Origin of the sequence: Paenibacillus sp. FSL W7-1279, from assembly GCF_037969845.1 — a bacterium.
Lineage (GTDB): Bacteria > Bacillota > Bacilli > Paenibacillales > Paenibacillaceae > Paenibacillus_AQ.
The window spans coordinates 5,706,739-6,387,500 of the sequence record NZ_CP150215.1; the positions used below are offsets into that span (position 1 = coordinate 5,706,739).

General features: G+C 50.0%; 639 protein-coding genes, 25 tRNA genes, 1 rRNA gene, 9 pseudogenes, 5 riboswitches and 3 other annotated features (2 of these 682 only partly in view). Of the genes and pseudogenes, 180 read left to right on the top strand and 494 right to left on the bottom strand.

Annotated elements, in window-relative coordinates; translation table 11 throughout:
- The 4 genes in view from MKY82_RS25695 to MKY82_RS25710 are tightly spaced (each overlapping or abutting the next) and all read left to right on the top strand, a layout consistent with a single transcriptional unit that may run on beyond the window.
- A protein-coding gene (locus MKY82_RS25695) for an iron-siderophore ABC transporter substrate-binding protein (RefSeq protein WP_339294671.1) crosses the window boundary here: on the top strand, nt 1-233 show its 3' portion. It extends 862 nt beyond the left edge of the window; the window shows 233 of its 1,095 coding nt (coding positions 863-1,095); its start codon lies off the left edge, out of view; the stop codon is at nt 231-233.
- Nucleotides 230-1,270: an iron ABC transporter permease gene (locus MKY82_RS25700; RefSeq protein ID WP_194544106.1), complete on the top strand. Its 1,041-nt coding sequence runs from the start codon at nt 230-232 to the stop codon at nt 1,268-1,270. Before MKY82_RS25695 ends, MKY82_RS25700 begins: the two co-directional genes overlap by 4 nt.
- Nucleotides 1,267-2,298 (top strand): iron chelate uptake ABC transporter family permease subunit, encoded by a 1,032-nt coding sequence (locus tag MKY82_RS25705; RefSeq protein ID WP_194544107.1) that lies wholly within the window; start codon nt 1,267-1,269, stop codon nt 2,296-2,298. The genes MKY82_RS25700 and MKY82_RS25705 overlap by 4 nt, the downstream gene beginning before the upstream one ends.
- Complete coding sequence (locus tag MKY82_RS25710; protein ID WP_194544108.1) at nt 2,298-3,098, top strand: ABC transporter ATP-binding protein; 801 nt, start codon at nt 2,298-2,300, stop codon at nt 3,096-3,098. The genes MKY82_RS25705 and MKY82_RS25710 overlap by 1 nt, the downstream gene beginning before the upstream one ends.
- Before the next feature lie 10 nt (nt 3,099-3,108).
- Here MKY82_RS25710 and MKY82_RS25715 read toward each other — a convergent pair whose 3' ends face one another.
- The 21 genes and pseudogenes from MKY82_RS25715 to MKY82_RS25815 form a co-directional block, all read right to left on the bottom strand.
- A complete protein-coding gene (locus tag MKY82_RS25715) occupies nt 3,109-3,402 on the bottom strand; it encodes a YfzA family protein (RefSeq protein ID WP_339294672.1) in 294 nt (97 codons plus the stop codon).
- 56 nt (nt 3,403-3,458) lie between these two features.
- Complete coding sequence (locus tag MKY82_RS25720; RefSeq protein WP_194544110.1) at nt 3,459-4,085, bottom strand: ABC-2 transporter permease; 627 nt, start codon at nt 4,083-4,085, stop codon at nt 3,459-3,461.
- Nucleotides 4,078-4,944 (bottom strand): ABC transporter ATP-binding protein, encoded by an 867-nt coding sequence (locus MKY82_RS25725; RefSeq protein ID WP_339294673.1) that lies wholly within the window; start codon nt 4,942-4,944, stop codon nt 4,078-4,080. The genes MKY82_RS25720 and MKY82_RS25725 overlap by 8 nt, the downstream gene beginning before the upstream one ends.
- On the bottom strand, nt 4,941-5,324 hold the full coding sequence (locus tag MKY82_RS25730) for a GntR family transcriptional regulator (RefSeq protein WP_071223391.1): 384 nt from the start codon (nt 5,322-5,324) through the stop codon (nt 4,941-4,943). The genes MKY82_RS25725 and MKY82_RS25730 overlap by 4 nt, the downstream gene beginning before the upstream one ends.
- A 303-nt stretch (nt 5,325-5,627) precedes the next feature.
- Nucleotides 5,628-7,916: a dockerin type I domain-containing protein gene (locus tag MKY82_RS25735; RefSeq protein ID WP_339294674.1), complete on the bottom strand. Its 2,289-nt coding sequence runs from the start codon at nt 7,914-7,916 to the stop codon at nt 5,628-5,630.
- Between the two features lie 62 nt (nt 7,917-7,978).
- The gene (locus tag MKY82_RS25740) at nt 7,979-10,768 is read right to left on the bottom strand and encodes a hypothetical protein (RefSeq protein WP_339294675.1); all 2,790 of its coding nucleotides are present in this window, start codon (nt 10,766-10,768) and stop codon (nt 7,979-7,981) included.
- Nucleotides 10,769-11,090: 322 nt separating this feature from the next.
- Nucleotides 11,091-14,198, bottom strand: coding sequence for a glycoside hydrolase family 2 TIM barrel-domain containing protein (locus tag MKY82_RS25745; RefSeq protein WP_339294676.1), 3,108 nt, complete (start codon nt 14,196-14,198; stop codon nt 11,091-11,093).
- A gap of 23 nt (nt 14,199-14,221) precedes the next feature.
- On the bottom strand, nt 14,222-15,043 hold the full coding sequence (locus MKY82_RS25750) for a carbohydrate ABC transporter permease (protein ID WP_339294677.1): 822 nt from the start codon (nt 15,041-15,043) through the stop codon (nt 14,222-14,224).
- Nucleotides 15,040-15,855, bottom strand: coding sequence for a sugar ABC transporter permease (locus tag MKY82_RS25755; protein ID WP_233355134.1), 816 nt, complete (start codon nt 15,853-15,855; stop codon nt 15,040-15,042). The genes MKY82_RS25750 and MKY82_RS25755 overlap by 4 nt, the downstream gene beginning before the upstream one ends.
- 238 nt (nt 15,856-16,093) lie before the next feature.
- Nucleotides 16,094-17,407 carry an extracellular solute-binding protein gene (locus MKY82_RS25760; protein ID WP_339294678.1) on the bottom strand — a complete coding sequence of 438 codons (1,314 nt, stop codon included), beginning with the start codon at nt 17,405-17,407 and terminating at the stop codon, nt 16,094-16,096.
- A 185-nt stretch (nt 17,408-17,592) separates the two neighbouring features.
- On the bottom strand, nt 17,593-19,383 hold the full coding sequence (locus tag MKY82_RS25765) for a sensor histidine kinase (RefSeq protein ID WP_339294679.1): 1,791 nt from the start codon (nt 19,381-19,383) through the stop codon (nt 17,593-17,595).
- Nucleotides 19,380-20,951: a response regulator gene (locus MKY82_RS25770; protein ID WP_339294680.1), complete on the bottom strand. Its 1,572-nt coding sequence runs from the start codon at nt 20,949-20,951 to the stop codon at nt 19,380-19,382. Before MKY82_RS25770 ends, MKY82_RS25765 begins: the two co-directional genes overlap by 4 nt.
- A 236-nt stretch (nt 20,952-21,187) precedes the next feature.
- Nucleotides 21,188-21,703, bottom strand: a complete 516-nt coding sequence (locus MKY82_RS25775) for a C40 family peptidase (RefSeq protein ID WP_220684177.1) — start codon at nt 21,701-21,703, stop codon at nt 21,188-21,190.
- Nucleotides 21,704-21,748: 45 nt separating this feature from the next.
- The gene (locus tag MKY82_RS25780) at nt 21,749-22,081 is read right to left on the bottom strand and encodes a glycosyltransferase (RefSeq protein ID WP_339294681.1); all 333 of its coding nucleotides are present in this window, start codon (nt 22,079-22,081) and stop codon (nt 21,749-21,751) included.
- 248 nt (nt 22,082-22,329) lie between these two features.
- A pseudogene (locus tag MKY82_RS25785) lies at nt 22,330-22,492 on the bottom strand (ATP-binding protein); the annotation flags it as partial.
- Nucleotides 22,493-22,517: 25 nt separating this feature from the next.
- The gene (locus tag MKY82_RS25790; protein WP_220684170.1) at nt 22,518-23,726 is read right to left on the bottom strand and encodes a PQQ-binding-like beta-propeller repeat protein; all 1,209 of its coding nucleotides are present in this window, start codon (nt 23,724-23,726) and stop codon (nt 22,518-22,520) included.
- 357 nt (nt 23,727-24,083) lie between these two features.
- Nucleotides 24,084-24,284, bottom strand: a complete 201-nt coding sequence (locus MKY82_RS25795) for a helix-turn-helix transcriptional regulator (protein ID WP_194544128.1) — start codon at nt 24,282-24,284, stop codon at nt 24,084-24,086.
- A gap of 10 nt (nt 24,285-24,294) precedes the next feature.
- A complete protein-coding gene (locus MKY82_RS25800; RefSeq protein WP_194544129.1) occupies nt 24,295-24,675 on the bottom strand; it encodes a DUF3796 domain-containing protein in 381 nt (126 codons plus the stop codon).
- A complete protein-coding gene (locus tag MKY82_RS25805) occupies nt 24,668-25,891 on the bottom strand; it encodes a hypothetical protein (protein WP_339294682.1) in 1,224 nt (407 codons plus the stop codon). The genes MKY82_RS25800 and MKY82_RS25805 overlap by 8 nt, the downstream gene beginning before the upstream one ends.
- Nucleotides 25,888-26,637 carry an ATP-binding cassette domain-containing protein gene (locus tag MKY82_RS25810; RefSeq protein WP_339296720.1) on the bottom strand — a complete coding sequence of 250 codons (750 nt, stop codon included), beginning with the start codon at nt 26,635-26,637 and terminating at the stop codon, nt 25,888-25,890. Before MKY82_RS25810 ends, MKY82_RS25805 begins: the two co-directional genes overlap by 4 nt.
- On the bottom strand, nt 26,600-26,758 hold the full coding sequence (locus tag MKY82_RS25815) for a hypothetical protein (protein WP_194544132.1): 159 nt from the start codon (nt 26,756-26,758) through the stop codon (nt 26,600-26,602). Before MKY82_RS25815 ends, MKY82_RS25810 begins: the two co-directional genes overlap by 38 nt.
- Nucleotides 26,759-26,921: 163 nt before the next feature.
- On the opposite strand from MKY82_RS25815, the gene MKY82_RS25820 reads away from it, so the two are divergent.
- The 4 genes from MKY82_RS25820 (at nt 26,922) to MKY82_RS25835 (ending at nt 30,209) form a co-directional block, all read left to right on the top strand.
- Nucleotides 26,922-27,353 (top strand): N-acetyltransferase, encoded by a 432-nt coding sequence (locus MKY82_RS25820; protein WP_220684167.1) that lies wholly within the window; start codon nt 26,922-26,924, stop codon nt 27,351-27,353.
- A 141-nt stretch (nt 27,354-27,494) separates the two neighbouring features.
- Complete coding sequence (locus MKY82_RS25825; RefSeq protein ID WP_220684166.1) at nt 27,495-28,073, top strand: sigma-70 family RNA polymerase sigma factor; 579 nt, start codon at nt 27,495-27,497, stop codon at nt 28,071-28,073.
- Nucleotides 28,063-29,205: a DUF4179 domain-containing protein gene (locus MKY82_RS25830; RefSeq protein WP_220684165.1), complete on the top strand. Its 1,143-nt coding sequence runs from the start codon at nt 28,063-28,065 to the stop codon at nt 29,203-29,205. Before MKY82_RS25825 ends, MKY82_RS25830 begins: the two co-directional genes overlap by 11 nt.
- Nucleotides 29,206-29,228: 23 nt before the next feature.
- A complete protein-coding gene (locus MKY82_RS25835; RefSeq protein ID WP_339219194.1) occupies nt 29,229-30,209 on the top strand; it encodes a hypothetical protein in 981 nt (326 codons plus the stop codon).
- Between the two features lie 105 nt (nt 30,210-30,314).
- Here MKY82_RS25835 and MKY82_RS25840 read toward each other — a convergent pair whose 3' ends face one another.
- Nucleotides 30,315-31,715: a HAMP domain-containing sensor histidine kinase gene (locus tag MKY82_RS25840; RefSeq protein WP_339294683.1), complete on the bottom strand. Its 1,401-nt coding sequence runs from the start codon at nt 31,713-31,715 to the stop codon at nt 30,315-30,317.
- Complete coding sequence (locus MKY82_RS25845) at nt 31,712-32,452, bottom strand: response regulator transcription factor (RefSeq protein ID WP_220684162.1); 741 nt, start codon at nt 32,450-32,452, stop codon at nt 31,712-31,714. Before MKY82_RS25845 ends, MKY82_RS25840 begins: the two co-directional genes overlap by 4 nt.
- 172 nt (nt 32,453-32,624) lie before the next feature.
- On the opposite strand from MKY82_RS25845, the gene MKY82_RS25850 reads away from it, so the two are divergent.
- The gene (locus MKY82_RS25850; RefSeq protein ID WP_194544139.1) at nt 32,625-34,109 is read left to right on the top strand and encodes an acetylhydrolase; all 1,485 of its coding nucleotides are present in this window, start codon (nt 32,625-32,627) and stop codon (nt 34,107-34,109) included.
- Between the two features lie 244 nt (nt 34,110-34,353).
- Here the strand turns inward: MKY82_RS25850 and MKY82_RS25855 are convergent, their stop codons facing one another.
- The 9 genes from MKY82_RS25855 to MKY82_RS25895 all read right to left on the bottom strand — a co-directional run bounded on the left by MKY82_RS25855 (nt 34,354) and on the right by MKY82_RS25895 (nt 44,611).
- Nucleotides 34,354-35,211: a hypothetical protein gene (locus MKY82_RS25855; protein WP_220684160.1), complete on the bottom strand. Its 858-nt coding sequence runs from the start codon at nt 35,209-35,211 to the stop codon at nt 34,354-34,356.
- A 172-nt stretch (nt 35,212-35,383) separates the two neighbouring features.
- A complete protein-coding gene (locus MKY82_RS25860) occupies nt 35,384-36,160 on the bottom strand; it encodes a MerR family transcriptional regulator (protein ID WP_220684159.1) in 777 nt (258 codons plus the stop codon).
- Nucleotides 36,161-36,420: 260 nt separating this feature from the next.
- On the bottom strand, nt 36,421-36,903 hold the full coding sequence (locus MKY82_RS25865; RefSeq protein WP_113057461.1) for a hypothetical protein: 483 nt from the start codon (nt 36,901-36,903) through the stop codon (nt 36,421-36,423).
- Complete coding sequence (locus MKY82_RS25870) at nt 36,900-37,697, bottom strand: DUF3100 domain-containing protein (protein WP_220684158.1); 798 nt, start codon at nt 37,695-37,697, stop codon at nt 36,900-36,902. Before MKY82_RS25870 ends, MKY82_RS25865 begins: the two co-directional genes overlap by 4 nt.
- Nucleotides 37,698-37,721: 24 nt before the next feature.
- Entirely contained in the window at nt 37,722-38,984 is a 1,263-nt protein-coding gene (locus MKY82_RS25875; RefSeq protein WP_339294684.1) for a M20/M25/M40 family metallo-hydrolase, read from the bottom strand.
- Nucleotides 38,985-39,405: 421 nt separating this feature from the next.
- Nucleotides 39,406-41,676, bottom strand: a complete 2,271-nt coding sequence (locus tag MKY82_RS25880) for a glycoside hydrolase family 95 protein (RefSeq protein ID WP_339294685.1) — start codon at nt 41,674-41,676, stop codon at nt 39,406-39,408.
- A gap of 29 nt (nt 41,677-41,705) precedes the next feature.
- Nucleotides 41,706-42,725 (bottom strand): zinc-binding alcohol dehydrogenase family protein, encoded by a 1,020-nt coding sequence (locus MKY82_RS25885; RefSeq protein ID WP_339294686.1) that lies wholly within the window; start codon nt 42,723-42,725, stop codon nt 41,706-41,708.
- Nucleotides 42,725-43,690 (bottom strand): aldo/keto reductase, encoded by a 966-nt coding sequence (locus tag MKY82_RS25890; protein WP_339294687.1) that lies wholly within the window; start codon nt 43,688-43,690, stop codon nt 42,725-42,727. Before MKY82_RS25890 ends, MKY82_RS25885 begins: the two co-directional genes overlap by 1 nt.
- A gap of 90 nt (nt 43,691-43,780) precedes the next feature.
- Nucleotides 43,781-44,611 (bottom strand): amidohydrolase family protein, encoded by an 831-nt coding sequence (locus MKY82_RS25895; RefSeq protein ID WP_339294688.1) that lies wholly within the window; start codon nt 44,609-44,611, stop codon nt 43,781-43,783.
- Between the two features lie 153 nt (nt 44,612-44,764).
- On the opposite strand from MKY82_RS25895, the gene MKY82_RS25900 reads away from it, so the two are divergent.
- Nucleotides 44,765-45,625: an AraC family transcriptional regulator gene (locus MKY82_RS25900; RefSeq protein WP_220684154.1), complete on the top strand. Its 861-nt coding sequence runs from the start codon at nt 44,765-44,767 to the stop codon at nt 45,623-45,625.
- Nucleotides 45,626-45,634: 9 nt separating this feature from the next.
- Here the strand turns inward: MKY82_RS25900 and MKY82_RS25905 are convergent, their stop codons facing one another.
- The 6 genes from MKY82_RS25905 to MKY82_RS25930 form a co-directional block, all read right to left on the bottom strand.
- On the bottom strand, nt 45,635-46,063 hold the full coding sequence (locus MKY82_RS25905) for a protein-tyrosine phosphatase family protein (protein WP_220684153.1): 429 nt from the start codon (nt 46,061-46,063) through the stop codon (nt 45,635-45,637).
- A gap of 59 nt (nt 46,064-46,122) precedes the next feature.
- Nucleotides 46,123-48,384, bottom strand: a complete 2,262-nt coding sequence (locus MKY82_RS25910; protein ID WP_220684152.1) for a M20/M25/M40 family metallo-hydrolase — start codon at nt 48,382-48,384, stop codon at nt 46,123-46,125.
- Between the two features lie 236 nt (nt 48,385-48,620).
- On the bottom strand, nt 48,621-49,847 hold the full coding sequence (locus tag MKY82_RS25915; protein WP_339294689.1) for a copper amine oxidase N-terminal domain-containing protein: 1,227 nt from the start codon (nt 49,845-49,847) through the stop codon (nt 48,621-48,623).
- 277 nt (nt 49,848-50,124) lie between these two features.
- On the bottom strand, nt 50,125-51,003 hold the full coding sequence (locus MKY82_RS25920) for an SDR family NAD(P)-dependent oxidoreductase (RefSeq protein WP_339294690.1): 879 nt from the start codon (nt 51,001-51,003) through the stop codon (nt 50,125-50,127).
- Between the two features lie 45 nt (nt 51,004-51,048).
- On the bottom strand, nt 51,049-51,999 hold the full coding sequence (locus MKY82_RS25925; protein ID WP_194544154.1) for an NADP-dependent oxidoreductase: 951 nt from the start codon (nt 51,997-51,999) through the stop codon (nt 51,049-51,051).
- A 174-nt stretch (nt 52,000-52,173) separates the two neighbouring features.
- A complete protein-coding gene (locus MKY82_RS25930; RefSeq protein WP_194544155.1) occupies nt 52,174-52,932 on the bottom strand; it encodes an SDR family oxidoreductase in 759 nt (252 codons plus the stop codon).
- Between the two features lie 182 nt (nt 52,933-53,114).
- Between MKY82_RS25930 and MKY82_RS25935 the strand changes: the two genes are divergently transcribed.
- The gene (locus MKY82_RS25935; protein ID WP_194544156.1) at nt 53,115-53,753 is read left to right on the top strand and encodes a TetR/AcrR family transcriptional regulator; all 639 of its coding nucleotides are present in this window, start codon (nt 53,115-53,117) and stop codon (nt 53,751-53,753) included.
- Nucleotides 53,754-53,994: 241 nt separating this feature from the next.
- Here the strand turns inward: MKY82_RS25935 and ilvB (MKY82_RS25940) are convergent, their stop codons facing one another.
- Together ilvB (MKY82_RS25940) and MKY82_RS25945 are read right to left on the bottom strand one after the other, a co-directional pair.
- Nucleotides 53,995-55,725: a biosynthetic-type acetolactate synthase large subunit gene (gene ilvB, locus MKY82_RS25940; RefSeq protein WP_339294691.1), complete on the bottom strand. Its 1,731-nt coding sequence runs from the start codon at nt 55,723-55,725 to the stop codon at nt 53,995-53,997.
- A gap of 867 nt (nt 55,726-56,592) precedes the next feature.
- Nucleotides 56,593-57,204: a TetR/AcrR family transcriptional regulator gene (locus MKY82_RS25945; RefSeq protein ID WP_194544157.1), complete on the bottom strand. Its 612-nt coding sequence runs from the start codon at nt 57,202-57,204 to the stop codon at nt 56,593-56,595.
- A 149-nt stretch (nt 57,205-57,353) separates the two neighbouring features.
- On the opposite strand from MKY82_RS25945, the gene MKY82_RS25950 reads away from it, so the two are divergent.
- Nucleotides 57,354-58,646 (top strand): FAD-dependent oxidoreductase, encoded by a 1,293-nt coding sequence (locus MKY82_RS25950; RefSeq protein ID WP_339294692.1) that lies wholly within the window; start codon nt 57,354-57,356, stop codon nt 58,644-58,646.
- A 321-nt stretch (nt 58,647-58,967) separates the two neighbouring features.
- Here MKY82_RS25950 and MKY82_RS25955 read toward each other — a convergent pair whose 3' ends face one another.
- Nucleotides 58,968-59,570: a TetR/AcrR family transcriptional regulator gene (locus tag MKY82_RS25955; protein ID WP_194544159.1), complete on the bottom strand. Its 603-nt coding sequence runs from the start codon at nt 59,568-59,570 to the stop codon at nt 58,968-58,970.
- Nucleotides 59,571-59,710: 140 nt separating this feature from the next.
- On the opposite strand from MKY82_RS25955, the gene MKY82_RS25960 reads away from it, so the two are divergent.
- The gene (locus tag MKY82_RS25960) at nt 59,711-61,054 is read left to right on the top strand and encodes an MFS transporter (RefSeq protein WP_194544160.1); all 1,344 of its coding nucleotides are present in this window, start codon (nt 59,711-59,713) and stop codon (nt 61,052-61,054) included.
- A 365-nt stretch (nt 61,055-61,419) separates the two neighbouring features.
- Here the strand turns inward: MKY82_RS25960 and MKY82_RS25965 are convergent, their stop codons facing one another.
- Nucleotides 61,420-62,220 (bottom strand): SDR family oxidoreductase, encoded by an 801-nt coding sequence (locus MKY82_RS25965; protein WP_339294693.1) that lies wholly within the window; start codon nt 62,218-62,220, stop codon nt 61,420-61,422.
- Between the two features lie 244 nt (nt 62,221-62,464).
- On the opposite strand from MKY82_RS25965, the gene MKY82_RS25970 reads away from it, so the two are divergent.
- Nucleotides 62,465-63,313 (top strand): helix-turn-helix transcriptional regulator, encoded by an 849-nt coding sequence (locus MKY82_RS25970; RefSeq protein ID WP_339294694.1) that lies wholly within the window; start codon nt 62,465-62,467, stop codon nt 63,311-63,313.
- Between the two features lie 204 nt (nt 63,314-63,517).
- Nucleotides 63,518-64,280: pseudogene (locus MKY82_RS25975) on the top strand (SDR family NAD(P)-dependent oxidoreductase).
- Nucleotides 64,281-64,493: 213 nt separating this feature from the next.
- Here the strand turns inward: MKY82_RS25975 and MKY82_RS25980 are convergent.
- Nucleotides 64,494-65,372, bottom strand: a complete 879-nt coding sequence (locus tag MKY82_RS25980; protein WP_339294695.1) for a helix-turn-helix transcriptional regulator — start codon at nt 65,370-65,372, stop codon at nt 64,494-64,496.
- Nucleotides 65,373-65,565: 193 nt separating this feature from the next.
- Here MKY82_RS25980 and MKY82_RS25985 point away from each other — a divergent pair, with 193 nt between their 5' ends.
- The 4 genes and pseudogenes from MKY82_RS25985 (at nt 65,566) to MKY82_RS26000 (ending at nt 67,941) form a co-directional block, all read left to right on the top strand.
- Nucleotides 65,566-66,135, top strand: coding sequence for an NAD(P)H-dependent oxidoreductase (locus tag MKY82_RS25985; RefSeq protein WP_339224583.1), 570 nt, complete (start codon nt 65,566-65,568; stop codon nt 66,133-66,135).
- Between the two features lie 27 nt (nt 66,136-66,162).
- The gene (locus MKY82_RS25990) at nt 66,163-66,465 is read left to right on the top strand and encodes a Dabb family protein (RefSeq protein ID WP_220684141.1); all 303 of its coding nucleotides are present in this window, start codon (nt 66,163-66,165) and stop codon (nt 66,463-66,465) included.
- Nucleotides 66,466-66,506: 41 nt separating this feature from the next.
- Nucleotides 66,507-66,629 (top strand): annotated as a pseudogene (locus tag MKY82_RS25995) (SDR family NAD(P)-dependent oxidoreductase); the annotation flags it as partial.
- A 157-nt stretch (nt 66,630-66,786) separates the two neighbouring features.
- Nucleotides 66,787-67,941: an epoxide hydrolase family protein gene (locus MKY82_RS26000; RefSeq protein ID WP_339294696.1), complete on the top strand. Its 1,155-nt coding sequence runs from the start codon at nt 66,787-66,789 to the stop codon at nt 67,939-67,941.
- Between the two features lie 214 nt (nt 67,942-68,155).
- Here MKY82_RS26000 and MKY82_RS26005 read toward each other — a convergent pair whose 3' ends face one another.
- Both MKY82_RS26005 and MKY82_RS26010 read right to left on the bottom strand, forming a co-directional pair.
- Nucleotides 68,156-69,079 carry an alpha/beta hydrolase gene (locus MKY82_RS26005; RefSeq protein WP_339294697.1) on the bottom strand — a complete coding sequence of 308 codons (924 nt, stop codon included), beginning with the start codon at nt 69,077-69,079 and terminating at the stop codon, nt 68,156-68,158.
- Nucleotides 69,080-69,177: 98 nt separating this feature from the next.
- On the bottom strand, nt 69,178-69,654 hold the full coding sequence (locus MKY82_RS26010) for a MarR family transcriptional regulator (protein ID WP_339294698.1): 477 nt from the start codon (nt 69,652-69,654) through the stop codon (nt 69,178-69,180).
- 233 nt (nt 69,655-69,887) lie between these two features.
- Here MKY82_RS26010 and MKY82_RS26015 point away from each other — a divergent pair, with 233 nt between their 5' ends.
- Both MKY82_RS26015 and MKY82_RS26020 read left to right on the top strand, forming a co-directional pair.
- Complete coding sequence (locus MKY82_RS26015; RefSeq protein WP_194544169.1) at nt 69,888-70,289, top strand: RidA family protein; 402 nt, start codon at nt 69,888-69,890, stop codon at nt 70,287-70,289.
- A gap of 24 nt (nt 70,290-70,313) precedes the next feature.
- The gene (locus MKY82_RS26020) at nt 70,314-71,810 is read left to right on the top strand and encodes a monooxygenase (protein WP_339294699.1); all 1,497 of its coding nucleotides are present in this window, start codon (nt 70,314-70,316) and stop codon (nt 71,808-71,810) included.
- Nucleotides 71,811-72,133: 323 nt separating this feature from the next.
- Here MKY82_RS26020 and MKY82_RS26025 read toward each other — a convergent pair whose 3' ends face one another.
- From MKY82_RS26025 to MKY82_RS26040, 4 genes are all read right to left on the bottom strand, one after another.
- The gene (locus MKY82_RS26025; protein WP_339294700.1) at nt 72,134-73,318 is read right to left on the bottom strand and encodes an MFS transporter; all 1,185 of its coding nucleotides are present in this window, start codon (nt 73,316-73,318) and stop codon (nt 72,134-72,136) included.
- Nucleotides 73,319-73,446: 128 nt separating this feature from the next.
- Nucleotides 73,447-74,514 (bottom strand): Atu2307/SP_0267 family LLM class monooxygenase, encoded by a 1,068-nt coding sequence (locus MKY82_RS26030; protein WP_339294701.1) that lies wholly within the window; start codon nt 74,512-74,514, stop codon nt 73,447-73,449.
- A gap of 152 nt (nt 74,515-74,666) precedes the next feature.
- The gene (locus tag MKY82_RS26035) at nt 74,667-74,948 is read right to left on the bottom strand and encodes a metalloregulator ArsR/SmtB family transcription factor (protein ID WP_339294702.1); all 282 of its coding nucleotides are present in this window, start codon (nt 74,946-74,948) and stop codon (nt 74,667-74,669) included.
- Nucleotides 74,949-75,066: 118 nt separating this feature from the next.
- Entirely contained in the window at nt 75,067-75,672 is a 606-nt protein-coding gene (locus MKY82_RS26040; protein ID WP_339294703.1) for a TetR/AcrR family transcriptional regulator, read from the bottom strand.
- A 195-nt stretch (nt 75,673-75,867) separates the two neighbouring features.
- On the opposite strand from MKY82_RS26040, the gene MKY82_RS26045 reads away from it, so the two are divergent.
- Together MKY82_RS26045 and MKY82_RS26050 are read left to right on the top strand one after the other, a co-directional pair.
- Nucleotides 75,868-76,647, top strand: coding sequence for a nuclear transport factor 2 family protein (locus MKY82_RS26045; RefSeq protein ID WP_339294704.1), 780 nt, complete (start codon nt 75,868-75,870; stop codon nt 76,645-76,647).
- A gap of 258 nt (nt 76,648-76,905) precedes the next feature.
- On the top strand, nt 76,906-78,087 hold the full coding sequence (locus tag MKY82_RS26050; RefSeq protein WP_339294705.1) for an ABC transporter permease: 1,182 nt from the start codon (nt 76,906-76,908) through the stop codon (nt 78,085-78,087).
- A 148-nt stretch (nt 78,088-78,235) separates the two neighbouring features.
- On the opposite strand, the gene MKY82_RS26055 is transcribed toward MKY82_RS26050, so the two are convergent.
- Both MKY82_RS26055 and nrdR read right to left on the bottom strand, forming a co-directional pair.
- Nucleotides 78,236-78,308 (bottom strand) — tRNA-Ala (locus tag MKY82_RS26055).
- Between the two features lie 176 nt (nt 78,309-78,484).
- Nucleotides 78,485-78,958, bottom strand: a complete 474-nt coding sequence (nrdR, locus tag MKY82_RS26060) for a transcriptional regulator NrdR (RefSeq protein ID WP_071218088.1) — start codon at nt 78,956-78,958, stop codon at nt 78,485-78,487.
- A 149-nt stretch (nt 78,959-79,107) separates the two neighbouring features.
- Here nrdR and MKY82_RS26065 point away from each other — a divergent pair, with 149 nt between their 5' ends.
- Nucleotides 79,108-79,335 (top strand): alpha/beta-type small acid-soluble spore protein, encoded by a 228-nt coding sequence (locus MKY82_RS26065; protein ID WP_053492022.1) that lies wholly within the window; start codon nt 79,108-79,110, stop codon nt 79,333-79,335.
- Nucleotides 79,336-79,403: 68 nt separating this feature from the next.
- Here MKY82_RS26065 and MKY82_RS26070 read toward each other — a convergent pair whose 3' ends face one another.
- From MKY82_RS26070 to MKY82_RS26140, 15 genes are all read right to left on the bottom strand, one after another.
- Nucleotides 79,404-79,970: a lytic transglycosylase domain-containing protein gene (locus MKY82_RS26070; protein ID WP_071218087.1), complete on the bottom strand. Its 567-nt coding sequence runs from the start codon at nt 79,968-79,970 to the stop codon at nt 79,404-79,406.
- Nucleotides 79,967-80,566, bottom strand: coding sequence for a dephospho-CoA kinase (gene coaE, locus MKY82_RS26075; protein ID WP_339219296.1), 600 nt, complete (start codon nt 80,564-80,566; stop codon nt 79,967-79,969). Before coaE ends, MKY82_RS26070 begins: the two co-directional genes overlap by 4 nt.
- Nucleotides 80,567-80,575: 9 nt before the next feature.
- Entirely contained in the window at nt 80,576-81,316 is a 741-nt protein-coding gene (gene ytaF, locus MKY82_RS26080; RefSeq protein WP_220684130.1) for a sporulation membrane protein YtaF, read from the bottom strand.
- A gap of 122 nt (nt 81,317-81,438) precedes the next feature.
- Nucleotides 81,439-82,272, bottom strand: a complete 834-nt coding sequence (mutM, locus tag MKY82_RS26085) for a DNA-formamidopyrimidine glycosylase (protein ID WP_071218084.1) — start codon at nt 82,270-82,272, stop codon at nt 81,439-81,441.
- 146 nt (nt 82,273-82,418) lie between these two features.
- Nucleotides 82,419-85,079, bottom strand: a complete 2,661-nt coding sequence (gene polA / locus MKY82_RS26090) for a DNA polymerase I (protein WP_339219300.1) — start codon at nt 85,077-85,079, stop codon at nt 82,419-82,421.
- A gap of 268 nt (nt 85,080-85,347) precedes the next feature.
- Nucleotides 85,348-86,007, bottom strand: a complete 660-nt coding sequence (phoU, locus tag MKY82_RS26095) for a phosphate signaling complex protein PhoU (RefSeq protein WP_194544185.1) — start codon at nt 86,005-86,007, stop codon at nt 85,348-85,350.
- Between the two features lie 53 nt (nt 86,008-86,060).
- On the bottom strand, nt 86,061-86,816 hold the full coding sequence (gene pstB, locus MKY82_RS26100) for a phosphate ABC transporter ATP-binding protein PstB (RefSeq protein WP_009594645.1): 756 nt from the start codon (nt 86,814-86,816) through the stop codon (nt 86,061-86,063).
- Nucleotides 86,817-86,865: 49 nt separating this feature from the next.
- Nucleotides 86,866-87,741: a phosphate ABC transporter permease PstA gene (gene pstA / locus MKY82_RS26105; RefSeq protein ID WP_071218081.1), complete on the bottom strand. Its 876-nt coding sequence runs from the start codon at nt 87,739-87,741 to the stop codon at nt 86,866-86,868.
- The gene (gene pstC / locus MKY82_RS26110; protein WP_071218080.1) at nt 87,742-88,674 is read right to left on the bottom strand and encodes a phosphate ABC transporter permease subunit PstC; all 933 of its coding nucleotides are present in this window, start codon (nt 88,672-88,674) and stop codon (nt 87,742-87,744) included.
- A 59-nt stretch (nt 88,675-88,733) separates the two neighbouring features.
- A complete protein-coding gene (locus MKY82_RS26115) occupies nt 88,734-89,738 on the bottom strand; it encodes a PstS family phosphate ABC transporter substrate-binding protein (RefSeq protein ID WP_071218079.1) in 1,005 nt (334 codons plus the stop codon).
- A 128-nt stretch (nt 89,739-89,866) separates the two neighbouring features.
- Entirely contained in the window at nt 89,867-91,057 is a 1,191-nt protein-coding gene (locus MKY82_RS26120) for a methyl-accepting chemotaxis protein (RefSeq protein WP_339294706.1), read from the bottom strand.
- 175 nt (nt 91,058-91,232) lie between these two features.
- Complete coding sequence (locus MKY82_RS26125; protein WP_071218077.1) at nt 91,233-91,964, bottom strand: response regulator transcription factor; 732 nt, start codon at nt 91,962-91,964, stop codon at nt 91,233-91,235.
- A gap of 70 nt (nt 91,965-92,034) precedes the next feature.
- Nucleotides 92,035-93,849 carry an ATP-binding protein gene (locus tag MKY82_RS26130; RefSeq protein WP_339219308.1) on the bottom strand — a complete coding sequence of 605 codons (1,815 nt, stop codon included), beginning with the start codon at nt 93,847-93,849 and terminating at the stop codon, nt 92,035-92,037.
- 25 nt (nt 93,850-93,874) lie between these two features.
- Nucleotides 93,875-94,846, bottom strand: a complete 972-nt coding sequence (locus MKY82_RS26135) for a bile acid:sodium symporter (RefSeq protein WP_194544189.1) — start codon at nt 94,844-94,846, stop codon at nt 93,875-93,877.
- A 163-nt stretch (nt 94,847-95,009) separates the two neighbouring features.
- Nucleotides 95,010-96,563, bottom strand: coding sequence for a fumarate hydratase (locus MKY82_RS26140; protein ID WP_339219310.1), 1,554 nt, complete (start codon nt 96,561-96,563; stop codon nt 95,010-95,012).
- 222 nt (nt 96,564-96,785) lie between these two features.
- Here MKY82_RS26140 and MKY82_RS26145 point away from each other — a divergent pair, with 222 nt between their 5' ends.
- Entirely contained in the window at nt 96,786-97,154 is a 369-nt protein-coding gene (locus MKY82_RS26145; protein WP_339224585.1) for a hypothetical protein, read from the top strand.
- A gap of 108 nt (nt 97,155-97,262) precedes the next feature.
- On the opposite strand, the gene MKY82_RS26150 is transcribed toward MKY82_RS26145, so the two are convergent.
- The 5 genes from MKY82_RS26150 to citZ all read right to left on the bottom strand — a co-directional run bounded on the left by MKY82_RS26150 (nt 97,263) and on the right by citZ (nt 102,502).
- The gene (locus MKY82_RS26150) at nt 97,263-98,129 is read right to left on the bottom strand and encodes an SDR family oxidoreductase (protein WP_113057491.1); all 867 of its coding nucleotides are present in this window, start codon (nt 98,127-98,129) and stop codon (nt 97,263-97,265) included.
- 289 nt (nt 98,130-98,418) lie between these two features.
- Complete coding sequence (locus MKY82_RS26155) at nt 98,419-98,844, bottom strand: hypothetical protein (RefSeq protein WP_339219312.1); 426 nt, start codon at nt 98,842-98,844, stop codon at nt 98,419-98,421.
- Between the two features lie 152 nt (nt 98,845-98,996).
- Entirely contained in the window at nt 98,997-99,938 is a 942-nt protein-coding gene (gene mdh, locus MKY82_RS26160; RefSeq protein WP_113057492.1) for a malate dehydrogenase, read from the bottom strand.
- 14 nt (nt 99,939-99,952) lie between these two features.
- Entirely contained in the window at nt 99,953-101,245 is a 1,293-nt protein-coding gene (icd, locus tag MKY82_RS26165; RefSeq protein WP_071218070.1) for an NADP-dependent isocitrate dehydrogenase, read from the bottom strand.
- A 144-nt stretch (nt 101,246-101,389) separates the two neighbouring features.
- Entirely contained in the window at nt 101,390-102,502 is a 1,113-nt protein-coding gene (citZ, locus tag MKY82_RS26170; protein WP_194544193.1) for a citrate synthase, read from the bottom strand.
- A 376-nt stretch (nt 102,503-102,878) separates the two neighbouring features.
- Between citZ and ytvI (MKY82_RS26175) the strand changes: the two genes are divergently transcribed.
- Complete coding sequence (gene ytvI, locus MKY82_RS26175) at nt 102,879-103,997, top strand: sporulation integral membrane protein YtvI (protein ID WP_071218068.1); 1,119 nt, start codon at nt 102,879-102,881, stop codon at nt 103,995-103,997.
- 107 nt (nt 103,998-104,104) lie between these two features.
- Here the strand turns inward: ytvI (MKY82_RS26175) and MKY82_RS26180 are convergent, their stop codons facing one another.
- The 8 genes from MKY82_RS26180 to MKY82_RS26215 form a co-directional block, all read right to left on the bottom strand.
- Nucleotides 104,105-104,497, bottom strand: coding sequence for an FxsA family protein (locus MKY82_RS26180; protein ID WP_194544195.1), 393 nt, complete (start codon nt 104,495-104,497; stop codon nt 104,105-104,107).
- A gap of 4 nt (nt 104,498-104,501) precedes the next feature.
- Complete coding sequence (locus MKY82_RS26185) at nt 104,502-105,011, bottom strand: thioesterase family protein (RefSeq protein ID WP_339294707.1); 510 nt, start codon at nt 105,009-105,011, stop codon at nt 104,502-104,504.
- A 102-nt stretch (nt 105,012-105,113) separates the two neighbouring features.
- Nucleotides 105,114-106,541 (bottom strand): pyruvate kinase, encoded by a 1,428-nt coding sequence (pyk, locus tag MKY82_RS26190; RefSeq protein ID WP_071218065.1) that lies wholly within the window; start codon nt 106,539-106,541, stop codon nt 105,114-105,116.
- 120 nt (nt 106,542-106,661) lie between these two features.
- A complete protein-coding gene (locus tag MKY82_RS26195) occupies nt 106,662-107,645 on the bottom strand; it encodes an acetyl-CoA carboxylase carboxyltransferase subunit alpha (protein ID WP_194544197.1) in 984 nt (327 codons plus the stop codon).
- Nucleotides 107,645-108,538: an acetyl-CoA carboxylase, carboxyltransferase subunit beta gene (accD, locus tag MKY82_RS26200; RefSeq protein ID WP_071218063.1), complete on the bottom strand. Its 894-nt coding sequence runs from the start codon at nt 108,536-108,538 to the stop codon at nt 107,645-107,647. The genes MKY82_RS26195 and accD overlap by 1 nt, the downstream gene beginning before the upstream one ends.
- A 92-nt stretch (nt 108,539-108,630) precedes the next feature.
- The gene (locus tag MKY82_RS26205; protein WP_006212044.1) at nt 108,631-108,819 is read right to left on the bottom strand and encodes a hypothetical protein; all 189 of its coding nucleotides are present in this window, start codon (nt 108,817-108,819) and stop codon (nt 108,631-108,633) included.
- A 156-nt stretch (nt 108,820-108,975) separates the two neighbouring features.
- Nucleotides 108,976-109,470: a phosphatidylglycerophosphatase A gene (locus tag MKY82_RS26210; RefSeq protein ID WP_194544198.1), complete on the bottom strand. Its 495-nt coding sequence runs from the start codon at nt 109,468-109,470 to the stop codon at nt 108,976-108,978.
- A gap of 146 nt (nt 109,471-109,616) precedes the next feature.
- A complete protein-coding gene (locus MKY82_RS26215; RefSeq protein ID WP_339294708.1) occupies nt 109,617-113,345 on the bottom strand; it encodes a DNA polymerase III subunit alpha in 3,729 nt (1,242 codons plus the stop codon).
- A gap of 178 nt (nt 113,346-113,523) precedes the next feature.
- Between MKY82_RS26215 and MKY82_RS26220 the strand changes: the two genes are divergently transcribed.
- From MKY82_RS26220 to MKY82_RS26230, 3 genes are all read left to right on the top strand, one after another.
- A complete protein-coding gene (locus MKY82_RS26220) occupies nt 113,524-113,850 on the top strand; it encodes a YtrH family sporulation protein (RefSeq protein ID WP_119846808.1) in 327 nt (108 codons plus the stop codon).
- Nucleotides 113,851-113,853: 3 nt separating this feature from the next.
- Complete coding sequence (locus tag MKY82_RS26225) at nt 113,854-114,357, top strand: hypothetical protein (protein WP_339294709.1); 504 nt, start codon at nt 113,854-113,856, stop codon at nt 114,355-114,357.
- 137 nt (nt 114,358-114,494) lie between these two features.
- Nucleotides 114,495-114,806, top strand: coding sequence for a YtpI family protein (locus MKY82_RS26230; protein WP_194544200.1), 312 nt, complete (start codon nt 114,495-114,497; stop codon nt 114,804-114,806).
- An 82-nt stretch (nt 114,807-114,888) separates the two neighbouring features.
- On the opposite strand, the gene MKY82_RS26235 is transcribed toward MKY82_RS26230, so the two are convergent.
- The 4 genes from MKY82_RS26235 to MKY82_RS26250 form a co-directional block, all read right to left on the bottom strand.
- Nucleotides 114,889-116,223: a DRTGG domain-containing protein gene (locus MKY82_RS26235; RefSeq protein ID WP_071218057.1), complete on the bottom strand. Its 1,335-nt coding sequence runs from the start codon at nt 116,221-116,223 to the stop codon at nt 114,889-114,891.
- A gap of 178 nt (nt 116,224-116,401) precedes the next feature.
- The gene (locus MKY82_RS26240) at nt 116,402-116,689 is read right to left on the bottom strand and encodes a hypothetical protein (RefSeq protein WP_076324342.1); all 288 of its coding nucleotides are present in this window, start codon (nt 116,687-116,689) and stop codon (nt 116,402-116,404) included.
- Nucleotides 116,690-116,827: 138 nt separating this feature from the next.
- Complete coding sequence (locus MKY82_RS26245; RefSeq protein ID WP_071218055.1) at nt 116,828-117,175, bottom strand: YlbF family regulator; 348 nt, start codon at nt 117,173-117,175, stop codon at nt 116,828-116,830.
- Between the two features lie 80 nt (nt 117,176-117,255).
- Nucleotides 117,256-118,422, bottom strand: coding sequence for a DUF445 family protein (locus MKY82_RS26250; RefSeq protein ID WP_339219329.1), 1,167 nt, complete (start codon nt 118,420-118,422; stop codon nt 117,256-117,258).
- A gap of 137 nt (nt 118,423-118,559) precedes the next feature.
- Between MKY82_RS26250 and MKY82_RS26255 the strand changes: the two genes are divergently transcribed.
- Genes MKY82_RS26255 through MKY82_RS26280 form a run of 6 tightly spaced genes read left to right on the top strand, consistent with a single transcriptional unit; the run spans nt 118,560 to nt 125,268 of the window.
- Nucleotides 118,560-119,954 (top strand): YheC/YheD family protein, encoded by a 1,395-nt coding sequence (locus MKY82_RS26255; RefSeq protein WP_339294710.1) that lies wholly within the window; start codon nt 118,560-118,562, stop codon nt 119,952-119,954.
- Nucleotides 119,955-119,968: 14 nt separating this feature from the next.
- Entirely contained in the window at nt 119,969-121,105 is a 1,137-nt protein-coding gene (locus tag MKY82_RS26260) for a YheC/YheD family protein (RefSeq protein ID WP_339294711.1), read from the top strand.
- Nucleotides 121,102-122,475, top strand: a complete 1,374-nt coding sequence (locus MKY82_RS26265) for a YheC/YheD family protein (protein WP_071218051.1) — start codon at nt 121,102-121,104, stop codon at nt 122,473-122,475. The genes MKY82_RS26260 and MKY82_RS26265 overlap by 4 nt, the downstream gene beginning before the upstream one ends.
- Nucleotides 122,472-123,578, top strand: a complete 1,107-nt coding sequence (locus MKY82_RS26270) for a YheC/YheD family protein (protein ID WP_194544205.1) — start codon at nt 122,472-122,474, stop codon at nt 123,576-123,578. The genes MKY82_RS26265 and MKY82_RS26270 overlap by 4 nt, the downstream gene beginning before the upstream one ends.
- 53 nt (nt 123,579-123,631) lie before the next feature.
- Entirely contained in the window at nt 123,632-124,171 is a 540-nt protein-coding gene (locus MKY82_RS26275) for a GNAT family N-acetyltransferase (protein WP_339294712.1), read from the top strand.
- Complete coding sequence (locus MKY82_RS26280; protein ID WP_194544207.1) at nt 124,153-125,268, top strand: YheC/YheD family protein; 1,116 nt, start codon at nt 124,153-124,155, stop codon at nt 125,266-125,268. The genes MKY82_RS26275 and MKY82_RS26280 overlap by 19 nt, the downstream gene beginning before the upstream one ends.
- 107 nt (nt 125,269-125,375) lie before the next feature.
- Here the strand turns inward: MKY82_RS26280 and MKY82_RS26285 are convergent, their stop codons facing one another.
- Nucleotides 125,376-126,062, bottom strand: a complete 687-nt coding sequence (locus MKY82_RS26285; RefSeq protein WP_071218047.1) for an HAD family hydrolase — start codon at nt 126,060-126,062, stop codon at nt 125,376-125,378.
- Nucleotides 126,063-126,250: 188 nt separating this feature from the next.
- Here MKY82_RS26285 and MKY82_RS26290 point away from each other — a divergent pair, with 188 nt between their 5' ends.
- Entirely contained in the window at nt 126,251-126,529 is a 279-nt protein-coding gene (locus MKY82_RS26290) for a hypothetical protein (RefSeq protein WP_339294713.1), read from the top strand.
- A gap of 15 nt (nt 126,530-126,544) precedes the next feature.
- Here MKY82_RS26290 and MKY82_RS26295 read toward each other — a convergent pair whose 3' ends face one another.
- Both MKY82_RS26295 and MKY82_RS26300 read right to left on the bottom strand, forming a co-directional pair.
- The gene (locus tag MKY82_RS26295; protein ID WP_339294714.1) at nt 126,545-126,739 is read right to left on the bottom strand and encodes a DUF5957 family protein; all 195 of its coding nucleotides are present in this window, start codon (nt 126,737-126,739) and stop codon (nt 126,545-126,547) included.
- Between the two features lie 7 nt (nt 126,740-126,746).
- Nucleotides 126,747-127,139: a DUF6220 domain-containing protein gene (locus MKY82_RS26300; RefSeq protein ID WP_194544210.1), complete on the bottom strand. Its 393-nt coding sequence runs from the start codon at nt 127,137-127,139 to the stop codon at nt 126,747-126,749.
- Nucleotides 127,140-127,321: 182 nt separating this feature from the next.
- Between MKY82_RS26300 and MKY82_RS26305 the strand changes: the two genes are divergently transcribed.
- Both MKY82_RS26305 and MKY82_RS26310 read left to right on the top strand, forming a co-directional pair.
- Nucleotides 127,322-128,008, top strand: coding sequence for a response regulator transcription factor (locus tag MKY82_RS26305; RefSeq protein ID WP_194544211.1), 687 nt, complete (start codon nt 127,322-127,324; stop codon nt 128,006-128,008).
- Nucleotides 128,005-129,399: an ATP-binding protein gene (locus tag MKY82_RS26310; RefSeq protein WP_339294715.1), complete on the top strand. Its 1,395-nt coding sequence runs from the start codon at nt 128,005-128,007 to the stop codon at nt 129,397-129,399. Before MKY82_RS26305 ends, MKY82_RS26310 begins: the two co-directional genes overlap by 4 nt.
- A gap of 79 nt (nt 129,400-129,478) precedes the next feature.
- Here the strand turns inward: MKY82_RS26310 and MKY82_RS26315 are convergent, their stop codons facing one another.
- From MKY82_RS26315 to MKY82_RS26360, 10 genes are all read right to left on the bottom strand, one after another.
- Nucleotides 129,479-130,048: a manganese catalase family protein gene (locus MKY82_RS26315; RefSeq protein ID WP_071218042.1), complete on the bottom strand. Its 570-nt coding sequence runs from the start codon at nt 130,046-130,048 to the stop codon at nt 129,479-129,481.
- A 96-nt stretch (nt 130,049-130,144) separates the two neighbouring features.
- Nucleotides 130,145-130,420 (bottom strand): spore coat protein CotJB, encoded by a 276-nt coding sequence (locus MKY82_RS26320; protein ID WP_071218041.1) that lies wholly within the window; start codon nt 130,418-130,420, stop codon nt 130,145-130,147.
- A 6-nt stretch (nt 130,421-130,426) separates the two neighbouring features.
- Nucleotides 130,427-130,648, bottom strand: a complete 222-nt coding sequence (locus tag MKY82_RS26325; protein ID WP_074961779.1) for a spore coat associated protein CotJA — start codon at nt 130,646-130,648, stop codon at nt 130,427-130,429.
- Nucleotides 130,649-130,798: 150 nt separating this feature from the next.
- Nucleotides 130,799-131,830 (bottom strand): sporulation integral membrane protein YtvI, encoded by a 1,032-nt coding sequence (ytvI, locus tag MKY82_RS26330; RefSeq protein ID WP_071218040.1) that lies wholly within the window; start codon nt 131,828-131,830, stop codon nt 130,799-130,801.
- A 34-nt stretch (nt 131,831-131,864) separates the two neighbouring features.
- Entirely contained in the window at nt 131,865-133,190 is a 1,326-nt protein-coding gene (locus MKY82_RS26335) for a hemolysin family protein (RefSeq protein WP_194544213.1), read from the bottom strand.
- Nucleotides 133,191-133,215: 25 nt separating this feature from the next.
- Entirely contained in the window at nt 133,216-134,355 is a 1,140-nt protein-coding gene (yfkAB, locus tag MKY82_RS26340) for a radical SAM/CxCxxxxC motif protein YfkAB (RefSeq protein WP_220684116.1), read from the bottom strand.
- A 139-nt stretch (nt 134,356-134,494) separates the two neighbouring features.
- Nucleotides 134,495-136,756, bottom strand: a complete 2,262-nt coding sequence (locus MKY82_RS26345; protein ID WP_220684115.1) for an MMPL family transporter — start codon at nt 136,754-136,756, stop codon at nt 134,495-134,497.
- A 29-nt stretch (nt 136,757-136,785) separates the two neighbouring features.
- Nucleotides 136,786-137,871 carry an HD-GYP domain-containing protein gene (locus tag MKY82_RS26350; protein ID WP_194544215.1) on the bottom strand — a complete coding sequence of 362 codons (1,086 nt, stop codon included), beginning with the start codon at nt 137,869-137,871 and terminating at the stop codon, nt 136,786-136,788.
- Nucleotides 137,872-137,979: 108 nt separating this feature from the next.
- The gene (locus tag MKY82_RS26355) at nt 137,980-138,804 is read right to left on the bottom strand and encodes an undecaprenyl-diphosphate phosphatase (RefSeq protein ID WP_071218035.1); all 825 of its coding nucleotides are present in this window, start codon (nt 138,802-138,804) and stop codon (nt 137,980-137,982) included.
- Between the two features lie 69 nt (nt 138,805-138,873).
- Nucleotides 138,874-140,307 (bottom strand): bifunctional UDP-sugar hydrolase/5'-nucleotidase, encoded by a 1,434-nt coding sequence (locus tag MKY82_RS26360; RefSeq protein WP_339294716.1) that lies wholly within the window; start codon nt 140,305-140,307, stop codon nt 138,874-138,876.
- Nucleotides 140,308-140,420: 113 nt separating this feature from the next.
- Between MKY82_RS26360 and moaD the strand changes: the two genes are divergently transcribed.
- The gene (gene moaD / locus MKY82_RS26365; protein ID WP_339294717.1) at nt 140,421-141,158 is read left to right on the top strand and encodes a molybdopterin converting factor subunit 1; all 738 of its coding nucleotides are present in this window, start codon (nt 140,421-140,423) and stop codon (nt 141,156-141,158) included.
- 87 nt (nt 141,159-141,245) lie between these two features.
- Nucleotides 141,246-142,292 carry an HD-GYP domain-containing protein gene (locus MKY82_RS26370; protein WP_194544218.1) on the top strand — a complete coding sequence of 349 codons (1,047 nt, stop codon included), beginning with the start codon at nt 141,246-141,248 and terminating at the stop codon, nt 142,290-142,292.
- 254 nt (nt 142,293-142,546) lie between these two features.
- On the opposite strand, the gene sufB is transcribed toward MKY82_RS26370, so the two are convergent.
- The 5 genes from sufB to sufC are packed head-to-tail and all read right to left on the bottom strand — an operon-like array spanning nt 142,547 to nt 147,713.
- On the bottom strand, nt 142,547-143,944 hold the full coding sequence (sufB, locus tag MKY82_RS26375; protein WP_071218031.1) for a Fe-S cluster assembly protein SufB: 1,398 nt from the start codon (nt 143,942-143,944) through the stop codon (nt 142,547-142,549).
- A gap of 33 nt (nt 143,945-143,977) precedes the next feature.
- Complete coding sequence (gene sufU / locus MKY82_RS26380; RefSeq protein WP_339294718.1) at nt 143,978-144,397, bottom strand: Fe-S cluster assembly sulfur transfer protein SufU; 420 nt, start codon at nt 144,395-144,397, stop codon at nt 143,978-143,980.
- On the bottom strand, nt 144,387-145,607 hold the full coding sequence (locus MKY82_RS26385; RefSeq protein WP_071218029.1) for a cysteine desulfurase: 1,221 nt from the start codon (nt 145,605-145,607) through the stop codon (nt 144,387-144,389). Before MKY82_RS26385 ends, sufU begins: the two co-directional genes overlap by 11 nt.
- Nucleotides 145,604-146,908: a Fe-S cluster assembly protein SufD gene (gene sufD / locus MKY82_RS26390; protein WP_194544220.1), complete on the bottom strand. Its 1,305-nt coding sequence runs from the start codon at nt 146,906-146,908 to the stop codon at nt 145,604-145,606. The genes MKY82_RS26385 and sufD overlap by 4 nt, the downstream gene beginning before the upstream one ends.
- Nucleotides 146,909-146,930: 22 nt before the next feature.
- Nucleotides 146,931-147,713, bottom strand: coding sequence for a Fe-S cluster assembly ATPase SufC (sufC, locus tag MKY82_RS26395; protein WP_339219348.1), 783 nt, complete (start codon nt 147,711-147,713; stop codon nt 146,931-146,933).
- Between the two features lie 221 nt (nt 147,714-147,934).
- Between sufC and MKY82_RS26400 the strand changes: the two genes are divergently transcribed.
- Nucleotides 147,935-148,096, top strand: a complete 162-nt coding sequence (locus MKY82_RS26400) for a hypothetical protein (RefSeq protein WP_194544221.1) — start codon at nt 147,935-147,937, stop codon at nt 148,094-148,096.
- A 62-nt stretch (nt 148,097-148,158) separates the two neighbouring features.
- On the opposite strand, the gene MKY82_RS26405 is transcribed toward MKY82_RS26400, so the two are convergent.
- Nucleotides 148,159-148,635 carry a Dps family protein gene (locus MKY82_RS26405; RefSeq protein ID WP_071218026.1) on the bottom strand — a complete coding sequence of 159 codons (477 nt, stop codon included), beginning with the start codon at nt 148,633-148,635 and terminating at the stop codon, nt 148,159-148,161.
- Nucleotides 148,636-148,943: 308 nt separating this feature from the next.
- Between MKY82_RS26405 and mtnK the strand changes: the two genes are divergently transcribed.
- Nucleotides 148,944-150,167, top strand: a complete 1,224-nt coding sequence (gene mtnK / locus MKY82_RS26410) for an S-methyl-5-thioribose kinase (RefSeq protein ID WP_339294719.1) — start codon at nt 148,944-148,946, stop codon at nt 150,165-150,167.
- On the top strand, nt 150,164-151,243 hold the full coding sequence (mtnA, locus tag MKY82_RS26415; RefSeq protein WP_194544223.1) for an S-methyl-5-thioribose-1-phosphate isomerase: 1,080 nt from the start codon (nt 150,164-150,166) through the stop codon (nt 151,241-151,243). Before mtnK ends, mtnA begins: the two co-directional genes overlap by 4 nt.
- Before the next feature lie 174 nt (nt 151,244-151,417).
- On the opposite strand, the gene MKY82_RS26420 is transcribed toward mtnA, so the two are convergent.
- Entirely contained in the window at nt 151,418-151,720 is a 303-nt protein-coding gene (locus MKY82_RS26420; RefSeq protein WP_113057527.1) for a DUF1805 domain-containing protein, read from the bottom strand.
- A gap of 221 nt (nt 151,721-151,941) precedes the next feature.
- Between MKY82_RS26420 and MKY82_RS26425 the strand changes: the two genes are divergently transcribed.
- Nucleotides 151,942-152,493 (top strand): hypothetical protein, encoded by a 552-nt coding sequence (locus MKY82_RS26425; RefSeq protein ID WP_194544224.1) that lies wholly within the window; start codon nt 151,942-151,944, stop codon nt 152,491-152,493.
- 79 nt (nt 152,494-152,572) lie between these two features.
- Here the strand turns inward: MKY82_RS26425 and MKY82_RS26430 are convergent, their stop codons facing one another.
- A complete protein-coding gene (locus tag MKY82_RS26430) occupies nt 152,573-152,953 on the bottom strand; it encodes a DUF423 domain-containing protein (RefSeq protein WP_071218021.1) in 381 nt (126 codons plus the stop codon).
- A gap of 211 nt (nt 152,954-153,164) precedes the next feature.
- On the opposite strand from MKY82_RS26430, the gene MKY82_RS26435 reads away from it, so the two are divergent.
- The 5 genes from MKY82_RS26435 to MKY82_RS26455 all read left to right on the top strand — a co-directional run bounded on the left by MKY82_RS26435 (nt 153,165) and on the right by MKY82_RS26455 (nt 158,597).
- Nucleotides 153,165-153,587: a hypothetical protein gene (locus MKY82_RS26435; RefSeq protein WP_233355059.1), complete on the top strand. Its 423-nt coding sequence runs from the start codon at nt 153,165-153,167 to the stop codon at nt 153,585-153,587.
- 167 nt (nt 153,588-153,754) lie between these two features.
- A complete protein-coding gene (gene yhbH, locus MKY82_RS26440) occupies nt 153,755-154,915 on the top strand; it encodes a sporulation protein YhbH (protein WP_113057531.1) in 1,161 nt (386 codons plus the stop codon).
- A gap of 338 nt (nt 154,916-155,253) precedes the next feature.
- Nucleotides 155,254-155,391 carry a hypothetical protein gene (locus MKY82_RS26445; protein ID WP_201259340.1) on the top strand — a complete coding sequence of 46 codons (138 nt, stop codon included), beginning with the start codon at nt 155,254-155,256 and terminating at the stop codon, nt 155,389-155,391.
- On the top strand, nt 155,375-157,588 hold the full coding sequence (locus MKY82_RS26450; RefSeq protein ID WP_339294720.1) for an acyltransferase family protein: 2,214 nt from the start codon (nt 155,375-155,377) through the stop codon (nt 157,586-157,588). Before MKY82_RS26445 ends, MKY82_RS26450 begins: the two co-directional genes overlap by 17 nt.
- A 169-nt stretch (nt 157,589-157,757) precedes the next feature.
- Complete coding sequence (locus tag MKY82_RS26455) at nt 157,758-158,597, top strand: sulfurtransferase (protein WP_339294721.1); 840 nt, start codon at nt 157,758-157,760, stop codon at nt 158,595-158,597.
- Nucleotides 158,598-158,683: 86 nt separating this feature from the next.
- On the opposite strand, the gene MKY82_RS26460 is transcribed toward MKY82_RS26455, so the two are convergent.
- Nucleotides 158,684-159,067: a winged helix-turn-helix transcriptional regulator gene (locus MKY82_RS26460; protein WP_194544229.1), complete on the bottom strand. Its 384-nt coding sequence runs from the start codon at nt 159,065-159,067 to the stop codon at nt 158,684-158,686.
- 141 nt (nt 159,068-159,208) lie between these two features.
- Between MKY82_RS26460 and MKY82_RS26465 the strand changes: the two genes are divergently transcribed.
- Together MKY82_RS26465 and tnpA (MKY82_RS26470) are read left to right on the top strand one after the other, a co-directional pair.
- Nucleotides 159,209-159,562, top strand: a complete 354-nt coding sequence (locus MKY82_RS26465) for a DoxX family protein (RefSeq protein ID WP_194544230.1) — start codon at nt 159,209-159,211, stop codon at nt 159,560-159,562.
- A 261-nt stretch (nt 159,563-159,823) separates the two neighbouring features.
- Nucleotides 159,824-160,312 carry an IS200/IS605 family transposase gene (gene tnpA, locus MKY82_RS26470; protein ID WP_071223663.1) on the top strand — a complete coding sequence of 163 codons (489 nt, stop codon included), beginning with the start codon at nt 159,824-159,826 and terminating at the stop codon, nt 160,310-160,312.
- A gap of 486 nt (nt 160,313-160,798) precedes the next feature.
- On the opposite strand, the gene MKY82_RS26475 is transcribed toward tnpA (MKY82_RS26470), so the two are convergent.
- A complete protein-coding gene (locus MKY82_RS26475; RefSeq protein WP_339294722.1) occupies nt 160,799-162,790 on the bottom strand; it encodes a serine hydrolase in 1,992 nt (663 codons plus the stop codon).
- A gap of 310 nt (nt 162,791-163,100) precedes the next feature.
- Nucleotides 163,101-164,282: a multidrug effflux MFS transporter gene (locus MKY82_RS26480; RefSeq protein WP_339294723.1), complete on the bottom strand. Its 1,182-nt coding sequence runs from the start codon at nt 164,280-164,282 to the stop codon at nt 163,101-163,103.
- Nucleotides 164,283-164,624: 342 nt separating this feature from the next.
- On the opposite strand from MKY82_RS26480, the gene MKY82_RS26485 reads away from it, so the two are divergent.
- Nucleotides 164,625-164,963 carry a VOC family protein gene (locus MKY82_RS26485; protein WP_071217945.1) on the top strand — a complete coding sequence of 113 codons (339 nt, stop codon included), beginning with the start codon at nt 164,625-164,627 and terminating at the stop codon, nt 164,961-164,963.
- Nucleotides 164,964-165,132: 169 nt separating this feature from the next.
- On the opposite strand, the gene MKY82_RS26490 is transcribed toward MKY82_RS26485, so the two are convergent.
- Nucleotides 165,133-165,669, bottom strand: a complete 537-nt coding sequence (locus MKY82_RS26490; RefSeq protein ID WP_339294724.1) for an SMI1/KNR4 family protein — start codon at nt 165,667-165,669, stop codon at nt 165,133-165,135.
- Nucleotides 165,670-165,804: 135 nt separating this feature from the next.
- Nucleotides 165,805-166,569: an SDR family oxidoreductase gene (locus tag MKY82_RS26495; RefSeq protein ID WP_339294725.1), complete on the bottom strand. Its 765-nt coding sequence runs from the start codon at nt 166,567-166,569 to the stop codon at nt 165,805-165,807.
- Nucleotides 166,570-166,890: 321 nt separating this feature from the next.
- Here MKY82_RS26495 and MKY82_RS26500 point away from each other — a divergent pair, with 321 nt between their 5' ends.
- Together MKY82_RS26500 and gdhA are read left to right on the top strand one after the other, a co-directional pair.
- Nucleotides 166,891-167,727, top strand: coding sequence for a YitT family protein (locus MKY82_RS26500; RefSeq protein WP_071217942.1), 837 nt, complete (start codon nt 166,891-166,893; stop codon nt 167,725-167,727).
- Between the two features lie 512 nt (nt 167,728-168,239).
- Nucleotides 168,240-169,619: an NADP-specific glutamate dehydrogenase gene (gene gdhA / locus MKY82_RS26505; RefSeq protein ID WP_071217941.1), complete on the top strand. Its 1,380-nt coding sequence runs from the start codon at nt 168,240-168,242 to the stop codon at nt 169,617-169,619.
- 50 nt (nt 169,620-169,669) lie between these two features.
- On the opposite strand, the gene MKY82_RS26510 is transcribed toward gdhA, so the two are convergent.
- Together MKY82_RS26510 and MKY82_RS26515 are read right to left on the bottom strand one after the other, a co-directional pair.
- Nucleotides 169,670-170,653, bottom strand: coding sequence for a diaminopimelate dehydrogenase (locus MKY82_RS26510; protein WP_339294726.1), 984 nt, complete (start codon nt 170,651-170,653; stop codon nt 169,670-169,672).
- Nucleotides 170,654-170,803: 150 nt separating this feature from the next.
- A complete protein-coding gene (locus MKY82_RS26515) occupies nt 170,804-171,865 on the bottom strand; it encodes a suppressor of fused domain protein (RefSeq protein ID WP_339294727.1) in 1,062 nt (353 codons plus the stop codon).
- A 173-nt stretch (nt 171,866-172,038) separates the two neighbouring features.
- Between MKY82_RS26515 and MKY82_RS26520 the strand changes: the two genes are divergently transcribed.
- On the top strand, nt 172,039-172,770 hold the full coding sequence (locus MKY82_RS26520; RefSeq protein WP_339294728.1) for a hypothetical protein: 732 nt from the start codon (nt 172,039-172,041) through the stop codon (nt 172,768-172,770).
- A gap of 278 nt (nt 172,771-173,048) precedes the next feature.
- On the opposite strand, the gene MKY82_RS26525 is transcribed toward MKY82_RS26520, so the two are convergent.
- A complete protein-coding gene (locus MKY82_RS26525) occupies nt 173,049-173,810 on the bottom strand; it encodes an SDR family oxidoreductase (RefSeq protein WP_339294729.1) in 762 nt (253 codons plus the stop codon).
- 228 nt (nt 173,811-174,038) lie between these two features.
- Between MKY82_RS26525 and MKY82_RS26530 the strand changes: the two genes are divergently transcribed.
- Nucleotides 174,039-175,151: a DUF3626 domain-containing protein gene (locus tag MKY82_RS26530; RefSeq protein WP_339294730.1), complete on the top strand. Its 1,113-nt coding sequence runs from the start codon at nt 174,039-174,041 to the stop codon at nt 175,149-175,151.
- A 138-nt stretch (nt 175,152-175,289) separates the two neighbouring features.
- Nucleotides 175,290-176,159 (top strand): AraC family transcriptional regulator, encoded by an 870-nt coding sequence (locus MKY82_RS26535; protein WP_339294731.1) that lies wholly within the window; start codon nt 175,290-175,292, stop codon nt 176,157-176,159.
- Nucleotides 176,160-176,278: 119 nt separating this feature from the next.
- Here MKY82_RS26535 and MKY82_RS26540 read toward each other — a convergent pair whose 3' ends face one another.
- Nucleotides 176,279-176,770 (bottom strand): effector binding domain-containing protein, encoded by a 492-nt coding sequence (locus tag MKY82_RS26540; protein WP_339294732.1) that lies wholly within the window; start codon nt 176,768-176,770, stop codon nt 176,279-176,281.
- 94 nt (nt 176,771-176,864) lie between these two features.
- Here MKY82_RS26540 and MKY82_RS26545 point away from each other — a divergent pair, with 94 nt between their 5' ends.
- Nucleotides 176,865-177,557: a GyrI-like domain-containing protein gene (locus MKY82_RS26545; RefSeq protein ID WP_194544242.1), complete on the top strand. Its 693-nt coding sequence runs from the start codon at nt 176,865-176,867 to the stop codon at nt 177,555-177,557.
- 74 nt (nt 177,558-177,631) lie between these two features.
- Here MKY82_RS26545 and fabV read toward each other — a convergent pair whose 3' ends face one another.
- Together fabV and MKY82_RS26555 are read right to left on the bottom strand one after the other, a co-directional pair.
- Nucleotides 177,632-178,822, bottom strand: a complete 1,191-nt coding sequence (fabV, locus tag MKY82_RS26550) for an enoyl-ACP reductase FabV (RefSeq protein WP_220684101.1) — start codon at nt 178,820-178,822, stop codon at nt 177,632-177,634.
- Between the two features lie 227 nt (nt 178,823-179,049).
- Complete coding sequence (locus tag MKY82_RS26555) at nt 179,050-179,799, bottom strand: SDR family oxidoreductase (RefSeq protein ID WP_339294733.1); 750 nt, start codon at nt 179,797-179,799, stop codon at nt 179,050-179,052.
- Nucleotides 179,800-179,943: 144 nt separating this feature from the next.
- On the opposite strand from MKY82_RS26555, the gene MKY82_RS26560 reads away from it, so the two are divergent.
- Nucleotides 179,944-180,843, top strand: a complete 900-nt coding sequence (locus MKY82_RS26560; protein WP_071217930.1) for a LysR family transcriptional regulator — start codon at nt 179,944-179,946, stop codon at nt 180,841-180,843.
- A 97-nt stretch (nt 180,844-180,940) separates the two neighbouring features.
- On the opposite strand, the gene MKY82_RS26565 is transcribed toward MKY82_RS26560, so the two are convergent.
- On the bottom strand, nt 180,941-181,705 hold the full coding sequence (locus MKY82_RS26565) for an exodeoxyribonuclease III (protein WP_194544245.1): 765 nt from the start codon (nt 181,703-181,705) through the stop codon (nt 180,941-180,943).
- Between the two features lie 251 nt (nt 181,706-181,956).
- Here MKY82_RS26565 and MKY82_RS26570 point away from each other — a divergent pair, with 251 nt between their 5' ends.
- Complete coding sequence (locus MKY82_RS26570) at nt 181,957-182,100, top strand: hypothetical protein (protein WP_009595787.1); 144 nt, start codon at nt 181,957-181,959, stop codon at nt 182,098-182,100.
- 150 nt (nt 182,101-182,250) lie between these two features.
- Here the strand turns inward: MKY82_RS26570 and MKY82_RS26575 are convergent, their stop codons facing one another.
- The 3 genes from MKY82_RS26575 to MKY82_RS26585 form a co-directional block, all read right to left on the bottom strand.
- Complete coding sequence (locus tag MKY82_RS26575; RefSeq protein WP_071217928.1) at nt 182,251-182,625, bottom strand: VOC family protein; 375 nt, start codon at nt 182,623-182,625, stop codon at nt 182,251-182,253.
- Nucleotides 182,626-182,819: 194 nt separating this feature from the next.
- Entirely contained in the window at nt 182,820-183,512 is a 693-nt protein-coding gene (locus tag MKY82_RS26580) for an RNA polymerase sigma factor (protein WP_339294734.1), read from the bottom strand.
- Between the two features lie 56 nt (nt 183,513-183,568).
- A complete protein-coding gene (locus MKY82_RS26585; protein WP_194544248.1) occupies nt 183,569-184,585 on the bottom strand; it encodes an iron-hydroxamate ABC transporter substrate-binding protein in 1,017 nt (338 codons plus the stop codon).
- Nucleotides 184,586-184,734: 149 nt separating this feature from the next.
- Between MKY82_RS26585 and MKY82_RS26590 the strand changes: the two genes are divergently transcribed.
- Together MKY82_RS26590 and MKY82_RS26595 are read left to right on the top strand one after the other, a co-directional pair.
- The gene (locus tag MKY82_RS26590; RefSeq protein WP_339294735.1) at nt 184,735-185,775 is read left to right on the top strand and encodes an iron ABC transporter permease; all 1,041 of its coding nucleotides are present in this window, start codon (nt 184,735-184,737) and stop codon (nt 185,773-185,775) included.
- A 2-nt stretch (nt 185,776-185,777) separates the two neighbouring features.
- On the top strand, nt 185,778-186,782 hold the full coding sequence (locus tag MKY82_RS26595) for an iron ABC transporter permease (RefSeq protein WP_339294736.1): 1,005 nt from the start codon (nt 185,778-185,780) through the stop codon (nt 186,780-186,782).
- 105 nt (nt 186,783-186,887) lie between these two features.
- Here MKY82_RS26595 and MKY82_RS26600 read toward each other — a convergent pair whose 3' ends face one another.
- On the bottom strand, nt 186,888-187,937 hold the full coding sequence (locus tag MKY82_RS26600; RefSeq protein ID WP_339294737.1) for a 2,3-butanediol dehydrogenase: 1,050 nt from the start codon (nt 187,935-187,937) through the stop codon (nt 186,888-186,890).
- Nucleotides 187,938-188,263: 326 nt separating this feature from the next.
- On the opposite strand from MKY82_RS26600, the gene MKY82_RS26605 reads away from it, so the two are divergent.
- Nucleotides 188,264-189,292 (top strand): LacI family DNA-binding transcriptional regulator, encoded by a 1,029-nt coding sequence (locus tag MKY82_RS26605; RefSeq protein ID WP_216530540.1) that lies wholly within the window; start codon nt 188,264-188,266, stop codon nt 189,290-189,292.
- Between the two features lie 77 nt (nt 189,293-189,369).
- Here MKY82_RS26605 and MKY82_RS26610 read toward each other — a convergent pair whose 3' ends face one another.
- From MKY82_RS26610 to MKY82_RS26695, 18 genes are all read right to left on the bottom strand, one after another.
- Nucleotides 189,370-189,888 (bottom strand): DinB family protein, encoded by a 519-nt coding sequence (locus MKY82_RS26610; protein ID WP_339294738.1) that lies wholly within the window; start codon nt 189,886-189,888, stop codon nt 189,370-189,372.
- A gap of 236 nt (nt 189,889-190,124) precedes the next feature.
- Nucleotides 190,125-191,441 carry a 6-phospho-beta-glucosidase gene (locus MKY82_RS26615; RefSeq protein ID WP_339294739.1) on the bottom strand — a complete coding sequence of 439 codons (1,317 nt, stop codon included), beginning with the start codon at nt 191,439-191,441 and terminating at the stop codon, nt 190,125-190,127.
- Nucleotides 191,426-192,418: a BadF/BadG/BcrA/BcrD ATPase family protein gene (locus tag MKY82_RS26620; RefSeq protein WP_194544252.1), complete on the bottom strand. Its 993-nt coding sequence runs from the start codon at nt 192,416-192,418 to the stop codon at nt 191,426-191,428. The genes MKY82_RS26615 and MKY82_RS26620 overlap by 16 nt, the downstream gene beginning before the upstream one ends.
- A gap of 104 nt (nt 192,419-192,522) precedes the next feature.
- Entirely contained in the window at nt 192,523-194,190 is a 1,668-nt protein-coding gene (locus MKY82_RS26625) for an extracellular solute-binding protein (RefSeq protein ID WP_194544253.1), read from the bottom strand.
- Nucleotides 194,191-194,263: 73 nt separating this feature from the next.
- A complete protein-coding gene (locus MKY82_RS26630) occupies nt 194,264-195,157 on the bottom strand; it encodes a carbohydrate ABC transporter permease (RefSeq protein ID WP_194544254.1) in 894 nt (297 codons plus the stop codon).
- Between the two features lie 22 nt (nt 195,158-195,179).
- Nucleotides 195,180-196,133, bottom strand: coding sequence for an ABC transporter permease subunit (locus MKY82_RS26635; protein WP_145036885.1), 954 nt, complete (start codon nt 196,131-196,133; stop codon nt 195,180-195,182).
- 134 nt (nt 196,134-196,267) lie between these two features.
- Entirely contained in the window at nt 196,268-197,146 is an 879-nt protein-coding gene (locus tag MKY82_RS26640; RefSeq protein ID WP_339294740.1) for an AraC family transcriptional regulator, read from the bottom strand.
- Between the two features lie 223 nt (nt 197,147-197,369).
- Nucleotides 197,370-198,140 carry a glycoside hydrolase family 16 protein gene (locus MKY82_RS26645; RefSeq protein WP_194544256.1) on the bottom strand — a complete coding sequence of 257 codons (771 nt, stop codon included), beginning with the start codon at nt 198,138-198,140 and terminating at the stop codon, nt 197,370-197,372.
- A gap of 285 nt (nt 198,141-198,425) precedes the next feature.
- A complete protein-coding gene (locus tag MKY82_RS26650; protein WP_339296721.1) occupies nt 198,426-199,274 on the bottom strand; it encodes an AraC family transcriptional regulator in 849 nt (282 codons plus the stop codon).
- Between the two features lie 211 nt (nt 199,275-199,485).
- Complete coding sequence (locus MKY82_RS26655) at nt 199,486-200,328, bottom strand: sulfurtransferase (protein WP_339294741.1); 843 nt, start codon at nt 200,326-200,328, stop codon at nt 199,486-199,488.
- A gap of 36 nt (nt 200,329-200,364) precedes the next feature.
- Complete coding sequence (locus MKY82_RS26660; protein WP_339294742.1) at nt 200,365-201,138, bottom strand: ABC transporter ATP-binding protein; 774 nt, start codon at nt 201,136-201,138, stop codon at nt 200,365-200,367.
- Between the two features lie 21 nt (nt 201,139-201,159).
- Entirely contained in the window at nt 201,160-202,173 is a 1,014-nt protein-coding gene (locus tag MKY82_RS26665; RefSeq protein ID WP_339294743.1) for an ABC transporter substrate-binding protein, read from the bottom strand.
- Nucleotides 202,174-202,213: 40 nt separating this feature from the next.
- Entirely contained in the window at nt 202,214-202,990 is a 777-nt protein-coding gene (locus MKY82_RS26670) for an ABC transporter permease (protein ID WP_339294744.1), read from the bottom strand.
- A gap of 5 nt (nt 202,991-202,995) precedes the next feature.
- A complete protein-coding gene (locus MKY82_RS26675) occupies nt 202,996-204,336 on the bottom strand; it encodes an LLM class flavin-dependent oxidoreductase (RefSeq protein WP_339294745.1) in 1,341 nt (446 codons plus the stop codon).
- A gap of 425 nt (nt 204,337-204,761) precedes the next feature.
- Nucleotides 204,762-206,084 (bottom strand): LLM class flavin-dependent oxidoreductase, encoded by a 1,323-nt coding sequence (locus tag MKY82_RS26680; RefSeq protein ID WP_339294746.1) that lies wholly within the window; start codon nt 206,082-206,084, stop codon nt 204,762-204,764.
- A 43-nt stretch (nt 206,085-206,127) separates the two neighbouring features.
- On the bottom strand, nt 206,128-206,700 hold the full coding sequence (locus MKY82_RS26685) for a DUF4825 domain-containing protein (protein ID WP_220684084.1): 573 nt from the start codon (nt 206,698-206,700) through the stop codon (nt 206,128-206,130).
- Complete coding sequence (locus tag MKY82_RS26690; protein ID WP_339294747.1) at nt 206,697-207,377, bottom strand: permease prefix domain 1-containing protein; 681 nt, start codon at nt 207,375-207,377, stop codon at nt 206,697-206,699. The genes MKY82_RS26685 and MKY82_RS26690 overlap by 4 nt, the downstream gene beginning before the upstream one ends.
- A complete protein-coding gene (locus MKY82_RS26695; RefSeq protein ID WP_194544265.1) occupies nt 207,361-207,729 on the bottom strand; it encodes a PadR family transcriptional regulator in 369 nt (122 codons plus the stop codon). The genes MKY82_RS26690 and MKY82_RS26695 overlap by 17 nt, the downstream gene beginning before the upstream one ends.
- Before the next feature lie 227 nt (nt 207,730-207,956).
- Between MKY82_RS26695 and MKY82_RS26700 the strand changes: the two genes are divergently transcribed.
- From MKY82_RS26700 to MKY82_RS26720, 5 genes are all read left to right on the top strand, one after another.
- The gene (locus MKY82_RS26700) at nt 207,957-208,484 is read left to right on the top strand and encodes a DUF2062 domain-containing protein (RefSeq protein ID WP_194544266.1); all 528 of its coding nucleotides are present in this window, start codon (nt 207,957-207,959) and stop codon (nt 208,482-208,484) included.
- A 216-nt stretch (nt 208,485-208,700) separates the two neighbouring features.
- Nucleotides 208,701-210,167: a spore germination protein gene (locus tag MKY82_RS26705; RefSeq protein ID WP_194544267.1), complete on the top strand. Its 1,467-nt coding sequence runs from the start codon at nt 208,701-208,703 to the stop codon at nt 210,165-210,167.
- A complete protein-coding gene (locus MKY82_RS26710) occupies nt 210,164-211,330 on the top strand; it encodes a Ger(x)C family spore germination protein (protein WP_339294748.1) in 1,167 nt (388 codons plus the stop codon). Before MKY82_RS26705 ends, MKY82_RS26710 begins: the two co-directional genes overlap by 4 nt.
- 15 nt (nt 211,331-211,345) lie before the next feature.
- Nucleotides 211,346-211,537 carry a hypothetical protein gene (locus MKY82_RS26715; RefSeq protein WP_194544269.1) on the top strand — a complete coding sequence of 64 codons (192 nt, stop codon included), beginning with the start codon at nt 211,346-211,348 and terminating at the stop codon, nt 211,535-211,537.
- Between the two features lie 28 nt (nt 211,538-211,565).
- The gene (locus tag MKY82_RS26720) at nt 211,566-212,657 is read left to right on the top strand and encodes a GerAB/ArcD/ProY family transporter (protein WP_194544270.1); all 1,092 of its coding nucleotides are present in this window, start codon (nt 211,566-211,568) and stop codon (nt 212,655-212,657) included.
- A gap of 586 nt (nt 212,658-213,243) precedes the next feature.
- Here the strand turns inward: MKY82_RS26720 and MKY82_RS26725 are convergent.
- Entirely contained in the window at nt 213,244-214,104 is an 861-nt protein-coding gene (locus tag MKY82_RS26725) for a DUF421 domain-containing protein (protein ID WP_194544271.1), read from the bottom strand.
- Between the two features lie 161 nt (nt 214,105-214,265).
- On the opposite strand from MKY82_RS26725, the gene MKY82_RS26730 reads away from it, so the two are divergent.
- From MKY82_RS26730 to MKY82_RS26740, 3 genes are all read left to right on the top strand, one after another.
- Nucleotides 214,266-214,472 (top strand): DUF1657 domain-containing protein, encoded by a 207-nt coding sequence (locus tag MKY82_RS26730; protein ID WP_053491912.1) that lies wholly within the window; start codon nt 214,266-214,268, stop codon nt 214,470-214,472.
- A 159-nt stretch (nt 214,473-214,631) separates the two neighbouring features.
- Nucleotides 214,632-215,594, top strand: coding sequence for a sugar kinase (locus MKY82_RS26735; RefSeq protein ID WP_339294749.1), 963 nt, complete (start codon nt 214,632-214,634; stop codon nt 215,592-215,594).
- Nucleotides 215,595-215,655: 61 nt separating this feature from the next.
- Complete coding sequence (locus MKY82_RS26740) at nt 215,656-216,324, top strand: bifunctional 2-keto-4-hydroxyglutarate aldolase/2-keto-3-deoxy-6-phosphogluconate aldolase (protein WP_194544273.1); 669 nt, start codon at nt 215,656-215,658, stop codon at nt 216,322-216,324.
- A 96-nt stretch (nt 216,325-216,420) separates the two neighbouring features.
- Here MKY82_RS26740 and MKY82_RS26745 read toward each other — a convergent pair whose 3' ends face one another.
- From MKY82_RS26745 to MKY82_RS26765, 5 genes are all read right to left on the bottom strand, one after another.
- Entirely contained in the window at nt 216,421-217,026 is a 606-nt protein-coding gene (locus MKY82_RS26745; protein ID WP_194544274.1) for a YitT family protein, read from the bottom strand.
- Nucleotides 217,027-217,148: 122 nt separating this feature from the next.
- Complete coding sequence (locus MKY82_RS26750; protein WP_194544275.1) at nt 217,149-218,000, bottom strand: MBL fold metallo-hydrolase; 852 nt, start codon at nt 217,998-218,000, stop codon at nt 217,149-217,151.
- Nucleotides 218,001-218,146: 146 nt separating this feature from the next.
- Nucleotides 218,147-220,114 carry a fructose-specific PTS transporter subunit EIIC gene (locus MKY82_RS26755; RefSeq protein WP_339294750.1) on the bottom strand — a complete coding sequence of 656 codons (1,968 nt, stop codon included), beginning with the start codon at nt 220,112-220,114 and terminating at the stop codon, nt 218,147-218,149.
- 86 nt (nt 220,115-220,200) lie between these two features.
- On the bottom strand, nt 220,201-221,112 hold the full coding sequence (gene pfkB, locus MKY82_RS26760; RefSeq protein ID WP_220684080.1) for a 1-phosphofructokinase: 912 nt from the start codon (nt 221,110-221,112) through the stop codon (nt 220,201-220,203).
- Entirely contained in the window at nt 221,112-221,861 is a 750-nt protein-coding gene (locus MKY82_RS26765; protein ID WP_071217888.1) for a DeoR/GlpR family DNA-binding transcription regulator, read from the bottom strand. The genes pfkB and MKY82_RS26765 overlap by 1 nt, the downstream gene beginning before the upstream one ends.
- Nucleotides 221,862-222,131: 270 nt before the next feature.
- On the opposite strand from MKY82_RS26765, the gene MKY82_RS26770 reads away from it, so the two are divergent.
- A complete protein-coding gene (locus MKY82_RS26770; protein WP_339294751.1) occupies nt 222,132-223,046 on the top strand; it encodes a J domain-containing protein in 915 nt (304 codons plus the stop codon).
- Between the two features lie 84 nt (nt 223,047-223,130).
- On the opposite strand, the gene MKY82_RS26775 is transcribed toward MKY82_RS26770, so the two are convergent.
- Nucleotides 223,131-224,021 carry a hypothetical protein gene (locus MKY82_RS26775; protein WP_194544279.1) on the bottom strand — a complete coding sequence of 297 codons (891 nt, stop codon included), beginning with the start codon at nt 224,019-224,021 and terminating at the stop codon, nt 223,131-223,133.
- A 172-nt stretch (nt 224,022-224,193) separates the two neighbouring features.
- Here MKY82_RS26775 and MKY82_RS26780 point away from each other — a divergent pair, with 172 nt between their 5' ends.
- Together MKY82_RS26780 and MKY82_RS26785 are read left to right on the top strand one after the other, a co-directional pair.
- Nucleotides 224,194-225,051 carry a DegV family protein gene (locus tag MKY82_RS26780; protein ID WP_216530574.1) on the top strand — a complete coding sequence of 286 codons (858 nt, stop codon included), beginning with the start codon at nt 224,194-224,196 and terminating at the stop codon, nt 225,049-225,051.
- A gap of 242 nt (nt 225,052-225,293) precedes the next feature.
- The gene (locus MKY82_RS26785; protein ID WP_009595848.1) at nt 225,294-225,797 is read left to right on the top strand and encodes a hypothetical protein; all 504 of its coding nucleotides are present in this window, start codon (nt 225,294-225,296) and stop codon (nt 225,795-225,797) included.
- Nucleotides 225,798-225,895: 98 nt separating this feature from the next.
- Here the strand turns inward: MKY82_RS26785 and glpX are convergent, their stop codons facing one another.
- The 4 genes from glpX to MKY82_RS26805 all read right to left on the bottom strand — a co-directional run bounded on the left by glpX (nt 225,896) and on the right by MKY82_RS26805 (nt 228,766).
- Entirely contained in the window at nt 225,896-226,873 is a 978-nt protein-coding gene (glpX, locus tag MKY82_RS26790) for a class II fructose-bisphosphatase (RefSeq protein WP_071217884.1), read from the bottom strand.
- A gap of 41 nt (nt 226,874-226,914) precedes the next feature.
- On the bottom strand, nt 226,915-227,721 hold the full coding sequence (locus MKY82_RS26795) for a pyruvate, water dikinase regulatory protein (protein ID WP_071217883.1): 807 nt from the start codon (nt 227,719-227,721) through the stop codon (nt 226,915-226,917).
- Between the two features lie 13 nt (nt 227,722-227,734).
- Nucleotides 227,735-228,397, bottom strand: coding sequence for a helix-turn-helix transcriptional regulator (locus MKY82_RS26800; RefSeq protein WP_194544283.1), 663 nt, complete (start codon nt 228,395-228,397; stop codon nt 227,735-227,737).
- 195 nt (nt 228,398-228,592) lie between these two features.
- A complete protein-coding gene (locus tag MKY82_RS26805) occupies nt 228,593-228,766 on the bottom strand; it encodes a GapA-binding peptide SR1P (protein ID WP_074961774.1) in 174 nt (57 codons plus the stop codon).
- Between the two features lie 328 nt (nt 228,767-229,094).
- Here MKY82_RS26805 and MKY82_RS26810 point away from each other — a divergent pair, with 328 nt between their 5' ends.
- Complete coding sequence (locus tag MKY82_RS26810; RefSeq protein ID WP_194544285.1) at nt 229,095-230,069, top strand: cation diffusion facilitator family transporter; 975 nt, start codon at nt 229,095-229,097, stop codon at nt 230,067-230,069.
- A 64-nt stretch (nt 230,070-230,133) separates the two neighbouring features.
- On the opposite strand, the gene MKY82_RS26815 is transcribed toward MKY82_RS26810, so the two are convergent.
- Entirely contained in the window at nt 230,134-231,930 is a 1,797-nt protein-coding gene (locus MKY82_RS26815) for a S9 family peptidase (RefSeq protein WP_194544286.1), read from the bottom strand.
- A gap of 272 nt (nt 231,931-232,202) precedes the next feature.
- Here MKY82_RS26815 and MKY82_RS26820 point away from each other — a divergent pair, with 272 nt between their 5' ends.
- Nucleotides 232,203-233,594: a SpoVR family protein gene (locus tag MKY82_RS26820; protein ID WP_194544287.1), complete on the top strand. Its 1,392-nt coding sequence runs from the start codon at nt 232,203-232,205 to the stop codon at nt 233,592-233,594.
- A 127-nt stretch (nt 233,595-233,721) separates the two neighbouring features.
- Here the strand turns inward: MKY82_RS26820 and MKY82_RS26825 are convergent, their stop codons facing one another.
- Both MKY82_RS26825 and MKY82_RS26830 read right to left on the bottom strand, forming a co-directional pair.
- Nucleotides 233,722-234,783 carry a globin-coupled sensor protein gene (locus MKY82_RS26825; RefSeq protein ID WP_339294752.1) on the bottom strand — a complete coding sequence of 354 codons (1,062 nt, stop codon included), beginning with the start codon at nt 234,781-234,783 and terminating at the stop codon, nt 233,722-233,724.
- 213 nt (nt 234,784-234,996) lie between these two features.
- Nucleotides 234,997-236,892 (bottom strand): PrkA family serine protein kinase, encoded by a 1,896-nt coding sequence (locus MKY82_RS26830; RefSeq protein ID WP_194544289.1) that lies wholly within the window; start codon nt 236,890-236,892, stop codon nt 234,997-234,999.
- A 265-nt stretch (nt 236,893-237,157) separates the two neighbouring features.
- On the opposite strand from MKY82_RS26830, the gene MKY82_RS26835 reads away from it, so the two are divergent.
- Complete coding sequence (locus MKY82_RS26835; RefSeq protein WP_194544290.1) at nt 237,158-237,931, top strand: DUF2161 family putative PD-(D/E)XK-type phosphodiesterase; 774 nt, start codon at nt 237,158-237,160, stop codon at nt 237,929-237,931.
- Nucleotides 237,932-238,068: 137 nt separating this feature from the next.
- Here MKY82_RS26835 and MKY82_RS26840 read toward each other — a convergent pair whose 3' ends face one another.
- Both MKY82_RS26840 and MKY82_RS26845 read right to left on the bottom strand, forming a co-directional pair.
- Nucleotides 238,069-239,283 (bottom strand): PLP-dependent aminotransferase family protein, encoded by a 1,215-nt coding sequence (locus MKY82_RS26840; protein WP_339294753.1) that lies wholly within the window; start codon nt 239,281-239,283, stop codon nt 238,069-238,071.
- Nucleotides 239,284-239,392: 109 nt separating this feature from the next.
- Nucleotides 239,393-240,049: a response regulator gene (locus tag MKY82_RS26845; protein ID WP_339294754.1), complete on the bottom strand. Its 657-nt coding sequence runs from the start codon at nt 240,047-240,049 to the stop codon at nt 239,393-239,395.
- 381 nt (nt 240,050-240,430) lie between these two features.
- On the opposite strand from MKY82_RS26845, the gene MKY82_RS26850 reads away from it, so the two are divergent.
- Nucleotides 240,431-240,838, top strand: a complete 408-nt coding sequence (locus MKY82_RS26850) for a hypothetical protein (RefSeq protein WP_220687333.1) — start codon at nt 240,431-240,433, stop codon at nt 240,836-240,838.
- Nucleotides 240,835-241,920 carry a phosphodiester glycosidase family protein gene (locus MKY82_RS26855; protein ID WP_194544293.1) on the top strand — a complete coding sequence of 362 codons (1,086 nt, stop codon included), beginning with the start codon at nt 240,835-240,837 and terminating at the stop codon, nt 241,918-241,920. Before MKY82_RS26850 ends, MKY82_RS26855 begins: the two co-directional genes overlap by 4 nt.
- A gap of 281 nt (nt 241,921-242,201) precedes the next feature.
- Here MKY82_RS26855 and MKY82_RS26860 read toward each other — a convergent pair whose 3' ends face one another.
- The 8 genes from MKY82_RS26860 to MKY82_RS26895 form a co-directional block, all read right to left on the bottom strand.
- The gene (locus MKY82_RS26860; RefSeq protein WP_009595823.1) at nt 242,202-242,456 is read right to left on the bottom strand and encodes an AbrB/MazE/SpoVT family DNA-binding domain-containing protein; all 255 of its coding nucleotides are present in this window, start codon (nt 242,454-242,456) and stop codon (nt 242,202-242,204) included.
- Between the two features lie 195 nt (nt 242,457-242,651).
- Complete coding sequence (gene trmL, locus MKY82_RS26865; RefSeq protein WP_194544294.1) at nt 242,652-243,116, bottom strand: tRNA (uridine(34)/cytosine(34)/5-carboxymethylaminomethyluridine(34)-2'-O)-methyltransferase TrmL; 465 nt, start codon at nt 243,114-243,116, stop codon at nt 242,652-242,654.
- Between the two features lie 128 nt (nt 243,117-243,244).
- Nucleotides 243,245-244,333, bottom strand: coding sequence for a 3-phosphoserine/phosphohydroxythreonine transaminase (serC, locus tag MKY82_RS26870; protein WP_260068135.1), 1,089 nt, complete (start codon nt 244,331-244,333; stop codon nt 243,245-243,247).
- Nucleotides 244,334-244,434: 101 nt separating this feature from the next.
- The gene (locus MKY82_RS26875; RefSeq protein ID WP_339294755.1) at nt 244,435-245,337 is read right to left on the bottom strand and encodes a hypothetical protein; all 903 of its coding nucleotides are present in this window, start codon (nt 245,335-245,337) and stop codon (nt 244,435-244,437) included.
- Between the two features lie 60 nt (nt 245,338-245,397).
- Nucleotides 245,398-248,124 (bottom strand): cellobiose phosphorylase, encoded by a 2,727-nt coding sequence (locus MKY82_RS26880; RefSeq protein WP_339294756.1) that lies wholly within the window; start codon nt 248,122-248,124, stop codon nt 245,398-245,400.
- Nucleotides 248,125-248,149: 25 nt separating this feature from the next.
- Nucleotides 248,150-248,986 (bottom strand): carbohydrate ABC transporter permease, encoded by an 837-nt coding sequence (locus tag MKY82_RS26885; RefSeq protein WP_071217870.1) that lies wholly within the window; start codon nt 248,984-248,986, stop codon nt 248,150-248,152.
- Nucleotides 248,986-249,879 carry a sugar ABC transporter permease gene (locus tag MKY82_RS26890; protein ID WP_071217869.1) on the bottom strand — a complete coding sequence of 298 codons (894 nt, stop codon included), beginning with the start codon at nt 249,877-249,879 and terminating at the stop codon, nt 248,986-248,988. Before MKY82_RS26890 ends, MKY82_RS26885 begins: the two co-directional genes overlap by 1 nt.
- Before the next feature lie 107 nt (nt 249,880-249,986).
- Nucleotides 249,987-251,327: an extracellular solute-binding protein gene (locus MKY82_RS26895; protein WP_071217868.1), complete on the bottom strand. Its 1,341-nt coding sequence runs from the start codon at nt 251,325-251,327 to the stop codon at nt 249,987-249,989.
- Between the two features lie 576 nt (nt 251,328-251,903).
- On the opposite strand from MKY82_RS26895, the gene MKY82_RS26900 reads away from it, so the two are divergent.
- Nucleotides 251,904-252,941, top strand: coding sequence for a LacI family DNA-binding transcriptional regulator (locus MKY82_RS26900; protein WP_194544298.1), 1,038 nt, complete (start codon nt 251,904-251,906; stop codon nt 252,939-252,941).
- A gap of 183 nt (nt 252,942-253,124) precedes the next feature.
- On the opposite strand, the gene glnA is transcribed toward MKY82_RS26900, so the two are convergent.
- From glnA to metA, 22 genes are all read right to left on the bottom strand, one after another.
- The gene (gene glnA / locus MKY82_RS26905) at nt 253,125-254,549 is read right to left on the bottom strand and encodes a type I glutamate--ammonia ligase (protein ID WP_339294757.1); all 1,425 of its coding nucleotides are present in this window, start codon (nt 254,547-254,549) and stop codon (nt 253,125-253,127) included.
- 294 nt (nt 254,550-254,843) lie between these two features.
- Nucleotides 254,844-255,899, bottom strand: coding sequence for a 3-deoxy-7-phosphoheptulonate synthase (gene aroF / locus MKY82_RS26910; RefSeq protein ID WP_260068141.1), 1,056 nt, complete (start codon nt 255,897-255,899; stop codon nt 254,844-254,846).
- Nucleotides 255,900-256,070: 171 nt separating this feature from the next.
- A complete protein-coding gene (locus tag MKY82_RS26915; protein WP_339296722.1) occupies nt 256,071-257,804 on the bottom strand; it encodes a sensor histidine kinase in 1,734 nt (577 codons plus the stop codon).
- 91 nt (nt 257,805-257,895) lie between these two features.
- Entirely contained in the window at nt 257,896-259,422 is a 1,527-nt protein-coding gene (locus MKY82_RS26920) for a helix-turn-helix domain-containing protein (RefSeq protein ID WP_339294758.1), read from the bottom strand.
- A gap of 119 nt (nt 259,423-259,541) precedes the next feature.
- Complete coding sequence (locus tag MKY82_RS26925) at nt 259,542-261,209, bottom strand: extracellular solute-binding protein (protein ID WP_220684067.1); 1,668 nt, start codon at nt 261,207-261,209, stop codon at nt 259,542-259,544.
- A gap of 85 nt (nt 261,210-261,294) precedes the next feature.
- Nucleotides 261,295-262,191 (bottom strand): carbohydrate ABC transporter permease, encoded by an 897-nt coding sequence (locus tag MKY82_RS26930; RefSeq protein ID WP_339294759.1) that lies wholly within the window; start codon nt 262,189-262,191, stop codon nt 261,295-261,297.
- Between the two features lie 31 nt (nt 262,192-262,222).
- The gene (locus tag MKY82_RS26935) at nt 262,223-263,179 is read right to left on the bottom strand and encodes an ABC transporter permease subunit (protein WP_339294760.1); all 957 of its coding nucleotides are present in this window, start codon (nt 263,177-263,179) and stop codon (nt 262,223-262,225) included.
- Nucleotides 263,180-263,664: 485 nt separating this feature from the next.
- Nucleotides 263,665-264,615: a 4-hydroxy-3-methylbut-2-enyl diphosphate reductase gene (locus tag MKY82_RS26940; RefSeq protein WP_071218136.1), complete on the bottom strand. Its 951-nt coding sequence runs from the start codon at nt 264,613-264,615 to the stop codon at nt 263,665-263,667.
- Between the two features lie 52 nt (nt 264,616-264,667).
- Nucleotides 264,668-266,122 (bottom strand): HAMP domain-containing sensor histidine kinase, encoded by a 1,455-nt coding sequence (locus MKY82_RS26945; protein ID WP_339294761.1) that lies wholly within the window; start codon nt 266,120-266,122, stop codon nt 264,668-264,670.
- A 1-nt stretch (nt 266,123) separates the two neighbouring features.
- Nucleotides 266,124-266,810 (bottom strand): response regulator transcription factor, encoded by a 687-nt coding sequence (locus MKY82_RS26950; RefSeq protein ID WP_113057613.1) that lies wholly within the window; start codon nt 266,808-266,810, stop codon nt 266,124-266,126.
- A gap of 129 nt (nt 266,811-266,939) precedes the next feature.
- Nucleotides 266,940-268,574 carry a trypsin-like peptidase domain-containing protein gene (locus MKY82_RS26955; RefSeq protein ID WP_339294762.1) on the bottom strand — a complete coding sequence of 545 codons (1,635 nt, stop codon included), beginning with the start codon at nt 268,572-268,574 and terminating at the stop codon, nt 266,940-266,942.
- A gap of 159 nt (nt 268,575-268,733) precedes the next feature.
- Entirely contained in the window at nt 268,734-269,387 is a 654-nt protein-coding gene (locus MKY82_RS26960; RefSeq protein WP_071217857.1) for a response regulator transcription factor, read from the bottom strand.
- An 18-nt stretch (nt 269,388-269,405) separates the two neighbouring features.
- On the bottom strand, nt 269,406-270,488 hold the full coding sequence (locus tag MKY82_RS26965; RefSeq protein ID WP_194544307.1) for a sensor histidine kinase: 1,083 nt from the start codon (nt 270,486-270,488) through the stop codon (nt 269,406-269,408).
- A gap of 5 nt (nt 270,489-270,493) precedes the next feature.
- The gene (gene liaF, locus MKY82_RS26970) at nt 270,494-271,606 is read right to left on the bottom strand and encodes a cell wall-active antibiotics response protein LiaF (RefSeq protein WP_339294763.1); all 1,113 of its coding nucleotides are present in this window, start codon (nt 271,604-271,606) and stop codon (nt 270,494-270,496) included.
- 198 nt (nt 271,607-271,804) lie between these two features.
- A complete protein-coding gene (locus MKY82_RS26975; RefSeq protein ID WP_194544309.1) occupies nt 271,805-272,005 on the bottom strand; it encodes a hypothetical protein in 201 nt (66 codons plus the stop codon).
- A 131-nt stretch (nt 272,006-272,136) separates the two neighbouring features.
- Nucleotides 272,137-272,883, bottom strand: a complete 747-nt coding sequence (locus tag MKY82_RS26980; protein ID WP_339294764.1) for a 3D domain-containing protein — start codon at nt 272,881-272,883, stop codon at nt 272,137-272,139.
- A gap of 477 nt (nt 272,884-273,360) precedes the next feature.
- Nucleotides 273,361-275,298, bottom strand: coding sequence for a threonine--tRNA ligase (thrS, locus tag MKY82_RS26985; protein WP_194544311.1), 1,938 nt, complete (start codon nt 275,296-275,298; stop codon nt 273,361-273,363).
- 462 nt (nt 275,299-275,760) lie between these two features.
- Nucleotides 275,761-276,666, bottom strand: coding sequence for a putative sporulation protein YtxC (locus tag MKY82_RS26990; protein WP_113057619.1), 906 nt, complete (start codon nt 276,664-276,666; stop codon nt 275,761-275,763).
- A 211-nt stretch (nt 276,667-276,877) separates the two neighbouring features.
- Nucleotides 276,878-278,011, bottom strand: coding sequence for a cyclic dehypoxanthinyl futalosine synthase (mqnC, locus tag MKY82_RS26995; protein WP_015737124.1), 1,134 nt, complete (start codon nt 278,009-278,011; stop codon nt 276,878-276,880).
- Between the two features lie 135 nt (nt 278,012-278,146).
- Nucleotides 278,147-279,367, bottom strand: a complete 1,221-nt coding sequence (locus MKY82_RS27000; RefSeq protein ID WP_339219472.1) for an aminotransferase class I/II-fold pyridoxal phosphate-dependent enzyme — start codon at nt 279,365-279,367, stop codon at nt 278,147-278,149.
- Nucleotides 279,364-280,548 carry a PLP-dependent transferase gene (locus tag MKY82_RS27005; protein WP_339294765.1) on the bottom strand — a complete coding sequence of 395 codons (1,185 nt, stop codon included), beginning with the start codon at nt 280,546-280,548 and terminating at the stop codon, nt 279,364-279,366. The genes MKY82_RS27000 and MKY82_RS27005 overlap by 4 nt, the downstream gene beginning before the upstream one ends.
- 24 nt (nt 280,549-280,572) lie before the next feature.
- Nucleotides 280,573-281,490, bottom strand: coding sequence for a homoserine O-succinyltransferase (gene metA / locus MKY82_RS27010; protein WP_071222710.1), 918 nt, complete (start codon nt 281,488-281,490; stop codon nt 280,573-280,575).
- A gap of 134 nt (nt 281,491-281,624) precedes the next feature.
- Nucleotides 281,625-281,754: riboswitch (SAM riboswitch) on the bottom strand.
- 440 nt (nt 281,755-282,194) lie between these two features.
- Here metA and corA point away from each other — a divergent pair.
- On the top strand, nt 282,195-283,130 hold the full coding sequence (gene corA / locus MKY82_RS27015; protein ID WP_113057622.1) for a magnesium/cobalt transporter CorA: 936 nt from the start codon (nt 282,195-282,197) through the stop codon (nt 283,128-283,130).
- Between the two features lie 68 nt (nt 283,131-283,198).
- On the opposite strand, the gene MKY82_RS27020 is transcribed toward corA, so the two are convergent.
- The 13 genes from MKY82_RS27020 to MKY82_RS27080 all read right to left on the bottom strand — a co-directional run bounded on the left by MKY82_RS27020 (nt 283,199) and on the right by MKY82_RS27080 (nt 293,648).
- Entirely contained in the window at nt 283,199-284,224 is a 1,026-nt protein-coding gene (locus tag MKY82_RS27020) for an HRDC domain-containing protein (RefSeq protein WP_339219479.1), read from the bottom strand.
- Between the two features lie 183 nt (nt 284,225-284,407).
- Nucleotides 284,408-285,304, bottom strand: coding sequence for an ROK family protein (locus MKY82_RS27025; RefSeq protein ID WP_216530599.1), 897 nt, complete (start codon nt 285,302-285,304; stop codon nt 284,408-284,410).
- 94 nt (nt 285,305-285,398) lie between these two features.
- Nucleotides 285,399-286,082, bottom strand: coding sequence for a molybdate ABC transporter permease subunit (gene modB, locus MKY82_RS27030; protein WP_233355066.1), 684 nt, complete (start codon nt 286,080-286,082; stop codon nt 285,399-285,401).
- A complete protein-coding gene (gene modA / locus MKY82_RS27035; RefSeq protein ID WP_339219484.1) occupies nt 286,079-286,921 on the bottom strand; it encodes a molybdate ABC transporter substrate-binding protein in 843 nt (280 codons plus the stop codon). Before modA ends, modB begins: the two co-directional genes overlap by 4 nt.
- A gap of 2 nt (nt 286,922-286,923) precedes the next feature.
- The gene (locus tag MKY82_RS27040) at nt 286,924-287,820 is read right to left on the bottom strand and encodes a 5'-3' exonuclease H3TH domain-containing protein (RefSeq protein ID WP_339219486.1); all 897 of its coding nucleotides are present in this window, start codon (nt 287,818-287,820) and stop codon (nt 286,924-286,926) included.
- Between the two features lie 543 nt (nt 287,821-288,363).
- The gene (locus MKY82_RS27045) at nt 288,364-288,726 is read right to left on the bottom strand and encodes an arsenate reductase family protein (RefSeq protein ID WP_071222700.1); all 363 of its coding nucleotides are present in this window, start codon (nt 288,724-288,726) and stop codon (nt 288,364-288,366) included.
- A 37-nt stretch (nt 288,727-288,763) separates the two neighbouring features.
- Entirely contained in the window at nt 288,764-289,777 is a 1,014-nt protein-coding gene (locus tag MKY82_RS27050) for an RluA family pseudouridine synthase (protein ID WP_339219489.1), read from the bottom strand.
- Between the two features lie 3 nt (nt 289,778-289,780).
- The gene (locus MKY82_RS27055; protein ID WP_220684057.1) at nt 289,781-290,341 is read right to left on the bottom strand and encodes a cob(I)yrinic acid a,c-diamide adenosyltransferase; all 561 of its coding nucleotides are present in this window, start codon (nt 290,339-290,341) and stop codon (nt 289,781-289,783) included.
- 347 nt (nt 290,342-290,688) lie between these two features.
- Nucleotides 290,689-290,952, bottom strand: coding sequence for an aspartyl-phosphate phosphatase Spo0E family protein (locus MKY82_RS27060; RefSeq protein WP_009590300.1), 264 nt, complete (start codon nt 290,950-290,952; stop codon nt 290,689-290,691).
- Nucleotides 290,953-291,070: 118 nt separating this feature from the next.
- Nucleotides 291,071-292,276, bottom strand: a complete 1,206-nt coding sequence (locus tag MKY82_RS27065; protein WP_071222694.1) for an aminotransferase class I/II-fold pyridoxal phosphate-dependent enzyme — start codon at nt 292,274-292,276, stop codon at nt 291,071-291,073.
- A gap of 14 nt (nt 292,277-292,290) precedes the next feature.
- Nucleotides 292,291-292,791, bottom strand: coding sequence for an Lrp/AsnC family transcriptional regulator (locus tag MKY82_RS27070; protein ID WP_071222693.1), 501 nt, complete (start codon nt 292,789-292,791; stop codon nt 292,291-292,293).
- A 176-nt stretch (nt 292,792-292,967) separates the two neighbouring features.
- On the bottom strand, nt 292,968-293,363 hold the full coding sequence (locus MKY82_RS27075) for a spore coat protein (RefSeq protein WP_339219495.1): 396 nt from the start codon (nt 293,361-293,363) through the stop codon (nt 292,968-292,970).
- A gap of 48 nt (nt 293,364-293,411) precedes the next feature.
- Complete coding sequence (locus MKY82_RS27080) at nt 293,412-293,648, bottom strand: hypothetical protein (RefSeq protein ID WP_071222691.1); 237 nt, start codon at nt 293,646-293,648, stop codon at nt 293,412-293,414.
- Between the two features lie 131 nt (nt 293,649-293,779).
- Here MKY82_RS27080 and MKY82_RS27085 point away from each other — a divergent pair, with 131 nt between their 5' ends.
- Nucleotides 293,780-295,015 (top strand): FAD-binding oxidoreductase, encoded by a 1,236-nt coding sequence (locus MKY82_RS27085; protein WP_339219497.1) that lies wholly within the window; start codon nt 293,780-293,782, stop codon nt 295,013-295,015.
- A gap of 142 nt (nt 295,016-295,157) precedes the next feature.
- Here MKY82_RS27085 and MKY82_RS27090 read toward each other — a convergent pair whose 3' ends face one another.
- From MKY82_RS27090 to MKY82_RS27105, 4 genes are all read right to left on the bottom strand, one after another.
- Complete coding sequence (locus tag MKY82_RS27090; protein ID WP_339219499.1) at nt 295,158-296,360, bottom strand: MFS transporter; 1,203 nt, start codon at nt 296,358-296,360, stop codon at nt 295,158-295,160.
- Nucleotides 296,361-296,504: 144 nt separating this feature from the next.
- Complete coding sequence (locus MKY82_RS27095; protein ID WP_220684055.1) at nt 296,505-297,062, bottom strand: hypothetical protein; 558 nt, start codon at nt 297,060-297,062, stop codon at nt 296,505-296,507.
- A 160-nt stretch (nt 297,063-297,222) separates the two neighbouring features.
- On the bottom strand, nt 297,223-297,642 hold the full coding sequence (locus MKY82_RS27100; protein ID WP_194544320.1) for a DUF350 domain-containing protein: 420 nt from the start codon (nt 297,640-297,642) through the stop codon (nt 297,223-297,225).
- Between the two features lie 116 nt (nt 297,643-297,758).
- Complete coding sequence (locus tag MKY82_RS27105; protein ID WP_339219501.1) at nt 297,759-300,128, bottom strand: endonuclease MutS2; 2,370 nt, start codon at nt 300,126-300,128, stop codon at nt 297,759-297,761.
- A gap of 156 nt (nt 300,129-300,284) precedes the next feature.
- Between MKY82_RS27105 and MKY82_RS27110 the strand changes: the two genes are divergently transcribed.
- On the top strand, nt 300,285-300,641 hold the full coding sequence (locus MKY82_RS27110; protein ID WP_071222686.1) for a phage holin family protein: 357 nt from the start codon (nt 300,285-300,287) through the stop codon (nt 300,639-300,641).
- A 302-nt stretch (nt 300,642-300,943) separates the two neighbouring features.
- Nucleotides 300,944-301,330 (top strand): cytochrome C oxidase subunit II, encoded by a 387-nt coding sequence (locus MKY82_RS27115; RefSeq protein WP_216530609.1) that lies wholly within the window; start codon nt 300,944-300,946, stop codon nt 301,328-301,330.
- Between the two features lie 90 nt (nt 301,331-301,420).
- Here the strand turns inward: MKY82_RS27115 and MKY82_RS27120 are convergent, their stop codons facing one another.
- The 12 genes from MKY82_RS27120 to leuB all read right to left on the bottom strand — a co-directional run bounded on the left by MKY82_RS27120 (nt 301,421) and on the right by leuB (nt 317,140).
- Nucleotides 301,421-303,418, bottom strand: coding sequence for a hypothetical protein (locus tag MKY82_RS27120; protein WP_339294766.1), 1,998 nt, complete (start codon nt 303,416-303,418; stop codon nt 301,421-301,423).
- Between the two features lie 259 nt (nt 303,419-303,677).
- Complete coding sequence (gene pheT / locus MKY82_RS27125) at nt 303,678-306,128, bottom strand: phenylalanine--tRNA ligase subunit beta (RefSeq protein ID WP_339294767.1); 2,451 nt, start codon at nt 306,126-306,128, stop codon at nt 303,678-303,680.
- Nucleotides 306,129-306,157: 29 nt separating this feature from the next.
- On the bottom strand, nt 306,158-307,192 hold the full coding sequence (gene pheS, locus MKY82_RS27130; RefSeq protein WP_071222682.1) for a phenylalanine--tRNA ligase subunit alpha: 1,035 nt from the start codon (nt 307,190-307,192) through the stop codon (nt 306,158-306,160).
- A 467-nt stretch (nt 307,193-307,659) separates the two neighbouring features.
- Nucleotides 307,660-309,528 (bottom strand): ABC-F type ribosomal protection protein, encoded by a 1,869-nt coding sequence (abc-f, locus tag MKY82_RS27135; protein ID WP_339294768.1) that lies wholly within the window; start codon nt 309,526-309,528, stop codon nt 307,660-307,662.
- A gap of 571 nt (nt 309,529-310,099) precedes the next feature.
- A tRNA-Gly gene (locus MKY82_RS27140) sits at nt 310,100-310,170 on the bottom strand.
- A gap of 77 nt (nt 310,171-310,247) precedes the next feature.
- Nucleotides 310,248-310,321, bottom strand: a tRNA-Pro gene (locus MKY82_RS27145).
- 179 nt (nt 310,322-310,500) lie between these two features.
- The gene (locus tag MKY82_RS27150) at nt 310,501-311,463 is read right to left on the bottom strand and encodes an aldolase catalytic domain-containing protein (RefSeq protein ID WP_071222679.1); all 963 of its coding nucleotides are present in this window, start codon (nt 311,461-311,463) and stop codon (nt 310,501-310,503) included.
- A gap of 141 nt (nt 311,464-311,604) precedes the next feature.
- A complete protein-coding gene (locus MKY82_RS27155; RefSeq protein ID WP_339294769.1) occupies nt 311,605-313,119 on the bottom strand; it encodes a leucyl aminopeptidase in 1,515 nt (504 codons plus the stop codon).
- Nucleotides 313,120-313,202: 83 nt separating this feature from the next.
- Nucleotides 313,203-314,327 (bottom strand): ATP-binding protein, encoded by a 1,125-nt coding sequence (locus tag MKY82_RS27160; RefSeq protein WP_194544328.1) that lies wholly within the window; start codon nt 314,325-314,327, stop codon nt 313,203-313,205.
- A gap of 324 nt (nt 314,328-314,651) precedes the next feature.
- Nucleotides 314,652-315,059 carry a hypothetical protein gene (locus tag MKY82_RS27165; RefSeq protein WP_015737147.1) on the bottom strand — a complete coding sequence of 136 codons (408 nt, stop codon included), beginning with the start codon at nt 315,057-315,059 and terminating at the stop codon, nt 314,652-314,654.
- A 290-nt stretch (nt 315,060-315,349) separates the two neighbouring features.
- Nucleotides 315,350-315,889 (bottom strand): peroxiredoxin, encoded by a 540-nt coding sequence (locus MKY82_RS27170; protein ID WP_009593058.1) that lies wholly within the window; start codon nt 315,887-315,889, stop codon nt 315,350-315,352.
- A gap of 174 nt (nt 315,890-316,063) precedes the next feature.
- Nucleotides 316,064-317,140: a 3-isopropylmalate dehydrogenase gene (gene leuB / locus MKY82_RS27175; protein WP_076324535.1), complete on the bottom strand. Its 1,077-nt coding sequence runs from the start codon at nt 317,138-317,140 to the stop codon at nt 316,064-316,066.
- Between the two features lie 355 nt (nt 317,141-317,495).
- On the opposite strand from leuB, the gene MKY82_RS27180 reads away from it, so the two are divergent.
- Together MKY82_RS27180 and MKY82_RS27185 are read left to right on the top strand one after the other, a co-directional pair.
- Nucleotides 317,496-317,687, top strand: coding sequence for a hypothetical protein (locus tag MKY82_RS27180; RefSeq protein ID WP_339294770.1), 192 nt, complete (start codon nt 317,496-317,498; stop codon nt 317,685-317,687).
- A 298-nt stretch (nt 317,688-317,985) separates the two neighbouring features.
- Entirely contained in the window at nt 317,986-318,966 is a 981-nt protein-coding gene (locus tag MKY82_RS27185) for an aldo/keto reductase (protein ID WP_339294771.1), read from the top strand.
- Nucleotides 318,967-319,216: 250 nt separating this feature from the next.
- Here the strand turns inward: MKY82_RS27185 and MKY82_RS27190 are convergent, their stop codons facing one another.
- The 4 genes from MKY82_RS27190 to ilvB (MKY82_RS27205) form a co-directional block, all read right to left on the bottom strand.
- A complete protein-coding gene (locus MKY82_RS27190; RefSeq protein WP_194544334.1) occupies nt 319,217-320,755 on the bottom strand; it encodes a 2-isopropylmalate synthase in 1,539 nt (512 codons plus the stop codon).
- A gap of 166 nt (nt 320,756-320,921) precedes the next feature.
- On the bottom strand, nt 320,922-321,914 hold the full coding sequence (gene ilvC / locus MKY82_RS27195; RefSeq protein WP_009589347.1) for a ketol-acid reductoisomerase: 993 nt from the start codon (nt 321,912-321,914) through the stop codon (nt 320,922-320,924).
- A gap of 167 nt (nt 321,915-322,081) precedes the next feature.
- Nucleotides 322,082-322,567, bottom strand: a complete 486-nt coding sequence (gene ilvN, locus MKY82_RS27200; protein ID WP_071222673.1) for an acetolactate synthase small subunit — start codon at nt 322,565-322,567, stop codon at nt 322,082-322,084.
- A 1-nt stretch (nt 322,568) separates the two neighbouring features.
- Nucleotides 322,569-324,311 carry a biosynthetic-type acetolactate synthase large subunit gene (gene ilvB / locus MKY82_RS27205; RefSeq protein WP_339294772.1) on the bottom strand — a complete coding sequence of 581 codons (1,743 nt, stop codon included), beginning with the start codon at nt 324,309-324,311 and terminating at the stop codon, nt 322,569-322,571.
- Nucleotides 324,312-324,909: 598 nt separating this feature from the next.
- On the opposite strand from ilvB (MKY82_RS27205), the gene MKY82_RS27210 reads away from it, so the two are divergent.
- A complete protein-coding gene (locus MKY82_RS27210) occupies nt 324,910-325,359 on the top strand; it encodes a GNAT family N-acetyltransferase (RefSeq protein WP_339294773.1) in 450 nt (149 codons plus the stop codon).
- On the opposite strand, the gene MKY82_RS27215 is transcribed toward MKY82_RS27210, so the two are convergent.
- The 7 genes from MKY82_RS27215 to MKY82_RS27245 form a co-directional block, all read right to left on the bottom strand.
- Complete coding sequence (locus MKY82_RS27215; protein ID WP_194544337.1) at nt 325,360-325,701, bottom strand: hypothetical protein; 342 nt, start codon at nt 325,699-325,701, stop codon at nt 325,360-325,362.
- Between the two features lie 284 nt (nt 325,702-325,985).
- A complete protein-coding gene (tnpA, locus tag MKY82_RS27220; RefSeq protein WP_071223663.1) occupies nt 325,986-326,474 on the bottom strand; it encodes an IS200/IS605 family transposase in 489 nt (162 codons plus the stop codon).
- Nucleotides 326,475-326,651: 177 nt separating this feature from the next.
- Nucleotides 326,652-327,011: a 50S ribosomal protein L20 gene (gene rplT / locus MKY82_RS27225; protein WP_071222669.1), complete on the bottom strand. Its 360-nt coding sequence runs from the start codon at nt 327,009-327,011 to the stop codon at nt 326,652-326,654.
- Between the two features lie 30 nt (nt 327,012-327,041).
- Entirely contained in the window at nt 327,042-327,242 is a 201-nt protein-coding gene (gene rpmI, locus MKY82_RS27230) for a 50S ribosomal protein L35 (RefSeq protein WP_007127239.1), read from the bottom strand.
- 26 nt (nt 327,243-327,268) lie between these two features.
- Entirely contained in the window at nt 327,269-327,763 is a 495-nt protein-coding gene (gene infC, locus MKY82_RS27235) for a translation initiation factor IF-3 (protein WP_071222668.1), read from the bottom strand.
- A gap of 53 nt (nt 327,764-327,816) precedes the next feature.
- Nucleotides 327,817-327,963: a sequence feature (ribosomal protein L20 leader region), on the bottom strand.
- 80 nt (nt 327,964-328,043) lie between these two features.
- Nucleotides 328,044-329,282 carry a glycosyltransferase family 2 protein gene (locus tag MKY82_RS27240; RefSeq protein WP_071222667.1) on the bottom strand — a complete coding sequence of 413 codons (1,239 nt, stop codon included), beginning with the start codon at nt 329,280-329,282 and terminating at the stop codon, nt 328,044-328,046.
- A gap of 285 nt (nt 329,283-329,567) precedes the next feature.
- On the bottom strand, nt 329,568-329,717 hold the full coding sequence (locus tag MKY82_RS27245) for a hypothetical protein (RefSeq protein WP_194544338.1): 150 nt from the start codon (nt 329,715-329,717) through the stop codon (nt 329,568-329,570).
- Between the two features lie 230 nt (nt 329,718-329,947).
- Here MKY82_RS27245 and MKY82_RS27250 point away from each other — a divergent pair, with 230 nt between their 5' ends.
- Entirely contained in the window at nt 329,948-331,075 is a 1,128-nt protein-coding gene (locus MKY82_RS27250) for a glycosyltransferase (protein ID WP_220684048.1), read from the top strand.
- A 117-nt stretch (nt 331,076-331,192) separates the two neighbouring features.
- Here the strand turns inward: MKY82_RS27250 and trmB are convergent, their stop codons facing one another.
- On the bottom strand, nt 331,193-331,906 hold the full coding sequence (trmB, locus tag MKY82_RS27255) for a tRNA (guanosine(46)-N7)-methyltransferase TrmB (RefSeq protein WP_194544340.1): 714 nt from the start codon (nt 331,904-331,906) through the stop codon (nt 331,193-331,195).
- 188 nt (nt 331,907-332,094) lie between these two features.
- Nucleotides 332,095-332,277, bottom strand: coding sequence for a hypothetical protein (locus MKY82_RS27260; RefSeq protein WP_194544341.1), 183 nt, complete (start codon nt 332,275-332,277; stop codon nt 332,095-332,097).
- Nucleotides 332,278-332,583: 306 nt separating this feature from the next.
- On the opposite strand from MKY82_RS27260, the gene MKY82_RS27265 reads away from it, so the two are divergent.
- The 4 genes from MKY82_RS27265 to MKY82_RS27280 all read left to right on the top strand — a co-directional run bounded on the left by MKY82_RS27265 (nt 332,584) and on the right by MKY82_RS27280 (nt 336,199).
- Nucleotides 332,584-333,537, top strand: a complete 954-nt coding sequence (locus MKY82_RS27265; protein ID WP_113060005.1) for a TIGR01212 family radical SAM protein — start codon at nt 332,584-332,586, stop codon at nt 333,535-333,537.
- A complete protein-coding gene (locus MKY82_RS27270) occupies nt 333,537-334,127 on the top strand; it encodes a class I SAM-dependent methyltransferase (protein WP_071222662.1) in 591 nt (196 codons plus the stop codon). Before MKY82_RS27265 ends, MKY82_RS27270 begins: the two co-directional genes overlap by 1 nt.
- 74 nt (nt 334,128-334,201) lie before the next feature.
- Complete coding sequence (locus MKY82_RS27275) at nt 334,202-335,170, top strand: type I phosphomannose isomerase catalytic subunit (RefSeq protein ID WP_194544342.1); 969 nt, start codon at nt 334,202-334,204, stop codon at nt 335,168-335,170.
- A gap of 57 nt (nt 335,171-335,227) precedes the next feature.
- A complete protein-coding gene (locus tag MKY82_RS27280) occupies nt 335,228-336,199 on the top strand; it encodes a lysophospholipase (RefSeq protein WP_339294774.1) in 972 nt (323 codons plus the stop codon).
- A gap of 202 nt (nt 336,200-336,401) precedes the next feature.
- Here the strand turns inward: MKY82_RS27280 and MKY82_RS27285 are convergent, their stop codons facing one another.
- From MKY82_RS27285 to recQ, 3 genes are all read right to left on the bottom strand, one after another.
- Complete coding sequence (locus MKY82_RS27285; RefSeq protein ID WP_194544344.1) at nt 336,402-336,578, bottom strand: hypothetical protein; 177 nt, start codon at nt 336,576-336,578, stop codon at nt 336,402-336,404.
- Between the two features lie 205 nt (nt 336,579-336,783).
- Nucleotides 336,784-338,559: a B12-binding domain-containing radical SAM protein gene (locus tag MKY82_RS27290; RefSeq protein ID WP_339294775.1), complete on the bottom strand. Its 1,776-nt coding sequence runs from the start codon at nt 338,557-338,559 to the stop codon at nt 336,784-336,786.
- Between the two features lie 104 nt (nt 338,560-338,663).
- Nucleotides 338,664-340,547, bottom strand: a complete 1,884-nt coding sequence (gene recQ / locus MKY82_RS27295) for a DNA helicase RecQ (protein ID WP_339294776.1) — start codon at nt 340,545-340,547, stop codon at nt 338,664-338,666.
- A gap of 187 nt (nt 340,548-340,734) precedes the next feature.
- Between recQ and MKY82_RS27300 the strand changes: the two genes are divergently transcribed.
- The 4 genes from MKY82_RS27300 to speD all read left to right on the top strand — a co-directional run bounded on the left by MKY82_RS27300 (nt 340,735) and on the right by speD (nt 343,598).
- The gene (locus tag MKY82_RS27300) at nt 340,735-341,508 is read left to right on the top strand and encodes an AraC family transcriptional regulator (RefSeq protein WP_339294777.1); all 774 of its coding nucleotides are present in this window, start codon (nt 340,735-340,737) and stop codon (nt 341,506-341,508) included.
- A gap of 102 nt (nt 341,509-341,610) precedes the next feature.
- Complete coding sequence (locus tag MKY82_RS27305) at nt 341,611-342,072, top strand: SRPBCC domain-containing protein (RefSeq protein WP_339219530.1); 462 nt, start codon at nt 341,611-341,613, stop codon at nt 342,070-342,072.
- 32 nt (nt 342,073-342,104) lie between these two features.
- On the top strand, nt 342,105-342,467 hold the full coding sequence (locus tag MKY82_RS27310) for a VOC family protein (protein WP_216530627.1): 363 nt from the start codon (nt 342,105-342,107) through the stop codon (nt 342,465-342,467).
- 315 nt (nt 342,468-342,782) lie between these two features.
- Nucleotides 342,783-343,598 (top strand): adenosylmethionine decarboxylase, encoded by an 816-nt coding sequence (gene speD / locus MKY82_RS27315; protein ID WP_194544349.1) that lies wholly within the window; start codon nt 342,783-342,785, stop codon nt 343,596-343,598.
- Nucleotides 343,599-343,674: 76 nt separating this feature from the next.
- Here speD and MKY82_RS27320 read toward each other — a convergent pair whose 3' ends face one another.
- The 4 genes from MKY82_RS27320 to MKY82_RS27335 form a co-directional block, all read right to left on the bottom strand.
- Nucleotides 343,675-345,501: a hybrid sensor histidine kinase/response regulator transcription factor gene (locus MKY82_RS27320; RefSeq protein WP_339296723.1), complete on the bottom strand. Its 1,827-nt coding sequence runs from the start codon at nt 345,499-345,501 to the stop codon at nt 343,675-343,677.
- A gap of 64 nt (nt 345,502-345,565) precedes the next feature.
- Nucleotides 345,566-346,147, bottom strand: a complete 582-nt coding sequence (locus tag MKY82_RS27325; RefSeq protein ID WP_339294778.1) for a sensor domain-containing protein — start codon at nt 346,145-346,147, stop codon at nt 345,566-345,568.
- 402 nt (nt 346,148-346,549) lie between these two features.
- Entirely contained in the window at nt 346,550-347,356 is an 807-nt protein-coding gene (locus MKY82_RS27330) for an MBL fold metallo-hydrolase (protein ID WP_339294779.1), read from the bottom strand.
- Between the two features lie 24 nt (nt 347,357-347,380).
- Entirely contained in the window at nt 347,381-347,986 is a 606-nt protein-coding gene (locus MKY82_RS27335) for a winged helix-turn-helix domain-containing protein (RefSeq protein ID WP_339219540.1), read from the bottom strand.
- Between the two features lie 299 nt (nt 347,987-348,285).
- Here MKY82_RS27335 and MKY82_RS27340 point away from each other — a divergent pair, with 299 nt between their 5' ends.
- Nucleotides 348,286-348,801, top strand: a complete 516-nt coding sequence (locus tag MKY82_RS27340; RefSeq protein WP_194544354.1) for a hypothetical protein — start codon at nt 348,286-348,288, stop codon at nt 348,799-348,801.
- A gap of 75 nt (nt 348,802-348,876) precedes the next feature.
- Here MKY82_RS27340 and MKY82_RS27345 read toward each other — a convergent pair whose 3' ends face one another.
- Both MKY82_RS27345 and MKY82_RS27350 read right to left on the bottom strand, forming a co-directional pair.
- A complete protein-coding gene (locus tag MKY82_RS27345) occupies nt 348,877-349,731 on the bottom strand; it encodes a VOC family protein (protein WP_194544355.1) in 855 nt (284 codons plus the stop codon).
- A gap of 220 nt (nt 349,732-349,951) precedes the next feature.
- On the bottom strand, nt 349,952-350,395 hold the full coding sequence (locus tag MKY82_RS27350) for an Rrf2 family transcriptional regulator (protein ID WP_071222650.1): 444 nt from the start codon (nt 350,393-350,395) through the stop codon (nt 349,952-349,954).
- 436 nt (nt 350,396-350,831) lie between these two features.
- Here MKY82_RS27350 and MKY82_RS27355 point away from each other — a divergent pair, with 436 nt between their 5' ends.
- Nucleotides 350,832-351,716: an LCP family protein gene (locus MKY82_RS27355; protein ID WP_339294780.1), complete on the top strand. Its 885-nt coding sequence runs from the start codon at nt 350,832-350,834 to the stop codon at nt 351,714-351,716.
- A gap of 134 nt (nt 351,717-351,850) precedes the next feature.
- Here the strand turns inward: MKY82_RS27355 and MKY82_RS27360 are convergent, their stop codons facing one another.
- From MKY82_RS27360 to MKY82_RS27390, 7 genes and pseudogenes are all read right to left on the bottom strand, one after another.
- Nucleotides 351,851-352,015, bottom strand: coding sequence for a hypothetical protein (locus MKY82_RS27360; protein WP_164817510.1), 165 nt, complete (start codon nt 352,013-352,015; stop codon nt 351,851-351,853).
- Nucleotides 352,016-352,131: 116 nt separating this feature from the next.
- The gene (locus MKY82_RS27365; protein WP_339294781.1) at nt 352,132-353,052 is read right to left on the bottom strand and encodes an AEC family transporter; all 921 of its coding nucleotides are present in this window, start codon (nt 353,050-353,052) and stop codon (nt 352,132-352,134) included.
- Nucleotides 353,053-353,163: 111 nt separating this feature from the next.
- A pseudogene (locus MKY82_RS27370) lies at nt 353,164-353,259 on the bottom strand (RimJ/RimL family protein N-acetyltransferase); the annotation flags it as partial.
- 909 nt (nt 353,260-354,168) lie between these two features.
- Nucleotides 354,169-354,348 carry a hypothetical protein gene (locus tag MKY82_RS27375; protein WP_339294782.1) on the bottom strand — a complete coding sequence of 60 codons (180 nt, stop codon included), beginning with the start codon at nt 354,346-354,348 and terminating at the stop codon, nt 354,169-354,171.
- A gap of 125 nt (nt 354,349-354,473) precedes the next feature.
- Complete coding sequence (locus MKY82_RS27380) at nt 354,474-357,659, bottom strand: ATP-binding protein (protein ID WP_339294783.1); 3,186 nt, start codon at nt 357,657-357,659, stop codon at nt 354,474-354,476.
- A gap of 112 nt (nt 357,660-357,771) precedes the next feature.
- Nucleotides 357,772-358,263 carry a hypothetical protein gene (locus tag MKY82_RS27385; RefSeq protein WP_194544361.1) on the bottom strand — a complete coding sequence of 164 codons (492 nt, stop codon included), beginning with the start codon at nt 358,261-358,263 and terminating at the stop codon, nt 357,772-357,774.
- Between the two features lie 171 nt (nt 358,264-358,434).
- Complete coding sequence (locus MKY82_RS27390) at nt 358,435-359,592, bottom strand: response regulator (protein ID WP_194544362.1); 1,158 nt, start codon at nt 359,590-359,592, stop codon at nt 358,435-358,437.
- 186 nt (nt 359,593-359,778) lie between these two features.
- On the opposite strand from MKY82_RS27390, the gene MKY82_RS27395 reads away from it, so the two are divergent.
- Complete coding sequence (locus MKY82_RS27395; protein WP_194544363.1) at nt 359,779-360,123, top strand: hypothetical protein; 345 nt, start codon at nt 359,779-359,781, stop codon at nt 360,121-360,123.
- 59 nt (nt 360,124-360,182) lie between these two features.
- On the opposite strand, the gene MKY82_RS27400 is transcribed toward MKY82_RS27395, so the two are convergent.
- The 3 genes from MKY82_RS27400 to MKY82_RS27410 form a co-directional block, all read right to left on the bottom strand.
- Nucleotides 360,183-360,659 carry a GNAT family N-acetyltransferase gene (locus tag MKY82_RS27400; RefSeq protein WP_339294784.1) on the bottom strand — a complete coding sequence of 159 codons (477 nt, stop codon included), beginning with the start codon at nt 360,657-360,659 and terminating at the stop codon, nt 360,183-360,185.
- Between the two features lie 126 nt (nt 360,660-360,785).
- Complete coding sequence (locus MKY82_RS27405; protein WP_071222644.1) at nt 360,786-361,286, bottom strand: GNAT family N-acetyltransferase; 501 nt, start codon at nt 361,284-361,286, stop codon at nt 360,786-360,788.
- A gap of 93 nt (nt 361,287-361,379) precedes the next feature.
- The gene (locus MKY82_RS27410) at nt 361,380-361,919 is read right to left on the bottom strand and encodes a DUF2569 domain-containing protein (RefSeq protein WP_339219555.1); all 540 of its coding nucleotides are present in this window, start codon (nt 361,917-361,919) and stop codon (nt 361,380-361,382) included.
- Nucleotides 361,920-362,083: 164 nt separating this feature from the next.
- Here MKY82_RS27410 and MKY82_RS27415 point away from each other — a divergent pair.
- A pseudogene (locus tag MKY82_RS27415) lies at nt 362,084-362,767 on the top strand (Xaa-Pro peptidase family protein); the annotation flags it as partial.
- 1 nt (nt 362,768) lies between these two features.
- Here the strand turns inward: MKY82_RS27415 and MKY82_RS27420 are convergent.
- From MKY82_RS27420 to MKY82_RS27470, 11 genes and pseudogenes are all read right to left on the bottom strand, one after another.
- Nucleotides 362,769-363,830, bottom strand: a pseudogene (locus tag MKY82_RS27420) (cation:dicarboxylase symporter family transporter); the annotation flags it as partial.
- A gap of 212 nt (nt 363,831-364,042) precedes the next feature.
- Nucleotides 364,043-364,864, bottom strand: coding sequence for an adenosylcobinamide-GDP ribazoletransferase (cobS, locus tag MKY82_RS27425; protein ID WP_194544367.1), 822 nt, complete (start codon nt 364,862-364,864; stop codon nt 364,043-364,045).
- Nucleotides 364,861-365,439 (bottom strand): bifunctional adenosylcobinamide kinase/adenosylcobinamide-phosphate guanylyltransferase, encoded by a 579-nt coding sequence (gene cobU / locus MKY82_RS27430; protein ID WP_339294785.1) that lies wholly within the window; start codon nt 365,437-365,439, stop codon nt 364,861-364,863. Before cobU ends, cobS begins: the two co-directional genes overlap by 4 nt.
- On the bottom strand, nt 365,436-366,506 hold the full coding sequence (gene cobT, locus MKY82_RS27435) for a nicotinate-nucleotide--dimethylbenzimidazole phosphoribosyltransferase (RefSeq protein WP_233355070.1): 1,071 nt from the start codon (nt 366,504-366,506) through the stop codon (nt 365,436-365,438). Before cobT ends, cobU begins: the two co-directional genes overlap by 4 nt.
- A 67-nt stretch (nt 366,507-366,573) precedes the next feature.
- Nucleotides 366,574-367,359 carry an ABC transporter ATP-binding protein gene (locus tag MKY82_RS27440; RefSeq protein WP_339294786.1) on the bottom strand — a complete coding sequence of 262 codons (786 nt, stop codon included), beginning with the start codon at nt 367,357-367,359 and terminating at the stop codon, nt 366,574-366,576.
- The gene (locus tag MKY82_RS27445) at nt 367,356-368,402 is read right to left on the bottom strand and encodes an iron ABC transporter permease (RefSeq protein ID WP_071222637.1); all 1,047 of its coding nucleotides are present in this window, start codon (nt 368,400-368,402) and stop codon (nt 367,356-367,358) included. The genes MKY82_RS27440 and MKY82_RS27445 overlap by 4 nt, the downstream gene beginning before the upstream one ends.
- A complete protein-coding gene (locus MKY82_RS27450; protein WP_194544371.1) occupies nt 368,399-369,403 on the bottom strand; it encodes an ABC transporter substrate-binding protein in 1,005 nt (334 codons plus the stop codon). The genes MKY82_RS27445 and MKY82_RS27450 overlap by 4 nt, the downstream gene beginning before the upstream one ends.
- A gap of 255 nt (nt 369,404-369,658) precedes the next feature.
- A riboswitch (cobalamin riboswitch) is annotated at nt 369,659-369,863 on the bottom strand.
- 152 nt (nt 369,864-370,015) lie between these two features.
- A complete protein-coding gene (locus MKY82_RS27455) occupies nt 370,016-370,774 on the bottom strand; it encodes a histidine phosphatase family protein (protein ID WP_339294787.1) in 759 nt (252 codons plus the stop codon).
- Nucleotides 370,765-371,742 carry an adenosylcobinamide-phosphate synthase CbiB gene (cbiB, locus tag MKY82_RS27460; RefSeq protein ID WP_339294788.1) on the bottom strand — a complete coding sequence of 326 codons (978 nt, stop codon included), beginning with the start codon at nt 371,740-371,742 and terminating at the stop codon, nt 370,765-370,767. Before cbiB ends, MKY82_RS27455 begins: the two co-directional genes overlap by 10 nt.
- Nucleotides 371,739-372,473, bottom strand: a complete 735-nt coding sequence (locus MKY82_RS27465; protein ID WP_339294789.1) for an adenosylcobinamide amidohydrolase — start codon at nt 372,471-372,473, stop codon at nt 371,739-371,741. Before MKY82_RS27465 ends, cbiB begins: the two co-directional genes overlap by 4 nt.
- Nucleotides 372,474-372,555: 82 nt before the next feature.
- Entirely contained in the window at nt 372,556-373,680 is a 1,125-nt protein-coding gene (locus tag MKY82_RS27470; protein WP_339294790.1) for a threonine-phosphate decarboxylase, read from the bottom strand.
- Nucleotides 373,681-373,854: 174 nt separating this feature from the next.
- Between MKY82_RS27470 and MKY82_RS27475 the strand changes: the two genes are divergently transcribed.
- Complete coding sequence (locus tag MKY82_RS27475; protein ID WP_194544376.1) at nt 373,855-374,856, top strand: lipoate--protein ligase; 1,002 nt, start codon at nt 373,855-373,857, stop codon at nt 374,854-374,856.
- Between the two features lie 88 nt (nt 374,857-374,944).
- Here MKY82_RS27475 and MKY82_RS27480 read toward each other — a convergent pair whose 3' ends face one another.
- A complete protein-coding gene (locus MKY82_RS27480) occupies nt 374,945-375,658 on the bottom strand; it encodes a metal-dependent hydrolase (protein ID WP_071222630.1) in 714 nt (237 codons plus the stop codon).
- A gap of 286 nt (nt 375,659-375,944) precedes the next feature.
- Between MKY82_RS27480 and MKY82_RS27485 the strand changes: the two genes are divergently transcribed.
- Nucleotides 375,945-376,847, top strand: coding sequence for a DMT family transporter (locus MKY82_RS27485; RefSeq protein WP_339294791.1), 903 nt, complete (start codon nt 375,945-375,947; stop codon nt 376,845-376,847).
- A gap of 38 nt (nt 376,848-376,885) precedes the next feature.
- On the top strand, nt 376,886-377,692 hold the full coding sequence (locus MKY82_RS27490) for a Cof-type HAD-IIB family hydrolase (RefSeq protein ID WP_339294792.1): 807 nt from the start codon (nt 376,886-376,888) through the stop codon (nt 377,690-377,692).
- A gap of 136 nt (nt 377,693-377,828) precedes the next feature.
- On the opposite strand, the gene MKY82_RS27495 is transcribed toward MKY82_RS27490, so the two are convergent.
- Complete coding sequence (locus MKY82_RS27495) at nt 377,829-378,590, bottom strand: TioE family transcriptional regulator (protein WP_071222627.1); 762 nt, start codon at nt 378,588-378,590, stop codon at nt 377,829-377,831.
- Nucleotides 378,591-378,810: 220 nt separating this feature from the next.
- Between MKY82_RS27495 and MKY82_RS27500 the strand changes: the two genes are divergently transcribed.
- Nucleotides 378,811-379,221, top strand: coding sequence for a GNAT family N-acetyltransferase (locus MKY82_RS27500; protein WP_339294793.1), 411 nt, complete (start codon nt 378,811-378,813; stop codon nt 379,219-379,221).
- 290 nt (nt 379,222-379,511) lie between these two features.
- On the opposite strand, the gene MKY82_RS27505 is transcribed toward MKY82_RS27500, so the two are convergent.
- The 5 genes from MKY82_RS27505 to MKY82_RS27525 all read right to left on the bottom strand — a co-directional run bounded on the left by MKY82_RS27505 (nt 379,512) and on the right by MKY82_RS27525 (nt 383,412).
- A complete protein-coding gene (locus MKY82_RS27505) occupies nt 379,512-379,646 on the bottom strand; it encodes a hypothetical protein (RefSeq protein ID WP_339294794.1) in 135 nt (44 codons plus the stop codon).
- A 181-nt stretch (nt 379,647-379,827) separates the two neighbouring features.
- A complete protein-coding gene (locus MKY82_RS27510; protein WP_339294795.1) occupies nt 379,828-380,607 on the bottom strand; it encodes an MBL fold metallo-hydrolase in 780 nt (259 codons plus the stop codon).
- Between the two features lie 144 nt (nt 380,608-380,751).
- Nucleotides 380,752-380,988 (bottom strand): hypothetical protein, encoded by a 237-nt coding sequence (locus tag MKY82_RS27515; RefSeq protein ID WP_071222624.1) that lies wholly within the window; start codon nt 380,986-380,988, stop codon nt 380,752-380,754.
- A complete protein-coding gene (locus MKY82_RS27520) occupies nt 380,985-382,013 on the bottom strand; it encodes a TIR domain-containing protein (protein WP_339296724.1) in 1,029 nt (342 codons plus the stop codon). Before MKY82_RS27520 ends, MKY82_RS27515 begins: the two co-directional genes overlap by 4 nt.
- Nucleotides 382,014-382,125: 112 nt before the next feature.
- Nucleotides 382,126-383,412 (bottom strand): serpin family protein, encoded by a 1,287-nt coding sequence (locus MKY82_RS27525; RefSeq protein WP_339294796.1) that lies wholly within the window; start codon nt 383,410-383,412, stop codon nt 382,126-382,128.
- Nucleotides 383,413-383,601: 189 nt separating this feature from the next.
- Between MKY82_RS27525 and MKY82_RS27530 the strand changes: the two genes are divergently transcribed.
- Entirely contained in the window at nt 383,602-384,168 is a 567-nt protein-coding gene (locus MKY82_RS27530) for a GNAT family protein (protein WP_339294797.1), read from the top strand.
- Between the two features lie 223 nt (nt 384,169-384,391).
- Here the strand turns inward: MKY82_RS27530 and MKY82_RS27535 are convergent, their stop codons facing one another.
- Genes MKY82_RS27535 through cysT form a run of 4 tightly spaced genes read right to left on the bottom strand, consistent with a single transcriptional unit; the run spans nt 384,392 to nt 388,161 of the window.
- Nucleotides 384,392-385,450, bottom strand: coding sequence for a sulfate ABC transporter substrate-binding protein (locus tag MKY82_RS27535; RefSeq protein WP_339294798.1), 1,059 nt, complete (start codon nt 385,448-385,450; stop codon nt 384,392-384,394).
- 35 nt (nt 385,451-385,485) lie between these two features.
- Nucleotides 385,486-386,550, bottom strand: coding sequence for a sulfate ABC transporter ATP-binding protein (gene cysA / locus MKY82_RS27540; RefSeq protein ID WP_339294799.1), 1,065 nt, complete (start codon nt 386,548-386,550; stop codon nt 385,486-385,488).
- 1 nt (nt 386,551) lies between these two features.
- Nucleotides 386,552-387,349, bottom strand: coding sequence for a sulfate ABC transporter permease subunit (locus tag MKY82_RS27545; protein ID WP_071222618.1), 798 nt, complete (start codon nt 387,347-387,349; stop codon nt 386,552-386,554).
- Nucleotides 387,346-388,161: a sulfate ABC transporter permease subunit CysT gene (gene cysT, locus MKY82_RS27550; RefSeq protein ID WP_113061514.1), complete on the bottom strand. Its 816-nt coding sequence runs from the start codon at nt 388,159-388,161 to the stop codon at nt 387,346-387,348. The genes MKY82_RS27545 and cysT overlap by 4 nt, the downstream gene beginning before the upstream one ends.
- Before the next feature lie 188 nt (nt 388,162-388,349).
- Between cysT and MKY82_RS27555 the strand changes: the two genes are divergently transcribed.
- Entirely contained in the window at nt 388,350-388,751 is a 402-nt protein-coding gene (locus MKY82_RS27555) for a secondary thiamine-phosphate synthase enzyme YjbQ (protein ID WP_339294800.1), read from the top strand.
- Between the two features lie 180 nt (nt 388,752-388,931).
- On the opposite strand, the gene MKY82_RS27560 is transcribed toward MKY82_RS27555, so the two are convergent.
- The 3 genes from MKY82_RS27560 to MKY82_RS27570 form a co-directional block, all read right to left on the bottom strand.
- Nucleotides 388,932-389,525 (bottom strand): TetR/AcrR family transcriptional regulator, encoded by a 594-nt coding sequence (locus MKY82_RS27560; RefSeq protein ID WP_113061516.1) that lies wholly within the window; start codon nt 389,523-389,525, stop codon nt 388,932-388,934.
- A gap of 6 nt (nt 389,526-389,531) precedes the next feature.
- Nucleotides 389,532-390,164: a YigZ family protein gene (locus MKY82_RS27565; protein WP_339294801.1), complete on the bottom strand. Its 633-nt coding sequence runs from the start codon at nt 390,162-390,164 to the stop codon at nt 389,532-389,534.
- 106 nt (nt 390,165-390,270) lie between these two features.
- A complete protein-coding gene (locus MKY82_RS27570) occupies nt 390,271-391,626 on the bottom strand; it encodes a glucose-6-phosphate isomerase (RefSeq protein ID WP_194544386.1) in 1,356 nt (451 codons plus the stop codon).
- Between the two features lie 198 nt (nt 391,627-391,824).
- Between MKY82_RS27570 and MKY82_RS27575 the strand changes: the two genes are divergently transcribed.
- Together MKY82_RS27575 and MKY82_RS27580 are read left to right on the top strand one after the other, a co-directional pair.
- Nucleotides 391,825-392,721 (top strand): NAD(P)-dependent oxidoreductase, encoded by an 897-nt coding sequence (locus tag MKY82_RS27575; protein WP_194544387.1) that lies wholly within the window; start codon nt 391,825-391,827, stop codon nt 392,719-392,721.
- Between the two features lie 169 nt (nt 392,722-392,890).
- Nucleotides 392,891-393,817 (top strand): copper amine oxidase N-terminal domain-containing protein, encoded by a 927-nt coding sequence (locus tag MKY82_RS27580; RefSeq protein ID WP_339294802.1) that lies wholly within the window; start codon nt 392,891-392,893, stop codon nt 393,815-393,817.
- Between the two features lie 131 nt (nt 393,818-393,948).
- Here the strand turns inward: MKY82_RS27580 and MKY82_RS27585 are convergent, their stop codons facing one another.
- From MKY82_RS27585 to MKY82_RS27640, 12 genes are all read right to left on the bottom strand, one after another.
- Nucleotides 393,949-394,266: a pyrimidine/purine nucleoside phosphorylase gene (locus tag MKY82_RS27585; RefSeq protein WP_194544389.1), complete on the bottom strand. Its 318-nt coding sequence runs from the start codon at nt 394,264-394,266 to the stop codon at nt 393,949-393,951.
- A 101-nt stretch (nt 394,267-394,367) separates the two neighbouring features.
- Nucleotides 394,368-396,389 (bottom strand): transketolase, encoded by a 2,022-nt coding sequence (gene tkt / locus MKY82_RS27590; protein ID WP_339294803.1) that lies wholly within the window; start codon nt 396,387-396,389, stop codon nt 394,368-394,370.
- Nucleotides 396,390-396,723: 334 nt separating this feature from the next.
- Nucleotides 396,724-399,783, bottom strand: coding sequence for a VWA domain-containing protein (locus MKY82_RS27595; RefSeq protein ID WP_339294804.1), 3,060 nt, complete (start codon nt 399,781-399,783; stop codon nt 396,724-396,726).
- Nucleotides 399,767-401,773: a VWA domain-containing protein gene (locus MKY82_RS27600; RefSeq protein WP_339294805.1), complete on the bottom strand. Its 2,007-nt coding sequence runs from the start codon at nt 401,771-401,773 to the stop codon at nt 399,767-399,769. Before MKY82_RS27600 ends, MKY82_RS27595 begins: the two co-directional genes overlap by 17 nt.
- Before the next feature lie 257 nt (nt 401,774-402,030).
- Nucleotides 402,031-402,978, bottom strand: a complete 948-nt coding sequence (locus MKY82_RS27605; protein WP_071222607.1) for a DUF58 domain-containing protein — start codon at nt 402,976-402,978, stop codon at nt 402,031-402,033.
- Nucleotides 402,975-403,964, bottom strand: a complete 990-nt coding sequence (locus tag MKY82_RS27610) for a MoxR family ATPase (RefSeq protein WP_071222606.1) — start codon at nt 403,962-403,964, stop codon at nt 402,975-402,977. Before MKY82_RS27610 ends, MKY82_RS27605 begins: the two co-directional genes overlap by 4 nt.
- A 71-nt stretch (nt 403,965-404,035) precedes the next feature.
- Nucleotides 404,036-405,736: a phage tail tape measure protein gene (locus MKY82_RS27615; protein WP_339294806.1), complete on the bottom strand. Its 1,701-nt coding sequence runs from the start codon at nt 405,734-405,736 to the stop codon at nt 404,036-404,038.
- 35 nt (nt 405,737-405,771) lie between these two features.
- Nucleotides 405,772-406,719, bottom strand: a complete 948-nt coding sequence (locus tag MKY82_RS27620; RefSeq protein ID WP_339294807.1) for an ABC transporter permease — start codon at nt 406,717-406,719, stop codon at nt 405,772-405,774.
- Nucleotides 406,716-407,645 carry an ABC transporter ATP-binding protein gene (locus tag MKY82_RS27625; protein WP_339294808.1) on the bottom strand — a complete coding sequence of 310 codons (930 nt, stop codon included), beginning with the start codon at nt 407,643-407,645 and terminating at the stop codon, nt 406,716-406,718. Before MKY82_RS27625 ends, MKY82_RS27620 begins: the two co-directional genes overlap by 4 nt.
- On the bottom strand, nt 407,642-410,041 hold the full coding sequence (locus MKY82_RS27630; protein ID WP_339294809.1) for a hypothetical protein: 2,400 nt from the start codon (nt 410,039-410,041) through the stop codon (nt 407,642-407,644). The genes MKY82_RS27625 and MKY82_RS27630 overlap by 4 nt, the downstream gene beginning before the upstream one ends.
- Before the next feature lie 411 nt (nt 410,042-410,452).
- Nucleotides 410,453-411,352 (bottom strand): formyltetrahydrofolate deformylase, encoded by a 900-nt coding sequence (purU, locus tag MKY82_RS27635; RefSeq protein WP_216530669.1) that lies wholly within the window; start codon nt 411,350-411,352, stop codon nt 410,453-410,455.
- 129 nt (nt 411,353-411,481) lie between these two features.
- Complete coding sequence (locus tag MKY82_RS27640; RefSeq protein ID WP_339294810.1) at nt 411,482-412,603, bottom strand: deoxyribonuclease IV; 1,122 nt, start codon at nt 412,601-412,603, stop codon at nt 411,482-411,484.
- A 125-nt stretch (nt 412,604-412,728) separates the two neighbouring features.
- Here MKY82_RS27640 and MKY82_RS27645 point away from each other — a divergent pair, with 125 nt between their 5' ends.
- Nucleotides 412,729-413,202, top strand: a complete 474-nt coding sequence (locus MKY82_RS27645; protein ID WP_009594427.1) for a DUF2621 domain-containing protein — start codon at nt 412,729-412,731, stop codon at nt 413,200-413,202.
- Nucleotides 413,203-413,405: 203 nt separating this feature from the next.
- On the opposite strand, the gene MKY82_RS27650 is transcribed toward MKY82_RS27645, so the two are convergent.
- From MKY82_RS27650 to MKY82_RS27695, 10 genes are all read right to left on the bottom strand, one after another.
- A complete protein-coding gene (locus MKY82_RS27650; RefSeq protein ID WP_339219601.1) occupies nt 413,406-414,416 on the bottom strand; it encodes a glycoside hydrolase family 130 protein in 1,011 nt (336 codons plus the stop codon).
- A gap of 86 nt (nt 414,417-414,502) precedes the next feature.
- The gene (locus MKY82_RS27655) at nt 414,503-415,447 is read right to left on the bottom strand and encodes a DUF1861 family protein (protein WP_339294811.1); all 945 of its coding nucleotides are present in this window, start codon (nt 415,445-415,447) and stop codon (nt 414,503-414,505) included.
- Nucleotides 415,448-415,489: 42 nt separating this feature from the next.
- The gene (locus MKY82_RS27660; RefSeq protein WP_220684006.1) at nt 415,490-417,025 is read right to left on the bottom strand and encodes an extracellular solute-binding protein; all 1,536 of its coding nucleotides are present in this window, start codon (nt 417,023-417,025) and stop codon (nt 415,490-415,492) included.
- A 61-nt stretch (nt 417,026-417,086) separates the two neighbouring features.
- A complete protein-coding gene (locus tag MKY82_RS27665) occupies nt 417,087-417,959 on the bottom strand; it encodes a carbohydrate ABC transporter permease (protein ID WP_339294812.1) in 873 nt (290 codons plus the stop codon).
- A 51-nt stretch (nt 417,960-418,010) separates the two neighbouring features.
- Nucleotides 418,011-418,946: an ABC transporter permease subunit gene (locus MKY82_RS27670; RefSeq protein WP_339294813.1), complete on the bottom strand. Its 936-nt coding sequence runs from the start codon at nt 418,944-418,946 to the stop codon at nt 418,011-418,013.
- Between the two features lie 425 nt (nt 418,947-419,371).
- Nucleotides 419,372-424,162: a polysaccharide lyase family 8 super-sandwich domain-containing protein gene (locus MKY82_RS27675; RefSeq protein WP_339294814.1), complete on the bottom strand. Its 4,791-nt coding sequence runs from the start codon at nt 424,160-424,162 to the stop codon at nt 419,372-419,374.
- A gap of 225 nt (nt 424,163-424,387) precedes the next feature.
- Nucleotides 424,388-425,443, bottom strand: coding sequence for a glycoside hydrolase family 130 protein (locus MKY82_RS27680; RefSeq protein ID WP_339294815.1), 1,056 nt, complete (start codon nt 425,441-425,443; stop codon nt 424,388-424,390).
- A 35-nt stretch (nt 425,444-425,478) separates the two neighbouring features.
- On the bottom strand, nt 425,479-427,011 hold the full coding sequence (locus MKY82_RS27685; protein WP_339294816.1) for an extracellular solute-binding protein: 1,533 nt from the start codon (nt 427,009-427,011) through the stop codon (nt 425,479-425,481).
- Nucleotides 427,012-427,094: 83 nt separating this feature from the next.
- Nucleotides 427,095-427,979 (bottom strand): carbohydrate ABC transporter permease, encoded by an 885-nt coding sequence (locus MKY82_RS27690; protein ID WP_036624100.1) that lies wholly within the window; start codon nt 427,977-427,979, stop codon nt 427,095-427,097.
- A 9-nt stretch (nt 427,980-427,988) separates the two neighbouring features.
- Nucleotides 427,989-428,927 carry an ABC transporter permease subunit gene (locus MKY82_RS27695; protein WP_339294817.1) on the bottom strand — a complete coding sequence of 313 codons (939 nt, stop codon included), beginning with the start codon at nt 428,925-428,927 and terminating at the stop codon, nt 427,989-427,991.
- Between the two features lie 307 nt (nt 428,928-429,234).
- Here MKY82_RS27695 and MKY82_RS27700 point away from each other — a divergent pair, with 307 nt between their 5' ends.
- From MKY82_RS27700 to MKY82_RS27710, 3 genes are all read left to right on the top strand, one after another.
- Nucleotides 429,235-431,502: an AraC family transcriptional regulator gene (locus MKY82_RS27700; RefSeq protein ID WP_165789688.1), complete on the top strand. Its 2,268-nt coding sequence runs from the start codon at nt 429,235-429,237 to the stop codon at nt 431,500-431,502.
- Between the two features lie 122 nt (nt 431,503-431,624).
- Complete coding sequence (locus tag MKY82_RS27705) at nt 431,625-433,949, top strand: helix-turn-helix domain-containing protein (protein WP_339294818.1); 2,325 nt, start codon at nt 431,625-431,627, stop codon at nt 433,947-433,949.
- Nucleotides 433,930-434,079 (top strand): hypothetical protein, encoded by a 150-nt coding sequence (locus tag MKY82_RS27710; protein WP_339294819.1) that lies wholly within the window; start codon nt 433,930-433,932, stop codon nt 434,077-434,079. The genes MKY82_RS27705 and MKY82_RS27710 overlap by 20 nt, the downstream gene beginning before the upstream one ends.
- A gap of 126 nt (nt 434,080-434,205) precedes the next feature.
- On the opposite strand, the gene MKY82_RS27715 is transcribed toward MKY82_RS27710, so the two are convergent.
- Complete coding sequence (locus MKY82_RS27715; protein WP_076324645.1) at nt 434,206-434,391, bottom strand: hypothetical protein; 186 nt, start codon at nt 434,389-434,391, stop codon at nt 434,206-434,208.
- A 400-nt stretch (nt 434,392-434,791) separates the two neighbouring features.
- On the bottom strand, nt 434,792-437,134 hold the full coding sequence (locus MKY82_RS27720; protein ID WP_339294820.1) for a hypothetical protein: 2,343 nt from the start codon (nt 437,132-437,134) through the stop codon (nt 434,792-434,794).
- Nucleotides 437,135-437,362: 228 nt separating this feature from the next.
- On the opposite strand from MKY82_RS27720, the pseudogene MKY82_RS27725 reads away from it, so the two are divergent.
- Nucleotides 437,363-437,567, top strand: a pseudogene (locus tag MKY82_RS27725) (hypothetical protein); the annotation flags it as partial.
- A 215-nt stretch (nt 437,568-437,782) separates the two neighbouring features.
- On the opposite strand, the gene MKY82_RS27730 reads toward MKY82_RS27725, so the two are convergent.
- The 10 genes from MKY82_RS27730 to MKY82_RS27775 all read right to left on the bottom strand — a co-directional run bounded on the left by MKY82_RS27730 (nt 437,783) and on the right by MKY82_RS27775 (nt 448,617).
- A complete protein-coding gene (locus MKY82_RS27730; protein ID WP_339294821.1) occupies nt 437,783-439,645 on the bottom strand; it encodes a DUF6382 domain-containing protein in 1,863 nt (620 codons plus the stop codon).
- An 11-nt stretch (nt 439,646-439,656) separates the two neighbouring features.
- Nucleotides 439,657-440,169 (bottom strand): A24 family peptidase, encoded by a 513-nt coding sequence (locus MKY82_RS27735; protein ID WP_194544399.1) that lies wholly within the window; start codon nt 440,167-440,169, stop codon nt 439,657-439,659.
- A 185-nt stretch (nt 440,170-440,354) separates the two neighbouring features.
- On the bottom strand, nt 440,355-441,341 hold the full coding sequence (locus MKY82_RS27740; protein ID WP_339294822.1) for a TadE family protein: 987 nt from the start codon (nt 441,339-441,341) through the stop codon (nt 440,355-440,357).
- A gap of 16 nt (nt 441,342-441,357) precedes the next feature.
- Nucleotides 441,358-443,589, bottom strand: a complete 2,232-nt coding sequence (locus tag MKY82_RS27745) for a hypothetical protein (protein WP_339294823.1) — start codon at nt 443,587-443,589, stop codon at nt 441,358-441,360.
- A 2-nt stretch (nt 443,590-443,591) separates the two neighbouring features.
- Entirely contained in the window at nt 443,592-444,266 is a 675-nt protein-coding gene (locus MKY82_RS27750; protein WP_339294824.1) for a TadE family protein, read from the bottom strand.
- Entirely contained in the window at nt 444,259-444,450 is a 192-nt protein-coding gene (locus tag MKY82_RS27755; RefSeq protein ID WP_194544401.1) for a Flp1 family type IVb pilin, read from the bottom strand. Before MKY82_RS27755 ends, MKY82_RS27750 begins: the two co-directional genes overlap by 8 nt.
- A 20-nt stretch (nt 444,451-444,470) precedes the next feature.
- Nucleotides 444,471-445,343: a type II secretion system F family protein gene (locus tag MKY82_RS27760; protein WP_194544402.1), complete on the bottom strand. Its 873-nt coding sequence runs from the start codon at nt 445,341-445,343 to the stop codon at nt 444,471-444,473.
- A 15-nt stretch (nt 445,344-445,358) separates the two neighbouring features.
- Complete coding sequence (locus tag MKY82_RS27765) at nt 445,359-446,156, bottom strand: type II secretion system F family protein (RefSeq protein WP_194544940.1); 798 nt, start codon at nt 446,154-446,156, stop codon at nt 445,359-445,361.
- A gap of 56 nt (nt 446,157-446,212) precedes the next feature.
- Complete coding sequence (locus MKY82_RS27770) at nt 446,213-447,463, bottom strand: ATPase, T2SS/T4P/T4SS family (RefSeq protein ID WP_220687319.1); 1,251 nt, start codon at nt 447,461-447,463, stop codon at nt 446,213-446,215.
- The gene (locus MKY82_RS27775) at nt 447,463-448,617 is read right to left on the bottom strand and encodes a hypothetical protein (protein WP_194544403.1); all 1,155 of its coding nucleotides are present in this window, start codon (nt 448,615-448,617) and stop codon (nt 447,463-447,465) included. Before MKY82_RS27775 ends, MKY82_RS27770 begins: the two co-directional genes overlap by 1 nt.
- Nucleotides 448,618-448,927: 310 nt before the next feature.
- Between MKY82_RS27775 and MKY82_RS27780 the strand changes: the two genes are divergently transcribed.
- From MKY82_RS27780 to MKY82_RS27790, 3 genes are all read left to right on the top strand, one after another.
- Nucleotides 448,928-449,797, top strand: coding sequence for a thermonuclease family protein (locus tag MKY82_RS27780; RefSeq protein WP_339219631.1), 870 nt, complete (start codon nt 448,928-448,930; stop codon nt 449,795-449,797).
- Nucleotides 449,798-449,874: 77 nt separating this feature from the next.
- On the top strand, nt 449,875-451,287 hold the full coding sequence (locus MKY82_RS27785) for a PepSY domain-containing protein (RefSeq protein ID WP_339294825.1): 1,413 nt from the start codon (nt 449,875-449,877) through the stop codon (nt 451,285-451,287).
- A gap of 40 nt (nt 451,288-451,327) precedes the next feature.
- Nucleotides 451,328-451,804 (top strand): FixH family protein, encoded by a 477-nt coding sequence (locus tag MKY82_RS27790; RefSeq protein WP_220683990.1) that lies wholly within the window; start codon nt 451,328-451,330, stop codon nt 451,802-451,804.
- 11 nt (nt 451,805-451,815) lie between these two features.
- On the opposite strand, the gene MKY82_RS27795 is transcribed toward MKY82_RS27790, so the two are convergent.
- The 6 genes from MKY82_RS27795 to MKY82_RS27820 all read right to left on the bottom strand — a co-directional run bounded on the left by MKY82_RS27795 (nt 451,816) and on the right by MKY82_RS27820 (nt 454,222).
- A complete protein-coding gene (locus MKY82_RS27795) occupies nt 451,816-452,241 on the bottom strand; it encodes a thiol-disulfide oxidoreductase DCC family protein (protein ID WP_220683989.1) in 426 nt (141 codons plus the stop codon).
- Nucleotides 452,242-452,326: 85 nt separating this feature from the next.
- On the bottom strand, nt 452,327-452,602 hold the full coding sequence (locus MKY82_RS27800) for a hypothetical protein (RefSeq protein ID WP_076324660.1): 276 nt from the start codon (nt 452,600-452,602) through the stop codon (nt 452,327-452,329).
- A gap of 89 nt (nt 452,603-452,691) precedes the next feature.
- The gene (locus tag MKY82_RS27805; protein WP_071222731.1) at nt 452,692-452,934 is read right to left on the bottom strand and encodes a zinc ribbon domain-containing protein; all 243 of its coding nucleotides are present in this window, start codon (nt 452,932-452,934) and stop codon (nt 452,692-452,694) included.
- A 135-nt stretch (nt 452,935-453,069) separates the two neighbouring features.
- The gene (locus MKY82_RS27810) at nt 453,070-453,489 is read right to left on the bottom strand and encodes an organic hydroperoxide resistance protein (protein ID WP_339294826.1); all 420 of its coding nucleotides are present in this window, start codon (nt 453,487-453,489) and stop codon (nt 453,070-453,072) included.
- Nucleotides 453,490-453,673: 184 nt separating this feature from the next.
- Nucleotides 453,674-453,756, bottom strand: a tRNA-Leu gene (locus tag MKY82_RS27815).
- Between the two features lie 103 nt (nt 453,757-453,859).
- Complete coding sequence (locus MKY82_RS27820) at nt 453,860-454,222, bottom strand: helix-turn-helix transcriptional regulator (RefSeq protein WP_339294827.1); 363 nt, start codon at nt 454,220-454,222, stop codon at nt 453,860-453,862.
- 177 nt (nt 454,223-454,399) lie between these two features.
- On the opposite strand from MKY82_RS27820, the gene MKY82_RS27825 reads away from it, so the two are divergent.
- Nucleotides 454,400-455,044, top strand: coding sequence for a PAS domain-containing protein (locus tag MKY82_RS27825; protein ID WP_339294828.1), 645 nt, complete (start codon nt 454,400-454,402; stop codon nt 455,042-455,044).
- Nucleotides 455,045-455,183: 139 nt separating this feature from the next.
- On the opposite strand, the gene MKY82_RS27830 is transcribed toward MKY82_RS27825, so the two are convergent.
- The 13 genes and pseudogenes from MKY82_RS27830 to MKY82_RS27890 form a co-directional block, all read right to left on the bottom strand.
- A complete protein-coding gene (locus tag MKY82_RS27830) occupies nt 455,184-456,761 on the bottom strand; it encodes an alpha/beta hydrolase-fold protein (protein WP_339294829.1) in 1,578 nt (525 codons plus the stop codon).
- A gap of 22 nt (nt 456,762-456,783) precedes the next feature.
- Nucleotides 456,784-457,776, bottom strand: coding sequence for an iron ABC transporter permease (locus tag MKY82_RS27835; RefSeq protein WP_339296725.1), 993 nt, complete (start codon nt 457,774-457,776; stop codon nt 456,784-456,786).
- 19 nt (nt 457,777-457,795) lie between these two features.
- On the bottom strand, nt 457,796-458,803 hold the full coding sequence (locus MKY82_RS27840; protein ID WP_339219641.1) for an iron ABC transporter permease: 1,008 nt from the start codon (nt 458,801-458,803) through the stop codon (nt 457,796-457,798).
- Between the two features lie 40 nt (nt 458,804-458,843).
- Nucleotides 458,844-459,866 (bottom strand): ABC transporter substrate-binding protein, encoded by a 1,023-nt coding sequence (locus MKY82_RS27845; RefSeq protein WP_339294830.1) that lies wholly within the window; start codon nt 459,864-459,866, stop codon nt 458,844-458,846.
- Between the two features lie 113 nt (nt 459,867-459,979).
- Entirely contained in the window at nt 459,980-461,647 is a 1,668-nt protein-coding gene (locus tag MKY82_RS27850) for an AraC family transcriptional regulator (RefSeq protein ID WP_339294831.1), read from the bottom strand.
- Between the two features lie 259 nt (nt 461,648-461,906).
- A complete protein-coding gene (locus MKY82_RS27855; protein ID WP_071222578.1) occupies nt 461,907-462,371 on the bottom strand; it encodes a general stress protein in 465 nt (154 codons plus the stop codon).
- A 311-nt stretch (nt 462,372-462,682) separates the two neighbouring features.
- Nucleotides 462,683-462,765 (bottom strand) — tRNA-Leu (locus MKY82_RS27860).
- A 40-nt stretch (nt 462,766-462,805) separates the two neighbouring features.
- Nucleotides 462,806-462,881: transfer RNA gene (locus tag MKY82_RS27865), tRNA-Lys, on the bottom strand.
- A 268-nt stretch (nt 462,882-463,149) separates the two neighbouring features.
- A tRNA-Glu gene (locus MKY82_RS27870) sits at nt 463,150-463,224 on the bottom strand.
- Nucleotides 463,225-463,340: 116 nt separating this feature from the next.
- A pseudogene (locus MKY82_RS27875) lies at nt 463,341-464,037 on the bottom strand (peptidase E).
- Between the two features lie 336 nt (nt 464,038-464,373).
- Nucleotides 464,374-464,462, bottom strand: a tRNA-Ser gene (locus MKY82_RS27880).
- A 3-nt stretch (nt 464,463-464,465) separates the two neighbouring features.
- A tRNA-Asn gene (locus tag MKY82_RS27885) sits at nt 464,466-464,541 on the bottom strand.
- A 26-nt stretch (nt 464,542-464,567) separates the two neighbouring features.
- Nucleotides 464,568-465,074, bottom strand: a complete 507-nt coding sequence (locus MKY82_RS27890; protein ID WP_233355076.1) for a SprT family protein — start codon at nt 465,072-465,074, stop codon at nt 464,568-464,570.
- 98 nt (nt 465,075-465,172) lie between these two features.
- On the opposite strand from MKY82_RS27890, the gene MKY82_RS27895 reads away from it, so the two are divergent.
- Nucleotides 465,173-465,523, top strand: a complete 351-nt coding sequence (locus MKY82_RS27895; protein WP_071222576.1) for a hydrolase/acyltransferase — start codon at nt 465,173-465,175, stop codon at nt 465,521-465,523.
- 79 nt (nt 465,524-465,602) lie between these two features.
- The gene (cmpA, locus tag MKY82_RS27900) at nt 465,603-465,734 is read left to right on the top strand and encodes a cortex morphogenetic protein CmpA (protein WP_015737250.1); all 132 of its coding nucleotides are present in this window, start codon (nt 465,603-465,605) and stop codon (nt 465,732-465,734) included.
- A 97-nt stretch (nt 465,735-465,831) separates the two neighbouring features.
- Here cmpA and MKY82_RS27905 read toward each other — a convergent pair whose 3' ends face one another.
- Nucleotides 465,832-466,302: a DinB family protein gene (locus tag MKY82_RS27905; protein ID WP_339294832.1), complete on the bottom strand. Its 471-nt coding sequence runs from the start codon at nt 466,300-466,302 to the stop codon at nt 465,832-465,834.
- Between the two features lie 146 nt (nt 466,303-466,448).
- Here MKY82_RS27905 and MKY82_RS27910 point away from each other — a divergent pair, with 146 nt between their 5' ends.
- Both MKY82_RS27910 and MKY82_RS27915 read left to right on the top strand, forming a co-directional pair.
- A complete protein-coding gene (locus tag MKY82_RS27910; protein ID WP_339294833.1) occupies nt 466,449-467,012 on the top strand; it encodes a CGNR zinc finger domain-containing protein in 564 nt (187 codons plus the stop codon).
- Nucleotides 467,013-467,078: 66 nt separating this feature from the next.
- Nucleotides 467,079-467,519, top strand: coding sequence for a GNAT family N-acetyltransferase (locus tag MKY82_RS27915; RefSeq protein WP_339294834.1), 441 nt, complete (start codon nt 467,079-467,081; stop codon nt 467,517-467,519).
- Between the two features lie 162 nt (nt 467,520-467,681).
- Here MKY82_RS27915 and MKY82_RS27920 read toward each other — a convergent pair whose 3' ends face one another.
- The 10 genes from MKY82_RS27920 to MKY82_RS27965 form a co-directional block, all read right to left on the bottom strand.
- Nucleotides 467,682-469,898: a Tex family protein gene (locus MKY82_RS27920; RefSeq protein ID WP_269468915.1), complete on the bottom strand. Its 2,217-nt coding sequence runs from the start codon at nt 469,896-469,898 to the stop codon at nt 467,682-467,684.
- A 442-nt stretch (nt 469,899-470,340) separates the two neighbouring features.
- On the bottom strand, nt 470,341-470,691 hold the full coding sequence (locus MKY82_RS27925; RefSeq protein ID WP_006212388.1) for a type II toxin-antitoxin system PemK/MazF family toxin: 351 nt from the start codon (nt 470,689-470,691) through the stop codon (nt 470,341-470,343).
- A 3-nt stretch (nt 470,692-470,694) separates the two neighbouring features.
- Complete coding sequence (locus tag MKY82_RS27930; protein WP_028406492.1) at nt 470,695-470,976, bottom strand: ribbon-helix-helix protein, CopG family; 282 nt, start codon at nt 470,974-470,976, stop codon at nt 470,695-470,697.
- A 225-nt stretch (nt 470,977-471,201) separates the two neighbouring features.
- The gene (gene alr / locus MKY82_RS27935; RefSeq protein ID WP_071222571.1) at nt 471,202-472,389 is read right to left on the bottom strand and encodes an alanine racemase; all 1,188 of its coding nucleotides are present in this window, start codon (nt 472,387-472,389) and stop codon (nt 471,202-471,204) included.
- Nucleotides 472,390-472,659: 270 nt separating this feature from the next.
- A complete protein-coding gene (locus MKY82_RS27940; protein WP_194544419.1) occupies nt 472,660-473,772 on the bottom strand; it encodes an outer membrane lipoprotein-sorting protein in 1,113 nt (370 codons plus the stop codon).
- Between the two features lie 261 nt (nt 473,773-474,033).
- The gene (locus MKY82_RS27945) at nt 474,034-475,362 is read right to left on the bottom strand and encodes an MFS transporter (protein WP_339294835.1); all 1,329 of its coding nucleotides are present in this window, start codon (nt 475,360-475,362) and stop codon (nt 474,034-474,036) included.
- 64 nt (nt 475,363-475,426) lie between these two features.
- On the bottom strand, nt 475,427-475,924 hold the full coding sequence (locus MKY82_RS27950; RefSeq protein WP_113058975.1) for a winged helix-turn-helix domain-containing protein: 498 nt from the start codon (nt 475,922-475,924) through the stop codon (nt 475,427-475,429).
- Between the two features lie 165 nt (nt 475,925-476,089).
- Nucleotides 476,090-476,650: a GNAT family N-acetyltransferase gene (locus MKY82_RS27955; RefSeq protein ID WP_339294836.1), complete on the bottom strand. Its 561-nt coding sequence runs from the start codon at nt 476,648-476,650 to the stop codon at nt 476,090-476,092.
- Nucleotides 476,651-476,692: 42 nt separating this feature from the next.
- Nucleotides 476,693-478,021 carry an alpha/beta hydrolase-fold protein gene (locus MKY82_RS27960; RefSeq protein ID WP_339294837.1) on the bottom strand — a complete coding sequence of 443 codons (1,329 nt, stop codon included), beginning with the start codon at nt 478,019-478,021 and terminating at the stop codon, nt 476,693-476,695.
- A 170-nt stretch (nt 478,022-478,191) separates the two neighbouring features.
- On the bottom strand, nt 478,192-478,761 hold the full coding sequence (locus MKY82_RS27965) for a GbsR/MarR family transcriptional regulator (protein WP_113058972.1): 570 nt from the start codon (nt 478,759-478,761) through the stop codon (nt 478,192-478,194).
- Between the two features lie 372 nt (nt 478,762-479,133).
- Between MKY82_RS27965 and MKY82_RS27970 the strand changes: the two genes are divergently transcribed.
- The 3 genes from MKY82_RS27970 to MKY82_RS27980 are packed head-to-tail and all read left to right on the top strand — an operon-like array spanning nt 479,134 to nt 482,084.
- Nucleotides 479,134-480,336: a glycine betaine/L-proline ABC transporter ATP-binding protein gene (locus MKY82_RS27970; protein WP_194544423.1), complete on the top strand. Its 1,203-nt coding sequence runs from the start codon at nt 479,134-479,136 to the stop codon at nt 480,334-480,336.
- Entirely contained in the window at nt 480,329-481,162 is an 834-nt protein-coding gene (locus MKY82_RS27975) for a proline/glycine betaine ABC transporter permease (protein WP_113058970.1), read from the top strand. Before MKY82_RS27970 ends, MKY82_RS27975 begins: the two co-directional genes overlap by 8 nt.
- 1 nt (nt 481,163) lies before the next feature.
- Nucleotides 481,164-482,084 carry a glycine betaine ABC transporter substrate-binding protein gene (locus tag MKY82_RS27980; RefSeq protein WP_220683977.1) on the top strand — a complete coding sequence of 307 codons (921 nt, stop codon included), beginning with the start codon at nt 481,164-481,166 and terminating at the stop codon, nt 482,082-482,084.
- Nucleotides 482,085-482,993: 909 nt separating this feature from the next.
- On the opposite strand, the gene MKY82_RS27985 is transcribed toward MKY82_RS27980, so the two are convergent.
- The 3 genes from MKY82_RS27985 to MKY82_RS27995 all read right to left on the bottom strand — a co-directional run bounded on the left by MKY82_RS27985 (nt 482,994) and on the right by MKY82_RS27995 (nt 485,798).
- A complete protein-coding gene (locus MKY82_RS27985; protein WP_127593381.1) occupies nt 482,994-483,725 on the bottom strand; it encodes a DUF6081 family protein in 732 nt (243 codons plus the stop codon).
- A gap of 17 nt (nt 483,726-483,742) precedes the next feature.
- Nucleotides 483,743-484,669 carry a prenyltransferase gene (locus MKY82_RS27990; protein ID WP_339294838.1) on the bottom strand — a complete coding sequence of 309 codons (927 nt, stop codon included), beginning with the start codon at nt 484,667-484,669 and terminating at the stop codon, nt 483,743-483,745.
- 151 nt (nt 484,670-484,820) lie between these two features.
- On the bottom strand, nt 484,821-485,798 hold the full coding sequence (locus MKY82_RS27995) for a LacI family DNA-binding transcriptional regulator (protein ID WP_113061457.1): 978 nt from the start codon (nt 485,796-485,798) through the stop codon (nt 484,821-484,823).
- A 494-nt stretch (nt 485,799-486,292) separates the two neighbouring features.
- Between MKY82_RS27995 and MKY82_RS28000 the strand changes: the two genes are divergently transcribed.
- Nucleotides 486,293-486,466 carry a hypothetical protein gene (locus MKY82_RS28000; RefSeq protein WP_181469942.1) on the top strand — a complete coding sequence of 58 codons (174 nt, stop codon included), beginning with the start codon at nt 486,293-486,295 and terminating at the stop codon, nt 486,464-486,466.
- Between the two features lie 168 nt (nt 486,467-486,634).
- On the opposite strand, the gene MKY82_RS28005 is transcribed toward MKY82_RS28000, so the two are convergent.
- The 5 genes from MKY82_RS28005 to MKY82_RS28025 form a co-directional block, all read right to left on the bottom strand.
- The gene (locus MKY82_RS28005) at nt 486,635-487,465 is read right to left on the bottom strand and encodes a phosphoenolpyruvate hydrolase family protein (RefSeq protein ID WP_220683974.1); all 831 of its coding nucleotides are present in this window, start codon (nt 487,463-487,465) and stop codon (nt 486,635-486,637) included.
- 52 nt (nt 487,466-487,517) lie between these two features.
- A complete protein-coding gene (locus MKY82_RS28010) occupies nt 487,518-488,729 on the bottom strand; it encodes a Tm-1-like ATP-binding domain-containing protein (RefSeq protein WP_339294839.1) in 1,212 nt (403 codons plus the stop codon).
- Between the two features lie 128 nt (nt 488,730-488,857).
- The gene (locus MKY82_RS28015) at nt 488,858-490,063 is read right to left on the bottom strand and encodes a phosphoenolpyruvate hydrolase family protein (RefSeq protein WP_220683972.1); all 1,206 of its coding nucleotides are present in this window, start codon (nt 490,061-490,063) and stop codon (nt 488,858-488,860) included.
- A gap of 69 nt (nt 490,064-490,132) precedes the next feature.
- Nucleotides 490,133-490,768 carry a pyridoxamine 5'-phosphate oxidase family protein gene (locus MKY82_RS28020; RefSeq protein ID WP_194544945.1) on the bottom strand — a complete coding sequence of 212 codons (636 nt, stop codon included), beginning with the start codon at nt 490,766-490,768 and terminating at the stop codon, nt 490,133-490,135.
- 136 nt (nt 490,769-490,904) lie between these two features.
- Nucleotides 490,905-491,717, bottom strand: a complete 813-nt coding sequence (locus tag MKY82_RS28025) for an undecaprenyl-diphosphate phosphatase (RefSeq protein WP_220683971.1) — start codon at nt 491,715-491,717, stop codon at nt 490,905-490,907.
- 488 nt (nt 491,718-492,205) lie between these two features.
- Between MKY82_RS28025 and MKY82_RS28030 the strand changes: the two genes are divergently transcribed.
- Nucleotides 492,206-493,366, top strand: coding sequence for a hypothetical protein (locus tag MKY82_RS28030; protein WP_339294840.1), 1,161 nt, complete (start codon nt 492,206-492,208; stop codon nt 493,364-493,366).
- A gap of 74 nt (nt 493,367-493,440) precedes the next feature.
- Here MKY82_RS28030 and MKY82_RS28035 read toward each other — a convergent pair whose 3' ends face one another.
- The gene (locus MKY82_RS28035; RefSeq protein ID WP_194544434.1) at nt 493,441-493,605 is read right to left on the bottom strand and encodes a sporulation protein Cse60; all 165 of its coding nucleotides are present in this window, start codon (nt 493,603-493,605) and stop codon (nt 493,441-493,443) included.
- 217 nt (nt 493,606-493,822) lie between these two features.
- Between MKY82_RS28035 and MKY82_RS28040 the strand changes: the two genes are divergently transcribed.
- Nucleotides 493,823-494,506 carry a hypothetical protein gene (locus tag MKY82_RS28040; protein ID WP_220683969.1) on the top strand — a complete coding sequence of 228 codons (684 nt, stop codon included), beginning with the start codon at nt 493,823-493,825 and terminating at the stop codon, nt 494,504-494,506.
- Nucleotides 494,507-494,669: 163 nt separating this feature from the next.
- Here MKY82_RS28040 and MKY82_RS28045 read toward each other — a convergent pair whose 3' ends face one another.
- Together MKY82_RS28045 and MKY82_RS28050 are read right to left on the bottom strand one after the other, a co-directional pair.
- The gene (locus tag MKY82_RS28045; protein ID WP_339294841.1) at nt 494,670-495,608 is read right to left on the bottom strand and encodes a hypothetical protein; all 939 of its coding nucleotides are present in this window, start codon (nt 495,606-495,608) and stop codon (nt 494,670-494,672) included.
- A gap of 40 nt (nt 495,609-495,648) precedes the next feature.
- Entirely contained in the window at nt 495,649-495,789 is a 141-nt protein-coding gene (locus MKY82_RS28050) for a hypothetical protein (protein WP_220683967.1), read from the bottom strand.
- A gap of 242 nt (nt 495,790-496,031) precedes the next feature.
- On the opposite strand from MKY82_RS28050, the gene MKY82_RS28055 reads away from it, so the two are divergent.
- Nucleotides 496,032-496,481, top strand: coding sequence for a DUF6199 family natural product biosynthesis protein (locus MKY82_RS28055; RefSeq protein WP_220683966.1), 450 nt, complete (start codon nt 496,032-496,034; stop codon nt 496,479-496,481).
- A 4-nt stretch (nt 496,482-496,485) separates the two neighbouring features.
- Here MKY82_RS28055 and MKY82_RS28060 read toward each other — a convergent pair whose 3' ends face one another.
- Nucleotides 496,486-496,623, bottom strand: coding sequence for a hypothetical protein (locus MKY82_RS28060; RefSeq protein WP_194544439.1), 138 nt, complete (start codon nt 496,621-496,623; stop codon nt 496,486-496,488).
- Nucleotides 496,624-496,849: 226 nt separating this feature from the next.
- Here MKY82_RS28060 and MKY82_RS28065 point away from each other — a divergent pair, with 226 nt between their 5' ends.
- The gene (locus MKY82_RS28065) at nt 496,850-497,575 is read left to right on the top strand and encodes a stalk domain-containing protein (RefSeq protein WP_194544440.1); all 726 of its coding nucleotides are present in this window, start codon (nt 496,850-496,852) and stop codon (nt 497,573-497,575) included.
- 443 nt (nt 497,576-498,018) lie between these two features.
- Here MKY82_RS28065 and MKY82_RS28070 read toward each other — a convergent pair whose 3' ends face one another.
- A complete protein-coding gene (locus tag MKY82_RS28070; protein WP_339219684.1) occupies nt 498,019-498,561 on the bottom strand; it encodes a MerR family transcriptional regulator in 543 nt (180 codons plus the stop codon).
- Between the two features lie 248 nt (nt 498,562-498,809).
- On the opposite strand from MKY82_RS28070, the gene MKY82_RS28075 reads away from it, so the two are divergent.
- Nucleotides 498,810-499,937: an NADH-dependent flavin oxidoreductase gene (locus MKY82_RS28075; RefSeq protein ID WP_339294842.1), complete on the top strand. Its 1,128-nt coding sequence runs from the start codon at nt 498,810-498,812 to the stop codon at nt 499,935-499,937.
- A gap of 129 nt (nt 499,938-500,066) precedes the next feature.
- Here MKY82_RS28075 and groL read toward each other — a convergent pair whose 3' ends face one another.
- From groL to MKY82_RS28100, 5 genes are all read right to left on the bottom strand, one after another.
- Nucleotides 500,067-501,695 (bottom strand): chaperonin GroEL, encoded by a 1,629-nt coding sequence (gene groL / locus MKY82_RS28080; protein WP_194544443.1) that lies wholly within the window; start codon nt 501,693-501,695, stop codon nt 500,067-500,069.
- A 62-nt stretch (nt 501,696-501,757) separates the two neighbouring features.
- On the bottom strand, nt 501,758-502,039 hold the full coding sequence (groES, locus tag MKY82_RS28085; protein WP_006212454.1) for a co-chaperone GroES: 282 nt from the start codon (nt 502,037-502,039) through the stop codon (nt 501,758-501,760).
- A gap of 374 nt (nt 502,040-502,413) precedes the next feature.
- Nucleotides 502,414-505,029, bottom strand: coding sequence for a metallophosphoesterase (locus MKY82_RS28090; RefSeq protein ID WP_339294843.1), 2,616 nt, complete (start codon nt 505,027-505,029; stop codon nt 502,414-502,416).
- 4 nt (nt 505,030-505,033) lie between these two features.
- Nucleotides 505,034-506,299, bottom strand: coding sequence for a methyltransferase domain-containing protein (locus MKY82_RS28095; protein ID WP_194544445.1), 1,266 nt, complete (start codon nt 506,297-506,299; stop codon nt 505,034-505,036).
- 18 nt (nt 506,300-506,317) lie between these two features.
- Nucleotides 506,318-507,136, bottom strand: coding sequence for a nucleotidyltransferase domain-containing protein (locus MKY82_RS28100; protein WP_194544446.1), 819 nt, complete (start codon nt 507,134-507,136; stop codon nt 506,318-506,320).
- Between the two features lie 203 nt (nt 507,137-507,339).
- Between MKY82_RS28100 and MKY82_RS28105 the strand changes: the two genes are divergently transcribed.
- Together MKY82_RS28105 and MKY82_RS28110 are read left to right on the top strand one after the other, a co-directional pair.
- Nucleotides 507,340-508,671, top strand: coding sequence for a WYL domain-containing protein (locus MKY82_RS28105; protein ID WP_339294844.1), 1,332 nt, complete (start codon nt 507,340-507,342; stop codon nt 508,669-508,671).
- Nucleotides 508,640-509,479 (top strand): WYL domain-containing protein, encoded by an 840-nt coding sequence (locus MKY82_RS28110; protein ID WP_339294845.1) that lies wholly within the window; start codon nt 508,640-508,642, stop codon nt 509,477-509,479. The genes MKY82_RS28105 and MKY82_RS28110 overlap by 32 nt, the downstream gene beginning before the upstream one ends.
- A 141-nt stretch (nt 509,480-509,620) precedes the next feature.
- Here MKY82_RS28110 and tatC read toward each other — a convergent pair whose 3' ends face one another.
- The 5 genes from tatC to MKY82_RS28135 all read right to left on the bottom strand — a co-directional run bounded on the left by tatC (nt 509,621) and on the right by MKY82_RS28135 (nt 512,601).
- Nucleotides 509,621-510,400, bottom strand: coding sequence for a twin-arginine translocase subunit TatC (tatC, locus tag MKY82_RS28115; RefSeq protein ID WP_194544449.1), 780 nt, complete (start codon nt 510,398-510,400; stop codon nt 509,621-509,623).
- Between the two features lie 78 nt (nt 510,401-510,478).
- Entirely contained in the window at nt 510,479-510,715 is a 237-nt protein-coding gene (locus MKY82_RS28120) for a twin-arginine translocase TatA/TatE family subunit (RefSeq protein ID WP_071222526.1), read from the bottom strand.
- A 217-nt stretch (nt 510,716-510,932) separates the two neighbouring features.
- Nucleotides 510,933-511,424 (bottom strand): MogA/MoaB family molybdenum cofactor biosynthesis protein, encoded by a 492-nt coding sequence (locus MKY82_RS28125; protein WP_071222524.1) that lies wholly within the window; start codon nt 511,422-511,424, stop codon nt 510,933-510,935.
- Between the two features lie 49 nt (nt 511,425-511,473).
- Nucleotides 511,474-511,950, bottom strand: coding sequence for a cyclic pyranopterin monophosphate synthase MoaC (moaC, locus tag MKY82_RS28130; RefSeq protein ID WP_339294846.1), 477 nt, complete (start codon nt 511,948-511,950; stop codon nt 511,474-511,476).
- A gap of 3 nt (nt 511,951-511,953) precedes the next feature.
- The gene (locus MKY82_RS28135; protein ID WP_339294847.1) at nt 511,954-512,601 is read right to left on the bottom strand and encodes a 5-formyltetrahydrofolate cyclo-ligase; all 648 of its coding nucleotides are present in this window, start codon (nt 512,599-512,601) and stop codon (nt 511,954-511,956) included.
- Nucleotides 512,602-513,282: 681 nt separating this feature from the next.
- On the opposite strand from MKY82_RS28135, the gene MKY82_RS28140 reads away from it, so the two are divergent.
- Nucleotides 513,283-515,235, top strand: a complete 1,953-nt coding sequence (locus tag MKY82_RS28140; RefSeq protein ID WP_194544947.1) for an ABC-F family ATP-binding cassette domain-containing protein — start codon at nt 513,283-513,285, stop codon at nt 515,233-515,235.
- 481 nt (nt 515,236-515,716) lie between these two features.
- Here the strand turns inward: MKY82_RS28140 and MKY82_RS28145 are convergent, their stop codons facing one another.
- From MKY82_RS28145 to tsaE, 5 genes are all read right to left on the bottom strand, one after another.
- Complete coding sequence (locus MKY82_RS28145) at nt 515,717-517,240, bottom strand: 2-isopropylmalate synthase (RefSeq protein ID WP_339294848.1); 1,524 nt, start codon at nt 517,238-517,240, stop codon at nt 515,717-515,719.
- Between the two features lie 153 nt (nt 517,241-517,393).
- Nucleotides 517,394-517,735 (bottom strand) — a binding site (T-box leader).
- A 519-nt stretch (nt 517,736-518,254) separates the two neighbouring features.
- A complete protein-coding gene (gene tsaD, locus MKY82_RS28150) occupies nt 518,255-519,304 on the bottom strand; it encodes a tRNA (adenosine(37)-N6)-threonylcarbamoyltransferase complex transferase subunit TsaD (protein ID WP_339294849.1) in 1,050 nt (349 codons plus the stop codon).
- Nucleotides 519,301-519,825: a ribosomal protein S18-alanine N-acetyltransferase gene (rimI, locus tag MKY82_RS28155; RefSeq protein WP_194544452.1), complete on the bottom strand. Its 525-nt coding sequence runs from the start codon at nt 519,823-519,825 to the stop codon at nt 519,301-519,303. The genes tsaD and rimI overlap by 4 nt, the downstream gene beginning before the upstream one ends.
- Before the next feature lie 19 nt (nt 519,826-519,844).
- Complete coding sequence (tsaB, locus tag MKY82_RS28160) at nt 519,845-520,636, bottom strand: tRNA (adenosine(37)-N6)-threonylcarbamoyltransferase complex dimerization subunit type 1 TsaB (protein WP_339294850.1); 792 nt, start codon at nt 520,634-520,636, stop codon at nt 519,845-519,847.
- Nucleotides 520,623-521,093, bottom strand: a complete 471-nt coding sequence (gene tsaE, locus MKY82_RS28165; protein ID WP_194544948.1) for a tRNA (adenosine(37)-N6)-threonylcarbamoyltransferase complex ATPase subunit type 1 TsaE — start codon at nt 521,091-521,093, stop codon at nt 520,623-520,625. The genes tsaB and tsaE overlap by 14 nt, the downstream gene beginning before the upstream one ends.
- Before the next feature lie 252 nt (nt 521,094-521,345).
- Here tsaE and MKY82_RS28170 point away from each other — a divergent pair, with 252 nt between their 5' ends.
- Nucleotides 521,346-522,527 carry an epoxide hydrolase family protein gene (locus MKY82_RS28170; protein WP_339294851.1) on the top strand — a complete coding sequence of 394 codons (1,182 nt, stop codon included), beginning with the start codon at nt 521,346-521,348 and terminating at the stop codon, nt 522,525-522,527.
- A 120-nt stretch (nt 522,528-522,647) separates the two neighbouring features.
- Here the strand turns inward: MKY82_RS28170 and MKY82_RS28175 are convergent, their stop codons facing one another.
- On the bottom strand, nt 522,648-522,830 hold the full coding sequence (locus tag MKY82_RS28175; RefSeq protein WP_071222503.1) for an H-type small acid-soluble spore protein: 183 nt from the start codon (nt 522,828-522,830) through the stop codon (nt 522,648-522,650).
- Between the two features lie 4 nt (nt 522,831-522,834).
- The gene (locus MKY82_RS28180) at nt 522,835-523,122 is read right to left on the bottom strand and encodes a hypothetical protein (RefSeq protein ID WP_194544455.1); all 288 of its coding nucleotides are present in this window, start codon (nt 523,120-523,122) and stop codon (nt 522,835-522,837) included.
- Between the two features lie 209 nt (nt 523,123-523,331).
- Between MKY82_RS28180 and MKY82_RS28185 the strand changes: the two genes are divergently transcribed.
- From MKY82_RS28185 to ligD, 3 genes are read left to right on the top strand one after another with little or no spacing between them, the layout of a single operon-like run.
- The gene (locus tag MKY82_RS28185) at nt 523,332-524,261 is read left to right on the top strand and encodes a Ku protein (RefSeq protein ID WP_194544456.1); all 930 of its coding nucleotides are present in this window, start codon (nt 523,332-523,334) and stop codon (nt 524,259-524,261) included.
- Between the two features lie 14 nt (nt 524,262-524,275).
- Entirely contained in the window at nt 524,276-525,172 is an 897-nt protein-coding gene (locus MKY82_RS28190; protein ID WP_339294852.1) for a DNA ligase, read from the top strand.
- A 5-nt stretch (nt 525,173-525,177) separates the two neighbouring features.
- The gene (gene ligD, locus MKY82_RS28195) at nt 525,178-526,095 is read left to right on the top strand and encodes a non-homologous end-joining DNA ligase (protein ID WP_194544458.1); all 918 of its coding nucleotides are present in this window, start codon (nt 525,178-525,180) and stop codon (nt 526,093-526,095) included.
- Here ligD and MKY82_RS28200 read toward each other — a convergent pair.
- On the bottom strand, nt 526,078-527,172 hold the full coding sequence (locus MKY82_RS28200; protein WP_194544459.1) for a radical SAM protein: 1,095 nt from the start codon (nt 527,170-527,172) through the stop codon (nt 526,078-526,080). The two genes, ligD and MKY82_RS28200, sit on opposite strands and share 18 nt — an antisense overlap.
- A gap of 226 nt (nt 527,173-527,398) precedes the next feature.
- On the opposite strand from MKY82_RS28200, the gene MKY82_RS28205 reads away from it, so the two are divergent.
- On the top strand, nt 527,399-527,974 hold the full coding sequence (locus MKY82_RS28205; RefSeq protein WP_194544460.1) for a TetR/AcrR family transcriptional regulator: 576 nt from the start codon (nt 527,399-527,401) through the stop codon (nt 527,972-527,974).
- Between the two features lie 49 nt (nt 527,975-528,023).
- Nucleotides 528,024-529,097, top strand: coding sequence for a serine hydrolase domain-containing protein (locus MKY82_RS28210; protein ID WP_339294853.1), 1,074 nt, complete (start codon nt 528,024-528,026; stop codon nt 529,095-529,097).
- Nucleotides 529,098-529,158: 61 nt separating this feature from the next.
- Here MKY82_RS28210 and MKY82_RS28215 read toward each other — a convergent pair whose 3' ends face one another.
- Complete coding sequence (locus tag MKY82_RS28215) at nt 529,159-530,076, bottom strand: YitT family protein (protein WP_113061072.1); 918 nt, start codon at nt 530,074-530,076, stop codon at nt 529,159-529,161.
- A gap of 167 nt (nt 530,077-530,243) precedes the next feature.
- Nucleotides 530,244-531,674, bottom strand: a complete 1,431-nt coding sequence (gene cls, locus MKY82_RS28220) for a cardiolipin synthase (RefSeq protein WP_339294854.1) — start codon at nt 531,672-531,674, stop codon at nt 530,244-530,246.
- A gap of 237 nt (nt 531,675-531,911) precedes the next feature.
- On the opposite strand from cls, the gene MKY82_RS28225 reads away from it, so the two are divergent.
- Together MKY82_RS28225 and MKY82_RS28230 are read left to right on the top strand one after the other, a co-directional pair.
- A complete protein-coding gene (locus MKY82_RS28225) occupies nt 531,912-532,883 on the top strand; it encodes a M23 family metallopeptidase (protein ID WP_339219715.1) in 972 nt (323 codons plus the stop codon).
- Nucleotides 532,884-532,915: 32 nt separating this feature from the next.
- Nucleotides 532,916-533,341, top strand: a complete 426-nt coding sequence (locus MKY82_RS28230) for a polymer-forming cytoskeletal protein (protein WP_220683949.1) — start codon at nt 532,916-532,918, stop codon at nt 533,339-533,341.
- 133 nt (nt 533,342-533,474) lie between these two features.
- Here MKY82_RS28230 and MKY82_RS28235 read toward each other — a convergent pair whose 3' ends face one another.
- Nucleotides 533,475-534,248 (bottom strand): ABC transporter permease, encoded by a 774-nt coding sequence (locus MKY82_RS28235; RefSeq protein ID WP_339294855.1) that lies wholly within the window; start codon nt 534,246-534,248, stop codon nt 533,475-533,477.
- Nucleotides 534,241-535,158, bottom strand: coding sequence for an ABC transporter ATP-binding protein (locus MKY82_RS28240; protein ID WP_194544465.1), 918 nt, complete (start codon nt 535,156-535,158; stop codon nt 534,241-534,243). The genes MKY82_RS28235 and MKY82_RS28240 overlap by 8 nt, the downstream gene beginning before the upstream one ends.
- Before the next feature lie 583 nt (nt 535,159-535,741).
- On the opposite strand from MKY82_RS28240, the pseudogene MKY82_RS28245 reads away from it, so the two are divergent.
- Nucleotides 535,742-535,933 (top strand): annotated as a pseudogene (locus MKY82_RS28245) (helix-turn-helix transcriptional regulator); the annotation flags it as partial.
- A 111-nt stretch (nt 535,934-536,044) separates the two neighbouring features.
- Here MKY82_RS28245 and MKY82_RS28250 read toward each other — a convergent pair.
- Together MKY82_RS28250 and MKY82_RS28255 are read right to left on the bottom strand one after the other, a co-directional pair.
- Nucleotides 536,045-536,971, bottom strand: coding sequence for an LCP family protein (locus MKY82_RS28250; protein WP_194544466.1), 927 nt, complete (start codon nt 536,969-536,971; stop codon nt 536,045-536,047).
- A gap of 407 nt (nt 536,972-537,378) precedes the next feature.
- Nucleotides 537,379-537,741: a hypothetical protein gene (locus tag MKY82_RS28255; protein WP_194544467.1), complete on the bottom strand. Its 363-nt coding sequence runs from the start codon at nt 537,739-537,741 to the stop codon at nt 537,379-537,381.
- Nucleotides 537,742-538,000: 259 nt separating this feature from the next.
- Here MKY82_RS28255 and MKY82_RS28260 point away from each other — a divergent pair, with 259 nt between their 5' ends.
- Nucleotides 538,001-538,369: a helix-turn-helix transcriptional regulator gene (locus MKY82_RS28260; protein ID WP_076324736.1), complete on the top strand. Its 369-nt coding sequence runs from the start codon at nt 538,001-538,003 to the stop codon at nt 538,367-538,369.
- 89 nt (nt 538,370-538,458) lie between these two features.
- Here MKY82_RS28260 and MKY82_RS28265 read toward each other — a convergent pair whose 3' ends face one another.
- From MKY82_RS28265 to MKY82_RS28280, 4 genes are all read right to left on the bottom strand, one after another.
- Nucleotides 538,459-538,605, bottom strand: coding sequence for a hypothetical protein (locus MKY82_RS28265; RefSeq protein WP_179090689.1), 147 nt, complete (start codon nt 538,603-538,605; stop codon nt 538,459-538,461).
- 322 nt (nt 538,606-538,927) lie between these two features.
- A complete protein-coding gene (gltB, locus tag MKY82_RS28270; protein WP_220683948.1) occupies nt 538,928-543,523 on the bottom strand; it encodes a glutamate synthase large subunit in 4,596 nt (1,531 codons plus the stop codon).
- 851 nt (nt 543,524-544,374) lie between these two features.
- Nucleotides 544,375-546,642, bottom strand: a complete 2,268-nt coding sequence (locus MKY82_RS28275; protein ID WP_339294856.1) for a YhgE/Pip domain-containing protein — start codon at nt 546,640-546,642, stop codon at nt 544,375-544,377.
- Nucleotides 546,643-546,842: 200 nt separating this feature from the next.
- A complete protein-coding gene (locus MKY82_RS28280) occupies nt 546,843-547,424 on the bottom strand; it encodes a TetR/AcrR family transcriptional regulator (protein WP_071222484.1) in 582 nt (193 codons plus the stop codon).
- Nucleotides 547,425-547,755: 331 nt separating this feature from the next.
- Here MKY82_RS28280 and MKY82_RS28285 point away from each other — a divergent pair, with 331 nt between their 5' ends.
- The gene (locus tag MKY82_RS28285) at nt 547,756-548,931 is read left to right on the top strand and encodes a glycosyltransferase (RefSeq protein WP_194544470.1); all 1,176 of its coding nucleotides are present in this window, start codon (nt 547,756-547,758) and stop codon (nt 548,929-548,931) included.
- Between the two features lie 98 nt (nt 548,932-549,029).
- Here MKY82_RS28285 and MKY82_RS28290 read toward each other — a convergent pair whose 3' ends face one another.
- From MKY82_RS28290 to thpR, 3 genes are all read right to left on the bottom strand, one after another.
- A complete protein-coding gene (locus tag MKY82_RS28290; RefSeq protein ID WP_194544471.1) occupies nt 549,030-549,713 on the bottom strand; it encodes a metal-dependent hydrolase in 684 nt (227 codons plus the stop codon).
- Nucleotides 549,714-549,755: 42 nt separating this feature from the next.
- Nucleotides 549,756-550,652 carry a cell wall hydrolase gene (locus MKY82_RS28295; RefSeq protein WP_220683946.1) on the bottom strand — a complete coding sequence of 299 codons (897 nt, stop codon included), beginning with the start codon at nt 550,650-550,652 and terminating at the stop codon, nt 549,756-549,758.
- Between the two features lie 97 nt (nt 550,653-550,749).
- Nucleotides 550,750-551,331 (bottom strand): RNA 2',3'-cyclic phosphodiesterase, encoded by a 582-nt coding sequence (thpR, locus tag MKY82_RS28300; RefSeq protein WP_339294857.1) that lies wholly within the window; start codon nt 551,329-551,331, stop codon nt 550,750-550,752.
- A gap of 302 nt (nt 551,332-551,633) precedes the next feature.
- Between thpR and MKY82_RS28305 the strand changes: the two genes are divergently transcribed.
- Both MKY82_RS28305 and MKY82_RS28310 read left to right on the top strand, forming a co-directional pair.
- Complete coding sequence (locus MKY82_RS28305) at nt 551,634-552,587, top strand: D-2-hydroxyacid dehydrogenase (RefSeq protein WP_339294858.1); 954 nt, start codon at nt 551,634-551,636, stop codon at nt 552,585-552,587.
- Between the two features lie 176 nt (nt 552,588-552,763).
- Nucleotides 552,764-553,075, top strand: a complete 312-nt coding sequence (locus MKY82_RS28310) for an MGMT family protein (protein WP_194544475.1) — start codon at nt 552,764-552,766, stop codon at nt 553,073-553,075.
- A 13-nt stretch (nt 553,076-553,088) separates the two neighbouring features.
- On the opposite strand, the gene MKY82_RS28315 is transcribed toward MKY82_RS28310, so the two are convergent.
- From MKY82_RS28315 to MKY82_RS28410, 20 genes are all read right to left on the bottom strand, one after another.
- On the bottom strand, nt 553,089-554,066 hold the full coding sequence (locus tag MKY82_RS28315; RefSeq protein WP_339296726.1) for an RNA methyltransferase: 978 nt from the start codon (nt 554,064-554,066) through the stop codon (nt 553,089-553,091).
- Nucleotides 554,067-554,088: 22 nt separating this feature from the next.
- Nucleotides 554,089-555,216 carry an MsnO8 family LLM class oxidoreductase gene (locus MKY82_RS28320; protein WP_339294859.1) on the bottom strand — a complete coding sequence of 376 codons (1,128 nt, stop codon included), beginning with the start codon at nt 555,214-555,216 and terminating at the stop codon, nt 554,089-554,091.
- Nucleotides 555,217-555,326: 110 nt separating this feature from the next.
- Nucleotides 555,327-556,742, bottom strand: a complete 1,416-nt coding sequence (dgt, locus tag MKY82_RS28325; RefSeq protein WP_071222477.1) for a dGTP triphosphohydrolase — start codon at nt 556,740-556,742, stop codon at nt 555,327-555,329.
- A 708-nt stretch (nt 556,743-557,450) separates the two neighbouring features.
- On the bottom strand, nt 557,451-558,233 hold the full coding sequence (locus MKY82_RS28330) for a glycoside hydrolase family 73 protein (RefSeq protein ID WP_220683941.1): 783 nt from the start codon (nt 558,231-558,233) through the stop codon (nt 557,451-557,453).
- The gene (locus tag MKY82_RS28335; RefSeq protein WP_220683940.1) at nt 558,220-558,672 is read right to left on the bottom strand and encodes a phage holin family protein; all 453 of its coding nucleotides are present in this window, start codon (nt 558,670-558,672) and stop codon (nt 558,220-558,222) included. The genes MKY82_RS28330 and MKY82_RS28335 overlap by 14 nt, the downstream gene beginning before the upstream one ends.
- A gap of 526 nt (nt 558,673-559,198) precedes the next feature.
- Nucleotides 559,199-560,680 (bottom strand): hypothetical protein, encoded by a 1,482-nt coding sequence (locus MKY82_RS28340; RefSeq protein WP_339294860.1) that lies wholly within the window; start codon nt 560,678-560,680, stop codon nt 559,199-559,201.
- A gap of 1 nt (nt 560,681) precedes the next feature.
- A complete protein-coding gene (locus MKY82_RS28345) occupies nt 560,682-561,248 on the bottom strand; it encodes a YmfQ family protein (protein ID WP_339294861.1) in 567 nt (188 codons plus the stop codon).
- Nucleotides 561,241-562,395, bottom strand: coding sequence for a baseplate J/gp47 family protein (locus tag MKY82_RS28350; protein ID WP_339294862.1), 1,155 nt, complete (start codon nt 562,393-562,395; stop codon nt 561,241-561,243). Before MKY82_RS28350 ends, MKY82_RS28345 begins: the two co-directional genes overlap by 8 nt.
- Nucleotides 562,395-562,853, bottom strand: a complete 459-nt coding sequence (locus MKY82_RS28355; protein WP_339294863.1) for a DUF2634 domain-containing protein — start codon at nt 562,851-562,853, stop codon at nt 562,395-562,397. Before MKY82_RS28355 ends, MKY82_RS28350 begins: the two co-directional genes overlap by 1 nt.
- Nucleotides 562,846-563,235: a hypothetical protein gene (locus MKY82_RS28360; protein ID WP_339294864.1), complete on the bottom strand. Its 390-nt coding sequence runs from the start codon at nt 563,233-563,235 to the stop codon at nt 562,846-562,848. Before MKY82_RS28360 ends, MKY82_RS28355 begins: the two co-directional genes overlap by 8 nt.
- Nucleotides 563,228-564,205, bottom strand: coding sequence for a phage portal protein (locus MKY82_RS28365; RefSeq protein WP_339294865.1), 978 nt, complete (start codon nt 564,203-564,205; stop codon nt 563,228-563,230). Before MKY82_RS28365 ends, MKY82_RS28360 begins: the two co-directional genes overlap by 8 nt.
- Nucleotides 564,202-564,846: a LysM peptidoglycan-binding domain-containing protein gene (locus tag MKY82_RS28370; RefSeq protein WP_339219774.1), complete on the bottom strand. Its 645-nt coding sequence runs from the start codon at nt 564,844-564,846 to the stop codon at nt 564,202-564,204. Before MKY82_RS28370 ends, MKY82_RS28365 begins: the two co-directional genes overlap by 4 nt.
- A 66-nt stretch (nt 564,847-564,912) precedes the next feature.
- Entirely contained in the window at nt 564,913-566,694 is a 1,782-nt protein-coding gene (locus MKY82_RS28375; protein ID WP_339294866.1) for a hypothetical protein, read from the bottom strand.
- Nucleotides 566,695-566,711: 17 nt separating this feature from the next.
- Entirely contained in the window at nt 566,712-566,846 is a 135-nt protein-coding gene (locus MKY82_RS28380; protein ID WP_015737373.1) for a hypothetical protein, read from the bottom strand.
- Between the two features lie 23 nt (nt 566,847-566,869).
- Nucleotides 566,870-567,304 (bottom strand): hypothetical protein, encoded by a 435-nt coding sequence (locus tag MKY82_RS28385; RefSeq protein ID WP_071222452.1) that lies wholly within the window; start codon nt 567,302-567,304, stop codon nt 566,870-566,872.
- Between the two features lie 139 nt (nt 567,305-567,443).
- Complete coding sequence (locus MKY82_RS28390; protein ID WP_071222451.1) at nt 567,444-567,851, bottom strand: phage tail tube protein; 408 nt, start codon at nt 567,849-567,851, stop codon at nt 567,444-567,446.
- Nucleotides 567,852-567,946: 95 nt separating this feature from the next.
- Complete coding sequence (locus MKY82_RS28395; RefSeq protein ID WP_339294867.1) at nt 567,947-569,413, bottom strand: phage tail sheath family protein; 1,467 nt, start codon at nt 569,411-569,413, stop codon at nt 567,947-567,949.
- Nucleotides 569,414-569,415: 2 nt separating this feature from the next.
- The gene (locus MKY82_RS28400; RefSeq protein WP_194544503.1) at nt 569,416-569,625 is read right to left on the bottom strand and encodes a hypothetical protein; all 210 of its coding nucleotides are present in this window, start codon (nt 569,623-569,625) and stop codon (nt 569,416-569,418) included.
- 10 nt (nt 569,626-569,635) lie between these two features.
- Nucleotides 569,636-570,475: a hypothetical protein gene (locus tag MKY82_RS28405; RefSeq protein WP_194544504.1), complete on the bottom strand. Its 840-nt coding sequence runs from the start codon at nt 570,473-570,475 to the stop codon at nt 569,636-569,638.
- A gap of 464 nt (nt 570,476-570,939) precedes the next feature.
- Nucleotides 570,940-571,416: an ArpU family phage packaging/lysis transcriptional regulator gene (locus MKY82_RS28410; RefSeq protein WP_194544505.1), complete on the bottom strand. Its 477-nt coding sequence runs from the start codon at nt 571,414-571,416 to the stop codon at nt 570,940-570,942.
- 297 nt (nt 571,417-571,713) lie between these two features.
- Here MKY82_RS28410 and MKY82_RS28415 point away from each other — a divergent pair, with 297 nt between their 5' ends.
- Together MKY82_RS28415 and MKY82_RS28420 are read left to right on the top strand one after the other, a co-directional pair.
- A complete protein-coding gene (locus tag MKY82_RS28415) occupies nt 571,714-572,133 on the top strand; it encodes a helix-turn-helix transcriptional regulator (RefSeq protein ID WP_339294868.1) in 420 nt (139 codons plus the stop codon).
- A 71-nt stretch (nt 572,134-572,204) separates the two neighbouring features.
- A complete protein-coding gene (locus tag MKY82_RS28420; protein ID WP_220683930.1) occupies nt 572,205-572,630 on the top strand; it encodes an ImmA/IrrE family metallo-endopeptidase in 426 nt (141 codons plus the stop codon).
- Nucleotides 572,631-572,822: 192 nt separating this feature from the next.
- On the opposite strand, the gene MKY82_RS28425 is transcribed toward MKY82_RS28420, so the two are convergent.
- The 8 genes from MKY82_RS28425 to MKY82_RS28460 form a co-directional block, all read right to left on the bottom strand.
- Complete coding sequence (locus tag MKY82_RS28425; RefSeq protein ID WP_339294869.1) at nt 572,823-573,554, bottom strand: hypothetical protein; 732 nt, start codon at nt 573,552-573,554, stop codon at nt 572,823-572,825.
- Between the two features lie 509 nt (nt 573,555-574,063).
- Nucleotides 574,064-574,843: an AraC family transcriptional regulator gene (locus tag MKY82_RS28430; protein ID WP_194544508.1), complete on the bottom strand. Its 780-nt coding sequence runs from the start codon at nt 574,841-574,843 to the stop codon at nt 574,064-574,066.
- Nucleotides 574,844-574,849: 6 nt separating this feature from the next.
- On the bottom strand, nt 574,850-575,446 hold the full coding sequence (locus tag MKY82_RS28435; protein WP_194544509.1) for a LysE family transporter: 597 nt from the start codon (nt 575,444-575,446) through the stop codon (nt 574,850-574,852).
- 137 nt (nt 575,447-575,583) lie between these two features.
- Complete coding sequence (locus tag MKY82_RS28440; RefSeq protein WP_339294870.1) at nt 575,584-575,943, bottom strand: multidrug efflux SMR transporter; 360 nt, start codon at nt 575,941-575,943, stop codon at nt 575,584-575,586.
- A 4-nt stretch (nt 575,944-575,947) separates the two neighbouring features.
- Entirely contained in the window at nt 575,948-576,517 is a 570-nt protein-coding gene (locus MKY82_RS28445; RefSeq protein WP_339294871.1) for a TetR/AcrR family transcriptional regulator, read from the bottom strand.
- A gap of 192 nt (nt 576,518-576,709) precedes the next feature.
- The gene (locus tag MKY82_RS28450) at nt 576,710-577,516 is read right to left on the bottom strand and encodes an energy-coupling factor transporter transmembrane component T (protein ID WP_194544512.1); all 807 of its coding nucleotides are present in this window, start codon (nt 577,514-577,516) and stop codon (nt 576,710-576,712) included.
- Nucleotides 577,513-579,189 (bottom strand): ABC transporter ATP-binding protein, encoded by a 1,677-nt coding sequence (locus MKY82_RS28455; RefSeq protein ID WP_339294872.1) that lies wholly within the window; start codon nt 579,187-579,189, stop codon nt 577,513-577,515. The genes MKY82_RS28450 and MKY82_RS28455 overlap by 4 nt, the downstream gene beginning before the upstream one ends.
- The gene (locus MKY82_RS28460) at nt 579,182-579,811 is read right to left on the bottom strand and encodes an ECF transporter S component (RefSeq protein WP_100539197.1); all 630 of its coding nucleotides are present in this window, start codon (nt 579,809-579,811) and stop codon (nt 579,182-579,184) included. Before MKY82_RS28460 ends, MKY82_RS28455 begins: the two co-directional genes overlap by 8 nt.
- A 90-nt stretch (nt 579,812-579,901) precedes the next feature.
- Nucleotides 579,902-580,014, bottom strand: a riboswitch (TPP riboswitch).
- A gap of 164 nt (nt 580,015-580,178) precedes the next feature.
- On the opposite strand from MKY82_RS28460, the gene asd reads away from it, so the two are divergent.
- Nucleotides 580,179-580,982, top strand: coding sequence for an archaetidylserine decarboxylase (gene asd / locus MKY82_RS28465; protein WP_339294873.1), 804 nt, complete (start codon nt 580,179-580,181; stop codon nt 580,980-580,982).
- Nucleotides 580,983-581,057: 75 nt separating this feature from the next.
- Here asd and MKY82_RS28470 read toward each other — a convergent pair whose 3' ends face one another.
- From MKY82_RS28470 to MKY82_RS28480, 3 genes are all read right to left on the bottom strand, one after another.
- On the bottom strand, nt 581,058-581,912 hold the full coding sequence (locus MKY82_RS28470) for an SDR family oxidoreductase (RefSeq protein WP_339294874.1): 855 nt from the start codon (nt 581,910-581,912) through the stop codon (nt 581,058-581,060).
- 687 nt (nt 581,913-582,599) lie between these two features.
- The gene (locus tag MKY82_RS28475) at nt 582,600-583,385 is read right to left on the bottom strand and encodes an AraC family transcriptional regulator (RefSeq protein ID WP_113060056.1); all 786 of its coding nucleotides are present in this window, start codon (nt 583,383-583,385) and stop codon (nt 582,600-582,602) included.
- 59 nt (nt 583,386-583,444) lie between these two features.
- Entirely contained in the window at nt 583,445-584,911 is a 1,467-nt protein-coding gene (locus MKY82_RS28480; protein ID WP_339294875.1) for a PLP-dependent aminotransferase family protein, read from the bottom strand.
- Nucleotides 584,912-585,036: 125 nt separating this feature from the next.
- Between MKY82_RS28480 and MKY82_RS28485 the strand changes: the two genes are divergently transcribed.
- From MKY82_RS28485 to MKY82_RS28495, 3 genes are all read left to right on the top strand, one after another.
- On the top strand, nt 585,037-585,651 hold the full coding sequence (locus MKY82_RS28485) for a pyridoxamine 5'-phosphate oxidase family protein (protein WP_339294876.1): 615 nt from the start codon (nt 585,037-585,039) through the stop codon (nt 585,649-585,651).
- Nucleotides 585,652-585,776: 125 nt separating this feature from the next.
- The gene (locus MKY82_RS28490) at nt 585,777-587,075 is read left to right on the top strand and encodes an aminotransferase class I/II-fold pyridoxal phosphate-dependent enzyme (RefSeq protein WP_339294877.1); all 1,299 of its coding nucleotides are present in this window, start codon (nt 585,777-585,779) and stop codon (nt 587,073-587,075) included.
- A gap of 172 nt (nt 587,076-587,247) precedes the next feature.
- Nucleotides 587,248-587,364, top strand: coding sequence for a sporulation protein YjcZ (locus MKY82_RS28495; RefSeq protein WP_083397722.1), 117 nt, complete (start codon nt 587,248-587,250; stop codon nt 587,362-587,364).
- Nucleotides 587,365-587,494: 130 nt separating this feature from the next.
- On the opposite strand, the gene MKY82_RS28500 is transcribed toward MKY82_RS28495, so the two are convergent.
- The 4 genes from MKY82_RS28500 to MKY82_RS28515 all read right to left on the bottom strand — a co-directional run bounded on the left by MKY82_RS28500 (nt 587,495) and on the right by MKY82_RS28515 (nt 592,070).
- Nucleotides 587,495-588,715: an ABC transporter permease gene (locus MKY82_RS28500; protein ID WP_339294878.1), complete on the bottom strand. Its 1,221-nt coding sequence runs from the start codon at nt 588,713-588,715 to the stop codon at nt 587,495-587,497.
- The gene (locus tag MKY82_RS28505; protein ID WP_071222429.1) at nt 588,712-589,464 is read right to left on the bottom strand and encodes an ABC transporter ATP-binding protein; all 753 of its coding nucleotides are present in this window, start codon (nt 589,462-589,464) and stop codon (nt 588,712-588,714) included. The genes MKY82_RS28500 and MKY82_RS28505 overlap by 4 nt, the downstream gene beginning before the upstream one ends.
- Before the next feature lie 119 nt (nt 589,465-589,583).
- A complete protein-coding gene (locus MKY82_RS28510; protein WP_339294879.1) occupies nt 589,584-590,930 on the bottom strand; it encodes a DEAD/DEAH box helicase in 1,347 nt (448 codons plus the stop codon).
- 255 nt (nt 590,931-591,185) lie between these two features.
- Nucleotides 591,186-592,070: a LysR family transcriptional regulator gene (locus MKY82_RS28515; RefSeq protein ID WP_194544519.1), complete on the bottom strand. Its 885-nt coding sequence runs from the start codon at nt 592,068-592,070 to the stop codon at nt 591,186-591,188.
- 209 nt (nt 592,071-592,279) lie between these two features.
- Here MKY82_RS28515 and MKY82_RS28520 point away from each other — a divergent pair, with 209 nt between their 5' ends.
- Entirely contained in the window at nt 592,280-593,560 is a 1,281-nt protein-coding gene (locus MKY82_RS28520; protein WP_071222426.1) for an adenylosuccinate synthase, read from the top strand.
- Here the strand turns inward: MKY82_RS28520 and MKY82_RS28525 are convergent.
- Nucleotides 593,547-594,299, bottom strand: coding sequence for an alpha/beta hydrolase (locus MKY82_RS28525; protein WP_194544521.1), 753 nt, complete (start codon nt 594,297-594,299; stop codon nt 593,547-593,549). The genes MKY82_RS28520 and MKY82_RS28525 overlap by 14 nt on opposite strands.
- Before the next feature lie 147 nt (nt 594,300-594,446).
- Between MKY82_RS28525 and MKY82_RS28530 the strand changes: the two genes are divergently transcribed.
- Nucleotides 594,447-595,388, top strand: coding sequence for a YafY family protein (locus tag MKY82_RS28530; protein WP_339294880.1), 942 nt, complete (start codon nt 594,447-594,449; stop codon nt 595,386-595,388).
- A gap of 44 nt (nt 595,389-595,432) precedes the next feature.
- Complete coding sequence (locus MKY82_RS28535; RefSeq protein ID WP_220683920.1) at nt 595,433-596,266, top strand: nucleotidyltransferase domain-containing protein; 834 nt, start codon at nt 595,433-595,435, stop codon at nt 596,264-596,266.
- A gap of 11 nt (nt 596,267-596,277) precedes the next feature.
- Here the strand turns inward: MKY82_RS28535 and MKY82_RS28540 are convergent, their stop codons facing one another.
- Both MKY82_RS28540 and MKY82_RS28545 read right to left on the bottom strand, forming a co-directional pair.
- Nucleotides 596,278-597,051: an SDR family oxidoreductase gene (locus MKY82_RS28540; RefSeq protein ID WP_220683919.1), complete on the bottom strand. Its 774-nt coding sequence runs from the start codon at nt 597,049-597,051 to the stop codon at nt 596,278-596,280.
- Between the two features lie 94 nt (nt 597,052-597,145).
- Entirely contained in the window at nt 597,146-597,604 is a 459-nt protein-coding gene (locus MKY82_RS28545; protein WP_071222422.1) for a chemotaxis protein CheX, read from the bottom strand.
- 418 nt (nt 597,605-598,022) lie between these two features.
- Here MKY82_RS28545 and MKY82_RS28550 point away from each other — a divergent pair, with 418 nt between their 5' ends.
- Both MKY82_RS28550 and MKY82_RS28555 read left to right on the top strand, forming a co-directional pair.
- Nucleotides 598,023-598,925 (top strand): LysR family transcriptional regulator, encoded by a 903-nt coding sequence (locus MKY82_RS28550; RefSeq protein ID WP_339294881.1) that lies wholly within the window; start codon nt 598,023-598,025, stop codon nt 598,923-598,925.
- 53 nt (nt 598,926-598,978) lie between these two features.
- On the top strand, nt 598,979-599,788 hold the full coding sequence (locus MKY82_RS28555; RefSeq protein WP_194544525.1) for a histidinol-phosphatase: 810 nt from the start codon (nt 598,979-598,981) through the stop codon (nt 599,786-599,788).
- A 233-nt stretch (nt 599,789-600,021) separates the two neighbouring features.
- Here the strand turns inward: MKY82_RS28555 and MKY82_RS28560 are convergent, their stop codons facing one another.
- Nucleotides 600,022-600,930 carry a metallophosphoesterase gene (locus tag MKY82_RS28560; protein WP_220683918.1) on the bottom strand — a complete coding sequence of 303 codons (909 nt, stop codon included), beginning with the start codon at nt 600,928-600,930 and terminating at the stop codon, nt 600,022-600,024.
- A gap of 96 nt (nt 600,931-601,026) precedes the next feature.
- On the opposite strand from MKY82_RS28560, the gene MKY82_RS28565 reads away from it, so the two are divergent.
- Nucleotides 601,027-602,406 carry an aldehyde dehydrogenase gene (locus MKY82_RS28565; protein ID WP_194544527.1) on the top strand — a complete coding sequence of 460 codons (1,380 nt, stop codon included), beginning with the start codon at nt 601,027-601,029 and terminating at the stop codon, nt 602,404-602,406.
- Nucleotides 602,407-602,476: 70 nt separating this feature from the next.
- On the opposite strand, the gene MKY82_RS28570 is transcribed toward MKY82_RS28565, so the two are convergent.
- The 5 genes from MKY82_RS28570 to MKY82_RS28590 form a co-directional block, all read right to left on the bottom strand.
- Nucleotides 602,477-603,163 (bottom strand): potassium channel family protein, encoded by a 687-nt coding sequence (locus MKY82_RS28570; protein WP_194544528.1) that lies wholly within the window; start codon nt 603,161-603,163, stop codon nt 602,477-602,479.
- 219 nt (nt 603,164-603,382) lie between these two features.
- A complete protein-coding gene (locus tag MKY82_RS28575; RefSeq protein WP_339219814.1) occupies nt 603,383-604,183 on the bottom strand; it encodes an AAC(3) family N-acetyltransferase in 801 nt (266 codons plus the stop codon).
- Between the two features lie 115 nt (nt 604,184-604,298).
- Complete coding sequence (gene sdhB, locus MKY82_RS28580; protein WP_339294882.1) at nt 604,299-605,063, bottom strand: succinate dehydrogenase iron-sulfur subunit; 765 nt, start codon at nt 605,061-605,063, stop codon at nt 604,299-604,301.
- A 19-nt stretch (nt 605,064-605,082) separates the two neighbouring features.
- Complete coding sequence (gene sdhA, locus MKY82_RS28585; protein WP_071222414.1) at nt 605,083-606,825, bottom strand: succinate dehydrogenase flavoprotein subunit; 1,743 nt, start codon at nt 606,823-606,825, stop codon at nt 605,083-605,085.
- 16 nt (nt 606,826-606,841) lie between these two features.
- Complete coding sequence (locus MKY82_RS28590) at nt 606,842-607,510, bottom strand: succinate dehydrogenase cytochrome b558 subunit (RefSeq protein ID WP_071222413.1); 669 nt, start codon at nt 607,508-607,510, stop codon at nt 606,842-606,844.
- A 353-nt stretch (nt 607,511-607,863) separates the two neighbouring features.
- Here MKY82_RS28590 and MKY82_RS28595 point away from each other — a divergent pair, with 353 nt between their 5' ends.
- Complete coding sequence (locus MKY82_RS28595; RefSeq protein ID WP_194544531.1) at nt 607,864-608,781, top strand: LysR family transcriptional regulator; 918 nt, start codon at nt 607,864-607,866, stop codon at nt 608,779-608,781.
- A gap of 35 nt (nt 608,782-608,816) precedes the next feature.
- On the opposite strand, the gene MKY82_RS28600 is transcribed toward MKY82_RS28595, so the two are convergent.
- Both MKY82_RS28600 and MKY82_RS28605 read right to left on the bottom strand, forming a co-directional pair.
- Entirely contained in the window at nt 608,817-609,491 is a 675-nt protein-coding gene (locus MKY82_RS28600; protein ID WP_009592874.1) for a TrkA family potassium uptake protein, read from the bottom strand.
- Nucleotides 609,492-609,507: 16 nt separating this feature from the next.
- Entirely contained in the window at nt 609,508-610,848 is a 1,341-nt protein-coding gene (locus MKY82_RS28605) for a TrkH family potassium uptake protein (RefSeq protein ID WP_071222411.1), read from the bottom strand.
- 65 nt (nt 610,849-610,913) lie between these two features.
- Nucleotides 610,914-611,058: riboswitch (cyclic di-AMP (ydaO/yuaA leader) on the bottom strand.
- Between the two features lie 291 nt (nt 611,059-611,349).
- Between MKY82_RS28605 and MKY82_RS28610 the strand changes: the two genes are divergently transcribed.
- Nucleotides 611,350-613,038 (top strand): type II CAAX endopeptidase family protein, encoded by a 1,689-nt coding sequence (locus MKY82_RS28610; protein ID WP_339294883.1) that lies wholly within the window; start codon nt 611,350-611,352, stop codon nt 613,036-613,038.
- On the opposite strand, the gene uvrC is transcribed toward MKY82_RS28610, so the two are convergent.
- Both uvrC and trxA read right to left on the bottom strand, forming a co-directional pair.
- Nucleotides 613,010-615,013 (bottom strand): excinuclease ABC subunit UvrC, encoded by a 2,004-nt coding sequence (gene uvrC / locus MKY82_RS28615; protein ID WP_339294884.1) that lies wholly within the window; start codon nt 615,011-615,013, stop codon nt 613,010-613,012. The genes MKY82_RS28610 and uvrC overlap by 29 nt on opposite strands.
- A 135-nt stretch (nt 615,014-615,148) precedes the next feature.
- Nucleotides 615,149-615,466 (bottom strand): thioredoxin, encoded by a 318-nt coding sequence (trxA, locus tag MKY82_RS28620; RefSeq protein WP_009592891.1) that lies wholly within the window; start codon nt 615,464-615,466, stop codon nt 615,149-615,151.
- Between the two features lie 253 nt (nt 615,467-615,719).
- On the opposite strand from trxA, the gene MKY82_RS28625 reads away from it, so the two are divergent.
- A complete protein-coding gene (locus tag MKY82_RS28625; RefSeq protein WP_006212594.1) occupies nt 615,720-615,875 on the top strand; it encodes a hypothetical protein in 156 nt (51 codons plus the stop codon).
- 120 nt (nt 615,876-615,995) lie between these two features.
- Here MKY82_RS28625 and dnaI read toward each other — a convergent pair whose 3' ends face one another.
- From dnaI to MKY82_RS28640, 3 genes are all read right to left on the bottom strand, one after another.
- The gene (gene dnaI, locus MKY82_RS28630) at nt 615,996-616,949 is read right to left on the bottom strand and encodes a primosomal protein DnaI (protein WP_339294885.1); all 954 of its coding nucleotides are present in this window, start codon (nt 616,947-616,949) and stop codon (nt 615,996-615,998) included.
- A 32-nt stretch (nt 616,950-616,981) separates the two neighbouring features.
- On the bottom strand, nt 616,982-618,487 hold the full coding sequence (locus MKY82_RS28635) for a helicase DnaB (protein ID WP_339294886.1): 1,506 nt from the start codon (nt 618,485-618,487) through the stop codon (nt 616,982-616,984).
- Nucleotides 618,488-618,685: 198 nt separating this feature from the next.
- Nucleotides 618,686-618,985 carry a YuiB family protein gene (locus MKY82_RS28640; RefSeq protein WP_339296727.1) on the bottom strand — a complete coding sequence of 100 codons (300 nt, stop codon included), beginning with the start codon at nt 618,983-618,985 and terminating at the stop codon, nt 618,686-618,688.
- Nucleotides 618,986-619,235: 250 nt separating this feature from the next.
- On the opposite strand from MKY82_RS28640, the gene hemQ reads away from it, so the two are divergent.
- Nucleotides 619,236-619,985, top strand: a complete 750-nt coding sequence (gene hemQ, locus MKY82_RS28645; RefSeq protein ID WP_071222406.1) for a hydrogen peroxide-dependent heme synthase — start codon at nt 619,236-619,238, stop codon at nt 619,983-619,985.
- 147 nt (nt 619,986-620,132) lie between these two features.
- On the opposite strand, the gene MKY82_RS28650 is transcribed toward hemQ, so the two are convergent.
- Complete coding sequence (locus MKY82_RS28650; RefSeq protein ID WP_071222405.1) at nt 620,133-620,396, bottom strand: hypothetical protein; 264 nt, start codon at nt 620,394-620,396, stop codon at nt 620,133-620,135.
- Entirely contained in the window at nt 620,396-621,589 is a 1,194-nt protein-coding gene (locus MKY82_RS28655; RefSeq protein ID WP_076324836.1) for an NAD(P)/FAD-dependent oxidoreductase, read from the bottom strand. The genes MKY82_RS28650 and MKY82_RS28655 overlap by 1 nt, the downstream gene beginning before the upstream one ends.
- A gap of 479 nt (nt 621,590-622,068) precedes the next feature.
- Between MKY82_RS28655 and MKY82_RS28660 the strand changes: the two genes are divergently transcribed.
- Nucleotides 622,069-623,070, top strand: coding sequence for an NAD(P)/FAD-dependent oxidoreductase (locus MKY82_RS28660; protein WP_071222403.1), 1,002 nt, complete (start codon nt 622,069-622,071; stop codon nt 623,068-623,070).
- Nucleotides 623,071-623,269: 199 nt separating this feature from the next.
- On the opposite strand, the gene sda is transcribed toward MKY82_RS28660, so the two are convergent.
- Together sda and MKY82_RS28670 are read right to left on the bottom strand one after the other, a co-directional pair.
- Entirely contained in the window at nt 623,270-623,413 is a 144-nt protein-coding gene (gene sda, locus MKY82_RS28665) for a sporulation histidine kinase inhibitor Sda (protein ID WP_006212600.1), read from the bottom strand.
- Between the two features lie 299 nt (nt 623,414-623,712).
- The gene (locus MKY82_RS28670; protein WP_194544537.1) at nt 623,713-624,375 is read right to left on the bottom strand and encodes a YheC/YheD family protein; all 663 of its coding nucleotides are present in this window, start codon (nt 624,373-624,375) and stop codon (nt 623,713-623,715) included.
- A 221-nt stretch (nt 624,376-624,596) separates the two neighbouring features.
- On the opposite strand from MKY82_RS28670, the gene MKY82_RS28675 reads away from it, so the two are divergent.
- Nucleotides 624,597-624,806 (top strand): hypothetical protein, encoded by a 210-nt coding sequence (locus tag MKY82_RS28675; RefSeq protein WP_071222401.1) that lies wholly within the window; start codon nt 624,597-624,599, stop codon nt 624,804-624,806.
- Nucleotides 624,807-624,981: 175 nt separating this feature from the next.
- Here the strand turns inward: MKY82_RS28675 and MKY82_RS28680 are convergent, their stop codons facing one another.
- Complete coding sequence (locus MKY82_RS28680; protein WP_071222399.1) at nt 624,982-625,341, bottom strand: iron-sulfur cluster assembly accessory protein; 360 nt, start codon at nt 625,339-625,341, stop codon at nt 624,982-624,984.
- A gap of 392 nt (nt 625,342-625,733) precedes the next feature.
- Here MKY82_RS28680 and mqnE point away from each other — a divergent pair, with 392 nt between their 5' ends.
- Entirely contained in the window at nt 625,734-626,840 is a 1,107-nt protein-coding gene (gene mqnE / locus MKY82_RS28685; protein ID WP_113060088.1) for an aminofutalosine synthase MqnE, read from the top strand.
- A 156-nt stretch (nt 626,841-626,996) separates the two neighbouring features.
- The gene (locus MKY82_RS28690; RefSeq protein ID WP_339219825.1) at nt 626,997-628,055 is read left to right on the top strand and encodes an FAD-dependent oxidoreductase; all 1,059 of its coding nucleotides are present in this window, start codon (nt 626,997-626,999) and stop codon (nt 628,053-628,055) included.
- 57 nt (nt 628,056-628,112) lie between these two features.
- Here MKY82_RS28690 and MKY82_RS28695 read toward each other — a convergent pair whose 3' ends face one another.
- Nucleotides 628,113-628,361 carry a YuzB family protein gene (locus tag MKY82_RS28695; protein ID WP_194544540.1) on the bottom strand — a complete coding sequence of 83 codons (249 nt, stop codon included), beginning with the start codon at nt 628,359-628,361 and terminating at the stop codon, nt 628,113-628,115.
- A gap of 82 nt (nt 628,362-628,443) precedes the next feature.
- Between MKY82_RS28695 and MKY82_RS28700 the strand changes: the two genes are divergently transcribed.
- Nucleotides 628,444-628,689 carry a NifU family protein gene (locus MKY82_RS28700; RefSeq protein WP_006212609.1) on the top strand — a complete coding sequence of 82 codons (246 nt, stop codon included), beginning with the start codon at nt 628,444-628,446 and terminating at the stop codon, nt 628,687-628,689.
- Between the two features lie 197 nt (nt 628,690-628,886).
- Here MKY82_RS28700 and MKY82_RS28705 read toward each other — a convergent pair whose 3' ends face one another.
- From MKY82_RS28705 to MKY82_RS28740, 8 genes are all read right to left on the bottom strand, one after another.
- A complete protein-coding gene (locus tag MKY82_RS28705) occupies nt 628,887-629,660 on the bottom strand; it encodes an SDR family oxidoreductase (RefSeq protein ID WP_071222395.1) in 774 nt (257 codons plus the stop codon).
- A gap of 202 nt (nt 629,661-629,862) precedes the next feature.
- Nucleotides 629,863-630,705 carry a MetQ/NlpA family ABC transporter substrate-binding protein gene (locus tag MKY82_RS28710; protein ID WP_194544541.1) on the bottom strand — a complete coding sequence of 281 codons (843 nt, stop codon included), beginning with the start codon at nt 630,703-630,705 and terminating at the stop codon, nt 629,863-629,865.
- 69 nt (nt 630,706-630,774) lie between these two features.
- Nucleotides 630,775-631,443, bottom strand: a complete 669-nt coding sequence (locus tag MKY82_RS28715; protein WP_194544542.1) for a methionine ABC transporter permease — start codon at nt 631,441-631,443, stop codon at nt 630,775-630,777.
- Nucleotides 631,443-632,459 carry a methionine ABC transporter ATP-binding protein gene (locus MKY82_RS28720; protein WP_194544543.1) on the bottom strand — a complete coding sequence of 339 codons (1,017 nt, stop codon included), beginning with the start codon at nt 632,457-632,459 and terminating at the stop codon, nt 631,443-631,445. Before MKY82_RS28720 ends, MKY82_RS28715 begins: the two co-directional genes overlap by 1 nt.
- Before the next feature lie 107 nt (nt 632,460-632,566).
- Nucleotides 632,567-632,713: riboswitch (SAM riboswitch) on the bottom strand.
- A 121-nt stretch (nt 632,714-632,834) separates the two neighbouring features.
- Nucleotides 632,835-633,554, bottom strand: a complete 720-nt coding sequence (locus tag MKY82_RS28725) for a Cthe_2314 family HEPN domain-containing protein (protein ID WP_071222391.1) — start codon at nt 633,552-633,554, stop codon at nt 632,835-632,837.
- Nucleotides 633,555-633,600: 46 nt separating this feature from the next.
- Nucleotides 633,601-633,795 carry a hypothetical protein gene (locus tag MKY82_RS28730; protein ID WP_194545161.1) on the bottom strand — a complete coding sequence of 65 codons (195 nt, stop codon included), beginning with the start codon at nt 633,793-633,795 and terminating at the stop codon, nt 633,601-633,603.
- 98 nt (nt 633,796-633,893) lie between these two features.
- Nucleotides 633,894-634,868, bottom strand: coding sequence for a heme A synthase (locus tag MKY82_RS28735; RefSeq protein ID WP_194544544.1), 975 nt, complete (start codon nt 634,866-634,868; stop codon nt 633,894-633,896).
- Nucleotides 634,869-635,112: 244 nt separating this feature from the next.
- Entirely contained in the window at nt 635,113-635,457 is a 345-nt protein-coding gene (locus tag MKY82_RS28740; protein ID WP_071222388.1) for a thioredoxin family protein, read from the bottom strand.
- 138 nt (nt 635,458-635,595) lie between these two features.
- Here MKY82_RS28740 and MKY82_RS28745 point away from each other — a divergent pair, with 138 nt between their 5' ends.
- Entirely contained in the window at nt 635,596-636,987 is a 1,392-nt protein-coding gene (locus tag MKY82_RS28745; protein WP_220683910.1) for a DUF2515 family protein, read from the top strand.
- An 83-nt stretch (nt 636,988-637,070) separates the two neighbouring features.
- On the opposite strand, the gene MKY82_RS28750 is transcribed toward MKY82_RS28745, so the two are convergent.
- Genes MKY82_RS28750 through MKY82_RS28760 form a run of 3 tightly spaced genes read right to left on the bottom strand, consistent with a single transcriptional unit; the run spans nt 637,071 to nt 639,986 of the window.
- Entirely contained in the window at nt 637,071-638,696 is a 1,626-nt protein-coding gene (locus tag MKY82_RS28750) for a polysaccharide biosynthesis protein (RefSeq protein ID WP_220683909.1), read from the bottom strand.
- A 56-nt stretch (nt 638,697-638,752) separates the two neighbouring features.
- Nucleotides 638,753-639,232 (bottom strand): DUF456 family protein, encoded by a 480-nt coding sequence (locus MKY82_RS28755; RefSeq protein ID WP_071222385.1) that lies wholly within the window; start codon nt 639,230-639,232, stop codon nt 638,753-638,755.
- 7 nt (nt 639,233-639,239) lie between these two features.
- Nucleotides 639,240-639,986, bottom strand: coding sequence for a Cof-type HAD-IIB family hydrolase (locus MKY82_RS28760; protein ID WP_220683908.1), 747 nt, complete (start codon nt 639,984-639,986; stop codon nt 639,240-639,242).
- Between the two features lie 259 nt (nt 639,987-640,245).
- On the opposite strand from MKY82_RS28760, the gene MKY82_RS28765 reads away from it, so the two are divergent.
- Nucleotides 640,246-640,707 (top strand): SRPBCC family protein, encoded by a 462-nt coding sequence (locus MKY82_RS28765; RefSeq protein ID WP_220683907.1) that lies wholly within the window; start codon nt 640,246-640,248, stop codon nt 640,705-640,707.
- 63 nt (nt 640,708-640,770) lie between these two features.
- Here the strand turns inward: MKY82_RS28765 and MKY82_RS28770 are convergent, their stop codons facing one another.
- The 3 genes from MKY82_RS28770 to MKY82_RS28780 all read right to left on the bottom strand — a co-directional run bounded on the left by MKY82_RS28770 (nt 640,771) and on the right by MKY82_RS28780 (nt 644,673).
- Nucleotides 640,771-642,822, bottom strand: coding sequence for a penicillin-binding protein 2 (locus MKY82_RS28770; protein WP_220683906.1), 2,052 nt, complete (start codon nt 642,820-642,822; stop codon nt 640,771-640,773).
- Nucleotides 642,823-642,964: 142 nt separating this feature from the next.
- Nucleotides 642,965-644,113 (bottom strand): transglutaminase domain-containing protein, encoded by a 1,149-nt coding sequence (locus MKY82_RS28775; RefSeq protein WP_220683905.1) that lies wholly within the window; start codon nt 644,111-644,113, stop codon nt 642,965-642,967.
- A 113-nt stretch (nt 644,114-644,226) separates the two neighbouring features.
- On the bottom strand, nt 644,227-644,673 hold the full coding sequence (locus tag MKY82_RS28780) for a hypothetical protein (protein ID WP_220683904.1): 447 nt from the start codon (nt 644,671-644,673) through the stop codon (nt 644,227-644,229).
- A gap of 180 nt (nt 644,674-644,853) precedes the next feature.
- On the opposite strand from MKY82_RS28780, the gene MKY82_RS28785 reads away from it, so the two are divergent.
- Together MKY82_RS28785 and MKY82_RS28790 are read left to right on the top strand one after the other, a co-directional pair.
- Entirely contained in the window at nt 644,854-646,026 is a 1,173-nt protein-coding gene (locus tag MKY82_RS28785) for an MFS transporter (RefSeq protein ID WP_220683903.1), read from the top strand.
- Between the two features lie 433 nt (nt 646,027-646,459).
- A complete protein-coding gene (locus tag MKY82_RS28790) occupies nt 646,460-646,807 on the top strand; it encodes a toprim domain-containing protein (RefSeq protein WP_071222378.1) in 348 nt (115 codons plus the stop codon).
- A gap of 75 nt (nt 646,808-646,882) precedes the next feature.
- On the opposite strand, the gene MKY82_RS28795 is transcribed toward MKY82_RS28790, so the two are convergent.
- The 3 genes from MKY82_RS28795 to MKY82_RS28805 all read right to left on the bottom strand — a co-directional run bounded on the left by MKY82_RS28795 (nt 646,883) and on the right by MKY82_RS28805 (nt 649,022).
- Nucleotides 646,883-647,500, bottom strand: coding sequence for an SCO family protein (locus MKY82_RS28795; RefSeq protein WP_220683902.1), 618 nt, complete (start codon nt 647,498-647,500; stop codon nt 646,883-646,885).
- 79 nt (nt 647,501-647,579) lie between these two features.
- Nucleotides 647,580-648,518, bottom strand: a complete 939-nt coding sequence (cyoE, locus tag MKY82_RS28800; protein WP_071222376.1) for a heme o synthase — start codon at nt 648,516-648,518, stop codon at nt 647,580-647,582.
- A gap of 285 nt (nt 648,519-648,803) precedes the next feature.
- A complete protein-coding gene (locus MKY82_RS28805; protein ID WP_015737431.1) occupies nt 648,804-649,022 on the bottom strand; it encodes an alpha/beta-type small acid-soluble spore protein in 219 nt (72 codons plus the stop codon).
- A gap of 121 nt (nt 649,023-649,143) precedes the next feature.
- On the opposite strand from MKY82_RS28805, the gene MKY82_RS28810 reads away from it, so the two are divergent.
- On the top strand, nt 649,144-649,311 hold the full coding sequence (locus MKY82_RS28810) for a hypothetical protein (protein ID WP_009592873.1): 168 nt from the start codon (nt 649,144-649,146) through the stop codon (nt 649,309-649,311).
- Between the two features lie 13 nt (nt 649,312-649,324).
- Here the strand turns inward: MKY82_RS28810 and trpS are convergent, their stop codons facing one another.
- A complete protein-coding gene (gene trpS, locus MKY82_RS28815; RefSeq protein ID WP_071222375.1) occupies nt 649,325-650,311 on the bottom strand; it encodes a tryptophan--tRNA ligase in 987 nt (328 codons plus the stop codon).
- Between the two features lie 90 nt (nt 650,312-650,401).
- Nucleotides 650,402-650,645 (bottom strand) — a binding site (T-box leader).
- A gap of 176 nt (nt 650,646-650,821) precedes the next feature.
- Between trpS and MKY82_RS28820 the strand changes: the two genes are divergently transcribed.
- Both MKY82_RS28820 and MKY82_RS28825 read left to right on the top strand, forming a co-directional pair.
- Nucleotides 650,822-651,814 carry an aldose 1-epimerase gene (locus MKY82_RS28820; protein WP_220683901.1) on the top strand — a complete coding sequence of 331 codons (993 nt, stop codon included), beginning with the start codon at nt 650,822-650,824 and terminating at the stop codon, nt 651,812-651,814.
- A gap of 207 nt (nt 651,815-652,021) precedes the next feature.
- Complete coding sequence (locus MKY82_RS28825) at nt 652,022-652,243, top strand: alpha/beta-type small acid-soluble spore protein (protein ID WP_007131961.1); 222 nt, start codon at nt 652,022-652,024, stop codon at nt 652,241-652,243.
- 93 nt (nt 652,244-652,336) lie between these two features.
- On the opposite strand, the gene MKY82_RS28830 is transcribed toward MKY82_RS28825, so the two are convergent.
- Together MKY82_RS28830 and MKY82_RS28835 are read right to left on the bottom strand one after the other, a co-directional pair.
- Nucleotides 652,337-652,741 carry an O-methyltransferase gene (locus MKY82_RS28830; protein WP_194544554.1) on the bottom strand — a complete coding sequence of 135 codons (405 nt, stop codon included), beginning with the start codon at nt 652,739-652,741 and terminating at the stop codon, nt 652,337-652,339.
- 287 nt (nt 652,742-653,028) lie between these two features.
- Nucleotides 653,029-654,822, bottom strand: a complete 1,794-nt coding sequence (locus MKY82_RS28835; RefSeq protein WP_339294887.1) for a M3 family oligoendopeptidase — start codon at nt 654,820-654,822, stop codon at nt 653,029-653,031.
- Nucleotides 654,823-654,966: 144 nt separating this feature from the next.
- Here MKY82_RS28835 and MKY82_RS28840 point away from each other — a divergent pair, with 144 nt between their 5' ends.
- Nucleotides 654,967-655,152 (top strand): YycC family protein, encoded by a 186-nt coding sequence (locus MKY82_RS28840; RefSeq protein ID WP_071222371.1) that lies wholly within the window; start codon nt 654,967-654,969, stop codon nt 655,150-655,152.
- Complete coding sequence (locus MKY82_RS28845) at nt 655,149-655,379, top strand: hypothetical protein (protein WP_071222370.1); 231 nt, start codon at nt 655,149-655,151, stop codon at nt 655,377-655,379. The genes MKY82_RS28840 and MKY82_RS28845 overlap by 4 nt, the downstream gene beginning before the upstream one ends.
- 78 nt (nt 655,380-655,457) lie before the next feature.
- On the opposite strand, the gene MKY82_RS28850 is transcribed toward MKY82_RS28845, so the two are convergent.
- Nucleotides 655,458-656,153, bottom strand: a complete 696-nt coding sequence (locus MKY82_RS28850; RefSeq protein ID WP_339294888.1) for a DUF2225 domain-containing protein — start codon at nt 656,151-656,153, stop codon at nt 655,458-655,460.
- Nucleotides 656,154-656,210: 57 nt separating this feature from the next.
- Nucleotides 656,211-656,588 (bottom strand): globin, encoded by a 378-nt coding sequence (locus MKY82_RS28855; RefSeq protein ID WP_071222368.1) that lies wholly within the window; start codon nt 656,586-656,588, stop codon nt 656,211-656,213.
- A 408-nt stretch (nt 656,589-656,996) separates the two neighbouring features.
- Here MKY82_RS28855 and ylbJ point away from each other — a divergent pair, with 408 nt between their 5' ends.
- Together ylbJ and MKY82_RS28865 are read left to right on the top strand one after the other, a co-directional pair.
- Complete coding sequence (ylbJ, locus tag MKY82_RS28860; protein WP_339294889.1) at nt 656,997-658,226, top strand: sporulation integral membrane protein YlbJ; 1,230 nt, start codon at nt 656,997-656,999, stop codon at nt 658,224-658,226.
- 64 nt (nt 658,227-658,290) lie between these two features.
- A complete protein-coding gene (locus tag MKY82_RS28865; RefSeq protein WP_009591431.1) occupies nt 658,291-659,094 on the top strand; it encodes an NAD kinase in 804 nt (267 codons plus the stop codon).
- 141 nt (nt 659,095-659,235) lie between these two features.
- Here MKY82_RS28865 and MKY82_RS28870 read toward each other — a convergent pair whose 3' ends face one another.
- From MKY82_RS28870 to lipA, 4 genes are all read right to left on the bottom strand, one after another.
- Complete coding sequence (locus MKY82_RS28870) at nt 659,236-660,312, bottom strand: IS3 family transposase (RefSeq protein WP_339296728.1); 1,077 nt, start codon at nt 660,310-660,312, stop codon at nt 659,236-659,238.
- Entirely contained in the window at nt 660,282-660,719 is a 438-nt protein-coding gene (locus MKY82_RS28875; RefSeq protein ID WP_339294890.1) for a helix-turn-helix domain-containing protein, read from the bottom strand. The genes MKY82_RS28870 and MKY82_RS28875 overlap by 31 nt, the downstream gene beginning before the upstream one ends.
- A gap of 94 nt (nt 660,720-660,813) precedes the next feature.
- Entirely contained in the window at nt 660,814-661,353 is a 540-nt protein-coding gene (locus MKY82_RS28880) for a YutD-like domain-containing protein (RefSeq protein WP_339294891.1), read from the bottom strand.
- Nucleotides 661,354-661,380: 27 nt separating this feature from the next.
- Complete coding sequence (gene lipA, locus MKY82_RS28885; protein ID WP_339294892.1) at nt 661,381-662,274, bottom strand: lipoyl synthase; 894 nt, start codon at nt 662,272-662,274, stop codon at nt 661,381-661,383.
- A 222-nt stretch (nt 662,275-662,496) separates the two neighbouring features.
- On the opposite strand from lipA, the gene MKY82_RS28890 reads away from it, so the two are divergent.
- Entirely contained in the window at nt 662,497-663,579 is a 1,083-nt protein-coding gene (locus MKY82_RS28890) for a M23 family metallopeptidase (protein ID WP_339294893.1), read from the top strand.
- 104 nt (nt 663,580-663,683) lie between these two features.
- On the opposite strand, the gene yunB is transcribed toward MKY82_RS28890, so the two are convergent.
- From yunB to MKY82_RS28920, 6 genes are all read right to left on the bottom strand, one after another.
- A complete protein-coding gene (gene yunB / locus MKY82_RS28895) occupies nt 663,684-664,658 on the bottom strand; it encodes a sporulation protein YunB (RefSeq protein ID WP_339294894.1) in 975 nt (324 codons plus the stop codon).
- Nucleotides 664,659-664,818: 160 nt separating this feature from the next.
- Entirely contained in the window at nt 664,819-665,163 is a 345-nt protein-coding gene (locus tag MKY82_RS28900) for a metalloregulator ArsR/SmtB family transcription factor (protein WP_216530832.1), read from the bottom strand.
- Nucleotides 665,164-665,166: 3 nt separating this feature from the next.
- A complete protein-coding gene (locus MKY82_RS28905) occupies nt 665,167-665,592 on the bottom strand; it encodes an SRPBCC domain-containing protein (RefSeq protein ID WP_194544562.1) in 426 nt (141 codons plus the stop codon).
- Between the two features lie 191 nt (nt 665,593-665,783).
- A complete protein-coding gene (locus MKY82_RS28910; protein WP_194544563.1) occupies nt 665,784-666,209 on the bottom strand; it encodes a DUF1801 domain-containing protein in 426 nt (141 codons plus the stop codon).
- A gap of 230 nt (nt 666,210-666,439) precedes the next feature.
- Nucleotides 666,440-667,237, bottom strand: coding sequence for an RNA methyltransferase (locus MKY82_RS28915; protein ID WP_194544564.1), 798 nt, complete (start codon nt 667,235-667,237; stop codon nt 666,440-666,442).
- Between the two features lie 74 nt (nt 667,238-667,311).
- Nucleotides 667,312-667,974, bottom strand: coding sequence for a TrkA family potassium uptake protein (locus MKY82_RS28920; RefSeq protein WP_194544565.1), 663 nt, complete (start codon nt 667,972-667,974; stop codon nt 667,312-667,314).
- A gap of 140 nt (nt 667,975-668,114) precedes the next feature.
- On the opposite strand from MKY82_RS28920, the gene sspI reads away from it, so the two are divergent.
- Entirely contained in the window at nt 668,115-668,351 is a 237-nt protein-coding gene (sspI, locus tag MKY82_RS28925) for a small acid-soluble spore protein SspI (protein WP_071222357.1), read from the top strand.
- A gap of 86 nt (nt 668,352-668,437) precedes the next feature.
- Here the strand turns inward: sspI and MKY82_RS28930 are convergent, their stop codons facing one another.
- The 27 genes from MKY82_RS28930 to MKY82_RS29060 all read right to left on the bottom strand — a co-directional run.
- A complete protein-coding gene (locus MKY82_RS28930; protein WP_071222356.1) occupies nt 668,438-670,018 on the bottom strand; it encodes a peptide chain release factor 3 in 1,581 nt (526 codons plus the stop codon).
- Nucleotides 670,019-670,139: 121 nt separating this feature from the next.
- Nucleotides 670,140-671,687, bottom strand: coding sequence for a glucose-6-phosphate dehydrogenase (gene zwf / locus MKY82_RS28935; protein WP_339294895.1), 1,548 nt, complete (start codon nt 671,685-671,687; stop codon nt 670,140-670,142).
- A 137-nt stretch (nt 671,688-671,824) separates the two neighbouring features.
- A complete protein-coding gene (locus MKY82_RS28940) occupies nt 671,825-672,667 on the bottom strand; it encodes a YwmB family TATA-box binding protein (protein WP_339294896.1) in 843 nt (280 codons plus the stop codon).
- Nucleotides 672,668-672,900: 233 nt separating this feature from the next.
- Nucleotides 672,901-673,545: a response regulator transcription factor gene (locus MKY82_RS28945; RefSeq protein ID WP_006212655.1), complete on the bottom strand. Its 645-nt coding sequence runs from the start codon at nt 673,543-673,545 to the stop codon at nt 672,901-672,903.
- Nucleotides 673,529-674,602 carry a sensor histidine kinase gene (locus tag MKY82_RS28950; protein ID WP_071222353.1) on the bottom strand — a complete coding sequence of 358 codons (1,074 nt, stop codon included), beginning with the start codon at nt 674,600-674,602 and terminating at the stop codon, nt 673,529-673,531. Before MKY82_RS28950 ends, MKY82_RS28945 begins: the two co-directional genes overlap by 17 nt.
- Before the next feature lie 41 nt (nt 674,603-674,643).
- Entirely contained in the window at nt 674,644-675,288 is a 645-nt protein-coding gene (liaF, locus tag MKY82_RS28955; protein WP_194544568.1) for a cell wall-active antibiotics response protein LiaF, read from the bottom strand.
- Between the two features lie 169 nt (nt 675,289-675,457).
- Complete coding sequence (locus MKY82_RS28960; RefSeq protein WP_071222351.1) at nt 675,458-676,144, bottom strand: PspA/IM30 family protein; 687 nt, start codon at nt 676,142-676,144, stop codon at nt 675,458-675,460.
- 1 nt (nt 676,145) lies between these two features.
- Nucleotides 676,146-676,625 (bottom strand): PspC domain-containing protein, encoded by a 480-nt coding sequence (locus tag MKY82_RS28965; RefSeq protein ID WP_071222350.1) that lies wholly within the window; start codon nt 676,623-676,625, stop codon nt 676,146-676,148.
- Nucleotides 676,626-676,627: 2 nt separating this feature from the next.
- Nucleotides 676,628-677,305 (bottom strand): PspA/IM30 family protein, encoded by a 678-nt coding sequence (locus MKY82_RS28970; RefSeq protein ID WP_071222349.1) that lies wholly within the window; start codon nt 677,303-677,305, stop codon nt 676,628-676,630.
- Between the two features lie 68 nt (nt 677,306-677,373).
- On the bottom strand, nt 677,374-677,673 hold the full coding sequence (locus MKY82_RS28975; protein ID WP_071222348.1) for a hypothetical protein: 300 nt from the start codon (nt 677,671-677,673) through the stop codon (nt 677,374-677,376).
- A gap of 428 nt (nt 677,674-678,101) precedes the next feature.
- Nucleotides 678,102-678,181 (bottom strand) — tRNA-Leu (locus MKY82_RS28980).
- Between the two features lie 8 nt (nt 678,182-678,189).
- Nucleotides 678,190-678,266: transfer RNA gene (locus tag MKY82_RS28985), tRNA-Arg, on the bottom strand.
- A gap of 12 nt (nt 678,267-678,278) precedes the next feature.
- Nucleotides 678,279-678,352 (bottom strand) — tRNA-Cys (locus tag MKY82_RS28990).
- An 11-nt stretch (nt 678,353-678,363) separates the two neighbouring features.
- Nucleotides 678,364-678,438, bottom strand: a tRNA-Gly gene (locus tag MKY82_RS28995).
- Nucleotides 678,439-678,453: 15 nt separating this feature from the next.
- Nucleotides 678,454-678,528 (bottom strand) — tRNA-Gln (locus MKY82_RS29000).
- 16 nt (nt 678,529-678,544) lie between these two features.
- Nucleotides 678,545-678,620: transfer RNA gene (locus MKY82_RS29005), tRNA-His, on the bottom strand.
- A gap of 24 nt (nt 678,621-678,644) precedes the next feature.
- A tRNA-Trp gene (locus tag MKY82_RS29010) sits at nt 678,645-678,718 on the bottom strand.
- A 6-nt stretch (nt 678,719-678,724) separates the two neighbouring features.
- A tRNA-Tyr gene (locus tag MKY82_RS29015) sits at nt 678,725-678,809 on the bottom strand.
- Between the two features lie 4 nt (nt 678,810-678,813).
- Nucleotides 678,814-678,889 (bottom strand) — tRNA-Thr (locus MKY82_RS29020).
- 22 nt (nt 678,890-678,911) lie between these two features.
- Nucleotides 678,912-678,987, bottom strand: a tRNA-Phe gene (locus MKY82_RS29025).
- Nucleotides 678,988-679,055: 68 nt separating this feature from the next.
- A tRNA-Asp gene (locus MKY82_RS29030) sits at nt 679,056-679,132 on the bottom strand.
- A 30-nt stretch (nt 679,133-679,162) separates the two neighbouring features.
- A tRNA-Met gene (locus tag MKY82_RS29035) sits at nt 679,163-679,239 on the bottom strand.
- A gap of 87 nt (nt 679,240-679,326) precedes the next feature.
- Nucleotides 679,327-679,402: transfer RNA gene (locus MKY82_RS29040), tRNA-Val, on the bottom strand.
- Nucleotides 679,403-679,577: 175 nt separating this feature from the next.
- Nucleotides 679,578-679,652: transfer RNA gene (locus MKY82_RS29045), tRNA-Glu, on the bottom strand.
- 16 nt (nt 679,653-679,668) lie between these two features.
- A tRNA-Ser gene (locus MKY82_RS29050) sits at nt 679,669-679,760 on the bottom strand.
- Nucleotides 679,761-679,765: 5 nt separating this feature from the next.
- Nucleotides 679,766-679,841 (bottom strand) — tRNA-Asn (locus MKY82_RS29055).
- A gap of 155 nt (nt 679,842-679,996) precedes the next feature.
- Nucleotides 679,997-680,762, bottom strand: a 23S ribosomal RNA gene (locus tag MKY82_RS29060) (it continues 2,161 nt past the right edge of the window).

Below are 680,762 nucleotides of genomic sequence, written 5' to 3' on the forward strand. Positions count from 1 at the left end.
ATGTCCTTAACGATGCGGATATTTTGGTCGGGTATGGCGATGAGACTTTATATGAATCTGTGAAAGCAGACTCCCTGCTTGGCAAGATTCCGGCTATTCAAAGAGGCTCCGTCGTATTTATTGGCAACGGCACGCCGCTGGCGGCAGCCGGAAATCCGAACCCTCTTGCCATCTCATATACCATCGATGAGTACCTGGATTTACTTGGAGGAGCTATTAGCAAAATTAAATGAATAGTTCATCCATTTCAGAAAACAAAACCCTAAACTCCCGCATTCCGAGGAATTTCAGCACGGTTCTGGTGATATGTTTGGTTTTGCTCGGTATTAGCGTGCTCGCATCTTTCACCTTAGGCTCCCGGCCCATCCGATTTCATGAATTGATGGACGGATTATTTCACCCGGACATCGATTCCTACGGAGCAAACGTGGTTCGAAAAAGGATTCCTCGAACGATTTTCAGTTTGTTTTGCGGTGCAGCACTTGGCGTTTCCGGGGCGCTTATGCAAGCCGTCACCCGCAACCCGATTGCAGACCCGAGCATTCTGGGCGTCAACACCGGCGCAGCATTGTTTGTGGTTTGCGGAATTGCGTTCTTGAATATTAGCACCGCTAATCAATATATCTGGCTAGCCTTAGCCGGAGCGACCATTACCGCAGTGTTTGTATTCGGAATCGGTTCCATGGGGCGTGGCGGTGCTACGCCCCTTAAGCTTGTTTTGGCTGGAGCCGCCACAAGTGCTGCCCTCTCTTCGTTGGTTAGCGCCATCATGATTCCACGCTCCTACGTCATGGATCAATTCAGATTCTGGCAAGTGGGCAGCGTGGGTTCAGCGAACTGGAGCGATATGGCTACGTTCGCACCGTTTCTGGTGGTCGGCATGCTGTTAGGCATTATTTCGGCTTCGGCATTGAATGCGTTGGCGCTTGGAGACGAGGTCGCGACCGGACTGGGCGTTCGTACAGGAGTACTACGGCTTGTCGCGGCTTTTGCCGGGGTTCTTTTATGCGGAGCAACTACGGCGCTGGCAGGGCCCATCGGTTTTATCGGACTTTTGTCAACGCATGTCATCCGTCTTCTTCTTGGCTCCGACTTGCGTTATATTATACCGATGTCTGCCATTTCGGGAGCTGTCATATTAACGATATCCGATGTCATCGGCAGGCTGGTCGGCAGCCCCGGAGAACTTGAAGTCGGCGTCGTCACAGCCTTTATCGGGGCACCGATCCTGATCATATTAGCTATGAAAGCGAAAGTGCGTTCATTATGAAAAATAAAACTGTTGCGTTTATTATGGCAGGCAGGCGTCAAAGACGCCGTCGATGGATCCTTGTTACCACCTTCCTTGCGTTGCTTGCCTGCGCGCTCTGCTGCGCCATGCTTTTACTTGGCAGTACCATTTATCCCATTCAGGATGTCGTCCGGGCGCTTTCGGGTGAGAATATCAAAGGGGTATCTTTTGCTTTGAATACGATACGCTTGCCGAGAATGCTGGCCGGTCTTTTTGCGGGATTTGCTTTTGGCCTGGCCGGCAACACCTTCCAGACCATGCTGCGCAATCCTCTTGCGAACCCAAATGTCATCGGAATTACGTCCGGTTCGAGCGCAGCGGCTGTTTTTTGCATTATCATTCTTCATACAAGCAATGCTGTTGTTTCCATCGCTTCGGTGGTCGCAGGTCTGGCTACAGTAACCATCATTTATCTGTTGTCTCGGGCAAAGCCATTTTCCGTCGGGCGATTAATTTTGGTCGGTATCGGCATGCAGGCCATGCTGAACGCAGTTATCTCCTATCTTCTCTTGGTCGGCGCGGAGCAAGACATTCCGACAGCATTCAGATGGCTAAGCGGCAGCCTTAATGGCTCCCAAATGCATGAGCTTCCGGCTCTGGTGATATCGGTTCTGATTGGTACGCCTATCATTGTCATGCTGGGAAAACATCTAAGTGTACTGGAACTGGGAGAACAATCCGCCGCTTCTCTCGGCGTGAATACGGACCTGACCCGAATGGTGCTTATCTTAAGCTCCGTCTGCATGATCGCGATCGCTACCGCTACGACAGGCCCCATCGCTTTTGTCGCTTTTCTCTCAGGACCGATCGCCAAGCGATTGGTTGGCGTCGGGTTTTCGAACGCCATCCCGGCGGGGCTTGTTGGCGTAAATCTGGTTATGGCTGCCGACCTGGTCGGACAGTTTGCTTTTGAGGTCCGATTTCCTGTGGGCATCATAACCGGAATCCTCGGAGCGCCTTATTTGATTTTCTTGCTGATCCGAATGAATCGAAAGGGAAATTTATAATGAAACCTACGCATATTTTTAAAGCTGAGCATACGGTAGCGGGATACGATAATAAAACCATCATTCACGACATTAGTCTTGTCATTCCGAGTCATAAGATCAGCGTTATTATTGGAGCCAACGGATGTGGAAAATCTACGCTTCTGAAAACAATGGCAAGGCTGATCAAGCCTACATCTGGTCAAGTTACGCTGGACGGAAAGCCTATCGGCCATATACCGCCGAAAGAGCTGGCTCGTGTATTGGGTCTGCTGCCGCAGTCTCCCATTGTTCCTGAGGGGATCTCCGTCGCGGACTTGGTGGGACGCGGAAGGTTTCCGCACCAGTCATGGTTTAGCGGATGGAGCAAAAAGGATGAGGAAGCCGTTTCCGAAGCGATGGAAATTATGAATATCACGGAGCTGGCCAATCATAACATAGACGAACTGTCAGGCGGTCAAAGACAGCGCGTCTGGATCGCTATGGCACTGGCACAGCAAACCGACATTTTATTGCTCGATGAACCTACAACCTTTCTAGATATTACTTATCAGATCGAAATTCTTGACTTGCTCACAGACTTAAACCGAAAATATGGAACGACGATTGTCATGGTTCTCCACGATATCAACCTGTCCGCTCGTTATGCGGATCATATCTTTGCGCTTCATAACGGATTGCTTGTGGCTGAGGGGGCGCCCTCGCAAGTCATTACGAGCACCATGATCAAAGACATATTCGGGCTTGATTGCTCGGTAATCGAGGACCCCGTGTCAGGCTCACCCCATGTGATACCCAAAGGACGATATCATGTTCTATGATGTAGTGGATTCATTTTCTAGAAACACGGTCTTTTACTGCACCTATTAAAGCTGCCGGGAGTAATGTAACGGCAAAAATGGCAGTGAATAAGTTATGTTCTTGGGTTTTATAAGGTGTGAACCATTCCGTAAATAACTTTGATTCAGAAAAATCGGCAAATAATGACCCTTCTTTCACTTTGAATGGGGTCCACAAGGCATTATCAAACGCGATAAACAGTATTTGTAATACAATAAGTCCCCCTAAGAAATACATCCAGCTTTTTATCCGGGAAGAAGCAGCTTTATGTTGTGTATCTTTCAATGGATGCGCTCTCCTTTTTTATCATTTATTACTTCATCATGCATCCGCGGGGACTCTTATAAGTCTTTCCTCTTAAATAGGCTTATCGTTAAGAAATAGGAAGCAATGAATACAACGACGATACCGATTAGAATCAGAAGTAATGTTTGATCGTTAATGAGGCCTTTCTCGCTCACCATATTCATCAGCACCGCTGCAGGTTGTGCCAGGACAATTAAGGAGATCATGAATACGGCATTGATAATTCCGGCTCCTTTTTTGCTAAGTGCGTAAAAAAGAGGCATATAGATAGAGATGAGAACAAGCAGCATTCCTACGGAAACCAATAAGGACATCACTGTATAGTCTGGCTTGTCAAGCTGGGGGAACGAAAGATCAATGATCCGGTGAATCCCGTAAGAAGCAATGACTCCAAACAGTGTATACACGATGGCTGTTATGTATTTGGCCAGCACAATATGTTTGCGGCTAATCGGCAGCGTGACCAGAAATTTATGGTTATGGTTTTTGATATCGATCATCGTAGCTAGAATAATGGAGCCGAAAGCCGTATAGATTCCTACAAAATAGATAGACATTTCACTTTTTGGTATAAAAGCGATGCTGAATACAGCGAGATAGAGAAGAATCGTCCACAGTGAGCTTTTTAAAGCGATGAAATCTTTACGAAGCAAATTAAGCATGAACTCTTCCTCCCTTGGCAGTGAAATACATGATGTCTTCTAAGGTTGGTTTTTCTAAAATAGCATTATGGCTAAACAGCTGCGCGGCCTTGCGTCGATTATCTACCAAGCCCTCAAAACCAAGCGTCGTCTCACGAATCCCGATAAATTCCTTTCGAATATCGGAATCAATCAGTTGCATATCGCCCTTCACGATCGCGTATCTCTCAAGCACATCATCTTTCGCTTCATTGAATACAAGTTTTCCGTCATTGACGAAAGTAATGTAGTCGGCAATACGGTCCAAATCCGTCGTAATATGCGTCGAGAAGATAATCGTGTTTTTTTCGTCCTGCATCATATCTGCAAGCAGATCGAGCATTTCCCTCCTGAACACAGGATCAAGTCCCGAAGTCGGCTCATCCATGACCAGGAGCTCAGCCTCATGGGATAAGGCAACGGCAAGGGCGAGTTTAATCTTCATTCCCTTAGATAAATCTTCAACCTTCTTCTTAGGGGACAATTCGAATTGTTCGAGGTAGCGGTTAAATTTCTTTTCATTCCAATGGCTGTAAAAAGGTGCGATCATTCTCTTCGTATCACGAATCGTAAGATGCTCATAATAGAAGCAATCATCCGAGACGATGCCGATGCGCTGTTTAATGTCGACTTCATGTTGAGGCATATCCAGACCGAGTATTTTTACACTGCCGGAATCGGGACGTACCATGCCGAGCATCATCTTGATTAAGGTGCTTTTACCAACACCATTCGGACCAATGAGTCCGGTAATGTAGCCTTGTTTCACATCCAGAGATACATGATCGACTTTGAAAAGAGGGTATGTTTTCGTTAAATTTCGAAATTCGATTGCATTCATGGTGTTTGTTCCTCCTCGAACAGTAAAGTCAGATGATCGATTACATCTTGTTGACTCATGTTTAATTCCTTGCTTTCTCGAATGATATGGATCATTTTCTCTTCTAATCGCTTCATGCGCTGCTCCCTGATAAAATCTTTATTTGCCCCTGATACGAAGCAACCCTTGCCTACGACCGAGTCGATTAGCTTTTCGTTCTCCAATTCTTCATAGGCACGCTTAGTCGTAATAACACTAACCTGCAAATCCTTAGCAAGCTGCCTTATAGAAGGGAGACTGTCGCCTGCGCGCAATTCTCCACTCAGGATACTCTGTCTAATCTGGTTCATAATCTGTATGTAAATCGGATCGTTCGATGCGTTGGATAATATGATTTTTATGCCGTTCACCTCACTGCTGTTAATTAAGTGCATACCGTATATATATAATATATACACTATACCCTCTTGTGTCAATTCATCCATCTGGGCAGTGATTCTCGTCCTCTACGATTGTTAACATAAAAAGGCCGCGGGTTACGCTACTTCGTATGGGGATATATGCTTATATCTCCGACAGGGCCATTATGGGAATATGACTAAAGCAGCCGCCCCTTGTGCCAGGAGCGGCTGCTTTAAGTTTAAACTGTATTAACACTAGGGATGACATTGGGGATCGTAGTATTACGAAAAAATTTTGATCGGTTACTTTTGTTTTCGGTCCTCATTCATTTTTGCTGTAACTCTTCTAACATCTTCTGCATTTATTTTTCCATCCTGGTTCACGTCCAGCTTCTGCAAATCGCCTACCGGTTCTTTTCCTATATGCCTTGCTACCAGCCTGATATCATGATGATCTACGGTTCCGTTTCCATCCACGTCTTCGGGGATCGTTACTTTCGTTCCAATATGGATTCGGGACAAGTAGGTGCGGTCCGTGCCGTCCGAATAATACAGATATCCGTCATCGCCTATCGTAAAGCTATAAGCACTTGTTACCTCTCGATACTCCAGGGTAACCGGATCAATCGCAATGAGCTTGGAGCCGAAGAGCGCGTACAGTATACCGTCGGCATCCCATTTCAGCGGAACGGAAGACCATGCACCGTAATTGAACGATCCCGTGTGAACCTGCTTGCTCTTCACAATTTCCTTATGATCCGGGTCCATCGCGAAAATGGTACCGTTAACGGCTCCCCAAATCAGCCCATCATGGGGTCCTACTGTCAGTCGGCCGATAAATTCAGGTTTATCTATGCCTTCGATCTGTGGTGACCATTCCGCTAATTTCTCTCCAGTCAAGGCATTCATGGTAAACATTTTGGCTTCCTCTGCCGTCGGGTTGCTTCCGAGGCCGTTGTTAATATTCGTTGAACCGAAGATTATACCGTCTTTATAAGCAAGACCTACCACACTTTGATCTTGAACAACGTTTCGTATGACCTTCACGCCTGTCTTGTTCTCGGCATATGCGCTTGGATCAATGATCGTTACGGCTCCTCCATTAACCCCATATGCGGATACACTCCCGAAATAGATACGTCCGCCGCCGGATGTCGCTTCGATTAAACGATCCTGATGGGCCTCAGGGTCCACCTGCAGGAATTGGGAGGGATTGCCGTTACCCGGCGCTCTGGTTTGGTCATATTTATGAACATAGGCTTTGGGATACACTCCCATATACATGGCATTGTCATGATACACCATGCTGTCGGCCTGACCCAGGGAAATCGAAGTCACCTGATTCTGGTCCGGATCATAGACAGCCCCTGTACCTGCGCCCAATGTGCTCATAAACAACTGGTTATCCGAGCCTTTTTCAATAACGTGAATATTCAGCGGCGTCCCTTCAACGACCGGACGCGTAGCCGTCATCTTGTTCTGCGTAACGTTGAAATAAACGATTCCCCCGCCAAATTGCATGGTAACCAGATTCATGCCGATCAGATCCGGATTCTCATGCAAATCGATTTCGACCCAATCGGCACCTCTAAGCCCGCTGCCATAGGCCATGCCGGTGGAGCCGATCTCACCCGTTGCCACGTTGTAATATTTTAACGTGTTGTCCGCAATGAAGTAGACTTTGCTTTCATAAGAGTCCGTAACATGCAGACCGGTCACATTGGATAACTCAACGTTCAGCCAGCTGGAAGACTCGAGATCATAGACATACATATTTTTGGATTCGGAATATCGGGCGAATATATAGCGGTTGTCAACCAGATTCATATCGTACACAAAGCCGGTTTCCTGTTGATCCATCAACGGCTGCGCTATATTCGTTTTGCTTCCGGTCGCTAAATCCAGTTTGATGATTTGACCGTGCGCCGTACCGGCATAAATATGTCCTCCTGCTTCATCCAGTGCGATGGATCTTACGTATTCTTGCGGCTGGTTTCCTAGCATTCTCCCGTAATCTTCCGTAACGGTCCCCAGACCGAGATCGTATTTAAATACCTTACCGCCGGGATAAGTACCGATATAGGCATTACCTTTGCTATCGGTAACAAGTGACCACGGACCTTCGTCAACGAAGTCGTGTACAAGGTTTATCTCTTTGGTCTCGGTTGAATACAGCCAGAGCGTTCTGTGTGATGTCACATACACATGCTTTCCGTCCGGTGTGACTTCATGGTGCCAGGCATCTCCGCCCCCGCCCTGCAAGATCGATGTATGGATTACCTTATTCGTGGCCATGTCTACGACATTGAACTGGGCAGGAGAGCCTTTTACCGTTGTAAACATAACCTTTCTGCCATCCTGTTCCCCGACGGCCCCGTCATAGATGCTGATTCCCCGAATGGGTTGGGCCAATCGTTCCGGCTGTCCATACACTTTATCCTCCAACCGTATGGGATTCGAGAGACCTGCGGGGTTCGTGAGACCGGCGTCCTGCCATGCTTGTGCATTCATGGGTTTTGCCGGGAGGTTGGTTGTCATACAAGCACAGGAAAGCATAACCATTAAGCCCATCTTCACTTTTATACGCTTCAAATTTCCGCACCTACCTTTTCAATAGAAGATATTTCAACCGTATAACCCTAACTTGATCGATGTTACTGAAGTGCCGATGCATCCCGAATCAAATAGGCTGCTGCTTCAGATGAAATATGCTTCCCCGTTTGGGCGTGGACTTGATTGATAAATGCTGTGATATTCCCTTTTGTGGCCTTCGCAGCAAGGCTGTTCGCAATACCAGGATTATCGATCCATCCCTGTTCAGCGAATCGATACACAAGCTTTTCCAGACTCTCGAAACTAGTGACGATGTGGAAATTCATCTCTTGAACGGATTCATTGCCTGCCAAATCGGCTGCCCGTATCGTAAGCGTGTGCTCGCCCAGAGGGAGTCTGAATAACGGGAGGGCTGATGGATGGTCTACCCGCTCTCCGTCCAGCGTGATGACGGTTCCGTCCGTATCCATACCCGACCATTCGTCCTGAAGTTCGAAATCCAGCTTCAAATCATCTGCAGTGCTGATTTCTTCGGGTATGTCCGATTTCCAGCGGATTACGGGTCCCTCGCGGTCCACATGCAACTGGAGCTTACGCGGTGCCTCCTCGTTGCCAGCTTTGTCAATGGATCGATAAGTAAGCACGTGACGTCCATCCTCCTGCACATGCAATGGCGAACCATCGTAGCTGGTCCAGCTTGCTCCTTCATCCCAGGAGTATAAAGTGGATTCAATCCCGGCTCCTTCATCATAGGCCGACAGCGTAACCGTTACAGGGCTAACGAACCATCCATCCTTTCCATCAGGCTTCTCCGGATTGGTCGCAGGTTCTGTCGTTGGGGCCTGGGTATCCTCTTCTTCCGCATCGGATACGGGAATCATGTACATCCGTGTTTCTTGCGCATAATAGATGTTTCCGTCATCCCCCAAGGTAAAGAGTGCCGATTTGATTCCCAGTTCTTTATGCTCCATCGTGTCGGGATTCAAGATTGTCAACTGACCGTAGAGGTCGGTATAGAGCAGGCCATCGTTCCCCCATCTGAGGTGGATCGGCCTCCACATCCCGTAGTCCGTGACACCCGGATAAATGACCTTGCTTTTAACGACCTCCTGCGTGGCAGGGTCCACCGCAAACAGAATGCCGTCTGCTGCTGCCCAGAGGAGTCCGTCTTGATCGAAGGTCAGCCCGCTGATCATGATCGGGGATTTAACGGCGCCCGGAATATCAGGCGTGAATTCGCTAAGCTTTTCGCCGCTAACGGCATCCCACACAAACATTTTTGCTTCCGACTCGGTTGGATCGATGCCCAGACCACCTCTTATGCTGGTCGAGCCGTAAATCTTGCCGTCCCGATAAGCCAATCCCACGATGCTCTGGTTCCGAACGACATGGCGATGAACATCAAACGTTTCGGAGGCCGGGTCGTACGCAACGAGCGCTCCGCCCAATTCTCCGTAATACGGTATGGTCCCAAAGAAGATTTTGCCTCCGCCCGTAGTCTGGACATAAGGACGATCTTGGTCTTCCTCCATGTAGAATAAGGATTCCGGATTGAGGTCCGGCTTGTTCGGATCCGTTTGAACGGGAAGCGTTGTATCCAGCTTGCGAATCTCCGCTTTGGGATAAATGCCAAAGTATACGTCATTCCCAAGCGAGCCGATGCTTTCGGCTTGACCCATCGGATACGTCGAATGGGTGCGCGTAACGGGATCGAACACGCCTCCCAATGCGGAGGTCATGCCGCTTGTATAGATTTTGCCGCCCGGTCCTTTCTCCAGAGCCTGAATAAGCGTAGGTTGCCCTTCGGCAACCGCAGGCAGCGTCTTATGAATGCCGGACTCGAAGTTGAACAGTGCCGCCTTCCCTCCGAATTGGATCGTCACTAAGGTCTCGCCGGGAAGCTCCGGATCATCCGGAAAACGGACCCAGCCGGTAGAGCGGAAACCAGTTCCATAAGCAATCCCCGTATCCGTGACCTGCCGCGTCGTCATATCAAAAGCTTGAACTTTCCGATTTTGGACGAAATACACTTTTCCTTCGCGTTCGGGCGACACATCAAGGCCGCCGTATCCGCTGTATACCTCATCCAGCCAGACGCCCCTCGCCATATCGTATATAATCAATGCGGTTGTTCCATTGCCGTTTAAGTAAGCGAAAAGGTAATCCCCCCTGGCATCCAGGCCATACACAAACGGGAGACTGCTTACGCCCGGTACGTCCCGAATCGGCAGTTCTGTCTTGTCCCCGGTAACCGGGTCGAACTTGACGATATGGCCTACCGTGCCGATACCTGCATAAACGATACCATCCGCATAGGCAATAGAACGAACATACCCTTGGCCTTCTACCATGGTTCCGTAATTCGTGAACGAATTCGTTTTGGGATCGAATTTAAACACCTTGGCGTTGGGATACGTCCCGCCGTATACATTCCCTTGCTCATCCGTGACTAATCCCCAGATAGAGGTTTCGCCTGGAATCGCGGGTCCCAAATCATCAAGTTCTTTGGTCTGGGGCGAATATCGGTAAACTTTGGATTGACCTGCTATATATAGCGTTCCGTCTGGAGCAATGGTCTTAGCCCAGGAGCTGTCGGCATCCGGAAGCGGGATCGTCCGGAGCAATTTGTTGTCCACGAGGTCAATAACGTTTAACATGGCCGGCTTTCCATTCACCGTGGTATACATGACGTCACGACCATCCTCTTGACCATAAGCGCTTTCAAAAATGGCAATCTGCTGAATAGGAGCTCCCACGGAAACAGGGTCCCCGAATTGTTTGTTGATTGACGATTGAGCTTCTACAGGCACTGGTTGCAGCGAAGACAATCCTAATAGGGTTATCGTAAGTATGATCAACTGGGTTTTGAACGGCACGATATTTAATTTCATCAAATTTCCCCTTTCGAATATGGTTTAGCCTAGCGTTTGGAACAAACGATTGCCCCTCCCCTCAATTAACCTACAGGACGAAACAAGTATGGACTCCATTTCGTACTTGCTCATCATTGTAAAAATACTCAAGGGTTCCGTAAATGTCTCATTTTCAGAGATTTTGATTTTCTCCAAGTAGATTTGATGAATCCTTAAACATCCCTCAGGTACGGAGGATTCAGAGTGGTGGAAAATACAAATGAAGTGGAGAAATCAAAAAAACCGAAATCCTTAAATAAGGATTTCGGCAATATTGTGGCAACGGTTATCGAAACTCGCATTAAGCTCTGCGAATCGTAAATTCAAAGGACATGTCCATCGAAGGATCGATTTGATACTCCTCATGAACCGGAGCCCCCCAGCTGTCGTCACCCCCAACCCCCATTTGCCGCCCGGCAATGGTAACAACGGTATGGTGAACGTTCGGCAGCTCATAATGATGCGTCGCGTTCTCCAGCTCAAATGCGGTATACGGCGATATATTGGCTTCTACCGGTGCTGCCGATGGTGCCTCCATCGTGATGCCATGACCTTGATCGCTGGTTATGGATACCTCCCGCACGCCTGTACGATTGCCCGATTCCTGCGGTACCAAGTATGCTGAAACATTATCCGCCGCACGATTCCGGAAGCGACACAATTTAGCTCCAAATGCACGGTCGATATAATTCTCTTCCGGCCCGTTCGCATACCAATCCAGGTTGTCGTAGTCCGCCGGCACCTTGAAGGTAAGAGCAAAGATCGGCAGCCTCGGCAATCCCGGTGCACCTTGGTACCCCGACTTCACTTGAATGCTGCCATCGGTGAACACCGTATAAGATACGCGCACCCTTACTTCCTCGGACACGCTCAGTTTATACATATAGGTCACGGTCGCGTGATCCGAGTCCTCCGTAAGCTCGCAGCTTAACGTTCTCCGAGTCAGGCTAGCAGCATACCAAAGCGCGGAATCAAACTGCAGTCCAGCCCCTTTATCGTTATCCGTCATCGCTCTCCAGAAGAGCGGCACCGGTGGCGAAGAGATCATCTCCCGTCCCGCATACTTGACGGATATGAGGGTCCCTGCCTGCTTCGAGAACATGACGGAGAAATCACGCCCATGAACGCCGATGTTTACATCCCCTTCAACTACACGAAAATCATTAGCAGCCGTATCATGCGAAACATCTGAACCTGGTTGCAGGCGTTCCCTCACTTGAGTAGTGCTAGACTTATCAACAGCCAACGGGTTCTCCTCTCGGAAAACAAACTGTCCAAAAGCCATTTCATAACCGGCTTTCGCCCACAACGAATCCTTCTTGAGCACGAGTGAAACGTCTAACGCATACTCACCAATCGGAAGCCCTTCCTCAGGCAGTTCCAGCTTTACATATCGCTCTTCACCGGGTCCAACCTGGGTGCATACCGCTCCGCTGTAGATTTTCCTGCCTTCATTATTCAGGCAATATATAACATCATAAGCATCCAACGAAGCGAACAAGTTCTCATTTCTGATCGTGACGCCATAACGATCCGGGGTCAGCTTGACGTTCTGATACAGGAACTTCACTTCCTGCATTTTGGGGGACCATGTCCGATTCGCATAAACGATGCCGTTGCCGGAGAAGTTGTAATCGGTTGAACGATCATCAAAGTCCCCTCCATAAGCCATAAAAGGCTTGCCGTAACGATCATGTTTCACGATGACCTGATCCATGAAGTCCCAGATGAAGCCGCCTTGATACATCGGATATTTCTGCTCCAGCTCCGTGTATTTATGCAATCCGCCGACGGAATTGCCCATGGCATGCATGTACTCGCAGCTAATATAGGGCTTGGAAGGATCGTTTTGCAGATACTGCTCAATATCCGCCGGTTTTGCATACATGCGGCTCTCCATATCGCTCGCATCGTCATATTCCCGGTTATGGAACACTCCTTCGTAATGGACCAGCCGGCTAGGGTCCCTCTCCCGGAACAAGTTCGCAACGTTCCGAATGACTTCTCCGGCGTAAGACTCATTGCCGCAAGACCAGATCAAAATCGATGGGTGATTCTTGTCCCTCTCGATCATGGAAATGGCACGGTCCAACACGATATCCTGCCATTCCAGCCTGCTGCCCGGTATGTTCCAGGACGGCTCAACGGCTCCCATTTTCTGCCATGAACCATGCGTCTCCAGATTCATCTCGTCGATGACGTACACACCGTACTCATCACACAGCTCGTACCACATCGTCTGATTCGGATAATGCGACGTCCGTACGGCGTTGATATTCGCCTGCTTTAATGTCTTGATATCCCACAGCATATCCTCTTTCGTAATGCTGCGTCCGCGGCGGGAATTGAATTCGTGCCGGTTGACGCCTTTGAACACAATTCGCTTGCCGTTTAAATGCATCACCTTATCAATCATCTCGAATTTGCGAAAACCTATCTTTTGCGGCACGACCTCCACAAGGTTTCCGGATGCGTCATAGACGGATACGTACAATGTATATAAATTAGGCTCTTCTGCGCTCCACCGCTTGACCTTACCTGCAGCTAACGCAATCGACGCCGTTTCCCCGGAAGCATGGGTCTCCCCCCGGACCACTGGATTTCCTGCTGCATCCTTGAGCTCTAGGACTACTTTCGAAGCCGGCTTTCCCCTCAGTTGCATGGTAACCTTCAGCGTTCCACGTTCATACGTTTCATCCAAATCGGTTTGAACATGCAGATCCTGCACATGAACGTCAGGTACCGTGTACAGATACACATCGCGAAAAATACCGGAAAAGCGCCAAAAATCCTGATCCTCCAGCCAGCTTCCGGTGCTGCGTTGATAGACCTCGACAGCCAGCTTATTCTCGCCTTCCGTCAAGTACGGCGTAAGGTCAAAATCGCTCGGCGTAAAGCTGTCTTCGCTGTAACCGACAAACTCCCCGTTCAGCCATACATAGAAAGCCGATTCAACACCCTGAAAAGAGATATACAGCGGACGCTGCTGCCAGCCGGCAGGAACGTTGAAAAACTTCACATAGCTGCCCACGGGATTGTGGTCCTTTGAGATCATCGGGGGTCTAAGAAACTCCTGACCGTCCCATGGATACATCGTGTTCACGTACTGCGGCCGCCCATAACCCTGAAGCTGGATATGTCCGGGAACCTCAATATCATCCCATCCTCTGCAGGATTCTTCCGTTTTATAAAAATCCGCTTGGCGTTCTTTGGCATTACGGGCGTAACTAAACTTCCAGCTCCCATTCAGACTGCGGCGCCAAGGCATCTCTCCAAGCTGTTCGGCTTCCAGCATCGATTCGTAATACCGATGATCGGAGTGCGCGGGCATCCTGCCTACCGCAAATACACTGGGATCAGACAACCATGCAAGACTTGGCGCGACTCCTCGTTCAATCTGCTGTTTCATCTGTTTTCCTCCATATTTCAACTTTATTTCACGGAACCTGTCATCCCAGCAACAAATTGCTTCTGCATCATAAAGAACACAAGCGCCGTCGGCAGCGTCGTAATGACGATGGCGGACATGATCAAACCGTAGTCTGGAGCATAGCCTGATCCCAGGTTCGATATCAGCAGCGGCACGGTCATATTCTCCGGCGACTGCAGCACGATCAGCGGCCACAAATAGTTGTTCCAGCTGTTCAAGAAAGTAATAATCGCTGCGGCTGCATAGGTCGATTTCATCGTCGGCATATAGATGCGGAAGAATAGGCCCAGCTCCGACAGACCATCGATGCGACCGGCTTCCATCATATCCTTGGGAAACATTTTGGTGCTTTGACGGAAGAAGAAGATGAGGAACGCCGTCGTGAATGTCGGCAGAATGACAGCCCCTGCCGTATCAATGCCTAGAAAGGGCATAACCCCCGATACTTTGGCAAACATCTGAAATAAAGGCACCATAATCGCCGCGAACGGAATCATCATCGAGGCTAGCAGGATATTAAATACGATATCTTTGCCGCGGCTGCGGTACATCTCAAAGCCATAACCAGCGGCTGAGGCAACCAGCAGTGAAAGCACGGTAGTCACCACCGAGATTTTTGCGGAATTCCAGAGAGCTTGCCACATGTCCACGGAACTGAACAGATTGTTGATATTCTTGATCAGGTGCGAACCCGGCAGCAGCGTCCCTTTCGTTACGTCCACGGACGGATTGGTGGCACTGACAACCATCCAGATAAACGGAAAGATGGAGATCAGGGCAGCGATAATCAGAAACAGGTAAGTAAACACGCGTTTGGTTTTCATGATCTCTTGTCACCTCCAACTTTGTTCTGGATCATCGTCAATATGACCACCATGAGTACGATCGAGTAGGAAACGGTAGCTGCGTATCCAAAGTCAGGCGTGTATTCGAAGGAAAGATTGTAAATATATTGCGATATCGACATGGTTGCGTTTCCGGGGCCGCCTTTGGTGATGTTAACCACCTCGTCAAACAACTGGAGCGTTCCAATGGTCGATGTTATGGACGTAAACAAAATGATCGGCTTCAATAGCGGAATCGTAATTTTGAAAAACTGCGTGAAGGCATTTGCACCATCGATGCGTGCAGCTTCATACACGGATTTATCGATATTTTGAAGTGATGATAGATAGAAGATCATATTATAGCCTGTAAAACGCCAGGTAATCGCGATGATAATCGTAACTTTCGCCCAGAAAGGGTCGGTAATCCATTGAATCGGTTCCTGGATCAGATGAAGATTCACCAGAAATTTATTGACGATGCCGTCGGCTCCGAACATGTACTTAAAGACGACGGAGTACGCTACAAGCGAGGTTACCGTCGGCAGGAAAATAGCCGTTCTGAAAAAACCTTTAAACTTCAGTCTATCGTCATTGAGCAGCACAGCGATAAAGAGCGCCAGCACCAGCATGACCGGAACCTGAATGAGTAAGTAAATAAATGTGTTCTTGACGGCCGTAAGGAAGGTGGTATCGCTGAACAGACGAATATAGTTGTCTATACCGACAAACTGTAGATTGCTGCCCCTGCCTGATTTGAAGGATAGGATTAACGCTTGAACCATCGGATAGAAATAAAAAATACTAATCATGACGACCGGCACAAGGACGAAGAACCAGCCTGTCAAACGTATCCGCCTTTGACTGTTCAGGCCCTTATGAATTTGCGGGCTTAGCCTGGCTTTTTCTGTATTCACACCACTCCACACCCTTCTGTTGATCACATGTCTTATGGATAGAAATAATAAAACCCTCGCTCCCTTCCTTCAGCAGATGTCCACTTTTCAGGAGAAGAAGGAGCAAGGGCATTTGTGTACTGCCTGAGTGTGTTTAACGAATTTGCGTATCGGCCTGCGCCTGCGCATCTTTCAGAACGGTTTCCACGTCTTTACCGCCGAGATACGCCTGCATGGCAACGACCATAATGTCCTCGATGGCGTACGTATTCATGCCGTAGTTAACGTTAGGAATTTGTTCGGTCCAAGCGGCAAAGTCTGATACGACTTTTTGGCCTTGGAAATATTCATCCGCTGCCGCGTAAGCTTCTCCGCTTGCGGCGGCTTTCAGGGTGCCGATGACCCCGACTTTTGTGTTCAACGTCTGATACAGCTCCGCATCGGAAGCAAATGTCTTCGCGAGGAACTCCGCAGCTGCTTCTTTACCCTCTACATTCATGACATACCAGGAGCTGCCGCCAAGGTTGGATGCATGGACGGACCCCTCTGTTGCCGCAAGCTTAGGAAGCGGAGCTACCGCCCATTTACCGGATTGGGAAGCTTCGGCTTTGATCGAAGGTGTAATCCAGTTACCGGTCGGCACGGTAGCCACTTCACCGCTGTTGAATGCTCCGACAAATTGGCTCCAGTCCGAGTTCACCTTCACGATGCCGGAATCCATCATTTCTTTGTACAATTCAAAGGCTTCCTTCAATGGAGCATTGTCTGCAATCGTCGGAGTCTGGCCATCTTCTGCTGTATACCACGCCCCCGCTGATTGGATCATCATGCGGATAAGTCCCAAATCGTTAGGATCGAGCGTAATCATGTTTTTGCCGGTTTTCTCTTTGACGGCTTTGCCAATCTCGATGTACTGCTTCCAGTCGATGTCCTGCAGGTCATCCAGACTGTAGCCTGCTTGCTCGAGATAATCCGTTCGCACGTACATTCCCGTCACGCCGGAATCAAACGGAACGCCGTACTGCTTGCCATCTACGCTGGTCGGGCCAATCTTATAGTCCGCAAAGTCATCCACTTTCACGATGTCCGTCAATTCGTAGAAGGAATCCGGATACGCTTGCAAGAAGCTCTGCGCACGGTAATCCTCAATGAGCACGATGTTAGGCAAGCCTTTCGTGGAACCGGAGTTCAACCCGGTGTTCAGCTTTTGAACGATATCGGCCTGCGCATTCTCTACAACATGAATCGTGACGTCCGGATTCACTTGGGCATAGGCTTCTTTAGCTACATTCATGGCGGCAATGTTAAATGCCGGGTCCCAAGCCCATACCGTAATTTCTTTTGGAGCGGCACTGCCTTCACCGCTAGAGCTGCCGTTACTGCCCGACCCGCCTTCCGTACCGCCGCCCGAAGAGCATGCCGACAAGAGGACAACCCCGGCCAGCAGTAAGCTCATTAATTTTTTCAATGTGTAACCCCCTTTTAAGTCTGAAAATAATAAAAGATGGAAGCGTTTTCTCTGCTACGCATCCATCTTATCATTTTGTATTCGTTTTCATTGGCACTATCTTTGTTAGCATTGGTGCTATTATTGGATCCTGTTTTTCGCCTTCATACCGGCTCTGGTACAATCTTTAGGTTCTTGTAATATCTTTAGCTTTTGGTCAATGGTAGCGTAATGATGATTTTTGTTCCTTCACTGCGTTTGCTTGTAATGTGGATCCCGTATTTCTCGCCGTACATCAACTTAATTCGGTCATCCACATTGCGTATCCCAATGCCGGAGAACAATTGGCGTTTGCTCATCGGTGCAGGCAACGATTCTTCCTCCGCCGGGTTCTGCTCCAGATTCATTCCGTCCCCGTCATCTACAACTTCACATACAAGCTGGTCTTCCTGAACCGCGATCATGATCAGAATTGTTCCCTCTCCCTTGATGTTGAATGCGTGAAAGAATGCATTCTCAATAAAAGGCTGAAGAATGAGTTTGGGCATATGATAATCCAGGCTATCCGGCTCCACAAAGTAATGAACGCGGATTTTCTCACCGTAACGCACGTGATTAATATACACATAATGCTTCAGTGTCTCCAGCTCCTGCCGCACAGGTATGGTGGAATGAATATCGCTGACTGTATTTTGCAGAAGCGATATAAGCGCGTTGATCGTACCCGCGGCTTTTTCCTTGTTGCCCTGCTGCACCAGAAATTTGATCGAAGCCAGCGTATTGTATAAAAAATGTGGATTGATTTGCATTTGGAGCGCGGCCAGCTCCGCATTTCGCTGCTGCTTCTGGGTTTCCATCAATCGATCCACATAATCGTGCAGCTCATCAAGCATATAATTATACGCATTCCCTAATTCCTTAACTTCATAACTGCTATTGGCAACATCTACATGATGATCGAATCCGCTTGTCGGAATATTCGACATCTGTTTGACGAGCACACGGAGCGACTGCGTCATTCGCCGGGTGATCAGAAAAACAATGACAAGTGATATCGCAACGATGGACATGATTGTCAAGGTGACTGCTTTAGCGTTCACCATCTGTCCGGTCACGGCTTTCTTGTCGATCATATTGACCAAATAAAATTCGAATTCCGGCAAGTATTCCGAGAACACAATTCGTTCGTTCCCCATCACATAGGCAGATGGATCGTCCTCTCCCTCGCCCTGATCCGTTACGACTTCTTGAAGCAGCCCCTCATCCGCCATCCCGATCAACTCGGTCCTGTTGCTGGATACAATAACCCCTTCCTCGTTCAACAGCACGACGTCATTGCCTTCGCTTGTAAAATTCGCATAGAAGGGTTTAAAATTCCGGTCGCGAATGACCACGTAAAGCGTGCCATACATTCTCCCGGTCGACTGATCAAAGAGAGCTTTGGAAGCGACGAGCATGGGCTCCTTTGCGTCTGCGCTATGATCCTCGCCGCGATAAAGCTGGTATAAGATTTGCGCAGGGTGTGCCATAGTCGCTTTTGTAATCGGGTGATCCTTCAGTTCCTTGGCCGAGATAGACCAATACCAAGGATCTGTGGAATAACTTCTCCCATTCGCTCCAACGATCATGATGCCAACATCGTAAGCACTAAAGTTAGACTGGACCGACTTCATGCCCTCTGTCATCTGATATGTTTTCATCGCAAGCGCCACGGCCTCCGTCTCTCCGCCCGATAAATAACTGCGGATTGCCGCATTCTGGGCGATCATGGTGGCACCGGTTGCTATGGCGTTATTATAGGACTCCAGGTTTGACTTCATCTGGTTTAACAACTTGCCGTTCGTGATGCTGAATGTCTGCAGAAATAACTTTTCCGACATGCTGATGGTAATGGATAGCGTCAGAAGTGATACGGTAACGATGCTGATGAGGGTCACGAGAAACAGCTTAAGGAATAACCCCTGTTTTCGCAGCTTGTTTATGGCTTGTCCAATCATGATTCCCGTATCTCCCGTGCGTCTTGCCTCCGAAACTGGCTCGGAGAGATGCCTGTCTGCTTCTTGAACACCTTGGTGAAGTAGCTCTGATCCGAGTATCCCACGCTGGCGCTGATTTCGGAAATCGTATGTTCCGTTGTCAGAAGCAGCTCCATGGCTTTTTCCAAGCGGATTTTGTTGAGGTATTCACTGAAACCTTCTCCATTATACGCAGCAAAATAACTCGACAGATACGATGCATTGAAGTGGAACTTCCTGGCCACTCCGGTGAGTGTGATGGGGTCGGCATAATGGTCCTGAATATATTCAAGCAGCCGGTCCATATTGGGATTAACGGATGTATTCGTCTCGCCTATCGCACGTTCCGCTTCGCGGATGAACGCTTCGACAACAGCGATAGCTTCGCTGGCATACCTGGCTTCGTCTATTTTTCGGAAATAATCGTATTTGGCATTCTCCAGGCTTCCGGTCTCAACCTTCATTTTTCCAAGCGTGGTCGCCACGTTAAATATGAAATTCCCCAACGACGATTTGAATTCGAAAATATCGGTGCGATAATCCATCGAGCGCAGGCCGGCGTATTCCAAAAAGCCGGTGAAGGCCTTCCGGTACTGCCTACGTTTCAACAGTTCCATGAGCTCGCCCATGTCATATTCGAGATGCGAATCCGGAAGGCCCGGCAAATGTTCGTATTCAATCAGCGTCCGGTCCTTAAGGAAGAAGCCGTATCGCATGAGTTTCAGATAATTGTCATGGTAGACCTCACCGAGACTTTTAAAATCGGCGAAGCACTGGCTGATAACAAAATGCGTCTCACTCATATCCTGTACCAGTTTGGAGATCAGATGCCGGAGTTCAATAACAAGCTCGTCCCACCGCTCAGGATTCACATTGAGCAGAAAAAGTGCCGTATCGTTAATAAACTTCAACCGTATATACACGAACTCGGACAAAGCAAGCTGCTGAAGCCCTCGTTCCATTTCGTTTCCGAAACTCCATTTGTCACCGGAATCTTTCATGTGCTTCATATCCGCTCCAAAAAACAAATACTGTCCATAAGGGAATATCGAATCCAGCAACACGGGATCCAGCGCAGGCTCATACCCGGTCATAAGTTTCTCGATGGCTTGCAGGATCTGCCCTTCCTCACGACCCGCGCTTGGATCATCCTCCGGCTTCATGGCGACCATTTTGGCCGTAGTTTTATTTAGGATGGATAATAGATAATCAGCTTCCAGCTTTGGCTTCAGGATATAGTCCGCTACACCACTCTGAAAAGTAGACCGGACGTAATCGTATTCACTGAAACTGCTGAGCACGATGACTTCGATGTGAGGATGCTTCTCCTTAACAATCTTGACCAGTTTCTCCCCGCCCATGACAGGCATTACGATATCTGTAAGAATGACGTGAGGATTCACCTCATCCATCAAATTCAGTGCTTCCAGACCGTTAGACGCCTCACCGACGATTTGGTATCCTTCCTGTTCCCAATTGAGCAGGTGCTTAATCCCCTGCCTGACAAGCATTTCGTCATCCACAATCATGATCTTGAATAATGGTTTCATACCTGCCTCCCTTGCAGCCTTGTAACCGTTTACGATTTGCCGGATATGTCTTAGCCAACCTTCATTTCAACGACATGATCTAATTAACTCAAAGATTATGGCATACAAATATCATACACTGCAACGTACGATTAAAAAATATAACGGACTGCATATATACCGTTCCTCTACTAAATACATTTTTAAAAAAAAGGGGTCAAAAAGCCAGACCGGGGGCGGTTCTGGCTTATGCCAAGCTACCTATAAGATTGGGAGCGTGCTAATCCCTCATTATTGTTATCCCCCATGATATACTCATAATAATCCGGTAATCTCTTCGCGAAAAGATAGTAATCTATCCAGCGTCTTTGTTTAGTTTCATTAATAATCTCAGTAAATTCAGAAACTGTAACTCCCTTATACCTGCAAGAATGAAGCATTTTGTTATCCCCCAGAAAGATGGCAATATGAGCTACTCTATTAATCCCTTTCTTCCTGTAACGCTTACGATTAGTAAAAAACAATAAATCGCCACGTTTGAGTTGTTTTTTTTCTATTTTTTCACCTAGCAAACTTTGCTCGCGAGATGTGCGCGGAAGAAGAATGCGAAGTTGACCATACAGAAATTGAATAAATGAACTACAATCAAATTCATTTGTCTGAAAAGGTTTTGCTCCCAAACGATAAGGTGTTGATAGATATTTATAACCTTCCTTTATTATCTTTTCACTGCTATTTTTGATATATAATTTTGGCTTGGTTTTAATTTTCATATATCTCACTCTCCCGAAGTAAAGCTAGGGACAAGGCTTCTTCTTTTAGACATCCGCTGTTATAATGCCTTCACGTTTAAGGACTTGCAAAATCTCCTTGGCTCTAAACTTATACATATGCTTTCTGATTGTAGTCTGTCCCTGGAGTTGAATGGCCTTTCTCTCAGCCGGGTGATTCAAATAATATTTAATCACTCTCTGCATCTCTTCTTTACTCCCTGCAGTAACCAGGTCTTTCCCTGGAGTAAAATAACGCTTTATAGCAGGTGTATCACTAGTTAGCATAAATCCGCCTGAGCCAAGTATCTCATAAGTTCTCTGAGTGAGTTGATTCCTCTTATTTTGAAGACCAATCATGATATCTGTTGAATTGTACACTTTATGTGCTTCCTCAAAGCAGTTTAGTATACTGTATTCTAATATTGATGAGAGGTTTGGGCCGTAAAAGAAAAACTGCAAAAAAACGCCACGAGTGTTATTCCGTGTCCTGACAACATTTGAACTGAATATGAACAGGCAAAAAAAATGCTGCGGCGTCACATACAAGGAAGCTTTGTATGTGAGCCGCAGCATAGAGATACAGCGATAACGTTCAAATGATCCGATCGATGGCCTCATGAATCTGACTAAACTGATGGCGTCATGATGGGCAACATGACAATGAAGGTCGTTCCTTCACCTGGCTCGCTTTCGACTCGGATATCACCTTGATGTAGAGATACGATCATTTAACGATGGCGAGTTCATACCGCTGCCGTCATACTTACGACTGTGAGAACGTTCGGCTTTGGTCCTCAATGGAAATCGACTTGCGTTACTGGGAGGCAGCAGCTTTCTTGACGCCGCTGATCTGCCCACCATGCTGAACGACAATCACGTCTTGTCCGATAAGCGTCGGCAATGGAGTGCCTTTGTATTGAGCGGAGGCCAGCGTACGTCCGCTGTTCGTATCGAGCGTCAACAGCTTGCCGTTGTCCAGTCTTACATAGGCAAGGCCCGCATCCCCGAGGGACCATTCGGCCACTCCCGCTTCGAAAGCATAAGTTTTATCCGGGTCGGCCTTAGAACGACTATCCGTCGGGAATCGGGAAACTACAGCTTTCTTCTGAGTCTCGTCATACTTTTCAATGACATAGAAATATTCCCCATCGGATACGACATCGGATGCACTTTGATCTTCCACGAAATCCACGGGTATATAGGATCGGGTAGCCATAATTTTCCCATTGGTCAGATTCATTTCATCGATGTTCGCTGCATATCCGGCATCGATGCCTTCGGTTACGTCACGCGTATAGAACGACTTATCGTTCGAGAAGAGAATGTCCTGGTGGTCACCGTCGGTCTGTTTCCATTTTACTTTGCCGTTCTGAGCATCGATTCCCTGTAACCCGCTCGTGGTCAATGCTCCGTCGATAATCGTGGTTGCGACAAGGATTTTTCCCGTTTGGAGCAGTTTGTACCCATGGGCGCTGCCCTTCAATTTCCACTTAACCTTCCCGTTTGATGCGTTGTACGCCGTCAGCCCATACGCATCCCCGACATAGATCACACCATCGGCTGCATGCAAACTGAGGTTCACATAGCTTTCTTTCTTTCCTGGCTGGGATTGTGTTTTAACTTTCCATTGCAGCTTGCCGGTTGCAGCATTGAGCTTAATTAATCGGCCTGTCGCATCCGTAAACCATACCGATTGGCCATCCGTTACGGTCTGTGAGACGGCAGCGGCGGGATACGTCCAGCGGGTTTTGCCTGCCAACGCGTCAAAAGCAATATATTTCTTCCCAACGGTATAATATAAGTTGTTCTTAATTAATGTGGTTTGGGGGCTAATCCGGCTTGGATCTCCCAACGTCTTCGTCCATATCGGCTTTAGGTTGTGGGAAGACTTGTCCACAGCAGACGCAGCAGCTGCGACATGCCCCGGCCCTGGCAGCACGGAAGAGATTGGCGATGCGAGAAGAGCTACGGCCATGCCTGTTGTGACGAGTCGAGTAACGGTTTTCTTTTGAATGGTATACATGGATGTTATTCCTCCTATGACTGAATATACATATCAGACGTTAAGATCGAGATAAGGTTGCATGAAAATACTAAAAAACCCATAAAATATATAAATATATTAAAATATCCAAAGATCAGTCATTCAACGAATCTATGAAAAGGCTGCGCCAACTCACAACGGGGTATTGAGTCGGAGAATCCATAACATGTTGAGAGTCCGTGTGAAAACGGAATCATGCTTTCTCTTTCTGACTGGGATCACATGTTATTGTAGTATGACTAATTAGTTTTTTCAAGAACTAAATGGTTTTTGTGCAGATATAAGAAATGACGCATTCGTTGGATAGCTAAGACCCATTAAATGCATCATCGTTGTTTAGTCGAATATAAACAGCTCCTCAATGGGCGCTCCCACCACCCGCGAAATATCGATCGCCAGCTTTAGCGAGGGATTATATTTCCCCGCCTCCAGACGGATGATGGTCTCTCTTCGAACCCCGACCTTGCCCGCCAACTCGTCCTGGGTCATCCCCGCTAACTGCCTGTACTTTTTTAAATTGCATTTGAATGGTTCCATGGGCATCCACCTAACAATATTTATCCAGATAATAAAAAGTTATGGAATACGTCAGAAACGTAGCTGCCCAACCCGCTGCGCTCACGATGATCATGAATTCTCTTGTTCCGAAGGGAAACATGCTGCCGATCCCGATAATAAACAAACATACGGCCGGCACCCACATGGTGATGGACCGCGCCTTCTGAGCATTCATGTAATACCGCTCATCCGGCATCTCCTCCGCCAGCTTCCCATGGAAATAGAAACTGAAAAAGCTGAAAAAACTAAAGTAAAACAAAAATGACGGATCATGGGTCTTGAAATACTGAAGGCCATTAAACCCCAACAAACCAAGCAGCCATCCGTGCTTACCGATTCGTACGTAACGCTTCTTCTGTCCCTTATACATTCCTGATTCCTCTCCTGCGGTTAAAAATCAAAACCATCTCTGTCCCTACCAGCAGAGCGATCATATACACGGCCGGCTTCATGCTTATTACCGTGACCGCCAATAAACACATGATGAGCGGAACGGCATATTTTCGGGGATGATGCCATAAGTCGCTCTCCACCTTCCAACGGAAAACGGGATGTTTCCATTCGAGCCAAACGGTCGAAATGGCGCATTGGGCGGCAAATAACACACTAAGTACATAATACATGATTTCCACCGATCCATGAAACAGTTGCCAGCATGCTAAGTAGATCGTATATATGAATAAGTTTACTGCCAGTATAAACAGCCCATACGGAACCACTATACGTTGAAGCTGGCCGGGCAGCATTTGGATTTTCCGGTAAAGTCCGCGATTACTCGACAGCAGGATGCCGATCGGCGTGTTGAAGGATAGAACCGCGAATCCAAGCGGCAGGTACGAGGCAAGATGCATCTGCTCCAGCATGAACGCCATGAAGCCTGCAAATAAACATAATGCAATCGTATTGTATAAATAGCTTTTATGGGAAAATAGGTAGCGTGCAATATACCGCAGGAACGAAGAGCTTCGAACCGGTACTGCATGGCTATCCTTCATCTTCAAGTTCTTGTAGAATCGGTAAGAATCCGTCCGAAGCAGCACGAACCCTTGGAGGAGGCTGCTGATCAGCAGTCCCGTCAAACGAAAGAAGGGCTCAGGGAGCAGATAGAGTGCCGCTTGGAGGAGCATCAAGAGACCGGCTGTCATCCTTTTACCGCTGTTCAGTAAGGCAAATACCACGAAAGCAGTCAGGCCCGCATTCAAGAAGCTAAGCAGAAATGCCGGTACATGCATAGCCGTAAATGACGAATATGCCATATAGAAAACGAGAATGTACGAAGTCTTGGTAACCAAGGTATATAGTGCTACCGCAAGAAAATAAGCTGCGTTGAACTTGCTTGGCCTGAATGGAAGCATGAACGCCCCCTTCAGCTTCCTCCGGTTATCGTCCGAGGACAGAGTTTTCAGCACAATCCCGAACGTAAATACGGAAATGGCCGTCATGAATACAAGTAAGGATACCTCGTAATGGCGATCCAGGCTGCTCAGCGCCGCAAAGATAGCAGCTAAGGCTATGGCATGCTTCCACAATCGGTCGTAGCTTGACCCCAGGAGCTTTTTGGCGAATCCATGAAATGTCGAGATCACTTGTTTAGTACCCCTCTAATAAACTCGGGATCCATGTCTCCCTGTAAAAAGGTATGACGGATGGATCCGGACTCCAAAATGATGATGCTGTCTGATGTTAGACATAAACTCTCCAGAACGTGAGAAGAAAACAAGATCGTCCCATGGCTCCTGTACTCGTTCATCATTTGATACAGAAATTCCGTGCTTTCGAAATCCAGTCCGTTGACCGGCTCATCCAACAGCAGCAGCTCCGGGCGCAATGCAAATCCCGTGATCAGGTAGGCCTTCCTCCTGCTGCCCATCGATAATTGGCCCAAGTATGCGTTCCGGTAATTCTGAAAATGGAAACCTGCAACGAGCTCGTCCAAGATATCGTGACGGACCTCTTGTCCGTAGGATTGAAACACATGCCTTACATACTCCTCGAACGTGAAATACTCAAACGACTCGTCCTCCGAGAACACGGTATATCGATTACGTTTAAATGCAGGGCTTGTCAGCGAAGTTCCCTCGTTCTTCCACTGCAGCCCCTCCAGCGAATAATGCCGGTGAATGCCGCTCAGGACATGGAGCAGCGTGCTCTTGCCGGCCCCGTTCAATCCCACCAAACCTATGATCTGATTGGGGCCAATCTCCAAATTAAGATTCGAGATGACGGGGACTGTTTCCGCACGGTACCAAGCAGCTAGCCCCTTCATGCTTAATAAATGCCGAGGCTCCACCCCCTCATTGCTTGCCAACTTTCCAACGTTTCCAGCCTGCATAAACAAAAAGAACGCCTCCTGCCAAAAATAATAGAGCCAGCGGGTACGACTGTTGGGTAAGTCTTTGGATGGCAATACCGATCCAGAGCAGTCCCATCGCGAATCGGAGAATGATTTTCATCGCTAATACCCCTTTCGATAGTGATGTATTTGTAACTTTATGTGATAAATATATCACCCTATGATTCAAGCGTCAAATGGGATCACGAATTGACATACGTCAGGTAAACTTTTACAATACGGGACGTATATCCGTTAAAACTTTATAATCTGGAGTGAATACGATGCAAATTCGATTGATGACCGACAAAGATATGGACAGCCTCATTGACATTTGGCTGGCCGCCTCGAAGGAGGCCCACCATTTCATTTCACCCGAATACTGGGAATCCAAGCAAAAGGACATGCGCGACGTCTATTTGCCAATGGCCGATACCTATGTGCTGGAGGAAGCGGGCGCCACGGTAGGCTTTATATCGACCGTTCAGCATGCCTTGGCCGCTTTGTTCGTTCACCCACGCCATCAGGGAAAGGGTTATGGCCGGGCTCTTCTTCAATTCGTGAAGGAACGCAGCCCCAAACTCGAGCTCAAGGTATATAAAGAGAACGGGAACGCTTTTCGTTTTTATTCCCGGAACGGCTTTGCCGTCGTTGAAGAAACCATCGACGAAGATACCGGTCAGGCGGAATTCGTCATGGCCTGGGAAGAACGATAAACGGCATCATGCGCCTTTATATTCAAACAGACAGAAGGTGACCGGAATTTGTCCGGTCACCTTCTGCCTGTTTTTTTTACTGAACCTATTGATGTCTCAGAGCGAATATATAGGTGAGGTCACATTAAAGGAGGAGCAAGCTTGCAAGGTTCAGACTTAACGCCGTGGCTGCAAAGACTAAAGGAGGGGGACAAGGAAGCATTCCGGTATGTTTATGATCTAACCGTCGATAATGTGTACCGAACTGTGGCTCTTCTTGTATCCGGCCGGCAGGATATAGAGGATATCATGAATGAAATCTATTTGAAGCTTTGGCTCTCTCTTCCGAACTATGACCCTAGTCGTCCCTTTCGGAATTGGCTGCACGGAATCACAATCCGGCAGGTTCAGGACTGGAGACGCAAAAAATGGCGAAAATTCCGGCTGTTCGAGCGTCAAAAGTTGCTTGAAATCGAGCCTGAACACCCCCAGACGGACCGGGTCATTATGCTGAACGAGACAAGCCGCGAAATGCTTGATATTCTTAACCATTTATCTTACAAGCTTCGAATTGTTGTCGTTCTCCGCTATTATCACGAATACAGCATAAGCGAGATTTCCGAGCTGCTCGAGATTCCCATGGGGACCGTCAAGTCCAGGCACCACCAAGCCATGAAAGAGCTGCGTAAACACTCGATACTCCTGGATCACGAAGAAGGAGGTGATTGCTTTGTCCATTGAAGAACAGTTAAAAGATCAAATGCACCGTGCCGCCAATCATATGGCGACCCCTCAGGATATTTATGACCGTGTATGGAAGTCAACCGAGAGAAACATTTCAAACCAAGGCCCGTTAACCAGAAGATCCCGCAATCGAGGTTTCATTCGACAAGCCTTGGTCATAAGCACAGTCGCTGGTTTATTAGGTATTAGCATCGTATCCTCGGCCTTTATCTCCCCCGCGATGGCCGAAACCTTAAGCCGAATTCCGCTGATGCACAATGTATTCAAGCTCGCCGGGGATTTGGGATTGCAGACAGCCGAACAACATGGGTTGGCGAAGGAGACTCATTATCATGACACACATGACAATTATACCCTGACGGCGTCACAGGTCATATTTGACGGTTTGCGCGGAGGCATTGCGCTTCAACTGGACGAGACAGGGCACCCCGCCTCTCTGTACGATCCTTACGCCCGCAGGCAGTCCGAAGATTCATCTCCAAAAAGCAAGGGTTCCTTTGGATCGATGAAAGCATTCGTGAATGGAGAAGAAGCAGGCATTACATGGGATATCGGCCCCGGCAGCGATACCGGATCGGCTATCGTGACGATTACCGGGGAATCCTTGGACGGAGTTACCCGTAGACCTCCGTTACCTGCGGCGTTTGATTTGACGCTGGAAATTAGACTCGAGATGATCCCGGAGCCTTTTGTTCTACACATTCCGATGCAAAAAAATACGGATAACCATGCCCTGTATCCCGCTGCGCAAAAAGCGTCGGGGGATATCAGCTGGGAGCTGGAAGAAATGGAGCGTTCCCCCCTTTCCACCCGCTTTGAACTGGTGTTAAAGGATCGTTCTCCGGATGATCGATCCCTGTTTTTTGAGATTGTCGATCAGAACGGCAAAGAGATTAGATTGGTAGACCGATATGGATATGATATGAAGCAAGGTTACCGTCGTTATGACATGCTGTACGAGCCCCTTCCTTCCGATACGCAGTCGTTCACAATCAAGCCGTTTCGGTATGCATACGAAGATGCGATTGAGAATGAAAAAGAGAGAAAAACGGCCAACGGTTCTTGGAAGAAGGAATATATCCCCGCTCTAGAAATGACGATACCTATTGCGGGAGAACAGAATAAATGATTCGAATCATAGGAGGACAAAAAATGAACAAGCATATTAAAATGGTGACGATTCTGACCGCTGCAGGCCTTTTGCTGAACAGCACACCGGCTCTGACCGACCATACTCACGCCGCCCAAACCCATTCCTCGGCGGCTGCGGTTTCATCTTTGAAAAAAATCGATGCCAAATTATTAACAGATGCACAGAAAAGCCTTAAAGAAGTAACCGGTAAAAGCTATTCTTTCAGCAAGGCGGAAAAATGGAGCACAGGAAATGATACAGGCTGGACCCTGACGATTAAGGGAATCAAAAACGGTTACGTCAACATCGTCAATAATAAAGTGGACACCATTCAACTGGAACAAAAATGGGCCGATCTTCAAAACTCATACAAGCAGACGCTCAAATCCGTGCTCAAGGAGCTGAACGTGGAGACGCTTCCCGATTCCGTCAGCCTTTACAAATATGCCGCTTCGGGGAAACTTGAAATGTTTGCGAGCGTAAATAACCATTACATTACACTGTTAGATGGCGAAATCAAGCGGGTTATGTCCACCATGCCGCTCGAATCCGTATCTCAGGACATGCTGGATGCTGCAAATGCCGCTGTTGAAAGCTTCAATGGAATAAGCCTGGGCAAATTGACGAAGGCAGCGTATGTTAAAGGACAGGACAGCAATCACGTGGAACTCCAATTCGAGGGTGACTCTCCTAAAACCCCGGTCTTCATAAACATCGAGGAAGGGGCGCATCGAATCACGAAAATAGAAGTAACGAGCTTACAAGATTCCGTAACCGAATATACCAAGGGGTACAACAAACTTATAAGCTATAGCGAAAACAAACTATTGCAAGCTGCGATTCCTGTGGCCAAGGCTGTCTTAAACCTGGACTTGTCCGACTACAAAATCTCCAAGGATAAAGACCGTCCGGGCGTCGTTCAGTTTACCAAGAAGAATGCACCATCCGTGAATGGAATGTATAATTCGAAAGGGCAGTTCTACCTTTTCGAGACGGAATAGATATTTTCAGAAATAAGCACGAAGCGCCACGCAAGTTTTATTTTGCGTGGCGCTTTCTAGTTGGAAACGATGAATATGCTTGAACATCCCATTCGCTCCTTACACTCATGTCTTGGTCAATCGAATGTGAACAACGGTGCCCTCCGCCTCCGGATCAAGCCAAATTTGCCCGGCATGCTGCTCAACCGAGCTTCGTGCGATGGCTAATCCGAGCCCGCTGCCGCCATCACTTCTCCTGGCCTGATCACCGCGCACGAAAGGTTCGAACACCGTCTCTCTCACAGGGTCCGATATTCCCGGACCGTTATCTCCCACGGTAAGCAGGATGTCTTCATCACGTGCCTCCAGCTCCAGCCATACATGAGCACCCTCCTTATTGTATTTCAGGGCATTCGTCAATAAATTCGTAAGAGCTCTATGCATGAGACCATCGTGATAAGGCAGCATGACCGGCGATTCCGGAATGCGGATGTCCAGCGTAATTCCCTTTTGTTCAAACGAATCGTACAGATCGGCCGCCGCAGTGCGGCACAGCTCAGCTAAATCACCTATCTTCCGCTCGTATGACAGTTCCGTGCTCTCCAGCTTGGTTAGCTCAAACAGGTCATCCACAAGCGAGGCGATAAACCTCGCCTTGGCATGTATGCGGTTCGCATATTTCAGGCGCTGCTCCTCGTTCTGCTCCATACCGAGCCGCAGCACCTCCGCATAACCCTGTATCGTTGTGATCGGCGTTTTCAGATCATGGGAAATGTCCATCATCAGCCGGCGGCGCCCTTCTTCAAGTCTTCGCTTTGCCGTCTCCGCCTGCTCAAGCCTGTCCGCCATCCGGTTGAAATGAAGCTGAAGATCCATTAACTCCTTGTTGGCTCGAAAAAATAGCCGCTTCCCTCCCCTGCCTTCTGCAATCTGTGCGAGCTCGCGGGAAACGTCCGTGAGCGGATTCGTGATCCTTCTTCCCGTAATCCGGCCGTATACCCATAAACTCAATAAAAATGCGGCGGCAAACCACAGAAATCCCTCAATCAGAAGTCTGGTGAAAACTTCGGTTATCTCGGCGTTTGTCTTCACCAAACGGCTTTCCTTCATCACAGCTCCGCCCGGTATCGTAACAAGCAGCCGGTATTCCCGGCCTTCCGGTGAAACGAAAGGGGCTAGGGAGTGATATCCCGACCCGTTCCCTTCATAGAACAGGGCGAGCAGCTCCTCCTCCGTATAGGAGGCTTTTGCCTTTTCCATTCCGCTGCCCCGCGAAAAGACAACGTTCAGGCTCTTGTCCAGCACCTGGATGTAACCGCCAAAAGATTGGACGGTTTCATAGGGGATGCTCTTCCAATCGTCCCGTATCAGCTGGCTCGCTTCAACCATGGGAAGTGTCCGGCTTATATATTCCTCACGGGCATCATACATGTTTTCATATACCAGAAAACCGATAACCCCTAGAATGACGGAAAACAGGACATAATTTATCATCAGGCTGTTATGGACGCTTCTTCGATTCCTCATGGTGCCACGTCTCTCGGATCAAGCTTGTACCCAAGTCCCTTAATGGTGATAAGAAACCTCGGTTCCCGGGGGTCGTCCTCGAGCTTGTCCCTCAGTCTGCTGATCTGCACCATAACGGTGTTGCTGTCCTCCAGATACGGCTCGTTCCACACATTCTCATAAATTTGACGCTTCGTAAAGATCCGTCCCGGCGCTTCCATCAACAACCTGAGCAGCTTGTATTCCAGCGGGCCTAACGTAATCGCCTCGCCTCGCTTGTAAAGGACGCAAGCTTCATGATCCAGCATCAGTGGTCCGCACACGGTCTTTAACGTCTCCGACCGCTGGGCGGGTTCCGCGCCCTTCAGTTCGTAATAACGACGAAGCTGCGCCTTGATTCTCGCTACGATTTCGATCGGACTGAACGGTTTGGAGATAAAATCGTCCGCCCCGAGCCCCAGCCCGGTAACTTTATCTACATCCCCGGTTTTAGCCGACAAAATAATGACAGGAAGCCTGTGATTCTCCCGGATCCGGGCGATCAGCTGATAGCCGTCAAGTTCTGGCATCATAATGTCGACTACCGCCAGGTCGACCGGCTCGCGCTGCAATATATTCCATGCCTCCCGTCCGGTTATAGCTTCCAGCACGCGATAACCCTCGCGCTCCAAGAACAGCCTCAGCAGCTCCGTGATGTCCGACTCGTCGTCCGCAATCAAGATCGTCCGTCCTTTTACTAGTCTCGTATCTTGTTCCATATCGTTCCTCCATATGTATACGGCAAAGCCGCGGCTCTCTTTATAAAAATATACACTGTAATTATCGGTCAGACGGAGCCGTTTTTAATTGTAAGGATTATGTAAGGTTGACTACAGCTAGGCTACAGCTCCGGTTGGTAAGCTTATTTTACGATGAAACAGGAGGGTACTTATGCGTATATATGAAACAGCATTATGGATCATCAATCTGGCACTAATCATAGGTTGCGTCACGTTATTGGGGAAACACAAGCGTTCTGTACATCTCTGCTTCTGGGCAGCCGCACTGTCCGGGGGCCTAAGCCTTATCCATATGATAACCGAAGGCTACCGATGGCAGATGATCCCAGCCTATGCGGGTTGTCTAATCGTAGGAGGACTGGCCCTTTATCATTTACGGCAATCCACTCATTCGAAGGATCATCCCTCGATCCAGCCTGCGAAGCGGTTTGCCGGAATGACAGCAATCAAGCGCTGGATCACCGCACTGCTTCTGCTCGTGCACATCGGCGTTTCGGCTGCATTGCCGTCACTCCTTCCGGTTTTCTCCTTTGCCAAACCTCAAGGACCATATCCTGTCGGAACGACCACGATGGTACTCGAGGACGAGCGCAGAGAAGAGCCGTCCACGGATGATCCTGCGGATCGCAGAAAACTTATGATCCAAATCTGGTACCCTGCGTCACCGGGCACAGGGACCGGGCCATCTCCGTATATAGAGCATCTCCCTGTCGTTCTTGAAGGTTTACGGCAGGCCATCTCCATACCCCCGTTTTTGTTAGGCCAACTGAAATACGTGCAGCCCCATTCCGAGCAAGATGCGGAGTTATCCACGGACCAGGAACGCTATCCCGTGCTGTTGTTCTCCCACGGACTGACCGGTTTCCGTAACCAGAACACGTTTCAGGTTGAAGAACTGGCCAGTCGAGGATACGTTGTCGTCGGCATCGATCACGCCTATGATGCCGCCGCCGTCGTCTTTCCGGACCAGACAGCCATGTTGAAACTTGAGAACCTGTCGGGCTTCGATGCATACGAGAAGAAGAGCCGGCTGTGGGTCGAAGATGCCAAGTTCGTACTGGATCAAATAGAGCTGCTAAACGAATCAGACCATAAAGGGATCTTATCCGATAGACTCGATATGGATAAGGTCGGCATGTTCGGCCATTCCTTTGGCGGCGCCACGGCAGCGCAGATGCTGCTGGCGGATAGCAGAGTGAAAGCTGCCCTCAATATGGACGGAACCCTTTACGGCCAGCCGGTGCCTGAAGGCGGATACGGGAAGCCGTATATGCAGATGAATGCGGAGCTTAGCATAGACCGCCTCGCATTCGAGCGATCCTTGGACCAGGCAATTGAATCTTCCGGCCGTAGTCGGGAAGATTACGAGCAGTTTTGGGCCGAGTCGGCGGAGCGCCGAAAACGGGCTGGGGCAGGAGAAGCATACTCGGTCGAATTCGCCCATGCGAACCATATGAGTTTCACGGATTTTTACCTGTTCTCTCCATTATTACCGCCAACAGGGGCTGCCCCTCGTCAGATGCACCGCTCCATTAACGAGCTCTCATCCGCTTTCTTCGACCGGTATGTCAAAGGCGATTCCAATGTTTCGCTGGAAAAGATCGCTCAAGGCTTGCCCCATGTGACCATGCCGTAGTTTCTATAAAAGTTGTTGGAACATGAGGCTTCATCCTGATCAGGATGAAGCCCTTTCCGCGTTTACTTAAAATGTAACACCCCATCGATAATAACGGAAAACCTCAATCCTGTGTGTAGGATTTGCAATTTCAAGCAAATCTTTCTCTCCGATATCTCCAAAAACCCGCCTGTCCAAAAGGAACAGGCGGGTTTTGAAGAAATAGATTCTATTACTTAGGGGCGAGTGTTGAAGGATTTCGGTATTACAGGTACTGCACGGCGATGAGGAAGAACATACCGTCCGAATTGAAGTTACCTATAATGGTAGGGGCTCCTTTTTTTTCAAAAACAACGCGGTCAGATGGGAAAACATCCTTCGTTGCTTTGTATCCGGTCAGATCAAGGCCTAGCCAAGCCTCAGCCTGCTCTGTTGCTTGTGCCAACAGCTGCTTTTCAGTGAGCGCTTTGATGCTTTTTTCATATTTATCAATAACAGCCTGATCCTTGCCATACAGATCATCTGCCAGGGCTCTAGCGTTTACACTCAGAACATCCAGCGTGTTTTTGTCGATCCCTATCCACGTTCCGAAATCCCCGTCCACGTACATGAACTCATACACTTGTTTGGTCCCTTTTTTAATAAGAGAGACACCGGCCAGTTCTCCTTGCTCCACGCCTTCCAGTCTGTCGAAAACAGCTTCCGCAGCTTGTTGTACGGAAGAGTCTACCGTATCCAGTTCGATTGACTCAGTGGTGTGACTGAGCTTGTCCTTTTTGAGGTGGTAGGTCAGATTGTCCGTGCTGATGCTAGCACTACTAATTTTTCCTTTTGCATCCAAGATAACTTGGCTAAAAGGGGAATTTTTAACGGAATAGGACCATTCCTTCGTGCCAAAGGACTCACCTTTGTTTAGCTTGAAGGCAGTGCCTGTTATTTTCTTTAATGTTTGCTCGGCTTTCTTGACTGCCGCAGCAGGCGCAGTTGTTGCAGCTTTTTCAGTTGCAGTAACCGTTGTTCCGACACTGGCTGCACTTGCCTGTGTTTGATCATATACCATAGTAGTGGCACCAATGATGCCTGCCAGCGCTACGGAGCTGAGTACTTTGTAAACCTTTTTCATAATGGTTCCTCCATATTGGTGTAATTTGTTTTACACCTATATAACAATCAAGAACCTGTCGAATGTGACATGAATTATTTTTTATCCTAAAATGATGCTTTTGGGAACGCTATAGATCCCGATTGCGGGCGGATTATGGCAACAGCGGCCATGAAGCATGCCGGCTTCCATCCTAATGCTGATCTGTATCGAGCATTTCATTTTGCTTCATATAATATTCCATAACCGAGTTTAACCACTCCTCCTCTTCCCTTGTATATGGTGAGGGAAACTGGGATGCCAGTTCTTCGGCTTCGCTTGTTTCCAGTTCGCCGAACACATGCATAGCCTCTTCGCCTACAAATTCCACCGTTGATTTCATAAAATCCTCAATCAGCTTTTGGACTTCCGGATCGCTTGGCGGTCTTCCGGCCAATCGTTTGACATCCTTAGATAACTGAATATACATGATGTCCAGCTCGATTTGTTCTTCTTCCGATTTATTAAACAAATGATCCACGATTTCCTTGGCGGTTTTGGTTTCCAGCCATTCGCGCTGCATGTCTTCCGTCTGCATGTTGTTGATTAAACTCATGAGTACGTTACTGTCAACCGATCCTTCCTTTTCAAGCAGCACAATCGTCCGATCAATGGCTTGCATAGATTGCTCAATGCGCTCTTTTTCTTCTGCCAGCGCTGTTTTCTGTGCCAGCAGCGTCTCGTTCAAATTGACATCAAATTCGCAATGCTCCATCAGCTCCTTAATCTGCTCCAGGCTGCATCCTAAAAATTTCAAGCTGACAATTTTATGAAGGGCCAGCACATCCTCCTGGCTATACTGACGATGTTTGGAAACCGGATGCTTTATCGGCTTAAGCAGCCCGACTTCATCGTAATAATGCAGCGTACGAACCGGAATCCCCGTTTTTTTCGAAAATTCTCCGATCGAATATGTTCTTACTTCATCCATACCTCGTTCAACCTCCCGGGAACCATTTTATTACAATCGAAATTGTTATACCCATCATAAAACCTACAGTAGGTGGAGGTGCAAGGGGGATGTTCAATAACAGATCCAAGGTATAAAAGTTGGAATAAAACCGGCTGATCGTGGTCTCCGCATAATAATGGGAAAAACCTGTAATCTATAAGTTTATTTCAATACGGCAAATAAAAAGAATAAACCGCCTGTCCAAAAAGACAGGCGGGTATAGAAAGAACTAGATTCAATTACTTACCGGACAAATAGAGGCCGAACTCTGATAACAATGCACTTCCCACGTACGTGCCCGTGAACACAAAAACCGCAACAATGGCGACGCGCCATGATGTTTTGCGAAGATCAACCAGCCTGTCAGCAACGGAAATGCCGGCAAACGCCAAGATCGGGGTCGTAATGGACAAGAAGTTGACGTTGGCAATGGCATCCACGAATACATCCGAAATCAGGCAGCAGATAAGCGAAACGATGGATACCCAGCCGAGAACCGGGAAGTCCTGCAAGAATTTCACCGGCGTCTTTTTCATGAGTGACGAGATCAGAACGCCAATGAAGGAAAAAAGCCACAGCACGGCCAATCCGGCTATCGTCCCTAACGTAATATGGCCTTCGCCGTTTTTGATGAACTTCATTTGCTCCGTAAATAAAATAAGACCGACGCTAAGCAGCAGGACGAGGGCGTATTTTGCGTATTTATTCAAACCGGTGCTCATTTCTTCTCACCTCTGACCATTAATTTGTACATAAACCGCTGCAGCGGCACCGCGAGAAATACCATCGTATACGTTCCGAGGAAGCTGGTAAGCAGTTGGCTCGCAGCAGCGTATCCGTTAATGGTCTCCGTCATCTCAGGAGAATGCGCGACTAGCGCGGAAGAAGAGCCTGTCATCATACTGGCGGAGCCGACGCCGGAGGACATGGCCAACGCTTCGATCGAGAAGCCGGCAGCAAGCATGACCGGCGCAAGAATGCTGAAGAACAGCGTGCCGAACAGGGTACCTATAATATAGAGGGACAGCACCCCGCGGCCTTCGTCGGAGTCAAGCGTATATTTCTCGGATATGTAAGCGAGTTCCCCTTCCCTCCCAAGTCCGAGCGTAGCGCCGATGGCTTCCCTTCTCAGACCGAGCAGGATGGCGATGGGAAGTCCGAGCAGAATCGTACCCAGGTTGCCGATTTCCTGAATGATAAACACCCAGCCTACTTTTAATATATCTTCAATTCGGGGCGCAACGTCGGCGCCGTATCTCGCCATAAGCGGCAGCATAATGAAGATCAGATACTTGCTGGAGAAGCCGACGTTCTCCTTACTGTAAACTTTCTTCATAAAACCTTTCCGGAAAATCGACAAGCCAAGCAGCATCGTGATCAAAATGGCGAATACGAGCGGGAGCAGGCTGATTTTTACGGAGCCCACCTGGATCGCCTGAATGCCAATAAATTCGGCAACCGCGATTACAATGAGCACGAATGCAAGCAAATAGAGATACTGTAGTTTTAACTTCATGCCATGATGTCCTCTTTTCTGTTCTTAGTTGGAGCTAACTATCGATGCAAGGAGCTGCTCGTATTCGGCAAATGTACGACGGTACAGCTTCGATCGATCGATACGTCCGCTCATTCGCTCCAGCACCTGGGTTAAAAATCTCGGGAACACTTCATAGATAAACTCGGGATCGATATCTTTGAAATCGTCGCCGTGGATCGTCCCCGTAAAACCGCTGTAGCCGATTTGAATGCAAGGCATCATGAAGGCCAGATCACCGATATCTCCTGCCGCGCTGATGGCGTTATTGTTCCAAATACGCGCGATCTCCTCGTTATCCTGGAACGCCTCCACCACGAATTCGGACAAATACCGGTCCTGAACGAACGGCAAATATCCCATCTGCGTCTTAATCTCGACCTCGCCTTGAAGGGCCAGCGCGCTGCCCTTGGCCGCATCGTCCATCTTGGAGGCCGCTTCCTTCATATAGTCGACCGACTGGGTGCGCAGATCGCTGCCCACCGTAATCCGGTTGGGAATGACGTTTGTCGACATGTCGGAGTCCAGAACGATCGGATTCATGCGAACCTTCTCACTGTCCTTCATTTGCTGCCTGCTGAGCCCTAACGCCACATTGAACAGGGTTGACATGCTGTAGGCATTTTTGGCGGAGAAAGGATCGAAACCCGCATGGGTTGCTTTTCCGGTAAACGTATAATGCTTGTATAGGAATCCAGCCAGGTCGCAGTTGATTTCGATCGTGCGCTCTGCAAACTCACCACCCATGGCGTGCACGCATAACCCGATGTCGATATCGTCGAACATACCGAGTTTCATCGCTTCGGGTTTCCCCCCGTAATAGGAGATCTTACCGCTGGCAAGCAATTCGTCCCTATAGGCGAGATCCAAATACTCCTCAGCCGGAATGAAAATAAACGTTAAACTATAATCAAGGGCTTCGTACGCCTTTGATTCAACATAATGTTTGTACAAAGCCAGTGCGATCGCCACCTGCGTATAATGGCCGCAATTGTGTGCCGCACCCGTCTCCTTATCCGATTGCCAATGCGTTGGAGCGTAAACGGCGTCCAATTCCGCAATAAAAGCGATATTCAGCGGCTTGCCGCTGCCGAGGGTTGTCCGAAGCCCGGTCGTACTGAATGATTGCAGCTCGATATCCGGATTTACCTTCTTCAAAAATTCGGTCACTGTTTGATGGGTCTTAAATTCCTTGTAGCCAAGCTCGGGGTTATTGAATATGGTCCGTCCAACGCCTGCAATTTCTTCGTACTGTTCTTTAAAGCTCATAGCTGCCTCCTTCTTGATGAAAATAATCCTTATGTTATTTTAATTCTCTTCATTATGTCAATAAAAATCACGTTATATTATTTTTCTATAGAGGTAATTATAATTTCATATAACTCGACCTTCCCGCAAAATGATGAAGATGGTCTGGAAATCAAAGCCTATTTTTTGCCATTACGAAAAAATTAAACCTATTTTTCTGTAAAGCGCCAAAAATATCTGGTTTTAGCTTCGGTGTAAGAAAGTAAACATGGTACGTTTCATCACAGCTCAGGAACCAAAAACCCTTGATGATATACCATCAAGGGTTTTCATATTATGGAGCCTTGGAGGATCGAACCGCTGGCCTCAATCTTCAGATAGCGAAGTCTTGGTGACATTTGCTTTCTGCCGCCGTTCCAAGAAGGACTCCCAATCCATATGTTCATTGTTTATGATTTATCATTACATTTCTTTCGAACGTATACGTCTTACCCGCCTCAGCGATAAAGGAGACGGGAGCGAAGCCGGGAGCCTCGATCTCGCATGGCCCAGACACTGTGCATTCTACGACGACTTCTGAAATCTTCGATTCTGCCCACTTGAAGCTGAACGTGAATCCGCCGCGTGCGCGCAGCCCCTTAACCTCGCCTTCGCTCCATACGTCCGGAATCGCTGGCAGCAACCGAATGATGCCGGCATGGCTTTGCAACAGCATTTCCGCGATACCGGCAGTTCCGCCGAAGTTTCCGTCAATCTGGAACGGAGGATGATTGTCAAACAGGTTGGTCATCGTAGAATGTTGCAGCAGTGCCATCACGTTGTCGTATGCGAGCATCCCGTCCTGGAGTCTGGCCCAGAAATTGATGATCCAGGCCCGACTCCAGCCGGTATGCCCCCCACCGGAAGACAGTCTGCGCGTCAATGTGGTCCGTGCGGCTGCGGCTAGATTAGGCGTGCGCTCGGTCGTGAACGCATCACCAGGATACAGGGCGAACAGATGAGAAATATGGCGATGACCCGGCTCCTCCTCTTCGTAGTCCTCCATCCACTCCTGGATTTGTCCGTATTTGCCGATCCTCGGCTGCGGCAGCCGTTTCAGGGCAGTTTCCAGTTCGTCCTTGAAAGTCTCATCCTTCCCAAGCAGCTTCGCGCCCTCGATGCAGGCGCCGAACAGCGCGCCAATAATCTGAAAATCCATGGACGCGCCTGCACATAACACGCCCGCTTCCCCACTGGAAAGAATATATCGATTTTCGGGCGAGACGGATGGGCAAGTAATGAGCCTTCCCTGCTCGTCTTCGACCAGATAATCGAGCAGAAAGAGTGCCGCTTCCTTCATCGTATCGTATGCTCTATCAAGGAAAGTGAGATCTTGCCCGAATCGGTAATGTTCCCATAAATGCAGACAGAGCCAGGCCGCACCCATTGGCCAGAATGAAGCCGGCAAATACGTATCCTGCGGCGCCGTATCCGCCCAGATATCGGTGTTGTGGTGGGCCGTAAAGCCGCTGCACCCGTACATCACTTGTGCGGTTACCCTGCCCGGCTCCCGCATGCGCTCGATGAGATCGAACAGCGGCTCGTGACATTCCGTCAGGTTGCAAAGCTCTGCGGGCCAGTAGTTCATCTGAGTGTTGATATTGATCGTAAATTTACTGTCCCACGGCGGCGTGAAACTGTCGTTCCAGATGCCCTGCAGGTTCGCTGGTAGTGAACCGGGACGGCTGGACGCAATAAGCAGATACCGGCCGTAATGAAAATACAGGGCGACCAGGCCATGATCCGTTTCGCCCCGCTTTACGCGATCCAGCCGCTCGTCGGTAGGCAGCCCGGCCAGCTCGACACTTCCCGGCAGCGACAGATTCGTACGGCCATAAAGTGACTGGTAATCGGCAAGATGCCGCTCCAGCAGCTCTGAGTAAGGTTGATTCAGCAGGCCATTCAGATGCGACCTGCAGTGTGCGGAGGGGTCCGTTTGGCGGAAGGTCGTTGCCGCAGCAAGGAACAATGTTACGGAATCGGCGTTCTCGATTACAAGATGCTCACCGATCGTCTGGGCGGTGCCTCCGTTGCTAACCGCCTTCAAAGCGGCGCAAAAAGTGCTTCCGCCCTCCCCCCCGCTATGTCCGGTCATGACCAGTCCGTCTTCGCCCCATTTCTCGGTCTTCTCCAGGTACCTCCATCGACCGCGATTAAAACGAGCCTTGAACGAAATCGCGCCAATTTTATCGGCTGATAGTCGGATGACCAGCGCTTGATCGGGATAGCTAGACAAAACTTCACGTGTATACCTGATATCTCCGATCCGGTAACGTACCGTGACGGTTCCGCGTTCAAGATCCAGCTCCCTGCTGTACTCCATGCAGGGCTCATCCTGACCCTTAAACATCAGGAGAAGATCGCCTAGCGGAAGGTAGTGGCGCTGCGTTTCCGGAAGTCCGGGAAGGGCTAGCGAGGCCAGCTCCTCCGCTTCCTTCAGACGCCCCTCCAGGATCAGTTTCCGCAGCTCTGTCAAATTGGGTAGCGCGTCCGGATTGTTCCGGTCTCGTGGGCCTCCGTACCATAGGGAGTCCTCGTTGAGCTGTAAACGCTCCGCCGAGACTCCCCCGAAGACCATCGCCCCCAGCCGTCCGTTGCCTACCGGCAGCGCTTCGTTCCATTCCTTCGCGGGCTTTGAATACCACAAGCGGTGTTCCTGTAACCGGTTGTCCATTCCTATCTCTCCTCCTCCTAAAAATGGTTTTAGTTGATCTCTACAATGGCTTTGATCACGCAGGATTCCGGCTTCAGCCAGGCGTCAAACTGCTCTGTCATCCGATCGAGCGTACAACGGTGCGTAATATAGGCGTTTAGATCGACTTTTAAGCTCGTCACCGCGTCAGCCACACGTCTGAAATCTTCCCGTGTAGCGTTACGACTGCTCAGGAGCGTTAGTTCCCGCGAGTGAAAATCAGGATCGTTAAACGTAATATCGCTATTCACGAGTCCGACGTAAACAAGGGAGCCGCCGTGACCGACCAGCCCGAATGCATCCGTCATCGAACGCAGGTTACCTGTCGCGTCGATGACCACGGACGGCAGTTCTCCATCGTTCCATTCGAGAAGGCGATCCTTCGGATTTTCCGTCGCAAGAACGGTATGTACTGATTTGGCCCAGGATTTGGCGAAGGCAAGACGGTCTGCATTCACGTCCATCGCGGCCACCTCGGAACCGGAAGCTGCCGCCATCGCCATGACACCAAGTCCGATTGGCCCGGCTCCAATTACGAGTGCACGCACGCCGGGATGTAGACCCGATCGGCGGAGGGCGTGCGCGCCGATCGCCAGAGGCTCGAGTAGAGCCGCCTGATCCAGTGACAGCCCTTCCATCCGGAATAGATGGGGGACGGGAACAGAAATCCGCTCGCGCATGCCTCCATCCAGATGCACGCCCAGCACGCGCATGCTGCGGCAGCAGTTCGTTTTGCCGCTTAGGCAGGCGCCGCAATTGCCGCAGTGCAGGTACGGAATCATACTGACCTGATCGCCCACTCTTAGCCCTTCCGGATTATCACCAATCTCTTCGATTACTCCGGAGAGCTCATGCCCGAGGATGCGAGGGTAAGTAAAATAAGGCTGGTTTCCCTGGTATGCGTGCAGGTCCGTACCACAGATGCCGATGCGCCGAATCGCGACGATCGCCTCTCCTTCGCCCCTAACTGGCTCGGGTAAATCCTCTCGATAAACCAGCCTTCCGGCATCTTCGCAGACAATCCCCTTCATTACGCCCGCCCCTCTTTCGCTTCCGTCCGTGGACTGTCATTATACTCAGGCAGTCCGCTCGCCCAGGTCCGATTATGGACCGTAGCGAGAATGTCCGACACTTCACCCAGCAGCTCCTGGTCCATCGGTTCTTCGACCCACCTTGCGTTCTTGACGATGTTATCCGGATTGGCCGTGCTCACCAGCGTCGTCGGGATGCGTTCGTTAGCGGTTGAGAACTGCACGGCCAACTGGGCGATATCGTATCCGCGGGAGGCACAGTGTTCGGCCGCCTTCCTGCAGGCAGCTTTGAGCTCGGGATCGGCCGGGTGCCAGTCGGCGGTTTCTCTGGTGCTCAGCAGCCCCATGGAAAGCGGCGAAGCATTGACCAGGCCGATGCTGCGCTCCTCCAGCAGCGGAATCAGATCAAGCAATGAGGTATCGTTGAGAGAATAGTGGCAATAAGACAGGATCGCGTCCACTTCAATCTGCGGAAGCATCTGCTCGAATAGTTTCAGCGGAAGTCCGCTGACGCCTGTAAAACGGATCTTCCCCTGCTCCTTCAGCTTGAGCAGTGCAGGCACGGCTTCCTCTAGAATGATGCCGGACGGCACGAATTCAATATCATGCAAAAAAAGAATATCGAGATAATCCGTGTTCAGCCGCCTCAGGCTTTCTTCAACGCTGTCAAACATTCGTTTCGCAGAAAAATCAAATGTATTCTCACCGTATCGCCCTGCTTTGCTCGATAGCAGGAAACGATCCCGCGGAAGCTCCTTGATCGCCTGGCCGAGGACGGACTCCGCCTTGGTCAATCCATAGTAAGGCGAAACATCAATATAGTTGATGCCTGCGTCAAGGGCAGCATGCACCGTTTTAATGCTCTCGCGGTCTGTCGTTTCCCGGAACACCGATCCTAGCGAAGAGGCGCCGAAGCTGAGGACCGACACCTCGAGTCCCGTGCGACCCAATTTTCGAAACTTCATTTTGGTTTCCCTCCATCCATACATATTGGCGATTCTTTTTCCAGACTTTTTTGACCGATTACCAGCACTGTGAGCTCAGGTTCAGATCGTTCATCGCTTGTAGAACTCTTTCGCATTGACTCCGAACAGCCGCGACTGTTCCTCTTCTCCCCAAGACTTCGGTAGAGCCCGCCGAACAATCTCGATAACCTCGTCGTACCCTGCAGCAAGCAGGCAGACTGGCCAATCGCTGCCAAACATGACTCTGTCTGGGCCGAATGTCTCCAGAATGTGCTGGACATAGGGAGCGAACTCTTCATAATTCCAGCTTTCATGATCGGCTTCCGTCACCATCCCCGAGATTTTGCAGTGGATGCCTGGAAACGCAGCAGCCTGGCTCATCGCCTCTGTCCATGACTCCCATTCATGGCTTCGGATCGACGGCTTTCCGATATGATCAATGACGCCTCTCAGGTTTGGAACCTGCCTCAGCAGCTCCAGTACTGGCGGGAGCTGTCCAGATACGATCAACAGATCGATCGGAACATCATCCCCGGCGTAGCCTTTAAGCGCTTTCACAAATACTGGCTCCAAAATTCGCGCTGCGTCGGGCATGTCCTGGATCATGATACGAAAGCCTGCAAATTTCGGGTGGCGGCTGAATCTCTCGTAATGCAGTCGATGGTTCGGGTCGAACAGATCGAGCCAACCTACGACGCCAAGTATGGAAGGCGTCTGTTCAGCCAGCCTCAGAATAAAGTCTGTTTCCGAGACAGTCGGGGCGGCTTGAACCAGGATCGTACCATCCAGCCCATGGACGCGTAAATGCGGCTCCAGATCGGCTGGCAAAAAATCGCGGTAAAGCTTCGGAATCTCCGGCGTAATCCATCCGTAATCCCCGCGTGCGATAGACCAGTAATGCTGATGGGCATCGATTCTCATGTTAAACAACCACCTCGTTATCTCCATGTCATTGGGATCTAAGCTTGAATACCCTTATTGTATATTCCGTTTTATGATATTGTAATGTCTAGAACAGGCATTTTTATATCCTTTTTTGATATGAACAAGCAGCCGAAAAGGAGGTCTCCATCCATGCAGCCCTACCGTAAATCATTTGCAGGAGATCCGCTGTTTCCGTTTGAAATTGTGTATAAGACAATAAAATACCCGGACAATGAACTCCCCGATCATCTGCATGATCATTATGAACTCGTTTATGTGCATAGCGGCCAAGGGATATTTTTCATCGACAATTGCTGGTACCAAAAAAGCGCCGGCGATCTGTTCGTCATCCCCGGCAACACGATCCATCATTCCCTGCCGGACCTTGAAGACCCGATCGTCTCATCGGCGATATTCTTTGCACCGTCTCTCATTGCCGGGCCTTTGCTCGGCGACGGATACTTCCCGCTTCAATGCTATGAAATCGCCCGCAAAAAAAAGCAGTTCAAGATTGGACTGGCGGGATCACTGCGAATCGCTGCCGAAATGGCAATCAAGCAAATCGCGGACGAGTTCGCGAACCAAGAAACGGGATACCGTGAAGCCGTGCTGCTGGCGATCGGCCAGTTACTTCTGCAAATTAATCGTCATCTCCTGACCGATGGAATAACCCAGCACGAAAGCCCGCGGATTGGCCCCTCCTGGATATTGCGGGCTCTAAAGCGGATTGACGAGCATCCCGAGCGAGAGATTCATCTGACTGACCTTGCAAGGGAAGCCTGCGTGTCGCCTTCTCACTTCTCCAGAGTGTTCCGGCAGTTAACTTCACTGAACGTTATAGGCTACGTCAACACCAAACGAATCATTAAAGCCAAGGAACTTCTCTTGTTTTCCGACGAGAATGTGAATGTGATCGCAGAGAAATGCGGATATGAGACGCCTGCTCATTTTTACAGAGTATTCAAATCGTTAACAGGAGAGACGCCCGGCCAGTACAGAAAACGGAGCTAAAATAACTCCCTATTTGAAACGAGAGACGAAGCGGCGCTGCCAAGGCGTCTCAACAGCACGTGGAGTGTAGTGCTCCCGGACATAGTCGACAGCTTTATGATGGGGTACTCCATCAATCACAGCGAGACAGGCTAGTGCAGTCCCCGTTCGTCCAATCCCTCCCCCACAGGCGATTTCGACCCGTTCCACTTCAGCCCGAGTCCATGCTTCGCGAAGCGCGTCAGCGGCTGCAGCCTTGTTTTTGGGCAGCCAGAAGTCCGGCCAAGGAATCCAGCGGCTTTCCCAGGTAACGGGCGCTGGTTCTCGCCCGAACAGGTAGAGTGCAAAAGTGGGTTGAAGCCCTGGGGGAAGTGGACGTCTTAGTGCTCGGCCGCGGACGAGTCGACCTGAAGGAAGGCGCAGCACACCTTGCGATTCGGGGTTCCATGTATCATTCATAATGTCACTCTCCTTAGGTATCATTTATCTCAAGAATCAGGATAACTTCTTCTTAAGGATCAATAAGTGACCCGTTTGATCACCAAAATACTTTCATCAAACAGTCCACTTGTCATTAGATGGGGTGGACGTTTGGAGCGAATTTCTGGATCAGGATGTTGTTCAGAACCAAAAGTAAACGCTACGGGTTGATTCCCTTTAATCTCTACAATGACATCCAAACCTTGTTTTGGGATTCCTGCTTGTTTGTAATAGAAAGTTTCCATTGATTTAGGTATGGTAAAGGATTCTTCACCAACTTTTATTTTTTGAACGCGACCACCAGGAATAGACAGATACATGTTTTGCACATCTGTTCCACCTGTAAATCGAAAATGAATCATTTTATTCCCTTGTTTTTTCTCTGTCTTTACTAGCTTTATTGGTGGCATTTGATAGTTTCGTACGGGTGCATTTCCTACCCATGCTTTTTTATCATAGTTAAACGGTAAAATAGATTTTATATTGGATATATTCGTTGTAGCTATATATTTCTTCGTCCAATCATCTGGTGGTTGGGTTGTAACCCACTGTGCTTGTTTTTTATCCTGGTCCACGACATAGAATAGGTTACTATCTATAGGTCGATCTGCACTTGGGTTCGCTCTGAAAAAACTAATCGATAATATTACTGCCGCGATTCCTATCAGGGTATAAGGTACCCATCGTCCTAGTTGGAATAGCTGTTTACATTGCATGAACAACAAAGCTAAGAGCCAAACAAAAAGTAACATGAGATAAGGAACAAGACTGACCGGAAAGAAGGTGAAAAGCAACTTGAGCAGTGGGACGAACAGTACTATGGGTAAGAAGGATATAAGGGATAACACCCATGTATTGGTGCTTATTTTATCCATTTTATTCTTCCATACCACCCACCCAAGTATCAGTAGTGATACGAGCAATGGCCAAGCAAACAGATAGCTGGCACCAGGCAGAAATTGTGTTAACAAGATGAGAAATATGACACCAAGAAAGATCGCGGACAAAGTCATTTCCCATTCATTTACGGAGCGTAATTTCCTCCAGATAAGGAAACAGATAGATGCCGTGATTAACAGAAATGCCCACTGATAATAAAGACTGTCATATACTGCACCACTAAATAAAGTCATTTTTTCAGCCCAAAGTGCGTTTACCCCCATCCAAATCAGTACCGTTGCGATGATCGAAGAAATGACAGTTAACAGGATAGCTAGCAAACTGATTCCTAACCCTTTGAAAGTGGCGCACTGTTTCTTTACTGCACAGATCGTAACCATTGCAAATAAAAGTACAATCAGCCCTGTAAGGGGATAGACCCAGTAGTAAGAGTAGGAAATGACTACCCCAAAAAAGTTAAAATAAACGGCATTCTCTTTCTTAATATCATGTAACTCCAATTGACCGAAGTGCCTAGCCATGGCTAAGGCATTTTGCCCTTGGTGCTCTAACGAACGTATATCTAGATGTTTGACATCATCATGTGGTGTATGGTATCCGGTCCATCCATCACCATAAGCAAAATTCAATCCGGGTATTTTATTTTCATTGGAAACCGTTAAATCCGAGTCGTTTGGCATGATTTCAAACAGATTTCCTAGTAAGGATGAAGTAACAGGATTGGGGGCAGCTTTGGCAAATTCTTTTACCATCCAACCGTTTTGATCACTGGTTTGGAACATGATAGACGGACCACTTGTTCCTCTTGCCTCGAAATTAATGATGAGATCCATTTTTTGTTTATGATTTGATTTCGTCCAAAATTCCTTTGCTCCCATTAATCCTTGCTCTTCGCCATCTGTAAACACAAAATAGATATCATTTTTCAAAGGAGGACCTGATTTTAATACACGTATGGTTTCTAATAGAGCAGCTACTCCGCTTCCATCATCACTAGCTCCCGGTCCTTGTTGAACAGAGTCATAGTGTGCAGACATCATCATTGCATGATCACTGCTGGTACCTTCAAGTTTACCAATCACGTTGTACATATCTCCGCCAGTCAACATTTTGGGATATAGAGAAGCATGATTGGAGTGTTCGATTTCTGGTCTCAATCCCATTAATTTTAGTTGTTCAACAAGATAATTTCTTACTTTTTCATTTTCTGCTGATCCGCTTGGATGAGCTGTCTTTGCGATGTGATTTAAATGTTGGACAGCACGATCTGCTGAGAAATTTTTCGAGATGTCCGCCTTCTTATCTGGACTGGGTGGAACAATGGTATACAGGCTGATAAAGGCAAACAAAACTATAAATGATATGACCGTAATGGCTTTAAAATTTTGATTATTAGTCATGATTAATCCCTCCTTATTGTTACATGGTTGTAAGTATCATAATGAAAAAGAAAAAGACAAACCAATGGTTTATCTTACAGTTACCTTACTTTACGGTAAGGTAGGTTATTTAGAAAAAATTACGCACGGTCCTCCCCTTTCCAATAAGGAAGGTTTTAATTCCGAACGAGATCCGAAAAAAAAAAAAAGACAACCCTAATGGGCTGCCTTCATTCAATCGCTATTTGGCTTCAATTCTATTTCATGTCCTGCCAGCTTTTGAAATCGTGAATGGCAAAGCCGGCATAGCTAACGTAGTGCGCCAATTGGTTATGGGCGGACTGAAGCTCCTGTTCCATCACTTTATTACTTATGGAATAGAATGAGACCCTAGGACCCTCTGTGCTTTTGACCGTTTCAACAGCAACAACAATTTTCTTCTTGAGGGTGGAGGCTTCTCTCAGCATGACCTGCGCATTTTCCACAATTCCATTATTGCCTAACGCATGATTCCGATAATTCATGATGACGAGGCAATCGAACTTCTCCAGCATCCATGCACTCATACTGTAATTCTTCCCGGGTACATGAATCGTATTAAGCCAATACGGAACGTCCATCGAAATTTTCAAGCCGCTGCCTTTCGTTTCTTTTTCGATCAGTCTCATATTGTCCATCCAGCTTTCAAGAATCGCTTTGTTGTGCTTTGTCCATTCGCTTAGCGCATAAGGTTCAATATCGAAATGCAGTCCCGTAAAGCTTCCTTCCGGGCCAACAGAGGAATTATAGGTTTTAACCCACGCGATGAAATTCCGAATATCCTCCTGCTTAGACTCATAGACCCATTCGGGTCGCCCCTCAAGTGCTTCCACTTGAATTCCTTCGTTTTTGGCTTTTCGAATAAAGCCCTCATATATCGCTGGATCGATATCTCTATCCACCTGCAGGTAAATGGATGTCACACCCTTCATTTTGGCGAAGCTTATCATTTTCTCTTGATCCTGTTTGATGATGTGACTGTCCCATATCCATGTTCCTTTCGGAACATTGGCCACGGAGGTCATAATGCTCACCTGATTGCGCGCGGGCTGCCACTCCACATTTGCATGCAATACTTCACTAATAAAACGCACCGGAACCATCGTGCGGCCTTTTTTTAGCGCCGCCGCCCCCTCGAAATCAACTCTTTTTCCATTCACCAGTGCATGATTATCGCCAATTACCAAAATAATCGTGTCACGGTTAAGCGAGATCGTAATTTGTTTTGAATTTCCGTCCCATTTCGTAGCAGCTCCGAGCTTGTCGGATACAAAAGCAAGTGGAACCATCGTAAGGTTGGATCCCCGATCGACGTAGGGGTGCTCATCCGGGAATTGTACATCACGCCCATCCACGGATATTCGAACTTCAGAAGCGTAAATAGCGGGGGTAAACGCAGCTAAACTTAGCATGATAGCTAACGCGCATACTAGCAATTTTCTCATGGGTGATTTCCTCGTCTTTTTGATATTGTTCTTTTCCTAACTGTGCACGTGTTGTCACATAATGAGATTATACGGGATGTAATAATTGGTAACAAGAGATCAACAGGGGAAAAAATATGCAGATTTAATTGCTGAGGCGGATCAGTTCGGGACTTGAGCCCTAGAAAGGGCTCATGTTGGGCAAATAAACGAAAAGCTCAACCAGTAAAAACTGACTGAGCTCATAAACAGAATGACTTCGAACGAACTTCAGAAGATGGCCTTGTAAGCAACAATCTTATGGAACCCAGCCATTAACTGGAACATTCCCTCCAAGAAATTCATGGCTATATATATCGGATACTTTTTCCAGCACACGCTGCGCATGTTCTGAAAATTTCAAGTCTGCAATCCGATCTTTGAACAGAAACACGCCGGTCTCATTGCTGTTTTTGCCCAGAGCTCCCTCATATAATAGATTGGCTCCATGAGTTGGCGGAGAGGAAAAAAACTTCATAAACAGTTCAAACCCTGCGGTCAGTCCGGAATCCTTTCCTTTTCTTAGCGTGTTGTTAATGCCCGGGTCAACGCTGCGGATCTTGATGCCTTCCTTTGCAAGCTGCGGTGCGACGGCTTGGGTCCACAACGAAAGAGCCAGCTTTGAAGTCGCATATGGTCCATACATTTTGCGGAAGGTTTTGGGATGCTCCAATTTTTCGATCGTAAACTCCTTCGTAAATCTAAACACCTGCGACGAAGTGTTTATCACCGTTTTTAAGCTGCCGTTATAGAGCAGCTCCTTCAATTCCATCAGAATAATAAAAGGAACGACCGTCAACAATTCATAATGCAATTCGCGGCCTTGTTTCGAATAGCGCAGCTCACTTAAGCCTCCTCCGGCGTTGTTAAACAAAATATCGATCCGCTGTTCCTTGCTTTTTATTTCTTCCAAAGCGTGTCTCAAGCTGCCATAATCGGTGAGATCCTTCACTTTATAGGCTCGGAGCCGTCCGTCCTTGAGATGATTTTGGAGGAATCTATCGTCCGCCGGAAAATCCGACCGGTTCAAAGTAACCACCTGCCAGTTCTCCGACAGCATTTTCCGGGTCAATGCCAACCCGATCCCGTTACTTGCGCCTGTAATCACTGCAATATGTTCTCGTTGGTTCTTACTCAATGCGTATCCTCCTTCATTTAGAATTTCATCGGTTATATGTGCTCATCAGTCAGAGTCGGGCAGGAGGATCAGTTTGCCGTGGGCACCCCCGCTCTGGCTGATTTCGACAGCTGAACGCCATTCGTCGAGTTCGAAAGTCTTCGCGACCGGAATCGTGAACTTGCCGTCCGCTGCGTACCCAGCAAAGTCGCCGACAACGTCATAACGTGCGGTATGCAGTTCTCCATAGCTGGTACGAACGCCAAGTTCAGCGGCTGCGGCGAAATCGCTGACGGTTAGGACATGCTGGGGATGCCCGTTGACGATTTGGACCAGATCTTTCAATGAACCGCTGATTGGCGCGGTATCCAGGGCGAGATCAACCGGCTGCTTTGCCAGTTCGGTCACTCGTTCGACCATTCCATCACCGTACGACGTCACCAACGCTCCCATTGAGCGGAGCTTGTCGGCGTAGGTGGGACCAGCGGTTGCGATCACGCGGGCACCGCGCATGAGGGCAATTTGAACGGCGGCGAACCCTACCGTGGTGCCGGCTCCGTGCACGAGTACGATCTGACCCGATTTCACCCCAAGAGTATCAATGCCTCGGTAAGCGGTTTCGACTGCCATTGGCAACGCTGCAGCTTGAACAAAGTCGAGTCCGGCCGGCATGCGGAACCAGTAGTACATAATAGCTCGGTCGGACGCACCAGCGCTCGATCCATTCATGAAATCTGCGGCACCCAGAACGGAATCGCCGATGGCAGCATCGGTTACGCCCTCTCCGATTGCGTCTACAATACCTGCCACGTCCAACCCGATTCCGCGAGGCAAGGGCAGTTGACCGGCAAAGTGGCCTTGGCACGTCACCCAGTCAACCGGATTTAAGCCGCAAGCGCGTACTCTCACGCGAATTCGTCCCGGCCCTGGCTCTGGGATCGCCACCTCCTCCAAGCACAAGACATCAGCTGGTTCTCCGTATTCGTGGAACCGGATTGTCCGCATGGTATTCTCCATTGTGATGCCCCCTCTATTTTGCTCTGATAAAAATCATGTTCTCTGTAATTTCGAACGGTCTTCCAAGGAAAACAACGAAATCCTAAACTATAAGTTACTAGAAGGCAGGGTGTCATGAGGTGAAGCTATGCCCCCTGCCCTCGCTTTAAGAGTCAGGTGTGCGAACGGAGGAGCTTAGATCTGGGAGCCGCCTCCATCGACAGGGAACTCTGCCCCGGTGGTATAGGTGGCCTCAAATGCTAGGAATGCAACCGCCTTGGCTACCTCAACTGGATCGCCTAAACGCAGCATTGGGATCTGCTGTCTCATCTGTGCCTTTGTCTGCTCGGCAGCTTCTTCCGGCATTGACTTTTCCATGATACCTGTGTCAATGACGCCGGGGCTGACTGCGTTGACGCGAATATTTCGAGGTAATAACTCGCGCGCCAGACCTCGAGTCATGGAGCGCAGCGCCGCCTTACTAGCTGCGTAAGCACTGAGCATTGGGAGACCCACTACGTTCACGATTGAGGTGGTAAGGACTACCCCGCTACCTGAGCCTAGCAACGGAGCGAGTTTCTGCACGGTAAAGTACGGTCCTTTGGCATTGATTGTAAGTATCTCGTCGTATTTTTCTTCGGTCATTGCCTCGAAAGGGACAAACCCCGTGACACCAGCGTTAACGAACAGGGCATCTATTGTTCCAAACTCAGCCTTCACTCGATCGGCTAACGCGGCGATATCGTTCAATGAAGCGGCATCGCTTAAGACCGCGATTGCGTTGTTGCCGAGTTGTTCACGAGCCGCGTCCAGCGTCGCCTGAGTACGTCCAGTAATCAGAACGCGTGCGCCTTCATCCACTAGCAACTTCGCCGTCGCAAGGCCGATTCCGCTGCTGCCTCCCGTGATCACGACCTTTTTGTCAGCGAATTTGCCTTTACTGAATGGTTCCATTTGAATCGTCCTCCCTTTGGTTAATCCGTAATCGGATGATTAGGTACAGGACCGATTATATAGCAATAGATTTAATAAGTAAACTTATTTTATTAATTTTGTTCATTTAATTAATTTAATACATGAAAGGCAGCAAGTTTGTTATAATAAGTTCGAGAGGCATTAAAGGGAGGCACTTATCCGTGAGAAAAGCCGTGAGTGTAGAGACATATGTAGAAAAAATAAAGCCCGTTATAAGAAAAACAAAATTCAGCCAACTGAAAGTCGACGATCTCGCAAAATATATGGATATCAGCAAAGTGACACTATATAAGCATTTTTCCTCCAAAGACGACATCATCGAACAAGTCGTTGATTATTACATTGATTATTCGAAGAAGGCCGACACCGTTGTCAAAGACGATTCCGTCTCTTTTTTGGATCGTTTTCAATTAACATTTTTACAATCTTTGATGTGTGCCGCGTATATCTCTGATTTGTTCTTGCAAGACCTGAAGGAATTTTATCCGCACCATTTTGAGAATCTGTCCGTTGCCCTACAAAATCGGAATAAAAGCTTACAAACTTTTTTTGAATCCGGTATGGAGCAACAGATTTTCAACAGATTGAATGCCGTATTGTTTATGGTTCAAGATGACGCTGTGCTGCGACGCTTTATCGAGCCGTCCTTTTCGATTCAGTATGATATCACCTTGAAACAAGCGATAATGGATTTCTACTACATGAAGCAGTATCAATTGCTCAAACCTGAATATCTGAAAATCATAGACAATTCCAATATTGAAACGAAGATCGTTCATATTTTGCAAGGCATTTCATAAGTGAAGCGTCCATATCCGATTCCGTTGTGGACTACATTACTTCAACAGAAACGGCAGCCGATCGTCTTGCCGGCTGCCGTATGTTTCCGAACTATCATCCCCGTTAACTTAATGAGTTAGCACATATCCTCAACAGAATTTGTACTTCGTACTTTCGGAGCTGGACCAGCCAATCCCCGCCGCGTTCCATGCCTGAGCACCCGTGGGAGCGGGGCCAAGCGTACGACTCTCTTCAACGCAATTATTCGTCGTACCCTAGAATCATTTGGTCCAGCGGCGTGCCGGCAAGCACCATGGGGTATACGTTCTCATTGGTCGGGATGACGAACTCGACGAGCACAGGTCCTGTCGTCTGCAGCGCCTCAAGCCAAACCTTGGAGGCTTCAGCCTTGTTCGTTGCTCTTAATCCCTTGATTCCGTATGCTTCCGCAAGCTTGACGAAGTCCGGACTGCCGGAAAGATCAATCTGGCTGTAGCGTCGTTCGTACATCAATTCCTGCTGCTGCTTAACCATGCCGAGCACCTGGTTGTTCAAGACCACGATCTTAACCGGAATCTGATGAATCGCGCAGATCGCCATCTCCTGCGCGCACATCTGCATGCCCCCGTCGCCGTTGATCGAGACGACGAGACGATCTGGATTTCCGACTTTAGCACCGATCGCAGCCGGGAAGCCAAAGCCCATCGTGCCAAGACCGCCCGACGTGATGAGTGAGCGAGGATGCTTAAAGCGGTAAAACTGCGCGGTCCACATTTGGTGCTGGCCTACATCGGTTGTGATGATCGCATCTCCTTGCGTCGTCTCGCTAATCATCTCGAGCACATATTGCGGTTTAATGACAGTATCCGAATCGGTATACCGAAGCGGATGCTGCACCTTATACTCTTGAAGCTGCTCGATCCAGGTATCTGTCTGAGCTGCTTGCGCTTTCGTGTTCGCATAAACCAGCACGTTTTTAATATCGCCGATGCACGCGAGATCTGTCTTGACGTTCTTGCCGATTTCCGCCGGATCGATATCGATATGGGCGATACGTTTGGCCTGAGGCGCAAACCCGTCCAGCTTCATCGTGACCCGGTCATCGAAACGCGAGCCGATCGAAATAATGAGATCCGCATTCTGCACCGCCATGTTCGCCGCATATACCCCATGATGTCCAAGCATGCCAAGCCACATCTCGTCATCGCTCGGAAACCCGCCGAGGCCGAGCAGGGTCGTCGCGACCGGAATCCGCGTAGTGTTAACGAATTTGATCAGCTCCTGAGAAGAGTTCGAATAGACAACGCCGCCGCCTGCGATAATAACCGGCTTGCGCGCTTCCGCAATCGCCTGAAGCAGCGCATCGATTTCTGCCGGATTCGGCTCCGGGGCTCCATGGTATCCGCGCAACCGAACCGTGTCCGCTGGACGATATGCCATCCGCTGGTTGGTCACGTCCTTTGGAATATCGATCAAGACTGGACCTTTACGGCCCGTATTCGCGATGTAGAACGCTTCATGAATGATGCGAGGAAGGTCGTGTACATCGCGAACCGTGTAGCTGTGCTTCGTAATCGGCATCGTGATGCTAATAATGTCCGCTTCCTGAAAAGCATCCGTGCCCATGACAGTCGTAGATACGTTCCCCGTTATGACCACCAGCGGCACCGAATCCATATAGGCGGTTGCGATGCCGGTCACCAGATTTGTTGCTCCTGGACCGGATGTCGCGATGCATACCCCAACCTTCCCGGTCGACCTGGCATAGCCGTCCGCCGCGTGGATTGCGCCTTGTTCGTGCCGGGTCAAGATATGCTTGAAGTCAGGCTGATGTACCATCGCGTCGTAAATGTAGAGCACATTTCCTCCCGGATAGCCGAATACGCACTCCACGCCCTCCTGCAGCAAGCCGCGTAAGAGTACCTCCGAACCGGTGATATATTCCTCTGATGACGTCGTTGTTTCATTTGTCATTCCTAATTGCTGTTCCATCGGGCAGCCTCCTTCGTTAAAATAAAATCCCCTCTCCTCCTAAGCAAGCTGACAGCAGTCAGCTCATACAGGGACGAAAGGGGATTTTTTCGCGGTACCACCCAAGTTTGCTGCCACCCTCGCGAATGCAGCCTCATGAGGTAAGGCCGATGCCTTACCTGCGGCGCGTTAACGAGCACCATTTCGGTTAAGCCTACTTTCGGGCATGGCATGAGACCAGCCGCTTTCGGTTAACAGCTCCGAGACGACACCATACAAGGGGTTAAGGCAAAGGTTTCAGCGTTTCCTCTGCTCTCTGGGCATAAGCGCCATTGTCGGCTTTCTCTTCATCGCCTGCTGGTATGAAACAAATAACCCCTTCCTTCCCAAGGCTCATAGCAGCTGCTAGAAGCCTTGGGACGAAAGGGGAATCGCGGTACCACCCAAGTTTACTGCAACCTCGCAATTGCAGTCTCATGAGGTAAAGCCGATGCTTTACCTGCAGCATGTTAACGGATGCCAGGCCGGTTGATCCTACTTACGGGCGTGTTATCACGCCTTCTACGTTCAGTCAACAGCTCCGAGACGACACTATACATGCGTTACGACGGAGGTTTCAGCAATCCCTCTGCTCTCTGGACATAAACGCTATTGCATAGCCTTCTCTTCTTCGCTATATTTGGATTTTTCTGATAATAGCACAGACTCGGCTTTTTTTCAAACCGAATGATTTATCTCACCTCAAAGCGAGGCAACAGCAACTAGATCAAGTAATCCTGCCCATAAGCAGAGCGAGGTCGCCGATCGATCCACTGTAACCTCCTCATGTTATATTTATTGAGTTCTTGTACCCGTTAAGTTTAACCTCTTCATGCTCCAGATGAGTATTCAAGGTTTCGAAAAATATAAAATTGCCGGCAACGCCACATGATCAACAATCTCTTCCAATTTCTGATGCGACACCCATCCATTTTCAAGCAAAAACGTATAACGAATTTGCTCAAAAAGAATGAGTTTGGTCGCTTTAGGTGGGAGCTTTGTGATTTCTCCCCGTTGTACGGCCTGTTGAAGAACGTAATCCATAATCTTAATATTGGAAGCCGTTGCTTCGGCCAACATCTGGCTTGTCCGTTCTCGCTCCTGCTGGTTAATCATCTCGGAAAACAGCATTTTAAATAATCTAAACGGTCCTTGGTCGGACTCCAAAATAAAATGCTGACCAACAGATACTAAATGATCACGGAGACTGCCTTCGTCAAAATCCAAATTCTTGAATTTTTCTTCCGATTGTTGCATCCGTTGTTGGACAGCTGCAAACACTAAATCAAACGGAGTATCCCAATAACGATAAACCACGGAACGACTGGTATTCGCCTCACGAGCAATACGCGCAAAATTAATCGCGCTGTACCCTTCCGTCTCCAGCAGACGATACGTTGCTGCATAAATATCATTTTGTAGTTGGTCGCCGCGGCGGCGGCTTTTATTTGATTCCGTCATCACTCTTTCTCTCCTTGTACGTTCATTATACAGCAAACTGTATCTTAAATAAATAAGATCCATGTATGTATCTAATTGACTTTTAAGATACACTACTGTATCCTAATTATAAAATTAGATACAGTGATGTATTTAAAGGAGAGGTAATCATGAAAGTTATTGTTTTAGGAGCATCGCACGGGGGTATTGAAGCGGTTGAAGCGTTACGATTGATGTGTCCGAAAGCGAACGTTCAATGGTATGACAAAGGAGACTTCTCCTCCACTTCGGCCAAGGAGCTTGAATCCATTCAACAACAAGGAGTATCCATCTTCGGCAACACTGAAATAACTAAAGTAGAACCTGGCAAACATCAAGTGGAAATATTCAATCATGCGACAGGGGAGACACGAAAGGAGGATTATGACAAGTTAATTTTAAGTCCAGGTGCAAAGCCATTTATTCTTCCTGTTCTTGGACATCATTTTAAAAACATCGGTACGATGAGCAGTCGACAAGACATATTCAATATGAGAAAACACGCTGCAGATCCAGATATCAAGAACGTTGTTATTGTTGGCGCAGGATACATTGGGACTGGAGCAGCTTCATTATTTGCCGAATCAGGGAAAAAAGTTACGTTAATGGACATCAACAATCGTCCTTTAAGCTCCTATTTAGATCAAGAATTTACGGATGTACTTGAAAAAGAAATGAAAGATCGAGATGTGCAAATGGCACTAGGCAACTCGATCATCGAGTTTGTCGGTGATGAAAATGATAGAGTCATCGAGGTTGTAACTGCAAAAGGCACCTATTCAGCTGACCTGGTCATCTTGTCTGCAGGCAATCGTCCCAACACGGAATGGTTGCGAGGCGCAGTGGAATTATTGCCGGATGGCAGAATTAAAACAGATGAATACATGCGTACAAGTTATCCCGATATTTTTGCCATTGGGGATGCAACAACGGTTTGGTACAATCCCGGGAAAATGCGGATGAATGTTTCATTAGGAACCAACGCGCGTCGTCAAGCACATTATGCAGTAAAAAACTTATTCGAAGCCATTCATCCGCTTCCTGGTGTTCAAGGCTCTTCAGGTGCGCATATTTTCGATTATTATTTCGCTACAGTTGGTTTGAATGATAAAACGGCAAAAAAGCTTGGCATTGAAATAAAATCCGTCTACTTGGAACAAGAAACAGCCCTGTTTTCTCCGGAGTCGACCGTTATGTTCAAACTGGTTTACGATCCAACAACTTTAGAGATTTTAGGGGGACAAATCATGTCTGAAGTTGATTTGACTGCTAATATCAATACGGTCTCCCTTGCGATTCAAACCGGATGCACATTAGAACAATTGGCCTATGCCGACTTCTTCTTTCAGCCAGAATTAAACACACCATGGAATGTAATAAATACAGCAGGATTAAAAGCATTACTACAAGAGAATTTTATGTAACAGACTTTCATTTCACACCAATGAGAATGTAAAAAGAGATGTTCAAATATAAGGAAAATCTCTCAGATTGCAGACAAACTCCTTTGTTCCGAATAGAACTCAGGAGTTTGTCTTGTTTTGAAAGCTATGAAAAGAAAATTCCATTGAACCGCCGGCCTTGGCCACCTGACTTCCAGAGCCAGGTGGCTAACTTTTTGAGGTTCATGCAAGCAAAAACGAGCATGGCATGCGTTGAGAGTAAATTCGTTTGTGACTAATTTGCTTCGTAAAGTATTTTTTTTCGCTGAAGATCATCCAGATTATAAACTGCATCAAACCCCTTTAAATGAATGTTGAGCAAAGGTGTTCCAAAATTTCATCGGGTGAATAGCCACGAACATCCCTTTGATAAAAATATGAATCAATACTTATGGCGATCAGCAGCATATCTGCTTTGAATATACTATTTGGGCTTGGATGATCCGCTGTTGCCATCTCATCGAATAACTCGACTGCGATTTGATGCATTTTGTTATAGAGCGGATTCTGTGATTGATACGGAAGTCGCTTAGCTGACGCAGATCCCTTGCCTCCTGTTAACAGTTGTGCTTTCTTCTCAATGAAAGGCATGTAAATTTTGAGAATTCCTTTTAACCGTTGATCCGGCGGCTCTTGCTGATGCTGCAATAGATACTGCTCAATATCTTCGAAGAACCGAAGGACACTGTCTTTTATTAAATCCAAACACAATTCACCTTTATTGGCATAACGACGATATAGGGTGCCCGGACCTATCTGGGCTTCCGCTGCGATCTGGTTCATACTTACCTGGTCCACGCCGTTCTGCTCAAAAAGTTTATGGGCTGCGACCAATATTCGTTGACGATTCTCGGCGGCATCACGTCGTTCAATTCGCGACTGAATTACCTTGATTTCCTCAGACATGTTAACACCCCTAATACTAAACTTGGTTCATATTGACATGTGGAGACTTCTCCGCTTAATATAAAGAGGAGAGCTCTCCGTTTAATATTAATCTAAATTTAGTGCAAATTCAACAGAACTATGGTCGAAGGAGATTGAGGATGGATTCTATCGCAAAACCTATAAACGAAAAAGCATTACTGGCCCTATTATTAATTGCCTCATCATTGGCCACGATGAATGTCTATATGTTCAATATTGCTGTTCCATTTATTATTAAAGACTTGCATCTGTCCACTTCCGAAAGCAGTCTGGTAACGACGCTGTATGCAGTTGTACTAGCAGCAGGTTCGGGTACGTATGGAAAGCTTACCGACCGTTTCTCTGCACGGTCATTAATACTAATAGGGATAGCCCTTTTCACTCTGGGTTCGCTAATGGGGGTTTTTTCGAGCTCTTTTCCGGCCGTTGTAACCGCAAGAATTATTCAAGCAGCTGGTGCTGCGGCTATTCCCTCCCTAGCGTATGTAGTTCCGCCTAAATATTTCAAACCCGAGAACAGAGGCAAAGCATTAAGCCTTGTGTCTACTACTTTCGCGCTGATGGGCGGAGTAGCCCCGGTCCTCAGTGGATTTATTATTCAACTGTTTGGTTGGCACGGTCTTTTTGTTGTTTCTCTCTTGATCGTATTTATTATCCCATTTGTTGTGAAACACTTCCCTACTAATGTTGCACAAGGGGAGAAATTCGATGTCTTAGGAGCTATATTATTCTCCTTGGCAGTAGGCATTCTGGTACTAGGTATCAGCCTAAATCCTTATCTTTTAATAATTGCTGTCCTGATGCTTATTGCGTTTTCATTCCACATACGCGGGAAGAACGCACCTTTTATCACCATCTCTTTACTCGCTAACAAAAACTACAGAAATTCCTTGCTCTCTGTATTTGCAGGCACATCTGCATATCCGGCCGCTTTATTTTTATTGCCCTTGGTTCTAAAACAGGGCGGTAACTTGCAAGCAAGCCTGATCGGCATCGTCATGTTCCCAGGCGCACTGATTGGTTCGTTGTTCGGCCCTTACATGGGAGCACTTTCTCGCAAGTACAATGGCAGGATCATTATCCTAGCTGGTCATGGTTTTATGATTCTGGGAGCACTGCTTATGGCGGTTTTGCAAGACATGCCCATCGGCATTGGGATCGTCATGTTCATCTTTGCGCTCGGCTATACCACATTAGTATCGTCCGCTGCCAATGTTGTGCCATCGACCTTGAAAAAGACGGAGATTGGTATCGGGATGGGACTCTTCACGCTTTTAAGTATTTTAGGAGGTGCATTTGGTCCTTCTATTTTAAGTCGATTTTTATCCTTCAATACTAACTTTACAATCTCCTTTATCATTGTCATCGTTATGTCAGTTATCGGCATTTTTCTAATACTCGCAACGCGAGCAGATAATTCCCAAGATGATCTGAACAGGCATCCGGCCAATGGCTTAAGGTGAATTTAGGGATATCCCAGTGTAGGTAGGAACGTATCAAAAAGGCCTTCCCGCAGCGCAAGACCCTAATGCACCTGATCGTGAAGAGGATCACGCTGGACGACAGGAAGCACATCGGCAGCGTCGAGCTCGCCTTCAACGAGGAGACCGAATAGCATTTTTTAAGCTTAACCCCTTCCGCTGAACCAATAGCGCAAGGGGCTTTTCCTTTATCCGACACTTTGAGCATTCTGTTACCCTGCACTATGGACAATGTCATACTCTGGCTGATTCGCACCTTACTGTACAGATACATCAAAGTCACACCATGCAAACAATATTACCGCTAAATTCGTTTTACTGTAGATCCTCAAAAGAACCGGATCCCGCTATCCGTGTCTTTTTGGCCTTGACATGCGTTCCATGAACAAGGCTACCCTGCGCCTGCTCAAAAATCGAATCATTTGACCCATAAGGTAATTGTTACGGCCATCGATGATATAGCTGCGTCCTTGATCAATCCCGCGAAATCCGGCCTGTACAACCTTCTCCGGGGTCGAGAGCTTTTGGCCCGCCCCCATTTCCTCACTGCCGACCGCATCGAAAAACCCCGTCTCGGTTGCACCTGGACACAGTGCGAGCACGCGAACGCCTCTCCCGCGCGTTTCTGCCCATAGCGCCTCGGAGAAGGATAATACAAATGCTTTGGTAGCCCCATAAACGGCTGAATAAGCACAAGGCATGAACGCGGCCATCGATGCCACGTTAACGATGACTCCGTCCTTTCGCCTCAGCATATCGGGCAGCAACCGATGCGTAAGATCGACTAACGCAGCCGTGTTCAGCATGATCTCCTCCTGCTCGCGCTCCGGGTCTATTTCTTCGAAACGGCCATAGGTGCCAACGCCTGCGTTGTTGATGAGAATATCCACGGACAAGCCCAGTTCGGAAATTTGTTTGGCCAATTGGCGCGAGGCGTTCGCTTTGGACAAATCGCAAGCGAGTGCATAAGCCTGTACGCCATACTGGCGGTTGATTTCCTTGGCCATTGAATCCAGTTTGTCCTTGGAGCGCGCTGCCAGAACAACATGACAGCCTTGTGCCGCCAGTTCGTTGGCATACGCTTTCCCTATTCCGGATGAAGCACCGGTGACTACTGCTAGCTTGTTACGATAAGTATACTTGATCAAGAAAAAAACCTCCTATTTAGAACCTAACTGACTTATCTTCATCGTACTGTCGATAGGCATGGGTTAACCACATCATGTTTATACTATTAGCGGGATTAATAGCCTCGGTACTCGTTATGGTTCTCTTTTGTAGAAACGGCATTCAACAAAGATTATAATAATCATGTATAGAGTGCTTTTGGTCTATTTGGTTAATAGCGATATGTATCTTCCATATGAGTAAATAGAGGTGACCCACTTGAAAATGAATCGTTCCTCATCCGCATTGGGTGACTTCCTTAAATCGCGCAGAGAACGGTTGCAGCCTTCAGAGGCCGGGATTCAGCCGCTGCCCGGACGAAGACGCACTCCGGGACTTCGAAGAGAAGAAGTCTCTTATCTTGCCAATATAAGCGTGACTTACTATGCCTGGCTGGAGCAAGGCAAAGAGGTTAATCCTTCGCCGGAAGTGCTGCTAAGTATCAGCAAAGCGCTTCAGCTTGACGATGACGAGCAGAAGCATCTATTCGATCTGGCCAATGTAGATGTGGCGAGCGTCGTCACAGTGCCAAATAACGGTGGACCGGATACGGGAGTTCTGCAGAAAATCGTAAATCAACTGCATTATCCTTCTTTTATCACGGACGAAGGTACGGATGTTATCGCTTGGAATCGGGCAGCGGAACTGATCGTAGCCGATTTCGGCAGTCTGCCGGACAACGAACGGAATATGATGGACATTATGTTTTTAAAGCCGGATTACCGCAACAGACTGGTGAATTGGGAAGCCGCTGCCCGTTACTCTGTAGCCGTTCTGCGGACAGGCTTCGATCTTTACAAGAACAACCCGTTATATATGGAACGGTTTGAACGCTTGACGCGGGAAAGCGTAGAGTTCGTACATTTCTGGGAGCTGTATGAAATCAAACAAAAACGCGTAGCCACCGCTTTATTCCGTGTTCCTGACGCACAGGAGATGGAGTTCGAGCTCCATTCCGCGGCTGTAATCGATAATGACCCGGGACTGCACTGGTGTTTCTTTGTTCCGGTGCCCGGTTCAGGCACGGAGGAGAGATTATTGCGTTTACTTGAGCAGGACAGGCAGCTACCGTAGACTGTTACTCCTGTTAATAGAATAGGCGTGCTGTGGCTAGCACCCTCCAGTTGCTTGTATGATTCAGTGGAAGACAACGATTGGGAGGGTATTTAGTATGCAAACATGGTTCATTACAGGAGCGTCAGGAGGCTTGGCTTCACGTATAACTCGCCGGTTGCTTGATAGAGGGGACCGTGTAGCCGCAACGGTACCAAGCCGGGGGTGCTGGATGATCTGCAGGCACAGTATGGCTCTGGGCTATGGCAGGCTAATTTAGATCTGACAAACCCTCAGCAAATTGCTGAAGTCGTGGAACGTGCATTTTCAGAACTGGGCACGATCGATGTGTTTGTCAATAATGCAGCCTATGGCTTGTATGGCGCAGTGGAAGAAGCAAGCGACAAGCATTGAGCATCAGTTTATGACCAATGTGCTTGGCTCCCTGCGTGCAGCGCGTGCAGTCCTGCCCTTTTTCCGCAAGCAGGGCGGCGGTCACATCGTACAGATTTCGAGTATGGCGGGTTATTATTCTATTCCGGGTATGGGACTGTATTGCTCTTCGAAATGGGCGGTCGAAGGAGCCTTTGAAGCGCTAGCTAAGGAAGTGGCTCCGTTCAATATTAAGACCACTATGGTGGAGCCCGGCGGAATCCGAACGAATTTCATTACAAGCAACGCCGTATTCGGCGAGCGGATGGACGAATACCGGGATACGGAGGCGGGCCGATTCGTTAGCCTGATGAAGGGAGAACTGCCTGGTATAGATATGAATATGTTCAATCAAATGGTTGTCGGCGATCCGGATAAAATGGCGCAGCAGATTATCCGTCGTGTCGACCAGGGAGAGGGTCCGATACGTATGGCGTTGGGCAGTGACGCCTATGAGCAAATCCGGGCTGCCCTGCTGGACAGACTGGCCGCTCTGGAAGCACAGAAAGAGCTGGCTTACTCCACTGATTCAGATGATGTGGTAAAACCATTTTAAAGGATAACAAAGAATTCGACATCCACGGCAACTGATATGCTCCTCTGAAGTAGTCGGTTTATTTATTAAACCTGCTTACTTAAAGGGGAGCATTTTTAAAACTTGCGGTTACTTATGATACAGTTCTCCGTTTCACCTATAGAACAAGATTAAAAGACATCCGCTCGGATGTCTTGATTCATGCCGAATAAGACTTCTGATTGCCTTCCTATACTAAACTCTTCGAGAAGATTCAAGCTGCTCTGAATGCTGGCTCTGATAATCGATTAACAGTTGCTGCATCTTATCCACCGTGCCATCTGGATGAGGAACATGAATGGAAACGGTCAAATTAGAATCGTTCAAGTAATGAAATGAAACCAGATCAAAATTCAAGATCCCGAGCTTCGGACAATGCAGCGTCTTAGGAGCATCCATAGCATCGAGAACCTCGTGGGAATCCCAAAATTCTCGAAACTCCCTGCTAGCCTGTGAAAGCGCCTCGAACTGCTCGGACCACCAAGGATCGTCGACGTGACGGGCATACCCGGCATGGAAATTGGCAACGATTCGCCGAGCATGCAGTTCCCATTGGTCTCCCTTTGCATAGCGGAAACGGGGAGAAGTAAACGTCATCCAGACCAAATTCCGCTCCCTATCCGACATCACCGTAAGATTCCCATTTAATGCGCAGTAGGCCTCATTCCAGGCAATGATGTTCATGCGCGCATCCATGACATTCGCAGGGGAAAGGTTCTGGCTATCCAAAAAACGTTGAAGTTCCGGTGTTACCTTAGAGGGTTGCTTCGTACCGGCCAAGGGAAATTGTTTACGGGCAAGATGGTACAGATGCCTGCGTTCAGATTCATCTAACCGAAGCACTTTCGCTATTCGATCAAGCACCTCAGCGGATACGTTGATATGACGCCCTTGTTCCAAATAGGTGTACCAATCCAATCCCACATCTGCCAGCAGAGCTACCTCGCTGCGACGAAGTCCGGGTGTTCGTCTGCGTCCGGAATCCGGCAAACCTGCTTGCTCTGGGGTTATTCGTTCACGGCGTGAACGCAAAAAACGGGACAATTCCTCATAACGGTCCAATCTGTCTTCCATGTCTTCCATACCTCCTACCTATTCATGAACGTAGGATTCCCAATCCTACGATAACTAGATCTCTTCCTAGCCTCTTCGTGTCCATTTAGACTAGTTTATGTCCTCCTTAGGAGGAATAGCAAGAATGGATAGACAGTGATGATCGGTCCCACCTGTTCAACTCCATTCAGACCCTATCATTGAGGTGATGAAAATGAAAGTAGCCGCCATAGTCGGAAGCATTCGCAAAGATTCATACAACCTGAAGCTGGCCCGTTATATTCAAAACCGTTATCAGCATCTTTTTCAGTTGGATGTGCTGAACATTCGGGATCTCCCCTTTTACGATCAGGATATCGAGTCTGTTCCGCCCCAGCCGGTTATCGATTTTAAGGCGAACGTCGCTGCTGCCGACGCGGTGTTATGGATCACTCCGGAATATAATTCGACCATTCCCGGCGTCATGGCGAACGCGATTGACTGGTTATCCCGCGTGGATCGAGTCATGATCGGAAAGCCCTCATGGATCGTCGGATCTTCCATGGGATTGTTGGGATCGGTCAAAGCGCAGGGCCATCTGCGTGACATTCTGTTCGCATCCGGTATTTCCTCGCCTCTGTTGCCTGGAAATGAAGTGTACATTGGTTTTGTTCATGAGAAGTTTAACGAGAAGGGTGAGCTGACCGATGAACCTACCATTCAGTACCTTGATCTTGTAACCGACAATTTCGTGAAATGGATGAAAGAGCTCTCCCAATTGAAGCAGCTCCAAAGTCAAAAATAAACAGAAAGAAAACTAGGAGGGAGTAAGATGTTTGAGCATATCGTGCTATTGAAATTCAAGCCCGATGTTCCTATTGAAGTAAAAGAAAGTGCAATAAAGCGTGCATATGACTTTAAAGGGAATATTCCGGGGATCGTGGAGCTTAGCGCCGGGATTAACGTTACGGAGGAAATAGAGCATATGCAGGGGTTTACGCTGGGAATCAGAGTCACTTTCGAGAATCAACAGGCTTGCCGAGAGTATATTCAGCACCCCCTGCATCAAGGATTATTGCAATCCATCGGCCCGTTTGTTGAAGGAATCGTCGTTATGGATTACCCGTTTGCTTAATGCTCCCCTTTAAAACACATTAGAAAGGAGAGATTGCTGAAATGGATGAGAAGCTTGCCGGCAAAGTTGCCCTGGTCACTGGAGCATCCAGAGGAATCGGCAGAACCATTGCCGAGTATTTAGCGAATCATGGCGCCAAGGCGGTTATCAATTTTGCGAATCGTTCAGCGATGTTACGGAAGCGGATTACGACCAGCTATTTGCGATTGCGGCATGGCATTCACCTGCAAATAGTATAGTTAAAAATTTCATTTATGCCAGTGTACCACACCAGCTTGAGGGATATAATGACGATGTATTAAGAAGAGGAGGGAAGTCATTTTGACTATTGAACGTTTTCAAATTCAGGTCTCTGATGAAATCCTGAACGATCTGCAATACAGAATCCATCATATCCGCTGGCCGGATCAATTGGAAAATGCGAATTGGGAACGGGGCACGGAATTAAATTACTTAAAATCGCTAGTTTCGTATTGGAGGGACCATTATGATTGGCGCGCACAAGAAGCCAAGTTGAACCGCTTCTCCCAGTTTCGCTGCAAGATCGATGGGATCGACGTGCACTTCGTACATGAACGCGGTAAAGGTCCTAACCCTTTGCCCCTGATTCTTACTCACGGATGGCCCGACAGTTACCTGCGTTACCAAAAAATCATCCCGCTGCTTACGGATCCGGCCAGCCATGGCGGAAACCCCGAGGACGCTTTTGACGTAATCGTCCCTTCATTACCTGGCTTTGGATTCTCCAGCCGTCCTAAACATCCCGGGGTCAACAATTTTCATGTCGCCGAAATGTGGGTTAAGCTCATGACCGAAGAATTAGGCTACAGTAAATTCGCTGCCGCCGGTGGGGATATGGGCTCCGGTGTGACCAGATACCTGGCGGCAAACCATCCCGAACGGTTATACGGAATCCATCTGACCGATATCGGGATTATCCGAGATCTCATAGCTTCATCTGATCAGGCCACGCTTTCGGAAGAAGAGCAGCAATACCAGAATAATGCTTCGGCATGGATGGCTCAGGAGGGCGGCTATATGTCCATTCAATCGACGCGCCCCCAAACCCTTGCATATGGACTTTCCGACTCGCCCGTAGGTTTGGCCGGTTGGATGACGGAGAAATTCCGATCATGGAGCGATTGTAACGGCGATCTTGCGCAAAAATTCAGCGAGGATGAACTCCTTACGCATATTATGATATATTGGGTGACGAACACCATAGGATCGACAGCGCATATGTATTATGATAATGCGCATTCTTTGCCGCCAATCGGCTACATCGAGGTTCCGACTGGCCTTGCCCTATTCCCGGCGGATATCCTGTTGCCGCCCAAGGAATGGGCCATGCGCAACCTGAATGTAACCCGCTGGACTTCGATGCCCCGCGGCGGACATTTTACCGCTCTGGAGGAACCAGAGCTTTTTGCCGATGACATTCGCGCATTCTTCAGACCTTTTAGAACGAAAAGCTAGTGAATCAGAACCGTTTCGAAATAATTCTAAATACACTGTCTAGTAGATAATAAGAAAAGTAGACGGACCGTGGTCATCCCCTGACCCTGCATCATGTTGCCGCTCAGTTCCCCTGTCGGGAAACGAGCGGCTTTCTCTTGACCTTGAAGGCACCTTTGACCGGATTAATTGACAATCCTTATCAACCACGGTTTTGTTACAAAAGTTATTTACTTTAATTAAATACCTTTTTAACAAAGTCAATAAGCTTAGACTTTAAGGCATCACCGTGCTCTCCCTTATGGTACATATCTGTTCCGTGATAACCACTCTCATCCACAATTAGCTCTTTATCCGTGGCTCCGGATGCTTGATATAATTTGCGCACTTCTTTTTCAATTGAGCCTCCATAATCGCCAGGTGAAAAAACAAACATGGATGGTGCTTTAATCTTCTCAACGCTCGGAATTGAATCAAGGGGCCCACATTGTGCAGGAGAAGAAAGAATAATCAGCCCCTCAATAGGCAGCGCCTGACGAACGCCTGCAATGATTGCTGTACTACCGCCACATGATGCTCCCGCCAAAAACACTCTTTTTGCACCCAATCGTTTGAGTTCACTTAAGGCAGCATCTGCATCACGATCTATATTCTGATTATCCTCCGGAAAATTCTGTGAGGCGCCATGATTACGATATTCAGGAATAACAACCAGATACCCACTGTCAGCCAGTTCAGTTCCCATGTCAAGAAAAGAGCAAATGTTATAGCCTTGCTCGTGTGCAAGCAGGACTCCTTTATCTCCACTGCCTAGCACAAGTGCAGACAGATACACCCCATCACTGGTTGTTAATGTAGTTGCTTTATTGCGCAGCTCATCCGGAACACAACTATTCACAAGATGCCCGTTAGAAGACTTCACCGAACGATCCGGCCAGGCAGGATCATATTCAACCGGTTTGTTTGGGGGTATGTTCTTCACTTCGGCAACTGGTGTTTCAGGTACAGCATTTTCTACAGGTTTCGTATTTTGAGGTTGATTAGATAGAGATTGATTTTCATTTGAAGATATAGGCATTTTGGTGGTGCATCCTGTAATCGTTAATAATAAAATGAGCAATAAAAATACCATTTTTGTTCCTTTAGAAAATACGTTCATTGATTTTCTACACCTCCAACTATTACTGACACTAATAAGTGCCGCTCAGTTCCCCTGTCGGGAAACGAGCGACTTTCTCTTAACCTTATTGAGGTACGTCAGCGATAGAAGTCAACCATATCTCCAAACAGCCGTTTAATAAATTCGAGCTCGCTTTCGTTATAACTTTCCAAAAATTCGTACATTCTTTGCCTTTCCTTCGCATGAAGCTCATGATGAGCAGCAAATAGCTTTTTGCCGACAAGCGTTAGCCGAAAATACACTTCCTTTTTGTTATCGTTGAGCTGGGCTTTTCGCACCCAACCTGCCTTTAGTAATTTATTTGCGATCTTGGAGGTATTTCCTTTACTTAAATTTATTCTCTCCGCGATGGAAGTGAGATTGATCGGCTCCTGCTCTCCGATGCACGCAATGGTGTGCAGTTCCGTCATATTCAAGCTGAATTCCGATTCAATATGCTTCCGGATATCCTCCAGGTATGTGGCAGTTATTCGGGTTTCATATTGCTCTTTTTGCTCAAGAAACTGAACGAAAAATTCATGAATGGCGGTTTTGTTCTTACTGGCAGTATCCATGATTATGCTGACTCCCTCGACTTATTTGTTTATTATATCATAGATTGTTTCCTGAGAAACAAACGATCATACTCATATTAAGATTGGTGTTGACAGGATAAAGAGTAAATAAGTACAATGATATTGTTTCATATGAAACAAAAATTATATATAATTTTTATCATACCCTTTTTAACAAGCAATAAAAAGATTCTAACGAAACAATAATTAATGAAGGAGGTGCATACCTACCAATGGAACTCGTGAATCCGAAGACATTGACGGATAAGGTTACATCTGTAATTTCTCATGTCGTGGTAACTACTGCCTCCAAACTGGCCTTCATCTCAGGTCAGGTTTCTGTAGATGAAACAGGAGCATTGGTCGGTTCAGGGGACTATTACGCGCAAGCGGTTCAAGTGTTCACCAATCTTAAGTATGCATTGGAAGCCGTGCGAGCGGATCCATTGTACATTGGAAAGATGAATATATTTGTGGTAAACCACAATCCGGAATTGATTTCGATTATTTTTGATGCAGGATTTTATGTGTTTGGCCCTAACTGGCCGAAGACAGCAAGTACCTATATAGGCGTTCAAGCACTAGCCGATCCTGAATGGCTTATCGAAATAGACGCTATCGTGATCTTCCCATAATGTTTAAGAAAAGAGGTTATTTATATGAAATATGAAGTCATCCTTATCGGTGGCGGACCTGTCGGCATGATGTTGGCTGGGGAATTGGCATTAGCCGGTGTAAAGGTCTGCGTCATTGAGCGATTAAAAGAGACAACTCCATATTCACGTGCGCTTACCGTCCATCCACGAACCCTTGAAATATTAGATATGCGTGGAGTGAAATCACAATTAATCAGTCAAGGCCGCTTACTTTCGAGAGGACATTTTGCCGGATTAGAAACCCCCTTGGATTTCTCGGTGTTGGATTCTTCTTCCAATCACACCCTCTTTTTACCGCAGAGTGAGACGGAGAAGGTGCTGGAGGAATGGGCGCTTAGCCTTGGCGCAGAGGTCCGGAGAGAGGTTGAGGCTCTATCTGTGCACCAGAATGAGGATGGGGTTGACGTTAAGATCGCGGGACCTCATGGAGAAACAACGTTAAGATCAGCTTATGTGGTAGGTACGGATGGAGCTAGAAGTTTGGTTCGCAAGCATGCAAACATATCATTTGAAGGTACAGATGCGACCTTCACGGCTATTCTGGGGGATGCCGTTCTATCTGAATTGGCTCCTATGAGTGTCATATCCCGGATTACAGAAAAAGGATTGGTCAGCATCATGCCAATCAATGATCATATCTACCGAGTCTTGATGATCGATATGGAGAGACGTAACATCTCTAAGGATGAGAAGGTTACATTGGAAGAGTTTCGTTCATCGCTCATCCGTACGACCGGAAGCGACTTGGGATTGAACGATGTGATATGGATGTCCCGTTTCGGAAATGCGACGCGGCAAGCGGGACGCTATCGGAATGGTCGATTGTTTTTGGCCGGAGATTCGGCGCACATTCATTTTCCGGCTGGTGGACAGGGAATGAACGTCGGCTTACAAGAAGCGATGAACTTAGGCTGGAAGCTTGCAGGAGCAATCAAAGGCTGGGCTCCGGACTGGCTATTGGACAGTTATCATACCGAACGTTTCCCATGGAATACAGCCTTGCTCCGGAATACCGAGGTCCAAACCCTGCTTCTGGACGTGACTCCTCCCATCACGGAACTGCGAAGCATGTTGGCTGATCTGATTCAAATACCGGAGGCTAATTATCAAATCGCCGCACAAGTTTCCGCCATGGATGTACATTATGCATCCGACGCAGAAGCGCCTTCCCATCCTTTAAATGGGAAACGGTTCAAGGATCTCAGCTTAAAGCTGAAAGACGGGCAATTGATTAACGCCTATCCGCTCCTGCACAAAGGTACTTTTCTTCTGTTGCATTTCCATTCTAATGAACAGAATAGCGGCCAATGGGAAACGTATAGCCATCTTCAAGTTGTACATGCCTCTTTGGCTGAGGCTGACGCGGATTGGAATGACGTCCACACGGCACTTATTCGGCCGGATGGACATATTGCCTGGGCGATTCCTCTATCCGATCCGAATCCCATGCAAACCATAAATGAAGGAATCACTCGCTGGTGCGGAAACATTACGGATTAGTAATTCGTTTGAGGTGTGTGACCGCCTCCCCCTGACCCAGTAAGGTCTGTAGATGATTGAACAAGCACCGTCCTTTATGTCAATGGAATCAAGTTCTTATCCTCAGGTTGGGATAAAACTTGATTCCTTAAATCCCTCTCCCCAATTCTGCAGAACGCATCATCACAGCCTTGATCCAGGCGCTTTACCACTATTTGTGGTACGGTTCAACTTAACGCACCCGGTCCAGAAGCTATAATCAAACAACATGCACAGCAGGCCACCGAAGAAATCGGTGACCTGATCTGATATTATTTGTTCAACTTATATAGAAGCCTGGTTTTTCAAACTTCCGCATTGCCGGTTACGCCCGCAGCTGCAGATCGGCGACGCATGGATAATGAAATAATAGCCGGGATGAGTCCAATGGCAACGAAAGCTCCGCCAAGCAAACCAACGGATGCTAGCGAGATGCTTTCTACAACAATGCCTCCGATTACAGCCCCTACAGCCATGCCCAACTGCACAATAGAATTATTCAAACTCAGGATAATCCCCGAAGCCTGAGGAGCCATGCCGATTAAATAAACTTGTTGAACCGGCCCCGTCGACCAGGCGAAAAAGGACCATAACATAAGCAAAGGCAACACGATCATGGACGAGTGGGAGAACGCCGTCAGTAATAATAATATTCCCGAGTGAAAGAGCAAGCCTCCAATCATCGTACGGGGGATACCCCATTTATCTGCACCGTAACCGCCAACTTGGGACCCTATGAGACTGGCCAGCCCAAACGCAAACAACCCGATGTTTACCATCCCTTCGCTCATCCCCGTAATGTCCAGAAGAAACGGCGTTATATAGGTGTACAGCATCGTATAGCCCAATATCCAGAAAAAACTGATGGAAAGCGCGACCGTGATTCGTGGGCTTTTTAATAAGGCAAGCTGTTCCCGAATAGGTACGGGAGCCTCTCCTTCCGATCTCGGAATCGCCAGCAAAAGGACCAGCATCGCGATTAAGCTCAGGGCTCCGACTCCCGTAAAGATGATTTTCCAATCATGTGAGCCCGCAATGATTCTCCCAAGCGGAACCCCTAAAATAAGTGCGAGATTAAAGCCCACTAGAACCGTGGCGATTGCGCTGCCCTGTTTTCCTGGATGAGATATTTTAGCGGCAACCGTCAGGGCGACGACCATAAATACCCCCGTGCTGATCGCCAAGATAATTCTTGCTCCAAGCAGCATGCCGTAGCCTGTAGTTGTGACCGTGATCAAGTTCCCTACGAAAAATAATCCCAAAGCCGACAGCATAAGCTTTCTTCGATCCATTTTTGCCGTGAGCGCAATTAGGATCGGGGTGCCGACGGCATAAGCAAGCGAGTAGACCGTAATCAACTGCCCGGCCGCCGCTACCGACACTCCAAAATCACTTGCAAGCATATCCAAGATGCCGGCAATCACGAACTCTGAAGTTCCAACTAAAAAGCTGACAATGGCTAAAATATAAATTTTCCATGAATTTCTCATCTATTTCTCCTCTTTTCATTTCAACAGATCTAAATCTATAGAATTCATATTTAAAAAAATTGCTCAATTCGCCGACTTCACTTCTCGGCCCAATCAAGCCTCCTCGTTCCCAGCGTTCGTGGTCTGCTTTAAGCGTTATGGCCAGATGTCTGACGTGCCAGCTCCTTACGGACAATCGGCGCTACTTTGGTCCCGAGAAGCTCAATCGTCTGCAGCAAATCGCAATGCGGCAAGGAACTGAAATCGTTGTACATCATGAAGCGAGTCAAGCCAAGATTCTTATGCAGCAGCACGATTTTTTCTGCGACGTATTCGGGATCACCGACGTATAGAGCGCCATGAAGGTTGCGGGCTGAATCGTACGAGTCACGTGTATAGGTAGACCAGCCTCGTTCCCGTCCAATGTGGTTCATTTGGCCAGCCATGACAGGGTAATACCGCTTAGCAGCCTCTTGTGCCGTATTCGAAATAAAGCCATGCGAATGTGTAGCAATTTGCAGCTTATTCGGATCGTGACCAGCTTTCACGGCGGCTTCTTTATAAAGCTTCACTAAGGGTGCGAATCTTTGCGGCTCCCCTCCCAGGATTGAGAAGGCAATAGGAAGTCCCAGCAAGCCGGCCCGAACAGCTGATTCCGGATTGCCGCCCGTACCGATCCAGACAGGCAAAGGCTCCTGCAGTGCACGAGGATAGACGCCCATGTTGTCAATCGCCGGGCGATGACCACCACGCCAGGTTACCTTTTCGGAAGCGCGAATCTTCAACAGCAGTTCCAGTTTCTCTTCATACAATTCCTCGTAATCTTTCAGGTCATAGCCGAATAGCGGGAACGATTCAATGAACGACCCCCGTCCGGCCATGATCTCCGCTCGCCCGTTCGACAGACCGTCCAACGTTGCAAAGTCCTGATATATCCGCACCGGATCGTCCGAAGATAGCACCGTCACTGCGCTCGAGAGCCGGATCCGCTTCGTTGTAGCTGCAGCTGCGGCCAGAATGACAGCTGGCGAGGAGCTTGTGTATTCGATGCGATGATGCTCGCCGATGGCATAGACGTCAAGGCCGACCTGATCTGCCAATTGGATTTCTTCGATCGCCTGGCGCAGCCTCTGGGCATGCGAGACACCGCCATTTCCGGGATTTGCATGAAGGAAGGTGCTCATTCCAATCTCCATCGTATTCGTTTGACCGCTCATAGTTATTCTCTCCTTCTTAATATGGAATAGGGGGGATTAGTAAAAAACTGTTGAATAATCATTCCAAATCGACTCGTTCGTTAAAATCCGTTTAAGTATAAACCCCAATCAATTCTATAGTTCTAAACTTATAGAATTGATTTTCGAAAAAATTACGCCAACAAAAAGGGCGCAAATTTTTCCGCTATTTCTCGATTGACGTTATAGTGAATAAACGATCCATTCTTGCGAGAATCAATCAAGCCAGAGTCCGTCAATTGCTTTAAATGATGCGATAGCGTCGAGCCTGCAACCGACTCAAGCCTTTCACCGACGGCAGTGAAGCATAAATTGCTCTCTTTCGCGAGCAGTAAAGCGATTTTCAACCGGGTTGGTTCCCCCAAAGCTTTATACACTTTAACCGCTTGCCCGATATCTTCTTGATTTTCTCTCACTGTATCCACCTCCCCGCACATCTTCTGCAGTTCTATAACTATCGAAATCAAGTTTAGCACCATGTCGTTCAAATGTAAAGGGCAGAGCTGAACCCTGCTCCCTCTACCCTCGCTAATTTTATTCCTCGACTGCGATGCCGGCAGCTCTTAAATGCCCGTAGGCAACGATTCTGCTAAACTGAGATGAAACTTCATCTGCAGGAAGGGGTTTATCGTTTTTAATCCACCAAATTACAATCCCCATGAATGACGATCCGAGGTATTCGATCAGTATTTCCTTGGATATCGCTAATGGGGAGTTTCCCTGAGCAGGTTTCCACCCCTCAATTAATTTATCTTTAATGATATTCTCCATTTTCGCTTGAAGCTGATAGATTCTATTCTCATCTATTAACATGGAATGATAAAAGGTCAAATTTTGAGAAATATGCTCCAGTACAGTTTGCATGACTGTCTCGAGTAGAGAAATACTGAAAGGATTCATGCTGATGGGACAAAGAACGACCGCATCCTTTAACTCGCTCAACAATTCATTCATACATGTATCTAGTAAATCAGGCTTGTTTTGGTAGTGGAGGTAAAATGTGTTTCGATTGATCATAGCCCGATCGGCAATATCCTGGATCGTTATGGATTCATATCCCTTTTCCTGAATAAGCTCATAAAACGCCTTTCGAATCGATTGTTTCGTGCGCAGTATTCTTAGGTCGGTTTTCTTGTTCATTGTTTTCGTTCCCCCTACATTTATTTAGGTCGTTAAGCGACAAAGTTTTATGAGTTGTCTGTTATCCATCATAACTAAAAATATTGAATATTGAGCGTTATATTAGCCTCTATTATAATGAGCAAGAGATAAATAAACAACGTAATGTTCATTATTTATCTAATGACTAAAAAGAATTCCAAGGAGGACATTCCAATGACATCCAATCATCAACATGAGCTTGTTCGTAAGGCAGTCGCCGTACTGGAAAGTTTTGAGAGCGGCAATCCCGAAGCGATTACGGCTTACGTTCATCCAGATCAATATATTCAGCATAACCAGGCCTTACTCGATGGTCGTGAAACCATGCTTGGTGCTCTAGATCATTTAAAGGAAATTGGTACAAAGGTAAGCATTAAGCGGGCTTTAGTTGACGGAAATTATGTGGTACTTCATTCTGTATATCATTTTCACGGCCCTAAAATCGTATTTGATATCTTCCGTTTTGAGAATGGACTAATCGTTGAGCACTGGGATAATTTGCAAGAGATGGTGGAGAAGACACCAAGCAATCATACAATGATTGACGGACCGGTTACGATTAAGGATATCGACAAAACGGATGCCAACAAGGCATTTGTCAGAAGCTATGTTGAGAACATCTTGCTCGGGAAGAACCCTGACCTGCTTGCCTTTTACTTTGATGGAGATCACTACATTCAGCATAGTCCGCATATTGCAGATGGCCTTTCAGGTCTTCACACTGCTTTGCAGGCTCTGAAGGAGAAAAATGTTGAGTTTCAATATACTTATGTCCATCAAGTTATCGGTCAAGGCGATTTTGTTCTTACAATGAGTGAAGGTCTGTTTGATGGTCAGCATACCGCTTTCTACGATTTGTTCCGCGTAGAGGATGAAAAGATCGCTGAGCATTGGGACGTAATCGAGGCCATCTTGCCGGCAGAAAAACGAAAAAATTCGAACAGTAGATTTTGAAGTTTGTGTAGCTGAATCGCAAGAAAGACATCGCCGAAATTTAAGTGCGGTGATGTCTTTCGATTTTACGAATGTACTTGAGTGATCATTTTTTTAATGAAATGGATACAGAAGCGTTGCTGCAGCAACGCTATTTTTGTTCATTGCCATGAAGTGACCGTGTGATGCAGCCATATTATATGGTGGTCCTTTCACAATGAACATTGCCGTTGATAATCAACCATATGTTCATTATAAAGAGACGAGGAGTAGTGGATCGTGAAAATGCTGACACAAAAAATGATGTGGCTGGGAATGGTGCTCGTCCTGATCGTATTGACCGTATTCGGGGTAGCGATGATGGGATCGGTGCTTGGATCGAAGCCAAAGGAGGTCCCGGTGGCCCTCGTTATCCTTGACCAGCCAGCGGAGCTGCCGACTGGAGGAACGTTTGCGATAGGGGAAATGATCCGGGAAAAGTTGCTGTCTAGCCCGGCAATGCCGTTCGTCTGGCATGTCGTGGATTCCGAGGAAAAGGCCCGGGAAGGACTGGATAAACGCGAATATTACGGAGCGATGGTGATTCCGGCGGATCTGAGCAGCGGTTTACTCTCGCTAGCAACGCACTCGCCGATTCACCCTAATGTGAGAATCATCTCCAATGAGGGTATGAACACCCAAGCCTCGATGGTCGTAAGACAGGCAATGGGGCAAGCGATGAACATGATCAACGGGGAACTGTTGCAGCAGCTGCTTGGGCAGATCGGACAGCAAACGGAGCAAATTTCGGTTGAGACGGCTAAAGCTTTAATGACACCGGTGAACGTTCAGGAGGAAGTCGTGCATCCACCGGGAGCGAATAATGCGGCGGGGAATGCGCCGGGTTTGTTGACCCAGATTATATGGATCGGCAGCATGGTGACCGGAGTCGTCTTGTTCCTGGCTAGCCAGAAGGCGGTCGCCGCGGGTTCAAGGAGATGGACAGTCAGCGCGCTGCAAGCTATCGGGGGGCTTGCGATCGTCGGCATAGCCTCGTGCTACACCATATGGATGGCTTCGTCGTGGTACGGTATGGAACTGGCGAACGCGGGGGAGACGTGGTTGTTCTTATGGTTGGCTGGATCGGCGTTCTTCTTGTTGCAATCTTCCTTGCTGAATTGGATCGGATTCCGGGCAATACCGCTTCTCGTACTGCTGATGTTCTTCTCCATGCCGCTGCTGAACATGGCTCCGGAGTTCTTGTCGCAGACGACGCGAGATTGGATCTATTCGTGGACGCCACTGCGATTCGCGGCAGGAGGGCTACGGGAAGTAATGTACTTCGGCGGACTGGACGCAGCTTACTCAAACGCCTTGATTTTGTGGGGCGTCGCCGGTGGATTTTTGGTCTTGCTGCTCACTTCCGTATTTAGGGCTAATCGAGCGACAGATGCCGCTCCTACTTCTGTTACAAGCAATTAAAATAAAGTAAGAACAATCAACGATGCGTTGTACTTCCTTTTTTACGCTCAATGTTATAATTAGATTGCGACCATTTCTGGGAAGTATTAAAAAGTTATAAAAAAAAGCAAAAACCCTTGATGATATACCATCAAGGGTTTTCTTATTATGGAGCCTAGGGGGATCGAACCCCTGACCTCATCGCTGCCAGCGATGCGCTCTCCCAGCTGAGCTAAGGCCCCGTAAGCGACTTCTATATCATATAAAAAATCAGCAGGCATGTCAACAGGTTTTTCACATTTTTTGATGACGTGCTGTATCCCTTTTACTTCTCTATATAATGTCACTTATCGATGATGAGGATGGGCTCCTTGAGAGCACCGGAAGAGCACCTGGATCACGCAGAACCCTGGCGCTCTTACAGCTCCTGACCGTCCGTATCCTTGGACAGCAGGCTTTTCAGTTCCTTCATAAACATATTGATATCCTTGAACTGCCGATACACGGACGCAAACCGGACGTACGCTACCTCATCGACCGGATACAGCCGTTCCATCAGAAGCTCCCCGATCTGGCGGCTCTCCACCTCTGCTGCTGCGGTATTGCGCAGTGCCTTCTCGACATCCGATACGATCATATCCAGCTGATCCACGGATACCGGACGCTTCTCGCATGCCCGGATCAAACCGCGGAGTACCTTCTCCCGGCTGAATTCTTCTCGGCTTCCATCCTTCTTCACAACAATCAGCGGCGTTTCCTCCACCATCTCAAAGGTTGTGAATCTCTTGCTGCACTGCTCGCATTCCCTGCGGCGGCGGATGGATTTATTCTCGTTGGCAGGCCTGGAATCCAGCACTTTCGTTCCGGCATAACTGCAATATGGACACTTCATAAAGTCATCTTCACTTCCTTTGTTTTCAGCGTATTTTAGCCTTAACGGCCCTAATGAAAAATTTACCAGCAAAACTTTTTTCTTTTATGTTATGAAAATGCGAAACCCGAGACATAATACTTTTACCAACCCAAGGAGGTGAACTTAACATGGCACAAAGCAACAACAACTCCAACAACCTGGTTGTTCCTCGCGCAAACGCTGCTCTTGAGCAATTGAAGTACGAGGTAGCTCAAGAACTTGGTATCTCCATTCCACAAGACGGATACCAAGGTAACATGACTTCCTACGAGAACGGTTCGATCGGGGGATACATCACAAAGCGTCTTGTAACCCTGGCCGAGCAACAATTGGCTGGTCAATTCTCCGGTCAATAATTGATTCTTCCTTAAAAAAGGAGTGTTGGACGGCTCGATGTAAGAGCCTGTCCAGCGCTCTTTTTTCGTTAAAAGCCGTCCTTATACACATCCGTATATTGATTATAATAATAAATCACGCGCTGTACATAGTGGCGGGTTTCCCCGATGGGAATACTCTTCACATTCTCGTAGGTTCCATCCCACATGCCCTTGTTGATCCAATTCTTGACGTTCCCGGGGCCTGCATTATAGGCGGCGATGGCGGCAATCGGGTTGCCGTCCATTTCCTTGTGCAGGTTCTGAATATACCAGGTGCCCAGCTGGATATTCGCATCCACTTCATTCTTTACGTTCAGCAGGTTTACCGATGGCAGCTTGGCCATTTCCATCGCCCAATTCGCCGTATCCGGCATCAGCTGCATAATGCCCAGGGCGCCTTTCTTGGACTCCTTACCCGGCTTGAAGTTCGTTTCCACACGAATGATGGATGCCACCAGGAACGGATCGACCTCATAGTAAGCGGCATGCTTCCGTATTTCATCTTTATAATGAATCGGATACAGCAAGGTCATCCAGTTCGAGCTCAGATACAGAAGCGCTACAAAAGAGACAAACAGCAGAAGCAGCACTCTTTTTTTACGGAGCCACTTCATAGACTAACCAACCTGCCCCACAGGTTGTCCACCTGCTGCTGTGTTTCGGCCAATGTTCCGCTGTTATCGATGAGGATATCCGCCAGACGCTTCTTCTCCTCGATATCCATCTGACTGTTTAAACGCGCTTCCGCCGCTTCCCTGTTAAGATCATCGCGTACCATCAGACGCTCAAGCTGCAGCTCTCGCGGTACATAAACAACAGCGATCTGGTCAAGATAAGAATAATACTCCTTGGCCTCAAGCAGCAGCGGAATATCCGCCACGACGAGCCGGTCGGGATACTGCCGCTCATACGCTTCCGTCCGTTCCCGGATTTCCTGCCGGATCGCCGGATGCGTGATCTCATTCAATACCGTTCTCTGCTCGGGATGATGGAAGATCACTTCCCCGAGTTTTTTTCGATTCAGCGTACCGTCCTCAAACAGGATCGCTTGTCCAAAATGTTCGGTCACTTTACCCAGCACCGGATGACCCGGGAGCATGACTTCCCGGGCGATGAGATCCGCATCGACGAGAAGTGCTCCCTTCATGGCCAACATGGAGGACACGGTGCTCTTGCCAGTTGCAATTCCTCCGGTTAAACCGATATTCATGACTTCACCTCATAACAGCTTCATTATACCCATGACGATTAACAAAAAAGCAGGCAAATAAGAGATAAAACGCATGCCGCCCTTGGATGCAAAACGTAAACCAACCCTCATGCCCAGCACCAGGAATATCCCGCTAAACAAGGAAACAACAGCCGCGGTACCTAACGGTGAGAAGCCCAGCATGGCGGCGCCAAGCCCTGCGCCGAACGCATCGAGCGATAACGCGATCCCGAGCCACATCGCCTCCCACGGGGAGATGCTGCCGGAGTCGTCCAGATCCGCCTTCGAGGGACTGCGGAGAATTTGAATGACAACCCCGGCCTTCGGAATCTCAAGAGAGAATACCGCCCGCTGAAGATGCACTTGACCTGCCGTGTTAACCTCACGTCTTGATTTCACTTGATGGTCAGATGCCTTCTTTTCCATAAGAGACTTCGAAATATCCTTACTGGAAACCGGCTGCACATCTGACTCGTTTTTTCTGCGAACTTGCTGATATAGAGACCATAAGCCCAGCAGAATCAAAATGGCGGCTCCGATCACAGACGCCACGGATGGGGATAAGAACCGCTGTAACAGCGCGCCCGCCTGCATGGAGGCGCCAAGCACCAAGCCGGAACATAGCGAGATGATCAATACAGACAGCAGCGGTATCCTTGTTTTGCGCAGACCGTATGTAACCCCCGCACCGAATCCGTCCAGGCTTAATGCCATGGCCAGCAGCGCAGACGAGAAAATATGACTGAGCACCCTTTTCCCTCCTCGTAAGCTCCACATCAAGCGGCTCATTCATGAAGAAGAGCAGCTCCATGCGCTCCACATATGTTCCACATTATATGTGTAGGGATAGGAATGGGTGCACGCCTATTGGATTACTTCTTAACCGGCTGACACTTCGGGCAGAAGTGGGTCCCCCGTCCGCCAACCACGATCTTATGAATCGGTCCACCGCATGTATGACACGGCTTGTCCTTCCGTCCGTAAATCTGATGACTATGCTGGAACATCCCCATTTCACCCTGTCCATTGACATAGGATTTAATGGAGGAACCACCCGCTTCTACGGCTTCGGACAGTGTATCCACAATGGCATGATACAATCGCTTGAGCTCGGCATCCTTCAGGCTGTTGGCGTTACGCTCCGGATGAATCTTGGCTCGAAACAATGCCTCATCGACATATATATTGCCGATGCCGACCACATATGCCTGATTCAGCAGCACCGCTTTAATCTTCGTTTTTTTGCTGCCGATGACTTCCTTGAAAGTTCCGAACGTAAACGTATCATCCAGCGGCTCATACCCCAGCTTGGCAAGAGGAGCATGCTGAAACTCTTCCCCCGTTGCAAAGAGATGCATCGTTCCGAATTGGCGTACGTCCTTATAACGCAGCTCCGTCCCGTCCGAGAAATGGAATATAACATGAGTGTGCTTCTCCACCGGCTCCTCGGCAGAGTACAACCCGTAACGCCCTTCCATCCGAAGATGCGAGACGAGCACCAGTCCGTCCAGCAATATCCTTAAAAATTTCCCGCGGCGCTCTACACCTTCCACGGTATGATCCTTCAACATAAACGCAAATGCCTCAATATCATCAGGACGCTGAATAATCCGCGGCAGATGTACGGATACATGATCTATATGCTTACCTTTAATCAATTGGTTAAGTGTTCGTTTCACCGTTTCTACTTCCGGCAATTCCGGCATAATGACTTCACCTCATCTCCCATTATACCGGAAGTTAGGACAGAGCGGGACCATGGTTTTGTGGAAAGGTATGGTGCATAATGCGCCCCTCTTCACGCCATGATCCCTATAAACGATTCTCTATCGGCTAACCATATTGTATAACTTTACTTCGCTTCGTACCAGTTCTCGCCATAGCTGACTTCCGATTTCAGCGGTACCGACAGCTTCAGCGCTTGACTCATCACTTCCGGCACCAATTCCTTCATGATCTCCAGCTCATCCTCCGGCACCTCGAACACCAATTCATCGTGCACCTGAAGCAGCATGCGGCTCTTCAATTGACGATCATGCAGCGCCTTGTCCATATGGACCATGGCCAGCTTGATAATGTCCGCCGCGGTTCCCTGAATCGGCGTATTCATTGCTGTCCGTTCGGCAAAAGACCGCAGGTTGAAGTTGCTGGCGTTAATCTCCGGCAGGTAGCGTCTGCGTTCAAGCAATGTCTTCACATAGCCGTCTTGTTTCGCCTGTTTGACGATCACGTCCATATAACGCCGGACGCCCTGGAACACCTCGAAATACTGGTCAATGAAGGCCGCGGCTTCCTTCCGGGTAATATTCAGGTTCTGGGACAAGCCATAGTCGCTGATTCCATACACGATGCCGAAGTTAACCGCCTTGGCGGATCGGCGCATATTGGAGTCCACCTCATCCACGCCGACTCCGAACACGTCCATTGCGGTCTTCGTGTGGATATCCATATCGTGGACGAAGGCTTCCTTCAGCCGTTCATCATCCGAGATATGCGCAAGCACGCGCAGCTCGATCTGGGAGTAGTCCGCCGCCAAAATGCTCCAGCCCGGCTCGGACGGAACGAAGACCTTGCGCAGCTTGCGGCCCTCCTCCAGACGGATCGGAATGTTCTGCAAATTCGGATATTGGCTGCTCAGACGGCCCGTCGCGGCAATCGTCTGACGATAGTACGTGTGCACTTTGCCCGTTTGTGACGAAATCTCCTTCAGAAGACCTTCCACATAAGTGGATTGCAGCTTGGCCAAGGTACGATACTTCAGAATCAAGCGGACAATATCGTGATAAGGCGCCAGCTTCTCGAGCACCTCGGCATCGGTGGAATAACCGGTTTTGGTCTTCTTGATGACCGGAAGCTCCAGCTTCACAAACAGAATCTCGCCCAGCTGTTTAGGCGAATTAAGATTGAATTCCGTTCCGGCGATCTCATATATCTCATGAACTAGCTTCTCGATCTGTCCTTCAAACTCGCGACCCAGCTCCTTCAAATCCTCCGCATTCACGGCAATTCCCTGCTTCTCCATATCGGCCAGAATGCGGGACAGCGGCATCTCCAGCTCATGGAACAGCGGCAGCATTTCATTGGCAGCCAGCTCCTTCTCCTGAACGGGAACCAGTTCGGATACAGCCAGGCATTTTCTGGCCATGTGCTCGCTGAGCTTCTCCATATCGGGAACCTTGTACTTTGCCCCTTTACCGAAAACATCCTCATCGGCTTGAAGATACGCAAGCCCGTATTTGGAGGCCAGACCGCTAAGACTTTGATTCGATTCGGTTGGGTCCAGCAGGTAGGCAGCCAGATGAACGTCAAATGCCGCGCCGGCAAAAGCAATGCCCTGCCAGTGGAGGGCCAGATCAATGCGGTGCAGATCATATCCGCGTTTAGGGATCCCGCTATCGGCAAGCCAAGCTCGAACAGGCTCGGCCTCTTCCGACTTCAGAACCTCAAACGGAATGAAGTACTGCCGTTCCTCCGTAGCGAGTGCGAGCCCGATCACCTCGGCATGATGGGGATTGTCCCCATGCGTCTCTACATGGAGTATAGTGACGTGGGCCAGGTTATCCGCAACCTCCTTAAGCCCCTTCGTGTCTACAAGGGTCACTTCAATCTTCGCTTCGGGCTTCGACTCAGCCGCATCCCCGCCCACTCCGCTTGTGCTCAGGTTTAACCGTTCAATGAGCGATTTAAACTCCAGCTTCGCCAGTGCGGGCCCTGCCGTCTCTTCATTCAAGCCTGTAAACGCCATGTCATCCAGCGACTGCTCCAGCGGAACTTCGCAAAAGATCGTAGCCAGCTTCTTGCTGAGTATGGCGGAATCCGCATGCTCTTCAATTTTCTCTTTCATCTTGCCTTTCAGCTCGTCGGTGCGTGACACCACGGCTTCAACGGATCCAAATTCATGAAGCAGCTTCAGAGCCGTCTTCTCACCCACTCCTGGAACGCCGGGGATGTTATCGGAAGCATCGCCCATCAGTCCCTTGAGGTCGATAATCTGATCAGGCGTCAGGTCATATCGCTCCTTAATCTGTTCCGGTCCGTAATACTCGATGTCGGTAACGCCCTTGCGGACCATGGCGATCGTGGTATGCTCCGAAGCCAGCTGCAGCATATCCTTATCCCCGGATACAACCATCACCTTCCGACCAGCTTCATCAGCCTGACGGGTAATGGTCCCGATAATGTCATCGGCCTCATAACCGCCGATTTCAAATTGGGAGACGCCAAGGCCTTTCAACAGCTCTTTCAGCAGCGGGAATTGTCCGGAGAGCTCGGGAGGCGTTTTCTGGCGGCCACCCTTGTAATCCTGAAAATCCGCATGCCGAAATGTTTCCTTGCCTGCATCGAATGCGACCATCATATGGGTCGGTTTGTGTTCCTCAATCAAGCGAAGCAGCATCGTCGTAAAGCCGTAAACCGCATTCGTCTGCTGTCCGCTGGCATTGGTCAGCGGCGGCATCGCGAAGAATGCCCGGTAAATGATATTATTTCCATCAATTAAAATCAGCTTGTCCATAGAACACCTCGCACCAATATTACTTCCTTTCCACATGATAACATAGGTTACCGCCAATTCCGAACAATCCGTTCGATTAACGGTGAATTCCTAAGAATACGCAAAATATCCCCACAAAGTGGAGCCTGCGCTTCGATGCTTATTCCAAATACTTTGCGGGGGCCCCCAATATATAAATGCGATTAAAGAATTGCTTCCGCTTCGCTGGAGCTTTCTAAATTCTCGCAAAAAAACGCCAGCTTTCGCCAGCGTTTGACTTATCATTATGCTATTGATTGAGGTCGGGACGATGACCCGTTACGAGGTACACCGTGCTCTCGCCAATGTTGGTTGCATGGTCGGCGATCCGTTCGATGTAACGTCCCACCATGATCAGCAGCATCGCCTGATTGGCCGAATCCGGATCGGAGGTCAGATGCGCATACAGGTCCTGCAAAATCACGCTGTACAAATGATCGATCTGATCATCGTCCTGGGCCATTTTATAGGCAAGATCCGTATTTTCCGTCAGATAGGATTCGATCGATTCCGAAACCATCGCGCGCACCAAATCCGACATCCGCGGAAGATCCACCAGTGGCTTGATCAGCTTCTGGCCTTGCAGACGGATCGTCACTTTAGCGACATCCCGCGCCAAGTCACCCATACGCTCCAAATCGCTTGCAATCCGGAAAGCCACTAAAATCCGGCGCAAATCCTTTGCCACAGGCTGCTGGGTCACGATCAGACGGGAGCCGATGTCCATGATTTGCTCTTCCATGTTGTTTAACTGCACATCGTTCTTGATAACCGCCTGCGCTTTCTCCGCATCCAAGGTCTGAAGGGACTCCACGCTGTTTGCCAGTGCCTCCTCCATATGCTTGCCCATATCCTGCAGCAAACTTCTCAGCTCATCAAGCTGCTGATCAAACTCAATTCTCCGGATCATGTGTGATGCTCCTCCTATCTACTTTTAAGAAAGATCATAGTCGTGATAATGGCTTAACCGAACCGGCCCGAGATATAATCCTCGGTACGTGCATCCGACGGCGTCGAGAACAGCGTATCGGTGTTTGCAGATTCAACCACTTCGCCATTCAGGAAAAATACGGTCTGCCCGGATACGCGTGCTGCCTGATGCATGTTGTGCGTAACCATGACGATGGTGTATTTGCTCTTCAGCTCCTGCACCAGCTCTTCGATTTTCAAAGTCGAGATCGGGTCCAGCGCGGAAGTTGCTTCGTCCATCAGCAGGATATCCGGCTGTACGGCAAGTGCCCGGGCAATGCATAGGCGCTGCTGTTGGCCGCCAGACAAGCTCAGCGCGGACCGCTTGAGATAATCCTTGACTTCATCCCACAGCACGGCTTGTTTCAAGCTCTGTTCCACGATTTGGTCCAGCTCCGCTTTATTGCGGATACCGTGGAGTCGCGGCCCGTACGCGATGTTGTCATAAATCGATTTAGGAAACGGATTCGGCTGCTGGAATACCATCCCTACCTGCTTGCGCAAGGCTTCAACGTGGACTTCCTCGCTGTAGATTTCGGTTCCTCCGATTTGCACGCTGCCTTCAATCCGAGTGGAAGGAATCATGTCATTCATGCGATTCAGCGTGCGCAGCAGCGTAGACTTACCGCAGCCCGACGGTCCGATGAACGCCGTCACCGTTTTCTCCGGAATGTCCAGATCCACGTTTTTAAGCGCATGGTACGTGTCGTAGTAAAGATTTAATTTCTTAATCTGTATGATGGATTCCATATCTTATTCATGTCTCCTTTTTCACGATTAGATCTGCTTTATGCGTCTCTTAGATGTTCTTCGAATACTTGTTCCGGATCCACACGGCTGCAATGTTCATGATGAACAGCATGATGAGCAACAGAATAATACCCGAAGCCGCCAGCTCGTGGAAAGCCTCACTTGGTCTTGATACCCAGTTAAAGATCTGGATCGGCATGACAGTAAACGAATCGAGCAGATTTTCCGGCAAGAAGGCCACGTACGTTAAAGCACCGATCATGATCAGCGGTGCGGTTTCGCCGATCGCACGAGACAAGGCCAGGATAACCCCGGTCATAATTCCAGGAATCGCTGATGGCAGCACGGCGCTGGACACCGTTTGCCATTTCGTTGCGCCCAACGCATAAGAAGCATCGCGCCGGTTCTTAGGCACGGCGCGAAGCGCCTCCTGAGCGGCAACGATAATAATTGGCAGCACCAGCAGCGTCATCGTTAATACCCCGGACAACAGGCTGCGGCCAAGATTCATGCCGCGCACGAAAATCGCCAGTCCCAGGATACCGTATATAATAGAAGGAACCCCTGCAAGCGTACTGATATTCAGCTGGATCAGCCGAACCCAGCGGCTGCGGCCCGCATACTCTTCAAGAAAGATTGCCGCGCCCACGCCTAATACAAAAGACAGCGGGGCCATGAGCAGGAGCAGATAAATCGTGCCGACAATCGGCGATTTCAGGCCTGCTTTATCCGCGATACGTGACGGAAAGTTCGTGAACAGATCGGGTGAGAGTCTGTGAACGCCATCCATCACGATCGTAACAATCAAAGCCATCAAGGCTAGAATACCGATACTGGTACAAGCCAGGAATATCATATGCAGCGTTTGGTCACCCAGACGTCTCCGGTTGATTCCTTTGCTATCCCCCAGATTCAATTGTTTCATCTAGTATTCCTCCCTGAAGCGGCGAGCGACCCACTGCGCCAATATATTAAGCAAGAAGGTGATGACAAACAAGGTCAGACCTACCGCAAAAATCGTGCCGTATTCAATCGTTCCTCGCGGAACGTCTCCCATGCTTACCTGAACAATATAAGAAGTCATCGTCTGAATGCTTTCCAGCGGATTCAGTGTCAGCTGCGGCGTAGCACCTGCAGCCACCGTAACGATCATCGTCTCGCCAATCGCGCGCGAGAATGCCAATACGAAGGACGATACAACCCCCGATAAAGCGGCAGGCAGTACAATTTTCAGGGCAACCTCAAATCGGGTAGCACCCAGCGCGTATGCTCCGTGACGAAGGCTCTTAGGCACCGCACGCATCGCGTCTTCACTTAAAGACGAGATCATCGGCAGGACCATGATGCCGACCACGAGACCCGCACTAAGCGCATTGAATATCCCCATGTCGGGAAAAATCTTTTGAAGGAATGGCGTTACCGTTTCAAGCGCAAAATATCCGTAAACAATCGTTGGTACACCAGCCAACACTTCAAGCACTGGCTTTACAACCCCCCGAACCCGGGCAGGAGCGTATTCATTGAGATAAATAGCGCATGCCAAGCCGATAGGCACTGCGAAAATGATCGCAATGCCTGTAATCAGCAATGTGCCGCCCAGCAGGGGCAGCACGCCGAATTCTTTTGGAGGGAGAATTGGACTCCATGTCGTTCCAGTCAAGAAGGACCATACCGGCACTTCTTTGAAGAAGATCACGGATTCCTGTAGAAGCGTATATACAATACCGATGGTGGTAAAGACCGAAAGCATGGCACACAAGCCGAGCAGGATTGGAACGATTTTGTCTGAGAGGCGTGTTTTGCTTCGACGGAATGTCATGCTTTTAGTGTTTGCCGCCACGGGTGAAGTTTTGTTCATTCTCCTCTTCCCTTTCTATGGGTTGCCCGAAGGATTCCCTTCGGGCATGAAGTCCTTAATTATTTTGCCAACTTGTCTTTTTCTTCTTGATATTGTTCATCTTGAAGCGGTACGAAACCAACTTCGCCAGCAAGACTAGCGGCATTATCAAGGTAGAAGTTCATGAATGCATTCACTTCCGGACGCTCAAGCTCCTTATCGTTTACATAGAGCAGCAGCGGACGGGACAATGGAGCATAACTGTTATCCTTGATCGTTTCCATGCTTGGAGCTACTGTAGCCGTACCATTATCGATCGGAACCAGCTTCAATTTGTCTTGGTTCTCTTCATAGAAGGAGAATCCGAAGTATCCGATGGAGTTCTTGTCGCCAGCAACCCCTTGTACGACTGCATTTGTATCGGCACTGAACGTGATTTGGCTATCGTTTCTGCTTGCTTGAGCTTCACCGTTAATCGCTTCTGTGAAGTAGTCGAATGTTCCGTGGTCTGTACCAGGAGAGTAAATTTTGATTTCCTCTGCCGGCCATCCTTCGCGAACGTCAGCCCATGTTTTTACAGTGCTGTTCGGCTCGTAAATTTTCTTCAGCTCATCTACCGTTAATTTATCTACGAATTCATTGCTCGGGTTAACAACAACGGATAGTCCGTCATAAGCTACCAGAACCTCATGATAGGTAATGCCCTTGGATTTTGCTTCTTCAGCTTCACTGTCTTTAATTGGACGGGATGCATTGGAAATTGGAATCTCTCCATTATTGAAGCGTTTGAAACCGCCACCTGTTCCGCCTGTTCCAATCGGAATGCGGACATCCGGGTTCGCTGCGCCGAACTCTTCAGCGATGGCTTCAGTTAATGGATGCAATGTACTGGAACCGTCAATTTCAATCGTTCCCGACAAAGCTGTTGTTGTGCTTCCTTCATTTTGCTGTGCTGAACCGTTGTCTGTATTTTCTCCTGAAGCACCGCCGGAAGTTGTTCCTCCGCCGCATGCCGCCAAAAGCGTGCTCAGCATTAACACCAGTACGAGAATACCTGCTGGTTTACGACCCCTTCTTTTAAACAAACGAATCCACTCCTTCAAAATGGTTGTTGTCTCTACTTCCTACTTACAATATTGATATTAATCCCGGAATGTAATAGCAGTTTCTGAGAAATGTAAACGCAGTGTAAAATATTTTAATCATAGTAGAGTTATAGTTTCGACCTATCTTCCATGATCGAAGCTTCATCGGTGTTCATTCCGGCAAGCTCATCCTTCACCCGCTTCACACGCTTCACGGTTTCCTCGGCCAGTTGATAAACCTGATTACCGGACTTCTGAACCTCTTGAACGGCATTGTCCATTTCATTAAACATTTGGGCACCTTCCGTTACATACCCCTCGCAGGATTGGATTTCCTTCAGCGACGATACAGCCCCCTTGGCTGTATCTGCTGCCAGCCCCTGGATTTGCTCGAGCAGCTGCGATATATCCCCTGACAGCTTACGCGTTTGTTTTGCTAGCGATTGTACCTCTGCCGCAACCACTTGAAATCCACGCCCATGCTCTCCGGCATGCGCTGCTTCAATCGAGGCATTCATGGCCAGCAGACTGCTTTGGTTCGCAAGCTCGGTAATCATGCCGGTGATGGAAAATATGCGGCTGGCATCGGCTGCGAGCTCGGAGGCCTGGCCTTCACGCTTCGTCATATCCTCTACAAGACCAAGGTACGAGGTTCGGACAAGATCCAGTTTCTCCTTCCCGGTTTGTGACCACTCCCTCATCCGTATACATTCCGAGTTTGTTCTCGCTGCTGCCGTTCGGACCTCGGTTAAAGAGGATTGAATGTTCCGGGTATGCCGGTAGCTTTCCTGCAGGATCAGTTCCCGCTTCTCTTCCGCTTCCGCTTGGAGCATACTGGACAGGCTCATCAGATCCCTGACGGTAAGCACGCCTAGCAGTCGTCCTTCATCCGTGATCAGGACACAATCATAAAATTTGGAATCCGGGCGCTGCAGGGACAATTCCAGCAACGTTCCGACCTTCTCGAATATATCGACACGCGTCGGTTGATGGTCCGCAAACTGGTAGGCGGGCTTGGAATAATACAGGTCCACGGCAAACCTGCCCATCATTCGCTGGTAAAACACATCCCGCATAATCAGTCCTGCTGGTGTATCTGCCTCATCGCAATAAATAACACACGGGATACGATGATCCTTCGCAAACACATTCAGCACATCGAGGCAGGATTCAGATTTTGTTATAACAGGGACCCTTCTTATGTATTGCCGATATAATGCGCCTGCTTCAGGCTCGTTTGCTGCATGTCCATCAAGTACCGGCTCTACCTCCACCTTCATTCTCTCTGTCTGATTCGGTATGGTTTGAAGCAGTGTCATGCGCCTTCACCCCTTCTTCATCTGGTCCTTTAGACGCATCTTACCGGACAAGTATTATGGGAATATACTCGAATGATTAAGGGAGTGTAAACTGCGGAAGGATAATGGCGCGGAAATGAGACATTAGACATGTCAGGATCTGACCAAAGGCCCAAAAAAAAGACTCCTCATCATTTCAAACGGAATGATGGGAGCCTTTTTTCGGATTCACTACAAGTTTATAACCAACCCCGCGAATGGAGTCAATGTGTACAGATTCAGGATCAAGCTCAAGCTTCTTGCGCAGGGAACTCACATGAACGTCCACGGTTCGCTGACCGCCGATATAATCGAAACCCCAGACCACGTTCATCAGATCATCCCTCGTTAACACAACGCCCGGTTTTTTGGCCAGGTAGAGCAGCACCTCAAATTCTTTCGGCCGGAGATTAATGCTCTGACCGCCAAGCCGGACCTCGTATTTCTCAGGATAGATTTCCAATTCTCCAAGCGAAATGACGTTTCCCTGGTGGTCTGTCGTCTTTGCTTCATCGGCGTGACCGGAAACCCGGCGCATGACGGCTGATACACGGGCCAGCAGCTCAGATACGCCAAATGGCTTGGTAATATAGTCATCCGCCCCCATCTTCAGACCTTGAACAACTTCCTCTTCGGCGTTCTTCGCGGTCAGAATAATGATCGGCGTGGTAATTCCGTTACTTCGAAGCTTCTCTAAAATCTGAAAGCCGTTCATGCCAGGCAGCATGACATCCAGCAGGATCAGATCATATTCATGATTCGACGCTTTCTCGTAACCTGCGGTACCGTGTTCCTCTACCTCGACTTGAAAACCTTCCTGCGTCAGATTGTAGGACAACAGCCGCGAAAGTGTCGGCTCATCTTCAATAACAAGCATGCGTTGCGTCAATGTTACCCCCGCCCTTATCTTGATAATTGGACTGCTTATGCAAGTATATCAACAGAATGTTAACGGAGTGTTAACTTCCTGTATCGTGCGTTTCCTGCAGGATCGGAAGCTCAATGATGAAGGAGCTGCCGATTCCCAGCTCGCTCTCCACCTTAATCGTTCCGTGATGAAGATCCACCAGATGCTTCACGATCGACAGTCCAAGCCCCGTTCCGCCTGATCCTCGCGAACGCGCTTTATCCACCCGATAGAAACGTTCAAATATACGGGGAAGATCTTTCTTCGGAATGCCAATCCCGGAATCCTTAACAAGGAACTCCACAATATCCTCGGCGTTCCTGTTACTATGCTTTTCACGAGCCGTTAATTTTACTCGTCCGCCTTCTTGCGTGTAATTGATCGCATTCGAGAGCAGATTCATAAAAATCTGGCGGAGCTTGTCCTCGTCCCCCTCCATAAACAGCTCTTCCGGAATGTCAAGCTCCAGGCTGATCCGCTTCTTCTCCGCCACCGTGCGCATCATTTCGGATATTGTATCAAAGAAGGCCGACAAATGAATCGGCGAGTAATCCATCTGAATCCGCTTGGATTCGATTTTGGACAGCTCCAGAATGTCACCGATCAGCCGGTTTAGCCGTTCGGATTCGTCATAAATAATCTGGAGGAAGGAGCGCGATGTCTTCTCATCGGTCACCCCGCCGCCAAGCAGCGTTTCGGCAAACCCTTTCACCGCAGCGAGCGGAGTCTTCAGCTCGTGAGATACATTGGCCACGAATTCGCTCCGCATGCGTTCAAGTCTGCGGATATCACTTACATCCTGCAGCAGGAACAGCATCCCGCGATAGGACTCCTGCTCTTCCTCCTGCATCATCGCAACCCCATCCAGGCGGATGATCGATTCCACCGGATAATAAATGTTGCGCTCCTCATGGAAGTCCTCCTTGCTCTCAAGGCCTTCCTCCATCAGTTTGGTCAATTCATAATGCTGCTTAAGCTCACGGTACGATTTGCCTGTTATCACTTCAGCATTAATGCCGAGCATTCTCTCGGCAGCACGGTTCACAAGAATGATCTGGCCTGCCCCGCTCACCATGACAATACCGCCTGTCATATTGTTTAGAACGCTTTGCAGCAAATCTTCATTATCCCGTATCGTCCGCAGCTGGGTTTGCAGGCTGTCAGCCATTCCATTAATGGCGTGCGCCAATTGACCGATCTCGTCTTTACGGTGAATCTTTACCCTCGCATCATATTCAAGACGCGATATCCGTCTGGCTACGCGCGTGATTTTCTCAAGCGGCGAGGTCAAGCCCTTGGCGACACGATAACTCACCAAGGCAGCTAGCAGGAACAGCACCAGCAGGCCGATCCCCATCACGGTCCAGCCTTGTTTGACTCCCTGGTCCACTTCCTTGAGACTGACGGACAAGCGGACGAATCCGTCGAAATTCTCTCCGGCCTTGACCGGAAGTGCGACGTACAGCATGTCCTGCCCAAGCGTATCACTCCGACGAATGGTACTCCCGCGCCCCACTTTTACCGCTTGAAGCATCTCTTCACGATAAGCGTGGTTATCCATGGTTAACGGATCACTCTCCGAATCCCCGATAACCTTACCATCCTTCAATATAAAGGTCACTCTCGCATCAGACAGTTCTTCAAGCTGCAAGGATCTTTCGGTATAATACGAAAGAGCATCCGCGCTGTCCGTATCCGGAAACTCCATCATGGTCTGCAGAAGCCGAATCTCCCGGACCATATTGTCCTCCAGCAGCTGAATATGGGACTGCTTGAATACCGTCACCATAGCCAGTCCTGCCGCGAGCATAGATAACCCAATTAAAGTAAGCATAATCAGAGTCAAACGATTGCGATACTGCCTCATGGTCTCTCCTCTTTCTGCCGCGTGATCATTTTGGATAACTTACCGCTCGTGTGCGTCTTCGGTGGAATAACGCATGAATGATGGTTGCCGCCGGCTGCTGGAACATAATGCCCAGCACCACCGGGATGGAAGCCTGGGGTGAGAAATACGTTGTAGCCAACACCATCCCGAGTGATATATTACGCATTCCGGACGCGTATGTAAATGTAATTTGCATTTCCTGTGTCGGTCCGAGCATCGCATAGGAGCCAAAATAGCCAAGCAAATAGCAGATCACAATCAGCGTAACGACAACCGGGATCACTACCAGCATCTCCTCCTTCATGCCTGCTGCATGGGGAGCGATGGCTGCCGCGTTCAGCATCACCACGAGCATAAAAAACAGCTTCGATATGGGCTGGGCTACAGGAGCCGACCAGTCCTTGATCCGTCCTTTGGAACCTTCATACAGCATCACCCCGATCAGAGTGGGCAATACCACCATGGTCAGCAAATCGAGAATCAGCTCAGACGCATTCCATGTAACCAGTGCATCCCCGATAAACATATCCATTAGAGCCGGTACGACTAAGGGACTGAGTATGGTATCCAGCACAACTACCGCCAGGATGAACGGAACGCTGCCGCCGGAGCTTCCGACCCACATCACCGAGGATATCCCCAGGGGAATGATCGCGAACAGCAGCAAGCCAATCGTATAATCCGAGTGCGCACCAAACACGGCCGAGCCCAGTCCATAGGCAAGCACCGGAGCGGCCGCATGGGCTAGAAAGAGCGTTAATATAACAGCAAAGGGGCGCTTCAGAACCCCTTGCAGATGACGGATCCCACAGCCAAGTGCCATCACCAGTGTAATATAACCGAATAGATAAGGAATCCAGTGAACAAAGTCCACCAAAACATCCGAGAGCAGCCAGCCTAGCACCAGCGAGCCTGGAATCAAGAGAAAGGTGTACTTTTCAAACCAAGATGCAAAGGCTAGTCCAAAACTTCTCACCTGTTTCCTCCTATGACTGAATTGACGTATTTAACTTTCATCATAAACCGGAGTGTCCGAAAACCGCAACGAAAATTCGAAATAAGGGCCCCATTCCCGTATTCAACAAAAAAGCATCGACTGGCACATGAGGGCCAATCGATGCTTCTTCAGATGCTCCGGATTAGGAGAACACCGGCTCTTTAAACATGGCCAGCTTCTCTGCCGAATCCTTGCTCACGTCGGCATGCAGGCTGTTTCCGTGCGAATCCATCGTGACGATCGCGGCAAAGCCGTCAACCTCCAAATGCCACATCGCTTCCGGAATGCCAAACTCCATGAAATCCACGCCGTTTACTTTTTTGATGCATCTCGCATAATACTGGGCGGCCCCGCCAATCGCATTCAGATATACGCCGCCATGCTCCTGCAGGGCTTGAAGCGTCTTGGGACCCATGCCGCCCTTTCCGATAACCGCGCGAATGCCGAATTTTTTCAAAATATCGCCCTGGTAAGGTTCTTCTCGAATGCTCGTTGTCGGGCCTGCCGCCTTGACATGCCATCCCTCTTCATCCTGCATCATAACCGGACCGCAGTGATAAATGACGGACCCATTCAGGTCGATAGGGGCCTCGTGATCCATCAGATATTTATGAAGCGCATCCCGTCCGGTATGCATCTCGCCTCGGATCACCACCACATCCCCAACGCGCAGGGAACGAATTTGCTCCTCGCTGATTGGCGTCTGCAGCACCACTTCGCGGCCCTTGGAATCACTTGGACCGGAGTCTTCGCCTTGGGAAACAGCCGTTTCGGAATTGGCGTTCATCTGCACCTGACTGCCTGCTTCATACAGCCATTCCGTGATCTCCCCCGTGTCCGGCTCAACCATTACGCCCTGACGGCGGAACGCCCAGCAATTATAGGCAACCGATACAAAAAAGCTTGCCGGCAGACGGTTCATCGCACCGATTTTGCAGCCGAGCAGCGTGACTTCTCCGCCAAAGCCCATCGTGCCGATCCCGAGTTTATTTGCATTTTCCAATATGTAATCTTCGAGCTTCGCCAAATCTTCATTCGGGTTCACATCTTCGACATGACGGAACAGCTGATGTTTCGCAAGCTCATAACCTGTCGTCCGGTCGCCGCCGATGCCTACGCCGATAAATCCAGCGCTGCAGCCTTGGCCTTGAGCTTGGTACACGGCATGCATGATGCATTTGCGAATCCCGTCCAAATCACGGCCCGCTTTCCCGAGCCCTTCAAGCTCTGCAGGAAGGCTGTACTGAATGTTTTTGTTCTCGCAGCCGCCCCCTTTCAGGATGAGACGGACGTCCACCTTATCCTGCTCCCACTGCTCGAAATGGATGACGGGCGTGCCAGGGCCGAGATTATCCCCGCTGTTAGCGCCAGTCAACGAATCCACCGAGTTTGGACGCAGCTTGCCATCCTTCGTGGCGCGAATCACCGCAGAGTAAATCGCCTTCTTCATCTCGATTTGGTTCGCACCCACAGGTGTATGTACGATGAATGTTGGCATGCCGGTATCCTGGCAGATCGGCGATACTTCCTGCTCGGCCATCTCAATATTTTGAGCGATCGTTGCCAGTGCCAGCCCCGCTCGCGTTGCCGCATCCTCAGACGCTCGGCCGCGGTTGACTGCTCTTCGCACATCCCCGGGCAAATTCGTGGAGGTTTCTACAATCAGTCGATACATACTCTCTTCAAATAATTTCATAACGTTGGTAAACTCCTCTCTTTCATAACCCAGACATGATAGCAAAATAAGAATCATTATAAACTGCCAATATTGTTATCATATCATATCATTTCGCACATGAAAGGGTTTACTTCAAAAAATGAAAGAGTAGAGAAAATGTGTTGATTTTCCCCGTCGCATCAACCATGCCAATCTATGAATCTCGCATATATTGGTTAAGGAAAGGAGGTGATTGCTATGATGAAAGCCTCAATCTCCCAAGTGGTCTTTCCAAGGCTTACCCTGTTTAGAAATGAGTTTTTCAGAGGACGCCGATTTGTGGTTCGCGGAAACGTCGGGATCCGGAATCTCGAGAGAACTTTCGGTGACATTGAAAGCTTGAGATTCTTCTCGACAAGCTCCAACGCCACCCTGGTCCTGTTCTCGGAGACGAATTTTAGGGGCGCCTTCAGGGTATTCCGAGGCAACACTAACCTCGCCGATCTTGATGATATTATTCGCGGTGAAGAACCGGAATCCATTATCAGCTCCAACCGTCGTTTGACGCGCGCTCAGATCAGAGCGATCCGGGATGCAGGCGTGCTGCCTTCCGGTTTTAGAAGCATCTGATTCTGCGCAAGCTGCCCCCATATTGAAACAGCGGACATTCGGGCTGAAGTCCCGGATGTCCGCTGTTTTTTTCGTGAAAGGATGACCCTGTTGTTCCCTCAAAGGGCTTTACCCATTAATTACTTCGCCGCCATTCACGTGAATGACTTGTCCACTCACATAGGAAGAGTCCGTTGAGGCCAGATATACATAGGCTGGGGCCAGCTCTTCCGGTTGACCCGGTCGTTTCATCGGCTGGGTCGCCCCAAACTCGGCCACCTGATCCGGCGGGAATGTTGAAGGAATCAGCGGCGTCCAGATCGGTCCCGGGGCAACGGCATTTACCCGGATCCCTTGACCGACCACATTCATTGATAACGAGCGTGTAAAAGCAACGATGGCCCCCTTCGTCGATGCATAATCCAGCAGCTGCGGGCTTCCCCGGTAAGCCGTGATGGAGGTCGTATTAATAATGGAGCTGCCCTTGGACAGATGCGGCATCGCCGCCTGCGTCAGGTAGAACATACCGAAAATATTCGTACGGAAGGTCCGCTCCAATTGTTCTTTGGTAATATCCTCAATCTTCTTCTGCGGATGCTGTTCGGCTGCGTTGTTAACGAGAATATCGAGTTTACCGAGCTTCTCCACGGTTTCGGTAACCGCATCGCGGCAAAAAGCATCATCACCGACGTCACCGGCGATCAACAGACATTTTCGGCCTTCCTGCTCCACCTGTCGTTTGGTCTCTTCCGCATCCTTATGCTCATTCAGGTACACAATGGATACGTCCGCGCCTTCCTTGGCGTAGTAGACCGCAACCGCACGGCCGATCCCGCTGTCGCCTCCGGTAATCAGCGCTACCTTTCCTTTTAGCTTACCGGCTGCTTTGTATTCGTTACTCTCAAACTCCGGCTTCGGGTGCATCTCCGATTCGGTTCCGGGTCTGTGATCCTGATGCTGGGGCGGCAAGGTTTGTTTCGGTTGATCTTGTGGCATATGAACATTTCTCCTTTCAGGTCAGTATCTCAAACTACCTCTCATAGGATGCGTTCGACGCGGCTTCTTATTCTCATAAAAAGCCCTTCGCTATTGTTTTTACCCAGATTGTACGAGATCAAACGAAAGTAAAGCTCTTTTTGCCCAACAAAAAAGTCCCAAAAACGAGGCCTTGCTCCGAGGTTCGTTCAGATCCTTGGCAAGCCCCCGGTCACTTAACAATTCTAAATGTCAAAAAAAAAAAGCCGCCCGATAAACGGAACGACTTCTCTTTCGTATGTAGCTATTCTTAGATGATATGGTTGAATACCATGAAGAAGATCATAACCAAGAGCAGCAAGGCAAGAAGTGCGCTAAGCGTACCCAGCTTGCTTGTTTCTTCCTTCACTTCACGCTTCTCGCGGATCCCTGCAAGCGCATTCTTCAATGGCTTGCTCATGATGCCTCCAATAGCAAACATCGCTAGCAGCAATAACGTTACAATGATCATCCAAGGAACCGAATACTCGCCTTGGGACATCATGTATCCGCCAGTCAATAACTGAATAACCAAGCCGTACTGAGCAAAACGGTTCGCTACTCGAATCGTATTAACGGCTCCTTCTTGAGCGCCGAGGGACAGCTTCTGAATACCGCCAACAACAAACGGCAGAATCAAGTAAAATCCTAGAGCCGCCGTACCGACCATATGCAGAAAAAATGTCACGTTCCACATAAATAATTCCTCCAAAGTCGTTAGTGTGATTTTTATTACATTAAGTTCATCGTCTCTTATTATACTGGAGAGATCATCCAAAGAAAAGCAATCCCGCCCCGAATCACGGGACGGGATTGCATTATTAGACGATTTTGTGAATCCTGATTCAATTACAGGGTCACGACCGAGGTTACATTACGTACGGATTCCGCAGACTTATCGAGCGCCGCTTTCTCTTCAGCCGTCAGCTCAAGCTCGAAAATTCGCTCAATGCCGTCTCCGCCAAGAATGGCCGGTACGCCCATGAACAGATTGTCATAACCGTACTCACCCTCCAGAAGAGCAATAACCGGAATGATCCGTTTTTTGTCCTTCAGAATCGCTTCCGTCATTTGTACGAGGGAAGCAGCCGGCGCATAGTATGCGCTGCCGTTACCCAGCAGGTTCACGATTTCGCCGCCGCCAACTCGTGTACGCTGCACAATCGCTTCAATGCGCTCAGCCGGAATCAGCGTGTCGATCGGAATGCCACCCACGCTGGAGTAGCGAACGAGCGGAACCATGTCGTCGCCATGACCGCCAAGTACGAATCCGCGGACATCCTCAACGGATACGTTCAGCTCTTGCGCGATGAAGGTGCAATAGCGGGCCGTATCCAGTACGCCGGATTGGCCGATAACGCGGTTCTTGGGAAATCCGAGCGTGTTGTATGCCACATAGGTCATGGCATCCACCGGGTTGCTCAGAATGATGACCGTGGCGTTCGGTGCGTGACTCTTCACATTCTCGCATACGGATTTCACGATCCCTGCATTGGTATTCACGAGGTCATCGCGGCTCATGCCCGGCTTGCGGGCTACACCTGCTGTAATGATTACGATATCGGAATTAGCTGCATCTTCATAGTTGGATGTACCGACTATGTTGCTGTCAAATCCTTGAACGGGACTTGCTTCGAGCATATCCAGCGCTTTACCTTTTGTCGGGTTCTCGAGCTGTGGGATATCCAGCAGCACCACATCACCCAATTCTTTTTGAGCAAGCATCAGGGCGGTAGTCGCACCTGTGAAGCCAGCACCTACTACCGTAATCTTTTTACGAGTAATTGCCACGATGAATCTCCTCCTTACAGGTTTTTAATGATTTCGTCTGCGAACTCGGAGCACTTCACTTCCGTAGCGCCTTCCATCAGGCGGGCGAAGTCATACGTTACGGTTTTGTTGTTGATGGACGTTTCCATGCCTTTGTAGATCAGGTCAGCCGCTTCCTGCCATCCGAGATGCTCAAGCAGCATAACGCCGGAGAGGATAACGGAACCAGGGTTTACTACGTCTTTGTCTGCATATTTCGGAGCCGTACCGTGAGTCGCTTCGAAAATTGCATGTCCTGTTACATAGTTGATGTTAGCGCCCGGAGCGATACCGATACCGCCAACTTGTGCAGCCAGCGCGTCAGACAGGTAGTCCCCGTTCAGGTTCAACGTCGCAATGACATCAAAGTCGGTTGGACGAGTCAGAACTTGCTGCAGCGCGATGTCGGCAATCGCATCTTTAACGATGATTTTGCCAGCTTCTTCAGCCGCTTTTTGAGCCGCATTAGCTGCATCTACGCCGTCTTTCTCCTTGATGATATCGTATTGTGCCCAAGTGAACACTTTATCGCCGAATTCAGCTTCAGCCACTTCGTAACCCCAGTTTTTGAAGGCACCTTCTGTAAATTTCATGATGTTGCCTTTGTGAACCAGTGTCACGGATTTGCGGCCATGCTTGATCGCATACTCAACCGCTGCACGTACAAGACGCTTGGAACCTTCGGAGGATACAGGCTTAATCCCGATACCGGACGTTTCAGGGAAGCGGATTTTGTTGGCGCCCATTTCGTCTTGAAGGAACTTGATCATTTTCTTCACTTCTTCGGAGCCTTCTTTGTACTCAATACCTGCGTAGATGTCTTCCGTGTTCTCACGGAAAATAACCATGTCAACCAGCTCAGGGCGTTTTACCGGAGACGGTACGCCGTTGAAGTAACGAACAGGGCGCAGGCAAGTGTACAGGTCCAGCTCTTGGCGAAGGGCAACGTTCAGGGAACGGATACCGCCGCCGATTGGCGTTGTAAGTGGTCCTTTGATAGCAACGATGTACTCGCGAATCGCTTCAAGCGTATCGTTCGGGAGCCATTCACCGTATGTATTGTATGCCTTCTCACCGGCAAATACTTCATACCAGGCAATTTTCTTGGAACCGTTATATGCTTTTTCTACTGCTGCATCCAGGACGCGCTTGGAAGCTTTCCAGATGTCACGGCCTGTGCCGTCGCCTTCAATAAAAGGAATGACAGGGTTGTTAGGCACCTGCAGGGTTCCGTTATCAATCGTGATTTTCTCGCCTTCAGTTGGTAATGCGAATTTTTCCAATTTCATGAGTATGAGTTCCTCCTTCGAATATGGTTCTTGTCTCTAGCCATTTCCAAAATACTCGCGTGAATAGGCACAGAGAAACCCGCCACCCGCGATTCACTCACGTTTGAGCGGTTCTCTAGCCTATTGTACATGATTGCCAGCCACTTAGCGAAGTTCTATCGGCACATATTTTTGGTCAGTCATCCCTGTATACTCTGCGCGCGGGCGGATGATACGGTTGCCTTCATACTGCTCAAGAATATGCGCGGTCCATCCGGATACACGGCTGATGGCAAAAATCGGCGTAAACAGTTCATGCTCGATGCCGAGCTGCGTATAAACCGATGCGGAATAGAAATCAACGTTCGGCTTCAGCCCTTTTTGGTTGGTAACCGTTTCGTCGATCAGCACCGACATGTCGTACAGCGTGGTGTCGCCTTTCATTTCACCAAGTTCGCGCGACATTTTTTGGAGATGCTTCGCGCGCGGATCGCCGTTTTTGTATACGCGGTGTCCAAAGCCCATTATTTTTTCACGGTTGTCCAGCTTCTCCTGAATGTAAGCCTGGGCCCGATCGATCGAACCGACTTCGTTCAGCATCTTCATGACGGCTTCATTCGCGCCGCCGTGCAGAGGACCTTTAAGCGCGCCAATAGCGGAAGTAACACCGGAATATATGTCGGACAGCGTGGCTACGGTTACACGAGCAGCAAACGTGGATGCGTTAAGCTCGTGATCCGCGTGCAATACCAGTGCCTGGTCCAGAGCCTTGATTGAAGTCTGATCAGGATCTTCGCCTCTGAGCATATACAGGAAATTCTCCGCGATGGAGACGCCGGCTTTCGGAGCCACCGGCTCTTTGCCCTGACGAACACGGGCGATGGCAGCAATGATCGTTGGAAGCTGAGCTTGAAGTTTAACCGCTTTCTTCTCGTTCGATTCACGGCTCATATCGTCGCCTTCGGCGTCATACAGAGCAAGCGCGGATACAGCCGAGCGAAGCGCAGCCATCGTATTGGTATCCTTCGGATACAATTTGATCTGCTGGATAAGCTCATCCGGAATGGCAGCATAGTCGCTCAAATCTTGTTGAAGGGCCTTAAGCTCTTCGGCATTTGGAAGCTTTCCGAACCAGAGCAGATAGGCTACCTCTTCAAAACTTGCATGTTCTGCGAGATCGTCAATATCATATCCACGGTAAGTCAGAACGCCATCGACGATCGAACTAATCGCGGAGGTGGTAGCTACAATGCCTTCCAAACCCTTGGTAGCTGTCATGCAACATCTCTCCTTTATGATCGGGATAAACTGAACTATTTTGACATTCATGAAAACATTTTCATGAAGTCGGATAAAAAAGAAAAACGCGAAAAAAATTGCTATGGTCCTAGTCACAAACCTTCTCATATCATACTGGATTTTGTCTGATATGTGAACATGAGCAGCGACATTCGCTGCATCAAATTGTTTTATCGACACCATAAACATTTTTTTGAAATCACTTACAATTCCATTATACCTGTGATAATTCTCATTGTCGAATCATGAAGACAAGCCTTTTCCAACTCTTTATCCTTATATTGAATCTCCTTGCATACGTATAGGAATGAGCGTTTCTGCTCGTCCCTGAAGTGCTGCAAAGGAGTGTGATGGTTTGGAACGATTGATGCTCAAGCGTTTTGGCCGGGGAGTGTGGGTGCTGTCTTCCATCTTCGTGATCGCCTATTTGATATATGTACTGCTGCCGCTGCTTTACCCCTTCCTCCTGGCCTGGATCATCGCTTATGCCATGAATCCTTGCGTCCGCCTGCTTCAGCGGAGTTTGAAGCTGCCGCGGTGGCTCGCTGTCATGTTGTCCCTGCTGCTGTATTTCGGAGCGGCTCTGCTGATTCTCACGGCGGCTGTCACGAGACTGGTCAAGGAGCTTATTATCCTGTCCCAGTCCTTCAATCTTCATATTGATGCCTGGATGGAATGGCTGACCGCATGGACCCAGAATGATAGCTTCCAGAATATCATCAATGAGATTAGCCGGTTCTATCAGAACAACCCGAATTATCACGATACCATCAATCAGAACATTACCCGCACGACGCAAACGATTGGCACGGCCGTGACCGACCTCGTTACCGGTATTTTTAACGGAATTCTGCAAATTATTTATTACCTGCCCAACTTGGGCACGATTCTCATTGTGGTTTTACTGTCCACGTTCTTTCTCAGCAACAGCTGGGAACGCCATAATCGCGCGCTTATCCGCATCCTGCCCGACGTCATTCGCAAACCCATGATCTATATTTTCACGGATCTAAAAAAAGCGTTGTTCGGATTCGCGAGGGCCCAGCTGATTCTGATCTCCATCACAGCCCTGATCGTCATGATCACGCTTTATGCGCTCGGGGTCGATTCCGCCTTCTCCATCGGTCTTCTGATCGGCTTGGTGGATCTCCTCCCCTACTTGGGCGTCGGCATCGTTCTGATCCCCTGGTCGCTGTATGCCTTTATGTCGGGCGACCTGACGCTTGGCATCGGACTAACCGTCCTGTACAGCATCATCCTGATCGTCAGACAGATTATGGAGCCCAAGGTGCTCGCCAGCAGTGTGGGACTGGACCCGCTCGCCGCCCTGCTGGGCATGTTCGTCGGGCTCAAACTGTTCGGCATTCTGGGACTGATTATAGGTCCAGTGTCGCTTGTCATCCTGGATGCCTTTCACCGGGCCCACGTATTCAAGGACCTAAGGAATTATATTATCGGAGGCAGATTCAGATAGCAGTCGGACGAACTCATGGGAATTGCCGATTCCTGATATTTCCTCGTACTCCATAAATAAATAGACCGGCCCATGATGGGCCGGTCTTATGGGTGATCCTGCTTGTATTATCTGCGAAAGATCGTAATCTTGCCGTTTTTCATATTTTTCTTCATCCATTTCAACAGCAATATCCGATACAGCGGGCGAGTCAGCGGAAATATCAGCGTAAATCCGATTATGTCAGTTACAAAGCCCGGCAGAATAAGTAGCACTCCACCCGCAAATATACATAGGCCATCGGCCATGGAAGCACCCGGAACCATGCCTGAGTTCATTCTCTGCTTGGCATCTTCCATCGCTTTGCGACCTTCGAACCTCATCATGGCCACGCCAACCGCAGAGGTCAGCAGTGTCAATAGCAAGGTATTCATGCCGCCCACGCGATCCGCAACAAACTGAAAGCCGAATATTTCAATAGCAGGCACGAAGATCATCGCTGCCAGCAACCATTTGAACATGAAGCTACTCCTTCCTCCCCCAAAGGGTGTCCCTCAATGCATCATACAGCTTTGGCGCGCATTTATCCAGTCGGGCCGGCTTCCACTCTCTATTCAGCCATACATGGCGGGTCGCGCCGGCCGTTAACAAGGCACCGGGAAGCTCGGATTCGGGAGACAGATCCATCGCCTCCAAATCTGCCTGCTCCTGTTCGCTCAGCAAACGGACCTCATATTCATAGTGTATTCGAAGCGGGGAGAAAGCAGTCATTCTGGTAAAGACCGTTACAAGATCATCATACCGCGCAGGCTGGCGGTACTTGATATCAAGATCAACCACCGGGAGGAGGACACCTTCTTCTTCCATTCCGCGATACGTAAATCCCATTTCACGGATCATTTGGGTACGTCCGATCTCGAACCAGTTTAAATAGTTCGCGTGGTATACGACACCCATTTGATCGCTTTCCTGGTAACGCACCCGAAATGACGTCCAGAACCAGCGGCTTAGTGTCGGTACGGATGGTTTAGGCATCAACATCACCCCTTATCTATGCAAAAAGCAATGGTCGACAGAATCATCGTCCATTGCTTATATGCTGCTATATTCAGAATCCAACGGATTCTTGACGTTGTATTACTTCTCCTGTGGAATTTGATCCACTTTCAGGAGGTTGGTCGAACCGGAACGGCCCAGTGGCACGCCTGCTGTAATCACAACAAGATCGCCTTCTTTCACGAGACCGGACTTCACGCCGCCTTGCAGCGCGTAATCAAACATCTCGTCCGTAGAAGAAGCCTGTTCGCCTTTAACCGGCGTTACGCCCCAAGTCAGTGCCAAACGTCTCAATGTTCTGTCTTGAGTCGTGACGGCGACGATAGGAGCCTCTGGACGGTATTTGGATACCATGCGAGCCGTTTGACCGGATTCCGTGGACGAAATGATAGCTTTGGCATTCAGGTCAAGTGCCGAGATCGCAACGGATTGGCTGATTGCTTCGGTAACGCTGGTATCTTGAGCAATACGCTGCTTCAAGAACATTTCACGGTAATTCAGCGCGGATTCCGCTTTCTCAGCGATACGGGACATAGTCAATACGGATTCTACAGGGTATTTACCTGCAGCCGTTTCGCCGGACAGCATGATCGCATCGGTACCGTCAAAAATCGCATTGGCAACGTCACTTGCTTCCGCACGGGTAGGACGTGGGTTGCGCTGCATGGAATCCAGCATTTGCGTAGCCGTAATAACCGGTTTGCCAGCCAGGTTACATTTTTCGATCATGCGTTTTTGAACCAATGGAACTTCCTCTGCCGGAATCTCTACGCCGAGGTCGCCACGGGCTACCATCAAGCCGTCGGATACTTCGAGGATTTCATCCAGGTTGTCAACGCCCTGCTGGTTCTCGATTTTGGAGATGATTTGGATGTGCTCGCCATTATGCTTCTTCAGCAATTCGCGAATTTCAAGCACGTCACTTGCTTTACGAACGAAGGAAGCGGCAATAAAATCGATGCCCTGTTCGATCCCGAAAATGATATCGTTGGCGTCTTTTTCCGTAATGCCTGGGAGAGAAATCGCGACTCCCGGTACGTTTACACCTTTTTTGCTCTTAATGGTTCCGCCATTGACGATGCGGCATCTGATTTCGGTGCCTTGAATCTCCACCACGGTCAGACCGATCAGACCGTCATCGATCAAGATCGTGGATCCGACTTGAACATCTTGCGGCAACTCTTTATAAGTAATGGACAAACGATTCTTATCACCAAGGATTTCCTCGGTAGTAAGGGTGATATATTCATCTTGTACAAGCTCAATCGGTTCCACTTCAAGTTTGCCTGTACGGATTTCCGGTCCTTTGGTGTCAAGCAGGATCGCTACCGTTTTGTTCAACTCTTCGCAAGCTTGGCGGATGTTCTTGATCCGGTTGCCATGCTCCTCGAAGTCGCCGTGAGAGAAGTTCAGACGAGCCACGTTCATGCCGGCCATAATGAGCTTCTTGGTGTTTTCCAACGATTCACTGGAAGGACCGATGGTACATACAATTTTTGTTTTGCGCATTTGGGTTTCCTCCGTTTATTAAAGGGTTCTCTATATCTCTTTTTCCAACAACTAAATCTACTACAAAAAGTCTAATTTGTATAGGAACTTTGTCATATCGTCACATACTCATCAGAACTTTTACATAATCACGTCTTCCTGTTCCGCTTTCGCAAAATCGAATTCGCCGATCTTGCGGAATTTGCGGTACCGGTCTTCCTTCAGCTCGCAGGCATCCATAACAGATAGTTCTTTCAGCTGGCTGATCAGTGCGCTTTGAATCGCGGCGGCCGTCTCTTCATAGTTTCGGTGCGCACCGCCCTTAGGCTCCGGTATAATTTCCTCAATGACTTCCATCTCGAGCAGGTCCTTAGCAGTGATCTTCATGGCTTCCGCAGCCTGATCCGCTTTAGATGCGTCCTTCCACAGAATGGATGCGGCGCCGTTCGGTGAAATGGCAGAGTAGATAGCATGCTCAAGCATCAGGACACGATTGCCTACAGCCATCGCAAGAGCACCGCCGCTTCCACCTTCGCCGATGACCACACAAACAATAGGCACCCCAAGTGACGACATTTCCCGTAGATTACGAGCAATCGCCTCGGACTGACCTCTTTCTTCTGCTGTATTACCCGGATATGCGCCTTTTGTATCAATGAACGTGATAATAGGACGCTTGAACTTGTTCGCCTGCTGCATAAGCCGCAGGGCTTTACGGAAGCCTTCCGGATGCGGACTTCCGAAGAAACGCGCAATATTGTCTTTCGTATCCTTACCGCGCTGCTGACCGACCACCGTGACGGGAACACCGTCAAGTTTGGCCAAGCCGCCGACAACGGCAAGATCGTCCCCGTAGAGACGATCTCCATGCAGCTCGATAAAATCCGTAAAGATCAGCTGGATCAAATCAAGCGACGTCGGTCGCTGCTGATGACGGGCCAGATGCATTTTCTGGGAAGGCGAAATCGAAGAATAGATTTCTTCCTCCAAGCGACTATATCGTTCTTCCAGGCGGGCGATTTCATCCGTGAAATCGATCCCTTTTTCCTGTCCGAATTGTTTCAATTCATCGATCTTCTTGCGCATTTCGGCAAGTGGCATTTCAAAAGGCAATTCGCCTGACATCAGAATCCCCCTTTCACGGTATGCATCTCCAGCAGCTTACCAAGCATGGAGCGCATATCTTTCCGATGAATAACCATGTCAAGCTGACCATGCGCCAAGTTGAACTCCGCTGTCTGGAAATCATCCGGCAGCTTCTGGCGAATGGTCTGTTCAATAACGATACGGCCCGCAAAACCGAATACGGCTCCCGGCTCGGCAATATTGATATCGCCAAGCGTCGCAAAGCTGGCGGATACACCGCCGGTCGTCGGATCCGTTATCACTGAAATATAGAGCCCGCCGAGCTCGTTAAACCTGGACAAGGCTGCGCTTGTTTTGGCCATCTGCATCAAACTGAGAATGCTCTCCTGCATCCGGGCGCCGCCGGAGGTGGAGAAAATAATGAGCGGTAAACGCTTGTCCGTCGCAAACTCGATCGCTCGGGTAATTTTTTCCCCGACGACGGAGCCCATGCTTCCCGTGAAGAAATCAAAACTCATGACAGCTACTACAACAGGCTGGCCGAGAATCGACCCTTGACCGGTAATAACCGCATCATGAAGACCGGATTTCATCTTCTGCTGCTCGAGCTTGGCCGCATATCCCGGAAACTTGAGCGGATCCACCGAGATCATATCCGCATCAAACTCTTCAAAGCCTGTCTCATCCAGCGTCATGGCAATCCGTTCTACCGCGTTCAGGCGCATATGATGTCCGCATTCCTGACACACTTTCAGATTCTTCTCAAGCTCTTTGCTGTATTGAATGGTGCCGCACTTAGCACACTTATTCATCAGACCTTCTGGAATTTCCCGTTTCGGGCGTTCGCCTTCCTGAGGCTGCCCTGCTGTCCCAAGTCGTTCCGATGGGATCGTTGCGTATTTCCTTTTTTTCTGAAACAAGTCTTTAAACACAACTACACCTCTCCAGCCGTAAATTTGAATGGCCGCCGCAATAGCACATCGCCGATCCGTACGCTAAGCTTCGCTATGTAACCCAGATGAAACTAGGGGTGCAATATCGAATTCAACACTTCCTGTACTTCCTCAAGCTCTCCGGAGGGTACCAAAATCTCAAACTGCTGTTTGGAAAGATTCACAGGACGGCTTTGAACCAAAAAACCTTCTTCCGTTAGCCTGGTCTTGATCATTTCCGCCACCTTTGCAGTTGGCGCAATATAGATTACCGTCCACATGCCTTTCAGATCCCCCTAATCTCGTCCCACAGGCATATCCTGAGCCGATATAATGGATAATGATAACATACTTCAGTTTTTACCTCAACAAAGAGAGCAGGGGGCTGAAAGCCAAATCTATACCCTCAGGCAGCCATTCGACACCGCTCGCGCAAATCAGTCAGAACCCGCGGTATAATGCGCCGCATCAGGATTGTTATGCGCGATGCGCGAGGAAGCGGCAGCGGCGATGCCTGCAACGAGATCATCCAGAAACACATGGATCCCGTCCGACTTTTCATTTAATATCTCGATTACACCCATTTTTTCCTTGTCCAGGTAACCGAAACTGGTCAGTCCTATCATGCCATAAATGCTCGTGACGCCAAGCGCCATGGTCTCATCCACTCCGTAAAGCGGTTCGTCTTGCTCCATAATCGATTGCAGCGGCTCCGGCAGCAGCTTCTTCTCGGCCAACTCATCCAGCGCAATGCCTGTATACAGCGTATACTGCACTTCGCGCTTGCCGAGAACGGCCCGGACGCTTTCTTCACACTGCTCGATGGTTAACTTCGGATGATAACGCTGTTGAAGCTTCAACACAATATCCGCGATGGAGCTTACGCTGACTCCTCTGCGGCTGAGCATGCTCTCTGCCAAGTCCATTGACATCACAAATCCCCCCCGCGTCTTTGGCCGCGCTCTTTCAATCCTTCTCTATCATGAAAGAGCCTTCTTCATGCGAGTACTCGGCCAACATTACCTGTAGTGTCCTAATTGTATGCGGGAGGGATGCGAAACGTTCTTAAATTTTCATGTTACTTCACTTTAACGGTGTCCTTGCCCAGCATGCTTTCCATTTCGGCAAAAAGCTCTGTGGAAGGCTTGATTCGATAGGCTTCGCTAAGCGCAAGCACCTTCTGGCTTCGCTCATAAAACAGCACCGTTTGCACATGCCCCGGATGCTGCTGCAGGAGCTCTTTCAGCTTCACCAGCAGCTCCGATTGCTCCGCATCGGCCGTTATTTTCACAAACACACGCTGCTCAGCCTTATGATTCGATACGACGGTACGAGATTCCTTCTCGGGCGATAGGCTGCCACCCGACGCCTCGTTTCGGATAGAGGTCGAATCCTGTCCACTCCGGGGAGCAAGCCGCTCCGGAGTCGGGACTGCCGATGGATTACCGGCCGAAACCGGCTGGATGCCGGCTGCACCCGATTTACCACTACGGCCGTTATTCTCTCCGCCGGATCTTCCTCTGCCGCCCGCTGCTCCCCGAACCTTGCTCCGGTAAACCAGTTGACTCAAGGTTTGCGGCTCAAGCGGCGCGATTTCTTCGGCCAGCAGCTTAAAGCCTTCGTCCTGCAGCTGAACCTTCGCGCGGATCGCCAGCAGCGCGCCTTTTTCAATCAGATGCGCGCTTCGCTTCCACACTTCAGGAAAGAGAACGACCTCACAGCGCTCAATTTGATCCTCGCACTCCATGAAGGCCATCGCCTTTCCCTGTTTCGTCGTAATGGTCTTCAGTGTAACCACCATACCGGCAACCGTAGCCATCGATTCATCTTCCGCTTCATGGAGATCCATTAACCGATCAGCTCCGGACTCCGCCAGCGTATCTTCGAAGCCGTCCAGCGGATGGCCGGACAAATACATGCCCAGCAGCTCGCGTTCGAATTCGAGCTGCTGGCTTGTGGTATATGGCGGGATGTCCGGATATTCGATGTCCCAATTCGTGGTTTCCACGAAGTCGAAGAGCTGAATCTGGAGATCATCCCGTTCCTTTCTCCACTTCACGGCCGCTTCGACCGTTTCGTCCAGCATGGCAACCAACTGGGAACGGTGTCCCTGCAAGGAATCAAAAGCCCCTGCCTGGATAAGCGACTCGATCACGCGCTTGTTGCATACGCGGAGGTCTACCCGGCGGCAAAAATCGAGCAGGCTTTCAAACGGCTTTTCACGCCTGATCTCGACGATATTCTCCACTGCCTGCGTGCCTACGTTCTTGATCGCGGCTAGCCCGAATCGGATTCCGCCTCCGGCCGGACGTTGGCCTTCATTATCACCGCCCTCGGCAGCAGAACCGCTCATGACCGGGGTAAAATACGTTCCGCTTTCGTTGACGTCCGGCGGCATGACCTCGATGTCGAGGCGCCGTGCCTCCAGCACGTATTCGGCTACCTTCCGGTGGCTGCCCATAACGGCCGTCAGCATGGAAGCCATGAACGGAACCGGATAGTGCGCCTTAAGATAAGCCGTCTGGAAGGCCAGCACGCCGTAAGCGGCGGCATGCGCACGGGGAAATCCGTAGTTCGCGAACCGGACGATCATATCGTACACGCGGTTGGCCTCATCCTCGCTATAACCGAGCTTGAGACTGCCTGAAACGAAATGGCTCCGCTCCCGGTCCAGTACTTCGCGCTTCTTCTTCGACACCGCTCTTCGCAGCAAATCCGCTTCCCCGAGCGAGAAGCCGGCCATCGTCGAAGCGATCTGCATGATCTGCTCCTGATAGACGATAATGCCGTACGTATCGCCTAATATCGGGATCAGGTCCGAATGGGGATACTCCGGCTCAATCCGGCCGTGCTTGGCTTGAATGAACTTCGGAATAAACTCCATGGGACCCGGACGGTACAAGGCATTCACGGATACGATATCCTCAAACACCGAAGGTTTCAGATCCTTCAGCACCCGCCGGATGCCCGCGGATTCAAGCTGAAATACGCCCGTGGTATCGCCGCGTCCCAGCATCTCATACGTCAGATGATCGTCATCCGGCACTTGTTCGAAATCGAGTGTTCTGCCGGTCAATTCTTGAATCCATCTCAGGGTACGCTCTATGATGGATAACGTCCGCAGACCCAAAAAATCCATCTTGAGCAGGCCCACGCTCTCCAGATTCTCCATGGAATACTGCGTCAGCGCCGTCTTCTCGCTCCCTTCCTGCAGCGGAACCGCATCCGTCAGCGGATCGCGGGAAATGACAATGCCTGCTGCATGCGTCGAAGCATGACGGGGCATGCCCTCAACCTTCATCGCCATATCGATCAGCTCGCGCACCTTCGGCTTCGTCTCGTACTGTTCCTTCAGCTGCGGGCTTTGCTCCATCGCTCCCGCGATGCTGATGCCCAGATGGTTAGGGATCAGCTTGGCCGCCTTGTCCACATCCCCGAACGGCACATTCAGCGCACGTCCAACATCTCGGACGGCCGCCCTTGCCGCCATCGTACCGAACGTAATAATCTGGGCGACATGCTCTTTCCCGTATTTATCCACCACATAATCAATGACCTCTTCCCGGCGCTCGTCACTGAAGTCGATATCAATATCCGGCATCGTTATCCGCTCCGGATTCAGGAAGCGTTCAAACAACAATTTATATTTCATCGGGTCCACATTCGTAATCTGAAGGGTGTAGGCCACCAGGCTGCCCGCCGATGAACCCCGGCCCGGTCCAACCGCGATGCCTTGCCGGTGGGCATAGGCGATAAAGTCCCATACGATCAGGAAATAATCGCTGAAGCCCATGTTCTCGATGACGCCGAGCTCATAGTTCAGTCGCTGCTCCAGCTCGCTGCGCTCTGCTTCATCCTGCCACCGCTCCGTATTCCCGTAACGTTCTTGCAGACCGTTCAAACAGAGCTCCCGCAGGTATTCGGCTGCATTCTTCCCTTCCGGTAGCGAGCTGTATTCCGGCAAAATCGACTTGCCGAATTCCAGCTCCAGGTTGCATTGGTCCGCAATCTTAGCCGTATTCAATATAGCTTCAGGCACATGGGGGTATAATCGCTCCATGTCGCTGCCGCTCTTCAAATAGAGCTGATTCGTCTGGATCTGCAGCCTATCCTCATCTTCGACCGTCTTTCCCGTGCCGATGCAGATCAGGACGTCCTGTACCTCGGCATCGCTCTCGGTCAGATAATGCACATCGTTGGTCGCAACCAGCGGAATGCCGGTCTCACGGCTAAGCTGAATCAGCTGGGGATTCACGCGTTTCTGCTCCGGAATTCCGTGATCCTGCAGCTCCAGATAGTAGTCTTCTCCAAAAATCGCCTGATAACGAAGCGCGGCAGCTTTCGCTTCCGCTTCGCGTCCGTGAAGCAGATGCTGGGGAACCTCGCCGCCCAAGCAAGCGCTGAGACATATGATGCCTTCATGATGGGCGGCCAGCGCCTCCATATCGATTCGGGGTCTGTAATGGTACCCCTCCAAATGCCCGATCGAGCACAGCTTCATCAAATTGCGATAGCCGGTCTCATTCTTGGCAAGCAGAATCAAATGATAGATCGGCTGATCCTTGCGGCTTCCCCGCTCCTTGCGGGAGCCTGCCGTGATATAGGCCTCGCAGCCGATAATCGGTTTGATGCCTTGCGCCAGGCAGGCTTTATAGAACGGAATGGCACCATACATCACGCCATGATCCGTCAGGGCCAGCGATTTCATGCCAAGCGCCGCCGCTTCCCGCACCAGGTCACCGATACGTGCCGCTCCATCGAGCAAACTGTATTCACTATGCACGTGCAAATGCACGAAAGAGCTCATCGTAACGCCTTCCTTTCGCCGGTACATGTATATTTGAAATCCATCCAGAAATATCTGAAAAAGTCTTTATACCATTTTATCATAATCCCGCTAGGCCCGCCCATAGAATGAAACTAGGGAGTACGTGGACAGGCGTTTGCCATAACATCCACCGAGAGTAGAAAGGAGACATGAGGGCATGAGCGTTTTTTTATCGAGAGCAATTCTGGACTTTTTTATAGCCTTCGGCATCGTGCTGGGGGGAGCCATGGTGGGAGGCGTGGGCGCCGTGCTGTCCCTGCAGCCCCCCACCCAGACGATGCTTGAGGTTGCGGATCGGATTAAGATATGGGCGCTTGCCGCTGCCATCGGGGGCACCATTGATCCGATGCGGGTCATTGAAAGCAACGTGGCCGTCGGCAATTTATCCCCTGCCATCAAGCAGGTTTTATATCTGGGTTTTGCATTTCTCGGAGCACATATGGGCAGCGAGCTGGTCAAATGGGTGTGCTCCAGCCGGAGCTGATCGATGCGCGTACCTCCAGCCCACCGCTTCCGCCCCTTCTATCAGGTCGCATCCATCTTCGTGCTGGGAATGGTTGTCGGCAGCATCGTCTACAACTCGGTCTATCATGCAGCCTACAATAAACTATGGGAAACGAATCAAGACCAGCAGATCAAAATTGCACAATATGAAGAAGACATCGATTCGTTAAAAAAATACAATAAACAATCCACGGTCATCAAAGAAATCAAGATCCGCAGCGAGCAAAACGACAGGGTTCCGCTGGATCCCGTCATCATCAAAGAGCTCGTCAGGCTTATGAGCGACGATCTGGCAGCCCTTCGCGGCCGCAACGTGTTTGATATCGACGCGGACAGCAAGCTGACGCGCTCACTCCTCAGCGACAAAATCTATACGGTCCGCGAGAAAGATTACAAGGTCCAAATCAAGACCATGCTCGTCATGGAGGGCGTGCTGCAAATCTGGGTTAGCGTTGTTCATGTGGATGCAAAGTCAACCGGATCATGATACAATACATACTATTGTAAATGATCGAATCTAACATGCTATTAGAGGTTGTTCAAAAAGTCATCTTTTGATCACGAAGCAGCACATGAACACCACATTGCGAGCATGTTACCGAATATGAAGGAGCCTTCCATTCCATGATAACCGTCATCCACTATATCCTGTACATTATCCTCGTCCTGTCCGTCGTAGCTGCCGCGCTCTATAGCATTCGCGCCCGGCGTGTAGCGGATCCCGCGGACCGCGGCATCTATATGTCCATGATGAACCTCTGTATGGGCATTATGCTGGTTTCCCTTTCGCTGGTCTGCATGTTTCTGTTCAGCGGCTCCACGCCGGCTGTCATTGTAGAAGCCGTGTTCTTGGTGCTTGGCGCATTTAATATATTTGCCGGCATAAGAAGCCGCACCTATTACAGCAGACTGAAGAATTCGCGGACGGCCAGCTAAGTCAAATTGAACGGAACAGGGGCATCCCGCAAGGTCCATGAAGACCTGCGGGATGCCCCTTTATTCTGTCCGGAGTTTAACGTTAGCCGTGATCGATCGCCTGCATCGTCATGACCGCTTTTGCAATCAGGTTTGTCTGATGCTGGATCTCGATCTCCATCTTGCAGGTACGGCGGCTGATCTCCAGCAATTTTGGCATAATGACGATCGGATCCTCGATCTGCACGGGCCGGATGAAATACGTCGACAGATGGTCCAGCACATGATCCCAGCCGCTAATATCCTTGGCCGCTTTAACCGCAGCTTGGCTCATGACGGTCGTGAGCACCCCTTGCGAAATCGTTCCAAGTTCTGAAGCCATTTGGGGCGTGATAAAACCGTGAAAGAACAAACGCCCTTCCTCATCCCGATCCTCTGCAATCCCATTCCAGATCAGCTGATCAAACGTCTCGCCAAGCTGAGGCTGGTTTCGCGCATCCCGCAGTGCTCCTAACACTTCTTTACGAGTAACCGTTGCAAGCAGCTTGCGGTTCCGATCCACAATCGGAAGAAAATCGATCCCTTCCCACATCATAATCTGCGCCGCAGATGCGAGCGACGTTTTCATGCTTGCCGTTACCGGGTTGCGGGTCATCGCTTTCTCGATCGGCTGAGTTTCGGCGAGCCCTTCCACATCCCGAACCCCGACGATGCCGATGACCCGGTTCCATTCGTCCGTTACCGGGTACCGGATTTGCCCGGTCGCCTGTGAAATCCGTTTGAATTCCTGAACGGTGACGGAGTTTTTCAACTGGTGATTCTTCGGCTTATCATGAGCGATATCCTCCACCAGCATAATTTTCTTCTTGATTAATCGGTCAAAAATGGCGCGGTTAATCATGGAGGCGACGGTAAACGTGTCATGCCTGGACGATATAATGGGCAGATGCAGCTGGTCTGCCAGCTGTTTCACTTCCCGGCTGGTTCCGAAACCGCCCGTAATCAACACGCCCGCCCCCTGCTCGAGTGCCAGGGAATGGGCATCTTCGCGGTTACCGACAATCATGAGGCTTCCGGCATCGATATATCGAATCATCGCCTCCACCTTCATGGCTCCAATCACGTATTTATGCAGGCTTTTATTAAGCCCTTCCGCACCGCCGAGCACATGCCCTTCCACAATTTCAACGACATCGGCAAACGTAAGCTGCTCGGATATGTTACGCGGCTTCCGTTCCACACGAACCGTGCCGATCCGTTCCTTCGTGACCACGATGCCCAGGCTTTCCGCTTCCTTTACCGCCCGATAAGCGGTTCCCTCGCTGACGCCCATCTCTTTGGCCAACCGTCGTACCGAGATTTTGCTTCCAACCTTCAAACTTTCAATATGTTGAACCAATTGCTCGTGTTTGGTAATCGTATCATCTCGAACGTCCAACTGTTACACCCCCAGAACACTATCTGTACCATACTGTATCTATTATATCACGTCCTATGAAGCTCCCATACCCGTCAGACACAAAAAAACCTCCCCTGAAGGTTAACGGATGGGCGATCCAACCGTACCCCTTAAAGGGAGGTTTTTGTTCGTCACAGCTCTCGCTGTGATCCAACGCTTAATTGGCTTCTTGGCTCTTCTGTTCCTCCGGCCATTTCAATTCCCATTGACGCAATTTCTCCTTGCGGATCTCATCGAGCGCTTTCTGTTTCGCTTCATCTACACCGATAAGGTAATAGAGATGCGAACCGATCACAAGCAGGGCAAATCCTGCCCAGACTGCACCGAACAGTGAAACCCATGAGAACCCGCCAGAGAAAGAAATGCTGGGAAGGGCGTATATCAACATGCCGAGTGCAACCAATAAGTAAGCGGTGTGTTTAAACTTGTTCTTCTTTTTTTTCATTGTAAACGCAGCTCCTCTACTCTCTGAAATCTATATTTCTACTCTATGAGGAGCTTGCGCAATTTATGAGACAAGTTTTTAAAAATGTACCGAATTTGTGTTGAAGTTTATTGTCCGCAGCCTTAAAAAAGGGAACGTCTAGGGTTGGGCTGGACCATACAGATGCTGAAGACTATCCGATATAATCTTGTTCACGTCTTCGATGATGACACTCAGACGGCGCTCAGCGTCGAACAAGCGGCGGATGTTCAGGTTCAGGCTCAGCACCTCAAACTGCTTCTCCATCTTCTCCATTTCGTCCTGTGCCGGCATATCGCCGGACATCATGCGCTGTTGAAGTTCCATCTGGCGCTGTCGGAAGTCATCCAGCATGCGTCTGCTCTCCGGATCTGCATCCACGAGTTTCATAGCAGAGGTAATTTCTTCTACCTCCTTGCTTTCCTTCATCGCTTTTGCCAAATCATGTGCCTTGTCATAAATGTTCATTCGTAATTCCTCCAATATATTCGGCTTAAACGCCGTATTTGAATTCGCCTCTTGCCTTAATCCTTACTCCATCAAAATTGTTATCTCCACAGTATGGTCAGCATGGATTGGAACAATCCGATCACTCCGCCCAGCAGCACCCCAAGCCAGGTGATGGCCCTGAATTCGCGGCCGGACACACTCAGGATGATCTCTTCCAGCCGCTCAATCGGGAACTTCTCCACCTGCTCCTGAACGAGCTGCGGTAAGTTTACAGCCTTCATGGCCGCCGGGATGCTTCGCTCAAGGAAGCCCAGTCCCTTATCGAGCAGTCCAGGCAGAGCTGCTTCGATGGCAGGCATTCGCGGTCCAATCAGCTCGCCTACGCGAAGAGACTCGATTTGCTTCATCCACTTGGACCAAGGAAGCTTGTCATCCAATGTGCGGGAGATCCAAGCGAGGCCCGGCTCACCAGCGGCATGTTCGATGAAATTCCCCAGCGGCATCTCACCGTAATACGACAGCTTTCCTGAGATAATATCCGTGATGGTCTTGCGGATCTTCTCACCCTCCAACTGCTGAATCAGCATGGGCGTCAGCTTCTGGACCAGTTTATCCTCATCCACAAAGATCGAAGCCATCGTCCCCAGAAATCCGCCTGCCTTATCGATGAGTGAAGAAGCCACATCCGATAGCATAAGCTGCCCCTTCGCGGACAACAGCGTGCTCCTCAGCTCCTTCAGCACAATATCGGCGGCAGCCCCGCTCCAGCCCTGGATCGTTTCCTCGGACCAACCGGGAACAAGCTCCTTCAGCGGCTTTGCCTCCAATCCGTATCCGTGCCATACTGCTGCGGCACCCCGGGCTGTGAGCTGGCGGGCCGATTGTTCGGCACGGACCTTCAATTGCTCCCACTGTTCGGAACTCCATACCTTATGCGCCAAGTCTCCGAAGCTCAGCTCCGACTGGCTCCATTCCTCCAGCTTCCGATAGAGGCTGTCCTCTATCTTACCCCGAAACACCGGCTTTCGAATAAGCTCCTGCAAGCCCTCGCTTGTCACCAGGTAATCCGAGACCACACGTCCCAACGACTCGGCTATTTCGTCCTTGCGCTTTGGAATGAGCCCTGGCGTGAAGGGTACGCGGCGGCCCAGGATGATTTTTTCTTCACGGGGATGAAACAGCATTTTTATTGCAAAGTGGTTCGTGATGCCGCCAACAAAAGCAGCAACGCACACGTTCACCAAAATAAACAGCCAGTTCTGCATTTTCAGCACTCCTTTTTCCCGAGCAGTACAATCACCAAGGGATATATGTCCTCATATGATGCATTACATGCAATGATCAGATGAAGTCTTTTGTCTGTTCACTTAAGTATCCAGTTGTTGTCGGAAGGAGATCCATCATGCGCAAATCCAAGATCAAATCCAACACCAAATCCAAGATATCGACTCAATTAATCCGCTCAGCCCAGCTTTCGGATAACGATATCAAGCTTGGTGACCGGCTCATCAGACAGCTCCGTATCCCGACAGATTCGAAGGTACAGCTTGCCTTTGGCTCCTTCAAGCAGGAAGTCCGCGTTATCTCAGGAGGAAAATCGAATTCGCTGGCCCTAAGCCCTTCGGTATTCAGCCATTCGGGACTTCTTCCTCGTACCGTCATGAATGTCAAATATTATCCAACGGAAAGAACGCTGAAGCTCGGTCCGCTTATCGGGATCATGGTCAGCCGATATCAACCGGATGAACCTGATAAACCTTTCGGATCAATCTCAGCTTTCTGCCTGGAAATGGTCAACGCGGCCAAAAAACAGGGCGCATATGTATATTTTTTCACACCTGACATGATCGGTTCGAACCCGTCGACACTTGAAGCCATTGCTTATGACGCGGGATGGAAAAAGCTCAGCGTTCCAGCTCCGGACGTCATTAATAACCGGCTGTCTACCCGCAAACTGGAGAATAGTCCTAGCGTACAGCATTTTATGAGAGAAGTAAAATCGCGATTCGGCACCCAAATCTTTAACGAGAAATTTCTCGATAAATCGGATGTCTTCGAGGCACTCGGGCCTGATGTGAAACTGCAGAAATATTTGCCCGATTCCTATTTGCTCAGCGGTTATCCGACGCTCAAAAAAATGTGCGCCACTTATCGGACGGTCTTCCTGAAACCGGTGCGGGGTAGTCTGGGGAAAGGGATCATCCGGATATCCCGCCAAGAGAACGGCAAATATCAAACGATGACCACCTCTCTTGAAGGAAGCAAGAAGAATACCTACTCCTCACTTCCAAAGCTGTTCAGCAGCTTATCTGGGAAAATAAAAAAAACGCGTTATCAAATTCAGCAAGGGCTGGATTTGATCCGCATCAACCGGCGAAACGTTGATTTTCGCGCGCTTGTTCATAAAGACAAAAACGGCAAGTGGGCAGTGACTTCGGTCGTGGCCCGTATTGCCGGCGGAAACCATTTTGTTTCCAATCTTGCCAGAGGCGGTACGCTATCTTCCGTCAAGGACGCACTTGCCATGAGCAGTATTCCGTTAAGCTCCAAACAAACGGCCCCCGCCCGAATGAATCAAGCGGCGCTCGATATTGCTCATGGACTGGAGGCTGCCATTCCCTATCATTTCGGGGAGCTCGGCATTGACTTGGCAATTGATACGGCTGGCCGCATTTGGCTCCTGGAGGTCAACTCCAAGCCGTCCAAAGGTGAAAATGCGCCGCTGAATGCCGACTCCAAAGTAAGACCGTCAGCCGTCCGGCTCGTTCAGTACTGTCAATACTTGACGGGGTTCTAAAAAAGGAGAACATTATGTCGTCAAACAAGATAGGCACCCTGGGTGTCATGGTATGCCGCAAACCGGGCTTCCCTCCCTTCGCAGAGAAGGAATTCCTCCGTGAACTTAGCTCGAAGGCCAAGGGACTCGGCATGCAGGTATTTGTTTTTTGTCCGGATGATGCCTCTCCTGCTTCTGGTGTTGAAAGCTCCATAGACAGGATACAAGGATATCAATTCAATCCTGGAAAAGGCTGGAGTTTCGGCACCTTTCCTCCTCCAGACGTCATCTATGACCGATGTCTGCACCGAAACGGTGAGGAAACGGCTGCCGCCGGTGCGTATCTGAACCGAATGCTGCAGCAGGGCGTAAGACTGTGGGCACGCGGTCTGCCCGGCAAGCAGAAAGTGCATCAACTATTAAAGCGCTCCTCCGCCTTAAGGCCATATCTGCCGGCAACCTTAAGTTATACCGGAGCGGAATCACTGAGCAGGGCCCTGCTGGCTTTTGGCAGCGGACTTTTCATGAAGCCTAGCGGAGGCTCTCAGGGTCGTCATACTTTGTACCTCGCTTTGACAGATCAACAGCGTGTCAGACTGCAAGGAAGGGACCGGAGCAATCGCATGTTCCAGCAGACTATTCCCGCACAAGAGATGAACGAATGGGTGAGTCGATTTACCGGTCGACGCCGGTTTATCATTCAACCCTACCTGGAGCTTCATAACCGCAACGGAGATCCGTTTGATATTCGGTCATTGGTTCAAAAGAATGACCGCGGCAGATGGTCCATCACAGGAATCGCTGCACGGCAAGGCGTAAGCCAAGGACTGACCTCGAACCTTCACGGGGGAGGCACCGCATTTCCGGCCCTTCCCTATCTAACGACCGATTTCGGAGAAGAAAAGGCCATGAAGATCATTCAGACCATCCGAGATCTGTCCGCTCAGCTTCCATCTCTGCTCGAAGAAGGATTCGGCCGACTTGGCGAGCTGGGAATCGATTTTGGCGTGGATACAAAGGGACGGGTCTGGATCCTGGAGGTTAATTCCAAACCGGGCCGCCGCGCATTTACACTAACGGGAGATGGTCACGCAGCCCGGCTGTCCGTCGAACATCCGATTCAATACGCCCGTTATTTATTGCTTCGACAACTTAGGAGGGTAAATACATGAGTTTGAATTTCGGAAATATTCATTTCTCGCAGCAGCCCGAAAAAGTCGTCTTTTTATCCGGTTCGCTTCTAAAGAGCCTGGGGCTATCAAGCAGGAAATCGATTAAGCTACGCATCGGGACCAACACGGTGTCCGCTGCTGTAAAACCGATCGATCGATCGGGGAAACACATCTATTTAAGCAACGGTGTCCGCAACGGTATCCACGTTCCCAGACAGGGCCCTGTCTATATCCATTCCCCCCGTGAAGGAGAAATCGAGCTGGGGCCCGTGGTTGGGGTTCTCTCCGACGGACCGCATAATCCATCCAGCCCCTTTGGAGCCCGAACCTCGTATATTCGTCAGCTTCTTCGTGAGGGCAACAAAAAAATGTTCGTTTATGCCTTTGCCCCCCGGGATATCAACTGGCAGCGCGAAACGGTGCATGCCTATATGCTCGGTTCCGGCGGCGGTTTTGTCCGCAAAACCGTTCCGCTCCCTAATGTCGTCTATAATCGCCTGCCTAGCCGAAAAACCGACTTCTCCCCTTTTACCAATCAACTGAGAGATCGATTTCTGAAGCGCAACATTAAATTTTTCAACTGGGCCTTCTTCAATAAATCCGATGTGTACTCCCAGCTGGACGGCGACGTGCAGGCAGGCAAATATTTGCCGGAAACGCATAACAATCCTAGTCCCGAGCGGATTAAGGATATGATGGAGCGCCATAACTTTGTATATTATAAGCCCTCAGCCGGAAGCTTAGGCCTCGGGATTTACCGGTTAACCTATCTTCCCAAAAAAGGATACTTTGCGCGATATCACGGAAACGGGGGTAACACCCTTCTCAAGTTCCCAAGCTTTAACAGTCTGATGCGTATGCTACAGGCCAAGCATGGCTCCAAGCTGCGTAACTATGTTATCCAGCAAGGAATCCGCCTCATCGAAATCGATGGCTGCCCTATCGACTTCAGATTTCATATGCATAAGAACAGCAAAAACCGGTGGTCCGTGGTTGGTATCGGCGCCAAAAAAGCCGGTCGGGGCAGCGTCACAACGCATATCAAGAACGGGGGCTCCTTGATGACGCCGGAGCAGGCGCTCAGCCGGGCCTTCGGCTCCAAAGCTCGGGATGTGCTGGAGCGTGCCAAGGACGCCGCCATCGCGATGTCGGAGGCCATCGAGAATCATCATCCGCATCTGTTAGGAGAAATCGGGTTCGATATAGGAATAGATGATAACGAGAGGATATGGATGTTTGAAGCGAATTCGAAGCCGGGCCGATCGATATTCAACCACCCTTCTCTTAAAGGGGAAGGAAAAGCATCGGTGGAGCATATATTTGAACACAGTATGTATCTCAGCGGCTTCCACAGGGGGAATGACTCGTGAATAACCGAGTGGAGAGTGATGGAAGACCGGTTGTAGCCATCCTGACCATGCACGACTCGCATACGATGTTCAGAGGCAACCGGCAAAACTTTCAGGAAATCATCAAAACGGGAAAGGATATGGGCTTTATCGTCTATGTGGTCACCGTACGTGATCTGAAGCTTGATACGGGTACTGTCAAAGGCTATATCCTGAACAGCGACCATTCCTGGGAGCAGAGGCTATGCCCTCTGCCCCAGGTTATATATAACCGGATCCCTTACCGAGAGGATGAAGCCCTTCCCTGGGTCCGACGCAAAATCAAGGAATGCCAAAAACATCCCCATATCGATATCTATAACCCACACTTTTTCAATAAGTGGCGTCTCTTTGCTTGGCTGAACAAATCACGGTTAACCAAAAAGTGGGCACCCTTGACAAAGCGATTGAAGGGTTACCCTACTTTATATGAAATGATCAAGCGGAAGCCCTACCTGTATCTTAAACCAGAGGACGGCAAGGCCGGGCAAGGAATCATGAGGGTGCGGTATCAGAAAAACAAATCGCTCCCCTACCGCATACAGATACAGAACAACAAAAACAGCACCACCTACAAAGCAGCCTCCTTAGAGCGGCTTTGGAACCGTGTTTATCAGGAGACTAAAGGAAGCTCATACCTGATCCAGCAAGGAATCGAGCTGGCCCAGGTCCACGGTCGCGCCTTCGACCTCCGCATACTTGTGCAAAAGAACGAGTACGGCTCCTGGGCAGTTACAGGCATTGGAGCTCGAATGGCAGGCGCCAAAAGCATCACCACACATGTTCCTCGCGGAGGAACGATTGAGGATCCGGAGAAGCTGCTGCCGATCGTGTTCGGTCAGGAACGGTCCGACGCCATCCTTAGCGAAGTTAAAAAAGCAGCCGTGCATATGGCACGGCAGATTGAGAAGAGCTCTGGTCAGATCCATGGCGAAATGTCCATGGACCTCGGAATTGATAGCGAAGGCGTTCTCTGGTTCTTCGAAGCCAATTCAAGACCCATGAAATTTGACGAACCCGCGATCCGGAAAAAGTCACTGGAGCGGATTTTTCAATATTCCGAATACCTGATCAATCAAAGGTAGGCCCTGCATCAGCCAGAGCAACGGTTAAGAAAGACATGAAAGGAGGGGATCGTGTGGAAATCTCATGTCTAGCTCTCTCAAGCCCGGAAGAATGGCCGCATGCCAGACAGCAGTGCAGCGAATTCTTCCGGCGGTACAGCAACAAACGCCTAACCCGCGAAGGTTACCAGCGCCTGGCCTTGCTATCCTATGACGAGCTGCTGCAGCCCGGTACCTCGATCATGGCCGCTACGGTTCGAAGCGATGTCGGCCGCATACCTGTGGGGATGTGCTTTGCGGCGGATTATGGGGAAGGTGCCTGCATGGTTGCTGTACACCCTCTATACCGCAACCGGCATATCGGTTCTTCCCTGATCCGCTCACAATTATCCAAATTCGGGCGGCTGCGATGCAAAGTAGCCGCCGATCATTCGGCAAGTTTGCAAATGTGCTTTCATGCAGGGCTACAGGCCATAGCGCTTGAGCAAGGTCCGACGGGCAAACCTACGCTCGTTATGAGCGGAACCCTTCCCCTGCACCCATCCCACAGTTCTTCAGCATCTCGTGCTGACTCTGTTCAAGAAGGTGAACTTCTGTGTCAAAACCCGTCTTAGGTATTATGACGTTATACTTGGATGAACGGAAAACGCTGGAGGAGCGGCATATCTACGAGCATATGATCAGGGAAGGAAAAGCGATGGGCCTTGACGTTTACGTCTTCACCCCCGCTGACGTTAACAGTGCGCAAGGCCTGATCAACGCCATGGAATACGATCCGGATCGCCGGAGATGGGGCCGCAGATGGCGCTCGTTTCCCAATATGATCTTTGATCGCTGCCGCATTCAAAAGAGCCCTCGCTTTCAACAGCTGCTGCGCTTTCGTTCACGCTATCGGCATTTACTGTTTCTGAACAGACCTTTACGCAACAAATGGACGATTCATCAAGTATTATCCACCAAGAAACGCTTCCGTCCCCATCTGCCGGATACTCGGATCGTAACCAGCACAAGCGACATCCACCGGATGCTCAACGTTCATCCTACCGTCTATTTTAAACCGATTAACGGAACGGGCGGACGCGGAATTCTGCGGATTACGAAGGTACCTGGTGTTGCGGGCACGTATGAAATCCGGGGACGCAATTCCAACCGGAGCATCATCAGACCGAAGCGAATGCCTTCAGGCCATTTGGCGCAATATCTGTCGGGCTGGGGCAATAGAGATCGATATCTGGTTCAAGAGGGGATCCAGCTGGAGCTGCCGGATGGAAGAGTGCATGATTACCGGATGCTCGTACAGAAAAATGGATCCGGTCAATGGCAGGTGACCGGCTGCGTGGGACGCGTCGGAGCGCCGAAAAGCGTGACCTCCAACCTGCATGGCGGCGGGCGTGCGACCATGATGGAAGAATTGTTAAGCAAATGGATCGCAGATCCGGCAAAGCGCGCCAGCATCCGCGAGGAAGCCGACTCCCTCGGTGTGGATGTGGCCCAATTTCTTGACGGACAGTATGGAGGCTTGTGCGAGATTGCCCTGGATCTGGCCGTGGATAAAACCGGAAGAGTTCTTCTTCTCGAGGTGAATCCGAAGCCATCAAGGGAAGTCTTCTCTCAAATCGGCGATATGGCTGCATACCGTGAATCGATGGTAAGGCCTTTAGAATATGCACTGTGGGTGTACAGCCAGAAAAAATCCGCGAAAAATGCTTAAGTTAATTCGTAGAAAACCGTAATTAAAGAATCCAAAAAACGCGCAAAGGCTGTTTCCAAGAGGGTTGCTTGCTACCCTTGGAAACAGCCTTTGTGACTCCTATCTATCTATTCGGCTTGATCGTGAAGCCTCAGCAGGTGTGAAAAAGAATGAATAACGACATCTGATCCCTTAAGCTCCTGCTCCCCGCCAAAGCCTGCATAGCGGCAGCCAATGACGGTTTGTCCGTTCTCTTTGCCCGCCTCCACATCCGATGACCGGTCCCCTACCATCCAGGCGTCCCGGATATCGTGTTCATCCAGCAGCAGCCTAACCAAATCCACCTTGGAAGCCGTTCCATGCTCTCCGGCACTGTAGACTCCTTCAAAGAGCGACATGATCCCTCTCGCTTCAGCTATGCCTTTCACATAATGCTCCAGGCCGTTGCTGGCAACAAACAATCGGACGCCCCGACGATGAAGCTCCTCCAGCGTCTCCTTCACCTCAGGATACAATACGGCTGCTTCATTGCTTAAGCCTTCGAGCTCAAGCTGCAGCAGCAGCTCGTCTGCACGTCGATGGGCTGCCGGCGTTCCATTCGGTATGACAATCTTCCAAATGTCTTCGAGCAGCATTCCCAGACATCCAAGCATGAGCTCCTCATCCGGCGTTTCCCCTTCATAGTGCCCCTCTTCACGCAAAATGTCGAACAATTTGTGATAGGCGGGCAGCAGCAGGGTCTCCGTCTGAAACAGCGTTCCATCCATGTCAAATATCATCGCTTCCGGCTTGATCAACGTTGCTGTATTTTCCAATTTGGTCCTTCCCTTCGCTCCATATAATCTGATTCTAGTCTAATCTTTCCTCATCATATAGGAACCATATCACATCTGCAAACCCCAATTCCTCATTACTTTTGATCTTCTGTACATAAAATATGCATAACCGAGGCAGCTTTATCGTTGTTATACATATAACGCGTACTAACGAGAGGAGGATTTACATGCCTGGCACAAGGGAGTCTGAACCTGCACCGCCAATCAGGCAGCTGGAAGTCGAGCTGATCGCAGAGCTGAGCCGCTATGAGCCCCATGAACAAGCTGCGATTCTCAAGCGGATGGTGTACCGCCTCAAGAAGGGGCGATATGTCCGCAGCCCGATCATAATTGTTAAGGATATGGTCCGGACGCCGCTTGTATGGCTGCTGCTGTCCATGGGAGTGATGATTCCCATTCTATTCTATATCCTGTTCGTTTGGGTATCGCTGGCGGTTGAAGGGTAAAGGCGGAACGAAGCGCTATGGTTTATATTCCGGGCGCCGCCAGATCATTAAAGTAGCGGCGTACCATGCCGAGGTAACAAACGGCAGGTACTTGAGACCCTTCAACCCGCTCTCGTCTCCTCCATATATGATGTGCGACATAACGGCAATCGCTGCATTCAGAACGACCCCGCCCGCAAAACCTCCAACCACCGCGGCAAGGCTTCTCATGTTCGTGCTACCCCTTCTGTTCCCGTCGATCGGACGGCAGGACACCACGCGCCGTATCCACCGCAAGCCAGAACAATCCGATGGCGATGACCGGATGCAAGGCCCCGGCGCCAGGCAGGTTGGCGGTGAGGTATTGGCTGAAGACCAATAACAACAGAACCAGCGATTTCCATTTGTACGGGGCGGGCAGTTTGCCTGCAATACCAAATATCAGCATGAGGACCGGCACGATTTCAAAAAAATGGACAAACAGGGTATGGCTTCTCCACATCGATCCATCGTCAAACAGCGCCATGCCGGCAAACAGCGTCTGAATGGCAATACATACAACAAATATCCATGCCAGCCCTAACGATATCCATACGACCAGCGGTGTTTTTCCTACAGCTTGTTGCGTCATGTCGACATCCCTCTCTTAATTCAAATATCTTTACGAAATCATCCTATCACCGAAATGTTGCGATCTTGTGATGATGGCTTGCGGATTCCGTGAAATTTTCCAATTGCGGCTGGAAACCGTATATAATGGGGTGGATTTACGGCTGAACCTAACGAATCAAAATGGAAAGGCAGGATCCTTGCATGGCACATACCTTGCTTCTTGTGGACGATGAACGAAAAGTCATTGAGTTTATGGAGCCGTTCCTCCGGCAGGAGGGATTTCACATCATTACCGCTGCGACAGGCACGGAGGCTTTGGCCAAAGTGAGGGACTTTAAACCGTCGCTGGTCGTATTGGATTGGATGCTGCCGGAATTAAGCGGCATTGAAGTATGCCGGGAGCTCAGAAAATCAAGCCGTGTCGGCATCATTATGGTTACCGCCCGGGTTGAGGAAACCGATAAGCTGATCGGGCTGGAGGTAGGGGCAGACGATTACATGACCAAGCCTTTCTCCCTCCGGGAGCTCGCCGCGCGTATCCGGTCGGTCCTTCGCAGAATAGAAGGCGAAACGGTTACCGAAGAAATGCTGAAGCGCGGCGAGTTGATGATCTCGGAAAACCAATGCCGGGTATGGAAACGCGGCCGGGAGATCCAGCTTACGCCTACCGAATTCAAACTACTCCTGACCCTTGCTTCAAGGCCTGGCGTGGTTTACAGCCGCCTGCAGCTGCTTCAGGCGGCCATGGAGGATGATATCCACAATGATGAACGGACCGCAGACGCCCATATCAGCCGAATCCGCAAAAAAATCGAAGATGACCCGGCTGAGCCCGTTTTTGTCAAAACGGTGTATGGATTCGGTTACCGGTTTGAGCAGCAGTCATGAGCGTGGGCCGCAAAATATTCATCGTCCTCTCATCGTTCATTATCGGTTTCAGCACCGTCTTCGTTCTTCTTACTTATGTCGTCATCCGCGATTCCATGGATGCCATGCTGCAAACCTCGCGCGAAGAAGAGCTGGATCAGCTACAGGAGCGGCTGCTCGGTTACTACGTGAAGAATGGGCATACTTTCCGCGCCGTTCAGGATCAGGCGTGGTTAGTGGACAGTCCCCGTTCAGCCGACCGCCTGGAAAGCATCCTTCTGACATCCGGGGAACAAAAGACCCTCTTGCATGAGGGGGAGGCTGTGGAGAAGCAGATCAAACGCCTCGGTGTAAAGCGGACGTTGCATGTTGAAGGCAAACCGGTCGCGGAGCTGTATTATTATGATACGGATGTGGCAAACCTGACCAAGCTTCGGATCGGCACGCCCACATCGATCATCATTTTGCTGGGAGGAGGCACCGTCCTCTTCGTCCTGCTTTCCCTCGGGGCGGCCTACTGGATATCTCGGAGGCTCACTGCGCCCCTGCGCAAACTCGTCCCGGCTATCGAACGACTCGGTCAAGGCGAGTACGGTGTTCAGGCTCCCTTTACCTCGGAGGATGAATACGGGAGGGTCGCGGTTGCTTTCAACGGCATGTCTTCCAGGCTCGAGCAGTCCGAGATGGTCCGCCGCAATCTGGTGGCTGATGTCGCCCATGAGCTTCGAACACCGCTGACGATCGTAAGAGGCAAGCTGGATCTGCTTCAACAGAGCAGGCAGCCGATCCAACCGGAACTATTGCTTCCCATCCAGGATGAGTTGATTCGCTTAACCCGTCTCGTGGGCGATCTTCATCAACTATCTTTGGCCGAAGCGAAGCAGCTGCCGCTGGTTCGGAAACCCACGGACATGCTGGATCTTCTGGGTCAAATACAGGAGCGCATCGAGCCAGATGCCGATGCCAAGAACTTGACCCTGCGTTTGACGAGCGCTACGGAACACACTTCCGTTCCTGTGGATCCAAGCCGAATCACACAGGTATTTCTGAATCTCTTCATCAACGCGGTTCGGTATACACCCCAAGGCGGGCTTGTCCATACCACGATCCAAGAAGAGCCGGCTTCCGGCATGCTTCGGATTGATATTCGGGATACAGGCCCAGGGATTGAGGAGGAGCATCTTCCCTATCTCTTTGACCGCTTCTACCGTACGGACGGAGCACGTGCGCGGCATCAAGGCGGTATGGGACTGGGTCTGGCGATTGCCAAGGAATTTATCGTATCGCATGGCGGCACGATTCAGGCACAGAGCCTGCAGGGCCAAGGAACTACATTTACGGTCCGGCTGCCCTATCATGATCATGACTCGGAGAGCAGCACGGGGTATACGGACCCCATAAATCCTATCTAACATAAACAGACAGGCCCGGACAGATATCGACCGGCCTGTCATTGTTTATCCATTCGGATGTCGAAACGATACCCTCTCCCTAGAATATTTTTTTCGTTGCCCGATCTTCCTTGATGATCTCGACGGCTTCCCTGAAGCGGATGGAATGGATAATTTCACGTTCCCGCAAAAATTTGAGACTGTCCTGCAAGTCCACATCATCCGTCATGTCGATGAGCCATTGATATGTAGCGCGTGCCTTCTCTTCTGCCGCAATGTCCTCATACAAATCCGCAATCGGATCACCCTTGGCTTGAATATAGGTTGCTGTCCAAGGGACCCCGGCCGCATTCTCATAATACAGCGCATTGTCATGGTTGGCGTAGTGCGCTCCCAACCCGGCAGCCTCCAGCTCTGCCACGCTGGCATCCTTCGTCAATTTATACACCATCGCGGCAATCATTTCGAGGTGTGCAAATTCCTCGGTTCCGATATCGTTGAGCAATCCGATCACTTTATCTGGAATCGTATACCGCTGGTTCAAATAACGCAGTGCAGCAGCCAGTTCGCCGTCAGCGCCTCCATACTGTTCCATCAGAAATCTTGCCATTCTCGGATCACATTTACTGACGCGCACCGGATACTGAAGTTTTTTTTCATATACCCACATGGGCTCTTCCGCCTCCTTGTTCTCGCTTTTCCTCTTCATGAGGGCTGCATGCATGAGGTAAAAAAAAGCCGCAGCCCCCTTGCCATACCGTCATTGTTAAACCTGCCAAGGCCAAGGACCCTCGGCCCATTCAAACGGATACTTGGAATAAGCACGGCCAAAATTTTGCAGCGGCCCATACAGCTCTTGAAATTGCTTCGCTAGCACCGTTCTCTCCTGGGTCAGTTTATTGAACTGCTCGATGCTCTTGAGATCATTCGGATGAGTGTCCAAGAACAGGTTCAGCTCCACCAGGACAAAATCCAATGCCTGAAGCTGCTCCAGCATTTCGTAATACTTCAGATCTCCAACCTGGGGTCTGGCTTCATTCACCGCATATCACTCTCCTTTAAATTTTCGCGAAGTATACGGGCTATACAAGGATGGCCATAACGTTCCGTGCCTTAGCGCCTCAGCAGGGCTAAACTGGGGCAGACCCGGGGGTTGAAACACGACATACTGGTTAACAGGTACCACATACGATCTGTAAAGCTTGGGCGGGCATGGATCAAATGGCGAATGAAATACCGGGTATACGCGCACCTCTGGATTTTCCTTCAAAGGGATTTCCTCCTTATCGTTACGATCCGTCGTTATCAAGGACTCTTCGTATTTAACATATGTCTTCCGCCCAGAAAATGAACTCCAAAATGACAAAAAAACCCTCTCCCCTGGAATATTTCCGGGAAAAGGGTCTTCATGGAGTTGTCCTCAAAATTTGATTTTGATTTGGAACAAGCCCGCTTTACGCATAGCGGAATAGATAATGACGACCAGGGGGCCGATAAAAAATCCGATCACGCCAACCAGTTTAAATCCGATATACATGCTGACCAGGGCAGGCAATGCGCCGATGCCGACAGCATCCCCGATGACCTTCGGCTCCAGCACGCGGCGGATCACCGTAATCAGAATGAACATGAAGATCAAGCCGACTCCTGTAAAAATATCGCCTACCGCGAGCAGGTAGATGGACCATGGTATCAAAACGGAACCTACGCCCAGAATCGGCAGAATGTCGACAATGGTGACAAGCAAAGCGATGGCAAGCGGATAGTTAACGCCTAATACCAGCAAGCCGAGCAGCGTAATCACGTACGTAAACAGGCTGAGGATCAGCTGTGCCCGCAAAAAGCCGAAAATTGATTTTTTCAGGCTGATCAGCACTTCGTTCACCTGCGACTGTGATGTCTCATCAAACAGCGACAACACTTTCTCACGCATCGTATCGAGGCTGAAAGCGAACAAGTACACCGCTACGCAGAATACAATGAACGTGACGAACAGGTTCGGCAGCGTTTTGGCAAAGGACAAAAATGTTGAGGATACTGAATTGACAAGCGACCGTATATAGGAAGAAATATTCGACATGAATTCGGTAAGACTGTCGGCAAGACCCGGCGAAATGCCGTTCAGCATGTCTTGCGCTTGTATAATCGTATGCTGAAGGAATTCGTTAGCCCCTTCAAAATATTGCGGAGCCCGGCTCCAATATTCGACCAGCTGGTTAAACACCTGCAGACCGATCAAATAAGCCAGGAGCAGCATCAAAAGGAGGAATAGCGTGCTTGTTACCGTTGCGGCCGCAATGCGGTTCATGCGAAGTCTTTTCATTAAGAGCCGATTTAACGGCTCCAATGCAATAGCAATCACGATGGCCAGCAAGAACGGAGCTCCAACCGTAAACATTCCGTACAGCAACAGGAGACTGAGACCGATAAAGATCAGCTGCTTAATCGACATAATCCACTTCCTAACAAATAGAGTCTTGCTAGTTCTAAATGAAGCTGCTCTCGAGCTTCTGATGAATCATGACGCGAGTTACACGCAACCGTGTAGACTCTTCTACCTCAAAGATCACCCCGTCAAAGGTGGTTTTCTTCCCGACCACCGGGTTCCCTTCAAGCTCTTTGAACAACCAACCGCCGATGGAATCCACGTTATGCTCTTCAATCATCAAACCGGTCAAATCATTCACTTCTTCAATGAGCATCCGCCCATCCACTGAAAAGTACTCATCATACACTTCAATTTCAGGCCGCTCATCTTCAAATTCATCGTACAGGTCCCCAACAATCTCCTCCAAAATCTTCTCGGCTGTGAGAATGCCTGCCGTCCCCCCATATTCGTCCACCACGAGCGCAAGCTGCTCATGTCTTGCCTGCATCTTCCGCAGCACCTCGCTGATTTCCGTTGATTCCGATACGTCCATAATCGGTCTCATCAAGGAAGCCAGATCACGCTGCTTCTCAGGCTCCGCCAGCAAGAGATCGGTAATGTGGACAAATCCGATGATGCGGTCTTTGTTGTCCGTTGCGACCGGGTAGCGGGAGTGCTTCGTCTCATTGACGATCCGAAGATTCTCTTCCAAGGTATAATTGGTGAAAAGAACGTCCATGTCCGTCCTTGGCAGCATAATTTCTCTGGCTCTCAAGTCAGAAAAATCGAACAGGTTGTCCATTAATTTCATCTCGTTCTCGTCAATGACACCGCTCTTTGCGCTCTCGTTCATCAGAATCCGAATCTCTTCCTCGGAGTGGGCCGCTTCGGCCTCGCTTGCCGGCTCGATGCCAACCATCTTCAGAATCCGATTAGCGGAAGCATTCAGGACCCAGATCACCGGCAGAAAAATGCGGTAAAACCAAAGCAGCGGCGCCGACAGGATCAAAGCCGTGCCCTCCGTCCGCTGAATAGCCAACGATTTCGGTGCAAGCTCCCCTAACACAATATGCAGGAAAGTGATAATACAGAAGCCCACCGCCACCGATATTGTGCCGATCAATCGCTCATCCGTAAATCCAATGCTATGCATAATGGGGGCCACCAGCAATTCTGAAATGGCAGGCTCCCCTATCCAGCCAAGACCCAGGGAAGTTAATGTGATCCCAAGCTGGGTTGCGGATAAATAGGCATCCAGCTTCTGGTTTACTTTCAGGGCAATGCCTGCCAGCCGGTTCCCTTCGCTAACGAGCTGGGTCAATCGGGATTGGCGCATTTTTACCAGTGAAAATTCGGCCGCTACAAACACGCCGTTCAACAAAACGAGCAGGAAAACCAAGAGCAAATTCAAAATCAGTTTCCCGACCTCAAATTCCTCCGCCATGATGACACGCCTTCTTTCTAGGGTTCTAGTTTGTCTTTGCTTGCCTTGACTTGAAATCCACACCCCGGTAGTACATATCGGCCACCAACAGGTTCGGCCCACAGCAGCTCACTGCATCGCAGTGACAGTTAACCGTTTGGTTCAGCGGGTGTCCTGTTGTCCATTCGTTAAAAATATCGTCAAGCTTCTGTTCCTTAATATTACCAAAAGCCGGGATATCAGCAAAATCCGTTACATATACGTCGCCCGAGAATAAATTCACATTCACCCGGTTACGGCCATCCGGATCATTCCGGACCGTTACGTTCGGTTCTTGCCGCAGGCGGCGAATGATCTCCTGGTCATCATCATCGGAGCTGCAGGCATAGAAGGGCAGCGTTCCGAACAGCATCCACATGTCCCGATCCCGGACATCCAGCAAATGGTGGATGGCAGCTTTCGTGTCGTCCAAGGACAATACGGGCAGAGCGGAAGCAAAGTTTGAGGCATACATCGGGTGAACCTCGTGCCGCTTGCAGCCCATATCCTTGATCAGCTTGTGGATGCCGCTGAGTTTCGTATGCGTCCGGTAGTTAATCATCGATTCAGCGGATATGTACATCCCTGCTGCACTCAGTTTCTCCGAATTGACCAGCATTGTATCGTACATTTTGTATGCCGTTTCCTTGGAGACGGGACGCGCACTATTCGCAAACCCGACTTCATAGAAGTCGTCCCCGTTCAAATAATTGAATGAGATATGCATAACGTCCAGATAAGGCAGCATTTTCTCATACCGACTTATATCAAGCGTCAGATTGGAGTTAATCTGGGTCCGGATGCCCCTTTCCTTGGCATACTTCAGCAAGGGAACAATCACGTTATCCACCGTCCTGCCAAGAAATGCCGGTTCACCGCCCGTCAGACTGATCGTCTGCAGATGCTCTACCTCGTCCAATCGCTTCAGCATCGTATCGAGGGGCAGCATCGGCGCTTCCTTCATGACAAGCATATCACCGACAGCGCAATGTTCACAGCGCATATTGCAAAGATGCGTCACTGTCATTTCCACACTGGTCAGCACATGACGACCATGCTCGCGCAGTGAAGTTATCGGATCCCACGGATCATAACTCGGCGAAATGGGCCTTACGGCTGATGGAAATGGCTGTGCTGTATTACTCATGGTTCACTCACCTTATTTCTTTGAATTACCGATTCATTCAGTACAACTTACGCAATATGTACTCTACGGTTTTGATAATGTCCATTATATGATTATAACATACCCGAACAGAAGGCCTCTGCTTGATTCGGCTGGGAAATCATCCACTGTCCCCATGTTGGTCCGCGCTTTCCTTGGAAGTAAGCTTATGGGCCGGAAACATCCATCTTGGACTCCACCAATTCGCTCTGCCCATCATCTTCATAAACGCAGGCACAAGCAGCACCCGAATCACGGTGGCATCCAGCAGAATGGCTGCAGTCAGGCCTAAACCGATCGCTTTCATCACTTCATTATCCGTAAATACAAAGGCACCTACGACGACAGCCAGAATCAGGGCTGCGCTTGTAATCAGCCCGCCCGTACTCTCCAAGCCTTCGGCTGTGCTGAATTCGTTATCTCCCGTCCGTTCGTAATTCTCCATGATTCGCGAGAGCATCATGACTTCATAATCCATCGATATGCCGAACACCACGCAGAATATCAGGATTGGCAAAAGCGCAAAGATGGATCCCGTAGAGGATACACCCAGCCACTGCGCGCCAATCCCCTCTTGAAACACCCATACCACGATACCGAGTCCGGCGCCGAGGCTGAGCATATTCATTATGCTTGCTTTTAAAGGGAGCACGACCGATCGAAACGCCAATAGGAGAATGACGTAGGTAACTACAAATACAAAGACCAGAACGTAGGTGATATTCTGATGGATGGCTTCCATGATGTCCAGTTTATAGGCGGGGCTTCCGGTGACATAGGTCGTCAGCTCGTTCGTATCCATCGTCCGTAACGCTCGGACGAGCTGCATAGTCAATGCATGGGATTCGCCATACTCCGGGATCACGGCGACGGCTGCGAAATTCCCCCTCACAAAACGATGCTGCTCCAGCTGCTGGCGGATATCTTCGCGGGATAAATATTTCGAGGCTTCTTCCACCGAACCTCTGCCGATGCTCAGATAACTCTCTACCTGCTTCACACCCGGCATCATCCTGATTTCATCCGTATATGCCTTCATTAGCTCGATGCTGCGCGAATCCTCATAAGAGGCCGGAAGTTCGACCGCTACAACGATCGAATTCAATTCACGTTCATCATAAGCCTGTGTGAGCAGGTCGTGTCCATATCGGGATTCATAGGAGGGGGGAAGCACTTCGGCTGCGGGGATGGCGATATTCATGTCCCGAACCGGATAAATCGCCACCAATAGTAAACCGATCGCTGCGATAGAGATGGTCACAGGATGCGCCATGACAAATTTGGAGAGCCTTCTCCACAAACCGGAGGTCTGCCGTGCCCGAAGCGTCCGGTAAGCGGCAGGGAATAGAGGGAGCGCATCGATACGCGGGCCCAATATTCCCAATAATGCGGGAAGAAGCGTATTACCGGCCAGCACTGATAACAGCACCACGGTAATGCCGCCTATGCTGAAGGAACGGAAGATCGGCAGATCTATGAAACTCATCGCCACAAAACCGATCAACACGGCTGCCCCGGAGAACATCACCGCTTTGCCGGCGGTTGCGCAAGTGACAGCCAGGGCAGTGCCCACATCTCCGCTCCGTGTCCGCATCTCTTCTTTGAATCGGCTTACGACCAGCAACGCATAATCGATCCCCACGGCCAGGCCCAGCATCGTTACGACATTCGGTAGGAAATTGCTGATCGAGCCGTCGGCCAAAGCGACAAAATACAGGATTCCCATCGTGACCACCACACTGGCAACACCGGCTAACAATGGCAGGATCGCGGCAGTCAATGTTCCGAATACGACCGCCAGAATGAGCAGAGCTGCGGGAATGCCTATCATCTCGGCATGGATGATATCGCTTTTGACGGCTTGGTTCATATCGGCGAAGATGGCGGTATTCCCTGTTATGTAAGTATCCGCTCCCGTGATGCCCGGAACCGAGTCACGAATCTCTTCAAACTGCTTCAAGGCTTCCGTGGAATCCAGATCCAGCAGCACCGTCACGGATACGATATGATCCTGGCCTGCCTTATGAGCTGCCATATTCATATAAATATCCCTGACATAGGGACGGGCTCGCAAAGGCTCAAGCTCCGTCAATATTCGCCTCTGCGCCGTGCCTGCCGTCAAATTCTCATCGTGCTGGCTCACTACGACAATATCCAGCGAAGCTGCCGACAGTCCTAATCCCTCTTCCAGCTTCTCAATCCCGATCTGGGCCGGACTATCCTTCGGCGTAAACCCGTTGTGCTGCAGAATGGACGGCAGCTTGAATGCAAACGGAAGCAGCCCGCAAAACAAAAGAAGCCAGGTTACAACAATGGCTTTACGGTAGCGGTATATCTGTCGCCCCCATGTATGCAGCAATGTTGTATGGCTGTTACGTCTCACGAGTCTACCTCCTTCAGTGTAAGTTTGATCTATGGTGCTCGCCCGATACCAGCGATCATAATGGCCAGTGTTTCAGACAAATCCAATTCATAAGGTGCGGATAGCGGGGTGCCTTCGGCATCCGTTAATACGCGGACAACGGGTCGATGCGGCACATGTGCGTGAATTTTGGATACCACTCCACTCTCACCCGTATGTAATTTCACGGTGATCCCTGGAGGATATATCGCTACCCGATCCCGAAACATGGCCAGGAATGACTGTTCATACAGTGTTCCCGAGCCTGCATACATCACCTCTACCGCTTCATGCGGCAATAAGGCAGGCTTGTACACCCGCTGCGTGGTCATCGCATCGTAAGAATCCGTAATCGCAATCCATTTGGCGTATTCATGAATCTCAGGTCCCTTCAAGGCTCTGGGATAACCGCTGCCATCCAGGCGTTCATGATGCGACAGGGCGCAATGCGCCGATAACAACGGAATGTTCGGTTCGTCTTTCAATATTTTGAACCCGAACTCGGTATGCTTCTGGACCTCGCGAAATTCTTCTTCGCTCAGCCGTCCTGGATGATTCAGCAGCTTCTGGGATATCCTCGTCTTGCCGATATCGTGAAGCAATGCCCCCAAGCCCAGCACCTTCAGATCCTCCCGATTATAGCCGTAAGACACCCCAAGAACCGTTGAATATAGACAGACGTTAAGCGAATGACGATACAGGTTGTAATCGTTGGTATTCATATCCGTCAGGAGTACCATGCCCTCGTCATGATCCGATATTTCATCCATAATAGACTCCATCATCCCGGAGAACGTTTTGCCTAAATGAAGGAAGCTTCCCTTCAGAGCAGCCTGGCTCTCCAGGGTCTTGAAGCTCGTCCGTATCGACTGGATCGCCTGCAGCCGGGTCTCCTCGGTCAACAACTCCGGAACCACGATATCCTCTGTCATCGGCTCCTCGATATAGACATACCCGATTTCCAACGTGCCCAGACGGCGGATCAGTCCTGTCGTCAGCTCCACGCCTTCGGCAAGCAGAATTAAACCGTCACTATTATATATTCTCTTACCAAGAACCATTCCCGGCCTCAACGCGTTGATAGGTATAAGACGCAAAATCCGTCACTTCCTCTGCTATTCTCAAACTTGTGTGGGATATAGCGTCCAGTCTTCAGTGGATCACGATACGAAGAAGCCGGATCTCCTCCTTGTGTCTACTCCTGCTTAATGCATGATAAACAGCCAAAAAACGGCAGCGAGAACAAAACGGTAGATCGCAAAATGAGTAAGCCTTATCTTCTGTATGAGCTTCATGAAGGCCAAGACGACAAAATAAGCAACAACAAACGAAACGATAAATCCGGCAAGAAATACGCCGATCGTATCTAAAGTAAAATATCGGTAAGAATCCAGCAATTCATATCCGGATGCAGCACACATAATGGGAATTGCAATAATGAACGAGAAATCGGCCGATGCCTTATAGCTCACCCCGCTAAGCATTCCTCCGGAGATGGTGGAGCCCGAGCGGGAAAAGCCCGGCCATAAAACGGATATGATCTGGTAGACGCCAATCTGAAGGGCCTGCTTGTATGTCAAATCATCCAAATCATGTGATGTCACTTGAACTTTATGCTTATTGTACCATTCTGCAAAAATCATAAAAATACCGCCGGCAACGAGTGCAAACAGCACCGTCTGCGCATGGAACAGGCTCTTGATAAAATCCCTCGCGAAAAATGCAACCAGCAGGGCCGGAGCAATCCCCAAAAATATATGAATCAGATTCAATCTTTTTCGAGGCTCTTTCTTGGTCAACGGTTCACTTCGGCTCCAGCCGAGCAGGTTCAAAATTCGATTCCAGTAAACGATCGCGATCGCCATAATGGCGCCAAGCTGAATGACAACCTCAAACGTCTTCATGATCGGAGTTTGATCGTCGTAACCGAGCACCTTGGCCGTCAAGATCATATGACCTGTGGAAGACACCGGAATGAATTCGGTTAGTCCTTCCACGATCCCCAGTATAATGGATGTGATAAAATCCATCGTCCTTCCCCTCCCTTACCTTTGTCCTCCTCATATGTATGCTCGGCCAAAGGAAGTTAGTCGGGATTGTCAGGATATCCAGCGTGGAATCATGGACTCTTCAAGCGAACCGGGCCTCGATAGCTCACTTCGCAGCAGGTCTCTAATAAACTCCGGCAGCATATATACCGTATCCTTACCAAGTGACAACGACTCGTATCCGATTTTAAAAGTGAACATATCGAGTGTCCCCACCTTATATTCCCGCTGCGGCTCTAGCGGTTGCCCCTTCATGGAGATATGCGTAATCTTTCGGTAAGGCTCTCCGTTCTTGTCGTAGCGAATTTTCAACCCATCGACTGCCAGGCCGCCTAATATATAACCGCGGAAACCAAAGCCCATTATCTTCTTTCCGCTGAACTCTTGAAGCAAACTCTCCTCAAGCGCCTGATAGATATGTTCTCCGCGCAGCTTCACGATGCAGGGATTAATCGGTGACGGGCACAGGCCATGCAGCATACCGGTGCTGATCTCGCCCTCTGGCAGCGGCCCGAGCAGCTGCCCCGAGTTCACGATGGCAAAATCCGCATCCGTATGCTGCAGCACGGCCTGAGCCAGCAGGTTTGCAAACGGCGACTCCTCCTCATAGTGGATGGGCAGACTACGATCATTAACGGCAACAGCCTCCGTTAATTTCTCCCTTGCCAGCTCATGGTGCCTCATGATCGCCTGCTCTACGATGGGTTCTATTAAGTTTTTATCCACAGGGAGCAAACTTCCCTCTATACAGGTAAAGCGATCTTCAGCATGACTGCGCTGCATGACGAGGCGACCTACATATTGTCCGAACTTGCCTGCACCGCACACGGCTGTCTTTCCGATCATCAGGGGCTCCTCGAGTATATGATGGGTATGACCGCCAAGAATAACATCAATCCCCTCAACATTTTCTGCTAATCTTTTATCAATCGTTAGTCCTAAATGGGATAAAACAATTATGATATCACACTGGCCCTGAAGCGCTCGCACTTGCTCAGCAATAGCCTGCACCGGATCTCCGGCTTCCCAGCCTAACAATTGATAAAAACCTGCAAAAGCAGCCGTTGCGCCGGTGAGCCCGATTCGAATGCCTTCTCGTTCCAGGATCACATGCGGCTTCATCCATCGAGGAGGATTACCACTCTTAGTCTCACTAATGTTGCAGCACACAACGGGACACTGCAGTCCGGCGTATACACTCTCCAGAACATCATATGAAATGGTGAGCCCTTCGTTATTGCCAATCGTAATGGCGTCGTATCCTGTCAAATTAATGACATCTACATTGGCTTGGCCCATGGTGCCTTCGGTTTCCACCGATGCCCGGTCCATATGATCACCGATATCCAGTACGATTGCCCCGTCACCGGCAGCCGCCTTTTCCCGGGAAATAAGTGCCGCCACACTGCTCATCATCTCAAAATGGCTATGTATATCGTTGGTATACAATATCGTCAGCTTCTGTTTGTTGCTTCCTAACCCCATTTGGCGGCCCCCTCCCCAAGTTCGTTATTCGATAATTTCCGGTCTTACAAGCATAACATTTTAGCGAAGAATATGGTATATTGTAGCCCATAAGAATTACGAGGTGATGAAGAATGTCAACAACCATTTCTATATTACTATTTGCAGGATTAGCTGATCGAATCGGCACGGCTTCGCTTACATTCAACGTGCCTGGCTTGCCCCTGACTGCCGGGGAATTAAAGCTGCTGCTTAGTGAGGCTTATCCTGATGCCCAATCTCAGATTTCCACGGCTTTCGTCGCGGTCAATCAAGAGTATGCGCCTTCGGAACAGCTTATTCAGAGCGGCGACGAGGTGGCTCTAATACCGCCTGTGTCCGGTGGTGACGGCACAACCCCGCAGGACTCCGGATCCAGGTCCTCGGCAGATGGGAAATGCACGATATCCTGCGGCCCGCTTTCCGTAGAGACAACCATTGCCAAAGTTCATGATGATAATCATGGAGCAACGCTATCCTTTGTAGGTACAACGCGAGAGATGACCGGCCAGATGCGAACGGTTACGCTGGAGTATGAAGCATACATCCCGATGGCGCTTAAAGAAATGCAGCAAATATGCGCGGACATCTTTCGACAATGGCCCGGTACGCAATGTGCGATTTCCCATCGTATCGGTACGGTCGGAATTGGAGAAACCAGTGTTGTGATCGCTGTCTCCTCCCCGCATCGGAATGCATGTTATGAGGCCAGCCGCTATGCCATCGAACAACTGAAGCGATCCGTTCCAATCTGGAAGAAGGAGATCTGGGACGATGGTTCAGAGTGGAAAGGCCCACAGACCGGACCATGGGACCCAACCGTTAGGCAATAAGTCATGATTACACATTGTAAAACCATAATTTTCTTGCTAAGATAGTTTTGATCTTTTTACTTATATAAGGGCAAGAGGTGCAATGATTTGAGAGTACATGTCACGGACCTGATACCCGGTGATCAAATGCAGCATGATGCTTACAACACAAACGGCGTTCATGTTCTACAAAAAGGGGTTACCCTTCGTTTAGAGGATATATCCAAGCTACTGCAGCACGGTATCGATTACATAGAAATAAAGCCACGCGCACTGTCTGTATCCCTCGACTCTTCGTCTGAAATTTCAGAATCATACAACAAGGTTAAACCCCATTTCAATCTTGCATTTGACGGGTGCTCCACCTTATTTACGGAAGCGTCGCAATCCGGTAAATTCAATGAGTCCGTTGTGGACGATGTTTTCATGCCCTTAGTCGGCTCACTGAACGAGCATACGGATGTTGTCTCCCTGCTATTGCTGTTTAATGGTAAAGACGATTATACCTACAGGCACTCCATTCAAGTTGGAATGTTATCGTACTACATCGCGGATTGGATGGGTTACTCCGACAAGGAAGCTTATGAAATCGGCAAAGCCGGCTATCTCCATGATATCGGCAAAAGCAAGATTCCTAGAGATATATTGGACAAGCCAGGGAAACTGACTCCTCAAGAGTATGAAGAAGTGAAGCTGCACACCATCTATGGTTACGAGATGATCTCTGAATCCATGGATGATAAGGTCACCGCTATGGTTGCGCTCCAGCATCATGAACGGGATGACGCTTCCGGTTATCCACGAGCGCTCCATGCTGACCAAATTCATCCATATTCTCATATTTGCGCTGTAGCCGATGTATATAGCGCGATGACTACGAACCGGGTTTATCAATCCAAGCAGCAGCTGTTAACCGTACTTCGGGAGCTGTATAGTCTTAGTTTCGGGAAACTGAACGGCAAGCCGACGCATGCCTTCATCCAGCAGATGCTGCCGAACTTTATCGGTAAGAAGGTTCTGCTGACGACCGGCGAATCCGGCATGATCGTCATGAACAATCCTTCGGATTACTTCCGTCCGCTCGTGAAGACCGAGGATCGTTTCATCGACCTCTCCAAGGAGTATAATACCGAAATCCAGGAGATACTTCTGTAACTGGCGTTTTTCGTCCAGGTCCCCGAATAGCCAAATAACCGTCGGCGTACAAGCCTGACGGTTTTTTTGGGTGGTTGCGTGACTTTTCTCCCCTCTTACTCTTGATTTCTGGCACAATAAAAGTCGTGACCTGACAAGAGGGCCCACGCAACCCTCAAAGTCACAATGAAATCAACAATTCATAAACCATCCAAACATAAAAAGGGGCAAACCACTCGTTCTGAGTGATTTGCCCCCTTGAAAATAAGAAATATTTAACCGATGGAACCTTCCATCTCAAACTTGATCAATCGATTCATCTCAACCGCATACTCCATCGGAAGTTCTTTGGTGAATGGCTCGATGAAGCCCATAACGATCATTTGCGTAGCTTCAGACTCGCTAAGGCCACGACTCATGAGGTAGAACAATTGTTCCTCAGACACCTTGGATACGGTTGCTTCATGCTCCAGCGTAATGTTGTCATTCTTGATCTCGTTGTAAGGAATCGTATCCGACGTCGATTCATTATCGAGGATGAGTGTATCGCACTGGATGTTGGCTTTCGCGCCTTCTGCATTCCGACCGAAGGAAGCCAGTCCACGGTATGTTACTTTACCGCCATGCTTACTAATGGACTTGGATACGATCGTAGAAGTCGTGTCCGGCGCCAAGTGAATCATTTTGGCTCCTGCATCCTGATGCTGGCCTTTGCCTGCTACAGCGATGGACAATACCATCCCTTTTGCACCGCGACCCTTCAGGATAACGGCAGGATACTTCATTGTGAGCTTGGAACCGATGTTGCCGTCCACCCATTCCATTGTTGCGTTCTCTTCAGCAACGGCACGCTTGGTCACGAGGTTGTAAATGTTTGGTGCCCAGTTCTGAATGGTTGTATAGCGAACGCGCGCATTCTTTTTACAGATGATCTCTACTACCGCACTATGAAGCGAGTTCGTGCTGTAGATCGGAGCCGTACATCCTTCTACGTAGTGCACAAAGCTGTCCTCGTCCGCAATGATCAGCGTACGTTCGAATTGACCCATGTTCTCGGAGTTGATACGGAAATACGCTTGCAGCGGAATTTCACATTTCACGCCTTTTGGAACATAGATGAAACTCCCGCCAGACCACACGGCACTATTCAGCGCAGCGAATTTGTTATCCGTTGGGGGCACGACCGTTGCAAAATATTCTTTCAAGATCTCCGGATGCTCTCTAAGAGCCGTATCGGTATCCATAAAGATAACGCCTTGATCCTCAAGATCCTTTTGCATGTTATGGTAAACAACTTCGGATTCGTACTGTGCGGATACACCCGCCAGGAACTTCTGCTCTGCTTCAGGGATACCCAATTTATCAAAGGTTTCCTTGATCTCGGTAGGTACTTCCTCCCAAGTCTTGCCTTGCTTGTCGGAAGGTCTTACATAGTACTGGATATCGTTGAAGTCCAGCTCGTCGAGATCGCCGCCCCAGCGAGGCATTGGCATTTTCTCGAACTGCTCCAGTGCTTTCAAACGGAATTCCAGCATCCATTCCGGCTCGTTCTTGATTTTGGAAATTTCCATAACGACTTCACGCGTCAAACCTTTGCCGGTTTGAAAAATAGCTTTGTGCTCGTCACGGAAACCATATTTATACTCTTCAATTTCTGGTGCTTTTTTAGCCATTTAACTTACCTCCCTATCGATCTATTCATTCGCTTACTTCGCGTCTATTCCTTTTCGGAGTGCGTTCCACGCAAGTGTTGCGCATTTAATGCGTGCAGGAAACTTGTTGACACCGGATAGGGCTTCAATATCCTCGTACTCTTCAAAATCTACGGCCTCGCCTTTCATAAGGGAGGAGAAGCGGTCCGCCAGACTGATCGCTTCTTCCAGCGTTCTGCCTTTTACGGCGTCTGTCATCATCGAAGCGGAAGACATGCTGATGGAGCAGCCTTCCCCCGTATATTTGGCATCGGCCACTACGCCGTTCTCTACCTTAAGCTGCAAGGAAATGCGATCTCCGCAAGTCGGATTGTTCAAATCGATGGTTACCGCATCTTCTTCAAACTTGCCGCGATTGCGGGGGTTCTTATAATGATCCATGATGACACGTCTGTACAAATCGTCAAGTTGCATCGCCGAAATACTCCTTTGTCTGGATTAAGGCGCTAACTAATCGATCAACGTCCTCTTCTGTATTATACAGATAAAAGCTCGCGCGTGCCGTAGAGGATACTTTTAACCAACGCATAAGCGGTTGACAGCAATGATGTCCTGCACGAATCGCAACCCCCTGTGCATCAAGCACCGTTGCCACGTCATGCGGGTGAACGTCGCCGAGATTAAAGGTAACAAGGCCCACTTTACGTTCACGAGGACCGTAAATGGTAATCCCGTCGATCTCGGAGATGCGGTTCATGGCATAAGCCGCAAGCTGCGTCTCATGCTGTTCGATGGCGTCCATTCCGATTTCCTCCAGGAAATCGATGGCAGCGCCCAAACCGACAGCCCCTGCGATGATAGGGGTGCCCCCCTCGAACTTCCAAGGGAGCTCCTTCCAGTTTGATTCGTACAATCCAACATCATTGATCATTTCTCCGCCGAATTCGATCGGCTCCATTGATTCCAGCAGCGCCTTCTTGCCGTATAATGCGCCGATACCTGTTGGAGCACACATCTTATGGCCGGACAAAGCGTAAAAATCGCAATCCAGGTCCTGGACGTCCACCTTCATATGCGGTGTGCTTTGCGCACCGTCAACCACAATGACAGCGCCGTGGCGGTGCGCGATTTCCGCAATTTGTTTCACGGGATGCACAACGCCCATGACGTTGGATACGTAAGCGATGGCTACAACCTTGGTCCGTTCGGTAACGAGTGCCTCGACATCTTCGACACGGATCGTGCCATCAGGCTGCAGAGGAATATATTTCAGCGTAGCGCCAACGGCGATAGCCGCCTGCTGCCACGGTATGAGATTACTGTGATGCTCCATTTCCGTCAGGACGATTTCATCCCCGGGACCGCAAACGGAGCGCGCGTAGGACGATGCTACCAGATTCAGGGCCGTCGTCGTACCACGGGTGAAAATAATCTGTTCCGAACTCTCGGCATTAATGAAACGGGCAACCTTCTCCCTGGCTCCTTCATAAGCATCGGTAGCACGGCTGCCGAGTGTATGAACCCCGCGGTGCACATTGGAGTTCTCCCACTCGTAGTACCGCTTGATAGCATCTATGACCACCTGCGGCTTTTGTGATGTCGCGGCATTGTCGAGATATACCAGCGGATGTCCGTTGATCTCCTGATGAAGAATGGGAAATTGCTCACGGACAGAGGCGATCATTGTCCCAGCTTCCTTTCAACGAGCCCCTGCAGTTGGTCACGAAGTCCCTCAAGCGGAATTTCGCTGACAACCGGAGCCAAGAAGCCGTAAATAATTAAGGATTCCGCCACGGGACGCGAGATACCACGGGACATCAGGTAGTAAATTTGCTCCTGATTCACTTGTCCTACGGATGCTGCGTGACCGGCTGTTACATCATCCTCGTCAATCAACAGAATCGGGTTCGCGTCGCCGCGGGCTTTCGGGCTAAGCATCAGCACGCGTTCGGTCTGTTGTCCGTCCGCCTTCGTTGCACCCTTCTCGATCTTGGTAATGCCGTTGATGATGGCTTGTGCCTCTTCGCGCATGACTGCACGGGTGATCATCTGGGACGCCGAGCTCTTGCCGAAATGCTTCGCTTGCGTGGTGTAGTTGATCTTCTGGGAGCCGGAGCCGACCGCGATGACTTTCGCATCGGATGTCGAACCGTTGCCCTTCAGAATACTCATGGTATCGCTAGCTGTATCGCCATCGTTCATCTCGCCAACAATCCACTCGATCGAAGCGTCATTGTCCAGCACCGCACGACGGAATGTAACATCGGTTGCTTCGCCAGCCAATTGGTGAACGGAAGCATAACGCACCTTCGCTCCGTTTTTAACGAAGACTTCCACCGCTCCGTTATGGGTGACCGGCGCAGCCAGGGAATCCGAAACGTAGTTGTCTACGTAAGTGATCTGACTGTTCGCTTCGGCTACCACCAGCACATGCGGTGCAAATGTCGCTTCGGCATCGTCGGTCAGCATAACGGCTTGAAGCGGAACATCAACCTCCACATTTTTAGGAACATAGAGGAATACCCCGCCGTTCCATACCGCAGCATGCAGAGCAGCCATCGCATGCTCGTCATTCTTAAGCGCTTGGTGCAGATAAGGCTTAACCAAATCCGCGTGTTCTTTAACCGCTGTTTCCAAATCGGTGAAAATGACGCCTTTGGCAGCCAGTTCCGGAGCCAGACTCACATATACGGTTCCCGAATTGCGCTGGATAACCAGACCGCCTTCTCTTGAACCTTCAACAAGTTTAGCTACCTGTTCAGGCAGTTCGTCAAGGGATGCAAGTTTATTGCTCTCTTTATATTCACCATAGCTTTGGATGTTCCAGCGCTCGATGCGTTGTTTCTCCAGCTTGGGCAGTTCCAACTGGCCAGCCAGTTCCAGGGAAGCCAGACGGCTGTCTGTCAGCCAGGCCGGTTCCTGTTTACTTTCGGACAATGCCTTCAGAGCCTCAGCGTTGACCGGAAGAATGGTTTGTGTAGTCATATCGTTTCCTCCTCCCGTCTATTTACGCGTCTTGACCTACAGTTTCATCAGTAATGCCCAGCTCTTCCTTAATCCAGTCATAACCTTCTGCCTCCAGGCGCTCTGCCAACTCAGGACCACCGGATTTTACGATGCGTCCTTGCATCATCACGTGAACATAATCTGGAGTGATATAGTTAAGCAAACGTTGATAGTGGGTAATAATCAAGAAACCGCGTTCTTCGGATTTCATGGCATTTACACCGTTCGCTACAATTCTCAAAGCATCGATATCCAAACCGGAGTCGATTTCGTCAAGCACGACAAGTTTCGGATCCAGCATCATCATTTGCAGGATTTCGTTACGTTTCTTCTCACCGCCGGAGAAACCTTCGTTCAGATAACGGTGAGCGAACTCAGGATTCATCTCGAGATCTTTCATTTTACCTTCCATTTGGCGAATGAACTTGATCAGGGAAATCTCGTTGCCTTCACCGCGGCGCGCATTGATGGAACTGCGCAGGAAGTCGGAATTCGTAACGCCGGCGATTTCGCTCGGATATTGCATGGCCAGGAACAGACCTGCGCGTGCGCGCTCGTCAACTTCCATCTCCAGCACGTCTTCGCCGTTAAGGAATACCTTACCTTCGGTAACTTCATATTTAGGATGACCCATCAACGCGGAAGCCAAAGTACTTTTGCCTGTACCGTTTGGTCCCATGATGGCATGAACTTCTCCGCCTTTCATCTCAAGGTTGATACCTTTAAGGATCTCCTTGCCTTCGATTGCTGCTTTCAATCCTTCAATGACAAACTTGGTTGACATATTAGATTCCCTCCGTTGAATAGGTAGTGTATTGTTGTCCTATATGATAACAGGATTGGACGCCCTGATTTCATAAAACAAAAAATAATTATTTATTTATAATCATTCTAAACTGATTATCAATGATTCTCAAGCCATTTTATAATAAAATATGACGTATTTCAACCGGACAAGCGTTTTGCAGACAACATTCGGACAACCGTAACAATTAAAAAACAGGCATGACCGATAGACCGGCCAAGCCTGTTTCGTTCACCCTGTTCCCCTCCATATTTGCGGTTGCTCCTAAAGAATCTATTACGGCATCCGGCACCGGCGTTTATCGCGCGTTGACAGACGGTGCTCAGGTCAACATCTTGAACTATAAGGCAACGGCACGATAACCGGCACCCTCAGCTCTTGCAAATACAAGGGAAGAACAGGCAGCATTCTGTTGTATTACGCTTTATCCAAGGAACGAACGCAGCATCCACATGTGCTTCTCAAGATCAGCCTTAAATCCGGTAAACATGTCCGCGGTTGGCGCATCGCCGGCTTCCTCGGCCATTTCGATGCCTTCCGCCAACTCCTCGGATACGGTTGCAAAGTCCTCAATCAAGGCTTGTACCATGCCGCGGGTATCCTCGTTGCCCGAAGCCTCCTGAACAGTCGCAAGTTCCAAATATTCTTTCATCGTAGCAGCCGGTTTTCCTTTAATCGAGAGCAGGCGCTCCGCCACCTCATCCATCTTAAGTGTAACTTCGTCATACAATTCTTCAAATTTAACATGAAGGGAGTAGAATTGCTCTCCGGATACATACCAGTGATAGTTGTGGAGTTTGACATAGAGCACGTTGAAGTTCGCAACCTGTTGATTCAACAATTGCTCCAGACTTGCGTTTTTCGTTTTTCCTGCAGCTTTGCCAGATGTAGTTTTTGCCATGGTTAATCCCTTCCTTTTCTATATGAAATGCACCCTGTACTGCGTCAAAGGAACATTGTGCAGAGCGGTGTATACCCATTGTAACTGGTACCATCTGCTAATGCTATTCCTTCATTAATATATGAGTACATCCTGTGCTTGGGCGTCTATTTGTAGTTTACCCTTTGGACTGCGGAGCGAATCAGGTTCAATAACCTTTCGTCTTGCCAAAAAATTATACAAAATTCGCGAAAAAACGTTATACTAGGTAATACCAAGCAAAAAAGTTGGCTTTGATTTTCTTCTATTCTATTTGGGGGTGACCATCCATGTCTGCATATCATCCGCTGAACGCGGAAGAAGCTATACAATTAGCTAAAAGTATACCGGGCCGGTTCCCGGACCATGCCCAGCTCGAATGCCGCGAAATCGGCGACGGCAATCTTAATCTGGTGTTTCATGTCACCGCCAAAAATACGGCTGATAGTATCATTATCAAGCAAGCTGTTCCTTATGCAAAAGTTGTAGGCGAATCCTGGCCGCTGTCTCTCGACCGGGCCCGAATCGAACGACTGGCGCTGGAGACGGAGTACTCCATTTGTCCCGACCTTGTGCCCGAAGTATACGGTTATTCGGATGAGCTCGCCTACACCGTAATGGAAGACCTGAGCGAGTATACCATCATGCGCAAAGGCCTGATTGAGGGTAATGACTATCCGAAGTTCGCAGAGCATATTGGCCGCTTCCTGGCCAGAACGTTGTTCTACACGTCGGATCTCGGGATGAACCAACAGAAGAAGAAGGAACTTGCCGGCCGCTTTGTCAATCCGGATTTATGCAAAATCACCGAAGACTTAATCTTCGAAGATCCATACCGCGAATCCGCCAATAACAATTATGCGCTGAGCATAGCCGATGAAGCGGAAGCCCTTCGCGCCGACCTGCCGCTTCACTTTGAGGTCGCCCTGCTTAGGGAGAAGTTTCTGACTCACGCACAAGCTCTGCTGCACGGGGATCTGCATACAGGCAGCATCTTCGTGACGCCGGAATCCACCAAGGTGATCGACCCGGAATTCGCTTATTTCGGCCCGATGGGATTCGATATCGGTGCGGTCATCGGCAACCTGCTGCTAAACTATGCGTCACAGCCTGGCTGGAGTCGGGACGAGCATACGCTGGCCGCCCGGGAAGCCAGGCTCCTCGAGATGGCAAGCGATGTCTGGACCCACTTCGAGAACAACTTCCGCGCGCTGTGGAATGATGATCTCTTGGACGAGATGTCCCGCACGCAAGGCTATCAAGACCACTATGTATCACAGATTTTGAAGGATACCGCAGGATTCGCGGGCTGCAAAATGATTCGGCGCATCGTTGGATTGTCCCATGTTGCGGACATCGACACCATAGCCGATGATCAAGCCAGAGAAGCTGCGCAGCGCAAAGCGCTGGCCATCGGTAAAAATCTCGTGCGGCATCATCGCAGCATCAAGTCCTTTGACGACATTTTAACTTTGATTACGCAAGCAACTAAAGGAAATGAGGTATCGATATGAGCGGTATGACTACCGGCAATGCCAGCACCTATGAGCCGCTAAGCTCCGTTTATTGGGGAGGAGACCATCTGGTCCTGCTGGACCAGCGATTGCTCCCGGAAGAGATTGTTTATCTTCAGCTCTTCACACCGGAGGAAGTCTGGGAAGGCATTCACTCCATGAAAGTCCGCGGCGCGCCGGCTATCGGCATCGCGGCAGCATTCGGCGCAGTCCTTGGCGGCATGCAGGTTGAAGCCGACGATAACGAGGGATGGCTGCAACAAGTCGCAAAAACTTGCGCTTATCTCGCAACGTCCAGACCGACAGCCGTCAATCTGTTCTGGGCGCTGGACCGTATCAAGCTTGCGGCTGAGAAGCTGGCAGTTTCGGATCTCGATACAGCCGGACTGAACGCGGCGCTGCTCGCCGAAGCCGAAGCCATTCGTGCCGAGGATGAGGATGTATGCCGCCGCATCGGTGAAAACGCGCTGCCGTTCTTCCAGGACGGCATGGGCGTGCTCACCCACTGCAACGCGGGCGGATTGGCAACGGCCAAATACGGTACCGCCCTGGCGCCGATGTATCTGGCTCATGAGCAGGGCCTGAACATCAAGGTGTTCGCGGATGAAACAAGACCTGTCCTGCAAGGCGCGCGTTTAACTGCTTTTGAACTCCAGCAGGCGGGGATTGACGTTACACTGCTGGCGGATAACATGGCCGCCATGGTTATGTCCAAAGGCTGGATCCAAGCGGTTATCGTCGGTACGGATCGCGTTGCCGCAAACGGCGATGTCGCCAACAAGATAGGAACGTACGGAGTAGCGGTACTTGCTAAAGCTCACGGCATTCCTTTCTACGTGGCTTGCCCGCTGTCCACGATTGATCTGAATACGAAGACAGGCGCCGATATTCCGATTGAGGAACGTCCTGCCGAAGAGATCACGGAAGGTTTCGGCAAGCGCACAGCGCCGCAAGGCGTAAAAGTGTACAACCCTGCCTTCGACATTACGCCGAATGAATATGTGACAGCCATCATTACGGAAAAAGGCGTCGTGCAAGCTCCTTATCATGAGAGCTTAAAAAGCTTGTTCGAATAATCGCTATATCCGCCAAATGTTTATGGCATCATAAAACGGACAACCGGCCCTCCAGCCGAATTGTCCGTTTTTTTACGGTTTGCATTTTAGTGCATCTGAAGTCTAAACCTTGTTATCTCCAAAAAAAGAGCGATCCGCACGGGAATCACTCTTGGAAGAGAAGGCATACATGACTCATAACATGCGCAGGATCGCATCCTTGCCAGCCAAGCCAGGATGAATGCCCCACTTCTCTGCCTCCAGGGTTACCGATTCCAGCGGCGCCTCCAGCAGCTGCTCCAATGTGCGAACCCCTACGGCTCTTCCTGCGATAATCTTGCGGTCCGCAAGCTTTTCGTTAAGAAGGCCCACATCGAGTGCACCGCACATAATATAGCCGCGGGAAGTGTATACGGCCAGCAGCGTTGTTTTCGGAAGCTTTACCTCGACGCCCATAACGGTATGTCCTTCAATATCGATCGGCAGTAAAGTCACCAATATCAACAAACCTCCCCTCACGTCGGCTTAGAATTATGTTTATTCTTTTGGAACCGACATGGTGCGAATGTCTCTCATATTATGCATTCCAGCCTACACACATGGTGCGAATGACTCGTAAGTCAATAGAATAAAGGTGAACTACAACATGACATTAGGACTATTAATATTCGAAAATTATGGTATATTTGATTCAGTAGAAAACAAGTGAAAGCTGGTGAATGATAAAAGCTATGAACACAATTCCTGTCACCGACGATAACGGCTTTTTATTCAACGTTGATATTCTGGTCAAGAGTTCCTCCAACGCACTGGCTTTGCAATATTTGCTGGAAATGCTGAACGACAAGGCTGAAGTCGTCGATTTTCGGGTTAAGTCCGGAATGGAACTTGGAGAAATTATCAACACCTTGGTTCAAGCCAAGAAAGATTCCGTTATTAGCAAAGCCTCCGGGAAGATGGCTTCTGCCGCTTCTCAGATAGAGAAACCTGCGCCACCTGCGGCTTCCTCTCCGGAAAAAAAGATCGCTGCAAGCGTACCTCCTGTCCAAACTCCACTCACCGGAAGTGATCCCTTTGAATGGATAAAAGTATACAGTAAGGACAATCGCCTTGTTCGCCTGACAACCAACCGCCACGGTAAGCAGACAAGTCTTCCCTGCCGAATTCTCAACTATGATGAAAGCAATTTCCTGGTCAACGTCTATCATGTCGATGAGAAACAGGTGTATACCTTCAAACTCAATGAAATTGATGAGTTCAGCGTCAGCTGAGTATTAAGTCCACGGTATTCATCAAAAAAACGGCTTCGCCGCCCCATAAGAAGGGATCGGTGAAGCCGTTTTTTTAATATCAGGCATTTTTTCGGGACAGCGCCGAAGACATCAGCATCAGCCAGCCCACGATAAAGGATACACCGCCGATCGGCGTAATCGCACCGAGCCACTTCAAGCCCGATAAACTTAACACGTAGAGACTTCCGGAAAATATGACGGTTCCCGCAATGAATAAAGTCCCTGCCCAGAACAGCTTCCGGGATTCGCCCAGAACCTTCGCCACAATCCCCGTAATCAGCACCGCAAGTCCGTGAATCATATGATAATGGACTCCGGTCTCATAAATGGCAAGTTCGTCCGGCGTAATCTTATCCTCCAGCATATGGGCGCCGAATGCCCCGATAGCGACAGATAATGCCATCAGGATCGAACCCCATGCGATGAATCTACGGCTCATGCCTTTTCAACCCCTTTTGTCAGCGGACACCCGTGTCCTTATGTAATCAAATTAAGTTTAACGGATTCAAGGAAGCTTTTCCACCGGCATGTGAGACGCTTTGGACTTGATTTCAGGGCCATTTTGTGAAAGATTAATAAGGATGTCTTTTTATTGAAGACCACACGAACCCATTAGAGAATGAATTCTTATGTTAGGAGCGATTATGTACATGGATCAACAATCACCTGCCTCCCCATCCGAGGACCAAGGTTCACCTAAGCGACCCAAAACCACCTTTATTCCACCCGAGGATAGAAAAAACTCCCGCTTCGGCATCGCCTCATTCATCTTGTCGATCGTGACGCTGCTCGGGTATATTCTGCTCGGCGCGCTCGGCACCACGATGATTGAGCCATACATGACGGAGAACGGACCGCTCCTTGAGCCGACTCAGGAAACGCTGGAAGCGATGACCACGCTGGCGGCCGTGTTCATCATCGTGATGATCATCAATATCACCGGCTTGGTGCTTGGCGTTGTAGGCTGCTTATCCAAAACACGCAAGCGTGCTGTCGCCGTGATTGCCACCATCGTGAACGGCGTAGTCATCATCACCATCGGAGCTCTTTTCCTATTCGTGTTAAATGCTTAAGCATGGACACTTCAAGACACTTGCCTGATTCATCTTTAGGTTAAGTGTCTTTTTCATGACAAACCCGGATTGATACTCACATATCGCTCTTTCTCCCGAATATAATGAATTACTACAGCCAAAAAGACGGCAACCGTGTCAAGGCAATACTAGGGAGGTGACTGTCCATGCAAAATGAAGACGCCCTGTCGTTTGTTGTATCCCGTGAAGACTGGTCGCTGCACCGCAAGGGCTATCAGGATCAGGTACGTCATCAGCATAAAATCCGTGAAGTCATCAAACGCAACCTGCCCGACCTTATTACCGAGGAAAACATTATTCTGTCCGACGGAAAGCAGATCATTAAAGTTCCGATCCGCAGCCTTGACGAATACCGTTTCATCTATAACTATCAAAAGCAAAAGCATGTCGGCCAGGGCGACGGTGACAGTCAGGTTGGGGACGTTCTTGGACGCGACCCTTCGTCAGCCCAGCCCGGTAAGGGAGAATCGGCCGGCGATCAGGCAGGCCAGGACATCGTGGAAACCGAGGTCAGCCTGGAAGAACTGGAGAATATGCTGTTTGAGGAACTGGAGCTCCCGCTGCTGCAGCCCAAGGATAAAGAGCAGATCGAGACAGAGTCCATCGTCTTCAACGACATCCGCAAAAAAGGCATCATGTCCAACATCGACAAGAAACGCACCATCTTGGAGAATTTGCGCCGCAATGCAAGAGACGGCAAACCCGGCATCCACGGGATCAGTCCGGACGACTTGCGTTACAAGACCTGGGACGACACCGTCATCCCGGAATCCAATGCGGTCATTATCGCCATGATGGATACGTCCGGCTCCATGGGCTCCTTCGAGAAATACTGCGCGCGCAGCTTTTTCTTCTGGATGACCCGCTTCCTTCGCAAGCAGTACGAGAAGGTCGAAATCGTGTTTATCGCCCACCATACCGAGGCGAAAGAAGTGACCGAAGAAGAGTTCTTCACACGGGGTGAAAGCGGCGGAACCATATGTTCATCCGCTTATCAGAAGGCGCTTGATATCATTCATCACCGTTATCCCCCTTCCAAATACAACATTTATCCCTTCCACTTCTCCGACGGCGATAACCTCACGTCCGACAATGAACGCTGCGTCAAACTCATCGGCGAACTGCTGAAGGTCAGCAATATGTTCGGTTATGGCGAGGTCAATCAATACAATCGCAGCAGCACGCTGATGTCGGCTTATAAGAATATCAAGCTGGACCAATTCATGTATCATGTCATTAAAGACAAAGGGGAAGTGTACGAGGCACTCAAAACCTTTTTTCGTAAACGGCAGGGAGCGGCGATCTGACCGATATTCTATATTAAATAAAAAGGGAAATCATGGATGTCGAATCATCCTAATGTTGGAGGAGGCAGGGACCTCCTCTTTCTTATGGCCTATTGCGATACAGCTAACAATTGGTTACCGAATCATGGATAACGAGGTGTGTAGACTTATCCTTTCAAATGAAAAATCTGTTTTATTATTGACATCATAATGTAGCCGTAGCTTCACTTTTTTGTCACCTTCTGTTTTTCCTGGAATGATAGTATTAGCTATGACATCGTGTTGCAGGATATTACAGGATTCGATAAGCGTCTCCTTAATTCAAGATATCCTCCTATAAAGGAAAGGGAAGGTTTACCATGTTCCAAATGACACATTCACTATTCAGCACCCAGACGTTTGAGAATATGTCCTACATATTATCGCAGCGGCTGTTCCAGGGCGGCGTAAGCGCAGATCCTTCGAAAGGAGTGATCTCCCGTGCCGGCATCAGATAAGCCACATTCACGCTACATGCCCGGTCTTGATGGGCTGAGGGCCCTCGCCTTGATCGGAGTGATGGGATACCACTGGAATTTCGGTTTTGCAGGCGGTGGTTTTCTCGGAGTCAGTTTATTCTTCGTACTGTCCGGCTATCTCATTACGGATATTCTGGCATCGCAATGGCATCATCATCGCCGGATCGATCTGAAAGATTTCTGGATCCGAAGGTTCCGACGTCTCCTGCCGGCTATGCTGCTCATGCTGTTCATCCTGGTGGTGTGGGTTACGCTATTTGACCGATCTCGGCTGGCTACGCTTCGGAGTGAGGTGCTCGGTGCGGTTACATACATAAGCAACTGGCAGTTTATTTTTCAGCAGCAATCTTATTTCGAATCATTTGGCCCGCCGTCTCCACTGGGGCATTTCTGGTCGCTTGCCGTGGAAGAACAGTTCTACTTGCTGTGGCCCCTAATCATGTTAGCCGTACTCAAGCTATTCCCCCGCAGGGGACAGCTGTTCACTTTCATTGCTGCCGGAGCCGCGATTTCAGCTCTCGCCATGGCAGTGATCTATCAACCGGGAGATGATCCTAGCCGGGTCTACTACGGAACGGATACCCGGGCGTTTGGTTTACTCATCGGAGCAGGGCTTGCTATCGTATGGCCCAGCTGGAAGCTGTCAACCCATGTTTCAAGGGCTGCCCGGCGCAGACTCAACCTAACAGGCGCAGTGGCATTGCTCATCATACTGTTCATGATGTGGCGGGTGGACCGGTACGATTCGTTCCTGTATCAAGGGGGAATGTTCCTCTTCTCTCTGGCCGCCGCTGTCCTCGTTGCGGTGTTGGCGCATCCTGCAGCTTCGATCAGCCGCTTGTTAAGCTGGAAGCCCCTGTTGTGGATTGGCGTTCGATCCTATGGCATTTACTTATGGCATTACCCGGTGATGATCCTGACCTCACCTGCATCCGGCACAGGCAATCTGAGTCTGCCTCAGGTTGCACTGCAAATCGCGGCAAGCGTTCTGCTGGCCGCCCTATCCTGGAAGTATGTTGAAGAACCGATACGTCATGGCGGACTGAAGAAGGTATGGTTTAAAGCCCGCTCCATTCGCCGCCGTCCGGCTTCGATTTCATTAAGAGGCTGGGTCGTGTCGCTAAGCTCGCTCATTCTAATCGGTATTTTTTGCTCAGGGATGATGAGCAGCGTATCTTCTGCGAGAACGGTAGGCGATATCGCTGCCATGCTGAACCTTGATGACCCTGCCCCGGAAGAACCGGATCAGAATCAAGGCGGAGGGTCCGGAGCGATGGAGCCACCGCAAGGACAAACGCCGCTTCCTACAGGCACTGACGACGGGAACATCTCCCCTCCGCCTACCGACGCGAAGCAGCCTGGTGTTATTAAGAAGCCGGACCCTGCTAAAGAAACGGATGAAATGCCGCTTCCGAACGAAGCGACACATTCTGGCGATGAAGATACTGGCGGAAACGAAGAGCCGGACCCTCCTGCTGGAAATGACGCTGACAACGAAGACAAGAACACCGACACAGGGAGCGAAGACCCGGATAAGGCTGATTCCGAAAAAACAATCCCGGATCAACCGAATGAAGATAAAGCGGGTAAACCTGGTGAGGAGAAGGCCGATAAGCCGGATCAATCCAAGGACTCGGGAAGCGAAACGACAGGCGGAAAGAGCAATCAAACGCAGCCAACGAATAAGCCTCAAAATCCTCCGGTATCCCAGTCCACCGTCACGGCCATTGGTGATTCGGTCATGCTCGGGGTATCCCCTTATCTCGAGAAATCGCTGCCCGGCATTCACATCGATGCAGAGATAGGCCGCCAAATGCGTCAGGCCGATGACCTGATCCCTGCTATGAAGACCCAGAATCGGATAGATGGCGGCGTTATCATCATCGGGCTGGGGACCAACGGCGCTTTCTCGAAAAAGGATCTGGATTCTCTTCTGCGTCCTCTGGACTCAGCTAAGCAAATTCTGCTTATCAACACGCGGGTTCCGCGTGATTGGGAACAGAACGTGAACGGCATGCTGGCAAAAGCGGCTGCCGAGAACCCAAAAGTTACGCTGGTGGATTGGTATTCAGCCAGTAAGGATCATCCGGAATACTTCCGGTCTGACGGTGTCCATCTGGAGCCGGAAGGCGCCGAGGCTTACACCTCCATGCTGCTTCAAGCTATCAAGAAATAAAGCGTTTATCCTGATTCTTGCCATTATTCATTCTCATATCGTCGACCTGATCTCATCCTTCTATGAGACAGGTCGACTTTTTAGTTATATACGTAATCGGAAGCAGCAATATGATATAATTCGGTTACTTAATCTCATTATTTCTTAATAGAAGGCGGTGTCCTGGTATATGAACAATATCGTGTCAATGAAATGGCTGCTGGCGAGACTCTATGAACCGGATCTGGTCATCGTCGACTGCCGTTTTGCCCTCGGGAAGCCGGAAAGCGGCCGAGCCGCTTACGAGGAATCGCATATTCCGCGTGCCGTTTACCTCGACCTGGAGAAGGACCTCTCCTCCCCTATCACCCAACATGGCGGACGCCATCCTCTACCGGACTTGGATCAGCTTGCAAAGCGTCTCGGCCAGTCCGGCATTCAGAAGAGCAGCCGTGTCGTCATCTACGACGACCAAGGCGGAGCCATGGCCAGCCGTTTATGGTGGCTGCTGAAATACACCGGGCATGAACAGGCCTATGTGTTGGATGAAGGCTTTACGGCTTGGAAGAACGCTTCGTATCCGGTAACGGATGAACAGCCGATCGTCATTCCGGTACCCTATGACATCAACCTTAAGCCCGATAAACTGGTCCTCGTAGATGAGGTGCGCGCGGCTTCGCAGCATGGTAACAAAATTCTCATCGATTCACGCGAACCGCGTAGATATGCCGGAGCCGAGGAACCGTTGGACGCCAAAGCCGGACATATTCCGGGTGCGGTGAACTGCTTCTGGAAGGGCGTCCTGGACGACGCCGGACATTGGAAGGATGCAGGCGCGCTTCGCGAGCATTTTTCCGACATTCCGGAGGATGCCGAGATTATCGTATACTGCGGCTCCGGCGTCACCGCTTGCCCGAACGTCCTTGCCCTGGAGGAAGCCGGTTACGGCAATGTGAAGCTGTACGCGGGCAGTTGGAGCGATTGGGTCAGCTATGAGGAGAATCCGGTAGCTACAGGGGAAGAGGGTTAAGCGTTCGTTTTTATTTGTATACTTAGAAAAAGGAAACGCCCGCGATTTTTGCGGGCTTTTTTAGCGTGCGCTTAATACTGAAACGTTTACCGCAAGGAATCGATTTTCCGAAGGTCGGACGGTTTTGCCTCTGCTTCGTCTTCTTCGCCGTACAGCTTCTGCATATGCTGCACATGCCCAGCCCCCCAGTCGCTCATGGTCTGGAGCACGGGCTTCATGAGCTGTCCGTACTCTGTAATCGAGTATTCGACCTTTGGCGGAATTTGCGCATACACTTCGCGATGCACAATATCGTGATATTCCAGTTCTTTCAACTGCTGGGCCAGCATCTTTTTCGAAATATCCGGAATGGCTTTTTGTAATTCACTGAACCGCATTGTACCGTTGATCAGCAGGCGTAGAAGAATCAATGATTTCCATTTGCCCGTGAGGATTTCCAGCGCGGTTCCGAATTTGCAATACACCGTCATTCTTATTCCTCACTTTCTTGTCATGCCAAGGGTTAACTTTTGGTTACCTGGTTAGGTTTAAGTGCCTACTTCCTGATTGGACTTTCTCACTTTAGTATAGAGGCAGATATCGAAATCGAACAAGTGAGGGGAAAAGAAAAGATGAATGTGACGTTATGGATCGTACAAATCATATTGGCGGCAGGCTTCGTATATTCGGGATGGATGAAAACCGTTCGTATCGAGTCGTCAAAAAAGACATGGTCCTGGGTAAAGGATGTACCGAAAACTCTAGTTGTTCTGATCGGAATCGCAGAACTACTCGGAGCGCCGGGCCTTGTTTTGCCGTGGGCGTTGAACATAGCTCCGGTGCTTACGCCGATCGCCGCGATGGCTTTGGCTGCGGTCGCACTGCTCGGGATGATGTTTCATATTTGGCGAAAAGAGTACCGGGAGATCGGCGTGAATATCTTTTTTGTAGTTCTGGCGTTGATCGTGGCAATTGGAAGACTATAAAGTACCAACGTGAAGCTATATTCCGGAAGATGGAGCGATTGGATCTCGTTTGACGAGAACCCGGTGGCGAGCGGAGAGGAATACAAAGATTGAAATCGCAAAAAGCCCGCTACCATTGCGGGCTTTTCATTATTGTAAAAAGAAAACCATACGCTATGCGTATGGTTCAGGATAGCTTAAGCGTTGTATAAAAAAAATCCTCCGAAGTGTTAAGATAAATTCGGTTCGCCAACCAAATTTAAAACACGAGGAGGAGATCAGATGGCATCTGATGTGAACAGTTTAGCACATACAAAATGGAATTGTAAGTATCACATAGTGTTTGCACCAAAGTACAGAAGACAAGTGATCTATGGGAAATTGAAAAGAGATATAGGAAAAATACTAAGACAATTGTGTGAAAGAAAAGGTGTAGAAATTATAGAAGCAGAGGCATGTAAAGATCATATACACATGCTGGTAAGTATACCGCCGAAAATAAGTGTGTCATCATTTATAGGGTATCTAAAAGGGAAGAGTAGCTTAATGATATTTGATCGCCATGCAAATTTAAAATATAAGTATGGGAATCGAAAATTCTGGTGTAAAGGGTTTTATGTGGACACGGTAGGAAGGAACAAGAAAGTGATTGAAGAGTATATACGAAATCAGTTACAAGAAGACGTGGTTGCAGAGCAAATGACGCTGGAAGAGTATATAGATCCATTCACAGGAGAAGAAACAGGAAGCAAACGAAAGAAGAAGAACTAGAAGACCCCTTAAGGGGTAGCCGAAAAAGTAGTGCGGTTGGCGAACGATTCAATGCCCTTTAGGGCTGGCCAGTAACAAAGGCTTTCAGCCGCAGAGCAAACCACCCGTTCACACGGGTGGTTTTGATTTTGTTGATCGGAGTGCTGCAATTCGGCCTTTGCCGGTATCGATAAACCGGAAGTCTATCTGGCGCAGGCACTCCATTCTTGTTAAGCCATCGAATACTTCTGCCTTGATCCTTGTAGGAATCTCCTTCAGCATTAGAACCTCCAACCGATCCGCGGTCCACAGGTTGTCCATCACCTGCAGGGATTTCATGTAATCCAGTTCGAGCTGCCGAAGATTTTATATGAGAGAAATCGCACAGGCGCTTGACTTTCGGCAGCGACAAATGGAGGAAGACCAAATGATCCAATGCCGCCAGGGCGTCTTTATTCGTCAGGTTTCGGACGGAGGACAGCCTCAGCATGCTTATAGTCGGGTAAATTAGTGACCAATCGGTAAAGTATAGTAATTAAATGCTTGATCCAATAAGGCACTAGCCTCTTGGCGTTTCAAAAGTTCTTTTGAACGGAAATTCACGGAACCATCAGATTTAACCTTGGTATCCGGGTCCATGATCCCTTGAGATATAAGCGCTTTGATGGCTTCAACTGCCCAGGCATCCGTTGTGCCACTCAGTTTAACCTTCGTTCTAGGCTCTACCTGCTTCAGGTTTTGGATCATCACCGCCGCCATTTGTCTAGTGATCGGAGAATTAGGCTGATAATTAGGCAGTCCGGCTTTCATCTGCTTCTTATTGAGTTCAATCATGTAAGGCTGTTTATGCCACCCATGGGCGCGAAGCAGCACTTCTGAGAATTCGCCTTGAGTCATCGTTCCTTTTGGATCAAAGATATGGGAAGACTTCCCGTTCATGACTTTCAAGGCCTTGAGATTGTTAATATATGATTTATACTTACTATTCGCAGGTACATCAGAGAAAGGTGAATCCACGTTAACTTTTTCTGAAAATGCAACTAAGTCTGGTAGACCCGTAGAATACATATATGCAATATGGCCAGCTGCGTTTTTCTTAAACGTCACTTTAGTACCTGATTCATCTTCGAACAATAAAGGGTGGATCATTTTCAGCGTATGCTTGCCTGAAGCTGTTTCCGTAACTAATTTCCCGTTCGAATAAGAAACCATAGTCCTTGAGGCCTCCATACGCGTGTTTTTATATAATCCGACATACGCTTTGGCTTGCTGCTCACTGATTGCCGAATAGGTTGGCTTTGAAACTTCTGTTTTTCTTGGATAATAGTGATTCATAAACGCTTCATACACGTCAATGCTCACATAGGGGTTATCGTCATTGTTGGACATATAGAAGGCTACATTTTTCTCAGGCAGAATAACAATCAGGGATGAATGCCCTGTAACATTTCCTCCTTTTAGAATCACATGTTGACCATTCATCTTCTCATTGAAATAGCCTTCGAACCCGATTGTTGTAAGAGGAATCGTTTTATCAGCAAAAAACTGGTATGTGTGCATTTGCTCTATGCTTTTTTGGCTCACAATTTCTTTGCCACCATACTTTCCTTTGTTCAGATGCATTAAGAGATACTTCGCCATGTCATCTGCTGTTGAAATGATACCACCTTCAGGTTTTTCTGTAGGCATAGTTCCATCCATGGGGATCTTTTCACCCTTCGGTCCATAGTGAGCAGCCATTCTGCCTAATAGTTCGGGCGTAAACCGTACACTCGTTGAGGTCATGCCTAACGGGGTGAAAATGTTTTTCTCCATATACTTCGAATAGGGCATTCCCGAGACGTTCTCTACCGCATACCCCGCTAGCAAAAACCCAAGATTGTCATAAACGTATGCTTCTCCCGGAGGCCTCACTACCGCTGACATATGTGATTTGACAAAATCCTTTATTGGAAAGTTTTTGTTAACATATTCCGGTGAATAATACGAAGAGATATCGGGTGATTCAAATCCGGTTGCATAGGTAAGCAGATCATACATGGTCAGCTTTTTCCCCGTTTTATTCGGAATCTTCACTCCTCCTAAGTACTTTTGAATATCGCCTCGTAAATCGATGTTCCCCTTATCGACCAACTGCATAGCCGCCAAGGCCGTGAATGTCTTGGTAACAGAGCCGATCTGGAAAACGGTGTCTTTATCAACGGGAATCTTCTTTTCTTTGTCGGCATAACCGTAACCTTTGCTTAGTAACACTTTCCCATCGGCCACGACCGCAAAATTAGAACCGACTGTGTTATACTTCTTCATCACGTCCGCAAAAACGCGATCTGCAAATGCTTCTAGCTCCTTGGCATCGCGGGGGCCCTCCAAGCTAGAATTTACAGGTGCATTAGTCGTGGTCATTGTTGCGGCAGCTGCCCGGCTGCTAGTTGGGATAATTGCGGTCGTTGCCATAGCGGATAATAGCAGAACCGCGATGGTGCGAGTCTTTTTATTCATACATGGTCTCTCCTCAAAATGTATTTGCCTCATAACAACTGGCTGAACCGAGTATGGCAAATGGCTTGTCATATCAACAAGTGTCATTTCGTCACCCACAATGCCAAAACACTTCAAAATGTCATATGACAATTAGGCATTAGGATTTATGACCATAAAAGAATGCACTACTGCTGGGCATCTTTTATCGGTAGGCGTACCACCGCCGCTCTATTAATCCAGTGGAACAAGAAGAAGCTGCCCCTCCTGCTAGGAAGGGGACAGCTTCTTTTCAATCCTATATAAAACTTGAACAAGATACCGGACTACCTCAGCGTATATCCAGCAACTTCTTGCTCACGCAAACCATGACAACCGCAAGCCCAAGAAAATACAAGGGCATTGTGATTAACGAGCCATTGTGAAGAAGACTCATGCCGCTGGTAATCAGGCTGACGATAACGTAATAACCCAATCCGAAGATCGCTCCTGCCGTTCCGAGCACATCTCCATATTGGTTCAACGCCAGACTAAGGCAATTCGGAAGCGCCATTCCGATACCGAGCAGAAGAATAAAAATACACGCTACCATCAACACCATATGCATTAGGGTGGCGTTAATTCCGCTAACAGCAAGAACGGTAAGGGAAAGGGCCCCCAGCATCGTAATGATCGTGCCGATCACGATCATGCGCTCAGCCTGGAGCCTGGTCAGCAGTTTCTTCGACAGCATCGCACCCAGGATGGATGACATCGCAACAAAGATTCCGAAGAAACCGAACCCGCCGGGACTCATCTGAAAAAATTCAATAAAAATAAACGGGGCCTCCGCATAGTAACTGAACAATATGCCGTTGGTAGCTCCAACGAGAAAACCGAACCCCCATATTCTGCGGTCAGTGACCAGACGCTTGGCCACGGAGAGGGTGTTAATCTTTGATACAGACTTTACCCTGGTCTCAGGCAGAGAAGTCCAGGAATACGCCAAAATGGCGGCGCTCATCAAAACCAGCGTTAAGAACACTGCTCTGAAACCAAGAGATTGATCTACCCATCCGCCAATGAGCGGCCCAATAGCAGGCGTAAACGCAAGCGCAGCCGAAATCTGGGCAAACACCGCATGTCGCTTGGCTCCATCGATGCTCTCACGTAAGATGGTTTGGGTGACAACCGAGCCGGTGCTGGCACCAAAGGCCTGAATGAATCGGCTCACCAATAACCATTCGGCCGAACCGGACAGATAGCAGCCCAAGCTGCCTATTCCATAAACCAGGATGCCCCACAGCATAGCAGGGCGACGTCCGATGGAATCCGAAAGCCTTCCCCAGCAAAACACGCCGAAGGCAAAGCCCAGAAAGTAAATGCTGAGCGTCAGTTGGATTGCATTATTGCTTGCTCCCAATTGATGGGCAATGTCCGGTAATGATGGTGTATATATCGTTTCACTAATTTGCGGGAAACCCACAAGGATAATTAATAACCATATGGATGGATTTGAGATTTTTCTTTGCACAGCTAACGTCCCCCTCATCATTTCAAAAAAAATCTCTAGTTGGCTGGCAAAGAAATTACGGGATCGGGGGTTTGCATTTGGTTAGTCTAGTAAATGAAAGCATGAAAATTCACCTTTTTTTCTGAATAAGGGGGGGGATATCTATCGATTATTATAGCAGAATCACTGTCAAAATACGTTTCCCTATTCTTGCTTGTACGAAGCCTTATCTGAAACATTCAACTTATGTGACGGGTTTTGTCACCCGTTCCGGGCCTAAACCGGCGTAAGCCCTCCACTTGCATTCATGTGCTACGCTTGAATCAAGAATCGCTTATTCTCCTGAAAGGAAGTGTTTACGCTATGATACTGAACCATCTTAACCTCACCGTCACCGATGTAACCGCAGCAAAGGAATTTTTGCAAACCTATTTTGGACTCAAAATTGGAGGCGAGCGTGGCCAGTCGTTTGCAGCACTGTTTGACGATCAGGGGATGGTGCTGACCTTAATGCGGGGTACCGAGGTTAACTATCCCAAGACGTTTCATATCGGCTTTATACAGGAAAGCGAAGCAAAGGTAAATGAGATCCATCAGCGTCTAAGCGATGACGGCTTTGATGTCACAGCGCCTCAAAGAGCGCACGGATGGACCTTCTACGTTAAAGCTCCGGGCGGTTTTACTGTCGAAGTACTGGCCTAAAGGTTACATGTACGTGAACGACTGCTGAGCGCAAAATAGAAGAGCCCGCACATTACGCGCGGGCCCTTCTCCCTGTTCAAGATATGCTAACCCTGCCAATAAGGATAATCCTTCGTATCCACATTCCCCCAATTGGTTTCTGGGCTCCCTGCTTGCATTCCTATCCTTCTCAATACAGCTCCCATTTCTCCGTGCATAACGCCGACAAAGAATCCGCAACCCGTTCGCACTCCTCATACCCCAAGCTGCCGGAATGAGCGAACAGAATCGGATATTCACCGTTTATCGAATCTTCCCTCATATCGAACATATAATGATTTCCGCTTCCATCCATAGCAAACGACACCGCATTCGGCATATACTCCGGCAGCTCGTAAGCCAGATTCATCTCCCTCAGGTCATCCGTGCTAAAGAACTGAAAAAGACGTTCTCCCTGTTGAAACTCTCCACCGTTGGAGTACTTCAACAAGTCCAAATAGCTAGCGGGAAAACTTCGCTGAGGCAGCTTCCAACCTGCAGGATCGAGCGGCGTATATTGGTCGTAAAAGGGAGACCTTTTGTGAAAAGGATTCACTTGTCTTCCCTTGATGTCCTCCATTTCTGCCGCAGACAGCTCCGCATTCCACTCCTTAACAAAACGGGCCATTTGTTCTTCGGTTGCGCCGGAACGTTTGTCATACTGGTGCTCAAAATCGATATTCCACATCCTTGGCCTTCCTCCATCCTGGTACTTCCTGCCTTGTAACTTCTTCAAACATTATAGAGGAAATACCGAAAAAAGGAATTATGCCGCCGGAATGAGGCTCTTTCCACGTTCATGGATTTGCGGCTAAGACCGAGGTCACAGATGGGAGCCTCCACTGGCATCGATGCATTGACCGGTGATCCAGCGGCTGTCCGGAGATGCCAGAAACGCAGCTATGTCGGCGATATCCCCAGGCTCACCCCATCTTCCGAAGATCGAATAACCGGCTCCGAATTGGAACGAGGCAGGGTCCTGAAGCATGGCAGCATTCATGTCGGTAGCTACGAATCCGGGCTGGATCGCATTGATCGTAATTCCGCGGGAACCCAACTGGCTCGACAGAGAGAGGGTCAGCGAATTAATAGCCCCCTTCGTCATCGTATACGCTGGAATATTGGGCAAGGAAATTCGCGTTACTGCAGAAGATAAATTGATAATGCGCCCCTCGTCCCGAAGACGTGGCAGAGCCTGCTGAATCATGAAGAATGGCGACTTCACGTTCATTCGCATCACATCATCAAAGCTCTCCTCCGTGGTCTCCTCGATGGTTTCCACTAAGCCGATCCCTGCGTTGTTAACCAGAATATCGAAATACGTATTGCCTGTTCGTGCTTTCAATGTCTCATCCAGCGCCGCGTACAGGGCACTTATTCCATCCGAGGAGGCGAGATCTGCCCCTACCAAGAAAGCTTCTCCGCCAGCCCGTGTTATCTCGCTGACGACCTCTTCCGCCGCCTCATGGTTCTTGCCATAGTGAACGGCTACCAACGCTCCTTCCTTCGCCAATCGTATCGCGATGGCACGTCCGATGCCTCGGCTCGAGCCCGTAACCATAGCAACTTTCCCATTCAATGTATTCATGTTCTCATCATCCCCTCTTCTTCTTTTCACTTTTAGTTTTAGCACAGACCCCATTTCGAAATATTGCGCTCCTATTCTCGCCTTCCTCACGATAAACCCCATAAAAAATGCCCCGCCTGAAAGGGGGGGCTACAACGCAGGCATTTCCGTCGTCTCCTGCGCTCAGTGAATTAAAAATCATTTACATTCCATGTAATGATTATTATAATGAGAATATCAAAAGAGCTGCGCAACCTGTGTTTGCATAAAGCGATTAAAGGATGATTTTTTCCTTTAGTCGCTTTTTTTGTGAGCTTGTTGAAAGTCATGGAGGTATATCGTATGAAAAAAAGAGCGTTTGATATGATCATGCTGCTCATCGGGGCATTTATTTTTGCGCTGGCCGTCAATTTATTCGTCATTCCCAACGATTTTGGCGAAGGCGGCGTTACCGGGATATCGATTATTCTGTTTTATGTGCTGAAATGGTCCCCGGCGCTGGTCGGCATAGTGATAAACGGAATTTTGCTGATTGTCGGCTATAAGCTTCTGGATAAAAAAACGACTGTCTATACCATTATCGTGGTTGCCTTTCACTCCCTGTTCCTCCACTTGACGGAGAACTGGCACATCGCTTCGGATGAGCCGGTGATCAATGCCATATTTGCCGGGTTGTTTGCCGGCGTCGGGATTGGACTCATCGTCCGGGTTGGCGGCACAACGGCAGGTACGGTGATATTGGCCCGTTTGGCTAATAAATATTGGGATTGGAATATCAGTTATGCCCTGCTGTTCTTTGACCTGATCGTGGCCGGACTGTCCGTCTTTGTAATCGGGATCGAGAAGGTGATGTTCACCGTGGTCATCCTCTATATTGGCACCAAGGCGATGGAGTTCATTATCGAGGGTTTGAATCCCAAAAAGGCCGTTACCATCATCTCGACTCATCATGACCGCATCGCAATTCGGGTGACGGAGATTATGGACCGCGGGGTGACCGTGCTTCGGGGTTATGGATATTACACCGGGCAGACCAAGGATGTGCTCTACATCGTCATCAGTAAACAGGAAGTTTCCATGCTCAAAAAAATCGTCCGTGCGGAGGATAAAAACGCCTTTGTCACGATTCACGACGTACGCGACGTGTTTGGCGAAGGATTTATCGATATTTCGAAATAAGACCGGACTTATCCTTATATGAATAAGAAGATCGAAACAGCCGTTCGGGCATGTTTCGATCTTTTTTATTATGCCGTCAAGGCACTTATTGCCAAAATAAACATCGCTGCCGAGAACTTTTTCATGGCTTCAATCACTGTAATTACATTCCATTTTTCCCATATGATCAGACGCTAATTATGCCGAAAAAACTGAAGGCAAAGTTCCTTTTATTTGTATTTTTCCATGACAAATTCGGATCATTTTTTGCATTTTCGCTACACGAAACACGGGGTTATGGCTTATTAACTTACACCAAATGACAACTTTATAGAAATATTTAATGAGTTCGCAAAAAACATTTTATTGGTAATACGAGGCAAGATTCTATAAAATTCTTTTTAACTTAAAAATGCTGAGTGCAAACTTTTAATGTTTTAGTACAAATTGTCCGAGACAGGCTTTCTTTTCAGCAAAACCGACGATTTATCACGCAATTCTACTTTAACGATTTGAAGGAGTGCATCGCAAAAGTGACTACGAATATTTCTGTTTCTTCACCCCTTAATGCCGCGAAAGACTATGTGGAATCCATCTATAACCAAGTGGTGGCCCGGGATCCGCACGAGAAAGAATTTCATCAAGCCGTCCGGGAATTTGTCGATTCCCTCGTCCCTGTTTTAGCCCAGCATCCGAAATATCGGGAACACGGTATTCTGGAACGCCTTGTCGAGCCTGAACGAATGATCACCTTCCGTATACCATGGGTGGATGATCAAGGCAAAACCCAAGTAAACCGCGGGTTCCGCGTCCAGTTTAACAGCGCGCTGGGTCCGTACAAAGGCGGCATCCGATTCCATCCTTCGGTTTATGCCGGCATCGTCAAATTCCTTGGCTTTGAACAAATCTTCAAAAATGCGCTCACAGGCCAGCCCATCGGCGGCGGCAAGGGCGGCTCGGATTTCGATCCAAAAGGCAAATCCGATCAGGAAGTCATGCGTTTTACCCAGAGCTTCATGACCGAGCTCTACCGCCATATCGGACCTGATTCCGATGTGCCTGCCGGCGATATCGGTGTCGGCGCTCGCGAGATCGGTTATATGTTCGGCCAATACAAGCGTATCCGCGGAGGACATGAGGCCGGCGTGCTGACAGGCAAAGGCGTCATCTATGGCGGAAGCCTGGCACGTACGGAAGCAACCGGTTACGGCTGCGTCTACTTCGTACAGGAGATGCTGGCTTCGCAGGGCCTTAGCTTCAAAGACAGCCGCGTTGTGGTGTCCGGCTCGGGCAACGTCTCCATCTATGCGATTGAAAAAGCACAGCAGCTCGGTGCGCACGTCATCGCCTGCAGTGATTCCAACGGATACCTGTATGATCCGGACGGAATTAACCTCGAAACCGTCAAGCTGCTGAAGGAACGGGATCGCCTGCGGATCAGCGAATACGTCAAGATTCACCCGCATGCCGAGTATACCGAAGGCTGCACGGGCATCTGGAACATTCCATGCGACATCGCGCTTCCATGCGCCACGCAGAACGAGCTGGATGAAGAAGCAGCGAAGACACTCATCATGAACGGCGTAAAAGCCATCGGTGAAGGAGCCAATATGCCTTCCACGCTGGAAGCGATTGAGCAGTTCATCAGCAGCGGCGTACTGTTCGGACCGGCTAAAGCCGCCAATGCAGGCGGGGTTGCCGTATCCGCGCTGGAGATGAGCCAGAACAGCATGAGAATGTCATGGACCTTTGAAGAGGTGGATGCAAAGCTCCATCAGATCATGAAAAACATCTACAGCAGTGCCGTAGATGCTGCAGAAGAATATGGCGTAGCCGGCAATCTTGTGGCTGGTGCCAACATCGCAGGTTTTATTAAAGTAGCAGATGCCATGATCGCACAAGGTATCGTATAAATAAGAACAAAAAAAAGCCCTGTCGCATATGCGGCAGGGCTTTTTGCAGCTTATAGAAGCTCGCTGCGGAGCTCTTCAGCCGATTTTGGAGATAAGTATCCCAGCGGGATATCAAACACCGTCTTGGCGCCTTGCAATCCCTCTCTGCTCAAACGATGGGCAGCTCTTGCATAAGATACCAGCACACTGGCTGTAAATTCCGGATTGCTGTCAAGCTTCAGGCCAAATTCAACAATTTGTTTATTACCGCTTCCGGTTACGCCGCTGCGAATGACAAATCCGCCATGAGGCATGCCTGCATGCTCAGCTTCAAGCTCTTCTTGCGTAATGAAAGTTACGGTCGTATCGTAATCGGAAAAATAGTTAGGCATCGACACAATCGTTTGACGGATTTGCTCTTGGTCCGCGCCTTCTTCCGCTACGACGAAGCAATCTCTCCGGTGCTTCTCGCGTGTGGCAAGCTCCGGTGTTTCACCAGAACGGATTTGGTTGATAACCTCTTCTACTGGAACCGTGTATTGAACGCCTGCCTTCACCCCGGGAACACGACGGATGGCATCCGAGTGGCCTTGGCTCACGCCTTTGCCCCAGAAGGTATAATCCTTACCTTCCGGCAAAATCGCTTCGGCAAGCAGACGATTCATGGAGAACAAGCCCGGATCCCAGCCTGTCGAAATGACGCTGACATGGCCTCCGCCCATCGCCGCTTTGTTGACTTCCTCGAAAAACTCAGGGATTTTCGCGTGTGTGTCAAAGCTGTCTACCGTATTGAACATGCTGGCAAGCTGTGGTGTTTGCTCAGGCAAATCCGTAGCCGAACCGCCGCACAGAATCATAACGTCAATCTTGCCGATATATTGCTCTGCCGCTGATATATGCTCGAAGCGAGCACCGGAATTGGCCGGCATTTGCTGCGGGTCTCTGCGCGTGAAGATGGCTACCAGCTCCAAATCCGGATTTTGCCCGATGGCTTTCTGTACGCCTTTGCCCAAATTTCCATAACCTACGATCCCTACTTTAATAGATGCTTTCAATGTAATCCTCCCTTTGTCAGAACCATTTCCTGTAGCATGATGTTTATGTACCGCTTTAAAGTATAAGTATATAGACATCACTCAAATTGTAAACTATTTTATATGGACAGGAAATTGTTTCTATCTGTGTTATTCTTATTTTCCACTATGCTATCCGATAACTTGTACAACATTTCCTTCTTGATCCTTGATTTCCGTCTTCAGGACTTCAATCCGAATTCCTTGCAAGCCAGAAAGCTCGAAGGTGCTGACCTGCGGCAGCAATCGGCTTGAAAATTCACCCGCGGTCCGATCGTCCAAAACAAGGGTAACATCTCCATCCTCTGCAGTCCAGCGACTCTCTTCCCCCGGCTCAAATACGACCCGAACATCCGAGCCTACAAGGCTCAGTTTCTTATCTTTCAGAATTCGGCCCTGCAGCAGCTTCCCGATAATTTCGGCCTGCTTGGCGCCTATTTGTAAGGTGGCCGGAGTTTTACTGAACCAGCCCTTCTTCCCCGGTTCAAAATCCAGCTGACTCACGTAAAGAAGTCCGGTATTCGAGCCCTCTTGTTTTCTCCCCCGGTCAACGGCCTCCGAAATCGAAGGCATCTTCAGCAGCGAATCCCGATCCAGGTCCGTTATGTACTGCGGCATATATTCCGCACAAACTTGTAATACGCCAAGCGTATTCCATGTCTGCATCGCCTCGAGCTCTTCACGCGTGATGCCAACCATCTGCAGGAATTCTACCCGACCATTCGGCGTATCCATCCCCGGCAGCTCGGGATCCAAGGTGAAGGCGAGTGCGGTCAATTGCGTATCGGTTCCCAGGCAGATCGGCCCATTGGCATCCAAATAATCCCCCGAGCGAAAAACATTCCCGCTGTTAAACACGTATCTCCCCATGTTCTGAAGCAGATTTAGCGCCCACGCCGGCGGCTCTTCCTCGTCCTCCCGTTTAGCCAGCCTGAACGTCAATTCGAATCCGTAACCGCTCTCCTCCAGATTGTCCGACTCCTTGTCATACAGCTCGCTAAAGCCATAAGTGACCATATGCCAATGGGGAAAAGGGGCATTCGACGTATAAGCGCTGATTCCATTCAGCGGATCGGGTCCTCCAAGAGCATAAGGAATTAGGGCTCCGTAATGTTTCGGCTCCTGCTCCCCGTACAGCTTCAACAGCTGCTCGTCAATTGCGTCCCAGCCTGCGGCGTTTTCTTCATGTGTCATATCCTGTTCCCTCCCGATATCCTGTGCATCCAAAAATATAACCATATCCGAGTAGGCCCAATCATTCAAGTCACCATCCTCTTCCGCTTCATTATATAGGACGTATAGAGGAATGAAGAAGTAACCAGCGAAGTGTATAATAGAACCATCTCAACAAAGGAGCCTACATGTTCATGAAAAAAATAACGGCATTATCCGTAACCTTAACACTTTCAGCTTCGCTTATAGCCACTTCGCTAGCCCCGCTGCCGGGTTCCGTCGATGCGGCCTCCGCCAAGGAATGGATACAGATCTCCGAACGGACATCCTATTACGGTGAAGCAGCCAACGGCCAGCCCAATGGTCGCGGTACGATCAAGTGGGGAAATGGCAAACAATATTCCGGCGAATTCATTAACGGGAAGCGCACCGGAAACGGTAAATACATTAACGAATACCAATTAGACGGTGAGACGCATAAGGTGGTATATATCGGCCGCTGGAACAACGACAAAATGGATGGCGAAGGCATCCTGACGCATAAGGTGACGTTGCCTGACGGGTCCGTTCGATGGAATCAGATCCAGAAGGGGACATTCCAGGCAGGTGTATTCCAAAGCGGATACGATGTCATTCATGCCGTCGCGGATCCCGACTACAGCTTTACCTACAAGAAAGGCAAGGAATCGCTCGAAATCATGGGCTTCAATCAAAACATGAAGCAAGCCTGGGCCGCCGGAACGATGTTCAGCGTTCATTACAAAAACGGCAACATCAACAAAAAATCTTCGATCTTCCCTGCCAATTCGGCGGCTGAACAGCGTCAAAATGACGCCGCGCTTCGCTATTTCAAGAGCATTCAAAGCAAAGTAAATCCTCACCTGCAGCAATTTGAAGCATTGTCCAAGCAGGTTCCGTTAAAATAACCCAGCTCCATACAATCGTCAAAGAACCCGGTAGCTTGCCTAGAGCAAGACCGGGTTTTTCCATTACCTAAGGCTATTAATCACAATATCTCTATGAAGCAGGACCCTCGAGTACATACTAAATCGTATAATGATCCACTTTCTCGACCACGATGGTATCCCCCATTCATTCGGCGATATCTCTACTGTGAACGTCCCTCGTTCAGCATCGTGATGGTCTTATCGATTCGCCGCTGCCGGGTTTCCACCGCTTGCAAGCTTGATAACGATAAACCTACCTACTGTGCCGTCCAGCCGCCATCCACAAGCAGCAAAGTGCCAGTAACGAGATCAGCTGCCGGGGAGGCGAGATAAATCACGGCTCCAGCCACATCGGCTATAGTGCCGATCCGCCCTGCCGGGATCCGTGCCAGGACGCCGTCGCGAAAATCAGGGGAGTCCAAACGCTCGGCTGTTCCCGGCGTATGGATGAACGTAGGGCCGACGGCATTAATGTTCACGCCACGGCTGGACCACTCCAGCGCCAGCACCTTCGTCAGCTGATTCACGCCGCCTTTGGAGGCGCAATAGGCTGCCCCTTCCGTAATCCCAACGACACTCACCTGGGAGCTGACGTTAATGATTTTTCCGAACCCCTGCTCCAGCATGATACGGCCAGCGGCCTGACAGCAGAAAAATACGCCCTTCAAATTCACGTCCATCATCTCATCCCAATAATCCTCCGTGATCTCTTCCGCCAGCATCCCCTCTCCCAGACCCGCGTTATTGACCACGATATCGAGCCGGCCGAAATCCTTGGCTACCTGACCAAATACGCCTCGAATCTGTTCCACATTCCGGACGTCCAGCTCATAGGCCTTGGCCTGACCTCCTGCCTGAGAGATTTCCTTGACCAATGGATGGAGCAGGTCCTTGCTTCGTGCCATGACGGCAACCTTGGCCCCTGCCGCTGCCAGCGCTTGGGCTAGCCCATAACCGATGCCTTTGCTGGCCCCCGTCACGATCGCGATTTTATCCTGTATGCTGAAATTAGGCTGCATATGTAATACCTCCTCCATCTCTTATATACATTTATGTTAGTTTCATTAAAGCATGATGGCTGGTCAGCAGCAATCTTTGCCAGTCCCCCTTCCCAATAAATCCATCCCGTTAAGTACTATAATACGTTCATTTGCAGCAGCAATAGAGGAATCTCAGCCCGTGGGCTAGAAATGATGAGGATAATAGCGATCGTTGTTTAGTATGGAGAGTATGGAGGAAATCCACTTATGAGCGGACGGTTATCTGAAGCGCAGCAACAAGCGATTCTTCATGTCGAATCAACAGCGGCGAGCCAGCGAAGGGTCGCCTTGAAAATGACGGAGCATATCTGGCGGAAGCATGGAAAAGCTTCCGTAACGATCGGCTCGCTGTTATCCCATATCGAAAAATTTGCCCGCGTCACGTTGAATTTCCATCCGGATCGGATACTGCCTACAGGCCGCTCCGTTATCGAATCTCTCCTGAGGGAGGGCGTATATCATAACCAGTTCATCACGAGCGTGACCAACGGAAGCCGTACGGCCTACCCGGGCGGCGACCGCGACCAATGGGAACGGCTCCTGTTTGGCGGAGCCTACCAGCAGCCCGGCGTTCGCCATGACGAGCGGCCGAAGTACGGCGCACTCAATCTCATGAATTTTGCTGACGGGGGGTCTCCCCGCTTCGGTTCTTGTTTTCTGGTGCTGTCCCCGGGCATATTGAAGCGCAGCACCTTTACATTCGGTGACAGTCACGCAGGTCCCGAGTTTGTAGGCACCATACGTCAGTGGGATTCGATTCTCACTGCGCTCTTGCAGCAAGTGGAATCCACCGGCTCGGCCCTGGGTTCTCCGAATGTAAATATTCCAGCTATGCTGGAGCGGCTGATTCATCTTCCTTCATCGCATACCGGTCCCACCGGACCGGTCGGCCGCTCCTTGGATGATTATATGGAAGCGCAGATCCATGGCGTCATTGACTTGTCCAGCGATGTGGAGGCCCTGGTAGCCGATCCTTCCTATAGGAACACCCCAATTGGATCTTTGCTTCATGCTTTATGTGAACGGTATAACCTCACCTTGTCCTGGCATCCCGGCTTCTGCCTGGCTGTACGGGATGTTCCGGATGATTTTCGGGGACCCGCCATGCCGCCGCTCGCCAAGCGGATCGATCAACGGTTTGGAGGCTCGCTGGGCATGCTGGATGCAGCCATTATCGGCAAAGCGGCTGCTCAACTGCACCATGATTCAAGCGAATGGAGCGATTGGGGAACATTTGCTGAAACCTTCCAGCATCTCAAACAGCTGTGGCATGTGCTCGTAAAGTATGGACATTCGTATCCGTATACGCCAAACCGCTAAGCTGTTTTTTTTGCCTAGTACCTGCGTTGGAATGATGATTTGACTTAGGATAGCCGGGCTAGCGGAATCCGTTCAGCAACGGCTAGGCCTATCAAGCGCGGCTTCTTATATATTGATCTTAGAAAGGATGATGACCGGATGGATTGGGTAAAGCGGATGAATGAGGCCATAGGCTATATAGAAGAGCACATAACCGAGGAGATCGATTACGCTGAAGCTGCTCAGATCGCATGCTGCTCCGTTTATCATTTTCAACGCATGTTTCCGTTCATTACGGATGTGTCGCTGTCCGAATACATACGAAGACGCCGGCTGACACTGGCCGCTTACGAGCTGCAAAACAGCGATATCAAAGTAATTGATCTGGCGCTTAAATATGGTTATGATTCCCCGGAGGCGTTCGCGCGTGCGTTCCAGAACATGCATGGCACAACGCCGACGGCTGCACGCCAAACCGGCACCAAACTGAAGGCCTATCCCCGCATCTCCTTTCAATTCTCAATGCGAGGGGCTGCCGAAATGAATTACAGAATCGTAGAAATGAAAGAGTTTTCCGTTGTCGGTTTCAAGGAGCAGGTACGCACGCAGCATGCTTATGAAGACGTTCCCCGCCTCTGGATGGAGGCCCAGGAGAAGGGCATTTTCGAGAAACTATGGAACTATCGTGTGCAGGACCATCCGATCCGCGGAATACTCGGTGTTTGTGCAGACGGTGACTATGGGAAGAATGAGGATTTTGACTACATCATGTCCGTCGTATCCACGGATACGCCTCAGGAACCGATGGTACAGCGACATTTCCCTGCCGCCACTTGGGCCGTATTCGAGCTGGAAGGAGATCCAAGCGGCATTGCAGAGATGTGGAAACGTCTTTATACGGAGTGGATACCATCCCAAACTTATGATCTCGCGCCGCTTCCCGCCATCGAATGCTATCTTCCTCCGGACGAGTATAAGAACGAGTTATGGATTCCCGTGATTAGAAAGGCTAATACAACTCCGCAGTAACGACGTATTTTTCGCTCACCGCTACGAAAATCTAGATCGTGCGGTGAGCACTCCATCATTTTTCCCCGCCTATATGAAACAAGCCCAACCTCCCCAATCCTTCGAGGACTTTTCTGTTCTCATATTTGAACAGGAATCATGATGATAAATTCGGGGTCATCCGCATAGGGATCCTGGCTCATCGGATATTTTTCGAAATGCGTTAAATGATCCGGGTTATATTCCGAGTAACCTTGTTCTTTGATCCAGGCATAGATATTGTTATAGGACTGATCGATACTCTGCTCTTTCCGATGAGCACAAGAGGCATAGGTTAATGCGGGAACGGATATCGTAACCATCCCCTCCGGCACTTCGTCGATCCGTTCCACTTCCACGACCGCGTAGTGAATAAATCCGTCACCACCGGGAACAGCGTGATAAGATAGCCCTAGCAGCGTGTCGGTATGCAAGGCATGGGGGATCTCCGCGATCCGCTCTTGCATCAACCGATGCACTGCACGTATCCCGCCTGCACCCGCCTCGGCAAATGTGCCTTCCCACTTCAATCCTATCCCCTGAAAAGCTTCCTTAGTCGTAACCGCTGCTTCGTTTCGTTGATCGATTGTCATCAGTAAATGCTCCTTTATCCTGTATTTGGTTTCATTATATACTTGAACTATGCCAGAAACTGTCACAGTATAAAAAAATCACAGGAGCGAAAACATGCCCAAAACCGAACGCATCCTTAAGGTCATGCAGCGGGTGTATGAACGGCAAAACTTCACTGTTGGCGAGTTAGCCGAAGAATTCTCGGTTTCGTACCGTACGATGCTCCGCTATCTTCATGAGCTGTCTCGTTTAGGTGTCCCTTTATACGCCAATGAGGGGAAAAACGGCGGCTACTCCATTCTGACATCGCGGCAAAAGCGAGAACGATCCGCACAGACGAATGAATCTATTCAGCGGATCATCAAACCGCAAACGCTGATCGTCGGCCTGGAGATGAAGCTTCCTTTTACGGCCTATTATATGTCCCAAGCCCTCAAGCCAAAGCTCTGGCAGGAACTCCAGGACCGTATGGAGGAAATTCCATATATCCGCAAGAAAACGTCGAATCCCTTGTATATTGCAGCTGTTTTGAATCGGCAGCAGATCTATCACTATGTAGCCGGAATCGAGGTAACGACGATTCGTGATACGCCGGAGCGGATGGTGGGTTTAACCCTGCCGACACAGGAATATGCCATGTACACCCATGAGGGGCATTCCGACAGGGAAGATACCGACCAGTCCTATGCCTATGTTATCCAGCAATTGAAACAACGTGCCCTTACGCCAAACCCGTCGCTCTACAGCTTGGAGCTGAGAACTTCGGTACATGCCTCTAAGGCCCAAATCTACATACCTATAACCTGATTGAATCAGAGGCTTCCCAATTCCGACGCAAAAAAAGCGAGTCCCCCAATCATTTCGGGGCTCGCTTTTTTGCATTAAATGGCTTTCGGATTGTCGACCACTGGATTAACATCCGCATCGTAATCCACGCCATCGGTTTCAAAGCCGAACAGCTGGAAGAACTCGCGGCGGTAACCGGCAAGGTCCGTCAATTCTTCAATATTTTCGCTTGTCACCTTGCTCCACAGTTCGGCTACCTCGGCCTGTACATCCTCGCGAAGCTCCCAATCGTCGATACGGATGCGTCCCTTCTCATCCACCGGCGTTTCTTGCCCTTTATAGAGGCGGTCGGAGAATAGACGATAGATCTGCTCGATGCAGCCTTCGTGAAGCCCCTTCTCCTTCATCACTTTGTACAGCGCCGATACGTACAGCGGAACGACCGGGATCGCTGAGCTGGATTGGGTCACTAACGCTTTGCTGACCGTTACATAAGCTCGCCCGCCTCCAGCAGCAAGCTTCTCGTTCAATTTCAGCGCGGTTGCCTCCAGGTGATCCTTGGCTTGTCCAATGGATCCATCCCGGTAGATGGCTTTGGTAATCTCGGAGCCGATGTAGGAGAACGCAATCGTGGTCACATCAGGAGTCAATACGCCGCCTTCCGCCAGCTCATTCATCCATAATTCCCAATCGTCGCCGCCCATCACCTCTACGGTGTTCTTCACTTCCTCTTCCGTGGCCGGCTCAATCGTTACCTCCGTCACTTCACCCGTATGGAAGTTTACCGTCTTGTTGGTATAGGCCGGTCCGATCGGCTTCAATACGGAGCTGACCGTCTCACCCGTCTCAGGCAGCGTACGGCGCGCCGAAGCTACACTGTACACTACGAGATCAACCTGTCCCAGCTCTTTGCGGATAAGCTCAACCGTCTTGGCTTTGGTCTCTTGCGTGAAAGCATCTCCTGTCACGCTGAACGATTTTAAGCCTGCAGCCTCCGCTGCCTTCTCAAATGCGACCGAGTTATACCAGCCTGCCGAAGCGGTCCGCTTCTCGGTTGCCTGGCTGGGACGATACACACCTACAGTATTTGCCCGGGAGCCGAATGCGGCAGCAATTCTGGCCGACAAGCCGTACCCGGTGGAAGCGCCGATAACCAGCACATTGCGCGGGCCCTCGATGCCAGGCTGTTGTAACACATAATCAATCTGCTCCTGCACCTGGGCTTCGCAGCCTACAGGATGGGATGTTGTGCAAATAAATCCCCGTGTTCTAGGTTTAATGATCATATTTATATACCTCTCTTCCAGTAATCGTCGTCTGACACCATATGTATGGTCTTTTAAATTTTCCTTTTCTATTTTAACTGTTTTTTGTGGAGAGAGGAAATCTTTTGACAGGAAATCCAAGAAAACCTCTCTTTACGAATCATGCTAGCTGCAGCCAGCATCCATTCAAAAGAGAGGTTTGTATTAGCGTATATCGATAATTAGCAATCCATAAAATGGCCGTTACATTATTTAAATGACGCGTAACCTTGGTCAGCCATGACCACGCTGCCTGTAATCGCAGCGGCTTCATCCAGTGACACGAGATACACGGTATCCGCAACAACCTCAGGCTGTGTTAATTCACCGCCCATGACTTTGGCTCTCATGGAATCCAGCATCCCGGAATCCTTATAACCTTGGATAATCGGTGTATCCACTGCTCCAGGAGCAACGGCAACGACGCGAATGCCATATGGTGCCAGTTCAAGCGCAGCGGATTTGCTCATCATGATGACAGCGCCTTTTGTAGCGTGATAAGCAAACGTTCCCGGTGAAGCCAGGAATCCGAATACGGATGCTGTATTGATGATCACGCCTTTAATGCCAAGCTCTTTCATCTTTCTGCCTGCTGCTATAATACCGTAAGCCACCCCGTGCTGATTCACGTTAATGGTGCGATGGTAGAGATCCATATTTTGCTCGAGAACCGGTCCAGCCCCGCCAATACCCGCATTGTTGTGCATGACATCGATGCGGCCGTAAAGCTCAACCGCTTTATCCACAAGCGCCTCGACGCTTTCTTGTTTGGAAACATCGACTTGAACGAAAGTGGCTTCGCCGCCTTCTTTTTTGATCAATTCGACCGTCTCTTGACCAGCTGCCTCATTATAATCGGCAACGACGACACGATCGCCTTTTCTTGCAAATTTAAGGGAGACCTGACGACCGATTCCGCTCGCTCCGCCGGTAATTACCGCTACACGTTGTTCTGACATTATCAATGACCTCCTAGGGTATAATAGCGTTATTGTTTGAACATTGTGTGTCCATGTCCTTGTGTTCATTGTAACGCTGCGTTATATTTAAGTAAATTTAAACCTAATTAATATTACTTAACTATAGATTAAGGATGGGGTCATATGAATCTTGAACAACTGGAATATATCGTGGAGACGGCCAAGACAGGATCGTTAACCAAAGCGGCCCAGAATTGCAACGTTACCCTTTCCGCCGTCAGCCAAGCAGTGTCCAGCCTGGAAGCCGAGTTCGGTTTCTCCTTGTTCACCCGATCGCGGCTTGGTGCCGTACCCACAGCCGAGGGCCAGCGAATCCTCCAGAAAGCCTATGCTATTTTGGAACAATTCCAGGAGCTGAAATCAGAAGCCGAAGGATATTCCAACCTGCTGAGCGGATCTTTGCGGATTGCTACCGTTCCGGTCCCCTTAACGCTGTCCATCGATGCCATTATCCAGTTTAAAAAGGACTTCCCCCAGATCAAACTCGAAATTACGGAAAAAGCGACACTTGATATTATTGAGGATATCAAACAAAATCATGCGGATATCGGTTTGATTTTTGTGGATGATTCCACCATTCATCAACACCGCGGCCTTCACTTCGGCAAGCTGCTGGAGAGCAAATTCGTGGTGGGGGTCAGCCGTCAATCTCCACTTGCCATGCGGCAATCGATCACGCCCGAAGAACTGCGTAAATACCCCTTGGTTCTCTACAAGGATGACAGTCTGTTCAAGCTGATGGATGTATTCGAGGAGCAGTACGGGGAAATGGATCTGCTCTTCTCAACCAACCAGACAAGAGTCATACAGAAGGTCGTCGAAGAAAATGTAGCGGTCACGGTGGGGGTCGATTTGTCCTTCTCGAGCTTCACTCCCGTACCTTCGGGAAACATCGTAACGCTGGAGCTGGAGATGCCCCCCGGCCACACTGCTTCTTCATTCGGATGGGTACAGCCCGGAACCCACCATCTGTCGAAGCCGGCCTCGATCTTTCTGGACAAGCTGAAGCATCAGATTGGGTGAACGGAGCCTTTGCTTTCAATATAAAAGCCAACCGGCGTAGGCAAGGCTGTTATCCAGTCCCCTGCTCTTCGGTTGGCTTTTTTTAAAAATCTGAATTTTAACGTAATGACTCGCTGAGCGTCAAACTCACCGGGCAATGATCGCTTCCCATCACATGGCAGTCGATCTCGGCATCCTTCAGCTTCTCGGTTAAACGGGCAGACGCCAGAAAATAATCGATGCGCCAGCCGATATTCCGCTCCCTTACCTTGGCCATATACGACCACCAGCTGTATACGTCCGTACGGTCCGGGTAGAAGTGGCGGAAGGAATCGATGAAGCCCGCTGCCAGCAGATCGGTCATTTTGCCGCGCTCTTCCAGGGTGAAGCCGGAATTGCCATGATTGGACTTGGCATTTTTCAAATCGATTTCCTGATGTGCCACATTCAAGTCGCCGCATACGATCACGGGTTTACGTTCATCAAGCTGAAGCAAGTAAGCACGGAACCGTTCCTCCCACTCCAGCCGATAATCCAGTCTGCTCAGGTCGCGCTTCGCATTCGGCGTATACACGTTTACGAGATAGAAGTCCTCAAACTCCAGCGTGATCACTCTGCCCTCGGGCTCGCTGTCTTCCTCCAGACCATAGCGAACGGACAATGGGGCGATTTTCGTAAATACCGCCGTTCCTGAGTACCCCTTCTTCTCCGCATAGTTCCAATATTGTTGATATTCCGTCCCTAAATCGAGCTCGATCTGCCCCGCTTGCAGTTTCGTTTCCTGCACGCAAAATATATCGGCATCCACCTGCTGAAAATAATCCATAAATCCCTTCGTTACGCAGGCCCGCAATCCATTGACGTTCCATGACACTAGCTTCATATCGCAACCTCCGTGGTATCCATATCGTTTAAGCGTGTTGAATCTATGAATCTTCTAAATTCTATTATGGTATCATGTCACGGCTGAAACGAACAAGCAGCTACGAGCGCTTTCATCATAACTTCATAAACGGAAGATGAGACCCTGCGTGCATAATCCCGCGCCAAATCAGGAACAACATAAACGTTCGCAAAGTACGATCATTCGTACGTTCGCAATCGATGAGAACCCCACATAAGGAGGAATACAGCATGACAGGCAGAAACAGCAAACCTAAGAACGACGGTCCTTCCAGCAGCCCTGAGCGTCTGGACCAATACGGTGATAAACTTGCTTCCGAGAATGAGGAAGAGTTTACTTCGGCGGCCGAGGAGCACTGTCGGGATCAGGAATAACGGATTTGATACGACTGTTGATGCACATTCGATAATCACCGCAGCAAAAACACCCATCCTTGCCAAGTCAATGAATGGGTGTTTTTCCTAATCGATCGTCTGGGCACACACGATGCCCGTCGGTTATAGCCATTCTGCTTCTCGCTGTCGTTACTCCGTCACTCCGCAGCGGTTGCCGTCTGGATCCGTCAGGGAAAAGCCCTTGAACCCGCCAAAATCCTCAATTTCCGTCACGTCGGCTCCCTTGGCAACCAATCGTTGATGAATTTCACTTACATTCGTGGTATGCAGGTTGAAATATTGCCCCACGCCATAATCATTTCTGGGAAAAACCGGCTGCTTCACTTCATAGGACCGCACGAGGCAGAAGGATACCTTCTCATCGTTCATTCGCATGACCACCGCATTCGGTTCATCCGTATGGATCACTTCAAACCCGAGCATGTCCGTATACCAGGCCGTCGAACGCTTCAGATCACTGACCGGTACAAAGATGCCAACGCCGTACAAAAGGGATTTTTTCAAAAAACTTCCTCCTCTTTGATTTGCTTATAAAGCTACTGACACATAAGTAACGAAATTTCGAGCTAAAACCAAACAGCGTCCAAATATAATGTTTTATTCCGTAAGTTTCCATACATTTCCATCCGGATCTTCCATATAAAATGCAAGGACTCCGCCAACCCGGCTCAATTTGCTTATTCTTATTCGCAGCTTCGTCAATTGGAGATACGAGGTACAAATGGCTTTGGGATCCTTTTCCGAAAAGCCTCCACAAGCCCATCCATATCCAGTCCTGCCGCTGTGCCTGCCCGGGCTTTCTCTTGCGGCTTAGGTTCCATGCCTGTTTGCTGCAAGCGATGCAGCTTCTTCAGCCTGGTTCGCGCACGTCCGAGCGACACCTGAACCGTCCCTTCCGACATGAAGAGAAAATCAGCCGTCTCCCTGGCCGTGAAATCAAAAACGTCCATCAGCAGCAAAATAACCATCGCCCGTGGGGACAACCGGTCCGCTAAGGCCTCCAAGAGCTCCCTGGTGGATAAGCCGTCATCCTCGGCCGCCCTATCTGCTAACTCGTCCTGGGAAACCCTCGTTCCGGGCTTATCCTTCTTCAGTCGGTCCTTCCACGCGTTGCTTGCGATGCGATATAAATAGGCATTGGACAGATGTTTTCCAGGATCGGTTTCAACGGCTCGCATCACCTTTATCATGACGTCCTGCAGCAGATCCTCCGCTTCCCATGGATCTCCTGAGATTCTCATACAGTACCGGTGCAGCTTCACCTGCACATTGGATAAGTCCGGCATATACTTCGGCATCATCATTCCCACCTCGCTAATTAGTTCTGCGAGTGCGCACGTTTTCCTGCTGAATGTTTGCTCCGTCCCTGTTCCATATACGCATCCATACAAAAAACCGCCTCCCCACTAATGTGGGAAGGCGGCTGATTGGCTCGATCTAACAGCGTTTATTTCACCAAACTCTCCAGCACGTTATCGATGATCTGGCCGTTGGCAATCGTACCGGTATACAGCCAGCTTGTTTCTTTTCCATATTCATAGATGTTGCCGTTCTTAACGGCCGGAATATTCGCCCAGAGCGGATCCTGAAGCACATCCGCCCCTTCGCCGTCGCTGTTAATAAAGAACAGATGATCCGCGTCGAGCTCGGCCAATTTCTCCAGGGAAATGGAGGACCAGTTGCCCGTAGCCGATGCCGAAATTTCCTTCACCACGTCCGGTACCGTAAGTCCCAAGTCGCCGTACATAACGGCTCCGCTGGACAATGTCTCGCTTACGACGAACAATTTACCGCCGACAAGCCATATCGCTGCAGCAGATTCACCGCCGATCGATTGCTGGATTTTCTCCTTGGCCTCCTTTGCCTTCTGCTCGTATTGATCGAGTGCCGCTTGCGCTTCCTCCTCCATGCCAAAGATTTCCCCTACTTTCTTCAGCTCTTCGCGCCAATCGTTATTGACCTCATTGCCGATGACGTAGGTTGGAGCAATCTTCTCGTATTGGCTGTACTTGTTGCCTTCTACCATGGAAGCCGAGTCCATAATCAATAAATCCGGCTGGAAGCTCGCTACCGCTTCAAAGGGAAGATCATGCTCAATCGTAGGCACATCCTTCAATGAATCCTGCAGATAATCCTGGACGCTTCCGCCTTTGACCGACCACTGCGCGATTGGGGTAATTCCTAACGCCACCAGGTTATCCTCCAAGTAAGAAGCAATCACCCGTTTCGGCTCGGCTGGAATTTTCACCTCATGACCCATGGCGTCTGTCAGTGTTCGTTCTGTCTTGGCTTCCGCGCTTCCTTCCTCCGGCTTCGCTTCGCTGCCGCCGTTCTGCTCGCTTGGCGTTTGCGCCTCCGTTGGCTCGTTCCCGGCTGCGTCCTTGCTATTTCCACAAGCAGCAAGCAGCGTGAAAGCTGCCAATAGTCCTGCGATTATCCATATTTTTTTCTTAAATCGACTCATTGTACAGGTCCCCTTTATGTATATTTTTTCTGTTAGATCACTAGCAATCTTGGGATGAAGTGATATAATATAACCATGATAATGAAATTCATTCTCAATTACAATACTTTCATTCTTATTTTTTTATCAACACGAAGGTTTAGGTGACTATGCAAGCAAATCAGCCCATTAACAAATCAACCGCAAAATCCATTTATCGTCCCAAGACAGCCGCGGCCGTCATTCTGCTGGGGCTTGGTCTGCTGGCTGCCGCGATGGCATCCTCGATTATCTATGGTGCTTCGAACATTAAGCTGTCCACCATATGGGAGGCGTTTGTCCGTTTCGATGCCCATTCCACATCGCACCAGATTATCCAAAGACTGCGCATGCCGAGGGCCCTGGCAGCTGCACTGATCGGCGGTTCCCTGGCGGTTTCCGGAGCCATCATGCAAGGCATGACAAGAAACGCGCTTGCTTCCCCTTCCATTATGGGAGTCACCGCAGGTGCCACTTTCATGATGTCGATCGGGTTTGCCTTTATGGAGTCGCCATCCAACACCGTGCTCATGCTGCTATCTTTTACCGGTGCAGGCCTTGGGGCCGGACTCGTGCTTCTCATCGGCTCGTTATCCAAACGGGGCCTGACGCCCGTCAAGCTGGCTCTGGCCGGATCTGCCGTAACCGCGCTCCTGAGCTCGATTTCCTCGGCCATTGCCATCCGCTTTAACGTTGCCAAGGATATCAGCTTCTGGTATGCCGGAGGCGTGTCGGGCGTGCAGTGGGTGAACGTGCAGCTTCTGATCCCTGTCGCCATCATCGGGCTGCTCATTGCACTCGCACTCAGCAGATCCATTACCGTCATGAGCCTGGGCGAAGAGGTCGCTACCGGGCTTGGCCAAAAAACAGGAACCGTGAAGTTTCTGGGCACGCTCGTTGTGCTGCTCCTCACGGGCGCAGCGGTAGCTGTGGGCGGAACGATCGGATTCGTGGGGCTTGTCATCCCGCATATCGTTCGCTTCATCGTAGGTCCCGACTATCGGCTGATCATCCCTTGTTCTGCTGTCATGGGAGCACTTCTGCTGGTGTTTGCCGATGTGGGGGCGCGGATGATTAACCCACCGTTCGAGACGCCTGTTGGCGCAATTACGGCCATGATCGGCGTTCCTTTCTTCCTCTATCTTGCACGTCGGGAAGGGAGGGGGCTGTAACGATGAATACAACGCGAAAAATCATGTCCGTGTCGATGATCCTGCTGCTGGCCATATTAGCCGTGTTTCTGGTCAGCCTGAATATGGGAACGATGAAAATCCCACTCGCTGAGGTCATCAAAGCATTCAACGGGACGGCATCTGAGCAAAATTATACCGTTCTGATGCACTTTCGTTTACCCCGCATGGTCATTGCCATCCTGATCGGTGCGGGAATCGCCGTCTCCGGTGCTATTCTGCAGAGTGTTTCGCGGAACGCGCTGGCAGACCCGGGCATCCTAGGCATTAATTCCGGAGCAGGACTGGCCGTCGTGATGTATATCTTTTATTTCCAAGGCAGCTCGTTCAGCTCAGGCATATGGTCTGTCTATATCATGCCTTTTGCCGCCCTATTCGGTGCTTTTCTTGCCGCCTTTCTCATCTATTCGCTGGCCTGGAAGCAAGGCGTAACGCCGATCCGGCTGGTGCTTGTGGGGATTGGCATCAACGCGGCTTTCGGCGCGCTTATTATCGTGTTCCAGCTCATGATGGACCCTAACAATTTCATGCAGGCTACCATCTGGCTGTCCGGAAGCATTTGGGGCGCAAGCTGGGAATATGTCGTTGCGATCCTCCCGTGGATCCTTCTGCTGATTCCCTGGGCGGTGTATAAATCGCAACATTTGAATGTGCTCAACCTGGGGGACCACACGGCAGCGGGACTTGGGGTCACGGTAGAACGCGAGCGAAGAACGCTGCTGTTCATCTCCGTTGCCCTTGCTGGCGCCTGCGTGGCCGTAGGCGGCGGCATCGCGTTTCTTGGACTGGTTGCTCCGCATCTGGCGCGTAAACTGGTAGGGCCCCGTCATCAGCGAATGCTGCCGGTCTCCGCGCTGCTCGGCTCACTGGTGCTGCTTGTGGCCGATATGATCGGCAAGAACCTAATGGCCCCTTCCGAGATTCCTGTAGGATTAGTCGTTTCATGTCTCGGAGCACCCTACTTTATTTATTTGTTGATCAAGGATTAATTGAATGAGTTTAAAAAAGACGGCGATGACCTCCCGAATCCATTCGGAGGTAATCGCCGTTGTTTTGTATAATGTGCTAAAGCTTGTGCAAATGCGTTACTGCGTTTAGTGAGCACTCACCAGGATCTTCACCTGGTTCTTCTCTTTAAGCAGAGCCTCAAAGCCCCGGTCGATAACCTCATCCAGCTTGATCCGCTGGGTGACCAGCTTATCCGCAGGGAAGAATCCTTTTTCCATCAGGCTAATGACAGCCGGGAATACGTCGCGATAACCGATGATTCCGGTAATATTGCGCTCCTTCATCACGATGTCATTCGGCACGATTGGAGCGGAGGTTTCAAAGATGCTCACAATCATAATCTGCCCGCCTATCTTTGTAGAGTTAATCGCTTGATTCAGTACAGGCGGAACACCCGTCACTTCAAATGCGACATCTACCCCGCCGCCGGTCCGGCGATGAAGTTCCTCAACCACATCGTAAGCCTTCGGATCAATCACGATGGCACCCAATTCTTCAGCCTTTTGTTTACGCTCAGCCGACAGCTCCACGGCGTAAATCTCGGACGCCCCTGCTGCCTTCAATGCCTCGATGACAAGCAGACCGATCGGCCCCGCACCGAATACGACCGCCCGATCCCCTGCCTTGAGCTGGCTTTGGCGTACGGCATACAAAGCGACTGCCGAAGGCTCTACCAAAGCCCCTTGCTCATAGGAGACGCTGTCCGGAATTTTATGAACCATATGCTCATCCGCGGCGACATATTCGGAGAATCCGCCGCCACCGCCGGCAAGGCCGAGAAAGCCCATTTCGTCGCACAGATTGTATTTGCCTTGTCTGCAAGCTTCGCATTTTCCGCATGCAAATACAGGCTCAACAACCACGCGGTCACCGGCCTTGAAATTCGTAACGCCTTCGCCAACCTCTACCACCTGGCCGGAAAACTCATGGCCCATAACCACCGGAGCCTGTTCTCCGGTAAGGGTGTGAGGCGTATTCTCAGGTATAAATATAGGCCCGGCTACGTATTCGTGGAGATCGCTGCCACAAATCCCGCACCATTCAACCTTGATTTTCACTTTTCCACTCGTAGCTTGCGGCTCCGCAATGGTCTCCAAACGCAGATCCTTTACTCCATGCCAGCGCAATGCTTGCATTGTCTTCATCTCCTTATGGGTTCGAAAAAATAAAAACAAAACAGGAAACGTTTCCGAAAACAAATATGTCACAGTTTTGACAATCTGTCAAACATGATGGACTATAATGTATGAAAAGTCATGGACAACCGGTGATCAGGGTACATCGACTTTTTTAAGGAGTTGCAGCTTTTTATGCGCCCACTTCAGCCTTGCCTCTTTTCTTTGCCGAGGTGTTCCATGAATTGAAGGTATTCTTAATGTTATAATATAGATATTACTCCATCAGGATTTAGTATCAGATTAATAACAGGAAACGTTTCCGAAATAGAGAGGACTTTTTGAATATGGTGAATCCCAAAAAAGTGACGATTGAAGATGTCGCCAAACAAGCGGGCGTTGGCATTGCCACCGTGTCCCGAGCCATCAACGACAGCAAGGGGATCAGTCCGAAAACGAAAGCACGGATCATGCAGGTGATCGAAGAAATCGGATTTAGTCCGGATACATCGGCTCAAAGCCTGAAGGTTCGGCAGACGAATCAAATCGCCTTGGCCGTGCCTGACATCCGAAATGCAATCATCCCGGAAATCGCCTGGTCGGTGGAACAGACCGCCAAGCAGCACGGATATCGGGTCGTTCAGATCAATACGGCCGGAAATGCCCGTAACGAGCTTGAAATCGTGAGAGATATCAAGAAGCTGCACGTAGACGGCTTGATTATCATGCCGCTGGCTTATCCGAAAACGCTGGGCGACCTGATCAACAAATCCAGCCTCCCCGTCTCGATCATTAATTACGGGAAACAGCTGGGGGATGAGTATAAAGCCGATATCGTCGGCCTGGCACGCCAGGAGGGCAGGCTTGTCATGGAGCATCTGCTGAAAATCGGTCGGACCCGCATTGCCTACGCGGGTGCGCCCAAAGATAAAATCGAAGAGCGGTACTGGGCCTATGAGCAGTCGCTGACGCAAGTCGATCCGTCGCTTGTCTATTTCGGGGAGGATTTCTCGTTTGAAACGGGGGTTCGTGCGGCGGACTATTTCTATGGCCTGAAGCATATGCCGGACGCCATCTATGCGGTAAACGATATGGTTGCGATCGGCATCGTCAACCGTTTTAAAGAGCTGCAGGTTCGGGTTCCCGATGATGTGGCCGTCGTCGGCATTGATAACAATGTATGGACCACCGTCACGACGCCTCAGATCAGCTCGGTGTCCATCATGGGCGATGAAGTAGCCCGGCTGGCTACGGAATTGCTGCTTAAGCGTCTTCGCGAGCAAAAGTCGGGCCAATACGAACGCGTGCAATTCGAACCGAGGCTCATCGTCAGGGAATCCAGCGTATCCGTTATACGAAACGCAACAACCGACTAGGGTCAGCAACCCAGCCCGTAAAGAATAGCCTGGAACGCGGAGTCCCAGGCTCTTTCCCATTTTTTACAAAATTGCGCTTAATGACTTAGGGTATATAAGTAATAGCCGTAGTCGGTGGGCGTTCCCGGATGTCCGATTTGGCGGAGCATGGCGGTAACGTTCCCTCGGTGATACGTCCCGTGATTGACCAAATGCTGAATATAATCCAGGCAGCTGGCTTTAAAGTTTCCGGAAGGATAGACGGTTTCCAAATCCTCATGCAGCTCAATGAAAAGCCTGAAGCGCACCGCCAGATCGTCCATTAACTGGCCCAATTCTTTGATTCGCTTGCCTTCCGTCTCCGCAACCAACCGAGCGATCGAATCCTTCAGACTCTCCAAGTACGCAGGCGACATCTCCGTGACCCCGCCCTCGTTAAAGAATGCCAGCCAGCCGGAATCCATGACATAGACGTGCACCATCGTGTCATAAATGGATGGAAAGACGCTGACAATCTCCTTGCGGTATACCTCTTCCGAAAGTCCCTGCAAATATTCGCGAACCTTCCGGTTAGCCCATACGTGATAATCGTACTGCTTCAATATCCATGTTTTCAAATCGTTGTTCCCCTTTTCATAGCGGGGAAGCACGCAGTTTAAGGGCAATTATGCGTTAATCCCCTTATAAGTTTGCCCGTGAATGATGATTGTTTTCATCTCGAACGCCTCCTGAAAATAATCTGATGCTATTCTAGCATAAAAAACATCTCAAACGCCTCATTTAATCGCACCAGACTCAACGTGTTCGGTTGAAAAGAGGGGATCGCCTTCATGTATTAAACCTCAGTCACCGCTTACCGAACTTCTTGCTCCTGAAAAAATCGCGGCAGATACGAACGGTTCCGCTCCAGCATCTCATCCAGCATCGCTTCCGCGGCACCAACGGAATCGATGAGCGGATGAACGCTAAGCGCGAGCAGCGCTTTCTCTCTGCTTCCCGTTACTGCCGCCTCGATAGCCAAACTTTCGTAGGTTTTCACGGCTTGGATCAGGCCCACCGCCGCAGTCGGTACTCGCTCGACCGGCACCGGAACCGCACCGTTCTTCGTCACGACGCAGTTCACCTCGATACTGGCATCCGCCGGCAGGAAGTCCAGCGTCTCGCCGTTCATGACATTCAGCGTCTGAATCTCACCGCTATCCGTATGAATAGCCTTCATCAGATTGACGGCCGCCTCGGAGTAATAAGCACCGCCGCGCTGCTCAAGCTGCTTCGGCTTTTCCGCGAGCCCCGGCTGCTCGTAAATCTCGAACAGCTCTTCCTCAAGACGCTGGACCGTCTCGGCTCTTGTCTCCCCTCTTACCGCGGCAGCCTGCTGCTCCTCCAGCATCTCGCGATGGAGGTAATAATATTTTAAATAATAGGACGGAATCGCACTCATCGCCCGAATCAGCGTATCATTCCAGGCCAACTGAGGCACGTTGCCGGCAGAATAGCTCCCGCCTGCAGCCAGTAGCTCCTCCAGCTTCGACTTCCCGTCAACCTCAATTCGGCTGATCCAGTGCAGATGATTCAATCCGGCAAACTCGCAGTAGATGCGCTGCGCCGGCACCTCGTAAAGCCCGGACAGCCATTTGTAAGCGGCGATGGGGGAGTTGCACAAACCGATGGAGCGGATGCCGGAGTGCTTCATGATGGCTTCCGTTACCATCCCGGCGGGATTGGTGAAATTCAACAACCAGGCGTCCGGACATAATGCCTCCATGTCCTTGCATATATCCAGAAGAACCGGTATCGTACGCAGAGCCTTCATCATGCCGCCGGCTCCGGTCGTCTCCTGCCCGAGCATTCCGTATTTCAAGGGAATCGTTTCGTCCCAGCCTCTGGCCTCCAGCAGCCCGACTCGCATCTGAGTCGATACATAATGGGCATTCTTCAGACCTTCCTTACGGTCCAAGGTTAGCGTAATACGAATCGGCAATCCGCTTCGCTCAATCATTCGCTGGGCTAGGCCGCCTACAATTTCGAGCTTACGGCGGCCTTCCGGGATATCCACGAGGACGATATCCGTCACCGGAAACGACGCATAATGGCGGATGAAACCTTCAATCAGCTCTGGGGTATACGAGGATCCACCACCGATAACAGCAACCTTCAATCCAGTGCCCATTCCACATTCCTCTCCTTCACGGCAAGCTCTTGCTGCAATTGTTCATACACGGCAGTGCCCGGAACGACGCCGCTATCATCCATTGCGAGCAGGACGGCACCTGCTGCCGGCTCAAGGTCCAGAATGCGCAGCCGGCCATTCGGGGCTGCCGCAAGAACCTGAGACTCGATATACGGAACGACATATTCCCTTTCTCCCCTGGTCAGGACGCTGCCTGCCAGCACGACGTCGAAGGCGTCATTGCCCATGTTAAGCTTATGAATAACCGCGCTGGCGACCTTCCCCAGCTCCATCCCTTGTCTCTCCAATATCTTTCTTGCAGCCTCATCCACGGGTGCAGCTTGAAACAGCAGCTTCGCCAAAGTATGCGGCGCCCTTCTGCCCTCGTCCAAAAATCGGTGAAACATCTCCTCCACGCTGCTGAATCTAAGCGCATCCAGCGTGAGCGGCGTCAAAGAAGTCGGCTTCTCACGGCCTTCCCAGGAACGAACGACCGTCCGAAACACCTCGACGGCAAGGTCAGCGCCTCCACCGAAATCGCCGAACGCATAACCGAATCCTCCGATCTGAACCTCCTCGCCTGCCGCGTTGACGCCGTAACCGTTCGTTCCGCTGCCGCATATTAGGACAACGCCGTCCCTCTGTCTTGTGCCGGCTCGCATGGCAATGACGGTATCACATGCGATATGGTGTTTCTTGAAGCCCATGGCGCCGATCATGGGCCGCAAGATGCGGAAATCCGCCTCGCGGTCGGCTCCTGCGAGCCCGAAAGACGCACAGGTGATATTTTCTCGTTGTAGTCCCGCCTGCCCAAGCGCTTCTTCCACGGCCTGCCTGATGCTGGATTCCGCAAGCGCTGCCCCAAGCTGATGGTTGCCGCAGCCGCCCATTCCCTTTCCTGCGATTCGTCCCGTCTCGTCCGCCACGACGGCCAGCGTTTTGCTTCCTCCGCCATCGACTCCCAAGTAGTAATTCAAGTATGATCTCTCCTATGATGCCCGGCTCATGAAGCCGTCCTGCCCAAGGAATGCCAGCGGATATTCCGCAAGCCCCTGAAAGAACGACGGCTTCGCCGTGACGTTTATTTCGATGCTTCCAGCTTCTGCTTATTCTCCTGCCATTTTGCCGTTTTGTACTTCAACAGCTTGTCATAACCCGCTTTTTGCGCATCCGCCTCTGCCTTATCCAGAAGCGAGAGCACTTCCTGATCTGAGGAGGCCGAGCTGATCGCCTTGGCTCTAACCTGCTCATAAATTTCGAACACGCGCTGTGCAATAATGCCTTCCTCCGAATCGCCTGCCGGATCGAGATTAACGTACTCCGTCGTGTTCATCTGCGTCTTCCAGGTAATCTCCGATTGCCAATACGTTTCGAAGTTCCGCTTCTCCGGCGGGAGCGTGGATTCGAATTTCATCTTGGAATTGTCGACATACACCGTGTTGCCGTTCCACTGGAAGTTGACCGTGGCGTTCATCAGCTCATCGCGTCCCTTCGCATCGCTGGTGAATTTATCGGTGAACAGCGGCATGTCCTCTTCGTCCGTCCCGTCCCAGTACAAACCTTCAGGTCCCCACATGATCGTCCGCTGGCCCTCGGGACCGGTAAACCAATCCAGGAACGCGAAAATAGCTTCCGGATCTTTTGCCGCTTGCGTAATGACGCTGACGTTCCAGCCAAGCTGTTTGTAGTCGCCCGGGAAAATTTTGTTGCGATCCAATCCTTCCTTGTGGACCGGCCATATCATGATGTAACCAGCATCGGGGTCTTGTGCCTTCAGTAGATTGTTGCCCTTGGAACCGAACTCGGTAGGGCTGGATGCCACATATACTGCCACATTGCCGCTCAGAATCTTCTGTTCAACTTGCTCCAGCTTCTGTGTGAAGGCATCCTGCGTAATGAGTTTCTCGCGGTACAATCGGCTCATATATTGAAGCAGCTCGCGATAAACGGGATCCGTGAACAGCGACACGAGTTGATCCCCTTGGGGTACGGCAATCATACTGTTGAACGTATACGGGCGATTCTCGGCAAAAGCCGACACCATGATGTCCACGCCCGCTGCCGATTGGCCTACCTCCAACGGAACGACATTCGGATACTTCGCCTTCACTTGCTTCAGATAGGCGTACAGATCATCCGGCGTTTCCAGTTTTGGCGATCCGAGCTCCTCATAAATCTTTTTATTGACGAGATAGCCGGCATTGCCGTTCGGCTGCGTCGTATACCAGTTCGGGAATTGATACAGCTTGCCGTCCGGCGAGCGAAGCAAATCGAGCGTGGACTCCCCGGCCCATTTTTTCAAATTCGGGTATTTATCCAGATAATCGTCGAACGGCACCAGCATGCCCTCGGCACGAAGCCTCTCAACCTCCGCACCCCGCTCCATCCATATGACATCCGGCAGCTCCCCGGACACAATCATCGTACTAAGCTTGTTCTTGGCAACGCCGCCGGAGCTGACCGGGACCACGTTGACCTTCTTGTTCTCCTGGATCCACTTGGTTGCCGGATCCGCACCCCAATCCGGCATGGTATACCAGTCATAGTGGCCGTAGAACGAAAATTCCAGCGGGTTCTCTCCCAGCGCAAAGATATCCTCTCCGGCTGGCTTCTCCTTGTTTTGCGAGCCTGGGCTCTCCTTCTCCGGGCTTGCTGAGTTACCTCCTGAACCCGAACATCCCGTTAAAGCCATAACGATGACAAGCGTGACTGACCATGCAGATAGAAGCCTTTTTCCCCTTTTTTTCATTCCAAGTGCTCCCTTCATGATTCATCTATGGTCAAAGCTGCCGCTTCAAACCCTTGGCAAGGTTGCTGGTGAATTACTCCTTCAAAGAACCGATTAACACACCCTTCACAAAATACTTCTGAACGAATGGATATACGCACAGGATCGGGACGGTTGCCACCATCATGGTCGCCATGGACAAGGACTTGGTCGTTACGGCCTTCATCGCGCTCATCCGGCCCTGCGCCGCCGCATCCATGTTCTGCATTTGTTCCATCATGATATTGGCATTGAGGATCTGCTGAAGCTTCGTCTGTATCGGCAGCAGATCCGCGTTGGATATGTAAATGCTTGGCGCAAACCAATCATTCCAATGATATACGGCCGTGAACAACGACAGCGTCGCAATGACCGGTCCCGATAGCGGAAGCACGATTCGGAAGAATACGCCCCAGTTCGAGGAACCGTCGATATGGGCCGACTCCTCAAGGCCGGGCGGGATGCCCTTAAAGAACGTCCGGAATATGATCATATTCCACACGCTGATGATACCTGGAATGACCATAACCCAGAACGTGTTCATCAGGCCCAGCTCCCGAATAAGCAAATAATTCGGAATGAGTCCGCCGCTGAAGTACATCGTTACGATGCAAGTGACCATATAAAAATTTCGGCCCATCAACTCGCGCTTGGATATGCCATAAGCGAATATGGCGGTTGCTACAATGGATAGAAGCGTACCGATGACCGTGCGGAGCACCGAGATGACGAACCCGTCAATGAGGCGCTCGTCCTTGAACACGACGCGGTAATTCTCCAGCGTAAATTCGCGTGGCCAGAACGTAATGCCGCCCCTCATCGTGTCAGTCCCCGAGTTGAACGAGATGATGGCCGCGTTCCAGAATGGGTACAGCGCGATAAATGCCAGCAATGCCAAAGAACCGTAGATGAACCCAACGAATACCCGGTCTCCGTTTGACAGCCTCATAAACATCTCTCCCCTTTCTTCCCTACCATAGGCTGTTCCCCGATCGTCGGGCCCAGTAGTTGGCTCCGGCCAATAACAAGACGCTGATGATTGCCTTAAATAGACCTGCCGCCGTAGCGTAGGAGAATCGGCTGTTCTGAATGCCGATCCGGTAGACGTACGTGTCCAGCACGTCGCTGACATCCCGCAATACCGGATTGCCGGCCAGCAGCAAAATGTCCTCAAAACCGGCATTCAGGAAATTGCCGATCGCCAAAATCGAGAACACAACGATAATCGGCATGATGGACGGAATCGTGATGGAGATGATCTGCTTCAGACGGCTCGCACCGTCAATGGAAGCCGCTTCATACAGCTGGGGATTGATGCCCGCAATGGCCGCCAAATACACAATGGAGGAAAAACCGATCTCCTTCCACACATTCGTTACCGTCAGGATGCTCCAGAAATACTTCGGCTCCGATAGAAAATTGATCGGTTCATCGATCAGGCTCAGCTTCTGCAGCAGAATGTTCAGACTGCCGTTGTCCGTGGACAGAATGGAAATCGCAAAGCCCGAGACGATGACCCACGACAAGAAGTGAGGCAGATAGCTGATGGTCTGGACGATTCTTTTGAAGGAATGCCTCCCTACTTCATTCAGCATCAACGCAAGCAGGATCGGTGCAGGAAACCCGATGCACAGCTTCAGCAGGCTGATGACCAGAGTGTTCCGCATAATGGTCCAGAACTCCGGAGCCCCAAAGAACATCTCAAAATGCTTGAAGCCGACCCACGGGCTGTTCAGAAACCCCTTGAACAAACTGTAGTCCTGGAACGCCATGAGCACGCCGTACATGGGAATGTAGCTAAAAACCAGAATGAACATCATGGCCGGAAGCACCATCAGCTGTATATCCCATTGCTTCAGAAAGCGGCGCAAGCGGCCTTTCTTCACATGCGTCTCCGCCCTGCTGTCGATCCCGATTTGCGGCACTGGCATCTCCCCCTTTAATATTTTGTGTTAGGTTTATTGACATATTCTTGAGATGCTTGCCACTTTATTGTATCGCCTGACCAGGCTCATTTCTCTGCTAAAACAAGCAAAAACCAGCACTATTTCACTGGTTTTTAGGAATGTTGCTTTTGTGAAGCCTTCGGCGTCATGCCGATGTGCTTTTTGAACAGCCGATTAAAGTTGGTCAGCGTACGGAAGCCGCATTCCAGGGCGACGTCCATCACTTTCATATGTCCTCCTTCCAGCATCGTGACCGCCTGCTCCAGCCGAATGTGGATCAGGTACAAGAGCGGCGGCATCCCGACCGCACGCTTGAATATTTCGCTGAACCTGGAAGGACTGAGATAGACCAGGGAAGCCAATTCCTCCAGCGTCCAGGGGTGGGCAAAATTTTGCTCCATCACCATGATGACTTGACGCATTTTCTCCAGCTGCCGTTCGCTGATGCTGGGTTCGCTCCCGCCCTCCCCTTCGATCCGGCACTCCCGGTTTACGGTAGCCAGGAACTGAAGCAGAAGCGAGTATACTATCGTAGCGTAAGACCGCTGTTCCCCCACATGCTCCTTCTGCAGCTCAAACAGCAGCGAACGCAGCTTACCCATCGCCGGGTGGTCGCGGGGGATCAGGTTCATGTAATGCTTGCCCATCTCGCGGAACGGGCTGAACAGCTCCGGATCGAACCGGAGGTTATGGATAAACCAAGTCGAATCGAATGAAATGACGGTCATGACAAGATCCTTCGTCTCGTAAGCGCAATGAAGATCATTCGAGTTGATGAGCAGTACATCCCCTTGCTGGAATTCGAATTTTTGCCCATTGATGATGTAGTAACCCGTACCGGATTTAATGTAATTTATCTCCAGCACGTTGTGCCAATGAAGCTTTTGATAGGGGCTGGTCACGCCAATCGTATCGGCGACAAAAACCGGATAATTCTTGGCTAATATTACTTTTTCCTTCGGTATCGCTTCTTCCCGCATGATCGATGGCATGATAAATCCCTCCATAACCGATATTTTTTTGTAAGCGTTGCATCCATACATTTCTTGTGAAAGACTCTATCATCTATGTTCCATAGTTGTAAATAAAAAGCTGCCCGAAATGTCATTTCTGACCTGGGGCAGCTTGTTGGTGCGATGATTCCAGAACAATAAGCGGATGCTGATCAAGGAAACTTCAACATACCTGATCAAAACCTGCTGAATACCCGATAAACTAGTTGGCCGGCGTGAATTTGATCCAGTCATAGTACGCACGGACCGGCGAACCCGGGTAATTGAACTTCCCGGTCCATATCTCGGCCGGTCCCGATCCCGACCATAGGTTAACCATGATATGGCCCGGGCTAGTCGGAAGCGCCCCGCGTGAGCCATTCTCCGTGTGGACCAGTTGGCCGTCTACATACCACTTGATGGATGATGGCGACCATTCGAACGCATAGTTATGGAAATCGAGCGACGCATCAAACCCTAAATTGATGATGGTGCTGTGCTGACCTACCCCATTGGTGAAATAATTTGTTTCCATCTTCGTGGTGTCTTTCCCCAGGATTTCAATATCAATCTCGTCATTGGACGTGCCTGTGGCTTGACCGGAATACGTAAAAAGGCTCGTAACCAAGCCCGTTCCCTTGGCCGCTTTGATCCGCGCTTCAACACGGCCGTAACCGTACTTTAGATGTGTCGCATATTCACCGGAAGCATAGGATTTGCCCGAGCAGCTCGCAGGACATCCCGCATTGTCCAGTCGTAAAGCCATAATTCCGTTTGAGAACTCCTGGTTTGCCGCCTTCCAGCCCACCCCGAAATCCGGGCCATTCCCCCATCCATCGGAAGTATAGAACAGATTAGGGTTCGTGCCATTCAGCGGCTCATTAAATGCAACGTCGGCAGCCGACGCTTGAATCGGTACCAACAATCCGCACAACAAGCTGCCAGCCATAAGTACAGTCGTCATTTTCTTTCTGAACACACTTAGCTTTTTCATGAACAACACCTCTTTCTTGAAATGTAGAGTGAATGCAAGCAAGAACATCCGTGCTTCCGTAATCTCTGATCTCTTTAAGACCTCCCTCCATCAAATGGATGTAATAACCACCGGGAATGGTGGATCCATTCTATCGTACACACAAATATTTTGGAAATCTCAGCCATTTTAAGGATAAAACGACACTATTTAACGGCACTTGCTGCCTTTCCAAGCGAAAAGACTGCAGCAGGTTTTGCTTCTCCCTGTTACAGTCTTGTTATGCATATCCTCTCCTATGTACTACTAAATTGGAACCGGCACATGCTGCTGCCGATACGAGGTAGGCGACACGTGGTGATATTTAGCGAATGCTCTCGAGAACGTGTGGAGGTTGGAGTATCCCAGCGAAAAAGCCGCCTCCGTGACGGATACGTCGGTTTCAGTCAGCAGCACCGCTGCCCGCTCCATCCGCAGCTTCATGAGATAATGGCTTGGACTGATGCCGTACACTCGAATGAATTCACAGTACAGATGCGTCCGGTGTACGCCGGCATGCTCGACCACATCCGTAACGGTGATCCCCTCCATGTAATGGGAATCCATATAATGGACGCTTTGCTCAAGCCAGTTCGATTTACTCCCTTTTTGGACCGCGGCACCCGCCAGCAGCTCAAACAGCCGGTATAACCATTTCTGTCGTGCAAACTCGTTTCCGATGGTATCGTTGTTAACACACCTATTCATTTGATCGAGCACCGTCTGCAGCTCACCCTTCATCACGTTCTGCACATAAGGCTTGCTTGGATGCAGCCCAATCCGGCTCAAAGCCATGTCGGTCAATCCTCCATCCAACACGACCCACTGCATGCGCAGCGTCGGTTCGAGATGGCCGTTCGGCTCCCAGTAGCTGTACCTCGTATGAGGAAACAGGCAAAAGACATCCCCTGCCGACAGCGTAACCTCCTCGTCCCCGTAAGCCAGTGAAACCATTCCGTTCAGAACAAAATGCAGCGCATAATTTTCGGATACTTTGGGGCCTACGAAATAGTGGGGTTTGACCCGGCTCCGGCCCGTACGCAGAATCCAGATTCCACCCCTTGTTTCCATATCCGAAGGTATGGAGTACTTCATATCGGCATATTCGAAGACCATTTCCTTCACACGAAATCCCTCCCGCCTCAAATAAAATGCTTCCAGCCAAATGCCAAATGCAAAATGTGGAGCATAATACTCCTGCCTTCACGGCATAAAAAACAACAAAGAGGCACGGCTTCATTGCCATGCCTCCAGTGATCTGGTCGACAAACCTTCCATATGTTATCTATTTTGATATGCCCCCGCGTCAGACGCAGGCTCTCCCGCTTTACACGTTCCCAATGGCCACCGGATGATCCTTATAGCTGATCCAGTCGCTCCAGCTGCCCGCATACAGCTTCACCTTGCGGTATCCCGCTTCTTGCAAAGCCAGCACATTCGGGCACGCGGACAGCCCGGAGCCGCAATACACAATCACTTCATGATCTGGAGCTATTCCTGCAAAACGCTCAAGCTGCCGCTCTGCACTCTTCAGTGTTCCGTCTTCATCTATACCGTCCTTCCAATAGGCGTGCACCGCCCCCGGAATATGTCCGGCTACCGGATCCAGCGGCGCCGTTTCTCCCGTGAACTGCTTCCAGTCCCTTGAATCGAGCAGGGTCACGCCGGCTGCGCCAAGCTTCGCCCTCACCTCGTTCACATCAGCCAGCCAATCTTTCTGCACGCTTGACTGGAAAGAACGCGGCGTCACTTCGATTTTCCCCGAGATGAGCGGATACCCGGCTGACTTCCAGCCTGCGAAACCTCCATCCAATATATATGCCGATTCATGGCCCAGGTATTTCAAAATCCACCATAACCGCGCCCCTTCCGGGCGGAGGTCATCATCATAGACAACGATAGGCGTACTTGCATCGATTCCGAGATTGCCGAGTCGCCTGGCCAGCTCCTCCGGATGCGGCAGCGGACTCCGCCCGCCATGCTCGCCTGGAGGATCCGTCAGATCCTTTTTCAAATCAATGAATACAGCCCCGGGCACATGTTCACGCTGATAAGCCTCGAGCCCGTATCCCTCATTGCCCGAGCTGAATCGGACATCCGCGATAACCAGCTGATCCGGGTTCGACTCCAGCTGCTCCAGCACCCATTCCTTGCTTACGAGATTTGACAATAGCTCCACGTCCCTTCTGATTTCCAGCAGTTGTTGTTAAATCGTAAATTCCAAATCCTCTTCTGTCTTCACGTCATAGATTGCAGAGTAGATGTCGTTCTGAATCTTTAGGAGACCGACATCCTCCCGCTTGCGCGGACGCTCTTGGGGAACGTTGAAAATGTGGTGAATGCGCCCGGGACGCGGGGAAAGCAGGACGACCCTGTCCGCCAGAAAGACGGCTTCGGATACGTCATGGGTCACAAACACCACCGTCTTCTTCTCCTCCTGCCATATGCGGAGCAGATCCTGCTGGAGCTGAAGCCGAGTCAAATGGTCCACCGCTCCGAACGGCTCGTCCATCAGGAGGATGTTGGGACTGCTTACAAGCGCCCTAGCGATCCCTGCCCGCTGCCGCATGCCTCCCGACAGATGGTGGGGATATTTGGAACCGAATCCCTGCAGACCGACCATGTTCAGATATTTGTCAACGAGCGTTTGCCGCTCCGCTTTTTTCATGCCGGCGAGCTCCAGCCCAAGGCCGACATTCTGCGAGATGGTACGCCACGGATACAGGGATGCATCCTGGAATACGACCCCTGAGCTCCGCGTGGGTCCTTGAACCTTCGCGCCATCCAGCAAAATTTCGCCTTCCGTCGGAAGCTGCAGCCCCGCCAGCAGCTCGAGAAGGGTGCTTTTCCCGCAGCCGCTCGGCCCGAGAATGCACAGGAATTCGCCATCCCGGACCTGCAAGTTTATATGTTGAAGCGAGATCGTAGGAAGATCGCCGTCATAGACCTTCGAGACATTTTCTACCGTAAATCCCGACATAGGAACGCCTCCTGCCACACTTTATTTTTTCGGAATAAACCTCAGGTCCAGAATGTCCTCCACCTTGTAAATCTCATCCTGGAAGCCTAACTCCTTCTGAATCTGCTGGGTATCGTTCAGCGCGTTGATGTCCACGTCCGGGTTGTTCTCCCACAGCACCTCTTCACGTTCCAGCGCCAGATCCAGCACCTCGGGATCAATCTCGATATGGTTCAGATAGTACGCCTTATACTCGTCCGGATGGCTCTTCGCATATTCCTGCGATTTGAAATAAGCCCTCAGCAGCTTCTCGACCAATTCCGGTTTCTCGTTCAATATGCCGTCACGCGCCGCCAGCACCCCGGTGTGGAAGGTCGGCAGGTAATCCCAACCTGTAGCGATGATATGGCCTTTTCCCTGCTTCTCCGCGAGAGAAGCAAACGGCTCATGGATGATGGTGGCGTCTACCTGTCCGGTTTCCAAACTCGCATAAGCCGCCTGATGCGTGCTGTTAGCAATGAAGGTTACATCCTCCGGCTTCAAGCCATGCTCCTTCAGAATGACTCGTGTATACACCTCCAGTCCGCTGCCAAACACGGCGATGCCCACCTTCTTGCCCTTCAGGTCTTCCACCGTCTTGATCTCCGGCGAGGCAATCAGGTAGAACGGGCCTTTGGTCCGGAACATGGAGGAGACGATTTTGACGGGAGCGCCCTTGCCCGCTGCCACAATCGCTGTCGTCGTGGCTACGTCAACCACGTCAATGTCCTTGCTGGTCAGACCGGCTATCGGGTCCTTGGTGGTAATAAACTCGACGTCGAGTCCTTCCTCCTCAAAGAATCCCTTCTCCGCCCCGAAGGACACCGCCAATCCGCTGACGCCGCTAAGCGGCGCGTAACGGATCTTCTCCAGCTTGGTTCCCGCAGCGCTTTCTCCGGCCTCTGTGGGGGTTGCTCCCTTGCCGCTATCCGTGCCGCTTGCGCAGCCGGCCGTTATGGCGATTAACCATAACGTCGCAAGCGCTATGATGTATGGACGTATTTTCCTTCTGTTCATATGAATCTCTCCCCTTGTATGTGACGCTCTTTCTGATGGATTATGATGATTTCCATTTCAAAAACACATTGCGTTCCAACCAATCGATCAATGAAATAATAAGTACGGATACGACGGTAACCAGCGCTACAATGGCAAAGGCCTGCACGGTATTATACAGCGATGTCGCCTTCACGAGTATATTGCCAAGGCCATCCTTCGACGCCAGCATCTCCCCGAACAGAGCCCCAACCAGTCCGGTTGCAGCCGATAAACGAAGACCCGCAAAAATAGTCGGTGCAGCCGATGGCAAAATCACCTTCATGATGGTCTGATTCCGCGTGGCTTCGAACACTTGGGCGACCTTCAGGTGATTATCCGCCGTCTGTTTGATCCCGGTCATCGTATTGACCGTGATCGTAAAGAAACAGAACAGGAACACAATCGATATTTTATGCGTAACCCCGATCCCGAGCCAGAGCGCAAGCAGCGGCACGATCGTAACCTTCGGAATCGCCATCAGCGCCGAAAGATACGGCCGGAAAAACTGCTCCGCCCAAGGGATCAGCACCAGAGCCATGCCGACGGCCAAACCGCCAAGGGCAGCAATGCCGTAGCCCGTAACGAATTCGGCCAGCGTGACGTACAGGTGCTTCCAAATCTCCCCGTCACCGAACAGTTTGAACAGCTCACGGAATACCTGCGATGGCGCAGGCAGATACAGGCTGCTGACGATCTCCGTGCGAACCAGGAGCTCGCAAATCCCCAATATGATCAGCAGCAAAGCCGCCTGCCCCGCCCAGATGCCGCGGTATTTCCTGGCATGCCTCGTTCCCATCAGGCTCACCCCTTCGCAATCAGATCGTATCGGTTCCCCGGGCGGCTTAGTCCCAAGTGCTCCCGGAAGGTGCTGCCTTCATATTCGTTGCGGAATAAGCCACGACGCTGAAGCTCAGGAACCACCAGCTCCAGGAACAGATCCAGTCCACCCGGCATATAAGGCGGGCACACATTGAATCCATCGGCCGCTTCATCCCGGAACCATTCCTCGATGATATCCGCCACCTGCTGTGCACTGCCGACAACTAGCAGATGCCCGCGGACCGTGACGGTAAAGAAATAGAACAGATCCCTGATCGTAATATCCGCGCGCCCGTTGGCCGCTCTGGCCAAGTCGGCCCAGTGTAAGGCCGTTTCCGAAGCCGATACATCCGGCAGAGGATCGTCCAGTGAGAATCCTCTTAGATCGATCCCGATCTTATCCGACAGCGGACCCAGATCGTAATCGGTCACAACCAGTTCATTCAGCTCCGCATATTTGGCCCGTGCTTCTTCCTCCGTCCGGCCCACGATCGGAACCAGCCCCGGCAGGACTTTCAAATCCGAAGCTGCCCTTCCATACTCCGGCAGTCGGCCTTTCACATCCTTGTAAAATTTGACGGCTACTTCCTTTACATTCGTTCCCGTGAAGACCATGTCGGAATACTTGGCCGCCAGCATTTGGCTGCGCAGGGAGGTTCCAGCCGTGATCAACGGAAGCTGCCCCTGTATCGGGCGCAGAATGTTCAGCGGACCCGCAACGGAGAAGTGCTCGCCGACATGATCCAGAGCGTGCACCTTGCTCCCGTCGGCGAACACGCCGCTTGCTTTATCCCGCGGTAGGGAGTCGTCCTCCCAGGTGTCCCACAGCCCGCTGACGATTTCGATGAATTCCTCGGCGTAGTCGTACCGCTTGGCGTTATCCCAATGCTTCTCCCGGCTGAAATTCAGCGCTGCCCGCGGATCGGAGCCCGTCACGACATTCCATGAGGCACGGCCCTGGCTAAGATGATCCAGCGATGCCGTGAAGCGTGCGATGTTGTAAGGCTCGGCATAGGTGGTGTTCACCGTGCCGATCAAACCGATTTTTTCCGTTGCCGCCGCCAGATAGGACAGCATCGTAAACGGCTCCAGCCGCGTCATTTGCGAAGGGAATAAATGCTGCATGTCCGCGCTCGTGGCCAATCGGTCCCCCAGGAAGAAGAAATCGAACTTGGCCTTTTCAAGCTTCCGGGCGACTTCCTTCAGGAACTGGGGATCGTAAGCCCCGTCCGTTTTGCCTTCGGGCAGTCTCCAGCCCGCGGGATGATAGCCTGTCCCGAATAAAAACAATCCTAGATGCAATTGACGACGTTTTGAACTCATCGTTGTGTCACCTTCCTGATCCATATTGGTTACGATTGATCATTATCGTGCCGTATAGGTATTTCGCTATATCTGCTTTACCCACGCCCGAAAGCCATGGTCCCGAGACTCACCTCCGACACTTGAACTCCCGTTCTGCCCAGTGGTCTATACTTCATACATTGGAGCCTCCTCATAAGATTCATATAAGAAAACCTCTATCGAGGCTTTTTCAAAGGATGAGCGAGCCGATTCAAGGGTAGGTTTTCTTGCGATATCAGCAAGACCCTGCCTTGAAGTCTGATATCTAAAAAACAGCCGAAGACACACCTCGGATCACTAGTTGATCCAAGGATGCATCTCCGGCTGTCCGGTAGAATACGCATAAATTCAATTATTTCCGATATGTTAAGTAGGATTATAGCACCGTCTAATTTTGTCGTCAATTATTTTTCATGTTGGGTTTTCGGCCGGTTGAGACCAAGATGGTCACGTAACGTTCTGCCTGTATAGTCCTCGCGAAACAGTCCGCGCTGCTGGAGCAGCGGCACTACGCCCTCCACAAACTGTTCGAGACCACTCGGAAGCAAAGGGGCCATAATGTTGAATCCGTCGCAAGCCCCGCTTCGAAACCAATCCTCGATCCGATCGGCAATCTGCTGCGGGGTTCCGATCATCGTCATATGACCTCTGGCGACCGCGTAATGCCTGCCAAGCTCCAGAATGCTCATGCCCGATTTCGCGGCCATATCCATAATCATGATCGCCCGGCTGCTGTTCCCTTCCCTCGGCAGATCAGGCAGCGGACCGTCTACCGGATATTCGGTCAAGTCGGCATTCAGCAATTGAGACAAATATTTCACCCCTGCTTCCGGCAAGATGAGCTCGCTGAATGCCCGGTGATACGCCAAAGCTTCGGCTTCGCTCTCTCCGAGGAAGATCAGCAATCCCGGGAGAACCTTCACCTCTCCCCCTTCCCGTCCATACTCCTTAAGCAAGTCCTTAAACTCGCGGTAATACCTTATCGCATCTTCTTTACTCTCACAGGCCGTGAACACAACATCGGCTGTTTGGGCGGCCAGCCTCCTTCCCGCTGCCGAGGTTCCCGCTTCAATGATAACGGGCCTGCCTTGCGGAGATCTGGGCATGTTCAACGGACCTTCCACCCTGAAAAATGCTCCTTCATGATGAACCCGATGAATCCGTGTGGTATCCGCAAAAACAGCTCTCTGCCGATCCAACACAAGGGCATCGTCCTCCCAGCTGTCCCAACATTCCATCACAGCCCGCAGAAACTCCTCCGCCCGTTCATACCGCTTTCCATGCTCCATTAATTCCACCGAGCCGAAATTGCGCGCCTCGGCATCCTTCGTGGAAGTCACCACATTCCATGCAGCTCTGCCGCCACTGATATGATCCAGCGTGGACAGACGCCTTGCCAATGCGTAGGGCTCGTTGAATGTGGTAGATGCCGTGCCGGCTAATCCAACATACGCCGTGACGCCGGCCAGACTGCTGAGCATGGTCAGCGCTTCAGGCTGAAGAAAGCTGACATTCGTCCGCAAATCCTCGATCAAAGGAATCGAGTTATTGTCCGCAAGGAATACCATATCGAATTTCCCGCGTTCGGCTGCTTGAGCGCAGCGCTTATAGAAATCGTAATCCACGGCTCCGACCCCCGCCGAACCGGGATGCCGCCAAGCGGCAATATGATGACCGTAATTCATTAGAAAAGCACCCAGACTTAATTGGCGTCGCTCCGCACCCATCTCTATACTCCCCTTCGCTTTATCTCTTCTAAAAGCTTTACCTCTACAGAAACTTACGCTCAACCAGGTTCTCTACGTAATCACCGACAAACTTCCTATCATCAAGACGGGATTGAACCTCCTTCTCCCATGTCCCGGCATCCCGTAATGAAGCAAGTGTGACCTGATTGCCAAACCACGACTCCACCTCATCCCGCCGGATGGTGAAGATTTGGTCTTCAAAGGCGAAAATCAGTTTCTCCAAATTATCAATCATGGCAAAATTAGCAGTGGAGTTATAAACTAGCAGCTGCTTCAGCTTTTCCTCTTGCAGATCGCCGGCCCTGGCCTGGAATCGGATCTCGGCCGTCAATTCCTCCGGATACAGCTGAAATGTACGTTCGATGTCACGCATGGGAAGCGAAGCATTCAAATTGATCAGGTTCCCGGCATTCCCCATATACGGGCTCGCAAAGCTTAACGAATTCCGGATATCATGCGTCAACGGATCATTCTGCTCCGCTTCATATTGAACGGCCTGTTCGTCTGCTTTGGGCTTGATGAATCCCTCCAGTGCAGCCATACCCACTACGCCGATAAGCAGCAGTATAACGATCAGCCAATTTTTTTTGCTCATGGTTCATTCACCTCAAGTTGAAGAGTTAATTTACTAGCTTTTTGGACAAGCAGCGGAATGATGACCGACGTCATCGGGATGGCATATCGCATGACGGTCACGTAGAACGAATAGGGCCCATCGATCCGCAATTCTCGCCCAAACCACAGATCGCTGCCGTATTGAACCAGGAAGGTGTACATGGATACAACTAGGATAAATATCGACCACAGCCACCATGCCCCTTTGCTCCATTTGGCCAATTTGCCTGCGTTGATCACAGCTGTCTGCTTCTCATACCGTTTCAGATGCCGTGACATGGAAAGATACACCGCACCGGATAAGACAACGAGACATAGCAGAAGGGTGTTCACCCCTATACCGCTTGGCAAAAATCGGGCCGGTATGGTCACGATCCACGCCAGCAAGGAATAAATAAGCGCGCTCTGAACCAATTCATAGCGGAAACGGTAGCTGTAAACTTTTTGATTATCGTCAATGAGGGCTTCGATATCTTCAATGTTATCGATGGCCAGACTAATGGCCGATTGATATTCCATCCCATTCTCCATATAATCCGTAACCCGAGCCTCCAAATTGCTGAGAACCTCATTCTTTAGCTCTACCACTTCCTTGGTTTTGCGTTGATTCGCAAATAGACGGTCCACAAAGATCTCTAAGTCATGCCTGTTGGTCATTGTCTGTCAGCTCCTTTCCGTTTCCGATCAAAATATCAATAATCTCGCGCGCAGCCTTCCATTCCTCCTGATTGTGCCGCAAGCGTCCCTGTCCCTCCTGACTGAGGGTGTAATATTTGCGCCTTCCGCCCTGGGTTTCTTCACCCCAATAGGAACGGATGAATCCCTGCTTCTCCAACCTTCTCAGACTGGAATACAGTGTAGGCTCCTTCAGCTCAAATCGATTCCCGCTTCGCAGCGAGATTTCTTTAATGATCTGATAGCCGTAATTATCTCCGTCCGATAACACGCGCAAAATAAAGGTATCAATATTTCCACGTATCAAATCGCTGTTATGTATGGATTCAATCAAATACCCGGACCTCCTTAACGAAACGAATGGGTATAATATAACGCATATTACTATGCATGTCAAAGTAATACTTCACGCATTTATTTCTTCTTTCATCGATTGACGGTTTACATCCGCTACTATATAATTCTTGAAAGTTCTTTCTATTATAAATAGAATCCCTACGATACAAAATGCGGTTCCAATCCCTTCATTATTGTATTTAGTACGTGCAGGAGGAGACGGTTTTGCTTCATAAATACATTCGACGACTGAAATACTATATTCTCCGGACTCTCCGCATGCAAAATAGCGATCATCGAATTGCGCTCGGTTTTGCCGTCGGCTTCTTCCCTTGCTGGTACCCAACCTTCGGCATTGATCTGCTGCTGGCTCCGCTGCTCGCTCGCATGGTTCGGGCTAACATCCCTTCCGCCTTCCTTGCAGCTTCGGCAGGCTCCGTCTTGTGGCCGATCCTGTTCTATTTAAACTATAGAATCGGGGTATTTGTGCATCTGTTCACCACATTTCCCAAAACCTTTGAAATCGAAGATGCTCTCTCGGTACCTGTCCCGGAGACGGATTATAGGATTGAGACGAACCATTTTGGCAGATTAGGCGATATGGGCGTCAATTTTCTTGTCGGTGGTCTCATCAACAGTGTCCTGTCTACATTGATACTCTATATTTTGCTGCGCTTCGTTTTAACGTTCTACCGAAAACCATTGCTCCAACGAATAAAGAAATCCATCAAAAGAGGAAAAACCAAGAAGTAGCGGTTTAAATCGCAATTAACGGTACACCTTATAATCGCCCGTTTCGTAACAGCTTCATGCCGTTATGAATCAGGCGTATTTTTTTTCTGCATATCGAATGATCCCTAGCTCAGTCCCCCTCTCGACAAGTTAACTTCTCTGGTCATTTTGAATAACTTGCCAAGAGTACGGCATTCTATAAAAAAAGACACATATGAGCGTGAGGGGGTATCGGTTTTGAAGGAACAAACTCATCATGAACTGGTTGAGAATATAAAACAAAATCTTGAGAACTGTGAAGATGTCGTCTACCAATCATTTCGGGCCCATGGCAAATCCTGCACCCTGATTTATATCCAATCTATTATTGATACCAGCTCTTTGCATGAGCGTATCATTACCCCGCTCCTCAAAGAGGCCTCTGCCTTACAATTTAATTTAGATGACTTTATTAATGAGCTGGATCGTGGCGATTTACTCTCGATTCCATTCAACCGCTCATCATCAGCTCACGATATTGCGAACCTGATTGTAGAGGGCTATGTCGTTCTGTATATTGATTCATTGGTTAACGTCTATACCTTTGATCTAACGAAGTATGAAAAGAGAGCCGTCTCGGAATCCCAAAATGAGCTTGTGGTAAATGGCCCCCAGGAGGCTTTTATCGAGGACATCTTCACCAACCTGTCCTTGCTGCGTCACAAAATCAAACATCCCGCATTAAAGACGCGCCGTTACCAAATCGGGCGTTATTCGAAGACCCTTATATACATGGTATATATTGACGGACTGGCCGATAAGGATGTGGTGGCTAAGATCGAAAAAAATATCAAGGCCATATCTATCGACGGGGCCTTTGGCATCAGTACCTTATCTGAACAAATGAAAGAAGGCGTGAAATCGCCGTTTCCTCAGTTTCAATACACAGAGCGACCCGACTCTGTTGCAGCTTCACTGCTTGAGGGGAGAGTCGGGATGATGATGGACGGTACACCGTCTGCTCTTATCGTGCCGGTTACGCTCTTGTCTCTGCTGCAATCTTCCGAGGATTATTATCACAGCTTTTTTTCCTCCAGCTGGATCCGTCTTATTCGCTTTATGTTCGCTGTCATTTCGCTGCTGATGCCATCCATGTATGTTGCCATTACCACGTTCCAGCCTTCTATCATTCCGACGGATCTGCTGCTCACGATTACATCAACTCGTGAGAACATCCCTTTCTCGGCATTAACGGAAGCCCTCATTATGGAACTAACCTTTGAAGCGCTCAGGGAAGCCGGAACCCGAATTCCAAAACCGGTCGGTCAGACTATATCGATTATCGGCGCCATTGTCATCGGACAAGCCGCGGTGGAAGCAGGGATCGTGTCTAACCCGATGGTAATCGTGGTATCCATAACAGGGATTGCTTCGTACATCATTCCGCATTTTGAGCTTGGGCTGACATTTCGACTCCTACGCTTCCCCCTGCTTCTCTTGGGAGGAACACTCGGTCTAATCGGTTTGTTTGCAGGAACTTTTGTAGTGCTTGGACATTTGGCTTCGCTTAAATCCTTCGGGACTCCGTATCTGGAACCGGTAGCTCCGCTGGTATTCTCCGAGTGGAGGGATACATTTCTCCGTGCTCCCTCTCCCCTGCTGAATAAACGTCCGACTTCCTATGCTGCTCAGACCTCGAATAATAGGAGGCAGAAACCAAAATGAAATCTTCAACAATCATTCGATTTCTGCTGCCTTTAATCATTCTTACCGGTTGCGCAACCAAGGTGGAGGTTAATGAACAGACGTTCGTCTTCGCTATGTATATTAATAAAGGCAAGCAGCCGGGAAATGTAGAGGTTACCATTAGCGCTCCCCTGCCGAATCGCTTAATGTCCGGGCAGCAGGCCGGCAGCGGGAGCGGCGGCGATCCTTATGCCATGGTCTCCAAGGATTCCGCCACAATTCAGGATGCCTTGCATCTTATTCAAAAAGATCTGTCTCGGCGGCTTGACTTCAGTCATACCCGGGTCCTTGTATTGGGCCGAAGCTACGCTGAAGACGGTATTGAGGATTTAATGGATTGGTTTGAAAGGGAACCCACGATCGATTTCAGATGCTACTTGATGGTTGCACCAGGCGACGCCAAGCAAATCGCCAGATTAACGCCGATCTTTGAGCAAATGCCTTCGGAGGTTCTCATCAAATTCGCCGAACATCATAATATGGTGGCAACTACGGCGAGAGATATTTTATATGCAAGCAAAGCCAACCAAGGGTACGCCCTGACATACTTATCTGCAGGCAAAAAGCCGTTGGTAGCCGATCCAGCTAAAAAGGATGATTGGGCCGGAGTTCAAGGGACGGCGCTATTTCAAGGCCACAAGCTAAGGGCCACCCTGCCACTTAAGGAATCCATGGCCGTCAGCTGGGCTCTTAAGGAGCTAAGAGACGCGCTTTACACCGTGTCTTGGGACGATGGCAAGAACAAAGGTAAGGCCAGCCTGTTACTCATCAACATCAGATCCCAGAAGAAGGTGAAAATGACACCCGACGGCCCCGTTTTCACGGTTATGCTCAAGGGAAGGGCAGACATCATATACAAAAAAGACACACACTTACCGGATTCGGCTGCTATCAACAAAATGATTGAACGTGAATTGAATGACCAGGTCAGCACCCAAATGAACCGTGCTCTGCGTACATCCCAAAGGGCTGGTGCGGATATATTGCAATTAGGCATGGTCCTCGACTGGCACTACCCCGATGCTTGGCATAAACTGCGTTCAAGATGGGAAGATTTTTACAGAAATGAAGCAGAAATTCAAGTTTCGACTCATATTACCATACGAAACCTGGGAGCAAGTTTTAATGCCAAATCAGAATAAGGAGGAGAAAATCGAATGATAGCCATATTTTTTTCGGCGATTGCACTGCTGGAGTGGTACCTTGTCAGACAAAAATCGCGACGGGAAAAATGGATGGTGCTTTCCCTCATTGTACTGGCTGCCATATGGAATATGCTTGCCGCTTTCATCCATTGGTGGCCCACACCCAATCAATGGATCCACTGGGGATTCGGTTGGTTAGGCTGAAATTAGAAAGGAGAGGAGGCGATATAGGATGCGTAAAACTCCCTGGCAGCTGTTCCGGTTTGCGTTTGTTTATCTATCTGCCCAGCCCACTGGGTTTCTGATCACGCCTCTGCTATGGAATTCAGAATATCTAGGATGGATGTCCATTCTTGCCGGAAGTGCTATGAGTCTGATCCTTCTGTGGTTCACGATCAGGCTCGGCATGTGGAGCCCGAATACCTCCTGGGTGGATTTTGGAGAACGCCTGGTCGGGAAATGGGTTCATACCATGATCATCCTTTTGCTCTTGTTTTGGAGCATCAATTACATTGCCTTGGATATCGAAGGTTTTACCTTGTTTTTTAATACGAACTATATGCGGGAATCCCCGCAGTGGATTATCCAGATTATCATTGGATTGGTTGTGATCATCACGGCCAGATGGGGACTGGAAACGATGATTTATATGTCAGACGGATTATTTATACTTTCCGTGCTCTCTATCGTGCTGGTCAATATATTCTTTTTCAAAAACTCGGAATTTGAGATGCTGCCTGCTTTGATTACGCATCATAATTATGGTTCCGCGGCAACAGATGCCGTGTATTGTCTCTCTTTCTTTGCCGAATGGGTCGTATTCCTGTTTATTGCACCCTACATACAAATCGATCGGAGAGCGTTTCGCAATCTGGCCTGTTCAGGGCTCTTGGTCGCCTTGGCGGTTTTGCTTCAATGGTTGGCTGCCCTGCTCAATTTCGGTCCATACTTCGGACGAGAACTTCAATATCCGCTCGTGGAGCTTATGCGTTCTACCGGCGGCTTCCTCGGTAAATCCGATCCCTTAATGATAGGGTTATGGAGCAGCTCCATGTTTATGCACAGTGCGTTTTTGCTCCATGTCAGCGTAAAATGCCTGGGAAAGGTATTGAACCTAAAAAAAATGGACAATCCCCTGATTTCCTTGGTTGGTGGTACTTCGGTCGTTATCGCCTACCAATATTCGCGGAATCCTACGCTGTTTCAGGAGAATTACGACTCTGTGCCTATGATTGCTTTTTTCCTGACCATTGAAGCGATTCCCCTATTGTACTGGTTAGCCATACTTCTGCGCCCGCGAAAGAGAAAACGGCGGACAGCCTAGCAGCGCAGTATCGGAAATGAATGAAGCTTGTTTAGACGTAAGAAAATTAAAAAGAGTATCCTGCATTAGGATACTCTTTTTAATTCAACTGAAAAGTTCTGAGGAAAGTTGCGATGACCTAAAAGCCCGAAAGGTCCTTCATTTAGGATCAAAAGTGCAACAGCCTTACGATATGAGAACTTGGAAAAATAGAAAATTTGAAAATCTCTGTGCATAATGATGAAATTATTACGTAAGCGCTTCCTACAAAAAGGTTCTTTTATTGTAAGCAATTGGCATATTATATAGTACAGTAGACCAGCTGGCAAGGGTGGCAGCAGGAGGTGATAGGCATGGGCGTGAATGAAGCTTTGGCTTTAATGATATCGTTCGCCACTCTGGTCGTCTCGATCCTTGCCTTCCATAATAAGAAATAGACCCGTCCCTTGTACAGATGAATCTATTTCTTACGTCTGGTAGCAAGCAAATATCCACCTTGCAGGTAATGATCTGCTGTGCGGGGAGTCGGCGGCAACCGGCTCCTTTTGTAATACACAAAAATATCCTATTCCGATTTTTACGGAATTATGACTCGGTGGCTCCCGAATTAAGTATTTAGGATTGGCTTTACCTCGGCTATAATCTTCTCGATCTGTTTGGAGCTTTCTTCATACATTTTTTTTGCCTTCTTACTCTTTGTACTGAGGCTGAATAACTCCAGATCCGCCTGACATTTTTTCAAATTCGCATAGAGCAGTTTCCGCTCCTCATTTTGGGGAACCTGAATCTGATCATCATACAAATCGACGGTTAGTTGTCCATAAGTGTCTACCTGTGCGAGAAATACATCCTTGATCTTAGCGCCCTGCTTGTCCAGTTCTTCCACCAGCCATCCATGATTGAAGCCTGCGACGCGCAGCGGTTCATCCATGACTTCACCATCCATGACGACAACCTGTCCGGGCTTTTCCGGCGCTACCTGGACACCAAGATCTTTAGGAGTTAAAGGCAGATTCTCACGCGTCAGCAGAACATTAATTTCCCCGCTGGACTCCATAATGGCAAATTCCACGTCAGCGATCTGAAACACGTCTTTTTTCCGCAGCTGCTGCATTAACTCATCGGAAGACAGTTTTTCTTTCTTTAAATTATCTTCCAATATCTTGCCGTCTTTAATGAGCACGGTCGACTTAAAATCGATAAAGTCCCTGGCCTTCTTGCTCTTGATTGTCAGGAATTCAATAAGTAATGAACAGGCTACCCATACGCCCAGCGCTACTAATCCCAAATACCAGTTCGCATCAAGATCCAGGGAGATGTAGGCGGCCAAGCTGCCGATCGTAATCCCCGTTAAATATTCAAAAAAAGATAGCTGCGTAATTTGCCGCTTGCCCAGCAGTTTCGTCATCAGAAACAACACGACCACAGCACATAAGGTTCTAAGTACAATTTCCAACCACTCGGCCACAATAAAGCCTCCTCATTTCATGTCTTGACTAAATAATCACACTTTAGATTATTGTCAAATATCCCTTTAGAAATCACACCATTATTTTCCAAAATATGCTCCATGCATGTTCTTCTGCAAAATGCGTACATTATTACGCATGAAAGGAGTGATAAAAACCAATGACCGTAGCTTCCGATGTTAAAACATGTCTCTCATCCTTAAAAAGCGCTCAGGCCAGCCTTGAGCAATTTGCACTGTCCACGCAAGATCAAAATGCCAAGGATTTGTTCACGGCTGCAGCTCAACAGACACAGCAAGTCGTGGACCAAGTGGCCCAGCGGGTTCAGCAGCTTGAACAGGAAGAGCCTCAGTATAAAGGTTTCTAAACATAAGTTTTTAGTTTGCTCCATCACATGTAAGCCTAAGCCTACCTCCTATCTTCCCCTGATAGGAGGTACTTTATATTGTGTTATTTATTATTGAGTTATCCTCCCCATCAGGGTAAAGTGTTAATAACGGCGACTGAATTCAAGGGGGTAGATTCGATGAAGAATGAAACGCGTCCTATCGATGTCATCACGTTCGGTGAATCGATGGGATTATTATATCCGGAAGGTACACGGGGCATAGGACAAGGAGGAAGCATGGCACAATCCTTCGGCGGTGCCGAAAGCAATCTCGCCATCGGACTGTCCAGGCTTGGCTGCAGCAGCGGATGGTTCGGTCAACTCGGTAACGATCCGATCGGAACCGGTATTTTGAAAACGCTTCGAGGAGAAGGTGTCGACATTTCCGCCGCCAGACAAACGGATATTGCACCGACCGGCCTTATGCTGCGCCAGAACGTTCGCGGTCAATCCTCCGTCTATTACTACCGCAAAGGCTCCGCCGCCAGCCACATGACGCCGGACCATGTAGACTCCGAATACATAGCCAATGCCCGCATCCTTCATTTTACAGGCATCACCGCAGCTCTAAGCAGCAGCTGCCTGGAGACGATTCGGCATGTCATTTCCGTATGCAAAGCACATGGCGTCCTGATCAGCTTTGACCCTAACCTGAGGCTCAAGCTATGGAATATCGAGGAAGCTCGCCCTGTATTGCTGGAACTTGCGGAAGCCTGTGATTATTTTCTTCCGGGCTATGACGAATGCAAGCTGCTGTTCGAAACTGAGGACGAGCAGGCGATCCTGGACCGACTGCGACAGCTTCCCGGAATGTCCGTTATCAAAAGTTTCAATGGGAGCAATGTCATTGTCCACAAGAGCCACACCTACTCCCTTCCCTTTGAACAGGTGGATCAAGTGGTGGACACCGTGGGAGCAGGCGACGGCTTCTGTGCTGGTTTCCTTGCCGGTATCGCCAAGGGCTGGACACCCGAAGAGGCTCTCTCGCTGGGCGGCTTAACCGGTTCGCTGGTGATCCAAGCGCCCGGTGATTGGGAAGCACTTCCGACCTGGGAAGAGGTACAACAGCGGCGCGGAAATGCTGCTCATATCGAGCGTTAGCTCCTGTTCATTAAACGAGCCATCTTTCTAATCCATTCATAGACGAGAAGGAGTGTGTAACATGAAAAAGCTAAGACTGATCGAACAAATTCATCATGCGGGTGTCGTCGCTGTCCTTCGCGGAGATTCCCCCGAAGAGGTTGTCGAGATTGCCAAACGTGCGATTGAAGGCGGTATCAAGGTTATCGAAGTAACCATGACCGTACCGTTCGCTACCGAAGCCATTACGACGCTGGCCAAAATGTACTCCTCTAAAGACCCGCAAGCGGATAACTATGCCATCATTGGCGCAGGCACGGTTCTCGATGCTGAAACAGCTCGAATCACCATTCTTGCCGGTGCCGAGTTTGTAGTCTCGCCGGGCTTCGACCGCGATACCATTATGCTCAGCAATCGTTACCGCATCCCGGTTATGCCGGGCGCCGTAACCGTTCATGATATCGTTGCCGCTCTTGAGCTTGGCGTCGACGTCATCAAGCTCTTCCCGGGCAATCTGTACTCTCCATCCGTCATTCCATCTCTGAAAGGTCCGCTCCCGCAGGCCAACATCATGCCAACCGGCGGCGTAAATCTGGACAATCTGCATGAATGGATCAAGGCCGGCGCGTTTGCGGTCGGGATCGGATCGGATCTGACCAAGGACGCATTGAAGAGCGGTGACTTCAATCTGATTACAGAAAAGGCACGCGCATATATCAACGCCTTTAAGGAAGCTCAATCGCAAAGATAAAAAATGCTGTACGGTTTTCGTATAGGATTCCTCCGAATATCGCTCTTTTCATAAACAGACAAGCCTATCAAGAGTCGACTTGATAGGCTTGTCTGTTTATTTAATCCGTCTCTTTTTGAACCAACGCTTCTGGGTGAACATTCCTGTCGTAAAGCCGCCCGCTACGATCGTCAGAACAGAATACATGAAGGTGCTTTCCGACAACAGGAAACCTCCGAAACCAATGATCACGGCATCCATCAGCAAAATAATGACGCCTACATTTAACGGCAAATATTTAGCCAGGAAATGCGCCAGCAGATCCGTTCCGCCCGTGCTTGCATTGTGTCTTAGCATAAATCCAAGTCCGGCTCCGATCAAAGCCCCGCCCAGGAGCGCGCTCAGGATGACATTCGGGGCAAAAAATCGCAAAAAATCCGGTTGCAGCGGTGAAAGCAAATCGATAATAAATGAAGATATCAGCATGCCTGACAGACTATTGTAAAAAATTTCGCGATTTAATATCCAGGCTGCGATAAACATGGGAATGCTGCACAAAATGATGACGAATCCGATATGTAGATCAAACACATAGTTAGCTATCAGGGCGATGCCGATAACTCCACCATCCAAAACTTTATGCGGGACAAGAAAAAAATTGGTCCCCATCGCGATCAGAAAACTGCCGATCACGATAATGACATGTTTTCGAAATGACACCATTTCCCCATCTCCATTTATAAGGGCATGTCTCATTTATATGCTTGCCATTTCGAAAAATTGCGGACTTGCTGTCCCGCATTTGAAAAAAATTCCACCGAGCTCGATTCGGATACCTTTTGCTACTAATCTTTTACATAAATCAAACGCTCGGTCCGTGCCATCACCTTGGTCTTCATATAGGGATAGTTCTCATAACAATAATCTACAAAATACCCCGGCTTCTCTCCATTCCAAGGGAAAATATCATAGTGCATGGGAATGGTCAGATCGAATCCCGATGCTGCGGCAAGCTCTGCTGCCTCCCGAAAGCCCATATTTCCAACGATTCCGTCTTTCCGGCGGAAGGCATCTCCCCCGTTGATCGGCACCATCCCGATATCAATCGCATACGCTTGTAACCTTTCAACCAAACCAGGATAAACGACGGTATCTCCCGCATGGTAGATCAACACGCCCTGGATATCCACCAAATATCCGACATATCGGTGCCCGAACTGTTCATGCTCATCCAATGTTTCATGGGCAGCCGGAATCGCCATCAGTCGGAAGCCCTCAAACTGCTGCCATTCATCGCACATCGCCGCGTACAAACGCTCCGGAGCGACACCGGCCTCTCTCATCGCTTCATGGCAGCAAGCCGGTGCGACAAAAATTGTCTCTGGATTCTGTTTGGCTATGACCGCAATCGTTCCCAGATCCATATGATCGTCATGCTCATGGGTGATCAGCACCATGTTCGCATTCGTGATATGCTCCGGGGTCAACGGTGCAGGAAATGCGCGCTTGAATCCCGCTTTGCGTTCCAGATCATCGGACATATAAGGATCGATATAGATGACAACCTCCCCGCCCTTAAGGACAACGCTCTCCTGTCCCAGAAACCATACCGCCGCCATTCCTTCAGCTGTGGACGTCCGGTTGATTTCTTCGATAAGCTCCTCGGGACCTCGACCCTTGCTGTTCTGTTCCATCATCTCTATTCTCTCTCCTTCCATTTTCGATCATGACTAGATTATAACATGCGGTCAACTGCAGAAATGACCAACCGACTATGAAAAAAACGAGTCCGAAGTAAGCAGAAACGCCTACTCCAAACTCGTATTGTCTCATCTGTATGAATCTATTTACGCTCAAGCGGCTTCTTCCACAGACCAAGCAGCAGGCCTGATAGCACCGCGCCAATCAGGACGGCCAGCAAGAACAGAAGCGCATGGTTGGCCAGAGCGGCAACAAAAATTCCCCCGTGAGGAGCAGGGACGTTGATGCTCCACAGCTGCGTCAACCCGCCGGCAACCGCCGAGCCGAGGATGCAAGATGTCAGCACGCGCAGCGGATCGGCAGCGGCGAACGGGATCGCGCCTTCCGTAATGAAGGAAAGTCCCATCACATAGTTGGTCACACCGGACTTTCGTTCCTGCTCCGTAAACTTATGCTTGAAAAACGTCGTCGCCAGCGCAATAGCAAGCGGAGGAACCATACCGCCGGCCATAACCGCAGCCATCATGGCTCCGTTCGTATTGCCGCTGGATGTAAAGACGCCGATCGCAAATGCATATGCCGCTTTATTGAAGGGTCCACCCATGTCAATCGACATCATTCCGCCCAGAATAAGACCAAGAATCACCGCGTTTCCAGTACCCAAATTGTTCAGAATATCAATCAGGCCGAGATTGATCCAGCTGAAGAACGGATCAAACAGGTAGAACATGATCGTTCCGGTTACAAGGAGGCCGACAACCGGGTACAACAGAATCGGCTTTAAGCCATCAAGCGCTTTGGGCAGACCAGCAAAGACTTTGCGCAGCAGAATCACCACATAACCCGCCAAGAAACCTGCCGCTAGCCCGCCAAGAAATCCCGAATTAGAATTCAGGGCCATTAGCCCTCCGACCATACCGGGCATCAACGCCGGACGATCACCTATGCTGAGCGCAATGAATCCCGCCAGAACCGGAATGAGGAAGTGGAAGGCGCCGTCTCCCCCGCCAATCGTCTGCAGCAGCTGGAAGAGGGGATGATTGTCTCCTGCAAGCTGCTCGATCAGGAAGGAGATAGCCAGAAGAATACCGCCTCCCACGACGAATGGCAGCATATGCGAAATACCATTCATCAGGTCCTTATACACTTTCGTGCCTATGCTGCCCTTCTCCGCGTCCTTCGCCTGCGACTCACCTCCGCCTTCGCTCCGGTAGATGGGGGCATCACCGCTCATCGCTTTGCGAATCAGCTCCTCCGATTTGCGGATACCGTCGCTGACCGGTCGCTGGAGCACAGGCTTTCCGTTAAAGCGGGCCATTTCCACGTTTTTGTCGGCGGCAATGATGACGCCTGCCGCCCTGCGGATTTCCTCTTCCGTCAACACGTTCTGCGCACCCTCCGAGCCATTGGTCTCCACCCGGATCTCGACGCCCATTTCCTGAGCTTTCTTCTTCAGGGCATCTTCAGCCATAAACGTATGGGCAATACCGGTCGGACACGCCGTTACGGCAACAACAAAAGCATCCGAGGTTCCGTCAGCAACCTTCTTGGGGTCAGATTCGGAAGTGACATCGGATTCCGGAGCCTTCTCCGATTCCTTTTTTGCCGCTTCCCTTCTCTTGGCCGCTTCCTTCTCCGCCTTGGCAGCTTCTTCCACTGCCTGTTTCGAATCAAATAACGCCGTTACTTCCCCGGGCGTCTTCGTATTCATCAATTGTGCGATAAATTCGGTATCGATCAACAGCCGCGATAGTGCGGCAAGCGTACGGAGATGGGTATTTCCGGCTCCTTCCGGAGCTGCGATCATAAAAAACACATACGCCGCCTCTCCGTCCAGCGCTTCGAAATCCACGCTCTGACTGCTCTTGGCAAACACGACGGTCGGTTCATTAACCGCTTTCGTCTTCGCGTGCGGCATCGCGATGCCGCCTCCGATTCCCGTACTGGATTCGGCTTCACGCTTCAGAATCATCTCTTTGAACAAGACCGGATCGTTGATCCGCCCGCTTGCAGCCAGGCTTGCGATCAGTTCATCAATGGCTGCCTCCTTCGTGACCGCCTTCAGGTCCATGATCATCGTTTCTTGTATCATTAAATCCGTAATTTTCATGCTGGTTCACACTCCCTTGATATCCTCGTGATGACTGCCACGCCATAGCCGGCCGCATCATAACCGCGTAATCGATGTAAAGCGGCTTACCACTCCGTGATCCTAACCTGCGGAAGAAGTCGATCAATCGTTTCCCGCACAGCCAAATCGTCCGAGAACGCCGTCGCGCTACCCGAGGCGACCCCTGTCCGGAATGCCTCGATCGGATCCTTGCCCATCGCTAGCGTACCGACGAATCCGGCAATCATCGAATCACCGGCCCCGACGGAATTACGGACTGTACCTGACGGTACGCTCGCGTGATATACCCGATCGGCCGTGATGAACAGTGCCCCTTCGCCGGCCATGGAGATAAGAACATGCTGCGCTCCTTCCTCTAGCAGCTTTCGGCCGTACTCTACAAGCTTCTCGCTTGAATCGATAACAACGCCGAATAATTCGGCCAGTTCGTGATGATTCGGCTTTACGAGGAGCGGCTTCCAGGCCAATGCCTTCATCAGCGCCTCTCCAGTGGTGTCCATCACGAATTCGGCACCGCACTTCCGGCACGTTTCGATAAGAAGGCCATAAAAATCAGGTCCCAGCGAAGGCGGAACGCTGCCGGACAGCACAACGATGTCCCCTGCTTGAAGCTGTGACAACTTATGAAGCAGTTCTTTCGTTTCTTCCTCGCGGATGATAGGACCCAGGCCGTTAATCTCGGTCTCGTCGCCATGCTTAAGTTTGACGTTGATGCGGGTATCGTCCGCGATATTCACGAAATCGGTGCGGATTCCTTCCTTGCCCAGCATCTCGTCTATATAACGACCGGTGAATCCGCCCAGGAAACCAATGGCCGTATTATCAGCTCCAAGCTGGTTCAACACCCGCGATACATTAATTCCTTTGCCGCCCGGAAATTTCAAGTCCCGTGTCATTCTGTTCAAACCGCCGAGCTCGATATGTTCAACTTCCACGATGAAATCGATGGAAGGATTCAGTGTTACCGTATATATCATCATGATCCCTCAATTATTTTGGTTTTCTGTGAAATAGCCTTCTTCCAGGATTCCGATAAGGACTCCGTAATCAGCGTCGCTTCGTTCAGATCCAGTAATTTGGCAAAGGAAACCTCTCCTATTTTGCTTGAATCCGCAAGGACATAACTGGAGGCGGACAGCTGGTGGGCTCGCCGCTTGATCAAGGCTTCTTCCGGATCGGGCGTGGTGTAGCCCATCTCTACATCCACACCGTTCGTGCCGAGAAAGCAGCGGTCAAAGCGGAAGTTGTCCATATTTTGAAGCGCTATGCTTCCGATGACGGCTTTGGTATGAATTTTCATCATGCCGCCCAGTAGATAACTTTTGATTCGTTTGCTTACCAGCGCTTCGATATGGGATAAACCGTTCGTTACCACCGTAACGTCCTTCGCGTCGATGAACGGTATCATCGCCAGCGTGGTCGTTCCCGCATCGAGGTAGATGCTTTCTCCATCCTCCACCTGTGCTGCCGCTAACCGGGCAACGGTATTTTTCTGTTGAATGTTTTTGAACGTTTTTTCCTCAATTCCAGGTTCCTGTATCTTTGGGCTCGGCAACGCGGCTCCGCCATGAATGCGCTTTAATAATTGACGTTCTTCAAGGTCGATCAAATCACGCCGTACCGTTGATTCCGAAGCTTCAAGGAGTTCAACCAATTCCTGCAGCTTCACGACGCCACGTTCTTGCAAGCGCTCTAATATGATTCGGTATCTTTCTTCCGTCAGCATAATGTGAATTCCCCCTCAAAGCATATAGTAACATAAACATACCAAAAAACAATCTAAAACTTTCAAAATCATTCACAATCATTCAGGGAGACAATGAATCATTTACCATATCCCATGATATCCATTTTCGCGTTTCTTCCTTATTCCTGACAGTTTACCCATTATCAAGACAACTAGTGTCGAAACATCACATAAACGTTTGTAACCTGCCGCCTCTACACTATATACTGGTAAATAGGAAACTCTCACAGTATAGAAGAGGTGACATGAATGGACCAATTGAAAGAAGCCTATGAGCGAATGGGTCTGCCGGAGGATGCAACCAAGGAACAGCTAGACGACCGGTATACGCTGCTCATGCGCCAAACCCGCTCACATCAAAGGCGGGAGCCGGACCGGGCGGAGGAGATCGAAGCCGAGTTTGCCGACATCACCAAAGCCTATAAATTCATCCTTGAAGAAGAGAACCGTAAAGCTTTGGAAGAGATGAATCAGAAACGGTACGGCAAATATAAAAGGTTTGCCGGGACAGCGGAGAAAACCGATCATTTCTTCCGTTATTATAAATTTCATGTGCTCGGCGGTATTGCTCTAGTCGGCGTCCTCATTTATATCGTGATCAGTATTTTCAACCATCAGGCCGAAAAAGAACGGTTGGCCAATCTGCCCCCGGTTGATCTGGAAGTCATGTTCCTCGGATCTTATATGAATCAGGATGGTGGACAGGACCTCAAACCAATCGAGGATGCGATTCTGGCGCAATTCCCCGATTGGAAACGCGTAACCGTTAACATTAACTATGTACCGCCTCTGGATTCCAACAATCCGCAGGATGCAGCCATGCTGCAAAAGGCACTGCTTGTACTGTCCACCGAGCGCCCGGACCTGTACATTATGGATCAGACCGCCTTTGATTGGGTTGGCAATCAAGGGATGGTGCGCCCCCTCGAAGCCGAGGTTGAAGGCGAGCTGAAGGAACTGCTCACGCCGGAGATGCTGGTAAAGGGGAAAAATGAGGAAGACGGTTCGGAGCATGTGTATGCCGTGGATATTATGGGCAGCCCGCTCGGCGAACAACTGCCTGTCCTTAAGAAAGAAATGCTTGCGGGCATTCGTGAAGGCACGGAACGTGACGCAAATGCACTGCGCTTTATTAAGCAATATTTGGAGACCTCCAAGCAATAATGAATGCATCCATCCGATATGAATAACAAAACAGCCTCGCTGCTCAGCCTTATGGCCAAACAGCAGAGGCTGTTTTTGCGAGTATTATTGATTCATAATCGAGCTCAAGGATGTAAAAGCATGCGTAGCAAATCCTTCGGAAGGTTCGCGGTGAGGGTTATTGACGCGGAAGATATAACCCTGTCCGTCAATCTCATCCACAATGTACATCTTGGTCAGGCTCTCACCTTCGCCTATCATATACACGGATGCACCCTCCATGACCTTATGCTTCTCATTGTCGCCAGCTTCACGAACCTTACCGGCATCGGCAAGCTCCTTCTTCGCTTCCAGCCTGAGTTCATCCTCGTTATAATCCGAAGGCAGCTTCGTAATCTCAACATAATAATCTTGATCCACATTCATGGTCAGCTTATTGGTCTTTGCATCAAAGGAAAAGATATCAAAAATATACAGCGCGTAGCCGTCGCCCTCTGCCAGTTTAGCTGTTTTGGTCTCTTTCATGCCCTCCAGCTCAAGCTCAAACTCTTTGGTTGCAGGCAGCTGCGCGGTCTCCGAACCCTTGCCCCCGCCTTCCTCTTCCACCGTCAGCTTGGTGAGAATCAGCTGTTTCAATTCTTCTTCACCCTCAATGGGCTGCTCCCAATACTCATACGAGACGGATTCATCTCCCTGTAGTTTGGATATGACTTGGTCCATACCTTCGTCCAGCCGGAACGCGGTAGGACCGTCTGCTGTTTCAATTTCAATGGAATTGTTATCGATTTGACCTACATAGGTACCGGTACCCTGCTTGATCTCGATCTTCGGCTCTTCGACGGGTTCAGCCGGTTCCTTGACATCATCCACTATGGGATTCGGATTAGCCGGCGGCTGAGAAGTTGGGTTTTCGCCTCCACATGCCGTTATTGCCATCAGCAGCATTGCAGCGGTCGTTAATGCGATCATTTTGCTCAAATGCTTACGCTTAGCCATAAAACCACCTCCATTAGAATTAACGGGAAACTTATGGAATATGTTGCACAATTACAGCCTTTTTTGGAGTATGCTCAGCTCTCGACCCAAAACGACAAGAGCATTCCCTTTTCTCATCAAACAAGGTATTCTAGTAGTACAAGATTCAATTAGTTGATAAAGGGAGATGTTCATGTCTGGTAAAATTAGAATTTTTGCTGACAGTACTTGCGACTTACCACCTTCATGGATAGAAGAATATAATATCGGCATCGTTCCGCTCTACGTCGTATTCGGAGAACAATCCTTGCGCGACGGAGTCGACATCACGCCGGAACAGCTATACGCCAAAGTTGACCAGATCGGCAGCCTGCCCAAAACAGCGGCACCTTCTCCGTCCGACTTTATTTCGGCCTTCACGCCATCCATTGAGCAAGGCGAGGATATCCTGTTCCTAAGCATTTCATCAGAGCTTTCTTCCACCTACCAAAATGCGTTGATCGCCGCAGGTGAGCTGCCCGAGGGCCGGGTTACCGTGTTTGATTCACGCAATCTTTCCTCCGGTATCGGCCTGCTTGTTATGAAGGCTGTTCATGCAGCCAATGAAGGTTCATCCATACCGCAAATTGTGGAGTTATTAAGCCGCACCGTAAATGAAGTGGAGTGCGAATTCGTTGTCGATACGCTGGATTACTTGTATAAAGGCGGACGCTGTTCGGGCATGCAAAACATCATCGGCAGCCTGCTGAAAATCCGTCCGGTTATCAAAGTCGTGGACGGCGGTATGATCCCCGCTTACAAGGTACGCGGCAAAAAAGAGAAAGCACTGGATCAGATGATCCAGAATGCGCTGGCTCAAGTGGATAAGATGGACAATGATCTGATCGTTGTTGTACATACCATGGCCGAGGAGGAAGCCCGCTTCCTGCAAAAGCAACTGCAGGAGAAAACAGGCGCACGGCAGGTTAGCATTTCTACGGCGGGCTGCGTCATATGCAGCCACTGCGGTCCTCAAACCGTTGGACTCATGTATACCAAGAAGCCTTCATAATATCCTTCAATGGGAAAAGACAGTCCTGCTATGAAACCCTTTTGCTGAAGGACTGTTTTTTCTTTATTCAGGCTTGCCTAACAGCCGCTTAGCACCTTATTAAACGGCCTGCCTATTGGCTAAACATGCCATCCTAGACTAAAGTCTAGGTGAAACATTCCCCGCAGGACCGAGGACATCCCCATTCATTGCATGGTATTCTTGGATTAATCAATCTACAAAAGGAAAGGAACGAAGTTTGTATGACGAAACGTACAATCTTGGCACCGCTGCTCATCCTGCTCGGCGCATACTTGCTCTTAAACCAAGGCGGAACAGTTGGCGCCGGTTCCATCTTCGCCACATTCTGGCCTACGCTGTTCGTGATCCCGTTAGGTCTGTTTTTTCACTGGATGTACTTCTCGTTGGTTGGACGACAGGGTATCGGACTGTTGATACCGGGCGGCATTCTGCTCACAGCCGGTATTGTCAGCCAAATCGCTTCCTTGTTTGACTCGTGGGGTTCCATGTGGCCCGGCTTTATCCTGGCCGTTGCGGCAGGGCTGTTCGAGTTCTACTGGTTCGGATCGCGTAACAAGTGGCTGCTCATCCCGATTAACATTCTGACCGTATTGTCGCTGCTGTTCTTCGTGGTATTCTCAATCGGACCGGTACTGAATTATCTGTCCGTCGTGCAGCCTGTCATCGCTGTGCTGCTTGTGCTTGGCGGAGCTTGGCTGATGCTCGGACGGAAGAGACACGGTTAAGCATCCGGCAGCGCCAATCCGTTAACAACGCATAAAGGCACTCCGAAGGTTAGCTAACCATCGGAGTGCCTTTATATTATGGATACCCTGCTTATGCATTAAGAAGATGCAGCGGCAGCTAAAGTCTCACTGCTTTGAAACAGATGATGAACGCTCCGGATATACCGGACGGTTCTAGTGCCGGAATACATCATGACGGAATGCGTTTCGGCCCGCTGACCCGGCATAAACTTCACGCCGCGCAGGAAATCGCCAGCCGTCACGCCCGTAGCCACGAATAATACGCCTTCGCCGCCTACCATATCCTCCATCGTCAGCAGCTGCTCGGGATGCTTCAACCCCATGTCCTGGCATCTGATGAAATCCTCCGGTGTCTCCGGTATGAGCCGTCCCTGGATTTCCCCGCCCAGGCATTTCAAAGCAGCGGCAGCGAGAACGCCTTCCGGAGCTCCTCCTGAGCCCACATAGAGATCGACCTCGCTGTCCGTGCAGGTCTCGATTGCTCCCATGACATCCCCATGGCTCAGCAGCTTGATTCTTACCCCGGACTCTCGCAAAGCCTTGATCATCGCGCTGTGTCGGTCGCGATCGAGAATGGATACCGTCATCTCCGACAGCGGCTTGGATAAGATCTCCGATGCTTTTCGAAGGGTGACCTCAATCGGATCATTCAAACTCAGCTTGCCCGCAAGCTCGGGTCCAACCGCGAGCTTATGCATATAGATATCGGGCGCATGCAGAAGGGTGCCTCGGGGAGCTGCGGCGATTACGGATAACGCGTTGTTCAGCCCGCTGGCCACCGTTTCCGTTCCTTCGAGCGGATCTACCGCCACGTCCATCTTCGGACCTTTGCGGTTCCCTACGCGCTCTCCAATATACAGCATGGGCGCTTCATCCATCTCGCCTTCCCCTATAACAACGACACCATCCATCGCTGCGGAATCAAAATGCTTGCGCATGGCAACCGTCGCGGCTTCATCAGCACTGTTCTTGTCCCCTCTTCCTGTCCACCGGGCGGATTGCAGCGCCGCTTCCTCCGTCACTCTTACAAGCTCCAATGCTAATGAACTCTCCATGAATGAATCCCTCCTTCAGCTTTTTTCCTTACCGATGCACCTTATTTCAGATAATTCATAATCAGTCCTGCGGATTCCTCAATCGCCTTATCGGTAACATCAATGACGGGGCATCCAAGCTCCGCATACAGCGACAGGGCATAATCCAGTTCCTCTTGTATCCGCTCAAGGGCTGCATACTGCACCTGATGCGGCAGTCCCATGACCTTTAAGCGCTCGCTGCGGATTTTGAGAAGATGCTCCGGCTCGATCGTAAGCCCGATGATCGTCCCGTTCGTGACTTCTCTGAGCTGCGACGGCGGCGACATCTCCGGCACGATCGGGAAATTGACCGTTTTGTAGCCTTTATGAGCGAGAAACATCGATAGCGGCGTCTTGGAGATTCGAGATACGCCCAGCAATATGATGTCCGCCTTCAAAATAGCGCTAACGTCCTTGCCATCGTCATATTGGACAGCGAATTCCATCGCGTCGACCCTCCGGAAATAGCTGTCGTCCAGGCGATGCAGCAGCCCCGGCAGCCGTTTGGGATAGTCGTTGAACGTATCGGCAAAGGCCTGCATCATCGGCCCCATAATATCCACCGTACGAATGTTGAGACGCACGGCTTCCTCCCGTATGACCTCGCGAAGCTCCGGCTGCACAAGCGTGTAGGCTACAAAGCCTCCGCGCCGCGCCACCTCTTCCATCAATTCGGTCAATTCATCCTCGTCGCGAACGTTCATATAACGTTTAATCTCTGTATTCGGAAGCTCGAATTGGCGCAGGGTAGCTTGCACAACTGCTTCAGCCGTCTCCCCGATGGAGTCCGAACAGATTGCTATGAAATGAGTTAATGCCTGATTCATCCGATTCCTCCCATTATTCCTCGGCTACCATGTCGAGCAGCATTTTGATAATATTCGTTTTTGTGATCCGACCGACAACCTTCCAGTGTTCCCCCGGATTCCCCGTAGCGGACGGAACGACAACCGGCAGGCTATCGATTTGATGGTTGATGATTTTCCGGGCGGCATCCAGCACCGTATCTTCCGGCTGCACGGTTGTCACGTTAGCCCGGCGGGTCATGATCAGGCTTACCGGCATGGAGGATGCCGTCGGGTTGCCAAGCGTTACCTTAAGCAGATCCTTGCGGGACACAATCCCGGCCAGATGACCATCGGCATCGGTAACGATCAGATTCCCCACGTTCTCCAGAAACAAGGATACAACGGCTTCATGAATCGTCGTGGTCTCACGCACAATAACCGGAACACCGTGCAGATCGCCTACCTTCATTTTGAGAAGGCGGAACTTCTCCTCCCGGTCGCGCGTTCCCCGCTTTCCCAGAAAGTACCCGACCTTTGGCTTGGCATCAATATAATCCAGAACCACCAGTTTGGATAAATCGGTACGAAGGGTGGCTCGGCTGACATTCAGCATCTCCGCAATCTGATCTCCTGTAATGGGTGCATGTTTTTTTACGATATCGACGATATCCTGCTGCCTTGTCGTCAGTTCGATAGTGATCCCTCCTGCGTGCATTTCCTCTACTTGCCGATATAATACGTCATATATAATATATATGCAACATATTTTCGTCTAAAAAATGCATAATTAGGTATCAATCATTTTTTTAATACCCATCAAAAAAGGTTATAAATCCATAAAAAAGCATGCTTTCTGGAAGATTTCTCCCAAAAAAGCATGCTTTGTTTACATTCCGCTAACGATCATCCATTAATTTTGAGGGTCTGTGCCTTTGCATTCCCCTTTTCCGCAATATCCATAAATGATCTTCACTCCGTCGGTTGGAATCGTGTCCACCATTTCATCACATCTGGAGCATATAATCAGGCCCCATTCCTCATTCGCCTTGCCTTTCGCTGCCTCTGGACTTGTTAACGCTTTCATAACATTTCCTCCTTATGTTTTTTCACTTTGCTGCAAGGCAGTTTACGCTTTGTCATCAAGCGGTAACTCGATTCGCCACATCCTCCTAAAGACCACTTACCAACCGTGTTCACTACATACATCCCTTTATTTTCCACTATATTCTTAATGTATTGGGTAAGAAATGAAGATATGAGTAAATAATGATTAATGTAACAAAAAACATGTTAAGTAATATGTATGACATCATGTTTCACGTGAGGATAGGGGATACCCTTAATTTGGCATGATATGATAATATATACTTCGGATTTAAATCGAAATCGACAAAATAGACGGAGGGTTCGGATTGAAGAACACATGGCAGCTTATTAAAAAAGGAAACACCTCATCCGCCATTGCAGCACTGGGCAACACGGGATTGGCCATAATCAAGGGGATAGCGGCGTCCGTTAGCGGGAGCGGTACGATGTTTGCATCCGCCATGCACTCGGTGGCCGATGCCGTAAACCAGGGGTTTGTATTCGTAGGCAGCGTGCTGGCCGAGCGAAAGCCGACCAAGAAGTTCCCCACCGGATTCGGCAGGGTCATTAATCTGGTCTGCATGGTCGCGGTGATCGTGGTCACCATCATGGCCTACGAAACGATACTGAAAGGTTTCAAGCTGTTAAAGCATCCGGAAGAAGCCACGAATTTCTGGCTTAATTTCATTGTGCTGGCCATTGCCGTTATCATTGATGGCTCTATCCTGATGAAAGCTATGAAAGAGATTATGAAGGAAACCCGTGTTCAAGCATCCGGATTTGCCCTGCTGCCCGCCGCTTTCAAAAATGCCGGCCGCGCTGCCCCGCCTACACGGCTTGTGTTCTATGAAGACATCGTGGCTACGCTTGGCGCCCTCTTCGCGTTGATTGCCATTGTGTTCGCGCATTTCTTCAATTTCCTCATCCTGGACGGAATCGCCACGATCCTGATCGGCTGTCTGATGGTGGGCGTAGCCTTTAAGGTCGGATATGACAATATGGTCGGCTTAATCGGCGTCGCCGCACCGAATGAAGTGGAAGAGAAGATCTCCGAGATCATTCTCGGCGATCCGGATGTCCGCGACATCAATCGTCTTCGCATCCTGCAGGAAGGCCGCAACTATCATGTGGAGGCCTACATTGAACTGAAGAAAGGAATGACCCTGGCCGAGGCCGGCCATTCCAAAATGAGAATCAACGCCCTGCTCACCCAGGATCCGAACATTTCGGATGTGACCTTAGGCATCCTGGAGGACGATGGAATCAAGCTCTGGAATCCGAGCGAGACTATAGATAGCTAAAGGGAAGAGGCGCACCTCAGAGTCCGAATGGACCTTGGGTACGCCTCTTTTTTCATACGGTCTCTTACTGATTGCGCTTCAGGAATTCGACCATCCGCGCATAAGCGATTTTTTCGTTGGCCTTCTTCGTAATGCCATGCCCCTCGTCATCGAACACGAGATACTCCACATCACGGCCTTTCGCCCTCAAGGCCTCGACGATTTGGTCAGATTCCTCTTTGACGACACGCGGATCGTTAGCCCCTTGGATGATCAGCATCGGGTTCACCATATCATCCAGGTACGTAATCGGCGAATCCTTGATAAAGCGTTCTTTATCCCGTTCCGGATCGCCTATCCAGCGCTCCATAATCGGCTTCCAGTGCTCGGGTACCGAATTGTAGAAGGTAAACAGGTTGCTGACCCCGACGATATCAATCGCCGCTTTGAAATACTCCGGATTACGTCCTGCCAGCAGCAGAGTCATATAACCGCCGTAGCTTCCGCCCATCACAAAGAGCTTCTCACGGCTCGAAATGCCTTGCTCAAACAGCCAATCCATGCCTGCCAAACAATCCTTTCGCGGTCCCTCGCCCCAATCCTGCTCCACCAATTTCACGAAGGAACTGCCGTAACCCGTGCTTCCCCGGAAGTTCGGACAGAAGATGTGATACCCTTTGGCCAGAATATACTGGAACATGGAACGGAACTGCTTGCGTTCCGAGGCTTGCGGGCCGCCATGCGGCCAAAAAACCGTATAACCGTTCGCCACATGGTCTTTGGCTCGGAACAGGAGCGCTTCGATCTCCATACCGTCAAAAGAAGGATACGTCACAACCTCCGGCGTCACCATGTCCTCGTCGGTTAATCCTGTCAAAACGTTCTTCGTAATCATACTCCATGAGCCGCCTGCGTAACGGTAAATGTTAAGCGGCTTCACGGCGCCGCGGGCGAGCAGGTACAGATTGCCGGACTTTGTCACGTTGAGCTGCTCCACGATATCCGATGGAAGAGGAATGGCGGTTAACGCCCCGCTGTCGAGCGAATAGGCATACAGTCGATCCTCCACCCCTTTTTCCGTGACGATATAGAGAGTCCGTGAATCCTTATGGTAGCGCAAGAGCTGGATGCTCTCCCGGTCGAAACGGCACAGCGGTTCAAACTTCTGCTGAGGAATGTCGTAAGTGGCTACATATGAAAATTCCGATTCGTAATCCGTTGCGAAAATGACCTGGTCATTGCTGGCGAACAGCACATCGCCCGAGATGTGAACCTGATCAGGGGAAGGTGTCAAGCAGAGCGGCTGGCCGCCTTCACGCTTCACGTAACTGACATAGTAGGTGTTGGCATACATTTTCGTATATGCGATGGTTTTCTCGTCGGGGCTCACGGCACACATTTCGGTCGACGTCACCTCGCCTTCATGCAGCAAATGATCCTCCTTGGTGTCCAGATGATATACGCGCGAATTCAGGAAGGACGGATTCCCCTTCGATGTGACGTAATACAATCGCTTGCCATCCTCCGACAAATGCACGAAATAATGTTTGTCATCCGCATCGGCCCCTTCGAACAAAGGCATCGGCTCGCCGCCGTTCCAGCGCAGCGCATGAAACTGATAATTTTCATTCCCGTCACGGTCAAACGCCGTTAAGATATGTCGCCCTTCCGGGTCCAGCTTGATAAAGCTTGCGATCTGGTCATTGTATGTAAGCGGATAAGGGTAGGACGTCTCCCCTTCTAACTCCATGGCCCATAAATTGAACTTTCCGTTTAGACTGCTGCTGAATACAAGCCGTGACTCGTCTGCACTGATTCCAAAGGTACGAATGCCATAAGTTTGAAAAAATTGCTCCACATCGGGTTTAGGAAATTCGATCATTCATTTGCCTCCCTGACCTCATCTTATTATCCATCGGTTAATAAATGGTGAAGTCTGCCAAACCGCTGGATTAATCCCATTATAACGCAAAGCTTTCCGAGGGGCATCGTTACATGGTCTGGCAGCTCGCTACGTCTGTGGAACGAGACGGGACTCTTTTTTCGCAGAAGCCCGTACATATTCCCGGCATCCCCTCGTCAGCCCGCATATCTGCAGCAAGATTCCATATAAATGATAAGAACCATGTTTTTAATAACGAAGGGGGGATTCTCGTGCACCAAGACGAGATCGCGGAACTGGAACGTTCCATTGCGGAGATTACCGAGATCGCTACAGGCTTTGGCCTTGATTTTTACCCTATGCGATATGAAATCTGCCCGGCAGACATCATATATACCTTCGGCGCATACGGCATGCCTACCCGGTTCAGCCACTGGAGCTTCGGAAAAACCTTCAATAAAATGAAGATGCAGTACGACTTCGGCCTTAGCAAAATCTACGAGCTCGTGATCAACTCCAATCCATGTTATGCGTTTCTTCTGGACGGCAACTCCCTGATTCAAAATAAACTCATTGTGGCCCATGTCCTTGCACACTGCGATTTCTTTAAAAACAACGCCCGCTTCTCCGTCTCTAACCGTAATATGGTTGAGAGCATGTCGGCTACTGCCGAGCGTATCTCCCGTTACGAGATTGAGCACGGCACGGAGGCTGTGGAGCAGTTTATCGACGCTGTGCTGGCGATTCAAGAGCATGTGGACCCGCATATCGTAAGGCCGGATAAACTCGATAAGCAGCGATACACCGCACGGCGGATGCAGGAGCAGAAGGAGGAAGCCAAGCGACAGAAACCTCCCGGCCGGTATGACGATTTATGGGATATGGACGAAAACGGCGAAGACAAAGCCGATAAATCACCGGCAGCACCCAAACGCTTCCCGCCCGAGCCGGAGAAAGACATCATGTGGTTCATTCAGGAGCACTCCGACATTCTGGAGGATTGGCAGCGGGACATTATGAGTATGCTGCGGGAGGAAATGCTGTACTTCTGGCCGCAGATGGAAACCAAAATCATGAACGAGGGCTGGGCTTCGTACTGGCATCAGCGCATTCTGCGGGAGATGGACCTGACCAGCGAGGAAACGGTGGAATTCGCCAAGCTCAACGCCTCGGTCGTGCAGCCGTCGCGCCACAGCCTGAACCCCTACTACCTGGGTCTGAAAATCTTCGAGGATATCGAACGCCGCTGGGATCGGGAGAAGATGTTTGATGTGCGCGAATACGACTCCGATATTTCCTTCCTGCGCAATTATTTAACGAAGGAACTCGTGGAGGACCTGGACCTCTATGTCTTCGAGAAAAAAGGGCCGGAATGGAAAATCACCGACAAGGCGTGGGAAAATATCCGCGACCAGCTGGTCGTCTCCCGCGTAAACGGCGGCTCGCCGTTTCTCGTGGTAACCGACGGCGATCATCTTCGCTCCGGTGAGCTGATGATCAAGCATCTGTATGAGGGCATAGAGCTTGACCTGAAATATATGGAGCGTACCATCCCTTATGTTTACCGCCTCTGGGGCAAACCCGTGCATCTGCACAGCATGATCGAGGGCAAACCGATCCTGTTCTCCTACGACGGCAAGAAGCTTCATCGGCGATTTATTTAACAGCGCAGCCCTTGATAGACAATATGGCGCCATAGAGCAGCAGCACCCGCGCTGGGGGATTCCTCCATGTGCGGGGTGCTGCTGTTGTTTAGGGATATCCTTCATCCGTTTGCTTCTTGGATCCCTGTTATACACTTACCTTCTGGGATATGGCTCCCTCTTGGACATCATGCTTCTGAACATCATATTCATGCTGAAGTGATTCCAAATCATCGGCCAGCTTTTCCATCATTTTCACAAAAGCAGCCAATTCCTGCGAGCTTGCCGCCTGATTTCGTGCGTTCAAGGATGTTTTCTCTGATTCCTGCTCCACAAGCCCCAGCTTGCGAATAATGCCGCTGACCTTGTCCTGAATCTCGTCCATCGCCTTCTTGGAATGGGTGGCCAGCTTTCGAACTTCCCCGGCAACCACCTCGAAGCCTCTGCCTAATTCCCCGGCATGAGCAGCCTCAATCGCCGCATTCAGACCGAGCAAGTGGCTCTTATCCGAGATTTCCCTGATCAAACTTCCCATCTGCTCAATATGCAGAATTTCTTCGCCCAGCTCGGAAGTCAGCGTATGCGCTTTATCCTGTGCTTCCGCTGTTTTGATCGCATTGTCTGCCATTAACGCCGCGCTTTGATCCAGCTCCACGATCATGGCCGTCAATTCTTGAACCGCATTTGTAATCGCTTCCAACATTCTTTGTTGATCCGATACCAAATTGTTGATTTTCTCTTTCTCTTTCATTTCGTAAGCTTCCAGAACGAGCTGGGAATCCAGATTAAACATCTTGCTCAGGGCATGCACCACTTGGATCCACTGATCCGGTACGATTTGCTTCAGTAAGTCGGTAGCGATATCCAGATAAACCATGTAGCTTCCAAGGTAATAGTCCGTTTTCAGTCCGATTCTGGAGTGAACTTGTCCGATCTTAATCCGTTCGGCAATATAAGCGTCATCCACTCTTCCTGCCGCAAGGGACATCCAGTATACCCGCTGGGTCTCCTTAAGCCGTTCCACGGTCGAGGTGCGCTCGATAATCTGCATCAGCTGCGGCTGCGTCCCGATCTGTGCGTAAAACCGGTTAACAACCTCTTCAACCACCTTCGCAAACACGTCGCGATGATTGGCCAGCAGCTCCAGCCCTTGTTCATCCAATCCGATATACTCCAACTGTTGGCGTCTTTTCGGGGAAACATCAATCATTTCGATAACTCCACTCCTAAATAGCGTGATCCATATCACAGGTTCAAGTACTTAGGGTCCATTATAGACTATATTTACCATATAAACATAATCCTAAAGTCCTAATTGTGTGTATATTTGCACCACCCAACCGGGCCATTTCATCCCAAAACATGAGAAACCACCCTAACTTCACAAGTGGTTTCTCATGGCATTCCGTTATTCTATTCGATATTACCGATTCAACAGACTGCCCACATAACGCAGCAGCTCGTTCGCGCATACCGGGCAGTACCCATGCTCCTCGATCAGTCTGGAGCTCACCTCGTTGATCCGTTTTAACTGCACGGCATCCGGCGTTTTCGTCGAGGTTGTAATCTTGACGATATCCTTCAGGTCGGTGAACAGCTTCTTCTCAATCGCCTCGCGCAGGCGCTCATGATTGTGATATTCGAACTTTTTGCCCTTTCGGGAATAAGCCGAGATGCGAATCATGATCTCCTCCCGGAAAGCCTTCTTTGCGTTTTCCGAGACGCCGATCTGCTCCTCGATCGAACGCATCAGTCTTTCGTCCGGATCCATCTCCTCATCGGTTAACGGATCGCGGATTTTCGTCCAGTTGCAGAATGCTTCGATGTTATCCAAATAATTCTCGAACAGCGTCTTGGCAGACTCCTCGAAGGAATACACAAAGGCCTTCTGGACTTCCTTCTTCGCCAGATCATCATACTCCTTGCGTGCAGCGGCAATAAAATTCAGATAGCGCTCCCGCTCCTCCTTGGCAATCGAGGCATGCTGATCCAGCCCATCCTTGATCGCCCGCAGCATATCCAGCGCGTTAATGCATTGAAGATCCTGCTTAATCAAAGCACTGGATATCCGGTTAATGACATACCGCGGATCAATCCCGGACATGCCTTCTTCCAGATATTCATTCTGCATCTCCTTCAGGTCCGCTTCTTTATACCCTTCGACTTCCACACCGTCGTACATGCGCATCTTCTTGATCAGATCCATGCCCTGCTTCTTCGTTTCCTTCAGACGCGTCAAGACGGAGAATATCGCGGCAGATCGAAGCGCGTGCGGCGCGATATGGATATGCTTCATATCGCTTTGGCCGATCAGCTTCGAGTAGATTTTCTCCTCGTCGCTGACTCGCAGGTTATACGGAATCGGCATAACAATCATCCGGGATTGCAGCGCCTCGTTTTTCTTATTGGCGATAAATGCTTTGTACTCGGATTCGTTGGTGTGAGCCACGATCAGCTCATCCGCGCTTATCAGCGCGAACCGGCCCGCTTTAAAGTTCCCTTCCTGGGTCAGGGAGAGCAAGTTCCATAGAAATTTTTCGTCGCATTTCAGCATCTCCTGGAATTCCATCAAGCCGCGGTTCGCTTTGTTTAACTCACCGTCAAAGCGATAGGCGCGCGGATCCGATTCGGAGCCGTATTCCGTGATGGTGGAGAAATCGATGCTGCCGGTCAAATCGGCAATGTCCTGCGACTTGGGATCCGACGGACTGAACGTGCCGATGCCGACCCGGTTCTCCTCGGAGATTAATATCCGTTCAACTTCAACCTTTTCGATATCGCCGCCGTACTCGGTTTTAAGCCGAAGCTGGCAGGCCGGGCACAAATTCCCCTCGATCCGGACGCCGAGCTCCTTCTCGATCTCCGGTCTTAGCTCCATCGGAATCAAATGCAGCGGCTCTTCCTGCATCGGGCAGCCGGCGATCGCGTATACCGCTCCGCGGTCGGTACGGGAATGCTTCTCCAGGCCGCGCTTCAGCAGCGTGACCAGCGTGGATTTCCCGCCGCTGACAGGCCCCATAAGCAGCAGTATGCGTTTGCGCACATCCAGCCTGCGGGCCGCGGAATGGAAATATTCTTCAACGAGTTTCTCGACAGCCCGGTCGAGACCGAAGATTTCCTGTTCAAAAAACTTATATTTTTTCTGGCCCCCGCTCTCTTCGAAACCGTAGGATTCGATCATGTCATATACACGGGCATGTGCCGTCATGGCTGGAGAGGGATCCTTCTTAAGTATTTCAATGTATTCCCTGAATGTGCCGCTCCACGCCAAACGGTCGCCTTCTGCCCGATACGATGCTATGCGTTCGAAAATATCCATTTCGCTACCTCCTATGAGTCTGTTTATGGGGATTGGCTTCCATTCCACAGCGTCATTAGAAAACATTCCATTTTCGAAAAAGTGTATTACATACCTATGCGACTTGCTTGGAATAGTTGACCTTATTTTCGAAGTCATGCGCATGCAATTTTATCTAACCACCGGTCCATTCTACACTCGGGTACGCCATGCGAGCCGTCCCCATGCTATACTGAAATTACATTAACTTGACATTAAAGCATCTTTCGAATAAAGGAGAGTCATCATGGCGATAAAGCATGAAGCCGAGCTGTACGCTCCCCTGAAGGCCTTTTTTGAACTAAACGGTTATGAAGTGAAGGGTGAAGTACACAATTGTGACCTTGTCGGCATGAAAGAGGGCGCCGATGAACCGCTGATCGTGGAGCTGAAAAAAACCTTCAATCTGGCCCTTCTGCTCCAGGGCATCGAGCGGTTAAAGCTGACCCCCTACGTTTACCTTGCCGTCGAGAAGAGCCGGGCGAAGAAAGGAGCCGTCAATCAGCGCTGGGCGGAGCTGACGGGGCTCTGCGGACGTTTGGGACTAGGACTCATTACGGTCACCTTCTACAAAACCAAAGCGCCCTTCGTCGAGGTGCTCTGTGAGCCGGAGATCGCCGTGCAGAAGGGACGAACCGCCATCAGGCGCAAGGAACGCCTATTGTATGAATTTCGGGAGCGCAGCGGCGATTACAACACGGGCGGGGTGACGAGAGCCAAGCTGGTTACCGCTTATCGCGAGAAGACGCTGCGCGTTGCTGCTGCCATGAATGCGGCGGAAGTGGAGCAGCGAAGCTCGCGCGAACTGCAGGAGGGGCATGAGCTTCAAGAAGTTACACCCGCGGTGCTGTCCGGTATTTCTCCCGCGGCCGTGCGGGATCGAAGCGGCGTGGGATCGGCGGCTGACATTCTGCAGCGCAATTACTACGGCTGGTTCCGTCGGGTAAGTCGCGGTCGCTACGTGTTGACACCGGCCGGCGTACAAGCTCTGGCAGACTATGCTTCCGTATTGAAATCATAGATTCTGCATGTAGAACTCCGAACAAGTACATATTCGCCCATGAAAAAAAGCCGCTGATTCTATTCCGAACCTGAAATCAGGCTCAATCAGCAGCTTTGCTATGTTATACACGATTCGCATAAAGAAACCTTCCATGTCTAATTCCGGGCTGTAAATTCCATCACGGCTTCGCTGATGAGATTCATGCCGAGCAGCAGCTCATCCCGCCCCGGGTGCGTAAAATTCAGCCGGATACACTCACGGGTACGATCTGCCGCCGAGCACATCGAGCCTGGCAGGAAAGCGGCTCCTTTTAATAGAGCGGCTCTTAGGAGCGCATCCCCATTCAATCCCGGAGGCAGCTGTACCCAGAGAAACATTCCCCCGGGAGGCACCGCATACTTCGAATCCTTCCACGCGCTGCGTTTCAGCAGCTCCACCATCAGCTTGAGCCTCGTTGCGTATTCCCGATTAAGCATGCCGATATGGTCCTCCAGCTTGAAATGCTTCGATTCCAGCAGATGGTGCAGCATCCGCTGGTTCAGCATGCTGGATTGCCAGTCGGCCATCTGCTTCACGGCCGTCATCATCTCAATCAAGCGCCGGTTCCCGGCAGCCCATCCCGTACGCAGCGCCGGCGCTACCGTTTTACTGAACGAGCCCACATACAGAACATGTCCTCCCTGCGGCTCCTCTAGTGAGAAGATGGAAGGAATTCGGGGTTTCGGATTCTTGGCGTCCGCAAAATAAAGATCGCCGTAAGAATCATCCTCCACGATAAGAAGTCCATGCGAGATACACAGCTCCAGCACCTGCTGACGCCGCTCCAAGCTCCACATCACGCCTGTCGGATTGGTAAAATTGGGCGCAGCCATAAGCAGCTTCGGCTTGTGCTGCCGGATCATGGCCTCCAGGTGCTCCGGCAGCATCCCGTCTTGATCTCCCTCCACAGGCACGATGGCGGCACCTTGGAGACGCAGCACCTGGAGCAGTCCCGGTGAGGTGGGGTTCTCCACCAGCACCGGATCGCCCGGGTCCACGTACACCCTGACAAGCAAATCGATGGCCTGCTGCGTCCCCGTGGTCAGCAGAATATGCTGCGGCTGGACGCTCAGGCCTTTACGGCGGGAAAAGTCCTCGCTCAGCCACTCGCGCAGCGGTCCATAGCCTTCGGCCTCACCGTACTGCAAGGCGAGCGGGTCCTCGGAGAGCACCGAGGTCGCCGCTTCTGCCAGTGAATGCAAAGGAAATAACTCTTCGGCCGGCAGCTCTTCTGCCAAGGAAATAAAAGAATCCCGCTTCGCAAGTTCCCTGATATCGCGCAGCGGGGATGACAAAAGGGTCTGTGCACGGGAAGCAAAGGAATACTGCATGGAAGTCCCTCCTCTAACCGTTATCAAAACCTCGGTTTTGTATTCAGGAGCCTCTTAACAACCTCTAAAAGGTATTCCTGATATGAATATATTATACCTTAATCCTGCCTTAGGCATATATTTGCCTGCCTTGACGGGTATACAGCGCATACTTCTCGATCGCCTGTGCACGGGTGGATACCCCGAGTTTCACGTAGATTTTACGAAGGTAATTGTCAATCGAGCGGCGGCTCACCTGAATTTCCATGGCGATTTTGTCGTATGTAATGCCCTGGACAATCCGTTCCATTATAAAAGCCTCCGTCTCGGAGAGCTGGAGTCCGCCTTCGTTCATTGCAGAGGCCGTTAACGGCCAGATGCCTTGCCTTACCCAGTCGAGCGGCAGCGAGGCAACGCCTTCCCGGAGTCCGGTAATCATATGTATGAGCTGAAATGTGGATGCCTGCTTGGACAATAGGCCGCTTGCCCCGCGGCTGATCAAGGATTGCAGCAAAGGAAGGCCATCATTGTCGGTCATAATGACGACATGGGTCTTCGGGGACAGCTGCTTCATCTGCTCCAATATGGCTTCCGAGGTATGTTCCGATAAATGATAATCCAATAGTACCAAGTCAGGAAGCAAATCCCCGACCATGCGAAGCCCTTCTGAATCCGAGGATGTCATTCCCTCAACGAGCAGATCCTGCTGCTCTTCCAAAATCAATTTTGTTCCCAGCATGCTTGTAGGTTGACTGCCGACGATAACTACCCGCCAAACCTGATTCATTTTCTAATAGACCTCCTGTATCAACAAACTTGAATCTCTAGTATCTCTATTAAGTAAGCGCCGTCAATTTCTTACATATCCGGTATTGCGAATCTTCGTTGTTTGCAGATATGGATAGACGCAATTTAGAGCCGTTATACGTATAGAAATTAGGTTAATTAATCCTATAGGCGCAGGGCCTTTGACGGTATGCATGGCGAATGTCTTATATGTATCCTATTTGATAATCAAATCTATACAGATTGTATCCCACTCTATCTTTCTAGGCAATCTATTTTTCATAAAAACAAGTGCTATTGGTTCGTCTTTGCGAAAGTAATTCTGACATGTTAGAATGAAATTTGGAAAAAATGATAGTTTTTGAGGGGTGATGAAATGCCAATGTTGGACCAGGAACACAATACCCCCTATAAATCCCGTGAGGAAGTGCAGCAAAAGGGGCCATCCACCAAATGGTTCTGGGTATTTTGGATTGTTCTCATCGGGCTGGGTACCACCGCAGCCTACCTATATAGCAATCACTTGAAGGAGCAAGTTGTGGTGCAGCTGCAGCAGGATACGCGCCAGGAAATGGCGTCATTCAAAGCAGAGTACGACCAAAGGTTTAACGAGCTGGTTCAGGAAATGGACGAAATGCAGAGCAAGGTTCAGTCGTTTAATGAGCTGCTGACCTTTACCAAGGATCAGGCTAGCGGCAAAACGGACAACAGCAACAAGCTGTACAGTCAACTAAGCCAAGTTGAGAAACAGCTGAAAGAGCTGGAACGCAAGATGGAGCTGCTGAAGTGAGAAAACTGAAGTATATCCGTCCCAAGCAGTTAAACCGTACGTTTATGCTGGCCATTGCACCTTTTATCGGAATGCTGCTGTGTATGTGGTTCATCACGGAACCGCCGCGTCTGTCGCACGACACCGCCGAGTACATACCATCCGGCAGCATATCGGAACAATCAGCCGTGATCAAACAGGATTTGGATCAAGCCGCCGTCTCTGCGGAACAGACGATATCCTCCATTGAAAAAACGGCCAAGCTCTATCGGCAGACGACGGCCACAGTGGGAACCATTCTGCAAACAGCGGAATCGCAAGCCGCGCGCCCGGAGCAAATCTATAATCGACGGATCACAACCAAATTGGGTGTCCCTATTGAAACGGTCAACAGTGACCGGATTCGAATCGAATTGTACAAGATCAATCCGGGCACCTATCACGGCTATGCGATGAAGGTCAAACTGAAGGATCCTTCCGCGATGAAGATGTCGCTTGGCAGCGAAAGCGGCAGACCCGGGTCCGTCGAAACCACCATGCGCGCCGTAAGCCGGCATGGTGCGGTCGCGGGGATTAATGCCGGTGGATACGCTGACGGGAACGGGGGCAGACATCCACTGAGCACGACCTATTATGATGGCAAATACGTCTCGGGGTTTCAACCGAGCTTTAAGGATCTTGCCTTTGTCGGCATGAGCAAATCCGGCAAGCTGATCGGTGGCAAGTTCTACAGCCAGAGCGAGCTTGACCGGCTCGATCCCATGTTCGGTGCTACCTTTGTCCCCGTGCTGCTCCAAAACGGCAGCAAAACGACAATTCCCGAGAAATGGAGAACGACCCCCGGCCGGGCACCGCGTACCGTCATCGGCAACTACAAGGACGATCAGCTGCTCATCCTGGTTACCGAAGGATATGATGAGAAAGGCAAATCGGGAGCCACGCTGCAAGAGCTGCAAAACAAGCTTAAAAAGCTGGGCGTGATCGATGCGTATAATCTGGATGGCGGCGGGTCCGCATCCCTCATCCTAAACGGCCGCGTCGTGAACAAACCATCGGACGGAAGTCTGCGTCCGGTACCTACGCACTTCTTATTTTTCAAATGATAGAATCGGCCCTCATATTCTCGTTTATTTTTTGCCTCAAGGTGGTTATAATAAGGTTAGCTTAGCAGGAGGTGGCAAGAATGTCGTTCTCATTAACATTTTGGATCGTCATGCTCGTATTCGCCCTTTACATGGTTGGCATTTGGACCGCGGCATACAATGATGATAAAACCAAAGGCCTGTAAGGCGTCTCCCTCGTATATCGGGGGAGTTTTATTTTTTTGAGGGACAAAAAAGGCACCGCTCATTAGCGATGCGCAAAAGGTGATTCATTTAAGGTCCTAAGCATGTTTCGGAAGCTGCTGCATTTCGGACATGCATTGTGAACAGATATAGCGTTCTTTAAACTCGCTTACTCCGTCCATAGAACCACAGAAGACGCATTTCGGACGATAGCGCTCCAATATGATATGGTCCCCCTGTACAAGAATTTCTACGGGATCCCCCTCGTTCATTTGATATCTCTTGCGTAGAGACTTAGGCAGAACGATTCTTCCCAGCTGATCCACTTTACGAACAACACCAGCAGGTTTCATAACGATTGTACACCTCTTTCATTTTCAACAAGTGATTTCTGACACCACAGTTCAGAACTGATAACAAGGGCCTAGTATAATAGTTCGATAAAAAGTTGTCGAATCCTGCTGGAAATTAAGAATTTCTTAGTTTTTTTCAATATCAACTAGGTATACTGGATGATATTCCCCAAAAAACTCAAAGTTTTGCATAACTTATTCCATACCCGGGAAATCCAATTGACGCAATGCTTCATATACCATAATCGCTGCAGAGTTGGATAAATTCAAAGAACGCACCTTATCGGTCATCGGCATGCGAATACAATGCTCACGATTCGCGGCTAGCAGCTCCGGCGGCAATCCCTTGGTTTCTTTGCCAAACACCAAAAAATCCCCGTCTTGATAATCAATGTCCATATAACGCTTGGTTGCCTTCGTCGTGGCGTAGAAATAGCGTCCTTCCGGATAGAGTGCCTGCAGCTCCTCAAAGGAATCATGATATTCAATATGTACGGCATACCAGTAATCCAGCCCGGCCCGTTTCAAGGTTTTGTCATCTGTATTAAAGCCGAGCGGACGGACCAGGTGCAGATGTGTGCCCGTTGCGGCGCAAGTTCTGGCGATATTGCCCGTATTGGCTGGAATTTCCGGTTCGACTAGTACGATGTGTAATGCCATGTTGATAAGTCCACCTTTTCTTCTGTTTTATTTTTATTATAACCGATTCCTTCCCGATTTCCCGGGATATCCAGAAATAACCTTCCACCAAACGGCGGAAGGTTATCATGGTGTAATCTTATATGATATTAGCTGTGACTGTTCTTAAACTGCTGCATGAATTCTACGAGCGCCTGAGCGCTCTCGTACGGAACGGCGTTATAGACCGAAGCGCGCAAACCGCCAACGCTGCGATGACCCTTCAGGCCGACAAAGCCTGCTTGCTCCGAAGCCTTCACGAATTCCTTCTCCAGCTCCTCGGAAGCAAGACGGAAGGTAATGTTCATATCGGAACGTACCTCTGCATTCACGCAGCCGCGGTAGAAGCCTTCGCTGTGATCGATGGCATCGTAAATGAGTGCGGCTTTCTTGCGGTTCATCTCTTGAACGCCTTGCAGGCCGCCCTTCTCCTCAATCCACTTCAGCACTTCGTTGATCATATAGATGCCGAATGACGGCGGCGTATTGTACAGCGAGTTATTTTTCAAATACGTATTGTAGCGGAGCATAGTTGGCAGATGTTTAGGAGAATCTGTAATCATATCCTCTCTAACGATCACAACCGCTACGCCGGACGGCCCCAGGTTCTTCTGGGCACCCGCATAAACCATGGCGAATTGGTTCAAATCGAACGGACGGCTGAGAATATCGCTCGACATATCACAAATAAGCGGCACCGAGCCAGTATCCGGGAATTCCTTAAACTGCGTACCTTCAATCGTTTCATTGGACGTAAGATGGAGATAAGCTGCACGATCCGACAGCTGGATGTCCTTAAGGCTAGGCAGAGCCATATACTTGCTCTCCTCGGAAGAGGCCGCCACATGAGTTTCGCCGATCAGCTTGGCTTCTTTAATCGCCTTGTCAGACCAGCTTCCCGTCATTACATAGTTCGCAACCTGATCTTGTCCCAGGAAGTTCATCGGTATCATCGCAAATTGTGTGCTTGCACCGCCCTGGATGAACAACACCTTATAGCCGGATGGATTCCCCAGCAGGGACAGCAGGCGCTCCTGCGCTTCGTTATGAACGGCTTCATACACAGCACCGCGATGCGACATTTCCATGATCGACATGCCGGTATCCCCGTAATTGACGAATTCGGCCTGGGCGCGCTCCAACACTTCAAGCGGCAATGCAGCAGGTCCTGCGTTAAAATTGTATGCTCTCTTGCTCAAAAGACTCTCCACCCTTTCTCTACTATGAATGCTAATTAACGCTAATCATAGCAACAATCCCATAGACCTTCAAGTGTAATTATTCACATTAAATTGTCCGGCTACCAACAGAAGAATTGATACTTTCTGCTCCAGGTTCTCTTTTCTCCGGGAGCCAGGCTCAGTTGAATAAACACTTCCGGCGAGATGACATGGCCCATCCCCCACAGAGCCATATACGCGACCGGAAAATCACTGATCTCCCTTACTCCCGCCCTGCTGGCAGTGTGCGTTAGCTCCCATGAATAGGAATAATCGCTGCCGTTGAAGCCTTGTATTCTTCCGTAAAAAGGCTTGTTCGGTCTGGCGTTCCAGCCTATCTCGCAATCCTGAACGGATAGCAGATCCGATGTATAATCCGATTCGACCTCCGTAAAACGGACAGGGACCGGTAACTTCAGCTTATACTCTGGTCCTACCAGCTCCTCGTTAATCCCTATGAAATTATGAATATACTCCTCCGTATCGATCCTCTGGCTTCCTTCATTGCAGAGCTCATAATCTATCGTCATTGCCGTGTCCTGAATCGAGATTTTCTTAACGAGTTTTGCCGCATACCCCTTGACGTTCTTAGGATGAATCGTATAGGAAATGCTCACATCATCCGAAGTGATATCCACATCGAACGGTTCCACCGGATACGTATACTGAAAGTGATACGGGTCCTCGCTGACCCGTTTAAGAAGCCCTACCCCTAATTTAGGAAACCACCCTCCTACTTCGGCCTCTGCATACCCCATCCCCTCATGCAGTCCAAACTCGTTACACAATCCAGACCCGCCCTGGGCGTTAAAACCCTTCGCAAACTCATGTACACAGAAGGTGTGACCGCTCTTGGTTAATTTGACCTGGGTAATGAAACCGGTTCGGTCAAAACGCGTGCCTTGATAACGGCCGATTTCCGCAATATCAACTTCCAATTGTCCGTTTGCTAATTGATGTCCCAAAACAATCGCTCCATTCATGATGAAGAAGCCCCGGCCGAATTGCCTGCCAGGGCTTCCGAAATATTGTATGCTCGCGCGTTAGGCAAGCTCGACAAGAATCCGCTGACAATCGTCATCGGATAACGCGGACAGCAAGCTGCGATCCAATTCGGCAGACTCCTGCTTCTGACTGCGCAGCTGAACCTTCTCGCCGTTCAGCGTAACCGATTGAATCGCATAGCTTCCGTAATCCAGCCGCTTCGGATTGCTGTATACAATTTGAAGCTTTTTACCCGCAAACCGCGTATGAACAACGGCAGTACCGTCGGCTCCGAACTGCGAAGGCCTGAGCTTCGGCTCCAGGAGCAGATGTCCCCAATTTCCTTTTACTCCAAAAACCTCGGTCAGCATGGTCAGCAAAAGCCAGCTTGCCGACCCGGTAAGATAGGGATACATCCCTCTCCCCTTCTCGTTGATGTACTCGGGAATACCCGGATACATGCGGCTGCGTTCAAAGTCATTGCTTAAATCGTAAATCGATTGCAATACCTCGTATCCCTCTCGGACAAAACCTCTCTTATAGAGAGCGTTAGCGTACATGACGCTCATATGACTGAACATGGCTCCATTCTCTTTATGGCCGAAAGCGAATCCGAAAGCCCTCCCGAGATTTTGCTGAATCTCGCCAAAGTTCGAATTCAGGCGATAGCCAATGTTCGGATCTTTTAAATACCGATCAACTGCCTTCGTTATTTGCCCTACCTGTTCATTGTCCGCTATTCCGCCCATAATAGCAAAGACCTGACCAGTGAGCGTCATCCGGACGCCAAGGGGATGATCACCTTCCACGCGCTCTCCATCGTTATTGTAGTAACCGTTAAACCACGAATATCCTTCTTGGCTCGTCATCCATTCTTTGCCGCGCAAATGCTGGATGATCCAGTCGGCTTTCCGTTTCATATCCTGCACAACATCCGCCACGCTAAACTTTCGTTTGTTTCCGGTCACGGAGACTTTAACTGACTCATAATACTGATCAAGCAGCCCCAGCTTCTCCTGCACATCGTCGTATGAGACGGGAGCCGTTAGCGAATCGAGCAGCACGGCCATTTCCTCTGCTATTTCAATGAACTCCACGCCTTCGCTGTCCCGCCATGCCAGCAGCAGATCGCCAAGCTGCATCAAATTGCTTGCATAGAACGCAGTAAAGGCTACGCTCTCGCCTCGATCCGGGGCAAGGTCAAGACCATCATTCCAATCTGCCCCCTCAAGCTTGATGTTATTGTGCTCCCCTACATTAAAGAACGGAACCAGATTCTGCAGCAGCATATGCTCCAGTATCGTACCTTCGTATACCTCACCGTCCACGGTTAAGAGCTGATTCCCGTGCTCAGGCAGCCATCCGATGTCCTTCTCCTGGCAGCGTTTCACGAATACATCGCGGAAATAGGTCTGCGGCTGATTCAGGAAATCCAAATCCCCGCTCTGATCCATATAAAGCAGCGTGGTCATGAATGGCCATGCACCATGATCCATCCATACGCGCGGTATGTTGTTCCGGTCAGCGATGAACTCACCGGGCTTCGTTCCGATAATCGTTGCATTGCTTCCGTCAATCCGTACACCCGCGTAATTATTAAGCAGCAGGTACCGTACCTCGGACGGTTCCATGATCATCAATGCCAGGCAGTCCTGCCATAGGTCACGCCATCCACGTCCCCCACGGCCATAGTCATGATAAGGAAGGAATGAATTGCCATAAAGACGTCTCAATATCGGCTGCAAGGTTACCCATTTCATCCACAGGTCCTGCTGCTGATCACCGGTCTGGAAGGAAACGGCATTCAGTTTATCATTCCAATAGGCTTCATTCTGCGCAAGCAGCTCATCAAAGCGTCTCTCCGATAAATACGTTTCGGCAAGTGTTCCAATCTCGGCGCGACCTTCCGAAATGACCATCGCCATAACATAAGCCTTCGATTCACCAGGCTCCAGCTGCACCCCCGCAAACCGCAGGCCTCCAATGGCCTCGTAACCCGCCAAGGAGTCTCCTGCTTGCGCGACCGCTTGCTTGCTGGCAATGACCGCCTCAGGCCAATCGAGCGCGCCGCCTTCCCCAATAAATTCTTCAAGCACCGGAAAATAACCGATCGGTTCCGCACCGTCCGCTTCCGCACCCAACACACTGTAGGATACGTGATTGATACGGTGACCCCGCTCGTCAAATGAGAGAGCAGGCTGTACTTCAATCCCTTTACGATGGACAAAGATCCGGTGAAGAAGGGATGTCACGTGGCGATGGTCCCGCAGGTCGTCTGCCGAACGGCCATACAGCGGGATCGCCGCGGTAGGGGTTAGTTTTAGCGTCTGCTCGCCTACGTTGGTCAGCTTCACTTTCATTAATTCGACCTGGTCATCCGTTACCGGAACGAAACTCGTTACTTCCGCTTGCAGTCCGGCCTCTCCATTAATCCGCGTCAGCTTATGCCATAAAAACCCGGCTTCCAACTGGCTTTCTTCTTCCTCGTTCATGAACCGGTTTGCATTCTGCTTGGCTGAATTGCCGGTTACGGACCATGCGCCATGCCCGTCAACATGCACCCAAAAGTTACGCGCGGACTTGGAATTGTGAAGATCCTCCACCGAAACGGGCGGCATGAAAAACGTATTATGACTGCTGGTCATTTCACCGTGAAGATTCGGCGTGACGGCCGACATCATGCCGGCCTCATTCACTAAAGGAAAATATAAATAGTTATGATGTTCGGGATGACTTATCTTAAAGACACCCTGGTCCCCCTCAAACTTCCATCCTGTTGATTTCATATTGCGATTTCTTCCCCTCTATACCTTAGGATTTGACGGCTCCCGCCAGCGCCCCGTCCACCAGATATTTCTGTATGAACGTGTACAGAATGATCAACGGTGCGGCTACGATCGTAATTCCGCATGCAAGCAGCGGCCAGTTATTCCCGTATTGCCCCCTGAATTCCTTCAGGCCGAACGTAATGGGATAATTGGACGGACTCGGGAGATACATGATCGGGCCGACAAAATCATTCCAGATTCCGATCGCGGTCAGAATGACGCCCGTTGCGATAACCGGCTTCATCAGCGGCAGAATGATCTGGAACAGGTAACGGATATAACCGGAACCATCCATGCCTGCCGCCTCATCCAAATCGCGGCTAATCGACTTGATGTAACCGACAAACATCATGAACACAACGCCCGTTCCCGTCGTTTTCAGCAGGATATAACCGAGCTTGGTATCATACCCGAAGAACGATACGCTCTCCTTGAAGGACAGCATGAGTTTATACTGTGCCACCATCGGATTCGGAAGAAACTGGGACAGCAAAAAGAACATATAAATAAAGCCGCTCCACATCACATATCCGCGCGCTACCGGAAACGCCGCAAACAACGACACGATGATGGTCAGCAGCGTCGCCGCTACCGTATATATCAAGCTGTTCGCAAAATAACCGGCGAAATTGCCTTCAGACCATGCTTGCGTGTAATTGCCCCATTCCATGTTCTGAACGATCCCGATCGGGTTGAGCAGATACTCGTTGAAGGATTTGAGCGATACATTGAATACAAGCAGCAGCGGAACGACATACAGAATCAGCAGCAAACCTACAACGGCGTAAGAAAGAATTTGCGTGGTTTTGGAATTCCGCATCAATACTCCACCTCTCTCTTACGCGTCTGTCTGACCGCCACCACAACAAAGAGGAGAATAATCAGGAACTGAACAACGGATAACGCCGAAGGAAGGCCCATTTCCAAACTTCCCCGGAATGTCTCTTTGTACACGTCATACGCCATCGTCCTTGTATTGAAGCGACCGTCCGTTGTCGCCAAAATGATATCAAAGGTCGACATGGCGCCAATGATGGATAACAGCATATTCACCGTAAAGGACGGTGCGATCAGGGGGAAGGTAATATGACGGAAGGACTGCCACTTGTTGGTGCCGTCAATATGCCCCGCCTCGTATAAATCTTTAGGGACCGATTGGAGCCCGGCCAGAAAGATCAGCATGGAATAGCCCATGTACATCCAAATCTGGACGAAGATAATATAGCCGAACGCATGAGTAAAGCTCCCGAAGAACATGTCCTGATAGCCGAAGAGCGCGTCGTAGAGGCGATTGACCGGTCCGTTTAACGGGTCGAACATCATCCCCCAGATCAAAGCGACGACAGCTACGCCCAGAACCACCGGCAGGAAGAATACGGCACGATAGAAGTAATCGCCTTTCAGGCGCTGGTTAATGATGACGGCGATAAACAGAGCGACCCCGTTCTGCACGATCGTAACAACGAACATAAAGATCAGGGTGTTTACGATGGAACGCCACCGCTCTCCTGAGTTCCCCGAGAAAAATAATTCCTTATAATTATCCAGCCCGACAAATTGGTACGTGCTGCCCGGGAGGTTCTTGACATCGGTAAAGGAATAGATGACCGTCAGGATCGATGGTCCAAAATAAAAGACGATGTAAAGCGCCATCGGTATCAGCAGCAGCAATAAGGGTATGAATCGGTTAAATCCTTTTCCAAATGGATACATCTCTCTCACCTCGCAAATCCCATTTCAATAAATGTCGGGGCCTGCTGCACAGACCCCGACTACAGTATGGTTCATTCTATATAGGTCTCTTTATAATAGAAGAAGGTTTATTTTGGAGCGGCAGCTTCCCATTCTTTTTGTTGAATGTCAGCCAGCTCTTTTGCTGTTTTGTATGGGCCGCCCGGTGCCAGGAATTCCGTATGAACGCCTTCTGCAGCCAAATGCTCGCCGATATTTTGACGGTTAATCATCATGATTTCGTACGCCAATTCGAACTCTCCGAGATATGGAGTCAGTTCATTGTCAATAAAGTCGCTCTCCGTCTGAATGTTATCCTGTGTCGGGATGAAGCCGGCAGCTTTCACGAAGGTGGTGTAATTTTCCGGCTCGGAGAAGAACTCAAGCCATTTTAGAGCCCCTTCTTTGTTCGGTCCCTTCTCGGCTGCATACCAGGTTACGTCATACTTGCCGACAAAGGAGGAATTCTTGGCTGCATCTTCCGTAGCCGGAAGCGGGAAGTAACCGAATTTCAGCTCCGGATTCGCTGCTGCGACGGTTGGAGCATCCCAAGAGCCATCAGCCAGCATCGCTGCTTTTCCTGTGGCAAAATAGGAAGGCGCCGTTGCGTAATCAATCCCCATGAATCCGTCAATCATGTAATTGTCTTGAAGCGTCTTCATTTTTTCCAATACTTCGATTGCCTCTTCATCGTTGTAAGCCGTCTCGCCTTTCCAAACGCCTTCAATCCATTTCTGCTGATCTCCGCCACCCAGAATTTTTGCTTGCAGGGCGAAAACAGGTAGTTTCAATGGCCATACGTCTTTACCAGCAACAACAATCGGGGTAATGCCTTTGGCTTTCAGGTCATCGTTCAGCTTGATGAACTCCGACCATGTTTTCGGTACGCTCAATCCATTCTGTTCGAAGATTTCCTTATTGTAGAACAGGCCGGACATCGCAACCTTGCCCGTTGGGATAGCATACACTTTATCGTTATAAGTTCCGGCTTTTTCGATATCGTTAGCGTTATAATTCTTAATGAAGGCTTGGTCGGACAAATCAGCGATCAAGCCTGTATCGATCCACTGCTGCCAATCAGGCACTTTCGCACCCGGTGTCCATTCCTGCGGGGAGAGTCTCATACCCGATAAATCAGCCAAAACGTCGACGTCATTAGCGGTAATTCTCGCTCTTTGGGCCTGCTTGTATTCGTCATCAGGACCCGTAGTGGTATACTCGATCTTATACTCGGGATATTTCTCTTCAAATTTCTTGTTGATCTCTTCAACCGCTTTATTGATGTTATCTTGTTTCCAGTGTAAAATTTTGATGACCTTTTTATCGCCTTTCGCAGGTGTACCCTTATCGGCCGAATCGCTGCTTCCGCAAGCCGCTAGCGAGAAAGTCAGAGCACCCGCCAAAAGTATTGCTGATAATTTCTTAATCATTTCTTTACCCCCTGAAATTAAAGTGCAATTCGTTATGAAACCGGATTCATCATTTTCGCTTTTTCTCGTCCAGTACAATCTTGATGTTACGAAACATTCATTATAAATTTTCGTAATTCAGCGAAATATACCGAAAGCGGTTTCGCAAGGCCTATTATTACTCATAATTTTTTGTTTGTCAAAGCTTTTTTTCTCTTTGTCGCAATATTTCATTATTGAACATATTTCAGCATAATTCCTTTCTATAACAAGCATTCCGGCTATTCTCTTCATTGACTTACCTAGGTAAAGCAGATACACTAATTTACGAAACAGTTTCGGATATGTGCTGTATACGTTGCAACCGGATTGGTTAATACTGATCACAATGGTAGGCTTCATCGATATATTTTCCGTTATCACTCTATCGGATCATATAAAATCGTGTTCTTAAACAACACATTTCGAGTTGAAAACACGTATAGAACGGCTCTTTCTCTCCTTAACCTTACACATACAAATCATTGGCAATCATGATTAACGAAAACTTACGAAAATTATGAAGTGACATCATAAACAGAATAAGGGGCGTTTCGCATGGCGTTAAACATTAAAACAATCGCTAAAATGGCCGGGGTATCCGTATCCACCGTCTCCAAGATTATCAACAACTACAGTGATGTGTCCGAGGAAACCAAAGCACGGGTGTTGGAAATTATGAAAGAGACGGGATACACCCCTTCGAACTCCGCGAAAACATTAGCAACCAAAAAATCCAATTTAATCGGCATCATATTTGCGGGAAAGCTGAATGTCGATTTTACCCATCCTTTTTTTGTTGAAGTTCTCAATTCCTTTAAGAAGCAAATGGGGGTGCTCGGTTACGATCTGCTGTTTTTTTCGAATGAGAAATTCCAAGGGGATGACGCCGACTACCTTGGCCGATGCCGTCATTATCAGGTGGATGGCTGTGTCATTATATCCGGCGAGGAAATAGAGCCCTCCATTAAGGAGCTTGATGAGAGCGACATTCCGTGCATTGGGGTCGATATAGAACTGTTCGGCGAAATGTCGGGGCATATCATGTCCGATAATTATAAAATGTCCTCAAAGGTCGTGGAGCATTTCTATCTTCAAGGCCTCAGAGACTTGGGGTTCATCGGAGGCAGCAAGGAGTCTGAAATCTCCAACATGCGTGAGGCCGGTTATCGTAACGCCATGGAAAGCTTTGGACTTCCGGCCCGTGCGGAATGGTTCTTGAACGGTGAAGATTTTCATGAGGCAAGCGGATATAAAGCCATGACGCGGCTGATTCAAGCGGGTTCTCTCCCCCGCGCGATCTTTGCAGCCTCCGACCAGATTGCGATTGGAGCCATCCAAGCGCTTCAGGAACACGGTCTGAATGTCCCTGACGATGTATCGATCATCGGTTGTGACGACATTGAAGCGTGCAAATATACAACTCCCAAATTAACGACGATTCGGCAAAATAAAGAGAAAATCGGCCGCCTGGCAGCGCTCATGCTCTACGACCTAATCCATAAGCAATCACCCGTGAGCTCCTTTGTCGTTGAGCCTGAGCTCATCGTCCGTGAATCTTGCGGAAGCAATACGCATAACTATGGTTACTTTTGAGAGTAAAGCTTTAGTGACGGGTATGTTTTAGCTAAGAGCAGCGTTAGTAATGAATGCCTTTGAAAATAGCCCTTGATCTCATTTGGCATGGTAATCCGCACCTAAAACCTAAACCTAGCCAGACTTATATGTGTACAAAAAAAAGCCCAGGGCATCATGCCCTGGGCTTTTTAACGTTGTTTATTACAGATCGTAGTACAGGGAGTACTCGTGCGGATGAACGCGGATATTAACCGCTTTGGCTTCGGCACGCTTGAACTCGATGAAGTTCTCGAGGAATTCTTGCGTAAATACGCCGCCTTCTGTCAAGAATTCATAGTCTGCTTGAAGTGCATCCAAAGCTTCATCCAGGGAACCCGGTACGCTGCGGATTTCTTTCTTCTCGGCGTCAGACAATTCATAGATGTTTTTATCGAATGGTCCATATCCGAGTGCGGTTGGATCGATTTTGCGCTTGATACCGTCCAAGCCAGCCATCAGCATAGCGGAGAATGCAAGGTAAGGGTTCGCCGTGGAATCCGGTGTACGGAACTCGATGCGGCAGCCTTTAGGCGTTACGGCCGCAACCGGAATCCTCACTGCGGCAGAACGGTTGCCCTTCGAGAATACGAGGTTAACCGGTGCTTCATAGCCTGGTACCAGACGTTTGAAGGAGTTGGTGCTCGGGTTTGTCAAAGCGATCAATGCAGGCGCGTGGTACAGAATACCGCCGATATAGTGGATCGCTGTTTCGCTCAGGTTCGCATAAGCGCCTTTCTCGTAGAACAATGGAGTATCGCCATCGAAAATGGATTGGTGAACGTGCATGCCGCTTCCGTTATCCCCGAACAATGGCTTCGGCATGAACGTAGCGGTTTTGCCATATTGGCGCGCTGTGTTATGCACGATATATTTATAGATCAACAAATTGTCAGCTGTTTTTTTCAATGTATCGAAACGGAAGTTGATTTCCGCTTGGCCGGCAGTTGCTACTTCATGGTGGTGACGCTCAACGCGAAGTCCTGCTTCATCAAGCAAACGACACATTTCGCTGCGGATATCTTGCTGCGTATCCACAGGCGCTACTGGAACATATCCGCCCTTAACGCCAACTTTGAAGCCAAGGTTGCCGCCTTCTTCCTTACGGTTCGTATTCCAATGCGCTTCCTCGGAGTCTACGAAATAGCCGGAGCTGTTCATGGAGCTTTCATAGCGAACTTCATCAAACAGGAAGAACTCGGATTCCGGTGCAAAGAATGCCGCTGTTCCGATACCGGCCTCTTGAAGGTATTGCTCGGCACGAGCTGCGATACCGCGCGGGTCACGCTCGTAAGCATCCCCTTCCGGAGTATAGATGTTGCTCATAATGTTAAGCGTAGGATGTGCTGTAAACGGATCGATATAGCAAGACTCCGGATCAGGCATCATAACCATATCCGATTCTTCAATGCCGCGGAATCCTGGAATAGAAGATCCATCAAATGCTACCCCGTTCACGAATGTTTCTTCGTCTACTTCTGAAGCCGGCAAGCTAATATGATGAACCCGTCCCGACAAGTCTACAAAACGAAAATCGACCCACTCAATATTGTTCTCTTTAATGGTTTGCAATACTTTCTCTACCGACATGTCTCTTCCTCCCAATTTCCGAACATTAAGACTTAAACAGCTTAACAATGTTCATAATCTTTCGATTTCTTTTCGTCATTATATGCCGGGAGATAACCTGACGTCAATACCTATGTAAGGTATTTTTGAAAACAATGTTAACTTATATGACATGGGAAACCAGTTAATGTAAACTCAGAAAAAAGACACCTGCAAGCTCTTTGCAGGTGTCTTCTCAATTAGATTTAAGGAAATGGTGAACCTTGACCAGGTTCTTAACGCGATCCCTGTGGTTGCAGCGTCACTGCACAAATGCTATACGCGCGCAAATTCAGAAGCAGGCGCTTTGGCAGTCGCAAAGCTTTTGCCTACCAATGGGGCCAGCTGCTCCAAGTCTTTAAGCAGTGCGGCGAATTGATCCGGGAACAGGGATTGAACCCCGTCACCTGTCATGGAATTATCCGGGTCTGTATGCATCTCAATAATAAGGCCGTCTGCTCCGGCCGCCACGGATGCCTTGGACATCGGTTCGACAAGCTCGCGTCGTCCCGTTCCATGACTCGGATCAGAGATGACCGGAAGATGACTCAACCCTTGTAAAACAGGGATGGCAGATAAATCCAGCGTATTGCGGGTGTAAGTTTCGAATGTTCGGATTCCACGTTCACAGAGCATGACATTCGGATTGCCGCCGGCAAGAATGTACTCCGCTGCATTCAGGAATTCATCATAGGTTGCACTGAAACCTCTTTTCAGCAAAACCGGCTTGCCGCAGGTGCCCAGTTTCCGAAGCAGGTCGAAATTTTGCATATTGCGGGTACCCACTTGCAGGATATCGGCGTACTCCGCACAAATATCCACGTATTCGGGCGTCATAACCTCCGTAATCGTCAACAGGCCGTGTTTTTGCCCGGCTTCCGCCATCATGATCAAACCTTCGACACCAACGCCCTGGAAGCTGTATGGACCCGTGCGAGGCTTAAACGCGCCACCTCTGAGCACTTGTCCGCCTGCTGCCTTAACCAGCTGCGCAATCTCGTCAATCTGCTGCGGCGATTCCACGGCGCATGGACCACCCATAACGACCAGATTGCCGCCGCCAATCTTGGTGCCTTTAATATCAATGACGGTATCATCCGGATGGAAATCACGACTCGCAAGCTTGTAGGACTTGGAGATTTTAACTACATTCTCTACGCCCTTCATTTGGCGAAGATGCTCCGCAAGCTTCGGGTTTACGCTACCGATCAGCCCGATCACGGTACGATCCGCTCCCTTGGATACATGAGCCTGGAGTCCTTCCTTCTCAATCTCGCTTACAATATACTGAACTTGTTCCTCTGATATTTGATTGGATGTAATAACGATCATAATAAAACCTTCTTTCTGAATATATTCCATTTTATTGTTGGATAGTCGCTTTCGCGCTTGTTCGCTTTTAAGCTTTTACGCTTTTAACCGATAAAGTAAATATACAAAAAATATCTCCCCTCGTCAAGCCCATTCTTGAAGCCTGAACGATCGGGAGATATAAATCATCTGTTACATCAATGTTTTGCTGCGTCCTTCCGCTACGGTTCGCTTCACGAGGGGGATCACAATTCTTACCGTCGTCCCAATACCGGCACGGCTGAATAATGTAACCCCGTATTCGCTGCCATAGTGAAGTTTGATTCGTTGATCCACATTCCGAATGCCATATCCGGCATTGGTTAGATCCTGTCCGCCTGTATTGTCCAGAACTCTGCCGGGCGGGAACCCGACGCCATTATCGATAATTTTAAATTCCAGAACATCTTCCAGCACTCTGGCGGTAATTCGAACATGTATATAATCCCCGGTCCAGGCATGCTCCAGCACATTCTCGATAAACGGCTGCAAAATCAGTTTCACGGTTTCATACCGGACCACTTCTGGCTCAAAATCATAAGTAACCTGCATGCGTTCGTCGTATTTAATCTTTTGAATATCCACATATGCCTGAGCCTGTTCCAACTCATTCTTCACAGAGATGATATTCCGTCCATCATTAAGAGACAGGCGATAAAACTTCGCTAAGTCCATCACCATGCGCTGCAGCTTATCCAGCATCCCAAACCGCGCCAGACGGCTAATGGAGGATAGGGTGTTGTATAGGAAATGCGGATTAATCTGCGCATGCAGCGATTCCAGTTCCGCTTGTTTTTTCTGAAGGTCGGCCAGATATACCTCATTAATCAGCTTGCCGATATTGCTGCCCATATCATTCAGGGCTGAAGCGATATGTGTAAACTCATCATTTCCCTTGAACTGAGCCCGTTTATGAAATGCACCTTCCTGAAAAGAATCCAGAACAGAGACGATCTTGGATACGCGTAAGCTGAAGTACTTGGATATCACGATGCTGACTATAAAAAATATAGCAATGCAAATGAGGCAAATAAGCAGGGTGAGGTTTCGGATTTTCACCGTATCTTTCTCCACGATTTCTGCAGGAACGACAGCGATAAGATTCCAGCCGAGCACGGGAATCGGCTTACGAATAAGCAAGTCTCCATTATTGCGCAGCTCGTTCTCCTTAAACATGGTTGTCTGTACCCCGCCTGAAGAAAGAATGACTCTGCCTTGCGCATCCGACAAATATAACGCTGTCCCATCACCGATTTTGTTATAATCCATGCTTTCGAACATATCTTCTAGACTGACATTGATTCGCACGAATCCAATCTCCTGCAGCTGTATAGAACTGATGTCGATCAGCCTGCGCAAAAGTGAAATGCGACCGTTGCCCGCATCATTTTCAACCTGCTTCCATTCCAGCGTCGATCCATAGTTTTCCTCTTGGGGATAGAGCTTGTACCAGGTCTTATCCACCAGGCGCTCATACTGATATATATCAAATAAACGCGTGTTGGACTCAAGCGGATCAGAGTAACTATAATTATTATAAATTTCCCTTAACTCTTCATTCCGTAAATAAATCGACAGCCAAATCTTGGAGTTCGCTGTATTAATCGCCGTTTCCAACTTCGGAATCAGGACATTGACCATCGTATCGTAGCTTACCCATGTACTTTCTGAATAACGAAGTCGGTTATTAAAGGATGAATCAAAGTAGAGCATGTCGGAAACGCGGACGATGTCTTCCATTTTATACGAAATATTATCACTCATTTGGTGCAAGGTGCCCTGAATGTTATTATACGTTTGTTCTCTAATCGATTTGATAAATACCTGGTTCGCGATATTTCCTACAAGCAATACCGGTATTATGATGAATACACAGTAAGAAATCATTAATTTGAAGCCAAATGGTATCTTGACCCGGATACGCTCGAATTTCCCCGCCAAACCTAATCACAACCTCATTACAAGCGGTATAGTAGTATTAAGAGTGTTTACGCCTATACTCCAGTGGTGTCATTCCATACATCTCTTTGAATTGACGACTAAAATAGGGCAAATACTGGTAACCTGTTTGAGAAGCCACTTCATATATTTTAAGTTTCGTGCTGACTAATAGATCTCTGGCTCGCTCCATACGAATCTTGATGACATAATCACTAAAATTATAACCGGTTTCTTCCTTAAACAGAACACCTAGATAGTTTGGAGAAAAGGAAAAACGGTTCGCCATATCCCGGAGCGTAATATTCTCGTGAACCCGCTCTCGTATATTATCAATAATCTCCTCAACAAGACGTCCATTCTTGGACGATTTGCGAAATTTCAATTGCTCCGAAATCTCAAAAACTTTCATTCTTAACCACGAGAAAATATCGTCCATCGTTTCAAATTGCAAGAGTACATCGAGGTTTTTCAGTTCGATTCCCAGCATCCGAAACAGGTCTTCATGCATCGTATGCAAATGCGCGTCCAACTTCAATATAATGTATACTCCAAGATTTCGAACCGTAAATTTGGAGCGGATATTGGATGCAAGCAGTTGTATGGCTTCGATTTCATCGTGGATTTTGACGATCTCATAATTCGTCATAGCGGTAAATAAAGAGTCCAGCCTGATATCGAGGCTTTTGGCGTCCTCCCGGTCCTCTGTCGGCACTTCGTTATAAAGTATCCATTTCCCTTTTCCACGAAACATTTTATAGTCAAGGGCACCCTCTGCCATAACGTAGGACGGATGAAGCTCTTCAAGCCGATTCGCAGTCCCTCCCTCACCTACGGTCACGGTAAGAGGATATTCTTGGCCTAGAGCCGTCAGTAATGACTGAATCTCTTCCTTGCCTTTTGTCGTATCCATGAGTACTGCCATCCGCTGATCTGTCACCTTGCATATATGCTTGAATCCGCAACTCTCCAGCTGCTTATGCAAACTCGTGAAGTACTGCTCATTTAATCCCCTCGGTTTCTCGACTTCATAATGATTGCTCCGCCAGGAGCTGACATCATCCACTTCAAGTAATATTACCCGCACGGGCCAGTTCATCTCATGAAGTTGGTATTCCCGCTTAATAATACCCAGCATGGCACCGTCATAAGGCTTCTGGAGAATTTGCAGCAGATACTGATTTTTGAGAATCGGTACCATCAATTGATAAGCCCGTTCTGTTTCCTTGCGGTCATGGAGCCTGTCCAGCTCAATCCGAACTTTGGTCAACTCTTCAATCAGCTCTTGGTCCTCCATGGGCTTCAGCACGTAATTACAAGCGTTTAATGCGATTGCCTGTTTAACATAACTGAAATCCTGGTAACCACTCACAAAAATAACCTGTAATTCATCATGTATCTTCAGCGCTTTTTGCGCTAATTCAATACCAGTCATATTGGGCATGCGTACATCCGTCACTAGAATGTCGATATCCTCTCGTTGCAGGACTTCCCATGCTGCAAATCCATTATTGACCGAATCAACCACGGTCATTCCAAGACTCTCCCATGGAATAAAGCTCCTCATGCCCTCTAGGTCCAATATTTCATCGTCAGCCAGCAGCACTTTATAGATGGGTATCCTCTCCCCTAAATTTCGATAAGGGTATGCTGCAGATGCAGCATACCCTTTTGGTTTACGTTATTCTACTTTTGACCATTCATTTGAGCCAAGTTTTCTTGCCATTTCGTTGTTTTGAATGCAAGAAGTTTATCATAGCCAGCTGCTTGAGCATCCGCTTCTGCTTTGTCCAAGACAGCCAGTACTTCTGCATCGTCCTTCGCAAACAGCGCCTTCGCTCTAGCTTCTGTGTAGATATCTTCTACACGCTGACGGATAATACCTTCTTCGCTTTCTGGGGCCGGATCAAGATTGATGAATTCCGTTGCATTTGCTTGAGTTTTCCAAGTTATTTCATACTGCCAACGAGTTGACCAGTTACGCTCTTCTTCTGGCAATGTGCTTTCGTATTTCGCTTTTGCTGTATCAATAAATACCGTGTTTCCGTTCCACTGGAGGTTTGTTGTTTCCGCTTGCAACTTGCCAAGACCCGCAGCATCCGTAACATATTTCTCAGTAAACTTAGGCGTTATACCATCTTCTTCATATCCATCCCAATATCCGCCTTCCGGTCCCCACATTAACAGTGTTTGACCTTCAGGACCTGTATACCAGTCCAGGAAAGCAAAGATCGCTTCAGGATTTTTTGCAGCTTTCGTAATAACGCTTACGTTCCAACCCAGTTGAGTATAGGTTCCCGGGAAGATTTTATTCTTGTCCAGACCTTCCTTATGAATCGGCCAGATCATGAAATAACCGGCTTCCGGATCTTTGGCAACGAGTTCCGCATGTGCGTTCATTGCATTTTCAGTCGGGCTGGAAGCTGCATATACAGCAACGCGGCCTGTCATTACTTTTTCCTTGATTTGATCAGCGGTTTGAGTCAATGCATCTTGAGAAATCAGTTTATCACGGAACAGCTTCGCTGCATATTGCATCGATTCGCGATATGTTGGATCCGTAAAGATCGAAGTCAATTTATCTCCGTTAGGCACACCACGAATGGTAATCCAACGTGTCATTGCATTCTCTTTGAAAGCAGAGTACAACACATCAATCCCTTGTCCTTCAATACCTGGTTCATAAGGAACTACAGAGTTTCCGTATTTCGCCTTGACAGCTTCCAGGTATTTAGTCAAATCGTCCGTTGTTTCCAGCTTAGGCTCGCCAAGCTCTTTATAAATTTTACTGTTGACTACATAACCAGCATTACCGTTCGGCTGGCTGGTGTACCAGTTAGGGAATTGATACAGCTTGCCGTCAGGGGAACGAAGCATGTTGATTCCCGCCTCACCCAACCATTCCTTCAAGTTCGGATATTTATCCAAGTAGTCATCGTAAGGTACGAGCATGCCGTTTTCTCTCAATTTTTCAACATCCGATCCCCGCTCCAGCCAAATAACATCAGGAAGCTCGTCGGAAGCAATCATCGTGTTGAATTTTTGTTGAGCATTACCTTGGGAGTTAACCGCTTTTACATCAACTTTTTTATTCTCTTTAATCCATTTGGTTGCGGCATCTTCTCCCCATGTTGGCATCGTGTACCAGTCATAGTGACCATAAAAGCTAAAATCAAGCGGTTGCTCACCCAGTACAAACTTGTCTGATGCTGCTTCTGTTGGCGGTGTGGTGGTTCCATTGTCGCTAGGAGTCGGGTTAGCTGTCTTAGTGCCACCGCTGCATGCTGACAGCATTAAAGCCGCTGCTAACAACGCAGTAACCGATGTGGCCAAAGATTTTTTTCTGAGCCTCATTCTCTAAATTCCCCTTTCATAATTCCCCTTGATATTTATGTCTAAAGCTAAGCTTCAAACAACAGGATTGCTTGCCATACATGTGCTACTCTTTCAACGATCCCACCAGTACTCCCTTAACAAAATGCTTCTGTACAAAAGGGTATACCATGATGATCGGAACCGTAGCGACAATCATTGTGGCCATGGACAACGATTTCGTGGTCACACTCTGCATTCGAGATAAGGCGGCCTGAGATGCCGAGTCCAAATTGCTCATCTGTTCAGACATAATGTTGGAATTCAATATTTGGCGCAGTATCGTTTGTATCGGCAGTAATTCTTCTTTATTGATATAAATACTAGGCAAGAACCACTCATTCCAGTGATATACCGCCGTGAATAATGACAAAGTGGCAATAACCGGTCCCGATAATGGCAGGATGATCTTAAAGAAGATTCCCCAGTTACCCGCACCATCAATTTTTGCCGATTCTTCCAAGCCTTTAGGCAAGCCAGCAAAGAAGGTACGGAATATAATCATGTTCCATACACTTACCAAACCGGGAATGATGAACACCCAGAACGAATCCATCAAGCCCAGCTCACGAGTTAGCATGAAGCTTGGGATTAATCCGCCAGTGAAATACATGGTCACGATACACATAATCATGTAATATTTGCGGCCCATCAGTTCGCGTTTGGTCATGCCATAAGCGAAGATGGAGGTCACTAGAATCGAAGTTATGGTTCCCACAATCGTACGGGCTACCGATATTCCGAAGCCATTCAGCAGACGTTTATCCTGAAACACGATTTCGTAGTTCTCCAATGTAAAATCTCTCGGCCAGAATGTAACCCCTCCAAGCGATGTGTCCGCTCCGGAGTTAAATGAAATTACAAGTGCATTCCAGAAAGGATAAAAGGTCACAAAGGCCAAAAATGCTAAACAGACATAGATCATAATCACCATGAGGCGATCACCGAATCCTAAACGTACCAATCTAATCGCTCCCCTCTATACGATGTTCGTTTTACCATAGACTGTTACCTGATCTGCGTGCTACCACGTTGGCAATGGTCAGAAGCATCACGCTGATTACCGCTTTGAACAAGCCTACAGCCGTTGCATAAGAGAACCGGGAGTTTTCAATACCAATTCGGTAAACATAAGTATCAATTACATCTGATACCTCTCTTAAAACAGGGTTCTTAGCCAAGAGTAAAATATCCTCAAATCCTGCATTGAGCAGGCTACCTATTGCCAGAATCATAAAGATGATAACGACAGGCATAATGGATGGTAATGTAATCGTGAAAATCTGTCTGAATTTGCTCGCTCCATCCATATCCGCAGCCTCGTACATATGGGGATCTACACCCGCTACAGCCGCCAAGTAAACGATGGAGGAAAACCCAATTTCCTTCCAGAGCCCTGTGGTCACCAATATCCACCAAAAGTATTCAGGAATGGATAGAAAGTTAATAGGCTCTTTAATCAAGTTCATTTTTTCTAATAGAATGTTTACACTTCCATTATCGGTAGACAGCATGGAAACCACAAACCCTGATACGATAACCCAGGATAAGAAATGGGGCAGATAACTGACGGTCTGCACCAATCGTTTGAAGAACATATGGCGAACTTCATTCAGCATCAGCGCAAGCAGGATCGGAGCTGGAAAGCCGATCAAAAACTTGAGTAAGCTGATAACGATGGTGTTTCGCATCACGTTCATAAACTCTGGAGACTCAAAGAACATCCGGAAATGCTTCATCCCTACCCAAGGGCTGTCTCCCATGCCTTTGAAGATATTAAAATCCTGAAACGACATCAGAATACCGTACATCGGTATATAACTGAAAATAAAAATGAGTGCGAGAGCGGGAAGTACCATTAACTGAATATCCCACTGTTTAAAAAAGCGAATGAATCCGTTGTCTCTCTTCCGTTTTGGAACAGTTTCCTGTTCTACGGATATTTGCGCCATGTCCAACCCCCCGTGTGTTCTATGCCATGAAGTTTTACCTGATGTCTAACATTGTAGAATAAATGATCCCATATAAACATTTGCCTATTCAACGAAAAATGATATTATTCAATCGAAAATTAAAACGCTTACAGCTTACGGGAGGGATGAGAAACCCCAAAAAAGCTCCTTTAACGGGGCAGGTAGTCTCATTCACCCTGGCATCTTAATCCCGGACATAGAAATTCCCCTAGCGTCAATAGTGTCAAGTTCATTTCACATGAACAGTTGTTCCACCATTCACTACAAGGGGAAGTATCCATAAGCTTTATCAACATTTAACCGAGTGATCATGAAAAATGATACTAATCAATTAATAACGGCGGAATACACAATTCCAAACCTATGGCTGTTAACTATAACGATGACGGGATCATATTAAGGACACACCGATATCAACAAAAATACAACGATTGCGATTGATCGCAACCGTTGTATTAAAATTCTTATGACTTGCTCTTCACCCGTACAGGCGGAAGCAATTTATTCATATTCACCGTGCGCTTGATCTCCCAGGTTTCCGGCTGATCATGTTCATACTGTTCCAAATAGGCGATGACTTCCTTGGTAATCGGAGTCGGTGTTGATGCCCCTGATGTCACAGCCACTTTGCCTACGCCTTCAAGCCATTCGCGTTTAAGCTCCGTCACATCGCCAATGCGGTGAGCCGGTACGCCGGCTATCTCTTCGGATACCTGTGCAAGACGGTTTGAGTTATTGCTGCGCGGATCGCCGACCACGATGACCAAATCCGCCTGGCCCGCTTGCTCGGCTACAGCCTCCTGCCGAACTTGTGTTGCAAGGCAGATTTCATTATGAATCTCCGCCCCCGGAAATTTATCGAGCAGACTCTTCATGATATGCTTGATGTCCCATTGACTCATCGTTGTCTGGTTCGTAATGATGATTCGGGACGATTTGACCTGAAGCTGTTCGATCTCTTCTTCCTTCTCGATCAGATGCACGTGATCCGGTGCAATCCCGATCGCGCCTTCCGGTTCGGGATGTCCCTTCTTCCCGATATAAATGATCTCATACCCGTCCGCTGCCTTCTCCCGGATCAAATCATGGGTTTTCGTAACGTCCGGACATGTTGCGTCGAGCGTGGTTAACCCTTTATCTCGCGCAAGCTTGCGTACTTCGGGAGAGACCCCGTGTGCGGTAAATATGACGGTGCCGCTCTCCACCTGGCTCAGGATTTCCATCCGGTTCGGACCGTCCAGGGTAATGATGCCTTCATCCTCAAAGGATTGCGTGACATGACTGTTATGCACAATCATGCCCAATATATAAATAGGCCGAGGAAGATCCAGATTCTGGGCCGCCTGACGTGCCAAGACCATAGCGTCAACGACACCGTAACAGTAACCTCTCGGTGATATTTTCAAGACTTCGATGATCCTCACCTGCTTTCCGTTGTCATACATAAAGTATCCAGTCTATTATAACCTATTCCAGCGGAGGAGCAAAGACGACGGGCAGCCAGACGATAAAGGTGCTGCCTTCCCCTCTTCGGGTAACAACCTCGACAGAGCCCTTGTGCTCATCAATAATCCATTTGGCGATGGATAAGCCAAGACCGGTCCCGCTCGTGATGCCTCTGGACTGATCCGCGCGATAGAAACGCTCGAATATAAACGGAACCTCATCCTTATCCATGCCGATCCCCGTATCCGAAATTCGCAGCCCGACCTGACCCTTGTACAGGACGACATCCAGGCTGACTTCACCCTCCGGCGTATACTTGAACGCATTCTCGATAAAGATGAACAGCATCTGCTGCAAGTAGTCCTTATTTCCTTCTACATAAACTCCGTTCAGGACAGACAGCTCTCCGACATGCCACTCAGCGGTTTTATCAAGGAAATGAGCACGCCGTGCGACCTCTTCAACCAATGGCTGCAGAGGAACCGGATTCAGCTCAAAGGTCTGACCGGTATCGGCTCGCGCCAGAGATAACATATCGTTCACCAGCCGGCTCATCCGCTTCGCTTCATCGGATATATCTCCCACCGCTTCGAACGAGATTTGTTTGATCGTTTCTTCGTCCATATTCGCTCTCTCACCAGGGGCTTCCGTCCACATCTTCTGGAGGAGATCCACATTCCCCCGGATGGTGGTCAGCGGCGTTCGGAGTTCATGGGAAGCATCCGATACGAAACGCCGCTGGGCCGCATAGGCATCTTCAAGCTCTTTATAAAAGCCCTCCGTCCTCTCAAGCATGCCGTTAAACGTGCCAATCAATTGCCCGATCTCGTCCTCTGGCCCATCGTATTCGATTCGTACGCTGAGGTCGGTTCCCTTCTGGATCTGCTCGGCCGCCTCCGTGACCTTGCCGATCGGTTTCATGGATTTCCGGGCGAGGAACAAGCCTAGTGTGGAAGCAATGACAAGCGTAGCTGCGGATCCCATGATGAGGATGGATTGGAGTCGGTCCAGTGTCTCGTCAATGGTTCGCGTGTTTGCTCCCACTTGAATCCAGCCGAACAATTTCCCTGAGTTTGTTTCTACAACCTGGTTTTCAAATACCAAGAATGTATTACCGTTCACAGTAACACGCTTAAACGCATGTTTAGTTGAATTTAAAGCTTTCTCTACAGAAGGAACGTCAAATTCGATACCGCTGAACGCCATATTCTGAGACTGCCATAATTTACCATTATAAAATGTATAGGTCTGCACATAGAGATCTGCCTCCTCTAAGCTGATAGCGGAGGATCTATTAGGCAGAACTTCCACCGCCCCTTGCGTAAAACCAATTTTATCAGCTTGCTGTGCAATCCGCTGTTTTAACTCCTCATACGTATACAAATGGACAAAGCCATACACCGCCGAGCTGAAAATCAGCAGTGTCACGAACAAAATGCCGGTATACCATGCTGTCAGTCTTAACCGAATGGACATGCTAGTTATCTCCTCTTAAAATATAGCCGGCTCCGCGGATCGTCTGGATCAGCCGTTTACCTCCATGTTCCTCGGTCTTTTGCCGGAGCATGGCGATGTAAACCTCCAGCACGTTGGACTCCCCGCTGTAGTCATAGCCCCATATTTTATCCATGATCAAATCGCGGGACAGCACCCGCTTCGGATTTTGCATAAACAGATGCAGCAGCTCAAATTCCTTGGCGGTGAGCTCCAGTCTTTGCCCGCTGCGAATGACTTCCCTTGCATCGGTATCCATCACGAGATCCTCGAAGGTCAGTCGGTGGTTAGAGCTATCATCCCCGGTTTTGCGGCGCAGCAAGGCCCGTACGCGGGCGAGCAGCTCCTCCAGCGCGAAGGGTTTGACTAAGTAATCATCCGCTCCGGTATCCAGTCCCTTGACCCGATTCTCCACCTCATCCTTCGCCGTCAGCATCAGCACCGGTGTCGTGCTTCCGCCTTCCCGGAGTCTGCGCAGCGCTTCAAATCCATCGACCTGAGGCATCATGACATCCAGAACGACAACGTCCGGGTCCTCACTCAAAATCACTTTCAAACCTTCCGCTCCGTTGGATGCGGTCAGGACGTCATAGCCCTCAAACGCAAGTCCCCTGCGCAGCATCGAAATAATCTTCTCATCATCATCTACAATTAATATCCGGGATCGCATAGCGGCATCTCCTCTATCTTCTAGCGTTAAATTTAGTACGACGTTACAATCCCATTATATCGGTCGTCTCAAGGACAAGACAAGCGGAAGGGAACGGTCCCTTCCGCTTGTTGTCACACATATCCAGGGTTACGGTTGTTGCTGTTGTTGCTGCTGTTGGGATAGATCAAACTTATTACGGTCCCCGATTGTCAGTGGCAGATCAATCTTCTTGCCGTTACGAACCACATTCAGCGTAATTTTGTCTCCGACTTTCTTCGATTGTATGAATTCAGTCAAATCCTTCGAGGTCGGATATTTCGTCCCGTCCACGCCCACAATGATGTCATATTGACGCAGGTCCGCTTCATAAGCCGGCGAACGGAATACGACGCCGTCAACATAAGAGCCTTCCGTTACGTCGGTGCCCAGGGACTGGGCAATTTGCGGAGTGACCGTTCCCAAGGTTGCCCCTATAAACGGAACCGGCTCTTTCGGAACTTCCTCGTTGTTTTTCAGGTATTCCACAACTTCCTTGATCGTGCTGGACGGAATCGCAAATCCGATCCCTTGCGCTTCCGCGCTGACGGCTACGTTCATCCCGATAACCTCGCCCTTCAGATTGAGAAGCGGTCCACCGGAGTTACCCGGATTAATCGAAGCATCGGTTTGCAGAAGATGCTCGTAATTCCGTTCAGCTTCGCCATTCGTCCCTTGAATATCGATCTCGCGTTCCTTCGAGCTAAGTACGCCTGCGGTTACCGTATGCTCAAAACCGTGCGGGTTACCGATGGCAACAAGCCATTCACCGACCTTCAGCGAGTTGGAGTCGCCTAGCTGCACCGATGGAAAGTCGGCCCCTTCTATTTTTAGTACGGCCAAATCGAGCTCATAGCTGGAACCGAGCAGTTTCGCTTCATATGGCTTTTTGGTACCCTGAACCGTCACTTGGATCACATCTGCGCCATGGATCACATGCTCATTCGTCAAAATGTATCCCGACTTCTCAAAGATGAAGCCCGAGCCGATGCCTGAAGGCTGAAGCTGGGATTCCTGACCTCCGTTGTTGCTGCTTCCACCGTTTCCGCCATTTCCTCCCTGGCTCGATTGTCCGCCGCCGAAGAAGTACCAGAACGGATCATTCATGTTCGGATTCGTGCTTTGACGATTGCTGCTGTTTACAAGCGTCTCGATCAGCACGACGGCTGGACTCGCCTGATCCACAACAGCCGATACATCTCCTTGACCCGAAGGAATCATGGCCGATGCCGTAGTAGCTCCGCCGTTATCATCAACGCTAGCTGAAGTTTCATGGGCTGGCTCCGATGAATACGCCGCATCCGGCGTAAACAGATTCGTGCGGTCCGCGGCAAACATCAGGCTTGAGATCACGAGGACACCTGCCAAGAAGGACAACAGCACCGTCTTCACGGAATTTTTAGGCTTCTGGCTGTAGTTCCATTCTTTGTTTCTTTTCATCGAATCCATAGACCCGCCGCCCCCTTGGCTTCCGGAGGAATGTGACTGCGAGAAACCGGAGGATGGTATCGGTTTAACCGGCTGCGGAGCGGTAACCTCCACTTCCTGCGATTCCCGGCTTTGATATGGTCGCTCCGTCTGCTGATCATCGCGTTCATTGGGTATGGACTGAAACGGTCCGTAAGAATAGTAATAAGACGAATTCTTCGTGGATGCTTCCTCACGTCTCGGTGCTTCATTGTTATTCGACTCATTGTTCATTCCCTCATCATCCGGATACCCGTAGCGCTTTCTTTGGTCGTCCATAGGTCTACCTCCTATTTAAAATCACTTGCTTCCAAGTGGTTTCATTGATTAACTGTTCTTATTGTGTACTATAAACCTTAATAGTACCTTAAAAACAATTAAAAGGCAGATAAAAAGAAAGCCGGGCGGCGTCAAGGGAATCTGATCCGAATGGAATCGCTATATTTTGACCCATCCCTTCCGGTGGGCATAAATCGCCAATTGCGTGCGGTCTTCCAGCTCACACTTCATCAGCAGATTGCTGACATGGGTTTTAACCGTTTTAATGCTGATATGCAACTCTTCGCCGATCTCTTTGTTGCTCTTGCCCTCGGCAATGAGCAGCAGCACTTCTTTCTCGCGCTCGGTAAGCCCCGAATCATCGCCGTTCACCATATGTCGGCGGATCCCCCGGGTAAGTGCTTCCGACACGTCTTTGGTCATGACCGGCATGCCCCTGAACGCTCCCTGAAGAGCGTAAATGAGTTCGTCAGCCGAAACGGTTTTCAGTACATAACTGACAGCCCCCGCCTCAATGCACTCAACCACAAGCTCATCTTCAAGAAAACTGGTCAGAATCACAATCTTCTGGTCCGGGAACTCGGACATGACCGCACGCGTGGTCTCTGCCCCGTTCATCACCGGCATCATCAGATCCATAAGAATGAGATCAGGCCGGTCTGCCTCATCTCCATTTCTTAACATATCAACAACCTCTTGGCCGTTTGCTGCCTCTCCGATCACTTCAAATCCCGGATCCAGCGACAAATACGTTTTTAATCCCATACGAACCATATCATGATCATCCGCCAGCAATATCCGAATCGTACCCATAATGATGTTGTCCCCTCTCTACTCCACTGGCTCAGCCAGCTCTTCCTGTTCCTTGCTCTCTTCCGCAGCCGGTCCCTGACTACCCTCGGCCTCAAATAGCGGAATGTTTACGCGAACTGTCGTTCCTGCACCCTTTTTGCTTATGATATCGACCTGGCCACCAAGCTTTTCGGCTCGCTCACGCATCGTGGACAGCCCGTATGAGCCCTGCTTGCCTGCCACCTCGTCAAACCCGATCCCGTCGTCGCTGATGCTTAAAATAACGCGTTTCTGATCCTCACGAAGCGACATGCTGACAAGGCTTGCACCGGCATGTTTCACAATGTTGGCTACGGCTTCCTGGATAATCAGGAACAACTGATGCTCAATCGCATCGGACACTCCGCCGTAAAGTTCCACATCCTTCATGCCCTTCAGGCCATTTTGGCGGCAGTAATCCGGAAACCACCGTTCGAGTGCCTCCTCCAGGGTTCTTCCTTCCAATTCAACAGGTCGAAGCTGTGCAATCAGCGCCCGCATCTGCTTCTGTGCCACGTGAGACATCTCAATCAACTGACCGAGCACTTTATCGCCGTGCTCCGGGTTTCTCTTCAGAACCGCCGGAAGCGATGAAGCCGACATATGAATCGCGAACAACTGCTGACTGACCGTATCATGCAAATCCCTTGCCATCCGGCGTCGTTCCTCAAGCACGGCGGCTTCCGCGGCGATCTCTTTCTCAATGACATCCTGCTCACCCAGGCGCTGCAGCAGCTTCATCTTCTTCTCCAGCGCTTCCGTCATTCCGTTAAACTCATCATATACTCTGGCAAAAGAACCGTCTTCCATAGCCGGCAGCCGCACATTCAGATTTCCTTTGGCAACCTGCAGCATGTTCAGATGTAGCAGGTCCAGCGGTCGCTGAATACGCTGCCCCGCGATGTATCCCGCAATCCCCGTAAACAGAAGTACACCGACCGTGTAATATACCCACAGCCGGTTATCTTCAATATGTATGTAGCCGGATTGGTTTGCTGTATACAGGAAAACAGCAACCCCGGCTCCAATCAACAGAAAGTAAAACAGTATCACCCATTTGGTATTTTTCAATATTCCCATCATAACGGTTATCCTACCCTATTCACTTTGACATCACCGATAAATACGCTGACGGTGATGCGTATTTTCTTACCGGCTTCCCTGTAATGCGGGCTTTCCAGTCCGGCATTGCTCATAAAGCCGCTGCGGCTTTCCTCCAGCACCTTCATATCGCCAATGAAGGAGTTGGTCGTGACATGAATGCCGACATCCGAATCATTAGGAACGAATACCTTGACATCCCCGATAAACGCCGAGATGTTGATTTTCGTTTCTCCGTAAGGGATTTGAGCTTTGGTCAGATCCAGCACCGTATCACCGATGAACTGGGAGATATTTGTCGGCTTCAGCTGAAAATAATCTTTTCCCATATGCACGTCCCCGATAAAAGAGGACTTGTTCACCGCATCATGGCTGTGCCAAGATTGATGATGGTGTTGATGTTGGTGCTGTTCATCCTTATAATCCGATCCGTTGCCGTAGCTTTTGCCGTTATCGTCAAAATCCACATGAACTCTGAACTTGCTGCGATCCTGATGCTCCTGGCGCGGGCGCTCCTGCTGCTGTCCCTGCCAGCGGTAACCCTTGCCCTGCTCATGAAAATCCGGTGATCCTGGTTCGCGATCGGGCAGGATATTCTCAGACTTGTCAGCCTTGTCTGGCTTGCCAAATCTCCGTTCGAATTCTTCATCCAGGGAAGAATCCAGCGGACGCGCTTCAGGCGGATCGGGAATGTTGTAATGCTCGCTACGATGCGAGCTAAAGTCATCCGGACTTGGCGGCGATGGCGGCGGCGTATGAGGTTTCGGTTTGAAAATGACCTGCAGTCCAAACCCAATCAAGATAATAGGAATCGCATACTTGATCAGATCGCCAAACGAGAAGTCAATCAAATTCAGGTTTCTTCCAAGAAAATACGACCCGATAATGATCGGCACGACAGAGCCCCATAGTGCCCCTCCGCGGGCATAAATTAAGCTTTGCAGCCCGAACCAGATGATGAACACCGGCCAAAAAGTCGAGAATATATAACCAAGGTCCACATGTATCATATCAAGCTGATTTAGAAGAAACACCACACCAATACCGATGAGCAGCAATCCGTTGCTAAGCTGGCTCCATCCTTTTCTACTCATGGTCATCCCCTTGCCTTCCAGTTCTATTTTTTCTTAACTACAGTGTACAACATATTGCGATGAACAGGTTAGCGGCGGTGGAATGAAGTTGATCTCGGTCTAGAGACGGAGTCCATGGATAAAAATGGAAGTAGAGCCATAATAAAAGACCCCCGCTAAAGCGGAGGTCTTATTTTTGCACGAACGGGCGCTGGCATCTACACCTTAACGGTTTGTTGGATGGTCCCCTGGTGTGTTCAGTTCGCCAAACTCAGCATCAAACTTCTCGTTCGGTTTTTTGTAGTTCTCTTGAACTTTGGAATTCCCTTTTGGGTTGCTGGCTATGCTGGTATCTTCAGCAAACTCAGCGTTAAACTTTTCATTCGGCGTTTTAAAGTTCTCTTGTACCTTGTTCTTTTTAGCCACAGTATTCACCTCCCTGTTCATATGCAATACCATCATCCTCTTCAGGGGTTTGGCCCCCGAAAAGTAGTATGTGATGAACAGGGAGGCATTATTCTTAAATGTTTACTGCCAATCTACGCGCCAAAATCACCCTAAATGGCTTCCTCCAAAACGGATGCCGGCAGGAAACGATAGGTCTCGATCGCGTTATCCAGGGTTCTGAGCATTTCCTCCGTGCATTTGCCGCTTCCGGTTTTAATGACCTGTACCTCGACGTCCTTCTTCCCCCACTCCTTAAACACTTGTTTGGTTGTGGAGAAATAAAGATCGATTTTTTGCCCTTTGATCGCTGATCCGATATCCGCTACGATTCCATAACCATAACCCGGTATATAGAGAATACTGCCAAGCGGAAAAACATCCGGATCCGCGGCAATCGTTGATAGCGTATTTCGATCCCGCTTCACCTTCACCCCGGAATAGGTGATTCCATATTGAGGATGTCCCGGCTTCTTCCCGGTCGATTCATAACCTGCCGTATAGCCCGTAGCGGTGACCTTCACCGTATGCAGCACCTGGTCCTCCCTAGGCGCAAGCACGGGCATGGATTCGCGTTTCTTGCCAGGCACGCTGGCCTTAGGCCCCGTATCCGGAACATCCAAGTATCTATTCATATCGCTAAAACCTGCTACTCGAAGCGCATAGAAGCGAGACATTTCCACGTAATCGGAGCCTTGAAATTCCCCGGACGGATCATACACATTTCTTAAGTCTGTTGAATCATAGGATTCGCTTAGAATCAGATTATGGGCATCTACTGTTGAAGAACCTGCACTGAACAAGACGGCTGATAAAATAAAACCAGCAAAAAACCTCTGCCATTTTTTCCATTGGATCATGTGAGTACCTCCCCCTTACTAGCGAGGGTTCCCACTTCCCAAAAAGAATATACGTGATGGCAGAGGTTTGCATGTCCCTTCGTTACTTAGCTTTATAGAGGTTGTTCAAAAAGTCCGCTTTTGATAAGAAAACCTCTATCGAGGCCACTTCAAGGATGAGCGACCGCGATGCATAGGTAGGTTTTCTTGCGATATCGAAATTAATCAGTTCTGCTGATAACGAATAAATTCTATATCTAACACGAAGCGAATCAGGAAGCAGCTCGTCATCGAATCTTGAATTCAGCCGGGCCTAAGTAGAAGCTTCCGAAGCATGTTTCCTGCGAAAACATTTCAGGTGCTCACGTACCCAAAACAGCAGATGCTTTCGAAGGCGTTTTCTGCGAAAACGTGTAGCTCCGCTCCTCACTCCCTAGCTTCATCCAACCTTCTTGGTGCTGAAAATCGACCTTTTTGAACACGCACTTAAAGCTAAACTTAAACGACATGGGTGTTAATTTCTTCACGAAGCTTGAGGATGATCTCGTCGAGCGGCTGGGCACCGATATCCCCTTCGCCGCGTTTGCGAACGGAAACCGCACCAGCATTTTTCTCGTTCTCGCCAACGATGAACATGTAAGGAATCTTCTCGAGCTGCGCTTCCCGAATCTTGTAGCCCAGCTTCTCGTTGCGAAGATCCGGCTCTACAGAGATACCGGCGAATTGAAGCTTCTCGGCCACTTCCTTGGCATAATCCTCAAAGGCATTGGAGACCGGAATGACTTTCACCTGTACCGGTGACAGCCACAGCGGCAGCGCACCCGCAAAATTCTCAAGCAAGAACGCAGTGAAGCGTTCCATGGTGCCCAGAATACCGCGGTGGATCACGACCGGACGATGCTTCTGGCCATCGTCGCCGACATATTCCAGTTCAAAGCGCTCAGGCAGCAGGAAGTCGAGCTGAACGGTTGACAGCGTCTCTTCCTTGCCTAGAGCCGTACGGATCTGAACGTCGAGCTTCGGACCGTAGAAGGCAGCTTCGCCTTCGGCCTCATAGAACGGCATATCCAGGCTTTCGACAACTTCGCGCAGCATGCGCTGGGACATTTCCCACATTTCATCATTCTGGAAATACTTCTCGGTATCCTGCGGATCCCGGTAAGAAAGACGGAAGCGGTAATCATGGATGCCAAAGTCCTTGTAGACCGTCATGATCAGCTGAATGACACGTGCAAACTCTTCCTTGATCTGATCCGGACGGCAGAAAATATGCGAGTCGTTCAACGTCATCGCGCGCACCCGATGCAAGCCGGTCAGTGCACCGGACATTTCATAGCGGTGCTGCATGCCAAGCTCAGCAATACGAATCGGCAGATCCCGGTAGCTGTGCATATCGCTCTTATAAACCATCATATGGTGAGGACAGTTCATCGGACGAAGAACAAGCTCCTCGTTGTCCATCTCCATTTTCGGGAACATATCTTCCTGATAGTGCTCCCAGTGACCGGAGGTTTTGTACAGCTCCACGTTTCCGAGCACAGGCGTGTACACGTGCTGGTACCCGAGGCGCTCTTCCATGTCCACGATATAACGCTCCAGGGTACGGCGCAATTTCGCGCCGTTTGGCAGCCAGATCGGCAGGCCTTGTCCTACAAGCTGAGAGAACGTAAACATTTGCAATTCCTTGCCCAGCTTACGATGATCACGCTTCTTGGCTTCTTCCAGCAGATGAAGATGCTCATCGAGCTGCGCTTTTTTCACAAACGCCGTACCGTAAACGCGCTGAAGCATTTTGTTCTTGCTGTCGCCGCGCCAGTATGCGCCCGCCACGTTCATGAGCTTGAATACTTTGATCTTGCCGGTTGAAGGGACATGCGGTCCACGACAGAGATCAAAGAACTCGCCTTGCTCATAGATCGTAATAACGCTATCCTCAGGCAGGGCATTGATCAGTTCCAGCTTGTACGGATCCCCGAGCTCGCCGAAGATGCGCAGCGCTTCCGCACGGCTTACTTCCTTGCGGACAATCGGAAGATTCTCGCCGATAATGCGTTCCATTTCCTTCTCGATCTTTTGCAGGTCCTCCGGATTCAAAGGCTCTTCCAGATCCATGTCATAGTAGAAGCCGTCCTCAATGACCGGACCCACGCCCAGCTTTACTTCTTTGGCTCCATACAAACGCTTGGTCGCTTGAGCCAGCAAATGCGCTGTACTATGACGCATCACTTCAAGCCCTTCGGGTGTATCCTGCGTTACGATCTCGATCAAAGCTCCGTCCTGAAGCGGTGTCGAAAGATCCACGACGATCCCGTCCATTTTTCCCGCGACCGCATTCTTTCTAAGTCCGCTGCTGATTGAAGCAGCCACATCCTCAATACTGCTGCCCGCCTCATACTCCCGTACGGAGCCGTCAGGCAATTTAATGCTAATAGCCACCTTGTATTCCTCCCAAGAAAAAGAATTTCACGTTTCTTCCATATATGAAGGACGCGTTAGTCTCCCCGCGAAGACAGGCATGGACCGCTGAGGTGCCCGCCAAGACTTCAACGAAAGATACCGGAACATGCAAAAAACACCCGTCCCGCGAAGGGACGAGTGTTATACCCGTGGTTCCACCCTAATTCGATCTCTTTCATCACCTTATGTACTGGGTACATAAACGATTAAGATCCTTCATCAGCATTGAGTAACGGTCATGAACCGGTGAAGCCTACTCATCCGCATTCTGACGTGCGGGTTCGACGACACAGCTACAAAGGGGTAAATCAATGGTGAACCGGAGGAAATTGCAGCCGAGGTTTCCTCTCTCTGAGCGGTCAAATCCAAAATTGATTCATGTCTTTGTCAGAGCTTTTACGTGAATTTATCAGTAATTATAATCCTGACCGCTTCGATGCGTCAAGTCATCATTCGTCCGCTACCGAGAAGCGCGCTGCATTCGGGACAGCTGCAGCATACTTCGGCGCGGTTATCAAAGATATGGGCCAACGTCACGATGACGGGAAGCTCAGGCTGCCTCGTGTGGATAATCATGCGGGCCGGAGATACCGAAATCAGCGTGCTGACCACCATATCTTCAATCTCCATATCCTGGTCCAGCCTTTCCATAACGAGTCCTTCATCCCGAGGGCGTTCAATCGGACGAAGATTGCCATCCAGCAGCAGGAACTCTTCCTCCCCCTTATGAATGACATGAACCAGCGGCATTTTGGGCTCCTGAAAATAAACAAAATATTTCAGCAGACTGACGAACTCCTCGTACTGCTGATCCAGCATAAATTCATCCACTGCATACTCCGCCATCTCGCGGAGCTCCTGTTCATAAGACTGAAGCCGGAAGGTTATAAACCCATCCAGATTAAGCTCAGGCGCCTCGTTCAGGCATTGATATATGCCTTCCGACAGCTTGCGTCTGCGGCTCTGCCAGAAGTCCCCGGACGGGCCTTCCTCTTTTTGCAGGAGCATCAAAAACCACTGCAGGATCCGCCCCGCTTCTTCCTCATCATCAAACTCGAATTCCGAGAACATTAACCGTGCAGCAATCTCCTGCTCTTTCTCTTCCATAATATAAGCAGTGACTGCTTCGGCAGTGAGCCGGCGCAGCGTGTCGGCCGATGCGGTCCATGAGGACAGCGGAAGCTTGCCGGAGCACGTCCAAATCACGCGGTCATCCGAAGCGCTGAATGTGAATTTCAGCTGCTTGCATTGTTTATGTAGCTCTTTCTGCTTGTCTGACAATATACGGTGAAAAGCCTTTTTCTCGTCTTCCGTCCGTGTACCGACAGAAATGCTGAACAGTTCCATGGAATCACTCCTTTCGAGTTCCCTTTTCAGTATATGGGGACCCGCTCGGGGATATACGGAACTCCTGCTTGGAAAAACAAGCAAGTCCGGAAAATATCTAATCAACGGCCGCATCCTAAATATGTCCATCAACGCACATACTCTCTGATCCAAATTAAAAAGGCGGACCGAGTTGCTCGGCCCGCCTTGCGGATCTTCATGAAGTATAGAATTAGTTCTGCATGACGAAGTCGCGCTCAACGGTGCTGTTATCTTCGAACACGCGCAGAATATCATACCGGGTGTTGCGTTGAGCCGGGATGTTGCCGGTCTCCCGGATCAATTGAATAATCGATTCAATGTTGACCTTATAGACGGCTCCTGCGGAAGAAACCACGTTCTCCTCCATCATCGTGCTTCCAAAGTCATTACAGCCGTAGCTGAGTGACAGCTTGCCGATTTCAGGTCCCATCGTTACCCAGGACGACTGCAGATTCGGAACGTTATCGATCGCCAAGCGACCGATGGCTACCGTCTTCAAGTACGCCTCCGGCGTTTCGCGCTCGCGCTTAAGGTTCGTATTGTCCGGCTGGAACGTAAATGGAATGAAGGCCAGGAAGCCTTTGGAATCATAACCGTTCTGAATGCATTCATCCTGCGCATCACGTACGCGAAGCATATGTAGCGCACGCTCTTCCATCGTTTCGCCCAGACCGATTACCATGGTAGCTGTCGTGTTCATGCCCACTTTATGGGCCGTTTGCATGACATCCATCCACTGGCGCCATGTGCCTTTCAGACGACTGACCTTTTTGCGGATACGATCATCTAAAATCTCGGCGCCGCCGCCAGGCAATGAGTCCAGACCCGCGCTGTGAAGCTCGCGCATCACCTCTTCGAGCGTAAGCCCGGAGATCTCCACCATTTTCATAATTTCCGCCGGGGAGAACGAATGCATCGTGATGTTAGGAAACCGCTTCTTAATGTTGCGAAGCAGGTCGGTATAATAATTGAAAGGCAAATCCGGATTAACGCCGCCCTGCATCAGAATCTCAGTACCGTTCACATCCTCGGTTTCCTGAATCTTCTGGAAGATTGTTTCATCGGGCAGTACATAGCCCTCGGAAGAGCCGGGTCTGCGATAAAAAGCGCAAAAACGGCAGAATACATCACATATGTTTGTGTAATTGATATTCCGGCCGATAACAAATGTCGTGATAGGATCCGGATGCAGACGCTTTGTCATCACATCCGCCGCATGACCAATTTTCTCAATCTCATCACTTTCAAAAAGCGTTACGGTATCTTCCAGGTTCAAACGCTCACCGCGTAAAGCTTTATCCAATATACGGTTTACCGCACTCATTCTTGCAGCCTCCCTACTTAGAGCAAAATAACAAATCACCAGCAAAACTTTTTCTATCTCATCCTACCACAATCCGGCATTAAAAACGACATCCCGTCCGTGACAGGATGCCGAATTCTATGATTTGGCAAATCTTTAGTAACTGGCAGCAAAAGCCCGATCCAGATCAGCAATCAGATCGTCCACATCCTCGAGTCCGACCGAGAAACGAAGCAAGCCATCCGTAATTCCGCGTTCATGCCGAACCTTCTCGCCCATGGCCGCATGCGACATCATTGTCGGATACGACAGGATGCTCTCCACGGCTCCCAGGCTGACCGCTACCAGCGGCAGCTTCACATGGTTCAGCACGTGCTTGGCGCGTTCGCCTGAGCCGACGTCAAAAGAGATGACCGCGCCATAACCGCTCGATTGCTTCTCATGGACTTCACGTCCCGGATGATTCAAGAGGCCAGGGTAGTACACTTGCTCAATGTCGCTTCTCCCTTGCAGCCAGGCCGCCAGCTTGGCCGCGCTTTGCTCGGAGTGGGCCATACGTGTGCTGAGTGTTTTCATTCCGCGCATAAGGAGCCAGGAATCCTGGACCCCAAGGACCGTGCCCAAACCATTTTGCAGTTGCTTCAGTTGGTCTCCCAGCTCCTCGGTTCTGGCTACCGCGAGACCTGCCAGCACATCGCTGTGCCCGCCAAGGAATTTGGTCGCGCTATGGATCACGATATCCACGCCGAATTCAATCGGACGCTGGTAAAACGGCGTCATGAACGTATTATCCAGCAGGGTAAGCAGGCCATGCTCCTTCGCCCAATCCGTCACCGCACCAATGTCGGTAATTTTCAGGGTCGGGTTTGAAGGGGTTTCCATATAGACGGCTTTCGTATTCGCTTTGAGGGCCGCCTTCACCTGATCCAGATCGGTCATGTCCACGAAGGTGCTCTCGATGCCCATACGGCTTAAAATGCTGGTCAGCAAGCGGTAGGTTCCGCCGTACACATCCTCCGTCACGATCATATGATCCCCCGCACTGAGCAGCATGAACGAGCTGGAGATCGCTGCCATACCGGAAGCATAAGCGAAACCGCGTACGCCTCCCTCCAAAAGGGCGATATAATCCTCCAGCGCCTGCCGAGTCGGATTGCCGGAACGGCTGTAATCGTGTTGCGGCGGGTTAAAGATGTCTTCATGGTGAAACGTCGAGGCTTGATAGATCGGAACGCTTGAGGCGCCGGTTGCCCGGTCGATTTCCCCGCCGAAATGCAATAGTTTTGTCTCGAAACGCAGTTCTTCCTCGTGTCCCCGTTTAGCAGCTAACTGCTTGGTTTGCGTTTCCAATCCGGATGGACCTTTATCGATGCTCATTCTCCCGTGCTCCCTTCCACTTCAGCCATGGCCGCGCTCAGTGCAGCATCCAAATCCGCGATCAAGTCATCCGCATGCTCGATGCCGACCGAGAACCGGAGCAAGCGGTCATCCACGCCGATTGCTTCCCGAATCTCAAGCGGGATGTCCGCATGGGTCTGAACAGCAGGGTATGTCATCAGGGACTCAACGCCCCCCAGGCTTTCTGCGAACGCAATCAGCTTAATGTGCCGCAGCACGGGCTCCACATAACGGGCGTCCTTCACCTTGAAGGAGAAGATGCCCGTGTTGCCGCTGGATTGACGATTCTGGATGTCATGTCCCGGATGGTCCGGCAGGGCAGGATAATACACCTCGCCGATCGCCGGGTGAGTTGTCAAAAACGTTGCCACTGCGGTTGCATTCGTCTCGTGCCGATCCATACGCAGCGCAAGCGTCTTCATTCCTCTCATCAGCTGATAGGAATCCGTCGGGCTTAACACAGCGCCGATGGAGTTATGAAGGAAAGCCATCTCCTCCGATAGTTCCTTGCCCTTCGTTACGATGATCCCCGCCAGCACATCGTTATGTCCTCCCAAATACTTGGTGGCGCTATGTATAACGATATCCGCCCCAAGCTCGATGGGTCTTTGGAAATACGGAGTAAGCAGCGTATTATCCACAATGCTGATCAGTTGATGATGCCTTGCCCACGTACAGACGGCTTCGATATCCGTAATCATCATAAGCGGATTGGTCGGCGTTTCGATAAATACAGCCTTCGTGTTGGGCCTTCTTGCCCCTTCCAGCGCATCCGGGTCATTCGTATCCACGTACGTAGCCGTAACGCCGAACTTGGACATAATCCGCTCCAGCAGCCTATACGTCCCACCATACAGATCCAACGATACAATCAGATGGTCCCCTTGACCGAACAAAGCAAAAATCGTCTGAAGGGCAGCCATGCCCGAGCTGCAAGCAAAGCCGGCATCGCCGGATTCCAGCTCGGCGCAGGCGTCCTCCAGTACCGACCGGGTCGGATTTTTCGTACGGGCGTAGTCAAACCCCGTGCTCTGGCCTAATTTGGGATGGCGGTATGCCGTAGCCTGATAAATCGGAAAATTCACGGCTCCGGTTACCGGTTCTTGCACCGAGCCGATCTGTGCCAGCCGGCTCTCTATATTAAAAGGTTTCTTCTCCATCACAAACTCTCCTCCCGTTTACTGCTATATTTGCGGACCAATATCGTATGGCGTTTCCTGATATACATAGTAATTGAGCCAATTAGTAAATAATAAGTTTGCATGCGCCCGCCATATGGACGGAGGCGTCCTTGTTGGATCATTATTCGGGTAATAGTTGCGCGGCAGTTCGATGTCCATGCCCTTGGCAACGTCCCGGTCATACTCCCACTTTAGAGAGTCCGCATCATACTCGGAATGCCCTGTGGCAAAAATCTGCTTTCCATCCCGGCTTGATACCAAATAAATGCCTGCTTCCTCGGACTCGGACAGGATGACCAGATCGTCAATGCCTGTAATGTCTTCGCGCCGAACTTCCGTATGACGGGAATGCGGAACAAAGAACATTTCGTCAAATCCGCGGAGCAGCTTGGTACATGTTTCATTGATCGTATGTGGAAATACGCCGAAGCATTTTTCCTCGAGGCTGTATTTCGGCACGCCGTAATGATAATAAAGTCCGGCTTGCGATGCCCAGCAGATATGGAGCGTGGAGGTCACATGCGTCTTGGTCCATTCAAAAATTTCAGTAAGCTCATCCCAGTAATTCACTTCTTCAAACTCCAACTGCTCGACCGGAGCTCCTGTAATGATCATGCCGTCAAAACGACGGTTCTTCACTTCTTCAAAGGTTTTGTAAAATGATTTCAGATGCTCAGCCGACGTATTCTTCGAAACGTGCGAACTCGGGTGAAGAAGGACAACATCCACCTGGAGCGGGGAGTTACCGATCAATCGCAGCAGTTGGGTCTCCGTCGTTTCCTTGGTAGGCATCAGGTTCAAAATAGCGATCCGCAATGGGCGGATATCCTGATGAAATGCGTGACTCTCATCCATGACAAAAATGTTTTCTCCAGCCAGAACTTCCTTTGCCGGCAAGGCATCCGGAATTTTAATTGGCATCGTGGCTCACTCCTTCGAAATATGAAATGATACATCCATAAAAAAGCTGTGAGAAAGAGCGTTAGACTGTATAAACGCAAGAAGACCTTTCTCAAAGTAGAGAAAGGTCATCATATACGTATCACAATGCGCCTCTCTCATCTGTCAGACTATACAACGGCTTCGAAGAAGCGTCGTATCTCCTGCAAGAATTAGCACCGTGCGATGTTGCCGCCGGTTGCCGGGTTTCATAGGGCTAGTCCCTCCACCTGCTCTTGATAAGATTTCGCTTTATTCAGTTGTCTTAAATTGTTCGTAATTGATACTTACTTTAAATCATTCCCAATTTTTCGTCAAGAACCTTTTCATAAAGTCCGTCACACTTCACCGAAGGTTTCCATACCCTGTACCGTGGCCCCTGGCTGGACCGGATTTCAACTTGAAAGGTCCTACACCCGGCGTTATACTAGACAAGTGCTGTTTAAAACCGAGTATGAAAGAGGTGACATGGAAGATGGACGGTGACCCGAGCCAGAAACTGGATGCACAAGACGCACAACCGCATAGGATTAAGATCAGCTTACCGGCAGAGGGCGGCGTTATTTTTCATGCGCTTTTTATCGTATTCTAACCTTCCTTGATTATGCCCGTATACCGGTGGGCTGATATCCTGTGCCTTTACTGCTTAACCAAGCAGCTTGAATTTGACAAAGGAGTGATATCAGATGAAAATCCGGTTGGTCGATTCGGGCGTATTTACCCCTGTTGATGACATCGAAATGACGCTGACACCTCCGGCCAGCGGCTTCTACTGGCTGGATGCGGATGTGGATGATTTAGCGGAACTGCAGCCCCTCTTCTCCCTGCATGATCTTGCGGTTGAGGATTGCCTCAGTGAAGAGGAGCAGCGTCCCAAAATTGAAATATACGAGAACCACTATTTTATCGTCGTGAACAGCATCCGGTTTGACGACGAAGAGATTTTCCTTCGGGCATTGAATGTTTTCCTGGGCAGACATTTTATTATTACGGTGACCAAGCAAAAGATCCACGAGCTGCGCACCGTTAAACCGCTTCTCTGGGAGGATGAAGTCAGCACGCCTGACCGCTTCCTCTATCTCTTGATCGACCTTGTGACGGACAACTATTTCTCCGTCGGGGACCGCATCGAGGCGCGGATTGAAAAGCTGGAGGAAGACATTCTGATGCATACCAAAAAATCCCACCTCAGCGAGATCATCGGTCTGCGAAGCGAGATTCTTTGGTTGAAAAAGGTGCTTGGACCGCAGAAGGAAGTTATCAATACACTTAACAAAAAAGATCTCCGGCTGATCGATGACCAGCTGCAAAAATATTTCAGCGATATCTATGAAAATGCCGTGAAAATTTCCGAAACATTCGAAACCTACCGGGATCTCATGGGGAACCTTCGAGAGGCTTACCAATCCAGTATCGCCAATCGGGCCAATGAAATCATGCGCGTGTTTACCGCCATTACAACGATCTTCATTCCACTGACGCTGATTACAGGCATCTACGGCATGAACTTTGACAATATGCCTGAGCTTCACTGGGAATATTCTTATTATGTAGTTATAGGCGTCATGATTTCTGCCGGTGCTCTCATGTTTTATCTGTTCCGTAAGAAAGACTGGATATGAAGCTCTCGAAACCATCAGGACGGATCTCCCTGCCGCAAGGGAATCCGTCCTGTTTTCATTACCTGGAATTAGCCTGCGTTCGCTTTACCAGGTTCTTCCCGCCGAAAGCGAATCCTGATCAGGCGCAGCCGCTCATACAGCTTCTCCGTTCCGCCAATCTCTTCTACCTCTCCATTGTGGGCTTGTCCTTCTCCATATACCCGTTGTAATACGGGTTTAAGAAATGTATCGCCCAGCTCTTCAAAAGCCTTCCATACCGTCGCCTGCTCTGTAGCCGTCATCGTGTTCAGCTCAACCTCCAGCAGCTGCTCCGTATCATAACCTTCCTTCTCAAGGCCCTCCAATTCCTCAACCAAATCTCGACGAGATAACGAAGTGCGTTCTTCCAGCTCGGTCAGCGAAGCTCCCTCAGCTATGCCAAGCAGCATCGTACGGCGAATTCGGAAGCGGTCCAGCTCTTGCTTATATCGCTGCTCCTTCTGCTTATAAAGCCAGGACAAGAACACCTCTTCCTGCAGCTGCTTATCAACCCAATCCAGTGGAAAGGTTGTGGTTCGCTCGATTCCTGACGTGATCTCCAGCCACTCCGCCCCATGCTCTGAAGACTTGCTGATTCCGATTCCCGGAAGCTGCAGCAGCTCTTCCTCGTTCTGGGGGATGAAGGCGCTAATCATGCGCAGCACCCGATTGCTGGCAATGAAATAAGGTGCTTTTCTTCCGGAAGCCGCCTTTCTCCTGCGCCAGGCACACAGCTCCGTGTACAGCTCCTCCGAGCCATACAGCTCACTGTAGCACTGCAGCTTCTGCACCCCAAGATTCTTGCCTCCAGTCTCTCCCGGTTCGTGGAATACCCCCTCCACAAGCGGCCGGAACCCCTCTCCAAGCTTCTTCGCTAATTGATGTCGATACACGCATAATAACTCATTCCATGAATTCCCTTCATACCACTCATCATCGGATACTTCACCGTCCGGTTCCATGTTCCGCCAGCCGAGCCGCCATCCTCCCTCTTCCTCACCGATCCATACTTGAGCAGAACGGAGGTGACCTGACTCATCCGCTCCGCTCATCTGATTCATGAATACAATTTGCATCCCTCGAATACCTCCCGTTTAGCATTCAGCACAACGATGGAACAACGCAAAAAAGCACCTCTCCTCCGCCGCAGCGACAAAGAAAGGTGCTTCCCGTTCCATACGTTATACTGTTGAATTCATAATACCATAATCTGTAATAAAGTCAAACTCATTTTGGCTCACTCTATATAACAAATAAAGTTAAGCTTGAACGCTCTTGGCCTCATCTACTGCAAGCTTGGCCAACGCCAATGCACCGCAGAGACCCGCATTATCGCCGAGCATCGGCGGAACGATGAACTGATCAATCCCGTCATGAAGGCTTGGATGCTGTACATATCCGGCCAGCAGCTCCTGAAGCTTCGTGCGGATCAGCGGGAACAGCTGCTCCTGCTTCATAACGCCTCCGCCCATCACGATTCGCTGAGGGGACAGAATGAGGACATAATTCATCAGCGCTTGTGCCAGATAATAAGCCTCCATCTCCCAAGCCGGATGATCCGGCGTCAATTCCACACCGGGAACTCCCCAACGTTTGCCAAGAGACGGTCCGGCTGCAAGCCCCTCCAGACAATCTGCATGATAAGGACAGGTCCCTTCATACCGGTCTTCCGGATGGCGGCGCACATAAATATGCCCCATCTCCGGATGAGACAATCCGTGGATCAATTCACCAGCTACCACGGCGCCTGCTCCTACTCCCGTTCCAATGGTGATATACAGACAGCTATCCAGTCCCTGGGCAGCGCCCCATGTATATTCTCCAAGAGCTGCTCCGTTTACATCGGTATCAAACCCAATCGGAACATTAAAACGCTCTTCCAATGCTTTGACAATATTGTAATTGCTCCAATGCGGCTTTGGTGTCGTTGTAATGCAGCCATAAGTCGGGCTGCCCTTCACCGGATCAATCGGCCCGAAAGAACCGACTCCGATCGACTCTATATCCTTATCAGCAAAAAAGTTAAAGACATTTGCCATGGTTTCTTCAGGGGTTGTTGTCGGGAAGCTCACTCGCTCCACAACCGTTCCATCCTCCATACCCACGCCGCAAACGAACTTGGTTCCTCCTGCTTCAATTGCTCCAAGTAAACTCATGCTTCTTCCATCCTCTCCACGATGTGCTGTGCCTTGTTCTCTATATAGTTGCTAACAAGCTCTATTCGAAGCATATGTAAACATGGTGCTCCCGTCAAGTCTGCCCGCCTCTTTCTCTGCTTCTGCCCGTTCCTGACGCGGCCAGTAACAGCCATGAGAACAAAATAATGACCGCCGTCCACGCCCACGCCAGCCCGCTCTCGCCATTGCTTACCGCAACGTAAATCGCCGTGGGCAGCGTTTGCGTAACGCCCGGTATATTGCCTGCAACCATCCAGGTTGCCCCAAATTCCCCTAAACCTCTGGCAAAGGCCAGTATGAACGCCGAAATTCCCGCCCTGCGAACAAGCGGCAGCGTAATCCAGCGAAGGACCTGCCATTCGCCGGCCCCGGCCGATCGCGCCGAATCCTCAAGCTCCGGGTCCACAGACTCAAAGCCCACCCGCATGCTCTGATACACAAGCGGAAACGAGACCACGATAGCCGCTATGACCGCGGCTCCCCAACTAAAAATGATGGGTCTGGCAAACAGCCATTCGGCAGCTGAACCTATCCAGCTGTTTCTGCCCAGCATGACAAGCAGAAGAAAGCCAACCACCGTAGGCGGAAGCACGAGCGGAAGCATCAGCAGCGTTTCTACCGCCGTCTTGCCGACAAACGAGCGCCGGGACATCCAGCGTGCTGCTGCTGCTCCCAGTATAAATGCAATGATGCTGGACAGCAGTGATGTTTTTATCGACAGCCATACCGGCATCCAGAACATTTCGGTCGTGGTCACGGCGATGCCTCCGCTACCTCAAATCCAGCCTCCGTGAAGATATCCCTGATCTCAGGCTTCCGCATAAATTCGAGAAGAGCCTCAGCCTCCTGCGGATGCTTGGCATTACCGGGAACCGCTGCAGGATATTCGATCGGTTGGTGCTTGTCCGGATCGACCTCAAGCGCAAGCGTTGCCTTGGCGGAACTCTTCAGATCGGTTTTGTACACAAAACCGGCGTCTGCATTCCCCGACTCTACATAAGCCAGAACTTGCGTCACGTCCTTGGCATACACCGCCTTGGATTCGACATCATCCCAAAGGCCTTCATTCTGAAGAGCCTCCTTGGCATATTCTCCGGCCGGTACAGTATCCGGCTGCCCAATGGCCACAACGCGCACCTCGGGTTTTAATAGATCCGGTAAATGCTTCACGTTCTGTTTGCCGACAGGCTCAATCAGCACCAATGCATTTCGAAACATCAACTGAACCGCATCGGATTGCACGATCCCCTTCTCGACCAATCGATCCATCGGCTCGGTTGCTGCGGATATAAACAAATCTACGGGCGCCCCTTGCTCAAGCTGCTGTCCAAGAGAGCCCGAACCGCCGAAATTATAACGCAGCGTAATATTTGGAAATTCCGCTTCAAATCGTCGTCCGGTCTCTTCCAGACTGGATTTGAGGCTTGCTGCTGCCGAAACCATAACTTCCACCTTCTTCTCGGCCCCTGAGGGCTGTTTAGAGGTATCGGTTGAAGGAGTCTGGACGGAGGCACATGCCGATATAAGAAGCAGCAATGTCCCGAGCAGTAGACCGGTCAAAATTGATTTTCTTCCGAAATTAAACCGTCTCCGCATGACTAGGAAACCACCGCCACACCAAAAAGATGACCGAGGCTCTTCATCTCAAGCTCCTCCAGTTTGGTTAATGCACGTTCGTGATCCACGCTTAAGCGGCACAGATCCAATTCGCACTCCATGGGAACCTCGCAATGGATTTCGGCCAAAGCCCGGGACAGGTGCAGCATCTCCAAATCCGCCTCGATCTTGGTGCGGACCCCTTTGGTCAGTGAATCAAGATTCGCAAGAATGCCTTCCACGGATTCATACTCCTGAATCAGCTTGACTGCCGTTTTCTCGCCAATCCCGCGTACGCCCGGATAATTATCGCTCGTATCTCCCATCAGGCCTTTCACATCGATAACCTGTCTTGGAGAAAGTCCTTTTTCGGCATATAACGTTTCCGGGGTATAGTGCATATAATTGCCGTGTCCCTTTTTCATAATGATGACGGAAGTCGAATCATTCACGAGCTGAAGCAGATCATGGTCCCCCGACAGGATCATGACATTCATGCTATCCCCGTACCGTTTGGCCAGCGTGCCGATGCAATCATCGGCCTCATAGCCCACGACGCCCAGGTTCGGAATTCCCAGACATTCCGTCACATCGCGTACCAACGAAAACTGCGGAACCAGATCATCCGGTGCTTCCGGACGATTGCCTTTATACGACGCAAACTGCTCTGTACGAAATGTTTTTGATCCCATATCCCAGCAGCACGCCACATGGGTAGGCTGAAATTTATCGATAGCATCCCACATATAGCGCAGGAAGCCGTAAATCGCGTTGGTCGGTACACCCGCTTTGGTTCGACGGATATAGCCGCTTGACGCGGTTGCATAGTAAGCACGAAATAATAAAGCCATCCCGTCTACAAGCATTAAGGATGGTTGTTGATTGGGTATCACAGTCATGATCGCTCCTAACTTTAACTTCTCTGATATAACCTTAAATATACCTTGTCATTATACCATATCCCTATATAGTCTTGGGCTTGTCATAAGGTATTTCTTTGAATTTCCTATCATTGGCTGTTCATAAGAAAAACGTCTATCGACGTACTTTCTCAGTTGACAGACCGCATTTAGCGGAAGTTTTTCTTGCGAGATAAGGATGCTAAGCCTCGGATGTTTATACTTTCTTTTCTCTTAAGAAAAACGTCTATCGACGTACTTTCTCAGTAGACAGACCGCATTTTGCGGAAGTTTTTCTTGCGAGATAAGGATGCTAAGCCTCGGACGTTTATACTTTCTTATCTCTTAAGAAAAACGTCTATCGACGTACTTTCTCAGTAGACAGACCGCATTTTGCGGAAGTTTTTCTTGCGAGATAAGGATGCTAAGCCTCGGATGTTTATACTTTCTTATCTCTTAAAACAAAAGAGCATCCCGGCGCTCGAAAGACCTTGGGATGCTCTACCTTCTTCAGCAGGAGAATGTGTATACACTGGATCCATTCTACTTCTGCCATGACTCCTGATATTGTTCCGCCTTAAAGCCGACGGTCACTTTACTGCCGTCCGTCACGATCGGACGCTTAATTAATCTGCCGTTGGACGACAACAGTTCGATCTTCTCCTCATCGGAGAGCCCAGGCAGCTTGTCCTTCAGATTCATTTCCTTGTAGACCTCGCCACTCGTATTGAAAAATTTCTTAAGTTCCAGGCCGCTCTTGGCGATAAGGTCGGCTAGTTCTTCCTTTTGTGGCGGTTGTTCAAAAATATTTTGAAGTTCCAGCTCATGTCCTTCGTTTTGCAGCCATTTGACCGCGTTGCGGCATGTCCCGCATTTCGGATATTGATATACTTTCAGTTTGCTCATTCGATACGTTCTCCTTCTAGTGTTGTTTTGAACCTACTTAAGTCGCCTCTTCCGCGAGCATGTTTCTCAGTGCGTTCATATCCTCAGGAAGCGGGGCTGTGAATGTCATCGTGCTCCCCTCAATCGGGTGGATCAGCTTCAGGCTCGCTGCATGCAGCGCCTGCCGGCCCATATAGCGGTCCAGCCTCATGATCGTTTCGGCTTCCAGATCTGCTGGACCGGCAGCCAAGTCCGAAGCCGCCTCCGCTCCGTCTGATCGTAACTCCCGATCGCCGTAAACCGGATGCCTATACATCTGATCTCCAATCAATGGACAACCGATGCTAAGCATATGCACCCGAATTTGATGGGTACGACCCGTTTCCAGCTTTAATTCGACCAAGGATCCGGAAGGGTAAGCTTCGCATACCTTATACCGCGTAAGCGAAGGGTATCCTTCGGGAGTTACGATGCGGCGGTGGGGCTCTAACGGGTCCCGATCAATCGGACCGTCAATATCGCCTGAGGGCAAAGCAGGCTTGCCATGAACAAATGCTACATACCTCTTGTCAACGGTGCCGGCTATCATTTGTTCGGAGACATGCTGGTGAATATATGCATTCTTCGCAATCACCAACACGCCGGAAGTCTCCTGGTCCAGCCTGTGAACCGCTCTGAACCGGTAGTTCCAGCCCTTCTCCTGCCAATAGTGAACGACGCCGTTCGCCAGCGTGTCTGTATAATGCCCGTGCGTCGGATGGACAATGATCCCCGCAGGCTTGTTCAGGACAAGCAAATGTTCATCCTCGTACAGAATATGAAGGTTCATCGGCTGGGGCAGCATATCGTCCGATCGTTCCTGCTCCATCCGGATTTCGATCAGATCTCCGGCATGCACGTTAACGCTAATGTATACACGGGTCCCGTTCAGCATGATGCCCTGCTCAGTCAACTTGAGGCGAGACAGCAGCTTACGGGATACTCCCATCCGTTTTTGCAAAATGGTCTTAAGCAGCATGCCGTCTTCCTGTGGGGACACGACATAACTGATAGGCGGATAATACAAACTCATGAATTACCGAAACACCTTTCCGCTTCGCTCATATTCGACATCCGGAATCCCGGCGTGCACATTGGCTGCCCGTGCAGTCACAAAGAAATAGTCGGACAATCGGTTCAAATACCGGCGGACCTCCGGATTGATTTCCGTGGTTCGCTGCAGCGAAACGGTCAACCGCTCGGCTCGGCGGCATACGGTCCGACATACATGAAGCAGCGAAGACAACGCACTTCCGCCAGGCAAGATGAAACGCTCAAGCGGAGGGTTCTTCTCCTCGAAAGCATCCAGCCATACCTCCAGATTGTCCACAAGCTCGGCGCTTACCTTGAGTTTACCCTCTCGAGGCCTCGCATAGGCCAGATCCGAGCCGCAATCGAACAGTTCATGCTGGATTCGAACGAGCTGAAGGTGCAGCTCCTCAAAGTCGGCTTCCTTGGCCAAAAACACGGCCTGACCGACAAAGCTGTTCAATTCATCAATCGTGCCATACGCTTCTATCCGCGGGTCATCCTTGGGCACACGACCGCCAATAATTGAAGTTTCCCCTGCATCTCCCGTTCTCGTATATACCTTCATCACAATATCCTCCATTTCATCGTCCGATCCTTATTCAATAACACCATATTTCTTAAGATTATAGAATTTATAGTTTCAGCGAAGCTGAGCAATTCTATAATCGCAAGAAAAACTTCCTTTAACCGCGGTCTGTCTTCTGAGAAAGTACGTCGATCGACGTTTTTCTTAATATGCTCAACTATAGCATAATTTCGAATCAGGGTCCCTCTGCGCCGGAATAAGCCCAGGCCCATCATGATTCCGGGACGGTTTTTTACATCAGAGGGAATCATTTAAACGCAAACAAGGCTGATCCGTAAGGCATCTAGCCCCAGGAACAGCCTTGTATTATTCAATCAGATCGTATTTTATAGTTTCTTTTTGGGATGGGCCTTCATATATTCGTTAATCTTCAAGTCCAGCAAACTGCTGATCTCGATGACAATCTCTGATGTGAAGGACTGCTCTTCCAAAAAAATTTGTTCCATCTTTCGGCGAAGCATGTGAATTTCGTCTTCCAAGGTAATTTCCTGAGGAGTGGATTTGGCTGATTTAATTGACCATTTACCGTGATTATTGTCTTCAGCCGTATAGTCACCACGGTAGTTTGACAATTCATAATCACAAAACACTGGTGATCCCTCCTTGGAAAGTAAAATTCTGCCCCCAAAATAAAATTATAACATATATTTTGCCAATGGAAAGTAATTTTTTTGTTAATTCAAGGAAAAAGTTCAACGATTTCCTTGCCTACTTTATTTTTTCCACAAAATTGCCCATTCTCTCCAAGGCCTCATTCAGTTGGGCAATGGATGTAGCATATGAGCAGCGAATGAATCCTTCCCCGCCAAGACCGAATGCGGTGCCCGGTACGGCAGCCACTTTCGCCTCGGTCAGCAAGCGCTGGGCAAATTCATCCGAGCCAAGTCCCGTTCGCTTGATGCTCGGGAACGCGTAGAACGCTCCCTGTGGCTCGTGGCAATCCAAACCGATCTCGCGCAGCCCTTGAACCACGAGCCTGCGCCGCTGGTTATAGGATTCAACCATTCGGTCCTTTTCCCCCATGCCGTTACGCAATGCTTCGAGCGCGGCGACTTGCCCCATTGCGGGTGCACACATAACCGTATACTGGTGGATTTTCAGCATGGCGCCAATCAGATCCGAATGAGCACACACATACCCCATACGCCAACCAGTCATAGCAAAAGCCTTCGAGAAGCCGCTTACCAGAATGGTGCGGTCCATCATGCCTGGCATCGAGGCAAAGCTGACGTGCTTGCCTTCATACGTGAGCTCAGCATAGATTTCATCGGAGATCACAATCAGATCGTGTTTTTCCACTACTTCCGCAATGGGCAGCCAATCCTCATAGGTCATGATCGCTCCTGTTGGATTGCTTGGGTAACACAGGATCAGAATCTTTGATTTGGGGGTGATTTGCGCTTCGAGCGCCTCGGCGGTCAGTTTGAAATGATGCTCTGCCGTCGTTTCAATACCAACGGGCACCCCGCCACCGATTGAAGCAATCGGCGAGTAAGAAATGTAACACGGCTCGGGGATCAGAATTTCATCTCCGGGAACAATCAAGGCACGCAGCGCCAGATCAATCGCTTCACTGCCGCCTACGGTTACGATCATTTCATTGGCAGGATTATAGGTCACGTGGAAACTGTCGTTCAAATATTCCGCGATCGCCTCCCGAAGTTCAGGCATACCGGCATTGGACGTATATCCTGTAAACCCGCGCTCCAATGAATATACGCAGGCTTCTCGTACATGCCACGGCGTTACGAAATCAGGCTCACCGACACCAAGTGTGATAATATCCTTATTTCCACTGACGAGATCAAAAAACTTCCGGATTCCAGAGGGTTGAATGTCCCTGACCCTGGGCGCCAAATAGGAGCTCATCGATTTCCTGTTATTTTCTGCAAGCTGCTGTTCGTTCACAATCATAGCACACGCTTCCTTTACGGCGAGATCAGGAGACGATTGTCTTCTTGACGTTCTTCAAAAATAATCCCGTCTTGTTTATATTTTTTCAAAATAAAATTCGTTTTGGTCGATAATACAGAATCGATAGGTGACAGCTTCTCCGAAACAAAGTTGGCCACCTCACGCAAGTTTCCGCCTTCCACTTCAACCAGCAAGTCGTAGGCGCCAGACATAAGATAGACGGACTTCACCTGCGGGAATAAATAAATCCGTTCCGCAATTCCTTCAAAGCCTCTTCCGCGCTCAGGTGTAATTTGAACCTCGATCAGCGCCGTAACCTTCTCGTCTTCCACCTTGCCCCAGTTGACTACGGTCGCATACTTAACAATGACGTGATCTCGTTCAAGCTCCGCAATGGAGGTCTTTACTTCTTCCTCATCTACACCGAGTAGAGTAGAGAGCAGAGCCGGCGATCTTCTCGCGTCTTCTTTCAGCAGGTCAAGCACCTTCAGTTTCAATTCGCTAAGCTCTTCCATATACGTATCCTCCAGCACTTATTCCGAATATCCGTTCTTATAGCATGATATATCGGAACAGAGATTAATACTTATATTACAATAACTTACACGGGATGTGCAAAAAAAAATACCGATGCATGCCGGCAGCAACGGCTGCGGGGGTCATCGGCTCATAGATTGAGTTCACCATGGGATCATTGGGTTACATTATTAGAAGAAGGCGCTACATTGGTGGCATGCGGCGCCACATTCGGGTGATGCGCGAACGCGCCCATGCTGGAAGTTTTTTGATTAATGGTTTCCCGAGTTTTTTGCAGCGACTGCTGCGCTTGCTTATACTGCTTGTCCACATCGTATTTCAATGCATGCCGAGGGGCGGTATACATGTTCTGCTGCTTCATCATATTAAAAAACTCGCCTTGCAGCCTCAGTGTATCCGCGGTCAGATCCGTAAACATTTGACGCACCTCAGGGCAAGAGGCTTCCGTCGTGGCTGTCGTATACTCTCGAACGGCACGTTTCAGCTCTCCCAGAATAGGGCTAAGCATATCCTCTTCGGGCAGGTATGAGGATCCATTAGGGGTTACCATAAGTCGTTCCTCCTTAACAATTTTGCTTCCTGGTCTATACATCTCCTCTTATTGAGGCTGCGTCGGCGCGATATTGCTGTGAATTTGCAGAGCATTCACCAAGGTGTCCAGATGCTGCTCATGGCGTTTTACGAATCCCAGCAGCGCCTGCTGGATAGCTGGATTCTGACTGGCTGCTGCTGTCGCGGCACAATGCTTGGCCAGCATGGTTTCGTTGGAGATGCAATCCGCAATATAGTCCAGTTCTTTTGAGGTTAGAGGCTGTAATTGCTGATTAGGTGTCATCTTTGTGTTTGTTCCCCTTTCCATTTAGGTTGCACAGGAGCTAGTATGCCACCTATATAAAAATCTATGTCGTGAGATGTCATTAAAAACGAAAGGAACGTCCAAACTAATAACGATGTGACAATGAGGGGGTGAGGGACATTTTACTGACCGGCGGAATAACGCCCTGGAAATATTTAAACACTGAACCTGTAAAAAAATACCCCGGTCTATCAGAACAGCTCAGCTGTGATGTACTCATAGTCGGCGGCGGTATAAGCGGCGCGCTGATGGCCTACGTGCTGACCATGCAAGGCGTGGACACCGTCCTACTGGAGAAAAAACGCATGTGCGAAGGCAGCACATCCGCTAATTCGGGGCTGTTGCAATTTTCTAACGACTGCCCTCTATCTGATCTGATCCAACAATTTGGTGAACAACGGGCTTCCTCCTTCTACATGATGTGCAGACATGCGGTACGCCGGATCACCGAAATCGCAAATCATCTGTCCAGGGATTCCGGCCTGATCACGCGAAGCAGCCTCTACTATGCCAGTACCCCCCAAGATGTCGGCATGATTCGGCACGAGTATGACCTGCTCAAACGGAAGGGCTTCGATGTGGAATACTGGGGCCGCGAGCATGTGAGGGCTAACTTCCCGTTCTCAAAAGAAGCGGCCATCTATGCCCGCGGCGATGCCGAAGTCGATCCCTACCGTTTCGGGCATAATCTTCTCCAGGATGCCTGCGAGCATGGGCTGCGAGTTTACGAAAATAGCGGAGTGAAGGAAACCCGGTATACACACAGCGATGTCACCGTCTTAACCGATCAAGGAAGCGTTCTGGCCAGGAACATCATCTGGGCCACCGGGTATAGCACCCAAGAATGGAAGCCTGATTATCAAGCGGAGCTGCTCAATACCTATGCCATCCTGACGGAGCCGGTATCCGATCTGTCTTCATGGTATGAGCGCGCATTCATATGGGAAACAAATCGCCCTTATCTCTATTTCCGGACAACGCCGGATCAGCGAATCATAGCCGGAGGGCTGGATGAGCCGCTGCCTCCTTCTGGCAAACCAGAGGAGTACGCTGAACCAAGAAGCCGGAGATTGTTAAATGAAATTCATCAGTTGTTCCCCCATATGACGGATTTGAAGATCGCTTGCAGTTGGGCCGGCGTATTTGCCACAACCAAAGACGGCATCCCGCTGATCGGCAGGCACCCGAAATATCCGCACAGCTACTTTATCGAGGTGTATGGCGGAAACGGGACCGTATACAGCATGATTGCTGCGGATCTGCTGGGCGAGACGATAGCAGGACGTGAGCCCGAAGAACTGAAATGGTTCTCCCTGACACGGCCAATGGACCTTAAGATGTCATAAAATAATAGAAGGTATCTCCAAGCAGGCCATGCAGCCCTGGAGATACCTTCTTTGCGTGTACGGATTGCGCTATGACGCAGTCGTTCAGCAAACCGTTTGTTTGACTATCGGATTCTTTTGACCCGAGAGATGTCATTAGGCTTTAGGTGACTTGACCTTTGGAAGGGAACAGCTTTCGTATAAACAGCCACGATCCGATAGGGGACGCCCCCAGGAACAACAGCAGCAATGTCACCGTTAACGTGTCCTGTCTAAATGACAGGACAAGAATGAACACAAGCAGGCCCGTAATTCGGCCTATAGTTAAACTGAGCTCCCGCAGCACGACCAGTTCCACCCGCTTCTCCACGTTTTCCTGATTTACTCCCATAAGATCAAAGCTGGCGGATATAGCCGGCATCATGTACAGCGGAATGAACAGCGACGTCCCGATTCCCAGCACCAGCAGCGTCGTATAGTTAACGGCAAACAGCAGCGGTAAAATGACCAGCAGCATCAATATGGAACCTACCAGCATGCCGGTTTTACGGAATTTGGGCTTGAACCACTTCCCGCAGGCCCAGTAGCTGACCAGCGAAACCGCCGAAGTAATCAATGCAAACTGCCCCAGCTTCGACTCCTGATCCGTTGCCACAAAAACAAGGAGTGTAATAAGGAAGGAAAACACACCTTCCCTGATTCCCTGAACGGCCAAGCCGAATACCGCGTATTTCCATACGCCGCCCTCCTTGAGCCGGCTCAACCCCTCCAGCCAATGATAGCCGCTCTGAACCGGCCGTTTTCGCAGAAAAAAGCTCAGCACCACCGTCACGGCGAAGATGACCATCGATACGGTAAAAATAAACCGGTAGCCTTGATCCCCATGCATCATCGTGATGATCCAGCCCGCCAGCCACGGACCGATAATGCCCGTGATGGAGCCCAGAAGTCCGATCCAGCCATTAAACCAGTCCCGATTCTCCGCGCTCGAAACCTCAAAATAGACCACATTAAAGGCTAACCAGAATAATCCTAATGACACGCCGAACAGCAAGCCGAGCGGCCAAATATAATGGACGGCGTCCCGCCCTGCCCACAGAACGCATAAATAAAACAGGCCAGACACCGCAATTCCCAGGCGAAGCGCATTCATTTTGTTATGCTCCTTCACCCATTTGCCGGCGGCCCAGAACGTCAAGCCCAATGCCACCTGCTGTGCAATCGTGAACCAACCGAGCATCGTATAATCCTGGCGGCTTTTCCATAGGTATACGTTGAGGAACGTACCCGACAATGCACTCGATAAGATAAACAACCCATGAACTGATAACAGAAGTATAGCCTGGGGGTCCTTTGTCAACTTCATATACAGTTCCTCCCTCGCCCTCACACTTGAAGTCCAAGGTATTTTACCCCTCTAATCCCCACTTCATGAACAAAAAAAAGGAAACCGCCGACAGCAGTTTCCTTAAGTTCGCGCGGATCGGCACACAGCGCCTTTCCGTAAACGCTATTCCTTTTTATGGATAAAGCTCTTGATCATCCGAAGCCGGTCATTCTCTGCCAGATTATACTGTACATGGAAGCATCCAGGGCACACATATACGTTTAAATCATATGGCGGCTGCAGGATCGGACCTTGAATCAAGGCTGCGTTAACCGGCTGGAAGCCTTCCCCGCTCACGTGCTGCGTTCCGGCATGAAGCATATACTCCCGGCAATGCAAGCACTCGGGAACTTCCTCTTGCTGGTCCAGAATCCCCTCTACGGTCTCCTCAAATGCAAATAGGTCGTGATCCTCCCCGTACTTATCCACGGTTCGAAGCGAGGACAGCGATTCATGGTCGGACCCCCAAATACGTTGAAGATCACCTGCTTCCTCATCGGAAGCCTCATAATCCTCTTCATATTCCTCCGGATCGTCCTGTGTTTCCTCGTCATCCAATGCGATATTCAATGTGCGGTAGCCTTTCAGCTCGTTCGCACAATGAGGACAAGTATCTTCGGGACCTATCTCTTCATCCCACACAATCTCACTTTGGCACCATGGGCAAACCGTCGGTTCCATCGATCATTCATCCCTTTCTTATTCAAACGGCCATGGATGGCCCTGTTCACTTTATTTTTATTGAGACATCAAGTATACAATACCCGCCACAAAAAAAATCAAGGCGGCCGCAAACAATATCCGCGGTAAATATTTCATCGTCCTTTTCCTCCCGAAGCCCTTAAATGATGCTCGCTCCAATAATGTAAGATAAAGATACGGTGATAAGAAGTACGATCAAGCCCACTGCTCGGTTATCCTTGCCAATCTCTTCATCGACCGAAAACACGGGCGTCAAGAACTCAAGCAACCAATAAGCCAATAAAAGCAGTATAAACCCGAAGAACGACCATTTAATCATGCCATAAATGGACGTATTCGCCGTTATGCTGTACCGCATCACGTTACCGATGCCAAAGATCTTCCCGCCGGTCGCCATGGCCGCCGCGATGTTTCCTTTGCGTATTTCATCCCAGCAATTGTACTTGGTAACCAATTCAAAGCAATACAAGTAAACAATAAGTGCAAGTATCGCAACCGAGAAATAGCCGACGAGCACCCCGAGTGGATGGGCCAGCAAATGATCAATCGCTTCCGTCATTACCTTATTTCCTCCCTGATATAAACGGGATGCGGCACCTTTCGCATCCCGTCGTTCTGAACCTTATGATGATATGTTATACGATTGAAGGAGAAAACGGTTCCTGATTTCTTTCCTTACTTCAGCTCGGCAATGGTAACGCCATTGCCGCCTTCACCGTAATTACCTAAACGATGACTCTTAACATGCTTGTGCTTGCGCAAATAATCCTGAATTCCGGTTCGCAAGATCCCGGTGCCTTTGCCATGAATGATGTAAATCTGACCCAAGTTCCCCAGAAATGCCTCATCAATGAACCGATCCACCTCAATCAGCGCTTCTTCCAGATTCGCGCCTCTTAAATCCAGCTCGTTCCGGATGTTGGTATCGCGAGTCCGTTTCAAGACGGTCGCATGCTGTTTCGGCGCCTGTTTAGCGTTTGCTGTCGGATTCGACAGCAGCTCCAAATCATCCAGCGATACCTTCATCTTCATGATGCCGAGCTGAACAACCGCTTCTTTCGAGCCGGCCATTTCCACGACGTGCCCTTTCTGATTCAGGCTATATACCCGAACCTCGTCACCAGGCTCAATGCTGCGCTGCTGCTGCGCTGAACGCTGGCCAGCCGTCTTCTTGCCTTGCTGCGGTTCGGCATCATCCAAACGCTTTCTGGCAGCAATCAGCTTATGCTCCTTAACGGAAGCCCCTTCTTCTTGGGCTATCTTGCGCAAATCCGCGATGATTTCCTCGGCCTCACTCCGAGCCTTGTCCACGATCTGTCTCGCCTCGGCACGAGCTTTATCAACCAGCTTGTCCTTCTGCTCTTCCAGCTTCTGAAGCTCGTGCTGGTGACGAAGACGCAGGTCCTCCATTTCCTTCCGAACCTGCTCCGCCTTCTCACGCTCAACTTCCGCGGTGTGACGGTTCTCTTCGAGGGATGCAATCATATGCTCCACCCGTTGATCCTCTTCCTTGACTTCGCCACGGGCAAATTCCAGAATGGATCCCGGCAATCCCAAACGTTCTGCAATGGCAAACGCATTACTGCGTCCAGGTACGCCTACCAGAAGCCGGTAGGTCGGGCTTAGGGTATTGATATCGAACTCCATGCTGGCGTTAATCACGCCTTTGCGTTCATATGCATAAGCCTTCAATTCAGAATAGTGCGTCGTCGCAATCATGCGGCAGCCCATGCGGTGGATATGCTCCAGGATGGAAATCGCCAGAGCTGAACCCTCCGCAGGGTCGGTCCCTGCTCCAACCTCATCAAGCAGCACGAGACTCTTTGGCGTCATCTGGCTCAATATTCGGATGATGTTCGTCATATGGCTGGAGAAGGTACTGAGGCTCTGCTCAATGCTTTGCTCATCACCAATGTCCGCGTAGATCGCATCAAACACGCACATCTGGCTGCCTTCTTCGGCTGGAATAAAGAGTCCGGACATCGCCATCAGGTTTAATAACCCGATCGTTTTGAGCGTAACCGTCTTACCGCCGGTATTCGGACCCGTGACGATGATGGATGTATAGGAATTGCCCAATTCCACATCAAGCGGCACAACCTGATCCGCCGGAATCAGCGGATGTCGGCCTTTACGCAGCTTAATATAGCCTCTGTCATTCATTCTTGGCAGTGAAGCCTTCATGACATGGGCCAAACGAGCCTTGGCAAAAATAAAGTCGAGCTGGCCGATCAGATCCAAGTCAATGGACAGCAGCTCAGCCTGTTCGCCGACCTGGGCGGTCAGCTTCTGCAAAATCACTTCGATCTCCCGCTCTTCCCGCATTCGCGTCTCGCGCAGCTTGTTGTTCATGGCTACGATGGATTCCGGCTCAATAAACAGCGTCGCGCCTGACCCGGACTGGTCGTGCACGATACCGCCAAAATGCGAGCGATATTCCGCTTTAACGGGGATGACAAAACGGTCGCCGCGTATTGTAATTAACTGGTCCTGCAGCATCTTCGCCACGGATTGCGATCGAATCATGGACTCCAGTTTCTCGCGAATGCGAACTTCTCCGCCCCTCAGCTCCCGCCGGATCTGGGAAAGCTCGGCGCTTGCGGAGTCAAGGACCTCAGCAGCATCATCAATACACAGCCGAATGGCGTCTTCCAGGGGCTTTTGCTCCGAAATAAGATCACTCAGATTATAGAGGATCTCAATCTTCTCGTCCTCATGAATCGCCGCAATAAACCGCTTGATTCGGCGTGATCCATGAATCGTATTCGACGTAGCCAGCAATTCATGGGGACTGAGCGTCCCTCCGATTCTGGCCCGCTTCAAAGCATCATTGATATCGGTAATCCCGCGGAAAGACGGATTGCCCTTGAGCCTGTCTACGGTGTAGGCCTGATCGGTAGCCGCAAGCAGATCCTTTACAGCCTCCAGGTCGGTTTCAGGCATTAACTTTTCAGCTCTAGCACTTCCCATGGAGGTTTGCGTGTATTTTGTTAATGTATTTAAAATTTTCCGGTATTCTAAAGTTTGCAAAATCTTGTCATTCAAGAAGTTCACAACTCCTCTCAATCAATGCATATATTATATCGAAAGTGATGGGAATTCGCCAAGGAATCCAAAATCCTTCCACACATAACCGACGGTCCTATTGAACAAAATAAATTCTGCGTAACATTCCAGTCTTATTCTAAGGAGGCAGGTACCATGCAATTTCTCGGGCACGTTGTTCGATTTATCGTTGCCGCGCTCGTTCTTATGGTTGTCGGATGGATTGTCCCCCAATTCACCGTCGGCGGATTCGGAAGCGCCCTGTTGCTTGCACTCGTTATCGCCCTGATTGGTTGGGCTATTGAGGGCATCTTCGGCAAAAAAGTCACGCCTTTTGGACGTGGCATCGTGGGCTTCCTAGTGAGCGCACTCGTGATTTACCTTGCCCAATTCATCGTTGGAGGCGTTAGCGTCTCCGTATTGGGCGCCTTGCTTGCTGCACTGGTCATCGGGATCATCGATCTGTTCATTCCGATTTCCACCCCTTTTGAAGCAGGCAAAACCCGCAAATAGAAGAACGCCGCTTCTGTTAGAGGATTCCTCTGGAGCCCTCTTCCTGAACGAACCGATCGGGAGCTGCATTACTCCACATTAACCCTCTGTTGCAATTTGCGCAGGGGGTTTTCATTTTGGGCAAAGCTCCATTCTTTTATTTCCTTCTTCCCCTATATTATAAAGGAAATCCATATCATCGTTTGAAACCGTTCACGTTCACCAATTTTTCATAACACATATGTGCATCCACTCTTTTTCTGAGCTATCATAAAGATTGGAAATTATATTTCACAATTATTTCATAGTCAGGAGAGGTTATAGTGAAAAAAGGCATAGCTTTACTTGTTTCATGTATGCTCCTTTTTGTATTGGCTGCCTGCGGCGGAGACCAGAAAGAGTCCCAAGGAGGTTCCGGGATCTCGGATACTGGCGTAGCACCGGAAGCTGAACTCGTCATTAAGGGCACCAATTTTCAATTCGACCAAGAGGAATATCGACTCAAGAAAGGTGTGCCCGTCAAGATCACTTACGAGAACGAAGACGGCAACCACGGCGTTATGATTCCTGCACTTGGCCTGCAACTGGACCGTAAAAACAACTCCACTGTCGTTACGCCGGATGAAGCGGGAGAATTCGAAGTTTCGTGTTCCATTATGTGTGGAGCGGGTCACAGCAAAATGATCTCCAAACTTATCGTCGAAGAATAGTAGATCTGCTCACGAAAATAAACCTCCGGATCGCCAGAGTATCCTCTGTCTAATCCGGAGGTTTTTTCAGGTTCAATTCTTCGCCATGGCCTAACGCTGATCCTGCTCAATCAACTCGATCCACTCATTATATTCAACTTGGAGCTTCGCATACTCTTCCTTCAGCTTACGGTGTTCTTCTTCAAGCTGCGCAGATTGCTCCGCCTTCAATTCCTGTTCTGCCTGGAGCAGACGATACTGGTGCATAACCAGCTCATACTGTTCACCTAAATCGGAATACTGCTGCGCCGCTTCACTTTTCTCGTCTTCCAGACGCTCACAGGCTTGGCGTGCGGATGCAATTTCCTGCTGCCAGGACTGGAGCTCTTCTTCGAGAGCAAGCTTGGTTCGTTTCCACTCATCGCGCTCGGCGGCCAGCTTCTCGCTGTCCTTGGCAAGCTGCTCCCGTTCCGCCATCCATTGCTGGTATTGCTCCTGCCACTGAACGGCGCGTTCCTCTGAATCTCTCAGCTGCTCGGCGAGTTCACGTGCGCGCTCTTCACTGGCAGCTGCCTTCTTGCGAAGCTCATCCAGCTGATTCGACACCGTATCGTATTCTTCTTCCAGCATGGCGTACAGTTTGCTGGTCTCTTCCTCTCGGGTTCCCGCTTCCTTCGTGAGCTTCTCCAATTCTTCATGGCGTAGCTGCAGTTCCTTCAATTCCTCTTGGGCACTTCGGCGCTCGGACATGCTCCGGTCAGCTTCGTCCTTCATGACCTGGATTTCATCCTGAAGTCCCTTCATTCCTTCTTCCAGGCTCTCGTTCGCTTCCATAAGCTCGACAATTCGCATCTCCAGCTCGCCGGTTTCCTCTTTGCGCTGATCAGCCAACGTACGCCAGGATTGAAGCTCGCTGCTTAGACGCTGCAGCTCTTCCTGCTGCTTGCGGGAGGTCTGATTCGCATCCACCACAAGTTTCTGCAGACGACGGCGCTCTTCCTCCGACTTGGCGGATTCCTGCTTCAGTCCTTCGAGCTCCTTCGTTAGCCCCTCCACCTTCGTACGGAAGGAACGCAATTCCTGCGAAGAGGCTTCGGCTTGCTGCCTGGACGATTGGAGCGCTTCCTTCAGCTTGTCCGATTCCGCTTTTACAATACCCAGTTCCTTCTCCGCGGACGACAAACGTGATTGGAGCTGACCACCGCGCGTTCGCTGCTCGGCAAGCTGCTTCTCCAGATCCTGAACGGTCCTCGTATGCTTTTGTTCCATATCCTGGACGGTTTTCGTATTCTTCTGTTCCAGGTCCTGCACGGTTTTCGCATTCTTCTGTTCCAGATCCTGCACCGTCTTCGTATACTTCTGCTCCAGATCCTGCACGGTCTTCGAGTGCTGCTGCTCCTTCAGGAGCGCCTCTTGTTTATAGGTACTCTCCTGTTTCTTCAATTGCTCAGCCAGCTTCTCTTCGGCCTGCTTCGCAGAAGTCCGTTGACTCTGTTCCAGCTTCTCGATGGCCTGCTTATGAGTGAGCGTCAGCTGTGAAATTTGCCCTTCATAGCGGCGCTTCATATCTTCAATAGACTGCTTATGGCCGCTCTCCAGCTTCTCACGCTGCTCCTTAAGACGCACCTCAAGCTGCTGCTTCTCCTTCAGCAGTTCCGCCACGCGGTCCGATTCCTTCTGGAGCAATTCCTTCGTACGCTCTGACTCCGCGGTTAGATTCTCCTTGGACTTCCTGTATTCCTCAGCCAGCGTTGTCTGCTCCGCCAGCTTGCCCTCCAGCTGCTCCAGCTGCTGACGATGTCTCTCCTGCTGCTCGATTTGAAGTCCTTGCACCTTGGCAAGCTCCGTGCGCAGTTCATTCCGCTCGGCCGTCATCTGCTTGGCCTCATTCTGAAACTCCAGCTTCTGCAAAGCTTCTTCAGCCATATGTACTGCAGCTAGGACGGCAATGCGCGGGGTATCCAATCGAGAGTGCGCCTTGGATATGGTACGCATGCGGTCATCTACATAATTCGCTACCTGTCTGGTATAATCACTGCTACTGCCAACGAGTTTATAGGAAGTTCCGTAGATGTCTACGGTAACGCTTTTACGGTCCGATGTAGTCAAAATTGTGCCCTCCTTCTATTATGTGTAGATTCTATGATGTCTGAAATGGTCTATTCTCTACATTCATTATATATGAGATAACATCTGTAGACGAACCTCAAGAAAACAGACCGAAGTTTGGTATATGATAACACAGTTTTGTGCTTATAATTATGTACCCTGCGGGCGTCCTGATGCAAATCCCAGTTCAATTTAGAGCAAAAAAGCCCGCATCGAATCCCTGATGTAATGGATTCGATGCGGGCGTTCACAATTCCTGCTATTTTCTTAATTCTGCGCCAAAAGTTTGCTGAAGGGCAGCAACCGCTTTTTCCGTGACGCCGGCAACCTCTTCATCGGTCAGGGTCCGTTCCTGATGACGGTACGTCATGGAGATGGCAACACTCTTCTTGCCCTCTCCAAGCTTGCTGCCCATGAAGACGTCAAACACCTGAATCTGCTGCAGAAGCTCACCTGCATTCTCCTTGATCACTTGAATCAGGGAGCCGGCTTCAACCTCCTCATTCACGACGATGGCAAGATCTCGTTCCATGCCCGGAAATCTAGGCAAATCGCGGTAAACGACGCGGGCGTTGGTCAGCTCATACAGCGGCTCAAGCAGAATTTCAGCGGCATAAGCATCTTCCAAATCCAGCTCCTGCTGCGTCTTCGGATGAATTTGTCCGAGCACACCTAGCAGCTTCTTATTCTCGCCTTGACCCGCATACACGGAAGCGGAACGCCCCGGATGGAAGCCAACCGGTCCGTTAGCCTCGTAAGTGATATCTTCCGCGCGAATTCCAAGATAGTCGAGCACCGTCTCGAGCGCACCCTTCAAATCGAAGAAATCCACTTTGGCCGGCTGGACATTCCATTGCTTGCTGCCTTTGCGTCCCGACAGCAGCAAACCAAGAACCGGACGCTCCAGCGGCTGCTTCGTCAACGTCTTCTCATGTGTATGGAACAGGTTCCCTATTTCAAACAGGGCCAGGTCCGGCTGCTTGCGGTTATGGTTGTACACCGCGATATCCAGCAGCTGTGGGAGCAAGCTGGTACGAAGGACGCTGCGGTCCTCGCTCATTGGCATGGCCAGCTTAACCGCTGTCCCGTCTGACGACAGGGAAGTGAACATTTCCGCTTGCTGCGGATGGATAAAGGAATAACCCAGAACCTCCTGGAATCCGCTATGCGTCAGCAAACGGCGAAGCGAGCGGCGGATGGCCTGTGCGATGGTCAATGAACCCGGTGTCGTCGGACCTTCTATGGCCGTTGTCGGGATATTGTCGTATCCATACAGACGGGCCACCTCTTCAATAAGATCTACGTCAAGCACGATATCGCCGCGGCGGGACGGCACTTGCACATCCACCAATCCTTGGCCCGCATCTCCGCAAGGGAAATGCAACCGGGCAAAGATCGTTTTGACCTCAAGCAGGGACAGCTCCGTACCAAGATAACGATTGAGCTTCTCCAGCGATAAAGTAATCACGGTAGGCTCGGTGTCCGCACTGCCTGCTTCGACGATTCCCTGATGGACAGCGCCGCCGGCATATTTCGCCATCAGTGCCGCTGCACGGTTCAGTGCAGGGATAACTGCGGCGGGATCCACTTCCTTCTCGAAGCGGGAGCTTGCCTCTGAACGCAGTCCGAGCTGACGGGATGTTTTGCGTACGGTTCCGCCATCGAACTTCGCCGATTCCAAGAAAATATTCACCGTGCTGTCCGTTACTTCGGATTCCAGGCCGCCCATAACGCCAGCCAAGGCCACTGGCTTGCCGCCAGCTGTAATCACCAGCATATGCGGCTCCAGACGACGCTCCGTGCCGTCCAGCGTCACCATCGTTTCGCCAGCTTCAGCCATACGCACGTGAACCGCGCCATCCTTCAACTGATCAGCATCAAAAGCATGCAGCGGCTGGCCATATTCCAGCATCACATAGTTTGTAATGTCCACGATATTACTGATCGGGCGCACGCCTGCCGCCATCAAGCGGTTCTGCATCCACAGCGGAGAAGGACCGATCTTTACACCGGTAATGTAGCGTGCCGCATAATGGCTGCACTGCTCGTCAGCGCCAATCGTAACCGAGATATGATCGGCCGCTGCATCTTGAACCTCCAGCATTTCCTTTTCCGGATTCGGAAGACTGAGCTCACGCCCCAGTATGGCGCTCACTTCGTAAGCGGCTCCCAGCATGCTGAGACAGTCAGAGCGGTTCGGTGTCAGATCCAGTTCCAAAATTTCATCGTTCAGACCCAGCACATCCACAATCGGTTTGCCGATTTCCGTATCCGTCGGAAGTACCAGAATCCCTTCCTGCAGCTCTTTAGGCAGCAGTTTGTCATTCATGCCCAGTTCCTTCGCCGAGCAGATCATGCCTTGGGAGAGCACGCCGCGCAGCTTGGCCTTCTTGATATCCATACCGCCAGGCAGCTTCGCGCCCACAAGCGCCACCGGCACCTTCTGGCCCGCATCCACATTTTTGGCTCCGCACACGATCTGGAGATCTTCCTCTTGACCCGCATCCACGATACATACATTCAGCTTGTCTGCATCAGGATGTTTCTCCTTGCTCTTAACGTAGCCGACGACCACTTTATTAATGCCTTGATTCCGTTTCTCGATCACATCGATTTCAATACCAGCCGAAGTAATGCGGCTCGCCAAATCCTCTGAGGTTACACCTTCGAGCGAAATATAATCGGACAACCAATCGGTTGAAACTCTCATTGTCTATTCACTTCCCTTTATCGTTAAAATTAGATCCGCGTGAACTGATTCAAGAATGCTGTATCGTTGTTAAAGAAGTGACGGATGTCATCCACGCCGTATTTCAGCATCGCAATCCGCTCAACCCCCATACCGAAAGCAAAACCGCTGTACTTCTCAGGGTCATAACCGCCCATTTCAAGCACCTTCGGATGAACCATGCCGCAGCCTAAAATCTCAAGCCAGCCTGTTTGCTTGCATACGCGACAGCCGCTGCCGCCGCATCTTACACAGGATACGTCCACTTCCGCACTCGGCTCCGTGAACGGGAAGAAGCTTGGACGCAGACGGATCTGCGTGTTATCGCCGAACATCTCCTGCACGAATTGCAGCAGCGTTCCTTTCAGATCACTCATGCGAATGTTCTCGCCGATGACCAGGCCCTCGATTTGGTGGAACTGGAACGAATGCGTCGCGTCATCGTCATCCCGGCGGAATACGCGTCCCGGGCAGATGATTTTGACAGGCGCTTTTCCTTGCATCGACAGCATGGTCCGGGCTTGCACCGGGGATGTCTGAGTACGCATCAGCAGATCTTCCGTCAAATAGAAGGAATCCTGCATGTCACGTGCCGGGTGATTCTTTGGCAGATTCAGCGCTTCGAAGTTGAAGTAGTCCGTTTCCACCTCGGGTCCTTCTGCTACCTGATAACCCATCCCGATAAAGATATCCTCGATATCCTGGATCACCTTGCTCAATGGATGAACAGCGCCTTGGCTGAGCTTGCGGCCCGGGAGGGTTACGTCCACCTTCTCTGCACGCAGGCGCTCTTCGGTTTCCTGCTGCAGGAATGCTTCCTGCTTGCCGGAGATGACTTCCTCAATCGCGCCCCGAACGTCATTGGCCACCTGGCCGATAACAGGACGCTCTTCTGCGCTCAGCGCACCCATTCCGCGCAGGATTTCCGTCAAAGCCCCTTTTTTGCCAAGGTATTTCACCCGCAGATCATTCAGCTGCTGCGGATCGGTAACATCCTGCAATTGCGCCAATGCTTCCTGCTTTAATGCTTCTAATTTTTCCTTCATGGCTATTCGCACACCCCTTTGTAAACTCCATCATCGAACTGAAAACAAAAAAGACTGAAAACAAAAAAGGCCTCTCCTCCCGAAAAGGGACGAAGAGACCGTGGTACCACCCTTGTTAACATGTTTCATACCCTAACCAAGGCGGTAAAAGCCTTAGCCCCGAGTATGCCTCATCATGCTCACTTGACCGACGTAACGAATCGGACCCGTTATCCCCTACTGACCGGCAGCATGCCGTGTTCAAGGAACTGCTCCGGAGCGAACTTCACCAGCCTGATTCTTTGAGGGACACTCTCAATCTACGGTATCCCTTCCCTGTAAAGAGGCACTGACTACTTTTCTCCATCGACGCATTTGTTACATATGCAAATATATAGGGTTTATTATATGCAACCTTTCGGGATATGGCAAGTTTCATTTCCCCATTTTAACCCCATCCGGCTGATTTTAATCGCGATCCTTTGATCTTATTCCGACTGAAGCCTAGCCAGCTCAGCCCGAAGCTCCCTGATCTCGGCAAGCCAGCTCCCCTCGTCCCCGGGTTCAAGATCTTCGGCTGACAAGCCCAGTAATTCCTGAATCCGGTATTCGAGCTCCATCCGCCGGTTGTCCTTCTCCGTATCTCCCTTGATCACGCCGGTCCGCGAGGCCTGCTCATCCTCCTCGTCCATACTTCCCTCGAACCAAACCGGATCTTCCCCGGGCGTCAGCGTAAGCAGTCGGTTCGCGATTTTACGCACAAGATACCGGTCATGGGATACGAGCGCAATCGCACCGGGAAAACTCACGAGCACTTGTTCAATCACCTCGCGGGTATCCACATCCAGGTAGTTGGAGGGTTCATCCAACACAAGCAGATGCGCACCGCTGAAGTATAGCTTGAGAAAAGCCGTTCTGCACTTCTCTCCCATACTCAGCTGCCCCATCTTCTTAAACACATCGTCCCGTCTGAAGAGGAACGAACCCAGCAAAGTACGCGCACGGCTCTCCGTCATTCCCGGAATGACAAGCAGACTGTCCAGCAGCGTGGTTTCGGGTTCCAGCCCCTCAAGCTCCTGCGAGAAATAACCGATCTTGACGGAAGGATTTCGGGTAATCCGGCCTTCATGCGGTTCGATTTCGCCCAGAAGCAGCTTAAGCAGTGTCGTTTTCCCGCTCCCGTTAGGGCCTCTTACGGCCAACCGGTCGCCGCGGTTCAGATAGAAGGTTAGCTTATTAAAAAGCTGCTGATCTCCGTATCCAAAACAGATATCCTTCACTTGGACGAGGGTACGGCCGCCGAAAGCCTCGCCTTCCAGCTCCATGTTCAGCTTGGGACCGTTTCGCGGTTTATCCACCCGCTCTGCTTCCAGCCGTTCCAGCGCTTTTTCCTTGGCATGATATCTTGAGATGTTCTTCTTGGCCTTGGCCTTGTAAAAGCTGGCGGTGATCTTGACGTCATTCACGTCCCCGGCCGCGTTATGTGCTTTATGGAACCATTCCTCATATCTTCGGATCGATTCCTCCAGCGCTTTGCGGGCCAGCTCCTGCTTTCGGTAAAGCGTCTCCTGCTCGCGCAGCTCCCGTTCCTTTTCACGGCGGTAATCCGTATATCCTCCCCGGTAACGCCGGAGTTCCTCCGAGGTCAGCTCACATACAGAGGTTGCTACCCGGTCGATGAACTCTCTGTCATGGGATACAAACAACACGGTACCTTTGTAGGATGATACCAGCCACTGCTCCAGCCAGACCAAGCTCTCACTGTCCAGATGGTTCGTGGGCTCGTCGAGCAGTAAAAATTTCGGTGCCGATACAAGGAGCCCTGACAGCATGACCTTCGTCTTCTGGCCTCCGCTCAGCTCGCGGTAAGACACAGGCCATACCTCCGGCCCGATGCCCAGCATCGTCATCGCTTTCTCCACCTCGGTCTCCCACTGGAAACCGTTCTGGGACTCGTAACGCTCCAGCAGATTGCCATATTGCTCAAGCAATGATTCCATCTCAGCAGCGCTGCCGCCATTCATCCGCTGCTCGACGCTGGCAAGCTGAAGCTTCAGCTGCCACAACGAAGGGTTACTGCGGCTGCGCACCGTATCGATGGCACTCCGATCGATTTCGTCCGGCTCATCCTGCTGCCTGAGCCAGCCCCAGCGATCTCGTGGGAGAATCGTCTCCACAACGCCTGAGGCAGGTTCGAGCTCGCCGGCCAGAATCGAGAGGAGCGTGGTTTTGCCGGTGCCGTTGCGCCCGTACAGCGCAATCCGCTCTCCTTCTGCCACCTCCAGCTGAATGCCTTCAAACAACGGCCTCCCTTGGAGCTCCATACTTATATCTTTCGCTTTTAGAATCATGGTCATATCGCCTCATCCTCTCTCTTTGGGAAAAACTAAAAAACCGCAAGCGATGGCCTGCGGCGGATATCATGAGAGAGGATTTGTTCTGATCTGAGTAACGGGACGAACGCGCGCCACAGCACACTTCCTTCGGCTGTTCATTCCAGGCCAGCCCTGACGGTATGGAGATGTTAGGCTCTATACCCTCGGCTGTCAGCGAAAGCTGCAATCCGTTCCGTTTATGTGATTGTTTTGCATAAGAGCACCACTTTCGACATAACAAAAAGAGGTACCCCAGTCACATTGTTCAGACACACCAAATCTCTCCCTCTACCGCCGTAGAGAAACGCCTGCAAACCACATGCAGTTGTTTTTAGAGAAAAGGGTGTCTTACTTCATTGGACTAGGTTACCTCGCATTCTTGGAATGAAATTATGGCCATTATAACAGATATTCTTAAGAAGTAAAAGGGTTGATTAGCGGAACTTCTACATATTCGAATTCCTGCTATCGCCTGTTTATCCGACCCTACCTACAATTCGAAAAAAAGTAAACAAAAAAACCCTTGTCACCAAGGGTTTTCTGTTCTTACGTAAGCGGGTGATGGGAATCGAACCCACGCTACCAGCTTGGAAGGCTGGAGTTCTACCATTGAACTACACCCGCATATATACCTACAAAAGTGAAGCTATGACTCGGCGCATATCCCGATTACTTCTGTGAGGTCCTAAATCTTAAGCGAATCGGGACGACACGATTTGAACATGCGACCCCCTGGTCCCAAACCAGGTGCTCTACCAAGCTGAGCTACGTCCCGATAATAAAGATGCTGTCTTTTGAAGACAAAAATAAATATACCATGCCGAACACGTAATTTCAACATGTATTTTATGGAAAATGAATCGCAATATAAAAAAAGCAAACAGCATCCTTCCAAGGAGGGAAAGATGCTGATATTACCTTGACCTGAAACGACAGAGCTGCAAAACCCCTTGCCTATTTTTTGTCGAAAGTCACTTCCGGTGTCGTCAATTTATCATAAAAATCCACAATTTTGTCTTTATCGTCCGAAGCACGGAGGGCCATGGCGGAGCGTGGATGTTCATCCAGGGTGCCTGTAATCATGTAAGGCATGATATAACCCCACTCTTCTTTTTCACGAAGTGGAATCATGTAGCGCTCGATAATATCCAGTACCGGACGCAGCTCATACTTGGTGCCTTTCAGATGGGTAACCAAAAGCTCGGTCGGGCAGTTGCCAGCCGCACGTCCCATCCCATATACGGATGCATCCAGAAGCTCAACGCCAAGATCTGCAGCGACCAGCGTGTTGGAGAACGCCAGCTGCATGTTGTTATGGGTATGAACGCCCAGGCGTTTGTTCGGCAGATGCGTCTTGAACTTATTCACAAGGTATTCCATATCCTTATGATCAAGGCTTCCGTAAGAATCGACGATATATACCACATCCACGACGCTCTCCCTGATCAGCTCAAAAGCTTCCAGCAGCTCGTTCTCCATTACGTTGGAGAGAGCCATAATGTTGAGCGTAGTCTCGTAACCACGATCATGGAAGGTCTGTACCAGCGCAAGCGCCTTATCCACGTCTTTAATGTAACAAGCGACACGGATGAGATCCAGCAAGCTTTCCTCGCGCGGCAAAATATCGTCTTCATCCACGCGGCCGATATCTACAAGTGCGGACAGTTTGGTTTTACCTTTATGAGGAATGACTTCTCTGAGGAATTCATCATCCAGAAAACGCCAAGGGCCCGCCTGATCAGCGCCTTTCAGCAGTTTAGGCGAATTTTTATAGCCGATTTCCATATAGTCCACGCCAGCCTCATTTAGGCCCGCATATAAATTTTGTACGAATTCTACACTAAAATCCCAGTTATTTACCAGTCCGCCATCGCGAATGGTACAGTCTACAATCTTTGTCTGACTACTCTTAATCATCTAAGCTAAGCTCCTCTCGGCAATTTTTCTCTTCATCATACTTGAATGCCGGTTGAAAAGTAAAGCAAAAACGTCCGAAGGACGGACGTTTTTCAAAGGGATATGGGACTGCCACTGCCTCTTCATTTCAGAACAAACGCTTCAATTGACGACCTGGGCCTGTTTGAGTATCCAATCGGTGATGGTGCGGACGAGCACGCCGGTTGCCCCTTTGGGATCTACGCCCCGCTCCTTGGATAGGTATGCCGTACCTGCTATGTCAAAATGCACCCAAGGCAGTCCATCAGCAAATGTCCCCACAAAAAGACCGCCCGTTATCGTCCCGCCTTCTCGGCCCGTTTGATTTCGTAAATCCGCCACCTCACTCTTCAATTTATCCCAAAACTCCGGATAGGATGGCAGCGGCCATATCTTTTCGCCAGCCCTCCGGGAGGAGGCAATAAGCTCCTGCAAAAAAGTCTCATCATTGGTTACGGCCCCAGTGGCGATATCCCCAAGAGCCGAAACGACGGACCCTGTCAATGTAGCTACGTCAATCAAACGCGAAGCTCCAAGCTGCTTGGCATAGGTTATTCCGTCCGCAAGCACGATACGGCCCTCGGCATCCGTATTCAATACTTCGATGGTGCGGCCGCTCAGTGTCGTGACGATATCGCCGGGTTTAAAGGCACTACCGCTCATCACATTCTCCGCAGTCGGAATCACCATCACTACATTGACTCTGGGGCGAATCCGTCCTAACGCTTCCATAACGCCCATTACGGTAGCCGCCCCGCCCATATCACTGATCATATCCTCCATTCCGGATGCCCTCTTCAGCGACACGCCACCGGTATCAAACGTAACCCCTTTGCCAACAAGGCCGACAACATCCTCCCACGTCTCCCGTCCCTGATAACGGATCGCGATCATGCGCGGTGGATGGATGCTGCCTTTGCCTACGGCCAGGAGGCCGCCCATACCTATCTCGTCTATGGCGTCCTCGTCCAGTACCTGGGCTTCGAAACCATACCGTTTCGCCAACTGAAGCGCCTTCTGGGCCAGGTCTTCCGGCAGCAGCATATTGCCGGGCAGATTCGTCAGGTCTCGTGCCAGGCAGGTTGCTTCTCCAATCGCTGCGCCTAATGACATTCCCTTCGTCCACCCTGCTTCAAATTCCGCATCCATATCACCTTCTATATAGTAGAGGATTTCTTCTAAATTCGTTGGCTCGGAAGCATCACGCTTATAATGCGGTTTCCGATAGCTTCCGAGGATAAACCCTTCAGTTAAAGCCTGTGCAGCATCTTGCGGCGTCTGTTCGGCGGTAAAGTTAACCATCGTATTTGGAATTTGAATGGCGGCACTGCGTACACCCGATCTCCCGGCTGCTTTTACTGCCTGTGCTGCAAGCAGCCGCAGCTGCTCGGATGTCAGAATTCCTTCGGGACGTCCCAGCCATATTAACAAGCGTGCTCCCCCTTCGATGCTCTCGGGCCATACGAATGACCGATTCGGAGTGCCATCAAATAACCGATTCTCGACCAACTGTTTGAGCAGTGGATCCCAGGACTCGGAAACGCCGCCATCCGCCGCTTGTTTTTTCGTTACGGGAACAATGATCGCATCGGTATGCACTTGCCCGGATGATAAACTGCCCTTTAATGTCCACTTCATGCGTGATCTCCTCCTAAAAAAGAAAAAGCCATTCCATCGGAACAGCTGCTCTCGTATTCATTTCAGGCACGTATCGTACAATCTTAGACTTCCGAAACGTCCAGCTTGGGAAAAGTAATCACAAACTCCGTTCCGGCACCAACCTGACTATCCACGGCAATCGAACCGCCATGGTTTCTGATAATACTGTAACTTACGGATAACCCGAGCCCCGTTCCACTCTCCTTCGTTGTGAAGAACGGGTTGAACAGATGGTTCAGTGTGTTCTGATCCATGCCGCCGCCGTTATCCGATATGCAGATGTTGATATGTTTCCCCGTATCGCGGGCTGAAATATCAATCACGCCGGTGATGTTCTCATCATGATGCTCATTAATCGCATCCAGGGCATTTTTAATAATATTCAGAATCACCTGTTTGATCTGCTTCACATCCACGGATATAAACGCAGGCGGGGTCTTATCGGTATGCAGATTAATCTGGCATCCCTTCATTAAGGCTTCACTTTCAGTTAGCAGAACAACTTCCTTCAATAAAGAGGATACGGACACAATTTTGGTTTCTGGAGCCGAGGGTTTGGAGGAATTTAGAAATTCATATATAATATCATTCGCGCGATCGATCTCCGTAAGTATAATTCTGGCATACTCGTCCTTACCTAAACTTACGAGATGCGGACGAAGCAGTTGGATGAAGCCACGGATGGAGGTGAGCGGGTTGCGTATCTCATGGGCAATGGAGGCCGAGATTTTCCCCAGCATGGCCAGCTTATCGTTCTGATAAGCGGTTTGCTCAATTCGTTTGAAGTCGGAGACATCCTTCACGCTAATCAGAAAATCGCCTTCCATCTGGTCCCCATAAGTCATCGTGATCAGCCACGATCGGCCATATTCATCAACCAATTCATGAAATCTCTTGCGGTGGAATACCGTTTCCCGAAAAATGCGAAGTATTTTTCTCTTCTTAAATCTGGAGAGCTGGGGATGTCTCAATAGTTGGGTCAGCGTACAGCCAGTCAGCGATTTACGGGATACACCTAACAATTTTGCCATCTGTACATTAACAAATGCTAACACACCGTCACTATCAAAGAGGATGATCCCGCTGTCGAGATTCTCCAGTATGTTTTCATACTTGTTCCTAATAAGCTGGCTGGAATGAAAAGAACGAATTGCCTGCAGCTCAGATTCACGGATTTGACTCAACAAGATGGCTCCCCCTTTTCATGAAAAGTTGAACTCACCAAACCGACAAAAAACCTTGCAAACATCAGCTTGTCCGCCTTTGAATCAGAAGCAGCCCGAATCTGCTTCCTTCCATGATAGTCATCGAGACAAAGAAACGTCAATCAGAAATCCTGTCGAAAAATGGGAAATTGCATAAAAATACCATGCATCATGCTTATGTATTTCTGCTTATGTAGTGGATCTAACACCTAATTCCAAACAACTAATATAAACATTACCCCCTTTTGTATGATTTGAAACATTAAAAAAGCCCCGAGTACTCACGAGGCTTTATTAATTCCTGGATTAAGGCTGCTTCTGGAGCCGGAGTCTGCGCTGACTCATCACGGCAAGCCGTCTTTTCAGTTCGCCCTGCCACTTCTCATCCTCCATCCATTTGGCAACCACCAGGAGATCTAACGACATATCAATCTGACTCTGAACCACCGTTAGCGGATCCTCCGACTCCCGGTTGACAACATTCTCAAAAATCGCATCCTCATCTTCCATCACATAATCCTGAAAATCCACCTGGGATGCTCCGTCACCATGGGCATATTCAGCTAATATTTCATACTCATTCTCAACCCGATGATGTACCTCCACGCGATGGCAGACCGGACAAGACAGCAGGGGAACATTATGTACTTGAGTGCGATAATGCTTCAGTGTACCCTTTGTACCCATCATACTAGCCCCACAGCAAAAACTCATATCGTTCACCCTCCTTTTGTGGACTCTCAACCGTTTCAAAATATTGTATTCGCTTTCACTCCCGCTAATTCCTTCACGAAAAGAACCTCGATAAAAATTTTAGGCACGATTCCCTAAACATAAGTCCGTTAGCCTATATATTTAAATTTAAATTATATATCAACGCAAGAGCGGTTCTCTAAACAAGAGTCTTCCCCTATTTCATCCAATAAAATCAGAGGTGAAAAAACCCCCACTACCTGCACATAATGTCAGATAATGAGGGTCGCCTTAACTTTAACGAAATGGAATTACAGGTTGCTGTCGCCTGGTTTCCAGTTCATAGCGCACAATCCGCCGGATTGAAGTGCTTGAAGAACGCGAAGCGTTTCTTCTACACTGCGGCCTACGTCGTTATGGTTTACAACTTGATATTTCAATTCGCCTTCTGGATCGATGATGTACAAGCCGCGCAGAGCAACGCCTTCTTCTTCGATCAGAACACCGTAGTCTCTTGCTACGTTTTTGGTGATGTCGGAAGCCAGCGGGAAGTTCAATGCTCCCAGACCGTTAGCTTCTTTAGCAGTGTTGATCCAAGCTTTGTGGCTGTGGATAGAGTCAACACTTACACCCAGAATTTCAGTATCCAATGCTTTGAATTGATCATAAGCATCGCTGAGAGCCGTGATTTCAGTTGGGCATACAAAAGTGAAATCAAGCGGATAGAAGAAGAATACGAGCCATTTGCCGCGGTAGTCGGACAGGCTTACTTTACCAAAATCTTTACCGTCTCCTGATACAGTTTCCATTGTAAAATCAGGAGCCGCTTTACCAACCAAACGTTCTGCCATGATTGAATTCCTCCTTAACATATGTAAGAAAATACGTGTATTTCCTACATGCTATGTTCCTATGAACATTTAATAGAAATGTTATCATTGAGGCTAATCAAAGTCAAGATTGTAGACGTTACTTTATTATAATTATTATAAATAAGGATTTTCCTTGAACGAATGCTTCCTCTATTAACGGATAGCCGCAGCGATCAAATCGCCCATTTCTGTCGTACTGAGCGCTTTGCTCTTATCCACAGCAATGTCTGCTGTACGATGTCCGGCATCAAGCACCTCGGCAACTGCGCGTTCAATTGCGTCTGCCGCATCCTCGTAGCCGAAGGTGAGGCGGTACATCAGCGCTACGGACAGAATCGTTGCGATCGGGTTTGCCAAGCCTTGACCGGCAATATCAGGTGCCGAACCGTGTACCGGCTCGTACAGGCCGAAAGCACCCTCGCCCATGGATGCGGATGCCAGCATGCCGATGGAACCTGTCAGCATGGCTGCTTCATCGCTCAGGATGTCGCCGAACATGTTCTCGGTTACGATCACGTCAAAGCTGGACGGGCGGCGCAGAAGCTGCATCGCGCAATTGTCTACCAGCACATGCTCCAGCTCCACGTCCGGATATTCAGGAGCGATGCGGTTTACCGTTTCGCGCCACAAGCGGGACGTTTCCAGCACATTCGCTTTATCGACGGAAGCCAGCTTCTTCCGGCGCTTCTGTGCAATCTCGAAGGCTTGATGGACGATTCGCTCTACCTCCGCCGTATTGTATACGCAAGTATCTACCGCTTCTTCGCCACCAGCACCTTCGCGTCTGAATTTCTCGCCGAAGTATATGCCTCCTGTCAGCTCACGAACGACCATCAAGTCAGTGCCTTCCAGAACTTCAGGCTTCAATGTGGACGCATCCTTCAAGCAATCGAAAATGACAGCCGGACGCAGGTTGGAGAACAGGCCAAGCTCTTTACGGATGCCAAGCAATCCGGTTTCCGGGCGAAGCTCCTTCGAATTGTTGTCCCATTTCGGTCCGCCTACCGCACCAAGCAATACAGCATCGGCGCTCTTACATACATTCAACGTTTCTTCTGGCAGCGGCGTCCCTTTCTCGTCAATGGCGATGCCGCCAAACAGTGCATGTTCCGTCGTAAATGAATATCCGAACACCTCTTCGGTACGTTTAATGATCTTCTCCGCTTCAGCCACTACCTCAGGACCGATGCCATCTCCGGCAATTACCGCGATTTTCTTCGTTTCTGCCATTCTTCGTCACTCCTTAATTTATATATACACTGGTCGTATTTAATCATCTAGTTACTGTTGTAACATACTTCCCCCTTGATTGACCAAGATATAGAAACTATGAACTTAATTCGTTTTGCCTATAAGTAGGGGGAAAGTGATCAGGGAGATGGCTGCGCCGAAGAGTTGCGCAGACGCTCAAAGAGTTGTGCAGAAGCTCGAAGAGTTAATATCGCAAGAGCGACTGAATGCGAGTAAGGCTTACTTTGAGAAAGGCTCGAGGTAAAGCTTAATCGTGTGTGCTTTTGTACGTGGGTAACTTATGCGAGAGCGGCTTTAATGAGAGCAGCTTTATGCGAGACTTCGAAGACTTAATGTGAGAGGCTCCGAATACGTATCGTTCCTCCAATCGCTGTTGTCGCCGAATTTCTGGATTGTATGTCTGGGGTTGAAATTCGGCTCCAAAGGCGACCGCTCCGCTTTTCCGAAATCGATTCGTCCTCTTCGCTGCTTCGAAGCTAATGAATTGGCGATTGACAGGTCACTGGAGAAGAGCACATCTCCCTGACCACAAGGGTGGTGGGAGATAGAAGAGTCGCCCTATGTATAATCATGGGGCGGCTCTTGAAAGTAACATCTTGAAGAGATTCTCGGTTACTCCTAGTCCTGCTTGTGCTTCTTGCTTCTTGCTTCCTGCTCTTGCTTTTTAATTTTGGCGAATGAAGTAAACAGATCACTCGCAGGTCGGCTTTCAGTGCAACCATATTAACGTCTCCGAACGCCGTTAGTTACATTTTTCTGCCAATACGCTACAATAGGGGTGAATTTGTCTTATACCCTAAACGACCAAGGAGTGATCATCGATTATGAAGTACACAGCTCTAGGTAAATCCGGTATGAAAGTAAGTCGTCTGTGTTTGGGGACGATGAATTTTGGTCCTGCTACGGATGAAAAGGAAGCCTTCCGCATCATGGATGCTGCGCTTGACGCCGGCGTCAACTTCTTCGATACGGCCAATATCTACGGCTGGGGCGAGAACTCCGGACTGACCGAAACCATCATCGGACGCTGGTTTAACCAAGGCGGGGGCCGCCGCGAAAAAGTCGTTTTGGCTACCAAATTCTATGGCTCCATGAGCGATCCTCTGGATGGTCCCAACAATGAAGCCGGGCTGTCGAGCTATAAACTTCGCCGTCATCTCGAAGCGTCGCTAAAGCGTCTGCAGACAGACCATATCGAGCTGTACCAAATGCATCACGTCGATCCTTCCGTCACCTGGGACGAGCTGTGGGGCGCATTTGAGGTTGCGGTTCATCAAGGAAAAATCGGGTATGTCGGATCCAGCAACTTTGCGGGCTGGCAGATTGCGGTTGCGCAAGCCGCAGCCCAGAGCCGTCATTTCCTCGGCCTCGTTTCCGAGCAGCATAAATACAGCCTGACCTGCCGATTGCCAGAACTCGAAGTGCTTCCCGCTTCGCAGCAGCTTGGGCTCGGCGTCATTCCATGGAGTCCGCTGGACGGTGGACTGCTGGGACGCAATGCGCTAAAGAAAATCGAAGGCTCTCGCAGTGGGGGCAATGCGGAGCGCGTGGAGAAACACCGCTCGCAGCTGGAACAGTTCGCCGCACTCTGCCAGGAACTTGGCGAACCACAGGACAACGTCGCCCTTGCCTGGGTGCTTAAGAACCCGGCGGTTACGGGACCGATTATCGGACCGCGCACGCTGGAGCAATTCGAAAGCTCCCTGCGCTCGCTTGAGATAGAACTCGATGAATCCGTAATGAAGCGTCTGGATGAAATTTTCCCGGGTCCGGGTGGAGCCGCTCCGCAGGCCTATGCTTGGTAAAATAAGGATAACATCCGAACGAAGCGCTGTCTTATCCCGTTGATCAGCTGCGCCAAGGCGGTATCGGCACACTGCCATGAGAGTTAAAGGCTCGGTGCGAGTATCTGATACCAGCATTCACGGCCGGCCAACATCATCATAAAATAAAGAAAAAGAGGAGCCGCTTTCACAGCGGCCCCTCTTTTTCTTTTGAATATCTCCTGCAGGCAAAACGATGCGATTCAGAGCTACCATGTACTCTAAGTATGGATTACAGCGTAGCGCGCTCACGCCGGCTAAACGTTTTGCGTTTCTCGATCAGGACGTTAACCGCATCCACGTAAGCTCTTGCACTCGCTTCCAGAATGTCGGTGCTCAAGCCGCGGCCTTGCGCAGCCACGTCGTTTTGCGACAGCACGACATGCACTTCACCTTGAGCATCCTTGCCGTGCGTTACCGATTTGATGGAATAATCCGCAAGCGTAACCTCTTCGCCGGTCACCTTGTCGATCGCGTTATAGATCGCGTCGACGGAACCGTTGCCCTCGGCCTCTTCCTCAATCGTCTGCTCCGCAGTCGCAATACGAACCCGCGCCGTCGGTGTGGATTCGTTGCCGTAAGCAACAAATATCGTTTCCAGCTTGAACACTTCCGGCGTATCGATCAGTTTCTCTTCCAGCAGAGCCAGCAGATCCTCATCGGATACTTCCTTCTTCTTGTCGGCGAGCACCTTGAATTTGGCGAATGCGTCATTCACCTGTTCTTCGCTTAGCTCATAGCCCAAATCCAGCAGCTTCTCCCGGAAAGCATGACGGCCAGAGTGTTTGCCTAACACCAGCTTGCTTTCTTTGAGCCCGATAGACTCCGGCGTCATAATTTCGTAAGTCGTCTTCTCTTTCAGCATGCCGTCCTGATGAATACCGGATTCATGAGCGAACGCGTTCGCGCCGACAATCGCTTTGTTGCCCGGCACGACCATACCGGTCAGCTTGCTCACAAGGCGGCTCGTGCGGGCGATTTCCGTTAGTGCCAGCCCCGTCTTCGCTCCAAAAAACTCGGAGCGCGTCTCCAGCGCCATCGCAATTTCCTCAATGGCGGTATTCCCTGCACGTTCGCCGATTCCGTTGATCGTTCCTTCGATCTGATCGGCCCCGTTTAAAATGGCGGCAAGGGTATTCGCCGTCGCCATGCCCAGATCGTTATGGCAATGCGCGCTAAGCTGCACCTTCTCGATATCCGGAACATTTTCCTTCAAGTATTTGAATATAGCCCCGTACTCCGAAGGATTCAAATAACCCACGGTATCCGGAATGTTAACGACATTGGCGCCTTCCCGTACAGCCATGCCTACAACCTCGGCCATGAAATCCAGCTCCGTCCGGCCGGCATCCTCTAGGGAAAACTCCACTTTGGAAAAGTATTTCTTGGCATAACGGATCGAGGCCTGCGCCGTTTCCAGCACCTGCTGCTTCTCCATCCGCAGCTTGAACTTGCGGTGAATCGGGGAAGTCGCCAGGAATACGTGTATGCATGGATCCTGTGCTCCCTGAAGCGCTTCGCGAACCGCATCGATGTCACTCTCTCTGGAACGTGACAATCCAATGACCGTGACGTCTTTAACCGCGCGTGCCACTGCGTTCACAGCAGCAAGGTCACCGGGTGACGCCGCTGGAAAGCCTGCTTCCATGCGGTCGATTTTCAACTTCTCGAGTTGAAGGGCAATTTCCACCTTTTCCCGAGTGTTCAAATTCACGCCAGGAGACTGCTCTCCATCTCTCAGCGTTGTATCAAAGATATAAATCTTTCGCATGTCGGCACCTCCTTGAAGTTTATCGCTTGACGTAAACATCCGGCGGCAGGTTGACTTAATCCCCTGCCGCCGGCTGCTTTAATCTAACGGGTCCCATGCAGCAGCGCCATCATCTCATGCTCGACTGCTCCATACCCGGAAGAATTCTTATGATTTCTATATATTCTTATTTTTTGATCCAATGCATCATTTCGCGAAGTTCCGCACCAACCACTTCGATCGGATGCTCGGACTCGTTGCGGCGGGTAGCTGTCAGGAACGCACGGCCCGATTGGTTCTCAAGGATAAAGTCGCGAGCGAATTTACCTTGTTGAATATCGGAGAGGACTTCTTTCATTGCCTTCTTCGTATCTTCGGTTACCACACGAGGGCCTGTTACATAGTCGCCGTACTCCGCTGTGTTACTGATGGAGTCGCGCATGCTTGCAAGACCACCCTCATAGATCATGTCTACGATCAGTTTCAGTTCATGCAGGCACTCGAAGTATGCCATTTCCGGCGCATATCCAGCTTCAGTCAACGTTTCGAAACCAGCTTTAACCAATGCGGATACACCGCCGCACAATACCGCTTGCTCACCGAACAAGTCCGTTTCGGTTTCTTCGCGGAAGGAAGTTTCGATAACGCCTGCACGAGTACAACCGATACCTTTTGCATAAGCAAGACCGATCGCCTTGGCTTGTCCAGTTGCATCTTTCTCGATTGCAATCAATCCAGGTACGCCAAAGCCTTCAACATACGTACGGCGAACCATGTGACCTGGGGATTTAGGAGCGACCAGAAGGACATCGTTGTCTTTAGGAGCTACGATTTGACCAAAATGAACGTTGAAACCGTGGGAGAACATCAGTGCCGCGCCTTTTTTCAGGTTTGGCTCGATATCGTTCTTGTATACCGCTGCTTGCGTTTCGTCCGGCATCAGGATTTGAACTACATCTGCACGGCTAACGGCTTCGGCTACAGGAAGCACTTCGAAACCATCGTTTTTCGCTTTGTCGAACGACTTGCCTTCACGAAGACCAATGACAACCTGAAGTCCGCTGTCGCGCAGGTTTTGCGCTTGAGCATGACCTTGGCTTCCATAACCGATAACCGCGATTGTTTTGTCTTTTAACACGCTGAGTTCTGCATCTTGTTCATAATAAGTAGTAATTGCCATTTGTATAAGTCCTCCTTTGATTTTAAAGACCCTTCATGATGAGCGGGTATCTCAATAGACCGAATCCCATCCCCGATCTGCTGAGACACCCGCTCATGCCATGCAGGTGTCTAACGCTTATATTGCAATAACTTTGTCATCCGGATAAAAAGAAAAACGTAAAATCATTACGCGTTACCGCGAATCATCGCAGTAACCCCGGTACGGGAAAGCTCCTGGATGCCATACGGCTTAAGCAGCTCGATCATGGCATCGATTTTGACGGTATCGCCAACTACCTGAACCATCAGGTTGGCTGTGCCGATATCCACGACGGATGCGCGGAATGTCTCGACAACGCCCATAATTTCCGGTCTGGCCGATGGCTCGGCTTTTACTTTGATCAGGGCGAGCTCTCTGGCTACCATCGGTTTCGAGCTCAGGTTAATGACTTTAATAACATCGATCAGCTTGTAAAGCTGCTTCTCCACCTGCTCCAGCGTCGTTTCATCACCGGTGGTTACGATAACCATCCGGGACAAGCCGGATTCCTCCGACTGCCCCACGGTAATGCTCTCGATGTTAAAGCCCCTGCGTCCGAATAACCCGGATACGCGCTGCAGGACACCCGGCTGGTCGTTCACTAGTACGGCAATGGTATGTTTTGTACTCATCTTACGCATCCCCCATCAGCATTTGATCGATTGTCGACCCTTGCGTCACCATCGGATACACGTTCTCGCCTTTCTCTACAACGAATTCAACGAGGACGGGTCCCGGTGTTTCCATCGCTTCGGCCCAAGCACGCTGTGCTTCTTCTTTCGTGGTGGCACGAAGTCCTTTGACACCGTAGGCTTCAGCCAACTTGACGAAATCAGGGCTGCCTGCCAGATCGATGTGGCTGTAACGGTTATCGTAAATGAGCTCCTGCCATTGACGAACCATTCCTAACACCTGGTTGTTGATGACAACGATTTTTACCGGAATGTTGTTGATGGCACAGATGGCAAGTTCTTGCGAACACATCTGCATGCCGCCATCCCCGTTGATCGAAATGACCAGGCGATCCGGATGCGCCATCTGGGCACCAATCGCGGACGGGAATCCGAAGCCCATCGTTCCGAGACCGCCGGAGGTGATCCAGGAACGCGGCTGGTTGAACTTGTAATACTGAGCGGCCCACATTTGGTGCTGGCCAACGTCAGTCGTTACAATCGCTTCACCCTTTGTCGTATCGTTCAGCATTTCGATAACCCATTGCGGCTTCAGCACAGTATCTGAATCGACGTAACGGAATGGGTATTCGGCTTTCCATGTTCTGATCTGGTCTCTCCACGCATCTGCTTTCGCTGCGTACGGAACGAGCGGATTCAACATTTCAAGCACGGTCTTCACGTCTCCGACAATCGGGATATCGGTTGGCACGTTCTTGCCGATCTCAGCCGGGTCGATATCGATATGAACGATCTTCGCATGTGGCGCGAAACCATCGAGCTTGCCTGTAACCCTGTCATCGAATCTTGCCCCGATATTGATCAGCAGGTCCGACTGCTGAATACCATGGTTCGATGTGTAGGTTCCGTGCATACCCGGCATTCCCGTCCACAGCTCATGGCCGCTTGGGAAGGCACCCAGACCGAGAAGCGTTGTCGTGATCGGAATCCCGGATCTATTCACGAATTCGTACAGCCCTTCATGAGCTCCGGAGTAAATCACGCCGCCGCCAGCAAGGATCATAGGACGCTCGGCTTCCTCAATCGCGCGGGCTAATTTATCCAACTGAAGTTTGTTAGGTACCGTCCGAGGATTGTATCCTCTCAGTTGAATTCGTTCTTCCGGCTGGAACAGCGTCGTTGCGGCGGATACATCCTTCGGAATATCGATCAGTACCGGACCTTTGCGGCCGGTTGAAGCGATATGGAAGGCTTCGTGAATCACCCTTGGCAGATCCTTTACATCCCTTACCAGATAGCTGTGTTTCGTAATCGGCATCGTGATGCCCGTAATGTCCGCTTCCTGGAAAGCGTCCGTACCGATCAGGGTTGTTGCAACGTTACCGGTTATCACAACGAGTGGAACGGAATCCATATAAGCTGTTGCGATACCGGTCACAAGGTTCGTTGCCCCCGGTCCTGAAGTCGCTATGCACACACCGACTTTGCCGCTTGCGCGAGCGTAACCGTCAGCTGCATGAATGGCGCCTTGTTCATGACGGGTCAAGACGTGATTGAAGTCCTCAAAACCATACATGGCATCGTAGATGTACAGGACCGCCCCGCCCGGATATCCAAAGACGCATTCGACACCTTCGAGCAGAAGACTCCGAAGCAAGATTTCCGATCCGGTAATCACTTCAGGCTTCAACCATTTCTCTCGTAATTGTTCTGTAGACCGCACTTCTGGAGTTTGCGCGCTCATCAGTCATCCTCCTCTCAAATATTGGCACTCTTCATTCAAGCAACAAAAAAACCTTCCGTCGCCACACCCGGAGTAACTCCGTGTGAGGGACGAAAGGTTTAGCTTCCGTGGTACCACCCATGTTTGCCCTACACTTCGCAGTGTAAAGCCTCAGCAGGTATGAAGAACACAATGAACACAGCTCTTCAATATCTGCAGTCCGTAACGTGGACTAAGACGATTCCCCCTAATAAACGCTGTTACGACTTAATGCGATAAAGTCATAACGTAGCATCTTTCAGGGAAACAGCTCCGAGGTGAGCTCGTATAAAAGGGGTTTTGGTGGTGGTTTCAGCTGATCCATCCACTCTCTGAGCAAAAGAGCCCTTTAAACTTCGTCCTCATCATTGCCGATTGGATATTTTCGTTAAAATGTTTAGAAACATTATATGATTCATTCATTCCAGAAGTCAACACATTTATTTTACTTCCGATGAAAGGTTTTCATTCACAATTGGAGCAATCCCTTCGCTTCCTTGATGCAAAACACGCTCTTAAACCCTGCTACATATGATAAATGGAGCTATCCTTAATAGCGGTGAAGGGAGGAAACAACACGATGATCCGCTATCGAAAACCGGAGCAGGATGATCCGATGATTCTACAACTCATTGAGTCCCAACTCGTCCCGCTTTCCCATATGACAAAAAAAGAGCTGGACATCATCCGTCAGGATATTCCCTCTCGATTACGACGCGGCGTGACCCTTGTTGCTTCGCCTCAGGATAACGATAAAATCATTGCCTTTATCCATTTTATGATGCACGGCGAACTGCTGTATATCGATATGCTGGCCGTCGCATCCACCGCACAGCGAAGACGGTGGGGCGTCCGATTGATGGAGCATGCCGAACGTTTCGCTGTATCCCGCGGATGCAAACGCGCCAAGGTCATGGTCGATATTGGAAACCAGACCGGCCTTAACTTTTACCGAAAGCTCGGCTACACGGTTACAAGAATCATCGAACCGAGCCGCTGTTATGAGCTAGAGAAGATTTGGTTCCTCTAATTACCAGAAGAAACCTGGCCCAAAGCCTGGCCCGAATGCGCCATACCCCGGTCCGAATCCGCCGTATCCCCCTGGGTAGCCTCCCGGATATCCACCGAATCCGCCACCATAGCCTCCACCGAACGCATAAGGTGCCGTCCCAATGGCAAGAAGGTCAAACAATGCGAGCGGAAGAATCGCCTTGGTTCTCACTTTTTTCCCCTTGGTTGCCGGTTCTACAAAAAGGCGGTTGCCGGAAACGCGTACCAGCTTGCCTGTCACCATCGTCCCGTCCTTCTTATACGCTACGATCTGTTTGCCCACATATGATTTCACTTTTGCCTTGCTGACAGGCTTGTGCATAAGATCCCTCCTCAGGTAATATACATTTCAATCTATTCCGGAAGGAGTTCCCTTGCTTGTTTCATGGCCCTTACGATGGCTAAAGATAGGTGAAAAAGCTCGTCCTGCCCAGCATTCAGCACTTAGGATCCTTATGTATGACGGACAGGAGCGAAAAATCAAAACCACCCGTGTGAACGGGTGGTTTGCTCTGCGGCTGAAAGCCTTTGTTACTGGCCAGCCCTAAAGGGCATTGAATCGTTCGCCAACCGCACTACTTTTTCGGCTACCCCTTAAGGGGTCTTCTAGTTCTTCTTCTTTCGTTTGCTTCCTGTTTCTTCTCCTGTGAATGGATCTATATACTCTTCCAGCGTCATTTGCTCTGCAACCACGTCTTCTTGTAACTGATTTCGTATATACTCTTCAATCACTTTCTTGTTCCTTCCTACCGTGTCCACATAAAACCCTTTACACCAGAATTTTCGATTCCCATACTTATATTTTAAATTTGCATGGCGATCAAATATCATTAAGCTACTCTTCCCTTTTAGATACCCTATAAATGATGACACACTTATTTTCGGCGGTATACTTACCAGCATGTGTATATGATCTTTACATGCCTCTGCTTCTATAATTTCTACACCTTTTCTTTCACACAATTGTCTTAGTATTTTTCCTATATCTCTTTTCAATTTCCCATAGATCACTTGTCTTCTGTACTTTGGTGCAAACACTATGTGATACTTACAATTCCATTTTGTATGTGCTAAACTGTTCACATCAGATGCCATCTGATCTCCTCCTCGTGTTTTAAATTTGGTTGGCGAACCGAATTTATCTTAACACTTCGGAGGATTTTTTTTATACAACGCTTAAGCTATCCTGAACCATACGCATAGCGTATGGTTTTCTTTTTACAAATAAAAAAACCGCCGTAATATTACGGCGGTTTCTTCATACACGTATAATTAAGCGTTCACTTTTTCTTTAGCTACAGTAGCCAAAGAATTAAACGCGTTCAGGTCATTAACAGCCAGATCAGCCAGCATTTTACGGTTAATGTCCACGCCAGCAAGCTTCAGACCATGCATCAATTTGCTGTAAGACAGACCGTTTTGACGAGCAGCCGCGTTGATACGAACGATCCACAATTTACGGAAATTACGTTTCGTTGTACGACGATCCCGGTATGCATAAACGAGGGATTTCATTACCTGCTCGTTCGCTGTTTTAAAAATGCGGTGTTTGGAACCGAAATAACCTTTCGCAAGCTTCAATACTTTTTTATGTCGACGACGAACGACAAATCCGCCTTTAACTCGTGCCATATCAAAAGACCTCCCAATAATTGTTGTTTACTATTTCAAGTTAGCCAGACCTTGCTTCAAACGTTTAACATCTCCAGGCGCCATAACTGGGCTATTGGACAATACGCGCTTCGCACGCTTGGATTTGTGGGAAAGCAAGTGGTTTTTGTAAGCTTTATAACGTTTAACTTTACCAGTACCAGTAATCTTGAAGCGGCCTTTCAGGCTGCTATGTGTTTTCATTTTAGGCATTGTAGTACTTCCTCCTCTAATTTCTCTTAGGCTTTTGGAGCCAAAATCATAATCATGCTGCGGCCTTCCAATTTCGGTTGACGTTCAATGACGCAGAGATCCGCCACTTCCACTTTCACGCGCTCCAAAATCTTCTGACCAATGTTAGCATGGGTGATTTCACGACCACGGAAACGCACGGAGCATTTCACTTTATCGCCGTCTTTCAAAAACTTAACGACATTGCGAAGCTTGGTTTGATAATCATGCTCCTCAATGTTGGCTCGGAACCATACTTCTTTGATATCCACAATTTTCTGGTTCTTACGTGCTTCCTTCTCTTTCTTCTGCTGCTCATAGCGGAATTTACCGTAGTCCATGATGCGGCATACCGGCGGTTTCGCCTGAGGGGCCACGTTCACCAGATCCAGATTGAGATCAATTGCCATTTGCAGTGCTTCACGAATCGGCTTGATCCCGATTTGCTCACCTTCGGCACCAACCAAACGTACTTCCTTGGCCCGAATCTCGTCATTGATCATATGTTCCTTACTGATAGTCCTCCACCTCCAAATTACTTGTTGTTCCTGTTTGCAAAAAAAATAAAGGGATGACGGGTTAATCACCGACATCCCTATTTGATACTCATCTCACAAATGAAGTTAAATCCATTCATTGATTTCGTGATCAAACCAGCCAACACATGTCGGTCAGGTGAGAAGCGGCGCTTCTGCTTGCAATCAGATATTCTGTTTAACAGACTACGATAGTATAACAGGTCATCCTATCTTCTGTCAACACAGATGCAATATAAATATTGGATTAGCCTTGTTTGCTTTGAACTTCTTCAAGGCGTACAACCCGGGTGTGCTCCGTATGACTCCACTGCTTGTTGTTCTGCGTGAAGAACGCATACACCGTGATAGGATACCACGACAGCAGGTAAATCGGGAACAGCACCAGATACATATACACTTTCTTGTATTTCACTTTCTCCAGAATCATCGCGATCATGAACGTGAACACATTCGCCGCGATCGCTGTAAAACTAAGCCAGAGCGGTAAATATCCATACAGGTTCGCGATATTCGGACCATCGAAGAATGAGCTGTCAACCCATATGATGGCCGTCAACAAGAAAGTCAGCAGTACGATGTAAACGTTGACTCCGTACAATGCCAAGTCCAGCTTCACGAGGCTGCGTTCTTTAATGGCACGCCACAGCAGCGGGAAGAAATAACGACGGGCAACCGTAAAGTGACCCTGCATCCAGCGCAGACGTTGTCTGGCGGAAGCCTTAAACGTAAGCGGCTTTTCGTCAAATACCTTCGCGTCATAGTTGAACTTCGGATACACGCCGCGCATAACGCTGCGCATCGTGAACTCCAAGTCCTCAACCAGACTGGTTGCACCCCAGCCGATCTCCTTCAAGAGATTGGTCTCAAAGCACATTCCCGTACCGCCGAGGAAGTTCGCCATGTTCAGATTGCTGCGGGAGAGCTGCCACAAGCGGTTGATATACCAGTAAGATACCCCGTAAGAGGCAGTGATCCAGGAATCCTCAGGATTCTTGGTATCGATATATCCCTGGATAACTCTTGCTCCAGAGCAGAGATCATTGTTCATTTCGTTCAAGAAATTCGGAGCGGCCAGATTATCCGCGTCAAACATGACAACCGCATCATACTGGCGCGGCATTGCCCAGAGCTCTTTCAGCATCCACTCGATGGCATAACCTTTGCCTCGGAGATTCTGATTCGTGCGCACGCATGCGTTCATCCCGTGGGCACGGACGATCTCTGCAGTACGATCTGTACAGTTGTCGCAGATGACAAATACGTCGTACAGATGCTTCGGATAATCAAGCTGTTTCAGGTTCTCCATTAATGCACCGACAACCTGTTCTTCGTTGTGCGCAGCAACTAACACTGCAAATGATTTATTGGGTTCAAACTGTTGTTTCTTTTTTCTTTTGACCAGACCAAACAAAGAGAATACGAACTGGTACACACCCACCGCGGCCAAGAATAGTTGGAGCGCGATAAAGATGGCGTCTGTCATGATTCTCCGTTACCCCCTTTTTATAACCCGAGAATGTTTGTTATTTTTTTCTCTCTAAGTTTTTCGCTTTTTTTGTTGTTGCTATGACCCTGTGACTTGTGTCTGTCCTTCTAGTAGCCTCGGTGCCGCGGGGCAACTTCGCACGTCATACACGATTTTCCACACTTTTGAATCTTTTGTCAAAACCGTGGAATGCTCTAATTTACGGAAAAACTTCGTAAAAGAGCTCAGCTTGCAATGTCGTTTGCCAGCAAGCTTCGTTTCAAACGGCTTTAGTTCTTATTTTCATCCGTTTCCTTGCTTTTTATTTCTCTTGGCTGCCCATTTTTTCTTTTTCGACTTGTCCGCCAATAAATAAACGCAACAGACACCCAAAAAGTTTTCGTTTTTCATTGCTCTTTCTCTAATAAACTTTTTGATGTCCGTTTGAATCATTGTAGCGGCATCTCATACTCAAGTCAAAAGACCACGGACCCTGATTTTCTACAAAATGCGCGCTGCTGACTAACTCCTTAAGTAGCAAGGCGCCAGCGAGAAGTTTGCCGAACAAAGTTTCCGTTTCCGGGACCAAAGTCCCTGAAACATAAGTGGAGAACGGTTGATTTCTTTTCCCAAAGTCGATATGTTAAAGTTAAAGAATAACGCTGCAGAACGGGTGAAAAGTAGTGGCTAAAAAAAGAGTCTTGCTGTTATCTGAAGGGTTCGGTGCAGGCCATACACAGGCCGCTCATGCACTCTCCAGCAGCCTGCGCCAGTTATCGCCTAGCGTACAGACCAAAGTTCTCGAGCTCGGGAGCTTCTTGAACCCTAAAATCGCTCCACTGATCATTTCGGCCTACAGAAAGACGATTACAACTCGCCCGAGATTGGTCGGGTACATGTATCGCCATCAAAAGTCCTTTAATCGCTTTACGGCTTTAGCACTTCACCGAATGTTCTATACAAGCACCAAAAACGTGGTTAGACAGCTCAAACCCGACATCATTGTTTGTACCCATTTTATACCAAGTGCGGTCATCTCGCGTTTGAAACGACTGGGCATCGATGTGCCTCTGTGTACCGTTATTACCGATTATGATGCTCACGATACATGGATCAGTCCAGAGGTCGACCGATATTTCGTGTCCACGCCGGAGGTGAGGCGAAAGCTGCTCAATCGCGGGGTGTCCCAAGCCAAAATTCAGGTTACCGGCATTCCGATCCATCCCGACTTCTGGACGCATCCGAGCAAGAAGGAAATCAGGGAACGATTTCATCTGTCCGATATGCCTACCGTGCTTGTAATGGGCGGAGGCTGGGGCATCATGAATGACGAAGTGGTGCATGAATTTCTGACCCGATGGCGCGACGAAGTCCAGATCATATTTTGCCTCGGCAATAACGACAAGGGACGCGAGGAGATGGAGAACAACCCCCGGTTCCAGCATCCGAACATCCGGATTTTGGGCTTTACGCGCGAGATCGACAAGCTGATGGAGGTGTCGGATTTGCTCGTTACGAAGCCAGGCGGGATGACATGCACCGAAGGCTTGGCCAAAGGAATCCCGATGCTGTTTCATCAGCCTCTTCCGGGACAGGAAGAAGAGAACTGCCAATATTTCACCGCGCAAGGTTTGGGCGAACCTATCCATTCGCTGGATGTTCTTGCCAACTGGATGAACAAACTGCTTCATCAATACGATGTGATTCAACAGCAACGGGCGCAAAATTTGCGAGACATCGAGCGATTCCATCCGATGCAAAGCGCACGCAGCATCATCGACATGCTGGAAAACGAAAAGGTGTACTCCTAAAGAGGGAGCACACCTTTTTTTGCGCCGTTGTCCGCAAACACGTCATCGAATTGATAGATTTCCTACTATTATAATAGATGCAAGCGCTATCATCGAAGAAACTCTACCATATAGACGTTATTTACCGTATTTTTCAAGACGATTCTTATGGTAGGAAGCAAGTGCTTCCTTGCCAACAATGGCCTCGCAGCGATGTATCTGCATACCTTGACCGACGAATTTCGTCTCGTACTCAGTCATCACGTGTTCTTCGTTCAGTCCGTCCCGGTGCAGATCCAGCGAAATATTCGTCATTTGCAAACCATAATCGGCAAATGCATTCAGGGAGAACTCAAAAAGCGTAACCGAATCGGTCTTGAAATGAATTTCCCCGCGCTCGTTCAGGATCTGGGAGTACTTGTCCAAAAAACGCGGATGCGTCAAACGACGGCGGGCATGCTTGGATTTTGGCCACGGATCGCTGAAGTTTAAATATAAACGTTCGATCTCGCCGGGTTCAAAAACCTGCTCGACATTCTCGATATTAAACAGCGCCAGCTTCAAATTCGGCGGGGTATCGACACCGTCCTGAGCCCAGACATTGCGTCCCTTTTCGCTTGCGCGGCGAATCAGCTCGTCGTACATGTCCACCCCGATAAAATTCACATTCTGATGTTTGTAACTCATCTGGCTTATAAATTGACCTTTGCCCATGCCGAATTCGACATGGATCGGGAGGTCATTGCCAAATAATGAAGCCCATTTCCCTCTATATTGACCGGGGTCCAAAACGACCAGGTCTTCCTGCTGCTCCAGATTTTCCCGTATACCTTTTCTTCCGCGTAAACGCATGTCATACCTCCGAAACTTTCCAAGTAAATTTAGAATGATATCCCGATACTGCATTTATTGTGACGAAGTTACTCCCAAAAGTAAAGCCCCATAGAAAAAGGAACCTATACTCTGCTTAACGCAAAGGCTTAGGTTCCTCTTTCTTATATTTGGAATTGGGGTTCCGCGATGGTTAAACTGTGAATAGTCTACCTTTCATTCGACGTAAATTCAAACGTCTTCTCAAAGGCGGCCCGAATCTTGCGACGTGCCGAAGCCTTCACGTCCTGGTTGGAGTTAAACTCCACGCCAGTAAGGGCTAAAGCTTCGTTCGGGGTAAGCTCCACAGCGATTTTGTCTCTACTGTCATTCTTTACTGTCGATGAATTCATTCGTAATCACCTCACGGTATTATTGTATCCATGACGTCACACAAATATGAATCCTATCCGATATATACCCATGCCAAAATTGCTTGAATCATATTTTTATTTTTCTACTTTAAATATACCAATTATATGCAATTCATTCAAGTAACAACATCTTAATTAGGCTTGAAGACCTGTATATAACGCAAAGTTTTATTTTTTGTTACAATGGACATATCTGCTTAAGGATAAGTTAAGTAAAACATGTATACTTTGAGGCACGGCAATCCCTGTCTCTATTCATCTTATGCGGCTATAAAAGGAGCACACATGAGTACATCACTTAGACCCGCCCCAACATTATGGGGCGACAAACGATTTCATACATGGAATTACGAGATGCGCAGCCAATTCCAGGAAAAAGTATTCAAGGTTATGCTGGATGCGGGCTTTACGTGCCCGAACCGCGACGGCACGATTGCCAAGGGCGGGTGCACCTTCTGCAGCGCCCGCGGCTCCGGTGATTTTGCCGGACGACGGCGGGACGATCTTGTTACCCAGTTCAACACCATCCGGGACCGGCAGCACCAGAAGTGGCCGAGCGCCAAATACATCGGTTATTTCCAAGCCTATACCAACACTTATGCTCCGGTAGAGGAGCTTCGGGAGTACTATGAAGTCATTCTGCAGCAGCCGGGCGTTGTCGGTTTATCGATCGCTACACGCCCGGATTGCCTGCCAGACGACGTCGTGGAATACTTGGCCGAGCTGAATGAGCGAACCTATCTCTGGGTGGAAATGGGCCTGCAAACGATCCATGATTCCACCTCCGAGCTGATCAACCGTGCCCATGATACCGAATGTTATCTGGAAGCGGTCGAAAAGCTGCGCAAGCATAACATTCGTGTCTGCACACACATCATTTATGGCCTTCCGCAAGAGGACCACGAGATGATGCTCGCCACCGGCCGAGCGGTCTCCAAGATGGATGTGCAGGGAATCAAGATCCATCTGCTGCACCTCATGCGCAAGACGCCGATGGTGAAGCAATATGAGGCGGGGCTGCTACGGTTCCTGGAACAGGACGAATATATCAGCCTTATCGTAGATAGCCTGGAGTTTTTACCTCCCGAAATGATCGTGCACCGTCTGACCGGAGACGCTCCACGGGATCTCTTGATCGGACCGACGTGGAGTCTCAAGAAGTGGGAAGTGCTTAACGGCATTGACGCCGAGCTCAAGCGCCGCGATACATGGCAGGGTAAATTGTGGGGGGGATCCTGATGGGCTTCCTCTCGGTTTTGAGTTTTGCTCACAAGCTCGTGTCCGAAAGGCTGCGGCCTGGAGACATTGCGCTGGATGCGACGGCGGGAACCGGGGCCGATACGCTGTATCTAGCCAAATGCACAGGTTCAAAGGGCAAGGTGTACGCTTTTGATATTCAGGAACAGGCGCTGCAACTGACTCGTGATCGGCTTGATAAGGAACCGCCTGGCACCCTTGCGGAGGTTACCCTTCACCATCAGAGCCATGCCCTTATGGGAGAATGCGTTCCTGAGTGCGAGCATGGCCGTATGGGTGCGATCATGTTCAATCTCGGTTACCTTCCGGCAGATTCATCAGATAAACGGATCATGACGGAAACCGCCAGCACACTCACGGCTCTGGAAGCTGCCATCGAGCTGCTCCGTCCCGGCGGCATTATCACCATCGTGCTGTACCCGGGCCATAAAGGCGGCGATGCCGAAGCGGACGCCGTGCAGGCCTGGGCGGCTGAATTGCCCCCGCACAAGGTGCAAACGATATTGTATCGTGGTCTTCAGCGTTCCGAAGCGCCATATCTCATTGCACTGGAACGGAAGAAGCCGATATGATATAAGTTCTAGGAGAGGTCCATGCACTTACATCCATAGAATATTCCAAACATGATGAAAGGTAGATGATTACTATGACAAAACCATATCCATTATTGTTCCAACCCGAATTTAAAGAGCGTGTGTGGGGTGGCCGTGCCCTGGAGCAATTCGGCCTGGATATTCCTGAAGGACATATCGGAGAAGGCTGGATGATCGCCGACCACCCGAACGGCACGACCAGCATTGTGAACGGTGAACTTGCCGGTCGCGGCCTGGATCAGGTTCGGGAGCAATTTGGACGGGAGTGGTTTGGCAGCAAGGGATTCTCCGAGGTTAACGGACGGTTCCCCCTGCTGATCAAGCTGCTTGACTGCAATGACAACCTCTCCGTTCAGGTGCATCCGACCGATGACTATGAGGGGCTTCCGAAAGGCGAGCTGGGCAAGACAGAAATGTGGTATGTGCTGGATGCGAAGCCGGACGCCAAAATCATATACGGTCTGAAGGAAGGCGTTAGCCGCGAGACGTTGAAAGAGGCCATGGAAAACGGCACGGTTATGGACCAGCTGCAAGAAGTGTCCGTAAAAGCCGGAGACACGTTCTACATACCTGCCGGTACGGTGCACGCCCTATGTGCTGGCGTTGTAGTGGCGGAAATTCAGCAAAATTCGGATACAACCTACCGGATTTTCGATTATAATCGACCAGGTCTTGACGGTAAGCCGCGCGAGCTTCATATCGAGGACTCCTTGAACGTGACGGCCTACGAAGGATCCGGCGCGACCACAATGAGCACGGAAGGAACCGCGCCTGGAGAATGGCTTGAGCTTGCCAAATCTCCCTATTTTGTTGTCGAGAAAGGCGTTGTTAACGGTGCCTGGTCCTTGTCCACTTCCGCGGAAAGCTTCACGATCGTCGTGGTATGCGATGGTCAAGGAACCCTCAGCTGGGATAACGGCTCCATTGAGTATACGTCCGGACAATGCTTCCTGCTGCCAGCTAACCTGGGTGCATATACGCTGGACGGGCAATCTACGGTTCTTCGTTCATATCTTCCATAAACAGGGTATAAAGTATTGAAATAAACCATTCGTTTTTGTGGAGGTGTTAGGCCTGAAATGCAAACCGACACGTTTACGATGCTGAATACGCAGGGCATGCATGTTTTTGTATATCAATGGCTGCCGGAGCCGGACCATCCCGTTCGTGCCATCGTGCAAATTGCGCATGGCATGTGCGAAACCGGCATACGATACGAGGCGCTTGCTGAGTTGCTTACAGCACACGGTTACGCTGTGTACTGCAACGACCATCGGGGTCATGGACAAACGTCCGGCCTTACACTTCTCGGCGATGCCGGGGAAGACGGTTTCGAAGGAATGATTGAAGACCTGCTGCTTCTTGCTTCCGAGCTTAAGAAGCGCCATGCCGGTGTTCCACATTACTTGATGGGTCACAGCATGGGGTCTTTTTTGACCCAAAAGATCATGTGTTTGAACGGCGAATTATTCGACGGATTCATTCTGTCCGGCACCAATGGTCCACAGGGACTGCTGGCGTTCGGTTTGAATCTGGCAGCGGTACAAATGCGCCTTCAAGGAAACACGCACCGGAGTCTGATGCTGAACGCCATCGTGTTCGGCCCTTACAACAAAGGTTTCGGCCCTATTCGCACTCCATTCGATTGGTTGTCCCGGGATGAAACGGAAGTGGATAAGTATATCAACGACCCCTATTGCGGTCAGGTATGCAGCGCTCGTTTCTTCCGTGATTTCTTCAAGCTGCTGTCCCAGATCCATAAACCTCAATTGATGGAATGCCTTCTAAAGGATAAGCCGGTCTACATTTTCTCGGGCGAGGATGATCCGGTCGGACACCGCGGAAAAGGCGTACGGCGTTTGATCGAAATGTACCGGAAACATGGCATCCAGGATCTTGAATACCGTTTGTATCCCGGCGGCCGCCACGAAATGCTGCATGAAATCAACCGGGATGAAGTTGCGGCACATGTTCTCGACTGGCTAGAACGGCACACCTCGGAATCGCATGGGACAGCAGACGACGCCGCGAGAATCGAAACCCGTATGTAAAAGAATGTTGCAGGACGAATTAAAAAGGGGGTGTCCCAAAAAGGTCGATTAACCTTTTGGGACACCCCCTTCTCTGTTGTGACGCTGTGCATATCCACCCTTAACCTAAAATTCCTTAGTAAATGGAAACCTTTTTAATTCGACAAGCTATCCGCCAAGTAAGTAAACCTACTTAACAGAAAGCCCAGCCCCTTTCAGCCCCTTACTCTTCCTCGTTCGGCGTGCGGTCGATGATCAGCTGCGTGACCTCGGTATACTCGCCATGATTTACTTCATCCTCCGTAGCCTCTTCGCGCAGATCATCATTGGTTTCCATACCCGGCGCAATGGTTGGCTCATCCTGCGGATGCTGTTCCCGCCCCATCTGTTTCCCGTTCATAAACATCCCCTCCTCATCGGTTGATGCGATTAGAATTCCGATCCTCAGGGTGTTTTATTCCGGGACGCCCAGGTTACGGTCCGTTACGGCAACGCAGGGATCATCTTCACGGCTCCAGTCCATGCCAATCCCTATAAGAAAGGTATTTCGCCAAAACGGCAAGCCGCTCACATCAAGTTCCGGTAAGAGTTGTCCTTCGCTAACTCTACTTTGCCTGCTTCGCTAACTCCACAGGCATCGTATAGTACTGCGGCTGTCCTGTTTCGTTCTGCTGGTACAATACCAACAGCATCGTTGCATGGTCCGCGCTGTCCGGAAATCCGGTGCCGCCCTGGATGGCATCGCTGAGGTTAAACGGCAGCACCTCAATCATCGCATGTTTCTGCAGATCGCGCTCCGTGATCCCCAGATCGGCAAAACCGTCGGACAGGGCCGCAGGCTCCTCTACGATTTTGCGGACATTGGCGGTCCATTGCGCTTTATCCTGGGTATGATCCCACCATATTTTCCGCGGCTTATACTTATGGCCCAGGAAATAATCAAACTTCATGAGACCGGAGACAACGTCCATATGCGAGGTCTTCCGATCTTCAAGGAAAGCCGTTAAACGCGTGAACAGATCCTCGAGCTGATGGCCGATTTTTTGCCAGCCCTGTCCTTCCCAGTAGTCTCCAAACTCTTGGAAGAAATCAAACGGCGACGTAAACTCATGCTTCATCAAATAATTCAGGGTGTGGTCCATCCGGTGCGCATTCCAATACTTCTCCAACACATCCTCCAGCCTCTTCAGTCGGACGATATCCGAGAACGGTAGCACGTCGCTACCGAGGATCTCATACGGAGCATGGTCCATGTAGGTGTAATTATACTTGTCCGCATCGATCCGCAGCCCGGTTCCGCGGAGCATCTTCAGGAAGCCTAACTGCAGTTCCTCCGGCCCAAGCGCAAATACATCGTTAAACGTTTTGCGGAACGTATCGTAATCCTCTTCCGGAAGACCTGCAATCAAATCCAAATGCTGATCGATCTTGCGGCTGTCCTTGATCATGGTTACCGTGCGCGACAACTTGGTGAAATTCTGGCGACGCTTTACCAGCTCGTTTGTCGGGTCGTTGGTCGATTGCACCCCGATTTCAAACCGAAAAATGCCGGGAGGCGCATTTTTCGCCAAATAATCCAGCACCTCGGGACGCATGATATCCGCCGTGATCTCAAACTGGAACACGCAGCCGCCATGATTCTCGATAAGAAACTCGAACATTTCAAGCGCGTAATCCCGCTTAATGTTAAAGGTGCGGTCTACGAACTTGATCAATTTTGCTCCGTTCTCGATCAGGTAGAGAATATCCGCTTTAGTCCGTTCAATGTCGTAGTAGCGAACCCCCACCTCAATGCTCGACAGGCAGAACTGGCAGCTGAAGGGACAGCCCCGGCTGGTCTCAAAATAGACAACCCGCTTCCCGAGATGCGGGATATCCTCCGGAAAACGATGCGGGGAAGGCAGCTCTGCCAGAATGCTCTTCGGTCTTCCGGGATTCACAATGACTTCATCCTGCTTGCGGTAAGCCACGCCATAAACGAAATGATACTTCCGGTCCCCTTCAATCGTTTGCAGCAAATGGTGGAAGGTCTCCTCGCCTTCACCCATAACGATAAAGTCGACATTGTGCAGCCGTTTCATCCAATACTCCGTATCGTAGGATACTTCAGGTCCGCCCAATATGATCGTGACCTCCGGCATAATCTTCTTCACGATATCGATCACTTTAATCGTTTCTTCAATATTCCATATATAACAGGAGAATCCGATCACATCCGGCTTGCGCTGGAACAGGTCGGAGACGATATTCATCACAGGGTCCTTAATCGTGTACTCCGTCAGTTCGATATCGAAATCCTTCTCGCTGTATGCCTTCAGGCAGCGAATGGCTAAAGAGGTATGAATGTACTTGGCATTCAAGGTTGATAGTATGACTTTCATGGTAGGGTCCACTTTCTTTCTACATAATGTAAATTTATTAACCGAACGGTTTATTCTGAGTGATGGAACGGGAAAAAGCCATGATTTCCGCCTGTCATGCAAGCCTATTCTTCATAGTCAAACAGATCGTCCCCGTCATTCGACGCACTCTGACCATTCAGGAAGAATTCCAGGAACGGACGGCCATATTTACGGAATTTCACTTCCCCGACCCCTTTGACATTCAGCATCTCATCCTCGCTCTGCGGACAAACCACACTCATCTCACGCAAGGTTGCGTCGTTAAAAATGATGTAGGACGGCACATGCTCTTTGCTTGCCAGCTCACGCCGAATCAAACGCAGCTGCTCGAACACCGTCTCGTTGACGGCTGACGACGAATAATCACGGCGGCTGCCGCTTCGCTGGCTGCCTGCGGCTTTGGAAGGACGCGGAACGCGCTGCATCACTTCGCGCTGGCCTTTTAACACATCGGCGGCCTCGCTCTGCAGTTTCACGACAGGGTATTGGCCTTCCGTCAGCGCCAGGAACCCTTCCGAGATGAGCACATTGATCGTCTCGGATATCTCCTTCTCGGTCCGATTCGACATCACGCCATAGGTCGGAAGGCGGTCAAAGCCGTACTCCAGCACTTTTTTCGCCCGGGAGCCCTTCAGCACCGAGGCGACCGTGGACACGCCAAAGCGTTCGCGCATCCGGTGGATGCATGAGAAAATTTTCTGCGCATCCACCGTGATATCGACAAGTTCCCGGTCATCCGTGCAGGAGCTGCACGTACCGCAGGGCTTATCTTCGTGTTCTTCCCCGAAATAATCCAGCATCGCGCTCCTAAGGCACCTTGTGGTGTAGCAGTAATCGATCATCTGCTGCAGCTTCCGGTAGTCGTTCTGCTTGCGCTCGCCCTCCTGGGGATTCTGTTCAATCAGGAATTTCTGGGTCATGATGTCCTGGGCGCTAAACAGCAATATGCACTGGCTGGGCTCGCCATCCCGACCGGCGCGACCCGCTTCCTGCACGTAGGACTCCATATTTTTCGGCATATTGTAATGAATGACATACCGGACGTTGGATTTATCGATCCCCATGCCAAACGCGTTCGTTGCTACAATAACGCGAATATCGTCATAGAGGAAAGCCTCTTGGCTCTCCGCCCGCTCCGCGTCACTCATGCCGGCATGGTATCGACCCGCTAGAAGCCCCTTAGCTATAAGGCGCTGGCATAAATCATCGACCTCTTTGCGAGTGGCGGCATAGATGATTCCTGGCTGGTGGGTATGCGAGGCCGCATAGTCCAGAACGAACTCCCGCTTGTTCTCACCGCGAAGCACCGACATCTCCAGATTGTCGCGCCCAAGGCCCGTTACGAACACCTGCGGCTGTTCCAGTCGAAGCAGACGCTGCATGTCTTCCATAACTTCTGGCGTGGCCGTGGCCGTAAAGGCCGCCACGATCGGACGGTTCGGGAGCCCTTTAACAAAAGGAGCCACCGAGAGATAGCTGGTCCGGAAATCATGCCCCCACTGGGATACGCAGTGAGCTTCATCGACAGCCACAATCGAAATGTCAAGACCTGCCATCTCCTCCCGGAACCAATCCAGTTCAAGCCGTTCCGGGGCGACATATAACAGCTTCAATTCTCCGCGCTTGGCCGCACGTATGCGATCGTTCACTTCCTTGCCGCTGAGCGTGCTGTTGATATAGGCAGCGGCCACACCCGCTGTCGTAAGGGCATCCACCTGATCCTTCATCAAGGAAATCAAAGGCGATACAACCAACGTGAGACCCGGACACAGGAGCGCCGGGATCTGATAACAGATCGATTTGCCTCCGCCCGTCGGCATGATCCCGAGCGTATCTTGACCCGCCAGCAGACTGGCGACGATTTTTTTCTGGCCCTCCCGAAAATCAGGATAGCCGTAATATTTCTGCAGATAATCCCGCGCTGTATCCATATTCATCGATTCTCTATCATTTGTTTCCACATTCATGGATAAAAACTCCTTAATTCTCCTTGGTTTTCCGTTTCGAAAAGCCCGTATCCTTTAAGTTTAACGGCCTTTCCATGAATGGGCAACCGAATCGTAGAAGGAAATTGCATTCGACGAAGAGAACTTCATAAATGTGGAAAAAGGCATGCTATCATGTAGAGCCCAAAAAGTGAAGTTGGTGATCCTAATGAATGACGCACATACGGAAGCCGTAAATCAAACCATTCAATATATGAAGGAGCATCTGGACGAGCCCATGACGACCGAGCAGCTCGCCGATCTTGCGGGATACAGTCCCTACCATTTCTCCAGAGTATTCAAGCGAGTAACCGGCATATCGCTCAGGCAATACCTGTCCGCGCTCCGGGTTGAATCCGGCAAAATCGAGCTCCTTCAAGGTCCTTCCCTGCTCGTAAAAATCGGAATGCGTATCGGTTTGGCAAGTCCCGGCACCTTCAATACCCGCTTTAAGCAATTTGTCGGCCTGTCTCCAAAAAAGTTCCGCACCACCACCGAGTCCCTGCATCGTTACGTGAATCAATATGAGCACAAGCCATTAACATGGGCAGAGGAAGAAAGACATGCTCTGCCCCGGATTCATTGCCGGATCGAAGCTCCCGAGGCGTTCCGCGGCATGATTTACGTTGGTCTGTTCCCAAGACCCGTGCCTGATCAGAAGCCCGTCTCCGGTACGGCGGTCAACCTCAAGAACCGGACCTGTACTTTAGCCGGCATACCAACCGGAACGTATTATGTGCTGGCAGCGGGCATCCCCTGGAGCCTTAATCCCCGGGATTATTTTCTGCTGAGCAAATCCTTGCGCGGCAAGCGGGAGGAGCCTGTCCATATCGACGAAGAAACCGATCTGGCCGTAAACATCACCTTGCGCGAGCCTCTGCCCTATGACCCGCCGATTGTTGTGAATCTACCTCTGCTCTTATTCGAGAAGGATCGGAAATAACAGCGCAAGGTAGAAGAATTTTTGAATCGCATGTCCCTTTATAATGGAATTGCTGGAAGCGTTAGTACGGAACAATGAGCACTATAGATTGGAGGAATAGACATGACCATTATTCAAGAAACCATAATTCAGGCCGACGTGCAGCTCCTCTGGCGAGCATGGACGGAGTCTGCAAGGATAACCGAGTGGTTTGCGCCGGCTGCTGAAATTGAACCGAGGGCGGGCGGAAAGTTCGAGCTTTATTTTAACCCGGCTAATCGTGAATCGATGTGCACCGCGGGCTGCACCATTTTGCAGTATGATGAACCGCATACCCTCGTGTTTGAGTGGAAAGGACCCGATCCCTTTGCGGAAACGATGAATCAGGGGGAATTAACTGAGGTCAAGGTGTCTTTTAGACCTGAACAGGACGGCGGCACGAGAATTACCTTAGAGCATACGGGCTGGAAGGATACCGAGGCGTCACTGCAAGCCCGGGAATGGCATGTGGATGCATGGAAAGGCATGCTGGCCAGCTTAAAATCCAGCATCGAATCCGGTGAAGGCATTCTATGCTGCCAGTAAGACAACCCATGGATTAGAGGAGAAGAGGAACTATGCCCAATCTTTGTGTTCTATCGATCAATGTAAGTGATATGGATCAAGCGACGCGATTTTATTGTGATATTCTGGGATTCGAAATTTCCAAGGTGTATGATGATCAGATCATCAGTTTGAAACATGAAGGCGTTTCCCTTGTTCTGCAAAAATGCGACCGTCCTACGAAAACCGATTACCCGCATGAAGCTCAGGTTATTATCGGACTTGAGACGGCTGATGTAAGCGCGGCGATTGCGAACTACAAAACGCAGGGTGTAGAGGTCATCTTTGATACACCGCAGCCGTGCCCTCCCGGTCTATACAGCGCAATCCGGGACCCTTTTGGGAATGTAATTGAACTGCTGGAATTTACGGAGTAATCATGCCGTTTGAGAAGGATCATAGTATCGGAAATACGAAGTGAAGTCCATATACACGCTCGAAGGATATGCTGCATGTAGCAGGTGTCCTTCTCGTCTTGAGGTCAGCCGGGGATTACCGGTTGGCCTTTTTGAGTTTTGAGCAGCCAATACTTGTCTCTATCATCCTTGACCTTCTGTTAATGTTAAACCCGATCCGGGTAAGAACATATTAATGTTAATTCCGAAGGTGAAGCATGGGCAGATTAGGAATCGCCGGTTTCGGAAATAATAGATACTCGAACTGATATATTAACGACACAAGGGGAAATTCATATGGATATGACACCAGAACAACGCGTTACCCTGCACGGGTTCAACAACCTAACGAAATCGCTTAGCTTTAACATGTACGATGTCTGTTATACGAAAACCCGGGAAGAACGTGAGGCGTATCTTGAATATATTGATGAGCAGTATAACGCGGATCGGCTAACAAAAATATTGAGCCATGTGGCCGAAATCATCGGAGCGCATGTCCTGAACATTGCCAAGCAGGATTATATCCCGCAAGGCGCCAGCGTAACGGTCCTTGTATCCGAGGGTCCGGTCGTGGAGGTTCCGGAGGAATCCTATGACGAATCGCCGGGGCCGCTGCCGGATAACGTCATCCTGCAGCTCGACAAGAGCCACATTACCGTCCATACGTATCCGGAATTTCATCCCGATGAGGGAATCAGCACCTTCCGGGCCGATATCGACGTGTCAACCTGCGGGGAGATTTCACCGCTGAAAGCCCTAAATTACCTGATCCACTCCTTTGATACGGATATTATGACGATCGACTATAAAATTCGAGGCTTCACGCGGGATATTCACGGGCACAAGCTGTTTATCGACCATGAGATCAGCTCCATTCAGAACTACATTCCGGACGAGGCCAAGGAGCTGTTCGATATGATTGACGTCAACGTATACAAGGAGAACATCTTCCACACCAAGTGTAAGCTGAAGCAGTTTGATCTGGACAACTATCTGTTCGGTTACACGAAGGATAAGCTATCCGAAGCCGAGCAGCAGAAAATCACCGAGCGCATCAAACTGGAGATGGACGAAATTTATTACGGTAAAAACATGGACCGCAGTTACTGATGGTATGCACTCCGATACGCTGCCATCAAACGGCTTTGATGCTGGAAATATGCAAGAGTCAGAAACCAGGCCGGGCTCATAGGAGCCCAGCCTGATTTGCAATTTCTATCGCTTCGTCCCGGTTGCGGACGCCCAGCTTGGCATACAAGGTTGAAGCATAATTCCGTACGGTCCCGTCTGAGAGATACAATCTCATCGCAATCGCCTTGTACCGCATGCCTTGGGAGAGATACTTCAGAATCTCCATCTCCCTTGGTGTCAGATCATACAACTTCAAAGTTGGAGACGACGTCGGATCGGCTTCGATTACGAATGCAGTGCCGCCTTCCTCCTTCATGAAATCGCCCGCTTCCCCATCGAAGAGTTTCGCCGAAATCTCCGGATTCATTAAAGTTCCGCCTCGATACACGATGCGAATGTTCTCGGCAAGTTCACGCGGCTCCATCGACTTCAGCAAATAACCGTCCGCTCCGCCTCGCATCGCTTCGGCTGCTTTGGCCCTCTGCTCAAATGTGGTGAATATAATCACCTTCACTGACGGCCAACGTTGTTTGATCAATCGCGTCGCTGTAATCCCATCCATCACGGGCATCTCCAGATCCATCAGCACCAGATGGGGGTTAAGCTTCTCACACATGTCCAAGGCAAACTCCCCATGTTCCGCACGTCCTACTACCTCAAGGTCCTTTTCCGACTCCAGAATGATGCCGAGACTCTCCCTGATAAAAGGTTCATTATCCACCAATAAAATTCTGATGATTTCATCCGCAGGCTCCATGATTCTAGGCAAGCTGCAGGTCACAACGGTTCCTTCGTCGGGAGTCGAATAAACCGTGACTTGGCCTTGAAGGCGATAGGCCCTTTCCTTCATGGCACTTAAACCGAAACCTTCCTGGATTTGCACGGTTCCACTGCCGTTATCCAGAATTTCAAGCCGGGTTTGCTGCAATTCGAATTGAAGCACGGCATCAATCCTCGTCGCATTGCCATGACGAACACTGTTGGTTAAAGACTCCTGGAGACAACGATAGAAGGTCATTTTCACCTGCCGGGATACCGGGTACTCTTCACCAAGCACTCTAAATCCTGCTTTTACCCCGGTGTTGCGCTCAAAATCCTCCGTTACCTGTCTCAGTGACTGCACCAGGGGAAGCTGTTCTTGCGGTGAGTCCATCTCATGCAAGTACCCTCTGACCTCATCCAGACTTCTCCGTGTCAGTTCGAGCAGATTGGACAGCTTACGCTGAGCTGCTGCATCGGTTTCCGTGGAACGAAGCGTTTCCAAGCCCATAATGACCGCCGTATACGTATGGCCCATCGTATCATGCAGATCCTTGGACACGCGCTCTCGTTCTTCCAGCAGCGTGACCCGCTCGACCTGGGACAAATATTGCTCCAAAATCGTATTATGTGTTCGAATGATTTCATTCTGGCGATAGTTGGCCATCAACAGATGAAAGGCAAATCCTAACGCAAACGCAAAGGCGACATGCTCCATCATCAGCATCAAATCCGTTGATGGGGCGTACAGCTTGATCAGCATTGGAACCAAGATAGCCGCAAGGGGACCTGTCCATCTGTACGTATTTCCATAGCTGTTCGCTGCCATCAGAAATGCCGGAATGATAAACGACAAGTAAGCCTCCGGGAATAAGGAAGTTAAATAGACGGCGATCCCCCCCGATAACAGGAGCTCCGTTACCAAATATGCTTTATGGTTCAGAAGCAGACACAGCCAGGGGATCGAGAAAGCTGCCATCTCCCACATGACGACGAGCCATAACGATACGGAAAACTCATTCCGGAGCTCTACAAACTTTATGATCAGGGAGATGCAGCCCATCATGCGAATAAAGAGCATGGCCCAGTCGTACCACTTCCATTGTTTCACTATATCAAACAAAGCATTCACTCCCTGCAGTTCCTTCACGGTTCCTTCCTAATATGACATGGCCCCCACAGTGTGTCTACCTACAAACCGAAAACATCCACTGCGTGTACCGGCCGCTCCATCTCGCCGCTCCCTTAGCGGCCCATGACCCTGCATAAGCAAACAGAACGCCGACTCCCATCATAAGCAGAGACTTGGGCAAAGTATCGATGCGAATAGGCCCTACGTTGATATCCGCAAAGGAACTGATACATGGGGCCAATATCCATAGAATGGGAACGATAAAGAATATAACGGCACTGAACAAACTCGCGATGCCAACGATAAACTTCAGCATGAGTACCGATACGGCTTTCCAATTTCGGATGTCCACCAGTTCCCCCTTAGCCTGAATCCAGAGGGAGCCGGTTGTTGTTCTCTTCATAACAGGTTCGATCGTTATGTCCGTATAGAACTTCGTCTGGATCCGATCATAATCCATGAAAGTCCATGACGATCGCATAACAAAGGTAAGAACCGGTATCCCGATCAGGGTGAAACTCATGCCGGATCCAAAAACAAGGCCCACAAGATAGTAACAAAAATAAAACACCCCGGTTCCAAAAGTCAGCATCAAAAAACAAAAGTTCAGCAGGTACTCCCTCAGCCATTTCTTCATAGATTAAACTCCTTTCATGTCTTCATGACCTTGATACTCCTGTATCCTACTGCACTCGTTGTCATGTGCAACAGTGTCAAAATGTCATATGACACGCTTTCTCAAAGAAGTGACTGAATGTAGCTGGCTGTTAGTAGAAGCCATTCAAGTGCTTATCGGGAGTGGAGTCGTTGATCCGGACACTCGTAACCAAAAAGGTCGGCTCCGTCCATTTCCGTTCCAAGCAGCTGCTGCTTCGTCAAGAGGCCTGTGCTCTGCTGGACAAGGCCTTTTAACTACTACGCCCTTCCGCTAGCCTCGAAATAAATCAGGAATCGGAAAAGCCCTGCACCCCTCGGTGCAAGGCTTTTCATTTCTTCCCATGGCGCGCTTGCTTGCCGGAGAAGTAACCGGATAACGGTGCTAAAATTGAACCGAAAATCCGTTGAACCGGTGAATGCCCGTTCCAAATCGGACAAGGTCTTTTTCCCGCAGCTCTTGAACCGCCTCTTTGACCACGACCAGCCATGCCGGATCCAGTCCAAGTGTATTGTGAGAACCATAGATGCGCTTTACACCATCGAGATTCGCGATCCGCTCCAGCGAGTTTACGAGATCCTCCGGACTTGTCGTTGGATAAAAAGCATATATCGGCGTCTCATCATACAATAAATCCCCTGTGAACAAGTAACCCCGGTGTACATCAAATACCACGATATGTCCAGGCGAATGGCCCGGCGTGTGGTAAATAACCAGACTCCGCCCGCCCAGCTCGATGACATCTCGATCCCTTAGAATACCGGTCGGTTGCCCCTGGTAAGGGGTATAGGTTGCCGGATCGAAGGAAGCCGGTACCGGCCTCCTGATATCGCGTGAAATGTCCTTACGGATTTGTTCAATGGACAGCTTCTTAATCCCGCTGACGAGCCAGTCCTCCTCAGCCTCATGCACATAAATCTCTCCGTACTGCCCATGACTGCCGATATGATCCGCGTGAACATGCGTGGTTAGCACCACAACAGGTAAATCCGTCAGCTGATCGGTCATCCGCCTCATGTTGTCGATGCCAAGTCCCGTATCAATCAGTGCGGCACGCTCGCTTCCGATCAACAGAAACGAATGTACCTTCTCCCAATGTCCGTATTCACTGATCGCGAACGTGGTCTCATCCAACTGCGATACGGTAAACCATGCATCATCGATAACAACGTTATGTTGATGATTCTCCATATGTAATGACTCCCCCATCAAGGATTATCGAATGGTGATATCCTCCTGATTATCTTGAAATGCGATCAACGACATATAGTAATTTTTCTCTTCCATGGACACAGGCGTATGGCCTGTTTCGGCCGTCTCCATCGTAAAGTGTTTATTCATGAGCTGCTTGAACTCATCCACAAAAGCATGGAAACTCTCCTTTGTTGCATGAAAACGGTAGGTCCCTGCAATGTTTTTTCGATAGTGTTCGCTTGTGCTGTCCAAGGCAAAAGAAGAAGCCGGCGCGCTTTCGATTTTCGTCCGGGTAACATCGAGTGTCTCCATAAATACCTGTCTGGATGTTTCCACCAAATCCAGGCTCGGCAGCAAATGATCCTCCGGAATGAAACGGCTTGCGACGGCGCGATAGTATTTCTGCACGATACCGTTCTTCTCTTCCTTCCGGACCACGTGAATGATGCCGTGCTTCTCCAGCTCCTTCAGATGAAAGTAAATATTGTTCCGCGTAATGTCCAGTACCTCGGCTAGCTGCTGTCCGGTGTAGGCATCTTTCACGAGATTCATCAGGATCTTGGTGCGCAGGGGATCGGCAATTGCTTTGAGCTGTTCATGAGTTTTAATTCTATAAACACCAGTCATTTTAATTTTAACACCTCCATATATTTTATCGGTAAAATATATTTTACTGTCTTTGTGTTTCATCCTATCATGATCTTTACCCGCAGGTCAATCTTGCTGCTCCTCGATTTTTTGGTTATACCAGATAGGAGCCGAGTGCGAGTCAACGATGATACCATTTGGCAATACTGTTATAACACGAAGGAAATCACGCAGGGATCCCGTCTTTTACACTTAGCCTGCTCCCCTTAAGCAGTTGAATTGTGATATATTATCCACAATCGTATGTACGACACTATGACGTTCAAAGGATGTGCCTCATGTTTGACCCGACGATATTCGAAAATTTAAAGGTTGGCATCGAAAACGCGGTCTACGATCTCGATAACCTCGATGAAATCATTCGTGTTACCGATCGGAAGGATCTTCTGGATATGGCCACGTTATCCAGAAGTTTTAGCCTCCGGTTCGAGCTGGCTGCGTCATCCACAACTTCAGCCGAAATTTGCCTGGAGACCGGGCTCCGGGATTTGGCTGCCGAGATCTTGGAAATTCCGGAAGGTCAGCCAGCCTGCGAGCTGAAGCTCCGCTTTTATAAACATATCGCTGATGCTTCCATAGCGTGTCCGGCTATTGCCCAGATCATAAAGGAGATATGGAATCCGGAGCTTCCTCCGCTGCAAACGATACGGTACACCTACAGCGATGATCCGGTACCGCTTCACAACACGATCGAGCTTCGCTTTCCTCGTAGAATCAACGAAGAACAGATGGGAGATATCCCGAATATCCTGGAATTCATGCTTCGTACGCTGGGAGAATTAGACCAGATATAACTTAAAGATAACCGAGATTTCTCATAAAGAAAGCCTGCCCACGATCATCGCGGACAGGCTTTTTAACTTATATTATTAAGCAACAACCAACCGGATCCAGATATCCGAAGGATCTTGAACGGCCCAGACGCCATCGCGCTGCTCCAGCCCCAGTCCCGCCTCACGGATACGGCCGGTTACCGCTTCAAGCTCTTCATGGCTCGGAAGCTCAATCGTATAATCTTCCATCCCCGCAGCGCTCCGTGGTGTGTTCGGTACACCGATTCCTGCCCAAACATTGAGCCCGATATGGTGATGGTACCCTCCCGCAGATATAAACAACGCAGCGCCGCCGTAATGGGCTGTCAGCTCAAACCCCAGAACATCGCAATAAAATACGCGGGCATCATGCAGGTTGGACACGTGGAAATGCACATGCCCGATAACCGTCTCTTCAGGAAGTCCATACCATTCCTTGTCCTTGGAGAGAGCCAGCAGTCCTTCTACATCGACAGGGTCGGTAGTCATCACATATTCCCCATTGGCATCACGCTTCCAGATATCCCTTGGTCGGTCGGCATAAATCTCGATGCCGTTCCCGTCCGGATCATTAATGTACAATGCTTCGCTGACCAAATGATCGCCTTGACCGACTGGAATGTTATGCGCAATCAGATTGGCAAGCGCAAGCCCGAGCGATTCCCGATTCGGAACCAGAATTGCAAAATGGTACAGACCTGCCGTCCGGGTCTGCGGTCTCACCAGATCTTGAATTTCCTCTATAATCAGCAGCGGCTGTTTGCCGTCTGCCGTCAATTCGGCAACACGGCCATGCTGGCGAAGCATTTTCAACCCGACGACTTCTGTATAAAAGCGAACAGATTGTGCCAGATTACTGATCCGCAGAGAGACCGGGCCAAGCTTTGTGGATGGATGTATAATGGCTGTCATATTCTCACTCCTTGAATGTTGTGGTTAGTTCATTCCATATATTCAGGTCAACGTCAGGTTCAACTTGTAATCAAATCAGTTACATCTTGCTTGTAATCATTATAGTTACAGGACATCCTTGTTGTCAAACCCAGTAATTTACAAGTACATCGAAGAGTCGCCAACATTTAACCAAAAGAAAACGCCCATCCTACATAAGGATCGAGCGTGTGATTTTCGCTTATTCACTTGATGTTCCATTCGCAGAGGCATCAATTTTCCGGACAATCTCTTCCAGATTCACCTCATGCAGCGTGTTCTCCATGGCCTTCTGGGCGGCTGAAAAAACGGGGACAATCGCCGTTTGAATATGTTTGCCAACAGGACATTTTGTGTCCGAATTCTCATGAATGCCAAACAAGGAATCCTCCTGCACGACATGAACGGCATGATAAATATCCAGCAGCGTAATCTCGGACGGTTGCTTTGCCAGCTTCGCTCCCGCTACGCCAGGTTTAACCTCCACCAGGCCCGCTTTGCTCAGCATGCCTACGATACGCCGGATAACCACAGGATTCGTGTTCACACTCTCCGCGATATAATCTGAGGTGCTGACGCCAGCCTTATTCATCTCCAGCACGGAGAGAATATGAATGGCCACTGCAAATCGGCTGCTTATGTTCATGTGACCCCTCCTGACGGACCAAATCTTCAGATGACTATCATATCATGTAACCATCATAGTTACATTAACCCTTAAAGTCAACGGTGAAGCCGCTGCCCCTTAATCCAAAATCAGGCACTTGATATACAAATTTCAAAATTTTTATGGGATATAATGTAATTTTATGTTGATTTTCCCGAGTTTTTCACTATAATTATCACAACACGTATTGGTAAAATCAACCTATTCAAACATAATCCAGGCATTCCTGCATGATCCAAAACATTCAAGGAGGAAATCCATGGATCCCAGCCACAATCGAAATGAAACGTATACTATCAGACGTCCTCGAAAACCTAAAAGCCGTATCAAGCTCAAGAAATGGATAGGAATATCCTTATCGATACTAATTCTCTTAGGCGGACTAGGCTATATTTTCAGAAAAGAATTGTCCTGGATGGCGTTTCATGTTTTTTTCGCGAAAGATATCAAACATACACTGGACAAGTCCTACAAACCTGTTGGTCCTTCTGATTCGCCCGAGCCTATTGCGGAGGCAACGAAACCATTCTCGGTTTTGCTTCTGGGCGTTGATCAACGCGAGGACGAGCCTGCCCGTTCCGACACCATCATCTACTCTGTCATCCGACCTGACCTTAATAAAATTTTGCTTGTCTCCATTCCGAGAGATACCTACACCGAAGTCATCGGCAGGGGAGTCACCTCCCGAATCAACTCAGCTTACGCCCACGGCGGCGCGAAAATGGCCATGGATACGGTTGAGCATCTGTTTCAGCACCCTGTCGATTATTATGCAGCAATCAATTTCCACGGATTAACGGATATCGTCAATGCATTGGATGGGATTAAACTCCCCATCGATAAAGTCATCGAGAACAAGAGCGCCCGTCATATCAAATTGCGGATCGAGCCGAACAAGCCGATTTATGATGGAACAGAGGCATTAAATTATGTAAGGTACCGGGAGGATTCGGATTTCAACCGTACCATGCGTCAACGCATATTCCTCAGTTCCTTAATGGATCGGGTATTTGAATTAAAAAATATAACCAAAATCCCGGAGCTGATTCGTATCGGAGGCAGCAATCTCACGATGGACTTAAACTCCGATTTCATTCTCAAGCTGGCCGAAAACCTATTTTTTAATGACTCTCCACCGACATTTGAGAATTACATGCTAAAGGGAAAAGATCTAGTGATCCGCGGCGATTACTTCTATGATCCGGACGATTCGGACATCCGGTATATTCAAGAACTGCTTGCCAACTGGTCTGATGAAAAGACCAAGCTGGAAGATTTGATGATCCCAGGTGCGAAGTGAATCTGATCACACGAGGTTGGATGAATCGCCTGACTAAGGTAAAGCTTGTTATGAAAAAAGCCGATCCATGATAAAAAACCTCTCTTTCGCGTATTACGAAAGGGAGGCTTTTTAACGAATACCATCTGCTCCATCTAGAACATCGGAAATACGTATTTGATAAGGAAATACAGAAATCCAAAGAAGATAATCAGATAAGCCACATACTTAATTAACGTAGATGCTACCCTGCTGGAGTCATTCCGCTCCTCGATATTGCGGGTCTCGATCTCCACGTCTCGGTCACGCTGCCTGCTCATAGTCTCCACCTCCATCCGATTCTTTAGTTGCAGATGTTGGTTATTTCTTGACGCTTACTACTCTTTACACACACGTCTGGAGATTGAACCAAGCTTCAGGTCAGGAGATGGCAAGCTTAGAGAAAGCCGATCATGGCAGGCAGAACGATAAAGGAAGCCAGCGTGGTCCACAGTATGCACCTGGATACCAGCTTGGGTGCGGCATCGTATTGTTCAGCAAGGATTACCGCATTCACGGCTGCTGGCATCGCCGACAAAATCAGGATGACCGCAAACAAGGTTCCCTCAATGGATAAAATCGCGAGCAATCCCCAAGCCACCAATGGGCCCGCCAGCATTCGCATCGCCATGCCCGACCAGAATCCGCGCTTGGAGACGGCAGAAGCTCCGCCATCCCGAACCCCGACCATCTGGGCTCCCAGTATGACAAGAGCGAGCGGCGCATAAGCCGCGGACAGCATGGAAACGCCGGTATTCAACCCTTCCGGAAGCTGAAAATCCGCCAACCGGAAGAGCACGGCGAGTCCCGCCGCGTAAACCGAGGGGAGCGTAAACACCGATTGGATCGCCTTTGCGGCGGAAAAATGAGATCTCGCTGCCAGGTACACCCCTAATGTATTCATAATGATAATCTGCACAATGACATACACAGAAGCTTTATCCAGCCCTGCTTGCCCGAAGGCAAGCAGAACGAGGGGAAGCCCGTAATTCACGCTGTTGGTAAAAATAGTGGTCAAGGCGAGCCCCGATTTCTCTGTCTGGGACAAGCCCAGCATTTTACCGGCTAAGGCACTCAGCACCCAAAGCGCGATCACATTCAACAAGCAAAACGCAACCGTTACCGTGACCTCATTCGAGGTAATCGAAGCCTTCTCCAGCGTTTCGAAGATCAGAGCCGGGCTTAGCACATATAAAGACAGGGCCGAAAGGCCCTTGGTTTCAATGCCCTTGAATCGCTTGAGCAGTGCTCCGCCGATGACGGGCAGCGATATGGGTAGGAATACGCCATAAATCGTAGCTAAGAAAGAAGAGATCATGAGGTCCACCTTTATGCAAAGTAAAAATTCTTGGTCCGCCGCTGTTGTCATTTCAACTAACGTATCCCGTTGGTTGAGCCATAAATCATCGATTATTTGCACTTTGGAAAACTAGCTATCCTCCGACGGATTTATAATCGCCAGAACCTGATGATCCACCCACTTACCGTTGATCTTTGCATTGCTTCGAGAGATGGGCTCTTTGTATAAGGTCGACGACAGCCATCCAAGTTTGCTCCGGACCACGCACCGAGCGCACAGGGAACAGCGCGCTCAGTGCGTGCACACAGGGGACAGCGCTCGGTGCGTGCACACAGGCGCCGCCGCGCTCGGTGCGTGCACACAGGCGCCGCCGCGCTCGGTGCGTGCACACAGGCGCCGCTGCGCTCGGTGCGGGGACGCCGCGAACGGTGTACAGACATAAGACCCGCTCCGTGCGGACCGTGATTCCGCTATTTGCAAACAAAGGTACTAAAATTAAGCTTAAGCGGACACTTGTTCCGCTATTGCCGGCATATCACAGCAAAAAACAGGCAAAAGCCGAGAATAACGGATTCTGTGTCCGCAAAGCCTTAAATTTGGCACTGTTGTTGGCAAATAGCGGACCTCCTGTCCGCATCTCTCCGTGCATATTGCACATCATCCGCGCATATCGCACATCGTCAGTGCATATTGCACATCTTCAGCGCATATTGCACATCATCCGCGCATATCGCACATCATCCGCGCATATTGCACATCATCCGCGCATATTGACATCATCAGCACATATTGCCCATCATTAGCACATATTGCACATCTTCAGCGCATATTGCACATCTTCAGAGCATATCGCACCCATCCGCGCATATCGCACATCATCCACGCATATCACACATCATCCTCGCATATTGACATCATCAGCACATATTGCACATCATTAGCACATATTGCACATCTTCAGCACATATTGCACATCTTCAGCGCATATTGCACATCATCCGTGCATATTGCACATCATCCGTGCATATCGCACATCATCAATGCATATTGCACATCATCCGTGCATATCGCACATCATCAATGCATATTGCACATCAACCGTGCATATCGCACATCATCAATGCATATTGCACATCAGCAGGGCATATTGCACATCATCAGCGCATATTGCCCATCGATTCCGACTTTTATATTATTGAATCGGTATTGCCATTTCCCCTCTTTCGGGAAAATGGCGATATTTATGGGTAACAAAGCGCGGCGGTGATCCGGATTCAAGACCGGGAATTCGGTTACGGTAATTATTTCCATCAACTAACTTCGTCTCCGTATCTTCCCTAAGAATAATGTACATGGATCATTCTCTCTACATCCTAACCCATACCTCAAGCATTCGTCCAAGATTCAAAGACTATAGGTTTAATAGGCTTAGGCTCTCATTATGCCATCTTCCTGATGACAAACGACACGGTGGTTCCTCTGCCCCTTGTGCTGTCAATCATGAGTCCTTGCCCATAGACTTGCTTCAAACGCCGATCCGTGTTCATAAGGCCGACTCCCTTGCCGGTACGCTGCCCGCTTCCCAGCATCAAGCGGAGCTTCTCGGGATCCATCCCGGCACCATCATCCGCAATAATGACTTTGGCGGATTCAGCTTCACTTACGATGCGAATCGTTACGGTCCCTCCCTGGGTTCGAGCCAATACCCCGTGAACGACAGCATTCTCCACAATCGTCTGCATGGTCAAAGGGGGAAGCTTCCACTGCTGAACAGCAACTTCCTCGGAAATATGCCAACGGACACGCAGGCGTTCCCCAAACCGCTCTCCTTCGATATACAGATATGAGCGAACCAAGCCAAGCTCCTGCTCCAGCGGGATAAAACGCTCCAAGTTGCTGATATCATAGCTGGCTCTCAGATAGTGGCTGAATTCTCCAATCAGCGCAACCATCCGGGAAGGGTCAATCTCACTAAGAGATGCAATCGAATTTAAAGTATTGTGCAGAAAATGCGGCTGAATTTGAGCCTGGAGCCAAGCCGCCTCCATATGCAGCCTTTCCTTAATGGAGCGCTTCAGGTCCAGCAGCGCGCGTACCCTTGTTTTTAATTCCAGATGATCCACCGGTTTTATCAAATAATCGTTGGCTCCGGAAATGAAGCCCATATGAATATCTTCAGGGCGATTTCTTGCAGTCAGCAGCAGAATCGGAAGCTCCGATATCATATACCTCTGCCGAATCGTCCTGGACAATTCATATCCTGACATCTGGGGCATCATCACATCAGATATGATCAGATCCCATTCTCCCTGCTCTAACAATTGAAGGGCTTCCTCAGCCCGGGTAACGGTCACGATCTGATACCCTTCGTTTTCAAGCAAATGACGGATAACTTTTAGGTTAACCGGATCGTCATCTACGATGAGCAGCCTGCCATCGGTTTGACGAGAACGCTGCTTAGCCTCGGATTCGGCATCATCCTGTTCGTGCTTATCTGACATGTTAGATAGCCTCTCCTTCTCTTTCTCTGAATTTGAAGCCAAGGAGCCGGCAATAAACTCCTGTTTATCCGTATTCTCCTGCCTCATCATATCGTCCACTTTCAGCGTAAACGTAAAGGAACTTCCCAGCCCCGGAGCAGATGACACGGAGAGTTCCCCGCCATGCAGCTCAACCAGCTGCTTGCAAATGCTAAGTCCAAGCCCCAAGCCGCCTCCCGCTGCGGCAAAGTTGGAGTCTCCCTGCTCGTAGGGGAGGAATATCCGCCTTACTGTCTCTTCGTCCATCCCCATCCCCGTATCAAGAACGTGGACGCAGGCCCTTCCATTAACAACATCGGCAGTCACCATGATTCGGCCTGACTCCGTATATTTGATTGCATTGTGAATCAAATTGAATATAATCTGAACCAACCGGCTTTCATCTGCCCATACCTTGGGAAAGTCATCCTCGATCTCGCATACGAGCTCGATTCGCTTGCCCTCCGCCATCGGACGGAGCATATCCAGCACGCCTTGGGCAGCCGAACCGAGATGGATGCTCTGTACATTCAGCCGGATCCGCCTGTCCTTCAATAACGAAACATCCAGCAAGTCATCCAACAGCAGCGACATCCGCTTACCAATGCCGGTAATCAGCTCCAGGTGATTACGATCCTCTTGCTGAAGAGTACTCCCTTTGCGTTCCAGCAGCGTTTGCGCCATATTAATCATGCCATGCAGCGGATTTCGCAGCTCATGGGACGTATTTGCCAGAAATTCATCCTTTTTCTTGTCTGCCCGCTGCAGCTCCTCTGCCTGTTCCCTCAGCACCACAGTGTTTCGGGCAAACCGGATAAACCAGAAGGAAGCAAATCCGAGAAACGCAACGATCAGGTCTATCGGATAATAAGGCAGTTCCTTAAAATACCGAAACCTTAAAATTCCGCTTACGATAATGTTGCAGGAAACCGCAACCGCCGACAGCAAGATAAATATGGCCGCTTCCGTCCGCTCGCTGACCGCCTTCCTGGCAATCGAAGGCAGGAACAGTACGGAGCTTATTAATACCAATGATAAATAAGTAGAGAGATGCACCATCAGATGAAACGGAAGCAGCAAATAAGCGACGGCATACGAAACCACAAAGATTGTATAGGCCCGGTATAATCCTTCTTTGATTCTCGGCCGGAGTAAATGCTTGGTGCACAGAATCAAACATAAGGATATAGCCACATAAGCAACAACCTTAAGCTTCACTGACCATTCGAAACGGATAGCAGGCTGCCAAACGAGCAGGAGCTTATCGTCGTCAACCAGCGTAGCCAGCAGCGTAAACAGTATAAGGGCCGCAAAATATAAGAGGCCTTTGCTCCGATAGCCGATCAGATACAAAATTAAGACATACATGACATGAAGAAATAGCACTATGCAGACCAGCAGCTGCATGTTCTCCGAGAACGCTTTTCCTTTCATCACCGCTTCTGCAGTCCCGAATTTGATTGGCAGCCTAATCCCGCCTGAATCGGCATATTGGTAATTGCTCACTTCCAGAATGATATCCAGCTCGTCTTCGGCAGCCGGGGGGATGAGTTCGATATGGGGAACGATTCTTGCCACATGGGTCTTTGGCGTATCGGAGGGATGTCCGGATTCGTACAATAACTCGCCATTGACATACAAACGATAGGCTGTACGGATATCGGTGATCCAGAGGCCGTAAGTTACGTTACGTTCCGGTACGAGCAGCTTGAGACGATAAGTGCCGAAGCCCATTTGGTTCCCGTTCTCGTTTACGCCTCCCCATGGCCCGGGAACCTGTATCCAGCGCGGATCGGCGGCAGGCTGCTGCTCCCCTTGAGACCATCTATCCGGGCCCATCCATTGATTCGGATAAAAGGCCCACTCCCCGTTCAGCGCGACCGTATTGCGGTCATCCGACCGCCAATCCCGAAGATCCAGCACTCCTTGCTGAAACGGAACTTCCTCAGGGATCATGATGATTTTAAAATAAGCCAACCGCACGGAGAGTAAAATGACAATAAACAGAAAAGTAATCCCCAGCAGCCTTTTGCCGGAGATCGGTTTCGATTTCGAGTTTGAGTTCGAGTTGGAATAGGTCGACAATAATAACAGTCCTTTTAACATATTGTAAAAAATCAACACCCCTACACAACTGTCCATTATTTTACATCGTTACGGAGCTGTTGTCTGTTCCTTTTCCATAAAGTCCAATAAATAAGCGGGCCGGGTCAGGCCGCTATACAAACGATAATGTCTTGCCTGGACGCTGCAGCGGCTGGTACGGACATAATTCCGCAGCGGATACATACTTCACCGTATAGTAAGAGTAGAATCTTTTTCTACCGGATGCTTCATAGATCCACGAAAAAAAGTCGAAAATCGAATCATCCACCCATTTTCCGTTGTACTCGATCAAGGACCGCAAATAAGGAATTTGGAGTTTCACTCCCCCATCCCACATAAAGATAAATGTGTTAACCTCGGCGTTTTTTTGCAACAAAAAATGAACGGTACGCTCATCCAGCAAGTACTTTTCCTGTCCACACAGAAATACCGGACCCTCATCCGTAGCAACGATGCCAATCCGCTTGCCGTTGAAGTGAGCATAGAAGCCTCTGCAATGCTGGAGGTCCTTCTCCGCATCAAGCTCGAACTCCCGGAACGTTCCAAGCTCCAATCCCATGGCCTTTTGCAGCGAAGATTCCTTAAATTTCCGAATGAATTTCATAACCGAATAATGTACCTCCCGATTGTTATGGTTCACTCCCAGTATAGGAGACCGTCCTCTACAATTTCTGAACAACACCGGAAGGACTATAAAATCAGGCAAGTATATACAAAAAAATCACCGGTCGAACAACCGGTGATTTCATCTCGAATGCGTCTTTAGCTACCTCATCTATTTCATATTGGCGGCTTGGATTCCATTGCTCCATTCGTCGTACCATTTCACAATGTAAGGACTTGGCTCCTCGCCCATCTCATCCTCTAACACCTGACACAGAAGACTGAATTGACGGTGCACCTGGGCCGGATTATCCTGCAAAGCATATATTTTCATCAATGAAATGTAGGCCTTCTCCTCCAAGGGATGCTGCCTCTGGATCGAGAAGTAGCATAATATGGCTTCATCGATGCGTTCCTGATCCACATACCATTCCGCCATGGATAAAGAAACGCTAAGCCACAGCTCCTTCAGCCTTTGACGCTCTCCTTCTGCCCACCAGTAGTCATATTCCTGCAGGTAGTCCCCCGTGTACAACTTCATCATTTCAATATGTCGCTCAATCGATTCAGCCGATACGGAGGTGTTTGACATGAACCAATTCTCCCACTCCTCAATGTCCAGCTGCACGCCTTCCATATTCAGCACATAGCCTTCCGTCGTGTTGGTGATTTGGAATCGGGTATCATAAGGCTCCAATGTTTTTCGGATATGATAAATGGCCGTGTACAGCTGGGGATAGGCTTTATCCATATCAAACTCCGGCCATAACATATCGATCAATGCCGACTTTCGTACAAGCTGTCCTCTATGCTGAAGCAAATAAATGAAGATCTCCTGAGCCCGGGTTGTCCGCCAATGAAGCAGAGCGAATTGCCCCTGCTCATTCGGCTGCTCGATCATAACCTGGCGGAACATTGTCATCCGAATGCTGCGATTGGACTCCATGACCTCTTCCGGCCTGGACGCAATGCGGCTTCGCAAACGCTCCATCGTTTTGGCGACTCGATCAATCTGGACAGGTTTAACAATATAGTCAACGGCATTCAATTCAAAGGCAGTGACTGCATATTCGTGATACCCCGTCACAAATACAATACAGAGATGAGGCTTCTGCTCAAGCAGCTGCTCTGCCAGCTCAATGCCATTTAATTCCGGCAAGCTGATATCCAAAAACACGATATCGACGTCCCTTGCAAGAATTTCTTTTCGTCCTTCAAAGGGATTCGTATATGTACCGATTACATCTATAGACATGGTATCCAGTTTTAACAGCTGACGTTCTAAATACTTCAAAGCCAACGGTTCATCATCTACGAGAATTACCTTCATTCATATTACTCCTTGGATTGGAAAAATACGGTCACATTTAACTATATTGATTCCTTCGCATTGTTGCAACAAGCGAAAGCAATGTTTATAACAATATACTCGTTATTTTTTCTCTTGAAAAACTCATAATTCCAAGTATAATACTTGGTATAAAGTGATTAGAAGTTTGCTAAGGGGGCTTTCAACTTGGATCAATGCGATAAAGAACCGACATCTCTGACCCTCGATGATTATCTGGATCTTCTCAGTTTGGCTATTCGCTTGGAAGATCGGAAGTGGCAAGCAGACATTGTTCGTACACTTCGGCACATGTTGGAACCGCAGGGCAAGAAGCAAGCGAAGTCGGAGGAATGCACGGAACAAGAACTGTGGCAATGCGTGAACCAAATCAATGACCGGATGTTTGCCCTTTACAATGAACTGAAAGCAACGGATGATAAAGATATGCAGCGGAAGCTGCTGGACCAGATGTGGGAACTTAAAATTGCCCGGGTTGAGGTTTTCCGCAAAATACGCTCGATATATCAATAGCAAACAAAGACGATAACTCCTTCTGGAGTATCGTCTTTGTTTGCTATTGTTCCCCTTCGTTATGATAAGTCCAAATAATAATAGGCAAATTCTTCATCCTGCACATACCCTGCCGATTCATACAAATGCCGAGCTGTCACGTTATGAAGCTGCGTGGACAGAGTCAGCCCTATGGCTCCGGTCTGAAGGGCGTGCGCTTGGGCTTGATGCAGCAGATTCCTTCCGATACCAAGCCCGCGATATTCGGAGTCCACGAATAGATCATTCAAGACCCACAACCTGGACATCGAGAGCGATGAGAAGGATGGATATAACTGCAGAAAGCCAGCCGTAACCAGGTTTTCTCCTCTATTGCAATCCGCTAAATACATAACGGAATCGCCCAGGGTCAGCCTCTCCCTGATATATTCCTCGGCCCCGTTCAAATCATCTTCCCGCCTGTAGAATTGCCGATACTGATTAAACAGAGCGGCTGCCTTGCCCAAATCCTTCTGTTCCGCTTGATATATATGAATCTCTGCTTTCAAATCACGCACATCCTTTACATCCGACGTTACCCCAAGTGTACTGGATGACGGTCAGGGTTTGGAATGCATAAAATCACGAACGGTTTGCACGCAACTTCATCTTCAAGTATCCAGGATGGTGTCATGATTTCCGGATTAAACTGCACGGCCTACAATGACCAAATCCCGCTTAATGCCGTCAAGCTCCGCAACCCCGGGGAGAAGCCCCCATTGATCAAAGCCAAACTTCATCAACAGCTTAAGGCTCGGTTCATTATGGCCGAATACAAATCCGACCAGATTACTGACGCGAAGGCGCGGGCACTCCTCAATGGCCTTCTGAATTAATATGCTTCCGGCACCGATGCCGCGATATTTCTCGTTTACGTATATGCTGATCTCAGCTGTGCCGTTATAGGCCGGACGGCCATAAAAGGATTGAAAGCTCATCCATGCAACCATTCCGTCATCGGACCGCATGACCCACAGCGGACGAAAATCGTTGCTGTGCTCTTCGAACCAGCGTATACGACTCTCCACCGTGACCGGCTCCAGATCGGCGGTTACTTTTCTGCCTGAGATCGTCGAATTGTAAATGTCAACAATGGCCGGCAAATCCTCTTTGACGGCATAATCGATACGGTATTGTTGCGTCACGATGTCCTACCTCCGAATAGATGCGTAATCTTTTTGTACGAGATCTATTGTACAAGAGGCAGCGGAAAAACGCTTCTGTTTTTTCAAGCGGCATTAATTCACGAAGGTGTTTCGCACACGCTTGGAGCGAATGAAATACGGGATCCAGATACAGGCGTACAGAATGGACCGGGTAACTTCACGCATGAATGTCCCATCATTCCCCTGAGCCAGGATTTCGATTTGGCTGACTGCGACATAGTCCACTATGCTGGTCAGCAGACTAAATAAAATATAACCGATCATCAATTTGGGAAACGCCTTTTTTTTGCGATAGAGCAAAAATAAAGCAAAGACTAATGCAATAATAAACAACACATTAACTACGGTCTCAAAAAGGATTAGCTGGACAAGCGATTGATTGTAAGCAGCCGATCCTTTATCGGTAATCATACTCCATATCTCCGGCTCGAACACCGGGAAAATATGATTAAACAGCAGGTATGTGATCGTGATCAATGAAAAATACATAGAAATCTGGACTAATACAAGCCATCCGCCAAGCCCTTCCACTTTAAGTTTTATAAGATATTTGGGTGTCTGGCCCTGCGGTGATGAACCAGGATTGTTCTCCTGAACTTGATTCGGATCCATTCGAGTGTAATTCCTCCCGTATAACATGTAATTTATTAACTTCAAAACATTATATAGGAAGATCAAGCTCATAATAAAGGAAAACTTTACTTACGTGTTTGAACGCGATAACCTAACATTAATAGCGTAAAAGCCGTCTTCTGATGATGAAAGGAATGAACAGAATGAATGAACGATTGCAAAGTTTGCTACAATCCATGAATACACAGGGCTGGGATCATGTCCTTGTGACAGACCCCAAGCATGTTTACTATTTGACCGGATTTGCGAGTGATCCTCATGAGCGTTTCCTGGGCCTGCTCCTCTCCTCTGCGAATGATCCGGTGCTGATTGTCCCCGCATTGGATGCCGACGCGGCAGCGGCCGCTTCAACGGTTAAGCATATTGTCACGCACCAGGATACCGATAATCCGTATCTCTTGCTCAAGCAGCAGTTTCAAGGTGCCGTCGGTACGCTGGCGCTAGAGAAGGATCAGCTTACGGTCTCCCGTTATGAGCAGCTGCAGCAGCATGTGAACGCGAACCGGATCGAAGATGTTGGCGCCGTGCTCCGGGAGCTCCGAATCCGAAAATCGGCCGATGAAGTGAAGATCATCAAACATGCAGTAAGACTGGTTGAGGATGTTCTGACACAAGGCCTGGCCCAGATCAAAATCGGCGTCAGTGAGATTGAGGTTGTGGCAGAACTGGAATACCTAATGAAAAAAATGGGTGCCGATGCTCCGTCCTTCGCCACAATGGTATTATCCGGCCCCAATACCGCCTTGCCTCACGGTGTTCCCGGTACGCGCCGGATTGAAGCAGGCGATCTGCTCATGTTCGATATGGGAGTTTATGCGGGTGGTTATGGAGCATGGCAGGATAAATGCCCGCGCAGCCGTTCTGCCCAATCGTGGCGCCAAACGATGCCGAGAGATTTGCGATGCCTTCCGAGACACCCAGCTTTTTGTTCTGGGTCTGCACGTTAAGCGGAATCGTAGCCGCGCTGGAACGCGACGTAAAGGCGAAGGTCAGCGTCGGGAATACCTTTTTCACATATTTAAGCGGGTTGAACCCGAATATCGCCAGCAGTACCAGATGGATAATGAACATGGCGATCAAAGCCACGTACGAAGCAAGGACGAAATCGATCAAATTCATGATGACCGCAAGGTCGGTCGTGGCAATCGTTTTGGCCATAAGCGCCAGAATCCCGTAAGGGGTCAGACGAAGCACCAGCGTCACGATGCGCATGACCACGCCATACACCGCAGAGATCATATTGCGGAACGTTTCCGCCTGCTCCTTGTTTTTTCGGTCTAACCCGAGAACCGCGATCCCGATGAATGCCGAGAAAATAACGACCGCAATCGTCGAAGTTCTTCGCGCCCCCGTCATGTCGGCAAACGGATTGCTCGGAATGAAATCCAGGATCTGCTGCGGGAGCGTACGGCCCTCAACATCCCCGAGCCGTTCTTGCAGCAGTGCACCCTGCTGCTCTTCCGCTGCACCGCCTTGGATATTGACGGCGGACAAATCGAACGCCAGCGCGGTTGTAATCCCGACTGCAGCGGCTACGGCTGTCGTCAGAAGCAGCACCGTAATGATAAGTCCGCTCATTTTGCCCAGATTCTTTCCGCCCTTCAGCTTCATGATAGCCGATATGATCGACACCATGATCAGCGGAATGACCATCATTTGCAGCAGCCTTACGTAGCCGTATCCTATCAAATTAAACCAATCGGTGGATTTCACCACCACATCGGAGGTCGAAGTGTAGATGAGCTGCAGTGCCACTCCGAACAACACACCCAGTCCGAGTCCGGCAAACACGCGTTTGGTAAACGAGATATGCTTTCTCTGCATCCAGTACAAAATACCGACCAGCAGAATCAGAACAAGGACATTGATGATAACCCAAAGCGTTTCCATCCTAATGATTCCTCCCATTCTTTAAATAAGGATATATGTGCTCCATCCTCATGTCATAAGTGCGCTAGTATGTATTCATATCCATTACAGCCCACTCTAAACATATCATTACCCGATTGAGAAAATTCCTGTCAAAATCGTTAGTTTCCCATCGATGCGGATTATGTCGACTATGTTGATCGGATTACCACTGATATCACCCTACTATCATATCATGTAAACTTCAAAAGGAGAACCACAAATATTAACAAAACCGTTTCAATCAGTTCATTGAGAGCTCCATATGTATCCCCCGTCAGTCCTCCAAGTCTTCGGCTCATCCGTTCAGCCGTTAAACTTCCAGCTGCCCAGGCTATGAATGGGATAATAAGGATTCCTCCGACTGCAATCGTCCAAAGATTAGTCTCGCCTGCCGTGAACCATAGGAAACCTACAGTAACTAGCGTTAAGAGAGCAGCCATTACGCCCGCCAGCGATCTCCTTCCGGCCGTCAATCCGTGAAATAGAGCGGCTAGCCCCTCACTTCCCCGTGCCATCGGCCAGCGATACATCGCATGGACCATAAACCAGCGGCTCCAAACCGGAGCGAGCACCAGCAGCCATGCCTCTTGTTTCCATGCCCCGGCTGACAAATCCCATACAGACATGATCAAGGAAGCCTTCAGAAGGAGCAGCAGCATACACGCCATGACGCCCATCGCACCCACACGGCTATCCTTCATGATTTCAAGCATCCGTTCGCGCGACCGATGGCTGAGCAGCGCATCCGCGCTGTCCATCCAGCCATCGAGATGAAGCCCTCCAGTCAGCGCCACCCATACAACCAGCAGGATGACGGCAGCAGGAAGGGAGGGCAGCACATAGCTTAAGCCCAGTCCCAATCCGCCAACGATAAAGCCTATGACCGCCCCTACCAAAGGATAAAAAACGACGCTCCGTTGCTGTACTTCCGGCGTAAAAGGAATTTCTCTCCGCACCGGCAGCCTCGATAGAAATTGAAAAGCGGCCGCAGCCGCTTCGATCATCTTGCTCATATGAGATACTCCTTGCTCTTGATTTCCATCGGAATTCCCGCCGTCACCAAAAATACTTCATCGCATACCTGAGCCAGCCTCTGATTCATGATCCCTGCCCAGTCGCGATATATTCGGCCTAGCGGATATTCCGGAACAATACCCGACCCCACTTCATTGGTTACCAAAATGACCATGCCCGGGTAACTCTGTACCGCTCTTGCCAGTCTGCCGATTTGAAGTCCTAACCGTTCTTCCATTGCAGCACTTCCTTCAGGCTCAGCTTGCAGCAGCACATTCGTAAGCCACAGCGTCAGGCAGTCCACTACCACCGCAGGGGCATCCGAGGCGGACTGGCCGAGCGTTTCCAGCAATTCGGGCAGTGCGACAGGCTCCTCCACCGTCTCCCAACCATAGGCTGAATCCTGCCTGCGGTCTTGATGAATCCGGATCCGTTTCCTCATCTCTTCGTCGTAGGCTTGCGCAGTCGCCACGTACGTTCCCGACTCCGATCGCTTCATGCACAGCTTCTCCGCGAATGAGCTCTTTCCGCTTCTGGCCCCGCCTGTTACCAACACGCTTCCACGATGGCTCATACGGCCCCTCCGCTGATTCCAGCGCTCTCAAACGTCGCCATCTCGTTCACGATCCTGCACGCCGCCTCGACCAGATGAAGGCACAGCACCCCGCCCGTCCCCTCGCCAAGACGCATGTCCATTTGCAGCATCGGCTGGAGTCCGAGCTCTTTCAGCAGAAGAACATGCGCCTGCTCATGCGAAACATGAGAGGCAATCATATAGGAGAGAGCGTCCGGGCAGATGCATTTGGCAACCAGCGCCGCCGCACTGGATATGAAACCATCGATGATAACAGGACAACCGTGAGCAGCTGCACCCAGGATCAGTCCAGCCAACCCGCCGATTTCATATCCTCCAACTTTGGCGAGCACGTCGAGGGGATCATCGGCATGTGGTCTATTAACTTGTATAGCCTGTTCCACCACTCGAATCTTATGCAGCAGCCGTTCATCCGTTACGCCGGTTCCCCTCCCCACGACTTCAGATGGCTGATAGCCGGACAGAACGGAGAAGATCGCCGCACTCGGTGTCGTGTTCCCAATGCCCATCTCTCCGGTCACGAACATTTGCGTTCCTCGCGATACCAATTCGGCAGCTACCTCTGCACCGACTACAATGGACTCCAGTGCCGCTTCCTTTGTCATCGCAGGCCCTTTGGCCATATTGGCGGTTCCTCTGCCAACGTTCCGCGACATCAGCTTCTCATGGTTCAGCTCGATCGCGACCCCGATGTCCACACAATGAACGTCTGCCTCCGCCTGACGGGCCAGCACATTCACAGCCGCCCCTCCATTCAGGAAGTTCATGACCATCTGGGGCGTTACCTCAGCCGGAAAGGCGCTGATTCCTTCTTCACAGACTCCATGATCGCCAGCCATGACAACGACGGATTTTTGGGTGAACGACGGTTTCATATTCCCTGTAATGCCCGCTAATTGGATCGCTAGCGACTCCAGCTTGCCCAGACTGCCCGGAGGCTTCGTCAGCGTATCCAAATAAGCGGCTGTTTCGTTCTGCACCTCGACACTCAGCGGTTTTATGTTAGCAATGTAACGATTTAAACGATTCACGATGGTATCCGTCAATGAAATGACCTCCTCATATCTTGTTCCTAAATCTTGCATCCCCGCCCGGAACATGCGGCTGCATCGGTCAGGACCACGTGCTATTTGCCGTTAACAGCACCTGCGGAGCGCCATTCTCGGGATGGGCCACAATCGAGGGCTCTACCCGGAAGATTCGGCGTATATACGCCGCTGTCAAAACCTCCTTCGGCTTGCCAATCCCCGCGATCTTTCCCTGATCAAGCACCAGCAGCTTATCGCAAAACTGAGCTGCCAGGTTCAGATCATGCAGTACGCTGATCACGGTAATTCCGGAGGAGCTCCGCCACTGCGCCACCATATCCATAAACTGAAGCTGATAGCGGATATCCAAGTAAGTCGTCGGTTCATCCAGCATCAGCAGCGAGGGTTCCTGGACCATCACCTTGCCAAGCGCGACACGCTGACGCTGGCCCCCGCTTAACTCGGTAAGCCGCCGTTCTTCCAGACCGTTCAGATCCAGCTTTCGGATAACGGCCTCAATGAGCGGCCCTGCATCCTTATCTTCACGACCAAGCCAGTTCAGGAAGGGGAATCTCCCCATCTCCAGCACTTCCCGGACCGTAAAATCAGTAGGGTCAAGCCCTTCCTGCTGAAGCACCGCCACGATCCGTGCCAGCGCCTTTCGGGTATAGCGTCCAAGCTCCTTGCCCCGAAGGGTCACGCTTCCTGTCGAGGGACTCTCCACACCGGATAACAGCTGCATAAGGGTGGATTTACCGCTTCCGTTCGGACCGATGATCCCCCACCATTCCCCTTCGGCAATGTGAAGGTCCACACCTTCAAGAATCGGCACCTTGCCATAGGCTTTGCCAAGTCCTTGAGCTGTAATCATGATAAACCCTCCCTGCGCCTTTTTTTGTTCCGGTATAGCAAATACGCAAAGAACGGAGCGCCTATGAATGCCGTAACTACACCCAGCGGTATTTCCGTTGGTGCCAGCACGGACCGTGCCGCCGTATCGCACCAGACCATGAACACCGCGCCGCCAAGAGCAGACAGTGGAACAATGACGCGGTAATCGGAGCCGGTGATCAGCCGGATCATATGCGGTACCACAAGTCCCACGAATCCAATCACGCCGGAGACCGACACGGCTGCTGCGGCGAGCAGGGTAGCAACGATGAGCACGCTGGTCTTCAGCCGATCCACATTCAAGCCCATATGGGCGGCCTGCCGTTCCCCCAGCGACAAAATATTAAGCGCTCGCGACCTGCTCCATAAGTATATAAAACCTGCGATAAAATACGGGAAAAGGATGGCCGTATACGACCATCCACGCATGCTCAGGCTCCCCATCGTCCAGTACAGGATCTGGTTTACCGTATCTTTGGACATGACCGTCAGGAAGGAAACGACGGCACCCAGAAACGACTGCATCACCACGCCGGACAGAATGAGCCCGTGGATCGGCAGCTTTCCTTGATCCCTCGCCAGCAGCAGAACGACCCATAAGGTCCCTGCTCCGGTCAGAAACGCTACAAGCGGGAGCGTGTAACCTCCGGCAAAGGAGTATTCCATCCCGAAAAAAATCAGGGATGCTGCGCCAAGCGCAGCACCCGAGGATACACCGAGCGTAAACGGATCCGCCAGCGGATTGCGCAATACCCCTTGAAAGGCGGCTCCGGCGACGGCCAGGGAGGCTCCTACGAGCATCCCAAGCAATATGCGCGGCAATCTCACCTTCATTAAGATTTGCTCGGATGAAGCTTCCCAGCCCGGAACGATGGAATCGCCGATTCCCGGCAGCCGGTGCAGCAGCATCGCCCCAATCTCTCTCACAGGCAGGTGCACGGAGCCGATTCCGAGACTGACAACCAAGGTTAACAGTAATAGGATGATGCCGGCCGCACCGAATCCTGCAAGTTTTTTACTCATGGATTCATCAGTTCCGGATAAACGGCCTTCGCCACTTCAATCAACCCTTGCGTTACACGGGGACCCGGACGGCTTAACAGATTCGCATCCACGGATATGACCTGATCGTTCTTGATGGCTTCGATCTGATCCCAGCCGCCGCGCTCCTTGATCAGCTGATCCAATGTTTTCTTGGTTGCTTCGTCAACGACATCGTCCGTGTACAGAATGACGTCGGGGTTTGCAGCGATAATATTCTCCTCGCTGATTTCGAACCAGCCTTCCGCTTCGCCGGCTGCGTTAACGCCGCCAGCTAAGGTGATGATCTCATCCATAAACTCGCCCTTGCCGACGGTCCATCCTGGAGAGAATTCCACATACACTTTTTTCTTGTCTTCATCCTTCACGGATTTCACGGCTTCTGTAACGGTAGTCAATTCCTGCTTCATCTGATCCACGACGGCTTTCGCTTCCGCTTGACGGTCCGTAATTTGTCCGATCAACTGGATGTTCTCCATTACGGCATCGATGGTTTTCGGATCATTGACGAACAGGGTCACGCCAAGCTCACGCAATTTCTCGGCATTCTCGGCATTCATCGAAGCGGCGAATACCACATCGGCATCGGCTGCAATAATAGCCTCTTCATTTACTTGGAACCCGCCCAATTTCGGCTTGGATTTGGCCGCTTCCGGATAATCGTCATTATCGGACACGCCCACAATTTCCTCATCCAGGCCCAAAGCGAACAGTTTTTCCGTCTCGGACGGTGTCAGGGATGCAATTTTGGCCGGAGCTTTCTCAAACGTCATTTCAACCCCGGTTGAATCCTTGACGGTCAGCGGATACGTCGTTTTAAGCTCTTCGCCCGAATCCGCAGGCGCTTCGTTATTCTGCTCTTCCTGCTGTGCCGGCGGCGTTGTATCCTTCGGCGCAGCTTCTTCGCCTCCACAGCCGATCAAGGCCAGAGCCATCAGTATGGCTACCAGAAGTACGGACCATGTTTTGTTCAATGCTTTCATCTCTTGAAATCCCCCTATACATAATTGAGAACCTGGCGCTGCGAGTTTACATTCCTTCGACCGATCCTTACCGGGAGAAAAAAACATCAATCGTCATACTCCAAAGATGCAAAAATCCCCGACTCCTCGTAAACAAGGAATCAGGGATTACGTTTTAACATAAGGACATCTGGATCACCGTTCACAGATAGCGCCTTAAACTTCCGCCCACACATGCTGCATGGGTCCGGCAACGTAATCCTCTCCTCGAAGGACCGTCATTCATTCGCCGAGGGCAGGTCTCCTGACTTGCAGGCTGTAACGACTTCTCCGCCTTCCCAAGCGCTTTTGGCTCAGTGGCATATGGAGAAGTCCCTGCTTCACAGTGGCGGGACCGTGCCGGACTTGCACCGGCTTCCCTATTAACCCGGCAGATGACAATAAATGCCCTCTGTCCGGGACCCTCGCAAATAATATGAATTTATGTATGTTAGGCCAAGCATGGTTTCTCTGCCCAAGATTATAGGCGATAAACCTCCCTCTTACAACCGAAAGTTTCGGTCATTTCAAATGCCTTATGATACGGATTTATCCCGTTATCGCCCATTCCGCACCGATATCATACGATTTCGTTTAATCGCTTAACCGTACGCCTTGCCAGCGTTCTCCGTCCCATGTCAATTGCAGCTTGAGCTCCTCGCCCGGCGACACCTGCGTCTCCCAGAATTCCGTATGCGGAAGGACTGCTGCAGCGATCTGCCGGATGACGCCTCCATGGGTCACCACAAGCACATCAAGCTCCACCCTCTGTGCTCCAAGGACATAACCAACTGGCATTGCCTCTGCCTCTGCCTCTGCCTCTGCCTCTGCCTCTGCCTCTGCCTGCACAAGGGTATCCGGATCTTCCTCTACATGCAACAGTTCCTTTAAATCCAAATGCAATCCGGTCAAGAATGCCTGAAGCCGGGAACGGAACGCCTCCCAGCTCTCCCCATTCGGCGGCGTAACTTCTGCGGGGTTATCAATCCAGCGCCGATAAGAGATGTCCGATTTCAAATCCTCGTAGGTTTTCCCTTCCCAATCTCCGAAATCGAGCTCGCGCAGCCGCGGATCATACATCACTCCCGGTATAATCCTGCCCAAAACTTCATCGTCAGGAATAGCAGCCATTTTGGAGTCCGATAGGATAACATTCAGCGTCTGTCTGCATCGAAGGAGATCACTGCAATAGATCCGGACAAACTGCCCGGTAAAAAACCTATCCCGAAGCGGGAGGAGCTGTTCCCTTTCCTCAACCAAAATTCCCTGATCCTCATGGCCGAGATAACGGCGCTCCTCGTTCCACAACGTGCGGCCGTGACGGACCAGATGCAGCGTGATCCTCATATCCATAAGCTTCCTCCAGCTGCGGCAACAAGTCCAAGCACCAGGGTACCCAGTAACGTAAACAATACCGATACGCCCAGCAGCAGACGGTTTGTCACCCGAATATGCTCCGCTTCAATCGGGCGTTCGGGATCCCCCATATAAGCCCGGAACGAGATCACGCCTTGATAGGAATTCTCGCCTCCCAGACGAACCCCCAGCGCACCGGCAACGGCCGATTCCGGGAAGCCGCTGTTCGGACTGGGGTGCTTTCGCGCATCTCTTCTGACCATTTTGATCGCTTTTTTCCATTGCAGCGACAACATGGCAGCCACCAAGGTCAACAGTCCTGCCGTCAGACGTGCCGGTATCCAATTGGCGATATCGTCCAGCCTTGCGGATGCCCAGCCGATATGCTGGTATTTGTCGTTTTTATATCCGACCATGGAGTCGAGCGTATTCACGGCCCGGTAGGCCATCGCCAGCGGCGCTCCCCCGATCAGGGCAAAAAACAACGGAGCGATGACCGCATCCACGATATTCTCCGCAACCGTCTCCACCGTTCCCCGCACGATCTCCGGCTCATCCAGATGACCAGTGTCTCTTCCGACAACCATGCTGAGCGAGCGTCTGGCCTCCGCGATATTCCCGGAGCGAAGATGGCCGTAGACCTCCAATCCGGCTTCACGCAGCCCTTTGATGGCAATCGTAGTCGCAATAAGCACGATCTCTACTCCCCACGCTAGCCAAGGATGAATCGCTCCGCACAGCTCCAGCAGCAGCCATGCCAGCACGAAGGATCCGCCGGCAACGATCACCGGCAGCAGAATGCCCGCTCGCTTCAGGCTCTGAGCGGTAGTCGCCCGTTGGCGTATCCAGCCTTCAACCCGGCGAATGGCTTTCCCCATGCCGATGACAGGATGGGGAAGCCATCTCGGATCTCCGATCAGCAGGTCCAGCACGACCGCTGCCCAAATGACCCATACGACGGTCATATCCGGTCCTCTCTTTCGGTAATAATGCTTTCCATAACACTCTCGTAGACAAGACGGCCGATCATGCCGCCCAGATCGGTTGCGGTTCCGGCATAATGGTGGTTCACGCCATACGCTGCATTGCCGCTGACCCCAAGGACCATTGCGTCCGTTGTCGTTCCGGTCGCAACGCCTCCGGTCTCATGATCCCTCACGCCCAGATCATGCAGCGCAGCGGCTTTCGCTTCCGTCGCCGTCAGCATCGCGTTCACCATGCAAGCCGGCGTCATCATCCCGTCCACCATCAACATGATATTAATCGTGCCCGGCTGATAAGCGGCAAAGGTCGTACGACTCGACCCGGCACGGGCTGCATTGCCCACGCCGGCGGTGGTGCAGCACAGGATGGAGGCTTGTTCACTCCGCTCTTCCCGAATAGAGGCATACTTCAGTTTTACCGCTGTCATCAATCCAGCTGTGGATTCAGCCGGATAACCGTGAACAGCCATAAAGTTAACCATATCGTTCACAGGGTCGCTGCAATTGTAATGCTTGTCCACATAACGGTTTACGATATGATCCAAATGCAGAAATCCGCCGCCGTATATGGCGCTGCTTATGGACGCAGCCGGCTCCGGAAGCGAGATCCGAATATGCGGATGCTGCCGCTCCGATTCCAAGTACACTGTGGCTCCCGGCCATGCATCCCAGCAATACAGACGCGTGTTGCCTTTCAGAAAAGGTACTGCCATGTTTTTTTCTCTCCCTGCTCCTTAAATATCTGAACCAACTGTACCTGTAGCATTCTTCCTATAGCTCTGCTGCTAGGCATTCCTATGTCACGCCAGCAGAAGGATTTCCAAGGACCTCCGCGGTTATGGCCAGCAGCCTGTCATTAGCTCCGGCATCCTTAACGGCTAGCCGGATATGACGCTCACCAAGGCCCGGGTACATGGCACAGCTGCGGACAAGCACGCCGCGTCTGCCCATCTCCGACTGAAACCTCCCGGCACTCCATGGCCGCGGAAGCTCCATGAGTAGAAAATTGGCCTCCCCCGGCGTAACGTCATTCCCCAACGCCCGAAAGCCGCGAATCAACTTCTCTCGCTCTGCGCGAATCAATTGCAGCGTATCCAGTTCATATTCCCTGCCGCTGCCAAGACAAGCCTCTCCGGCAAGCAGCGCCAGTCCATTGACGCTCCACGTCACCTGTTTGCCTGCCATCTTGCGTATCACGTCAGGATGCGCGACCGTATATCCGAGCCGCAGGCCCGGAATCGCATAAAACTTGGTCATCGACCGGACAATGACCGTCCGCGGATAGTCCTGCAGCTCCGGCATCAAGGTCTGTCTGTCCACCGGCGGAATGAAATCGATGAAGGCTTCATCCAGCACCAGCCAGGTCCCTTCTTGCTCTGCACATACCGCTATTTCACGGATATCCTCCAGGCTGTATTGAACCCCGTTCGGATTGTTGGGCTGGCCCAAAAACACGAGATCCGTACGGGCCAACAGCTCCATAACATCCGCCTTGTCTGCTCTCCAGTCCCTCTCCGGATGTCCGCACACGGAGTGGATGTCCGAACCAAATTTTAAGGACAATTCCCGATATTCGGAAAAACACGGGTCAACTACGCCCACAATCCCTGGCGTAAGACCCATCAACAAAAGCGCCATGCACTCTGCCGCTCCGTTGCCGACAAGGATTCGTCTGGTATCGGTGCCTAACTCAGCTGCGAGCCGCTCCTTGAACCTGCGGTGTCCCGGATCCGGATAACGAATGACCGCACTCATTCCCTCTTGCAAGGCCGTCATAACGCCTTGCGGCGGTCCGAGCGGGTTAATATTGGCGCTGTAATCCAGGAAAGCCGAGGCTTTCCTTCCGAATGCGGCCGCCGCCGTCTCCACGTCTCCTCCATGGCCGTACACCTCGATCAAGGGCTGTTTTTTGTCGTTCATAAGGGCTCCTCCTGTTCCATGTCCCGGCTCTTGCAAGCCCTGCCGTTATGTAATGCCATCATTATGTCGCTACCGTCCCTGCCTCGTCAACATGGAATGCTTTGTCTCTGCCTTAAAATTGGTTTACAATAGTCTGGAAGCACCACATTTTGATTTGTGACGACGGAGGATACTATGCTATTTATCGATAATCAGGGGATCCACGATCCTTCCATTAACCTAGCGATTGAAGAATATGCCTTGAAGCACTTGTCCATGGACGAGAGCTACCTTCTTTTTTATATCAACAAGCCTTCCATTATTATCGGAAAGCATCAGAATACGATCGAAGAGATCAACCAGGAATACGTTCGTGACAACAACATTCAGGTTGTGCGCCGGCTGTCCGGGGGCGGAGCCGTATACCATGATCTCGGCAACCTGAATTTCAGCTTCATTACGAAGGATGACGGACAGTCCTTCCACAACTTCCTGAAGTTCACGCAGCCGGTTATCGACTTCCTGCAAAAGATGGGCGTGCCCGCCGAGCTTAGCGGCCGGAATGACCTGCAGGTCGGCGAGAAGAAAATTTCGGGGAACGCGCAGTTTTCGACGCGGGGACGCATGTTCAGCCACGGCACGCTCATGTTTGACCTGAACCTTGATGATGTCCAAGCCTCGCTGAATGCCAATCCGGAAAAATTCAAATCCAAGAGCACCAAATCTGTCCGCAGCCGCGTGGCGAACATCAAGGAGCTGCTTGGCACGGATATGACGATTGAACAGTTCCGCGCCGAGCTGCTTCGCTCGATTTTCGGTATGGAACCGGATCAAGTACCGCAATATGTCCTTCAAGAGAAGGACTGGGAGATGATCAACCAGATCTCGAAGGAACGCTACCAGAACTGGGATTGGAACTATGGGCTATCCCCGGAAAGCAATGTGAAGCATGCCAAGAAGTTCCCGGTGGGCATTATCGATATCCGAATGGACATCCGTGAAGGACATATCGGAGAGATCAAGATTTACGGCGACTTCTTCGGCGTCGGCGATGTCGCTGATATCGAGAACCTGCTCCGCGGCAAACGGTATGAAGAAACAGCGGTGCGCACCGCGTTATCCGGCATCGACGTCAAGTTTTACTTCGGCAACCTTGAGCTCGACGATCTGATCGGCTTGATTTTCCTTGAGGAATAGAGCCGGCTCGTATTAAATAAGCCTCCCGCCCGTATGCAACATGCACAAGGGTGGGAGGCTTTTTCATTTCAAACAGGTATACCTCGGATCAAGAGGAGGCCATAAACACATACCAAACGAGGACCAGCGTTAACACAATGCAGGCATTCTCTACCGTGCGTCCCCATTTGCTTCCTGTGCTCATGATTTTCAGTTTAATTCTCCATTTGAACGGAGGAAGCGGGCGGATTCCGCGATTGGTCAATGCATCTGCAAGCAAATGAATGGAGTAGGATAAACCGCCGGCAAACCATAGGCTTTCCCCGCCGATCTTGCCCTGCGACGCGAAATACAGCAGGCCCGTCCATCCGGCAGCGGCATAGACGGTATGGGTTAACCCCCGGTGGGTCACCAAGGAGCCTGCAATAAGCACGCTGCCTGCGATCGTGTTCCACGGGCTGAAGCCCTGCCCAAATGATATCAGTCCGAGGCCGATCAGGAACATGACGATATGGCGCAAGGTCCGGCTTGGCAGGTACGAAACCACCCCGATCAGTCCGGCCAGGGCGATGTTCCAAGGGGCATACTCCTTGCCGTAGAAGACAACAAAGATGGCTGCGCCGATCATGGCCAGCTGAAGGATTCGCAGCAACCCGGAAGGAATCGCTTTGCGCACCAGCAGAGAGTTGGGCTCGTCAATATCGGGAAGCAGCGCGCTAACCAAAGCCACTGCGGCAGCCGGCAATGTGACAGGCACTCCGCTCATGCCCATGACGGATAACGTGACCCCTGTGCTAATAATCAAATGAGCTCTGCCCATCATGATGACAATCTTCCTTTCTAAGCTCAATGCTGACTATGGGATCGATGGATCGCTTGCCGACCTTCACCTCCGATAGCCCAGGGTCATGAGAATGTACGTTCGGTTCATTAGTATAGCAAAATCATCCTCTTTTTGTCTACCCCTCCCACTTGGGTTAGGCCAAAAATGGTTGTCCGATTCTCTGATATGGGATACAATTTGATCACTTGCCCAAGGTTACGACCGGGGACGAATGCACGGGAATCTCATCAGGAGTTTCACATCTTCAAGAAAGGATGACTACCGAGTGAATCGCTCACGAATTGCCGATCTCAGCCTGCTTCTGGTGGCCATGATGTGGGGATCTACGTTCCTCATCGTTCAGCATGCGGTCCGCGTGTTCCCGCCGATGGCTTTCAATTCAGTCCGCTTTCTGGGAGCGGCCCTGCTCCTTGCATGGATCATCACCCTCTTTTACCGGAGCCAGTGGAAGCTAATAACCGGCAAAATGCTGCTGCATGCTTGCCTGCTGGGTCTTTTTTTATTTATAGGGTACGCCTTTCAAACCGCGGGCCTTCTGTACACCACCACGTCCAATACAGGCTTTATTACCGGCTTGTCCGTCGTGCTGGTCCCTTTCATATCCTATGCTCTGCTAAGGCACTCCATCTCCAAATTCACCTGGATCAGCGCCTTGCTTGCGGTGGCAGGGCTGTATCTGCTTACCTTCACCGGATCCGGCATGAGCCTGAATAAAGGGGATTTGCTGGTGCTCGTTTGCGCCATCGGTTTTGCGCTCCATATCGGTTACACGGGCGTTTATGCCGGGAGATACCCTGCTTTGCTGCTGGCGGCGCTCCAGATGGCTGTCGTGGGGATATTGAGCTTAGCGGCATCTGCGCTAACCGAGCATGTCGGCAATGTGACCAACCTGATGGGGAAGCTGACCCAGCCGAACGTGCTGTGGGCGCTGGCTGTATCCATCGGACCTACCAGCGCATTCGCCTTCTGGATCCAAACCGTCTGTCAAAAATATACGACGCCGTCCAGGGTGGCCATCATCTATGCAACGGAGCCGGTATTCGCCGCGCTGACCGGAATCCTGTTCGCGGGAGAGCGGCTTACGCTCATCGGCGGCATCGGTTGTCTATGCATTTTGGCAGGAATGATGATTGCGGAATTGAAGTCTGCGCCACAGAAGGTACAATAGAGTTAAAGACAGAGACAGAAACAAAAGGAGAGATACCCATGACAACTTACAAATTGATGGCCATCGACATTGACGATACCTTGATCAATGACGATAAGGAAGTAACCCCCGGCGTCCAGCAGGCGCTTGAGCAAGCCGTAGCCCACGGTGTCGTTGTGACACTGGCAACCGGGCGTGCCTATGCGTCCGCTCAAGCTATTGCCCGTCAAACCGGACTCAACGTTCCCATTATCACCTACCAGGGCGCCCTGATTAAAAATCTGCTCGACGAGAAGGTTCTCTACGAACGCTTTGTACCCGTCGATGCAGCCGTGAAGCTGTATGAATACTGCGTAGAGCACAATCTCCATCTGCAAACCTACATCGATGACAAGCTGTATGCCCGTGAAGAGAATCAGAAGCTGATCGATTACTGTGCCCTGAACCGGACGCCGTATTACATCGAGCCTGATTTTATGAAAATGGTTCAGAAACCGACCCCGAAAATGCTCATCATTGACGATCCGGACTATCTGGATGAACTGATCCCTGTATTCCGTGAGCTGCTGGGCGATGACATGCACATTACCAAATCCAAACCGCATTTTCTGGAGTTCATGCATAAGGAAGGCACGAAGGGACATGCGCTCACCTTCCTTGCCGATCATTTCGGCTGCGATCTTAAGGAAACCATCGCTGTCGGCGATTCCTGGAACGATCACGAGATGCTGGAAGCCGCCGGTCTTGGCGTCGCTATGGGCAATGCGATCGAGCCGCTTAAGGCAATTGCCGATTACGTTACGCTTGGGAATAACGAAGACGGCGTGAAACATGTCATTGATAAATTCGTGCTCAACCAAGCTTAATATCCGGAACAAATAAATCTGCGCAATTAAGCCTCCATGATATCCATGGGGGCTTGTTCATGTCCTTTAAAAAACGCAGCCAGTGCGTTCCCTAACAGGTCACGAGGGACGGCGCAGAGCCTTCGCGGCTTGTCCGTCATTCCCGATCCGGGTTAAACGTTAGAATCGGCTTCAGAAGCGCCGCATCGTTGAACTCCAGCAGGCCAACCTCCATGCACAGCTCCATCAATTTATGAATGCCGTTGTATTGCTGCAGATTCCGTTGATGGATGACGGACAACGCTTCGCGAACCATTTTTTGGGCCTGTTCAATGCTCTGATGCTCCACGGCCTGAATAATCTCCTTGATACTCTCCAAGTAATATACGGTCCGCCTGAGCGAGCGGATCAGCAAAATCTGCCTGACTTGCGACGGGGTATACAGCCGATATCCATTCTCGGGGTTTCGATCCGGGGTGATCAAGCCTTCCTTCTCCCAGTGACGGATGGCGGACGATTCCACGTTGGTCAGTTCGGCGACCTCGCCGATTGTCATATGGGGTTTGAGCTTTTTATCCTTGATGATGTTAAGTTCGGGATTCTCGAGCAAGGCAAGCGTTTCGTCCGCAATGTTTTTTTCCTGCAACAGTTTGACCTGCTCCCCATTCACGAGCCAGAGGGCTTCATCCATCTCCCTCTTCTGAATGTGGCGAATCACATCATAAGTAACCGCGTAACCAAAGCCCGGAAACATGGCGCGCAGACAACGGAAGTAAGCCATATGCATTTGCGTGTATAAACGGTAGCCCTTCTCGTTCCGGGCAGGAGGGGGTACCACTCCCCAAGATTCATAATGCCTTAAAGCACTCGTGCTGATTTGCAGCTCTTTGGCGATATCTTTCGGCTTGTAGTAATGCATGCCGTTCCCTCCCCAATCACGATTGAGAACCTACTTTACCAGAATCGCAAGCCATTGGCAAACCTTAAATTAAAACATTAAAGTGCAATGAGAAGATTTGTTGGATAACATCCTCGACATGGTTGGATCCGCTGCAGGACATCTTCTCACTTGCATCAATGTTGTATATTGAGTGGTGTAGAGGCAAGATGAACTTATTATTAACCGCGGGAGGCTGATTATGATGAACGTGCACATAACCGAGGAGTTTCCACAGAATCAAGAATACATGGATCTAAAAGCAGTTGCAGGGCTGCCTGAGGTTGAGATTTCGGCCATAGCAACAGCGCTAAACCGCAGCGTGCTGTCCCTTCTGGCCAGAGACGACAATGACCGGCTGATCGGGATGGGAAGGGTCGTAGGCGATGGCGCTTTCTATTTTCAACTGGTGGATATTATGGTTGCGGCCTCCCACCTTGATCAAGGGGTTGAAGAGATGATCGTGTCCGAGCTGCTCTCCCGGCTGGCAAAAATAGCGCCAAGCGGAGCCGAAGTCACCGTCATCACTGACGTGCCCGGAATCAAGCTGTACCAACATGCCGGCTTCAAGCTGCTGTACCCTGATCGATACGGCATGGCCAGGTCTGTGTAAGAGAGCGGGGCCTTCAAACCTGTGTATGGCATCTCACTGGGCTGCGAATTGGTTCCGCTGCATCTCGCTTTCTTTCATTATTCAAATAGTCCTCGAATTGTTGATAAATCAATATTGACTCATGAAACGGCTGTTCCGGATTGTTTCTATTGTGGTATAATCAATATATAGGAAGCGTAAAATAATAAAAGTCACGATGCTCGATACATCGTGACTTTTAACAAAGGCCAGTGGGCTACCCACGGCGAGAGATTCATACGAAATGAAAAACCACCGGTTAGGGAGCCAACCTATCGCCGGTGGTTTTTCTTGTCTTTACGTATTTTCTTCTGTTTTCCGCTACCATGCAAAGTCTTCAGGCCAGCAAAAATACCAACCACTTTTAGTAGCACATCCAGAATCTTCACCAAAAGATCAAGTGACACAGCGTCACCCCCTTTCGGGTAGCTTCGCCGTGTCAACATCCCACCGGTTACTCTCGCGGATAATGTTATTAGCTGTCTTTTGGATCTCTCCCAGTGCCTATCTAGCCAAGTTCACATCTTTAGCCCAGGTTGCATTGTAATCGGCGCTGTATGCATCCGTATCGAGTCCATCATATTTTTTTCACTTGCTTAGACTCACGGTCATCCCTGTCCTCGCCACGCGGACTTCCTCCGGAAGAGGCAGCTCCTTCCGAACGTCGACGTCATGAGACATATGGGTATACACCGTTTGGCGAGGCTTCACCTCGGCGAGCAGCTCTGCCGCTTCCTTCATGTCATAGACGGAGCGCGTCTCAAATTTGGCGGTTTCATGAACAAAGCTGGTTCCGAGGACCAGCAAATCCACGCCATTCAGCGGTTCCTTTTCCGCAGGGCTCAGATTAATCGAGTCGGAATTGTATACCCAGACGTACCCGTCCTTCTGAAACCGATATGCATAAGAATATCCGTTCTGTCCATGGTTTACCTTCCAGCAGGAAATCTCCCAGCCGCCCAGTGAAAAGCCATCATCGACTGGCGTCATCTCCATCTGTCGCGGAAGCCATGGATACTGGCGGACAATTTGCTCCAGCACCTCGGCAGGGGCGTATAACCGTCCCTTTTCCCTCTGCCATCTGCAGGCATCGCTCCATTCCGGCAGGCCGCCGATATGATCAAAATGGGCGTGCGTAATCAGCATATCGCTCATCTTCCGCTTTCCCAGCTCCTCCATCATGGAGCGCCAATCCGGGCCGCAGTCGATCATGAAGGACGTTTCATCGCACTCTACCATAACGGCAGAGCGCAAACGCCGATTGATCCCCGTATTCCGGGCTTCCGTGCATACCTCACAATCGCAATATACCCGCGGAACGCCCATGGCATCTCCCGTTCCCAAAAAAGTCAATGTATCCCCGCTCACACGACATCCCCCATTTGTGTTTATAGATTTGTTCTTGTTTGCGTAAACCTTGTCCCTATATTGTATAAGCGCACGAAGAAAAAACAAAGACCGCCCGGATCATCCCGAACGGTCTTTCGTCTTAAACGGTATCATAGCAATTCATTAAGCAAATGAGGGCTTATTATCGTCAACAGCTCCGCTGATGACCTTGACGTATTTCTTATCTACACCTTCCACAGAAGGACCAACATATACACTGTTCTTGCTTGGGCGTCTAACCGAGCGCTTCCGGGATTTCAGCGTACTCATCATCGGTACGGGTCCCCGAACCACCCAGCTGCTGCCATTGGCGGACCCCTGCGGATGACCTGACGTTCTCTTCTTCTCATTCCTGCTCACGACGAATCCCCTCCAACTAAATGCCTGATGGTACGAAGCAGCTCACGATTCTGTTCTACAACCTCCGCGAGATCTTCATCCGTAAGAATCTCATGTCCCGTAAAATGCACGGACAATACATGATTTACACCTAAAGGATAGCAGAACACATACACCTGCGCAACTTCCTCTTCGTGATAAAATGCCCATTTTCCACTATTATAGACATCTATCACGTAAATCGACTGGTTACTTGGCGAATGTTCCTTACTCCCATCGAACGGGAAATACCGTCCTCTACCTACATTACCCGCAATTTGGGCAATGCCTTCATCTCTTCGGCCCCAGAAGGCGGCCCCGGTCACCCTGAAATCCCCTGCAGCCGGCGGGAGCAAGGAATTTCGGACAGCTTCACTCAGTGCATGATATTTTTCCGCTTCATCACTCACATGCACATTTCGGTTATATTCCCAGAAAAAATGCAGCACGCTTTGCTTGCGCCTCAGCTCCGCATCCTTCTGTTCAATCACGGTGCTCGGATTGTTGTAGAACCCTTCGGTTTCGATCGCGCTCAGTATATGCCCGCAAGCGACATCGACGGCTGATTTGTAATCGTCATCGCTTCGCAGTTCATATTCGAGCAGCGTTAAGCCCTGCAGGTCGGAGAGTAGATGATAATCCTTAACGATCACGTCTTGAACGGAACTGCTGTCTGCCTCCACCTGATCCGGGATAATGCAGTACACCCTTCGCCGCCCGAGCCTTCCCCAATACAGCCCCATCTCGAACAGCGTGTTGTCGCGGGTAACAAATACATGTTTGCCTCGAATGAGTGCCACATCATCCGGAGAAAAGACGAACACACCAAAATCACTGGACGCCAGCTGCTTCTCCAAAGCTTCCATCGTATACAGGTTCGCCCCGAACGTTCCGCCGTACCAAGGTGTCACTTGGGCGGACCGTTTGAGCTGTTCGTGGATCGCCCTTGCATACTTGATGGCCTCTCTGGAAGAACCTATGAATAAATTCGGCTTCGGTATGGTCATAGGCACATCCTATTCTCCCTTTGTTATACATTTTAGTCTTATTCGACCATTATAACAAAGTTGCCTATTTTTGGGTGAAAATTATGGCAGGCGCATGTTGGTATAGTATATGCTAAGGTTTCAAAACAGACCCCATAAATAACCATGTGCCGGTGTCCCGATCTTCAATGGCAAAAAAAAAAGGGCGGTCAACATTCATGACGATCGGCTGGGAGGTCAGAGCAGCAGTTGTCTCGATCCCGACTGCTGTAATTGCAGCAGCCTCTGTTCCCTTTTCGCTGACATCAACTACGGTTTTGTGTTTTATCTTATCAATCCAAAATTTCTCTCCATCGGCTGCCATGGCGCTAAAATCAGCTGCATCGCTGTCGAATGCCTGAATCATCCCCAAACTTTGAAGCGCATTCGGGAGCTCGAAGGTCTGTTCCACCTTGAATTTGGGCAGCCCAAGCTGGATGGTCTCATGCGGGAAATCACCTTTCCAGACGGACGCATCCTTCCACAGCTGCTGCTGCAGCTCATCCATGGATGAGGATTCCTTCGGCAAGATGACCAGCATATGCATGCGGCCATCTCCATAAGGAATGCGGATCGCCTGCCAGGACTCCCCTTCTTTGTAACTGTATCGTCCTTCCCGCTTCATCATCGGAATTTTTTGAGTGGTGCCGTCAGAAAGCGTGAATTCTTCATCCACGGTATTCGCCGGATCAAATTCATCCATCCACCCGCCGTTAAAATAAATGGCATTGATCAGAACCGCAACGCCGCCCGGGGGCTTATCATATATCGAAGGAATCATGCCGCTCGTCTTGTCGTTCACCCACCGATTTATGGCATCCATTGCATCGGCATGCAACAAGTCGGCCTCCTTAACTTCAGCACGATAGCTATCCTTAACGGCCTGCAAATACGTCTTCTTCATCTCAAGGCCTGGCTGGTGCCAAACGGAATTGGCCACATTCAGCACGACGCCTCCCCCGTTCTCCAGCAATGATCGCAGCTGGCGGTTCCCATCGTTGATATCAGCCACATTCATGTCCTTCCATCCAAGTACGCCGGACATCTCGGCGGCCGTACCGCCCGCTGTCCCGTTATAGGCCAGTGCCAAAGCTTGCGTAACGCTGTACGGAGAAATAATCAGATTATCACTTCTGTACTCCGGGTTATTCGATAACGCCTGATGCAATCGTAAGCCAAAATCATTCTGTGCTTCCACCATGCCGGTATTAATCTTGCTCAACACCTCTTTACGTTCCTCAGCCGACAATTCCTTCACTTTGGGCTGCTTAAGCTTATCTACAATCGCGTGCGGTTCCCCTGACTGGATCTCGCCGCCCTGAGCGCAAGCGGTAAGCCCCATAAGTAAACATAGGCCAGAGAGTACCATCCTCTTTCGCATAACCTTGTCCCCCTTCAATCTCAGATTCTTTGTCTATCTGCTATTGACGGAATGGCGTCACCTAATGTTTCATATAAAGGATCATTTATCCAAATTTAGTTGGCAACCAACTTGTTCACCGTTACAATGTAGAGAACCCGGACCGTACTTAAGCATGTACAGAATACAGAGCGAAAGGAATTTCTACATATGCAAAAAATTCGCCTTGAAGGCAGCAAAGTGACGCTAAGATCCAGGAAACCCGAGGATACCCAGGTTTTATATAATCTGATCTATGGCACGAAGAATCCGGAATGGAAAAAATACGACGCTCCTTATTTCCCGCTCAAGCAGATTTCCTACGAAATATTTGAAACGCAGTGGAACGCCGACTTCGAAACCGATCAATTTCCGAGTGATTTGCTCATCGAAGCAGAGGGAAAGACGATTGGCATCGTCACGTTCTATTGGGAGCATGAACCCTCACGCTGGCTGGAAGCGGGCATCCTGATTTACGATCCGAGCCATTGGAGCGGCGGATACGGCACGGAAGCGCTGTCGCTGTGGGTGGAATGTCTGTTTCAAAATCTCACCATCGCTCGTGTCGGCATCACCACCTGGTCCGGCAATCCGAGAATGATGCGCTGCGCGGAGAAGGTTGGCATGCAGCTCGAAGGCCGTATGCGAAAGTGCAGATATTACGAGGGCGTTTACTACGATTCCATTCGCATGGGCATTCTGCGCGAAGAATGGGAAGCGCGGAAAATGAGCGTGTAGGGCAAGGATTGTATGGCACCATCCGTTTACATGGAAAACTTCCAGTACATGAGGCGTTATTCAGATCATTGCTTAATGTTCTATATATACAAATAAGAGCCGGCCAGGAGATCCTGGACGGCTCGCTTTTTTGTCTTTTTTGATCGACGGACCATGTACGAAACGCAGCTCAACACGCGACTGACCCTCATGAACCCTCAATCGCTCCCGTTTGCCGCGAGCATCATAGACCGGCCAGCACCTGATACCAGACTCCGCGCTTGGAATACAGCGTCTCGCGCACCTGATCCCATCCACCCAGATACTCGATATCGAATAACCCCGGCGGGTTGGAAAACTGATCCTTCGTCTGTTCATACACCGATTCTTCAACTGGACGGAACCCATACTTCACGAATATGCTCTGCGCCTCCGGCGTGCGCAAGTACTCTACGAAAGCTGCCGATACATCCAGCGTGCCGTGTTTTTCAGCGAAACGCTCGACGACTGCCGCCGGATTCTCGATCAGCATCGTGTGCTGCGGCACAACGATATCATATTGGACGCCTTGGGCAATCCGGGCGAGCAGCTCGTTCTCATACGTGACGATCACGTCGCCGACCCCGTATTCAAAAGCCGCCATGGAAGCCCGCCCGCTTTTATCGAGCGATTCCACATTGCGGTGAACCGCTTCAAGGAAGGCTTTCGCTTCGGCAGGATCACGCTTTCCGTTCTCTTCCGATTGTTTCAGCCCCGCGCCGTAGATCGCGTTAATGTCCCACTGAGCGCCGCCCGAGGTCTTCGGATTCGGATACAGCACCTTGACGTCCGATCGGGTCAGATCGTCAAAATCCCGTATTCCTTTCGGATTTCCCTCGCGCGTGCCGAGAACGACAATCGATCGTGTCACCATGCCGTTATACGGCTGAGATTTCCATTCCGGGTCCACAAGCCCTTCCCGAACCAGCTTGTCGACATCCCCTTCCATGGCAAGCAGCGTTACGTCGGCCTCAAATCCGCCCGTGATGGCACGAGCTTGTGTTCCGGAAGCCTCGTAGGATTCCTGAAACCGAATGGTTTCTCCCGTCTGCTCCTTCCACTGCGCTTGAAAAGCAGGGATGATCTCGGACAGGGCATCTCTGGCCACGCTGTACGCGCCCAGAACGATCGTTCTCTCTCCCGCTCGGGACATCACTTCTTCGCGATCCGGCGAATCACTGGCGCATCCTGCCATAAAAAAACTGAAGAGAAGCGCCATGCCAACCAGCAGGAATGAGGTGCGTTTCATATTTAAGATCCGCATGAATGAATCCACTTCCCTTCGGATATTTAGAACCATCAGATCATAATTGGCATCGGGTCGACCTTCAGTCGATTTTCCTCGATCCAGCTGTGCTCTTCATTAAAGAGATAAGCCCGGTGAACGAGGACCCGGACCTCTTGACCCGGATACAGCGTTTCCTTCTCCAGTGAACGGTAGGTGATCAGCTTATGTCCCTTAACCTCCACCTCCACCAGCCATTCGCTGCCACGGAAATGCAGATGACGGACGATCCCCGTCTCCGTTGCAGACAACACGCTGAAATCATGCTTGCTGCCAATCTCGATATACTCCGGACGAATCAGAGCACGCGTCGCATTCTTGTTAGCCGCTGCCTCAAATCCCTTCAGCTCGCCCGCGCTCGAAATCACGGTGGACTCGCCTATGAATGAAGCGACAAACGGCGTCTTCGGCTCCTTGTAAATATCCCAAGGCGTTCCCTTCTGCTCCACGCGCCCCTGATTAATAATCATAATTTCATCCGCGACTTCAATTGCCTCATCCTGGTCATGCGTAACAAAAATCGACGTAATGCCGACCCGCTCGATCAGCTCGCGAAGCCAGGAGCGAAGCTCCTGGCGGATCTTCGCATCGATGGCAGCAAACGGTTCATCCAATAAGAGCAGCTGCGGTTCAGGTGCCAGCGCTCTGGCAAAGGCTACACGCTGACGCTGTCCGCCCGATAACTGGTGCGGATAGCGGCTCTCAAAACCTTTTAAGCCGGTCAGCTCCACCAATTCCATTACCCGGTCCCTGATTATCCCCTTGGGAGTCTTCTTTACCTTCAAGCCGAAAGCGATGTTATCAAACACGGTCATATGCTTAAACAAGGCATAATTCTGGAATACAAAACCAATTCCGCGCTCCTGCGGCGGCAGATCATTAACCACTTGGCCATGAAAGGAGATTTGCCCGGAGTCCGGATTCTCAAGCCCGGCCAGCATGCGCAGGATGGAGGTTTTGCCGCCTCCGCTGGGCCCCAGAAGTCCAATCAGATGTCCCTTCTCAATCTCGAAGCTGACATCCTTGACGGCATGAAACGTACCAAAATGCTTGTTCAGATCGCGAACCTCCACATGCATATCAATGCACATCCTTTCTTTTTTTAGCCCATTCCATCAACAGCAAGAGTCCTACCGAGAAGGCAGCCAATACCAATGCGACGCCATTCGCCGCAGCCACGTTAAAATTCTCCACATCCTGATATACTAACGTTGTCGCCGTCTGAGTTTTATTCATGATATTACCGGACACCACCAGCACCGCACCAAACTCGCCCAATGAACGGGCCACCGTGAGTACCAGGCCATATACGACAGCCCACCGGATGGAAGGCCATGTTACCTTTCGGAACGTTGTCCATTCGTAAGCCCCCAGCGTCGCTGCCGCCTGTTCCTGATCATTTCCAATTTCCTGCAATACAGGCATGACCTCACGAACCATGAGCGGAAACGTGACGAACAGTGTGGCGATTACCATACCCGGGAAAGCATATACCACTTTAAACCCGATCCCTTCAAAAAAACCGCCGATGATGCTGTCGGGTCCGAGCAGCAGTACAATCATCAAACCGCCAATGACCGGCGATACCGCATAGGGCAAATCGACAATGCTGTTCAGAATGCCCTTGATCTTTCGGCTCAGCCAATTCGCCCGTACCAGGTACAACGCCATCATGATGCCAAACAACGCATTGAAGAACGTAACGAATACCACTATAAGCCCCGTCATCATCAGGGCATGCAAGGCTTCCGGCCTGAACAAACCTTCGGCAAACCCGCTCAGCCCTTTATCAAACGCACCGATCGCAATTCGGGACAGGGGGATGATTAACAGAATAATAAATACGGCGTACGTAAGTCCGATCCACAGACGTCTCAAACTCGTCTCCCCCTCTGCTGTACGGCATTGATCACCCAGAGGATGATAAAAGAGAGGGTAAGGAGCAGAATAGATACCGCAGCCGCTCCAGCAGGATTATCGCTCTCGACCTCACCAAAAATAAAAACCGAGGCAATCAGTGTTCTTCCCGGAATGTTGCCGGCCACCAAGACAACGGCCCCGAATTCGGCTAATGCCCTTGAGAATGCCAGCATTCCTCCGCTGATAATCCCGGGCAGCATCGACGGGAGGATGACTTTAAAAAAAGTTCTCGCCCTGGAAGCTCCCATCGTATATGCAGCTTCTTCTTCGAGCGGGTCGAGCTCCTCCAGCAGCGGCTGAACCGCACGGATGACAAACGGAAACGTAACAAACATCATCGCTATCACAATCGCGGGCTGGTGGAATACAATTTCAAAACCCAATTTCTCTGCCAAACCACCGAGAAAGCTCCCGGGGCCCAGCAGCAGTAATATCATCAGACCGCCAACGGCTGTCGGCAGTGCAAAGGGCAGGTCGACCAGACTGTTCAGCAGCGTCCTTCCCGGAAACTTATATCGTATAAGCACCCATGCAATCATCGTTCCGATAAGCACGTTAATGAAAGTAGAGATGACGCCCAGCTTGACGGTAAGCAGCACAGCCTTCCACGCGATCGGATCCATAATGCTCTCCGTAAAATGACTCCATCCTGCAGAAAATGATTGCACATATACCCCAAAGATCGGCAGTACGATCAAGGCAAGAAAATAAAGCAGTACGGTACTTCGAAACCCCCAAGTCCAACCTTTATGACGAATCCATGTTGTCATCTCGTATCCCTCCCGCCTCCGGATGGCATTCCGGTCGACACTTTCACAAACCATCTTTATATTTCCTATTTGTATACTTGGTTTTCTTTACACATACTTTACCAAAAGCGGAATCCCATCGTCAATCCATCTTTTGCACTTTATCGGGTAAAATAAAAGAAATGGCAAAAAATGAGGAGGTATTCTACATGCTGTATACCGGTGAATTGGAAACGCAAGGTCGCGATGAGATGAGAGATATTACAAGGGAGATCCACTCCTACGTGAAACAAAGCGGGGTCCAGCAGGGAACGGCACTGATCTATTGTCCGCATACGACGGCGGGGATTGCCATCAATGAGAATGCGGATCCCGATGTGAAACGGGACGTCCTGATGTCGTTCGATGAGGTCTATCCTTGGAATCATCCCAAGTATCGCCATGCGGAGGGCAACACCGCTTCCCACCTCAAATCGATCACCTGCGGCCCTTCCCAGACCGTGATCATTCAGAACGGGCACCTGCTCCTTGGACGTTGGCAGGGCATTTATTTCTGCGAATTCGACGGACCGAGGCAGCGCCAATATCATGTGAAGATCATGGAAGGATGATCCCTCAAATAAGATGTTATGTTGACGCCAGCGTATGTATAACAGCACAAAAAGCAGACAGGCACATGCTAGGGGGCGTGGACCTGTCTGTGTTTTATTCATTAAGTGATTGACGTTTCAACGCTAGATCGTTGTAACGGATTGAAGCATCAAGCTGCACGTTTTGACCGTATTTAAACATCAGACCCTGCTGTACAAACTCCGGCATAACACTTTGATATGGGTAAGAGCGGCTGGTTTAATCTCATCAAAACCAATTCTGTCCTGAATATAATACGATATAAATCCATGCAGCGACAAAAACAAAGTCAACGGAACGGTTCGCCGTTCTTCCTCACTGTAATTCTCCTCAAGCAAATACTGACGGACCAGCATAGCAAACATTTCAAAACAGCGTCCCTGCTCAGAGCGACAGTAGGACAGCAGCTCTTCGTCCCGAATCATGAACATGATTTCGTACTGGTAAGGATTATCCAGACCGAAACGAACGAATTCCAGCATCAGCTGCTCCAGCTTCGATACCCCGTCACAGGGAGGCTTTCCCGAGACTTCCAACAGCAAATCACTTAGATCATTAAAGTCCTTCATGACAATGGCGTAGAAAAGCTCCGCCTTTTCCTTAAAATGATAATACAGGGAGCCGTGGCTATAACCCAGATGCTGCCCGATGCTTCGCATCGATATGGCCCTGTATCCTTTGGTTATGAACAAATGCCTGGCTGCTTCCAGTATCCGCTCTCTCGACAACTCGCGTTCGACTGCTCTTCTTGCCATATTATTTTATTCCCCTTCAATAAAATAAAGCCGCTCTCCCTCTGTGATCAGGGACTGCCCCTGTGTCAAATCCACCATCCAAGACATAAAGCTCTCCGCATCACTATCGAGCGGCAAGCAGGTCAAGGTCACCGTGTCGGCAAAGTTTGTCTCTCCCATACGAACGCCTCGGTTGCGTAGCTCGTTCTCCACTTTACCCAGCCAGGTATAATCCAGCTCCACGAAAATCTCCCGATGAAGAACCCTTGTAATCGGATCGCCTGACTCCATCGCAGCCACGGCTCCGTCGGTGTACGCCCGGATCAATCCGCCCGCACCCAGCATAATGCCGCCAAAATAACGCGTGACCACAATGGCTACATTCTTCCGCCCCTGATTGCGGATCACCTCGAGAATTGGCTTACCAGCCGTTCCGCTCGGTTCCCCGTCGTCCGATTGCTTCTGAATCTCATCCCGCTCGCCGATCATATAAGCGGAACAGTTATGGGTAGCATTCCAATGTTTTTTCTTGATCTCTTCAATAAAAGCGACGGCTTCCTCTTCGGTTTCAACCGGCATCACATGCCCGATGAAACGCGATTTCTTGATGACGATCTCTTTGGAGCCCGCCTGACGTACCGTTTTGTAACGATCCAGCATGAAACTACAACCACCTCTATATTGCCAAGAAAGCAGTCCACGGCAATGATATGCCAGCGGACTGCTTCCTTCAGCGTCTTACGTCTAATCCAATGAAAGTGTCAGGTTATTCGGAAAGTCTAGCTTCCAATTCGGCCTTCTCTTTCTCATACCCAGGTTTGCCGAGCAGTGCGAACATATTTTTCTTGTACGCCTCTACGCCCGGTTGGTCAAACGGGTTGACACCCAACAGATAGCCGCTGATACCGCAGGCCTTTTCGAAAAAGTATACCAGATATCCGAACGAATAGGGAGTGAAATCTGGAATTGTCACAATCAAATTCGGAACTTGTCCGTCTGTATGGGCCAGCATCGTGCCTTGGAAGGCCTTTTTGTTAACAAAATCCAATGTTTTCCCGGTCAGGAAGTTCAAGCCGTCCAGATCGTCCGGATCCGATTCGATCGTAATATGCTCGGATACGTTCTCCACCTGAATGACCGTTTCGAAGATGTTGCGGCTGCCTTCCTGGATAAATTGACCCATGGAGTGCAGATCGGTAGAGAAATCGACGGATGCCGGGTAAATCCCCTTGTAATCCTTGCCTTCACTCTCGCCGTAAAGCTGCTTCCACCATTCCGATACAAAATGCAGTGAAGGCTCGTAGTTCACGAGGATCTCGATGCCTTTGCCTTTGCGGTAAAGCGCGTTACGAACCGCCGCATATTGGTAAGCTTCGTTCTCGGCTACGTTCGGGCTGCTGTATTCCTTGGATGCGTCAGCCGCGCCTTGCATCATTTCTTCAATGTTGATGCCTGCCGTAGCAATCGGAAGCAGACCGACCGCTGTCAGCACGGAATAACGTCCGCCTACATCGTCAGGGATGATAAAGGACTCGTAGCCTTCCTCGGTAGCCAGCTTCTTAAGGGCGCCCTTCGCTTGATCCGTCGTAGCGTAAATGCGTTTGCGAGCTTCTTCCTTGCCGTATTTCTTCTCCAATTCCGCACGGAAAATACGGAATGCGATAGCCGGCTCTGTCGTTGTTCCGGATTTGGAGATGACGTTGACGGAGAAGTCCTTGCCTTCAATCAATTGAAGCAGATGGGTCACATAAGTGGAGCTGATGTTGTTACCCGCAAAATAGATTTCCGGTGTCTTGCGCTGGTCCTTCGACAGCTCATTATAGAACGAGTGCGAGAGCATTTCGATGGCCGCGCGCGCCCCGAGGTAGGAGCCTCCGATTCCGATAACGATCAGGACGTCCGAATCGCTTTGGATTTTGGCAGCCGCTTTCTGGATGCGCGAGAATTCTTCTTTATCATACTGCGTCGGCAGGTCGATCCAGCCCAGATAATCGGAGCCGGCTCCCGTACCGTTATGTAACTGTTCATGAGCTGTGCGGATCGGCTCAGCGAAATAATCAACTTCGTGCTGATTGACAAAAGTCAGTGCTTTACTGTAATCAAACTTGATTTTTTTAGACATGCCTTTTAAACCTCCTGTGAATTTAGAAATAGGATACTTTAATTTAATAAAGACCGCAAGTTTCGCGGGCCAACTGTCATCTATTCTTCATGCGAGGATCTCCCTTGCGCTTCCATTCCTCACAAACGCTGGCTTCGTTTCAGGGACCCATGCTAAGATAGAGTGGATCAGGAATCCATAATCGAAGGTGATATAGCTATGAAAAAAATCGGGTTTATCGGACTGGGCACCATGGGCGCTCCCATGGCCTCCAATCTGCTGAAGCAGGATTACGATGTGACCGTGTATAACCGCACCCACGAAAAATGCCGTCCGCTCGCCGAACAGGGAGCCTCCATTGCGGAGACGCCTCGTGAAGCGGCTGAAGGACAAGATCTTGTTATTACAATGGTAAGCAACGACCAATCCATCCGGGATGTATTCTATGGTGAGAATGGCCTGCTTGGCTCCCTGACGAGCGGGATGACCGTCATTGACTGCAGCACGATCTCCGAGAGCCTTGTCAAGGAAATCGCTTCCGCCGTAACCGGTCTGGGCGCTTCCTTCCTGGATGCCCCGGTAACCGGCAGCAAGCCTGCAGCGATGGATGGAACCTTGGTGTTCATGGTTGGCGGCGATGCCGCGGTCATCGAAGCTCATGCAGACGTGTTTGACACCCTGGGCAAAAAAGTCATCCACATGGGACCTAACGGAAGCGGCGCTGTCGCGAAGCTTGCGCATAATACCATCGTGGGCATTAACAATCTGGCGCTTGCCGAAGGCTTTGCCATCGCCGCGAAATCAGGCATTCCCGCTGACAATTTCCTGGAGCTCGTGCAGTTGGGATCAGCCGGCAGCAAAGCGGCAGAGCTGAAGGGACGCAAAATTATCGAGGGCGACTTCAGCAATCAGTTCTCGCTTGCGCTCATGCTCAAGGACCTTAAGCTGGCCTCCTCACTCACCGATGGCATCGGAATGCCTTCCCCTATGCTGAATCTGGCCAAGAGCCTGTTCCAAGCCGGTGCCAGCGAAGGTTATGGCGAAGAGGATCTTTCCGCTGTCGTGAAATGTTATGAAGCCTGGATCGGCCAGAAAATCGGCGAACAGCAGCAGTAATACCAGCTAAGCCATGCTTTGCCTTACACTGGCTCCTTTCATACTGGTTTTCGGATCATCCGGACCAGGAGGAAGGAGCCATTTTTTTGGTCAAATTCATGATTTTCCCCTCCAGAAGAAACTTTTTGCATTTCATTTCGTCTACTATGCAAAGGGAGGAATATACAACATGAAATGGACCACAGGTTTAAAAGCAGTGACAGCCGCTGCGCTATTAACCACTGTACTATCTTCAGTAACAGCTGTATCACCGGCTTCTGCCGCAGCCAAACCTACCACTTCGATTAACAATGTTACCGCGAGCGGCGAAGTGCTGGTCAAGCAGGGCTCCACCTTTGTTACCCTAACCGATCTCAAACCTCTGGGTAACTACGTCATGAAGTACGACAACAGCAAGAAACAGGTGACGATTCAGGGTGACCACCGAACGGTGATTCTCACGGCGGGAAGCACCCGCATGGAAGTGAACGGAGTTCAGAAGACGCTGCCTGCAGCCCCGCTGCTCCATAAAGGCAAGACCATGATTCCCCTGAGGGCCGTAGCCCAAGCTTTTGATGCCGACATCAACTGGAACGGTTCTCTCAAGACGGCTTATATCAATAAAGCAGATGCCGCTATGCTCGCTGACTTAAAGAGCTCCGATCTGGCCACCGCCAGGAATGCTGCTGCCAAGCTGCCTTATTCATCCCAACTGCAGAAACCTGAGCTGGAAATGCTCCCTGTGGAAATGCAGGGCGTGGATTATTATTTTCCAAAAGGCGAATCCAATCGCTTCTTCCTGGTCGATAACGACATCGCCGAATATTACGAAATCCAGGGCGGCGTCAAATATTTGAAATGGCAAGGCAAGCTGGATTACTCCGCCAACGCGGCTGCGAATCAGAAGCTGTTCTTCCTGCCCCCGGTTCAAGCCGAGATCGGTAAGCAGCCGGATGCCAGAAACTGGACTGTAGCTGAATTCGCATTCCGTTATCCTTCCGGCGTCACCAGCTACAAACTGCTCGACCGTAATCAGGAATGGAGCGAAGGATACGTAGAGCTTGATAACCGGGCTCCCGGATATAAAGGCGAGATCGTGACGATCCCGGAGGAATAAGTCCATTATAGCAACCAACGTTAACGGCATGCGTTGATATCCGACATTGACAATAAGGGTTCAAAGCCAACGGCTTTGAGCCTTTTTGTTGTGTATTTACGGACACGACATCACATGCAACATTTCATCTATTACATGGTTGGATAAGAACAGCAATAATCCGTCACGGTGCGGATTTCCAGCTTAAAGCTTGAATTGCCCGGAACGTTAAAGGTTGCAGCCCCTTGAATCTCTAACCACTCCTGCTCTCCAGGCAGCAGGACACGCAAATCGCCCGACAAAATTTCCATAATCTCAGGGCCATCCGTTCCGAATTCATAGCTTCCCGGAAGCATGATGCCGAGCGTTACCTTCTCGCCATTCTCCAGCAGCACCGTACGGCTGGTTACCTTTCCCTCATAGTACACGTTGGCTGCCTTTGTAACGGTAGCATTCTTAAATTGTGACATGGACAAACTCTCCTCCTCCAACATAGTTATGGCTTGATATATGGACGGCACCCGCATGATGCGGGTGCCGGAAAATCAATATGGAGTTAGATCCGCTTGCATTACAGCAAGCCTTTTACGCGGCTAACCACGTTCTCAACGGTAAATCCGTACTCGGCAATGACGCGGTCGCCAGGAGCCGAAGCGCCAAATGTGTTGATGCCCAGAATGTCGCCTTTGTCTCCGACATAACGCTCCCATCCGAACGGATGAGCCATTTCAATAGCCAGACGGGCTTTTACGTCAGGAAGCAGCACGGAATCTTTGTATGCCTGATCCTGGCTGTCGAACAGATCCCAGCTCGGCATGCTGATGACGCGTACGGCGATTCCTTCTTCAGCCAACGCTGCTTGCGCTTTAACGGCAAGCTGAACCTCGGAACCCGTTGCAATGATTTGAGCTTGTACGTTGCCATCCTTCGCATCGGATACAACATAAGCTCCGCGTTTGATGCCCTCGCGTGCATGATCCGCCGTGCCTGCAAGGATCGGAAGATTCTGACGAGTCAGCACCAACGCTACCGGACGGTCTGTGTTCTCAACCGCATAAGCCCATGCCGCGGAAGTTTCGTTAGCATCCGCAGGACGGATCACCGTCAAGCCTGGAATGATGCGCAGGGAAGCCAATTGTTCAATCGGTTCATGCGTAGGACCGTCTTCACCGACAGCGATGCTGTCATGAGTCAGTACATACGTAACCGGCAGCTTCATGATCGCAGCCAGACGTACAGCCGGACGCAGATAATCCGTAAATACGAAGAACGTACCGCCGAAAATCTTCAGTCCGCCATGGAGAGCGATACCGTTCATGGCACCGGCCATTGCGAATTCACGAACACCATAATACACGTTACGGCCTTCGTAGCTGTTCGCTGTGAAAGAGGCCAGGTCGTTCAAGTGTGTCATCGTGGAGCTTTCCAGGTCAGCCGATCCGCCGAGCAGCTGCGGTACGCCTGCAGTCAACCCGTTCAGCGCTTTACCGGAAGCCACGCGAGTGGAAACCGCTTTGTCATCCGCGCTGTATTTCGGAAGGTCTTTGTCCCATCCTTCAGCCAATTCGCCGGATTCACCGCGTTCGAATTGCGCCGCCAGCTCAGGATAAGCTTCTTTGTATTTCGCAAATTGATCAACCCAAGCTTGATAAGCTGCAATGCCGCGCTCTTTCACTTTGCCGAAATGCTCGCGCACTTCCTCAGGCACATAGAAATCCTCTTCATATACCCAATTGTAAAAATCCTTGGTCAGCTTCGCTTCATCAGCTCCAAGCGGAGAACCGTGCGTACCGCCATGGCCACCTTTACCTTGTTTGTTCGGGCTGCCGTAACCAATGACGGTCTTCACTTCGATCAGCGTCGGACGGTTCGTATCGGCTTTCGCTTCCTCGATCGCCTTCTCAATCGCAGGCAAATCGTTACCGTCTTCTACGCGCAGCACTTGCCAGCCATAAGCATCAAAGCGCTTCGCTACGTTCTCGGAGAATGCCAGGCTGAGCTCGCCGTCAAGGGAGATATCATTGGAATCGTACAACATGATCAATTTGCCAAGCTTCAAATGACCTGCCAGGGAAGCTGCCTCGGAAGCCACGCCCTCCATCATGTCACCGTCGCCGCAAATCGCATACGTATAGTGATCCACTACGTTGAAGCCGTCTTTATTGTAAGTCGCGCCCAAATGAGCTTCAGCCATTGCCATACCTACAGCCATAGCCACGCCTTGTCCAAGCGGACCTGTCGTTGCATCTACGCCGGCCGTGTGGCCGAATTCCGGGTGACCCGGGGTTTTGCTTCCCCATTGACGGAACTGCTTGAGATCCTCAATGGACAAGTCATACCCGCTCAGGTGAAGCAGACTGTAGAGCAGCATGGAGCCATGGCCTGCAGACAAGACAAAACGGTCGCGGTTAATCCACGCCGGCTGGTCCGGGTTATGATTCATCGTCTTCGCGAACAGTTGGTAGCCCATAGGTGCAGACCCCATCGGCATGCCCGGATGACCGGAGTTGGCTTTTTCGATCGCGTCGATCGCCAGTGTCCGGATCGTTGCGATGGACAGGTTGTCGATCGTTTGGTTATGTTCAGTTGTCATGATTCGTCCTCCTCAAATCTTTTCCATAGTAAGCTTCGAAAATGAAGGCTTCTTACGTCCCTCCAGCCCCAATCCACATGGTATTAGAGCAGTTAGGAATGTTGAGAATATCATTTTGACTCTTATTGTATCACCACACGTCTTTCATTTCCATATCGTAATTGTCAAAGTTGTGTAAAAGCCGCCAGGGCGAACGACATCCCCCTTGCATTATTTCCCTTAATAGTCCGGTTATAACCGGATTCGACATCCGTTAAACGATTTTACGGACATCGGCGGCATGGAAAAAGTTACTTCATTCGACAATTAAAAAAGCTTCGGCCGAAGCTGCACATTAGACAGCTTCGGCCGAAGCATGAGGCGGCACATCAGCGCGTGCCGCGTTTTTTGGCTTTGAGGAGGCGATCCATGGAGGAGCCTCCTTCCGGAGCCGGCCCGGTCTCCCCGGGCCGGCCGCTGCCGTCCCCTGCGCCTGCGGCGGCGGGGGCGGGGGTGGCGTGGGCGCGCTTCCCTTGCGCGCGCCCTGGCTTGCGGCCGGCTTCGTCTGCGCCGGCCGCTCTTCCCGCAGCGGGGCATCCGCCCGCTGCGAATCGCGCGCCTCCGGCGGGGCCTTTCGGCCCCCTGCCGGAGCTGCGCTAGGTGCCGGGGCGGGGTTCCCGCCCCCGGCGCCCTGGCCCGCGCCGCTGCGTTCGCGCGCGGGCGGGGCCTGCGGCGGCGGCTTCGCGGAGCTGCCGCCGTAGAACTGGGCGGCGCGGGCTTTGCGCGCCGCCAGCCGCTCGAGGCCGGCGTCACGCCCGGCCTCGCCGGCAGGTACAGGCCGCCTGCGGATCAGGGCGGCCACCCTAGCGCCGATGGCGCCCCATGGCAGAGCCAGGCGCCGCACGGCGATGTCGGCGACCCACAGCAGCAGGGCCGCCACCAGCAGCGGATAACTCCAATCATGGAGATTCATCCGCGAGGTCGCCTGCCGGTCGAACACTTCGGCCGGGTTATCCCAGGATAGCACGCGGCCCCCGGTTATCTCGGCCAGCCGCTTCATGGCTTCCTCGCCGCTGCCGGAAGATAGCCGGTATTCCGGCGAATACGGCACAACAAAACCGGTGCCCGGCGCGGCTTGCAGCGGCTCTTCCCCGCTGGCATCCTCAAGGGACATGAGGAAGGCTCCCGGCTTGGATACGTTGACGAGTCCGGTATAACGGCCGGGCGCCTCCTGAATGAGCTCAACCGTCTGCTCGCCGGCTTCATCGTCCCCGATCACCGCATTCAGCTTCTCCGGCGGATTCTCGCCCTCTGCCATAACCTGGACCTTTACTTGGTTGCCGGCCGTCTCGGTAGTTACTTCATAGGGCGACGACGTAAACTGCGGGAATGTCCACTTCACGATTTCGGTCAACGTGTTGGCAAAGCCGGACCAAGATACCCATTCCTTGGACCACTTTCCGCTTAAATCGCTCGTCCATGCCACCGTTCGTCCGGATCCGTACTGCCAGCGTGACAGGATCGGGTCCGGCTCCGGACTGGACAGAATCGTCTGGGCGGAAGACTTCGGCGTTGTCGCTACATAACCATACAGCCCCGGAACGCCCTGCTGGAATAGACTCGCCCAATCGCCCGGGTTCTGAACGGCCGGGACAAAGGGTTTATCCACGATATAGGATTTGGCCAGCATGACGGCCTCCCGGCTGAATACCGCCGGCAGCGTCGTTTCATCCTCAACGAAGTAGTAACGGCCCTTGGCCGCATCCGCCAAGGATTGAAGCAGGTTGGTGTCCGCATCCATCCCGACCGCCACGGAAGACATCGTGATTTTGTTCTCCACCATCGTATCGGTCAGATCCTGATAACCGGAATTCATGGCGGACTGCCCGTCGGTCATCAGAATGATATGTCTGCGCTGGGTTTTAATCTTCAGCATTTCCTCAAGCGCCGAGGAAACGGCAGGATAGATGTTGGTCCCGCCTGCGCTCGGAATCGACTGGATGCTGCTGAGCACCTCTTCCTTGTCCCCGAGCTTCTGCGGCGGAACGACCCACCACGGCTGATCGTCAAAGGCGACAACGCCGACCGTATCCTTGGCTCTCAGCAGCTCCACCGTTCGCATCGCCGATTCCTTGGCCAATTCGATTTTGTTGCCGTCCATGCTCCCCGATCGGTCGATGACGAGTATGAGGCCCAGGGATGGAATCTCCCGCTTGCCTTCCAGCTCCATGGAGACCGGCAGCGCCTTTTCGATCGGGGTTTTAAAATATCCGCCCATTCCGAAGCTGTCCTCGCCGCCCGCCATCATAAACCCGATGCCAAAGCTTCGGACCGCCTGCTCGATCAGCTCCATCTGCTTGCCGCCGACGTCACTGCCCGAAACGTTATTAAAGATGATACTGTCGTATACGGCATACTTGGCCGCTTCCAGCGGGAGCAGTTCCGGCGGAATCACCTCGGTGCCGATCATGCCGGACTCGAGGGCTGCCGTGATATTCCCCGACGTTCCCGGGGTTCCTTCCACGATCAGTACGTTCGGCGGACCTTCCACCCGGGTGAAATCGAACGCTGCATTATTGGCGGACGCTTCATCCCCGTCCATGAAGATTTCGGCACGGTAACGGTGAAGTCCCGGACTCTTGGCCAGGCCTTTCACGGCATACCGGTTCTCGCCCGGGGTGACGTCCACGCGTTCCCGGCCGATCTCACGGTTGTCCTCGTAAATGCGCAGCTCACCGGAGGTCTTAAACGTGCTGCGGATCATAACCTCCACATAGAAAGACTCCGCTTGATACAGCTTATCCGGTACCTTCAGTTCCTCCACCGCAACGTCACGGATGGCCTGCTTGGGCGTCGGAAGCACATCAACCGCAATGCCCCGGTCCTTCAGCAGCCTCCCGGCCGCTGCCATGCTGCCTACATTCTCTTCCCCGTCCGAGATCAACACAATTCTGGAATCGCTGTTGCCCTCGAACAGGCTCCCCGCGAGCTGAAGACCGGACTCCAGCCCCGTAAACTGCTGCTCCAGCAGTGCATTAAGAGAGGCTCCTGCATTCTCTGCAGAGGTTAACCGCCGTTCTACAGCGCCCTCAAGCCCCGTAGAAACAACAGCCGTGCCATCCTTCTCGCCTTTTGCCGAGAGAGAATCGTTAATCCAGCTCGCGATCCGGGCTGAATCCCCCATACTGTCGGAACGGTCAGCCAGATATACAACCTGTTTATCTCTTAGGACGGTAAAGCCATGCAAACCCGAAATCATAAGAATCAATAATAGAATGACGCAGGTTCTAAAGAATAAAGCCAGTCTCTTCCGAAAGCCGTTTAATCGAAAATCCGATTTGTATGCATAGTAAAGAAATAATCCTGCCGGAATCAACAGCAGCAACAACCATGGTTGGCTAAATTGAACGCCCACGCTGGTACACCCCCCATTCTGCTGCGATCACAGCCAGTGCCAAGACAGCAAGCCATGGCATTAACGAGCCGGCGCGGTTTGCGGTTTCGTTGCTGCCGGATGTCCCGGCATGCTCTCCCGCTTCAGACTCATCCAAGTCCGGAGCCGCTTGACTTACGAATGGGCCCTGATCGTTGCTCCAATCCGCCTCGTATGGATCCGCCGTCACGGCCAGCCAAAATCTAAGCTTCTCACCCGCTTCATTTTGCTGTTCGAAAGCGTACAGCCCCGGATATTCCGGCACAAGCTGTACCGGCGATATCCCTTGTTCATTCCGGAGCGCTTCCGCAGCAGGGATGCCGCCAGTAAGAGCAAGACCGCTCATAGGTACCCATTTTGCCGCTACCGTATCCGCCGCAATCGGTATATCCGCTTGCGCTCCAGCCATATAGCGGCCAAGGCCGCTTCCCTTGCCCGAGGTCATCCACTCCAGTGTATTGCTGACCATGACCGGGAACTCCGGCGATAACGGAAGATCGCTATCCTGAAGCAGGAAATGAAACGACAAGCGCGGTCGCCCGTTTTCGCTTCCCGCATAGACGATCGGTTGATCCCCCAGCTTTATAACGGGCTCTCCCCAGGCAGGGGCTTGATCTACCAGCGTGCCAAAATAGACGCCCGACAAGGTGACATAGGCGGTCACCGGATGCTTAGCAAGTACGGCGCGTCCCCCTTGGTTGCCGACTTTGGCACCTTCTCCGCCGATCGTCCATAGCGGCGTTTTGGCGGCCAGTTCCGCCCACTTCCCTTGCTTGAACCCTTCCGGCACGTCCCCGTCGATGACGAGCAGATCAAATTCGCCTTCGGGCACGGGCGGTACATCCGCAGCTGTGCTGCCCTTACCCGCCTCCTTATCCGCACTGCCATTGTCCTCGGCGGTCTTGTCTTTGGACTCGTCCAAAGCAACCCGGGTGACTTCGGCTCCGCTTAGCTGCAAGGCCTTCTCGAGAAACAAGTTGCCCGTAGTCAGCAGAAGCACGCGCGAAGATCCATGACCCAAACCGAATGCAAAGGATTGATTGTCTGCGGCATATCCGTCATCCTGCGACAACTCAAGCCGGTACACTTCCGCAAACGGCAGATCGGAAAAGGATTCGGTTAATTTTTTACCAGGCTCCAGTTCAAGCATCTTGCTGGTCAATAGCTGTTCATCCCCGTAAAGATTCACTTCAGCCGACATCGATTCCTTGGCATTCGTGCTGAGGACAGCGACCGCCCCATAGGATGCACCTGTTTCGCCCTTGGGTGAAATGCCGAATTGGTCAATGGACACGTTAAGAGGGAGCTCCCCCTGCACCTTCTCTACGGATACCGGAACCTGAAACGTTATGGGAGCCGTATCCTGCTTCCAGTAGCTGTCCGTAAAAATAACGACCTCTGCATCCCGCTCTTCCCGTGTCAGAGCGGAAGCGAGCGATAAGGTTTCCCTGTAGGATGCCTGGCCGTAATTGGGCCGCAGCCCATCCACAGCCTTATCAATGACGGTGCGGTCGCTTTCATGGGAGACCAGCGTCATGGGACTTGCTCCCACGGACAGGAGGGTGATTTCGCTCCGTCTCCCTTGGTTCTTCACGTATTCCTTTATTCGTTCCTGCATCCATTGCAGCCTGGATGCGGCTTCGCCTTCAGCCGATGGCTGAATCTGCGCGCTCATGCTGCCCGAGGTATCGGCAACGATGACCACGTGGGCGCTGCCTCCGCCAGACACCTGCAGAAAAGGCTGCATCAGTGCGAAGACCATCAGCGCAGCAGCAAGCAACTGGAGCCACAGCAGAAGCCGGTTCTGCAGCTTCTGCCACGGCCTGTTGGCCTCCAGGTTCCGAAGCACCCGCTCCCACAGCAAATGGCTGGGAACGGTTGTATCGACATATTTTCGTTTGAACATATACATAAGCACGATGGCCGGCAGCGTTAAACCGAACCATAGACTCAGCCAAGATTGAATCCCCAACGTGTCCCCTCCTTACTCCCGTGGCCCCTGACTAACACGACTTGGACGTTTTCTCAAAGCATCGGATGAAGGCCTGTCATCTGTTCCTGTTTTATTGAGTTCTCTTCTTGTTTCTTCTATATAGATCACAAACAGGTGCTCGTGAAGCCTGCATTTCATAGATGTATATTCTCCGGTGTTCCCCTGTCTAACAGCTTCCCAATACGTATGAAGCTCCTGCAGATGCTTGGACACGGGGCCCTGCAAGGGATCCCGCTCTATCCAGTAACCAGGCCAGCTCCCGCAAGCACCCCGAACATCGCATCCGTAAGCGGCATGTCCGCCGGAATGAGCACGTAAGACATCCCCCGCTCCGCGCACACGCGGGACAGCATCGTCCGGTACCGCTCCAGCTCCTCTTTGTAAGCATCGAGCACTTTACCCGTCAACGCCACTTCCTTGCCGCTCATCGTTTCGCTGTCGACCAATCGCAAATCGCCGGTCAATTTAGGCTCCAGTTCTTCCCTCGACAACACATGCACAAGCACCACTTCCTGCCCGGTGCCGGATAAAAGGGAAAGCGCCCTGAACAACTCCTCCTCGCCGCCCTCGAGCCAAAAATCCGAGAACACCCAGGTCATCCCCGGCTGCCGTGGGAGTGCGCCAGGAACCGCAAGCGCTGCGCCCAAACTGCCTTCGCCTCCCGTTTCTGCCCCTTGCAGGAACGAAAACAGGCGATGGGCCGAGCCCTTTCCTCTCATGATCGGAAGGCGGGCGTTAATCGAACGGCTGTAACAGGCGATCTGCAGTCTGTCGTAAGAGGACAATGCCATGTAGCCGATGCTTGCGGCGAGTTGACGTGCGAGCAGCCATTTCGGACTTTCCTTCGTTCCTGCCGGATCTGCAGCAGATGGTTCGGATGACGATGACATGACAGCCCCCATCGATGCCGAGCAATCCACGAATAGACTGACCGTCAGCTCCTGCTCGTCCATGAATTGACGCACGAATGCTTTTCCCGTACGAGAATAGACGCCCCAGTCAAACCTGCGGACATCATCGCCGGGTGCATACACTCGATAATCGGCAAACTCGAGGGACGATCCGAGCCGGCGGGATCGCCTCTTTCCCTGCAGCGTCCCGGCAACCCGCCGCTTGGCATCCAGGCTCAGCCGCTCCAGACGCGGAAGCCATTCCGGAGGAAGCAGGTGCCCGCCCCCGCTCACGCGGATGCCTCCAGCGCTTGCAGAACCTCCTGAATGACATGGTCTGTCGTAATGCCGAGCGCCTGCCCCTCGAAATTCAGGAACAAACGGTGGCGCAGCGCAGATAAAGCCACGGCGCGAATATCCCCTGTCGATACATGCATCCGCCCGCTGCACAATGCACGGACCTTGCTCACTGATATGATAGATTGAATGCCCCGCGGTCCGGAACCGAACTGGACGTATTTTCGCACCGCCTCCGGGGCCGCTGCCTCTTCGGGATGCGTCATCATGAGCAGACGAACCGCATAGTCCAAAATTTCCTCGGCAACCAGCACTTCCCGGGCTCCGCGCTGGATTTCCAGCAGCTCGTCGCCGGTCATTTGCCGTTCCACCTGGAATTCGTGGGAGGACGTCGTCCGCTTCACGATTTCCTTCAGTTCATCCGCGCTTGGATACGACACTTCGATCTTCAGCAGAAAGCGATCAAGCTGCGCCTCCGGCAATGGATACGTTCCCTCGTTTTCCAGCGGGTTTTGCGTCGCCAGAACAAAGAAAGGTTTGGGCAGCTGATGGGTTACCCCACCCACCGTGACGGTCTTCTCCTGCATGGCCTCCAGCAAGGCGCTCTGGGTTTTGGGCGTGGCCCGGTTAATTTCGTCGGCCAGCACGATGCTGCTGAACAGCGGACCCTTTTGAAAGGTCATCCCGGTGTCCCCATGCTGCCCGAACGATAGGATATTGGTGCCCGTTATATCGCTCGGCATCAAATCCGGCGTGAACTGTATACGGGAAAAGGATAGCTCCAACGCTTCCGACACCGTGCGGACGAGCATCGTTTTACCGAGACCCGGAATCCCCTCCAGGAGGGCGTGCCCTCCTGCAAAGATACACCAGAGCATTTGCTCCACAACATCCTGCTGCCCGACAATCACCTTGCCGATATGTTCCCGCAGGCCTGATATTTTCTCCATCCATTCCTGTGGTCTCACTGCTATATCCGACATGGACGAAACCTCCATCTTCTTGGTAAAGTTCAAGTACTCATTCTAGCTTCCGTAATCGATTCTTCCATCCCCTACGGATTCGGATTGATCTGTATGAAATATTCCTCGACCAACCCTTGCATCTGGTCAGGCAGCGGATTGCGATCTAACGTTTTGCGCGCTTCGGTCTCATAATCGCGATACACTTCCTCATAAGGCCTGGACATACCCGGAACGGTCGGCGAAACGCCGCCCTTCTGAATATCTCCGCCGCTGCCCTTGATCTCGCCGGAATCGTTCTGCACATTGCCGCTGCCCTTGAAATCCCTAGGGATCGTCACAAGCTCGCGACCGCCTGAGCCAAAGCCGGCTCCGCTTCCGGTTCCGCTTCCCGATCCTCCGCTGCCGCCTGAGCCGGAGCCGGCTCCTGATCCAGAGCCGCTCCCCGAACCGGAACCACTGCCGGCGCCTTGACCTTGACCTTGACCTTGACCTTGACCGGCCCCGGAGCCACCTTCTCCGGGGCTTCCCTCCGAGCCTTCGCCTTCTTCTCCCGAGCCTTCCCCGGATCCCGCCTGCGCCAACGCCTCCGCACTGCCGCCGTTACTCCAGGCATCCGATACCGACATCCCGGCAGCCGTCATCTGATCGGCCAAGCTCAGTCCTTGCGAAGCAAGGGAGGACGCCAGCGAAGCGGCGGATTGCGATTGACTGTCGGATGCGGCTTTAGCTTGAGCCGCTTTAGCCAGCTCCTCGGCCAGCTGCTGGAGCGCTTCTTCCAGCTCTTTCGGCAGCTTGCCTTCCTTCAGCGAGTCTGCCGCTTTCTTGAGCTCTTGCTCCAGCTTCCCGTCCTCCAGTTGCTTGGCTGCTGCTTCCTCTGCCAATTTTTTCAAAGCATCGGCCAGCTCGTTCTTCTCTTCCTGGGACATCTTTTTCACCTGCTCGGTGAGTTTCTTCATTTCCTGCTTGAGCTCATCGGCCATGCCTTCGGCAAGCTTTTTCCCCACCTGGGACAACGCCTTCTCCTGCTGCATTTTTTGGGCCAGCTCCGACAATGCCTTCGCTTTTTCCTCCTGCTGTTTCGCCATTTTCTCCAGCTCTTTCATCGCTTCTTCCAGCTTCTCCAGCGCTTGCTCGGGATGCTTCTCACGCTCCAGCGCTTTTTTCAAGGCATCCAGCTTCTCCTGCAGCTTCTTCCTGTCAGCAGGATCGATCGTTTCTTTCTGGAGTTCTTCCGCCAGCTTTTCAGTTTTGGCTGCCTGCTCCTTCATCCAACTCTGCGCCTCTTTTGCCGCTTCCACCTTCTTATCCATCGGATTCGGAACAAAAACAAGGATGAGCACGGCAGCCAGCGAAGCGCCACAGATCAAGAGATGTCTTTTACGGTTAGGGTAAGGAAGACGCTTCGGCAATTGCTCTGCAAAACGTGCGCCATAGCGCTCCGCCTGCTCGCGCTGCCATTTTGCAGCCTGCGATTCCTCTTCTTTGAACGATAGTGCCGTTACCATCATGTCACTTCGCTCCGCTTCGTCAGGAACATGATCCATCACAGAAGCAGCCTCTTCGATCGGAACCCGGTCCAGCCATCCCCATAACAAACCTACGAAGCCTGCCCCGACAGGAATGGCGACGGATGCAACGGGAAGCCAGGCTATGGGCACGAATCTCCCCAGCACCAGAAGCAGCAGCAGTGCGGCAAACCCTGCCATCAGTCCGTATAAAACATACGTTATGACGCGGAATCGCTGCAGCCGCCGTCTCGCGGCTTCGATAAAACGCATGATGTTGTCCATTGCTCTTCCTCCTTACCCTGCTGTTATGCTTTAGGTTACGCTTCGTCCCGCTTCATTTCCGATACTTGCGGGAGCTGTTCTTCGTTCTTATCCTTACGTTTCCGCCTGGCGACAGGACGGATATTCCGTACGGCAACCCACAGGGCGAGAACGATCACAACCGAATAGACGATGAAAAATTCCAGCCACAATTCAATGGGAGCCTTGCTGTTCAAGCTTCCGCCGTACAGCAGGAACACGTCTTTTGAGAAGGACGGGTTAAACAAACTCATCATCGCCCCAGCCGGATTCAAGCCCAGCAAATATCCGACCCAGGAATAGCTGCCTGGCGTTGGCGCCTGGCCGCTTTGATACAAATTCTGCTGTTCAATTCCCATGAAGAACAAATACAGTAGTCCTGTTATAAGGAAGATAATCAGTCCCGCACCGTAGGTGACAATAATCGCGACGATGGTTCTTTTGAATAAAGTCGAGAACATCACCCCAAGCGAACCGAGCAGCAGCATCACGAATAAATAAAAAATAAAGACGGATATGAGCTGTTTCGGCGAAATCCCCCCATACAGGAAAACAATGCTGTATACCGGCAGGGTGGCCAGCACGATCAGTGTCATGAAACTGAGCGCCGACACCAGCTTGCTCAGCACAATCGTGGCCGAGCTCTGCTGCGTTGTCAGCAGCATGCTCAGCGTTTGCTTCTCCCGCTCGCTGCTGATGACACCGGCGGTAAGAGCGGGCGCCATGAATGCGATGAGAACAAGCTGGGCAAAACTCAGCACATAGAACATCATTTGGCTCATCTGCGGATCGAATCGCTGTGGTCCCCGCTGTCCCAAATATAAGAAGAGATAAATGAAACCCATCGCAACGGCTCCGAGGGCCAATACATAAAATAACACCGACAGCATGGAACGCGTAGAACGCATCCGCAGCCGAAATTCCTTGTCAATGACCGGATTAATTAGCTTTCTGCTCCAATTCATTCGCGTGGCCCTCCCTTGGTAATTTCGAGGAATACATCCTCCAGATTGCTCTGCGCTTCCTGAAACGAGACAATCGGAATTTCCCAGGAGACCACCTGCCGCAGCAGAGCGCTCTGCTGCGTGTCATCCCCGCCGTAGTGAACATGGACGCCGGTGTTATCCGTCAATACCGACGTGACAAACGGTTCGTCCCGCAGCTTCTCGGCCAGTTCCTCTTCACGCTCGAGCGTGCGGATGTGGATGACTTTTTTTACGCGGAGACGGCTCTGAATATCGGCCACCTTGCCTTGGGCAACCATCTCGCCGTGCTCGATCACGCCGATTTTATCCACCATCTCCGCCAGCTCAGGCAAAATATGCGACGAAATGATGATCGTCTTGCCCATCAGCTTCAATTCCTTCAATATTTCACGCATCTCGATCCGCGCCCGCGGATCCAGCCCCGAAGCCGGCTCATCCAGAATCAAGACGTCCGGATCATGCACCAGGCACCGGGCAAGGCATAAACGCTGCTTCATGCCCCGCGAGAGACTGTCGACGTAGGTATCCGCTTTGTCGCTCAGGTTGACCAGCTCCAGGAGCTGCGGAATGAGCTGTTCCCGCTCGGCGCGCGGAATGCCGTAACTTGCCCCGTAAAAATGCAAATATTCGGTAGACTTCAGCTGGTCATACACGCCAAAGAAATCGGGCATGTAGCCGATCCGCTTGCGGACCTCCTTGGGATGCTGGGTCACGTCGAAGCCGCCGACCTTGGCAACACCCGAGGTTGGCAGCATCAGGGTGGCCAATATGGACATCGTTGTGGATTTGCCGGCTCCGTTCGGACCGACAAATCCAAATACCGTCCCTTTTTCAATATGAAGACTGATGTCCTTCAACGCATGGAACGTTCCGTATTTTTTACTCAGGTTTCTAATCTCGATCATTGAGTGGCCTCCCCCTTCACAGACAGCTCCGGCATCATAAAGTTGGTCTGATCCTTGGCGGTGACCATGAAGCGGATCCGATTCCCCACGATATACTGCTCCGGATTCTTGGTAATGGTAAACACATTGTTCGCGTCTGTAACAGGCTCCCATGCGCTCTTCTTCGAGTTCCAGATCTCCATCGTAACGTTGTTGTTGAATTTAGTGCCTTTCATCGACAGTTCCGAATACTTCACGTTGCCTTCCGATATTAACGGGAATTCGGCGATCAAGCTGCCCTGTCCCATTTCAACCCCATGAGGGTAAACCCCGAACATCGGCGCATTCACCTGCGATATTTCGGGAGACAGGAAGCCGTAAGGAATGTTAATCTCTCCGTTCAGTCCCCAATCCATCTCCACGGGCTGTATCCAGAAATTGAGCTGATCACTGTCCACCTCAGCGCCTTTCAGCGTATAATTCGTCAAATGGTCCTTGCTCCATCCCAAGATGTAAGCATCCCTGTTAACCATTCTGTTGGAATATCCATATTGGGACAAAATATCGCGCTCACGCTGTTTCGGATCATTCTGCGAATAAGGGTACAGCATCCCGGACAAGTCACCGCCCGTAAACTTGATGATTTGTTTCGGGTCCTGAGGAACGGATGCAGCATCCCCCTTCTTGATATCTCCCAGCTTGTAGGCTTTGCCCCCGACAACCAGCACAACCTCGGTCAAATCGTTAATCGTGTCATTGGTGACCTTACCGTTTAACTCTCCTTTGGCATCCAGCTTCAAATCCATGCCCAGACGCCCCATCTCCTCGGTTCCTTGACGGTCCACCCAGACCTTGGCTAATGACCATTGGGACATGTCGCGAAGCTCCAGCGTCGTGGACGCCTGCTCCACTCGGACAAAACTCTTATTCTCACCCATTCCTCCAAACCTGGTCTGGGACTGTCCCGTTTTCAAATACGTATTCTCCGGAAATTCCAAAGCATAGTTCCCGCTTCGAGGCGTGAAAAATGCGGAAGCCGTCGATTTAACCGCATCCCCCTGACCGTTTAGTTCAATCAAGTTGATGGTGTGCGCGAGTTCCCGCGTCTTGTCCGATGAACCGGCCACGTAAACGGAACCGCTCGCGATGACGGCAATGATCGGGATCAAGAACCAAGCCCATTCCCGCTTGTCCGCCTTCTTCAAGATATAGTAGAGCAGCGGGGCAACGACGACCGCATAAATAATGAGCATCCACAACAGCAGCGTGAAGGAAGGCATCTTCAGTGATGGAAAATACTCCAGAACGTAATTCAAACTGTCCATCAGCGAATTGTAGTACATGCCATTCTGCGCGCCCATCATGGGAAGGTTATTGCGCAATATCGATGCCCATGCATCCGGATGGCCTGCCCATGAGCTCACAGGCTCCATGGCCAAATCATAGGCCGCATATTGAACACTCCCTTGGCCATAGGCTTTCGAGGCAAACAAAGGTTGTCCGTCCGCTTCAATTCCGATTTGGGCGCCTTCCACCGCTTTCGCTGTGGAAATGGTAAATGCCCCATCCAGTTTCAACGGCTTCCCGCCAAGCTTCTCCAGCTCAGCCAGCGAATGAACGGCGGTGGTCCCATCCGCAGCGACCGGCGTGATGTCGGCAAACGGTGCCGCTGTTTTGGCATAACCCGCGCCGCCGGCCAGAATCAGGGTGCCGCCGCCATTCACCCAATCTGTAATCGCCTTGCGTTGTGGCTCTGACAGCGTATCGGAGGCAAAATTGTTGATCACGATGACGTCCAGTCCGTTCAGCAGCATTCCATCCGATGGAACGCTGGCGTTCTTAAGCGGGAACACGTTCACGCTGTTGCCCTTACCGTTAAGGACATTCATGAAATTCATCGTATCGGGATCATCGGATAACACGGCGATGAGTGCGCCCTGATACGGAGAAGCCTGCACATAATTTTTACCTGAGGCAAACGGAATCTGCTTCCCCTTGGTATAAGATCCTTCATAGAAGAGGATCTGGTTATTATCTTTATTCAGCACAGCCCCTGGAATGCCGATCAGGACTTCCTTCGGCGTATCCTTCGGCAGGTCCACCTGCTGGACGTAGGAGGTTTGATATCCGAAGCCATTGTAGTTCTGAATCTGCACGACCACGTCACCGGATATATCCCGGTCACTGGTTAAGGTCAGTTTGAGCGGATTCCATTTATCATGTTTAATCTTGCCTTGATAACCCATTTCGGATTGAATGCCAATCTTCGCTCCGTCGGCATAGACGTTTCCGGCCGGGAACGAGAAGGATAACGTTGCAACAATGAGCAGCGCCATCATCGGCAGCAACATCCACGTTTTTTTTGTATAAAACGACAACTGATGATTCCCCTCTCCACATATAAATTGCTTTCTCATGACAAATGACACCTATGTTCAGAAGACGTATGTAAAGGTTCTCTTCACAAGTTCAACTATATTGACGAGTCGAATCTATAAAAAGTTTGACGTTTCCTCCCATCAAGAGATGTATAGGACCGTATTTTCAGCATACCGGGGGATCTGGACTTTTTTACCAAATCGACTATAAATAAAAATCCCACTCCAATAAGAGGAGCGGGATCAAGGGGTAATCCATTGCAGCGTTAAAGTGTTGGGCTGCTCCATTGTACTATCTATGATGAATCGTCAGCCTCATATCCTTACATGGATCTCAGGCACAGGCCCGGTTACTCTGGCATCGCTCGCCATCGTGTTCGTGCTGTTTCCGAACCTGCTGGCTGTCTTCCTGTCTGATCTTACGTACGCTTGCAAATCTTTTGCAGACCGTTAGTTGAATACAACCGTTTTATTGTTATGCACCAGAATCCGATCCTCAACATGCCATTTGACGGCTCTTGCAAGCACCACGCGTTCGATGGTACGGCCAATACGCTTCAACTCGTTGACATCATCCCGGTGGCTAACGCGCTGCACGTCCTGCTCAATAATCGGCCCGCCATCCAGCTCTTCGGTTACATAATGGGCGGTTGCTCCGATAATTTTCACCCCGCGGTTATAGGCTTGCGCATAAGGCTTGCCGCCGACAAAGGCCGGAAGGAAGGAATGGTGGATGTTGATAATCCGGTTGCGGTAATGTTCGATAAAGGTTGGCGAAATAATCTGCATGTAACGCGCAAGGATAATCACGTCGATATCATCGCCGATCACGTCCAGCTGACGCTGCTCCGCTTGAGGCTTCGTATCCGCCGTAACCGGAATGTGGTGATACGGGATACCGAACGATTCCACGTATTCCTTCATATCCAGATGGTTGCTTACCACCAGTGCGATATCCGCGTCCAGATCGCCGGCCTGCCATTGCCACAACAGCTCTACAAGGCAGTGATCTTCTTTTGAAACAAAAATCGCCAGCCGTTTCTTACGGACCGCATGGTAGATATTCCATTCCATACGGAATTGATCGGCAACTTCCCGGAAGGACTCCTCCAGCTGGGGAAGCTTCGTGTTCAAATCCTCCAGATCAAATTCAACCCGCATAAAAAACATGCCGCCGGCCGGATCCATTGTATATTGATCAGACTGGACAATGTTGGCACCATGCTGGTACAGAAACTGGGAGACCGCCGCCACAATTCCCGGTCCATCCGGACAGGAGATCAGCATGCGGGCGCGATTAGGGTACTGACCTGCCGCAGACGGCAGATCCTTCTTGATGTGAATTTCCATGAGACTTGGTGATCCTCCTTTTAAATCTGCAATTAACGTCAATCGGCCTCTCAGGAAAACATGCCGCGACTTGCGGACGTTATCCCGAGAATGCCTTAGTATTCTGAATATAAAGCCATTTAATGAAGCTTATGAAGTCAGGGAAACACCGGACAACCAAGCGATCAGGCGCTGATTGATCTGCTCCTCCGAAAGGTCGGACAGCAGGCCGGCTGCCATCACCATATCATACAGGCGCTCCATCGGTTCGCGAGGATCCGCCTTTTTGGCTTTGGCATCATTCTTCAGAAGCGTCCAGGTATCCAGCACGAACGAACGGGATTCGATGCCTTCCTTCGCAAAGAAAGCACCCAGTTCTTCTACTTGCTGAGCAAAAGTCGGCCCGAAACGGCCTTCCACATCCCCGCGCAAAAGCGCAATCTCGATCTCATACATCGGACGCTGCGTTTTCGGATCTTTACCGATCCACGGCGTCTCCAGAATGAACGGTCTGCCCTGAAGCTTCTCATGATGAACGACTCTTTGAATGGCTTCATAGCCGATCCATCCGGTTCCTATCGGCGTATGACGGTCTTTACCCGCTCCACGCGGATTCTTGCTGTCATTCACGTGCACAACCGTTAACCGGCCGAGACCGATCAGCTTGTCGAACTGCTCCAGCACGCCGTCCAGATCATTTACGATATCATAACCCGCATCATGAATATGGCAGGTGTCGAGGCAGATGGCCAAACGGTCATTGTACTTCACCTTATCAATAATGGAAGCAATTTCTTCAAAACTGCGTCCCATCTCGGTGCCTTTGCCGGCCATCGTCTCCAGTGCAATCTTCACTTCGGTCTCATCCGTACCGCCGAGCACTTCATTAAGGCCTTCGGCAATTCGGTCGATGCCGTATTCCGCATCCTTATCGGTATACGCGCCGGGGTGGAGAACGATATTCTTCACGCCGACCGCATGCGTGCGGCGGATCTCCTCTTGCAAAAAGCTTACCGCCAGCTCAAACGTGTTGGGCTTGTACGATCCGAGATTAATAATGTACGGCGCATGGACCACGATCTCCTCAATGCCGCTTTCCTGCATGGCGGCTTTGCCTTCTTCGATAAACATGGAATCGATCGGCTTGCGACGCGTGTTTTGCGGTGCGCCGGTATATATCATGAACGAGCTTGAGCCATATGATGTGGCTTCAGCCGTCGCAGTCAGCAATCCCTTGTCCGAAAACGACACGTGGGAACCAATTTTCAACATGCTGCATCCCCCTTTTTTAACACACAATTACACCTATTTTAGCTTGTATATCGAAATAAATCTAGAAATGCGTTATAATTCTCATGAAAGTGTCATGTGACAATAATCATTGAGGTGATATACAGATGAAGAGCACAGGGGCCGTCATGGGCTATTTGTCGTCCAGTGCGCCGCCGTCATGGTTCATGAACTCCATTGCCTTCTGGGGATGGGTCATGCTCGGGCTGATGGGCATCGGCGGATTTTTCATGTTCCGCAAGTTTCTCAAGGTGCTTCCCAAAGCCGACGGCAAATCAAAGCTCGATTGGCAAAATTACTGGGTAGAGCGAAGCCGCCCGCTGTGGACGGATGAATCCAAAGCATTTCTGGACGAGCTGGTGCAGCCTGTTCCGGGACCGTTCCGGGATATCGCCAAACACTCCATTGCAGCCGAAATCGGCAAAATCGCCGTCGAATCCGGCGCAACCGAAGTAACCCGGGATCACTGCATCAAAGGTTACATCGTGGCTACGCCGAAGCGAGATTACAAATTCCTGATGAATTTCCTCCAGAAGAAGGAAATCGACTACAAGCCATATCAGCATTTGATTAACAAGTAGAATTCTGTTCAGTTTAATGGATCGGCCAGGCTTACAAAAAATAGAAACAAAGCCTAGCCAGCCCGTGGTGCATGGCGGTTGAATTCCGCACATGCCCCACGGGCTGGTTTGTTCCACATCAGGATATAATCCGAACCGCAGGTATCATGCCATTCTTGACTAATTTGAAGACGGAAAGATGCAGTGTTCCGCCTGCCCCATCCTTATCTCTCCAAACAGAGCCGGATTAGATCGTCCACATGAGCGGTAGCCAAGCATTCCACCGTGTCGGCGGCCCCGTAATAGATTTTCACTTCTCCATCCTCCTCCAGCACCATGCCGCCGGGGAAAATGACATCATTGCGGAAGCCCCCATCCGTTTCGTACAGTGCCTCAGGCGCAAGCAGGGGCGATGCGCTCATGCCAAGGATCTTCTTCGGATTGTCAAGATCGAGCAGCATAATGCCGGCAGTGTACCGCTTCTTCCAGGTCGGCTCCCAGCCGTTCTTCCCTCTAGCGGAATCAATATCCACCGCATGAAACGTAGTGAGCCAGCCCTTATCTGTCTTCACGGGCGGTGCAGCCGGACCGATCTTGTCATTGGCGAACGGCACCTGCTCCACCGCCAGCAGGAGCTCGGAACGGCCCCAATAGATCAGATCCGGCGACTCCGAGATCCAGGTGTCGAACCGGTCCACTCCGCCGCGGCTATAGACCGTGAACGGCCGTTCCAGCCGGACGTAGTTGCCGTTGATCCGTTCCGGGAATAGCACCATATTTCGCAAGTCTGGCGTTGACATGCTCAATACTTCAAAGGATTCAAAATCGTCTGTTACTGCGATACCTCCCCGGATGCCGTGCCGCGTATCTACGGCGAAGCACATGTAGCAGCGGCCGTCAATGACCGTCAGACGCGGGTCATAGGCGCGCACGATCTCTTCGTCGTGCAGCTTGAAGATCGGCTTCGGCCCCGCCGTCCAGTGAATGCCGTCGTCGCTGAAGGCGATGCCGAGATCCGTCGTATGGCTCGGCTCGATCGTCTGCTTCTCCAGCGAACCGTAGTCGTTGCGGAATACCATACAATAACGGCCGCCGAACTTGGCGACGCCCGCGTTGAAGACGAGCGCGGTAGGATACGGCACGCGAGCCGCGTCCAGTACGGGATTTGCCGGATGACGGCGAATGATCGGGCTGGACGCCAGCGTTCCAATGTTGGGCATATTCGAGGTTTTCATCTATTACTATCCTCCTTGTAAGCTGAAAAGTACAATTTCCGGGTTATCAACGTGTCCTTCGCGAGTGCGAATTCTCCCGTGAGCTTCTAAACAAGAAGCCCATGCCTAGCGAAAGGATAGTCGATCGTAATGCGTCCTACCTGACAATCACTAAGACCACTGTAAAGATCAGCCTTGCCGTCCGGGCGCATGACAATGCCTGAAGAAAAAACACAGTCCACCAAATACGGTGCTTTGGCAGGTCCTGCCGGGTAGCAGGAACGACTACCGATCACATGAAGGTTCGATGACTCACGGGTGGTTGGATCGAAGACGAAGGCCATGTTCAGGTACACCTTCAATTCCCCTCCGTCCTCATCCTTATCCAGGTAACAAATGTGGCCAATGATTCCGATTTTGTCACTGTCTAGGAGATACGCCTGATTGACGCCTCCCCATTCGCCTTCCCCGAAGATGCCATGAATGTAAGGTGCGTTCTCGATGATGTCCGCAGTCAAATCCTCCAGTCTGTCAATGATCGTAAAGCCAATCATGGATTCGCTCCCGAATTTGCCCCTCATCTCGGCGCTGCGCGGACGCGAGAAGACGCCGATCCTGCCGTCCGACAACGGAACAAGGCGAATATCCTTCATTTTGTTAGGTCCGGTCGTGAAGTAGTACAAATTATGGAGGTCGGTGCCTCGAAAGAAATAACCGAAAAATGTGCTGTATCTTCCACTTTGGTACTGCACATGAGTCCCGCCCATTACGAGCTCATCACCGATCTCGCTGATGTAAGGGTCCTCCAGCGTATAGATCATGCTATCTTCCACCACGCTCCATTCATCCTGTCCCGTTTCCTCGAACAGGCGGACCCAAGAGCGAGCCCATTCCTCGCGGCGTTCTACCCGCCCGAACAAATAGCGCTTCCCATCCCGTTTGAATGGAATCGAAATATTGTAGACATCAAAACCATCCACGCCATGAAATTTCAAGGTTGCACTTTCATAGATCATTTTTGTCGCTTCAAATTCAATTCGTTGCTTCTGCAAGGTCAAAATCCCTCCACACCTTCCTTTTGTTTTTCAACTCATTTATTTAAGTGAAGCTTGATACTCCTGGAATTGCTTCTGGTATTCAGCAACCACTTTATCCAGACCGGCTTTCCTCATTTTTTCCAGTGCAGCCGGGAAGGCCTTATCGTATTCTTGAACCCCCATATAAATCGGAGTGATGCTTGCCGAAGCTTCCGACAAAATATTAGTGTATTCGGCCCTTACATTCGTCGGGTCAAAAATAAAATTCGCCGCGATACTGTTGATTGCATTCGGATTTGGCTCAAACAAGACTTTGTTGTTATCTGGAATGCTGTTCTCCAAGTCAAATCGCATGAAGTTTACGTTGCCGTTTTGCGAATCAGAACCTCTAAACCCCGGATTATTATTGTTATTCGGATCTTTGATCGGCTTAAAGCCCGTCTCACCGTCCTTGGTGTAGTGCTTGCCTTCAATGCCATATTGTACAAGATCATAATTTTCTTGACTTGCCAGCATCCAATCCATGAATTTGACGGCCGCTTCCGGATTTTTGCTATTTACCGGTACGGCATTTCCGTTCTTGAAGGTGAGCGGACGCATATATTCTTTCTCCGGGTTAAACCATACAACGCCGATATCGTTTACAGTGGCTTCTGGATTGTACTTCTTGAGCCCGTTCAAGCTTCCGCCAGTTCCCAAACGGACGAACCATTCACCGCTGTCGAGTTGTGCATCTACCTGCTCCTGCTTCATGACCAGGATATCGGGATTGGTAATACCCTTTGTGTACAGCTCACGCATGAAAGACGCATCTTTCTTGAATTCTTCGGTCTCAATCCAAGACTTAACCTCGCCGCTTTGATTCACATAGAAGAACTTATCCTTCACGGTAAACGGGAACGTGTCATAAGTCCGGTGCAGGACGGACGTATGCAGGTAGATCGGGTCAAAGTCAGCGCGAGTGCCAAGATAGGGCTTATTGCTTCCCTTCCAGTTCTTCATGACAATCTCCCAAGCGCTGATCAATTCAGCTGGAGTCGTCGGTTCTTCGAGATTATTCTCAGCGAGAATGTCACGACGAATATTGAATTGACCTTCACTCGCCATTTCAACCCAATAAGAGGGAACGGCATAATACTTGCCATCAATTTTAGCACCGTCGAAGATATCATCAGGAATATATTTCTTCAGATTTTCTCCATGCTTTTCGATCGCATCCGTGATATCCGCCAGTGCACCGCGGTTATAGTAGCTTGAGAACGGCGTGCGGTCCTGCATGACGTGGAACAGGTCGAAATCTTCCCCAGTGGACAGCATTAAGTTCAGCTTCTGATCCCACGCATCCCACGGGATATATATTTTTTCGACCACAACGCCGACACCGTCCGCAGCCAGCTTCTCATTGACCTTTTGGAACACTTCCTTGTAGTCTTTCGGCTCTGTGCCTGGAACTAAATATTTGATTTTGACCGCATTGGCAGGCTTGTCATTATTCTCTGAATTGGAGACTGAAGAATTGTCTCCCTTACCGCATCCAATTAAAGTCGAAAGCACAAGAACCACAGCCAATAGAAACACACCATACTTTTTCATATTAAATATTGACCTCCTTCTATAAAGTGCTTAATTTATGTTAACCCCGAAGGGGAGTATATCAGCCTTTGACAGAACCAATAACCAGGCCTTTCACGAAGTACTTTTGCAAATATGGATAGAGTAAGATGATCGGCCCGATCGTCACGATCGCTGTTGCCATCTTGACCGATTCTGAAGGAAGCGTGATGTCGCTTGTTCCGGCCAGCATCGTCATCTCATTCAGCATGCTGATCTCCGATTGCATTTGCAGCAGCATAAATTGCAGCGGGTACAAATCCTTGCTGTCAATCAACATGATTGCATTCCACCAATTGTTCCAGTAATCAAGTCCGTAGAATAGCGCAATCGTCGCCAATACCGGTTTGCATAAAGGAAGATAGATCCGGAAGGCAATCGTAATATCGCTGGCCCCGTCTATGTTTGCCGACTCTCGCAGCGAGTCGGGAATCCAGCTCATGAAATTCCGCACAAGGAAGAGGTTGAACGGGCTGAACAGCAGCGACGGAATGATCAAAGCGAAGATGTTATTGGTCAATCCAAGCGACCGATTCATCAGATACCAGGGAACAATTCCCGCGGAAAAAATCATGGTAATAAAGAAATAGAGCGCCAATGGATTGCGGTATTTCACATTTTTGTTCGCTAACGTATAACCAGCCATGGACGTAATCAGAATCGCCAGCACCGTACCGACAATTGTGACGAAAATGGAAATACCGTAGCTCTGCATGACTTGGGAACCCCCTGTAAAGATTAGCTTATAGGCATACAAAGAGAACTCCTCCGGGAAAAGGCTGTATCCGTTCTTCAGTATGGCATCCTCATCCGTGACCGAGATCATCAGAACCAGAAGCATTGGAAGCAAACAAAGCGCCGAATAAACCGTAATGAGAGCATACATAATCGTCTTGCTGAATGAAAACGTCTTCACTTCTATACCTCCTATAACCTTACTTCGGGAATCTATCGCCGAAACCGGATTCTAATACAGCGCGCCATCTTTAAAAAATTTGCGGGTAATGGCATTCGTGCCGAAGACCAGGATAAACCCGATGACGGACTGGAACAATCCGACAGCCATAGCTTCGGAAGGGTCGCCAATCTGACGCAAAGAGCGGAATACATACGTATCAATGATATCCGTGGTCGAATACAAGGTGCCATTGTCGCCAATCAAGGCGTAGATCATCCCGAAATCGCCGTACATGATTTTGCCGACCGAGAGCAGCATCAGTATAATCACCGTTGGCATCATCAACGGAATCGTAATGCGCATGCACATCTGCCACCGGTTAGCCCCATCAATCTCGGCAGCTTCATACAACGTCTCATCAATCCCGGTGATGGTAGCCAGATAAATGATGGCGCTCATCCCTGCTCCTTTCCACACATGCATGACGGTAAGAACAGCCGGCCATACCTTCGGCTCGGTGTACCAGTTGACCGAGACGAGGCCAAGCTGGTTCAGCAGTTTGTTCACGATCCCCATATCCATAGAAAAAAACGCATACAGCACATAGCTGATGACGATCCAGGAAATGAAGTTCGGAAACAACATCATGGATTGGCTGAATTTGACGAACAGCTTCTTGCGCAGCTCGTTCAGGATCAGTGAGATGGCCAGTGCCGTCAGCGTTCCAAAGACAATAAAAAGCAAATTTAGAAAGATGGTGTTAAAGGTGACCGTAAACGCCTTGCTCGACCCGAAAAAGAACTCGAAGTTCTTTAATCCTACCCACTCGCTATGAAATATGCCCTTTGTATAATTGAATCGTTGGAAAGCAATCAGTATATACGGATACGTCAAATACCCGAAAATAAACGTGTAAACCATCGCCGGAAGGACCAGCAAGTAAGATGTTCCATTCCTACGAATATCAGAAAACATGCCGAATGCCGGTCGCTGTCTCTTTTCCAATTTCTTATCCTCCTTCTTTGCAGTGTACATTTTTGGGCTGCGTTGACGCTTGCTCTAACTCTATAGCAGCGGGTCAGCGTTTCCAATTTCAAATACCGGATATCGCTTTCACGATTCGATTAAAGGGCTTTCAAATTTCCGAACTGATTTTCATTTTGACCGAAAAATTCAAAGAGATCGACCACAAGAAGAAATTCGTCAGACGAGAAGGGACCATCATTAAGCGGAGCCCACACCTACCTCGATCGCGCTTAAGCCGCTGAATCGAATGGCTGGAATACGCCCTCTCCCATTTTGTCACCTGACAATGTGACACATTTTCGTCCAATTTTTCCGCAAAGGTCTTAAGAAACACTTGAACACGAGCACAGGCACAGCATAAGGAACTTATCTGTTCCTACGCTGTGCCTGCTGTTAGCTCTGTTTTAGTGTTCTGTACCAAGCTCCAATATCCGCACCAATATGGTCACTGCTTCCGCCCGGGTCGCAGTACCGTTCGGAACGAACTTATTATCGCCGCGGCCGCTCATGACGCCCAGCTTGCGAACCGCTTCAATCGCGCCTTTCGCCCATTTCGGGATATCCTTATCGTCCGCGAAGCCGGTCGTTGCGCCTGCTTCATCAGACAGGTGAAGCGCTCTAGCGATCATCGACGCCATTTCCGCGCGGGTAATACGCGCATTCGGCCGGATGCTGCCGTCCGCGTACCCGCTCACAATACCTGCTTCAACCGCATTCGCGATCGCTTGCTTCGCCCATCCGCCGATTTTGGCCTCGTCCGTAGACGCAGCCGCTGAACCTGCTCCTTCCAGCTTAAGCGCATTGGCCAGCATGACCGTAAACTCGGCGCGGGTAATGGCGGCATTCGGCTTGAACGTTCCATCCAGATAGCCGCTGACAAGCTTCATGCCCGCCGCGCTCAGGATGGCGCTCTTCGCCCAATGTCTCTCTATGTCAGTGAACGATGGCGCCGGCTCGTTCGGTTCGCCGCTTTCGTCCTTCTTCTCGCCTACAGCCATGACCGCAAACTTGGTGAAGTGATCCACCTCGGCCGTAATTCGATCGCCTTTCACGACGCCACCTATTTCAATCCATACTTTCTTTGCTTCGTCATAGTAGAAGATAGCGACTCTTTGATTGTCTCCTATGAGAGACGGATCGAACTTCATCGAGATGACGATCGGCTTCTTGAAGTTTCCAGCCATATTTTTCGTCAATTCAAAGACGTTGCTGACCAGCGTTTCCTTATCGAATACGAGGTTTGCCGTACTGAGCAGCTTCTCGATCTCAATGCGCAGCTCTTGCTCCGCCGCTCCTGCGCCTACCGTAAGGATAACTTCGTTATCGAGACTGACCTCGCCGGTCCTGCCGCTCGGAATAAGGATGATGCCGTTGGCCGATTTGATAACGGAAGTATCAATGCCACTGCCTGTGCCATTACCTGTGCCGCTGACCGGCGCCCCCGGTAGCGGATCCTTCGGCGTCTCCGGTTGCGAAGCCTTCGGCGTCGCCGTCACAGCATTGGAGAACTTGCTCTCGCCCCCTGCTCCCACGGCTTTCACTGAGAACGCGTATCGCGTGCCGTTCGTCAGGCCGGTTACTGAGTATACGGTTTCTGTGACGTTCGCCTGCACTTGCTCCCAATCGGCCGGATCAACCGGAGCCGTAGACCCTGCATACTTGTAAACAACATAGCGATCCGCTCCAGCCACGGTATCCCAACTCAGCGAAACTTTCCGGTCGTCCGCCAAAGCGGCAAGATGAGCCGGCGCTGCCGGAACCTGCGACAATGTCGAATTCGGGGTCGCCGTCACGGCCATGGAGAAATCACTCTCGCCTCTCGCATCTACGGCTTTCACCGTGAACGCATAGCTCGTTCCGTTCGTCAACCCGGTTACCGTATACGTGGCTTCCGTTACGCTGGCTTGAGCCATCTGCCAGTTGCCCGGATCGGCCGGCGCCGCCATGCCTTCATATTGGTATACGGAATAGGTGACGCTTTCCGCCGAAGCGTCCCATCTTAAGGTTACGGATCGATCGCCGGGCGCAGCCGTCAAATTCGCAGGCGAAGCCGGAACAGATACTTCATCCGGCGACGGGATCACTTCGTTCGACGGCGCGGACGAGGCCGATTCCCATGTGGCGTTCCTTGCGATCACCGTAAAGGTATACACTGTACCGTTCGTCAATCCGGGGACGGTGATCGGGCTGCCCGAACCTTCCGCCGTCGCAACAGCTACTCCGTTTGCCCACGCGGTTACCTGATAACCTGTAATTTCGCTTCCGCCGTTATGAATCGGTGCGGTAAAGCTTACCTCGGCGGACCCGTCATGACCGACGGCATGCACATCGGCAGGTGCGTCCGGAGCGGTAGCAAGAGCCGAATATACTTTAAATTCCCAGAGCGAGTAGCCGTATTTGGTTCCTCTTTTCGTACCATACATCTGAACGTATCTTGCATTCACGGGTTCGAAGGAGATTCTATCGATTCCGCCGTCCCCGGTTGTGGTGCTGTAAACGGTCGTCCAATTCTTTGCGTCGTCGGAAACCTGAAGTTGGTACTCCTTACCGTACGCGCTTTCCCAATGCAGATCGACCTCCTGAATGGACTTGCTGGCGCCAAGATCGACATAGATCCACTGCGGATCGGAGTAGTTAGATCCCCAACGGGTATTCAGTGAGCCGTCAACCGCATTTTCGGGCCTCACGTCCGCGGCTTTGGACGAGCTTGCCGTTACCGGCTTGCCTTCGGCAAGATTGGGCGGTACTGCTTCGTATACGTTAAATTCTTTGAGCGAGTATCCATTTCCGGTGCCCTGCTGAATGCCCTGTATCCGTACGTATCTGGCAGTGACCGGACTGAAAGCGATGTCGTCGATTCCACCGTTCCCCGTCGTCGTCGAGTAAATATCCGTCCAGTCAACAGCGTCGTTCGATACCTGGATTTTATAACTCTTCCCGTACGCGTTCTCCCATTTTAACCTAACTTGATTAATCGAATATTGATTTTGCAAATCAACATAAATCCATTCATGATCCGAATCGTTTGAACTCCAAAACGAGGTTCTGTAAAGATCCGTGGCATTCGAGGCAAAATGGTTGTCTTTGCTGGATGAAGCGACCGCGCCTTTACTGTAAGCGAGATCGAATCCGCTGTCGTCAATGGATTCTCCTTCATTCAAAGTCATGCTTCGGCCTGTGAACGTATCTTTGCCGAGCCTGAAGCTTGTCGTGGATGTTGCTCCATTTCGATCCAGCGTCACGTTTACCGTGATCCCCGGTGTTTCGGGGTTGGCGACTGAAATACGGATGGGTGCCGTGGATTCGTCAATGATCACCATGGCGGGTTGATCAACGGTAACCGTCAAACCGTCTCTCACCGTCACCGTCCCGGGTTGATAGAACAGCAACTCCGCAATTCCCAGAGATTGATGCCGCACAGCCTGGATGGATGATGTATTCGAAAGAATGCTTACCGGGTTGTCGCTCGCGTAGTTGCTGATTTCATCCGCATTTTTGTTCGGCAATACAATGTATTGGTAGGATGCGTTTGCGGGTTTCACGCCATGATCGAGCCAAATCGAAAAAATCGGTTTGGTCATCGGATCCGTTGAACTTCCCGAGATGACGTCGCTCCATTTTCCGCTTTTTGTCTCCCGTTGTACTTGAAACTCCGTTGGATTCGGGAAGACATAACCGATGTTATCGTTATAGGCCCAGCGTCCGGTCGTTTGCATCGTTCCGTACGCTATCGGATTACCGTCTACGAGAACTTCTCCTACCGCTTGACTTTGGTTCAATGTCGTGTGAATCGGCGCGGCATTTGTCGAAGCGATTCCTGTGCCAAGCGCCACCATTTCATCATCGAAGAAAAAATAACCTTTCTTTCCACTTGTACTCAACTTGTTGAAATCAAATGCGGTGGCTCCATAACGCTCATTTGTTACCCCGCCTACAAAGGTTTTCGGATTGTTGAAATTGCCGTCTTTCGTAAGTGTGTATGGAGCCGTCGTGCCGGGAACGTGGGCCCAATCCATCAACGGGTAAACCGGTCTGTATTCGTCGCCGGTTCTCTGAATGGCGGTGGCTCCTTGGGGCGTCCAATACAACAGGTTGTAACCGCTGGGGTTAATCGTTCTCCATTCTCCGCCTTTAACCGTGCTGGAGGCCATCTTGACCGTAATTCCGTAGTCGGTTCGCATATGGGAGGAGACCAGCGTTTGCCATTGCGTCATATTATTGGCGTCCAGTCCGTTGCTCGTGTTCGTGCCGATCATGCGAATATTGTCAAGGAAACTGGCAAACTCCGCAGCCCGCTTCGGATTGGCCCTCTGCATCCATTGCAACGGATCTTCATAGAAGGTCAAAGCCGCGCTCGCGTAATCCGGCCAATCAGACCCATTCATCCCCATGCCCAAATCGGCAACTTCGCCTCTCACGAGATACCTGGTGCCGTCCAACAAATATGACGATAACGAATCAATCGCCGCTTCGCTGTACGAGAACGCGGTGCCCGAGGTAATGTAGGCCCAGAACGACATATCTCTGGCAAAGCTTCTCCCATAGCCCGTCGTATAATTCGTTTTGCCATGCATGAAAAAAGACATGTCCGACTGGATTCCCGTCACCGTCGTCGTCACATTCGACAGGATGTTGAACGCATCCACGGCGTTCCGAACGATCTGGGCGTCTTCCAGCAATAAGCCGCGGTACATATAATTTTGATTGTACCAGGACGAATTCGCTCCATCGACTGTGTGAGGGCTACTGTCTAACGTATCGATAATATTGGAGACTTGGGTTGCCGTTAAATAGCCTTCACATAGAAGCGCAATTTTTTCCAGCCTTAGTTGTTTGCCGATTCCGGTCTCCCACCAGTTGGTTGAAGTCGGCTTTACCGTGAACCAATAATCCAGCGCCTTTTGAATACCATCTAACAGCGTTGCACTATGATAGTTTGGATCATTCGGGTCAGCAAACGCCTGCGCCATCGACTGCATCCGGTCTAAGGCAAGGTAGGGCGACCAACCTCTCCCATTGGCGGCGGAAGTTGTACTCGTGTAATCGACATCGCCCCAGCTTCCATCAGGGTTTTGATTGGATAAATAAGTACCTGCCTGTGATTTGAAGGTCCATTCGACCCGACCGTTCGTTCCGTCATTTATAATATCTTTGGAGATGTAAAAATCAACCATACGCTTTTTCATCATTTTCATATCAGCGATCTCTTGAGAAGCATTCGTTTCCTCGGGAGTGTTCGCCGATACGGGCGAGTATAAAAATATCGATGATATCATTAAACAAACCGTAGTAAGACATATCCACCTCTTTACAAACCTTTGCCTTAGGTTAGCCATTCTCATGCTCCTCCTTGTTAAGCTCAAAAAGTTGTTGATAACGCTTTCACATTAATGGATTGAAGAAGGCAGCAAAAACTGCCCTCAACCCTTCAAATAAAACGTACTATATATATCCTCCAAGGGGATGTCCACTACAGCCATCACTTCGTCCGCGGCACCGTAATACATGCGGATCGTTTGATCTAGTAAAATGGCTCCGCACGAAAACACGACCTCGCCGAAAAATCCATTCACCTCATATGCAGCTTCCGGTTCCAATACCGGTACACGAGATCTTGCTATTACCTTGGCTGGGTCTTTCAAGTCGAGCAGCACTGCGCCCATACAATAGCGATGCTTGCTGTCCGCGCCGTGGTACAGCGCAAGCCAGCCGCGTTCGGTTCGAATCGGAACCGCGCCGCCGCCCATACGAGCCGAATCCCAGCCTTGTTCGCTTAACCCCATCAGGAAGCGATGGTTCCCCCAATGTATGAGATCGGGCGATTCGGCAATCCACATCTCGGGGGAACCGAACGACTTCGGCACCGGACGGTGCAAAGCGTAGTATTTGCCGTTAATTTTCTCCGGGAATATCATGACGTCCTTATTTTCGGGAGCGAGCATAAGCCCGTGACGCTTGAATGTTCGAAAATCCCGGGTCTCTGCCAGGCCAACGCCAACGCCGCGAGCGGAGGCGGAGCTGTAAGTGATATAATACATGTCCCCGATTTGGGTCACGCGCGGATCTTCAATCCCCCACGCTTCCAGAGCGTGTTCCGGAAACAAGGCCGGCTGCGGCTCGATGTCGAAATGAACGCCATCCTTGCCTCGCGCCACCCGCAGATGGGATAAAGATGTGAGCATGACCGTACGTCCGTCCCTTGCTACGAAGCGCGAGTCGGAGAAATCATAGCTCGGATCGGCCTTGTCGTAGTGCTCTATAAGTACATCGGTGCCTGCTTCGTTAAGCCGGGGGACGAGCACTTCGTCCCCCCGGTCCGATACGGGCGCTTCCGAAACGCGCAGCAACAGAATAATTTCATCCCGTACTTGCGCAACGCCTGCATTAAACGCTCCAAGCACTTGAAAGTTGGGGCGGGAGGGTGCAACGTCCCGGGTCCGTATAACAGGATTTTGCGCGCAGCGTTTTACGTTCATGTGAGATACCTCTTTCCGTCTTTCAATTAATGTTATTATTTACCGGATGTAACGGCGTCGATTTGCGCTTGAATTTCATCGATCACTTTTTGTCCGCCGAGGCTTGCCATTTTTTCCTCCAGCGTCGCCTTGCCTTCATCCGCAGACAGCACACCTTGACTAAGCGGCAGGAAAAACGAATCGTGAAGCGGCGTAATTTTGGCATATTCCGTCTTCACCTTTTCAGCGTTAAAGCTGAAACCTGACGTCGGACTAAGCGTGAAATTAGCCGGGTCGGCAGAGAAGTCGAACCACTTCTTGTCATCCGGCATCATCGTATCCGGCGTGCGGTTTAGCGTTGGCCGCCAGGTCAGCACAAAGCCCGGGAACGAATAGTTGGACAGCACCTTATAGCTCGTATCGCCGACAGGCTCCCAGTCCTTCCCTTGAATGCCGTATTCCATCAAATCGTGGTTTTCCTTAATGGATAACCAATTGACTACGTCCAGAGCCAAATCGCTGTGCTTGGATGAAGTCGGAATGCAAAGGAAATTCCATTGCTGGAAAGCGGTATACGGCCCCGCCTTATCGCCGTTTGGAACGAAAACCTCAAGCTTGTCGCTGCCATCCTTCAGCATATCCGAATATTTCAATCCCTCCACACCGTCAGCCGCATAGTAGGTTGCCGCATATTTGCCCTGTTTGAACAATGTTTCCGCATTTTGCTCCTGCGCGATATTTTTGGAAATTATGCCATCCTTGTAGTATTTGGTGACGCGTTCATAACCATCGGCAATCATCGGGCTTGCCCATTGACCGACAACTTTCTTGTCCTTGGTTGAATAAGAGAACATGCTGACGCCGATTTCCAGCACTTCATCGAGCGCCAGATTAGCGGATTCGCTCAGGATAAATGGAAGTTTATCGGCTTTGATGCCGTTAATGACGAAGGGTCTGACGTCCTTCTCGTTTTCCTTGACCGTATACAAAAATTTCTCCAGATCTTCGAGCGTTTTGAGCTCCGGAAGTCCGTATTTCTCGCGCAAATCTTTGCGGATAAGCAGGCCGTATACCGGGCCTTGGGTGGTGCCAAGAGGAATGCCCATAATTTTGCCGTCGAATTTGTTATATTCCCACATTTCATCGGGAATGGACGCTTTAAGCTCCGGACGCTCGGCCACCATGGCATCCAGTTCCAGCAAAGAATTGCTGGCGATCATCTGATTCATCGACAACCATGGGGCATCCAAATACATATCGAAATCTTCCCCGGCAGACATCTTCACAGATACCGCATTCCCGTAATCGGACCACGGCAAGAAATTGATATTCAAGGCCGCTCCGACGTTGTCCGCTTTCAATTTGTCATTGACCGCCTGCAGCACATCGTCAAAGCCCGCTGGCTTATCCCCCGGGAAATAAGCTTTCAGCGTCACCGTTTCCTTCGGTGCGGATGTAGTGCTTTCCGTATTCGTTGGAGAATTCCCTTTATTGCCGCCTGTCTCCGTTTTGCCTCCGCAGCCCGCCAGCATCAATGACAAAGCCAATACTGTGGTCGTCACCGCGCCAAACCATTTTTTCAATCTCATTTCGTTAACCTCCCTTTATATAATGAAGAAAAAAAGTATCTATGATTAACCGGGCTGATCCGGTTAATGCCGGAACTCCTCGATTACCCTTTGACAGCTCCTACCGTTAGGCCTTTGACAAAATACTTTTGAAGCAAGGGATACAGCAAGACAATCGGGCCGATCGTCAGCACGGTTGTCGCCATCCGCACGCCATAGGTTGGTGGCGTTACGGCAATGGCTGCGGCGGCGGGAATGAGATTTCTGGCGGCCTCCATATTGGATACCATCCGGCGCAGAATCAATTGCAGCGGGAACAGCTTCTCATTATCCACGAACATCAATCCCATAAACCAGTCATTCCAGTAGTTCAGGGCATAAAAGAGACCGACGGAAGCCAGAATCGGCTTCGAGATCGGTATCATAATTTGAAAGAAAATTCTCATCTCATTCGCTCCGTCAATTCTTGCGGCTTCCTCCAATTCCTCGGGAATTGTGCGGAAGAAACTGACAAGCAAAAAGACGAGGAACGGCTGGCATAATAATGTTAAAATAAGCACCCAAACGGTATTTTGCAAATGCAGCCACTGACTGACCACAATATAAAACGGAATGATGCCCCCGGAAAAAAGCATAGGCAAATAGCAAAAAATCAGAAAAGGCGTTTGCAGGACATTCCGCTTGTTAGCCAGAGAATAGCCGAGCATTGCGGAAATGCACAGCGCGCTTAATGCGCCTACGGCGGTGATAAAAATCGTGACCGCATAGCCGCTCAGCAGCACATCCGATTGCAAAACCGCTTTATAAGCGTCCAGCGATAATTTTTGCGGAAATAAAGTATACCCATGCGCAATCAGTTCCCCCTCGTCCGTAAACGATCCGATAATCATCAGCAGAAAAGGAAACAGACAAAATAAGGTGAACAATAAAATGAACGTATAGGCAAATACCGTAAAAGTTCGATCCGCAGCACTCTGTTTCTGTCTCATCGTTACCTCCTAGAATAAAGCGGATTCTTTAGACACCCTTCGGGTTATCCAGTTGGCGGCAATGACGAAGATCAGACCCATAACCGACTGGAACAGGCCAACCGCCGAAGACATGCCGAAGTCATGCAACTGTCTCATGGAGCGGAATACGAAGGTGTCGATGACGTCGGTAGTCGGATACAGCAAGGAATTGTCTCCAATGATGGCATAGATCATGGCAAAGTCCCCGTTGAAAATCTTGCCTACGGCCAGCAAAGTCATGATCATCACAGTAGGAACGAGCAACGGCAGCGTAATGCGCAACACAATCTGCGGCTTAGACGCCCCGTCAATCCGGGCAGCCTCGTACAAATCCTCCGATATGCCGGTAATCGCGGCCAGAAAAATAATCGAAAGATAACCGGCTCCTTGCCATACGCGGATCACCGTCAGAATGAAAGGCCACAGCTTCGACTCAAACATCCAGTTGACCGGTTCCAAGCCGAAACTTTGCAGCCAAGTATTGATCATCGGCTCTTCCCCGCCAAACAAGGATTGGACAATCATTCCTACCACAATCCAGGACATAAAATAAGGAAGAAAAATGAGAGACTGCGAAATTCGTTTGAAATACTTATTGCGAATTTCATTGAACATTAGCGCGATTAATACAGCAGCCGCCGTAGTAAACAAAATGAACAGCATGTTCAGCATCAGCGTGTTGCGCAGTATGACCCAGAAGTCATCTGAAGTAAAAAAATAGTTGAAGTTTTTTAAACCGACCCATTCGCTTCCCGTAATTCCTTTGGCAAAATTATAGTCTTTGAAGGCAATCATAATCCCGTATATGGGAAAATAACTGAACACGAGAAAGAACAGCAGCCCCGGCACGGCCATAGCATAAAGAAAAGGATTACGAACAATATGCTTCAGCACGGGCCGTTTCCTTGCATTAAGTTGATATTGCATAGTTTTACTTCCCCCTTTCATCGAAACAGGCAATCACATTTTCGTCCCGTTATTTATACCTTCACCTTACCGAGCCCTTACCGCAACGACAATTCCAGCAAGCTCTAATTTTTCCTGCAAGCGCAGATTTACGAACTTCCCAAAAACAACACTACCCTCGAAAATAACCGATTCTGCAGACCGGATTGCTCGTTATGCTATAATTAATAATCTGAAAATTATATGCGGGGATTCTAATAACGGGGGATTTAGAGCAATGAAGTTCAGGTTTCCAATTTTCACCTCTCTGAAGCGACATCCTACTTATATGAAACTTATTTTTTATTTTGTCAGTGCAAACGTTCTGGTTCTGGCTATATCTTTTGCGCTGCTCTATTGGCAGTCTTCCAAGACGCTTCTGGAAGAGATCGGCGATCATTCCGAATCCTTGCTAGTGAACAGTGCCCGGAACACAGCGCGACTGGTGGAATGGTCTTTGGAATTCAGCTTCTCCTCCAGCGATGACAGTACCCTCAAGGTGAATGCCCTTTCGGATCAATACAGCGATTTTGAAACTTATGAGGTATGGAGACGGCTTATCGACATTAAGAACGCCAATCCGTCTATCGATTCGGTATACCTAATCAACGATTACACAAATACTGTAGTAGATTCCAGACTTGGTTTGAGTGATGCGGAAGCTTTTTACGACCAGGACATTATTAAGCGCTTGCAGGATCCGGCTACAACGGATCACAGCGTTCTCATTCCGAGAGTCTTGTCCATTCCACTTGTCGGGATTAAGGCCAAAGAGGTGATTAGCATCGTAAGATTTTACGAAAAAGGCAGTTCCATCTCGGCTTTCGTTCTGAATATAGATACTGATAATTTAATGACCTTGCTTCAGAACAATTCGAATTATGCGAACAGGTCGGTCACTGTTCTGAATGATCGGGATGAGACGGTTTTTAGCAGCATTCCTTTGAATCAGGAACAAATTGCGGAGCTCAGGAGCCAAGGGAATAAGGGCGAAAGCGGATGGAAGCTGTTTCAGCCCCGCAATCAGGAAGAGCAACTGATGGTTTACGCAGGCTCCTCCATCAAAGGCATTCAGGATTGGACCTTTATCGAAACTATCCCGAAGTCTGTCATTTTGGGAAAAATCACGGTTCTTCGCAACACAAGTTTGATCTTGTTCCTCATTCTGTTCGCAGCATCATTGACCGTTATCGTTCTGATTTCCAAACGGGTGTACTCGCCTATTCAAGAACTGATCAGCAGAGTGATGCGGCAGCATCAAGCGGAAAAGCCCGGCGAAGGATCCAGCGCAAATGAACTTGACTACTTATCCCATGTGTTTACAGCCCAACACAAGCAGATTTATGAACTGACCGAGCACTGGCGGCATACTAAAATTCTGGGTAGGGAGCGGTTTTTACGGGATTTTCTGGGGGGGATCTACCATACGGCAGAGGAAATATGCTCTCAATTTCAAGAATGGGGAATTGCTCTGCCGGAAGATCAGCTATCGGTAGCCATCTTCCGGATCGACCACTTCTCGGAATTTACGGAGACCTACCCGGAGAAAGACCGGCGTCTACTCCGATTTGCAATGTCCAATATTATCCAGGAGTCGCTGCAATTTTCCAAGCACAAGCTGCAAACGGTGGACATGGGGAACGATCACGTGGCGGTTGTCTTATCGGCTCCATTGTCCGAGGAATTTGCGAAGAAGCTGCAAGTATCTAAGCAGTTAGTGGAGCAGTATTTGTCAATCGGCACGACCGTCGCTTGGGGTAGGACGTTGCCCAGCCTGACCGACATGCATGAGGTATATATGGAGACGTATGAACTAACGCACGAACGGTTCCGATTCGGGCACGGAGCGCTCATCATGAAAGCATGGCTGGCCGACGCGCCAGGAGAACTGTATCATTTGCCTGTGGACAAAGAACGGCAGATCGCTCAGGCTCTTCCCAAGGGTAACGCGGATATAGTTCTGGAAATCATACGCTCAGCCGTGGTCAAGCTGCGGGGACTGCCCTATTTTGAATGTAAAATGTCGTTGATTACCTTGTTTATGGACATACGCCGGCTCATGCAGGAGCACTCCAGTCAGCCGCTGCCCCATTCATGGGGGCTGACTTCCATCGAGAATCAGATCATACAGCAAGAGACGATGGAAAACGTAGTGCCTTGGATGGAAGCGCTTATAATCAAGACGCTTGAAGACATTGAGGCTGCCCGCAGTCTGTCCAAAAACGCGGCCCTGATCGAGCAGGCGGACCAGTTCATTGAAAAACAATTAACCGATTCGAACTTGTCCGCAAAAATGCTGGCCGACCAGTTGGGTCTGTCCGTGAACTATTTCCGCAGTTTGTATAAAGCGGAGACAAACCAGTCGGTTACGGAGAAGATATCGGAGAAGCGCCTAAATTACATTTGTCAGGAGTTGCTTGCCTCCGACTCGCCGATTGAGCCGATCATCCAGAAATACGGATTTTCGTCGCTTAACACGTTTTATTCCATCTTCAAAAAGGTGTATGGAATGACGCCAGCCCAATATCGGAGGATACATAAGAATGGACAGTATTGACATGCGGCTCAAACCTTTCAAATAAACGGACTGACTTTCATTTTTGCGTGAAGGAGTACCTTTTTAGCCATATATGTCCTATAGTGAAGTGGTTATATTAACGGCATTGGGAGGAATTCTTCATGCGGAACACCATGAATCGGCTTGTTCGATACAAGGCGTTTCAAAAACTTACAATTTCATATTTCCTGCTCGTTCTACTAACCGTCAGCCTGCTGTCCGGCGTCCTCTTCCTTCTCTTCTCCAAAAGCGCCGTCAAGGAGATCGATCGCAATTCCAAAGCCATGTTATCCCAAATCACTTACGCCTCGGAGGTCGTCTATAACCAAGTCATGACAATCGGTAATGCGCTGCTCATCCAGCCTGAGATCACCTCATTCCTGAATGACACGTTGGAGGACAAGACGAACAATTATCGGATATTTCAACAAATGAACCAGATTATAAGTGTGTATCCTTATATTTACAGTGCCGGGATCTACCGGCCTTCTACGGGAACAGCCGTCGATACTGCCGGGCTTCCATTCGACTCCTCGCTCATCACCCTTAGCGCGGAGCGGTACATGGAATTCTATCCACGTAGCTTGACCGTTGCCGACCGCAACAACGATGCGCCGCTTCAGCTCCTGACCTTTCTGCTGTACCCGGATTTTTCATTTAAGACCTCCGACAACCCGCTTATCTATATCAATGTGGAAGAAAAGTCGATTCTGACGACGATCCGCAAAATCAGCAAAACGGATTCCGCCAACAACGTTTTTGTCATCAACAAAGAGGGCAAAGTGCTCTCCCATACCGATTCAAGTTTATTTCTGAACGATTGGTCCGAGGAACAGTATGTGCAGCAAATTCTAAATCAGGACAAGGAAGAGAACAGCTTCACAACAAATATTCAAAATAAAAAGCATCTGGTCACTTATGTGAAGCCGGAGAAAATGGACTGGTATTTTGTAAGCGTTTCCCCCTACTCCGGACTCATCTCCAACATTGACCGTCTCCGCAACGTTACGCTGCTTGTGACAGCCGGAATTGTACTGACTGGTCTGCTGATCTCTATTTTTCTGACCAAGAGCATTTATAGACCGTTATCGGCGCTGTTTGAAAGGATCATGCCGGACACGGATTCTCCAGTCTCCGATTCGCCGTTCATAGATGAATATAAGATGATGACCGAGGTTTTCCATTCGTTGGAGGAACGTGAAAAATCGATGCAATTCGTGATCAACCGCTCTTCCCGAACGATTCGTGAGCATTACTTACTTTCGTTACTCTGGGGTCATCCGCTGGAACATTCTGTTCCGAGCGAATTAATTCGGGATATCGACAAGAAAGTATCGGGGCCTTATTTTTGCGTGCTTGTATTCAAAATCAATGCGCTGGAACCGACAAGAGGGAGGATGGAGACGGAACAGCAGCCGCTGCTGCTCTTCGCTCTAGGCAATATTGCAAAAGAGATGCTGGAGCCTATCGGAGCATGTGATTACCTGTTTATGGGGGGAAATGAAGCCGTCGCAATCCTTCAGTGTACGAACAACCAACAGCCTGAGGAGCTCGAGGCTGCCTTGGGCAATATTCAGAGTTTTCTGAAACGTTACTTCAAGGTGACGGTGTCCATTGGCATAGGGGATATAAGTTACGGCAGGAAAAATATTGCTTACTCCTATACTTCGGCGCAGCAGTATGTTAAATACCGGCTAATCTACGGGAAGGAATCGATCCTGGATGCCGTAACAACACGGCCCCATATGATGACGGCCTTAAGTTATCCCAGCGCCTTCGAGAAGAAGCTAATCGATGCTGTGCAGTCCGGGAAGCCGGAACCAATCCAGGATGCAATCGGGCAATTCGTGGAACAGATTTCTAACGGTTCAATCAATCAGGTCATTACATACAGCACCCAGCTCATGCTATCCTTACTTAAACACTTTGACTATTTGCAGCATGTGCCGGATTCCAATTTCAACGAGTATCTGGATGCGGTGACCGAAATTGAATCCGCCGAACATCTGACGGAAATCAAGGAAACTTTCAAACGCTATTGTTTTAATATCTGCACATTAATTGAAGAGAAGAATCTCTGGATGAATGCCCAGAAGCACAATGTTATCATTGAAAAAGTGCAGAATTACATCCAGCAACATTATGCCGAGCCAAACTTATCTCTGGAGCTGGTGTCCAACATTGCTGGCCTGTCGCCAAGCTATTTGGGAAAGCTCTTCAAAAAAGCCACCCGTCAATCGTTCAGTGAATACCTGAATCACACCAGGCTGGAGAAAGCAAAGGATTTGCTTGCTTCCACCCATGAGACTGCAGCCAAAATCAGTGAATCGGTCGGAATGTACAATATCACTTACTTCTCCACTCTATTCAAGAAAAAGTACGGCCTGACTCCTTCCGTCTTCCGCGAGCAGGAGTCGATAAGAGGCAATGAAAGGGCTGGAGAATAAACAAATTAGAGCTTTCGGTTTGCGGGAAAAAAACGGTGTTGCAGCTAAATTTCCAGCTATGACAGTGACCTCAATGAGTAGCGTGGTGTTCTCAAGCTACAATACAAAAAGAATTCATTTTTATCTATAGATGATTCTGAACAAAAAAGCATCGACTACACGCCATACCAGCATCGCTGGAAGAGTTACTCTTGTTGGAGCTTATAAAGCCCCTTCCAGGATTGTCCGTCTGGGCTTCTGGCAGGGGCTATTTACCTTAGCCAGTTAAATTAAATAGATACACCATTATCCCTACAAGCAAAGGTCCTATCACTAAAAACCCGAATATCAGGGCAATCACTTTTAGAGTTCCGGATATTCCTTTTGACGAGTTCAAGGTGTCTAGTTTATTATTGATTTCCTTTAGCTCTTTCAATATTTCTCTATTTAAATCTTCAGACACAGCAAAGTCCTCCTTATACACACGACCATTCCTTTAATAATGTTACCCCCTCTGGAATATGCAAACTTGGTCCTATTAGTTAGTAGGTATACCATAGCATCATACCAAATGTTTCTAAATACATACAAAAAAGAAAAAACCAAAAGAATTCCCATAAACCAAGGAACCCATTTGGTTTTCTGCAATAATCCAACTTTTCTCTCAAACTTCATAAAATAATAGCTACGCAAATCTTACATCTACTATAATATCCCGTATTAATATAACCCCCTGCGCAGGGTAAACGTCCATCCGGCAATAATAAAGGCATCCCCCTCCATCAGAGGATATTCTTTATAAGGCACCATGGATTCCCCTTTCAACACCGTACCATTTCTGGAACCCAGATGGCCTATTCCTATTACTCTTCCTCTTCTTCAACCGGAATGTCGACAGACACCTTAACCTCACCCAGATCAGTACGTACTATGGCACGAAGCGTATTCTGCTCAGAAAGCGGGACAAGCGGGGCAGCAAGCCGGAAGCGGATCGTATCCACTTCTCCAGGCTGATTAATGCCCAGATTGATATGATCAAGCGTTTCCGCCAAATACGGCTGATTGCGGACAACCAATGATCGGGGAATAAATTGAAATCCAGCAGGAAGATCGATGTGCAGCTGCTTCACAATGGCAATGTTGGCCACATTTTGGACCGCTATCGTGATCGTTATTTCTCCACCAGGGAAAGCGTCAGGCGGGTCCAGCACAATGTCTACAAGCGGAGGTGGGGGTGTGCAGAAAGCAGGCACGAACACCAAGGCTGGAGAATAAGGCAGTATCCTCTCCACACCGGCCTCCGTCCAGCTTGCCGAGGCTTCGATATTGACCGCAATATCAGGAAGATTCTCGCCGCTGTGTGAGATTACGCCCGGATTCGGAGTAAGGTCAAAAGCGACAGCAGCCCTGAAGAAACGCCCTTCTTGAAGGACAGCTTCCTCCGGAGCCCACAGGTTCCCGGCGCGTAAAACGATGATATAACGGTCTCCCTCTTCGGTCACGCTGACAAATCCGCTATTCAAATCGGCAGCCTGAAAGAGAACCGGACTTTCCGGCGTTTGCACAAAGGCAACCTGGAGAGAATTCGTATCCAATGTGAAGGTGCCGTCATTCTGCAAAGGTGACACAGCGCTGGAACGACGGGGAACTATATCCGTGATGACGACATTGCCAAAAAAACCAAGCTCTGCGTTAGTGACCGCAAGCATCTGATCACGCAGCGCGTCTTGAGCATGGGCAATTTCAAGAGGAACAAAAAATGCTTGGCCGGAAGACGCCGTTTCATTCAAATATTCGGGCAACAGAACCGAATGGCCGATCCCGATCGTATCGATCCTAATTCCGTTTGCACGAATGGCCTCCGAGGCGGCGATCATAAACCGCTTAGCTTCGTTGCTGCCGAAAATATTGCGGCTCGTTCGCTCGTAATAATCGATAAGCCGGGTTTGCGGGATTTTTTCGTCGGTGGCGAAGACCATAAGCTCCGTTTCGGAGTTGTCAAAGGTGACCGTCTCGAGCTCGCGGCCGATCAGGCTTTGACGGAAAAAAGCATCTTCATATACCGGTTGAAGCGGAAAACCTGTATCTGATTGCGAATATTGCCAAATGCCGCCCACCTTGGCGAAAAACGGGCTGTGCTGGTAGTAATAATAATTAGCTGCAAATCCGATTCGGCCATTAGACCAGTAATAACCGTTTAATGTAATGTCATCAAGCAAATTGGGTACGGCCGGCATACGTGTCGCGTTGTCGCTGTTTCTTCCATCGAAATTATGCCATTCACCGGCAAACGGATTGATGGTGAGCGACTGGGTTGCAGCTGCAAAAAACGCTTCGCTTCTGGCCAGCGCACGCAGCTTGAGGCTTACGGTTTGCAACGGTATGAAGGCCGCCGGGTCGAAGCTGCTCGGATCGATGCCTTCCCGGATTAAGTCCTCATTCGTCACTTGCGCCCGGATCCCGTTGTAGTTGGCAAATAGTTGGTTCCCCTCTTGCAGCAGAATGGCCGCGTTAATCCGGTTTGGAATATCGGCTTCATTATAATAGGCATAGAAAGTGGACGAGGCTGCGCTCTCCCCATCCGTCATAAGAATGATCAACTTGTGCGCTTCGACGGGAATATCCTCTAACAGTTCACCTGCCAGGAGAAAACCCGATTCGATATTGGTATTGCTGTAACGGCTGATATTGTTGATCATCGTTTCAATTTCTTCCTCATTTTCATAGAAAAAAGCGGTTTTGTCCGCTACGCTCCGAAAGTTGGCTAATGCCGTCACCGCCTGCGCAGGGTCATAGCTGTTGGCGCCAATGTAATGATCTTGTACCGGCGCACCGCCGCCGGCTGGTACCGTTAAAGGAGCCGGATTGACTAGACCGCTAAACCTTCCTTCGGCGTCAGTTTGCGTGACATGCACCCTGGCCCCGTTTCCGAACGATACAACGGCGATATGCTTCTCGACGGAAGCATATTCTTCCGAAAAAATAATGTCCAAAAAGCCGTGAATCGCCTGAACTGCGACCTGAAAGCGTGTTTCCGTATTATTGTTGACATCCTGTGTGCCCATCGTCGAAGTTGCATCAATGACAAACACCAGATATAAAGGCAAATCAAATGTTGTAAGACTGCCTTCCGCTGTAAGCTCAACCCGGAATGTACATGGCGCCTGCGGGCTGCTGTCTGCGCTCTTACTAATGATTAATGCCAAGTTCTCACCTCTTTCTACTTTTGAATTGGAATTGTTTTGCCAAACAACAAATATTTAATACCCCTTAACTGGACGTATTTAATATTAAAGGAATCCGCTTATCGCTCTGTTATGTATATGCCAAAACTAATCTCAACTATTACGGCATATGGAGACTTTGAAAAAAAACAGAGACCATCCGGGACTATGGCGAACATAGCTACTTCCCGTGGGCGCAAAGAATGAAGCATTGCCACCCATGGCGGTGCAAAACACTGGCATGGGCGCCACAAAAGACAGTTGGTTTGAACACATTGCAAACACCGCAAGCACGCAAGAATGGCTGGAGCAAGGTTACCAGTTAAACTGGTTTATTTCTTGTTGCCTTTGTAGCCAGTCTGTGACGGTCCGTGGCCGTAAATTTCGCCTGAACATCTCAAGTCTATCGGAATAGTCTTGATGGTCAAATCCTTAGTCCTCAACCCGCTTAGCGGATGGTTTTTTGTTTCGCACGTTTCACGTTCTCAACTGGCTAAAACCATAATAAAAAACCAAAAGCCCCTCTAAAAGTTAGGGTACACTTTTGGTTTTCTGCAATAATTCGAATATTCTCTCAAACTTCATAAAATAATAGCTACGCAAATCTTACATCTACTATAATATCCCGTATTAATATAACCCCCTGCGCAGGGTAAACGTCCATCCGGCAATAATAAAGGCATCCCCCTCCATCAGAGGATATTCTTTATAAGGCACCATGGATTCCCCTTTCAACACCGTACCATTTCTCGACCCCAGATCCTTCAGGACGTAATCTCCGCCTTCGCGCGAAAGTTCGACATGCGCCCGTGAAGTCCCCACACCCTGTGCGACGAATTGGGCTACGTCAGGGGATCGGCCGATGATGAAATGGGGCTGATATAGTTCAATCCGCTGCGGGTTGGCTGCATTCGGTTCATTTAGCTCGAGGTAAGCACCTGCTGAATGCTGCACGGCTGGACGGGCTGTTGCATCCGGACTTAGCAGGACGGTAGCTCCCTCACCTCCAGGGAACGAAAGCACCTCCGTCCGTTGGGACAACTGGGCATAATAATCCCCCTCTTCCCCATATGGATCCGCTGCCGCAGCTGATGCCTCAGATGAACGCGAATAAGCATGGCCCTGCGGAGATTGTGCGGAATATCCCCCTGAATGGTGATCTCTCTCGGAGTTGAATGGAGATTTAGGGGTCCGCCATCTCCAATTCTCTTTCCCCTCCTCAAGCCCTGCTTCTGCTTTTCCAGCGTCTGTTTCCGAGTTATCCCCAAGAAGACCCGATAAAGGGTCCGCCTGAAAACGCGGGACAGACTTCCACTTGGAATGCTCCTGCGGACTAAGCTCTGTTGACTCGAACATGGGCAAGGAACCGGACCAATCGCCGGATCTCCGTGAGAGCAGCTGGAGTTTACCTGTCCAGCCAAGCCAGGTTACCGCAGCAAGCAGAATCGTAATACCTACCGACAACCCCAGCATCAGTGGAGTAGGCTGATTCATGTAAAGCAATCTCCAAGCTCCCGCTGCGGCGAGCAAACATCCTAACATAATATAGGTGCGAACCGGCGAGGCTTTGTCATTGTCCGAAGCTTCTGAATTTGTGTCATCCGTATCGGGCAGCCACGAAGGAGTGGAACCCAATGGGCTTCGACCCGCATGAGAATTCATTTCCTCGCTCTTGCCCCTCTTCCCGAACATCTCATTCGTACGTTCCTTCAGACCTTGAATTAAACTCTGTTTATCTGTGTAGATGTCACTGTCCGTCTGTGGCACTGCTGTCCGTCCATGAGTCGGTTCTGCAAATGCGAATGCAGGCTTGGAGCCCATGTTGCTTGATTGACTATCGGTATAGGGCGACCCTTGATTCAGACCTGAAGGCACTGCTGCATTAGCTTGAGGTACAGCACGATGGTCTTCACCCTCTCCGGCTAACAGCTCAATCACAAGCTTCTTTAGTCCCGGTAGATTAAAGCTCTGTTCACTGCAGAATGACATCAGTGCCTGTATCCCTCCCCCTTTTAGCTCCGTCACCGATGCGAGCAACCTTGTCATTAGCTCCTTGAGCATAAGCGGAAGACGAGTGCCGCTTGCTTCGGTGGCTGCAACGGGAACATAAGTTAAATATAAAGTGCCCAGATGCAGGGAACCTTCAATAAACAGATAATCCTCATGCAAAATATAATTCTCCGGTTGAAGCATATACAACTTGCTGTCCTCCAGAGCCGTGACGATCTGCAGCAGCAATCCAAAATATTCAGTCAGTGTCATGCGCTCGCTCTTTAACGTTTGAGACAGCATTTTTTTGCCGGTAATATCATATTCCAGCGTTACCTTATAATCGACTTCCTTCATATGCAGCTTCAAGAAATGAGGGATTCTCGACGAACGGATCATTCCCAGCTGTACATGATTAAGTTCTGATGATTGGATTCCTTCAGCCCGATCCAGCACCATAATGGTTCCACCGTTCTGCATAAAATCCGCCTTTAATCCGAGCATAATTCCCCCTCCTACAAGTGCAGTATTACATACGTGCTGATTACGCCAGGAAGGACGGCAATCATAAAGGGGAATCGCAAGTGTTCCTCCTGGCTGTTGCACCATGGCAACCAGCTCTTCATCACAAAAACGCCGGCGATACTGCCAACGACATTACGTACTCGCTTTATCGTTTCCCGACGCCATAGCAGGATAAGCAAACCGATGACACCGGCAAAAAGGACAGAATACATAATGCCATGCAAGGTAAACCATAAGCCGGTCCAGGCACCAATGCCCCCAAACAGCTTAACGTCACCCGCTCCCACAGCCCCTATAAAATACATGATCAACAAGATAAGAAACCCGGCTCCAAGCCCCTTCAAAGAAAAGAACAGCCCCTCCCACCCGTCCAGAACGCCATGATAGACAGGACCGGACAGCATAGCCGAAACAGTTAAAATATTCGGTATTTTCATGGAACGAAGGTCTGTAATGAATGCGGCGATCAAATAAACAGCACAAACACCAAAAGCAACGGACATGCGATATCATAACTCCCTTGTTAAACTATTCACTGGAATAGCCGTGATAGGATTTTAACTATGGATGTACAACCAATGCTTCTTGGAATGACTCTCTTAGACACTTCCTTGAAACGTTTCTCAAAGACACTTCCCTGAAACACTTCTTAGGGAATCCTTTATTTCGAACTCTTGCTATCAAGGTTTCAAGAACCTGACCGCGCGACCACCGTAAACGGCACCTCAATCCGCTGCCCGTCTGCTGTCTCAACGACAAACAGCCACGTTCCCGGCGTTGTATTAAAGCCTACGTTCCATTCCCATTCGATATAGCCGTTACCGTCCGCGGTTTCCCAGCCCAAATATTTAGCCGTACTCTGACCACTCTTATAATAGACTGACAATTGAGCACTGCTGCCCGGCTCCACTCGTACTTTTACCTTAGCCTGCTTGCTGGCAACGGCCGGATTCGGCTTCTCCAACAGCTCGATAGCCCCGTTCGTCCCCGAGCCATCCCCTGAACCCATCCCTCCTTCGCCGGTGTCGCCAATCCATAATCTCTCCTGAGCCTTTGCCTGCAGCACGATGCGTTTGTTCAAGAAAGGAACCCGGATCGGAAGCGCGTAATTCACCTCAATGCCGAAATAGGGACTCGCCCCGCTCTTCAAATTGGGAATGTGAACATTGGACACATGGATTCGATCATAGTCCAGAAGATGTTCAGGCATAAATGACTTCAGCATCGGCTTAACCACGGGATCGAGTACGGCTTCCACGGTTTGGTTCTTAAGCTGCTGCAGCGGCTCCTCGCCTGACGCTACGGCTTGCGTTATCCATTCATTAACAGGAGAAGGAAGAGAGTCGCTGTAATTCGAAACCCAATCAGAAAGTGACAATTTGGGAATCTCCCAATGGGATGTGCTTGGTGAGCCTTCTCCTGTTCCACTACCATCGGCATTGGCCTGCACGGCTAGCGAGACGGGATACATATGAGCCGCTACGATTTTGACCGTATCCGAAACGGTACTCTGGAGTGCTGTCGATATCAACGTCATTTGCACGATATAAATGAGGAAAATGACAAAAAACATAAACATCGGCAGCACAAGCGCAGCTTCCACCACCATGCTTCCTTGTTCCGATGACGCTTTACCTTTATGGAGAGGTTTCTGTATTACCGATAATCGTTTCATTCAAGTACCCCTAATCCTAATAGGAAAAATCCGCCTTGCGCTTTACCATGTAACGATTTCCCTGAACTTCGTCCCCATCGCTTCCAAATACAACGCCGATCGCTTTCGTCACCCCTGGAAGAAACCATAAACGCATGGCCGTCTTGACCTCTCCTGAAGCGTAGGTAAATCGCTCCGCAGGATTGGTGCCGGTGTTCAATCGAATCAATGCCAACATGCGCGACAGCTTCTTCTCGTTATTGCTGTGAATAAACAAAAATATTCGTAAATGATCCCTGTAAGTCAGCTCAACGGGGACATACTTGGATAGCTGAACGCTCCCCTTCTGACACAACTGGATCATATCCTCAATGGCCTTCTCAATCCCATACAGAATCGCTGCCGCCAAAATCGCCAACGGATTTCCCAATTTACTATTCACAATGAATCCTTCCATCGTCCGGATCGCGAGTCTGGAACCAAAGATCTCTGCATAGGCCGCCGAGATATTCCCAGCGGGGTTATGAAATCCATAAAGAATGTACTCCACTTCCTGGTTCCCAATGGCGAACTCCTGGATGACATCTCCGCCAGTGTTGGAACCATCAACCATCCCGGTTAAATTCCCAATATCAAAATGCTGATAGTAGTGAACGGCGTACTCATTTTGAAACAGTTCATCCCTGACACCGCCAAGCACGTTCCCCATAAATCCAAACATACCATCCATATTATCCATTGCCTGTTTACCGGCATCATACGGATCATCGTCCAAAGGCTTTCCCTTATTCATGTTGTCCGCTTCAGCATTAAATTGAAGGCTTTCGTCATAGTACTGCTGGAGTTCACGGAACTCATCGATAATGGCCTGATGTTGTCCATTCAACCCGTTAATCGCCTCAATGACTTTGGATGCCTGCTTCAGCTTCTGACTGGCCTGCTTCTCCATCGCCTTCCGTTCCTTATCCGATGTGCGGAACTGTTCCAATGACGCCTGCTGCCGATCTATAATATTTCCACTGCCTGATACTCCATAATTAGACACAAAACTTTGTAATGTGCGACTGGCTTCAAGCACCGTCCCCTTCATTCCCTCTCCCCCCAGCGAAGACTGAAGAGTGGTGACCGCTCGGGCAACCTGTTGGTATCGACTCTCCTGGCTATCAATCTCTTGCCGGAAGCCGTTCAAGAACTCATCGCTGTGAATTAATTTGTCAGCTTGCTTCCGTATGGATTGAATCATCTCCGCTTCTGCCCCGGATGAATCGTTAGACCCTGGTGTTACATCATTCGTGACCTGATCATATCCACTATTAGATGAACGGTTCTCGGAATCCTTGATGACCTGCTTCATCTCTTCATTCAGATTCCTTGCTTCCTCCCATAATTGATGCGCATCCGAGAGCAGCTTGTCATTCTCCTTCTGAACTCGGCTGGCCTCCCTCGAAATCTGTGAGCCAATGGAAGAAATTCCGCTCCGGTAAGCCATGAGCAGCAGCGTATACTGTTGTTCCTTAGGAGGCCTGTCCGCATCTTCCTGTTGTTTAGCCTTATAATCCTCGTATTGCGATCCCACATCAGCGGCGGTATACATACTGCCCCCCAGCGAAGTGTCGGAGATCGATTGTCCCGGCGGATCCATAACAAGCTTCGAAAGCCGGATTGCATGCTCCCCTGCTTTTCGCTGCTTTGCCAGCATTTCATCCAGCGCCGCTTCCCGCTTGTCATACAATTTGCGAAGCTTCTTAAGAACATCTACCGTATTGGAAGCTTCCTTCATGGACTGCGATAACGGTTTGAACTTACCCACTAATTCCAAAGTGAAATCAATCGGCGCTTTATACTTCATTTCCTCAATAATCTGCCGGTTGAATATGTCATAGGTCCCTAGCGGACGCTGCAGCTCAAGACCCGAACTATCGAGCTCCATTGCCATTAACCGAAATGCATCGCTCCGTTCTCCCGGATTCATGCTGTCATTCAGCACATTGCCCATAATGAGATCGCCACTGGTGTCCCCAAGGGCATATAATCCATATTCCTTCTGAAGCTGCGGATCATAGGAAGACATCACGGAGCGTACGGCCGCTCTGGTCAGCCTTTCGCTCTGCACCTTCATCGCTGCTATGCGGGAATAATCAATAAAGATAGCTACAAACATGAATACAGCAGCCAGGGCGATAATCAAAAAAACAGATACAGATCCATCGGAAGATCGGCCACCCTCTCTCCTTCTCCGACTCGACCGTGCTTCCCTATGCTTCGTCATGACTATCGCGAACCTCCGAACTTTTGTAGAACTTCTCCTGCGGCAGTCTTATCCGTTCCGTTTCTCCCGCCTTGAAACTTCGATCCGTAATATCGCATTAGATCCACCGTGCGAATAAATTCAACAGGATCCACCACGATCGATTGTGCGCTGACCTTGATCTGGCCTCCATCGTCCAATATTCGGCTCAATGGCGTCAGAGATACCTGCTCATTTAACGAAGTCGTTACCTTTCGAATGAGCAACTGATTGGTATAACTCATCTCTCCCGCCAGGCTTGCGGGAACAGCCGTACCGCCCTTGGACATTTTGAGTTCGGGCAGTTTCCCGCCCCCTGCTTCGCCATGCGGCAATGAAATGGACTTCGTTTTCTCACCCCCAGCGTAGCCGAATAGAGTTCCTATAACATGATCATCCGTCAACCGCCAATATAGCGAATCATATTGTCCCTGCTCTACGGATCCCGTGGCTGCAATCTTATGGCTGTTATCCCAGCTATACGCAGTCCGCTCGGATGCTGCAGCTGAAGCCTGGACCAGCATAGACTGTTGATAGATGTACAAGCACAGAAACAGAAGCAATACCGTCACCATCAGTACGATGGGAAGAACCAGGGAAGCTTCCACCGTGAAGCTCCCTGTCTCGTCCTTCCATCTTCTCTGAAACCGATTATTCAAGAAACTCTTTACTCTTGTTGTTCACGTTTTTAAACAAGTTGTTCACCAAGGCGGTAATTTGATCTTTAAATATCAGCGCGATAATCAAAATAACGACAAGGATCAGAATCATCTCAAGTGTCCCAATCCCTTTCTCATCCTTCCAAAAAGCTTTCATACCGCTCTTTACCATGGACAACATCATAACGAATACACCGATCCCTTCTACATGTTCATCATCATAAATGCAGGCGCTCCGAGCAAAACAATCACGATCATGAATATGACCACCATTGGCAGCACCAGCTTTGAGGAGGCCTGCTCCCCCCTTGTTCTTCCGATGGCCTTACGCTTCTCCCAGAGAACTCGGGACAAATCGCGCAGTGCCAATACAAAGTCATTCCCGCCGCGTCGAAAATTAAGCAAAACAGTTGTTGTGAATATCGATACTTCCTGAACGCCACAACGTTTATTGAACTGCTCGAAGGCTTGCTGAAACGGATGGCCGCCTTCCCATTCAAGCACCATTCGCTTCAGCTCGACATACAGAGGGTGGTTCAAATCCTTATTCCGCTCTACACAATGAATGACCGCCCGCTGCACCGTCTCGCCGGCGCCAACAAGTAACACAATTTTGTTTAGGAGCTCCGGCAGCTCCATAACGATATCCTGCTCGCGCAACATTACCTTTTTGTGGAGATCCTTTGCCATAGCAACAGGCAGCAACACCCCCAATCCCAATCCAGCCAGAAGTCCGGTGACATCTCCCGACAACAATGACCATATACAGCCACCAATCAAAATGAGCCATGTATAAGCAAGAGCCTCGGTCATAAACAACAACGTCATTTCTGCGCTGTGCCGCAAGCCATGGATCTTCTGGACGGAGCCCTGCATCCGATAGAACACGATCGGAAAACGCATCGGAATCTTTCCCTGCTCCAGCAGGAACAACAGAGGCGGTGTTAACCGTTGCAGCCTGAGACCTTCCATGGGCACTTTACTGAGACGATGGTATCGTTCACCGCACATATGATTCAGCACCACCCAACCACCCACAAGCAGAACCACCAGCGTGCCCGCTACCCATGTCAACATGGCCGCCTCACCTCCTTACACCTTGATATTCATCATTTTGCTGATCCACAGGAAGCAGCCTCCTAGAGCGGCCAGCGCAAAAGTAGAGATCATAATCCCCGGTCCGCTGTACATCGTCTCCATATAATCGGGAGACGTCAGGTTCATGAACAGCAGCAGCAGGAACGGCGCAGCCAGCAGTGCCTTGGATTCGAACCGCTTCTGGGCGATCATCACGGATATCTCCTGCTGAATATCCAGCTTTTCTCCGATGACTGAAGAAGTTCTCCGCACGACTTCAACCAGATCGCCGCCTGTTCGTTTGCAAGTCGAGAAGACATCGGCAAAATTGTCCATATCCTCCATCCCCGCTCTTCGGGCAAAATCCTGCAAAGCCACTTCAATAGGCTCGCCGTACTCCATCCGAGACACGATGACTTTGAGCTCAAAGATCAGATCGCTGGTGCCTCCGGGATCCAGCAGCAGCAAATCCTGTACCGCGTCCCTGAACCCATTCTCTACGGAGCGGCCAGCGGACAATGACGAGGACAAGGAATACAAAGCTTGTTTGAAGTGAAGATTCAGTGTCTTGCGCCTGCGTTCCAGCATAAACCGTCTCCAAAATTTAGGGGTCGTCAGACCTGCCGTTCCAAGCAGCAGCGACAAAATCAGATTGTGATAAAACAGATAACCGATGGAGAAAAACATAAGACCGCCAAGGATAATGCATCCCATTCTCTGTCTCATCGAGAGATGATAGACGCCGTAATCCGGAAGAGTGTTGGTTCGAGCTGGAGCAGCTTGCTCACGCTTTCCAGCTCCATTCCTCTTCATGATCACCCGCTCACCTTGACCCTCTTCCGGAGTCAAGACTGAACCTTCATATCGCTTCACGATGTCACCTCCAACATCTTCTGCAGCGGCCAAGTCGCAATCCCAGCCATATGAAGCTTGTCCGACGATTGAAGCGGGTTCCCGCATGGCTCAAGAGACCCAATCACCCGGCCGCCTGACTCGCCCGTCTCGCGGAATCGGTACAGTGGATTCAGCAGCACCTCGCCGCCTCTCATTCCGATCACTTCACTAATCTCGGTTACGCGACGCGATCGATCCCTAAGCCGGGATAAATGAACGAAAATATCGATCGCCGAGCTTATCTGCTGACGGACTACACTGATCGGAAGATCCGCGCCGCTCAGCACCATCGTTTCCAAACGGCTGATCATGTCTTGTGTGCTGTTAGCGTGCCCCGTCGACAGACTTCCGTCATGCCCAGTATTCATCGCCTGCAGCATATCCAGCGCCTCGCTTCCCCGCACCTCGCCCACCACGATCCGGTTGGGGCGCATCCGCAGCGAGGATCGGATCAGATCGCGTATCGCGATCTCCCCCCGGCCTTCCGTGTTGGCATTCCGGGTCTCCAGCGACACGAGGTTCGGGACCGTCACGATCTTCAGCTCCGCCGAATCCTCAATCGTGATGACACGTTCATCAGGCGGAATATACTGCGATAATGCATTCAGGAAAGTCGTCTTCCCTGAACCTGTCCCTCCGCCTATAAAAATGTTGTATTTCCCCTTAACCAATATCCGAAGCTGTTCCGCCGCCTCCTCTGTCAGGGCGCCCCTTCGTACCAGGTCATCCATCGTCATCGGCGATTCCGGAAACTTACGGATCGTCATGGTCGGTCCTTTCAGCGCTATGGGAGGAAGCACGATATTTACCCGCGAGCCATCCTTCAATCGGGCGTCAACGATGGGGGTGGATTCGTTCACCACCCGGTTTACCGTACCGACAATGCTCTGGATGATATCCTCCAGGCGGCTCTGCGATTCGAATTGGAGCGGCAGCTTCTTCACCTCCCCATCCTGCTCAATGAATATATCCTGGTGGCTGTTAATCATAATTTCCGTAATTCGGGGATTATCCACTAAGGGTTGAAGCACATCCAACCCGCGAAAAGAGTCAAATACCCTGCGCACCAGCCGCCGCTTCTCAGCGGCTGTCAGCTCCATGAGCTCGCGTCTTCTCCACACCATTTCCTCGATACGGGCCATCAATTCCGAATTGTTAATGCTCGCACTCATATCAAGCTCGGAACGAACCTGGTCACGAACTGACTTGAACGGATCCTCCATCATCACTGCCCACCACCCGCTTGCACCGCCATGATACCCGAGCCCTCCAGCAGCTGCTGGCAGAGCTTCAATACCTCTCTCTGATAGATCGGTGAGGACAACAGCAACTCTTCCCGATGGAGCTGTTTCCATGAAGGAATATAAGGCAGTACGCTACCTATGCTTATATCCTTGCGGGGGAATCCGTTAACAAGTTGTCCTGTGTACCGATTGACAATGAATCGGCTCCGCTTCTTCAGGCTTCCGAAAAGCGCGGGATCCTCGAGCTCCAATTGATCCATCCACACACCGCTCTTATACATACTCATAAGATCATCCAATAAAACCCAGATTAGCACTCCGGCCTGTTCAAGAACCGCCTGCATTCGTTCTTCCATGTATCCCTCGGTATCCACGACAATGACATCATATTGATTGCACGATACGAGGGAAGCCAGCAGCAAAGCCGTGTCCTCCATGGTCATCTCCGTGATTTCCTTCACGTTGAAGCTGGGCTCAAAGGAATCGCACTTCAGGCCATGATGTCTGATGATATAAGGGGTTACTGACAAATCGGTCCCCGAAGCCGTTTCTTGTGAGGCCTTAATGTCGTACAACAATCTTGAAAAGCTCCCCTCCATACCCACCGAACCGGAAGGAAATAATGCACTGCTGTTCACCGTCTCCAAATTGAGATAGAACACCTTTAATCCCAGCACGCCCAGCTGCTTCGCCATGTTCATGGCTATCGTTGACTTCCCGCTCCCGCTCAAGGGAGATACAATGCCAATCACCGAGGTTGTTCCGACATTCAATTTCTCCAGCGCTCCACCGCTTCGCTTACAGTGGGTGATGATGACTTCCATCAGTTGAGGCAGCGGTTGATACTTGAATGTACTGCTGCCGCCCTCTACAAGAGAAGAAGATGAATGACCTTCACTTAGAAGCAGCCACGGAACCGAAGTCTCCCCCCGGCTAAGCCAGCTCTCCAGCATTTCCGTATCCCCCACGACCAGATTGGGTACTTCTCCCACTTCCATATAATGTAGAAATGAATCGATGCGGGTAAATGCGGTCACCTGAAGAGCCGATCCGTAAGAACTTCCATGCAAATAACTCAGCAGCGGTTCAACATACCGGGAATCCTGCACTGCCAGCACAAGTCGGGCCGGTATCATAAATCCAATCCCTCTCTTCTGTAACAACGCCAAAAAAGCACCGTCCAAGGCCGCAATATGCGGTCCATGAACGGTGCTTCCGTTGTCTGTTATAATTTGACATTAGAATATCACAGTTGCAGCAGAACGGCAAGATATTATTTTGATATACAGATAGCCCTTAATCACTATTGTCAAAACAAGGATATATGTCCTACTATATAGGCTTAGAACGAATGTTCTCTATATAAGAACTACTTACATAGAACCAACATTACATAAACTCCTAAACCATCTGAACCAAACTTCCAAGCCAGGAGCGTGACAACAAGTGAACAAACGAATGTTAACCGCTATGCTAACCGCCTTGCTGCTATTATCAGGCTGCAGCCAGCCGCTGATGTCCCCGGCGACATCAAACGAAGGAACCGCAACAAGCGTTAAATCCGAAGCCAAGACAAACAACACCAGTACAACGAATTCCAAACAAACGACCTATCCAACCGATGATCTGAATCTTCCGCGGGTAGCCGTTGAACTGGTCAAAGCCGTTGACGGTGACACCATCAGCGTGATGTTCGAAGGGAAGAAGGAGAATGTCCGGATGCTCCTGATCGATACCCCCGAGACGAGTCATCCGAAGCTGGGCGTACAGCCATTCGGGCCCGAGGCCAAGGCTTTTACAAAGGAACTGGTGGAACAAGCCGACCTTCTTGAATTGGAATTTGATATCGGTCCGAACCGCGATAAATACTCCAGGCTGCTTGCGTATGTATATGCCGACGGAAAAATGGTCCAGGAATCGCTGCTTGAAGAAGGACTCGCCCGCGTAGCTTATATCTATCCGCCCAACACCCGCTATGTGGACAAATTTGATGATTTGCAGCGAATTAGCCGGGACCAGGCACTCGGGATATGGGGCGTAGAGAACTATGCCCAGGAAGACGGCTTCCATCCGGAGGAGCAGGACAACACAAACAACAAGAACAACGGCAGCCGTAATAACACAGCGGCAATCCAAGCTCCGAAAGAGAACAGCCAAGAGTCCAAGCAAGGCTGCGACATCAAGGGCAACATCAACTCGAAGGGCGAGAAAATCTACCATACTCCCGAATCCCCATACTATGAGCGCACGAAGCAGGAGCAGTGGTTCTGCAGCGAGGCAGAAGCCGTCCAGGCCGGTTTCCGGGCCCCGAAGTAAACTCATCTGAATATGAAATGAACGCACATGTTCATCTTATATAAATTTTAGCCTTAATTGAAAAGGAGCCACCAGCCATGGGGAACAAGAAACTTCCAGCAGCCAAACCATATGAAAGTCAATCATCTAATCCAAACCCTGCCGCATGGTACAAAACCGTGTGGAGATGGCATTTCTATGCCGGCATCATTTTTGCGCCCTTTCTGATCATCCTGGCGATCACCGGCTCCGTTTACTTATTTAAGCCTCAGATTGAACAAGCGCTATATCGGGACTACTACACGGTAACCCCTCAGGTTGAACGGGTAACGCCCAGCAAGCTGGTCGGACAAGTTAAAGAGCTCTACGCTGACGCTACGATCACGAAATACCGCCCCGGCGAGTCGGATTCCCGCTCTACAGAGATCAGTTTGACCTCAGGGGGCGAATCCATGACCGTCTTCATGGACCCCTATACGGGAGAAAAGATTGGCGAGCTAAAAGACAAAGACCGCATCATGAACAAAATCGAGGAGTTCCACGGTGAGCTGATGGTCGGGACCGTGGGGGACCGGATCGTGGAGCTTGCCGCCTGCTGGGCGATCGTGCTCATCCTTACCGGCGTGTATTTGTGGTTTCCAAAAAATAAAAACAAAAGCAAAAACAAAAGAAGCCTCGCGGGCATCCTGTACCCGCGTCTGGGCAAGGGCAAGCAGATTCTCCGCAGGGACCTGCATGCCGTTCCCGCCTTCTGGATCGCGGCAGGCATGCTGTTTCTCATCATGACCGGATTACCCTGGTCAGGCCTGTGGGGCAGCAATTTTCAAACGATGGCGACCAATACCGGTACCGGTTATCCGCCTTCCATTTGGTCGGGCAGTGCCCCAGTATCCCATGTCGTTCAGACCAAGGAAGTGGCTGATGTGCCTTGGGCCGCCGAAAATCTGGAGGTACCTAACTCCACCATCTCCGACTTTACGCCGCTTCCAATCGAAGATGTGATGTATGTGGCCCGAAGCGAGGGGATCCATCCAAGCTACACCATCAGCATTCCGCAGCAAGCGGACGGGGTGTACACGTTGTCGGCCTATCCGCCGAAAGCCCAAGACGAGGCTACCATGCATATCGACCAGTACAGCGGCGCGGTGTTGGCGGATTATCGCTATGATCATTACGGAGTCGTTGGCAAAGCCGTTGCCCTGGGCATTACACTGCATAAAGGAACCCAATTCGGCATCGTCAACCAACTTTTCAGTTTGCTTATATGCATAGGCATCATTTTCATTGCGGTAAGCGGTTTGTACTTGTGGTGGAAGCGAAAACCGGAGCATGGACTGGGGGCACCAAAAGCACCCGAGGTTAAAGCCAAGAACATGAAGGTATTCCTTCTGCTGCTCATCGCTTTGGGTATCCTGTTCCCGCTTGTGGGCTTGTCGCTCATCATCGTGTGGATCATCGATTATGTCATCGTTCGGAGGGTACCGGCGATCAAGACATTTCTGAATGCCTGATTCGGTCTTTACTCTAACTACAATAAGGGGTGGCGGTTTCATGATCATGAAAAGCCGTTTTATATTATGCGCACTGCTATCGTTCCTGCTGCTGAGCGCTTGTTCGGCCAGTCCCGAAGCAGTCAACCGGTATGAAAAAGAAATCCCGCTGATCGCCGAGGTAAACATACCGGAGACGTTATCCGTTCATCAACCGGAGACCATTGAAATCATTCTCACCCAGGATGGCCAAAGAGTACCTGGTGCGGATTTTGTCCACTACGAACTGTGGAGCCATGACGGCTCCCTGCGGGATCCCATGACGGATGCGGTAGAGGTCGGTGATGGCGTGTATACGGTAACCAAAACCTTCGATAAAGAGGGGCTGTATTTCATCAAGCTGCACAGCGGCAACAACGGTTCCATCATCATCCCCCAGAAACCGTTCGCCGTCGGCAAACTGTCCGAGGCCGAGCTTGCCTACCTGCAAGCGGGGACCCCGACATTTCAAGAGGGTACGGCAGATCATCATCATTAAAGCAAGCTGGATTAGGACAAAAACCGGCGCCGAATCTCCGGCGTCGGAACCATGCATTCCGTCGATTGTCCGAACCACCGGTAGCGGTTCTTTGCCACCCAGCGGTACACCAGATTCCGTAAAAAAGGGGGAATCAGGATAAAAATATACGACAGCGGCCAAGGAAAGCGAAGACGCCGTGCAATCCGCAGAGCTCCCGTCGACCTTGTGTAATACCTCCCCTGTTCAATCAGCACCATCGTTTCCGTAGTATCACCACGAAGCCCTCCCTGCCTCAACAGCTCTTGCCCAATCTCGGACTGCAGCGAAGCGAAGCGAAAGGCACCGGCAGGATCTCTCTTGATAATGAACTGCGTCAGACCCTGGCACAAATGGCACACGCCATCAATCAGCACAATCGCATAGTCCTCATGATTATCGGTTGCACGATCCTTCATATATTTCCTGGCTCCCTTCAGGCCTAAAACAAGAAAAAACGCAGGAGCCCTCTCCTACGCTTGATCAAGTACGCTTATTGGTTTATTACTCAGCAGCTTTGTTCAGCCACTCGCCGTCTTTCATCTGCTGGTCGAATTCGTTCGAGAATTTCTCCATGCATTTGCATATGAAATCCTTACGACAAACCGGGCAAGGTACTTTCCCAAGTCGGCTAAGCGCAGTCAGTTTCCATTCCGGGAAGCGGTTATAGAATACGCGAATATCCGTTCCGTCAGCCGTGTGGATAATGAATTCGTAAAGCCCTTCTTTTTCATTGCTTCCAGCTGTGGTCACATTTGCAATCTGCGGTCTGTATGGCATGTTCATCACCCGTTTATTTTATTTAAATTCCCTATGACTGGTTTGTACTTTCTGGTACTTAGTCATATTAAAGAATTTTAGGGGTGATGTCAACCGAAGAACACATCCAGGATCGAACCAAGCTGCCCCCTCTTTTTACCTTCTAATATATCCGGGTTGAACACTTCCACATATCCGCAGTTCGTACAGGAAACAAATAGGAAATGATTGTGCTGAATATCAAACATCTTGCTCAGCCCGGCCCCTGACATCGAGACCTCTTTTGTCTGGCAGTGATTCCCTCCGCATTTGCTGCATACAAACCGTTCCTCTATCATTTGTTCAATACTCATCTTAAGCGCCCCTTTCCAATTCATAGCTTTAACTGAAATACGGAGTATCATGTAAAAAGTTTCATATTCCGCATCGCAAGCCGACAAAAAAAGGATGGCCCTCCATTTCAGAGGACCATCCGAATTCTTTTATGGTTAGCTTACGCTTAACTCCACGTCGATGTTGCCTCGGGTAGCCTTGGAATAAGGGCAGAACGCATGCGCCTTCTTCGCGAGGTCCTCCGCCTGGCTTCGTTCGATTCCCGGCATTTCGATCTTCAGCTTCACCGCAAGCTTAAAACCGTCAGCGCCATCGTCCTTTCCGATCATGACCTGAGAATGGATCACAACGTCCTTGAGCTCGACGCCCTCTTTACGGGCGATATGAGCCAAGGCGCTTTCGTAACAGGCGCCATAGCCGGCCGCAAACAGCTGTTCCGGATTGGTTCCGTCACCGCCCGGTCCTCCGAGCTCCTTCGGCATGCTTAATTTGTGATTAAGAACCCCATCGGTAGATTCAACTGAGCCTTCACGCCCTCCAATGACTTTTACATCTGCTGTGTATAATGGTTTCATGCTCGTTCATCTCCTTCATGCCCTATTATGGTCTCTACATGTACTCTTTAAACTTGCAGCACAAATTGAAACGATAATTGGGCAAACTCGCATAAGAAACAGCATGTCCCAGCTTGCCAAGCAAACAAAAAAGCCGTTTATCAAAGGAGGAATTCCTCTTGATAAACAGCTTCTTCATAAAGTATGCGGTAGAGAGGACTCGAACCTCCACGGGTATACACCCACTACCCCCTCAAGATAGCGTGTCTGCCATTCCACCACTACCGCATGTTATAAGGGATGTTCTGTAGCGAACATTCCCTATTATACTGTTCCGTCACACAAAAGTAAAGATCCAAATTATGGGGGGGTCGCTTAGACGCATGAGCAGCTAGGTCTTATCGTTCCGCTTTTCCTTCCGGTATGCTGAAAACTCGATATATTCCCGGATAAACTCCTTCTCATTCTCTGCCAGTCCGGACATGATGGGAAGATCGGATGATCCCGGGTCCACTTCGTACTCCCCACGCGCTTCATTGACGCGGGTAGGGTTGCCCTTGCCAATAATCAACCAATCCAAGCTTACGGAAAAGAATGCAGCAATCTCAATCAATTTATTTGTACTCGGCGTTGTTTTCCCCCTCTTCCAATCACCAAAATTTCCTGTGCTGATCCCGAGGGTTTCACAAAACGCCTTCTTGGTCATACCTCGGCTTTCTATGAGATGTTCGATTCGTTGGTAAATAGACTGCATCAAACAACCGCCTTCCTAGTTCTCTTTGAAAGAAAATTACTTATGTACGTATTTTTCTCTTGCAAAACCACTTATTTACGTGTATAATCAAATATATATTGCCTAAATTATACCATAGTACTCATGGATCGTTGTATCTTTTACTCATGAGTCTATTCAGTATGAGGAGCGAGTCATTTGCCCTACGATACCATGATCACATCCTGGAATAATGCGGTTCATTCCTTGAACAAAGGATTGATGATCATTACGCCGGATGGCATCATAGACAAAATTAACGATCCACTCATTACCATGGCCGGAAGATATGGTGTTTCCCCTGAGTTTGGATGGCAGGGGGCATCTTTTTTTAATCTCGCTTCCAAGTCCCTGAGTCTGGCTTCATTTGGTCACTTTTTCCGTGAGTTGGATTTGCCCTCCGTAAGAGATGTTATGTTGGGGAAGCAATCTGATTATTCCTTTGAATATGCCGTACAATGGAACGGCCAAGAGAATTGGGTTTTATGTGAGGTACTGCCGCTGCTTATCAACAAGGACAGCCGTATTCACGGAGCTATGATATCATTTACGGATATTACGAAGTTCAAACGCAAGGAGCTGCTGCTGGAACAAGCGCTGGCTCACAGCTTTCCCCTTCCCGGGCATATTCCCATCTGCGCCGTATGCAAATACGTTCACCACGCGGAAGAGTGGGAGCCTGTGGAGAGCTATTTGGAGAGCCGCCTCCCCATTGAATTTACCCACGATATCTGTCCGGATTGCATTCGCAGATTATACCCAAAGTACTCTTCCATCCTTGATGATCCGGAATTACTCGATTAGCACTCTGCCTGTATACAGCAACGCGGAATAAGCAGCTTCATGATCCGGCTTTATCCCTGGATATGAGGCTGCTTATTCTGCTTATTCATGCTTATTCATGCTTATTCATGCTTAAGGCATTATTAAGGCATTATTCTCATTACGCGTTCACAAAACGAAGCAGAGGGCTTATCAGAGCAGGCAGCACCGAGACGTGGCCTTCTCCCTCAATTTCATGGAATGTAGTCTCCACCACCTCATCATGCCCTTTGAGGAATGCATAGAGTTCCCTGGCGTCTTGAACCATGGACGGCTTCTCCTCAGCTCCAACGTACAGACGCAGCTCTTTACGCTGTCCGCTCTGTTGTAAACGGAGCTTCCCCTCTTCCCACCGTTTGTACAGCGCGTAGTTCTTCCACCACACCGAGGGACAAGCCGCAATATACCGCGAAAAGGTCTCCGGTCTGGTGAATAATGTATACAAGGTGAAAAAACCACCGAGCGAGTGCCCGAACAGCGCCTGCTTCGAACGATTCACCGCGTATTGCCGCTCCACGGCCGGCTTCAGCTGAAACTCGATGAACGTAAGGAATGCTTCGACGCCGCCTGTTTCCGGCCAATCCAATCCGTTAGGGCGGAGCGGCAATTCATGGTCTTCAGCATATTCAGTAAAGTTGTAAAAACGCTCGCTGCTCACGATCGGACTGTCACTATCAAAGCCGATCCCGACAACAAGCGCCGAGGGAATGCCGCGGGGGGTCCGGGATTGCAGTCGGATTGCCTCCGCAAGCGTTCCGAAGGTCGCATTGGCATCCAGCGAATATAACACAGGATAACCGCCTTCAGGTGGTGGTCCCATCGGTTCGGCAATGAAAATACGGTATTCGCGGCCTGTGACGTCGGATTGCATGGACCATGTCACCGTTCCCGGTATGCAAAACAGAGGATCCTTTTCGTGGTAATTGCAGTTAGCTCGCACCATCTCAGATTCTTGGTCATATTCTTCCTTGACGAACAACCACCGCAGCGCATCCGGAAATCTTCTGGCCATAAAAATGGGATCATGGGTCCCATCAGGATCTACCGCCAGTTGGAGCCGCTCGGGGCTCACCCCTTGTTCGATCCAGAATCGATGCGCCTCGACGTTATTCGGATACATATGTTTCTGCGCATTGTTCTTATATGCGCCTTCCAACTGTCCAACGGACATATATATCCTCAGCCCGGCAGGCAATTCCCCCTGCTCCCTGATGTAACCCATAACCCCGTCATACCATAACGAAGCCGACAGCATCCCGATCCGTCCGAAGGTCTCGGGACGCCAATACCCCGCGAACATCGAGATCAAACCGCCAAAGGAACCACCAATGATGGCTGTATGTTCGGGCGCTGCGAGTGTACGGTACTGTCTGTCTATGTATGCCTTGATGACATCCGCCACCTCATCGACATAAGCTCTGCCCTCCCCGCCGAAAGGCGGATTGCCCTCCAGCAGCGGCTCGGCCGGCCAAGGCGTGTACTCACGGTTTCGATTTGTTGACGAAATCCCGACCAGGATGACCTCGACGAGTTCGCCTGCTGCAAACAGATGGTTCAGATAATTGAGACAGTCCGTGAACATATCTCCTTGATCCTGTACGTAGGCAACAGGATAAGAACGGTCCGACTCATGATAGGAAGGAGGCAAATACAGTGTGAGTTCCCTGTCCTCAACCACCAGCTGTTGATAACGATTCATGTGATCCTCCCGAAAGCTGCTTTTATTTTCGCATACGAATTAATAGATAGATAAAATATGGAACCCCAATCACGGACACCACAATGCCTGCAGCCAGCTCGGCCGGAGCGAATATCGTTCTGCCGATGAAATCGCCTATGACCACAATTGCCATGCCTGCTATACCGCTGATCGGGATGATATGCCTGTGCCGCAGTCCAACCAGTTGCCTCGCCAGATGCGGAGCGATCAGACCGACAAACCCGATGCTGCCGGATACGGCAACGCTCGCGCTGACCAAACCGATGCTGCATAGAAGCAATACATTTTTCTCACGTTCAACGGTTACCCCGACACTCTTCACGCTTTCCTCGCCCAGCTGGAACAAGTCAAGCACTTGAGAACGGAGCCAAATGACAGGCGGCAGCATGATGAGCCAAGGAAGCATTGTGACCACGAACTTCCAGTTAGCGCTGTGAAGGCTGCCGGCCAGCCAAGCTACAGCCATCTCATAATCCGATGGATTCATTTTCAGCGAGAGGAACATCGTAATAGCACCAAAACCGGATGCAATCGCAATCCCCACAAGAATTAGCCGCTGCGGATCCAGCTTTCCGTTTTCTCTGGCGAACATAAATATGGCCGTAGTTGCCGCCAAACCGCCAGCGATACCGAACATCGGCATCATCATAACCCCGAGCCAGCCGGTCATCGTGATCTGCCCTTGCAGCAGGAACATAAACAACACAACCGCCATGCCTGCGCCTGCATTGATGCCGAGAATGCCCGGATCCGCAAGACCGTTGCGGGTAACCCCCTGGATAACTGCACCGGCCATACCCAGCGCAAAGCCGACGAGAGCGCCAAGCACAATACGAGGCAGCCTGAATTCGAACACAACGAGATCGAAATCCGAATTGGGATTCATGCGGAGCAAAGTTTGAAATACTTCCTTGATGGACATATCAAACGTCCCGTTGGTCAGACTGAAATATACGGCAGTCAATACAACCAAGATTCCTCCAGTCAGAACCATCGGGAATCGATAATAGGTGTTACGCACGCTGAGCCCCTCCCCTCGTCTTGATCAAGTAGAGGAAGAAAGGAACCCCGATCAACGAAGTTATAACACCCACCGGCGTCTCAAACGGGTAATTTACAAACCGTGCGAGAATATCGCATAATGCAAGAAACATGCCGCCAAGCACGCCTGACACCGGTACGATCCATCGATAATCCGAGCCGGACAGGAAACGGGCAATATGAGGAATAATCAAACCTACAAAAGCAACCTTACCCGCCAGCGCCACAGATACGCCGGTCAGAATCACAACAGCCACCATCGCAAGGGCTTTAATAAGCCATGTATTCACACCGAGCCCTTTGGCCGTCTCGTCCCCGAGCGACAGCAGCGTGATCGATTTGGATAATACAACGGCAAGACACAAACCAACGATTGCAAACGGAATGCTCAGTTTAATCAGTTCCGGGTCCATGGCATGCAGCCGGGCATTGTACCAGAAGCTGATATTTTGCGATATCTGAAAATAGGCCGCCAAAGCCTCTGCAGTACCGCTAAGAAACGTCCCGATTACGGTTCCGAGTATAGCCAGTCGAACCGGGCTGAGCCCGCCAGGAATAAGCCATGCCAAGCCGAACACGACGGCCGCTCCGATGGCTGAGCCGATCAACGAGCTGACGATATACATATTGGAGCTGGCGTTCGGGATAAATACCATGAACAGTGTTACCGCGAAGACCGAACCATCCGATACTCCCATGATGGATGGGGACGCCAAATAGTTCCTTGTCATTCCTTGCATTAAAGCGCCTGATACCGCGAGAAAAGCGCCGATAAGCATGGCACCGACAACTCTCGGCAATCGGGAGCTCACAATAATCTGATGATCGATGCTCTCCGAATCAAAAGCAAAGATGGAATCCCAAACGGTATCCATCGTAATATTTTTGGCTCCATACAGGATGGACGCCGCTATGAGCAAGAAACAGACTGCCGGGGCCATCACAAGGATGACAGCCGGCAGTGATTTTTTGAACCTCATGAACAACACGCCTTATAGGTTTATACTGAAATGTTGGATGTTACTTTGTCAGGCTTTCGACTGCAGCTTTCAGAAACTCGATTTTGCTGTACGCGGTTCCGCCTTGAGCCAGTGGATCCACCACGTTGACAAAAGCGGTCCCGTTCTTGAATGCATTCAAGTTCTTCATGATCGGATCATTCTGAAGTTCTTCCAAAGCATTCGGCGTATCCTTATTCTCATCTGGCGAGAATTGGACAAATACATAATCCGGATTCATCTCTGCAATTTTCTCTTTCGAGATCAGTTCCTGTGCTTTGGCTGCCGCTACTTCAGCCGGTACTTCAATCCCCAAATCCTCATACAATACCGGGTTAAAGAACACGCCTGCCGGATAGATGTACATCTCGCCCGCACGAATCCGAAGCGCCAGAACTTTCTTGTCCTTCAGGCTATCCCCAATCGTCGCTTTGACTTCTTCCAAGCTCTCTTTATATTTCGCGATTGCCTGTTCCGCTTGTTCCTGTTTGCCGCTTAACTCGCCGAGCAATTTCAGGTTGCTCTCCCAGTTGGTCGATATATGGGAGTACGGAATCGTGGGTGCGATTTTATTTAACTGTTCAATGACTTCAGGCTTGGCTTTGGACGATGCCAAAATCACATCCGGCTTCAAAGACAGGATCGTTTCGAAATTCGGCTCCATTTTCTCGCCAACCGACTGGGCGTTCTTCGTAATCGATTCAAACATCGGCGGGAATTTACCCGAGAAGCTAATGGCCCCAACCGGGTTTACTTCCAGCACAATGGCATCCTCCATGGCTTCAACGGCACCGGTGATAACGATGCGCTCCGTCTTGGCCGGAAGCGTATATTCCTGATCGAGATATTTCACAACTTTAGTATCGGACGATGCTGGAGCCGCTTCTTCTTTCGCAGCGTTTTCCTCCCCGGCTGTGTTCGCGCTCTCTGCTGCATTATTCGCGCTAGCTCCGTCTGTATCTTTAACCTCGCTGCCTCCACCACAGGCGGACAGTACCAACGCAAATACCAGCAATAACCCCAAGACCCATTTCATTCGTTTCATCTCTCTCCAATTACCCCTTCCATGATCTATGACCAACAATTGATAATGATTATCATTATTGATCATAGTATAGGATTTGCTCTCTTAGTACCATGGACAAATCACCGGATTCCTCATGGACAATTTCCGGAAAACAACCGAAAGGCTTCCTCCGCCATCTGCTCCATCGCAATGGGAGAGTACTCGCGCCAAGGGTAAGAGGATAGTTGGTGCAACGTTCCGTCTCGCACCGCAGGAATGGTCATCCACTCCGGCGTTGCCTGCAGTTTTCTCCAATTGGCCAGCGTTTCGGAATCCTGACGGATCAAGAGCAGCATATGGTCTGCCCGGCTCTCCTTGATCTGCTCAATCGTTAAACGTCCAGCCTCCTCCCAGTCCACAGACTTAGCCGGCTGAAAATTAAAATAATCAAATAATAGTTCCTTCATGCCCGGATGACTGTAAGCCATCAGTTCATCCTGATGCAGGCGTGCGGTCAAAAGCGTGCGTTCTTCCATCATTTCAGCGGGGAGCTTCCCACGGTAAGTCGATATTTTATGATGAAACGTATCGATCCACTGCTCTGCTTCGGGCAGCTTGTTCAGCAATTTAGCGAGCCCTAACAGATTAACCTGCCACCCTCCCTGCTCTTCAGGCATTTCGTAGAGGGGGGCAATCAGCCGAAGCTGCTCCTTCTCCCAATCTTCCACCCCCTGTGCACAAACGATGAGCTCCGGACGTGCCGAGGCCAGCTTCTCCAGATTCGCATATTTATTATGATTCTGACGGTATGCATCCAGATGAACGGGGATATCCGGCCCAAGAATGTTATAGTAATGCTGTGACCACTTCGGATGAAGCGGAGCCGCATACGGCGTGAAATCCAGCGGCATGGCGTAACCCAGGAGGGCCGTTGAGCCGTACATCGCCAGTTTATTTTTCCTTGTTTTCATATACACCGAGGGGGATATCCCGAATGCCTTCTTAAACTTGCGGCTAAAATAAAATTCATCCTTATACCCCACCATGTGCGCCACTTCACGCAGCAATGAATCCGAGCCCAGCATCAACTGCTTCGCCTTGTTCAAACGAACATGCGCCAAATAATCCATCGCGCTGTGCCCGTACGTCTTCTTATATACTTCCACAAAATATTTGGGACTCAGCTCCGAAAGGTTCGCCAATTGTTCAATCGTTAAATCTTCATCATAATGTTCCTCGATATACTCCTTCACCCGCTCCAGCGCTTGCCGCTTATCATTCTTGGAGTAAGGGCTGCATTCGGCAATCATCGTATATAGCAGCTCTTGAAAATCCAGCTGAACCCTCCATTGCTTCATGGGCTCCTTACTGTGAAAATCCTTATACATCGACCGGCAGACGAGATTCAAGCGGTCCGGAGAGCTGATGACAAAGATGCCGTCATAGGGCATGAAATCGGCGCAATCCACCTCATGCAATCGACCGCAGCCTGATATCCCTTCCAGGAAACTATAATGAAGGATCGCGACCGAAGCCTGCTCGTGCTCCTCGGAACTCCTGTGATCGACACTCGTAATTCCGAAAGTAGTCCCCGCTGCACAACAATAAACGCATCCCTTATTCATACGGGTGATTTGCTCGGCCTGTTGTAAACAGGTTTCTCCGCTAAGCGGGATAATCAGGGCTGGCTGCACTGCCAACTGCTGCTCCAAGGAGAGCTCTTGCCCATGAACAATATCCATATTCCATAAACGGGCCGTGAGCCCGCTGTATTCACGCGAATCTTTTTTGCTACTGCTATTCGTTGACAGGTTTAACATATGTACAGACCCCAACCTTAAATGAGAATGGTTATCATTATCATATAATTATCACACACCGTCCCAAAAGTCCAGCACGACCTTCTCTTTTTCACCTTGTCGCACGCTGATGTTAGACAAAAAGAAAGCAGCCACGCGCTCCCTGTCAGGAAGCCGTAGCTGCTGCTTTTCAAATATTGGGTATGAAGGCGGATCCTTCGCATGAGAGAATTTCAGTCCCCTCCAAGAAAAACCTCTTCTCAAATGCGCCGGATTGTCATTAGTTCCCCCGCTGGCGCTGTCTTGCTCTTGCCTCGCCGCCTTTGCGGCCCGCTTCTTCACGGCTCATCTTGCCGTCCCCGTTGCTGCCGCTGTCGCTTCTGGCTTCGCCGCCCTGCTGTCCAATCTCTTGATAGAACTCACGTCCGTGGGATTCCGAGGTAGCCTCGCCGCCTTTGCGTCCGATGTCCTCATAGAATTCCCTGCCATGGGAATCGGAAGTCGCTTCCCCGCCCTTCTGGCCGATTTCCTGATAAAATTCCTTATCATGGGAGTTTGACGTGGAGTCTCCTCCCTTTTTACCGATGTCCTGATAAAACTCTTTGTCATGGGAACGGGAAGTTGCTTCGCCGCCCTTCCGTCCAATTTCTTGGTAGAACTCTTTGTCATGGTTGTTCGCAGTTGCTTCTCCACCTAAACGTCCTGCTTCTTCACGGCTCATCTTTCCGTTGTTGTTATTAGCCATTCTGAATCACTCCTTATAGGTAATTTGAAGTTGTTGCTCGTCCACGTTATGATATTAAACTCCTGACCAGAGATGAAACACTTGTTGTGCATAAATGTGCAATGAAAATCGATCAAAACCGTGATGAATCCTATGTAAACCTTGATATAAGAAAAAAACTATCGACGTACATTCTAAAGAGACAGAACTCGATTAGATGTTATTTTCTTGCATGATCAGGTAAGGCCATGCTTCGAAGTTTATACTTTCTGATATCTTAAGCGCAAAAAAAAGCTCCGCACAAGGTGCGGAGCTTTTTCTAAATATTCGTATGCGGTAGAGAGGACTCGAACCTCCACGGGTATACACCCACTACCCCCTCAAGATAGCGTGTCTGCCATTCCACCACTACCGCATAATATAAGGAGTACATCGTTTCGTTGCTTTGTAAAAAATGGTGAGCCATGAAGGGCTCGAACCTTCGACACCCTGATTAAAAGTCAGGTGCTCTACCAACTGAGCTAATGGCTCTCGATGACAATCGTGCTGCTGCCATATAAGAAAGTTATATAGAAAGTGGTGACCCGTAGGGGATACTCTCTCTTCGTTCGAGACTGCGAAGCTTATCCTAACGCTGATTATGCTCCGACGAACCGACGGGGTTCTCATCCCGAGGTTATATAGAAAGTGGTGACCCGTAGGGGATACTCTCTCTTCGTTCGAGACTGCGAAGCCTATCCTAACGATGATTATGCTCCGACGAACCGACGGGGTTCTCATCCCGAGGTTATATAGAAAGTGGTGACCCGTAGGGGATTCGAACCCCTGTTACCTCCGTGAAAGGGAGGTGTCTTAACCCCTTGACCAACGGGCCACTTTAACCACGTCGCCGTGACGACAAGATTGAGTATAGCATAATTCCAAAAATGCTGGCAAGCTTTTTTTTCGTAAATTTTAAAATTTATTTTGGGAGCTTTTTCGGCCAATAAATCAGCCTAAAAATTCCGGTGTTAACTCCACTTCTTGAACGCTATTTCCTTCTCGATCCACATGGTATGCATGTGCATTTTCCCTTGAGCTTACGATTCGATGCAACCGTCCGTCCATAAAATGTATTGCAACCCCATCATCAGCAGCATATCCTGCTTGTACTTCACCTTGAAGCACGAGTTTATGATAGGCAGGTCTTCTTTTGCTCTCACCATCATAATGCGGGCAATGACTGCCTTGTAATATACCCAAACCCCCAAGCTTGTACAAAGGCGCGTTCAACGGGTCCGTCACCCCTTGCTCAAACCAACAAATGGAACCAGCGCTTAACCCGGTTAAGATGACACCCTGTCCATACGCCTCTTTGAGTATCTGATCCAGGCCCCATTCCTTCCACAAGACCAGCATATTCCGGGTATTGCCCCCGCCAACATAGATGATATCCTTCTCGAGTACAAAAGACCGAAGATCGGCAAAGTTCGGCTGAAACAGCGACAGATGACTGGGAGTACACGGCAGTGTCCGGAAAGCATGATAGAAACGTTCAATATAACCATCCGCATCTCCGCTTGCCGTCGGAAGAAAACACACTTCAGGCAATTCTTTCGATACTTGTGCCAAAACATAGCGATCAAGCAAGCAGATTATCCGGTTCCATCGAAAAACCGCCGCCACCCATTGCAATGATCTGCTTCATTGAGCTCTCTTCCCCCATTCACGCTCAACGAAAGAGAGAGGGATACTCTCCCTTCGGTCGAGACTGCGAAGTATTCCTAACGCTGCTTATGCTCCGACGAACCCTATTCAGGGTTCTCATCCCTATACAAAAAAAGCTCCCGATCACTTGGTGATGGGAGCTTTCTTCGATGTAACGCTCAACGAAAGAGAGAGGGATACTCTCCCTTCGGTCGAGACTGCGAAGTATTCCTAACGCTGCTTATGCTCCGACGAACCCTATTCAGGGTTCTCATCCCTATGCAAAAAAAGCTCCCGATCACTTGGTGATGGGAGTTTTCTTCGATGTAACGCTCAACGGAGAGAGAGGGATTCGAACCCTCGCACCGCTTACGCAGTCTAACCCCTTAGCAGAGGGTCCCCTTATAGCCACTTGGGTATCTCTCCATATGGCTCCCCGAACAGGACTCGAACCTGTGACAACTCGATTAACAGTCGAGTGCTCTACCAACTGAGCTATCAGGGAACATTAAGTTGGATATTAATAATTTATCATGACTTCATAGGGGAGTCAAGCTTCAGGAGTGTAAGGCGTCCGCTGCACTTTCCGCACCGATACCGGGCGGGATTCATCTTCCGTTTACGCAGATATTCGGTTGCGCAGACGCTGCAGCGTAGTTTATATCGGTATGGTTCCGGTTGACGACGGCCCGCGGCCTTGCCCTTCGGCAAGGATTTGCAGAAACGGCTCCCTCCAACGGCTTGCAGCAGGCTTTTGAAATCAGCGTCCCGATGCCGATATCCCCTGCCCGCGATATGCAGATGATAGTGGCACAGCTCATGCTTGATGATCTTCTCCACCTCTTCCTTACCGTTCGTAGCAAGCTGATGCGGATTGATCTCGATGTTATGGCTTTTCATGAAATAACGCCCGCCTGTTGAAGACAATCGCCGGTTAAACGTAGCCTGATGCCTGAACGGAACCCGAAAGCTTTCCAGCGAGATTTTCTCAACCCATGCCTGCAGTTCTTCATTACTCATCTCGTTCATCGTCACCATGTCTGATCCTTCCTTTTGCCGTATAAATGCTACTTGAATTTTAACTTCTCTCTGGGCTACACTGTCAAGTAGAAAGTATGGAGGGAGAACCTGCAATCATGCCGAACATGCGCTACGTTATTTTAAAAGGACAGGACGAGCTGTTATTTGTCGAAATGCCCAGTGACTATGCTTACCAGCTCAGTGCTCTAAATTTACGCCTCAATAAGGAAATCGATAAACTCACCGCCGCAGGCAAACCTCAGCTGCCTCTTGCTGTAGCCGAATGCGACAATTTGGATCTGCTTCAGGAATCGCTGAGCATTCAAGGTGGTCTGGAATACATAAATGAGCTTGAGCAGGCCTTTGCTTCCCTTAAGGAAACGGAATATCCGCTCATCTCATTGCTTACCGAAATTCGTGCTCTCCAAGCGCAGCTTGAGCAATGGTACGAGGAAGAAGCGTTATAATCGAGGTAGACCTGCACGCTTTGGGCTTTTTCCCCATATGCTATCCATACAGATGGAATAGCAAGAGGAGGAGATACCCTTGCCGCAATGGCTCTGCAATCAATTGACACGCGCTTTTCGCAAAAAGGACAGACGTCAGATCAAGCTGCTGAATGAATGCTGGTACTTTTACCGGAATTCCCCGGGCGAAGAAAACTCGAATGCCCGTTAGTGCACTGCAACCGATCCATAGGTATGACAATAAGCCGGACGCCCTGTCCGGCTTATTTTTGCATTTATTATGATGGCTGAATGGACGAATGTTATACTTATAGATCGCTGCGTTTAGCTGGCCAGGAGCCCTGAAGCTTCCGGAGAAAAACAATTTGTCCCGTATGATACGCATCATGCATGATTAAGCTAAGTATTCGCTGCGGCGATTCGATGATCTCCGCCTCCGTCATCTCTTCCATCTTCTGTCGTAAAGCGGCATGAACATCCTGAAGCTGCTCCCGGGCCGTATTCCATGCCCCCTCACTTGTGTCCTGAATGAGAAACGTCTCGTCATTGCCGATTCCTTCATTAGGAAGCGGCGTTCCTTCCAATCTCGCGAGCAGACGCTGCTTGTAATACAGCAAATGGTGCACGTTCTCCCAAATGGAATTTGCCGCTTGCCCTTCCGGTTTCCACAAAGCCTGCTCAACTGTTACGTCCTTCAGGGCAGGAAGAATCGGCGGATACCAATCCTCCTGCCTCATCGCATAATCCCAGTTTTGGAGCAGCAGTTCCTTCATGTTCATAACCATCGCCTCCGCATCAAATTTGTAACCAGCATAAATCAAATAGCATGTTACATAAAAATTAACACACTTCGGACCCCATTACAAGTAACTAGCAACATTAATATTTACTTGTTACAATAATGAGATGAGAAAGGATGAGTTTCATGTTATGGGATGATTTTATAAACAGCGAATGGCATGACTGGAGAGGCAGCGGCCGATCCGAGGACCGGCTTGCCCGAGAGGATTGGCTCACCGATTTCATGAACCAATATCAGCTTCAAGTCAGCCTGCCCCTGGCCCCGGATGAGCTGGGGCAGTTGAGGGAGCTTCGTTCCTTCCTGTTAACGTGTGTTCAACACATCGTCGCGGGGGAGTCACCCTCTCCCATGGAGATAGAGCAATTAAACCGCTGGATGGCTGCTGGACCCGTTATTCGTCATCTGGAGATCGATGAGGAACAAAATTTGGCGCTGTCCTATATCCTCCAAAATCCTGGCCTGCAAGCAGCGGCTGCCGAGATTGCCGGCTCCTTTGCGGAAGCCATCGAGCAAGGCGAATTATCCCGGTTCCGCATCTGCACGAATCCCGATTGCCTCTGGGTATATTACGACGACACGCGTAACCGTTCCAAACGGTACTGCGACGATAAAATGTGCGGCAATCTGATGAAGGTCAGACGATTCCGGGCGAAGAAAAAACAGCAATCTTCGGACAGCGAGGACTAATCCGAATGCTTATGCTGCGCGCAGTATACCTCCACATCCATTTTGAAGAAACTGAGGTGAGTAATCATGAGCATCAAAAGGGTGACTCAAGCAGAATTGCCTTGGGTCAATCAACATTACGAGCACATCGGCTTTCAGCCAAGTTCACTGGACAATGAAATCATTGCCATCGTCATGTCGCAAGACGACTACGCAGGAGTCGGTCGATTGATTAGACTTAATGAACACGAGGCGGAGCTCGGCGGTATTTATATTCTGGACAAGTTTAGAGGCCAGTCCCTCGCGCACGAAGTCGTCTCGTTTCTGGTGGAAGAATCAAAGAGTCTAGGTTTAAAGACGGTTTACTGCATTCCATTTGAGGAGCTGCAGCATTTTTATAAGAAGTTTGGTTTTCATGAAGTCGATGTAAATGCTCCCGCAGTCGAACCCAAAATTTCAGCAAAATATCACTGGTGTCGCGAAAGATACGATAAAAAAGTACTGCTGCTAAAGCTGAGCCATGGCTAAGCCAACCGCCAGGACATGCCCCGTTAGCTCTTACTCCAAGAATTATTCAAAAAAAGAGCCGTTCTCCCCAAAGGAACTGCACCTCCAAATGTTAGGTCATCGCTAACAACTGGGGTACAGTTCAAGGAGTTACGGCTCTTCTTCTATTTTACGCAGCAGTTCCTATGACTGATCTTTCGGCTTGCGCATCGTCAATCCGACGCGACCTTTCTTCAAATCTACATTCAGCACCCACACGGTAACGTTATCCCCCACAGAGACAACATCCATCGGGTGTTTGACAAACCCATCGCTCAGCTGGGAAATATGCACCAGTCCGTCGCTCTTGATGCCGATATCCACAAAGGCGCCAAAATCGATGACATTGCGTACCGTTCCCTGCAGCTCCATTCCCGGCATGAGATCCTCGATCTTCAGTACGTCCTGACGGAAAATCGGCAGCGGCAATTCCTCCCGCGGATCGCGTCCCGGGCGCTGCAAGCTGTCCAGTATATCACGCAGCGTCGGCACGCCAACCTCCAGCTTCACGGCAAGGTTCTCCGGCTGCTGGGCATCCAGCAGTTCAGCGAGCTCCTTGCTTCCAAGCTTGTCCAGACTTACCTGAAGCTCTTTGAATAAACGGTCAACCACCACATAGGATTCCGGGTGAATCGGGGTACGATCCAATATGTTCTCGCCTTCCGAAATCCGCATAAAGCCCACGCACTGCTCATAGGTCTTGGCACCGAGACGCGGGACCTTCTGGAGCTGCTTCCGGCTGACAAACTTCCCGTTCTCTTCCCGGTATTTCACGATATTTTTGGCGATCGTGGCATTGATGCCGGCCACATAGGATAGCAGTGACGGCGAAGCCGTATTCACATCCACCCCGACATGGTTCACCGCAGACTCCACGACGGCCTTCAGGCTCTCCTCCAGATGCTTCTGGGTTACGTCATGCTGATATTGGCCCACGCCGATCGATTTCGGATCAATCTTCACCAGCTCGGCCAGCGGATCCTGCACACGGCGGGCGATCGAGGCCGCGCTGCGCTCGGCGACATCCAGGTCCGGGAATTCTTCCTGCGCCAGCTTCGAGGCCGAGTACACGCTTGCTCCCGCTTCATTGACGATGAGGTAGGCCAGCTCAGGGTCAGCAAGCTCCGCAATGACTTCTTCGGCTACGAACTGCTCCGTTTCACGGGATGCCGTACCGTTTCCAATGACAATAAGCTTGATGCCGTATTTGGCAATCAGCTCCTTAAACTTGGCGGCGGCCTCCTGCTTCTTGTTGGCCGGCGGCGTCGGATAGGTTACGGCCACCTCAAGCAGCTTGCCCGTATCATCGACCACTGCCAGCTTACAACCGGTACGGTAGGCCGGGTCAACGCCCAGCACACAGCGTCCCTTCACCGGCGGCTGCAGCAGCAGGCTGCGCAGGTTCCCGGCAAAGATGGAGATTGCCTGGTTCTCCCCTTTTTCCGTCAGCTCTCCCCGTACTTCCCGTTCAATCGATGGAGCAATGAGGCGCTTGTATGAATCCTCGATCACCGCCGTAAGAATGTCCGTGACGGCTGATGGACCTTTAAGCACCTGCTTGCCGATATACGCGTGAATGGATTCGGAAGGAACATCCAGCCCTACCTTTAGAATATTCTCGCGCTCTCCCCGGTTAATGGCCAAAATCCGGTGCGGCGGCATTTTCTTCGCCAATTCCCGGTAATTGTAATAGTTCTCGTATACGGATTCCACTTCGGTATCCTTCGCCTCAGAGGTCAATATGCCGTGGTCCAAGCTGTATCTGCGAACCCAGGAACGAACGGTTGCGTCATCGGCAATGTTTTCAGCCAGTATATCCATCGCGCCTTGCACAGCCTCTTCTGCCGAAGCCACACCCTTCTCCTCATCCACATACTTGGCTGCCTCAACCATCACATCAGCCTGCTTCGGCTGCGACCATATCCACTCCGACAGCGGCTCAAGCCCTTTTTCCTTGGCAACGCTTGCCCGGGTTTTACGCTTTTGCTTATACGGACGGTAGAGATCTTCTACCTCCTGCAGCTTAACGGCGGCCGTAATCGATGCCTTCAGATCTTCCGTCAGCTTGCCTTGCTCCTCTATGATGCGGATGACTTCCCGCTTACGGATCTCCAAATTGCGCAGATAGCCAGTCCGCTCTTCAATATCACGTAATTGGTTCTCATCCAGTTCGCCTGTCATTTCCTTACGGTAACGCGCAATAAACGGTATGGTATTGCCCTCATCCAGAAGTTCAACGGTCGTGCGCACCTGTTTTTCGGACAATTGAAGCTCCTTCGCGATCTGCTTCACGATCCGTTTCGATTCTTCCTTGCGAATCTGTTCCTCATTTACTTCCACAACAGCTTCTAATTCAGACAATGATATCCCTCTTTCTTCAATGAAACTATATTTGCTATTATCCCAAACTTAAGCGCTCATTTCCACTACATCGCTCACTTCATAAGGCTTTAAGCTGCTTTTAATGTCAATTTCATCTGATTTTAAGATTAAATTTATATTCTTAGTGTACGAAAATGCTGCTGCCGGATATCCGCACCTCATTACAATTAGGGGGTCACCTTAGATGAATGACAAACATGCGATTGCCTGGTCCGTTGTCTGCCTTTTGTTTATCGTTGCGGCGGTCACAACGGCCTACATCCTCATACCTACAAACGCGTAAACCGCCGCTCTCTTAGTCTCATGCATCCATTGCCGTGCCCTTCGAACATACCCTCCATATAAAAACCCTCAAGGAGTTAGTCCTTGAGGGTTTTTAGTCATAACATTCTATGTGGAAAACGTTAGCGCTTGAATGGAATCAAAAATCAATCAAGCCCAGACTTATTTGCAGGGAATCATCCACCTTACTCATCATTTCATCATCAAGATGGGTGATTTTGTCGGTTAGCCGCTGCTTATCAATCGTCCGGATCTGCTCTAGCAAAATGACGGAATCCCGGTCAAATCCATGCGACGCCGCGTCGATTTCGACGTGAGTCGGCAGCTTGGCTTTTTGAATCTGTGCCGTAATGGCTGCAACAATCACAGTCGGACTAAACCGGTTGCCGATATCGTTCTGAATGACAAGGACTGGCCTTACGCCGCCCTGCTCAGAACCGACAACAGGTGATAAATCCGCAAAAAATACGTCGCCCCGTTTAACGATCACTGTCTACACCCCGCTTACTAAGCGGTCTAGAGTGTTGTCTGCATCTTCCTCCGCGTGAAACGCCTCAGAAGCCATGGTCAGGTTAATTTTGGCCATTTCCATATAACCTCGCTGCATGGATTCACGAATGTAACGTTTCTTCCGTTCATTCAGGTACAACTTCATGGCTTGCCTAATAAGCTCACTGCGGTTGGAATTTTCCAGCTGAGCGATCCCGTCCACTTCCTGCAAAAGATGATCCGGTAAACTGATCATGATTCGTTTGGTGTTCTGCATATTGGCCACCCTCTATTACACCCCCACAACCTTCTCGCCCTGTGCACCAGTATTACATTATTCAAGGAAAATTATACAAAAGAATATATATGCCGAAGGTATATCAAGTATGCTGCATATCATTATAAACTACAATCGACACTTTCGTACAGACTTAAACGACATATTCCTAATTCGGGAAGATCTGTACTTATTCCTTCTTTCCTGAATAAATTACTTATGGTGACTTGACTTTTAAAGGTTGCTCCAGAGTGCATTTACGGTCTTCACGGGTATATCATTGCGTATATACTGACGTGGTACCCGGTGGGCAATCATGCAGACGACCTCGTAGTGGATCGTCCCCAGCTTGGACGCCAGCTCATCTGCCGTAATGCATTCGTCAGACTGCTGACCGATGAGTACAACCTCTTCACCAGCTTTAATTTGTTCCGCCTCATCGGCGAAAGGTTTGAGCGATACCATACATTGGTCCATACAGATGGTTCCGACAACAGGGACGCGGCGGCCGCGTATCAGTACTTCCACTTTACCGCTCAGCATACGAGAGAAGCCATCGGCGTAACCGATGGGGAGGGTTCCAATTTGCTCTTCCTCCTCCGTTACATACTTCGTCCCGTAGCTGATACCGGAATGCGGAGGTAAATTTTTGACGTAGACAAGCTTTGTCTTTAACGTCATGACAGGGCGGAGGCTCACTGTTTTTCGATTCACCTCGTCCGAAGGATACAGTCCGTACAAGCTGATGCCGACACGAACCATATCATAGGATAATTCGGGTGTATCAATCGCAGCAGCGCTGTTGCCCGTATGTATGAGCGGGATATGGTAGTCCTTATCCCGAAGAGCGTCCGCTACGCCCTGAAAACGGCGGTACTGTCCCAACGTATAGTCTTTGTTCTTTTCATCCGCTCTTGCAAAATGGGTAAACATTCCTTCGACAACAACCTGCGGCAGCGAAAATACTTCTTCTATAAAAGAAATTGCATCTTCGCCTGGAAGCAGGCCCAAACGACCCATTCCGCTGTCAATCTTGATGTGTACCTTGAGTGGCTTCTCCGGCTGGACCGGCAGTGCCTTTATCGCTTGGAGCACTTCCGAACTGAACAGGGTTATGGTTACATCATGCTCATAAGCGATCTCTACAGCCTCCGGTGGTGTATATCCGAGCACCAGGATCGGGCTGGAGATGCCTCCTTGCCGAAGCTCGAGCGCTTCATCCAGGAAAGCTACGCTTAAGTAAGCCGCCCCCAGTTGCTGAAGTTCGCGTGCCACTTCTACAGCTCCGTGACCATAGGCGTTAGCCTTCACACAAGCAAGCAATTTCATGTGGCTTGGCAGCGCCTCACGAAAAGCGTTATAGTTGGCGCGCAGATGGTCCAGGTTGATCTCCGCCAGGGTAGGTCGATATATCGCTTGCAATTCCAGTCACCTTCTTACCATTTTGAAAAAAGCATTATGCTTTACATTAGATTAATGGTAATGTTCCCGGGGGCAACTGTCAATTGAGGCAAATTGCTTATTTATGAGGCTCGTGGTTCCCCCCGGGTGCGAAACTTGGTGAAACATCGGAATCTATGCAAGAAATAATGATGAGCCCACGGATGGAGTTCCTTTATTTGGAAAAGAGGCGAATGGCCTCATTGTCGGAATTTTGCCCTCCTTCAATGCTCGGTATCCGCCTACTTCGTATTATTTACCCGATTCTCCCTGCATGGAAGCAGCGACTTTCTTCATTTCTTCAACAGGCAGGTTGGCGCTCGTAATTCGGTATTCCACGCCTTCCGAATTCCAGGTCAGCGTTCTTTGCTGATCGCCGGTGAGCAGGCCAACCGTTGTGAAATCGATATACACGGCCTCGCCCGGTACGAGGGAAACCGCACGATCCACCGGTCTGGATTCCATAATCGTGTATTGATACACACCGTCATACTTCAGAATAACCGCATGATCCTTGCTCTCCGGAACTTCCATCGTGTCTTTGTTCGTGACCCCTGCAGGCACATATTCCGGATAGATGATGCCGAAGGATCCCATATCGCGACCCGAAGCCGCTTCCGTCAAACCTTCGGTTCCCTGAGTGCCGTTACCTTCCGTACTGGAAGCCACCGGTACCCCGTTCTCGTCCACTTCCGCCATGGTCCCCTTCGCATCGTTCATGGCACTTAGATTCTTGTTCGTATCAAATGAATCCTTGGTCAGGTTCGTATCAAAGGTAAAGGTGTTGAATTTCACCTCAACAACCACATTCGCTTCGGAATCCGACACTTGTACCTGTTTCGGCGTGTAGTTGTCCTTGGCGAGCCAAATCTTCTGACGAATCAAGGAATGACTGTGGTAATTGGCGGCCACATCAAACACGTAACTATCCTTATCCTCGGCAAACTGACGGGTGTTGTCGCTCAGAATGCTGCTGAGCAGCGTTTGGTACAGATATACCTGTCCCTGATTATCCGGCCAGTCGCTCTTGAAGCGGAAGCTCTTGTTTAAGCTCGGCGTCAGAACGAACACGCCGTCATCGTTGCGAAGCACGATTTGCGTAATATCCTTTTGCCCATTGGTTAAGCTGATCCGGTAATAAGATGGAGACTGGTACCATACCTCAACCTGATACTCCTGCGGCGCTGAACCGGTATGTATGGTCATAACGCCCGCTCCCTGGTAAGCGCCCTTGGCACTTTCCAGCTTATCAGCCACCTTGCCCAGATCCTTTACAACGCTGTCTGCATTCTTCTTCCCGCATCCCGCCAGTATTGTTGTTAAGCATAATACTACCGCGAGCAGCACCCATGAAATCCGGCGCATGTCATCATCCCCTTCAACACTTGTTTTGACTTGATTGATACATGTCTATGAGGGACTTGGTGACATTATGCAGACTAGCCTGACAAGCACCGCTGCGTTCCGGACTCGGCAGGCATTTACACTTCGCTTAAACGAAAAAAGAGCCGAGATTGAATCCGTCGATCGCTGATTCATCCTCGGCTCGATATATGAAAATAATCAGTACAAACCCTCTTCTTATAGGACTCTGTAAGTATAGAAGCTGATCGACCTTAGCCAACTCTAAGGGGCTGTGTGCATAGAAACGGACTTCTCAGCAGCCGTATTCGTATAAGGCGCGAACCATTCCTCATCTACATTGTCAGGTGACGGAAGACTACGAGTAGTCGAGTCAAAGACCCAGAAGATCCCCACGCTGAGCACGGCGATTCCGCATCCCGCGATAATGGAGGAACTTGCCGCAACCACGCCAAGGGCGCCTCCGATTAGGCTGCCAAGCGGCATGGCAATTCCGCTGAGTCCGCTAGCTGCCGCGAACACCGTACCCAATCTTTTCTCGGGTATTGCCTTCTGAATGACCGAATTGATGATAACGTTCGTAATCCCTCCGGGAAACCATGCCAGACCGTACACCAGAACGACAAGCCAAGTCCAAGGGGTGAATACGCTGAGACACCAGGCAGCGCCCGATAAACAGAACGCTCCGGCAAAAATATAACCAAGGGGCAGGCGCTCCAGCTTCAAATATGGAGCCAGGATCGCTCCCAGCAAACTTCCCAAAGCCTGGGCCATGAGCAATATACCGTAGACACTGGCTCCGCCGAGGCTGTCGGCAAACGCTGGCATAACCGTAAAGGTAGCTCCGCCCGCAGCATTGATGACAATCATCCCCATTTGTACCCGTGCGAGCGGGGTCGCCAGAATGTAGCGAAGACCTTCCTTCATGTCCGCCCAATAATTTTTAAGGGCATTAACCTTAGGTGTTGAAGTTAAGGTATTGTTCATTGATGTTTTATTATCGTTGTTATCCGAAGTTTTGATGGATTTCTTGATTTTCAATTGCGAGAATAACAGCGCTCCGATGAAGAAGCCAATGGAATTCCACAAGTAAAGGGATACTGCGCCCAGCACAATAATCAACACGCCGGATATTGCGTTGCAAGCGACATCGATGCCTTGATAGGCTAAGGAGAACAGCGAGTTGCCTTGCGTCAGCTGCTTCTTATCGAGAATTTTGGGAAGGGCCGACATTTGGGCCGGATATACCCACATATTCAGCGTGGACAGAATCGGTGTAATCGCCAGTACAACGCCGACCGTCAGAAAGTCGAAATAAAATGCAAGCGGAACGATCAACAGAAGAAGCGCCTGAAATAACTGGGTGTACACCAGAAGCCCCCGTATAGGAACGCGGTCAATCATCGGACCGGATAGCAGTTGAATGATTCGGGGCAGAATCGAGAGGAATCCGGCAAGCCCCGTGTACAGCGTCGAGCCTCCGAGATCATACACCAGCCACATGGCCGCTACCGCGTACAGGCTGTCGCCGATATTCGTAAGAATTCGGCCAACGAACAACAGCAGGAAATTGCGATTTTTTAATATTTCCATAGAGGAACACTCCTTGATTTAAAGTTTAGTAGTTTTGGAGAGAAGAGGCTCTGGAAGCCCCTTCCTAATCGGACGTTTCCGTCGAAACCACGTTGATCCCGACGGCATACTCCTTACTGTCTTTCCCTTTGGTCGTGAGGGTTTTGTTCACCCATTTTTCAAGCAGCTCCTTGAATTCCGTTGTCATCTCTTCATATTGGTCTGCGTCCAACTGCAGCCTCAAGCTGATTCTTGTACGGGTCGCCGCTGCATAATCTTCGGCAAGGACCGGGTCCATCGTTTGCGTTCCCTTGGTGTTAAACCACTTCGCTTTGGATTTATAATATTTTTCTACGATGCCGCCGACCGTCCGGGTCTCCACCAAATCTATCAGCCCGCCGTCATATAACTTCTGAATATGATAGTGGATGCTTCCCGGCGAATCTCCCAATTCATCCGCTACTTGCTTTGAGGTTTTGGCCGTATCCAGTATGGTTCCGAGAATTTTCACCCGCTGGGCGCTCCCGAGCAGCTTTGCTTGTTCCACCGATATTTCGATGCTTTGATTTTGATCTTGTTCCATAGCTCAACACTCCATTCTAAATTCATTCTAATTACGTAAATTATACGGTTATTTTCGTTCATTCCATTTTAATTTATCATTCTAATTTTCTAGATCGATATGACACAATAATAAACCACCTATTACCATTTGTAAATAGGCGGCTTATAAATTGTTTGTTTTTTTCTATACGGGTTTGACCATATGATAATAAACATGCCCGTTAATCATGATTTCCTTATCCGTTTTATATCCTCTTCTGTCGTACAAAGAATGGGCGCGATGATTGTCCGTTACCACAGCGAGAGCAATTTTACGATACGTAAGCTCCTTTGCCCGGTTCTCTGCATGATCGATGAGCGCCGAACCGATTCCCTTTCCTCCAAACCGCGGAGAAACGGATAACGTATCGATATAATACTCATCCTCGTCTGCCTCTTTGTCCAGCGCTGCGGAAGGGTCATTCTTAAGCTTCCGCAAACGATCCAGAATCGGACGATCCAATTCGGCCGCTTGATCCCCGCCGTAAGCAACGATAATGCCCGCTACCTCGCCGTCGATCTCTTTCACGGCAGCCTGACGGTAACTGAGCCTGCCCTCGTCTGCCCGGAAATATTGCTCCAGCACTTCAAGCACTTTCTTTTCACTGTCTTCCCCTGTTAATTGATGCGCCACATCGTGCAGTGCGTCATACAGCAGCCTTACCGCTGCAGATGCATCCTGTGGTCTAGCTGATCTGATGCTCATGCCTATTCATCCTCCGATTACAATTCAATGCATTTTCATATTTCAAGTATCCCAGTCCTCAACCTCATAAAACAGCTCCATCTCAGACGATGCTGTAAAAGAACGCCGTTTAACTTCAGGATCCCCGATCTTCTCGTGCAGTCCAAACCCTCTTGATACCTTGAACGTAAAAGACAAGCCATGAGGTACCATTGCACTTCCTCTATATATGCCATCTCCGCAGTACGGAATCTCAAATCCGGCATAGATCGTGGAGGAAGCCGGTGTGGAAGGCGGTACCTTCACCTGAATCGTGATTTTCACAAGCTCAGGCAATTGTTCCACGATCGTAATCTCTTTATCTGCGCTCAAGCTTCCCATGTGCAGCGTAACCCGGGTACTGCCGGATGTTCGAGGCTTCATCGTTCCGTCCGGCAGCAGCGTGAGTAATTCCGGCTCCTCGACATGGTAGGTTCCGTTCATCAACGATTGCACAAATCCGCTGTCGTATGTAATGACCGGATTCAGTTGCTTGACGGGTCCGTTCACCCCTACGACGCCATCTCCATGCAGCTTTATCGAGGCTGGTTCTCCAATGTCGCCGAAAAAATACAGCAGCGGCGCTTGCGCTCTGCCTGCCCAGTCGCTTTGGCTGTGAGCCGCTCCCGGATCAAGGAACAGCATGAGATCTTCCCCAGGCACAAACCCGTCTCGGATCAAACGTTCTGCTTCCTCCCGTGCGTATTTTTCCATGAAGATCCCTTCCGCGCCGCCCATATCAAGCCATATCTTAAGATTGGGATGCGTCCCGTATCTTTCATAAAAGGGATGTTCCTTAAGCTCTCCCTGAGCATCAAAATGAGCTTTGACGAAATAAGGAGACATGACCGCTATACTTCCGAACACGTCCGGTCTTCTAAAGCCTATATTGTAGGTAACGATCCCGCCCGCAGACGAACCCATCATGGCCGTGTGCTGAGGGCCCCTCAACGTGCGAAAGTTCTGATTGATATAGGGTATAACTTCTTCAATAATAAATAATTCGTAGCGTTCGCCGGCAAACGGGGGATCAAACACCTCATGCATCCTTGGATTGTCATGGAAGTATTCATTCAGTCTTTGATGAGGAACCGTTGCGATGCCAACGATCATAATCTCCTTCATTCGTCCCTCGGAAACCAGCCGATCCGCGGTGACGTGCATATCCCAGGAACCGCCTCTCTCATCCGCTGAAAATACATGCTGCCCGTCATGCATATAGAGTACGGCATAATGCTTATCCGTATTCTCATGATAACTGGGTGGAAGATATACATACAAACTTCGGGTATTGCCTAAGTTAACCGATGGAAAATCTGCAATTTCTACCATTCTTGAGGACATACTGACCATTCTAACCCCTCCTGACTATTTTTGCACCACATACGCTTGTTTCCCGATAATTCACTCCAGGCGATGCCAGATAACAAAAAAGAGGCACAACCCGATAAAATCAGGTTGTACCTCTTAGGTAAGCATTGCCTTACTTCACATTATACTGGGTAAATTCCCCATTTTCAATATCAGGATTTGCCTTCTGGCGGCTCTTTCGGCACATAATTAAAGATCTCGCCATCCACAAAAGTATCAATCAATCGTTCCAGCCATTTATAATAAGCAACGGCCTCACGCATCTTCGCCTGATCCTCTTGCAGCACCGCTGTCAGTTCTTCATCATCTTCATGTGCTTTACGGAGCTTCTCCGTTTCGTCGAGCGCTTTGCGCAGAACCAGAATGTTGCTCTCCACCGATTTTCTCCACTTAATATCAAAGAAATCCACAAAGCTCTGGTACCAGTCATACTCCACTTCATACAAATCCTTGCGGGAACCCTTCTCCCACACCTTGTTTACCATTTTATAATCGAGCAGCGTCCGCACGCCTGTACTCATGCTGGTCTTGCTCATCTTCATTTCCTGTCCCATTTCATCGAGGTTCATCGGTTTATCCGCAAAATAAAGCAATCCGTATAAATGTCCCGTTGAGAGTGGAATGCCGTACAAATCCATATTCCGTCCAATATTTTCAATGACACGCTTACGAATCTTATGCACGGCTGCCTGCCGTTCATCATCTAAATGGTACAAGCCCATGCTTGCAGCCTCCTCTTTCTGTAGCCATCCAAGAAGTCATGTCAATATAACAAAACTAGGTGGACTCGAAGTGTAGTGTGAACGTTCTCCATGAAATCTAAACAAGCCCCGATCCACACACATTCTCTGATCTATTGTAGGGAAAGCTATTTTAAAAGTAAAGAAGATCGCTCTAGAGGATATTGGAGCATATGGGAGCATTTCAAAGGATAACTTTGTACAGTTTTTACTGTACGTTCTTTATGTACGGATATAACGTTTGATACTTTACGTATCGGTTGTTACAATGGGTGACATGGGTTTACGAGACGACAGGAATAAGAAGACTCGGTCAAATGGACGCGTCTCTATACAATAAAAGGAGGAGTACTTTTGGCTATTCTGCAAGTTAACAAAGTCAGCAAGTTGTTCGGCGCGAATCCGGAACAAGGGATTCAATTGCTGGAGCAAGGCTGGAGTAAAGCGCGAATTGCGAAAGAGAAGAACATAACGGTTGGCGTTAACCGTGTCAGCTTCGATATTCACGAAGGCGAGATTTTTGTCATCATGGGGCTGTCAGGCAGCGGTAAATCTACATTGGTCCGTTTGCTAAATCGGTTGATTGAACCAACATCGGGCGAAATATTGATCCACGGCAAAGATCTCCGAAAAATGAACAAGGAACAGCTGCGTGAAGTACGACGCAAAAAAATCAGCATGGTGTTCCAGAAATTCGCCTTGTTCCCTCATCGTTCGGTTGTAGAGAATGTGGAGTACGGATTGGAAATTCAAAAGGTACACAAAAGCAAGCGGCACGAAGCAGCCATGAAGTCGCTTGAGCTTGTAGGCTTGAAGGGCTGGGAGGAAAAGATGCCCGATCAGCTTAGCGGCGGCATGCAGCAGCGTGTCGGGCTAGCCCGCGCACTCGCTAATGATCCCGAGATTCTGCTAATGGATGAGGCCTTCAGCGCACTGGATCCGCTCATTCGCAGAGATATGCAGGACGAATTGATCGAGCTCCAGGATAAAATGAAAAAAACCATCGTGTTCATCACGCATGACCTGGACGAAGCTCTTCGAATCGGCGACCGCATTGCCTTGATGAAGGACGGTTCGATCGTGCAGATCGGAACGCCGGAAGAAATCTTGACCCAGCCTGCCAACGATTACGTTGAGCGGTTCGTGGAAGATGTGGATCTGTCCAAGGTGCTTACCGCTTCACGCGTTATGCGCCGTCCGGAGACCATTACGATGGATCGTGGACCTCGCGTTGCGCTGGAGCTTATGCGTGAACGGGGAATCTCGAACCTGTTCGTCATCGACCGTTCCAAGAAGCTGCTTGGCGTCATTACGGCCGAAGATGCTTCGGATGCCATGAAAAATAACCGTAAGCTTGCGGATATACTCATCACGGATGGCCCGAGTGTTGGACCCGATACATTGCTAAATGAATTGTTTGAAATTACGAGCATGGCTAAAGTACCGTTGGCCGTTGTGGATGAGAATGGCCGATTGATGGGCGTTATCGTCCGCGGTGCTGTACTTGGTGCCCTGGCCGGAGAAAGCAAAAGCGAGGAGGTGACGCAAGATGCCTAAGATCCCTCTCGCAAGCTGGGTTGATTCCTTGGTCGAATGGATGGGAGACGTCTTCTCCGGATTCTTTGACGCCATCTCCTTCATCATCGAAAACATCGTGCAGCTGTTTACGGATTTGTTCATGCTGCCTCATCCGTATCTGTTCATTGTCATCCTGGCCGTCATTGCCTACCTATTAGGCCGTCTGCCGTTGACTTTGTTCACAGCCATCGGTTTTCTGCTCATCGATAACTTGGGTTACTGGTCACAGACCATGAGCACGCTCAGCCTGGTTATCACAGCAGCCTTAATCTCCGTTATACTGGGTGTTCCGCTGGGTATATGGGCGGCCTACAGCAAGTCGGCATCCCGCGTGATCATACCGGTTCTTGATTTTATGCAAACTATGCCGGCATTTGTGTACTTGCTCCCTGCCGTTACATTCTTCAGCTTGGGCGTGGTTCCCGGGGTTATCGCTTCGGTTATTTTCGCCATACCGCCAACGATTCGCTTGACCCGTCTTGGCATTATGCAAGTATCCGGTGAACTGACGGAGGCTGCAGATGCATTCGGTTCGACTTCCGGACAAAAATTGTTCAAGGTTCAGCTTCCGCTGGCCATGCCAACCTTGATGGCCGGCATTAACCAGACCATCATGCTGTCCTTGTCGATGGTCGTCATCGCTTCGATGATCGGTGCCCAAGGTATCGGTGCCGAGGTCTACCGGGCCGTAACGCAGCTGCAAATTGGTAAAGGTTTTGAAGCTGGCTTGGCTGTCGTCATTTTGGCGATTGTCCTTGACCGCTTTACACAAAATATATTTAAAACGAAAAAAAGGGGTGCTTAATTTGAAGAAACAGAAGTTTTGGTTGCTGCTCAGCTTGGCTGCTATTCTGGTTCTGTCTGCTTGCGGACAGGGCGGAAATGGCGGAACGGATGGAACGACGGACAAAGGGGCTGAAGGCGGTTCAACTGCTTCCCTCGGTGAACAAGTGAAACATGAAATCATCGGTATTGATCCAGGTGCAGGCATTATGAAGGCGACCGCAGCGGCTATTGAGGAATATGGATTGACCGACTGGAAACTGGTCGAAGGCTCCGGAGCTGCCATGACGGCAACCCTTAACAAAGCCATTAAGAATGAGGATCCGATCATTATTACCGGTTGGACTCCGCACTGGATGTTCTCCAAGTATGACCTGAAGTATCTGGAAGATCCGAAGAAAGTATTCGGTGAAGCGGAAGAGATTCACACCGTTGTCCGTCTTGGACTGAAAGAAGATCATCCGGACGCTTACAAGTTCCTAAGCAATTTCAAATGGACGTCCGACGATATGGGTCAGATTATGACGGCGATTCAAGAAGGCCAAGACCCTGAAGCTGCCGCGAAGGAATGGGCAGACAACAATGCGGAGAAAGTCGACGCCTGGCTCGAAGGCGTTCAACCCGTTGACGGCAAAACCTTCAAATTCAGTTATGTCGCTTGGGATTCCGAGATCGCCAGCACCAATCTGCTGAAAGTGATCATGGAAGACAAGCTCGGATACAAAGTTGAGGCGCTTCAAGTCGAAGCAGGCCCAATGTGGACCGGCGTTGCCAACGGCGACGTGGATGCAACCGTAGCAGCATGGCTTCCGTTGACGCATGCAGACTACTGGGATAAGTTCAAGGACCAAGTCGAAGACCTTGGCGCTAACATGGAAGGCGTGAAAACCGGCCTGGTGGTTCCGTCTTACGTGGAAGCAAATTCAATTGAAGATTTGAAGTAACGATGAAAGCCATCCCATGGTTTGTGGGATGGCTTTCTTTTTTTGGTGGTCAAGATTAGTCGGCCTGTTCTGGGAGGATGTATCCGTTCCGGTCGCTGTTGAAACCAGGAAAACGGGATGATATTCTTGCGGTATTTTCCCGGTTTCAAAGGCGAACGCCAGGTCTCCTCCACGCATACATCCTCTTTTCCTAAGTACGGCCTCCAATCTTTCCACCCACCAAAAGAGAGCCATCCCTATCGTCTGGGATGGCTTTTTTGGGGGCTGGGCGCGGGAGGGGCTAAGCTGACCACTGCTAAACGGTCAGCTGCCTGATTCTTGCCAGCTCCGCTTGAGAGTCTGACCTCTTCTACACGGTCAGACTCATTTACTGCCGGACATGCTGTGAATCCTCTGGACTCACAGGCTTGTCGGCTCGGGTTGAGAGTCTGACCTCTTCTACACGGTCAGACTCATTTACTGCCGGACATGCTGTGAATCCTCTGGACTCACAGGCTTGTCGGCTCGGGTCGATAGTCTGACCTGTTCTACACGGGTCAGACTCATTTACTGCCGGGCATGCTGTGAATCCTCTGGACTCACAGGCTTGCCAGCTCCGCTTGAGAGTCTGACCTCTTCTACACGGTCAGACTCATTTACTGCCGGACATGCTGTGAATTCTCTTAGGACTCACAGGCTTGTCGGCTCGGGTCGATAGTCTGACCTGTTCTACACGGGTCAGACTCATTTACTGCCGGGCATGCTGTGAATCCTCTGGACTCCCAGGCTTGCTCGGCTAGCTCCTTGGCCTGTCGGAGGCTTGCAGCTTTCCCCGATACGGCTTCTACGAGCACTGCTTCGGCTCGTCCCTCGCTCACAAAAAAGATCATGCCCACAGATGGGCATGATCTTTTTTGTACCATATAAGCACTACTCTTTTATCGTTACCGTCACGGGAGAGTATTCGGCAATGACGGTTTGCCCATGCACGGATACGCTGCCCTGTGGCGTAAGGTCTTTTTCGGTCATGATGCCCAAAGCGATGGTGAACTTATTAAACTTGATCGGGATGTTTTTCTCCCGGCGGATCTCTTCGCCGTTCACGTAGAAGATCGCTTCGTCCTCGGCACGGTTATACGTAATTTTGTACGTGTTGAATTCCCGCGGTGTAAAATGCGTATCTTCCTCTTTGAAAATGCAGAAGTAACGGGTCTTGTCCGATTCCGGCACCTGCACGCCCGGGAACGGCAGGACGGCATACACGCTGGCATACTTGTCGTTCGAAGCAAAAAAGTCCAGGGCTGCACCCGTGCTGAAATCAAGCAGATTCAACGATACGTAGCCGTCGTACAAGTCGCCGGGAACCGTACCCTGGGTGCGTGCCCGAATTTGCAGCTCGAACGTGACTTCACCGGATTCCGGTACCTCCACCTCTTCGTTGGAATAATACATATGCTTGGCATTATCGAGAATTTGGATTTGATCATTCTGGCGGCTGAGCGGTGCCCGCACGTACAGGATTCCGTTGCGGACGATCACGACTGCATTCGGCTCGCGATATTCCCAGAATGAACCGTCCGGCAGCGGAAAACCGCCGATCTTCCAAGTCCCGGTCTCGGACAGGATAGAGTGAAAATCACCAAAAACGCGTTGTTGTTCCATCTAATTCCCCTTCTTCCTTACAAAGTCTGAATGATTCCTTGAATGATCAATGACAGGATCAGCACGCCGCCGCAGCGCATGGTGGTCATCGTTGACGCACCCATCAGCGGTAAATACGCTTCGGAACGGTTGTTGTCCTTCAGTCTTCCATAGACAAGATACAACGGAATCAGCGTAAGCAGTGCAATCAATGCGTACGGCGGGAGCGCCCCGGCCAATACGCAGGCTATCAAAGACAAGCAGGCCAGCAGCAGCAGAACTCTCGAGAAGCTCAACGCTCTTTTTTCACCCCATACCACTACCAGGGTCTTCTTCCCGGCCTGACGATCCGCCTGCCAATGCAAAAAGTGATGATTAAACAAAATCAGCGTTGTCAGCAGCCCAATGGGCAGTGACAGCAGCAGCGCCCGAACATCCATATGTGAGGTTTGAACGTAGTATGCGCCCATCACCGGTAAAATACCAAAGGATAGCAAAATCGCAAGCTCGCTGAAACCCTTGCCGCGGTATCCGAATTGAATCGGCGGTGCGACATAGAAATAAGCGATCAGCCCGCCGAGTCCGCCAAAGATGAAGGCCCACCAACCGCTGATCAAACTAAGGATAATGCCGCTCAGCGCCGCAATCCCGAACAGCGTCCAGGTAACGATCTCGAATTTACGGAGCGACCAGACGCCCTTCGTAAGAAAACCGGAGTTCGTGGAGATCGCATCTACATGCTCCTGCGCTTCCGTGTCCGTTCCGTTCTTATAATCCCACAAATCATTCACCATATTGGAGAACAAATGGGCAGCGCCGCTCCCGATCAAGGTCAATAAAAAGAGGCCGATATGAAATTCACCCGTCCATACATAAGCCCCGAGTGCTCCTAAAGCAACCGGAATCAGCATAACGGGAATCACTTTGATTCGGGAAGCTTTTTTAAACTGTTCAAGGGCATCCACTTGGTTATGCTCCTTTCCTTCTACAATACAGAATAGAACGCCTGCAGGCAGCTGCAGACGTTAACGTTGTGAAACATGGAACTTGCATAAATAAGAATATCATAATTGTCGAACTTTGTAATCCGTTTGTTAGAACTTGGCTACGGAGCCATTATACCGATGAACGTTCGATCAGCTCGAAGGCAAGCTCCTTGCGAATCGGCTCTTTCCGCTCCCCTTGAATATGCGCATACAGCATCTTGAAGGCCTCCGAACCCATATCAAAGAGTCGGTTATCAATCGTGGTGAGACCCAGCATTTTTCCGATCGGTTGGTTATCGAAGCCAATGACAGCGAGCTCTTGCGGAATGGACAGTCCTCTCTTCTCGGCTTCATAAATCAAACCCGCGGCCACATGGTCACCCGTTACCAATAAACTACTTGGACGTTCCTCCATAGCGGACAGCCGATCCATGATTGCCGCACCGTCTTCCAGATCGATACAGCCATCCAAAATCCATTCCTGGCGGTAAGGCTCTCCGATCTCTTTAAGGACTTCTTTATATGCCACTTGGCGTGCTCTCGTGCTCGGACTGTCCAGTCTTCCCACCGTGAAGCCGATGCGTCGATGCCCCCGCTTTATCAAAAATTGCATGGCACTGCGAAATGCCTCAGCATGGTTTATATATATAGAAGAAAATAATCGTTCACCCGCATCCTGACAGCATACAATCGGTCCATAAGCACAATAGGCCTCGATCTGTTTCGGAGTTACGGCTGATGATAAAATAATAATGCCGTCAATCTCACGGTTACGCAGCATCTCCAGCACTTCCACTTCCTTATCCGGGGCATACCCGGTTTGGCACAGGATTAGGCGATAGCTAGCGGCAAGCGCTTCTTGGCCGGCTCCCTCCATCAGCAAGGAGAAGTAGGCATGATTAATAAACGGCAGCATGATAGCAATACTCATCGTTTTCCCTGTAATCAGATGAACCGCGTTCATATTCCGGGCGTATTTCAACTGTTTCATGGTCTCCAACACGCGTGTCCGCTTATCTTCCTTGACATAGGGATGATTGTTCAGCACCCGGGATACCGTTGACACCGATACGCCTGCCAGCTTGGCAATCTCTTTAATGTTAGCCACAATCCATCAAGCCCCCTCATCCACCGGTTCCTTCCTGATACTATCATGTTTGCTTTCCCTATTCAAAGGGAGGCATTCCGGGAGTAAAGAGCGGATACATTCGAGTGCACACAATACCCACGCATTGCTTTTTTTTTAATACGATTACACAATATCACCCCTATGGAGGTATCGGCATGTCAAAACTGTTCAAGACACTGGGAGCTATATGGCTAGCCTGGCGATCAGAAACCACCCCTTGGAAATTCCAGGGCTAATCTCAGCGCACTGAAGGGCTATAAGATGAATGCAAAAGATGAACAACGATAAAAAGAAGTCTTGATCTGGTATGCTTTTCATACTTTACACTGAGGTTGGGTGGAAACCTTCATTCATTGTCAGCGTGACCGGCAAGGGCGTGATGGCAAGGGCAAGGCTTCTGCCTTTTTATCATGATTCGTGAAACTTGGATCTTGTCCATTACGTTATCCTTGTATTAAGGAGCTGATGGAAAAATGGAGACGTTCGGCAGAGGCTGCCTGTACATTATAATGGGTATGGTTGGATTGTTGCTGCTTGCCATTCTATTGGGGACGACGATTACGATCCCTTGGTTCATCTTCATTCCGCTTATCATTATTGCCTTTGCTATAGCTGCATCCAAGAGTAAGCACAAGGATGATGATTAAGCGAACCAGCGGATAAGCCGCAGGATGCTAGAGAGGTTGCTGTTCGTTGTTTTCGGACCCATATACGAGTTTAGACCATCTTCTCTAGCCACTGTACATGAAAAAGACTCCCTTCATGGGAGCCTTTTTTCTTTCCTTATGATTCCGATCATTCTTTTTCTTATCATTTTATTTGGAGATATTCTTAAATGCCTCTGTCTGCTGCTTAATGCCAACCTCTGTGGCAAAACGCTCGATACTGGAGGCTCCGAAGAATCCCTCAACGCCCTTGGTTCTGGACAATACATACGCCGCATCTTCAGGTTCTGCAATCGGACCGCCATGGCACAGAATCATAATGTCCGGGTTGACGGCTTTACCCGCATCACAGATCGCTTGAATCTTGTCCACGCAATCGTCGAGCGTCAGTGCCGTTTTCGCGCCTATGGTACCTTTGGTGGTAAGTCCCATATGGGCAACCAGAATATCGGCTCCGGCTTCGGCCATCTTCTTCGCTTGATCGACATCAAACACATATGGGGTGGTCACCATACCCAGCTCATGAGCCTTCCGGATCATCTCAACCTCAAGATCATAACCCATGCCCGTCTCTTCCAGATTCGCCCGGAATACGCCGTCAATCAAGCCCACCGTCGGAAAGTTCTGCACGCCCGCAAAGCCTTGCTCCTGAAGCTGCTTCAGAAAAATATCCATGATCCGGAACGGGTCCGTGCCGCAAACCCCCGCCAATACCGGCGTATGCTTAACGACCGGCAGCACCTCATTCCCCATGTCCACCACGATCTGATTCGCATCCCCGTACGCCATCAATCCTGCGAGCGAGCCGCGCCCCGCCATCCGGTAACGGCCCGAGTTATAAATAATGATCAAGTCTACGCCGCCGGCTTCGGCGCTCTTGGCCGAAATCCCTGTTCCTGCTCCCGCTCCCAATAACACCTTACCCGCTGCTACCTCTGATTTTAATTTTGCTAATACTTCTGTTCTTGTTTGCATGGCCATGATATATGTTCCTCCTTCAGTATGAATACTTGGTGCGTTTGGCTTCCCCTTCTCACTGCCGTTTCATCAGCTCCATCAGCTTATCGGCTGCAGCCACGGCAAAAGCTTGGTCATTAATGTCCGTATTCATCTCGATCAACTCAACGTTCTTACGATCTATGCGTTGTCTTAAAGTATCAAACAGCATCTTATCCTCTTCAGGTCCATGGAATGCTTCCCCTTCTACATCGAGCATCGATACGCCCTTCAAAGGGAGCATCAGCACCGTAGGCCCTTGCGAACCATTCAGCTTCTCTGCAATCTTCTCGCCAAGCTGTCGGTTCTCCCCAACCGTGGTCCGCATCAACGTAACCGAGGGGTTATGCTTGTACAGATTCCGTTCCCGGAATATCTCCGGCACGGTCTCATATGGACCGAAATTGACCATATCCAGCGCTCCGGTCGATACAACCTGCGGTACCTTGCAGCGACCGGCTGCTTCCAGCCGATGCGGACCAGCCGCCAAAACGCCGCCCACCAGCTCATCGCACCATTCCGTTGTCGTCAAATCCAGCACACCGTCTATATATCCGGCCTCAATAAGGCTTTCCATCGTTTGTCCGCCCGTACCTGTTGCGTGAAATACAAGCACTTCGTAACCATGCAGCTCCAGATGCGCCCTGGCATAATCGATGCAAGGCGTCGTGACTCCAAACATCGTCGCTGCAACCAGCGGCTTTTTATCCACCGGGGGCGCCGATTCGAACTGAACCATACCGGCGATCGCATGTGCCGCGTTCGTGAATATTTTGGTGGAAAACGAGTTCAGTCCGGATACATCCACGATGGACGGGAACATGATAATATCACTTGTCCCCACATAAGGCGCTGTATTGCCGGATGCGACCGTGGACACCATCAGTTTCGGAACGCCGATCGGCAATGCCCTCATGCCTGCTGTGACGATCGAAGTACCTCCCGTACCGCCGAATGACAGCATGGCGTCGAATTTGCCCTCTGCATACAGCCTCGGTACGATTTTTCCCATCCCTTGAGCCAACGCTTCAGTCCCTGCCGCCCGGTCCTTCCGGGCCGCGATCTCGCGTATATCTACTCCAGCTTCCGCTGCAACCTCGACGTTGGATACATCCGGCTTGAACAACGGTTCAAACACACCGCTATGGATCGTAAACGTCTTTAGCCCCAAGCTCTCGATGACGGATTTAACGTATGAAAACTCAGCACCCTTCGAATCAAATGTCCCCGCAATAGCTACCGTCTTCACCGTGCAGACCTCCTCCATATCTCATCTAAAGGATCGCTTGCACTCGTCCTGACAGGTCCGGCATTGGATCCCTACAAGACCATAATACAGCGCTTTCAAATAAAAAAGATCGTATCGATGTACGATCTTTATGTATATTTGTCTTTCAAATGCTGACGGTAGGATTGAGGAGAAGTTCCCGCGTATTTCTTGAAGGTTTTGCTGAAATGAACATAGTCAGGGTAGCCTACCAATTCGGCTATTCTGCCCAGTGACAGCCTGCTGTGCTTCATGATTTCCTGCGATTTGTGAATCCTGTACTTGGCTATATATTCCGGAAAGCTGCACCCCACTTCCCTGTTAAAAAGCGCGCTCAGATGCGTTCGTGAAACATGAATTCGCTTTGCCAGCTCGGTCATTGAAATCGGGCCCCCGTAATTCTCGGCAACATAATCCTTCACAAATGCAACATAATCCATCGGCTCTTCGAGCCCCGAGAGCTTCTCCATCAGCTGCCGATCCTGCTCCAGATGGCCCGTTGCCTTAAAACGATGTGTTGCATCCACGATGGCCTCCTCCGTCGGTGTTCGTTCAAAGCTCGAACCGCCCACGTAACCCATGGCTGATGTGTTGTCATACATATATTGAACATCGATCGGCGTATGGACCGGGCCGCCATACACCAGCTTGATCGGCCGCCTGCCCGAAGCGTCACATACTTCAAATATGTCTCTGGCGATTTCCGCCCCCTTCTCCAGCGACCATGCTTTCGTGGTGCCCATCAACCCGCCCGCCGTGACCCCCAAATGGGCGCAGATGATATCAGCTCCCGCATCCAGCATCCACTTCGTCTGCTCCGGAGTAAAAACAAAGGCCATCGTAAACATATCTTGCTCATGAGCAGCCAGGATAGCCTCCACCTCCTGCATATAGGTAATGCCTTCTTCCTCCAAGGCTTCACGGAACTGTCCATCAATCAGTCCCAGAGTCGGATAGTTGATAATGCCAGCAAAACCGCTGCCGCGGATGTATTTCAAGTAATCAGGGAGTTGAATGGTTGGATCTGTGCCGCATAGGCCGAAGATTACCGGTATGTCACGGACTACCGAAAGAATCTCCCGCGAGCCGAATTCCATCACCATTTCATTGCAGTTCGCATAGGGCATGAAACCCGCCAGGGAGCCGAGTCCCATCTGCCGAAAACGACCCGAGTTCAGGGCCAATATCAGATCAGCCCCGCCCTTAACCGCATATTTTGCCGAGATTCCTGCTCCTGCCGCGACGCCAATCAATCGCTCCTGCGTCTGTATTCCTTTATGTAATCGGTCTAAAATTTGTTCTCTGGTCGTTTTCAAAGCTATTGGTCCCCTTTCTTCAATCTGACCGTCATATCTCATCGTCGCTAAACTTATTATAAATGAATATCAATAGAGACGCTTGTTGTAACTATCCTGTAATCCCCGAATAACCGACTCCTCCGTCACACTATCTTGATTCACATGATCCGTAATGATCTTGGACGGATTCGGCAGCTGTTCGCCTGATATCCAGGAATCGGGATTCCATGCTTGCGAGCGTATGAAGGCTTTTGCACAGTGCATATAGCATTCCTCAACCGAGACCCCAATGCCAAGCCATGGCCGTTTGCCTTGCACGCTAAGCCGATCCAGGATTTCTTCATCCCTTACCAAGACGGCACTGCCGTTAACACGCAGGGTCTCCTTCAAACCCGGTATGACAAACACGATGCCGACCCTCGGGTTGGTCAGGATATTTCGCAGCGAATCAAAGCGTCGATTTCCCGGCCGTTCCGGAATAACCAAACAGGATTCATCCATCACATGCACAAACCCCGGTGCATCTCCCCTGGGCGAAGCATCGCAGTAACCGGATGCGTCCGAAGTAGCCATAAATAGCAGCGGACTCTTGGCAATGAAGTCTTTGCAGTGATGATCCAATCGATCAATCGCTTTATGTTTGACCACGTGATTAGACTCGCCGAACAGGTCCCGAAGCTCCTCCTCCGCTGTAATGATGGACTGAAATGGAACTGTTGTCATCATAATCACCCTCCTTTTAGTTACCCCTCAAACCTTCTTCTTATATCCAATCAGATTCTGACTCTTGTCCTCTCCCATCATATGAAAAGAAGCCCCCCGCAAGTTCCAAGAACCTGTGGGAAGCCATACTCCATTCTTATAAGAAGACAAGCAGCAAAATACCGACGACAAAGCAATAATAGGCGAAATATTTCAGGTTTCCGCGCGCCATGATATTCATGAGCCATTTCATCGCAACATAGGTACAGATCAGTGTAGCAATGAACGCGATCAGATAAGGAATTAGCAGCGAAGAAAAGTCGGGATCCGATGTGATATCCGACACACCCAGCACCATACCGCCGAAGCTTATAGGGATATAGAGCATAAAGGAAAACCGAAGCGCTGTCTCCTGCTTCATCCCTACAGCGATCGACGTAATAACGGTTGAGCCGGATCGGCTAATACCCGGGATCAGCGCAACAGCCTGGGCCAAACCTACGATAAGCGCGTCCTTGAATGACAGGTCATTGTCCAGCTTGCGGCCGCGAAGATTCCTTATCAGCCAAAGGGCGACTCCCGTGAACAACAGCGCAATACCAACCGTATGTACAGAAGCAAATATTTCTTCGATCTGATCTTTGAACAACAGACCAATAATGACAGCCGGAATCGTACCTACAACAATATACAGAATGAACAAGAAGTCGGATTTATACTCCGGTTTTCGTGTCCGTAAATAATTTAGGCCGTTCACGATCAGTCTCTGCAAATCCTTGCGATAGATAAACGCAATCGCAATCAACGAGGCCGCATTGGTTAGCATTTCGAATGACAGCCCATTCTGCTCCATGCCCATGAGTCTCTGGGCGACAATCAAATGACCGCTGGAGGATACCGGAATCGGCTCCGTAACCCCCTGCACAATACCCAGCAGCAAGTACTTCAACCACATGATGAAATCTTCCATAACTCTCCTACTCTCTTTACAACATTTGTATGGCTTAAAAAAATACTAGTCTATCATATCCCAAAAAAATAGCAACAATCAAACCACGAGCGGGTCAAAAAGGTATGTAAACAAGAGAAGCCCCTCTAACCACGGAATTAGAGGGGCTCCTAATCTATTGTTAAGAGGTGATTCCATCATATGATCTGCAGCTTAATGAAACCTTAAAGCTTCATTAGGGGGACATAAAAAAGTTGTAAGTACACCAGTGATCACTATGGTGAGACATGGAAAAGGCTACTGTTCACAGGTAATAGTTCTATTTTCCCATTAATTTCTATTATTCTACAATATCCGTACCTTTTCGCATTAAATATAGAAATATATACCTAGTTCTGATAGACTATTCTATAATATTCCTGTTTTAACAGGCTAACAACAAGCGGCGGAAAATTTCCGTGCAAGCAAATCCCCTAGCCGATAGGGACTTCAAGAAAAGAGAAGAAGAAATGAAAAGCCTGGCAAAATCCACCCTGTTCATCATGTTGTTATTGGTCATGCTAACTGCATGCAGTTCAGGGAAAGACACAACCGAAACTTCATCCGCCCCTTCACCATCCGAAAATGAAGCGGCAACAAACACGGCCTCTGAAAATACGGAGACGAATGAAGAACCTGACAAAACTCAAACATTTAAGGGAGAGAATTTCTCCTTTTCCTACCCTTCGACATGGAAGGATGCAGAGCTTAACGTCCCTCAAGTCGTCGCGGCATTCGTAAACCCCAATCCCCAAGGAGCTTTTGTTGATAATTTAAATGTCGTTATTGAGGAATCGTCTGCTACTCCCGAGGAAGCAGCTAATGTTGCCGTACAAGGTTTAACCAATGGAGATGGGGGACCATTAATACAAAATTTCAAAAAACTGAACTACATCGACGTTCCCGAAAAGGCGGCGGGAATCCTGGAATCGGAATACACTCATGGAGAGTCCAACGCCCAGGTCATACTGACTCAATATTTTGTCCCAAACGGCAATGCGCTTTATACGCTTTCCATTTCCTATTCCAAGACAGCCTACGATAATGGAGGAAAAGCAAGTGTCCAAAACATCATGGACTCGTTCGAAACCGTTAAAGTTAGTAATCAGATGGAAGACTCGAATGCTAACGCTGGCAGTAATGTCGAGGGATTAACCGAAGAAAACCTTTTCGCTGAAATCATGGCTTATGTGATCCCTATTGAAATTGAAGACGCAGCTCTAGACGAGCTCACCTATAACTATTTTGTTAAGCATTATGAGTTATTTCCAGCGCTTACACCCGAAGCTCAAAAGAGAGCGAAGGCAGAAGTCGATCCCAATATCACGTCTCGTCACCTCAACAAAAATCTGAGTCCCTACTTGGATCAGATGATCGAGGTAAGTGGATACGTTGTTGATATCGTTGAAGAGGAAATCGACGAGGGCATTACTCTTGCCGAAATACACATCGTAGATGATAACGATAACTCCATTATCGGTTTTTACGCCCACACTACCGGCGATATTCTGCAAGACGATTACGTCACGATGCGAGGAGTGCCGGCAACATTTTATTCATTTGAAAATGTAGGTGGAGGAACCACGAATTCCGTTCTTATCGGTGTGTCCACGATTGAGAAAACGGAATAGTTTGTTTCTTATAGATGCTCTATTATACGGTGATACCTGGACATAAAGAAAAGCACCTTTAGCGGTGCTTTTCTTTATTCTTTATAAATGACCAAAATATCGTACGTTCCGTCGGCAGACGAAAGCTTAACATCCTTGACATCATCAGGATGGATATTATGCAGGAACTCATTAACCTGTTCTTGCAAATCGTCCAGATTGGAATCGCTAAAGAGCTCGACTTTCAACGTTTTTAGCATGTAAGCACCCCCCACATCAAACTTCGACATAAAGTGGGTTTCCCCTGCTGGAGTTGAGTAAACCGGGCGTTTCATCCCTCTAAGATACACTGGCCATTTTAACGTCTGGTTTCTCATACACGGCTTATCAACACTTAAATTATGGTATATTGGTGGAGTCGTTGTTCGATTTTTAGAGGAATTATGATAAAAACATTTTTGGTGGTGGAACAGGATTATGCGAGTCAAACACAAACGAATCATTGGGATTACTGCCTTATTGATGTTACTTTCTACCATTCTCTTCTGCGCCATAATTTATATGATGGAACGACCTGGAGGATTATCGGATCGGCGTATGTCCCGCGCGCTGGGGCAAAAAGTTACCCTTCATATCCCACTCGGGAAAACCCCGGATAAAGCGGTTGAACGGTTTAGAGGTCCATCGTCGATGGAAGTCATTCACCGAGAACCTGTTAAAGGGGGCATCCTTTTATTTATGAGACGATATAATCAATCGGATAGCAGCAATCTTCAGGTAGAGTATGTGCGAAAAACATGGATGGGATGGAAGTGGGTTTGGGGCGGGGGATTCGGGATCAGTGAATCTCTACAATCAAAATCATCATTAAACTATATGAGCATGCCTAAACTAGATCATATCTCCACCCCCTTTCCCATGGTTTTTGGAGATATTCTGAATCCTTCGATCAAGAATGTAACTGTCAAGAGTCAGAATAATGGTACATATCAAGCTAAACTGGCGACCGTAGGCAATGAAAAAATGATCTGGTTCGTGTTTTTGCCATCGGCCATTTCCACACCTTTTGATATCGAGGGCTTTAATGAAGAAGGAGATCTCATCGCTCGCAAAACAATAACCGACCCGAGAGACAGCGGCTCGGTCCAATTTAGAAAATGATTTGAAGTTGTCTGAGACGCAATGTTTACCAACAAATTGACTTAGTAATAGAGGAGTTTGCGATTGTGGACGCACGGAGTTTAAATCAACGGCTTGATACATCAGTGTATCAAATCTTGATTAAACTCCTTGCATCCATTGGTACAGCTCAGATCGTTCCCGATTATTCTTCTACAATTGTACCTTTTGGCGATTCGTCCATGTCTGGCTGCAAATCGTCTTCAGGCACGGATGCACGAACCACAAGCACGTTGGCCGAAGTGATGCTTCCCTTATACTGGGCATAGATCTGGGTTGTTCCCGGCTTATGTCCGATCAGGTTTCCTTCCTCATCCACCTCGGCTATATCCGGATGATCACTGATGAATGTTGTTTGCCTTGTGATGTCGATTTCGTTTTGGTCGATGTAGTTACGCAATATGACCTTCAAGTCGAGCATCGGACCTTCAGCAAGCGAATACTCGTAAGAATCCAGTTGGATATAGCCATCGAATTCGTCCGGATCTTCCGGGAACACGGTAACGTTCAATCTAGCCGTGAACCCTTCGTATGTTGCTTCGATATAGGATCCGCCGTCAGGAGTTACCGCTGCACTTCCGACGCTGTAGATGGGAGGGCCTTTAAACAATTCCCTGCTGATCAACTCGCCGTTCCTATCGACGCTCAGCACATCATATTGACGTTTGTAATCCAGACTGTTTCGAGAAAAATGTTCTCCCAGCATGGCGTAGCCGTCTTTGGTTCGGACAAGACGTTTGAAGTATTCGGAGTTCGTCCCGTCTCGATATGTTTTTTCCCATTGCGCTTGTCCGTTCAGGTTGTCTTGGTCATGGTTGACACTTTTTCCACTGCCAATGACATACCCCCCATCCCCCGAAGCCGTAACGGAAAAGGCGGTCCAGCCGCTATCCGGCTCTTTGAATTGTTCCGACCAGACCTCTTTGCCTTGGTCATCAATTTTGGCCATCAGCATCGCATCCAGGTCTCCCGTTTCATATTCCGCCCGGACTACGCTGCCAACGGCAATGTACCCTCCGTCATTTGCCGGAATCAAATCGTTGAACGCCACGCTGTCCGTATAATTGTATTTGTTATACCACAACGTGTTGCCGTTTTTATCAATCTTAAAAATATAGGCCTTTTCATAGATAACCCAGCTTATGAGCCCACTCCACAGCTGACCGCGCCGAATCGGCAGCCGCGTGACTGGAAATGCCTAACTCAAACATCAGCAGCAATCCGACAAAACCCGCAATCAACAATCGAGAATATTTTTTGGACACAATCCTGCCCCTTCAGCGAATGATATTTGTGAGTTTGTAAATATCTTCAATTCCTTTTCATTATTCATTCAATCCTCTGGAATTGGAATCCAACAAACTTCATAATCCCCTGATGCAATGGGGCTTTTTTTCATTTATGGATAAACAAAAAAGATCAGGACAGTTTCACTTTATGAACCATCTCCTATTTACTGAAACTTCCATTTTGTTACTGCGTAAGTATCATCAAGGGGTTGATTTACATGTTTTTGATGTTTTTTGGCGTCATAATCATTCTACTTTGCCGATATAACTTCAAAAATCCGGATTCCGATTGGGTACGTTGGGGAAAAAGATTACCGGAGGACTATGAACAGGACGATCATGATTTATTAAAAACTCAGGTTAGTGCAGCAGTAGGTGGATTTGGGGGTGGTGTACTAATCTTAATGGGGCTATCGACTCTGGTTCAACAAGGAGGTAACGCCATGTCATGGGGCACACTTTTTCTTTTTGCTATTATCCTCATAGGAATTGGCATCCTGTCCAGAAAGTATCCGACATTCGGATGGAGGATGAATGAGGGATGGAAAGTCAAGGGAGATTCTGAACCAAGCGATACTTACATTGATTTGGTGAAATTCGGAGGACTAATCTCCATTTGCCTGGGATCCATATTTTTTGTGCTTGGAATGATAACATTATTGCTTTGATGTTTCATGCTGACGAGAAGATTATCTTATCGCTGACATTGTGATCTTTTTGCGGCACAATCTGTGGGGCGGCTGCATAAACGGCAGTACCTCCCAACATCAATAACGCGGTCATCGCTAAAACAATTTTTCTCTTCCTCATTCCCCTTTCTTCCTCCCCTTCAGTTATTTCCCTAAACTATTAAAATATCGGATATTATACCAAAATAATCAATAGATCAAGAGAAGAGAACAGTAGGACTAAACTATGACATACACTTATGTTTGGTTGCTTTGATTGGGCAAATTGTTAGTGTAACCGATATAAAATTATGTCCAAATTTTGCCGTAATAAGTGTTATACTTGACGAAAAAAGGAGTTGTATCACTTGAAGAAATCTTTTGTTAAAACAATTGCCACTCTAGGACTTGGCATGATGATTGGATCTGCAACCATTGCAGCTGCAGCACCAGGTACAATTCAAGCCGTTTTATCAAAATTCACGATTATCGTAGATGGACAAAAACAAAATCTCAAATCAGATCCGATCATATACAAAGGTACAACCTACCTACCGGTTCGTGAGGTTGCTGAAATGCTAAACGCTGAGTTATCTTCTTTCGATAACAAGGCTAAGAGAATAGAATTGAAGACTGGGTCACAAACACCAACAAATGCCCAAGTAAATTCAAATCAAACAAATGCACCGGAGCCTCCATTAAATCTCAGGCTTAATGAAACCGCTACTCGAGGTGATATGACACTTAAAGTTAACAGTGTAAGTTATACAAACTTCGTCCCATCTGGACCTGGAGCAACATCTGGGATAATTGCTGATAAAGGAAACAAGTTCGCTGTTATTCAATTTGAAGCAACGCTAAACGAAGAGCCTAAAAATCAATTTGCTTGGAGTGCATTAGATTTTTTTGATAGCGCTACTATTGGTGATAAGAAGATAAGTTCAGCTACTTCATATGACCATACCAATCTACTAAAGGGTGAGACAAAAACGATTCAAATTACGCTCAACCTTCCAGAAAGTATGGATCTCAGTTCTATTACCTTTAGAGATCCAAGTAAAAATTCGATTTTTGGTACGATGAATCTTAAATAATCGATGCCAACGGCGGCAGCGACCGGATACCGATATTTGGGACCACTCCCGCAAGAAACGTGACCTTTTTGAGATTTCTAATAGAGAAGAGACCCCTTGAGGTCTCTTTTTCATTTATTAAACTTGCCAATAAACTGAACAGCTCTGGAAATACCATGCTCCGGATTTTGACCCACTCCACGTTCATCGTTAAATATCCCGTATAACCAATTTCCTGCAGGGCTGTAAAATAAAATCACTGTAACCTCTACCTAGTGGCACTTCCCGAAAAAATCCGCCCTCTTCAATCCTCTTTAAGTCCGGTATATCACGGTTCCGGTCTATTGATTCCGTTGGATATTTCCGTGAGAAGTTTACTTAGTCTAGACTATAATTTTATAATTTCAGTCTAATGCTTTATTTTCCCTGAACAGAAGGCGCAGCTAAGCAGATCAAGCTCATACTTATTTAATCGAATTTCGTAACCTGTCCGTTTTAGCAGAGGCTGAAAAATAACTCATTTCCACGACGGAAATAGGCTTTGTTTTTGCTTTCTCCTTTTCTGCTTCTAAAGCCTCACCTTGACTTTGTTCTGCGCTTTCCTGGCGAGGTCTCCCTTCATTCAGCTTGATATCAATAAAATCAACGATCTGCTGAAGTGAGGAGATTTGATTCACGATATTTTCACGGTGGCTTCTTAATTGATCCACCAACTCCGTATATTCCACGGAATCTGTGTTGGCTGAGGCCGCCAAAAACGGCCGCATCGCCTCGAGCGGCATGCCCGTTTTTTTAAGGCAAGATATCAGCTTGATCATATAGATGTCTTCTTTTCTATAGACGCGATGCCCGTTTTCCTTTCGATCCGCCCGAGGTAGTAGCTTAATCTTTTCGTAATATCGAATGGTATCCTCGGAAATTCCGGTTTGCTCGGCGATTTGCTTGATCGTATATGTTAGTTCTTCCACTGCGTCCCCTCCCAAAATTGCATTTTGCCCATTATACATCTTGGATCCGACTCCAAGTCAAACTTATTCTCCTATCTCTTTCCCTTGGCACCTCTTTTGTTTTCGCATCTTGACTTGGATTCGACTCCAACTTTTATGATGAGCTCTAACAGGGAGAAGTGTCCCGACCATATAAAGGAGGAAATGTATATTGGACTCGAATCGACGCGACATTTCACGCGGTTAACTGCGCCTAGTGCCCGCATCAGATTGGAACTGCAATGATTAAAAAATAGGAGTGGACATCTATGGACCGTAAATATCAGCCTTTAATGGAGCCGTATCGTTTTAAGAATGGTATCCAAGTAAAAAACCGTATCGTTCATGCACCGATGACAATATCTTATTCTAAGCAAGACGGTACAGTATCTGATGAGTTAATCGCATATTACGAAAGTCGTTCAAACGGAGTTGGAATCGTTGTCACTGGGAGCGCCATAATCTCACCCAACGCCAAGGTATTTGGCGGCGAATTAGCGGCTGATCGCGATGATCTAATCCCAAGTTTACAACGCCTGGCGACAGCCATTAAGAAACGCGGGGCAAAAGCCATTCTGCAAATCTTTCATGGTGGTCGTGAGAGTTCGCCAGAATTGGTACCGAACCGTGAGATTGTCAGTGCGAGTGCGGTTGCTAAAGAAGGATCGAGCGTGATCCCTCAAGAACTCCAAGAGAAAGAAATTGTGGACATTATTCGAGCATTTGGCGATAGCACTCGTAGGGCAATCGAGGCTGGTTTCGACGGTGTGGAAATTCATGGGGCAAACCGATTTCTTATTCAACAATTCTTCTCCCCATACACAAACCGACGCGATGATCGATGGGGAGGAAATATAGACAAACGTATGGCATTTCCACTCGCTGTTGTAGATACAGTAAGAAAAGTGGTGGATGAGTATGCGAAACAGCCGTTTCTTGTGGGGTATCGGTTATCGCCAGAAGAAGAGTTGACGCCCGGTATTACCATGGCCGACACACTTATATTGGTGGACGCCCTCGCAAATAAAGATTTGGATTATTTGCATGTCTCTTTAATGGATTTTTGGTCTAAACCTAGACGTGGCGTAGAGGACTATCGCTCCAGAATGGAGATTATTAACGAGCTCGTGAAACAAAGAGTTCCCATTATCGGCGTAGGATCGATCCGTACGCCCGACGAAGCGCTTAGAGCGTTACAATCGGGAGTTCCATTTATTGCGCTTGGACGAGAACTGATTATCGATCCAGATTGGGTTGAAAAAGTAACTCTGGGTAAGGAAAACGAAATTCGTACAGAGTTAACTTTAAATGATCAAGCAAAATTAGGGATTGCTGATTCGTTATGGCTGAAAATCATCAATACTCCAGGATGGTTCCCTATCTCAACTAAAATTTAACAGACTGTAGCTACATAACAGTAAATGCTACTGCTCTTAAAGACATGTATACATTTGTGACCTTATACAAGAAAAGAGACCCCGAGGGGTCTCTTTTTCATTGATATGACAGGCTTTTGGGGCCTATTGTTACATCATGCCGCCCATGCCACCCATGCCGCCCATGTCAGGCATTGCTGGTTTTTCTGGTTCTGGCTTGTCAGCGATAACCGCTTCGGTTGTCAGGAACATAGCCGCAACGGAAGCAGCGTTTTGAAGAGCGGAACGCGTTACTTTCGCAGGGTCAACGATACCTGCTTCGAACATGTTCACCCACTCATCCGTAGCAGCGTTGTAGCCGATACCGATCTCTTCTTTTTTCAGACGCTCTACGATAACGGAACCTTCTTTGCCAGCGTTTGCTGCAATCGTGCGGATTGGCTCTTCCAGAGCGCGCAGAACGATATTCACGCCTGTTTTCTCGTCGCCTTCTACTTGAACAGCAGCAACAGCGTTGTATACGTTAACGAGCGCCGTACCACCACCGGATACCATACCTTCTTCAACCGCAGCGCGGGTTGCGTTTAGGGCATCTTCAATGCGCAGTTTGCGTTCTTTCAATTCCGTTTCAGTAGCCGCGCCGACTTTGATAACCGCTACGCCGCCAGCCAATTTAGCCAGACGCTCTTGCAGTTTTTCTTTGTCGAAATCGGAAGTGGTTTCTTCCAATTGGTTGCGGATTTGCTTCACGCGAGCTTCGATATCTTCCTTGTTGCCAGCGCCATCCACGATGATGGTATTCTCTTTGGTTACGCGCACTTGACGAGCAGTACCCAATTGATCGATGGAAGCTGTTTTCAGGTCGAGACCGAGCTCTTCCGTAATCACTTGGCCGCCAGTCAATGCAGCGATATCTTGCAGCATCGCTTTACGACGGTCACCGAAGCCAGGAGCTTTAACAGCAACAGCGTTGAACGTTCCACGCAGTTTGTTCACGATCAGCATCGCTTGCGCTTCGCCTTCGATGTCTTCCGCGATCAGAACGAGCGGTTTGCCTTGCTGTACGATTTTTTCAAGGATCGGCAGGATCTCTTGCGTGTTGGTTACTTTTTTATCGGTGATCAGGATGTATGGATTCTCAAGAACAGCTTCCATTTTATCCGTATCGGTGATCATGTATGGAGAGATGTAGCCGCGGTCGAATTGCATACCTTCTACTACTTCCAGCTCCGTCAAGAAGCCGCGGGATTCTTCAACGGTGATAACGCCGTCTTTGCCCACTTTATCCATTGCTTCTGCAATCAGTTGACCTACTTCATCGTCAGCTGCGGATACGGAAGCGACTTGAGCGATTTCCTGGTGGTTTTTAACTTCTTTTGCGATGTTTTGAAGCTCAGCCACAGCTGCTTTAACCGCTTTGTCGATACCCTTGCGGATGATCATTGGGTTTGCGCCAGCTGTTACGTTCTTCAGACCTTCACGGATCATGGCTTGAGCCAGAACCGTTGCCGTTGTTGTACCGTCACCGGCAACATCGTTGGTTTTGGTAGCTACTTCTTTAACAAGCTGAGCACCCATGTTCTCGAATGCATCTTCCAGCTCGATTTCTTTAGCGATGGTTACACCGTCATTCGTGATGAGCGGGCTTCCGAATTTCTTCTCAAGAACCACGTTACGGCCTTTCGGTCCGAGTGTTACTTTAACTGCATTTGCCAAAGCGTCTACACCGCGAAGCATCGAGCGACGGGCGTCTTCACTGAACTTAATGTCTTTTGCCATGGTATTACATACCTCCCTAGTGGATTATGAAATAGTGAAACAAAGATATATTCAGGCGTTCATTAGCCTAAGATCGCGTGGATGTCGCTTTCTTTCATAATCAAATATTCTTTACCTTCGTATTTGATTTCTGTTCCAGCGTATTTGGAGAAAATGACGCGGTCGCCTTCTTTAACTTCCAAAGGTACACGTGCGCCGTCTTTCAGGGAGCCACTGCCTACAGCAATAACTTTACCTTCTTGCGGCTTTTCTTTAGCAGAGTCAGGAAGTACAATCCCGAATGCCGTAGTTTCTTCTTGTTCGATCGGTTCTACCAATACGCGTTCACCTAAAGGTCTGATCATGAAAAAATAGCCTCCTTTAAATATGTTGTGATGCTTTTTTCAAAGCTTTATGTATTAGCACTCGACAACCCTCAGTGCTAACAACCAATTTTATGATACTCAAGTTGTCTTAAAATTTCAAGTCCTTTGCATGATTTTTTGATCATTTTTTTGCAATCCGGCCTTAGGGAGGGGTTGTCCCTAAACCCCCTTCTCCATTGTATCCATGACCAGCCAAAATATGCCTGAGTCTTAAGGGACACTGTGCGGCTGGAACTATAGCTCCAGTCATCATTCTCGGAAAATAAAACAGCCCGAAATCAGGGCCCTCCCTTAGGAAGGGTGCCATCTTTCAGACTGTTTAACGTTCAGCGAAATGTCCGTCCCCCATCGGCTTAAAGCCTAGGGTCGATCTCCTTTTCTTTCTCCATCTCGAACAGCAGCTGCATCGCAATCGCTTGGTAATCCCCGTGGCTCGGGGAAATCTCGTCATACTTTACCCCAAGCATGCGCTTTCCAAGCTGATGCTCGGCGATCGAAGTGCGGAGCTTCTTGTGCGTGTTTTTTTGTTTCAACAGCTTCGCGTATTTATGCGGAAACCGGTAATCGTAACCGTAAATGATCGAGAGATATTCGGGATTTCGCACCTTTAGGTAAGGGGCAGCGTTCTCCCGCTCCTTTTCCGGTTTGATCACAACGCCTTCCATTCGGTTCCGGGTCGTCAGCGTGGAGAAGAAAGCCTCCGCCTGTTCATAGCTCTCCCGCTCACGCAAATCCAGAACCAGAATCTTGTCGTCATTCAGGAAACGGAACATGGCCGAGGTATTCATATCAGGCATGACTTCTTCTCCGGTATCCCGAATTTCTTTCAGAATGGCAAACGGCTTGTAATCCAATTCCGCGTCCCCCGCATAAAGTTCGAGCTGCTTCTTGTACATGCGATAACCTTCCTCATGCTTCTCGAGCGGCACATAAGCTTTCCGAACATCCCGTATATATTTATACGATTGATAGCTGCTCGAGCCATGCTTCTCTATAAGCGCGGATTTGGATAGTCGAAACTGTTCATTCTCAAAGCCGCTTGCGTCATAGGCAGTGAGCAGCTGAGCGTAAGCCTCCTCAAAACCCGTCTCTTTCAGAAACCTTGTTTCCGACTCAAGCGCAGCCGCAATCGGTTGAAATTGCCTGTCGATCAGGCCTTTCCCGAGTGCCCTCCATGGCAGCAGCTCCCCATCCAACAGCATCATTTCGATCCCTTGGGCCTGCATATGAGGCGAGAATCTCTCCAGCAGCCGTTCGTACACCACAGATAAATCAATCCCGCTGATTCGGTAACCGTTACGGCTGACGGCATAGCAGCGCTTAAGGTCCCGGAACAGATAGATGCTGCATCTGGAGCCCATATATTTAGGCTGGAGCACCACATGTTCAATCCCTTGGTCCTTGTAATAATCGAGTCCTTTTGCGAGGGACTCCAGTTCTCCCTTAGCCACATCCTTATCCGCCGGCGACATCGTTCCGGAAATAAAATTGATTTTATGCTCCGCGCAATACAACAATCTTCGCTGGGCTTCGCGGTCTAAATCCCGAAGATCGATGCTGCTGCGCTCTGATCTGGCAAACAAATCCGGCAATTGTTCATGAAGGAACACAGGGTCTTGTTCCCTAAACGGCGACTTAAAGCTGCGATAGACCGGTTTTTGACCGATTTGAACGGCCGTCAGCATATGCCCGTGCACACTTCCCGTATCGATGTGAATTTTGTTCTTGATCCGAAACGGTCTCACCGCAGCGACATGACCAAACACATGGTAAGGATGATTGCTGACCGCTTCTTCGCTTAAAAATAGAAGCTGCTGCTCAGTCGTGACTTCCGGGTTGCTCCGTTCCAGACGGAAGGAACGCTGATGGCGCAGGGAATTCGAGTCGAGTTTACCGACATATTTATTCCGGCAAGGAGCATGGGTTACGTAATAGGAAGGTCCCTGCTGTCCCACAAATCGATAAAATGGCTTAGCCCGGCCTACAAGTTCATCGAAGCGCTCCCGCAGCGCTTCATCTTGGCCTAACGTTTCCGTAGAATCAAAGTAGGAACGCAGCAGCTCCGGCTCGGCCCCCTTGATCTCTCCCTTCAGGTACTTATAAACGAAGTTCTCATGATTCCCCATAACGAAAAGGAAATGCTCCATATTGTCGTAGAGGAAATCGATCATGGCTCGGGTTTGCTTCCCTTTGTCGATCCAATCCCCGGCCAGAATGATCCGGGTGTTTCGCAGTTTCTCCGGAACGGATAACTTTCCGTCCGTCATCCCGTAACCATAACTCCTCAAAAGCCCCTGAAGCGCGTCCACACGCTCGTGCACGTCTCCGATCACAATGTATTCCATATCCTGACTCAGAATCGAGGACAGATACTCCTCTTTATTGTCCACAATCACTTCGTAAGCAGGTTTCGCCAACTCCTTCTCCTTGTTAAGAAAATCCTTCGCACGCACTTTATGAATGGCATCGTATCCTTCCCGTGCGAGGACGGGGAGCACCTCCTTTTTCAAGCGGCTAATATGCGTGGATATCAGCTTCTTGGAGCGATCGGAGGCGTAGTAATCCTCCCGTTTCCGGTAATCAAACAGAATGACTTCCACACGGTAGTTGTTCTCATGCGCGATTTCAAGGACCTTGCCCCGGAAATCATCGGCCAATGCCGTTGTATCCACTACAACAAAGTCAGCCTGAATCGGAAAAGAAGTCGTCAATCTAAGCCGCTCAAATAATAACTGAAACGCATGCGAGCTCGCCTCCAGCATCACCTGATCGTATTTATCATAATCATAACCGAGCAGCTCCTGACGAATGGCGTCCGATGATAGGTACTGGACATTGCTCCTGTAGTTGCGCTCAGGGTATTCCCACTGCAAGGATGGAATCAGGATTTCCTTCGCAAACGTCGTTTTTCCGCACTCTGTCGGACCGACCAGCATAAAAATCGTGTGCATTTTGGTATGCAATTCCATGGCCTTACTCCCCCTTCCTCGTAACAATCATTCCCTGCGTTGTATGCATGCCGTCCACACTGTCACCGATCATCACATACTCATATTGAACGCCTAGATTCTGCAGGATTTCGTCACACCACGATCTAAACTTCTCCTGCCCCATTTCCCACTTATGATCATCATGCCTGAAACCATCGAGCTCATAATACGGGTTGAAATCGGCATTGGGCGTCGTAATGATCAGCTTCTCGAACCGGATCTCCTGCACGACTTGGCGGATGAGGTCCGCCGCTTCCGCTTCCGGCATATGCTCGATCACTTCGGTCAAAATAACGTCTACGGACTCATCGTCATACCCCTCAAGAAAGTGAGCGATCGACGGAAAGGTCACCAGATTGTCCAGCCCCTTCGCTTCCGCTTTACGCTCTACCACTTCCAGCAAAGCTTCATTAATATCTACCGCATAATAGGTTTCCTCTATTTTTCCGGCAAAAGAAAGGGCGTAAAAGCCTTCACCGCAGCCGATATCCAATATCGGCTTGTTGAATGGCAGCACTTGAGCGATGTAACTTCTGCGCTGCATAGCCGTGTTTCCATATGCAAAATTGATGCTGTATCTAGGCGTAAACTCAAGCTCCTGCTTGAACTGCTTGAATCGATCCCGATGATTCAGAAAATTGCGCACGAACAGACTTCGTATGTAGTAGGGGGCATCGATGACATTCAGACTGCGAATGTGCTTTTCAAGCACTTTATCCGAGGTATCGAGATATTCGCTCCCGAACATTGCCAGGAACAGGCACAACACATTGACCGTATGCAGCAGATGGTACAGGCTCTTCCCGGTGGTTATGGTGAGGGCATAGCTTTTATGGGCTTCGTGCCGAAGCAAGAACGAGTATTCCTCGAGATGCTTTTGAAAAAATTCAATATAACGCGTCTTCTCAATATGAATGAGATTGATGTAAAAAACATGCTCGTGTCCCTCCGTGTCCCGTTCATCGTGCTTTTTGAAGGGAGCTGCAAAAAACTCGTTAATGGCAGCCAGCGGAAACAAAGGTGTATTATAACGGGACACGTTCAAATACTCAAAGCTCTCCCCTTGGTGCTGTTTGAAGGATATCTCGTTATCCGCATCCTTGAAATAAACGTTAAACGCAGCTGACTCGGAATACCATCCGTATGCCGTTCCTTGCCTCACGCTCCGAAGCTGCATGCCGGAGTTCGGGTTCTTCTTCATGAGAAACGAAAACTGCGGATTCGTTGATGTGAGCTGTATAATTGCCAAAATGACTCTCTCCTTTCGTCAAACCGTGAATGACTGCGGTCCACCGGTTCCCCATGCTTCAACCAGCGCGTCCCGAAACAAAGCATCCAGCCTTTGATCCAGATCCGTATCTTGATGCTTCTTATCCTTGGCTAGCAGCTCATATTCGTTCAATTTCTCTTCAATGAATGCATTAATGTTAGGAAGCCTCGGTTCAACATTCATCTCTTCACCTGAACGTTTGCGGAGAAGCAATTGATCAATCTCCTGTTTCAGCGCACTTCCCTGATTTAATAGGCGATTCGTAAGCAGCTCGAATTCCATGGGAGGCATCTCGTTGTAGGTTTGAATCCAGTCGCATGCCAGGATCGGACGCAGGACATAGAAATATTTTTTGATCTTAACGTCTCCCCCTTGCAAATACATCCGGTAATTGCCTTTAGCCATGTTCAGGTAGTGGTGCATGCAAGATTTTGGCGAGAACGCAAGCGGAGATATGCTGCGGATTTGCTGGGCGATGCCAAGCGTCTCCTTATACTTGATGGGGGACTCCAGCCATTCGAGCAGGGGCGGATTCGACTTGCGAAAAAGCCCCAGCGCTTTTTTCAAATCCCAACCGCTCATATCCAGCCTGTCACTGATCGGCCGCTCAATCACATCTCGCTTGTCGAAGATCGATAAATACCACTCCACGGGTCTGATATAGATAAACCTTACGTCATAATCGCTGTCTGTCGACGGAAAGCCCCAGGCCCTGCTGCCTGATTCGCAGGCATACAGGATAAGGACGCCTTCCTCCCGCTCAATTCGCTCAAGTTCTTGCTGAATCGTCGAATTCATTTCCTGCGATATATTCATATCTGGTATCTCTCCTTCTGTAGCTGCCGTCTGATGTCCGATAACCTTATTGTCCTCCACACGTTCCAATTTCAACAGGGCGAAAGTATGGCGATAACAAAATGATGTTATAATTTCCATCCTTTATGCAGTTCCCTATCCTTGCTACAATAGTTACAGACAGCATCACGTACGATCTAATATGTGACTTGAAGGAGGGCGCCATGGCTCGGGAAAGCTTCGATAAAGAAATCCAGTTCCTTCGCATTCTGGCGCTGGCCGGAGGAGCATACAACCGGCAACAACTGGCCGATCGACTCGGTATTTCGGTACATACCTATGACAAAACGCTTCGAAATTTAAAAAATAGGATTGAATCGCTTCAGCCGCAGCTCTCGGAAGAACAAAGCCTCACCCTATCCGAAGGCCTGCGCTATTCATACTATGAAACCGCAGATCCGCTCCTGCTGCTGTTGTTCCGCGGCAAATCGCTTAAGGCATCGGAAAGCTTGAGGCTGTCCACGATCCTCACCCAGCTGCAGCATCAGCAGTTAACCGCCAAAGAACTAATCGACCTATGCGGCGATCACTTGCCTGACGGGGAGTCTCTGCCGGATGAGAAGACGATACGCGGAGATCTCAAATACCTGGAGGAAGTCGGAGTCATCGTGAAGACAGGCACAGACCGGCCTTACCGATACAGGGGCGCCCGTGATCTGATCGATTCGTTGTCGGATGACGAGCTGCTTGATCTCTACGACTATGTGGACGTCATGTCGAATACGCAGCTCCCGTCCGTGCAGGGTTATATGCTCAGGGATAACTTAAAGCGGGCTTTGCGGAAGCGTGACATCGCTGCGCACTCAACCGCTGCTTATATTTATAAATATCATTATCCTTCACGCATATTGGACGAAGCGCATCTGCATACCATTTTTCAGGCCATTACCAAAAGAGCTAGAATCCGTTTCCTGTACTTATCACCCAAAAGCACTTCACGCTATGCTTCCCAAAATACGAATCCGCTGTTCCACAGGGAGTCCAAAGGGCTTCGGGAAACGGTGCTGCCGCTGCGCGTGATATATGACCATCAATACGGCCGTTGGTATCTGATCGGTTATAACGGCAGACAAGGTCTCATGAAGTTTCGTATGGAGGGATTGACTCAGATCGAAGAAGGCGATGTGGTTAAGGAAGAGGTCTTCCAGCAGCGCCTGGAGGAAGTGCTGGCCGAATTGGAGAATAGTTGGGTTACCGATACCCGTAATCCCACCAAGGTCGTGGCCAGATTTTTTAACCCGGAGGACAGCAAAGTGAATTTCGTGCTGAACCGGGTTAAGGCGCAAGGGCAATGGGGGACCGTTACGATAGAATCCGACGATTCATTTCTATATGAAATCGAAGTGAACGGCACCAGCGAAATCAAGCCCTGGCTCCGGAGCTTCGGCTCCAGCTGCGAGGTGCTCAAGCCCCGCTCCCTTCGCCTGGAGTTCATCAAGGAATGGAAGGAGATTGCCGCTTATTATGAGCCAGAATCCGTTCGAGAAAATTTTTAATTATCAGATTATGACGCGGCTTGAGGAAACTGACTCGATTGCCATAACCGCTCAAGAACGGGGATGGCTCAAAATGATGCTGGTGCACCCTGAGGCAGCTAACGCCTTTACGCCTGAAACCTTAAAGCGTCTCGAACAAATCCTTCACATGGAGCATAGCGGTGCCGAGATGAAGGAGATTATCCTGGAGAAGGCCAAGGGACAGGAACGAAGTGTATATCACCCGCATCTTCGCACCTTGCGAAGAATGATCATGCAGGATCAGGGCTTTCGCTTAAGCTATCGAACGAAGCTCGGAGAAACGCGCAGCAATCAGTCCGGTTTCCCGTTCAAATTGGAGTATTCCATGATCAAACGGGAATGGATGCTGATCTGGTACAGCAAAAGCCGAAGAGGACTCATGTACACGAAGCTGGATCATATTCTATATATCCAAGGGACCTCACTTCCGTCTTTTCGAATCGATCGCATCAAGGAACGGCTGCAGAATCTGATGGAAAATCGCGAGAAGCAAGCCCTCATTGAAATCCATCGCCGATACAACGGGGAATTGTCACGGATCCTGTACGCTTTCTCCTGTTTTGACAAGACCGTCCATTATGATGAAGATTCCAATACCTACCGCATTAAAGTCTCCTATTTGAAGGATGAGTGCGACTTTCTGCTCTCCCGTATTCGCTTTCTCGGACTGCGGGTAAAAGTCGTGGAAGGAAACACGCTGCAGGCCCGAATGCAGGAAACCGCAGCGATGGCGCTGGCTAGATATGCGCAAGATGAAAGTCAGGACGATATGAATAGATCCCTATGAGACCTAGAGCGAATGCACTTATGAAATTTGATTTCTAACCATTCGATCCTCCAACAAAAAACAACCCGCAAACCATACTCCCGTGGGGATTGGTTAAGCGGGTTGTTCTTATTCTAAGTAATCCTATTTTTCCAAAAAACGTCACATTCCATCCTCTTCGTCTACCCGTATGTACCGGCTGTCCCGTTCCATGTCCGCCTCTAGCTGCTTGCGGTAGATCACGGAAGACAGAAACACGCTGAATTCGTACAGCAGCAGCAGCGGAATCGTGACCAGGAAATCCGATATGAAGTCCGGCGGCGTAATGACAACCGCGATGAATACGAGCGCGAAATACGCGAGTTTGCGCATTTTTCGAAGCCGCAGCGGATTCAGAATGCGAATTTTCGTTAAGAACATCACCACAAGCGGCAGCTCAAACAGCAAGGCCAGCGGCAATACGAGATTGAACATAAAATTCAAGTAATTAGTAATGCCGTAGGTTTCCTGAAGCCCCATGCTCTGGGTAATCGTTGTCGTGAATGACAGCGTCATCGGAAACACGACGTAATATCCGAACGTGATCCCTACAATGAACAGAAGAAACGCATAAGGCACGTAACGAATGGCCGCTTTCTGCTCTTCTTTGCGAAGTCCCGGCTTGACGAACGCCCACAGCTGATAGAAGATCAGCGGAACGGAAATGACAAGCGAGAAAATGGCAGCGATTTTCATATAGATCCCGATACCATCCCAGAAGGAGAAGGCGTGCAGCTCAAAGTTCTTGGCTTCTTCAGCCGCCGTCAAATAATGATAGATCGGGTCCGCAACAAAAAGCCCGCCGATCAAACCCGCTACGAATACCACGAGCACAATAATAATTCGTTTGCGAAGCTCGCCCAAATGCTCAACAAGCGCCATATCTTTCACTTGCTCCGACAAGTTAACCACCACCCTGTATGTGACCCTGACAAAACAAAATCCCTCCCGAAGGAAGGGACTTCAAGCCTTGCTTTATTTCTATTCCGGAAGACGCTTGTCTTCAACCTTGGTTGGCTCAGCGACAACGGCTTGTTGGGGAGCCTCTTCTTTCTTCTTCGCCGGTGCATCGTCAGCAATAATCTCCCGCGCACCGTCCTTAAACTCACGGAATGTTCTTCCGACCGCACGTCCAAGTTCAGGAAGCTTGTTCGGTCCGAACAAGAGCAGCGCCAAAATAACGAGCAAAATAATACCCGGCACTCCAATTCCACTCATATCTATTCTCCTCCTCGTCCTGCTCAATGCCTTTAAAAGGACTTCAGGATGATCTAAATCCGTCATGCCTTGCACTACAACAGGTGTTAACTAATGACCATAATCCGACTACTACAGTTGAAACAAGCTCATATACCGCCATCATACCATAATGTAAATCACATATACAGTCTAGAAACGTGACAGTTTATTTACATAATTATCTAGTAAATACTCTCTAGAGCTGCTCCCGATATTGGCCCGTTACCATCAGCAGTGCTTCCGGAAGCTGATCCATAACCGCCGCCAGATTCTCGTGCACGCCTTTGGGCGAACCCGGAAGATTAACAATCAAGGTACGGCCGCGGACGCCGCATACGCCCCGAAACAGCATCGCGCTCCGATTCTTCTGCATGACGGTAGCGCGCATCGCTTCCGCAATGCCCGGCACTTCGCGTTCGATGACCCGCTTGGTCGCCTCCGGCGTAACATCCCGGACCGCCAGCTCCGTTCCGCCAGTCGTGAGGACAAGATCCACTTGATAATAATCCGTAAGTTCGATCAATGCCGCAATAATTTCATCCGGCTCGTCCGGTACGATCCGGTATTCAATAATTTCTCCGCTCAGCTCTTCTTCCACCAATTCCCGGATCACTTGAGCGCTCGTATCCTCGCGTTCCCCCCGCGAACCTTTGTCGCTCGCCGTCAGGATCGCCGTTTTCCACACCATCTGCCCTCTCTCCTTCCCACTCGTCCGAATCTCCTATCTCTATGCAATCCTATGTTGTTTCTTGTATGTAATCCCCGCTCTTTCCTCCGGTTTTGCTTACCAGGTAGGTCGGGCCGATGACCATGTCTTTTTGCAAGGCTTTGCACATGTCATAGACCGTCAGCGCAGCGGCAGAAGCTGCTGTCAAAGCTTCCATTTCAACACCGGTTTTGCCTGTGGTCTTCACAATCGTTTCTATATATAACTCATCTCTAGCATTATCGCTGAACTCCACATTCACGCCGGTCAACGGCAGCGGATGACACATGGGAATCCAGTTTGACGTGTTTTTGGCAGCCATGATAGCCGCAACCTGCGCTACGGCAAGTACATCTCCCTTGCCAATTTTCCCCTCCTGGATGCGAATCAGCGTATCCGGGTGCATACGAACCGTAGTCTTCGCTACCGCTGTCCGGGCTGTTACATCCTTATCACTGACATCCACCATGCGTGCTCTGCCTTGGCCGTTAAAATGACTCAATTCCATCTCTTATCCCTCCGCTGCAGGTCTGGCCGTCGCCGAATGTCCCAGTTCCGTAACCAAACCGTCCAATACCCTATCATGTTCTTCCATAGGGATATGCTCCAAGACTTGAACCTCGTAGCCGATTCCCATCCACAAAGGTTCACCGATCTGAGCGTTGTCTTGCGCTCCCTGACTAAGCCTGTCCGACAGCCGGTCATAATAACCGCCTCCGTATCCAAGTCTTCCGCCCTTCCTGTCAAACGCAAGCCCGGGCACCCAGATGATATCAGGTCCGGGATGATTCCATTTCTGCGACCGCAACGGATCTGGCTCCGGAATGCCGTAAGCTCCGGGAATCAGCTCATTCCATGCCTGAAGTTTATACAATTCCATCGAACGGTCTTGGGGCAGACTTCGGGGAACGATAACCTGAATCCCCTGCTTCCACGCCCATTCAACCAGCGGCCGGGAATCCAGTTCGGAGCGAAAGGGGACATAAATCATCATGCTCTGAAATTGAAACCGATTCATGACCTCTGAAGCAAACTTGCAGGCTTGCTTCGAACGCTTCGAACGCTCTTGCCCGGATAACTCATCCCTGCGTAATGTCATCACTTTGCGCAGGGCTTCTTTTGCGGATACCCGCTTCAATTCTTCCTCAGGGTTCAACACGTGATCTTTCCTCTCACGCTTATAATTAATTTTAGTTTACCACTGTTCCTTCCTTTAGCCAAGAATGCCGGAAGTCGCCAATCATGGTCGATTGTTCGGCCATTTTCATGTACACTTACTTTAAGATATCAGAACGTATACACTTCAAAGCATGACCACGCTGAGAATGTACGTCGGTAAACGTTTTTCTTAAGAGATAAGAATGTATTAACATCAGAAGCACCCTCCTTATCTCGCAAGAAAAACTTCCGCTATATGCGGTCTGTCTTCTGAGAATGTACGTCGGTAACGTTTTTCTTAAGAGATAAGATTGTTTATACATCAGGGGCTACCCTCCTTATCTCGCAAGAAAAACTTCCGCTATACGCGGTCTGTCTTCTGAGAATGTACGTCGGTAAACGTTTTTCTTAAGAGATAAGATTGTTTATACATCAGGGGCTACCCTCCTTATCTCGCAAGAAAAACTTCCGCTATACGCGGTCTGTCTTCTGAGAATGTACGTCGGTAAACGTTTTTCTTAAGAGATAAAAATGTATTTACATCAGAAGCACCCTCCTTATCTCGCAAGAAAAACTTCCGCTATATGCGGTCTGTCTTCTGAGAATGTACGTCGGTAAACGTTTTTCTTATAATGAAGAATTAATGGTACAAACATATAGAATGATGGAGGTTTCACATAACATGCTGCTGCAAGCCAATGGCATCACGAAATTATACGGAGTTACGCCCGTCCTTGACGGGATCAATCTGCAGGTGCTTGAACGTGAAAGAATCGGTCTTGTCGGAGTCAATGGAGCCGGGAAATCGACCCTGCTCAAAATTTTGGCAGGCGAGATGTCTTATGATGGCGGACAAATCTTCAAGGCTAAGGAAACCACCGTTGGTTATCTTGCCCAGAACAGCGGGCTTCAGTCCGATTCGTCGATATGGAACGAGATGCTGGATGTCTTCGCTCCCCTTCTGGAGATGGAGCGCGAGCTGCGTCAGATGGAGGAACAAATTGCCGACCCGAAGTCGAGCGAGGATCCGAAGAAATACCAAGAGCTTCTGGATCGTTATGCGATCCGTTCGGACTGGTTCAAGGATCAGGGCGGTTATGAGATCGAAACACGTATCCGCAGCGTCCTTCACGGCATGGGATTTGGCAGTTTTTCGCCGGACACCTCCATTGCCACATTAAGCGGCGGGCAGAAGACAAGGCTGGCCCTTGCAAAAATATTGCTGCAGGCACCTGACCTGCTCATGCTGGATGAACCGACGAACCATCTGGATATCGCGACCCTCACCTGGCTGGAGGATTATCTGCGCGGCTATTCCGGTTCATTGCTGGTCGTTTCCCACGACCGCTATTTCCTGGATCGGCTTGTTACGACCATCGTTGAGATCGAACGCCGTCATTCCAAAAAATATACGGGCAACTACAGCCGGTATATTGAGCTGAAGGCAGCGGAATACGAATCCCAGCTGAAGCAGTACGAGAAGCAACAGGATGAGATTTCCCGGATGGAGACCTTCATTCAGCGGAATCTGGTCCGGGCCTCCACGACCAAGCGCGCACAGAGCCGTCGCAAAGCGCTGGATAAAATGGAACGGCTGGACAAACCGCTGGGAGATTTGAAGAAAGCACACTTTTCTTTTGAAGCCGAATATATGTCAGGCAAGGATGTGCTTCATGTGCGGGATCTGGCGCTTTCGTTCGAGCAGGACAAGCCATTGTTCCGTCAGGTTTCCTTTGATCTCAGCCGCGGGGAGACCGTAGCTTTGATCGGACCCAACGGAGTGGGCAAATCGACGCTCCTGAAATGCCTGATCGGTACCATGAAGCCAACGGCGGGATCGCTGCAATGGGGTACAAAAGTCAAGATCGGCTATTACGATCAAGAGCAATCCGAGCTGAATCCGAGCAATACCGTTCTGGAAGAGCTATGGGGCACCTATCCGCATATGGAGGAAGCCCGCATCCGCACCGTTCTGGGCAACTTCCTCTTCAGCGGCGAAGATGTGCTCAAGAAGATCAGTTCCTTAAGCGGAGGGGAAAAGGCCCGCGTATCGCTTGCCAAGCTAATGCTCCTTGAAGCCAACATGCTCATCTTGGATGAGCCGACGAACCATCTGGACTTATTTGCCAAAGAGGTTCTTGAATCAGCACTCATGGATTACGAAGGCACTTTATTGTTCATATCCCATGACCGTTACTTCCTTAACAAAATGGCCGAGCGAATCATCGAGCTTCATCCGGACGGCATTCAACATTTCCTGGGTAATTATGACGACTATACGGAGAAAAAGCAGGAAATTATCGATATGAATGACGAACCTTCCGAGCCGTTTGCTCGTCACACCCTGAAACAGGAAGGAAAAGCCGAAGTTGCCATCGAGAAACAGGGAGCCGTTTCCTTTGAAGCCGAGAAGCAGGCCAAACGGGAGGAGCGAAACCGTCAGCGCAAGCTCGCAAGTCTGGAAGAGCAAATCCATGCTTTGGAATCGGACATAACCGAGTTAGAGGCCGAGATGACCCTGCCGGAGATCTATCAGGATTATATGGCACTCCAAGAACGCCAGCAGTCGTTAGAGGAGAAAAAGAGTCAGCTTGAGCAAATTTTTGCCGAATGGGAGTCATTGCTGGAAGATTAAAAAAAGTTCACAAAAGTGTTTCAAATGGAGTTTTGCATTTATACACAAACTTATCCCCAAGAATGGTGCATAAGTTTACCATGAAAATGGCCGAAACGGCCATTTTTTTGTTGTTATACGCGCACTCCTGGTCCTATATCCAGCTTTATCCACTAAGTTATTCACATTATCCACAGTTTCCACCGGAAAATTTGAAAATCCTGTCCCCTCTTTTCAGCGTCTTGCAAAAGACCGATTTATCGACATTTTTCTCGCTTATGCACAATTTCAGGCGAATATGTGGATAACGTTGTTCACAACTTGACAGAGTTATATGTCTTATATAATGGACTTCTATATAGACTTATCTCTTGTTATTTGCAAGTTTTTATCGAGCTTGATTATGAAAAAAAGCGACCCTCCTCCATCCGGTTCGGAAGGTCGCTTCTGCCATCAATCATTAGAAGCGTTAGACGCTAAGGTTTCCCATTCAGCTTTTCGCCTAGACCGACATCAACGCCGAGTTGCATGCAGCAACGTATGCCAGGCCTGCCGCCATAACGATATCCTGATGCACAGCCGTTCCGCGGAAGATCTTGCCCGCCTTCTCAACCGTGACCGCCGCTTCGGCATGCGCGTCTTCGCCGCTGCTTAACGAGTGGAGCTCCAGATCGCCAAAGCGGATATCGCTGCTAATTCCTTGGCTGATTGCCGAGATAACGGCTTGCACCGGACCGTCCGCCACGCTGGAGTAGGTGGCTTCCGTTTGCTCGCTCAGATGACGCAGCGTGATTGCCGCGACCCGGCTGCTGCCCGTTCCCGAGATGACCTGGGCCTCGATCAGCTCATATACTTGGGCTGGTTTACCCAAAGTGCTGCTCACCATTTGCAGCAGCTGATCATCGCTGACCACCTTCTGACGATCAGCCGTCTCCTTGAAGGTATCGTACAAGGACTCCATCTCGTCTCCATCAAGCTGAACACCGTACCGGGCAAGACGATCCTTCAGCGCATGACGACCGGAATGCTTGCCCAGCACAATCATGCTCCGCGGAATCCCCAGCTTTTCCGGATCCATAATCTCGTAGGTGCTTCGGTCCTTCAGCAGACCGTCCTGGTGGATGCCGGACTCATGCTGGAAGGCGTTCCTGCCGACTACAGGTTTATTAAAAGCGATCGGAAAATGCATCGCACCGCTAACGAGACGAGATACTTCATACAGCTTCTCGGCCGTAATGCCCGTCTCTGCCCGCAGCATGTCACCCCGGGTGGATAGAGCCATGACCAGCTCCTCCAATGCGCAGTTGCCTGTACGCTCGCCTACCCCATTCACGGTAACCTCGATTTGGCTGGCGCCATTCTCAATCGCGGCCAGGCTGTTGGCCACAGCCAAACCGAGATCATTATGGCAGTGGGCGCTATAGGCGACCGTCTTTCCGCCACGGGCGCCTTCCCGCACACGTCGGAACATCTCGCCATATTCATTCGGAAGCGCATATCCCACCGTATCGGGCAGATTGATTATCGTTGCACCCTCTTCAATGACGGCTTCCACCATCTCAATCAAGTCGTCAATGCCGGTACGCGAGGCATCCATCGCCGTAAATTCCACCACGTCGCTGAACTGCTTCGCATAAGCTGTCATCTCACGTGCCCTTGCCACTACATCCGGACGACTCATGCGCAGCTGGTGTCGAAGATGGATGTCGGAAGATGAAATAAACAGATGGATTCGCCTTTTGGCCGCATCCTGGGTGGCCTTGACGGCAGCATCAATATCCCCTTTCACGGCCCGTGCGAATCCGCATATCTCGACCTGCTGCAGCTGTCTCGAGATGGCCTGCACAGCGGCAAACTCCCCGGGACTAGACACTGGAAATCCGGGCTCCATCACATCTACGCCCAGCTCAGCCAGCTTTCCGGCCAGCACAATTTTCTGTTCTGGCTGCAGGCTTGCTCCCGGGGCCTGTTCCCCGTCCCGCAACGTTGTATCGAATATTTGGATGGTTCTCATGGATTCACTCATTTTGCATACTCCTCCTTGGTTATGGTATGACCCGATTTCCTACGGGAACGTTGTTTAATCTGTTCCATATGTTCGCTTTACGTCCGCACGTCGACTTGCGTCCGCATCCCACCCTGCTGCTGCCGGCAGCAAAAAAGCCCGCCATCTCTTCATATAAGAGACGACGGGCTTAGACCCTCCGTGGTACCACTCTAATTGACGCGCCTAATTTCGCAGCTGTTCCTTCGCGACATATGCACGTCCACTCACTGTCCATGATCTCCTCATACCAGCCGGTCATGAAGAGAATGGACGTCCTGATGACGGAGGAAACTCCGTAAGAGAGTACAGCTGCATTCAGGGTCGTTGGGCTGTCTAGCTCCATCAACCGATGCTTGCTGCTGTTCCCCTCTTCCGCTCCCGGGCGAGATTCGAAGGTTGCTGCCGCTGCGTTACACCAAACCCGCAGCTCTCTGTAGACGGCTCCCTTTTACTGCTCCCGTTCATTGCGTTTATTCGATATGTTGTTATGCTGACTATCATATCCTTCGGATCACTATATCCGAGATTCCGCTTTTATCATCTGCGGATTGAAAGTGAAGCTTTATCAGATTGATTCGTATTTAGCTGTCCAAGCATGCAAAAAAGCCTGCCATCTCTTATTCAAGAGACGACAGGCTATCCTATCGCGGTACCACTCTTGTTGACTCTAAGCTCCCGGGATCATCATGCTGTCTCCCGAACCTAAAGCCCCCTCCATCGCCAAATCACAAATGATTTGTGCGGAGCCATTCTCACGGAGGCCATCCCGTAGCAAGGTCAAACTCCGCAATTCAATCCGTGCCTGACCGGCACTTCGCTGCGCAAGGTTCCCCAGCTCCGCTCCCAGGTGAGTTCAGGTCCCTCTCGTCTGCGTTGCACCGTCCCGCAGCTCTCTTCATCCAAGGTTCACCTTACTGATCCTGTTCTTCGCGTTTCAACATTCTGGAATTTGATAAAGATTATACGTCCTATACAAATACGTGTCAAGTGGCTTTAGCTTAATGGCTCCGCCCAAAGCTCCAGTGACATTTGCGGGTCGGCCTTCATATCGAGCGGCGTAAAGCTCTCCTGCTTCCATTTCAGATGCGCCGCGGCAGCAATCATCGCTCCGTTATCGGTACAATACTGAAATGGCGGGATCGTCAGCAATATCCCTTCCTGCTCGCAGCGTTCAGCCAAGGCTTTACGGAGTCCGCGATTGGCGGCAACGCCGCCGCACAGCAGCAGCTGCTTGGCATCATATGCTCTGACCGCACGAACCGCCTTTTCCACGAGCACTTCGACCACGGATTCCTGGAAACCCCGGGCTATCGCTTCCGTCCGGACTTCCTCTCCACGCATTTTGCTCTGATTGACGACATTTAATACAGCCGATTTCAGACCGCTGAAACTGAAGTCGTAGGAATCCGGCTCCAGCCATACGCGAGGAAGCTCCACAACCTCCTCGGCCTCCAATGCCATTCGGTCGACATGCGGACCGCCGGGATATGGGAAGCCAAGCGCCCTGGCCACCTTGTCGTACGCTTCGCCAACCGCATCATCCCGCGTCCTGCCGATCAACTCAAAGCTGCCTTCGTCTTTCATGTAGACTAGCTCGGTGTGACCGCCGGAAACCACCAGCGCCATGCAAGGGTAAGCGATATCGCCCACAAAACGATTGGCATAGATATGACCCGCAATATGATGCGTGCCAATCAGCGGCTTGCCGAGCGCAAACGCCAGGCTTTTAGCAGCCATAACGCCAACGAGAAGCGCCCCAACCAGGCCAGGACCCTGCGTTACGGCGATCGCCGACAAATCCTTCATTTCAATGCCGGCCTCAGCTACGGCTTGTTCAATAATTAGCGTGATACTCTCCACATGCTTGCGGGAAGCCACCTCGGGCACCACCCCGCCAAAAGCTTTATGTGTTTCAATCTGGCTGGCAATGACACTGGACAAAACCTCGCAGCCATCCTTTACAACGGCAACCGAGGTTTCATCGCAGCTCGTTTCTATCGCCAATATGCAGCTGTGCTGCCGGTCTACTCTTTCTTCATTCATGATAGCCTTTGACTTCCTTCCTCGCCATCGTCCTCCCGATAAGGGGGCAGATCTGCCCACATGATGAGTGCGTCTTCCTGATTATCGGAATAATACCCCTTCCGGACACCGGCTGGTTTAAACCCTTTTTTGATATATAAGTGCTGGGCCACGTGATTGGATACCCGGACTTCCAGCGTCATTTTCTCCATTCCCATATAGGCAGCAGTCTTCATCAATTCCGTAAGCAGACGATCGCCCCACTTGCGTCCGCGGTACTGCTCCAGAAGCGCAATATTTGTAACGTGCGCTTCATCCACGATCGTCCACATGCCTGCATATCCTACCGTTTTGCCTTCGTACTCCATAATCATATAACGTGCAAAATGATTCAATTTCAGTTCATTGTGAAAAGCTTCCTCGGTCCAGGGCACGGTGAACGCTTCGCGCTCCACCACGAGAACCTCCGGAATATCCTCCAGGGTCATCAACCGAAAGGACAAACCGTCTTCACCATCTACCGGCTTCTTCTGCTGATTCATGACGAATCCTACGCTCCCTTCACCGCTTACGCAGCAGGTTCGCTTCCGCTTCGGAAAGCTGTGTATAATTGGGTACCAGTGTATGCAGATCATCCGTTTCTCCGGCGAGCAGCCTCGCTGCGCCCAAGTACCCCATCCAGCGGCCTTCGAGCGAGTACGGATGAATATGCAGCCGTTCTCCGAACCCCGGCTCAAGCCTGCGGGCGGTTTCGGCATGGAGTTCCACTTCCCCAATAAACCAAAGGCAGACCGGGCGTTCCTCTTCAGGCAGCTTGCTGATGCGTTCCTTAATGGCTTCCACCCAGGATTGCATCAGGCGAATACCGTCTGCCTCCAGACGTATCGGCGCACTCTCCTTGCTCTCTGAATCGGCAGCGAATAAAGCCGTGTACACCTGTCCCCGTCTTGCATCAAGCAGCGGAATGATCCAGTGGACTCCCGCCTTTGGCTCGGCTTCGTTCCATCCGGACTTCAGGCCCCCCCATGCAAGGGCTTGCAGGCTGGATACCCCGACAACCGGGATGTGATTAGCCCATGCCAATGTTTTGGCAGCCGTTACCGCAATCCGGATTCCTGTATAAGATCCCGGCCCTACTCCCACGGCAATGCCGTCCATCTGGTCCATGCCGAGGCCTGCTTCAGCAAGCGCCTGTGCCATCACCGGATGCAGATGCACCGAGTGATTGCGGTCTGCGTTCGTGTTCACTTCCGACAGCAGCTTGTCCTGCTCCATCACGGATACCGCCAGCGATGCCGTAGACGTATCCAGCGCCAAAAACCGCTGCTGCGGCTTCGTGTCATTGTTGTTCATTCCAGCTACCCCATTTTTCATTCAAATCCCGGCACCACTCGCCATAGGGCTCGCCCTGGCTTGAAAGTGTGATGGTCCGGTGCGTTTCGCCTGTCGTTTCAAGCTGGATATGCAGATACCGCTCAGGCAACAGCTCAGTGATCAGACTGCTCCATTCCACGAGACAAACCCCTTCGCCAAAAAAATACTCATCCAGCCCGAGCTCATCCGCTTCATCGACCGACAAACGGTACACATCCATATGGTAGAGCGGCAGACGCCCCTCATATTCTTTAATAATCGTAAATGTCGGGCTATTCACAACCCCGTTCACACCAAGGTGCTGTGCAAATTGTTTGGAGAATGCCGTTTTTCCTGCTCCAAGATCCCCGTCCAGTCCGATGACAGTCCCTGGCTCCGCTCTAGCGGCCAGCCAAGCAGCAAGCTGCTCCGTCTCCTCCAGACTGCTTGAAATCATTCGAAACTGGCCCTCCGTACGGCCATTGTTCACTGATAACCCACCCTTTACTTAGTTTGCCTATATCTCAAAATACTTGATCTTCATTATATCGGTCCTCCCAACCTGCTGCAAGAACATGAGTTTTTACCTTCATAACTCAATTAAGAAAAGAAACGTCAAACCAGGTTGCAAACACTGACACTACGTAGTCAAAGATTAAGCATTATAGTTAAACCATAACGATGATAAAAAGATTTGAGGAGGATTATAATGAACCCCACGTTTGTATCGAATACAGCCCCATATTCAGAAGAAACCATACTTCCATTTCGCATTCAAATTCCAGAGTCGGACCTGCTTGACCTTAAGGAACGTTTGACCCGCACTCGCTGGCCTGATGACCTGGAGGATCATCACTGGGAATATGGCACACCGCTGTCTTACCTGAAAGAGTTATCCACCTATTGGAAGGATGTTTACGATTGGCGTAAATATGAAACCATGTTGAATCAATTCCCTCAATATACGACCACCATCGATGGGCAAAATATTCACTTCCTGCATGTTCGCTCCCCTGAGCCTGATGCGATTCCTCTAATCATAACCCATGGCTGGCCCGGATCGATTGTGGAGTTTACCCGCATGATTGAACCGCTCACCAATCCCGGCAAGTACGGTGGAAATCCGTCCGATGCATTTCATCTCGTGATCCCGTCCCTCCCAGGCTTCGGCTTTTCCGGGCACACCACCGAACGCGGATGGAATATCGAGCGTGTCGCTAAAGCGTGGGATGAATTAATGCGCCGCCTGGGCTATGAACGATATGGAGCACAGGGGGGAGATACCGGGAGCATGGTTTCAGCGGAACTTGGCCGGATCGCTGCAGAGCGAATCGTTGGCGTACATTGTAACGGTCTGTCGGTGTTTCCAACCGGGGATCCGGCTGAAAGCGACAACCTTACGGCTGTAGAAAAACTTCGCTATGATGAATTAGCCGGTGGCGGATTTGAAGGGTCCGGATATGCCATCCTTCAGGCGACCAGACCCCAGACGCTTTCCTACGGCTTAACGGATTCCCCTGTTGGGCAGCTTGCATGGATAGTAGAGAAGTTTAAGGAATGGACCGATCCAAAGGCCGATCTTCCTGAGGATGCGGTAGACCTTGAGCTCCTTCTTACGAATGTCTCGATCTATTGGCTGACAGCAACGGCAGGCTCCTCCGCAAGAATTTATAAAGAAAGCTCGAGCAATTGGGGAGCGCCGGCACCATATTCCTCCGTGCCCACCGGCGTGGCGGTCTTTCCCAAAGACCTCTCCATTCGCAGTATGGTCGAGCAGCAGTACCATGTCGTCCATTGGTCAGAGTTCGACCGCGGCGGCCATTTCGCCGCATTGGAAGCTCCCGATCTGCTGACTGAAGATATCCGGTTATTTTTCAGAGAGATTCGTTAACGACAGGGTCAACACAAACACACCTTATCCGGGTTCCAACTTACGGAGTCCCGAGTAAGGTGTATTTTTTCGTGTTTATTAAACAGTTTCCCGGAATTCTAGAGGCCCTGCAATAATAAGCTATTCGCCTTCTTTTAGCCGGTCTACGTCTACAGTCAGCGTATTGGTCGGACGAGAGCCGACCTGGACGGTGGCCATTCCGTTCTGCTGATCCACATGCTCGATCCACACGGACTCCCCTTCAAGATTGACCTTGTAAATATCCTTGGAGTTGAAAATCTCTACGGCGCGCTGTATCTCCATACGTTTAATCCTCCTTCTCCCTATTTCTTGGCGATTCGTCCACGATGTCCATCGTATCGGTTGTGGAAGGGCCGATCAGCCCATTATCTATGGTGACATTGCCTCCGCCAAGGCCTTCGTTGATCATCCGGTCAATATCGAACATCGTAGATTCGCGAGAGATCTCGCTCTCCTCCGAGGTCAGGTTGTTCCAATCCACCATGTCCCCGTTCACCGATTCTGCAGCGGAATGGTCCGAGGCTCTGTCCTTCTGTATCTCTTCCGACGTTTGGGTTTCTCTAGGCTCCGTCATGACGAAAATCACCTCCTTATACAGGCAGCATTCAACGTCAATATGCCACAAACAGGTTCTAATTATGCAATCCTGAGCTATAACTCATACTAGAGTCTTTTTTTGGGCACACTGATAGAGGTAGTACAAAAAAGTCATAGTAGTCGTTTATTACGTTTACTACACGGTCATACCCAAACATATTAGAATTTGATAGGAGGTTTCATAGAATGCATACGGTATGGAAGGGCGCGATCAGCTTTGGTCTGGTGCACGTGCCTGTCAAGATGTTCTCGGCCACGGAAGATAAGGATATTTCGATGCGGTACATCCACAAGGAGTGCGGCAGTCCGCTCTCTTACATCCGCAAATGTCCGGTATGTGAAGAGGAAGTGGCCTGGGAGGAAATTACGAAGGGATACGAGTATGAGAAGGGGAAATTCGTGCTGTTCGAAAAAGAGGAACTGGAGCAGCTGGCGGAGCAGAACAGCAAAAACATAACGATCCTGGACTTTGTGGATCTAACCGAGATTGACCCGATTTATTTTCAAAAGACGTACTACCTCTCGCCGGATCAAGCAGGCGCAAACGCATATCGGCTCCTGCTGGAAGCGATGAAGCAGTCCGGCAAAATCGGCATCGCCAAAATCGCTATTCGCTCGAAGAGCAGTCTGGCCGCGATCCGGGTGCTCGATGAATGCTTGTCGATCGAGACGATTTTCTACCCGGATGAGATCCGGCCGATCTCTCAGGTCCCGAATTTGCCTGAAAGAACCGAGGTCAACTCCAAGGAACTCGATATGGCCAAACTGCTGATTGACCAGTTGTCGACTCCCTTTGATCCTGAGAAATACACGGATGATTATCGCGAACGTCTCCTGGATCTGATCAACAGCAAAGTATCCGGTGAAGAAATCAAAATTGCCCCTGCTCGTCAGGAGACCAACGTTGTCGATCTGATGGCTGCCCTCCAGGCAAGCATCGAAGCTGTAAAGCCGATCGGAACGGATCCGGGCACCAAACCAAAGCCGCGTAAAACGACCCGGAAGACGGCAGCCAAAGAACCTGCTGCCAAGGTCAGCGGCGGAGAAGGCGATCTTGACGCACCGAAGCCGAAGCGCCGAACAACCAAATCCAAGAAATCCGACTCCACTTCCTGATTCGTATGGGACAAATGCAGAATCTGCTGCCCAAAGAGCCGATGGCACCGATCTCGACGGACCAGATCACGACGGGCGAGGATTGGGGTTATCAGCTGAAATGGGACGGCGTGCGCATACTCGCCGGAATTGACCAAAACCGCGTATCGCTATATTCCCGCAAGCTGCTCGATAAAACGTCGCTGTATCCCGAAGTCGTTCAGGCATTATCCGGCTTGCATGAACGGCGACTTCTTTTGGATGGTGAGGTTGTCTATTTTCATCCGGAGCTGGGTCGTCCCGTGTTTCAGAAGGTTCTTCAGCGGGAGCGTTCGCGTGCGATCAGCACGAACGCTCCTCTGTTTACTTATGTTCTCTTCGATGTTCTGGTGGACGGCGACCAAGACTTGCGTAAGCTGCCCTATCTTGAACGTCACCACCGCCTGAAGGAGATCGTTTCCGACACGCCGGGCCTGCTGACCGCGGATCTGTTTCTTGAAGGCGAGCATTTATGGAATTGGGCCGAAGCACGGGGATGGGAGGGCATTGTAATGAAGCGCCTCTCCTCTCCTTATCGTGAAGGCAAGAAACACCGGGATTGGTACAAGAAAAAGATTGCCGTGAACATGACAGCCACCGCCGTCGCCATGATCATCAGGGAAGGCCGTGTGGCCAGCCTTGTCATTGCCGATGACGATGGCAATTACATCGGCCGTGCTTCCCTGGGGCTTAATGAGCAGATGAAGAAGAGGCTCATGCAATATGCCGAAATGCATCGTGCTGACGCGGTATGGAGTACGCTCCATACCGACCTGAAGAAGGAGCAGCTAGCCTGGCTTAGCCAGCCGCTTTCCGTTCAGGTCACATTTCTCGAGTGGAGTCAGGATGGCATGATGCGCCATCCCAAACTCGTATCGATTGAGGGGGTGTAAACCATATGGCTCGTACCGTCAAAGGCACCCTGACGATCGAGGGGCAGGAGATTCAAATTACGAATCCAGACAAACCGCTTTGGCCGGAAGTCGGCATTACCAAAGCGATGTATCTGCAAAAGCTTGCGGCCATCTCCCCGTTCCTGCTCCGGTACTGCCGGGGCAGGCTGCTCACGACCATTCGGTATCCGCACGGAGCCGAAGGCGAATCCTTCTATCAGAAAAATGCGCCGGAGCCGCTGCCTCCTTTTGTTCAGACCTATGTGCACGAAAATATTAACTACGTGCTGCTCAACGGACTGCCGGAGCTGCTCTGGCTGGGGAACCTGGCTGCGCTTGAGTTTCACCCTTCACTGCACCTCGCAGGCAGCAATCTGCCCTGCGAATGGATGATTGATCTGGATCCCACGCTGCCGGAGGAGCCGCGCATCATGGAGGCGACTGCCATTGTAGGGGACGTACTGACCTCGTTGGGCCTGTCCTCCGTCCCGAAAACCTCAGGTGCTACCGGGGTCCAGATCATCGTTCCCATTCAGGAAGGCATTACGTTCGATGAACTTCGAACAGTAGGCCAATTCGTGGGGCAATATGTAACCGAGAAATTCCCCAAGCTGTTCACCATTGAACGGCTGAAGAAGAATCGCGGCGATAAAATCTACTTCGATTATCTTCAGCATTACAGCGGAAGGACACTCGCCGCTCCTTATACCCCGCGGGCCCGGCGGCTGGGGACCGTCTCTACACCGCTCACTTGGGACGAGGTCCGTCAGGACGTTTCTCCCACGGAGTTTCATCTGCTGAACATCGAGGAACGATTAAGAGAGAAGGGGGACCTGCTGCAGACCCTGCCTCCTCAACCGATAGAGAACGTCATCCGACATCTGAAGCCACAAGGAAAGGCAGGATCAAAAAGGAAAGGATAGCTGCTCCACATCCGGCACAAGCTCCTCCCCGGAGACCGGTGCGGCCGGTTGCGGCAGCTTCCTTGGCTGTACAGAAACTGCTGCCAAATCTTCCGCTGAACGAAGATGATCGCGAGCGCCTTCCACCTGCGCCCCGTCCTCTTGAGAAATCCCGCTTCCGATCGTCCCGGGCCGGCTCACGCCAGCAGCAGATGCCCCCGGGGTCAGTCCATTCAGTTCACATTCGTTCAGCAGCCTGGCTGCCATCGACTTGAAGGAACGTACGTAATGCTCTTCGGCATATGCGCCCTGCGCATATAACTCACGGTAAGGCTGAACCACTTCAGGAAACTGGTGTTTCAGTGTTTCGATATACCATTTTTTCACATCGCGCGAGAGTCTCAGCAGCGAGATCATGGCAAAGGAAACGCCCCTTACCTTCGCCTGCGACAAGAGCTCCCTCAGCTCCCATTCCTTATCCGTCAAAAAGGGCAGCACAGGCGCCACAAACAAACCCGTTCTTATGCCTGCAGCCGATAATCGGTGGATCGTATCGAGCCTGCCCTCCGGATGAGGCGATGCCGGCTCCAGCTTCCGGATGATGTCCCCATTCAGCGTGTTGAGGCTCATGTTGACGGATACATTCTCCATCCGTGTCAATATGTCCATATCCCTGAGCACGAGCGGAGAGCGCGTTGTAATGCTCGTGGAGATGCGGTATTTAGCTAGCAGCTTCAGGCACTCCCGCGTAATGCCCTCCTTGCTCTCGATCGGCTGATACGGATCGGTTGCCGTTCCGATCGTAACCTGTCCTATCGATCTCCGCATCGCTTCAATATCATGATCAAACTTCCTCGCAGCACTCGATAACTGCTTCTCCAGCGCTTCCGCTGCATTCGACTTCATAAAGATATGATGCTGAAACTCATCCTCCGCCCCCATGCCAATGAAGGACTGGAAAGCGCGAGCATAACAAAAGCTGCAGCCATGCCCGCACCCGCGGTACGGATTGATGGACCAATCGAAGGGCATCCTCTCTTCCTTCACTCTGTTTAAAGTCTGTTTGGTGGTTATACGTTCATATTGCGTACGAGCCATTCCTCTTCCTCCCTTCTGATCCTGTAATGCTATCTTGAATTATTTCATATTTTAACAAACATATGTTCTTATTATAAGTGGATTTTACTGGATTTACAAACCAACCCCCACCACGCTTCATGGGAACCGGTTGAACTCCGTCCATTTACGATTTATAATCATTAAATATCATGTGATATATATCAACTGTTATACATATAAATTATCTAAGGAGTTGCAGACAGTCATGGCACCCAAAACGAGGTTCACCAAACAAGATATCGTGCTAGCCGCATTTGACATTGCCAAGACCGATGGGATCGAGTCCATTACGATTCGTAAAGTAGCTGAACGTCTGGGCAGCTCCATCGCGCCGATCTATGTCAATTTCAACGATGCCGAAGAACTGATTCAACAGGTCGTCGACAAGACCTTCCAGGTAGCTAGAGGATTGATTACAGAGCAGAAGTCCGGTCAGCCCTTCCGGGATATCGGCATGGCAAGTCTCCGATTCGCCAAGGAGTACCCTGTGCTCTACCGGGATTTGATAATGAAGAACAATCCCCACACGAAGAATACCCCCGAACAAATTCGTGAGGTTATCGGGTTAATGAAGTTGGACCCGGAGCTTGCGGGATTTTCTGATCAGGAGCTGCAATCAATTTTATTGAAAATGCAAACCTTTCAGACGGGTCTTTGTGTCATGCTAGCCAATGATCTGTTCACGGAGAGCGTTGATGACGACAAGATGATCCATATGATGGATGAGGCTGCTCAAGATTTCATACGTGCCGCTCGTTTGCGGAAACAGCAAGAGAAATGAATCTGCATTAGGTGTCAATACATTTCGATCTATAGGAGGTTTACGGAGAATGGGAAGAGCCCTAGAGCAGTCGCTTCTGGATGAATGGTTGGAACGGATCGCCAATAAAAAGAATGTGTTTAGCACGGTTCTGTGCGTCGAGGACCAGGAACAATCCTCCCTATCCCTTGTCAGCAGCGGCGGGGCAATGAAGACTGAAGACCGCTATTTCATTGCCAGCGTGACCAAATTATACGTGACAGCCGTAATCTTAAAATTACGAGCCGAGCAGCGGATTGGGCTCGATGATCCGATCGGCCAGTACCTCCCCGAAGAGATCATGGCGGGATTGCATAGGATGGAGAACAAGGATTACTCTGGAGAAATCACCGTCAAACAGTTAATGTCCAATACGTCTGGCATTCCGGACTATTTTTCTGGAAAGGTCTTCTCCGACCTCATCGCCGGGCATGATCAGGCTTGGAGTCTGGACAAAACATTGGATGAGGCTAGACGGCAACAGCCCAAATTCAAACCAGGCCAGAGAAATAAAGCCCAATATTCCGACACCAATTACCGGCTGCTTGGCCGAATGATCGAGAATATCAAGGGCGAACCCATTCAGAACGTATTCAAGGAGTATATTTTCGACAGGCTGAATCTGACACAGACGTATTTTTTTCATGATCCCGAGGATACAAGCCCCGTTCCTTTCTATTATAAGAAAAAACGTTTGGACCTTCCTCTGTACATGGCGTCAATCGGAGCGGAAGGCGGCATCGTCTCAACGGCAAGGGAAACGATGATGTTCCTGCGCTCCTTTTTTAACGGGGAACTGTTTCCGATAGGTGATCTGGATGAACTCCAGAGACGATGGAATTTTCTCTGGGCACCGGGCCCCTTTTTCTATGGCACCGGCATTTCAAGACAGCCGCTATCTCCATTCAGCCTCGGACGGGGACTCATTGGTCACTGGGGTCAATCCGGCGCATTTGCCTTCCATCATCCTGAATCAGGACTCTATTTCACCGGAACCGTGAACCAGGCTGTCGGTCAATCCGCGGCTGTGCAGGTGATGACAAGAATCATACGTCATTATGGGCGGGAGAAGAAGACGCTTCACTTGCACACAGACACCCCATAAACAAAAAAAAGCTCCACCCGGTCAACTCTCAACGTGGGTGGAACATAGCACTTTAAAGTTATTAATGTATGGCCTTCTTCTTAAAGCGGCCGCCCTTCACATCATGGATGTTTCCGATGGCAACAAAAGCCTGGGAATCCCAATCCTCCACGATGGATTTGAGTTTCGCTTCTTCCAAACGGGTGATGACAACAAAGATAACCTTCTTGCTGTCCCCGGAATAAGCACCCTCTCCATCCAGATAGGTTACGCCGCGTCCCAAACGTTGGGTTAACGCATCACCGATCTCCTTATGCTTATCACTGATTATCCATACCGATTTGGATTGATCGATGCCTTCGATTGTAATGTCAATCAGTTTAAACGCCAGGTAATAAGCAATGAGCGAGTACATGGCATGATCCCAACCGAAAATAAATCCTGCGCTGCCCAGAATAAATACGTTAATGAACATCACGATTTCACCGACAGAGAACGGTGTCTTCTTGTTGATCAGAATGGCTACGATTTCCGTGCCGTCCAAGGAGCCGCCGGACCGGATTACAAGACCAACCCCGATCCCCAGCAGAACGCCGCCGAACACGGCCGCTAGCAGCGGATCGATGGTAATCGGATCGACGGGATGCAGAAAATAAGTTCCAATGGACATGACTACTACAGCAAACAGCGTGGATAATGCAAAAGTTTTCCCGATCTGTTTATATCCCATAAACAAAAATGGAAGGTTGAATAAGGTCAGGAATATACCGAGCGGAAAATCCGTGATATGGGAAACCATAATGGATATCCCGGTAATGCCCCCGTCAATAATTTTGTTGGGCACCAGAAAGATCTCCAGCCCTACTGCCATTAGTACCGCACCGAAAGTTAAGAACACCAGACGACGGAGAAGCTTCAAGGTGGTTGAGCCTGCCTTGGGATTCTCCGGCTTCTGCTGCTCCGCTTTCACTTGCGCAAGAATCTTCACATCACTTGACATAAATCTCCCCCGTTCAACTTATGAAAAATAAGCTAATTTATATTTATAAGTGAAACCCTTATAAATATTCTATCATATAAACAAATGCTGGACATAGAACTTTCAGGCTTCTTCCTGAATTTCACTTGCTTGCCCTGCATTCTTACATATCACGTAAGATGTGAAACCTAAAGTAAGGGAGACAGCATCCTGCATAATATTTCGGCAGCTTTCTGCCATCTTCCGCGCTGACGGAACACCTCCGCATCGATAAGCCTGCTCTGTTTGAGATCCTCCTTAAAATCCGCAACCAACCGTTCGATGGGCAGCTGATCAAACAGTACGGCGGTCAGCTCGAAATTACAGAAAAAACTCCGCATATCCATATTCGCCGTACCGACCGAGCCGAGAAGCTCGTCCACAATGAGCACCTTGGCATGGATGAATCCTTTTTCATACTCGTAGAAGGTAACTCCCGCTGCCAGCAGCTCTTCCACATAGGACAAGCTCGCCATTTTCACAAAACGGGAATCGGCACGATCGGGAATAATGATCCGCACATCCACACCACTTACCGCCGCCGTCTTCAGCGCCTCATATATTCCTTCATCCGGTATGAAATAAGGCGTGGTGATCCATATTCGTTCTTTGGCTACGGATATTGCCCCAAAGCACATCTCCTGGATGGCATTCCAGTTCAGATCCGGTCCGCTGCTCAATATTTGAACTTGCTCATCCCCGGTGCATTGATGCTCCGGGAACAGCCCGAAATCCGCAATGCGCTCTCCGGATGCGAGCTTCCAATCATGCAGAAACACATTTTGCAGGAAGTAAACCGCATCTCCCTTTACTTCCAGATGCGTGTCGCGCCAGTAGCCCATTTTCGGATATTCGCCCAAATAGTCGTCCCCGACGTTAATCCCGCCAAGAAAACCGATTATGCCGTCCACCACGACGATTTTACGGTGATTCCGGTAATTGATTCTGCGGCTGAACATCGAAACCATGGCGGGCAGGAAGAAATAGAACTCCACTCCCGATTCCTTGAACCGCCGAATGAACGTTTTCTTGAGTTTATAACTGCCAAGCCCGTCACAAACCAGGCGTACCTTGACGCCTTCTTGCGCCTTTCGGATCATGACCTCCTGAAACTTCGTGCCGATCCGGTCATGACGAAAGATATAGAACTCCACATGGATGTGGTCTTTGGCCTGTTCCATAGCACGCAGCATGGCATCGTAAGTCTCTTCTCCATCCGTCAACACGCGGCTCTGATTACAGCCTGTAATCGGACTCTCCGACAAGTGATTGAGCAGATTGAACAAACGGTCATTATGATGAAATTCCGCATTGTTCATGCCTTCCTTGTTCCAAACAACGGCGGCCCGATCCCACAGGTGTCCCCTAAGCTCCTGAAACAGTCTGGAGCCCCGCTTGCGAATCTTCAACCGCTTCTGATAGTCCCTAGCCACAAAGAAATAGAGTACAAACCCGATCAATGGGAGGCAAAATAAAATAAACAGCCAGGCCACGGCCTTGGACGGATTCCGAAACTCCAGCAACAGCACTGCAACCATCTGCAAAATAAAAGTAATAAGTGCAACCAGAAGCCACATCATACCGGCAGCCTCCTCACCATGAATAATAGTCGTATTTGAATCGATTAACTACACTACATCATTGACCAATTCCATATGTATTTATTCAATTACCCAATGGCGCACCATACTGAATAAATTCTCTTATCTAATAATTTTTGACATGTTCTTCGAAAGAATAGAATACATACTAGATAAGGAGCTGGCCAAGTCTAGCGGGTACCATGATCCATAAACGATGTATGGAAGGGAGATGCCATGAAAACCACACACCGTAAACAACGCTTAACCTTGCTGGTGCTTCGGGATGCCCAGCATTCAGTCAAACAGATCCATCTGTCCAAGCCTCTAATGATAGCGGTGCCCGCGGCCGCTATTTTGTCCATCGCCGGACTGATCGTTTCCCTGCAGATCCAGTCGGCCCAGACGATCTCGGGGCTGGAGCAGCAGCTGATGCTCAAAAACCTGGAAGCCTTAAAGATGGAAGTAACGGTTACCGACAAGGAAGAAGCCATAGAACGTCTAAACAAAGCCATCATTCAGCTGTCGGGCGAAGCAGAGCAAACGAAGGTCCAGATGGAGCGCGTTCAGCAGCTGGAGCAGGAGCTTCAGCAGTTTATTCAGAAGCACGGCAGCTTGTCAGGACAGACCTCCTCCATCACAGATGAGGATAAGCAGCATGTCGGAGGGGAATTCATTGCCGTTCATGAGAATGGAATGTTAAGTCTCGCGAAGGAGACTCAGGATGATTTTGAGGAGATTCAGCAGTTGATTTCTCGCATGGAGCAGCATATTCCGCGTACGCTGGATCAGGCTCAGGAAACCCAGGAGAAACGTGAAGGCACACCCTCTCTATGGCCGACCACCTCTAAGCGGCTGACATCGAATTTCGGTTATCGGAGCGATCCTTTTACCGGGCGTTCGGCCTATCATGCCGGCATCGATATTGCCGGTAAAACCGGCGATCCGATCTATGCCGCCGGTGCCGGTGAGGTGACGGCAGCGGAACGCAGCGGAGCTCGAGGGCTTTATATCGTCGTCAAACACCCGAATGGGCTGGAGACCTGGTACATGCATCTGGACAGTCTGGACGTGTCGGTAGGCGATCATGTCGATCAAGGTGATACCATCGGCAAGCTGGGTTCCTCCGGGCGAAGCACAGGCCCTCATCTTCATTTTCAGGTCGTCAAAAACAACCAGACGATTGACCCGTTGCCTTATCTGCAGTAACAACATTCATTCTTGATGAGGAGGAATATAATATGAAAAAGAAAAACAAGAACAAGAACAAGCGGGCTTCAGAGCGAACGGATACGCTGATTGGGCCGGGAAGCGAAGTGGAAGGTGTGCTTCAATGCGAAGAAAACCTGCGAATTGATGGCCGCTTTAACGGCTCCATCGAAAGCCAAGGCTGTGTCACGATCGGCGAAGAAGCCATTGCCCGCTCCAATATCTCCGCTCGGGAGGTCATCGTGGCCGGCAAGGTGTATGGCGATGTAACGGCAGAAAACAAACTGACCATTACGCCTACGGGACAAATGTACGGGGATGTTTACGCCGCTTCCCTGATCGTTATGGAAGGCGGACTCCTGAATGGAGCAAGCCGGATGGACCATCCAACCTCCAATCAAGATGCTGCGGAGTCAACGGACACCACACTGCCGCTTCAGCGTTCGGAAGCAGGTTAACCTAAGCGTATGGACGACCACTCGAACCCGGCAGTTTTATATAGAGCGGCTAGTTCTTTCAGCCGGCATAATCAAAGAGCCCCTTCCCATCCATGTTCACACGGGCAGAAGGAGCTCTTTTCTTATTCATAAATTAAGCTGCAACGTCTCTCCTCGTAAAGGCCAACCAAGAGATGAGCATGAACAACAGGCTATAAACAACCAGAATGGTGATGGAGAAACCGAGCCCAACTCCCCCCGGTCCGACCGGCGACTGAATGTAACCGCTCAGGTCGGTGTGGAGAAAGAGTAAGTACTTCGCCCATGCAAACCGCTCCGGATTAAAGATAAAGCCGAAAATATCCTTGGTGAACAGAACCAGCAGCGATAAGCCAATCGCCAAACCGCCGGAACGAAACACCGTAGAAAGCATAAACGCAATCAGCGAGATGACCAGCGCCTGGGTCGTATCGGTCAGCAGGAGAAGCAGCGAATTGTTCATCGAAGATCCCTCGAATCCGCCCGACCATCCGGTATTTCCGGAGAATAACAGCAGCGACATAGCGATCCCTACCACAGCCGTGATTCCTGCACAGAGCAGACCGAATAGAAGCTGAGCGGTGAATTTGGACAACAGAATCTTCCCTCGGCTCCACGGCCGAATCAGCAGCAATTTGATGGTCCCTCCGGCAAACTCCCCTGCCACGATATCCGCTGCGATGATCACCGTGAAGATCGTACTCAGGTAGATGGTGAAACTCTCCGTCCATGTGAATACGGTCCAGACATCCATTGGCGCATTCGTAAAGTACAGCATGGCAGGCATGGCCACATTAAACAAGAGAAGAATCGCCAGCATGACCCATGTCCGTACGCGATAGTAAATTTTCATATTCTCATTGGCTACAAGACGGGTAAAGTTATTCAACAACGAATCCCCCTCCCGTCATTTCCAAGAATTGATCCTCAAGGGACCGGGTCACCGGCTGTATGGCATAGACCCGTATGCCGGCTCCGACCAATGTCGCGTTGATATCCGCAATCATATTCTCGTCACCGCGGACAATGATTCGGTGATCGCGGGCCGACGCTTGAAATTCTTGGAGCAGCGCCGCCGCTGCTTCCGCGTCATTGACGGTAAATGCCGTCTCTTCAAACACACGCTCTCCCTCAGCCGTCCGCAGCTGCCGGATATCAATCAGCTTGCCGTGACGTATAATGCCAACGGTATCACACATCAGCTCCATCTCGGACAGCAAATGACTGGAGACAAATACGGTCGTCCCTTCCTCCTGCGTCAATCTGCGCAAATAATCTCGCAGCTCCCGAATGCCCTGCGGGTCCAAGCCATTCGTAGGCTCGTCCAGGATCAGAAGCTTCGGCCGGTGCAGCAGTGCCTGCGCTACGCCGAGTCGTTGACGCATCCCCAGCGAATAGGTCTGCACTTTCTCATGAATCCGATTCCCTAGCCCTACGAGTTCCACTACCTCTTCGATACGCTCCTTGGTAATGCCCTGCATCATGCGCGCATAATGCTTCAGGTTGTTATAACCAGACAAAAATTTATACATCTCCGGGTTCTCGACAATCGCGCCAATCTGGGCGGCTGCCTGCTCATAATTGTTCCGTATGCTGTAACCCCCGATGGTAATATCCCCTTGAGTAATAGACATCAGCCCGACCATCATCCGAATGGTCGTTGTCTTGCCAGCCCCGTTCGGTCCAAGAAACCCGAAGATTTGTCCAGATGGAATATCTAAAGTCACATTATCCACCAAAACCTTGGACGAGATTTTCTTCGTAACCCCGAGCAGTCTTACCAGCGGTTCCTGCTTCATGTAATCTATTCTCCTTTGCCCTTGTATCATGCGATCTCCACAATTATACAATACTAGAGCAAAGGACAAAATTGTTGAATGCATGACCCCTATATTGCTGTTAATGGAGCCGTCTACTCGCGATGCACCAACAAAGCCGATTGACACGACTTGCAGACTCCCGCCGGAACATTATGCTTATAGAATCCGGTTTTATACAAGCTGTGGCTTTGTGCAATAGGAAGCATCCGACAGCAACTGACGCAATACATCATCACTTCTTTCATCCCGTCATCTCCTCTTTCGGGATAGATGCATCTATATCTATGCACAGTATGATACAAAATGTATCCACTACAAAAATTCTATATAAATAGTTACTCTTTGTCAAACCTAAATCAAGCATACTATGATGAGACTACAGGACTTGGGATAACCATGATAATCGGAAAGATAAAGATACATTTTTTTCTAAATTTTTAATTAATGATACAATATGTATTGACGATCGATGGAATTTAGGATACATTTTGTATCATATTAGATATTTTATACGATATAGGTTTCCTCTAAATTAATGGAACCTGTAGAGAGGTGATTGTGAATGTCATATGGATCTCGCATTGCAAAATTGCGGGAGCAAAAAGGTTGGACCCAGGAAGAGCTATCCGAACGTATTGGTATCAGTCGGGCTTCTTTATCACATTATGAGAAAGATCGCAGAGAACCAAACTTGGAAACGCTAACAAGATTAGCGGACGTATTTCAAACCACGATTGATCAAATCATTGGAAGATAGTCTGTTCAATCCCCCCACTCAAAAATAATCAAAACAACCTAAAACTTCGATATTCTACTCCACACACAAAAACCCCCTCTACTCAAAAAGGGGGTTTTGTGTTACGAGTCATTCCATATACGCTTGTAACGTAGACGTTATCTTTTCTCGTTCTTGATCACCGACGATATAATACCAAATTCCATTCATTTTTTGTCCATGGCCTGCGATTTCAACCTGCTCAACCTTTTTCAGTTTTTGACGGTACTCTGTTACAAACATCTTCATCTCTTCAAACGAAATATCCGTTTTGACGCTGTTCCCAATGTTATCCAGAAGTGATTCCAGTTTAAAGACCGTCGAAATCCTTATCAACTTATTTAAGATCCCCTTCAGAACCTCCCGCTGCCTTGCATTCCTGCCTAAATCCCCTTTAGGATCTTCAAACCGCATACGCGAGAATGCCAATGCTTCCTCACCGTTTAAGTTCAACTTCCCCTGATCAAAGTCATAGCCCGCATATTCGAACCGCATATGGTTATCCACGGTAACTCCACCCAATGAATCTACAATGCTGGAGAAGCCCTCCATGTCCACTTTAATGTAGTAATCGATAGGGAATTGCAAAAAATTCTCCACGCTGCTGATCGACATCTCAACGCCCCCAAAGGCATAGGCATGGTTAATTTTATCCACCGTTCCATGTCCTACGATATCAGTCCTGGTATCACGTGGAATATTAAAAATAAGTACTGACCCCTTTGCAGGGTTTACTGCCATTAATATCATGACGTCGGATCGTCCACGATCATAGGGCCTTTGGTCTACACCCAAAACCAGAACAGTAAATGGATCAGCGTCCTTCATGTTTTTCTCTCCGACCTGAATAGTCGTCCGGTCATGTACGAATGTTGGAACTACAGGCGAAGGCTCCCGCTCTTCGTAAATCCGAACTGCTGTCGACTTAATGGATTGATACGTATACAGAAGATAAGCTGAAGGCAGCAGTATAAGAATAGCCAGCAGCCACAGGACCCATTTCCTTGTCATTTTCATCCAGTGATGCCTCCATTGCGTTGACCTTATACTGTCCCGTTAAAGGTCGATGTTGAATCACGACTTAAAGAATACATAAATACAGTGAAATCATCTTGAACAAAGATAGATTAGGAGAAGGGAAACCAGCAGAAATATGTATCGAGGATATTTCATGATTACAATGAACTAAATATACAACTCCGATTCGAGATTAGATACAAATCTACATATGAAATTATACAATGAAGTCTCATTATTAATAGGAGAAAAACAACGATATTCTAAAACCTATCCCACATCATGCATACGGATTTAAGGTAAAAGAACTAATGACCAAGCAACATAAATATAGTAGAATAGCAATAAACCATGATAATGATGCATTGGGATTCCCTGTTCGCTGCAGGCAATCCATGAATTACGTTTCAGTTATAGAGACTCATTTTATTCGACTCGCTGTGACTGAACATCATTCGGTTCAACATACCCACGATACGGGTCTTTTTATCGCCGTCTGTATGGAATTCAGTATGATACAATTGGCGTCCATAAAAGAGCCCCCTTGATTCAATGTGGCCCGAAAGCAGAATATGATCCACATTATCGTCAATTTCGTAACCCAATATAATATTAGAATGAATCGGTATTTCCCAAGGACATAGGAATACAAGACCACTGGGCAGCAGCTCTAGCGGTGTAACGGAATGACTTTTCCCATGAATGGTTAATTGCCCGATCTTCATGACTTTAATCCTTACCGTAATTTGGTGTTGCCGTTCTCGTAACATTGGAGGTCACCCATCCGCTCCTTATTATAATTTTTTGGTATGGGACATTTCTGCACTGGATAAAATGATACTAACTGTACCCAAACCTTTACAATGCAGATACAATATGTATCTCACTAATGTTTATAATACGATACACATTGTATCTAGTCAATAAAAAGTAGTCTTTTTATGTTTATAATAAATCGGCAATTTCGTCTTATAGATCTATCCAACTAGCTTCTATAGATACAAAGCCATTCGAAAGGGGGATCAATGCGTGAACTACGGAGAACGAATATCAGAATTACGTGAACAGCATGGTTGGACTCAGGAAGAACTCGCTACCTCTGTCGGTATTACACGTGCTGCACTATCCCATTATGAAAAAAATCGGCGCAAGCCTGATTTCGAAACATTGACCCGCCTGGCAGATCTGTTTGACGTATCCATAGATTATCTGATCGGGAGAACGACACAGGAAAAAACGGTGCTAGATGCGGAGGTTCGATCATTTGTGGACGGACTTGAACTATCCGATGAGGATTTATTGGAACGCTTTAACCTTACGGTGGACGGTCGTAAGCTAACCGAAGATGAAGCCAAGCGATTCATTGCATTTGTTCGCATGGAACGAGCCATGAAATAATGCTCATGCCTAAGAACTACAAAATCCCCGCCATGTAGGATACGCTCATCACTACATACCGGGGATTTTTTGCCTTCGTAAGATCATATTTAATCTTTTCGTAATTCCTCCATTTGCAGCCATTTATCAGGATGGATTCCCAATTGAGTCATGAGCTTATTGATGTCGATGTTCGTTTTCTGCTGGTCAAGCCGCTGCTCGGTGCTTCCGGAGCCTCTCTCCTTGTCCACACTCATTTCCACAACTACCTCGCTTATCTATAATTTCCTCTCCATCCCAGCTGCCAATACTTGTTGAAATTACCATGTATATAGCAACAACCTACTAAACAACTTACTTACCAATATTATAACGAACGAATCCACATGATGCTGTCGTCTTATGGAGCCTTTGTCCTATGCTTCCGGTTCTAATTTTGTCGAATTTTCTTTTGGAATATTTTGCTGAAAAGCATAATTTCTAAAAACAATACCATCGTAACTTATTTATATATGAAAAAAAACCACATTGCATTCATTAAAGAACACAATGTGGTATCAGCTGATCTCTCATCAGATGTTAGTTCCCTGTACGAGCCAACTCTTTCATATTTGCTTCAAATGCGGCGAGAAGCGCAGCTTCACCTGCCAGCCCTTGGTCTTGAGCCTTCTCGATATGCAGGAGCATGCGTTTGTAATCCTTCGGAATGATACGGACAAAGCGGCTCAGCGCCTGATCCCAATCCCCCAGAATTTGCTGCGCAGGCACACTGCCCGTGTACTGCTCATGCTGCCGGATAAGATAATGGAGTGCTTCCGCTTCTGCTGTTTCCTCTACGCGCTCAAGGAGTACCATCTCCAGATTGCAGCGATCCACAAAAGTTCCTTCAGGATCATAGACGTAGGCCACCCCACCGGACATACCGGCCGCGAAGTTCCGTCCGGTTTCACCGAGAACGACTACCCGGCCGCCGGTCATGTATTCACAGCCATGATCGCCGACACCTTCAACCACAATGCTCGCACCCGAGTTACGAACGGCAAAGCGCTCGCCGGCAATGCCTCTTACGTAGGCTTCGCCGCCTGTAGCACCATAAAACGCAGTATTACCGGCAATGATATTATCCTCGGCTTTGAAGGTTGCCTTCGGTGACGGCTTCACGATCAGTTTGCCACCGGAAAGGCCTTTACCGATATAGTCATTCGCATCCCCTTCAACCGTCAACGTCATCCCTTTCGGCACAAAGGCACCGAAGCTCTGGCCTGCGGACCCCACGAAGTTAAATCGAATCGTGTCTTCCGGCAGTCCGGCAGCGCCGTATTTGCGCGTGACTTCACTGCCCAGAATCGTACCCACTGCACGATCCACGTTTGTGATTGGGAAGGTGCCTTCCACCGCCGCTCCCGATTCCAATGCAGGTGCAGCGCTGCCAAGCAGTGAACGCATATCCAGCGTCTCTTCCAGGCCATGATTCTGTCTTTGACTGCGATAGCGAGTGCTGCCTTCCGGAAGCTCCGGCGTATACAGCAATGCGGAGATATCCACGCCTTTCTTCTTCCAGTGATGATCCGCTTTGACGGCATCCAGGCAGTCGGTACGTCCAATCATCTCATTAATGGTGCGGAAACCCAGCTCTGCCATCAGCTCGCGCATGTCTTGAGCGACAAAGCGCATAAAGTTGGCAACATGCTCCGGATCTCCTGTAAAGTTCTTACGCAGCTCCGGATTCTGAGTGGCTACGCCAACCGGGCAGGTGTCCATTTGACAGACACGCATCATGATACACCCGATGGCAACCAATGGTGCCGTAGAGAACCCATACTCTTCGGCTCCAAGCAGAGCCGCTACCACCAAGTCGCGTCCGTTCAGCATTTTGCCATCCGTCTCGAGCACGACCCGGTCACGCAGATTGTTCATGATGAGCGTCTGATGGGTTTCGGCTAGGCCAAGCTCCCAAGGCATACCGGCATGACGGATCGAGCCTTGCGGCGAAGCCCCCGTACCGCCATCGTAACCGCTGACCAGAATGATATCCGCGCGGCCCTTCGCAACACCTGCAGCGATCGTGCCCACACCCACCTCGGATACGAGCTTCACGTTGATATCCGCACGCGGATTGGAGTTCTTCAGGTCGTAAATAAGCTCTGCCAAATCCTCAATGGAGTAGATATCATGATGCGGCGGCGGCGAGATCAGGCCAACACCCGGCGTCGAACCGCGAACCTCGGCTACCCAAGGATACACTTTACGGCCCGGGAGCTGTCCGCCCTCGCCCGGCTTCGCGCCCTGCGCCATCTTAATCTGGATTTCGTCTGCGTTCACCAGGTAGTTGGAGGTTACGCCGAAACGTCCCGAAGCCACCTGCTTGATGGCGCTACGGCGGGAATCGCCGTTAGCATCCGGGATGAAACGGGCCGGATCCTCTCCGCCTTCACCCGTATTGCTCTTGCCTCCGATGCGGTTCATCCCGATCGCAAGGCTCTCATGCGCTTCCTTGCTGATCGAGCCGAATGACATCGCGCCGGTCTTGAATCGGCGCATGATGGATTCTACGGATTCAACCTCATCCAGTGGTACCGGCTCGCCGACCGGCTTAATTTCGAGCAGTGAGCGCAGCGTAAGATGCTGCTCATTCTCACCTTTCACAAGCTCTGCGTATTTCTTGTAGGTTGCGTAGTCATTGGTGCGGACAGCCTGCTGCAGCAAATGGATGGTTCTCGGGTTGAACAAATGCTCTTCCCCGTCAGCTCTCCATTGATATTCGCCCGCTGAATCCAGCGCTTTATCGTTCCCGTCCTTATCAGTAAAGGCACGCTCGTGATGAGCCAGGGTTTCCTTAGCCACTTCTTCAAGACCGATCCCCCCGATCCGGGACGGCGTCCGTGTGAAATAGCTTTCTACGAAATCTTCTTTGAGGCCGACAGCCTCAAAGATTTGGGCTCCGCGATATGATTGGATCGTGGAAATCCCCATTTTCGATAAAACTTTAACGACGCTCTTGCTTGCCGCTTTAATGTAATTCTTCACGGCTTTCTCATGCGAGATCCCGCGAAGCATGCCTTCCGCAATCATGTCATCCAATGTTTCGAACGCCAGATACGGGTTGACCGCGCTCACGCCGTAACCGAGCAGCAGGGCGTAATGATGTACTTCGCGGGGCTCACCGGATTCAAGCAGGATCGCCACCTTGGTCCGGGTTCCCTGGCGGATCAGATGATGGTGGAGTGACGATACGGCAAGCAGCGATGGAATCGCCGCATTGTCCTTATCCACGCCGCGGTCCGACAAGATCAAGATGTTATGACCCTTGGCAATAACCCGGTCCGCTGCCTCGCAGAGGGTATTGATCGCTTGACGAAGCCCTTCTGCTCCTTCCGCTGCCGGGAAGAATATCGGAATGGTCATGGACTTGAAGCCGGGACGGCGAACGTGGCGCAGCTTCGCAAAATCTTCATTCGATAGCACCGGCGAATCCAGACGGATGTGACGGCAGCTCTCGGGCTCGGGCTTCAGCAGATTGCGCTCCGGACCGATCGTTGTTGCCGTTGAAGTGACCAGTTCTTCACGAATCGCATCAATCGGCGGGTTCGTCACCTGGGCGAACATCTGCTTGAAGTAGTTGAACAGCCGCTGCGGACGGTCGGACAACACCGCAAGCGGTGCATCGTATCCCATGGATGCGACAGCTTCCGCACCCGTGATCGCCATCGGCTCAATGACTTTGCGCAGCTCCTCATACGTGTAACCGAAGGCTTGCTGCAGCTGACGTACATTTTCATGCTTCGGATCCGGCAGCTCCGGCGCGTCAGGGAGATCATGAAGCTCTACCAGATGCTCATCCAGCCATTCAGAGTACGGAAGTTCCGCGGCGATGCTTGCTTTGACCTCTTCGTCAGAGATGATCCGGCCTTCCTTCGTGTCAACGAGCAGCATCCGGCCAGGACGCAAGCGGTCCTTGTACAGCACGTTTTCCGGCGGAATATCCAGAACGCCCGCTTCGGAGGACAGAATGATCAGATCATCCTTTGTTACATAATAACGGGATGGACGCAGTCCGTTCCGGTCCAGGGTAGCCCCGATCTGAACGCCGTCCGTGAACGCCATCGCAGCCGGGCCGTCCCATGGCTCCATCAGCGTGCTGTGGTATTCATAGAATGCTTTTTTGGTCTTGTCCATGCTCTCATGGTTGCTCCATGGCTCAGGGACCATCATCATGGCCACATGCGGCAGGGAACGACCGCTGAGATACAGGAATTCAAATGTATTATCGAACATCCCGGTATCGGATCCGTCCGGGTTGATGACAGGTTTAACCTTCTCGAGATCGCTTCCGAACAGTTCATGCTCGAACAGCGATTGACGGGCGTGCATCCAGTTTACATTCCCGCGCAGCGTGTTGATCTCGCCGTTGTGAATCATGAAGCGATACGGATGCGCGCGTTCCCAGCTTGGGAACGTGTTCGTACTGAAACGGGAGTGAATCAGCGCAATAGCGGATTCCAATCCCTCTTGCTGCAGATCCAGGTAAAATTCCCCTACCTGCTCCGTCGTTAACATGCCTTTGTATACGATCTTCCGGCAGGACAGGCTGGATACATAGAAGCTGTCGCCTTCGGGCTTGCCGCTGTAACGGATAGCCAGCTCGGCGCGGCGGCGGATGACATACAGCTTGCGCTCAAACGAGAGATCATCCTGAATGTCGGAGCTTCGTCCGATGAACACTTGGCGGACGTACGGCTTTGCCGCTTTTGCGGATTTACCCAGCATTTCATCATGCGTCGGGACATCGCGGAATCCAAGGAGGGTCTGGCCTTCTTCAGCAATAATCGAAGCCAACTGATCCTCATGGGCCGAACGGACGGCAGGGTCATGGGATAGGAACAGCATGCCGGCACCATAATGCCCGGCTTCCGGAAGCTCAAAGCCCAGCTTCGCTGCTTCGGCGGAGAAGAAGGAGTGAGGAATTTGCAGCATAATCCCAGCGCCGTCACCGGAGTTCGGCTCGCTGCCCTGTCCGCCGCGATGCTCCATATTGGCAAGCATGGTCAGCGCGCTGCTAACGATTTCATGGGATGGCTTACCTTTGATATGGGCAACAAAACCCATACCGCAAGCATCTTTTTCAAACTGCGGATCATAGAGGCCCTGTTTCTGGGGAAAATCAGTATGTTTCATAAGATGCAACCTTTCTTTGTATAGAATAAAATGCTGCTGATCAATAACAGAAAACATAAAGTGCGTGTTCAAAAAGGTCGGTTTTCAGCACCGAGAAGATTGAATGAAGCTAGGGACTGAGGAGTGGAGCGTACGTTTTTGGTACGTGAGCACCGGAAGGCCCGGCTGAATTCAAGATTCGATGCCAAGTGGCTTCCTGATTCACCTCGTGTTAGATATAGGATTTATAAGTTATCATCGGAGTTGATGAAATCCTATATCGCAAGAAAACCTACTTCTGAATCGCGGTCGCTCAACCTTGAATTTGCCTCGATTAGTTCTCTTATCAAAAGCGGACTTTTTGAACAACCTCTTAAAGGTTGGACATCAATCCTCTCCTGCAGTGGACACACTGTCATGAGGTGATGCAGTATTGTGCAAAAGCGGCAAGGGGTAACATTTACCTGACACGTAAGATTTATTAGTTCTATATATTTTATCACCGTCATACAGTGCAGGCAATTCAAAGTTTTTATGAATTTGATAAGAATTGTTTTTATGAGAGTTATCACAACACACAGTTAAAACTCATGTAGAATAGTGCAAAAAAACATGCAAATAAAACATTCCGAACAGGCGTTTTTGTTCACCTTATCTCATTTCCACAACCATCCGCTGGTCTTTTCCCTTCAACTTCTCTCCAACGGGAGAGGCAAGTGATCATGATCACCATGATCCAATCTAAGATGATGCAACTCTAAGATTGGTTCTCCATGCTCCCGCTACGCCCGAGCATCAAAAAAAAAAAGACTTCCCCGAGATCTGCTCGACCTTCGGGGAAATCCTTTTCCTTCATATAATAGATATCTTGCTTATGCAGTCAACGCTGTATCGGTGTCTGCTGCTTTCTTGTTGTTTCGGGTAGCCAGGAAGTACACGGCGGTCAGAGCCAGGAATACGAGACCGAATCCGGCCAGTACACCCACATTCGCCCACATGCCGTCGAAACTTCCTGTGGATATGACGTCCTTGTAGCCTTTTACGCTGTAAGTCATCGGCAGCAGCGGATTCAATGCCTTCATCCAGTTCGGAATCAGCTCTACCGGGAACGTGCCTGCGCTTGTAGTCAATTGGAGGATCAGGATAACGATGACGACGAAGCGTCCAGGCTGATCCAGCCAGGTTACAAACATTTGCACCAGGAACATGAACGACAAACTCGTGATGATGGAGAAGAGATAGAAGAGTGGAACGCTCTGCACCTCAAGCTTCAATCCGTACAGCATAACGACCGATGCCAGCAGCGCTTGAATCAATCCCATACCCGCAAAGGAAAGCGTACGGCTGACAAACCGGTTCCAACCCGATGCGTTCGGTACCGATGCTTCGCGGATCGGCAGGATAATCGTACAGAGCAAGGCTCCAACAAACAAACCGAGCGACAAGAAGTAGGGCGCGAATCCCGTACCGTAGTTCGGCACTTCGTTCACCTTGTGCTCTTCAACCTGTACCGGTCCGGCAAACATGGTGACCGTTTCGTCGGTTGTTTTGATATCGCCTGTCTTGTCGGCAGCCTCGTTCAGCTTGCCTGCAAGCTCTCCGCTGCCTTCCTTCAATTCATTCATCCCGTTTACCAGCTCACCGGCTCCGGAATCCAGCTTTTTCGAGCCGTCGGCTAGCGTTGTAACGCCATTTCCGAGCTTGCCCGCTCCTCCTGCAAGCTGCTGCGTCCCTTGCGAAAGGGTGGCTGCTCCGCTTGCGAGCTGTTTGCCGCCAGCTGCCGCTTCGCTCAGCTTCGTGCCGAACAGCTTCATGCCGTCAGCCAATTGGCTTTGGCCGGCGCTCAGCTGTTTGGCACCTGCCAGCAGCTCTTGACCGCCAGCTGCGAGCTGTTTGCCGCCTTCAGCCAGCTGATTCGCTCCCGCGCTCAGCTTGCCGGCGCCTTCCTGCAGCTGCAGCGTGCCTTGATTCAGCTCGGCCGCGCCTTGTGCGAGCTGTTTCTGGCCGGCATTCAGCCCGCTTGTGCCGGTGGCAACGGATTGGCTCGCTGCCAGCAGCTGCTGAACCTCCGGACTCTGCGCCAGCTCCGGATTGCTTTCAGCCAGCTTCTTCAATCCGTCTGCAACGGCCTTAGCGCCTTGCTCCAAGGAAGCCGTAGCCTCCAGCGATTGATTCAGCCCGGCTTTCAGGCTGCTGCTGCCTTCATGAGCGCTTTTCGCGCCTGCCGCAAGCTGGGAAGCCCCTGCTTGGTTGGCTTGCAGGCCTTCATTCAGAGTGGTGCTGCCTGCAGCGGCAGATTCAATTCCCGCTTGCAGCTTGGCACCGCCCTTGCTTGCTTCCTCAGCTCCTGCTTGCAGCTTGCTGTGACCCGCTTTAAGCTGATCCAAGCCGGAAGCGAGCGTACCCGCTCCTGCGTTCAACTTGCCTGCACCGTTATTCAGCTCCTGCACGCCTTTGGTCAAAGGCGCGATTCCATCCTGAAGCTCCTGTGTGCCGCTGACGAGTTTAGCCAGATTTTCCTTCAGCTTCACGGCACCGTCATCCAGCTTCACGGCACCTTCGGAAATCTTGGTTGCACCGTCTCCCGCTTCGCTCAAGCCATCGGATACCTTGGCTACTTGATCGAACAGGGTTTCCGTATAGGCTTCCGTCACTTTCGCGGACACCTTGGACTGAATCTGCTTCACCGCAGATCCGCCGATCTGGGCCGCCAGGAAGTTGTAGCCTTCATTCGGCTCAAATACGATCTGCGCAGGCTGCGGATGTTCATCCATTAAAGTTGTCGCCTGCTGGGAGAAATTCTCGGGGATGCTGATGGTCATGTAGTACTTGTTATCCTGCATGCCATGCTCCGCTTCCTGCCGATTAACGAATTGCCAATTAAAATCTTTTCCCTTCTTCAGCTCGGCAACCAAATCCTCGCCGGCGTGCAGCGTCTTTCCTTCAAAAACAGCGCCCTGGTCGTTATTGACGACCGCAACGGGCAAATCCTCCATCTTCCCGTACGGGTCCCAGAAGGCCCCGAGGAACATACCGCTGTACATGACCGGTATGAACAGCACCGCGATGATCGGAATCAATATTTTTTTATTCCGAACGGCAGCGCCAAGATCTTTTGCAAATACAGATAATGACTTCATCCCAGTCTCTCTCCTTTTTTTCTCTAGATAACCAGCCGACATGAATCTGCAGCATGGCAGATCACATTCCAGTACAGAATGACCAATATACTCAATCAGTCAGTTTAGGCCAAAAAAAAAACGATCCCTGGCAAGGAAGACGATCCCTCAAGCCTAGAGAGTCCGCCTTCCTCATCACGAAGGAGGTTCCTGTATCCTTCTTATGAAGTAGCCTTCAATCCGTCAGCCAAGAACACCATCATATATTCCTTGATCTGTTCCTTGCTCAGCGGCTTGTGAAGCTGATTGAAGTCCGTCGTGAGGGCAACGTACAGTTTCAGCATCACGAAGGATACCACTTGAGCATCCAGCGGCTTGAGCTCACCGATCGATATGGCCTGCTCCACAATTCCCTCGAGATATCCGACGATCCCGTTCTCCACCTTCGTCAACCCTTCATGCGCCTTCGGCGTGCCAATATCCCGTACCTCTTGCGATAGCTTAATGAACAGCTCATGCTCGCCTCGGAATTCAAGCAGCGCATCCAGCACCCGATACAGATTGTCGAAGAAATCTCTGTCCTTCCGGATCTCCCGCTCGGCAATACGCTTCATCTCCATAATGGCCGACAGCAAAATCTCGTCAAACAGCTCATCCTTATTCGTGAAAAACGTGTAGATCGTACCTTTCCCTACATTTGCAATCTTCGCCACCTGTTCCATCGTCGTCGCTTTATATCCGAACAAAGCAAACGACTTGGAGGCAGCATCCAGCACCTGCTTCCGACGGTCCACAGCTGACATGCTTACCCCTCCTTCTTGATCTTTTTAGATTGGCCTTTATTTCAAAACTGACCAAAATACTTTTTCGGTCATTCGGTCAAAAATCACTTTACCAGATAATCGGAGCCATTGCAATATCTTTTCGTTAAATTTTTTAATATTCTGAATGCAGGGTTCAAATTTTCTCATGACGTCTAATGTAAGGGTACGCTCGGACTCCCAGCCGTAAAATAATTGAAATGCTTTTCCCTTTTGCGCGTATACTTATGATGCATACTCTTTTTTTTCGCGCCGCTCTTCAAAAAATGATTCCTGTTTTGTAAGATAGAGGGAGAAAGAAGTAGGTGAAACCATGCGATATACAAGAGTGCTCCTCTTTTCCGAGGGTTTCGGCACAGGTCATACGCAAGCAGCGTATGCGCTGGCTGAAGGTATACAACGGATGAATCCCGGCATCCACTGCCGCGTCATTGAGCTTGGCAATTTTTTGAATCCAACCGTGGGGCCGTTAATCTTATCCGCTTATCGAAAAACCGTCAGCACCCGTCCGCGCCTTGTCGGCATGCTGTACCGTTCGCAATATAAGAAATCGCTAAACCGTTTGACGCGGCTCGCGCTGCACCGTATATTCTACGCGCAGGCTCAGCAGGTCATCGAGCAGCTGAAACCGGATCTTATCATATGTACCCACCCCTTCCCTAACGCCGTGGTCTCCCGCCTGAAGCGTCAGGGACTCGAGGTTCCGCTCTATACGCTGATTACCGACTATGATGCCCATGGCACCTGGGTCAATCCGGAAGTGGACGAATATCTCGTATCAACGCCTCATGTGAAACAAATGCTGCTGCGGCGGGACATTCAGCCCGAATTCGTTCATGTGACCGGCATTCCCGTGCATCCCAAGTTCTGGGAAAGGGGCAATCGAGAAGCGCTTCAAGCCGAGCTTCACTTAAAAAACATGCCAACCGTATTGATTATGGGGGGCGGTTGGGGTCTCGTATTCAACAAGGAGCTGCTCAGCAAGCTGGCCAGCAGGGCCGATGATATCCAGCTGGTCTTCTGTATGGGACAGAACGAGAAACTGGTTGCCAGCATGCGCGAGGACCCGATCTTTCAGCATCCCAACATTCATGTTCTCGGGTACCGCGAAGATATACATAACCTCATGGAAGTGTCGGATTTGCTCATTACCAAGCCAGGCGGGATGACGTGTACAGAGGGAGCCGCCAAGGGAATTCCCATGCTGTTCTATGAGCCTATCCCGGGACAAGAAGAAGTGAATTCCCATTTCTTTGTCAGCGAAGGTTATGCGGAAATTTTGGACTCTCCTTCCGTGATCGACAAATGGCTGAACCTGCTGTCCGATCATTATGATCAGGTGAGTACGAAACGTAATGGAGCCGGCCGGCGGCGCATACCGCATCTGGAGCCCGACCACTGCGCCAGCCAGGTGATGGAATTGCTGACCGAAGGGCGCATGCCCGATCATCGTGAGGAAGCCGTCAAACTGTTGGCGGACCAGCCCTAATATCTATAGCATGCTCTATAATTCCCGCTTTTGAACTATTACCCCAAAAAAGCTTCCCTGTCTTCGTGACAGGGAAGCTTTTTATATGAAAAATGCATCTAGATTTCCAGCGTTTCTCCAGCCTTCAATGGATGTCCCTGAATGCCTGTTTTGGCTAGTTCGTCGCAGAAGGCCCCAGCATCCTGTTTAATGCCCGGGAACGTGTCATAATGGACTGGGATTACATGCTTCGCACGAATCCACTGTGCGGCCAACAGGGCGTCCTGTGGGCCCATCGTCAATAAATCCCCAATCGGCAGCGCAGCTGCATCAATACGGTTCATCTCTCCGATCAGCCGCATATCGCCAAACAAACTCGTATCGCCCGCATGATAGAATGTTTTTCCGCCCATCGTCAGAATGACGCCACCAGGCTGCCCTGCATAGATCCAGGTGTCCCCTACCGAAATGGATGAAGAATGAAAGGCCGGGGTAAACTTCACCTTAAAGCCATCGAATTGCGCGCTTCCGCCGATGTTCATTCCATGGGATTTGGCACCCAGGCTGCCGCAATACACGGCGAGTTCATAGACTGCGATAATCGGGCAATCATTCTGCTTCGCTATCTCGATGCAGTCGCCAAAATGATCGGAGTGCCCATGCGTCAGCACAACCGCATCCACCTTGACGTCCTTGGGCTCAATGCCGGAGCCTGGATTCCCTGATAGCAGCGGGTCGATGATCACACGAACTCCGCCCTCTTCCACCAAAATGCTAGAATGGCCGTAATACGTAATATTCATGCTTAAACACACCTCCTACATCCTAGTTTACCCATATGGGCACTACTTGTAAAAAGAGTGATTTCCTATTTTTTTAACAAATGTTCTTGAATGATGCACCGTCAGGTCCTGAGCCAGCTTCAAAGACAGGAAGAAGTACGTATCGTCCTTTACCTCTTTTTGGCCGTGAAGTGCCGCATTCACGGATTTAATCGTCTCTTTGTTCGGCTTTACACGTTTAAGACGCCCGTTCGCTACAGGACTAAATTGGTGCTTTTGATAGATGACATCGGTAATCGTATCGGGAAAATTAGCGGACCGCAGCCGGTTTAAGACAACGTTAGCAACGGCTACTTTGCCTTCGTACGGTTCGCCTTCCGCCTCTGCCATGACAATCTTCTGGAGCAGAAGCAGTTCTTCAGCTGACAAATCATAGGTCCAGGTCGCTTTGGCTTTCTGATCCTGGGTTAACGTATTTGTTCTTGTGAAGAATAAAGTTGTGGGGGGTGATAAGCTTTCAGTCTGAGATTTGACGACATGCGTCCCCTTTTGTTTTGCCGGTTTCCCGTCCGCAGCCTGAGATTTCGATGGTTTCTTTTTCTCATCTGCAGCCTTCAATGCTTGTTGCGAGTTCCAATATCCGTTTTCAGCCAAACCTATGCCTTTTGCCTTTGAAAAAGCATGACTCTTGCTCCCCGGCTTATTCCACTCTTGGAAAACAATTGAAGACAAAATATTGACAGGTTCCCTATCCTGTTTGGTACTCGCGTCTTTTACGGATAGATCAGGGTCATTTACAGGAGCCGGGGCAGCCGTCACGAACTTTGGCATATCCTGCTGCTGTTCTTCCCCTTCCGCCTTTGTCTGCATTCCAAGTAAACTTATAAGAGACAAACTCACAAAGAGCGCTCCGATGAGCAGCGCAACCCAGCGATTTTGCCGTAGCACTTTCATAACCATATTTTTCCTCCTATGATGTCGGCACATTCCTACACTATGTAACCACATTTTTAGGCGTTGAAAACATGGTAATTTTATGAACATTCTATTTTCAGTTTCAGAAAATGGTCGAAAGCCGCGCCACACCTACTGTTTCGTACATTGGAGTTGCATGCAAATTTGTTCGAAAAAGAACGAGCTGCTGCACTTCCCACTGGATGGGCTTGGGTCCTGTTCCGATAACATCCAATGAAAACTGTTGGTTTCCTTGAAACTTCCGGCCAACCGTAATATGCGGACGAAACGGTCGCTCCTCCGGCACAAATCCGAAAGCCTCCATCTTCGATACCACCGCTTTCTGAAGCTGAGACAGAGCATTCAAATCCCCGCCGATTCCCGCCCATAAAATTCTTGGCGAGGCGCTTGCCCCGAACACGCCGGCATCATAAAGGCCAAGCTTGAAGGGCTTATGCTCCTTAGCGACTTCCTGCAGCGCCGCTGTAATCTCCGCTATGCGATTTGACGGCGTATCGCCTAGAAACTGTAAGGTTATATGGTAATCCTGCGGATGAACCCATTTTTTAAAAGTTACTTGCTCCCCCAATGTTTCCGTCCATTCCTGAATCCGGGACGACACCTCCGAAGGCAGATGTACGGCAACAAATAAACGATCCATAGCTCCCTCAGCCGAATGGCTCAACTAAGACACTTCCTTCCAATCTCTTTTATCCTAAGCAGCCGCTAGGCCACTATAAGCACCATGTTTTCTTGGTTCGTTTATAGTTTGAGCAATAATACCTGAAAATAGTATGAGGGGTACATCAAATTCGCCTAAAAATATGATGAAGCTTCAATTTACCATAAACCGGACAAAAATTCATGTACAAATTTTCCAATCGGGACAGTTCGTCCATGCGCAAAGCGATGATTTCTGATAATATGTTCCCAAAGAGTTTAACGCTTTTATTCTGGTTTATATCACATTCCTTAGGAGGTAGCACCATGCCGAAAATCGTTGCCATACACGACTTAACCTCGGAACAACAGCAGAAAATCAAGGATATCGCCCCCGACTACGATCTGCTGGTTACGAAAGCGAAAGAGCTTACGCCAAGCATCGTTCAGGATGCCGAAATCATGATCGGCTGGTCACGCTCCGTACAGGAGGATGTATTGTCTGCGGACAGTAAACTGAAATGGATTCAAGCATGGTCAGCCGGTGTCGATAAAATGCCGCTCAAAGAGCTCGAAGAAAAGGGTATTCAGCTTACCAATGCCAGCGGCGTACATAGCGTACCGATCACGGAGCATATTTTCGCGATGATTCTGGCCTTCACGCGCAACCTTCATCTAGCAATTCGACAGCAATCGAACAGCAAATGGGATACGTCCGGCACGTTCACGGAATTGGCAGGTAAAACCATCGTCATCGTCGGCGTCGGCCAGATCGGCAGTCATACAGCGCGCGTGGCCCAGGCGTTCGGTATGCGGACCGTCGGTGTCCGTCATTCCGGCAAATCCGATCCTTATGTGGAAGCGATGTATAAGGTCGATCAGCTTGATGAAGCGCTGGCGGAAGGCGATTATATCGTGAACATCCTTCCGCTAACCGATGATACCCGTGGACTGTTCAATGAGGCAAGATTCTCGGCGATGAAGGACTCCGCCTTCTTCGTTAATGTGGGCCGGGGTCAAACCGTAGTAACCGAAGACATGATTCGGGCACTTCAAGCCGGGTCATTGGCGGGTGCGGGACTGGATGTGTTCGAAGAAGAGCCGCTTCCGTCAGACCATCCGCTGTGGTCCATGGACAATGTCATCATGACACCGCATATGGCGGGCGATACGGATCGCTACGGCGAGCGTGCCGTGGATATTTTCCTGGAGAATTTGCAGAACTATGTAAGCGGTAAGCCCCTGTCGCGAAATGTAATCGACTATAGCAAGTCGTACTAAGACCAGGTAACAAGTTCTTAAGTACATCTTTAATCCCGCTCACGAAGGAGCCGAGGATCTTGCAACAAACACCTCAAGATCCATACAACAAAAGGAACGTCCCAAGGTTTCCATACCTTTCGGGACGCCCCTTTTTATTTTTTAACTACATTTATACGCAATGGGAGAGAGAATCGATGCAGCCGTATACGGAACGTGTAATTGAAGTGATCCGGAGCATTCCGGAAGGATATGTCATGACGTATGGACAGGTGGCCAGACTGGCCGGCAGCCCAAGGGGCGCACGACAAGTCGTCAGAATACTTCACACCCTCAGTCACATTCACAAGCTGCCGTGGCATCGGGTCGTCAACGCAAAAGGAGAAATCGCCATCAAGGACGATGAATCCAGACTCATGCAGGAGCTGTACCTCCAAGGCGAAGGCGTTACCGTCAATTCCAAAGGCATCATCGATTTAGTGAAATATCGTTATGACCCTGGGCAATAGGTAGCAAGCCCCATTATTCGCACAACCAGATATCCCTCACAAAACTCCCCTTGCGGGTCGTGCAATGACGCAGGACCTTCCAGCCCGTGCTCATCAGCAACTCGTATAATGGCTCTGTGCTGACGATGACAGCTCGATCTGACAACCGGCGTAAGCTTTGCAGCATCTGCAGCTTCTCTTCCTCCGGGAAAACAGAACACAGATTATACGGTAGGTCCAGGATCGCGGCATCATAATACCCTTGCAATGTATTCATATCCTGAATGGCAACTTTGTTGTCATCATAACCGTAGTGCCTCAGATTCACCCTCGCTCCCCGAATGGCAAGCGGATTGATGTCACGCCCCTCAACCGCGATTCCCATCGAGAACGCCTCAATTAATACATTCCCCATACCGCAGCAGGGATCCAGGAGCGTCACTTCGCTTAATCGAGGAACTGCCAGGTTGACCAGTGCCCTCGCGATGCGCGAGCTTAGGCCTGTGGAATAATTCTGCGGCTTCTGTTTATGCTTCAGCCATGCGCGTTCAGGTTCATGAAGAAGTCCCAATCTCCAGATGCCGCCTGTTGATATCATACCGAGCGTGACATCCGGGGCTTTCATCTGTGCAATTCCTGTAATTTGGCGGCCTACCACCCGCTCATACCCGCGTGATTGTTCATAACTGAACCGATCTCCCGCTTTGAGACAGACGACTTTGAAGCTTGCGTTGTTAAGATGAATGCGGTCTGCTTGCTCAGCCATTTCTTCGATGGATTCTCCGGTCATCCTGACGTCGATACAGGCTGATAAGAACGGGCTCCGATCCGGATCAACCCATAACTCGCTTTCCAGCCAATCCTCACCGTCAGGCTCATGACCGAACAGCTCCGTCAGCTCCATCAAGCACAGCTCACGCTCCGTTTCATGACAGGCATACGTGTACAGATAAGGGGACTTATCGCTTATGAAGGATGGACCAAAAGTAATGTCATAATCGTTTGAATGCATCATTTATTTCGTCTCTCTTCTATTATATATGTGCAGCAGTTGACTGTTGCTCCATTAACAGCCGATAGGATTCCAGCCGTGCATTGTAATCACTTACCGGCGTGACGATCAGGAACTCGTCACACCGATACTGCTCTGCCATATGCTGCAGTCTGTTTCGCACACTTGCAGGCGTGCCGATGATTAGCCGCTGGGATGGGCCTGACGAATCAGAACCAGACGGGGCCGGATCTCCGGATTCTGACGCTGAATTCCCTTGAGGATCCCCATCATGGATCGTGGCTGCTGTTCTGCCACTGGAATGTGTATCACCGCCGCCCCCAACAACTTCTGCTTGTCCGATCGCAGCCAAGACTGTGCTTTGATCATGATCGGCCGTTTCCTTACGGCCCGTCGGTACGCTGCCCTGCCCTGGTCTGGGTATCTCTGCGGCAAGCTTCTGCGCCTGTTCCTCCGTCGCCGCGCATACCACGCTTACCGCCACCATTGTGCGCGGTTCTTGCAGAAAAGCGCTTGGTCGATAGGCTTCCCTGTAAGATTGGAGAACTTCCGCCCCGTCCGTATCGCTCATAAACTGGCCGAATACATAGCCCGTACCGAATTCAGCCGCATAACCCGCACTTTTCGTATTCGTGCCGAGCATCCACATTACGGGCGGGGTTGCGGGCACCGGCTTCGCAGCCACTGGCACGTCTTCGTAGCGATACCGATCCTCCAGCAGTTCGGTTAATGCCCGAATCCGCTGCGGCAAATCCGCCACGTGCCCCAGGAAATTTCCGCTGAGCGCCATGCTCGTATGCGCCGAACCTCCCGGCGCCCGCCCAATCCCGAGATCGATGCGTCCGGGATACAGCGCTGCAAGCATGCGGAAATTCTCCGCAACCTTCAGCGGGCTGTAGTGGGGCAGCAGCACGGCCCCGGAGCCGAGCCGAATGCACTTTGTCCTAGCGCCGATATGGGATAGCAAAATCTCGGGCGATGCACAGGACAGATGCTCCAGATCATGGTGCTCTGCCGCCCAGTAGCGCCCGTAGCCCCATGCTTCCACATTCTGAGCCAATATCACCGCTTGCTGCAAGGCTTCTTCGAACGTACTCTCTCCAAAACGCGGAACAAGATCAAGCACGCTCAGTTTCAATTGGTTATTCATGCAATCCCCCTTTCCGTCAGCATTTCAACTTCCTATAGAATAAAATGCAGGTTCAATAGCAGGTGGTAGCTGATTCATTATCAACGCAACTACACACCTGCTCGCCGCTGTTAATCCAAATCGTAGATCGAGCCTACCTTGAGGCCATACAGCTCGTTGTAGATTTTTTCAGCAAAAGCGTCCGTCATGCCCGCGATATAATCAATCACCATATGCTCCCATGTCCAGATCGGCTGCGCCCGCTTCTGGTCCGCTTCATAGCGCTGAAGCCAATCGGAAGGAATGATCGCCGTGGAGGCAACTGGATCGAGAAAAGCATCCCACAGGCGCTTGATGATCCATTCGCTGCGTTTTTGCAGGCGCTGTACCCGCAGGTCGCGAATCATGGTCACCCAGGCAAAACTCTTCAGGACGCTGACCGTACGCAGCATATCCTCGTCTTCCACGCCGTCTTTGACAAACGTCACCTTTTTCCAATCCCCGTTCGTAATCACGCCCAAGCTGCCTACAAACAGGCTGACCCAGTAGGCCTTGACCTCCCGCCGGGTACGGGAATAGTCATTCTCGCAGGTCGGCATTTTCTCGTTCCATATTTTCAGAAACTCGTCCAGCACCAAATCCACTTTCGGTTGGATCTGCTCCTTGGTCCATCCCTTCCATACCTCGTCTTCCAGCGTCATGATCTTCTGCACGATCAATTTGTTCAAGTGACTGTCCCGCAAAAAGTGTTCATGCACCTCGATCTTCCCGGCTTTGATGCCATCCTCCAGATCATGCGCGGAATAGGCGATGTCATCGCAAAGATCCATCAGCTGCGCTTCGAGGGTTCGATGCGTGCCGGGAATTTGCCACTCCTTCCGGATATGGGAGATGTATTCCCATTCATGCCGGTACATCCCCTTGTGATTATCCAACCCGGAGAACGGATATTTATTGATGCCAAGCAGCACCGCATCGGACAGATTGAGTCCGTTGACGTTCTCTCTTTTCTCCAAAAACATGATCAGCCGAAAATTGTGCGCATTCCCTTCAAAATGCTCATATTTACGCCGCATCGCTTGTTGTACCTCAGCTGCCTGCTCCGGCGTCGGCGTACCCGGCTGACGTGTCAGCTCCTTCTCGGTTCTCCGGTCGATATGCTTCTCCAAAATGCCCTGCAGCACCTCTTCGCCCTTATGACCGAATGGGGGATGCCCAAAATCATGCGCGATCGCCGCGCATTCCACCACCTCGGGGTCTATCATCAGCCCGGCGTTCTCCGCCTGTTCCGGCATCACTTCAGGGTAATTGCGGGTCAGGCTTCGCGCTGCTTCACGCGCAATCTGTGCAACCTCAAGCGAATGCGTTAATCGCGTCCGGTAATAATCGCCTGTGCCGGCACCGAATACCTGTGATTTTCCTTGCAGCCGGCGGAACGTCGGCGAATGGATCAGGCGCGAATAATCCCGCTCGTAAACCGCACGCGAAGCATCCGACTTCGTTTGCTCCGGATATTGGCGATGCTCTCTAAGCTCCTTCAGTGTCATTTATCCCACTCCTGTTTTATCTGTATAGGGTCGATTCGGAATCGTTCGTTCTTTAGATTATATGCCATCCGGCAGCTGAAAGAAAAATATGATTTCCAAGTAACCCCGTTCCTCCTTGTATACCCGAATTGTCACATGGGCTATCCGCTAAGCACGATATTCCCGTCAAGGTGGTAGATGGAGTAAATCATTAGACTTGTAAAAGAATAAATTGATATTTCAAGGAGACAAGCACATTAAGGGAGGGATTGCTATGAAGCAAAGGCAGGGACGCTTGTGTTATGCATTACGTGGATTCAAATGTTCCGTTCGTGGGGATTAGTCAGTTTTGTATTGATGATATTCTCCACTCTTTATTCTCTTTGACCATATAATAAATTTTATCGATGGTATTCAGGTTCTTGCCACCAAGCATAGCAATATCACCAGAAATCCCCTCTAAATAGTTGTTTTACCAACTAGACGTATCTACTTACCAAAAGGTTATGTAAACGTATCTTTTCTCTAATATTCTAAATAAAGCATATCTTAATAACCAGACTTGGACCATTAAATGAAAGAAGCTGACACCCGTTGAGCACCGATGCCAGCTTACCAGAGGGTCATTAATTTCGATATCAATGGGATTCTAACGACTTATTAATTGCAGTTTAGTCAGCTTGGCTTTTTATGCGTACACTGAGCTTAAATCTGCTACAAAACCGCTACTCACTTGTTCGGTTTATCGAAAATTCCCAAACGATGCAGCACGGTCATGATTCGGTAAAAATCAAAACTGCCCTCAGGATCATGCAATACTTCTGCCTGCTGTGCAGCTTGTACTGCCAGTTCCGCCCAAGCTGGAACTTTAGCCGGTTTCTCCGTCTCTACCGCCTTGAGCCTTGCGTTCAACTGCTTCATGGCATTGCTCTGCTCGTCTAATAGTTTCATTGCAGTAGCATATTGCGTGCTAAGCAGCTGCGTCTGCTCTTGTGTTTTTTGCAGCTCCGCCGTTAATTGCTCGATTTTCATGCGTTCCTCCTCCAGACTAGGCACATCATATTGATAGAGCGAGTTCTGCTCCATTAAGGCGATGAGTTTTTTCGGATAATTGGGATCTGTTGCATAGCCCCCTCTCCAAATCTCCGTCGCCGCCGTTTTATAATTCGTCCACAATACGGCATGGTAACGCTGTGGCTTGTCACGTGTGCCGTTCAGGATCAGGCGAGTATGATCGGCAACCGATTCACTCCAGCTGTTATACTTACGAAACTGGGCTTGGGTCGTATAGGGCGTCTGCCCCCGGTATTCGGTTGTCTGCATGGTGACGCTTCCCGCCGGACCGGTTCCTTTGATACCAAACAGATTGTTCGCTTTTTGCGTTAGACCGCTCATTCCCCAATTAGATTCCAGAATTGCCTGAGCGAGCGTTAGCGAAGCAGGCACCCCGTACTGACGCATGTCCTGAGTGGCTATAGGTGCCAGCTTGGCAATAAATTCAGAGGGTTTCATCCTTTTTCTCCTCCTTTTGCGCGCTTGGCTTATCCCCTTCTTCGGATTTGATCTGGAATACCTGTACCACATTACGCAGGGACTGGGGGATCGGTACCCCCATTCTCCCAACGTTCTCAATAATAGACAGCAGCTCATTTGCGAGATAGAAGAAAATCACCGTATTTTGAAAATAATTCATCTCTCCCAGCACTCTGTCCACCAGATGCATCAAGGCGATAATGAGAAAAATGGTCATCTTGCGTGCAATTCCAGTATATCCAATACGGCTGCGCAGCTCGCCGTTCATCCAGGCCGCGCCCCATCCGGTCAACCAATCAATCACCACGAACCACAACAACAGATGCAGCGGCAGCGACCATCCGCCCCAGACGTACCCTGTCACGGCCCCCGTCCCCGCCACCAGTATCTTAAACAGCTGACCGATGTGCTCATACATAATACTTCCTCCTCGTATAGTATTATTTTTTGAGAGCTTTTCTGAATCAGTATCCAGCCCCGAGGGGGCTGAAGTACACCATTAAAATTTCCAGAAAACCCTCTAAAAATTGAAAAGGGACTGGACTTTCCGGCATGCCTCTGGACAATGGAAGTTAGGGTCCATTCGGTGAAATTCTTGTTTCTCCTGTAGCGCTGTCTACTTTCTAAGTCTGTTTCTCCGGTACTCGTTTGTGCTTCTTTGTTCCCTTCGGCAAACCATGCCCGATCTAGCAGAATCGGGGCAATTCATGGATCGAAGCGTGTTCTCATATGCGAGGTTGATTGATCTGCGAGTGCGCCGGAGTCATCCCGGAGAGTCGTTCCCCGGATCCCCTATAGAAAGGAGAGGGACGCAATCGCTTCTCTAACCCCACAACGTTGCCCGCTGCATTCAGAAGGCAGCTAGAGCTTCTTACCGTCTCTCCAAGTTCGACCAATCCCTTAAATGAAAATAGCCCAGCTAGGTACGAGCTGGGCTATTTTCATCACCAAAACTCTACTACCTGAACGGCCCAATATTCCCACGATTCGCGGTCTTGCATTGTACGCGTGTCCCCCATCAGGTATAGGGATGATGTCGAGGAATTGGTCCCGAAATACATAGTAGCCGCTGCCGGTTCACCTACGAAGTCATTATAAGTTTGCGACAAATAGTAGTTCCCAAACAGTAGGCACTTTTGTGGGTTAACGTTGTAGGGCAACGTGACTTGCATGTGGGTTCCGCCTGTTGCACGGGAAATGCCCCTTGACGACCATACGCCAAGTACATTCGTGTACTCAATGACCTCCCAGTATATGGATACGCTCTCGTTGGATGACACCGACCGTAAGAATAGGATGTTGTTCCCGCTCGTGTTTAGATATCCCTGAACTGCCTTGTTTCTTGTGGCCGAAGCTGTAGAATACGTAGAAAAACGCAGCGCCGCCGTGCTCCAGTCAATGCCCGATATGGGGGCTTGTGTGGCAACCCCTCCCGCTGGGATAAGCGCCTCCCCTCGGGTTACCTTCTTGATACTCCCCATGGTGCCAACCAGTCCAAACATGGTGTATCCAAAACGGATGTTTTCCTGTTTAAAGTTGGAATCGTTCACTACTACGTTTTTCGCACCGTCCCAAATAGCCTTTGGAGGGACTACGAGCAGGTTTCCACTTCCGGCGGTTCCAGGCTGTCTACTAACTGCCGCTGACCCACTTGCCGCCAGCGGTAGATTCCCCGTGACTTTTTGCCCTTTGACATACCCTGAGGTCCCTGATTGCATATTACCAGCCACCGCTGTTGCGTCACTGGTGTCTACTACGTTCGAATCCCCAGCTACTCCTAAAATGTTCACACCCGCTCGAATGTTTCTTGATAATAGGTCAGGGTCATGGGCCTGAATTGTAACCTGTGAGCCTGTAGGATAATACCCACTATCAATTTCAACGTATGTGTCAACATAGGCGTCCCCGTCTGGATTCGACCATAACCCAGATTTAAACTGATTCCCTTGTGTCGGTATGGTTCCGGTTACTATTCCGCTGTCGGTTCCAATCGTTTTAGGTGCTAAAACATCCGCTGCTGTCGCTGTTCCTACCTCCCCCCCTTCACCCTGTAAAATAAAAGCCTGACCATCATATACCAATGTGTAGACGCCATCCTGCTTAAAACTGGCAGAACTGCCGCTTGTTTTAAGCACTGGCTTGGCTCCCAAACCATTAACGTTGAGCATTGGGGCTCCGGAGCTTGCAACGTTGATCTTTACGGTAACCCGAATCCCGGCTGTAAGGCTCGCCGGGGCAGGCTTTAGATTAACCTCATATTCGTTCGCTTTAGGCTGAGTCGTTACTCCGTATCCTCCTGTTCTCCCCACAGCCTCATCAACCTTATCCCAGTTCTCATTCAGCATTGTCTCGATGTTAAAGGTCTCATTGCCATCCACCATCGGGTCTTTTTTCAATAGTCCTAAATTCGGTGTGTTACTGGACAACTCAAACACCTCCTGCAAATTTGTTTAATGGCGTTTGGCCCATGTCAGACAGGGTCATCACGTCATGAATATCGCGTATCAGCAAGTAGTTGAACGCATACGCCACCGCCAGATGCGCCGGCTTGATCTCCTCGATCGCGGACTTCAAGTCCTCTAGATTCGGCGGGATGCCGAGCGTATCCACGAATTTAACCGTAAAGCCCCATTCCTCGGGCTGAAAAGATACCTCGACCGTGCCGCCATCGTACGCTTCAGCCACGTTTTTCACGAGCGCTCCCGAGAAGGTTCCCGCTCCGCGCAGCTTGGACTCCAGCACCGCCCGCCGCTGCTCGATCGGCTTGTTTCGGTCGGTGGGAATGCCAAGCTCCATCTCCCATCGCTCTAGGCCCCAGGTTGCTGTACGGACAAAGAACTGGTCTGCGGCAGAGTTCAGTGCCTTGTATAGCGCGTCCAACTCGCTGCCCTTGGCATCCATATCGGATAACATGACACGGGAAGTCTCGTAATAGGCCGGAAGATAAGAAAACAGCTCGCGCCCCCGCAAGCTGTTCATTCGGACATTATTCACTTACGCTCACCGTCCCGAGCACCGCGACCTGACCGGAGCCAATTTCGATATTTTGCTGCTCGGTATGGCCGTTAATCGTCAAATCCGAGTAGTCGACGATAATCGGGATATCCAGCAATACGGCGGCAATCCGCGTATACCTCACCAAAGGATCCTTCCGGTTAAAAGCGATCTGCTGTAAATACGTTCGAACGCCGTCCTCGATCAACTTCCGGATTTCATCCATCGTCGAAGGCAACTCCTGCGTACGCTGCACTTTGACGGAGATATCGATCGCCACTTCCGCTGCAGGCAACACCGTGATAACCGGACCGGCCGGGGCAACGCCTTCACCCTGTCCATCCTGGGACGGGTCAATGTACTGCTGAACGGCATCCACGATATCCTGGCTTGCCGCACGCTTGTCCGTGTCTATGAGATACAGCCCGACGGTACCGGGCCCCTTCCACAGTGGTGCCACTTCCACGCCGCCAACGCCGGCAATCTCATTGGCCCACTGCATGTACTGGGCTTTGTTGCCGCTCGTCCCCTGACTCCGGACTTTGGCGTAAAAACGCTCCAGGAGCGACTGATCGCTTTCGGTATCCGTCCCGCTCCGGGTCGGTTCCGGGTTCGTAACCGATGTTACGCCGCTGATCGACGTCATCATAAGCTGAATGACGCCTGCGGGAACATTGCCGTTACTGCCCGGCTCAACAGCTCGAATCGGTGCCGTGCCGGTACCCAAGTCACTCAGCGTCACGCCTGATGTGGTCACATACTCCACGGAGGATTCCCCGGAGCCCTCATCGGCTGGCGTAGCCACATAGGTTCCGGCAGGCACCGTCGTCCCCGGCTTCCCGGTAAACGCAACACTACCGGACGAAGCGACCGCTTCCCGCCGAGTAATCCCATGCTCTGCCGTCCTCAGATCGAGTTCGGCGGAACGGATATCCGGATGATCGCTTGCCACGGTGCTTGCAAAGCCTCGACGCAGCAGCTCCTGTGCCCATAAGGCTGCTTCGGACAGCATAAACGCGACCGGCGCCTGCGCATCCCAAATAAAAGAGCCCTCCGACTTGTCGATGTCCGAAGGCACTTTGTTCAACATGCGGTTCATAATGTTCTCTTCCGTCTGATCCAACAAATACAACGGCAAATCTGCCATCAGATCACCACGCTTTCTATAATTTCCGTCTCATCCCGGACACTCGTAATGCGGCAGCTGAAACGGCAAGCTTCTCCTTCCCAGGCAAAAAGGAACTGATCCACACTCTCCGTCCGAGCGTCCGCCAGCAGTGTCTCGGTGACCATGCGCTGAATCTCGCTCTCTTGCAGAGATCGGTCATAGCCTTTGCCGACCAGCTCCTCCAGCTCGCTGCCGTAATCACGCGTATAGATCAAATGGCGGTAACGCGGCGTCCGGATCGCTTTTTCACACCAGATGACCCAGGCTTCCTTCTCGTCCGCAACCGGAATCTTCCGGGTCGGGGACATCACGAACTCGCCGGCTTCAAAATCATACCGCCAGCTCCGTCCAAAAACAGCCCCCTCTCCTTCCAGTACCTCCGGATCGGTCGCATCCGTCCAGATCATGTCATCGTTCTCCGGAAATAAATTAGCCACCACTGCTCACCACCTTACACACGACCACCACGTCGTTACCGCTGTTGACCCGAACGGCGAGCACGCGGTCCCCCGGTTTCAAACCTTTTCTTAGTTCAAAAAGGGTATCTTCAACTTCGTTCTCTTCGGCATCAAACGTCATATCCTGCTGCTGGCCCCCCAAAGTCACGGTGCCCTTTGCCGTATAACGGGGCAAGGACAGCATTCCCGGCAGCTCTGCTACCATATAGTCCTGCAGCTCATGCTTGAAATCATCCAGCTTGAGTCCCGTCGAGGTTATCGTGCCGAGCACGGCCCCTACGCCGCCCATGGCTTGACGGGTTTGCTTGTTCATTGAGGCGTATAAGGAGGACGCCAATTGTCCATAGGGGTCTTTATTCAAGGTAAAACCTCCTTTTTACATCGTCATAACTCCCCAGCTCCAGCATCATGCTTCCGGGACTGCCCAGCTCCCGGCTGACGGAAATCACGAGCAGCTTCATCGAGCCCAGCATGACCGCATCTCCGGCGCGGATCGTATTGACATCGGGTGCATTCAGGGAGATGGTCTCCCGAATCCCCCTCAGTTTGCTCCGGGCCAGCTGGCGAGCTGCCGCAGGCGACTTCACCTCATCATCCTGAATAATAGCCTGGAGTTGGCCGTATTTGGCGATATCCTTCTCCTCGATGGCCATCACCTTGGAAGGAACCTCTTTTCCGGTCTCGCTTGCGGCTGTCGCCAGCACCTTGACCTTAGTTGCCGCACCCTCCAACGTCCGCGATTGCGTAGTATCCGTGATGGCCTCCAGGATGTAAACCTCTTTGTTCGTTCCCAACTCATACAGCTCAAGCCCTGAAGCGATCATCCGCGGATGATACAGCTTGCCGCCGGCTTTGGCCGTCTCCCGCAGATCAGCGAACATGCTCGCGTAAATCGACTGCGTCCGGTAAACGGAACGCCCCAGCTGCTTCTCGGTATCGGGCAAAACCGCAATTTTCAAGTTCCAGTCTGCCGCGTACTTTTTGAATCGCTGGGTAGCGGTCTGCTTCGCAGGGAACAGATATTCATCCTCCGATTTGTCCAGATATACCGTCCGATCGTATAATGTGAGGTTCATCCGCTTCACCCCATTATTCGAGGTTTCCACTTCCCACACGACAGCCGGGTGCAGCAGGGGGACATAATCCTTTTTACCATAAGGAATCCCGCTGATCCGGATCGCCATTCCCGGCGAGATCGGCGGCATATCCGGCGTTACGACCAGATTGACAGTTCCCTGATAAGCGACTTGTTCAAGCGAATCCCGTAGACTGATCGCTTCCACCAAAGGAGATAAATCGTATTGATCCTGCAAAATCACCTTGTAACTCATGACAGCACCAGCTTTTGGCCAGGCTTGATGGCGTTCGGATCTTTACCGATCATTTTCTGATTCAGCTTGTAGATCTGGTTCCATTTCGAGCTGTCCCCGAGCTCCAGCTTGGCGATTTTGGAGAGTGAGTCCCCTGACTTCACGGTGTACGTCTTGTTCTTTTCCTTCATGTCGGCCCGGGGCTTTTTATTCGTTCCAGATGCCCCGCTGCTGCCAGCCGTTTTGGCCACCTTCATTTCGCTCCATGTCCGGAGCGTGATGTCAAAATACACATCCCCGAGCTCCCCGCCACGGAACGTGGACTGATGGGAGGCGACATACACCGGCACATTCACTGCCGTCTCGGTAATGACGAATTGCAGTGGCGTTTTATACGCCAAAAACTCATTAAGTTTATTCATCGCAGTTTGTGGTTTAATATGATCTTTCTCTTCACCTTTGCAATAAGCTGCATCATACTCTTGTGGGAAAAATGAAGAGAATGATATCTCCTTGATCCGATGGCCTTGCGGAAAATCAAATTCTCCATAGTTGAGAATCGTAGCCGTTTCCAGTCCCTTTTGGCGTGAAATGGTCACCTCTTCGGGGTTGACTGGGAATAGGAACGTCATGCCTTTTCCGTTCTTCAAAAGAAACTCCACCTTGGCCCCCTCCTTTCTGTATGGATGCCTGCGGACCGACTTCATTTCTGCTGTTAACCATCATCTTCAATAGGCCATCGGAGTCGGCTTCCGGTTCTGCGCCGCTTTGCTGAATTCGGCTCTCAGCCGCTGCCCGATCAGAAGGATCAATCCTTCTACATCGATAGGGTGTTCCTCATGCACCGTTACCTGCACCGCGCCTGGAGGAAGATTGTAATTCACGGTTGTCTCCGTTTTGAAATCCATCAGCAAGCCGGATATCGTGCTCATCTGCTCAGGGCTGATCTGAACAGATTGCGGAGAGGTTGGCTTCCCTGCAAAAGCTTGGTTTTGCGCTGCACTTGCGGGTGGCCCAAAAGTACTCATGCTTGCAGCATGGCTAGGCGGGACATACGGGCCGTACGGGTTCAAAGCTGGATTCGGCAGCAGCGGCTTGCTGAAATCAGCCGGCGCTGGTTTCGGAATGATGGGAGCCGGAAGGGCAGCCGCACTCGAGGGTGGTGCCTTTGGAACATCCTTCGGTTGAGCAGCTTCCTTGTCTTTTTTCCCGAAGGAAAACGTATTGGAGAACCACTTCGATACCGTCTCCTTACCTTCTTTGAACTTGTCACCAATCCCGGAAATGGCGCCGCCCACCTTCTCGCCAATAAAGCTTCCTACGGTGCCGCCAAGCGTTGAGCCGATCATCGTACCTGCAACCGGGATCACGGAGCCAACGATGCCGCCGATCGTGCTTCCAATACCTCCGCCGACAGCAGAGCCTATGGCTTGGTTGCGCTCTTTCCCAGGCTTGGCTGATGCAATTGCGGTCGCATCGGCTATATATCCCAAAGGGCCGAGGGCGCGTTTGCCAAGCCCCTTCATCAAGCCGGAGCCTAGACCGCTTTTGCCGGCATTTTTTACAGCACTTGCTCCAGCGCTACCTTCAGCTGCCTGCTTTACTGCATCTGAACCTGCAGCGGTCTTGGCAGCGCCCGCCGAACCTCCGGAAACGATGCCGCTGTTACCGCCGCCGCCAAATATACCCTTGGTTAAATCCATAACACCCATGATTGATTTCATTGCACTAGTTCCCGTATTGCCCGAGGTTTCGATAACGTCTCCCAATGTTTCTGCCTTCATAAAACGCTTACCCCATTTGGTTAGTGGCTTTTCTCCTTGGCTATTCGGGGACGTGGCAGACTGGTTTTGACTGGAATTGGATCCACGGCCGCCCCCCCTTCTGACCCCATTGGGCCTAGGCGCCGTCCTAGGGGAAGGTTCAGGGGCCGGTTTATCTTTACCCCATGCTTCGCGCATCTTTGTTCCTTTACCATATAGTTGGCCCCCATTTTTCATGGTAGAACCAATCGCGGTTATAGTACCAAAAACATTCAGAGCCGTATCCCAACCCGATTTTTTACCGCTCCCGCCGCCCCCAAGCTGCAGCGATCCAAGCGCAACCGTAAGCTTATCCACCGCAGTCGTATTCGCCGTCAACGCATCGGTCAACGGAGAAAAATCAAGCCCGGCCGCCCGCAAATCCACCTGAACGCTCGCCTCAATCTGCTTCTGCACGCTCAGGTTTAGATTCGTATCGATCTGCTTCTGCACATTCAGCTTCACATTCGCTGAAGCTTGGATGACTTGCGACTTCACCCGCTGCATTTTGGCAAGCAGGTTGTCCAGCCCCTTCGAGGCGCTGTCCTTCAGCACGATTTCAGGTGCCATGCGGGTACGTCCGATTCGCATGACACGTCCCTGGATCCGCTCAAAATAACGCTCCATCGCCCGCAGCTCGCGGTTGGCCTTGATCACGTTTTTCGGATCGATGACCAGATTCATGCGATAGTTCATGGCTTCAGCCATTTCATTTCACCTCCTGTTCACTTCAAGCTCTGACCGGCCATGCCCTCGATCTCCTCCTGGGAGAAAGCGAGCAGCAACAGGCGCTCGCCTCGCGGGAGCCGCCAAAAATCTCCGGGACGAAGGTGATGCCGGACCCACAGATGATACAGCATCGTCGTCATTCCCCCGGAGCCGATCAGTTTTTTAGGTCAGCAATCTCAACTCCGAAGCCGGACAGCTCCAGCACTTTATCGCCTACGGCATCCAGCTCTCCGGCCAGCAGCATGCGGCGAACTGCCTGCTCTCCGCCCGACAGCTTCAAGCGGCTTGTAATCCGCGGATCGCCCCAGCCGCTAAGCGTCAAACCCTTTACCGACAGACTGCTCGTGGCCTCGGAAATTAGCAATGCATTAAACGTCTCCGTATCCACCTTCTCATCCACCGCACCCTTTATCGTACGGCGAACGGTACAGCGCTCGCGGATGCTGTCGACCTTGCTCGAAGTCAAACCCTGCAGCACCATCTTCATATCCAAACGCTTAATGCGTACCGTTTCCTCTGGCAGCTTCTCGGCTGCCTCAAACAGACTGTCCAAAATTTGCTCTTCGCTCATGTTCTCGTGCAAGCTCATGCGTATATCTCCTTTACTCATAAAATAATTGATTTCATCTTCCTATTTGCAGCGGGCGACGCCCGCCCGAATCAGGCATTCCTTACCGGGCGAACCCCCGCTTTGTGACACACTCAAGCAGCGCTTAAGCAGAAACCTCTTAATTCCCCTGAATCGGATCCAACAGCTCGTACCCCTCGAAGGTAAATGAAGTTTCCTCCTGCACTTCCTCACCGGCTGTCCAGTTGGCCAGCTGGATTTTGTCCGGCATGCAGCGGATCAGACGAACGCGCTCATGGCCGTAGGATTCGGGATCATCCAGCTTGGAGATGATATCGAATTTGGTGAAGCCGCGGGAGATCATATCGGAAGTAACCTTGTAACCAGTCATCGTGCCGGTTCCTTTTTTGCTGCCGTTTTTGTGTACCGTCCAGTCGTTGCCGACCAGCTTCAGCTCGCGTTTCTCCAATTCCACGCTGGCTTCCAGCTTGTTAATGTGCGTCTGCCAAACCCCGTCAATGTACGCTTGGCCGTATGTCCCCATAATGACTCTTGAAGCATCCAACATGTTAAATTCCTCCTCGATTTCTTTTCAGTTTTTTCTTAAAAAAAGCCCTCTTCGGGCAGTCCGTCTCATCTTAAATACGCTGATTGCCGTACTCGTTATTGCACGTAAAATGTACCGAACAACTGCTCCATCACATCGGTCAGCTTCACGTTCCACTGCAGGAAGACCTGATCCGGCTCCGGCGTGTTCACGGCAGAATCGCCATAGTACGCTGGATCGAGAATGACGTCATAGCCGTCCGGCTCGATGACATTGCTCAGCGACAACGAAGCGAGATATTCCTTTACGGCACCGATCAGCGCCAGACGGCCTTCCTCCGTATTGTTCACTTTGCCGATGTAAGTCTGCTCTGCAGCCAGCTGCAAATCCGCATGGATCGCGTCCATCACGCGGATGGAACGGATTTTTTTCCAGGCATTGTTTTGGCCTTCCGCCGGATTCACCAACGTGTTAATGCCGCGCAGCGCCTTCACCTGACGTCCGTCGTAGAAAAGCACGAATACGCCATTGCGTACGGCCTGCTCCTGCTCGGAACGCGTCCAGCGGCGGGTCACATCCTCGAATGGCGTTACCGCATATGTAGCGGATTGGTTCAAGCGTTGACCCGCAATAAGCCCGGCCACATAAGCAGCCGTCTGGGCAGAACTGTAGTTCACGCCGGACAGACGCACGCCCGTACCTACATTGATAATCCCTTTATGGTTCAATGCAAGCGAACGGGCCGCCGCCAGTTTGGCTGCATCCTTGGAGATGTCGTCCGCAGCGCTTCCGCCGAATACGGCCATCACGCCGCGTCCTTCTTGACGAAGACGCTTCACCCAGGCCGCAAAGCTCTGCAGCAGAGCCATATCCGCAGCATAATCCAGGGCCAGTACGTTGAATTCCTGGCCTTCGACCGCATCCTGCATTTCGATATAATCTGCATTCGTCAGGCCGCCGTTGCCGCTCTTGCCCCCGGACAGCACAGCTCCGTTCACATCGGCAGGTACGCCGGTCGCCTCTAGTGCGGTAGCCGTTACCCAGAGATTCTCATCGTCTTCATTGATCTGCGCCGCAATCGACGCTGCTGTCCCGTCCAGGCTTGTATAGGTGCCAAGTAGCTTGGCACCTTCATAGAGGCGAAGCTCGCGTGCGGCCGGGTCGATCAGCGACGGCTGCACGGTTACGGAGAAGCCGTTGCCACGACTGCCCGGATATTTGGCCTGCAGCTTCAGCACGTCGGAAGGCGTAGCTTCCGCATTTTGCAGCGTTACGCTAGCCGCTGCCGCCGTGTTATCTGCCAGGCGATAAGCCAGCAGTTTCTTCGGCCCGCCAAGCAAGGCCAAATAGAGCGTTTCGTAAGCCGTAGCTCCATCCTGGCTATCCGCGGAATACAGCTCGGAAATCGCGAACTCGCTGCCGATTTCCACGAACTCGCGCACCGGCCCCCAATTGGCTTTAACGGGTACGACAACCGTACCGCGGGATCCGCCTTGGATAGCCGACGCGGCAGCCGCCTTGAAATTCATATACAAACCCGGAAGTACCGGTTTATTTGTGCTTTCCCATGTTCCACCTGCCATGTTTAGTCCACCTTCGCTTTCATAAATTGTTGGATTCTTTCTTTGACTTCGGTTACCGTGAACAGCTCTCCGTCTGCCTCATACATGGCACCCGCGAGCACTTCCGCCCGAACCTCGAACAGTTCCTTGGCGTGCGTTACGAGTTCATCTAGCGCATATCGCGGAGCGCTGATACTGCGAGCTTCTGTCTTGAGTGTTTTTTTTACAGCCATTGTGACCACCTCACTTTAAAATTGGATGAACGTTAATGCGCCTGATCAATGCAGCTTCCTCCGGTGAACGCATCTTCCGCTGCGCCAGAGTCAGCTTCAGCTGCCCGTCCAGAATGGGATCGGCCTGCACATCGGAGGAAATCTCCGCAACGGATAAATAGCGGCGATTCTGTGAATCCAGCATCAGCTGGACCTGGGTACCAAGCTCCTCCACCAGCCTTGCAGCCGTGAGCTGCTCGTCCGCGGAATCAAGAGCGGCAATATGCCCGGTAAAGGTTTTGCGAACCTCGAACATCGAAGCTCCCGCCATCTTGGTCTCACAGCCCGTCATCCGCCATAATACGGCGTGATCATCCCGTCCCGCCGGCCATGCCGTATGATAGATGCGCCATGGATCGCCCAGTACTTCTCCTGTCCAAGCTGTCAGTGTATGCAGCCACTCATCGGGTTGTCCGGTGGAACCGGTCCCGGATGCCTGGGGTACATAGACGCCGAATCGCATGATCCGGATCATTTTGCCTGAAACAGAATCGAACTTGTCGGCTTCCGGCACACCCAAATAATGAAGCTTGAATGCATTCCCATCGGCTCCGATCACCCGCTTGCGATGTAGTCCCGGGATTAGAAGTTCCACCCAGCGATCTAACTGAAGCAATTCGGAACGATCCGCGTACAGCTTCAATCGCACCACCTGCCGGTATCCTGCCCAGGAGGATTTCCAAACGTCCTCTCCCAGCGTCATAACGCCATAAAAAGGCTCGCTAACCCCATCCGGCGGATGTACGTCATATATTCGGCCTTCAAGCTCAGGTACGATATCTAGAGTGGCCTGCTTGATCGCCCCTCTCATTCCGCAGATGGCCGGGTGGCTTCCGGTCGGTTATGGGATAGCCAGCTTCTTGCGGCGCTCACATGCTTGCGCAACACGGCCCCCTCCTTTCCTTCATATATAGAGAATCGAAAATGAAGCAATCGAAGCCTAAGGCCGCAGCAAAAAACCGGTCCTTCATAAGGCCGGCTCACATCTACACTGTGTGTGTTCGGTATGCTCTGTTTAACTTCATTTCCGATAATACAATCTTACACCCCTAAATCGGATGCGCTGACGTCTTATGGGACGGATAATGCGGAACTTAAAGTGGAATGTCGGCGGAAAATAGTACGAACCTATGTTCGTATTTATTGCTGTTTTCCCCATTTCATTTTAGGTTCTGCCTCATGGTGCGGTATCTTCATCTTGTTATAGAAAAAACCGGAGGGCCTCATTGAGGTCCTCCGGTTTAGGCTCGGTTTAATTATCCATCTCGGCGATGATCAGTTCATTTTGCTCTTTGCGGACTTGTCCAACTCTTGCAGCTTCAGCAGCCCCCTGTCTGCTAAAGCCAGCGCCAGTTTATAGAAGGCCCGGGTGCGGATCTTGGTATACGTATCCTTGCTGACCGGCGGTTCGAGGATATGGTTGTACACCTTGTAATCGAATACGTCGTCCTGCTTCATATAACGTTCCCGAATCAAGGTCTGTTCCCTCTCGCCAAGCCGTTCCACGATTGACTCGATGGTCTCGCAATACTGCTTCCTGGCCGCAGGCATATCTACATTATATATGGCAACCGATGCCGTTTGGTCCGAGGTGACGTTGGTCGGTCCATGAAATCGTTCCGTGTAGGATGCCGTGACGCTCGCCTCCCTGACTTCGAATGTAATGGTTTTATAGATACGATATTTCTCGAATATCGCTTCAACAGCACTTTGGGTCTTTCTGCGATCCAATTCCGGTAAAAATGGATTCATTCGAAAAACACTCCCTTTTGATTGTCATTGTCGAGGTTTGCTTTGCCATTTGGCAGAAGTTAGTCTCACCTCGAGTGTTCGCATTTTGTTCGTATTTTTCATTAATATACCACTATTTGGAGACCCGCGTAAACCTTCAAAAGGGTGAACTATTCACGAGAATTTGGAGCTTACCTTTCATATTCTTGCCTTTTGGCAATAATACTCTCTTTTATTTTACCTGTTGGCAAAGGTGGGGGATGTGTTTATACTATAAGTAGATGTTTCAGATGGACTATGGTGAGGAGTGGCCGGAACGTGGATCACATATTTGGATCATACTTGAAAGAGATGAGGGAGAACAAAGGCTGGAGCATCAATCAGCTGGCCCAAGCCGCCGAAATCAGCGGTTCGCAAATCTCCCGGATCGAGAATGGGCTGAGGGGCATCCCCAAGCCGCAAACACTTCGCAAAATGGCAGAGGCACTGGAAGTTCCCTATGAAGAGCTGATGAATAAAGCAGGTTATCTGCAGCAGGATGCTGCCAAGCACGAGAATATCTCGGCACCCGCTTGGGCAACCTCCAGGGATAAACGGGATTTCAAGAAAATGCTTGAGGATGACGGTGAGCTCATGTTTGACGGCGTCCCGCTGAACGAGGAGGACAAACAGCGCATCAAGGACGTTCTGACCGGACTGTTCTGGGAAGCCAAGCAAATGAACAAACGCAAGAAATAAATCTACATGGATAAGGAGATACATACCGATTACAACGATTCAACCAATCCCAATATTGCAGGTGAACCGGCATGGATGATCATTTACAACCCTTAATCCGTCAGCTGATCAAAAAACATCATACCAACTGCCCTTTTGAAATTGCGACTTCCTTGGGCATACATATTCGATTCGCCGATTTAGGCCAAACGACCAAAGGGCTGTATTTTCGTAAGCTGAGGCGGAGATTCATCGTCATCCACAATCAGCTGCCGTCGCCATGGCAGCGCTTCGTATGCGCGCATGAGCTCGGGCATGACCGGCTCCATAAGGGTATCAACCGCTTTTTTCTGGAGGAGCATTCCTATTTCAGTCCGGGCAAACTGGAGCGGCAAGCGAACCGTTTTGCCATTGCCCTATTGACGGCGGGTTTGGCTCCCGGACCGGGCGAGTCCTTACACGAGTTCTATCTACGAGCTGGCATTCCACAAGAAATGCTATATTTTTTTAGATTTTAAACGAACATACGTTCCTTATTTGAGTGAAGGATTCCAGATGGCTAACTCCCTCCTGCGAGCAAAAAAAAACAACCCGCTCTTGACATGACGTCAAAAGCGGGTTGCTATGGAAGCCGACGCCTCCCTTGGATAAGAGGTTAGCAGCTAAGGACGGCAGCAGGTTCCTTCTATATTCCGTCCGTTTTACTCCGTTCAAAGCGGTTCAAAGATGGCTACCTGTCGTTTGCCCACCTTTATATGCTGAATCCTTTGAAACCGATCATGCTTTAATTTTTGCCCTTTGTCGGATATGACCGCAACCACGGAGCCGCCAGGATCCAGGATGGAATGAATGCCGTTAAAGAAATCCTTCACCGGCTCATCGCTTCCGCCGCCCCAGCTAACCAGGTCACCATAAGGGAGATCGGTCATGACGATATGGGTGCCCTTGCAGGAGGCCAAGCTTTCCTCCGGTTGGGTTATATCGGCTTGAAAACAAGCCGTCTCTTCCACACGCGAGGACCTTAACAGCTCCCTCAATCGGCCAGCGCTTTGCAGCGCATCCTGGTGAGACGGCTTCTGATACAACGCCAACAGTTCTTTCAACTGTTCGGTGCGTTGTTCCAGCCCCTCTTCGCGGAGCAGCGACAGGTTTTTCGCGGCTATTCCGAGCACCTCTGCGTTAATGTCAGAGCCGATCACGCGATGAATGCGCTGCCCGTGCAGCAGCCCAACCACCGTCAACAGATACGCCCCGCCGCAGCAGGGATCGAACAAGGTATATGGCCCCTGTACCCCTTTTTTCTCCAATAGTTGAAAGCACCGCTGCGCAATCTCGCTGGCTAGTCTGACAGGGAACGAAGTCGTTCCCTGCGCATTATACAGAACTCGGCCGCTGGCGAAATCCTCGTAGCTGCGCTGGGCTGATTCATAGATATATTCCATTCAAACGATTCCTTCCATCCGGCTAAAGCCTAAGTAGTTTCTAATGATTCCACATACAGATTAACATCCCTTGGCCCTATCTCAAAATCCGGTCCCGGCTTGGGAGGTGATGCCATGGAAGTATACCAAACATTGACGCTAATGATTTCGTTCGCGACGCTGGTGGTGTTAATACTTTCGTTCCATAAGCAAAACCGTCTATCGACGTACATTCACAGAAGACAGACCGCGTTTAGAGGACGTTTTTCTTGCGATTATCGAATGAGTTCAGCTTCGCTGAAAACTTATAAATTCTATAATCTTAAAAAGAAATAGACCGCCCTTGGTCAGGATCACGGTCTATTTCTGATCGGATTTCCTATTGCCGACCGCTCTTATAGCGGTACGTTGTACGCCGGGATCGTGTTCGCGCACGGTCCCTTTTACATTCTATACACATTATAATGGAGTTTATTCACAAATGCCAAGCCTGGCTTGAAAAATCGCGCGAATGATCGGCACCTGCCGCCTCACTTATCCAGATGGGACATATAATCAAACGCTGTCGTGCCGTACACATTCTTGAAATGCCGGTTCAAGTGGGCGAGATCCGTGAAGCCGCACTGGGTAACGGCCTGGTATACATCCCGGCTGTCCTCGATCAGATGCTTGGCTCGCTCCACTTTGCAGTTCAGATAATACTGATAAGGCGACAGCCCCGTATTTGCTTTGAAGTAACGAATGAATTGATACTTCGACATCCCGAACTCCCCGCTTAATTCGTCGAGACGGAGAACATGATCCAGATGATCCTGCATCATTTCTTTGGCCTTCCGTGTAAACACGCTGTCCTTCCGGCTATCCGGGTTCAGAATACTCTCGTTAAAATGCCCTGCCAGACCCAGCAGCAGCTCGCTGCTTCTTGCCTCCGGCTGACCCGTGAAGATCGACCTCGTCACATCCAGAATGCTCTTCCGCAGCCCGGCGTGATATACAATCGGGGATTGGAACCGGACGATATCCTTTTTCTGAATCAATTCCAGAAATAACTCTGGATGAATATAGATCATCACATAATCGATGCCCGTTCGTTCCTGGGACCAGCCATCATGATTCTGCTCCGGATGGAACAGCATAACCCCGCTTTGGTAAGAAGCCTGCTGACTGCCGTCCAGCGAGTACTTCTGAATGCCGCGCAGCGTGACGCCGAGGGCGTACTCCTCGTGATAATGCTTTTTATATTTGAAATCCGTCAGGCTCGCGGACAGCGCCGTAATGCCCACCGCTTTTTTATAGATAAACTGCTCCATCTTCCATCACCCCTTTATGAGCTCCGGTATGCCGGATACGACGATTGCCGAGTACAGAAGAAACAAAGCCAGCATCGTGTTGGTCGTTCTCCGATATTTTTGCATAATTCCTTGAAAAAGGCTACCGCACACGGCCCAGGTCATATACGCGGACAGCCCGATTAACGATACCGCGACAACAAACGCCGAGATGACAGGACCTGCCGTATAATACGGCATGACGTAGCTCGGAATGACCGTCAGTGTAAACAGTACCACCTTCGGATTGAGAAACTGCATCAGAAAGCCGGACGTGAAGGACGCCGTTTGATTCGTGCCGGACTTGGATACGTCCATGGTATACACCTGATACGTGAGATACAGCATGAACAGGCAGCCTACGATCCGCAAGATTGGCAGTACGATTGGCATGCCTGTAGACAGCAGCTGGCCCAATACCACGGAAGCAGCGATTAATAAGAAAAAAGCGATGGAGGCGCCAGCAATGTAGCGCAAGGTCTTCTTCATGCCGGAATGCTGAACCGAAGACAAAATGACGATGTTGGATGGTCCCGGCGAGAAAGCCACGATAAAACAGTAAATAAAAAAAGAAGACAGGTTCATGATGATAGCTCCTAACAAAGGAATTTCCTTTGTCATTATAGAGCTGGAGGCGAAGCAGGGCATAGTACATTATTGCAGCGGAACTAGAGCCGCACGAATACGGCTCTTCCCGCAGATTCCGGTTTCTTCTATCGCCCTTAGTGACCGGACTGGTGCGTCTTCGGTTGTTCCTGCGCATGCGCGCTGCCGGATAAATTCAGCAGAACGACCCCTGCGATGATCAGCAGGATCGAGAATATTTTCAGACCATTAATCTGCTCCGCAAAGAATATATAACCGATGACCGTAATGATCATAATGCCAAGTCCCGACCAGATCGCGTAAGCCACGGATATTTCAATCTGCTTCAAGCTCAGCGTCAGGAAGCTCAAGCTGCAAATATAGAATACCACCAGCAGCACGCTGGGCAGCGGTTTGCTGAACCCTTCCGACAGCTTCATGTTCAGCGTCCCTGCCACTTCAAACAGAATCGCCAAACTTAAATAGAACCAATGCATAATCTCAAGACTCCTCCCGTTTCTCTGCGGCAATCCCGAACAGCAAGATGTCCATAACGGACTGCAGCAGCTCCCCTAGCGGCAATTGATGCTTCACCGCCGCCCTCGTATCGTAAATCTGATGGAGGGATCCGAGATACAGATCGATGAACAGCGGCATATGAATTCGTTTGATGCTTCCCTCGGCCATGCCCCGCTCCATCAGCTCGGTGACAATGCTCCATTCCTCTCGGAAAAAGGTGTCCAGCTTCTCCCATTGCGCATAATGCGTGCGCTTCAGATCCGGCAGCATCCCCAAATCCATCTGCTCCATCTCCTGGGGCAGACAGATTAGAATCTGGTGTATCTTCTCCAGAACGGTAAGCCCCTCATCCGCCGCAATTTCACGTTCGCGCTGCTGGATATGCCGGATCATCCCGTCAATGATATGTTCAACAATCTCTTCCTTGGATGAGAAGTGCTCATAGATCGTCCGTTTACTAATGGCAAGGACGCGGGCCAGATCACTGACCGTAAACGTAAATCCTTGCCGCTGAATTAAGCGGATCGTTTCATTCAATATTCGCTCGCGCAAGTGAACTAACTCCCCTTCTGGTACCATAAATACTATTCTGGTACCATCAGTATTATAACGCCTCGATCAGCATGAAATCCAGACATGATTTTTTAAATTTAACGGGGAAGAAGATAGCTTAACTTTGAATCTCATAACAAAAAAAGCCCGCTTACGTAACGTAAGCAGACTCTTTTCGCTTTCACCAACCCTTTAATCAAACCGCACGTCGCCAATGCCGAACCATGGAAAATATCCGGATGCGGCATAAGCGAAAGCGGCGGCTACTGCGAGTAATCCGATAACCAGAAGATCATAGCGCGAATAACGCGACGGGTAATAATACGTCCGGGACTTCGCCTGATCGCCGTCGAATTGCTTGGCCTCCATCGCGGCGGCCACCCGATGGGCCCGGCGGATGCTCTGTGCCAGCAGCGGCACCACATACAATCCTGCGCGGTTCACCATGCCGCGAATCCCGCGAATCGGGCGGACTCCTCGTACCTTCAAGGCTTGGCGGCGAATCACATATTCCTCCCATACCATAGGCAGCAGCCGGATCGAAGCCATGAAGCTGTAAGCATACTTGGGCGCCAGCCGCAGCTTCTGCATCAGGCTGTAGAATAAATCCACCGAGGACGTTGTGGTCACGAGCAGCAGCCCCTCCGAGGCAAAGGCAATTCCCTTAAAGCCCAAATGCAGCCCCCGGTAGAAGCTTTCTTCCGATACCCGGAACAACCCCCACTCCCACCAGATCGTCTCTCCCTTACCGAACAGCATCATGGAAGAGGCGGACGATATGAAGGCAAGCAGAAACGGAATGAAGAACAACAGCATTTTCCACGGCTTCACCCCGCTAAGCACCACGAGACAGACCATAAAGATGAACGCCTGATACAAAACAAAATCAAGATCATGGGTTAACACCGTCATGAAAAACAGCGCACAGATCAGACCCAGCTTCACCACCGGATTCGCCCGGTGCAGCCAAGTGATCCGCACGGGATTCCATATGTTCATGCGTTCACCCCCGTGAGGCGATGATCGGCCGCGGCTAAGGTACCCCGGGGGTCGGCAGCGCCGTTTGCTCCCTTAGCCGCCTGCCGGGATTCAATCCCGCCAGACCAGCGCGGGGATGGCATGCTCGAGGTCAGCTGTCCCTCCCGTATTTCCCATATATGCGTGGCGACCCGCTGCGCGATCTCCATTTCATGCGTCACCATGAGAATGGCGGTTCCCGCACGGCGCAGCTTCTCGCACATCTCCAGAATCGCGAATGTATTCCGCGCATCCTGTCCGAAGGTCGGCTCATCCAGAAGCAGGACGGACGGCTGTCTTGCCATGGCCGTAGCCACGCTCAAGCGGCGCTTTTGGCCTGTCGACAGCTGGTACGGATGCCTGGCCTCCAAGCCATTCAGTCCAAAACGTTCAAGACAGCGCTCGGCCTGCGCCTTCGCTTCCTCCGGCGGCACATGATCCACCAGCAGCGAGTAAACCACCTCATCGCCGATGCGCTCCGTCAGGAATTGAAGCTCCGGATTCTGAAACACGAATCCGATTTGGCGCAGCTGCTGCTCTCTCTTCTTCCGAACCTTCCTGCGTTTGCCCTGAATGACCTCTTCCCCGCAGAGCATATAGGTCCCTTCGGCGCGAAGCAGCCCCATCAAACTGAGCAGCAGCGAGCTTTTGCCTGCTCCGTTCGGCCCTACCACCGCAATGAATTGTCCCGGAAACACCTCGGCCGAAGGGAGCGTGATGACCGGTTTATCCCATCTCATTCCCCTGAAATTCGCCAGTTGAATGACAGGCTCCCCACGTTGAGCATACGGCGGAGCAGCCTCATGCAGGAGATTACCCCGCTCATCGCCAAGCGCATCGACCGGAGCAAACAACTCTCTGCCCGCCCGGGTCTGCGCATAATCATCCCATACGCCGGGATACCAGATTCCATAGGCTTGGAGTTCCCGCTCGAATTCTGCGAATATCGCTGCCGGAGGACCTTCGCCCAGAATCACGCCATCCGGGCTGAACAGCACGACACGATCCACGTATCTGGCCATTTCTTCGATCCGGTGCTCCACGATGATCAGTGTCCGCCCTTCCGATACGGCCTTCACCGCCGACCAGATTTGCTCCCTTCCTTCCGGGTCGAGCAAGGCAGATGGCTCGTCAAGGAACAGCACCTCCGGCTCCAGCAGCAGAGCCGAAGCCAGCGCTAACCTTTGCTTCATGCCTTGGGACAAATGCCCGATCGGCATATGAAGCTCCTCAAGATCAAGCCCCACCTCGCGGAGCGCCGCTTGCATCCGCTCCTTCATCTCATGGCGGGGGACACTTAGATTTTCCAGTACGAAAGCCAGCTCTTCATCCACGTACGGCATGCAGAACTGGGTATCCGGATCTTGGAATACATACCCCCAAGAGCGCGGAACCAGCTGCGACTCGCATTTCATCGGCACCTCCGTTGCGCGGGGAATCATCCCGCTAAGCACCTGCAGCAGCGTGGATTTGCCGCAGCCGCTCGGACCGAGCAGCAGCACCTTCTCCCCGCGGACAGCCGAGAAGGAGAGGTCTTTGAACATCAGTCGCTCCTCGCCCGGATACTTCAGACGCAATCCCTCCACATACACGGCCGGTTCCGAAACCATCTCAGCGGACTGAGCCGGAACCAGGCTAACCGTGGCATTAGACATGGCGCGGATCATCCAGTGCTTCGTAATCCTTCTTCGACGCAGGACGCAGCAGGGATGTGACGCCCGTGCGGTCCAAGGCTTTGGCCAGCAAGAGCATGAGCAGACCTGCAATGACGGCACCGCTGAGTACTCGCATACCGTATTTGGCCAGGAACATCCACGTCTGCAGGTCATCGGTATAGCTGTAATAGAAGTCCATGATCATCGATCCGATGGCTGCGCCTGCTCCGGCAATCGCCAGCGTCCACGCCGAGGTGCTCCGATAACGGAACGCCGCGAATACCAATTCTGCCCCAAGTCCTTGAATGAGGCCATACAGCAGCAGAGTCAATCCCCAGCCGCTGCCAAACAGCACTTCTACGTGGGCAGCCGCCACTTCCGCAATGATGGCCACTCCCGGCTTACGGATTAGCAAGTAAGCAAGCGTGGCTGCAGCGAACCACATTCCGTATAACAACTCATCCGCTTCAAAGAACAGCGGTTTTAACAGATTGTAAACCGAACCCCAGAAGTGATAAATGACGCCAAGCACCAGCGATACCAGCACCGTCACCAAAATATCGCTTAACCGCAGCCCTTTTCGGGGCTGAACCCCCAACTTCTCTTGCACAGATGTTCCCATAACCACACATTCCCCTCTCCACCTCTATTTTTGTGTAAACACAACAAAAAACCGTCTGGAAAACGCGCAGACGGAAAAATAGGCCCTATGTAGGCAGGGTCGGATATTCTCTACGCTGGCATTACCCAGTTCAGATTAACGGTCAACAGCGGATAACAGCTGCAATCTCAGCCTGATTCACTCAAGCCCCCGTATTCCCTATTCGGTTTCATGTTAATCTTAAAATACACATTCGTTCTCCAATTAGCAAGAACCTTTTTTCAAAAATGGCTATTTATTGATTTCCAGCTCATTCTATGTCAATATCAGAGTGATTGGCTTTTCCACCAACGTTTATTGCTGACACCTATGCACAAAGGAGAATGACATGGCTAAACAATTGCTGCGTCTGATGACTGAGCTGTCCTCCCGCAAGTGGCTGTCCCGAATCATGGGGCATTGTTCCCACAGCCGGCTGAGCCGTCATCTAATACCTGCATTCATACGAATTTATCAAATTCCGGCGCATGAAGCGGAGAAAGAAATCCACGAATACCGCTCACTGAACGAATTCTTTTCCCGCCGGTTAAAAATAGGCCTGCGCGCCATAGACGACACCGCCGATGCCATGGTAAGCCCCGTCGATGCCACGATTTCGGCAATGTGCGCCGTTAATGCCGGCACCATTCTGAGCGTCAAGGGACAGGATTATACCCTGAGCGAGCTGCTCGCCAAATCACCGAGAATGGAAAATTACATCAACGGCTACGCATTTGTATTGTATTTAAGCCCAACCGATTATCATCGCATTCATTCCCCGGTAACCGGTGTTCAGGCGGAAAGCGAGCATCTAAAGGGACGCGTTTACCCCGTGAACGATTTTGCGATGACCCATATCCGGCACGTGCTCAGCCGTAATGAGCGCCTCATTACCTATATTGCGCATGAGTTCGGCGAAGTTGCCGTCGTGAAGGTCGGAGCCATGAACGTGAGCAGCATCCGTTATGCTGACGAGAACGTGAAGAAATACGAGATCGGCGATGAACTCGCGTACTTTGAATTCGGCTCTACCGTCGTGCTTCTGACAGAGAACGGCACGTTTACTCCGCGCGGTGACCTGGAACCCGGCTCCAAGGTGAAGATGGGAGAGCTGCTTGGTTTGCTACACCCGTCCCCAACCAGAAGAGGGTAACGCCATTCACCTTAACAAGCTTCACCAAGCATCGCATGACAAGTTAAGGCCATGAATCATTCGCTGCATGAATGATTAACGCCTGTCCAGCATCCGATAAACGATCCGCTGAAACAGCCGATCCGGCAGCACGCCCTTGATCCATGCGGTCAGCCGCGTACCTCGGGGCAGCGTATAGCGGAACCTCGGTTTGGACATGGACGCAATGTTTGCCACAAGCCTGGCTACCTCCTGCGGATCCCCGCTTCCCCTGGCTGTCCGCTCGGAATAGTCCAGCACGCCCTTCAGCAGACCGCTGTAGGGTGATCCTTCCTTTACCGTAAGCTCCCCAAAACTTTTATTCCAGATCGGCGTGCCATAGGCACCGGGCTGGATCAGTACGACATCGATGCCAAAGGGCATCAACTCCATGGACAGGCTCTCACCAAACCCCTCCAGCGCAAATTTGGATGCCGCATAGGGACCATAACCCGGAAAGCCGACCACGCCGCTAATGCTGCTCATGAGAATGATTTTGGATCGTCCGGTCTTGCGCAGCAGCGGGAGCATATGCTGCGTTACCGATACGGTCCCGAAAAAATTCGTCTCCAACTGCTTGCGCCAGCCGCTGAGCGGTACTTCCTCCACCATGCCGCCTACCGCTTCGCCGGCGTTGTTCACCAGCACGTCCAAGCGGCCGAACTTCTGCTCTAACTCCCAAGCAGCAGCCTTGACTTGTTCCTCTAAGCATATATCCAGCTGGAATACGTGAATGCGTTTGACAACGTCTGCTTGTTCGGCTCGGGTCATCAGCTCTGCAGCCGCCTCCGGCCTGCGCAGACCCGCTGCCACGTCATAGCCCGCTTTTGCCAGCTCCAAGCTGATGAGCAGTCCGAACCCGCTCGACGCGCCCGTGATCAGCGCAACCTTTCCTGCTCCCGCCGTTACCACCAGATCACCGCTTGCTCCGCCAATGCCGCTCTCTCCGTCACACCCGTCACCCTTCCGTTATCCGAACTGCCTGTCCGGTCCATTACAACCCTGCGTTTAGCGCTTTATACATATCCCTAATATAACAAATTTTCGCAATGCCAACAGAGTCCCTATCCGTATATGCACCCTTTTACAACGTAATCAGACAGACTCCCTATTCCCATGTACATCCATTAAATAGCCCCACAAAGTGGAGCCTATGCTTCGATGCTTATTCCAAATACTTTGCGGGACCCCAATACAAAATGCCCCACAAAGTGGAGCCTATGCTCCGATGCTTATTCCAAATACTTTGCGGGGACCCCAAAACATATCAAAAAAAAGGGAGCCATTTAGCTCCCTTTTGCGTTCATCCAGAGAAAAGCGTATATGATAACGGGATTCAATGTCCCCCGTATGTAGGCCTAGGTCTCGTTAAAACCACACATTCTGATGATCCTGAGTCGTTGTCTTCATGCGGCGCAAGCGATTTCTGAAAATACCGCAGCCACCGCGACTAAAGAAACGTCCACGCACCCGTCTTCTTGGGCTCATTCCTCTCTCCCCCCTTCAAAATGAAACTGTATGTCGTTTTTACCCTAAATCGCTTGCTATGAAACCCATTTGCCCTTCGACCCGCCAGGTAAGTTATGGAAGAGCGGGAAATCACCGAATCTCGGATGGGCTCTTGCCCGTATACTGCTTAAATTGCCGGCTGAAAAAGAATATATCCCGGTAACCCAGCGCGTCGGCTACCTCCGTTACGTTCATCCCTTGATGAAGCAGCAGATGCTGCGCCCGCTCGATCCGCATCTGAATGATGTAGGACTGCACCGGCGTGCCGATCAGCTCCTTGAACTTAATCGAGAAGTAACGGGGGGACAACCCCGCTCTGGCCGCCAAATCCTCGACCCGATGGGGAACCCCCGGGTGCTGGCGAACGTAATTCGCGATTTCATGGATCGCCTCGGAAAGCTGATTGCTTGCTTTTTTGACCACCGGCTCAGCGAGATCCGAACGCAGCAGATGAATCATCAGCTGTTTCAGAATAAGCTGCCCCTCCTCCAATGATCCATAGGGTTTGTCCAGATACAAACGCACGTAGCGCGCGAGCAAATATTCGAAATCCATCGTTTCCGTCAGCTTGCGATAGGATGCAGGGATATGTTGAACCGGGTCGGCCACGTCAAAATGGATATATGTCAATACGAGCGGTTTCTGCGGATTATGCGTCGCGCTCGTATGATCTCCTGGTCGGAACAGGAAGCAGCTTCCTTTTCCCACGGCAAAGGGCTCGTCATTGAGCTCGACCGTGCCTTCACCGCTCCATACATAGAACAAATCATAATTCTGCATGGGTCTTTCGCGTTTTTGCCATTTCCAGCCCGGCTCACATACGATTTTGGCAAGCGCAGGCATGATTATAAAAGAAGACGGCGATGCATTCAGCATCACGTCATAACCCCCTCATCTCATTCAAAAATTGACCTCTTTTCCATCATACCCGTTTTTTATGTTTTTTGCATGTCCCGCCATGCCTGCGCCATCCGCGCAACCCCTTCCTCGATGCTGGATATGCCGAGATGCGAGAAGCCGAAGCAGGCGGCAGGCGGCCCGGGCGCACGATGATAGGCCGCTGCATCCCGAAACATGACGCCGCGCTTGCGGGCAGCTTCCTGGAACAGGGCATACTCTTCCGCGGAGCGCAGCCAATTGGCGTAGACGTGAAGGCCGGCATCGCCGGGATGGAGTCGAAACAGTTCGGAGGCATGGGTATCCATCGCCTGGCGAAGCGCGCCATACCGCGCGCCGTACAGCCGGGTCATTCTTCTAAGATGCCGACCGTATCCCCCCCGCACAATAAAGCGCGCCAGCGCGCGCTGCTCTAATACGGCAGGTGAGATCGGCTCGTACAGAGCCTTGGCCTGCACGACCGCCTCAACCAGGCTTGGGGGCAGCACGGCATACCCGATGCGGAGCCCGGTGAACATCGTTTTGGAGAACGAACCGACGAAGATGACACGTCCCTCGTTATCCAGCATCCGCAAGGGCTCAATCGGCTTGCCGCCCCAGCGGAACTCGCTGTCGTAATCATCCTCGATAATAAAGGCCTGGCGGCTTCGTGCCCAATTCAGCAGCGCCCTTCTTCGCTCGAGCGGCAGGACCGCGCCCGTCGGGTATTGACGGCTGGGGCTTACGACAAGCAGGCCGGCGTCCCAGTCACGCGGTATCAATCCGGCATCGTCGACGGGGGACGGCAGCGGAATCCCGCCGCTCAGGTTTATGCCCCGGTGGATTCCCTGATACCCCGGATCCTCCATCACCACGTGATCGCCGGGATCAATCAGCAGCTGAAACATCAGGACAAGCCCCTGCATGGAACCGCTGAAGATCACGATATGCTCGGGATCGGCCTGTATGCCCCGCGTAAAGCGCAGGTGTCCGGCTATCGCCTGTCGCAGTTCGGGATCCCCTTCCGGCGGCGCGCCGTTCTGCAGTTCGATTCCCCCGCTTCCGCCTGCGTAGGATAACGCGCTCCGCCACTCCGAATAGGGGAAATCCTCCATGGGCATCCTCGCATTCGCGAAAGAGATCTTACCCGGGGGAGGCTCCTCCAGCAGCTGCTGTGCCGAGATATATTCCCCGCTCTGGTTCATCAGGCGTTGTCCCCAAGCGGAGAGCACTGGCGCCCGCTCGGCCGATGGCGGCTGGTCTGCCATCGCAGCAATCCCTTCGGCAACATAAGTTCCGCTGCCCTGCCGGGATACGACGTAACCCTCGGCCATCAGCATGTCATAACACTGCGCGGCCGATCCCCTGGACACGCCATACAGCTTTGCAAGCTCCCGTGTCGCGGGAAGTCGGGTTCCTTCCGGCAGCTTGCCGCTATGAATGGCCGCGCGAATTGCGTGGTACAAAGCCAAATATTTATATCGATATTGTTCCACATAGGTCTCGAATGGCAATCCCAGCTCCATAATGACGACTCCTCTATTGTTGTTTCTTTAAAATTGGACTATATAAATTACTCTAAATTGGCGCTTTTTCCTTGTCAATATTCATCGTATGCTGTTAATCAAAATGATAGGGGGAGCGTTTAACCATGAGAAGAGACGAATTTACGATGGAGGATCAACAAGAAATTGAGGACTTCCTTAGCGGCATGAGCTTTGGTTTCCTTGGAACAGCCGATGAAGAGGGAATTCCGCGTGTAACGCCATTGAACTACGCCTATGTTAACGGCGCGTTCTATTTTCATGGCAGCCGGATGGGGGAAAAAATGGACCATTTGCGCCGGACGCCCGCCGTGTGCTTTACCATCGCCGATGAGTATGCCCTGATCCCTTCCTATTTCTCCGATCCGGAGATGGCCTGCCCGGCCACGGCCTACTTTAAAAGTGTAACGGCTGTCGGCGAAGTGGTAATCGTGGATGATCTGGAGGAAAAAGCCCTTGCGATGGAGGCCCTAATGACTAAACTGCAGCCTGAAGGCGGATACCGCGCCATCGACGCGAATGACCGGGCTTATATCCCCAGACTGAAAGGGGTAGCCGTCATCAAGCTCGCTCCGCAGCGAATGAGCGCTAAATTCAAGTTCGGCCAGAACCTGAAGCCGGATCGGCTCCAGGTCGTAGTCGAAGGGCTTGAATGCCGCGGCAAGGAGCGGGATGAAGAAACCGCCGGACTGATCTGCAAGTATCACCCTGGACCGCGTTAAAGCATTACAATTATCCGTGACGGTTCCTGGGGTAGGTGGTATAATGTTAGGCAATGAAAACGTAAAGGCAACTTGTCACCTGCACTTACCTTAACCAAAAGTATTCGGAAGGAAGGAATCAGTTCATGAACCCATTGGTTGGTCAATTGAATGGAAAAATGCAAGCCGGCAATCCGCATGTGTACGACATGCTCTCCACACTCGGCAAAGAAATCTACTTCCCGAAAGAAGGCATCCTGAGCCAATCTGCGGAAGCGACGAGCCATGCGAAAAAATATAACGCTACGATCGGTATTGCAACCGAAGGCGGAGTCCCGATGCATCTGGGCGTCATCCAGGACAAACTTTCGGCTTACCAGCCGAAGGATCTGTACCCGTATGCCCCTCCGGCAGGCAAGCCGGAGCTGCGCTCCGTATGGCGAAACAAGATGATTCAGGAGAACCCTTCGCTTGAAGGCAAGAGCTTCAGCAATCCGATCGTTACGAATGCGCTGACGCATGGTCTTAGCATCGTAGCCGATTTGTTCGTGGATGAAGGGGACGCCGTTATTTATCCCGATAAGAATTGGGAGAATTATGAGCTGACATTCGGCATTCGCCGCCATGGCATTCATGTAACCTATCCTCTCTTCACAGACGATATGAAATTTAACGCCGAAGGACTTCGTCAGGCTCTGCTGAGCCAGAAGGATAAAGGCAAAGCGGTCGTTCTGCTGAACTTCCCGAACAACCCGACGGGTTATACGCCTGGCGCTCAGGAAGGGGCCGCCATCGTGTCCGCAATCCAGGAAGCGGCCGAAGCCGGCATGAATATTGTGGTTGTTACGGATGATGCGTATTTCGGATTGTTCTTTGAAGATTCGCTGAAGGAATCACTCTTCGGACGTCTGGCAGGCCTTCACCCTCGCGTGCTTCCTGTGAAGGTTGACGGAGCGACCAAGGAAGAATTCGTATGGGGATTCCGTGTTGGCTTTATCACGTATGCGGCAGAAGATAAAGACGTGCTGGACGCATTGGAGCAGAAGACGCTCGGCATTATTCGCGCTACGATATCCAGCGCCTCCCACCCTTCGCAAACCTTTGTGCTGGAGGCGCTGAAGGCGCCGGAATTCCATGAACAGAAGGAAGAGAAGTTTGCCATCATGAAAGGCCGCGCCAACAAAGTGAAGTCCATTCTCGACAGCGGCAAATACGGCGATGTATGGGAATACTATCCGTTCAACTCCGGCTACTTCATGTGCCTGAAGCTGAACACGGTAAATGCCGAGGAGCTCCGTTCCCATCTCATCCATAAGTATGGCGTGGGAACCATCGCCCTTGGCGAGCATGATCTCCGGATCGCCTTCTCTTGTATTGACGAGGAGTATTTGGAGGATCTGTTCGACCTGGTCTACAAAGGGATTCAAGACCTGCAGAAGGTTTAATGATCCGTTGCATCCAACAACATAACCGTTCAAGCATAACAAAGACCGGGGAGAATCATCCCCGGTCTTCATTTTTTCTTCTGCCACAAATAAACGCTCGCCCATACACATAGACCATTAGCTACATACAATACCGTGTACTACAAATCAACGAACTGAAAGGGGAATGAACATGGGTGCAGTTGAAGAAGTAAGATACGGCGGCGGATACGGCGGTGGATACGGAGTTGGAGCAATCCTGGTTCTCTTTATCCTGCTCGTTATCATCACTCGTTCTTTCTGGGTGTAACGACAACTAGATAACAGCCTAACAGAAATCGCAGGTCGCCACACCACGCACTGCGATTTCTGCAACCGGAATAACCCATACTATAATTACAATAGAAGGCCGGGACGTTAACGTCCCGGCCTCTTCCCATTTATTCGTCGTCATCATCTTCACGTCGGCTCTTCCGGGCAGCAGCGCTTCGGAACAGAAATACAAGCACGATCCCCGCAGCCAGCGTACCCAATATACGTCCGGGGGCACTCAGGATGTCCGGAATGAGTGGGAGCCACAGGAGGACAGCCCAGAACAGCTGCACCTGGAAGATCAGCTTCCCTTCATTGTCGCGGCGCGTACCTTCCGGAAGTGGGTAGACATGCAGCCAGAATGATTCCGGGTGAAGCTTTCGCAGTGCAGACAGTTGGAGTCCGATAATCATCAGGCTGACCAGATACACAATCGCCGATACCAGACTCTCCCGGGTTGCCCACACAAGAAAGGCACCCAGCAAACCGACCCGAATCAGTATGGCCAGAATATCACTGCGCGTCAGGCTCTTAATGAGAAGAAAGCGATAGGCGCTTTCCTTCTTCCACGCCAAGCCTTTGCCCCATCCGGACAGCCATTTCCGCGCATGGACACGCTGCCCGCGCTGAGGCACATTCACGAACCAGCTCAGCACCATCATCACCCGGCTCGCCTGTCGCTCCTCAACGGCGATGAATCGTTCCCAAGCAACTAGGTGCTTGACGGGTACTGACAAGGCCGCAACATACGTGAGGCCGAGCAGCGCCATGAATAGGAGGGCGCGGCCTGTTGGATGCCATAACCAGGCGGCTAAACTCAGTGCTGGAACGATCCAGCGGAGTACCCTGTAGGCTGCCGCCGCGTTCCTTGACACCATAAGCTGCTCCTTCCAGCTGCCGAAGCTTGACAGCAGTTTAAACAGCATCAGAACAACAAACGTTGCCAGCAGCGGTTTTGGCGAAACATCACTGCGTATGTATAGAGGCCATAGAATTAACATCACCAGTCCCAAACCGATGATTTTATAAATGACGCCACTGAACCACGCTGTACTGAAGTATTCCTTCATCCGGGATTCCTGCGGAATGAGGAACACCGTATCCGCCGGACGCAGATAGGTGCGGATGCTGCTGTTGATCATGAGGGGCACAAGGAAAATCATCATGATCCAGCGAATCGGCAGATCTGGCGGAATCTGCTGCAGGAGTGCAGTATACCAGGCAGCGAATGCAATCAGCAGAAACAGAAATACGACGGCTACCCCGCTCTGTATGACATAACCCAGATAGGGGAGAATTTCACCCCAGAACTGCCCGCGTCGTTTGACATACAGCTCACGCAGGTTCATTCGCCTTTACCATCCTGAATCAGCACATTAAACAGCTCCTCCAGCGACATCCCCGGCCTTCCCGCTTGGTCCTGGATTTCCTTCAGCGTTCCCTGAGCAATGATGCTGCCGCGGTGCAGCACGATGAACCGGTCGCAATAATTCTCAATCGTGGAGAGAATATGGGAGCTGAGCAGTACCGAAGCGCCGGACGCCTTCAGCTCCAGCATGAAGTCAAGCAGCGAACGTATCCCGAGCGGATCAAGCCCAAGGAAGGGCTCGTCAATAATGTACAGCGACGGTCTGGCGACAAACGCGCACATGATCATCACTTTTTGGCGCATACCCTTGGATAAATGCGTGGACAGGCTGTCCATCTTCTCTTCCATGCGGAACATCTTGGACAGCTGCTCCGAACGCGACTCATAATCTTCACGGGATACGCCATAGGAGCGCGCCGTAAACTCCAGATGCTCGCGTACCGTCATCTCTTCATACAGCAGCGGGGATTCGGGGACAAACGCCAAAGCGCCGTGATAAGCTTCGGAATGCTCTGCCCGGCTCTTCCCTTGCACCTGAATGCTCCCTTTTTGCGGGTTCATCAGTCCGAGAATATGCTTCATCGTGGTGCTCTTGCCCGCCCCGTTCAGGCCGATCAAACCTACCATCTCACCCGGTTCAACCTGAAAGGTTACATCATGCAGAACCGGTCGATTCATGCTATACCCGCCGCTTAACCCTTGAACAGACAATACCGGCTGTTCACTCATTATCGATCACCTCTTATTCTGAAAAGTCCGGTCCCTATGGATGTCGACCACATCCGATGAATCGGACCCGAAAAACAACATACCGGTTGCAAGCTCCGCATGGATGGAGCCTGCAGCCATTAGCTCCGTGGAGGCTTATTCTTCAGCCATTTCGGAGCGCCCTTGTTCTTGCGGTCCCGCTCCCTTTCACTCTGACGCTCACCCGAAGCCTTACCGCTTCCCGCCTTACCATTGCCGCTGGTGGAAGCAGGCTTTCGAGCTGGTTTCTCTTTTCGGGCAGGACCTCCGGCTGACCCACGCGGACCATGTCCTCGATCGGCCGGTGTAGCACGAGGAGATCTAACCTTCCCGCCATACAGAGCGCGTTCTTCAATCGATATGCCCAGCTCGCGATTGAACTTGCGCATGATGAACGTCTGACGGTCCGTTACGAGCGTGATCGCCATGCCGCTCCGACCCATGCGTCCAGTACGTCCTGCGCGATGTGTATAATGCTCGGCGTCAATAGGCGGATCGTAATTGATGACCATGCCGAGCCCTTCGATATCAAGTCCGCGGGCAGCGACATCGCTAGCCACCAAGAGCTTGGTACGCCCTTCTCTAAACGCATTCAAAACCCGGCTTCTAGTCATCTTGTCGGCATCACCATAGATGGCAGCCGCATTTAAGCCGAGGTAGTTCAGCTTCGCTTCAACCTCTGCCAAATCCTCGGTGGCATTGACGAAGACAATCGCACGGTCGGGATTGTAATGCCGGACTACGCGGCGCAGCATGTCCAACTTGTCACGCTCTTCGGTCACAAAATAATAATGCTCCAACGCGGACGGTGTCCGCTGCTCAGGATCAATCCCGATTTCGACCGGCTGATCCATCTCCTTCTTGACGAGCTCTGCCGTCTCCGGACTCACCGTGGCGGATAAGAATACCAATTGACGATCGCGTAATGCACTGCGCAGAATGCGATCCACATCCCCGGCGCCGCCCAGATTAAATACCTGATCCACCTCGTCCACTACGATCGTGCTTACTTGGTGCATCTTCAATTTCCGGATTTCAATCAGCTCCCGCACGCGTCCCGGCGTTCCTACGATCAGCTGCGGATGCAGCTTCAGCTTCTCAATCTGACGCTTGGCCGCGGCGCCCCCGATGAGACCGAGCACACCGATTCCGCGGACTTCCCCGTAACGCTCGCTCTCTCTCACAATCTGTACGGCTAGCTCTTGTGTCGGAGCAAGAATCAATTTCTGTGTTCCCTTGATCTCCGGATCGATGCCCTGAAGCACAGGCAGCAAGTAAGCCAGCGTCTTGCCTGTGCCTGTCTGGGAAGTCGCAAGCACGTCCTTGCCTTCGAGTATGGGCGGTATAGCCTCAGCCTGAACGGGAGAAGGCGTGACAATGCCAAACTCCGTTAATCTGGAGGACAAATCCTCGGCTATTCCTAATGTATGAAATGTAGTTGCAGTCATATGTTAGTCCATCCTTTTTTTAGATATCAGAAGTCTATAATTCCAAAGCGCGTCTGCCTGATATCGCTAGAAAAAACCTTCCGATACATGTGGTTTGTTTACTTCATACGGTGGTAGCAGGCGTATTTCCTACCAAGTTATGATCACTCTTTTTCATTATATGCCAAAACAGGAGTCCTCACCAAATCAAACATCCTAAACGGCAGTGAACAGCACTTCAAATATGGCATTCGAATGGCTCAATCACCGACCTGTCTAAGGCAAAAGAGAAAGAAATGACTTGGCGGCAGCAGATAGCGGTATACCTTGAAGCGTTGCAATTCCTATGCTGCGCTCGGGAATCGGCGGATGGAGCGGCACCTCGATCAGCTGTCCTCCCTGCAATTCCTCGTTAGCATAGTCGCGAATGACAAAAGCCAGTCCAAAGCCGCTCCGGGCAAACTGTACCAGCAGCTCAATGCTGCCAAGCTCGAACTCGGGTTTCAGCGTCACTCCCTGCCTCTTTGCATATTGATCGACATAGTTTCTTGTGCTCCCGCCCCTCTCCAGCATAAGCAGCGGGTAGTTCCCGATATCGCGAAGGGACAAGGGGTGCTGTAACTGTGCCCGCTCCACAAATGACTTGCCGGCAACTAAACAATCATGGATCGGCGAACTCGCACGAAAATCGATTTGTTTATCGGAGGCCGGTAAATGAACGATGCCAAAATCAATCTTCCCTTCCTTGAGAAGGGACAGCGTTTCCGGGGTTGTGCGGTTGGAGATGCGGATGCGTATATCCGGATAGGTGGCGTGGAAATACTCCAAATGCGGCAGCAAATAATACTTGCACAACGTATCGCTTGCTCCAATATTGATTTCGCCGCTATGCAAGTTATGCATGTCCGCAATCGCCTTTTCGCCGATCTCGATAAAGCTGAAGGCCTGCTCGATATAGCGAAACAGCACATCACCCTCCGACGTGAGTTTAACCCCCTTGGTTGTCCGAAAGAACAGCGGTCCTCCGATCGTTCCCTCCAAATGCTTAATGGTATGGCTGACGGCCGGCTGGGTGATATGCAGATGCTCCGCTGCCCGCGATAAACTGCCAAGCCGGGCGGTCCAATAAAAGACACGATACCACTCCATATTGATTTCCATTATGATTACCTCGATTTTATCCTATGATAACGGGAACCCTTATCGAAAGATCAGCTTAGAATTCACCCGTTATCCGTATTCTTCTCTACAGAATCGTATAACATAAATGAAACTAATGTCTACTATTACTAATATCAATTTTATTTATGATGATGCAACTCATATAATGAGCCCTGTAAAAGAAAAAGACCGTAGGAGGCGAACATGCTTTGACAGTTACAGCCATAGTAGGAGCCAATTGGGGAGATGAAGGCAAAGGAAAAATGACGGATGTTCTTGCGGCGCAATCGTCGTATGTCGTCCGATTTCAGGGAGGGAGCAATGCAGGACATACCATTATTAACGATTATGGGAAGTTTTCGCTGCATATGCTGCCGTCAGGTGTATTCTATCCAAACGTAACGAATATCATCGGTCCGGGAACCGCTTTGGATATGGAGGTATTGATCAAGGAGCTGCAGGAGCTGGAAGCAAGGAACGTCCCCGCCCCCAAACTGTTTATATCGGAGCGCGCACAAGTCGTGCTTCCTATTCATCGGCTGCTGGATGAACTGGAAGAAGAACGGCTCGGTGCCCGGGGATTCGGTTCTACGAAACGCGGGATCGCGCCATTTTATGCTGATAAATATGCAAAGCTGGGCATTCAGGTAGCTGATCTGTTCCATCCCCAGCGACTTCGTGAACGGCTCGAGCAGATGCTTGCCATCAAGAACGTGCAGCTGCAGCATCTGTACGGGAGAGAGCCGCTAAACGTTGATGAGATGACCAAGCAACTGCTGGAGTCCTTCCGGCTCCTGTCTCCATATATCGAGGATACCACCACGATGCTGCAGCAAGCTTATATGAAAGGCGACCCTATTCTCGTGGAGGGCCAATTAGGGGCACTGCGGGACCCGGATCACGGGATTTACCCGTTCTCCACCTCCTCCTCCACGCTGGCAGGCTATGCACCGGTCGGAGCTGGTCTGCCGCCGTACGCCATCAGCCAAGTCATTGCTGTAGTTAAGGCTTATTCAAGCTGTGTCGGCGCCGGCCCGTTCGTGACCGAACTGCATGGGGATGAAGCGGATGAGCTCCGCCGCCGTGGCGGCGATGCAGGCGAATACGGCGCAACGACCGGCCGGCCAAGACGAATGGGATGGTTTGATACGGTGGCCACCCGTTACGGCTGCATGGTGCAGGGAGCTACCGAAGCCGTACTCACCAACCTTGACGTCCTGGGGTACCTGGATGACATCCCCGTATGCGTTGGCTACGAATTAGAGGACGGAAGCATCATTGACCATTTTCCGGTAACGGCCGATCTCCAGTCTGCAAAGCCTGTTCTGAGAACACTGAAGGGCTGGAAATGCGACCTGTCGCATATCCGATCCTTTGACGAGCTCCCGGAAGCCGCGCAGCAATATGTGCAGTTCATTGAATCGTCCATTGGCGTTCCTATCAAGACGATATCCGTCGGCCCGAGACGGGATCAGATTATGATGAGATAACCGGGTGACGGCCTTCGTTCACTTGATTTGCGAAGCCATCCAGTATCCGCTGGACTCCACGGGGATCGCTCAGCATTGGCAAATGGCCGGTGCTGAGACTTTCCACCCCATCTGCAGACAGATTGGCTATCATGCTATCCTGTGTGGATAATCCGAACTCTTTGTCTTGGGTGAGCTTCACATAAAGCTTTGGCACATCGGGAATAGACGCTTGAACGCGATCCGTATAGACTCTGCGGGATTCCGGAACAAACTCCGCTGCGATTCGGGAAGCCTGCTCCTCCGGCAGATCACTGCACAGACCATGACGGATTGCGGATTCAGGCGGCTTCGTGCCAGCCGTTTTCAGGATGATCGGCATGATGGCCCTCAGAGGAAACGGAAGCACCGAAACAAATGAACCTCCGCGCTTAGGAATAGCCGCACCGATGGCTACAAAACCGGCAACACGGCCTGTGAACCTGGAGGCCAGCTCCATAGCCAATACCCCGCCCAGGGAATGAGCCACAATGACAAACTTGTTCGTCCCCCACGTTCTCACCTGCTCCGCCATATGGTTTACGTAATCCTCCAGCCCCAAATGATGTCCGGAAATCACATTCCGATCCCGCAAGGGGTATTCCACTTTCAAATACGGATGACCCAGCCCTTCCACAACGTAATCCCATACTCCTCCGTTCAATCCTGCTCCGTGTATAAAAACAAATCCCAGCTCTTCTTTAGTCATGTCTTGTTTCATTCTATATTCTCCTCCCTTAATGGACCCTGCTCCAAGGATTCAGCGTGAACCCTTGCTTCTTGAGAACATCATATCTTTTAAATAAGACAAATATTGTCTTATTTAAAGAATAAGATAAAATAAATGATATGAGACGGAGGTACTCCTATGCAGAAATCCCAGCGCCTGATTCAATTAATGATGATGATCAATGCAAAAAAATCGTTTACGGTAAAAGAGCTGGCCGATGAATTCGGGCTCTCCGTCAGGACCCTTTCAAGAGATTTGGATGAGCTGAGCGGGCTCGGCGTTCCCATCTACTCTGTGCAAGGCCGAGGGGGCGGATACAGATTGCTGCAGGAGCGGATGCTGCCACCGATCAGTTTCACGGAAAGCGAGGCGACCGCCATCTTTTTTGCGTGCCAATCCTTAAGCTATTTCAGCACGCTGCCGTTCGGTGACGGAGCCGCCACGGCCCTCCACAAGTTCTATCATTATTTGCCGGCAGATACCAAGGAGCAGATCGACCGTCTTAAGGATCGCGTTATGATCCACAGTCCATTCCGTGCGATGTCCAGCGAGATTTTACAAACGCTAATGGAGGCCATCATGGTTCGGCAAGTGGTCACTATCTCCTATCGTTCATCCACAGGAAGCAGTCAGCGGCATATTCAGCCTATCGGCTTGTATGCAAGCTCGGGCTACTGGTATTGTCCGGCCTACTGTTTTACTCAAGAGGATATCAGACAGTTCAGAGTCGACCGGATCATTGCTGCCAGCCTCAATGAGTCCATAACGATCCGTGAAGATATCGCCAGCCAAACGCTGCGTGACATACCGGAAACCGGGGATGGGGAAATGAAGCCATTTGAGGTACAATTAACTTCCAAAGGGGTTTGGCTGCTTGAAACGGATACTCGCCTCGGCCCCCATATCCATAAGAACAAGGATGGCAGCGGAATTATTCAACTTGAAATACCAGCGGCCGACATCTTCTTCTATTCGGACTATGTGTGGCGTCTCGGAGAGGATGCTACCATCATCTCCCCAGCTGAAGCCGTCCAATGGACCCGCGAGAAAATTGAATCCATGAGGCTAAGGTATACATAAGGGTAGATCAATTCCGTATAAAACATTTAAGGAGGGGAACATGCATGAGTGCAGAAGTTGATTCTTTGATCCAGCGGATAACGGAAGAACTTCGGGAGGTGCCCGGCGTTACAGGGATCGTACTCGGGGGGTCCAGAGCCAAAGGAACCGCCAAACCGGATTCCGATATCGATATCGGCATTTATTACGATGAATCACAAGGATTCAAGGTAGAGAACATCGCTAAGGTGGCGAAGAAATTAGATGACGAGCATCGGGAGGGGATTATCACTTCATTGGGTGAATGGGGCGCCTGGGTTAACGGGGGCGGATGGTTAATGATCGAGGGCTATCATGTGGATTTCTTATTCCGTGATGTACGCCGCGTGTCCGGCATCATCGACGACTGTTCCGCAGGCACGGTATCCGCGCATTACCAAACCGGACATCCGCATGCTTATCTCAATGTGATGTATATGGGGGAAATCGCGATTTGCCGCATACTGTGGGATTCGGATAACCGAATACAGACGCTGAAAGCCAAAACGGTTCCTTATCCAAAAGCATTAAAGGATGCAATCGTTGGCTTCTTTACCTTCGAAGCATCCTTCTCCTTGATGTTTGCGGATAAAACAGCTGCCAGCGATGATATCAGCTATGTAACCGGCCACTGCTTCCGCTGCATTTCGAGCTTGAATCAAGTGCTGTTTGCCAAAAACGAGTCGTACTGCATCAATGAGAAGCGTGCGGTGGCCATGATCGAAACCTTTCCCATCAAGCCAACCAATTACAAGCAGCGCGTGGACCAAGTAATCACACTGCTCTCATCAGATGCAGAAAAAACAAAACAAGCCACTGCGCTGCTTCAGGAGCTTGTTGCCGAAACGGAAGCGTTGTAGCGCCGCAGCCGTTATTTCTTATTCATCCATTTGTAAGACACGCGATCTGCAAACCTCGGAAACAGCTGATACAGCCTTATGCCCAGTGAGGCCAGCCTCGGAAGATTGAGTTCTTCCTTGCGCTTTCTCACCAGCTTCACGACCTGATCCGCAACATATTCGGCCTTCATCATAAACCAGCCCACATTTTGGACATAACCGCCTGTCGGATCGGCCAAGGAAAAAAACGGGGTATCGATGGGGCCGGGGTTTACAGTAGACACGGTTATGTCTGTGTTCCTCAGCTCCTGCCGGAGTGAATTGCTGAACCCAAGCACGGCATGCTTCGTGGCCGAATAGGCGGTGGATTTGGCCGTTCCGATTTTTCCGGCCATGGATGCAATGTTTACGATATGGCCGTCACCCCGCTCCAGCATCCCCGGCAGCACGGCTTGCGTACAGCGCACGATGCCCATATAATTGACGTCCATCATGTCCTGAAACTCTTCTTGGCGCATGTCCATAACGGCTTCGAACTTGCCATAGCCGGCATTGTTTATCAGCACGTCGATTCTGCCATGGCGAAGAAGAAGACCCTCCATGACAGATTGCACCTGCTCTGGGCTTTGAACATCCATGGCTGCAAGCTCATGGGGGCCCGGCATTCGCGCACCCACCTCCTGCAGACGTTCTACCGAACGGGCGCACAGCACCACATATGCTCCTTCTGCAGAAAGCTTCTCCGCGATCAAAGCGCCGATTCCGCTGGATGCTCCCGTTACGACGACAACTTTATTTTTTAACATGATTTCATTATCCCTTTCTTCGCCGGCACAGCTCATGATTCCTCCTTATTTACAGAGACTTGCATGCACGGCTATTGGGTTCATTACTCCTATTTTATGAAATCATGACTTGAATATCCAGCTCCCCGATTCCTTCCATTCTCAGCGGAATACAAAGGGCTTTCTTCTGAATAAGACTTGACGTGCTATCCGATTTCATTACCTTGGGAGGCGTAATATCCACGCTGACGCCCTGGTTCGATAAAATGGTGCTGGCATTGCCGCTTATCATGTTTCCGAGCTCTGAAATCGCGCTTTGCCCCATCTCATCCATCTCGGTAATGACATAGCCGCCCATCATCACCGATACCATCTGCAGAGCTACCTGCTCCTGAATTCCAAATACAATGTCACCGTTCATTTGGCCTGTCATGCCAATTTGGATCCAGATATGATTCTCCAAATATCCGATCTCTTTGACCCCAAGATTCCCCGTGGAAGGTGAAACCTGTATGACTTGTTCGATCACGTGTCGTGCGGACTCTAAAAAAGGATTGATGACTTCCGCTTTCATTCCTCATTACGCCCCTTTCACTGGGTTGTTGGTCAGGGTCCCAAAGTCCCACCTATATATTTAAACATTATAATGGATACCTTGTAATAAATCATCACAAAATAGCGACAGCTCTCATTCCAACAACTGTATTACCATGTCAGCTATCGCTTGAAACGCTTTAGTACGAAGATATTCCTTTCGCTTAAACGGGCCTTTGGTCTCACCTTTTTTCTATGTCTACTTTACTATTATCGGAAGGTTTCCCCATCTTTTAATAATAATTAAATGGAAATTAAAATGTTTTTCATTTTTTCGGCCGAAAACAGTCAGGTTTGCTCCCTTCGTTGCTCCACCGGGAAGAATAACCTATAATTTAAATAATACAGATTGCACGCGATAGATGAGCGGAAGAATATATCAAGTAAGGAGGAAGGCTATGAACATCAGCCAATTGGAAACGCTTATTACCATCTCCAAAACGATGAGCTTTCGCAAAGCGGGAGAGCTTCTTAATCTGACACAACCGGCGGTATCCGCCCAGATCAAGAGCCTGGAAGAAGAATTTAAAACGGTGCTGGTGGACCGGAGCCAGCCCGTAACGTTAACCGACCGGGGACAGGTCTTCGTGGACCATGCCGAACAAATCCTCGGGATCGTCGATGAGCTGAAGCAGCGGCTATCCGACCTTGATCAAACTCCCCAGGGTCATATTCAGCTGGGTACAACCACTTCCATAGCGATTCAGATCCTGCCACGGGTACTTTCCTACTTTCAGGATCAATTCCCTCATATTAAAACAACCATTCAATCCATGGCCTCTTCGCAAATCTACCACAGCGTGGAGAACGGGCTCATCGACATCGGGATCGGTTATCTGATCGAGCGCAATCCCAACTTAAGCACATCCATTCTGTACTACGATACCTTTGAGCTTGTCGTATCCCCTCAGCATCCGCTAGCCAAACTCTCCACGGCAAGCATGGATGTGCTCGGCGGAATCCCCCTTATTCTGCTAACGCGCGATACCGTTGGCCGCCGCTTCGCAGACGACGTAATGAAGAAACACGGCATTGAGCCGCAGGTTGTCATGGAACTGTCAAGCAGCGAAGAAATTAAACGGATGGTCGAGATCAATTTGGGCGCAGCGATTATATCGAAGCAGTCCGTCACGACGGAGCTGCGCAACGGCACCCTGCAGATTGTTCCCCTGAGCGAGCTTGAAGTCAGCCACCCTGTCGGCGTAATCTATAAGAGCGGACGATACGTCAGCTCCGCTATGCGTCAATTCCTCAGTGACCTGAAAGGCATGCCCGAAACACAGTTCATCAGCAGCGAATAACGCCGCATCAAACCTAGAATAATAAGAAATCAAGCGTTATAAAGGAGGTCAATATGAAATTTGATCTGCACACCCACCATTTCCGCTGCGGTCACGCAGACGGCAACATTCGAGATTATATCGAGGCCGCGATTGCGGCAGATTTACAGGTGATTGGAATCTCGGATCACACACCATACTTCGGAAGTCCGGAGGAACACCCCTTCCCGACCACCACCATGGCAAAAGCCGACTTTGCCGGGTACGTACAAGAAGTTTTGGACTTAAAGCGGGAATATGAAGGTAAAATCAAGGTCTTGCTGGGCATTGAATCCGATTATTTTCCGAGCCACGCCCAGGTTTATCAGCAGGAGTTAGCGGCCTACCCTTTTGACTACATCATCGGCTCCATCCATCACGTCAGGGATATTAGCATCTTCAATAAAAACCGCTGGAAGAAACTTACGCCGGAGCAGCAGGTTGCCGATAAAGAGGAATATTTCAATCTGATCCGGCAATCCGCACGAAGCGGCATGTTCCAGATCATCGCCCATATGGACGCCATGAAAGGCTATTATCCGCTATTCTCCGAAATCAAGGCCGATGAAGCAATTGAGGAAACGTTGAAAGTCATCGCGGAATCGGGCCTTGCCATCGAGATCAACACGTCCGGCAAAACCAAGCTGTGCGGCGGCTGGTATCCATCGAACGCCATCTTGGAGGTCGCGCACCATCACGGCGTTGACGTCACCTTCGGCTCCGACGCTCACAAGCCGTCAAGGGTTGGAGATGAATTTGACGAAGTCGCTAAAGTGCTCAAAGAAATCGGATACACGGAATGGGTATATTTCGAACAAAAGCAGAAGGTGACCGTACCTCTTTAATGGGGTACACCTCCTTCTGTTTTTTTGTATTTATATAGAAAGCACAACAAAATAGGCAAAAAAAAGTGGACCCGTTACCGGGTCCAAAACATAATATATATTCTCAAAAGGGGGTCATGTGATAAGTTTAACCCGCGGCTGTTAGAGTTTGATAACAGGTATATTTCATTTGTGTAACAAATTCCAAGTGATCCTTTCATCTTGAAATGTTCAGATCACATATTTCAGTCCCATTATGTCATGGAGCGCAAGGTAAGCACCGTAAGCTCAGGTTTGCATAAGAAGCGAAAAGGAAGCTGCGTCGTGCCGATTCCCCTGTTTACATAGAGCAACATTCCTTGCGAACCGGTGGTATATAGTCCTTGCACATAGCGCTTTGCCCCGGGCGGCGTGATCACCTCGCCAATCCAGGGCAAACGGATCTGGCCCCCATGGCTGTGGCCCGACAGCTGGAGATGGAATGAATAGGCCGCAGTCGTATCTGCATAATCCGGCTCGTGCATTAAGAGCAGCTTGAACATCCCGTCGGGTAAATCTTGAATGGCCGCAGCCGGATCCGGCTGCCCCCAGAATACGTCGTCCAAACCTGCCACGGCGATGACGGCACCCTCCCGCCTCAGCTTCACGGCCGTGTTCCGCAGCACGTGAAATCCGGCCTCTTCCTCCAAAGAGATCAGAGTCTCCACGTCTTCGTAATCATGGTTACCCAATATGGAAAAAAGGCCGAGAGGAGCTTTCAGCTCGGTGAACGGTTGAATGGCAGCCCTCATATCCTCTGTATTGCCGTCCACCATATCCCCCGTGAAACAGATCATGTCCGGTTTCTCTTGTTGAATGGCTTGTACCAAGCGTGCCACATCTTTTGCCCCGGTATGAAAGCCCAGATGCAAATCGCTAAACTGAACGACCTTCATCCCGTCAAAGGGCTTGGGCAGTGAAGGAAGCGCCAAAGTCAGTCTTGTAATGTCCAGTTGATGAGGCTCCCATAACGATGCGTAAGCCCCGCCTGCAGCGCCAACGCCGACCACGGCGGAAACACCCATCTTCAGAAATTGGCGGCGCGACATCTTTGTCTGCATGACTTCTCGCTTTCCCCCTTCATGGGCTGTGCCATGGGAGGCTGCCGAGGATGGATTTCTCATAGATGGACATCCTCCTATATAATAATAAAGAGTACAGGTTTTATCGTCCTTATGGTTATTCATATACATAGAATAACAACAGAGAGGGGTTTACATATGATTGTTAACGATTCGATCGCAGCATTAGTTTCAGCTCAGCGGCGTTTTTTTCATAAAGACATCACCAAGGAAGTGGATTTCCGTCTGCAGCAGCTGACCAAGCTGCGCCAGGTTCTGATTGCCAGGGAAAACGATATTATGGAGGCCCTTCGCAAAGACTTGAACAAAAGTGAACAGGAGGCCTTCACGACGGAGATCGGCATTGTGTATAAGGAGCTTTCCTTCATCCTAAAGAATCTGAAGCGCTGGGCCAAGCCGCAGCGAGTCAAAACCGCATTGACGCATGTAGGCAGCAAGGGAATGGTCTACCCTGAGCCCTACGGTACGGTACTGATTATTGCTCCCTGGAATTATCCTTGGCAACTGGCCATCTCTCCGCTGATCGGAGCTTTGGCCGCCGGGAACACCGCGATTGTAAAGCCCTCCGAGCTGACGCCTAACGTATCCGGACTCATTACGTCCATCATCACGGAGACGTTTGACCCGCAATACGTGGCTTCAGTGGAGGGAGGACCCGAGGTAAGCACAAGCTTGCTGGAGCAGCCAATGGATTATATCTTTTTTACCGGCAGTACCCATGTCGGCAAAATCGTCATGCAAGCCGCCGCCAAGCAGTTGATCCCGGTGACGCTGGAGCTTGGAGGCAAAAGCCCCTGTATCGTCCACGAGGATGCCCCTCTGGCCCTGGCGGCAGCACGTATCGCATTTGGCAAATATACCAATGCCGGCCAAACCTGCGTCGCGCCGGATTATGTGCTCGTACACAGCAAGGTCAAGGAGAAGTTCATCGCGCACCTGAAAGACGCCATCACTTCGTTTTACGGCGAGAACCCTCTAACTAATCCCGACTATGGGCGCATTGTATCGGAGAAGCATTTTGAGCGGCTGTCCGGCTTTCTGAACAATGGAACCCTTCGCCATGGCGGGAACCGCTCTAAGGAGAACTTGCGCATCGAGCCCACCGTGCTGGACGATATCACTTGGGATATGCCGGTTATGGAAGAAGAGATTTTCGGCCCCCTGTGTCCGATCCTGACATATGAAGATGTACACGAAGCTGTCCAGGCGATTCATCACCGTCCCAAGCCGCTCGCCCTTTACTTGTTCACGGAGAATGAAGACGTTCAGGATTACGTGCTCTCCTCGGTTTCTTTTGGCGGGGGATGTGTCAACGATACGCTGATGCATCTGGCCACTCCCTTCCTTCCATTCGGGGGTGTCGGCGAGAGCGGGATGGGCGCCTACCACGGGGAACACAGCTTCCATACCTTCTCCCATAAGAAAAGCGTGCTCAAGCAGACTAACCGATTCGATTTCAAATTCCGCTACCCTTCCAAGAACGGACTCGGCATTCTGAAAAAGCTGATGAAGCCGTAGCTTTAACTAAGACCTTGCTCATTTGCCACTAGCACAAATAAAAAAGGCGCATCGTCAAAGATGCGCTTTTTTACATGGATGAATGCTTTCTTCGATGCGGCTTATTGGCCTTCGCCTTCTCTTCACTGCCAGCCACATCCAAGCCGTCATCGCCCGGTGTGAAAATCCGGCGCAGCGTTCCCAGCATGGACAGCGCATACGCAACGGTAATGAAGCTGAAGGCAATCTCCAGCACTACGACAAGCCGGGACGTATTATCGATTGGGGCTACATCGCCATACCCGACCGTGACAAACGTCGCCATGCTGAAATACAGGAAGGTAATGAACTGGCTCAGCAGATCCTGGCCAAGGTTCTCGCCTTCGAAGGAAGTGCCTCCGAACAGCTTATAGATCGACATATACACCATCGTGAAAAACAAAATGCACATCCCCGCCGCCATGCTGATCCGGACCAAGGTTGTTTTCATATCAACATGCTGATGGACGGAGTCTGCAATCTTGTCGAATATATACAGCACATAGAAAATAACGGAGCATAATGAAAACAACAGGATTAGAGCGCGCATGCCGCCATCTCCGGGCACCACGTTCATCAGATCGATCCACCCAAGCAAATCTTCAACCGATACCAGGACATAAATGAGCAGTGGGGCAAGCAGCAAAGGCCTGCTGGACCACTTCTTGTCCATGCTGTAGAACAAATAAATCAACAGCAGGAAGCCCGTCAAATTGAGCAGCCACATCCACCATGACATTTTCAAGTCCCTCCTTTGGCTTGAGGTCTGAAGCTGCAGACCGTACCATTACACCTTTATTACCCTTGTAACGGTATTTATGCACCTGGAGGTCGCTGGTAGTTTCGCCTCTGCTCACTTTATACAACGTTCATGTCCGGCCGAGCCCGTATTAAAAAATAGCGCCAAAACACGCATGCGAGACGAACGAAAGCCGTCCAACTGCCTTGTCTTTAGCATCTAACGGTTCTTCACCAACCACTGTGCGGCATGATCCACCATGGCCCGTTGTTCGGCCAATACGCAGTCTGCCTTTCCTACACGGCCGTGCTTATATGCACCGGTGCATTCCGCTTCAAACGAGGCTCCAATCGCTTCAAAATCGTCGGAGTGATAGTTGATATCCTGGAATGCCTCCCACTCTGTTATTCCCTGTACCCTGCGTACTGGCGCGTGGGCGGTAACCGCCTTCTTGCCTGCCCAATCCGCACGATATTCGCTTAAGTGGAAGGAAGTATTATTGCCATAGCCGCTGCCGAGCATAAGCACATAGGCCCCAGCTTTATATAAACGCGCCAGCGGAGAGGCTTCTCCCAAACCGTAATCCAGCGAATGGGGTTGCATAAGCGCCTCCGCTTCCCTGCCGCGTGCAGCAAACGAAACATGCGGGTGTAAGCTTCGGATGACCCCTTCTTGCTTGCGGAACACTTCCGGTATGATCCCCATCCCTGATGTGACGGTCAGAGCCGGATCATAGGGAGGCATGCCTTCGCGGATCAGATCCCACCATTTCGGGTCGGCCGGAGGATTCCCCCATGTCTTCGGATCGGTTAAGTTCGCAGACTGCGTCGGCATCACCAGTGTCCCTTCATCGCCCAGAATATCCTCCAGGGCCAGTATAACCGCCTCCGGACCGCCGACGATCCATCCGCCCAGGCTCTTGAGCGAGGAATGAACCAGCAGGGTCATTCCCTTCCTTACGCCCAGAGCAATCAGGTCATCGCTTATATCCTTTATCGTAATCGGTCTTTCAATGATCAAGTGACTCACCTCTATCTCAATATCCTAAAAAACACATAAATGATAGCACACAACAAAAAAGCGCCTGTACCGAAGCGATGCCCCGGTCAGACGCCCTGGTGTTGAACTTAACCGATTAAACGCTAAGCCAGCGCTTAAACAGGTGTTTGGTGGTATCCTTGTTCATTTCCGCAATCGACGTGGTCAGCGGAATGCCCTTCGGACAAGAACGCACGCAGTTCTGCGAGTTACCGCAGCCCTCGATGCCTCCGTCCTGCATCAGCGCTTCCAGACGCTCTTCCTTGTTCATCTCGCCTGTCGGGTGAGCATTGAACAAGCGAACTTGGGAAATGGCGGCAGGACCGATAAAGTCCGTTTTTTCGTTGACGTTCGGGCAAGCCTCAAGACATACACCGCATGTCATGCATTTGGACAGCTCGTAAGCCCACTGGCGCTTCTTCTCCGCCATTTTAGGTCCAGGGCCAAGGTCGTAGGTGCCATCGATCGGAATCCACGCCTTCACGCGCTTAAGCGCCGTGAACATGCGACTGCGGTCGATTACCAAGTCTCTGACAACCGGGAAAGTCTTCATCGGCTGAATTCGGATCGGCTGTTCCAGCTTATCGATCAGAGCCGCACACGCTTGGCGCGGCTTGCCGTTAATGACCATGGAGCAAGCTCCACACACTTCTTCAAGGCAGTTGGAGTCCCAGCATACAGGTGCGGTCGTTTGGCCCTGCGCATTTTGGGGATTGCGCTGAATTTCCATCAGCGCACTTATAACGTTCATGCCGGGACGGTACGGAATTTCGAATTCCTCAGTATAGGATTTCGTCTCCGGGTTGTCCTGACGTGTAATGATAAACTTAACGCTCTTTGAGGCGGCTCTCGTTTGAGACATCGTAAATCCCCCTTCCTTCTTACTTGTCTTTCGAATAGTCGCGAATACGCGGCGGGATTAAGGAAACATCCACTTCTTCGTATGAAATCTGCGGTCCATCAGGCGTCCAGGTCGCTTTGGTTGTCTTGAGGAATTCTTCATCGTTACGATCAGGGAATTCCGGCTTATAGTGAGCCCCACGGCTTTCGTTCCGGAGAAGCGCACCCAGCGTCATGGCTTCGGACAGCTCCAGCATGTTCCACAGCTGGCGCGTGAACGCCACGCCCTGGTTATTCCAGCGGGAGGTATCCGTCATATTGATATTGCGGTAACGCTGCTTCAATTCCTTGATCTTGCCGATGGTAGCTTCAAGCTTGTCATTGTAGCGAACCACCGTCATGTTGTTGGTCATCCATTCGCCGAGCTCTTTATGGATTACATAAGCATTCTCGGTTCCTTCCATCTTGAGCAGGCCTTCGTATTTGGTCGTTTGCTCTTTCGCAGCGCGATCAAATACTGTGGAGGAAACATCCTCAGCGGACTTCTTCAGGCCTTTGACATATTCAATCGCCTTCGGTCCGGCCACCATACCGCCGTAAATGGCGGAAACCAGGGAGTTCGCTCCCAGACGGTTCGCACCGTGGTATTGATACTCGCATTCTCCGGCTGCGAACAGCCCCGGAATGTTCGTCATTTGGTTGTAATCGACCCACATGCCGCCCATGGAATAATGGACTGCCGGGAAGATCTTCATCGGGATTTTACGCGGATCGTCGCCCATGAATTTCTCATAGATTTCAATGATGCCGCCAAGCTTAACGTCCAGCTCTTTCGGATCTTTATGGGAGAGGTCGAGGTAGACCATGTTCTCGCCATTGATGCCAAGTCCCATATCGACGCAGACGGAGAAGATTTCACGCGTAGCGATGTCGCGCGGCACCAAGTTTCCGTAAGCTGGGTATTTCTCTTCGAGGAAGTACCATGGCTTGCCGTCTTTATAGGTCCAGATTCGTCCGCCTTCACCGCGTGCCGATTCCGACATCAAGCGGAGCTTGTCATCGCCAGGAATGGCTGTCGGGTGAATCTGGATGAACTCGCCGTTGGCATAATGAACGCCTTGCTGATAAACGGCACTGGCCGCTGTTCCCGTGTTGATCACCGAGTTGGTCGTTTTTCCGAAAATAATACCAGGACCACCGCTTGCGAGAATGACAGCTTCAGCTTTGAACGACTTGATCTCCATCGAGCGCAGATCCTGAGCAGCGATACCGCGGCACACGCCTTCGTCGTCGATGATCGCATTCAGGAACTCCCAGTTCTCATACTTGGTCACAAGACCCGCGGTTTCCCAGCGGCGAACCTGCTCATCAAGCGCATAGAGCAGCTGTTGTCCGGTCGTTGCGCCGGCAAACGCAGTCCGGTGACGCTTCGTTCCGCCAAAGCGGCGGAAATCGAGCAGTCCTTCCGGCGTACGATTAAACATAACGCCCATGCGGTCCATCAAGTGAATAATGCCCGGAGCCGCTTCGCACATCGCTTTGACCGGAGGCTGATTCGCAAGGAAGTCGCCGCCGTACACCGTATCGTCAAAATGCTCCCAAGGAGAGTCGCCCTCACCTTTCGTATTCACGGCTCCATTGATGCCGCCTTGCGCACACACGGAGTGAGAGCGTTTAACAGGTACAAGTGAGAATAGATGAACGTGAGCTCCTGCTTCTGCCGCTTTGATGGTTGCCATCAGCCCGGCGAGGCCGCCGCCCACTACAATAATATTAGATGCCATTTTTCGTTCACTCCCCTTAACTTAAGACTGTCTTAACTACATCGATCGCTGCCGTCGCCGCCTGGAATTCGGAGCCGCGGAATGCTGTCATAGCAAGAACAAACAGCACGCTCATCAATACGAACAAGCCCATGCAGATGTAAGTGGATACCTTCTGCGCGCGCGGACCGACGGTAATGCCCCAGCTGACGAGGAACGCCCACAGGCCGTTAGCGAAATGGAAGGTTGCGGAAACAACCCCGATGACGTACAGAGCAAACAGAACCGGATTGTTCATGATGCCGTGCATCGTGGCGCCCAAATCGTCATGCGTGATTTTGCCGATCATGATTTGGAAACGCGTATCGTACATATGCCAGATAACAAAAACGAACGTAATAACGCCGGTGATCCGTTGGATGGTAAAGCGGATGTTCCGTTCATAGTTATAATTGCCCACGTTGTTATTCGCCTGGTAAGCAATGTATAACCCGTAGACGCCGTGATATAGCAGTGGCAGCCAGATCAGGAACAGCTCGAGGAAAAATACCAGCGGCATGCTGTTCAAAAAATGGACCGCGCTTGCGAAGCCTTCCTTTCCACCCTCGAAAGCCTTAAAGTTGGAAATCATATGGCTGAGCAAAAATGCTCCAAGCGGTATGACACCGAGTAAAGAATGCAGCTTTCTGGAATAATACCCTTTCATCAGTTGACGTTCCCCTTTCCAATGTGCAGCGTTTTCATTTTCAATCTTTCCTATTTTCAGAACAATTACACTTACCCTGTCCGTCCTAAAGGAGGTTGTTCAAAAAGCCCGCTTTTGATCACGAAGTGAATCAGGAAGCCACTCGGCATCTAAACCGACCTTTATGAACTAGCGCTAAACCGTTGCAACGACAAAAAGCTGCCGATTTCGGCAATCGTGTGAACAACTTGTGTCATGTTTCATGTTACTCCTTTTTTTCTTATAATGGAATTGCAATATAATTATTAATCGTTATAATCTATACGCATAAGCAATGTTTTGCACGCATGTCTATTTTATATAGGAGGAATTCCATGTTCGAAGAACTGGACATGTTCGCCGTCGTTGTAGAGCAATCCAGCATAAACCAGGCCTCCAAGCTGCTTAACTTGTCCCAGCCAGCCCTGTCCCGGAAAATAGCCAAGCTGGAGGACCAGCTCGGGCTGCAGCTGTTCAACCGCCGGGGCAAACGGCTGGAGCTTACCTCCATCGGACAGATTGTGTACACCTTTGCCCTGGAGCAGCGGCAGCAGCAGATCAAATTCATGCAGACGTTGGCCCATTACCGGGAGGGGGATCAGATCTCGATCAACCTGGGGGCCAGCCTGACCACCCTTCAGACCACCTTGCCCCCGCTCGTTAACGCATTCATGGAGCGTCATCCCGCGGCCGAAATCAAACTGATTACCGGCAAGACCCATGAGATCGTTTCTTATGTAAGAGATAAACGCGTCGATGTCGGCATTGTCGCCTCCTCCATCAACCAGCCCGGATTAAACTGCATCCCGTTGTTTGATGACCATCTGGAGCTTGTCATCCCTTCTTCACATCCGCTGGCGGAGCTCGAGGATGTTGGAATCGAGCAGCTTCAAGGCTTGCCGATGATCATTTTCTCGACTGGAACCTGGTACCGCAAGCTGACGGATGACCTGTTCCACCGCTGGGGCATAATGCCGGATATCCGGATGGAGATCGACTCCTTCGAAGCGATCGTCAGGCTCATCCCGACCTGCAAGGCGGCCGCACTTCTGCCCAAATCCTATCTCAGGCCGCAGCTGTTATCCGATAACGGGCTTGTTGACATTCATATTCCGGCCCTCATTGAAACCCGGCGGACGACTTCACTGATCTACGGCCAAGCCTCGGATTTAAGCAAGGCGGCCAGCCGCTGGATTGACGAAACGGAAATTCTATTCCGTAAGCTGGAGGAGGACAAAATGAAGAAAACCTGACGATATGCATGACCGTCAGGTTTTTTCTTCTGTATTTATTTTTCGAGCATATTCACAACCTCAGACTCAAAGCGATCCACATTATCATTGGAGCCGATAACGACCATAATGTCGCCGGAGTTCACCACATCCATGGCTGTCGGCGCTACGATGATGCCGGATTGTTTATTCAGGGCCACCACGCTGACACCGTAACGAACCCTCGTATTGAGCTCGCTAAGCGTTTTTCCGTCCATGCAGTCCGTGACCGTCATCTCCACAATCAGATAGTCCTTGGATAATTCGATATAGTCAAGCAGATTGGGCGTGACAAGCTGGTGAGCTACCCGGATCCCCATATCCCGTTCCGGAAAGATCACCCGGTCGACGCCCAGCTTCTCCAGCGCCCGGCCGTGCAGCACCGAAATCGCCTTGGCAACGACCATGGCGACACCAAGCTCTTTCAACAAGATGGCGGATAAGATGCTCATCTGAATATCGTTTCCGATCGCAACAATGCCGCAATCGAAGTTACGGATACCGAGCGATTTAAGCACCTCTTCATCGGTAGCATCCGCCACCACCGTGTGTGTCAGCAGCTCGCTCATATCCTCGACAACCTCTTCATTTCGGTCGATGCCGAGCACCTCATATCCCTGTTCCATCAGTTCAAGCGCCAGGCTGGCGCCAAATCGTCCCAAACCGATGATTGCAAATTGCTTTGGTTTCATGTCTCTCCAGTACTCCTTATCCAATAATCATTTTGCCTTCCGGATGACGATATAATTCTTTACCCTTTTTCGGCCCCAGTGCATAAGCAAGCGTCAAAGGCCCCAATCGCCCTGCAAACATCGTAATGCTGATCAAAACCTTCCCGAACACCGTCAGATCGGGCGTTAAGCCCATGGAGAGACCCACCGTACCGAAGGCGGATGTCGTTTCGAATAGAATCTCCAGGAAATCCCCTTCCTCTGTCGTCGACAGAATCATCGATACGGTCAGAACGAGCAGCAGTGCCAGTAATGCAATGGTCAGTGCCTTCAGCACCCGCTCCTGGGCCAGGCGATAACGGAACATGACGATGTCTTCACGCCCGCGCATCATGGCGATGACCGCCCCCACCATAATGGTGAAGGTTGTTGTTTTGATACCACCCCCGGTTGACCCTGGGGATGCTCCGATAAACATCAGAATAACGATAAAAAATTGCGTGGCCTGTCTAAGCCCCGTAATATCTATAGTATTCGCGCCAGCTGTACGCGGCGTTACGGATTGGAATAATGCGCCGAAGAATTTTCCGCCCCAATTCAGGGAGCCGAGCGTTCTCGGATTGGTGAATTCAAAAATAAGAATGACGATAAATCCAACCAGCAGCAAGGTAGCCGTCATGGTGAGCACTACTTTGGAGTGCAAGGAAAGTCTCCGCTGTTTCCGGAAATCAATCAGATCGGATAATACGATAAAACCGATGCCGCCCGAGACGATCAAAAACATCACGACAACGTTGACTACAGGATCATAGACATACCCGGTCAAACTCCGAAAATCGCCAAACAAATCGAAACCGGCGTTGTTAAACATCGTGACTGCATGAAAAACGCCATAATAAATCGCTTGGCCGATCGGCATATCAAACGCCCAGCGGATCGATAGAATCAAGGCACCGCAGGCCTCGATGATCAGGGAGTACAGGAGCACTCTGCGAATCAGCCTTACGATTCCTTCCATCGAGGACTGATTCATCGCTTCCTGCAGAATGAGGCGATCCTTGAGCGATATGCGCCTTTTGAGAGCCAAGGCAAACAAAGTGGCCATCGTCATGAATCCGAGCCCGCCGATCTGAATCAGCAGCATGATCACGATCTCTCCGAAGGAGCTGAATGTCGTTCCTGTATCCACCACAACCAGACCCGTTACGCAAGTTGCCGATGTCGAAGTGAACAAGGCATCGATAAATTCCAGCGGTTCACCTGTACTTGTGGATATCGGCAGCATTAACAGCGCCGTCCCGATGAAAATAATAGCCGCGAAACCAAGCACGAGAATCTGCGGCGGAGACAACCTGAGCCAGTTCAATTTAGAGTTCAATCGGTCACCTTCTTAAAAAAAATCAAGAAAAAAAGACACTGGAAAACGCAGTGCCCTTTACGGTCTGGTTCCTGTGCTGCAGCCTACGAGGTTAGCTGACGGATTCGGGCATTTTCACAGGTCGCCCTATTCATTATTCTGGGAATAATGAAATTCACCCCAATTACATGGTTCCCCCATTTTCAGTACGAAATTCGGCTGGAATATTCGGTTCCTTGAAGCATGATGTGATTATAACGCAATCCGGTACGTAACCCAATGCCGTTTTTCACCCAAAAAATCTTTAAAAGAGCGCGAATTGGGCATATTCAAGAATACAAGCATAGGGTTCTCTAACGTTTTCGAAACCTTTCATTCATTTTCATCGATTTGTTTCATTATTCCGGATATTGGGATAAGCTGCTTATGACTTTCATAACTATGTTATATTGACTCTATGCGTTCTTAATCAGGCATATCGAATACCAGTGGGAGTATCAACTTTCTTAGAGGAGGAATTTCATGAATCGTGCAAGAGAGCCCTTGAAGCTGAAGCCCAAACTGAAGCAGCTCATCGCGCCTGCCGCAGTCGGCCTGATTCTGTTCCTATTATTTCAGGTGTTTCCGTCGACGAATTCGGATTCTACCGAGATGGCATCTCCGAATATCATATCCAAGGAGCAGGCTCGGCAAGCGGCTTCAAGCTTTGCTCAGGAGTTTTTGCAGTTTATGGCTGCAAAAACGGATGACACGCTGGTTACATATCAATCCAAATCGGAACTTTACGGATATCTGGCGAAAGAAAAAAGACTTTCGGAATACAACAAAACCTATGAAGCCAAATATCCCTATGACGTATACCGCGTTCGCTTCAGCGAGCCGGGTGGCGATGCCCTCAATGTGGACGTGCACATGCAAAATTCAGGCATTGTCGGCTTCTCATACGATTACACCCGCTCCAGCTATGACCGGATTGAGCTGAACAAGGGCGATGTGCAAAGACAGATGCTGCTTGTCGTCGAGGACGGCATGTCATTAGCCGAGAAGCAGGCTCTTGCGGAGCCTTGGCTCCAGCGAGCGGGCTATGACCTGTCGCATCTGGAGCTGGTCACGCGGGAAGGGGAACCCCAGCTCCGGTATGTGGATCCGGATTCCAAGATCGGCGACTCCAGATTGGAGCACCGTTTCACCTTCGAGCAGGGAAAATTACGCTCCTATGAGCCATCTTTTTCGGTCCCGGCCGCCCATTCCGCCTATGTCAACAAGCAGACCCAAGATGCCACGCTGCTGACGCTCGCAGGGTATGGCCTGTTCACCCTTATCCTTGGCATTCTTGCGATTGTGTACAGCGTGAAGACCAGAGCCTACACGTCGTTTAAGCGCGGCCTGTTCCTATCGGCGCTGCTGTTTGTCATTCAGATGCTGAATACGTACAATCTGATTCCCGTTTTCAAATCCGAGGGAATGTCGCAAACCGGCATACTCGGGATGATGATTTTCTATGCGGTCTATTCGCTCATCTTCTCCGCACTGCTCTATTTCTCCCTTGTCGGGGGCAGCGGGCTATGGCTCAAAGAAGACGGGCTCAATCCATGGCCGCGCGCCAAAGAACCCGGATACGGTCATTATGTACTGGACAGCATGAAGCTGGGGTATATGTGGGCTTTCATCCTGCTTGGGGTCCAATCCATTATCTTTGTCGTTCTGGGCCTGACCTTGAATACATGGTCCACCACGGATGCCACACAGTCGCCTTACAACATGCTCTATCCTTGGCTCTTTCCGCTGATGGCTTGGCTGGCCGGCATATCCGAGGAGGCCGTCTATCGGCTGTTCGGGATCAAGATGCTGAAAAAGATTGTGCGCAATACGTTCGTGGCCAGTTTGATCACCTCGATCATCTGGGCGCTCGGGCATACACTCTATCCGATATACCCTGTAATTTCCAGGCCCATTGAACTGGTTATCATCGGCTTGCTGTTCAGCTACATCTTTTTGAAATACGGGTATTTGGCGGCCATGTTCTCCCACGTCATCTTTAATAGCATCTTGATGGGCATTAGCCTGATCCTGCTCAAGGATACCAGCAACTTGCTGATGGGTGCGTTCTACATGGTGCTTCCGGCGATGGTCGCCTTTGCGATTTACCGTTTCAATCCAACAAAAAAAGAGAAGCCGTATGTCACGACTCCTCCTCACGAAGTGCATTAAGAATTTCCGTTGCTAATTTCTCACCGATTGAAAGGGGCTTGAAGTCTTCGACTGAAGCCTCTTTTATTTTTTTGACTGAGCCAAAATGCTTTAACAGCAGCTTGCGGCGCTTCTCTCCAATGCCCGGGATGGAATCCAGCTTGGAGGATACCATCGATTTGCCGCGCTGTTCGCGGTGGAAGGAAATCGCAAACCGGTGAACCTCATCCTGAATGCGCTGCAGCAAATAGAACTCCTGGCTGTCCCGGGGAAGCGTAACCGGCTCCGGCGGGTCTCCGACCATGAGCTGCGCGGTTTTATGCTTGGCATCCTTCACAAGCCCGCAGACCGGGATAAACAGCCCCAGCTCATTCTCAAGCACATCGATGGCGGCCGAAATCTGTCCCTTCCCTCCATCGACCACAATCAGATCGGGAAGCGGCAAATTCTCCTTCAAGACGCGCTCGTACCGCCGCCGGATGACTTCACGCATCGTATCATAATCGTCCGGTCCCAGCACGGTACGGATCTTGTACTTCCGGTATTCCTTCTTGTCCGGTTTCCCATTGGTGAATACAACCATGGCCGATACCGGATTGGTCCCCTGAATGTTCGAATTATCAAATGCTTCGATCCGGTTCAGCGACTGGAGGCCGATCACTTCGCCCAGATTCGCCGCGGCAACCGAGGTGCGTTCTTCATCGCGTTCAATCAAGCGGAATTTCTCGTCCAAGGACACCTTCGCATTATCCGATGCCATGCCCACCATCTGCTTCTTCAAGCCGCGCTGCGGCACATGCACCTTCACGCCGAGCCATTCCTGCAGGGCGGCAGCCCCTCCTGCTGCATCCACGATGCCCGCAGCTTCCGCCTGCTCCTCCTGTGCCTGGGCAAGGGCAGCCTGCTGCGCATCCAATGCCCCTGCGGAAAGCGGATTCGCCGAATCCACGGCTTCCTCTGGGCTTCGCACACCTGCATCCGCAGCCGTTCCCGTAACCGACTCCGAATCAGCCTCGTCTATCAACAGAGGCTCAGGCAGCAGAATTTCCTGCGGCAATGCAGGATTATCACTGTAATACTGGGCAATAAAAGACATAAAGTCGCTGTGCGCATCGCCGTAGAACGGAAAAACGGATTTGTTGCGCTGCACCATTTTCCCTTGGCGCATGTACAGAATCTGCACGCACATCCAACCTTTATCCACAGCATAACCGAATACGTCGCGGTCCCGCGTATCCGTCGTCGTAATCTTCTGCTTCTCCATCAGCGTATCAATATGGATGATCTGATCCCGCAGCTCTTTGGCTCGCTCGAAATACAAATCCTCCGCGGCCTCCTGCATCTTGCGCTGCAGCTCCTTCTTGATCTCCTCATGCCCACCGCTCAGAAATGAAGTAATCTCCCCGGTGATCTGCTCATATGCAGACTTTGGAATCTCCTTCACACATGGGGCCAAGCATTGCCCCATATGATAGTACAAGCACACTTCTTTCGGCATGACGCCGCATTTGCGCAAAGGGTACATCCGGTCCAGGAGCTTCTTGGTCTGCTGTGCCGCATAAGCATTGGGGTAGGGGCCAAAATATTTGGCTTTATCTTTAAGCACCCTTCTGGTCACTTCCAGACGGGGATGCTCTTCATTCGTTATTTTAAGATATGGATAGGTTTTATCATCCTTCAGCAGCACGTTGAATCTCGGCTGATGGGTTTTGATCAGGTTGCACTCCAGAATCAACGCTTCCATGTTGCTGCCGGTTACAATGTATTCGAAATCGCGGATTTCCGAAACCAGCATCTGGGTCTTCCCGTTATGGCTTCCGGTAAAATAAGAGCGTACCCGGTTCTTCAGCACTTTGGCCTTGCCCACATAAATAATCGTGCCTTCATGATTCTTCATCAAGTAACAGCCGGGCTGGTCCGGCAGCAATGCCAGCTTGTGTCGAATATTTTCCAGCGCCTTCTCCTGGTCCTGAAGCTGTTTGGCAAAATCGTCCATGCTGTCCCTCCTCTCCAAGGAGATTATATAGTATTAACCATAAATATAAAACACTATGAATAACCACACAAAGCGCCTCCGGTTTTCACCGAAGGCGCTGTATGAAAGCTGATGGCGGTCTAGGACCATGCCTGCTTATTGATGTTTTGCAATGATGCCTTTCAAGGCTTCTTTGGAGTTCAGACCTACCACTTTATCGACAGGCTGGCCGTCTTTAAAGAAAATCATGGTCGGAATGCTCATCACGCCGAAACGTGCTGCGGATTCCGGATTCTCATCCACGTTCACCTTAGCAATTTTTACATCATCGCCGAGTTCTGAAGACAATTCGTCCAGAATCGGAGCAAGCATTTTACAAGGGCCGCACCATGGCGCCCAGAAATCAACTACAACCGTTCCTTGACCTTCAACTTCATTCACGAAGGTTTGGTCGGTAACATTGACGATAGCCATTGTATTCTCCTCCTCACAGGATAAGATCAGGTATAGTGCGAATCATAACTGTCGAATGGGTCGACGAATTTAGTATACCACAATCGGCCGGAAAAAGTGAAATATACTCACCTAAAGAAAGAGGATTTCACGGGTTTTTTATGCAATCTTTACAAATGATTTGCGCATTGGGTATACTACTAGTAACAAGTCGGGTGACTGTCAAGTTTTTCGAGTTGGCACGGCATGTTCACCTTTTGAGGAGGCAAGCACCATGGATGTAAACGTACGCGTTAACGATCCACGGGAGCACATCAATGAAGAACCACGCAATGACTTTGGCGATTTGATGATGGGCTTCGTGGGGATGTTTGGTTTCATGACCATCATCTTTTTCGGATTCGTCATTATCAAGTTCTTGGTCGGCTAATACTTGATGACTCCTTGTGCGTAAATAAAAAGTCTGATCCCTGCCGCGTTCCATACGCTAACGGGATCAGACTTTTTACAATTCATGGGAGGTTTGTCCAAAGGATGCTTGCTTGCAATACTAGAATTTACCTCGCTGGTTCTCCCCGAATAAATGAACGACATCCACAAAAGGCGCAATCCGGTTCATCAAGCGCTGACCTTTGTGAAGCTCCTCGCCATCCTTGCTCGTGAAGCTCAGATGCTGCTCAAGCCCGTCGAGCGGATAGTTCGACGTATAGAAGGTCGGCAGCCGGTTCATCCGGAAATTCAGGATGGAACCGAGGACATGATCCCGAACCCACGGATTCAAATTCTCCGCTCCGATATCGTCAAAGATCAGCAAATCGCAATGCTTCATCGTCTCCACCATTTCCTTCAGCTTCTGACCGTCTTGCATCATGGTCTTCAGATCTTCCACGAAATCAGGCATATACACGATAACGCCCGAATGGCCCACTTTCGCGAGCTCATGCATCAGGTAGCCCATCAGATAGGTCTTGCCCGTACCGAACGAACCGGTGAGATACAAGCCGCGCGGAGACAATCCATTCTCCTTCGTATCCCGGATGTACTTAAACACCTGGTGCACCGCAGGTGCCCGCAAGCGGTCCTTCGCCATAATCTCCATGTTGTCATAACCTTCGTTCAAGGCATGCTCATCGACATAAAAGCTGCGGATCCGTTTTTTGATCTGATCCTCATTGGTTTTCGCAATCTGCAGGGAACACGGCGCCTTCCGCTCATAGATCTCCACGGTTCCGTTCGTCCGCTGGATATCCAGCTTGCTGAAATGTCCCCGGAAATCATTCGGACACCGGTCCAGACCCGGGCATGCCTTGCAGTGGGCCTGATCTCCCGCATATTGGTACAGTCTGCTTAAATTCAAACGAATGACCCGGTCATCGATCTCCGGGTATTCGCTCCGCAATGCTTGAATCAGAGGATTCCTGAGCAAATCTTCCATAATCTGCTCGGTTCTGCGCCGGAGCGCAGGACTTTTCATGCTTTCCAGCAGTTCACCAAGGGACTCCATCTCTAGCTCCCTCCTCTCTTAAGCAGGTTTCTTTATCCGCCCTTCTTGCTGCCGGCCTGCATTTCTGCCGCAAATCGCATCATTTCTTCGAATTCCTCATCCGATACGGCCTCCGCCTGATCGGATTCCAGAGCCACTGGAATTTCCGGCTTCACCTTTCCGCCTTTAGCGTATGTACGCGTACGTTGTGTGGTCGCCTTCTGCTTGCCTTTCATCTTGGCTTGATCGCGTATATACTGAACAGCTTTCTCATAGCTGTTTACCTGCTTCAGCAGCATATTGGAAGCAATGGCCTCCACGAAATTGCGGTTGATGCGCTGCTCGCCGCCTGCGGCCATGAGTGACATTAAATAATGAATGAGTACGTTGATGACTTCACCCGGCAGCTTGTAACTCAGATCAATCTTTTCGAAAATGTCCAGGAACTGTGCTGGAACCGAGCCCGGGAAGAAGGTCTGCAGGAGCCGGGTATAAGGCTCGTTGCGAAGCATCATATTATATTGGTGAATATCGCACTTCGATTGGAACTGAGCCGGAACCTCCACATAGTATTCCATCTCTACCGCATGCTCCTGTGCCGGCTCTTCCGGATCGGCCGTCATCTCCTGCCGCAAAGCAACGACCTTGCCTGCCGTAATCTGCCGCTTCTCCTGCATCTTCATTCCCTGTCTAAAGTGAAGACTGGCTTTGTGCTGAAGATCATCCAGCACGACCTCGCCATGCTCGGTAAATATGCCGTCCTCGTCCAATAGGCGGCACAAATCCTGCGTGCTGAGATCGTATTTCCGCACCACGTAATTCACGATGCCCATCTGCTCATGGTCGTAGCGAAGGCGCTCCACAAAGACTCGATTGCGGGATTCCCGCGGGAAACGGAGAATAATGTCCGCATAGTTCAGACCTTCTCCTTGCGGATTTGGCGGCGCCGTGGACTTCCGTGACACCGCGACCTCTTCCAGCGCTTGTTCCAGTTCATAATCAATGACATGCGTGTTCAGCTCAAAAATATCATAAAAGGGAACCGAAATGTTCTCCTTGTTGAAGGAAATACCGGACCATTCAAGGGGTTCCTTGCTCCAAAGCTCTTCTCTTAACGACAGCACGGCGAATTTCCCCACCTTGTCGCGAAGCAGCAGTGTCAGATGCTGAGTGTTAAAGAACTCCGCTGGACTGAGCGGTGCTTGCAGCTCATATTCATAGATATGGTCATCCGTTTCCGGGACAAACATCCGGCTTGTCTGCAGTAAACCTACCGCTTCCAGCTTCGAGGTTTGCTCAATGAGAAATCGGCGTCCTTTTTCACTAGGCTCAAGCCCTAATGTCAAGAATAATCTTCGCTGCTGTTCAATAGCCGAGTAACCCACCTTCTCCACCGGCACATGCGATACGAGAAGACGGTACAGACTGACAGCAAACGCGCCAACCATCGGTTGATAAATCGAACCAAGCATTTTGTCATCCAGGCCGCTTAAGCAGAAGTCACGGTATACGCAGTAACGGTGGTTCTCGGTAAAATGTAAAAAATTAGTCATGCGCATCGTTTATGCTCCCCCTGTCGCCCAAAAATAGACTTCCTCTATTCTATCATAAATCCGTCGTCTCGAAGTCGGTTCTTTCGCATCAAAAATTCTGGAATTCTTGCGCCCGCCATTTGCATGCTTCCACAAATAATAAATGACGGCCCCCAGGTATTGCAGAGCCGCCATCAACACTACATTCAATTTGCGCAAGCGCGATTAAAACATTCTAAAGCCTTTAATACGCAATTTCTTAATGGTCCATCCGCTCATGTAGGCACCAATCAGACCTGCAACTCCCGTTAAGTAATCCACCAGTTGGAAGGATCCCACGTGAGTCCAGAACGACATTTGGCCCCGATCCCACAAGCTGTATACAACGACCGGCAAAATGACGATCACGAACAGAAAGCAAGGAAACCAGGTCGTCTTCATCAACATATTTAGGATAAAACCGATACCGAACATCATGACAAAAAACAAAATCATCAGCACGAGCACAGGAATAAATTGAAGCATGATCGCTGTTTTCACCTCTTCTTTATCACCTACGCGTAGCAGCTATTCTACTCTATTGCAGCAAGAAACAGCACACCAAGCTTTAGCTAATAGCTAGTTTACTAAAAATAATGTCACAGATCAACGAACAATCGTGAATACATTGTGTCGGCGTTTGCCCTTCCGACTGCGCTTACAGTACAATATAGGAAGTTAATGCAAGCGGCCATCCGCTTCAATTATAACGAACATAACGTTTAGGAGTGATCACATGAACGAAGCTGCAATGACGCTTGAGGGCTGGTATGCGCTGCACGATTTCCGCACCATCAATTGGCCGGCCTGGAAAGCTGCAGATGAAGAAGTACGTGCTTTTGCGCTGGACGAGCTGAATGCATTCCGCGAGGAATGGGATGCCGTCGAAGCTGCCCAAAAAGGCAGTACCGCTGTATATACCATCGTCGGTCAGAAAGCCGATTTTGTATTCATGCTTTTGCGCGAGACGCTGGAAGAGCTGAACGCGATCGAGAACGCCTTTAACAAAACAACGTTCGCCCAGTTCACCACCAAGGCTTATTCTTATGTAAGCATTGTCGAGCTGAGCAACTACCTGGCCGGCTCCTCCGATGAGGATCCGATGCAGAATCCGCATGTCATTGCCCGTCTGAAGCCGGCCCTGCCAAAATCGAAGCATATCTGCTTCTATCCGATGAACAAAAAGCGGGATTTGTCGGACAACTGGTACATGCTCAGCATGGACGAGCGCAAATCCATGATGAAGAGCCACGGGATGATTGGCCGCGGTTATGCCGGCAAGGTCAAACAGATCATCACCGGTTCCGTTGGATTCGACGATTGGGAATGGGGCGTAACCTTGTTCAGCGACGACGCGCTTCAGTTCAAGAAGCTCGTGTACGAAATGAGATTTGACGAAGTAAGTGCGCGTTTCGGCGAGTTTGGCCCGTTCTATGTCGGCAACCTGCTCGATCAGGCTTCATTTACAGATTTAATGAAGGTATAATTCCTTCTGCACATAAACCAGCATGTACAAAATATCCCCACAAAGTGGAGCCTATGCTACGATGTTTATTCCAAATACTTTGCGGGGACCCCAAAAAACTTATAATGTCAAAAAAGGGATGCTCTCAACACGAGAGCATCCCTTCTTCTATTCCTCACCGTCGTCCTCATCTTGCTCTTGCTTGCGCAAGGTTTCAAGATATTCAGCCGTCGCCCGATCCCGGGCACGTCCCTTATCCTTGAGCCGCTCAATAGCAGGAAGTATGAGAATGTCGACCTCCTGCTGAATGGTGTAAGCCAGATCGTACCGCTCCTGCGACTCCAGATAGGAGCCGACCTCCATCAGGGCGTTATAACGATCAAGCTCATCTCTGGTGAGCAGCCCCCGTACTTGAACGCTGCAGTGTCTCATTATAGAAACCTGCCTTTTTTCAGGACGAGCGGAATCCCTCCAATAATGAAGAGGTAGCGCAGATCCACCAACTTTTTCAGCTGGGCCGCTTTCCATCCCTGATATTTCTTATCCCCGACAACCGCAATGCCTTCGCCCCGTCCAAGAGAAGCTACCGTGCCTTTGTTATGGAACTCGAATTTACGCATCGACTTGTCCCGAATTGCCGCAACGATATTTTGGGCACAGCACACGCCTTGCTGCATCGCCATTTGGGCGGTCGGCGGATAAGGTCTGCCTTCCTCATTAAAAATCAGGGAGTTATCGCCGATAATATAAATGTTCTCGTATCCGGGAGCACGCAAGTATTCATCAACCTTGACGCGGCCTCGCATCGTTTCGAAACCGGCTGCTTCCACCAGACGGTTCCCGCGAATGCCGCCGGTCCATACCACCGTTGCCGCCCGGATCTCTTCGCCATTGTTCAGAACGACTCCACCTGGCAGGCATTCCTTAATCGCAATGCCCATCTTGAAGGTAACGCCTTTCTTCTCTAGAACGTTCATGGCGTACTCCACCAGTTCCGGTGCAAACCCCGGTAACGCGGCAGGCGCGGCTTCGACATTATAGATGTTCACCAGCGTCGGATCGACATCATATTCCTTGCACAGTCTCGGAATGCGGTCCGCCAGCTCGGCTACAAACTCGATGCCGCTGAATCCGGCTCCGCCAACCACAAAGTTAATGCGCTCCTGCGGTCTGCGCTCATTTTTATATAAAGCAAACTGATACTCAATATGCTCACGTATCAATCGTACCGAGTTAATGCTTCGGATCGTCATCGCATGCTCTGCGAGTCCTGGAATCCCGAAGGTTTCCGGCTCTCCGCCGAGTCCAATGACAAGATAGTCATAGGATAATGTTCCATCTTCAAGAATAACCTTCTTATCGTGAAGGCGGATTTCCTGAACCGAGGATTTGACCAGGTCGATTTTGAATTCGTCGATCAACTTGGAAATGGATACCCGGGTATTCTCAATGCTGTCTGTTCCTGCTGCCGGCATATGCAAATGCGTTGTAATATAATGATAATCATGGCGATTCACCAATGTAACATCGGCCTCATTATAATTCAGCTCTTTTTGCAGCCGCTGCGCTGTCAATATGCCTCCGTAACCCGCGCCAAGGATTACGATCTTCGGTATGCTGCTCATTCTATTGCTCCTTCCAGCTTACTCTTTATATATACAGTATGGTGCACATGTTAACATTCTGTGAAATTGCATCCAAAAAAAGAGAAGAGCCCTAATCAGAGCCCGTTTCAACATTTGACCTGATGGTTCATTAAGGTTCAAAAACAGCTGTAACATTAAGGTTTCCTTACTTCGGCTACAGTTGACAATATATAGGACTACCCTGTAATGAACGCAAGTTATCACGTTAATCATATGCATAAACTATGCAAATATCAAGAAATTTTTTGCCATATAATGTGCAAATCATTCCGCCATTTATCCCCTTACTTACTAAGTAAGCGCATCCATTCCAATGTTAGGTATTTTAACTCATTTCTCGTCTTTTCATGCCGCTTCGGGACGATTATAATAGGTAAGGAATTCGTGAATCAGCTTTATCCGGACAAGAACGTCTGTCTGATTCGAATATAAACTCATTTTATGGAGGTGCTTACCGCATGACAACGATGCCACAAGACAGCAATATGACGGATCTTTTGATTATCGGTGGCGGACCTGCAGGTATGTTTGCTGCTTTTTACGGCGGAATGCGCCAAGCTTCGGTTAAACTTATCGAGAGCATGCCTCAGCTTGGAGGCCAATTGGCTGCGCTGTATCCTGAGAAATATATTTATGACGTAGCAGGCTTCCCGAAAGTAACCGCTCAAGAGCTTGTGAACAATCTGTCCGCCCAAATGGAGCTCTTTAAAACGGACATTCGTCTTGAAGAGAAAGTACAAGCTGTGGAAAAACTCGAAGAACGTCATTTTGTCGTAAAAACGAATTTGGGTGAACACCACGCCAAAGCTGTTATCATTACAGCCGGTGTAGGAGCGTTCCAACCCCGTCGACTGGAGATTGAAGGGGCAGAAGCATACGAAAAGACCAACCTTCATTATTTCGTCAACGACCTCAGCCGCTTCAAAGGCAAGAAGGTTCTCATCAGCGGCGGCGGCGACTCCGCGGTAGACTGGGCGCTCATGATCGAGCCCATCGCCGAGCAGGTTACACTGGTTCACCGCCGTGACAAATTCCGTGCCCATGAGCATAGTGTGGAGCAGCTCATGGCATCGAAGGTGAACATCATTACACCAACCGAGATCACCGAATTGCATGGTGAAGATACGATTACGAAGGTTACGCTTTCACATATTAAGACCAAAGAGACGCAAGAGATTGAAGTGGACGATGTCATTGTCAATTTCGGATTTGTGTCCTCGCTCGGTCCGATCTCCGAGTGGGGCATCGCCATTGAAAGCAACTCCATTGTGGTGGATTCCCGTATGGAAACAAGTATCCCGGGTATTTTTGCAGCCGGCGATATTACCACCTATCCGGGCAAGGTCAAACTGATCGCTGTTGGATTTGGTGAAGCACCTACCGCCGTGAACAATGCCAAGGTTTACTTCGATCCTGAGGCCAGATTGGCACCGGGCCACAGCAGTAACATGAAATTGTAAGGGCAGCTAGAATTTTCAACTTCATCTACATCCATATTCATAGAAAAAAAGGTATCTTCGTTCCGAAAGGGGTTACACCCGCCCCGGAACCGAAGATACCTTTTCTATTCTTCAAACCATATGTAGAACTTGGTTGAAAGCTCCCACATTATATACGTATCATGTCGTAAGTTATCTATTCTATATACGAAAAATCTGATTAATGCAGGATGCTGCCGGAATCGGTGTCCAAGTTCCGTTTATGAATTTCGGCTAGCAGTAGAGTGATGAACTCTCGTTCCAACTTCAACTCAACAGCCATATGATAGGAATCGAGAAGCATCTCATCCGTCAACATAGCCATCCCTCTCACACCCCTTCCTCAAATTTCCTGAATCTATCATATCAGACATGCTAAAACGGAACAACTGTTCGCTTATCCACAACCTCTTGTGGAAATCCTGTGTATAATTTGTTGGTAAGTGTAAAAAACAGGGTCATATCAAAGTGGATTATGGGGATAAATGTTATACACAGGATATAGGGAAATTCTACTATAAAAAAAATTGATCAATTATAATATCGGTAGATTGTGGTTATTTTTTTATTACCCTATTAAAAAATCATATAAACGTCTCCATTTGGGAATATTAAACAAAAAATTCAGCTTGGTCTTGTATTAACCTCCAAAATCCAAATCTTACCCTCGTTGTCTAGTCCGTAATCAAACCCCAGCTCTCCGATTCCTGGAAAGCGGGATTCCAGTATCGTTATGCACTGTCTGGTTAATTGGCGCATTTCATTGCGCTTTTCCCTCGCATTAATGTGGGGCAGTGACAGCCGGAGTGCAGGACCACAACGAAGCAGCGTCCCCCCTTTACATATATTCGTCACAAAAAGCCCTGGGCTCGCGAGCCGCCCAAGCATGGCCCGGAATTCCCATCTCCCTCGATCCTTGACTACCTTTACACGGTAATCCAGCGGACGTCCCTGAATTCTAGCCAAATGAATGCCCTGCTGTATCATGTAGCGCCGTCTCAGCCTCATCCTGCTCAGTACGTATAACAGGGAATTCAATGTATCTACATGAACAGTACGCCTCTTATGGGTTACCAAGTATCCCGTTCCGTCTTTCTGTATTCGGATGACTCCGTTACCACCGGTTCCTATAATCGGCTTAATCACGACCATTTCGTGTTCGGCCAGCATTGAGACCAGGGTATCCCCTCCATACGACTGGGTAGCCGGAATGTAGGGAGCAACCTGCGGATCGGTCAGCAGCGCTTCCGTCTTCAACCACTTGCTGGCCAGTTGTCTTCCCGCCATGCTGCTTTCGCCTCCTTTTATTCATGACATACGTTATCCTATTCCCCTATCCGCGCTTTGTCTTGGATGATTGTCCGTGATGGTATGCCTAATAATCGAGGTTCTTGCTGCCCCACGGGAGCCTCCCTTTGCAAATGCTGTGATCTATCGTATAGTAAGAACAGAACTTTGTCCGTATTAAATCCATCACCTTGGATACCTATAAAGGAGGCTTTGTCACCTTGGCAGCGTTATTTGAAATATTGTACTGGATTGCCATTGTCGGCATGTCGGTTGCCCTAGCAGCCATCACCGTTCTTATCTTTGTCATGGGCTTCAAGTTCATCAAGGATAAGCGCAGAGGGCTCGGAGCGGGCTGCATCGTATTTTCGCTTGTGGCTGCCGGCATGATCGTGCTGATGCTGAACGATACCTTCTTCTTCCCGGTCTGAATAGGAAGAACCCCCAAAAAAGCAGCCTCTCCTTATCGCGGAGTTGGCTGCTTTTTTGGGGTTCATATGGCTACGCGGATGTTCCCGATAACGCAATAAAGACCTCTCCGACAAGATTGTCGGGAGAGGTCTTTAACTGTTGGGACTTAGGCTTTAGCCCTCTAGAGAGTCCTTATTAGCAAGGCTCCTCGTTCGGTTTGCCCGCATCCGTTGCCGTACGGAATGACGAACCGCAGCCGCAAGTGACGGTGGCGTTCGGGTTGTGGATGGTGAAGCCGCCGGTCATGCCGGATTCCTCGAAGTCGATTTCCAGACCGTTCAGGTACTTCAGATCGTCCTTCTCGACAACGACTTTCATATCCTGCAGGTCCATGTATACGTCAGCTTCCGTTTCTTGATCGTCAAAGCCCATTGCATATGAAAAACCACTGCAGCCGCCGGCAGTGACACCCAGTCGAAGGAACATATTGGGCGTTTCCTGTTCAGCAAGCATTTCTTTCAAACGTTCTGCAGCTGAGTCGCTGATTGTAATCATAGGTCACCCTCCTTTTCGTTCACTCTTTCAGTATACTCCTCTTCGCGAATTCGCTCAAGGTTGTTATGATGGCGTTTGATATGTAATGAATAACCTATTTTCATTTCCTCTATTTGTGTTGCTACCCCGAGGGGTCAGGTTTATAATAGGGAAGGAACATGGGCGGCAACTGTTGGATATTTGTCACATCCCCCGGCTAAAAAGCGGCAAAGGTTATGGCTGGTCCACAGTTGTATATTTTTTCACAAACTCACTTATTTATTCAGCCCATTATTGATGTTTGTTGTTATACCACTATAAACGGACCGTTCCCTTAGGGGAGTGATTCACTTTATGATCGCTTTTTCTGCTGGATCTTCTATGCAGGTCAAGTGTGAACAGGAGGATTGAACATGTCCACAATTGTGACACCATTTACCGATCAGAGAATGGCGGAGATCGTTGCGAAAGTCCAAAACGGCGAACGCCTGAATCTTGAAGACGGTGTGTATTTGTACCAAACCGATGACCTGCTGACCCTCGGGCAGCTGGCTAATGAAGCAAATTTGCGCAAGAACGGGAAAAAAGTTTACTTCATTGAGAATATGAGTCTCTATTTCACGAATGTATGCGAATCCCACTGCGCTTTTTGCAATTTCCGGAAAGATCAAGGCGAGGAAGGCTCCTACACCCTCTCCGGCGCTGAGATGATCGAGTATGTCGAGCAGCATATTCATCCCGGGATTCGTGAATTTCACATCGTTGGCGGACATAATAACCATGTGCCGTTCCAGTACTATGTAGACTCCCTGAAGGCATTGAGCGAGCGTTTCCCGGAAGTAACCCTGAAAGCCTATACCGCGGCGGAGATTGAATTCTTCACTCGCATTAGCGGACTCAGCACGAAGGAAGTACTTCAAGAACTGCAGAAAGCTGGTCTTCAGTCTTTAACGGGCGGCGGCGCCGAAATTCTGTCTGACCAATACCGTCAGAAGATGAAGGTGGATAAAGCCAACGTAGATCAATACCTCGACGTTCACCGTACCGCACATAAGCTTGGCATGAAGACGCATACGACCATGCTCTACGGATCGATCGAGAGCCATGAGGACCGGATCCGCCATATGCTGCAAATTCGGGATCTTCAAGATGAAACCGGTGGATTCATGGTATTCATTCCGCTGTCCATGCAGCCGAAGAATAAGAATGCAGGCATCATGCGCCGCAATTCGGCCTACGAGGATTTGAAGACCATTGCCATCAGCCGTCTGATGCTCGATAATATCGACCACATCAAAGCGTACTTCATTAATATCGGACCGCAATTGACTCAAGTTGCTCTCAGCTTCGGCGCTTCCGATGTCCATGGTACGATCCTGAAAGAACGCATCAGCCATGCTGCAGGAGCCTTGACCCCGGAAGGGCTGACACGCAAAGAGCTCGTCTGGCTCATCCAAGGCGCTGGCCGGATTCCGGTTGAACGCGATACCTTCTACAACGAGATCAAGGTTTACGAATAAGTCTTACCAGCAGGATTTAAGCAAACGAGAGACGTTCCAAAAAACGGAAAACAGGTTAAAGAGATAATATAGCGTGGGTAACCTAAGCCGCTTCCAGCGGCGTTTTTCTTGCGAATCGGCGCTCACCTTCTTATCTCTTGAGAAAGGAAGAAATTTATGAAAAAGCTCGTCATTCTCGGCGGAGGCTATGGTGGTCTTGCCCTAATTCAAGAATTATTCAGCAGCTATCTTCCTCCGGACGTGGAGGTCGTGCTCATCGACCGCATGCCATACCAAGGACTCAAAACCGAATACTACGCGCTGGCAGCAGGCACCGTGGCCGATACCGCCGTTCGTGTTAAATTCCCGGTGTATGACCGCCTCCAAATTGTATATGGTGAAGTCACATCCATCGATCTAGAGAAGAGGCTTGTTAACCTGACGAACAACGATCCCGTGGAATACGACCAACTCGCCATTGCTCTGGGATGTACGGACCGTTATCATGGCGTACCGGGCGCAGAAGAATTCACGTTTAGCCTGCAATCTTTTTCTGCATCCCGGGAAACCTATTTGCACCTGAACAACCTCAGACCTTATGGTCATGTTCATATCATTGGCGGAGGCTTAAGCGGCATCGAACTCGCTGCCGATCTTCGTGAAAGCCGGCCTGACCTTAATATCGCCATTTTGGACCGGGGACAACGGGTACTTTCTTCTTTTCCTAACCGTTTGTCTGCTTATATTCATCGCTGGTTTGAGGAACACCATGTGGATATCCACAGCGGGGTTTCCGTATCCCGAGTTGAGAAGGATGCCGTGTACAATCTGGATGTGCCTATCGCAACCGACCTGGCCGTATGGACGGCAGGCATTCAGCCCGTAAAGGTCGTACAGGATCTCGATCTGCCAAAAGACCGCAGCGGACGCATTCTGCTGAACGAGTGGTATCAGGTTCCGTCCCATCCGGAAGTGTACGTGATCGGTGACTGCGCCAGCCTTCCGTTCGTCCCAAGCGCGCAGGCAGCCGGGGCTCAAGCCGAGCAAGTGGGACATGTCATGAAAGCCTTATGGCGTGATGATACGCCAAAGGTATCTCCGCTGAAGCTCAAGGGAACCCTCGGCTCCCTCGGCAAACATGCGGGCTTTGGTCTCATGGGCAGCACGTCGGTGCTGGGACGGGTACCAAGAATATTGAAGAGCGGCGTTCTCTGGAAATCCAAGCGTCATTACTAGCAACGAACAGACTGCAGTCGCTATGTTCTTCCTTACGGAAATGCCAGGTATCCGGCGTCAGTTTTCCTCTTCGCTGTCCTGAAAGCTTTCCAGTCTGGCTATGACAACGTCAAGCAGCTCTTCAGCCGTGGGGGCCTCGACCCATTCGCCATCCACATAAGCGAAGGGCATCAGGTAGCACTGGCCGCAGCTGGTCAGGCAGCCGTATTCGATGACTTGACAATCGTACTTGGCTTCAAGCGTCTGCAGAACTTTATCCGTTCCGAAATAGGAATTGCTTGTGCAAAACTCAATGATAATGGACATTGTTATTAGACCTGCCTTAAGATTGGCATTTTATTTTGCCGGTTTATGTACTATAATATAGGGAGGAAAGGAGTTGAACAAGATGAGTGAAAACACGCAAACCACTGTATATGATGAAGTGGCTGAAGTGCTTGATAAACTTCGTCCGTTCCTTCAGCGCGACGGCGGTGACGTGGAACTGGTTGACGTTGAAGACGGCATCGTTAAGCTGAAATTGATGGGTGCATGCGGTAGCTGCCCTAGCTCCACCATTACTCTGAAAGCAGGGATCGAACGCGCCCTGGTTGAAGAAGTAGAAGGCATTCAAGAAGTAGTTCAAGTATTCTAAATCTTCTTTAACTATAAAGAGTCTTGGTTTCCCTCGTGGAACCAAGACTCTTTTTTTGAAATTAAAGAATATATAAGTTTTCAGCGGAGCATAAGCAATTCTTTAACTGCAATGATATGTTTAGGGAGCCCCGCAAAGTAAAAAGAATTTGGAATTAGCATAGCAGCATGGACTCCACTTTGTGGCGTCATTTTAGGTTATTCCGGTTTAATCAACGGACGGATCGGATCCAGCCCGCCGGATATATCCATGATATTGCCGGTAATGAAATCCGACTTATCCAGGCATAAATATTCGATCACCCTGGCGACGTCCTCCCCGCTTCCCGATCGTCCGCGCGGGGTCAGCCCGTCTTGGATGCCCGATACCTCATCGATAGTCTTCTCCTTGTTGGCTCCGCGAATATCCCCCGGACAGATCATGTTCACGGTGATTCCATACGGGGCTTCTTCCACCGCAAGGGTCTTCGTAAAGGATACCAGGCCCACTTTAGCGGCAGCGTAGGCTGAACGCTGAGGCCACGCGCGGGCTTCCCCGGCATGCCCGAACCCAAAGTGGATGATGCGTCCCCACTTTTTCTCCCGCATGGCAGGCAGAACACGGTGGTCCAGCAGCATGACGCCGGTTAAATTGCCATTCACCATATGTACGATTTCGTCGCGGCTGTACTCCGAGAATAGACGACGTTCCCGAATGAACGGCCCTGCGTTGTTCACCAGGATATCGATGCTTCCCAGCTGCTCCTCCGTCTGATCCACCAATGAATACAGCTCACGCTCGCTGGCGATATCGGCTTTAATCGCAATGGACTTCACGCCAAACCCCTCGATTTCGCGGGAGAGCGCTTCCGCTTCATCCTTGCTGTTTACATAATTTATAGCCAAATGACATCCCTGCCGGGCTAACGACAGCGCCGTCATTTTCCCTAATCCTGTCGCACTGCCTGTAATCAGCGCCACTTTTCCCTTCAAGGCTTTCCCTCCTCAGATGGATATCCTTCCTTCAGTATAAAAGATTTGATATGGCCTAACAACTTGCAAACCCGGCAGAAGGGCCCATTATACAAAAAAAGAAAGGGATTATCCATAAAGACCCACGGTCTTTTGGATAATGCCCTCTCTTCTCGAATACGATGAAACTTATGTTCAGCATCATCGAGCCTTGGTGCTCGAATTAGAATGCCGGAATGACAGCACCTTTGTACTCTTCTTCAATAAAGGTCTTCACGTCCTCGGAAGTCAGCGCCTTCGCCAATTTTTGAATGGCGTCGGAGTCCTTGTTGTCCGGACGAGCTACCAGCAGATTGGCGTAAGGGTTCTCTTTGTCTTCGATAAAGAGAGCATCCTTTGTTGGATCCAGTCCCGCTTCAAGCGCGTAGTTCGTGTTGATGACAGCCAGATCCAGCTCATCGAGCATACGCGGCAGCATCGCGGCTTCAACTTCTTTGAACTCCAGGTTCTTCGGATTTTCCACGATATCCTTAGCGGTAGCTTCAAGCTTGGTTTCATCCTGCAGCTTAATGACGCCATTCTTGGACAGCAGGGTCAATGCACGGCCCGCATTCGATGGGTCACTTGGGATCGCCACAACGGCTCCATCCTTCAGCTCATCGGCCGATTTAATCGTTCTGGAGTATGCACCCAGCGGCTCCACATGCACGGCGATCACGGACTCCAGGTCCAGTTTGCGCTCTTTGATTTCATTATCCAGGTAAGGCTTATGTTGGAAGAAATTCGCGTCGATTTCCTTGGAATCCACTTGCGTATTAGGCAGCAGATAATCCGTAAATTCCACGATTTCCAGGTTCACGCCTTCCTTTTCAAGCGCCGGTTTGATATGCTCCAAAATTTTGGCGTGTGGTGAAGGCGAAGCACCTACTTTCAAGGTTACGGTCTCTTGAGCGCCGCCTCCTGTTGTTCCCCCTGGCTCAGCCGCGTTATCCGCAGGCTTGCTGCCGCACGCAGCCAGCACCGTAACCAATGTCAAGCTGATCAATGCCAATGTCCATTTTTTCATTTTAAAAACTCTCCCTCCGAAAATATATTATTTTTTTATATTGTCTTCCTTGATGCCTCATCCATTCCGTTATTTTCTTGTAAAATGTCGGACCAAGCGATCTCCTGCCATTTGCAGCAGTTGTACCAGCACAATCATTAATACGACGGCCAGAATCATAATCTCGGTCTCATAACGGTAATATCCATACTTGATGGCCAAATCGCCCAACCCGCCGCCGCCGACTTGACCGGACATCGCGGTATACGAGACCAGGGTTACAATCGTAATGGTCATCCCAGCCAGCAAACCCGGGCGAGCCTCCGGAAGGAGAACCCTCCATATGATTTGGCTTGTCGAGGAGCCCATGGCATGAGCCGCTTCAATGACCCCTTTGTCCACCTCATTCAAGGCGGTTTCCACGAGTCTGGCGAAGAATGGCGCCGCGCCTATCACGAGCGGTGGAATGGTTCCCAGCACGCCATAAGAAACACCCACAAGCGATTTCGTAATCGGAATCATCGCAACGATCAGGATAATGAACGGAATCGAACGCAGGATGTTCACAATGAACGACAGGATCGAGTATCCGAAGCGTACCAGGCCGGATGTGGATCTAGCGGCCATGTAGAGCAGCACGCCAATCGGCAGTCCGATAATGAAGCTGAACAATGCCGATGCCCCCAGCATCCGAAGGGTATCCAAGGTTGCCGTCCATATTTCTTTCCAGTCGATCTGGGTAAAATCGAGTTCGAACATTAATGAATCACCTCCACGTCTAATCCTTGCTCAAGGAGCTTCCGAATCGTATCTTCAATAGCGCCCTCTTCCCCTTCAAAACGGACAATGAGTTGGCCGTACGGCGTTTCTTTGATCGTGGAAATGGTACCCTGCAGAATTGCAAAATTCACGCCCGTCTCATGGACGGTATGGGACAGAATTGATTCGTACGTTTTCGATCCAAGGAACGTAATCTGCACCGCCCTTGAAGGTCCGTTTGTCTGTCCCTGGATGGCCAGCCGGAGCGCTTCGCCGCTGTCCATCTCCTGACGGATAAATTCCTGGGTTACCTCATGCTTCGGCTTCAGGAACACTTCCGTTACCGGCCCTTGCTCCACGATGCCGCCTTGATGAATGACGGCGACCCGGTCGCATATGCTCTGAATCACATGCATTTCATGGGTAATCAGCACGATCGTCAGATGAAACTTTTTGTTAATGTCCAGCAGCAGGCGCAGGATCGAATCCGTCGTCTGCGGGTCAAGAGCCGAAGTGGCTTCGTCGCACAGCAGTACTTCCGGATCACTCGCGAGCGCTCTGGCGATGCCCACCCGCTGCTTCTGGCCCCCAGATAGCTGAGACGGGTACTTGTCCCGATGCGCCTCGAGCCCGACCAAGGCCAACAACTCGGATACTTTACGTTCCAGTTCGGCGTTCGGCGTCTTGATCAGACGCAGCGGAAACGCAATGTTATCGTACACCGTCGCCGATGACAACAGGTTAAAGTGCTGAAAAATCATGCCGATTTTGCGGCGTTCCGCCTGAAGCTGCTTCTTGCCAAGCGACGTTAAGTTCTTACCGTTCACCCACACCTCGCCCGAGGTAGGACGCTCCAACAAATTGATACAACGGATCAATGTACTTTTACCTGCACCGGAGTGTCCGATCACTCCGAAAATTTCTCCTTTTTCAATCGACAAATCCAATTCGGACAACGCAGTTGTTAAAGTTCCGGCTTTTCCGTACTGTTTCGTCAATTGCTTGAGCTCAATCAATCCGATAATCCTCCTTTTTCCATAGCTTCATATCTATTTACCCAAAAGAAAAGAGCCTCTTTTTGTAGAATCAAAAAGGGCCCTCTTTACGTAAAAGTCAACGCCTTTTCTCATCTGTCAAAGCCAAAGGATATCCTGTAGCTTTGAAGGAATTAGCACCATGTCACTCCATGCGTCATCGCGTTAAGCAATTACACGCTGGAGTCGGTTGCCGGGCTTCATCGGGCCTGTCCCTCCGCCTCTCTCGATAAGAAAACATCGATATGAAATTTTTCCGATTAATTTGATCTGATTTGATAACATTTAATGAATGCAATAGTTAGTATAGATTCTTTTCAGGTTTTTGTCAAAAGGAATTTCATGGCGATTTTGTGCCTAAGTCCTGACTCCATTTTTCGCCCAAAGCTTGTTCGTATATTTATAAGAGGCCGCCAGACTCCGGCATACCATATCAACGCCCTGTTTGAGATCGTCCAGGTGCTGGCCGATATCCTCCAGCTCGATCTTGTCCGACAGTCCTTGATGACGCTGCCACAAATCATCCTGCATCTCGGAATTCATGTAATGGATTTCGGCGTTGCGCCGTTTCCGGAGGGTGTTCAGCGGTGTTTTGTAACGATCCTTGATCTCCTCCAGCTCTTTGGCCAGCTCTCCGTGGGCCTTCAGGAATTTAAACTGCCGCAGGACCGTAAAATAAGAGAAATGCGCCTTCACCTTGGAGGTATGAAGATCATACAAATCGTTCAACACCGTCCCCAGCTTGTCAAGGATCGAAAATACGCGGATGAAGCCGTTTTTGTAAAAATACACATACCGCTGATATTCCCCTTGCTCCTGAATCGACATGTCATCGATGTAACCCGATTGGATCGATTGGCTGAAATGCCGGGCCGCATTCCAGCTCTGTTCCAGCTCATCCAGGGAAACGATCAACCCCCGGGTCCAAATCTCAAGCTTGCGAAAATCATGCGTCGGATCCTGATTTTTCTCCATTTCCTTCTGCAGCAGCCGGGTTGTTTGGACCATCGATTCAATGGCTTCCTCAAGCAGGCCGTTATTCTGCCGGGGCTGTTCCCCAAGTAGCATTCGAAGCATGGCGGTACCCCCTCGCGTCATCAGATTAACCTTGGTTCTTGGATCGCTATTTGCCAAAATAGGGATTCCACCGCGTTTCAACCGTTTTCACGATATCCTCACGCGGGAATAACTCATCCGGGTATCCCGGTTTCATTCGTTCATCCATCAGGGGATTGTTCTTATAGGATGCCCCCGAAACGACCAGACAACCCCCATCTCCTTGATATCGGACACGTCTTGCGGATGGCTTGGTTATCATCGGCTCCCCCTTACTATACAACAAAGCCCTCGAGGCAAGCTCGGGGACTTTGCATAAAAGATGTTGCCTGAAATTCGATCTTTTTTTTGCTTTTTTTCTTATACGATCTTTTCGCTTGGCATGCTATGATCCGGCCGCATTTCGGCTTTAACCGGCCTGCTGAGCTGCCAAACCCTGACACTTAAATAACACAGTACGCCGAATAAGGCGGAGATCAACAAGGTATGCCCCAGTGCGGAGAATACGTAAACCTCCTCGTTATGCATCGTTGCCATAATGAGGGCGCCGCTGAACACCTGCAGCAGGCAGAGCACGGTTGCCGAGATGCCCAGCATCTGGATCTCCCGGTTGTCGCGGTTGCGCCAATATGCAAAATGCCCCATCACCGCCACAACGATCAGCAGCAGAAGCGCCGCCACGCGGTGCATAAAGGCGATGCCTACCCCTCCGCTCAGCTCCGGTATCACTTCCCCGTTACACAGCGGCCAGCCGGAGCACCCTTCCCGGGAATCGGTATGGCTCACGAATGCACCGATATAAACCACGATGTAACTGTACAAGGTTGTGCCCCATACTAAATTACGGAAGCCCTTGCTTACCCGAGGCAGACGCTCCAAGTCTACGGGCCCCTTCGCCTGTTCTACCCGCCGCATACCCAAAGCCAGCATGACAGAGCTAGCAAAGGCAATCAGCGAGAAGCCAAAATGCAGCGCCATAATCGCAGCCGATTGAGGCTTAACCACCGCAAGCGCACCCATGATCGCCTGTACAATAACGAATACCGAGGTCCCGATAACATAAGCCATCAAATCCCGGCGATCCCGCTTGTACTTCCAGAACGCAATCAGCGAAGCGAGCGCCGCCAAACCCGCCATTCCACTAACGGCCCGGTGTGAATACTCAATCATGGAGGATACCGTGTAAGCGGGAACAAATTTACCGTTGCACAGCGGCCACTCCTGACCGCAACCGAGTCCCGAGCCCGTCTTTGTCACAACCATGCCACCGAACGTCGCGCAGAACATAACTAAGCATGTTATGTAACTCAGCCATTTTAGTTGTTTATCATTCACTTATCTCACCTGCTGCTCCTAATCATTCACTATTTAAACCTTTACAGGATCGCATCGTACACAGTCCACATTTCATTATACCTGATTCTGCCGCCACGGTCACTTGAGCGATTGTGACAAAATGTTCAAAAATGAGAAAAACCTTCATGATCCAGGTACTTGACTTCATCGCCATATCTCTATTCGATATATAAAACAACACCGCCGCCAATTATAGATCAAGGCGGCGGTGCTATGGTCACCCTTACTTATGAATCGTACTGTATACGTCCACGGCACGCTGCAGGAAATCTTCAATTTCCTCGCGCGATTTGCGGAGTTTGTTAACATAGCGAACCAGCTCGCGTCCATCGGAGTATGCAACAAAGCTGGGGATACCCAAAATATTTTGCTGCTGACTCACGTCACCGACAGCATCGACGTCAACCTCTACCAGAGTCAATTGGTTTGAGAACTTCGTCTCAACCTCCGGCATGAATGGATCGATAAACTTGCAATCGCCGCACCAGTCTGCTTTAAATACGGCAACAGTCAGTCGCGGAGACTGGATTGCAACCTGAAATTCTGCTTCCGAAGTGATTTTTTCCATTGATTATCTCCCCTTTACGTCGAGTTCCTTCACCCTTAGTGAATCAAAATGTTGAGTGGAAGTCAAATTTTAGAGCATACTGACATTATGATGTTCACAGACAGGGATTAACCATCAGAAAGTGCAGGTGACCCCCGAATGCACTCGAACGGAGTCAAAAATAAAAAAAACCAGGGCAAGGATGTATGGTCATGGGCGTCAGCCATTCCGCAGGCCCTGACAGAATCATGGTCGGGGATGATTGCATCATGGCGATTCTCCTTAAAGCTCCGGACAAGCAGACACGAATTGCAATGGGACCCTGCAGCGGTAAGGGGAATTCGCGTAAAGCTCAAGGAAATCCTATACTCCCATCCCTATCTGCAGCAGAGCGTTACCCCGTTTCTGTTCCCTTCCATGCAAGGGTATAGCGATATTCGGATTCATGAACCAGGTGCAGATGTTCAGCTATCCCAAGAAGAGCAGCAGTTGATTCATCATATTCAGGAGGCCGCAGCCGCAGCCAACCGGAGCAACGTAACGCGTACGCAAGCCTATTTGGACTGTTATATATCGCATCCTGAGCTGCATTGGGCTTTGCTGGCCCATATGGTATCGCGTAATGCCGGGTGGAATATGAGCGATCTGAAAGGCGGATTGATGTCGGATCTCACGGATCCGACATTCAAGAGCAATCTGTACCGTTTCCTGGAGCGCTGCAATGCGCTGATTTTCCAGGACGCCTACCCCCAGCTGCTTCTCTATATACACAGTCGAAATAAAGGCAAGCCCCTATTTCATTTACTCCCCCACTTTCATGTTTCATCGTTCATGACACCGTTCTGGGAACAGTTCTGGCAGGATCAGAGCAGTTCGCTGCTTACGGTGGCACTCATCATTAATGAACAGAACTATATTGAGGGGCGTGTGGCGAGACATCCTTTTTACCAACAACATATTCTGGAGAATCCCTTCTTTCGGATGCATGAGCTGACCCGGTTGAATCAAATCGTGTTTCCGCTGGGTCAAGTCCAACGAACAGAGTCGGGGGAAAGCGCTGGGCCAAAGCTCCTATCCCCAACCAGGCCACTGGCCGGACTTACCATCCCCAAGTTTGACGACCTGTCCATTCGGATCAAGGCTGGCCGTTCGCTGTATGCTTTATTGTTTGGGTATGAGGAGATTTACCGCGCTGTGCTGGCCTTCGCGCGATCCACCAAGCACCAAGGATCGCGCGCTGAATACTGGCCGGGCTTATTTACGCCGACCCTTGAGCAAGCCATGAATCATGGCCACGCGGGATCTGACCTCATCACTTCCGAATGGCTCCCGGGTGGCCAACGTCTGTACAGCCCTTATCTTGAGGAGATCTGGGAGGATGACCCCCCCGAGCCGATTCCCCGGTACGACTGGTTTCAGGGCCGTGCGATGTTTAGGCATATCCGCAAACCGTTACGGCCGCTGCTGCCGGATATTACCCACGCCCATCGGGCCGCTCTGGAGAAAACCTCCATCGTGCATGATGTGTCTGATCAGTTCCATCCGCATTAAAATGAAAAGAGACCGTCCCGATACTGCAAGGAAGGTCTCTTTTCGGTTCTATTTACAAGATAAGTGAAACTTAGTCTATGTCTCTATCCCCGCTCCCGCATACGTGCAGGCTGCAGTCTCATAAGCGGACGGAACACCTTCTGCAGTAGGCGCGGGTAACTGCTCAGCTCCGATTGCCGCAATACGCCAAACACCACCAGCAGGACAAGATATATAATGACTACGGCCACGCCTACAACCAGGCAAGTCAGCAGGAATGCCAACCGTGCCGGCATGACATCGACCATTTGAATACCGGCCAGATTCAGGCCATATCCGATTCCCCCGGCAGCAATCACCGTCAGCACGAAGCCCGTCCAGCGTTTGCCCAGGATGGAGAAGGATACAATCCTTTTAATCGATCTTATATTCAGTATCGTAATGACAAGGAAACAGAGCGCCGTGCTCCCTATGATCCCGTAGATTCCAAAGAACGGAGCAAGCAGGAAGCTGGCTGCAAGCTTGACCACAACCCCAACCATCACGTGAATCATCGAGAGCTTGGCCTTGCCGATTCCGAGAAGAATGGAATTTGTGGTCATCATCGTGATTTGGAAAATCGTACCGAACGTCAGAAATCCAATAATCCCGCTGCCGCCCAAGGAACTGAACAGCAAACCATTAATGGAATAGGATGCCACGCATAGCGCAATCACCATCGGCATGCCTGTTAAAATGGCAATACGCATAGCCAGCGATACTTGCTGTTCCAGATGCTCCTGATCTTTCTTCGCAAACGCTGCAGAGATGATCGGAATGAGCGAGGTGCTCAGGGCAATGGCTAGAATCGGCGGAATCCCCGCGACGCTCTGCGCCCGATTTCCCAGTACAGCGAGGGCTGCAGTCGCCTGTTCCAAACCAATCTGTCCGATCAACAGCGGCTTGACGATCGAGCTGTCAATAAAGTAAACAGCCGGAACCGCCAGGGAAGACAGCACAATCGGTATAGACAACGTGAATATATCCCGGTATATCCCGCCAAGCGGAATGGAACGGTCCGCTGCCGGCATCTTGAGCTCACGATCACTTCGACGAAGTTTAACCGTGAAGTACAGCATGACTGCAAATGCTCCGATACTGCCGAGTACGCCCCCGAAGGAGGCGCCGGCTGCAATCCAGGTATCGTCGTAACCCATCCGCAGCAGCACATAGGCCAAACCGATCGCTGTCACAACCCGTGCAATCTGCTCAATAATCTGCGATATGCCGCCAGCCGCCATATTATTGCGTCCCTGGAAGTATCCCCGCATCATGGCGATGGCCGGAAACAGCAGCAGCGCTGGGGCCAATGCCTGAATGGCCGCGGCGGCCTCCGGCTGCTTAGCAATATGGGTAGCATAATAAGGGGCTCCGAAATAAAGCAGCAGCGTCATGACAACGCCTGCTGCTCCGGCAAAAATAAGCGCAGCATGATAGACACGACGGGCCTCCGCTGGCTTGTTCAAAGCATGGCGCTCAGATACCATTTTACTGAGCGTGCTGGGAATGCCGGCCGTTGCTACCGTTAACAGCATTAAATACACGGCATTGGCGATCGTAAATGAGGCATCCCCTATATCATCCAGCATATGCTCCAGCGGCACCCGCTGGACGAGCCCCAGTACTCGGGCTACCAACGCAGCAGCGGCCAAGATGATCGTACCTTTAATAAATGACTCTTTCTTTGACAAAACCGTACCCTTCTTTCTCCTCCAAAGCGCCTCTTACAGCGATTCCTAAGCGTCTATTAGAAAATCCAAATGAAGAAAATAACAATCATCGCGAGCTGTAAAATAACCTTCACCACAATGCTGCTGAACAATCCAATGACCGATCCGAATCCAACCTTCATGGATTTGCTCGGTCCCGAACCTGCCAGCATTTCACCCAAAAATGCTCCGAGGAACGGTCCGATAATCAATCCAAAAGCGGGAATAACGAACGGCCCGATAATTAAACCGATGGTGCTGCCCCATATCGAGGCTTTGGAACCGCCGAGCTTCTTAACCCCCCAGGCGTTAACCGCATAATCGGCAATGAAGAGCACCACCAGAATGATGGTCTGAATAATCCAGAACCATGAATTGTAATGCTCGAATGTAAAGAACCAGCCGTAAACGAACAGCGCCAGATAAATGGCGACAACCCCCGGCAGAATAGGGTAAATCGCTCCGGCCATCCCAATGATAAACAGAGCGATAACGATAATCCAGCCCAATATGTCCATCAACATCTCACCTTTCGATCAAAATATGATCCCTGATGACCTCAACGATGCCGTCCTCATTGTTGCTGGAAACCACAAGGTCCGCTTCATCCTTAACCGTCTGCTGGGCATTGCCCATCGCCACGCCGAGGCCGGCCTGCTGAATCACAGCCAGGTCGTTCAAGCTGTCGCCTACGGCTACGACTTCGGACATGCTAATGCCGAGCAGCTCGCACACCTGTCCGATTCCGGTCGCTTTGTTAACGCCCTGCGGATTGATTTCCAGGTTATCCGGCGAGGAGTTCGTGATCTCCAGTCCGCCCATATCCTGCAGGCGCATCAAAATGTTGTGACGCACCTCATGATCATTCGTGGTGTAACCGAATTTCAGCCATTCCTGATTCGCGATATCGTCGGTCCAGTTCTCAGAGTTATACAATCTTTCTACTGAATACGCCCAGAACCATGATCCGGTTTCAATGGCCAGTGCGTGCATTTGCTCCACGAGCTTGCTGTCGAGCAATGCGCGGCGGTGTAATTCATATGGCGCACGCCATACCTCGCCTCCGTTCACCGTTACCATCGGTGTCGTCAGTTCAAGCTGTTTGGCATACGGATACGCGTCCTGAAACGGCCGGCCTGTCGATAGACAGACATGAATGCCGTGCCCTACCGCTTCCTTGATCCACTTCACCGTTTCCTCAGACACTTCATGATCGTCCCGCAGCAGCGTACCGTCCATATCCAGTGCCAACAATCGATATTTATGTTTCATGGTATTAACCCCCTTACGAATCACAAGCAAACATAACGACATTTTACCACAAAAGGCATGGCGTCAAAACATTTCCCCTATGAATAGCCGCCCCGGACATGCCAAAACTGAGGTAACGCTAGTCTCAAGTAGTATTTCCCAAGCTCTCGAACAAAGCACACGACCCTTGAAATAAATGAGCAGTGTAAAAGAAAGAATATGAATACCTATATGCTACGATATTACTGAAGACAACCCCGAAAGGAGTCATAAAATTCATATGACCAAACTCAATGAGACACCTGTCGTGACGGCAGAGATGTTGATTCGAAGACCCGTTTCAGAAGTATTCGAGGCTTTCATCGATCCTGAGATTACAACCAAGTTCTGGTTTACCAAAAGCAGCGGCAAGCTGGAGGAAGGCAGCCATATTCGCTGGGATTGGGAGATGTACGGGGTCCATGATGACGTGTACGTTCAACATATCGAAGTCAATCACCGCATCGCGATCGAGTCTTCGGACCAGACCAAAACCGAGTGGACATTCACGCCACGGGGCGATCATGAGACCTTCGTTGCCATTACCCACTCCGGATTTACAGGCAATGCGGATGAAATGGTACAGGGAGCTATTGATTCCATGGGAGGATACACCATGGTACTCTGCGGCCTCAAAGCGCTGCTGGAGTTTAACGTCGTCCTTAATCTGGTGGCGGACAAAGCTCCAGACGCCCATGTGTAACGGATAAAAAAACGGCAGCCAACCCATTGAGGGCACTTGGCTGCCGTTTTTGAAAATATCCTCTTATTCGTTACTGCCATCCCCATTCTCACCCTCGGTTTTTTTAGGATGAGGCGTACCGTCGAGTCCGTAAATCTCGTCATACGCGTCAAAAATTTTACGGGCAACCGGCGCGGCACTCTGGGAACCGAAGCCTGCTTCCGGAATGACCACGGCGACGGCCAGCTTCGGATTTTGCCGTGGAGCAAAGGCGATGAACACCCCGTTCTCCACCCGGATCCGAGTACCGTTTTTATAAATATCCTGCTCGGATGTTCCTGTCTTCCGTGCAAAATCATATTTAAAATCTTCAAATGCTCGAAGTCCTTGCGTATTCATCCCTGCAATGACTTCATTCCAGTACTGCTCTGGGAATTCCGCTTTATTTAATACCTCGCGTTTGAATTCCTTGATCACATTGCCGTCCTGATCCACAATCTTGCTCGCAAGCTGCGGCCGAATGCGTTCTCCCCGATTGGCAAGCGTGCTGGCATACTGCGCCAATTGGAGCGTCGTATATTTACCGGACTGTCCGAAGGAGGCGTACGCCATGGCAGCCAGATAACTCCCCGCCTGCTCGATGTTGGTATATTCGATGATGCCTTTATGCTCCTTCGGCAGACCGGATTCGGTTGATACCCCAAGCCCGAATTTCTTCATGTACTTATCCCATACATCAACGGATTCGGAGCCGTACTTGTTGTACAGCTTTTCCCCAATCCAGTCAACCATAAAGGCATTGGAGGAATGCTCGATCGCTTTTCTTGCGTTCAGGGACCCGTAGGCTTTACCGCCGGAGTTCCGAACCCTCGTATTATCTTTACCGAAGAATGCAGCACCTGAATCAGGATAGTAATCGTTCGGCCCAAACAAGTTTTCGTTAAGCCCGATGAGCACCGACAAAGGTTTCATCGTGGAGCCGAGCAGCACGACCGATTCCAGATTGTTGCCGGAGCGCCCGGAACTGTACGGAGAGATCGTACCGTTGCCGTAATACTTCATGACGGTTTCCCAATCGTCGGTTCCATTCTCCCATACGTTGGGGTCATAGTCCGGCATGCTGGCCATGGCGACAATGTTGCCGGTATCCACTTCCATCGCTACCGCATAACCCGTGAGCGCATTCGGATGCGTTTTGCCGGAAACCGGATTGGCGTGCAGCCATTTCAGCTGATCGATGATCGCCTGCTGCGTAGCTTTTTGGATGTCCTTATGAATCGTCGTATGGATGTTGTAACCCTTCTCCGGGGCAATCATGGTCGGTACCCCGTCCGCCATGTTCTGCGGATTAATCGGAATGCCGATATATCCGTTCTTGCCGCGCAGCTCATCCTGGAACATCATTTCGAGTCCGTCTACGCCGACCTTCTCCTGCTCCGTGTAGATAAGTCCCGGATCCTTTTGCTTCTTGTTCTGCTCATCGATCTCCTTATATTTATCCAGTGTCTTAATGCCTCGGAACTCTTTCAAATAACCAATCGTTTGAACGGCGATTTTGTCCGGGTTGTATTGACGCTGGCTCTCTTCCACGACCTCGACTCCGGGATACTCGTTCTTATGCTCCATAAAGTAAGCCACTTCTTTAGTTGAGAGATTCGCCTTAATGCGTCTTGGCTCATAACCCGGCTGCTTGTTAAACTCCAGGTCCAACGCTTTGATCACATCATCCACCGTTAGCTTCTCTGCTTTCGGATCACCGTATTGATCGAAGACCCTGACCATTTCCTCGGCCAGCTTTTCGATTTCCGGACGGTTCTTCTTCCCTCGTTCGGATGAACTGTAATCCTTTAACAGCGTTAAATACAGTGCTTGGGAGGGTGTCGAGTAGGCAAGCGGCGTTCCGGAAGCATCAATGATGCTGCCCCGGATCGGCTGAAGCGGGAAATTTTTAACCTGTCCGCCGGTTTCGAGCTCTTTTAGCTCAGGTCCTTCAACAAACTGCAGTATAGCAAGGCGTATAATAATGACACAGAATATGATAAAAGTGCTGAAAAAAAATAGATTAACCCGCAAGTTAAACTGACTGCCGGCATCTTGTTCTTCTTGTTTGCGCTTATCCGGCCTAAACCCTTTCACGTATGCTTCTCCCCTTTATCCACAATCACATAAACCCATATTAACATAAACGCCCCCCCACTTCATCTGGAAGGGCCCTCCTGATGAGAAAGGGCGGACTTCCCTTGCTCCAAAGTCCGCCCTTCTCCATATCAACACACGATCAAAACACCTGCTCCTTAATATGCGTTTCATTAAAGCGAGGCGGGTTAAACCAGTTTCCGCTCTGTGCCCAGGTCGGGTCCAGCGGTATCCATCGCTTCTCTTCACTCAAGTAGACCTCATTCCAGGCATGCGGACCATAACCGCCTTGGCCATTATATCCCCTGCCGGTTACGACCCGGACTTTCAGATCCTGAGACCGGGCCATCATGGCATACAGCCGGGCATAATCAATGCACACGCCTAACCTGGTGTCATACGTATCCTGCGGTGTCTGCTCTTTCCATATCCGCTGCTCTTCGTACAAGGTCACTTTGTCGTGATCATATGTTATCCGGCTGCCAACCCAATCATAGAGCTTTCGCGCTTTCTCTTCATCGGTTGACGAACCCTTTACAACATGGGCTGCCGTCTGCTCAATGCCCTCGGGAATCTTGTGGTCGATGACCTCATACTTCCGCTGAATGATCCCGTTCAATTCTTCCTGAACCGATTGGGTAAAGACCGGCAGCTTCTCGCGGACGAGAGAGCCCGATAAAGGCTCTATTACTGCCTTCGCCCCCTGTTGATAAACGGGTGAAGCCTCAACGTACCGGCTAAAGCCGTGATCGGGATTCAAACTGACGTAGATGAATAAGATCGCAATAACAATAATGCTCCGCGCTGCGCCCATGATGACGCCAATTCCCGCACCTGTTAGCCGGCTCAGCAGCGATGCCGATGTATCTTTTCTCGTTTCGAAGAGTCCCAGCCTGCCTCCCATAATCAGGGACACGAGCAGACGCAGCATAAATACGATAAGGGCGTAACTTAACATAAACAGCACCGCAAACCGCAGCAGCGGGAAATCCGCCAGCGATTTTACGGCTGTATAATAAATCTGTTCCCAGAAGCGCAGCTCTCGATTCGGTAAAGTGGAGACCGTACCCAGCCAATCGCCTACTTTAGGTGATAACCATAATGTAAAAGGAACGGAGATCGCAAGCCCGACCAGGCGCAGCACCGCATCCCCCAGAAAAAAAACAAGCTTCCCGGCTGACCGGGAGGCTCCGCGACTCCATCCCTGTATTAGTGAAAAAGCCACAATCAGCAGCAGCAAGATGGTGATTCCGTTTCCACCCAGCACACTATCCTTCCATGCCGACATCAACGGTATCCCCTCCTCTCCCCATGATGTCTTGTCAACCGATGTAATCGAGCTGCAGCACGAACAACGCTGCCGCCCTCGTACATTCGCTTCCGATTGCGTTGTTCTATCTTTTTTTATTTAGAGGCCGTATTGCTCTTGGCATCGTCGATAAAGTTCTGAATCGTATCGTTGATATCCCACTTCCCTACCGAAACTCCGCGGAAAGTCACTTCAACCTCTTCGGAATCGGCGCTTCCTTTCAGCTCCAGATTGGGAGCTTTAATGGAGTAGGTACCGTCCTCGTTCGAGGTATATTTCGCTTCCTTCGCTTCTTTCATCATCATGTTCAGCGCTTCTTTTTTTATCGTGTCTACCGTTTCTTCCTTCACCGTGGTTACAACCTCGCCGATTTTATCTAAGGAAATTCCGCTGTACACTAACAATCCCACGATAATAAGTACGGCCAGCGCCCACTTAATGACGGTTCTCACCACGTTCAGCACAATAAACAAGATAATTAAGGCGATGGCAATGACCAGCCAGTTTTGTTTGAGAAATTCAATCCAGACCTGAGTATCCAATACAATTCACTCCCGTTCATCGTTTCAAAAGCGGCGGTTCATGGCCGTCTTATTAATTATACATGATACCCCGCAAAGCTGTCAGCCAACCGGGTCTTTTCACAAAAAGGTATAAGCTTGCCCTTTCGAACGTACAAGTAGTAGTAACAATATCAACTTGCCGGATAGGAGGGTGCCATATTGAAAACCGCTTTATGGCTCTATATGTTTTTGTTTCTGGCGTTTTTTGATTTGCATGCTCAGTATCCTGTACTGACGCCTTTTGCCATCTCTCTTGGCGCAGCCCCTACGTTTATCGGCTGGATGATGGGCATTTATGCTCTGACCCATCTGCCTGGCAATCTGCTTGCAGGCAATCTGATCGATCGGCACGGCAGCAGACGCTACATTATTTTCAGCTTAACCGCCGCTGGTGTGATCCTGCTGCTCCAGGCTCATGTCCAATTGCCCTGGCAGCTGCTCGTGCTCCGCTCAATCAGCGGATTCGTTCTGGCCTTTTTGTCACCGGCCTGTCTGGCACTGCTTGCGTCACTCTCCCGGGATCCTGTTACGCAAGGCAAATATATGTCCGGTCATGGCGTAATACACACTCTTGCCTCCGTCTTGTCCCCGGCCGCCGGCGCTTTCATTGTAGCCAAAGCAGGATTTTCCGGTACATTCCAGAGTCTGGGCTGGCTTTTGATTTTCACCGGTTTGATGGCGTTTCTCAGTCTCCCGAAGCCTCTGTCAGCCACTGCTAAGGATAAAGGTCAGGCTGCTGTTCCGATCAACAACGGGGCACCGGCGCGGCTTCCTTTTAGCTTGCGTTTATATTTGATTCCGTTTGCTATCGCATGCTCTCAAGGAATCCTGTTTTTTGAAATACCGCTGCGAGAAAGCGGGCTGGCAAGCATTATGTCCACCGGACTTCTATTCTCCGTCATTAGTCTTGGAGCTTTGGTCACATTAAGCATGCTGTTTCTTAATCGTTATGCGCCCCATATCAGAGTAGCCATCGGCGTATTGGGGCTGGCGATTTGCTTCTACGCTCTGGCCGCAGCTGACCATGTACCGATTATGATCATCCTGTTTGCACTCGGGCTAGCTAAAGGATTGCTGTTTCCGGCATTATCCTCATTGTTCATCGAGCTAAGCGGCGGAGGCAGACTCGGGAAAGTATTCTCATTTCAATCCATCGCCATGTCGCTTGGTTCCTTTGTCGGCCCTATTGCGGCTGGACAGCTCCGAACGGTGGTGTCACCTTATTTCATCGCGTTTCTGATGCTGATGACCGTTCTGCTGCTGCTCCCCAAACGCAATCGTGAAGCCCCTTTAACGGCCATCTCACCGGAAGCCCCAATCTCAACCGTCTGAGGAAGCTGTATCTGGCTTGAGTCAGCGCCCAAAAAGATGCGGATGGGCCAACACACAGTCCATATGGGTAAATCCACATAAGATACAGTGTGGCAAATGACCACGTACATCTAACCAAGGGGTGAAGTAATCATGAGTCATGTTCATCATCATAAACATTGTCATACAGGAGGCCATGGAAATTCTGTAGGAATGGTTCTTGTATTGTATATTCTGCTCGTCATCATCTTGAGCTGTTTCTACTAGAATACATGGGTTAATCTTGTTGCGGCCATCCACTGGATGGCCGTTTATTTTGCCTGCTTTGCATGATCGGCAAGAAACAAGTTACACTATACATACACCATTCGACATATCCATCATTCGACGGCGGATTATCATTTCCCGGGGAATGCCGCCAAGGATCTCCGTATCATGACAGAGGTGAAAAAAGATGCCGATATTCATCATCGTAGAGGGTAAGAACGACAGGAGTCGACTACGCCGATTGCTGACATCAGATATAACCATCTTGTGCACGTTCGGAACGTTAAACACCGCCAAGCTTGAAAGCCTTCATAAACAGGTGAAGGATCAAGAGGTCTATCTTTTTATGGATAACGACAGCTCCGGCAAAAAAATTCGCGGTGCCCTGCGCGACATCTTTCCTGATGCCGAACAGATTTATACGCGCCGGGGTTACGCCGGAGTTGAAGGAACGCCTGACGAGTACCTGATTGCCCAGTTAGAGAAGGCCGGGCTGGAAGAGTTCATCATTTACCCGCCTCCTGCTGAATTCTGATGACCTTGTTTTAAAATAATAAAAAGGCGTCTCCATCCTTAACGATAGATCGCGCCTTTTGGTTTTACCTATAGGTTATTCCTTAATTAAGGACTTAATGTCCTTCACAATATCCTCGGTCTTCACTTCGGCCGGGTCTGCTGCATTATAAGTCTTCCGAATATTGTTGTCCCGGTCAACCAATGCAATGGAATTGCCATGCGTGAAATTCGTCGAGTTATTGCCGAGCAGCGGGATTTTGAAAGAGTCCTGCATCAGCTTCCGTGTTTCCTCCTGATCTCCACGAAGGAAGTACCAGCCGCTATAATCAGCATAGAAACGGTCCCCGAATTCCTTAATCTTCTCTTTTGTATCGGTTTCCGGATCAAAGGAGATGGACACGAAGTTAACCTCTTTACCGAAGAGGCCCTCTTTCTTCAAGTCTTCCTGTATTTGCGAAAGTACCAGTGTCGTAATCGGGCACACATCTGGGCAGCTGGTGAAATAGAAGTACATGAGCTTCACCTTGCCTTTGGTATCATCCGATGTGATCGTCTTTCCATCCACATTCTCCATGGAATAAGCGGCAACCTCACGAACGATAGGAAACTTTTCTTTTCCGAATCCCAGCGAATTGTATACCAGGTAAATTGCTGCTATTACACAGACAGCGAGTAGTACCCAAGTCCATTTGTAACGTTTGAATGCATTCATGACCTTCCCCGTTCTCCCTTCGTCTCAGGCAATCCCTGTTCTTATCAGGTTTAGTGTAGCGTTTAAGCCCTTCCACCTATTAAAAGGTGGTATTGAGTATGAGAACGATCAGGCTCAAGGTCAAGTAGTTGATGGAGATAATAAATACTTTTTTGGACCAAGCTTCATCGTCCTTGGCACGGAAACCTTGGAGTGCGGCGTAGAGCCACCAAACAGCCAGGAAGAGTCCGATAACCAGAAAAAAAATACCGGCGTACCCATACGTGTACATCAGAATAGGGATCGGAATAAGCAGCACCAGGTAAGGAATCATCTGATACTTCGTGCGTTTAATTCCTTTAACAACCGGCAATAACGGGAAGCCCGCTGCGCGATACTCTTCAACGCGGCGAATGCCCAGCGCCCAGAAATGTGGCGGCTGCCACAGAAACAGAAGTGCGAACAGCAGCACCGCAGCCATATCTACGCTTCCTGTCACGGCCACATAGCCGATCACCGGAGGCATCGCTCCGGAAATAGCGCCTACCGATGTGCTCCATGTTGATGAACGCTTTAGCCATAATGTGTATACCACAACGTATACGAACATTCCGATCGCTCCGAATATCCCGGCCAATACCCCTGAGAACAGGAATAACATAGCTAGTCCAACGACCCCAAGTATGATGGCATACCAAAGAACAACCTTAGGTGTCAGCCGTCCGGTTGGAAGTGAGCGATTCCGTGTGCGCTCCATCTTCATGTCGAGCTCTCTGTCGAAATAGTTATTGAAAACACAGGACGAAGCCATAACAAGCACGGTTCCGAGAAGTGTCATAATCATCAATCCAAATTGGATATCCCAACGCGATGCTAGCCAAAATCCGGCAAAAGCAGCTATCAAATTTGACCGGATGATTCCGGGCTTCGTCACCGTGATAAAATCTTTCCAAGTCCCCGCCTTATCGGGAGGTGCAGGCGCTGCCGAGGCAAGTGCTGCGGATTCTGAAGGAGCCTGGTATCTCAAGTGATTATCCACGTGTAAACGTTCCTCCTTGTATCTGTCGTTATGGAGGAAGTACTGCCTCCGCTATAAAGTTTATCATATCATTAGTAAAAAGTGTTTAGCAATCCTTCGGAATTCGTTCCATCTATATGACAATTCAGTGACATTTGGAAGCGATCTATTCTTGACGTTATGCCGTTGTTTAAGGCACAATTTGTCTATGTAGCAAAGGTGAGTGTCGATCCCGTAATATGAATACAAAGCCCGGAGCGCAATGATAGCGCTCCGGGCTTCCATACTCACGTTATGAGAAAGAGATTACAGCGTGCGGCCAGACCCCGAAAGAGCCTGTTCAGCTTGCTGTACCAAACGTTTTGTAATGTATCCACCCAGGGATCCTGTTTCACGGGAAGTATAGTTACCATAGTAACCGTCCTGAGGAATCGTTACGCCTAGTTCTTGAGCAGCCTCGAGTTTCAAACGTTGTAATGCTGCAGTAGCTTGAGGTACAACCAAATTGTTGCTGCGGCGTGCCATATTAAATATCTCCCTTCACTGAATGTCTGTTATTCCAGTGCAAGCTTGCAAACTTATTATGGCTCCTTCTTGCAACGTTATACGTATTTTTTAAATTTTTATCTTTGGAGGTTTTTTTCATATGAGTAAAGGCTTATCCCTATGGTTTGCGGTCTCTTCGATCGTCCTGCTGACCGCTTCGGCCATCTCCATCAGCTACAACGGATTTCTGGCCGTCGGTCTCGCTCTACTCTCCATTCTCAATATAGGCTGGGGATTCATCATCAAATCCAAACGCAAGCCTTCTTAAGGAAGCACCCTGCTTATTTACGAGCCAGAAAGCCCATCTTGTCCTTGACGCCATCCAGTATTTGAGCCGCAGTCTTCTGTGCCTGCTCTGCTCCCTTGGCCAGAATGTCATGGATCTCACCGGTTTGGCGAATTTCGTAGTATCTGTTTTGAAGTGGTTCCAGAGCGGCTACTACAACTTCGCCAAGCTCCTTCTTGAATGCCCCGTACATCTTTCCTTCAAAACGCGCCTGTACTTCCTGCAGGGATACTCCAGCGCACTCGGAATAAATGCTCATCAGATTGCTAACCTCTGGTTTAGCGGACGGATCATAGACCACTTCGGCCCCGGAGTCCGTTGTAGCCCGGCTGATTTTCTTGCGTATTTGATCCGGCGTGTCCAGCATCGCAATATAACTGCCCTCAACCGGATTACTTTTACTCATCTTTTTAGAAGCATCGTCCAGCGACATAATTCGTGCGCCTACCTCCGGAATGAACGGTTCCGGCATATTGAAGTAGGAACCAAACCGATGGTTGAACCGTGCAGCTAAATCGCGCGTGATTTCCAAATGCTGCTTCTGGTCATCCCCTACCGGTACCAGATTGGCATTATACAGCAATATGTCTGCAGCCATGAGCGCTGGATAGACAAACAAACCGGCTCCTACGGAATCTTTACCCTCCGATTTGTCCTTAAATTGTGTCATTCGTTCCAATTCGCCCATATTGACCATCGTTGTCATGATCCATCCCAGCTCGGCATGCTGAGGAACATGGGATTGAAGAAAAATATTAGCACGATTCGGGTCGATTCCGGCTGCAACGTACAGTGCCGCAACCGATTCGGAGCGATCTCTAAGCGAACTTGGCTCCTGCGGTACCGTAATGGCATGCAGATCGACGACCATAAAGTAACAATCATGCTCATCTTGGAGCTTAACGAAATTTTTAATGGCTCCGATGTAGTTGCCCAGTGTCAAATTGCCACTCGGCTGAATTCCCGATAATACAGTTTTCATGACTAGCCCTCCATTTATTTACAATATTCTTTAATCCAAAGTCTGCCCCGCTCAAGGAATTATATATGAACGCAAAAAGGCCTCACATCCGCAAGGGACGTGAGACCGTGGTGCCACCCTAATTCGCTGCAGTAAACTCTAATACTTAAGCTGCAGCCTTCCATTCTTGTAACGGAGAATACCCGGCCGGCATATTAAGGAATATCAGTATAATCCCTGTTCAGCCTGGCACTCAAAGGTCCATTCAGCAAAGCGGATCCACCGGTTCACATCAACCACCGGCTTTCTGAAGGATGGGCCGCACCTGCTTACTTGTCCTTGTCATCGTGTTTCAATCATTTTGGATCACTATTACATGCAATGATAAAACTCTTGCTCTCCCTTGTCAATTCCATTTTGGAATCAAGTCGTCCGATGTTTTGAAGCATTTCTTTTACCCTTTCCGTAAAAATCTGTTATGATGTGGTTAATCGTCCAGACCATGATTTCTGTTAGTAAAGGAGCATCGATATGAATCAAGTGACCAAAGGCCAGTGGAATGGTTACGACACCTATATTTTAAACAGCGGCCGTCTTGAAGTGACTCTCCTTCCTCGTCTAGGTAACAATGTCATTGGAATTAAAGACCTTGAAAATTCACGCGAAATCCTTCGAAAACCAGATGAAAGTGAGCTTGCCTTCTATCTTCAGAAGCCCTATCACTTCGGCATCCCGATGCTCATTCCGCCAGGCCGGATTTCCAAAGGCCAGTTTGAGTACGGCGGAACATCGTATCAATTTGATCAAAATACCGCGAACGACAATCATATCCACGGTCTCCACCGATCACAGGCTTGGTGTGTCAGCGACATAGAGGAAGATGATGATGGGTGCGCCGTTTCGACAGAGTTCATATCATCGGATGATCCGAAATGGATCGCCCAATTCCCAGTACCGCTGAAGCTGGAAATGACCTTCCGTCTTCAGGGGGCCCGCTTATCGCAGAGTCTTCGTGTAACGAATCTGGGTTCCAGCCCTGTCCCGTTCGGCATGGGTTACCATACGTGGTTCCTGCTTGATGGCGAGCCGCATCGCTGGACGCTGGATCTGCCTGTAGAGGGTATTTATACCTTGAATAATGAACTGATCCCAACCGGAGATTTTTCACCGCTTGGCCATCTGAAACAACTGAATTCTGGACTAAACCTGAAGGAAGCCGACCTGGATACGATATTAAAAATTCCAGAGGGCAAACCGGCTGAAGCCATGCTTCAACGGGATGATGGTTATCAAATTCATTATTCGGCTGACCGCGCCTTTTTCAAGCACTGGGTGCTCTATACGAAAGGCGTCGCAGAGGACTTCCTTTGCATCGAGCCGTATACCTGGCTTCCGAACGCGCCCAATTTAAATCTGCCGAATGAAGAAACCGGTCTGATTCATCTGGAACCGGGGCAGACCGTGAACCTGAATACCCAGATCAGCATCCAAAAAACAACACCGGAGGCGGAGCAAGGGGAATAGCAAATCCCCGGTGAACCATAAGATCTTCATATACTTAATGTTTCAACAAGAGCAGCCCTTTGTTTCAAAGGGCTGCTCTTGTTTGTCTAGATACACGACAATTTCATTCGGATAATTTTACCAGCCAATGATCTGCCTCCAGCACGAATGAGATTCCTAGGATTCAGTCATAATATCCACATACAACATCAAAGGAGGTGACATGACATGGCTCAAGGTCGTTCTTCTAACAATCTTGTCGTACCTCAAGCAACTGCAGCTCTTCAACAATTGAAAGTAGAAGCTGCTCAAGAACTGGGTGTGACGCTTCCACAAGACGGTTACATGGGTAACTATACTTCCCGTGAAACAGGTTCTTTGGGAGGTTACATCACCAAACGTCTGGTTCAATTGGCTGAGCAGCAATTATCGGGTCGTTCGAACCTGTAATTCGCATCTCTTCCCTCCAGCCGTAATTAGAAAGAGGCGATCTTCTCCCCAAAGATCGCCTCTTTCGTTATATGTTCTATATGATAAATGATTTCAGGATTCCGAAGCAGCTTCGGCATATGTATTCCGAGGGTACCGAATCATCAAGTTTGCCATGTTATAGTTGGATTCAAGGACAGCATCTACAATTACAATGCCTTGTCGTACCATAAATTCATAACTGATTTCGCCGTGTGTCCAGTGGCGTTTATGTTTCAGACTTTCAAGCGCCATCGTACGAAAAGAGAATTGTTGAGCTTCACTTAGCCCCTCCTCAAGTGGAGCTATGACTCCGTTACGCCCAGCCAATGGATTGTGCCGTATGCCAAATTTACCAATTACATTATTTCGTATTTGTACAAATACTGTCCCTGAACTAAGACCTCCCAACTCTTCTTCCAGCTCTTTAAAAACGATGTCCAATTGTCTAGCCAGTGATAATTGATCTAGTTTTACCATCTCTTCTCCCCTCCTTTATTAGTAAATCCTCCCTATTATTAGGGCTTATGACTCATTATAGGGTAAAGGATTCAATGTATCAACAATATTCAACACATTTGGGTATTTATTACTAAAATTGCACAAATAATTTAGGTTTCGGCTCCTTTTTTGCGTCAACTTTCATTCTTTTACGACAAAAAAAGAAGCCCGAATCGGGCTCCTCCATAGGTTGGAAATTGCATGTATTAAGAGGAAAACGTCCTCCAAGGAAATTCTTATCTGTTATTCCGATGATAATCAACAAATCACGCCATATGCTCCGTCATTTGCAGGAATTGTCTAATGTCGGATACGCAGGAATCTGCTGCACTTTGCCAGAAATCGCGCTGGGTCAGATCCACATTCAGGTGTTTCTTCGCCAGATCCTCCACGGACATCACGCCGGTGTCGCGAAGAAGTGCATCATATTTGTCCGCAAAGCTCGGACCTTCTTCCAATGCCCGAACATAGAGGCCCGTACTGAACATATAACCGAAGGTGTACGGGAAATTATAGAACGGCGTCCCGGTAATATAGAAATGAAGCTTGGATGCCCAGAAATGCGGATGGTATGATGTCAGAGCATCACAATAGGCTTCCTTCTGCGCTTCCACCATCAATTCCGATATTTCCTCGCTGCTGAGCAGACCGCTTTTCCGCTTGTCATAGAAGCGGGTTTCGAACAAGAAGCGTGCATGAATATTCATAAAGAAGGCTACGCTGTTCTGAATTTTCTCTTCCAGCAGGGCCAGCTTTTCTTCTTCGCTGCCGGCTCCCTTCACCATCGCATCAAAAACAATCATTTCGGCAAATGTAGATGCCGTCTCGGCAACATTCATTGCATATTTTTGGTTAAGCACCGGAATTCCGCCCATCAGATGCTGATGGTAGGCATGGCCGAGCTCATGAGCCAGGGTCGAAACGTTCGAGGCCGTTCCGCCAAACGTCATGAAGATTCGGGTCTGGCCGCTTGCCGGGAAGGAGGTACAGAAACCGCCAGGGCGCTTGCCGGGACGATCCTCCACCTCAATCCAGCTCTTGTCGAACGCCATTTGCGAGAAATCCGCTAATCTCGGGCTGAACTTGCGGAATTGCTCCACAATGTTAACAGCTGCATCGTCATAGGAGATTTTGGTTGCGGAAGTGCGCAGCGGGGCATCTACATCAGTCCAAGACAAACCTTCCAGACCAAGCAGCTTCGCTTTGCGGTTCAGGTATTCCACAAGCACCGACTTCGTGTCTTGGATGACCGCCCACATGGTATCCAGGGTCTCACGGCTCATGCGGCCAATCGCGAGCGGCTCCTTCAAGACATCCTCCCAGCCGCGGTTCTCGTACAGCTTCAGGCGGTAGCCGGATAAATGGTTAAGGGTATCCGCACAGTAATCAGCGGAGTCTCCCCATGCCTGCTCCCACTTTTCAAACATGGATTGGCGTACTTCCCGGCGAGGATCATGCATTTTATTGAATGCCTGTCCTGCGGACAGCATGACCGTCTTACCGTCTTCCTCATAGGGGATTTGGATTTTCTTAACGATGGTATCGTAGAACTCTCCCCATCCATGATAACCGTCTACGCCAAGCGATAGAGCCAGGCTCTCTAACTCGGGACTCATCTTGTCTTTGGCGAGATTACGGCTTTCGTTCAATACGAAATCAAGCTCGGACACCTTATCCGTACCGGTCCAAGCCGTCCAGAGTTCGTCATTCATACCACGGAGAACGTTATCGAATTGGTTCTTAATCGATTGCAGGGTCGCGGACAACGACGTTACCCGTCCGGATAATTGAACCGCCTTCTTGTCATTCACATTCTGCGCGGTCAGGCAGCCCACGAATGCAGAGACTTCACGGATGCGGGCATAGGCACTCTGAAACTGCTCAAGGAAGCGTTCAAGGCTTGCTGCGCCCTCCATGGTATCCGGAACGGTCAGTGCTTTAACGGCTTGCTGAAGATTATGTACATCCTGCTCAAGTGTCTCAAGAAAGCTCACGAGCTGCGGTGAAGAAGAGCCTCCGGGAAATATCGATTCCAAATCCCAAGTTTGTTGAAGTGCCATTGAACATTCATCACCTTTCGAAATAAAATATGATTTCAAGCGGAATACCATTTGTGTGGACTTAGGGAAAAGTGTATAACTATATATAACTCAATTTATGTTATCCCTGTTACAACCAATTTACTGCTGGAGGAGCTAGAAGCCATGAGACCTTTGCAAATATCACCGGAGACGGCGGTTACACTGTCCAAGCAGCTGGGCGTTCCGCTGGAACAGCTGATGCACATGCCTCAGCATATATTAATGCAGAAAATTGCCGAGCTTGCCAAGAATGAAGAAGCGAAAGCAACGAAAAAAGACGATGAGTCACCATCATCGGAGAACTCATGATTCCTTTTTCCAATACTTGGCCCTATGATGTCGTCGGAAACGACGTATATGTACACAGCTGCCCATTCTGCGGAACCGACAATGTATTGCTGCCGATGAAACCCAAAGAGCTGATAAGCGTAAGGGAAGGGAAAAAGAAGCTGCTGATCTTCCCCTGCTGCCACAACAAAGTAACCGTGCTGGACAGCGACATCGACTACTTGCTCACGGATCAGCGATTACGCTGATTTCGCCGCAGAGCATGAGTTTAGCTATTCGTGTTAGTCCAACAGCCTGCTGACCCACCCTTCAGCGGGCTATTTGCATTATGACTCTACCTTAAGTGCCTCGTTCTTCTGCTCCCGTATCTGCTCGGATATCAGCTTCCATTGCTCTCTGGATGCGCGTATCATCGCGGCGTCCATAATCTTGTCATCCTGGACCACTCTGGAGAACCATTGAACCGCCTCCTGAAACTGTCCCAGCCTGCGGTGGATCTCTCCGATCAGATACAGCAGCCTAGCATCATTCGCCCCTACCCCTTCCAGCTCGAACACTCGAACATAGGATTCCAGGCTATAACTCAAGAACCGCTTCTCTTGATCCTCGTTGCCCTGATACCGGTACAGCCAAGCGATATGATGCAGCAGGCTGGCCACAATGCGATCCCGCTCCCCGATGACTTGGGCGCAGAGGAGAGCCAGCTTGTACGACTCCAGAGCATCCTCCAGATTGCGCGAGCCGCCCATATCCCTCTTCTCCCAGCGGCATCCGACTTGCTCGTGAAAGAGCGCCTTCTGCCGTTCGTTCAATTTCAGGGTCGAATTTTCCGTGGAGGCAAAACCGCATTCAGGACAGATCCGCACCACGTAAAAATCGGGATTCTCCGATTTATAATAAGCGCAAAAATCCGTATCTGTACGGTATGCCTTTTTAAAGCTGGGTCTTACCCTGGATGTTTCATATTCATGCTCACAGTGCGCGCAAACCACCTTGATGGAATACAAGGGTTCCAATTTCACGCCATTCGCCATCCCTTCATTCGTGTCTAATTCCTGTTTCGAAATAGGTCTTTGGAACTAAGGAGTGTTCACGAAATGGTGGGCGGGGCCGGACAGACGCTGCAGCACAAAATCACGTAATTCATCCTCCACGCCAATTTCGATTAGGGCTCCTGCCATGCAGCCAAGCCATTCTTCGGCATGGCGATCCGTAATCGGGAATTTCATGTGCCTGGCCCGCATCATCGGATGTCCGAATGCTTCCGAGAACAAGGCTGGCCCTCCAAAAAACTGGCTCAAGAACATATATTGCTTCTCCATCACCGGCATAATATCTTCCGGAAACAATGGCGAAAGCAGCTCATTTTGCTGCACTCTCGGATAAAAAGCTTCGACGAGCGAACGTACACCCTCGGCACCCCCGAGGTTATCATAGATGCTTAAGTTCGGATTCATATCCGCTAATCTCCCATCTGTTTTATGTTACGCTTTCGATTGGATGTACCTATCCATTATACCAAAAAAACGACAAAAAAAGGCGCTAAGCAATGGTTAGCACCTTTTAGAACTTATTAATAACTGCGCCAGTCCTCTTCACTCTGGACGAGAGAAGCACGTATAACATAAACGAAGGCGCATACTAGGATACCTGCGACTATGCTCATGATCATCACTCCATCCAAACATAATACGAAAGATGTGCTTTGATGTTTTTATTATAGCACAAGATCCCCGAAAATAAAGCACAATTGTAACCGCTTTCTCATGTTTTTTATACTGTTTGTCCTATATCTTGCATAGATTTTTAACAACGGACCTATATTTCCATCATTCACATCGATGCCAGGGGGCGTATTTCTTATTATGACCATGAAAAAAATGGGCTGGCTCTTGCTCGTGACGGCACTGCTCAGCGTAATTGTCCTAATGGCTTTATTTCCCGAAGCGGCGCTTCAATCCGCACTCCGTGGCCTTTCGATATGGTGGGACGTGCTGTTCCCTTCCCTGTTCCCGTTCTTTGTTATTTCCGAGGTGCTGCTGGGGTTCGGTGTAGTCCACCTGATTGGCACGCTCCTGGACCCTATGATGAGACCGTTATTTCGTATTCCGGGGGCCGGAGGATTCGTTGCAGCAATGGGATATGTTTCAGGATACCCGGTCGGTGCCAAATTAACCGCCAAGCTATGGGAACAAAAAATGGTAAATCGGGAGGAAGGTGAGCGACTTGTCGCTTTCACCACCTCTTCTGACCCTATATTTCTAATTGGTGCCGTCTCCATCGGCTTCTTTCATGACCCCAAGATCGGTTTGATCCTTGCCTTGTCCCATTATGGCGGAGGTTTCCTTGTGGGGCTGATTATGAGATTTCATGGCAGGCATGAATCCAAAACAGCAACCGATTCACTCCGCCTGTCGCAGGCTAATACAAGCAGACTCAAGTCCGCCCTCCATGCCATGCATGCGGCGCGTGAGCAGGATGGCCGGGACCTCGGCACCCTGTTAAGACAAGCGATACAATCATCGCTTCAGCTCATTATCGTCGTCGGCGGGCTTGTGGTTTTCTTCTCCGTGTTTCTTGAACTCTGGACCCGCGCCGGCGTTATGCCTGCGCTAACTGAAGCCATCAGTTTGCTGTTATCTCTGGTTGGGATGCCTGAATCCTTATCCACTGCCATCGTAGGCGGATTGTTTGAGGTCACACTTGGTGCCCGATATGCCGGGGAAGCAGGGGCTGCAATTCCATTGCCATACAAAGCGGCCGCGGCTGCCTTTATATTGTCATGGGGCGGTTTGTCCGTTCATGCCCAGATCATTAGCATCCTGAACTCTACCAACCTCAGGTATTTCCCTTTTGTCATTGCAAGACTGATTCATGGTGTGATTGCCGCGGTCGCTGTATTGCTGTTGTGGAGAAGTGTCATGGGATCTTCGATACCGACCATGGCCCTTCCGGCTGTTTCGGATTCCGCCCTAAACGGGTATACCCATATTATGGCGGCTTTCTGCATCCTGCTCGGTTTCCTGATTACGGTTGCGTTGTTTATTCAGATCATTCGAGGACTGCAGCAGAAAATCCGCAAATTCCCAAGGTGAACATTGTGTTCTTCTCCAAGATTGATTATCATCTTTATATAACCTTACAAAGGAGCTTATCAACTTGAGATATTATGTTCTGGACCGCGGTGACCCATTGTCTGTCGAGCTGACCCAGCAATTTCACAAGCTGGCGGAACAGCGGGGGTTTGTGCTGGATGCAGAATCTCCGGAGATTGTGGTCTCGATCGGCGGAGACGGTACGATGCTGCATGCTTTCCATACTTTTATAGACCGTATTCCTGACCTCGCTTTTGTCGGTGTCCACACGGGCCACTTGGGATTCTATGCTGATTGGAAGGCCGATGAACTGACAGAGCTAATTGATCATATGAGCGGGGAAGGCGAACACGGCAACGTGAAGCCGCGCCTCGTCAAGTACCCCCTGGTTCAACTGGAAATTCATAAGAAATCAGGAACGTCCTCTTACATTGCTTTAAACGAATTCACGCTTAAAGGCGTTGACGGTACCGTTGTCGCGCAGATTGACATCAACGACGTAACCTTTGAGATGTTCAGGGGAGACGGGATTTGCGTGTCCACGCCATCCGGCAGCACGGCTTATAACAAAAGTGTCGGCGGAGCGATGGTGCATCCTTCCATCGATGCTCTGCAGATCGCGGAAATCGCCTCGATTAACAATCGGATTTTCCGTACGCTGGGCTCACCGCTGCTCCTGCCTAAGCATCATCATTGTGATATATTCTCGCGTAAAGAACAGCGTTTGCTGCTTACCATCGATCATGTGAATATCTCGATTGACGACCTCGTATCCGTGCGCTGTCAAGTGGCGGAACAGCAGGTCAGTTTTGCACGCTATCGGCCGTTCCCGTTCTGGAATCGTGTCCGTGATGCATTTCTTGGCTAATATTAAGAAGAACGACTACCTAACAAAAGAACGGCCACCAGCATTGAAGTGCTCCCTGTCAAGTAGACAGACTAAAAAAACAAAATCATTAGCATTCAATATCCCTTCGGTTATCAAGACTGAGGGGATTATTTTTCTTAGTTAAGCTGCTCGTCGATATTCGTTAGGGGATAAGCCGTTTAGTCGTTCGGTGTATCGAAAATTATTGTAATAATAGATATAAGCTCTTACACTACGAAGGAGACTGTCATACGTATCGTACTTCTCCAGATAATAGCTTTCTGCTTTTAAGGTACCCCAGAATCGTTCAATGGGTTGGTTGTCCAAACACCGGCTTACACGAGACATACTTTTTGTAAACTTGTATCTCTTTTGAAGTTGTCTGTATTCCAGCGAAGTATATTGAAAGCCGCGATCACTGTGCAAGAGCGGCGTAGCATTCGGATTTCTTTTATATGCTTTCTTTACCGTATTCATGACAAGCTCATTGTTATTGGAATGGCTGAACACCCATGAAACAACAGAGTTGTCATATCCATCAATAATGGCACTCAGGTAGGCCTTGCGGCCATTTCCGTGCTTTAGCTCTGTTACATCGGTGCACCACTTTTGGTTGGGGACCTCCGCTTGGAATTTTCGGTTCATGACATTCTCAGCGATATGTTGGGCTGGAGCTTTCATGTAATTTGGCCGTTTTTTGCGAATCACTGCCCTTATGCGATAACCGAGTATCCCGTTTCGTTTGTTATAGCGATGCTTGACTTCCTTGGCTAGTGCAAGATTTTCAAGTTCCCTGACGGATGGGATCCATTTCAGCCACTTATAATAGGCAGATCGGGCGATTCCTGCTAGCTCACAGAGCTTGGTGATCGCATATCCCTTCTCGGCATGCAGTTCTGTAATCGCTTGATAAATGTCTGCATGCCGAACAAGGGTTAACGTGTATTTCTTCGCCGGATCTCTGTCAACTTTTTTTGCGAGTGCATTCTCCATTTCTAAATGCTCATTTCGTGCCTCGAGTTCCTTGATCCGAAGCTTTAACCGTTCCTGTTCGTCTAGCTCTTCTAGCGGCTTTTTACGACCTCGGAGGTCTTTTAAGGCTCCATGACCACTCGCTTGATATTTACGAACCCATGCGTACACTTGCTGGTAAGAGACCCCGTACTTGTCGATGGCTTTCTGGTAATCTAAATCATGGGCGATGGTGAATTGTACAATTTAATACGTTCTTCGTAAGTCGTTTTCCGCCCTTTATTCATATGAGGGGGTTCAATCCTTTTCCGAGTTGGTTTCATTTTCACCCCTTCAGTATACTTGGAAATCCAGCTCTCTAACACAGATTTACTTGAAATATGGTACTTTTTCACCACCGCTCGTACAGAGTATTCTCCAGAGCGTACATCTTGAATGGCAGATAGTTTTAGCTCCTTGGAGTAGGATTTCCATCCCCTGGATTCTCTTAATCCTTCTTCTCCATCTACTTTGTATTTCCTTATCCAATCATTAACCGTGTTTTTATGGACCCCCAGTTGTTTTGCCTCATGGTTAGGATTGGATTCATGTTGCAAGCAACGCCTCACAACCTGAATCTTGATTTCATATGAAATCGGGCTTCTTTTGGACATTACAAAAACTCCCATCATAGGTAGAAGTAGAATTTCATTTTTTCTACTGTCTACTATGATGGGAGCATATCACATTACTGGTGACCGTTCTTTTTTATTGCGGCTGTTCAGCCGAAAGATTAGGCTCCTTGGAAGGCTTTGCGTCCTTCTCTTTGGATTCCTTAGGATCGCGTGGCTCGCGTCTGGATTCCTTCGCTTCGCGCCGCTCGCGTTGGTCCTTGTGTTCCTTGCCCGGTTTGGTGCCCTCCTGCTGGGCTTCCTTGCTTCCCTTCGCTTCCCCCTCACCCTGGGTTTCCTTGGGGGATGATTCACGAATCTCCACAGGGTCTTTGGAATTGGCATGGTCTTTGCTATCCTTCTGCTCCTTGGTTTTCTGAAGCACGAAGTGAGCACAACCAAAATTGCAGTATTCGTTAATGTAATCAGACATGCTGGAGAAGGTAGAGTCCTTGGCAGCTTTAGGATGATTATCCCGATAGAAACCTTTAAGCCGAAGCTGATTGTAACCCCAGTCTCCCACGATGTAGTCATAACGGTCCAGCACCTCGCTGTACCGCTCCCGGAAAGCTTCCAGATTCCAGCCGTTTCGATGGTCCTTTAACACTTCATAACTTTTGTTTCCGATAACGATCATTGAAAGCTTCCCCTGCCTTTCCAAAGGTTAAGACTGCACGGTCTCTTCCTTGTTGCGTTCTGCAGATTTCACTTGCTCGTGTGCATGATAGGAGCTGCGCACCAGAGGACCGGACTCCACGTGGCTGAATCCTCGCTTCATTCCCTCTTCCTTCAAGATCGCAAACTCCTCCGGCGTATAGTATTTTTCAACATTCATATGCTTTGGCGAAGGCTGCAAATATTGGCCGATCGTCATGATATCGCAACCCACCGAACGCAGGTCGTCCATCGCTTCCAGAATCTCATGCCATTGTTCGCCGACACCTAGCATTATGCTGGATTTGGTCGGAATATCTGGCTGCATCGCCTTGGCATTCTTCAGCAATTGCAAGGAACGGGTGTACTTGGCCTTGGCACGTACCCGATCCGACATTCGCTCGACCGTCTCAATGTTATGGTTCAGAATGTCCGGCTTCACATCCATTACGATCTTAAGCGCTTCTTCGCTGCCCATAAAATCCGGAATCAGCACTTCCACCGAGCATAGCGGCAGACGTCTGCGAATGGCTTTAACCGTTTCAGCGAATATGTAGGCCCCGCCATCTTTCAGATCATCCCGTGCTACGCTTGTTACTACGCAGTGACGCAGGTTCATCTGTTCCGCCGCTTCCGCTACGCGTTCCGGCTCCTGAAGATCCAGTTCCGTTGGAAGACCCGTGTTGACAGCGCAGAATCGGCAGGCGCGGGTACAAATATCACCCAGGATCATGAAGGTTGCCGTACGGTTAGCCCAGCATTCATAAATATTCGGACAGCGAGCCTCTTCACACACCGTGTGCAGTGTCTTGGATCGCATCATGCTTTTGATTTCTTTATAATTATCGCCAGTAGTCAGCTTGATTCGAATCCAGTCAGGTTTTGGCTGTTTGGTTTTAGACAAAGAAAAAACCTTCTTTCGAATTTATTGATGTAACTCAAGACATACCCCATCGTTTGCTGTCCCATATTATATCATGAAAACCATCATATTACTTGTTTCGCATCGATATGAGATTAATCTAGTTGCGGCATGGATAAAAATCCTTGTTTCGATTCACCCTACAGTGTAGGCATGACTGTCCGTCCTTAATTATGACAATCCAAAAGGAAGGAGAAGGACACATTGAGGATTTTCCAACCATTGAGCGCAAGCGGTATTATGATTCGCTGCACTGCTGCAGCTGTGGCTGCCTTGACAGCTGCCTGCTGCATGTGCGGGCCTGTGTCCGCATCCGCCTCTGTTGCGGTCAGCACCGCTGACGATACGGTGAAAACATCGGATGTTAACGCCATTTTTGCAGACCGGAAGTCGTTATATGATGAGATTTCCACCGTTACCCAAATTCCTTGGTATCGCCTGGCTGCCATTGACCAGTATGAACGGACACTAACTAGAGTCCACCCCAAGGATCGCAAACATCCGGACCGGACGCTCGGAATCTTCATCCCCTCCACAAGATGGGCCGGGGCGTTAAATCCCAATCAGGAAGATGTAAATCCGACGTCGATCAACGTGTTTTCCGGCATCGGACTGGATGGGGATGGAGATGGCAAGGCGGATCCGAATAATGATATCGACCTGCTATATACTATTGCGGCAAGGCTCGCCCCCTACGGTCATGCTGCCGATGACTTCAGCATCGGACTCTGGTCATACTACCAGAATACGCGGGCTGTTCAGCGCGTCATGCAATACGCCAAAATGTACGAGACCTTTGGAAAGCTGGACTTGTTTGACCATGCATTTCCTCTCCCGGTCAAAAGCAACTATTCCTACCGAAGCACATTTGGCATGGGACGCAACTGGGGAGGCAGAAGGGTTCACGAGGGAACGGATTTGTTTGCCTCATACGGAGTCCCCGTTCGAAGCACCTGTTACGGCGTTGTCGAAATCAAGGGCTGGAATAAATATGGCGGGTGGCGCATCGGCATCCGTGATTTGAACAATCATTACCACTATTACGCCCATCTGCAAGGCTTTGACAAAGGAATCTCGCTCGGGGATGTCGTTAAGCCGGGTCAAACCCTTGGCTGGGTTGGGAGCTCCGGTTATGGCAAGCCGGGAACCCAAGGCAAGTTCCCTCCACACCTCCATTACGGCATCTACCGGGACACCGGATTGACCGAATGGGCATTCGATCCTTACCCGCTGCTGAAGCACTGGGAAATGGAAGAAAAACGCTCGAAGAAAAAAACGCGCTCCTGAGTTCAACCCAGGGGGCGCGTTTTCTCCGTTAAGGACATCCATTACTGCGAAGTGAATCATGGCGTGCTTCCATATGCTGGCGCCAAAGTAATGAATCAGCGCTCTTAGCCTCCAGTGTTGTTATCTCCCGTCTGCCCGGATAAGTCTGCTCCACCAGGTAAAGGTTCCATAGGTGTCGTTGTTCCATCTGGAGGATTCGTCGGCGTTGTTACCGGCGGAGTAACAGGCGGGATTTCCTGCTCCGTATTATGGCTATTCTCATTGGTAACGGGAGGCGGTATCGCTATGCTCGGCGCGCTCGCCTTATTCTCGCCGACGGCCTTTCCTTGCCCGTCATAATAATACATTGGCACGTCGCCGACCACGAGCAGATAAGAAATGGGAATATCGGTTTCCACAATCTGCGGCTCCATGTCAAAAGGAACGACAACCGCTACCTCTGTTACGATGTGGACGAATACCTCCACCAAAATCATATTAATGCCAGCACCCTGCTGCCTGGTATCCAGTTGAACCTTCACCGCTCCCTGCGGTTCGATCTTCAAAGGAATTTGCGGACCGAATGAAGCGATAATCGGGCTTTTCAGCACCTGTCCCAAGGGAATTTGCTCCTTACGCTTATGAATATCGTCCAGTGTGCTCTGAACAACCTCCGTTGTATGGGAGGTGATTTTTAAATGCTCGGCATAATTCAGCATGAATCCCGTCACTTTGCCCGAGCTGTCCGTTTTCCAGTTGACCAGATTATCGAAATCCTTGCCCTGCGTGACCTGAGAGGTGATCGCTTTATTGATGGCTTCAGTGGCAATCTGTTTAACCCTGATTTGGGCTAAATGCATGATCGGCGGCCGCAGATTCTGCTCAATATACATAAAAAACTCAACGATCCCAAACACAAGGAGCAGAGCGCCGATCAGCCACCATTTTTTCGTGCTTCGTCTTTTGGCAGCCTGAGGACGCCCTCGGCTCTGCGGTACGGGCCGAAAGCCTCTGCGCGGTGGTTTATAAGCTCTCCTTGGTTTAGGCCACGACAGCGACGGAAAGGCCAAACGCCTGCTTCCCCATCTCTTTCGTCTCATGCTTGGTCCCCCCTATTTACGCCCCGAGGAGCATGTTTACCATGGCAAGCTCTCCTGTATAGAGGGTATGCGGACAAACGGCAAAAAAGAAGAGCAAGGATGGGATCCTCGCCCTTCTTCCTTATGGATATTCAATTTCAAGAAAGACTGCAAAGAGGATCTACTTGTCGTCCTTTGGATTGTCTTCTTGATCCTCCACATAATATTTCAGCATCGACAGTTTATTCTCCCAGAAGCGGTCGAAATAAGCCAGCCAATCCTTTAATTCCTTAAGCGGTTCGGCATCCAGCCGATAGCGCGTTTCGCGTCCAACCTTGCGGTCCTGCACAAGGCCCGCTTCCCCCAGAATTCGGAGATGCTTGGAAACGGCAGTCCGCGTCATGGAGAAGTGCCCTGTAATTTCTTTAACCGGCATTTCCTTATCACTTAACAAGCCAAGCAGCTTACGGCGTGTAGGATCTGCGATAGCTTGATAAACATCATGCTTCGGAGCGGCTTGCGACATGGATTAGGCCTCAACGTATCCCGCAAGCTTCTGAACAATGCCTGCCCAGCCGTTGTCCATACGCCCCCGCACGATATCGTGTGCTTCCCCGAACTCGGTCACTTGATCCGCTGTCCATCCGCCGTGAATGAGCGTAAATTCCGTATGATCTCCCTGCTGTACCAGTTCGAACGTAACACTCCAATCCTTGCCCCAGTTAAAAGACAAGCGGTTGGGCTCGTCAATAAGCGTGACCTTGCATGGTGAATTGCCGAAAGGGCCTGCATTCAATTGAAACTCAAAGCCCTCCACCGGCTCAAAATTGTTAGGCATAAACCAGGCTGAAATTCCTTCAGCCGTTGCCACGGCTTTCCACACCTTCTCGATGGGTGCTTTCAGCACCAGCGTATGACGAATATCCGGCAGCTTGCCGTTTGATGCGTTGTCCATATCACATAAACCTCACTCATGTTTAATATTATGAAACCATTTAGTTTCCCTTATTGCATTATAGGACACCAAATGGTTTTACGTCAAATAACAATATTCACCTGTTACCCAATCAGCGCACCCTATTGTCCAGCCTCCCTTAAAGCCTTGTAAACCAGGCAGCTTGCCAACTTCTCATGGCCTAGAGCTCGCTAGGACTGAGCCGGGTAGGTCTTGTTCAAGAAGGCAATCGATTCGCGAATCAGCTGCTTTAGGACCTCCACATCAATATCTGCCACTTTATTAATATACACGCAGCCTTTCCCGGCCGTATGTTTACCGAAACTCGGCAACAGCTCCTCCCGCTTCTCATCGCCCGGCGCAAAATACAGGCTGATCTTCGCCTTGCGCGGCGAGAAACCTACCAACGGCGCATCGCCTTCGTGCCCGGTAGCGTAGCGGTAATGGTAGGAGCCGAAACCGATGATGCTGGGGCCCCACATCTTAGCCGGAAAACCGCTCGTCTCCTCAAAAATCTCCAGCAAACGATAAGCATCCTCCCGTTTTTTCGGCGAATCCACTTGCTCTATAAACTCCACCACGCTGTGATCCGTTTCTTTTGTTTTTTGCTCGTACATTAGGGTTTGACTCCTTTCGAATACTCCTGTTATTATGACCAGCCTTATTAAAAATAAGAAAAACGTCATCGACGTACTTGTTAGAAAACAGACCGTATTTAGCGGAAGCTTTCTTGCAATATAAGGAGGTAAGCCTCTAATGCTACTTATCTCATAAATAAAAAAAGCCGGAGATGATTAGCCATTGATTTCTAATCACTTCCAGCTTTGTCGAGGAGCCGCTCCGGTCTTTATTGACCTGTATATTCTCTTTGCCGTAAAGCCTCGTACATCAGCACCGACGCTGCCATAGCCGCGTTCAACGATTCGGCTTTTCCCGGCATGGGAATACGGATCGCATCGTCCACGAGTTCCGCAACCTCAGGTGAGACACCGCGCCCTTCGCTCCCAATCACGATCCAGCTTGTCCCTTTGAAATCATACTCGAAGCAGGAATGTTTCCCTTCCAGCAGGGTTGTCACCAATCGGGCCCCCCGTTCTCTGGCTTCCGGCAAAATGCTTAGCAGATCGCCCTCCAGCACCGGTAAGTGAAACAGGGATCCCATGGTAGAGCGCAGCGTCTTGGGGTTGTACAAATCCGCGCAGCCGCGTCCCAGAACCACGCCAGCAGCCCCTACGGCATCTGCGCTTCGTATGATGGTTCCTACATTCCCCGGGTCCTGAAGACCGTCCAGAACGATGACCAAACCGTTCTCGCGCAGGATCAGGTCCTGCCATTGACGTGCTTCTTTGCGGACCACGGCAAACACCTGCTGCGGTGACGGTGTATCACTGACCTTCGAGATGACGGCATGAGATACGCCAATCCATTCAGCACCTTGTCCTGTATCCGATATATGACGAAGTTCCTGGGGAATGCCCTTCTCCACATCATACGCAACACACTCGATGTCCACTCCGGATGACAGGGCTTCCTGTACGAGATGAATGCCTTCCACCACATACTTGTTCTGCTTGTCTCGATGTTTTTTCTCCTGAAGCTGTGCCCAGCCCTTCACTCTGGCATTCTGCGGCGATAGTATCTCCATGGTTCATCCATCCGTTCTTTACTTATATATAAAACCGAGTCCCACTCAACCCAGCATACCCGCTTGCGGACAGTTTACTTCGGATAAGCAAGCTCCATCTTCGTTAAGTTATTCTTGTGCCCCACAATAATGAGAATATCGCCTTCCTCAATCCGGTCATCCGGACTTGGAGAAATGTTCATATCCTCATCTCTTCGAATCGCCATGACATTGCAGCCGAATCGTGCCCGAATATCCAGTTCTATCAGATTGTGACCGACCAGATCTCCTGTAGCAAGCATCTCCATAATGCTGTAGTCGTCCGACAAATCGATATAATCCAAAATATTCGGTGACACCAGATGATGGGCAACCCGCAGCCCCATATCCCGTTCAGGGAAAATCACCTTGTCCGCACCGATTTTGTTCAGCACTTTTCCGTGCAGCTCATTCTTCGCCTTCACGATAATGGCCGGTACGCCAAGATCCTTCAAGATCAGCGTAGTCAAAATGCTGGATTGAATATCCTCCCCGATCGCCACGACAACCACATCAAAATTCCGTATGCCCAGCGCCCGAAGCGCTTCTTCATCGGTCGAATCCGCCGATACGGCATGCGTGACCATACTCGCGATTTCCTGAATGCGCTGTTCGCTCGCGTCTACGGCTAATACATCAAATCCCATGCTGCTCAATTCCTTAGCAACACTCGTGCCAAAACGCCCCATACCGATTACTGCGTACTGCTTCTTAGCCATTTATATATCCCCCCACGAGCCTAGGTCATCCATAATCATAATGGTAATAGTATATCATACTGTCCCGAATACTTGAATGTAACTGCCCCGGAACGGGCACATTACACAATGACCCTTTCATAACAAGGAGGAACATGTCCATGTCCATATTGTTAGATCTAAGGCAGGCCGTCATTCATAAAGTCCACAATCAGGACGAAGAAGAGCTGCGCTCCATGATCGAGGGTTCCGTTGACGGGCCTGAAGCTGCCCTGCCGGGACTCGGTGTAATGTTTGAAATGATGTGGAAAGACATGGATGCTACCCAGCAGAACAGTCTTGTCTCTTCCCTCCATGATCATCTAAAAACCGTTACGCCCGGCAACCTTCAAGGATAATCCCATGGTCAACAAAAAGGAACAATCCCCTAAGCTGTAAAGGCTGGGGGATTGTTCCTTTTTGCTGCATATTTATATAACATCACTTACGGAGCGGTCTCAAGAAACTGGGCGGTTGGATTCTTGTCGATGGCGGTTCTCATCGCATACTCATTTTCGAACAAGACAACATAGTTATCCTTCTTGTCTTTGACCAGCGTTGAGTTTATCCGGAACTTGGACGGATCAATATTGTCGTCCACAATCCAGCGGGCGAACTGATACGGCATGCGTTGAAGCTGGACATCAACGCCGTATTCTCCCTTCATCCGGTACTCGAAGACTTCGAACTGGAGCTGTCCGACAACCCCGAGAATGGTCTCGTCAAAACTCACGGTGCGGAATACCTGAATGGTGCCCTCTTCCGTCAGCTGATCAATCCCCTTCTGATACTGCTTATGTTTCAATGCGTTCTTCACCGTTACTTTCGCAAAAATTTCCGGTGAGAATGTTGGAAGCTCATCGAATACAACTTCACGACCTTGACTGAGTGAGTCCCCAATCCGGAAAATGCCCGGGTCAAACAGACCGATAATATCGCCAGGGTATGCCTCCTGCACAATATCTCGATCCTGCGCCAAAAACTGCTGCGGCTGCGCCAGCTTGATTTCCTTGCCTACCCGAACATGCTTCACGCTCATACCGCGTTCGAACTTGCCCGATACGATGCGCAGGAAAGCGATACGATCCCGGTGAGCCGGATTCATATTGGCTTGAATCTTAAATACGTATCCGGAGAACTTCTCATCGGTTGGTTCCACCACACCCTCCGTACTGCGGCGCGGCTCCGGCTTCGGCGCAAGCTGAAGAAAGTTCTCCAGGAAGGTCTGAACGCCGAAATTGTTGATCGCACTGCCGAAAAATACAGGCGTTAGCTGACCCTGCATAACTTTTTCCAGATCAAATTGGTCTCCGGCAACATCCAGCAGCTCGAGGTCTTGACATAACTGATCATGCAGGTAATCGCCTGCCATCTCGCGAATGATCGGATCCTCATAGCCTTCGACCTTCTGTACCTTAATCGTGGAATGGTCGTCGCCCTGGAACAATTCAACCTGATTTTTAACCCGGTCGTACACGCCGCACAGGTCACGCCCGGAGCCGATCGGCCAATTCATCGGTACGGAGCGGATGCCGAGAACCTGCTCAAGCTCCTCCATCAGATCAAACGGGCTGCGCCCTTCGCGGTCGAGTTTGTTGATAAAGGTAAAGATCGGAATGCCCCGCTTCGCACAAACCTGAAACAGCTTGATGGTCTGGGCCTCGACCCCTTTGGCTACGTCAATCAACATGACGGCGCTGTCAGCGGCGGTCAGCGTACGATAGGTATCCTCACTGAAGTCTTGGTGACCCGGCGTATCCAATATATTAATCCGATGCCCTAAATAATCAAATTGCATAACAGACGAGGTAACCGAGATTCCCCGCTGCTTCTCGATCTCCATCCAGTCACTCGTTGCATGCTTGCTCGCTTTACGAGCTTTAACCGATCCAGCCAGACGAATGGCGCCCCCAAACAAGAGCAGCTTCTCGGTCAGGGTTGTTTTACCGGCGTCAGGGTGGGAAATAATCGCAAACGTGCGGCGCTTATCCACTTCCTGCTGCAGTTCATCTATTTGCTTTGCCATTTCACTTATCCCTTCGTAACTAAAGTCATGTATATCATTGTACCACAATTTATACGCAAATCATCCCCATGCGCCATGCGCATGAGGATGATTTTTAACACGTAAATTTTAGAAAATGATCTTAGTTTTTGAACCACACCACATTATCCTCAAGCTGACCGTTTACCGGCCACCAGTGGAATCCGTCTTCCTTCAACAGCTCATCCGCTTTGTCAGGTCCCCACGATCCAGCAGGATACGATTCCAGCTCGCCCTGGTTCTCTCTCCATGCGCTGGCGATACGATCCACGAAGGACCATGCCGAAGCCACTTCATCCCAGCGCGTAAAGTAGGTGGAGTCTCCACGAGCAGCGTCATGCAGCAGACGCTCATACGCCTCAGGAGAATTAATGCCCACGATGCAGCTTTGGCAGAAGTCCATCGCTACAGGAGCGATCTCGGATTCAGATCCCGGCTTCTTCGCGTTAATCTTCACGTAAATGCCTTCCATCGGATTGACGCGAATAACGAGCAGGTTAGGCTCCAGGGAATGCTTTTGGCCCAGGTATACGTTGGTTGGCATCCGTTTGAACTCGACAACCACCTCGGTTGTCTTAACCGGGAGACGTTTGCCCGTACGGATATAGAACGGTACGCCAGCCCAGCGGAAGTTATCCACGAAGACTCTGGCGGCAAAATAGGTTTCCGTATTGGATTCCGGATTCACTTTGTCCTCTTCACGGTATGCCGGCAGATCTTTGCCGCCCACGGAACCGCTCGTATACTGACCGCGAACCACGTTGTTCTTCACTTCTTCATGCGTGGCATACGGACGCAAGGAGCGAAGCACCTTCACCTTCTCGTCGCGGATATCCTCTGCAAGCAGTCGGCTAGGCGGCTCCATCGCAATCATAGTCAGCAGCTGTAGCATATGGTTCTGGCCCATATCCCTTAGAGCGCCTGCATGATCATAGTACCCGCCGCGCTCCTCGACACCAACCGTTTCACCAAGCGTGATTTGGATGTTGGCGATATGCTTGTTGTTCCACAGCGGCTCGAAGAAAGCATTCGCAAAACGTATAACTTCGATGTTCTGTACCATTTCTTTACCCAGATAATGGTCAATCCGGTAGATCTCTTCTTCCTTGAACACTTTACGGATCTCTTCGTTCAGCTTGGCAGCCGACTCCAGATCGTAGCCGAACGGCTTCTCGATCACAAGACGGTTCCAGCCTTCTCCGTCGAGCATACCGCCCTTCATCAGGTTAAACGATACGCTGCCAAACAATTCCGGTGCAAGCGCCAGATAAAACAAGCGGTTGCCCGGTATATTAAATTTTGTTTCCAATTGCTCCGTTTGTTCGCGAAGCTCACGGAAACCGTCAATATTGTTAATATCTAAAGATTTATATTCAAAATGTTGTGCAAATGCATTCCATTCACTATCCTGTTCCGAACTATATCGGCAGAATTCCTGAATTGAACGATACACGTCCTCCCGAAACTCTTCCTGGGTGCGCGGACGCCGCGCCACGCCGATTACCGCAAAATCCTCATCCAGTTTTCCTTCACGATAAAGACTGTAGATCGCCGGAAACAACTTACGTCTTGCCAAATCACCAGTCGCTCCAAAGATGAAAAATACAGCTCCCGGTGTCTTCATTGTATCTAGATTTTGATTTTCAGCCATGGCTCCTCATTCTTTCTATGAATTATAGTGTATTTTTATGCATCGGCACTTAACTCGATGTGATGACATTTTAGCATATTCATTTCAAGTATGCTATCACATTCCGCATTTTTTCATCCGAGTTTCAGAAATCATTTTCAATATTCTATTGTAATGACAGGAAATCCGATCGTTATTCTACTACTTTTCTTCATCGAATCTTCATGCACCGCGATCTGCATATGAATCGGCGTGTCGCCACTCATCACAAAAGCGCCCAGTGAAGGAACCTCATATGAACGGCTTTGTGTTGTGTCATCTGCATAATCCTCAACGGGGCGAAGCGAGAGTTTTTGGGCTACTGCCTCTTCTACCTGAGCCATCGTTCCATCAACGCTAGCCGTCTCCGATGCATATCCTTGAATGGACGCATTCCAGGAGTTCGATATGCCTGCTTGCTTCATCAACTCTTGAATCTGCTGCTGCAGGGTCATCATTTCCCGGGACTGTCCAGCTGCTTCTCCTACAAGCATGGCTCTGACATAACTATGACCCTCCTTCGTGAAAGCCCAGTCCAGATGCACCGATACACCGGAGAGCACGCCTTCTGCTTGGAATACTTCATTTCCCTGAAGCTGGGACGTTGTAATCCCGGAGAGCCCCATTGTACGAGCCAGCTGCTCAGCCGTTGTCTTAGCTTGATCCTTCGATATGGAATTTATCATTTCACCTTGAATTTTTACCGTGAGTATTGCCGAAGGCTCCATATGTTCTTGCCCAAGCGCCGCCAGAAGTATTAGATCGCTTTCTGCTGATTCCCCAGCTCTAGTTATTCCATTGACACCTGTTTCTACCGTTCCGCCCGAAGCTGACGCTTCTCCTGCATGCGGAGCTGATCCGTTTCGATTGCTGTCCGTTGTCCCCGCAAAACCCGCCATCATAGCTGCTGCCCCGCACAGCAACAACATCATCACAATGATCTGTAAACGCATCTTCCGCATGGTCAGTCACGCCTCCCCGTTCGAATCTATCAATCTAGTAAAAGGATGGCCTCGTTACCGCGGATTTATACCTCGCTTTTTAAATAGCTCCTCCATCGGGCTGTATGTAGAGATTCCTTCTTCCCTGCCAATAAATAAAAAAGCTCCCGATCCGGGAGTCTTTAAGCCTGCCTTTCATTGTTATATGGATATGTTTATGTCACGACCATCGCATAAAAAAGAGCCGGCATTCTTTACTCAGCCAGCCCATTTTTATAAGCGTAGATGGCAGCCTGGGTTCGATCCTCTACCCCCAGCTTGCCTAAAATATTCGTTACGTGAAACTTCACGGTTTTGATGCCTATAATCAAATCATCAGCAATATCCTGATTCGACTTGCCCTGCGCCACCAGTCGCAGCACTTCCATTTCCCGGTCCGTAAGGTCGTTATGCGCCGGAGCTTCATTTTGCGGATGCCGGAATCGATTCATCATCTTGGAGGCAACCTGCGACTCCAGCACCGACTGCCCGCGTGCGGCTGCACGTATAGCATCAGCTACTTCAGAAGCACGGGATGTCTTCAATAAATAACTGAACGCACCTGCTTCAATAACCGGATACATCTTCTCATCGTCCAGATAGCTGGTCAGTACAATGACCTTAAGATTAGGAAACTGATTCATCAATTGGCGCGTCGTCTCGATTCCATCCATTCCGTCCATCACCAAATCCATCAGCACCACATCAGGATGATATTCCTGCGCTAAGCGTATCCCTTCCTCGCCGCTGCCCGCTTCACCAACCACCTCGATGCCGTCCTCTGTACCAAGCACAGCCGCTAAACCGATCCGGACCATCTCATGATCATCCACCAGCAGCACTTTAATCGGCGTTTCCATCTACATCCCCCCGTTTGCGTTCTTCGTTTATGAGTGGCACAACGATCTCAATTCGAGTCCCTTTACCCGGTGCTGTTATAAATTGTACCGAGCCCCCGATCTCCGTCACCCGTTCCTGCATCGTCGATAGGCCGTAGGAAGTCTGTTTCTTGTCATCCAATTCAAATCCGATCCCATCGTCCCGCAGCATCACCCGAACGGTGTTCTGCCTGCGGTGAATACGGATATCCATTTTCTCCGCTTTCGAGTGTCTGAGGGTGTTCGACATGGCCTCCTGGATAATCCGGAACAGATGATTTTCGATCCCTTTGAGCAAATGTATGTCATCGTCCATTTCAAACGTAATTTCCATAGGTACTTTGATTCGCAATTCCTTAATCAGTTCACGCAGCCCCTGCTCAAGTGCCTTTCCTTCGAGATAAACCGGCCGCAGATGAAGAAGAAGCGCCCTCATCTCGGACTGGGCCACAGCCGACATTTCCTCGATCAGAGCCACCTGGCGCTGCGCTTTGTCAAAATCCTTATCCAGCGTCCTGCCCACAGCGGTTGCCGTCATCGAGATGGCAAACAACTGCTGAGAAACCGCATCATGGAGCTCGCGCGCCAGACGCTGCCTCTCTTCCACAATCGCCGTAACCCTGGCCTGCTCGGCAAGCTGGGCATTGTTCGTAGATAACCGCTGCAAGGAAGACACCTGATCCTCCCAGCGTTTGCTGATCTTCACCAGCTGTTCTCCAAGCCGGCCCACTTCGTCTTCGCCGATGTCCGGCATGACGTCCGTAAGGCTGCCTTTTTCCCAGTTCACCAGCGTTTCCCTCACAAGATCGACCCGTCGTTTTACCCGGTATCCCTGGAAGAAGCCATAGATCGCACCCAGCCCGATCGGCAGCAATACGATGGTAATGCCGGCTTCGATCCGGTTCTTCCACGTCTCAAACGGTTGAAGATAACCATATGTATATAATAAATATAGGACAACGAGCATGACAACCAATCCCAGAAGGGTCCCCTCACGCATACTTCGGGTAATCATATTTGCTTTCTTTTCCGTTTCCACGGGGCAACCCTCCTGAATGGTTTACACAAAACTTACGTTTATTATGTCATTCTTATATTCAAATCTCCGCCCAAATAAGAAACAATAAATTTCACTTTATATTCACTGGTCTCATAATTGGGTGATTTATACCGCACGCGGTTTAATATGCCGGTTTCCTTCCGGTCGTCCATATGAATGGAGCCAAACAGGATGGATGCTTCGATCTCCACCCCATAGTAGTCCGGAATCATCAGATCAATATCCCCCAGCATCCCATGGAACATCAGGACCGTTTGGCGTTCCTCCGGAAGGGCCAAGGACAGATCCACATCCGCCTCTCCCAGCACATGCCACACACTCAGACTGCGCATCACCCACGGAGCCCGGTCCCAATCAAAGTTGGACATAAAGTTCTGCTTCTGAATGTATTTCGTCGTGGTATGAGCTCGTTTGGACTTGCCATAAAAAATACCTAGCGATATCAAGCTGATGCCGATAATCAACATGAGATGCTCCAGCAGCAGCAGTACGGCACCTACTCCGAGCAGAATGTATCCCTTCTTCACATGTCCATGCCTGATCTGAAGGACACCTGCAAACATGAGTAACAGGGCGACAATGGTGAAGAAACCAAACCATCGGCCGAAAAGCAAAATAAAACCCAAGCTGATTAAACCAACTGCTATCCAGCGGTTTCTGTCCATGTCGCACCTCCTTGATGGCCAAGATATAAGCTCGGAAAAGCCATATCAGTGAGACGTTCCCCACTGTATGGCTTTTCCTGTACTATACGACAATCTCATTCGTATAGCATATCATATGAACATGGTGTTCGAATACGGTTTAATACTATTTTGCTGACTTGCTAAGGAATTACTCGGACTTCGAAGAATTCCCCATTTTGTTTTTCAAAGCTTGCAGCTGCTCATCCACCTTCAATTGCTTCTCAGCGTCCACGGGGCTTGTGTATACTGCGTTGTTAGGACGGTATGGGGCGCGAAGCACATCAGCTTCTGCTTCCATTTGCATGATTTTCTCCTCCATGCGATGGAAGCCCATCGAAGCACTGCCGCTTTCGATCGTGTGCAAGCTGCTCACTTGAGACATTTGCTTCTTCGCTTTAGCCATTTGAGCGCGGGCTACAAGCTCATTGCGCTTGTTGCGCATTTTGTAGAACTCGTCTTTCATTTCATGCAGCTGAGCTACAAGCTCTTTTGCTTGAGTCTCGGATTGCAGGTGCAATTCCACGTACTCGGTTTCTTTTTGATCGAAATAGATTTTTTCTTCCAGCAGCTTGCGAGCCACTTCTTCTTGACCATTCTTCAGAGCCAATTCAGCTTGAGCTTCACGTTGTGCCGCCATCTTCACAGCCTCATCGACGCGCTGCTTCATACGACGCTCATTAGCCATTTGCTTCGCAACCGTTACCTCTGCCTCATGAATTTCTGCCTCCATGTCGCGCAGGTACTGGTTCAACATTACGATCGGATCCTCTACTTTATCCAGCAGTTCATTCACCGATGCTTTCGTCATATCCTTAATTCTTTTAAATACTCCCATGTTATTTATCTCCCTTCTCATAGTTCGAAAGTTTTTTCTTCAATTCTTCGATTTCTTTTTGCATTGCTTTTCTTTCAATATCCTTCATCATCGCATCCAGATCGGAATCCGTTGACGCGTTGTTTCTTGTACCATTGGGACGGTCATATTTGGGACCAAAGCTACTATGCTCATTAGGATAGCCTTGACGTCCATAAGAATCATTATAGCTGTTGTAGCCTGGTCCAGGGCCCGGATGATCGTTGTAACGGTATCCGCCGCCATGTCTGCCCTGTGGACCATACGGATCGTGATAATACGGCTCCTTAGGTACTACAAGGGATGCAATCAGATAGATCAACAGCGTTGTACCGCCTGTGAAAAAGATACTGACTACAAATATGATTCTAAGTAGGGTAGATTCGACTCCGAAATGATCGGATATACCGCCGATCAACCCTGTGAACATTTTGTCTCGGGTGGAACGGTACAATCTAGTCATGGTTACTCCTTTCCGCTGTTATTCAGCTTTTGCTTCAGGCGGGCAAGTTCTTTTTCTAATACAGTGGAGACCGATTCACCAGCCTGTTCCATGTATTCCTGCCCCATGCGGCGTAAATCGCGAAGACTTCTGGCTTCCAGTTCCCAGTCGCTGATACGGTCTTCGAGGCGATTGAACATCTTCGGTACGTCATGACCGCCGCCGTAGGAGCCCGTACGTTCATTCATTTTCTGCTGAAGACGAAGGGTTTCCACTCGGGCAACATAATATTGACGCTTGCTGTATACCGTCTGATATTCCATCCGCAGCTCGCCGAGCTGCTCCTCGATTTCTTTTAGCGACTCCAGGCTTGAGGACAACAGGCCTTGATACTGCTCGATCTTTTCCTCATAGATCAGTTTTTCCTGCAATGCCAGCTTGGCAAGATGTTCTTCGCCGGCCTTCAGTGCAAGCAGTGCCTGCTCTTCGCGTTTATATCGCATGGATTCGGCTTGATCCACCTGCTGCTTCAGCTGTCTGGAATGTACTTGGCATTGCTGCTGCAGCTTCTCAGCCTCAGCAATGTCCTGTCTGGTTGAATGTAGGAACTGGTCGATCAATCGAACCGGATCCTGGCTCTGCTCGAGCTTTTCATTCAATGTTGCTACGGTTATGTCTCTTATCCGCCGGAAAACACTCATATTGGCTTAGCCCTCCTCATCTATCATGATCTGTTGTTCATGCATGTTATTTAATGTAGTGGTTTTTATCAATAACGGGGTCTACCATTCTTCAATCGGGACAACCCGTAGATGATCAAGATAATTCCAAAGATCGGACCGATCAGCCAAGACAGTTTACCCATCAACCAGATCACACCGATACCGAGAATAACCCATCCCATCAAGGTGTTACCTCTCCGGATCCCGTAGTATCCCAAAGCGACCATCAGGATTGGAATTAGAAGACTGAACAACCACCCAAGCAGAGGACCGAATACTCCAAGGAGAACCAAGATCCCTACACCAATCAACAGGATACTCATTCCATTTCCTTTTGAATTTCTCATTTATACACCGCCTTTCTGTTGTTTGATCGTTGTTTCTTTTGTTCAACCTTATGACTCTATTCTAGGTAATTTTGAGTTTCGCTAAAACGGCCTGGGGACGGTTTTTGAACCTAGACCTAAGGCGGGGCCTTCTACAGACCTACGTCCAACCCTGCACTGGATCGATTAATCGAAGGGTTTGCTTGTATAGATGAATCCGGCTGGATCATCTTTGTTTTACCTATAAAGAACGTGGTTTCTAATGATAGTTTAGTTTAAGGAGTGTAGCTTGAAGAAGATCTGAAGGTGATAGAAAAGCCCCCTGTAAAGGTAACTGGAGAGATAGCATGCAGAATGGAGTCTAATATTTAAATCACGAAGCAGCAATCGATGTAGATGCAACGAAAAAAGGAATGCAGACGATAAACGTCTGCATTCCTTTTGGATGATGCCGGTGAAGGGACTCGAACCCCCACGGTTTCCCTCACGATTTTGAGTCGCGCGCGTCTGCCAATTCCGCCACACCGGCTTACATTATGGCGTGCCCTAAGAGATTCGAACTCCTGACCTTTTGATTCGTAGTCAAACGCTCTATCCAGCTGAGCTAAGGGCACATAAGTTTGTAATGGAGGCGCCACCCAGATTCGAACTGGGGATAAAGCTTTTGCAGAGCTGTGCCTTACCACTTGGCTATGGCGCCAGAAATAAAAATGGAGCGGACGACGGGAATCGAACCCGCGACCCTCGCCTTGGCAAGGCGATGCTCTACCGCTGAGCCACGTCCGCAAACATAAAAATCAATGGCTGGGGATATAGGATTCGAACCTATGCATGACGGAGTCAAAGTCCGTTGCCTTACCGCTTGGCTAATCCCCAATATGATTTTGTAATATGGGGCGATCGAGGGGAATTGAACCCCCGAGTGCCGGAGCCACAATCCGGTGCGTTAACCACTTCGCCACGACCGCCATATTAAAACACTGTGATACGATTGGCAGGGGCAGCAGGAATTGAACCCACACTAACGGTTTTGGAGACCGCTGTTCTACCTTTAAACTATGCCCCTAAAAACTGGTGGAGGATGATGGATTCGAACCACCGAACTCGAAGAGAGCAGATTTACAGTCTGCCGTGTTTAGCCACTTCACTAATCCTCCAGAATGGTGCCGGCGAGAGGACTTGAACCCCCAACCTACTGATTACAAGTCAGTTGCTCTACCAATTGAGCTACACCGGCATATAAAGTTATAAAACGTACATGGTGGCTCGGGACGGAATCGAACCGCCGACACGAGGATTTTCAGTCCTCTGCTCTACCGACTGAGCTACCGAGCCTTAAAGCTCTTCGCGAACTTTGACGGAACCCATATCGGATACTCATCTCATCCCAAAGTTGTAAATAATGGCGGAACTGACGGGATTCGAACCCGCGATCTCCTGCGTGACAGGCAGGCATGTTAGGCCTCTACACCACAGTTCCACGAGGCATTATCGCTATCGCGATATAAATTGGTTGCGGGGGCAGGATTTGAACCTACGACCTTCGGGTTATGAGCCCGACGAGCTACCGAACTGCTCCACCCCGCGTCATTAAAAGGGTTGATTGTATGGGGTCCCCGAAAAGTAATCGGAATTACCTACGAAGCATGTGCTTCACTTTTTGGGGATAAATCATGGTGGAGGCTGAGGGGATCGAACCCCCGACCCTCTGCTTGTAAGGCAGATGCTCTCCCAGCTGAGCTAAGCCTCCGTAACAAAGCGACTTTTATCATATCAAAATCTGATATAAGAAGCAAGTGTTTTTTTAAGAAAGTGGTGACCCGTAGGGGATACTCTCACTTCGTTCGAGACTGCGAAGTCTTTGCTTACGAAGTTATTCTCCGACGAACCGACGGGATTCTCATCCCCTGATGCAATTAAGAAAGTGGTGACCCGTAGGGGATTCGAACCCCTGTTACCTCCGTGAAAGGGAGGTGTCTTAACCCCTTGACCAACGGGCCTTGCTTAAAATAATAGTGGCGGAGAGAGAGGGATTCGAACCCTCGAGACGCTTTTGGCGCCTACACGATTTCCAATCGTGCTCCTTCGGCCAACTCGGACACCTCTCCATAAATGGCTCCCCGAACAGGACTCGAACCTGTGACAACTCGATTAACAGTCGAGTGCTCTACCAACTGAGCTATCAGGGAACAATATTCAATTCAAGTGCTTGATCACCTGAAAACTAGATACGAAACGATCTTTGCGTTGATTAGAATCCGTAGCATTCACCCGATGTGGTATCGGGGTCCCCGAAAAGTATTCGGTGTCAGCTTCAAAGCTTCACTTCACTTTTTGGGGTGATTTGGATAAGCCCTCGACCGATTAGTATTGGTCAGCTCCATGCATTGCTGCACTTCCACCTCCAACCTATCTACCTCGTCGTCTTCAAGGGGTCTTACTAGTTGGGAAATCTCATCTTGAGGGGGGCTTCACGCTTAGATGCTTTCAGCGCTTATCCCGTCCGTACGTAGCTACCCAGCCATGCTCCTGGCGGAACAACTGGTGCACCAGCGGTACGTCCATCCCGGTCCTCTCGTACTAAGGACAGCTCCTCTCAAATTTCCTACGCCCACGACAGATAGGGACCGAACTGTCTCACGACGTTCTGAACCCAGCTCGCGTACCGCTTTAATGGGCGAACAGCCCAACCCTTGGGACCTACTTCAGCCCCAGGATGCGATGAGCCGACATCGAGGTGCCAAACCTCCCCGTCGATGTGGACTCTTGGGGGAGATAAGCCTGTTATCCCCAGGGTAGCTTTTATCCGTTGAGCGATGGCCCTTCCATGCGGTACCACCGGATCACTAAGCCCGACTTTCGTCCCTGCTCGACTTGTAGGTCTCGCAGTCAAGCTCCCTTATGCCTTTGCACTCTTCGAATGATTTCCAACCATTCTGAGGGAACCTTGGGGCGCCTCCGTTACTCTTTAGGAGGCGACCGCCCCAGTCAAACTGCCCGCCTGACACTGTCCCCGTACCGGATCACGGTACCAGGTTAGAACCTAGATACGATCAGGGTGGTATCCCAACGTCGCCTCCACACAAGCTGGCGCTCATGCTTCAAAGGCT

Excerpts from the sequence above, each read along its gene's own strand:
- MKY82_RS25700 (WP_194544106.1), top strand. The coding sequence starts at position 230 with ATGAATAGTTCATCCATTTCAGAAAACAAAACCCTAAACTCCCGCATT.
- MKY82_RS25705 (WP_194544107.1), top strand. The coding sequence starts at position 1,267 with ATGAAAAATAAAACTGTTGCGTTTATTATGGCAGGCAGGCGTCAAAGA.
- MKY82_RS25710 (WP_194544108.1), top strand. The coding sequence starts at position 2,298 with ATGAAACCTACGCATATTTTTAAAGCTGAGCATACGGTAGCGGGATAC.
- MKY82_RS25720 (WP_194544110.1), bottom strand. The coding sequence starts at position 4,085 with ATGCTTAATTTGCTTCGTAAAGATTTCATCGCTTTAAAAAGCTCACTG.
- MKY82_RS25725 (WP_339294673.1), bottom strand. The coding sequence starts at position 4,944 with ATGAATGCAATCGAATTTCGAAATTTAACGAAAACATACCCTCTTTTC.
- MKY82_RS25740 (WP_339294675.1), bottom strand. The coding sequence starts at position 10,768 with ATGAAATTAAATATCGTGCCGTTCAAAACCCAGTTGATCATACTTACG.
- MKY82_RS25745 (WP_339294676.1), bottom strand. The coding sequence starts at position 14,198 with ATGAAACAGCAGATTGAACGAGGAGTCGCGCCAAGTCTTGCATGGTTG.
- MKY82_RS25750 (WP_339294677.1), bottom strand. The coding sequence starts at position 15,043 with ATGAAAACCAAACGCGTGTTTACTTACCTGTTTCTGATTATCGCTGCC.
- MKY82_RS25755 (WP_233355134.1), bottom strand. The coding sequence starts at position 15,855 with ATGATTAGTATTTTTTATTTCTATCCGATGGTTCAAGCGTTAATCCTA.
- MKY82_RS25765 (WP_339294679.1), bottom strand. The coding sequence starts at position 19,383 with ATGATTGGACAAGCCATAAACAAGCTGCGAAAACAGGGGTTATTCCTT.
- MKY82_RS25770 (WP_339294680.1), bottom strand. The coding sequence starts at position 20,951 with ATGAAACCATTATTCAAGATCATGATTGTGGATGACGAAATGCTTGTC.
- MKY82_RS25775 (WP_220684177.1), bottom strand. The coding sequence starts at position 21,703 with ATGAAAATTAAAACCAAGCCAAAATTATATATCAAAAATAGCAGTGAA.
- MKY82_RS25790 (WP_220684170.1), bottom strand. The coding sequence starts at position 23,726 with ATGTATACCATTCAAAAGAAAACCGTTACTCGACTCGTCACAACAGGC.
- MKY82_RS25795 (WP_194544128.1), bottom strand. The coding sequence starts at position 24,284 with ATGGAACCATTCAAATGCAATTTAAAAAAGTACAGGCAGTTAGCGGGG.
- MKY82_RS25800 (WP_194544129.1), bottom strand. The coding sequence starts at position 24,675 with ATGTATAAGGGACAGAAGAAGCGTTACGTACGAATCGGTAAGCACGGA.
- MKY82_RS25810 (WP_339296720.1), bottom strand. The coding sequence starts at position 26,637 with ATGCAGGCTGGAAACGTTGGAAAGTTGGCAAGCAATGAGGGGGTGGAG.
- MKY82_RS25815 (WP_194544132.1), bottom strand. The coding sequence starts at position 26,758 with ATGAAAATCATTCTCCGATTCGCGATGGGACTGCTCTGGATCGGTATT.
- MKY82_RS25820 (WP_220684167.1), top strand. The coding sequence starts at position 26,922 with ATGCAAATTCGATTGATGACCGACAAAGATATGGACAGCCTCATTGAC.
- MKY82_RS25835 (WP_339219194.1), top strand. The coding sequence starts at position 29,229 with ATGAACAAGCATATTAAAATGGTGACGATTCTGACCGCTGCAGGCCTT.
- MKY82_RS25840 (WP_339294683.1), bottom strand. The coding sequence starts at position 31,715 with ATGAGGAATCGAAGAAGCGTCCATAACAGCCTGATGATAAATTATGTC.
- MKY82_RS25845 (WP_220684162.1), bottom strand. The coding sequence starts at position 32,452 with ATGGAACAAGATACGAGACTAGTAAAAGGACGGACGATCTTGATTGCG.
- MKY82_RS25850 (WP_194544139.1), top strand. The coding sequence starts at position 32,625 with ATGCGTATATATGAAACAGCATTATGGATCATCAATCTGGCACTAATC.
- MKY82_RS25855 (WP_220684160.1), bottom strand. The coding sequence starts at position 35,211 with ATGAAAAAGGTTTACAAAGTACTCAGCTCCGTAGCGCTGGCAGGCATC.
- MKY82_RS25860 (WP_220684159.1), bottom strand. The coding sequence starts at position 36,160 with ATGGATGAAGTAAGAACATATTCGATCGGAGAATTTTCGAAAAAAACG.
- MKY82_RS25865 (WP_113057461.1), bottom strand. The coding sequence starts at position 36,903 with ATGAGCACCGGTTTGAATAAATACGCAAAATACGCCCTCGTCCTGCTG.
- MKY82_RS25870 (WP_220684158.1), bottom strand. The coding sequence starts at position 37,697 with ATGAAGTTAAAACTACAGTATCTCTATTTGCTTGCATTCGTGCTCATT.
- MKY82_RS25875 (WP_339294684.1), bottom strand. The coding sequence starts at position 38,984 with ATGAGCTTTAAAGAACAGTACGAAGAAATTGCAGGCGTTGGACGGACC.
- MKY82_RS25880 (WP_339294685.1), bottom strand. The coding sequence starts at position 41,676 with ATGGACAACCGGTTACAGGAACACCGCTTGTGGTATTCAAAGCCCGCG.
- MKY82_RS25885 (WP_339294686.1), bottom strand. The coding sequence starts at position 42,725 with ATGAAGGGGATTGTCTGCGAAGATGCCGGAAGGCTGGTTTATCGAGAG.
- MKY82_RS25890 (WP_339294687.1), bottom strand. The coding sequence starts at position 43,690 with ATGAAGTTTCGAAAATTGGGTCGCACGGGACTCGAGGTGTCGGTCCTC.
- MKY82_RS25895 (WP_339294688.1), bottom strand. The coding sequence starts at position 44,611 with ATGAGAATCGATGCCCATCAGCATTACTGGTCTATCGCACGCGGGGAT.
- MKY82_RS25900 (WP_220684154.1), top strand. The coding sequence starts at position 44,765 with ATGCAGCCCTACCGTAAATCATTTGCAGGAGATCCGCTGTTTCCGTTT.
- MKY82_RS25905 (WP_220684153.1), bottom strand. The coding sequence starts at position 46,063 with ATGAATGATACATGGAACCCCGAATCGCAAGGTGTGCTGCGCCTTCCT.
- MKY82_RS25910 (WP_220684152.1), bottom strand. The coding sequence starts at position 48,384 with ATGACTAATAATCAAAATTTTAAAGCCATTACGGTCATATCATTTATA.
- MKY82_RS25915 (WP_339294689.1), bottom strand. The coding sequence starts at position 49,847 with ATGAGAAAATTGCTAGTATGCGCGTTAGCTATCATGCTAAGTTTAGCT.
- MKY82_RS25925 (WP_194544154.1), bottom strand. The coding sequence starts at position 51,999 with ATGGAGAATACCATGCGGACAATCCGGTTCCACGAATACGGAGAACCA.
- MKY82_RS25930 (WP_194544155.1), bottom strand. The coding sequence starts at position 52,932 with ATGGAACCATTCAGTAAAGGCAAATTCGCTGACAAAAAGGTCGTGATC.
- ilvB (WP_339294691.1), bottom strand. The coding sequence starts at position 55,725 with ATGGAACAGCAATTAGGAATGACAAATGAAACAACGACGTCATCAGAG.
- MKY82_RS25945 (WP_194544157.1), bottom strand. The coding sequence starts at position 57,204 with ATGACGGAATCAAATAAAAGCCGCCGCCGCGGCGACCAACTACAAAAT.
- MKY82_RS25950 (WP_339294692.1), top strand. The coding sequence starts at position 57,354 with ATGAAAGTTATTGTTTTAGGAGCATCGCACGGGGGTATTGAAGCGGTT.
- MKY82_RS25955 (WP_194544159.1), bottom strand. The coding sequence starts at position 59,570 with ATGTCTGAGGAAATCAAGGTAATTCAGTCGCGAATTGAACGACGTGAT.
- MKY82_RS25960 (WP_194544160.1), top strand. The coding sequence starts at position 59,711 with ATGGATTCTATCGCAAAACCTATAAACGAAAAAGCATTACTGGCCCTA.
- MKY82_RS25970 (WP_339294694.1), top strand. The coding sequence starts at position 62,465 with ATGAATCGTTCCTCATCCGCATTGGGTGACTTCCTTAAATCGCGCAGA.
- MKY82_RS25980 (WP_339294695.1), bottom strand. The coding sequence starts at position 65,372 with ATGGAAGACAGATTGGACCGTTATGAGGAATTGTCCCGTTTTTTGCGT.
- MKY82_RS25985 (WP_339224583.1), top strand. The coding sequence starts at position 65,566 with ATGAAAGTAGCCGCCATAGTCGGAAGCATTCGCAAAGATTCATACAAC.
- MKY82_RS25990 (WP_220684141.1), top strand. The coding sequence starts at position 66,163 with ATGTTTGAGCATATCGTGCTATTGAAATTCAAGCCCGATGTTCCTATT.
- MKY82_RS26005 (WP_339294697.1), bottom strand. The coding sequence starts at position 69,079 with ATGAACGTATTTTCTAAAGGAACAAAAATGGTATTTTTATTGCTCATT.
- MKY82_RS26010 (WP_339294698.1), bottom strand. The coding sequence starts at position 69,654 with ATGGATACTGCCAGTAAGAACAAAACCGCCATTCATGAATTTTTCGTT.
- MKY82_RS26015 (WP_194544169.1), top strand. The coding sequence starts at position 69,888 with ATGGAACTCGTGAATCCGAAGACATTGACGGATAAGGTTACATCTGTA.
- MKY82_RS26020 (WP_339294699.1), top strand. The coding sequence starts at position 70,314 with ATGAAATATGAAGTCATCCTTATCGGTGGCGGACCTGTCGGCATGATG.
- MKY82_RS26025 (WP_339294700.1), bottom strand. The coding sequence starts at position 73,318 with ATGAGAAATTCATGGAAAATTTATATTTTAGCCATTGTCAGCTTTTTA.
- MKY82_RS26030 (WP_339294701.1), bottom strand. The coding sequence starts at position 74,514 with ATGAGCGGTCAAACGAATACGATGGAGATTGGAATGAGCACCTTCCTT.
- MKY82_RS26040 (WP_339294703.1), bottom strand. The coding sequence starts at position 75,672 with ATGAACAAGAAAACCGACCTAAGAATACTGCGCACGAAACAATCGATT.
- MKY82_RS26045 (WP_339294704.1), top strand. The coding sequence starts at position 75,868 with ATGACATCCAATCATCAACATGAGCTTGTTCGTAAGGCAGTCGCCGTA.
- nrdR (WP_071218088.1), bottom strand. The coding sequence starts at position 78,958 with ATGAAGTGTCCATATTGCAGTTATGCCGGAACGAAAGTGCTGGATTCC.
- MKY82_RS26065 (WP_053492022.1), top strand. The coding sequence starts at position 79,108 with ATGGCACAAAGCAACAACAACTCCAACAACCTGGTTGTTCCTCGCGCA.
- MKY82_RS26070 (WP_071218087.1), bottom strand. The coding sequence starts at position 79,970 with ATGAAGTGGCTCCGTAAAAAAAGAGTGCTGCTTCTGCTGTTTGTCTCT.
- coaE (WP_339219296.1), bottom strand. The coding sequence starts at position 80,566 with ATGAATATCGGTTTAACCGGAGGAATTGCAACTGGCAAGAGCACCGTG.
- mutM (WP_071218084.1), bottom strand. The coding sequence starts at position 82,272 with ATGCCGGAATTGCCGGAAGTAGAAACGGTGAAACGAACACTTAACCAA.
- polA (WP_339219300.1), bottom strand. The coding sequence starts at position 85,079 with ATGGACAAGCTGATTTTAATTGATGGAAATAATATCATTTACCGGGCA.
- phoU (WP_194544185.1), bottom strand. The coding sequence starts at position 86,007 with ATGATCCGGAGAATTGAGTTTGATCAGCAGCTTGATGAGCTGAGAAGT.
- pstB (WP_009594645.1), bottom strand. The coding sequence starts at position 86,816 with ATGGAATCCATCATACAGATTAAGAAATTAAATCTTTACTACGACACG.
- pstA (WP_071218081.1), bottom strand. The coding sequence starts at position 87,741 with ATGAAACAATTGAATCTGGGGGATAGCAAAGGAATCAACCGGAGACGT.
- pstC (WP_071218080.1), bottom strand. The coding sequence starts at position 88,674 with ATGAACAAAACTTCACCCGTGGCGGCAAACACTAAAAGCATGACATTC.
- MKY82_RS26120 (WP_339294706.1), bottom strand. The coding sequence starts at position 91,057 with ATGACACTGCTTCAAACCATACCGAATCAGACAGAGAGAATGAAGGTG.
- MKY82_RS26130 (WP_339219308.1), bottom strand. The coding sequence starts at position 93,849 with ATGAGGCAGTATCGCAATCGTTTGACTCTGATTATGCTTACTTTAATT.
- MKY82_RS26140 (WP_339219310.1), bottom strand. The coding sequence starts at position 96,563 with ATGAAATTATTTGAAGAGAGTATGTATCGACTGATTGTAGAAACCTCC.
- MKY82_RS26145 (WP_339224585.1), top strand. The coding sequence starts at position 96,786 with ATGAAAGCCTCAATCTCCCAAGTGGTCTTTCCAAGGCTTACCCTGTTT.
- MKY82_RS26150 (WP_113057491.1), bottom strand. The coding sequence starts at position 98,129 with ATGCCACAAGATCAACCGAAACAAACCTTGCCGCCCCAGCATCAGGAT.
- MKY82_RS26155 (WP_339219312.1), bottom strand. The coding sequence starts at position 98,844 with ATGTGGAACGTGACATTTTTTCTGCATATGGTCGGTACGGCGGCTCTA.
- icd (WP_071218070.1), bottom strand. The coding sequence starts at position 101,245 with ATGAAATTGGAAAAATTCGCATTACCAACTGAAGGCGAGAAAATCACG.
- citZ (WP_194544193.1), bottom strand. The coding sequence starts at position 102,502 with ATGACAGCTACCAAGGGTTTGGAAGGCATTGTAGCTACCACCTCCGCG.
- MKY82_RS26180 (WP_194544195.1), bottom strand. The coding sequence starts at position 104,497 with ATGTTCAAATGGTTGCTGGCAGCGATGATCTTCGTGCCTGCTATTGAA.
- MKY82_RS26185 (WP_339294707.1), bottom strand. The coding sequence starts at position 105,011 with ATGCCTAAACCATCCGTACCGACACTAAGCCGCTGGTTCTGGACGTCA.
- pyk (WP_071218065.1), bottom strand. The coding sequence starts at position 106,541 with ATGCGCAAAACAAAAATTGTATGTACCATCGGTCCTTCCAGTGAATCG.
- MKY82_RS26195 (WP_194544197.1), bottom strand. The coding sequence starts at position 107,645 with ATGTCAGGCGAATTGCCTTTTGAAATGCCACTTGCCGAAATGCGCAAG.
- MKY82_RS26205 (WP_006212044.1), bottom strand. The coding sequence starts at position 108,819 with ATGTGGACGGTAATCTATATTGCGCCAACTGCAAAGGTGGCGGAAATG.
- MKY82_RS26210 (WP_194544198.1), bottom strand. The coding sequence starts at position 109,470 with ATGTCAATGGACTTGGCAGAGAGCATGCTCAGCCGCAGAGGAGTCAGC.
- MKY82_RS26215 (WP_339294708.1), bottom strand. The coding sequence starts at position 113,345 with ATGAGCTCTTTCGTGCATTTGCACGTGCATAGTGAATACAGTTTGCTC.
- MKY82_RS26220 (WP_119846808.1), top strand. The coding sequence starts at position 113,524 with ATGAGCGTTTTTTTATCGAGAGCAATTCTGGACTTTTTTATAGCCTTC.
- MKY82_RS26225 (WP_339294709.1), top strand. The coding sequence starts at position 113,854 with ATGCGCGTACCTCCAGCCCACCGCTTCCGCCCCTTCTATCAGGTCGCA.
- MKY82_RS26230 (WP_194544200.1), top strand. The coding sequence starts at position 114,495 with ATGATAACCGTCATCCACTATATCCTGTACATTATCCTCGTCCTGTCC.
- MKY82_RS26240 (WP_076324342.1), bottom strand. The coding sequence starts at position 116,689 with ATGAAAAAAAAGAAGAACAAGTTTAAACACACCGCTTACTTATTGGTT.
- MKY82_RS26245 (WP_071218055.1), bottom strand. The coding sequence starts at position 117,175 with ATGAACATTTATGACAAGGCACATGATTTGGCAAAAGCGATGAAGGAA.
- MKY82_RS26250 (WP_339219329.1), bottom strand. The coding sequence starts at position 118,422 with ATGCAGAACTGGCTGTTTATTTTGGTGAACGTGTGCGTTGCTGCTTTT.
- MKY82_RS26255 (WP_339294710.1), top strand. The coding sequence starts at position 118,560 with ATGCGCAAATCCAAGATCAAATCCAACACCAAATCCAAGATATCGACT.
- MKY82_RS26260 (WP_339294711.1), top strand. The coding sequence starts at position 119,969 with ATGTCGTCAAACAAGATAGGCACCCTGGGTGTCATGGTATGCCGCAAA.
- MKY82_RS26265 (WP_071218051.1), top strand. The coding sequence starts at position 121,102 with ATGAGTTTGAATTTCGGAAATATTCATTTCTCGCAGCAGCCCGAAAAA.
- MKY82_RS26290 (WP_339294713.1), top strand. The coding sequence starts at position 126,251 with ATGCCTGGCACAAGGGAGTCTGAACCTGCACCGCCAATCAGGCAGCTG.
- MKY82_RS26295 (WP_339294714.1), bottom strand. The coding sequence starts at position 126,739 with ATGAGAAGCCTTGCCGCGGTGGTTGGAGGTTTTGCGGGCGGGGTCGTT.
- MKY82_RS26300 (WP_194544210.1), bottom strand. The coding sequence starts at position 127,139 with ATGACGCAACAAGCTGTAGGAAAAACACCGCTGGTCGTATGGATATCG.
- MKY82_RS26305 (WP_194544211.1), top strand. The coding sequence starts at position 127,322 with ATGGCACATACCTTGCTTCTTGTGGACGATGAACGAAAAGTCATTGAG.
- MKY82_RS26310 (WP_339294715.1), top strand. The coding sequence starts at position 128,005 with ATGAGCGTGGGCCGCAAAATATTCATCGTCCTCTCATCGTTCATTATC.
- MKY82_RS26315 (WP_071218042.1), bottom strand. The coding sequence starts at position 130,048 with ATGTGGGTATATGAAAAAAAACTTCAGTATCCGGTGCGCGTCAGTAAA.
- ytvI (WP_071218040.1), bottom strand. The coding sequence starts at position 131,830 with ATGTCGATTAAGCAGCTGATCTTTATCGGTCTCAGTCTCCTGTTGCTG.
- MKY82_RS26335 (WP_194544213.1), bottom strand. The coding sequence starts at position 133,190 with ATGGCGGAGGAATTTGAGGTCGGGAAACTGATTTTGAATTTGCTCTTG.
- yfkAB (WP_220684116.1), bottom strand. The coding sequence starts at position 134,355 with ATGAGTAATACAGCACAGCCATTTCCATCAGCCGTAAGGCCCATTTCG.
- MKY82_RS26355 (WP_071218035.1), bottom strand. The coding sequence starts at position 138,804 with ATGGATTTTATCACATCCATTATACTGGGGATCGTGGAAGGACTAACC.
- MKY82_RS26360 (WP_339294716.1), bottom strand. The coding sequence starts at position 140,307 with ATGGGGTTAGGAAGCAACAAACAGAAGCTGACGATATTGTATACCAAC.
- moaD (WP_339294717.1), top strand. The coding sequence starts at position 140,421 with ATGTCAACAACCATTTCTATATTACTATTTGCAGGATTAGCTGATCGA.
- sufB (WP_071218031.1), bottom strand. The coding sequence starts at position 143,944 with ATGGCTAAAAAAGCACCAGAAATTGAAGAGTATAAATATGGTTTCCGT.
- sufU (WP_339294718.1), bottom strand. The coding sequence starts at position 144,397 with ATGCAACTTGACGATTTGTACAGACGTGTCATCATGGATCATTATAAG.
- MKY82_RS26385 (WP_071218029.1), bottom strand. The coding sequence starts at position 145,607 with ATGATCGCCTCTGTCCGTGAGCAATTTCCCATTCTTCATCAGGAGATC.
- sufD (WP_194544220.1), bottom strand. The coding sequence starts at position 146,908 with ATGACTACACAAACCATTCTTCCGGTCAACGCTGAGGCTCTGAAGGCA.
- sufC (WP_339219348.1), bottom strand. The coding sequence starts at position 147,713 with ATGTCAACCAAGTTTGTCATTGAAGGATTGAAAGCAGCAATCGAAGGC.
- MKY82_RS26400 (WP_194544221.1), top strand. The coding sequence starts at position 147,935 with ATGACCGATAGACCGGCCAAGCCTGTTTCGTTCACCCTGTTCCCCTCC.
- MKY82_RS26405 (WP_071218026.1), bottom strand. The coding sequence starts at position 148,635 with ATGGCAAAAACTACATCTGGCAAAGCTGCAGGAAAAACGAAAAACGCA.
- mtnK (WP_339294719.1), top strand. The coding sequence starts at position 148,944 with ATGTCTGCATATCATCCGCTGAACGCGGAAGAAGCTATACAATTAGCT.
- mtnA (WP_194544223.1), top strand. The coding sequence starts at position 150,164 with ATGAGCGGTATGACTACCGGCAATGCCAGCACCTATGAGCCGCTAAGC.
- MKY82_RS26425 (WP_194544224.1), top strand. The coding sequence starts at position 151,942 with ATGATAAAAGCTATGAACACAATTCCTGTCACCGACGATAACGGCTTT.
- MKY82_RS26430 (WP_071218021.1), bottom strand. The coding sequence starts at position 152,953 with ATGAGCCGTAGATTCATCGCATGGGGTTCGATCCTGATGGCATTATCT.
- MKY82_RS26435 (WP_233355059.1), top strand. The coding sequence starts at position 153,165 with ATGGATCAACAATCACCTGCCTCCCCATCCGAGGACCAAGGTTCACCT.
- yhbH (WP_113057531.1), top strand. The coding sequence starts at position 153,755 with ATGCAAAATGAAGACGCCCTGTCGTTTGTTGTATCCCGTGAAGACTGG.
- MKY82_RS26445 (WP_201259340.1), top strand. The coding sequence starts at position 155,254 with ATGTTCCAAATGACACATTCACTATTCAGCACCCAGACGTTTGAGAAT.
- MKY82_RS26455 (WP_339294721.1), top strand. The coding sequence starts at position 157,758 with ATGAACAATATCGTGTCAATGAAATGGCTGCTGGCGAGACTCTATGAA.
- MKY82_RS26460 (WP_194544229.1), bottom strand. The coding sequence starts at position 159,067 with ATGACGGTGTATTGCAAATTCGGAACCGCGCTGGAAATCCTCACGGGC.
- MKY82_RS26465 (WP_194544230.1), top strand. The coding sequence starts at position 159,209 with ATGAATGTGACGTTATGGATCGTACAAATCATATTGGCGGCAGGCTTC.
- tnpA (WP_071223663.1), top strand. The coding sequence starts at position 159,824 with ATGGCATCTGATGTGAACAGTTTAGCACATACAAAATGGAATTGTAAG.
- MKY82_RS26475 (WP_339294722.1), bottom strand. The coding sequence starts at position 162,790 with ATGAATAAAAAGACTCGCACCATCGCGGTTCTGCTATTATCCGCTATG.
- MKY82_RS26485 (WP_071217945.1), top strand. The coding sequence starts at position 164,625 with ATGATACTGAACCATCTTAACCTCACCGTCACCGATGTAACCGCAGCA.
- MKY82_RS26490 (WP_339294724.1), bottom strand. The coding sequence starts at position 165,669 with ATGTGGAATATCGATTTTGAGCACCAGTATGACAAACGTTCCGGCGCA.
- MKY82_RS26495 (WP_339294725.1), bottom strand. The coding sequence starts at position 166,569 with ATGAATACATTGAATGGGAAAGTTGCTATGGTTACGGGCTCGAGCCGA.
- MKY82_RS26500 (WP_071217942.1), top strand. The coding sequence starts at position 166,891 with ATGAAAAAAAGAGCGTTTGATATGATCATGCTGCTCATCGGGGCATTT.
- MKY82_RS26515 (WP_339294727.1), bottom strand. The coding sequence starts at position 171,865 with ATGACACATGAAGAAAACGCCGCAGGCTGGGACGCAATTGACGAGCAG.
- MKY82_RS26520 (WP_339294728.1), top strand. The coding sequence starts at position 172,039 with ATGAAAAAAATAACGGCATTATCCGTAACCTTAACACTTTCAGCTTCG.
- MKY82_RS26525 (WP_339294729.1), bottom strand. The coding sequence starts at position 173,810 with ATGCAGCCTAATTTCAGCATACAGGATAAAATCGCGATCGTGACGGGG.
- MKY82_RS26530 (WP_339294730.1), top strand. The coding sequence starts at position 174,039 with ATGAGCGGACGGTTATCTGAAGCGCAGCAACAAGCGATTCTTCATGTC.
- MKY82_RS26535 (WP_339294731.1), top strand. The coding sequence starts at position 175,290 with ATGGATTGGGTAAAGCGGATGAATGAGGCCATAGGCTATATAGAAGAG.
- MKY82_RS26540 (WP_339294732.1), bottom strand. The coding sequence starts at position 176,770 with ATGACAATCGATCAACGAAACGAAGCAGCGGTTACGACTAAGGAAGCT.
- MKY82_RS26545 (WP_194544242.1), top strand. The coding sequence starts at position 176,865 with ATGCCCAAAACCGAACGCATCCTTAAGGTCATGCAGCGGGTGTATGAA.
- fabV (WP_220684101.1), bottom strand. The coding sequence starts at position 178,822 with ATGATCATTAAACCTAGAACACGGGGATTTATTTGCACAACATCCCAT.
- MKY82_RS26555 (WP_339294733.1), bottom strand. The coding sequence starts at position 179,799 with ATGTCAGAACAACGTGTAGCGGTAATTACCGGCGGAGCGAGCGGAATC.
- MKY82_RS26560 (WP_071217930.1), top strand. The coding sequence starts at position 179,944 with ATGAATCTTGAACAACTGGAATATATCGTGGAGACGGCCAAGACAGGA.
- MKY82_RS26565 (WP_194544245.1), bottom strand. The coding sequence starts at position 181,705 with ATGAAGCTAGTGTCATGGAACGTCAATGGATTGCGGGCCTGCGTAACG.
- MKY82_RS26570 (WP_009595787.1), top strand. The coding sequence starts at position 181,957 with ATGACAGGCAGAAACAGCAAACCTAAGAACGACGGTCCTTCCAGCAGC.
- MKY82_RS26585 (WP_194544248.1), bottom strand. The coding sequence starts at position 184,585 with ATGAGTCGATTTAAGAAAAAAATATGGATAATCGCAGGACTATTGGCA.
- MKY82_RS26590 (WP_339294735.1), top strand. The coding sequence starts at position 184,735 with ATGCAAGCAAATCAGCCCATTAACAAATCAACCGCAAAATCCATTTAT.
- MKY82_RS26595 (WP_339294736.1), top strand. The coding sequence starts at position 185,778 with ATGAATACAACGCGAAAAATCATGTCCGTGTCGATGATCCTGCTGCTG.
- MKY82_RS26600 (WP_339294737.1), bottom strand. The coding sequence starts at position 187,937 with ATGCAAGCATTGCGCTGGCATGGAGTAAAGGATCTGCGTTTGGAGACC.
- MKY82_RS26605 (WP_216530540.1), top strand. The coding sequence starts at position 188,264 with ATGGTGAATCCCAAAAAAGTGACGATTGAAGATGTCGCCAAACAAGCG.
- MKY82_RS26615 (WP_339294739.1), bottom strand. The coding sequence starts at position 191,441 with ATGGGCACTGGATTGAAGGTTGCTGTTATCGGTGGTGGATCCTCGTAT.
- MKY82_RS26625 (WP_194544253.1), bottom strand. The coding sequence starts at position 194,190 with ATGAAAAAAAGGGGAAAAAGGCTTCTATCTGCATGGTCAGTCACGCTT.
- MKY82_RS26630 (WP_194544254.1), bottom strand. The coding sequence starts at position 195,157 with ATGAGGCTGTCAAACGGAGACCGGGTATTCGTTGGGTTCATCTACGGT.
- MKY82_RS26640 (WP_339294740.1), bottom strand. The coding sequence starts at position 197,146 with ATGCCATCGATCATGCGGGAAGAAGCGATACCGAAGGAAAAAGTAATA.
- MKY82_RS26645 (WP_194544256.1), bottom strand. The coding sequence starts at position 198,140 with ATGAAAAAGCTAAGTGTGTTCAGAAAGAAAATGACGACTGTACTTATG.
- MKY82_RS26650 (WP_339296721.1), bottom strand. The coding sequence starts at position 199,274 with ATGGTCTTCGAATATGCCGATATGAAGTACTCCATACCTTCGGATATG.
- MKY82_RS26660 (WP_339294742.1), bottom strand. The coding sequence starts at position 201,138 with ATGTCGGGATTTACGGTAGAAAATGTCTCGAAGGTCTATGACGGCGAT.
- MKY82_RS26665 (WP_339294743.1), bottom strand. The coding sequence starts at position 202,173 with ATGAACAGAAGGAAAATACGTCCATACATCATAGCGCTTGCGACGTTA.
- MKY82_RS26670 (WP_339294744.1), bottom strand. The coding sequence starts at position 202,990 with ATGGGAACGAGGCATGCCAGGAAATACCGCGGCATCTGGGCGGGGCAG.
- MKY82_RS26675 (WP_339294745.1), bottom strand. The coding sequence starts at position 204,336 with ATGAGTTCAAAACGTCGTCAATTGCATCTAGGATTGTTTTTATTCGGG.
- MKY82_RS26680 (WP_339294746.1), bottom strand. The coding sequence starts at position 206,084 with ATGGGTGCGGAGCGACGCCAATTAAGTCTGGGTGCTTTTCTAATGAAT.
- MKY82_RS26685 (WP_220684084.1), bottom strand. The coding sequence starts at position 206,700 with ATGAGCAAAAAAAATTGGCTGATCGTTATACTGCTGCTTATCGGCGTA.
- MKY82_RS26690 (WP_339294747.1), bottom strand. The coding sequence starts at position 207,377 with ATGACCAACAGGCATGACTTAGAGATCTTTGTGGACCGTCTATTTGCG.
- MKY82_RS26710 (WP_339294748.1), top strand. The coding sequence starts at position 210,164 with ATGAAATCTTCAACAATCATTCGATTTCTGCTGCCTTTAATCATTCTT.
- MKY82_RS26715 (WP_194544269.1), top strand. The coding sequence starts at position 211,346 with ATGATAGCCATATTTTTTTCGGCGATTGCACTGCTGGAGTGGTACCTT.
- MKY82_RS26720 (WP_194544270.1), top strand. The coding sequence starts at position 211,566 with ATGCGTAAAACTCCCTGGCAGCTGTTCCGGTTTGCGTTTGTTTATCTA.
- MKY82_RS26730 (WP_053491912.1), top strand. The coding sequence starts at position 214,266 with ATGACCGTAGCTTCCGATGTTAAAACATGTCTCTCATCCTTAAAAAGC.
- MKY82_RS26735 (WP_339294749.1), top strand. The coding sequence starts at position 214,632 with ATGAAGAATGAAACGCGTCCTATCGATGTCATCACGTTCGGTGAATCG.
- MKY82_RS26740 (WP_194544273.1), top strand. The coding sequence starts at position 215,656 with ATGAAAAAGCTAAGACTGATCGAACAAATTCATCATGCGGGTGTCGTC.
- MKY82_RS26745 (WP_194544274.1), bottom strand. The coding sequence starts at position 217,026 with ATGGTGTCATTTCGAAAACATGTCATTATCGTGATCGGCAGTTTTCTG.
- MKY82_RS26750 (WP_194544275.1), bottom strand. The coding sequence starts at position 218,000 with ATGATGGAACAGAACAGCAAGGGTCGAGGTCCCGAGGAGCTTATCGAA.
- MKY82_RS26755 (WP_339294750.1), bottom strand. The coding sequence starts at position 220,114 with ATGAAAATTACGGATTTAATGATACAAGAAACGATGATCATGGACCTG.
- pfkB (WP_220684080.1), bottom strand. The coding sequence starts at position 221,112 with ATGATATATACGGTAACACTGAATCCTTCCATCGATTTCATCGTGGAA.
- MKY82_RS26765 (WP_071217888.1), bottom strand. The coding sequence starts at position 221,861 with ATGCTGACGGAAGAAAGATACCGAATCATATTAGAGCGCTTGCAAGAA.
- MKY82_RS26770 (WP_339294751.1), top strand. The coding sequence starts at position 222,132 with ATGGACCAATTGAAAGAAGCCTATGAGCGAATGGGTCTGCCGGAGGAT.
- MKY82_RS26775 (WP_194544279.1), bottom strand. The coding sequence starts at position 224,021 with ATGGCTAAGCGTAAGCATTTGAGCAAAATGATCGCATTAACGACCGCT.
- MKY82_RS26780 (WP_216530574.1), top strand. The coding sequence starts at position 224,194 with ATGTCTGGTAAAATTAGAATTTTTGCTGACAGTACTTGCGACTTACCA.
- MKY82_RS26785 (WP_009595848.1), top strand. The coding sequence starts at position 225,294 with ATGACGAAACGTACAATCTTGGCACCGCTGCTCATCCTGCTCGGCGCA.
- glpX (WP_071217884.1), bottom strand. The coding sequence starts at position 226,873 with ATGGAGAGTTCATTAGCATTGGAGCTTGTAAGAGTGACGGAGGAAGCG.
- MKY82_RS26795 (WP_071217883.1), bottom strand. The coding sequence starts at position 227,721 with ATGAATCAGGCATTAACTCATTTCATAGCAATCTGTTCGGACTCCATC.
- MKY82_RS26800 (WP_194544283.1), bottom strand. The coding sequence starts at position 228,397 with ATGCACGCAGGAGGGATCACTATCGAACTGACGACAAGGCAGCAGGAT.
- MKY82_RS26805 (WP_074961774.1), bottom strand. The coding sequence starts at position 228,766 with ATGAAAGCGTTAACAAGTCCAGAGGCAGCGAAAGGCAAGGCGAATGAG.
- MKY82_RS26815 (WP_194544286.1), bottom strand. The coding sequence starts at position 231,930 with ATGATCGAATTTCCTAAACCCGATGTGGAGCAATTTTTTCAAACTTAT.
- MKY82_RS26825 (WP_339294752.1), bottom strand. The coding sequence starts at position 234,783 with ATGATTGATGTTTCCCCGAAAAGACGCCAACAGTTGGAGTATATCGGA.
- MKY82_RS26830 (WP_194544289.1), bottom strand. The coding sequence starts at position 236,892 with ATGGATATTTTCGAACGCATAGCATCGTATCGGGCAGAAGGCGACCGT.
- MKY82_RS26835 (WP_194544290.1), top strand. The coding sequence starts at position 237,158 with ATGGCGATAAAGCATGAAGCCGAGCTGTACGCTCCCCTGAAGGCCTTT.
- MKY82_RS26840 (WP_339294753.1), bottom strand. The coding sequence starts at position 239,283 with ATGCAGTATTCCTTTGCTTCCCGTGCACAGACCCTTTTGTCATCCCCG.
- MKY82_RS26845 (WP_339294754.1), bottom strand. The coding sequence starts at position 240,049 with ATGAATCAGGTTTGGCGGGTAGTTATCGTCGGCAGTCAACCTACAAGC.
- MKY82_RS26850 (WP_220687333.1), top strand. The coding sequence starts at position 240,431 with ATGTTGGACCAGGAACACAATACCCCCTATAAATCCCGTGAGGAAGTG.
- MKY82_RS26860 (WP_009595823.1), bottom strand. The coding sequence starts at position 242,456 with ATGAAACCTGCTGGTGTTGTTCGTAAAGTGGATCAGCTGGGAAGAATC.
- trmL (WP_194544294.1), bottom strand. The coding sequence starts at position 243,116 with ATGGCATTACACATCGTACTAGTCGAACCGGAAATTCCAGCCAATACG.
- MKY82_RS26875 (WP_339294755.1), bottom strand. The coding sequence starts at position 245,337 with ATGAATGGAGCGATTGTTTTGGGACATCAATTAGCAAACGGACAATTG.
- MKY82_RS26880 (WP_339294756.1), bottom strand. The coding sequence starts at position 248,124 with ATGAAATCAACAGGATGGAAGTTTGAGGGGGACCAGGGTGTCTTTAAG.
- MKY82_RS26885 (WP_071217870.1), bottom strand. The coding sequence starts at position 248,986 with ATGCGGAATTCCAAAACCACGCAAATTCTTTCTTACGCCGTTGTAGGT.
- MKY82_RS26890 (WP_071217869.1), bottom strand. The coding sequence starts at position 249,879 with ATGTATCCATTTGGAAAAGGATTTAACCGATTCATACCCTTATTGCTG.
- MKY82_RS26895 (WP_071217868.1), bottom strand. The coding sequence starts at position 251,327 with ATGATTAAGAAATTATCAGCAATACTTTTGGCGGGTGCTCTGACTTTC.
- MKY82_RS26900 (WP_194544298.1), top strand. The coding sequence starts at position 251,904 with ATGGCGTTAAACATTAAAACAATCGCTAAAATGGCCGGGGTATCCGTA.
- glnA (WP_339294757.1), bottom strand. The coding sequence starts at position 254,549 with ATGTCGGTAGAGAAAGTATTGCAAACCATTAAAGAGAACAATATTGAG.
- aroF (WP_260068141.1), bottom strand. The coding sequence starts at position 255,899 with ATGATCGTTATTACATCCAATCAAATATCAGAGGAACAAGTTCAGTAT.
- MKY82_RS26915 (WP_339296722.1), bottom strand. The coding sequence starts at position 257,804 with ATGATTTCTTACTGTGTATTCATCATAATACCGGTATTGCTTGTAGGA.
- MKY82_RS26920 (WP_339294758.1), bottom strand. The coding sequence starts at position 259,422 with ATGAGGAGCTTTATTCCATGGGAGAGTCTTGGAATGACCGTGGTTGAT.
- MKY82_RS26925 (WP_220684067.1), bottom strand. The coding sequence starts at position 261,209 with ATGAGGCTCAGAAAAAAATCTTTGGCCACATCGGTTACTGCGTTGTTA.
- MKY82_RS26935 (WP_339294760.1), bottom strand. The coding sequence starts at position 263,179 with ATGGCGCAAATATCCGTAGAACAGGAAACTGTTCCAAAACGGAAGAGA.
- MKY82_RS26945 (WP_339294761.1), bottom strand. The coding sequence starts at position 266,122 with ATGTCCATTCGGTTAAGACTGACAGCATGGTATACCGGCATTTTGTTC.
- MKY82_RS26950 (WP_113057613.1), bottom strand. The coding sequence starts at position 266,810 with ATGCGATCCCGGATATTAATTGTAGATGATGATGAGAAGATTATTTCG.
- MKY82_RS26955 (WP_339294762.1), bottom strand. The coding sequence starts at position 268,574 with ATGGACGACCAAAGAAAGCGCTACGGGTATCCGGATGATGAGGGAATG.
- MKY82_RS26960 (WP_071217857.1), bottom strand. The coding sequence starts at position 269,387 with ATGGGTACGATTCGGATATTGCTGGCGGATGATCATGATATGGTTCGT.
- MKY82_RS26965 (WP_194544307.1), bottom strand. The coding sequence starts at position 270,488 with ATGATGGGAATATTGAAAAATACCAAATGGGTGATACTGTTTTACTTT.
- liaF (WP_339294763.1), bottom strand. The coding sequence starts at position 271,606 with ATGACCATGAGTAGAAAAGGATGGAGCCAGCTTAGCAACGGATTGCTG.
- MKY82_RS26980 (WP_339294764.1), bottom strand. The coding sequence starts at position 272,883 with ATGATCCAATGGAAAAAATGGCAGAGGTTTTTTGCTGGTTTTATTTTA.
- MKY82_RS26990 (WP_113057619.1), bottom strand. The coding sequence starts at position 276,666 with ATGGAACTGTTCAGCATTTCTGTCGGTACACGGACGGAAGACGAGAAA.
- mqnC (WP_015737124.1), bottom strand. The coding sequence starts at position 278,011 with ATGAGTGCGGTAAACCGTATATTGGATAAAGCTTTACGCGGTGAGCGT.
- MKY82_RS27000 (WP_339219472.1), bottom strand. The coding sequence starts at position 279,367 with ATGAGCATCGATAAAGGTCCATCCGGATTGGAAACGCAAACCAAGCAG.
- MKY82_RS27005 (WP_339294765.1), bottom strand. The coding sequence starts at position 280,548 with ATGGAGAAGAAACCTTTTAATATAGAGAGCCGGCTGGCACAGATCGGC.
- metA (WP_071222710.1), bottom strand. The coding sequence starts at position 281,490 with ATGCCAATTAAAATTCCGGATGCCTTGCCGGCAAAGGAAGTTCTGGCT.
- corA (WP_113057622.1), top strand. The coding sequence starts at position 282,195 with ATGAAAATCCGGTTGGTCGATTCGGGCGTATTTACCCCTGTTGATGAC.
- MKY82_RS27020 (WP_339219479.1), bottom strand. The coding sequence starts at position 284,224 with ATGCAAATTGTATTCATGAATCAGATGAGCGGAGCGGATGAGTCAGGT.
- MKY82_RS27025 (WP_216530599.1), bottom strand. The coding sequence starts at position 285,304 with ATGAGTTTACTTGGAGCAATTGAAGCAGGAGGAACCAAGTTCGTTTGC.
- modA (WP_339219484.1), bottom strand. The coding sequence starts at position 286,921 with ATGCGGAGACGGTTTAATTTCGGAAGAAAATCAATTTTGACCGGTCTA.
- MKY82_RS27040 (WP_339219486.1), bottom strand. The coding sequence starts at position 287,820 with ATGACTGTGATACCCAATCAACAACCATCCTTAATGCTTGTAGACGGG.
- MKY82_RS27045 (WP_071222700.1), bottom strand. The coding sequence starts at position 288,726 with ATGAGCAAACTGAAAGTATATCAATATCCGAAATGCGGGACATGCCGC.
- MKY82_RS27050 (WP_339219489.1), bottom strand. The coding sequence starts at position 289,777 with ATGAGTTTGTATTATCCGCCTATCAGTTATGTCGTGTCCCCACAGGAA.
- MKY82_RS27055 (WP_220684057.1), bottom strand. The coding sequence starts at position 290,341 with ATGAAGGTATATACGAGAACGGGAGATGCAGGGGAAACTTCAATTATT.
- MKY82_RS27065 (WP_071222694.1), bottom strand. The coding sequence starts at position 292,276 with ATGATTGTGAACGAACAGCAGCTTGCAGAAAATAACAGGAAATCGATG.
- MKY82_RS27070 (WP_071222693.1), bottom strand. The coding sequence starts at position 292,791 with ATGGAAGAGCTTAGCGAATTGAAACTGAAGGTGCTTGACCTGCTGAAA.
- MKY82_RS27075 (WP_339219495.1), bottom strand. The coding sequence starts at position 293,363 with ATGGTAACCCCTAATGGATCCTCATACCTGCCCGAAGAGGATATGCTT.
- MKY82_RS27080 (WP_071222691.1), bottom strand. The coding sequence starts at position 293,648 with ATGACACCTAATCAGCAATTACAGCCTCTAACCTCAAAAGAACTGGAC.
- MKY82_RS27090 (WP_339219499.1), bottom strand. The coding sequence starts at position 296,360 with ATGAAGTTGACAAAGGACCCCCAGGCTATACTTCTGTTATCAGTTCAT.
- MKY82_RS27095 (WP_220684055.1), bottom strand. The coding sequence starts at position 297,062 with ATGGAACCGACGGTTTGCCCATGGTGCCAAAGTGAGATTGTGTGGGAT.
- MKY82_RS27100 (WP_194544320.1), bottom strand. The coding sequence starts at position 297,642 with ATGACGGAAGCGATTGATCATTTGCTGGCCCATCCACTCGGGGTGCTC.
- MKY82_RS27110 (WP_071222686.1), top strand. The coding sequence starts at position 300,285 with ATGCAATTTCTCGGGCACGTTGTTCGATTTATCGTTGCCGCGCTCGTT.
- pheT (WP_339294767.1), bottom strand. The coding sequence starts at position 306,128 with ATGAGAGTTTCAACCGATTGGTTGTCCGATTATATTTCGCTCGAAGGT.
- pheS (WP_071222682.1), bottom strand. The coding sequence starts at position 307,192 with ATGAAGGAAAAATTAGAAGCATTAAAGCAGGAAGCATTGGCGCAATTG.
- abc-f (WP_339294768.1), bottom strand. The coding sequence starts at position 309,528 with ATGACCATGATTCTAAAAGCGAAAGATATAAGTATGGAGCTCCAAGGG.
- MKY82_RS27150 (WP_071222679.1), bottom strand. The coding sequence starts at position 311,463 with ATGATTAAGAGTAGTCAGACAAAGATTGTAGACTGTACCATTCGCGAT.
- MKY82_RS27155 (WP_339294769.1), bottom strand. The coding sequence starts at position 313,119 with ATGAAGTGGACATTAAAGGGCAGTTTATCATCCGGGCAAGTGCATACC.
- MKY82_RS27165 (WP_015737147.1), bottom strand. The coding sequence starts at position 315,059 with ATGAGTTTTTGCTGTGGGGCTAGTATGATGGGTACAAAGGGTACACTG.
- MKY82_RS27170 (WP_009593058.1), bottom strand. The coding sequence starts at position 315,889 with ATGGCAGAACGTTTGGTTGGTAAAGCGGCTCCTGATTTTACAATGGAA.
- leuB (WP_076324535.1), bottom strand. The coding sequence starts at position 317,140 with ATGGCAGAAACGAAGAAAATCGCGGTAATTGCCGGAGATGGCATCGGT.
- MKY82_RS27185 (WP_339294771.1), top strand. The coding sequence starts at position 317,986 with ATGAAGTACACAGCTCTAGGTAAATCCGGTATGAAAGTAAGTCGTCTG.
- MKY82_RS27190 (WP_194544334.1), bottom strand. The coding sequence starts at position 320,755 with ATGCGAAAGATTTATATCTTTGATACAACGCTGAGAGATGGAGAGCAG.
- ilvC (WP_009589347.1), bottom strand. The coding sequence starts at position 321,914 with ATGGCAATTACTACTTATTATGAACAAGATGCAGAACTCAGCGTGTTA.
- ilvN (WP_071222673.1), bottom strand. The coding sequence starts at position 322,567 with ATGAGTACAAAACATACCATTGCCGTACTAGTGAACGACCAGCCGGGT.
- ilvB (WP_339294772.1), bottom strand. The coding sequence starts at position 324,311 with ATGAGCGCGCAAACTCCAGAAGTGCGGTCTACAGAACAATTACGAGAG.
- MKY82_RS27210 (WP_339294773.1), top strand. The coding sequence starts at position 324,910 with ATGATCCGCTATCGAAAACCGGAGCAGGATGATCCGATGATTCTACAA.
- MKY82_RS27215 (WP_194544337.1), bottom strand. The coding sequence starts at position 325,701 with ATGCACAAGCCTGTCAGCAAGGCAAAAGTGAAATCATATGTGGGCAAA.
- tnpA (WP_071223663.1), bottom strand. The coding sequence starts at position 326,474 with ATGGCATCTGATGTGAACAGTTTAGCACATACAAAATGGAATTGTAAG.
- rplT (WP_071222669.1), bottom strand. The coding sequence starts at position 327,011 with ATGGCACGAGTTAAAGGCGGATTTGTCGTTCGTCGTCGACATAAAAAA.
- rpmI (WP_007127239.1), bottom strand. The coding sequence starts at position 327,242 with ATGCCTAAAATGAAAACACATAGCAGCCTGAAAGGCCGCTTCAAGATT.
- infC (WP_071222668.1), bottom strand. The coding sequence starts at position 327,763 with ATGATCAATGACGAGATTCGGGCCAAGGAAGTACGTTTGGTTGGTGCC.
- MKY82_RS27240 (WP_071222667.1), bottom strand. The coding sequence starts at position 329,282 with ATGACAGACGCCATCTTTATCGCGCTCCAACTATTCTTGGCCGCGGTG.
- MKY82_RS27245 (WP_194544338.1), bottom strand. The coding sequence starts at position 329,717 with ATGATTCAAACGGACATCAAAAAGTTTATTAGAGAAAGAGCAATGAAA.
- trmB (WP_194544340.1), bottom strand. The coding sequence starts at position 331,906 with ATGCGTTTACGCGGAAGAAAAGGTATACGGGAAAATCTGGAGCAGCAG.
- MKY82_RS27260 (WP_194544341.1), bottom strand. The coding sequence starts at position 332,277 with ATGAATTCATCGACAGTAAAGAATGACAGTAGAGACAAAATCGCTGTG.
- MKY82_RS27265 (WP_113060005.1), top strand. The coding sequence starts at position 332,584 with ATGAGTACATCACTTAGACCCGCCCCAACATTATGGGGCGACAAACGA.
- MKY82_RS27270 (WP_071222662.1), top strand. The coding sequence starts at position 333,537 with ATGGGCTTCCTCTCGGTTTTGAGTTTTGCTCACAAGCTCGTGTCCGAA.
- MKY82_RS27275 (WP_194544342.1), top strand. The coding sequence starts at position 334,202 with ATGACAAAACCATATCCATTATTGTTCCAACCCGAATTTAAAGAGCGT.
- MKY82_RS27280 (WP_339294774.1), top strand. The coding sequence starts at position 335,228 with ATGCAAACCGACACGTTTACGATGCTGAATACGCAGGGCATGCATGTT.
- MKY82_RS27285 (WP_194544344.1), bottom strand. The coding sequence starts at position 336,578 with ATGAACGGGAAACAGATGGGGCGGGAACAGCATCCGCAGGATGAGCCA.
- MKY82_RS27290 (WP_339294775.1), bottom strand. The coding sequence starts at position 338,559 with ATGAAAGTCATACTATCAACCTTGAATGCCAAGTACATTCATACCTCT.
- recQ (WP_339294776.1), bottom strand. The coding sequence starts at position 340,547 with ATGAATGTGGAAACAAATGATAGAGAATCGATGAATATGGATACAGCG.
- MKY82_RS27300 (WP_339294777.1), top strand. The coding sequence starts at position 340,735 with ATGAATGACGCACATACGGAAGCCGTAAATCAAACCATTCAATATATG.
- MKY82_RS27305 (WP_339219530.1), top strand. The coding sequence starts at position 341,611 with ATGACCATTATTCAAGAAACCATAATTCAGGCCGACGTGCAGCTCCTC.
- MKY82_RS27310 (WP_216530627.1), top strand. The coding sequence starts at position 342,105 with ATGCCCAATCTTTGTGTTCTATCGATCAATGTAAGTGATATGGATCAA.
- speD (WP_194544349.1), top strand. The coding sequence starts at position 342,783 with ATGGATATGACACCAGAACAACGCGTTACCCTGCACGGGTTCAACAAC.
- MKY82_RS27325 (WP_339294778.1), bottom strand. The coding sequence starts at position 346,147 with ATGAAGAAATGGCTGAGGGAGTACCTGCTGAACTTTTGTTTTTTGATG.
- MKY82_RS27330 (WP_339294779.1), bottom strand. The coding sequence starts at position 347,356 with ATGGAGAATCATCAACATAACGTTGTTATCGATGATGCATGGTTTACC.
- MKY82_RS27335 (WP_339219540.1), bottom strand. The coding sequence starts at position 347,986 with ATGACTGGTGTTTATAGAATTAAAACTCATGAACAGCTCAAAGCAATT.
- MKY82_RS27340 (WP_194544354.1), top strand. The coding sequence starts at position 348,286 with ATGTTTGACCCGACGATATTCGAAAATTTAAAGGTTGGCATCGAAAAC.
- MKY82_RS27345 (WP_194544355.1), bottom strand. The coding sequence starts at position 349,731 with ATGACAGCCATTATACATCCATCCACAAAGCTTGGCCCGGTCTCTCTG.
- MKY82_RS27350 (WP_071222650.1), bottom strand. The coding sequence starts at position 350,395 with ATGAACATAAGCAGCCGATTTGCAGTGGCCATTCATATTCTCTCCGTG.
- MKY82_RS27355 (WP_339294780.1), top strand. The coding sequence starts at position 350,832 with ATGGCGTTTCATGTTTTTTTCGCGAAAGATATCAAACATACACTGGAC.
- MKY82_RS27360 (WP_164817510.1), bottom strand. The coding sequence starts at position 352,015 with ATGAGCAGGCAGCGTGACCGAGACGTGGAGATCGAGACCCGCAATATC.
- MKY82_RS27365 (WP_339294781.1), bottom strand. The coding sequence starts at position 353,052 with ATGATCTCTTCTTTCTTAGCTACGATTTATGGCGTATTCCTACCCATA.
- MKY82_RS27380 (WP_339294783.1), bottom strand. The coding sequence starts at position 357,659 with ATGTTAAAAGGACTGTTATTATTGTCGACCTATTCCAACTCGAACTCA.
- MKY82_RS27385 (WP_194544361.1), bottom strand. The coding sequence starts at position 358,263 with ATGAAATTCATTCGGAAATTTAAGGAATCTTCGCTGCAAAAGGCCATG.
- MKY82_RS27390 (WP_194544362.1), bottom strand. The coding sequence starts at position 359,592 with ATGAAGGTAATTCTCGTAGATGATGAACCGTTGGCTTTGAAGTATTTA.
- MKY82_RS27410 (WP_339219555.1), bottom strand. The coding sequence starts at position 361,919 with ATGGATCCGAATCAAGTTCAGGAGAACAATCCTGGTTCATCACCGCAG.
- cobS (WP_194544367.1), bottom strand. The coding sequence starts at position 364,864 with ATGAGCAAGATGATCGAAGCGGCTGCGGCCGCTTTTCAATTTCTATCG.
- cobU (WP_339294785.1), bottom strand. The coding sequence starts at position 365,439 with ATGAGCCATCGTGGAAGCGTGTTGGTAACAGGCGGGGCCAGAAGCGGA.
- MKY82_RS27440 (WP_339294786.1), bottom strand. The coding sequence starts at position 367,359 with ATGATTACAGCTCAAGGACTTGGCAAAGCCTATGGCAAGGTGCCGATT.
- MKY82_RS27445 (WP_071222637.1), bottom strand. The coding sequence starts at position 368,402 with ATGAGTAAAAAACTTGCAGGATTCGGTGCGGCCGGCATCATCCTATTA.
- MKY82_RS27450 (WP_194544371.1), bottom strand. The coding sequence starts at position 369,403 with ATGAAAGCATTGAACAAAACATGGTCCGTACTTCTGGTAGCCATACTG.
- MKY82_RS27455 (WP_339294787.1), bottom strand. The coding sequence starts at position 370,774 with ATGGATATGAGGATCACGCTGCATCTGGTCCGTCACGGCCGCACGTTG.
- cbiB (WP_339294788.1), bottom strand. The coding sequence starts at position 371,742 with ATGACCGTCGTATGGGTCATTTGGGCAGCGGTCGTGCTGGACCTGCTG.
- MKY82_RS27465 (WP_339294789.1), bottom strand. The coding sequence starts at position 372,473 with ATGGCAGTACCTTTTCTGAAAGGCAACACGCGTCTGTATTGCTGGGAT.
- MKY82_RS27470 (WP_339294790.1), bottom strand. The coding sequence starts at position 373,680 with ATGAACGACAAAAAACAGCCCTTGATCGAGGTGTACGGCCATGGAGGA.
- MKY82_RS27475 (WP_194544376.1), top strand. The coding sequence starts at position 373,855 with ATGCTATTTATCGATAATCAGGGGATCCACGATCCTTCCATTAACCTA.
- MKY82_RS27480 (WP_071222630.1), bottom strand. The coding sequence starts at position 375,658 with ATGATGGGCAGAGCTCATTTGATTATTAGCACAGGGGTCACGTTATCC.
- MKY82_RS27490 (WP_339294792.1), top strand. The coding sequence starts at position 376,886 with ATGACAACTTACAAATTGATGGCCATCGACATTGACGATACCTTGATC.
- MKY82_RS27495 (WP_071222627.1), bottom strand. The coding sequence starts at position 378,590 with ATGCATTACTACAAGCCGAAAGATATCGCCAAAGAGCTGCAAATCAGC.
- MKY82_RS27500 (WP_339294793.1), top strand. The coding sequence starts at position 378,811 with ATGATGAACGTGCACATAACCGAGGAGTTTCCACAGAATCAAGAATAC.
- MKY82_RS27520 (WP_339296724.1), bottom strand. The coding sequence starts at position 382,013 with ATGACCATACCGAAGCCGAATTTATTCATAGGTTCTTCCAGAGAGGCC.
- MKY82_RS27525 (WP_339294796.1), bottom strand. The coding sequence starts at position 383,412 with ATGCGAAAGAGGATGGTACTCTCTGGCCTATGTTTACTTATGGGGCTT.
- MKY82_RS27530 (WP_339294797.1), top strand. The coding sequence starts at position 383,602 with ATGCAAAAAATTCGCCTTGAAGGCAGCAAAGTGACGCTAAGATCCAGG.
- MKY82_RS27535 (WP_339294798.1), bottom strand. The coding sequence starts at position 385,450 with ATGCGGATCTTAAATATGAAACGCACCTCATTCCTGCTGGTTGGCATG.
- cysA (WP_339294799.1), bottom strand. The coding sequence starts at position 386,550 with ATGCATGTGGAGGTTCGCGATCTGAACAAGCATTTTGGTACGTTTCAT.
- cysT (WP_113061514.1), bottom strand. The coding sequence starts at position 388,161 with ATGACAACATGGATTCGTCATAAAGGTTGGACTTGGGGGTTTCGAAGT.
- MKY82_RS27555 (WP_339294800.1), top strand. The coding sequence starts at position 388,350 with ATGCTGTATACCGGTGAATTGGAAACGCAAGGTCGCGATGAGATGAGA.
- MKY82_RS27560 (WP_113061516.1), bottom strand. The coding sequence starts at position 389,525 with ATGGCAAGAAGAGCAGTCGAACGCGAGTTGTCGAGAGAGCGGATACTG.
- MKY82_RS27565 (WP_339294801.1), bottom strand. The coding sequence starts at position 390,164 with ATGCTGGATCGTTACAAAACGGTACGTCAGGCGGGCTCCAAAGAGATC.
- MKY82_RS27570 (WP_194544386.1), bottom strand. The coding sequence starts at position 391,626 with ATGTCTAAAAAAATCAAGTTTGATTACAGTAAAGCACTGACTTTTGTC.
- MKY82_RS27575 (WP_194544387.1), top strand. The coding sequence starts at position 391,825 with ATGAAAAAAATCGGGTTTATCGGACTGGGCACCATGGGCGCTCCCATG.
- MKY82_RS27580 (WP_339294802.1), top strand. The coding sequence starts at position 392,891 with ATGAAATGGACCACAGGTTTAAAAGCAGTGACAGCCGCTGCGCTATTA.
- MKY82_RS27585 (WP_194544389.1), bottom strand. The coding sequence starts at position 394,266 with ATGTCACAATTTAAGAATGCTACCGTTACAAAGGCAGCCAACGTGTAC.
- tkt (WP_339294803.1), bottom strand. The coding sequence starts at position 396,389 with ATGACAACTGAACATAACCAAACGATCGACAACCTGTCCATCGCAACG.
- MKY82_RS27610 (WP_071222606.1), bottom strand. The coding sequence starts at position 403,964 with ATGTCGGATATAGCAGTGAGACCACAGGAATGGATGGAGAAAATATCA.
- MKY82_RS27615 (WP_339294806.1), bottom strand. The coding sequence starts at position 405,736 with ATGGACAACATCATGCGTTTTATCGAAGCCGCGAGACGGCGGCTGCAG.
- MKY82_RS27620 (WP_339294807.1), bottom strand. The coding sequence starts at position 406,719 with ATGAATTGGAGCAGAAAGCTAATTAATCCGGTCATTGACAAGGAATTT.
- MKY82_RS27625 (WP_339294808.1), bottom strand. The coding sequence starts at position 407,645 with ATGATCGAGATTAGAAACCTGAGTAAAAAATACGGAACGTTCCATGCG.
- MKY82_RS27630 (WP_339294809.1), bottom strand. The coding sequence starts at position 410,041 with ATGAGAAAGCAATTTATATGTGGAGAGGGGAATCATCAGTTGTCGTTT.
- purU (WP_216530669.1), bottom strand. The coding sequence starts at position 411,352 with ATGGAAATTCACATCAAGAAGGATCTGCCGTCTGCGGCAGGTCAGTAC.
- MKY82_RS27640 (WP_339294810.1), bottom strand. The coding sequence starts at position 412,603 with ATGTTGAAAATTGGTTCCCACGTGTCGTTTTCGGACAAGGGATTGCTG.
- MKY82_RS27645 (WP_009594427.1), top strand. The coding sequence starts at position 412,729 with ATGAAGAGCACAGGGGCCGTCATGGGCTATTTGTCGTCCAGTGCGCCG.
- MKY82_RS27650 (WP_339219601.1), bottom strand. The coding sequence starts at position 414,416 with ATGAAAACCTCGAATATGCCCAACATTGGAACGCTGGCGTCCAGCCCG.
- MKY82_RS27660 (WP_220684006.1), bottom strand. The coding sequence starts at position 417,025 with ATGAAAAAGTATGGTGTGTTTCTATTGGCTGTGGTTCTTGTGCTTTCG.
- MKY82_RS27675 (WP_339294814.1), bottom strand. The coding sequence starts at position 424,162 with ATGAAAATGATGAAAAAGCGTATGGTTGATTTTTACATCTCCAAAGAT.
- MKY82_RS27680 (WP_339294815.1), bottom strand. The coding sequence starts at position 425,443 with ATGAACGTAAAACGCTGCGCGCAAAATCCTGTTATACGGACCCGGGAC.
- MKY82_RS27685 (WP_339294816.1), bottom strand. The coding sequence starts at position 427,011 with ATGAGATTGAAAAAATGGTTTGGCGCGGTGACGACCACAGTATTGGCT.
- MKY82_RS27690 (WP_036624100.1), bottom strand. The coding sequence starts at position 427,979 with ATGAGACAGAAACAGAGTGCTGCGGATCGAACTTTTACGGTATTTGCC.
- MKY82_RS27695 (WP_339294817.1), bottom strand. The coding sequence starts at position 428,927 with ATGCAATATCAACTTAATGCAAGGAAACGGCCCGTGCTGAAGCATATT.
- MKY82_RS27700 (WP_165789688.1), top strand. The coding sequence starts at position 429,235 with ATGAAACTTATTTTTTATTTTGTCAGTGCAAACGTTCTGGTTCTGGCT.
- MKY82_RS27705 (WP_339294818.1), top strand. The coding sequence starts at position 431,625 with ATGCGGAACACCATGAATCGGCTTGTTCGATACAAGGCGTTTCAAAAA.
- MKY82_RS27710 (WP_339294819.1), top strand. The coding sequence starts at position 433,930 with ATGAAAGGGCTGGAGAATAAACAAATTAGAGCTTTCGGTTTGCGGGAA.
- MKY82_RS27730 (WP_339294821.1), bottom strand. The coding sequence starts at position 439,645 with ATGCTCGGATTAAAGGCGGATTTTATGCAGAACGGTGGAACCATTATG.
- MKY82_RS27735 (WP_194544399.1), bottom strand. The coding sequence starts at position 440,169 with ATGTCCGTTGCTTTTGGTGTTTGTGCTGTTTATTTGATCGCCGCATTC.
- MKY82_RS27740 (WP_339294822.1), bottom strand. The coding sequence starts at position 441,341 with ATGAAACGATTATCGGTAATACAGAAACCTCTCCATAAAGGTAAAGCG.
- MKY82_RS27745 (WP_339294823.1), bottom strand. The coding sequence starts at position 443,589 with ATGACGAAGCATAGGGAAGCACGGTCGAGTCGGAGAAGGAGAGAGGGT.
- MKY82_RS27755 (WP_194544401.1), bottom strand. The coding sequence starts at position 444,450 with ATGATGTTGTCCATGGTAAAGAGCGGTATGAAAGCTTTTTGGAAGGAT.
- MKY82_RS27760 (WP_194544402.1), bottom strand. The coding sequence starts at position 445,343 with ATGTTGACATGGGTAGCGGGCACGCTGGTGGTTCTGCTTGTGGGTGGT.
- MKY82_RS27765 (WP_194544940.1), bottom strand. The coding sequence starts at position 446,156 with ATGAAGAGGAATGGAGCTGGAAAGCGTGAGCAAGCTGCTCCAGCTCGA.
- MKY82_RS27770 (WP_220687319.1), bottom strand. The coding sequence starts at position 447,463 with ATGATGGAGGATCCGTTCAAGTCAGTTCGTGACCAGGTTCGTTCCGAG.
- MKY82_RS27775 (WP_194544403.1), bottom strand. The coding sequence starts at position 448,617 with ATGATACCGGCCCGACTTGTGCTGGCAGTGCAGGATTCCCGGTATGTT.
- MKY82_RS27785 (WP_339294825.1), top strand. The coding sequence starts at position 449,875 with ATGGGGAACAAGAAACTTCCAGCAGCCAAACCATATGAAAGTCAATCA.
- MKY82_RS27790 (WP_220683990.1), top strand. The coding sequence starts at position 451,328 with ATGATCATGAAAAGCCGTTTTATATTATGCGCACTGCTATCGTTCCTG.
- MKY82_RS27795 (WP_220683989.1), bottom strand. The coding sequence starts at position 452,241 with ATGAAGGATCGTGCAACCGATAATCATGAGGACTATGCGATTGTGCTG.
- MKY82_RS27800 (WP_076324660.1), bottom strand. The coding sequence starts at position 452,602 with ATGCCATACAGACCGCAGATTGCAAATGTGACCACAGCTGGAAGCAAT.
- MKY82_RS27805 (WP_071222731.1), bottom strand. The coding sequence starts at position 452,934 with ATGAGTATTGAACAAATGATAGAGGAACGGTTTGTATGCAGCAAATGC.
- MKY82_RS27810 (WP_339294826.1), bottom strand. The coding sequence starts at position 453,489 with ATGAAACCATTATACACAGCAGATGTAAAAGTCATTGGAGGGCGTGAA.
- MKY82_RS27820 (WP_339294827.1), bottom strand. The coding sequence starts at position 454,222 with ATGCAGTCTATTTACCAACGAATCGAACATCTCATAGAAAGCCGAGGT.
- MKY82_RS27830 (WP_339294829.1), bottom strand. The coding sequence starts at position 456,761 with ATGAATCGTTATCAACAGCTGGTGGTTGAGGACAGGGAACTCACACTG.
- MKY82_RS27835 (WP_339296725.1), bottom strand. The coding sequence starts at position 457,776 with ATGGTTCTGACTGGAGGAATCTTGGTTGTATTGACTGCCGTATATTTC.
- MKY82_RS27840 (WP_339219641.1), bottom strand. The coding sequence starts at position 458,803 with ATGAGGTTCAAAAAATCACTGCCGGCTGTCATCCTTGTGATGGCCCCG.
- MKY82_RS27845 (WP_339294830.1), bottom strand. The coding sequence starts at position 459,866 with ATGAAACGAATGAAATGGGTCTTGGGGTTATTGCTGGTATTTGCGTTG.
- MKY82_RS27850 (WP_339294831.1), bottom strand. The coding sequence starts at position 461,647 with ATGTTAAACCTGTCAACGAATAGCAGTAGCAAAAAAGATTCGCGTGAA.
- MKY82_RS27855 (WP_071222578.1), bottom strand. The coding sequence starts at position 462,371 with ATGGCTAATAACAACAACGGAAAGATGAGCCGTGAAGAAGCAGGACGT.
- MKY82_RS27890 (WP_233355076.1), bottom strand. The coding sequence starts at position 465,074 with ATGGTGACGATGAACGAGATGAGTAATGAAGAACTGCAGGCATGGGTT.
- MKY82_RS27895 (WP_071222576.1), top strand. The coding sequence starts at position 465,173 with ATGCCGAACATGCGCTACGTTATTTTAAAAGGACAGGACGAGCTGTTA.
- MKY82_RS27905 (WP_339294832.1), bottom strand. The coding sequence starts at position 466,302 with ATGAACATGAAGGAACTGCTGCTCCAAAACTGGGATTATGCGATGAGG.
- MKY82_RS27910 (WP_339294833.1), top strand. The coding sequence starts at position 466,449 with ATGTTATGGGATGATTTTATAAACAGCGAATGGCATGACTGGAGAGGC.
- MKY82_RS27915 (WP_339294834.1), top strand. The coding sequence starts at position 467,079 with ATGAGCATCAAAAGGGTGACTCAAGCAGAATTGCCTTGGGTCAATCAA.
- MKY82_RS27940 (WP_194544419.1), bottom strand. The coding sequence starts at position 473,772 with ATGCGCCGGATTTCATGGGTGCTGCTCGCGGTAGTATTATGCTTAACA.
- MKY82_RS27945 (WP_339294835.1), bottom strand. The coding sequence starts at position 475,362 with ATGGAAATATTAAAAAATCGCAATTTCCTGCTGTTGTTCGTTGGCCGA.
- MKY82_RS27950 (WP_113058975.1), bottom strand. The coding sequence starts at position 475,924 with ATGGAACAAGATCAAAATCAAAGCATCGAAATATCGGTGGAACAAGCA.
- MKY82_RS27955 (WP_339294836.1), bottom strand. The coding sequence starts at position 476,650 with ATGAGCATCAGATCAGCTAGACCACAGGATGCATCTGCAGCGGTAAGG.
- MKY82_RS27960 (WP_339294837.1), bottom strand. The coding sequence starts at position 478,021 with ATGGTCAGTATGTCCTCAAGAATGGTAGAAATTGCAGATTTTCCATCG.
- MKY82_RS27965 (WP_113058972.1), bottom strand. The coding sequence starts at position 478,761 with ATGGGCTTGTACCATTTAGATGATGAACGGCAGGCAGCCGTGCATAAG.
- MKY82_RS27975 (WP_113058970.1), top strand. The coding sequence starts at position 480,329 with ATGCCTAAGATCCCTCTCGCAAGCTGGGTTGATTCCTTGGTCGAATGG.
- MKY82_RS27985 (WP_127593381.1), bottom strand. The coding sequence starts at position 483,725 with ATGGAACAACAACGCGTTTTTGGTGATTTTCACTCTATCCTGTCCGAG.
- MKY82_RS28000 (WP_181469942.1), top strand. The coding sequence starts at position 486,293 with ATGGAGACGTTCGGCAGAGGCTGCCTGTACATTATAATGGGTATGGTT.
- MKY82_RS28005 (WP_220683974.1), bottom strand. The coding sequence starts at position 487,465 with ATGGCCATGCAAACAAGAACAGAAGTATTAGCAAAATTAAAATCAGAG.
- MKY82_RS28020 (WP_194544945.1), bottom strand. The coding sequence starts at position 490,768 with ATGACAACAGTTCCATTTCAGTCCATCATTACAGCGGAGGAGGAGCTT.
- MKY82_RS28025 (WP_220683971.1), bottom strand. The coding sequence starts at position 491,717 with ATGGAAGATTTCATCATGTGGTTGAAGTACTTGCTGCTGGGTATTGTG.
- MKY82_RS28030 (WP_339294840.1), top strand. The coding sequence starts at position 492,206 with ATGAAAAGCCTGGCAAAATCCACCCTGTTCATCATGTTGTTATTGGTC.
- MKY82_RS28035 (WP_194544434.1), bottom strand. The coding sequence starts at position 493,605 with ATGCTAAAAACGTTGAAAGTCGAGCTCTTTAGCGATTCCAATCTGGAC.
- MKY82_RS28040 (WP_220683969.1), top strand. The coding sequence starts at position 493,823 with ATGCGAGTCAAACACAAACGAATCATTGGGATTACTGCCTTATTGATG.
- MKY82_RS28055 (WP_220683966.1), top strand. The coding sequence starts at position 496,032 with ATGTTTTTGATGTTTTTTGGCGTCATAATCATTCTACTTTGCCGATAT.
- MKY82_RS28060 (WP_194544439.1), bottom strand. The coding sequence starts at position 496,623 with ATGAGGAAGAGAAAAATTGTTTTAGCGATGACCGCGTTATTGATGTTG.
- MKY82_RS28070 (WP_339219684.1), bottom strand. The coding sequence starts at position 498,561 with ATGTATAATGGGCAAAATGCAATTTTGGGAGGGGACGCAGTGGAAGAA.
- MKY82_RS28075 (WP_339294842.1), top strand. The coding sequence starts at position 498,810 with ATGGACCGTAAATATCAGCCTTTAATGGAGCCGTATCGTTTTAAGAAT.
- groL (WP_194544443.1), bottom strand. The coding sequence starts at position 501,695 with ATGGCAAAAGACATTAAGTTCAGTGAAGACGCCCGTCGCTCGATGCTT.
- groES (WP_006212454.1), bottom strand. The coding sequence starts at position 502,039 with ATGATCAGACCTTTAGGTGAACGCGTATTGGTAGAACCGATCGAACAA.
- MKY82_RS28090 (WP_339294843.1), bottom strand. The coding sequence starts at position 505,029 with ATGGAATTGCATACCAAAATGCACACGATTTTTATGCTGGTCGGTCCG.
- MKY82_RS28100 (WP_194544446.1), bottom strand. The coding sequence starts at position 507,136 with ATGAATATATCGCAGGAAATGAATTCGACGATTCAGCAAGAACTTGAG.
- MKY82_RS28105 (WP_339294844.1), top strand. The coding sequence starts at position 507,340 with ATGGCTCGGGAAAGCTTCGATAAAGAAATCCAGTTCCTTCGCATTCTG.
- MKY82_RS28110 (WP_339294845.1), top strand. The coding sequence starts at position 508,640 with ATGAGCCAGAATCCGTTCGAGAAAATTTTTAATTATCAGATTATGACG.
- MKY82_RS28120 (WP_071222526.1), bottom strand. The coding sequence starts at position 510,715 with ATGAGTGGAATTGGAGTGCCGGGTATTATTTTGCTCGTTATTTTGGCG.
- MKY82_RS28125 (WP_071222524.1), bottom strand. The coding sequence starts at position 511,424 with ATGGTGTGGAAAACGGCGATCCTGACGGCGAGCGACAAAGGTTCGCGG.
- moaC (WP_339294846.1), bottom strand. The coding sequence starts at position 511,950 with ATGGAATTGAGTCATTTTAACGGCCAAGGCAGAGCACGCATGGTGGAT.
- MKY82_RS28140 (WP_194544947.1), top strand. The coding sequence starts at position 513,283 with ATGCTGCTGCAAGCCAATGGCATCACGAAATTATACGGAGTTACGCCC.
- MKY82_RS28145 (WP_339294848.1), bottom strand. The coding sequence starts at position 517,240 with ATGAGTGAATCCATGAGAACCATCCAAATATTCGATACAACGTTGCGG.
- tsaD (WP_339294849.1), bottom strand. The coding sequence starts at position 519,304 with ATGAATGAAGAAAGAGTAGACCGGCAGCACAGCTGCATATTGGCGATA.
- rimI (WP_194544452.1), bottom strand. The coding sequence starts at position 519,825 with ATGAATCAGCAGAAGAAGCCGGTAGATGGTGAAGACGGTTTGTCCTTT.
- tsaB (WP_339294850.1), bottom strand. The coding sequence starts at position 520,636 with ATGAACAACAATGACACGAAGCCGCAGCAGCGGTTTTTGGCGCTGGAT.
- tsaE (WP_194544948.1), bottom strand. The coding sequence starts at position 521,093 with ATGATTTCAAGCAGTCTGGAGGAGACGGAGCAGCTTGCTGCTTGGCTG.
- MKY82_RS28170 (WP_339294851.1), top strand. The coding sequence starts at position 521,346 with ATGAACCCCACGTTTGTATCGAATACAGCCCCATATTCAGAAGAAACC.
- MKY82_RS28175 (WP_071222503.1), bottom strand. The coding sequence starts at position 522,830 with ATGGAGATACAGCGCGCCGTAGAGATTTTCAACTCCAAGGATATTTAC.
- MKY82_RS28180 (WP_194544455.1), bottom strand. The coding sequence starts at position 523,122 with ATGACGGAGCCTAGAGAAACCCAAACGTCGGAAGAGATACAGAAGGAC.
- MKY82_RS28185 (WP_194544456.1), top strand. The coding sequence starts at position 523,332 with ATGCATACGGTATGGAAGGGCGCGATCAGCTTTGGTCTGGTGCACGTG.
- MKY82_RS28190 (WP_339294852.1), top strand. The coding sequence starts at position 524,276 with ATGCAGAATCTGCTGCCCAAAGAGCCGATGGCACCGATCTCGACGGAC.
- ligD (WP_194544458.1), top strand. The coding sequence starts at position 525,178 with ATGGCTCGTACCGTCAAAGGCACCCTGACGATCGAGGGGCAGGAGATT.
- MKY82_RS28200 (WP_194544459.1), bottom strand. The coding sequence starts at position 527,172 with ATGGCTCGTACGCAATATGAACGTATAACCACCAAACAGACTTTAAAC.
- MKY82_RS28205 (WP_194544460.1), top strand. The coding sequence starts at position 527,399 with ATGGCACCCAAAACGAGGTTCACCAAACAAGATATCGTGCTAGCCGCA.
- MKY82_RS28210 (WP_339294853.1), top strand. The coding sequence starts at position 528,024 with ATGGGAAGAGCCCTAGAGCAGTCGCTTCTGGATGAATGGTTGGAACGG.
- MKY82_RS28215 (WP_113061072.1), bottom strand. The coding sequence starts at position 530,076 with ATGTCAAGTGATGTGAAGATTCTTGCGCAAGTGAAAGCGGAGCAGCAG.
- cls (WP_339294854.1), bottom strand. The coding sequence starts at position 531,674 with ATGATGTGGCTTCTGGTTGCACTTATTACTTTTATTTTGCAGATGGTT.
- MKY82_RS28225 (WP_339219715.1), top strand. The coding sequence starts at position 531,912 with ATGAAAACCACACACCGTAAACAACGCTTAACCTTGCTGGTGCTTCGG.
- MKY82_RS28230 (WP_220683949.1), top strand. The coding sequence starts at position 532,916 with ATGAAAAAGAAAAACAAGAACAAGAACAAGCGGGCTTCAGAGCGAACG.
- MKY82_RS28240 (WP_194544465.1), bottom strand. The coding sequence starts at position 535,158 with ATGAAGCAGGAACCGCTGGTAAGACTGCTCGGGGTTACGAAGAAAATC.
- MKY82_RS28250 (WP_194544466.1), bottom strand. The coding sequence starts at position 536,971 with ATGAAAATGACAAGGAAATGGGTCCTGTGGCTGCTGGCTATTCTTATA.
- MKY82_RS28255 (WP_194544467.1), bottom strand. The coding sequence starts at position 537,741 with ATGTTACGAGAACGGCAACACCAAATTACGGTAAGGATTAAAGTCATG.
- MKY82_RS28265 (WP_179090689.1), bottom strand. The coding sequence starts at position 538,605 with ATGAGTGTGGACAAGGAGAGAGGCTCCGGAAGCACCGAGCAGCGGCTT.
- gltB (WP_220683948.1), bottom strand. The coding sequence starts at position 543,523 with ATGAAACATACTGATTTTCCCCAGAAACAGGGCCTCTATGATCCGCAG.
- MKY82_RS28275 (WP_339294856.1), bottom strand. The coding sequence starts at position 546,642 with ATGAAGTCATTATCTGTATTTGCAAAAGATCTTGGCGCTGCCGTTCGG.
- MKY82_RS28280 (WP_071222484.1), bottom strand. The coding sequence starts at position 547,424 with ATGTCAGCTGTGGACCGTCGGAAGCAGGTGCTGGATGCTGCCTCCAAG.
- MKY82_RS28285 (WP_194544470.1), top strand. The coding sequence starts at position 547,756 with ATGCGATATACAAGAGTGCTCCTCTTTTCCGAGGGTTTCGGCACAGGT.
- MKY82_RS28290 (WP_194544471.1), bottom strand. The coding sequence starts at position 549,713 with ATGAATATTACGTATTACGGCCATTCTAGCATTTTGGTGGAAGAGGGC.
- MKY82_RS28295 (WP_220683946.1), bottom strand. The coding sequence starts at position 550,652 with ATGGTTATGAAAGTGCTACGGCAAAATCGCTGGGTTGCGCTGCTCATC.
- MKY82_RS28305 (WP_339294858.1), top strand. The coding sequence starts at position 551,634 with ATGCCGAAAATCGTTGCCATACACGACTTAACCTCGGAACAACAGCAG.
- MKY82_RS28310 (WP_194544475.1), top strand. The coding sequence starts at position 552,764 with ATGCAGCCGTATACGGAACGTGTAATTGAAGTGATCCGGAGCATTCCG.
- MKY82_RS28315 (WP_339296726.1), bottom strand. The coding sequence starts at position 554,066 with ATGCATTCAAACGATTATGACATTACTTTTGGTCCATCCTTCATAAGC.
- MKY82_RS28320 (WP_339294859.1), bottom strand. The coding sequence starts at position 555,216 with ATGAATAACCAATTGAAACTGAGCGTGCTTGATCTTGTTCCGCGTTTT.
- dgt (WP_071222477.1), bottom strand. The coding sequence starts at position 556,742 with ATGACACTGAAGGAGCTTAGAGAGCATCGCCAATATCCGGAGCAAACG.
- MKY82_RS28330 (WP_220683941.1), bottom strand. The coding sequence starts at position 558,233 with ATGAAACCCTCTGAATTTATTGCCAAGCTGGCACCTATAGCCACTCAG.
- MKY82_RS28335 (WP_220683940.1), bottom strand. The coding sequence starts at position 558,672 with ATGTATGAGCACATCGGTCAGCTGTTTAAGATACTGGTGGCGGGGACG.
- MKY82_RS28350 (WP_339294862.1), bottom strand. The coding sequence starts at position 562,395 with ATGGCAGATTTGCCGTTGTATTTGTTGGATCAGACGGAAGAGAACATT.
- MKY82_RS28365 (WP_339294865.1), bottom strand. The coding sequence starts at position 564,205 with ATGAGTTACAAGGTGATTTTGCAGGATCAATACGATTTATCTCCTTTG.
- MKY82_RS28375 (WP_339294866.1), bottom strand. The coding sequence starts at position 566,694 with ATGGCTGAAGCCATGAACTATCGCATGAATCTGGTCATCGATCCGAAA.
- MKY82_RS28380 (WP_015737373.1), bottom strand. The coding sequence starts at position 566,846 with ATGCTGTATCATCTGTGGGTCCGGCATCACCTTCGTCCCGGAGATTTT.
- MKY82_RS28385 (WP_071222452.1), bottom strand. The coding sequence starts at position 567,304 with ATGAGCTTGCACGAGAACATGAGCGAAGAGCAAATTTTGGACAGTCTG.
- MKY82_RS28390 (WP_071222451.1), bottom strand. The coding sequence starts at position 567,851 with ATGTTGGATGCTTCAAGAGTCATTATGGGGACATACGGCCAAGCGTAC.
- MKY82_RS28395 (WP_339294867.1), bottom strand. The coding sequence starts at position 569,413 with ATGGCAGGTGGAACATGGGAAAGCACAAATAAACCGGTACTTCCGGGT.
- MKY82_RS28400 (WP_194544503.1), bottom strand. The coding sequence starts at position 569,625 with ATGGCTGTAAAAAAAACACTCAAGACAGAAGCTCGCAGTATCAGCGCT.
- MKY82_RS28405 (WP_194544504.1), bottom strand. The coding sequence starts at position 570,475 with ATGAGAGGGGCGATCAAGCAGGCCACTCTAGATATCGTACCTGAGCTT.
- MKY82_RS28410 (WP_194544505.1), bottom strand. The coding sequence starts at position 571,416 with ATGAATCCATTTTTACCGGAATTGGATCGCAGAAAGACCCAAAGTGCT.
- MKY82_RS28420 (WP_220683930.1), top strand. The coding sequence starts at position 572,205 with ATGGATGATCATTTACAACCCTTAATCCGTCAGCTGATCAAAAAACAT.
- MKY82_RS28425 (WP_339294869.1), bottom strand. The coding sequence starts at position 573,554 with ATGGAATATATCTATGAATCAGCCCAGCGCAGCTACGAGGATTTCGCC.
- MKY82_RS28430 (WP_194544508.1), bottom strand. The coding sequence starts at position 574,843 with ATGGAGCAGTTTATCTATAAAAAAGCGGTGGGCATTACGGCGCTGTCC.
- MKY82_RS28435 (WP_194544509.1), bottom strand. The coding sequence starts at position 575,446 with ATGAACCTGTCTTCTTTTTTTATTTACTGTTTTATCGTGGCTTTCTCG.
- MKY82_RS28440 (WP_339294870.1), bottom strand. The coding sequence starts at position 575,943 with ATGCATTGGTTCTATTTAAGTTTGGCGATTCTGTTTGAAGTGGCAGGG.
- MKY82_RS28450 (WP_194544512.1), bottom strand. The coding sequence starts at position 577,516 with ATGAACATATGGAATCCCGTGCGGATCACTTGGCTGCACCGGGCGAAT.
- MKY82_RS28455 (WP_339294872.1), bottom strand. The coding sequence starts at position 579,189 with ATGTCTAATGCCACGGTTAGCCTGGTTCCGGCTCAGTCCGCTGAGATG.
- MKY82_RS28460 (WP_100539197.1), bottom strand. The coding sequence starts at position 579,811 with ATGGGAACATCTGTGCAAGAGAAGTTGGGGGTTCAGCCCCGAAAAGGG.
- asd (WP_339294873.1), top strand. The coding sequence starts at position 580,179 with ATGGCTAAACAATTGCTGCGTCTGATGACTGAGCTGTCCTCCCGCAAG.
- MKY82_RS28475 (WP_113060056.1), bottom strand. The coding sequence starts at position 583,385 with ATGCTGAATGCATCGCCGTCTTCTTTTATAATCATGCCTGCGCTTGCC.
- MKY82_RS28480 (WP_339294875.1), bottom strand. The coding sequence starts at position 584,911 with ATGGAGCTGGGATTGCCATTCGAGACCTATGTGGAACAATATCGATAT.
- MKY82_RS28485 (WP_339294876.1), top strand. The coding sequence starts at position 585,037 with ATGAGAAGAGACGAATTTACGATGGAGGATCAACAAGAAATTGAGGAC.
- MKY82_RS28490 (WP_339294877.1), top strand. The coding sequence starts at position 585,777 with ATGAACCCATTGGTTGGTCAATTGAATGGAAAAATGCAAGCCGGCAAT.
- MKY82_RS28495 (WP_083397722.1), top strand. The coding sequence starts at position 587,248 with ATGGGTGCAGTTGAAGAAGTAAGATACGGCGGCGGATACGGCGGTGGA.
- MKY82_RS28500 (WP_339294878.1), bottom strand. The coding sequence starts at position 588,715 with ATGAACCTGCGTGAGCTGTATGTCAAACGACGCGGGCAGTTCTGGGGT.
- MKY82_RS28505 (WP_071222429.1), bottom strand. The coding sequence starts at position 589,464 with ATGAGTGAACAGCCGGTATTGTCTGTTCAAGGGTTAAGCGGCGGGTAT.
- MKY82_RS28510 (WP_339294879.1), bottom strand. The coding sequence starts at position 590,930 with ATGACTGCAACTACATTTCATACATTAGGAATAGCCGAGGATTTGTCC.
- MKY82_RS28515 (WP_194544519.1), bottom strand. The coding sequence starts at position 592,070 with ATGGAAATCAATATGGAGTGGTATCGTGTCTTTTATTGGACCGCCCGG.
- MKY82_RS28525 (WP_194544521.1), bottom strand. The coding sequence starts at position 594,299 with ATGAAACAAGACATGACTAAAGAAGAGCTGGGATTTGTTTTTATACAC.
- MKY82_RS28530 (WP_339294880.1), top strand. The coding sequence starts at position 594,447 with ATGCAGAAATCCCAGCGCCTGATTCAATTAATGATGATGATCAATGCA.
- MKY82_RS28535 (WP_220683920.1), top strand. The coding sequence starts at position 595,433 with ATGAGTGCAGAAGTTGATTCTTTGATCCAGCGGATAACGGAAGAACTT.
- MKY82_RS28540 (WP_220683919.1), bottom strand. The coding sequence starts at position 597,051 with ATGTTAAAAAATAAAGTTGTCGTCGTAACGGGAGCATCCAGCGGAATC.
- MKY82_RS28545 (WP_071222422.1), bottom strand. The coding sequence starts at position 597,604 with ATGAAAGCGGAAGTCATCAATCCTTTTTTAGAGTCCGCACGACACGTG.
- MKY82_RS28550 (WP_339294881.1), top strand. The coding sequence starts at position 598,023 with ATGAACATCAGCCAATTGGAAACGCTTATTACCATCTCCAAAACGATG.
- MKY82_RS28555 (WP_194544525.1), top strand. The coding sequence starts at position 598,979 with ATGAAATTTGATCTGCACACCCACCATTTCCGCTGCGGTCACGCAGAC.
- MKY82_RS28560 (WP_220683918.1), bottom strand. The coding sequence starts at position 600,930 with ATGAGAAATCCATCCTCGGCAGCCTCCCATGGCACAGCCCATGAAGGG.
- MKY82_RS28565 (WP_194544527.1), top strand. The coding sequence starts at position 601,027 with ATGATTGTTAACGATTCGATCGCAGCATTAGTTTCAGCTCAGCGGCGT.
- MKY82_RS28570 (WP_194544528.1), bottom strand. The coding sequence starts at position 603,163 with ATGTCATGGTGGATGTGGCTGCTCAATTTGACGGGCTTCCTGCTGTTG.
- sdhB (WP_339294882.1), bottom strand. The coding sequence starts at position 605,063 with ATGTCTCAAACGAGAGCCGCCTCAAAGAGCGTTAAGTTTATCATTACA.
- sdhA (WP_071222414.1), bottom strand. The coding sequence starts at position 606,825 with ATGGCATCTAATATTATTGTAGTGGGCGGCGGCCTCGCCGGGCTGATG.
- MKY82_RS28590 (WP_071222413.1), bottom strand. The coding sequence starts at position 607,510 with ATGAAAGGGTATTATTCCAGAAAGCTGCATTCTTTACTCGGTGTCATA.
- MKY82_RS28595 (WP_194544531.1), top strand. The coding sequence starts at position 607,864 with ATGTTCGAAGAACTGGACATGTTCGCCGTCGTTGTAGAGCAATCCAGC.
- MKY82_RS28600 (WP_009592874.1), bottom strand. The coding sequence starts at position 609,491 with ATGAAACCAAAGCAATTTGCAATCATCGGTTTGGGACGATTTGGCGCC.
- MKY82_RS28610 (WP_339294883.1), top strand. The coding sequence starts at position 611,350 with ATGAATCGTGCAAGAGAGCCCTTGAAGCTGAAGCCCAAACTGAAGCAG.
- uvrC (WP_339294884.1), bottom strand. The coding sequence starts at position 615,013 with ATGGACGATTTTGCCAAACAGCTTCAGGACCAGGAGAAGGCGCTGGAA.
- trxA (WP_009592891.1), bottom strand. The coding sequence starts at position 615,466 with ATGGCTATCGTCAATGTTACCGACCAAACCTTCGTGAATGAAGTTGAA.
- MKY82_RS28625 (WP_006212594.1), top strand. The coding sequence starts at position 615,720 with ATGGATGTAAACGTACGCGTTAACGATCCACGGGAGCACATCAATGAA.
- dnaI (WP_339294885.1), bottom strand. The coding sequence starts at position 616,949 with ATGGAGTCCCTTGGTGAACTGCTGGAAAGCATGAAAAGTCCTGCGCTC.
- MKY82_RS28635 (WP_339294886.1), bottom strand. The coding sequence starts at position 618,487 with ATGCGCATGACTAATTTTTTACATTTTACCGAGAACCACCGTTACTGC.
- MKY82_RS28640 (WP_339296727.1), bottom strand. The coding sequence starts at position 618,985 with ATGCTTCAATTTATTCCTGTGCTCGTGCTGATGATTTTGTTTTTTGTC.
- hemQ (WP_071222406.1), top strand. The coding sequence starts at position 619,236 with ATGAACGAAGCTGCAATGACGCTTGAGGGCTGGTATGCGCTGCACGAT.
- MKY82_RS28650 (WP_071222405.1), bottom strand. The coding sequence starts at position 620,396 with ATGAGACACTGCAGCGTTCAAGTACGGGGGCTGCTCACCAGAGATGAG.
- MKY82_RS28655 (WP_076324836.1), bottom strand. The coding sequence starts at position 621,589 with ATGAGCAGCATACCGAAGATCGTAATCCTTGGCGCGGGTTACGGAGGC.
- MKY82_RS28660 (WP_071222403.1), top strand. The coding sequence starts at position 622,069 with ATGACAACGATGCCACAAGACAGCAATATGACGGATCTTTTGATTATC.
- sda (WP_006212600.1), bottom strand. The coding sequence starts at position 623,413 with ATGGCTATGTTGACGGATGAGATGCTTCTCGATTCCTATCATATGGCT.
- MKY82_RS28670 (WP_194544537.1), bottom strand. The coding sequence starts at position 624,375 with ATGGCGGGAAGACAACTGGCCAGCAAGTGGTTGAAGACGGAAGCGCTG.
- MKY82_RS28680 (WP_071222399.1), bottom strand. The coding sequence starts at position 625,341 with ATGATTACAATCAGCGACTCAGCTGCAGAACGTTTGAAAGAAATGCTT.
- mqnE (WP_113060088.1), top strand. The coding sequence starts at position 625,734 with ATGTCCACAATTGTGACACCATTTACCGATCAGAGAATGGCGGAGATC.
- MKY82_RS28690 (WP_339219825.1), top strand. The coding sequence starts at position 626,997 with ATGAAAAAGCTCGTCATTCTCGGCGGAGGCTATGGTGGTCTTGCCCTA.
- MKY82_RS28695 (WP_194544540.1), bottom strand. The coding sequence starts at position 628,361 with ATGTCCATTATCATTGAGTTTTGCACAAGCAATTCCTATTTCGGAACG.
- MKY82_RS28700 (WP_006212609.1), top strand. The coding sequence starts at position 628,444 with ATGAGTGAAAACACGCAAACCACTGTATATGATGAAGTGGCTGAAGTG.
- MKY82_RS28710 (WP_194544541.1), bottom strand. The coding sequence starts at position 630,705 with ATGAAAAAATGGACATTGGCATTGATCAGCTTGACATTGGTTACGGTG.
- MKY82_RS28715 (WP_194544542.1), bottom strand. The coding sequence starts at position 631,443 with ATGTTCGAACTCGATTTTACCCAGATCGACTGGAAAGAAATATGGACG.
- MKY82_RS28725 (WP_071222391.1), bottom strand. The coding sequence starts at position 633,554 with ATGCTTCGAATGCTACTTGGGGAACAGCCCCGGCAGAATAACGGCCTG.
- MKY82_RS28730 (WP_194545161.1), bottom strand. The coding sequence starts at position 633,795 with ATGATAACCAAGCCATCCGCAAGACGTGTCCGATATCAAGGAGATGGG.
- MKY82_RS28740 (WP_071222388.1), bottom strand. The coding sequence starts at position 635,457 with ATGGAAAAAATCACTTCGGAAGCAGAATTTCAGGTTGCAATCCAGTCT.
- MKY82_RS28745 (WP_220683910.1), top strand. The coding sequence starts at position 635,596 with ATGCACTCGAACGGAGTCAAAAATAAAAAAAACCAGGGCAAGGATGTA.
- MKY82_RS28755 (WP_071222385.1), bottom strand. The coding sequence starts at position 639,232 with ATGGACATATTGGGCTGGATTATCGTTATCGCTCTGTTTATCATTGGG.
- MKY82_RS28760 (WP_220683908.1), bottom strand. The coding sequence starts at position 639,986 with ATGAAACATAAATATCGATTGTTGGCACTGGATATGGACGGTACGCTG.
- MKY82_RS28765 (WP_220683907.1), top strand. The coding sequence starts at position 640,246 with ATGACCAAACTCAATGAGACACCTGTCGTGACGGCAGAGATGTTGATT.
- MKY82_RS28790 (WP_071222378.1), top strand. The coding sequence starts at position 646,460 with ATGCCGATATTCATCATCGTAGAGGGTAAGAACGACAGGAGTCGACTA.
- MKY82_RS28795 (WP_220683902.1), bottom strand. The coding sequence starts at position 647,500 with ATGAATGCATTCAAACGTTACAAATGGACTTGGGTACTACTCGCTGTC.
- MKY82_RS28805 (WP_015737431.1), bottom strand. The coding sequence starts at position 649,022 with ATGGCACGCCGCAGCAACAATTTGGTTGTACCTCAAGCTACTGCAGCA.
- MKY82_RS28810 (WP_009592873.1), top strand. The coding sequence starts at position 649,144 with ATGAGTAAAGGCTTATCCCTATGGTTTGCGGTCTCTTCGATCGTCCTG.
- trpS (WP_071222375.1), bottom strand. The coding sequence starts at position 650,311 with ATGAAAACTGTATTATCGGGAATTCAGCCGAGTGGCAATTTGACACTG.
- MKY82_RS28820 (WP_220683901.1), top strand. The coding sequence starts at position 650,822 with ATGAATCAAGTGACCAAAGGCCAGTGGAATGGTTACGACACCTATATT.
- MKY82_RS28825 (WP_007131961.1), top strand. The coding sequence starts at position 652,022 with ATGGCTCAAGGTCGTTCTTCTAACAATCTTGTCGTACCTCAAGCAACT.
- MKY82_RS28830 (WP_194544554.1), bottom strand. The coding sequence starts at position 652,741 with ATGGTAAAACTAGATCAATTATCACTGGCTAGACAATTGGACATCGTT.
- MKY82_RS28835 (WP_339294887.1), bottom strand. The coding sequence starts at position 654,822 with ATGGCACTTCAACAAACTTGGGATTTGGAATCGATATTTCCCGGAGGC.
- MKY82_RS28840 (WP_071222371.1), top strand. The coding sequence starts at position 654,967 with ATGAGACCTTTGCAAATATCACCGGAGACGGCGGTTACACTGTCCAAG.
- MKY82_RS28845 (WP_071222370.1), top strand. The coding sequence starts at position 655,149 with ATGATTCCTTTTTCCAATACTTGGCCCTATGATGTCGTCGGAAACGAC.
- MKY82_RS28855 (WP_071222368.1), bottom strand. The coding sequence starts at position 656,588 with ATGAATCCGAACTTAAGCATCTATGATAACCTCGGGGGTGCCGAGGGT.
- ylbJ (WP_339294889.1), top strand. The coding sequence starts at position 656,997 with ATGACCATGAAAAAAATGGGCTGGCTCTTGCTCGTGACGGCACTGCTC.
- MKY82_RS28875 (WP_339294890.1), bottom strand. The coding sequence starts at position 660,719 with ATGTCCAAAAGAAGCCCGATTTCATATGAAATCAAGATTCAGGTTGTG.
- MKY82_RS28880 (WP_339294891.1), bottom strand. The coding sequence starts at position 661,353 with ATGATCGTTATCGGAAACAAAAGTTATGAAGTGTTAAAGGACCATCGA.
- yunB (WP_339294894.1), bottom strand. The coding sequence starts at position 664,658 with ATGAGACGAAAGAGATGGGGAAGCAGGCGTTTGGCCTTTCCGTCGCTG.
- MKY82_RS28900 (WP_216530832.1), bottom strand. The coding sequence starts at position 665,163 with ATGTCGCAAGCCGCTCCGAAGCATGATGTTTATCAAGCTATCGCAGAT.
- MKY82_RS28905 (WP_194544562.1), bottom strand. The coding sequence starts at position 665,592 with ATGGACAACGCATCAAACGGCAAGCTGCCGGATATTCGTCATACGCTG.
- MKY82_RS28910 (WP_194544563.1), bottom strand. The coding sequence starts at position 666,209 with ATGTACGAGCAAAAAACAAAAGAAACGGATCACAGCGTGGTGGAGTTT.
- MKY82_RS28915 (WP_194544564.1), bottom strand. The coding sequence starts at position 667,237 with ATGGAGATACTATCGCCGCAGAATGCCAGAGTGAAGGGCTGGGCACAG.
- MKY82_RS28920 (WP_194544565.1), bottom strand. The coding sequence starts at position 667,974 with ATGGCTAAGAAGCAGTACGCAGTAATCGGTATGGGGCGTTTTGGCACG.
- sspI (WP_071222357.1), top strand. The coding sequence starts at position 668,115 with ATGTCCATATTGTTAGATCTAAGGCAGGCCGTCATTCATAAAGTCCAC.
- MKY82_RS28930 (WP_071222356.1), bottom strand. The coding sequence starts at position 670,018 with ATGGCAAAGCAAATAGATGAACTGCAGCAGGAAGTGGATAAGCGCCGC.
- zwf (WP_339294895.1), bottom strand. The coding sequence starts at position 671,687 with ATGGCTGAAAATCAAAATCTAGATACAATGAAGACACCGGGAGCTGTA.
- MKY82_RS28940 (WP_339294896.1), bottom strand. The coding sequence starts at position 672,667 with ATGCGGAAGATGCGTTTACAGATCATTGTGATGATGTTGTTGCTGTGC.
- MKY82_RS28945 (WP_006212655.1), bottom strand. The coding sequence starts at position 673,545 with ATGGAAACGCCGATTAAAGTGCTGCTGGTGGATGATCATGAGATGGTC.
- liaF (WP_194544568.1), bottom strand. The coding sequence starts at position 675,288 with ATGGACAGAAACCGCTGGATAGCAGTTGGTTTAATCAGCTTGGGTTTT.
- MKY82_RS28960 (WP_071222351.1), bottom strand. The coding sequence starts at position 676,144 with ATGGGAGTATTTAAAAGAATTAAGGATATGACGAAAGCATCGGTGAAT.
- MKY82_RS28965 (WP_071222350.1), bottom strand. The coding sequence starts at position 676,625 with ATGACTAGATTGTACCGTTCCACCCGAGACAAAATGTTCACAGGGTTG.
- MKY82_RS28970 (WP_071222349.1), bottom strand. The coding sequence starts at position 677,305 with ATGAGTGTTTTCCGGCGGATAAGAGACATAACCGTAGCAACATTGAAT.
- MKY82_RS28975 (WP_071222348.1), bottom strand. The coding sequence starts at position 677,673 with ATGAGAAATTCAAAAGGAAATGGAATGAGTATCCTGTTGATTGGTGTA.